Source organism: [Pantoea] beijingensis, from assembly GCF_022647505.1.
GTDB lineage: Bacteria > Pseudomonadota > Gammaproteobacteria > Enterobacterales > Enterobacteriaceae > Erwinia > Erwinia beijingensis.
Window position 1 is genome coordinate 687,956 of sequence record NZ_CP071409.1, and the last position, 922,746, is coordinate 1,610,701.

Consider the following 922,746-nt stretch of genomic DNA (forward strand, 5'->3'; position numbering starts at 1 on the left):
AGCCCGCGTTGATTTCGGTGCATCGGCAATCGCATCGTGACGCAAATCCCCCGGTGTTTTCCCGGAAAAGATGTATTCATCTTGCGGCGAGGGCAGTTTGCTAAAGGTATCCGCAGGTACGCCGAAGTTTTTTGCCAGAATGTCCGGTGGAACGTGTTTAAACCAATCACTTAACAGAAAGGTACTGTCCTCATCGAAATTTCCGCTATCGAAGGCCAGCAAAAATTCGCAGCCGTCCGGTCCTAACCCCTGTATTGAGTGCGGCACACCGGGGGGGAAATACCACAGATCGCCTTTGCTGACATCGTCGATAAACCCACTGCCGTCAACATCAAGCGCGGTGATACGAGCCTTACCGTAGAGCATATACGCCCATTCACCTTCTTTATGCCAATGTAACTCGCGAATACCGCCGGTATTCAGACGCATATCCACTCCGGCGATGGTTGTGGAAATCCCCAGCTCACGCTGGGTGACCTGACGCGTCCAGCCACCGCTTCCTTTACGCACGTGCGAATCGCTAAACGAAAAACGTAGGTTTGGTAACGTTCCGCTATCGGTCGCTGGGGGATTGACGATATCCGGGTTTTCCTTTTCGCGAAGAGAATTGTGTGGGCCAGGGTCAGTGCCACCTCGTTGGCCATTCCATGGTTGCGCTATCGGCTTTTCATGCGCATGAACTTTACCTGCGGCCAGAGCAACGGTTCCTCCGGCGGCAAAGGCCATAAAATTGCGACGGGTTATCGGATTCATAGCAACGTTCCTTATGTTTACTTTGATTTTTAGTATGGGGAAGCATGCTTCAAAGCAGCAAAATGCTACGCCACATCCATATTTATTCAGAAAAAACAGCGGAAGTAAGCGCAATCAGACACGGGAGTGTAAAAAAAGATCCATCAAATTATTTTATTAAATTTATTTATGTATTGAGCCGGAGGCGTGTTTTCCATGCTGGTTAATGTTGCGTTGATGTTATTAACCTGGTTTTCGCACTAAACGGTAAAAAACGTGGAAGGACACAGTGAAAATTTTAATGGATTTGATCGCCCGGGGCGGTCGGAAGGAAATGAAGCGTTACTGCTGGTAGTAAACAGACACTAACGTAACAGGATCTGATTTTTAATACGTGCGTTTTTGCGCGCCATCATATTGCGCCGAACGCTTTACGATATGCTAACCCTGCGTCTTTCACGAAGGTGGCAAACGTACGGAGTGTCGTTATTTGTCTTTTCAATTAGACCAAAGGATATCGTATGAAAATTGATGTCGATATCAGCTTCCGAAAACTTGAAATATTTATGGCATTCATGATCAACGGAAATATCGCCCGAACTGCAGAAAGCCTGGGGTTAAGCGGTGTTAGCGTGCATCGCGCACTGCACTCGCTGGAAGAGAGTGTTCGCTGTCCGTTGTTCATCCATAAAGGCCGCAATCTGCAGCCGCTACCTGCGGCGATGACGTTGCTGGAATACACGCGGGATGCGTTGTCCCTTATGGAGCGAGGCATAGAGGAAACACGGAAAAAAGCGGGCGTCGGGCAGGGGCGTATTCGCCTTGGCACCCTCTATTCTCTGACGCTGGAAACCATCCCCAAGCTGATTATGGGCATGAAATTACGCCGCCCGGAGCTGGAGATGGATTTGACCATGGGGTCGAACGAGGTGTTATTAAGCAAGCTGGAAGATGGCCTACTGGATGCGATTATTCTCTCTGTGAGCGACAGCCAGATCGACCGCAATTATCATGAGGTTTTGCCGCTGTTCGAGGATGATATATACCTCGCGGCACCGGTAGGCTCTGGCCTGGATAGTAGTAAGCCCGCCGACTTACGGGATTTTCGCCAGCAAAAATTTGTCTCGCTGGCAGAGGGGTTTGCCACCTATAACGGTTTCAGGGAGGCTTTTAATATTGCCGGTTTTCAACCGGATATTGTGATGCGGGTAAACGATATTTTCTCCATGCTGAGTCTGGTTCAGGCCGGGGTGGGGTTTACCCTGTTACCCGGCCGCATGAAGAAAGTTTATGAGAACGCTGTGCAGTTGGTTCCGCTTGGGCTGCCTTACCAGATGCGACAAACGCTGGCTATCGTATTCGATCGTAACCGCGAACATGATCCAAACCTGCTGGCTCTCGCGGCTGAAGGGCGCATGTATGCACGGAAAAACGCCTTTAACGCGCCAGACGTGCCCGTTGTGCCAGCGTAATGGCGAGTGGTATACCGCTTTGTTCCAGGGCGATTGCCTCTCCGTACTGAAAGGCCTGGCCTGTCAGACCGCTAAGCGTCGAACCCGGCGGCATCTCGATCGCCAGACCAACCTCACGCTCATTGGCCGCAATCATCGCCTCATGCCAGTGTACGGTACGCGCCATATTCATCGCTAAATCCTCCTGGATCCTATCGGGTTTCCATAATACGCGCCCGCTGCTGCCGCTGAGATAAGCATGAGTCGGTGGCTTAAGCTGTACGCGCTGAAAAGCGGCGAGCAGACGTGTTGCTGGTTCCTGTAATAGTGCGCAGTGGGACGGCACGCTGACCGCCAAACGGCATGTTCTGCGCGCGCCTTTTTCTCGTGCTAGCCGAGCGACGTCCGTCATCGCTTCATCGCGACCGGCGATCACCATTTGCTTTTCAGCATTGATATTGGCGAGATAACATTCACCGAGTAAGGGCTCAAGCTGTCGTTGAGTTAAGCCGATGATTACCGTCAGGCCATATCCTTGTGGCCATGCTTGCTCCATAAGATCCCCGCGTAGTGCAACCAGCCTCAGCGCGTCGTCAAATCTCAGCGCACCAGACACGACCGCGGCTGGAAAAGCGCCGATGGATAAACCACTAACAAAATCGGGCTGAATACCTTGTGCGATTAGCGTTCGGGCATATGCCACGCCGCTAATTAACAGGCAGAGCTGAACCGATCGGGTGTGGCGTAGGGCGCCTGAGGTATCCAACTGACGCACATCTTCCTGTAATACGTCACTGGCTTGATTTAACCACGTTTCCCCATCGGGTAACGCCTGCAGCATGCCAGGCCTCTGTGCGCCCTGGCCGGGAAAAGTAAACAGTATCTTCATAACTCACATCCTGAGATTATCCTCGTGATGCCATCGGTTAGCATGGCGACCACGGGGATGACGTTAATCGCGGTCCGTGCGGCGTTTTGAGTAAGGCGCGTCCATCCCGTAGCCATTCGACCAGCGCAAAAGCGCCAAACGGGGTGTCAACCTGGGTATCGACCCGACAGGGCAAATGACTGACAGTGTGCTGCCAGCGCGTCATCTCTTCATCCGATAAAGGGGTCGGAGCACGAATAAGCAGATCGAGATCGCTATGGCTCTGCATCACCGGCATTTCGGTTGCCAGCGCATAGCCGCAGCTACCGGTAATGCCCCAACACCACGACCAACAGTGTTGTGACAAAGTAATGGCGCTCTGTACCGGCGGTTGTGAAACGAACGGTGAGCGGAGCAGCGCCTGGAGGTCGACCAGCGTTTCGGGCGTCACCCGGCGTTGAATTGCCCCGGCGGTTGCCCATGCCGCTGCCCGCTGATCGCGTCGCAGGCCGCGAATGCCGACGGGAATCAGCCCAGCCGGGTGTGTATCGCGCCGCACCACCAGCGGCAACGAGAGATGCCACTGGTTACTGACCCATTCGGGTAACTCACCCTGTAATGCGTGACTATCCGTTAGCCAAATGAGATCGTGTGGGCGCGGCAGCATGGTTTACATTCCTGATGTCAGTGAAATAAAGAGCGGTAGTGTGACGATACAGAGCACCGAACTCACCAGCAAGGTGGCTTCCGCATCCGGCGACTGAACGCCAAAGCGATTACCAAACACCACACCAAAGAACCCGGCGGAAAGTGCAATCATCAGAATCGAGGTAATCGCCAGCGAACCGTGCAGCCCCAGGGCCAGGACTAATCCCCAGGCAATCAGCGGCTGAATCAGCAGCTTGGTAAGACTGGAGAGCGTAACCGCCGCATTTATTTTTAATTTGCGTGCGGATAAAATCACGCCGGTCAGGAACAGGGCGGCGGCGGTTGCAGCAAGCCCCAGCGGTTTGATGGCAGAGAGCACCAGTTCAGGCATACTCACGCCAATCGCCGACAGCACTACACCCAGTAATGGCCCCCAGACAATCGGTTTGATGACCGAACGCCACATCAATACCGGCAGCATCGCCAACGATGCTTTCTGATTTCCTCCGGCCTCACGTGCTTTTTCTCGTTCCAGAATAAGCAAACAAAACGGCGTCATTAGCACGGAACCACAGGCGATAGAGGCGGCAACTGACAGTGAGGTCGCCGAACTTTCACCGAGTACGCTACCAAGAATAGGCAGGCCCAACGCGGCATAGTTTGGTAATGCTACGGTCAGCGTCAGCACCGCTGCGTCCTGCGGGGTTTTCTTAAATACGCGGGTACAGAGGAAATAAATAGCCAGCCAGGCGATCCACATGGCCAGCACCAGCACCACAATCAGCGGAGATTGCTGAACGATACCGACCCACGGTGTTTGCACCGTTGCACTGAACAACGCGGCGGGTAAAGCAAAATCCATCACAAAAATGTTCAGCAGTGCGACATTTTGATTGTCCACCATCTTGGTTTTTCCGGCATAGAAGCCTAACAGCATGATAACGAAGATTGGGGCAAGGGCATGAATAATTACGTAAGTCATAAAACCACCTGTTAACAACGAGTTATAGTTAAGCACAGGCGCGATGTTGTTATTATCTGGTCACGCTGGTGGCGTCGATGGGCAGCTCAGTGCCCATCTGAATGGCCTGCAGGTTTGTCTTATTATTGTGTGTCGGCACTTACCAGACGGCGCGCATGCGCTCCCGTACCAGCACGGAGCTGCGTCGGTTTTCCGCCCCCAGTCGATGGCGTAGCGAGGTGTCGCCCTGACGCGCATTAACCACTGCCTGGCGCAGTGCCGCCATCACCTGCTGACGATCGGCATCGGTTGGAGCATCGGGTTGCTGTAGGGATAGCAGCGCGTCAAGTAATCCCAGCGAGTGGTAACTGGCGACGTCATAGGCCATGGGCGGAATGGTGGCCGCCAGTTTTTCCAGCGATTCGACGCTGCGTAAGGTAATGCGTGCCGCAGATTCTTTGCCCATCGCATGGATCATGACACCGGCATCGTTGAAGGCGATCAGTTGATTGGCCTGATAACCATGGGCTAAAAAAGCGCCTGACATCGCGTTACCTACAATCAGGCCGATGACAGGATGCCCAGCCAGGCGCGCGTTAGCGTAGGCGGCAGCAGCAGCGGCGAGCGCCTGATGAATGCCAAATGCCTCCTCACGACGGCCGTAGGCCTGGCTGGGCACATCAATCACCGCCACGATGATGCGTTTTTGTTTCTTTTGTGCATCGGCTGCCAGCGTATCCTTGACGACTTTCGCCAGACCCCATCCCTCCAGCAACCCGACCTCGCCGTGTACTGCGCGGGGATAGTGGTTATCGGCATCTGGCACTACGGCAATAAATCGTGCCGGTTGGCCATCCAACTCACCATCGGCCACCTGCAGTGACGGGCATAATCCCGGCATCCGTGGCGCATTGTTGCTCAGTAGCGATAACCAGCGCTCACCCCGGCTTAGCTGTTGGCTCATAGCGGTTTCCCCTCAAAAAAGTGTTTGATCTGTTCTGCGTCGGCTTGCTGACGAGTATCGAACTTAAGCAGTGCCGGCAGCAGGTCGGCGTCGGTGCGGTATTTTGCTGGAATGCCTTTTTCCAGCGCGCGCTGTACTGCCTGTTTAATCGCCTGGAGACCGTCGCCCACCAGCACATCCGCCAGACCGCTGCGGTGGCGTACTTCGCCACCCGTCATCTGCCAGATAAAGGGGCGATCGCGTGAGTCGTACTCTTCAATCCCAGCCTCCTGTTCAATCACCTGCGGACCGTTAAGGCCCAGACGCGCTTCACGCGTGACGATAAGATAACTGCACAGTCCAGCGGCAATCGACATGCCGCCGAAGCAGCCGACGGTACCGGCAATAATGCCGATCACCGGGGTATAGCGGCGAAGATCGACGATGGCGGCGTGAATATCGGCGATAGCCGCCAGACCAAGGTTGGCTTCCTGTAAACGTACGCCGCCGGTTTCAAGGCATAAAATCGCCTGGGTTGGGATACCGTTGCGGTTATCTTCCGCCGCCAGTTCTAAAGCCGCGGCCATTTTCGCGCCGGAGACTTCGCCCATACTGCCGCCCTGGAATGCGCCTTCGATCGCCACCACCACGGTTGGCTTACCGTTCAGCGTGCCTTTGGCAACCACCATGCCGTCATCCGCCTGTGGAACGATGCCCTGTGCCGGAAGCCAGGGAGAAGCAATCCCCTCGAAAGGATCGAGTAGCTCACGGAAGCTGTCGACATCCAGTAGCTGGCGTGCGCGTTCACGCGCCCGAAGTTCAATAAAGCTGCTGTCGTTACGCATCGCTCGCCTCCTCAAATACCTGTTCAATACGAATACGCGCGACGCCGGGTGTGGCGCCAAAGTCATGCAGCGTCAGCGTGCCGGCTGGCAAGCTGCTAAAGGCGCTGATGCGCTCAAACAGGGCGCGCCAGCGGGTAATGCTGTTATCCACCGAGGTAACAATCGCGACATTCAGCGTCTGTCCGTTATCTGCAACGAATAGCGCCTCCATATCGCCAGAGCCCACGACGCCTGCCAGCGCTCTGCCTTTTAGCGTGCGCATGGCGGGAAAAGAGAAAGTAATTTGTTCCATAGCATCCTCAATAGGTTGGTTGACCGGGCTACCGTCAGCGACGGCGCTCAGCCGGGATGACAAGACGATCGAGAAATAGCGTGGCGGCCAGCAGATCCGCAGCACCGCCAGGCGAGGCATTTAGCGTCAGCATGTGCGCGTCGAGCGCCATTAGCGCGGCATAACCATTGGGTTGCGCGCAGCCGCCCGCCCGCAGTACACGCTGCGCGCCATGCTGCATGGCTTGCAAACCAGTTAGTCCGGCGCGTGAAAGCACGCAGGTATCGCTTAGCGAGGTCATAATCGCCATTAATGCATCAAGTCGGGCCTGAACTTCGCTGGCACCTTGCTGGCGGCTGAGCCGTAACTGCGGCAGCGCCAGCCTGATGATGTGCGGGAAGCCTTGTTGCGCTTCTTCGCGCGCACCGGGTACCCGGTAGCGCTGGGTGGCCCGTAGCCCTTTACTGAACACGCGCGGGGCGGCAACGTCAGGCAACTTCGCCAGGCGCGCGGCCATTGCGGCAATCTGATCGGCGGTGCCGGAGCCTGCCAGCATGGCGCAGGCTGAAACCAGCAATCCCATCGCCCAAATCGCGCCGCGATGCGTATTGACGCCACCGGTTGCCGTCATCATGCGCTGTTCGCCTTCGCGCCCCAGTTTCCCTACTTGCTGACGCAGAGCGATATCTGCCTGGCGCTGCCAGGCGTGTAACGCCAGCGCATAAAAGGTGGGTTCCAGGCTGTGTGCTGAACGCGTCATCAATGACAGGGTCAAATCCTGGTGCGCACCGTTCCCCCGACTATCCACCAGTCCGGGTTTGGGGCTTAAGCAGGCTTCATCAATCAATGACTGCATGGCAAGCGAAGCCAGATGCTCAGCAACGGCTTCTGCCCTATTCGTGGTGATATCGAGTAAATTACGCATCACCAGCTCCGAAATTTCGCCGGTGGGTTATACAAACCGCCAGACCATTCAACCAGATCTGCCACGCTGCCAGCTGCCAGCAACGAGCGGCTGGCCTCGGTACGACGGATAGAGAGATCTTCCGGTAGTGCGACTTTCCCCTCGCGGCGCAGCTTCGCGACGCGTTTGGCGTCAACGCCAAGACCCACGTCGGTGATTCCGGCGACGGCGGCAACCATGGCCCGGCGCTCTTCCATCGACTGCGCGCGATAGAGATAAGCAATCCCTTCTTCCGTCAGCACGTGGGTGACATCATCGCCATAGATCATCACGGGTGCGAGAGGCATATGGGCGGCGCGAGCGACATCGACGGCATCAAGTTTCTCAACGAAGGTAGGGTTTACGCCTGGCTGGAAAGTTTCCACCATCTGCACGACGAGTTTACGGCCGCGCACCAGTGGGTCGGGCTTATCGATCATGGCTAGCCAGGCTGGGGTAGCGTGGCGGCGGCCGTGTGGATCGTGGCCCATATTGGGTGCGCCGCCGAAACCAGAAAGACGACCACGTGTCACGGTGGATGAATTAGCTTCGCCATCGACCTGCAGCGTCGAGCCAATAAACATATCGACCGCATACTGTCCGGCCATCTGACAGAACGCGCGGTTAGAACGCATAGAGCCATCAGCGCCGGTAAAAAAGACATCCGGCCGTGCGGCAATATAGTTTTCCATCCCCAGTTCGCTACCAAAGCTGTGCACGCTCTCCACCCAGCCGCTTTCAATTGCCGGGATGAGCGTGGGGTGGGGGTTTAACGTCCAGTGTTTACAAATTTTGCCTTTTAGCCCCAGGCGTTCGCCGTAGGTTGGCAGCAATAATTCGATGGCGGCTGTATTGAAACCAATGCCGTGATTAAGAGACTGCACCTGATGCTCGGCGTATATTCCTTTAATCGCCATCATTGCCATCAGCACGTGTTCCTGCTTAATCAGGCGCGGATCGCGCGTGAATAACGGTTCAATGAAGAAGGGCTTATCGGCGACCACCACAAAATCTATCCAGGAGCCGGGAATATCCACGCGTGGCAGATCGGTTTCGTCGTCCACCAGTTCATTAACTTGTGCGATCACAATGCCGTCATGGAAAGCGGTTGCTTCAACTAGCGCTGGCGTATCTTCAGTGCTGGGACCGGTATAAAGGTTACCTTTCCTGTCGGCTTTGAAACCGGCAACCAGCGCCACATTTGGTATTAGATCAACGTACAACCGCGCATATAATTCGATGTAGGTGTGGATAGCGCCAATTTCCAGCGAACCATCCTCCAACAGCTGTGAAATACGCAGACTTTGCGTACCGGAGAAAGAGAAATCCAGTTTGCGGGCGATGCCTTTTTCAAAAATATCGAGATGTTCGCTGCGGCCAACGCTAGGCATAATCATATGCAGGTTATTAACTTTTGCCGGGTCAACCTCCGACAGCATTCGCGATAAAAAATCAGCCTGTTTTTGATTGTTTCCTTCCAGAACTACCCGATCTCCCGGTGCGATTAATGTTTCCAGTACTCGCGGTAGCTCATCTGTGGGTAAGACTTTACCTGCCAGATTAAGCGATGTAATACGACGCCTTTTTTCACTGCGGCGTGTATCCCAAACGCGGTCAGATTTTTGTCCAGATGACATGGTTAACCTCATGATTTAATTTGCTATTTAATATGGGTTTCTGACTGAATAGTGTCTTTCTTTTTGGCTTAAGCATCAATTAAGCGCGGCGACGGATCGTTAGCCTGAAAGTAATAATTAAATTTAATTTGATTAAATCAGTGGGTTAAGAAATTACGGAATGGAGAAGGGTCGCAAAAAAGTTAAAAAGTTAAAAAGTTAAAAAGTTAAAAAGTTAAAAAGTGGATAACGGATAAAGGGCCAATAAACGTTGGTATAGTGCTTATTGAGGGAAGGGATGGGTGACATCGCCAGCACCAGATGTTCTGGAAGGCGTATTAATTAACAAAAAGTAAGCATCAATGAATCTGCTTTTTAATCTAAGCCATTTTCACACACTCTCTTCTTTGTAGTTCTCGTGAATGAAGTAATTTCCTAATTTATAGTAAGATACTTCTTACTAATCATATTGATTGAGAAATTCATTGATTTAAATCAATGCGTGCTTTGTTTTTGCATAAAATATTGTATTTTTTGTTTTTTAGAATGGAATGATTGATATCAGGCGGCGTCCATGGCCATAACATTGTTTTATTTGTATTTTTTTTTTTTTGGAATTTTTGTCTGTTTTTTATGTGAAAATTTCTTAATATTTTTCCAGTTGCAGGTTTTAGATCTTTAAATTTGATTGGCAATATGATTTTGCTCTATTATCGCGCTCAGGGACGTGTAGTAAGAAACTATTATTGCAGCGATAAACAGAGGGAATTATGAGCGACAGCTTCCAGAAAGAGATACCAAAAGCACGTATTAATTTAAAACTGGACCTGCATACCGGCGGGGCGAGTAAGAAAACAGAACTGCCGCTGAAGCTACTGGTCACCGGCGATTTCAGCAACGGACAGGAAAGCGCGCCGTTAGCTGAGCGCAGTAAAATTAATATTAATAAAAATAACTTTAACAGTGTTCTTTCCGAATATTCCCCAAAAGTGAATCTCACCGTTAAAAATACGCTGGCCGCTGACGGCAGCGAAGAAAATATCAGCCTGGCCTTCCGCGATATCAACGATTTCACCCCGGAACAGGTGGCCCGCCAGATACCCCAGCTTAAAGCCATGCTGGCCATGCGCAATCTCCTCCGCGACCTCAAAGCGAACCTGCTGGATAACCAGGCCTTCCGCAAAGAGCTGGAAAAAATCCTGCTTGAACCCGCGCTCAGCGCGGAACTGCGCAGCGAGCTGTCTGCCCTGGCGCCTAAACAGCCGTAATCACGGTGTTTATTTAACGGATTAATTGAGGAATGCTGATGTCTTTAAAAAATGAAAACGCCACCGCCGCCGAAAGCGTGGTGCTGGAACGCCCGGCAGCGGGCGGCGTGTACGCCTCCCTGTTTGAAAAAATCAACCTGAGCCCGGTCTCCGAGCTGAGCGCGCTGGACGTCTGGCAGGATGCGCAGGCGATGTCCGATGCCACCGCCGATGAGCGTCTGACCGCCGGCATGCAGGTGTTCCTGGAGTGCCTGAGTAAAGCGGGCTCAAAGGTGGAAAAACTCGACAAAACCCTGATTGACCACCATATCGCGGCGCTGGACTACCAGATCAGCCGTCAGCTCGATGAGGTGATGCATCACGAAGGCTTTCAGCAGGTTGAGTCGCTGTGGCGCGGCGTGAAGTCGCTGGTGGATAAAACCGATTTCCGCCAGAACGTCAAAATCGAACTGCTTGACCTGTCGAAAGACGACCTGCGTCAGGATTTTGAAGACGCGCCGGAAATCATCCAGAGCGGGCTGTACCTGCAGACCTACGTGGCAGAGTACGACACCCCGGGCGGCGAGCCGATTGGCGCGCTGGTCTCGGCTTATGAGTTTGATGCGTCCGCGCAGGACGTGGCGCTGCTGCGCAATATCTCGAAAGTCTCCGCGGCGGCGCATATGCCGTTTATCGGCTCGGCGGGCCCGCAGTTCTTCCTGAAAGACAATATGGAAGACGTGGCGGCGATAAAAGATATCGGTAACTACTTTGACCGTGCCGAGTACATCAAGTGGAAATCTTTCCGCGAGACGGATGACAGCCGCTATATCGGCCTGGTGATGCCGCGGGTGCTGGGTCGCCTGCCGTACGGCCCGGACACGGTGCCGGTGCGCAGCTTTAACTATGTGGAAGAGGTGAAAGGCCCGGACCACGATAAATACCTGTGGACCAACGCCTCGTTTGCGTTTGCCTCCAACATGGTGCGCAGCTTTATTAACAACGGCTGGTGCGTGCAAATTCGCGGCCCGCAGGCGGGCGGCGCGGTGCAGGACCTGCCGATCCACCTGTACGATCTGGGCACCGGCAACCAGGTGAAAATCCCGAGCGAGGTGATGATCCCGGAAACCCGCGAATTTGAATTTGCCAATCTGGGCTTCATTCCGCTGAGCTACTACAAGAACCGTGATTATGCGTGTTTCTTCAGCGCGAACTCGACGCAGAAACCGGCGCTGTATGACACGGCGGATGCGACGGCGAACAGCCGGATTAACGCGCGTCTGCCGTACATTTTCCTGCTGTCGCGGATTGCGCACTACCTGAAGCTTATCCAGCGCGAAAATATCGGGACCACCAAAGACCGTCGCCTGCTGGAGCTGGAGCTTAACGCATGGGTGCGCAGCCTGGTCACCGAAATGACCGATCCGGGCGACGAGCTGCAGGCGTCTCACCCACTGCGCGATGCGAAGGTGACGGTAGAAGACATTGAGGACAACCCGGGCTTCTTCCGCGTGAAGCTGTATGCGGTACCGCATTTCCAGGTGGAAGGCATGGACGTCAATCTGTCACTGGTTTCCCAGATGCCGAAGGCGAAATCTTAACGTAAGGCAGGAAGCCGATGAAAACGGAACAACCGTTATGGGGCAGGGGCATCATGGTTTCTCCCCAGCACTTCCAGCAACAGGCCGCGTATGCGGCCTGGTCCGCTGAATGCATTGCTCAAATGGGGCTTAGCCACCCGTGGGGAATGATCGACGCGACGTTTGAGCCGGATGCGCTGAAACTGGGTCGCCTGCAGGCTCGCCATCTGCATGTCCGCTTCCAGGACGGTACGCTCATCGATACCGGGAATGCGGATGCCTTACCACCGGTGCTTTCACTGGAGGGTGAATCACAGCAAGTCATGGTTGTTCTGGCACTGCCGCTGTTGCGGGCGAACGGCGGCAACTGCCTTAAGCCCGATGACGTTGCAGAGCGCCCGGTGCGTTACCGACAGCGCTGGCGCGATATTCGTAACCAGTTTGGTGAAGATAGCCGCCAGATAGCGATCATGCAGCCAGAACTCACCCTACGCTTTGCCCATCAGAATAACGGTGATTACCTGACCTGCCCGGTCGCCCGCCTGCAGCAGGACTCGCAGGGCGCATGGATACTGGATGAGACGTTTCTGCCGCCGTTACTGACGGTGCGCAGCAGCAAATGGTTGTTGATGCAGTTGGAACAGTTGCTGACACAACTGCGTGCCCGTCTGGCCCGGTTGATGGCGATGCGCCGCGAAAGCAATGAGCGGATGGCCGATTTTGCGGTGGCGGATGTTTCCCTGTTCTGGCTGCTGAATGCCCTGAACAGCGCCGAGCCGGTGTTGGGGCAGTTTCTGCGTGATCCGCAAAGCCCGCCGGAACGTCTGTATCCGGAACTGGCACGCCTGGCGGGGAGCCTGCTTACCTTTTCGCTGGAGCACCAGGTGAGTGCGATTCCAGTCTGGCAACATGAGCAGTTGAACGCCGTGTTTCCACCGTTATTTGACTTATTAAGCGAGCTGCTGGAAGCCAGCCTGCCGTCACGGGTGGTGGCCATCGAGCTCACGCATGACAAACGGCTGCGTCAGTGGCTGGCGCGTTTGCATGATCCACGGCTGCGTGAAGGGGCCGATTATTACCTGTCCGTGCGTTCGCCGATTCCGGTGGCGCAGTTGCAGGAACAGTTTCCACAACAGTGTCGCGTGGGCAGTCCGGATTTTGTCAGCAGCCTGGTGAATGCATCACGACAGGGCATCCCACTGAAACCGCTGCGGAATGTGCCGGCCGCCATTCCACTACGCCTGGAAAACCAGTACTTCTCTCTCGACCTCTCCCATCCCGCTGCGCAGGAGATGCTGGAAAGCGGCAGTTGTATGTTTTACACCCCCGGTATGCTGGGGGAGCCTGAACTTGAACTCTTTGCGGTACTGCGAACATGAGTGAGCATAAACGCGGCGTGGCCGCGTCCATTGATATCGATGCGCTGCTGCAGAACACCTGGTTGCAGGTGATCAGCCTGCGGCATGGCCCTCAGTTTCAGGAAGGTGAAGGCCGCGTACTCTGGGATCGCTGTGTCGCGGACGTAGAGCGTGTTCAACAGGCTCTGAAAGAGAGTGCGCTGGATGAAGTGAGTTGCCGGCACATATTGACGGCCCAGTGCGCGTTGCTGGATGAAACGGTAAAGGGACGTGGTGTGCAGGATGATGCCTGCGTGCAGTGGTATGACATTCCTCTACAGGGGCATTTTCTCGGCACGATGGATGCTGGCGATACGCTTTGCGATCGGATGCGCGATGTTCTGAGAGAACCCGCGCCGGATAGCCTTGTGCTGACCTGTTTTCATCGCGTCATGCTGCTGGGTTTTCTCGGCAGCTTTCGTTCGTTACAGGATCCTGAGCGGAAAAAGCTAGTCAGCGCCCTGAGTGAACAGGTGGTTCCGTTCAGCTATCCACAATCCCATCCGGTGCTGGCGGATAGCCGCGGCGGGCGGGGTATCGGAAATCGACTTTCCTCCTGGCCGGTACGCATTGTCCTGAGCGTCATTATCCTCGTCGCCGTCGGGTGGGGGCTTAATTACTGGCTTGATCAGATGCTGGCAACATTGTTGCCCGGAGCGGTGAAATGAGTCCTGCACGGCAACGCTGGCTGGCGTTGTGGGCCGTGCTATTAAGTGGCGTGGTCTGTCTGGGATTTTTACCGGTCCCACGGATGGCCTCCATCGCGATACTGCTCGCATGCTGGGGAGCGATCGCTGCGATAGGGTATATGGCTTGCCGACGGGAAGAACATGACGCGACGGCCTGTCTTGATAACTTACCGGAAGCGACCTATCGCCAGCCTGTGGTATTGGTTTGCGGTGATCTGCCGCAAGCCTGGCCAGAACAGTCGCAGGTGCTGACCGTAACGCAGGGATGCTGGATCCGAGTGGAAGATCATCAGGATGTGGCACAGGTAGCCCGCCAGATCCTGTGGCAGCGACCGGACTGGGGACGTCAGTTGTCGGTGATGGTTAGCATTTGCCCGCAGAAACATGCCGATACTGAAGTACTCACCAGTCGTTTACTGGCCCTGCGCTGGCAAATAAGCCAGCTGCGCCGTGACACGGGTCATTCGGTACCGCTGGTGCTGAACGGGCAGGCCGGGAGTGCCATGATGAATGACATGCTCTGGCAGGCCGCGATCCCCGGGGAGGGCATCAGCGTCTGGCGTGCCTCTTCCGCCCCCCGTTCAATCGCGGCCTGGGTGACTACCGGTGGCGCGATGGCGATGCAGCAGCAGGTACTGATGAACAGCCTGATGGCCTGGCTCCATTGCCACGTTAAAGCGGTATTTATGGATGAAAATCCTGATATTCCTGCGATTGCGCCAACGGCCGTGCTGTGGGGTATCGGCCCGATTCTGGCCGGGAGTCTCTCTTCATCCGTCTGGACGGCATGGTTACAGCGTCATACCGCGATGCAGCATGCTGCGGGCTGGCATCCGGTCGGTACGGACAGCAACGTGATGTCATTATTCCCGGACTTTGTGTTGCCGCTATTGCCCGAAGGGCAAGGAATGACGCCCGCACAGCGTAGCTGGCGTTGTGGGCTGATGATTTTTACGCTGGCTGCCCTCGTGGCGCTATTAAGCAGCGGCTGGAATAACCGTAAATTACTGCATAGCGTGAGTTTCGACATTCAGCATTATGACCGGATCCCGATGGATAATTATGGTCCGAAAGCAGATGCGGTAAATGTACTGCGCAAGGATGCGGCACAGCTGGATAACTGGTCGCGTAACGGTGAACCGGTACGGATGAGTCTTGGGCTCTACCAGGGCGAACATCTGCGTATGCCGATACTGGACGCGATTCGTACTTATGTACCGCAGCCACCACCACCGCCACCGGCAAAACCTCAGCCAGAACCGGTGCCAAAAATTATCCGTCTCGACAGCATGTCGCTGTTCGACTCCGGCAAATCCGCGCTGAAAGCCGGTTCAACCAGGCTGCTGGTCAACTCGCTGGTGGGCATCAAAGCCAAACCGGGCTGGCTGATTGTGGTCAGCGGGCACACCGACAACACCGGCAGCCCACAGCTGAACCAGACGCTCTCCCTGAAACGCGCCGAAGCGGTGCGTGACTGGATGCGTGACACCGGCGACGTGCCGGAAAGCTGTTTTGCGGTGCAGGGCTACGGCGCAGGCCGCCCTGTTGCCACCAACGACACGCCGGAAGGGCGCGCGCTTAACCGACGTGTCGAAATCAGTCTGGTGCCGCAGGCGGATGCCTGTCAGCGGCCGGACAACACCCCGGCGTCATCTGAGGATGATGACGCTTTATAAAGCAAAATACACAAAATCATTCGGGCCGGCTCATGGCGGCAACCGGGTGAGTCTCCGGGCAGCGGCATAACGCGGTGTCCGGGGCGAACAGAGGCGGCCCGCAAGGGGCGGCCTGAAGGATGAAGTGTATAACAAGGAGAGAATCAAATGGCAATTCCAGTCTATCTGTGGCTCAAAGACGACGGCGGCGCGGACATCAAAGGCTCTGTTGACGTGCAGGAGCGCGAAGGCAGCATCGAAGTGGTGGCGCAGGAGCACAACCTGTACATCCCGACCGATAACAACACCGGCAAGCTGACCGGCACCCGCATTCACACCCCGTTCCTGTTCACCAAAGAAATCGACGCCTCCAGCCCGTACCTCTACAAAGCGGTCACGACGGGTCAGACCCTCAAGTCTGCGGAGTTCAAATGGTACCGCATCAACGACGCGGGCCAGGAGGTGGAGTACTTCAACACCAAACTGGAAAACGTGAAAGTGGTGAAAGTGAATCCTGAGATGTACGACGTGAAAGACCCGTCGAAGGAGAAGCACAACCACCTTGAGCGCGTAGAGCTGCGCTACGAGAAAATCACCTGGACCTATAAAGACGGCAACATTATTCATTCCGACAGCTGGAACGAACGCGCTACCGCGTAATTGCTCGTCATAGTTCGCGCTGTAGCGGCGTTGGCTGCGTTCATGCACCCCGGTCACTTACGTCAGTCAGCTCCCGGGGCTGCACTCGCTTGCCGCCTTGCTTCAACGCGAACTATTCAGAGCAATGGCCGACGGGCAGTAATTTTTGCCCGTTTTTTGCTGAACGTCTGCCTGTGCGGGTGCTGAGCAAAGAACACCACAATTTGCCGCCAGACCTGATGCGCTTGGGTTCCTTCCTGAAGGAAAAGCGAGGGGCGGTAGCGTCTCCGGGCACTGATAAATAAAGAGAGAATCTCATGGAAAACCCCGCCATCCTGTTACGTCGTCTGAATCCTTACTGCGCCCGCGCAATGGAAGGCGCAGCCTCCCTGTGTCAGACCCGCGCGCACGCTTCAATCCTGCCGGAGCACTGGTTGCTGAAGCTGCTGGAGCAGGGGGAGGGTGATATCACCGTGCTGGCCCGACGCTACGAATGGGATATGGACGGCCTCTGGCAGGATCTGCTGGGCTGGCTGGATAAGCAGCCGCGTTCGGTACGGGGGCGTCCGCAACTGGCAGACAGCCTTCAGACGCTGATGCAGGAAGCCTGGCTGATTGCTTCTCTCGGTGGCGAAGAACATATCCGCAGCGTTCACCTGCTGATGGCGCTGGTGGAGAAACCCCATCTGGCGCGCTGTGACGGCCTGTGGCCGCTGTTAACCCTGGGGCAGAGCCAACTGGAACGCTTGCGTCCGCTGCTGGACGCCCAGTCCGACGAGCGTCCGGAGGTGCAGCAGCAGGAAGAACTGGCACAAAGCCACGGCGGCGACGTGGAATCAGTCGGCAATTTGGCCGGGGGAGAGCTGAAAGACGGTGAGCTCACCCCGGCGCTGCAGAATGCGCTGGATAAATTCACGCTGGACGTCACCGCCAAAGCCCGAGAGGGCAACATCGACCCGGTCTTTGGCCGTGACATCGAAATCCGCCAGATGGTGGATATCCTCTCCCGCCGTCGTAAAAACAATCCGATCCTGGTCGGTGAGCCGGGCGTGGGGAAAACCGCGCTAGTGGAAGGGCTGGCGCTGCGCATTGCCGAAGGCAACGTCCCGGAATCACTGAAAACCGTTATTCTGCGCACTCTTGACCTCGGCCTGCTGCAGGCCGGTGCGGGCGTGAAGGGGGAATTTGAGCAGCGCCTGAAAAACGTCATCGATGCGGTGCAGCAGTCGCCGGTGCCGATTTTGCTGTTTATCGACGAGGCCCACACCATCATCGGTGCCGGCAACCAGGCGGGCGGCGCCGATGCGGCCAACCTGCTGAAGCCAGCGCTGGCGCGCGGCGAGCTGCGCACCATTGCCGCCACCACCTGGAGCGAATACAAGCAGTACTTCGAGCGCGACGCCGCGCTGGAGCGCCGCTTCCAGATGGTGAAGGTCGACGAGCCGGACGACGACACTGCCTGCCTGATGCTCCGCGGCCTGAAATCCCGCTATGCGGAACACCACGGGGTGCACATTACCGACGATGCGGTCAAAGCTGCCGTCACCCTGTCGCGTCGCTACCTCACCGGCCGCCAGCTGCCGGACAAGGCGGTAGATCTGCTGGATACTGCGAGCGCAAGAGTACGCATGAGCCTGGACACCGTACCGGAGGCTATCACCCATCTGAAAGCACAACTGACGGCGCTGGAGCTGGAAGAGCAGGCGCTGCTGGAAGATATTGCCGCGGGCTGTAACCGCCATGGCGACCGGCTGAACGCGATTGAGCCGCAGCGGACGGAACTGGAAGACCGTATTCAGCAGCAGGAATGCCGTTTTGATAACGAAAAACAGCTGGCGCAGCAGCTGATGGCCAGCCGTCAGGACATCAGCCAGCAGGCCGAAATGTTTTCGCTTCAGCAGCAGTTGGATAAGGTGCAACAGGGTGAAGCGCTGATTCAGGTGGATGTGGACACCCGCACCGTTGCCAACGTGATTGCCGACTGGACCGGCGTACCGCTCTCCTCCTTAATGAAGGATGAGCAGAGCGAACTGCTGAGCCTGGAAGATGAAATCGGCAAACGGGTGGTGGGCCAGGGTATTTCCCTTACGGCCATCGCGCAGCGCCTGCGCGCCGCCAAAACCGGGCTGACGTCTGAAAATGGCCCGCAGGGCGTGTTCCTGCTGGTTGGCCCGAGCGGCACCGGGAAAACCGAAACCGCGCTGACCCTGGCGGACGTGCTGTACGGCGGTGAAAAATCACTGATTACCATCAACCTGTCGGAGTACCAGGAGCCGCACACCGTTTCCCAACTGAAGGGCTCGCCTCCGGGTTACGTCGGTTACGGCCAGGGAGGCATCCTCACCGAAGCCGTACGCAAGCGTCCGTACAGCGTGGTGCTGCTGGATGAAGTGGAAAAGGCGCACCGCGACGTGATGAACCTGTTCTATCAGGTGTTTGACCGCGGCTTTATGCGCGACGGCGAAGGGCGTGAAATCGACTTCCGCAACACGGTCATTCTGATGACCTCCAACCTCGGCAGCGACGCCATTATGCAACGGCTGGACGAACAGCCGGAGGCGACGGAAGGTGATTTACAGGAGTTGCTGCGCCCGACGCTGCGCGACCACTTTCAGCCGGCGCTGCTGGCGCGCTTCCAGACCGTGATCTATCGTCCGCTGAGTGAGCCTGCGATGCGCACCATTGTGCAGATGAAGCTCGGCCAGGTCAGCCAGCGCCTGCATCGCCACTACGGCCTGACCACGCATATTGATGAGAGCCTGTATGACGCGCTGACCGCCGCCTGTCTGCTGCCGGATACCGGCGCGCGCAACGTCGACAGCCTGCTTAACCAGCAAATTTTGCCGGTGCTGAGTCAGCAACTGCTCGCGCATATGGCCGCGAAACAGAAACCGCAGTCGCTGACCCTGAGCTGGGATGAGGAAGAAGGGATTGGGCTGGCGTTTGACCAGACAGAGGGCGCGAAACTATGAGTACTCATCCGTTAATCCGCTTCAGCCACAGCCACCACCTGCTGGCGGTCAAAGCGTGTAATGCCACCCTGGACGTGCTGGCCTTTGAAGGCACTGAGGCCCTGAGCAGGCCGTTCAGCTACCGCATTGAATTCACCAGCGGAGACCATGCCATCAGCAAAGAGATGATGCTGATGCAACCGGCCTCCCTGACGCTGCAGGCCCCGGTTGACCAGGGTTTCGGCATTAAAATCCAGCAGCCGGTGCGGGTAATGCAGGGGGTGGTAAGTGGTTTTGAACGCCTCGGCACCTCGAAGGATGAAACCCATTACGCCCTGACGCTGCAGCCACGGCTGGCGCTGCTCGACCGTTCGCACCAGAACGCGATTTACCAGGACATGTCGGTGCCGCAGATTGTGGAGAAAATCCTGCGTGAGCGGCATAACATGCGCGGGCAGGACTTTCTGTTTTCCCTCTCAAAAGAGTACCCGCGCCGCGAACAGGTGATGCAGTACGGTGAGGACGACCTGCGCTTTATCAGCCGCCTGCTGGGTGAAGTCGGCATCTGGTTCCGCTTCACCACCGACGCGCGCCTGAACATTGACGTGGTGGAGTTTTATGACGGTCAGCAGGGTTATGAGAAGGGGCTGACGCTGCCATCAGTCCCGCCGTCGGGCCAGCATGACCGCGGCGTGGAATCCGTCTGGGAGATGGCAAGCCACCACAACGTGGTACAGAAGCAGGTCAGCACCCGCGATTACAACTACCGCCAGGCGACGGACGAGATGAACACCCGGGTGGATGCCACCCGCGGGGATGCCACCACCTACGGCGATGCGTATCACTACGCGGATAACTACCTGACGGCGGGCAGCGCGTATGACCGCAACCCGGCGCCGGAGTCCGGCGCGTTTTACGCCCGCATACGTCACGAGCGCTACCTGAACGGCCAGACGCGGCTTTCCGCCCTCACCAGCTGCGCAACGCTCTCTCCCGGCCGGGTGCTGCAAGTGACCGGCGGTAATGAGGTGACGGACAACTTCAGCCAGGGCACGCTGGTCACCGCCCTGACCAGCCACGCGCGGCGTGACAAAAGCTTTGAAATCCACTTCAGCGGCATCCCGGACAGCGCGGACTTTGGCTTCCGCCCGGAGCCCGGGAGCCGCCCGGTAATGGCGGGCACGTTGCCCGCCCGCGTCACCAGTACGACCGAAAACGATACTTACGGCCATATTGATAAAGACGGCCGCTACCGGGTCAACATGCTGTTTGACCGCGATAACTGGGAAACCGGATTCGAGAGCCTGTGGGTGCGCCAGTCCCGGCCCTATGCGGGTGACACTTACGGCCTGCACCTGCCGCTGCTGGCGGGCACCGAAGTGGCGATTGGCTTTGAGGACGGCAACCCGGACCGGCCGTATATCTCCGGCGTGCTGCACGACTCGGCGCACGGGGACCACGTCACCATCCGCAACTATAAGCGCAACGTGCTGCGCACGCCGGCGAACAACAAAATCCGCCTCGACGATGAGCGCGGCAAAGAGCACATCAAGGTCAGCACGGAGTACGGCGGCAAGAGCCAGCTGAACCTCGGCCACCTGGTCGACGGCGACAGGCAGCAGCGCGGCGAGGGTTTTGAACTGAGGACGGACAGCTGGGGGAGTGTGCGTGCCGGTAAAGGGCTGTTTATCAGTGCTGATGTACAGACTACCGCAACCGGTCAGGTGCTCGATATGTCATCGGCAATCAGTCTGGTTAAGGGCGCGGTAGGCCAGATGAATGACTGGCAGGGGATCTCGCAGTCCCATCATAATTTCCAGCCTGATACCACATCTCTTAAACAGTATCTGGATAGTGTCGATCGGCTAAAAAATCCGGCAATGCTGTTCAGTGCTCCCGGAGGGGTAGCGGCCGTCAGCCCTGAAGCCATTCTGCTTAAAAGCGGCATGAATCTGCATCTGCAAAGCTCAGGGGAAACGAATCTTGCCAGTGGGAAGCGTATTTCTGTAAACGCCAGCCAGGGGATTTCGCTACTTTCTCAGCAGGAGGGGGTTCGCGTGGTTTCCGGTAAGGGGCCGCTGGTGATGGAATCACACGGTGATACCCTGGGAATGACAGCACTAAAAGATGTCACCGTTCAGTCCGTGCAGGGAGTGCTTCAATTAACGGCAAAAAACGGTATTACGCTGGCCTGCGGTGGAGCGTATATCCGCCTGTCGCCAAACGGTGAGATTGAGATCCACGGCCCCAGAGCGTTAAGCCTGAAGGGCCAGCATAATTTACAAGGACCCGTTAGTGAGGATTTCCCGTTACCTGAACTGCCTCAGTCGGTGTGTAAGGACTGTCTGAAAAAGGCGCAAGAAGAGGCGATGGGTTTTGTGATTCGTGGCTAAGGAAATTTAACGAATGTTATTACTCCATGAAAAATGGCTGACCCACGCAGAAAACCTCTGTGTTCGTGCGGGCCAAAAGCATATAGACGTATTGGTCGATCGGGCCGGTAGCTCTTCATCCCTACAGGAGGCCATACGTGATATGGATCCTCCGGTCAGTTGGCACTCACTGTTTGAAAATACCCCGGAGGAGGCTCTGACGGAAGAGGCGCCTTTACTGATGCGTCTTGACTTGTCGGCCTGGCAACACAAAACCTGGTTATCGGAGCTTATGCAGCATTTTCAGGGTACGCCGCGTCTGCTATTGGCGATTACACCGTTGCCGTTTGAACAATTTGCTCAGCATCTTCATACGCTGGCCGAGGTCAAATGGGGGGAACAAACTGGCCTTTTGCGTTTTTACGATACCCGTATTTTCCCGTTGCTGTTCTCACATGTCCTAACGCAGGAGCAGCAAATGGCATTTTCACACCTGGCATTGCTGTGGGGCTGGCTGGACCGCGATCGACATATTGTCTGGAAAGCGGGTATCTATGAACCGGGGAATAAGCTGCCTGAGAAACCCGACCCCATCTCTGTTGAGGATGTGCAGATTGAAATGCTGGGTTGTATTAGTGATGCTCAGAATCTAATGCCACAGTTTGATCGGGAGAGTATGACTAAAGAGCAGCATTTTTCCCGTTGCTTTGACATTGCGCTGGATGCCAGCCGGAATGGTTATTTAGGTGAGCTATTCTCTTACGCGATGGAAAGGATGAAAAAAACATAAAGGTTGCTATGCCACTTTCGCATATCAAGGAGGAGCGATGAATAAGGTTATTAAATATATTCTTTCAGGGGCTATGCTGCTGCTGGATATTGCCACCTCGGGCTGTTCGCTGGCGGCTAAAAATGATGATTACAGCGGAGGTGACCTCAGAGGGATTAACCATACCCGGCAAGGTATCACCCGTTTTAAAGTCAATGGATATGGTGGTCGTGTCGGGGGAAATACCTGCTGTATTCTGTTACCTGATCAGTGGCGCCCTGGAATGTGGGCTCACGTAGAATGGATATCTGATCCAAATCCTCGTGAAAAAATAAAAAGAAAAACTACGGGCTATGGTTTCGATCCCCAGGCTCTGGCGCTACATGAATCAAAATACCAACGCCATAGTGCATATGTAGAAATACCTAAATATGGAAGTGAACGATGCGGGTTAACGGTTCATTTTTTGCCATGTGATTGTGTGAAAGTAACCACCGCTTGTTCTGGCTATGGTACTGAAAACTACCCGATTAAAGAACCTCTGCATATGAAGGAGCCTGTCTTATGTCAGAAATAAATATCTGCGTAATCTTTATTTTACCCGTGTCAGGTTATTACTGCTGATTACTCAGAGTCAGCAGTAATAACCCGGTTAGCTATGCCACTTTCGCATATCAAGGAGAAGCGATGAATAAGGTTATTAAATATACTCTTTCAGGGGCTATGCTGCTGCTGGCTATTGCCACCTCGGGCTGTTCGCTGGCGGCTAAAAATGATGATTACAGCGGAGGTAACCTTAGAGGGATCAACCATACCCGGCAAGGTATCACCCGTTTTAAAGTCAATGGATATGGTGGTCTCATTGGGGGAAATACCTGCTGTATTCTGTTACCTGATCAGTGGCGGCCTGGAATGCAGGCCCGTATAGAGTGGAAAACTGACCCGGGTACTGCATCTAAATTTCCCGGCTATCAGGATCCGGAGAAATATAAAGCCTGGGAGAAGGAGGTAAACAGCAGCTATGTACAGCATATGACGAGTGTAGAAATACCTAAATATGGAAGTGAACGATGCGGGTTAACGGTACATTTTTTGACATGTAATCGTGTGAAAGTAACCACCGCTTGTTCTGGCTATGGTACTGAAAACTACCCGATTAAAGAACCCTTACATATGAAGGAGCCAGCCTCATGTTCGCAGTAACTACAGCGTTAGCCGCAGCCTGGGCACCGCCGTTATTTCCTGCCCAGGGGCGGTTACCAATTAAGCCTGAAGATGTGATGGCAAACTATAAAAAACAGGTTCGTGAGCAGGAAGCTTACCTTTGTGAGTTAAGTGAAGCTGCGGGCCGCCGGGTGGGGTTTACCTGCAGCCAGAGCCTGCATATCAGCTTGTTTTTTGATGGCACGGGCAATAATAATGAGCATGATACGAGTGTAGATCCTGCCCACCCAACTAATATCGCAAAGCTGTATCATGCCTCGTTACGGGGTGATGATGTTGAGAGTAAGGGGTATTTTTCTTACTATATGCCGGGTGTTGGCACTCCATTCCCGAAAATTGGGGAGCTAGATTACAGTGATGATGGTTTAAAATATGCGTCCGGTGGTGAGAACCGGATTAACTGGGCATTACTAATGCTGGTTGATGCATTAACTTATACCGTTACCTCCCTACAAACGCGACTAAGTGATGAAGTGGCTAAATCGAAGTTATCCGATATGCGTGCTCACTGGCCGCTAACCGGTGAGGTTAACCGGCGTAATGTCATCAATAATTTACTCGCTCCTTTAAAGGCGAAAGTTCCTCTCGCAAAGCCTCATCTGCTTAATATTAAGCTGTATATCTACGGTTTTTCACGCGGTGCAGCTGAAGCCCGCACCTTTGTTAGCTGGCTAACTGAGCTGTTTCCCGCCAGGGATGGAAAAGCGGAGATGGCGCTGCTGGGCCTGCCTGTCAGCATTGAGTTTTTGGGTGTGCTGGATACCGTGCCCTCCGTAGGCATAGCACATATCCTGCCATTTGCAGAAGGGCATATGGGCTGGGCAAACGGCACCCAGCAGCTGCCTGATGGAGACAAGTTTCCCAATCTAATTAAGTGTTGCCGACATTTTGTTGCTGCTCATGAACAGCGGCTATGTTTCCCGCTTGATACCATTCGCAGGCCAGAAGGAGTGTATCCTGCCCAAACCAAAGAGGTGATATACCCCGGTATGCACTCTGATGTTGGCGGTGGTTATCCGCCCGGAGAGCAAGGGAAAGCGAGAGGTGGGGTAGGGGAAGTCTTGTCTCAGATTGTTTTGCACGATATGTATGCGGCAGCTTTTGCCGCTGGAGCGCCTCTAACTGCACCAGAAGAGGCAATTCCTGATGAGCTCAAACAGAAACAGCCATTCAGGGCAATGCCTTCAGATTTCCTTCAAGAATTCGCTGTTTTTCCTGTGTTGGTAAAAAGATTCAATCTTTGGCGTACCACATTACTCGATGCTGAAACGGCAGCGCAACCCAGTGAAACTGATGAACTCTATGGTTATCATCCCCATGATCTCAGCATGCCGCTGGAAGAAGCGATCGTGAACCAGATGGGATGGCTCACTGCCTGGCGTATTGGTCGCTATGCGCATGGTAGTTATCAAACCCAACCCTTCTTTACTCAGGCCAAAGAAAATTCAGCGGATCAGCAGGCTATCGATGAAAAGGAAAGAAAAAAAGATCAGGCGCAAATAGAAGCGGGCCGTAAAGCAGCGCGCCTGAACCCTGACTCGCCGGACGCGCAGGAAAATCTGAATAAACAAGGTCTCCCGGCCTATGAGGCAACGATCGATCAGACCCAGCTAAAAGAAGCGGCCCAGGAGTTCAGAAGTGACTACTTCGACTGGGGGCGGGATCAAAATAGCTGGCAGCAGATAGTACTGGATACCATTCCTCAAAATGCCATTTATCTTCTCAATAGCGATGAGGAAGAGCCTGAATATCGGCGTATGAAAGGCGATGGCGATCGTATCTATCCTAAATTATTTAAAGATCGGCTGGGGTCAATCACTCAGGATCCAAAGATGGCTGAAGTCTGCGCACTCTACGACGATCAGGTCCATGACTCACGCGCATGGTTTATGTACTCAACGTTAAAAGGCCGTGAGTTGTGGGGGGGGTTCTTCCGTTATCGCATGATCTACTGCGGGACTGAATCTAATAAATCACTGTCATTAGTTTCTATCGCGGGCAGGGTCGTAGGCGTTGCAACGTTGGCGGGCGGTGTTATTTACGGCGTGCGTAACAAGAAAGGGATAAATATCGCAACCGGAGCCCTTGCGGGTTTCGGCGTGGGTATGGCTGCTATGACCGTCGAACGTAAAATAATCGATCTGACAACGGGTGAAGCGGCAACGCTTCTGCCTGATGCGCTGGCTTTATTTCAGCCTACCGATGACATTGGTAGCCTGACCGCCAGTCAGACAAATCAGGCTATTGCCAGCCAGTATGAACAGTCTAAGAAAAGTATGCTGGACTACCTGGTATCGGTGGGTACGGAACTGGTATGAGGTTTACCCATGATCGGGCGATATACCCACTACCACTCACAATAACCCGCTGACAGGCAAGGCGAGGAGATGTTAATGAAACAGGTTGTACGCGAGGGCGATACCCTGCGGGAGTACGGCGGGAAAGTGCTGGGCGGGCATTATCTTTGCTTTGGTAAGGGGATAGCCACGAAAGGAGATGCGGTTAAATGTAATAAGCACGGGATGACGGTCATCAGCGAAGGCAGTTCGCTATCGGAAGTGGACGGGCAGCCGGTAGCGCTGCACGGCCACCGCTGTGCCTGTGGTTGCACGCTGGTGAGCTCCTTTCCTGATTGCGGTATTGAGCTGTGAGGCCGCTGCCGGAGTATCCATCCTACCGGATCGCGCACCCTCCTGATGGCAAACGCTGGCTGTTAGTGGGAGCGCTGCTGGCGGTGTTGTGCAGCGGCGGCGGTACGCTGCTTCATCGTGCAGGAAGTGACGCTGGCCTGATTGTCAAAGGGATGGCTGGCGCGGTGGTTCTGCTGGGCGTGCTCTGGTTAATACGTCTGCTGTATTACCGGGCCTCGGCACATAACGCCCGATATTATGCGCAACTGGTTGAACGGCAGCAGCAGGTCTGGTGGGCACAGCATCAACACCGTTTCGCGCTCAGTGAAATGGTGTTGATGGGCCCGGCCGGGACAGATACGCCACACTGGCTGCATCTGTTAAAACGGGAACATCGGGCTCCTGAGAAAAAAAATGAGCCAGGTGGCAAGGCGCTGCGTATTGGCCGAACGTTGGTTGACCCGGGGGCTGAACGGGAGGCTTTGCTGGCAAAAATGCTGGTGTTGCAATGGCAGGCACAGATGGCAGATTCCCCCCTCCCGCACATACGGCGCTATTACTGGCAGGGTTCCCTGGCTGCCTGGCGTGCATTCTGTGCCCAAATGCAGGATTCGTTTGCTGACGTTGCGCTCCCTGAACATCCGGAAAAATGGCAAGGCGAAGAGACGCTGTCTGCACTTGCCGCAACGGCTCAAACGCTCCCGGAAAACGAGGCCATTCTTGTTGCCGGGTGCCATTCGATGACGGCCTCGTTTAACTCAACGCAGCCTGCCGGTGAGTCTGCAGCTCTCTGTCTGGTCGCGCAGAAAGGCCAGGTCAGCCTTACCCGAGGAGAGTTCTACGATATTGCCGGGGAAGAGGTTTTAACCGCAGTCTGCGAGCGGGCGGAGCAGCAAAGCGAACTCGAAGAGGCTCCTGACGCCTGCATGCTCTTTTCACAGCCAGCGTTACCCGCGCTGGCGCAAAGTGGCTGGAATGTGACCCATCACGTTCAGAACCTCAACTGGGGAAACCCTGGTGAGATGGAAATGCTCATCGTGCTGACCCTGGCGGCCCTTTACGCTAAATATAATCAGGAACCCTGCGGCTGGATAGCCAAAGATCCTTTACACACACTCGCACTTGGAATTGTTAAACCTTATGGAGAAGGAAAATAAACCCGCTGAATTTTCTGTAGTGTCCACCGCGGTGTTGTTTGTTGCTACCGTGACGCTGCTTGTTCTAATGGGCGGGCTGGTATGGTGGTACTGGAGAGCGGATCTCTCCACGGAATGGAGCGAACTCCGTCCGCTGCTGGTGGTCTGTTTTATTATCTGGGGACTCTCACTTAGCGCGCTGGCGCTGGGGTTTATCGCATTCCGCTTATTGATTCGGGATAAAGTGATTCGGGAGCCTTCCCCTGCGCCCACCACAAAGAAAAAAACAACGTACCTGCCGCTCAAGGCTGATATTTCTCAGCACCTCCGCTCCCGCTACACCCTCTTCTGGCGCCGTAAAACCCGCCTGCTGCTGGTCGTGGGCGATGACGCCGCAATCGAACGGCTGGTGCCCGGCCTGCAACAGCAGCAGTGGCTGGAAGGTAACCGCACGGTGCTGATTTATGGCGGCAGCCTGACAGCTGAGCCGGACAAAGAAAAATATACCGCGCTGCGTAAGCTGCGCCGCGGCCGTCCGCTGGACGGGATTATTCGTGTGCTGGGCAACGCACAGAACCTGACGCCGCAGATCAGTGATAACGACCTGCGCGGCCTGGAGAAAATCAGCGCGCTGCTGCGCTATTCCGCCCCGGTCTGGCTGTGGCAGCTGTGCGACAGTAAGTGGTCACAGGCGACGCGCACGGAGCAGGCGGTGGGGGCCAGTTTCCCGCTGCGTTCGCAGGCGGAGGATATTACCCGCCAGCTTGAGCGGCTGCTGCCGGAACTGCGCGCCCGGGGTGTGAGTCAGATAGTCGGGGAGCGCAGTCACGACTTCCTGCTGCGTTTGGGCCAGCAGCTGCAAGAGGGCGGCATTGCCCGCTGGGCTCAGCAGCTCGCGCCGTGGCTGTATAGCTCGCAGCCGCGTGTTCCGCTGCGTGGGCTGGTTTTTAGCCTGCCGGCTGATTTATCAGAGGACGCAGCCGCTGTCGCTGCAGAGAATGACGTCCCTGAATCACAGCGCCATGCGCTGACGCTACCGGCCAGTTGGCAGGGGGTGGTGAACGACTGCGGCCGCCTGCGCGGACGTCGTGTTGGACTCGCCTGGGAGCAGACGCTGGGCTGGACGCTGATGACGATCCTTGGCGTATGGGGCGCCGGGCTGTTGCTCTCCTTTGCGCTTAACCGTCATCAGATTGTTTCGGTGGCGGAGAAAGCGCACGCCCTGGTGGCGCATCCGTCCGTTTCTGATGCGCAGCTCACCAGCCTGCACGATCTGCGTAACGATGCCGGTCGTCTGCAGCATCATCTCCAGCGGGGGACGCCGTGGTATCAGCGCTTTGGGCTGGATCACAGCCAGCCACTGCTGGAGGCGATGCTGCCGTGGTATGGCGTGGCGAATAATCGCCTGATACGCGACCCGGCCAATGCGGCGCTGACGGAAAAGCTCACCGCGCTGGCTAACTCCGCGCCCAACAGCGACCGGCGCGCGCAGCTGGCGAAACCGGGTTATGACCAGCTGAAAGCCTGGATGATGATGGCGCGACCGGATAAGGTCGATGCGGCATTTTATGCCGGTACGCTGAAAAAGGTACAGCCACAACGGGCGGGGATCTCTACCGGACTGTGGCAGAGCCTGGCCCCGGATCTGTGGGCCTTTTATATCGCAGAGCTGCCACAGCAGCCGCAGTGGAAAATCACGCCGGACAGCGGGCTGGTCAGCCAGAGCCGCCAGGTGCTGCTGCAGCAAATTGGCCGTCGTAACGCGGAAAGTACGCTGTATGAAAACATGCTCCGATCGGTTCGTCGCAATTTTGCCGACGTCTCGCTTGAGGATATGACTAACGGCGTTGATGCCCGCCGCCTGTTTACCACGGATGAGGTGGTGCCGGGGATGTTTACCCGGCAGGCGTGGGAAGGGAGTATTCAGCAGGCGATTGATAAAGCGGCGAATACCCGCCGTGATGAAATCGACTGGGTGCTGAGCGACTCCCGCAAGGCGGTTGCGGCCGATCTCTCGCCGGAGGCGCTGAAAGCGCGTCTGACACAGCGTTACTTCACGGATTTTGCCGGGAGCTGGCTGAACTTCCTCAACAGCCTGCGGCTTAATCCGGCACATAATATTGCCGATGTCACCGACCAGCTGACGCTGATGAGCGATGTGCGCCAGTCACCGATGATTGCCCTGATGAACACGCTGGCGTGGCAGGGACAGGCGGGCCAGCAGCGTGAAGGGCTGTCTGACTCCCTCATCAAATCGGCAAAAGATCTGATCGGTAATAAAGAGAAACCGGTGATCGACCAGCGCGCTGCCGGGCCGCAGGGACCGCTGGATGAAACCTTCGGACCGTTACTCCAGCTTCTGGGGAAAAACGTGGCCAGCAACGTGATGTCGGCCGACAGTTCGCTGAGCCTGCAAACGTATCTGACGCGTATCACCCGCGTGCGCCTGCGTCTGCAGCAGGTGGCGAGCGCCTCCGATCCGCAGGAGATGATGCAGACGCTGGCGCAGACGGTGTTCCAGGGAAAAAGCGTGGATCTGACCGATACCCAGCAGTACGGCAGCCTGGTGGCGGCCAGTCTGGGGGAAGAGTGGAGCGGTTTTGGCAACACGATGTTTGTGCAGCCGCTGACCCAGGCCTGGGAAACGGTACTGCAGCCGTCGGCGGCCAGCCTCAACGACCGCTGGAGCCGCTCGGTGGTGGCCAACTGGCATACTGCGTTTGACGGTCGCTTCCCGTTCGCTGCCGGCAAAAGCGACGCCTCCCTGCCGATGCTGGCGGAATTTATCCGCAAAGACAGCGGGCGCATCGATCGCTTTTTAAGTACGGAGCTGAGTGGCGTACTGCATAAAGAGGGTAGCCAGTGGGTGCCGGACAGCGCTCACAGCCAGGGGCTGACGTTTAACCCGGCGTTCCTGAAAGCGGTCAATCAGCTGAGTCAGCTGTCGGATATCCTGTTTACCGACGGCAGCCAGGGCATCAGCTTCGAGCTGCAGGCACGTCCGGCGGCTCAGGTGGTAGAAACCCAGCTGACCATCGACGGCCAGAAACTTCACTACTTCAATCAGATGGCGGACTGGCAGAGTTTCCGCTGGCCGGGCGACACCTTCAAACCCGGTACGATGCTGACCTGGACCTCGACCAGCGCTGGCGCACGTCTGTTCGGCGATTACAGCGGCACCTGGGGCTTTATTCGCTGGCTGGAGCAGGGCAAGCGTCAGCAGCTTGACCGCAGCCAGTGGATGATGAGCTTTACCGCGCCGGACGGGCGCACCCTGCAGTGGGTGCTGCGCTCCCAGCTGGGGCGTGGCCCGCTGGCGCTGTTGGCGCTGCGTGGGTTCAGCCTGCCGGAGCAAATTTTTAGTGTGGATGCCGATGCCGCGGCGCAGGCGCTGGCGGGTAACGGCGCTATCTCAGACATGGACGGAATAGAAGAGTGACCACTTTACACAACGTAGTTGCAGCCTGTGCAGCGGATGAAAACACCTTACTGGCAGAGGCTCACAGGCATACCGCTGACTGGGAGCGCTGGTTGATACCGCTGGATGGCGGTGAAATGACCGGAGACGACCCAGGTTATGACGACGATTTTCAGCGCATTCGTGAAGAGATGAACAAACTCTCCGGTATTGATACCGGGCTGATTTGCCAGCTTGCCGAAAAGCTGCTGACCGGAGTAAGTAAGGACCTGCGCGTTATCACTTTTTACGTTTGGGCCCGCCTTCATCAGGATGGTGAGATCGGGTTTGCGGAAGGGCTGGAACTGCTGGCCGGTATGCTGGATCGTTTTGGTGCCCAACTGCATCCGCTGCGTGAGCGCAGCCGTCAGTCTGCACTGGAGTGGCTCGGCAGCAGTCGGATCACTGACAGCCTGTCGCGCTATCCGGAAGTGGATGTGGCCATCATGCGGCGTATTGTCGGGGCGCTTTTGCTGATCGACAGTGCCATGCGTGCGTACGATGAAAAAATGCATCCGCAGCTTGCCTCGCTGTATCAGGCGCTGGAAAACCGGCTGATTCAACACGGTGGAGCAAACAGCCTGGTGCCGCAGACCAGCAGGGAAGAGAGCGCGACGCCCGTACCGACCCCCTCGACACCGGTGATGAATACCGTCACGTCAGGCCGTGATCTGCTCGACCAAGCCAAAGTGCTGGCTAAATATCTGCGTGACCAGCCCGGCGGTTGGCTGGCAGGTCATCATCTGATGAAGAGCATTCGCTGGGATACGCTGACCGAATTGCCGCCGCTGGATGCGTCCGGGCGTACCCGGCTGGTGCCGCCTAAGCCGGATAATAAGGCGCATCTCAAACGGCTGTATCTGCAAAAGAGCTGGTCGGAATTGCTGGAGCATACCGATATCCTGCTGGCGCAGGGCGTTAATCACTTGTGGCTGGATGTGCAGTGGTATGCCTGGCAAGCGCTGGGCCAGCTCGACAGCGACAGCGTACGCGCCGATATCCTCTGTCGGGACCTGAAAGGCTTACTGGCACGTCTGCCGGGGCTGGACGCGCTGGCGTTTAACGACGGAACGCCGTTCGCGGATGAAGTGACGCTGAACTGGATCAACGAAAAAGTACTGGATGATATCAATAGCTGGAAAGACGGGGCCGTTACGGCTGCGCCATCCTCTGATGATGATGTGCTGACGCTGGAACCGGAAGTATTGGCAAAGGCCGACAGCGAGGGTATTGAAGCGGCGCTGAACTGGCTACAGGCCCGGCCGGGTTATACCTCAATCCGCGACCGCTGGCTGATGCGACTGTTGATGGCACGGATCACGGAACAGTACGGGAAAAATGAGATGGCGCTGCATTTGCTGGGCGAACTCGACGACAGCGCCGGGAAACTCACGCTGGCGCAGTGGACGCCGGAACGGATATTTGAGGTTAAAGCCCGTCGGCTGAAGCTGTTACGAACCAAAGCCGCCCGCAGCGAAGCAGAGAAAACCCGCCTGCAGCCGGAAATGGACACGCTACTGTCCGGACTGATTTCGTTGGATCCCGCACGAGCCACGGTGCTGTGCGGGTGAGACCACAATTCATCGATACGACAACATCTTCACCTATTGAGAAAGGAATTCATGGCTGTAAATACTAACGATCGCCGTCCGATCGCGACGCGTGATAAACCCTGGGCAAAAAAGAGTGCGCTGTGGTTAAAAAATAAAGGTGTCACCCCGAATCAAATTTCACTGGCGAGTACGGGGTGCGCTCTGCTTGCCTGCTTCTGTTTTTTATTCGCTTTCTATTTTTCATCCTTAATTGTCCGGGACGGCTTATTACTGCTGGCGGCAGGCTTCATTCAGGGGAGGCTGGTCTGTAATTTGCTTGATGGCATGGTGGCCGTAGAAGGCGGACTGGCTACGCCTGCTGGCCCTGTCTATAACGAATTACCTGACAGACTGTCGGATACGCTGATTTTTGTTGGTGTTGGCTATGGCCTGAGTGCGTATCCGGGCGCCGGAACGCTGGGCTGGATAGCAGCACTGTTGGCGTTGATGACCGCTTATTTGCGTCTTTTAGGCGGAACCTGTGGTTTACGTCAGCGTTTTTCAGGGCCAATGGCTAAACAGCACCGTATGGCGCTACTGTGCGGGTGCGCTCTGTTGGCAATTTTCTTGCCGGCACACTACGGACAAACTCTGTTTTTTCTGTGTCTGGTTGTCATCAGCCTCGGAGCGCTTATTACCTGCTGGCGTCGCGGGAAGTGCATTCTTGATGAGCTGCATCAGAATGCGATAACGCAGGAGAAAACGAATGAGTAACACGGTGAAGCCTACATTAGGCAGCCGATTAGTGGCCCGGATCTTGATTCGTTTATGCCGTTTACTTACAGGCGTGCGTGCTCGCTGGTTATCACCCGTGCCGGATAGCGCGTCGGTCAGAATTTATTATGCTAATCACTCCAGCCATCTTGACGGTATTGTGATTTGGGCCAGTATGCCTTCTCAACTGCGATCTTCTGTCCGTCCGGTTGCTGCGGCAGATTACTGGCTCTCCTCATCGTTACGTCGCTATATTGCCCGACGCATTTTTAATGCTGTACTGATTAAGCGGCGCCCCTCTGCGGAGGAAGGCAAACGGCCAAATAACGCGCTGGAATTGATGAGTGAAACGCTGAATAACCAGCAGTCGCTGATTATTTTTCCCGAAGGAACCCGGGGCAATGGCGATGAAATCTCAGCCTTCAAAAGTGGTCTCTGGCATCTGGCCCGTATGAACCCCAGTGTTCAACTGGTGCCCGTTTACCTTGAAAACCTCAACCGTGTTCTGCCAAAAGGCTCTCATCTGGTGGTGCCGATATTGTGCTCTGCGACCTTTGGTGAGCCCATTAGCCCGCTGGAGGAAGGGGAAGAAAAAAATGCATTTTTGCAACGTGCCAGGGAAGCGCTGGAGGGGCTCAAGTTATGAATTTTCAGGATCACGCCTTGGTTTATTTGCTGGCTGGCTTATTTGGGCTACTGATATTTGCCAGCATCACCGGGTTTATTATTGAAAAAGTCAAAGGTAGCTCACCCGTTATTGTGAACCTTAATGCCCGTATTCGCGCCTGGTGGATGATGTGTTTGCTTTCGGTTGCAGCGATGTGGTTTGGGCCTGTTGGGTCAACATTATTGTTTGCAATTATGTCGCTATTGGCCTTAAGAGAGTGTATCACGCTGACGCCGACTCGCCGTGGGGATCATGAAGCGCTGTTCTGGTGCTTTTTTATTCTCCTGCCGCTGCAATATGTGCTGGTTGGCATACAGTGGTACGGAACCTTTGCCATTTTTATTCCGGTTTACGCTTTCTTATTTATCCCCACCCGAATGGCTCTGGCCGGTGACTCAAATAACTTTCTGGAAAGAAGTGCCAAAATACAGTGGAGCATGATGATTGCCGTATATTGCATCAGCTATGCACCGGCCTTACTGATACTGCCTATTCCGGGGTATGAACATCAGAATATTAAGCTGCTGCTGTTCCTGATGATTGTCGTGCAGATTTCAGATGTTCTACAGTATATCTTCGGGAAGTTAATGGGGAAACGCCCCATCGCGCCGCGTCTGAGCCCCAATAAAACGATAGAAGGATTTGTCGGTGGAATATCCTCGGCAACGCTTGTTGGGACACTACTTTGGTGGATAACCCCCTTCACGCCGTGGCAGGCTGCCCTGATTTCACTGGTGATAACGCTTTTAGGATTCGCGGGAGGGCTGTGTATGTCTGCCATTAAACGAGACCGTGGCATCAAGGATTTTGGTGCCATGATTGAAGGTCATGGGGGCATGATGGACAGAATTGATTCCCTCTGTTTTGCCGCCCCTGTTTTTTTTCATCTCGTTCGGTTTTGGTTCACCTGATCCCTCATAGACTTGAGTCTCACACAGAGAATATATGGACGATTTAACCCTACGTTATTACGACGCTGAAATGCGCTACCTGTTGGAAGCGGGTGAAGAGTTTGCCCGTGCTCATCCGGATCGGGCGGCGATGCTCAATCTTGATAAAGCGGGCGCGCGCGATCCGTACGTGGAACGCCTGTTCGAAGGCTTTGCCTTTCTGATGGGGAGGCTGCGCGAAAAGCTCGATGATGACCTTCCTGAGCTGACAGAAGGGCTGGTTAGCCTGCTGTGGCCGCACTATTTGCGGACTATCCCGTCGATGTCGATTGTGGAATTCACGCCGGACTGGCGTGAAATGAAGGAGCCGATGCGCATCGCTAAAGGCTTTGAAGTGCTCTCCCGGCCAATTGGTGAAAAGGCGACGCGCTGCCGTTATAGCACCACGCAGGAGATCGGCCTGCAGCCGCTGGCGCTGGATAACGTCCGGCTGACCACCGATCCGGATGGACGCTCGGTCATTAACCTGCGCTTTAACTGTAGTGAACTGGCGGACTGGAGCCGGATTGACCTCAGCCATATCCCGCTCTATTTCAACGCGGATGCCCCGCTGGCCTGCGCCATGCACGAAGCCTTTACCATGAACGTGGCGAGTATTGAACTGCGCCTGCCGGGAGAGATCGATCGCCGTCCGCTGGACGCTCGCTTCATCGCGCTGGGCTTTGGCGATGATGATGGCCTGTGGCCGCAGGGCAACAGCAGCTTCAGCGGCTATCAACTGCTGCTGGAGTACTTTACCTTCCGCGAGAAGTTTATGTTTACCGGGCTACGCGGTCTGGAGACGGTCGCGTTTCCGGCAGATCTGCCCTGGTTTGAAATCGATGTGGTGCTGAGCACGCGCTGGGAGCATGACTTCAGTTTTTCCGGGAAGCATCTGCGTCTTAATTGTGTGCCGGTAATTAACCTGTTTCCGCTGGAGTCCGATCCGCTGACGCTCAATTCTCTGCAGACCGAATATATCTTACGTCCGATGCGCATCCAGGATGGGCATACCGAGATTTACGCGGTGGATTCGGTGATGTCGTCAAGCCAACATACTTACGTGCCCTTTTCCAGCTTCCGCCACAAGGGCGGGATGATGCGCCACCAGGCACCGGAATATTACTACCATACCCGCGTGCGCCGTGGGCCATCCGGATTGCATAGCACCTGGCTGATTCTTGGCGGCGAGGCCTTTGATAATCATAGCGTGCCGAAAGACGAAAGCCTGTCTCTGACGCTCACCGGTACCAATGGCCAACTGCCGCGTCGGGCGTTGCAGAGTACGGTACTGGATACGGTGATGAAAACCACCTCGGCCAGTATTGCGGTACGCAATCTCTGTGCGCCAACGCTGCCGTGTTATCCACCAGATCGTGACCGCTTTCACTGGCGGGTGCTGAGTCACCTCGGCAGCGGATTTCTGTCGATGATGGATAACGCCGACGTGCTGCGCGGTACGCTGGCGCTGTATGAGTGGACCGACAGCGAGATGAATCGCCGTCGACTGGAAGCCATTATTGATGTGAAACACGGCGAAACCGAACGCTTTGAGCAGGGGTATCTGGTGCGCGGTGTGCAGATTGAGGTCACTCTCGACAGCCACGGCTTTGCCGGAAGGGGCGATATCTGCCTGTTTGGCGAGATGCTGAGCCGCTTCTTCGCGCTTTATACCGATATTTACCTGTTTAACCGCCTGATTATTATCTTGCAACCGACCGGAGAACGCCTGGAATGGGAAGAGAAGCACAACCGCCGCATTCCCGGCTGAGTCCGCGGCTGGAAGCCGATCTGAACCGGATTAACTTTTACCGCTTTTGTCAGCTACTGGAGAAACGTCAGCCGGATAAACCGCTACTGGGATCGACCAGCCATCCAGGTGACGATCCGGTACGTTTTGCTCCGCACCCGGGTATGGGCTTTCCGGCCAGTGAGCTTAAAAGCATCGAATACGATGAGGACGATGACAGCACGCCACCGGTCGTGCGGGCCACCTTTATGGGAATGTACGGCGTGGACTCGCCGCTGCCGACGGCCTATCTCGATGATATTACCCAACGCCGGGAAGGGCATGAGTCGCTGCAGGGATTCCTTGATATTTTCAATCACCGCATCCTGACGCAGTTTTACCGCATCTGGCGTAAGTACTCCTATCCGGCCACTTTTGAGCCCGGTGGTACCGACACGATATCTCAGTCTCTGCTGGGGCTGGTGGGGCTGGGTATTCCCGGCACGGCAAACCACATTGCCACGCCGGTATCGCGTTTTCTGGCGCTACTCGGCGTACTACGGCAACCCGGAAAAACCCAGCAGGGGATGCAGGCGCTGGTCAGCCTGCTGGCACCGAATACGTCGGTGCAGGTCAGTCCGTATTGCCTGCGGCCGATAGAAATCAGCCAGCCGCTGGGTTTTTACGGCGATGAAGATTTTTTGCTGGACGGCAATACCCCGCTGGGTGACGAAGCGATGGATGCCAACAGCCAGCTACTGATTGCGCTCTCGACGGAAAACGAGCAGGAGGCACAGGGCTGGAAGCCGGATGGCCTGCTGTATCAGGATTTTATGGTGATGCTGCGGGTCTATCTGGGGTGGCGTTTCAAGGCGAAAATAACGCTGACGGTCAGTACCCGTATGCTGGGCGTTCCTGCGTTGGGCGATGCGCCTTTCTGGCTGGGGATGAACGGCGTACTGGGCGCCGAAGAGGGAGAACTCCCGGCCGATATCCCGCAGACCTTTACCACTGAACTGGGCAACTACACCGGACTGGAACCGGCAAAACCACAACAAGGAAACCGACGTGTTACGTACAAGTTTGACTAAATCCGCGCGCTGGATGTTGCCACTGCTGGCGTTTAGCCTGACGGGCTGTGGCCTGACGCAGAGCGTCAGTGATGGCACCAAATCGGTATTTACCACCGTGTTCTACAAGCAGATTAAGGTCCTGCATTTGGACTTCACTGCCCGTGAGGCACTGAACACCGATGCGCGGGAGAGTAATTCGCTCTCTGAACCGCTTGTGATACGCGTTTATCAGCTGAAAGACCGCAAAACGTTCGACAAAACGGTGTATCAGCAGCTCCTGAAAGAGGGCGAGACTATCCTGAAGGCCGATTTGCTGGCCAGCCGCGATGTGGTGGTCAAGCCGGGTGGCGATGCCAGCCTCGATATGCCGATGGAAGCCGATGCGCAGTTTATTGCGGTGGTGGGACTATTCCGTCACCCGGATATGGCGAGCGACAGCTGGAAGCAGGTGCTAGAGCGTGAAGAGCTGGATCCGGATAAAGCGCGTGTGTTTGAGGCAGGAAACAATCACCTGGCTCTGCAACCGGTTAAGGATAAATGATGGCACAGGGACACAATACGCCTTCGCTGTATGAAATGCTGACCGGTAACTTCGCAGGTGGCCTTGATTTGCAGCAGGTCAGCGAAGAAAACCAGGTCATTCTGTCGGTGCTGGACAATATGCAGCGCATTCTCAACTGTCGTGCAGGAACCCTGGCGCACCTGCCTGATTATGGCCTGCCGGATATGACCAAAATCCTGCAGGGTATGCCGGGCACCGCTCATCAGTTGATGACCACTTTTTCTGAGGTGTTGCTGAAATATGAACCGCGCCTGAAAAAAATTGCGGTCGTGATGCTGGAACAGCATATCCCCGGCGAGCTGCGTTACGCGATTGACGCTGAGCTAAAGGGGGTAGGTCTGGTGCGTTACGGCACCGACTTTATGCCAGAAGGAAAAGTCCTGCTGCGTCACCTCAGACAGCAGCAGTTTATGGATGGTCGTCCCGTTTATTGACGCTTCCCTGCCGTAAAAACTGATGGAATAGCCCCGCATGAATAATCGTAATCAACTTAAAACCGGCGGCGATCCACGCTCGCTGCCGGATTATGTCACCCTGCGTGATGAACTCATGAAGCTGTCGCATCCGGCCCGACCGGACGTGGACTGGAAGCTGGTGGAAACGCTGTGCCTGCGGTTGTTTGAACATAACGGCGTGGAGCTCCAGACAGCGGCCTGGTACACGTTAACCCGCTTACATAGCGCGGGCCTGACCGGGCTAAATGAAGGCCTGGCGCTGATTAATGCGCTGACAAAGTATCAATGGTCCATGCTGTGGCCAGCGAATACCCATGCGCGCATGGAAATCCTCAGCGGGCTGATCCAACGGCTGCAGAATCAGTTGCGCACGCTGGCGTTGAATCATCCCGACGATCTTTCGCTGTTATACCCGGCAGAGAAGAGTCTGGTGGAGCTCAGTGACACGCTGGCGCGGCAAGGGCTGAAACAACTTAGCCGGATGGATGTGTTACTGCAACAGGTCAGGCAGGCGATTGCCCGTCTGGAGAATACCGTCAGTCGCGAGCCGCAGGAAAGCGCGCTGGTGTTGCCTCCGCAGACGGCGTCTAACATTGTCCCTGAAAGTCTCTATGTTCCGGAACCGCTGGTTTTTGTGGTTCATTCTGAACCGGCGGCATCGACGACACCTCCTGACGAAAAAAGAGGTTATATCTGGCCGTTTGTCGGTGGGGTATGCCTGACATTCGTGGTCTGTGCGATGCTGTTCTGGGGCTGGACCCGGTTGCATTCTGTGTCAACGGCGGAGCAGCAGTGGACGGCATCGTTGACGCCATTACCGGAATCATTCTCTGTTGAGCAACTGGCTGAACTGCGGCACGTTTCATCGGTAACGGGTAAGCAGGGTGAAGCGCAGTGGGAGCCGGTTAAACGGCAGCTTAAATGGCTGACGACATTACCGCCGGACTGGCCTCAGCAATATGGTTTTCATTTGTTGTCGCAGGCAACGATACTCTGGCCGGATAATCCGGTGGTGCGACAAATGCAGCAAGGCTGGCAGCGGCAGACGGAAGCGAATGCGTTACCGCTGACGGTGCTGAATAGCTGGCATGAGGGGATGGCAAAGCTGCAGCAACTGACCGATCGCCTGAACGCACTGGATGAAAAGCGCGGTAAATATATGACCGTCAGCGAGCTGAAATCTGAGGTGTTTGCTATTACTCAGGCGTTTAATCAAGCCCCACCGGCAGAGGAGCTGCTGCGCCAGTATGCCGCCGATCCCCATGATATACAGCAGAAACAGGCTGTAATGGCACTGGAACAGCTGCATAAAAGGTATTTTCTACTGCAGCAGGAGATGAGTGACACGCCGCGGAATGAAAACGGACGGAAACAATCTAACTGATTGTTTAAACTGGATTATAACAAAGTTTTTCTTTTTCCCTGGAACCGGGCTAAAAGTGGATCTACTAACATAATCTACAATATGTGGGGAAGATCTCCGATGGCCAGTTTCAACAAAAGCCTTATTCCTTTATTCCAGTACATTAAGATATCACCGGAACAGCGTGACAGCGATGAGGCCTTTGAACTGGCGCTGCGTTCTGGATACTTTCTCCACATAATGGATTATCCCAAAGGGTCGGTCACTTTTAGCTGCATTTTGCCGCTGCAGGTGGAGGATGAAAAACTCAGCGCCACTCTGTGGGAAATACTGCAGTTAAATTTAATGAATGAGCAACATCCTGCGATTACGTTGGCGGCGAGTGCGACGAGCCGTGAGATTGTTATCTGGTCTCGTCTCTATCGGGAAGAGGTACAGCCTCAGTCCCTCATCTCGCTTTATGAGCGGGTGGTACATTACATTGAAATAGTGGGTAAACACCTTTCTTCACGTTGAGTGAATGTGACTGTTTATTTGTTAACAGGGGAATAGTCTATGTTTTCCAGTATAGTCTCCACGTTTTACTCACCATCAACCTCCACCGCTCATAAAATACCTGATATCGATCCCGCCGATATCAGTTTCAATGTACATCAACGCGTCAGAGCGGAGCAGCTGAATATTGGCGGTGAGTATCAAAATAGCGTGATGTATGTTACGCCCAAGACCATGGATAAAGCGCAGCTGGCAGCCCGGGTAATGGAAACTATTCAATCGGCGTATCTGCCGCATGGAGCAGGGAATCAGCTCGCTTCCGTTGTCGGAAGTAAAGGTGAGAGCTTTGCGAATACAGTTGTCATGCGTGATGAGGCAAGGCAGCTCAGAGGAAGACTTACCGGATTTGGTAGCAAGCCCCAATACGTTAACGCACATATTGCCGCAACCTATAAAGGCGGGCAGTGTGAAGAGATTGCCAGCCTGGTTTATGCCGAACTTGCTAAACGCGGATCGAAATTTCCTGTTTCCATAGCCACCTTTAACCCGACAGGTAAGTCTGAGGATAAGCATATTGTTGCCCTGCTGGGCGATCCCCTGGGGCGTGAGAAAGACAGTACCGTGGTGGTTGATGCCTGGCAGCATTTTCCTGTGGTGACGCTGCTGGATAAAACGCGTTTTCCGGTCACTCCCGACCCGGATATGGACAGCGTACATTTTCAGGTCGCGCCCGATCCGGATGCGGCAAAGGCGCTCGATACCGTCGTGCCATACGACCGAAGTTATATTAATAACTCGCTCAGGGAAGCTGATGCCTTCAGTGGATCTGACGATGACGAGAAATATGGTTCTCTTGACGACAAAAATTTTGTTGCTCGTAATGTGTCACAATATAAAAACACCATGTGGAACGAACTCACGATTGCCGCGGATCCCAGCACCCGTTTTACTACCGATTCGTCCACACCTGCACATTCATGGGATTCGGTACGCGGGGATATTATGATGCAAAGGCTAAATAGCGTTGCCGAGTATGATAAAGCCTATAAAAAAGATAATGCTCTCTATACGCCAGCCAGGAAAATCATCTGAACGGGCTGAAAACTCCCCCCGCCTGCCGGTGAAGATACCCATTCAGAGAGGCGCTTAAAGGCGCCTCGTTTACACCAGATGAAGCTGCAGCGGTAATGTCCGTAATTGCGGCGGCACGTCGCGTGGAATCGCCTGGTCGGTGATGATGTCCGTTAGCGTGCTCAGCGCATCGACGCAAAACAGCGACCAGGGGCCATACTTCGAGCTGTCCGCCAGCAAAACACGGCGTTTAGCGTTCGCGAGCAGGTCCTGTTTTAGCGCCGCTTTCTCTTCCGTTGGCGTAGTAATGCCTTTTTCCATGCTCCAGGAATTACAACTGACAAAGGCGATATCGGGATAAATGGCACGCAACAAACGCCGCCCGTGGTCGCCAATACAGGATTGGCTGCTTTCATCAATGCGCCCGCCAATAATAGTGACTTCAATCTGTTTGAATTCGGAAAGAAAGAGCGCGATATGCAAATCAACGGTAATAACCCGCAAAGGCAGATGTGTCAGCTGCCGGGCCACTTCCAACATCGTGGTGCCTGCATCCAGTACGACTGCATCACCGGGTTTGATTAAGGATACGGCGCAGCGCGCAATCTCGCGCTTTTCCTGCAGGTTACGATGCTGTTTCTCATTAGTGGTTGGCTGAACAGGAATAAAACGATTCAACGCCACGCCACCATGACTGCGATTAATCACGCCTTGTTCATCAAGTTTGATTAAATCGCGGCGGATGGTGGCAGGGGAAGCATTCAGCGCATTAACCAGCTGTTCCACGGTTACCAGATTATGACTTTTCAGAAAATCCATAATCTGGTCGAGGCGATCTTGTCCCTTCATAGCGTCCGTTATATCAAGCCAATTGCAAGGCTAATTTAATTGAGATCTCCATGCTCTCAGACTTGGCTTTGCCTGTCCAGGCGATATCGAATGCTGTGCCGTGATCGGCAGAGGTGCGGATAAACGGTAAGCCAGCGGTGATGTTAACCCCGTCATAGAAACCTAACAGTTTGAGTGGAATGTGCCCCTGATCGTGGTACATGGCGACAACCATATCGTACTTGCCTTCGTAAGCCTGTAAAAAGACAGTATCCGGTGGGCAGGGGCCGTAAACATCAATACCTTTGCCTTTCATGGCGTCGATGGCGGGTCCCACCGTGGTCATTTCTTCATCACCAAATAATCCATGTTCCCCGGCATGCGGGTTAACTCCGGCCACCGCAATGCGTGGATGCGCAAAGCCGACACGCTTAAGAAAAGTATCCGCCATACCGATCACGGTTTCGATACGATCGCGATTTAAGGTATCCAGGAACTTGCGCAGGGCAATGTGCGTGGTGACATGGATGACTTTCAGCTTGTCGGTATACAGCACCATCGCATAGTCGCGGCTGTGGGTCAGCTTCGCCAGCAGCTCGGTATGGCCAGGATAAATATGGCCTGCGGCGTGTAGCGCCTCTTTATTCAGCGGCGCGGTCGCAATGGCCTGCACCTCCCCGGCCATCGCCAGCTCGCTGGCCCGTGCGATACAGCGGTAGGCCAGATCGCCAGCCTGCGGTTGTACGATACCGGGCTGCAGTGCGGCAGGGTCGGCCAGTGGCACATCAATCACCTGAATCACGCCCGGCATAAAATTCGCTTCGGCGACGCTGTCAATTTTATTGAGCGTAACTGCCGGTGTTACCCCCAACGCCTGGATCCGTTTAAGCGTTTGTAAACATCCCACCACCACAGCGTGAGCCCCGGCAAGTTCACCTGTTCCCAACGCCTTCAGAATAATTTCCGGACCAATACCGGCAGGATCGCCCATTGTGACTGCTATGGTTTTACTCATCACTGTACATTTCCTCAATAAAATAAAGTGCATCACGCAATGTGCTTTCATCACCGAAGCCACCGGCTTTGGTGATCACAGGTAAATCGTCGATATCGCTATTCACAAAGGTCCCACAGGGCACGCAGGGCGTCACTTCCTGCTCGATGCGATATCCTTGAGCGCCTAACGCGCGAGCGACGGCAATGGCGATATCTCCACCGGTCAGGAATAATCCGCCGATGCGCGACTGGTTAATAATTTGTCGGGTTATTTCCCCCAGCCAGCGCCCAATGTTTTCGCCCAGGACCTGACGGGTGAAGTGGTAGCGCAGGCAGAGGTTATCTATTTTTAATCGATCCTGATCGTTACGGCAGGTGCGTAAAACGCAGTGCTGTTCCTGCTGTAACAGCGCAACGGCACGTTGTACCAGCTCACTAATTATGGCGGGGTCGTCGTTTTGCAGCAGTTGTTCGACATCGATATCGACAATGCCCAAAGATTTATCGCCAGCGGCAAACTCAATCTGTCGACGCGTCGCTTCACTCATTGAGCCTGCAACGACCAGCACCGGCAGGCGTTTTTGGCGTTCACGATAGAAACTGACGGACAGTGCATTGGCTAATCCTGCCGCCCCCACCAACATAAACGGTTGATTTACAGCTTCCAGTGATTGCGCAATGAGCGCTAAATCACCGTCGCTTTCTGCATCCAGAACGGCAATGCAGACGGCCTCTTGCGCCAGGGCATTCAGGCGGCTAGCCAGCATCGGACCGCGTATTTCATCCAGGCCCACTTCATAAACCGGCAATGTGCTTTGCAGATTGATTAATGTCTTGATACGGGAAGAGCAAATTGGCGTTTTCGGGTCGGTCGCAAATTCGGTTTCAGCCAGCGGTACCTGATTGACCCGACATTCTCCTTGTACCGTTGTGCGACCGGCTGCCGGGATAGCGGCGGCGACAATGGCGATACGTGCCTGGCTGGCGATGAGCAGTGCTTCCACTTCTGCGCTGACGTTACCGCGAAAGGTGGAATCGATTTTCTTATAGATAACCGGCGTCCCATGTTGTGCGGCAGAATAATGCCGCAGCGCTGTTGTCACCTTTTCTTTGGCGGCAGTCGCAGACAGCGCCCGGCTTTCGGTATTAATCACCAGCACGTCAGCACGGCCTGACAGTTTTGTGTTATCGCCCAGCACCACTTCGGTTCTGGCGCCTTTCTTGGCCAGCTGTACGCCAGTATCATTTGCGCCCGTGAAGTCATCGGCGATGACCAGCATTTTCATTACGAGTTCCCCGCTTTTGCTGCTGCTGCGGCGTTACGTTTTGCAACCCAGGCCGTTAAGAGTGGTGTTAGCAAGGCGGTGGTGATAACCGAGGTGGCAATCAATGGCGTTGCAGCGGCCGCAACCGTCGCAAATGAAGGATCGGCCTGCGCTATCGCCAGCGGCGTGGCAACGGAGTTGCCCGCGGTACTGGATGCGGCTGCCCCCGCCACCCCTGAACCGCCAACCAGTCTGTCGGCGCGAATATTAAAAAAACCACCGACAAAGGTAGTGAATACCCCTAAGCAAATGCCGGCAAACCCGCCTTTCAGCAATAAATCCAGATTGATGCCGGTACCGAGAGAGAAAGCAAACAGCGGGATAAATACCGGTGCCGCGCGGGTCAAAAAATCGCGCATCTGTGGATCCAGATTCCCCAGGATCATTCCCACCAGAATAGGCACAATCACCGCGACCAGCGCCATCAATGGAATATTGGCTAACCCGGCAGCCCCCAGCGCAATCATGGTAAAAAGGGGGCCATCTCCCAGCGAGAGGATCGAAATCGCGCCGACATCCTGCTCCGTACCATACTCACCCACCAATGCGGCATAGAGTCCGCCGTTCGCATTAGCAAATGCAGCAATCACCGCCAGGCTACTCAGGCCAAAAATCCCCGAGCTACCAAAAAAATGACTGATGGAAAAACCGAGAATTACCCCGATGAGGACTTTGGTCAGAGTAATGGTTGTGCCTTGAAGCAATGCACGGGGAGCGGCCCTGAAGCTAATCCCGGCGCCGGTGCACAGTAAAAAGGCGCCGATCAAAGGCAGTGCGCCGTGCTTAAATAATGCGCTGGTGAAGCCGCCAATCTCGAACGCCTGGGGCGCAAAGGTGTTAATGACCGCAGCCACAATCAAGGGAACCAACATCATTCCCCCGGGGACCCTTTCAATCGTTGCCTTAATTTTCATTTTATACCTTCATTTTGATTTAATTTAATCATAATGATTTTATTTAATCAAAATAAACTAAAACGAGACCAAGATCTTGATTTTGAGCAAAGAGAGTAAATTTAGCGCTGAGAAAGAGGGGAGAGGAGGCGGAGGGTTTCCCATATCGTTAAATCCAGGTCATTCTGTAAGCAGGTTCCCCAATGCAATGGAGTATGAATATGGCCCGCTTAACGGCGAAAGATTTTCCTGCTGAACTGCTTGAATACTTCGACTACTACGTCCACGGCAAAATAACCAAACGTGAATTCCTCGATCTGGCGGGGAAATTTGTGGTTGGTGGGCTGTCGGCGGCGGCATTGGGGACGCTCATGACCCCAAACTACAGTTTTGCTCAACAGGTGGAGTTTACCGATCCGGATATTTTACCTGAATACATCCATTATCCTTCGCCGCAGGGGAACGGCAGCGTAAAAGGTTATCTGGTGAAACCGGCCAAAATGACAGGCAGCGTGCCGGGAGTCGTGGTGGTACACGAAAACCGGGGGCTGAATCCCTATATTGAAGATGTTGCACGGCGGCTGGCAAAAGCGGGATTTATCGCACTCGCCCCGGATGGATTAAGCGCAGTCGGTGGATATCCCGGAAATGATGAGAAAGGGCGAGAGCTGCAGCTGCAGGTTGATCCGACGAAGTTGATGAATGACTTTTTTGCCGCTGTTGAATTCCTGATGCGGCATGATGAGGTCAACGGAAAAGTCGGATTAACGGGTTTCTGCTACGGAGGGGGCGTGGCGAATGCGGCGGCTGTGGCGTACCCGGAACTGGCTGCAGTGGTGCCATTTTACGGCAAACAACCGAAAACCACAGATGTTCCGCGCATAAAAGCACCGCTATTAATTCATTATGCCGGGCTGGATACGCGTATTAATGAAGGCTGGCCCGCTTATGAGGCCGCACTGAAAGCGAACGGCAAGGTCTACGAAGGCTATATCTATCCCGGCGTGCAGCATGGTTTCCATAACGATTCGACCCCGCGTTATGATAAAGCCGCTGCAGATTTAGCCTGGGAGCGGACCCTCGCCTGGTTCGGTAAGTATCTGGTATAGCGTCTGAACTCATTCCGAACGGCAACGACCGCGACTGGCTATTTGTGCGTGTGGCTGTGTTACATCTTCTCTTAGTCCGGCGTTGCTGTGTGCAATGACTGGCAATCTTAACGAGAATCCTGGATATCGGTGGTCATTATGCCGTTGAGTTTTCATGAGGCATGCGCGAATTTTTATCGATTGCGACCCTATGCTACAGCTCCTAGTATCGCCTGATAATGAGGCGCGGACCTGTGTCGTGCCATAAAACCACAAAGAGGATTGAACATGAGTAACTCCGGGCAAAAAATTGCGGCTGTCACGGGTGGGGCTATGGGCATTGGTGCAGAGGTAGCACGAAGCCTGGCAACGCAAAATTACCATGTCGTTATTTGTGATATCAATAAAAACGAAGGGGAAAATTTCTCCAACCAACTGAAAAATGAGGGATTTGAGGCCAGCTTTTGCTATCTGGATGTCAGTGATGCTTCATCTATCCGCGACGGATTCCAATGGATAGACCAACAATTTGGTCGCTGCGACGTGCTGGTTAACTCTGCCGGGATCGCCAAAACGATGCCTTTTCTTGAGTACGATCTGGATGTTTTTAACAGGACGATGAATATCAATGTGACGGGCACGCTGCTTTGTTGTCAGCATGCCGCGCGTATCATGCAAAAGCATCAATTTGGCCGAATCATCAACATTGCTTCCGTTGCAGGGCTCAGGGCGGTAGGAAAGGGGCGTACGGCTTATGGGACGTCGAAAGGTGCCGTTATTGCACTGACCCGGCAAATGGCGGTCGAACTCTGTGAATATGGTATCACGGCGAATGCGGTTGCCCCCGGCCCTGTTGATACCCCGATGACGCAAGAATTGCACAGTGATGCATTCCGGACAGCATACAGTAATGCAATTCCATTGAAACGTTACGGTACAACGTCAGAGATTGCCGGGGCGGTTGCCTACCTGGCCTCTGACGTTGCAGCCTATGTCAATGGTATCGTGCTCCCCGTTGACGGTGGATTTATGGCGTGGGGCGCTGGCGACATTTAACGAGAGTCGTGGCTCAGGTGTGAGTGTGTGGATCAGCGTATCAGCAATGGGAGCCATATTCGGCGGCCATTTCTTCTTTGATCCACGTTACTAAGTTAGCGGTATCCGCGCGATTTTTTGCACTCGGGGATACCCAAAGCACCAGTTTTTCCGGGCCTTTCACAAAGCCAAAAGGGGCGACTAAGGCCCCGCTATCCAGCTCTGCCTGTACCAGCATACGCGGGACGCAGGCCATGCCAAGCCCAACTTTAGCCGCCTGAATCAATAAGTAGAAATGCTCAAAGAACTCCGTATTACTGAGTTCGGGGCACTGCGTATGTGTTACCGAATACCAGTCATTCCACGCATGGCGCCGAGTTTTGCTCGCAAGCAGCCGTAAGCTATCCAAATCCCCCACCCCCGAAACACCATAAGACGTCACATAGTCCGGTGAACAAACGGCACCAATCCATTCATCCGCTAGCGGGATCGGGGTAATTCCTGGTGGTGCCGGGATCTTCCCGAGACGAATCGCGACGCTGACACCGTCCTGTGCGAAATCTATCGGACCATGTCCTGTCCGCAATCCAACCTCCATCGTCGGAAAGGTGCTATGCAGCTTTGCAAGTCTGGGGAGAAACCAGTGCATCATGATCGAAGAAGAACAGGATAACTCCAGGGCTCTGGGCCGTACCTCATCAACACTTTCCTGAATAAGACTAAAAGCACGGCTCAGGCCTGCTGCGAGTTTTGCTCCTTCAGGGGTTGGCTTCGTCCCCTGCGGACCCCGCGTAAGTAAAACGACGCCGAGCAGGTCTTCCAACGTTCGTATATGCCTGCTTATCGCGCCGTGGGTGACGAAGAGGGCCTCTGCGGCTTCGCCGAACGTACCTTTGCGTACGGTCATTTCGAACGCCCTGAGAGCATTTAAAGAAGGCCTGATTGATCCTGACATAGCGCTAAACCTTTTCTAAAGAGAAGTGAGTTTTATCACGTGAAAAGCGAGCAATTAGTCTTTTTCTATTGTGAGTTTTTCTCACAGGGTATGGAAATCATATCAATTCCCTGTCCTGGGGGCCAATGTATATTGAAGACATAACGCGACGTTCATCAGGCCGCAAAATCTTGCAAAATAATTTCGAAAAGAGACTCGTGAATGAATAACCTAACCACTCTACGCGACGAATTTACCGCAACATTTTTCGTCGAAAGCAGTTATCCAATTGAGAAAGTCGCAGAAATTATTGCGGGTGAACAATCCAGCGGTACCTTTCTGACTTTGCCAGGCGAATCAGAAGAACTGAAGGAGCGGTCACGAGCGAGGGTCGTCTCCGTGACCCCGTTGCCCTCAGTCGATGCTCCTTCATTACACAGTGCGTTTCTTGAAAGGAAGGATCCTTCAAAGATTTATTTTCGCGGTGAGGTGGTGATCGCGTTTCCGACGGCAAATATCGGTATAAATATTCCAGCACTTCTGACGACCGTTGCCGGCAATCTTTTTGAGATTGGTGAAGTAAGCGGTCTGCGACTGCTGGATCTGGATTTACCTGAACATTTTGCGGCTGACTTTCAGGGCCCTCAGTTTGGCATAGAGGGAACCCGGCAGCTGTGCGGTGTTGAAGGGCGTCCAATGATTGGAACCATTATTAAGCCCAGTATTGGACTGTCGGCAGCGCAAACCGCATCGATTGTTGACGAACTCTGCGCAGGGGGCATCGACTTTATTAAAGATGATGAACTCCTGATTAATCCGACCTATGCCTCATTTGATGCCCGACTCAATGCCGTTATGCCTGTCCTTAAGAAGCATGCTGACCGGCTTGGACGGATGCCAATGTATGCCATCAATATCTCAGGCAGCATTGATGAAATGCTTCGCCGGCATGATGCGGTACTGGAAGCCGGCGGCACTTGCATCATGCTGTGTTTGAACTGGGTTGGCCATTCGGGTGTCGAGTACATTCGAAAAAACTCTCAGCTTCCTATTCATGGTCACCGTAATGGGTGGGGCGCCTTTACACGACATCCACACCTGGGATTTTCATTTGAGGCTTATCAGAAGATCTGGCGCCTGACGGGTATCGACCATCTGCATGTTAACGGGATCAAAAGCAAATTCTGGGAACCTGATGATTCGGTTATCCAGTCGGCCAAAAGCTGCCTCAAACCGTTTGCAGGAGTCCGGCCCATCATGCCTGTTTTCTCATCCGGACAGTGGGCCGCTCAGGCACCTGATTTATTCAGCAAACTGCAGTCCGTCGATCTGATGCATCTCGCCGGAGGTGGAATCATTGGCCACCCGGGCGGTATTGGCGCTGGCGTGGAGAGTATGCGCCAGGGATGGGAAGCGGCGACCCGAGGTATACCGCTTGAGACATATGCTCAATCCAAACCAGAGCTGGCTGCAGCGCTGGTCAAATTTGGGGGGATGTAAGTCATGTCCTGCAACCATGTCCCCACGCTGCGGCTGGTTTTCTACGGTGACGATTTTACGGGATCGAGTGATTCGCTGGAGGTATTAGCGGCCGCCGGCATGAAGTGTGCTTTGTTCCTCACTCCGCCATCACCGGCTTTACTGCGCTCGTTAGGTGAATTTGATGCGATAGGAATAGCCGGTGACAGTCGTTCTATGTCTCCAGCAGATATGGATGCTGAACTGACCGGTGTTTTTGAAGCTATCAAAAGTCTGTCTCCAGCCATTGTCCATTATAAAGTTTGTTCGACTTTTGACAGTGCGCCGGACGTTGGGAGTATAGGGCACGCAATCGGTATCGCTTCCGCCGTTTTTGGGAAACGTTCGGTGCCTGTCATTGCCGGAAATCCCGCGCTGAAAAGGTACTGTGCATTCGGAAATCTCTATGCGCATTCCAGGACAGACAACGCGGTACACCGGATCGACCGCCACCCCGTAATGAGTCTTCATCCTATTACACCGATGCATGAGTCGGACCTGGCCCGGCACATTCAGATGCAGAAGGATATGACGTTCGCGACGATAGATATTTGTCAGCTGGATGCTGAGCGGGATCTTGTCGCCCTCACGAATACGTTATCAAACGATCATGAAGCCATCTTAATTGATGGCGTAACCACGAAACACTTGACCCAGGCGGGCGAGATCCTCGATCGAATCTCTCGTGACCATGCTCCGCTTTTTGTCGTCGGTTCATCCGGAGTGGAATACGGGCTGACGCAGTACTGGCGCGCTAATGGTGAGCCTGGCACTGATGCTGACGCTTGCCCGCGCCTTAAACCGGCAAAACAAGTTTTGGTTGTCTCAGGTAGCGCATCGCCATTAAGCTGGATTCAAATCGATAGCGCGCTACAGGCTGGATATGTCGAATTCGCAGTGGATGCGGCCGCGCTACTCGCTGAAGTCACCCGTGAGGCGACGGAGGCGCTTGTTATCGACTCTGTGGTTCGGGCCCTGAAGGATGGATCCAGTGTACTGATTCATACAGCCAAAGGTTCAGACGATCCCCGCATCAAAGACATGATTAATTTGATGATTGCTAAAGGAAAAACCTTGGAAGAAGCGAAAGTCCAGGGGGGCAAGCTTTTAGCGATGAAGATGGGCGGCATCGTCAAAAATATTCTCAAGCAATATCGTCCCGACCGACTGGTTATTTCCGGTGGCGATACATCAAGCCAGGTGACAAAAGTCCTGGCACCGGATGCCCTTAAAATCGAATCGCTGTTCTCCCCTGGCGCTCCGCTTTGTAAGGCACTTTCAAGTCAACCGTTTCTGTCGGAACTTGAAATCGCGCTTAAAGGCGGCCAGATGGGCGATCACGATTATTTCGTTAAGGCGATGAAGGGCAACGTACCCCCAAAAAACTAAGGATTACCCTCTAGTACCTATACAACAATAAAAAAGGTGACATCATGCACACTTCTGTCCCAAATAACATCGCAACACAGGTTGAATCGGTTGATCCCGAAAAACAGAAATCAATGAAGAACGTTGTTGTGGGTAGCCTCTTCGGAACGGCCCTGGAGACATACGATCTTTATCTCTACGGTACCGCCGCCGCATTGATTTTTGCTCCTCTGTTTTTTCCTGGAACAGATGAAGCCGTTTCACGATTATTATCTCTGGCTTCATTCGCGATCTCCTTCGTATCACGTCCGCTCGGCTCGTTGGTTCTTGGGCATTTCGGTGACAGGATTGGCAGGAAAAAACTGCTGTACCTTACGCTGATTGTCATGGGATTGAGTACCGTGGGGATCGGCCTTCTTCCGACTTACGGGAGTATTGGTCTTTCGGCCTCTTTAATCCTTTGTGTACTCCGGTTTATTCAGGGCTTTGCGTTTGCGGGCGAGTACAGTGGCTCTGTTCTGATGCTGCTTGAGCATGCGCCTAAGCGAAAACGGGGCTTTTACGCGGCGATTAACAATATTGGTCCAGTCTTTGGTTTTATTGCGTCAGCCGGTATGTTGTTATTGGTTAGCGCTCTTTTATCCAAAGAAGATTTCTACAGTTGGGGATGGCGTATTCCGTTCATCGCCAGTATAGCGCTTTTGATCGTCGGGATATTTGTTCGTTCCAGAGTGGCGGAATCACCGGTATTTGAACAAACGGCAGCGAAGCGTGCCGTACAACGCTCTCCTGACCAGTCTCCGGCGATGCGATTGTTTACTCAATATCCAAAGCAACTGCTGCTGGTTTCCGGGGCTAACATTTGCCACTTTTCAACCTTCTATCTGTTCACTGTTTTCTCGCTGAGCTATGGACAAAAAGAGCTTGGCCTTTCAAATAGTTTTGTTCTGTCCGTCGTCATGGCTTCGATCTGTACCCACCTTGTGGCGGTACCACTTTCGGGAGCGCTTGCCGATACTATTGGTAGACGTCGTACGATGTTTATTGGATTTGCAGTGACTGCGCTGTCCGCCTTCCCATTCTGGTATCTCTATTCCAGCGCAAGTTTTTTACCCATGCTGGCCGGTGCCTGTGCGTTGATGATTGGTTACGGTCTGGTTTACGGGGCTGCACCGTCATTCACCGGTGAAGCATTTGGGCCAAGCGCCAGGTTTACCGGTTTTGCGATGGCCACCAATATTGGGGGAATCATTGGGGGCGGGAGTGCGCCGATTATTGGTGCATTCCTCCTGGATCATTATGGCACCCCTTACGCAATTGCCTGGTATATGGTGGCGCTGGCCGTTATCTCAGCTACCTGTACCTATCTTTCGGCAGAGACCAAAGATCTCGACATCGCCAGCGAATAAGCCTCAGAACAAGGGATACACACATGACATACTCAATTAAGCACGAGGGCTTCTTTGCCGAAGTGAATGGCGTGAAACTTCATTACATTCGGGCAGGAGAAGCAACCAAAGAGCCGATCTTGTTAGTACACGGCTGGCCCGAAACACATGAAGCCTGGTCAACACTGGCACCTTATCTTGCCGATCATGATCTCATCATTCCTGACTTGCGCGGTTTGGGGCAGTCCTCAATTCCGCGTGAGGGGTATGACAAGAAAACGATTGCTGAAGATCTGGTGCAACTGGTTCGTGATCATTTAAAACTTCCTGCTGTGTATGTGGTCGGCCATGATTGGGGCGGGGTGGTTGCATTCTATGTAGCTGTTAAGCTTGCCGAGAAATGTCTGGGGATGGCAATGTTGGATGTGACCGTGCCCGGTTCGCCTTCCGTCAACTTTAGTCAAAGTGGCAAACGCTGGCATCATAATTTCAACCAGAGCAAAGGCCTGGCAGAAACGCTGATAGCGGGAAATGAAAGGGCCTATTTTCAATGGTTCTTTGATAATTTTACCCATAATCATACGGCGATGAAAAAGATTGATACGGAGCGCTATATCGAAAGCTATAGCAAACCGGAACGTTGGAAAGCGTCGTTAGAGTATTACCGCTCTATACCCATTGATCTGGAAAATGCACAGGCTCAGCTTAGAGAACCGAAGCTAACGTGTCCGGTATTGGGATTAGGGGGAAATGAAGCATTTGGGCGTAAAAATGAGCCGGTTATCTCGCTAACTGATTTTGCCTATGATGTGCAAGGCGGTGTGATCGATAACTGTGGGCACTGGCTTCCTGAAGAACAGCCGGAGAAAATTGCGGAATGGCTCGACACATTCTTTGCCTATTGCCGACTGAAGAGATCGTCTTAAGGAAGGCAGAAGGGCTGTATTATATTCGCTCATTGATATTTTCGCGCAAGTTATCATAAAAGTGACTTACGCCTCCAGAGCCTGAAAACACCCGGGAAAATTAGCAATGAAATACAGGGCACTCTCAGATATGCTGAGCGTGCCCTGATCATGGTAATTGCCCAGAAAAAAGATAACGATAAGAATAAATTAACTTCGGTGAGCAAAGATTATGAGAACTATCGTAAAAATAAGAAATAAAATTAATAAACAGTAGTGAATATAAATAACCATTCGATGAATTTCTGCCAGTGATCGTTCCGCGTGTTGTTACTCCTCTCTGAAGATATTGCAAAAGCACTTTTTGTGTTAATGATCTTATGTCTGCAAGATTTGTCTTGAAACAAATGTGCTAATTCATTACTGCAAGTGGAATACACTGTTTTTTTACATGTTATGTAATCCTGAATGCGTATTTTTTGTTCCTGAGTGGCCGTCTGTCAACCATATTCGGTTTCTGCTAACTCCGTGGAAAATAACAGGAAGCATGATTTGTTAATACGGAGTTATGATTCTTATATCTTCTTAAAGGGTCTTCTTAACGTATATGGAAATTCATATTATGAAACAGTTATCTTTAAAAGGAAAGAATGTCACGCTTATTGGTGGCGGCGTTATTGGCGCTTCATGGGCTACAGTATTCCTGTCCGGTGGGATGTCCGTCACAATAAGTGACCCGGATGAAAATATCGAAAGTAAAATTGACGACTATTTCAGGCATGCGATTGCCGATCTTGATAAAATGGGGAAAAATTATTCTGGCGTTACTCCGGATAATTATTTGAAAAATATCTTTTTTGAAAAGGATTTAGCGAAAGCGGTAAAAGCTGCGGATTATATCCAGGAAAATGCACCTGAGCGTATCGATGTTAAAAAAAACATATGGAAAACGGTTGAAGAAAATGCACCCGCACACACACTTTTTCTCTCATCCAGTTCAGGTATTATCGCAACGCACCAATCTGTAGATCTTACTTCTCCCGAGCGTTTGATCATCGGACATCCGTTTAATCCGCCACATCTGCTTCCACTGGTTGAAGTGGTTCCGGGAGAGAAAAAAGATAAAAAGTATATTGATCAGGCTTTAGCTTTTTATTCAGCACTGGGGAAATTACCGCGTTTAATCAATAAAGAAGTGGATGGTTTTGTTGTCAATAGATTGCAGTCAGCAATTTTCAAAGAGTGTGTTTATCTGGTATCCCAGGGGGTTGTTCGGGTTGAAGAACTTGACGACATTGTTACATCATCAATTGGTATCAGATGGGCGACAGGCGGTCCTTTCCTTTCGTTTCATTTGGGCGGCGGAGCAGGGGGGATGGGCCATTTTCTGGAACATTTGGCTCCGGGAATGGAAAAACGCTGGGGTAAACAGGCTTTAGAAGTTGTTTCTTTTGACGATAAAACGAAAAAAACCATCACCGATCAGGTCAATGCGAGTTATGGCCGTTTTGCCATTCCGCAACTTGAAAAGTCGCGAGATGTTAAAGAGATCTCCATCATGAAAATATTAAATACGTTTTCATCAGAAAAGGAATAAGCATGCAACTTATATCAGAAGAGGAAGGGGCAGTGTTTTTTCTTCAGATAAAAAACTGCGCGATTGTTTCAATAAATACCCGTAGTAAAGTTACAAAAGTTATCCTGGGTAATTTGAGTGGAACGCCGGATGGTATACAGATAGACCATGAAAAAGGCCTTATATACTGGACTAATATGGGCATGGATTATAATCAGAGAGACGGTACCATCGAAGTGTGTCGGCTTGATGGTACAGATCATCAAATCCTGATCGGTAATGGCCTTCTCACCACGCCCAAACAGCTACAATTAGATAAAAAAAATAACCTGCTTTACTGGTGTGATCGGGAAGGAGGGAAGGTTATGCGTAGTCAATGCGATGGTTCCGGCATTGAAATACTTGTCGATAACGCCAAAGGACATTGTGGCGTGGTGGATATTCTGGAGCAATGTGTTGGCGTAACAGTAGATACGGAAAATAATAAACTATACTGGACGCAAAAGGGCCCCGCAAAGGGGAATAAAGGCCGAATTTTCTGTACGCATATGGATGTAGCTCCACGCAAAACGCCTGTCACAGAAAAAGAGATCGACGTTTTACTTGATAATTTACCTGAGCCTATCGATTTGGAAATCGATAAAGAGAACCATCTTCTGTATTGGACAGATCGTGGATCGCCACCTCAAGGAAATACACTTAACACTGCAAAAATAACAGGGGGTTCCCTGATCGGCCATCACATTATATGTGGCGGGTTTGATGAGGCAATAGGTCTTACCCTTGATAGAAAGAATAACTGTGTTTATGTCTCCGATTTGGGCGGGGGTATTTACCGCGTTGATATTAAAACGGGTGAAAAAGAACGCCTCTGGCATCAGGACAGCCTTACTGGAATAACAGGCTAATCAGATAGCTATCGATTAAGATAAGGACATATTTTCATGAATCACGATGACTCAACCGAACATAGAATTAAACATCATCTTTCGCAACCGCTGAAATCCAATAATATTGATTTGAATAAAGAGACCGCGTTGATACTTGAAGGCTTGGGAACGTCTATTGAGGACTTTGGCGGAAAGCTCACTTTCTACGGCAAAGATCCTATTATTCCAAGTGTGCTCCCCTATGGGGCATGCTCGGCTATCGGGCTGGCGGTGAAGGCCGTGCAGTTGGCCAGTATCTGGAAGTTAAAAACGGGCGAAGTGCAGAATATCCATATTGATGTGCGTAAGGCATTACGCCGTTTTGCATGCTTTTGGGAAGGCACCCTTGAGACGGTAAATGGTTTCCCGGGAACCTCTGCGTCGGAGTCAGGTGTAGACCTCAGAACATTTTATTGTTGCAAAGATAAAACCTGGGTGCTTTTTACGTGTAATTATCCCGGGTTGAGAAACAGGGCATTACAGCTTTTACAGTGTGCGCCTGGAAAGGAGGCTATTCGCAAAGCTGTTGCCCAATGGAATGGCGCTGAGCTGGAAACGGCTGCGGCAAAAGCAGGGATACCGATTCATCTGGTGAGATCGCCACAAGAATTCATGGCACTGGATTTATTTAAGAAAACACTCAATCGTGAGCCTTTGATTAAGGTGGAAAAAGTTGCCGATTCAGATCCTGTCCCTTTCAAAGACGGGAAAGAGGTTCTCAGTGGAATTAAAGCACTTGGACTCGGGCACGTTATTGCTGGCGCGGGGATTGGTCGCTCACTCGCCCTTCATGGTGCCGATGTGCTCAATATATGGTTAAAAGATGACTATGAACACAGCACCTTTCACTTTACCTCCAACGTTGGCGTTCGCTCATCGCGACTCGATATAAAAAACAACAGTGAGCATCGTAAATCCTTCGATAAGCTTTTGTCAGAAGCAGATGTATTCTATTCAAATCGTCGCAACGGTTTTCTGGAACGGCACAATTTATCACCGGAAATGCTGTGTAAAAAACATCCGGGACTGATTACCTCTACGGTATATTTTAATACGAAAGAGGGGGTTTGGTCTGACAGGGTGGGTTTTGATGTCTCTCAGGGGGCATTAGCAGGTCCATACTGGCTTGAAAGTTTGGGCGGCACCTATAAAAAATGTTCAGAACCTCACCAAACGCCACAAATTGGTGTGATCTGTGACTGGATTGTTTCCTGGCTGGCGACAGCCGGAATTCTGGAAGCGCTAAAACGCCGTGCGGTGGAGGGAGGAAGCTACAGTGTCAGCGTGTCATTAAGCCGTACGGTATGCTGGTTGATGTCGGTAGGTATTTTTGACCAAAAATACGCGTACGATACGGCCAACTCAGATGCAGAGCATGCTTATGTCGACCCTGACTTTATTATCGCTCAAACCCCAATGGGGCTTTATAAAGGCGTTGGTGAACAAGTCGAAATGACAACGATGGGAACGTATAAATATCTACTCAATCCCCTGGGTTCATCGTTCCCTGAATGGGATCCCGATTAACCTGATACCGATACTGTCATCGAAGAGCATGCGGGCAGGGAAGGTACGACGGTAGATTGCGGCTGCTGATATTTCTGCTGCATAAGCAGTGTTATCCGTACTGCACTATTGGCAGTACGGATAATATTTTTCTTAATCGTTATCCGGCTCTTGCAGATCATTATTCTGTTTCCAGACGATCACGATCGTATAAGCGATAAGCTTTACCGGTCCCGGATAAAAAGCATTAATTACCTTTATTTTTTAATGTTTCCAGTGATGCTATCAGGCTGCGAGCACGCTCCTGGATATACAGGTTTTCAGCCGGGGACTGCGTGAGTGGCTCTGCTGACCAGTTTGCACTGTCGTGGGTCAGGAAGGACTCTGTGCTCATCTGCCCCTCATGTTGTAAAAGTGCTTCCAGTTTATCAAGGCAGGCCTGTGCAATATGCAGTGCGCCCGCCTTGAGTAGGTCATCAATTAAAAGCATTTTGGTTTGGGTATCCAGGGGAATAAACAGCTTCTCAAGCAGTTGCTGCTGAATAGCCGGAGTCTGCTGCTGGAACACCGCGTCAGGTAGCATGCCCAACGTGGTAAAATGTAATCGCATGCCGCTGGTCATTTTATCCGCTATTGTGAGGATGCGATCGATACCCTCACGAATCCCTTGTGCGCCGCCCCGTTTGATATCATCCAGCGCCAGATATTGATTAAGGCGCAGCAGCTCTTCACGCGATTTTGGTGAAACGCCGGGCAGGTCGTTTTTTGTGAGGGCATCCACCAATTCGGCCAGAACGATTTTATCTTTTTTCCCTGGCGGTATCTCAGCGGAGTAGCTTGCTTCATCGATGACCAGAAAAGACAGTTGATTTATCACCGAGAGCAGTTTGTTTATCACAAACTCTCCCGTTTGCTGTTGGATTTGCGTGGACAGGTGCTGCTGTAACAGGCTTCCCTTGTCCTGAAGTGAAAGCGCTTTTCGCTGATGGTTGGCCACGATGGTGATTTTTTGCTGCAGCGTTAAGGGGGCATTAACGTTGGAGAACAGACCACTTTCCTGCAGGATATGATCAATTTCCTGCGCCGCGTCACGGCAGCTCCAGGATTTCTGAGGGCTGGCCATCAGGCGCGATGCCATGTAAAAACGCTCAACCAGCTCGGCTTTACTCTCCATGCCGAAGCATAAACGCATAATACTGCGGTTTTCCCCTTCCCCCACCTCTTGCTTCTCATCTTCATAGGAGGACTGGGTACTCTCCAGAAAGGCGAAGCTGCCGCGGATACGCACATTGGCGTTACTTAACAAGCGGTCGTGAGAGAGGGTGTAGGCCTTATCGACGGCGTCTTCGTCCATACTGAAGCTGTGTGATTCTTCTGTAGACGAGGTGAGCACAATAAAAGGCAGTCCGGGTTGCCAGCCACTAGCTTCGCGTAGCCCATTTTTACCGTTGAACAACGTATCCTTGACAAATTTTGCGTTCTCCGCGGCTTTATCAAGCAGCATAAATTCGCTGTCGGCGTGTTTTAGCAAGTGGATTAAAAGTTGTGAATCATCGTTATCGGCCCAGCCCAGTGCGCTCTCCTGATCGCTCAGCGCGGTACGGATTTTATCGTTTTCCTCCGTCGCTGCGGCGAGTAAGGTCACCGATCCTGACATGACTTTAGTCAGGCCAAGATTGCTGTATTTCTGGTAGCTTTTACATAAAAGGATGCGGAGATTGTTTTTGGCGATATCCTCAGTAAATGCGGTAGCAATTTGCGCTAAATCATCGCGCTTCTCAATGGTTGCATCCAGTATCAGCGTAAGCGGCTTCGTTGAATCCGCATGCTGTTTTATCTGTTGCTGTAAACCCGGTATAAGATTATCCACACTCCAGTTAGGCATATTCGGCAGAGGCATGCTGTGATTGAGTGTGGCATAGACTGCTGACCCGGCGATAAATTTCCCGCTAGCCAGCTTAACAAGCTCTCCTGTCTCGAAGTAGATGGGTGTTTTCGCCTTGCCTGAGCGATCTGTCATAAAGGTTAATGCCTGCTCTGCGTCGTTTTGACTCGCATTTTCCAGAGCAATGGTTAATGCGTGCATGCCTGAGGAAAATAAAAAGGTTTCAGGCTGTAGGTCTACGCCATCGCGCCAGGATGGACCGAGGCGAGCGATCGTAAGTTCCCGGGTAACTTGCTTAAAGTCCTGGGCGGAGTAGGGTTTACATAATGTCGTGATCACGCCCAGCTCTTCGGCAATGGTGCGATAGCAATCAGCAAAGCTTATGCTGTCATGGGTTAAACCAGGCATGGCTTGAGTCACCGCCGCCAGCGTATTCAAGGAGTCGGCTAAAATATCAGGATTAAAGGGCAGGGTTTGTCGTCCCACCGCCAGAGGCGAACCAGAGTCGGTCTGTGCCGCAAGCAACTGTGGATGGGTAAGCAAATGGTTAACCAGTCCGTCCACGAGGTTGGTGGCGGTAATGGCCAGTTCATAACACGGATGCGTCGGTGGAATTTGACGTAAGGATGCACCTGCCGAATGGGGATCGCTGCTGGAAAGACCCTTTAGCTGAGTAAGGCAGCTACGCGGAGAAAAGGAGTATGCTTTATCGTTTTTGTGAATGGCGCGTATCACCTGACACACTGACGGTCTGGCGCCCAAATGATAGAAAAGGGCGGGACTGTTAAATGTCTCTGGCTGACTTTCTGATCCATCAGATTCATCAGATTCATCAGATTCATCTGCCGCAGAAGGCGAGGGCTGATGGGTAAATTTAACGGCGTAAATACCGGGAAACAGTTCCTTTCCGTGTGTGGCAAGATGCTGTTGCACGTGGCCCTCTACCATGTCCTGAGGGCAGCAAGACAGAAAACGCTGTGCAGAGGCTTCGCCATTAAAGAACATCACATTGTCATCTGCATGGCCTCCCTGAGCCTGGTACAAATTATTGCACTGGGCATAATATTCATCAGAGGGTAACTGACGATGGTATAAAGAATTAAACTCACCACCCAGATGTAATTTATAGGCAAAGTGCTCATCAAGTGCTTCATTCTCGGCGATGTTTATTCCGTACTGATGGGCGACTACTTCGCCACCGGCGTACGCGGAAAGTTGTGTACGCCTTGACTCACCAAAGGACATCTTTTCACCGATATCAGTGGGAAGAGTGCGCTCATATAACCATTTCCGGCGCAGATATTGCTGTATCCCGATGATGAGTGGTGATTGCGCCTGAATTTTGGTCGTCAGTGCCTGAAATTTTTCTTGCATGACATCCGGAGTGGGTAAGCTGTCTCTCCTTGTTGGGACGGGGCGAAGACTGGATGACGGTTGAGTATGAGTCGGGGTAAAGCTTCCGCTGCGGTTTCGGGTTATATCCATTGAAATACTGCCTTGTGAGTCAACAGTTGAGAAATGTGTACTGAGTGAATGGAATGTGCGATGAGTTCCGGGGGATAATTGATCCTGGCCAACAACATAAAAAAACGCAGCCGCTCACTTCATCTTAGTGGGAAATAAACGTGCGACCGGAAATACCCGGCTGAAACGACAGCGGGCTGAGCGTAATGAGAAACTGCCCATCCTCCAAAAGGTTGAGATAGACTGCGCGAAGTGTATGAAATGAATACTGCCTATATCTAAAAACCGTCAGGCCTGTAAAGAGGTGAGGCTTTGGCTGAAAAACCAGGGAGATAACAGATGAAAATTGTCGAGCGTCCGGTTTTGTCCTTAGTTGGCGTTTCTACACGTACGAACAATACAAATGAAATGGATGTTACCACTGCGAAAATACTGCCGCTCTGGCGTCATTTCTACCAGGATATCTATCCTGAGCAGTTGTCAGGTGATGTAGTTTACGGGGTCTATTCTAATTATGAGTCTGATGCGAGTGGCGAATTTGACGTCACCGTTGCGGTAAAAGCACAAGAGGATGAAAACGTACAAGCAGGATCAATGTTTGACAAAATTGAGCTGGCACCGGGGCGGTATATGGTTTTTTCAGGGCAAACGGGGGCAGGTAATCCTGTCTTTCACCTGTGGCAACAAGTGTGGCAACATTTTGAACAGACTGGCTGCCCACATCAGCGTTGCTGGATAACGGACTATGAAATTTATTACCGGGATGGAAAAATTGAATTATTGATAGGAATAGTGAACTGATTCTACTCACTACAGTGGATATGTGTCTGAGTGAGTTGGACTGCTTTCGATACCCTGCAATGAGCCTGTAATTTAAATGTTTAATCCGTAGATTCAACCGACCAACGCAACACCTTTTTCAATTATCTCTTTCGTTGTGTTGAACTTTAATGCCTTGCCCGGCCTGGTATTTAGTTGGGGTGCAGCCTTATCCCGCTTCTGCTGAGTATATTGAGCAAGGCATGTCTTATTGGGAAAATATTGTCAGATCAGTCCATTATTTTTTTCTCATTCCGTCTGTCGCTTTTATTCATTATGTCAGCTGCCTGGATGATAAGGCGATGATATCACTTCTGTTCAGGTGAACAAATTGTGTATTCAAGCGCGCTTTTTACTCATTTTTGTGCAGAAGATGGAGATGAGATGTTATTTCCTTCTTAATACTTTTCTAAGATTCTTTTGTTATCGTCCTTTCATTGATTACCCGTTTAGCTAAACAGCCCGTACTTTCTGAGTGTTGAATTTTTATTTAATTAGGCTGTTTCATTATCCCGTAAGCTTTTGGCGTTCAGTGATTTAATAAGGAATCCACGTAATGAGTGATTTTCTGCCTTTTTCACGTCCGGCGTTAGGCGCGGACGAAATTGCAGCGGTATCTGAAGTTCTGCAATCTGGCTGGATCACCACCGGCCCAAAAAATCAGGCGCTCGAACAGGCATTTTGTGTGTTAACCGGCAATAAACATGCGATCGCGGTTAGCTCCGCAACAGGCGGAATGCACGTTACGCTGATGGCGTTGGGATTGCAGCCGGGCGACGAGGTTATCACGCCTTCACTGACCTGGGTGTCAACGCTGAACATGATTGTGCTGCTGGGGGCCGAGCCGGTGATGATTGACGTCGACCGCGATACGCTGATGGTGACGCCGCAGGAGATTGAAGCAGCCATTACCCCGCGTACTAAAGCCATTATTCCTGTGCATTACGCAGGTGCGCCCGCTGACATTGATGCTATCCGGGAGATAGGCGAGCGTTACGGTATTCCGGTCATTGAAGATGCAGCTCACGCTGCAGGTACCGAATATAAGGGTAAGCATGTTGGTTCACGCGGCACGGCGATCTTCTCTTTCCACGCGATTAAAAATATGACCTGTGCCGAAGGCGGGCTGGTTGTGACCGATGACGAACAACTGGCTAACCGTATCCGTAGCCTGAAGTTCCACGGCTTAGGCGTGGACGCGTTTGACCGTCAAAACCACGGACGGGCGCCTCAGGCTGAGGTGATCTCCCCCGGATTTAAATACAACCTGGCGGACATCAACGCATCTGTCGCGCTGGTGCAGTTAGGTAAGTTGCAGCAGCTTAACGCTCGCCGACATGAGGTTGCCCAACGCTACCTTAACGCGCTGGCCGATACGCCGTTCTTACCGCTTTCGATACCAAAGTGGCAGCATCGCCATGCGTGGCACCTGTTTATTCTCCGTGTGGACGAAGCAAGCTGCGGTATTTCGCGCAGCGGCCTGATGGACGCTCTGAAAGAACGCGGCATCGGGACTGGTCTGCATTTCCGTGCCGCCCACACCCAGAAATATTATCGCGAACGTTACCCACAGCTTCGGCTGCCGAACAGCGAGTGGAACAGCGAAAGGATTTGTTCTATTCCCCTGTTCCCAACCATGACCGACGATGACACCTCACGAGTCATTACCGCATTACGTGAAATAGCAGGACTCTAAGATGATGACCCCGCCTCCAGTAAAGAAAGTTTCCGTTGTAATCCCGGTCTATAACGAGCAGGAGAGTTTGCCCGAGCTGATCCGCCGCACCTCAGCGGCATGCGAAAAGCTTAACCGTGATTATGAAATTTTGTTGGTGGACGACGGCAGCAGCGACGAATCTGCTGCCATACTGACCCGCGCTGCAGAAGCACCCGACAGCCGTATCGTAGCGGTGCTGCTGAACCGTAACTATGGTCAGCACTCGGCAATCATGGCGGGCTTTAGCCACGTCACCGGTGACCTCATTGTCACGCTGGATGCCGATCTGCAAAACCCGCCGGAAGAGATCCCTCGGCTGGTGGAAAAGGCGGATGAGGGCTATGACGTGGTCGGTACCGTGCGCCAGAGCCGCCAGGATAGCTGGTTCCGCAAGCGCGCGTCTAAAATGATCAATCACCTAATCCAGCGTACCACTGGCAAGGCGATGGGCGACTACGGCTGTATGCTGCGCGCCTATCGCCGTCACATTATCGACGCGATGCTGCACTGCCACGAACGCAGCACCTTTATTCCGATTCTGGCAAATACGTTTGCCCGGCGCGCCATTGAAATCCCGGTGCACCACGATGAGCGCCAGTTCGGCGATTCCAAATACAGTTTCATGCGCCTGATCAACCTGATGTATGACCTGATCACTTGCCTGACTACCACGCCGCTGCGTCTGTTGAGCGTCGTGGGCAGCATCATCGCGTTGTCCGGTTTTAGCCTGGCGGTGCTGCTGGTGGTGTTGCGTCTTGCCTTTGGCCCACAGTGGGCGGCGGACGGCGTGTTCATGCTCTTCGCTGTGCTATTTACGTTTATTGGCGCTCAGTTCATCGGCATGGGGTTGCTGGGTGAGTACATAGGCCGTATTTACAACGATGTGCGCGCACGCCCTCGTTACTTTATTCAACGCGTAGTTAGCAGAGAAACCGCTTTATCTTCAGAGGAAAATCAATAATGAAAGCCGTTGTTTTTGCCTATCACGATATGGGCTGTATTGGAGTGCGTGCCCTTGTTGAAGCAGGCTATGACATTACAGCAATTTATACTCATCCGGATAATGCGGCTGAGAATAACTTCTTTGGGTCCGTGGCACGCACCGCGGTAGAATTCGGCATTCCGATATTTGCCCCTGAAGATGTGAACCACCCGTTGTGGGTTGAGCGTATTAAAGAGGCTCAGCCTGCGGTGATTTTCTCCTTCTACTACCGCCACCTGCTGGGCGAAGAGATTCTGAACTGTGCCTCCGTGGGGGCGTTCAACCTGCATGGCTCTCTGCTGCCGAAATTCCGTGGCCGTGCGCCGCTAAACTGGGTGCTGCTGAAAGGGGAAACCGAGACGGGTGTAACCCTGCATCGCATGGTTAAACGCGCGGATGCGGGCGATATCGTTGCTCAGGAGCGCGTGGCGATTGCGGCGGAAGATACCGCGCTGACGCTGCACCACAAGCTGTGTGAAACCGCAATGTCGCTGCTGGCTAAAACGCTGCCGACGATCAAAACCGGCCATTTTCCGCAGATGGCACAGGACGACGCTAAAGCCACCTATTTCGGCGGGCGTTCGCCAAAAGATGGTGCTATCTGCTGGGAAAGCAGCGCGGCGGAAGCCAACAACCTGGTGCGCGCGGTCACCGAACCGTGGCCGGGTGCTTTCAGCTTCGTGGGCGGAAGCAAATTTATCATCTGGAAAAGCCGCGTACTGGCAAGCAATAACGGTGCTAAAGCCGGTACCGTAATGTCCGTTAACCCATTGATTATCGCCTGCGGTAGCGGCGCGCTGGAGGTGGTGACCGGTCAGACCGAAAACGGCGTCTACAAGCAAGGCTCGCAGCTTGCCCAGTCTCTGGGCCTGGTGAGTGGCGCTATCCTGAGCAGCAAACCGGTTTCAGCTGTTAAGCGCCCAACCCGCGTGCTGATTCTTGGCGTGAACGGTTTCATCGGTAATCACCTGACCGAACGCCTGCTGCGCGATGACAGCTTCGAAATTTTTGGTCTGGATATCGGTTCCGATGCGATTTCCCGCTTTATCGGCAATGAACGCTTCCACTTCGTTGAAGGGGATATCAGTATTCACTCCGAGTGGATCGAATACCACATTAAGAAATGCGACGTGGTGTTGCCGCTGGTCGCCATTGCAACGCCGATCGAATACACCCGCAACCCGCTGCGCGTATTTGAACTTGATTTCGAAGAAAATCTAAAGATTATCCGCGACTGTGTGAAGTACAAAAAACGTATTATCTTCCCGTCCACCTCCGAAGTGTACGGTATGTGTACCGACAAGTCGTTTGATGAAGATAACTCTCCGCTGATCGTTGGGCCAATTAATAAACAGCGCTGGATTTACTCCGTCTCTAAACAGCTGCTGGACCGTGTTATTTGGGCATATGGCGAGAAAGAAGGCCTGCGCTTTACCCTGTTCCGTCCGTTTAACTGGATGGGCCCGCGGCTGGATAACCTGAACGCCGCGCGTATCGGCAGCTCCCGTGCTATCACCCAGTTGATCCTCAACCTGGTGGAAGGCTCGCCAATCAAACTCATTGACGGCGGCAAGCAGAAGCGCTGCTTCACCGACATCAGCGACGGTATCGAAGCGCTGTTCCGCATTATTGAAAATACACACAATAACTGCGACGGCCAGATCATCAATATCGGCAATCCGGACAACGAAGCAAGCATTAAAGAGTTGGCAGAGATGCTGCTGGCGAGTTTCGAGCGTCACCCGCTGCGTGACCGGTTCCCACCGTTTGCCGGCTTCCGTGAAGTGGAAAGCAGCGCTTACTATGGCAAGGGCTACCAGGACGTTGAGCATCGTAAGCCGAGCATTAGAAACGCTCGTCGTCTGCTGAACTGGACGCCGGAAGTACACATGGAGAAAACCATTGATGAAACGCTGGATTTCTTCCTGAAAACCGTTGACCTTGCGGGTCCAGCCTCATGAAAAAAGTCGGCCTGCGTATTGATGTCGACACCTGGCGAGGCACCCGTGAAGGGGTGCCTAACCTTCTGCAGACGCTAAGCTTGCATGAGACGCAGGCAACCTTTTTCTTCAGTCTTGGGCCTGACAATATGGGGCGCCATCTGTGGCGCCTGATCAAGCCAAAATTCCTGTGGAAGATGCTGCGTTCTAACGCAGCATCTCTGTATGGTTGGGACATTTTGCTCGCGGGTACCGCCTGGCCAGGGCGGATTATCGGTTGCGGCAATGCGGAGGTCATTGCCGCAGCAGTGGATCACCATGAAGTTGGTCTTCACGCCTGGGATCACCATGCCTGGCAGGCACGGGCCGGCGTCTGGGCACATAGCGAACTCGAACGCCAGACCCGTCTCGGGCTGGAAGCACTGCAAAAGATTATCGGCCAGCCAGTGACCTGCTCGGCGGCGGCGGGCTGGCGTGCCGACCAGCGCGTGGTGCAGGCAAAATCGTCGTTCCCGTTCAGCTACAATAGCGACTGCCGAGGCACCATGCCGTTTATCCCGCTGCTGGATGACGGTACGCCAGCGGCGGTACAAATCCCCGTCACGTTGCCGACATGGGATGAGGTCGTTGGAGGCAACGTCAGTAAAGAAGCGTTTAATCGCTTTATTCTGGATAAGATCCATCAGGACAAAGGAACACCGGTTTACACCATTCATGCGGAAGTTGAAGGCATGGTGATGCGAAAGTCTTTTAGTGAATTGCTGGTGATGGCCGCGGCTGAAGGGGTCCAGTTTTGCCCGCTCAGCGAGCTTCTGCCCGACGATTTAACCACGCTGCCGACAGGCAAAATTGTGCGCGGGACAATCCCTGGCCGTGAAGGCTGGCTGGGTTGCCAACAACTTATAGAGTCGTGAACCGATGAAATCAGCAAAATATGGAATGGCCCTGGTGGTCTGTTTTGCCTTACTTTACCTGATACCTCTGGAGTTTCGTGGTCTGTGGCAGCCGGATGAGACGCGTTACGCGGAAATTAGCCGTGAAATGCTACTGTCCGGTAATTGGATCGTTCCCCATTTTCTTGATTTGCGCTACTTCGAAAAGCCGATAGCCGGTTATTGGATCAATAACCTTAGCCAGCTGATTTTCGGCCACAATAACTTTGCCGTACGCTTTGGCTCTGTCTTTTCAGTTACCCTCAGCGCTTTGCTGACCGCCTGGCTGGCGTTTCGACTGTGGCGCGATAAAACGGTCGCGACGCTGGCGGGCGTTATCTTCCTGACCTGCTTACTGGTGTACGGCATCGGAACCTATTCGGTACTGGACCCGATGATCACTCTCTGGCTGACGGTGGCGATGTGCAGCTTCTGGCTGGCCAGCAGCGCCAAAACGATCGGCGGCAAGATTGGCGGCTATCTGTTGCTTGGCCTGGCCTGCGGCATGGGCGTGATGACCAAAGGATTCCTGGCGCTGGCGGTACCGGTGATCGGCGTATTGCCGTGGGTGATTGCGCAAAAGCGCTGGAAAGAGGTACTGCTGCTCGGGCCGCTGGCGGTGCTGAGCGCTATCATTATCACGCTGCCGTGGGCATTGGCCATCGCCAAGGCCGAGCCGGATTTTTGGCACTATTTCTTCTGGGTCGAGCATATTCAACGTTTTGCCGAGAAAGAGGCGCAGCATAAGGCCCCGTTCTGGTACTACATCCCGTTCCTGATCGCCGGGAGCCTGCCGTGGCTCGCGCTGTTGCCAGGGGCGCTGAAGCGTGGCTGGCAACAGCGCGGCGAAGAGGGGGGGGCGTTTTATTTGCTTGGCTGGGTAGTCATGCCGTTCCTGTTCTTCAGCATCGCGAAAGGTAAACTGCCGACCTATATCCTGCCGTGCTTTGCGCCGCTGGCGATCCTGATGGCACGCCATGCGGTAGAGCTGGCGAAAGCGGGCTCTAAGGTGCTACGCGTTAACGGTTGGATAAACCTGCTGTTCGGATCGGCCTGTGTGATTACCCTGGCCTTCTTCCTCGCGCCGTGGGGGCTGACAAGACACCCGGTTTATACCGGTAATGCAATCCTCAAGGTCGTGCTTGCGTGCCTGGCGTTTGCTGTCTGGGGGCTGTTCGGTCTGCTGACCTTAAGCCAGACAGAAAAACGTTGGTACTGGGCGGCGCTCTGTCCGTTGGGCCTGGCGCTGATGGTTGGTGCGGTCATTCCGTCGAAAGTGGAGAACGCCAAGCAGCCGCAGGCGTTTATTCATGCAATGCGCCCGCAACTGGAAGACAGCCGCTATATCTTTACCAACAACGTGGGGATTGCCGCCGGCATTGCCTGGGAAATGAAGCGTAGCGACATTAACCTCTACGATCAGCAGGGCGAAATGCGCTACGGCCTGAGCTATCCGGACGTGAAAAAACGCTTTGTCAGCGCCAGCGCCTTCAGCGACTGGCTTGCTGAACATCGTAAGCAGGGCAAAGTCTCGTTGCTGTTGCTGGTTTCTAATAACAGCGATCAGATCGACCTTAAACTGCCTGTGCCAGATCACCGGGCTAACAGTGGGCGCTTTGTCCTGCTTGAATACGATCCGCTGCCATGAGCATTGCGCTAATCGTATTAGTCAGCCTGCTTAGCTGCGGCGGGCAGCTGTGCCAGAAGCAGGCGGCCCACGGTGCGGGGGGGCGCCATCTGATACTGTGGCTTGGGCTTAGCGTGGCGCTGCTTGGGCTGGGATTACTGGTCTGGCTGCTGGTGCTACAGCACGTTGACGTCAGCATCGCTTACCCAATGCTCAGCCTGAACTTTATCTTTATCACCCTGGCCGCCCGCTGGATCTGGAAAGAGCAAATTTCTCCGCATCACTGGTTGGGTGTGATGCTGATCATCCTCGGTATTATCACGCTGGGAGGCTATACCTGATGGGGTACATGTGGGCATTAATCAGCGTGCTGTTGGTGAGCGGGGCGCAGCTCAGCATGAAATGGGCGATGATGCAGTTCCCCCCAGCCACTCTGAGCATCGATTTTGCCCGGTCTGTGCTGTTTGGCAGCGGTGGTCTGGTGGCGTTACTGTGCGGGCTTGCCGCCTATGCATTATCAATGGGCTGTTGGTATCTGGCGCTGCGGCGTATCCCCCTGAGTAAAGCCTACCCCCTGCTTAGCCTGAGCTATGTTCTGGTCTGGTTCGCGGCCATTGTTCTGCCGTGGCTAAATGAGTTGTTCAGTCCGGTAAAACTTATCGGGGTGGCGGCTATTTTCGTCGGCCTGATAATGATTTGTCTGCCGCGCAGCGTTCGACACAAAGAGCAAAAGTGATGGGTTAATTATTCAGGCAAACTGCTGATAACCTGATGGGGAATGGGGGCAGAACATGGATCAATATATCATTCAAGGGCCTTTAGAAAAGCCTTACTGCCGATCAACCATCGCCAACGGAGCGGGTCTCAGTCCATCAGGACGTCATGGACGATGTCGTGACCGTCGCTTGGGCCTGTGCGCTGGATTTCACTCCCACCAAACTGATGGTAGTGTTGGATAAGATCATGCGAAACTTATTGCGTACCCTACGCAGAGAGTCATGTTGTGCTGAAAGCATAATAATGATCTGCGATGAGCAACTAATGGTTACCGGTGAGTAAATATCCGTACTGTGGAGAGCCCGGTACGGATATTACCCGTTATTCCTTATAGCGTTCAGCAGCCACAGACTACCGGCGTACCTTCCCTGCCTTCAGCCCCTTCGGTGGTATAACCGTCACGCTTCCACCAGTCCAGGCCGCCAGTTAACTCTTTTACCTGAAACCCCAGCGTCAATAATTTCATTGCAGTTTTAGTGGAAGCATTACAGCCAATACCATCGCAATAACAAATATAGATTTTTGTTTTATCTAATTCTGCGGTGTGATTAAAACAAATCTCTTTATGAGGAACATTTATTGCGCCAGGAATATGTTCACGCTGGTACGCCTCTTTACTGCGGCCATCTACAACAATAATATTTTCGCCATTTTTGATTGCCAGATACAGATCCCATGAATCGGTTTCAAACGCGAGTTTCTTTTGGTAATAAGATAATTGTTCAAGAGCAGACATAATAACCTCATTGTGTATAAGTAAGTTCGTCATGAATATTCAACGACCTGAAGTCTGTCCAACAGCCTGTTGTGCCTGTATACAAGCAAAAATCATGTGGCAACCCCGGATGATGATAGTACAGTAAAGGTGCGTCGGTCTTCCGGGCAAGACGGGCAAAAGCGATCCTACCCACGTAATGTGGACACGGTCCTGAGCGAGGTTCTGGTTTTCAAATTGTTCCGGGCTGAGACCACCGCAGGCGCTGTGGCGTCGCCAGCGATTGTAATCACACTCTATATAATTAAATACCGCCGTTCGCATTATTTCCCGGCTGGCAAAACGTTCTCCGTGGATGCATTCCACTTTCAGCGTGTGGAAGACGCTCTCCGCACAGACATTATCGTCGCAGTTGCCCCGGGCGCTCATGCTGCCCCGCCACGGTTTTCACGGTGAAACGATAACCCTGCGCATGCAGTTCATCCGCCAGACACGGTGCGCCGTAGTGCTTTTTTTACCCGGTTGGAAGCGCCACTCACCACGCTGTCGCAGACCTGCTGAAGGGTATTAATGGCGATACGCCGCCTCTTCCACGCATACCAGCCGCTGCGGGCCACGCACAGTACCCAGCCTGATGTTTTTCGATAAAGACAGTCTTCATTTCAGGCGCTTCGCGGAGTATGTCGCGGCCTTTTGGAGAATGGCAAGCTCTTCATCCCGTTCAGCCAGCTGATGTTTCAGGCGGCCAGTTTCAGAGCTTCTTCACGAAATTCAGGCGTATGTTGCTTACATGGCTTTTTGGTGGTTGATGCTGGTTTTGTCATATTGGTCTGAATCGCCACGGATAATCTAGACACTTCCTGTTCCCGCTCTCCTGGCTGGAGAGCCAGATAGCTTTCAGTGTCGCGTGGTGAAGTCAGCGAGTCGGTGCGGTACAGCCGTTGAGTGAGGATTTCGCGGGCCTGATTAATGATTTCAACGTGCATGATTCAATCTCCTGTGTTGATCTGCACCTTTCTTGTACCGGATAGGGCGGGGGATGTTGGAAACGGCCCCGAAAGGAGCCGTTGTGGTTGTTACCAGCGGAGTTCTGATGTTGGCAGAAAGGTTATCTTTCTAGCGTAATCGTTCAGTTCATAGTCAACCTGTAAAGTGAGCGGAATATGAAAGTCGAGTAACGTAAATCTTTCTGTCCAGCCAATCTCACGCCTTCCCCTTTTTCTAGGGGGAAGAGCTTTATCTGGCTCACCTAGCCGATTATGAACCCAAGGACGAGCCATCACTGGCTCCAGTGGCGTCGGTAAAGTATTCGGGAACACCCAATTCTTCTTTTCTTGGTCTAGCAATGTTAATGTTATTTCTTTCAATGTGTTGGAGTCGCGATGGAAGGCTAAAAAGATTCCCTCTTTTGCCATATCAAGAGTAACAACATCAGAACCAGAGAAGCCTGTAGGTTTAGATTTGTATGGAATCAACCCAGCATTAAAGAGTTGCTCGTAAGTTTTCCCGAGGTTACGGATCAGACTTTCTACATTGACTGTCATTTTTTATATAGCTCCACGCTCTCATTCAATTCGTGTATTTTGGCCCTTGCTGCTTCCAGTTTTTCCTCGGTGATACCAGATTCTTTCAAGGCGGGCTTTATCACGTCAAAGTTTCGATCAGCTGCAGCTCGAAGGTCTCGGGAATCACGATCCACTCTTCCCGGCTCCCTGTTACGGCCCCCATAGGTTTCACTTATTTTCCTATGCACACCCTTTGGAATCACTATTGCAGCAACTTCTTTCGCTAACATTTCTAATTCCTTTTCGTCAGCATCGGGGTAAAGCCGCTGATAATACAATCTAACGGCTGCTGCGGATGGCATGTGGTCAGCTTCGTATTCACCCTGCCGCGAGCGGCCATTGAAGTCGATATAAAGCTCAACTTCCAGCAGTTCTACTGGAGGCTTGCTGAGATAGATGTAAATTGGCGGATGGACGTTGCCCGGAAACACCAGAATGTAATCCCGGAAGTCCTTTTCCTCTGGCAGTGGCGTGGTGGTGATGGTCACATTCTGAATATCCGGGTGTTCAAGCCCCGGTATCGTGACGGTTCCTGCCTGTGGGTTGTTATTCCCTGTGTTCCAGCCGTTCTGTGACCCCGGCGTGTTTGCTGGTGTCCATGTGATTAATGGTTTATCGCTTCGTTCGTCGCCCCAGAATTCATAGCTGCCATCGGTCTGTTTCTCCAGCATTCTGACTCGCACCTGATCACGGCCACTGGCGGCAGTAGTGTGATAGCCAACTGCTTTCAGCTTCCCGCTGTTGTCATCGGTGATCCAGTTATAACGGACGCGGGTAGGGACGGTACCCTTGCTGTGAGCCACTTCCAGCAGGTTCTGAGGCGTCAGCAGGTCGCTCTGTTCGCCTTTGAGATTCGACTGAATGATTGCACCCATGACAACGAACGGCAGATTCATCGCCAACTGCCCGTTCCAGACTTCGGGGCCGGAGAGGCGTTTCATGGAGTGAGTTAATGCTGTAGCGGCGTCCTGACTGGCTTTAGCAGTTGCTCCTCCGGCAGAGGCAGCCATCCCGGCTTCGGTGGTCCCAGCCATGACTGGCGGCGGGGGAAGAGACATCGCTTCAGCTTCACCAAAGAAAAAGCCTGTGACTTTATCGAAGAGTGATTTCTTCGGTGGCTCTGGTGGCGGTGCAGTTTTCTTTTTCTTTGCGGCCTGTGCGTGTTGTTCTGGCCCAGGGGCTGGCCGAGTGGGTTGTGACTGATAGAAACTCATTTCGCCGATGTTGCTTTGTGGTTCTTCTGACTCCCCGGCATCGGTATTACCAGTACCACGCAGGACAGACTTTGCGAACACCGGAATAGCGGCTATAACGGCGGCGGCAGCTATTTTGTTAATTGGCCATTCCGCTGCCCGCTTGCGATGCTCCTCAAAAGGATCGCTCGGACTATCTTCCACCCAAATTGTCGTACTGCCCAGCACTTGGTTGTTTTTGCAGTTACAAAGTACCCGATCGCCTGTGGCTACACAGGGTTTGTTTTCAGAGAAGTAATACGCAGTGCCATTGATCTGAAATGGCCCGTTGCAGGTTTCTTTCGGGCACCATGCCATATCGCCATTCAGGGCAATATTCCGTTCTTCAATAATCGTCGAGGAAGCTGAAATCACTTCACCGCCGCTCGTGGTTTTGTCTCCAAACCTTACCAGTGCTCTGGTCATAATCCCTCATGAATCATACTGATATCGTAGGCATAATACCCAACACATGACTAAAGCTAAATCAATCAGGGTGAAAAATGTTCGGTTTGATACAGGGATTGTTGTTGAGGGCTGGGAGGTAGAGTTAGTGCTGGTGGTTCGCGTTTGACTTCCGACCGGACAAAGACCGGATGTGGCCTTGCAGTAATGAATCCGTCAGCCGGGTACTCATGTGAAATATAGTGTCTATTGGGGATTTGAAGTCTGACAGACAAGGCTACCGCGACCAGAGGGGGGTTGCCACTTAGAAGAAATGCTCAGGCTGGATGGAAGAGGTAAAGCAGCGACATCAGCGGTCATCGCGACCAGAAATCTACCGGAACCCCAGAAAGCAAAAAACCAGCCGTTAAGCTGGTTTCTTTAAAGAGTGGTGCCCGGACTCGGAATCGAACCAAGGACACGGGGATTTTCAATCCCCTGCTCTACCGACTGAGCTATCCGGGCAACGGGGCGCATTAAACCGTAAAGCCTGAAAAGCGTCAAATGCTTTTGTCATGAAAACTGACTGACTGCGTTCTTTTCCACCATTTGATGTGAAAAACAGCAAAAAGAGCAGGGCAGGCGTGGCGCGAATGGAGAAAAAATAGCCTGCTTTGTGGGTAGCATTAAAAATATGCAAAATGCATAAAATTGCATAACTTACGGATAATAAAACAGTTTGATTTTTTCATATTTTTTAATTTTATTAAAAATCAAGTGGTTGTAATTTATTAGGAACTAAGGGGTGATTTGTTTTTATGGGTTGTATGCAAAAATAAAAAATGCCATTATTGCGCGAATTTTGTTACCCCCCTTCATCCTGTTTTATTGAGGTCGCCGCTATGAACGGTTCAATGCTGCAAAAGAGCACTTGTTCCCGCCATCTTCGGATGTCGTTGCGCGCGCGATCGCTATCCTGTCGTCATTTATTGATTCCCGCACTCACCACCATGCGGTGAGGTTTTCTATGCCTGACTTCTGGCCATGAGTAAAAGCAGACGCGTTCTGATTTTACTGATGTCTATCGGTCGAGGCGGACCCCAGTCTGCTGCGTACTAATCTGACACCTTTTCGCCGGGACGGGCATTTCTTTGCCTGCTTCCCATTGCCGTGCCTGTGGCACTGATTCATCCTTGACGTTCAGGGATTGTGTTATGACAACATTGAAAATTGCGGCCAGCGCTTCAGTCGCGCCAAACCTTCGTACCGGGCGTGATATCGTGACGCTGGACAGAACCGATTTCACCGATGTAGCGGCCGTGGTCGTCTCCGTCGCGGATTCCCGCAGTGGCATACTGGCGCTGTTGCGCCATACCGGCTTTAATCTGCCGGTATTTATTGCGCTAACGCCCGAAGATGACAAACAGGGTTTACCTGAGGTCAGTGGTTTTCTGACGGACAGCGAAGACGCCTGCACGGCACTGGAAGCCGCGGCGGATGGCTATGAAGCCGCGCTGCTGCCGCCGTTCTTCGATACGCTAACAAAGTATGTGGCGATGGGAAACAGTACCTTCGCCTGTCCGGGACATCAGGGCGGCGCCTTCTTTAAAAAGCATCCCGCCGGGCGGCAGTTCTTTGAGTTCTTTGGCGAGAATCTCTTCCGTGCGGATATGTGCAATGCTGATGTCAAACTCGGCGATTTATTGATTCACGAAGGCTCAGCCAAGCATGCACAGAAATTTGCGGCAAAAGTCTTTAACGCCGATAAAACCTACTTTGTCCTGAATGGTACCTCCAGCGCCAATAAAGTGGTCACTAACGCATTATTAACGCGTGGCGATCTGGTGCTGTTTGATCGCAATAACCATAAATCCAACCACCACGGTGCGTTAATCCAGGCTGGCGCCACGCCAGTTTACCTGGAAACGGCGCGTAACCCCTTTGGCTTTATTGGCGGTATTGATGAGCACTGTTTTGATGAGCGCTATTTGCGTAAGCAGATTGCAGCAGTCGCGCCCGATCGTGCTAAAGAAGCACGGCCATTTCGTCTGGCGGTGATACAACTCGGAACTTATGACGGCACCGTTTACAATGCGCGCCAGGTCGTGGATCGCATAGGCCACCTGTGTGATTACATCCTGTTTGATTCCGCCTGGGTGGGCTATGAGCAGTTTATTCCGGTCATGGAAGCCTGTTCTCCACTGTTGCTGGATCTGCAGCCGAACGACCCGGGTATTTTCGTGACACAATCGGTGCATAAGCAGCAGGCGGGCTTCTCTCAGACGTCACAAATCCATAAGAAAGATAACCATCTGCGTGGACAGACGCGTTTCTGTAGTCATAAACGGTTAAATAACGCCTTTATGCTGCATGCCTCAACCAGTCCGTTCTACCCGCTGTTTGCTGCCCTGGACATCAACGCCAAAATGCATCAGGGGGAAGCCGGCCGTCGGCTGTGGCATGAATGCGTCACATTGGGAATCGACGCGCGTAAAGCGATCTTAGCCAACTGTGAGCTGATTAAGCCCTTCCTGCCTGACAACGTCAATGGCGAGCCCTGGCAAAATGCGGCTACGGAAACTATCGCCAGCGATGCCCGTTATTTCAGTTTTGCCCCCGGCGCACAGTGGCATGGGTTCGCGGGCTATGCGCAGGATCAGTATCTGATTGACCCCTGTAAGCTATTGCTGACGACGCCGGGGATTGATGCGGCGAGCGGCGAGTATGCTGCGTTTGGTATCCCGGCGACCATTCTGGCTAATTATCTGCGTGAGAATGGCGTGGTGCCGGAGAAGTGCGATCTCAACTCGATTCTGTTCCTGCTAACCCCGGCGGAAAGTGCAGAAAAGATGGCGCATCTGGTTGCGATGCTGGTGCGGTTTGAACAGCACGTAAAAGACGATGCGTTGTTATGCGATGTCCTGCCAACGATCTACCGTAAGAATGCTGAACGCTACAAGGGTTACACGCTGCGTCGGTTATGCCAGGAGATGCACGATCTCTACGTCAGTTACGGCGTGAAAGATTTGCAGAAAGCGATGTTCCGCCAGCAGAGCCTGCCGAAGGTAGCGATGAATCCCCAGGATGCCAATATTGAATTTATTCGTGGCAACGTGGAATTAGTTCCACTTGCCAAAGCAGAAGGGCGCATTGCTGCGGAGGGTGCGCTGCCTTATCCGCCGGGCGTGTTGTGTGTTGTTCCTGGCGAGGTGTGGGGCGGCGCGGTTCAGCGTTATTTCCTGGCACTGGAAGAGGGGATTAATGTTTTACCCGGTTTCTCGCCGGAGCTACAGGGCGTTTATGCTGAAACGGACGACCAGGGAATTAAGCGCCTGCATGGCTATGTGATTGCCTGATTGCGTACCGGCGGGCGGCTTGTGGGGCCGCTTGCCTGTGTTGCAGCATGTTTTTTCGGCCCGTCCATGGGCCGGTAATCAGATTCTCAGTAAAGATGATAACTTTTCTGAGCGGTACTGACTTTGTACAGATAACGCCGTGATTCTGCTGATGGGTGATTACGGCTTAACTTCTGGTAAACCTCTGCAGCTGACATGGCGTTAATAAGACTAAACGCCTTGTTTTTATCGCTGGAGAAGACGCGCAGTACGCTACCTGCGCCGCCGTTATAGGCGGTAATCACCGCGTAGCGGCGTGATATCGGATCGTTAATTCCCGCCAGATAGCTGCCCTGAAGAATCGACAGATAAGCGGTGCCCGCGTCAATATTGTTCTCCGGATCGAAAAGATAACTCCGGCTGGGTTTGCCCCATTTGCCCTTCATGCGGAAAACATCCACTCCGGCAGTATGCTGTACCACCTGCATCAGCCCCAGAGCGTCAGCATTACTGACCGCATACGGGTTAAAACTGGACTCAATCTGCATAATCGCCAGGATTAATGACTGATCGACGCCATACTTCTCGGCTGCTTTGCGCACCATCGGTAAGTAGCGGTGAGCACGCTTATCAAGGTGGTTAGGTACCATTGGAATGGTCACCGACCAGATAACATGCAGGCCTGAGCTGCGGCGCTGTAGCTTATTTTGAAGCAGATAGTCAGCAAAATTTGCCGCGCGGCCCTGCCAGCGGATAGGTTGGCCGGTATTATCCAGCACCTGGCCGTAGAGTAACGGCTCTTTACCGAGCTGAATATCATTTGCATCAGAGTAAAGATCGACGTTACCGGGATCCTCGCCAACTAATAAGGTCGTAATAATCGCCTGACGCAGACTTTGCGTTGGGTTTGTTCCCGCAATTGTTTCGATAGTAATGCTACCGGCATCGAAGTTGATGTGGCTACGGGTGTAATACTGATCGCTATATTTTACGTAGTCTTTTGGGCCTGCAATCAGTACTTCATTGATGCCCCAGATGTTTTCAATATTATGGGCAAACTGGCCCATTAAAATGTCAAAACCGTTGGTATCCTTCACCCATTCTTCGTGGTAAGTCTCTTTTTTATTACTTGAGCAGGAGATCAACAGCGGTGCTATCACTAGCAAGGCAATAAATTTTTTCATCGTTATCTATACGTAGCCCGAAAATGGGGCCTCAGCGCGCGAGGCCCAACGTATTACTCTTCTGGTGGGGTGTAGCCTTCAATATGGACGTCATGCCCTTCAAACAGGAACTTCACCATCTCTTGTTCCAGCTGTTTGCGATCATCAGGGTTCATCATGCTAAGCTTTTTCTCGTTAATCAGCATGGTTTGCTTTGACATCCACTGGGACCAGGCCTCTTTGGAAATCTCGTTATATATGCGTTTACCCAGCTCGCCAGGGTAAAGCTGGAAGTCCTGACCTTCAGCATCTTGTTGCAGAAATGTACAAAAAATTGTGCGGCTCATTACTCTTCCTCTTGTATCACGCGTGTTGTCAGCGTCATTTGCTGTGGTTGCCGTAATTCTTGTAGCAGACGCTCAACCGGAGCGGCTAGTCCCACAGACGGCGGCTGGGCTAAGTTATACCAGAGACCTGCGCCATCATCCATTGCTGCGCCCGCAGAAGAGAGTTCCAGCCACATTGGCACGATATCCAAATGGAAGTGGCTGAACGTGTGGCGGAATGCGGTCATCTGGCTCAACTGACTGCTATCAAGGCCGTAAGTCCGGAGCCAGTGTTGCAGTTCCAGCTCCGTGGCAAATTGTGGAAAACAAAATAAGCCGCCCCAAAGGCCCACGGGCGGGCGTTGTTGCAGCCAGACCTTTTCTCCGCGCTGCAACAGCAGAAACCAGCCGGTGCGCTCGGGTAGGATTTGTTTGGGCTTTTTACCGGGGTATTGTGCCCAGCTGCTGTTGGCGTAAGCGATGCAGCCGCTATTCAGGGGACATATTTCGCATTTTGGACGCGAGCGGGTACAAACCAGTGCGCCTAGATCCATCATCGCCTGGTTAAACTGGCTGACGCCGACAGCGGGCGTCACCTCTTCGCTAATCTGCCACAGCCGCTTTTCAACCTCTTTTTTGCCCGGCCAGCCTTCAATTGCGTAGCAGCGTGCCAGTACGCGTTTTACGTTGCCGTCGAGGATCGGATAATGCTGTCCTAAAGAGAGAGACAGAATGGCCCCCGCCGTCGAGCGTCCAACGCCCGGCAGGTCGGCAACCTCATCAAAGGTCTCCGGGAACCGGCCGCCGTGAACGTCGACAACGCGCTGCGCGGCTTTATGTAAATTGCGCGCACGTGCGTAATAACCAAGCCCGGTCCATAAGTGCAACACTTCATCCAGCGGCGCAGCCGCCAGATCGGCAATGTCAGGAAAGCGCGCCATAAATCGTTCAAAATAGGGAATGACGGTGGCAACCTGCGTTTGCTGCAGCATGACTTCAGAAAGCCAGACGTTGTAGGGCGTTTTTTGTTGCTGCCATGGCAGGGTTTTGCGACCAAAGCGCTGATACCAGTCCAGCACCTGTCGCGCGAACGGTTGCGCTTGCATCATTTGAAGGAAATTTTCCGTTAATACTCTAAACTCAGGCAGGAATTCCAGCACAGAGCCTGTAAGGTGTAAACCAGAACTTTGTGAAGCTTGCTTCTCAGCAGTAACTTTGCATAATGCCCGCATTTCCTGAACAGGTTGATTAACAGGCAGACACATGATTAATGACGTCATTTCACCCGAATTTGATGAAAACGGTCGCGCAATGCGACGTATACGCAGCTTCGTACGTCGCCAGGGACGGTTAACCAAGGGACAGCAACTGGCGCTCGATAATTACTGGCCCGTAATGGGCGTGGAATATCAGCCGCAGCCGCTCGATCTGGTTGAGCTATTTGGCCGCGACGCACCGGTGGTGTTGGAAATTGGATTTGGTATGGGTGCCTCGCTGGTGACCATGGCGCAGAATAATCCTCATCAAAATTTCCTCGGTATTGAGGTTCACTCACCTGGCGTGGGTGCCTGTCTTGGCATGGCACATGAAGCGGGTGTCACCAATTTGCGCGTGATGTGCCATGATGCGATTGAAGTGCTTGATAAAATGATCCCGGATAATGCATTGCGGATGGTGCAGCTGTTTTTCCCGGACCCATGGCATAAAGCCCGCCATAATAAACGGCGTATCGTGCAGGTGCCTTTTGCCGAGCAGGTAATGCGCAAGCTGAAGTTGGGCGGTACTTTCCATATGGCCACCGATTGGGAAGCCTATGCGCAGCATATGCTGGAAGTGATGAGCAGCATTCAAGGCTATAAAAACCTGTCAGAAGACCAGACGTATGTGCCACGTCCTGCGTCACGTCCATTAACAAAATTTGAGCAGCGTGGCCAGCGTCTTGGACACGGTGTGTGGGATCTTATGTTCGAGAGGGTTAAATAATGGCAACACAACGCAGTCGTCGTCTCCGTAAAAAAATGCATATCAATGAGTTCCAGGAACTCGGTTTTTCCGTGGGCTGGAGCTTTCCTGAAGGCACCAGCGAAGAAGAGATCGATACCACGGTTGATGCGCTGATCAATGAAGTGATTGAGCCGAATGGCTTAGCGTTTGATGGTAGCGGTTATCTTTCATGGGAAGGATTAATCTGCCTTGAGAAGATCGGCAAATGTACCGAAGAACATCAGGCACTGGTGCGCAACTGGCTGGAAGCCCGCAAATTACAGGATGTGAAAATATCTGAACTCTTCGATGTTTGGTGGGACTAACTACGCACTAAGCGGGCCCGTTGGCCTGCTTCTTTGCCCCGGCTGAGAGTGCTTTCCAATAGGCGATTTATGCAGCGGGAAGGTTCAGTCGGATGGGAAGGCAGATAACCTTTATGGTTGTCAGAAAATGATTTCAGGAGATTCCATGATTCGTAAAGCGCTGGTCGCAGCACTGTTACTCACCGCCAGTCAGGCGCAGGCGGCCTATGAATGCAGTGTCAAACCTCAGGACGATGTTGTTATCACGCCAAAAAATGTGCAGGTGGTTGGCGCCAGCGGCAATATGGTGATCTCCCCTGAGGGCAATGTCCAGTTCAATGGCAAATCGGTAGAGGTTGACACCGCCACCCGCCAGAAAGCGATCGACTATCAGGCGGCACTGCGTCGCGATCTCCCCTGGATCGATCAAGGGGCGACACAGCGTCTGGAGAAAGGTCGTGCCGCGTTAGATAAAGTGATCGTTGATAAGCTTGGCAGCGGCAGTAAGGCACGCTCTCGTCTGACTACACTGGATACCCAGTTAAAACAGCAGATGAATCGCATCATCGAGCATCGTAGTGACGGGCTCACTTTTCATCATCAGGCCATCGATCAGGTGCGGCAGGACGGCGAGCGTCTGGTGCAGGGCGCGCTCGGTGGACTCGTGCAGGATAGCCTGAATGAACTGGGCAGCCAGCAAGGTAGCAAGAGTGATAACCCACTGCAGGCGATTATGGGCAATCTTGGCGGGTTACAGCAGGCTGTTCAGGCCGAGTGGCGCACTCAGGAGCAGGATTTCCAGAATTTTGGGCATGAGGTATGTAATCGCGTTACCTCGCTGGAAACGCAGCGTAAAGAGATTCAGACCCGCTTAAATTAGGGAACTGGCTTAATATGAAAAAAGACGCCTTTATCAGCGTCTTTTTTTATTGTCGGAGTTTATCAGCAGCCAGTTATTCCGCTAAAAACAGTTCCAGCAGAGAGTTCAAAAATAACTTCCCTTTTTCAGTAACCTGCCAGCTTTCAGCGGTTTCCGCCAGATAGCCTTTACTCAGCGCTTCATCAATTTGCGCGCGGATCGCCGATTCATCCAGCCCGGTATAACGTCCGAACTCCTCACGCGGAGCAGGTTCCAGCAGACGAAAACGGTTCATGAAAAATTCGAACGGCTTTTCACTGTCTGGCACCTCATGCTGGCGCTCAAGATAGCGCCCTTCCATAAAGCCGCGCGGATGACGCGTTTTCGCCGTGCGAATGATACGTCCGTCGCGCTGCGTTAACTTGCCGTGCGCACCGCAGCCAATACCGAGGTAGTCACCAAAACGCCAGTAGTTAAGGTTATGCTCGCAGCGGTAACCGGGTTTGGCGTAGGCGGAGGTTTCATATTGCTGATAACCCGCCGCGCTTAGCAGGCGGTCGCCCTGTTCGAAAATATCCCACAGCGCATCATCGTCCGGCAGCACAGGAGGACGTGAGCTAAAGAGTGTGTTTGGCTCAATCGTCAACTGATACCAGGAGAGATGAGGAGGATTGAGCGCAATGGCTTGACGTAAATCATCCAGCGCCTCTTCCAGAGTCTGATCGGGTAGGCCATGCATCAGGTCCAGATTGAAGCTGCGCAAGCCTAAACCTTCGGCCAACTGTGCGGCACGTACGGCCTCTTCCGGTCCGTGTATCCGCCCAAGCCGCTGCAGCTTCTCCGGACTAAAACTCTGGACGCCAATCGAAATCCGGTTAATCCCGGCGCGCTGATAGCCTCTGAAGCGATCGGCTTCAACCGTGCCAGGATTCGCCTCCATGGTGATCTCGGCATGAGGAGAAAGCGGCAGGCGGGCACGTACGCCATCCATCAGCAGCAGCATGGCTTCGCTGCTGAGTAAGCTCGGGGTTCCACCGCCAATAAAAAGGGTGCTGACCTCGCGCCCGGCGGTTAGCGGCAAATCCTTCTCAAGATCGGCCAGCAGATGACGAACGTACTCTTCATGGGGAACGTCACCCTTCAGCGCGTGTGAGTTAAAGTCGCAGTAGGGGCACTTCTGCACGCACCAGGGAATATGAATATAGAGGCTCAGCGGTGGAAGATTAGCCATTACGCATCGCTTCCAGCAGTAGCGTCAGGGCTTTACCACGGTGGGATACCGCCTGTTTCTCTGCTTTGGTTATCTCAGCGGCGGTCTTGCCCAGCGAGGGAACGTAGAAGATGGGATCGTAGCCGAAGCCGCCTTCACCAGCCGCGGCATGCGTAATAACGCCTTCCCAACTGCCGTGAAAGACCAGCGGTGTAGGATCTTCCGCATGGCGCAGATAGACCAGTACACAGTGAAATTGTGCCTGACGTCGGTCATCAGGCACATCCTGCAAGGCATCCAGCAGCTTCTCAAGGTTTTGCCGATCGCTGGCATCGATTCCGGCATAGCGCGCGGAGTAAATACCCGGCGCGCCGGCGAGGGCATCCACGGCAAGCCCGGAGTCGTCGGCGATAGCAGGCAAACCGGTAATCTGCGCTGCGTGGCGCGCTTTCAGAATCGCGTTCTCAATAAAGGTTAAACCGGTTTCGTCGGCTGATTCAACGCCGAGGTCGGTTTGCGCCACAATATCCAGCCCAAACTCCGCCAGCAGATGAGCCAGTTCGCGGACTTTGCCCGGATTGCCGGTGGCAAGCACAACTTTTTGCATAACAGTTCCAGTATTCATCTATTCGTTACAGCAAATACCACAGTCCCGGGAACAGGTCCATGCCAAGGTAATTCAGCATATACAGGATCAAAATCACCACCATTGCGGAGAAATCGATACCGCCCATTGCCGGAAGAATGCGGCGGATTGGTGACATTAACGGCTCAGTTAACTGAATCAGCACCTGATCGACGGGGCCACGGCCCTGGCTGATCCAGCTCATTAGCGAGCGAATAATAATCACCCAGAACACCAGATTACCGGCGGATTTCAGTAGCGATAGCAGCCCAACCAGCAGATTCATTGGATCCACTGAGAAAGCGCCCACCTGAATCAATAGCAGTAGCGGGTATTTCAACGTAGTTAGCACAAAGGCCAGTAGCAGTGATGCGGTATCAATCGGCCCAACTGCCGGGATAATGCGGCGTAGGGGCTTCACCACTGGCTGGGTAATTTTGACGACAAACTGCGCCAGCGGATTGTAAAAATCACAGCGTGACCACTGCATCCAGATGCGTAACAGCAGCACCATTACGTAGAGATCGATTAAGGTTTTGACCAGAAAAGTCAACGTCAGCATGAGGTTCCTCAGTTCTTGTTGTGGGTAACGTTTGTGTAATCACGTGCGCCAAATATTGCGGTTCCAATCCGCACCATGGTGCTGCCCGCCGCGATGGCGGCTTCCATATCGTCGCTCATTCCCAGAGAAAGCGTATCAACGTATGGATAATCCTGTTTCAACTGCGCCAGTGCCTCGGCCATTTTCTGACAGACGCTAAGCTGGCGTTCATAGCTGGCTTCCGGAGCGGGTATTGCCATGAGTCCGCGCAGCCGTAAACCTGGAAGCAGGGCAACGTCTTTGGCTAACTCAGGTAGTGCAGCCAGCATGATGCCAGATTTACTGTTTTCGTCACTGATGTTTATTTGGATCAGCACATTAAGCGGAGGTAAATGTGCGGGTCGCTGCTCACTCAAACGTGAAGCGATGCGCAGCCGATCCACGGTATGACACCAGGCAAAATTTTCTGCAACCAATCGACTCTTGTTGGATTGTAATGGGCCAATAAAGTGCCAGGTAAGTGGGGAAAGCGTCGTCAGTGCCGCTATTTTATCAACGCCTTCCTGTACATAGTTCTCGCCAAAGGCGTTTTGCCCGGCGAGCGCGGCTTCTTCAACTGCGCTCGCAGGTTTTGTTTTACTGACTGCAAGCAGCGTAATTTCCTGTGGATCGCGCCCGCAGCGTTCTGCTGCCGCTGAGATCCGCTGGCGCACTTGCTGTAGGTTGTGCTGAATTGAGGTCATAGTCAGGAGAACTTATATGAATATGGAAGATATTTTGGCCCTTAGTGTAAAGCATAATGCTGCCGATCTGCACCTTTGCAGTGGCCATACACCGCAGTGGCGCTGTCACGGTAGGCTAGGGCCGATTCCGGGGCAACGGCCCGTCTGCTCTGAGGAGCTGGAAGCACTGGCGCTGAGCTGGCTGAATACGTCACAGCGCGCCTGTTTTGAATCGACGGGGCACGTTGATTTTGCGATTACTCTATTCGGTGGTACACGCGTGCGGGCTAATCTTTTTCAACAGCGTAACGGATTATCGCTGGCGTTGAGGCTAATTGCCACGGATTGCCCAACGCTTGAAGCGCTGTCCCTGCCCGATGCTGTGCCTGCATTGTTACGTCAGGATGACGGATTGATATTAATCACCGGGGCCACCGGCAGCGGGAAGTCCACTACGTTAGCGGCGATGATCGCAGCATTAAACCAGCAGCGGGATCTGCACATTTTAACTCTGGAAGATCCGATTGAGTTTATTCATGACAGCAATAAGTCGCTCATTCAACAACGCGAGGTGGGGGAGCACTGCGTTTCGTTTCATGAAGGGTTACGCGCCGCGCTACGTGAAGATCCGGATGTAATTTTGCTGGGTGAGTTACGGGATGGGGAAACCATTCGCCTGGCGCTGACCGCTGCGGAAACCGGCCATCTGGTACTGGCAACGCTGCATACGCGCGGCGCTACGCAGGCGATTGACAGGCTGGTAGATGTTTTTCCTGCCGCGGAAAAAAATCTGGTACGCAGCCAGTTGGCGGGTAGCCTTAACGCCGTGATTGCACAAAAGTTATTAGCGGCAAAAAGCGGCGGACGTATTGCGCTGTTTGAAGTGCTGATCAATACGCCCGCGGTTGGCAACCTGATCCGTGAAGGAAAAACGCATCAGTTGCCCAGCCTGTTGGAAACCGGGATGCAGGCCGGAATGCAAACCTTTAAGCAGAGCTTACAGCAGCGTGCGTCTGCCGGTTTGGTTTAGCTCCCGGCTGAGTGTGCCGCAGTATTAATGTGTTTCAAACCAGCTTTCTAAAATAATGACCGCCGACTGTGAATCCACGCTGCCTTTATTAAGTGCGCGAAAACCGCCGCGTGAGAAGAGATCGGCACGCGCTTCAACGGTGCTCAGGCGCTCATCGTGCAGCTCAACCTGCACACCGAAGCGGCCATGAAGCCGGTTAGCAAATTTGCGGGCGCGGGCAGTTAAGGGTTGCTCAGTGCCATCCATATTCAGCGGCAGCCCGACAACAACATGATCTGGCTGCCACTCTTTTAACAGCAACTCGATTTTATTCCAGTCGGGAATGCCATCATTGGCTTTGATGGCTGTCAGTGGTCGCGCGGTACCGGTTAATTGCTGCCCTATCGCTACACCAATGCTTTTAGTACCGAAGTCAAAAGAGAGTAAGGTCATCATCGACATCAGGCGTGACCTGCTTCGCTGGTGATATTGTGAATATCAACACCGATACTTCGGGCCGCTTCGCGCCAGCGTTCTGCAATCGGTGTATGGAACAGGATATTGCTATTGGCTGGCGTAGTTAGCCAGGCATTTTCCAACAACTCGCCCTCTAGCTGATCTTTTTCCCATGCGCAGTATCCCAGCGCCACTAACACATGATCCGGCTGTTCAGGAGTACCAATAGATTCGAGTACATCACGTGATGTGGTGATGACTGTGTTATCGGAGACGCGAATACTGGAGGTAAATGTCCGTTGCGCAGAGTGCAGAATAAAGCCACGATCTTCCGCCTGCGGTCCGCCGGTAAATACCGGCTTGTCATGCGTGACGATGACATCGCTTGCAACGGGGGCAATTTTCAGTTTTTTAAGAATACCGTCAACCGTGAGGTTATCCATCGGTTTATTGACGATCAGTCCCATGGCGCCTTCTTCGTTATGCTCGCAGATGTAGACAACCGAGCGTTTGAAAAAAGGATCCTGTAATGTGGGCATGGCAATCAAGAAATGATGCTGTAAATTCATTGTCACTCGTTCAGTATTCAGGTTAAGTGCTCGAGGGTTTTGCCGGTTTAAACATCTTATACTCTCTGGCACTTAACGGGTTACAACGGGGCGTAAACCCCGTTTGAATAATCAGGACAGACGTTTCTCGATGGCATCCATCAACATACCAGTGATGGAGATGGGGAATGCAGCTTCGATTTCACGAATGCATGTCGGGCTGGTCACGTTAATCTCGGTAAGTTTGTCACCGATAATATCCAGCCCAACAAAGATCAGTCCTTTTGCTTTTAACGTAGGTCCTACGCGGCGGGCAATTTCCCAGTCGCTCTCTGTCAATGGACGCGCTTCGCCACGGCCACCGGCCGCCAGGTTGCCACGCGTTTCACCGGATTTGGGAATACGGGCAAGGCAGTAAGGCACAGGTTCACCATCAACCACAAGGACGCGTTTATCACCATCTTTGATAGCGGGAAGGTAGTTCTGCGCCATGCAATAGAAGTGACCATGTTCGGTCAGGGTTTCAATAATCACTGACAGATTAGGATCCTCCTGCTTAACACGGAAAATTGAAGCGCCACCCATACCGTCCAGAGGTTTCAGGATGATATCGCCATGCTGTTGCCAGAACGCGCGAATTTGCTCTGCGCTACGCGTCACCAGCGTATCCGGCGTGAGTTCGGCAAACCAGGCGGTGAACAGTTTCTCGTTACAATCACGCAGGCTTTGCGGTTTATTAACGATCAGCGTGCCTTGCTCTTCCGCACGCTCAAGGATGTAGGTCGCGTAGATAAACTCGGTGTCGAATGGTGGATCCTTACGCATCAAAATCACATTCAGATCGGCCAGCGCAATATCCTGTTCGCTGCCGAATTCAAACCATTTATCGTAGTTTTGCTCAACGCTCAGCAGGCGAGTACGGGCGCGTGCTTCGCCGGTACGCAGGTAGAGATCGTTCATCTCCATATAATGGATTTCGTAGCCGCGGCGCTGTGCTTCCAGCAGCATGGCGAAACTGGAGTCTTTTTTAATATTGATGGAGGTAATCGGGTCCATCACAATGCCTAATTTCATTTTATCTCCTTGCCTGCCATGAAGAATTGGTTATGTGTAGTTTTGCACAAAATTAGCGCTAATCTTTTACCCATTGAGCCAAAATAGTGTTTAGCCTATATCACCAAACCGTACCTGTAATGCGGTGATAGCCGTCAGTGCTGTGGTTTCGGTACGCAGGACACGTGGCCCGAGCAGGATGTCGGTAAAGCCATATTGCGCCGTCATCGCAATCTCATCGGTGGACAGGCCGCCTTCGGGACCAATTAACAACCTTACGCGCTCAACCGGCTGCGGCAGCGTATTAATGCTGTGATGCGCACGCGGATGTAAGTTCAGCTTCAGGCTATTATCCTGTTCGGCACACCACGCTTCCAGCGTCATAGCCTCACGGATTTGTGGAATGCTGTTACGACCGCACTGCTCGCATGCTGACAGGGCAATTTTCTGCCACTGCTGAATTTTTTTTGCCAGTCTTTCTGTATCCAGCTTTACGCCGCAGCGTTCAGAAAACAAGGGGGTAATGACATTTACACCCAGCTCTATCGATTTTTGAATGGTGAATTCCATTTTTTCACCCCGGGACATCACCTGTCCTAAATGGAGATGAAGCGGTGATTCACGGTCGTCCGCGTGGCTTTTGATGATTTTCACCGTGACGTTTTTCTTCCCGGCCTGAATAATTTCAGCGGCAAAAGTCAGATTACTGCCATCAAACAGTTCCAGAGTCTGGCCTGCGTTCATACGCAATACGCGTCCAACGTGGTTTGCGGCATCTTCAGCCAGTGAGATTTCACTGCCAACCAGTAATGCTTCGGGATGATAAATGCGAGGTATGCGCATGTAATTCCTGATATCAGCAACCGCAGGATGCATCCGGCGGTATAAAAAATAACAATATGAGATTGCTGACTTCGTCAGCGACAGAACGGTTATTCTACCTCTGACAGGCGCGCTGTACATAAGGATTATGATTGCCCTGCACGCGCGCGATGCGTGAATCACGTTCACATTCCCACTGGCTTACCGGATACTGGTTGTTCCAGGCGGTCATCAACTGCGTTTGTTGTTTTGACATGCGTAAATGGTATTGGTCACGCATATAAAACCAGGTTCGAGCGATGGTGCCGCGTGCGCGTGCTGGCGGCTCGGCCAGCTTGTTCTTAAAATCGATCTTCATTTCGCACCGGCCATATTGCTTCTCACCACCGTTCCACTGGCCGTACATAAAGTTGCCCCGATCGCCATTCACCTCGCCAATAGCCGGTTGCAAATTATGCAAATCGGTTTCAATACGGCGATACTCCGCGTCTTCGCTACAATTTTTACGCCCGCCATTCTGCCAACACTGGCGCTGGTGGCCAAACTGCCAGGCCGGTACCACATGTTCCCACTCAATTCGCTGCGCACGGTTGGCGTTCTTACGAACCTGGTAACCGCAGGAGGCCAGGTCGGGAATACCTTTCTTACCCTTCCAGCTGATCTTACAGCCACAATAGAACGTCCCCGGGGCATCAGCATTAATTTTAGCCGCGTAGGTTTTGGCTTGTTGAAAATTATTTTGATGGTAATTATTCAGGCTAAGGCTTTGTGCCATAAAGGCTGGGAGAAGCAGTGATAACGCGATCAGCGGGATAATTTTGTGAGACATATTCCAGAAATTCAATTGCCAAAAACAGCGCGCAGGGTAGCAGGTTGACAATAAAAGGGAAAAGGATTCCGGAAATGCGTTTACATCATGTGCTGAGTGGTCTTAACGTGGTTTTCGCGTGGATTAAGCGGCAAAATCCCCGGGCTTCAAAATATCCCCGCAGTGTACACAGCGGTACTCACTCTCTCCGCGCATGACGCGATTGTGACGTCGCACCGTTAATTGGTGTTGTTGGCAGCGGCAGCGATAAGGGAAAGCACGACTACGCACGGAGGCAATTTCGAATTGGTGCGTTCGCCGTGCGGGCACATTGAGCACCGTCTCCATCATCCATTTCCATTCTTTGCCGTGTGGCGCGACGCGTCCAAAGTATCTCCATACCAGCAAATGCGCCAGCTCATGGGGAATAACTTCGTCAATAAACGCCTGCTGGTTTTCCAGCAGCAGTACAGGATTAATACGGATTTCCCAATGCTGTAACCAGGCGGTGCCTGCGGCCGTACCGCGCTGCTGATAGATCAGTTTGGGTTCATCATAGTTTCGCTCAAGGCGCTGATTAGCCAACTGCAGTTTATCACGCAGACAACGCATAACGGCCTGCTGCAGAGCAATGGGGAGTCGAAGAGATTTCATAGCCGGAGAATAAAACCGCGTTGACGGATAATCAAGTATGTTGGGCGACATTGCTGCCGCCCATAACCCGAAATTATCCGGCCATTTTTAGTCAGTCTTGCGTGCCAATATCACGTAGTTTCTTGCCGGATAGCAGGTTTCGCTCGATATGTTCAAGTGAAATGCCTTTGGTTTCCGGGATTAACCACAGTGTTAGCACAATAAAGAAAATATTCAGACCAGCGTATACCCAGAAGGTATTCGCATTTCCCAGCGTATTGAGCATGGTCAGGAAGGTTGCGCCAACGATCATATTGGCGATCCAGTTTGTTGCGGTAGAAACGGTGATGCCGAAATCACGCCCTTTAAGTGGCTGAATTTCTGAGCACAATACCCAAATCAATGGACCGGCACTCATCGCAAAGCCAATAATAAACATTAACAACATGGCGACAGCAAAGTACTGCGCGGCAGGAGAATGGATGCCCAGATGTAACATTGTGCCCAGGATACCCATTCCGGCCGCCATCACCAGGAAGCCTAATGTCAGGGTTGGTTTACGTCCCCAGCGATCCACCAGCCCAATGGCGATAAAGGTAGCCAGAACGTTGACCAGCCCAACAATGACCGTCCCCCACATCTGTTCGGTGGTGTTAGCGAAGCCTGCAATCTCAAAGATTTTTGGCGCGTAATACATAATCACGTTCATTCCGGTGAACTGCTGCATCACCTGCAGTAATACACCGAGGAATACTGCGCGCCGGAAGTGACTGTTGCTCTGAAACAGGCTCCAGCCTGACTGTTTGATTTTCAGACTTTCACGAATTTCATCCAGCTCACGCTTTGCCTGCTCGCTGGTATCGCGCAGGCGATCGAGAACGCGTTGTGCGTCGCGGAAATGACCTTTTGCAGCCAGCCAGCGCGGGCTATTTGGCAGGAAAAATACGCCGATCAGCAATAACAACGCGGGAAGGGTAATGACTCCGAGCATCCAGCGCCAGTTCCCGGTAAAGCTGAATGCCGTGTCGGAGAGGTAGGCACCGAGAATACCGATGGTGATCATCAGTTGATAGAGCGAAATCATGCTGCCACGGATTTTCTCTGGTGCAATTTCAGAGAGATAAAGTGGCGCAGTATACGAGGCGATACCGACGGCCAGCCCCAGCAGTACGCGAGCGACGATCAGCATTTCCGGGTTAGGGGAAAATGCGGACCACAGTGAACCGATAACGAACAGGATCGCTCCTGCCATCAGGCTTTTTTTACGACCAAGACGGGAAGACATCCAGCCACTACCGATGGCACCGATAGCAGCACCAAACATCATTGAACTCACGATCCACTCTTGTTGGTGGCTGGTCACGTCAAAGTCTTTCGCGATGAAAGGCAGTGCGCCAGCAATAACGCCGATATCAAGGCCAAATAGTAGGCCTGCCAGTGCTGCAAGGAAACAGACGAAATAAGTCATCGCTTTGTTCGACGTCCTGTTTTTGTGGGTATTGCCAGGCATATTGCCTCCGTAATAGTAGCCATCGTTGTTTTGCCCCCTTCAACAGCGTTGGCAGTAATGCTGAATTCACCGGCCCGAATCGCTGATTTAGCACAGCGAATTGGGCCGATCGATCTCAGCATGGCTGCAACGTCCGTGGCGTGGGACAGGTATCCCGTCATCTCTCACATTGCCAGTGCGTTGACCTGGTTATCCGACTCCAGGGCGAATTTTCTGGCGGTCGTGGTCTTCACACAGCCTGAATGAGTTTGGGTATAGGTTGTTTTTATAAAAGGTAGGAAACCTGTGTAGTCGAGAAAGTGAGTTAGATCACAATGATGTAATCGCTTACACACGTTAATGTCATTCAATACAGCATTTATCGCTTTTCTGATATCAATTAACCAGTCAGGAATAGCGCCAGATAAGTTTCTGACATTATACCAATTATAAGCAATAAGATGACGCTGAAAATAGCGCATTGCATTAGTTAATTATAAGTTATTTTATAATTAACTAATTGATTAGTAATAAATATTTATAGTGTAATCGTTATCAAATTGAATATTTGATAAGCACAATAAGCGTAGTCAGTAACGGGAAGAATGGCGGTGTAGGGCGTTAAAAAAGAATCAGGGCGGCTTTTTTGGCCGCCCTGATGAGCAAAATACGATGTTATAAAATCAAAGATTTACAGACCAGCGGCTTCACGCAGCTGTGCTGCTTTGTCGGTTTTTTCCCATGGGAAATGTTCGCGACCGAAGTGGCCGTATGCAGCAGTCTCACGATAGATTGGGTGCAGCAGATCCAACATGTTGATCAGACCATAAGGACGCAGATCAAAGAACTCACGGACCAATAGAGTCAGCTGTTCCGTTGAGATTTTCTCGGTGCCAAAGGTTTCAACCATAATTGAAGTCGGTTCTGCGACGCCGATAGCATAGGAAACCTGAATCTCACAGCGATCGGCCAGGCCTGCGGCAACAATGTTTTTTGCAACATAGCGGGCAGCATAAGCGGCAGAACGGTCAACTTTCGAGGGATCTTTACCCGAAAAAGCACCGCCGCCGTGGCGCGCCATGCCGCCGTAGGTGTCAACGATGATTTTACGGCCCGTCAGGCCACAATCGCCCATTGGGCCACCGATAACGAAACGTCCGGTGGGGTTGATGTGATATTTAGTACTGGCGGTCATCCACTCGGCAGGCAGAACCGGCTTGATGATCTCTTCCATTACGGCTTCTTGCAGGTCTTTTTGCGAAATATCCTCAGCGTGCTGGGTAGACAGTACAATGGCGTCGATACCCACTATGCTGCCGTTATCGTACTGGAAGGTCACCTGACTTTTCGCATCAGGGCGCAGCCACGGTAGGGAACCATTTTTACGCACTTCAGACTGACGCTGAACCAGGCGGTGTGCATAGGTAATTGGGGCCGGCATCAGAACGTCGGTTTCATTAGTTGCATAGCCAAACATTAATCCCTGGTCGCCCGCGCCTTGCTCCAGCGGATCGGCACGGTCAACGCCCTGATTAATATCCGGAGACTGCTTACCAATGGCGTTCAGTACGGCGCAAGAGTTTGCATCAAAGCCCATATCAGAGTGAACATAACCGATTTCACGTACTGTATTACGGGTGATCTCTTCAATATCAACCCAGGCCGTTGTCGTGATTTCACCACCAACCAGCACCATACCGGTTTTTACGTAGGTTTCGCAGGCTACACGCGCTTTAGGATCCTGTTCAAGGATGGCATCAAGAACGGCATCTGAGATTTGGTCAGCGATTTTATCGGGATGTCCTTCTGATACGGACTCGGACGTAAAAAGGTGTTTAGCCATTTTATTCTTTACCTTACTAAAACGGGTTGAAAACGACTGCATAGCAAAGGAGTCAATTCTGGGCCCCTCAGGCAAAGCCGTGAGCAGTTCATTTGGGAAGTTTACTTCATATTTGAAGCCGTATCGGTATCGGCTGTGCTCGCTAGCTGAGCTGGCCGCCGGTCAAATACCCCGAATACCTCTTCAATATATTCTGGTATAGAAGTTAACCAGTATAGACGGATTAACATCTGGATGGCTATTTTAGGTTACTCATTAAACGAAATGCCAGTCATTTTTGCCGTTGCGCATTTTCCGCAAACTGGCAGGTGGAAAATTATCCTGACAGCCCTGGCAATAAACGTATTTATGCTTTGCATTTTTATTGCTGCGGCTGTATAAAACGCCGCTGCTGTTAGCCAGCATCTGCCTGTCATATTTGATGTTGTTCTGGTGTCTTGAACGCGTTTAACCGGTTGGGAAGCCTGCTTCCGAAGCGGCTTAAATTGTAGCATCGACAACGCTCAACAATGTGAAAGACGAAGGCAGAAGAGCGGGATATGACCCGCAACCAAGAGCCTGTCAGATAACTCCTGTGTATCTGATTTCACCCTCTGACCCGTTTTCCGCGTGCCGTATAAGGTATGTGTGGAGGTGATGCGAGTAATGAACCAGAACGTCGGTCTTTCTCACTGTTCACCACGCCGCTCTGGCGTGTTTCTGCCCCGGTCTTTTGCTCCTTCCGTTTTATTTTCTCGCCGAAGTTTTATCCGCTTCGGTCATAATCACGACACCTGCGCTGGTTAACCTTTTGCTACAGTATGGGATGAGCTTCTCCCGGATACTGAGGTTGGGTTGCGCTTTTTCTGATCCGTTGTACGGAGTTCGGCGACGTGTTTAACACTGATTATTTACAGACGCCTGTTTTCATCCCGCTTCAGCGCGTTATGCTAGCTTTAACGGCAGACAATGGGTTGTCCTCGCAGGATCGACCTGCGATAGTAGTTAACTATTTCACAGCATTATCAAAAATCGAGGTTCGTGATGTCTGACGACATGAAGACAATTAAGGGTTCGTCAGCAGGCGAACAGGGTGGACTCCGTTCAATGCAGGAGGTGGCTATGAGCGATCAGGATGCCAGCAAAATGCTCCGCACCTACAATATTGCCTGGTGGGGTAATAACTACTATGACGTGAATGAGCTGGGCCATATCAGTGTTTGCCCCGATCCCGATGTGCCGGAAGCGCGCGTCGATCTGGCTCAACTGGTCAAAGAGCGTGAGGCTGATGGCCAGCGTCTTCCGGCCCTGTTCTGTTTCCCACAAATTCTTCAGCATCGCCTGCGTTCAATTAACGCGGCGTTCAAACGCGCACGTGAATCCTATGGATACAAAGGGGATTACTTCCTCGTTTATCCCATTAAGGTTAATCAGCACAAGCGCGTGATTGAATCCCTGATCAACTCTGGCGAACCGTTAGGGCTTGAGGCAGGTTCCAAAGCTGAGCTGATGGCGGTGCTGGCTCACGCGGGTATGACCCGCTCAGTGATTGTCTGTAATGGTTATAAAGATCGCGAATATATCCGTCTGGCGCTGATCGGTGAAAAGCTGGGCCACAAAGTTTATCTTGTGCTCGAAAAAATGACTGAAGTGAAGCTGGTGCTGGAAGAAGCGGAGCGCCTGAATGTGATACCGCGTCTGGGTATCCGTGCGCGCCTGGCTTCGCAGGGTTCCGGTAAATGGCAGTCGAGCGGTGGTGAAAAATCTAAATTTGGCCTTTCAGCGACTCAGGTTCTTAAGCTGGTTGAGATTATGCGCGATGCGGGCCGCATCGATAGCCTGCAGCTGCTGCATTTCCATCTTGGTTCACAGATGGCGAATATTCGCGATATCGCGACCGGCGTGCGTGAATCTGCCCGTTTCTACGTCGAGTTGGCGAAACTGGGTGTAAATATTCAGTGCTTCGATGTGGGCGGTGGTTTGGGTGTGGACTATGAAGGAACGCGTTCGCAGTCTGACTGTTCCGTGAACTATGGCCTTAATGAGTACGCTAACAATGTCATCTGGGCGATTGGCGATGCTTGTGAAGAGCATAACCTGCCGCATCCAACCGTTATCACGGAGTCTGGCCGTGCCGTAACCGCGCATCACACCGTATTAGTCTCTAATATTATTGGTGTCGAGCGTAACGAATTCAGTACGCCTCAGGCTCCGGAGGAAGAGGCTCCTCGCCCATTGATGAGTATGTGGGACACCTGGCAAGAGATGCATGAACCGGATACGCGTCGTTCATTACGTGAATGGTTACATGATAGCCAGATGGATTTGTTCGATATCCATACCGGATATTCACAAGGTCATTATGATCTGAAGCAGCGAGCCTGGGCAGAGCAACTCTATCTCAGTATTTGCAACTATATTCAGCAGCATCTGGACCCGAGCAATCGCGCACACCGGCCGATTATTGATGAATTACAGGAGCGGATGGCGGATAAAATTTACGTCAACTTCTCCCTGTTCCAGTCAATGCCGGATGCATGGGGGATCGATCAATTATTCCCGGTATTGCCGCTTGAGGGGCTGAACAAATCGCCGGAACGTCGTGCGGTGCTATTGGATATCACCTGTGATTCAGACGGCACAATTGACCACTATGTTGACGGCGATGGCATTGCGGCAACGATGCCAATGCCGCAGTACGATGTGGATAATCCACCGATGTTGGGCTTCTTTATGGTCGGTGCTTATCAGGAAATCCTCGGCAACATGCATAACCTGTTTGGTGATACCGAAGCCGTTGACGTGTTTGCTTTTGCAGACGGTAGCGTTGAAGTACAACTTTCTGATGAAGGCGATACCGTTGCCGATATGCTTGAGTACGTACAGCTTGATCCGAAAGAGCTGCTAACCCATTTCCGCAATCAGGTGAAACAGACCGACCTCGACGAAGAGCTACGTGCACAGTTCCTGCAGGAGTTTGAATCTGGGTTGTATGGTTATACTTATCTCGAAGATGAGTAATTACCCGTCATACTTCACACAGCAGGTTTGTTGGCTGCACCCGCTCACCCCGGTCACATAGTTGCCTATGCTCCCGGGGATTTGCTGATTTGCCGCCGCCCTGCAGTGCGAATTATTTAGGGTAATCCGACGACTTCACACTGCAGGTTTGTTGGCTGCACCCGCTCACCCCGGTCACATAGTTGCCTATGCTCCCGGGGATTTGCTGATTTGCCGCCGCCCTGCAGTGCGAATTATTTAGGGTAATCCGACGATTTCACGCTTATTCCGCGTTAAATTCCGTATCCCAGCGTGCACAGAAGCGTTCAATATCCCCTGACTGAAACTCGGCAAGGTGTGCCATCAGCTGTTCCAGTGGCCAGTTCCACCAGGCAATACGCTGTAGGCTTGTCGAAATATTTGCAGCAAAGCGTGGGCGGATGGATTTGGCCGGGACGCCGCCGACAATGGTGTAAGGTGCAACGTCTTTGCTTACCACTGCACCGGCAGCCAGCACTGCGCCATCACCCACGGTAACCCCCGGTAAGACGATCACGCCATGACCGATCCATACATCATTGCCGATGATCACCTGTGCGGTACGACGATCCGCAAAAAAATGGTGATCGCGTTCAGCTCCGGAATGATAATACTCGGGACAATAGGTAAAACGGTGTTGAGATGGGCGATCCATTGGATGATTGGGGGCGCCAATACGCACTTGATTTGCAATAGCGGTAAACTTTCCAATCACGCTATCGGCAATACAACAGTGTTCTCCAGCGTAAGAAAAATCGCCTAACGTGCTGTATTCGAGATAACTGTGGGCGAGGATCTCACATTGTTGGCCGATCTGCGTTTCACGCATACGCACGCTGGGATCGATAACGGTTTGTTGCAGTTTGGGCCGGCTTAAGGCGGCGAGAGACATGCTGTTACATCCTTCTTAATCGGGGCTGGGAGGTGATATACGCCCAGTGGCGGGCACTCTCAGGATCCTGACGGCAAAAGATGACAGCATGATGTCGATTTTGGCCTCCAGGTGGAGGGCGGGAAACATTATGCTGAGCCTCCAGCAACAATATCGCAAAATGACATTGTCGTTAGTGTCGGTTGCAGCGATAATTACGCCATCATACCCGCGGTTGCATCAGCAATCCGACTTATTCAGGGTATAAAATATTATGCGAATCTGATCCCTTCCTCGTCGGGTTTAACGACGCGGAAGGGATTTTTTTCATCTATACCTGCCATGCTTCCGGCTGCCTGACAGCCAGAGAAAAAGAGGAAAGACTATGGTGAATAATACCTTAGGCAATGCATACGATAATTCCCTGGTTTCCAACGCGTTTGGCTTTATGCGTTTTCCGGTGAACTTTCAGCCCTACGACAGTGATGCTGAGTGGGTGATTACCGGTATTCCTTTTGATGCGGCCACCTCTGGTCGTCCGGGAAGTCGTCTGGGGCCAGGCGCCATTCGGCAAATCTCGACCAATCTGGCGTGGGAAGGCTGCCGTTGGCCGTGGAACTTCGATCTACGTCAACGTCTAAAAGTTATCGACTGTGGCGACCTGGTATATGCATTTGGCGATTCCCAGGATCTGACTGATAAACTGCAAGCGCATGCGGAGAAATTGCTGGCAAACGGTAAGCGTATGCTGACTTTCGGCGGCGATCACTACATTTCACTGCCGCTGCTGCGCGCGCATGCGAAGTATTTTGGTAAAATGGCGCTGGTGCATTTTGATGCCCACACAGACACCTACTCTAACGGCCCAACGTTTGATCACGGCACGATGTTCCATCATGCGCCAGCAGAAGGCTTGATCGATCCACAGCACTCGGTGCAAATCGGTATTCGTACCGAGTTTGATAAAGATCTAGGCTTTAATGTGCTGGACGCCGCGCAGGTTAACGATCGCGGCGTCGATGATATCCTGGCGCAGGTTAAGCAGATCGTTGGCGATCTCCCTGTTTATTTGACCTTTGACATTGATTGTCTCGATCCCGCTCATGCGCCTGGTACCGGTACGCCGGTGATCGGTGGACTGACTACGGATAAGGCACTGAAGCTGGTTCGTGGTCTGCAAGGGCTGAATATTGTGGGTATGGATCTGGTTGAGGTTGCGCCGGGTTACGATCAATCCGATCTCACTTCACTGGCCGCAGCAACTATCGCCCTTGATATGCTGCACGTTCAGGCGGTCAATAAAGGCGAATAACGGCAACGAGTTTGCGCTGTTTTTCTCTGAAAACGCCGTGGGTAACGATGTCTCGCGGCGTATTAAGGGGGCAGATGCCATGATAATGCTATGCCGATCGCCCGTATATTACCCCAACCACTCTCCCGCATTGCATTGTTCGCTTTTGTCACTACCCGCTACACTTATGGTGCGAATCCTCCAGTAGTTCATGTTGCGGCGTGGCGTACTCAACCCGCTGGCAGCCTGAAGTATGGTGGGTCTATTCAACCATTTTGACAGGAGCAAAGCCTCATGGGATTACTTGATGAAATTGTCGGTTCGCTGGGAGATAAGCCGGATGGGCAATCTGCCGGAGCCGGGCTCGTACAGCTTCAGGCCATCTGGCAATGGGTACAGGAGCAGGGGGGGATTCAGGTGTTACTGGAGAAATTTCAGCAGGGGGGATTAGGCTCTGTCCTCGGCTCCTGGTTGGGTAACGGGCAAAATCAGGCCATTGGTGGGCACGATGTGCAGTCAGCATTGGGGGAGTCAGATTTACAGTCGTTGGCGGGTAAGTTGGGAACCGATAAGCAAAGCGCTTCTGACATACTGGCACAACTGTTACCCCATCTGGTGGATAAAGCCTCACCGCAGGGCGAGATTGATCCGCAGGCGACACAAAATTCACAACTTGATCTTGGTAGCCTGGTTGACGGTATTTTTGGTAAGCGTTAACACGGCTCAGGCGGGGATATTCCCGCCTGAAATTGCGACAGTTGACGCTTATTTTTCAGCTGCGATGCGTGCTTTAATGTGCTCGGCACGTGATGCAGAGGATGGATGTGAATCGAACATGCTGCTTTGATGGCTCCCTTCCAGCTTCGCTAATTTCTCAAAGCTAGTAACCAACCCGTTTGGATTGATTTTACGTTTTTTCATCAGGTCGAAGGAATAGTCATCCGCCTGTGATTCTTGCGTTTGTGAGAATTGGGCATTGACCAGTTTCTCTCCCAGATCTCCCAACTGTGACTGTGACAGTGAGGCCGCAATGCCTCCGGCTGCGCTGGCAGCTGTCCGTGCGGCAGTAGTGGCATAAGCAAGCTGCATCGCCTTACGCGTATGCCCCAACGCAACGTGACCCATTTCATGGCCGAGGACGCCTTCAACCTCGTTATCCGTCATCATATCCATCAGGCCGCTATAGACACGAATACAGCCGTTGGCCATTGCCCAGGCATTCACATCTTTCGTCAGATATACCTTGTAATTAGCCGGAGTGCCGTTGATGTTGTCGCCAAGCGCGGCGGCGATTTTTGTCAACCTTTTGGCGTATTCACTGTTAGCGGGTGCAATTTGCGCCTCGCTGTCCATTTGCTGGCAGGATTTATTGCTCAGCTCTTTTACCTGTTCGTCATTTAACGTTACCGCCTGAAAAGCCTGCGCGCCCGACTGCATTAACGAGTTCGCATCAAAGTTTTGGCAGCCAGAGAGTAAAGAGGTCAGCGTAAGCGCTAAAAAAGAGGTACGTATTTTCATTCTATTTTATCCCACCATGGTAACAAGGCCATAAAAACCAACCTTTAGCAAAGCCCGTTCGCTAAAGGTTTGCAGAGAACCTGGATTTTATAGCGGTTTAAATGTGCGATGCATAGCGGCCATGGTCTTAAAGCACTAAATGCGCGTGAATTTAGCACCTCGCGCCATGTACATTTCACCTGTTTTTCATGTACATTGATGGTCGACTTTACTTTGACTTTGCCTGATAACTAATTAATTTCAATAGGTTAAATAGGGTAAAGCGCATAAATCCTATCTGGAGTGAATCATGTCTTCTCGTAAAGAGCTTGCCAACGCCATTCGCGCATTAAGTATGGATGCCGTACAAAAAGCGAAATCCGGTCATCCGGGTGCACCAATGGGCATGGCGGATATCGCTGAAGTGCTGTGGCGTGACTACCTAAACCATAACCCAACTAACCCTCTGTGGGCTGACCGCGACCGTTTTGTTCTTTCCAACGGCCATGGTTCGATGCTGATCTACAGCTTGTTGCACCTCACGGGTTATGATCTGCCGATTACAGAGCTGGAAAATTTCCGTCAGTTGCATTCTAAAACGCCGGGTCATCCGGAATATGGTTATACCGCGGGTGTTGAAACCACTACCGGGCCATTGGGTCAGGGTATTGCGAATGCGGTCGGTTTTGCTATCGCGGAGCGCACGTTGGCGGCGCAGTTCAACCGCCCGGGCCATGATATCGTTGACCATAATACCTACGTATTCATGGGCGATGGCTGCATGATGGAAGGTATTTCTCATGAAGTGTGCTCGCTGGCCGGTACCCTGAAGCTGGGCAAACTGGTTGCGTTCTACGACGATAATGGCATCTCTATTGATGGTGAAATTGAAGGGTGGTTCACCGACGACACCGCGAAGCGTTTTGAATCCTACGGCTGGCATGTTGTTCGTGGTATTGATGGACACGACGCGGATGCGATTAAAAAAGCAATTGAAGAAGCGAAAAGCGTTAGCGACAAGCCTTCTCTGCTGATGTGTAAAACTATTATCGGCTTTGGCTCGCCAAATAAAGCGGGCTCGCATGATGCGCACGGCGCCCCTCTTGGCGACGACGAGATCGCGCTGACGCGTAAGCAACTGGGCTGGAACTACCCGCCGTTCGTGATCCCGAAAGAAATCTATGCAGAATGGGATGCGAAAGCACAGGGCCAGGCGAAAGAGTCAGCCTGGGACGAGAAGTTTGCTGCCTATGCCAAAGCACACCCTGAACTGGCTGCCGAGTTTAAACGCCGTAGCGTGAATGCGCTGCCGGAAAACTGGCAGGCGGAGTCGCAGAAGTTTATTGAGCATCTGCAGGCAAACCCAGCGAAAATCGCTAGCCGTAAAGCTTCGCAAAATACGATTGAAGCTTTCGGTAAACTGTTGCCAGAATATTTGGGGGGCTCAGCTGACCTGGCTCCAAGTAACCTGACGATGTGGTCTGGCTCTAAACCAATCAATGAAGACAGTGCCGGTAACTATATCCACTATGGCGTGCGTGAGTTTGGTATGACCGCTATTGCTAACGGTCTTGCTCTGCACGGTGGTTTCCTGCCTTACACCGCCACGTTCCTGATGTTTGTAGAATACGCACGTAACGCTGTGCGTATGGCTGCGCTGATGAAAATTCGTCAGGTGATGGTATACACCCATGACTCTATTGGGCTGGGTGAAGATGGTCCAACCCATCAGCCGGTTGAACAGCTTGCCAGCCTGCGCGTTACGCCAAATATGAGTACCTGGCGTCCGTGTGATCAGGTCGAATCTGCCGTGGCGTGGAAATATGCCATTGAACGCCAGGATGGCCCAACGGCGTTAATCTTCTCCCGTCAGAATCTGGCTCAGCAGGATCGTACCGCTGAGCAGTTAGCAAACGTGGCGCGTGGCGCATACGTGCTGAAAGATTGTGAAGGTGGTAAGCCTGAGCTGATCCTGATTGCGACCGGTTCAGAGGTTGAACTGGCTGTTGGTGCGTACGATAAACTGACTGCTGAAGGGCGTAATGTTCGGGTGGTGTCGATGCCGTCTACGGATGCGTTTGACAAACAGGACGCGGCTTATCGTGAATCCGTGCTACCAAAAGCGGTTAGTGCTCGTGTGGCCATCGAAGCCGGTATTGCTGATTACTGGTTTAAGTACACCGGCCTGAATGGTGCGATCGTCGGTATGACCAGCTTTGGTGAATCGGCACCAGCAGAACTGCTGTTTAAAGAGTTTGGCTTCACGGTGGAAAACGTGGTAGCAAAAGCGAAAGAGCTGCTGTAATTCCCGGGAGTTCGCCTGCATGCAGGCGAACTCCGTTATATCTCTGTATGAATAACCGGGCTAAGTGCCGGAGAGATCGCCGCTAAGACGGTTTGATCTGTTCTTCAATTCTGGAGAGCGTCTCCACGATATAGGGTTCGGCAGGGCGCTTTGTGCCGGAAGCCTTATCCGTTACCGTCTGGGTGCTAAAGGGTTTAGACACACCATAAAAGCGGCCTTTTTTATTGATCGACAACGCTTCGCACTCAATTGTCCCGTCGACAAATCCATTTACGTTTATCGCGACTTCGCGACTGCGGCACAGACCGGTCAGTGAACCCGTCACTTCAATTTTATCGGCAGTGATTTCACCATCGACTTTTCCTTCAGACAGGACATAAACTGTTTTTTCAGAACGAATAATTCCTTTAATTGAACCGCTTATGTGAACATCTCCCGTTGCATTAATTTCGCCCGTTAAATGGCAACTTTCCGGGATTGTTGTTGCATCCATAGGGCTCGCCGCCTGTATTGCTGCCTCTGCGTTATCGGTGAGGTGATTGGGATCGCTGCTGCGATTATCATCGGACGGTGGGGAGGTAAAAAAGTCATTTTCAATGGACTTTATCGTATTTTCTTTACGTTTAAACATCTTCATTCCCTTGTTAAAAACAACTATTCCGAGTGTGGTAATAACGACAGTCATGGCAGAAAAAGAGGGTGCGCTCAGGCCACGCCACAATGGCAACGCATGGTTTCCTTTCAGACAGTAAGCAACCAGGCCCGCAGCCCAAATTAGCCAGACAAACCAAAGAAGGTTGTAATTCATATCCCTGTTCTGTTAACAACGCAGAGTGCGCAGTTCCGCTATCCGTTCGGCAGAAACAATCTCCAGCTGACGTGATCTATTTCCTTAATTTACCCCTCATACTTCAGAATTGCTGATGACCTCTGACCGTATGAATCGGGGCGAGTATAGCCTACTATGAACGATTATCTTATTGAGCGTTTTTTGTTCGTTCTTGTGCATTTATTGTGATCTTCGTCAGAACTTTATCGTGCTATTGATCTGTCTCATTCCAATTATTCCTGATTACTATTATTCTGGCTGAACCGTTTCAGTTGTTGTTTGCGCGGCAGCTGTGACGAATGTTGTTGCGAGAGAATTCCCTGTACAAATAGAAACGCGTGGCCCAGGCTATTGCCTCGTTTATTTCATGGATTCTGATGCAGGAGTGATATGACCGTTCGTATTGCTATTAACGGCTTTGGTCGCATCGGGCGTAATGTGCTACGTGCACTGTACGAAACCGGGCGCCGGGCAGAAATAACAGTGGTTGCCATCAATGAGTTAGCGGAAGCCTCAGGCATGGCACATCTGCTGAAATATGATACCAGCCATGGCCGTTTTGCATGGGATGTCCGGCAAGAGCGTGATTTATTGTGGATAGGGGAAGATACCCTGCGTATCCTGCACCATGCCGAAATCGCCGATTTGCCCTGGCGCGAATTGAACGTGGATGTGGTGCTGGATTGCACCGGTGTCTATGGCAGCCGGGAAGATGGCGAAGCGCATCTCCAGGCGGGTGCGAAGAAGGTGCTGTTTTCTCATCCCGGAGGCAATGACCTTGATGCAACGGTGGTTTTTGGCGTCAATGAAGCTACCCTCAAACGCAATGATCGCATCGTATCCAATGCCTCTTGCACCACCAACTGCATTATTCCGATCATCAAGTTGCTGGATGATGCTTTCAGCATTGAATCGGGCACGGTCACCACGATTCACTCCGCCATGCACGATCAGCAAGTGATCGATGCTTATCATTCGGATTTACGTCGTACGCGCGCGGCCAGCCAGTCTATTATTCCCGTTGATACGCGGCTTGCTGCCGGCATTACCCGGTTTTTTCCGAAATTTAACGATCGGTTTGAAGCCATTGCCGTGCGAGTGCCAACGATCAACGTGACGGCGATTGACCTGAGCGTTAGCGTACGTGAATCGGTGAGCGCAAATGACGTTAACGGCTTACTGCAAAACGCGGCAGAAGGGGCATTTAGTGGTATAGTTGACTATACGGAATTGCCGTTAGTCTCAATTGATTTTAACCATGATCCGCACAGTGCCATAGTGGATGGTACGCAAACGCGGGTCAGCGGTCAGCACCTGATTAAAACCTTAGTCTGGTGCGATAACGAATGGGGCTTTGCTAACAGAATGCTCGACACCACGTTAGCAATGGCCGCAAGCGGTTTCAGGTAAGGCGCGGTTTGCGCCTGGCAAAACTTAAGAGAATCAACGAGAGGGTTCACCATGTCTGTAATTAAGATGACCGATCTGGATCTTGCTGGTAAACGTGTTCTGATCCGTGCGGATTTAAACGTGCCAGTCAAAGAAGGGAAAGTGACGTCGGATGCACGTATCCGTGCTTCTTTGCCCACAATCGAAAAGGCTTTGCAGCAGGGCGCTAAAGTGATGGTGACATCTCACCTGGGACGCCCAGTTGAAGGTGAATATAGCGAAGAGTTTTCTCTGTTGCCTGTGGTTAATTACCTGAAAGATAAATTAGGTGCAGATAACGTTTCTTTGGCGAAAGATTACCTGGACGGTGTTGAACTGACCGCTGGTAAGCTGGTTGTGCTGGAAAACGTGCGTTTTAACAAGGGTGAGAAAAAAGACGACGAAGCCCTCTCCAGGAAATACGCTGCGCTGTGCGATGTATTCGTGATGGATGCCTTTGGTACCGCGCACCGCGCACAGGCTTCAACTCACGGTGTTGGCAAGTTTGCTCCGGTTGCCTGTGCTGGCCCGCTGCTGTCAGCAGAGCTGGAAGCCCTGGGTAAAGCATTGAAAACCCCTGCACGTCCAATGGTTGCCGTGGTGGGGGGCTCTAAAGTGTCCACTAAATTTGATGTGTTGCAATCGCTGGTCAATATCGCTGATACCGTTATCGTTGGCGGCGGCATTGCGAATACATTTGTTGCTATCGACAACAACGTCGGTAAATCTCTGTATGAACCGGATTTTGTGGCGGCGGCGAAAAAGCTGCGTGATGAGCATGGTATTCCCGTACCAACTGATTCTCGCGTAGGTACGGAATTCTCTGAAACAGCCCCGGCAACGGTGAAAAAGGTTTCTGAAGTTGCAGACGATGAAGAGATCATGGACTTCGGTGACGACACCGCGCTGGCTATGGCGAAATTGCTGAAAGAAGCAAAAACCATTCTATGGAATGGCCCGGTTGGCGTATTTGAGTTCCCTAATTTCCGTAAAGGTACTGAAATCATTGCCAATGCTATCGCCGACAGCGAAGCATTTTCCATTGCCGGTGGCGGTGATACGCTGGCGGCGATCGATCTGTTTGGTATCGAAGATAAAATCTCCTACATCTCAACCGGCGGCGGTGCCTTCCTTGAGTTTGTAGAAGGTAAAGTCTTACCAGCGGTTGCCATGCTGGAAGAGCGTGCAAAGCAGTAAGTCACTTTTGAGGCGGGGCAGTTTTCCCGCTATCACGCTTGTCCTCGCCTGTCGAGGTAAGCTGAACCGACTTCTTTTTCCCGTTGCCGAAAGGTGAGGGCCAATGAAACAGGACAAAAAGCATGTCTAAAATTTTTGATTTCGTAAAACCTGGCGTTGTCACCGGTGATGATGTTCAGAAAATTTTTAAAATCGCGAAAGAAAACAAATTCGCTCTGCCAGCGGTAAACTGCGTGGGTACCGATTCCATTAACGCAGTGTTGGAAACGGCTGCGAAAGTGAAAGCGCCGGTTATTATTCAGTTCTCTAACGGCGGTGCCGCATTTATCGCTGGTAAAGGCCTGAAATCTGATAAGCCGCAGGCAGCGGCTATCCTGGGAGCTATCTCAGGTGCGCATCACGTACATCAGATGGCTGAACACTATGGCGTTCCCGTCATTCTGCACACTGACCACTGCGCGAAAAAATTGCTGCCGTGGATCGACGGTCTGCTGGATGCCGGTGAAGCGCATTTTGCCAAAACCGGTAAGCCGCTGTTCTCTTCTCATATGATCGACCTGTCAGAAGAGTCACTGGAAGAAAATATCGAAATCTGTAGTAACTATCTGGCACGCATGGCGAAAATCAACATGACGCTGGAAATCGAACTGGGTTGCACCGGTGGTGAAGAAGATGGCGTAGATAACAGCCATATGGACAGCTCTGCGTTGTACACCCAACCGGAAGACGTTGACTATGCGTATGAAAAACTGAACGCTATTAGTCCACGTTTCACCATTGCCGCATCATTCGGCAACGTACACGGTGTTTACAAGCCTGGTAACGTGCAACTGACGCCAAAAATTCTGCATAACTCCCAGGAATTTGTCAGCAAGAAGCATGGCTTGCCGCATAACTCGCTGGATTTCGTTTTCCACGGTGGTTCCGGTTCTTCTGCTGCTGAGATTGAAGAATCTATCAGCTACGGTGTGATCAAAATGAATATCGATACCGATACTCAATGGGCAACCTGGGACGGTATCCTGCAGTATTACAAAAAGAACGAAGGTTATCTGCAAGCACAACTGGGCAACCCGGAAGGCGAAGATAAACCGAATAAGAAATACTACGATCCACGCGTTTGGTTGCGTTCAGCTCAGGCTTCAATGATTGTGCGCCTGGAGCAAGCATTCAAAGAATTGAATGCGGTAGACGTGCTTTAATCTCGTGATGTGCAAAAAAGGCCCTTCGGGGCCTTTTTTTATCAAGTAGTGTCGCTGGCACGAGCTTTTATCACTTCAGATTACGATTACGAATCATCTCTGTGAGTTGCTTAAGCCCGGGATGAACCTGCCTGCGACTGGGGTAATACATCACAATGGGTTCACCCAGCGTTGCCCATTCAGGCATTACGACCTCCAGTTCCCCGCGTGCGATAAACGGTTGTGCGTATAGCTCTAAACAATACGCAAGGCCGACTCCCCCCAGCGCAGCATCAATCACCATATCAGTTTCATTAACCGTCAGTGAACCAGGAACGTCTAACTGGCACGCATTACTGCCATTGCCTAACTCCCACTTATAAATAACCTCATCGCCTATGCGCATGCGAACACAGTCATGGTTAAGCAGGTCGGCTGGCGTATTCGGCCGGCCGCGTCGGCGTAAATAGTCCGGGGAGGCGACGATGACCCACTTAAGTTTCTTTGTCAGCGGCATCGCGATCATATCGCGCGGTACGCTTTCACCGTAACGGACGCCAGCGTCATACCCGCTACTGACGATGTCGACCAACTTATCTTCGACGGTGATTTCCAGCTGTACTTTTGGGTATGCCGCCGTATACTGCGCCAGAATCGGGCCAAAAAGCAGGCGTGATGCATCCCGCGGGATATTAATACGCAATCGCCCTACCGGGGATTCGCGGTACTGTTCCAGCCGGGCTAGTGCGCTATTAATAAAGTTGAAACCCGTCTCCAAATGTTCTACCAGTGCCAAACCGGCTTCGGTAGGAGCAACCGACCGGCTCGAACGGTTAAGTAACTTCACGCCGAGTCGCTCTTCCAGCCCGCGAATGGCATGGCTCACTGCCGAGGTGGAAACCCCCAGCTCCGCCGCCGCTAGCCTGAAGCTTTTCCGTCGACACACGGCGGTAAATACGTTCAAATCCGCTAACTCACTGCGCGTCAGTGAAGGCATGTCCTACTTACTCCCCATAGCGTCGATGCCCCTTTCGCCGTCATAGCGTGGGGGGTAAATGCGTAATATCTCAAGGGACCGTTGAAAATAGTTCAACGATAGATGAGGTATACTCTACCTTAAACCCTCCCGGAGCATAATATATGACTATTGAAACCCTTCAGATTCCAGGTATTCCTCAGCCAGTATCCCGAATTGCATTAGGAACATGGGCCATTGGTGGTTCGATGTGGGGCGGAGCGGATGATGGACAGTCGATCGCAACCCTGCGTCAGGCAGTTGATCAGGGAATTAACCTGATTGATACCGCACCGGTATATGGATTAGGGCACTCTGAATCTGTGGTCGGTAAAGCGCTGGAAGGTATTCGCGAGCGCGTAGTGATTGCCACTAAAGTGACACTGGACTGGGATAAGGACGGTAAGATCGTGCGTAATTCTTCTCCGGCACGTATTCGTGCAGAGGTAGAAGATTCACTGCGCAGGTTGCGCACTGATTATATCGATCTCTATCAGGTGCACTGGCCTGATCCGCTGGTGGCGATTGAGGAAACTGCCGCCGAGATGGAAAAATTAAAGCAGGAAGGCAAAATTCTTGCGATCGGTGTGAGTAACTACTCGCTTGAGCAAATGGAGAAGTTCCGTTCTGCTGCATCGCTAGCCACGTTACAACCGCCATATAACCTGTTTGAACGTGATGCAGAGAACGACCTGTTTGCTTATGCCCAACAGCATCAGTTGGTCGTGCTGGCATATGGTGCCCTGTGTCGTGGCCTGCTTTCTGGCCGTATGCAGCAGGATACCACCTTCGATAACGATGACTTGCGTAGCTTCGATCCTAAATTCCAGGCACCCCATTTTGGACATTACCTTGCCGCGGTTGAAGAGCTGAAGCAGCTAGCTCATGAACGTTACGGGAAAAGTATTCTGGCCCTTGCAATTCGCTGGGTATTGGATAATGGCCCGACCATCGCGTTGTGGGGCGCCCGTCGTCCGGAACAGCTCCAGGGCGTTAATGATGCTTTTGGCTGGCGTTTGACGGCGCAGGATATGGCGGATATTGACGCGATTCTGACTCGTCATATTCCTCAGCCGATTGGACCAGAATTTATGGCACCACCGGTACGTAAGAACTGATTATTTAACGATTATCTACCCTTATTACCTGCATAAACCGGGGCGTTCGCAGCAGAACACCCCGGTTTTTCGTTCGTATACTTTTAACTGAAACATACTTATGACATTGACTGAACAACAACTCTCGCCGGATGAACCGGTTCTTGATCAATCTACGGACAGCTATCAGCCGGGTTATCGTAAAGCGCTGTTTGCCTTGGGGATGGGGGGATTTGCGATTGGTACCGGCGAATTTGTCATTATGGGGCTACTCCCCGATGCGGCAAAAGGACTTAATATCAGCATACCCGATGCCGGACACTTAATTAGCATCTATGCGTTGGGTGTTGTTATTGGTGCTCCCCTGCTGGCGGTACTGGGCGCACGCTGGCCTCGCCGCAACTTTTTGATGATCCTGATGGGATTGTTCTCCATTGGTAATTTACTCAGCAGCTATGCGCCAACGTTTATGACGATGGCGGCCGCCCGTTTTATGGCGGGCTTTCCGCACGGCGCTTTTTTCGGCGTAGCTGCATTGGTGGCAGCCAGTCTGGTCGATCGGCGGCGGCGTACTCAAGCCGTTGCGATGGTGTTGATGGGATTGACGGTTGCCACACTGCTGGGTGTACCGATGGTGGCGGCGATTGGCCAATTGTTTGGCTGGCGTTCGGCTTTTGCCATTGTTGGCGCACTCGGCGTGCTGACGATGTTGCTGGTGTATCTGTGGGTGCCCTATCAACCGGGAGATAAGTCGGCCAGTCCGCTGCGTGAATTGTCTGCGTTTAAACGCAAACAGGTATTGCTGACGTTGGGGATTGGTGCCATCGGAACCGGCGGCCTGTTTTCTGTTTTCAGCTATGTGAAGCCCGCCATGCTGGAACTGGCTCATTTACCGGAAAGTCTTATTCCCGTGGTTCTGGCACTTTTTGGCGTGGGCATGATTAGTGGCAACATTATCGGCGCGAAGTTGGGCGATCGGGCAATGGAGCCGACTATCCGCCGGGTGCTTATTTGGGCTGCGTTAATTCTGGGGGCTTACACCTTTACCGCACATAGCGCGTGGATAGGGCCGATAAATATTCTGCTGATTGGCACTATCGTTGCGCTCTCTGCGGTATTACAGACGCGTTTAATGGATGTTGCCGGAGATGCACAAACGCTGGCGGCAGCAATGAACCACTCCGCATTTAATGTTGCCAACGCATTGGGAGCATGGTTGGGGGGGATCACCATCTCTGCCGGTATGGGCTGGTCCTCGACCGGTTGGGTTGGCGCATTGCTGGCGATAGGTGGGTTGCTTATTCATGGATGGGCGTTAGCCGACAGCCGTAAGCAACGTTAAGAATCCGGGCATCAGCGACTCACGCTGATGCCCTGTGCTAATGATAACAACAGGAATATCAACAGGTGAAACTCACGTTAGCGATGGCTGAATCCATTATTGCCGAAGCCAGAGCATTTATTGCGAAGCACAACTATCCGCCGGTTTGTATCAGCATTCTTGATGATGCCGCGCACCCGTTAGCTTTTATACGGATGGATGGAACATTTCTGGCGACCATCGATATTGCGCAGCGTAAAGCTAAGACGGCAGCGTTGTTTCAGGACGATAGCCATTGTGTTGGCGCCAATTTTATTCCGGGTGCGCCAGCTTACTCGCTTGAGAACAGCAATGGCGGGTTAATAGGAATAGGTGGCGGCGTGGTGATTTATGATAAGCAGCAGCGCTTTCTCGGCGCGATTGGTGTTTCTGGCGCAACGATGGAACAGGATCTGGATATTGCCCGGGCTGCTGTGAAAGTGGCGCTGTTGTAACTTTTTGTCATAAAAAAATATCCGCATCAATAGACAAGCCAGCATTGCCGCTGGCTTGTTTCGTTACAGGCCCCCGCCTCATACCGATTTGGCAGTACACCGATTTTTGAGTACGCTTCACCGAGGGTTGTCAGAATTTACTGACAATATGAGGTCATTTCCCGTTGGGGTTCACTATAGGGTTACTATATGGAAGATTTAAACGTGGTCGATGGTATTAACAACGCGGGCGGTTGGCTGGTGCGTAACCAGGCGTTGCTGCTCAGTTATGTGGTCAATATCGTGGCCGCGATTGTCATTATCGTTATTGGCTTTATTGTGGCGCGCGTAGTTTCGAATGGCATTAACAAGCTGTTAGTCGCGAGAAAGCTTGATGCAACGGTCGCTGATTTCCTCTCCGCACTGGTTCGTTATGGCATCATTGCTTTTACCCTGATCGCTGCGTTAGGTCGTGTTGGAGTGCAAACAGCGTCAGTCATCGCCGCGTTGGCAGCCGCCGGTTTTGCGGTTGCTCTTGCACTGCAAGGCTCTATGTCGAACCTGGCCGCAGGGGTTTTATTGGTGACCTTCCGTCCGTTCCGTACCGGTGAGTATGTCGATCTGGGTGGGGTGAGCGGTACCGTAATCAACGTGCAGATTTTCTCGACTACGCTGCGCAGCGCTGATGGCTGTATTGTTGTTGTGCCAAACGGCAAAATCATCGCAGGCAATATTATTAACTACTCGCGTGAGCCAGTACGCCGCAATGAGTTCACGATTGGAGTGGCCTATGATGCGGATGTGGATGAAGTGAAGCAACTGCTGCTTGATGTGGTGAAAGCCGATGATCGGGTTATTCAGGATCGAGGTATTCTGATTGGGCTGAAAGAAATGGCACCCTCATCACTAAACTTTGTGGTGTACTGCTGGAGCAAAAGCAGTGACTTGCAAAGCGTTTACTGGGACCTGATGGCCAATTTCAAACGGACCCTGGACAGTAAAAATATTGGCATCCCTTATCCACAAATGGATGTGCACTTGCATCACAATAAATCCGCTGAACAGACGCCAGCTACACCTGAGATTCCGCGTACTGAAGCCTAATCATGGCGGGCCAGAATTACATGGTCGGTACATTAGTTTGGTTAATGGTGCATTAAATTTTAAAGTTTCCGCTAATAATTAATTCCCGGTAAACTCCCCGGCATCGGATTAAATGTCGGGGGCATACTGTGTTAATAGTTTATTTTCAAGGCATTATGTTGGGTGCTGCGCTTATCATGCCGCTTGGACCACAAAATGCGTTTGTCATGAATCAGGGGATAAAGCGGCAGTATCACTTGATGACAGCGAGTCTGTGCACGTTGAGTGATGTCATGCTAATTTGCGCAGGTATCTTCGGTGGAAGTGCCCTCCTGCATCAGTCACTCCTGTTGCTGAACATTATTACATGGGGTGGGGTGGCGTTTCTATTATGGTACGGCTGGAGCGCATTACGTGCTGCTGTAAGTGGCGATATTGCGATCGCGGACGAAACGATCCTGATACCAGGACGCTGGCGTATTATTTTCACCATGCTGGCAGTGACCTGGCTGAACCCGCATGTTTATCTGGACACATTTGTGGTGCTGGGCAGCCTGGGAGGACAACTCCCGGCTGAAGCAAGGCGATGGTTCGCTCTGGGTACGATCAGCGCCTCTGCTCTGTGGTTCTTTGGTTTAGCGCTTCTGGCGTCCTGGCTCTCACCACGGCTACGCAGGCATAATGCTCAGCGCATTATAAATATGCTTGTGGGATTGGTGATGTGGGGGATTGCCGTCCGACTGGCCCTTCAGAGTATTGCTGGGCTTCATTGATGTAATGGATTATTTGAGTCGGATTACTGGCCTGCCAACGATATCAGGTAGAGTAAAATCGATGAGTAAAAAGAACTTTTGTCGGAAAGAAAACTCAGAGAAGCACGCATATTGACGTTTAACGTAATTCGCTATGCTTGACGTTGCCTGGGTCGGCTGACCGTTTGGAGTATGCCGATGCGGTTAGGCTATCGAAGGGCGAGTAATACACTGAGCTGTATTTGCCGTAGCTGTTTTCAGAGTAAACAGAATCTTAATATGTCTTCAAGGAGGACCTCAGGTGAAATTTAAAGCACTGGCTTTAGCCGCATTAGTGGGGAGCGCAGCATTACCGTTCGCTGCGCAGGCAGATGAGTTGCCAAATGGGCCGCATGTTGTCACGTCCGGGCAGGCGAGCGTTGATGCTACGCCGGATATTGCGACGCTGTCTATTGAGGTTAATGTTTCGTCAAAAGATGCAGCAGAAGCCAAAAAACAGGCAGATACGCGGGTGGCTCAGTATTTTGACTTCCTGCAAAAAAATGGCATTGAGAAAAAAGATATCGATGCAGCCAATTTGCGCACTCAGCCTGAGTATGATTACACCAAAGAAGGGAAATCAATACTTAAAGGTTACCGTGCAGTACGCCAGGTTGAGGTTACCCTGCGTCAGTTAGATAAATTAAACGATCTGCTGGATGGCGCACTCAAGTCAGGTTTGAATGAAATTGGTTCTGTTGAGTTGGGTGTGGCCAACCCGGATGCCTATAAAGATAAGGCGCGTAAAGCGGCTATTGATAATGCAACACAGCAGGCTGCGGTGCTGGCGGAAGGTTTTAATGCGAAGCTGGGCCCGGTTTACAGTATTCGCTACCACGTAGCGAACTACCAACCGATGCCGATTGCCCGTATGTATAAATCCGCTGATGCAGCGCCCATGGCATCTGCTGCTGAAACCTATGAAAAACAGAGCATCCATTTTGACGATAAAGTGGATGTAGTGTTCGAAATCCAGCGTAATCAATAACGCTGCCAGAGCGGGCGGCTGACAAAATATTTTTTCGTCACAAGCCCGCCAGCCCGAGTTGTTTGGGCATTGGCGCCTGCGTTATCTTTTTGCTTAAGCCGGGAATTTCCGGCTTTTTTTATGCTGTATCCTGGCGGAGTACGCGGTGACCATGTGCTAAGAGGGCATCGGTTACTCTGCGCATCAGACGGCTCTCCGGGGCAAAACGATGCCAGTAAAGCATGCGGCGCTGCAGCAGACCTGGTGTCAGGTCGATCAGTTCGCCGCTGGCTAACTCTTTTTCTATCTGCAAATGCGGGATCATACAGCAGGTTGACCCCTGGCGTGCCAGCTGCACGAATGCCTCTGAAGAGTTAACGATATGGCAAGGGACGCTACCGGGAGAAAGGTCAAAATTTTGCTGCAGAAAAGCCTGGTGCATATCATCAAGGTGGTCGAAAGCAACGGCTGGCGCTTTAAGTAACGCGGAGCGGGTGACCCCGTTTGGGAAATAACGGTCAGCAAAGTCTTTCGAACCAACAAACAAATAGTCCAGTGCACCTAAACGATCAACCAGGCAGCTTGGCAGCGGCTGTGGTTGAATACTAACCGCACCAACGACTTCACCACGGCGCAGGCGTTCCTGGGTGCGGGTTTCATCCTCAACCTGGAGATTAAGCCGTACCGGCGAGTCAGTGAGGACCGTTTTTAGCGCAGGCAGCAGCCATGTAGCAAGGCTGTCGGCGTTGACCGCTAGCGACAGCAGTAGCGGCGTAGTCCCACCGTTCTCATCGCCCAGCCACTCTTCTTCCAGTAACTCGACCTGATGTAGTAACGCCAGCAGTTTCTGTCCCTGTTCGGTTGGCCGTGGCGGTACGGTTCGAACCAGTAGGGGCTGGCCAAACATATTTTCCAGCTGTTTGATCCGCTGTGAAACGGCAGATTGGGTAATACACAGCTTTTGCGCGGCACGCTCAAAACCGCGTTCGCGAATCACAGAATCCAGCGCCTGAAGCGTTCGATAATCCGGGCGTTTCATTAGTTTTTATATCCTCCTTCAGCGATGGTGTCTGCACTATACCTTAAAAAGTTGAAGTTGCATCGGCGCGGGCCGATGGCTGACGCGAAGCGTATTTTCACACAAACCGACTTTTCAGAAGAGTGTTTAGCTAAATATGGCGCGCTAATCGCGCATCTGGCCACGTCAGTCGTTTATTCCGGCCCAGATCCTGAAGGATGATGAACCTGCAACTTGAATTATTTAGGGTATATACTAACCACACTTACGTGCAGAACAGGTTTAAAAATACCATGACGCAGGATGAACTTAAAAAAGCGGTTGGATGGGCGGCTCTGGATTATGTGAAGCCCGGTACGGTTGTGGGCGTTGGGACGGGGTCTACCGCCGCTCATTTTATCGATGCGTTGGGATCGATAAAGCATCAGATTGAAGGTGCGGTTTCCAGCTCGGAAGATTCCACGGCGAAGCTGAAGCATCTGGGCATTCAGGTGTTTGATCTGAATGAGATTGATGCATTATCGATTTATGTTGATGGCGCCGATGAAATTAACCATCAGATGGAAATGATCAAGGGGGGCGGTGCGGCGCTTACACGGGAAAAAATTATCGCGGCGGTGGCGGATACGTTCATCTGTATCGCTGACGAGTCTAAGCGTGTTGATATTTTGGGACGTTTTCCTCTACCTGTTGAGGTGATCCCGATGGCTCGCAGCTATGTTGCAAGGGAATTAGTTAAGCTGGGTGGACGACCTGAATACCGACAAAATGTAGTAACCGATAACGGTAACATCATTCTGGATGTGTATAACTTACAGATTATGGAACCGATCGCGTTAGAAAAAGCGATCAATGCTCTCGCAGGTGTTGTTACTGTTGGGTTGTTTGCTAATCGTGCTGCAGATGTTGCACTCATTGGTACTGCGTCCGGCGTTAAGGTTTATCGCGGCTAACTGTTATCAGGGAATTTTATCGCTCTGACGCAGTTGGCGTTTGACGGAGAGAATCTCCCATTTGATTGCCTGGCCGGTACAATAATTTCGATAAAAAATATCTTTTCTGCATCAGGTTAAATTTAGTGACTTATATCACATAGCTTTGACCTGATGCGCTATCGTACTGAGCAGTGAGATTGCCCCGGTATATTCTCCCGTGATGCCTGGCGTCATAACGCCGATATGCAGGCAGTAAAACAATCCTTTGTGTTGCCGCGGGCGTAATTTTTGATATTTTGGCAGAAGGCTGGCTTATACCCGCTCGTATCCGGGATGCAGCCAGGCGGTTATCTCATATGTTCCAGGCAAACGATTGTCTGTGTTGAATACGGGGAAATGCCGGCAGTATCGTGAAAGATACCGGGCAAGCGAGTCACATCTGAAGTCTGCAAAATAAGGTCGGGAAATGGCAAAGGTATCACTGGAGAAAGACAAAATTAAATTCCTGCTGGTGGAAGGTGTTCACCAGAGCGCGTTGGATAATTTGCGTGCGTCAGGCTATACCAACATCGAATTCCATAAGGGCGCGCTGGACAGCGAGTCACTGAAAGAATCCATCCGTGATGCGCATTTCATTGGCATCCGTTCGCGTACGCAACTGACAGAAGATATTTTTGCTGCCGCAGATAAACTGATTGCGGTGGGCTGTTTTTGTATCGGAACGAATCAGGTTGACCTGACTGCGGCGGCCATGCGCGGGATCCCGGTTTTCAATGCGCCTTTTTCCAATACCCGATCTGTTGCTGAACTGGTCATCGGCGAGCTGTTACTGCTGCTGCGTGGCATTCCGGAAGCCAACGCCAAGGCCCATCGCGGTATCTGGAATAAGCTGGCAGTCGGTTCTTATGAAGCGCGTGGTAAAAAGCTCGGTATCATTGGCTATGGGCATATCGGTATGCAGCTTGGCGTACTGGCGGAAAGCCTTGGCATGCACGTTTTCTTCTACGATATTGAAAATAAACTCCCGCTGGGGAATGCCACCCAGGTTCGCCACCTTTCTGATCTGCTTAATATGAGCGATATTGTCAGTTTGCATGTGCCGGAAACGGCCTCTACGCAAAATATGATGGGTGCTCAGGAACTGGCGCTGATGAAGCCGGGTGCACTGCTTATCAATGCGGCACGCGGTACCGTTGTGGATATTCCTGCGTTGTGCGAAGCGTTAGCTAATAAGCATTTGGCCGGAGCGGCAATTGACGTGTTCCCGGTAGAGCCTGAAACCAATACCGATCCCTTCAGTTCACCGCTATGTGAATTCGATAACGTGATTCTGACGCCGCATATCGGTGGGTCGACTCAGGAAGCGCAGGAAAACATCGGTATTGAGGTGGCAGGCAAACTGGCGAAGTATTCGGATAACGGTTCTACGCTCTCTGCGGTGAACTTCCCGGAGGCGTCACTGCCAATGCATGGCAATAATGTAAGCCGTCTGCTACATATCCATGAAAATCGCCCCGGGGTTCTGACGGCAATTAACCAAATTTTTGCCGAGCAAGGGATCAATATCGCGGCCCAGTATCTGCAAACTACACCGCAAATTGGCTATGTGGTTATCGATATCGATGCTTCTCACGAGGTCGCGGACAAGGCGTTGCAGCTGATGAAAGCGATTCCTGGTACAACGCGTGCGCGTTTGCTGTACTGATCGTATGGGTGAATAGGCAAGAGAGGAGCAAATACGGCTCCTCTTTTTTATTCATTCAGCATCCTGCTTTCACCATTGCCAGATCGTCGAAGGCGTGATCACCGCCGGAAGCGGTACATCCCATTCCGCCACCGGTAATTGTGTCACGTGCTGACAATCATGCGCGATGCCGACCGGTAACAGGTTATGTTGCTGCCAGTTTTGTAGGGTTCGGTCATAAAATCCTCCCCCCATCCCTAAGCGTTGCCCCCGAAAATCAAAAGCCACCAGAGGCACGACAACAACGTCCAGTTGGCTCAGTGGGATGAGGTGCAAAATATTCAGCTGAGGCTCCGGAATGCGCAGGCGATTAGGTGTGAGCGGTGTATCTGGATCATAGCGGATAAAAAGCAATTGCCCATGCGCAAACGGATGTAGTACCGGCAGATACACTTTTTTCTTTTGTTGCCACAGCGCAGCGATAAGCGGATGGGTATTCAGTTCACCATCAACGGAAAGAAACAGGGCAATGTGTTCTGCCTGCTGAATGGGGGAAAAGTGAAGTGCACGTTCAGCCACTTGCTGTGCGGCTAGCTGTTGCTGTTCTTGAGTAAGTGCACGTCGCAGATGACGTACATGCTGACGAATGTCCTGTCGATTTAACAGAGTAAGCGCTGTCATAAGGAACTCGTTGCGATAACAATACGCCCGAAGGCTGAAACGGGGTAGCCGTTTTTAAAGAAGGGAATCTCCGAGATGCCGCAGCAGGCTGTAACCCTTGAACCCTTGGTTCAAGGTGAATGTGTCGTCGTAACCATCAGGCTTCTCGGACGGACCGAGCATGCACACAGGTTGCGGAGCGCCACATTCTGTTGGTATGAAATATCGGCTCAGGGGACTGGCCCGCTTGCAAACATCTCAGAGAAAATTTACTTCACCGTTACTGTATCACAGCTAACCATGAAGTGTTATTCGAACTTTGCACCCTGACGTTCAGATATGCGACCTTGCTCAAGCAATGCTTGTTCAATGGTCTGTTGCAACATCCGTATGCGTTGTTCCATGTTAGCCGCATAGTCATGTGTTTTGACTTTTTCCTGCGCCAGTTCATGGCAAATATTTAATGCCGCAATGAACACCAGTTGCTCTGTATTTGTGACTCTAGTGCGAACTTTTAAATCTTGCAACCGTTGATTAAGATCTTCTGCAGCCATGTTCAGCGCATCTTGCTGTTCAGGCGGACAATTCACTCTCAATGAACGGCCAAAAATTTGAATATCTACCGGTTGTGCAGACATGCCACCTTCCTGACTGATTACTGCGCCCGCATTCGCCCTTGCCACTCAGAGGGCAGGGAGGGGCGCCACTATATATACCCCAAAGAGAAGAAACAAGCCCTTTCTGGAATCGTCGAGGCACCTGGTGGTAGCATAACACGAACTTATCCTGCCAACGATGATGAATACGTATGTCTATACAGAACACAATGCCAGATTATAACACTCTGGCTTCAGCCCTCACGCAGCAGGGCACCGGTATGACGCCGGCTGAAATGCATGGTTTGATTAGCGGTATCTTGTGCGGCGGTAACCAGGATCGCAGCTGGCAAACACTGGTTCACGATCTGACCAACGAAGGCCTGGCGTTCTCACAGGCGCTATCACAGCCATTGCAGCAGTTACATCAAAGCCTTAGCGACACGCTGGAAGATGAGGGTTTTCTCTTCCAGCTTTATCTACCCGAAGATGACGATATCACGGTATTTGACCGCGCTGATGCGCTGGCTGGCTGGGTGAATCATTTCCTGCTAGGGCTCGGTGTGACTCAGCCAAAACTGGATAAAATAACGGGTGAAACCGGTGAGGCGATTGACGATCTTCGTACCATTGCGCAACTGGGTTACGACGAAGACGAAGATCAGGAAGAGTTGGAGCAGTCGCTGGAAGAGATTATCGAGTATGTGCGTGTCGCCGCGCTCCTGTGCCATGATACGTTTACGCGTCCCGTGGTCACCGCGCCGGAGATACAGAAGCCGACGCTACACTAATTACAGGTCATGCTTCACGTTGCGTTCTGTCAGCAGTGCCCTGCGTCTCCCCGAACACAGTATTTATCTTTTGTTCCCGGGGCGGGCAGATTGACCGCCGTGATATAGCTTGAGTGATTTTGTATGCAGGGCTCACCGGCATGCTGCCTGATTTTCAGGCATATACAGACAGCAACTGGCGACTGATCGCCCGCAGCGATGCTATGTTCTACGCTTGAATAGACGTCAATTTAACAGGGAGTCTTACGTGATCAATCTACCTGCGTTCTTACAGCGCCGTCAGGCACTGCTTTCCAGAATGGCCCCCGCCAGCGCTGCGGTGATCTTTGCTGCGCCAGAAGTTACGCGTAGCGCCGATAGTGAATATCCCTACCGTCAAAACAGTGATTTCTGGTACTTCACCGGCTTCAACGAGCCTGAAGCCGTGCTGGTATTGATCAAAAGTGATGACACCCATAACCACAGCGTCCTGTTTAATCGTACGCGTGATAAAAATGCAGAGATCTGGTCCGGTCGCCGTTTGGGTCAGGATGCCGCGCCGGAAAAACTGGGCGTCGATCGGGCACTCCCTTTTGATGGTATCGCTGAACAGCTACCGCTATTACTGAATGGCCTGGACGCGGTGTACCATGCACAGGGGGAATACGCAGGCGCGGATGCTATCGTTTTTGGCGCTCTGGAAAAACTGCGTCGTGGTTTCCGGCAAAATATGCAGGCACCGGATACGCTGACTGACTGGCGTCCGTGGGTGCACGAAATGCGCCTGTTTAAATCGCCGGAAGAACTTGCCATTATGCGTCGAGCCGGAGAGATTAGCGCACTGGCGCATACGCGGGCGATGGAGGCATGCCGACCGGGCATGTATGAATATCAGTTGGAAGGTGAAATCCAGCATGAATTTAATCGCCACGGCGCGCGTTTCCCAGCTTATAACACCATCGTTGGCGGGGGAGAAAACGGCTGCATTTTGCACTACACCGAGAATGAATCCACTCTGCGTGATGGCGATCTGGTACTGATTGATGCCGGTTGTGAACTTCATGGCTACGCGGGGGATATCACCCGAACGTTTCCGGTTAATGGTAAATTTACTGCTGCGCAGCGCGCTATTTACGATATCGTTCTCGCATCGCTTAATAAGTCTCTGACGCTTTTTGCTCCGGGGATTAGCATCCGCGAAGTCAACGATGAAGTCGTACGTATAATGGTCACTGGTCTCGTTGAACTCGGCGTTATGAAGGGCGATATCGATCAACTGATCGCCGAGATGGCACACCGCCAGTTTTATATGCATGGACTGAGTCATTGGCTGGGGCTGGATGTGCATGATGTGGGGCATTATGGCACTCCGGATCGGGGACGTATCCTTGAACCGGGCATGGTGCTAACCGTAGAACCCGGCCTGTATATTGCCCCGGATGCCGATGTTCCAGCGCAATACCGCGGTATTGGCGTCCGTATTGAAGATGACATTGTTATTACTGAGACGGGCAATGAAAATCTGACCGCCAGCGTAGTGAAAGATGCGGATGCAATTGAATCGTTAATGGCGGCGGCACACGCATAATGAGCATAATTATTGCAGGTGGCGGAATGACGGGCGCGACGCTGGCGCTGGCGATATCGCATCTGACGCAGGGCAGTTTGCCAGTCACATTAATTGAAGCCAGCGAACCGAATAAACGCAATCATCCAGGATATGATGGTCGCGCGATAGCGCTGGCGGAAGGGACCTGCCGTCAACTGTCGGCCATCAATGTTTGGCCTTCGCTGGTGGAGTGTGCCACGCCGATTAACCAGGTTCATGTTAGCGATCGTGGCCATGTCGGCGCTGTTTCGCTGGACGCCAGGGATTATGGCGTGTCGGCTCTGGGTTATGTGGTTGAGTTACATGATGTCGGGCAGCGGCTATTCGCGCTATTAAAACGGGCTCCGGGCGTGACGCTGCGTTGTCCGGCATCAGCGCACCAAATTACGCGCTCGTTACAGTCGGTGGCGGTCACGCTGGATAGTGGTGAACAGCTTAATGCCAGCCTACTGGTAGCGGCGGATGGAACGCGTTCGAAGCTGGCCGCCTCGTGCGGTATTCAGTGGCAGAGCGATGCGTATCAGCAGGTTGCCGTTATTGCTAACGTATCAACTCAACTGCCGCATCAGGGCCGCGCTTTTGAACGTTTCACCCCGCATGGCCCACTTGCGCTATTGCCAATGTCGGATGAGCGCTGCTCGCTGGTCTGGTGTCATCCGCTGGCGCATAAAGGTCGGGTGGATGGCTGGAGTGATGCGGTTTTTTTGCGTGAATTACAACAGGCATTTGGCTGGCGATTGGGCAAAATCACCCATGTCGGACAGCGTTTCAGCTATCCACTGGCGCTGCAAACGGCCCTGCGCAACGTTACGCATCGGCTGGCCGTGGTTGGAAATGCGGCGCAAACGCTTCATCCTATTGCTGGTCAGGGGTTTAACCTTGGGCTGCGCGATGTCATGTCACTGGCTGAAACCTTAGCATCGGCACATCGCCAGCAGCAGGATGTGGGGAGCTTTGGCGTATTACAGCATTATCAACAGCGCCGTGAGCCGGATCGCCAGGCCACGATTGGTATTACCGATGGTCTGGTACGGTTGTTTGCCAATCGTTACGGGCCGCTGGTTGTCGGACGTAACCTTGGCTTAATGGCGATGGATAATTTACCGCTGATGCGCAATATTCTGGCTGAGCGTACGCTCGGCTGGGTGGCGCGCTGAGAAGAGGGATTGAATGCAAACTTTTGACGTAGCAATTGCCGGTGGCGGAATGGTCGGCCTCGCGGTTGCTTGCGGATTGCACGGTAGCGGCCTGCGCGTGGCGGTTTTAGAGCAATCTTTGCCGCAAGAGATCGATCGTACTGCAGCACCCGGCCTGCGCGTTTCAGCAATTAACGCGGCCAGTGAGCGGCTATTACGACATCTTGATGTCTGGTCGGCGATACTTGCGCTTCGGGCAAGCGCTTATCATGGTATGGAGGTATGGGATCGCGATAGCTTTGGCCATATTAACTTTGACGATGAGCAGCAGGGGTTACCGCATCTCGGCCATATCATCGAAAATCAGGTGATCCATCAGGCGCTGTGGCAAAAAGCGGGTCAACTGAGTGATATCACCTTAATTTCACCCGCCCAATTGCAGCAGGTAGCATTTGGTGATAACGAAGCGTTTGTTACGCTGCAGGATGGCAGTATGCTCAGCGCCCGTTTGCTGATTGCTGCCGATGGTGCCAATTCCTGGTTGCGCAATAAAGCCGATATTCCACTCACATTTTGGGATTACGATCACCATGCATTGGTGGCCAATATTCGGACTGAACAGCCGCATGATGCCGTAGCGCGTCAGGTGTTTCACGGTGAGGGTATTCTCGCTTTTTTACCGTTGAGCGACCCTCATCTCTGTTCAATTGTCTGGTCGGTTGCCCCGCAGGAAGCCAGCCGACTGCAATCAATGCCTGATGATATATTTAATCAACAGCTTTCCGTCGCCTTTGATATGCGTTTGGGGTTGTGTCAGTTGGAAAGTGAACGTCAGACCTTTCCGTTAATGGGGCGCTATGCCCGCAGCTTTGCCGCTCACCGCCTGGCGCTGGTCGGTGATGCTGCCCACACTGTGCATCCATTAGCGGGGCAGGGCGTCAATCTCGGCTTTATGGATGCTGCTGAACTGATTGGCGAAATTAAACGCCTGCACCAACAAGGAAAGGATATTGGGCAGCATCTTTATCTACGCCGCTACGAGCGTAGCCGTAAACACAGCGCTGCATTAATGTTGGCGGGTATGCAGGGGTTTCGCGAGTTGTTTGCCGGTAATCATCCTGCAAAGAAACTGCTACGTGATGTCGGACTTAAGATGGTCGACACGTTGCCGGGTATTAAACCCCGGCTGTTGAAACAGGCAATGGGATTGCATGATTTACCTGAATGGTTGAGGTAGGCGCAACGCTGCTCTGGTCTTAACTATGTAATCTGTGCTGCGTCCGTACGTTCTACGTGCGGACGCTTTTTTTATGTACGTATCATCACCTGCATACGCTTTTGGCAAGCCCGATTTCAGAGGCGCATCTACCTTGATGGTGCATGATGTTGCACCATTCCTGCCATCATTTGAAATATTCTAATTTAACCTACATTTTCGCATTAAAATTTTTTATGCATAAACACTTTCGCTCACCAGATTATTTATCTCTTTAGCTTTATTTCTTTATCATTAACCTGAATTGTTAGCGTTTTGTTGTCATTTGTGTGCCATGTGGCACATTTTTTTAGTTAAAAATTCTGCAATATCATTGGCGCGTTGTAATGGTGCAACCTCGTTTCACCCTCGTACAGCTTATGGTTAATTACTGCATTCGGTGATAACTTCAGATGAAAGAGAACGTTTGCGTCGGATGCTTTGATGAATAAAAGCGCGACCAGAACCCGAGTAGTTTGCGCTGTGGCGGAGGGGCTAAGCTCGCAGGCAAAGCAATTCATTTGCAGCGTGAAATAGGAAGGAACATCTGAACAACTCGCTTATACACCCTAAAGAATTCGGGTTGCAGGGCGATGGCGAAATAGGGGGAAACCCATTTAGCGGCTTGGGCAGCATTAGCCGCTAATTGGCCAGCTAAAGGTCTGGCAGCCACTAAACCTGTAGCTTGAGATACGACGGGTATACACAGGATTGATATGACTCAGCAGACTCCTTTGTTTGAACAGCATCAGGCTTGCGGTGCGCGTATGGTGGATTTTCATGGTTGGATGATGCCATTACACTATGGCTCGCAAATGGATGAGCATCATGCGGTTCGTCATGATGCTGGAATGTTTGATGTCTCCCACATGACCATTGTTGATTTGCACGGTGCACGCACCCGCGAATTTCTACGTTATCTGTTGGCGAATGATGTCGCCAAACTGACCCAGCCAGGTAAAGCACTCTACTCCGGCATGCTTAATGCTTCTGCGTGTGTCATTGACGATCTCATTGTCTATTTCATGTCAGAAGACCATTTCCGCTTAGTGGTGAATTCCGCAACCCGTGAAAAAGATCTCGCCTGGATCGGCCATCATGCAGAACGCTTTGGTGTCGCGCTTACGGAGCGCGACGATCTGGCTCTCATTGCCATTCAGGGGCCCCATGCACAGCATAAAGCGCAGTCTCTGTTTGATGAGGGGCAGCGTAAGGCCGTAAGCGGCATGAAGCCCTTCTTCGGCGTGCAGGCGGGGGAACTGTTCATCGCGACAACCGGCTATACCGGCGAAGCCGGTTATGAAATAGCGCTGCCGAAAGAGCGGGCGGTCGAATTTTGGCAGAGGCTGCTGGCCGCCGATGTCAAGCCTGCTGGCTTGGGTGCACGTGATACGCTGCGTTTAGAAGCGGGGATGAATCTGTATGGCCAGGAGATGGATGAAAGTATCTCTCCTCTGGCGGCCAATATGGGCTGGACGATAAGTTGGGAACCTGCCGATCGTGATTTTATCGGTCGCGAAGCACTGGAAAGCCTGCGTCAGAAAGGCACGGACAAGCTGGTTGGTTTGATTATGACGGAAAAAGGCGTACTGCGTAACGCTCTGCCGGTCAGTTTCACTGATGAGCAGGGTAATCTGCAGCAGGGCGTCATCACCAGCGGGTCATTCTCTCCGACACTGGGCTGTAGCATTGCACTGGCGCGCGTACCTGCAAGCATTGGTGATAATGCAGTCGTACAGATTCGTAACCGCGAAATGCCGGTACGTGTCACTAAACCTATTTTTGTGCGCGCCGGTAAGCCGGTCGCTCAGTAACTTTTTCTAATTCTGGAGAGTGTGACGATGAGCAATGTACCAAATGAGCTGAAATACCGTGATAGCCATGAGTGGGTGCGTAAAGAAACCGACGGTACTTACACCGTCGGTATCACCGAGCATGCACAAGAGTTGCTCGGTGATATGGTTTTCGTCGATCTGCCTGATGTGGGCAATAGCTACGCTCAGGGTGATGATTGCGCGGTAGCTGAGTCCGTTAAAGCAGCGTCTGACATCTATGCACCCGTCAGCGGCGAAATTGTCGCCGTCAACACGGCGCTGGAAGGTTCGCCTGAATTGGTTAACAGTGCACCTTACGCTGACGGGTGGTTATTTAAAATTAAGCCCAGCGATGAATCTGAACTCGATTCTCTGCTGGATGCCGATGCGTATAAAGCCAGTATTGATGAGTAACTGACGATCTTATTTGCCATTTCGGGAATACAGCGCTGCGTGTACCCGAACGGGCAGAGCCGCTAGCGTTAGCGCATTTGGCGGCGCTGCCCCTGCTATTCAACATCAGGATTTTCCGCTAATGACCCAGACTCTCAGCCAGCTTGAACACAACGGTGCCTTTATTGACCGCCATATCGGCCCATCACAGGAACAACAGAATGCAATGCTGGCAGCAACCGGCGCCAGTTCGTTACGCGATCTGATCGCTTCGATTGTACCCGCCGACATTCAGTTACCCGGGCCGCCGGCGATTGGCGATGCCCTGACCGAACATCAGGCGCTGGCCGAGCTGAAAGCCATTGCCAGCCAGAATCAGGTCTATAAGTCTTATATCGGGATGGGCTATACCTCGGTGCTGACGCCGCCAGTGATTTTGCGCAATATGCTGGAGAATCCAGGCTGGTATACGGCTTATACTCCTTATCAGCCGGAAGTCTCTCAGGGCCGTCTTGAGGCATTGCTTAACTTTCAGCAGGTGACGCTTGACCTGACGGGGCTGGATATCGCCTCGGCTTCGCTGCTCGATGAAGCAACTGCTGCCGCTGAAGCGATGGCGATGGCAAAGCGCGTCAGTAAACTGAAAAATGCCAATAAGTTTTTTGTGGCCGATGATATCCATCCTCAAACGCTGGATGTGGTGCGCACGCGTGCTGCCACCTTTGGTTTTGAGGTACTGGTAGATTCGCCAGAGAAAGCGCTGGATCATCAGGATCTCTTCGGAGTGTTGTTACAGTATGTCGGCACCACCGGGGAAGTTCACAACTACAACGCGCTAATTGCTGAGCTGAAAAGTCGCAAGGTTGTGGTCAGCGTTGCCGCAGATTTTATGTCGCTGGTGCTGCTGGAAGCGCCGGGCAAACAGGGTGCTGATATCGTATTTGGTTCTGCACAGCGCTTTGGCGTACCCATGGGTTATGGCGGACCCCATGCGGCCTTCTTCGCGGCACGCGATGAGCACAAACGGTCAATGCCGGGACGTATTATTGGCGTATCACGTGATGCTGCGGGCAATACGGCACTGCGTATGGCAATGCAAACCCGCGAGCAGCATATCCGCCGTGAAAAGGCCAACTCGAATATCTGTACCTCACAGGTATTGTTAGCCAATATCGCCAGTTTGTATGCGGTCTATCATGGTCCGACCGGCCTGAAACGTATTGCCAGTCGTATTCATCGGCTGACTGATATCCTGGCGGCCGGTCTGAAAAAAAGTGGTCTGAAACTGCGTCATACCCGCTGGTTCGATACCTTAACGGTTGAGGTAGACGACAAGGCCGCAGTGATCAATCGTGCGCTGAGCTTTGGTGTTAACCTGCGTACGGATATCCACCATGCGGTCGGAATTACGCTGGATGAGTCCACGACGCGGGAAGATATTGTGGCCCTGTTTGCCATTTTATCAGGTGACAATCACGGTCAGGATATTGACGCGCTTGACGCGGTATTATCAGCCAGCAGCGATTCTCTGGCGGTTGAATTGCTGCGTAAAGATGAGATTCTTACCCACCCTGTATTCAACCGTTATCACAGTGAAACTGAGATGATGCGTTATATGCATAGCCTGGAGCGTAAAGATTTAGCGCTGAACCAGGCGATGATCCCGCTGGGCTCCTGCACCATGAAGTTGAACGCGGCGGCAGAGATGATCCCGATTACCTGGCCTGAGTTTGCGGGCTTACATCCGTTCTGTCCGGCGGATCAGGCGACCGGCTATCTGCAGATGATTGGCCAACTGTCACAGTGGTTGGTGCAACTCACAGGTTATGATGCGCTCTGCATGCAGCCGAACTCCGGCGCGCAGGGCGAATACGCGGGCCTGCTGGCTATCCGTCGCTATCATGAAAGCCGCAATGAGGCCGAGCGCCATATCTGCCTGATCCCCAGCTCGGCACACGGGACTAACCCAGCCTCGGCACAAATGGCAGGGATGGACGTAGTGGTGGTGGCTTGCGACAAACAGGGCAATATCGACCTGCAAGATTTGCGTCAGAAAGCGGAGCAGGCGGGCGATAAACTGTCGTGCATTATGGTGACTTATCCCTCAACGCACGGCGTTTATGAAGAAACCATCCGTGAAGTTTGCCAAATTGTTCATCAGTTTGGCGGCCAGGTTTACCTCGATGGCGCCAATATGAATGCTCAGGTGGGTATCACCACACCGGGTTATATTGGTGCGGATGTTTCCCATCTTAATTTGCATAAAACTTTCTGTATCCCTCACGGCGGCGGTGGGCCTGGTATGGGACCGATTGGCGTCAAAGCCCATCTGGCCCCGTTTGTTCCGGGTCACAGCGTGGTGCAAATTGATGGCGTACTGACGCAGCAAGGTGCGGTTTCTGCAGCACCGTTTGGCAGTGCATCCATTCTGCCTATTAGCTGGATGTATATTCGTATGATGGGCGCCGAAGGCCTGAAGCAGGCAAGCTCGGTCGCTATCCTTAATGCCAACTATATTGCGACACGTTTGCAGTCAGCTTACCCGATCCTCTACACCGGCCGTGATGGGCGTGTGGCACATGAATGTATCCTGGATATTCGTCCACTCAAAGACGCGACCGGCATAAGTGAGCTGGACATTGCCAAGCGATTGATCGATTACGGTTTCCATGCGCCGACCATGTCCTTCCCGGTGGCGGGAACGCTGATGGTGGAACCGACGGAATCGGAAAGCAAGATCGAGCTGGACCGCTTTATTGATGCGTTGTTGTCGATCCGTATGGAGATCGATCGCGTTTCGAAAGGGGAATGGCCGCTGGAAGATAACCCGCTGGTCAATGCACCGCACACGCAGAAGGAGATTGTTGGTGAGTGGTCGCACCCTTACAGCCGCGAACTGGCGGTTTTCCCGGCGGGTAGCGACAATAAATACTGGCCAACCGTGAAGCGTCTGGATGATGTATTTGGCGACCGTAATCTGTTCTGTTCTTGTGTGCCAATCAGTGAGTATCAGTAACCCACCGATATTCAGGGTTCAACGGCGCAGCAAAAAAGCGTGCTGCACGGTATCAGGTGTTCAGTAACGTATGACTGGCCGGGCTCGCCCGGCTTTTTTTATGGGAGCTAAAAATGAATATTGCATTGATCACTGGCGCAGGGCGCGGTTAAACAGAACCAGGCCTCCTGGGTTACCGGGAGTATTGTCGATGCCGCGGGTGGTCGCTGACACCCTTGTATTGATTGTCACACGGTGATTAAGGGGGCCACTTGGAAAACGGAAAATCACACTCGATATAATTAAATACCGTCGTCCGCATTATTTCCCGGCTGGCAAAACGTTCTCCGTGGATGCATTCCACTTTCAGCGTGTGGAAAAAGCTTTCCACGCAGGCATTATCGTAGCAACAACCTTTCGCGCTCATGCTGCCCCGCAGATGATGCCGCTTCAGCAGCCCCTGATAGTCCGCTGAGCAGTACTGACCGCCACGGTCCGTATGAACAATGACATTTTCCGGGCGTTTACGCCGCCACAGCGCCATCTGCAGCGCATCACAGGCAAGCTGTGCGGTCATCCGCGATGACATCGACCAGCCGATAACGGCACGAGACCACAGGTCGATGACTACTGCCAGATACAGCCAGCCTTCATCCGTGCGAAGGTACGTGATGTCACCCGCCCACTTCTGATCCGGGCCGCTGGCACTGAAGTCCTGCTTCAGCAGGTTCTGCTGACACAGGCAGACCATGTTCACGGTAGCTGACCGGGCTGAAGCTGCGGGAGGCTTTTGCCCTCAGGCCCTGACGGCGCAGGCTGGAGGCTATCGTCTTGATGTTGTATTCCGGCAGCTCGTCTGCGAGACGGGGCGCACCGTAACGTTGTTTTGCTTCAGTAAATGCCTGACGGACAGCCTCATCGCAGACGAGCCGGAACTGCTATCGCGGTCCCGTTCGATGACGACGCAGACGCCACGCATACCAGCCGCTGCGGGCAACCTGTAGTACCCGGCACATGGCTTTGATGCGGAACTCAGCCTGATGTTTATCGATGAAGACAGTCTTCATTTCAGGCGCTTGGCGAAGTATGTCGCGGCCTTTTAGAGAATGGCCAGCTCCTCTGCCTGCTCAGCCAGCAGGCGTTTAAGGCGAGCATTTTCTGCGGCCAGTTAGTTTTCACGTTCGCTGGATGTGAGCTGCTGCTGTTGTTTGCTGCGCCAGTTGTAGAGCTGGGATTCATACAGGCTGAGTTTGCGGGCTGCAGCAGCGACACCGATGCGTTCGGCCAGTTTAAGGGCCTCATCGCGGAATTCGGGTGTGTACTGTTTACAGGCTGTTTTGCTGGTTGATGCTGGTTTTGTCATGAGTCATATATGGACGCCCAGTGTTATGCAAATACTGATTTGATACGGTTCGCTGTCATATATCCGGCGTCATGTATGGAAAGAGGTTTCCTGCGCCATGATGTCATCCGCACCCTGTTTCCTTATCACCTCACCGGTATGTTGCTGCCAGAACTCACGCCAGAATTTTACAGGGTCGGTCTGCCGTTTTCTCATCAGTGTATGCAAACTCGGTTAAACTATGGCGATTTCAGAAAAACCGGCAATTAGTTTGTTGCAAAGGCTTTGTTAATATTGAAATTTTCTGTTCCTGTTAATAATCGCCAGATAATGCGTGTGAGCTTATTAGCCAATGCCACCGTCGCTTTCATTTTGCCTCTTCGCTCAATAAGATGTTTCATCCAGCTTCCCGGTGCATCATCGCGCTTCTGTGACCAGAACATTACTGACCGTGCCCCATGGATAATCAGCGTTCGGAGGTCACGGTTTCCATTTTTTGTCATTGAGGACAGGTTGTTTTTTCCTCCCGAACTACGCTGCCCGGGTACAAGACCGCACCAGGAAGAGAGTTGCCTGCCATTCTGACCTCACTAAGAAATGCAGCGGCAATGAGAGGTCCTACTCCCGGAATCGTCATCAGTACTTTGTATTTTGGTAGCTGTTGACATAAAGCCAAAATGTTGTGTTCCGTCGAACGGATGCGCTCATCAAGTAAATGAAGGTTTTCCAGTAACGAAAAAAGTAAACCGCGTAATACAGGGGAAATATCCAGCGCGGGATCTTCAATAACTTCAGGTAATCGTTGTGACAGGATATTAATGCCGACAGGGAGTTCAATCCCCTGTTCAGCAGCCAGTGCCCGAGCTTGATTTGCCACCGCCGTGTGTTGTTCGACCATTAGCTGACGGGCGCTGCGAAGAGCTTTAATATCCTGTTGCCCGACGGTTTTTATCGTCACAAAATGGATACCCGGGCGTAGCGCAGCCTCACAGATCGCCAGTGCGTCATTAGCATCATTTTTCTGATGACGGGTAAAAGCCTTAACATGTTGGGTTGGGATAAGGCGAACGAGAAGCCCGATTGACTGGAAGGTTCGTCCCCAGTAATGCGAAGTAGCGCAAGCTTCCATTGCAATCAACGTATTAGCTGGAAACTGGCGAAGGGTATCCAAAAGTTTATTTCTGGGAATTTTTCGATTGGATGCAACAGTTCCATCACTCATCCAGACACATACCTGAAAAACAGACTTAGCCAAATCGATCCCGACAACTTTTATCGAGTTCATGATGTTGTTCCTCTGCGAATAGACATTCAGCATAAGTGTGGCAGAACTTAGGCTGGGAAGGGGCGTCCATCACATCACCTCTGATTGAGAGTTTACTCACTTAGTCGCGTGTCCACTATTCGCGGATAGGATCATAAAAAAGGATCTCAAGAAGATCCTTTTAAATTTTATTTCCATACCTTATATGTTGTCAGAAAGCTCAGCCAACTCCTTCCCTCTGGTTTCTGACATTTTTGCAACACACTCATTGACGGTCGTTTGATATGCCGAGCTTTTGTTATCTATTTGGAATGAGTATAACTTACAATTAGAATCCCTAAATTTAATCCAATCCCTCTGGGAAATTTTAATGTTGTTTACGAACTCCTGCTTTAAAGATTCATCATTCATATATGCAGAATTAACTTTAGATAGCAACATCGAATATTGCTCGTTCAAAAATTTATCAGCTAAATCCTTTTTACTTTCCGAGCACAAAGCAACCTGATCAGATGTTGTTATATTGTGACAAACATCTGCACTATGTGAAAATGACGAATACAGTAAAATAATAGCTAAGGCTCGTTTCATTATCTACCCTCCAAATAATCAACTCTATGTCTACCTGGTTCGTATTGTGAAATTGCAGGTGTGTTTTGTATGTAATCAATTAACTCTTGTTTACTATCATTTGAACCTGCAAGCATAGGCTTAGGTCCTTTGGTAAACCCTTGGTAAACGAAGTCGACCAACACTTCTTGGATAGATGTATCCAAGCTTTCCCATTGCTTCGCACTGGAAATACCATTAATCCACTTTTTATAATTAACAATAGCCCGCTCAACATATTTAGGGTAAATAATAGAAAAGAGCGACTCTTGCTGCTGCAAAGTTATCTCTCCTATATCTTTCTTATGAATACTTACATAATCACGAGCAGCAATTCCTTTAAGCCCTGCGCATTTTGATATTTTAATAGCCTGAAAATTAGGTATTCCTGATGCAATCATATCATTATAAACATCACTCTCAGAACGATCCCCCATATCATAACCACGGCCAAGAGTTACGCCTGAAAGATCATTTCCTGGCCAGTGAATAACCCGGCTATAATATATAGATGATGAAATATCATTTCCTTCAGCGTTGTAAGTCAACTTACCTTCTAAAGTTTTAACTTGAGGTTTAATAGCATCGAGAAAAACCAGCGGGTGCATATGCCACTGATTTTCTACCATGCTCGGCACCCGGTGCATCCAGCGCGTGTCCGTCAGAACCTTCACCGTGTAGGCGTACCATTCCGGTGCATCTCTCTTCATCGTGGGTGATAAGAAAGATTTCCAGATTGGATCTTCCGACGAGTAGTACCACTCACAGGGATGCTTCACGCACAGACGGTACAGATGATCGCGCATTGACGGGTTCTGCACCGCCCGCCGGTACTGTTCCGGGTAATACCAGGTGGATTTTGTGTCATCAATCTTGTTCAGCAACTGCCGGTAATTGAACGCAACCTCCTTGCTGTAGGGCTTTCCGTCGTTGTCCGCCACATTGAAAAACCGCTCAAAAATCGTCTTCACCAGCCCTTTCGGCTGCGTCTTCCCGTCGAGATGGTCAAAGCTCGCCGGGCTGTCTTCTGTGGTCTCAAAACCCCGACCGGCCAGATCGTACCGGGACAGCAGCTGCACATCCGACTCTGCCAGCAGTCCGCGCGACGAACCACCCGGCCAGTAGCGTTTACCCTCTTTGTCCGTCACCGCCTGACCGGGCAGCGGCATCACCGTTTCGCTCTGTGTTGTTATCAGGCCCTTCTGTATTTCCCCGCCGGTGACCTTCAGATACACCGGTATTCCCTTCGGACAACAGGCAAAGACGGGCGCGTCGCGCCCCACGCCTTCCGGGTTGCTCAGGAAGTGCGGCAGATCGTCCGTAGTCAGACATTCGATATGCGCCTGATAGCGTTTTTCATGCCCGTCCTCGCTGGGCACCTGAAACCAGCCCAGATGGCCCACCGGGTCCCCGGCCTTAATCGGGTAAGGGGTCGGGCACACCACCGTATCAAACTGCACGGTTTCGCGTGACGGCGGCAGGAATGGCAACCACCACGCCGGACGGGTGGCGCTGTCGCGGGCCGTAACCAGATTTTCTTTGTCGCATACCGTCCATACACGATCCCCGGTTTTCAGGCTCATGCTACCCGAAACCGGCTCCACCAGCGTGACGTGTGCATACTGTCGCCCGTTGCTCCCGATCATCGTGTCGACGCTGACCGCTTTATCCCACGTTACCCGTGTGCCGGATGGCAGTTCCGCCGCTACCCACTGCCGGGACACGTCCACATACGCATTCAGATGCTGGCCGTCTGCCACCTTAAACGCCGTGCTGTGCTGATCCGGGTAGGCCAGCCAAGGCGCGAGGTGCATATACAGGGTGTAAAAGGTCAGCCCGCTTTCTGCCGCTTTTCCTGGTTGTATACGGTGGCGGACCAACACAAAAGACCCGGAGTAGTGCAAATCCCCCCAGTACCACGGCACGCTGAGGTAATCCCGGTTAATCCGGTAGGCCACCACCTCGCCGTCAGCCATGCAGCGTACGGCCTGCTCCCCCTGAAACGGCACAGGAAAATCAACTGCCTCATTCATCGCCTGACCGCTGAGGGCACACCAAGGTGTGGTGGTATCACTGATGTGGATACCACCGTGCCACATACCATTACGGCCAATAAGCCAGTGCCCGGCAGCCTCACCCTCCAGATGTGCCAGCATCTCCTCGATATTACTGAACTCCCCGCCCCGGCTATTTTTCGGCACCGGCCAGCGGATGGTCGGGAGCTGCGGGCCGCTTTCCGGCTTCGACATAGCAAATCCTTTTTGTTTATCGGGTTAAATGCAGGGCTATCATACACCGGCGGACATTTTATCGCCGTTTTCGGAAGGGAACACAAAAGTAAAATTTTGTAAGATGCGGCGATCTAACTCTCTGAACCTGCTGCTTTTACCCTGAGAATAGTCTGTCGGGTTGTTCCAAATTCAGTAAACCACTTCAAAACCCACTGGAATGAGGTGCTGCGTCTGGCGAGTTCTATAAAGCAGGGAACGGTAACAGCATCACTTATGATGAAAAAGCTGGCCAGCTATCCTAAACAGAATGGTCTGGCAAAGGCGCTGAGGGAAATTGGCCGCATAGAAAGAGCATTGTTTATGCTGGACTGGTTCCGGGATCCTTCCCTGCGACGACGCGTACAGGCAGGGCTGAATAAAGGTGAGGCCCGCAATGCTCTTGCGCGAGTAGTCTTTATGCACCGACTGGGTGAAATCAGAGATCGGGGTTTGGAAAATCAGAGCTACCGAGCCAGTGGGCTGACATTGTTGACTGTGGCAATCTCACTCTGGAATACGATGCCATAGATTCTCTGAAGCGAAAAGGGATCCCACTAAATGAACAGCTGATTTCTCATCTGTCCCCGCTGGGATGGGAACACATCAACCTGAGTGGGGATTACGTCTGGCGAACAAACCTTAAGCTGGGCAGGGAAAATACCGTTCGTTACGCTCAGTAGATAGCAGCCTGTACAAAAAAAAAGCTTAACGTAGGATATTTTCCGTTTTCCAAGCGGACCTCATTACGGGCGTAATACTGAATCGATAAATCAGCAGATACCTCGCTATTCTCTCCTGCAGTCATATATCTGATGGGAATATCGCGTTATAGAAAACACTAATTATTTCTTTCGCAGATAGACGCAGAAAAACAAATAAGTGCTGCTTAAGGCGGCTTTCTGGAAGCTAACTCGATCAATAAGTGTTTTTATATTTTTATTAAATGCGATTGGGTTTAGTAATTGATATTTCTATTTTAACATTTATGATTGCTATCAACAGGTTTGATTTCCAAAAGATTCCAGTAAAAGTGAGAGATATGATGTGCGTCAAGTTTATCTTTCTCACCGTATGGAATAGTACCGACGCGCTACATTCCGTAGGTGCAGAAATAAGGATATTTTATGAAAATGCTGAGTATTGACGAAATGGAGAAGGTATCTGGTGCAGGTAATTATGCGGATAAGCATGGTCCGGGGAGTGGGAACAGTAGTGGTGGCGGCCGGTCAGGGAGCCGCTCCAACGGAAACCCCCATTATAGTCAACCGGGAACATCAAATTGTAATAATGGAATTATCGGTGGGATGATTACGGGGGCTCTTGGTGGTGCTCCAGGCCTGGCGTTGGGGGTTGTTGGCGGGGCGATCGCAGGCGGATGCTTCGAAAGAGGAAACGGCAGTAGAAGTAAGCAATCTTCTTCTTCATGTAATGGCGGTAATAATCGCGGGGGAGGAAGTATCGGCGGGCAGTGTTCCTGGTAATTAATTTCTGCCCTGGTGAAGAGCCTGTTCTCTGTTACCTGTTTTAGCCCGGGAGGTTATCCGGATAATATTTTGGACGCTTTTTAAGGAGAGCGTAGGGCGTAAAACAGTGAGTAATCCAGATATGCCTGAGCTGGGCTATCTTTTTTTACGTTTATCCTGTGGGGTTTTTATTGGATAAGCGGTTGTCTGCAATCCTTGAGATAAGGGAACAGGCTCTTAACACGGAAGGAACTGGAGTGTGATGTGAGTAATTATATTAAGGGCGTTATCATTTTTATTTCTGTTTTTATTTCAGCGTCATTGCTGAAAGGTGCAGGTGTTGGATTTGAATCCTGGTATGCGGCGCCAGAAAACCTTTCTAAAGCATTGGTGACCATCCTTTCAATGTGCGCAGTGGCAAAGATTGGCATCTTTTTATCCCGGCTATTTTTAAAGAAAAATAATTAGGGAATTATGAGTGATGTAACCAAATACGGTTATGGCAATACCGCCGATAAATTTATTGTTCAATGGGTAAGTCGCCAGCAAACCGGGAAAAGATTGGAAATTAAGCTAAAAGAGCAAGTAACGCGAATGCATTGAGGCGCTGAAGTGTCCCGTCAGAAGGCAATTCAGCGCCCGGGCGATTCAGCCGTTCAGAGTTTCTCACCATTGCTGGCAATAACCTGCTGATACCAGCTGAAGCTCTTTTTCTTCGATCTCGCCAGCGTACCGCTGCCATCATCGTTTTTATCGACGTGGATAAACCCATAGCGCTTGCTGTACTGGCCAGTGGTAAAAGAAACGCAATCAATACAGCCCCAGGGCGTATATCCCATCAGGTCAACGCCATCGTAAAATACCGCTTTTTTCATCTGCTCAATGTGTTCCCGCAGATAAGCGATGCGGTAATCATCCTCAATGAATCCATCGGCATTGGGCTTGTCGATCGCGCCGAAGCCGTTCTCAACGATAAACAGCGGTTTCTGATAGCGCTCATAGAGTGCCGAGAGTGAATAACGCAGGCCAACCGGGTCAATCTGCCAGCCCCAGTCGGAGGCTTTCACGTGTGGATTAGGCACGCTTCCGGCAAATCCGGCAACCGCACTGCCGCTGCCCTGAGCATTCGCCTGCACCGCGTTGCTCATGTAGTAGCTCAGGCCGATATAATCCGCACAACCTTCACGCAAAGTCTGCGCATCATCTGGCTGCATCTCAATGTGATAGCCCTTGCGCGCCCACTCATGGAGTATGTATGACGGATAATAACCGCGGACATGCACATCGCCGAACAGAAAACGCTCGCGCATCGCTTCCTGTGCGTACATCACGTCATCAGGATGGCAGGACCACGGATAGAGCGGCACCATTGCGATCATGCAACCGATTTGCAGTTCAGGATTGATCTCATGCCCAATCTTAACGGCCTGTGCGCTGGCGACAAACTGATGATGTAATACCTGATACATTGCCTGTTCAGGATTAGGATGCTCGGTAAAAACCACACCGGAGCAGCAATAGCCAAAGAGTGGGTATTGCCAGTTACGCTGGTTATTGATCTCGTTAAAGGTCATCCAGTATTTGACTTTATGCTGGTAGCGCTGCATGACGACGCGACTGAAATGCGCAAAAAAATCCACGACCTTACGGTTGAGCCAGCCGCCATACTCTTTCACCAGGTGATAGGGCATTTCGAAATGCGACAGGGTAATCACCGGCTCAATGTTGTGCTTAAGCAGCTCATCAAACATATCATCATAAAACTGCAGGCCTGCTTCGTTTGGTTCCTGCTCATCGCCATTGGGGAAAATACGCGTCCAGGCGATGGAGGTACGAAAACACTTGAAACCCATCTCGGCAAACAGCGCAATATCCTGCTTATAATGCGAGTAAAACTCGACTGCCTGATGGTTCGGATAACTATAACCGGGTTTGACGCCATCAGTCATGACGCGGTCAACACCGTGCGCGCCACCGGATAAAACATCGGCGATACTGACGCCTTTTCCGCCTTGATCCCAACCGCCTTCCACCTGGTGAGCGGCCACTGCGCCGCCCCACAGAAAATCTTTTGGTAACTGCTGATGTGAGGTCATCAATACCTTCCTTACGTCTATTCAATAAGTGGGCGAGTCATCCCGCCCGATGCTCTTTTCAGGCCTTCGACGGTTCCAGTGAGGGTGCTGCAGCTGTTGTACCTGACTGTTCTTTAAATCCGGCGATATAGGTAAACAGCGCCCCCAGCACAAACGCCACGCTAATCGAGAGCAGGAAGCCCAGGAATTGCGGCATATGCCCTTCTTTAAAGAAGACGGGTAAAACGGCAATTCCTGGCAGGCAATAGCTCCATGAGACGGCCTGGAAAGCGCCAGCAATCGATCCGCCAATGGCTCCGGCCAGACAGCCGCAAATCATGGGACGTTTCAGGCGCAATGCGACGCCGTATATCGCGGGCTCGGTAATACCAAACAGCGCGGTCATACCGGCAGAGAGTGAAATACGCTTTAATTCCATATCTTTAGCTTTCAGATAGACGCCCAGCGTTGCACCCGCCATGGCAAACACCGGTGAGGCTTGCAACCCCGTGAAGGTGTCGTAACCTAACGTTGCATAGTTGCCGACCGTGACCGGCGTGATTCCCCAGTGCACGCCGAGGGTCACCAGCGGCATCCACAAGGCGCCGACGACGAAGCCAGCAATGGCCGGACTGAGGTGATACAGCGTGTTATAAACACCACCAATGGCGCCGCCGATGGCATTACCGATAGGGCCGAATGCCAGTAGCGTCAGGGGAACCATAATGGCCAGACAGAACATCGGGGTGAACAGATTACGGATAACCAGCGGCAGAATGCGTTCAAAGAAACGCTGCACGTATGACATCGCCCACACCATCAATATGATCGGGATAACCGAAGCGGTGTAGCTGAGGTATTTCACGGGTAAACCAAAGAAGTCCAGTGAAGGGGAATTAATGGGGATTCCGGCAACTTCCGCCAATACTTTAGCTATCTCCGGATTGGAAACTGCTTCCTTCATCAGTTGTTGCATCGCCGGATCGGCGGAGTTAGCCAGTATAATTTTATTGGCAGTCAGCATATTCATATAGTCCGGGCTGACCAGCGCACAGGCCGCGATAACCGCGGTAAAAGGGTTGACGCCAAATTTTTTCGCAGCGGTAAATGCCACCATCACCGGCAGGAAGGTGAAGCCGGTCCATGACACAAAATTCAGAATACGGTAAGCACCACTGGCGGGATCCATCCAGCCAATTGCAGCAAAGAGAGAAATAATTCCCTGTAGCACGCCACAGGCGGCAAGTGGGTAGAGGAAGGGCGCAAAAATACTGGAGATGATATCCATCAGTCGGCTAACAATGCCCACGTTTGGTGCCGCCATGGCCGCATTTTCATCAACGTTAACCAGTTTTAACACCTCGCGATAGGCATCGCCAACGTGGTTACCGATCACCACCTGTACCTGACCGCCGGCCTCAATAACGGTAATAACCCCTTTGACGCGATTTAATTGTTCTCTGTTAACTTTGGCTGTGTCTTTTAAAATAAAACGCAGTCGGGTTGCACAATGTGTGACATTAATCACATTTTCGTTGCCGCCAATTAACTCAACGATCTCTACAGCAGACTGGGCGTAATTTATCGCCATCTGTTCTCTCCTCAGTAGGTACAGGCAATCCGTAGGGTTTATATATCCACAATGCTTCAGTTTGTCTCTGCGTTAGCGACTTATTCGAATCATTTATCATTGTAACTTCATCGGAATAGGTGGTTTTTCCGCTTTGAAGCAATCTGATTTATTCAGGATATAAAAACGTCCCCGGAAAGGTTTTGCTTTATTATCTGCAGTGAGTGTAACAAAGGATCAATGAATGTCACGATATAACAAATTCATCCTGATGTGATTTGTTACATAAGAAAAACATCCTGTTTTATGCACGTTATACATCAGGTTAGGACTTTGTTACCCGCTTCTTCATGATTTCAGGTTTGCTGGGGAGAAATCACTATTCTGGTAATTTGCTGGCCAGTTTTCTGCCGATGGTTTCCAGCATATACATAACAGGTACCTGCGTTGTGATATCATATTCACCCGATATACGAATTTGTGGCATATGGTAAGAAAGATTGAAATCTGCCATTTTAGCCAGAGATGAATTTTCACTATTTGTCAGGCTGATGATTTTACAACGATGTAAACTAAATTGGCTGGCCAGACGTAGTATTTCATCAGTTTCGCCGGATACTGATAAAATAATAGCAATGGCATCTTTATACATATCACTGCTTACCGGATAATAAGGATCGTCAATGTAGCTACTGAATTTACCCACATTTGAGAAAAAACGTGCACCATATTTCCCTAGCGTACCTGATGTGCCAGCACCAACGAAAATAATACGCTCTGCGGCGATGATATGCTCAACCGCCTGTTCAATTAAATTTTCGAACTCATCATTATTAATGCTTTTAAAAAAACTCACAATTTCGTTTACGCCATAATTCACTGGGCGCTGTTGTTCCTGCTCCAGATATAATTTAAAACGAATGCGAAATTCTGAATAACCATCACAATGCATCTTTCGGCAAAAACGCAGTACGGTGGTGGTGGAAACGTCCGCCGCATCTGCCAGTTCGCGGATCGTCATATACATGACTTTGTCACGGTTCTTGATAACAAAGTTGTACACCATCAATTCCAAACCGTTCAGGGCAGCAATGGTATTGTGAGTGAACATAATGCGCTCGAAATCTGTTAAAAATGGAGAATTACGATAGCAGATTTTAACCCGTCCGGGGCGGTATTAATGCTGCTTAGGTTACAGATTTATTTACCGGTTTTTCCTGCGCGATAAGAGAACGTTCTCTCTCATGCAAGGCGTGCTTGTGCGATATGGTCTCCCTACACGTTCACGCGATGTGTCAGTCTGGGTGTTACATCGACTCACACATTAAATTGGCGTACAGTTGTACACTGAAACTATTCTCAGTTACGCTATTTGTGCTCTCGACTACATAACAAACCGCCTTTTCCGGAGTTAACCGATGAGGACGCAAATTTATGGCTAAGCATGCCTTATTAGCGCAAGGGTATACGTTGGCAGAGGAGATCGCTAACAGCATTAGCCATGGCATCGGCTGCGTCTTGGGTATTATCGGTCTGGTAATGTTAGTGACACAGGCGATTGACGCCCGTGCTGATGCAATGGCTATTGCCAGCTATAGCCTATATGGCAGCAGCATTATTATCCTGTTTCTTGCATCGACGCTTTATCATTCAATCCCTCATCAGCGCACTAAATTCTGGCTGAAAAAATTTGATCACTGTGCCATTTATTTGCTGATTGCTGGTACTTATACGCCGTTTCTGCTGGTGGGATTGAAATCACCACTCGCGCATGGATTGATGGTGGTGATTTGGGGGTTGGCACTGGTAGGGATCATCTTTAAATTGGCCTTTGCACATCGATTTGAGGCGATGTCACTGATCACCTATCTGTTAATGGGATGGCTCTCATTAATTGTGGTTTATCAGCTTGCGCTGACCTTATCGGCAGGCGGGATCTGGTTGCTGGCTGGCGGTGGGATTATCTATACACTCGGCGTGATTTTCTATATTGCTGACAGGATCCCCTACAATCATGCCATCTGGCATGGGTTTGTGCTGGGGGGCAGCCTGTGTCACTTTCTGTCGATCTACTTATACATTCTCTGATACTGCGGGGCGGAGGATTATCCACCCCAACCGATCACACTATTCTACCGTGTAAGGTAAAGGCTGGATGAGCAGTTCACCACCTTCATCACCTTGCAGGCGTAAGATGCTGTCGGGTTCGAGGTCGTTATTCAACACGGCCTGCACCCAAACTGTCCCGTCCTCTAACTGGACCGCAGTCAGAATAGTACCGGTACGGCGCCAGTTTTCACCCATTTTTAGTTCAAGTGAACGCTCTGCTTCTGGTACGTGGCTGGCTTTACCCGCCAGCCAGTACAACGCTCGCTTATTAGCGCCACGAAATTTGGCCCGCGCCACCATTTCTTGTCCGGTATAGCACCCTTTTTTAAAGCTTATCGCGTCAAGGGCCTGGAGGTTCGTGGCCTGCGGAATAAACTGCGCGCTGGTTTTATCATCGATAACCGGGAAACCGGCCTCAATGTCCAGTGCCAGCCACTGCTTGCTGTCATTGAGCTGAGCTTCTCCAGTCAGTTTCTGCTGTAGCGTCAGCGCATGCTCAGCGTTAGTGACTATCAGGAAACGTTCGGCGGGGAGCCCAAACCACAGGATCGTGGAATCATCTTGTTGGATTACCGGCGTTTCGGCATCCGGCAGGGCGGTAAACATCCCCGACAGTGCGGCTTTGGCCTGAAATCCAGCTACGCCTAACAATACCGATTCGTCCTCCGGGGCAATCGTCACCTTAGAAAAAACAGCGTATTTTTTTAGCTCAGCAATTTGATTTTCACGTAGGCTACGACGTTCAATGTAAGCCAGACCTGCGCCGCGGTGGAACAGGCGCAAGTTGCTCCACATTTTTCCTTTGGCATCGCAGTGCGCGCAGGGAAAATGTTTTTCTGGCGTCAACGCTGCCATATCCAGTGTGACCTGACCATTCAGATAGCTGATGCTGTCCGCACCCTGCACGGTTGTCAGCGCCCAGTCTTCCAGGGAGATCAGTGTCAGCGGTAAATGTGTTGAGGCGGCTGGCTGACGAGGCGGTAATGTAAAGATAGGCATAGTGAAATCCCAAATCATATGTGGCGAGGTTTCTTTATTGCTCTCATGTTAAAAGAGCGTGCTCGCAATGCAACCTGTTTCCTGAAAATGACGCACAAAACGCGTGATAACCTTGTGCCTTGTGTCAGTGAATTGCGCGTCGGCACGAAATGCGGGAATTTGCGTATCGCATCGGCTGAACAAAAAGCGCTACACTAGCGCCTGTGTTTTGCTAACCGATGATTGAGAACATGGATATAAATAACCGATCACGTATTCACTGGGCATGTCGACGCGGAATGCGCGAACTGGACATCTCAATTATGCCTTTCTTCGAATATGAATATGATTCGCTTAGCGATGATGATAAGCAGGTATTTATTCGACTACTGGAAAGCGACGATCCCGATCTCTTCAACTGGATGATGAATCACGGCGAACCAGCCGACCCTGAGCTGAAGCGAATGGTTCAGCTTATTCAAATAAGAAATAAACAGCGTGGCCCGGTGGCAATCTAATCTGCGCGTGTCTCGCTGCGCAAAGCGCGTCTCACTGGCGCTGCATGGCGGGGCGATTCTGTTCCTTGTACTGGCGCCCTGGCCGCCTGCTTACATTCCCGTCTGGGTGCTGTTATTTTTGATGGTGCTTGAATGTTGCTTCAGTCTGCGGCGGATAGAACGTCGGCAGGGGGAAATTTCACTGCTGGCTCCGCGCTTATTATACTGGCGCCAGCAAGAGTGGCTGATAGTGCGATCTCCCTGGATCTCACCGCAGGGCATTTTACTATCGCTGCGAAGCAGAAAAGGCCAACGTGAATGCCTCTGGCTAATGCGGGATAGCATGAGTCAAGCTGCCTGGCATTTATTGCGGCAGGGGCTGCTGACCCGATGGTATCGTGAACGCTGAGATCACCGTCATATTTGCGGATTAATTTATCTTTCTTACAACAGACCATTACAGCAGGTCGGCCATCTCCGTGAGGATCTGCTCGCACCACTGTTCAATGCGCTCGTCACTCATATCAAACTGGTTAACATCATCCAGCGCCAGTCCAACAAACTGTTTGCCATCCGCGGTTAGCGGTTTCGGGCTGGTAAACTCATAGCCCTCCAGAGGCCAGTAGCCAACAAACTTTACACCCATTGGGGTGAGCAGATCGTGCAACATGCCTAACGCATCAAGAAACCATTCACCGTAGCCTAACTGGTCACCCATTCCATAAAGCGCAACCACTTTATTACGCAGGTTCAAGGAGGGAATATCCATCCAGATAGCTTCCCAGTCTTCCTGAAGTTCGCCGAAATCCCACGTTGGGATACCGAGAATTAACAGGTCATAGTGTTCCATCAGTGCTGGAGAGTCATCTTTGAGATTGTGCAGGGTTACCAGCTCTTCACCGACAAAATCACGGATTTTTTCTGCTGCCATCTCGGTATAGCAAGTGCTTGAGCCATAAAAAAGGCCGATTTTCATGCGAGGAAACTCATTCTTAATGCATTTAGTGAGATTGTATCAGAATGACTTCCTGATGAGGCATAATGAGCACAAATGCTTAAATTGGCGATCGTTCACGTTGATATAAGGCGTGCCGCTAAATGCGCGATGGCCTGTTGCACTGCAACGTGAATTCGGATTAATTAAAGTATCACTTTAGCGATATGAGGTACCCGTGCAGGACAGCGATCTTATCGAACAGTTCCTTGATGCTCTGTGGCTAGAACGCAATCTTGCGCTCAATACGCTGGCTTCTTATCGCCTTGACCTACAGGCGCTGAACGACTGGCTACAGCACCGCGATCGATCGCTGCTTAATGCGGAGGCTGGCGATCTGCAGGCGTTCCTCGCCGAACGGCTGGAAGGCGGGTATAAAGCCAGCAGCTCGGCGCGTATGCTTAGTGCGATGCGGCGGTTGTTTCAGTATCTATACCGTGAAAAGCAACGCGATGATGACCCCAGTGCGTTACTCTCCTCGCCTAAATTGCCCCAGCGCCTGCCAAAGGATCTGTCGGAGGCGCAAATTGAGCGTCTGTTACAGGCGCCCGGGGTGGAAGAACCTATTGAACTGCGTGATAAAGCAATGCTTGAATTGCTCTACGCAACAGGATTGCGCGTGTCAGAACTGGTTGGTTTGACTATCAGCGATGTCAGCCTGCGGCAGGGCGTTGTGCGAGTTATTGGTAAAGGCAATAAAGAGCGTTTGGTCCCGCTAGGGGAAGAAGCCGTACACTGGATTGAGCAATTTATTGAGTACGGGCGTCCGTGGCTACTGAACGGTCAGGCTATTGATGTGCTGTTTCCGAGTAATCGGGCACAGCAAATGACCCGACAAACATTCTGGCATCGCATTAAGTATTATGCCACGCTGGCAGGTATTGATAGTGAAAAGCTCTCACCACACGTTTTGCGACATGCCTTTGCTACGCATCTTCTTAACCACGGTGCCGATCTGCGTGTCGTACAGATGCTGCTCGGTCATAGTGATCTGTCAACGACCCAAATTTATACGCATGTTGCCACCGAGCGTCTGCGAAAATTACATCAGCAGCACCATCCACGAGCCTGATGAGCGAAGCCATGGCATAATAGGCAAACAGGCGCCACGATGGCATGCAGTTTGAACGCCTCAGAGCGGAATGGAAAATTAAATAGTCTGATTACCAGGCGTTAAGGATCGATATGAAAAAGAGTTACATGCTGCTTTCACTATTAGTAGCAACCGTTACTGGTTCAGCTTATGCCGATGATGCGGCGATTCAACAATCGCTTAAAAAGCTGGGTATCCAGCAGGCAGAAATTCAACCCTCACCACTGGCCGGTACGAAAACAGTCCTTACGGAAAGCGGTGTGCTTTACGTGAGCGAAGACGGCAAGCATTTTATTCAGGGGCCACTTTATGACGTCAGCGGTGCGCAGCCAGTCAATGTAACCAACACGCTGCTTGGGAAAAAAGTTGATGCGCTAACTAATGAGATGATCATTTACAAGGCACCGAAAGAACAGCACGTTATCACCGTATTTACCGATATCACCTGCGGTTATTGCCGCAAGCTGCATGAACAGCTCGCTGACTATAACGCATTGGGCATTACCGTACGTTATTTGGCTTTTCCTCGCCAGGGCCTGAATAGCCCGACGGCAAAAGAGATGAAATCCATTTGGTGTGCGGCCGATCGTAACAAGGCCTTCGATGCGGCGATGAAGGGCGATTCCGTTTCTCCAATCGATAACTGCAAAGTTAATATCGAGGATCACTATAAGCTCGGAGTGCTCTATGGCATTCAGGGAACACCGGCTATTTTATTGCAAAATGGCATGATGATCCCTGGCTACCAGGGGCCAAAAGAGATGAAGCAGATGCTCGATAGCCAGAAAAGCGGTGGCTAAGCTGCAGTGAATAAACCAACGCAACTTCGCCGCCGACAGGCGGCGAAAGAAGCGGTATGGCCTGCGGACTTACCCCCGCTGCTACGCCGTCTTTATTCGCACCGTGGCGTGCAACAGGCAAGTGAGCTTGAACGCGGTGCCAGCAATCTTCTCCCTTATCACTCGCTCAGTGGTATTCAGCAAGCCGTAGACATCCTGTATCAGGCTCTGGTCGATGAACGCTGCATTATGATCGTCGGTGATTTCGATGCTGATGGTGCCACCAGTACCGCGTTAAGCGTGTTGGCGCTGCGTCGTATGGGGGGGAAAAACGTGCAGTATCTGGTGCCCAACCGTTTTGAGGATGGGTACGGCCTTAGCCCGGAGGTTGTTGAGCAGGCTGTGGCGCGTGGAGCTGAGCTGATTGTCACGGTTGATAATGGTATTTCCTCCTTGTCTGGTGTTGACCGTGCGCACGAAAAAGGCATTCCGGTGGTGATCACCGACCATCACTTACCTGGAGAGCGACTTCCGGCCGCCGAGGCCATTGTTAATCCCAACCTCAATGACTGTGCATTTCCTTCTCGTTCGCTCGCGGGTGTTGGGGTCGCTTTCTATTTGATGTTGGCTCTGCGTGCACATTTACGTGAAAAGGGCTGGTTTAACGATCGAATGGCTGCCCCCAATCTTGCCGAGCTTCTCGATTTAGTGGCGTTGGGTACCGTTGCTGATGTGGTACCGCTGGATGCTAATAACCGCATCCTGGTGTGGCAGGGGCTAAGCCGTATTCGTGCCGGAAAATGCCGACCGGGCATCCGGGCGTTGCTGGAAATTGCTAATCGTGATGCGCGGCAGTTGGCCGCCAGCGATCTTGGTTTTGCGCTAGGGCCACGCTTGAACGCGGCGGGGCGACTTGATGATATGTCGGTGGGGGTCGCGCTGCTGCTCAGTGAGGACATTAGCCAGTCGCGTATGCTGGCTAATGAACTGGATGCTCTGAATCAAACACGTAAAGAGATCGAGCAAGGAATGCAATCCGAAGCGCTGGCACTGTGCGATAAGCTTGAGCGGAGTAACGAAGCGCTGCCGCTAGGGATTGCTATGTATCATCCTGAATGGCATCAAGGCGTGGTCGGGATTCTGGCTTCCCGCCTGAAAGAGCGTTTCCACCGACCGGTTATTGCCTTCGCTCCTGCAGGCGACGGCTCGCTGAAAGGTTCAGGACGTTCTGTTGCGGGCTTGCACCTGCGCGATGCGCTGGAGCGCATGGATACACTGCATCCGGGGCTGATCATAAAATTTGGCGGTCATGCAATGGCAGCGGGGCTGTCGTTAGAAGAGAAACACTTCGATACTTTCCGTCAGCATTTTGCAAACCTGGTGGGTGAATGGCTGGATGCTGAAGCATTACAGGGCGTAATTTGGTCTGATGGCGAGTTACAGAGCCAGGAATTGACACTGCCGACTGCAGAGCTGCTACGTGATGCGGGCCCTTGGGGGCAGGCGTTTCCAGAGCCAACTTTCGACGGCAAATTTGTTCTATTGCAACAGCGCATCGTTGGTGAGCGCCACCTGAAAGTGATGATTGAGCCGGTTGGTGGCGGACCCTTATTGGATGGTATTGCGTTCAATGTTGATACCTCCCTATGGCCCGATCCCAGCGTTAAGCATGTTGAATTAGCTTATAAGTTAGATGTAAACGAGTTCCGGGGTAATCGTAGCGTACAGCTGATTATTGAGCACCTTTGGCCGTTATAGATCCTCAGTCGTCTCAAACGGGGGCCTCCATAATTACGCCCCCGTTGTATTAAAGAGGCATACCGAGAATTGGTCTGTTCAATGCTACAATCCTCGCCCTAATTCAGTTAAACTGCCTCGTTATATTACAGTCACCCGTGAAAAGATTCTAAAATCATGTTTGAAATTAATCCGGTAAAAAACCGTATTCAGGATCTCTCTGAGCGCAGTGGCGTTCTTAGGGGGTATCTTTGACTATGATGCAAAGAAAGAACGCCTCGAAGAAGTCAACGCAGAATTAGAGCAACCTGACGTCTGGAATGAACCTGAACGCGCGCAGGCGCTGGGTAAAGAGCGCTCCTCATTAGAGGCCATCGTGCAGACCCTCGATCAGATGATGCAAGGTCTGGAGGATGTTACGGGCCTGCTGGACCTGGCCGTCGAGGCTGACGATGAAGAAACCTTCAATGAAGCCGTTGCTGAACTCGACGGGTTAGATAAAAAGCTTGCCGAACTCGAATTCCGACGTATGTTCTCTGGCCAATATGATAGCGCTGATTGCTATATCGATATTCAGGCGGGTTCGGGCGGAACGGAAGCTCAGGACTGGGCCAGCATGCTGGTGCGTATGTATCTACGCTGGGCTGAGGCTAAAGGGTTTAAAACCGAAATTATTGAAGAGTCCGAAGGTGATGTTGCAGGTATTAAATCTGCGACGCTGCGTATTATGGGTGACTATGCTTTCGGCTGGCTGCGTACGGAAACCGGCGTTCATCGTTTGGTACGTAAAAGCCCGTTTGATTCCGGCGGTCGCCGTCATACCTCATTTAGCTCCGCTTTTATTTACCCTGAAGTGGATGACGATATTGATATCGAAATTAATCCAGCCGATCTGCGTATTGATGTTTATCGTGCGTCAGGTGCCGGCGGCCAGCACGTTAACCGTACTGAATCTGCCGTACGTATTACACATATCCCAACTAACACGGTGACGCAGTGCCAGAATGACCGTTCTCAGCATAAGAACAAAGATCAGGCGATGAAGCAGATGAAAGCGAAGCTGTACGAGCTTGAGATGCAGAAGAAGAACGCTGAGAAACAGGCGCTGGAAGATAATAAGTCTGATATCGGCTGGGGTAGCCAGATTCGTTCATATGTTCTTGATGACTCACGTATCAAAGATCTGCGGACCAGCGTTGAAACACGCAATACGCAGGCGGTACTGGATGGCGATCTGGATCGATTCATTGAAGCAAGTTTGAAAGCAGGGTTATAAGGAACCGACATGTCTGAACAACAACCGCAGGGCGCTGATGCCGCACTTGAGCTTAATAATGAACTGAAAGCGCGTCGCGAAAAGCTCAGCGCGCTGCGTGAGCACGGCGTGGCGTTCCCGAACGATTTCCGTCGCGATCGGACTTCTGACCAGCTACACGCTGAGTTTGACGATAAAGATAACGAAGAGCTGGAAGCGCTTAATATTGAGGTTAGTGTTGCGGGTCGTATGATGACGCGCCGTATCATGGGTAAAGCGTCGTTTGTGACATTGCAGGATGTTGGCGGCCGGATCCAGCTTTATGTGGCGCGTGACGATTTACCCGAAGGTCTCTACAACGAGCAGTTCAAAAAATGGGATCTGGGCGATATTCTTGGCGCGCGCGGCAAGCTGTTCAAAACTAAAACCGGTGAATTATCTCTTCATCTGACCGAGTTGCGTTTACTGACCAAAGCATTACGTCCATTACCGGATAAATTCCATGGGTTGGCCGATCAGGAAACTCGTTATCGCCAGCGTTATCTTGATCTCATCGCCAATGATGAGTCTCGTAATACGTTCAAAGTGCGTTCACAAATCATGGCGGGCATTCGTCAGTTCATGGTCGGTCGTGACTTTATGGAAGTAGAAACGCCGATGATGCAGGTGATCCCCGGTGGTGCTTCTGCCCGTCCTTTCATCACCCACCACAATGCGCTGGACATCGATATGTACCTGCGTATCGCGCCGGAACTTTACCTGAAACGTCTTGTTGTTGGCGGCTTCGATCGCGTTTTCGAGATCAACCGTAACTTCCGTAACGAAGGCATTTCTCCACGTCATAACCCAGAGTTCACCATGATGGAACTCTATATGGCGTATGCGGATTATCGCGATTTGATTGAACTGACCGAGAGTCTGTTCCGTACGCTGGCACAAGATGTGTTGGGCACTACGGTGGTGCCTTATGGTGACCAGTCGTTTGATTTTGGTAAGCCATTCGAAAAACTGACGATGAAAGAGGCGATTCTGAAGTATCGCCCTGAAACGCCACTTGCCGATCTGGACGATATGGAAAAAGCTTCGGCAATTGCCACATCGCTCGGTATTAAAATTGAGAAAAGCTGGGGATTGGGGCGTGTTGTTACGGAAATCTTTGAAGAGACAGCCGAAAGCCATCTGATTCAGCCAACGTTCATTACCGAGTACCCGGCTGAAGTTTCGCCGCTGGCCCGACGTAACGATGATAATCCAGAAATTACCGATCGTTTCGAGTTCTTTATCGGTGGGCGTGAGATCGGTAATGGATTCTCCGAATTAAATGATGCGGAGGATCAAGCCGAGCGTTTCCTGCAACAGGTGAATGCAAAAGATGCTGGCGACGATGAAGCGATGTTTTACGACGAAGATTACGTCACGGCGCTTGAGCATGGCTTGCCGCCAACCGCGGGTCTTGGTATCGGAATTGACCGTATGGTGATGCTGTTTACCAACAGCCATACCATTCGCGATGTGATCCTGTTCCCGGCGCTGCGTCCAACTAACAAATAACTATCGCTATGCTTCACGATTACGCTGAAGCTGAAGATCACGCCAACGCCCCTGCCAGTTGATCTGCCCGGGGCGTTTTTACGGGCAATACCATCGTATCCGTGCGGGATATAAGACGTGTTTTCATGCGTGATTCAGGGCAGGGGAATTGACCCGTGATACAACGGGCTCTCATCGCTCTGGGGCAGATGCATCTGAATATCCGTGCCGGATTATGATTTTGTGGCGTCATCCAGCCAGTCTTTAAAGTTGGCATACGGAACATAAAGTGCGACATCTTTGTAACGCATTTTGCCCGTTTTCTTATCGCTTATTTTGCTGGTATAGCCTACGATGACACCCGCAACGCTATCATCGGAGGCGTTGTATACTGCACCTCCAGACATCCCTTGTACCACTCCTGCATTGGTTGCTACGACCACACAGCTTAACTTATTCCATTTATTCTTGAGGCCGGTGTTAATGAGGTTAGTGCCAGAGGAAGAGACCGGCATTGCTGACAGAAAACTGTAGCCATACAGATTAACCCGATCGCCCATTTTTCCATTACGGAAGTGCACAGGTTGAGACATCCCACTATTCTTATGGTACACCACGGCTAAATCACATTCCGGGTGATACGATTTCACTTTATAAAGTGAGAACTTCGCGACGTGAGCTGCGGTCAGGCTATATTCCGGCGTTAATGGAATTGTTGTACCTAAGGTTCCGAGTCCCAGTACCGTGGGGATCCCGGTAACTGTCATATCGACTCTATCAAGTGCTTCCTTGCTGTACTCATACTTCCCCACCGAGCATCCACTCAGGCACAATGCCAAAAAGACAATAAAAGATCGCATCTGTATTCCTCGATTTGATTATCAAGCACTACATATTCGCTTGGTGAATTCGTTACCGAGGTATCGGCCTCAAACCTCTGTTCTTTACAATTAAATGCCTGGCAAATCGTAACGGTATCAATTTCTATGGCAACGAATTCCCTGTGAAAACGCCAGAATCAGGAGCAATCTGAGAGAATGCATCGATGTATCATCAGCTAGTCTTCATATAGCTTAGAATAAATATTTCATCCATGGTCCGGCAAGATAATATTCGGATTATTCCTGTTTTTGGCGCTATACCTCGTTAGATTATTGCTGTTTTGGCAATACATCTTTGCGTGATGTGAGGTGTATACCTATTTTAAGCTATGGTTTAATGTTCAGTGTGATCTGGATCAAATTTTTATTCATGTTAATTTTCATCAAAAAAAAACTTTACCGTTGTAATTAACGGAAAGCTCGTCGCCTTACCTACCTTTTTTGGAGAGCATGTGACATGCCTGTTTCATTACTGGCTCTCGCGCTGAGCGCATTTGCCATCGGGACAACTGAATTTGTCATCATGGGATTATTGCCCGAAGTGGCTAACGATCTTCAGGTATCAATTCCCTCTGCGGGATGGCTTATCAGTGGCTATGCCCTTGGCGTGGCAATTGGCGCCCCAGTTATGGCGCTATTAACCGCAAAGCTGCCACGTAAGCGCACGCTCATTCTGCTAATGTCGATATTTATTATAGGGAATATTCTTTGCGCATTAGCCTATAGCTATAACCTACTTATGTTGGCACGCGTGGTCACAGCGTTATCACATGGCGCATTTTTTGGTATTGGTGCCGTCGTGGCTGCAAGCCTGGTGGCTAAAGATAAGCAGGCTTCAGCCGTTGCGTTAATGTTTACCGGCTTGACGTTGGCAAATGTGCTGGGGGTGCCTCTTGGTACCTGGTTTGGGCAGATCTTCGGCTGGAGAGCGACCTTCTGGGGGGTTTCCATTATTGGCGTGCTGGCATTCATGGCCTTAATCGTGAGTCTGCCCGTAAACAAAGGTGAGAAACCGGTTCATCTGGCAAGTGAAATCAGTGCGCTAGCCAATGGAAAACTATGGCTGTCGCTATTAATGACGGTTTTTTTTGCCGCCGCGATGTTTGCACTTTTCAGCTATATTGCACCGGTGCTGACCCAAGTGACGGGTATTAGCGATCGCGGTGTGAGCTGGACGTTATTTCTGATCGGCGGCGGATTGACGGTAGGTAACCTTATTGGTGGCAAGCTGGCAGACCGGCGGGTTTCTTCTAGCCTGTTTCTTAGTTTTTCACTGATTGTCGTGTTCTCATTGCTTTTTAGCTGGACGAGTCAGGCTCTATGGCTGGCAGAAATTACGCTTTGCCTGTGGGCGATGGCGACTTTTGCGACTGTACCCGCACTGCAAATCAACGTGGTCCGTTATGGACGAGATGCACCAAACCTTGTTTCTACACTGAATATTTCAGCGTTTAATGTGGGTAATGCGTTAGGAGCATGGATCGGTGGCCTGGTCATCGAACGTGGCTTCGGCCTGACTGCTGTTCCGGCGGCGGCGGCGGCACTGGCAGCGATTGGACTGCTAATTTGCCTCATCACCTTCCGTTCTGTGCGTGGTGAACCGCAGCCGATAGTGGCTTAATCTAACAGGGCATCCAGCCGCTGGTTGAAGGCCTTTATGTTCTGGCATAAATGCTGACTGAAGGCATCAACCAGCGCGGATGCGGGTCGATGACGTGGACGAATTAAACTGACGGTAAATGGCACCTCGACGCTGAACCGTCGAATAACGACGCCATTACCGGCATAATCCAGCGCCGTCAATGGATTAACAATTGAAACGCCTACACCCGCTTTCACCATTGAACATACCGACGCCGCACTGTGCGTTTCTACCACCATGCGCCGCTGAATACCGTGTTCTTGAAACAGAGCATCCAACAATTGCCGATAGCTATCGCTTCGCGAAAGACTGATATAATTCTCACCTGAAAAATCTGCAGGCTCCAGTTCTGTGCGCACTGCAAGATGATGCCCTTCTGGCAGTACGCAAACTTCATTATGAGTTAATAACTCGATACGATCGGTTCCGGCGGGTGTCGCACGGGTTTCCGTTAGCCCTAGATCATGCCGCTGTGCCGATAGCCACTCTTCCAGCAGGGGGGAATCTTGCGGAATAATATTCAGGCTGAGGTCGGGATAACGCTGCAAAAAAGGTTGGCAGATTAGGGGCAGCAGCGATTGCGAAAACACCGGCAGGCAGGCGATTGATAATTCACCTTGACGAAACTGGCGTAGTCCTTCGGCGGCATCAATGATGCGATCAAGCCCGTACCACGAACGTTGTACCTCTTCGAATAGCCGTAATCCCTGCACGGTTGGGTGCAGGCGTCCTCTTATTCGCTCAAACAGCTTCAGACCAATCAGTTTTTCAAAGCGCGCTAATTCGCGACTGACGGTAGGTTGCGAGGTTACCAGCATGGCTGCCGCTTCGGTAAGGTTACCGCTGGTCATGACGGCATGAAAAATTTCGATATGACGCAGACTTACAGAGGCCATTTTCCTGTCCCGATCGTAAACCTATATCATATTTGCATAGACTTGAATAAAACAGATATTTTTCAGCGGGTGCTACGTATGGCGTAATCAACGTATGATTCCAGGAGATCCTATATGCCACGCACACTTGATAACGCTGAAACCACACTGAACGTCACAAACTTGCTGCCGCTAGCACATCGTTATGATTGCCCGGTATGGGTTTATGACGCCGATATCATCAAATCGCGTATCGCGCAGTTACAGCAATTTGACGTTATCCGCTTCGCACAGAAAGCCTGTTCAAATATCCACATATTGCGACTAATGCGGCAGTCAGGCGTTAAGGTGGATTCGGTCTCTTTGGGAGAGATTGAACGCGCGCTGGTAGCGGGTTTTCAGCCTGGTGGTGATGAAATCGTGTTTACTGCAGATGTTTTTGATACTGCGACATTGGCGCGCGTGGCTGAATTAGCTATTCCTGTCAACGCTGGCTCGATCGATATGCTGCATCAACTTGGACATGTTTCACCTGGCCACCGCGTTTGGTTGCGGGTGAATCCTGGGTTTGGTCACGGACACAGTCAGAAAACCAATACCGGTGGCGAAAACAGTAAGCATGGTATCTGGTATAGCGAATTGCCTCAGGCGTTGGAAACATTACAACGCTATGGACTGCAACTGGCTGGGATCCATATGCATATTGGCTCCGGCGTAGATTACGCTCACCTTGAGCAAGTTTGCGATGCGATGGTCAACCAGGTAATAAATGCAGGGCATGATCTGCAGGCGATCTCTGCAGGAGGCGGTCTGTCGATCCCATATCATTTCGGTGAGGAAGCGATTGATACTGCCCACTATTATGGATTATGGAATGCGGCACGCGAGCGTATTGCCGCGCATTTGGGCCATCCAGTCAAGCTGGAGATTGAACCGGGCCGCTTTCTGGTCGCGGAGTCCGGCGTGCTGATTTCTCAAGTACGAGCGGTAAAAACGATGGGCACACGTCATTTCGTTCTGGTTGATGCGGGTTTTAACGATCTGATGCGTCCGGCAATGTATGGCAGTTATCACCATATTTCTGTTATCAGCGGTGACGGGCGTCAGATCGATAGCCAACAGACCATTGATAGCGTGGTAGCCGGTCCGCTTTGCGAGTCGGGTGACGTATTTACACAGCAGGAAGGCGGTAAGGTGGAAACACGGACGCTGCCGATTACTCAGGTCGGTGATTATCTGGTGTTTCACGATACGGGAGCTTATGGTGCCTCAATGTCCTCAAATTACAATAGTCGGCCGTTGTTGCCGGAAGTGTTATTTGAAGAGGGAAAACCACGTGAAATTCGTCGCCGCCAGACGATTGCGGAGCTACTGGCGCTTGAAGAGTAACATCGATCTGGCCGGGGCGACTTGTCAGCCCCTTGTCGTTCGCCTTCACGGATGCCGAGTTAGGCGATAATCCTGTCAGCGGTCGAGCCCATCCGCTAAACCTGGGGAGCCTGGCCGCAGCAATAACCACATTATCCCTCTTGCCGGGGAACGCTAACCGAATGTCGCCGCACCAGCGTGGGACTGAACATGTTCGTCACTTCCGGAAGCGGTTGGTTGCTCGCCAGCGCCAGCGCCAGTTCGGCAGCCTGGTGCGCCATCGTCACAATTGGATAACGTACCGTGGTCAGGCGCGGACGAACATAGCGTGATACCAGTACGTCATCAAAGCCGATGAGTGACATCTCTTCTGGCACGTGCAAACTGTTATCACTCAACACGGCCAGCGCACCTGCGGCCATCGAATCGTTATAACAGGCGATGGCGGTAAAGCTTTTGCCGCGTTCAAGTAGTTCGGTCATTGCCTGCTCCCCGCCGACCTCATCAGGCTCGCCAAATGCCACCAGACGATCATTACAGACCAGATTGTGCTCTTTTAACGCATCGTAATAGCCTTGCAGCCGATCTTCGGCGTCGGAAATCGCATGAGTAGAACAGATAAAACCGATCTTCTGGTGACCTTGTTGTATCAGGTGGCGGGTTGCCAGCCATGCGCCGTAGCGATCATCGAGCGCAATACACCGCTTTTCAAAACCGGGTAATAAACGATTAAGTAGCACCATACCAGGTACCTGTCGCATCAATGGGATCAATACCTCATCCGGGAGCTTTTTCGCATGGACCACTAAAGCGGCACAGCGATGACGCATTAGTTGCTCAATAGCCTGACGCTCTTTTTGTTCGTCGTGATAACCGTTTCCAATCAATAAAAAGTTACCAGTTTGCCATGCCACATCATCAACTGCTTTCACCATGGCGCCAAAGAAAGGATCGGACACATCGCCAACGACAAGGCCTATGGTTTCGGTCGATTGCTGTGCCAGCGCCCGGGCGTTCGCATTAGGATGGTATTGCAGCTGTTCCATGGCACGATTGACGGCTTCCCGGGAGCTCTCGCTGGCCTTCGGTGAATGATTGATCACACGTGATACCGTTGCGACGGAAACGCCCGCGAGCCTGGCAACGTCCTTTATAGTAGCCATCTGTTTACTTACATCCTGGGAAAACGTTTACACATGCGTCCAGTGTTGCGGAAATTGTCCGCCACTTCAAGCTGCTATAGCGCCGATAACATTGCAAGACTTAGGAAATATGACTTATTAGAACGGAGATATCCGATGAGGGGGACGAAAAATGATATGCTGCTCTCTCCCTCTTTTTACCGCCCTTAGAATCTTAAACGATGATAAAAAAAGTCCCGCATCTTGCCCATTGGGGAGCCTTTACTGCAGTCACTGAAAATGATCGGTTAATTGGCTGCGAGCCTTTTTTTGCTGACGCCGATCCTTCGCCGATGCTGAACACTATTCCTGAACTGGTTTATTCCGACAAACGTATCCGCCAGCCAATGGTGCGTCGTTCCTGGCTCAAATCTCGTGAGAGAAGTGACCGAACCCTGCGTGGCCGTGAAGATTTTGTTGAAGTTGATTGGGAAACTGCACTCGATCTGGTGGCGGAAGAGAACCGCCGGATTCGTGATCGTTACGGTGCGTCTGGCATTTTTAACGGTTCTTACGGCTGGTCATCGGCAGGACGTGTGAATCACGCACGCACCTTAGTGCGACGCTTCTATTTTGCTGGCGGAGGTGGTGTCGACCAGCAGGGGAATTATAGCTGGGGTGCGGCGCAGTTCTTTCTGCCCTATGTCATCGGCACATATATGCCGTTAACGGGGCGCGTAACCGACTGGCCGGATGTTATTGAACACTGCCAGTTATTCATCGCTTTCGGCGGTTTAGCACTGAAAAATTCGCAGGTTGCATCTGGCGGGGCGGGGCAACACAGCCTGCAACCTGCGTTAAAGCAGTTGGCGGCAAAGGGCACGCCAGTTATTAATATCAGCCCGATGCGTGATGATTGCCCTGCATTTCTTAACGCGGAATGGATCCCTATACGTCCTAATACCGATGTGGCTTTGATGCTGGCGCTGGGGTATGAAATTGTACGGCTTGGTGCGGTTGATGAGGCTTTTTTGCAGTCCCACTGTGTGGGTTACGCAGAGCTGCGTACCTACCTTGATGGTCAGAGCGATGGTTTCGCTAAAACGCCTGCATGGGCCAGCGCTATCACCGGCATATCTGCCGCGCGAATTACTCGACTGGCGCAGCAGCTCATCGGCATACGTAGCTTCATGACCTGTTCCTATTCAGTACAGCGTGCTCATCGTGGTGAGCAACCTTACTGGATGATGATTGCCCTGTCGTCAATGCTCGGACAACCGGGGCTCCCGGGCGGCGGTTTTTCTTTCGGCCATGGTTCAATGAATAGCGTCGGGAATCCCCGCATTGAGGGGCCCGCTCCGCTAATGTCAACCGGCGTGAATCCGTCAGGTTTATCCATCCCGGTGGCCCGTATCAGTGATATGTTGCTCAATCCACATCAGCCCTATTCATTCCAGGGTAAAACGCACCATTATCCCGATATTCATTTAGTACATTGGGCGGGTGGCAATCCTTTTCACCACCATCAACAGCTTCATCGTTTAGTCGAGGGGTGGCAGCGGCCAGATACGGTGATTGTCCAGGATATTGTCTGGACACCTGCGGCGCAGATGGCCGATATCGTACTGCCCGTTACAACCTCACTTGAACGTAATGATATTGGGGGATCCTCACGCGATCGCTATATTCTGGCGATGCATCAGGCGATCAGGCCGCAGCACCAGGCACGAAATGATTTCGATATTTTTGCTGATATTGCAGATCGTTTGGGGTATCGCGAACAATTTACGGAAAATCGGAGCGAAATGCAGTGGATTGAGCACTTATACCAGCAGTGCGCCGCTGCGTATGCCAGTAATGGCGCCAGTTGGCCTGAATTTGCCGCGTTCTGGCAACGTGGTTATGTAGAGGTCCCGCAGGGCGATAAGCCGTTTATCTTTATGGAGGCCTTTCGGAATAACCCACAGGCAAATCCCATCAAAACCGCCAGCGGTAAAATTGAGTTGTTCTGTAAAACGATTGCCGATTTTCAACTGGATGATTTTGCCGGTCATCCACAATGGCGTCCACCTAAAGAGTGGCTGGGGGCCGATCTGAGCGAGCGTTATCCTTTACATATGATTTCGATTCAACCTGACGATCGTTTGCACAGTCAGTTGGATGCGACGACAACCGTACAGGCGAATAAAACCGCCGGACATGAAACATTGTGGATGCATGTGCAGGATGCGACGAGACGGGGTATCCTGGAGGGGGATGAAATTGAAGTTAGCAATGCCCGAGGAATAATATTGGCGGGCGTACGATTAACGGATGGCGTCATGCCGGGTGTGGTGATCATTGCGACCGGTGCCTGGTTTGATCCTGGGTTCGGTAAAGCGTGGCGCCCATATGACAGGGCGGGGAATCCCAATGTGCTGACGTTGGATATCGGAACCTCGTCCCTGACCCAGGGACCGAACGCGATGAGTTGTTTGGTTGAGGTTAAAAAACATACCTCAAATAATGCGAATTACAGTGTGGCAGCGAGCTCATAACACCGCAAAATAGAGATAAAACGGATAGACAGGAGTAAGTATAACCTGCTAATTCGCACGTTAAGTATAGTGAAGAGGTATTCGTTGCAAAACTGCCTAAAGATCACATAGCTGGTTACACTTTGCGGGCAACTGTTGCGAATCAATGATAGCGGCCCATCGCTGAGACTTGCTAGATTTTAAGTCCCAGAGGTATTGATGGGTGAACATCAAAAGTTTTCTTTTACTTGATTACACCGACCTGCGCAGATGCGCAGGTTTTTTTTGCCTTCAAAAAAAGAAGGATTGAATATGCCCCGAATGAAAAAATTATTGGGTAAAGATCAAATTAAAGCCCCGTTTAATCCTTTTCGTTTCCGCCTGATCTGCTTGGGTGTGCTGGGCTGCCTGGCGGTATTGCTGATACGTGTTGCTGACCTGCAATTAATTAATCATCCGATGCTGGAAAAGGAAGCGGACCAACGTTCGTTACGTACCGTTACGTTGCCTACTAATCGAGGGACGTTGCTGGATCGTAATGGTGAGGCGCTGGCACTTAGCGTTCCCTCGCGCGATATCATTGCCGATCCGCTGCGGGTGATGGAATCAAACCCGGATTTTACCAGTGCGAAATGGCAGTATCTCGCCAATGCACTGAATCAGCGCCCGGATGATATTGCCAAACAGATTACCGCTAACCCCCGTCGCCGCTTTCTTTATCTGGATCATAAAGTCGAAATGGGGATTGCCAACGATATCAGCAAATTGCACCTTTCCGGTATTAGCACGGTCTATAACGATAGTCGTTTTTATCCGATGAGTGAGGCTACCGCGCCGCTTTTAGGCATCGTTGGGGCGGATAACAAGGGGCTCAATGGGTTAGAACATGGCTACGATAAATGGCTGCAGGGCGAACCAGGGCAAGAGCAATATCGGCAGGATGGCGACGGGAATATTATTGCTATGCTCAGCTATAAGCCGCCTCAGCAACCACCAACGGTGCAACTCAGTATCGATAAATTTGATCAATACACGCTCTATACGCAACTTCGCAATGGCGTATTACGCAATAAGGCGGATTCAGGTGCAGCCGTATTGATTAAAATTGATACGGGCGAAGTACTTGGAATGGCTTCATACCCGTCGTTTAATCCTAACAATTTTGCCGATGTGTCACCGAGTCAAATGCGTAATGCTGCGATCAATGACAGTTATGAGCCCGGTTCGACGGTGAAGCCGCTGGTCGTAATGGAGGGACTGGAGCGTAAGTTGGTACGTCCAGACTCGGTGCTTGATACGACGCCTTACCGGGTTAACGGGCATTTAATTCGCGATGTGGGGCATTGGCCGCGCCTGACCATGACTGGTATTTTGCAGAAATCGAGTGACATCGGCGTTTCACACATTGCGCTGGCGATGCCCGCTGAAGTGCTGGTTAATACGTTCCATAATTTTGGTCTTGGTAAACCAACCGGTTTGGGACTGACAGGGGAGAGCGTGGGTTATTTTCCGCTGCATCGTCAGCGATGGGCCGATATTGAGCGTGCGACTTTCTCCTTCGGTTATGGTTTACGTGTCACACCGCTGCAGATTGCTCGGGAATATGCCACGCTTGGCTCTTATGGTATTTATCGACCGCTTTCGATCACTAAAGTCACGCCGCCAGTGATGGGGACGCGCGTAGCGAATGCTGATACGGTGAAGGCCGTTGTGCATATGATGGAGAGCGATGCCCTGCCGGGAGGAAGCGGCGTGCGAGCCGCGGTGCCGGGGTATCGACTGGCTATTAAAACCGGTACGGCGGAAAAAATGGGTGCCAGCGGCAAGTATGATGGAGGATATATTAACTATACGGCGGGGGTTGCGCCAGCCAGTAATCCTCAGGTGGCGCTGGTAATTATGATCAACCATCCAACAGGTGATGATCACTTTGGTGGCTCCGTTGCGGCACCAGTGTTCGGCAATATCATCGGACCGGTGCTGAAGCATATGAATGTTGCGCCTGATGCGATCAATCAGGTGCAGTAATCCGGCCTCCTGGGCTGACGAATCCGGCACAAAACCGTTCCGCTTTTCCTTCGGATGATCAGGCAGAGCCGGTTAGCGCCGGCCCTGCAACTGCACTATTTTCAATAAACCTCTTGTTCGCTGCACGCGTACCCCAGAAACAGTGCTGTCCTGCACAAACGAAACGCCATTTCTGGGTTAACGCGCGCGCTCACAGTCATTCGGGTTGCCGTGCTGAAAACCTGGCGTTCCTCAGTGTTTCGGCACTCTCCGAAAGAGCAATGTCAAAACCCAAACGCCAAATAAACAAAATTCTGTAATGATGAGGTATGAAAGGTATTGTCCGTATCGCCGAGCGTTTCCTTGTCGAGTCACATAGACGTAGCGAGAGGGCGTGCTGAGCAGGAGCGTGTGAACCTACAATGAAAAATGAAGCACCCGGCGGCTATACTTTCGCCCCGTGATAAATTTATCCATTATGCCCTATCGCACGTTGTGTAAATTCACCATATCCTGCATCGTTACGGGTAAAATTTATATGTGCTAAGGAGTTGGCATGTTGTTCGCTTTTTTACGTTTTATTCTTCGCCTGGTTTATCGCGTGCAGTTGCGTGGCGATCTCAGCGCCTTGTCAAAAGATAAAGTGTTGATCACCCCGAATCATATGTCCTTTCTGGATGGCGTATTGCTGGCGGTATTCCTGCCAGTGAAACCGGTTTTTGCCGTTTATTCTTCCATCAGCGAAAAGTGGTTTATGCGCTGGCTGAAATCGATCATCGATTTCGTCCCACTCGATCCAACTAAACCCATGTCGGTCAAACATCTGGTTCGCATGATTGGGCAGGGGCGCCCTGTCGTGATCTTTCCTGAAGGACGAATCACGATCACCGGTTCTCTGATGAAAATCTACAGCGGTGCAGGTTTCGTGGCGGCCAAATCGCAGGCGACGGTAGTGCCGGTGCGTATTGAAGGTGCTGAATACACTCCGTTTGGACGGCTTGGTGGCGTTTTTAAACGTCGCTTCTTCCCTCGCATTACGTTAACCGTGTTACCCGCGACTTTTATTCCGATGCCAGAGGCACCGCGCGCGCGCGAACGTCGTCTGCTGGCCGGGGAGCACCTGCATCATATTATGATGGAAGCGCGAATGGTGGTTCGTCCACGCGAAACATTGTATGAGGCTTTTCTCAGTGCCCGTACCCGCTACGGTTATTTCAAACCCTGTATTGAAGACGTCAATTTTAAAACGGATAGCTATACTGGCCTGCTAAAAAAATCACTTGGTGTGGGGAGGATTCTGGAGCGCTACACCCAGGTCGGAGAATATATTGGTCTACTATTGCCAAACACGACCGTGACCGCTGCAGCGATTTTAGGTGCCTCAATGCGCGGTCGCGTACCGGCAATGCTCAACTATACGGCAGGTGTGAAAGGAATAACCAGCGCGCTGACGGCGGCACAAGTGAAAACGGTATTCACCTCCCGTCAGTTCCTGGAGAAAGGGCGATTGCTGCATTTACCGGAAGAGATCACACAGGTGAAGTGGATCTTTCTTGAGGATCTCAAAGATACCGTTACCGCGAAGGATAAAATGTGGATCCTGAGCCGCTTGCTGATGCCGAGTATGGCAGCAACCCCGCAGCGTCCTGAAGATGCCGCGATGGTGCTTTTTACCTCTGGTTCTGAAGGTAATCCAAAAGGGGTGGTTCATTCACATAAAAGCCTGTTGGCAAACGTTGAACAGATCCGCACCGTTGCTGATTTTACGCCCCGCGATCGATTCATGTCAGCATTACCGTTGTTCCACGCTTTCGGCCTGACGGTTGGTCTGTTTACGCCGTTAATGACCGGCGCAGAGGTTTTTCTCTATCCCAGTCCGCTACATTATCGTATTGTTCCTGAGCTGGTCTATGACCGCAATTGTACCGTTCTGTTTGGTACGTCGACCTTCCTGGGAAACTATGCTCGTTTTGCTAATCCTTATGATTTTGCTCGTTTGCGCTATGTGGTGGCCGGCGCTGAAAAATTGCAGGAAAGCACGCGGCAGATATGGCAAGAGCGCTTTGGTATCCGCATCCTTGAAGGTTATGGCGTCACTGAATGCGCGCCAGTGGTTGCGATAAATGTGCCAATGGCAGCGAAATTCCATAGCGTGGGACGTATTCTGCCAGGTATGGATTCACGTCTTATCTCTGTACCGGGTATTGAGGAAGGTGGTCAGCTACAGTTGCGCGGGCCTAATATTATGAAAGGCTATCTGCGCGTTGAACGCCCTGGCTACCTTGAGACCCCCGAGGCTGACAACGGTGAGGGACAGCGCGAGGCCGGATGGTACGATACTGGTGATATCGTTAGTTTTGATGAACATGGTTTCTGTCAGATTCAGGGGCGGGTAAAACGCTTTGCAAAAATCGCTGGAGAGATGGTTTCGCTGGAGATTGTCGAGCAGATTGCGTTGAAAGCATCAACTGAAAAACAACATGCCGCTTCGATAAAACCTGATGGTAATCGGGGAGAAATGTTAGTGCTATTTACTACTGATAGCGATCTGAAACGTGATTCGCTACAGCACGCCGCGCGTGAACTGGGCAGTCCTGAGCTGGCAGTACCACGCGATATTCGTTACCTGAAGCAATTACCACTGCTGGGTAGCGGTAAACCAGATTTTGTCGCATTGCGCAAAATGGCAGAAGAAGAGATCGAGCACGAATGAGCACGTCAATAGTAACCGAGCAGTCTTTATTGTCCCGCAATATGATGGCGGTGATCGCCGCCCAGTTTCTCTCGGCTTTCGGGGATAATGCTCTATTATTTGCCACCCTGGCAGTACTGAAAAATCAGCTTTATCCCGATTGGAGTCAGCCTGTTCTACAGATGGTATTTGTGACGACTTACATCATTCTTGCTCCGTTTGTGGGTCAGGTTGCCGACAGCTTCGCCAAAGGGCGGGTCATGATGTTTTCGAATGCGCTAAAGTTGCTGGGCGCACTGGTAATTTGCTTCGGTCTAAACCCATTTTTGGGGTACGGCCTTGTTGGTGTGGGGGCTGCGGCTTACTCTCCAGCAAAATATGGCATTCTCGGCGAGCTCACTACCGGTGAGCAATTAGTCAAAGCCAATGGTGTGATGGAGGCTTCTACCATTGCGGCCATCCTGTTGGGATCGGTGGTAGGTGGCGTACTGGCAGACTGGAATTTGTTAGCGGCACTGGCCGCCTGCGTGCTGGCTTATGCCCTGGCGGTGCTGGCGAACACGCTAATCCCCAAATTGAGCGCGGCGCGACCAGGCCAGAGCTGGCATCCGAGCCGTATGTCACGCAGTTTCTTCCATGCCTGCGCCATATTATGGCGCAGTGGCGAAACGCGTTTTTCGCTGGTTGGAACCAGCTTATTCTGGGGAGCTGGTGTCACATTGCGCTTCCTTTTGGTGCTGTGGGTACCCGTTGCTCTGGGTATTGACGACAATAAAACGCCGACGTTGCTTAATGCAATGGTCGCGATTGGTATTGTCATTGGTGCCGCGGCGGCTGCGCGGCTGGTCACATTAAAAACCGTTGGGCGCTGTATGCCCGCAGGGATATTAATCGGTGTAGCGGTAGTCGTTTTTGCCTTACAGCACAGCTTGATCAATGCCTATATATTACTGGTCATTATCGGTGTTTTGGGTGGATTTTTTGTGGTGCCGCTGAATGCGCTGCTGCAGGCACGCGGTAAGGAAACCGTCGGTGCCGGAAATGCGATAGCCGTACAGAATCTTGGGGAAAATAGCGCGATGCTCATCATGCTGGGGCTATACTCGCTGGCAATTAAGCTTGGAACGCCAGCCGTCGCCGCGGGAATCGGTTTTGGCGTGCTGTTTGCGTTGGCTATTACCATCCTGTGGTTATGGCAACGCGCACAGCGCAGTAAAGCCCAGGTATAAAGAATATTCATACTCCTCATTGGGAGTCTTGCTGGACATATAACGGGGCGATGATTTGCCCCGTTATATCACCATCGGCGACAGGCGATTATGGTGCCGGGTAGGTATAACGGCGATGAATTGCTTCCAGCCCCAGTAACACATCTTCATTGAGCGTCAGGTTGAAGCTGTCGATATTAGCCTGAAGCTGTTCCAGCGTCGTTGCTCCCAACAGTGTGCTGGCAACAAAGGGTTGTTGACGCACAAAGGCTAATGCCATTTGTGCTGGATCCAGATTATGCTGTTTCGCCAGCGCAACGTACTCCGCAATAGCTAACTGTGACTGCTCGCCACTGTAACGCGTAAAGCGAGTAAATAGCGTATTGCGCGCACCTGCGGGTTTCGCGCCATTCAGGTATTTGCCGCTTAACGTGCCGAAAGCGAGGCTTGAATAGGCCAGCAGTTCAACGCCTTCATGGTTACTGATTTCTGCTAAACCGACTTCAAAGCTGCGATTTAACAGGCTGTAAGGATTTTGAATGGTGACAATTCGCGGGAGCTCGTGTTTTTCTGCCAGTTGCAGATAACGCATTACGCCCCAGGAGGTTTCATTGGAGACGCCAATATAGCGAATCTTGCCGGCTCGCACCTGTTCAGTCAATGCTTCAAGCGTTTCCAGCAGCGTAACCGGCACGCTTGCGTCGTTATACTGGTAACCCAGCTTACCAAAAGAATTAGTCTGCCGCTGTGGCCAGTGTAGCTGATACAAATCCAGATAATCGGTATTAAGGCGCTTCAGGCTTGCATCCAGCGCTTCCCGAATATTTTTACGATCGAGAGCCTGGTTTGAACGGATTGAGAAGTCATTCGCGCGTGCTGGCCCTGAAACTTTCGAGGCCAGAATGATTTTATCGCGGTTACCACGCGATTTAATCCAACTGCCAATATAGCTTTCTGTTAATCCTTGAGTTTCCGGGCGGGGGGCACCGGATACATCTCGGCAGTATCAATAAAATTGATACCTGCGCTGATGGCCAAATCCAGTTGAGCGTGGGCGTCGGCTTCGCTATTTTGCTCACCAAACGTCATGGTTCCTAACCCCAGCGTGCTGATTTCCAGAGTGCTGTGGGGTATACGGTGATATCGCATTTGCCGGCTTCCTGTTTTCATTATGGAATGGAAAATTAATGCTAATGGGATCTCTTTTGACTATAACCGTGCAAGGAGAGAGGGGGAAGAGGGGATTTATCAGGACTTGCGTTTACGGAGCCAGCCTACCACCTTTAACCATCGCAGCAGGCAAGACTCAAATCACTATCGCTCAATAATGGTAGAGATTTCATCACCGTTGATTTGTAACTCATGGCCGGATTGATCGACATATTTTACCAAACCTGTATCCTTATCGATAACCGGCTTGCCTTCGGTCATAATCATCTCGCCATTTTTAGTTGCCATCACATAATCGCTGCTACATCCGCTGAGCATCAATACCATTGCTATCGCGGCTGCACTTAACGTCCACTTCATTCACTCTCTCCCTTAAAACCCGTTCGGCTTACTAGTGTAGTAATAAATATTTCCTCGTGCCGTGTTAATCGTACCATTCTGAAAAAAGATGGCGAGCATCGCTCGCCATTGACTTTGTCTAAAGCGGGTTTTTTTTGTTACGGATCAAGTTTAGGCTCTCCACCGCCATAGAAAAGAACATCGCGAAATAGATATAACCTTTTGGCACGTGGATATTGAAGCTTTCCAGTAACAGCGTAAATCCAACAAGAATCAGAAACGCCAGCGCCAGCATTTTTACAGATGGATGACGTTCAACAAACTCACCGACGGCTTTTGCGGCGAACATCATGACACTGACAGCGATAACCACGGCTGCCATCATAATAAACAGATGATCGGAAAGACCGACTGCGGTAATGACGGAATCAAGGCTAAAAATAATATCCAGCAGCATGATCTGCACAATAGCGCCGAAGAAAGAGTGAACGTTAGTTTTATGCTCCTCCTCGCCACCTTCAATGGTCTCATGGATCTCCATGCTGGATTTCCACAGCAGGAACAGACCGCCAAACAAGAGAATAAGGTCGCGGGCGGAAAAAGCATGCTCCATGATGGAAAACAGAGGGGTCGTCAGGCGTATAACCCAGGCAATAGAAGCAAGTAACCCTAAGCGCATTAGCATTGCGCCGGCCAGACCAAGACGACGGGCCCGGTTTTGTTGGTGCTTTGGAAGCTTTGCTACCACCAAAGAGAGGAAAATAATGTTATCAATACCCAGAACAATTTCGAGAATGGTAAGCGTTCCGAGGGCTAGCCAGGCATTGGGATCTACAATCCAATCAAACATTCTAACATCGCATCCTAAACGAAAGGTAAACGATGATTATACTCATCATATTTATCAATGTGAGACATTTATAGTAAAAAGTGGCGCGCCAGCAATGGACCGGTAAAAGTCTTCTTGAGATAAAAGCCGCGTGGCAGCGTCATGATGGGTTGCCCATTCTCGCCAATAGCCTCGGTTAGCGCTTTACTGTTCGCGGCCTTGGGGCGGATCTGCAAAACTTCACCATGGCGCGCGGTAATACGTTCTACCTGTCCCAAAACGATCAGATCCATCAGTTCTTCCCAGTCGCGCTGAAGCTGTGCTTCCTCTTGCTGATTGGGACTCCAGAGTAGCGGAGCGCCAACCCGGCGCACAGCAAGGGGGATAGTACGTTCACCCTCAACCGGAATCCATAATACTCTTGCCAGCTTGTGACGTACGTGGCTGGTTTGCCAGGTTACACCGCTGTTGCCCGTCAGGGGGGCAACGCAAACGAAGGTCGTCTCTAACGGCCGACCTTGAGCATCAATAGGGATGGTTTTAAGTTCTACGCCAATATGGGCGAAATCCTGTTCTGGCTTGCTGCCAGCGCTGGCTCCCAGATGCATTTCCAGCAGCATTCCCACCCATCCCTTTTCGCGTTTTAAATCCGCAGGGATTCGTATTTGTGCTTTTAGCGCCAGCTCGCCGAGAGTGAAGCCTGCTAATTTCTGGGCCCGCGCCAGCAGCTCGCTTTCATTTTTGGGTGGGGGAATAGCGGGAAAATCAATCGACATCACATTTCCTGACGTAGGGTTAAAAAACGCACAACATTATATCAATGGTAAGCAAACGAAATGTACTGGGAGTAAGACATTAATAATAGCATGATAAATCATGCTTTTTTAACCGTTTCCCATGAGTAATATGCGCAAAATGGAAAGAGTTTTCCCATGTTGTCATCGACAATGAACAGGATCTTACCCCCGGTTATCCACAGAAATATGGGATAACTCAATTTTTACAACAATACTGTTTCCATTTACAGCCTTGACGGGCGGCTTTTTTCGGTAATTAGCGGTTTTTTTGCATAACTTATTGGGATATGTTGTGGATAAAAATGCTGGCGCTCGATCTTTCGCCAGTGGACGCGAGGTGGGAAATATATCGGCTAAAGTAAGAGCCGATTTCTAGTGGGTAACTATATTAACATTATGATTTTAAATATTTAATTTATATTTCTTTTCACCGTGTTATCAGCTGAATGGAAAGTTTTACCCTGCTATGTACCGAGTTCTGCACAAACCTATCCACAGAAAACGTGAATAAGATCGCCTTTTCAGGCCCCCTTCTGTTTATAACTTTGCTTATATCTGTGAGTTATCCCATTGTTATTCGCGCGGTACAGCCGTAACCAGTGGTTTACCGCCTGTAAGGAGTATGAAACAATCAGGCCATCCAGATTTTATATTGAGGTAGTCCGGTGATCGATGATGATGGCTACCGCCCGAATGTTGGTATCGTAATCTGTAACAGGCAGGGACAAGTGTTGTGGGCTCGGCGTTTTGGACAACACTCCTGGCAGTTTCCGCAGGGAGGGATTAATCCCGGCGAAACGGCGGAACAGGCGATGTACCGCGAACTTTTCGAAGAGGTTGGACTACACCGGAAAGACGTTCGTATTCTTGCTTCTACCCGTAACTGGTTACGCTATAAGTTACCAAAACGTTTGGTGCGTTGGGACACAAAGCCGGTTTGTATCGGCCAGAAACAAAAGTGGTTTCTTCTGCAGTTGATGTGCAATGACGCAGATATCAATATGCAAACCAGTAGTACGCCAGAATTTGACGGCTGGCGATGGGTGAGTTTTTGGTATCCGGTACGCCAGGTTGTCTCTTTTAAACGCGATGTTTATCGACGCGTGATGAAAGAGTTTTCTGGCGTGGTAATGCCGTTGCAGGAGAGTTCTGTGCAGCGCAATGCGCCTGCTTATCGACGGAAAAGAGGTTAAGCCACGCAGATTATGCTCACTCAGTTGCGCGAAATTGTAGAGAAAGTGGCAGGTGCGCCACGCTTGAACGAAGCGCTTGAGATTCTGGTTAACGAGATATGTTTTGCAATGGATACCGAAGTTTGCTCGGTCTATCTCGCTGATCACGATCGCCGCTGCTACTATCTGATGGCAACGCGCGGGCTGAAAAAGCCGCGCGATCGCACGGTTGCGCTGGCTTTTGATGAAGGGATTGTGGGGCTGGTCGGTCGTCTGGCAGAGCCTATCAACCTTGCCGATGCGCAAAAACACCCTAGCTTTAAATATATCCCTTCGGTAAAAGAGGAGCGATTCCGTTCTTTCCTCGGCGTGCCCATTATTACGCGGCGTCAGTTGCTGGGGGTGCTGGTCGTTCAGCAGCGAGAGCATCGCCAATTCGATGAAAGTGAAGAATCTTTCCTGGTAACCCTTGCGACACAGATGGCGACCATTCTTTCTCAGTCACAACTGCATCAGCTTTTTGGCCAGTTCCGTCAGACGCGTATTCGTGCTTTAGCCGCAGCGCCGGGTGTTGCTGTCGCGCCGGGTTGGGTTGATGTCACGCAACCATCGCTTGATCATGTTTTTGCTGCATCCACGCTGAATACCCAACGCGAGCGTGAGCGGTTGACACTCGCGATGGGAGAAGCGGCCAATGAGTTCCGTCGCTTCAGTAAACGATTCACTGCCAGCGTCCAGAAAGAGAGTGCGGCGATCTTTGACCTCTATTCACACTTGCTTAGCGATGCCCGGCTTAAAAAAGATTTGTTTGCCGAAATTGACGCGGGTTCCGTTGCCGAGTGGGCGGTAAAAAAAATAATTGAGAAGTTCGCCGCACAGTTTGCGAATCTACAGGACACATACCTGCGTGAGCGGGCTGGCGATCTACGCGTACTCGGACAACGCTTACTGTTCCATCTCGACGATAGTCTTCAGGGACCCAATACATGGCCTGAGCGTTTCGTCTTAGTCGCTGATGAGCTGACGGCGACGACCCTTGCTGAACTGCCGCAGGATCGCCTTGCGGGTGTGGTCGTTCGCGACGGAGCTTCCAATTCTCACGCCGCCATTTTGGTTCGTGCGATGGGGATCCCCACGGTTATGGGGGCCGATATTCAGCCTGAGTTACTTAACAAGCGGTTGCTGGTGGTTGATGGCTATCGCGGTGAGTTGCTTATCGATCCTGAACCGGTACTGGTGCAAGAATATCAGCGGTTGATCGTTGAAGAGAACGAACTCAGTAAGCTGGCGGAAGATCTTGTAGAGCAACCGGGCGCATTGAAGAGCGGAGAGCGTGTACAGGTGATGCTGAATGCTGGTCTGAGTGCGGAACATGAAAAAGCGCTAGGCAGTTGGGTGGATGGCGTTGGTCTTTACCGCACGGAAATCCCTTTTATGCTACAAAGTGGTTTTCCCTCAGAGGAAGAGCAAGTGGCACAATATCAGGGCATGCTGCAGCTGTTCCTTGATAAGCCTGTCACGCTGCGTACTCTCGATATCGGGGCCGATAAGCAATTGCCCTATATGCCTATCAGCGAAGAGAACCCTTGTCTGGGCTGGCGCGGTATTCGTTTGACGCTTGACCAACCCGAAATTTTTCTGGTTCAGGTGCGCGCCATGCTGCGAGCCAATGTGGCAACGGGTAATTTGAGCATTTTGTTGCCGATGATCACCAGTATTGATGAGATAGATGATGCGAAACGGTTGATAGAAAGGGCCGGGCGTGAAGTTGAAGAGATGCTGGGTTACGAAACCCCGAAGCCGCGTATCGGTATCATGATTGAAGTGCCATCAATGCTGTTTATGATCCCTCATCTGGCCTCCCGCGTTGATTTTGTCTCAGTGGGAACCAACGACCTGACACAGTATCTGCTGGCGGTTGATCGTAACAATACGCGCGTAGCCAGCCTCTACGATAGCCTGCATCCGGCGATGTTGCAGGCGCTTAAAGGGATTGCCATTGAATCACAACGCGCTGGTATTGAGCTTTGTTTGTGCGGTGAAATGGCTGGCGACCCGATGTGTGCAGCTTTGCTGGTGGGAATGGGGTATTACCATCTCAGTATGAACGGTCGCAATGTCGCCCGCATCAAATACCTGTTGAGTCATATTGAACTTTCAGAAGTTGAACAGCTTGCCGAACTCGGCCTACGTTCACATACCGCAGCTGAAGTACGACACCAGGTTGCGGCTTTTATGGAGCGTCGCGGCCTTGGTGGTTTAATTCGCGGCGGGCGTTAAGCCCGCTTTAGTAAAGTTTACAGTTACATCGGGTCGCTTTAATTCACGCTATGCTATGATGCGCAACCCTGTACCCGTCATACTTCAAGCTGCAGATTTGTTGGTTGCGCTCAGCCACTCCGGTAACCTACCTATGTCAGGTCCCCCGGGAATGCTGTCGCCCTGCAACTCGAATTATTTAGGGTATGTGTCTTTAGTGTAATGACGTGATGCATAGGTGGAAGTCGATGACAAGGAAATGGTTGTGGAAACCGCCAGTATTCCCACTGACACCGCCTGGCACAAGAATTTACTCGCTTAGTCGCCCACCATTCAGGGCAAAAATTTTATGGTGAAAGATGAATAACGGCTACCTGGCTTTCCCTCAGTTCGATCCGATAATCTTCTCTATTGGGCCGATCTCCCTTCACTGGTACGGTTTAATGTATCTTGTGGGCTTCCTGTTTGCTATGTGGTTGGCGGTACGTCGTGCTAACAGGCCCGGAAGTGGCTGGAAGAAAGAGGAAGTTGAAAACTTACTTTATGCGGGTTTCCTCGGGGTGTTCCTGGGCGGGCGTATTGGCTATGTGCTGTTCTATAACATGCCATTATTCCTTGATAATCCGCTCTATCTTTTCAAAGTCTGGGATGGCGGTATGTCTTTCCATGGCGGCCTGATTGGTGTGATTTGTGTCATGATTTGGTTTGCGCGCCGCACTAAGCGCAACTTTTTCCAGGTTTCCGATTTCATTGCTCCGTTAATCCCGTTTGGTCTGGGTGCGGGGCGTCTTGGCAACTTTATCAATGGTGAACTTTGGGGCCGTGTCGCACCCGATCTATCCTGGGCGATGCTGTTTCCCGGTTCGCGCAGTGAGGATGTAGCACTCGCGGCGACGCACCCAGAATGGCAATCTTTGCTGGCGACTTATGGCGTATTGCCTCGGCACCCTTCGCAGGTTTATGAATTGCTGCTGGAAGGCGTTGTGCTGTTTATTATCCTCAATCTGTTTATCCGAAAGCCGCGCCCAATGGGGAGTGTTTCTGGCTTATTCCTGATCGGTTATGGCGCATTCCGTATTATTGTTGAGTTTTTCCGTCAGCCTGATGCTCAACTCGGTTTGTTCGACAACGCCATCAGTATGGGGCAGATTCTGTCGATTCCAATGATTCTGGCCGGTGTTATTATGATGATCTGGGCGTACCGCCGTCGCCCGCAGCAACAACTTTCGTGAGGAAAAATGAAACAGTATCTGGAATTAATGCAGAAAGTGCTTGATGAGGGCACGCCGAAAAACGATCGTACCGGAACCGGCACGCTGTCGATTTTTGGTCATCAGATGCGTTTCAATCTGCAGGACGGTTTTCCGTTGGTTACCACTAAGCGTTGCCACCTCCGCTCTATTATTCATGAACTGCTATGGTTCCTGAAAGGTGATACTAACATTGCCTATCTGAAAGAGAATAATGTCTCTATCTGGGATGAGTGGGCCGATGAAAAGGGTGATCTCGGGCCGGTGTATGGTAAACAGTGGCGTACCTGGGGAGCGGCGGATGGCCGTCAAATCGATCAGATCGCGAATGTGCTCAAGCAACTGAAGCAGGACCCCGATTCGCGTCGTATTATTGTCTCTTCCTGGAACGTTGGTGAGCTGGACCAAATGGCGCTGGCGCCGTGCCACGCATTTTTTCAGTTCTACGTTGCTGACGGAAAGCTGTCCTGCCAGCTCTATCAGCGCTCCTGCGATATTTTTCTCGGGCTGCCGTTTAACATCGCGAGTTATGCGCTATTGGTTCATATGATGGCGCAGCAGTGCGATCTTGAGGTGGGCGATTTTGTCTGGACCGGCGGCGATACGCATTTGTATAGCAATCATATGGACCAGACCCATTTACAGCTCTCTCGCGAACCACGTGCGTTACCAAAACTGGTGATCAAACGTAAGGCAGACTCCCTTTTTGATTATCGCTTCGATGATTTTGAAATCGAGGGCTACGATCCTCATCCTGCAATTAAAGCACCGGTAGCGATATAATTCCGGTGCTTTAAGGCGAGGTGGGTGAACCTCAACCTCGCCTTAGTCGCTCGGAGACTCCGCAGGTTCAACGCAACCGAAACGATCGCTAAGCAGCGGATAATCCGCCGAGTTGGGAAGCTCGAAGTGCCACCATTCAGTTTTAATACCAGTAAATCCACCCGCAAACATAATACCGTTCAGCAACAGCCGGTTGCGTTGTGCGAACAAGGGCACGGTGGGGTGGAAAGGGTGGGAGCGTTCGTGCATTTCATCAAAAGCTGCGCCCATATCCAGGACGTCACCGTTTTCATCGATTAATGTCACATCCACCGCAGTGCCGCGGCTGTGGTTCGAACCGAGTGAAGCTTCAACGACATATTGTGGATCGGGGCAGGCTAACCAAAGATAGTCCTGCGCTTTTTGAGGCCGCCATGCATCGTAAATTAGCAGGGTAAATCCTGCCAGAGCCGCAACCTCAACGCTACGGGACAACGCTTTTGCGGCATCAGGATGCAGTAAACAGCGGTTCTCGCGATAAATAACCTTTCCTGTCAGGTTGTCGGTAGTGGCATATTTCAGGTCAATCACCACTTCTGGTATTAGTCTGGCAATATCAATCAGTTCGACATCATCATTCACAAATAAAATCCTTTTTGCCTTCCGGTTATTCAACGTTGCGTTTTCCCACAACAATACATCACCCGCGTCAGGATAAAACCTCCTGTAAAAATTTATCGGCATCCCTCGCAAATTTTTCATCTGTTACTGAAAAGTATCAGGAAGAGCGGAAAGCGTCCCGAAAATCCGAAGAGTTCTGCTGGTAGCTGCGACTTTTATGGGAAACACTGCGCTGATGAAATGTAAAGCATCGCAAGGGTTTACTCTGCCAGAGATCCTGATAACGCTGGCGATCGTTGGGATCTTGAGTCAAAGCGCTTTTTACAGCTGGCATCAATGGCAACAACAGCGGCGGTTGGCAGAAACATCGCTGCACATCCAACGTTTCCTTTACCGATTACGTGCCTGGGCCAACTGGCATAATAACGAACAGGTTTTGTGGCATCAGCCGGGTGAGTATTGGTGCCTGGGAAGTGGTGATAAACCTGCAACGGGTTGTGAAGCGGGCAGGCGCAGACAGCTGATAGCGTTGTACCCCGACGTGAAGATAACCCATGTCACACGTGATATGGGTTTTTATGGAAAGCGAAACGTAGCTAAGCCGGGGAGCATTGAGTTTGCTAACGCAGCAGGGCGCTGGCGCATTATTGTTTCAGCGCGCGGACGTATCCGGCTCTGTAAGCCTGAACGGGAGCCATGTTTTGAAAGAACAGGGATTTAGTTTGGTGGAGCTGCTGGTTGCGATGGCAATTAGCGGTACGCTGATGCTGGGGGCGGCAAAACTGCTGCCACTGCTTCAGATACAGAACCTGCAGATATTGGCAGGATTTCAGCTACGGGAAGAGCTGCAACAAATCATGTTAACGCTGGAAAAGGCAGTCCGGCGTGCAGGTTACTGTAACGGACAATGTGGAGGAGAAGGGCTATATATTGATGCTGCCACCGGCAGCTGCATGTTGATCAAATGGGATGAAAACAGTAATGGAAAGTGGGAGGGGATCGACCACTATGAAAGTGAATTTTATGGTTATCGGATACGTAATGCCAGCATGGAGATGCAGCGCGGTGTATCGCGCTGTGAGGGCGCGGGATGGGAGCGAATTTCCGATCCCGGTTTTGTCGTTATCACTCAGTTTACCGTTCGGCGTGAGAAACGTCTTATTAAGCTACGCCTGGCCGGTTATGCAGTGGCTTTTCCCTCACAACGCATTACGATTGAGCACTGGGTTAGCGGGATAAATTTACGATGAAACAACAGCAGGGAAGCAGTGCTCTGGTCATGGTTGCGGTGATATTACTGTTGGGAAGTGCTTTGTTGCACAGTACGCGTCAGCAACTTGCCGCTTCTTTTTCATTAGTTGCCGATGAACGCGAGTATATCACCCGTTTTTATCTGGCCCAGGCCGCGTTAGCATGGGGAATGCAGCAACACTGGCAAAAAAATAGTCAGGGCTGGCAATGTAAAAGCGACGAGCGCTACAAGTGGCGCGCCTGTCTGCAAGGGAGCGACAAGAACCGCTGGTTATTACGTGGCGATAGCTTCTCTGCCTCAGATCGGTCACTCGCTCTTTGGCAGTGGGTAATGCCGGGTACAACGAACACTCTGCAACCTTTAGCGCACGGTTGGATCGATTTCTGCCCTCTAACCGAGGAGGCTAAATGTGTGCCCGAAATGGGATAAACAGCAGGGCTTTAGTCTGCCGGAAACGTTGTTTGCGTTGTTACTGTTTGCTCTGAGTTTAACGGCTTTGTTGCAGTACCAGCGCGTACTGGCACATGGGTTTGTTATGCAGTGGCAGCAGCGTGAAGCCTGGCGTAACGTTGCACAATTGTTTGAAGGTCGTGAGATCACAGGATGGCGGACACAGTTAACACGACAACTTCAACTGGATGAATGCCAGCTTTTAACTGCCGATGTTAGCAGCCCGCTTGGCCTTAAGGCCCATTTAGTGACTCTTCAATGTGGAAAGTGACCAAGATTAATTTTGCGGATCAATTCATCTTTTCCACGTTTGCATTGCGGTTTTTACACGCTACAGTGTCGGCGCGACAATAGCGCAGCAGCAGGATGAAACAGGAGCAACGATAACGATGTTTACGGTTTATCACTCAAACCAGTTGGACTTATTAAAATCACTGGCAGCTTATCAAATTGAAAACCAACCGTTACGCGATCCTTTTCAGCCTGAGGTCGTCCTGGTGCAAAGCCCAGGTATGGCGCAGTGGCTACAGATGTCACTTGCCGGGCAGTTTGGCATTGCTGCAAATATCACCTTTCCACTACCTGCCAGCTTTATCTGGGATATGTTTGTCAGCGTGTTGCCGGGTATTCCCAAAGAGAGTGCTTTTAATAAAGCCAGCATGAGCTGGAAGCTGATGACACTGCTGCCGCAGATGTTAGATCGGCCTGAATTCATGACATTGAACCACTATCTTATTGACGACGATGACAGGCGCAAATTATTCCAGCTCGCTTCGCGTGTTGCTGACCTGTTTGACCAGTATCTTGTTTACCGTTCTGACTGGCTCAACCGTTGGGAAAAGGGAGAACTGATTGAGGGGATCGGTGACGCGCAGTGTTGGCAGGCGCCGCTTTGGGCCGCCCTGGTGGAGTTTACCCACCAAATTGGGCAGCCGGAATGGCACCGTGCAAATCTGTATTCACGCTTTATCTCCACGCTGGAGAGGGCAAAAACTCGGCCCCCAGGGCTGCCCGATCGCGTATTTATTTGCGGTATATCGGCTTTGCCGCCGGTTTATCTGCAGGCGTTACAGGCGTTGGGCAAACATATCGATATCCATCTTTTATTCACCAATCCCTGCCGCGATTATTGGGGAGATATTCAGGATTACGCTTTCCTGGCCAAACTGCAAAGTCGGCGTCGACGCCATTTTCAGCAGCAGCATGAAAACGCACTCTTTCGCGATCCTGAGAATGCCTCTTCGTTATTTGATGGAGAAGGAATACAGCAGCTGAGTAATCCGTTGCTGGCCTCATGGGGTAAGTTAGGACGCGATAACCTGTTTTTGTTGGCGCAGATGGAGCCGCGTGAAATTGACGCTTTTGTCGATATTGAGCCGGATAACCTGCTGCATGCTATGCAACATGATTTGCTGGTGCTGGAAGATCATGCCGTTGTTGGCCTTACTGCCGAAACAATACAGGACAGTATGACCAAGCGCCGATTAGAACCTGACGATCGCTCCATTACTCTGCATGTTTGTCACAGTCCCCAACGTGAGGTGGAAGTATTACAGGATCGGTTGTTAGCGATGATGGCGAACGATCCCGAGTTAACGGCGAGAGATATTATCGTGATGGTGGCGGATATTGATGCCTATACACCATTCATTCAGGCAGTATTCGGAAATGCGCCCTCTGATCGTTATCTGCCTTTCGCTATTTCCGATCGTCGTGCCAGCCATGCACATCCCGCATTACAGGCATTTATCGCATTGCTTGGCTTACCCGATAGCCGCTTTGCCTCCGAAGAAGTATTGGCGCTGTTGGAGGTTCCGGCATTGGCATCTCGCTTTGATATCGATGAAGGAGGATTGCGCCGTCTGCGACAATGGGTTGAAGAATCAGGCATTCGCTGGGGATTGGATGATGAGAGTGTGCGGGAACTTGGGCTGCCGGCCACAGGACAGCATACCTGGCGTTTTGGTATTACGCGCATGTTATTGGGCTACGCAATGGAAAGCCGGATGGGCGACTGGCAAGGTATCCTTCCATACGATGGGTCGAGCGGGCTTATTGCTGAACTAGCCGGTAACCTGGCCGAGCTGTTGATGCGGATGAATCACTGGCGTCGAATATTGTCACAGTCTCAGCCGTTGAGCGAGTGGTTGCCGCTTTGTCGCGAGTTACTTAATGATTTCTTCATCGTGGATGCGGAAACTGAACCGGCACTGGCGTTAATTGAGGAACAATGGCAACAAACCATCGACTATGGGATTCAGGCACAATATCAGCAGCACGTACCCATTACTTTACTACGTGATGAACTCACTTCGCGACTTGATCAGCAGCGTATTAGCCAGCGTTTTCTTGCCGGGCCGGTAAATTTTTGTACGCTAATGCCGATGCGTTCGATCCCGTTCAAAGTCGTGTGCCTGCTGGGTATGAATGACGGAGTGTATCCGAGAACGTTACCGCCTCTGGGTTTTGATTTAATGAGTCAGAATCCGCAAAAAGGCGATCGCAGTCGCCGTGACGATGACCGCTATCTGTTTCTTGAAGCGTTACTCTCTGCACAAAAACAGCTTTATGTTAGCTATATCGGACGTTCTATTCAGGATAATACGGAACGTTATCCCTCTGTGCTGGTCAGTGAATTAGTTGATTATATTGCGCAGAGCTTTTGTCTTCCGGGGGATGAGCATCTGGACGTTGATGGTAGTGCCCAAAAGGTCGTGGCACATTTGCACCATCTACACAGTCGTATGCCTTTTGCACCGGAAAATTTTTCGGAACAGGCGGAGTTTCGTAGCTTTGCTCGTGAATGGCTGCCTGCGGCTAACGCAGCAGGTGAAGCGCATCCTCCTTTTGTACAACCACTGCCACCTGTTGAACCAGATATCCTGAGCGTTGAGCAGTTACAACGTTTTTGGCGCCATCCGGTGCGGGCGTTTTTTAACATGAGACTTGGCGTAAATTTCAGTCTGGAAGAGAGTGAACTCCCGGACAGCGAGCCTTTTACGGTGGACAATCTTGATCGTTACCACATAAATGCACAGCTCCTGAATGCATTAATTGAAGGTGAGGACCCCGATCGGCTGTACGATCGGCATCGTGCAGCCGGTAATTTGCCTTATGGTGCTTTTGGCGAACTATTCTGGCAGCAGCAACGAGAAGAGATGGATGCTCTGGCCGCACAAATCCGCGATCGACGTAATCCGAGCGAAAGTTGGGAAATTGATCTGCAGATAGGTTCGGTGCGTCTGGTTGGTTGGCTATCACAGGTGCAACAGGATGGTCTGTTACGCTGGCGGCCAGGCAAGCTGAATTTTACAGATGGCTTACTACTCTGGCTGGAGCATGTGATTTATTGCGCCATGGGCGGAACCGGCAGCAGCAGTATGTTTGGCCGTAAAGAAAGTCAGTGGCGGTTTGATGCCATCACGTCTGATGAAGCCCGAACGTGGCTTCATCGTTTTATTGATGGCTATCAGCAGGGATTGAGTGTGCCATTGCTGCTTTTAGCGAAAACCGGCGGGGCTTGGGTTGAGACCAGTTATGATGAAAAACGCGAAGAGTTGTTGTTGGATGAGGTTACCCAAGCAAAAGCGCGAACCAAATTATTACAGGCTTGGCTTGGCGATTATCAGTCTGAAGGAGAGGGGAACGATCCCTATCTGGCAAGGCTATTTCGTACGCTGGATGAAACCCACATACAGGACATTTGTACGGTGGCGCGCCATTGGTTACTGCCACTGATGCATTTTAATAACGCCAGCGTAGGCAACAAAACTGAAACCTGAGGGGATGGCCTCATATGGCAGACACGAACAAATAAGGTAAAGATTGCGGACATCCTATAGGTCATCCTGTAATGTTACTTTATAACGATTTGGGTTATTTACATCGCGTTATTGTCTGTCTGCACAGCTGCAAAGTGCCAGTGTAATCGGTGTTTTGCTAATGTTTTGCACGTTATTTATCTGCGTGGGTTCCGGAAACGGATGCAGGTGCTTACTTGAGTAAGCGATTTGCTTCGTCATGAATGTTATTTGAACTTAGGGTATATACCGACCGGGGAATAGCCAGAAAAGTAAAGAGGTATTAATGGGTAAGTATGCTGTCTGGATTATGAGTTTATTTTTTTGCTTCATCTTTTGGAGCACGCCTTCTCAAGCAGGAACCGGTTGGCAACCCATTGTGGATACGGTGCGCAAAAGTGAGAAAGATCCACGTCAGTATCAGGCTATTACGCTGGATAATGGGATGACGGTACTATTGGTTTCAGATCCTCAGGCACCTAAATCGTTGGCGGCGCTTGCTTTGCCAGTGGGGTCGTTAGAGGATCCTGGCAAGCAATTGGGTCTGGCGCACTACCTTGAGCACATGTTGTTGATGGGATCAAAACGCTATCCTCAGCCTGACAATCTTGCTGAGTTTCTCAAGAAACATGGCGGTAGCCACAACGCCAGCACCGCCTCTTATCGTACCGCTTTCTATCTTGAAGTAGAAAATGATGCGCTTGAGCCTGCGGTCGACCGTTTAGCCGATGCCATCGCTGAGCCGCTGCTCGATCCGGTTAATGCCGATCGGGAACGTCATGCCGTGAATGCTGAACTGACCATGGCACGCTCGCGTGATGGGTTACGTATGGCTCAGGTAGGTGCAGAAACTCTGAATCCTCAGCATCCAGGTGCGCGTTTTTCCGGGGGAAATCTTGAGACATTACGCGATAAACCAGACAGCAAATTGCATGATGCCCTAACCGATTTCTACCAGCGCTATTATTCTGCGAACCTGATGAAAGCGGTGGTATATAGCAATAAGTCGTTGCCTGAGATGGCAAATATTGCGGCTAAAACCTTTGGTCGGGTGAGCAATCGTCATGCATCAGTGCCCCGTATCACTGTGCCTGTTGTGACGGAAAAGCAGAAAGGCATCGCCATTCACTACGTACCGGCACAACCTCGTAAACAGTTAAAAATCGAATTCCGGATTGATAATAATAGCGACAAATTCCGCAGTAAAACCGATACGCTGATTGCCTATCTCATTGGAAATCGTAGCAAGAATACGCTTTCCGACTGGTTACAAAATCATGGTCTGGCTGATTCGATTAACGCTGGTGCAGATTCCGTTGTCGACCGTAATGGCGGGGTATTTTCGATCTCGATATCACTCACAGACAAAGGTTTAGCGAAACGCGATGACGTAGTGGCTTCAGTATTCAGTTATCTGAATATGTTGCGCGCCGGCGGGATCGATCGCGCCTATTTTGATGAAGTTGCTCACGTATTAGATCTGGATTTTCGCTACCCCTCCATTACTCGCGATATGGATTACATAGAATGGTTGGTCGATACCATGCTGCGGGTGCCGATTACGCATACGCTGGATGCGCCTTACATTGCCGATCAATATGATCCTGCGGCAATAAAAGCACGACTTGATAGCATGACGCCGGAAAATGCGCGAATTTGGTATATCAGCCCTAAAGAACCCCACAATAAAACGGCATATTTTGTTAATGCGCCTTATCAGGTCGAAAAAATCAGCGAGGAGCGTTTTGCTGAATGGCGGAAAGCTGCCGCGGCGATCAATCTATCGCTGCCGGTGCTCAATCCCTATATTCCTGATGATTTCAGCCTCATACCTGCAACGGATAAGCCTTTTGCGCATCCACAGGCACTGATAAATGAGCCAGGGTTACGCGTGTTTTACATGCCCAGTCAGTATTATGCTGATGAACCCAAAGCAAATATTACGTTGGCGCTGCGTAATAAAGCGTCCATGAGTACGGCACGGCATCAGGTGCTATTTGCATTAAATGATTATCTGGCGGGTGTTGCACTTGATGAACTGAGTTCACAGGCATCGGTTGGTGGGATTAGTTTTTCAAGCTCCGAAGATGACGGTGTCATGATTAGTGCCACAGGCTTCACGCAGCGTCTTCCTAAGTTATTGAAAAAATTACTTGAAGGTTACGCTGGTTTTAGCCCGACTGAAGAACAACTGGCACAAGCGAAATCCTGGTATGAAGAGCGATTGGATTCGGCAGATAAAGGCAAAGCGTTTGAACAGGCGATCCAACCGGTGCAGATGGTTTCACAACTGCCTTATACCGAACGTAGTGAGCGCCGTGCTTTACTGAAATCGATCACCGTGAATGAACTGAACGCCTACCGTAAAAATCTGCTTCAGAACGCGACGCCTGAAATGTTGGTGGTCGGTAATATGACGGCAGAAAGCGTTACTTCGCTGGCGCATGAGGTAAAAGAGCAACTGAACTGTAGCGGACAAGGCTGGTGGCATAATAGCTACGTTGTGATTGATAAGAAGACGTTAGCTAATATTGAAAAAACAGGAAGCAGTACTGATTCTGCACTGGCAGTTATCTATATTCCTGATGGTTATGCCGAATATGAAGGTATTGCCAGCAGCGCTATGCTGAGTCAGATTGTCCAGCCCTGGTTTTATAACCAATTGCGCACTAAAGAGCAGCTTGGCTATGCGGTTTTTGCATTTCAGATGCCGATAGGCCGGCAGTGGGGGATTGGTTTCCTGCTGCAAAGTAATGATAAACAACCAGCCTGGTTATTGCAGCGCTATCAGGCATTTTATCCTGAAGCGGAAAAACGCCTGAGAGCCATGAGCAAAGAGGATTTTGCCCAGTATCAAATGGCAATGATTAACGAGTTGATGCAACGCCCACAAACGCTGGATGAAGAAGCTGGCCGCTTTAATAAAGATTTTGACCGTGAGAATTATCAATTTGATACGCGTGCCAAAGTGATTGAGGAAGTGAAACGGCTCTCCCCGGAAAAACTGGCCACGTTCTTCCATAAAGCCGTGCTGAAACAGCAAGGGATGGTAATGATGTCGCAGATATCCGGTAGCCATCATGGTAAAGCTGATTACGCGAAATCAGAAGGGTTCAGAACCTGGCGTAACGTTTCAAGTTTGCAGCAATCTTTATCGGTAAAGGGTGTTGAAAAATGATCGTCCCCGTTTCGCAGCGACTGGATCCATTAACGCTGCCATTAATCGGTGAGCGATTAATTGAAGCCTCTGCCGGAACCGGTAAAACCTTTACCATCGGCCTGCTTTATTTACGTTTGCTACTGGGGTTGGGGAGAGATGCAGCTTATCCTCGGCCGCTTTCAGTCGAAGAAATTTTAGTGGTGACGTTCACTGAAGCGGCGACGGCTGAGTTGCGGGGGCGCATACGCGAAAATATCCATCAGTTACGTATTGCCTGTGTACGTGGTGGCAGTGATAACCCAATGCTGATGGCATTGTTATCAGAAATCAGTGATATCAGGCAGGCTTCCGTAATGCTGCTGGCGGCCGAGCGTCAGATGGATGAAGCGGCCATCTTTACCATCCACGGTTTTTGTCAGCGTATGCTTAATCTCAACGCTTTCGAATCTGGCATGTTGTTCGAGCAGCAACTGATCGAAGACGAACACGCGTTACGCAAACAGGCAACAGCAGATTTCTGGCGCCGTCACTGCTATCCACTTCCGTGCTCCATTGCGCAGGTGATTGCCGCAGAGTGGAGCGGCCCGGAACAGTTACTTAATACGCTTTCCCCCTGGCTTCAGGGGGAAACGCCCACCCTGAAATATCCTCCCGCCAGTGATGAAACGCTGAGTGAACGACATGAAAAGCTGATTGCCCGTATTAATGTATTGAAATCACATTGGCGGGTGGCCGCTGATGATTTGCATGCGCTGATTAGCGATTCAGGTGTTGATAAGCGTAGCTACAGCAGTAAAAATTTGCCTAACTGGCTGGAAAAAATTCGCCAGTGGGTAGAAGAAGAGACGCTGGACTATAGCGTACCAAAAGATCTGGAACGCTTTGCACAAAGCACGTTGCGAGATAAAACTAAAAAAGGGGAAGTGCCGCAGCATCCTCTGTTTTTACTGATTGACAACTTCCTCGCTGAACCGCTTTCGCTGCGTGACCTGGTGATTGCCAGGGCTCTGCAGGAAATTCGGTTTACCACGCGTAAAGAAAAGCGTCTACGTGCACAGTTGGGGTTTGATGATTTACTGAGCCGCTTTGATGAGGCGTTACAACGGCCCAGTGGTCCGGTACTGGCCCAGACAATTAGATCGCGTTATCCGGTTGCACTGATTGATGAATTCCAGGATACCGACCCGCAACAATACCGAATCTTCCGCACACTTTACATGCAAAAGCCCGAAAGCGCATTGTTGCTCATTGGCGATCCGAAGCAGGCGATTTATGCATTTCGCGGTGCGGATATTTTTACCTATATGCAAGCCCGATCTGAAGTTAGCGCACACTATACTCTGGATACTAACTGGCGCTCATCCCCTGCAATGGTTGACAGCGTTAATCGGCTTTTTTCGCAACTCGATAATCCTTTCCTGTTTCATGAGATTCCATTCATGCCCGTTAAGGCGGCAGCATCCAATGAGACTTTACGTTTTACCCTAAATGGCGCAGAGCAACCCGCACTTAGGTTTTGGCTGCAGCCGGGTGAGGGGGTCGGCGTGAATGACTATCAGCAATTTATGGCACGCCAGTGTGCGGCGGATATTTGCCGCTGGTTGGTCGCTGGACAGCAGGGAAAAGCGCTTATTGGTAAGGGGAGTAACATGCGCGCGGTGAAGGCATCGGATATCACTATCCTGGTGCGTAGCCGCAATGAAGCATCGGTAATGCGTGAGGCTCTTAACGGACTGCATATCCCGTCGGTTTACCTTTCAAATCGTGACAGCGTATTTACCACGCTCGAGGCACGTGAATTGCTATGGTTAATTCAGGCCGTACTCGCCCCGGAACAGGAGCGAACGCTCCGCAGTGCGCTCGCTACCAGCATCATGGGATTAGATGCGCTGGCACTTGATGTATTGAGCCAGGATGAGCGTGCGTGGGATGTGTTGGTTGATGAATTCGACGGCTACCGGCAAGTGTGGTTGAAGCGTGGCGTATTGCCGATGCTGAAGGATTTTATGGTGTCGCGACAAATTGCTGAGAACTTGCTGGCATCAGAGAATGGTGAGCGGCGTCTCACCGATCTGCTGCATCTTGGCGAGCTATTGCAGGAAGCCTCCTCTCAACTTGATAGTGAACATGCGCTGGTTCGCTGGCTGGCTCAGCAGCTTGCGCAACCGAATAGCCAGGCTACAAACCAGCAGCTACGTCTGGAAAGCGATCGTCATTTGGTACAGATCGTCACGATTCACAAATCGAAAGGCCTGGAGTACCCGCTGGTGTGGTTACCGTTCGTGGCGAATTTTCGAGAGGCAACGCAGGGTATTTATCATGACAGGCAAACTTTTCAGGCATTGCTTGATTTGCAGGGCGATGAAGAGAGCCAGCAATTGGCTGAACAAGAGCGTCTGGCGGAGGATCTCCGTCTGCTTTATGTCGCATTGACCCGCTCTGTCTGGCATTGCAGTGTAGGGATCGCGCCGCTGGTCAAAGGTAACCGTAAAAAAGATCAGGAAAGTGATTTGCACAAAAGTGCACTTGGTTTTCTGGTATTACGCGGAGAAGCAGCAAATAGCAGCACGCTCTTCAACAGGTTGCATGAATTGGCCGATGATACGTTGGCACTGACTACGGATGTACTTATTGACGAAACGCCCTGGCAACCTGCTGCTGAACATTATCCTCTGTTAAGCAGCCAGTCGATGACGCGTCCGCTGCGAGATGACTGGCGAGTGACCAGTTATTCAGGTTTACAGCAGCATGGCACGAGCATGGTGCTGGATTTATTACCCCGCTTTGATGTGGATTCCGCCGGAGAAAACGCGCAAGAAAGTGAGTCCGTACTTACGCCACATAGCTTTCCCCGGGGAGCCTCGCCGGGAACATTTCTGCATAGCCTGTTTGAGAATATCGATTTTACTCAGCCTCTCGATTCGCTCTGGTTGCAGGAGCAGCTTTTGCAGCAGGGTTATGATGATACCTGGCTTCCAATACTGGAGACATGGGTCACACGAGTGTTGAATACGCCGCTTGATGAGACGGGGGTCAAGTTAAGCCAGCTAGCGCCGGAACACAGGCAAGTAGAATTGCAGTTTTATCTACCTGTCGACACTATGTTGACGGCATCGGCGCTGGATAAGCTGATCCGCCACTTCGATCCGTTATCAAAACAGGCCCCTGTACTGGCGTTTCATCAGGTCCAGGGGATGTTGAAAGGCTTTATCGACCTTGTTTTCCGCTGGCAGGGAAAATACTACCTGCTGGACTACAAATCCAACTGGCTTGGCGATGAAAGTCAGGCTTATAGCCAGGATGCGATGGCGCAGGCCATGATTTCGCATCGATACGATCTGCAATACCAACTCTATACACTGGCATTGCACCGCTATCTCCGTCATCGGCTTGCTGATTACGATTATGAACAGCATTTCGGTGGCGTTATTTATCTGTTCTTGCGTGGTATTGATGGGGATATCAGTGGGAATGGCGTATTTCGGACACGTCCAACGGGGGATTTTGTGTCGGCATTGGATGCACTGTTCAGCGGCGAGGTGTCGGAGGAATTATGGCAACCTTGACGGCGCTGCTACGTGAAGCGTGTGATAAGCGCCTAATCCGCGCGCTCGATTTGCAATTTGCTCTGATGCTGGCGGATGAGTCACAGCCAGCATTAATGCTGGCGGCGGTATGTGTGAGTGCTGAAGCGGGTGAGGGGCATGTTTGTCTGCCTCTGAATCAGCTGAATGCAGGACGCTTTTTTTCCGGGCGTCACCCTGAGCTTGCAGCGGCAATCTGGCAGGCAGCGGGAATGCCTGATGACTGGCAAACCTTATTACTTAGTACCAAGGCGGTAAGTGATGGCTCACTGTCAACCCCGTTGGTGCTATATCATCAGCGCCTTTACCTCAATCGTATGTGGCAGGGGGAAGGTCGCGTCGCCGATTTTATTACTGCAATGCCCGGTTCGGAGACATTCACTGACCAGGCATTAGCGGAAGTTCTGAGCCAGCTGTTTGGTCAACGTCCGGATGACTGGCAAAAAATAGCCGCTGCCGTTGCGCTTACCCGCCGAATTTCAGTGATTTCCGGCGGCCCCGGTACCGGAAAAACAACTACCGTGGCGAAGTTGCTCGCGGCATTGATCCGTTTGACTCCCGGTACGCTTCGTATCCAGATGGCCGCGCCTACCGGTAAAGCCGCTGCCCGCCTGACGGAATCGCTAGGGAAGGCGCTGCAGGGACTTGCGTTGAGCAATGAAGAGCAGCAGCGTTTCCCCGCAGAGGCGACAACGCTGCATCGTTTGCTGGGCGCCCAGCAAAATAGCCAGTACATGCGCTATCATGCCAACAACCCCCTGCATCTGGATGTATTGGTGGTGGATGAGGCTTCGATGGTGGATTTACCGATGATGGCAAATCTGATCGCTGCTCTGCCGCCGCAGGCGAGGGTGATTTTTCTCGGCGATCGCGATCAATTGGCCTCAGTTGAGGCCGGGGCTGTGTTGGGGGATATTTGTCGGCTGGCAGAGGCCGGCTATAGTAAAACGCGTGCTGCACAGCTCTCACAGATAACGGGATGCCAGCTAGATGGGCAAGATGATGATACCGCTTCCCCAGTACGAGATAGCCTCTGCCTACTGCGTAAAAGTTATCGCTTTGACGAAAATTCAGGTATAGGGCAGTTGGCTCAGGCGGTCAATATCGGGGATAGTAGCGCCGTTGAATCGGTTTTTAACGGCAATTTTAATGATATCAGACGATTTCCTTTGGTCACGCCTCTGGAGTACCAGGCATTACTGGATGACTGTGTTGCAGGCTACCATGACTATCTGACTCGAGTAGCTCAGGCCGCAGCGCCTGGGGATGTTATTGAGGCGTTTGGTCGCTATCAGATACTGTGTGCGCTGCGTGAAGGCCCCTTTGGTGTGGCTGGGCTAAACGATCGTATTGAGCTGGCGCTACAGCAAAAGAAATTGATTCACCGCCCTTCGGCAACCAGTGGAAAATGGTATCCGGGACGCCCGGTGATGGTTTCCCGTAATGATAGTGCGTTAGGGCTTTTTAACGGTGATATTGGCATCGCCATGAACGATGATACCGGGGCACTCAAGGTTTTTTTCCCGTTACCTGACGGTACGATAAAGTCGGTACAACCCAGCAGGTTGCCTTCGCATGAGACAGCATATGCCATGACCGTACATAAATCGCAAGGTTCTGAATTTGACCATACTGTGCTGGTGCTGCCGAATCATTTTTTGCCGGTCTTAACGCGTGAGCTGGTGTATACCGCCATCACTCGTGCTCGCCGTCAGCTAACGCTGTATGTCGATAATCGGGTGTTTACTAAAGCTATCAAGGTACGCACGATACGCCGCAGTGGCCTTATTGAACGTTTGATGTTTCCTGCATAGTTCAGGCTGCAGCAAACCATGCTGCAGCCTGGGGATGAATAAGCAGATATTCCCGAGAGGGGCGTTTATGCGTAGATAAAAAGTGGCATGCGGGAAGCCAGCGATTAGCTTAAATCGGCCATTAACACTTTTGATCGGCGTTGATAATTGTACATCTGTTTTTTACTCTCTGGCAGGACCTCAATATCCACTGGCGTAAAGCCACGCTCCTGGAACCAGTGAATACTGCGGGTTGTCAGGACAAAGAGCTTCTTCAGACCCATTTGTCTGGCTTGAATTGCCACACGCTGGAGCAGAGCTTCTCCGCGTGAGGAGCTGCGATAATCAGGGTGGACAGCCACACAGGCCATTTCACCTATCTGTTCGTCCGGGAAGGGATACAGCGCCGCACAGGCGATGGTGAGATTATCACGCTCGATGATGGTGAATTTATCGATTTCCATCTCAAGTTGTTCGCGCGAACGCCGTACCAGTATGCCCTGTTGTTCCAGCGGACGTATCAGTTCGAGAATGCCGCCAATATCATTAATCGTGGCTCGACGGATCTGCTCAGCGGATTCCATCACGATCTGCGTTCCTATACCATCACGTGAGAAAAGCTCCTGTAGCAGTGCACCGTCTTCCTGGTAGCTAATCAAATGGCTACGCCGCACGCCGCTGCGACATGCTTTCACCGCGCCACGTAAAAAACGTACTGTAGCTGAGAGATAGTCGCCCTGGTTTTCACGCACTTCAATATGCTGCTGCGCATCGTTTGGGAGCAGTTCAGAAATGATATTTCCTGCATCATCCGTTACACCCTGTTCAGAGCAGAATCCAATCATTTTCTCAGCTTTTAGCTTAATCGCTAACTGTGTGGCAACCTCTTCGGAAGTAAGGTTGAAGCTTTCACCGGTAACGGAAACAGCGACCGGGCCCATCAGCACGATAGCGCCGCTGTCGAGCTGGCGATGGATGGCCTCTTCATCAATACGACGAATACGCCCGCTATGGCAATAATCAACGCCATCATCAATGCCAAGCGGCTGAGCGATAATGAAATTACCGCTAACCACATTAATATGCGCACCTTGTAACGGCGTATTATTCAGGCTCATCGACAAACGAGCGGTGATATCGAGCTGTAATAAACCAGCGGCCTGTTTAACCAGCTCTAGCGACCGGGCATCGGTAACGCGGGTAAACTTGTGGTAAATGGGTTCAAGCTGATGCTCTGCAAGGTTTGCGTCAATCTGCGGGCGAGCACCGTATACCACGACCAAACGGATACCCAGACTGTGCAACAGACCAATGTCATTAACAATGCTGGAGAAGTTCTGATGCTCAATGGCTTCGCCGCCCAGCATGATGACAAATGTTTTACCCCGGTGAGCATTGATGTAGGGAACGGTATGGCGAAATCCCTGAACCAGTTCGGTGCTACGTTCCTTCACAGTAAACCCTCTTTGCATTTTTATTCGAAATTTTTGTATTTTTATTCTTTTATCGTCCGTGATGCAAGAGGCAATTATCCCCAAGTATCATAGAGAACCGAGGTTTTTTATGGTTAATGTGCTGCATTTATTCGCTTTTTCGGGGTGACACTGATTAGCGGATTAGTTAAAGTTTTTTCCCTATTGATTTTTTTGGCTGTTTATTAGACATATCACAGTAAGCTGGAGCGGCATGTCCGAATCAAACTCATATCTTAATCGTCGCCGATTCCTTAAGGGGGCCGGTGCGGTTTGGCTACTTAGCCTTAGTCCGGTTGGCCTTGCCGCCGCTAGTCATGTGGTTGCGGTGCGTATTTGGCCGTCATCGACTTACTCACGCTTAACGCTGGAATCGAATATTCCACTTAAATATAAGCAATTTGCCTTGAGTAACCCCGATAGGGTGGTGATCGATGTTGAAGGCGTTCAGCTTAATCAGGTGCTGAAAGGGGTTGGCAACCTGGTCCGTGCGGACGATCCTTACATAAAAAATGCGCGTGTTGGGCAGTTCGATGCGAATACCGTGCGTTTAGTGCTGGAGTTAAAACAAAACGTCACGCCGCGCATTTTTACTCTGAACCCGGTAGCCGGTATCAAAGATCGCCTGGTACTTGATCTTTATCCCGCGAAGGGAAAAAGTGAAGACGATCCGCTGCTGGCTCTGCTCGAAGATTACAACAAAGGCGACCTGGAGAGCGATCAACCTGCAGAAGCCCCGCTCCCGGGAAAAGCTGGGCGCGATCGGCCTATTGTCATCATGCTGGATCCGGGGCATGGGGGAGAAGATTCTGGTGCCGTCGGTAAGAATAAAACCCGCGAGAAGGATATCGTCCTCAAGATTGCCCGTCGGCTGAAATCAATGATCGACAAGCAGCCCAATATGCGTGCCTATATGACACGCAATGAAGACGTATTTATTCCCCTGAAAGTGCGGGTCGCAAAAGCGCGTAAACAGCGGGCCGATCTTTTTGTTTCGATCCATGCTGATGCTTTTACCAGTCGGGCTGCGCGTGGTTCCTCAGTATTTGCCCTTTCGATTAAGGGGGCAACCTCAACTGCTGCACGCTTTTTAGCCCAGACGCAGAATGAATCTGATCTGATTGGGGGTGTCAGTCGCAGCGGCGACCGTTATCTGGACCATACCATGTTCGATATGGTGCAAAGCCTGACAATTAATGACAGCCTGAAGTTTGGTAAAGAAGTGCTGTCTCGTTTAGGAAGAATTAATCATTTGCACAAGCGTAGCGTTGATCAGGCGGGCTTCGCGGTATTAAAGGCACCGGATATTCCCTCAATTCTGGTAGAAACGGCTTTTATCAGTAATCTGGAAGAAGAGCGTAAATTAAAGACCCCCCGGTTTCAGCAGCAGGTTGCTGAATCTATTTTAGCGGGTATCAAAGCTTACTTCGCTAACGGCGCGCCTGTTGTTGGTCGCTAGTGGTGAGTTTTGGCGCAGACGACGGGCTTACAGTTATGCGAGTTGTGGGTTCGTTGGCCATTAGGTGTGTCTAAATGATGGCATAAAAATATCTGGCGATATGGGCGAAGTAGATTGGATCGGGAGATTGCTGAAATTTAGATACAAAAAAACACCCTTTCAGGTGCTTAGATGATTGGTTGCGGGGGCCGGATTTGAACCGACGACCTTCGGGTTATGAGCCCGACGAGCTACCAGGCTGCTCCACCCCGCGTCCGTCTTACTGTCGCTTCCGTCACGACATTTACTTCTTTTCGCTACTACTTAAAGCGAATTGGTTGCGGGAGCCGGATTTGAACCGACGACCTTCGGGTTATGAGCCCGACGAGCTACCAGGCTGCTCCATCCCGCGTCCGTGGAAGCGCACTATACTCTCCGCGCATTTTGATGCAACCCTTTTTTCAAAGAAACTTATTAAAAAACGGTCTGTTGTTGAATTTATCCCCCGTTTGCTGATTTGTTATGCAATGTGGGCGGTTCTTTTTTGAGAGGCGCATTTAAATATCGTTTCGCCTTTGCTATCTTCGGCCTGAATCGCGGCCAGATAAGAGAAAGCAATGAAAGGATGTTGGGCAAAATATGCAGTTACGGGCGTAATACTTGCGCTGTTGGCGGGATGCTCGTCAAAACCAACCGATCGGGGGCAGCAATATATAGACGGTAAGCTTGAACAGCCGCTCGCATTGGTCAATCAGCCTAACGCCAAAGGATTCCCGGTAAATGGCAAGGATTTTGCCGATCAGGTTGGGGAAATCCAGTTTGCCTCTCCTGCTATGTTTACTCGCCAAAATGGAACTTACAGTGCCATCAAAGGCTGGTTAATGGCCGGTGGTGATACGCGACAGTTGCGGCAGTTTGGGCTTGATGCTTACCAAATGGAAGGTGTTGATAACTATGGTAACGTACAGTTTACGGGGTATTACACGCCGGTCATTCAGGCGCGCTACACCCGCCAGGGCGAATTTCAGTACCCTCTGTATCGTATGCCACCGCGCAGTAAGGGCCGCCGTCTGCCAAGCCGCGCTGAAATATATCGTGGTGCGCTTGATGAACGCTATGTCGTTGCCTGGAGTAACTCGCTGATTGATAATTTCATGATGGATGTGCAGGGCAGTGGCTACGTTGATTACGGTGATGGTCGTCCACTGATGTTCTTTGGTTATGGTGGTAAAAATGGCCATGGCTATCATAGCATCGGTAAAACGCTGATCGATCGCGGCGAAGTGAAGCGCGAAGATATGTCGATGCAGGCGATCCGTAAATGGGCGGATGAACACAGTCCTGCGGAGGTGCGTGAGTTGCTGGAAACCAATGCTTCATTTGTTTTTTTCAAACCGGAAAACTTTGCGCCAGTACGCGGATCCAGTGCCGTTCCTCTGGTGGCTAAAGCCTCGGTTGCGGCCGACCGCTCGCTCATTCCCCCTGGTTCAGTTTTGTTGGCTGAAGTGCCACTACTTGATAATAATGGTAAATTTACCGGCAAATATGAGATGCGGGTCATGGTCGCACTGGACGTTGGTGGTGCGATAAAAGGGCAACATTTCGATATTTATCAAGGGATCGGAGCTGACGCGGGACATATGGCCGGTTTCTTTAATCACTATGGTCGCGTCTGGATATTGCGTTCCGCTCCGGGAGCCGGTTCAACGTTGTTTAGCAACAGCTAAACCATTCGGCTTAATGCCATTCGTCTTAGCCTTATCGCGGGCATGATATGAGACGAATGGCTTGGATACGATCCACACGGATGCAACTGCAGCGATGGGGCGTATAATAGCGCAAATCGAACGCGGGCAAGTTGAACAATCCGCCCGCGCGCCTTTTCATGTTTGAAGATGACGATCGCTTCGCTTTTCTATGGTTAATCAAGGTAATTTCATGACATCACTCTCCGATGCCTGGCTGCAGCGTTTTGGCGGTACAGCGCGTTTATATGGGCAGTCTGCTCTGCAACTGTTTGCCGAAGCCCACGTCTGCGTAATTGGCATCGGCGGTGTGGGGTCGTGGGCAGCTGAAGCGCTGGTGCGTACTGGTATTGGCACCATCACGCTAATTGATATGGATGATGTCTGCGTGACTAATACCAACCGGCAGGTCCATGCGTTGCGTGAGAATGTTGGCAAAGCAAAAACAGAGGTGATGGCCGAGCGGCTCTTGGCGATCAATCCGGAATGTCGGGTGATCTGCATTGATGATTTTATTACCGCAGAGAATACCGCCACGCTGATGAACGCGGGTTACAGCTATGTGATTGACGCGATTGATAGCGTTCGGCCAAAAGCCGCCCTGTTGGCCTGGTGCCGCCGTAATAAGGTTCCGCTGGTTACGACCGGTGGTGCGGGGGGACAAATCGACCCGACACAAATTCAGGTCGCCGACCTTGCAAAAACCATTCAGGATCCTCTGGCTGCAAAATTACGCGAGCGTTTAAAAAGCGATTTTGGCATCGTTAAAAGCAGTAAAGGAAAACTGGGTATCGATTGCGTTTTTTCAACTGAAGCGCTGGTTTATCCTCAGGCAGATGGTACGGTCTGCGCCTCCCGCAGCACAGCAGAAGGCCCTAAACGCATGGATTGTGCTTCAGGTTTCGGCGCGGCCACAATGGTAACGGCAACGTTTGGTTTTGTTGCAGTATCGCATGTGCTTAAAAAGATGATGGCAAAAGCGGCTCGGGGGGCGTAGGTAGCCAACCGGCTGGCTACCCCTGTCGAGCTGCGCGCAGAACCGCGTCGGACAAGGCCTGCAAACCGCTGCTACGAGAACTACTGAGCTGATTGCGTAAGCCCAGCTCATCAAATAGCACCAGCGGGTCACTGTCACGTAGCGTCTGGATAGTTTGTCCTTCTATGGCCGTAAGCAGTACCGCCAGAAGTCCCCGAACAATGCGGCCTTCGCTATCACCATAAAAATGCAGGGTTCCGTCAGCCATGCGTTGATGGCCCAGCCAGACACGATTTTCACAGCCGCTAAGTTCAATCTCACTGGATTTCAGCACCTCGGTAAGCGCCGGGAGCTGTTTGCCCAACAGGATCAACTGGCGGTAACGATCTTCCCACTGATGCAAAGCGGTAAATTTTTCTTTTAACCCGCCTCGGGTAATACTGGTCCCGAATGGGTGTGGTGCAAGTTGAATAATGGTCATCGTTAATCTGCCAGTAAAGCCATTGCGTTTCGTATGGCACTCGTCAGTGCTTCAACATCCTGTAAAGTATTATAAGGAGCAAATGAGGCGCGCAGTGTACCTTCTACCCCCAGCGCCGCCATTAGCGGCTGGGCACAGTGCTGGCCAGCCCGCAGAGAAATCCCCTGTTCTGCCAATAACGTCACCAAATCGCTGTGGTGAACGCCTGCAATGTCAAAAGAGAGTAGGCTGGCATGACTGCAACGATAACTTCGGAAGCCGTCTATTTGTGCCAGTTTTTCTTCTGCCAGTGTCGCGAGGTGGCAGCTCCACGATTCAGCTGCCGCCATATCAACTGTAGCTAGCCATTCCAGTGCGGCACTCAAACCAATGACCCCCGCCACATTTGGTGTTCCGGCTTCAAAACACCAGGGAACCGGTTGTGGGATAAAACCGTTAAAATCGACTTTGCTTAGCATTTTTCCACCACCTTGCCATGGCTGCATTTCCGCCAGTAATGCACTTTTTGCATACAAAGCGCCGATTCCCATAGGCCCGTATAGCTTATGAGCAGAAAAGGCATAAAAATCAATATCCAGAGCCTGTACATTTGGCGGATTATGCACCACACCTTGTGCGCCATCTATCATCACTTTGGCACCTACAGCATGTGCTAACTGAATGGCATCGGCAATGTCCGGGCAGCCGCCCGTGACGTTGGACATTTGCCCCAGCGCCAATAGACGTGTTCTGGCGCCGAGCAACGAGGGGAGTAGGGACATATCCGGGAGTCGGTTGCTGCCCAGTGGCCATTTTACCACGCGGGCGCCTGTTTGCTGTGCCACCATTAGCCAGGGCACAAGATTGGCGTGATGTTCCGCTTCACTGACAAGAATTTCATCACTGGGCTGTAACCGTGGACGCAAAAAACTTTGTGCTACCAGATTGATCGCTTCGGTAGTGCCGCGTGTCCAGACGATATTATGTGCATCGTGAGCGTGTAGCAGCGTTGCGACTTGGGTGCGTGCGTGTTCATAACGCTCCGTGAGTTTACGTGCTTCGGCGAATTGGCTGCGATGCACGGTCCCCGCGCTCAGGCTGTAAAATTGCTGCGTCGCTTCAATGACCGCGTGTGGTTTCAGCGTCGTTGCCGCGCTATCAAGGTATACCCCAGCGTCGTTCAGCGCCGGAAAATGTTGACGAAACTGGGCCGGATTAAATGTTGTCATGCTGCTCTCTGATGATAAAAATTTTAGGACCACGCTGAATTTACTGGGTTAACCTGGCAAAGCTGCAAAAGCGCGTTATGCTAATTAATGCAAGGTTTAAACTATTACTCCCTGAATTAGATTCAGTCCCATTTGGCTATTTATTTGCCAGTTTGTTTTGGGCAGTCGGTATTCAGCGGGTGGTTTATCGCAATTATTATCTGCAAGGAGATAGAAGATGAAAAAACTAACCGCAGTACTGGCCGTTTGCGCCATAACCTTTACCTTAGCTGCCTGTTCCAGCAATTACGTGATGCATACCAATGATGGTCGCACCATTGTCGCCGATGGCAAACCTATGGTAGACGATGAAACCGGTATGATCAGCTATAAAGATGCGAACGGCAATAAGCAGCAGATTAATCGTTCAGACGTGAAAGAGATGGTTGAGATGGGACAATAATCTCAGCGTAAAAAAAAGCACCGCAATTTGCGGTGCTATGAAAATGACTATGGACAGACAGGAAAATCTACAGGAATTAAAAGGTAGTGAGACTACCGGATCTGAAAAGTGTCAGATCAATTGCAAACACAACATCACTACCACAAGCCAAAAGATTTCTAAAAATCCACGATCTCACGCACAAATCTAAAAAAACTTTTCGTTCCGGCTCGGGAAGTGCCGCAACTATAGGTATTTGCTGGAGCTTCCTCAACGGACAATTTATAATGTATCGGATTAAAAAATCTAATACGTAACCTGGCGTTGCTGAGTTGCATCCGGTTGTAACAGAAAAGACTGTGGAAACCATGTCAAAACGTCTCCCTCCTTTGAATGCGCTGCGTGTTTTTGATGCAGCGGCGCGTCATCTTAGCTTTACCAAAGCGGCTGAAGAGCTGTTTGTTACCCAAGCTGCCGTGAGCCATCAAATCAAATCGCTGGAAGATTTTCTGGGACTCAAGCTGTTTCGTCGCCGGAATCGCTCACTGCTGCTTACTGAGGAAGGGCAGAGTTACTACCTGGATATTAAGGAAATTTTCTCGGCAATAAATGATGCAACACGTAAGCTGCAGGCTCGAAGTGCTAAAGGTGCGCTGACGGTCAGTCTGTTGCCAAGTTTTGCCATTCAGTGGTTGGTGCCTCGTCTTTCAAGCTTCAACTCGGCTTATCCCGGCATTGATGTGCGTATCCAGGCGGTTGACCAGGAACTGGAAAAACTAGCAGATGATGTGGATGTGGCTATTTTTTATGGGCGCGGTAACTGGCCGGGGCTGCGTGTTGAAAAGCTATATGCAGAGTATCTGTTGCCCGTTTGTTCGCCGCTGCTGCTCACGGGCGAGAATGGTTTGAAAGTTCCCGGCGATTTAACACGCTTTACTTTGTTGCATGATGCGTCACGTCGCGACTGGCAATCTTATACGCGCCAATTGGGTTTACAGCATATTAACGTACAGCATGGCCCCATTTTCAGCCATAGCGCGATGGTGCTGCAGGCGGCCATTCACGGTCAGGGGATCGCGTTAGCCAATAACGTTATGGCGCAAACCGAGTTGGAAGCGGGGCGGTTAGTCTGCCCGTTCAATGATGTTTTAGTGAGTAAAAATGCTTTTTATCTGGTTTGTCATGACAGCCAGGCAGAACTGGGTAAAATAGCCGCCTTCCGTCAGTGGATCCTGGCGAAAGCCGCAAGCGAACAGGAAAAATTTCGTTTTCGCTATGATCACTAATCTTTTTCATGCGTGGTGAGAACACGGCGCATTTTGTTTTGAGGATCGTTCGATGTCCAGTCGTGCAATGTTGATTTTCTCAGCTATCAGCGGGTTTATCTACGTGATGTTTGGGGCGTTCGGTGCCCATGTGTTAAGTAAATCACTTGGCGAACAGGAAATGTCCTGGATCCATACCGGGTTGGAGTATCAGGCATTCCATACGCTGGCGATCACAGGGCTTGCTACAGCGATGCTGCGCCGCGCTAATATTTGGTTTTACTGGAGCAGCGCTGCCCTGGCTCTGGGAACGGTGCTGTTCAGCGGCAGTTTATATTGCCTGGCGCTCTCGCACTTAACTCTGTGGGTATTTGTGACGCCAGTGGGCGGTGTATGTTTCCTGATTGGCTGGGTTTTGATGTTAATTGGCGCACTGCGTCTGAAAAAAAGGGCGGATCGCCATGAATAAAGTATTGTTGTATTGCCGCCAGGGTTTTGAAAAAGAGTGTGCTGCCGAAATCACGGATAAAGCCACGCAGCGCGAAATTTTTGGTTTTGCCCGGGTTAAAGATGATTCAGGTTATGTACTGTTTGAATGTTATCAGCAGGGCGATGCTGAGAAATTGATCCGAGAACAACCTTTTGGCGAGTTGATTTTTGCCCGGCAGATGGTTGTTGTGGGTGAACTTCTGCGCGATCTACCGCCGGAAGATCGTATTTCCCCTATTACCGGTATGCTGACGGGCGTGGTGGAAAAAGGCGGCGATCTGCGGGTTGAAGTACCTGATACTAACCAGAGTAAAGAGCTACTAAAATTTTGCCGTAAGTTTACCGTGCCGCTGCGCGCGAGCCTGCGTGCTAACACTATTCTGCTGAAATATGAGAGTGCAAAACGTCCGGTGGTGCATGTGTTTTTTATCGCGCCCGGTCACTGCTATGTGGGTTATTCCCTGCCGGAAAATAATTCTCCATTCTTCATGGGGATCCCGCGGCTGAAATTTCCATCTGATGCGCCAAGCCGTTCAACGCTGAAGCTGGAAGAGGCGTTCCACGTATTTATCCCTGCAGATGAATGGGATGAGCGCCTTGCCAGCGGGATGTATGCGGTTGATCTCGGCGCGTGTCCGGGAGGATGGACCTATCAATTAGTTCAACGCAGCATGATGGTTGATGCTATTGATAATGGCCCGATGGCACCGAGTCTGATGGATACCGGGCAGGTAACGCATCATCGTGAGGATGGTTTTAAGTATCGTCCAACACGCACCAATATCTCGTGGGTTGTGTGCGATATGGTAGAAAAGCCTGTGCGGGTAGCGAATCTGATGGCTGACTGGCTGGTCAATGGCTGGTGTCGGGAGGCAATTTTCAATCTCAAATTACCGATGAAAAAGCGGTATGAAGAGGTATCGCAAAATCTGGCAATGCTCGCTGAGCGACTAAAAGAAAGTGGTATCAATGCGCAAATACAGGCACGTCAGCTTTATCACGACCGTGAGGAAGTGACGGTACATATTCGTCGGATCTGGAGTGCAACACCCGGACGCCGCGACGAGCGTTACTGATTGCTATCTGGCCGGATAAATGGCGATCCGGCCCGTTTTGATTATCTGCCTTGTAAGGCGATTCGCAGATCTTTCAGGTTACCATCCAGCGTTAAATCCGTTTTTAATGTAGCAACTTGCTGGCAAACTAATGCCATATCATGGTGCTGTTCCAGTTTGCTGCGCCATTTTTCCGGAATATCAGCCAGATGCTGATAAATTCCCTGAAGAGAACCAAACTCGGTTAAAAGCTGGCTGGCGCTTTTGGGACCAATTCCGGCTACGCCGGGAATTTTGCTGCTACTTATTCCTGCCAGCCCCCAGAAATCCGTCAGTTGCTGTGGTTTGACACCAAACTCTTTTTCGATAAAAGGCATATCCAGCCAGCGTTTCTGAAAATAGTCACGGATAAGAATCGTCGGAGCCAATAGTTGGCAATAGCCTTTATCGGTCGAAACAATCGTTGCCTGGTGGCCGCTAGCGGCCACTTTCATCGCCAGCGTTGCGGCAAGATCGTCAGCTTCATCCTCTATGGCCGTCCAGCAGGCAACACCAGCATGAGTGAAGGCTTCACGTAACTGCGGCATTTCAGCATGCAAATTTTCCGGCATAGGGGGGCGGCCAGCTTTGTAGTCTGGCAGCAATTGATGTCGCCAGCCTTCGCGTCGTTCGTCGTTATCGAACACCGCTACCGCATGCGAAGGATTACTGTGCCGGAGTAACTGCTGGAGTGCGGCCAGGCAGGTTTCCTGACAGGGCGAGCCCTGGACGGCATGGATGCGCCGAATTAAATTCAGCGCATCGATGATTAAAAGATGAATATTCATCGACAATTATCCAGGGTCACGCTGTGACTCTGTGTCAGGTTATTTGATGATTTCATAACAGGGAATATACGCGGTGCCGGGTAATTTCATGCGATGTTGTGCAACGAATCCCTGAAGCAGCAAGTCCATGCGATGCATCATTTCTGCATCGCCGCGCAGTTTATAGGGACCTCGTTCTTTAATCTCGCGGATACCTATCTCTTTTACGTTGCCGGCAACAATTCCTGAGAAAGCACGCCGTAAGGCCGCTGCGAGCTGCTCTGGTGGCTGATTGGGATACAGATTGAGATTAGCCATATTTTCATGCGTTGGCATAAATGGAACCTGCAGCTCTGGTGCAATGCGAATTGACCAGTTAAAGCTATAAGCGTCACCGGTTTCACGACGATGTTGTTTTACTTTCGGCATCGCTTCCTTCATCTGGCGCGCCACTTCAGCGGCGTCGTCAATAATGATGGTGTAGTAACGGCGCGCCTCTTCACCCAGGGTATTAACAATGAACTCGTCCAGTACGCGGAAATAATCGGCACTCTCTTTCGGTCCGGTAAGAATCAGCGGCAATACCTGTTCGCGATTATGTGGATTCATCAGAATTCCAAGCAGGTAAAGGAGTTCTTCCGCCGTACCAACGCCGCCTGGAAAGATAATGATGCCATGTGCGATACGCACGAAGGCTTCCAGACGCTTCTCGATATCTGGCATGATTATCAGCTCATTGACCAACGGGTTAGGTGGCTCGGCAGCAATGATTGATGGCTCGGTCAAGCCGATAAAACGACCATCGCGATAGCGTTGCTGAGCATGCCCGACCGCCGCACCTTTCATTGGTGCCTCCATTACGCCAGGTCCACAGCCAGTGCAAATATTAAGCTCCCGTAAGCCCAGCTGTGAACCGACGTTGCGACAATATTGATACTCTATCGGATTAATTGAATGCCCACCCCAGCACACCACGGTATTGGGTTCTTCTCCGATGTGCAGTGCGCGTGCATTACGCAGAATAGAAAAAACCAGATTGGTGATATGGGTAGAGTTTTCCAGATTCAGATGCTGAAAGCGTCCGGCGTTAGTCATTTGCCCATTAACAAATAAAATGTCCCGTAGCACGGCAAACAGGTTCGCCTGAAGTGAACGGATAATCCGTCCGTCGACAAACGCTTCTTCCGGTGGGTTGATTAATTCCAGTTTTACACCGCGCTCTCTACGTAACACATTGATATCAAAATCTTTAAAGCGAGAGAGTAATTCATGGCTACTGTCAGTTTGGCTGCCGGAGTTAAGCACGGCAAGTGAACAATTACGGAACAGCTGGTAGAGATCGCTGCTGGCCGTACGCTTCAACATGTCGACTTCCAGTTGGGAAAGCAAATCCATAGAGCCCAGCGGGCTAATATGTGTAATCAAGCGAACTCCTTTACACCCATTAGGGCGATTGATGGCCTTGCGCGCATTGTATCGGCCTGCGGCGCAGAGGCGGAAACTCCTTTATAGCCAATACCCGGCTTGTTGGTGACCGGGCCCTGTAACGTGATATTTGTGCTCAGGGTCAGGTTATAGCGATGGGCACCACTGCGGTAATGCAGAGTAGCGTTGTCAGTTAGCGTTTAACAACCGATTCCTTCGTCTGCGATGCGCTCTGCGTGCTGTCTCGCAATTACTGGCGAACCAAACGTGAATACCCGGGTAAAAAATCGGTGTTGGTGCGCCAGGGATTGATATCTAACCCACCGCGGCGTGTATAGCGTGCGTAAACCGAGAGTGTTTCTGGCCGACAGAAGCGCTGGATATCACTGAAGATACGTTCCACGCACTGCTCATGGAATTCATTATGGTGGCGGAATGAAACCAGATAGCGCAGCAGTGCTTCGCGATCGATACGTGGACCACGATAGCGGATTTGTACTGACCCCCAGTCGGGCTGATTGGTGATCAGGCAATTGGATTTTAGCAAGTGGCTGACCAGTGTCTCTTCCACCACCTTGCCGCTGGCGGCGTTGGCAAGGTAATCCGCATTAAACTGATAAGTTTCAATGGAAATATCCTGCTCATCGATGCAATCACCATCAAAATGCCCTATTGGCTGGCCTTCAATTTCCTGAAGGCGGAACAATGCAGCCGTTACCTTTCCCTGTGCACAGGCGCTTAAATCATGCTCCAGTGTCTGACGTACCTCACCCCAGTGAGCAAATTTGGTTTGATTAAAGCTATTAAGGTAGAGCTTAAAACTTTTAGATTCGATCAGATTGATACTGCTGGCATCTAACTGGATTTCGCCGATGGCAACTTGGGGAACGCCTTTGGTATTTAGCCAGGATAGCTCATACAATGTCCAAATATCTGCACCACGAAAGGGTAACGCGGTCGGCTGCAGACCTAACGGTTCCCGATTCAGACTGCGTGGCACTGGCTGTAATAAGCCAGCATCATAATGATCGTGATATTCTGTAGGTTTACCTAACGTCAGGCCTTGCAATGCCTGATATTGATCGTTTGAAGACATACTCTTACCTTAATCGCCCGCTCGGCAGGTTTAACCGTTAAATCGGTACGTTGGTTTATACAATGGGGCTTAAGTGTAACGTAGCCAGACAACAGAGAGAAAATTAATGCAGGACAATACCTCCCAGGCACTTCTGGACTATACCGCACGTTATTGTGCTCTTTGGCAGCGGGAATGCGGACATGCACCCGCCAGCGAGGCGCTGTATGGCGTTGCATCACCCTGCGTTGTGGACTCGCTCGACGATTCTGTTTACTGGCAGCCGCGACCATTTACTTTGGCAAAGAATCTTGATGCCGTTGAACGCGCCATTGAGTTACGTATTCAGCCGTCTGTAGTGGATTTTTATACGAGTCAGTTTGCCGGGGATATGCAGGCACGTCATGCGGAGCGCGTGTTGACGCTGGTTCAGGTGTGGAGTGAAGACGACTTTATTCGGGTACAGGAAAACCTTATTGGTCACCTGGTGATGAAACGACGTCTTAAGCATTCCCCAACGTTGTTTATCGCGACCACCGATTCCGAACTTGAGGTGATATCTGTTTGTAATTTAAGTGGTGAGGTCATACTTGAGCAGTTAGGTACCTCTAAACGTGAGGTACTATGCGCAACGCTTGAGAAATTTCTTGCGTCATTACAAGCCGTTATTTGATGGCTGAGAGATCACCCTGTTTTCATGTGAGAGATCTCTTACATGGTTTGTGAGAGATCGCTAAATAAACCTTGCGGTCATTGCCATGCTGACAGGGTAATTCTTTTAAAATCATTAAGTTAGTTTTATTGTATTTTAACGCGGATTAATAGGCTTGTTTTTTATATGGGTAAGTGTCTTGTTTGCTCCCCTTATTCAGGCAGAATACAACACATCGGAAGGGATGCTGTGGATATCAGGAAGATATCTCTTCAGGACGAATAACGGACTACATCGGGATGATGTATCTACAAGGAAAGGCTTCAGGATGAAGCAGGACAACTCAGGACAGAGTTAAAGGACACCTCCAGGACGGAGAATGAGAGCTGTAGAGGATCTACAGCGGGCCAGGACGCTTAAGGACTATTTGCCATGATGGCTTCGGTGTCAGGAAGACACAAAGGAAAAGTTTTCATGGAAGAGCAGGGAGCACGATAGTAGCTGGATTGCTGCAAACGAACCGGGAGCACTGTTTTTACAGTGCTCCCTTTTTTTCGTCCATACTTTTTACCGCACGCCCGCCGAATGTTATTCTTGCCGCTATTTTGTCATTTGTTCATTTATTATGAGGTCGCTGATGAGCCGAGAACAGCAGGTTCGCCAGAGCTTACTGGCCATAGAGCAGTTATTACACGAGCAGGGATTATGGAAAACCCAGGTGCCCGAAGCGGAAGCTTTCAATAGCAGCGAGCCTTTTTGCGTTGACACTATGCATCCGTTGGAGTGGTTGCAGTGGATCCTTATTCCACGAATGCAGGCACTGCTTGATAGTGAGGGCCCATTGCCAAAAAATTTCGCCATCGCACCCTATTATGACGTTGCACTTGAATCAGACACGCCAGGTCGCCTGGCATTATTGGTTCGTCTTAAAGCACTTGACGATCTCTTTACGGATAGCGCGAACTGATGCTGGAGATCATTTATCAGGATCGCTGGCTGGTTGCCGTAAATAAGCCGGCAGGCTGGTTAGTGCACCGTAGCTGGCTCGATCGTAAAGAAAAAGTGGTTGTTATGCAGACGGTACGGGATCAAATCGGACAGCATGTATTTACCGTGCATCGTCTCGACCGTCCTACATCAGGTGTGCTCTTGATGGGGTTGTCGAGTGAGGTTGGTCGATTGTTGTCGCAGCAGTTTGAGCAGCACCAGATTCAGAAAACCTACCATGCCGTCGTCCGGGGTTGGTTAAGCGGCGCAGAAACCCTCGATTATCCTCTAACTGAAGAGCTGGATAAAATTGCCGATAAATATTCTAATCCGGATAAAGCCCCGCAGCCTGCGGTGACGGCATATCGATCGTTAGCACAGGTAGAAATGCCAGTGGCGATTGGGCGCTATGAATGTGCACGTTATAGCTTAGTTGAACTGGATCCCAAAACAGGGCGTAAACATCAGTTACGTCGCCATATGGTACATCTACGACATCCGATTATCGGTGATAGCAAACATGGTGATCTACGACAAAATCGTGGTGCAGCCGAGCATTTTGGCTGTAACAGGCTGATGTTACACGCCAGTCAACTAGCGCTAACGCACCCGGTTACCGGTGAATCGTTGGTGATCCGGGCGGGGCTGGATCGCGTTTGGCAAAATACGCTGGCGCATTTCGGCTGGCAGGACTGTCTCCCTGATATTCCAAGGGTTGAGTTTGTGTCGCTGTCAGGTCAGGATAGGGACTTATTTTAAGGGGAGCAGCTATGGCGCAGGTGGGTATTTTTGTTGGTACCGTTTACGGTAATGCTTTGTTGGTGGCGGAGGAGGCAGAGCCTATTCTGCAGGATGCGGGCCATGATGTGAAGATTTTCGAGGACCCGACGCTGAGTGATTGGCAGAATTATGCTGATAAAGTGGCCTTGATTGTGACTTCAACCACCGGACAGGGGGATTTTCCCGACAGTATCGCACCGCTTTTTCATAGCATTAAAGACAAGCTTGGGCACCAGCCTGGTGTACGTTATGGCGTCATTGCGCTGGGCGACAGCAGCTATGATAACTACTGTGGTGCAGGCAAGACCTTTGATGCGCTGCTACAGGAACATGGCGCAACACGTATCGGAGAGGTGCTGACGGTGGATGCGACAGAGTATCCGGAACCGGAAGAGGTGACGTCTCCCTGGGTTGAGAACTGGGCGACGCTCTTTTAAATTACTCACAGGTGGGCGGATGCCTGTCACCCACCTGTTTGCCCTGCTATGTCACTGGTGCGGGGTTAAATACAGCCAGTGCATTACGGATGCCCCAGCGATCGGACCAGGTTTGCTTGCGCCCGCTGGCTATCTCCAGAACCAGTTCGAACAGTCGCCAGCCCACTTGTTCTATCGTTTCCTCGCCTGTTGCGATTGTCCCTGCGTTAATATCAATCAGATCATGCCAGCGCTCAGCCAAGGCGGTGCGCGTTGCCATCTTAATGACAGGAATGGCTGCAAGTCCGTAAGGTGTGCCTCGACCGGTGGTAAAAACCTGTAGCGTAATACCGGAAGCCATTTGCTGGGTGCCACAGACAAAGTCGCTGGCAGGCGTCGCGGCGAAAATCAAACCACGTTGTGTTGGGCGCTGCCCGGGAGAGAGCACTTCGACGATTGGGCTACGGCCCGATTTTGCAATAGAACCGAGCGCTTTCTCGACAACGTTGGCCAGTCCCCCTTTTTTGTTTCCAGGTGAAGGGTTAGCACTACGATCGGTTTGCCCCTGATTAAGGTAATCGTCATACCATGCCATCTCTTCCAGCAGACGTTTACCTACGGATTCATTGATTACACGTGGTGTCAGCAAATGAACGGCATCGCGTACTTCCGTGACTTCGGAAAACAGTACCGTCGCCCCACAGCGCACCAGCAGATCGGAAGCATAGCCCACTGCGGGGTTTGCGGTAACGCCTGAAAAGGCATCACTGCCGCCACACTGCATGCCCACAAGCAATTCAGATGCCGGGCAGGTTTCGCGCTGTCGCTGGTTAAGGCGTTGCAGATGGCGATCTGCAACCTGTAAAATGGCTTTCACCATCGCCTCAAACCCCACATGCTGCTCATCCTGAAGGCGTATGATATCGCCCTCATCCAGCGGGATAGCCTGTACGTCATCAGTACCTGCTAATAATTTTTCTGGCTGAAGTTTTTCACAGCCGAGGCTAATTATCATCACTTCGCCACCAAAATTAGCGTTAAGTGCCAGGTTATGCAGGGTACGGATAGGAACGACGGCTGCGGGGGCATTGATGGCTACCCCGCAGCCATAAAGGTGGTTGAGTGCTACAACGCCGTCTACATTTGGATACTGCGGCAGTAGATCACGTTCGATAATATTGACGATATGGTCGACTACACCCGCAACGCAGTGCACGCTGGTAGTAATACCAAGCAAATTGCGTGTGCCCACGCTTCCATCGGGATTGCGGAAACCCTCAAAGGTATACCCTGAAAGTTTCGGAAGAGAGGCGGGGATGTTAGTCGCTAAAGGCAAGTGTTCGAGGGGCGGTGCTTCAGGCAGTGCTACCAGCGACGCCTCAATCCAACTACCCTGTGGGATATCCCGTAGCGCATGGCCAATGATTTCTCCATAGCGAATAATATTGCCGCCTTCTGCGATATTATTTAGCGCCACTTTGTGCCCTTGGGGGATATGTTCAATTAGGCGCAGACCGTCAGGAAAGGTGGTGCCTGACGGCAGACCATTATTATTAACGATAATGGCGACGTTATCCTTCTCATTGACTCTGATATAAAGTGGAATTTCCAGTGCTATTTTATTCATTGCTCCGATGTCCTTTAATGATCATCATCGCTCGATACGTATTTGCGTAATAAAAGTATAAATCGATATTTTTTGTCAGACATTATGCAAGTGTCCGATCATGGCTGCCGATTATTCAATCCTTTCTGGCAAAATGACAACAGCAAGTGAGATTGCTCACAAATAGAATCCTCCACAGGAACATTTCCTTTCATCTGGCCTAAAAAATACAGTTCCGTGAGCTGCGCCGCAGAAGGTTGTGCATTTGCATAAAAATATAAGGGTAATTAACTAAAATATAGTGCATAAATCTAGTGTGTCCCACTGACATGATTTCTATACTCAATCTCGTGTTGAATACTTAGTTATTTTTATCGCCGCGAAATTAACGTATTTGCCAATAAATAAAATCGCCGTATTTACATCAACATCATTCTGATACCCACCAAGATGTGTATGCAGTTCAGAGTGAAAGTAGCTTGTTGCTATATTTCAGGAGTGCATCATGAATACAGTAAGCCAAACAGTGGGTGCGATAGAAAAAAGAACTCACGCCCGCTATTGGATTGTGGTGATGTTATTTATCGTCACCTCTTTTAACTACGGGGATCGTGCCACTTTATCGATCGCTGGTTCTTCAATGGCCAAAGAGATTGGATTAGATCCTGTGGGTATGGGTTATATCTTCTCCGCCTTTTCCTGGGCGTATGTCATTGGGCAAATTCCCGGAGGCTGGTTATTAGATCGCTTCGGTTCGAAGCGCGTCTACTTCTGGAGCATCTTTATCTGGTCGCTTTTCACGCTGTTACAGGGATTTGTCGATATCTTTAACGGGGCCGGCATCATTGCCGCATTATTTGCACTGCGCTTTCTCGTTGGCCTGGCTGAGTCTCCCTCATTTCCGGGTAACAGCCGTATCGTTGCAGCCTGGTTTCCAGCCCAGGAGCGCGGAACCGCTGTCGCTATCTTTAACTCTGCACAATATTTTGCCACTGTAATTTTCGCTCCGATCATGGGCTGGTTGACGTCACAGGTAGGATGGGCGCATGTGTTCTGGTTTATGGGCGGGCTTGGCATCATTTTAAGTTTCATTTGGCTGAAAGTCATCCACGATCCCGTCGACCATCCGGGGGTGAATAAAGCCGAGCTGGAATACATGGAACAGGGCGGTGCACTGATTAACATGGATCAGAAGAAAGAGGATCGTAAAGTTAGCTGGCGGGAAAAGTTAAACCAAATCAAACAGCTGCTTACATCACGTATGATGATCGGTGTTTATCTTGGTCAATACTGTATCAATGCGCTGACCTACTTCTTTATTACCTGGTTCCCGGTCTACCTGGTACAGGCGCGCGGCATGTCAATTCTGAAAGCAGGGTTTGTTGCTTCTGTTCCTGCGGTCTGTGGATTTCTCGGTGGCGTGCTGGGCGGCGTGATTTCCGACTGGCTGATGCGTAGAACGGGGTCTCTCAATATTGCGCGTAAAACACCTATCGTACTAGGCATGCTGCTCTCCATCACCATGGTGGTATGTAACTACGTTGAGACGGAATGGGTCGTTGTGTTCTTTATGGCTGTCGCTTTCTTCGGTAAGGGGATTGGTGCGCTTGGCTGGGCCGTCATGGCTGATACCGCGCCCAAAGAGATCGGCGGCCTGAGCGGCGGGTTGTTCAATATGTTCGGTAATGCGTCAGGGATCATCACGCCGATCGCCATTGGCTACATCATCGCGACAACCGGATCTTATAACGGCGCACTGATCTACGTGGGGATTCATGCACTCGTTGCGGTACTGAGCTATGTCGTGCTGGTGGGCGATATTAAACGTATCGAACTGAAAGCCTCAGCCTGAAAAAGGTTATTCATGCGTAGCCTGGCACCCTAACCCGAATTTATCAGAATCCATAAGGACAATGATCATGAGCCAACAGAACACAACACCGATTATTAAATCGCTACAGGTGATTCCCGTTGCCGGACTCGACAGCATGTTACTCAATCTGAGCGGTGCACATTCTCCCTTTTTCACCCGCAATATCGTCATTATTAAAGACAATGCTGGCCATACTGGCGTGGGGGAAGTTCCCGGTGGAGAGCGTATTCGTCAGACGCTTGAGGATGCTGCAGCGCTGATCGTAAAGAAAAGCGTTGGAGAATATAAAAATCTGCTGAGCCTGGTGCGGAGCACCTTCGCCGATCGCGATACAGCAGGGCGGGGAAATCAAACGTTTGATTTACGCACCACCATCCACGTTGTGACCGGAATTGAAGCGGCACTTCTCGATCTGTTAGGGCAGCACCTTGGCGTAAACGTTGCCAGTTTACTGGGAGATGGTCAGCAGCGCGATCGCGTAGAAATGCTGGGTTATCTGTTTTACGTCGGTGACTGCAACAGAACGTCCTTGCCATATCAAAGCCAACCGAATGCCTCCTGTGATTGGTATCGACTCCGTCATGAAGAGGCGCTGACGCCAGAAGCTGTGGTGCGTCTGGCGGAAGCAGCATGGGAGAAATATGGCTTTAACGATTTCAAACTGAAAGGTGGCGTGCTGGCGGGGATCGAAGAAGCTGAAGCGGTAACGGCACTGGCAAAACGCTTCCCCGAGGCGCGTATTACGCTGGACCCGAACGGTGCCTGGTCTTTGAATGAAGCAATCGATCTTGGCAAACAGCTCACCGGCGTACTGGCTTACGCCGAGGATCCCTGCGGTGCTGAGCAGGGGTATTCCGGACGGGAAGTGATGGCGGAGTTTCGCCGCGCAACCGGCATGATGACCGCTACGAATATGATCGCGACGGATTGGCGCCAGATGGGGCATACCCTTTCGCTACAGTCGGTGGATATCCCTCTGGCGGATCCTCACTTCTGGACCATGCAGGGTTCGGTCCGCGTCGCGCAGATGTGCAATGATTTCGGGCTGACATGGGGATCGCACTCAAATAATCATTTTGATATCTCACTGGCGATGTTTACTCACGTTGCAGCAGCAGCACCAGGGACGATTACCGCGATTGATACCCACTGGATCTGGCAGGAGGGCAACCAGCGCTTAACGAAACAGCCGTTGGAAATTAAGAATGGGATGGTGCAAGTGCCGGAAAAACCGGGATTAGGCGTGGAATTGGATATGGACCAACTGATGCAGGCGCATGCGCTTTATCAGCGGCATGGGTTGGGCGCACGCGACGATGCACAAGCAATGCAATTTCTGTTACCTAACTGGACCTTTGATAATAAACGCCCTTGTCTGGTGCGCTAACGCGTGCCGTCATGTGACAACTATTTACAGGAGTGACAATGAGCAATTCACACTATCCCAACCGCTTTCGGCAACGTTTGCTGAGTGGTGAAACTCTGATCGGTAGCTGGTGTGCGCTGGCTAACCCGATAACGACTGAAATACTTGGCCTGGCTGGTTTTGACTGGCTGGTGTTGGATGGCGAGCACGCACCCAATGATATCACCACTTTTATTCCGCAATTGATGGCGCTAAAGGGCAGTTCCAGCGCGGCAGTGGTGCGGCCGCCCAGTAATGAACCTGTGATTATCAAGCGTTTACTGGACATCGGTTTCTATAACTTTTTAATCCCTTTCGTTGAAACTGAAGAAGAGGCGATACGCGCCGTCGCCTCAACGCGCTATCCACCAGCCGGTATTCGCGGCGTGTCGGTTTCACATCGCAGCAATATGTACGGTACGGTGCCTGATTACAACGCCAGCGTGAATGACAATATTACGGTGATGGTGCAGATCGAAACCCAACAGGGCGTTGATAATATTGATGCTATTACAGCGGTTGAGGGAGTCGATGGCATTTTTGTCGGACCCGGCGATCTCTCTGCTGCGCTGGGATATCTTGGGCAGCCAGCACATCCTGAAGTGTTAAAGGTCATCAAATTCATTTTTGAACGCGCAACGGCAGCGGGTAAACCTTGCGGCATTCTGGCGCCAGTTGAGGTTGATGCCCGGCGCTATCTGGAGTGGGGGTTCAGCTTTGTTGCCGTGGGCAGCGACCTTGGTGCATTCCGTAATGCCACGCAGGTGCTTTGCGATCGTTTTAAAAAATAGATGAGTAGACAGGGAGAATCGTAATGAAAATAGGCTTTATCGGTCTGGGTATCATGGGTAAACCCATGAGTAAGAATCTGCTGAAGGCTGGCTATCAGCTGGTGGTACGCGATCATAATGTCGGGAATGAAGCTGAACTGCTTGAGGCCGGAGCAACCGTTGCAAAAACGGCCAGGGAAGTTGCCGAGCAGTGCGATGTAGTGATCACCATGTTACCGAATTCGCCACAGGTGAAAGAGGCTACTCTGGGAGAAAATGGCATTATCGAAGGCGCAAAAGCGGGCACGGTCGTGATTGATATGAGTTCGATTGCACCGCTTGCGAGTCGAGAAATTCATGATGCTTTGGCGCAGAAAAATATTGCGCTGCTGGATGCACCGGTTAGCGGTGGTGAACCTAAGGCCATTGAGGGTACGCTGTCAGTGATGGTTGGCGGCGATAAGGCGATATTCGATCGCTGTTACGACATCATGAAAGCCATGGCAGGTTCTGTGGTTCATACCGGCGATATTGGGGCTGGTAATGTCACCAAACTGGCAAACCAGGTGATTGTGGCGCTTAATATTGCTGCGATGTCAGAAGCGTTAACGTTGGCCACCAAAGCTGGTGTGAATCCCGAACTGGTCTGGCAGGCTATTCGCGGTGGCCTGGCGGGGAGTACGGTTCTGGATGCGAAAGCGCCGATGGTGATGGATCGCAATTTTAAGCCAGGCTTTCGTATTGATTTACATATCAAAGATTTAGCGAATGCGCTGGATACCTCCCACGGAGTGGGGGCGCAGTTACCGTTAACCGCAGCGGTTATGGAGATGATGCAGGCGTTGAAAGCGGACGGGTTGGGGAGTTCCGATCACAGTGCGCTAGCCTGCTACTATGAGAAATTAGCGAAGGTTGAAGTGTCAAGGTAAGACAGCGGATTCGGCGCAGAGTTGTGCCGAATCCGCTGTGTTTATTATCCGGCTGGTTCAGGCCAGCTCAATCGCGCTCGGAAATCCTATGAAAATAGTTATCGCCCCGGATTCATATAAAGAAAGTCTCTCTGCACTGCAGGTCGCTTCAGCGATCGAAGCGGGTTTTCGCGATATCTTTCCCGATGCAGAATACATAAAGCTTCCCGTCGCCGATGGCGGCGAAGGAACGGTAGAGGCGATGGTAGCGGCTACACAAGGAAAGATCGTTAAGGTCACAGTGACCGGCCCATTGGGCGAGCCGGTTGACGCATTTTATGGGCTCTCCGGCGATGACAGCTGTGCCTATATTGAAATGGCCGCGGCCAGCGGCCTGGAGCTGGTTCCCAGCGCGCGACGCAACCCCTTAGTGACTACCTCATTTGGAACCGGCGAACTTATTCGTAACGCACTGGATAAAGGTGTACAGCACTTTATTATTGGCATCGGCGGGAGCGCGACCAATGATGGAGGGGCCGGGATGGTTCAGGCGCTGGGCGCACATTTGCTGGATAAGAACGGTAAACAAATTGGTTTCGGTGGCGGGAAACTCTCTGAACTCGACAGGATCGATATCGCTGAGTTCGACCGACGTATTCTTCAGTGTCGGTTTGAGGTGGCTTGCGATGTCACCAATCCGTTAACCGGGGATGACGGCGCATCGGCGATTTTTGGCCCGCAGAAGGGAGCCACCCCCCAGTTGGTGGTGCAATTGGATGAGGCGCTTACGCATTACGCAAGTATTATTCGGCGTGACCTGGATATTGATGTGCTAAAGGTTCCCGGTGGCGGCGCAGCAGGTGGAATGGGGGCTGCACTTCATGCTTTTTGCCATGCCGAGTTACGTCGAGGCATTGAGATTGTTACGGATGCCTTAGGTCTGGACGCGCTGGTGCAAGACGCTACGCTGGTCATTACCGGTGAAGGGCGGATTGATAGTCAAACGATCCACGGCAAAGTACCGATTGGTGTCGCGCAGGTGGCGAAGCGCTATAACAAACCGGTTATCGGTATTGCCGGCAGTTTAACTGACGATGTTGGCGTGGTGCATCAGCACGGGCTGGATGCCGTTTTTAGCGTGCTTTATAGCATCTGCTCTCTGGAGCAGGCGCTGGATAATGCGGCGGAGAATGTGCGGATGGCCGCAAGAAATATTGCAGCCATCCTGGCTATCGGGCAGGGATTCGATCGTTAGCCCGGTGACGAGAGGTTTTAACAGGCTATTGTGCCAGATAACATTCTGGTCACGGTGATTCGAACCTTCGCACAGGCAGGCCAAGGCCCGTAATTTCGTGACTTAGCCTTTTCCTTTTCAGATACAGGCTTAGCAAGCTTTCACCGTCGGGAATGCCTGTCCAGTCTTATTGCTGCAAAATAGATTTTGCTTCCTCAGTAACCTTATCCATCTCGTCCATCAATTCCAGCAGTTCCGGTTCCACATCGGTGATGGCCGCGTCAAGCCGTAAGCTATGTTCAATTTGTTGGCAAAGTTGCTTCATGCGAGGGACACCGCTGTAACTCGCGCTGCCGTGAAGTTTGTGAATAATATCGCGTAGACCCAGCGTATTATCGTCCTCAAGGTTCTGCTCAATGTGCTCGCGTACTTCCGGCAGGAAATCAATTAACATTTGCAGCAAATCGCGGGCAAGGTCCTCTTTATTCGCTGCCTGCTGTAGGGCCAGTTGCCAGTCGAGCGACGCGGGAATATGCGGTAATTTTTGCAATTCCGGCTGGATTCCGGGTGAATAGCGTGCCAAAAGATGGCTCAATTTGACTTCATCAATCGGTTTTGCAAGGTAGTCGTTCATGCCGGCTTTAATCAGATGTTCACGTTCGCCATCAATAGCATGTGCCGTTACCGCAACGATAGGCGTATTAGCATGCTGTGGTAATTCACGAATGATTTCACTGGCGCGAATGCCGTCAATCTCAGGCATTTGGATATCCATCAGGATGATATCGAGCTTCTGCCGTCTGGCCTGTTGGATCGCTTTTTCACCGCTATCGCACATGATTATATTATCAACCTGTTCTTCCAGCAGAGCACCAATAAGCTTCAAGTTTGCCGGATTATCATCCACCGCCATTACCGTCAACGGCAAGCGTTCGCGCTCGGGCAAGTCATAGATTTGGCGCGTCTGTAGGTCCAGTATGATGGGCATTAATCGGGTCATGGTCACGGGCTTAATAATGCAGCCATCAACGCCACGCAGTTTTAACTCCTCAGCGTAAAGCTGCATCTGGCACGGTAGCGCCATAATCGTGCAGTTGGCACGTTCGAACAGGGCATTAAGGAGATCGTCAGAAATTTCATCATCCTGACGTTGAATCACGGGCAATCCCATTAGCAGTACGTCAAATTGCGCCTCGGGAAGATTGTCAATTGAGGTGCTATAGCTGACGCTCATTGGCGTGGCACTCAGCATGTCCAAAGTAGCTTGTGCCGCCGCCGGGTTAGCTTCAACGTAGGCTAATCGCTTACCTTGCAGGCATTCGAGCGCTCGCGGATCGCTGGCCGCGTTGGGATTCAGCTCAAGATTAATGTGGAACCAAAAGGTGGACCCCTGATTCAGGCGGCTGTGGAAGGAGATATCACCGCCCATTTCATTCACCAGCTTCTGAGTGATCACCAAACCTAAACCCGTACCGCCATGGCGACGGGAGATACTGGCATCGGCCTGGCGAAACGCCTGAAATAGCTGAGACTGCTGCTTTTCTGAGATACCGATGCCGGTATCATGCACCTGTACTTCAAGCTCAATACGGTTATTCCCCTGTGAGCGTCTCTCAATGCGTATATCGATATTACCGCGCTCGGTAAACTTGATGGCATTGCCCAGCAGGTTGGTGATGATTTGCTGCAGGCGTAGCGGATCGCCGATGACGTTGTCCGCCACGTCACTCTGAATATTTATCGTTAATTCCAATCCCTTTTCGTGAGCGGATTGGGCTAGCAGCACCACGGTTTCATCCAGCGTAGCACGCAGAGGAAACGGGATAGTTTCCAGCACCAATTTGCCTGCTTCCAGTTTGGAGAAGTCGAGCACATCGTTGATGATACTGAGAAGGTTATTCGCTGAACGCTCGATGGTGTGCAGGTAGTCGCTCTGTGTCACGCTGAGTGGCGTTTTTAGCGTTTGACGCGTAAAGCCAATGACACCATTCAGCGGTGTACGCAGTTCATGCGACATATTCGCGAGGAATTCTGATTTTATTCGCGCCGCCTCCTGCGCCCGTTTCTTCGCCAGATCCAGCTCAACGTTCTGGATTTCCATTTGCTCAAGGGTTTCACGCAGGTCGGAGGTTGCCTGATCGATATTTTGCTGGATCTCTTCGTGATAGGCAGTAAGCGACATCGCCATCGAATTAATACCGTTTTTCAGAACGTCAAGCTCGCCCAGCATATAGCCTTCGACACGGCTGTCCAGTTGACCGCGCCGGATGCGGTCAACGGTACTGACCATGTTGCGAATCGGGCCGGTCACATCCCGCATCAGGCGATAAGCAAACAGCATCGCGATACACAGACAGAACAGCAGCAACAGCGTTGAGATAAAAACCTCTTTGTATTGCTGCATGCGTACCGACTGCAGATCCAGCTCAATGGCCACATAACCGAGAGGATTACCGATCGGTTTGGCGTCTTGTCCCGGTGATTCGTCAGGATAATAGCTTTCAGATACGATCGGTGTGCGCAGTATCATTGAGTTACCGCGTCGCTCAAGGGAGAGGGTTGTCGGTAAGGTTGCCGTATCGGCAACGCGCAGCAAGTCCGGGCTGGGCTGGTAATTTGAGGTGACAAACAGATTGTTTTTATCGTCAAAAACAGAGATGACACGCACGATCTCAGAGTGGCGGCGATGGAGCAAACTCACCAATTGGCGCACCGATTCACGGCTGTGAAAGGTCATACCGTATTCGCTGGAAACGGCGAGTGGCTCAATAATATTCGCACCCGCATCAACCAACTGACGCTGAAGTTCGTTATAACGATGCACAACAAAAAAGGTACTGAGCAGCAGGCCGATCATCAACGTGGGCGCCAGTATTAAAATCATCATTCGCGCCCGCAGGCTGTATTTGGTCATAATATTCCATTTAAGGCAGCAATATCCGCCAGGCGATACCTGCGTGGCATATTTACACCGATGCAGGTCGAAATCATTCAGCCCCTACGGTAGGCTACGCACGTTTTTTAACGAATTCAGAGACTCTATTTCATCATGGCGCAATTCTACTCTGCAAAACGGCGCGTGACGACCCGCCAAATCATTACTGTGATGGTTGACGAGCTTGATGCTTTTGGTCAGGGCGTAGCGCGGCACAACGGTAAAGCTTTATTCATCAATGGTGCTCTGCCGGGGGAGCAGGTTAACGTTGAGATCGTTGAGGATAAGCGCCATTACTCTCGCGGAAACGCGAAGAAAATTCTACATGCCAGCACTGAACGTGTGGTTCCGCGTTGCCCGCATTTTAGTGTGTGCGGAGGATGCCAGCAGCAGCACGCTGCGTTGCCTTTGCAGCAGGAAAGTAAAGCCCGTGCGTTAGCACATTTACTGACGCGGGAAAGCGGCCTCCCGGTCCAGGTCGATGATATTCTTGGCGGGGATGCTTATGGCTATCGCCGGCGGGCGCGGCTCGGACTATATTATCAGCCCAAAACACAGACGTTGCAGATGGGGTTTCGCCGTGCGGCCTCGAACGATCTGGTTACGCTGACGCAATGCCCCATTTTGATGCCTGAACTGGATGCGCTTATTCAGCCGCTGCACCACTGCCTCAGCAGTTTACACGCGGTACGACGGTTGGGACACGTTGAGCTTGTGCAGGCAGATAATGGCCCGTTACTGGTTTTACGCCATCTGGATACATTAAGTACCGCCGATCGACAAAAGCTGGAACGTTTTTCGCATGAGCATCAGGTCGCGCTTTTCCTGGCTCCGGACAGCGAGACGGTTCAGCAGGTTACGGGTGAAATGCCTTTTTATCAGGTTAACGGGATGAACCTGATGTTCAGCCCGCGTGATTTTATTCAGGTTAATGGTGCGGTGAACCAACAAATGGTTGCCAGGGCGCTGACGTGGCTGGATTTACAATCGGACGATCGGGTGCTGGATCTCTTTTGTGGAATGGGCAACTTCACACTTCCGATCGGAAATCTCGTACAAAATGTGGTGGGTGTGGAAGGTGTTGCAGCTTTAGTCAATCAGGGTGCGTATAATGCGCGGCTGAATAATCTTAAAAACGTGACGTTTTTTCATGAGAATCTGGAAGAGGACGTCACGCGTCAGCCGTGGGCTGAACAAGGATTTACCAAAGTGTTACTGGATCCAGCTCGCGCGGGCGCGGCGGGTGTGATGCACCATATTACTAAACTCGCACCGCAACGCGTTGTCTATGTTTCCTGTAATCCGACTACACTTGCCCGTGATAGTCAGACATTGCTGACATCCGGCTACCAATTGGAAAGGGTCGCGATGCTCGATATGTTCCCGCATACCGGCCATCTCGAGTCCATGGTGCTATTTAGTAGAACTTAGCTGCCCACGGTGGGCGCTTTGCAGGAGAGGATATGGTTGCGGTAAGAAGTGCACATTTGAATACGGCTGGCGAGTTTGCCCTCGACCAATGGATCACCAGTTTGGGGATCTCTAACCCGCAGTCATGTGAACGGCTGACCGAAACCTGGCGCTATTGCGAAACGGCCACTACGGGCCATGCCGACCAGGCGATACTTCTTTGGCGCGGCATCGAAATGGTCGAAATTCTGTCAATGCTGAGTATGGATATTGACAGCCTGCGCAGCGCCTTGCTGTTCCCGCTCGCCGATGCTGGCGTGGTGACGGAAGAGACACTGGAAGAAACCTTCGGCAAAGGCATCGTTTCCCTGGTGCATGGTGTGCGAGATATGGATGCCATTCGCCAACTAAAAGCAACGCATAACGATTCGATGGCGTCAGAGCAGGTGGATAACGTTCGCCGTATGCTGCTGGCGATGGTGGAAGATTTTCGCTGCGTGGTCATCAAACTGGCCGAACGTATTGCGCATCTGCGTGAGGTCAAGGATGCGCCGGAAGATGAGCGCGTACTGGCAGCGAAAGAGTGTACTAATATCTACGCACCTTTGGCGAACCGTCTCGGTATCGGCCAACTGAAGTGGGAGCTGGAAGATTTCTGCTTCCGCTATCTGCATCCTGACGAATATAAACGTATCGCAAAATTACTGCATGAGCGGCGTATCGACCGTGAACAGTACATTGATACGTTTGTCGATAACCTGCGTACGGAGATGGCTAAAGAAGGGGTCAAGGCCGAGGTTTATGGTCGCCCCAAGCATATCTACAGCATCTGGCGCAAAATGCAGAAGAAGTCACTGGCGTTTGATGAACTGTTCGATGTACGTGCGGTGCGCATTGTGGCCGAACGGTTACAGGACTGCTATGGCGCGCTGGGGACGGTACATACGCTATATCGCCATCTGCCCAACGAATTCGATGATTATGTTGCCAATCCTAAGCCGAACGGCTATCAGTCCATTCATACCGTGGTGCTGGGGCCTCAGGGCAAAACTGTCGAAATACAGATTCGCACCCGGCAAATGCATGAGGACGCTGAACTGGGCGTAGCGGCGCACTGGAAATACAAAGAGGGCACCAGTGCAACGCAGACGCGCGGTGCATCCGGCCATGAAGAGCGGATTGCCTGGCTGCGCAAGCTGATTGCCTGGCAGGAAGAGATGGCTGATTCCGGCGAGATGCTGGATGAAGTTCGCAGCCAGGTCTTCGACGATCGGGTTTATGTGTTTACGCCGAAAGGTGATGTAGTGGATCTGCCGGCGGGCTCAACACCGCTTGATTTTGCTTATCATATTCACAGTGATATCGGTCATCGTTGTATCGGCGCCAAAATTGGTGGCCGCATTGTGCCTTTTACCTACCAACTGCAGATGGGCGATCAGATTGATATCATTACGCAAAAACAGCCTAATCCTAGCCGCGACTGGTTAAATCCAAATCTGGGTTATGTCACTACCAGCCGTGGGCGTTCGAAAATTCATGCCTGGTTCCGTAAACAGGATCGCGATAAGAATATTGTCGCAGGGCGGCAAATTCTCGATAACGAGCTGGATCATCTTGATATCAATATTAAAGATGCTGAAAAGCTGCTATTGCCGCGCTATAACGTGAACAGCCTTGATGAGCTCCTTGCTGCGATTGGCGGCGGTGATATTCGCCTGGTGCAGATGAGCAATTTCCTGCAGTCGAAACTGAATAAGCCGAGTGCCGAAGAAGAAGATCGCGAAGCGCTGCGACAACTGACGCAAAAAACGCACGCGGCTAGCAGCAAAAGCAAAGAGAGCGGCCGCGTTGTAGTCGAAGGCGTGGGCAACCTGATGCACCATATTGCGCGCTGCTGCCAGCCGATCCCCGGCGATGATATCGTTGGTTTTATTACACAAGGTCGCGGTATTTCCATTCATCGCGCTGATTGCGATCAACTGGCTGAGCTGATTTCCCACGCGCCGGAACGGATTGTTGATGCAGTGTGGGGAGAGAGCTATTCCAGCGGATATTCGCTGGTGGTGCGGGTAACCGCAAACGATCGTAGCGGTTTGCTGCGCGATATCACCACCATTCTGGCTAATGAGAAAGTCAATGTGCTCGGCGTATCCAGCAGGAGCGATACTAAAAAGCAGTTGGCTACCATCGATATGGATATCGAAATTTATAATCAGCAGGTACTGGGTCGGGTACTCGCCAGATTGAACCAACTGCCTGATATCATTGACGCCAAACGTCTTCATTGAGGTGTCAGTCGAGCTGGCGCGGTATTGTCATGATGGCTACAGACAGACCGCGTCAATATTCCCTCTGTGTATTTCCGACAACCCTGACCGAAAAACACATTTTGTTCAAATGCTTATGTCATGTCTTTAAAAGGTTAATCTATGAATGCTCTCGATCGCTTGCTTAACATCATGCAAACCCTGCGCGACCCTCAAGATGGCTGCCCGTGGGATCGGGAACAAACTTACGCCACTATTGCTCCCTATACCCTGGAAGAAACGTATGAAGTGCTTGATGCAATTAATCGTGAGGACTTCGGCGATCTGCGCGATGAATTAGGCGATCTACTATTCCAGGTGGTGTTTTACGCCCAGATGGCGAAGGAGGATGGCCGTTTTAATTTTGATGATATCTGCCATGCCATCAGCGACAAGCTTGAGAGACGTCATCCGCATATTTTTGGGGAGGCTGAGTTGCGCGACAGCACGGCGGTGTTAGCTAACTGGGAACGTACCAAGACCGCAGAGCGGGCGGCAAAAGCGCAGCATTCTGCACTGGATGATATTCCCGCATCACTGCCAGCGCTGATGAAAGCGCACAAGATCCAGAAGCGGTGTAGCGCGGTTGGTTTCGACTGGACGGCACTGGGACCAGTACTGGATAAGGTGTATGAAGAGATTGATGAGGTGATGCACGAAGCGCAGCAGGCGGTGATCGATGAGGATAAACTGGAAGAGGAGATTGGCGATCTGCTGTTTGCAACCGTTAACCTTTCCCGCCATTTGGGTAAAAAAGCAGAAACCGCTTTACAGAAAGCAAACCGAAAATTTGAGCGACGTTTCCGGCAGGTAGAAGAGATTATTGCGGCCCAGGGAATGGCAATGGGCGAGGCTTCGCTCGAGCAGATGGAAGCGGCCTGGCAACAGGTGAAGGCCGGAGAATAACCCGTGAACGGGGCTGGCAGTAGATTTCTCTCCCGGAAAATCCGTATTCCTGTACCAATAATAAATTGCCTGATTCGATTCAGCTTTTGGTAAAAAATCCCCGGTTGTTATGACTAATATCAATCTGATCTGCTAGCCGCTGGGGTATTTTACCGTCTGAAATGCGTTGGCAAGCACACAACCAGAAAGGATCAATTGTGGCGATTAGGGGATTCAAGTATACTGTTTTCCCGTCTTGGTTATTCCATCGTCTTTAAACCTAAACTCTCAGGTTCAGCATGACAACGAACTATATTTTTGTGACCGGCGGGGTCGTATCCTCTCTGGGTAAAGGCATTGCCGCAGCCTCCCTGGCAGCGATTCTTGAAGCGCGTGGTCTGAATGTGACCATCATGAAGCTGGACCCCTACATCAACGTGGATCCTGGCACCATGAGCCCAACCCAGCATGGTGAAGTCTTTGTGACCGATGACGGCGCGGAAACCGATCTGGATTTAGGCCACTACGAGCGTTTTATTCGTACGAAGATGTCGCGCCGTAATAATTTTACGACGGGGCGCATTTACTCCGAAGTTCTGCGCAAAGAGCGTCGCGGCGATTATTTGGGCGCGACCATTCAGGTTATTCCTCATATTACCAATGCCATTAAAGAGCGCATTATCGAAGGTGGCGAAGGCCACGATGTGGTGCTGGTAGAAATTGGGGGTACCGTGGGCGATATTGAGTCGCTGCCGTTCCTCGAAGCCATTCGTCAGATGGCCGTTGAAGTCGGTCGTGAGCATACGCTGTATATGCATTTGACGCTGGTGCCTTATATGGCAGCCGCAGGTGAAGTGAAAACCAAGCCAACCCAACACTCCGTAAAAGAACTACTCTCTATTGGTATTCAGCCTGACGTGCTGATCTGCCGTTCAGATCGCGCTGTCCCTGCTAATGAGCGGGCCAAGATCGCACTCTTCTGTAATGTGCCAGAGAAAGCGGTTATTTCTCTGAAAGACGTCGACTCGATTTATAAAATTCCTGGTATGTTGAAATCCCAGGGGCTTGACGATTATATTTGTAAACGATTCAGCTTGAATGCGCCGGAAGCTAACCTCTCCGAATGGGAGCAGGTGATTTATGAAGAGGCGAATCCGGGTGGCGAAATCACCATTGGTATGGTCGGTAAATATGTTGAGCTGCCGGATGCGTATAAATCTGTGATTGAAGCACTGAAACACGGTGGCTTGAAAAACCGCGTGACGGTGAATATTAAGCTGATTGACTCGCAGGATGTTGAAACCCGCGGAGTTGAACTGCTGAAAGATTTGGATGCGATTCTTATCCCTGGTGGTTTTGGCTATCGCGGGGTAGAGGGCAAGTTGATGACCGCGAAATATGCGCGCGAGAACAATGTGCCATACCTCGGTATCTGCCTCGGAATGCAGGTGGCATTGATGGAGTTTGCGCGTAATGTTGCCGGTATGGAAGGCGCTAACTCAACTGAATTTGTGCCAGACTGTAAATACCCGGTGGTGGCATTAATCACCGAGTGGCGTGACGAAGAAGGCAACGTAGAAATGCGTTCTGAGCAGAGCGATCTTGGCGGTACTATGCGTTTAGGTAGCCAACAGTGCCAGTTGACCAGTGACAGCCTGGTTCGCCAGCTGTACGGCTCAGAGACGATTGTTGAACGCCATCGTCATCGTTACGAAGTTAACAACATGCTGTTAAAGCAAATTGAAGCGGCTGGATTACGTGTGGCAGGCCGTTCAGGGGATGACCAACTGGTTGAGATCATTGAGATCCCTGACCACCCATGGTTTGTTGCGTGTCAGTTCCACCCGGAATTTACCTCAACACCTCGTGATGGACACCCGCTGTTTGCCGGTTTCGTAAAAGCGGCAAATGAGTATCAAAAGCGTCAGGCGAAGTAACGTTTTCATAACGGAGCCCGAACTTTTCGGGTTCCGCTTGTCTTAAGTTTCGTAACTTGTACTGAGGAAAATCTAATGTCCAAAATCGTTAAAGTCATCGGTCGCGAAATTATCGACTCTCGCGGTAACCCGACTGTTGAAGCAGAAGTTCATCTGGAAGGCGGCTTTGTCGGTATGGCGGCTGCACCATCAGGTGCTTCTACGGGTTCCCGTGAAGCGCTGGAACTGCGTGACGGTGACAAATCTCGTTTCCTGGGCAAAGGCGTGACTAAAGCCGTTGCAGCAGTGAATGGTCCTATCGCAGATGCGGTGACGGGCAAAGATGCGAAAGACCAGGCAAATATTGATAAAATCATGATCGACCTGGATGGTACTGAAAACAAATCCAAATTCGGTGCGAATGCTATTCTGGCCGTGTCTCTGGCAGCGGCGAAAGCAGCGGCAGCGGCAAAAGGCATGCCTCTTTATGAGCATATCGCTGAGCTGAACGGTACCCCGGGCAAATTCTCTATGCCACTGCCCATGATGAACATCATCAACGGCGGCGAGCATGCGGATAACAACGTTGATATTCAGGAATTCATGATCCAGCCTGTTGGCGCGAAAACCCTGAAAGAAGCGGTACGCATTGGTTCTGAAGTTTTCCACAACCTGGCGAAAGTGCTGAAATCTAAAGGCATGAGCACCGCAGTTGGCGACGAAGGCGGCTATGCGCCAAACCTGGGTTCCAACGCTGAAGCGCTGGCGGTTATCGCTGAAGCGGTTAAAGCGGCGGGTTATGAGCTGGGTAAAGATATTACGCTGGCGATGGACTGTGCAGCATCTGAATTCTACAAAGACGGCAAATACGTGCTGGCTGGCGAAGGCAACAAAGCGTTCACGTCAGAAGAGTTCACTCACTTCCTGGAAGACCTGACCAAACAGTACCCAATCGTCTCTATCGAAGATGGCCTTGACGAATCTGACTGGGACGGCTTTGCTTACCAGACTAAAGTACTGGGCGACAAAATCCAGCTGGTGGGCGACGACCTGTTCGTGACCAATACCAAAATCCTGAAAGAAGGTATTGAGAAAGGCATCGCGAACTCCATTCTGATCAAATTCAACCAGATCGGTTCTCTGACCGAAACCCTGGCTGCAATCAAAATGGCTAAAGATGCGGGCTACACGGCGGTGATCTCTCACCGTTCTGGCGAAACCGAAGATGCCACTATCGCTGACCTGGCGGTAGGTACTGCAGCGGGCCAGATTAAAACCGGTTCAATGAGCCGTTCTGATCGTGTTGCTAAGTACAACCAGCTGATTCGTATTGAAGAAGCGCTGGGTGCAAAAGCGCCGTTTAACGGCCTGAAAGAAGTAAAAGGTCAGTAAGCAAGCGCAATAGCCGTCCACTGTGGCTGGCGATTTGACAAGGCCCGGATTGATTCCGGGCTTTTTTATGTGCTGACCGCCAGACGGCAGAAGAGGATGGGCGTAGATAACGTAAATCTTTATGGCCAGGACATTTCACCTTTTAATACTTTTGCGCTTAACTCCAGACTTGCGGCACCCTGCAGGTTGGGGTATTTAGTTTTTATGGTATTAATCAGTGCCGCAGAGTTTGGGCTGGCAGATAAGGCTTCTTCTACACTACGGATATAATCCCGGGTGAAGTTTACGGATTTTATATCTTCATCCGCACCCGGCAGCAGGTGCCCGGGAATCACACGAACAGGCCTCAGCGCGCGGATCTGTTGTAGCGTTTCTAACCATGCACTGCGCTCTGCTTTAGTTTGTGAATCAGCCAGCCAGACATGCATATTATTACCATTGACGACAACGCCTCCCATTACGGTTTTCAGTGATGGAACCCATAGCCAGCTACGCTCGGCGTCAGGGCCTTTCAGGCCTTTTACTTCAATCCTTTTATTATCTACGGTAAAGCTACTGCCTTTAAGGGGCTCGGGGACAATAATACGCGCTGGCGCATTTTCTTTAAGCTTCGGTCCCCAATATTGCAATTTACCCTCTTTGCTTTTTTCTATTGCGGCAATAGTTTCAGGTGTGGCGAGAATCTTCGCCTGCGGAAACGCCATATGAAGCGTGTCGAGGCCAAAGTAATAGTCAGGGTCAGAATGACTGATATAGATGGTCGTCAGCGTTTTACCGGTTGCTTTAATACGCTTTACCAACTCAAGCGCATCATTACGCTGAAATTGTGCGTCAATCAGAGCAACTTCTTTTGGGCCGGAGACAATTTCCGAGCTCACCGGAAACAAGCTCGAATTGCCCGGGTTATAAACATCAATATTCAGTTTTTCAGCAGAAAATACAGGTGATGAGCTGCCAGCCAACATCATCAAGGCAAGTAACGAACCAAATTTCATTTTTATTTATCCCGATAATAAACGATATATGTATACTAATCTGGCCATATAAAAAGAAAAATATGATTATCTGCAACAGATTGTTGCTCAAAATGGACGGATAGAATGGATAGAGTCATGGCCAGCCAGGTTTTTATCACCATCGTTGAACGTAACAGCCTGTCTGCGGCAGCTGAGACGCTGGGCCTTTCCCGCGGTATGGTCACGCGCTATCTGACACAGATGGAGCAGTGGGCTGGTGCACGTTTATTGCATCGCACTACACGGCGCCTGAGCCTTACGGCAACTGGCGAGCGAACGTTGGCACGCTGTCGGGATTTGCTGGCGTTGGCGAAAGAGATTGAACAGGATCACCTATATCACAGCGAAGAGTTATCTGGCGCGCTACGCATATCATGTTCATTGTCCCTGGCATGCGGCGCGATGGCACCCGCACTTCATCTTTTTCAGCAGCAACACCCGCAAGTTTATATTGATATGCACATCAGCAACGAGCGTTCGCATCTCATCAAAGAACGGATCGATCTGGCGTTACGTATCACCAGTGAGCTGGAACCGAACCTGATTGCACGTCCACTGGGTGTGTGTGACTCTGTGCTCTGTGCATCGCCCGAGTGGCTGGCAAGTCATACATCGCCGGTGACCCCTGAAGAACTTCAGCGCTATAATTGCCTCACGTATTCCAACTTTGGTAAAAGCATCTGGTATTTCGAACATGATCAACGGACAACCGCAGTTGCCGTTAGCGGTAATCTTGGTGCTAATGACTCGGTTTTTTTATTGTCTTCAACGCTGGCAGGAGCGGGCATCTCAATGCAGCCTCTGCATTCAGTGGCACCATTATTAGCGGCAGGCGAATTGATTGAATTGTTGCCCACCTATCGCCCACAAGCGTTGGGTATCTATGGCATTTATTCTACGCGACAACAGCAATTACCTGCCCTGCGTGCCTTGATCGATTTTCTGGCCGATTGGTTTGCACACTCGTCAGATTGGCGACAGCTAACGTTAAGCGTGTAATATTGAGATTCTTATTCTTACTGCGGATATAACGCTAAGGATTTTCTGAAAAATTAAAATATCGCAAAGTGGTAATTGTCTTTTTGTATTTATATCAACAAGTTGTTTTTAATATTTCCGGTATTGGCGATAAATCATTTTTGGTTAAAATACCATCATTTTCGGTTCAAAAAGTGTAAGCTTTCTGTAATTGATTGTAATGAACTGAAGGTTTAGATGAATTATCGTGCCGATATTGATGGTCTCCGAGCCTTAGCTGTTCTTCCCGTTATTGCATATCATATGGGAGTACCAGGGATTTCTGGTGGTTTCATTGGTGTGGATATTTTTTTCGTGATATCCGGCTATCTGATTTGTGGGATTATTTATCAGGGGGCGATGAAAGGTGCGTTTTCGTACCTCGATTTTTATAAGCGCCGTTGCTTACGTATATTACCTCCATTATTTGTTGTATTAATGGCAACATTGATTTTTGGCTATAATCACTTGCTGCCGGCACAGTTTACTGAACTCGGTAATAGCGCAATTTCCACCACGTTATTCTCTTCTAATATTTTTTTCTGGCAGCAGACGGGATATTTTGCAGGTCCTGCTGAACTTAAGCCGCTTTTGCATACATGGTCTTTGGCGGTAGAAGAACAATTCTATATCCTGTTTCCCGTGGTTTTATTATTTGCTGTGCGATGGTTCCGGCATCGGGTAACACAGGTAATGCTGCTAATTATCGTCGGATCTTTTCTGTTAAGCATTGCTGGCGTATTGAAGAAGCCTGACTTCACCTTTTATATGCTGCCTACGCGCGCATGGGAGTTAGCAATCGGTGGCATTATTGCCGTATCAGCCCTGGAGTCGCGTATAGCGCATCTGAATCAGCGGATTAAACATCTGCTAAGCATTGTCGGTTTAGGATTGATTCTGTTTGGTTTCTTTTGGCTTAATACCAGCAAACCTTTTCCTTCCTGGAATGCGATTTGGCCTTGTGTCGGAAGCTTTCTTTTGATTTTATCTGGCAAAGGTGCAGTGATTAATCGCCTGTTGGCGCTGAAGCCTGTTGTCTATATCGGTATGATTTCTTATTGCCTTTACCTCTGGCATTGGCCGGTTATTGTTTACACCAGGATGTTCTACAATTTTGGCGTAATCGAGCGCAATGTTATTATCCTTGTTTTGACATTTGGTCTTGCAGTGGCTTCGCGTTACCTTATTGAAATCCCGTTCCGCTATAAACTATCGGTCCTGCGTCCTGCAACGATTGCTGGTTTTTCAGTATTAGGGCTGATATTGCTCGCATCAGGTACGCTTTATAAAAGCCATATCAAAAATGAGTCGGGGAAATTCTCTGATCAAGCACTGGCGTTGGCAAAATTTACCCAGTATCGCGGTACTGATGACTACTTTTATCAATTCCGTTTGGGAAAATGCTTTATTGATGGTAATGACGAGGCGAAAGGGGACTATGATCGGACGGCTTGTTTAAAAACATCACTAACGGGGAAAAATTACCTGTTGATCGGTGATAGCCATGGCGCACATCTATGGCGGGCATTGAGTACGGCTGCCGGTGAAAAAATGAATTTAATGGAGGCAACGTCTTCAGGTTGTAAGCCGGTGTTGCATCAGACCTTTAGTAATAAATGTACGGAGCTGATGGATTATGTATATACGCAATGGATCCCACAACATCATATTGATGGGGTAATTATTTCAGCACGCTGGCTGCCAGAAGATGTTGATCAGCTAAAAGAGACGCTGTCGGCCCTCAAAGGTATTAACCGCAATATTACCGTGATGGGGCCAACGATTGAATATTCTGAGGCACTACCCGATTTGCTGGCTTACCAACAGGATGGCCGTAAAGATTTAGTGACCCACTCGATTAATAGAAATATTAAAGAATTTGATGAAAAAATCGGACGCGCTGTTAAAGCAGAAAAAGTAGAATATGTCTCCGTCTACAATATCATGTGCCCACATGATATTTGCCACCCTCTTGCATCTAACGGACAACCAAGTGCATTTGACTATGGGCACTTTACGCTCAGCGGTGCTAATGATGTTGCCCGGCAAGCGATGCTTCAGCTACATAAAAATAAGATTATATAATGTATCTGCGCCCCGCTTATTGTCAGGGGGGAAGCGGGTAGTGCAGCTTGTGCTTTTTATTGTCGGGAAATTTGGCGCGACTGTAGGGATCTGACATAATCGGCGCCCTTAATTTTCCGAAGTGAGCGTAACATGCAGTACCCGATTAATGAAATATTCCAGACATTGCAGGGCGAAGGGTTTTATACCGGCGTTCCGGCAATTTTTATCCGCTTGCAAGGATGCCCGGTTGGTTGCAGCTGGTGCGATACTAAGCATACATGGGATAAGCTGGCCGATCGGGAAACTTCTTTGGGCGATATTCTGGTGAAAACGGTTGAAAGCGATGCCTGGGGCCAGGCGGATGCCGCGGCCTTGCTGGCGATGATCGCACAGCAGGGCTGGACTGCTCGCCATGTCGTTATCACCGGTGGCGAACCTTGTATATACGATCTCACGCCGCTAACCACATTGTTGCAGCAGCGAGGTTTTAGCTGTCAGATTGAAACCAGTGGTACGCATGAAGTGCAGTGCAGCGCTCAAACTTGGGTTACGGTTTCTCCTAAGGTCAATATGCGTGGCGGTTATGACATTCTGCCGCAGGCTCTTGAGCGTGCTGATGAGATCAAACATCCTGTAGCGCGACAGCGTGATATTGATGCCCTGGATGTGTTGTTACTGACGTTGCAGGATAATAAATCCCGTATTGTGGCGCTTCAACCGATCAGTCAGAAAGCTGATGCAACTGCGTTGTGTATTGAAACCTGTATTGCGCGGAATTGGCGATTATCAATGCAGACGCATAAGTATTTAAATATTGCCTGATGGCTGGCCAGCAGGCTGGCAATATATTCTGCTTGCGTGCAGACAAACGATAAGGGCCGGCAGTCGCCCCGGCCCCCTTGACCCTGCACTAACCGGGCAGGCTGTTGACGTTAAGCCGTTAGCCAGGCTGAGGCGGCCAGCGGCACTAAGCTTTATTCTGCGTTACGTTTTGATTTCCAGCTTTCGTATGCCTGCTTGATTTCATTTTTTGCCACCGTCGCGTCTTCAAAGCCATTGAGCTCGACGCTTTTCCGCCCGGTAGGCAGTTGTTTATACACGCGGAAAAAAGATTCCAGGCGCTCTTGCTCGATCTTCGGTAAGTCACTGATTGATTTAATATCATCATAAGTTGGATCGATTTGGCTGGTAGGAACCGCGACGATTTTATCGTCAACTTCTCCCCCATCAATCATCTTCAATACCCCTATCGGCCGCAGTTTTATCAGTGTACCTGGCTGCATTGGCGCACGGGTATAGAAAATGACATCCAGCGGATCGTTATCCCCCCCTAATGACTGCGTCAGGGATCCATAGTTTGCCGGATAGGCGACCGGCATAGACTGAAAGCGATCGGCAAAGATAAAACCGGTTTTCGCATCTGTTTCATATTTGATGATACCGCCAGCCGGGATTTCAGTGAGCGCATAGAACTCATCCGGATTATTCTCTGGTTGTGGGAAGTCGAGGATATTGGCGGCATTCGCTAAAGTACTTGCAGAGGTAAGTAAAACGAGAACAGATAATTTTTTAAAAACGTTCATTGTTGATTCTCTTGATCTTTAATGAAGGAATCAACAACGTAGGGAGGAAAGGTGACAGGAAAATGACATGGTCGGGCAAATGAACGGATCGCCGTAACGATCCTTTCGTCCTCAGCCTCGGTAAATGCAACCTGCTGTACAAGTTTCTTTGATCATTACTTCGCTTAACAGTGGCAGCGTAGGTTTAAGCTGATTCCAAATCCATTGGGCCAACACTTCGCTAGTCGGATTTTCGAGGCCGGGAATGTCGTTAAGATAATAGTGATCGAGGCGATCATAAATGGGTTTGAATGCCGCTTTCAACTCGGCAAAATCCATTATCCAGCCAGTATGCGCATCAACGTCGCCGGTGATTTCAAGGCGCACTAAAAAAGAGTGCCCATGCAGACGACCACATTTGTGGCCTGCAGGCACATGCGGGAGGTGATGTGCGGCCTCGAACTGGAAATCTTTGAATAGCGTAGTTGCCATTATTGCAGTCTCAATCTCTTAAAAAACCGGCGAAGTTTACCGGAAATCACCTGTTTTCACACCTGTTTCTCGTAAGAGAAGGTTAACCACTGAAAAATGATCGGGATTGATACGTTTATTCGCCAGGGGATAAAAACCGGCTCCGGATAAAGAGGGGAGAGACTTAATGCATTGATTACATAATAAATAATCAACCTGTTTTGGCGTTAAGTCTTATCCAAAAAAGTGTTTAGTCGTTTTGGTTATTTATTATTTCTAACCTTTATTTAATGGTTATTATGTGACTCGGTAACCTAGCTAAACACACGTTAACGGTCCGGACGACTGACACTGGAATTTTCAACGCAATGACGACTCAGGCACCTCCAAGTTCTCTGCTTCCGCTGAATCCGGAACAACTCGCACGCTTACAGGCGGCGACAGATGATTTTTCTACCACGCAACTTGCGTGGCTTTCGGGCTATTTCTGGGGAATGATTAACCAAACTCCGGCAACAGCGGCTATTACGGCGGCGCCTGCAGAAGCGCCCGTCATCACTGTACTTTCAGCCTCACAGACCGGAAATGCACGTCGCCTGGCGGAGCAGCTACGCGATGATTTGCTGGCAGCAAAACTGAACGTCAACCTGGTCAACGCCGGTGATTATAAATTTAAGCAGATTGCGCAAGAGAAATTGCTGGTTGTCGTAACATCCACTCAAGGCGAAGGTGAGCCGCCGGAAGAAGCCGTTGCGTTACATAAGTTCCTGATGTCGAAAAAAGCACCTAAGCTAAATGATACCGCTTTTGCTGTTTTTGGCTTGGGCGATACCTCGTATGAATTCTTTAGTCAGGTTGGTAAGGATTTTGACAATAAGTTGGCTGAGCTGGGTGCTGTGCGTTTACTGGACCGTGTCGATGCGGACGTAGAGTATGCGGCAGATGCAGAGAAGTGGCGTAAAAAAATGGTTGAGCTTCTCACATCGCGAGTGCCGACTGAATCAGCGAGCCAGGCGATAATCACTACCGCGGGTGCGGTGAATGACGTTTTCAGCAGCCCTTATACCAAAGAGGCACCGTTGACTGCGACCCTGGCAGTCAACCAGAAAATAACCGGCCGCTATTCCGATAAAGATGTTCGCCATATTGAAGTGGATCTCGGTGATTCCGGTCTGCGCTACCAGCCTGGAGACGCGCTTGGCGTATGGTTCGAAAACGATCCTGCGCTGGTGAAGGAACTGGTTGCGTTATTGTGGCTAAAAGGGGATGAAGAGATTGAAGTTAACGGTGCAACCTTATTGCTGGCCGACGCATTACGGCAGCATTTTGAGTTGACGGTTAACACACCACAAATTGTTGAGCGTTATGCTCAATTGTCGCGTGATGAAAAACTATTAACGCTGATTGCCGATAAGCCAGCTTTACAACATTACGCGCAAAACACGCCCATTACCGATATGGTGCGTCAGGCGCCAACAGAGTTAAGAGCAGAGCAACTGGTTGAATTGTTACGTCCACTGACGCCGCGCCTCTATTCTATTGCCTCGTCACAGTCAGAGAGCGAGAGCGAAGTGCATATCACCGTGAGCGCCGTGCGTTACGAAATTGACGGACGACCACGTGCGGGCGGCGCATCAAGTTATCTGGCCGATCGGTTGGCAGAGGATGCGGAACTCCGCGTTTTTATTGAACACAATGATAACTTCCGTCTACCCACCAATCCGGAAGCGCCAGTGATAATGATTGGACCGGGTACCGGTATTGCGCCGTTCCGGGCGTTTATGCAGCAGCGCGATAATGACGGAGCAAGTGGCGAGAACTGGCTTTTCTTTGGTAATCCGCACTTTACCGAAGATTTTCTGTATCAGGTTGAATGGCAACGTTATGTGAAACAGGGGCTTTTAACCCATATCGATTTGGCTTGGTCGCGTGATCAGCAGCATAAAATTTACGTACAAGACAAAATACGGGCGAAAGGGGCGGAGGTTTGGCGCTGGATCCAGAAGGGGGCGCACATTTATGTCTGCGGCGACGCAAATCGCATGGCAAAAGACGTTGAGCAAGCTTTGCTGGAAGTGGTCGCTGAGCATGGCGGTATGGATATCGAAGCCGCCGATGAGTTCTTAAGCGAACTGCGTATTGAACGCCGCTATCAGCGCGATGTGTATTAGATCGCGTTGATCATCCGCTGCGAGGATAAATCTTCAGCGGCCTTTATGCATAATTGAGAGAGACAGCCTGTGAGTGATAAACATCCCGGACCGCTGGTCGTTGAAGGTAAGCTTGTCGATGCCGAACGTCTGAAAAAAGAGAGTAACTATCTTCGTGGCACCATTGTCGATGATCTGAAAGACGGTCTGACCGGCGGCTTCAATGGCGATAACTTTCTGCTGATCCGTTTTCACGGTATGTATCAGCAAGACGACCGTGATATTCGCGCCGAACGTGCCGAGCAGAAACTGGAGGCCCGCCACGCGATGATGCTGCGTTGCCGTCTGCCCGGAGGCATTATTACGCCGACCCAGTGGCTGGCGATCGATAAATTTGCTGCCGATAACACAATCTATGGCAGCGTGCGTCTGACCAATCGTCAAACTTTCCAGTTTCATGGCATCTTAAAAGGTAATGTAAAACCCGCCCACCAAATGCTGAGCACCGTAGGACTCGATGCACTGGCGACCGCCAATGATGTCAACCGAAATGTACTCTGCACGTCGAATCCGATCGAGTCTGAGCTGCATCAGGAAGCGTATGAGTGGGCGAAAAAAATCTCTGAGCATCTGCTGCCGCAAACGCGCGCCTATGCGGAAATCTGGCTGGATAAAGAGAAAGTCGCGACGACCGATAAAGAACCTATCCTGGGCGAAACTTATCTGCCGCGTAAATTTAAAACGACGGTTGTGGTGCCGCCGCATAATGATGTCGATCTGCATGCGAATGATATGAATTTTATTGCGATTGCCGAAAAAGGAAAATTGATTGGCTTCAATCTTTTGGTCGGCGGCGGCTTGTCAATTGAACATGGTAATAAGGCCACTTATGCGCGCACCGCCAGCGAGTTTGGTTTTTTACCGCTGGACAAAACCTTGGCAGTTGCTGAAGCCGTTGTTACCACACAGCGAGACTGGGGAAATCGCACCGACCGCAAGAATGCGAAAACGAAATATACTCTTGAACGTGTCGGCGTTGATACCTTCAAGGCGGAAGTTGAACGTCGCGCCGGGCTGACCTTTGCACCCATTCGTCCATATGAATTTACCACCCGCGGCGATCGCTTTGGTTGGGTTAAAGGGATTGATCAGAAATGGCATCTGACGCTGTTTATTGAAAATGGTCGCCTGCTTGACTACCCGGGACGTCCGTTAAAATCCGGCGTAGCTGAGATTGCTAAAATCCATCAGGGGGATTTCCGCCTGACAGCCAACCAGAATCTAATTGTTGCGGGTGTGCCTGAAGCTGAAAAAGACAAGATTGAAGCGCTGGCACGTTCACACGGTTTGATGGAAAGCGTCACTACTCAGCGTGAAAACTCCATGGCGTGCGTCTCTTTCCCAACCTGTCCGCTGGCGATGGCTGAAGCCGAACGCTTTCTTCCGGCATTTGTTACGCAGGTTGAAGCGATTATGAATAAGCATGGCGTGGGTGAAGAGCACATAGTGTTACGCGTCACGGGTTGTCCGAATGGGTGTGGCCGCGCGATGTTAGCTGAAGTGGGGCTGGTGGGCAAAGCCCCGGGACGCTATAACTTGCATCTCGGCGGGAACCGCATCGGTACACGTATCCCACGGATGTATCGTGAAAATATTACCGAAGAGGAGATCCTCACTAATCTTGATGAGCTGGTGGGGCGCTGGGCGAAAGAACGTGAAGCCGATGAAGGCTTTGGTGATTTCACTATTCGCAAGGGGATTGTGAAACCTGTCCTCGATCCCGCGCGTGATTTCTGGGAATAACGGAGGCAATTATGCCTGTATTTGATCTTGCTGAACTTAACGCATTGCCAAAAGTTGAACGGGTAATGGTGCTGGCAGAAGTGAATACGCACCTGGAAAAATGCTCCGCCGAGGAGCGCGTAATCTGGGCGCTGGAAAACCTGCCGGGGGATTTTGTTTTGTCATCCAGCTTTGGTATCCAGGCTGCGGTTTCACTGCATTTGGTGACGCGTCAGAAGCCGGATATTCCAGTGATACTGACCGATACCGGGTATTTGTTCCCGGAAACCTATCGTTTTATTGATGCCCTGACCGAGCAGTTGGATCTTAATTTACAGGTTTTCCGTGCCGGGCAATCGCCCGCCTGGCAGGAAGCCCGCTACGGGAAGTTGTGGGAGCAGGGTGTAGAAGGGATCGAGAAGTACAATCAGATTAATAAAGTTGAGCCGATGAACCGTGCGCTGGAAACGCTAGGCGGACAAACCTGGTTTGCCGGCCTGCGTCGCGATCAGTCCGGGAGCCGCGCACATTTGCCGGTACTGGCCATTCAGCGTGGAGTATTCAAAATACTGCCGATTATCGACTGGGATAACCGCCAGGTTTATCAATATCTGCAGCAGCATGGTCTGCGTTACCATCCCCTGTGGGATGAAGGTTACCTCTCCGTTGGCGACACGCACACCACGCGTAAATGGGAACCGGGTATGGCAGAGGAAGAGACTCGTTTCTTCGGCCTTAAGCGTGAGTGTGGCCTGCATGAAGGTTAAAGCACAGTAGCGCGCTAATTTCCCCGCCCGATACAGGCGTGCGCCTCAGATCCCGACCAGTGTTTTAAAGGGATCTGAGGCGCGTGTCACATTCACCTTTGTTACCTCATAGTGGGCAACCGCGACAAAGGGATCTTCTGCGAGGATCGCATCCAGCCGATCGCGATCGATATCTTTTGCCATTAGCATGCCGCCAGTGCGCGGATCCTTACGCCCTGCTGCAAGAAAAACGCCTGCCTCAAAATAGCGTTCAAGCCACTGAATGTGTGGCTCCAGTAGCGCTTCAACCTCATCAACGGGACGATGGTAATTTAGATAAACAATATACATGTTGTCTCCTGATTCTCGTTTGGCCCCGCCCGGTCATTAAGCCGCTGCTGCAGGAGCTTTACGTCCGTGGGGAGTGGTTACGGCCATTAGCCACATCGAGGTTATCACGCACGTTTGGAGGCTGACATGAAAATTTTTTCGCGGGCCATAAGAAAACTGTGCTGTCGCTTACGTAATCTAATTCATGGTGAAAGCGCCTAAATATCATCCGTTAAGCATATTTTGTTATCAGCTTAGTCAGCGTGTTATTCCATTAGGTAACTACTCATTCCAATTAGTAATTTCATCTGCATAAAGCCGCAGTCGTATAGTCGCGTTAACTTTTTGTTATTTCGTATAAGGCCGACGTGGACTATCTTCCGATATTTGCCGATCTCAAATCGAAGCCAGTGCTGGTTGTTGGCGGCGGGGAGATTGCTGCGCGCAAAATTGAATTGCTGCTTCGTACCGGCGCTCAGGTGCAGATTGTGGCACGCGAATTATGCGAGGTGCTGCAATCATCAGTGGATAGCCACGAGGTTACATGGTTGGCAACAGCATTCAGCGAGACGCAATTGGACACTGTGTTTTTGGTCATTGCCGCTACGGACGATAGTGCGCTGAATGCCCATGTTTTTGCGGCGGCAAATCGTCGATATAGGCTGGTAAACGTAGTAGACGATCAGCCTAAGTGCTCTTTCATTTTCCCCTCCATTGTCGATCGTTCTCCATTGGTGGTGGCGATTTCTTCCAGCGGAACGGCCCCGGTTCTGGCGCGCATCCTGCGGGAAAAGCTGGAAGCGTTACTGCCCGCTAACCTTGGTCAAATGGCGCACATTGCTGGTGAGTGGCGCAATAAAGTGAAGCAACGCTTTAGCAAAATGTCCGATCGCCGTCGCTTTTGGGAAACGGCGTTTAACGGGCTGTTTGCCAGCCAGGTTGCTGCGGGGGATGTACAGGGCGCAAAACAAACGCTTGATCGACAACTCGAAGCACCACAGCAGGCGCGGGGAGAGATTGTTCTGGTTGGGGCGGGCCCTGGTGATTCCGGCTTGCTGACGTTGCGGGGTCTGCAGGTGATGCAACAGGCAGATGTAGTGCTGTATGACCATTTAGTGAGCAATGACATTCTCGATTTAGTGCGGCGTGATGCCGATCGTATCTGCGTTGGAAAACGTGCGGGCGCACATTCGGTCGCCCAGGAAGAGACTAATCGGCTGTTGGTATCACTGGCGCAGAAAGGCAAGCGCGTTGTGCGTCTTAAAGGCGGCGACCCCTTTATCTTTGGTCGCGGTGGTGAAGAGTTGCAGGCAGCACAGAAAGCGGGGATCCCGTTCCAGGTTGTACCGGGTGTGACGGCCGCCTCCGGTGCCACTGCGTACGCCGGTATCCCGCTAACACATCGTGATTATGCGCACAGCGTACAATTTATTACTGGTCACTGTCGCCCCGATGGATCCCCTATTGAGTGGGCGGCGATGGCGCGTGGACATCAGACGCTGGCCATTTATATGGGGACGGTTAAAGCGGCTGAAATCAGCCAGCAACTGATGATTCATGGTCGTAGCGCAACGACCCCGGTGGCCGTTATTGGCCGAGGGACGCGCCAGGATCAGCTGGTGCTGATCGGCACGCTCGACCAGCTCGAAGAATTGGCGCAGCAGGCGCCTTCGCCCGCGCTGTTGGTGATTGGCGACGTCGTCAATTTGCATAAGCAGCTCGCCTGGTTTCAACATTCAGCACAGCAGGCCGGACGTGGCTCCGCCGTTGTGAATCTGGCTTGAGGAAAGATTATGGATCAAAAACGACTCACTCATCTGCGTCAACTGGAAGCGGAGAGTATCCATATTATCCGCGAAGTGGCGGCTGAATTCTCAAACCCGGTGATGATGTACTCTATCGGCAAGGACTCCTCTGTGATGCTGCATCTGGCACGCAAAGCCTTTTATCCCGGAACGCTGCCGTTTCCTTTATTGCATGTGGATACCGGCTGGAAATTTCGCGAAATGTATGAATTTCGCGATCGCACGGTAAAAAGTATTGGAGCGGAGTTGCTTGTGCATCGTAACCCGGAAGGCGTGGCGATGGGCATTAATCCCTTTGTACATGGCAGCGCGAAGCATACCGATATTATGAAAACCGAAGGGTTGAAGCAGGCGCTGAACAAATGGGGCTTTGATGCCGCGTTCGGTGGTGCGCGTCGCGATGAAGAAAAATCACGCGCGAAAGAGCGTATCTACTCTTTCCGTGACCGGTTCCACCGCTGGGATCCAAAGAACCAGCGCCCGGAGCTGTGGCACAACTACAACGGCCAGATTAATAAAGGCGAAAGCATCCGTGTCTTTCCGCTTTCAAACTGGACAGAACTGGATATCTGGCAATATATCTTCCTGGAAAATATTGAGATCGTGCCGCTGTATCTGGCCGCATCGCGTCCAGTACTGGAACGTGATGGCATGCTGATGATGATCGACGATGACCGCATCGATCTACAGCCAGGCGAGGTTATCGAACAGCGCATGGTCCGTTTTCGTACTCTTGGCTGTTGGCCGCTGACTGGCGCGGTGGAGTCGCAAGCACAGACGCTACCGGAGATCATTGAAGAGATGTTGGTGTCTACCACCAGTGAACGTCAGGGGCGCGTAATTGACCGCGACCAGGCCGGCTCGATGGAGCTGAAGAAACGCCAGGGTTATTTCTAAGGAACCGCCATATGAATAACGTTATTGCACAGCAAATTGCCGAAAAGGGTGGTGTTGAAGCCTGGCTACATGCGCAGCAGCATAAGAGTTTGCTGCGCTTTCTAACCTGCGGCAGCGTTGATGATGGTAAAAGCACGCTAATCGGCCGTCTGTTGCATGATACGCGTCAGATCTATGAGGATCAGCTCTCATCCCTGCACAACGACAGTAAACGTCATGGCACGCAAGGCGAAAAATTGGACCTTGCATTGCTGGTTGATGGCCTACAGGCTGAGCGCGAACAGGGCATTACCATTGATGTTGCCTACCGCTATTTTTCTACCGAGAAACGTAAATTTATTATTGCCGATACGCCAGGGCATGAGCAGTACACGCGTAATATGGCAACAGGCGCCTCTACCTGCGATTTGGCTATTTTACTGATCGATGCGCGTAAAGGCGTACTGGACCAAACGCGCCGGCACAGCTTTATTTCAACCTTACTGGGGATAAAGCATTTGCTGGTTGCCATCAATAAAATGGATTTGGTGAATTATCAGCAGGAAACCTTTGAGCGAATTAAGCAGGATTATCTGGATTTTGCTGAACAGTTGCCGGGCAACCTGGATATCCGTTTTGTACCGTTGTCGGCGTTAGAAGGTGAAAACGTTGCAGCGCCCAGTAAAGCGATGAGTTGGTACAGCGGGCCGACCTTGCTGGACGTATTGGAAACCGTAGAGGTGCAGCGTGTTGTTGAGCAGCAGCCGATGCGCTTTCCCGTTCAGTATGTAAACCGTCCTCATCTCGATTTTCGTGGCTATGCGGGCACACTTGCATCCGGCACCGTGCAGGTAGGCCAGCGGGTTAAAGTCTTACCTTCTGGCGTTGAGTCGAGCATTGCACGTATCGTTACTTTTGATGGTGATTTACCTGAAGCAGTGGCAGGGGAAGCGCTGACGCTGGTGTTAACTGATGAAATTGATATCAGCCGAGGGGATTTACTGGTTGATGCCGAAGCCACGCTTACCAGTGTTCAGGGTGCAGCTATTGACGTGGTGTGGATGGCTGAGAAGGCATTGGCTCCGGGCCAAAGCTATGATGTGAAAATTGCTGGCAAGAAAACACGTGCTCGTATTGAGCGCATCCGCCATCAGGTGGAAATCAATAGCCTGGCAACCCGTGAAACGGACACGTTGCCTCTGAACGGTATCGGGCTGGTGGACGTTATTTTTGATGAACCGTTGGTATTGGATCAATACCAACAAAACCCGGTCACTGGCGGTATGATTTTTATCGATCGCCTAAGTAACGTGACCGTGGGGGCGGGAATGGTCCGTGAGCCGTTGGCGGAGGCGCACCCTGTTTCAGGCGAATTCAGCGCATTCGAGCTTGAGTTGAACGCGCTGGTTCGCCGTCATTTCCCACACTGGGGCGCGCGTGATTTGTCAGGGGGACAATAATGTCGACCGGGCACGATGAAAATGTCATCTGGCATCCGCACGCGGTAACGCGTACGGATCGTGAAAAACAGCATGGTCACCGCGGGGTTGTTCTGTGGTTCACCGGTCTTTCAGGCTCGGGGAAATCAACGGTAGCAGGTGCGCTGGAAAGCGCGCTGTACCCGCTCGGCATCAGCACCTATTTGCTCGATGGTGATAACGTCCGTCATGGGTTATGTCGCGATCTCAGCTTTAGTGATGGCGATCGTAAAGAGAACATCCGCCGCGTCGGTGAAGTTGCTAAATTAATGGTTGATGCGGGATTAGTGGTGCTTAGCGCTTTTATTTCACCACACCGTGCCGAGCGCCAGATGGTGCGAGAATTAGTGGGCGAGGGGCGTTTCATCGAGGTATTTGTCGATACGCCCCTGGCTATCTGTGAGGCTCGTGACCCCAAGGGATTGTATAAGAAAGCCAGAGCGGGAGAATTGCGAAATTTTACCGGTATTGATGCCGCGTATGAAGTTCCGGAGCAGGCAGAGGTCCACCTGGATGGCGAACAATTAGTAACAAAATTGATAGCACAATTGTTAGACGTGCTGCGTGGTAACGATATTATCAATTCCTGAGATAGCCACGGCAAAACGCCTCAGAGCGGGCCGACAAACGCGTCAACAGGATAACTATGCAGAATGTAACACCCATGCTTGCACGCAAAGAAGAACGTGAACAGGAAGAACATGCCTGGTCATTTCCTGGTGGAGTGGTCGGCTTTGTTTCTTATTGGGTTGCCTTGGCGATTCCTTTTATACTCTATGGTTCTAACACACTGTTTTTCTTTCTTTATACTTGGCCATTTTTTCTTGCGATACTGCCGGTCGCGGTATTAATTGGTGTTGCGATGAACCTGCTGTTGCGCGGCCACCTGGTCTGGACCACGATAGTCACTATCGCGCTTGTCGTGTTGCTCTTCTGGTTGCTGTTCTCTTTTTTGAGTGGCTGGTAGAAGGGGGGAGCCCCTTCATCTTGATGAGCAAACGCATCGCTGCGTTACAAAACTTTACTAAGAAAGGATGCGGTTCGCGGGTTAGTCGGGTGAGTGAACAGCTGTTCAGGTTGTCCCATTTCCTGAATCACGCCCTGATCGATAAACATTACGCGATCGGCAACTTCACGGGCAAAGGCCATCTCATGCGTCACTATCACCATCGTCATTCCTTCCTTAGCCAGGGTTTTCATCACCGACAGTACCTCACCGACCAGCTCCGGATCCAGCGCTGAAGTTGGCTCATCGAATAGCATGATTTTAGGTTCCATTGCTAATGCTCTGGCTATCGCCACACGCTGTTGCTGGCCTCCTGACAAGCTGTTTGGCCAGGCATCGATTTTGTCACTGAGCCCGACTTTCTCCAGCAATATTTTCGCTTGTGCGACTGCCTGCGCGCGGGTCAGCTTGCGTACATCCATCGGCGCCATAATCAGGTTTTCCAGCACCGTCATATGAGGGAAAAGGTTAAACTTCTGGAACACCATACCGATAGTTTCGCGCATTTTATTCAGGTTGGTTTTGATGTCATGGACGGCAAACCCATTCACGTCGACATTCCCACCTTCGATACTCTCCAATCCATTCAGGCAACGTAGGAAAGTACTTTTCCCCGAACCTGACGGGCCAATGACGCAGATCACCTCTTGCAGAGCGATATCGCAGCTGATGCCACGCAGTACATGAGTTTCACCAAACCGTTTCTGCAAATTATTAACGTGAATCACTTTTGCCGAACCTCTTTTCCATATGTTGAACCAGTAATGACAGCAGGAAGGTAAATACCCAGTACACCAGTGAAATGACCAGATAGGGTTCCCAGTAGGTGGCATAAGCACCCGAAACGGTACGGGCGGCATAGGCGAGGTCGGCAAGACCGATGGCAGAAGCCAGTGACGAATCTTTGACTATTGCAATCGCGTTGTTACCCAACGGTGGCAACATACGACGAAAAGCCTGCGGTAAAATGACTTTACGCATCGTACGGCCAAAAGGCATGCCCAGTGAACGGGATGCTTCCATCTGTCCACGATCAATAGACTGGATACCCGCGCGGAAAATTTCCGACACATAGGCGCCCGCGTTCAGCGTGATCGCGACGATGCAGGAGAGAAAAGCGCCATAATCAGCGCGCAGCGCGCGCGCGAAATCTACAGTCATTAGGCCGTTACTGACTAACAGGCCGTCTCTTGGGTTAATAAATAGCGGGATCAGGGCGAAGTGCACCACCATAATCTGCACGAATAATGGTGTACCGCGAAAGGCACTAATATAGATACGCACCGGCCACTGTACAAAATAGTGAAGGATTATTTTCCATGGGCCGTGTGGTGCCTGTGCCAACCGCCCTAAACCGAGCGTCAATCCCCATAGCGTACCGGTTATCACGCAGATAACCGTACACTTAAGTGTCATGAGTGCGCCGTCGATAAACAGCGGCATATATTCCTGAATGATTTCCCAGCGAAATCCTGTCATACAGCAATCCTGTGAAAAGTTATCGCCGCATTGGCGGCGATAAAAAAGACATTATTGAGCGGGTAAAGTGGGTACGTTGCTATCAAACCATGCGCTGTAGATTTTTGCATAGCTACCGTCAGCGACGATTTTTTTCAGCCCCGAGTTGATCTTGTTCAACAGTGGCTGGTTATCTTTTGCAACGGCGATGCCAAAATACTGGCGTTCAAATTTATCATCAGGAACTAGCTTAAACTGCTTATCCGGATGTTGCTTGATATAGTATTTCACCACGCCAATATCACCCACGGCGGCGCCAATGCCATCTTCAGACAGTTCTTGCAACATGAGAGGGGTGTTGTCAAAACGCTTGATAGCGGTACTGTTTTTACCTAAAACATCGGAAACGACAATATCCCCGGTACTGGAATTCACGACGCCTACTTTTTCTGTTTTCAGCGCAGCCAGTGAATCAACTTTGGAAGACTGCGGTACCACGATAGACTGTTCTGCCGGGAAATAGGGAGATGAAAAAGCAACCATCTGTTTACGTTTATCGGTGATAGTAATACCGGAAATAATGATATCGCGGTCGCCAGAGTTCAGTGTGGCAAAGATCCCTTCCCAGGGCGTATTGACCAGTTTGATATCAAAGTTTTCTGCTTTGGCGATAGCTTTAATAATATCAATATCAAAACCTTCCAGTTGTTTTTGTGTGTTCTCAAACTCAAAAGGGCGGTAGGTGCCGCCGGAACCCACCACATAGGTTTCAGCTTGGGCTGTCATAGAGAACAGGGCTAACAGCGTGCCGATTAGGGCCATTTTTTTAAACATGTTTTCTCCTGGGAAAGACGAAGTTATAAGGCTTTATGCATTTTAATTGCATAAAAATACATTCGCAGTGAAGAACAAGCAAGCGATGATTTGTGGCACTTTTATGCAAGTGGATGGGAAAACTGCTCAATTTCACCAGCAGAGTGGAGTCGGATTAAAAGTTGTGGGATGATTGAGCCGTTTTTCAGGGGGCGGGGATGGGAAAACTTACGCTGTTGTTACTTGTACTATTAGGCTGGCTGCAATATTCGCTCTGGCTGGGCAAGAACGGCATTCATGATTATACGCGCGTCAGTGATGACGTTGCGGTGCAGCAGGCGAATAACGCCAAACTAAAAGCGCGTAACGATCAGCTTTTTGCCGAAATCGATGATTTGAATGGCGGTTCGGAAGCGATCGAAGAACGCGCACGTAGCGAGCTGGGAATGATAAAACCCGGTGAGACTTTCTATCGCCTTGTGCCGGATCAAAACAGACGAAACGCGCAACGGGCTGTTCAAAACCAACAACGATAAATAATGACCAACATTGCAGGTTCCTTTCCGGATGTAATCGCCGTTGTGCCTGCGGCTGGCATCGGCAGCCGCATGCTATCTGATTGCCCTAAACAATATTTGACCATCGGCCATCAAACTCTTCTTGAGCACAGTATAGCCAGCCTGCTTGCGCATCCGGCAGTGACCCGTGTAATCGTCGTTCTGAGCCCGGAAGACACTCAATTTTGTCGTCTATCCGTTGCCAGTGATAAGCGAGTTACCTGTGTCGCAGGTGGAAGGCAACGCGCCGACTCCGTACTGGCTGGTCTTCAACTAGCCGAGGGAACGGGGTGGGTGCTGGTCCATGATGCCGCACGCCCTTGCCTGCATCCGGATGATTTAGCACGGTTGCTTGCTATTACCCATACCAGCCGCGTTGGTGGCATTCTGGCAGCACCTGTGCGCGATACGATGAAACGGGGCGAGCCTGGAACGGCTGCGATCGCTCATACCGTTGAACGTAATGATTTGTGGCATGCACTTACGCCGCAGCTGTTTCCGCTTGAGCTCTTGCGTCGTTGCCTGCTTCGAGCCCTCAACGAAGGTGCCGTTATTACTGATGAGGCTTCTGCGCTGGAGTATTGTGGCTATCATCCTGAACTGGTTATGGGACGTAGCGATAACATTAAGGTGACGCGGCCGGAAGATTTAGCGCTGGCGGCGTTCTATCTGACTCAACTTAATAATGGGGAGAACGCGTAATGCGTATCGGTCACGGTTTTGATGTTCACGCGTTTGGTGGAGAAGGACCGCTGGTGATTGGCGGCGTGCGAATTCCTTACGAAAAGGGACTGTTAGCTCACTCTGATGGGGATGTTGCCCTGCATGCGTTGACGGATGCACTGCTAGGTGCTGCTGCATTAGGTGATATTGGCAAATTGTTTCCGGACACCGATCCCGCCCATAAGGGCGCTGATAGTCGGGGACTGTTGCGTGAAGCATGGAAAAAAGTTTATGCGAAAGGGTACAGGCTGGGGAATGTTGACGTAACCATCATTGCTCAGGCACCTAAAATGCTGCCGCATGTCCCGCAGATGCGCATTAATATTGCAGAAGATCTGGGCTGCCATATGGATGACGTCAATGTGAAAGCCACTACGACGGAAAAGTTGGGCTTCACCGGGCGCGGAGAAGGCATTGCTTGTGAGGCCGTTGCGCTTATTTTTAAGGCAGGTTCCTGATGGATATGCTGAATCTCACCCGGCTGTACGGCAAACCGGCAGCGAGCGGTAAGCTGAAGGCCAATCCTGAAGATTTTGTTGTCATCGAGGATCTTGGGTATCGTCCGGATGGGGATGGCGAGCAATTGCTAGTACGCATTCGCAAAAAGGGCTGCAACACACGTTTTGTGGCGGAGGCGCTGGCAAAATTTGTCGGAATTCACGCAAGGGACGTAAGCTTTGCGGGGATGAAAGATCGCCATGCTGTGACTGAGCAGTGGTTTTGCCTGCGTTTACCGGGAAAAGTGACGCCAGATTTATCGGCTTTCGATCTGGAAGGATGCGAAGTGCTTGAAAGTGGACGCCATCGACGCAAACTCCGCATCGGCGCGTTACAGGGCAATGCTTTTAAACTGGTGTTACGCAATGTTAGCGATCGTGCGGCGGTAGAACAGCGCCTGGAGCAAATCCGGGTTAATGGAGTACCTAACTATTTTGGTCTGCAGCGCTTTGGCCATTCGGGTAATAATTTGCTGCAGGCAACCCGCTGGGCTGAAGGTTCGATCCAGGTGCGCGAGCGTAGCAAGCGCAGTTTCTTATTGTCTGCTACGCGTAGCGCATTATTTAATTGGGTGGTCAGCGAACGTTTGGCACAGCAACATTCGCTTTGTCAGGTAATGAAAGGTGATGCATTACAGCTAACCGGGCGTGGCAGCTGGTTTGTGGCCAATGCCGAAGAGTCAGACATGCTGCAGCAACGCGTTCATCATAATGAACTACGCATCACTGCGCCACTTCCCGGCAGTGGTGAATGGGGAAGTCGTGATGATGCGCTGGCATTCGAGCAGCAGTGTTTGGTGGCAGAAACGCGGTTAATGGCATTACTTGAACGTGAACGCATAGAAGCAGCAAGGCGCGCGATGTTGGTTATTCCCGATCAGTTACGCTGGAACTGGTGGGATGATGCCACTCTTGAAATGAATTTTTGGCTCCCCGCAGGAAGTTTTGCCACCAGTGTGGTACGTGAGATCCTTGAACAACAAAGCGATGATGTAGAGATCTCGGAGTAAAGAAAACTTTTTTACATTTTCCCTTCAGATTAAATGATTCGGTTACTCGTTATCAGATTCCCTTTATGAACATGACCTGGAGCTTGTTGTGTAAATGAGCTCCACATTTTTTATCCTTTTATGTGAAGTTTCTCTCATTTTATAAAAACGCCACTTCTGAACGTAACTCCACGTTTTCTCCCTGATTCTCCATCAAAATGCTGTGTTTTTAATCAGTAAAAATCCGTTTTTATTTGATAAATTTATCTTATGTTTTTTTTGAGAGGTTCATCTTTTTGGCGTTGCTTTGGCTGAATTTTGAACTCATTAGCATTGCTGTACAATAATCATAAAACATACTTAATGAATTAATATTGTAAATATCAATAAGTTGAATCAATTTGTAATTTTTAGTCGTAAAAAATGTTAACTTAAGTGGGATTAATCTTGTTGAGAATTGGTTGTGGCGATCGATTGGATCTATATGATAGCCTGTGGCTATCATGATTTGAGTTTATGACCGATTATACCAATTTTTATTCTCTGAATTTAAAGAGTAATATTAAGTTACATTAACGATTGTGCCCCACGTATATGATTTACGTAGTAAATTAATTTCTTAAAGTTGATTTGTAAGTATTTTTTAATCATAGGGGGTAGATACATGAAAGATGGTAATGCTTATCTGTTTAGCTTTGAACCAATCTACACTGTTTCTGGCTCACTCTTTGCATTTGAGCTAATGACTCGATGCGCGGCTGTAGAAAATCCGAACGGATGTCAACAGGCATTGAGTGCAGGAGATTGCCAACGTTCTGTCACTCAGAAAATCACACTCTTTGAAGAGCAGATCGGTGTTATCAGCGATAGATTTTTTTCTGATAAGGACGCGCCCATTATTTCTGTCAATATTGACACTGACATTTCGAAATACATCCTGGGTAATTTATCAATGCGCAATATGCTGAAGAAAATGCCGAGATTACGATTTGAAGTTAATGAGGAAATCTTTCATCTCAACAGTACTGATGCAGAGAACTGGAAAAAAATTACACAATATTGTCCGGTTTGGCTTGATCGGTTTGGATTCGGAAATTCAAGTCTTATTACAGTAATTGATGGGCATTTCGAATATGTCAAAATTAGCAAGGATTTTTTCTGTAAGTATAAAGAAAGTACAGCTTTAAGAAAATTGCTGGATTATATCAAGCCTTACTGCAAGGGTATTATTGTAGAAGGCGCGGGAACTTCCTCTTTCAGAGATCTTTTAACCTCCCTGCAAATATTTGCATTGCAGGGAGGTTTTTTACTTATTGATATATAAATAAAAAACCGACTCCTGCCAGGGTTTGCTAAGTGGTTAACAAAGTAAAAGAAGATGCAAATATACATGTTTCTTATTTACCTGTTTCAGAACCATGGGATCACTATGCGCAAATTTTATTCCAATTTATTTTAGAGGGATAAGACAGATGAAAGCATTTCCAAAAATAAAGGATACGCCCTTGGGTATTCTTAATTATCTGCGTCTGGACTATCCCTAAGAAATTCTCAGTAAGACACAATATAAAGTTAATAACGTTGTGACAAAAAGAGAATGAAAAGTAGTCATTGTGCAGTGCAGTAAGTGTTTTCAATACAGAGTAAATGGACGTTTAGGTGATGGTGATTATTCCGGAACCGCTTAACTCAATCCTTGTTGGGAGTACAGGTTTATGAACAATATATCGATAACTGAGAAAGGTAGTGGCAACACTTCCAGTCTCAATGCTGAAGAGGTCAATTTAGATTCTCCCAGCATAGTTAAATTACAACTGGAAAGGCGCGATATTGCGTCTTTTAACCGATCTGGTAACGATCTCGTCGTTACTCTCCATTCTGGTGAAAAACTCGAGCTGAAAAATTTTTTCCTGGCGGATGCGCAAGGGAATACCAGCGATTTAGTATTGGAAGATGAACAGGGAGCGTTGTGGTGGGTACAGGATCCCGGGGCTGGATTCCATTTTGAGTCGATATCTGGCCTTGAAGATCTCATGATTGCGGGAGAAGGTTCTGGCTACACCGGGCCTTTGGCCATGGCTGCCGCTGGTGCGGTAGGCATCGCCGCAATGTTCCTTGGCGCGAATAATAGCGATGGTCATTCTAATACTGAAACCATCGACGATTCCGACAGCGATGCAGATTCTGACAGTGACGCAGATTCTGACGCTGACGCTGACGCTGACGCGGATGCGGATGCCGACAGCGACTCGGATTCAGATGCGGATGCGGACGCCGACAGCGATTCTGATTCTGACGCGGATGCGGACGCCGACAGCGATTCTGATTCTGACGCGGATGCGGATGCCGACAGCGACTCGGATTCAGATGCGGATGCGGATGCCGACAGCGATTCGGATTCAGATGCCGACGCGGATGCCGACAGTGACTCGGATGCCGATGCCGATGCGGATGCCGACAGTGACTCGGATGCAGATGCCGACGCGGATGCTGACAGTGACTCGGATGCAGATGCCGATGCGGACGCTGACGCGGACGCCGACAGCGACTCAGATTCAGATGCGGATGCGGACGCCGACAGTGATTCGGATTCTGACTCTGACGCCGATGCCGATGCCGATGCGGACGCTGACAGTGACTCGGATTCCGACGCGGATGCGGACGCCGACAGTGACTCGGATTCAGATGCGGATGCGGATGCCGACAGTGACTCGGACTCTGACGCCGATGCGGATGCTGACAGCGATTCTGATTCTGACGCCGATGCCGACGCCGACAGCGACTCGGATTCCGACGCGGACGCCGACGCCGACAGTGACTCGGATTCAGATGCGGATGCGGATGCCGACAGCGATTCCGATTCTGACGCGGATGCGGATGCCGACAGTGACTCGGACTCTGACGCCGATGCGGATGCTGACAGCGACTCGGATTCAGATGCGGATGCGGATGCCGACAGTGACTCGGACTCCGATGCCGATGCGGATGCGGACAGCGATTCTGATTCTGACGCCGATGCCGACGCCGACAGCGATTCGGATTCAGATGCTGATGCGGATGCCGACAGCGATTCGGATTCAGATGCTGACGCGGATGCAGACGCCGACAGCGATTCGGATTCAGATGCTGATGCAGACGCCGACAGTGACTCGGATTCTGACTCTGACGCCGATGCTGATGCGGATGCTGACAGTGACTCGGACTCTGACGCCGATGCGGATGCGGACGCCGACAGCGATTCGGACTCTGACGCGGATGCGGACGCCGACAGTGACTCGGATTCAGATGCGGATGCCGACGCCGACAGCGACTCGGATTCAGATGCGGATGCGGATGCCGACAGCGATTCGGACTCTGACGCGGACGCGGACGCCGACAGTGACTCGGATTCAGATGCGGATGCGGACGCCGACAGCGATTCGGACTCTGACGCGGATGCTGACGCCGACAGTGACTCGGATTCAGATGCGGATGCAGACGCCGACAGTGACTCGGATTCAGATGCGGATGCGGACGCCGACAGCGATTCGGACTCTGACGCGGATGCTGACGCCGACAGTGACTCGGATTCAGATGCGGATGCGGACGCCGACAGCGATTCTGATTCTGACGCGGATGCGGATGCCGACAGTGACTCGGATTCTGACTCTGACGCCGATGCGGACGCCGACAGCGATTCGGACTCTGACGCGGATGCGGATGCCGACAGCGATTCGGATTCTGACTCTGACGCCGATGCGGATGCGGATGCTGACAGCGATTCCGATTCTGACGCGGATGCGGATGCCGACAGCGACTCGGATGCAGATGCGGATGCGGATGCCGACAGTGACTCGGACTCCGATGCCGATGCGGATGCGGACAGCGATTCTGATTCTGACGCCGATGCCGACGCCGACAGCGATTCGGATTCAGATGCTGATGCAGACGCCGACAGTGACTCGGATTCTGACTCTGACGCCGATGCGGATGCGGATGCTGACAGTGATTCGGATTCTGACTCTGACGCCGATGCTGATGCGGACGCCGACAGCGACTCTGATTCTGACTCTGACGCCGATGCGGATGCGGATGCTGACAGTGACTCTGACGCCGACGCGGATGCAGACAGTGACTCGGACTCGGACTCTGACGCCGATGCGGATGCAGACAGCGATTCTGATTCTGACGCCGATGCGGATGCCGACGCCGACAGTGACTCGGACTCTGACGCCGATGCGGATGCAGACAGCGATTCTGATTCTGACGCCGATGCGGATGCGGACGCCGACAGTGACTCTGATTCTGACTCTGACGCCGATGCTGATGCGGACGCCGACAGTGACTCGGATTCTGACTCTGACGCCGATGCGGATGCGGACGCCGACAGTGACTCGGATTCTGACTCTGACGCCGATGCTGATGCGGATGCCGACAGTGACTCGGATTCTGACTCTGACGCCGATGCGGATGCGGACGCCGACAGTGACTCGGATTCTGACTCTGACGCCGATGCGGATGCGGACGCCGACAGTGACTCTGATTCTGACTCTGACGCCGATGCGGATGCGGATGCTGACAGTGACTCTGACGCTGACGCCGATGCGGATGCGGACGCCGACAGTGACTCGGATTCTGACTCTGACTCTGACGCCGATGCGGATGCGGATGCCGACAGTGACTCGGATTCTGACTCTGACGCCGATGCGGATGCGGATGCCGACAGTGACTCGGATTCTGACTCTGACGCCGATGCTGATGCGGACGCCGACAGCGACTCTGATTCTGACTCTGACGCCGATGCGGATGCGGATGCTGACAGTGACTCTGACGCCGACGCGGATGCCGACAGTGACTCGGATGCAGATGCCGACGCGGATGCTGACAGTGACTCGGATGCAGATGCCGACGCGGATGCTGACAGTGACTCGGATGCAGATGCCGATGCGGATGCTGACAGTGACTCGGATGCAGATGCCGACGCGGATGCTGACAGCGACTCGGATGCAGATGCCGATGCGGATGCTGACAGCGACTCGGATGCAGATGCCGATGCGGATGCTGACAGCGACTCGGATGCAGACGCCGATGCGGATGCTGACAGTGACTCTGATGCCGATTCAGACAGCGACTCAGATATACCCGGAGCGGTAGACGATAAAGCGACCCTTGAAATTGGCACCAGTGTTGAAACTACAGACCACGGTGCTTCATCGAAAAGTGGTTTCCTGCTGGCTAACCTCGGGCTGGGTGAAGTATTGGATGTGACGCTGATTGATTTGCAGAATCAGGCCACATTCTCGGTAGACGATAATGAATCGCGTAGCATCACGGTACAGGCGAGTGCGGGAGGGCTTTCAGTTCTGTCCACTTTTGACCTGTTTATCTACCGGTTCAATGAAGATACGCAGAAATATGAGCAGTATCAGCATCTCGATGACTGGTTAAGGGTTGTAGCAATTGGTGGCCGTTCGGAAGAACTGACGCTGACGCTACCTAAAGGAGATTATGTCTTCCTGCTGCAAGCCGATCAGGGACTATCGGTAGCAACGGGCTATACGTTGAACGTATTGGAAGATATCTCTCATACCGTAGAAACCTCTTCTGGAAGCGTGGACGGTAATGTTATTACCGGAGACAGCGAGGGAACAGGTGGTGATACCGCTCCTGCAGGCAGTGTCATTAGCAGTGTCAACGGCATAGCCATCAATGCTGACGGAACCACGGAGATTGAGGGTAAATACGGTACGTTAACGATCGATGCGCAAGGTAACTATACCTATACGCTTACGGAGGGTCTGCCGCCGTCCTCAATTACCGGGCCGGAAAACTTCAACTATGTCCTGACCGGCCCTGGCGGTCAAAACAGCTCGGCTACGTTGACTGTTGATCTGACACTTCCGGAAGTTCAGGCTGTTGACGATCAGGCGACGCTGGATGTCAGAACTGTTGTGGAAGAAACCGACCATGGCGCTTCAGCAAAAGCCGGTGTGCTGCTAGCCAACCTCGGTCTGGGGGACGTGCTGGATGTGACGTTAGTCGATCTACAGAATCAGGCACAATTCAATGTTGCCGATGATTCAGTGCGTACCGTGACGGTGCAGGCGAGTGCGGGTGGTCTTTCAGTACTCTCCACCTTTGACCTGTTTATCTATCAATTTAATGAGGATACGCAGAAGTACGAGCAATATCAGCACATTGATAACTGGTTAAGGATCCTGGCGGTCGGCGGTCGTTCGGAAGAGCTAACGTTAACGCTGCCTAAAGGGGATTATGTCTTCCTGCTACAGGCTGATCAGGGACTTTCGGTAGCAACTGGCTACGTGCTGAATGTTCTGCATGATGTAACCCACGCAGTTGAGACGAGCACTGGTTCTGTCGACGGCAATGTCATTACCGGTGGTGATGAGGGCATCGGAGGTGACTCAGGACCGGCAGGTACGTTAATTTCCACGGTAAACGATGTGGTGATATCACCGAAGGGTACCACGGAGATTGAGGGCAAATATGGCACGCTGACGATTGATGCACAGGGTAATTATACCTATGCCTTAACGCAGGGCTTACCCCCCTCCAGCATTACCGGGCCGGAGATCTTTAACTATGTACTGGCCGGTATTGATGGTTCAAAAAGCGCGGCAACACTGACGATCAATCTGGAACTGCCGGATATTCAGGCGGTAGATGATGTCGTCTCTCTGGAAGCCTCAGCACTACAGGTGGAGAGTGAGCATAGTGAGCCGGGGACCTCGGTAAGCTGGCAAAGTGCGCTGTTTAACTCAACAACCGGCACGGCGAGCAGTACGTTCCATATAGATGATGGTGTGGCGCTGAAGGATATGGCGTTGGGTATCAATATCAGTGGCGCTGCGCTCACTGGTGTGAACATCACTTATACCATCGCTGATGCGAACGGCACGGTACTTGTCACAAATACGGTCTCTGGCGGGACCTTACTTGGCAGCAATCCATCAATTTCTCTGGGAGGACTTGAGCTGACAGAAGGGGATTATACCCTGACGCTTAGCGGCAGAGTGGGGCCGCTGGCTATCGGTACGGTGACAATTTCCTCTACTGTGACCGGAACCGAAGTGGCGTTAAGTGAATTCCATACCGGTGATTCGATAACGGTCGAAGGGCATATCTTCGATGGTTCCGGTTCAGAGGGCATACCGGATGAAATTTCATCGCTGTACACCACTCTGACGATCACTGACGCCAATGGTACGGATACTACGCTGGTTCAAGAGGAGGGCAGTTCTACCGTCGATATTGCTGGTCACTACGGTACGCTGACGCTCAGTACTGATGGCAGCTATAGCTACAGTCTGAATGAAGGTATCAACATAGCGGATATTACGGAGAAAGAGGCGTTTAACTATACCCTGACGGCACAGGATGGCAGTACATCAAGTGCGACCCTGACGGTCAATCTTGACCTGACTATTGAGGGAAGTCGTCATGACGATACGGCAAGCAGCTCGGCTTATGATGATACTTTCACCTTAGGTGCGGGCAGTGACACGGTGATCTTTAATCTGCTGGATGCAGATGACGCAGCGGGAGGTAACGGTACAGATAATACCTGGACTGATTTCTCCGTAGCGGACAACGATCATATTGATGTCAGCAAGCTGTTAAGTGGCTGGGATGGTTCTTCTGCAGATATCGGTAACTTTGTTTCCGTTGAGCATACCGATTCAGGTGACACGGTTGTCTCCATCGACCGTGATGGTGCAGGAGATCAGTTCAATTCAACGCAGCTCATCACCCTGGAAGGTGTGGAAGTCACGCTGGATGAACTGTTACAACAAAACTCCTCCTCATCAGATGCATGATGAAGTGGCGATCTGAGTAGCATTTATCAGCACAGGGATGTGCTTTAAATGGAAATAAAGAGGGAGAGATTAATTTTCCTCTTATTTTTCCAGATAAAGCTGACGCGGCATGACTTCGCGTTAATAAGGATCATCTTTTTCTATTGATTAGCAGGGGCATGTTTTTTGAACGTTAAAAATCACCTCTGGCTTGTTGAGCGTTAATCAATGAATCTGATTTTTAGGAAGAATTATGTTTATTTATCGCCATCGCAGAATAGGTACTACCTGCTTTTTTATCGCCGCCACTACGTTTTTTTATAGTTGTGCGGTAACGGCACAATTGCAAAACCAGTCTGATTCTGCCGGAGTGATCAGTACACAGCATATTATTCCGCAACAAGAACTTCCCAGCCTGTCCGGACCAACGCCAGATAATATGCCGGACCGTGCGCCAGATGTACTTGATATTAAAAATGCCGTACAGCGGGCCGTGCAATGGCATCCCGATATTAGTGAGGCAATCGGGGTACTGTTTTCTCAGTCTGAAAAGGTTGATGTTGCCCGTGCTAAATATTACCCGCAAATTAGCGGAGGATTTAATAACGGTATTACGAATACATATCGTGATAATGGTTATAGTCCATCGCTGGTTTTATCGCTTTCTCAGATGCTCTATGACTTTGGTAAAGTCGACAACGCCGTTCGTGAAGCTAACGCGGCGGTTGCTCAGCAGCAGGCTAACGTTTTGGTTAGCATCGATACCATTGCCCATGATGCGGCAGCAGCCTTGGTACAGGTTCAGGGGTATCAGCAGTTAGTCTCCATCGCTCAGGATCAGCTACAGGCACTCAATAGTATTGGTGACCTGGCTCGTCAGCGTAATGATGAAGGCGCCAGCTCGCTCTCTGATGTAGTGCAAACCCGCACGCGTATTGAAGGTGCCCGCGCGACCTTAACGCAATATCAAGCCAGTCTGGATCGTTGGCGCGCAACATTAGCCACCTATATGGGGTGGAAAATGATCAATCGGGTCAACAACGATTTTCCGGGCGAGTTGGCAAACGCCTGCCAGACAACGCAGGTTGACGATCGGCTTGTGCCTTCGGTGTTAGCCGCGTGGGCCAGAGCCAATCAGGCGCAGGCGCAGGTGGCTTCTGCTGATGCTCAGATGTTGCCCACGATTTCACTGGAGCCGGAGGTCACGCACTACCTCAACGATCGTTACGCCAATAGCGCTGCGCTGGATCGTACTCAATACTCTGCCTGGGTGCGGGTACAGATGCCGCTTTACCAGGGCGGCGCGCTTTCCGCCAGTCGTAATGCCGCACAGCACAGTCTGGAGGCGGCTAATGCTGCGGTTCGTACCGCTCAACTCGACGCGCGTCAGCAGTTAAGTGAAGCGCAAAACGAATCTGGAAGCTTACAGCAAACACTGCAGATCCAGGCACGTCAACAGGCGTTGGGCGAAAAGACCCGTTCGCTTTATCAGGATCAGTATTTACAACTGGGTACTCGCCCTCTACTGGACGTACTGAATGCTGAACAGGAGATTTATCAATCTCGTTTCACTGAGCAGCAAACGCAAAGCCAATTAAGGAGCCTTCAACTGGACTGCCTGTACAGCACCGGCAGAATAAGAAGCGTATTTACTCTGGATAGTCAGGCCATCCAGGGTGTGGAGATTAGACCATGAGCCAGTTGGAAAATACATTCAACGACGTTCCTGATAACGGCGATACTAGCGCAGATTTAACCGATTGGGTGACGGCAATTACCTATATTGCCAGTCATTATCGACTTGATTATTCATCAGGTGAGTTACTGGCGATTGCCCGTTGGCAATGGAATAATCCACTGCCTGTTGTGTTAAAAAATCTGGCACGGCAGGCTGGATTATCGGGAAAAATACTGGCTGCTAAAGATCACGATATTTCTGTGTGGCGTCTTCCGCTGGTTATTCAGCTTAAGGACGGTCAGATTGGTATTATTAAAACGTTTGATGGTGTTGATCAAATCGGCGTTAGTTTTATTCACGATGAGGGATTGGTAAACACGCTCTCATTCTCACAATTATTACCAGATATTAGCAGGATCATTGCTTTTCGTCCGGCAGCGGCGGCAAAAGATATTCGGGCTGACAGTTATCTGGAAAAGTATAAGCCTGACTGGTTACGTAAACTGGTTATTCGGGATTTAAAACCATACTGGCATGTCATGTTGGCCTCGCTGCTAATTAATGTACTGGCGCTTGCGGGTATTCTTTTTTCTATGCAGGTTTATGATCGGGTCATCCCCGCGCAGTCTTTTCCAACGCTTTACGTATTATTTATTGGCGTACTTATTGCCGTTATATTCTCATTTATTTTACGTGTGGGACGGGGGCATGTTACCGATATTTTAGGTAAACAGGCTGATATGCGTGTCTCCGATCGCGTGTTTGGCCACGCATTGCGATTACGAAATAGTGCCATACCACGCTCTACCGGGAGCTTTATTTCACAAGTGCGTGAATTAGAGCAAATACGCGAGATGGTAACGTCAACGACCGTATCAGCCATCGTTGATATGCCTTTCTTTTTACTTTTCTTACTGATGTTGATGATTATCTCTCCTCAGCTGGCATGGATAGCGCCGGCGGCGGCGTTATTGATGATCGCCCCGGGTCTGCTGTTACAGAAAAAATTATCCCACCTGGCACGTCAGTCGGTACATGAGTCAACGTTACGTAACGCGGTATTAGTTGAGAGCCTACAGGGGCTTGAAGATATCAAATTGATGCAGGCGGAAGACCGCTTTCAGCAGCAATGGAACAGTTATATTGCGGTAACGGCGCAGTCGGGCGTACGTACGCGACGGATCACTCAGGGGCTGATTAGCTGGGGTATGACTATCCAGAATCTGGTATATGCCTCGGTGGTTTTAGTGGGGGCGCCGTTGGTCATTAACGGTGATATGACGACCGGCGCGATCGTTGCAGCATCGTTACTGTCGTCACGGATGATTGCTCCGATGTCTACGCTTTGTGGTGTGCTGGCGCGTTGGCAGCAAGTTAAGGCAGCAAAGTCCGGTTTGGACAGCATTATGAAACTACCGGTTGAGAATAGCCGGGAAGAGACAAAGGTTCATTGCGCAGCATTGTATGGACATTATCGGCTAACTGCTGCTGCCTTCAGTTATCACACCGAATCATCTCGCGTACCGTTAAGAGTCGGCAAACTGGAAATTAAGCCCGGAGAAAGGGTTGCGGTGTTGGGGCGCAATGGTGCAGGCAAATCGACCTTTTTGCAGGCGCTGGCGGGGGGGATGGAGCTTACCGAAGGTGAGCTGCTACTGGACGATCTGAGTTTGCCGCATATTGATGTCGCCGATCTGCGACGGAATATCGGTTTACTGACGCAAAATGCCAGGTTATTCCACGGTACGTTGCGGGATAACCTGACGCTGGGCGCGCCACAGGCCAGTGACGACGATATTTTCAGCGTGCTGGAGGTATGCGCTGCGGCTGATTTCGTCAGGCGGCTACCGCTGGGGCTTGACCATCCTATTATGGAGGGAGGGCTAGGCCTGTCGGGCGGGCAGCGTCAATCGATTCTGCTGGCCAGGATGTTATTACGCGATCCGAATATTGTACTACTGGATGAGCCGACCGCTTCACTGGATGAACATACCGAGCAGGATTTCCTGCAACGCCTTTCTTTATGGCTGGCAGGCCGAACGCTCATCGTCGCTACCCATCGGGCTGCAGTACTGGAATTAGTCGACCGGGTCTTAGTTTTCAAAGAGGGTAACCTGGTGATGGATACACCAAAAGAGAAAGCGTTTAACCATGCGGAAAAGCGGGCCCGTCGTCAGGAGTTCAGCAATGAAAATCAATCAGCCTGATCCATTGGCGGATACCGCCGGAACCCGATTACTACTGGATGATAGCGAAGGGCAGGTCAATGACGATAGCGCACTGTCTGGATCCTCGCGGGTTATCGTTATTATTAGCCTGTTACTGGCCGTGGCGGCGGTCTGGGCATGGTTTGGTGTTTTAGATGAAGTCTCGACCGGAACGGGGAAAGTGATCCCGAGTTCCAGAGAGCAAGTATTACAGTCGCTGGATGGTGGGATTTTAGTCGAGCTGAATGTTAAAGAGGGCGATATGGTGCAGGCCGGGCAGGTGGTTGCCCGGATGGACCCAACGCGTTCTGAATCTAATGTTGGTGAAAGTGCTGCGCGCTATCGAGCCTCACTGGCAGCCGGTGCTCGTTTACATGCAGAGGTCAATGATTCGCCCTTAACTTTTCCGGATGAGCTGAAGGGGTGGCCTAATCTGACGGCAACAGAAACCAGGTTGTATAACACGCGTCGTGCTCAGCTTACGGAATCTGAGTCGCGAATTAGAGAGTCGCTGGATTTGGTCGTCCGGGAACTGCAAATCACCGAAAAACTCGCGAAAAGCGGTGCTGCCAGTAACGTAGAAGTCTTGCGCTTACGGCGCCAGAAATCAGATCTGGATCTGAAGCTCACTGATTTACGTTCACAGTATTATGTGCAGGCCCGGGAGGAGTTGGCGAAGGCGAATGCTGAGGTTGATACACTTTCGGAGGTGATTAAGGGCCGCTCGGATTCTGTGACGCGCCTGACGGCTCGCTCACCCGTACGCGGTATCGTTAAAAATATTAAGGTCACCACCCTCGGCGGCGTTATTACGCCGAATGGTGAATTGATGGAAATTGTCCCTCTTGATGATCGGTTGCTGATTGAAGCCAGGCTTTCACCGCGTGATATTGCCTTCATTCGTCCGGGACAGCAGGCTCTGGTGAAGATCACCGCCTATGACTACGCTATTTATGGCGGTTTAGATGGTGTGGTCGAAACCATTTCGCCCGATACCATTCAGGACGAAGTGAAACCCGAGAATTATTACTATCGGGTATTCATTCGTACCGATCTTGATTATTTACAAAATAAAACCGGCAAGCATTTTTCTATTGTGCCGGGGATGATTTCGACGGTGGATATTAAGACCGGCGAGAAAACAATAATGGACTATTTAATTAAACCGTTTAACCGGGCTAAAGAAGCGCTCAGAGAGCGTTAATATTTCGACTGGAGGAAAGAGGATGTCGCTAAGTGAATTATTACAGCTCGCCCGTGGCCAGGCTGAAAAACTAAAGGATACGGCCTTACCATCGGAATACCCGGCCTGGGTGCTTTTTTTCAGTATCGCGAATGGTTCTGAACGGGCCAGTGTGCACATTGCTACTGGTTCGAGTTTTGAAAAAGCCTGGCTGAGCGGTGCTCAAACATTACAGCAATGGAAAAAGAAGCAGAAAAAGCAGCCTGAGTGGCTGCGTGTGGATATTGTTGATCGGGTCGAAGCACTCAGTTGGCAGGTATTACAGGATAAATTACAGCAAACTAAACGTAACTATTTTCGCTTTGGACTGGCGTTTGATCCACAATTTTCCCACGCGATCCTTGAGCAGGAGATCGGTGCCGGAGCGCTTCTTTATGATGGCAAGATTGGTGTTGCGACGCCCAATGCTATAAACCTGAATAACTATGCTAAACGTCGGTTTGGCGAGCCACTTGACTGGCCTGAAAGGGCAGAGCAATCGATATGGCGTTTTACCACCCGGGCTGTTTTTACTGACGGTTCCCGGGCCTGGCGAATTGAACACCAGGGGCGAAATGCTGGTTATCGGCAGATTACCCACTGGCCTGCAGAACATGTTGCGACAGTCATTGATAGCGCTACTGACTATTTATCGCGTCAGATAAAGCTATCCGGTGAATATTATTATGGCTGGTTTCCCTGTTTTGATCGTCCTATCCCCTCTTATAATGCTTTGCGCCATGCCAGCTCAACCTATGCATTACTTGAAGGTTGGGAACTGACCCAGGATAACAGCCATAAAGCGGCGATCGATCGTACGCTACGCTATTTAACGCAGCAGTTAATACACAGTCAGCAGTTGGCTGATGGTACTGAAGCCGATTTTTTAGTAGATGTTGGCGATGAAATAAAGCTGGGGGGGAATGCGGTCAGCATTCTGGCGCTGGCGAAATATACAGAACTCACCGGTGATCAGCAGTATGTTGCCCAGATGGAGCGGCTGGCAAACGGCATTGCGTATATGCAGGACCGCCTCAGCGGTGCATTTGTACATGTACTGAATTATCCTGATCTGTCGGTCAAAGAAGCTCAGCGCATTATTTATTATGATGGTGAAGCGGCTTTTGCCTTGATTCGCCTTTATGCCATCACCAAAAATGAACGCTGGTTACAGATTGTCGAAAGAGCGTTTGATTATTTTATTGCACAGAAACACTGGCGTGCACACGACCATTGGCTGAGTTATTGCGTTAATGAATTAACGATGTACCGGCCGGAGGCGCGTTATTATCAGTTTGGTCTGGATAATGTGCGAGAACATCTTGATTTCGTACTCGAGAGGATAACGACTTATCCGACGCTACTGGAATTAATGATGGCGGCACAGCGGATGATCGCCAGGTTGCTCGTCGATCCTCAGCATCGCTATCTACTGGACGATTTTGATCTTAATAAATTTGGACGTGCGCTGGAATATCGAGCGCGCTATCTGCTCAACGGCTTTTTCTGGCCGGAACTGGCGATGTTTTTTAAAAACCCACAGCGTATTGTTGGAAGCTTCTTTATTCGTCATCACAGTTATCGCGTCAGGATTGATGACGTTGAGCACTATTTATCTGGTTATGTGGCCTATCTTAAATATCTTAATAACCAGCAGATAATGAAATTATCATCTCCGGTACGGGAGGAGTCTCGACAGCAGGTTGTCTTTCTGTGCGCAGATATACGTAATGTGGGAAACGGTATCGAAGCGGCAACGCTGAGCCGAGCCAGATTGTTCGCCAGGCAGATGGATATAGCGCCATGGATTGTTACATCCGAGTGGAATCCGGCGCTTGCTGATAACGTCGAGATGCTAAAAAAAGCGGGAAAATTACCGTCCCGGGTGCAGGTGTTTAATATATATCACTGGCTGATTTCTATGCGCGATCGGGGGGAGATTGGTTTTTTACCGGATAACCCGCAGCGCGTCATTAGCGGCATGCCTCAGTCCGGATTGGGCGGCATAAAAATGATAACGTACACGTTACAGGATCCGGATGGCGAACAACGTTGCCATGAATTTCTTGATGATCAGCACCGGGTATTGTTGCGTAAGTGTTACCGGGAGTACCCGGGGAAAAGCACGCTAATTGGCATTGAAATTAATGATCATCGATATGGAATCATGACGTTTAGCCATCAGGCAGGTTTTAACGCCGCAATGCTGGAGGCGAATCTGGACTGCGCCACCGAATGGCACTTCATTGTTGATAAAAATCAACCCTGGAGCGAGTTTGTGAATTCCAGGCCGCAACAGCGGTTTCATGCAACCGTGACTGCGCTGATTCATTCCTCGCATCGTTTACCGAATGGTGAACGTAAAGGTACCTACAGGCATATCCTCGAACAGCATCAGCGGGTTGATCAATTGGTGGTACTCACGGAGGAACAGCGTCAAGACTTAATTGGTGAGGGATTTCCTGAGCACAAACTACGCGTTATCCCCCATCCTGCAGAGGCACGATATTCAACTGATACGCTGGACAAGATCCCCTCAAAGCAGGTGCTCTATATGGCGCGCTACTCGCCGGAAAAGCAGCATGGTTTATTGATTCGGGCATTTGAGCGGGTAGTAGACGCGATACCGGATGCACAGCTGCAGACCTATGGTACCGGCCCGTTACGCGCAGCATTACGCAAGCAGGTAATGCAAAAAGGGCTGGATTCTCATATTCATATTAATGGTTTTTCCGATGATATCGCCGAAATTCAGCGTCGTTCCTGCTGTGCGGTGCTGTGTTCTAACCAGGAGGGGTTTTCCCTGTTTGGTTTGGAATCACTGGCCCACGGGACGCCGTTGGTGAGTTTTGCGATTAAATACGGACCTCGCGATCTGCTGCACGAATATGACGCGGGTGTGCTGGTCACTGAAGGGGATGAGCGAGCGCTTGCTGATGCGCTGATCGCGATAATCAATGACCCAGGTAAACAGAAGCATATGCAGCAGCAGGCTTTATGCAGCGCCGGACGCTTTTATAGCGAACTCATCGCGGAGAAGTGGCAGCGATGGTGGCTGGATATGCGTCAGTTTGATCATGTTAACCGGCAGTATGACGAGCCCGTTATCGCCGTGTCCGGAATAACCTATCGACAGGAGTAGCCATGATCATGTAGCGGCTCGGGGAAGCGGGCCGCTACAAATATATGGCGATCGCTCTGCGCTAAATAGTGGTCGTGCTTTTCTACACTCGCTATGTTCCCATAGTGAACAACGCCTGCAATTCTCAAAATTTAACAACAGGAAATTTGCGGCTACCACTCCCCACCCCTACGCGATAGAATGCGTCATTTACTGCGGTAAGCGCGGTATCAACCAGGTTTGTGACAAGTTGCCCATTATATTTGGTGTTGCACTTACGTTAGCTGTTGTTATTGAGGGCAGCCAAACTTACCAGAACGTGAGCGTTCTCTGGCCGCTTATCGCTGTCAGTTCCATGGGCGTTCTCGTGCTTCCGGAATGGTTTAGGGCACAGGTATGATTCATTTAAATTATAAGGTTACGCTGTAATGCGGATATTGCTGAGTAATGACGATGGCATCCACGCCCCGGGAATTCAAACGCTGGCTAAAGCTTTGCGTGAATTTGCTGAGGTACAGATTGTGGCGCCCGATCGTAATCGTAGTGGGGCATCGAACTCTCTGACGCTGGAAACACCGTTACGTACTTTTCCTTATCCCAACGGTGATATCGCCGTACAGATGGGGACGCCAACGGATTGCGTTTATCTTGGGGTCAATGCACTGATGCATCCAAAGCCCGATATCGTGGTTTCCGGTATTAATGCCGGCCCCAATCTCGGCGATGATGTTATCTACTCTGGCACCGTGGCAGCTGCAATGGAAGGACGCCATCTCGGCTTGCCGGCGCTGGCGGTGTCACTGGACGGCCATCAGCATTATGATACGGCGGCGGCGGTAACCTGTTCTATTTTACGAGCATTGCAGCGTGAACCGTTGCGTACCGGGCGAATTCTGAATATTAACGTACCGGACCTGCCGCTCGATCAGATTAAAGGTATCCGTGTGACGCGATGTGGCAGCCGCCATCCTTCGGATCAGGTTATTCCCCAGCAGGATCCACGTGGTACTACGCTGTACTGGATCGGGCCACCGGGCGACAAGTTTGATGCGGGACCAGATACTGATTTTGCCGCTATTGATGAAGGCTATGTCTCCGTGACGGCATTGCATGTCGATTTAACGGCCCATGCTGCGCAGGATGTCGTTTCAGGGTGGCTAATCAAAGCCGAGGTTAATAAGGAATGGTAAACAAGCGTATAGATACGCTGTTGGCGCAACTGCGTCTGCAGGGCATTGACGACGAGCGTTTGCTAAAGGCCATTGAAGATGTGCCGCGTGAGCGCTTTGTTGACGAGGCTTTTGAACATAAAGCCTGGGAAAACGTGGCGTTGCCGATAGGTTCAGGCCAGACCATATCTCAGCCCTATATGGTGGCGAGAATGACTGCGTTACTGGAATTAACGCCAACGTCACGCGTGTTGGAAATTGGTACGGGATCGGGTTATCAGACCGCAATTTTGGCGCATCTGGTGGAACATGTTTGTTCTGTTGAGCGCATTAAAGGGCTGCAGTGGCAGGCTAAACGCCGGCTTAAACAGCTCGACCTGCATAATATTTCAACGCGACACGGCGATGGCTGGCAGGGTTGGCCATCACGTGGGCCGTTTGATGCCATCATTGTGACCGCGGCCCCGCCGGAAATTCCTGTTGAATTGATGTCACAACTGGATGAAGGCGGGATTATGGTGCTGCCGGTGGGAGAAGAGCAACAGATGCTGAAACGTATTCGCCGGCAGAGCGGCGAATTTGTGGTGGATACCGTTGAGGCGGTGCGCTTTGTCCCGCTGGTGAAAGGGGATTTGGCCTGACCCAGCATTTCTATACAACTGATTAATGGCACGGTTGTTTCTATATTGTTAGTATCAGCGATTCTCATCGATCAGCGTGAGATACCGTGCGCTTAAAGCGTTTACGGTGGCTACGTCAGGATGTAAACCAATAGTTATTTTTAGTTTTTGCCGTCACGGGGGATAAATGAGCACGGGAAGCCCAGTATTTAAATTAAGCCGTATTGCGGCCGTTTCGCTTGTTGGTTTTTGGTTAGCGGGTTGTTCTAACGATTCAACGCAGGCTCCGATCAGTTCCGTCGGTGGAAACTCCGGTATGAGTAGTAGCCAGAACAGCGCTGGCGCTGCTTCGGGTGGTGGCATGATCGGTGGTGCGGTTCCGGCGATGCCGAGATCTGCTTCCGGTGCAAATTCAAACGTTGTGACCGAAAACGGGCACATTGTTTACAATCGAAGTTATGGGAATATTCCTAAAGGTAGTTACAGCGGTGATACTTATACCGTGAAACGCGGTGATACGCTGTTCTATATTGCCTGGATTACCGGAAACGACTTCCGTGACCTGGCACAGCGCAATAATATCCCGGCTCCCTACGGTCTGAATGTCGGTCAGTCGTTGCAGGTGGCGAATGGCGCAGGAACTCCGATTACCGGTGGTAATGCGATTACCGTCGCGGATGCCACCCAAGGTGGCGTACCGACGCCACCAAACTCTTCCCAAATAAAACCGGGAACGGTTGCACAGCAACCTGTTATTACGTATTCTGAAGATTCTGGAAAATCAAGTGGGGGCAAAATGCTGCCTTCATCGGGAACAACTGTTGCAACGACAACAGCCCCGGTTACTACCCCGACAGTCAGTAGTACAACGAACAGCACCACTCCGGTGGGAACCTGGCGCTGGCCTACTGAAGGTAAGATTATTGATAACTTCTCGGCTTCCGAAGGGGGCAATAAAGGAATCGATATCTCCGGGTCGCGTGGACAACCTGTAGTATCTACCGCCTCTGGGCGCGTTGTATATGCAGGGAATGCTCTTCGCGGTTATGGTAATTTGATAATCATCAAACATAATGATGACTACCTGAGCGCATATGCGCACAACGACACGATGCTGGTCCGTGAACAACAAGAAGTGAAAGCGGGTCAGAAGATCGCGACGATGGGCAGTACAGGTACCAGTTCAGTTAGATTGCATTTTGAAATTCGTTACAAGGGGAAATCCGTAAACCCGTTGCGTTATTTACCGCAGCGATAAACCGGCAGAACCCTGGTGTTCTGCCTTAGGGATCACGGGTAGGAGCCGCTTATGAGCCAGAATACGCTGAAAGTAAACGAGTTACACGAAGACGCGGAATTCGACGAGAACGGAGCTGAGATTTTTGATGAGAAGGCTCTTGTCGGAAATGATCCTGGTGATAACGATCTAGCAGAAGAAGAGTTGTTGTCACAAGGTGCGACGCAACGCGTTTTGGATGCGACGCAGCTCTACCTTGGAGAGATCGGTTATTCTCCATTGTTAACGGCAGAGGAAGAAGTGTTTTTTGCTCGCCGTGCATTACGAGGTGACGTGCCTTCTCGTCGCCGCATGATCGAAAGTAACTTACGTCTGGTGGTAAAGATTGCCCGCCGTTACAGCAATCGTGGTCTGGCACTACTTGACCTGATTGAAGAGGGAAATCTTGGCTTGATCAGAGCCGTTGAGAAGTTTGACCCGGAAAGAGGGTTCCGTTTTTCAACGTATGCCACCTGGTGGATTCGTCAGACAATCGAACGGGCGATAATGAACCAAACCCGTACTATTCGTCTGCCAATTCACATTGTTAAAGAGCTTAATGTTTATCTGCGTACGGCGCGTGAACTCTCTCACAAGCTCGATCATGAGCCTAGTGCGGAAGAGATTGCCGAACAGCTTGATAAACCTGTTGATGATGTTAGTCGCATGCTACGTCTCAACGAACGCATTACTTCAGTCGACACTCCATTAGGTGGAGATTCTGAAAAAGCGCTGCTGGATATTCTGGCCGATGAAAAAGACAACGGACCAGAAGATACCACGCAAGACGATGATATGAAGCAGAGCATCGTCAAATGGTTGTTCGAATTGAATGCCAAGCAGCGTGAAGTGCTGGCACGTCGTTTCGGCCTGTTAGGCTATGAAGCGGCAACGCTTGAAGATGTTGGACGTGAAATAGGTTTGACTCGCGAGCGTGTTCGTCAGATTCAGGTTGAAGGCTTGCGACGTCTGCGTGAAATTTTGCAGGCGCAAGGGCTGAATATTGAAGCGCTGTTCCGTGAGTAAGAGCGGCAGGCTTTAATCATTACGATGAGTAGATGCGAAAAGCGGTGGTTAACCCCACCGCTTTTTTATTGGTCACAATACGCGTTTAATTATTTTCGCCCCAGAATGCGCGATTTCCGGGCGTGAACTTTGCTTCTGAGTTGCTAACGTTTACCTATCTCAAATACGACAGGAATCATTATATTTCTTCCCACCGCACATTGGCTGAGCCAACGAGCTTGCCCAACCGCCGTGCTGCGAAAAAAATTTACACCAGTGACTTCAGTCGATAGATCCATTCCAGGGCCTGACGAGGGGAGAGCGAGTCAGGATCCAGCGCGTCCAGCGCGTCCAGAGCTGGCGAGGTTTCTTCGACCAATAAAGGGAGTTGTGCGCCGTCGATATGTGATGCTGCCGTACTGCCTGAGAGTGCTTCCAGCTCTTTCAGTTTCTGCCGGGCGCGTTTAATTACCTCTTTAGGGACACCGGCTAACGCGGCCACTGCCAGGCCGTAACTTTTACTGGCAGCACCATCCTGGACGCTGTGCATAAAGGCAATCGTATCACCATGCTCAACCGCATCCAGGTGAATGTTGGCAACGCCCTCCATTTTCTCTGGCAGAGTGGTCAATTCAAAGTAATGCGTCGCGAATAAGGTCATGGCTTTAATGCGATTTGCCAGCCCTTCTGCACAGGCCCAAGCCAGCGAAAGTCCATCATAGGTGGACGTCCCACGTCCAATTTCATCCATCAATACCAGGCTGTGCTCCGTTGCATTATGCAGGATGTTAGCCGTTTCGGTCATTTCCACCATAAAGGTCGAGCGGCCGGAGGCCAGATCGTCTGCAGCACCGACACGCGTAAAAATACGATCGACAGGACCGATGGCGGCTTGCTCTGCAGGTACAAAGCTACCGATATAGGCCATAAGCACAATCAATGCATTTTGCCGCATATAGGTACTTTTACCCCCCATGTTGGGGCCGGTAATAATTAACATACGACGCTGGGGTGACAGCGAAAGTGGGTTAGCAATAAACGGTTCTTTCAGAACCTGTTCAACCACCGGATGGCGACCACCACGCAGTGATATTCCGGCTTTTTCGCTCAACACTGGTCGCTTATAATCCAGCGTCCATGCGCGCTCGGCAAGGTTTACCAGCACGTCAAGTTCCGCCAGCGCGGCGGCACTGAGCAATAAATTTTCCAGATGTGGTAGCAACAGATCAAATAACGCCTCATACATCGCTTTTTCTAATGCTAACGCCTTTCCTTTTGAGGTGAGCACTTTATCTTCGTACTCTTTTAACTCCGGGATAATGTAACGTTCTGCATTTTTCAGCGTCTGGCGGCGCACATAGTGAATAGGGACTAAATGGCTCTGCCCGCGGCTCACCTGAATGTAGTAGCCATGTATCGCGTTAAAGCCAACTTTTAACGTATCCAACCCCAGCTTTTCACGTTCGCGAATTTCCAGCCGATCTAAATAATCTGTTGCTCCATCAGCTAGCGCGCGCCACTCGTCCAGCTCGGCATTGTAGCCCGGGGCAATGACGCCGCCGTCACGGACCAGCACCGGGGGGGATTCAATGATAGCTCGTTCCAGCAGCTCGCGTAGCTCATCAAACTGCCCCATTTGCGAACGTAGTGTTTGCAGATGTTCGACATCGATTTGCGCAAGCTGCGCGTTAAGTTCAGGAAGTTGCTGAAACGCGTGACGCATACGCGCAAGATCGCGTGGGCGAGCGGTGCGTAATGCCAGCCGTGCCAGAATACGCTCCAGATCGCCGACCTGGCGCAGAACCGGTTGCAACGCTGAAAAGGGCTCTTGCAGAGCGGCAATACTTTCCTGGCGCTGGTTAATGATGTTGAGATCGCGGATGGGCATATGTAGCCAGCGTTTCAGCATGCGACTTCCCATCGGCGTAACGGTGCGATCCAGCACCGACGAGAGTGTATTATCGATTCCGCCAGCCAAATTTTGCGTGATTTCGAGGTTACGCCGTGTGGCGGCATCCATGATAATGCCATCCTGCTGGCGTTCCATGGTTAATGCACGAATATGGGGAAGGGAAGTACGCTGAGTATCTTTAACGTACTGCAGCAGACAGCCCGCCGCCCGGAGCGCCATATGGGCTTGCTCAACGCCAAAACCACTGAGATCGCGTGTGCCAAATTGCATGTTTAACTGCTGGCGAGCGGTATCCGGTTCAAACTCCCACAGCGGACGCCGCCGTATTCCCCGACGATTCTCAACCAGCTCCATGGCGGCAAAGTCTTCCGGATAAAGCAGTTCCGCAGGATTGGTGCGCTGCAGCTCTGCTGCCATGGTTTCTTTATCGGTTGGTTCGGCAAGGCGGAAGCGACCTGAGCTGATATCCAGCGTAGCGAAGCCAAACCCCCGCGATCCTTGCCAGATGGCTGCCAGCAAGTTGTCCTGGCGTTCCTGAAGCAGCGCTTCATCACTGATGGTTCCAGGCGTGACAATGCGGACGACCTTGCGCTCTACCGGACCTTTGCTGGTTGCCGGATCACCTATCTGTTCACAAATCGCGACGGATTCCCCCAGTTGCACCAGCTTTGCCAGGTAGTTTTCCACCGCATGATAAGGCACGCCCGCCATAGGAATCGGTTCACCGGCAGAGGCACCTCGCTTCGTCAGTGAGATCTCCAGCAGTTGTGAGGCGCGTTTGGCATCTTCATAAAAGAGCTCGTAAAAATCGCCCATGCGGTAGAACAGCAAGATGTCCGGATGCTCTGCCTTCAGGCGAAGGTATTGCTGCATCATGGGCGTATGGCTAGAGAAGTCCTTATCAAATGACTCATTCATATTGATTTTACTCATTTTTATATTCTTTCGTGTGCTCATGTGGTCCAAGGTAAAGCCCCCGTTAAACCCACATACACCCATAAATTTGTCGCTCATTTTTAGCCCGGAACGTGGCAGGTTACCTTCTCACCATTCTTGGGCTACAAATAGTGGTGATACGTTGAAAACAACTCTCAGCCAATCTTCTATTATCAATAAGTTAAGTATCAATATTAAGCCTGTACTCAGTAGTTCTGGAAAAGTTGTTTTCAAACCTAACCCACAACAGAAAGCATACATCGTTTTGACGATCATCGTGGTTCGCCAGTAAGTTTCGGGGTTAAGGTAAGTTTGACGAAAAAAACCTATGTAATCCAGCGAAGAGTAGCCTCGTCATCGTAATGTCAGTGAAGTTAAGAAGCCAAGCTCTGTCTTGAAGGTAAAGGTTGGAAATGTGTCAGATTTTCCAAGTATCGATGACGCAAGGCAAGTTGTCCGACAGTTAGTTCAGACAATGCTCGCAACAAAGAGAAATCCTAACAAAATCAAATGAAAAATGGATGTTGTTGAGCTGAAGTGGTTTACTGAATTTGGTCACTTGTATCCGCTGATCGGCGTAATGAAAGGCAGTTGCGTCAGTTGGCACTAGTCTGTGTCGTGCTACTGACCCCCGCAGACTCCCGCCGATGGGACAGACGAGATTAACGATAGGTCAGTCCCGACACGCGTTGCCGGATGATGCAATGCTGAATGGCGATTGAAGGCAGTCTCAACTGCATTTAGGCGGGCAGCAAGGAGAACGATGGAATGCAGGCAATGGAGCTAGTGAATCGGGGGGGCGCCAGTATTGTTACTTGTTGCCGGAAACGATGAGTTATTCAGCGCCCGGGCGATGAGAGAGTTCACGGAAAAAACGGTAACAGGCAACTGCGCTTCAGCGTCATTGAAAACAGCACGCATCTCGATTGCCTGTTTTTTGCTGAACAAGCGATCCGTCAGTATCTGCTGATGCTACGGCAGGAGGCGGTATGATCCGTTGCAAACTCACCTTACGTAATTCGCTGCGTAACGTAAAAGGTTTTAAGTTCAGCGACAAAAGTGGTGTACAGGATTTACGGTGAGCTGCCGCTAAACATGCGGATTAAGTCAAAATATCAGGTATCTCTTTCTCGTAAGGATAGAACGGGCAAGTGCGTTTTACAGTTTATTGATAAGAAAAGGATAATTTTATGAAAAAAACACTTATTGCACTATTTCTCTCATTTTCAGGTTTAGCCACATCCGCGTATGCGCAAGATGAACTAACCATCAGTAAACTGGCAGTGGATCAGGATACGAAGGCGGAGTTCCTGAAAATGGCGGCTAACCAGCATTTACCCAAATGGATAACTCAGGGTGGAACAGACTCTCAGGGCCAGAAAGTCAACATCGCAGGCAATCAGTATCTGGTGCTGACTTCATGCAAACCGCATGATTGTGGTTCACAACGAATCGCCGTGCTTTACGCCCCGGTAACGAAAAAAATAGCGGGTGTATTTTCCTCAGTAGATGAGAATACAGGTAATGAAAAACTACAGTGGTTAAATATACCTGATGATTTGTCGATTGATGGGAAGACAGTCCTGCTCGCAGCACTGACAGGCAGCCTTGATAATCACCCGGATAGTTTCAATTTTAAATAGATGCTGGCTTGGTGGGGGAACTTTCCCCACCATAATTTTAGTCCAACAGTTCATAGCAAGGCGAAATTTGATTTGCTGTCATCGCTGATAGCAGCAGATTAGGTAGCGAGCCCCCATCATCTCTATGCTCATTTATCAGGCGCTGGACTCCAGGCTTATTGCCAACGCTATACTAGCCTGGCGGGTAAGCGCACTGGCATAAAAATGAGGCAGCAAGCGATCAAACGCATCATAAGTGAGGGCGTTGTTCAATTTGAAACGCCCCGGCAAGCTCTGCCTGTTGAAGGTGAGGTCCGAACAGCAGACAGAACTTGCCGGGAGGCGGGCACTGTCCAGCCGTTTTCCGATAGTCAGCATGCGGGACAGTATGCTTGTTAAAGGAATTAGCCAAAAAGGCTAATAATTAAGACAATAATCAGTCCGACGACAGAGTTAACCAGTTCCAGCAGGCCCCAGGTTTTTAGTGTGTCTTTCACCGAGAGATCGAAGTAGCCTTTGAACAACCAGAATGAGGCATCATTTATGTGGGTCAGGGTATTAGAACCCGCTGCGGTTGCCAGTACCAGTAGCGCCGGATTGACCCCAACCATGTGTCCGGTCACCGGATCCAGGATCGCTGCGCTAATAATGCCGGCGGCGGTCATGGCTGACACAACGCCCTGACCCGTTGCCAGACGGATTAGCACGGTAATAAGCCACGCCATGATGTAAGGCGAAATATTACTGTGGGACATCAGCATACCAATGGTGTTACCAATACCGGTATCAATGATGGTCTGCTTTAGTACGCCACCGGCGCCAATAATCAGAATCACCATTGCGATACTTTTTACTGCATTTTCAAATGCATTCATCACCCATTGCATATCGTGACCACGTGCGGTGCCAAACAGGATGAATGCCACAATCATCGCGATAAACATCGCGATAGGCGAAGAGCCGATAAAGTTAACGACTCCCCACGCAGAAGTGCCCTTTACCAGCCATATGTTCGCGATAGTGGTGGCGATCATAATAATGGCCGGGATCAAGGGGACTAAAATCGATACCCCAAAGGAGGGAAGGTTATTTTTGTCAATCGGGACATCAGCTTTCAGAAATGCAGGGGTTGGACGTTCGAGATTACCGAGAAACTTGGGCAAAATAAGCCCTGCGCAGATAACGCTCGGGATGGTTACCAAAATACCATAGATATAGACCATGCCCATATCTGCGCCGTAAGCGTTCACTAGTGCAACCGGTCCCGGTTGTGGCGGAAATAATGAATGCGCTGTGGTTGCGGCAGCAATAGCCGGGATAGCCAGTTTCAGGAATGGGACTTTGGCTTCAACAGCAATGACAATAATCAGCGGCGCCAGCATAATAAAGGCGACTTCGTAGAACATTGCCAGGCCGAAAATCAGACCGATGATAATCACTGACAGTTGTACGTAGCGCAGGCCAAAACGGGCCAGTAGTGTGTGCGCAATTTGATATGCGGCACCTGAATCTACCATCAGTTTGCCAATAACGGCACCAAATACCACGATAATGGCAAGTTCACCTAGCGTATTGCCAAAACCGGTTTTCATCGTGTGCAGCAGGTCCATCAAATTCATGCCCGCCAGCATCCCGACAGCCAACGCCGCCAATAGTAGCGCGACCATTGAATTTATTCGAAATCGTAGATTCAGAACCAGCATAAGTGCGATGCCGAATACGACCCACAGGATATTGAGAATGTGCATTAACATTCGCCTTTTATTGGTTGAGCTGTTACTGGTTTGGTATGTACGTTACCGGTATTGGTCAACCATTTATGAGATTGTTATCACAGTGTCTTATTTATTTTTATTGATGATGTATGACGTGTTTGTACATGGATAGATGTGGTTTGGTTGTTTTAACGTTTGTTGTTTTTTATAAAAAATGTTTATATTCAATTGCTTGATTGTTTTTATGGCGTTAAGTCTTCGGCTTAGCGTAGTCTGGTTATTCTTCTCTGGTAATTGATAAAAAATCTCATTTTTATTTTAAGGTCAACCAATTTTGATTGGTTGCGTGCTTTAACCACACTTTCATGCTGGTTGGCTGACGGGTTCCCTTTCTCTCTGCGGCAAGCAGAAAGATGATTGATTTTCACGCGATAATGTAAAGTGCTTTTTGTAATGGTATGAATTATTAAATTATATTTTAGTGTTGTCAGGTCATGATATTCGCTCGTTTCAGTATGGGGTACGTCGTCGTATTGCCTTATGAAGCCGACAGGGCAGGTAATCAAATGAATATTGAACGTACAAAAAAGTTATAATTGGTTGACCAGTTGTTTGGTTTTGGCGCGGTGCCGATGCAAACATTTTTGCAGAATGCTATAGTCAGGTACTGAATAATCGCCTTTTACGACATGATTTTATGAAATTTAATTCTTCACAGCACAGGCCTTATCAGGAAGTTGGCACGATGATTCGTGCTCTGATAGTACAAACACCGTACAACCCAGGGGAACGCTTACCGCCGGAGCGCGAAATCGCTGAAATGCTGGAGGTAAGTCGTACGGTGGTGCGCGAAGCGTTGATCATGCTTGAAATTAAAGGTTTGGTAGAAGTGCGACGCGGCGCCGGGATCTATGTCCTCAATAACAAGGTTCAGGAAGAGGGGATTGAGGGCACCGACGCAAACAATTGCAATGTCGCCGGTCCATTTGAACTGTTGCAGGCACGCCAGTTGCTGGAAAGTAATATCGCCGAATTTGCCGCTTTGCAAGCGACCCGTGAAGATATCATAAAAATGCGGCAGGCCTTACAGCTCGAAGAGCGAGAGCTTGCCAGCAGTGTGCCAGGAGGGTCCGAAAGCGGTGATATGCAGTTTCATCTGGCGATTGCTGAAGCGACTCACAACAGTATGCTGGTGGAGTTGTTCCGTCAGTCATGGCAGTGGCGGGAAAACAATCCTATGTGGCTCCAGCTACACTCCCACCTCCGTGACACCCATTATCGTAAAGAGTGGCTGGTCGATCATAAGCAGATCCTTGCCGCATTAATCAAAAAAGATGCCCGCGCGGCGAAACTTGCGATGTGGCAGCACCTGGAAAACGTCAAACGTCGTCTGCTGGAGTTCTCTAATGTGGATGATATTGACTTTGACGGTTATCTGTTCGATTCCTGGCCGCTGGATAACGTTAACGCCTGAACCTGTTATTATATTACGCTGATGCCTTCGTAATATACCGTATCCCTCCTGTGACAGTATGCTGTGAAAACAGCATACTAAGTCTGGTGGCAACGTTAATTGCTTTCTTTATTACCGGCACTGGCTGGCGCGCTCAGTGGTATATTTATCTTAGTCTCACCGTCAACGTTTTAGCCTGACAGGGCTGGCCATCATACACTCGCGAGATAACACAAGAGGCTGATAAATCACCCCGAAATACGCTTGAGGAAATTTCTGATCTTGTAATGTCGGAGGCGTTGCTGGTTATTAGGCGTATATACAAAAAATAGAGCCATCAGTTGCTAATAGTTATCGCTCTTCGCAAAAGTGTCGCGGTTATTCAGAATCTTTGTATATGATTTCTGAATGCATTCACATATAATAACAACTTGTATTATTTCTTTACTCAATCATGAAGGGAGGCTACATGAAAACAATCGTTAAATGTCTGGCTGTTTTTGCAGTGATCGGGACATTAGCAGGCTGCGCACGTACCGCACCCGTCGCGCAAATTCATACCTCTGTGGGCGCAGGCCACACTGAAGCGCAGATGAGAACCGCAATTCTTAAAGCGGGTATCCAGCGTCAGTGGATTATGTCTGAGGCCGCACCTGGCGTAATTAAAGGTCGTCAGCAGTCTCGCGATCACGTTGCGGAAATCAGTATTCCTTATTCTGCAACCAGTTACTCTATTAACTATGACAGCAGCCTCAATCTGAACGCCGCTAACGGTAAAATCCACAAAAATTATAACCGCTGGGTACGTAATCTGGATAAAGATATTCAGGTTAATCTTTCTGCTGGTGCTGATTTATAATCTTAATTACGCGCCAAAGTGCCGGTTAGCATGCCAAGCGAACGAAGTGTGCAGGTATAACCAACTGCCAGTATGGTGAATCCATTATTTCGTGTTAAAACGGGTCAGGGTATGGCCCGTTGAATCTATTATTTTAGGAACGGTCTCTGCGTATATGTACGAAAAGGATACCCTCGGCGCACTGGATGCTATTACCGAAGCACAACGCATCGCTTTCGCGCCAATGCTTTTTCAAACAGCCTTATGCCTGCGTAACGCGGGAGTATTAGCCTATTTGGATCAGCAAGGTAAGCAGGGCGCAACACTTGAATATATCACTGAAAATAGCAGCCTTGACGAATATGCCGTTAGCGTTCTGCTGGATATGGGGTTGAGCGGCCGTATAGTGACGTGTCAAAACGAAATCTATTATTTGGCCAAAGTTGGACATTTCCTGCTGCACGATACCATGACCCGGATAAATATGGATTTCACTCAGGATGTCTGTTACCAGGGACTGTTTTTTCTGCAAGCTGCACTGAAAGAGGCGAAACCAGAGGGACTCAAAGTTTTTGGTAACTGGCCCTCTATTTATCCTGCATTATCGCAATTACCGCCTGCCGCACGGGATAGCTGGTTCGCTTTCGACCATTACTACTCGGATGCCGCATTTGACGCAGCCCTGCCATATATATTCGTCAACCAACCTCTGAGTCTGTACGATGTTGGCGGCAATACCGGTAAATGGGCGATGCGCTGCTGCCGCTATGATGAAAATATCGCGGTAACGCTGCTGGATTTGCCGCAGCAGATTGCGTTGGCACGCGAGAATATCAACAATGCGGGATTATCGCATCGGATTGGTTTTCACGCGGTCGATATGCTCAGTGATGCGCCATTGCCTGGCGATGCAGATGTCTGGTGGATGAGTCAGTTCCTGGACTGCTTTTCTCCGGAACAAATTGTTGCCATGTTGGGGCGTGTAGCCCAGGCGATGAAGCCAGGGGCACGACTTTGCATCATGGAATTATTCTGGGATGCGCAAAAATTTGAAGCGGCGTCATTTAGCCTGAATGCTTCCTCGCTATATTTTACCTGTATGGCGAATGGCAATAGCCGTTTTTACAGCGTAGTGAAGTTTTGCCGCTACCTGGAAATGGCCGGATTCCGAGTCGAACAGCGTATCGATAATCTTGGCATTGGGCATACTTTACTGATATGCGAGAAGTGTTAACCCCAACGCAATCCGCTGGCGGCTATGACGTAAAGTACGTGTTAATCGTACCAGTGGATAGGCGCTAAGCCAATGAACACCACAGATGCGCAAATGAAATTTTCATTAAATCTTATCGACTGGCAGGCCAGGGCGCCTGGAATGAGTGAAGCTTCCCAGTGGCAGCAATGGTCACGGCAGCCTCACGCCATCGATCCTGCCGCTGCGCAGACAAAACTAACCGAACTTCCGATGATGACCGCCCGGCGTTTATACTCCGGCAGTAAGCTTGCCGTGGAATGTGGCCTGACGATGTTGCGCCGCCATTCAGTTGATGCCGTACTGTATACCAGCCGTCATGGTGAGCTTGAGCGTAATTACCGGATTTTGCAGGCGCTGGCGACTGAACAGGCAGTATCGCCGACTGATTTTGCCATGTCGGTGCATAATTCTGCCGTGGGTAATCTGACGATTGTGGCGAAACAGCCGGTGGTTTCTTCTTCACTGTCAGCCGGTATGGATACGTTCCAGCAGGGATTATATGAGGTGATCTGTCTGCTACAGGCGGGATATAAGCGTATCTTGATGGTTGATTTTGATGGCCACTTACCCGCTTTTTATCTCCCGGACCTGCCGCCGCAGATGCCGACGTGGGCCTATGCGGTGGCGATGGTGTTTGAAGGGGGAGAGGCATTGCGGTGTTCAACGCAAAATGGCAGTGAGGGTTCCGAAGCGGCGTTACCGCAAAGCCTGCAATTTTTGCAGCACTATTTGAACGATGACGCCACATTTTCCATTCCCGGTGAGAAAGTACAATGGTGCTGGAGTCGTGCGTGAAAGGCGTGAATGCTTGCCTTAACAGAGCCTGGCGCCTGTTAATGACAGGTGTCTGTTTCGCGCTGTTTGGCCTTGGTGGACTGCTGCTGTCGCTGGTTTGGTTTAACTTATTGTTAGTGATAGTACGTGATAAACATCGACGTCGTCGGATTGCACGACGCAGTATTTCAGCCAGTTTCCGTCTCTTTTTAAAAGTCACCACGTTTTCGGGCGTGTTGGATTACCGCATTCGCGGTGCTGAAATATTAGATAAAGAGCAGGGGTGCCTGGTGGTGGCGAATCATCCCACCCTGATCGATTACGTACTGTTGGCATCGGTGATGCCGGAAACTGACTGTTTGGTTAAAAGTGCCTTACTGAAAAACCCATTTATGAGTGGTGTTATCAGGGCAGCCGATTATTTGGTCAATAGCCAGGCCGATGCATTATTGCCACAGAGCCTGGAGCGCTTACAGCGCGGTGATACGATTTTAATTTTCCCCGAAGGCACACGTTCGCGGCCCGGTGAAAATATGGTGTTACAACGCGGTGCGGCGAATATTGCCGTACGCTGTCACAGCGACGTGCGCATTGTCATTATTCGCTGTAGTGAACACCTGCTGGATAAGCAGAGCAAATGGTATGACGTTCCCTCCACTAAACCACTATTTGAAGTAGTGGTGCGTGAGCGGGTACGAATCGATCGCTTTTATGATGCCAGTAAAGAACCGGCGCTGGCGGCAAGACAGTTGAACCGGCATCTTTTACACCAATTACAACCCGTTGAAACACCTTTTGCAGGAATGAATGATGCAAGCGCTTTATCTTGAAATTAAAAATCTCATTATAAATACATTAAATCTTGACGAGCTTTCCGCTGATGACATTGATACCGAGGCCGCATTGTTCGGCGATGGTTTAGGCCTGGATTCTATTGATGCCCTCGAATTAGGATTGGCGGTAAAAAACCAGTATGGCGTGATATTGTCCGCGGAAAGTGAAGAGATGCGACAGCATTTTTATTCTGTTGCCTCTTTGGCTTCTTTTATAAACGCGCAACAAGCCTGAGAGTAGGTGACTCGTATGACTGAACAACACGCTATTTATCAGGAAGTTTCCTCACTTCTGACCAAACTGTTTGAAATCGAACCCCAGGATATTCATCCTGACGCGCGTTTGTACGAAGACCTGGAGCTGGACAGTATCGATGCTGTCGACATGATCGTACATCTGCAAAAGAAAACCGGTAAAAAGATCAAGCCGGAAGAATTTAAGGCCGTGCGTACCGTGCAGGATGTGGTTGACGCGGTAGAACATCTGTTGCGAAACGCGTAATCCAACGTGCGTGGCGCTTGTTCCCGGCGGGTTTTGCCATTGATAACTGGCGTAATGCTGCTGGTGTGGCCTTTTTTAATCTGGTTTGGACTGGCGCATAACAGCCTGCACTGGCTGCTGCCGTTGATGGCGTTATTACTGATGTTACGCTTATACCAGTCGAGGCATTTTTCCGGGCCGATGCGTTTTGTTATTCAAGGATCGGCGCTGGCGGGAATAATCCTGTGTATTGCCAGTTCGCTGCTCAAAACGCATCAGTTGTTACTCTACTGGCCGGTGGTCGTCAATGGGGTCATGCTCGGTGTTTTTGGCGGGTCCTTATGGACAAGTATGCCGTTGGTTGAGCGGCTGGCACGACTGCGTGAGCCCGAGCTGCCGCCTGCAGGTGTCCGTTATACTCGCCGCGTGACCCAAGTCTGGTGCGTTTTTTTTATCTTCAATGGCGCGATCGCGCTCCTGACCATACTGTATGGCAACCTAAAAGTATGGACGCTTTGGAATGGCATGTTGGCTTATATGCTGATAGGGATATTGATGGCAGGCGAATGGTTGGTACGCCGCCGGGTAATTAAACGAGAAACACGATGAATCCGATCTTTCCGCTGTCCCAGTGGCTCAGTCCGTCTCGCCCTGAAGACACGCTTATTGCCTGGCTTGGCGATCGCCAGTGGACGCTGGGGCAGTTACGCCATGATGTCGCGCAGCTGGTTGATCAGCTGCAGCAGCAGGATGGCGAGCGTTGGGCCCTGTGCTTTGAAAACGGCTATCTGTTCCTCGTCGCGCTACTGGCTACGCTCAGTGCAGGCAAAACGCCGGTGATCCCCGGTCATTGTCGGGCTGCATTGCTGCAGGAGCAACAGGCGCTATTCTGTGGAGTCATCAGTGACAGTGCCTTGATGTGGCCTGGCGTACTGTTGGTCGTCGAAAGTTCAGGTAAAAGCACGGTGGCAGAGACGAAGCTTCCGTTGATTGCAGAGACAGGTTGTATTGAACTCTTTACCTCTGGCTCCACCGGAACGCCCAAGCGGGTGATAAAGTCTGTTGCCAGCCTCGACAGGGAAGCCTTACTGCTGGCGTCCTGTTTCAGCGAGCAGCTTAAGGGATGCCGGGTGGTTGCGTCCGTGGTTCCCCAGCATTTATACGGGCTGACATTTCGTATTTTTTTATCAATGTCGCTGGGGCTGCCGATGCAAGCGGGGATGCTCTACTATGCTGAGCAGTTCGCTACGCTTGATCCTCGTTATCGTTACGCATTTATTAGCAGTCCGGCATTCCTTAAGCGACTCGACCCGCAGCTTACACCTCCACCGGTTGAGATACTGTTTTCCGCAGGCGGAATGCTGCCCTGGCATGACGTATTGCAGACGCAATCGTGGCTCGGGCTCTGGCCCAATGAAATCTATGGAAGCACCGAAACCGGTGTGCTCGGCTGGCGCTTGCGTCAGCAGGATGATATTGGCTGGCAGGCTTTTACCGGCGTGAAGTTTATCGCTGAAGGTGAGGCTTTTCGCGCAATTTCACCGCTGATTGACGATGAACGAGGGGTATTGCTTGATGATGTTTTACACCTTGACGGCGTGGAGCAGTTTCGCCTTGGTGAGCGGCGTGGTCGGGTGGTAAAAATTGAGGAGAAGCGCATCTCGCTCAGCGAAATAGAACGAAGATTAATTGCGTTGGAAGGGATACGCGAAGCCGTGGCGCTACCGGTTTCTCGCGGTGGACGGCAGGGCATCGGGGCGGTACTGGTGCTGGAAGGAGAGACGCGCCATACCTGGCAACAACAGGGGGGCAAAGTGCTGGAGCTCGCCTGGCGTCGGGCGTTGTTGCCCTGGCTGGAGCCGGTCGCGCTACCGCGTTACTGGCGTATTATCGATGAAATACCGGTAAACAGCATGAATAAGCGTATCTATGCGCAATTGCAGGAGTTGTTTAATGAAACCCCGTGAAATTGAACGTCATCAGAGGCAACAGCATCAGTTGGAAATCGTGTTATACCTCGATCGCGCGCTGTTTTGGTTTAGCGGCCATTTTGCGGTACAGCCACTGTTGCCGGGCGTGGCTCAGCTCGATTGGGTGATGCATTATGCGACGACACTGCTGGCGCCGGGATTTCGCTTCCACAGCATTCAGAATATTAAATTTCAGGCGCCGCTGCTGCCAGAGAATACCCTTACGCTAGTGCTGGAGTGGCAGGAAGCACGGCAAGTACTGCTATTCAGCTACTGCCGCCATGATGGCGAGAAACGGCATTTGTCCAGCAGTGGGAAGATTCGGTTATGCCGCTAACCTTTACGCCCTGCGTAGTGATTCCCTGTTACAACCACGGTGCGATGATCACACAGGTACTGGCCCGGATCGCATCATTCGACTTGCCCTGCATCCTTGTCGACGACGGCAGCGATGAGCCGACCCGGCGAGTCCTGGAAGCGCTTGCCGCTCAGCACCAGTCGATCACGCTGATTCGGCTGGCACCAAACGCCGGCAAAGGCGCCGCGGTGATCCGGGGGCTGGAAGAGGCCGCGCGTGCAGGATACAGCCACGCGGTACAGGTTGATGCCGATGGTCAGCACGCGATTGAGGATATTCCCGCGTTGCTGGCGCTGGCGCAGCAACATCCCCAGGCGCTGATCTCCGGCCAGCCGGTATACGACGACTCAATGCCGCGCTCGCGCCGTTATGGCCGTTGGGTCACACACATTTGGGTGTGGATCGAGACGCTCTCCCTGCAGTTGAAAGACAGTATGTGCGGTTTCCGCGTCTATCCCATTGCACCGACGCTGGCTCTGGCGCAGCACGTTGCACTGGGACAACGAATGGATTTTGACACGGAGGTGATGGTGCGGCTCTACTGGCAGGGACACACCAGCTATTTTGTGCCGACTCGCGTTACCTACCCGCGGGATGGCCTGTCACATTTTGATGCCCTGAAAGATAACGTACGTATCTCGCTGATGCATACGCGCCTGTTCTTCGGCATGTTGCCACGTATTCCCTCCCTGTTAATGCGCCGCTCCCGTCATCATTGGGCACGGCAGCAGGAAGTCAAAGGGCTGTGGGGGATGCGCATTATGCTGAGGATATGGCGTTGCCTGGGGCGCGGGGCTTTTTCACTGCTGTTGTGGCCGGTAATCGCAGGCTACTGGCTGACGGCGTCAAGCGCGCGTCGCGCGTCGCAACAGTGGATCGCGCAGGTTCGCCGTGAGCTTTCCGCCCGTGCGCTGCCTGAACCTGCGAATTTTAGCAGCTACCGTCATTTTTTGCGCTTCGGAAACGCCATGCTGGATAAGGTCGCCAGCTGGCGCGGCGAACTGCGGCTCGGACGTGACGTGCTCTTTGCTCCTGGCGCGGAGGCCGCGCTGGATATGTCTGCGCCACAGGGCAAACTGCTGCTGGCATCTCACCTCGGCGATGTGGAAGTCTGTCGCGCACTGGCGCAATCGAAAGGCGGTAAAGTCATCAATGCGCTGGTTTTCAGCGAACACGCGCAGCGGTTTAAGCAAATCATGGAGGAGATGGCGCCGCAGGCGGGACTGAATTTAATCCCTGTAACGGATATCGGCCCGGAAACCGCCATGCTGCTGAAAGAGAAGCTGGATGCGGGGGAGTGGGTAGCGATTGTTGGCGATCGCATCGCGGTGAATCCGCAGCGCGGTGGAGAGTGGCGGGTGATCTGGAGCGAATTTATGGGACGCATGGCGCCTTTTCCTCAGGGCCCCTTTATTCTGGCTGCGCTGATGCGCTGCCCGGTGATGCTGCTTTTTGCTCTGCAGCAGCAGGGAAAACTGCATATCCACTGTGAACCTTTTGCTGACCCGCTGTTATTGCCGCGTAACGCACGGCAGGCCGCTTTGCAGCAGGCAGTCGATCGCTATGCACAACGGCTGGAGCATTATGCGCTGTTGTCGCCGCTCGACTGGTTTAATTTTTTCGATTTCTGGCAGCTTCCCGATGCTGCTGATAAGGAGTAAGGATGCTTGACGATCCTCGTTTTACGGCTGACGTTGAATTAGCGGTGCCATTCCACGACGTCGATATGATGGGCGTAGTCTGGCATGGCAACTACTTCCGCTACTTTGAAATAGCGCGTGAAGCGCTGCTGAACCAGTTTAATTATGGCTACCGCCAGATGAAATCGTCTGGCTATCTCTGGCCGGTAGTCGACACGCGGATAAAATACCGCGATACGCTGACGTTTGAGCAGCGTATTCGCGTGCGTGCTCAGCTGAAAGAGTACGAAAATCGCCTGTATATCGCTTATCAAATTTTCGATGTGCTGACGGGCAAGCGTACGACGGCGGGCTATACCATTCAGGTTGCCGTGGAAGAGAAAAGCAAGGCGCTCTGTTTTATCAGCCCTCCGATCCTGTTTGAGTTACTGGGAGTAAAACCATGAGGTACTGGCCGTTAATGGCGTTATTAGTCAGCCCTTGGGTAAGTGCAGTAACGCTGGATGAAATCCAACAGCGTTTTACCGAGCAGCCGGTTATTCGGGCACATTTCGCCCAGACGCGCGCGATTAAAGATCTGCCGCAACCGTTACGCTCGCAGGGGGAGGTTTTGATTGCCCGCGATACCGGCCTGCTGTGGGATCAAACGATCCCTTTTCCGATGCGTCTGATGCTGGATGATTCGCGCATGGTACAGGTAGTGAACGGCCAGCCGCCGCAGGTTGTCACCGCGGCAAATAATCCGCAGATGTTTCAGTTTAACCATTTGCTGCGCGCGCTGTTCCAGGCCGACCGCCGCGTGCTGGAGCAAAATTTCCGCATTGATTTTCAGGATCGGGGCGAAGGCCACTGGTTTTTACGCCTGACGCCAACGACGACGCCGCTGGATAAAATTTTCACCTCAATCGATCTCGCCGGAAAAACCTATCTGGAAACGATTCAATTGCATGATAAGCAGGGCGATCGTACCGATATTACGCTTTCACAACACCGGTTAACGCCGGCCGGGCTGACCGACGATGAGCGCCAACGTTTTGCCGAACGCTAACGCCCGGCGCTTTGCGCTGTTATGGGGAGCGCTGTGCCTGGTTCTGCTGGGCACGCTGTTGGTGATGTTACCTCATGCCCGAATGAACAGCAGCGTGCTGGCGATGTTGCCTAAGCAGGCGCTGGGCGATATTCCGCCTGCGCTTAACGATGGCTTTATGCAGCGTCTGGATAAGCAGATGGTGTGGTTGGTGAGTCCGGGTAAAACCGCCGATCCCCGTGTTGCTGCATACTGGCAAACCTTGCTGCAGCACTCATCCGTGCTTAACGAGGTGAAAGGGGCAATGGACGCCAGCAGCCAGCAGGCCTGGGGAACGTTTTACTGGCAGCACCGCAATGGTCTGATCGATAGCGCGACGCGCGCACGGCTACAGCATGGCGGCGAGGCGCAGGCGCAGTGGATCTTATCGCAACTGTATTCCGCTTTTTCCGGCGTGAGTGGTAAAGAGCTGCAAAACGATCCGCTGATGCTGATGCGCGGCTCACAGCTGGCTCTGGCGCAAAACAGTCAGAAATTGCGCTTAATGGATGGCTGGCTGGTGACGCAGGATGAACAGGAGAACTACTGGTATCTGCTGCACGGTGAGCTGACGGGTGACTCTTTCGACATGCAGCAAACGCATCAGCGGGTGATGACGCTCACGGCGCTGGAAAAACAGCTACAGGCGCGCTATCCGCAGGCGCAACTGTTGTCACGCGGAACGCTGTTTTACAGTGATTATGCCAGCCAGCAGGCGAAGCGTGACGTCTCGACGCTGGGCGTTGCGACGATTCTGGGCGTGATTTTACTGATCGTGGCGGTGTTCCGTTCGCTACGCCCGCTGCTGCTCTGCCTGATCTCGATTGCCATTGGTGCGCTGGCGGGCTGCGTTGTGACGCTGTTGCTGTTTGGTGAACTGCACCTGATGACGTTAGTGATGAGCATGAGCATTATCGGCATTTCTGCGGATTACACGCTCTATTATCTGACGGAACGGATGGTGCATGGCGCGCAAGCCTCTCCCTGGCAAAGTCTGGTAAAGGTGCGCAGGGCTTTATTGCTGGCGCTGCTCACTACCGTTGTGGCGTATGCGATCATGATGCTGGCGCCTTTCCCTGGCATTCGCCAGATGGCGGTATTTGCCGCCGTAGGGTTAAGCGCTTCCTGCCTGACGGTGATTTTCTGGCATCCGTGGCTTTGTCGTGGTTTGCCGGTACGGCCGGTTCCGGCGATGGTGCTGATGTTGCGCTGGCTGGCGGCATGGCGGCGTAATAAAAAACTGATGATGGGGTTACCCGCGATACTGGCGCTGTTTTCGCTGGCCGGACTGAGCATGTTGCGTGTTGATGACGATATCTCTCAGTTGCAGGCGCTGCCGCAGACGCTGCTGGCGCAGGAAAAATCCATTACCCAGCTGACCGGACAAAGCGTCGATCAGAAGTGGTTTGTGGTTTACGGTCACTCGCCGCAGCAGACGCTGGAGCGGCTGGAGGCCTTTATCCCCGCGCTGGAGCAGGCGAAAAAAGCGGGGCTAATCGCGGGTTATCGTACCGTGCCGCTCAATTCACTGATGCGTCAGCAACAGGATATGGCCTTATTAGATGCCGCGGAACCTGTCGTTGCACAAACGCTGAAAAGCGCCGGATTGCGTGCCGTTAAGCCCGATCTGACGCCGATGTCGGTGAGCGTAGAATCCTGGCTGGCGAGCCCGGTCAGCGAAGGCTGGCGCCTGATGTGGTTGACGCTGGGCGGTGGTGAGAGTGGCGTTTTGGTACCGGTTGACGGTGTCAGTCAAAGCGCCGCGCTTAATGCACTGGCAGAAAAGCAACAAGGCGTTGCCTGGGTGGATCGTAAGCAAGCGTTTGATGCCCTGTTTGCGCTCTATCGCTCGGTGCTGACCGGTCTGTTGTTGGTGGCGTTGGCGGTTATCGCCTGTGGTGCCGTGCTTCGCCTTGGCTGGCGCAAGGGATTGGTCAGTCTGGTACCGTCGGTGCTGTCGCTGGGATGCGGACTGGCAGTCCTCAGCCTCACCGGGCACGCGGTAAATCTGTTCTCGCTGTTGGCACTGGTGCTGGTGTTGGGGATTGGCGTCAACTATACGCTGTTTTTCAGTAACGCACGTGGGACGCCGCTGACATCGCTGCTAGCGATTACGCTGGCGATGATGACTACGCTGCTGACGCTTGGCATGTTGGTATTTAGCGCCACACAGGCAATCAGCAGTTTCGGTATTGTGCTGGTCAGCGGTATTTTCACCGCTTTCCTGCTTTCACCGCTGGCGATGACGAATAAAAAAAGAAGAAACGATGATAAAGCATAATCTCTGGCGCCTTGTCGCCTTATTTATGGCTGCCCTGGTATTGACCGGATGCACCCACCCCGGAAAACCTGATGAGGTTGCCCGCCCACAGGCATGGCTGGAACCTGGCACGCGTGTGACGCTGCCTGCGCCAGGTATCACGCCTACCGTTGCCTCTCAACAGTTGTTAACCGGGACATTTAACGGCAATACGCAGTCCTTGCTGGTAATGCTGAATGCAGATGACAAGAAACTGACCCTTGCCGGACTGTCATCGGTCGGGATCCGCCTTTTTCTTATCACTTACGATGAGAAAGGGCTGCATACCGAGCAATCCATTGTTGCCCCGCAGCTTCCACCTGCCAGCCAGGTTCTGGCCGATGTGATGCTCAGTAACTGGCCTCTCGAACGCTGGCGGCCACAGCTACCGCACGGCTGGACGCTTACCGATAAGGCGGATAAGCGTGAACTGCGTAACGCCAGTGGGAAGCTGGTAACGGAAATCACCTATTTGCAGCGTAAAGGTCAGCGAGAGCCCATTAGTATTATGCAGCATGTATTTAAGTACCATATCACCATGCAATATCTGGATAACTGACATGATCTTTATTTCTGCCGTGGGCATGGTGAATGCATTGGGCAATAACGCTACAGAAATTGCGGCGAATCTGACGCGTGGACTGGCACCTGGCATGCGACTGCGCGAAGGCTGGCTGCAAGGGCACGATGCCATTATGTTGGGAAGTGTGGACGGTGAACTACCGTCCATTCCGGATGCATTCTCTGCGCACCGTACCCGCAATAATCAATTGTTGCTGGCCGCGTTAGCGCAAATTCAGCCCCAGATTGATGAGGCGATTGCCCGTTATGGTCGCGATCGTGTCGCGGTGGTGCTGGGTACCAGCACATCGGGGCTGGATGAAGGAGACCGACACGTCCAACTGACTACTCAGGGACAAAGCAGTCCCCACTGGCGTTATCCGCAGCAGGAACTGGGGGATCCGTCGCGCTTTCTTAGCCGCTGGCTGGCGCTGGAAGGACCGGCGTTTACCTTTTCGACTGCATGCTCATCCAGTGCGCGTGCCATTATCAGTGGCCGGCGTCTGATTGAGGCTGGGCTGGTGGATGTGGCGATTGTCGGCGGTGCGGACACGCTCAGTCGTATGCCGATTAACGGTTTTAATAGCCTGGAGTCACTCTCTGTGACGCGCTGTCAGCCGTTTGCGCGTGACCGCTGCGGTATCACGATTGGTGAAGCTGCGGCCCTGATGCTCCTGACCAAAGAGCCTCAAGCGATTGCTTTGCTTGGCGTAGGGGAATCGAGCGATGCCTGGCATATTTCTGCCCCGCATCCTGCAGGCGAGGGTGCCATTCGTGCGATTCAGCAGGCGCTGGCGGATGCAGGACTGCAGCCCGATGATGTTGGCTATATTAATTTGCACGGCACCGCGACCACGTTGAACGATCAAATTGAATCGAAGGTGATCCACGATCTGTTTGGCGATCGTGTGCCCTGTAGCTCCACCAAACACCTGACCGGTCATACGCTGGGGGCCGCGGGCATTACCGAAGCCGCACTGAGTGCCCTAATATTACAGCAGGATCTGCCTCTTCCCCCGCAGGACTTTAGTTTGTCGCCGTACGACGCTGCGCTGCCTGCCTGCGGCATTCTTGACACGGCACAGCCGCTGGTCAAACCGGTCATCCTCTCTAATTCATTTGCCTTTGGGGGCAATAATGCCAGCATTGTGCTGGGGAGGCAGCGATGAGCCATTATCTGGCCCCGGCGGTCTATTTGCCACATGATGCGCCTATGTTGTTACTGGAACAGGTGGTCAGCGTCGCTGAGAATACGGCCCATTGCCGGGTGACGGTCAACCGGGAGGGTGTGCTCGCCCCTTTCCTCGATGCTGAGAATAATTTACCCGGCTGGTATGCGCTGGAGCTAATGGCGCAAACCGTCGGCGTCTGGTCCGGTTGGCATCGTCATCAGCGTGGTCAGCAGAGTATTGCGCTGGGCATGGTATTGGGCGCAAGGGAGCTGATTTGTGCGTCGGGTGCGCTGCCTGCCGGTGCGACGCTGGAGATCAAGGTCACTTTGCTGATGCAGGATACGCGGTTTGGCAGTTTTGACTGTGCCATTTATACGGCAGAAGAATTATTGGCATCAGGGCGGGTAAACACCTTCCAGCCGACAGAAGAAGAGTTAACTTCGCTTTTTAATCAGGGAATTACTGTATGAGTCGTTCAGTTCTGGTCACCGGAGCCAGTAAAGGCATCGGAAGCGCCATCGCCCGCCAGCTTGCCGCTGACGGGTTTGTGGTCGGCGTACACTACCATCGCGATGAGCAGGGCGCCCAGAAAACGCTGGATGCCATCGTCAATGCGGGAGGCGCGGGGCGCCTGCTCACGTTTGATGTGGGCGATCGCCAGCAGTGCCGTGAGGTACTGGAGCAGGATATCGCCACCCACGGTGCATGGTATGGCGTGGTCAGTAACGCGGGAATTACCCGTGACGCCGCGTTTCCTGCACTGAGTGACGATGACTGGGATAGTGTGATTCATACCAATCTCGACAGTTTCTACAACGTGATTCAGCCTTGTATGATGCCGATGATCGGCGCACGTCAGGGCGGACGCATTATCACGCTGTCTTCCGTTTCCGGCATCATGGGCAACCGGGGACAGGTGAACTATAGCGCCGCCAAAGCCGGCATTATCGGGGCGACAAAAGCGCTGGCCATCGAGCTGGCGAAAAGAAAAATCACCGTTAACTGTATCGCACCAGGTCTGATTGATACCGCCATGATTGAGATGGAAGAGGCGGCATTAAAAGAAGCCATGGCGATGATTCCGATGAAGCGCATGGGGCAGGCTGAAGAAGTTGCCGGCCTTGCGAGTTATTTAATGTCTGACATTGCGGGCTATGTGACGCGTCAGGTGATTTCCATCAATGGGGGGATGTTATGACTCGTCGTGTCGTTATTACCGGTATGGGCGGCGTCACCGCGTTTGGTGAAAACTGGCTGGATGTTTCTCGTCGCCTGAAGGCTTATGAAAATGCCGTGCGCAGGATGCCTGAATGGCAGCAATATGATGGTTTGCATACGCTGCTGGGTGCGCCCATCGATCACTTTACGTTGCCGGACCATTACACGCGAAAGCGAATCCGTGCGATGGGGCGGGTGTCGCTGATGTCCACCCGGGCTACCGAGCTGGCACTGGAGCAGGCAGGATTGATCGATGATCCGATATTAACCAACGGGGAAACCGGTATTGCTTACGGTTCGTCAACCGGCAGCACGGGGCCCGTCAGCGATTTCGCCACGATGCTAACCGAAAAGCACACGAATAATATTACCGCGACGACCTATGTGCAGATGATGCCGCACACTACGGCGGTCAATACCGGACTGTTTTTTGGCCTGCGTGGTCGCGTGATCCCAACCTCCAGCGCCTGTACCTCGGGGAGCCAGGCGATTGGTTATGCCTGGGAAGCGATTCGTCATGGTTATCAGACGGTGATGGTGGCTGGCGGCGCTGAAGAGCTCTGCCCTTCAGAAGCGGCGGTGTTCGATACATTGTTTGCGACCAGCCAGCGTAACGATGCACCCCGCACCGCACCTGCACCGTTTGACAGCCAGCGCGATGGTTTGGTCATCGGCGAAGGCGCCGGGACACTGATTCTTGAAGAGCTGGAGCATGCCAGAGCGCGTGGCGCGACCATTTATGGTGAGATCGTGGGGTTTGCCACTAACTGCGATGCGGCACATATCACCCAACCGCAGCGCGAAACCATGCAGGTGTGCATGGAGCAATCCCTGAAGATTGCCGGGTTACGCCCTCAAGATATCGGCTATATTTCCGCACATGGCACCGCTACACAGCGGGGAGATGTGGCTGAAAGCCAGGCAACGGCGGCTATTTATGGCGATCGTGTGCCTATCTCTTCACTGAAAAGCTATCTGGGACATACGCTTGGTGCCTGTGGTGCGCTGGAGGCCTGGATGAGCTTGCAAATGATGCGCGAAGGGTGGTTTGCACCGACGCTGAATTTGACGAACCCTGATGAGGAGTGCGGCGCGCTGGATTATATTATGGGCGAGGCGCGGCACATTGACTGTGAGTATTTACAGAGCAACAATTTTGCTTTTGGCGGCATCAATACCTCTATTATTATCAAGCGCCAGCTGTAATAGAGCGGATAGAGGTATTTGTGCGAGTGAATATTTACCATGTCAGGTGGTTTGAGCGTCTCACTCGCTGATTACGGCCTCATCCCCGTTATAAGCGTGTTACAGGCGATATTTTGTCAGACCGCTGTAAAGCTTTCGCGTTATTCGTGAAGCTAATCTCAAATGGGTTAAAATAGCGGCGGATGTCTGTATGCGAATGATGTATCTCCAGGACTGGCGGTACATCATTCGCGTATTCTCATCACTGGAAAGTTAGATAGATTGCCCGCCTGAAACTTCAATACGTTGTGCTGTTACCCAGCGATTCTCATCACGTAATAAACAGGCGATCATTGGACCAATATCGTCAGGAAGCCCCGCACGACCTAAAGCAGTTAATGCGGCAAAATGTGCGTTAACATCCGCGTTGTCTCGCACCAGCCCACCACCAAAATCAGTTTCGATCGCGCCTGGCGCGACGGTATTCACAGTAATGCCGCGCGGTCCCAGTTCTCGTGCCATGTACACACTGAGCGTTTCTACAGCGGCTTTAGCCGCAGAGTACGCGGAAAAACCGGGGAAAGAAATACGCGTCAGGCCGGTGGAGAAATTGATGATTTTTCCACCGTTTACCAGTAATGGTAGAAGTGCCTGTACGAGGAAAAATACCCCTTTGACATGAACATCGAATAAACCGTCAAACTGTGCTTCAGTCGTTTCTGCAAACGGGGAAAATTCGCCATGGCCTGCATTGTTGATCAAGTGATCGAACGTATCTCGCTGCCATATTTCAGACAGTTTAGCGTGCAAGTTTTCTGTGAAGGCGGGGAAGGTGGCAATTTTTGCGGTATCAAGCTGAAGAGCGACAGCCTTACGTCCCAGAGCCTGAATTTCAGTGACGACTTCTTCTGCTTGCCGGGCATTTCCCCGGTAGGTGACGATAACGTCTCCCCCCTGGTGCGCGATAGCAAGAGCCGTATTGCGGCCGAGACCACGATTGGCTCCGGTTACCAGTGCTATTTTATTCATAATATTTCCTCTCAGGTTGTTGGACAGTATTACGATAAGATGGGTTGCTTGACATGCATTGCGTAAGCTCTTGTTATTTATTGCCAGCTTCCAGTGCTCTGGCTCTATTCAGCGTGTTACGGTCTAATTTAAGTCTAAATATTGCCCGAATTGATACCCTGCATATCACTTTATTGGATATTTGCTGACGTTACGCCGACGCATGCGATCTTGCTACAGTGCGGATCCTCTCGTGTGTTCTCCATCCGGAGAGCGAACGAGCGGCACCACGGCCGTTTTTTGCTGCGGTTTTTACTGTTGCCAGAGAAATGTTGCGGTGTAGTGTGAGGATGAGCCGTGAAGATGGCAGGGAAAGGAAAAATGAATACGCCCTCTCGTATTATCCGAAAGGGCGTCAGAACGATGGCACTGTAGCATGTCACAGTGTGAATGCCAGGCTGCTATACCATTATTTCACACAGCGCGCGCATTGATTAAGATGGATGGCTTCGAAGAAATCGTTGCCTTTATCGTCCACCAAAATAAAGGCCGGGAAGTTTTCGACTTCGATTTTCCAGATCGCTTCCATCCCCAGTTCCGGGTATTCAACACACTCAAGACTCTTGATGCTTTGCTGTGCCAGTACCGCCGCCGGGCCACCAATACTGCCCAGATAGAAGCCACCGTGCTTATGGCATGCATCGGTTACTTGCTTACTGCGGTTGCCTTTGGCCAGCATAATCATACTGCCGCCGTTTTCCTGCAACTGGTCAACGTAGGAATCCATTCGTCCTGCGGTCGTTGGCCCCAGCGAGCCGGAGGCATAACCCTCTGGTGTTTTTGCCGGCCCCGCATAATACACCGGATGATCCTTAATATATTGCGGCAGGCCTTCACCGTTATCGATACGCTCTTTTAACTTCGCATGGGCAATATCGCGCGCCACAATAATGGTACCGGTCAGTGATAAACGCGTTGAAACGGGGTGCTGTGACAGCTGGGCGAGAATCTCTTTCATTGGGCGGTTCAGGTCGACCTGCACCACCTCACCTTCGCCCTGCTGGCGCAGTGCGGCAGGAATGTACTGGCCAGGATTCTCTTCCAGTTTTTCAATCCAGATGCCATCGCGGTTAATTTTCGCCTTTATATTGCGGTCCGCCGAGCAGGAAACACCCATGCCGATTGGGCAGGATGCGCCGTGACGTGGTAAACGAATCACTCGGATGTCATGCGCAAAGTATTTGCCGCCAAATTGCGCGCCCAGTCCGAGGTTCTGCGCTTCCACCAGCAGTTCCTGTTCCAGTTGAACATCGCGGAATGCCTGGCCGTGCTCGTTACCTTCTGTTGGCAGCTCGTCGTAATAGTGCGTTGAGGCCAGTTTAACCGTCTTCAGGGTGCTTTCTGCCGAGGTACCGCCGATGACAAAGGCGATATGATAGGGTGGGCAGGCTGCGGTGCCCAGGGTGCGCATTTTTTCCGTTAAATACGTTTTTAATTTGCCGGGACTCAGCAGCGCTTTGGTTTCCTGATAGAGATAGGTTTTGTTGGCCGAACCACCGCCTTTGGCGATGCAGAGGAATTTGTATTCATCGCCGTCTACGCTGTAGAGATCGATTTGTGCTGGTAAATTGGTGCCAGTGTTCACTTCTTTATACATATCCAGCGCGGCGTTCTGGGAGTAGCGCAGGTTGTCTTCAATATAGGTGTTATAAACACCCTGTGACAACGCGGCTTCATCTCCACCGCCTGTCCAGACTCGCTGGCCTTTTTTGCCCATAATGATGGCGGTGCCGGTATCCTGACAGGTTGGCAAAATGCCTTTAGCCGCAATTTCCGAGTTTCTCAGAAATTGTAAGGCAACGTACCGGTCATTTTCACTGGCCTCAGGATCATCCAGTATTGCGGCAACCTGGCGCTGATGCGCAGGGCGTAGCATAAATGACGCATCGTGGAAGGCTTGCTGCGCCAGCAATGTCAGCGCTTTAGGATCGACTTTTAATACTTCCTGCCCATCGAAGTTGGAGACGGAAACATAATCCCGACTCAACAGGTAATATTCGGTATCCTCATGGGCGAGAGGAAAGGGATTCTGATAATAAAAAGGTTTATTCGACATTTTCTCTCACTTAATCACATGTTACCTGGCACCTTTGCTCGCCGATACTGGCAACATCACTGGCGATATTATGCGTTTTCTAACCTTGCCCGTTTTCAGGAAAAACGGGCAAGGAAATGAATGGTATAATATAAGCGCTTTATCTGCAGGTTTCTTCGTGCCAAATCTGCGTATTAATTAGAAAATCATCACCATCCATGGATAGCCGACAACCAGTAACGCGATAAGGAAGATTGCGCCGAAAATAGTTCCTAATCGCCAGTAATCCGCAGTGGGCAGGTAACCGCTGCCATAATAAATAGGGCTGGGGCCCGTTCCGTAAGGGGTGATAATTCCCATGATCCCCAGCGAGGTGACCATCATTAGACAGAATACTTGCATGTTTATGCCGGGAATGGTCGACGCAATGGTAAGCATTGCGGGTAACAGTGCAGTGGTATGTGCGGTAGTACTGGCAAATAAATAGTGCAGCAGGAAGAACGCGACCAGCAGCAGGATGGTGGCCATTTCTGGTGAGATGCCGCTGAGCAGAGCTCCGCCTTCTTTGCCCAACCAGGCGATAAATCCAACGCGTGATAAGCCGTCTGCCAGCGCAACAAGGGTGGCAAACCAGGCAAAGGTGTTCCAGGCCGCTTTGTTGCCGGTAATATCTTTCCATTCGAGCACACCTGTCCATAGCATCAGAACGATTACCAACAGGGCTGCCAAAGCCGGCTCGATCCAGGCGGTAGCAAAAATCCACATTAATAGCGCAGCGCAGACAAACACTAAAAGCAGAATCTCATTGCGTGATAACTTGCCTAATTTCTCCAGCTCCTGGCGAGCCCAGCGAGGCACTTCGTCGTTAATTTTGACCTCGGGTGGATAGAGCCAGTAGACCATCAATGGCATGGTCAAAATGAGTAATACGCCGAGTGGCAGGAAGGCGATAAACCAATTACCCCATGAAATATCAATGCCGACGATGCTTTTTACCAGCGCCAGCGCGAGCAAATTTGGCGCAAGTGCGGAGAGAAACATGGAGCTGGTGATACAGGCCGCGGTGATCGCTATCCACATCAGATAAGAGCCAATTTTACGTGCACTCGGGTCGTTTGGTTTAGAACCATATAATGGAGGCAGGTTAGCTATAATCGGATAGATAGTTCCCCCACTGCGTGCGGTATTTGAAGGGGTGAACGGTGCCAGCAGGAGATCGGCAAAGGTGATGGCATAGCCAAGCGTCAGGCTGCGACGGCCCAGGTATTTCACCAAAATCAGTGCCAGACGGCGACCAAACTGGGTTTTATCGTAGCCCGCAGCAAACATAAAGGCGCCAAAAATCAGCCATACCGTAGAATTACCGAATCCACTCACTGCCCATTGGAAAGACTGGGACGCAAGCTTGAATTTGGGCGCGGCCATCTCCGCCGGACTAAACAAAAGCCACTGGCTACAGAGTGCGATGACCACGACACCCGTTAGGCCAATCACTGCACCGGGCAGCGGTTCAAAGATCAAACCGACAATGACTCCCACAAAGATGGCAAAGAAATGCCAGGCATAAGGTTCTAATCCTGCGGGTACCGGCACTAATAGCAGCAAAACGGCAACCAGTACGGGTAAGATCATAAATAATAGATGATTTTTTTTTCCTGCGGAGGCCGTTGCGGTCTGAGCGGGAGAGGTTATAGCTGATATCGCTTTCATAGTGTTTGTCTGCAAGTTATTAAGAGTTTTTATACCCGTCATCCCGACCATAGTTTCAGGTACTCTGCGATTACCGTTGCCGTGCTGGTGAAAATTTAATTACTGAAAGAGATAGGGGGCCAGATAAGGCAATTTTTTAAACCGTCTTATTTTGGCGGTGCTAAACATGCTTCCAGCATCTTTTTTAGGCTGTCATCATTTTCGGATACTTGGCCCAGTTTTAGGGATGTATATTTCTATAATGCGATTTTTAGGGTTATTACCTTTGATCTTTATCAATAAATAAAAAGGCTTTTTTCATTTAAAAATAAGACAGGTTCCATGAGGCGGGATGGCTTATTAAATAGGGCGATAGTGGCCTTTTTAAGGTGTAACATCCTGTTGTAGGGGGCTTTGTGACGGTTTATTGACAGTTTAAATATCGTGTAAATAAAGCGTTAATTATTTTTTTAAATTTAACATTGTCAGGGTTAATTATTTTTAAGTTGAATGGAATGGTTCATTTATTGGGTCGGTTACCGCGAAATTAAGTATTTTGTTATATTGAAAATATGATGTTAATCACAAATGGAAAATGATAAGTAATATCGGCATCTAATGGATGTCAACCTGATGCTTTTATTATTTTTGCGGTTATGTCGCCGAACAGATAGTCGACATGGTAATCAAATCAAGTCATTTTCCGCAAAGCACGGTGAATATGTTGGGTAGAATATCTGTAGGCAGGTGAGGCCGTTCCTGTAGAGTCTCCACTGTGCGGCGAATGTCATTGCGGATGAGGTTATACTCATCAGGCTTCAAGTTGTAGGTTTGCTGACTCATGGTACATTTCTGTGCCTGACCTTGCGAAGGGGGATGGTCAATAGCATTCAGATCTGTTCCTGAGCGATTTGTCAGTTGTCACCCACGCCGGGCAACTCGGTCAGGAGCGAATGGTTTTTGCACAAATTTGCATATATTTCTGATACAGGTGCAGTTTTATGCCAGATGAAGAAGGTATTTATACGTATTCTGCAGTATTGATGGGATCCCCCATTCTGCTCAGGTTATTTGAACATAATCAGGATCTGGCCTCTCGTGTTTTCAGGCTGATTAAACAACAGGAAAATATTTTTACGGTTAATCGCCCACACTCTGAAGTGATGGCGATTAATCATGCTGCAGGTCGCCATGCTGTGGAGGTCAGTCCGCAGGTGTTTTACCTGATCAAACGCGCCAAAGCCGTGAGTATGCTGAAGGATAGCTGCTTTAATCTTGCTATCGGCCCGCTAGTTAAGCGCTGGAAGATTGGATTTCAGGGTAATCGTGTTCCACCTGACGAAGAATTGCAGGCTCTGCTGGCGCTAACCGATCCTGGCCTCGTCATTCTTAATGAGCAGGACCGTTCGGTGATGCTTGAGAAAGCCGGTATGGAAATTGACCTGGGTGCCATTGCGAAAGGTTATATTGCTGATGTCGTGCGCGACTATCTGCAGCAACAGCATATTGAACATGCACTGATCAACTTGGGCGGCAACGTGCAAACTCTCGGCGTTCCTGATAGCAGTGGACAGCAGCACTGGGCTATTGGTCTGAAAGCCCCTTTTTCCTCTCCCGATGCCCTGATTGGTGTGATCAACGTAAATAATAAGTCCGTTGTGACATCCGGCATATACGAGCGCTACTTTGAACTGGATGGACGGCGTTATCACCATATTCTTGATAGCAAAAGCGGTTATCCCCTGGATAATGAACTACTGAGCGTTACCGTTATTTCTACGCATTCTATCGATGGGGATATCTTTACAACACTGCTGTATGGCATGGGTGTTGAAAAAGGGCTTCGCTATCTCGCTGGACTACCGGAGATTGAAGCCATTTTTGTCACCAAAGATCGCCAGGTTATCTTTTCCTCGCAGCACCAGTTTTCGTTTACTTTGATAGATAACCGCTACCACATGGCCTGATGTTGTTTTCTGACCGGTTCACTGGCAATACTGTTTGAGCAGCGCAGTGTGTTCTGCCTGCAGACGGTAGCGATATACCGGCCTGCCCGTCACTCCATAATGAATTGAGGTAAAAAGGATCTGACACTGCGCCAACCAGATAAGATATTTACGGCAGGATACCCGCGAAATATTTACGGCGGCGGCAAGTTCATCCGTTGAAAATTCAGCGCCGGGATGTGCATCAATCCACTGGCAAAGCGTACGTAATGTTTGCGGCGTTAATCCCTTAGGGAGCCGCTGAGTATCCGCGGTGGCCGGAGAGCTGTGCAACAGCATATCCAAATCGGCTTGCTGGTAATATTGCTGTTTATCCATCAGTGACTTTTTTTGTAGCCATCCGGTAAGCGCTTCTTCAAAGCGGGAGAACTGGAACGGCTTTATCAGATAATCCACAACGCCGTAATGCAGGGACTCTTTGATAGTTGTGACATCCGCCGCTGATGAAATGACGATCACGTCGATTGGGCGTTTTGCATGACGTAACTCGGGAAGCAGATCCAATCCGTTATCCTGTTGCATATAAACATCCAGCAAGATCAGATCAATCGGTTGCTGATTATGCAGAACGCAGTCTTTAGCCTGCTGCAGTGTAGCGGCGATGCCACAGCAGGTAAATCCAGGGATTTGGCCGACATAGCAGCGGTTGAGTTCCGCAACCATAGCGTCATCATCGACGACTAACACATTGATCATACGCTTATGTTTCCTCCGTCCCAGGGATGTTGTACAAAAAATTGGGTATATACACCAGGTTCGGACTCTACTACGATTTTGCCGCCAAGACTCTGGATTTGCTGTTTGGTAAGAAATAAACCCATGCCTCGCTGCTCTCCCTTCGATGAAAACCCCTTTTTAAATATTGCATCAAGATGCTCCGCGGGTATTCCGGGGCCATCATCACTGACTTCACAGGCCAGCCAGCCATTATGGTAATGCAGCAAGATGTTGACCTCACCCCCTGACTGTTTCTCCATGGCATCCAGTGCGTTCTCGATCAAATTACCTAAAATGGTGATGAGCGCGGCGACCTGCTTTTCGTTGCCGTTATCGGGTAAGAAACTGTCGTCGCTGAGCGTCAGCTGGTAGCCTTTATCCGCAGCAAGGTTAATTTTGCTCAATAGAAAACCGGCGATTATCGGCGATTTAATTTTCCCCAGTAGTGAGCCAATTTCTGTCTGATAATTATTGGCTGTTTTAATAATATAATCTTCAAGTTGCACATAGCTTTTCATATGTAGCAAGCCCAAAATGACATGCAGCTTGTTCATAAATTCATGAGAGCGCTCACGTAATGCATCGGCATAATTGACCATGCCGGTTAAGCGCTGCATCAGTTGGCTGACCTCTGTTTTATCCCTGAAGGTGCAAATCGCGCCAATAAGAGTGGTATTGCTGCGGACCGGTACGGTATTGATGAGGAGTGAGCGGCCATTAAAATGAATCTCCTCATCCCGTCGGGGAACACCGGTTTGCAGTACTTCACGCAGGTTGAAGATCAGCTGCCCGGCCCCATTAATATCTTCAATGTTCTCGCAGTTTACTCTATCGATTTCTGAAAAAAGATGCCGGGCTTCTTGATTAATCAACGTGATCTGCGCCTGATGATCGATTGCTATCACCCCTTCTTTAATCGATTGCAACATCGCTTGTCGCTGTTCGAATAATGTCGATATTTCATAAGGTTCAAGCCCAAAAAGTATTCGTTTTAACATTTTTACCAGGCCGATCGTTCCCAGGGCTCCAACCAGTGCGCCAAATAAAACCGTCCAGAAAATACTCCAGCGGCTTTGATTTATTTGCTGTGCCACTGCGCTCAGCGAAATGCCGATGGCGACCACACCGATTTGCCGATGCTGTTGGTTATATACCGGAGTAAAAACGCGAAGTGCCTCTGCCAGTACCCCATGGTTTATGGCGACATTCTCTTGGCCGTGTAACGCCGGGTTGATATCTTCCCCGATAAATCGCTGATTAATGATGCTCTGCTGCGGGTGAGAGTAACGAATACCTTGCATATTAGTGACAACCACAAATAGCAAGTCATTGCTCTGCTGAACCGCAGAGGCAATCGGCTGAATAATATTACTGGTGGGCGGTAGGGTTAGGCCGCGTTGGATTTCGGGTGAGGCGGCCAGTGTCCGGGCGACGGCGAGGCCTTTATTTTTAACACCCTCTTGCGTGGTATGACTGATTTGAAAGAAATAGAGAATATGGACAACGAGCAGCACGGAGATAATCACCGTGCTGACCATCAGGGTGACGGAGGTGCTGAGTTTCATGGGGCGCTTGCGCGCCGGATAATGTTGCTGTGAATTGTTCACGAGCACTCCACAAAAAGAGCAAAGACACATTATCACGACGATCGGGGGAGATATGCAAAAAAACACATCGCATGCTGAAGCTGTACCTGTTTTACTCGTGGAACGATCGCGGCTTTTTATGCTTCACCGTTGTGTTGTAAAACCCAAATGGCGGCTTCTACCCGTGATTTTAACTTCAGCTTTTTCAACATATGTTTTACATGTACTTTTACTGTACTTTCCGTAATGGTCAAACGGCGAGCGATTACCTTGTTGGTCATTCCCTGAGCGATAAGCTTTAAAATATCCCTTTCCCGACGAGTTAGTTGCTGAATATCACGTTCTTCAGCCGGACGGTTTTCTCGCAGATTTGAGACAAGGATCGGCGTTAGCGCCTCACTTAACACCAACTGTCCCAGCGCAGCCTGGTGCAGTGATTTCAACAACTCTTCGGGTTCCATATCTTTCAGTAGATAACCATCCGCACCAAGTTTTAGCGCATTAACTACATCATCTTCATGGTTTGATACGCTAAAGATCACAATACGCCCGGAAAGTGCCGTCGCACGCAGTCGCTCCAGAGTTTCCAACCCATTGATTCCTGGCATATTCAGATCGAGCAAAATCAGATCGGGATCGTACTGCTCGGCCAGGGCGACGCCTTGTTCACCATTACTGGCTTCTGCGATCAGCTGTAAACAGTTATCCATACCGATAAGTTGTTTAACACCGTTTCGCAGCATAGGGTGATCGTCAATCAGTAATATAGTGGCGACTTCATCTGTCATCATTTTTCTCTTAATCGATATCTTGGTTGGCCGGGCGGAAAGTTACCCGGACTTCGGTGCCGCCATTTTCACGCGGTAAAATATCGCACCGTCCATGTAAACTTCTGGCGCGATCGCGCATGATGATTAAACCGTAGTGATCGGGTCGTTCCGCGTTATCGGGCAGGCCACGCCCGTTATCCGTCACGCTTAATGTGACTTCCCCTTGGTATGCAGTAACCTGAATGTGCACCTGGCTGGCATTGGCGTGTTTGTGAATATTACTCAGTGCCTCACGGGCGATCTGCAACAGGTGAATCGCCTGCCAGGGAGCAACAGTTCGCGGATTCAATTGATACTCCAGTTCGACATTAACGCCGAGGCGTAGGCTGAATTCTTGCGTGGTGGATTGCAATGCCGGCAGTAATCCGGGTTCGGTTAAACGTAGTCGAAAAGTGGTCAATAATTCTCGTAGCTGACGGTAGGCTACGTTGAGCTCCTCCCGCATCTGGTTTATCAGTTCAAGACTCTGTGGCGGTAGGTTAATTTTCTGCATTTGCAGGCAACTCACCTGGATTTTCAGACAAGAGAGCGACTGAGCAATTGAATCATGCAGCTCGCGAGCGATGGCTGCCCGCTCTTCCATCAACATTAGCTGTTGCTGATGATCAACCTGCTGCTCAAGAGCAAGCATACTGGTTAATTGTTCTACCAGCATGCGGAGTAGCTGATAGTGCTCTTCTTTCAGTTGTCGTACAGGTTGGGCCAGCAATACGCCATAATTGCCTAGTTTATCACTCAGAGGAAGGCTAATTGAGGCTGGCATATCCTCGGCTATGCGATCCTGTGTTACAGGATACGGTGTGATATCCGTCTCCTCAGACTCGGTTATTTCAGCCTGACCGCTAAGCTGTAAAAATTGCTGTTCCAGATTATTTTCATAGAGTCTGACATCGATGGCGCGCAGGGGGAGTAAATTCTGTAATTCATTAAGCAGCGGGGTCAAACGTTGTTCAATTGGATCGCCGGTATGGAGCTGCTGGCTGGAATGATAAAGAAAATGAAGTACCTGGTTTTTCCGTTCTAAATCCGCTGTTTTTTCCTTGACGCGTTTTTCCAGCCCGGCGTACATCACTGATAGCTCGCCCGACATGCTATTCAGGGCTTCGCCTAATACGCTCATTTCATCCAGACGACGGTTGGTGACAAAACGTTGACTAAAATCGCCATGACCGACAGCGTGTGCCAGCCTTATTAACTGCCGCCAGGGCTGTAATAACCGTCGCCGAAACCAGATAAACGTACTGATAAGTAAACAAATGATGAGAAAAATAAAGCTGCCCTGCACAAGTGACATACGGAATAAACGGTTTTCAGTTTGTCGATCGACTTGTGCAACCAGGGTATCCAGCATAGTGACAAAACTGGCAACTTCATCTGCCGCCTGGACTGGTGATTGCGCGCGGCGTAACATCGGCTGCAGGTTTTGCTGCCATTCGTCCTGAAGCACCTTTAACTGAAGCGTAAGGCTGCCCTGGCTGACCGTTTTTTGTAAACGGGCATTATGCACATCGCTATCCAGTTTCCTGATGAGATCCTCATGGCTGGAATTTAGCGGCACCTGCGCTAAAAGCCGATAACTTTGCATACGTAATGAACCCGCGACGTTGATTGCATGTGCGTTTCCCTGAATGCTTTGTGCCATCCATGCAGAAATGCTCATACCGCCAATACCTAGCGAACCCAGCATTAATAGCGCGCATGCAAGTTGGTTAACGAGGGATAGCGGAGCCAATAGGCGTGTCATGGGCGGGTGCTCCTGAGTGAGTAATAAAGCTGATGTCAGTGTGAATATCGCCATTATTGTGAGGTATTTTTCATTATCCATCGTGATAGAAATATACCCATAAAGGATTAATCACTAATTTCCTCCTCACATGATCTAGCGCAGTTATGTGTATTTTCAATAATTAACTTAATGATTTTAATGAGTTTTACTGTGTAGTTGTGGCTACTTCTTAATGGGTGGAAGGTCATGTAAGTTGATACCCTCATCTGCATTATGGTTGATTTATGTCAACTCTACTGCTGAGAGGGATACATAGGGTGGGGGGAGTGTTATTTATATCAGGGAAAAATATGTCACAGCTCACCTCTCCAATCGCCAAAAAAACAGGTGCAGTAATTCGGGACTGGCAACCTGAAAATCCGGAATTTTGGCAGCAGCGCGGCAAGCGTATTGCCAGCCGTAATCTGTGGATTTCTGTATTCTGTTTACTACTCGCCTTTTGTGTCTGGATGTTATTTAGTGCCGTTGCGGTAAATTTGAATAAAGTGGGTTTCAATTTTACTACCGATCAACTGTTCTTGTTGACCGCGCTACCTTCCGTTTCCGGGGCGATTCTCCGCGTACCTTACTCTTTTGTTATTCCTATATTTGGAGGACGACGCTGGACCGCTTTCAGTACCTGTTTCTTACTCATTCCCTGCATTTGGCTGGGTTTTGCGGTACAGGATACTCGCACAACGTTTAATACTTTCGTCATAATTTCACTCTTATGCGGTTTTGCTGGCGCTAACTTCGCCTCGAGTATGGGGAATATCAGCTTCTTCTACCCCAAAGCTCATCAGGGAGGGGCGTTGGGTATTAACGGTGGTCTTGGCAATATGGGCGTGAGTGTGATGCAGTTATTTGCACCGCTGGCGATCTCTTTTGCCATTTTTGGCTTTTTCGGCGGCTCCGGACAAACGCTTGCCGATGGTAGTCATATGTGGCTGGAAAATGCAGCGTGGATTTGGGTTCCGTTTCTATTCGTTGCTACGCTGGCTGCCTGGTTCGGTATGAACGATCTTTCTGCATCTAAGGCCTCGCTTCGACAGCAATTGCCGGTACTCAAACGCCTCCATTTGTGGATTATGAGTCTGCTTTACCTGGCCACTTTTGGTTCATTCATCGGTTTTTCCGCCGGCTTTGCCATGTTATCCAGGACGCAGTTCCCCGATGTAGTGATTTTGCACTATGCATTCTTTGGTCCTTTGCTTGGCGCTCTGGCCCGCTCGGCGGGGGGCATATTATCTGATAAGTTTGGTGGCGTGAAAGTGACGCTCATTAACTTCATTGTTATGGCCATCTTTACTGCACTAATCTTTTTTACGCTACCGGGGAACGGCCAGGAAGGGTCTTTTATCGCTTTCTTTGGTGTCTTTATGGTGCTGTTTTTGACTGCGGGAATGGGAAGTGGATCGACCTACCAAATGATCGCGGTTATCTTCAGAAAAATTACGCTTGAACGTGCAAAAGGTCGCGGCGCCAGTGATGAGGCTGCGCAGAGCGAAGCGGTGACCGATACCGCTGCGGCTTTGGGCTTTATCTCAGCCATTGGTGCGGCGGGAGGATTTTTCATTCCCCAGACCTTTGGTACTTCACTGGCACTGACCGGTTCACCTGCCGGTGCAATGAAGGTGTTCCTGGTATTTTATATCTTGTGTATCGCCATCACTTGGCTGGTTTACGGCCGTAAAAAATAACACCCGTCGCTATTAAAAATGCCCCTATTAAAAGGGGCATTTTTGTTTCATACCACCCTCGCTACATTCCTTCAGTAACCCCGTGGCTATTTATCGTGCGATTGCGTTTATCAGTAGCTTGAAAAGCGTCGACTCGCGCAATTTAACCGGCCTCCGTTGAGTTACTACCCCTAAATATCTGCTATGCCATTACTCGTCATATCGCTTAGGTTGTTTTTTGAATTTTACTTTGTTTTTCAGTTAGTTGTTGGCATTTACTTTATTTATACTTTAGTGGTAGTTATTGGTTGTATCCACAACCTGTCGACGCGTTCTCTTGATCGCAATCAATCTGCAGCACCGGACGCCTCAGTAGGCTTAGTTCACAGTTTGAGCAATGTTCAGTCATTCATATAACAACGCAGAGCCTTCAGGAGCATTCCGGATGAGCAAGTTTTTAGACAGGTTTCGTTATTTCAAGCAAATAGCTGAACCATTTTCTGGCAAACATGGCCAGACAATGAATTCCAATCGTGACTGGGAAGACGGCTACCGTAGTCGCTGGCAGCACGACAAAATCGTGCGATCTACTCACGGAGTCAATTGCACGGGATCATGTAGCTGGAAAATTTACGTCAAAAATGGTTTGGTCACCTGGGAAACGCAGCAAACCGATTACCCACGCACCCGTCCCGACTTACCTAACCATGAACCTCGCGGCTGTCCGCGTGGAGCCAGCTATTCCTGGTACCTCTACAGCGCGAACCGGCTGAAATATCCCTTAATGCGTAAACGCCTGATCACGTTGTGGCGTGAGGCGAAAGCCCAGCACAGCGATCCTGTTGATGCCTGGGGCTCCATCGTCAGCGATCCAGAGAAAGCCAAAAGTTACAAAATTGCGCGTGGTCGCGGTGGCTTTGTTCGTTCCAGCTGGCAGGAAGTCAATGAGCTGATTGCGGCTTCGAATGTTTATACGGCAAAAACCTTTGGTCCTGACCGTATTATGGGGTTCTCGCCCATTCCGGCGATGTCCATGGTTTCTTACGCTTCCGGCGCGCGTTATCTCTCACTGATTGGTGGGACCTGCCTGAGTTTCTACGACTGGTATTGCGATCTGCCTCCCGCTTCGCCAATGACATGGGGCGAGCAGACCGACGTGCCGGAATCGGCAGACTGGTATAACTCTTCCTACATTATTGCCTGGGGGTCTAACGTCCCGCAGACGCGTACCCCGGATGCCCACTTCTTTACGGAAGTTCGTTACAAAGGGACCAAAACGGTTGCGGTAACGCCAGACTATGCCGAAGTCGCCAAGCTGTGCGATCAGTGGCTGAATCCAAAGCAGGGCACTGACAGCGCGATGGCGCTGGCAATGGGCCATGTCATGCTGAGGGAGTTCCACCTCGATCGTGAAGTCAGCTATTTCCGTGATTACGTTCGCCACTACACCGATATGCCAATGCTGGTACTGCTGGAGCCACGTGAAGGTGGATACTATGCGGCCGGTCGTATGCTGCGTGCCAGCGACTTGGTGGATGGATTAGGTCAGGAAAATAATCCTGAATGGAAAACCATTGCCTATAACGAAGCCAACGGTGAACTGGTTGCCCCGCAAGGTTCTATCGGTTTCCGCTGGGGTGAAAAAGGTAAATGGAACCTGGAGCAACGCGAAGGTAAGTCACAGCAAGAAGTTGAGTTGCAGCTTAGTTTGCTCGGTAGCCATGATGACGTGGCCGACGTTGGTTTTCCGTATTTCGGTGGATCTGAGAGCGAGCATTTCAACAGCGTAGCACTGGACGAGATCCTGCTACATAAACTGCCAGTGAAACGTCTGCAGCTGGCGGACGGCAGTGAGGCGCTAGTGACCAGTGTTTATGATTTGACGCTGGCCAACTATGGTCTTGATCGTGGCCTTGATGATGCGAACTGTGCCAACAGCTACGATGATATAAAGGCCTACAGCCCAGCCTGGGCAGAGAAAATTACAGGCGTGTCTCGTCAGAATATCATCCGTATCGCCCGCGAATTTGCTGAAAACGCTGAGAAAACGCGCGGTCGTTCAATGATCATCGTCGGCGCCGGGATGAACCACTGGTATCACATGGACATGAACTACCGCGGTTTGATCAATATGTTGATCTTCTGTGGCTGCGTTGGACAAAGTGGGGGTGGCTGGGCGCATTACGTGGGCCAGGAAAAGCTGCGTCCGCAAACCGGTTGGACACCGCTGGCATTCGCCCTTGACTGGCAGCGTCCACCACGTCATATGAACGGCACTTCATTCTTTTATAACCATTCCAGCCAGTGGCGTTACGAAACGGTCGCGACCAGCGAGTTGCTTTCCCCACTTGCGGATAAATCCCGCTACACGGGTAGCCTGATTGACTTTAACGTTCGTTCCGAACGTATGGGATGGCTGCCATCTGCTCCACAACTTGGGACAAACCCATTGCATCTGGCGGCACAAGCTAAAGCGGCAGGTCAGTCACCAATTGATTTTACGGTCGACAGCCTGAAAAATGGCACACTGCGTTTTGCCGCAGAACAGCCAGATAACCCACAAAACTTTCCACGTAACCTGTTTGTATGGCGATCTAACCTGCTGGGTTCCTCCGGCAAAGGGCATGAGTACATGCTCAAGTATCTGCTGGGAACCGAAAACGGTATCCAGGGTAAAGATTTAGGCCTGCAAGGAGCAGTGAAGCCGGAAGAAGTTGAATGGCAGGATCAGGGTGGGGAAGGAAAACTGGACCTGGTTGTAACCCTCGATTTCCGTATGTCCAGTACCTGTCTCTATTCTGATATTGTGCTGCCTACTGCGACCTGGTATGAAAAAGACGACATGAATACGTCGGATATGCATCCATTTATTCACCCGCTGTCAGCGGCTGTCGATCCAGCCTGGGAATCGAAAAGTGACTGGGAAATTTATAAAGGTATCGCCAAAGCGTTTTCTGACGTGTGCGTAGGTCATTTAGGCGTGGAGACGGATATCGTTACGCTGCCAGTTCAGCATGACTCACCAGCCGAGCTGGCACAACCGTTTGACGTGAAGGACTGGAAAAAAGGCGAATGCGATTTAATTCCAGGTAAAACTGCGCCACATATTATCGCTGTTGAGCGTGATTATCCGGCAACCTGGGAACGTTTTACCTCGCTTGGACCGTTGATGGACAAGTTAGGCAATGGTGGTAAAGGAATTAACTGGAATACCCAGACGGAAGTCGACTTCCTGAAACAGCTGAACTACGTCAAGGCCGACGGTCCGGCGGCAGGTCGTCCCAATATCAATAGCGCAATTGACGCTGCCGAAGTGATTCTGTCGCTGGCACCAGAAACGAACGGCCAGGTGGCGGTAAAAGCTTGGCAGGCGTTGAGCGATATTACCGGGCTTGACCATACGCATCTGGCACTCAATAAAGAAGATGAAAAGATTCGCTTCCGTGATATCCAGGCCCAGCCGCGCAAAATTATTTCCAGCCCAACCTGGTCTGGCCTGGAAGATGAACATGTTTCATACAATGCCTGTTATACCAATGTTCATGAGTTGATTCCATGGCGTACCCTGAGCGGCCGTCAGCAGATCTATCAGGATCATGAATGGATGCGTGCCTTTGGTGAAAGTCTGCTGGTCTATCGTCCGCCAATTGATACGCGGGCGGCGAAGCCCCTGCTGAACAAGAAACCGAATGGTAACCCGGAAAAAGCGCTGAACTTCCTGACGCCACACCAGAAATGGGGTATTCACTCGACCTACAGTGACAACCTGCTGATGCTGACATTGTCTCGTGGCGGTCCGATTGTCTGGATGAGTGAGGACGATGCGAAAGAACTGGGAATTGTCGATAACGACTGGATAGAGGTATTTAACTCCAACGGTGCGTTAACGGCACGTGCCGTAGTCAGCCAGCGTATCCCGGCCGGAATGACCATGATGTATCACGCGCAGGAACGCATTGTGAATATCCCTGGCTCAGAAATTACCAGCCAACGCGGTGGGATCCACAACTCGGTCACAAGAACCTGTCCGAAACCCACGCATATGATCGGGGGTTATGCGCAGCTTTCCTATGGCTTTAACTACTACGGCACCGTGGGCTCTAACCGCGATGAATTTGTCGTAGTCAGAAAGATGAACAATATTAACTGGTTAGATGGCGAAGGTAACGATGATTGTCAGGGTAGCCAGCAGGAGAAAAGCCAATGAAAATTCGTTCGCAAGTCGGCATGGTATTGAACCTGGACAAATGCATCGGTTGCCACACCTGTTCAGTGACCTGTAAGAACGTCTGGACCAGCCGTGAAGGCATGGAGTATGCCTGGTTCAATAATGTGGAAAGTAAACCAGGCGTGGGATATCCCCATGCCTGGGAAGACCAGAAAAAATGGAAGGGCGGCTGGATACGTAAAATTAACGGTAAGCTGGAACCCCGCATGGGTAATCGCGTAGGGCTGCTATCGAAAATTTTTGCTAACCCGGATGTTCCCGCTTTAGATGATTATTACGAACCCTTTGATTACGATTATCAGAATCTGCATACCGCTCCGGCAGGGAAGCATCAGCCTATTGCTCGCCCTCGCTCGCTGATTACCGGTCAGCGGATGAAGAAAATTGAAAATGGCCCTAACTGGGAAGAGATCCTGGGCGGCGAGTTTGAAAAACGCTCTAAGGATAAAAACTTCGATAATATCCAGAAAGAGATGTACGGCCAGTTTGAAAACACCTTCATGATGTATCTGCCGCGTTTGTGCGAGCACTGTCTGAACCCAGCCTGTGTGGCAACGTGTCCAAGCGGTGCGATTTATAAACGTGGTGAAGATGGCATCGTGTTGATCGATCAAGACAAATGCCGTGGTTGGCGTATGTGCCTAACCGGTTGCCCGTATAAAAAAATCTACTTCAACTGGAAAAGCGGTAAATCAGAAAAATGTATTTTCTGCTATCCACGTATTGAAGCGGGTCAGCCAACGGTATGTTCTGAAACCTGTGTGGGTCGTATCCGTTATCTTGGTGTATTGCTGTATGACGCCGACCGTATCGAAGAAGCGGCATCAACCGAAAATGAGAAAGACCTGTACCAACGTCAGATGGATATTTTCCTCGATCCACATGATCCGGCGGTCATTGCACAGGCTCTGAAAGACGGTGTGCCACAGAGCGTCATTGATGCGGCTCAGCACTCGCCGGTTTACAAAATGGCGATGGACTGGAAGCTGGCCCTGCCGCTGCATCCTGAGTACCGTACTTTACCCATGGTATGGTATGTCCCGCCGTTGTCTCCGATTCAGTCTGCTGCCGATGCGGGTATGCTGGCGCACAGCGGTGTGTTGCCGGATATCGAAAGCCTGCGTATCCCGGTTCAGTATCTGGCGAATCTTTTGACTGCGGGTGATACCGCACCTGTCCTGCTCGCGCTGAAACGTATGATGGCAATGCGTCATTACAAACGCGCGGAGACGGTGGAAGGGGAAGTGGATACGCGAGCACTGGAGCAGGTTGGCCTAACCGAGGCCCAGGCGCAGGAAATGTATCGTTACTTGGCTATTGCCAACTATGAAGATCGTTTTGTCGTGCCTTCAAGCCACCGAGAACTGGCGCGTGAAGCTTTCCCTGAGAGTAAAGGCTGTGGCTTTAGCTTCGGTGATGGTTGTCATGGCAGTGACAGTAAATTCAATCTGTTTAATAGCCGCCGTATTGATGCGATTGACGTCACGAAAAAAACTGTTCGCCAGGAGGATGCGTCATGATTGCTCTCTGCGTTATTGCGCGTCTGCTGGATTACCCCGATCGGGCATTGTTCGATCATCGTCAGGACCTGCTGGACGCCGTGGAAGCGGCCAGTGAATTGGCCCCCCAGTACCGCATTGCACTGGCAGAATTTATCGATCAATTCTGCGCGCGTCCGCTACTGGATGTGCAGGCCGACTACTGTGAGTTGTTTGATCGTGGTCGTGCCACCTCGCTACTGTTATTCGAACATGTGCACGGTGAATCGCGAGATCGCGGACAGGCGATGGTCGATTTAATGGAGCAGTATCGGGCCGATGGTCTCGAGCTGAATTCCAGGGAGTTACCAGATTTTCTACCACTTTATTTGGAGTATCTGGCTAACGGTGATATTGAACGGGCGCGAGGAGGTTTGCAGGATATCGTACCGATCCTTGCACTGCTGGCGGCACGTTTGCAGCAGCGTCAAAGCCCGTATGCTGTGTTGTTTGAAATATTACATTCGCTGTCCGGGGCTGATGTAGAGTTTGAAAACTTACAACCTCAGGTAGCGAGGGAGGCCCGTGACGACACGCCAGAGGCACTGGATGCCGTTTGGGAAGAGGAGCAGGTTAAGTTCCTCGGCGAACAGGGCTGTGCTTCGGCACAGCAGGCCGCGCATCAGCGTCGTTTTGCCGGAGCGGTTGCGCCACAGTATCTGGATGTGGCCCAAGCCACAACGCGATCCACAGGAAGCTAATCATGCAATTTCTAACCAAGTTTTTTTTCGACATTTACCCTTATATCGCAGGATCTGTCTTCCTGATTGGCAGCTGGTTACGCTATGACTACGGGCAGTACACATGGCGAGCCGGTTCTAGTCAGATGCTTGATAAAAAAGGGATGAGATTGGCTTCAAACCTGTTTCATATCGGCATTATCGGCATTTTCTTTGGCCATATTGTCGGTATGTTGACGCCGCACTGGATGTACGAGTCGTTTTTGCCTATCGACGTCAAGCAGAAGCTGGCAATGATTGCGGGTGGGATTTGTGGCCTGATGACGCTGGTCGGCGGAGGATTATTACTTAAACGGCGTCTGACCAACCCACGTGTGCGGGCTACCAGTAGCGTAGGGGATATTCTGATTATTACGCTGCTGGTCGTGCAGGTTTGTCTGGGGTTACTGACCATTCCTTTCTCTGCGCAGCATATGGATGGCAGCGAGATGATGAAGCTGGTGGGGTGGGCGCAAGCTGTGGTGACTTTCCATGGTGGCGCTTCACAGCACCTGGAAGGCGTTGCACTGATCTTCCGTCTGCACATGGTACTGGGTATGACGTTATTCCTGCTCTTTCCCTTCTGTAGACTGGTGCATATCTGGAGCGCGCCTGTGGAGTACCTGACGCGCAGTTACCAGCTGGTACGCAATCGTCGCTAGTAGCCGCTATCGGGTCTGCCAGGCCCTGCATGGTTTTTAGCAAGATGTGTCCTGATATCTTCTCTCCTGATCACTCAGTTCAATCCCAGGAGGGAAGATGTCATCCTTCGGGCTCCTGCATGGATAGAACTGACAGCATCAACGCTCATCACTTTGTTCTACGTTGCCTGAAGGGGCGGTATATCCAATTCTCATCGATCACGGGATGGGTGGTTTACTCTTTTATTCATAGTCTGCAATAGCTTAAGATAACGCTCTATTTATCCCTCATTAGGACGGATCTCTGAATGCGTGCTGTGGCCAAATTTCTTCCCCTTTTCCTTTTCCTTTTCCTTGCTGCCTGCAGTAGTAAATCCCCGGTACCAGAGCCATCGCAGGGAGAAAATCCTTTTAAAGGCGGCGGATTTTTACTTGAGCCGTCCCATACTTTGCATCCACTTGGTGGTGATTTTTCCCGGAACCCTGCCGCTGAGCGTTTTGTTGATAAGATGGTGCGCGAACATAGCTTTGATCGGCAACAGTTGCATGATGTCCTGGCGCAGGCAAAGCAACTGGATTGGGTGATTAAGCTGATGGACCGCCAGGCGCCGGTTGGCCCCGCTCCGGTAGGGCCCAATGGTGCCTGGTTACGGTACCGGGCTAAGTTTATAACACCGGATAATATACCTAATGGGGTTGCGTTCTGGCAGCGTTATCAGAATGAATTGCAGCGTGCCTACGAGGTTTACGGCGTGCCACCGGAAATTATTGTCGGCATTATTGGGGTTGAAACCCGCTGGGGGCGGGTGATGGGTAAAACGCGCATCATTGATGCGTTGGCGACGCTTGCTTTTAATTATCCTCGTCGAGCTGATTTCTTTAGTGCGGAACTGGAGACTTTTTTGCTGATGGCGCGTACGGAGGGTGATGATCCACTGGATTTACGAGGATCGTATGCAGGTGCGATGGGATATGGTCAGTTTATGCCGTCTTCCTTTAAACAATATGCAGTTGATTTCAACCACGACGGGCATATCAACTTATGGGACCCGGTTGATGCTATTGGCAGTGTCGCTAATTATTTCAAATCTCATGGTTGGCAAAGAGATGGTGAGGTTGCAATCATGGCGAACGGTCAGGCACCGAACCTTGCAAATGGTTTTAACACACAATATTCGCCGGGAACGTTGGCTGCTGCAGGCGTCTCTCCCCAATCATCGATCTCTGGTTATCAACAAGTTAGCTTACTGCGTCTGGACATGGGAAACCGTTATCAATATTGGTACGGATTACCCAACTTTTACGTGATCACTCGTTATAATCATAGTACGCATTACGCTATGGCTGTCTGGCAACTGGGGCAGGCGGTAAAAATGGCAAGATAAAGAGAAGCCGGACGGCGGGCTATTTATACTACCCTTACTTGATGTAAGGAGATAACATAGCCGCCCAAAATTTATTCTCGCGGCATATTGGATTGCAGGTAGCGGGTCTTTCTGGCTTGTAAGCCCGACTCGCTGCGACAGTGCCACCATCGTTCGGCAATCTGAATTATCCCGGGTAAATCAGGCTTTTTATCTATCAAACGGAGTTTTCGATGCAATCGTTACCAAGCTGTCCTAAATGCAATTCTGAATATACCTGGGAGGATGGCGATCAGTTGAACTGTCCGGAATGTGGCCATGTATGGTCTGCAACCAACGTTGTTTCTGATGACGATATGCTGGTGGTCAAAGATGCCAACGGTAATCTACTGGCAGATGGGGATTCTGTCACCGTTGTGAAGGATCTGAAAGTAAAGGGCAGCTCTTCGACATTGAAAATAGGCACCCGGGTAAAAAGCATTCGGCTGGTAGAAGGGGATCATAATATCGATTGTAAAATCGATGGTTTTGGTCAGATGAAACTCAAATCTGAGTTCGTGAAGAAAAACTAGCCTGTCTTTGGTACTCAGCTGTTGTTAATTGGCTGTTGAAGACACCGCCACGCACCCATGTGGCGGTTTGCACCACTATCTGCCATGAATCTTTTTCCCTTCCTACACCTGATTTCAGCGATTATCACACTCATAAAATATTGTGCTCGATTCTACTGATGCAGATATGAAATTCTGTTGGGACGTAAGTGAGGTTCAGTCGGAGGCAATCCAGGCCGTATCTCTGGCCGAACCATTTGCAGCATACCCGTTGATGCTTTCATTTTACTGGTTATGCTTCCTTGAGGTGTCCCAACATACCGCAATAGTGCATTTTTAATGGGCCGGAGTGGCTACTTTTGTGGGTAAATAGTAAAGGCGTAATGGAAGAGGGCGCGCAAAATGTTTTTTTGCGGCAGGCTTTCTCTGAAAAACGCAGTGGAAACGGGTAGATTTGTTGTTAACGTTGTACTTGAGTCACGAATTGGGAAGAAGGATATGGCAGACGACGAATTGAAACAACTCAGTATCTCGGTAGGAAAGTGCCTTCAGCAGCGCAATGCGACGATTACTGTAGCAGAATCCTGTACTGGTGGCTGGGTTGCTAAAGCGCTGACGGACATTGCTGGCAGTTCTGCCTGGTTTGAGTACGGTTTTGTTACCTATAGCAACAGCGCGAAGCAAAAACTGCTTGGCGTGGGTGAGCCGTCTTTAGCGCGGTGGGGAGCGGTGAGCGAGGTCGTAGTCCATGAAATGGCCGTGGGTGCGCTGCGGGTGGCTAATGCGCAGTTCGCCATATCGGTAAGCGGAATCGCAGGGCCGGAAGGCGGAACGGCAGAAAAGCCTGTTGGCAGCGTCTGGTTCGGCTTTGCCTGTGCTGATGGTCGATTCCTCACTTGTTTACAGCATTTTACCGGTGATCGTGACGCTATACGTCATCAGGCTGCGGTTTACGCTTTGCATACCCTCCTTAATGATTTTCTCGAAAATAAACTTGATACTGTATGACTATACAGTATAATCACTGGCATCGAATTATCGTAAAGCAACCTTGTAAGCGCTTTACCCTGCATGATTAGGAGTAAAAATGGCTATCGACGAAAACAAGCAAAAAGCACTGGCAGCAGCGCTCGGTCAGATTGAGAAGCAATTTGGTAAAGGCTCTATCATGCGCTTGGGTGAAGACCGCTCAATGGACGTTGAAACCATCTCAACTGGTTCACTTTCCCTGGATATCGCGTTAGGTGCGGGCGGTTTGCCGATGGGCCGCATTGTCGAAATCTATGGCCCTGAATCTTCAGGTAAAACTACACTTACTCTGCAGGTTATTGCCGCGGCGCAGCGTAAAGGAAAGACCTGTGCTTTTATCGATGCTGAGCATGCACTGGATCCTGTTTACGCAAAAAAACTGGGTGTTGATATTGATAACCTGCTTTGTTCTCAACCGGATACTGGTGAGCAGGCACTTGAGATTTGTGATGCTCTGGCACGTTCCGGCGCTGTTGATGTCATCATTGTCGACTCAGTAGCAGCGTTAACGCCTAAAGCAGAGATTGAAGGTGAAATTGGTGACTCACACATGGGGCTGGCTGCCCGTATGATGAGTCAGGCAATGCGTAAGCTGGCGGGTAACCTTAAACAATCAAATACGCTACTGATCTTTATTAACCAGATCCGTATGAAAATTGGTGTGATGTTTGGTAACCCGGAAACCACCACTGGTGGCAATGCTCTTAAATTCTATGCATCCGTTCGTCTGGATATCCGCCGTATCGGCGCGATCAAGGAAGGCGACAATGTGGTGGGCAGCGAAACTCGCGTTAAAGTGGTAAAAAACAAAATTGCAGCGCCATTCAAACAGGCTGAATTCCAGATCATGTATGGTGAAGGGATCAACGTTTACGGCGAATTAGTTGATCTGGGTGTGAAGCACAAGCTGATTGAAAAAGCGGGTGCCTGGTACAGCTATAATGGTGACAAAATTGGGCAGGGTAAAGCTAACTCTGGCAATTACCTTAAAGAAAATGCAGCCATAGCCAATGAGATTGAGCAGAAACTGCGCGATATGTTGTTGAACAGCGCCAACGATAAACCCGATTTTGTTGAAGAAGAATTTCCTAAAGAAATCAGCGAAACAAACGAAGATTTCTAATCCAGACGAGAGCAGCATAAACGCTGCTCTCGTGTTTTACCGTAAAATCTCGCTATTTTGTCCTGTCCTCACTGCTTTTTTCTGTTGTATCCTCCTTCTTTGCACCAATTATCTATTCTGATAGCAACTTCTTTTGTTTCCTGGAGCATTTATCGTTACGCTTTGCGTGTGCGATAAGTATTTAGACCGTCGTCAAAATTGATCAGCAGAAACGAGATCTGCTGAGTATTCCAGATTATTGGACGACTTGTGTTAAGGGTTCATTCGTTGCTTATCACCATGCTTTAAACTGTTCGGAGTGTTATGTCTGACGATACGGCTTCCCGTAAGCAATTTTCCCAACTGCTCGATCGTGCGGTGCGAATACTGGCAATGCGTGATCACAGTGAGGCTGAATTTCGTCGAAAGCTTGTGCTTTCAATTCAGCGAGCAGCGATGTATCGGCAGGAAGAGAGGCCGGAAATTCCGGAAGATGAAATTGAAAAGGTAGTAGCCTGGTGCTATCAACACGGATGGTTGGATGATGCCCATTTTGCTGAGCGTTATACGGCAAGTCGTAGCCGCAAAGGATATGGTCCGCAGCGCATTCGTATGGAGCTGGGGCAGAAGGGGATAGCTCGGGAAGATATCGATACGGTGTTAAGTATGGCTGATATTGACTGGGGCGAAGCGGCATTTAACGTGGCAGAGCGAAAGTTTGGTCTGCCTTTACCAACGGAATGGAAAGAAAAAAACAGAGTACAACGCTATTTACTGTCGAAAGGCTTCTTTATGGAAGATATCCAGGGCATTTTCAGAAATTTTGATGATTGACTGCCAATGGGATTTTACTTCGTACTGAAGAAATTTTATCTTATTCCCACTTTTTGTTCGTGTATCGCCGGGTTGGACTATGAAGTCGCCGTGTCGCATGATGCACGAAACATTCGTTACGTGATTCCGGGACAAATATGAGCAAGAGCACTGCTGAGATTCGTCAAACGTTTCTCGACTTTTTTCACAGCAAGGGACATCAGGTTGTAGCCAGTAGCTCCCTCGTGCCAAATAACGATCCGACGTTACTCTTTACTAACGCCGGTATGAACCAATTTAAAGACGTTTTTTTAGGTCAGGATAAACGAAGCTATTCCCGAGCAACGACATCACAGCGTTGCGTCCGCGCGGGTGGTAAGCATAACGATCTTGAAAATGTTGGCTACACCGCACGGCACCATACTTTCTTTGAAATGCTGGGGAATTTTAGCTTCGGTGACTATTTCAAACAGGAAGCAATTGCATTTGCATGGGAATTATTAACAGGTGCACAGTGGTTTAACCTGCCAAAAGAACGTTTGTGGGTGACCGTCTATGAAACCGATGACGAAGCCTTTGAAATCTGGGCCAATGACATCGGTGTTCCGCGCGAACGCATTATCCGCATCGGTGATAATAAAGGTAGTGCCTATGCATCTGATAATTTCTGGCAGATGGGGGATACCGGACCTTGCGGTCCTTGTACTGAAATTTTCTTCGATCATGGCGATCATATCTGGGGCGGTCCGCCAGGATCAGCTGAGGAAGATGGTGATCGGTACATTGAAATCTGGAACATCGTTTTCATGCAGTTCAACCGCCAGACTGACGGCACAATGTTACCGTTACCGAAACCGTCTGTTGATACAGGGATGGGGCTAGAGCGTATTGCTGCCGTATTGCAGCACGTTAACTCGAACTATGAAATTGATTTATTCGAAAAGCTAATTGCGTCTGTTGCTCGGGTAACCGGTGCTGGCGACCTTACGAATAAATCGCTGCGTGTCATCGCCGACCATATCCGTTCATGTGCTTTTCTGATAGCGGATGGGGTTATCCCTTCGAACGAGAACCGCGGCTATGTACTACGGCGAATCATTCGCCGAGCTGTTCGCCATGGCAATATGCTGGGCGCAAAAGGCGTATTTTTCTACAAGCTGGTCGCGCCACTGATTGAGGTGATGGGCTCGGCAGGAGAAGAGCTGGAACGTCAGCAATCGCAGGTTGAACAGATCCTCAAAACAGAGGAAGAGCAATTTGCCAGAACGCTGGAGCGTGGTTTAGCGTTGTTAGATGAAGAGTTGACGAACTTGCAGGGCGATATGCTTGATGGCGAAACAGTTTTCCGCCTGTATGATACGTTTGGCTTCCCGGCAGATTTAACCGCAGATGTATGCCGCGAGCGTAATCTCAAAATTGATGAGGCGGGATTTGAGCGCGCGATGGAACAGCAACGCCGTCGTGCACGCGAAGCTAGCGGCTTTGGCACGGATTACAATAATGTCATCCGCATTGACTCTGCTTCTGCTTTCAAAGGCTATGACCAGATGGCATTGAAAGCGACCGTCACGGCCATTTTCGTTGACGGAAAGGAAGCGAAGGAGATTGCTGCCGGCCAGGAAGGCGTCATTGTACTTGATGAAACGCCGTTCTACGGTGAATCGGGTGGGCAGGTTGGTGATACGGGAGAGTTGAAGGGGGCTAACGCCGCTTTCAGTGTCAGCGATACCCAAAAATATGGTCAGGCGATCGGCCATATTGGTCAGCTTATTGCCGGGCACGTACGTATCGGCGATCGTATGGATGCTCAGGTGGATGAATCGCGTCGTGCACGTATCAGACTTAATCACTCTGCGACCCACTTACTACATGCGGCTTTGCGCCAGGTGCTGGGGGAGCATGTTGCTCAGAAAGGTTCACTGGTTAATGATAAGTATTTGCGCTTTGATTTCTCACATTTTGAGGCGATGAGGCCTGAAGAGATTCGTGAGGTTGAAGATATAGTGAATGCGCAGATTCGTCATAATCTCTCGATTGATACCAACATTATGGAGCTGGAGGCCGCTCGGTCTAAAGGCGCCATGGCATTGTTTGGTGAAAAGTATGATGACCATGTACGTGTCCTGAGTATGGGCGATTTTTCTACCGAACTGTGTGGTGGGACACATGCACGTCGTACTGGCGATATCGGCCTGTTTCGTATCATCGCTGAGTCGGGAACTGCCGCAGGCGTACGTCGTATTGAGGCGGTGACTGGTGAGCGCGCTTTGCAGCAGGTCTATGCGCAAAGTGAGCAGTTGCAGGATATTGCGCATCTGGTAAAAGCGAATAGCAGTAACCTTAACGAAAAGGTACGTTCTGTCATTGAGCACGTACGTTTACTGGAAAGAGAGTTACAGCAACTGAAAGATCAGCAGGCGGCGCAGGAAAGTGCTTCGCTGAGTAGTAAAGCAATTGAGGTCAAAGGTACTAAGTTACTGGTAAGTGAACTCAATAATGTTGAGCCTAAAATGCTGCGAACGATGGTGGACGATCTGAAGAATCAGCTGCATTCGGCCATTATTGTATTAGCGACGGTCACGGAAGGAAAAGTCTCCCTGATTGCCGGAGTGACAAAAGACCTTACCGACCGTGTGAAAGCCGGTGAACTTGTGGGAACATTAGCACAGCAGGTAGGCGGGAAAGGCGGTGGACGGCCCGATATGGCCCAGGCGGGCGGTTCCGATGCGCAGGCGTTGCCTGCTGCATTGGCCAGCGTTGAATCGTGGGTTACTGCGAAATTGTAACAATAAGAAAATGCAATGCTGATAGCGCCAGCAAAAGATAACTTGGCGCTTTTTCATGCGAAGCGCACCCTGTAACTATAAAGTCAGGTTGATGAAGAGCATTTCGGCTAAACTAACTATCAGCAGAATGTATTGGCGTGATTTTTTACATGCGATGTATTTGTCATTGTCTACGTTTAGCGTTATATGATGGATATTGCCGGGAGCCCAAGAACCCGACTCTTTTAATCTTTCAAGGAGCAAAGAATGCTTATTCTAACTCGTCGAGTTGGTGAAACCCTCATGATCGGTGATGAGGTAACTGTAACGGTGTTGGGCGTTAAAGGTAACCAGGTTCGTATTGGCGTTAATGCCCCAAAAGAAGTTTCAGTACACCGCGAAGAGATTTATCAGCGTATCCAGGCTGAAAAAACTAACCCGCCAGGCAATTACTAACGGATACAGCGCCTCGCTTTTTTACGGCGAGGCGCTACCGCGTACCTCTCTACCTTGCTCTCACGTTCAGTTATTTCTCATATTTCTCACTTATTTTTCATGAAAACGCACCGCGGTTTTCTGTTGATAAATCATCCTTTTTGCCTTCAAAGTAGTCGGATTGCGTGGGATTTGTGCAAACAAACACACGGGGGGAAAAATTGTTTGACTTATAAGTCCGGGAAAGTAATATGTGCGCCACGCAGTGCCGATGAGCAGAAAGAAAGTTCAAAAGCACAGTTCGTAAGAACGCGTAAGGTGAGGTGGCCGAGAGGCTGAAGGCGCTCCCCTGCTAAGGGAGTATGCGGTCAAAAGCTGCATCGAGGGTTCGAATCCCTCCCTCACCGCCATTTTGATGCATCCGTAGCTCAGCTGGATAGAGTACTCGGCTACGAACCGAGCGGTCGGAGGTTCGAATCCTCCCGGATGCACCATATCAAGATAGCAAGTTGTTTGAATACGGAATTAGCAGCCCGTATCCGGTGAGTTTTTTCACCCCTGCGTTATACACGAAGTTGCAATGCATCCGTAGCTCAGCTGGATAGAGTACTCGGCTACGAACCGAGCGGTCGGAGGTTCGAATCCTCCCGGATGCACCATTTATTGCAAGAGAATCGCAGCTACGTCTGGTAAGTAATAAAATGCTTAATACCAGTCATAAAGGATAATGTCGCTTAAGAGCGATGCGGTCAGGCCGATTAATTATCCAGGATGTGTATTCTTATCAAGTATTTCCTCAGGTTGGTCATATTATCTCCCAAGTATTTCCTAATGCATCCGTAGCTCAGCTGGATAGAGTACTCGGCTACGAACCGAGCGGTCGGAGGTTCGAATCCTCCCGGATGCACCATCTCTGAAATAAAAATATTTTCCCTATTTAGTTATCCCCTAATCATGATGCTGCCTGTAGCGACGCCCGGTAGGGAATGCGCTGTTTTAATGTCTGAAAGACACCAGCAATATCCTAAATTTCAGCTAGTTACTTGTTACTGTCTGCGCCTGCTTTTTATTTTGCCTGTTTATCTGAATCCTGAAACGGCTACATCTTTCAAAGCACATGCGGTTTATCGCTGACAGCGACAATCCTTGCACTTTGCGATAAAGTAAAGACTCGTTTGCTCAATGTCCGGAGAGACAATGTACGCTTGCTATGATGGCCTGATTTTCGATATGGATGGGACCCTTTTGGATACGGAGCCAACGCATCGTAAGGCCTGGCATCAGGTACTGGCACGTTATGGAATGACTTTTGACGAAGCCGCAATGATTCGGTTGAATGGCTCGCCTACCTGGCGGATCGCGCAGGCGATCATTGAAAGCCACCAGACAGATCACGATCCCAGACTATTAGCCGCAGAAAAAACAGAATTGCTGAAAGATATACTGCTGGAAAGCGTTCAGCCGCTGCCGTTGGTTGAGGTGGTGAAAGTGTGGCATGGTCGCCGTCCAATGGCAGTAGGGACCGGAAGTGAACATGCTATGGCTGAAATGCTATTGCAGCACCTTGGGATCCGTCATTGCTTTGATTGCATAGTCGGTGCCGATGATGTTCAACGGCATAAGCCTGAACCCGAGACATTTTTACGCTGTGCGGCGTTAATGGGGGTAGCCCCAGAAAAATGCGTGGTTTTTGAGGACGCGGATTTTGGTATACAGGCAGCGAGAGCCGCTGGTATGGATGTTGTTGACGTACGTCTGTTGTGAGCGAATTACTTATTTATGCTTCGTTGTTTACCAGTAGTTTCCTGAGTGCCACTCTGCTTCCTGGCAGTTCTGAAGTGTTGCTGGCGGCTCTGCTGGTTGCAGGAAAGTCATCAGTTATTGGTTTAATTTTTATCGCTGCGTTGGGTAACACGCTCGGTGGATTGACAAACATTATTCTTGGCCGTCTGCTGTCACGAAAACGACAGGGACGGTGGCATGACACAGCCGTAACGTGGTTTCGTCGAGTTGGCCCTGCAGCGTTGCTATTCAGCTGGCTACCGGTTGTCGGCGACGTACTGTGCGTCGTGGCCGGATGGCTACGTCTTCCCTGGCTGCCAGTGACGCTGTATTTAGCTATCGGCAAAACCTTACGTTACATTGTGGTTGCAGCTGCAACCTTACAGAGCATGGAGTGGTGGCATTGAGTTGCGCATCGCGCATAGTCAAGGCTACGGTTAACATTATGCTAAACAATAATAAATTTTTCCTGAGCGGGAGGTCAATTTGATCCCGGATGTATCACAGGCGCTTTCCTGGTTGGAAGCCCATCCTAATGCGTTAAATGGCATCAGCCGCGGCATTGAGCGCGAAACATTACGTGTTAAGCCGGATGGCCTTCTGGCAACCACCGGACATCCCGATTCACTCGGTTCAGCGTTAACTCATAAATGGATTACTACCGATTTCGCAGAAACGCTGCTGGAGTTCATCACCCCTGTTGAGCAAGACATTGATCGTCTACTGGCTTTACTGCGTGATGTACACCGCCACGTTTCCCGCGATCTTGGTGAAGAGCGTATGTGGCCCTTCAGCATGCCATGCTTTATTGGCGCCGGAGATGAGATTGAACTGGCGCAATATGGCAGTTCAAACATTGGCCGAATGAAAACGCTGTACCGGCAGGGACTGAAGCATCGCTATGGTGCCTTGATGCAGACTATTTCCGGTGTGCATTATAATTTTTCACTGCCGCTATCTTTCTGGCAAGAGTGGGCAGGCGTAAAAGACATGGAGAGTGGCAAAGCCGAGATTTCAGAGGGATATTTGCGACTGATTCGCAACTATTACCGTTTTGGCTGGATTATCCCATACCTGTTTGGAGCGTCTCCTGCAATTTGTTCATCCTTCCTGCAGGGTAAAGAAAGTTCACTACCGTTTGAACGTAGTGAAAAGGGAATGCTCTACCTGCCTTACGCCACCTCTTTGCGGCTGAGTGATTTGGGGTACACCAACAAATCGCAGAACAATCTCGGTATTACGTTTAACGATTTGCCTACTTACGTTGATGCTTTGAAGAGGGCGATCAAAACGCCTTCCAAAGAATATGCTGAAATTGGCGTGAAAGATCGGGATGGTCAGTACCTGCAGCTCAATGCGAATGTGCTACAAATTGAAAATGAACTGTACGCACCGATTCGGCCAAAACGTGTAACGGCATCCGGTGAAGCTCCTTCAGACGCGCTGTTGCGTGGTGGCATTGAATATATTGAAGTTCGGTCGCTGGATATTAACCCGTTCTCGCCGATTGGGATTGATGCGCAGCAGGTGCGTTTTCTCGATCTTTTCCTGATTTGGTGTACGCTGGCTGAAGCGCCTGAAATGAGTAGTGCTGAGTTGCTTTGTACGCGTAAGAACTGGAATCGCGTTATCCTTGAGGGACGTAAACCAGGTCAAACTATCGGTATAGGGTGTGAAGATACACAGAAGCCACTGGTAGATGTTGGCAATGCTCTGTTCAGGGACCTTAAGCGCGTTGCGGAAACTCTGGATAGTAATCATGGCGATCGTCAATATCAGGATGTATGTGAACAACTCGTTGCCTCGTTTGACGATCCTGAGCTGACTTATTCTGCGCGTATTCTTCATGCTATGAAGGAAAATGGCATGGGGGGGACGGGACTGGCACTGGCAGAGCAGTACCGCCATTCGATGGCTGAAGAAGCGTTGGAAGTATTAAGCGAAGAGCAGTTTGAGAAAGAAGCGATACGCTCAAGGATGGCTCAGCAAGAGATTGAAGCGTCAGATACCTTAAGTTTTGAGGATTTCCTTGCCAGCAAGGCAGGGTAGAAAAGAAAAAGGCCACATCACTGTGGCCAAATTAACATCTCTGTTGTCAGGGATGATGATAACAAAATGCGCGTCTTTCACTTAGTAAGACGCATGCCGACGAGAAAAGTTTCATCTTTCTAAAAAAAATTTTTATACAGGAGGTGACTTATGCCACTGCTGGATAGTTTTACTGTCGATCATACCATTATGGCTGCCCCCGCGGTACGCGTGGCGAAAACCATGAACACGCCTCATGGTGATGCGATCACCGTTTTTGATCTGCGTTTTTGTAAGCCAAACAAAGAGGTGATGCCTGAGCGCGGTATCCACACGCTGGAGCACCTTTTCGCTGGCTTTATGCGTAATCACCTGAATGGTGATGGAGTGGAAATCATTGATATCTCTCCAATGGGCTGCCGTACCGGTTTTTACATGAGTCTGATTGGTACGCCAGATGAGCAGCGCGTTGCTAAAGCATGGAAAGGCGCGATGGAAGATGTGTTAAAAGTGCAGGACCAAAGAAAAATCCCTGAATTGAATGAGTATCAGTGTGGCACCTTTGAGATGCATTCGCTGGATGAGGCTCAGGATATCGCACGACATATCATTGAGAACGATATTCGCATTAATCACAATGATGAGCTCGCGCTTCCAAAAGAGAAGCTGCAAGAGTTGCATATCTAGTCCATTGACGATCTATTGTTCGGGCAATGAAAACGTTAAAAGGCGGCGATGACCGCCTTTTTTATTTCTGGAGGATCAGGAGCCTACGGATTCTTTTAGTGGTTTCTTCGGCGTGACTTTCACCTGTTTCACCATATTATCCTGTACATCCAGTATATCGATATCATAGTGAGTGATCTGCACTCGCGTACCGCTTTCTGGTATCTCTTCCAGCACTTCGAGCAGCATGCCATTAATGGTTCGTGCTTCTTCTTCAGGGAGTGACCAGTTAAAGGCTTTGTTGATCTCCCGCACGTTAGCTCCACCTTCAATCAGCACAGAACCATCATTTTGCGGCATCACTTCTTCTGCCAGTGTGGGCGACATGGAAGTGGTAAAATCACCGACGATTTCTTCCAGTATATCGTCAATAGTGATCATACCTTTGATATCACCATATTCATCCACAACTAACCCTGCTTTCTTTTTATTACGTTGAAACTTAACCAACTGAACGCTTAGCGGTGTCCCCTCAGGAACGTAATAAACTTCATCGGCTGCACGTAGCAGATTTTCTTTAGTGAACTTTTTTTTCTCCGTCATCATGCGATATGCTTCACGAACGCGCAGCATACCAATCGCGTCATCAAGCGAATCTCGGTACAGCACAATGCGTCCGTGAGGGGAGTGTGTCAGTTGGCGTACAATCGCTTTCCAGTCGTCGTTGACATTAATACCGACAATCTCATTGCGCGGCACCATAATGTCATCTACACCAACTTTTTCCAGGTCGAGTACCGATAGCAGCATATCCTGATTACGTCTCGACATTGTTGAACGAGACTCATAGACGATGGTTCGCAACTCGTCTTTGCTAAGTGCTGCGGTAATGGCACCATCGGTCTTCATGCCCACCATGCGCATCAGAAGGCGGGTGATAGTATTTAGCAACCAAACCAGCGGCATCATGATTATCTGTAGCGGACCGAGCAAAAAACTACTGGGGAAGGCCACTTTCTCGGGATACAACGCTGCAATCGTTTTAGGCAAGACCTCAGAAAATACCAAAACCACAAATGTCAGTATGCCTGTCGCAATGGCCACACCGGCATCTCCATAGAGTCGCATACCCACGATGGTCGCCAGTGAAGAGGCAAGAATATTGACCAGGTTATTGCCAATCAACACCAGGCTGATCAAGCGGTCGGGACGGCGCAGTAGCTTTTCAACCCGGCGCGCGGCGCGATGTCCATTTTTCGCCTGATGTCTCAGCCGATAGCGGTTGAGCATCATCATTCCGGTTTCAGAGCCTGAAAAATAAGCAGAAACCAGAACCATAATGATCAACGTGATAATAAGCGTGGTGGTTGAAACATGTTCCAACGCGATCATTCCTTGTTGTGAGTGCTCAGGATAGAAAGTGCTGCAGCATACGGCTGCCGAAATAAGCCATAGTCAGTAGTAGCGCGCCACTACAGTTAAACCAGACAACGCGACGTCCGCGCCAGCCTTCATGATAATGTCCCCAGAGAAGGACGATATAAACAAACCATGCCAGAATTGATAGTACGGCTTTATCTGCATTTTCGCGGCTGAAAAGATCGTTCATAAAGAAAAGCCCGGTGCAGAGCACCAAAGTGAGTAGCACAACGCCAACCTGGGTAATATGAAACATTTTACGCTCAATGCTCATCAACGGCGGCATATCATTACTGAAGGCGAGTTTTTTATTTTTCAGCTGATAATCGATCCACGCCAGTTGCAGCGCATACAGCGCGGCAATGATAAGCGTTGCATAAGCAAACAGCGCGAACCCAATGTGGATCATCATGCCGGGCGTAGTTTCCAGATGTGTAATAAAAGCATTTGGCACAAACGTCGCGAAGGCAAGGTTGATCAGCGCAAAGCTGTAAACAATAGGCAGCAATAGCCAACCGCGATTGCGCGAAGCGACAATCGTCATAATTGCGCAGATCAGTAAGCTGACCAACGAGCCGATATTAAGCAGGCTAAGATTCTGGCCGTTGCCCATGGTGAATATACGCTGTTCTAACGCTACGCCGTGTGAAAGTAAGGCCACCGAGGCAGAAACGATCGCCAGGCGGCGCCACGCGCTATTTTTACGCAGCAGACTGGGGATGATCAGGGCAAGGCTGAGTGAATAAGCGAACAGCGCTACAATCGCAAAAACGGACATAAATGTTGTCAGTACCGGCAAAGGCTAAGGAAAAAAGCAGTATAGCGCCAGCGGCAGCTTGCTCCAAACGATCTCAACGTCGATTGCAGAGATCGTCTTCGCTTCGTGTTATAATCCGCCGATTGTGTCGCCTGGGCGGCCTCTCTTATACGTTGAGCGAGAGACAATGTTTGATAATTTAACCGATCGTTTGTCGCAGACCCTGCGCAATATCAGCGGCCGTGGAAGGCTGACCGAAGAGAACATCAAAGAGACCCTGCGTGAAGTGCGCATGGCGCTACTGGAGGCTGACGTTGCGCTTCCGGTGGTTCGTGATTTTATCAATCGTGTTAAAGAGCGCGCGGTTGGTCATGAAGTTAATAAAAGCCTGACGCCAGGTCAGGAGTTCGTCAAGATTGTCAGGAACGAACTCGTGGCCGCGATGGGGGAAGAGAACAACACTCTGAATCTGGCGGCACAGCCTCCTGCCGTAGTACTGATGGCTGGTCTGCAGGGCGCGGGTAAAACGACCAGCGTTGCCAAATTGGGCAAATTCCTGCGTGAAAAGCATAAAAAGAAAGTGCTGGTGGTGTCTGCAGACGTCTATCGTCCGGCAGCAATACGGCAGTTGGAAACCCTGGCTGAGCAGGTTGACGTTGATTTCTGCCCATCCGATCTGAGCCAGAAACCGATCGATATCGTTAATAACGCGCTGCAGCAGGCAAAACTCAAGTTCTATGACGTTTTGCTGGTGGATACCGCAGGCCGACTGCACGTCGACGAAGCGATGATGGACGAAATCAAGCAGATACACGCGGCGATTAAGCCAGTGGAAACGCTGTTTGTCGTTGATGCCATGACCGGCCAGGATGCCGCGAATACCGCGAAAGCCTTCAATGAAGCACTGCCGTTAACGGGTGTGGTATTGACTAAGGTTGACGGTGATGCGCGTGGTGGTGCAGCGCTCTCTATCCGCCATATTACCGGCAAGCCGATCAAGTTCATGGGGGTTGGGGAAAAAACTGACGCGCTTGAACCGTTCTACCCCGACCGTATTGCTTCACGTATTCTCGGCATGGGCGATGTACTCTCGCTGATTGAAGATATCGAAAGTAAGGTTGACCGCGCACAGGCTGAGAAGCTGGCGAATAAGCTGAAAAAAGGCGATGGTTTCGATCTCAACGACTTCCTTGAGCAGTTGAAACAGATGCGTAATATGGGCGGAATGGCCAGTCTGATGGGCAAACTGCCAGGCATGGGACAGATTCCCGACAATGTAAAATCGCAGATGGATGACAAAGTTCTGGTGCGCATGGAGGCAATGATTAACTCCATGACGCGTAAAGAGCGTGAGAAACCAGAAATAATTAAGGGTTCGCGTAAGCGCCGTATTGCTACTGGTTCGGGTATGCAGGTGCAAGACGTTAACCGTATGCTAAAGCAGTTTGATGACATGCAGCGGATGATGAAAAAAATGAAGAAGGGCGGCATGGCCAAGATGATGCGCGGCATGAAAGGTATGATGCCTCCAGGTTTCCCTGGTCGCTGAGTTGGTCCGAAGATGGGACGGCGCAAAAGCTTAATCAGCTTTAGATTGCTTTTTGCGCCAAAATGAGTAAAATTTTCGGGCTTTTTATATTGCACCCGGGCCCCGTTCCCTCAATGGGGCCCGGTTGTTTTATTAACTAAAGAGGATGTTATGGTAACAATTCGTTTGGCACGTCACGGCGCGAAAAAGCGTCCGTTCTATCAGGTCGTCGTCACTGACAGCCGCAATGCACGCAACGGTCGTTTTATCGAGCGCGTTGGTTTCTTCAACCCGATCGCTTCAGGTCAGGCTGAACCACTGCGTTTGGATCTGGACCGTATCGAGCACTGGGTTGGCCAGGGCGCAACGCTTTCCGATCGCGTTAGCGCGCTGATCAAGCAAGCAAAAAAAGCAGCTTAATCTGTTACGGTGGTCAACATGAGCAAGCAACTCACCGCCAGAGCACCTGTTAAGCCGTTAATACTCGGCAAAATGGGTGCTGCCTATGGTATTCGTGGTTGGCTCAAAGTGTTTTCCTCCACCGAAGACGCCGAAAATATTTTTGACTATCAGCCGTGGTTTATCCAGCGTGCGGGTCAATGGCAGCTTGTCGAGCTGGAAGGCTGGAAGCGCCATAATCAGGACATGATCATCAAAGTCAAAGGCATTGACGATCGTGATAGTGCCGGGCTGTTCACCAATTGCGAGATTGTTGTGGATTCCGAGCAGTTGCCAGAGCTGGATAGTGGTGATTATTACTGGAAAGACCTTATTGGTTGCCAGGTTGTCACCACCAAAGGCTATGAGCTGGGTAAAGTCACTGAGCTGATGGAAACCGGTTCAAACGACGTTCTCGTCGTAAAGGCAAACCTGAAAGATGCATTCGGTGTGAAGGAGCGGTTAATTCCGTTTCTTGATGAACAGGTTATCAAGAATGTCGATCTCACTACCGGCACCATTGAAGTAGATTGGGATCCTGGTTTTTGACCTCCGAACTAAACGGTAATCAGGCGGCAGAATCAATGTGGATTGGGGTGATAAGCCTGTTTCCAGAGATGTTTCGCGCAATTACCGATTACGGGGTAACTGGCCGGGCAGTAAAAAATGGCCTGCTCAGCATTCAGAGTTGGAGTCCTCGTGATTTCGCTCATGATCGGCACCGTACCGTAGACGATCGTCCTTACGGTGGCGGACCGGGAATGCTAATGATGGTACAACCTTTACGGGATGCCATCCACGCAGCAAAAGCGGCGGCAGGAGATGGTGCAAAGGTGATTTATCTTTCACCTCAGGGGCGCAAACTCGACCAGGTCGGCGTTTGTGAACTGGCAACCCAGCAGAAGTTAATTCTGGTTTGTGGTCGCTACGAAGGGATAGACGAGCGCGTAATTAAAACCGAAATCGATGAAGAATGGTCGATTGGTGATTATGTTCTTAGTGGTGGTGAGCTGCCAGCAATGACGCTAATTGACTCGGTGTCCCGGTTTATCCCCGGCGTACTGGGTAAGCAGGCGTCAGCAGAGGAAGATTCGTTTTCCGAAGGATTGTTGGACTGCCCGCACTACACCCGACCTGAAGTGTTAGAAGGGATGGATGTCCCCGCAGTATTGCTGTCGGGAAACCATGCCGATATTCGCCGGTGGCGCCTGAAACAGTCGCTGGGCCGTACCTGGCTTAGAAGACCTGAACTTCTGGAAAACCTGGCTCTGACTGAAGAGCAAGCAAGGTTGCTGTCTGAGTTCCAAAAAGAATTCAGCAGGCAACAAAACGATGATACGGAAGATAAGCCTTAGGCTGGTCTCCTTAACTATCAGTTTACCCAGGATAAGAGATTTAATTATGAGCAACATTATCAAGCAAATTGAACAAGAGCAGATGAAACAGGACGTACCTTCATTCCGTCCGGGTGATTCCGTGGAAGTGAAAGTATGGGTCGTTGAAGGTTCTAAAAAACGTCTGCAGGCATTCGAGGGCGTGGTTATCGCTATTCGTAACCGCGGTCTGCACTCTGCATTCACTGTTCGTAAGATTTCTAACGGCGAAGGTGTTGAGCGTGTTTTCCAAACACACTCACCGGTAATCGACAGCATTACTGTGAAACGTCGTGGTGCCGTGCGTAAGGCCAAACTGTACTACCTGCGTGAGCGTACTGGTAAGTCAGCTCGTATCAAAGAGCGTCTTAACTAATAAACGGCTCACGCCGTCCAAAATAGTTAATATTTATCAAGGGGTTGGCGTAATGCTGGCCCCTTTTTTATTTGATTCGCCAATATATCCAGCAGCAAAGGGCACTTATACCGTTGTTGGTACATTTTGAGCCGCCTCACATTCCCGCAATAAAGTAGATGTTCTCTGCAACCAAATCGACTCAGCCACTACCCAATCATATCCTGTGCTAGCAGGCCGGGCGCCAGCATTTCAGAGTAAGCATGTCTTTCACTACTGTAAGTATGGTTGGCGTTACCATGATCAGGCTGCACGTGTCATTACTTTATGGGGTGAGCGTTATGAACGGAATTGGGGCGCAGTATAGTCAACCTGCCAGGGATCTATCCCATGAGCAATCTGTCATCGGCGATGAGGCTGGCCGTACTAATAATCAGCACAGTACTCGTAGTGTCAGCACTACCCAGAGTGTTACCGGGAAAGGCCAGGAAAATATCGATGCTATCAGCAAGTTATTACGTAACTATTTCACTGGCGGCGAGGATATGCACGAATTAGTTAACTCGCGAGCAACCGAGCTGGATAGCATGGGGTATAAACCGGATAGCATAAGGGCCGTATTAGATAAAGGGGAGAAGCTCGACACCTGGACCGCTGCGCTGTCTAACACTATTGCTACCGTCTCTTTTGCCGTATCAGGCTTCCCGGGTGCGGCGCTAGGAAAAGCGATCGGAGATGCACGGCATGCGGTTCCAGGATCGATGGCAGCGGATGTCATTAATGGTTTGTCCGGTGGTGGGATGGCGATGGTGCTGAAGGCCTTTTCTGACAAAGTGCTGTCGAAAGCGCTAAAAGATGCTACATGGATGGATGCAGATAAAGAACACCTTGTACCAGAAATGCAGACGTTGGTTTCACGTCGCGAAGGATACGCTTACAACCTGAAGCATGCGGTGATAGGTGGCTTGGGATTTGATGCTCGTAATGTGGTGAATGGTCTGGCTGCAGTAGGTGCAGCAGCAACATTGTCAGATGCGGGGCTTCAGAAAGTGAATACCGCAATGGGCACCTTACTCACGCCCGCTGCCGGCGCACTAAGTGCGGTATTAAGCCATAAAAAAAATAGTCTGAATGGCCCGGAGTTTTTATTGGGCCGCAATGACTGGCGAGAGCGTTTTGTAGAGTTGGATAACACCAGCGTTAGCGATCAGATGTTGTCAGGCGGGAAAAAAAGATTACTGTCTGCGCTGCAGAGTTTAGTGTCGCCGCGTGAGTTGGCTAAAGGGATTGTGAACCCACTCTCCGGGAATATGGTGGCGGAAATAATGACGCTGGGAGCCGGACTTGGTGGTGTTAATGCTTTAAGAAATTTGACACGTCAGGGCATGGAAGGCAGCACCATGAGTGCTGCGGCAAAGCAAACGGTAGAGCAAGCGGTTAATATTCTTTCAGCTGCAGCCGCTTATGCTGCTCAGGGGATAGCAGGCACGATTGCAGGTCCAGCACCTGGACATAACGATCAGGCTATTGATTCGTTCTTCAACAATCATCCTCTGCTGGAACCAAAAAACTGGTTAGGTAGCGGCACGGAAGCATCAGGTGATACTGCGAGTGAAGCATCATTATCGCCTGATATTAATCAGCCCGAAAGCAGCTCTGAGACTTCTGTCCAGCAAGGTTCCGGCAATATTTCACTGAGGAACAATGAGAACGTGGGTACTTTGCCCGACGGGACTACCCCGAGTCCCTCCGGTTCTATACGGTCGGAGGCGCGGGTAAGTTCTGAGGCCTCTGCCCAGCAAGATTCCGACAAAACTTCATTGGGCAGCACCAGTAGTTACGTGAGTGCGCGGGAAAGCCTGACGTCTGAGAGTGATGCAGCACGCAATCCATCGGGTAACGGAGCATCATCCTCACATGCCAGTAGTGAGTCTGTGGGCTCATCAGGTACGGCGGGGCCAGTCGATCGTGCGACATTGACTCAAGTGACATCGCGTGAACAACTCAACGCGCTGCAAATGGAGCGGAGAGTGATTGGAATGACTGAACCTAAGACACAGCCCATGCCCGGAGCGTGGGTTTCGGATGTTGGAGAATAGCGCCGATGAGTCGGATTGATAACGTTCAGGTAACGATTCGCGTAACCGTATCTTTTATAGAGTGGCAGGCTTTTTAACGCCGATAGTAAAAAGAGTGAGGTAAGGGAGGCGTTCAGGTTCAGGCTTATATCGCTTCTCTGTATTATTATTTGAATAAATTCAATAAAACAGCTGGCAAAGTCATTTCTGCCAGCTGTTTATATTGGCCACAACCCACAACCCACAACCCACAACCCACAACCCACAACCCACAACCCACAACCCACAACCCACAACCCACAACCCACAACCCTATGTTGCAAATTCAGCGTGGTTTTCTCTTCCGTGCCGTCACCAATAATGATGGTTGATAAACAGCAACGTAAGGACTGCTTCCGATATCAGTTGATACTCACCTGCTTATTAAGCATAGAAGCGTTATGTTTATAAATGACTGTAAAGTTTAATTTACAATTAATTTGTTTTTTATTTTTATAAGTATTTGATATTTATGTTTAAGTTTTGTTTTTGCAAATAAATAACTGCATGTGGTAAATAAACTGTACGCATATGGATTACATATTTTACATTTTATGGTAGAGTGTCTTCGACCTCATTGAGCGTGAGGATCATGACGAATGCAAACGAGAGAAAAAGGATCAGGATTATGCAAAAAGACGCGCTGAATAATGTTCATATTGCAGATGAGCAAATATTAATCACCCCGGAAGAGCTGAAAAAGCAGTTTCCTTTGAATGCCCAGCTTGAAGCGCAGATTGCCGCTTCCCGGCAGACTATTTCAGATATCATCCGCGGTGAAGATCATCGTCTGCTGGTGGTGTGCGGTCCATGTTCAATCCACGATCCTGAAGCTGCGTTAGAATATGCTCGTCATCTGAAAAACCTCTCTGAACAGTTGAAGGACCAACTGTATATCGTCATGCGCGTCTATTTTGAAAAGCCTCGTACCACTGTCGGTTGGAAAGGGCTGATCAACGATCCTTATATGGATAACTCCTTTGATATGGAAGCGGGTCTGCATATTGCTCGTCAACTGCTGGTCAATTTGGTGGAGATGGGGCTGCCGCTAGCCACTGAAGCGCTGGATCCTAATAGCCCGCAATACCTTGGCGATCTTTTTAGCTGGTCGGCGATTGGCGCGCGCACCACGGAATCACAAACCCATCGTGAAATGGCATCAGGTTTATCAATGCCAGTTGGTTTTAAAAACGGTACGGACGGCAGTCTTGATACTGCTATTAACGCAATGCGCGCTGCTGCTATGCCGCATCGCTTTGTAGGCATTAATCAGGCCGGTCAGGTTTGCTTGTTAAAAACGCAGGGTAATCCGGATGGACATGTAATTCTACGTGGCGGTAAAGCCCCAAATTATAGTCCGGACGATGTTGCGCAGTGTGAAAAAGAGATGCTGAAGGCGGGACTCCGCCCGGCCTTGATGATAGATTGCAGCCATGGTAATTCAAATAAAGACTATCGCCGCCAGCCAGGTGTAGCGGAATCAGCCGTCGCGCAGATCAAAGATGGTAACCGCTCGATTATTGGTTTGATGTTGGAAAGTAACCTTAATGAAGGTAACCAGACGTCCGAACAACCTCGTAGCCAGATGCGTTACGGCGTGTCCGTGACGGATGCCTGCATTAACTGGGAATCGACTGAGACGCTACTGCGTGAGATTCATCAGGATCTGAGCGGGGTGCTGACGGCGCGGTTATCAAAAGAGGATTAATTATGGTGGCTGAACTGACCGCGCTACGCGATCAAATTGATGAAGTTGATAAAGCGCTGCTCGATCTGCTGGCCAGAAGGCTTGATTTGGTCGCTGAAGTTGGCGAAGTAAAAAGCCGTTACGGATTACCTATTTATGTACCTGAGCGTGAAGCTTCGATGCTGGCTTCACGCCGTAAAGAGGCGGAATCACTGGGTGTTCCGCCCGATTTAATTGAGGATGTTTTGCGCCGCGTGATGCGCGAGTCCTACTCCAGTGAAAATGATAAAGGCTTTAAAACTCTGTGCCCTGAACTGCGTTCCGTTGTTATTGTTGGAGGGAAAGGGCAGATGGGGTGCTTGTTTGAGAAGATGCTGACACTTTCAGGCTATCAGGTGAAAATTCTTGATAAGGATGACTGGCATCAGGCAGACACGTTACTCAGCGATGCGGGCATGGTAATTATCAGTGTGCCGATTCATCTTACAGAACGCGTTATTGCGAGCCTTCCTCCACTTCCTGATGACTGTATTTTAGTCGATTTGGCCTCTGTTAAGAACCCGCCACTCCAGGCGATGCTTGCAGCGCATAGTGGTCCGGTATTGGGGTTACATCCGATGTTTGGCCCTGATAGCGGTAGTCTGGCAAAGCAGGTGGTGGTGTGGTGCGATGGACGTCAGCCAGAAGCTTATCAGTGGTTCCTGGAGCAGATTCAGGTATGGGGTGCACGTTTACATCGTATCAGTGCGGTTGAGCATGACCAGAATATGGCGTTTATTCAGGCATTGCGCCATTTTGCTACGTTTGCCTATGGTTTACACCTTGCTGAAGAAAATGTGCAACTTGAGCAGTTGTTGGCGCTTTCTTCGCCTATTTATCGTCTTGAACTGGCGATGGTAGGGAGACTGTTCGCGCAGGATCCACAGCTTTATGCTGATATCATCATGTCTTCGGAGAGCAACCTGGCGCTGATAAAACGTTATTATCAGCGTTTTGGCGAGGCGATTACGTTACTGGAAAAAGGTGATAAACAGGCGTTTATTGATAGTTTCCGTAAAGTTGAGCACTGGTTTGGCGATTACGCCAAGCGTTTTCTGGTTGAAAGCCGTACGCTTCTGCGCCAGGCAAATGATAACCGCCAATAACGTTAGATGATAAGGCCGACAGCGGCCTTATTCTTCGCGATCTAATGTGCGGCAGGTTTGATTTTACTGTCTTACCTGTTAAGCGGTATAAAGCCTTCCCTCTCTAAAATTGACTGCGCTCGTTCGGAAACTAAAAATGATGCTAATAACTGCGCTCTGGGATGACAAACCGCAAAAGCGTAGTTAGCGCGGATTTGATACGAAGCAGGAATTTCCATTACGGCGATATTGTCGCAATTGCATAATCGGAGTGCATAACTCTGGTAGCCGATAAAAATATCGGCCAACTGCTGTCTAATTATCCATTCTGCTGCCAGCTCGCCCTCCGGTACAACGAGTGAATCCGCCCCGCCAACTAGTGCTCGCGCACGCTGCTTCAGCGCTTTTCCTGCCTCTGGATGATTTTTTTCAATATGGTTAAAGAGTGCCCAGGTATAATCTCCAGAGGGATCGCTAATCGGAGTAGATGTGGCCACTTGCAACGCAGGATCGCTGAGAAGATCAATCCAGGTGCGTTGCTGTTGTGCAAGCCGTTGCGACATCGTCAGGCAAAGTTGATTGTGGCTGAAAATCATTACGCTTAAGGCCTTCCCTGTGTCCAGAAGTGTTTGTGGGTGCGTAACATTTGCTGAAACAAACAGATCGCAGGATTCGGCCAATTCAATACGTTGTCGCAGAAGGCCCGCGGGACCAAAAGCGGTGGTGACGGGCTGGGCACTGAGCTGAGCGAAAGCCGTGAGTATATCAGGCCACACGAGGCGTAGGCTGCCAGCTGCGAGTACCCGGATAGTCTCCATCAATCGTTCCCGCTGTAGTGAGTGCGGTAAAAACGCTGATACCAGCTATCTGCCCGCTTATGCATATCAATGTCACTGAATTGTGCCGGGTAAAGTTTTTGCGCCATCCACAATTCACCCAAGGCCATCGCTTCTGGCATTGGGTAACCCCAAGCCTTGGCATATTCCGGCATGAGATAAACACGGTGATTCTTTACGGCATCGACGGCTTGCCAGGCGGGTTGTTGGTTGATCTCATTGATAACTTGCGGATAGCGATCCTGCACAAAAATCACCTGAGGGTTCCAGGCAAGGATTTGCTCCATCGAAACTTGCTTAAATCCCTTAACCGTTGCAGCTGCTACGTTTAGCGCACCAGCGTGGGCCATCATCAGTCCGGTATATTTTCCTGATCCATAAGTTGTGAGGTCGGGATTAGCCATATAAACACGGATGCGCTGTTCAGGGGGAATAGTTTTAAGACGTTCGCTGACTTGTTGGCGCTGTGTGAAGGTTGCTTTAATCAGATCTTCTGCCTGGGCCTGATGATTTATCACTGTGCCAATAAGGCGTATGCCATCCCTTATCCCCTGGTTGTAGGCTTGTTCTTCATCCTGTAACTCCGGGTTGAGCTTATTCTGCTGTTGGTTGTCATCGCTGCGTAGAGAAATAGCGATAACGGCGATACCGAGATGCTGTATCTGGTCAATCATCTCTTGCGGAGCATAATTAGTGACAAAGACAACTTGCGGCCGTAATGCGACCAACTTTTCAAGATCGACATGTGTGAGATCGCCAAGTGCAGGAATGTTGTTCAGATCGGGAACAAGCCGCTGATAGTTATCACCCAACTGCTGTTTCCAGTTGCCCAAAATGCCGACCATGGTTTTAGTGGCGTCAAGCTGAACGAGTAGGTTAAGAGTTTGGTGCTGAAGAACAACCACCCGGTCCACACGATCCGGGATTGTCACTTTTCGGCCAAGCTGGTCGGTCACCTGGCGTGAAGCCTGCGCGTAAAAGGGTTGCAGGCCAAGAAGAAACATAAAACAAAATACCCACTGAAGTTTACGCATACCCTTTAATCCTCTTATCGTTATATATTCCATGATATAACGATAAGAGGTGGCAGGTAAACGATGGTTTGCCACCAGAAGAATCATGCGGCAGCTGCGTGCCCCGTCTCAATGTGTAAATGAATCTGAATCAGACACTCTGCCCGTGAGTGAGTCCATCATAAAAGGGCTTATTCTTCCCGATTGACTGTATAGTTTAAAAGTTAATGCTGGCTATTGAACTGCCCCGTATTTCTAGCAAGCGGTTATTGAGGTTCAGCAGGAATCACATTCTCGCTTGGGTAGCATCCCAGCACTTTTAGTGAACGGGTAATCGCAGTGAGCTCATTCAGTGCTTGTTGCATCTCTACTGAACGCAAATTTCCCTGCACATCCAAATAAAACATCTCTTCCCAGGGATTGCCATTAATGGGACGTGACTCTAGCTTGCTCATAATTAAATTATGCTGGCGCAACACCAGAAGGGCTTCAACCAATGCGCCTGCTTGTTGTCCCGTTGCCATAATTAATGTGGTTTTAGCGGGTACTTGATCTGAAACCTCAATAGGTTTGCGGGCCAGAATAATGAAACGTGTGATGTTCTGCTTTTGGTTGGCCAGATTGCGCTCCAGAACTTGTAAATGATATAACTCTCCTCCAGCTTCGCTACCCAATGCCGCCACGTGCGGTGAACCCATCTCTGCTACTTTTTCCATCGCGGCAGCGGTGCTTTCAGTGTATTCAATTTTCCAGTGCGGAAAACGATTAATAAACTGGCTACATTGCTGGAAGGGTTGAGGATGGCTATAAACAGTTTCGATTTGTTGTAAGTCGGTCGCTCCCGAAACCAGAACACAATGATTGATGGGAATTGTCATTTCACCAACAATAGACAAGCTCGTTTGCTGTAATAGGTCGTAAACGTCATTAATGGAGCCGGAACTGGTGTTTTCTATTGGTAAAACAGCATAGTCAGCTTGGCCTGCTTCAACCTGATGAATAATTTCATGAAATTTAAGGCAACCGCTTTCAACAAATGTCTCAAAGTGGCGTGCGGCATAGTTACGTGCGGCGAGATGCGAATAAGAGCCTTTAGGTCCGAGAAAAGCAATACGGGCAGAGCTGGCATGGGTTTTATTGAGATGCTTTTGCAGCAATGCCTGCTGGGTCAGCACTGAATCTTCAATAATTTGCTGGAACAAGCGGGTGATATAATGTGCATCAAGCTGGTGGTTTTTCCCCAACGTAATGAGATGCTCAAGTAGCGCGCGCTCGCGTTCAATATCACGAATAGGGCGATGGGTGGTCATTTTGGCCTTTGCTACTTCAATCGCCAACATTCGACGTTGCGAGAGCAGGGCGAGTAATTTTTCATCAACGGCGCTGATCTTATCGCGCAGTGCCAGTAAAGGGGTTTCGGGGTTCATATCGCTACCTGTCGTATGTCCAAAAAAAAAGCCTCCGCTTGGGAGGCTTTGTTGTTCGTCTTCGCATTCATTCTTACACGACGAATTGCCCCCCGGTCATGGGAAGGTAAAAAAGAATGCGAAGAAAAACGGTTGTAGTTTCATGATATTTTCCGTCAAGAACGAGTGTTTACAGTAACCGCTGCAATTTATGGCTGTCAATAAAAAACGCGCCGCGGGGCGCGTTCATTACGCTGCTTGCATTACTCCTGGTCCACCACACTCAAATCTTTTACGCTGGAACCTGCACGACGCGCTTCGCCTTTATGCTGAACCTTGTTCAACTGGCGCTCCAGTTTATTAATCAGCTCATTCACTGCCGCGTACATATCTTCATTTTTTGCGCTGGCGATTAGCGGGCCATTTGGCGTGTTGATGGTGGCATCAGCGACAAATTCTTTCGGCTCTTTTGATAGAACAATGTGCGGATTTATCAGATGAGTTTGCCATTTTTCGAGCTTCGCGAGACGGTCTTCGACATGCTGGCGGATAGCCGCGGTGATTTCCATTTGCTTGCTGGTAATGTTCAGAACCATAGTCGTTACCTCTCTGTCATTTCCGTCTTGGTGAATTCAGCATAGCGCGAAAAAGTCTCCAATGCGTGATTAAGATCACGAAAAATTGTCACTTTTTGTCAGTTGAAAGAAATTTGTGAGATGGGCTGATAAATCCCGCTAAAGGGGTTGCTGGTAACACTATTACAGCGCATTATTGACTGGATAACTCGGCTGAAAAATGCCAGAAGTGACATGTTTTGGAAAAAAATGGCAGCCCTTAGGCTGCCATTTTACGTATAAACCGCGTCAGGATTTATTAGCACTAATAATTTGTGCAACCTTATCCGCTTCGGCATTTAGCTGAAGCTGGCGATAAGCACTTTCCATTAGAGGTAAAGCCGTGCGTGTTGCTTGCGTATCGGGGTAATCTCTCATCATTTGCTCTACACGATTAACAACCGCGACATAAGCACCACGCTTAGTATAGAATTGTGCGACGGAAAGTTCGTATTTAGCCAGACGATCTTTCAGATATATCAGTCGTTTTCTGGCATCAGCCGCATATTGACTGTTCGGATAACCGCGCAGCAACTGCGAGAAATCTCGAAAAGCATCACGCGCATGCTCAGGGTCACGGTCTGAACGATCAACACCGAAGAACCCTTGTAACGCCGAATCATCCAGCGCCATATCCGTCAGACCCTTCATATAAATGACGTAGTCGATGTTTGGGTGCGTCGGGTTCAGGCGCATAAAGCGCTCAATTGCCGCTTGTGCCATCGGCAAATCGGCATTTTTATAGTAAGCGTAGATCAGATCTAGCTGAACTTGCTGGGAGTAAGGACCAAACGGATAGCGGTTATCGAGCGCTTCCAGTTGCGTTATTGCTCCTTTAAAGTTACCGTCCTGCAGTTTTTGCTGGGCCGTGGCATAGAGCTCAGATGGCGGGCTGTCAGGCACCACATCCTTGGAGCTGGAACAACCGACCAGCGCCAGGCTCAACGTGGCTGCAGCCACCAGATATTTCATACGCGTCATGACGATTTGATTATCCTCAGAGTGTTATTGCGGAAGCTGTCCGTTAAGCTCCCTTTAGTGACCATGTACGATAGCACATTATATTAAACGGCATCGCCGTGAAAACCCAACGTTAACGAAGAAGCTGTTTATGGCACAACAAGTACAACTCACCGCAACGGTGTCCGAATCACAACTCGGACAACGCTTAGATCAGGCTTTAGCGGAATTGTTCCCTGATTATTCACGTTCTCGCATAAAAGAATGGATCCTTGACCGCCGTGTGATGGTAAATGGCAACGTGGTTGATAGGCCGAAAGAAAAAGTGTTGGGCGGCGAACAAGTCGCAATCAATGCTGAAATTGAAGAAGATGTGCGCTGGGAAGCGCAGGATATTGCACTCAATATTGTCTATGAGGATGACGATATCCTCGTGATTAACAAGCCTCGGGATTTAGTCGTACATCCCGGTGCCGGAAATCCCGATGGTACGGTACTGAATGCGTTATTACATTATTATCCTGAGATTGCCGACGTTCCTCGTGCGGGAATTGTCCATCGACTGGATAAAGATACTACCGGATTAATGGTGGTAGCAAAAACGGTTCCGGCACAGACCCATTTGGTTGAGTCACTGCAACTACGGGAAATTACGCGTGAGTATGAAGCTGTGGCGATCGGCAATATGACAGCGGGCGGTTCGGTAAATGAACCAATTAGCCGTCATTCGACCAAACGCACACATATGGCGGTTCACCCTATGGGGAAACCAGCGACGACCCATTATCGTATTATGGAACATTTCCGTGCCCATACGCGTTTGCGGCTGCGTCTTGAGACCGGACGTACACACCAGATTCGCGTGCACATGGCACATATCAACCATCCATTGGTTGGCGATCAGCTCTATGGTGGACGTCCCCGCCCACCGAAAGGGGCATCGGAAGCTTTTATCGCAACGTTACGCAGCTTCGATCGCCAGGCGCTACACGCAACCATGCTTCGCCTCTATCATCCGATCTCCGGGATTGAAATGGAATGGCATGCACCGTTACCGCAGGATATGGTCGATTTGGTGAATGCATTGAAAGCGGATACCGAAGAGTTTAAAGATCAACTGGATTGGCTATGAATACGTTGATTATTCCTGACTGGCCGGCCCCCGCGAATGTGCAAGCATGTTCAACAACTCGATGGGGCGGCGCCAGTAAGGCCCCCTGGGATTCACTAAACCTGGGTAGCCACGTCGGGGATAATCTGGCGGATGTAGAAAATAACCGAGAAACGTTGATAGCGCTTGCAGGGTTGCCCTCAATGCCTGTCTGGATGGAACAGGTACATGGTACAGATGTACTACGTTTAAACGACAGTCTGCCCGAGTCAGTGCGCGCCGATGCCGCCTGGACCAGACAATCGGGTGTGGTTTGTGCGGCGATGACGGCTGATTGTTTACCTGTGCTATTTTGCTCTGATGACGGTACGCAGGTCGCTGCGGCTCATGCCGGCTGGCGGGGGCTTTGCGCTGGTGTATTGGAAGCGACTATTCGCAACTTTGATTGTCCAGTGAGCAGTATCCATGCTTGGCTTGGGCCGGCAATTGGACCGAATGCGTTTGAGGTAGGTGTCGATGTCTATGATGCATTTGTTGCTAAAGATGCGCAGGCCGCTCTCGCTTTTCGGGCGGCAGGGGATAAATATTATGCTGATATCTGGCAATTAGCGCGCCAGCGGCTTGAAGCTATAGGGGTTCATTCCGTTAGCGGGGGCGGGCTTTGTACCGTTTCGCAACCCGACAACTTTTTCTCCTGGCGGCGAGACGGCGTAACTGGCCGTCTGGCAAGTTTAGTCTGGCTGATATAACCTTGTGATTCAAGACGATCCAGTTTGTGCTTTTTTTCGCCAATATTCAGGTCAATAACCTTGAAAATTTGAGGTTTAACCTCATTTAATCTCCAGTAGCATTTTGACCTGTATGGGAGGAATTATGCGTCTGGATCGTCTTACTAACAAATTTCAACTTGCACTTGCCGATGCCCAATCTCTTGCTCTTGGGCGTGATAACCAATTCATTGAACCTCTGCACTTGATGAGCGCCTTGCTTAATCAGGAAGGGGGATCTGTGCGTCCGCTACTGACGACTGCGGGGGCGGACGTTACAGTATTACGTAGCAGCATAGAACAAGCTCTTAGCCGTTTGCCACAGGTGGAAGGTACGGATGGTGATATTCAGCCCTCTGCCGACCTGGTGCGTGTGCTCAATCTTTGCGACAAGCTGGCACAAAAGCGTGGCGACAATTTTATCTCTTCTGAACTCTTCGTTTTGGCTGCACTCGACTCCCGTGGTTCGCTGGCCGATCTCCTTAAATCTGCAGGAGCTACCAGCGACAGGTTAACGAAAGCAATTGAACAAATACGAGGAGGAGACAGCGTGAATGACCAGGGAGCGGAAGATCAGCGACAGGCTTTGAAAAAATATACTATCGATCTCACGGAGCGGGCTGAAATGGGCAAGCTTGATCCCGTCATTGGCCGTGACGAAGAGATCCGTCGTACGATTCAGGTATTACAGCGCCGTACTAAAAACAATCCAGTCCTGATCGGTGAACCGGGCGTAGGTAAAACTGCCATCGTTGAAGGGCTCGCTCAGCGAATTATCAACGGTGAAGTTCCCGAGGGGCTTAAAGGTCGTCGTGTACTGGCATTGGACATGGGTGCATTGGTCGCGGGTGCCAAATATCGCGGAGAGTTTGAAGAGCGCTTAAAAGGCGTACTTAATGATCTCTCAAAGCAGGAAGGCAACGTTATCCTGTTTATCGATGAATTGCACACTATGGTTGGCGCGGGAAAAGCGGATGGGGCAATGGATGCGGGTAACATGCTGAAGCCTGCACTGGCCCGTGGTGAACTTCACTGTGTTGGCGCCACCACGCTTGACGAGTATCGCCAGTATATTGAAAAAGATGCTGCGCTGGAGCGTCGTTTCCAGAAAGTATTTGTCGCGGAGCCTAGTGTTGAGGACACCATCGCGATTTTACGCGGCTTGAAAGAACGGTATGAGCTACATCACCATGTACAAATTACCGATCCGGCTATTGTCGCGGCGGCAACGTTATCACATCGTTATATTGCCGATCGCCAGCTACCCGATAAAGCCATTGACCTTATTGATGAGGCGGCTTCCAGTATACGTATGCAGATTGACTCCAAACCAGAGTCACTTGACCGTCTTGAGCGGCGCATAATCCAGCTTAAACTGGAACAGCAAGCGCTGAAAAAAGAGTCGGATGATGCCAGCATCAAACGTCTGGAAATGTTGGAAGATGAGCTAGGCCAGAAAGAGCGGGAATATTCAGAGCTTGAAGAGGAGTGGAAGGCAGAAAAAGCCTCACTCTCTGGTACGCAAACTATCAAGGCGGAGTTGGAGCAGGCTAAATTATCGCTGGAGCAGGCCCGCCGCATGGGTGATTTGGCTCAAATGTCTGAGTTGCAATATGGCAAAATCCCGGAACTGGAAAAGCAACTGGCAATGGCTACCCAGTCAGAAGGGAAAACCATGCGCCTGCTGCGCAATCGCGTTACCGACGTCGAGATTGCAGATGTACTCGCACGCTGGACTGGTATCCCTGTCGACCGAATGATGGAAGGTGAGCGAGATAAGCTATTGCGCATGGAGCAGCAGTTGCATCAGCGTGTGATTGGCCAGGATGAGGCTGTTGAAGCCGTGTCGAACGCAATCCGGCGCAGTCGAGCTGGACTGGCTGACCCGAATCGCCCTATTGGTTCCTTCCTGTTCCTTGGGCCAACGGGCGTCGGGAAAACGGAGCTTTGTAAAGCACTGGCGAACTTCTTGTTCGATAGCGATGATGCCATGGTTCGTATCGACATGTCAGAGTTTATGGAGAAACACTCTGTATCGCGTTTAGTGGGGGCACCTCCAGGATATGTTGGTTACGAAGAAGGCGGCTATCTCACCGAGGCTGTGCGGCGGCGCCCTTATTCAGTCATTTTGCTTGACGAAGTAGAGAAAGCTCATGCGGATGTATTCAACATTTTGTTGCAGGTGCTGGACGATGGACGCCTCACCGATGGACAGGGCAGAACGGTCGATTTCCGTAATACCGTTGTGATTATGACATCTAATCTGGGCTCCGATTTGATCCAGGAGCGTTTTGGCAATCTGAACTACAGCGAAATGAAAGAAGTGGTGATGACGGTTGTCGGCCATCATTTTCGTCCGGAGTTTATCAACCGCATTGACGAGCTCGTGGTGTTTCATCCGCTGGGTGAGAAACACATCGCTTCTATTGCGAAGATTCAGCTGCAACGCCTTTACGATCGTCTGGAAGAGCGAGGTTTCACTATTCATATCTCTGATGAGGCGCTAACACAGCTCGCTGAGCATGGGTACGATCCGGTTTATGGCGCACGTCCTTTAAAACGGGCGATCCAGCAACAAATCGAAAACCCATTGGCGCAGCAGATTCTTTCTGGGGCATTAGTTCCCGGGAAAACAATCGAGATGGATGTGAAGGATGGCACTATTGTTGCCCATCAATAAATGATTATTACGTATAGAACGGGCCTTGATGGCCCGTTTTTGTCTGTAAAATAGGCAGTTGAAGGTGAATTGAGAGTATTTTGCCTGAAAAGTAAGCGGTTGAGATATTTCTTTGATTTAACACTTGTCAGCCGTCAGGAACTGCCTATAATGCGCCTCCACTGACACGGAACAACGGCTTACAGGCCGCCGGGTCAGAGGTTCAGAACACACTGAACCGCCAGAGAAAAAACCTCCTTAAAAAGGGTTGACTCTGAAAGGGGAAAGCGTAATATACGCCACCTCGCAGCAGCAGGCGAAGCCGCTGACTGCACCGCTCTTTAACAATTTATCAGACAATCTGTGTGGGCACTCGCAGGATTGATATCAACGTCTCCGGACGTAAAAAATATCAAGTCTTAAGAGTGAACACGTAATAAATTCATTACGACGTTTTCCTTGAGCATCGCTTCACGAGTTGAAGCAAATCAAACTTTAAATTGAAGAGTTTGATCATGGCTCAGATTGAACGCTGGCGGCAGGCCTAACACATGCAAGTCGAACGGTAGCACAGAAGAGCTTGCTCTTCGGGTGACGAGTGGCGGACGGGTGAGTAATGTCTGGGGATCTGCCCGATGGAGGGGGATAACTACTGGAAACGGTAGCTAATACCGCATAACGTCGCAAGACCAAAGTGGGGGACCTTCGGGCCTCACACCATCGGATGAACCCAGATGAGATTAGCTAGTAGGTGGGGTAACGGCTCACCTAGGCGACGATCTCTAGCTGGTCTGAGAGGATGACCAGCCACACTGGAACTGAGACACGGTCCAGACTCCTACGGGAGGCAGCAGTGGGGAATATTGCACAATGGGCGCAAGCCTGATGCAGCCATGCCGCGTGTATGAAGAAGGCCTTCGGGTTGTAAAGTACTTTCAGCGGGGAGGAAGGGAGAGAGGTTAATAACCTTTTTCATTGACGTTACCCGCAGAAGAAGCACCGGCTAACTCCGTGCCAGCAGCCGCGGTAATACGGAGGGTGCAAGCGTTAATCGGAATTACTGGGCGTAAAGCGCACGCAGGCGGTCTGTTAAGTCAGATGTGAAATCCCCGGGCTCAACCCGGGAACTGCATTTGAAACTGGCAGGCTTGAGTCTCGTAGAGGGGGGTAGAATTCCAGGTGTAGCGGTGAAATGCGTAGAGATCTGGAGGAATACCGGTGGCGAAGGCGGCCCCCTGGACGAAGACTGACGCTCAGGTGCGAAAGCGTGGGGAGCAAACAGGATTAGATACCCTGGTAGTCCACGCCGTAAACGATGTCGACTTGGAGGTTGTGCCCTTGAGGCGTGGCTTCCGGAGCTAACGCGTTAAGTCGACCGCCTGGGGAGTACGGCCGCAAGGTTAAAACTCAAATGAATTGACGGGGGCCCGCACAAGCGGTGGAGCATGTGGTTTAATTCGATGCAACGCGAAGAACCTTACCTGGTCTTGACATCCACAGAACTTTCCAGAGATGGATTGGTGCCTTCGGGAACTGTGAGACAGGTGCTGCATGGCTGTCGTCAGCTCGTGTTGTGAAATGTTGGGTTAAGTCCCGCAACGAGCGCAACCCTTATCCTTTGTTGCCAGCGGTTCGGCCGGGAACTCAAAGGAGACTGCCGGTGATAAACCGGAGGAAGGTGGGGATGACGTCAAGTCATCATGGCCCTTACGACCAGGGCTACACACGTGCTACAATGGCGCATACAAAGAGAAGCGACCTCGCGAGAGCAAGCGGACCTCATAAAGTGCGTCGTAGTCCGGATCGGAGTCTGCAACTCGACTCCGTGAAGTCGGAATCGCTAGTAATCGTGGATCAGAATGCCACGGTGAATACGTTCCCGGGCCTTGTACACACCGCCCGTCACACCATGGGAGTGGGTTGCAAAAGAAGTAGGTAGCTTAACCTTCGGGAGGGCGCTTACCACTTTGTGATTCATGACTGGGGTGAAGTCGTAACAAGGTAACCGTAGGGGAACCTGCGGTTGGATCACCTCCTTACCTGAAGATACCTTCCGGCGCAGTGTCCACAACAGATTGTCTGATAGATGTAATGAGCAAGACGGCTGCGAAGTCGTGACACTATTCGTGTCCCCTTCGTCTAGCGGTTAGGACTCCGCCCTTTCACGGCGGCAACAGGGGTTCGAATCCCCTAGGGGACGCCACTTGCCGGCTGTGGGTGAAAGACACAACTGATACAATATCTCAAAACTGGCTTACGAGTCACGTTTGAGATATTTGCTCTTTAACAATCCGGAACAAGCTGAAAATTGAAACGACACGTCGCGTCATTCTTCCGTAATAAAGAATGAAGGCGGTGTGTTCGAGTCTCTCAAATTATCACGACACATGTGCGTTGCAAAACGCCTGTGGGTTGTGAGGTTAAGCGACTAAGCGTACACGGTGGATGCCCTGGCAGTCAGAGGCGATGAAGGGCGTGCTAATCTGCGATAAGCGCCGGTAAGGTGATATGAACCGTTACAACCGGCGATACCCGAATGGGGAAACCCAGTGCAATCCGTTGCACTATCATGTCATGAATACATAGTGGCATGAGGCGAACCGGGGGAACTGAAACATCTAAGTACCCCGAGGAAAAGAAATCAACCGAGATTCCCCCAGTAGCGGCGAGCGAACGGGGAGGAGCCCGGAACCATCATCAGCTTGTGCATCAGTGGAAGCGTCTGGAAAGTCGCGCGACACAGGGTGAAAGCCCCGTACACGAAGATGCACCTGCTGTGAGTTCGAAGAGTAGGGCGGGACACGTGGTATCCTGTCTGAATATGGGGGGACCATCCTCCAAGGCTAAATACTCCTGACTGACCGATAGTGAACCAGTACCGTGAGGGAAAGGCGAAAAGAACCCCGGCGAGGGGAGTGAAAAAGAACCTGAAACCGTGTACGTACAAGCAGTGGGAGCCTCTTTAATGGGGTGACTGCGTACCTTTTGTATAATGGGTCAGCGACTTATATTCTGTAGCAAGGTTAACCGTATAGGGGAGCCGCAGGGAAACCGAGTCTTAACTGGGCGTTAAGTTGCAGGGTATAGACCCGAAACCCGGTGATCTAGCCATGGGCAGGTTGAAGGTTGGGTAACACTAACTGGAGGACCGAACCGACTAATGTTGAAAAATTAGCGGATGACTTGTGGCTGGGGGTGAAAGGCCAATCAAACCGGGAGATAGCTGGTTCTCCCCGAAAGCTATTTAGGTAGCGCCTCGTGAACTCATCTCCGGGGGTAGAGCACTGTTTCGGCTAGGGGGCCATCCCGGCTTACCAACCCGATGCAAACTGCGAATACCGGAGAATGTTATCACGGGAGACACACGGCGGGTGCTAACGTCCGTCGTGAAGAGGGAAACAACCCAGACCGCCAGCTAAGGTCCCAAAGTCATGGTTAAGTGGGAAACGATGTGGGAAGGCCCAGACAGCCAGGATGTTGGCTTAGAAGCAGCCATCATTTAAAGAAAGCGTAATAGCTCACTGGTCGAGTCGGCCTGCGCGGAAGATGTAACGGGGCTAAACCATGCACCGAAGCTGCGGCAGCGACGCTTATGCGTTGTTGGGTAGGGGAGCGTTCTGTAAGCCGTTGAAGGTGGCCTGTGAGGGTTGCTGGAGGTATCAGAAGTGCGAATGCTGACATAAGTAACGATAAAGCGGGTGAAAAGCCCGCTCGCCGGAAGACCAAGGGTTCCTGTCCAACGTTAATCGGGGCAGGGTGAGTCGACCCCTAAGGCGAGGCCGAAAGGCGTAGTCGATGGGAAACGGGTTAATATTCCCGTACTTGGTGTTACTGCGAAGGGGGGACGGAGAAGGCTATGTTAGCCGGGCGACGGTTGTCCCGGTTTAAGCGTGTAGGCTTGCATCCCAGGCAAATCCGGGGTGCTTTAAGGCTGAGGCGTGATGACGAGGCACTACGGTGCTGAAGTAACAAATGCCCTGCTTCCGGGAAAAGCCTCTAAGCTCCAGGTAACACTGAATCGTACCCCAAACCGACACAGGTGGTCAGGTAGAGAATACCAAGGCGCTTGAGAGAACTCGGGTGAAGGAACTAGGCAAAATGGTGCCGTAACTTCGGGAGAAGGCACGCTGGCGCGTAGGTGAAGGGACTTGCTCCCGGAGCTGAAGCCAGTCGAAGATACCAGCTGGCTGCAACTGTTTATTAAAAACACAGCACTGTGCAAACACGAAAGTGGACGTATACGGTGTGACGCCTGCCCGGTGCCGGAAGGTTAATTGATGGGGTTATCCGCAAGGAGAAGCTCTTGATCGAAGCCCCGGTAAACGGCGGCCGTAACTATAACGGTCCTAAGGTAGCGAAATTCCTTGTCGGGTAAGTTCCGACCTGCACGAATGGCGTAATGATGGCCAGGCTGTCTCCACCCGAGACTCAGTGAAATTGAACTCGCTGTGAAGATGCAGTGTACCCGCGGCAAGACGGAAAGACCCCGTGAACCTTTACTACAGCTTGACACTGAACATTGAGCCTTGATGTGTAGGATAGGTGGGAGGCTTTGAAGCGTGGACGCCAGTCTGCGTGGAGCCGACCTTGAAATACCACCCTTTAACGTTTGATGTTCTAACGTAGGCCCGTTATCCGGGCTGCGGACAGTGTCTGGTGGGTAGTTTGACTGGGGCGGTCTCCTCCTAAAGCGTAACGGAGGAGCACGAAGGTCAGCTAATCACGGTCGGACATCGTGAGGTTAGTGCAATGGCATAAGCTGGCTTGACTGCGAGAGTGACGGCTCGAGCAGGTGCGAAAGCAGGTCATAGTGATCCGGTGGTTCTGAATGGAAGGGCCATCGCTCAACGGATAAAAGGTACTCCGGGGATAACAGGCTGATACCGCCCAAGAGTTCATATCGACGGCGGTGTTTGGCACCTCGATGTCGGCTCATCACATCCTGGGGCTGAAGTAGGTCCCAAGGGTACGGCTGTTCGCCGTTTAAAGTGGTACGCGAGCTGGGTTTAGAACGTCGTGAGACAGTTCGGTCCCTATCTGCCGTGGGCGCTGGAAGACTGAGAGGGGTTGCTCCTAGTACGAGAGGACCGGAGTGAACGCACCACTGGTGTTCGGGTTGTCATGCCAATGGCATTGCCCGGTAGCTAAGTGCGGAAAAGATAAGCGCTGAAAGCATCTAAGCGCGAAACTTGCCTCGAGATGAGTCTTCCCTGACTCCTTGAGAGTCCTGAAGGGACGTTGAAGACGACGACGTTGATAGGCCGGGTGTGTAAGCGCAGCGATGCGTTGAGCTAACCGGTACTAATGACCCGTGAGGCTTAACCTTACAACGCCAGAGGCGTTTTGGTAGAGAGACGATAAGATTTTCGGCTTGTAAACGGATAAAGAATCAGTGGCGCAGAATGAGCGTCACGAAAAGAATTTGCCTGGCGGCACTAGCGCGGTGGTCCCACCTGACCCCATGCCGAACTCAGAAGTGAAACGCCGTAGCGCCGATGGTAGTGTGGGGTCTCCCCATGCGAGAGTAGGGAACTGCCAGGCATCAAATAAAGAAAGAAGCCTCCTGCGAAAGCGGGGGGCTTTTTTTTGTTTTTGGCCCCTGAGTTAACCGCGGGGAATGCCACCTCCCCCCTCCGAGCACGCCATAATTGTTACGGCTCACATGCTGATTATTCTCTCCGTTTTCATCGCCTTACTTCCCTAAATGCAACTTACCTCACAAAATACAACGGCTAATCATAAAAGATTTTCTTAACATTCAGAGGAAGTGTTTTACTACCACGTTGGCGATTTTCATCACAAGGAAATGGAGAAGTCATTAAGATGGCTAATATGATCACTGAACAAGAGAGTAAAATGTTAGAGCAAGACACGGATACCAAAAAACGTATTTGGGCTATTGTTGGCGCATCGTCAGGGAACCTGGTCGAGTGGTTTGATTTTTATGTGTATTCATTCTGCTCACTCTATTTTGCACATATTTTTTTCCCATCCGGAAATACCACAACACAATTGGTTCAAACTGCAGGTGTCTTTGCCGCCGGCTTTTTAATGCGACCGATCGGGGGCTGGCTCTTTGGTTACATTGCCGATAAGCATGGACGGAAAAAATCCATGCTTATTTCGGTATGCATGATGTGCTTCGGGTCGCTGATTATTGCCTGTTTACCGGGTTATACCACATTAGGAATCTGGGCTCCTGTTATGTTGCTCCTGGCTCGGCTTTTTCAGGGGCTCTCAGTAGGGGGCGAATATGGTACTAGCGCCACCTATATGAGTGAAGTGGCGATAGAAGGGCGTAAAGGTTTCTATGCCTCTTTCCAATATGTGACATTAATCGGTGGGCAACTGCTGGCACTGTTAACGGTAGTCATTCTGCAGCACGTACTATCGGATGACGATCTACGTACGTGGGGATGGCGCATACCTTTTGCTCTGGGAGCCGTATTGGCCGTTGTTGCGTTATTTCTACGTCGCTCTTTGAATGAAACTTCCGACCGCAGTGTACGCCAGCATGAAGACGCAGGAAGCCTGCGAGGATTATGGAAGCATAAACGTGCCTTTATTATGGTCGTGGGCTTCACCGCCGGTGGCTCGCTGAGTTTTTATACTTTCACAACCTACATGCAGAAGTACCTGGTAAATACTTCCGGGATGGATGCGAAAACTGCGAGTGGCTTAATGACGGCTGCACTATTCGTTTTTATGCTGATCCAGCCGATCATCGGAGCCTTATCCGATAAAATTGGTCGCCGCAGCTCAATGCTAATTTTTGGGGGATGCGCTACTCTGTTAACGGTACCGATACTGACAATCCTGCAAAGTGTACACAGTACTTGGCTTGCTTTCTCTTTGGTGATGCTTGCCCTGCTGATGATCAGTTTTTATACCTCAATCGGTGGGATCCTGAAGGCTGAGATGTTTCCCCCTGAAGTGCGTGCGTTAGGTGTCGGACTTTCCTATGCGCTGGCAAATGCTATTTTTGGTGGTTCTTCGGAGTACGTTGCGCTATCCCTTAAAGCGGCAGGCAATGAAACGATATTTTTCTGGTATGTATCCGGCATGGGTGCCATTGCCTTTCTGGTCTCGTTGATGCTACACCGCAGGGGGAAAGGGATTAAACTCTGATTAGTGCCCCAAATTCCATAATGCGTAGCCGGTGGCTGCACCGGCTACATCCCAGGTCAAATCTTTCCAGCTCCAGCCGCTTCCTGCGGCGCGACTGTCGTACAGCTCTTTTGTTGCCCCCAGACTAATGGAAAAGAGCAAACCAAAACTGTTGCTGTGGGTTTCGCTCCAATGCTGTTTTTGACCGTATTCATTACCGGCTGCAGAAAGCATGGCTGATGCGATAAAATGTTGAGCTTTATCCTGCCCGGTCCAGTTATCTTGTGCCTGGTGGCTACAACCGGAGCAAAGCAGTAAAGAAACAAGCAGCAATTTAACCATTTTACACCCGATAGAAAACCGAACATCGACCATGTACGTCAAGCTGCATCTGTCCACCTCAGTTACGCAGTGGGTATCTGCCTGCAACTGTCACAGGATGCGACTAATTAACCTGTCAATCCGGATACGACGCAAACGCCGGATTAATTTACGTACTTTAACGGGATAGTCCGCGATACTTTCAAGGTCGCGAAAATGTTTAACTACTTTGGTATGGGTACGAATCAACTGTAGCTCACGTTCACGCTGTTCAGCCAACTGTTGTAAAGGATCGTGAATTAATACCGCATTCTCCAGATCAAGGCGCCATGCACGAGGATTCAGGTTATTACCGGTAATCAGCATCCACTCATCATCAACCCACATCCCTTTGAGGTGATAGCTGTTTTCACCATCTTTCCATAGACGTACCGTCAACTGGCCTGCGGTCACGTAGTATTGCAGACGGCTAAGAAAGCGTCGCAGGTTAATTTCATAGAGGTAAGGTAGCGCTCCAATAATTTTGAAAGGCTGATCCTCTGGGATATAAAAATCGTTAGCGGTTTTATCACCAATGATGATCTCAACCTCTTTACCCCGACGAAGTAGCCAAATGATGTTGCGTACCAGAATGGCTGGAAGGTTAAAGTAGGGCGTACACAGTGTTAACTTTCGCTCTGCGCAAGGCATAAGATGATAGATAGTTTTATTCAACAGGCTGTGTTTGCCTAATCCAACCAAAGGGGTCACCGCCAGTTCTTCGTTACTGGCACTGCCTTGAAATTCATAATCAAAACCACGCAAATCCTGGCGAAACTGGCGTGTTTCGTTTTTTATTTCCGGACTTTTGGGGCGCTCATATTGATCAAGACGGTGTACGGCCTCAGCGGATTTCAGGTTTTTATCAATCCACTTAACCATCGTGTCTGAAAGTTGGCGGTTTGTCAGAAGCTGATACCGGTCGTAGCGGTACTTGTCATGCTGATGCAAATAGACATCGTTGATACTCGCCCCGCTATAAAGCAACGTGTCATCAATAATAAACCCTTTAAGGTGAAGGACGCCCAGCGCTTCCCGAGTATTGACCGGAATACCATAAACAGGAATCGGGTACTCAGGGTTGGCACAGGCTATCTCACAATACCAGTCTGCATTCGTAGCCGATACCGCAGCGCCAATACGTCCGCGTTGAGCACGATGCCAGTCAACCAACACGCTGATATCCAGTTCGGGCCGGGCACGTTTAGCATCATAAAGTGCGGACATCACGCTACGGCCAGCATCATCGTTTTCCAGATAAAGTGCGACGATACAAATACGGCGCTTAGCGCCGCTAATTTTTTCAAGTAGCGTTTTACGGAAATCAGCCGGCGTAAACAGCGTTGTCACATCAGCAACTGGTTGAGGCAGTTTTGGCAGTTGTGCAAGGTGTTGTTGGTGTTTATTGCGCTTAAATTTAGACAACATCACAGTGCGCTTCTTCTCTATTCATTAATTAGGCTTTTGCCGATAAATCATAATTCTAACCGCGGATCTTATCATCAACGAGACCGGAAGGCGTTACTTTTACCTTTCTGTACAAGGTTGATTGATGGTTTTATCCAGCGGTAAAGTCAGGCTCACGATACCTTCTTCGAATTGGACATCAACATTGAAGCCGAGTTTTCGGGCCAGCATAATCATTCCCCGATTGCCTGGCATGGTGATGCCATTAAGCTGCAACAAGCCATGCTCACGGGTATAAACAATCATTTTTTCCAGAAGTCGGCGACCTAAACCTAAACCTTTCAAATCGGAGCGCACCAGTACGGAGAATTCGGCATCGGTATTATCTGCATCAGAGATTGCGCGGGTTACGCCGATGATCTCCATTTCTCCGTTATGTTCACGAACCGCAACGATAGCCATTTCACGATCGTAATCGATCTGTGTCATGTTGGCTAAGTCATCATGCGTAAACTCATTGATTTCGCTAAAATAACGGTAGTAGAGATCCTCTTTGGTCACCCTGGCAATAAACCGTTTAAGTAACGGTTCATCCTCAGGCAGAATCGGGCGAAACAGACAGTGCGCTCCATCTTTCATTTCAACCTGTTCTTCAAGGGCATGAGGATAGGGACGGATAGCCAGCCGAGTTTCGGCATTACCAGAGAACGGAGCTAGCTGCATTGTCACGTCCAGCAAGGTAAATTCACTGCCGACCGCCAGTAATGGATGAATATCGAGCCGATGAATTTCAGGGCAGTCGATGATCAGGTTTGAGACCTGAACCAAGACCTGACTGATGCCGGTAACATCTAACGGGGCTAAAACGCTTCGGTTACGAATTTTGCCGCTTTTTATTGCCTGTATCACCAGATAGCGAGCCAGTGTCATATTCAACGGGGGGAGAGCCACTGCAGCCTGGCTGTCAGCATGCCACTCGACGCCGCCTTCACCCAGCATAATCACGGGCCCAAAGAGTGGGTCCTGTTCAACCACGATACGTAATTCCTGCGCGCCCGCGCGATTGGCCATACTTTGCACCAGCAGACCATGAATACGCGCCTGTGGCCATGCAAACTTAACGCGATCGATAATGGCATCTGCCGCCTGCTGAACTTCGCTGGCCGTTCGCAGATATAGCATAACGCCCTGAACTTCTGATTTATGAGGAATATCCGGGGAACGTAGTTTTAACGCGACAGGGTAGCCAATTTGTCCGGCAATATGTACCGCTTCGACGCTGTCATTGGCAATCCACGTAGGCAGAGTACAAAGCCCGTAAGCCTGAAGGATCGCCTGAAGTTCATGGGTATCCAGCGACGTTACGCCATCATTTAATGCTTGCCGAATGAGTTGATGCGCATGCGCAGTATCCTGCTGAAGCGTCACCGGAAGCGCTGGCGTTTCACGAAGCTGCTTCTGATTACGTCGATACTCAACCATATGCATAAATGCCGTTATCGATCCTTCGGGTGTACGGTAAGTAGGAATGCCTGCATCACTAAAAGCCCGACGCGCCTCCAGAGAAGAAAACTCACCGCACCAGTTGGTGAGGATGGTAACAATATTGCCACGTGGGTGTTGCTTAATGGTTTCAATAATCTGTTGTGCTGTCACGGTTGCCGGTGCTACGGCACTTGGCGCGTGGACGATCATTAGAGCATCAATATCGTGGCTATTAAGAAGCAGCTCAATTGTTTTCTGGTAGCGTCCTGCGGAAGCATCATCTTTTAAATCAAGCGGGTTAGAGGGAAGAATATTTTCAGGCAGCAGTGCTCGCAGTGTTGTCTGAATGTCCGGACTTAATGTAGCCAACTTGCCATTACGCGCATCCAGCGCATCCAGCGCTAGCGCTGCAGGCGCCGCACCATTGCTGATGATCATCAGGCGCTCGCCGCGCAGCGGGCGCATATGGCTAAGGGTTTCCACTGCGGAGAAGAGTTCATGGGTATCCTGTACGCGTAGCAGTCCGGCGCGCTGGATTGCCGCATCCCAGGTGGCATCAAGGCCAGCATGCGTTCTGAGTAACGTCTGTGCACGGCTACTGCGTCCACTTTTAATCACCAGTATTGGTTTATTACGTGAGGCGCTTCGTGAGGCAGAAACAAAACGTCGTGCATCACTGAGATGTTCAAGATAAAGCAAAATAGCACTGGTTTTTCCATCCCGAGCCAGGAAATCCAGCAGATCATCAACGTCGATATCAAGGCTATCACCTAGGGCAATAAACCAAGAGAACCCCAGTTGGCGCTGCTGTGCCCAGTCAAGAATCGTATTGGAGACGGCAGATGACTGCGAGATAAACGCCAGCTTACCTTTCTGAATCGGGACAGGGGAGAAACTGGCATTCAGACCTTGCCATGGGGCCAGTAACCCAAGACTATTTGGCCCCAGCAGACGAATTTGCCATTTACTTGCGCACGTTTTTAGCGCGTTGAGTTGTTCCTCCGGGGCTGAAAGTATAATACAGGCTTTGCAGCCTCGTTCGCCAAGCTGTTGCAACAGCTCCAGATTACGACTCGCGTTAGTGCAAATCACGGCTAAATCAGGAGATAGCGGTAGGCTGGCGATATCTGGCCATGCCAGTACGCCGCAGACGGCTTTATATTTAGGATTAACTGGAAGAATCGGACCGTTGAAATTTCCCGCCAACAGGTTGCGCATCATCAGATAGCCTGCGCGTTCCGTCTTTATTGATGCCCCAATCACTGCAATGGATTTAGGACGTAACAGCGCTTCCAATCCGCGTTGGCTCATTTCTCACTCCCGATGAAGTTATCATCGTTTGATTCTAATGATTTTCCACTTTTTTTGTTGTGTGCCGGGAATAATTAATTGGGTTTAACGTGAAAATTGACAAATTGGGGTAGCAACAAGATTCTTTGCGGGATACAGGCAGCGCAAAGGAACAGTATGTGGAACAGTAATTTATTACAGTTATAGGCCATGTTCAGCGTGAAGGAATACAGGACGACGCTACCGGCCTCGCCCAGTTCTTTCTGTTGTCGTCAGGTTGTCATCAATTTGAAGAATGCCGATTTTCTTTGCTCGCTTTACTTTATCTGGCTAGTGCTGAGCCTGTCTTCAACAGTATTAATCAAATCTTTTACTCGCCGGAGACATTCGGGATTGCAGGTTCCGTCAACATTGTCAGGTTTGATATAAAGGGGGAATTGTGTATTTGACACCGCTCGATTATCAGTACCCGCTTTTAAAGAGGGGTGTTCCATATTGGTGACCTTCCAGTGAACTGTTGGATCAGTAAGGGGGGCAAGGGCATCAAATGCTTGTCCAACGTGTTTAGGATCGACACTGATGTGCATTTATCCCCTGTAAAACGGCTTGTGCCATCATCCTTGCCACGCTTGACGTGTATGAAAACGTCGTTGGGCGTGTGTGATACTCTCCAGCCAGCCAGCCAGGCTGGGCGCCCTCCACTTATGGTGCCAGCCTGAACGAAAAAAGAAGGACTAATCTATTCCGGGAGACGGTTGATGGCTGGGATGATGCGGTTTTCCGGCAAGATAGCGTTCGCGAAATAGCGAAAAATGTTTGGTCAGCGCCATTGCGGCAGCGGTATCACCCGCCTGGTCCAGCAGGGCGGAAGCTACTTCAGCCGTGCAGTGTTGTCCTACACCATGGGCTTCACGCAGCGTATAGTTTGAGGGAACGGTAACCTTCAGGGACATGATTGGCAGCTTATCCAGCCACGGGCTTTTACGAAACATCTTCCGTGCTTCGGTCCAGGTTCCATCCAGCAAAATAAATAGCGGCGGCTTACCGGTTGTCGGGGGGGAATTAAGCACCTGACGTTCGGGATCCGCATAGGATTCCGGAAAAACGACCACTGGCTGATAACGCTTATCCTGTACGGCGGCAAGCAGGGCGGGATCGGGGTTTGTACGTGACCAGCCAAAGGCTAAGGTTTCCGGCAAAATATCGGCGATTAGTCGCCCGGTATTGCTCGGTTTCATAGGTTCAGTATCAAACATCACCAGACAGAAACGACTGCGTGCGTGCTGGGGTACAAGCGTCGCGCAAAGACAATTTTTCTGGGGCAAAAGACAGCGCTGGCAACGTACAGTACGGTTTCCCCGGGCCAGAAAAGGGCGAGTGGCACGAGCAAGGCGCTCGGCACGCAGGCGCAGGACGGCATTTTCAGTCATAGATGAGATCACAAAGGCGGTTATATCAACGATCAGGGCAAGGTAACGTACTTGTTATTACCCCCACAATGGCGGCCAGTGTAGCCGAATCGTCAGTGAGACACCCGATATACTTAGCCTTGTCAGAGGGTAAGTGGCCACTATTAAGACATTCTCACTGATACTGGTTGCCCGGGTATGCTGAATGGAACAGGGGGAGAATTCCCCCTACCGTAATTAAAGTGTTTCATCCAGCCATTCATTAAATGGTGCTTTGGGCATTGCGCCACTGAGCATATCGACCATCTGCCCCTGTTTAAAGACCATAATGGTAGGGATACTGCGAATGCGAAAGCGCGAACTCAGCGTCGGTTCGGCTTCGGTATCCACTTTAATAAAACGGACTTTTCCTCGTCGCTCCTTTGCCACATCTTTATAAATAGGGGCGAAGTTGACGCAAGGGCCGCACCAAGGTGCCCAGAAATCGACGACGACAGGCAGATCGTCTTGCAGATATTTATCCAGCGTAGCCGAGGTCGCATTAATGACCTCGCCCTCGAACAGCTCATGCCCGCAGCGCCCGCATTTTGCGCCATCATTGATACGCTCTTCCGGAACGCGATTCGTTGCCTGACATGATGAACAAACCGTATTCATGAATCACCTCAGAGATAAGTTGCTGGTAAGCGTTTACTCATTTTGCTCACCATTTCGTAACGGTAATTATCGAATGGCCCATCGTTATCAACAACGCGGAATACTCAATGGGTATAATAGTTAATAGCTTTTGGTGGAAGTTAATAGCTTAGCGTGGGCACATCAGGTAATCTGCGCGCTTCGCGCTCAGCCAGGTGGAGGAAAAGATGAACGACGAATTTAAAGGTAAAAGCGGCAAAGTCAAAGTGATGTATGTCCGCGGTGATGACGAGAATGACAAGCGTGGACAAAATCCACGTACCGGTAAAGGTGGCCGACCGGCCGCGTCTTCTCGTCAGGATGGCAATCGTCGTCCTTCCAGAAATGCTGATGATAAGCCTCGCGGCGGGCGTGATAACGGTCGTAACGATAAAGGCTATACAGATTCACCATGGCGGACGGTGTCCCGGGCTCCTGCATCGCAAGAAGAAACCCGGCCGGATCACGGTGGAATTAGCGGTAAGAGCTATATCGATCCAGAACAGCTGCGTCGTCAGCGTATGGAAGAAACGCGAGTATATGGTGAGAATGCCTGTCAGGCACTGTTTCAGAGCCGGCCGGACTGTATTGTGCGGGCATGGTTCGTACAGAGCGTCACGCCACGTTTTCGTGAAGCATTAAAATGGATGGCGGCAAATCGCAAAGCCTATCACGTGGTTGATGAAGCGGAGCTGGCAAAAGCATCCGGGACAGAACACCATGGCGGCGTATGTTTCCTGATTAAAAAGCGTATGGGAATGCCGGTTGCTGAATGGCTGACGAACGCGGATGCAAAAGATTGTGTACTGGCGCTGGAAGATATCGGTAACCCGCATAATCTTGGTGGTATCATGCGCAGCTGCGCCCACTTTGGTGTGAAAGGCTTGCTGGTGGACGATGCTTCGCTGCTGGAGTCTGGGGCAGCTGTACGTACGGCGGAAGGCGGTGCTGAACATGTGCAGGCCATTAGCGGCGAAAGCTTTGTGGCAGGGCTTGATGCTTTCCGTAAAGCGGGCTACACCATTGTTACCACCTCCAGCCATAAAGGTACGCCGTTAGCGAAAGCGGAACTGCCGGCAAAAATGGTGCTGGTGCTGGGCCAGGAGCGCGACGGGCTTTCCGATAGTGCGTGGCAGAAAGGCGATCTCAGCGTTTCAATTGGTGGAACCGGTAATGTTGAAAGCCTGAATGTGTCGGTGGCGACCGGCGTGCTTTTGGCTGAATGGTGGCGTCAAAACCAGTAATCATTTGGTTACTTGATGCTATTGTGAAAACGGGCTTGCGCCCGTTTTTTTATATCTGCAGATCAGTGGGCGCCGCCCCCGCCGCCAGGACCCGCGCCAAAAGGTGGGCGGGCGAACCAAATCACAATCAGCAGCACCAGGAACACCGCCGCTGACGCCCAGAAGATCTCATTGGCTGATATAATCAGCCCCTGATTGGTAATCTGCTGTGCGATCCAGGCAGAAGCCTGCTGCTGCGTCATGCCGAGTTGCTCCAACTGGCGATACATCTCCTGCGAATTAACGTTATAAGGCGTAATTGATTCGCTTAAATAACTGTGGTGCATTGATTCGCGATTAGTCCACATTGTTGTGGTAATCGAAGTACCGATCGAACCAGCCAATGTACGAGTGAAGTTCGATAAACTGGAAGCCGCCGCCAGCCGTTCAGGCGGCAGACCTGAGAGCGTAATTGTCGTCAATGGCATAAAGAAGCAAGCTACCGCAAAACCCTGAATAAACTGCGGCCATGCCGAAGTGCCAAAGTCCATGCCTGGCTCGAAGGTATAAGCTCGCCAGTAGAAGCAGACGGCGTACATAATGAAACTGAACGTGACCAACCGCCTCATATCCAGTTTGTGGGCGAAACGGCCGATGATCGGTGACAAAATAACCGGGATAATGCCAACCGGAGCCGATGCCAAACCCGCCCAAGTAGCAGTATAACCGTAGACCTCCTGCAATAACTGCGGCAGCAGAACAATGGAGCCGAAGTAAAGCATATAGGCCAGGCTGATAGAAACGCAGCCGATGGTGAAATTTCGCGATTTAAAGAGCGAAAGATCGACGATAGGATGGTCGTCCGTTAGCTCCCAGATCAGCAGCGCCAACAAAGCAATCACGGCAATAACCGTGAGCACGATGATTTCCGTCGAATTAAACCAGTCGAGTTCTTTACCCTGATCGAGCATAACCTGTAAGCAGCCGACCCCAAGAACCAAAAGGACCAGACCAACGGTATCAATCGGCTGGATTGCGGTTTTGGTTTCTCTGTTTCGCAACGTTTGCAATGTTAGCATCACGACGACGACACCAATCGGCACATTGATGAAGAAAATCCATCCCCAGTGATAATTGTCACTGATCCAGCCTCCAAGAATGGGGCCGCATATGGGCGCCACGATCACCGTCATCGCCCAGAGTGAAAGGGCGATGCTGCGCTTGGCCGGAGGGTAATTACTCAGTAACAGACTTTGCGACAGTGGAATTAGTGGACCGGCCACTACCCCCTGAATCACGCGAAAAAAGATAAGCATACTCAGACTGTCTGATATACCGCACAGCCATGATGCTACTGCAAAGGCGGCCGTTGACCACAGAAACAGTTTCACTTCACCCACACGCTTGGCCAACCAGCCGGTAATCGGGATCGAAATGGCGTTTGCCACGCCAAACGACGTGATTACCCACGTACCCTGTGAGTTTGAAGCGCCAAGATTGCCCGCAATCGTTGGGATCGCCACGTTAGCGATGGTAGAATCCAGCACCTGCATGAATGTCGCCAGTGAAAGCGCGATAGTCATCAGAACGAGTTGAGCGCCCTCAAGCGGTTTTTGTGCCATAACAGCCTCCCGCTTCTTTATTCCGCATTGGCGCGGATGATATCGGCGATCATCTGATTAACCGGTGCTAAGTCCAGTGCCAACGCGTCGCTCTCATAAGCAGGCGACTGCCGCACGCTGTTGGCAAGCACCATGCCATCTTTATTGGCAGTGTCGACGTTAACCAGTGTAGAAAGGCCAATACGCAGTGGATGTTTCTCAACTTCTTTAGGATCCAGTTCAATACGAACCGGTAAACGCTGCACAACTTTGATCCAGTTCCCCGTGGCGTTTTGCGCAGGAAGTAATGAAAAGGCGCTACCGGTTCCCATATCAAGTCCGACGACTTTCCCGTGAAACACGACATCATCGCCGTAGATATCGCTGACGACCGTGGCGGATTGACCAATGCGAACCTGAGCAAGCTGAGTCTCTTTGAAGTTCGCATCTACCCACAGATTATTGGCGGGTACGATGGCTAACAGCGGCGTAGAAGAGGTGATTTGCGAACCAACTTGCACGCTACGGCGTGATACAAAACCGTCTACCGGACTGACGATTTCAGTACGCTGCAGTGCCAGCCACGCATCACGCAGTTCGGCTGCACTCTGTTTTACGGCCGGCTGGTTTTCCAGTGAGGTGCTCAGAATCATGGCCTGGTTAGCATTGTACTGCTGTACGGCAACATCAAGTTGTGCTTTAGCCGTTGCGACAGCATCGCGCGCGTGTTGCAGCTCTTCACGACCAATCAGATTGGATGCACCCAATGGAATCCGACGGTTCAGGTCAGCCTGTGCCTGAGCCAGCGCTGTTTTTTGCAATTCGATGGTGGCTTGATACTGCTTACCGTTAATCATTAACTGATGAGTTTGGCGCACGCTAGTGGCGAGTGCAGTCTGCGCTTTTTCAAAGGCTTGCTCAGCATCGGTTTTATCCAGCGTCACCAGTACATCGCCTTTTTTTACGAAATCAGTGTTGTCGAACCACACTTTATTCACGCTGCCAGATACCTGGGCCATAACTTGCGCCTGATTACCTGCAACATAGGCATCGTCCGTTTCCTGGTAATGACGCAGAACTAAAAACCAGTAAACAAGATAGACAATGCCAATCAGAACACACACCACAGCGAGAAGAGTTAACGCGATTTTGCGTTTTTTCTTTTTATTTACTGGCTGCTGCGGGTTTTGTATCTCCGCATTTGCACTCATGGTTTTCTCCACGTTTTTCATATGTCAGGGGATACACACATCCTTGTATGAAGGGCCCTGGGCCTAAAATGCCAGCGTTTTTAGCGCTGGCATGGATAAATGGGGGGCTAAAATAGCGGTTTTCTTCGGTGATTTTGTCGCAGATGTTGCTATTAACGGGAAAGAGAGGCAATCACCTGCTCTTCATCCATCTGATCAAGACGATTCAATAACTTACGTGTAATGCCTTCCAACTGCGTTTTTTCCGTAGCACTCAGTGAAGACCACAGGTGCTGCAGGCTTTGGTGCTGTGGCGGCAGCAGCTGACGCAGAAACTCGTTACCTTTTTCTGTCAGTTGCAGATACAGGCAGCGACGATCGTTGTTACTTTCGCGACGCTCGATCCAGCCGCGTTTTTCCAGCTCATCAGCAATACGGGTTGCATTGGTGCGCGATGAACCCAGTGCAGAACTTAATTCAGAAGGCTGGATACTGTGGTCTTCCTGGGCATCCAGCGTAATCAATGCCATAAACAGCGTCTCGTTAATCCCTTGAGCTTTCAGCATTTTATTGCGATTTTCCAACAGCTTTCCCTGCATATGCATACACAGACGCGTCAGCATGATCTCCTGGAGCGGAAAATCCTTCTGGCGATTAGCGCGGAAATTCAGCATCTGTTCAATGGGAGTAAACGAACTTTCCATCTTAGGGGAACCTCATTAGTGTTAACTGGTATAGTAGCGATGATGATTTGTTCAGTGTGAATTTTTCCCATCCGCGTTGTTGCTACGGTCACGAAGCCATCATCAATAATTTCCAGGTTACTCCATAACCCAGGGCACTCAGCAGCGTTGAGAAAATGATGCTGCGGGTTTTGTAGAACGTGAGATATAACAGACCAAAGCCCACCAGAGTGGGAAGTAAACGTCCGTGATTGAGCAGAATATCGGGAACGCTGGAAACTACCAGCAGTGCGCAAATGGACGCAATCCCAATACTGTCGAGCAGTAAAGCCGTCATGCCCCTCCTGACGGAGGCTGAAGTTTTTGCTGTGCTGAGTCGTAGCGGTAGATAGCGAAACAGAAAGTTTACCGTACCGACTAGTAGCCCCAGCGCTAAAACCTGAGTATTCATGATTTATGGCCTTGCTTACGCGGCGGAATCAGCGAGGCAAGGCAGCCAGCAACAATACCGGACAGAATCGCCGCGGGAATAGAGAATAATGTCAGGCCCAGCAAGGCTCCTGCCAGCGCAGCCGCGACGGTATAGCCCTGTCGGCGCTGAAATGACGCCAGCAGGAAGCTGAGAAACAACGCGGGCAGCATAAAGGAAAGCGCGGCTTCAATGGCTGGATACTTATCAAGTAAACCGTTACCTGACCAGGCCCCCAGCGCTGTGCCGGCAACCCATGAAATCCATGCACTGCAGGCAATACCGAGCATCCAGTTCTCACTCCAGCGATGGCCGGAGCGATAGAGTTTGGCTGTTGCGGCGGCGAACACTTCATCCGTCAGCCCAAAAGCCCAAAAGGGAGTCTTGCGTGGGCTAAGGCGATGGGTAATACGCTGGCGAAGCGAAGGTCCATAAAGCACGTGGCGGATATCCATCGCCATGACCGTCAGCGCAGCAACCCACAACGAGGCGCCCGCGCTCAACAGTGCTGTAATGACAAACTGGCTGGCGCCAGCATAAATAATGCATGAGAAAAAGAGCGCTTCCAGTGGGCGAAAACCGAGCTTAGTCGCGTTGAGGCCGAAGGCAAAAGCAACAGGCACATAGCTCATGACGATAGGAAGACTGTCAAAAATCCCCTCGCGCAGCGTTGCCTGCCGATCGTCAGTGACCACCAGCACAGAATTATGCTCAGCCATGACGTTTGGTCTCTTTCCGATCTCTAATTAATTGCATCCGTAAAAATAACCAGCCTGAATAAGTCACACTCAACCATACCAGAGTGTGTAAATGCTTAATACCCTAACGGACCTGAAAATACCTCAATTTACTATTTGCAGGCTAATTACTGCGATCTTCATAATGAAAGCAACGCCACCAACTGGCGAGATTAAGTAAACTGACGATTGCCCCCGTGCCACACACACCGTACCAACCTGCATATTGAAATGCCGCAGCGGAAGCCAGTGAGCCGAGTGCGCCACCTATAAAGTAGCTAGTCATATAGCCTGAAGTCAGGCGGTTTCGCGCTTCCGGCTGATGCCGATAAATTACGCTCTGATTAGTAATGTGCACTGCCTGTACGGCTAAATCGAGCAGAATAATCCCAACAATTAATGCGCTCAGTGAGTCGGTGCCAGCGGCTGTAATCCCCCACGAGATGAACATAAGCAACAACCCACCAGTGGTGGTCAGGCGCGCTTTGCCTTTATCCGCTAATGCACCGGCCTGGCGCGCGGCAAGTGCACCTGCCGCACCGACCAAGCCCAACAGACCAATTTTACCTTCAGAATAACTATAAGGCGGTGCAGCCAGCAAAAAAGCCATAGAGGTCCAGAGCACGCTAAAATTAGCGAAAGAAAGACTTCCGAGAACGGCGCGACTGCGTAAGATGCGGTTAGCAGCAAACAGTTTAAAAATTGAACTCAGTAACTGAGGGTAACTCAGCACCACTGACTGCTTATAACGCGGGAGATAGTGCCATAGCGCCAATGACATCAATATCATAAGGCCACTGGCAACCCAATATACGGTGCGCCAACCGCCAATCTGAGCCAGGCCACCGGCCACCGTTCTTGCCAGCAAAATCCCGAGCAGCAGCCCACTCATGATCGTACCAATCACCTTGCCGCGTTTCTCTGGCGCGGCAAGCGTTGCTGCCAGCGGCACCAGCATCTGCGCTACTACGGAAAATAAGCCGGTCAGGGCGGTGCCAATCAGTAGCATGCTCAGCGATGAGGAAAGGGCGATCATAATCATGCCTGCCGTCGCACATAAACTCATTCCAACGATGAGACCACGGCGTTCCAGCCTGTCACCAAGCGGCACAAGTAGCAATAAACCCACGGCATAACTGAGCTGGGCAGTGGTGACGATGAAACCAGCAAGGTTTACTGAAAGGTCAAACGTGCGGGCTATAGTATTCAGCAAAGGTTGGACATAATAATTGCTTGCCACAGACAGGCCGGTGGCAATCGACATTAAGGCCACCAATGCGGGACTGATGCCTTTGGGGGCAGAATTCATAAGCAGTAAGCAACGTTGATAAATAGGTTAGGCTAATAGTAACTTAAAAAATTATTAACATGTTATGGCAAATAGCTGAATTACGCGGTAACCAGTGATGAAAGAAACAAAAAAGGGCTGCGAGCAGCCCTTCGGTAATTCAGGCACAACGCGCCGGAGAGGCGGGCTTATTGCATGGCGTCCGAAATCCATTTATCAAATGTTGCCTGATGTGCTTTAATCCAGCCATCCACGTGGCGGTTAATATCGGCTTCCGAGGATTCTCCCTGGTGCATCCGGGAATTTTGCGCATTGATATCCGCGATAGGCAACTTCATCCCGGCAAATAGCTTAGCGGCAGCGGGGTTTTTTTCTGCCCATGCTTTATTCGCGACGATATGCATGCTGTTAACTGGGAAGCCGTAGTTTGCGCCGTTTGGCAATTTGGTATCGAGGCCTTTCTGTTCGCCAGGCATCGAAGAGAAAGGCACCTGCAGCCAAACCGTATCTTTGCCCGGAATGAGTACATCACTGACCCAATAAGGTGTCCAGGTGTAATACAGAATTGGTTTGCCTTCTTTGTAACGGGTAATGGTATCGGCGATCATCGCGGAATAATTCCCTTGATTATGCTCGACGGTATTACTCAGACCATAAGCCTGAAGATGGTGATTAATGACCGCTTCACAACCCCAACCAGGTGTACAGCCGGTTAGGTCAGCTTTGCCATCGCCGTTGGTATCAAACAGTTTCGCTAGTTTTGGATCCTTCAGCTGATCGATGCTGGTAATGTGATATTTTTCAGCGGTTTTTTTATCGATAAGATAGCCCTGTGCAGCACCTTCAACATAACGCCCCGCGCGATAAAACTTTTGCTCACCGCCAGCAGCTTTATACATATCGTCATGCAGGGGATCCCAGTTAACGGCGGTAAAAGTGGCGTCGCCTGAGGCGATAGAGGTGTAGCCGACGTTATAATCAACCTCGCCAGGAGCGTCGACGGTATAGCCCATTTTTTCCAGCGCGCGACTGACAAGCAGCGTCTGGAATGTCTCTTCAGAAATGGTACTTTGCACGGGTTTTACCGTGATGCCTTTGCCGGGCAGGTCCGCTGCGGAGACCTGTGCCGCGGCCAGGACGGTTAAGGTTGCTGCTAAAATGACTGTTTTATGCATAGTGATTCCTTATAAGCGTTTATACACATCTTACCCGTCATACTTCACGCTGCCGGTTTGCTGGCTGCGTTTGCTTTCGTGATAACACGTCTATCGCGTCGGGTCGTTTGTGGCGACAACTAGCGCCACGATGCACGTGGCGGCAGAGAAATCATTTCTTGATGAAAGGGCGAACCAGTAATCCAATCGGGCCGGTGACGTACCAGCGGCGCGGCCCACGGCTGCGGCGATCTCGTCCCAGGGATTGCGTCAGGCGGTCAAGGATAATGGCGAGAATAACGATACCGACGCCGCCGACGGTCGCTAAGCCCATATCAAGACGGCCGATGCCACGCAGTACCATCTGTCCCAGGCCGCCGACGGCGATCATCGAAGCGATAACCACCATCGAGAGTGCCAGCATCAGCGTTTGGTTAACTCCAGCCATAATGGTGGGCATTGCCAGCGGCAACTGAACTTTAAACAGCATTTGACGAGGATTGGCACCGAATGACTCGGCTGCTTCGATCAAATCAGCAGGCACCTGCTTAATTCCCAAAATGGTCAGGCGAACAATGGGAGGTAACGCAAAAATAATAGTGACCACCACGCCGGGCACGTTACCGATACCAAACAACATCACGATCGGCACCAGATAGACGAACGCGGGCGTCGTTTGCATTGCATCCAGTAAGGGTCTGATCACTTTTGCAGCACGTTCGCTCCTCGCCAGCCAAATGCCGAGCGGCAGGCCGATAACGATGCAGAACAGTAGGGCCGTCAGTACCAACGCCAGTGTGACCATTGCCTGTGACCATGCACCAATGGCGCCGATGGCAACCAGCGAAATCAGGGTAGCGATACCCATACCTAAGCTGGAAAGCTGCCAGGCGATTAGTGCGAATATGACAATCGCCACGGGTGCAGGCATGCCCAGCAGCAATTGTTGAAAGGCGCCAAGGATATAATCCACCGGTACGCGAATGCCCTGGAACACCGGACGAAAATGCGAAACTACCCAGTCGATACCGTGGGTCACCCAGCTATCAAGCGGAATAAGTGTCTTATGAAAGGGATCCAGGATGTTGAAATGTTCGGCCTGCGGTGCAGGAGCGCTGCTCAGCCAGTCACTTCCGTTCGCTGCTGCATCATGGCCGCCTCCGTCTGGTGTGGGAGAACTCCATGCATTGCCCGCATCGCTGCCGCCTGACCCACTCTCCGCGGGTGCCGCGGACCAGGGATCGCTGCTGCTTGCCGCTTGGGCGTTATCGTTGGAGGGGGGCGTGCTTGTTGCTTGCGATGAAGCGGAATCCCATGGATTGGCCGTTTGCTTACTCACTGGTTGCCCCCTCGCGATCTAATGCCCGTAACAATGTACTTTTTGAAATGATGCCGATGTATTGATTCTCTTCGCCAACAATTGGCACCGCACACGCGGCCTGTGCAACATGGGTGAGCAGTTCATTCAGTGAGGTGTCGCCAGGCACGGCGGCAGGGGATTCCAGTAACGCCGCATCCAGTCCTTCTCCCGCCGCCAGTGCGGTTTTCAGGGAGTCAGTTGAGACAATGCCAATAAATTTTTGGCGTTCCAGCACGTAGCCGTATTCACGATCGGCATCTTGCAACAGTTTAATTGCGGAACGCGGGCCAAAGCCGGGCGCTTTGCGGATCAGCGCGTCTGCGCTGCGCCGGGCGATATCTTTTGCACTAAAGACATGGCTAATATCAACGCCGCGGAAGAAAGTACGAACATAATCGTTAGCCGGGTTATTCAGGATCTCATCTGGAGTGCCCACCTGCACCACCTCACCGCCCTGCATAATGGCAATGCGATCGCCGATGCGCATGGCTTCATCTAAATCATGGGAGATAAATACGATGGTACGCTGATGGCGCGATTGCAGTTTGACTAATTCATCCTGCATTTCGGTTCGGATTAAAGGATCAAGTGCAGAGAAGGCTTCATCCATCAATAATATATCTGGATTAATCGCCAGTGCGCGTGCTAATCCAACGCGCTGACGCATGCCACCAGAAAGTTCGTCAGGATAGGCATGGGCATAATTATCCAGACCGACCTGACGTAATGCGTCCAGTGCTTTTTCCTGACGTTCCTGTAGTGGAATTCCGGCTAACTCCATACCAAATGCTGCATTATTGAGTACGGTCATGTGTGGCATAAGTGCAAAAGATTGAAACACCATGCTAACTTTATTTCGACGCACTTCGCGCAATTCACTATCAGATATTTTTGCGATGTCGATGCCATCAATAATAACCTGCCCGCGAGTAGGTTCAATCAGACGATTGAGAAGGCGGACCATGGTTGATTTACCGGAACCCGATAAGCCCATGATGACGAATATCTCGCCTTCTTCAATGGCCAGACTGGCATCTTTAACCCCGAGAGAGAGTCCTGTTTTCTCGAGAAGCGCCTCCTTACTGATTCCTTTTTCAATGTGCCTGAAAGCACGTTCGGGGTTTTCTCCAAAAATTTTATATAAATTTTTAACTTCTAATTTGATTGCCATGAAATAATTAACTTCCTGGTTGAGTGGTTAATTTTCTTATATTTCTTCTTTTGCCTTGGTTAAATAAAATCGGTTTATACCCTATCACACTGAGATTATCTGACAACCCTTGCGCTGTGTATGGAGAATCATGTCCGAGCTAAGAGGGTTGTAAAATGCCAGTAAAGATAAGGGATGGGCGCGGATAGTGGATGAAAAAATGAGACGTCATTTAAATCAGAATTATCCTGTTTGTAGGGGAATTGTCATTGATAGTGAAGAGAATATTTTCGCTGAATTTTGCGAAATAAATACGATGTTATTGAATAAATAAAATGTGTTATTGTTTGATATAAAGACGATTACTGAAAATTAAATTGAAATAGGAGGCATCGCCAGGATGCCATCCATTGAATGGCTAAAAGTTCCAGTCATCGTCTTCGGTATCGACCGCTTTTCCCATCACATAAGAGGACCCTGAACCGGAGAAAAAGTCGTGATTTTCATCCGCATTTGGCGAAAGGGCGGAGAGAATCGCCGGGTTTACCGCGGTCATTTCTGCGGGAAACAGCGCCTCATACCCCAGATTCATCAGCGCTTTATTGGCGTTATAGTGCAGGAAGGTTTTTACCTCCTCGCTCCAGCCAACGTCGTTGTACAGTGCCTCGGTATACATGACTTCGTTTTCATAGAGTGTGAGCAGCAGGTCAACCGCGAATTGTTGCAGCTCTTCTCGACGGCTATCGCTCTCTTTTTTCAATGCTTGCTGAAATTTATAGCCAATATAATAACCATGAACGGCCTCGTCGCGGATAATCAGCCGAATGAGATCGGCGGTATTGGTTAGCTTGCCGCGGCTGGACCAGTACATCGGTAGCCAGAAACCGGAATAGAACAAAAAAGACTCCAGAAAGACGCTGGCGATTTTCTTCTTCAATGGGTCGTCAGCAGCATAATGGGCAAGAATGATATCGGCTTTTTGTTGTAAAGCGGGATTATCTTCACTCCATGCATACGCGGCATCTACATCGCTGGTGTGGCATAGCGTAGAAAAAATTGAACTATAGGAACGCGCATGCACCGCTTCCATAAAGCAGATATTGGACATCACTGCTTCTTCATGAGGTGTCTGTGCGTCAGCCATTAGCGCAGGCGCACCCAAGGCATTCTGGATGGTATCCAGCAGAGTCAGGCCAGTAAAGACGCGAATGGTCAATTGCTTTTCCCGATCGCTCAGGCTGTTCCAGGCCGGCAGATCATTAGATAGCGGAATTTTTTCAGGGAGCCAGAAATTGGCCGTTAACCGATTCCACACTTCAAGATCTTTATCATCCTGAATGTGGTTCCAGTTAATAGCAACTACGCGCTTAAGTTGAGTCATGGTTTTATCACTCGGGAAACAGTCTCCTTCTTCAGGCGTAAGCAGAAGTGGAGAGAATAAAAGGGAGATTTACAATGCGCATGAAACGCAGCCCTGCACCTCAGTACCTTCCAGCGCCATTTGTCGCAGGCGGATGTAATACAGCGTCTTAATGCCTTTCTTCCAGGCATAAATCTGAGCTTTATTGATGTCGCGTGTGGTGGCGGTATCACGAAAGAAAAGCGTTAACGACAGTCCCTGATCGACGTGCCGCGTGGCCTCTGCATAGGTATCAATTATCGCTTCGGGGCCAATATCGTACGCATCCTGATAGAGCGACTGATTATCATTGTTCATAAAGGGAGCAGGATAGTAGACGCGGCCCGTTTTCCCCTCTTTACGAATTTCAATGCGTGACACAATCGGATGGATGCTCGACGTCGCATGGTTGATATAAGAGATAGAGCCAGTTGGCGGTATCGCCTGCAAATTTTGATTGTATAAACCGTGTTGTATTACGGCATCGCGCAACTCCCGCCATGCCTGCTGGTCTGGAATAACGATACCTGCGTTGGCAAACAGTGCAGCAACCTGGGGCGTACGCGGAAACCAGTGGTGGTCGATATAGTGGTCAAAATATTCCCCGCTGGCGTAACGTGAATCCTTAAAGCCAGCAAAGGTTTGCTGGCGTTCCTGTGCCAGTCGATTCGATGTTCTTAACGCGTAATAGGTAATGCAATAGAAATAGATATTGGTGAAATCCAGCCCGGCTTCTGAACCATAGGCAATCCCCTCCCGCGCCAGGTAACCGTGCAGGTTCATCTGCCCTAAACCGATAGCATGCGACTGTGCATTTCCTGCCTCAATGGAGGGAACTGAATGGATGTGGCTCATATCAGAAACCGCTGTCAGACCACGCACCGCAATGTCCACCGTGCGGGCGAAATCGTCTGAGTCCATGGCATGGGCGATATTGAGTGAGCCGAGGTTGCAGGAAATATCTTTACCGATGTGGCGATAACTGAGGTCATCATGATATTCGGTTGGTGAATTGACCTGCAGGATTTCTGAACAAAGGTTGCTCATATTGATCCGGCCTTTAATCGGGTTAGCGCGATTAACCGTATCTTCGAACATAATGTAGGGATAACCCGACTCGAACTGAATCTCTGCCAGCGTCTGAAAAAACTCGCGTGGGTTAATAAATGTTTTGCGAATGCGATCGTCTGCCAGCATGACATCATACTTTTCACTCACGCTAATATCGGCAAACGGCACGCCGTACAGGCGCTCGACATCGTAAGGTGAAAACAGCGCCATCGGCTGATTGGCCTTGGCCAGCTGGAATGTAATATCCGGGATCACCACTCCCAGCGAGAGTGTCTTAATACGAATTTTTTCGTCGGCATTTTCGCGTTTGGTGTCAAGGAAACGAAAAATATCTGGATGATGGGCATGCAGATAGACTGCTCCCGCCCCCTGACGCGCGCCGAGCTGGTTAGCATAGGAAAACGCATCTTCCAGCATTTTCATCACGGGGATCACGCCTGATGATTGATTCTCGATACGCTTGATGGGGGCGCCCGCTTCACGCAGGTTGGAGAGTAAAAAGGATACGCCACCACCGCGTTTTGACAACTGCAACGCCGAATTCACCGAACGGCCTATCGATTCCATATTATCTTCTATGCGTAACAGGAAGCAGGAAACCAACTCGCCACGTTGTTGTTTACCTCCGTTCAGAAAGGTCGGTGTCGCGGGTTGGAAGCGGCCAGTCAGCATCTCTTCCATCAGCGACGTTGCCAGGTGCGTATCGCCTTGTGCCAGCGTTAGTGCGACCATGCAGACGCGATCGGCAAAATCCTCAAGGTAGCGCTTGCCGTCGAACGTTTTCAGGGTGTAGCTGGTGTAAAATTTATAAGCGCCAAGGAAGGTTTGAAAGCGAAAACGATACTCCTTGGCCTGCTGAAACAGGGCGCTAATAAAATCGAATGTGTAGCGGTTGAGGATCTCTGCTTCATAATATCCTTCAGAAACCAGATAGCGCAGGCGCTCAGCGATCGAGTCAAACACCACGCTGTTGGGGATCACATGCTGCAAATAAAATTGGCGCGTTGCTTCGCGATCTTTATCAAACTGGATATTGCCGCCAGCATCATAGAGGTTAAGCATTGCATTGAGCGCGTGATAATCAAGTGCGGTAGATGCAGGCTTTAAGCGTGTACTTTCTGTCGTTGCCAAAATTGGGTTACTCCCGATTTTATCTTTGCAATCTCTTCCGGGGTTCCGAGCAGCTCAAAACGATAGAGGCAGGGAACCTGACATTTTTGCGCAATGATGTCGCCCGCTTTGCAGAAGGCATCACCAAAATTACGATTACCGGCTGCGATTACGCCCCGTATTAACCCGCGATTGACTTCATCGTTCAGAAAGCCGATGACTTGTTTAGGCACCGCTCCCCGAGCTGAGCCGCCACCGTAACTCGGCACGATCAAAATATAAGGGAGCCCGGCTCGAATGGTCTGAGCAGGATCCAGGGGAATACGCTGTGCGGGTAAGCCCAACCGCATGACAAAGCGGTGCGTATTTTCTGACTGGCTGGAAAAGTAGACCAGGGGAAACATAACGTTAGCCTTGTATCCCCGGGCGTGTCGCCAGTGCTGAAATTTTATCCGGGCGAAAACCGCTCCAGTGCTGCTCTTCCGTCATCACAACCGGCAACTGGCGATAGCCTAATGATTTCAGCGTCTCGATTTCATCGGGGTGGGTATCAATATTGACGAGTTGGTAAGTGAATCCCCGTTTATCCATCGCATTTTTTGTTGCATTGCACTGGACACAATTATCCTTAGTGTAAATAATAATAGTCATGATTCGCATTTACCTTTTTGGTTGTTTAACGTCACTGAACGAACCGTATACAACAGATTGTTGCTTGAGCTTCTGAACCATCGCTGGATGATGGAATGACATGTAAAATACTATATGTAGCGTTTTTTAATTGCAACCAATCAATATGTAGCGTTTTTTGCTTTTTGATTGCAAGCGTGCGTAACGGCTTATGATGGCGGGCTTTAGGGGATGAAATTTTTTTAAAGCCGTTGGTTAAGGAAATAACAATAAAAAATCCCTGCCATCAGGCAGGGATCCGGATAGTAACAATGATCGAAAAGATGCTAACGTCGTGAAGCCAGCAGGGCACCCACAACGATACCTACCGCAGCACCAATACCTACGCCGTGCCAGGGCTTATCATGGACGTAGTTGTCCACATGATCGCCAGCATCTTTCGCTGCCTGCGTCACGCGGTTGCGGCCATTGAGTTTAGCGCGGGTCTCTTTCAACAAGGCTTCTGCTTTATCGCGTGCCGAATCTACTTCATCCTTGGTTTTGCTACCATAAGATTTCAGCAAGTCGTCCAGGGTGTCTGCCAGTAGTGAAACATCCTGGTTAATATCAGTGTCATCATTTTTTGTGGTTCTGTTGAACATTTGTCGCTCCCTTTGGAATAAAACCTAATATTAAGTGTAGACCATTGGCAAACATTACAGTGATTCGGCCATGCGTTTATTGCCTTTATGGATAAATCCGAAAGCACATCGGACAGCGCTTGATGTAAGGTTGCGAGGCTTTTGAAGACTGAGAGGAAAGAGCATGTATTTACGACCAGATGAAGTGGCACGCGTACTGGAAAAAGCCGGATTTGAAATGGATGCGGTCACGACGAAAACTTACGGTTATCGCCGGGGCGAAAACTATGTTTACGTGAATCGTGAAGCGAGAATGGGTCGTACGGCGCTGGTGATTCATCCAACGTTAAAAGAGAAAAGTTTGACGATCACTGAACCGGCGACGGAGATTAAAACCTGCGATCACTATGTGCAATTTCCGATGTATCTGGTCGGTGATAATAACGATCATTATGGTATCCCCCATGGATTCAGCTCTCGCGCAGCACTTGAACGGTATCTTGAGCGCCTCTTTGGCTAGTGCTGGTACTGCGTCCATTCTGCTTTCCCTCCTCGTACAGACTATTTCCGGGGGGAAGATCTGCTGCCCTCCTGCCTATGGCCGTTGTATGTTCATCTGGGCGTTGTCCTTTGTTTAATGGCGGTTTTATGTACCAATCGGGATGATTTCAGACGAGGTTGGTGAAAAATTCTTACAGGCATACCAGACATTTCTTGATTCTCCAGGGTGGCTCATTCACACATAATCGCCGTGCGCTGCACGATCGAGATCGTGCGCAGTGGTGCCCCCTCATTTATATGCCTGGAGATCAAAATGCAAAATGCACTGGTTGTCGATGATCATCCCTTTGTTCGCGCCAGCGTAAAAATGATCCTGTCGCAGGATGGGATCGCGAATATCTACGAAACCGATAACGGTGTGGATGCTGTCGCCATGGCAAGAGAACACCAGTGTGACTTGATGATTCTGGATATCGCGCTCCCGAAGCTCGACGGATTAGAGGTTCTGCTTCGTTTGCGGGAGCTACAGCATGATTGCCGCGTGTTAGTGCTTACTTCACAATCGACAGAGTATTTTGCGTTACGCTGCATGCAATCTGGCGCTGCGGGCTTTATATCAAAATCCAGCGAGCCAACTGAGCTGAGTAACGCAATTGCGGCGATCCGTTCAGGCTATACCTACTTCCCACATCTCTCTCTGCATAAAGGGCGGCTTCATGATAATAATTACAGCGAGAGTGAATGTATCGCACGCCTGTCTGATCGCGAATTAATGGTTTTACAACAGCTTGCGCGTGGTTTCAGCAATAAGGAAATTGGGGAATCGATGCTATTGAGTAATAAAACGATCAGCACCTATAAAACACGCTTGATTGAAAAACTACAGGTAAAAACGCTTGTCGATCTTGCCGATTTGGCACGCCGTAACCGGTTGATATAAATAATGAAGCGGCTTGCTAAAAGGATTTTATTTCTGTTCATATGCCTCCAGCTCTTCGCTGGACCGGTGGGCGCGTCTACTGAGAGCCGTTCGGCGGCGGTGGCAAACCCTATGCCGAAGATTGCATTAAGCGTGAAAGAAAGGCAGGCATTAGCGCATAAGCTCGCGCTGCGGGTAGGTGTCGCGCCTCCTTTTTTTCCTCCGCTTCATTTCCTTAATGAAAACAACCAGTATCAGGGTATTAGCGCAGATTATACGCAGTTGATTGCCCAGCAATTGGCTTTGCCGCTCACGATAAAACAGTATGCTTCCCGTGAAGCTGCGTTGAAAGGGCTCGAAGCGGGAGAGATCGACATGGTTAGCTCCTCCAGCCTGCAAGAAATCGCGAATAAACCGTTGTTACTGTCCCGCAGTTACACCCCTGGCCTGTGCGTCACCGTAGCCCGGGCAGATTACAGTGACACGCAATTCCACAATTTTTCCGGCAAGAAAATCGCGCTGAGCTGTGATTCTCCTTACTTTACGCAATGGAACAGTTACAAAAATGACGCGGAAGTCACGGTGTATCAATCGCCTGCCGCGGCCATGAATGCTGTTGCGACGGGAGAGGCTGATTTTTTTATTGGCGATGCCCTTGAGACTAATTATTTACTGAATACCGGTGCTTTCACGCAGCTACGGCAGTTGAATTTGACACCCTTTGAATCCGGGGGCGCCAGAATGGCATTCGCTAACGATCCCATACTGCTTGGGGCGGTTAACCGTGTGTTGAATGGGGTACCTTCCGAGAGAAAACAAACCATCCTGCAATACTGGATGGGAGAGGAGATCGCGTGGACACCGAGTACGCGTATCCAACTGACCAAATCTGAACAACAGTGGAAGAAAAAACATCCAGTCATTCGGGCGGTTATTAATGAAAACGATGTGCCTTTCACTTTTTACGATGGGAAAGGTAACTATGTGGGTTTAAGCGCAGAGATGATGAATAAAATCACTCAGCTTACGGGATTAACGTTTTCCGTCTCTTCGATGAATTCGATTGATGCCATGATACAAGCCGTTCGGAATAATGACGCGGATATTATCGCGGCCGTGCCTGAGAGTGAGGAGCGTCGAACCGCGCTAACTTTTTCCAATAGCTACCTGAATACGCCCTATGCCCTCATTACACGTACTGATGCGGATCACCCCCGCACGCTGGACGACCTTAATAATCATAAACTGGCACTGATGCATGGACACCAGCTCACCGGTTGGCTGAGAAAATACTATCCCAAAATTATTTTGGTTGAGGTAAATAGCAGCGGTGCTGCTATGGAGATGGTAGCAAAAGGAACGGTCAGCGCGGCGGTTAATGCGTTACTGAGTGCACGCTATATGATCCCACGAGAATATGAAAAAAAACTGCAAACCACCTCAATCGTTGGTGATAGCGAAGGGGAATTAGCCTTTGGCATGGCAAAAACATCCCCGGAGCTGCAGGCAATCATTAATAAGGCATTGCTGAGTATCACCCCGCAAGAAATGAAAGATATTTCAATGCGCTGGCAGGGTAAAGTGATTATTCAGGCGAATTACTGGCGCCAGTATCGGTCAATGGTAATACAGGGTTTTATACTAACCGGAGTGCTGCTTTTGTTCGCGCTGTTATGGATTGCCGGGCTTTCGCTCTCGATTCGTAAACGTAAGCAAGTAGAACGCGCATTAAACGATCAGATGGTATTGATGAAAGTGCTGATTGATGGTTCGCCGAATCCTATTTACGTGCGCGATCGGCGAGGCTTGCTGATTCACTGCAATGCCTGTTATCTGCAACACCTGGGCGTTACCCGAGAAGAGGCGATGGGGAAATCGGTGCTGGCGCTTGCTGGCGTCGATAGAAAAACCCTCCTGTATTGCCACGATGATTATATGCGGGTGATGGAAAGCGGTGAACCGCTAGTCCAGGACCGGGTTATTCATTCCAGGCTGGGCACTGTCAAAACGATCTATCACTGGATATTACCTTTTAGCGGCAGCGATGGTGTTGTGAATGGCATGATAGGCGGCTGGATCGATGTGACAGAGCGGCAACAGCTTTTAGAGCATCTCCGGGAGGCTAAGGCTGAAGCGGAGGAGGCGAACAGGGCGAAAACCACATTCCTCGCCACCATGAGCCATGAAATTCGTACCCCGATGAATGCGATTATCGGCATGCTGGATATGGCGACGCGCAAGGCGCAAAAAGGCGAGTTTGATGTTGAAGCATTGAACATTGCATCAAACGCTGCTCATGGGTTACTCGACCTCATAGGCGATATTCTCGATATTGCCCATATTGAATCGGGAAAATTTACGCTTTTACCGCAGCGAAATAACCTTAGATCGCTGGTGGATTCAGTACTGCGAGTATTTGATGGGCTGGCCAACCAAAAACGGATTGGTTTAACGCTTGAGGTTGTGGGAGAAACCGATATTGATGTTGAGGTAGACCCGCTGCGTTTCAAACAGATCCTTTCGAATATTGTCAGTAACGCTATAAAATTTACCGCTCAGGGTGCGGTACATGTCTGCGTGCAAGCCGAGCGGAAAGGATTGAATCTGGAACTTGCTATTGACGTTGAAGACAGCGGCATCGGTATTCCAGCCGAAGAACTCCCGAAACTTTTCATGCCCTTTTCGCAGGCCAGCAATAACCTGCAATCAATTCGTAGCGGAAGCGGCCTGGGATTGGTTATTTGTAAAACGCTGTGTGAAATGATGGGGGGCACGCTTTCGCTTATCAGCGAAGCTAACGCCGGTACTCACGCAATGATACGCCTATCCCTGCCTGTTACCATCGAATCGCAGACGCTGCAGGAAGATGTTACGAAGGAGATGAAGACGAATGAAAGATCATTGAATATTCTTGTGATTGATGATTATTTGCCAAACCGGCTACTGCTTTCTCAGCAACTCTCGTGGCTGGGCCACCAGGTGACCGAGGCTGATGACGGACTTGCAGGGCTGGATATGTGGCAGCAAGGTTCTTTCGACGTTGTCATTACCGACTGCAATATGCCCGGGATGAATGGATATCAACTCAGTGATGCGATTCGTCAGCAGGAGGAAGAGAAAGGCCTTAAGCCAGTGCTCATTTTAGGTTTTACGGCGAATGCACTTTCCGGAGAACGTGAGCATTGCATCGACGCCGGAATGAATGACTGTATGTTTAAACCGCTATCGCTGGAGCGTTTACATCAGCATTTATCGCAGATCGAGCTACCCGTAACGGTAAGCCCGCGCGACGCGTTTCCGGAATATGTTACCAGAGAAATGGATCTCAGCAGCTTACAACGCATGGCGGCCGGTGGTGAGGATGATCTGCGATCGTTACTGACTGCATTAAGCGACGCTGTTATCAACGATCTTAACGATCTGGCCAATGTAAATGAAACCGTTTCGCCAGATCAACTCGCTCAGTTGGCACATCGCATTAAAGGCGCAGCGAGGATGGTTGAAGCCGGGCAGTTGGTTATTTGCTGTGATAACCTCGAGTCCGCCTGTCAGACCGCAGCAAAAACGATCGAATTGATGCAAAAGAAATCAATGCTGGAAGGTGCTTTGCGGCGATTTAGTGAAGCGCTGACACGCTATCTGGCATCGTTATCTTAGCAGCGCCTGCGACGGGAGAATCTGACGGTAGCGGCTTGGGCAGCAAGCACTACCGTGCTATCGGGCTTAATCTTATGGGGTACAACGCACGATAATTATTCCATCATCAGCTGCACTTTTACTGGGCAGAAGGTTTTACCATTACGCTGGCAGGTTTGTGTTTTTCCAAATACTGCGGTTGGAAAATGCACATGCGGATGGTATTGCGGTACTCGCCATTGATAAAAAACTCATGAATAAGTTCACCTTCAATATCAAACCCCAGTTTGCTGTAGATATGTATTGCTTTCTCATTCTCTTTATCCACGATCAAATAGAGTTTGTAGAGGTTCAGAACGGAGAAACCGTACTCCATCGCCAGTCTGGCGGCCTGGCTGGCAAATCCTTTCCCCTGGTGTGCCGGATCGATAATGATTTGAAACTCTGCTCGTCGATGAATATGGTTGATCTCAACCAGTTCAACCAATCCCACTTTATTGCCGTTATGCTCCACAACAAAACGGCGTTCGCTTTGGTCGTGAATATGTTTGTCGTAGAGGTCGGAAAGTTCAACGAAAGCCTCGTAAGGCTCTTCGAACCAGTAGCGCATGACGCTGGCATTGTTATCGAGCTGGTGGACGAAATGGAGATCTTCGCGCTCCAGTGGGCGTAGTTTAACCGTAATTTTGTTGTGCATTTTGCATCCTTGTCATCAACGATCGTCGGAATGATAGCGTAAAGGAAGCATACAGCATGCGCTGCGATAGCTTAAACAATTCTGCGGGCGGGGTGGCTATCGCTATGCGTCAACGTGGAGAAGTGCTCAAGCCGCAATGATGCATTAAAGCTGTAACCACGCCATCCGGAGAAGATAAGCTTTAATCTTCAAGAATACGTTCCAGCATCCCGGTATCCAGATATTCAGTCCACTCGGTCACAAGCCCTCCTTCTAAACGGAAAATCTGCGCATAGTGTTGATTATATGGCTGACCATTTTTACCGACAGCGAATCCGCGCGAAAGCATCACAACCCAATCTCCTTCGCCAATGAATTGGTCGAGGACGACTTTATGTCCATCTTCGATTGCGGCGGTTAGCGGCGTGATAATCTTGTCTGCCATCTCCTGTTTACCGTGTACTACCAGCGATAAACGTGTCGTCCCCATCACCGTGAACTTGATGTCATCAGCCATGGCAGCATAGAACGCCTCCTTATCATTGTTGGTGTAAGCTTCCCACATCCCCCTGACGATGGCTTTGTTGTCCGGAAAATCCCGCATAGCTCAATACTCCTTAATGCGTTAAATTTGCGTTAGTGACTTTATCAACGTAAAACCACTAACGCAATTTTTTTGCGTTAGTGGTTATCAGGCAGCTGGAAGCAAAACAATTGAGCATGACAGAGGAAAAGATATCCCGGCCGGGTGGACGTAGTGCACGCGTACAGCAAGCCGTACACCGTGCGGTGCGCGAAATCCAGGATGAGGCTGGACGTGATGGATTAACCATCGTTGCCATCGCAGCGCGAGCTGGCGTGACGCCCTCTACTATCTATCGACGTTGGGGGGAATTGCCGCAACTGTTGTCTGATGTTGCGATTGAGAATCTTCGTCCTGAACTCCTGCCGCCCGACACCGGATCATTTCGCGGTGATATGGAAACATGGCTGGAGCAGTACCTCGAAGAGATATCGTCCCCATTTGGACGCTCAATGCTATGTGACGTTCTGAGCAGTCCTGAACCAGTCAATGCAGGGCAATGCACGCGATACCTTATCGAGCAATTTGAGATCATGCGGCTCCGTGCGCAAGATCGGGGAGAGAGCCCGCCAACAAGTGAGAGCATACTGGACTGCATCATTGCACCGCTTGTTTTTCGTATCCTGTTCGCGGCGGAGGTACCGGAGTTGTCTTATGCACGCAAGCTTATTGCACGGACGCGGCTATAGCCAGACAACACGATCGCATCGGCATCGCGCCGCCGACGTCATGGGGTTCAGTGATCTTCCCCGGCAATAGTGGACACAGGGTGGGGTCAGTCCAACTAAAGGACAGGATCGTCTACCGGGCGGGGAGGTTTAGTTGACCATATATGGACGCCCCGGGTGTTACAAGTACTGGTTCGATACGGTTTGCGACCATATATCCGGCGTCGTTAGTGGGTTAATTTACCCGCGCCATGATGTTATCCGAGCCCTGTTTCCTTATCACTACACCGGTATATGATTACCCAGGTCAACTTCAGGCTGTTACAGGGACGGTAGCCGTTTTCTCATCAGTGCCTGCAAACTCAGTTAAATAAGTTTCTGTAAATTGCTGTTTTTAGCTAATTCATCGCAACGGCCTTCTGCATATTAAAATCAACCCCATCTGTCAGCACACGCCAGATAATTCTCGTCAGTTTATTCGCCAGTGCAACCGTGGTTTTCAGGAACCCCCGACGAGCTTCAAGCCTTTGCAGCCAAATGCCCAGACTGTCATCGCGCTTTTTCATACAGCGCATTACAGACCGTGCTCCATGGATGATTAATGTTCTGAGACTACGATTGCCATTTTTTGTCACGGAGGATAATCGTTGCTTGCCTCCCGAACTGTGCTGCCCGGGAACCAGGCCACACCAGGCGGATAACTCTCTGCCGCTGGAAAATTGCCCTGCATCCACTTCACTGATAAACGCTGCCGCGATGAGCGGGCCGACTCCCGGAATAGTTAACAAATGGCGATAGGTAGCTTGTTGTGAAGACAATGCAGCAATTACCTTATCCAGTCCGGTGACGCGTTCATTCAGCGCCTGCATGTCTTCCCGCAATGTAGAAAGTAAACGGCGGACAGTGAACGTTAACTCATTCGATGCGTCTTCCATCAGTTCAGGCAGGTGCTGCTGGAGGCACTGGATCCCGACAGGGATAATGAGAGCATATTCAGCAAGCAAAGAACGAAGCTGGTTAGCCAGCGCCGTTCTTTGCTCAACCATGAGCTGACGGGTATTTCGCAGCGCTTTGATATCCTGCTGCTCAGCAGTTTTAACCGGAACAAAGTGGATGCCAGGGCGGAGTGCTGTTTCACAAATCGCCAGCGCATCATTAGCATCGTTTTTCTGGCTTCTGACAAAGGCTTTAACGTGCTGGGCAGGTATCAGTCTGACGTTGTATCCCAACGTTCTGAAGGTTCTGCCCCAGAAGTGCGAAGTAGAGCATGCCTCCATCGCGATAAGCGTTCCGGGCTCGAAGTGTCGAACGCAATCCAGCAATTTTGAACGGGAGATCTTCTTGTTATATGCAATTGAACCATCAACCATCCAGACGCATACCTGAAAAACAGATTTGGCAATGTCGATACCAACAACTCTGATTGTGTTCATGTGATATCACTCCTGAATTAATTGCAGTCAATAGAGTATGGCACTGGCTACTTCAGGGAGGGGCGTCCATAACATCACTACATAATTTTTAGTGAGCGCCTACCGAAGCGTATACGTAGCCAGCTCCCGGTACTGTTTCAGCAAGACGAGCTCTTCTGCTGAGGGAATTGATATTTCTGAAATAGCCATCAGCACTGCCCGTGAAAAAGCAACTGCGATGGGCGCCCAGGATAAATTACGCTATCAGGTGTCTGATGCTTGCCTTCTCCCTTTTAGCGACGACACTTTTACGCATATTCTCGGTGGATGTAACTTCGCGTTTATTCAGGAAAGAAGTAAAGCGCTGGCTGAAGTGGTACGGGTGCTGAGACCCCAAGGCGTAATCTGTACGTCAAATTTTTACTACAGGAAGAAAACCGGTCAAGAAATCATTAACAGTGTTTACAATGCGATAGGTTTCAGACCCGATCCTGATTGGACACTTAAATACTGGCATGATTTTTTTGCCCGAGAGGACCTTGAATTATATGACGAAAAAAATCACGAGTTGTCATCTCAGCCCCAAGAGGAGCTTAAAGAAAACCTGCTGCGCTATGTCTCCACTGAGAATGAATTTACCCGTGAGTTGGACGAAACCATTCAGAATGCTTTTTATGAGCGCTATCTTGCTATCCGCGAACCTCTCAACGATCAACGCGACTATCAGGGGGTAACCATACAGTTATGGCGCAAAAAATAGTTAACCATCGCATCATTGCGGCAGCTCACGCGGTTGCTGCACGACCATCCCATGCGGAACGTCCTTTTTTTATTTTTGATGCTGATACGGCCCTGAAACAAGCCCGGCATCTGACTGCGGCTTGTAAAGAGTACTTCCCGGATGCCGTTATTGCAGTTTCGGTTAAGTCATGTTCTCTGGGGATATTTCTGCGCCTGATTGCTGAAGAGGGACTGAGCGCAGAAGTCTGCTCTTCAGACGAGTTTAAGCTGGCCCTGAAGGCCGGCTTTACCGGCGATCGAATCATTCTTGACGGTCCATATAAAAACTCCGAGGATCTTAATCTGGCCCTGGATAAGGAAGCCCTGATCCATGTCGACAGCGCCCATGAGTTACGTGAAATTAATCGACTACTGTCCAGTCAAAACCGGAAGGTCGACATTGGCATAAGGCTGTCACACTTCTACTGTGACTCACAGCGCTCCCGCTTCGGTGTAACCGCTGAAGAGTTCAGGAGTGAAATCATTCCTCTCCTGCGCACCTGTCCGAATATCAGCCTCAGGGGATTTCATCTGCATGCCGGGTCCAACCTTGAGAACCCTTCAAAAGTCGCTGACAGCCTCCGGGACTGGCTGCCGTTTCTGGTAGAAAACATGCCAGAGGGGGGCCATCTTGATATGGGCAGCGGATTCCCGGCGGACTCGTTTTCACCGGACGTGGATGCACCAACAGCGCAACCTGAAGCGTTTTTCAAGGCTATTTTTAGCGTTCTGGCTGAGTATGATCTTGCTTTACCTGCAAAGTGGAAACTTATTTTCGAACCCGGAAGAACCCTCAGCGAAGACCATGGATATGCGGTTGGCAAAACTGTCAGTATGAAAAACCGCTATGACTCAGAGGTTATCCAGACAAATCTTGGGATCAACTGGATACCTTCCGTGCATAACTGGCACCACTCCCTGTTACCATTAGGCAGCAGGGAGTGCCCCGCGGATGATACTGCGCAGATACTCGCCGGTTTTAACTGCTTTGAGAACGACTGCCTTTTCCCCAGAGGAGCGCTTCATCTTGGTGAAAAGCAGTTATTTATTATCCGCGGTTGCGGTGCATATGATTTACAGACGGCTAACGAATGGACCCGGACTAAGCCCCCGGTTTATGCCTTGCTGAACGAAGAAATCATCACTGCAAGGCTTCCGTCGCCAGCCTTACCTTCTGCCAGACTGGATCTTATGTATGCCGAACAGTCCATCTGCGTTGATGAGAATATACAACTGGCGCCCGCCTCTTCCCGCTTTGCCGCAGAGCTTTTCAGCGTGGTTGATAACAACCGGGAGGAATTCAGCAGATTTATGGCATGGCCCCGGTTTGTTAAAACGGTAGATGATGAGTCCTGCTTTCTTGACGCCTGTCTTTTGGCTCATCAGAAAAATGAGGGAAAAACGTATGTTATTTTATACAACGATGCGGCAGTGGGCTTACTGTCATTCAACAGTATCGACAGCGCTAATAAAACCGCATATATCGGATACTGGCTCGATATGAGGATGCGGGGGCAGGGTGTAATAACCAGAGCCCTGAACGAGCTGATAAAATATTATTCGGACCGGAAATTAATAAACCGGTACGTAATAAAATGCTCAGTCAATAACACAAAAAGTAATGAAGTCGCCAGACGCTGCGGTTTTGCCCTGGAAGGCAAAATGCGGAAGGCCGAGTTACTTAACGGTATTTTTCACGATCAGAATATATACGGTCATATAGCGCCGTGACGGGGCCACCACAAAGGTCTCTTTTATCCTCCGGTCGGGAATAAATGAGATTTTTAGAGCGGATTTGCCGGTGCCCGAGCATTAACCGTCTTATCCTGATTGGAGTGGTTCCTTCCGGGCGAACCTCGCCCGGAAAGGGTATCGCGCGTGGTAATCGGAAATTTTTTCGGCCATTCTACCCGTTGGATTTTACTGTCCGGGTGGTTGAGTTGCTCGTAACCAGCTGATAATGCAGCTCAGAGCTCCATATCTACTCAGGAATTAGCAGCCCCTGATACGGATTGGTGCGCCTCAGGCCCATGCAAGGCCTGAATACGGACATACTCTGAAAATCTACAAGAATTGACCGTTGCGAGAGCTTGTTCTGGAAAAGCTGGAGATGAAGTGGTCTCCAGAGCAAATATCAGGATGGTTAAGGCGAACGAAGCCGCGTCAAAAAACACTGCGAATATCACCTGAGACAATTTATAAAACGCTGTACTGAACCGCCCCGGTTTTTTTGGAGAGTTTTAAGTCCGGAAGCTCAGGCTGCCAGATCATTATTTGCACTGGAAGCATACCAGGTTTTTTCAACTTCTATCGGCGGTATGTGTCCTAACCGTTCAAGTAACCTTCGATTATTGAACCAGTCCACCCACGCCAGTGTCGCAAGCCCTACTTCTGCGTGGTTTTTCCAGCTTTTACGGTGTATGACTTCCGCTTTGTAAAGGCCATTGATACTCTCGGCCAGGGCATTATCGTAAGAGTCGCCTGTGCTGCCTGTCGACGCTAACAGTTCCGCCTCCTGCAGCCGCTGAGTGTACGCCAGTGACACGTACCGGGAGCCTTTGTCCGAGTGATGGATTGTCCCTGAGGGACGACGTGCCCACAGAGCCTGTTCCAGAGCATCCAGCACGAACGTCGTTTCCATTGATGTTGACACTTTCCAGCCCACAATAACGCCTGCGAACACATCTGTGATAAACGCCACACAGGCGAAGCCCTGCCAGGTGCTGACGTACGTAAAATCTGCACACCAAAGCTGGTCAGGACGTTCTGCCACGAACTGGCGGTTGACCAGATCCGCTGCTGCCGCTGTTTTGCGACCGACCGTGGTTCTGATGGCTTTGCCGCGGAGGACACCACGAAGACCGATTATTTTCATCAGGCGTTCAACTGTATAACGGGCAACACTAAAGCCCTCGCGGAGTAACTGACGCCAGACTTTTCGTGCTCCATAGACACTGTAATTTTCTTCGTAAACGCGTTTTATCTCCTGGCTGATTTGAGCATCACATTTTTCCCGTCGGCTACATTTTTCAGGATACAACTGGCGTTGCTGATGCCAGTAATATGTCGACGGGGCAATATCCAGTTCGCGGCATACCGGCCCGACCCCGTGTGTACCACTCAGACGCTGCATAACTGGCATTATTTTTTCCAGTGGCGGTCGAGCTCCGCCTGAGCAAAATAAGCTGAGGCCTGCCGCAATATATCATTGCTGCGGCGTAGCCGGTAACTGGCGCACTAATTTTCGAAAATTGCGGGGTAATCTCACGGAGGAACTTCGCGCCGAACACACTCAGCGTATAGCCAATCGTGAACTGGCCGATGAGTTTGCGGGATTATTGAAAGAACTGGAACTGGATAAACAGTACGCCGTGCTGTGCTGTTGTACCAGCGGTAAAAAATACGTTGAAGCGCATCAAACTGCTTTTACTGAGTTTGCTGACTCGCATTGGGAATCGGCACTGCGTAACGTTAGCCCTTCGTTGCTATGGGCGATCAAGTTGCGCATCCAGCGCGAAAAAATTGCCGCAACCTTTGTTGGAGACGATCGCGACCCGATCCGCGATATCGCTGGGCTTGTAGGGGAAGCCTTAACGCGAGCTGCGACCGCGCTGCCTGAAAGTGTTCTAAATGAAGCTCCATTACTGGAATCTATCGGTGTCCGTCGTCCGGCTCTAACGGGGGTTGATATGGATCTCTATTCGCGTCCTTTACGCCGTCAGAAGCTGGCGGAATCAATCGGGGAGCAGCGTTTAAAACTTCAGGAGGGCGACCAGCAATGATGCGCCCTTACTGCAAAAGCCCGGCGCACGCTAAATCCAGCCGCTATATGTCCGAGCAGGTAAAAGAGCGTTATCACCAGTGCACGAATCTGGATTGCTCCTGCACGTTTAAGACGAATGAAAGCATCACGAAAGTCATAACCTCGCCGCCACCGCCGGAAACAGTTGAGAACGTTGCGCCGATACCGGTTAAAGGACGGCAGACGTTAGGACGATACGGCTCAGCATTTCGAATCACTCATTAATCCTCACAGCCGCTGATCACCCAGCGGCTTTTTTGTGTCTGCTATTCGTCGTTTGAAGCCTTTTTCTGGCAAGCCGGTTTGTAAAGAGCCGTGCATGCATAGAGTGCATGGATTCGCATGCACTCTATGCGTCAGTGGGATGCGTTGAGGCCAGGCAGGGCGCGGATTCAATAGCTTTATGCACTTGCATGAAAAGCGGTGCATAAAGCGGGCAGGCGAGGGGGGGGGGGATAGCATTGCGCGCAGAGCTGCTACATCAAACTTTTTGTGTTGCGTAACTGTTTCTAACATTATGGCTAAAATAAGAACCTACAGACCCAGCATTTAGCATTTCGTCAAAAACACCTTCTGGAACATCGTAATATTGATAGATACTCCCATTTAAAAACTCTACTTCGAGAGTGAGCGAATCAACGTCATATCCTACTGATGCTAAATTTGAAGAGCTAACAGCTGTTCTTTTCATGTTAATTATCCTCTTTAATTGGTTTGCTTAAACGCCATGCTTCAATGAGTTTAGAATAATCTCTTTTTGGATCTCGTGGTTCAGCCCAAGCCTTACTAACTTCAGGGTCTTGACTATCAGGGTAGAATCCTTGAGGTGGTAATTTAAACTTGCACCTAGATGGTAATTTGACTGACTCACCAATAATTATGGCTTCTCCTGTCCTTAGGATTGGTAATGAATCAATGAGTGCACTTAGCCCATCAGACATTGCTGCTTTAACTTTGGAACGATCGCTGTTGTTAGTCAATCGTAACGCAAATAGTGTTCCACACTGAGATAAAATTGTATCATCTATTTCTGATGGCCTTTGACTGATAATCATAAGGCCAACGCCGAACTTGCGTCCTTCTTTAGCTATTCTTTGAACTAAATTGCTTGTTAAACCATCTTCTTTGTTTGATAAGTATCTATGTGCTTCTTCAAGAACGAATAACACAGGATTCTTCTTTATCCCTGATTTAAGATTACGTCCCCATAAAGATGCTTCAAATATTATGCTCATTATTGAGCTTAATAGCATGTCTAGTTGTGTTGACGGCATTCCAGATAAGTCCAATATAGAAATCGGCTTATCATGATTCAGCCATTCACCAAGAAGGGTATCAAGATCTTTACTTATTACTCCTTTATCATCAGGTGTATACCCATCAGGAGAAAGGAAAAATGAGTATTGACTATCAAGAAGCCTTGCTTTCATAAGGTTCAACTGTTTAGTTAATACGTTATTTCCTTTCTTAAATGGTGGCGAACTTGATGTTCCCGGTGGTATAAACTTAGGCGGTGTTAGCGTGGAGTAATCACCGGAAATTCCATCCTTGTATGCAGGGGTCGTAAATTCTTTATTAGAATATGTTGCTGTGTCATCAAATATAGTTTTAAACCACAGTTTTTTTAGATTAAATGGCAATGGAGTGAATGAAGTTACTTTGCTTTCATTTATGTAATTTATACCATTTTCATTAAGTGACTTTTTCTTTTCTTCAACAATGAATTCAATCATGGAGCTTTTGCTAACATCGTTTATATTCCCGCAGAGAAAATCAATTAATTTGTCCGTTGGGAGTGCCCAATAGGGGATGTTTAATTTGCTTTCACCTTTCATAGGATCAATGGAGAATATTTTTGCTATATCTCTAAGTGCAGAAGAATATTCCCCATGCATATCTATCAAAATTATTCGTGACGAGCCATTCCAATTATTATTAAGCGTACATATCGAGCGGAGTAAACCAGACACACTTGTTGATTTACCTGAGCCAGTAGAACCAACAACTGCAGAGTGTCTTGTTACTAACTTATCAATATCTAAGTTAACATCAATGCTTTCTGAACTAGACAATTTCCCTACATTTATTAGATTATCACTATCTGAACCGTAAACCACTTTTAAGTCCGAATCTAACACCATGTGAACATCATCACCAACAGATGGGTATTGGCTTATTCCCCTATCAAAAAAACCGCATGAACTCTCACCAATTAGTTCAACGGTCATAGCTCTATTGTCAGAGGATATATTATCGTCTTTATCTATGGTTGAACTTTCATTGCTTGATGCAACGATGCCATAAAGATCATTATAACCTTGTGGTATTTTCACAAAGCTTCCGACTTGACCAACCTTATGTGTTCTACCCTCTATAACAAGTAAGCCTGAAATTACACTTTGAGAAAGCTTGATGGTTACAGATGAGCTTGAGATTGAAGATATTATGCCAATTGAGGTTGATTTAATTTTATTGTTCATTTTGTTGGGCCTCAATAATTACTTCCGGTGGCTCTGAAGATGTTGCTATTTCGCCACCTGCTATAGCTAGGAATCTTGCTAATAACCTAAAGTCACCTAAAGTGAAATTCCTATCCTTGTCTAAATATTCTTTTCGGACATTTCCCCAATTTCTACTTGGAAGTTCGCCTGTCTTCCATATTGCATTGATAGTGTTTATAACTGCGCCGTCTTTGCAGTAAATGCTCAAGTTAGGGTTACGTTTTGCTAAGTCGACAGCATAAACTTCTTCTTCGAGCTTTTTATATTGGAATGCTAATACTGCACTTGTAGGATTAGCCGATAAACATTCGCTAATTTTGGAAGAGATATGAGCATCAGCAAAAGAGAATCCAGTCGTAATCAATAAAGAGTCCGGTTCCATAAGAAAGCTTTTTAAGCGTTCAAATAATGCTGAAAAAGGAGCTGCTTGAGTTTGAGAATACTTAATATGTGAGGGGTAGACCATATTTGATATATCACATTCAGGAATTCTCGTTACTTGTCCATTTTCCCTCATCATCCAACCTATTGAGCCGTGTAACTTCCACAACCTCACCCATCTTGGAGGTAAATCATTTGTGGAGATACTAGCTGGGTCAAAAAAAGAAAATCTTGAGCCAGTAAAGCCGTCAAAAAAAGGTGTCTGAGATCGCTCTAAAGCGTCTTCACATAAAAGATCATAATTTGTAGTGAAAATCTCAACACCATGGCTTCGATTTATTCCATTTATCCATGAAATCAATTCGCTATATGGGTTTTCTTTTTCTGGTAATGATTTGCTTACAACTTCTTTTATTTTTGAGCAAATTGCTAGTTCAAGCTCTTTGTACTTTTCAGCATTTGCGCCATGGACTTCATGATCACCGATTATGTCAGCTAATGTTCTCACATCTGAAAGTATTTTCTCTAGGTTATTTTCTTTTTGATTTCCTTCGAGTTTTTCAAATATTAAAAGAAGTTCATTGCTCAAAGATAATTTAACATGTTTTGTAAGCCCTTCGATGTTTGGGATTAATGGTTCATAACCACCACTCTCAGCTACATTAATACTCACCGGAGCACCAGCTCCTATCAATATGCCTATTTTCTTTCTTCCATTTGTTACGATCTGCCTAAAATCGAACATATATGTATCAGGGTTGTGAACAGACGCGGTCATAATTATTCCATTAGTTATTAGTTAAGGGAGATGAGGAAGCAAACTTTCCCCACCAATCCATAAGTTCGATGCGTTGTGTAAGATAAGTCGAGCGGTTGTATGCTCTGCGCACTTCGTTTTTATCTGACTGAGCCAAAGCTGATTCAATGACGTCAGGATTTAATCCAGCCTCATTCATGGCTGTACTTGCAATAGAACGAAGTCCATGTGCAACTAACTTACCACCATATCCGATTCTTTTTAAAGCAGTATTTGCAGTCTGGCTATTCATTGATTGTTTGGGATCATTTCTACTTGGAAAAACATTCTCACGATGAGCGCTTAAAGGCCTAAGAATTTCTAGAATGTCCAGTGCTTGAATTGATAGTGGAACGACATGTTCACGTTTTGCCTTCATTCTTTCTGCGGGAATAACCCAAAGCTTTGAATCAATATCTATTTCTGCCCATTTTGTACCCGATGCTTCTGAGGGTCTTACTAGTGTAAGAAGTTGCCACTCGATTAAACAGCGTGTCGTGATTGAGAGATTAGACATGACTAATGAACGCATCAGCTTGGGCAGCTCTTCCGGCCGTAATGTTGGCATGTTCTGTTTCTTTGGCCTTTCGAATGCCATACCCACGCCCGAAGCAGGATTCGCGTCAATCAACCCTGTGTTGACTGCAAAAATCATGATCTCGTTGATGCGCTGCACCAACCGGCGAACTGTCTCAAGCGCGCCACGAGCTTTAATTGGCTCTAGTGCTTCAACAATCGTCCTGGCTTTAAGCGTCTGAACAGGGATCTCACCGATAGTAGGGAAGATGTCCTTTTCCAGCGATCGCCAAATATCCTTTGCATAATCCTCGGTAACGCTTTTGCTCTTAAGCTGGAACCACCTTCCGGCAACAACTGAAAAAATACTCTCCAGCTCAATTTGTCGTTGCTCAGAAACTTCCTCTTGCTGCTTCTGCGGGTCAATCCCTTGCACAAGCATCGAAAGATATTGGTCACGTATTTGGCGTGCGACAGCTAGCGTTAGGGCAGGGTAAGAGCCAAGGCTGAGATTTGTGCGACTGCTGCTATTTGGTCGCTGGTAGCGAAAGCGCCACAGCTTTTTACCTGATGTTTTGACGAGCAGGAAAAGGCCGTCACCATCATGCAGTGTGAAGTCTTTATCTTGAGGCTTAGCTTTGAGGATTTCGTTATTGGTGAGTGGGCGTGTCATCCGCGCCATGACTGGTTTCCGTCCATAATTGGTACACGTTTATTGGACCACTGTATAACGTGTACCAATTCGTGTACCAATTATCTCTGGATTCAGGCGGATCGTCTCGGAAGGTTACAGACACAAAAAAGCCCGCAGGGCTTGTGCCGTGCGGGCTTTCAGGACTTCTGCGGACGGCTCTGGAACCGCCGCGAAAGGATTTTGGTGGAGCTGGCGGGAGTTGAACCCGCGTCCGAAATTACTACACCGTCGGCACTACATGCTTAGTCTAATCTTTACATTCGCCGGTTAGCTGCGGACAGACACGCCACTAACAAACTATCCTGATTAGGTTTAACGCTTTCACCCCAGGCAAGGTGTCCACGCGATCTCTTTTGGGTTTGACCTCTCTTGATCCCCGTCCTAAGAGCGGAGGCTAGGGAGAGAGGGCTCTAAGCAGGTTATTAAGCTGCTAGTGCGTAGTTTTCGTCGTTTGCGACTATTTTTTTGCGGCTTTTAACGAGGCAAACCGCCCCTCGGCATGCTCCTTGGGCTTCGCGAATCCCGTCGAATCCAGAATCAGCCCCAAGTACTGAAAGTAGTATATCAGAAAAACAGTCCGTTACGCCAGAGGCTTAGCGATTGGCATGCTTCATAATACGTGCTTTGTCTAACTTCCATTCACGATCTTTGATGTCATCGCGCTTATCATGCTCTTTTTTACCTTTTGCCACGCCAATCTTCAGTTTGGCCCAGGCATTTTTCCAGTAAACAGAGAGCGCAATAACCGTGTAACCGTCGCGATTCACACGGCCGTACAGTGAATCCAGTTCACGCTGTTTGAGCAGCAGTTTACGGTTTCGGGTCGGATCGCAAACGACATGCGATGAGGCGACCGATAACGGCTGAAAAGTTGAGCCAAACAGGTAAGCTTCGCCGTCGCGCAGCAGAATGTAGCTGTCACTGATATTAGCTTTTCCTGCACGTAGTGATTTGACTTCCCATCCTTGTAGCGACAGGCCAGCCTCAAACTCTTCTTCAATGAAGTATTCATGGCGGGCACGCTTGTTAAGGGCAATGGTAGCGGAACCGGGTTTATTTGCTTTTTTCTTTGTCATAGTGCGGCTTAGTCTACATCAAGCGGTGAATAATGGCATCCCCTCACCAGAAGCAGGCGGGGAAATGCGATATTTTAGCACGTCATTCGCGGCAGAGAATTTTTGTTTAATTCCCGGCGATGGTAAACTTGCCCGGATTGATGATTAACAGGAATTGATATGGCCCAGATTAGCCGTTCAGCACTTGTACCTTACAGCGCGGAACAAATGTATCAGTTAGTAAATGATGTCGATGCGTACCCGCAATTTCTTCCGGGGTGCACAGGAAGTCGTGTTCTGGAAGCCGATGAGCGGCAGATGACAGCGTCGGTTGATGTCTCTAAGGCTGGCATCAGCAAGACCTTTGTGACGCGCAATACACTAACGGATAATCAAAGTATAAATATGCAGCTTGTGGATGGGCCTTTTCGCAAATTGACCGGGGGTTGGCGCTTTACATCGTTAAGTGAAGAGGCTTGCAAGGTTGAATTAAATCTTGAATTTGAATTTACCAATATGCTGGTTGAACTGGCATTCGGGCGCATATTTAAAGAACTTGCCGGCAGCATGGTTCAGGCGTTCACTCAGCGCGCCAAAGAGGTTTATCGTGCCTGATATCACTGTTGAAGTGGTGTACGCATTACCGGAAAAACAGTATATGCAGACAACCAGCGTTTCGTCCGGGAGCTCGGTAGAAGATGCCATCAGAGCTTCAGGTTTACTGGCATTGCGTCGTGATATTGATTTAACGACAAATAAAGTGGGCATTTTTAGTCGACCGGTAAAACTGACTGATGAAGTGCATGGTGGCGACCGTATCGAAATTTATCGGCCATTGCTTGCCGATCCTAAAGAGTTACGCAGGCAGCGAGCCGAGCGAGCATCCAAAAAATAAGGCGCTATCCGCGCCTTATTTAACGTAATGTCCGTAAACCAGAGTTAACCCTGATTACCACCAGTGAGCTGTGGTTTGTTATCGATGTTGGTCAGCGCACCATTGCTATCAAAGGTCAGTGTCAGCGTTTGCTGTTTCACCGGTTCATGCCCTGGCTCTTCGCGGAACACATAATACCAGACGTTGCTGCCGAACGGATCTTTCATCATCGGCGTTCCCAGTGTGTAAGCAACTTGCTGCTGTGTCATACCGGTGTGAATTTTAGCAACGTCATTGGCAACCAAATAGTTACCCTGATTGATATCGGGACGGTAAACCACACGCTCCAGAGTGGAACAGCCCGCGGTCATCATAAGAAGTACCACTGCAGCAGCAGTCAGCGTTTTACAGCGCATTAATTGATTCCTTATTGGGGCTAAACGTCGTTACAGGCGACCGTCTTGCCCGGGTCACTTAGCTTTTATTTAAAGCTCTGTTTTGTCAGCACATCGGGGATAAGAGCCGTGCTCTCTGCGATGTCGCGCTAACCAGGCCAAACTGCCTTGGTGATTATGCCTTATTATCCAGGCGATAAGTAACCGATGATAATAAACCTTGCTGCAGTTTGAAACCTTTACAGGGCATGCTTATGACTATTGGATCGAAAAAAAGTGCGGTTTCTCCTTCATCCTTGATGTTGTAGCCGTTTTGGCTACGTGTGCTCAGCCTAATCGCTGACCTACGTCACCCGGGACAGGCTGGCTGAATTATATCCGATGCTTTCAACGTTTCGATAGCCGTGATAAACGGCGATATCAGGCAGCTAATAACTCTTTGGCATTGGCCAGGGTATTGCGTGTCACCTCGCTTCCACCCAGCAAACGTGCCAGTTCCTGTAGTCGGGCGCGCTTATCCAGCGGTTGCATATGCGTTTCAGTGACGGTGCCATCGGTTTCTTTGCTTACATAGAAATGGTGATGCCCACATCCCGCAACTTGTGGCAGGTGGGTGACGCACATTACCTGGGTAGATTCACCAAGCTGGCGTAACATTTTACCGACCACGGCAGCGGTGGGACCACTAATGCCTACATCCACCTCATCGAAAATCAATGCTGGCGTATCCATCTTCTGTGCAGTAATAACCTGAATGGCCAAGGCGATACGCGATAGTTCCCCGCCGGAGGCAACCTTCGATAAAGATTGCAGCGGCTGGCCCGGGTTAGTGGTGACGCTGAAGTCAATGCGGTCCGCTCCTTCGGCAGTCAAACTTTCCGGGTTGAACTGAACGGTGATGGCCAGTTTGCCGTGGGGCATAGATAGTGAGCGCATGCTTTCGCCAATAAGATGGCCCAATTCGCTGGCATAGTGCTGGCGACGTGCATGCAATTTCTTCGCGATATCCAGCGCGGCCTGATGATGTTTACTTACGGCATCGGCCAGCTCGTGCTGATCGCTTTCCTGCTGAGCGAGCGAGACTTGCTCAGCCAACAACTGTTGATGTAACCCCGGCAACTCCTGTGGCGCGACATGGTGTTTGCGGGAAAGACTAATTTGGCGTGACAGCCGTTGCTCCAGCTCATGCAGGCGGTTGGGATCGAGATCGAGGCGGTCGCAATAATGACGCAGCTCGTCACTGGCCTCACTGACCTGGATAGCCGCTTCCTCCAGCATTGTCAGTATACCGCTGAGTTTATCATCCATTCCGGCAAGTTCATTCATCATCTGACGAGCGCTATATAGCTGACTTTGAAGATTAGTCTCCTCGGCATCGGCAAGCAGATGTAATGCCTGCTGGCTGACCGAGAGCAACTGGCCGCTATTGGCAAGGCGCTTATACTCTTCATCGATATTTTCATATTCATTTGGCAATGGAGCAAACTCGTTCAGTTCTTTCAACTGATATTGCAACAGCTCACGACGCGCTTCACGCTCCTGCGCCAGTTGTTGATGTTGTGCCAACTCGCGGCAGCTTTGATGCCAGCGGCGATAGTGCACTGCCATCTCCTGGGCCAGTTCGGTTTCACCAGCATAAGCATCAAGCAGTCCTTTTTGGTGTTCGGGCTTGAGCAATAGCTGGTGGGCATGCTGCCCGTGGATCTGAATCAATAATTGGCCGAGGTCGCGCAGCTGTGAAAGAGGCACAGCAGTGCCGTTGATAAAGCCACGCGAGCGACCATCGCTACCGATGACGCGGCGCAGCAGGCATTCATTACCCTCATCGAGCTGGTTTTCCAGCAGCCAATGCTGTGCAGAGGGTGTATCTTTTAGCACAAAGCGGGCACAGATATCCGCCCGAGTTGCCCCCTGACGAACCATATCTGCTTCAGCACGGCCGCCGAGGCAGAGGCCCAGCGCATCAATAGCAATAGATTTACCTGCACCGGTCTCGCCGGTAATCGCTGTCATCCCTTGTTGAAAATCAATCTCCAGCTCATGGACGATAGCGAAATTACTGATGGTAAGTTGTGCCAGCATAATTAGTTTCCTGTATACAAACACAGATATGGTTTTTCATACAGTATAAACTGGTTTTATATACAGTAAAGTAGCTGGCGCTGATTTTTAGAACAATTTTTTTGACCAACCAAGTTTTATGCTTAATGTATTGAAATAATTGTAATTTTTTGGGTGTATGAGATTGAGGTGGTAATCGCTACGTCGAATAAATACCTCTTCACCTTCCTGGATAGGCAGGGCGATTTGGCTATCACAGCTAATTTCTAAATCTCCGCGCATATGTGAAAACTTGAGGCGGATAGTGCTGCTGCTGTTAATCACTAAAGGCCGGGCTGAAAGCGTATGCGGAAACATTGGGACCAGGGCAATCGCGTCCAGAGAGGGCGTCAGTATCGGGCCGCCAGCAGAGAGTGAATATGCGGTGGAGCCCGTTGGCGTTGAGATAATTAAGCCATCGGAACGCTGTGAGAATGCGAAGTTTTCGTCGATATATACTTCAAACTCAATCATATGCGCAACCTTGCCAGGGTGTAGCACAACCTCATTTATTGCGGTGCCAATACGCGGCGAACGACCTTTTTTACACACGCAGGCCTCGAGCAGAAACCGGCTCTCAACCAAATATTGACCTTCCAGAACGTCCGCTAACTGCTGCTGTGCATTGTCAGGATCCAAATCGGTCAGAAAGCCCAAATTGCCGCGGTTGATGCCAATCACTTTAATATCATAACGTGCAAGCACTCGCGCTGCGCCAAGCATATTGCCGTCGCCTCCGACAACAATGGCCAGATCGGCTTTTTGGCCAATATCAGACAAGCTTCCGGTTTCAACATGCGCTAAATTCAGTTCGCGCGCGATCTGTTGTTCAATAATGACGTTATAGCCTTTTGCCGTCAGCCAGCGATAAAGCATTTCATGTGTAGTCAGCGCGGTTGGATGGCGTGGATGACCGACAATCCCAATGCAGTTGAAATGTTTGTTCATTATGCTGGTGTTCCTCTTAGGGTAAACTGCCCTGACAATGTGACTGGTTCCCTTGAAACCACGATTCTGATCCCCATAATAAGCGAAGCAGCGAAATGAATGTGTAAAACGCGGAGAAATTCATGAGTAGTAAAGAACAGAAAGCACCAAACGAGCAAGTCTCAGATGATATCGAGATGGACGTGCAACCCCAGGAAGCGGAGACAGCAAACGAGGTGGATCCGCGTGATGCGCGTATTGCTCAGTTAGAAGCGGAACTGGCTCAGTCCCAGGGCGGCGTGCGTGAAGCGCAGCTGCGCGCGCAGGCTGAAATCGAAAACATCCGTCGCCGCACAGAATTGGATGTAGAAAAAGCGCATAAATTTGCGCTGGAAAAGTTTGCTAACGAGTTACTGCCGGTAATTGATAGTCTGGAGCGTGCGCTGGAGCTGGCGGATAAATCGAATCCAGAATTGGCATCAATGATCGAAGGGATTGAGTTAACATTGAAATCACTACTGGATGCCGTGCGGAAATATGGCGTTGAGGTTGTGGGTGATATCCATGTGCCATTTAATCCTGAAGTGCACCAGGCCATGTCAATGATGGAATCTGAAGAGGTCGCCCCTAATCATGTGCTGATGGTGATGCAACGTGGTTATACGCTGAATGGCCGCCTGCTGCGTCCTGCAATGGTCGCGGTATCGAAAGCGAAGTCTTAATGTGGTGGCTATCAATCGGGATGAGGTTCTGTAAACCGAATGATTTCTGACACAATCTGATAAAAAAGCACCTAAGCGGTGCTTTTTTTATGGCTATTGCGGCAGTACGGGAGTCCAGTCGATGGGAACTTCGCCACGCTCGCTTAAATAAACGTTTGTTTTTGAAAAATGACCACAGCCCAGAAATCCTCTATGTGCTGAAAGTGGGGAAGGGTGCGGCGCTTGCAAAATATGATGACGCTGGCGGTCGATGATGCTGCCTTTTTTCTGGGCATGCGATCCCCACAGTAAAAAAACGACCCCTTCGCGATGTTCATTAATTGCCGCAATCACATTATCGGTAAAGGTTTCCCAGCCAAATCGCGAATGTGAATGGGCCTTGCCGCCTTCAACGGTGAGCACCGTATTCAGTAGCAGCACTCCTTGTTTTGCCCAGCTTTCAAGAAAACCATGCTCAGGACGTTCGAAGCCTGGCACGTCATTGATGAGTTCTTTATAGATGTTGACCAGCGAAGGCGGAACGGCAACGCCGGGTAAAACTGAAAATGCCAATCCATGAGCCTGATTTGGGCCATGATAAGGATCCTGTCCAAGAATGACCACTTTGATGGCACCCAGTTCGGTGAGCCGGAAAGCATTGAACACGTCCTTTTGCGGGGGATAAACGGTTTTACCGGCGGCTCTTTCGTTTGCTACTGCGGCTAATGTGTCGATGAAATAAGGTTTCTCTTTTTCCTGAGCCAGCACATCGTGCCAGGTGAGTGTATTGGTCACGGTCGTTTCCCTTACGCAAATGAGAGGAATAGCTTAACGTTTATCGTCGTCAGGCAAAACTTAAAAAAAAGTTGAATTGTTATAAAATAAATTAAAATCATGACGCGAGTAAAGTTGATATAAAACAAAAAGTTGCTTCAATAAGGCAATTGGTGAGGTAAAAATGATTGATTTGCATCAAAGTGGTGGGCTTGCGCTCTTGGTATATAGACTAAAACCATTGCTGTGGTCGAATAACCCGCTGCTGACCAAGCGTTGCGTCAGCGCTGACAAGCCTGGAGGCACAACATGATTACCGGAATTCAAATTACCAAAGCAAATGACAATGCCCTGCTGAACTCTTTCTGGCTGCTGGATGATGAGAAGGCAGAAGCACGCTGTGTATGTGCTAAAGCCCGCTACAGCGAGGACCAGGTGGTTGCGGTCAGTGAATTGGGTCAGATTGAATATCGTGAAGTTCCACTGGAAGTGAAACCTGAGGTGCGGATTGAAGGTGGCCAGCATCTGAACGTTAACGTTATGCGCCGTGAAACGCTCGAGGATGCGGTAAAACACCCGGAAAAATATCCGCAACTTACTATTCGCGTTTCCGGATACGCGGTTCGTTTTAACTCTTTGACACCAGAGCAGCAGCGGGATGTGATTACGCGTACTTTCACAGAAAGCTTGTAAACTGTAATACGATCAAAAAAGGGCCTTCAGGCCCTTTTTTGATCGAGTGCCGAAAAGTACACCACATCAATTTTAATACTTTATTAAAAATAATCAGAGAGATAACTCAGTCAATATTTCTCGCTGATAAAGAATATTGTAATAATTGCTGCTTCCGATAATTATTATCGATATAAGCGGAAAATTGTTGCTTATTAAGCAATAAAAAACCGCCATTATGTGGCGGTTTTTTGTCATTGCGTGCAATTATTCAGCACCGTCGTTTTTAGTCTCACTGCTGGGTTTACGGCGCTTACCAATATTTTTAGTATCACGATGGCGATTTTTAACCCGTGGTTTTGTCTCTTCGCTCTCTTTCTTCTCTTTACGCTTTGCCTGCACCTTTTTAGACGGTTTGCCTTTTAGTTTTTCACTTGGTGCGCGCGTGGTTGGACGTAACTCGTCAATGACACGTGCTTTTAATGGCTCATCGATGTAGCGGCTGACTCGGCCCAGCAGCAAATGGTCGTGCGCTTCAACCAGAGAAATCGCGGTTCCTTTCTTCCCTGCACGTCCGGTACGACCAATACGGTGCAGGTAGGTATCTGCGGTACGTGGCATATCGAAGTTAAATACATGGCTGACATCATCAATATCAATACCACGGGCGGCAATGTCAGTCGCGACCAGCACATGGATACGGCCGTCAACCATGCGTTTTATCGCTTCAGTACGCTTTGCCTGAACCATTTCCCCTTCAAGATAGCTGGTATTGATGCCAGCTTCGCGTAACCAACCGCATAATTCATGCACGCGCTCACGTTTACGGACGAAAACGATAGAGCGCGTGACCTCAGGTTGTTTCAGTAAATGGGTAAGCAATGCGGTTTTATGCTTAATATCGTCGGCGCGATAATACCATTGCAGGATCTTTTTACGTTCACGCCGTGCCGGATCGGCTTCAACCTCTGCAGGTTCATTCAGGATGCGCTCAGCGAAATCCTTGATTGCTTCACCTTCCAGCGTGGCGGAAAAGAGCATCGTTTGCTTACGCCAGCGAGTTTCGGCGGCAATCGTTTCAATGTCCTGGGCGAATCCCATGTCCAGCATGCGATCGGCCTCATCGAGGATCAGCGTTTCCACCGCGCGGCAGTCAAAATTTTCTTCTTTAATGTATTGCAGCAATCGGCCCGTAGTGGCAACGACCACGTCTTGATTCTCACTGAATACTTCAGCATGGTTCATATAGGCCACGCCGCCGGTGATAGTTGCGATATCAAGATGCGTGTGTTTAGCCAGTTCGCGAGCCTGATCGGCAACCTGCATGGCCAGCTCACGGGTTGGTGTGAGAACCAAAATACGCGGCGGCCCCGATTTTTTACGCGGAAAATCGATCAAATGCTGCAGCGCAGGCAGCAGGTAGGCAGCCGTTTTTCCTGTTCCGGTTGGCGCCGAACCCAATACGTCACGGCCCTCCAGCGCGGGCGGAATAGCAGCTGCCTGGATCGCGGTTGGGCGAGTGAAGCCTTTTTCCTGCAGAGCATCCAGCAGGCTTTCATCAAGTTCGAGTTCGGAAAAAGTGGTTACAGTCATGGTCTACCTCAGTTTGGGGCGCTGATTATAGACAGATTGAGCGCGATCTTCATCTGTTTGTATTCAGTTAGCGACTTTTCTCGCGTCACGGATTGTCTTATGCTAGCGCCGTTTCTCTTTCAGGTCAGGGTTATGTCTCAGCAGAAAGCCATTTTGCGCCCCAACGGTTTTACCTTTAAACAATTTTTTGTTGCCCACGATCGTTGTGCAATGAAAGTCGGTACTGATGGTGTATTACTCGGTGCCTGGGCCCCGGTTGCTAACGTCAAGCGAGTACTGGATATTGGCTGCGGCAGTGGTCTGATTGCGCTGATGCTGGCACAGCGTACGGATGAGCACGTACCGATTGATGGGGTAGAAATTGACGCCGATGCGCAGCAGCAGGCACAGGAAAACTGCGCGGCTTCTCCCTGGTCTGCGCGGCTTACGATTCACCTGCAGGATATCCGGCAGTGGGCCGAACAGTGCGAGGTACGTTATTCGTTAATCGTCAGCAACCCGCCCTATTTTTCTTCAGGTGTCGATTGCGCGTCTCCACAAAGGGCAACCGCGCGCTACACGGATTCTCTTAATCATCAGACGCTTTTACAGTGCGCAGAAGCGCTTATTGATGAAGAGGGATTTTTCTGCGTCATATTACCACAGCAGGCGGGTAACGCTCTGGCTGAAATAGCGGCGACGCGCGGCTGGTTTTTACGTTACCGCACGGATATCGCGGATAATGATAAGCGTCCGCCTAATCGGGTTATGCTGGCATTTTCCCCTGCGCCGGGCGAGTGTTTTCAGGACAGCCTGACTATTCGCGGTCCGGATCAGCGTTATTCTGAGGCGCACTGTAGCCTGACCCGAGATTTTTATCTGTTCAGATAACGTCGGGGGTAAGAATCGTAGGACGTGCGACAGGCAACTGATGAGGGTAGTCAAGGGTAAAATGCAGCCCGCGACTCTCTTTACGCGCCAGCGCACAGCGCACCATCAACTCAGCCACCTGCACCAGGTTACGCAATTCAAGTAAGTTGTTTGAGATGCGGAAATTGGCGTAATACTCGTCGATTTCTTGTTGTAACATCGTAATACGGCGTAGCGCACGTTCCAGGCGTTTGGTGGTTCGTACAATGCCAACATAGTCCCACATAAACAGTCTCAGCTCATGCCAGTTATGCTGAATGATCACGCGTTCGTCCGAATCATCTACTCGGCTTTCATCCCACGCCGGCAGATGATGAGCATGTTCGCGTGTGGGCAACTGTTGAAAAATATCCTCTGCTGCAGACCAGCCATATACCAGACATTCCAGCAGTGAGTTCGAGGCCATGCGATTTGCGCCATGCAATCCGGTATAGCTGACTTCTCCAATCGCGTAGAGCCCATCAAGATCGCTGCGGCCATATTTATCAACCATGACGCCACCGCAGGTGTAATGAGCCGCTGGAACAATAGGAATCGGTTGTTGGGTCAGATCGAATCCCAGTGTCATCAGTTTTTCATAAATTGTGGGAAAGTGCGCGCGTATGAAGTCAGCTGGCTGATGGCTGATATCCAGGTACATACAGTCCGCGCCCAGCCGTTTCATTTCGTGATCGATGGCCCGGGCGACAATATCGCGAGGTGCCAGTTCATCACGATGATCGAAGTCTGGCATAAAACGAGTGCCGTCGGGTCGTTTTAAATGAGCGCCTTCGCCACGTAAGGCTTCGGTAAGCAGAAAATTGCGTGCTTCAGGATGGAACAGGCAGGTAGGGTGGAACTGATTAAACTCGAGATTTGCGATGCGACAGCCCGCGCGCCATGCCATAGCAATTCCATCGCCAGAAGCAATATCCGGATTTGTGGTGTATTGATAAACTTTTGCTGCTCCCCCTGTTGCTAACACGACCGAACGAGCACTGCAGGTTTCTACTTTCTCGCGGTTACGATTCCAGATCCACGCACCCACAATGCGGCGTGGTCCGGGTAGGCCAATTTTATCAGAAACAATCAAATCAACGGCATTGCCACGTTCAATAATCTGAATATTGCGATGGCGGAGCGCCAGATCAATCAGCGTGGTTTCGACGGCTTTACCTGTGGCATCGGCACTGTGCAGGATACGTCGCTGGCTGTGACCGCCTTCTCGGGTAAGATGATAATGCTCTTCACCATTTGCCCGCCTCTCTTTATCGAATAATACGCCGTTGTCGATCAGCCACTGGACACACTGGCGCGCATTACTCGCGATAAACGAAACCGCCTCGCGGTCACACAGCCCGTCCCCGGCGATTAAGGTATCTTCGATATGGGATTCGACGCTGTCTGCTTCATCAAATACGGCGGCAATACCGCCCTGGGCATAAAGCGTCGAGCCTTCACTAGCCAGTCCCTTGCTCAGAACGGTGACGCGATATCGTTCAGCAAGGCGTAGCGCTAGCGAAAGACCTGCAGCGCCGCTGCCAATGATTAACACATCACAGCTATATTCAGTCGATGAAATCATGGTGTTTAATTTACTAAACAGGTTGTTTGCTGAGCATAGCACCCAATTTCGGCAGGAAAAAAGCCTTTTGTACGTAAAATGCGTGCCTGGAGTGCAGTATTGTTCTTGCAGTGTTTAGAAATCATCAATTTAGGCCGGTTTTACACTTGACTCTGTTTAATATTGCGAACTTTACTGAATAATCTATTTTTACAGATGAAAAAGCTGGCTTCATGCGGTACTCTGCGGGCGTCCGTCAGGTTTCGTGGAATGAATACGCGAAGAAAACAGTGGCAAGCACTTCATGATAAAGCAAAACAACCCGGTAAGAAGTGTAAAAGCAGCCTGACGGTACGACAAAAATGATGGCATAAATGAACTTCTCGTAAAATGGTCACTCAAATCGATGCTTGCTGATAAAAGCGGAATCGTGGCTGGATGTTCTATTACGCGTGGAGAGAGATTTGGGGAGACATTACCTCGGATGAGCGAGCAGTTAACGGATCAGGTTCTCGTTGAGCGAGTGCAGAAAGGAGATCAGAAGTCATTCAATTTACTGGTCATTCGTTACCAGCATAAAGTGGCGAGCCTGGTTTCGCGCTATGTTCCGTCAGGTGATGTGCCTGATGTTGTACAAGAATCGTTTATTAAAGCTTATCGTGCGCTGGAATCTTTCCGCGGCGACAGCGCCTTTTATACCTGGCTATACCGCATTGCGGTGAATACAGCTAAGAATTATCTTGTTGCTCAGGGGCGTCGTCCTCCTTCCAGTGATGTGGACGCGAACGATGCCGAAAATTTCGAAAGTGCGGGTGCGCTGAAAGAAATTTCGAACCCTGAGAACTTAATGTTGTCAGAAGAATTGAAGCAGATAGTTTTCCGCACCATTGAGTCGCTCCCTGAAGATTTACGTATGGCGATTACGTTGCGGGAGTTGGATGGCCTGAGCTATGAAGAGATAGCTGCCATTATGGATTGTCCAGTGGGTACCGTGCGTTCACGCATTTTTCGTGCGCGTGAGGCTATCGATAATAAAGTTCAACCGCTTATCCAACGTTAGGGATAGCGGACACAGGAAGGGTACTGAGGCATGCAGAAAGAAAAACTTTCCGCTTTAATGGATGGTGAAGCTTTGGACAACGAAGTTTTATCCGCATTGTCTAAAGACGCTGAACTGCAAAAGAGCTGGGAAAGCTACCATCTGATCCGTGACACCATTCGTGGTGACGTTGGCGAGGTTCTACATTTTGATATCTCAGCGCGCGTCGCTGCGGCGATTGAAAATGAGCCTGGCTACAAAGTTAGCACGCTGATCCCGGAAGCACAGCCTGAACCAAGCCGTTGGGAAAAGATGCCTTTCTGGCATAAGGTGCGCCCGTGGGCAGCACAAATTACTCAAGTTGGCGTTGCTGCCTGTGTTTCTCTGGCTGTCATTGTGGGGGTTCAACATTACAACCAACCACAGGATGGCGTTCAGCAATCTGATTCGCCGGTCTTCAACACGCTACCGATGATGGGTAAGGCCTCTCCGGTGAGTCTGGGAGTGCCGGATAGTTCGGATACGACCAATGTATCTCAGCAGCAGCAGGAACAGCGTCGACACGTCAACGCACTGCTACAGGATTATGAATTACAGCGTCGTTTACATGCGGAACAGCTTCAATTTGAACAGAGCGGACCACAGCAGGCTGCCGTTCAGGTTCCAGGAAATCAGTCTTTAGGAATTCAACAGCAGTAATGAAGCAACTCTGGTGCGCCGTTAGCCTTTTGGCTGGCACCCTGCTTTATTCATCTGTCGCCCCGGCACAAACCGCGTCCGGGGCGTTATTGCAGCAGATGGAGCAGGCAAGTCAGTCCCTCAATTATGAACTCGCTTATATTAATGTCTCCAGACTGGGGATTGAATCGCTGCGTTATCGTCATGCTGTCGTGGAAAACAAAATATTTGCACAACTGCTGCAAATGGATGGCCCACGGCGTGAGATTATTCAGCGCGGTGATGAAATTAGCTATTTTGAATCGGGGCTTGAGCCTTTTACCCTGACGGGATCGTACATTGTCGATTCCTTACCATCTGTGGTTTATGCCGATTTCACTAAACTCTCCGAACATTATGATTTTATCGCCGTTGGGCGTACGCGTGTTGCCGATCAACTTTGTGATGTGATCCGCATCGTTGCCCGCGATGGTACGCGATACAGCTATATCGTGTGGATGGACAGCGATACGAAATTGCCGCTACGTGTTGACCTGCTGGATCGCGATGGTGAAACGCTGGAACAGTATCGCGTTGTGAGCTTTGCAGTTGATGAGGGCGTTCGCAATATTATGAAAGGGTTGGAAAATGCCAATTTACCGCCGCCCCTTTCTACGCCTGCGGACGAAAAAGCCAGCTTTAACTGGCAACCTGCCTGGCTGCCCGGTGGTATGAAAGAAGTTTCTCAAAGTCGCCGCAATATTCCCTCTCTCAATAAGCCAGTTGAGTCGCGACTTTATACAGATGGGTTGTTTAGCATCTCGATTAACGTCAGCCAGGCTGACAGAAGCAGCGCTCCACAGTTATTGCGCACGGGACGTCGTACGGTACAAACTGAAGTACGCAATAATGCCGAGATTACGGTGGTCGGTGAGTTACCTCCTTCAACGACCAAACGCATTGCTGATAGCATTAATTTCGGGACAAAATAATGATGAGAGAATGGGCCACGGTCGTCTCGTGGCAAGACGGAGTGGCGACGCTGCACTCTGAGATTAAAACATCCTGCAGCAGTTGCTCGGCGCGTAAAGGCTGTGGCAGCCATATGCTTAATAAGTTGGGACCCAAAAACGCACATGTGATGCAAATTGCCAGTGAAAAACCTCTTCAGCCAGGTCAGCGTATTGAACTCGGTATTAAAGAGAGCAGTTTGCTTGGGTCGGCATTGCTGGTTTATATGACGCCACTTTTGGGGCTTTTTCTCTGCGCGGGTGTGTTCCAGATGCTGTTTCTTAGCGATTTAGCTGCAGCTGTGGGGGCTTTACTCGGCGGAACAGGCGGCTTTATTATTGCCAAAGGAATTTCCAGTCGTTTTGGTGAGCGCGAAGCTTTTCAACCTGTGATCCTCAGTATTTCGTTACCGCCTGATGTGCTGCGTGTTGAAAGCGAAACATAATTGTTTATAACGCCAGGGTAATCCAGTTTGTATGTGGAGTGATAACAAACTATGGTTGCTCTATCTCCGTTACAGAATCACAATATATTTATCCCGGCGGTCCATCTATGGACGGCTGGGATAACGCTACACATATAATGTGTTTCTATGGTTTAGCGATACTCTGCGTTTAACTCACATAACCTTTCTTGTCTAATTTTTTAATTATGATAGCGCATAATAAAGATGCCATTATGACTATTGCTAACTTTATGAAGAAATCAATTATTTCAAATTTCGTGATGCTTATATAACGTAATGCTTCGACAAAAATAGCATGGACACCATATACAGGAAGGGATAGCTTCGAAATATAAAGCAGGTACTTTTTCAGTTTAATGGAAATGTCCTGGTTGTTTTTCACTAAAATAAATAAAGATACTGCTGATAAAGAAACAAGAAAAGTATTGTAAAGCAGAAATGAACTGATGAGGTAACCTTTCTTTATTGACACAAAAACAGTGAATGCTGAAATTAAGATGGATGAAAATAAAAAGATAAAAACAAGTGTTTTCTTCTTTATGGCAGATGTATCTGCGGCCCCAATTGCCGCCCCCAACAAAGAATAAAGTATATAATATGCACCCTCTGAATTTATTATATAGTTAAGGTTTAAAGCATTTTTAATTGTGTTGCTTTGGTTATAAAGCGTGTAGGAAAATAAAAAGAAGCATAAAAATAGACCGCATGATAACCTGGTGATATTTACTTTCCTCTTTTTGAAACTGAAGAATATAAAAAAAGAATAGCAGCAGAATAAAGAGTAAAAAAACCAGAGGTGATATATCGCAGGTGCACGGTAAGCATTAAGCATTGTATTCACGATGCTTTTGTCTTTCGCTATGCTAATGTATATAGAGCACAGGAATGTATAGAATATTATACAGAAAATAAGTCTTATAAAGTGTTTTGGTTGTATGTCTTTTATTTTAATGAAAACGAAACCTGAAACCATGAAGAATAAAGGGACACAGCTGCGGGTTAATGAATTTATCCCGGAAAAAAATGTCCATTGTAAACTTTTGGGATTGTGCTCATAAAGATAGCCCGCGCTTACGTGAAGTATGATAACCATAATGCAGGCTATGCTTCGAATGAAATCCAGCCATTCCATTCTGTCTTTTTTTAAAGGTGCTGCTAATTCTTCGCCGTTTATAGTGTTAATATGCATCAAGGTCTGTTCTTTTTAAGAATCAATTTTGAAAATTGATTATAGGGTTAATGAAAGTCGATAATCCGAATGATTTTGTTTCTATAGTAAATGTAATTGGAAGTCAATTATATTGTTGCGGTGAGTATTCTACTATCTGAATAATGTGCCTATCATCTTATTTTCTTTTTTATAACAAAATTTTGTACTGATTATTTCATTTTTAGCGGGTGAATATTTTAAGTATGCGAGGTTTTTTTATCGAAGGTAACCCCATAATAATGACGGCGATTTATTCTTTTCTCGTATTCTTTGAATTCGTTGAATGTTTTTATGACTGCGTTTTCATATTTTCATTATGCCCTCGTGCAGTCACTTAATGTGCCATACCGGAAAATGTCGTGGTAATCGGATTTTGCCGGCAAAAAGCGACCGTGGCATTTTGTCTGAGCAATCTGAAGCAGTAACCTGAAGCTCAATGCTGTACATATGAGAGGATTCTTTCGTGTAGTCGGGTAACAGTGTAAGATGCGTGCACATAAACGATGGGTGCATGGTGCAAGGTGTAAACGTGCATGCCCGTCAGAAAGCCAATATTGATTTTAAATGCGAAAAAATTCATATAAATGAAGCACATAAGAAACTTTTCTATCATCGCACATATCGACCACGGTAAATCGACGCTCTCTGACCGTCTGATTCAGATCTGCGGTGGTTTAAGCGAACGCGAAATGGCTGCCCAGGTTCTGGATTCTATGGATTTGGAACGTGAACGCGGCATAACAATCAAAGCGCAAAGCGTAACGCTGGATTACAAGGCGCAGGACGGTGAAACTTACCAGCTCAATTTTATCGATACGCCAGGGCACGTAGACTTCTCTTATGAAGTCTCGCGTTCGTTGGCCGCTTGTGAAGGCGCATTGTTGGTGGTTGATGCAGGGCAGGGCGTGGAAGCACAAACGCTTGCTAACTGCTACACCGCAATGGAAATGGATCTGGAAGTGGTGCCGGTTCTGAATAAAATCGATCTGCCTGCTGCCGATCCTGAGCGCGCAGCTCAGGAGATTGAAGATATCGTTGGCATTGATGCTACCGACGCGGTGCGTTGTTCGGCGAAAACCGGTGTCGGTGTGCCTGAAGTGCTGGAGCGCCTGGTGCGGGATATTCCGGCGCCAGGCGGAGACCCAGAAGCGCCATTGCAGGCGTTGATCATCGACTCCTGGTTTGATAACTACCTTGGCGTAGTTTCGCTGGTGCGGATTAAAAACGGCACTATGCGTAAAGGCGACAAAATTAAAGTTATGAGTACCGGTCAGGTGTATAACGCCGATCGCTTAGGTATTTTCACGCCGAAGCGTGTGGATCGTGATGTCCTGAGCTGTGGCGAAGTTGGCTGGTTGGTTTGCGCGATTAAAGACATCCTTGGTGCGCCCGTAGGCGATACCCTGACGCTGTCGCGTAACCCCGCTGATAAAGCATTACCTGGCTTTAAAAAAGTGAAGCCGCAGGTATATGCGGGTCTTTTCCCAATCAGTTCTGATGATTATGAGGCTTTCCGTGACGCGCTGGGTAAACTCAGCCTCAATGATGCTTCCTTGTTCTATGAGCCAGAAAGTTCAACTGCGCTAGGCTTTGGCTTCCGCTGTGGTTTCCTCGGGTTACTGCATATGGAAATCATTCAGGAACGTCTGGAGCGTGAATACGATCTGGACCTGATTACCACGGCGCCAACGGTAGTTTACGAAGTGGAAACGACCAGTGGAGAAACGGTTTACGTTGATAGCCCCTCGAAGCTGCCGCCGCTCAATAATATCGCTGAACTGCGTGAGCCGATCGCCGAATGCCATATGTTACTGCCGCAAGAATATCTGGGGAACGTCATCACACTCTGTATCGAAAAGCGTGGCGTGCAGACCAATATGGTCTATCACGGCAACCAGGTTGCGCTGACGTATGAAATTCCAATGGCTGAGGTAGTGCTCGATTTCTTTGATCGCCTGAAATCTACCTCACGTGGTTATGCCTCACTGGACTACAATTTCAAACGTTTTCAGACTTCAGACATGGTACGTGTTGACGTATTGATCAACGCCGAGCGGGTTGATGCTCTGGCGCTGATTACTCACCGTGATAACTCGCAATATCGTGGGCGTGACTTGGTTGAAAAGATGAAAGAGCTGATCCCGCGTCAGCAGTTTGATATTGCCATCCAGGCGGCAATTGGCAACCATATTATTGCGCGTTCTACGGTGAAACAGCTGCGTAAAAACGTACTGGCGAAGTGTTACGGCGGCGACGTAAGTCGTAAGAAGAAACTGTTACAGAAACAGAAAGATGGTAAGAAACGTATGAAGCAGGTCGGTAACGTTGAACTGCCTCAGGAGGCGTTCCTCGCCATTCTGCATGTCGGTAAAGACAGCAAATAAGGAAACTTCGAAATGGCTAATATGTTCGCCCTAATTTTGGCGATAGCAACCCTGGTTACCGGCATTATCTGGTGTATCGATAAGTTTAAATGGGCGCCGGCACGGCGTGTGAAGCAAGCCGAAGTTCGCGCCCAGACTGGAAGCGCCGTTGACGATAAGACAATGGCAAAAATAGCGAAGCAGCCAGGTTGGGTGGAAACTGCAGCCTCCGTTTTCCCGGTATTACTGGTTGTGTTTGTGGTGCGTTCATTTATTTATGAGCCATTTCAGATTCCATCAGGCTCAATGATGCCAACGTTGTTAATTGGTGACTTTATCCTGGTCGAGAAATTCGCCTACGGGATTAAAGATCCGATTACTCAGAAAACGCTTATTTCCACCGGTCATCCCAAACGTGGTGATATCGCAGTTTTCAAATATCCACAGGATCCTCGTCTGGATTACATTAAACGTGTAGTGGGTTTGCCGGGGGACCGTGTGAGCTATGATCCGGAAAGCAAAACCGTTACGATTAGTCCAGGCTGTAATACGGCAGCGAGCTGTGATAAAGCACTGCCGGTAACCTATTCTGATGTAAAGGCCAGCGATTTTATCCAGACCTTTAGCGGCTTTGATGGTAACGAAACGGGTAATGGTTTTTATCAGGTCCCGACTGGCGAAAGCATGCGGGGCGGTCTGCGCCTGGCAACGCGTGATGAAACGCTGGGTAATACTCACAGTATCTTGCTGGTGACGCAGGCTCAAAGCCAGTCGAATATGTACTACAAGCAGCCGGGACAGCCGCAATCAACGTGGGTCGTACCGCAGGGCGAATATTTCATGATGGGCGACAATCGTGATAATAGTGCAGATAGCCGCTACTGGGGTTTTGTGCCGGAGAAGAATTTGGTCGGTAAGGCTACGGCAATCTGGATGAGCTTTGAAAAGCAAGAGGGCGAGTGGCCAACGGGCGTTCGTCTGAGTCGTATTGGCGGCATCCACTAAAACCCTCATACAGTGTGGGTTAGTTTGAATAAAATGGTTGGCTTCCTTCGGGAAGCCACTGCAAACGAAACTGTTTAGCGTTGGTTTTGAGTCAGCCCTGTTCCGTGTGCAGAATAATTGACGCATCCTTGATATTGGTAACGCATGAACCCCATCGTAATTAACAGGCTGCAGCAGAAGCTGGGCTATACTTTTACTCATCAGGAACTTTTGCAGCAGGCGCTAACCCACCGTAGTGCCAGCAGTAAGCATAACGAGCGGCTTGAGTTTCTGGGCGATTCCATTCTGAGTTATGTGATTGCTAATGCTCTTTATCACCGTTTTCCGCGTGTGGATGAAGGTGATATGAGTCGTATGCGTGCCACGCTGGTTCGCGGTAATACTCTGGCTGAAATGGCCCGTGAGTTTGATCTCGGTGAGTGTTTACGTCTGGGACCGGGTGAACTGAAAAGTGGCGGCTATCGGCGCGAATCTATCCTTGCTGATACCGTTGAAGCTCTGATTGGTGGTGTATTCCTCGACAGCGATATTCAGACCGTCGAGCAATTGATTCTCAACTGGTATCAGAAACGCCTGGATGAGATAAGCCCGGGTGATAAGCAGAAAGATCCAAAAACGCGTCTGCAGGAGTACCTGCAAGGTCGCCACCTTCCACTACCTTCTTATCTGGTAGTGCAAGTCCGTGGTGAGGCGCATGACCAGGAATTTACTATTCACTGTCAGGTGAGCGGTATGGCTGAACCGGTGGTGGGCACCGGTTCCAGCCGTCGTAAAGCTGAACAGGCAGCGGCCGAACAGGCGCTGATTAAGCTAGGACTCGAATGAGCGAACAACAGACCCATTGCGGCTTTATTGCTATTGTAGGCCGCCCAAACGTTGGAAAATCGACGCTGCTGAACCAGCTTCTGGGGCAGAAAATTTCCATTACCTCGCGTAAACCGCAAACTACGCGTCACCGTATTATGGGGATCCATACGGAAGGTTCACACCAGGCTATCTATGTGGATACGCCAGGGCTGCATATGGAAGAAAAGCGTGCGATTAACCGTTTAATGAATCGTGCCGCCAGCAGCTCCATTGGTGATGTGGAGTTGGTCATTTTTGTCGTCGAGGGTACGCGCTGGACTGCTGACGATGAGATGGTGCTCAATAAGCTAAAAGACGGCAAAGTTCCGGTATTGTTGGCGATTAATAAAGTCGATAATGTCACAGACAAAAGCATCCTGCTGCCGCACATCCAATTTCTTAGTCAGCAAATGGATTTTATGGATGTAGTGCCAATCTCTGCAGAAAATGGCAAAAATGTTGATACTATCGCCAGCATTGTGCATAAACGTTTGCCGGTAGCCGATCACCATTTCCCCGAAGATTATATTACCGATCGCTCGCAGCGTTTTATGGCCTCGGAAATGATTCGTGAAAAGCTGATGCGTTTTCTTGGCGCTGAACTGCCTTACTCGGTTACGGTGGAAATTGAACGTTTCGTCACTAATGAGCGTGGCGGCTACGATATCAATGGTCTGATCCTGGTTGAGCGTGAAGGGCAGAAAAAGATGGTGATTGGCAACAAAGGAGCCAAAATTAAAACCATCGGTATTGAAGCGCGTAAGGATATGGAAGAGATGTTTGAGGCTAAGGTGCATCTTGAACTCTGGGTTAAAGTAAAATCTGGCTGGGCAGATGACGAGCGTGCGCTACGTAGCCTTGGCTACGTTGACGATCTCTAAGGTCTGAATGGAAGGCTGGCAGCGCGCATTTGTCCTGCATGGGCGACCGTATAGCGAAACCAGCCTGCTACTGGATATTTTTAGTGAAAGTCACGGGCGCGTGCGGGTTCTGGCAAAAGGCGCTCGCTCAAAACGCTCGGCCCTGAAAGGTGCGCTTCAGCCGTTCACTCCGCTACTCCTGCGCTGGGGCGGACGGGGAGAAGTCAAAACGCTGCGCGGTGCCGAGCCTGTCTCACTGGCTTTACCGCTTAGCGGTATCGCATTGTATTGCGGTCTCTACGTTAACGAACTTCTATCGCGCGTTTTACAAAATGAAACTGCGTTCTCCGAGCTCTTCTTCGATTACCTTGAATGTCTGCAAACCCTTGCTGCGACGGAAGGTTCGCCTGAGCCTGCGCTGCGCCGTTTTGAGCTGGCGATGCTGGGGCATCTGGGATACGGCGTCGACTTTCTACACTGCGCTGGCAGCGGTGAGGATGTCAGCGATGAGATGACGTATAGCTATCGCGAGGAAAAAGGGTTTATTGCCAGCATAGTGATAAACAATCGCAGTTTTACCGGACGCCATCTCAAGGCGCTTTACGCGCGAGAATTCCCCGATATCGATACTTTGCGTGCAGCGAAGCGCTTTACCCGCATTGCTCTGAAACCATATCTGGGAGGAAGGCCGCTAAAAAGCCAGGAACTGTTTCGTCAGTTTGTGCCGAAAAAAGCGCCCTCCGTACCGCCGATCAAAGAAGAATAGCAACACATAATAACGGGAAAATAACCGAACGTTGTATACTCACCGGACACTGTGCGGGCGACATGACTTTGGCCAAAGATGCCGGGGTTACAGCGGCGCGCTAGTGCAGGGGTTTGAAAAATTTCGGATAGAAACTGCAATTAATTTTGGTAAAAGTCTGAGGATGGTTATGGCTGAGTTGCTGTTGGGCGTCAATATCGATCACATTGCTACCGTACGAAATGCACGGGGTACACATTATCCCGATCCGGTTCAGGCGGCATTTGTTTCCGAGCAGGCCGGCGCAGATGGAATCACCGTACATTTACGGGAAGATCGTCGCCATATCACCGATCGCGATGTGCGTATACTGCGGCAAACCATCCAGACCCGTATGAATCTTGAAATGGCCGTGACCGATGAGATGGTCGATATTGCCTGCGAAATTAAACCGCATTTCTGTTGCCTGGTCCCGGAAAAACGCCAGGAAGTCACGACCGAAGGCGGGCTGGATGTGGCCGGTCAGCAGGCAAAAGTGCGCGCAGCCGTTAAACGTCTGCATGAGGCTGGGATTCTGGTATCGCTGTTTATTGATGCTGACCACGCGCAAATCGATGCCGCCGCCGCCGCGGGTGCGCCCTATATTGAGATTCATACCGGTGCTTATGCCGAAGCCGAAGAGGGAGGCGCTCGCGATGCTGAGCTGGAGCGAATTCGCCGTGCGGCAACTTACGCCGCGAGTAAAGGTTTAAAGGTCAATGCCGGTCATGGGTTAACTTACCATAACGTTCAGCCGATTGCGGCATTGCCGGAAATGCATGAACTTAACATCGGCCATGCCATTATCGGCCGGGCGGTAATGAGCGGGCTGGCGGATGCGGTAAAAGAGATGAAATATCTGATGCGAGAAGCGCGCCGCTAATGGCCATTCTCGGGCTGGGAATGGATATTGTCGAAATTGAACGGATTGAAGGGGTGATCGCGCGTTCTGGCGATCGCCTGGCGCAGCGCGTGCTCAGTGATAATGAATGGGTACAGTACCAGGCACATCAGCAGCCGATTCGTTTTCTTGCCAAACGCTTTGCCGTAAAAGAGGCGGCGGCTAAAGCATTTGGTACCGGGATTCGAGGTGGTTTGGCTTTCAATCAGTTTGAAGTGTACAACGATGAGCTGGGAAAACCTGGCTTACGCTTTTTTCAGCATGCCGCAGAAGTGGCAGAAAAAATGGGTGTCAAATCGGTGCATGTGACGCTGGCAGATGAGCGGCATTATGCCTGCGCGACCGTTATTATTGAAAATTAATCTGCGTACCTGAAATTGTCCCGGCGTTGGCTGCGCTGACTTACCCGAATCACTTACGTGAGTAAGCTCATCGGGATGCGCTCACTTGCCGCCTTGCTACAATCCCGGTTACTCCAGCGTACCTGAAGTTCAGATGCCATTTATGTCACCGCGTCAACTGGCAAGATGGTGCAGCTCGACAAATTTCTCCCATAGCACATCTTCCGATTCACTGTGTTGCGGATCGATAATGATGGTATTCACGATTGGGCAGACTTGCTGGCAGGTGGGCGTATCATAATGACCCACGCATTCAGTACAACGGTTGGCATCAATTTGGTAAATTTCCGCTCCCATTGAAATCGCCTGATTGGGGCACTCCGGTTCGCACATATCACAGTTAATGCATTTTCGGGTGATCAGTAGCGCCATCGTTCTCTCAGTCAATAACAGGATAAATTGCGCGGATATTATACGCCAATATACTCATCAGACCAGCTTTTTCACCAGTGCCTCACTATGGCGAATATGGCTGGAAGCACGCTCGGGATCGTTCTGTATCAGCGCCATAAAGAGTAGATCGGTTAATGCGAGCTGAGCCGTTGTCGATGAAATAGCGGCGCTACGTGTGGTCCGCTCTTCGGCAACGGTATACAGGCAATGGGTAGCGCACTGCTGCAGCGTATTAGGTGTAAAACCGGTAAACGCCAATACGTTGGCCCCTACACGCTGTGCTTCTTGTGCCGCCAGATTGATCTCACGGCGCTCGCCACTGTATGAGATGGCAAGCAGTAAATCACCCGTTTTTAATGCCTGCACGCTGGCCAACAACGCATGCATATCCTGTTCGGCGACCGCACTAATACCAATCTTCATCAGTTTCCATGAAAAGTCTTTCGCGACCAGTCCCGACGCACCAATACCGACCAGCACAATACGGTGTGCCGATTTTAACAGCCTCAGCGTTTCACTTAGCTTGTCTTCGCTATTGATATCCAGCGTTGCACGAATTGCCGACTGCTTCTCAGCGAATAATTTTTCACCCACGATTTTGAGCGGGTCGCCGCTTAAAATATGATTGTGGACGGTAATCGATTCTTTATCCGATAGCGATTCGCTGAGTGCAAGCTTCAGGGAAGGGAAGCCTTTATATCCTAACTTTTGCGCGAACTTCACCACGCTTGACTGGCTAACGCCGGTTTCTTCGGCCAGCTTCTGTGAGCTGAGCCGACATGCGCGATCCGGTTGTGACAGCAGAAAGTCCGCCAGCCGGCGCTCATTCAAGGCCAGACGTGGATAGAGCTGGCGAATGCGCAACAATGAACTCATTCAGTTTCCCCTTACTTACATAGCTAATACTATCGTAACTGATACAGGCGATTAGAGCCTATGCTATCAGGCTATTTTATTTGCCCACTCAGCCCGGAGTTGTACTCAGGAGCCTCAGCTATTCCGCATATCCTGCGTTTTCCGCGCCCGGTATGCTTGCAATAATGACGTCTGATGAGGCAGGCTAATTGAATTATTCTCTACACTCTTACTGCATGTTAATGGCTGGATAAACCATCCTGAGGAGTTATGTTTGAGTAGTCTTTCACCAAGACGTGTGGTGTTCTTTGACCTGGACGGTACGTTACACCAACAGGATATGTTTGGGACTTTCATGCGTTACTTACTGTGGCGTCAGCCGCTAAATGTGCTGTTGGTGATCCCCGTGCTGCCCATCATTGGCTTGGGATTATTGATTAAAGGGCGTGCGGCACGCTGGCCGATGAGTTTGCTACTCTGGACTATCACCTTTGGACACAGTGAGGTGAGTTTGCTGCAGCGCGAAAAAGACTTCGCCGTCTGGTTCCGCCAGCGCGTCACGGCTTTTCCCGTTGTCGTGCAGCGCCTCAACGAATATTTGAGCAGTGCTGATGCAGATGTTTGGTTGATTACCGGATCGCCACAGCGACTGGTTGAGCAAGTCTATTATGACTCGGCATTTTTACCTCGGGTGAAATTAATCGCCAGCCAGATGACGCGTGCCTGGGGGGGACACATATTGTCGATGCGCTGTCTTGGACATGAAAAAGTAGCCCAACTTGAGGGCCAACTGGGCAGGCCGTTACGGCTCTACAGTGGTTACAGCGACAGCAAACAGGATAATCCGCTACTCTTTTTCTGTCAGCATCGCTGGCGCGTCACCTCTGGCGGAGAGCTCCAGCAGCTTGAATAAACGCATCGGGATGCAGACACGCGACGTGGTGCAACTGGGCTTATTTAACGTGTATACTTCTGCGCTTTTCCACACGGGACAGGCCGATGACCGATTACAATGATGAACTCTGGATGCGTCATGCGCTCACGCTGGCTCGGCGTGCCTGGGATGAAGGTGAAGTACCCGTCGGTGCGGTGCTTGTTCAGGATAATCGTGTTATCGGAGAAGGATGGAACCGTCCTATTGGCCATCACGACCCGACTGCGCATGCCGAGATGATGGCGTTACGCCAGGGCGGGAAAGTGCTGGAGAATTATCGTCTACTTGACACCACGCTTTATGTCACGCTCGAGCCTTGTGTCATGTGCGCAGGTGCTATTGTGCACAGTCGCATCGGGCGGCTGGTTTTTGGTGCTCGTGACGGAAAAACCGGCGCCGCGGGATCGTTAATTGATATCCTGGGCCATCCCGGTATGAATCATCAGGTGATAGTTTCTGAGGGAATACTGGCTGAAACCTGTGCCGGAATGCTGAGTGATTTTTTCCGCCAGCGCCGGGAAGAGAAAAAGGCGCTGCGGAAAACGAGAGAGACTCCAGACCGGTAATCGTGTCGATCAGTTCAAGGCTATCGGCGGCGTGACTGCCGGATAACCTTTCCCCAACTCCGCTTCTAATGCTGCCTGCTGGGCAAGCTTCCTTTCCTGATCTTGCAAGTAGCCCACAAGGCTAAGTTGATATTTACGGATATTTTCCACGTAAGCATACGCCTCATGCCCGCGTGCGAAGCCGTAGGATGTTTGGTCGTAGTAGCGTTTCTGACTCAGCATTGGCAGACGCGTTTTGACTTCCGCCCAGCTATCCGGATTACCCTTCTGCTTTTCGGTAAGTTTGCGCGCATCAAGCATATGCGCATACCCCATATTATAAGCGGCAAGTGCAAACCAGATACGTTCATCTTCCGGGATACTTTGCGGTACTTGTTCCATCATCCGCGAGAGATATTCGCTGCCACCCCGGATACTTTGCTCCGGATCAAGGCGATCTTTCACATTCAGGCTTTCCGCAGTATTACGTGTCAGCATCATTAATCCGCGAACACCCGTAGGGGAGGTCGCCTGCGGGTTCCAGTGTGACTCCTGGTAAGAGATGGCCGCCAGCAAACGCCAGTCAATATCGTTGGCATACTTCTGAAACAGCGGCTGAATGGTTGGCAAAGTCTCGTCTACGGAACGCAGAAAGGTGCTGGTATCAACATAATCAAAAGCGCCCACATGGCCGAGATATTTCTCTTCCAGCCTCGCCATACTGCCTTCTTCACTCATCTGACTAATAAAATCAAGCAGTGCTGCGTGCAGGCTGTCATCGTCGTTGCGCTGCATATACCAGGTTACCGGCTCTTCGTCGGTAATATCGAACGCTACCGCCAACTGCGGATGGATGCGTTGCATTAGCCCGATCGTTACTGAGTCGCCAATGGTATAGGCGATATTACCGTCAGCAACGGCTTCCAGTAAGGCTTTCGGTCCCTGATCGGTAGAAATAGCCCAATCAAGGTCGGGATACTGGTTCTGCTTCACGTTACGTAATGAAGAGAGAAAGGCGGAGCCCGATGCGACGGTTAATCGCCCCTTCAGATCGCCCAGCGTTTGCGGACGCGACTTGCCGAGGCGGTAAACCAGCTGTTGAGAGACGGAGTAATAAACCGGCCCGGTACGAAAACGTGCCAGCCGTTCGCTGTTATAGATGAGGCCAGCCGCCAGAATATCAGCATTGTCATCGTCTAAATCACTAAACAGATCGCTCAGATTTTGGCGTACGGTAACCTCGAGCTTAACGCCCAGGTAATCAGCAAAGCGTTTTGCCAGCTCGTAATCCATACCGGCCGGTGCTTCATTAACGGTGTAGTAAGTTAGCGGAGAATTTATTGTGCTGATGCGCAGCACTCCCCGCGATTTTATTTGCGCGATGCGATCGTCAGATCCACCATACCAGGGGATCGCTGGCCACAGTGCCAGTGCCAGTAACGCTGTGATCATTCCAATCAGCAAATAATTAATTTTCAGGCGTTTCAAATAGTTATTTCTCTGTGGCTCGCAGGCCTCTGTCTCTTACGGCAGTATTAGATATCTTCGAATTTCCAGAGCGTGCAGCATTTTGCGCAACAACATGGGTTCTGGCAACTGATTCAGCAGGATTTGCGCAATTCTAAGGCAAACATCTTACCGATAAATTACACGCAAACGGTTTCGTTAGTAGCCTGGATTCTCTATAATAACGCCCGTTTTCCCCCTGTTGCGCCCAAAGAAGCGTCGCCCGGCGCTTTGAAGACGAGAGATCTTTGATGATGGAAATTCTGCGTGGTTCGCCCGCTTTGTCGGCATTTCGTATTAACAAATTGCTGGCCCGCTTTCAGAACGCTTGCCTACCGGTAAGTGATATTTACGCCGAGTACGTCCATTTCGCCGATGTCAGCAAGCCGCTGAATGCCGATGAAAAATCCCGTCTTCAGCGTCTGCTGAGGTACGGTCCTTCTCTCACCGAACATGCACCCGAAGGGCGTTTACTGCTTGTTACGCCTCGTCCGGGCACTCTCTCCCCCTGGTCTTCTAAAGCAACAGATATCGCACATAACTGCGATTTGCCGCAGGTGCGGCGTCTGGAACGCGGGCTGGCATTTTATGTGCAGGCCCCGCAGCTGACTGAGGCTCAGTGGTCACAGCTCGCGACATTATTGCATGACCGCATGATGGAAACCGTCTTTAGCACCCTGGAACAGGCAGAACAGCTCTTCGCTCATCATCAGCCACAGCCACTGCAAAGTGTTGATGTACTGGGAGAAGGGCGTTTAGCGCTTGAACAGGCAAACCATAAATTGGGGCTGGCGCTGGCGGATGATGAAATTGATTATCTGGTGGCGGCGTTTAATCAACTGGGGCGCAACCCGAACGACATTGAACTTTACATGTTTGCACAGGCAAACTCGGAGCACTGTCGTCATAAAATTTTTAACGCAGACTGGGTTATTGATGGTCAACCGCAGCCGAAATCGCTGTTCAAAATGATCAAAAATACCTTTGAGCAGACGCCCGATCACGTGCTTTCTGCCTATAAAGATAATGCAGCGGTGATGGAAGGCTCTCAAATTGGTCGTTTTTATGCCGATGCGGACAACGGCGTATACGATTTCCATCAGGAAGACGCACATATCCTGATGAAAGTAGAAACGCATAACCACCCAACGGCAATCTCTCCCTGGCCTGGGGCCGCCACTGGTTCAGGTGGTGAAATTCGTGATGAAGGCGCAACCGGCCGCGGAGCAAAACCAAAGGCTGGATTGGTGGGTTTCTCGGTATCAAACTTACGTATCCCTGGCTTTGAACAGCCGTGGGAAGAAGACTTTGGTAAACCCGATCGCATTGTCAGCGCGCTGGATATTATGACCGAAGGTCCGCTTGGCGGCGCAGCATTCAATAATGAGTTTGGTCGTCCGGCGCTTAACGGCTATTTCCGCACCTATGAAGAGCAGGTAAACAGCCATAATGGGGTCGAGCTGCGCGGTTACCATAAGCCCATCATGCTGGCAGGCGGTATTGGTAATATTCGCGCTGACCATGTGCAGAAGGGTGAAATTACCGTAGGCGCACAGCTGATTGTGCTGGGTGGCCCGGCAATGAATATCGGTCTGGGCGGCGGTGCCGCGTCTTCAATGGCGTCAGGTCAGTCGGATGCCGATCTTGATTTCGCCTCTGTGCAGCGTGATAACCCGGAAATGGAACGTCGTTGCCAGGAAGTGATCGATCGCTGTTGGCAGTTGGGTGAAGCCAACCCTATTTTGTTTATTCATGATGTGGGTGCCGGTGGTTTGTCTAATGCGATGCCGGAACTGGTAAGCGATGGCAATCGTGGGGGACGCTTTAACCTGCGGGATATTCTGAGTGATGAGCCAGGCATGAGTCCGTTGGAAATCTGGTGTAACGAATCACAGGAACGTTATGTGCTGGCAGTCGCACCGGAAAAACTGGCGCTGTTTGATACGCTGTGCAAACGTGAACGTGCGCCTTATGCGGTGATTGGTCAGGCAACGGAAGAACTGCATCTGACGCTTAACGATAGTCACTTTGACAATAGCCCTATTGATATGCCGCTTGATGTGTTGTTAGGCAAAACGCCAAAAATGACACGCGATGTTGCCACATTACAGGCAAAAGGCGAGCCGCTGGTCCGTGAGACTATCTCGATTGAAGAGGCCGTGAAACGTGTACTGCACCTGCCAACCGTTGCTGAGAAAACGTTCCTGATAACGATTGGCGACCGCAGCGTCACGGGTATGGTCGCACGCGACCAAATGGTTGGACCCTGGCAGATCCCGGTGGCAAACTGCGCGGTAACCACTGCCAGTCTTGATAGCTACTACGGCGAAGCGATGTCTTTGGGTGAGCGTGCACCTGCCGCATTGCTGGACTTTGCTGCATCGGGTCGCCTGGCCGTGGGGGAAGCACTGACCAACATTGCTGCGACGCAAATAGGCTCGCTAAAACGCGTCAAACTCTCCGCTAACTGGATGGCTGCCGCCGGGCACCCGGGTGAAGATGCCGGGCTTTATGAAGCGGTAAAAGCGGTAGGCGAGGAGCTCTGTCCTGCGCTGGGGATCACCATCCCGGTAGGTAAGGACTCCATGTCAATGAAGACGCGCTGGCAGCAGGGTACCGAGCAACGCGAAATGACGTCGCCGCTGTCGCTGGTAATTACCGCTTTTGCTCGTGTAGAAGATGTACGCCATACCGTGACACCACAGCTTCAGCCACAGAAAGATAATGCATTACTGCTGATTGACTTAGGTAAAGGCCATAATGCACTGGGTGCAACGGCGTTGGCACAGGTCTATCGTCAGTTAGGCGATAAACCTGCTGATGTGCGCGATGCCCAACAGTTGGCGGGTTTCTTCAACGCTATTCAGGCGTTAGTGGCTGATCAAAAATTACTGGCTTATCACGACCGTTCCGATGGGGGGGTATTCGTGACCCTCGCTGAAATGGCGTTCACGGGCCACTGCGGTGTTGAGGTGGACATTGCGGCTCTCGGCAGCGATGCGCTGGCTGCGCTCTTCAACGAGGAGCTGGGGGCGGTGATTCAGGTTGCGGCAGAAGATCGTCAGCAGGTTGAAAATGTGCTGGCCGAACATGGCCTGGCCGACTGCGTGCATTATATTGGGCAGGCAAAAACCGGCGATCGTTTTGTTATCACTTCCGCCAGTAATGCAGTGTACAGCGAAAGCCGGACTACCTTGCGTACCTGGTGGGCGGAAACCACATGGCAAATGCAGCGTCTGCGTGATAATCCAGAGTGCGCCGACAGCGAGCATGAAGCAAAGCGAGATAATAACGATCCGGGGCTGAATGTTAATCTGACCTTCAAACCACAGGAAGATATCGCTGCGCCTTACATTGCAAAAGGCATCCGTCCGAAAGTTGCGGTGCTGCGTGAGCAAGGTGTGAACTCGCATGTTGAGATGGCGGCTGCCTGGCACCGTGCTGGTTTTGATGCGGTAGATGTGCATATGAGTGACCTGCTGGCAGGCCATCGTGGCCTGGAGGATTTCCAGGCGCTGGCGGCCTGCGGTGGCTTCTCTTATGGAGACGTACTGGGGGCGGGCGAAGGCTGGGCGAAATCAATCCTGTTTAACGGACGTGTACGAGACGAATTTGAAACCTTTTTCCACCGTCCGCAAACGCTGGCGCTGGGGGTATGTAACGGTTGTCAGATGATGTCGAACCTGCGTGAGCTGATCCCCGGCAGTGAGAGCTGGCCACGCTTTGTGCGCAATCAGTCTGAGCGCTTTGAAGCACGCTTTAGTCTGGTCGAAATTGCTGCCAGTCCATCATTACTGCTGGATGGTATGGTAGGTTCACGGATACCGGTTGCGGTTTCACACGGCGAAGGTTTTGTTGAGGTACGTGATCACGCACATTTGTCAGAGCTGGAGCGCAAAGGATTGGTGGCATTACGCTTTGTCGATAACGTCGGCAAGGTTACGCAAAACTATCCGGCCAATCCTAACGGTTCACCGAACGGTATCACCGCAGTCACCAATGAGAGCGGACGCGTCACTATTATGATGCCGCACCCTGAACGTGTTTTCCGTACCGTAAGCAACTCCTGGCACCCGGCAGAATGGGGCGAGGATGGCCCGTGGATGCGGTTGTTCCGCAATGCGCGTAAACAGTTGGGTTAAGCCCGGTAGTTAAGGCCGGACAGGGTGTGCCGGCCTTGCGCTTGTGTTGCAAATTTACGACAGTGATACACTTACGATGTCTCCAAAAGGAGACACTCAACCATTTGATTTTTATAGCATGCTGTATTTCTTTTTAAAGGTGTTTCCAATCGGCGACACTTTTATTTCGTTGAGCTGGAGCCACAGCGTGCCATGGTGTTGGCTGATTTTATAAAGTCATATATAACAGATAGTTAGATATTTATTTTCAAGTTGGCATGCTGTTTGCTTAATTAACGTTAGTGGCTCATTCACCCTGTTATGATAGCCCTGCGTAAGCGGACAAGCGCTTCATAAAACTTCGAATGACGCACGATACGGTGCCTGCCGTCCATCAAACCGATAACAGATCACTTTGTGACTTTATCAAGCTTCGGACGCAACGTTGAGTTAGGCACCACCTCTTCTTTTGCGATGACCTCTTATCATCGTGATATAAACGGCAGGCTCGTTGAGTCTGCCGTTTTCTTTTCTGTTATAGCTGCTTTCTTCCTGGACGGCTCTCAGCTAGCATCAATCCTGGAATGATTAAGGAAGCAACTTCGTGAAAAAATGGCGTCTTTTTCCGCGTTCGTTACGGCAATTGGTTTTAATGGCATTTCTGCTGGTGCTCTTACCCCTGCTGGTTTTGGCGTGGCAAGCGTGGGAAAGTCTGGCTGCGCTCAGTGAGCGGGCAGCAGACACCAACCGTACAACCCTCACCGATGTGCGACGCAGTGAAGCGATGGCCCGCACCGCATTAGAACTGGAACGTAGCTATCGCCAGTACTGTGTGTTGGACGATCCGTTATTAGCGCGTCTTTACCAAACTCAACATGCCAGATATGCACAAATGCTGGATGCGCATGCCCCGGCGCTGCCTGATGTCCGATATTATCGCAGCCTGCGCCAGTTTCTCACCGAACTTTCCCAATTGAAATGCCAGAACAGTAGCCCGGTAAAAGACGCCATCGCTAACCTTGAGGGCTTTTCCGACGCGAATGCACAAATGGTCCAGGCGACGCGTGAGGTACTCTTTTCCCGGGGGTTGCAACTCCAGCGAGAAATAGCCGACCGTGGTCAGTATTTTGGCTGGCAGGCATTGATTCTGTTTCTCATTACGCTTGCCCTGGTGCTGCTGTTTACCCGCATGATTATCGGCCCGGTAAAAGGCGTTGAATGGATGATCAACCGGCTGGGGGAAGGACAAGAGTTAGCAAAAAACGTTACCTTCAAAGGGCCACGGGAATTGCGCTCGCTGGGACAACGAATTATTTGGCTCAGCGAACGTTTGGCCTGGCTGGAATCGCAGCGTCATGAATTTCTGCGGCATATCTCTCACGAACTAAAGACACCGCTGGCCAGCATGCGTGAAGGAACCGCGCTGCTAGCCGACCGGGTCGCCGGGCCCTTGACCGCCGACCAGCAAGAGATTGTCAGCATACTCGACCACAGTAGTCGCCATCTCCAGACATTGATTGAGCAATTACTGGATTACAATCGTAAGCTCACCGATGCGCCAACCGAGCTGGAGAATGTACCGCTGGAAGAGATCATCCCGGTGATAGTTTCCTCTCACAGCCTCACGGCACGCGCTAAATTTATGCATACAGTCGTCGATCTGCAGGCGAAATACTGCCGGGCCGAGCCAACATTGTTGATGCGCGTTCTCGATAATCTTTATTCCAATGCGCTACACTACGGCAGCGAATCCGGCACTATCTGGCTACGAAGTTATCAACGGGGTTCCCGTATTTATATTGATGTTGCGAATACCGGCGCACCTATCCCTGCTGAAGAGCAGGCTATGATTTTCGAACCCTTCTTTCAGGGCAGCTTACAGCGCAAAGGCGCGGTCAAAGGAAGTGGCCTCGGGCTGAGTATTGCCAAAGACTGTATACGGCGAATGCAAGGTGACCTTCACCTGGTGGCAGTGGACGATGCCGATGTCTGCTTCCGTATCGAATTACATTTAACCGCCGAGAAAAAATAACAAATGAAATGGCCTTTTTTATGCCCCTTTGGCAGAGTCGCTGTGATCGCGCTTCCTTTTCTGCTGGTGGCCTGTGCTCAGCAGAGCCATCGCCCTTTGGCCAGCCACCTGAAAAGTCATACCGCTGAGCCGGAGATGAAAATCACCGACTACTTATCGGTGAGGTGTGAACGCGTATGGCAATTCAGCGATGACGATAGCATGAAAAATCCGCTCTACTGGTTAAGGGCAATGGATTGTGCTGGACGGATGTCCCCGGCTGAAGCGCGCGCAGAAGCACGTAATTGGAGTACGAGTAAGTGGGAAATGACACTCAAACAAAGTGTTCTGCTGAGTCATGGTAATGTAACGCCGCTTGAGCGCCGTCAGTATATTCAGCATCTTGATCGCTATCGTTACGATTTCCCGTCATCGATTCGGACACTGTTACAGCTCTGGCGTGATAATCAGATGGCCCAATTGCAGCTCTCAGCCGAGCGTTCACGCTATGCCAGTTTACAACGTACCAGCGACGAGCAACTGGACGCCCTCCGCCGTCAGCAACAGCAGCTCAGCAATGAATTAGCGATCACGCGCCGCAAATTAGCTACGCTAACTGATATTGAGCGTCAGCTTTCTACACGTAAATCATCGGATGTTTCAGACAACAATCATGGGCCTGAAAAAGAAAGCAGGCCTGTAGCGGTGGAGGCCGGTGATACGTATCTTCCTGGGCAAGATGATAAAAATAGTGAAACGACGGGGGCTGAAAACCCATGATACAAGGTAAATCAGCGCGGCTATTATTAGTCGATGACGATCCCAGCTTGCTAAAACTGTTGGGGATGCGCCTGACCAGCGAAGGCTTTCAGGTCACCACGGCAGCCAGCGGGCCGGAAGCGTTACGGCAACTGACGAAAGAGAAAGCTGAATTAGTCATTAGCGACCTGCGGATGGATGAGATGGATGGGTTGGCGCTGTTCAGCGAGATCCAGAAGCTGCATCCGGGGATGCCGGTAATCATTCTTACGGCGCATGGTTCGATCCCGGACGCAGTATCAGCAACGCAGCAGGGGGTTTTTAGCTTCCTGACCAAACCGGTCGATCGTGATGCACTCTATAAAGCTATTGGAGAAGCGCTGGCGCATAGCGCATCAGGCACGGACGATCGCTGGAGCGAAAATATTGTCACGCGTAGCCCAGTGATGTTGCGGCTGCTGGAACAGGCGCGCATGGTGGCGCAATCTGATGTCAGCGTACTGATTAACGGCCAAAGTGGTACGGGTAAAGAGGTCCTTGCGCAGGCGATTCACGCGGCCAGTCCACGCGCGGGTAAAGCTTTTATCGCAATAAACTGTGGGGCATTACCCGAGCAGCTACTTGAGTCAGAACTGTTTGGCCACGCGAAAGGCGCCTTTACCGGTGCTGTAAGTGCACGTGAAGGTCTCTTTCAAGCCGCCGAGGGTGGAACGCTGTTTCTGGATGAGATCGGTGATATGCCGCAAGCGTTGCAGGTAAAATTATTGCGTGTGTTGCAGGAGCGGAAGGTTCGACCGTTGGGCAGTAACCGCGACCTGGAGATTAACGTTCGCATTATCTCCGCAACACACCGTGACCTACCGAAAGCGATGGAGAAAAAAGAGTTCCGCGAGGACCTCTTCTACCGACTTAATGTGGTTAACTTACGTATTCCTGCGCTGCATGAGCGGGCAGAAGATATTCCTCTGTTAGCGAATCATCTGCTGCGCCAGTCTGCCGACCGGCATAAACCGCAGGTTCGTAGTTTTTCGGTTGATGCCATGCGCCGTCTCATCGCCGCAAGCTGGCCGGGTAACGTTCGTCAACTGGTAAACGTGATTGAGCAATGCGTCGCGCTCACGTCTTCCCCGGTGATCAGCGAAGCGCTGGTTGAGCAAGCGCTGGAGGGGGAAAATACTGCGTTACCTACCTTTGTGGAGGCGCGTAACCAATTCGAACTTAATTACTTACGTAAGCTATTACAGATGACCAAAGGCAACGTCACCAATGCAGCAAGGCTGGCGGGACGTAACCGCACGGAGTTCTATAAACTTCTGTCACGGCATGAACTGGATGCTGCCGATTTTAAAGAGTAGTTTTAATGCGGGTTCAGCGCTGAGATATGTTAGGTTAATCTGCGAAAAGAGACAGACCGCTCTTCGGTATCTGTCCATACTGAATGTTACCGTCCTGCTACGGAAGGAAAAGAAAAGGGTCTGCCATGAAAAAGATTGATGCAATTATCAAACCATTCAAACTGGATGATGTGCGTGAAGCACTTGCCGAAGTCGGCATCACCGGAATGACTGTGACCGAAGTGAAAGGTTTTGGCCGTCAGAAAGGTCATACCGAACTCTATCGTGGCGCAGAATATATGGTTGATTTTTTACCTAAGGTAAAAATTGAAATCGTTATTGCTGACGAAATTGTCGACACCTGCGTAGAAACCATCATGCAAACGGCACAAACCGGCAAAATTGGCGACGGTAAGATTTTCGTTTTTGACGTTGCTCGCGTGGTGCGTATCCGTACCGGTGAAGAAGACGAAGAAGCAATTTAAAACCGCATCCATTAATAACGGGGCCGGGAAGACCGGCCCGTGTGTTTTTATAGCGTTTTATGCGGTCCAAACACTTCATAATGAATACGTTCTGCTGTAACACCGGCCCCGGTTAGCTGCTTTACAATAAACCGCATAAAATCGATAGGTCCGCACAGATAAAATTGCATATCAGACGTCATCAACTGCGTGCTGACGCCTGCCAGATCCATTACGCCAGAGTCGTCATAATGTTGAATATCACTGGCTTCCGGCTGACGATACCAGATATGGCGAGTGAAGTGCGGGATATGGCTTCCCAACTGTTTGACCTCATCGTCAAAGGCATGAACCCGGCCATTTTCGGCCGCGTGCAGCCAGTTAACCCGTGCAGGATGCTGCCTTTCTGACAAGGTCGCCAGCATTGCTAACATTGGTGTTTGCCCTACACCTGCGGAAATTAACGTAACTGGCGTTTCTGGCGTTACCACCATAAAGAAATCGCCTGCAGGCGCTGAAAGCTGAATGTTATCACCGGCTTTTGCCATATTATGCAGCCAGCCTGAGACGATTCCCTGTGGCTCGCGCTTTACGGCGATACGATAGTCACGGCGATTGGGGGAGCGTGTAAGTGAATATTGGCGGTTTTGCTGATTCTCTATGCTGGCGTTGTTAAGCGTAATGCCAAGGTACTGCCCGGGCTGGTAGTCGGCAACGGGCTGATTATCAACGGGTGTAAGAATGAAGCTACTAATTAATGTGCTTTGCGGTGTAATTTCACTGATACGGAATGTGCGAGTTCCTCGCCAGCCGCCCGGTTTGCATTCAGACGCTTGATAAATGGCTTCTTCGCGTTGAATAAAAACGTTAGCTAACACGTCATAGGCTTTTCCCCAGGCGCTCAGAACGTCCTTACCCGGGTTCAGTAACTCTTCAATCGTGGCCAGCAAATGTCGACCAACAATTTGATATTGCTCAGGTTGTATATTCAGACTGGAATGTTTTTGTGCGATACGTTCGACTGCCGGCAAAATGGTGGGCAGATCGTCAATATGGGTCGCATATGCACACAGCGCGTCGAATAGCGCTTCACGCTGATTGCCATTACGCTGGTTACTCATATTGAACACGTTTTTCAGCTCAGGGTTGTGGCGAAACATACGTTGATAAAAATGCGCGGTAAGTTTAGGTCCGGTGGCAACGATAGCAGGAATAGTTGATTTAACCATCGCGATAGTTGAGTCATCTGGCATGGCAATGTTCCTCATAGATGCATATAAGATGTATTTTATATGCATGTTATAGCGCGAAGGTAAACGCTGTAAATGACCTTGTCAGAAAAAAGGGTATTGTTACAGCGTAAGCCACATCACAAAACGTGAAGAAATCGCATCTGCTGAATGAATAACTATCGTGATGCAAGGGGTTGTAAAAAATGTATTGAACCCTTGCCAGTTCTGAAGCCAATCGTTTGCGTAAAAAGCGGGTATTGCGGCTATCCAACACCAACTAAAACAGTTTAAACTGTGGGCCTTCGCCCGAAAGGGCCATTCACTGCCGTTTTGTTAAGTTAGCTGAGTCAGGAGATGCGGATGTTAAAGCGTGATATGAACATAGCCGATTATGATGCCGAGTTGTGGCAGGCGATGGAGCAAGAAAAAGTGCGTCAGGAAGAGCACATTGAACTGATTGCTTCTGAAAACTACACCAGCCCGCGCGTCATGCAGGCGCAAGGCTCTCAGCTGACGAATAAATATGCCGAAGGCTATCCAGGAAAACGCTATTATGGCGGCTGCGAATACGTCGATATCGTTGAGCAACTGGCTATCGACCGTGCAAAGGCGCTGTTTGGTGCAGATTATGCCAATGTACAGCCGCACTCTGGTTCTCAGGCGAACTTTGCCGTTTATACAGCCCTGCTGCAGCCAGGAGATACCATCCTGGGGATGAACCTGGCCCATGGTGGTCACCTGACGCATGGCTCCCCGGTTAACCTGTCCGGTAAATTGTATAACGTCGTGCCTTACGGCATTGATGAAACCGGTAAAATTGATTACGAAGAGCTGGCAGCTCAGGCTCAGAAGCACAAACCGAAGATGATCATTGGTGGTTTTTCCGCATATTCTGGCGTGTGTGATTGGGCTAAAATGCGCGAAATTGCTGACAGCATCGATGCCTGGCTGTTCGTTGATATGGCGCATGTCGCAGGTCTTATCGCTGCTGGCGTTTACCCTAACCCAGTGCCGCATGCGCATATCGTTACCACCACTACGCATAAAACACTGGCTGGTCCACGTGGCGGTCTGATCCTGGCGAAAGGCGGTGATGAAGAGCTTTATAAAAAACTGAACTCTGCTGTGTTCCCCGGAGGGCAGGGTGGCCCACTGATGCACGTTATCGCCGGTAAAGCGGTGGCGCTAAAAGAGGCGATGGAGCCTGAATTTACCGCGTATCAGCAGCAGGTGGCTAAGAACGCCAAAGCGATGGTTGAGGTGTTCCTGGCACGCGGATACAACGTCGTTTCTGGCGGGACGCATAATCACCTGTTCTTGTTGGACCTGGTGGATAAAAATCTGACGGGTAAAGAAGCTGACGCTGCGCTGGGGCGTGCCAATATCACCGTTAATAAAAACAGCGTGCCTAACGATCCGAAAAGCCCGTTTGTCACTTCCGGTATCCGTATCGGTTCTCCGGCGGTAACCCGTCGCGGCTTTAAAGAAGCGGAAGTCCGTGAGCTGGCAGGCTGGATGGCTGATGTGCTCGACAATATCAACGATGAAGGGACTATCGAACAAGTGAAGCAGAAAGTGTTGGCGATCTGCGCACGTTTCCCTGTCTATGCGTAAATAGAGCACCCGATGCCTGCCGCATTGCGCGGGAGGCATCTATTTTCTCTCCCGGTAATTCTCTCCCCGGCAATATTTGTTCTCAATTATGCTTCCAGCAACGTGCGAATACGCTGCTGCTGATAATGACTCAGCGGGAGTTCCGCATGGATCAGCGGAGGAGAGTAGAGCGGCAACGGAGTTGCATAAGGCGTAATCACCAGAGCAATCCCCTTAGATGCCCCACGCTGTTGAAAATCAAACATATCCAGATATTTGATATTGAGTGGCAATAACGTAAGTTCTCGTAACTGTTGCTCAATTTCCAGCTCCAGTTCTTTATCACTTCCGGTTAATAGCAACACCTGTTTCTCTTGAAGATCGCTTTCCTGCATCAACCAGGCACCAAAAATCACGGTAATGAGTCCCAGCTCCTGTTCTGAAAATCGGATGCTATACCCGGTTTCAAAATCCGCCAAAGCCTGACGCGTGGTTCGTAATAGCTTTGGGTACAGACGCGTCACCTCTTCACCCAAACTGCTATCGATACCGACAGCAAAATGACTGCGATCAAGTGCCTGAGCAAGGTGGGTATACAACTGATAGCTAAGCCCTTGTTCATCGCTAAAACGCATGCCGGATAGCGCCTGAAAACGCTGGATAAGTTGTTGTACCAGGCGCATCAGAAGCTGCTCATTCTCATGATGAATCTGTTCGGCATGTGGGGTGTGCATCATGCTGAATAACAGGGCGTAAAAATCAATTTCATTGGCATGAGGCGGTGGGTTCCGCCGCTTTTGCCAGTGTTTTACGATATCTGCTGCCGCTTCGCGTTCTGCTTTTATCGCCAGCCACTGCTGTTGCAGTGGCGTGAAGTCAGCCTGAGTCTGCTGGCAGAGTGAGAATTGCATAAACAATTGCAGGAACTGACGATCCCGCTCGTCGAAATTACGCTGTAAACGCTGGCTACAGTGCTGGATCAGTGCCTGGAGATTTTTATCGTCATAGAGAGCTTTCTCAACCTGATGCGCTTTTAATCTCTGGCGTAACGCGGGAGCAAAATGGCTTTTTATAAAATCCGGAGAAAGACGCAGCGCACGCCGCAGCCAGTGATGCAAGCACAGGCGCCGGTCCAGTTCCGCGCCGCTGAGCTGATAACTACCATCCTGCATTGGTCGGATATCAAGCTGATGATAGCGCTGGATTTCTTCACCTGCCTCGGCTATATCTTGCCGGGCGAGGTGACTGTCTACGCCATTGAGCTGGCAAAGTTTATCCAGTGTCAGCGAGGTATCGGGCAGGTACAGCGCTAATAGCAGATGGCAACGCCGCTGGGAACGGGAGAGGAGAGGTGCTGTCGTTGAAGCAGAACTCATCATTCGCGATTCCAGTAGGTCATAACAGAGCTAAGGATAGCTAAAAAAAAGAGCGGCGGCAGATAAAGCGGCGACTTTTGTTCAGGCATTTAAAGTCGGTCACAGAATTTTATTCAGGAAAGCGGATGATTCTTTTATCGTTACGTTATAACATTATAATTGGCCGGGCGGTTTGCGCACTTTTGCTGGCGATAGCCCCAGCTGTCTGCTCCCACCCCCATAGCTTTATTTCGCTAAAAACCACACTGGTAGCGGATGGCGACAAACTCAGCGGGTTGAAAATGGTGTGGACGATGGATGAAATTACCTCAGCCGATCTCTTTTACGATGCGGGCGATGCAAAACCTGATTCGGTGGTATGGAAAAAGCTGGCTGCAGAAGTCATGGCCAATGTGCTGGGACAGCACTATTTCACTGAGTTCTGGCACGATGGTAAGCCGGTAAAGTTTGATAATTTACCGCCGGAATATCATCTGGTGCGAAACGGACATAAAGCGGTACTGGAATTTATTTTACCCCTGGCGGAGGAACAACGGTTGAAAGGCCAAACATACCGTTTCTCAACGTTTGACCCAACCTATTTCGTCGATATGTTTTACGACGATGAGCATGCGCTGACAATGCCTGAAGCATTACATAACCAATGTAAAATGAACTTAAAAACGCCGAAACCTAACCCTTCAATGCAGGCATATGCGCTTTCACTGGATAAGGCCGATGCGCCAGCCGAGGATATCGATCTTGGACGCCAGTTCGCACAAACGGTAACGTTGATATGCCAGTAAATGCACTGATAACAAAACGCTCCCCCCTTCGCCGACATGCCTTGATGCTGTTGTTGTTACTCCTGCTGGCAGGGGGCGGCGTTATACTGCTTTGGCTGCTCTGGCCCCAGCTTCTGCTGCAAAGTGTGATCTGGCAGAAAACACTTAACCAGCAGATGACCGCGCTGCTGGTGCAGGTCGAGGTTAATCCACACCGTGCCGGGCTTGTCCTGTTGGGATTTAGTCTGGTTTACGGTGTACTGCATGCGGTAGGGCCTGGGCATGGCAAAGTGGTGATTGCTACCTTCCTGGCAACGCATCCGACGAGACTTAAAACCAGTCTAAAACTTACGTTGGCCGCTGCAGTGGTGCAGGGCGCTACGGCGATCATGTTGGTGTCGGTGATGTTAGTCATATTTAGACTCTCGTCGCGCCAGCTGCATCTCAGCAGCTACTGGCTGGAGAAGGGAAGTTATCTTCTGGTCGTGGGGCTGGGATTGTGGCTGAGTTGGCGAGCGCTGAAAGGATTACGCAATACCTTGCGGTTGCCTGTGGCACCAACGGTTTTACGTATTTATCACATCGGGCACCACCATCATGCCAGATGTGGATGTGGCCACCGGCATGTGCCTGATGCCCATGTGCTGAGTACGGCGATAAGCTGGAAAACAAAAGCGCTGGTCGTGCTGTCGATGGGAATGCGTCCCTGTTCCGGTGCTATTATGTTGTTGTTGTTTTCAAAGGTCATTGGTGTCTATGTTTGGGGAGTCCTTTCGGCGGTGGTGATGGCGTTCGGTACTGCATTTACCGTTTCGGTCATGGCCATGCTGGTACAGAGCTTCCGAGCATTAGCGATCCGGCTAAGTCAACGGGGTCAGGCCCCGTGGCTTTGGCAGCGCGTGGCGCTACAGAGCCTGGCGCTGCTCGGCGGTGTGCTATTGGTTTTGGCGGGTAGCCTGCTATGGTTTGGTACGCGACTCGCGCTGTCGAATGGCATTCGGCCCTTTTAAAAAGGGGCGCCCGGACATGGTATTACGGATGGGGAAAACAGGAGGCCACGTTGGGCAGCCTCCGGGTAAACGTTAACGTTTCAGTGCTTCGCTCAGTTCATCGCGCATGTTCGCCAACATGGATTTAACCACGCGTGGATTCCCAGCAACGAGATTACCCGACGTCAGGTAATTATGACCGCCAACAAAATCGGTCACCAAACCGCCAGCTTCGCGTACCAGCAGTTCGCCTGCGGCGAAGTCCCAGGGTTTCAGCCCGATTTCGAAATAACCATCAACACGTCCTGCCGCGGCGTAAGCCAGATCCAATGCTGCGGATCCGCTGCGACGAAAATCGGCGCATTGAGTAAACAGTTTACCCAGGATGTTAATATAGCTCGCAGCGTGTTGTTTTACTTTGAACGGGAAGCCGGTAGCCAGAATGGTTCCATCCAGATCGCGAGCAGTGCTGCCGCGAAGGCGATAACCGTTGAGCTGTGCGCCCTGGCCGCGAACCGCTGTGAAGAGTTCATTACGCATGGGATCATAAACGACCGCGACTTCAGTGCGACCTTTAATGCGTACGGCGATAGAAACGGAAAAATGCGGAAGGCGTTTAATAAAGTTGGTAGTGCCATCCAGTGGATCGATAACCCATTGCACATCCTGATCTTCTCCAGGCAGTTCACCACTCTCTTCAGTAATAATGGTGTGCTGTGGATAAGATTTGCGAATCACCTCAATAATCTGGCGTTCTGCGTCACGATCAACATTCGTTACGAAGTCGTTGCTGCCTTTCTGGCTCGCTTCGACAGCGTCCGGAGTTTCATAATTTTTGGCGATTAAATTGCCGGCCTTGCGCGCAGCGCGCACGGCGATGTTGAGCATCGGATGCATCAGTCTCTCTCACTGGATGTTAAAGAACGGGAAAACGGCGCGGAGTATAGCAGGGAGTTCGGAAAATGTCCTGCATTTATGTTAGCATGGCCAAATTATCTCTTAACCCGTCGATTTCTATGCTGCAAAATATCCGCATTGTGCTGGTTGAAACCTCTCACACCGGCAACATGGGTTCCGTCGCGCGCGCGATGAAAACCATGGGACTGACTAACCTTACGTTGGTAAATCCACTCGTAAAACCTGATTCACAAGCCATTGCGCTTGCTGCGGGCGCCAGTGACGTTATTGGTGCTGCCCATATTGTTGATACGTTTGATGAGGCGATTGCCGGCTGCCAGCTTGTTGTTGGGACCAGCGCTCGTTCTCGTTCGCTTCCCTGGCCCATGCTGGACCCGCGCGAATGCGGTATCAAAAGCGTGCAGGAGGGACAGCAGGGACCGGTTGCGCTCGTTTTTGGCCGCGAACGCGTAGGGTTGACCAACGAAGAATTGCAGAAATGTCACTATCACGTTGCAATTGCGGCAAACCCGGAATACAGCTCGCTAAATCTGGCCATGGCGGTACAGATTATTGCTTATGAAGTGCGCATGGCTTTCCTGCAGTCACAGCAGCAAACGCCAGCCCCTGAATACGCCGAATCACCTTATCCGCTGGTAGACGATCTTGAGCGTTTTTATCAGCATATGGAGCAGATGATGGTCAACAGCGGGTTTATCCGCGAAGCCAATCCCGGTCAGGTGATGAGCAAAATGCGTCGTCTGTACACACGTGCTCGTCCTGAGCGTGACGAATTGAATATCCTGCGCGGTATGCTCTCTTCACTGGAAAAAAGCGTACGGGACAAGTAACAAAACGGAGTTTTTGTGGTGTAACGGCATGTTATTTCATCACTGGAGCTGGCGGGTTTAACAAAAAGGGTGAATAACGCTAATACTTGACCATTTTACTTGGTTAAATAGTTGACCAAAACAGTCGGGAATGTCAGACTTGCGACCATCTTTTTTTGTTAATACCCCGCCGTGTGGGGTTCCAGTGAGGTTGCCTAAGTCATGAGACTGACATCCAAAGGACGTTATGCCGTTACCGCTATGCTTGATGTTGCACTGCACTCTAACCAGGGGCCGGTGCCATTAGCTGATATTTCAGAACGTCAGGGAATTTCGCTTTCCTATCTGGAACAGCTATTTTCCCGGCTGCGTAAAAATGGTCTGGTCGCCAGCGTGCGTGGCCCGGGTGGGGGTTACCTGTTGGGCAAAGACGCCAATGAGATCGCCGTCGGCGCGGTAATTACCGCGGTTGATGAATCTGTTGATGCGACGAAATGCCAGGGTAAAGAAGGTTGTCAGGGCGGAGAACGTTGTCTGACTCATGTATTGTGGCGCGATCTGAGTGAGCGGATCAGTGATTTCCTGAACAATATTACGCTGGCAGAGCTGGTGAATAATCAGGAAATTCTCGATGTGGCCGATCGCCAGAATAATACTGAAGGCCGCCGTTTGGCCAATGGGCGCGTGCAGGAAACGATCGACGTTAATTTGCGGGCATAGTCCGTACTGATTTAGGCATATGCCTCAAAGCATATGAGTGGCAGCAGGCCCTCCATTGGAAAGGGTTATCTGGCACGCTCGCTTTTTTCACTCCCATGTGGGAAAGGCTTAAAATAAAAATGTAGATACCCTGATTAATTGAGGTCGCAGTAAAGCTGCAATGAGGAATCACGCACCCGTAACGGAGAAGGTGATTCATCCATGTGAGAGCCCACATGTAGCTGCGACCTGAAGCAGGAAGGGATACGTATTGAAGTAATGTACGGAGCTTAAGCGCAATGAAATTACCGATTTATCTGGATTACTCCGCAACCACGCCAGCCGACCCGCGCGTTGCCGAAAAAATGATGCAGTACCTGACTCTTGACGGAACCTTTGGTAATCCGGCTTCACGTTCGCACCGTTTTGGATGGCAGTCAGAAGAGGCGGTAGATATCGCTCGTAATCAGGTTGCAGAGCTGGTGGGTGCAGACCCTCGTGAAATCGTCTTTACCTCGGGTGCGACCGAGTCTAATAATCTGGCCATTAAAGGTGCAGCGACGTTTTACCAGAAAAAAGGTAAGCATATCATTACCTGTAAAACGGAGCATAAAGCCGTGCTGGATACCTGCCGGCAGCTGGAACGTGAAGGTTTCGAGGTTACTTACCTCGCACCGCAGAGTAACGGCATCGTTGACCTGAACGCACTTGAAGCAGCGCTGCGCGACGATACGATTCTGGTTTCTATTATGCACGTTAACAATGAAATTGGTGTGGTGCAGGATATTGCCGCAATTGGCGAGCTTTGCCGTGCCCGCGGCGTGTTATATCACGTTGATGCGACGCAGAGCGTGGGTAAATTGCCGATCGATCTGAACACGCTTAAAGTCGACCTGATGTCGTTTTCCGCACATAAAATCTATGGCCCTAAGGGTATCGGTGCGCTTTACGTGCGTCGTAAACCCCGTATTCGTTTGGAAGCGCAGATTCACGGTGGTGGTCATGAGCGTGGTATGCGCTCGGGAACGCTGCCGGTACATCAGATTGTGGGCATGGGCGAAGCCTATCGTATTGCTAAAGAAGAGATGAGCAGTGAAATGGACCGCTTACGTACGCTGCGTAACCGTCTGTGGAACGGTATCAACGATATCGAAGAAGTCTATCTGAATGGCGACCTTGAAAACGGCGCACCGAACATTCTTAACGTTAGCTTTAACTACGTTGAAGGTGAGTCGCTGATCATGGCGCTGAAAGACCTGGCTGTATCTTCTGGTTCGGCATGTACCTCTGCCAGCCTGGAACCTTCTTACGTGTTGCGTGCACTGGGCATGACCGATGAGCTGGCACACAGTTCTATCCGTTTCTCGCTTGGCCGTTTCACTACCGAAGAAGAGATTGATTACACCATTCAACTGGTCCGCAAATCTATTGGTCGTCTGCGAGACCTTTCTCCGCTGTGGGAAATGTTCAAAGCGGGTGTGGATATCAATAGCATCGAATGGGCTCATCATTAATTAGTTCCGGAATCAGGAGATATAACCATGGCTTATAGCGAAAAAGTAATCGATCATTACGAAAATCCACGTAACGTGGGCTCATTCGACAACAGCGATCCTTCTATTGGTAGCGGTATGGTGGGCGCGCCAGCCTGTGGTGATGTCATGAAGCTACAGATCAAAGTGAGCACTGACGGCATCATCGAAGACGCGCGTTTTAAAACCTATGGTTGTGGCTCGGCTATCGCTTCCAGCTCGCTGATCACCGAATGGGTGAAAGGTAAATCACTGGATGAAGCCCAGAGCATCACTAATATGGCTATCGCGGAAGAACTTGAACTGCCGCCGGTCAAAATCCATTGCTCTATTCTGGCGGAAGATGCGATTAAAGCTGCCATCGCCGATTATAAGAGCAAAAAAAGCGCGGAATAATTGAGGGCTGACTATGTCGATTACCCTAAGCGACAGCGCCGCGGCACGCGTAAACGCCTTTTTAGCGAACCGAGGTAAAGGCTTCGGTTTACGCTTGGGTGTTCGCACCTCCGGCTGTTCCGGCATGGCTTACGTGTTGGAATTTGTTGACGAACCACAGCAGGATGACACTGTATTCGAAGACAAAGGCGTAAAGGTCGTTATTGACGGCAAAAGCCTGGTCTACCTTGACGGAACACAGCTGGACTTTGTGAAAGAAGGTTTAAACGAAGGTTTCCAGTTTATTAATCCGAACGTTAAGGATGAATGCGGCTGTGGTGAGAGCTTCCACGTTTAGTCTGTGATGCCTCAATCGAGGTGGCCTGCACGCATATGTTGGCGCAGGCCACTTTTTCAGCTTCTGTAAGAGCCCCGAATACCTTATGGACTACTTTACTCTCTTCGGGTTGCCCGCCGCCTTTGAGGTGGATAGCAATCTGCTGACGACTCGCTTCCAGGAACTGCAACGCCAGTTTCATCCTGACCGTTTCGCTATGCGCCCCGAGCGTGAGCGCCTGCATGCTTTACAGCAAGCGGCCACGATTAATCAGGGATATCAGGCGTTACGTAAGCCGCTGCCGCGTGCGGAATATCTACTTTCACTTCATGGCTTCGATATTAATAATGAACAGCATACTCTGCGTGACACCGCGTTCCTCATGGAGCAGTTGACGCTACGGGAAGAGCTGGAAAATATTGAAACCGCCGCTGATGCTGAACGCGCTTTAGCCAACTTTTCGCAGCGCCTTAGCGCGATGACGGAAAGCCGTAGCGCACAGATGAAAACCGAACTGGATGATCGGCAGTGGGACCAGGCGGCGGATACCGTGCGTAAACTGCGTTTTCTCGATAAACTCCGCAGCCAAACAGAACAGCTCGAAGAAAGGCTGCTCGATTTATAAATCTGGAAGCTCAACATGGCGTTATTACAAATTAGTGAGCCGGGCCTGAGTGCGGCGCCGCATCAGCGTCGACTGGCTGCCGGCATTGACTTAGGAACCACCAATTCGCTGGTGGCGACCGTACGTAGCGGCCAGGCCGAGACGCTGGCGGACGTTCATGGCCGACATTTGTTGCCCTCCGTGGTGTGTTATCAGGCTGACCAACGCATTGTCGGCTGGGACGCGCGCCAAAATGCGTCCCGCGATCCTGCCAATACCATCAGTTCGGTGAAGCGCCTGATGGGGCGCTCACTGGTGGATATTCAACAGCGTTATCCACATTTACCTTATCACTTCCAGGCCAGCGAAAATGGCTTGCCGCTGATAGTAACAGCCGCAGGTGTGGTGAATCCTCTGCAGGTATCGGGCGATATTCTGACGACACTTGCCGAACGTGCCCGAGCCTCGCTGGAAGGCGAACTGGATGGCGTGGTCATCACCGTTCCGGCCTATTTTGATGATGCGCAGCGACAGGGTACAAAAGATGCCGCGCGTCTTGCGGGTCTGCATGTCCTGCGCTTACTCAATGAACCGACCGCTGCAGCGATAGCTTACGGACTGGATTCCGGGCAAGAAGGGGTAATCGCCGTTTACGATCTCGGCGGGGGGACCTTCGATATTTCTATTTTACGCCTCAGCAGAGGTGTATTCGAAGTGCTGGCCACGGGGGGGGATTCAGCGTTAGGAGGTGATGATTTTGATCATCTGCTGGCTGACTGGTTGCGTGAGCAGGCGGGTTTCCACGATCGTGACGATCGTATTTTGCAACGTCAATTACTGGATGCCGCCATTATTGCCAAAGTGGCCCTGAGCGACGCTCAGCGGACCACAGTGAGTGTTGCGGACTGGCAGGGCGACGTAACGCGTGACGATTTCAATGCGCTGATCGCGCCGCTGGTAAAGCGGACGCTGTTGGCCTGCCGTCGGGCGTTGAAAGACGCGGACATCGAGTCTCAAGATGTACTTGAAGTGGTCATGGTTGGGGGCTCGACGCGCGTACCGCTGGTTCGCGAGCGCGTTGGCGAGTTTTTTGGCCGCACGCCGCTAACCTCTATTGATCCTGACAAAGTGGTGGCGATTGGCGCCGCGATTCAGGCTGATATCCTGGTGGGAAATAAGCCGGACAGCGAAATGTTGCTGTTGGATGTAATCCCATTGTCGTTGGGGCTGGAAACCATGGGCGGCCTGGTGGAGAAAGTGATTCCTCGTAATACCACCATTCCGGTGGCGCGCGCGCAGGAATTCACCACCTTCAAAGATGGACAAACCGCCATGAGCATTCATGTGCTTCAGGGGGAGCGGGAACTGGTCGCTGATTGCCGTTCTCTGGCGCGTTTTTCATTGCGGGGAATTCCGTCGATGCCGGCAGGTGGCGCGCATATCCGCGTAACCTTCCAGGTGGATGCTGATGGTCTGCTGAGTGTGACCGCAATGGAGAAGTCGACCGGCATTGAGTCTTCCATCCAGGTCAAGCCGTCCTACGGACTGACGGAGGGTGAGATTGCCAGCATGATTACCGATTCGATGTCCAATGCACAGTCTGATATTCAGGCACGTATGCTGGCGGAACAAAAGGTCGATGGCCTGCGTGTGCTGGAAAGTGTGGACGGTGCGCTGGCTGAAGATGCCCAACTACTTAGTCACGAAGAGTTAGCCCGTATTATTGAAGCTCAGCATAAACTGCGTGATAGCATCAATGGCGATGATGTTAATACAATTGCCAGTGCCATAAAAAAATTAGATAACGTTACCCAGGATTTTGCTGCACGCCGCATGGATGAGTCCATTCGCCGTGCGCTGGCCGGGCATTCAGTGGATGAGGTTTGAGTCATGCCGAAAATTGTTTTTTTACCCAATGCCGAACTGTTGCCGGAAGGGGGCGTGTTTGATGCCCAGCCTGGCGATACGATACTCGACGTCGCATTAAGAAACGGTATCGATATTGAGCATGCTTGCGAAATGTCCTGTGCCTGTACGACTTGCCACTGTGTGGTGCGTGAAGGTTTCGATTCGCTGGCAGAAAGTACCGAGCTTGAAGACGATATGTTGGATAAAGCCTGGGGACTTGAGCCTGAAAGCCGATTGGGCTGCCAGGCGCGCGTAACCGATGAAGATTTAGTGGTTGAGATCCCGCGCTATACTGTTAATCACGCGCGTGAACATTAATTCATGATGATGCAACGGGCCGGAGAATATTCGGCCCGTTTTTTTATGTTTGGGGTAGCATAATGGGCCTGAAATGGACCGACAGTCGTGAAATTGGTGAAGCATTGTATGACGCACGCCCGGATACCGATCCTAAAACCGTGCGCTTTACCGATATGCATCAATGGATTTGTGAACTTGAGGCATTTGATGATCAACCCGACGCATCGAATGAGAAAATTTTAGAAGCTATTTTGTTAGTCTGGCTGGATGAGTTCGAATAAAGTCTTGATAGTCAGAGACCAACGAAATCGATAGATTTGCATCCACGTAACGCAAGAACCGTGAACCTGGCGTATTGCGTATAGGCCCAGCGGTATTCTCAACGCACATGGCATAAGCCGTAGCGATGCTGCAGCCGTAAATACGCCAACAAAAAGGCGCGGGGCAAGCCTCCGCCGCATAACAAACAGATAAATAGGGAGCCATGCGATGACAACACATTCAATGAACATCACTCTGTCAACGGCAGCGGCTGATGCACGCTGGGGTGAAAAAGCGATCCTCAGCAGCAATGATACGGGTATGACAATCCACGTAACCGGCGACGAAATACTTGCCACCATTCAACGCGCGGCACGTAAGCTCGACGCTCAAGGTATCCGCAGCGTCACGCTAAGTGGCGGTGATTGGGACCTGGAAAAGAGCTGGGCATTCTGGCAAGGCTATCGGGGGCCGAAGGGTGAGCGCACTGTTGAATGGGCGCAACTGAGTGACAACGAACGTAGTGAATTTGATAACCGATTAAAGATTGTCGATTGGGTACGTAACATTATTAACCTGCCAGCAGAGGATCTGAGCCCTTCAAAACTGGCGCGAAGCGCAGTCGATTTATTGGCTGATGTTGGCGGTGAGAGCGTCAGTTATCGCATTACTAAAGGTGATGATCTGCGCGAGCAGAAATACATGGGGCTCCATACCGTCGGGCGCGGTTCAAGCCGCAATCCTGCGCTGCTGGCACTGGATTTCAACCCAACCGGTGACGAAAACGCCCCGGTCTATGCCTGCCTGGTGGGTAAAGGTATTACCTTTGATACCGGTGGCTATAGCCTGAAGCAGAGTGCTTTTATGGATTCCATGAAGTCCGATATGGGAGGTGCAGCGACCGTAACGGGGGCGCTGGCGCTGGCAATCAGCCGCGGACTTAAAAAACGCGTGAAACTTTATCTTTGCTGCGCCGATAACATGGTAAGCGGTAATGCATTCAAGTTGGGTGATATCATTCACTATCGCAACGGTAAAACCGTTGAGGTGATGAACACCGATGCTGAAGGACGATTGGTCCTTGCCGATGGTCTGATTGATGCCAGTGAGCAGAATCCGGAGTTGCTGATTGATGCGGCAACGCTAACGGGGGCTGCAAAAACTGCGCTGGGTAATGACTATCATGCACTTTTCACGTTTGACGATGCGTTAGCGCAATCGGTCATGGCAAGCGCTTCCAGCGAAAATGAGGCATTCTGGCGTCTGCCGCTGGCTGAATTTCATCGTAGTCATCTACCGTCGAACTTTGCGGATTTGAATAATATTGCAAGCCCGGCACACTCCGCGGGTGCCAGTACTGCGGCGGCCTTTCTTTCACACTTTGTCAAAAATTATCGTCGGGGTTGGTTGCACATCGATTGTTCAGCAACCTACCGCAAAGGTGCGGTAGACCAGTGGTCAGCCGGTGCTACAGGGTTGGGTGTGCGAACCATCGCCAACCTGTTATTGAAATAAGCGGGTGCGCCATCCTGGCGCAGGAGTCAGTCAGGGCGATAGGCTATCGCCCTGACTAAGTACCGGTATGAGATTGTGGGTTAACCGATGACAGAAACTAACAGTCGCCTTGAAGAAGTCTTAAAGCTGGCGGCAACCGAACCGGCACATCGTCCGGAGTTTTTCGCTTTGTTAATGCAGTCCAGCGTCTGGGTGCCGGGCGAAAGTACGACGCAGCAGCTGGATGCGGATACGCCGGTGGATTTGCAACACTGGAAGAAGTCTGACGGCAGCAGCATCATTCCTTTTTTCACTTCTGAGTCGGCTATGGCACAGGCTATCAGCGATGAGCAGGCTTATGTGATGATGCCGGTGCGTACGCTATTTGAAATGACGCTGGGTGAGACGCTATATCTTAACCCCGAGCTGCCTGCAGGAAAAGAGTTCACTCCGCGCGAAATCGCCCATTTATTGGGGGAAGAGGGGAGTGCATTGAGCCAGCAAACGGTGCTTGAAGGAGGAACCTCACTGTTGCTGTCAGAGATTGCCGAGCCTCCGTCGCAGATGATCGATTCGCTTACGCAACTCTTCACTAAGCACCGCGAAGTGCGTCGAGCCTTCGTTGCCCATATCAGAGAGTCGGCTGATGATGCGCCTAATTTATTAATTGGCATCGAAGCCGACAGCGATATAGAAAATATTATTCAGGCTGCCGGTAGTGTTGCTACCGATACTTTGCTTGATGATGAACCTGTGGATATTTGCCAGGTTGTAGAGGGTGAAAAGGGGATCGGTCATTTCTTTACCGCGCACATCACCCCGTTCTATGAGCGTCGCTGGGGCAGTTTTTTACGCACCTTTAAATCGGGTGAACGCATTATTTAGGGAATGCCCGTCCTACGTCGAGCGGCCCGGAAGGTCCCGATGAACTTACTGATATCAGTGCATCGGGGCTCTACTTTCAGGAAGGTTTGATGCCCGGAAGATCATTCCTGCTTCCCCATTCTCCCCAGGACCCGTCGTACAGTGTGACGTGATTCGCCCCAAGCGTCAGCAGGGCTAGAATAATCACGACGGCCGTCACGCCGGAGCCACAGCTGGCAACAATGGGCTGTTGGATATCCACCCCATGTTGTTTAAAAATGGCCTCAAGTTCTTTATTCGGTTTCAGCTCGCCGTTAATCACCAGTGCATTCCAGGGCACGTTCAGGCTGTTGGGTATATGGCCGCGATGCAGGCCCGGACGTGGTTCATCGACCTCACCGTTAAAACGGTTTTCCGCCCGTGCATCAATAATTTGTTCGGTGCCTTCGTGACTAATTAACAACACATCGGTCAGGCGACGTACCTGCGCATCATCGTAACGAGCGTCGAAATCCGCTTCCGGCAGTTGTACCTGACCGGTTTCAAGCGGCAACTCTGCGTGTTGCCAGCCTTGTAACCCCCCCGCAAGAATGGACACTTGCTCAACGCCAAATGCACGCAGCATCCACCAAGCACGTGGGGCCGAGAATAGATTTCCTTCATCGTAAACAACCAGATGCTTTTCATTACTGATACCGGATTCTCGCATAGCCACGGCAAAAGCTTCAGGACGAGGCATCATATGTGGATAGGGGCTGGTATGATCGGAAAGTGATTCAATATCGAAAAACGGCGCTCCCGGTAAATGACCGGCAAGATATTCAGCCTGAATGTCGCGGGTTTTTTCCAGTCCCGGTGGCAGCATACGGGCATCAATCACCTGAACATCTTCATTGTGAAGGTGTTCAGCAAGCCATTCAGCAGAAACAAAGTAAGAGGTTGTCATAGTGGCCTCATCAGCGTTTGGTATAACATGAGTGTCGGCGATCTTTCGGTTCGTCACAAGGCAAAAACAGCTCAGATAAATGATTTTAAATGAAATTGAAGCGGTGCCCGTTCGACCTTTGTTGTCTGCTCTGGCTCCGTTGCCGGGGAGATATCGATCGTCGCCGTCTTGTAATCTGAGCTATTTAGTGTACTGGCGCGGCATAAAGCATATTTGTCGCGATAGTGATCATAAATTTTCAATAAATTGTTGCAGCTCTGATAGGCAAGGGCGCTTCATCCCCCTATAATCTGCGCCGTTTCTCAGGCCGGTATAACAATATCGAACCGGCTTAATTTGGATGTTAAGACAGAGGTCAACATGACAGTAGAACGTACCTTTTCCATCGTTAAACCAAATGCGGTGGCAAAAAACGTAATTGGTGCTATTTACAACCGTTTCGAAAGCGCAGGTTTTAAAATTGTTGGGGCAAAAATGTTGCACCTGACCAAAGAGCAAGCTGAAGGCTTCTACGCTGAGCATGCGGGCAAACCCTTTTTTGACGGCCTGGTTGAGTTTATGACCTCAGGCCCGGTTGTGGTGTCAGTGCTGGAAGGCGAAAATGCCGTTCAGCGTCATCGCGATCTGATGGGAGCGACGAATCCAGCGAACGCCCTCGCAGGTACTCTGCGTGCTGATTACGCTGACAGCTTCACGGAAAATGCAACTCACGGTTCAGATTCAGCAGAGTCTGCCGCGCGTGAGATTGCTTACTTCTTTGGCGAAGGCGAAATTTGCCCGCGCACGCGTTAATGAGTGACCGGATTGCCGTTTAGTCAGCGACGTTGACAAATTTATCAGGTCAACACGCTGCCTGTAATAGCATCCAGGCAAAGATGTTTGTACAATATGCGCCCTTGATGAGCATGCTCAACCTGGGCGCTTATTTTTTATCATTCATCCCCCGTGCCATAACGTGTAATAACGAGGCCAGAGAAATTTATGTCAGAACAGATTGTGACGTCAGCGTCCGAAACTCCCGCTGTTGCCCCCGCAACAAAAGCAAAAATTAACCTGCTGGATCTGAACCGTCAGCAGATGCGTGAATTCTTCCTTTCTCTTGGTGAAAAGCCTTTCCGAGCCGATCAGGTTATGAAATGGATTTACCATTATTGCAGTGATGATTTCGATCAAATGACCGATATCAATAAGGTGCTACGCGGTAAGCTGAAAGAGCTGACCGAAATTCGTGCACCGGAAGTTGCCGAAGAGTTACGCTCTGCGGATGGCACCATCAAATGGGCCATCCGCGTTGGCGATCAACTGGTTGAAACGGTTTATATCCCGGAAAAAGATCGGGCGACGCTCTGTGTTTCCTCCCAGGTTGGTTGTGCGCTGGAGTGCAAGTTTTGCTCAACGGCACAGCAGGGTTTCAACCGGAACCTGCGCGTTTCAGAAATTATTGGTCAGGTCTGGCGTGCGGCGAAGATTATCGGTGCATCGCGTGTTACCGGCCAGCGTCCTATCACTAACGTTGTGATGATGGGGATGGGGGAGCCGTTACTTAACCTGAGTAACGTGGTGCCTGCCATGGAGATCATGCTGGATGATTTTGGTTTTGGCCTTTCCAAACGGCGTGTCACGTTGTCAACTTCGGGCGTAGTACCGGCGTTGGACAAGCTGGGCGATATGATTGACGTAGCCCTTGCCATTTCCCTGCATGCGCCGAATGATGCGGTGCGTGATGAAATCGTACCGATCAACAAAAAATACAATATTGAAACTTTCCTGGCGGCAGTGCATCGCTATTTGAGCAAATCGAACGCCAATCAGGGGCGCGTTACCGTTGAATACGTCATGCTGGACCATGTAAACGACAGCACTGACGATGCGCACCAGTTGGCTGAAGTATTGAAAAATACGCCATGTAAAATCAATCTGATCCCCTGGAACCCCTTCCCCGGGGCGCCGTATGGACGTAGTTCAAATAGTCGTGTCGATCGCTTCTCTAAAGTATTGATGGAATATGGTTTCACTACCATCGTTCGCAAAACGCGTGGCGATGACATTGATGCGGCTTGTGGGCAGTTGGCCGGCGATGTTATCGATCGTACCAAGCGTACTCTGCGTAAAAAAATGGCCGGTGAATCAATATCTGTGAAAGCGATCTGAAACCTGAAATTTATTGGTTTTTCAGGAATTATTCGGTATTGGCCTTGATGTGTTTGGAGTAAGATACCAGGCTTCATAACATCAGGGAGTGAGTTATGCGGAAGGGATTATTCTGCGGCCTGCTCTGCATGTTTCTTGTAAGTGGTTGTGTCACAAAAAGTGAGAGAACCACTTCAGTGCAGGGGCGGTTACAGCTAGGGTTAGCTTATCTTGCTCGTGGGGATTACGTTGCTGCACAGCGTAATCTTCAACGTGCCGTGGCGGCCGCGCCGGAAGATTATCGTACCCAACTGGGTATGGCCCGTTTACATCAGGCGATGGGCGACCAGCAGGCGGCGCAGCGAGGTTATCGTAAAGCCTTGCAACTCGCGCCGTTAAATGGTTTTGTGGTTAACAATTACGGTGCGTTTCTTTGCAGTTTAGGGCAGTATGATGCGGCACAGCAGCAGTTCAGACTGGCGGGAAATTTGCCGCAGCCCGGCGCCAGAGCGGATAGCTTTGACAATGCGGGTTATTGTTATCTGAATGCAAGGAAAGTGACACTTGCGCGTCAATCACTCGCGCTTGCTATCACTGCCGATCCACAAAAAGGAATGCCTATGCTGGCCGAAGCCGGAAGGCGATTTGGAAAGGGAGAACGTGCTCAGGCGCAACTCTTATTAGATGTATATCAACACAGCCAGCCTGCTTCTGCAGAAAGCCTGTGGTTAGAGATTCGTTTCGCCGCGTTAGATGAGCGCACTGATGACGTTAATCGTCTCGGCATGCAGCTGGCGCGAAATTTTCCACAATCGATACAGTACCAGCATTTTTTAGCTAATGAATACTGAAGCCACTCAAGATAAATCTACAGCAAACTCCACGGGTGAACGCCTGCGCGTTGCTCGTGAACAAATGGGCCTTACGCAGCAGAACGTTGCTGAACGTCTTTGCCTTAAACTTACGACCGTCCGCGATATTGAGGAAGACAAATCACCTGCTGATTTGGCGTCCACCTTCTTGCGTGGTTATATCCGCTCTTATGCGCGTTTGGTGCATGTGCCTGAAGAAGAGCTGCTGCCGATGATGGCAAAGCAGGCGCCAGTGCGTGCTGCTAAAGTGGAGCCGATGCAAAGCTTTTCACTGGGTAAGCGTCGCAAAAAGCGTGACGGCTGGTTAATGATCTTTACCTGGTTGGTATTATTCGTCGTGGTTGGCCTGACGGGCGCCTGGTGGTGGCAAAATCATAAAGCCGCGCAGGACGATTTGGTCTCAATGGCGAATGATAATGCTGAATCAAATGGCGATAACAGCCAATCTATCGCACTGTCAGATAACAGCGGCAATGTGGATGCGGGTGAAACCCCGAATGCCGTGCAGATGCCTGGGCAAAGTGACGCAAATGTGGCCGCTAGCAGCGCGAATAATGCAGCGACTAACGGTGCAGCACCGGGAACCACGACTCCGGTAGCAAATAGCGCCGCACCAGCCAGCCCTACATCTGCGGATAATACTGCTAACGCGGTCGTGTCTCCCTCTCAGGCCCCGACGGATGAGCGTGTGACGTCAGCCGCGAGTGCACAACTGTCCAATGGTCAGTTACCAACAGGCAATGCCGAAGTCAGTGCGTCAGCCGTTGATCCTAATGCTATCGTCATGAACTTCACCGCCGATTGCTGGCTTGAAGTGACCGATTCCGCAGGGAAAAAACTGTTCAGCGGAATGCAACGTAGCGGTGGTAAACTCAGCCTTGCCGGTACCGCGCCTTACCGCGTTAAGATAGGCGCACCGAGCGCAGTACAAATTCAGTACCAGGGTCAACCTGTTGATCTGAGTCGTTTTATTCGTAGCAACCAGGTTGCTCGCCTGACTTTAGGTGCGCAATAACGCATCTTCTCTGGTCTCGAGTAATTATGGAGAAAGAATATGCATAACGAAGCGCCGCCCATCACCCGTCGGAAATCAACACGGATTTACGTCGGCAAGGTGCCTGTGGGCGACGGCGCACCTATCGCCGTCCAGTCCATGACCAACACGCGTACCACAGATGTGGCCGCGACAGTCAGTCAAATTAAAGCGTTGGAACGTGTGGGCGTGGACATTGTTCGTGTTTCGGTCCCGACCATGGACGCTGCTGAAGCGTTCAAACTTATCAAGCAACAGGTTGATGTTCCGCTGGTTGCCGATATTCACTTCGACTATCGCATTGCGCTAAAAGTCGCGGAATATGGCGTTGATTGTCTGCGAATTAATCCCGGCAACATCGGCAATAACGAGCGTATTCGTCAGGTTGTTGACTGTGCCAGGTACAACAATATCCCTATTCGTATCGGTGTAAACGCGGGATCGCTGGAAAAAGACCTGCAGGAGAAATATGGTGAACCAACGCCGCAGGCTCTATTAGAGTCGGCGATGCGGCATGTGGATCATCTTGATCGCCTTAACTTTGACCAGTTTAAAGTTAGCGTGAAAGCGTCTGACGTATTTCTTGCAGTGGAATCCTATCGCTTACTGGCAAAGCAGATCGATCAACCTTTGCATCTCGGTATTACCGAAGCGGGCGGTGCGCGTGCCGGCTCGGTGAAATCTGCGATTGGTTTAGGTCTCCTGCTCTCTGAGGGCATTGGTGACACACTGCGTATTTCACTGGCGGCCGATCCAGTTGAAGAGGTTAAAGTTGGTTTCGATATCCTGAAATCATTGCGTATTCGTTCGCGTGGCATCAACTTTATCGCGTGCCCGACCTGTTCCCGGCAGGAGTTTGATGTTATCGGAACGGTGAATGCGCTGGAACAGCGCCTTGAGGATATCATCACGCCAATGGACGTTTCTATCATTGGCTGTGTGGTAAACGGACCGGGTGAGGCGCTGGTTTCGACCCTTGGCGTTACGGGCAGCAACAAGAAAAGTGGCTTCTATGAAGATGGCGTTCGTATGCGCGAGCGTCTCGACAATGATGATATGATCGACCAGCTTGAGGCGCGTATTCGAGCCAAAGCCTCGATGATGGATGAAAGTCGCCGTATTGAGGTTCAGCAGCTCGAAAAGTAATCGTATCAGTAGGCGTTCTCGTTTACTGATGACCGCGAACCTATCCGGTGCCTCCTTCATAAGGTAAGATGCCGGACAGGTTTTTTTATACCCATTGTATTTCAAATTGCAGGTTTGTTGTCTGCACTCAGTCCTCATGGATACTTACCTGAGTAAGTTCCTGAAGGCTTACGGGTTTGCCGCTTCCCTGTAGTCCGAATTATTTGGGATATCAAGATGCAGATATGGTGTTTCGGTGCAGGTAATTTATCTGGTGCAAAACAGTGGCAACCAGATTGCGCCGGTTAAAATATTGCGCGCACTGTCCAGTGTAGCCAATGTAGGGAGATAATGAGTGGCAAAAAATATTCAAGCTATCCGAGGTATGAACGACTATTTACCTGCTGATACGGCTATCTGGCAGCGTATTGAAGGCACGCTAAAACAGACGCTTGCAGGATATGGTTACAGTGAAATTCGTTTGCCGATTGTAGAGCAGACCCCGTTGTTCAAACGCGCAATCGGTGAAGTGACCGATGTGGTTGAAAAAGAGATGTACACCTTTGAGGACCGCAATGGTGAAAGCCTGACTCTGCGTCCTGAAGGCACGGCGGGCTGTGTGCGTGCCGGCATCGAACATGGTCTGCTGTACAATCAGGAACAGCGCTTGTGGTATATCGGTCCCATGTTCCGCTATGAGCGTCCTCAGAAGGGGCGTTATCGACAGTTTCATCAGTTGGGTGTGGAAGTGTTTGGTCTCCAGGGCCCGGACATCGACGCCGAACTGATTTTGCTGACCGCTCGCTGGTGGAAGGCGCTGGGCCTTGCCGATCACGTTGCGCTGGAGCTTAACTCTATTGGTTCGCTGGAAGCTCGGGCGAATTATCGTGATGCGCTGGTGGCTTTCCTGGAGCAACATAAAGAGGCTCTGGATGAGGATTGCAAACGGCGGATGTATAGCAACCCACTTCGCGTACTTGATAGCAAAAATCCAGAAATACAGCAGCTTCTGAATGAGGCGCCGGTCCTGAGTGACTACCTGGATGATGAATCACGTGAGCATTTCAGCGGGCTTTGTGCGCTACTGGATGCCGCAGGCATTTGCTATACCATCAACACGCGGCTGGTACGTGGCCTGGATTATTACAACCGGACGGTATTCGAGTGGGTCACTAACAGTTTGGGTGCTCAGGGTACGGTATGTGCAGGTGGACGTTATGATGGCCTGGTGGAGCAATTGGGTGGACGTGCCACCCCTGCGGTAGGTTTTGCCATGGGGCTGGAGCGTTTAGTCTTGCTGGTTCAGGCGGTTAACCCTGAATTTGAACCGACACGCATTGTCGATGTCTATCTTATCGCTTCCGGCCAGGATGTGCAGTCCGCTGCCATGATTCTGGCTGAAAAGCTGCGTGATGCTTTGCCTGAGTTGCGATTGATGACTAACTACGGCGGCGGTAACTTTAAGAAGCAATTTGCTCGTGCGGATAAGTGGGGCGCTCGCGTTGCACTGGTGCTGGGCGAAGATGAAATGAAAGCCGGCCAGGTAGTAATAAAAGATCTGCGCACGGGCGAACAGCAAATGTTGGCGCAAAGTGAGGCTGCTACGGCTATCTCATCGCTTTTAAAATAAGTTCAGCGCAGCAGGATCACAAATTAAGGAGAAGGATTGCGTGGAAATCTATAGCAACGACAACGATCAGGTTGATGCACTCCGTCGTTTTTTTGCCAGCAATGGTAAAGCGCTGGTAGTGGGTGTCATTTTAGGTGTAGGCGCGCTGGTTGGCTGGCGCTACTGGAGCACCCATCAGGATGGGAATGCGAAAGAGACTTCGGCCGCCTATCAACAGGTGACAACCGCGCTGGATGCCAGTAAGCCCCAGACGTTAGAGGCGGTAAGTCAATTTGCCAACGATAACAATAATACATATGGCGCGCTGGCCTCGCTGGATTTGGCGAAACAGTATGTGGATCAAAACGAACTGGATAAAGCGGCGACTCAATTACAGAGTGGATTGAAGGATACCCAGGATGCCAATCTGCAGGCGGTTATGAACCTGCGCCTGGCACGTATTCAGCTGCAACAGAAAAAAGCCGATGAGGCGATTAAAACCCTCGATGCTGTTAAAGGTGACGGATGGACGGCGATCATTGCCGATATCCGTGGCGAAGCGCTGTTAAGTAAAGGCGATATTCAGGGTGCGCGTGATGCGTGGAGTAAAGGTATCGCTTCAGATACTTCTCCTGCATTGAAAGAAATGATGCAGATGAAAATGAATAACTTAGGTTAAGCCATTCAAGAGAGAGCGCATGGAATTACGTAAATACCTGCTGCCCGGGCTGATTTCAGTCACGTTACTCAGCGGTTGTTCGCTGTTCAGCGGCGAAGAAGATGTAGTGCAAATGGCCCCGTTGCCTAAAGTTGAAAATCAATTTACGCCGGAAAAAGTGTGGAGCACTTCTGTCGGTGATGGTATCGGTGATTACTACTCCAACTTGCACCCTGCATGGCAGGACAGCACGGTGTTTGCTGCCGATCGCTTTGGCCTCGTTAAGGCGCTGGATGCTGCCGACGGCAAAGAGAAGTGGAAAGTCGATTTGTCTGAAAAAACCGGCTTCCTCTCCAGCAACCGTCCTGCACTGCTCTCCGGCGGCGTGACCGCGGCGGGTGAACATATCTACATCGGCAGCGAGCGTGCGCAGGTTTATGCACTAAATAGCGCTGATGGTACGATTGCCTGGCAAACCAAAGTCGCAGGCGAAGCGTTGTCGCGTCCGGTGGTCAGTGACGGATTAGTCCTGATTCATACCAGCAACGGTATGTTGCAGGGGTTAGATCAGAGCAGTGGTACGATAAAATGGTCGGTTAACCTTGATATGCCAGCACTTTCGCTGCGTGGTGAATCCGCACCTACTGCTGCATTTGGTGCCGCAATTGTTGGGGGAGACAATGGCCGCGTTAGTGCGGTGATGCTTAATCAGGGGCAGTTGATTTGGCAACAGCGTATTTCCCAGCCAAGTGGCGCGACGGAAATCGATCGCCTGAGCGATGTTGATACCACGCCGGTTGTGGTCAACGGCGTAGTATACGCGCTGGCATATAACGGTGATTTAACCGCGTTGGATCTTCGTTCCGGTCAGGTGCAGTGGAAACGTGAAATTGGCTCGGTCCGTGATTTAATCGTGGATGCAGGGCGTATCTATTTGGTCGATCAGAACGATCGCGTGATCGCGCTTAACGTTGATGGCGGGGTTTCTGTCTGGCGTCAAAGCGATCTGCTGCATCGTAACCTGACTTCGCCTGTGCTGTATAACGGCTACCTGGTGGTTGGTGATAGCGAAGGTTATTTACACTGGATCAATACCAGCGATGGTCGTTTTGTGGCACAGCAAAAAGTAGACAGCTCGGGTTTTCAAACGGAACCGGTGGTTGCCAGCGATAAGCTACTTATTCAGGCAAAAAACGGTAAGGTGTACGCCTTTACGCGCTAATATTTTAGTTTGGGTATACGCAAGATCATTCAGGCTATGTTGTGATGTAAATTGAAAACGATGTAGCTCGAAGTGTGATGTAGTGGTATGCCTGTTATAGCGGCTCCTGACGATCGGGGGCCGTTTCGTTTTTTAGTGGGCGTGTTATCCTTAACGCCTTCAGCCTGAACAAAACGTATAAATCGTATACCTCCACGACTATCGGGCAGCAGCCAGCGCAGGCATCCCCCGCTTACGCAAGTAAGTGACCAGGGTGACAAAGCGCAGCCAATAATCCTGCAGCTTGAAGTATGACGGGTATAATGACGTCAGGCGTTTAATTTCTTAGTCATGAGGCTTCAATATGGTACCTGTGGTCGCGCTGGTAGGGCGTCCCAATGTGGGAAAATCCACCTTATTTAACCGTTTAACGCGTACACGAGATGCGCTGGTGGCGGACTTTCCTGGGCTGACACGCGATCGCAAGTACGGTCGTGCCGAAGTAGAAGGGCGCGAATTTATTGCTATTGATACCGGCGGTATTGATGGTAACGAAGAGGGCGTTGAAACGCGTATGGCCGAACAGTCTCTGCTAGCGATTGAAGAAGCCGACGTGGTGTTGTTTATGGTGGATGCTCGCGCGGGCCTGATGCCGGCCGATCAGGCGATTGCCAGGCATTTGCGCTCGCGTCAAAAACCCACCTTTCTTGTCGCTAATAAGACCGATGGCCTGGATGCTGACTCTGCAGTAGGTGATTTTTACTCGTTAGGGCTGGGTGACATCTATCCGATTGCCGCTTCACACGGGCGCGGAGTAACCAGCCTGCTGGAAACTGCGCTTCTGCCGTGGATGCAGGTTGTTGATCCTCAGGAAGTGAGCGAAGAAGACGAAAACGAAGCCTACTGGGCGGCGTTAGCCGCCAAAGAGCGTGGCGAAGATCCGGAAGCAAAAGTTGAGGAAGAGGATGATTTTAACCCTCTTGATCTGCCCATCAAGCTGGCGATCGTTGGCAGGCCCAACGTTGGTAAATCCACGCTGACCAACCGTATCCTGGGTGAGGATCGGGTGGTGGTGTTTGATATGCCCGGTACCACGCGTGACAGTATCTATATTCCGATGGAACGTGACGAGCGCGAATATATTCTCATTGATACTGCGGGTGTGCGTAAGCGCGGTAAAATCACCGATACGGTTGAGAAATTTTCGGTGATCAAAACGCTGCAGGCGATCGAAGATGCTAACGTCGTGATGCTGGTAATTGATGCCCGTGAAGGGATCTCTGATCAGGATCTATCGCTGCTCGGCTTTATTCTCAATAGCGGGCGCTCACTCGTGATTGTTGTCAACAAGTGGGACGGCATGACGCAGGAGGCCCGTGATGAAGTCAAAGAGATGCTTGATTTCCGTCTCGGTTTTATCGACTTCGCACGTATCCACTTTATCTCCGCCCTGCACGGTAGCGGCGTAGGTAATTTGTTTGAGTCCGTAACCGAGGCCTACGACTGCTCTACACGTCGCGTGAACACCTCAATGCTGACCCGGATTATGACCATGGCGGAAGAGGATCATCAGCCACCATTGGTTCGAGGCCGCCGCGTGAAGCTGAAATACGCGCATGCTGGCGGGTATAATCCGCCGATTGTGGTGATCCACGGTAACCAGGTGAAAGATCTACCGGACTCCTACAAGCGCTATTTGATGAACTATTTCCGCCGTTCACTGAACGTGATGGGCACACCCATTCGTATTCAGTTCAAAGAGGGTGAGAACCCGTTTGCCGGAAAGCGTAACTTGTTGACGCCAAATCAGCAGCGTAAACGTAAGCGTTTGATGTCACATTTGAAAAAAAATAAGCGTTAACTCGCACAGGGCCGCTATGCGGCCCTGCCAGGATATAGCGCATGGATAAGCTGGATATCCGAATAGTGTCACTATTCACCTCTTTGCCACAGCGCTTTCAGTTCCGGCGAAGCCCGGTTCTCCGGAATCAGTAGCACGATATCGCCCGTTTGATGAGTGGTTGCGTAGCTAATCTGAATACGGTAATAGAAACAATCGCCGTGTCCTGCCTGGCTCTGTGCTCCAGGGGCTTCCCCGAAGGGGAAAGCCTGTCTGAGAATGTCGCAAACGCGCTCCTTTTGTGGGGCTGGTAGCTGAGAGAGCGTAATGCGCCGCGCGCCAGACAGCTTAGGGATATACGCAAAACCGCCTTCTCGCGCCAGATCGATGACGGCATCATCGGTTAGTCTGGGAAGTGATTTCATGATAAAACGCCAACTTGAATCCAGGCATCTTCAATGGCCTGTGCGACGGATTTATTAAAGCGTTTTTGTCCGTGCTGTAACGTCAATTGGGCGAAAGTCGTAAAATCGGCATCCTGTGGTAGCCTGTCGTCGCAGACGGTATCGTACCAGGCATGTCCCGCCAGTTCCCATGCGTAGCCACCCAACGCTTTTGCAGCAAGGTAAAACGCGCGATTAGGGATGCCTGAATTCAGATGAACACCGCCGTTATCATCGCGAGTATGGATATAGTCGTGCATATGTGCGGGCTGGGGATCTTTACCCAGCATTGGATCGTCATAAGCTGTACCCGGCTCTGACATTGACCGCAGTCCTCGCCCTCGAATTTTATCAGTCAGTAAACCTTCACCGATCAGCCAGTCAGCACGATCGGCAGTTTGTTTGAGATTGAATTGCTTTACCAGCGATCCAAAAACGTCTGACAGAGATTCGTTTAGCGCACCTGCTTGTTCAAAATAGATCAGTCCGGCTTCTGTCTCGGAAATTCCATGTGCCAGCTCATGGGCCACGACGTCAATTGCGATAGTAAAACGATTAAAAATTTCACCGTCGCCATCACCAAACACCATTTGCTGACCATTCCAGAAGGCGTTCTGATACTCTTTGCCATAATGTACGGTGCCCATCAGTGTCTGGCCTTGGTTATTCAGTGAGTTACGCTGATATACCTGCCAGAAAAAATCGTAAGTGGCACCGAGGTACTCCCAGGCTTCGTCTGCGGCAATGTCATTATTACTCGATTGGCCCTCGCTGCGGATAAGATTACCCGGCAGGGTTTGCGTTTGCTGCGTATCGTAAATTTCTCGCTGAACGTGGCCACCTGCGGTAGCCTGGGAGGGGACATTTTTCTGCCAGTTTTCTGCCATCAGGGTCTGGACATGCGTTAGCGTTTGACGCGCACAGGCCTTTTGCTGTTCGCTGCCGTTATCAATAATTTTACGCAGAATGTAAGGTGGGATAACACCGTAATACATCTCATGCTCCCTGATCTTTTTAGGGGATATCGAGAAAGTATAGTTTGTCTGGCGTACTTGCGTGACGGGAGCATAAAATTGGAGGGCCGCACATTGTGTACGGCGCTGAAGGGGCGGTTATTTTACGCCTTTTTTGGCGGGGGTAATCGCTGTGACCTGGCTTTCAACCCAGCCATCATCCAGCCGCGTTCTTAGTGCATCGCCGGTATGCAACTGACGGGTTTTTTTCACCACCTTGCCATCTGCCGATGTCGTCACGCTAAAACCTCGTGCCAGCGTTGCCAGCGGGCTCACGCCTTCCAACTGTGCCGCGAGCGTTGAGAAACGTTGCTTATTGCCGTTGAGCCCTGTCTGCATCGCCTGCTGCAGACGATAATGCCACTGCTGTAATTGCTGTTGTGCGCGATAAATACGGCCTTGGGGGTGTTGTGCTCTCAGGCGCTGCTCAATGCGTTCCTGCTGGCGTGACGCCCGGCGAAGGTGAATCTGCACCGTATCGTTTAAACGCTGCTGTAGCTTGAACAGGGACGTCTGCTGACGTGCCAGACGTAACTGTGGGTGTTGTTGCTGTAAACGATGGTGCAGACGTGTGTAGTAGCGCTGTTGCCGGGCCAGATAGTAATCCATCGCCATTTCCAATCGCTGTTGCTGCGATTGCAACTGCCGTAGCAGTTCGGTTTGATTACGGCTCACCAGCTCTGCGGCTGCAGAAGGTGTTGGTGCACGCAGGTCAGCGACAAAATCCGCGATGGTGACGTCAGTTTCATGTCCGACCGCGCTAACGATAGGAATATGACTGGCGAAAATTGCTCGGGCGACCCGCTCATCATTAAAACTCCACAGGTCTTCCAGCGAACCCCCACCCCGGCCAAGAATCAGCACGTCGCACTCCTGGCGCAGGTTTGCTCGCTCAATTGCCCGTACGATACTGTCTGGTGCATCCACGCCCTGAACTGGCGTGGGATAAATTACAACCGGCAGCGAGGGGTCCCGACGGTGCAATACGCGCAGTACATCGTGCAGGGCAGCACCGGTAGCGGAAGTGATCACGCCGAGCTGTTTTGCTGGATCGGGTAACGCTTTTTTATAACACGGGTCGAATAAGCCTTCTGCGCTAAGCCGCTGTTTCAATTGCTCAAATTGCTGCTGCAACAGGCCATCGCCTGCAGGCTGCATACTTTCAGCAATCAGCTGATAATCACCGCGAGGTTCATACAGTGTAATCGTGGCACGAACCAGAATTTGCTGGCCATTCTGCGGCCGGAAGCTGACATGGCGATTGCTGTTACGGAACATTGCACAGCGCACCTGCGCGCCATCATCCTTCAGCGTAAAGTACCAATGTCCGGAAGAGGGCTGCGAAAAATTTGATATTTCAGCGCTGAGCCAGATCTGCCCCATCTCCCTTTCCAGCAGCTTACGTACCGTGGTATTGAGACGGCTGACGGTAAAAATATTTGCGGACGGCGGTAGTGGCATATGTGATGAAGATCAAATTTCAAATCAGGAGGTTAATTCGTCGATACTACATGGCTGATACGGTGGATCAAGACTTTTTATTAAATAATGCTGGAGGCAATCGATTACGGCCTGTATAATGCCGCGGCAATATTTTATCTGTTCTCATTCACCCCAGGTTGAGATATTGCCATGCTACGAATTACTAAAGAAGCACTCACGTTTGATGATGTTTTACTCCTTCCCGCACACTCTACCGTTCTGCCTAATACGGCCGATCTCAGTACTCAGCTGACACAATCTATCCGGCTGAATATCCCTATGCTGTCTGCTGCCATGGATACCGTGACCGAAGCGGGACTGGCGATTGCACTAGCTCAGGAAGGTGGACTTGGCTTTATCCACAAAAATATGTCAATCGAGCGCCAGGCAGAAGAAGTTCGCCGGGTGAAGAAACATGAAAGTGGCGTCGTTACCGATCCACAAACCGTGCTACCGACAACGCCGCTGAGCGATGTGCAGGTGCTGACGAAACGTAATGGCTTTGCCGGTTATCCGGTGGTCAATGGCGATAACGAACTTGTTGGGATTATTACCGGTCGAGACGTGCGTTTCGTCACCGATATGAGCCTACCTGTTTCCGCCGTCATGACGCCAAAAGAGCGTTTAGTCACGGTGAAAGAGGGCGAATCCCGCGAAATCGTACTGCAGAAAATGCATGAAAAACGCGTTGAAAAAGCACTGGTGGTGGATGACAGTTTTCATCTGTTAGGCATGATCACCGTGAAAGATTTCCAGAAAGCAGAACGTAAACCTAACGCCTGTAAAGATGCTGAAGGGCGTCTTCGTGTGGGGGCTGCGGTTGGTGCGGGTGCGGGTAATGAAGAGCGGGTTGATGCGCTGGTGGCCGCAGGTGTTGATGTGCTGCTGATCGACTCTTCTCATGGGCACTCCGAAGGCGTATTACAGCGTATCCGTGAAACCCGTGCAAAATACCCTGACCTGCAAATTGTGGGCGGCAACGTTGCCACCGGTGCTGGCGCACTGGCGCTGGTTGAAGCTGGCGTGAGCGCCGTTAAAGTGGGAATTGGGCCGGGTTCAATTTGTACCACGCGTATTGTTACCGGTGTGGGTGTTCCGCAAATTACTGCGGTTTCTGATGCGGTAGCCGCACTGGAAGGCACTGGCATCCCGGTTATTGCAGACGGAGGTATTCGCTTCTCTGGCGATATTGCTAAAGCGATCGCTGCAGGTGCGTCCTGCGTGATGGTCGGTTCCATGCTGGCAGGAACGGAAGAATCACCGGGTGAAATCGAACTCTACCAAGGGCGTTCTTTCAAATCTTATCGCGGCATGGGCTCACTGGGAGCGATGTCTAAAGGTTCATCCGATCGTTACTTCCAGACGGATAATGCAGCAGACAAATTAGTGCCGGAAGGCATTGAAGGCCGCGTAGCCTATAAAGGCCATTTGAAAGAGATCGTCCATCAGCAGATGGGGGGACTGCGTTCCTGCATGGGGCTGACTGGCTGCGGTACTATCGATGACCTGCGTACTAAGGCAGAATTTGTTCGCATCAGTGGTGCTGGCATTCAGGAAAGTCACGTACATGATGTAACCATTACGAAAGAGTCTCCAAACTACCGTATGGGTTCCTGATTTCACTCGCCCGGCCTGCCTGAAGGATAACGTGCATGCCGGGTGATTTATATTTATCTGTTTTACTTGCCTCGGAATTAGCGTCCATGACGGAAAATATACATAAACATCGCATCCTGATCCTCGACTTTGGGTCTCAGTATACGCAACTGGTGGCGCGCCGCGTCCGTGAGCTGGGCGTTTACTGTGAGCTGTGGGCATGGGATGTGACCGAAGCCCAGATCCGCGCATTTAATCCCAGCGGCATCATCCTCTCCGGCGGTCCGGAAAGCACCACCGAACATAACAGTCCGCGTGCGCCTGAGTACGTCTTTGAAGCCGGTGTGCCGGTATTTGGCGTGTGCTATGGCATGCAGACGATGGCAATGCAACTGGGCGGCCATGTTGAAAGTTCTACCGAGCGTGAATTTGGTTATGCACAGGTCGAAGTTAAAATCGACAGCGCGCTGGTTCGCGGCATTGAAGACTCCCTGAGCGCAGCCGGTCAGCCGCTGCTGGACGTGTGGATGAGCCACGGCGACAAAGTCACTGCAATCCCGTCTGACTTCGTGACTGTTGCCAGCACCGAGACTTGTCCGTTCGCCATTATGGCCAACGAAGATAAACGTTTTTATGGCGTGCAGTTCCACCCGGAAGTGACCCACACGCGCCAGGGCCAACGCCTGCTGGAGCGTTTTGTTCTGGACATCTGCGGCTGCGAAGCGCTGTGGACGCCGGCAAAAATCATCGAAGACGCGATCCTGCGCATTCGCGAGCAGGTAGGCAACGACAAAGTTATCCTCGGTCTGTCCGGCGGTGTGGACTCCTCCGTCACCGCGATGCTGCTGCACCGCGCCATCGGCGATCGCCTGACCTGTGTCTTCGTGGACAACGGCTTGCTGCGTCTGAACGAAGCCGAACAGGTTATGGAAATGTTCGGAGACCACTTTGGCCTGAACATTGTCCACGTCGAAGGCGAAAATCGTTTCCTGAACGCGCTGGCCGGTGAGAACGATCCTGAAGCCAAGCGTAAAATTATCGGCCGCGTCTTCGTTGAAGTGTTCGACGAAGAAGCACTGAAGCTGGAAGACGTTAAGTGGCTGGCACAAGGCACCATCTATCCTGACGTTATCGAGTCTGCGGCTTCTGCCACCGGTAAAGCACATGTCATCAAATCTCACCACAACGTGGGCGGTTTACCGAAAGAGATGAAGATGGGCCTGGTTGAGCCGCTGCGTGAACTGTTTAAAGACGAAGTTCGTAAAATCGGCCTCGAGCTGGGCCTGCCATACAACATGCTGTACCGCCATCCGTTCCCGGGCCCGGGCCTTGGCGTTCGCGTGCTGGGCGAAGTGAAGAAAGAGTACTGCGACCTGCTGCGCCGCGCCGATGCTATCTTTATTGAAGAACTGCATAAAGCCGATCTTTACAACAAAGTGAGCCAGGCATTTACCGTGTTCCTGCCAGTGCGCTCCGTTGGCGTCATGGGCGATGGCCGTAAATACGACTGGGTTGTTTCCCTGCGTGCGGTAGAAACCATCGACTTTATGACCGCGCACTGGGCGCATCTGCCCTATGATTTCCTCGGTCGCGTGTCTAACCGCATTATCAACGAAATCAACGGTATTTCCCGCGTGGTTTACGATATCTCCGGTAAGCCACCAGCAACGATTGAGTGGGAATGATTTCGCGTCTGGCAACAGCCTGCACGTAAAAGCAGTAAAGTACCTCTAAGCCCGCGTAACTGCGGGCTTTTTTGTTTTTGTGTCTGGCATTTTCTGGCAGCTGTTAGCAACGGGAAGCACGGTTTTTTCAATGGAATTTTTGATGGTACTCTCTGGTTTCGAATTCAGGTTTGAAAAAGTACCATGTGATAAATTTCGGTTGAGTTATGGTATTTATTTTTTATAACTCAATTAAAAACAGATAGTTAAATAACTTTTCTGAATTTTTTACAACATGGTATTTTTTGATAAAGGAAAACAATAAACCATGTTAACTGACACCAGGTTGCGCCACCTTAAGCCGAAGGAAAAACTCTATAAAGTTAATGACCGCGATGGTCTGTATGTTGCGGTGACTCCGGCTGGAACGATCTCATTTCGCTACAACTATTCAATAAACGGAAGACAAGAGACCGTTACGTTTGGCCGCTATGGTGTTGGAGGGATTACGCTTGCAGAAGCGCGTGAACGGCTCAATGAAGCTAAAAAAATGGTTGCCGGTGGAAGATCGCCTGCGCGGGAAAAAGCCAGAGATAAAGCGCGTATCAAAGATGCGGAGACTTTTGGTGCATGGGCTGAGAAATGGTTACGCGGTTATCAAATGGCTGAATCGACGCGTGATATGCGGCGTTCGGTATATCAAAGGGAGTTGAAGTCAAAATTTGCGCAGCAGAAATTGACCGAGATTACACATGAAGACTTACGAGCATTAACCGATAACATTGTCGAGAGAGGGGCACCGGCGACAGCTGTGCACGCCAGAGAGATTGTATTGCAAGTCTATCGTTGGGCTATTGAGCGCGGTCAGAAGGTGGATAATCCAGCTGATCTGGTACGGCCTGCAAGCATAGCGAAATTTGAGCCTCGTGACAGGGCATTGACGCCAGTTGAAATTGGTCTGATGTATCGGTACATGGAACGGGTAGGAACGACTCCATCAATCAGAGCAGCGGTTAAACTTTTGCTGTTAACGATGGTACGTAAAAGTGAGCTTACTAACGCAACCTGGAACGAGATCAATTTTAGTGAGGCATTATGGACGATACCAAAGGAGAGGATGAAACGACGTAATCCACATTTGGTTTTTCTTTCCAAACAGGCAATGGATATTATGATTGCTCTCAAAACCTTTGCCGGTAGCTCTGATTTTATCCTTCCTTCGCGGTACGATTCCGATGCGCCAATGAGTAGCGCTACTTTAAACCGGGTTTTGACACTGACGTATCGCCTGGTACAGAAAGAAGGGCAGTCATTGCCAAAGTTTGGTCCCCATGACTTACGGCGTACAGCTAGTACCTTGTTACATGAGGCTGGGTACAATACTGACTGGATTGAGAAGTGCCTTGCGCATGAACAGAAAGGGGTTCGAGCTGTTTATAACAAGGCCGAATATCGGGAGCAGAGGGAAGAGATGCTACAAGATTGGGCTAATATGATTGATGAATGGGTTAATAAGTGAATAAAATCAATCGATTAAGTTTAATTCTTGCCTGTTGTGACATCAGAAGAAGATTTTAGCCGCTAAAATTTGGAGGGATATGTGGATCAAATCCAGCTACCGACATGATTCCGGCAAGTAATCTAGTACCTAACGAGCTGAATTGTTATAATTTTTAGATGCAACAGTGGATTAGATAGTAATCAATAAGGAGTTTATTTAATGCAAAGCTACTTCTATGATTTTGAGGATGAAGATGATGAAGTCAGGCAAGGTGATATTATACGGAAAAACATTAATTCCATTCAAGAAAAAGAAGATAGTCATCAATTCGGATTAATCATAACTGCGGACTGCGATATAGCCCAGAATAAATCTAGTTATAGGTACAACTGGTTAGAAATAGTGACAGCCCAAGATTTTTTAGCAAACCATTGGCTAAAATCTACATTTCAGAAAATAAATAAAAAACAAACTGAACAATGTCTATTGTTTTTGAATAAGAAAATTCAATCGAGAAATGAAAACCTATCAACACTAAGTTCCTCTAGTCTCTATGACTGGTTAAGAACCGATACGCCAGAACAAATACTTCATTCTTTAGATGTTAATGAAAATAGAGAAATTATAAATAAATTAAAGGTGTTGTATATAATTCATCACGGGGTCAATGAAGTTAATCCATTATCTTCATACAAGGAAATACACTCATTGTTGGGGGGTAACGAAAAGGGATTTAAAAAAGAGTTAATCCAAGCTCTTGAAGGCACTGGCGGATTTCCTGATTTCTTTTTTCTACCAGAAATACCAAAATGCAATAATAACATTGGTTATGTTGTTTTACTTCGTAATATATACTCTATGGATTATGAAGGTTTACACTTTAGTGAAGTAAATGCAAGGGTTAACGGCGACCCCAATGGATTTTATAGAATTGGTCGACTGAATGAATCAATAAAATATTCTATCTCACAAAAATTAGCTTTTCTTTTCTCTCGTATTGGCATGGAAACTGATTTCGAAGATAATTGTTCTGCAGCAATAGAGTTATCAATTGAAGATATAACGACATTAAAGGAATTGACTAAATGAAATATAAAACCTTAGTAATTGATGATAATGCCTTGATGACTCTTGATGCTGCTTTGATAGATGATGATTGGTTCAATGATTTTTTTATTCCTGAGAATGTAGAAGGTTTAAGGCGTGTTGAGATAAACGAAACTATTTATTTACTTTCGAAGCAGGCCGAACTCGAAAGCACGTTACTAGTAATTCGCATTGGTAATGATGGTGTTTTTAGAACTAAAGCAAAAACGAGAAGTGTATTTGAAAGGATTTTACGCGTAGGATTGCGCAATGTTGATCGTAGCGTTTCTATTCCTGTTCAATGGAACCCCTATAACCACAATTCACTTTTGAGTATACATGCTGAGTCGATAGGTTTCAAAAACAGAAGATGTAGGATTTGTTTTGAACGTTCTCCTCGGGGGGGGGCAAATATATATGCTTTTGCAGTTACGGAAGAAATAAAACCCATAGAATCTTTAGATATAGATCTGGATTATTACGATGATGCTATTGATAGTTTCTTAGAAGCACTTGTTACTGACACTCAAAAATTAGCACCGGTTGGGAATTATGGAATTTTATTGAGTGAGCCTTTAAATTATCAAATTACTACTTCCGGGACATTACAAGATTGGCTCGATAGAATATTAAGTAGTGAGCAGCTTAAGTTTGTTAATCAACCCTTGGATCGCCCAGTAAGACTAAGAGGTGTAGCTGGGACAGGAAAAACCCAAGCAATGGCTGTGAAATTTTTGCGTGATATGTACGCAGATGCTGATAATTATGGAGAAAAAATATTTGCATTTATAACACATAGCTCGGCACTGGCGCATGAAGTCATACGTGGTATGTTTTACTCATTGGATCCCTCAAGTCGCTGGGCTGAACTATGCGTACCATCTGGGAAAAAGAAACTTTGGATTGGCACTTTATATGAACTGGCCCGAGAGTTACTCGATTATCAAAAGAAAGGATTAGAAACTTTATCAATAGATGGTAGTTCAGGCAGAGAAATGCAAAAGGATTTCATAAATGACTCAATCAATAAAATCATTCTAGACCCTAGGATTAACTTATCATTATTAAATAATTGCCAATCCTTTAAAAGTAGATTGATGGATGAAAAAAATAGACACATCTTATTAGATGAAATTATGAATGAATTTGCATGTATTTTAGATGCGGAAGTTATACGTAAAGGTACTGCCGATGCTGAAAATTATATAAAATCTCAGCGCGAACCTTGGCAAATGAATTTACCGGATCCAATGCACAGGAAAATTATTCTGGAAATACATGATGAATATAGGAAAATAATTAGAGAACATAAGATGTTCGGCCTAGATCAAATGATTGCCGACTTTGCGAGATACTTATCAACTCACGAGTGGGATCAATTATGCGAAAGTAATGGATTTGATGTCATTTTTGTAGATGAGTATCATTATTTTACAAGAAATGAGGCAATGATGCTACAAAGCTTGTTCAAACCTAATGCCGAAAATGATGGAAAATGGCCGCTTATAATGGCTTATGATCTTAAACAGAGTACTAGTGATGCATCTTATGGTGGTGGTGTTTCAAAATTTAAGAACCCAGGTGTTGGCGAGTCTGTCCCGGTAGATTTAAATGAAGTATATAGGTCAACACCGCAAATAACACGATTCCTGCAAGATATTGATGGTTCATTTCCTGCCATTGATTTAGAAGGAGAGTATAGATCATATGTTGGACAGTCTAATAAGGTTGATGGTGAATTAACAAGGCTCATTGAATATGACACAAATATTTCTCTAGTGGATGATGTTTTTAGAAAAGCAAAAGTCTCTGCATCCGAACTTGGTGGTGCAAAAGTAGCGGTACTATGTCTTAACGAGGAACTTTTTAGTGCATATTTAAACGCGGGGCGTTTGAATGGTAAGTATGTATCGGTAACTACTCGAGAGGATATGAAAGAGTTACGGTACGCCAAAAGTCGTTTCGTTTTTAGCATGCCAGAATATGTTGCAGGGTTACAATTTGACACGGTTTATCTTATCCATGCCGATGAGGCTGATTTAGCGTATAACTATATAAGCCAAGGAGCAAGGCGTCGCTATGTATCAAGAATTTATTTGGGAGCGAGCCGGGCGGCAAACAAGTTAGTTATCGCAACTTCAAAAGAAAGAGGTGGAGTAAGTGCTGTTATTGATGGACCATTGAAGTCAGGCAGTATCCATACTAATTAATATTTATTTTAAGGAGCATCATTGTATGCTCCTACTAATTTAAATGGATGCGAATGTTATTATTTTAGTTAAGTATATGATTTAGTTAATTATAATCATTAAAATTACAAAATTAGCAATATATTACTTAATCTATATTGTGATGTTATATTGTGTTTTTAATTAAAATTTATCAAGCGCCATATTTGTGAACGATTTATGGGGGTGTTAGAAAGTATTTTCTTGTTCAAGGATGCCCCGAGAAATAGTCAATACTCTCTTTAAATATAGAATTCATTTCGTAAAGTTGCTAAGGCCTTCGACACGGCCTGACGTGTCATAGGTAAGTGATAATTTTTCGTTAAAATCTGTGCAACCTCAGATTGATTAAATCCCTGATGCATTAATATAAGTATTATTTTCTTAGTGTCGGAGAATTTAGATTCAGCCATGCGTTGTGCTATATTTCTCAGTTCACCTATATCTGCTGGCATCAAGGTTTTTGACTGAATCCAATGGAAAAAATAGTCGTCAATTAATCGATCCCCTGAGCTTGCATTGGCTTTATTTGGTTTAGCACATTGCCGTCTCAGTCTTATTAGTTCTTTATTAAACTGTTCGGAAGAACGTTTTCCTTGTCTGTACTTGGGATTCCATTGGCCATCGGTCAGTCTGGGCCTATGGTTCGAACAATATTGATGGCTAAGGACCAATTTTTCATGGTAGGAAAACTCAATATCGTTAGCAGTATATTCTGATATTTCACTAATAAATTGAGAGTATTCAGTCTGGTTACCGCAGAACTCGCAAAAACCGAGTTTACGCTGTGAATTTATAGTTACCCCCTTTGCAGGTGAGGATTTGTTCGGCCGCTTGGATGCACACTCACTAACTAACTCAATAAGAGATTCAATCGTAGCAATAAGGCATTTATCAAGAGAAGTTTGACGATCTAAAGTTAGGATGAAATTACGCAAAAGAAGTCTTTGTGCCTGTACTACGACGTTTAAATCCACTTTTTTAAGTACTTCACTAAATCCTAAATTTGCTCCCGAAATGTAGTCTTTATGACTTAGTGGTAGGGAATTTACATAAGCAGCTACTGCTGGATCAATAACTTCCTGTATGAGACGCAGTATTGGATACCTCCGTGAAAATATGGAGTACGGAGAACTACGCTCTACAAATAATTTAATTGCAGCTTCAACTGTGAGGTCACAGCCTTCCCAAATAGTAATTTTCATGTCAACCATTTTAGCCAATGAATAGGTTTTAGCAAGTGGTAATGCTTGGCATTGTATAGGCCTGATTGGAAACTGGAGGAAGGCAAATGCAAACAAAGGCAAATAGCACGCTTATTAATAGAAAAACACTTCTGAAAATGATCCCATTGTCAGCCCGGACTATTTATAACCTTGAGCAACGAGGCGAATTTCCTCGCCGTATAGCGCTAACCAGCCGAAATGTTGCATGGCAACTGTCTGAAGTAGAACAGTGGATTGCGGATCGTAAATCAGCAATGTTTAAAGCGGCTAGACCCGGTATTGTTTTAGGTAGGTAACTGTAATGTCATTGAACATAATGGAAGCGTTTGAAGCTAAGCCACAACCAATTGATTACGTTTTGCCTAATCTTGCTGCTGGTACCGTCGGAGCGATTGTTTCCCCGGGAGGTGTTGGAAAGTCAATGCTGGCATTACAACTGGCTGTGCAGATTACTTGTAGTGTAGACCTTTTAAACTTTGGTGAATATCCAACCGGGTTAGTGGCCTATCTGCCTGTGGAGGACTCGGCAACTATCATTCACCATCGTTTATATGCTTTGGGAAAATATCTAACAGCACGAGAGCAGCAGATTGTAGCTGATAAGTTACTAGTTGAACCTTTGGTAGGAAAGTGCCCAAATATTTTCTTGCCACGTTGGAGCAACTTGATCAATGAAATTTCAAAAGGTAGACGGTTAATAATTCTGGATACTCTTCGCCGTTTCCACCAGGAAGATGAGAATAATAGCGGAGCAATGTCCAAAGTCATTGGAAAGCTAGAAGGTATTGCTGCCGATACTGGGTGTTCGATTATATTTCTACACCATTCAAACAAAGGTGCTGCCATGATGGGAGTTGGTGATATACAACAGGCAAGTAGAGGTAGTAGTGTCCTGGTTGATAATATACGGTGGCAATCTTATCTGGCTGGAATGACCGCCTTAGAAGCAAAGACGTACGGTATTGCTGATGGTGTTCGAGGTCAATTTGTTAGATTTGGAATCAATAAAGCAAATTATGGTGAACGTGCCCCAGATCGTTGGTTACAGAGACATGAGGGGGGAGTATTAAGAATAACGGCGCTCAGCTCGAAGAATAATAAAAAGCTTACTAAAGAAAGAATATCGGCCTGGAGTAGCGCTGACAATGACTACTGGTAATAAAGTGGCACCCACAAGTACAGCATGGCAAGCAAGGGTCGTTCTATATCAGCCAAGCCAGCGTCCTCAAGAGTTAAAGGGACAGTGGATGGAAACCAGTTTCGGACGTTGTCGTGTTACCGGTCGGCTCGGACAACGTCATGCCGATATCGTGGAGACAATATTATATGTTGCCGAGCAACGTCGTGAAATTTCTGATGGTGGAATCGAATTATTAGTAGATCCAGCGAAAGTACGCCGAACGCTATCCGATGCACAATATAGCTATGGCCGCATACAAAAATTGCTTATAGATCTTCGCGTTGCAACAGTTGAAATTATAACGCCAGAGCTGGAGAGAAGCGGCGACTGTATAATAGGGGGGCTTATCGATCACGTAGTGCCATCACCTATGACTCGGCCTGATCCTTTGACTGGGGGAAAACGTCGTTTATGGCGTGTCCGTCTGGGGGTTGCACTCGCAATGTTGTTGAAAAGGGATTTGCATTTTTATTATCCCCCTGGCCCCATCGCTCGATTACAACATGGTATTAGCCAGGCTGTTGCTCGTCACGTCTTAACTCATAAACATAATCCTTCAGGAGGCTGGTATATGGATAAGTTGATAATGGCAGTTTGTGGTGAAGGGACGAGTAATATGACTTTGCGTAATTATCGTCGACGATTGAAAGAAGATGCCGGGCAATTGCTTGAAATTGGCATTGAGATAAAAAGTGCCAAGATAAAACGTGTCACAACGGCCCGATAGTGTGCTGCAGCGGCCCGATAACGTGTTATAGCGGCCCGATAGCGTGTCACAGCGGCCCGATTTTTTAACTATTCAGCAGTATTTATAGGATCATTCAGTATCTTCAGGCTTTGAAATCGCCAGCCTGAGCAGGCGCTTTCAAATCTAGAATCGGCCAAAGGCCGATGGTTGGACGCCAGAAGAGGAGATTACCTACGCACTTGTTATATAGACACTTGAGGTAGGTTTTCATGACATATGAGGTACACCCTTAGCCTTATGCATAGGGGGGTAGATTTTAGCCGCTAAAATCTGCAATGCACATGCTCTGACAAGGTAAGTAAAAAAATGCATGAGAAAATAAAAGACTTCTTACAATATATCGAAACATAAATACAGTTGGTGGACGCCCATTTATAACTACTAAAGGTCATTTTCAAAAGGGAGAAATATAGTTTCCTTGCAAAAAACACATTTGCTGCAGATCTTTACTCGAGTAATCCTATATTAATACGCTAAGAAAACACATCCTGTACACTGAAATACACATTGTCGTGCACAGATATACAACGGCAACTGCAGGGCAGGACATGTAAAGTAGGCCCACCGCTACGGTGTTCCAACTTTACCACTCCCTATTCGCCGCATCGCGGCTCAAGGGCGTCCTGCTCTGCGAGGCTGATCGGCTACCGCCTGTATGGAGAGCTATATGAAAGTTACTCAGACTAGAAAAAATAGTACGCCAATAAAAGTTTATTGTTTACCCGAAGAAAAAATTCTCATCCAAGAAAATGCAGAAGCATCTGGATTAAGTGTTGCCTGTTTTGTTCGTAGAGTTGCAATGGGTTATCAGGTTGATTCTATCGTAGATATAAAACAGGTTAATGAACTTAGCCGAGTAAACGCTGATCTTGGAAGACTTGGCGGATTACTTAAATTATGGCTCGCAAATGATCCTCGAACAGTTGATTTTTCATCCACGTTGATAAGAACCTTGCTTGCGAAAATAGAATCAACCCGGCAAGAACTAAGGAACATTATGGATAAAATCTTGGATAAATAAATGTGTGGTTTCCTATATACCTGCGTCCGTTAACAGACAGTGTGTTAAATATTACTTAACTGATGAAAAAGAGGTGAGCAAATGAATTTAATGTTCCGAGTGGTTTTATTACAAAGAGGGATTTTAGCCGCTAAAAAAGGTTTAATAGTTCCTTTCGTGGCGTCCGTCATGGCATTACCGGTGAAGGCCGGAATTCCCGTTATTGATGGCACTAATGTGGTTCAGACCACAATCAGCGCAGTTAACAACGTTCAGGCTGTGGCTAAACAAATCCAGCAGTACCAGACGCAGCTGCAGCAGTATGAAAACATGCTGCAGAACACCGTAGCTCCTGCGGCCTATATCTGGGACCAGGCAAATTCAACAATTAATAAATTGTTGCAGGTGCAGGATACCCTTAATTACTACAAGAATCAGGCTGGGAGTCTCGATGCGTACCTGAAACGATATCAGGATGTTAACTACTACAGGACATCACCTTGCTTTAACAGCAATGTTGAATGTACCGCGTCTGAAATTAGTGCACTGCGTGAAGCTGAACAGAACAGCTCAGGGGCGCGTAAAAAGGCCAATGACGCAGTATTTAAGGTAATTGACGAACAGCAGAACACCCTGCAGAGCGATGCTGATAATCTTGCCGAATTACAAACTCAGGCAAGTGGCGCACAAGGGCAAATGGAAGCTATTCAGGCGGCAAACCAGCTTGCCAGTGCACAGACAAACCAGTTACTGCAAATCCGCTCGCTTCTGGTAGCCCAACAAAACGCTGCAGCAACACTGGCACAGGCTCAGGCAGATAAAGAATCACAACAGATAGCCGCTGATGAAAAAGCGTTAGCTGGAGAGAATACACCAAGCCCGAAGCGAATTTGGTGAGGAAACGCAGAATGAAAGGCAATCTTTTGATTGTATTTATTCTGATCAGTTTATTGGCTATATGTTTTTGCGATAAAAATGATAAAGATTATTTATCGACGCCAGATAATAAATTTGATGAAAATAAATGCGATAAATGTGCTCTGCGGAGTAATAATAAACCAAGCCCTAAACGAGAATGGTAATCATGAAAATAGTAAGTAAGCTCACCTTTTTAGGTATCATGCTTTTCTTTTCTATAAATGCTTATGCTGGTCAATTAGATAGTAGCGGGCTACTTGATTCTTTATTAGATAAGTTTCAACAAGTAGCCGGTACATGGACAACAGTAATTGCTGACTATGCAAATTGGCTCTTCTGGGGGCTGGTATTAATAAGTATGGTTTGGACATTTGGTATGATGGCGATGCAAGGGGAAGGGTTGACAGGCATACTTGCTGAAATAGTTCGCTTTTTTGCCGTCATTGGTTTTTTTTATTATCTTTTAATCAACGGCCCATCCATATCGCAATCCATAATTAATTCAATGAGACAACTTGCAGCAAACGCTTTAGGAATAAGTACTGGTATTTCGCCCTCAAGCATAGTTGATATGGCGTTTGCGATATTAACAAAGGTCAGTTCCGCCGCATCAATTTGGTCGCCAATGATATCCACCATTATGATAACAGTCGCGATAATCGTTTTGGTAGTGATGTCCCTTATAGCGATAAATATGCTAATCATGTTGGTTTCTGCATGGGTATTATGTTATGCAGGAGTTATATTGCTTGGATTTGGTGGTTCGAAATGGACCTCTGATATAGCAATTAATTACTTACGAACTGTTTTATCGATTGGCATTCAATTATTCACGATGACATTAATTATTGGGATAGGACAATCATTTATAGATCAATATTTTTCTCTTATTAAAGATGATGTTCCTGATCTTAATAGTCTTATCGTTTTGCTTCTGGCGTCAATTATCCTGTTAGTATTAACGAATAAGCTACCACTGTTGTTATCAGGTGTTGTAGGAGGGGCTTCTTTACAAGGGATTGGTGGATTTGGGGCGGGTATGATTACCGGCGCTGCCGCTACTGCCATCAGCGGCGCTGGAGCAATGGCAATGGGGGCATCAGCTCAAGTCAGCGGCGGAACCTCTGCATTAAAGGCAGCGTTCGAGTCTGCGCAAGCTGCCATGGCCGAGGAATCTGGTTCAGGTGGTGGAGGCGGTTCCGCTGGAGGATTTGGCGGCGGGGAAGATACCGGTTCTGTAGATACTTCTGGAGGCCAACCCTCAGGCAGTTCCGGTGGTTCGTCAGCAGGGAGCAGTTCAGTTAGCGCCAGCGGAGGAAGTCAGGGGTTTGCTTCATTCTCACGAGCTGGCCGCATGGCAAGCCATATGGGAAGCAGTATGGCTAACGGAGCTGCTGAATACCAGACAATGAAGCGAAATAGCGATTCTTCTCGTGTCCAACGGACTATTGGAGGGGAGTTGGCGACTCATATACGTAAACAAACAGCTACTCGTCGGGATAACCGCGAACACGATGATTTTGCCGGAGATAGCTTATCCGGCAATAATAAATCTTGAATCAAGCGCGTCAGTTTATGGGGGAGCGCGAGCTGACGCTTTCACTGAGAGAACTTTACTTCTGCAACTCAAAGGAAAAACTATGTCCAAGACTCCCGATTCACGGTTACGCAATGAGGGCTTTCGCAAAGCAGAGGCTTCACTGAGACTTGAAGGAATGGACCCCAGTGGTACTCCATTGTACGAGTCCATTAAGGCACGTATTATTTCAGGTGAGCTGACGTATGAGCAGGGGCGTTCTGAGATTCTTGCATACTACACAAAAGCAGATACTGCCGGGCCTGTGACAGTGGGAGAAATGCTGACAGAGGAATTTTTAAAACCGCTGAACATGTCTCATGATGAACTGGCGGAATCTATGGGGGTTTCCCTCCAGGATGTTGGGGATATCATATGCGGGCGGCGTCGTCTCAACGCTAATGAGGGGCGCCTTCTTGCAGGCATGTTTGGAACGGATGAGGACTTCTGGAGCAACCTTCAGAAGTCACGAGATCTTCATGAAAATAATGGGGGTGATTGACCTATGTTTCCATCACATGTCATGCATTGAACCGCCCCTCAAATGTCATGATATTATAGGTTTTACAAGGAAAATTATCTGTAATCAGAAGTTTTTGCCATGAAGTGCCTGGATTTGATACTGAACATTATATTGGGAGTAGTCTTGACAACGTAGCATTTTCGCGCTTTGGGGAACCAGTAATCGACACGGGAGCCGTGCGAAAGGGGAAAATAATGCTGTCTAATATTGAAATAGCAAACGAAGCAAGTTACGGCGTAAATACACAACGTCTGTCAGGACTTCGTTCTATCAATTTTATTTTTGGCACCAACGGGTCGGGTAAAACAACTATTTCGCGCGTCATTGCGAACCCCGCCGGAAAACCTACCTGCGCAGTTACATGGACTGGCCAGCCATTAGAGTGTCTGGTCTACAACAGTGACTTTTGCTTTCGGAATTTCGCTCAACAGATGCCGGGCATTTTCACACTAGGGCAGGCAGAGGCTGAAACGCTTGCCAAGATCGAAGCGGCGAACGCCCAGGTGCAATCCCTGACCCGCGACATTGCTCAACTCCAAAATACCTTGGGCGACGTAAGCTCCGGCAAACTCGGGGAGCTCCAGGCTTTAAGGGCTGGTATCGAACAGAAATGCTGGGAGATCAAGACAGTCCACGATCCTCATTTTCAAGAGGCATTCACTGGCTTCCGAAATTCTAAGGTCAACTTTTGCGACAAGATCCTAATGGAGTGGGCGCAGAACTCTGCTGAGATTGTTCCGCTTGACGAGCTCAAACAACGTGCACTGACAATTTTTGAGAAAGGGCTTGAACGGCTCACACCCATCGTAGTGTTTGACGCCAACGACCTTGTGCTCCTCGAAGGCTCGGCAGTTCTCTCGAAAAAAATTGTAGGAAAAGAAGACGTCGACATCGCTGCACTTATACGTCGCCTCGGCAACAGCGACTGGGTACGGCAAGGCCTTGGCTATGTAGATGAAGCGGGGTCGCAGTGCCCATTCTGCCAGCAGGAGATGAACGACTCTTTAAAAACAAAATTGAATGCCTACTTTGACGAGACCTATCTTGCTGATATCGCTGCAATCGACCGCATAAGGGAGGCATATGACACTTACTCCAAAACCCTTTTGGCTCGGCTCGAATTGATTCACAGCGCGCGAAGTAAGTATCTTGATGTGGTAGCGTTTCGCGCCGACATCGATCGACTCTCGGCACGGTTAGAGCTGAATCTTCGGCAAATCGACCGCAAACGGAAAGAGGCAAGTTCACAAGTCACGCTTGAGCCTGTTGGTGAAATCGTCACCTCCCTTCAAGAGGCTATCTCCAATGCGAATACTGAGATCGATAAACACAATGCGACGGTTGACAATCTGGCGACCGAACGGGCCGCTCTTGTATCGCAAATCTGGAGATGTTTACTTGAGGAATCGAGACTCGCATTCACTGACCACGATACCGCGAAAAGGGGGCTCGATCTTGCCGTAACTGGCCTGACGGCTGGTCTTGCTTCAAAGCGAGCGGCACTTGCAGCGGCCAGTAACGAACTTGCCGCGTTGGAACGCGAAGTAACGAGTGTTCAGCCAACCGTTACCGAGATTAACGCCATTCTAAGATCGTTCGGCTTCACGGGATTCCGACTCGCGACCACTGGCCAGCATCAAAACCTCTATGAAATTGTGAGAGGAGATGGGAGAGAAGCTGCTACCACCCTTAGCGAGGGAGAGCGCACCTTCATCACTTTCCTCTACTTTTACCATCTCATTAGAGGCAGTATGAACGCAAGCGGTATAAACGCGGAGCGAGTCGTCGTGTTCGACGATCCTGTTTCTAGCCTCGACAGTGATGTGCTCTTTATCGTCAGTGCTCTGATCAAACGCGTGCTCGATGAGGCTTGCGGAGGGGCTGGGCTTATAAAGCAGGTCTTTCTATTGACGCACAATATCTACTTCCATAAGGTGAAGTGGCACACTGAATTTGGCCACCTGAACAGAGGTGATATGCTCACCTCAGAACAACACAGGTGCTCCAATGAAAAAAAGAAATTTCAGCGCAGAGTTTAAACGCGAATCCGCTCAACTGGTTGTTGACCAGAACTACACGGTGGCAGATGCCGCCAAAGCTATGGATGTTGGCCTTTCCACAATGACAAGATGGGTCAAACAACTGCGTGATGAGCGTCAGGGCAAAACACCAAAAGCCTCTCCGATAACACCAGAACAAATCGAAATACGTGAGCTGAGGAAAAAGCTACAACGCATTGAAATGGAGAATGAAATATTAAAAAAGGCTACCGCGCTCTTGATGTCAGACTCCCTGAACAGTTCTCGATAATCGGGAAACTCAGAGCGCATTATCCTGTGGTCACACTCTGCCATGTGTTCGGGGTTCATCGCAGCAGCTACAGATACTGGAAAAACCGTCCTGAAAAACCAGACGGCAGACGGGCTGTATTACGCAGTCAGGTACTTGAGCTACATGGCATCAGCCACGGTTCGGCCGGAGCAAGAAGCATCGCCACAATGACAACCCGGAGAGGCTACCAGATGGGACGCTGGCTTGCTGGCAGGCTCATGAAAGAGCTGGGGCTGGTCAGCTGTCAGCAGCCGACTCACCGGTATAAACGTGGTGGTCATGAACATGTTGCTATCCCTAACTACCTTGAACGGCAGTTCGCCGTGACCGAGCCAAATCAGGTGTGGTGCGGTGATGTGACCTATATCTGGACGGGTAAGCGCTGGGCGTACCTCGCCGTTGTTCTCGACCTGTTCGCAAGAAAACCAGTGGGCTGGGCCATGTCGTTCTCGCCGGACAGCAGGCTCACCATGAAAGCGCTGGAAATGGCATGGGAAACCCGTGGTAAGCCCGGCGGGGTGATGTTCCACAGCGATCAGGGCAGTCATTATACGAGCAGGCAGTTCCGGCAGTTATTGTGGCGATACCAGAGCAGGCAGAGTATGAGCCGGCGCGGAAACTGCTGGGATAACAGCCCAATGGAACGCTTCTTCAGGAGTCTGAAGAACGAATGGATGCCGGTGGTGGGTTACGTAAGCTTCAGCGAGGCAGCTCACGCCATAACGGATTATATCGTTGGATATTACAGCGCACTAAGACCGCACGAATATAACGGAGGGTTACCCCCAAACGAATCGGAAAATCGATACTGGAAAAACTCTAACTCGGTGGCCAGTTTTTGTTGACCACTTCAAGGAAGTATCTTTCGATCCCAAGCGCGGCACAGAATGCCGAGCACACGAGACGTTTTGGATTGTGCGGAAGGTGAACGATGTATCCGTAATCACCAGCTACAATCACAACCCGATCAGTACTTCTTATGAGCTCCTTTGGGCTGAAGTCAGGTCGCCGAACCGATCAAATATTGCGATCCAAAACACGCTAAGACGCATCCTCGAGAACTACTTCAAGATTCTCGGAAACCTCGATAAGGATGACATCTGCGCGAGATTCGAGGGCCGCGACCAGCAAATATGTGGTTCGCTCTTTACTTGGGTGAATGACGGGTCGCACAGTTTCAACGATGACCTGTACATTTCTGCCGATGATGCGATGGTCACCCGTTATCTCGATGTTTTTCGCAGGATTTTCGAAGTTACAAATCACCTCGCACATTACGAGATGATGATGGGGCCACAAGCGCTAGCGACTATAGCACTTGCGAATGAGAACACAGTCACCGACGCTGTGGACGATATGACAGCATGAGTTACGACTTCAAAAATCTATCATCGGCCGACTTTGAGGATCTTGTTCGAGATCTCATTGGAAGAGAAGAAGGGCTTCGCTTCGAAGCATTCTGCGCAGGGCCCGACGGCGGCATTGATGGTCGGCACGCGCAGGCCAATGGTAGAGTCATTCTACAGGCGAAGCATTATGAAGGTTCGTCATTCGGCAAACTGACAGCAACTATGAAACGTGAGCGTTCGTCAATAGATAAGCTGGCTCCCACTCGCTACATTCTTGCGACCTCCTGTAAATTTACTCCGCTTGGCAAGAGTAAGCTCGCTCCGCTCATAGGGCCCAGTCTGGGGTCTGAAGCGGATATTTTTGGTCCGGAGGACATCAACGGCCTTCTCCGGAAGTATCCAGATATTCTCAAGTCGCACATCAAACTATGGCTTTCCGGCGCAGGTGTTCTGGATCGAGTCATCCGCGCGGCGGCCCATACCTTTGCTGCGTTCACGCGAGAAGACATCGAACAGAAGGTACGTGTCTACGCATCAAACCTCAGCTTCGACGAATCACTTGCTACGTTAGAGAAGCATCGCCTTCTTATCATTTCCGGGCCTCCGGGTGTCGGCAAAACGACATTGGCCGAGATGCTTTGCTACACCTTCCTGAGTGAGCAGTGGGAGCTCGTTCCCATCCGTAGTCTGGAGGACGGCTTCGCTGCTATTGCCGACAGCAAAAAGCAGGTATTCCTATTCGACGACTTCTTGGGAAAGGTTGCTCTTGACCGGCAAGCTTTGGCACACAAAGATTCTGATTTGGCGCGGTTCATGAGCCGAGTACGTCGCTCACCGAATGCCCGTTTTATTCTGACGACGCGGGCGTACATTTTTGAGGAAGCCCGGAGGGTTTCAGAATATCTTGGCGATCAGCGCCTCGATGTGACGAAGTATGTACTCGATGTTGGTGTCTATACACGCCGGATCAAGGCACGGATTCTTTACAATCATCTTCTCGTCTCAGAGACACCTCAGTCGTATATCCGGGCACTATTGGAAAGCAAGAAGCTTGGGGAAATTGTTGATCATAAAAACTATAACCCGCGTGTCATCGAGGCCATGACAGACGCATTTCGTGTCCGCGATATTGAACCTGCCAACTACCCTGCAGATTTTATCGACGCGCTGAATAATCCTAGCCAGATTTGGGACACTGCTTTCCGCACACACATCGATCATCGGTGCAGGCACCTTTTGATAGCGATGTTTTTTCTGGCGGAGTATGGGGTATCATTGGTGACCCTTCGCTCATCTTTTGAGCCCTTACATACAGCGATGAGCAGAACCTACGGCCTAGCGCATGGGCCTAAGGATTTCGAAGAAGCCCTTCGTATCCTAGAAGGTAGCTTCGTCAATATCGTCAATATCAGCGGACCAAGGGTCTCCTTTCTCAACCCCTCATTAAAAGACTATCTCTCAACCTATCTGCTGGACACTGAGCTCCTTATTCTCCTTGTCCCTACGGCAGCCTCTATAGACTGGTTGTCGAGCTTGTGGGACTTCGTGTATCCAAGCGGCCTCAGCGAAGCCGATCAAGCAAAGATTGCCCGAGCCTGCGTTGCCATGCTGGAGATGCTCGAAACTCGTCCGCACTGGCGTCCGCGATCTGGCGATGCTCGCTCGCTTGAATACAACGACGCTGCAAACTCTAAGCGGCTACGGATGCTGATGGATTGGTGGCAACTTACAAGCGAACGGAGGTTTGCTGATAGCATCATGACAATTGCCCGCAATCCACAACAAGGGTTTGGTGCATGGCTAGATGGAGAAGCCTTGATCGACTTGTTTTGTCGGTTAAGAGAAAAAGGATGTGGGCAGCCATTCATTTACGAAGATGGATTACTGGAGCTTCTTGAAAAGGCGATCGCGGACACGATACGCTGGAGTTCAAGTGACATCCTATCTACGCTTATTGATGTGGTTGATGCAGCGCAAGGGCTTCCCGTCAACATCACCTATGCCTTGCAGACGGCTGTGCTCGAAGAGTTCGAGGAGAATACCAGTCGCATCAGCGAAGATGATAGCGAGTCCTCCTTATCGGATCGTATAGATGCCCTTAAAAAATTCGCGCCGCGTTTCGGTGTGCCGGATGCTGTTTTAAAGAGTGCCGTTTCAGCCATCGAGGATCGTATCGGTGAGATTGAAGACCAGAGTAGTCCTGCTCCCTCTCCAAGTTTTACGTCTTCGAACAAGAGTGAATTTGATAATTTTGACGATACGGCTCTCCGAGATCTTTTCACACCTCTTCTCGATCGATAGATTAAGCGCTTATCCAGCACCCGTAGCGTTGCCATTAAGCTGGCTAGCTCTCTAGGTACTCCCGGCAAAATTATCCACTACAGTCAGGGCTCGAAACCTCGACGTAACCAGATTAAGGACGATATATAAGAAAGCCGATTATCGTGAACAGCGTAAAGCCAAGATGCAGGACTGAGCTGATATGATTGACGAGTGGGCATTATGGTGCTCGAAAGATCAGTAGTTCAAAACGGGGTGATAAGAATGAATATGGAAGAAGATCGAAAGAGGGGTGCTGCTTCTTTATTGAAGGATATGGAGTCCATCGCTGCCCGAATGCGTGAGTTGGTTGCAAAAATGCCTCCGCATGATTTGCTCGGATACATCTACGCTCAGCACATGATGAAAATAATGGGCAATCAAATTGGGGGTGAAAAGCAAGTTCAAGAGGATGGTCCCGATGACGTGTTTAATGAAACCCAGTTCTTACTGGAGTATGTTCACGCTGTTCTGGCATCTGATGCCGCACCCGCGGATATGGAATTCGACGAAGTACGGTGCACTGAGCTGTTTGAACTTGGCCGAAAACTAAGAGAACAGGCCATGTTCTTTGCTATGTTTACCTCCGCTGGTACCAAAGATGGCATCTTTGGTCCTAACACGGCCGACATTGAATTCCGTGCGAAATCCACCTGGGTCATGATCCGTGGGAATCGTTATCAAGTTTTGGAAGGCGAGTTTTATCGATACGTTCTGGCACCTCACAATGATGTTTTGGAGGAGGTGTATGGTGTTGGTGCAACCGATATTGCAGAAGGCTTTCAGGCTATGGCCGACGCCACTCGTACCGGGCACGCCAACGCAATTACGGAGATGAAGAAGCAGTTTGAGGCGGCAAAGGTCTTTTCGATAGAGCAAGGTAAGTCTATGGAAGACGCTATGGAGTCATGGGTTGCTGAACATGAGGAGCAGTCCAAAGCGGCACGAGGGGCGATGGAGGATATGCTTCGCGGTGGTATTGCCAATGTAAGCCGTCACACGAAGTTGCCACCGACATTGCTAGCAGACTTGTCATACCAGCGAGGAGAAGATACTGAGTTCTTCGCCGCGGGTGATTTTAAGGGGACACCCTTTCGGACACTGCCAGCACGTAAGAAACCTCTAATTCAGCTTGGGCCGGACTACTACGCAGTAGATCCCTGTTTTGCTCGCGATGCGGGGTATCGTGCGCTCCTATTTAACCTCCTTCAGCGAAAGCCGGATTACAATAAGGTCTTTAAAGATCGGCAGAAAATAATGAGCGAAGCAGCCTTTGCCGACATTCTCTATGCCCAGCTTCCGGGAGCCACAGTTCTCCAGGAGGTTTACTACAAGGATCCTGACAGCAAGCAGTGGTCCGAAAACGATACTCTGATCCTGGTCGATGATGTGCTGTTACTAGTTGAGGCCAAGGCTGGTGCAGCTGCCACCATTGCATCACCGGCGCTTGATTTTGGCCGCCATGCTCAATCAGTACAGGACTTAGTACTCAAGGCATATAAACAATGTGCGCGCTTCTTCAATTATATGAATTCGGCGGATGAAGTGTCCCTCTATCACCTCGTGGATGGCAAATACGAAGAGTGTTGCCGTGTGCGTCGCTCTGACTACAGGGTGATGATTCCTATCGGTTTAACCGTCGAGTCATTCGCGCCTTTTTCCACGTATTGTAAGGAGCTACCGCAGGTTGAGCCTCTACTTGGAAAGTATGCTTTTATTTCACTGTCCATCGACGACTTGTTTGTGCTCAAGCGACTCCTACCCACGCCCGGCGAGTTCATGCACTACATGGAAGTGCGGCAAGCTGTGGCTGGGATACGTGGAGCTCATCTCTTCGACGAGTTCGATCACTTGGGTGCTTATCTTAAGAAGAATCGTTTCGATCAGGATATTGTTGAGCAGCTGAAGGAAGAGAAAGCGAACATGCTTGTCTGGGATGGCATGAGTGACATCGTTGACAGGACCTTCGAAGGTGAAGAGTGGGAAAATAAGCCGTTCCCAAGTCAGAAGTTCCCGGAAGAGGTTCTGAAGCTGCTTGGAGCACTCGATAGCACCCGAGCTAGCGGTTGGCTTTCAGCAGAGAGTCATATCCGTGACCTAGGAGAGGAAGGGCGGAATAATCTGGCCAAGATGCTGACCGATCTTCGCAAAACACTGATTCAGCATCCCGTTCGTTACTTTGTTCTGGGCGGGGACGGTATGCCGCTCTTCGTATGGCTTCAACGGCATGGCCATCCAATTGACTGGACTAAGGTGAACAATAAGGCCAGCGCAGGTGCGTTGAGCGTCAAGGCTACTAACATCATTGGCGTTGTGGCTGAAGTTAGTGCCGATGGTACTTATGTCCAGGCGCGGTCTTTCAAAGTTTACATACCGACAGAGCAAACGGCAGAAAACGTCCACATTTATGAAGACGCAGCGAGAATGACCAATCCTGTACGTACGGTCAATCTCGAACAGGAAAAACAAGCCTCCCTTGGTCGCAAGAGCAGAAAGATTGGCCGTAATGTCCCTTGTCCATGCGGCAGTGGCATGAAATACAAGAGATGTCATGGTCGGTAAAATGTGCCAGCACGGGTGGCTAGAATCTGCTAAGAAGTTCAAATGGATGTTGTGCGTAATTTATATAACTAGCTGTTTTTTATGTTTAATTAAATATTGAACTCATGTTATGCGAGAGTCTTCTCAGCATGATCCTGAGCTGAATAAACGTCGATGAGCAGAAAAAATAAAAAAATCTCTGCATGGTATAGATTGTGGTATCGAGAAAGATAGGTGTTATAACTAACTGTTAGTTAAGCTTATTTTTATTTCATTGATAATTGAGTGGGAATGATTTCGCGTCTGGCATAGACCGGTAGCAAATAGCATAAAAAACAGAAGCCCGCGTCATTGGACTGCACCCCAAAAGTTGGACACCCAACTAACTAAGGTGCAGTTTTTATGAGTAGTCCCAAGTTCTCACTTGAGCTACGGCTTGCCGCCGTGCAGCATTATCTTTCTGGTAAAAACGGTTGGACTGACCCCGCTCAGGTAGACGATCCTGCCCTATAGTTTGAGCATAGCCGCTGTCTTTCGAGCGCAACTACGAAGCATGCTGATGATACATCGGATCCCATGCTTCATTCTTTTTCAGCATTGCGTTCAGGATGGTCAGCAATTTTCTGATGCAGGCCGTCAGTGCAACTTTTTTGGGTTTTCCTGCGGCGACCAGGCGTGTATAGAACTCTTTAATTACCGGGTTGTGCCTCGTCCCAACCAAGGCTGATATATAGAGAGCTGTACGGACGGAAGCTCGCCCCCCGAATACTGTTCGGCGACCGCGCATCCTACCGGAATCCCTGTTTACTGGAGCAACCCAATAAGGGCGCTAATTTCATGTCGAGAGAGCGAACCAAGATCAGGAACTTCAGCCAGCAATACAGCAACTGTCGCAGCCCCAACACCTTTAACTGCACTCAGTAGATCAGATAACTCTCTGAAATGGCTCTTGATGTGAATCGCCATTTTACCTTCAATACGAGCCAGCTCACTCGTGCTGAAATAATTGATCTGATGCTTTCATAACTCTGAGGATGCGAGGGGTGTAATCGGTTTCGTTCGGCTGTAAGCATGTTTGTTAGCTATCTGCGTCTGACCACCATCGCTGCCAGAATCTGCCTGTGTGCATCAGGCAAGGGACGGATGTATTTTTCCCGTTCTGGGTGCTGGTTCATCACTTCCGACATCTGAAGCAATACTCTGGCATCAATGCGATCCGTCTTTGCAAGATAGCCCATTGCACGGGCAAAATCTCGGGCCTGACGGGGGTTAATGACGACAACGTCAAAGCCTTCCGATTGAAGATTACAAGCCGCACCTGACTCCAGCCCTCCTGTTGCTTCCATGAGGATCAATCTTGTCTCATTTCGCTTTAATTCTCCGATAATTTGAGTAAAACCGTCAGTCCCGCTTGGTACAGTGAACTGGCTGGCAATATTGCTGATTGCAATATCCAGAGTACCTTTTGAAACATCTATGCCTGCACAACGTTGATTTGACACGCTCATCTATATCCCTCCTTGCAAATACGATTTGAAGTTCGGACAACTGTTCGGGCTTCAGATGAACGGCTCAGCCTGTGCGTCAATCGCTATGCTGCGGACTTTAATACCCCCGGGAGGAATCGAACTACACAGACCTTGCCAAATCTAAGCCAGTTCATAGTAATCCACTTTCGAGATACAAGGAGGAGCATATGGGCACACCACGATTTACACCTGAATTTAAGGAAGAAGCCGTCCGTCAAATAACGGAACGCGGTTATTCTGTTGCCGAAGTATCTGACCGTCTGGGTGTTTCTGCACACAGCCTCTACAAGTGGCTACGGGCTATCAAACCTGATAACAGCGAACAGTATGCCCGGGCCGGGTTCTATGCGTGGCTGCACAACCCGGTCTCGGCGCGTGATAAAGATAACCAGCGTCTACTAACGCTTATCCGTGACTCATATTCATTGAGCGGAGGCGTATACGGTTACCGGCGGATTCATGGCGATCTGAACGAAATCGGGGAAACCTGCGGCAAAAACCGGGTGGGTCGTGTTATGCAACTGAACCGGATTAAAGTCGTACGCGGCTATAAAGCTGCGCGTCGTATTGCCGGCAGAGCTTCAGTGGTAGCGCCTGATCGCGTGCAGCGGCAGTTTACTGTTGTCCGGGCCAATCAGGTCTGGGTCACAGACATCACTGACATCCGCACCTGGCAGTGCTGGCTCGCTCGTCTACGATGGGGCTGTCCGTCAGGCATTTACTGAGGCAAAACAGCGTTATGGTGCGCCCCGTCTCGCAGACGAGCTGCCGAGAATTCACTATCTCTTCAGCGAGGCACCGCACGTAGCAATCACCTGTTGATACCAGTAGAAGCTTTTTTTACGGCTGCGGTTAAGCGTACCAGTGCCATCTTGCTGTAAATCAACATAGATAAACCCGTATCTTTTAGTGACTTCCGCTTTAGAGGCGCTAATAATATCGATTGGCCCCCAGGAGGTATAACCCATGACCTCGACGCCATCTTCAATGGCTTCCTCTACCTGGACGAGATGCTCGTTCAGATAGTTAATGCGGTAATCATCGTTGATTTCACCAGTAGTATCAGGTTGATCCTGGGCACCCAGACCGTTCTCTACAATGAACAGCGGTTTCTGATATCGATCCCACAACACGTTAAGCAGCGTACGCAAGCCGAGAGGGTCTATCTGCCATCCCCACTCTGAACTTTCGAGATGCGGGTTTGGCACCATATCCAGGACATTACCTTTTAGTTTTTCTACCAATCCTGAATCTGCCGTGACACAACCGGTCATGTAATAACTGAAGGAGATAAAATCAACCGTATTGCTGAGCGCCTCGTCATCTTCTGGTGCAATCTCCAGAACAATGTCATTTTCACGAAAATAACGCATCATATAGCCCGGATAGCGCCCGCGGCATTGCACATCACCAAAGAATTGCCACTGCCGATTATCCTGCAGGGTCGTAAACACATCTGCTGGTTTACATGTGAGTGGGTAGGTTAAGCCGCCCAGCAGCATATTACCGATTTTCGCGTCAGGGATAATTTCATGGCAAAGTTTAACTGCCATACCGCTTGCCACTAACTGATGATGAATAGCCTGATAAATATCTGCTTTGCTGCACCCTTTTTGCAACCCCACTCCGGTTAATGGAGCATGCAACGACATATTGATCTCGTTGAAGGTCAACCACATTTTTACTTTATGCTGATAGCGCGTGAACATCGTGCGGGCGTAACGCTCAAAGAAGGTGATAACTTTACGGTTACCCCATCCGCCGTAGTTTTCGACCAACCCCCACGGCATTTCATAGTGAGAAAGTGTGACTAACGGTTGAATGTTATGCTGTAGTAATTCATCAAACAGCTTGTCATACCAGGCCATTCCTGCTTCATTCGGCTCATTTTCATCACCGTTTGGAAATATGCGCGACCAGGCAATCGACACCCTTAAGCAGGTAAAACCCATTTCAGCAAACAGAGAAATATCTTGCGGATAGCGATGATAAAAATCGATGGCGACGTCCTTAATACTGCTTACGCCGTCACGGCTTTTGACCGGGTCACTGAATATGCCTTTTGGCAGCATATCGGATGTTGAAATACCTTTTCCGTCTTCCTGCCATGCGCCTTCAACCTGATTTGCAGCTAAAGCGCCGCCCCATAAAAAATGCTTAGGAAATATTTTATTCATTTTATCTACCTACCTTAATTTCAGCGTATTACATAGAGAAAAGGATCGCCTGCATTGACATAAGCGGTTTCATTCTTTTGCTCTAGCCCCTGGAAATCATCGCTATTACTCATAATGACGGGGGTGCACAGATCAAAACCTTTTGCCAGGATAGCGTCGCGATCGAACGTAATCAGCAGGTCGCCAGGTGCTATCTTGTCGCCTTCTTTAATATGCGCGGTGAAGTACTCACCGTTAAGTTTGACGGTATCAATACCGACGTGGATCAGAATTTCGATCCCTGTATCACTGAGTAAACCAATGGCGTGGCGGGTAGCAAAAAGGCTGGCAACCTCTCCATGGAATGGCGCAACCACTCTTCCTTCCGAGGGAATAATTGCCGCCCCCGCGCCCATTAATCCGCTGGCGAATGTGGCGTCCGGCACGTTATCAAGTGCGAGACTTGCGCCACTAAGCGGTGCCAATACTGTGTTTCCATCAACGTCAGCAGTGACGCTGGCGGCGCTAGCTGCAGTCAGAGTTTTTGCGGCGGGCAATCCCGCTAAAAATGTCATTACGCAGCTGAAGATAAACGCAATGACCACGCCTATTATTGCTCCCCACACGGTGAAATCGATTCCTGCCGGTGGAATAATTTGCGCCACGGTAAAGATACTCGCCAGTCCGAATGAGTAGACCTGGCTCAGGCTAAAACCTACAATCGCTCCACCAATAGCTCCGCCGATACAGCCAAAAATAAATGGTCGACGATAAGGTAATGTCACGCCGTAAACGACAGGTTCGGTAATGCCAAACACGCCAGCGATGCTGGCCGACCCGGATAACGCTTTCAGACGCTGATCTCGCGTTTTCAGGAATACGCCCAGTGCTGCACCAACCTGACCAAACACGGCAGGTAAAAGAATTGCCAGCATTGGGTCATGACCGAACACCGCCATATTGTTCATCATCAGGGGAATGAGCCCCCAGTGCAGGCCAAAAATAACGCACACCTGCCAGATACCACCCAAAATCCCACCTGCCAGCCACGGCGCAAATTTGTATACTGCCTGGAATCCTGACGCCAATAGTTCCCCTAGTCCTGAGGCTAAAGGTCCAATAGCCAGGAAGGTCAGTGGGACCGTAATGACCAGACAGGCTAACGGCGTCAGAAAGTTTTTTACCGCCGAGGGGAAGAGGTTATTACACAGGCGTTCAAGCCAGCATGAGAACCATGCCGCGCAGATAACGGGGATAACCGACGAGGTATAGTTAATCAGTACAACCGGAATGCCGAAGAAGCTCAATTTGGCCACCTCCCCAGCCTCGTTGAACGCCTCTACCATCATCGGGTGTACCAGGGCGCCACCGATAACCATGGTAATGAATGGATTGCCGCCAAATTTTTTCCCGGCTGTGTAGCCCAGCACAATAGGCAAGAAGTAGAAAAGTGTATCGCTGGCTGTAAACAAAATTCGCCATGTACCCCCCATACCACTTGACCACCCCAAAGCGACGCTCAGCGCCAGAAAACCTTTTAGGATACCGCACGCGGCCAGTACACCGAGGAACGGGGTAAAAATCCCGGACACGATGTCGATAAAAGCCGCCAGCAGGCCTGTCTTTTTTTCCTGCTTTCCTTTGGTCGCTGGCGTATCTTCTGTAATGCCAGCAACCTGGCATACCGCCTGCCAGACATCATGAACATGGTTGCCTACGACGACCTGAAACTGGCCGCCGCTTTCTACAACCATAATGATATCCGCATTTTTTTTCAGCGTTTCCGCATCTGCTTTATTATCATCTTTAAGTTTGAAGCGAAGTCGGGTGGCACAATGTACCAGGCTACTGATGTTCTCCCGGCCGCCAACGCAGTGGAGAATATCGCGTGCCAGATCCTCATATTTTATTTTCATTTTTGTCATCTGTACTGAAATAAAAAAATTGACCGCCTGAGAAAATTATCACCGATGTATCGGGGGTCGCCTGCATAAGCAGAAATAATCCTGCTTATGTTGTAAAATGTGCTGTTAAATTATTTTTTCAGCAGTTCTTCATATTGTGACTGAAATTGTGGTGCATTCCATGCGCCATTAAAAATGGTGTAAGTGATATAGCCTTTGTTAAGCCAGCCAGAATCGGTATCATCCTTTAGGCTATTTAATGATAGTGGATTAAGGGTTTGTTTAGCGCGTCCATCAGGTAAAATATCATAGCCAACCTGCGGTGTTGGAAACATATCGTTTTCCACATAGTGAACGCCTTTAATTTTTGATTTTTCCCGCGGTGGATAGTTGATGCTTAATCCCGTGCCTTTAGGCAGTAAAGGTGAGCCAGAAATATGTTTATGATTAAGCGTTTCAACAACGTCTACGATATAATCAATCGCATCAGGCCAGTATTTATGAGTGGTGGGCCATTTATTCTTCATCTCATCTTCGGTATAGATATATCCTATGCTGGCTGCTATTGCCGGGAAACCGTAGCGTATAGCCCTTGCTGCGGCGCTTACTGTACCGGAATTAACCTGAGCCATCCCCGTATTTGGGCCATCGTTGACGCCTGAAATAACCAGATCAGGGGCATTGTTTTTCAGAAGGCCCTGCAAACCAAAATCGACAGCATCAGCGGGTGTTCCGGGGAAGCAGTAGCGTTTACTGGCAGCTAACTTAACATCGAAGACTTTATCTGTTTTGAAGGTGATTGCAGAACCGATCCCACTCTGATTGGTTGTCGGAGCAACCAGCCATACATCAAAACCTTTTTGCGTGAGCTTTTCCTGTAGCGAAACACTGCCCGGAGATTCGCAGCCATCGTCGTTTACAATCAAAATTTTTAGCGGGGCTGCGGACACCGTAGAACAGAAAATAGAGATCAGCGCAGCGGCAATAAATGTCATTTTCATCGTGGCTCCTGTTATCCCTGAGGGGATAAATACAATGCAAAAAAAAACCTAAGGCCCCTTTTGCATCCGTTTGCAAAAGGGGCCTTAGGTTTTGCCTGAATCAGTAACAATCCCAAGTTCATATAGAAAATACGTTCTGTAGACATTTACGTCCAGACAGATAAACCTTTTTTTGTGATGAGTATCACACTTTATTGGTTATTGATCATGCAGCTTATACCCCATGCTCTTCAAAATTGGAAACGCGAGTGATATGAGGAGGATCACATTTACATAATTATCAGATGTACTTGAAAAATATTAGTGATAATGTCTGCAGCAACTGGATTGTTACTGTTTAAACAGGCAAAACCTACGTTTTCTTCTCAAGCCACATATTGGGCTTCTGAAGGGGACGTAGGTTTTTTTTTGGCTATAGAAAAGGGATTACCTACAGATGAAGAGATGGCTACTTAGTGTTTTGATGGTTTTTATTGCTATTAACAGCCCTCAATTAATGGCACAAACTAAAGATAAAAGCGCCCGTGATGACGTTATAACCATCTATTTCGCTCGGCATGGGAAAACGTTACTTAATACATTTGATCGTGTGCAGGGGTGGGCTGATTCCCCACTTACTGATGAAGGAAAACAGGTCGCGCGCTATTTGGGAGAAGGACTAAAAGAGATCAACTTCGACCGTTTTTATTCCAGTGATGCTGGCCGGCAACGTGAAACGATGGCAGTTATTCTTCAGCAAGCTGGAGTCTCTGATTATCATTTAACAGAATTGACGGGGCTGCGTGAAGCTTTTTTTGGCAGTTTTGAAGGTGGGTATAATAAAGATATGGCCAATTCTAGCGCCCATGAATTAGGACTGGCGGACAGTAAGGCCTTATTTAAGGCGATGAAAGCAGGCTCGCTTCCAGTGAGCAAAAGCCAGGATTCTTTGGCCAAATCTGACCCTCAACATCTTGCAGAAAACTATAAGCAGGTAAAAACACGCACTCAGGCTGCGTTAGCGACGATTATTGAAAATGCTAAAAATGACGGCGATAAAAATATACTGGTTATTTCATCCGGAACCGCCATACAGATAATGATTTCCGACCTGACGAACAATCCAGCTAAAAACCTTCCACTCTCTAATGCTGCGGTTGTTAAAATCATTTACCGAGACGGTAAGTACAGCATACCTGAAATTGGTACTATGAAGTATGTTGAGGCCGGTAAACAGGCATTAGAAAATAACTAAATTTTATAGTTTTTATTCTTTTAGTTGCCATAAAAAATTTCATGAAATTAATGAGTTATGGCGACTCTTTTTCTTGGGGGATATGATGTTTAAGTATATTGCTTTCGCGTTAATGACGTGCGGGATTAGCTCATCCTCATGGGCGTCCACAGACGATTTTTTAAATGATGATTTTTTCAAAAATTCACAGTTTACTCTTTCTACAAAGAATTACTGGAAATATCTTAAAGAAGAAAATGCTAATCCTAAATATGTGCATAATGCTTGGGGGCAGGGTTTTTCGGCAGATTATCAGTCTGGTTATTTTTTAGATGTTATTGGATTTGATTTTGCGTATTATAGTGCTGTAAAATTGGGAGCCAGCGATTATTTTAACTCCCGAGGAGTGCTTTATAGCCATGGTGCAGGGAATAGCAAAAGCAATGCTGAAGGGTATTCAAAATTTGGTCAGCGTAATATCAAGCTTAATTATAACTTCCTGGATACTCAGCTAAATGCGCGCTGGGGCTGGCAAATGCTTAAAAATTACGGCGTTATCTCTACGTCTAATCGTCTCTCTCCTACGACCTATTCAGGAATAAGTGGTTCAGTAAGCTACGGGCAGGTTACTGTACGGGGGGCATGGATTGAAAATTCGATGGATAGAAACTCACCGGATAAAAAACAATTCCGGACCAATACTGGTAAAGATATCAGTTATCTGACAAGCGGTGAAATTCTCTGGAAAAGTGATGATATTGATGTGCAATACGCCTATGGTGAAAGTAAAAACTATCTGCAGCGGCATCAACTTTTTACTCAGTTTCGTCCCGATTCCCGGTTAAAGATTGGGGCCCAGATATATGGCACACACGCCCAGGATGCTTATCGCACAATGCCTGCGAGTAAACGTGATTTTGATAATAATGCCTGGCATTTTGCGATGGATACCACATGGAAAGCTGAACGCTGGAGCAGCAAATTGGGTATCGGCTATACGGATGCTAAAAAAACAAATGAAGTCGGATTTTATCCACGGCACATGAGTAAAAATTCCCGAGGTACATTTATCTCCATGGCCTATGCTGGCGACGATTACCTGCGTGACGGGGAACTGATGTTAGCGAACATCACCGAATATCGATTGACACCCGATTTCGCTGTTGGCCTGGCGGGAAATATAGGACAATTTAATTACAAGGGTAATCACGTACGCAGTGGGGAAATCAGCGCCTTCAGTCGTTGGGCACCTTCTCAATCGTATTTTAAAAATTTCACATTTTGGGCAATGTTTGGACCTGGATGGTCATATAAGACCAAAGGAAAAACGCCAGTCCTTACAGACGGCCATTATACGCGTACGAATACGCTGGCTTCGGAAGTCATAATGGAGTATCGGTTTAACGTTTTATAAACCGACGAGCATGCGACAGAACGATGCCACGCTTTTAGCCAAATAGTTTCAAAGGGAATTGTTTGGTGGCAGATGGCGTGGCGGACTGAGACAGATTTTTGCAAATAAACCTGATTTCCAGTACGTATCATGGAGCAGGTTTTTAATTTTTTGGGGGGCAGATGATCATCGCCAAAATACTCAATAATAATGTCGTTGTAATACTGGATGCGCGACAGCGGGAACGTGTGGTAATGGGCCGAGGGCTGGCCTTTCAGAAAAGAGTGGGCGACGTCCTTGATGAATCACGTATAGAAAAAGTGTTTGCATTACAGAGTGACGAACTGACCCACCGTCTTGGTGAACTTATCAGCCAGATCCCGTTGGAGGTACTTACCACATGCGATCGCTTTATTGAACTGGCGCGTAACCAGCTAGGAAAACTGCAGGATAGCCTTTATATCACGCTTACCGATCATTGCCACTACGCTATCGAGAGGCAAAAAAAGGGGCTTTCCATTAAAAATGCGTTGCTGTGGGAAACTCAGCGTCTTTATCCGCGAGAGTTTGCACTGGGTAATGAGGCACGTACGATGATTGCAAAGCGTCTCGGCGTCGAGTTACCTGAAGATGAAGCGGGATTTATTGCGCTACACCTGGTCACCGCACAGTTAAATAGTGAAATGCCGGAAGTCATGCATATTACTCAGGTTATGCAGGAGATTCTGAACCTGGTGAAATATCAGTTACGTCTTGAATATGATGTTACGGCACTCAGTTACCAGCGTTTTGTCACCCATTTAAAATTTTTTGCTCAACGGATGTTATCACGCAATGTCGTACCTGATGATGATGAAACCCTTCACCAGGCAGTAAAAGAAAACTATACGTTAGCCTGGAAATGCTCAGAAAAAATAGGATTGCTTTTACATAAAAAGTATCAGCGCGAGCTTACTGAGGAAGAAATCATGTTTTTAACCATCCATATTGAACGTGTAAGAAAAGACACCTTTCTGAATAGAATGGACTGACGCCGCCCAGATGACTATGGCGCTGGGCCCGGTTGTAGAAGACTTCAATGTAATCGAAGATATCGGCCCGGGCCTGAACCGCCCCGGTTTTTTTGGAGAGTTTTAAGTCCGGAAGCTCAGGTTGTCAGATCATTATTTGCACTGGAAGCATACCAGGCTTTTTCGGCTTCTACCGACGGTATGTGTCCTAACCGTTCAAGTAACCTTCGATTATTGAACCAGTCCACCCACGCCAGTGTCGCAAGCTCTACTTCTGCAAGGTTTTTCCAGCGCTTACGGTGTATCACCTGGTAATCCCCCCGAAAAACCGGTGTGTTCATAAGTAGAATTTTCTCGTAACCTGAACCGGGGAGATTTCTATGACCCGAAGGCAGCGAAGCTCAAAAGTCACGTTTTACCGACAGCCAGATCATGGCCATTCTCAAGCTTGCCGAGGCCGGAACAACCGGTCGCTAAACTGTGCCGCGAGCATGGCATGAGCAGTGCCAGTTTCTATAAGTGGTGCTCACGTTTGGGCGGAATGGATGCGTCCATGATGACCCGCCTTAAAGAGCTGGAAGAGGAAAATCGTCGTCTCAAAAAAATGTATGCTGAGGAGCGACTCAAAGCCGATGTAATGGTCAACAAAAACGGGCCATTGTTTGTCTGAGTAATGTATCTGAAATACATGCAGGGTACGTCCGGTACCTTTCAGGGCGTTCGTTTGGCTTATCCTGTATTTTGCCGTATTTCGCGAAACTATTGATGCTTTTCTCCTGCTGCTCATTTCATGACGTTAAGCGAACGATAGATAGAGCTAATCAGAAAGCGGGGGAGAGATTATCATGCGGGGCAGAATGTAGAGCAAAGCGGAAGGAGTATAGAAACACCACCAGTGACACTAATGATGATGCTTCTTTGTGCTATCTGCCGATGCAGGCTCTTGCCGATCGACAGGTACTGGTGCGGGGGGCGTTATCCGCCTTTATTTGCAGTTTTTTACTGGCTCTTCAACTTTATAAACGATACCTTTCTGTGCACTTTGTGGATGTGCATCAACAACCAAAGCAACCCGAATCGTGCAGTTCTCCGTGTCAATCTTCCACATCCGCGCCATGTCTTCGCGGAAGCCTTTATAGTCCATTGTTTCAATCATTTGGTTGCCAAGTGCCTGGGCGATGACGTCACTGTCCAGGAGGGTGCGTATTTGGTTGGAACCATCGTAATAAGGGGTGACTTTATTCGCATAAGCAAAGCCTGCACTGCTTACCATTGTAGCAACAGTGATTGCGGATAACGTTATAGCGCGAAGTGTTTTCATGGTCATAGCAACTTTTATAGTTTAGCGGAACGGTGTTTTTAATTTTTGGTGCGGATTAGTGTATGGCAAAATTTATCCCACACGAAGCGAAAGAGCAGAATATTTCTGGGTACCCACTTTCAGTTGTAAGCTGAGGTATCGCGATAAATAATGGGCGTAAGTGGTTAGCGTTCGGAACTATATATTTTGTACCCTGTAAAGCAAGGCTAAACGGGTTTTCAGACAAGCTTTCTTCAATACAATACTTCGACGAAGCCCGCTTATGCGGGCCACTCCAACAGAATCGGTATTGGTAGCCATATTGTCTTAGGCCTGATATCTAGCGACCTTTTTTCTTCCGGCCTGGCTGGGCAAAGCGCTTACGGGAGGCGGTATTTGTCTCAGGTTTCCCGACGCTTTTAGCACTGCTATTGGTCGGTTTCCTGGCCGTGGCACTCTTAGCCTGCGTTTTTTTCACGGTTTTATCTTCGGATGATGAGTTTTCGATCAGCTTGAATAACATAATTAGCTCATCATCGGTCAGGTCCCGCCATTCTCCCAGAGGGAGTCCTTTAAGATTGACGTTCATGATGCGCGTACGCTCAAGCTTTGTGACTTCATAGCCAAAGTGTTTACACATACGGCGAATCTGGCGGTTAAGCCCCTGTACCAGCGTGATGCGAAATACAAAGGGGGCTTCTTTCTGCACTTTGCATTTTTTGGTCACGGTTCCCAGCATCGGCACGCCTGCGCTCATGCCCTGGATAAACTCATCGGTCACCGGTTTATTAACCGTCACCACGTACTCTTTCTCGTGGTTGTTGCCTGCGCGCAGAATTTTATTAACCAAATCGCCGTGATTAGTCAAAAAAATCAGCCCCTGAGAATCTTTATCCAGTCGGCCGATTGGGAAAACACGTTTGCTGTGGTTAACGAAATCGCTAATGTTGTCCCGCTCACCTTCTTCCATGGTTGTGATGATACCCACGGGTTTATTTAGCGCGATAAGCACCAGGTCCTCTTCATCACGCGGTTCAATGAGCTGACCGTTAACTTTTACACTATCTCCGGCAAAGACTTGAGCGCCAACAGCGGCACGCTTTCCGTTAATAAAAACATTACCCTGCTCGATATAGCGATCGGCATCGCGACGAGAACAGATCCCGCTCTCGCTAATGTATTTGTTGAGGCGAATGGAAGAGGACAACATAATTTATCCGCAAAAAGCAGATTATACCTTACCGGAATGGTGAGGCGAACTCCGAAATCCCCTCATTCTTCACGGAAGATCGGTTTCATCGCGCGTCGCGGGTATTTTCCCCAGCGATGCCTGGAAAATTGCTACTGTGCAGGTCTTCGTTTCAGATAACACTGACAATGTGCAACGCATTTAGCGAATGTTGCCATAATGGCTGGTCGTGGGGGCCTATAGCTCAAGTTGAGTATTAGTTTGGTTTAAAAGTCGGTATATTTTCTGCTGTAATTTCGTTCGTGGTGGCCATTATTCGGTTTCTTTCCAGCCCGACTGGCCGGTCATCGTGCCCGTATCTGTACATCTTCTCCAGTCGATAAAAGGGTATACCCACCATACTTCAAGCCGCAGGTTTGTTGGTTAAGTTCGTGTATCCGGTTCACATAGTGCTTCGGTGTTTATCGATTTGTCGCTACGTGGTAACTCGAATTATTTAGGCAATAATATGAATGCTTTCAAAAAGTTAGGCGTTGGGTTTCTTTGCGTACTGCTCCTCTCCTTTGGGCAAAGTCTGGCTAAAGCCGCTTTCGGAGGCGAAATCTTTAACGGCCAAAGTTGGATGACAGCCCGGCGTGATTCTGCAGGCGTTGCCCCCGATCCGGCAAAATTCAGAAACGAGGCTATCGTTCAGGTCTATGTTGCCTCAACTTACGGTTGGCGTGGGATTGTCGCGGTACACCCCTGGATCATTATGAAGAAGGCCGGTGAAACGCAATACAGCCGCTATGAAGTGATCAGTTGGGGGAGCACTGACGTTGTCCGCCGTGATTATGCGCTTCCCGATGGGTACTGGTTTGGTGCTCGTCCCAGACTGCTGGTGGATCATCGAGGCCCTCATGCTGAAACGATGATCCCCCAGATTGAGGCGGCAATTAAAAACTACCCATATCCTCACACTTACCACGTCTGGCCCGGGCCAAACAGCAATACTTTTATGGCACATATCGGTAGAGACGTGCCGGCTTTAAAGCTGGACATGCCTGCTAACGCCATCGGTAAAGACTTCCGGCCATTAACGCATCCTGTCGGATTATCGCCTTCAGGGCGTGGCGTTCAGGTGTCGCTCCTTGGTCTTATGGGCATCACTCTGGGGATTGAAGAGGGAATTGAGGTCAACGTATTAGGACTTAACGTGGGCGTCGATATTAAATCTCCCGCGCTACGTATCCCTTTTATCGGACGACTTGGCGTTAATAAAGTGCAGACGGAACAGGATTAATACCCTTTGTTCAGGCACGACGCTACCAGGGGTAGCGTCGTGAAAATAACGTTAATCAATGGAGCAAAAATAGCGTCGCCAGCCCGAGAAAAATAAAAAAACCGCCCGTGTCGGTTATCGCAGTGATTAAAACGCTGGATCCGACGGCAGGATCGCGATTTAGCCGGATCATGATAAGCGGGATCAACACGCCCATCAGCGCGGCCAGCAGTAAATTCAAGACCATTGCCAGCATCATGACGCCACCGAGCGCCAGATTATCGTACATCAACCAGGTGACAATGCCCATGATACCGCCCCAGAACAGACCGTTTATCAACGCGACACCAAGCTCGCGTAAAATCAAAAAGGAAAAGTTACCCGGTTCAACCTTGTGTAGCGCAAGGGCGCGTACAATCATCGTTATGGTCTGATTACCGGTATTGCCTCCGATCCCCGCGACAATAGGCATCAAAGCGGCTAATGCCACCAATTCTGAAATGGTCGTTTCAAACAAACCAATGACCCGCGAAGCGACAAAAGCAGTGCACAGGTTAATGGCTAACCATGTCCAACGAGTACGCACCGCTTTTTTAACCGGGGCAAAAACATCTTCATCCGGACTTAATCCCCCCATTTTACGAATATTGCTATCGCTCTCTTCGTTGACTAAATCAATCACATCCTCGACCGTCACGCGCCCAATTAGCTTGCCCTGTTCATCAATGACCGCTGCGGAAATCAGGTTATAGCGTTCGAAGGCTCCGGCCGCATCTTCGGCTTTATCATTTAGACGGAAGGTGGTGGGTTTATGATTCATTACTTCAAAGACTTTTTTCTCCGGCGTGTTCAGCAAAATATCAGTGAGGGCCAGCTCGCCAAGTAGGTCGTTATTCTTATCGATAATAAACAGTTTATCCGTACCTTCCGGCATCGCTTTCTTGCGGCGCAGAAAGCGCTGTACCGCAGCAAGGGAAACATTGGCTCGCACTGTAAGCAGATTGAAGTCCATGATTCGACCCACGCGATCGCGATCGAAGTGCATGACATTAAGCACGCGTGAGCGCAGTGCCGGCTCAAGCGAGGTGAGCAAACGACCGGAAAGATCGCGTGAAAGGTACTTGGCCAGGTAAGCCTGTTCATCAATATCCAGCGGTTTAATGGCGCGCAGGATATCTTTATCGCTCATCTCTTCGATCAAGCTTTCCCAAACGCTTTCGGAAGCTTCGACAAGTACCTGGCCGCGTCGATTGTTTTCAATCAGATCCCAGAGGGCGAGACGCTCGTCTTCTGGTAACGCTTCAAGAATATCGGCAAGGTCGGCAGCGTGGAGTAGGGTAATCTGCTGCTTAAGCTCCGCAATATGTTGCTCAACTTTGTGCGTTTCTTCCTGCGTTTCGTGATGTGGCCGTTGGAGAAGCGTATCAACCAGATCGTTATCGTTGAGTAGCAGTGTAAAAATGCGGCTGCGTATTTCAGCCAGTTGCTGAGTGTGCGAAGCACGGATTGGCATAAATAGAACGTCCCTTTGTCTATAAGTGAATGATACCTGCCATACTTTAAGCTTCAGGCGCGTAAGCTACGCTGAGCCACGACATTCATTTCTGATGGCGATGTCTATCGCTGTCAGGCAACGAGAACGCTTTTAAGTTATGTGGATTACGGGCAATACAAACCGTCCAGATGCGCGGGAAGGATCCGGTTACCATGCTACTTTCTGTACACCAATTCTTCCTGATGGACCGCGTTATTGAGTACTGCTGGTCGGAACAGAAAGCGTTGGCGTTTCAGGCACGTTCTTTTTTTGCTGATGATGCTCAATGGCGCCGGGAATGGTGTAGAGCAGGCGGCCAATCAGAATAATAAAACTGATCAGTAAAACGATACGTGTCATTTTGCTGGTTTTATGAAGTTTTCGTATTTGCATAGCGTTATTCACGCAGTGGGTTCCTTGTGGATTCTCTTAAGGCGAACAATATAACAAATTACGCACAGAGGGGGCCAGGGTCAATAATGAGCGATGGTAAAGTGAATGAATAGCCTGGAACCAATAAGTCTTCAACCTCACTCACATACTGATATCAAACTTTTGATTCATGTGACGTCACCGCTATGCCGCTACCTGGCGTAAGATATATATATAACCCGATTAATTTGATATGTGTCAAAATTCATCCCCCGATTGTGCCTACTATGTGCGCATCTAAGGTGGGGAGAGATCATTCTCTCCCGTCTCGTAAGGATCACCGCTCGTGGACGATGCAATTCGCTCGTCCTGTTTAGAGAAAAATGACAACGGATATGCAAATACTACGCTGGCTTAAACAATTCAGAACTCATTGGTGGGGGCTTCCTTTCTTTCTGCCTCTATTACTGCTACCCCTTTCCAGCCAGTTTTCTGCCCGCCTGCTCTTGCCGGAAGGTTATGTTTACCTGATTTATTTGCCGCTGGCTATGATGGCGGCGATGCTGATGGTGTTTGACTGGGCAGCGTTACCCGGCATTATTTTGGCATTGCTGTGCCGCTATTTTTGGATTTATACGCCGGGACAGGCATTTATCACCTGCCTGGTGTTTATTGCTTCACTGCTGGTTTGCTGGTTGGGTTACCGCACGCACTCGGGAAAACGCTGGAGAGCAGGATTTGGCGAATTGAGTATGACGCCAGTTCGCCTGTTCTGGCTGGCTTTTTTTCTGCCTACCCTGGTGGTTGTTCTGTACCAAATGATGGTTACGATGGGGTTTGTGCCGGTAAACACATCCATTTTTGCGCGTGATCCATTCACGATACGCGCGTTAATTAACTATCAGGCTGTACTGATTTCGTGCATCACCATGCTACAGTTCTATTATTTCCTGATCCGTATTATCAAAAATCCGCGCTTTGCACGTACGCTCTGGCGGCATTTAAATGCGCAGATTGCTGAGGACGTGCCACGCCTGGAACTGGTGTGTTGGGGAATACTCCTGGCGATTATGCTGGGAGCATTGACCTATGTGCGGCCGAGTCGGGAGAATTTACTTGCCAGCGATTATACCCTGACGCTGCTATTGCCGTTAATGCTGTGGGCGGCAATGCGCTTTGGTTATCTGCTCACGTCAATCAGTTGGCCAATGATTCTGATCTTGCTGTATCAGTTCCGCCAGTCTCATCTTGAGATGCCGTCGCAGGCCCAGCATCTTGCCGTTATCTCCTCAAATTTGCTGGTATTTACCTTAACCATTTTTATGATGGCAGCGATTGGGACACGCCAGCGACGGGTTGTAAATAAAGCCCGGTTTGCCGCGTTAATCGATCCGGTAATTGGTTTGCCGAATCTGCGTTCGTTAAATATGACGCTGGCGGCGAATAATAATTCAACTCTGTGCTTTTTACGTATACCGGAGTTGGACCTGCTCAGCAGAACTTACGGTTTGCAGCTGCGTATTCAATACAAACGTAATCTTGCAGCCCACCTTAAGCCGCTGTTAAATCCCGGAGAAGGGGTGTATCAACTGCCAGGATTCGACCTGGTGTTACGGCTGGATAATGCATCACATCTGACCCGTATTGAAGATATTGCGCTGCGTTTAAATCACTATCAACTGACCTGGGATGGGTTACCGCTGCAGCCTGCCGTTGGGATCAGTTTTTGCAGTGTACGGCCACCGATTGGGCATTTACATGAGCTGTTAGGTGAAATGAGCGCGATGGCAGAGGTGTCACTGAGTAGTGGTCTGCCAGAAAATGTGCAGCAGGGCAGTTTACCCGTGCAGCGCAAGATTAAAGACAGAATTGCGATGTTGCATGAGGTGCGGGATGCGCTGGATAGCAATCGCTTTATTCTGATGGCGCAGCGCATTGAGGGGCTACGCGGCGATGATTACCATGAGATCTTACTGCGTATGATCGATTCCCATGGCGAACATTTGAAGCCTGATAGCTTTCTGCCGGTGGTACATGAGTTCGGCCTGAGCTGGCACCTTGACCGATGGGTTCTGGAACAAACGTTACAATTCCTCGATGTTAATCGTCTTGCATTGCCTGGCGGACGTTTCTCGATCAATCTTTTTGCCTCAACGCTTTGTCGCCCGCGGCTGGCTAAAGAAGTTGAAGAGCTTTTAAACCACTACAATGTTGAACCCTGGCAGTTAATTATTGAAGTCGAAGAGTCGCATATGCTGAGCGATTTCGCCTGGGGTAATCGTTCAATCAACCAGTTGCGCCATTTAGGCTGTCAGGTCGCGATCGATGATTTCGGCACAGGTTACGCCAGCTACGTCCGCCTGAAAGAAGTCAAAGCCGATATGCTGAAAATTGATGGCAGCTTTATTCGCAATATGCTGGCAAGCAGTCTGGATTATCAGATTATTGAGTCAATCTGTAGCGTTGCGCGTTTAAAACGTATGAAAGTCGTAGCCGAATTTGTTGAAACCGAAGAGGTTGCGGCGGCACTGAAAAAAATGCACGTAGATTATTTGCAGGGTTACGCGATCAGCGTTCCACAGCCGCTAATCAGTTTAGCTGGCCCGGCAGAGAGTGAACCGGGCTGATACTCAGGCTTTTATCGAGGATTTTTGCGCCAGCAGCGTAGCGAAACGCAAACTAATACGGTTGCCGTTTTCATCGACTTTATGCAGTTGGCCAACGTTTTCGTTGTACTTCACAATATGCCATTTGCGGTAATAGTGGCTCAGCTCACCGGATTTGAAGGTGAACAGGAACGGAAGGCGGCAGGGATGATCGGGCGTATCCATGGCCGCAACGATGAGGTTAAATCCATCTTTAACCGTACTGGCTTGCATATCAGCGATCATCTGTGGAATGGTGTCCGGCTGCAGGAACATCATGACCACTGTAGAAAAAACAAAATCGTAAGCACCATTGAAGCGATACGCATCCAGGTCTTTCACATCGGTGACGATATTATTTAGCGCTTCCTGCGCAATAATATAATTTAACCTTGCAATACTCTGCGGGTTTTTATCCCATGCGGTAACGTTAAAACCCAGCTGGTTAAGATAGAGCGCATTGCGTCCATTACCACAACCCAGATCCAGAGCATGGCCGGGTGTGATACGTTTTGCCGCTTCGACGATCTCCGAATGGGTGGCACTGAGTTGATACTTCTCTGTGAAATTGATCATGATAAAACCATTCCTGATACAGGCCGGAATATCCCGGCCTGGCGAAAAGGGGACTCTGGCGGTTACGCCTCTTCCTGAATCATCAATTTCCAGCCGATCACGTCCTCCCAGTATGCCTGTTCACGCTCAAGATCGAGCTGTACCAGCGTATTCTGGGTAAAGTAACCGGCAGGGAAGGTGAGGATCCAGTGCCCGTCGTCCGTGTCCAGTTTGAGCGAGTCGGGTGTGCTGGTTGCCTGACGCTGATTATTAAGCAGTGCACCAAGACGCAACAAAAATACCAGCGGCAAAAACTGCTTCCTTTTGAAAAGCGTAAAACGCGGCATTTCATCCACTTTTACGGCTTTGCGGTGGTAGCGTACCAGCGTTGCCAGCAGCGACTGTTGATCCTGGTTAAATCCCGGCATATTAGTATTTTGCAGGATATAGGATGAGTGGCGCTGTAAACCGCTGTGATTAATGGTTAATCCGACCTCATGCAGCATTGCTGCCCATTGTAGCAGGGCTGCTAGCTGAGGATTAGCCTGCCGCGGATTTTGCTCTTTCCACTGCAGATAGAGCCGATCGGTAGTTTCCAGTACGCGGCGTGCCTGATCTGCATCGATATTATAATGATTGGCCAGGCTTTGGGCCGTGCGGCTGCGGATATCCTGGTGACGAAAACGTCCTTCCATTTCATAAAGCACGCCTTCTCGCAGCGCGCCGTCAGAAAGGCGTAGCTCGCGGATGGCCAACGCATCAAATACGCCGCAAAGAATCGCCAGACCCGGAACAAACACCGTTTTACGCTCTTCAGAAAGGCCCGGTAAGCTCAGTGCATCAAAGGATTTATGCTTGATGACTTCATCGTACAGGCGCTCCAGGCGCTCGGGGGTAATGAGCTTATCTTTCTCACCCATTGCCAGCAGCACTTCGCAGGCGGCTTTGATCGTGCCTGAAGCGCCCAATGCAAACTGCCAGCCGAGCAATCGATATTGCCACGCCAGGGTTTCCAATTTCTGTGCTGCGGCGAGACGCGCACGGCGGAAATTTTCTTTACTGATAACATCATCAGCAAAATAGAGGTGAGCAAAGCTCACGCACCCCATGCGACGGCTTTCAACCAGCCTGGGCTCAAAATCCTCGCCAATCACCAGTTCGGTTGAGCCCCCACCAATATCAATAACCAGTTTGCGGCCCTTTTCCGGCTGAGTATGCTCAACGCCCATAAAAATCAGGCGAGCTTCTTCCTGCCCCGAGATTACCTCTATTGGATAGGGAATCACATCCGCAGCACGCTGCAGGAAGTCCTCGGCATTGACCGCCTGACGCAATGTGTGGGTACCAACAATGGTTACATTGGCTGCGCTGAAGCCCTGCAAGCGCTCAGCGAACAGAGTCAGGCAGCTTAATCCTCGCTGAATGGCCTCTTCACTAAGTACATTATTGGCGTCCAGTCCATCAGCCAGATGCACCCGTTGCTTTAACCGCCCCAGTATCTGCATGGCGCCATCCACAACGCGTGCAATCACCATATGGAAACTGTTTGAACCGAGGTCAATAGCCGCAAACTCCTGCGGCTTTGGCGTACTCTTGTGAGATATTGGCATAGTGAATTATTCAGGTTGTTCCAGGGATTTGATGTAATCGTAAATGGCTAACTGCGCACGAACTTTACGACGGTTGCCACGTGGCACGTAACGGTTACTCAATTCTTTATCAACAAAGCGGGCTTTAAGGGTATCACTGAACAAGATACCAATAATATCCAAAATACGTTGTTTCAGTGTTGGATCGAGGATGGCGACGGCAACCTCAATACGATAATCGATATTACGCGTCATCCAGTCGGCGGAGGAGAGATACACTTTTTTATCCCCGCCGTTTTCGAAAATATACACGCGATCGTGCTCGAGATAGCGATCGACGATGCTAATGACGCGAATGTTTTCGCTGATCCCTTCAAGATCTGGAATTAGCGAACACATGCCGCGAACCAGCAGGTTCACCTTCACACCGACGCTGGATGCAGTATAGAGGCGATCGACCAGACCTTTATCCACCAGATTATTGACCTTTAGCGTGATACCCGCGGCAATACCATTTTGCGCATTGGCGATTTCACTATCAATCAATTGGTAGAGCATGCGCCGGGAGTTTTGCGGTGACACCATCAGGTGTTCAAATGAGACCGGGCGATAAGGGTTTTCGATAAAGCTGAATACGCGACGTACTTCATTGGTGATGCGGGCATCGGCGGTGAGTAATGAATAGTCGGTGTAGATACGCGCCGTTTTTTCATTAAAGTTTCCGGTGCCGATATGAGCATAGCGAACAATCTCAGTGCCTTCGCGGCGTGAAATCAAAAACAGCTTGGCGTGTATTTTTAATCCGGGGGCAGAGAAAATAACGTGTACGCCAGCCTCGGTTAGCCGCTTCGCCCAGTGAATATTCGCTTCTTCGTCAAAACGCGCCTGCAGTTCCACGACCACCGTCACTTTCTTACCGTTATAGGCGGCATGGATCATCGCGTCGATAATGCGTGAGTTTTTCGCCACGCGGTAAATATTGATTTTTATGGCCAGCACGCTGGGATCAAATGAGGCCTGGCGTAGCAGCTCCAGCACATGTTCAAACGTGTGATACGGGTAGTAGAGCAGCACATCGTGATTGCGAATAGCATCAAAGCCGTTGCGAAACGCATCGAACCAAATATGGCGCAGCTGCGGCAGCGGTTTATTCACCAGATTGGCTTTGCCAACGTTAGGAAAGCTGATGAAATCTTTAAAATTATGGTAACGACCACCGGGAATGATTGAGTCGTAATTTGAGATACTGAGTTTGCCGCGCAGCAGTTCTACCATTGCATCCGGCATATCGCGCTGATAAACGAAACGCACAGGTTCGGCCGTCAGACGCTGCTTCAGACTGGAAGACATCAGTTCCAGCAGGCTTGACTCCATTTCAGTGACCAGATCGTATTCGGCATCACGCGTCATTTTCATGGAATACGCGTTCAGCGTATCGTAGTCATAGAAGCCTTTAAAAATATCATCAAGGCAATAGCGTAAAATGTTATCCAGCAGGATCATTGGCTTGCGGCGACGTGGGGTTTCCGGCGGCAAGTTAACGAAGCGTGGCACTTTATCGGATGGGATCTCCAGCAAGGCATAGCTGATCTCTTCACCGCGTATAATTTCGACTGCCAGGTAGGTGTAATCGTCTTTAAGAAACTCGGTCAGATCGGTATCGCGATTAATCAGTATTGGCGTAATGTGCTGGCGCAGATGATGTTTAAAGTAGTGGCGCAGCCAGTTCTGCTGGTTCGGTGACAGCTGGCGTTCGTTAATCAGAAAGATTTGATTACGCGCCATCTCCAACAGGAGGTCATTATAGAGTCCATCAAATTCCTGATCCGCCTTCAGCACGCGCTGTTGAATTTTTTTCAACAAATGACGCGGCGTGCTGGGGGAACCCTGCTCTTCACCAATTAAAATACGGCGTTTGAGGTCGGCAAAGCGAACCTTATAAAATTCATCAAGATTATTAGAATAAATACCAAGGAAACGCATGCGCTCAATCAGCGGGTTAGTTTTATCTGCCGCTTCCTGTAACACGCGTTCATTAAAGGATAACCAGCTTAACTCTTTTTCGATGTATAGCTTTTCCTGACCCATCTTTGCTCCGTTTACTGATTCAGGACGAGGGTACCCAGTGTCCACGACTATTATGGCGAGAGTATGGCAATAATGTCCAACCTCCCGTCAATCTTCATATTACTGGTTTATTGTCTTCGCTCACGGTGCGAGTACTGCGGTCCTGCAACATGAATTATTTAGGGCAGAGTTGTCTTATCAAACGGCTACGGGCAACATAGCGTGTTCACAGCACAATGGAAACCCTGCCTGGCATGATCGATAACCATATTCCTGTTCACTTCAGCGACAAACGTCGGCGCTATATCGATCGCGTTACACGGCGTGTAGTCACCGTTTGCGGAGTGGGCGTGCTGATGATCATGATGTTACTGTTTTTATGGCTCATCTGGGTAGTGGTTCCGCTATTTTCATCACCGTCTTTATATTCGACCAGCCCATTTTTACTGTGGGAACCGCAGCCGTCGGTGGCGATGGGGACTAATGGTCAATGGGGCTGGCGTATCGAAGCGCAGGGCAATGCGCGGTTTATACCTCTGAATGGGGCGCCGGCGGAACCCGCGTTACATATTGCGTCGGGGCCTGTACAGGCGGCTGTGACAGCGGATAATCAGGGGATGGCTATTTTTCAGAGTGATGGCCAGGTAAAAGTGCTGGAACCCGATTTCAACAGTACCGAACCGCGCTGGAAATTCCCTCTGGGCGATGCCCCACTTGCGCTATTCTCTCAGCCGTTACTCCTCACTGCCGTGGCCAGAACGTACGCAGGAACGTGGATTATTGCGGGCTCAACGGGAAAAACGATTGAGTTGGTGACGTTGCAGACAGATCAGTTACCGCTGCGGCAAACCATTCCTGTTGCACATAGCGAGCGACTGTTGCTGACGCCGGATGGCACGCTGCTGATTACCGTCACTGCCAATATTTTGCAGGTATGGCGCATTACGCCGCAGGGCGTCACGCTACGTGATACCCTCACCCTGAAAGCATTACCCCAGCATGTTACGCTGATGAGCGGTGGCAGTTCGTTACTGATAGCCAGTACATCAGGTATCTCACAATGGTTTGATATCGCCAGCCCGACAGGTCCTCATCTTAACTTTATTCGTCACTTTACCGGCGCGCAGCCGCAGCCGCTGCTCATTAGTGAGCCGAACCGCCGAGTATTTGCCACGATTGATCCCAGCGGGATGCTCAGGCTATATGCCAGTAAGCAGGATGGCGAGATTTTCTCTCGTCAGCTTGAAGGGGGAGTTATCCGTGCCAGTTTTACGCCGCAGGGTGACGGATTGCTGGTGGAGCGTGCGGGACAATGGCAATACTATCGTCTTTCTAACCCATTTCCCGACTTTAGCTGGCAAAGTCTGTGGCAAAAAATCTGGTATGAGAACTACCCCCGACCGGACTGGGTATGGCAATCGACCGCTGCGAACGATCATTATCAGGCTAAATTCAGCCTGGTGCCGATGGTGGCTGGAACTCTTAAGGCATCGGTATTGGCGCTTCTGTTCGCCACGCCGTTAGCGCTGGCGGCAGCAATTTATACGGCATGGTTTATGTCGCCCGGGCTGCGGCGCTGGGTAAAACCGACTGTTGAAATGATGGGCGCATTACCGAGCGTGGTCGTGGGCCTCATTGCCAGCCTGTGGCTGGCCCCCCGTATTGCCGACCATCTGGCGGGTGTTCTGCTACTGCCCTTCATCCTGGCACTCACGTTGTTGCTGTGTCCATGGGGGATCCGGTGTCTGCCAGAAACTTGGCGACGATATTGCACAACGCAGGGCAGGGAGGTCTGGATTCTGCTGCCCGTACTGTTGCTGGTGTCGTTTAGCTGCCTGTGGTTTTTTCCATGGGTCGATAAGGCTCTGTTTGGTACAGGGCTGGCCGATCGTTTATCCCGGGGTTATGAGCAGCGAAATTTACTGGTAGCGGGTGTTGCGATGGGATTTGCGCTGATCCCGCTAATTTTCACGCTGGCGGAAGACGCCATTTTTAGCGTTCCCGTTTCGCTGGGACAGGGATCGATGGCATTAGGCGCAACGCAGTGGCAAACCTTATCCCGAGTGGTTCTCCCGGGCGCTTCAGCCGGTGTGTTTGCCGCGCTGATGATTGGTTTTGGACGTGCGGTAGGGGAAACCATGATTGTATTAATGGCAACGGGAAACACGCCGATTGCCGATGGCGGTTTATTTCAGGGACTACGCACGATTTCTGCCAATATCGCCGTCGAAATGCCGGAAGCCGCCGCTGGAAGCGTTCACTATCGTATCCTGTTTCTCAGCGCACTGATATTGCTGCTGTTTACTCTGGTCGTAAACACGCTGGCAGAGGTTGTACGGCAACGCTTGCGCCAGCGCTTCAACAATCATGAGGAACAAGGATGAGCCGCGCGGTACGACAAAACGAGCGCTGGCGCTGGCTAACCGGTGGCGCCGTTGTTGTCAGCTTGCTGGCTTTCTTGCTGCTGATTGTTTTGCTGGCGTGGCAGGGCCTGCGCGGATTTTGGCCGCAATCGATTACGTTATTTACGCTAAATCAGCCCAGTGCCGGAAGCATACAGCTTCTCGGGGAGACGGTAAGCAGCAGCACGCTATCGCGCAGACAACTTGAAAAAGAGGGACGGGTTCTCCCTTCTTATTTGCCGGATACGTTCACGCGCTATGTGATTAAAACGGGCAATCGCGATTTTGCAGCCCCGGATTTCCGGACATTGCTGTCTTCGGATATCACTGCACAACAGCAGCCGGAGCAGGTGATAGTATTACAACGTCGTTCCGGCGGTATGGCATATGGCTGGTTTGTTGGCCTGGAGGAAGGCCGTCAGGCGCTGATCGCGCAGGATATGCGCCAGGCTTTACAGCGTCGTCTGCATCAGATCTCGCTTCAGTTAAAGCAAGCAGAGCATATTCGCCGCGTGAATATGGCACGTATCAATGCACAGCTTGATACGCTGCAGCAGCGGGCTGAAATGCTGAGTGAGAAGAAAGCCTATAGCATCCGGCAGCAGTCGATCTATCAGGCCGATCGTAGCGATCTGCAGCGGCAGTTCGATCGACTGGCGTTGCGGTTGGCGTCGCTGAATCGCGAGATCGATCGCAATACGCTGATATTGCGTGATGCCAGCGGTAACGACCATCGTATTCCTCTGGCGCAAATCATCATGGCCTGGTATCCGAATAAGATGAATTACTGGCAGAAATGGTGCCACTTTGGCAACCAGGTCTGGCATTTTATCAGCGATTCCCCGCAGGATGGACAAAGCGAAGGCGGCGTGTTTCCAGCCATTTTTGGTACGGTGCTTATGGTCATGTTGATGTCGATCGTAGTGATGCCGCTTGGCGTTATCGCGGCCGTCTGGCTGCATGAATATGCGCACCGCCACTGGCTTACGCAATTGGTCCGTATTGCAGTGGTCAATCTCGCTGGCGTGCCGTCGATTGTTTATGGCGTGTTTGGTCTTGGATTTTTTGTCTGGTTGATTGGCGGCACCTTGGATCAACTGCTGTTCCCGGCTTCGTTACCTAATCCCACCTTTGGTACACCGGGGTTACTCTGGGCATCCCTGACGTTGGCACTGCTGACCTTACCGGTGGTGATTGTCGCTACCGAGGAGGGATTATCACGCATTCCACCCGCGCTGCGCCTGGGCTCGCTGGCGCTGGGTGCGACGCGGGCAGAAACGCTGTGGCACATCACATTGCCACTTGCTGTCCCAGCCATGTTAACGGGGTTTATCCTGGCGGTTGCACGTGCGGCGGGGGAGACGGCTCCACTGATGCTGGTTGGGGTGGTAAAGATGGTGCCGGAACTGCCGGTTGATGCCATTTTTCCTTATTTGCATCTTGACCGTAAATTTATGCATTTGGGTTTTCAGATCTACGATCTGGCATTTCAGAGCCCGGATGCTGAAGCCGATCGGCCGCTGGTATATGCCACGGCACTATTGTTGGTACTGCTGGTGTTGGGACTTAATCTGCTGGCAATGGGGCTTCGTCACCGGCTGCGCGAGCGCTATCGTGCGCTGATTCAATAAACTGTGGAAAGTAAGATGCATTCAACCGTCACCTTTAACGATACGGAAACGGCGCTGGAATTAAAGAAGCTTTCGCTGTGGTATGACGACAAGCAGGCACTGAAAGATATTTCACTGAAGGTACCTAAGAACTGTATTACCGCCCTTATTGGCCCTTCTGGCTGCGGTAAATCGACGCTATTACGATGCTTTAACCGAATGAATGATTTGATTGCCGGATGCCGTATTGAAGGCGATATTCTGTTAGGTAATCGCTCCATTTATCAGGAAAAAAACGATCTTTCTGCATTGCGGCGGCGGGTTGGGATGGTGTTTCAGCGCCCTAATCCCTTTCCTAAATCCATTTATGAAAACGTGGTGTATGGTCTGCGTTTGCAAGGGGTACGTGATAAGCGTGTGCTGGATGAGGCGGTGGAACGGGCACTGCGTGCGGCGGCGTTGTGGGGCGAAGTGAAAGATAGCCTGCGGAAAAATGCTTTAACCCTCTCAACCGGGCAGCAGCAGCGGTTAGTCATTGCCCGGGCAATCGCTATCGAACCCGAAGTACTCTTACTGGATGAGCCAACATCAGCACTGGACCCCATCTCTACGTTAGTTATTGAAGAGCTAATGACAACGTTAAAGCAGCATTTTTCCCTGCTACTGGTCACACATAATATGCAGCAGGCTGCGCGCGTCTCTGATTACGCGGCATTTGTGCATAATGGCAGTCTGGTGGAGTTTGCTGAGACGGATACGCTTTTCACCGCGCCGCAGCAGCGACGCACTGAAGATTATATTACCGGACGCTATGGCTAACACTGCCTGTCTCGACTAACGGCGTAGATGAGAGTCGAGACGGGCAGATACGCCATTTAAATGACAGTCCTTTGGGACCTATGCGAAAATCTGGGCTGGAGACGCGGGCTATTCGAAAGCGTGGCCTTGCGGCGGTAGTTTTTTGTCATCAAGCCAGGCGGCCCGATCGCGCATCGCTAAGCGGCCAGTCATAAACCAGTCGATTACCAGTGGATAGATCGCATGTTCCTGATGCTGGACGCGTGCGATGACTTCAGCTTCACTATCATCGGCGAAGATCGGTACTCGAGCCTGCAGGATAACCGGTCCCCCATCCAGCTCGTCAGTGACAAAATGCACCGATGTACCATGTTCTTCATCGCCGTTTTCTATTGCCTGACGATGGGTATGCAACCCGGGATATTTAGGTAATAGCGAGGGATGAATATTGAGCATCCGTCCCTGGTAATGGGCGACAAAGTCCGGACTAAGGATGCGCATATAGCCCGCCAGCACGATCAGGTCAGGCGCGTAAGCATCGATTTCCCGCATCAGTTGACGATCAAAAGCGATGCGGTCTGAGAACTGAGAGGGAGAGAGCGCGTGGGCGGGGATACCCGCCTGGCTGGCGCGTTGCAGTCCGAAGACCCCCGCCTTGTTGCTAAACACGGCAGCAAGGCTGCCGTTGATTCGTCCCTGCTGGCAGGCATCGATAATCGCCTGAAGATTGCTACCGTTACCGGAAACCAGCACGACTATTTTTTTCATGCGTTAATAACCACTCGTTCTTCCGAGTCGGATGCGTTAATCACTCCGATTTTCCAGGCTTTTTCACCCGCATCTGTCATCAACTGTACCGCTTTATCCGCATCTGCTGCACTCAGCGCGATCACCATGCCCACGCCGCAGTTAAAGGTGCGGTACATTTCAAAACGGCTGACGTTACCGGCCTGCTGCATCCAACTGAAAATGGCCGGCCACTGCCAGCTTGACTCGTCAATAATGGCCTGGGTGTTTTCTGGCAACACGCGTGGAATATTCTCCCAAAAACCGCCGCCGGTAAGATGTGCGATCGCATGTACGTCAACCTGCTCAATCAGGCTTAGAATGTTTTTCACGTAGATACGGGTAGGCTCCAGCAGATGATCGGCAATCGATTTGCCCTCAAGCTGTTTGGTTTCCGCATTGGTCTGGCTTACTTCAAGGATTTTACGTACCAGCGAATAACCGTTGGAGTGCGGGCCACTTGAACCCAGAGCAATCAGGACATCGCCGTCCTGTACTTTGGAGCCATCAATGATTTCTGATTTTTCCACCACGCCGACGCAGAAACCAGCCACATCGTAATCTTCACCGTGGTACATGCCCGGCATTTCAGCCGTTTCGCCGCCAACCAGGGCGCAGCCGGATTGTTGGCAACCTTCGGCAATACCGGTAATTACGCTGGCCGCGGTATCCACATCCAGTTTGCCGGTAGCGTAGTAATCGAGAAAGAACAGCGGTTCAGCCCCCTGGACAACCAGGTCATTGACGCACATTGCGACCAAATCAATACCGATGCTTTCATGGCGTTTCAGATCCATTGCCAGACGCAGCTTGGTGCCGACGCCGTCAGTGCCGGAGACCAAAATCGGTTCGCGGTATTTTTGCGGCAGCGCACAAAGGGCACCGAAACCGCCAAGTCCACCCATGACTTCGGGACGACGAGTCTTTTTCACTACGCCTTTAATACGATCGACTAAAGCATTACCAGCATCAATATCAACACCGGCGTCTTTATAGCTGAGAGAGGTCTTATCGGTCACTGCGAAATCCCCACGCGATTGCGGTTGGTGGTTTGAAATTAGGCTGTGTCCCGCGAGTAAAAAAGGGCGCTGTGACGGCACCACCACGACCCCTTCAGCAGGGACACGACCTATAGCGCGGCAATTCTATCAGTGCAGGCAAACGTTTGCGAGTGTCATCTTAGCCTGACATTGCACATAGCAATATTTTAGCCAATCATTATCAGCATCACGTATATCCATCAGACTACACGCGTCACGTTGAGGGCGCGGTACGTATTTCTACGCAGAGGGTTAATCGGTCCCTTGAGCGGAGTCATTCGATTGGCTTTTAGTTGCGACACACCGTGAAGCAAGCCTCTCTGATTGGGCAAATAACCGAATATTCGGCTTAAATAATTGGCCTAAGTCATATGGCATGCTGAATAAAAGGCGGTATAATCCCGCGATTTTTTTGCAGCTCAACATACTTCGGGAGAACAATAATGAAGATCGTGGAAGTTAAACATCCGCTCGTCAAACATAAACTGGGTCTGATGCGTGAGCATGATGTAAGTACGAAGCGTTTTCGTGAACTTGCTTCAGAAGTGGGAAGTTTACTGACTTATGAAGCCACTTCCGATCTCGAAACCGAGACCGTGACCATTGAAGGTTGGAATGGCCCGGTGGCTATTGAGCAAATTAAAGGCAAGAAAATTACCGTGGTTCCTATTCTGCGTGCCGGACTGGGAATGATGGACGGTGTTCTGGAACACGTTCCCAGTGCACGTATTAGCGTCGTGGGCGTTTACCGTGATGAAGAGACGCTGGAGCCCGTTCCCTATTTCCAGAAGCTGGTATCAAACATTGAAGAGCGTATGGCGTTGGTGGTTGATCCAATGCTGGCGACGGGCGGTTCAATGATTGCTACCATCGATCTGCTGAAAAAAGCCGGTTGCAGCAGCATTAAAGTACTGGTACTTGTGGCCGCACCCGAAGGTCTTGCGGCGCTGGAAAAAGCCCACCCGGATGTGGAGGTGTACACTGCCTCTGTCGATCAGGGATTGAACGAAAAGGGCTACATCATTCCGGGTCTGGGTGACGCGGGCGATAAAATTTTTGGTACCAAGTAAATGTACGCGTCAGGCGATTACGGGTGTTACCCGGAAACCAGCCACAAGGGACTGTTACTTTCCACGGCAGAGATGTCGTGGTTAACGTCTTCCGGCTGTGGCCTGACTCTGTATATCGGCGCTCCTCGCCGACGTTTATTTTTCTAAGCCGACTTGATAGTCGGCTTTTTTATGGCACACAGACCCTAAATAAGTGAAGCAGTATTGCATCGGCCAGGTGTAGACCTTTATCGCCTGACGAAGGTAAACGCCTGCAATTCGAAGATTGCTGCTTCAGCTATGGCGGGTAGGCAAACATTTCAAGGGGATTATAATGACTCGTCGCGCTATCGGTGTGAGTGAAAGACCACCGCTGCTGCAAACCATACCGCTTAGCTTCCAGCATCTTTTTGCGATGTTCGGCGCGACGGTGCTGGTGCCCATTCTGTTTCATATCAATCCGGCGACGGTTCTGCTATTTAACGGGATCGGTACGTTGCTTTATCTGTTTATCTGTAAAGGGAAAATCCCGGCTTACTTAGGTTCCAGCTTTGCCTTTATTTCTCCGGTACTGTTGCTGTTGCCGCTGGGCTATGAGGTCGCGCTGGGTGGTTTCATTATATGTGGCGTACTGTTTTGTCTGGTGGCGTTGATCGTTAAAAAAGCCGGCACCGGCTGGCTGGATGTGATGTTTCCGCCTGCTGCAATGGGGGCGATCGTTGCGGTCATTGGTCTGGAGCTGGCGGGCGTTGCCGCCAATATGGCAGGGTTATTACCGGCGGATGGCGCGGCGGTGGACAGTAAAACCATCATCATTTCGCTGGTGACGCTGGCGGTTACGGTGTTTGGTTCAGTACTGTTTCGTGGATTCCTGGCGATTATTCCGATTCTTATCGGCGTATTAGTCGGTTACGCGCTCTCCTGGGGAATGGGTATTGTTGACTGGACTCCGGTCCGTGATGCGCCCTGGTTTGCGTTGCCAACCTTTTATACGCCGCGCTTTGAGTGGTATGCCATCTTCACGATTTTGCCTGCCGCACTCGTGGTGATTGCTGAGCACGTGGGCCACCTGGTGGTCACGGCAAATATTGTTAAGAAAGACTTGCTGAAAGATCCCGGTTTGCATCGTTCCATGTTTGCCAACGGCATCTCGACCATTTTCTCGGGTTTCTTTGGATCAACGCCTAATACTACCTACGGCGAAAATATCGGTGTAATGGCCATTACCCGCGTCTACAGTACTTGGGTTATTGGTGGCGCGGCGATTCTGGCGATTCTGCTCTCGTGTATCGGTAAATTGGCTGCCGCGATTCAGGCCGTTCCGGTGCCGGTAATGGGCGGTGTTTCTCTGCTGCTGTACGGGGTGATCGGCGCATCCGGTATCCGCGTGTTGATTGAATCTAAAGTGGATTACAACAAAGCGCAGAATCTGATCCTGACTTCGGTGATTCTGATCATCGGTGTGAGCGGCGCTAAAGTGCATATTGGTGCTGCCGAACTTAAGGGCATGGCGTTGGCGACTATTGTTGGGGTAGGGCTGAGTTTAATCTTTAAAGCCATCAGTCTGTTACGCCCTGAAGAAGTGGTGTTGGACGCGGATGAGTAACCGGGAATGGGCGGCAGTGGCTGCCCGTTTCATCTAATACTAAAAGTTGTGATAAACTTTCGCGGTTTTCTGCCCGCTCACATTTGAGGTACTTCTGAACACGCCGGCACAGCTTTCATTGCCACTCTATTTGCCCGATGACGAAACCTTCGCCAGCTTTTGGCCGGGGGAGAATCCGTCGCTGCTTGCTGCGCTGCAAGGGGCATTACATCAGGAACACGGGAGCTATCTCTACTTTTGGTCTCGTGAGGGGGGCGGTCGCAGCCATTTACTGCATGCTGCCTGCGCAGAACTTTCCGCTTGTGGTGAAGCCGTAGGTTATGTACCGCTGGATAAACGTACCTGGTTTGTGCCGGAGGTGCTCGATGGTATGGAGCACCTTGCGCTGATTTGTATTGATAACATCGAATGTATCGCGGGGGATGACCCCTGGGAAATGGCGATCTTCGATCTTTACAATCGTATTCTCGAAACCGGTAAAACGCGCCTGTTAATTACCGGCGATCGTCCACCGCGTCAACTCAATCTGAAGCTGGCCGATCTGGCTTCGCGTCTGGACTGGGGACAGATCTATAAATTACAGCCTTTGTCAGATGAAGATAAGCTACAGGCACTGCAGCTGCGCGCCGATCTGCGTGGCTTCGAACTTCCGGAAGATGTCGGCCGCTTTTTGCTGAAGCGGCTGGATCGCGAAATGCGGACCTTATTTGTCACGTTGGACAAGCTGGACCGCGCTTCGATTAGTGCGCAGCGCAAGCTGACGATTCCTTTTGTCAAAGAAGCCCTGGGCCTGTAGTTATACAATCTTTCAATCTGCGAGGGCGTTTCCCGCTCAAGCTTTGCCATCTCTCATCACTTAAAGAATGTCCAGTACGTTTTCCGGCGGGCGTCCGATGCGAGCTTTGCCGTGGGCCACGACGATAGGGCGTTCAATCAATTTTGGATATTGCACCATCGCCTGTAATAGCTGTGCCTCACTGAGTGAGGCATCGGCCAAATTCAATGTACGATACGCATCTTCTTTTGTGCGCATCAGTTCACGCGCGCTGTGAAAGCCTAACTGCTGCAGAAGCCTTTGTAACAGCGTTACTGTGAGAGGCGTTTCAAGATAGAGTACTACGTCCGGTGTAATACTTTTTTCCTGTAGCAGCGCCAGCGTTTCACGGCTTTTACTGCAGCGTGGATTATGATAAATCGTGATGTTAGCCATAATGATCCTGTAAAAGTCATCCTTGTTCGTGATGGTAGTCTGCGTGGCTACGATTTTGAATATTGGCGAAAACGCATTTGTAGCTGACGCAGTTGGTCGATACGGGCATCATAGCGCGCCTGTTTCAGGCTGCCGAGCGCCACCGATGAGCTGGCGCTGCTGAGAGTCGTGATAGCCTGCGCCAGTTGCCCGTTCAGCGCCAGACTCTCCGCACGCGCGGAAAGCTCTTCGTCGCGTAACCCCTGTGCCGCCGAGGCCTGCGCCAGCAAATCCCAGCCGTTCGGATCGTCAGGATGTGCCCAGGTGTAACGATTGAGAATACGGCTGGCCGCCGCGGGCTGATTCCCTTCAACATACGCATTCGCAAGGTTCAGTTGCAGCACCGGGTTGGTCGTTGAAGCGCGTAGCGCGCTTAAGCGCTTAATGGCTTGTTGTGATTGGTTCAGGCCTAAATCAATATCGGTCATGATATCCAGATACCAGACGTTGTCCGGCTGTTTAGCCAGCAACGGCTCGATTATTTTGCGTGCGTTGGCAAAACTCTTCGCTTCAAGAAACTGGATCGCTTTGCCATATTGTGCAGCCTGCTGTTCGCGCAGGTTGCCTTTTGACCACACATCAAGTAAATCGTCGCTTAGCTGATTTCTGCCGGTGGAGTACATGCCGAGGGAGCGTACTTTCGCCATGTAATAGTCCTGAGAGGACTGCACGACGATCGGCGGCATTTGGTTAGCACGATTGCGCGCATCGGCCAGTCGACTATCCGGCAGCGGGTGCGTCAGCAAAATTTCTGGTGGTTTGGAAGCGAAGCGGGACTGGTCGGCTAATTTTTGCAAAAAGTTAGGCATCGCTTGTGGATCGAACCCTGAACGCTGTAGCACCTGAATACCAATGCGGTCCGCTTCCTGTTCATTACCCTGGGTAAAACTAATTATTCCCTGCTGTGTTCCAGCCAGCGTGCCGGTCAGCGCGGCCATTCCCGCCTGCGGGTTCGCCATCGCCAGTAAAATAGAGCCCAGTGCGCCTACCCAGGTGAGGGGCGCATTGCGTTGCTGGTCTTCCATTGCACGCGCCAGATGTCGCTGGGTAACGTGTGAGATTTCGTGCGCCATAACCGAAGCAAGCTGACTTTCATTATCAGCACTGCGAAATAGCGCAGAGTGCAACACCACGTTACCGCCGAAAAAGGCAAAGGCATTGATCTCGTCATTGCGGATCAGATAGAAATGGAAAGGGGTACGTACCGAATTGGCATGCGATACCAGGCGCTGGCCCAACTGATTAATATAGTCGTTTAGCAACGGATCGTTGATCAGTGGCGCACTGGCTCGGAGTTGGCGGACGTAAAAATCGCCCATCTGCAACTCCTGATTAATCGACAGCGTACCGCCCGCCGTGGTGCCAATATCGGGTAAAGCATCTGCAACATCGGCTCGTGATGGCAATGTACCGCCTGCCAGCAATGTCGCAATGAGCGAAGTGATAAGACTTTTTTTCAATCGCTTGAACATACACCAATCCCGGAATGTTATTCTCCGCAACATAGTAGCGAGAGCCGTTTAAGAAAGGAATGATACGCTTCAGCTTCTGACAACCTGACGGGCAATAAGTGCCGTTTATCGGTGGTGCGTAAATCATTCTTGCTTCACTCAATCGATACTAGTTAGTGCTTCGCTGGAAGGTGCGTTATTGCTGGCTGATTCGTGCATAGGCTTGGTTTTGTCGGGATGATCTTCGGCGATACGCACAGCGCTTATCGCGAACAAACACCTAACTCTTTTCTATCATCTCCTTTCCTTTCAAGTACAATCTTGCCTTCTCCAAAATGGAAACCAGAAAGGAAATGTCATGCTGGCATTGTTAATACAGTGGTATCGCCGTCGTTTTAGCGATCCTGAAGCCATCGCGTTACTGATCATTTTGGTTGCGGCTTTCTGTATTTTATTTTTTTTCAATGGGTTACTGGCACCTCTGTTGGTGGCGCTAGTGCTGGCCTATCTGCTTGAGTGGCCAACCATTCGTCTTGAGCGGTTGGGCTGCTCACGGACCTGGGCAACCAGCGTTGTGCTGTTTATTTTTGCCGGTATTCTGCTGGTTATGGTGCTGGTCGTGGCACCCGTCGCGTGGCAGCAGGGCATGAATTTGACACGTGACATGCCTAATATGTTGAATAAGCTTTATAATTTTGCAGCAGCTTTACCAAAACGTTTCCCGGCGCTGGTCGATGCCGGCATTATTGATGTTATTGCTGAAAATATCCGGAGCCGTCTCACCGGGTTTGGTGAATCGTTGGTGAAGTATTCGCTCGCTTCGCTGGTTGGTCTGATGACGCTGGCAATTTATCTGGTGCTGGTGCCTTTGATGGTGTTCTTCCTGCTGAAAGATAAAGAGCAAATGCTTAACGCAGTGCGGCGCGTATTGCCACGTAACCGGGGACTGGCTGGTCAGGTGTGGAGTGAAATGAATCAGCAGATCACCAACTACATCCGTGGCAAGGTGTTGGAGATGATTGTGGTGGCGATTGCGACCTGGATCGGTTTTCTGGTTATTGATCTAAATTACTCACTGTTGCTGGCGGTGTTAGTGGGATTGTCCGTAATGATTCCCTACGTTGGCGCGCTGGTAGTCACTATCCCGGTGATCTGCGTTGGTTTGTTCCAATGGGGGCTGGGTAGCGACTTTTGGACCATGATTATCATTTATCTGGTCATTCAGGCGCTGGATGGCAATTTACTGGTGCCGGTACTGTTTTCTGAGGCGGTAAACCTGCATCCACTGGTGATTATTCTTTCCGTGGTGATTTTTGGCGGTCTGTGGGGCTTCTGGGGTGTTTTCTTTGCTATTCCGCTGGCAACGTTGGTGAAGTCCGTGGTGCACGCATGGCCTGATACGATGGCTATAGAGGAAAGCACGGATCGCTAAGTGCGAAGGAGGCCTTCAGCGCCTCCTTCGCCATAAAATACAGTCAGGCGGCAGAGGTAATATAATCCAGAACGATGTCGTGATGATTACTGGTTTTGAAATCATCAAACACTTTCTCAATCTTGCCGTCTTTACCAACCAGGAAACTGATACGATGGATGCCATCGTAGGTTTTACCCATGAAGGTTTTCTCGCCCCAGATGCCAAACTGCTCGCAAACGTGGTGATCTTCATCAGAAAGCAGCGTGAAGTTCAGCATCTCTTTCTCAACGAAGCGTGAAAGTTTTTCCGGCTTATCGGTACTGATGCCAAGTACTTCAACGCCTGACATTTTTAACCTGTCCATGTTATCGCGCAGTCCGCAAGCCTGAACGGTACAGCCCGGTGTCATCGCTTTCGGGTAGAAATAGACCAAAACGCGCTGTCCCTGGAAGTCGGCCAAATTTACTTGTTCGCCATCTTGATCGGGCAAGCTAAATTTCGGTGCGGTATCACCGGCTTTCAGTGGATTCATCACAACTCTCCATTTTTTTCATGCTGCATTATGAGATACAGCCTTAATAGTGCCTTGCGCCTGCAGTTCTGTACATAGCTGGTTAAACGCCTGCTCAATAAATGAGGCGTCCTGGCTGGCAGGGCTGTGGGCGGTTATTTGAATATAGAGCAACGTCGGCTGGTTTTCTTCCGCAGGTTGCGTGCGGGAGATTAATTCCGCGATGTTCATCTGGTATGAGTCAAAAAGATCGGTAAAGCGTTCAATAATATGTGGCGAATCAGTGACCTCCACCTGAGCCCAGACGGTAACCGGCATGGGCGGACGTATTTTGGCGCTGGTGCGCTTCATCACGATCAGCAGTTCCAGCTCTGCGCCTTTCAGCGGCAAGGTTGATTCTATCAGCGTAATCGCATTCCAGCTGCCGGAAAGTAGCATAATAAAAGTAAATTCATCGCCCAGCATGGCGAGACGGCTATCTTCAATATTACAACCGCAACTGCTGACGTGGCGCGTAATTGCATTGACGATTCCCGGGCGATCAACGCCGAGTGCGGTGATAACCAAATGATGTTGCTGTGGCAAAATGATGCTTCCTGTCCGTCATGATGATTAGCAATAGTGATAACCCTAAGGTAAACATAAAAAATACCCTCTGCCAAGCGCCTGTGGGCCCTTGTCTGCTTGCTTTTCAATGCCCGTCAAACGTACCATGAAGGACTTGTTTGTGGAGGGGATGATCAATGTTCACGGGAAGTATTGTTGCGCTCATTACGCCGATGGATGACAAAGGGTGTGTCTGTCGTGCGAGTCTGAAAAAATTGATTGATTATCACGTCGCGAGCGGCACGGCGGCGATTGTATCTGTTGGAACTACCGGTGAGTCTGCGACGCTAAGCCAGGATGAACATGCTGATGTGGTATTACAGACGCTTGAACTGGCAGATGGCCGTATTCCGGTTATCGCCGGCACGGGCGCTAACGCGACATCGGAAGGCATTGCGCTGACTAAACGCTTTGATAATTCAGGCGTCGTTGGCTGTCTGACCGTCACCCCTTACTACAACCGCCCGACGCAGGAAGGTCTGTTTCAGCATTTTAAAGCGATCGCAGAAAGTACCGATTTGCCACAAATGCTGTATAACGTTCCTTCACGCACGGGTTGTGACATGCTGCCAGAAACCGTTGGTCGCCTGTCTGAAATCCAAAATATTATTGGTATTAAAGAAGCAACCGGGAACTTATCTCGTGTCAGCCAGATCCAAGAGCTGGTTCATGAAGATTTTGTTCTGGTCAGCGGCGATGACGCCTCTTCACTCGACTTCATGCAACTGGGCGGCCGGGGTGTGATTTCCGTGACGGCAAACGTTGCTGCGCGTGAAATGGCGGAACTCTGTGCGCTTGCTCAGCAGGGTAACTTTGCTGAAGCGCGCCGCCTTAACCAGCGCCTGATGCATTTGCATCAGAAGTTATTTTTTGAACCCAATCCTATCCCGGTTAAATGGGCCGCGAAGAAATTAGGATTAATAGCAACCGATACGCTGCGTCTTCCAATGACGCCAATAACCGACGCAGGTCGTCCGGTTGTGGAGCAGGCGCTCAAGTATGCGGGTCTGCTGTAAATTAGGGAGATTTGATGGCTTACTCAGTAAAGAAGTCCACGTTAGTTACCGTTGTTGGACTGTCCTCGGTGATGCTGCTTGCAGCGTGTTCCAATGACCAGCGTTATAAGCGCCAGGTCAGCGGTGACGAGTCTTATTTGCAGGCGACCGAACTGAAAGATTTAACCCCGCCTGCCGGGATGATTTTACCGCTGCAAAACGGTGATTACGATGTTGCCGTGGTAAACAGCCAGGGGGCGACAGGTAAACAGCTCGATATCCGTCCACCTGCTCAGCCTCTGGCGTTAATGAACGGTACCCGCACGCAGTTTACCGGTAATACCGGCATTCTGATGGTGGAGAGCGGTCGTAATGGCTCAATCTGGCCGCAGGTCGTGAACGTCGTTGAATCGTATAAGTACCCCATCACCGATCGTCAGGACGCGAACCAGCAGTTGACCACCGACTGGGTGCAGTGGAACCGCGCAGATGAAGATATCCAGTATCGTGGACGTTATCAGATAAGCGTACAGCAGCAGGGGTATCAGCAAGCCTTGACGGTGCGGTTGTTGCAGCTGCAGCAACAGGGTCAGGATATTACCGCGCCAGCGCAGATCCAGCGCTACACCGCGCAGATGCTAAATGATATCAGTACAGGTTTAGATAAGAACGAAACGGCACAGGAAGAGCGCGCGGCTAACCGCAGCGCAGCGCAAATCGATGTGCAAAGCGGTGCGGATGATACCGGTTTACCGAACCTTATCCTGCGTGCGCCTTTCAACACCGTATGGCAGCGCTTACCTGATGCGCTGAAACGCATCGGTATGAAAGTGACCGACAGTGACCGTTCGCAGGGGAGCCTGGCCGTAACATACAGCGCTCCGGGCAGCAGCAGCTGGGATGAAATTGGTGCGAAAGATCCGCAATTGCCTGATGGCGATTACAAATTGCAGATCGGTGATCTTGATAACCGCAGCAGTCTGCAGTTTATCGATCCGAAAGGGCATCCGTTAACGCAGTCGCAAAATGATGCGTTAGTCGCCGTATTCCAGGCGGCACTGAGTAAATAAAAATCTGGGCCGGTAAATTCCGGCCCTTTTTTATGCGGTGAGTGAAAAGAGACCTGGAAAGTGAGGTTGTTACACTCACCGCAATGTTCGATGTAAGATGGACCGCGTAACACGGGTCCACCAACAGTAATGGTTTTATACCTCACACGGTCGTATATCACGTTTGGAGTTAATTAAGATGCAAAAGCAAGCTGAGTTGTATCGCGGTAAGGCGAAAACCGTTTACAGCACCGAAAACCCGGATCTGCTGATACTCGAATTCCGCAACGATACGTCAGCAGGTGACGGTGCGCGTATTGAGCAATTCGATCGTAAAGGGATGGTGAATAATAAGTTTAACCATTTCATTATGACTAAACTGCAGGAAGCGGGCATTCCAACTCAAATGGAAGCGCTGCTTTCCGATAACGAAGCACTGGTGAAAAAGCTGGAAATGGTGCCGGTTGAATGCGTGATCCGTAACCGTGCTGCCGGTTCGCTGGTGAAGCGACTGGGCGTGGAAGAGGGGATTGAATTAAACCCACCGCTGTTTGACCTGTTCCTGAAAGATGATGCTAAACACGATCCAATGGTCAATGAGTCTTATTGTGAAACTTTTGGTTGGGTCAGCAAAGCTAATCTGGCACGTATGCAGGAACTGACTTACAAGGCGAACGAGGTGCTAAGCGCGTTGTTCTCTGATGCGGGATTGATTTTGGTTGATTTCAAGCTGGAATTTGGTCTGTTCAAAGGTGAAGTGGTGTTGGGCGATGAGTTCTCTCCGGATGGTGCCCGTCTGTGGGATAAGCAAACCATGGATAAAATGGATAAAGATCGTTTTCGCCAAAGCCTTGGTGGACTGGTTGAAGCCTATGAAGAAGTTGCTAACCGTCTTGGCGTAAAATTAGATTAACCACGCAATCGTTTCCCTTTGCAGAACCTGTTGCAGGCCGCGTTAGCGGCCTTATTTATTTGGGCCGCCAGTAAGGAAAATGCCAGCTGAGAGTGAATAAGCATAATGTCTTATCTTTATATACAGAATTACGCATATTGTTTAGAGCTTCCTGTTAAACATATTTAATGTCGTATTCGATAGCATATGTACGTTGGATATATTGTTTTCTCTGCTCTCTTCTCGCTGATAAAAACTCCTGCGATAATAACAAGCTTTGAAAGAGTGATTTAATTGGTTGTTATATTAACTCTTTTAAATAACGTGTTTTATTTAATGGTTTTTTATTTATTGAGGTGAGTTGGCCGTATTTTTCTTCAGAGGTAAATATCTCTTTGAGAAAAACTATTTTTAGTGTAAATCTCAATGTGCTGAATTTTTTATTTTATGTAATCTACATTCAGCCAAAAAATGACGAATAGCATGAAGGCAAACAATACAGACCAGGATGGTCTTTCGGGAAACCTATGTACAGAAGGGAAGCGCTGGACAGTCGGAAATTAAAATGGCGTGGTAGCGCGATGTTGTTACGTGGTATTCCGTCATGGCTGGTTATGACATTAAGCCTGGTATTTATTATAGCGTTTATGCTGTTTATTACCGTCGGCAGTTACACGCGACGAGTCAACGTTACGGGGGAAATTACTACCTGGCCCCGCCCGGTTAATGTCTATTCCCAAGTTCAGGGATTTATTGTTTCCCGATTTGTCACAGAAGGGCAGAGTATTCATAAAGGGGACGCACTTTACCAAATTGATACCAGCAAAAGTACGCGTAGCGGTATTGTCAGCGATAACCAGCGTCAGCGCACCGAAGATCAACTTAAACGGATAGCCAGTATTATTTCCCGCCTTGAAGACAATAAACGCGCGACCTTACAAACGCTTTCCGCACAGAAACAACAATATACCAGTGCACTTACCCGAGGTAATGCCATCATTAGCCAGGCGGAAGAGGGCATCAGAATCATGCGCAAAAATATGGAGAACTACAGCCGCTATCAAGCGAAAGGGCTGATTAATAAAGATCAATTAACTAATCAGGTGGCGCTCTACTATCAGCAGCAGAGTAACTTGCTGAGTTTGAGTGGGCAAAATGAGCAGAATGCGCTGCAGGTGATTGCACTGACGAGTCAGCTTGAAACCCAGGCCGCTGATTTTGATAACCAGATTTACCAGATGGAACTCCAGCGGGAAGAGTTACAGAAGCAATTAGTGAGCAATGAAGCTGAACAGGAAATGCTGGTGCGCGCTCAGTCCGAAGGCAAAGTCGATTCTCTTAGTGTCACTATTGGGCAGATGGTTGCTCCCGGTGACAGTCTGCTACAAATCCTGCCTGGTAAGCAGGCGGTTTATTATCTTGTACTCTGGGTCCCCAATGATGCCATTCCTTATCTTTCCGTTGGCGATCGCGTCAATATTCGTTATGAAGCTTTCCCCGCAGAAAAATTTGGACAGTTCACCGGTTCGATTCATCTGATTGCGCGATCGCCTGCCACACCGCAGGAAATGGCGATGTATCAGGGGGCACCTAAGCCTGTCCTGGCGACCGCGATCCCCTGGTATAAAGTGATCGTGAAACCGGTAAAACAGCACATTGCCTGGAGTGGCAAAATAATGAACCTTGAAAATGGAATGAAGGCTCAGAGTACGCTGTTTCTTGAAAAGCGGAGAGTCTATCAGTGGATGCTCTCGCCTTTTTATGACATGAAAAACAGTGCGGTGGGGCCAGTCGATGAATAAGTCAGATTTCATCAGAATATTGAGCAAACTGGAGCTTAATATGCGCCGCACGGTGCCGATGGTACACCAGACTGAATCCTCAGAGTGTGGACTTGCCTGCCTCGCAATGATCAGCAGTCACTATGGCAGAAATATTGACCTTATTACGCTGCGTCAGCGTTTTAATCTGAATGCGCGCGGTGCCACCCTGGGTGGACTGAAAAATATTGCCACCGATCTTGGCATGATGACTCGGGGGCTGTCACTTGAGCTTAACCAACTGGTTGATCTCCGACTTCCCTGCATACTCCATTGGGGTTTTAACCACTTTGTGGTGCTGACGCGGGTGAAGAGGAACCGCTTTATTCTGCATGATCCGGCTCACGGGCGAAGAACGGTTGGTTTAGCGGAAATGTCCCGGCACTTTACCGGCGTCGCAATGGAAGTTTGGCCCGATGCAGAGTTTACTCAGGAGACGGTGAAAAATCGCATCCGTTTTGTCACGCTGGTTCGCGGTATACAGGGGCTGAAAGGGGCTTTGATAAAGATTTTCTGCCTTTCACTGGTAATAGAAACTATTAATCTGGTGATGCCTGTCGGTACGCAGTTAGTGATGGACCATGCCATTCCAGCGACCGATCGCGGACTGTTGACCCTCCTGTGTTGTGGACTGCTACTTTTTATCTTGCTGCGTGCGGCTGTCAGCATGGTGCGTGCTTTATCTTCACTGGTGCTGGAAACGCTTATCAGCATTCAGTGGCAGGCGGGCTTGCTGTCGCATCTGCTTCAACTGCCGCTAAACTGGTTTGAGAGACGAAAAATGGGGGATATTCAGTCCCGATTTGGCTCTCTTGAGTTGTTGCAAAGCCTTTTTACCACCAGCCTGATTGGTTCCATGATGGACATCATTATGGTCAGCGGCGTGTTGGTCATGATGGTGTTATACGGCGGATATTTGACCTGGATTGTCCTTGGTTTCACTGCACTCTATATTGCAATCCGGTTGCTGACCTACGGCTATTACCGCCAGATGTCTGAGGAGTCATTGGTACGTAGCGCGCGCACGCATTCCTATTTTATGGAGACGCTGTATGGCATTGCGACGGTAAAAATGCAGGGGCTCAGTGAACGGCGCAGCGAGCACTGGCTCAATCTCGAAGCGGAAACTATCAACACAGGTATCCGAGTGACCAGAATGGATCTGCTGTTTGGCGGACTTAATACCCTGATCGCAACCTGTGAACAGACGCTGATCCTGTGGCTGGGAGCCAGCATGGTGATGGATAATCTGATGACCATCGGAATGTTTATCGCCTTTTCCTCATTTCGTGAGCAATTTTCTGACCGGATGGCTTCTTTGGTCAACTTTCTGTTGCAGTTACGCATGATGAGCCTGCATAACGAACGTATAGCTGATATTGCATTAAATAGACGGGAGAACAGAAAACCCGATATTTATTATGAAAGCGGTGTGAAGCCTGTATCGCTGGAGATTAAAAATCTCAGTTACCGCTATGACAAACAATCCGCACCGGTATTCTCTCCTCTCAATATCCATATTTCACCAGGTGAGAGTGTTGCGATCACCGGCCCGTCGGGAGCGGGTAAGACAACATTGATGAAAGTACTTTGCGGCTTACTTGAACCCGACGCTGGTCAGGTCATCGTAGAGGGAATAGATATACAGCAGTTGGGGATGAATAATTATCGCAGAATGACGGGCTGTGTCATGCAGGATGACCGCTTATTTTCCGGTTCCGTACGCGAAAATATTTGCGGATTTTCCAACGATGTTGACGAAAACTGGATGATAGCCTGTGCTCAGGCCAGCTATATACATGATGTGATTGTCGCAATGCCGATGGGCTACGATACCTTGATCGGTGAATTAGGCGAAGGGCTTTCAGGCGGACAAAAACAGCGTGTTTTTATTGCGCGGGCACTCTACCGTAAGCCCGGTATTCTGTTTATGGATGAGGCAACAAGCGCACTGGATAAAGACAGCGAAATATTTGTGAATCAGGCAATCAAACAGATGAATATTACTCGAATAATTATTGCACACCGGGCATCGACCCTTGCCTCTGCTGACAGAGTCATTGTGTTGAATGGCTGATACGTTGTCTCCTGGTCTGCGTAACGCAGATACGGTGTAAATTCTCCACCGGGACTTCGCGGGGCAGGGAAGCATGGACATTGAGTACGAATATCGGGATGACGTTTGCAATACAGCAATAAACCTCCGCCTTGGTTATGTAAGGCACACACGCCTTTTCTGGTTATTCATCTCCGGCCCGACTAAAATCATCACCATCAAATGAATATGATAGGGACAGGAGCAAGTTATGCGCTGGCAAGGGCGTCGCGAAAGTGACAATGTCGAGGATCGTCGTAATCAGTCGCCATCAATGGGCGGTGGCCGTATACGTATTCCGCGTGGTAAAGGCGGTATTGTTTTATTAATTGTTGTCGCCGTTGCGGGTTTTTACGGCTACGATTTAACGCCGTTGCTGACGGGTGAACAGCCCGGATCCCCGCAGACCTCACAGCAACGCATCTCTCCTCAGGATGATGAAGCGGCAAAATTTACCTCGGTTATTCTGGCGACAACCGAGGATACCTGGCAGAAAATTTTTAAACAGATGAATAAGCCCTGGCAAGCGCCAAAGCTGGTGATGTACCGCGGTGCAACCCTAACCGGCTGCGGCACGGGCCAGTCAGTGATGGGGCCATTTTATTGCCCTGCTGACCAGACTGTTTATATCGATCTCTCCTTTTACGATGAGATGAAAAATAAACTTGGTGCCGGGGGCGATTTCGCCCAGGGATATGTTATCGCTCATGAAGTGGGACACCACGTCCAAAAGCTGTTAGGCATTGAGCCCAAAGTCCGTCAGATGCAGCAGGGTGCTTCACAGACGCAGGTGAATCAGCTATCGGTGAAAATGGAATTGCAGGCCGATTGCTTTGCCGGCGTGTGGGGCCACTATATGGAACAGCAGCAGGTGCTGGAAGCGGGGGATTTGCAAGAGGCGTTGAATGCGGCTGAAGCCATCGGCGACGATCGCTTACAGCAGCAGAGCCAGGGGCGCGTAGTGCCGGATAGTTTCACTCATGGTACTTCACAGCAGCGTTACAGTTGGTTTAAACGCGGCTTTGACGGTGGCGATCCGGGTCAGTGTAATACCTTTGCCAGTCGCTAAAGCATGATGGATCTGGAGCAACTGACCGCTGAGATGCAGCAAAAAGGCGTGCGACGGTTGGTGGTCATCAGCGGTGAACGCGATTGGTGTCAGCAGCAGGCCCTGCGCTGGATAACGCCACTTGCCGGTGACTGGCTATGGGTCGGTGAGGCATCGCAACGTTCACTTCAGTGTAAGCCATCGGCGGTGCGCACTCTACTTGGCCGCGAGTTCCGCCATGCAGTATTCGATGCACGCGATGGTTTTCACGCCGAAGCCTTTGCTGTGCTGGCGGGTACCCTTGTCGCGGGGAGCTGGCTGGTGCTACTGGTTCCTGCATGGCACCGCTGGTCAGAGCAACCTGATAGTGATTCTTTGCGCTGGAATAGTCTTTCCCGGCCTGTCGCCTCGCCAAATTTTATCCGTCATCTGCAACAGCACATTGCCGACGATCCTGCGGTGCTGGTGTTACAGCAATCGGCTCCCTTTTCGCTGACGACACTGAATGCGCTACCTGACTGGCAACCCAATGCAGGAGAGCAGCAGCAGCGTGTGCTGGCGGCATTACTCGCTTTGCCTGTGGGGGTATCGGTGCTGACGGCACCCCGGGGGCGCGGGAAGTCTGCGCTAGCCGGGATGCTTGTACAGCGTTGGCCAGGCCCGTGTTGGGTAACGGCACCAGCAAAGGTTTCGACCGAGGTGTTAGCCCATTTTGCCGGCGAGGCCTTTACGTTTTTTGCACCGGATACGTTGCTGGCTCACTGTGAAAAGCATCCTCCCACGGAGATTGATTGGCTGCTGATAGACGAAGCTGCTGCAATCCCTACTCCGATACTGCAGCGATTGTTGCGCTACTTCCCGCGTATACTCTTAACCACGACCGTACAGGGCTACGAGGGGACCGGGCGAGGATTTTTATTAAAGTTCTGCGCTGCGCTGCCTGCACCACGTTTTTTTACGCTGGATGCACCGCAGCGTTGGGCGACAGACGATCCCCTTGAAGCTTTTATCAATCGTAGCCTGCTGTTGACCGAACCCGAGATTGTGCCGCGTCAAGGGGCATTGCGCTATCAGCGTCTTGAGCAGCAGCAGTGGAAGGATCACTCGGTGACGTTAAGTGCACTCTATCAACTGCTTACCAGCGCGCATTACCGAACGTCACCGCTCGATTTGCGCCGGATGATGGATGCTCAGGGCATGCATTTTATTGCTGGTCAGGAGGGTGAACAGGTGTGTGCTGCGCTTTGGCTGGTCGATGAAGGCGGGCTTTCAGCCGATCTTTCCGACGCTATTTGGGCGGGGTTACGTCGTCCACGGGGGAATCTGGTCGCTCAGTCGTTAGCGGCTCACGCCGGTTTTCCTGAAGCGGCGCAGATGCATTCCCGACGCGTTAGCCGTATTGCCATCGCACCTCACCGTCGACGTCAGGGAGTTGGACTGCATTTGCTACAGCAAGCGCAGGAAAATACGTCCCATCTCGATTTCCTTTCCGTGAGTTTTGGCTATACCGAACCGCTTTGGCGTTTTTGGCAGCGTTGCGGTTTTGAACTGGTGCGAATAGGTAGCCAGCGTGAGGCAAGCAGCGGCTGTTATACGGCAATGGCGCTATTGCCGCTAAGCCAGGCAGGAGATAAGTTGGTTCAGCGCGCCACGCAGCAGTTAAGCCGTGATTTTTACTGGCTGCGTCATCATATTGATGAACCTTTGCCGATAGCGATTGATGATAAACAGGATTTCAGGCAACAGGACTGGCACTCGCTGGCCGGTTTTGCTTTTGCTCAGCGTCCCTTTGAGGCTAGTTTGCCTGCGCTTGCACGTCTGCTTAATGTAACCGAGCTGGCACTGCCCGCATTGCGTGGTGCAGTTGGCGGAAGTAAAGGGGATGATACGTTAATCGATCAGCTTAACCTTACAGGACGTAAAGCTTTACTGGCATGCTGGCGACGGGAAGCGCGGCAGGCGCTGTATGCGTATGATGAACCTCAGGCCAAAACGTGGCAGGAGCGCATCGCGCTGTTGCTATAACGCCGGATTAATGCCGTCTCCCCCGGATTTAGCCGTGCTGGCGAAGGGGATGGCGGTATAAAGCCGGGCAAGGTGAGGCTCTCAGTGGTACAATATTACGGTTAAAACACGTAATGGTCGGAAATGAATTTCCGGCCATTACGCCAGATAAGGATCGCTATTTCTTTTTAGGCCAGTCGTCCTCATCATCCCACTTATCGTTAAAATCACGGTGGGGCGGCAGATCGGGTTTATTCGCCATGAATTTTTTATGATCGATGCGTTTGAGATCTTTGTAGACATTCATCAACACACCCACCATCAATACAATCACTAAAATCCACCAGTACTCTTTAAACCATTCCATGCTACGTTCTCCCGAGTCATGCTTATGCGAGCAGTTGTTCCATTATGCGCTGATACATGCGGCTAAGCAGCTGCAGATCCGCAGCCTTAACGCATTCATTGATTTTATGAATGGTGGCGTTCACCGGACCCAGTTCAACAACCTGTGCGCCCATGCGGGCAATAAAACGTCCGTCGGAGGTGCCGCCGGTCGTCAGTAGCTGCGGCTTAATTTCATTATAGTGCTCAATGGCATTCACTACCGCATCAACCAGTTTACCGCGCGATGTCAGGAAAGGCTGACCCGACAGTTTCCACTCAAGGGTATAGCGCAACTGATGCTTTTCCAGCAGCGCGTCGACACGCTGTTTAATCATCTCATCGGTGAGTTCGGTGCTGAACCGGAAGTTGAACTGAACAAAAAGCTCGCCGGGAATAACATTATTGCTGCCGGTACCGGCCTGTACGTTGGCAATTTGCATGCTGGTTGGTGGAAAAAATTCGTTCCCCCGATCCCACTCAATTGCGACAAGTTCATTCAAGGCCGGTAGGGCGCGATGTACTGGATTATCCGCCAGGTGCGGATAGGCAACATGGCCTTGTACGCCATGTATCGTCAGGTTGGCCGTTATTGAACCACGACGACCATTTTTCACCACATCACCCACGATTTCCGTACTGGAAGGCTCTCCAACCAGACAATAATCCAGGCGCTCGTTGCGCGCCATCAGCTGTTCCACAACTTTCACCGTACCGTTTGTGGCGCTGGCTTCTTCATCGGAGGTAATCAAAAACGCCAGGCGGCCGGTGTGGTTAGGGTTGGCTGCAACAAAACGTTCAGCGGCAACCACCATTGCTGCCAGTGAGCCTTTCATATCTGCAGTACCGCGACCAAACAGCATTCCGTCACGGATAACGGGTTCAAAAGGGGGATTATTCCAGCGGCTGGCATCGCCAGTGGGGACCACGTCAGTATGTCCGGCAAAGGCCAGGGTTTCCCCCTGACCGCGCCATGCCCAAAAATTCAGCGTGTCATCGATGTTCATCGTTTCTACCGTGAAGCCAACCGCCTGTAATCGGGCGATCATAATGGCCTGGCATCCTGCATCATCCGGGCTGAGGGAAGGGCGACGAATAAGCTGCTGCGTCAGCTCAATGACCGGACAGAACATATTATGACTTCTCCTGAATAAACTGCTGATAAGTGGATTCGCTAAAACCCAGCAGCATAGAGCCCTCCGCGGCGCAGAGCAATGGGCGTTTAATGATTGCAGGGTGTTCCAGCATAAGATCGCGTGCTGCCCCGGCGCTATTAACGGCGTTGCGCTGCTCATCGCTTAACTTACGCCAGGTCGTACCCCGGGTGTTTAACAGCGGCTCATAACCCAGTTGATCAATAAAAGTTTGTAACAGCGCGGCATTCAGCCCGTCGACGCGGTAATCGTGAAACCGGTAGGCGATGTTTTGACCTTCCAGAAATTTCCGCGCTTTTTTAATGGTGTCGCAGTTTTTGATGCCATACAGGATCAATGTGTCGGTCTCTTTTACATCCGTCATTAAACGCTCCTCTTTATAGATTACACCTGATTTCAGCGTGTTGCCCCACGCCTCATCATCCGAATCGTTCCGATAAGTTGATGGCCAACATAAGTGTGCGCAATAACACAAAACGTAAAACCGACATGATTTTACAGCAGTTTGCCGCCCTGTATGACCCCTGACCCCTATTCATTTGAGAAAAAGGGGCGCGTATACTTGGTCAGATAACATGAGGGCATATGATGATTGATACAGAGTTAGGGCACTGGAAAGATTTTATTGAAGCCATGCTGCGCAAATAATTGTCTGACCACGATGATGGGGCAGTCTGGTTGTTGACTGGGTTTATCGCAAAGGAAAGCAAGATAAGGAGCATCGTTGTGCTCCTTATCTTATTTGTTCCGGTTCATTCGGAGCCAGCTTACTTATTATCGTGTTGCTGCGATGCGAGTGATTCGGTGGGCGTATTGTGCTTCTCTTTTACCGGAAAGCGTCGGCGCACCAGCACAAAAAACAGCGGAACAAAAAAGATGGCAAGGACCGTGGCTGAGATCATACCGCCCATGACGCCCGTTCCTACCGCATGCTGGCTGCCTGAACCGGCACCATTACTGATAGCCATCGGCAGCACGCCGAAGATAAAGGCCAGTGATGTCATCAGGATCGGACGTAGACGCTGGCGTGAGGCTTCCAGTGTTGATTCGATCAGATCTCGCCCCCGTTGGTTAATTTCGTTGGCGAATTCAACAATTAAAATCGCATTTTTGGCCGACAGTCCAATCACCGTTAAAAGTCCAACCTGAAAATAGACGTCGTTCTCTAACCCGCGCATCCAGGTGGCCACTAACGCTCCCACGACGCCGAGAGGCACCACCAGCATGACTGAAAATGGAATTGACCAGCTTTCATAGAGCGCGGCAAGGCTTAAGAAAACGACCAGCAATGAAATGGCATACAATGCCGGTGCCTGTGCTCCTGACATTCTTTCCTGATACGATGCCCCCGTCCACTGTAACCCCACACCAAATGGTAGCTGATTGACCAGTTTCTCCATTATGTCCATCGCAGCACCGGTGCTGACGCCAGGCGCGGCCTCTCCGACGATCTCAAGTGATGAGTAGCCATTATAGCGCTCAAGGCGTGGCGAACCCGTCTCCCATGATGTCGTCGCGAAAGCGGTGAAAGGCACCATGCCGCCCGCTTTATTACGGACATACCACTGGCTGATATCGTCCGGCAACATGCGGTATTTCGCGGCGGCTTGCACATAGACTTTTTTCACGCGACCGCGATCGAGGAAATCATTGACATAGGTCGAGCCCCAGCCGGTTGTCAGCGTGTCATTAATATCATCCAGCGACACCCCCAGGGCTTGCGCTTTGCGCTGATCGATATTGATACGTAACTGTGGGCTATCGTCCAGGCCGTTATGGCGTACGCGAGACAGTTGTGGATTGTTGTCTGCCATTTCCAGCAGCTTATCGCGCATTGCCATCAGCTGCGAATGGCCAATACCACCATGATCCTGCAGTTCCATGTCAAAGCCGGCGGAATTACCCATTCCGGTAATCGCTGGTGGACTGCTGGGGATGACGCGCGCCTCCTTAATTTTGCCAAAGGCCGTGGTTGCGCGTTCAATCATCGCGAAAGATGAACTATCGGCTCCTGTCCTTTCATCCCAGTCTTTCAGGCGCACAAACAGGCGCGCGACGTTTTGACCGTTGCCGCCCGGGCCTGAACCGACGGTGGCGAAGACGGAGACCACATTGTCCTTTTCTGCGGTCAGGTAATAATGCTCCACCTGCTGCACGACTTTAAGTGTCTGCTGCTGCGTTGCGCCCGGCGGTAGTCTGACTTCCGTGGTAAATATGCCGCGATCTTCAAGCGGAAGGAATGAGGTGGGCAGACGCAGAAACAAGAATGCCATGATGCCAATAATGCCCAGATAGATCAGTAGCCAGCGGCCGCTTTTCAGCAGGATTTTGGCGACACCCCGCTCGTATTTTTCAGCGCTACTATTAAATGTACGGTTAAACCAACCAAAAAATCCGCGGCGTCCATGGTGATGGCCCTGTGGGATAGGCTTCAAAATGGTGGCACACAAGGCAGGCGTTAGGATCATTGCAACCAGTACGGAAAGTACCATGGCGGCAACAATCGTAATGGAAAATTGCCGGTAAATGGCCCCAGTAGTACCGCCAAAAAATGCCATCGGAATAAATACCGCCGACAGCACCAGCGCGATACCCACTAATGCCCCCTGAATCTGCTTCATTGATTTACGCGTTGCATCGCGAGGGGAAAGCCCCTCTTCGCTCATTATTCGCTCGACATTTTCCACCACGACAATGGCATCATCGACCAGTAGGCCGATAGCCAGCACCATGGCAAACATGGTGAGTGTATTAATACTGAAGTTACAGGCATAGAGGATTGAGAAGGTGCCCAGCAGTACCACCGGTACGGCAATGGTCGGAATAAGAGTAGCGCGAAAGTTCTGTAAAAACAGGTACATGACTAAAAAGACTAACAGTACTGCTTCCAGTAGTGTTTTTACGACATCCCGGATTGATGCTGTGACAAAAGGGGTGGTTTCATAAGCGACTTTCGCTTCCAGCCCGTGCGGGAAATATTGTGAAAGTTCGGCAATACGCGCGCGTACCAGTTTATCGGTTTCCAGTTCATTTGCGCCGGAGGCCAATTTTACCCCCAGTCCCGAGGCAGCCTGTCCGTTATAGCGACTGAGAAAGTCGTACTTCTCCGCTCCCAGCCCCACTTCAGCCACATCACCCAGCGTGACCACTGAACCGTCCTGATTGGTACGTAAAGTAATAGCTTTAAATTGAGCGGGTGTTTGTAGCAGCGACTGTGAATTGATAGTTGCGTTTAACGCCTGATTATCAACGGAGGGCGATCCGCCAACCTGGCCCACTGCGATCTGGTTGTTCTGCGACGTAATGGCTTTCACCACATCCTGTGTTGTCAGCGAGTAGTTAATTAACTTATTGGGGTCAAGCCAGATACGCATGGCATATTGCGAACCATAGGCATCCACCTGACCAACCCCACTGATGCGGCTTAGTGGATCCTGAATATTACTGGCGACATAATCAGCAATATCTTGTTTGTCCATGCTGCCATCGGTAGACACAAACGCCATCATCAGAATATTTGTGTCACCGGTTTTATTTACCGTGACGCCCTGCGTTTGTACATCCTGTGGCAGTTTGCGTACAGCAGATTGAAGCTGGTTCTGTACCTGCTGGCGGGCTTCGTCAGGATTGGTGCCTGCTGTAAAGGTAAGGGTGATCGTTGCCTGACCGGTATTGCTGCTCTGTGAAGTCATGTACATCAAATTATCGATGCCGGTCATGCTCTGCTCGATAACCTGCGTGACAGTATTTTCCAGCGTTTGGGCTGATGCTCCCGGGTAGTTAGCCGTGATACGGACATTGGGCGGCGCGAGGTCAGGGTACTGTTCAATAGGGAGTGACATGATAGCCAGTGTGCCGGTCAGACACATAATTATGGCTAAGACCCACGCGAAGATCGGGCGATCGATAAAAAAATCCGCCATCGAGTCAGTGCTCCTCAGCAATGTTTCGGTAAAACAAAATAAAATTGCGCCAGGCATGCACGCCAGACAACGCTCGCTGAGCGTTTAACCGGGTAAAATTTTTTTAATCGATTCAAGCGCTCCGGGAAATAGCTACTTTACCCGCAGCTATGGCAAGAATCGTGGAGAAATTGAGGAGAAAATGTAAAAAAACGTCGTTAAACGTCGGGCTGATGTCTCAGCCCTGACGCTTAGTTATGGCGGTCTTGCAGATAGAGTACCGTCGCGGCAACGCGGGATTTAACATTCAGTTTTCGGAGCAAATTGCGAATATGCACTTTTACCGTCTCTTCGGAGATGTGCAGCATACCGGCAACTTCTTTATTCGATAGACCTTTGGCAACCTCTTGCAAAACGTCTAACTCCCGTTCCGTCAGCGTAATAAATGGATCGGTGTTTACTGCACGGTTCGCCAGATAGTCATGAACTACATCGCTAAAGACCTGCTGGCCCCGTGCGCCTGACATAATTTGTTCCAGCAGTTGTTCCGGTTCGCTATCTTTTAGCAGATAACCATCCGCACCCGCATCGACTAAAGCATAGATGTCGCTGCGCGCATCGGAAACCGTCAAAATCAAAATTCGTGATGCAGACTCCCTATTACGCAGCGCTTTTAACGTATCAAGGCCTGATAGCCCCTTCATATTCAGGTCGAGTAGAATGAGATCGGGTGACAGGCGGTGTGCTTCCTCTACGGCTTCCGCGCCGCTGCTGGTCTCGGCGATGACCTGAAACTGCGGCTCTAACTTTAACAGTTGATGAATGCCCCGACGCATCAGTGGATGATCGTCAACGATCATCACGGTAATTTTATGTTGTTCCATCATACAGGCTCCTTGAGGATAGATTTCCATCGGGCAACATCGCCGTTGTGCTTAATTATGTGCCCGGCAGGCATTTTTGCGTGCTTAACGCACGGAATATGCCCGGCCCGGTATTGTTACAGTTTGCAAGGTGCTTCACTTGGTGCACGATCAAAGTCCCTGACGATTTTTTTACGTCCCGATAACATCGGTCGTCATTTCATCCTCTCTCCGTGCCATATTTAGAACATTCGTTGACGAAAGTGTTTCCCGGCGCTCACGTTTGCTCATATCACGTAACCCTTTGCACAAATAGTAACCCTTACTGACGTTTCCCTGGATGCTTCTGCAAATGGGCCCACAAAGCTTTAGCTGTTTTACAGTATGGTCACGTTGGTTTTCATTATGAAGGCAATAATCAATCTCGTAACTAACCTAACCTTAAAAATAAATCAGTTCGGGAGTCACCTATGAACCTTAAATACCCTACCATCCTGGCGGTGGCGCTATTTGCCACGACGTCCTTCACGGCGATGGCGGCAACTGAGATTGACAGCCAGCAAGCTCGCGGGCTGGAAAGCATCGGTAATGTTTCCGTCTCGGCTCAACGCGGTTCGATAGATGATGCTGCCCAAAAACTGTCGCAAAAAGCGGAAGAAATGGGTGCGACACATTATCGTATTGTTGGGCTGGATAATCCTGGAGATTCAAGTATGTGGAGTGGGACCGCAGAGCTGTATAAATAAGACCCGACGAGTTTTCCATGTAGCTTTAAGCGCTGACCACTAAGCAAATGCGGTATGTATCACGTCATTTACTGACAAAATATACGCCGTGCTAAGTGGCCTGAATGGAGAGCAGGATAGCGCTGCCTGTGCCTTGCTGGCATTGAATAAACCGACTGCATTTCTGCGTCGGTTTTTTTTTATTTATGATCAGTACCACCTTCCGATCTTGCCCCAAAACATTTATCCGGCAGGCCTAATCCCTTCGTAAGAGGAGCGTTCATTCTTTCGGCAATGCGGGCCCTGTGCCACAAAATTACAAATCATAACGTATTGCGAAAGCAGAAATTTTGCTTCGTTCAGGGAGAACGGGTAGGATTCTCGCCGTTATTTTGCCTCATCCGCAAATATTATAAATATATTCGCCATACTCCAGGTTACTGTGAGTTTGCCCCGAGTTCGGCCCACCCGGAACGTCCTTCAGGGCCGTTACCGATAATGATTCAGAATATAACAGGATGATGGTGAATTCCCCCCATCCTCAGCCGGTTTAATGCATGTTGATTATCCCGCCCGATGATGGTCAGAGTGGCCAGCTACTCTTTCAAGTGGACAGGAAATAAAGGACAGGTAATGAAAGCGAAGAAAAAAACAGCAGCTGACTTACGTGCTGCGAAACGGCGTTGGTTAAATTCTCATGATACCGGCTATCACAAAGCGATGGGTAATCGCCAGGTGCAGATGATTGCCATTGGCGGCGCTATTGGAACCGGGCTATTTCTTGGGGCCGGAGCGCGCTTACAGGCTGCGGGGCCAGCACTGGCGCTGGTTTATCTGGTATGTGGTATCTTCTCATTTTTTATTCTGCGCGCATTGGGGGAGTTGGTCCTTCACCGCCCAAGCAGCGGTAGTTTCGTCTCTTATGCACGTGAGTTCCTGGGTGAAAAAGCCTCTTACGTGGCAGGCTGGATGTATTTTGTCAACTGGGCAATGACCGGCATTGTAGATATCACCGCAGTCGCGTTGTATATGCATTATTGGGGGGCGTTCGGTGATGTGCCCCAATGGATCTTTGCGCTCGGAGCATTGGCCATTGTCGGTACCATGAATATGATTGGTGTGAAATGGTTTGCCGAAATGGAGTTTTGGTTTGCACTGATCAAAGTCCTGGCGATTGCCATTTTCCTGATCGTGGGCGTGGTATTTCTCGGCAGTGGAAAAATGCTGGACGGTAACGCAACCGGGTTCCACCTGATTACCGATAACGGCGGTTTTTTCCCGCATGGACTTCTGCCCGCGCTGGTATTAGTGCAGGGGGTGGTATTTGCCTTTGCTTCGATAGAATTGGTTGGTACGGCGGCAGGGGAGTGTAAAGACCCGAAAACGATGCTGCCAAAGGCGATAAATAGCGTTATCTGGCGTATCGGTCTGTTCTATGTTGGTTCGGTGGTACTGCTGGTACTGTTACTGCCCTGGAATGCGTATCAGGCCGGTCAGAGCCCGTTCGTAACGTTCTTCACTCGCCTCGGTGTCCCGTATATTGGGAGCATTATGAACATCGTGGTATTGAGCGCAGCGCTTTCCAGCCTGAATTCTGGCCTCTATTCAACCGGGCGTATTTTGCGTTCGATGTCGATGGGCGGCTCTGCACCCAAATTTATGGCGAAAATGAATGGTCAGCAGGTGCCCTATGCAGGCATCCTGGTAACCATTGCGGTATACGTTATTGGCGTGGTGCTTAACTACTATGTTCCTTCGCAGGTTTTTGAAATCGTTTTGAATGTCGCTTCGTTGGGTATCATCTCTTCCTGGGCCTTTATCGTGGTATGCCAGATGCGTTTACGTAAGGCGATTAAAGAAGGTAAGGCAGATGAGGTGAGCTTCAGACTGCCGTGGGCACCGTTTACGTCGTGGTTAACACTGCTATTTTTGGCCAGCGTGTTGGTACTGATGGCATTTGACTACCCGAACGGCACCTATACGATTGCATCTATCCCGTTAATTGCCGTGGTGCTGGTGCTGGGCTGGTTTGGCGTACGTAAACGCGTCAATGCCATTGCTGAAACGCAGCACGATCATCATGAAACCCCAGTTGTAGAGTCAGGCTCGTAAGCCTGATTCACATTCCCTCTGGTGGTTCCGGGAATGTGAATGCGGCGGTGCCGTCCGGCGTCGGGCGACAACGCCGCTATCAACGTAATTAACGCGTCGTTTTAAGATAGTTTTCCTGTTTTGTTCAGCCTATGATTATTAGCTTCTTGTATGGTCTGGAACCTACCCGATGTCTACGAAAGTGGCGATTGTCAAAAATAAAGTCCTCTCTGAAAACTATTTTCTACTGCGTAATTTCACCTACGATCTCACTGCCCGCGATGGCGCACTGATCCGCCATAAGCGTGAGGTGTACGATCGTGGTAACGGTGCCGCCATACTGCTATACAATCGCGAAAAAAACAGCGTTGTGCTGATTAACCAATTCCGTATTGCTACCTATGTCAATGGTAACAGTAACGGTATGCTGATCGAAGTTTGTGCGGGTTTGCTTGATGATGATTCACCCGAGGATTGTATTCGCAAAGAGGCAATAGAAGAGACGGGATATGCGGTGGGGCATGTCGAGAAACTCTTTTCTGCCTACATGTCTCCGGGGGGCGTGACGGAGCTGTTGCACTTTTTCGCCGCGGAATATGATGATTTAACGCGTGATAATGCCGGTGGTGGCGTTGAGGATGAGGATATTGACGTATTAGAAATGCCCTTTCCAACAGCGTTGGCAATGATTAAGGACGGACGCATTTGTGATGCGAAAACTATCATGCTGTTACAGCATGCACAACTTGCCGGATGGCTAACCGCCTGATGTCACACAGCAGTGCAAATCCTTGACGGACGAAGGTCCGGGGACATGCAGGGACTGCCATGCGTTGCTTATCCTTTCTTTGTCGGCGCGTTTTGATTGTCCGATAAATCTTATTGAGAGGAGGCAGGAGAGACAGGATGATGAACGTGCAATCACACTCATTGTCGGGATTTAGCCGTAGTTGTGCTTTATGGGTGAGGTCACAGATTAAGGCATGTTGATCGTTTGCCGTTGCGCTATCATCATTGCTTAACTATTTGGGGAACCTGATTGCCTGATGCCTTACTGGATGAAACCACTGTTTTTTTTGCCTTTTCTCTTTGTCGCCAGCGTAAAAGCTGCGCCACTGCAAAAAACATTTAATGGCTGGCAGGTAACCTGCGATAACCTTAATTTCTGTGTGGCTCGCAGTGTTCCCGGTAATAAAGGGTTGGTGATGACCATATCGCGCCATGCTGGCGTGATCGATCGCCCTCTGCTGAGGATTGATTATGGCAATGGCTATACGGGGGAACTGCATGGCGGCAAGCTTAAAGATAATCTTCTTATCGACCAGCTGCGGCTAAAGCCCGATCTGAAACATTGGGAAGTTGAACCCCATCACTTGGTGACCTCGCATGCGATTTCTATTGATGAGTTTCTGGGGCAAATTCTTGATGCTGATACAATCCAATTAACCGGGCAACCACAGGCGACGATTTCACTGCACGGGCTGAAAGCCGCATTGTTGCTGATAGATGATTTACAAGGGCGAGTCAATGGTATGAGCGCGTGGATAAAACGTGGCGATCGCGTGGCTTATGATGTGCCGCCGGAGCCAGCCTTACCGCATATGCAGGCTTTCGACTTTGTACCTGAGCCCTTAACGCGTGAAGAGAGCAGAGGTTTAATTGATTTTGGCACCTGGCGAGTAAACACCAATGAGTGCTCACTTTCACCGATGCGTCGTGAAGTCAGTGTTGCCCCCCTGACTGACGATAAAGCGTTGCTGTTAGTGAGCTGTGAGATGGGAGCCTATAACGTTATCGATCTGGCTTTTGCGGTGACTCGAACCCAACCTTATACCGCACGCGGTATCACGCTTAATTTGCCTTTTACGCCCCCCAACGGCAACGGTAAACACCTTGAATTAATTAACGCTGAGTATGATGCGACTACCAGCCAGCTTTTGACGTTTTCAAAAGGGCGCGGGATAGGGGATTGTGGTAACGCATCACGCTGGCAGTTTGATGGCGAAGAGTTTGTGTTGGCTGAGTATGCGGAAGAGGGTACCTGCGATGCCTGGCACGGCAGCAGCGACTGGCCAACGCTATGGGTGAGCCAACAAGCGTCTACCGGGGAATCACACCCTGAGGAATAAGCCGTAGCGGGCAGGAAGGATGCAGAAATAAAATGTGCGGGAGCACCCGATCATCCTTACGGATGACCAGGCAACTACCCCATTAATGAGGTTTCAACAACTTCTCTGCGTGACTCACAATATTTTCAACCGTAAAGCCAAACTCGGTAAACAACTTATCGGCTGGTGCGGATTCACCAAAGGTTGTCATTCCCACAATTGAACCGTTAAGGCCGACATACTTATACCAGTAGTCAGCAATACCCGCTTCCACCGCAACGCGAGCCGTGACGGTTGAAGGTAAAACTGACTCGCGCCAGGCGACATCCTGCTTATCAAACATATCGGTTGAAGGCATGGATACCACACGCACTTTATGGCCGCTGGCAGTAAGTTTTTCTGCTGCGCCCAGCGTGATCTCAACTTCAGATCCGGTTGCAATAAGAATTACCTCGGGCGTCCCGTCGCAATCTTTAAGCACGTAAGCACCGCGGGAGATATCTTCCAACTGTTGCTTGCTGCGCGCGGGTTGGGCCAGATTCTGGCGCGATAAAATCAGCGCGGTAGGACCGTGATGGCGCTCAATGGCATGTTTCCACGCCACGGCAGTTTCAACCTGGTCGCAGGGACGCCAGACGCTCATATTTGGCGTCAGCCGCAGACTGGCAAGCTGTTCGACGGGCTGGTGCGTTGGACCATCTTCACCAAGACCGATTGAGTCATGGGTATAGACCAGTATGTGGCGCGCCTTCATGAGTGCCGCCATGCGTACGGCGTTACGTGCATACTCAACAAACATCAGAAAGGTGGCCGTATAGGGTACAAAACCGCCGTGATGAGCAATACCGTTGGCAATAGCGGTCATACCAAACTCGCGTACGCCATAGTGAATATAATTTCCGGCGAGATCTTCTTTGATCGACGTTGAGCCGGACCAAATCGTCAGGTTACTTGGTGCTAAATCGGCGGAGCCACCAAGGAACTCTGGTAGCAGCTTACCGTATGCCTCCAGTGAGTTCTGAGACGCTTTACGGCTGGCGATTTTTGCCGGATTTGCCTGCAGCTGTTCAATGAATTTTTGTGTTTCAGCCTGCCAGGTCGCGGGCAGCCCGCCGTCCATACGTCGGGAAAATTCATTGGCCAGTTCGGGAAAGGCCGCTTTGTACGCAGAAAATTTATCGTTCCAGGTGTTTTCATGTTTCTGACCGGCCTGCTTCGCATCCCATTGCGCATAGTATGACTGTGGGATCTCAAACGGCGGATAATCCCAATTCAGCTGTTTACGCGTCAGGGCAATTTCATCGTCACCTAATGCGGAACCGTGGGCTTCCTCTTTACCTGCTTTGTTAGGGGAACCAAAACCAATCACGGTGCGGCAAATAATCAATGAGGGTTTATCGGTTACGCTTTGCGCTTCTTTAATGGCTTGCTTAATGGCTTGTGGATCGTGACCATCAATTTCATGCACGACGTGCCAGTTATAGGCTTCGAAGCGTTTCGCCGTGTCATCGGTGAACCACCCTTTGGTTTCGCCATCAATGGAAATGCCATTGTGATCGTAAAAGCCAATCAGTTTACCCAGGCCAAGCGTACCTGCCAGCGACGAGGCTTCATGGGATATACCTTCCATCAGGCAGCCATCGCCCATAAATACATAGGTAAAGTGATCAACGATGTCGTGGCCCGGGCGGTTAAATTGTGCACCCAACGTGCGTTCGGCAATCGCAAGGCCAACGGCGTTTGCCAGCCCCTGCCCAAGGGGGCCAGTGGTGGTTTCCACGCCTGGCGTATAGCCAATTTCAGGATGGCCTGGTGTTTTAGAATGCAGTTGACGGAAATTTTTCAGTTCTTCCATCGGCAGGTCGTAACCGCTGAGATGCAGCAGGCTGTACAGCAGCATTGAACCGTGACCATTAGATAATACAAAGCGGTCGCGATCTGCCCAGGCCGGGTTAGTCGGATTATGCTTCAGGAAGTCACGCCATAGCACTTCAGCAATATCAGCCATCCCCATGGGGGCTCCCGGGTGGCCTGAGTTTGCTTTTTGTACGGCATCCATACTGAGCGCGCGGATTGCATTGGCTAACTCTCTACGTGAGGACATATGCTCTCCTAAGGGTTAAACGGGGTAAAACGGCGTGGATTATTCTGGCATGCCAGCCTCCGTGAAGGCTGGCATGATGGGATTACAACTTCGCGGCCAGCACATCTTCAAGTTTCTGTTGGTCAACAGCAAACTGGCGGATACCTTCAGCCAGTTTTTCAACGGCCATGGCATCCTGATTATGCTCCCAGCGGAACTCAGCTTCAGAGAGTGATGCTGGCTGGTGGAAAGCTTTGGTTGATGGCGTTAATTTACGTTCAACGGGGGCGTCGCTGGCCTGTAAATCTTCCAGCAGATTGGGGGAAATCGTCAGGCGATCGCAGCCTGCCAGCGCCAGAATCTGCTCAACTTTACGGAAGCTGGCGCCCATGATCACCGTGTTGTAGCGATGCTGTTTGTAGTAATCATAGATATTACGTACGGATTTCACACCGGGATCTTCATCCGCAACATAGGGATCAAGCGGCTTACGGGCGTTGTACCAGTCATAAATGCGGCCAACAAAGGGAGAGATCAGGAATACGCCGGCTTCTGCGCAGGCACGAGCCTGGGCAAAAGAGAACAGCAGAGTCAGGTTACAGTTAATCCCGTTTTTCTCCAGCTCTTCCGCTGCGCGGATACCTTCCCATGTCGACGCCAGTTTGATCAGAATACGCGAGCGATCGATACCATGCTCTTCATACATTCTCACCAACTTCTCCGCTTTGGTGACGCACATGCCACGATCGAAAGAGAGGCGGGCATCGACTTCTGTAGAAACACGGCCCGGCACGCTTTTCAGAATTTCCATACCGAGGTTAATGGCAACTTTATCGCTGGCATTAATGATTTGAGTGTCTTTACTGCCGCCCTGTTTTTTTGCGTAGTCAATAGCATCGTCAATCAGGTGCTTATACGAGTCGAGGCCAGCAGCTTTCAGGATCAGAGACGGGTTGGTGGTGGCATCTTCAGGGTGATAGTTACGAATAGATTCAATGTCGCCGCTGTCGGCCACCACGGTAGTAAACTGTTTTAATGCGTCTAGCTGATTCATCTCTTAGCTCCTTGATAAGCAATCGATAATTATTCTACCCATCGTATCTGTAGCAATCGCAAGGATATACGTTCAGGGATGACTGCCATCCCCTTCTTGCTGCACTGGCAGATACTCTGGCTAAAGAACAGGGCTCATCAGACGGTATCAAGTGACAGATGCCTGAGCAGCCATGTCCTGTTATTTCAGGCCAACCACATTGCATCAGGTGCTGTCACAGAGGGACGCGTTTTCGCTGATGGTTGCAATGGGCTTACCCGATAGGGCGTCACGCCGTGAGTCATTAAGAGCGCGGTCAAAAGGTACTGACGCGTTTTTTGATGCATATCGCCATCACTCAACGGCAGATCAGGATGCCATGTTTATAGCGCAGGAACTTGATGCCTTGTGCCTCATCGTGAACGATCGACGAGATACCTTTCCAGGACATGAAGTGGTAAACCACAGTCTGGATCCCCGAGCGCCATCGGTAATGAGTCCGGGCACGTTTATTCAGTGACGAAGACACCCGCGCGACTCGCCATAGAAAGCATAGCAGATCCCCGGAATAACGTGCTGGCAGTTGATGTGCCTTGCTATCTCCGTTTGCGCGGCAGATTGCCGCAGTTGTAAACGAGGGCTTTAAAGAGGGGGGGCTGAAAACGCACTTTCTCTCCTGTTTTTCAAAGCCGCTTCAAGTTTTTCCTGTATTTCCCGCTTCTATACTGTTCTTTCGAAACTCTCTAATACAAAGCCAAGGATAAGACGATGGACGAACAATTGAAGCAAAGTGCCCTCGATTTTCACGAATTCCCCGTCCCCGGTAAAATACAGGTTTCACCCACTAAGCCATTAGCGACGCAGCGAGACCTGGCATTAGCCTATTCGCCAGGCGTGGCGGCGCCCTGTCTGGAGATTGCGAAAGATCCACTCGCGGCGCATAAATATACCGCGCGCGGCAACCTTGTTGCGGTGATCTCTAATGGTACCGCAGTGCTTGGGTTGGGAAATATTGGCGCATTGGCCGGTAAACCCGTGATGGAAGGCAAAGGTGTTCTATTCAAGAAGTTTGCTGGCATTGACGTGTTCGATATTGAAATTGATGAGTTGGATCCGGACAAACTGATTAATGTGATTGCGGCGCTGGAGCCAACATTTGGCGGCATTAATCTCGAAGATATCAAAGCGCCGGAATGTTTTTACATTGAAAAGGCGCTGCGTGCGCGTATGAAAATTCCGGTATTCCATGACGATCAGCATGGCACCGCTATCATTTGCACGGCAGCGGTACTTAACGGGCTGCGCGTGGTTAATAAATCACTTTCTGATGTGCGACTGGTGGTCTCAGGCGCGGGGGCTTCCGCTATTGCCTGCATGAATCTGCTGGTGGCGCTAGGCATGCAAAAACACAATATTGTGGTGTGCGACTCGAAAGGGGTGATTTATCAGGGTCGAGAAGAACCAATGGCTGAAACTAAAGCGGCCTATGCCATCAAAGACAACGGTAAACGAACGTTGGATGAGGTGATCACCGGCGCGGACATTTTTCTCGGCTGTTCAGGACCGAAGTTGATGACACCGGAGATGGTGAAGCGCATGGCGAAGGATCCATTGATCCTGGCACTGGCTAACCCCGAACCTGAAATTTTACCACCGCTGGCGAGGGAAGTACGTCCTGATGCCATCATCTGTACGGGACGCTCAGATTTTCCCAATCAGGTGAATAATGTGCTGTGCTTCCCGTTTATTTTTCGTGGGGCATTGGATGTCGGCGCGACAGCGATCAATGAAGAGATGAAGCTGGCCGCGGTACATGCGATTGCTGAACTGGCGCTGGCGGAACAAAGTGATGTGGTTGCTTCCGCCTATGGCGACCAGGAGCTGTCGTTTGGCCCTGATTATCTGATCCCGAAACCTTTCGACCCGCGGCTGATAGTGAAAATTGCCCCAGCGGTCGCTAAAGCTGCTATGGATTCAGGTGTGGCGACGCGGCCCATCGCGGATTTTGATGCCTATCGGGAAAAACTGACAGAGTTCGTTTACAAAACCAATCTTTTCATGAAGCCTATCTTCTCGCAGGCAAGGAAGGATCCTAAACGGGTTGTGTTGGCCGAAGGTGAAGAGGCACGAGTACTGCATGCGACTCAGGAGTTGATCACGTTGGGATTGGCGAAGCCAATATTGATCGGACGCCCGGGAGTCATTGATATGCGCCTGAAAAAACTGGGACTGAAGATTGAGGCGGGTAAAGATTTTGAGGTGGTTAATAACGAATCCGATCCGCGATTTAAGCAGTACTGGAGTGAATATCACCAAATTATGAAGCGACGCGGTGTTTCAGTGGAAGAGGCGCAGCGGGCGGTTATCGGCAATCCAACTTTAATCGGTGCCATTATGGTACAGCGAGGTGAGGCGGATGCGTTAATCTGCGGAACGATTGGCGATTATAAATCCCATTATGATGTTGTTGAGAAGCTGTTTGGTTTCCGCGCTGACGTTAAGGTGGCGGGAGCAATGAATGCGTTACTGCTACCAAGCGGTAATACTTTTATCGTTGATACTTACGTTAACGAAGATCCGACGCCGGAAGCGTTAACTGAGCTAACGCTGATGGCGGCCGAAACCGTTCGACGTTTTGGTATTGAGCCTAAAGTGGCATTGTTATCGCATTCCAGTTATGGGACGTCTGATGCGCCAGCCGCACGTAAAATGCGTGAAACTCTGGCGCTGGTGAATGCCCGGGCACCGGAACTGGAGATTGATGGCGAGATGCACGGTGACGCAGCGCTGGTGGAAAGTATTCGTCACGACAGGATGCCGGATAGCCCGCTAAAAGGGTCCGCCAATATTCTGATTATGCCGAATGTTGAAGCGGCGCGTATTAGCTATAACCTGCTGCGTGTCTCTTGCTCAGAAGGCGTGACCGTGGGGCCGGTATTGATGGGGATTGCGAAACCGGTTCACGTGCTAACGCCGATTGCTTCAGTGCGTCGCATTGTTAATATGGTTGCGTTGGCCGTAGTGGAAGCCCAAACGCAGCCATTATAAATACGCTGTATTTTCTGGTTGCTCCAGGAATCGCGATAGATTTGTACAGATGAAATGATACAGGGGCCGGCAGTTGCTCTGGCCCCACGTTTTTGTCCCCCGCCAGAAACCGTTTATCCGGTTGAGGGAGCGGAACACCGTGGCGTCAAGTTCTTTAGCCGACGTATGGGCGCATCATGAATCCCTGATGCCGGATTGCGGCGTTAACCATGCTCTTACGGGTAAAAAGTCACGGTATAATCTCGCTTCCGGCGAACCTTCCTCTGGCTGATAATCATATTCCCAGCGCACCAGCGGCGGCATCGACATTAAAATTGATTCGGTTCGTCCACCGGTTTGCAGGCCAAACAGCGTACCGCGATCCCATACCAGATTGAACTCCACGTAACGGCCACGACGATAAAGCTGAAACTGACGCTCGCGCTCGCCCCAGGATAACGTCCTGCGACGCGCCACAATGGGTAGATAACCGGTAAGAAAACCGTTTCCTACTGCCTGCATGAAATCGAAGCAGCTATCGAAATCTGGCGTATTCAAATCGTCAAAAAACAGCCCGCCAATCCCACGCTGTTCATCACGGTGTTTGATATAAAAATAATCATCACACCATTTTTTATAACGCGGATACACCTCTTCGCCAAAAGGCTGGCAAAGGTCAAAGGCTGTCTGATGCCAGTGGATGGCATCGTCTTCAAAACCATAGTAAGGCGTTAAATCAAAACCACCACCAAACCACCAGACGGGGGCGGCACCCGGTTTCTCGGCAATAAAAAAACGGACATTGGCATGGCTGGTCGGTACCCACGGATTTTCGGGATGGACCACTAATGAAACGCCCATTGCCTGAAAGCTACGGCCCGCTAACTCGGGGCGGTGCGCCGTTGCTGAAGCGGGCATTGCTTCGCCATAAACGTGAGAAAAGTTTACGCCGGCTTGCTCGAAAAGATTGCCGTTACGCAATACGCGACTGCGGCCACCTCCACCGGCAGGGCGTACCCAGTTGTCTTCTTCAAACTGCGCTGCACCATCGGTGAGTGCTAGCTGCTGGCAAATATTATCCTGCAATGTGAGCAGGAATTGTTTTACGCGGTCAGTATCGGGAGCGGTCATCATGGTGTTGTCTCAAAATATTTGCGACGATTATACCTTAAATTATTCGCGTTGCAGGGGGGGACATTACGTCACTCGGATAACTGCACCCGCTTTCCGACTGTGATACCCATGAAAACTGCCTTTTCTGCACTGTGAGACTTGCACCGTAGAAATAATGCGTGATAATCAACAAATTCTGCAGAACCTCTGAGTAAAAATGATGGAAATTCGCGCATTCTGCCATGATGACTTTGAAGAAGTGATTACCCTTTGGGATCGATGTGATCTGTTACGCCCCTGGAACGATCCTGAAATGGATATTGAGCGTAAATTGACGCACGATCCTGATCTGTTTCTGGTGGCTGTGGTCGGCGGCGAAATTGTCGGTACATTGATGGGCGGCTATGATGGACATCGTGGTTCTGCTTACTATTTGGGCGTGCATCCTGATTACCGTGGACGTGGTTTTGCCAATGCACTGATCAATCGCCTTGAGAAGAAATTGATCGCACGTGGTTGTCCAAAGATCAACTTACTGGTACGTGAAGAAAATGATGCAGTACTCGGTTTTTATGAGAAGCTGGATTATGAAATTCAGGATACCCTGGCACTCGGCAAGCGCCTGATTGAAGATCGTGAATATTAATACGCTACGGGTGACCATACTGTTGCCCGACCGTCTTCCCCGTTTTCTGATGTGATGATGACCCTCAACTATTCCCCCGACGATTATGACCAAAAAGGACAGCTCAGGTTACCGCTGAGTTTCTGGATCGTTTTGCTGTTGCAGGCACGGACCTGGGTGTTGTTTGTGGTTGCAGGTGCTTCCCGGCAGCAGGGCACCGATTTGTTGACGCTGTTTTATCCCGACGCCCATGCTTTCTGGCTCGGCCTTGCGTTGGGTATACCCGCTGCCTTCGGACTGCTGCTGACTGGCTATCGCCAGCGATTACCCGGTGTATGGCAGGCGTGGCGTTGGGTGCTGTGTGCCGCGCTGGTGGCAATGATGCTTTCACAAGCTGTAACCCTCTGGCAGGGCGATGAAACCTTTTCCCCTTTGGTGGGGGTATTTGGTCTGTTTGACTTGCTCGCGTTAGGATATTTAACGTTGAATCGGCGCTTGCGGCACTGCTTCGATCGCCACCTTAATGCGGCAGAGTAAAACTTTTCTCATATTTGGCACTCAAATCTGATTCACACGAGTCATGTGTTGACTACAGGAGTTGCAATGAAATTTGTTCGCCCGGCGATGATTATCGCCGCATTACTGTTGGCAGGCTGCGCCAGTTCCGGCTCGCAGACGCAATCTGATTCGAGCTGGTGGAATCCGTTCTCAAAAATATCCTGGTCGAGCCTGTCGCCGCTTAACTGGTTTGGTTCCTCATTGGAGGTTACCGAACAGGGCGTTGGCGATGTGAACGGTAGTACCACGATGAGTGAGTCGGTTCTGAATGACGCATTGTCGGGAAAGTATAAACTGCGACAGGGCATGCGCAGTAGTAACGGCGGTGTGGTGTCATTTTGGCAGGCGCTGGAGGATGGTAAGGTAAAGTTGCTGATTAATGGCAATGCGACCGTGAGCCGCGTTGAGGTGATGGACGTCGCGATTGCGACGCAGGACGGCACCAAAATCGGTAGTAAATTTAGTGAACACTTTGATAAAGCCTTTGGCGCCTGTGAAAAAGCACCGGGGCTGGACAGTAGTGAAATTGAATGTAAGGCACCGAATAGCCAGCATATTCATTACGTTTATAGCGGCGAATGGCACGGCCCTGAAGGTTTGATGCCGCCTGATGATACCCTGAAAAACTGGACGCTAAGCAAAATTATCTGGCGTCGGTGATGTCCCGTATTTGTGACGGCATTTCATTTTCCCTCGCGGTAGCGCAGGATGCCGCCTGAAACATCGGGTATGATATGGCTTAAAATCGTCGTACGGACAGAATTACACTCAGGAGAGCCACATAATGTCTCAGGTTCAGAGCGGCATTTTACTGGAACATCGCCGTTTTGCGATTTATATCGAAGCGAAGGCGCAAGGGGAATTGGAGGCCATTCGACAGGGCACCAACGTTTTTAATCAGCAACTGCTGCAGTTGCAACAGCAGTATCCGGATGCGGGATTGGGCGCGGTTGTGGCGTTTGGTCCAACGCTGTGGCGCGATCTCACTGCCGAACCAGGGGCTGTTGAGCTGAAGGATTTTCTGCCGTTGGGGAAAGGTGGGATTGCGCCGGCAACTCAGCGTGACCTGCTGATCCATATCCAGTCATTGCGTCATGATGTTAACTTCAGCGTGGCACAGGCGGCACTGGCGGCTTTCGGTTCTTCACTGCTTATTGAGGAAGAGATCCATGGTTTTCGCTGGGTAGACGATCGCGATCTGTCGGGTTTCGTTGACGGTACGGAAAATCCGCAGGGTGAAGCACGTCAGCAGGTTGCCATCATCTCGCAGGGGAATGATGCGGGAGGCAGCTATGTCTTTACCCAACGCTGGGAGCATGATCTTAAGATGTGGCAGCGGCTCAATGTCAGCAAGCAAGAGCAGGTGATAGGGCGAACCAAAGCGACAAGTGAAGAACTGGATAGCAATGTGCGTCCGGATACCTCTCACGTAAGCCGTGTGGACCTGAAAGAGAACGGGCAAGGATTGAAGATCCTGCGCCAGAGCCTGCCTTATGGCACAGCCAGTGGCACACATGGATTATTTTTTATCGCTTACTGCGCCACGCTGTACAACATTGAACAACAGTTGCTGAGTATGTTTGGTGAGCGCGATGGCAAGCTGGACGCAATGCTGCGTTTCACCAAACCGAAAACCGGTAGCTATTATTACGCGCCTTCGGTTGAACAACTCGCCAGGCTATAAAAGACCCGTGCAGGGTGTATGCGTTTCGGCCCTGCTATTTTTAGTGGTTACATATCCTTTCCCACCAGCTTATAGCATTTTAGACTTTCAAATCATCAAACGGTATATAAAACCGTTACAGCTTTCACCTGCGTTATAAATAAACTGATTGCACTCGTGGCGTGAGCCGAATCATCAACTCAGGGTGCTAAATGACTTTTCCAATGGTGAAAAAATGCGTAACAGGCGTGGCTTTCTCGCTGCTGCTGGCAAGCGGTGCCCAGGCAACAGAGCTGATGAACAGTTCTTACGACGTCTCTCGCGAGCTATTTGAAGCGCTAAATGTGCCCTTTGAACAGCAGTGGGTGAAACAGCATCCCGGCGACGCGTTAACGATTAAACAATCTCATGCAGGTTCATCCAAACAGGCCCTGGCAATTCTACAGGGGCTAAAGGCGGATGTGGTGACTTATAATCAGGTGACCGATGTCCAGATCCTTCACGATCGCGGTAATTTGATCCCAGCCGACTGGCAAAAACGGTTGCCAAATAATAGCTCCCCTTTTTATTCCACCATGGCTTTCCTGGTGCGCAAAGGTAATCCCAAAAATATCCATGGCTGGAACGATCTTGCGCGTGATGGTGTGAAGCTGGTTTTCCCGAATCCTAAGACCTCAGGTAATGGCCGTTATACCTATCTGGCGGCGTGGGGCGCTGCCGATCTTGCTGATGGTAAAGATAAAGCTAAAACTGAGCAGTTCATGACGCAGTTCCTGAAAAACGTCGAGGTGTTTGATACCGGTGGGCGCGGCGCGACCACGACTTTTGTTGAACGCGGGCTTGGGGATGTGTTGATTAGCTTCGAATCGGAAGTGAACAACATTCGCAATCAGTATGGTCAGGATGACTACGAGGTCGTCGTGCCGGAAAACAATATCCTGGCCGAGTTTCCGGTTGCCTGGGTTGATAAAAATGTGGAGAAAAATCATACCAGGCAGGCAGCGCAAGACTACCTTAATTACCTCTATTCACCGCAGGCACAGCAGATCATTACGCAGTTCTATTATCGCGTAAACAATCCTGAACTGATGGCAAAACAGCAGGGACGCTTCCCACACACCGCGCTGTTTCGCGTTGAAGACGCGTTTGGGGGATGGGATGCGGTGATGAAAACCCATTTCGCCAGCGGTGGTGAATTGGATAAATTGTTAGCGGCGGGGCGCGGGTAATGTTCGCTGCCGGTAATAAACGCGTGCTGCCCGGCTTTGGTATCAGTCTTGGCAGCAGTTTATTCTTTACCTGCCTGGTTCTGTTGCTGCCGCTGAGTGCGCTATTGATGCAGCTTTCGCAGATGACGCTGGCACAGTATTGGGAAGTGGTTACCAACCCACAGGTAGTGGCGGCTTACAGGGTTACTTTGCTGGCCGCGGGTGTTGCCTCACTGTTTAACGCGATTTTTGGCATGCTGATGGCATGGATTCTAACGCGCTATCGTTTCCCTGGCCGTACCATCCTTGATGGCTTAATGGATTTGCCCTTTGCGTTACCCACGGCAGTGGCGGGGTTGACGCTGGCTGGTTTGTTTTCAGTAAATGGATTCTACGGACAATGGTTAGCGCAGTTTGATATTAAAGTCTCGTATACGTGGCTGGGGATCGCGGTAGCGATGGCCTTCACCAGTATTCCGTTTGTGGTGCGTACGGTTCAGCCCGTGCTGGAAGAGTTAGGACCGGAATATGAAGAAGCGGCTGAAACGCTGGGTGCCAGTCCGTGGCAAAGTTTTCGCCGCGTAGTTTTACCTGAAGTGGCTCCAGCGCTGTTGGCGGGTACGGCATTGTCATTCACCCGAAGCCTGGGCGAGTTCGGTGCGGTGATATTTATTGCGGGCAATATTGCCTGGAAAACGGAAGTGACCTCTCTGATGATTTTTGTGCGCCTGCAGGAGTTTGATTATCCGGCGGCCAGCGCGATTGCATCGGTCATTCTGGCTGCTTCGCTATTGCTGCTGTTTGGTATTAACACCTTGCAGAGTCGCTTTGGTCGTCGTCTGGGGGGGCATTAATGGCTGATATTTCTGAATTCAAAGGCGTAGCTCGCCCCCGAATTAACTGGGGGAAATGGCTACTGATCGCCCTTGGCATCGTGATCTCAGCCTTTCTGCTGGTGGGGCCGTTACTGGCTATTTTTATCGAGGCTTTTGCTCAGGGGATAGGTGGCGTACTCAGCAATTTGCGTGACCCGGATATGCTGCACTCAATTTGGCTGACGGTGCTTATCGCGTTAATTACCGTGCCGGTAAATCTGGTGTTTGGTACGTTGTTGGCCTGGCTGGTCACGCGCTTTACTTTCCCGGGGCGTCAGCTGCTGTTGACGCTGTTTGATGTGCCTTTTGCCGTATCACCAGTGGTTGCCGGCCTGATTTACCTGTTGTTCTATGGCACTAATGGCCCGGTTGGCGGCTGGCTGGATGCGCACAATATCCAACTGATGTTCTCCTGGCCAGGTATGGCAATGGTAACGATATTTGTTACCTGTCCGTTTGTGGTGCGTGAGCTGGTGCCGGTCATGCTAAGTCAGGGCAGCCATGAAGATGAAGCGGCAATATTGCTGGGAGCTTCCGGGTGGCAAATGTTCCGCCGCGTTACCCTGCCGAATATTCGCTGGGCGCTGCTTTACGGTATTGTGCTGACGAACGCGCGGGCTATTGGTGAATTTGGTGCGGTCTCGGTGGTCTCGGGATCGATACGCGGCGAAACCTATACGCTGCCTTTACAAGTTGAATTGCTGCATCAGGATTACAACACCGTGGGTGCCTTTACGGCTGCCGGGCTGCTGACCCTGATGGCGATAGTGACACTGTTTTTGAAAAGCGCCCTGCAATGGCGGCTAGAGCACCAGAACAGGCGTTTGCAACAGGAGGGAAATCATGAGCATTGAGATTAGCCATATCAATAAATCCTTTAGTCGTACAAAGGTGCTGAACGACATCTCGCTGGATATCCCTTCTGGCCAAATGGTGGCGTTACTGGGCCCCTCAGGCTCGGGTAAAACCACGCTGCTGCGGATTATTGCTGGACTGGAAAACCAAAGTAGCGGGTTGCTGAGCTTTCATGGCAAAGACGTAAGCCGTTTGCATGCGCGCGATCGCCAGGTGGGTTTCGTGTTCCAGCACTATGCGTTGTTCCGGCATATGACGGTTTTTGACAATATTGCCTTTGGTTTAACGGTACTGCCGCGTCGCGATCGCCCATCTGCTGATGCGATTAAAAAGAAGGTGACCCAATTACTGGAAATGGTGCAATTAGGGCACCTGGCAAACCGCTATCCTGCACAGCTTTCTGGTGGACAAAAGCAGCGTGTTGCCCTTGCGCGTGCGCTGGCCGTCGAGCCACAAATTCTGCTACTTGATGAACCCTTCGGCGCACTGGATGCACAGGTGCGTAAAGAGCTGCGCCGCTGGTTACGGCAGCTACATGAAGAGCTGAAGTTCACCAGTGTTTTTGTGACGCACGATCAGGAAGAAGCGATGGAAGTCGCCGATCGGGTGGTTGTGATGAGTCAGGGGAATATCGAGCAGGTGGGAACCCCGGACGACGTGTGGCGTGAGCCCGCAACACGTTTTGTACTGGAGTTTCTGGGCGAGGTTAATCGCTTTGATGGCGAAGTGCATGGTTCACAATTCCACGTTGGCGCACACCATTGGCCATTGGGATATACCCCTGCGCATCAGGGTAACGTCGAGCTGTTCCTGCGCCCGTGGGAAATTGATGTGGGCCGGCAAAGCAGCCTGGAAACACCGCTCCCGGTGCAGATCCTTGAAGTCAGCCCACGTGGTCACTACTGGCAATTGGTGGCACAACCGATTGGCTGGCACCATGAGCCGGTCACGCTGATTTTGGACGGCGATCTTGCGGTGCCTTATCGTGGAGAGCGCCTGTTTGTTGGCCTGCAACGGGCACGTTTGTACCATGGTGATACGCCGCTGCGCGCTGTTGCCTTTGCGAAAAGTGCCTGATATTTTCTTTTCTTAGCGTATTTCTGTGGGCGGGGTTAATCCCGCCTCTTTTATTGTCAGGCCTGTGACAGGAATAACACCGTGACCACTCTGGAAAACACCATCGGCAATACGCCGCTGATCAAATTACAGCGCCTTACGCCAGCTAATGGCAGTGAAATTTGGCTGAAGATGGAAGGAAATAATCCTGCGGGTTCGGTAAAAGATCGTGCGGCACTGTCGATGATCCAGCAGGCGGAGTTGCGTGGTGAGATCCGTCCCGGTGATGTCTTGATTGAAGCGACCAGCGGGAATACCGGTATTGCACTGGCAATGATTGCTGCAATGAAAGGCTATACGCTGAAATTATTGATGCCGGATAACATGAGTCTGGAACGGCGTGCGGCGATGGAAGCCTACGGAGCAGAGCTGATTTTGGTTAGCCGTGAATCAGGTATGGAAGGTGCGCGTGATTTAGCTCAGCAGATGGCGGCACGTGGCGAAGGTAAAGTGCTCGATCAGTTTAATAATCCGGACAACCCATTAGGGCATTATCTCACTACCGGCCCTGAGATCTGGCAGCAGAGCGCGGGGCGCCTGACGCATTTTGTTTCCAGTATGGGAACAACCGGTACCATTACCGGCGTGGGGCACTATTTAAAGGAACAGAGCAGTCGGGTACAAATTATTGGCCTGCAGCCGTCAGAAGGCAGTGCAATACCCGGTATTCGACGCTGGCCTGCGGCTTATTTGCCGGGTATTTATCGTCCCGAGCTGGTGGATTCCATACTGGATATCGATCAGAGTGATGCGGAAGAGGTCATGCGTCAACTGGCCCGCCGCGAGGGGATTTTTTGTGGGGTGAGCTCCGGGGGCGCTGTTGTTGGCGCACTGCGGGTGGCGGAGGCTAATCCTGGCAGCATTGTGGTGGCTATCGTTTGCGATCGTGGCGATCGCTATCTTTCCACCGGGGTTTATAGCCCGCGCTAAGCGCTTAACGGCCAGGCCCGTTCCACTTCAGTTATCACTGAGTTATTACGCCAGGGGCGGTTCCGTTCATCCTTCGGATGACCCGGCAGGGCCGGCCCTTTGTTGTTCGCCTGCACGAAAGCAGAATCAGCCACCACTCTGCTGGCGAGCGAATAAATGTACTTAACCTGTTGAAGTCAGGAGGCTGAGGCACCCACCCCGGCCCCTTGTCGTTCGCCTGCACGAAAGCAGAGTCAGGCGGTAATCCCGCCAGTGAGCGAAGTATTCGCTAAACCTGAAGCAGCAAGGCCGCAGCCTCACTCTCCTTACTCCCGTTCCAGTGCGTGAATGGGATCCATGCGTGCCGCCCGGCGCGCGGGAAAGAAGCCAAAGATTACACCAATCAGGCTGGAGCAGGCGAAGGCGGCAATAATCGAGAAGGGCGAATAGCTCATGCCAAGGCTGGTGCTACCGATATGCGCCACGATGGCTCCAGGTATCAGGGCCAGTAAGACACCCGCTATGCCGCCTGTTAAGCAAACCAGAACGGCCTCAATCAGAAACTGCTGCATAATATCACTGGCACGTGCCCCAACGGCCATACGAACACCGATCTCGCGAGTACGTTCCGTCACGGAAACCAGCATGATATTCATCACGCCAATGCCACCAACCAGTAGTGAAATTAACGCAATCGCCGCAACCAGTAACGTCATTGTATTGGTTGTTTTTTCAATCGTTTCACGGATGCTATCGGTGTTCAGAATAAAGAAATCTTTTACCCCGTGACGCTGTTGTAAAAGCTTAGTGACACCCTGTTCAGCAATCTTCAAATCAACGTCATCTTTAATACGTACCGTAATCCCGCTGAAGTAGGTTTTGCCAATCATCCGTTTCATCGCGGCGGTATACGGCACCCAAATGTTCAGACTGCTGTCGCTACCAAAGCTAGTTTGTCGGGTCGCAACGCCGATAATTTGTACCGGCATATTATTTAAAATAATGACCTGACCAATTGGATTCTGACCCTGCGGAAAGAGTTTTGCCTGCGTATTTTCATCGATTACCGCTTCTTGTGACAACGCGTCTATGCTGGCGCGATTAAAGGCCATCCCCTTTGCCATTTGATAACCACGAACGGCGAAGAATTGCTCACCGACACCGCTTACCGTTACGGTTAAAGCATGATCGCGATATTTGAGCGTGGCACTATTAGAAATTGAAGGCGTGACGCTGTGGACATAAGGTTGGCTGGCCAGGGCATCTGCATCTCCTGCCCGCAGAGTTTGTATCTTCGCGGACTGCATATCGCCAAAATCAGTGCCTGGAAAAACGTCTAGCGTACTCGTGCCCATCGCGCTGATTTCAGAGAGAATCTTCTGTTGGGATCCCTTGCCCAGAGCAACCACAGACACCACAGAAGCAATACCGATAATGATACCCAGCATGGTAAGAAAAGTGCGTAATCGTTGCGATATCATCGAAACCATTGCCATCTTGAAGGCTTCAGCCAGCCTGTCGCGTAGGGCTCGCCAGGGGTGTGAAAGGGCAGTATCAGACGTTGGCAGACGCGCATGCTGTGAGGCATGTTTACCACCTGAATCGGCAATGATTTCGCCATCATGGATCTCAATGATGCGTTCAGCATGCTGTGCGATACGCATATCATGGGTCACAATTACTACAGTATGACCTTGCTGATGAAGATTGCGCAAAATTTTAAGCACCTCTTCACCGCTATGACTATCGAGTGCGCCAGTCGGCTCATCGGCGAGAATCACTTCGCCACCATTCATTAGTGCGCGAGCAATACTTACGCGCTGCTGCTGTCCACCTGAAAGCTGGCCAGGACGATAATGGAGACGTTCGCCTAAACCTAAATCTGTCAGCAGGGAAGATGCGCGTTGACGGCGATCGTGCTGGCTTTTCCCGGCGTAGATCGCCGGTATCTCAACGTTACCTAACGCGCTGAGATCGCTTAGCAAATGATAACGTTGAAAAATAAAACCGAAATGCTCGCGCCGTAATTCAGCTAACGCATCGCCGGTAAGTTGGGTAGTCGATTTGCCCGATACCTGGTAATCGCCACTACTGGCCCTGTCCAGGCAACCAAGCAGGTTCATTAACGTCGATTTGCCCGAGCCGGATGCGCCGACGATGGCGACAAATTCGCCGGCTTCGATTGCGAGGTTGATATTTTTTAGCACGCGGACGCGCTGTTCACCGCTGATAAAATCACGGTTGATACCGTCAAGCTGGAGAAGCGCCATAAGTTACCTCTGCTCTGATGAGCCAGATTGTGGCGTTTCGGTTCCCGCCTGCTGACTGATTATCACTTGTTCGCCTGCTTTTAATCCGCGGGTGATTTGTGCCTCGATGTTATTATTAATCCCAACCTGAACCTCGCGGCGCGTCACATTCTTTTGTTTGTCGACCACCTGAACGCTGGTTTTGCCATTCAGCTTATCCAGAGCGGTGGAGGGGATAATAATCGCATTGGGTTGATCGCCTAACACGATGTGTACTTCGGCCGTCATTGATATACGCAGAGTCCGATCGGGATTTGCAACGTCAAATAAACCAAAGTAATAGATGGCTTCGGTTGTCGCATTGCTGCTACCGGCTGTTGGCAGGCCCGGAGTACTGTCGTTATTGATGGAGTCTGGCGCGGGTTCAATTGCCCGTAGCGTGGCGTGATAGGGCTTATCTGGCTGTCCCGGGATGGTAAACCAGACTTTCATGCCGGGCTTAACATTAATTACATCTGCTTCAGAAATCTGTGCTTTCACCGTCATAGTATCAAGGTTGGCCACTTTGATAATGGTGGGCGCGCTTTGCACTGCGTTCACCGTTTGGCCTTCTTCAACCGGTACGGAAACGACGATACCATCAATAGGGGAGGAAATTTTGGTATAGCCCAGATTGACTTGTGCGGTATCGACCTGAATTTGTGATTGTACAATTTGTGCATCAAGCGCCTGGATATCCGCGTCGGTACTGTTGAGATCGGCCAGTGCTGTATCATAGTCCGATCTGGCCGTCAGATTCTTTGACAGCATGGTCTGCTGGCGTTTGAATGCAGCCCGATATTTGGCGAGTAAAGCCTGTTTTGCCGCGCGTTGGGCCTGAACGTTTTTCAGCGCTGCCTGGGCATTACGCAGCTCATTTTGCTGCGTCATGCTGTCAATTTCTGCAATCAACTGCCCCTGTTTCACGCTGTCACCCAGTTCGACCAGCAGAGACTTGATCTGACCGGATGCCTGAGCACCGACGCTAACCTGCTTACTGGCGGTAACCGTGCCGTCAGCCAGCACTGTTTGCTGAAAATCACGCTGTTCTGCGGCGGCAGTAATGTAATTTGGTTTCTGCTGGCTTGAACGTAAGCTCAGCCATACAGCGATTGCAATGGTGACGCTGATAACCACCAGCAGTATGATCCAGCGTCGGCGCGAGGAACGGTGTAATTCCATATCAATAAAATCCTTAAGTAACGAGAAAGGCATAGTACCTTGATTACATAAAGACGGCATTAATTGGACGGCGTTATTTATCGTCATGCCACAGGCTGCACGTGTTTTTGCGCGATGACTACCTACCTCAGCAGAATGAGATAAGTTCTTTTGCTGCTGTGATATAACATCAATAATGATGTAGGGAATGTGTTGGTAGTGGAAAACAGGAATAGAATACGCGTTGTTGGATTCAGGCGCATCATCAAGGAGCTCTATTATGTATATGTTTTTACCTTTTTTGCTGGCGTTGGGCACGGCTTTAAGTGCGATATCAGGCAAAAAAAGATTGAGTTATATGCTGTGGGTCATATTGTTCATCGTTACATGCCTTTCTTTTAAATTCCATGCAACAAGCCCACTCAATCTATCTTTTTAAGGACTGAATTATGGATAATTCTGCGCATAAACCCCATGGGAATGAAGTGGTTTTATTATTAAATACGGTAGGGCTTTTAGGCATAAGTGTGGCCCTCACTATTGCTTTTTATTATCAGTTTGCAAAGTTTGAGCTGCCATGTCCGCTATGTTTACTGCAGCGCGTCGGCCTTATCATAGCCGGTTGTGGATTTTTATTTAATATTTGTCTGAATATTAAAATCAGGCATTATGGCATGGTGATCGCAGGGGGTGTCGTTACCGGCTTAATTGCGGCCAGGCAGGTTTTTTTGCATATTTTGCCAGGCGACACAGGATATGGTTCTACCTTTATTGGACTGCATTTTTATACATGGGCTCTCATTGCATCGATACTTATCATTATTGCTGTTGCCATCATATTGATAATCAGTGACTGGCATTTTAGCGCAATAACCTTACCGGTATTCACTATGTGGAATAAAGCGGTTAGCTTATTTTTTATCGTATTACTCGGCGCAAACCTTGCGGCTACCGTACTGGAATGTGGGAGTGGGCAATGTGCGGATAATCCGGTGAGATATCTGCTGCTGGAAATGCTGTGACGGCGTTATAACATCCTGATGTACATCGGCAACGTCGCTATATTTTCCTGGCAGAAATAAAAACGGCACCCAAGGGGTGCCGTTTCAAAATCGTCGGTATTGCTTATTTTTTGATGCGAATAACCGGCGTCTCACCAACGGTTACACTACCCGTTAGTTTAATCAGCTCCTTGATCTCATCCATATTGGAAATGACCACAGGTGTCAGCGTGGATTTTGCTTTTTCTTCCAGCAGCGCTAAATCGAATTCGATTACGACGTCGCCTTTCTTCACTTTCTGGCCTTCTTCAGCGATGCGTTTGAAGCCTTCGCCTTTCAGTTCAACCGTGTCGATACCGAAGTGAACAAACAGCTCAATGCCGTTGTCTGATTCGATAGAAAAAGCATGGTTAGTTTCGAAAATTTTACCGATAGTTCCATCGACCGGCGCAACCATCTTGTTGCCTGCTGGTTTGATGGCGATACCGTCACCAACAATCTTTTCAGCAAACACGACGTCTGGCACGTCTTCGATATTGACGATTTCACCTGACAGTGGCGCAACGATCTCAATCGTTCCCGAAGCGCTTGCTGATTTATCGCCAAAAAGTTTAGAAAACAAACCCATGATCTTCTCCTAAGCAGTAATATTGGGCCAGTGTCTCGCGGAATCAGCAGAGAGTTTTTTCTTCAATGAACTTGTTCACCAGGTTCATTAACTCTTCCGCTGTTGGTTGAGTCAGAGCCTGTTCTGCTAATGCCTTCGCATCTTCAAAAGTCGTATTACGTATAATTTTCTTGATGCGCGGAATAGAAATGGCACTCATGCTGAATTCATCCAGCCCCATTCCCAATAACAGTAGTGTAGCACGTTCGTCACCTGCCAGCTCACCACACATACCTGTCCATTTTCCTTCGGCATGTGAAGCATCAATAACCTGCTTAATCAGCGTGAGAACGGAAGGTGCCATTGGGTTATAGAGATGGGAAATCAGATCGTTACCGCGATCGACTGCCAGAGTATACTGTGTCAGATCGTTTGTCCCAATACTAAAGAAATCGACCTCTTTTGCCAAATGGTGTGCAATGACAGCTGAAGCTGGTGTTTCTACCATGATGCCAACTTCAATGCTTTCATCAAAGGCTTTGCCTTCGTCACGCAGCTGTGTTTTCAGCAGTTCCAGCTCAGCTTTCAGCAGGCGAACTTCTTCCACTGAGATGATCATCGGGAACATGATGCGTAGCTTACCGAAAGAGGAAGCCCGCAGAATAGCACGCAGCTGTGCATGCAAAATTTCTTTGCGATCCATTGCAATACGGATCGCCCGCCAGCCAAGGAAAGGGTTATCTTCTTTTGGCAGATTCATGTAGGGCAGGTCTTTATCACCGCCGATATCCATGGTACGCACGATAACGGCCTGGGAACCCATACCTTCCGCCACGGCTTTATACGCCTGAAACTGTTCTTCTTCCGTTGGCAGAGAATCGCGATCCATAAACAGAAATTCGGTACGGTACAGACCAACGCCTTCCGCGCCGTTGCGCTCTGCACCGGCAATATCACGTACGGTGCCGATATTGGCGCAAACCTCGACCTGATGCCCATCCAGCGTGATCGCAGGCAGATCTTTCAGCTTGGCTAAATCATTTTTCTCAGTGACATACTGCGTATGCACCGCTTTCAATTCGTCGATAACATCAGCCGTTGGATTAACATAAATTTTATTGTTAACGCCATCCAGAATCAGGTAGTCGCCGTTTTTTACCTGACGGGTAATATCTCCGGTGCCAACAATTGCAGGCAACTCAAGAGAGCGGGCCATGATTGAGGTGTGTGACGTACGGCCACCCAAGTCGGTGATAAAACCCAGCACTTTATTCAGATTAAGCTGTGCAGTTTCTGAAGGTGTCAGGTCTTTGGCAACCAGTAGCACTTCTTCCGTAATTGCGCTCAAATCAACAATATGCAGGCCCAGGATATTTTGCAGCAGGCGTTTTCCGATATCACGAACGTCTGCTGCTCGCTCTTTCAGATACTCGTCATCCAGTTCTTCAAGGGCCTTGGCCTGGCCTTCAATCACTGAGTGGGCAGCAGCGTCAGCTGAAGCGAGATCGTCTTTAATCAGGGCGATGATTTCCTGCTCGAGCTCTTCATCTTCCAGCAGCATAATATGGCCTTCGAAGATCGCTTCTTTCTCTTCGCCGAAGGTTTCACCTGCTTTAATTTTAATCGCTTCAAGCTGTTCGGCCGCTTTACTCCGACCATCCAGGAAACGCTGGATTTCGCTTTCAACCTGATCGGCAGAAATCTTTTTCCGGTTGATGACGATTTCATCTTCCTTCAGCAGAAGTGCTTTGCCGAAAGCGATACCCGGTGATGCTAAAATGCCTGAAATCATAACCCTACCTTTATAGTAAAGATGGCTCATTAATCTAAGAGTCTATCCCATTAGGCTTATACCCGTCATACATGACGTTGCTTCTGCGGTCGCTGTGTTTGCTTACCCGGAGCCTTCCGCAGCTTCATTCTGCCAGGATATATCGAATAATACCTACTGGGATAGCCTCTGTGCCCAACAAAGTGTACTTTACTGATGCAACAACGCGGACGTAATGTCCGCGATCAAAATGCCTGCACTCAGTTATCCTGATAAAACAGTTTTTTCGTAAGCGTATGGCTTACTCGAGCTCTGCCATCAGTTTAACCAGGTGCTCAACGGCCTGCTGCTCATCTTCACCTTCAGCGGACAGCGTGACAACAGTACCCTGAGTTAGACCCAGCGTCTGCAGTTTAAACAGGCTTTTCGCGCTGGCAGATTTACCGTTAGAGGTTACGGTGATTTCAGAGGCAAAACCTTTAGCTTCTTTAACGAATTGCGCTGCAGGGCGGGTATGAAGACCGTTAGGTGCGGTAATAGTCACTTCTTGCTGGAACATTATATTTCCCCAACTTAATTGGTTTGGTGTTGTGGATACAAAGTTTAGCCTGGAGGCTGAACTTTGGCCTGTATCGGTCGCGCTGGTATAAGTACGAGACTCGCCAAAAAATGCGCTATCTAAGGATATGAGATTCAGCGTCGCAAAAATCAAGTGAACGCTTTGCTTCTCTACCTCTCATTATGCCGCGCTTTGTGCCGTTGCGCCAAACCAGTAAATCGATTCAGCCTGATACAATTATACGGCTATTAATTTCGCGGATCGAAATAATTGGCAGCTTAAATACCAGACACTCGTGGGTAAAATCAATCTGCAGGGTGGTAAAAGTTTGACGTGTGCCACAAAAAAGCACCACTAAAGGTGCTTTTTTAATCAAATCAGGATAGTTGGCACTACTGTTGCAGTTCTTTTTCAGTAAAAAGATCGGCAAATAGTGCAGTACTCAGATAGCGTTCGCCGGAAGAGGGGAGGATTACCACGATATTTTTGTTGGCAAAAGCCTCTTCTTCCTGCAGCTTCAGGGCAGCCGCAACGGCCGCACCGGAGGAGATACCGGCCAGAATGCCTTCTTCTTCCATTAGTCGACGGGCTGTGGAGATAGATTCTTCATTGCTGATTGCCACCACGCGGTCAATCAGTTTTAAATCAAGGTTGCCCGGGATAAAGCCTGCTCCAATACCCTGGATTTTATGCGGACCCGGTTTGATTTCCTCACCCGCAAGAGCCTGAGCGATAACTGGCGAATCGATGGGTTCTACGGCTACGCTCACCAAATCCTTCTTCCCTTTGGTGTTTTTAATATAACGGCTTACACCGGTTAGCGTGCCGCCCGTACCCACTCCGGCGATAAACACATCCACTTCGCCATCGGTATCTTCCCAGATTTCCGGACCGGTAGTTTTTTCATGGATTTCCGGGTTGGCTGGATTACTAAACTGCTGCAGTAATACGAATTTATCCGGATTGGAGGCTACAATTTCTTCTGCTTTATTGATGGCGCCCTTCATACCTTTTGCGCCTTCAGTCAAAATCAGATTAGCACCGAGCGCTTTAAGCAATTTACGCCGCTCAACGCTCATGGTTTCCGGCATGGTGAGCGTAAGCTTATAGCCGCGGGCAGCGGCGACATAAGCCAGTGCGATGCCTGTGTTACCGCTGGTGGGTTCAACCAGTTCAATACCGGGTTTCAGGATACCGCGTTTTTCTGCGTCCCAAATCATATTGGCACCAATACGACATTTAACGCTGAAACTTGGATTGCGTGATTCAACTTTTACCAGAATTCGGCCATTACCGATGCGGTTCAGGCGAACAAGTGGTGTATGGCCGATTGTCAAAGAATTATCTTCGTAGATCTTACTCATAGCCCGTCCTTTAACTGTATGAAATATTGGCAACGTAAAGAGCATACCCTTTCAAAATCCTCAGGGAAGGAAAGAAATCGTATATGTATATGTTTGATTGAAATAAGCTCTGACGATAAAGATATAAGCAGAATTTACCTTTGTTTGCGGGCATGAATGACGTCGGATCGAGAGGGTACAGTGGCGGAGCGATGACGGTTCCACCACTGTGCAAGCGTCACTTCAATTATGCATTATTATTGCTTACCGGACTCACGGTTTTCTGTGGTGTGCGATAGCGGTCGACCCACATCGCTGTTGCGCCGCAAACCGCCACCGGCATGATGGCCAGGTTAAAAATAGGAATCATGGTAAACAGGCTCACCAGTGCACCGAACTGCAAATTGTCGGCTTTGTGCTGTCGTAGTGCATGGCGCATTTGCTGAAAACTTACTTTGTGGTTATCAAACGGATAATCGCAATACTGAATGGATAACATCCATGCGCTGAACAGAAACCACAGCACGGGGGCGACCGTTTGCCCAAAACCGGGAATAAAATAGAGTAGCAACAGGCCAATCGCGCGTGGAAGGTACCAGGCCAGTTTTTGCCATTCACGCTTCATGATGCGTGGAATATCTTTCAGTATGCCAACCCAGCCACTATCCGGTAAGGGGACACCGGTCAGCCTGGCTTCCAATTGTTCTGCCAGCAGACCGCAGAAGGGAGCGGCTATCCAGTTGGCAAGGGTGGAGAATAAATAGCTGAACACCAGGATAATGGAGATTATCGTCAGTGGCCATAGCAGATAGCTGAGCCACTGTAACCAGCCAGGAATGTGGGACATTAATGCGGGGATCCAGTTACCCAGTCGATTAAATAGCCAGATGAACGCGCCTCCCATCAACAGAATGTTTACCAGCAGCGGCAAAATAACAAAACGTCTGATGCCCGGCAGGCGGATCAGTTTCCATCCCTGGCTGAAATAGTGGATACCATTATATGAAGGAACTTTTTTATCAATCGCCATGTACAGCTTTTCTCCTTTAGGGGGCTTTCAACGCTATCATAACGCAGCTTTTTCCTCTGACTAACGTCCGGTTGGTTGAAAAAACAGCAAAAAACCGTGCTGGTGCTATCTAATTTGTCAGAAAATACTGCACAGACTTGCACTTGTGTACTTGGGCAAATACAGTTAGAGGATAAAGTTTGCCGCGGTGGCAAGGTATTGGAACAACAGAGAATACAATGATGCAGGATTTGCGTCTGATATTAATCGTTGTTGGCGCGATCGCCATAATAGCGCTTCTTCTTCACGGCCTGTGGACTAGCCGTAAAGAGCGTTCATCCGTTTTTCGCGATCGCCCGCACAAGCGTTTAAAGCAGGATAGAGAAGATAACCCAGCCGATGCAGATGAAGGCGTCGGCGAAGTGCGTGTGCGTCGTTCACCGGCGCAGCATAATGAGCCTTCATTAGGCGGTTTCGATGCTGCGGATGAGGATGACGAACCGTTAAGGCAGCCTGTGCCACGGAAGCCGTCTGAGCCGGCACGTCGCGTTGAGCCTGTCGAAGCTCCGTCAGATCCGGATCCTTTGCTGGATGGTGAGCCCGTGTATGTGGATGAGGTTAAACAGCCTGAACCCGCCGTGCCCGCGCGCCAGCCGCATACGCAGCAGGTTAAAACGGAACCACAATTCGATCCGCTGCTGGATGAAGATGATGAGCCAGAGGATGAACCTCAACCAGAGCCTGTTGTTACAGAGAAGCCGAAAGAGCGCAGTAAAGAGACTGTTTTAGTGCTGCATGTCTCGGCCCATGCTGGTGGCAGCATCAAAGGTGACGCGCTGCTTCAGGGAGTATTGCAGGCGGGCTTTCAGTTTGGTGAGATGAATATTTTCCATCGCCATTTGAATCCTGCGGGCAGCGGTCCGGTGCTCTTCAGTTTGGCAAATATGGTCAAGCCAGGATCGTTTAACCCTGATGACATGGCTGATTTCTCAACGCCTGGGGTCTCTATTTTCATGATGGTGCCTTCCTATGGCGATGCACATCAAAACTTTAAGCTGATGCTACAATCAGCACAGCGTATTGCTGATGATGTTGGTGGCGTGGTGCTGGATGATGAGCGTCGTATGATGACGCCGCAAAAGCTGGAAATGTATAAAGCGCGTATTCGCGATGTGATTGACGCCAATGCGTAAGGGATTTACCCGATAACGAATCTGGCTAACCGACTCTACTTTCCTGAAACCCCCGCTTGTCGGGGGTTTTTTATCTTTGATGGTGCCTTATGGATCCCGTACAAGACAAAATTACCCATTTGCGAACTGCGCTTCGCCGCCATGAATATCTGTATCATGTTATGGATGCGCCGGAAGTTCCGGATGCTGAGTATGATCGCTTGATGGGCGAGCTACGTGAGCTTGAAGAGAAACATCCCGATCTGATTACACAAGACTCACCGACGCAACGTGTTGGAGCGGCACCGCTTGCGGCATTTGAGCAAGTACGCCACGAAGTACCGATGCTCTCTCTGGATAATGTTTTTGATGAAGCCAGCTATCTGGCCTTTAATAAGCGTGTTCAGGATCGGCTAAAAAGCAGCGCGGAAATTACCTTCTGCTGTGAGCTGAAATTGGATGGTCTGGCGGTCAGCTTGCTCTATGAGGAGGGGCAGCTGGTTCGCGCCGCCACCCGTGGTGATGGTACCACGGGCGAGAATATTACCGCCAATGTGCGTACTATCCGGGCTATTCCGCTGCGTTTGCAGGGAGAAAATATCCCTGCGCGCGTTGAGGTGCGTGGTGAAGTCTTCATGCCCCAGGCCGGCTTTGAAAAGCTCAATGATGAGGCAAGGCGCACAGGGAATAAAGTGTTTGCTAATCCGAGGAATGCTGCTGCGGGTTCACTGCGACAGCTTGATCCCCGCATAACGGCAAAGCGTCCGTTAACCTTTTTCTGCTATGGCTTTGGCTTGCTGGAAGGGGGAGAAATGCCGCGTAGTCACATGGGACGTTTGCAACAATTCAAAGCGTGGGGATTACCCGTCAGCGATCGCATTCGCCTTTGCCATAATGCAGAAGAAGTACTGGCTTTCTATCATCAGGTTGAAGCCGACCGACCCCGGCTGGGCTTTGATATCGATGGAGTGGTCATTAAAGTTGATTCACAGGATTTGCAGGAACAGCTTGGATTTGTTGCGCGAGCTCCTCGTTGGGCGATTGCCTTTAAGTTCCCGGCACAGGAGCAGATGACAGTGGTGCGGGACGTGGAGTTTCAGGTCGGACGTACCGGCGCTATTACTCCGGTTGCGCGGCTGGAACCGGTGCAAGTCGCGGGGGTGCTGGTCAGTAATGCGACGCTGCATAACGCAGATGAAATCGCGCGATTAGGATTACATATTGGCGATCGCGTGGTTATCCGCCGGGCGGGGGATGTTATCCCGCAGGTGGTTGGCGTGGTGGAGTCTGACCGGCCGGATGATGCGCGCGAAATCGTTTTCCCTCATCACTGCCCGGTTTGCGGCTCCGATGTCGAACGTGTGGAAGGGGAAGCGGTCGCACGCTGTACCGGCGGTCTGATTTGCGGCGCGCAGCGTAAAGAGGCGTTAAAGCATTTTGTCTCACGTCGGGCCATGGATGTTGATGGTATGGGCGACAAAATTATCGATCAGCTAGTGGAAAAAGAGTACGTCAAAACGCCTGCTGACCTGTTTCGCCTCAGTGCGGGTGTGCTAACCGGTCTCGATCGCATGGGACCGAAATCCGCGCAGAATGTGGTTGATGCGCTAAATAAAGCGAAGCAAACCACGCTGGCGCGCTTTCTTTATGCGCTGGGGATACGTGAAGTTGGCGAGGCGACAGCGGCAAACCTGGCAGCCTACTTCGGTACGCTGGAAACGATCATGGCTGCCGATTTGGACGCGTTAATTGCTGTACCTGACGTCGGTAACGTGGTGGCGACGCATATACGTAACTTTATGGAAGAAGAGAGCAACCGTGAGGTGATCCGCCAGTTGATTAGCGAAAATGGTATCCACTGGCCAGTGGTCGAGGTTGTCAAGCCCGAAGAGATTGACAGCCCCTTTGCGGGTAAGATCGTTGTGCTGACCGGTTCGTTGACGGTAATGTCCCGCGATGATGCCAAAGCGCGATTGGTTGCCCTGGGCGCTAAAGTCAGTGGCAGTGTTTCGAAAAAAACCGATCTGGTGATTGCCGGCGAAGCTGCAGGTTCCAAACTGGCGAAGGCCCAGGAGTTAGGTATTGAGGTCATTGATGAAGCTGAAATGATCCGAATGCTGGGTAACTGAAATGGAAAAAGAGAACTTGATTGAGATCGCCAATACCGTCATGCCCTTTGGCAAATACCAGGGGCGTCGCCTGATTGACCTGCCCGAACCCTATTTATTGTGGTTCGCCCGGAAAGATGAATTTCCTGCCGGTCATTTGGGAGAGCTGATGGCGATCACGCTGGCGATCAAGATCGAAGGACTTGAAGGATTAGTTAAACCGTTAAAACGCAATCCGTGACGGCTCGCTTGCGCGAGCCGCATTAATTATTTCTGTGGCTGAACTGCGGTTTTATCTTTGTGTACAGTGCTGTTGAGTGCTGTCGCCGCCGCTTCGCCTTTTTTCTTGTAACGTTGGGCGATAACAGAACAAATCATCAACTGTACCTGGTGGAAGATCATTAATGGCAGGACAATAATCCCTACTGCGGAGGCAGGAAACAGAATATTTGCCATCGGTACGCCATTTGCCAGGCTCTTTTTCGAGCCACAAAACAGGATGGTAATTTCATCAGCCCGGTTAAAGCCAAATAAGCGCGCGGCTAGCACATTAATCAGTAACACCAGCAGTACCAGCGCGATGCTCACTACCACGATAAACAGCAGCGTACCCCCACCAACCCGGTGCCAGATACCGTTGACCACCGCTTCGCTAAATGCGGAGTAGACTACGAGCAGAATCGATGCCTGATCGGTTTTGCCAATTAATCCACGATGTTTCTCGACCCAGGTACCGATCCAGCGGCGAGAAAGATGCCCTAACACGAAAGGCAGCAGTAGCTGCAACATGATACTGCCGATTTGCTCAAGGTTGCTGCTGGCACCATTACTGTCCACATGCATTAGCAGGCTAACTAACAGCGGGGAGATAAAAACGCCTAGCAGACTGGATGCCGAGGCGCTGCATATGGCAGCAGCAACGTTACCGCCAGCCAGTGAAGTCAGCGCGATAGCGGATTGAACAGTTGCAGGCAGGATGCAGAGATACATAAAGCCGGTATAAATATCGGCACCGATATCAATCGGGTGCCACCAGACTAATAGCATGCCTATCGCGGGAAAAATCACGAAGGTGCTGCACATTACCCATAGATGCAAACGCCAGTGGCTGCTGCCTGCGATGATTTTTTCCCGTGAGAGTTTGGCACCGTGCATAAAAAACAATAATGCGATAGCGGCGGTCGTTAGCCAGTGAAAGAAAACCACAAAATCCCCGCGAGCCGGAATAAAACTGGCCAGCAGCACGGTGATAATCAGTTTCAACATCAGTGGATCAATGCGGAAAATACCCATTAGGTTAATGCCTGGTTAAATAAATCATTGAGATATTGTGCGCTGCTTGGGTTTAGAAATAAAATTGATTTATTGAATTTATATATGAGTAAAATCGATGAATTATACTATCCGTCAACTTCGCGTGTTTGTAGCAGTGGCCCAACAGGGAAGTTTTAGCCATGCTGGTCAGGTGATTGGGCTGAGCCAGTCAGCAGTCAGCCACAGCATTAAAGAACTGGAAGCGGAAATGGGGATCCGCTTGTTGGACCGCACCACCCGGGAAGTATTACTCACGGAAGCCGGACAGCAGTTGGCTACGAGGCTGGAACGGTTGCTGGAGGAATTAAATACCACGTTGTTAGATGTGCGAAGTTACGGCCAGCAGCGCAGCGGAACCGTACGGATAGCGGCCAGCCAGACCATTTCTGCGCATTTGATGCCACAATGCCTCGCGGCCAGCCAACAGCGTTATCCTGATATTAAGGTTGTGCTGCGTGACCGTCCTCAGCAGTGGGTGTTACAGAGCGTTCGAAATGCAGAAGTGGATTTTGGCATCGTTATCGGACCGCTGCAGTCTTCTGATTTTGAGTATCAGCCGATTTTGGATGAGCCATTTTTGCTATTGTGTCGTCAGGATGATGTGTTGGCTAAGGTCTCTGATATGCATTGGCAGATGCTGGAGGGACGTACGATGGTCCTGCAGGATTATGCGTCGGGCAGTCGGGTGCTGATTGACGACGCGCTGCGTACTCAAAAGGTTGGGGTGGATATTGTGCAGGAAATTGGTCATCCAGCCACGCTCTTTCCGATGGTGGAAGCGGGTATTGGCATCAGCATTTTACCTGCGTTGGCATTGCCTTTACCTGAAGGGCGACCTTTGATGGTGAGGCGTATCCTGCCGGAAATTAATCGTACTTTGATGCTAATCAGACGGAAAAATCGTTCTCTTTCGCCAGCCGCTGAGGCTATCTGGCAGGAAGTGCAACAGCAAGGGATGTTGCTGACTCAGCAAAGGGAGAGTCAGCCGGAGTTTTAGGGCCGGGGCGACTGCGTGCCCCTTGTTGTTCACCTGCGAAAGTAGAATAAGCCGCCATTCTGCTGGCGAGCGAATATACCCGTCATACTTCAGGCTGCCTCTGCGTTGGCTTGCCTCGCTTATCCCGGTCACTTACTTCAGTAAGCTCCCGAGAATCTGCTGCGTCGCCGTCTTGATGCAACCCGAATTATTTAGGGTATAAATGCACTTAACCTGAGGCAGCCAGGCCGCTGCATCCACCACAGCTACGACACCTGACGCAAGAAACGAAAAAAGCACCCAGTGGGTGCTTTTTCTGAATTTAGTGGGTCGTGCAGGATGACCTTCGCCTCATTCTGAGGCTCGCCCTTCGGGTGATGCTAAAGCATCAGGCAAAATCGCTGCGCAATTTTGTCGACCTGCTGCAGGTTCGAACCCTGCACGGTTTACTTTTGTGTCTGAAACGAAAAAAGCACCCAGTGGGTGCTTTTTCTGAATTTGGTGGGTCGTGCAGGATTCGAACCTGCGACCAATTGATTAAAAGTCAACTGCTCTACCAACTGAGCTAACGACCCGGAATGGTGGGTGATGACGGGCTCGAACCGCCGACCCCCTCCGTGTAAAGGAGATGCTCTACCAACTGAGCTAATCACCCATCCCGGTACAACAAAACACGCTAAGAAATGGTGGGCGATGACGGGCTCGAACCGCCGACCCCCTCCGTGTAAAGGAGATGCTCTACCAACTGAGCTAATCGCCCATTTCTCAAACTGCATGTTTACACTGCGAAGCCATCATAAATATGGTGGGTGATGACGGGCTCGAACCGCCGACCCCCTCCGTGTAAAGGAGATGCTCTACCAACTGAGCTAATCACCCCCGCTGTGTGGAGTCGCATTATAGGGATCCTTCGAAGTGAGTCAACGCTTTTTAAAACGAAAATGATCGTTCGTCTTAAATTTAGTCAGGATGTTGTCGTTTTAGGCAAAACCTCTGTTTTATTACGCGATATTCAGGTAAATCCTGCTGACGTCCAGGGTAATGGCGTTGAGGAATCGGCATCAGATGATAGAATAAGCGCACTTTTCGTGTCTGCTGGCATTTGCCAGAGCATCTGCGTAATAAGGCCTTGTTTAATGAAAATCAAAACCCGCTTCGCTCCAAGTCCAACCGGCTACCTGCATGTTGGCGGTGCTCGCACCGCGCTCTATTCATGGCTATTTGCCCGCAATCATGGTGGTGAATTTGTCCTGCGTATTGAAGATACCGATTTGGAGCGTTCCACTCAGCAAGCGATTGACGCCATTATGGATGGTATGAACTGGCTGAGCCTGGACTGGGATGAAGGCCCCTATTATCAGACCAAACGTTTTGATCGCTATAACGCCGTTATCGACGAGATGTTAGAGGCAGGAAGCGCATATAAGTGCTACTGCTCTAAGGAGCGTCTGGAAAAACTCCGTGAAACCCAGATGGAAAACGGTGAAAAGCCGCGCTATGACGGCCACTGCCGCGATAGTCATGCACACCATGCTGCTGATGAACCATTTGTGGTGCGTTTTCGGAACCCGCAGGAAGGCTCTGTCATTTTTGACGACCAGATCCGTGGGCCGATCGAATTCAGCAATCAGGAGCTGGATGATTTGATCATTCGCCGTACCGATGGTTCACCAACCTATAACTTCTGTGTGGTAATTGACGACTGGGATATGCAAATTACCCATGTCATCCGCGGTGAGGATCACATTAACAATACGCCGCGCCAAATTAATATCCTTAAAGCGATTGGCGCTGACGTGCCGGTATATGCGCACGTTTCCATGATTTTAGGGGACGATGGGAAGAAACTGTCTAAACGGCATGGCGCGGTTGGCGTTATGCAGTATCGTGATGATGGTTATTTGCCGGAGGCGTTACTCAACTATTTGGTGCGTCTGGGCTGGTCGCATGGCGATCAGGAAGTCTTCAGTATTGACGAGATGAAAAAGCTGTTCGATCTGGATGCGGTCAGCAAATCAGCTAGCGCATTCAATACTGAGAAGCTGCAATGGCTTAATCACCATTACATTAATTCACTGGCGCCTGAATATGTTGCAACGCATCTGCAGTGGCATATTGAGCAGGAAAAAATTGATACGCGTACCGGGCCAGAGCTGGCGCAGCTGGTAAAATTGCTGGGTGAACGTTGTAAAACTCTGAAAGAAATGGCTGCGTCATGTCGCTATTTTTACGAAGATTTTGACGAATTTGATGCCGATGCAGCGAAGAAACACCTGCGTCCGGTTGCGCGTCAGCCACTGGAAGTGGTGCGTGATAAATTAGCTGCAATTGGTGACTGGACCGCAGAAAACGTCCACACGGCAATTCAGTCTGCGGCTGATGAATTGGAGGTGGGGATGGGGAAAGTAGGAATGCCCCTGCGTGTTGCGGTAACGGGAGCGGGTCAGTCCCCGGGGCTGGATGTCACCGTTCAGGCGATTGGACAAGCACGTTCCGTTGCTCGAATTGAGAAGGCGCTGAGCTTTATTGCTGAGCGCGAAGCGCAAGTTTAAGCTGATACCTAAACAAACCGGAAACGATACGCTTCCGGTTTATTCTCTTTACTCGTTGCCGATATCCAGCCGGGTAAGTAATCCCTGAATCCCTTCGCGCACTAATAACGTGACAAGTTTATCCTGTTCTTGCGGCGTCATCTGCTGAATAGCGTTGAGCAATAAGTTGGGGAGGGGATTACTGTTAACCAAATAAGAGGCAGAGGGTTCCGCAGCCTGACAAGTCGATTTCAGAAAATCTTTAACGCGCTCATCAATATGCACCATGCGTGCTTTCCCGCCTTGTACACCTGGCTTTGGCACCGTGGTCCAGTTCTCACGTTTAATCCATTTATTGATTGTCTGGCGAGTATAGCCAGTAGCCTGTGCCATCTCTTCCGGGGTTAGCCATTCCTTTTTCACGTTTCAATCCCTGTAACGAATGTATTAGTAGAACATCTTACAATAATTCGCTACAGGAATAACTAATCTGAGGCCGATCGATAATCGTAACGTAACTATTTTTTTGTATCCGCAATGTAACGACGTCGTTTTTTTATCAATCCCATCATCATTGCCGTCTTTTTCAGCGATTGACCACAGAAAACTAATTTGCCGTTGACACCCTTATGTTGGTTTCATATTATGCCGTCCGTCGAGTAGACAAGGTTTTTCAGTTTGGGGCTATAGCTCAGCTGGGAGAGCGCTTGCATGGCATGCAAGAGGTCAGCGGTTCGATCCCGCTTAGCTCCACCAAATCTTCACCAGGAGATTTGGTACTGAAAAATGCAGTTCTGTAGTGGGGGTATAGCTCAGCTGGGAGAGCGCTTGCATGGCATGCAAGAGGTCAGCGGTTCGATCCCGCTTATCTCCACCAATCATCTTTAGCATCAATTGATGTCCTTCATTAATCCGATTTCCCCGAATACCCTGTTAGCTTATCGCCTTACATTATAGATTCAATTGCAGTGAAATATTTTTCCCGTCAACTGTATACCGCAGTACGCCTTTCTGGCATAAGGTCTTCACGTATCGCAGAGTAATGTATCGGCGCTAGCGTGCATCTTGCCGTTCTGTTTTATTACCATCGTTATTACACAGGATTAATCCAGGCATGAAATTTCTGTCGTTAAAGCCACAGTATCTGTTGTTAATATTGTTGTTCTCCAGCACGGGCGGTTATGCACAATCCGGTGTTATCGTGGATAACACCGGGATTGACAAAATCACTGCGGAATATCAGCAAGTGTTCGCTCAGGGGCATCACAATAAAGCAGGGAAGATCGCTTTTGAAAAAATGATGTCAAAGTGGGAACTGCCGGAAGGTGTCGTTGTACGGGATGCTGATGCGGGTGGTGTTGCAGGAAAATGGATTTCACCAGCAGAGCCCTCTTTCGTTAAGCGGGAAGTTATTCTTTATTTACATGGCGGTGGTTTTTATCGTGGCTCCAGTAAAACGCATCAGGCTCTGGCTGCCACGTTAGCAAGGCAGGCTAACGCAGATGTGTTGCTGATAGATTATCGACTATTACCTCAATATGGCTATCCATCACAAATTGATGATGCACGAGCCAGTTATGAATGGCTGTTAAAGCAAGGTTATAAAGCGTCCAATATTGCATTAGCGGGGGATTCTGTTGGTGGAACCCTGGTGCTAGAGCTGGCGTTACATCTGCGCGATGCAGGGCGTCCTATGCCTTCGGCGCTGGTGGTGATGAGCCCTGTGACCGATCTGACAGCCTCCAGTGAATCAATGAAGACGAATGCCACACGTGACCCGATACTCAATCGTAGCGAGTTACTTCGGGTCGCTCATGCTTATCTGAAAGGGAGCGACCCTCGCGATCCGGCTGCCTCACCGTTGTTTGCCGATTTGCACGGTCTTCCCCCGATGTTACTCCAGGTTGGTGATGGAGAAATTTTGTTGGATGATACGCTGCGTATTGCTCAGGCAGCCACACGAGATGATGTCCAGGTTTCTGTGGAAGTGTGGCCAGGTATGATTCACCAATGGCAACTTTTTCCTGCGGCAATTCCAAACGCCTCCCGCGCATTGACTAACAGCGGGCAATTTATTCGTGACCATGTCGGGAAAGGTCGCTAAAACTGGCTGTTACTGGTGATTAGAGTGTCCCCCGGCTACAGACCTGAATGGCGTCAGGCCGAATGTCGGGGCGACGTTATAAATCAGAAGTTAATATCGCTTTGTTTTTATAAAAAATATCCAGCATTGAAAGTACGGCAGGATCATCATTTCCCTTATGCCACGCGATGCTCAAAGGTAACCCTTTGATACGCTTATCCACCATCAGATTAATGTAAGCCACACCTTCGCTATTCATATTGCGGAAAGAGGCCGGCACGATTGCCAGCCCTAATCCTGCTGCAACAAAACTCAAAATCGTCTGTTTCTCTTCTGCGAATTGTGCTATTCGCGGTGATGATTCCACAGATTTGAAAATGTTAATGATGAGGTCATGGCTATGTGGTCGTGTTCTTCTTTCAGGAAGGATCATATTCTCTTGCTTGAAGTCATTCACGTTAACGCTTTTTCTCCCTGCCAGTGAATGGCTAGTGGGTAGAGCAAGCACGCAACTTTCACGGGTGATAAATCGCATGCAAAGATCGGAGTCTATTATCTTGGGCGGTCTGATAAATATCATATCAAGCCAGCCTGACTTCAGTCTTGGAATAAGATTTACGGTTTTATCCTCGGTTATATGAATATCCTCATGAGGGTGGGTTTGAACAAAAATATTTAAAAGCTGAGGTAATAATCCGCGTGCCGCACTATCGATTGCGCCAATACGCAGCGTCCTGCGTTCTCCTCTTCTCACCGACTTAAAACGGGCAGCTAATTCATCAAACTGTGCTAACAGTTTTACCACATCATCAAATAGCTCCGCACCCTCAATGGTTAATGAAACATTGCGAGTTGAACGGTTAAGTAGACGTATGCCTAAGTCTTCTTCCAGTAGCCGAATAAAGCGACTTAGTGATGCAGGCATCATTTCCATCTTTTGGGCTGCGCGCCCAAAATGGAGTTCATTTCCGACTGCAACAAAGCAACGTAGTTGATTAATATCCACATTTTCTCCGTCACTGCATTATTCAAATAGTTTATATAATTCACCTGTGATGATAAGTCCAGGTAAAGCTGCATACTGACATTGATTACAAAAAAATAACATACCCTACACAAACAGGAGCGCTTTACTATGAACTCTCACCTCGAAAAAAGAGTGATGCGCAAAGTTACTCTGCGTATTGTGCCTTTTATTATTTTGCTCTATTTCATCTCTTTTCTTGACCGGGTAAATATTGGATTTGCCGGGCTCACAATGAATCAGGATTTGGGCTTTTCTCCGAGCGTATTTGGGCTAGGGGCGGGAATATTTTTTCTGGGATATTTTTTATTTGAAGTCCCTTCAAATCTTATTCTGCATAAAGTTGGCGCACGCATCTGGATTGCGCGCGTTATGATTACATGGGGTCTGGTGTCGGGGTGTATGGCACTGGTCCAGGGAACAACTAGCTTTTATACGCTACGTTTTTTACTGGGTGTGGCGGAGGCCGGATTTTTCCCCGGAATTATCCTTTATCTAAGTTACTGGTTTCCGGCAGCTAAACGCGCACAGGTGACCGCGATATTTATGGCGGCGGCGCCGCTTTCAACCGCGTTATGTTCGCCCGTTTCCGCAGCATTGCTGGAAATGCACGGCGTAATGGGCATGGCCGGATGGCAATGGATGTTTGTATTGGAGGCGATACCTGCGGTGCTGCTCGGTATTATCGTTTTGTTTTATTTAACCGATCGTCCAGGGAAAGCGACCTGGCTCACAGCGGAAGAGCGCGATTGGCTGGAAAGCAAAATGGATGCAGAGGAGCGGAGTCGCTCAGCAAAACAGGCCCATACCACTGCATGGCGGGGATTGGCCGATCGACGTGTGTTGGCTCTGGCCTTGGTCTATTTTGGCACTTCGGCAGGACTCTACACGCTTGGCATCTGGTCTCCACAGATTATCCATACATTTGGTGTTTCGTCACTTCGGCTAGGTTTTCTGAATGCATTTCCTGCCGTGGTTGGCATTTTGGGGATGATCCTGTGGGCGCGCCATTCCGATCGTAGCGGAGAACGTAGCTGGCATGTGATTGGTGCTTGTCTGCTTGCGGCAGTCGGTCTTATCTATGCCGGGAACGCCGGTTCATTGCTGGCCGTTATCCTCGCCCTGACGTTGGTCACCATTGGTATCAGTGCATCCAAAGCCCCACTCTGGAGTATGCCAACGCTTTTTCTGTCCGGCCCGGCTGCCGCTGCGGGTATCGCGACCATTAATTCGATCGGTAATCTTGGTGGTTTTATTGGACCGATGATGATTGGTGTGATCCGTCAGCAAACCGGTTCTTACACATGGGGTCTCTACTTTGTTGCCGGGCTACTGGCGATATCTGCGCTCGTCGTCTTATTACTCATGCACGGTAATAAAGAAACCTATTCTGCCGATCTCTCTCACTCTAAAACACATTAATCAAATCTGGAGAATATTATGCGTCATTACTCAATTGCAGCAATTCCTGCAGATGGCATTGGCCCTGAAGTCATTTCGGCAGGTATTACGGTTCTGCATGCGCTGGAGCGGCAGGATGTTGAGTTGAAATTTGAGATCGAAACATTCGACTGGGGATCGGAATACTACAAAAAAAACGGCGTTATGATGCCGGAAAAGGGGCTGCAAACATTGAAAAATTTTGATGCGATCTATTTTGGTGCAGTGGGAGCCCCGGATGTCCCTGACCACATTACTTTGTGGGGATTACGTCTGCCTATTTGTCAGGGGTTCGATCAATATGCCAACGTGCGGCCAACCAAAATTTTGCCCGGTATTACCCCTCCGCTCCGTCATTGTGGACCGGGCGATCTGGATTGGGTCATTGTCCGTGAGAACTCTGAAGGTGAATACTCCGGTAACGGGGGGCGCGCACATCGAGGATTACCAGAGGAAGTGGGCACTGAGGTGGCTATTTTCACTCGCGTGGGTGTGACACGTATCATGCGATATGCATTTCGCATGGCGCAGACTCGCCCGCGTAAGCAACTGACCGTGGTGACCAAATCGAATGCGCAGCGCCACGGTATGGTTATGTGGGATGAAATTGCTGCCGAAGTCGCGCAGGAGTTTCCTGATGTGAAGTGGGACAAAATGCTGGTTGATGCAATGACGCATCGTATGACGCTGCATCCACAAAGCCTTGATACGATTGTTGCGACGAATTTGCATGCCGATATTCTTTCCGATCTGGCCGGTGCGCTGGCGGGCAGCCTTGGCATTGCTCCAACGGCTAATATCGATCCTGAGCGACGTTTTCCCTCAATGTTTGAACCCATTCATGGGTCAGCGTTTGATATTGCAGGTAAAGGTATTGCTAACCCCGTCGCGTCTTTCTGGACGGCGGTACAAATGCTGGAACACCTTGGTGAACGCAATGCCGCGGCATTAGTGATGGCAAGTATTGAACATGTCTGTTCAAAAGGTATTTTGACACCGGATATTGGTGGCACGGCAACAACGGCAGATGTGACCAACGCAGTTGTTGCATTTATCGAGTCGACCATTAAGCGCGCTGAGTTAGCGTAACCTCAGTTAAAACTGTGCGGAAGAGCCGTGCTTTGTGTGTAAGGCGTCGTGGCAGAGGGAGGCAGAAAAAAGCGGCGTGACGGGATATTAGCCACAGAGCGGTAGGGCCAGGCAGGATATCACCTGGCCCGCAAGCTTTTATGCCAGCACTAAACCAGCAACTGAGGCTGACAGCACGCTCACCAGTGTTGAACCGTAGAGCAACTTCATGCCGAAACGAGAAACCACATTTCCTTGTTCTTCATTCAGGCCTTTAATGGCACCCGCAACGATGCCAATCGACGAGAAGTTAGCAAATGATACCAGGAAGATGGAGAGGATGCCTTCACCGCGAGGCGACAGTTGCCCGGCGATTTTTTGCAGATCAATCATGGCAACAAACTCGTTAGAAACCAGTTTGGTCGCCATAATGCTGCCTACCTGCAGCGCTTCGCTGGCCGGTACGCCCATAACCCAGGCAAAAGGGAAGAATACATAGCCGAGAATGCCCTGGAAACTGATCCCAAAAATGGTATCAAACAGTGCATTAATGGCGGAAATGAGAGCGATAAAACCAATCAGCATCGCGGAAACGATAATCGCGACTCTGAAGCCGGCCAGAATATACTCACCCAGCATTTCAAAGAAGCTTTGACCTTTATGCCCACCACCTACCTGCAAATCATCTTCAGTATCGATACGGTAAGGATTGATCAACAGCAGCACAATAAAGGTACTAAACATATTGAGCACTAGCGCCGCAACGACGTATTTGGGCTGGATCATGGTCATGTACGCGCCGACGATAGACATTGATACTGTCGACATTGCGGTAGCCGCCATGGTGTACATGCGGCGTTGCGACATTTTGCCCAAGATATCCTTATAGGCGATAAAGTTTTCTGATTGTCCCAAAATCAGTGAGCTAACCGCATTGAAGGATTCCAGTTTGCCCATGCCGTTGATTTTCGACAGCACGGTACCAATGACGCGGATGATAATCGGTAGAATTCGAAAATGTTGTAAAATACCGATCAGTGCAGAGATGAAGACGATAGGGCACAGGACATTCAGGAAGAAGAATGCCAGTCCTTTATCGCTCATTCCGCCGAATACAAAGTTAGTCCCTTCTGCAGCATATTTCAGCAGTTTTTCAAACAGATCCGAAAAGCCTTTTACGAATCCGAGGCCAGCTTCTGAGTTCAGGAAGAACCAGGCAAGCAGTACCTCAATAACCAGCAACTGAATGACAAAACGGACGCGGATGTTTTTGCGATCGCTACTGACTAATAAAGCCAGTAGCGCCACAACAGCCATCGCCAAAGCAAAATGCAGAATGCGGGACATGATTGCTCCAAATTTGAGGCAGGTTAAATTTCGCCGTGTATTCTATGTAACGGGAGACACAAAAACGAGATCAAACACGCAATATAATAATTACTTATACTCAGTTAGTGAGAAAAGCCAGTCAGATCACATCTGTGGCCCACATTGCCTAAGCCCCTGCGCGGAGCAGAAAAGGGGGATATAACGTAAAATTTCGATTATTGCTCATTTATCTCTCAGTCGTATTGCACTCAGAGGTATAGCAAGTGCTATACTTTATAGCGTTGGCTATCATAGCGATAACCACAACCAAATATCTTCTCGCCCCGGGATCCTTATCCTGATGGGATGGCAAAAGTACTTCAGATAAGGTCACATTATGCTAGATAGTCGCACTGCGGAGCGAGTGGCGCGTGGAGCCCGTAAAGTAAAATTGGCTCTGTTGGGTCCCGCATTTATTGCTGCGATTGGTTATATCGATCCGGGTAACTTCGCAACCAATATTCAGGCCGGGGCTTCCTATGGCTATAAATTGCTCTGGGTTGTGGTTTGGGCAAATATCATGGCGATGCTTATCCAACTGATGTCGGCCAAACTGGGGATTGCGACCGGCAAAAATCTGGCAGAACATATCCGCGATCGTTTTCCTCGTCCGGCCGTTTGGTTTTATTGGGTACAGGCAGAAATCATTGCGATGGCCACTGACCTGGCGGAATTTATCGGTGCGGCGATCGGTTTTAAACTGTTGTTCGGCATTTCTCTGCTACAGGGTGCGGTGTTAACTGGCGTTGCAACCTTCCTGATCCTGATGCTGCAAAATCGTGGTCAGAAGCCACTAGAGCTGGTTATTGCAGGGCTGCTGCTTTTTGTGGCGGCGGCTTATATTGTCGAACTGTTCTTCTCGCAGCCCAATGTTTCCCAACTGGTTCAGGGTATGGCATTGCCGACGCTGCCAACAGCTGATTCTGTGTTCCTCGCGGCGGGTGTTTTAGGTGCGACGATCATGCCGCATGTTATCTATTTACATTCATCGCTGACGCAAAGGAGCGAGGGGGGCACGCGTAGTGAGCGTTATTCCTCTACCAAGTTGGATGTGGCGATCGCCATGACCATTGCAGGTTTCGTGAACCTTGCGATGATGGCAACGGCTGCCGCGGCGTTTCACTTCAGCGGACATACCGGGATCGCCGATTTGGAAGAGGCCTATCTGACGCTGCAGCCTTTGCTGGGCCACGCTGCTGCAACGGTATTTGGCCTGAGTCTGGTCGCGGCAGGGCTGTCGTCAACGGTGGTGGGCACGTTAGCAGGTCAAGTGGTGATGCAGGGGTTTATTCACTTCTATATTCCGTTGTGGGTGCGCCGTGCGGTAACCATGCTACCTTCCTTTATTGTTATCATGGCTGGCTGGGACCCTACCTATATTCTGCTGATGAGCCAGGTGTTGTTGAGTTTTGGTATTGCGCTGGCGCTGGCGCCGCTACTGGCTTTTACCGGCAATCGTGAATTGATGGGGGATATGGTCAACTCACGCCTGATGCAGAACACCGGGCGGCTAATTGTTGTGCTGGTCGTGGGGCTGAATCTTTATTTACTGATCGGAATGGCGTTAGGTGGATAAATGACCGGCCCATAGTAATGGGCCGGCAGATTTATCAATAATAGTGACCAATGCGGTGAAAATGGGTTTACCCGTTATGGTGGTGTCTCTGTTTATATTCCCAGTGACGGCGGTGTCTCTGCTCATATTCCCATTCACGCTCCCGTTCACGGGCTTGCCGTGCACGCTGCCGTTCCCATAGTTGGTGACGACGCCACTCTTCATGGCGCCACCAACGGCCCTGATTCCATTGATAGTTATTATACCACCAGCGATTATCCCGCCAGTACCTGCCGTCCCAGTATTGACCACGGTTATCACGATCGCCCAGATGCAGGCTTACGCCTGGGATAAGAGTAATATTTGCGCTGTTGGCTTGTGCTGTGTGCATCGCCAGGGGGAACAACATTGCCAGCAAAGCGGCAAAAATAATGGCACGTTTCATACTTTCTCCTTATCAACGACTAACTGCATCGCGTAGAAGCAGCATAAAGCGAAGCGCGGGCGCTGGCTTTGGGTGGGGCTCTGAAAGCATCGGAAAAGAAGTATTTAAGAGTTTTCTGCAAGGGGGATAGGCCACATTGGATGTACCCGCTGCACGATGAGCTTTACCTCATTAAGACTGAAGGCCGCAAAATGCCGCTTCAGGGGCGGTTTCTTAGTGCGATGATACGTCAGAAAGCGGCGTGCACCTGCACCATCGCTCCCGACGATCGGAAGCGATGGTGCAGGTTATACCGGCAAATGACGTAAGCCGTTACATCAGTATTGCGTCAATGCGATCCAGTTCTTGCTGCGTGAAGCGACGGTGAGAAAGCATCGCTACGGCGTCATCAATCTGGCTGGTTTTGCTGGCACCGATTAACACTGAAGTGACGCTATTATTGCGCAGTACCCATGCCAGTGCCATTTGTGCCAGTTTTTGTCCACGCTCAGTAGCGATGACGTTCAACTGGCGTACCTTCTCCATTTTTTCAACGGTCAGTTGATCTGAACGAAGAAAACGACTGCCGCTTGCGATGCGAGAGTCTTCAGGAATACCCTGTAAATAGCGGTCTGTCAGTATTCCACCGGCCAGCGGCGAGAAAGCAATACTGCCCACGCCGTTCGCCTGCAGCACATCCAGTAATCCCGTTTCGGGCTGACGTTCAAACAGTGAATATTTGGGCTGGTGAATTAAGCACGGTGTTCCTAATTCTTGCAGTAGCGTAATCGCCTTTTCTGCAAGTTCAGCCGGGTAATTGGAAAGCGCGACGTATAGTGCTTTCCCCTGTCGGACAAGATGATTGAGGGCGGTCATGGTTTCTTCCAGCGGCGTATCTGGATCGGGGCGGTGATGATAAAAAATATCAACATATTCCAGACCCATACGTTTCAGGCTTTGATCGAGGCTGGAAATCAAATATTTGCGTGACCCCCAATCCCCATAGGGACCTTCCCACATGGGATATCCCGCCTTAGTGGAGATGATCAGTTCATCGCGCCACGGCCGTAAGTCCTCCCGCAGGATGCGCCCAAAATTTTCTTCTGCCGAACCCGGTGGTGGGCCATAGTTGTTGGCTAAATCAAAGTGAGTTATGCCGCGATCGAAAGCGTGCCGCAGCAGATCGCGGCTATTATTTATTAGCGTGGTATCGCCAAAGTTGTGCCACAGGCCTAAGGAAACCGCAGGAAGTTTCAGGCCGCTTCGCCCACAGCGTGAATACTCCATCTCTTTGTAACGCTCGGGATGAGGAAGATAGTGCATTTTTTTTCCTGTTCTTAGAGTAAGAAATGTCGTACAGCCTATTAGTGTATGCGTTTACATCGGGCCAATTCGCGCCAGCGATCGCACTTGTGGAAAATTCTGTAAGCGTAGGCATGCGTGCCAGCATTCATTTAGTGTGACGCAGCGTTATAATATACGGCGCTCCTGAGCGGGTGCCGGATTGCCTGTTACTACGCTGGCGTGTTATACCGGCTTGCGGTAGGCGGCACGGCACACGCGCAGAATGATTTCAGAAAGATGCCTGTGTGCAGTGCGCACGGACAACGTTATGGTATGCACTTTCATTTTTGTATTGGCGCTCACTTTATCTATGGTGGGCGTTGTTATTTTTATCATGGGGAAGTTACATAATCCGACGGCATAGGGCCTTTGTTCTGGCAAACTGCACCGGTTGTCCTCACTATAATGAATTATTGGTAGGAAGCGGCAGCGGTTGCTGCAAATACAGTGGCCTCGGGTATAGTGTTTCTCATTGACGTAAGCGGAGCAGCAGCAGAATGACTAAATATGCTTTAGTGGGTGATGTTGGCGGAACCAACGCGCGCCTCGCGCTATGTGATGTGGAGAGTGGGCATCTTTCGCAGGCCAAAACCTTCTCAACTTCGGAATATAAAAGTCTGGAGGCGGTCATCCGTGTCTATCTTGATGAGCAGAAACAGGACATCAAAGATGGCTGTATCGCGATTGCCTGCCCAATCACCGATGACTGGGTGGAAATGACCAATCATGATTGGGCGTTTTCCGCGAAAGAGATGAAGATGAATTTGGGTTTTGAGCACCTGGAAATCATCAACGATTTTACTGCGGTTTCAATGGCGATCCCAATGTTGTCTGAGGAGCACGTTATCCAGTTTGGTGGTAATGCCGCGATTGCAGATCGACCTATCGCTGTTTATGGGGCAGGCACCGGGTTGGGCGTTGCTCATTTGGTTCATGTCGATAAGCGCTGGGTGAGTTTGCCTGGAGAGGGGGGACACGTCGATTTTGCACCCAATAGCGAAGAAGAGGCGCTCATCCTTGAAGTGCTGCGTGCGGAGATGGGACACGTTTCGGCTGAGCGGGTGCTCTCTGGCACGGGGCTGGTAAACCTTTATCGGGCTATTGTTAAATCTGATGACCGTGAGCCAGAAAATCTGAAGCCGAAAGATGTCACCGCTCGTGCACTGGAAGATAGTTGCATCGACTGTCGTCGCGCTCTTTCGCTATTTTGCGTGATTATGGGGCGTTTTGGCGGCAACCTGGCGCTGAATCTCGGCACTTTTGGTGGTGTCTATATTGCGGGCGGCATTGTACCGCGTTTCCTTGAGTTTTTTAAAGCCTCTGGCTTTCGCGCCGCGTTTGAAGATAAAGGGCGTTTCCGGGATTATTTGGTGAATATCCCGGTTTATATGATCACCCACGATCAGCCGGGTCTGCTTGGTGCCGGTGCGCATCTGCGTCAAACATTGGGACGCATTCTTTAATCTTTTCCCGCCCCTGTAGCCGCGTTGCAATGCGCGCAGGGGCGGAAAGTCGCATTATAACCGCATTAACTGCCGAAACGCCTTCACTTTGCTTCGGCTTACCGGTACCTGAAAATCTAAATCCTTCAACTTCAGAATATAGGTGTTATTGAACCAGGGTTCGATCTCGCGGATTTTACTCAGGTTAACGCACCAGGAACGGTGGCAGCGGAAAAAATAGGCTTCCGGCAGTCGACTGCAAAACTCGGTGATATTCATTGACATCACGTATTCTTCCCGCCGCGTATAAACAAAAGTCATTTTCTCATGTGCTTCAGCGTAATAAATATCATTGATATCCGTCACGATAATACGTTCATCCTTTACCAGATTAATGGTGAGCGGGGCGGCGAGTTGAGTATTATCCGGCGTGCTGGCCTGCTGATTTTGCTGATAGGTCGCCTCCAGTTTGCGTAACATGGTAACCATACGCGATTCATGATAAGGCTTAAGAATATAATCAAATGCTTCAAGTTCGAAGGCTTCAACCGCATGTTCTTTGTAGGCGGTAATAAATACAATCAATGGCTTATTTGCGAATTTACTGATGTTCTGTGCCAGCAGCACGCCATCCAGCGAAGGAATGTTGATATCGAGGAAAATGACGTCAACCTGGTTGTTTTGCAGATACTTTAAGACATCAAGGCCATCATCAAAACTGGCCTCAATGGTGATTTTACTGTGTTGCTGAATCAGCCAGCTAAGTTCTTGCTGAGCTAAAAACTCATCTTCAACAATAATGGCTTTCACGGTGATATCCTGGCTAAATGGTGTATTACGTTGACAATAAGAATCGATTTTCTGAAAGCGAATGCCCATCTTTACTCACGTAGAAAGCAATTTCAGTGCCGGGATTCAACCGATAAATTTGCAACCCTTCTCCGTATAACAATTTCACCCGATGGTGGACGTTTAACAGGCCAATTTTATTACCCGGCATTTCATTGCTGGCTACGCGCGCCATGACATCCTCACTGATACCATTGCCGGTATCACGCACGGAGATGCGTACGCGATTGCCCTGGTCTTGCACCGTTAGCGTTACAACGCCTTTGCCCCGGCAGGGCTGAATACCATGGACGATGGCGTTCTCGACTAATGGCTGGATCAGCAGGCTGGGAATGGTGCAGGTCACATCCTCATCGATATCATAAATCACCGTCAGTTTGTCGCCAAAACGGGCCTGTTCAATCGCGATATAATCTTTAATCTGGTACAACTCTTTTTTGATGTCGATGGGTTCGTCATCATTAAGCTCAAGGTTGTAACGCAGATAGCGCGATAGATTAATCACCAGTTGACGCGCGGTATCGGGATTGAGCCGTATTGAGGACGAGATGGCGTTAAGTGCATTAAACAGGAAATGCGGATTGATCTTACTTTGCAGGGCGCGCAGTTCTGCTTTGTTCGCCATTTGGCGCAATTGCTCTGCACGCGAGACTTCAAGCTGTGTTGAAATAATCTGTGATAATCCTATCGCCATCTCTTTCAGTGACCAGGTAATGCGGTGCGCATGGCAATAGTAAATTTTTAGTGTGCCGGTTACTTCGCCTTTTTCCCACAGAGGAATGACAATCATTGAGTGAATATCTGGGGTACGATGCGCTTCATCGTTGTTTTTGATGATGATCTTTCCGTTAGCGATAGCCTGAGATGTCGTGGGGCTAATACCATCGTCACCGTTGTGATAATTTTCTTCGCCGAAACCCACGTAGGCCAGAATCTGATTCTTATTGGTAATGGCAACGGCGTCGGCGCGAATATCGGTACGAATAATATCGCACACCTGGCGCAACGAATGGCTATTGATCTGACGAAACAGTGGCAGCGTTTTGTTGGCAATGTCCAGCGCCAGCTTTGCCTGCTGTGCAGCGATGGCTTCCTTTTCCCCTTCCACGCTTTGCACCAGCAATACAATAAGCCCGATACACACTGAGCCAAGAATCATTGGGATAGCGATTTCAGATACGATCGCCAGCCCGAGTGACGTCGGGTTAGCCCATATTACAATCAGCAGCATTGTCAGCGATTCGCACAGCATGCCGCCAAGGATCCCGATGCTCCACTGCTTTTCCTTCACCACCTTCAAATTGATCCCGCTGGCAATAAAACCGGCGACAATACTGGTAATTAAGCAGGGAACTGAAGTGACGCCGTGGATATCAATTAAAAAACGGTGTACTCCGGCAATGATACCTGTGGCAATACCGACCCAGGGACCAAACAAAATCCCACCGGCCATCACGGCGATCACCCGCACATTGACCAGAGAGCCATCAACGTTAATACCACTCCAGGTACCGAATAAGGCAAAAAGGGAAAAAATAGCCGTTACGGCGACTAATTCCTGCGGAGAATGTTTATCTTTTTGTAGTAGCTGGCGAAAATGGTGGGTTCGCGTCAAAAAAAACAGGCAGATAAGCATCAATGCTGCGCGATCAAACACGGCGAGCAGCATATTGAAAATGGTTTGCACAAGCGCCCCGAAAACGGTGAGTCGAATACGCATAATAAGGAAACCCCGCGCATTGTGCCAGTTGCGCAAATGCGGTGATTTGCGCTTGTCCTCACGCTTGTCTCTTCGCCATACTGGATGAGGAATGATAAATGGCGCATCGTCGGCGCTTATTCAATGAGGATGATATGCAACTGTTAACGGAACGGCTGATATTAACCAAATTAGTTGTTGAGGACTGGGCGATATTTCGGGATGTGCATTGTGATGACATTTCGATGCGCTATATCAGTGCTGTTCTCCAGATAGATGAAATTAAACAGCGGTTTAGCGATCGTCTTGCGCCCTGGCAGGTAACCAGCTATCACATGCTGTGCTTAGTCATTCGGCTAAAAGAGAGTGGTACACCGATTGGGTTGATGGGGGCGAACGCTGAGTGGGAACCTTATCGTCAGGCGGAAGTGGGTTACTCGCTGCTAAGCCACTATTGCGGAAATGGTTATGGCAGTGAAGCACTGGCGGCAATATGCCATTTTTTATTCCAGTGCGATTTTCACAAGCTGAAAGCCTCGGTGGTGGAGGGGAATTGGGCTTCCCGAAAGACACTGGAGAAAAATGGTTTCATACTGGAAGGTACGCTGCGGGATAATTATCGCTTACGGGATCAGTGGGTGAATGATTGGGTATTCGGCAAGCTGGCGCATCAGAATAACTGAAAATATCGGCTTCCCCTCTCGACAATAAGAGCAGAATCAAGATATGTTCATTTCTCGACCACTGCAGTGGTCAGCGTCGCTCGGACGGTCCGGGCGCTAACGTTAATCGAGGATCCTATGGCTGATAACAGCTCTGCTCGCCGTTTTTCGCGTATTGAACGCCTTCCACCCTATGTCTTCAATATCACCGCTGAACTAAAAATGGCTGCCCGCCGACGCGGCGAAGACATTATCGATTTCAGTATGGGAAATCCGGATGGGCCTACACCGCCGCATATCGTGGAAAAGCTCTGTACGGTTGCCCGGCGTGAAGATACTCATGGTTACTCGACTTCACGAGGTATTCCGCGCTTGCGCCGCGCGATCTCCCGTTGGTATGCCGACCGCTATCAGATAGATATCGATCCGGAAACCGAGGCGATTGTCACCATTGGTTCAAAAGAGGGACTGGCGCATCTGATGCTGGCCACCCTCGATCACGGTGACACTGTGCTGGTACCGAATCCCAGCTATCCTATCCATATATATGGCGCGGTGATCGCAGGTGCGCAGGTGCGCTCGGTACCGCTAGTGGCCGGCGTCGATTTCTTCAACGAACTGGAACGTGCGATTCGCGAAAGCTATCCCAAGCCGAAAATGATGATCCTCGGTTTTCCGTCAAACCCAACTGCGCAGTGTGTTGAACTGGACTTTTTTGAGCGTGTTATTGCGCTGGCCAGGCAATACAACGTGCTGGTGATCCACGATTTGGCCTATGCGGATATCGTCTACGATGGCTGGAAAGCGCCTTCGATTATGCAAGTACCCGGCGCGCGCGATGTAGCGGTAGAGTTCTTCACGCTGTCAAAAAGCTATAATATGGCGGGCTGGCGTATAGGTTTCATGGTGGGGAACAAAGAACTGGTCAGTGCGCTGGCGCGTATTAAAAGCTATCACGATTACGGTACTTTCACGCCGCTGCAGGTGGCGGCGATTGCGGCGTTAGAAGGGGACCAGCAGTGTGTGAGGGATATTGCGGAACAATATAAGCGTCGGCGTGACGTTTTGGTGAAAGGCTTGCATGAGGCGGGTTGGATGGTTGAGATTCCCAAAGCCTCAATGTACGTCTGGGCCAAAATTCCTGACCATTATGCGCATATGGGATCGCTGAATTTTGCCAAACATATGCTACAGGAAGCAAAAGTGTGTGTATCGCCCGGCATTGGTTTTGGTGATTATGGTGATACGCACGTACGCTTCGCGCTGATTGAAAATAGCGATCGTATCCGTCAGGCGGTAAGAGGGATTAAAGCGATGTTTCGTGCCGATGGGATTTTATCGGGACCGATAAAAACGGCGGAATCGGAAGAGTAGCGTCAATTGGGCGACAGTGCTGTGTCGCCCTCATTAAGCAGGATTAAAGCATCAGTACAAAAGTGCCAACCCAAATCAACAGGAAAAAAGAGATCCCCATTAAAGCGTATTTCACTCAACAACTCCTCTGAGTGGTTATGGTTGCAGCGCCCCCTGGCCAGCAGCGCCAACACAATAGAGCAGAAGAGATTGCAGCATCGCATCTCTTTTGCTCCAGCCGCCCTGAAAATGAAGGGCCGCAGCGGGGGCTAATGTACGCGTATTTGCTGGCAAAATAAATATACCCCTCATATTCGCACTGCGGGGACGATGGTTTTCCTTCCCCATCCCAGCCAATTACTGAAATAAGCTCCCGGGGACGAAAAGTGTCACCGCCCTCGGGAATTCACATCAATTTGCGGCACCACCGACATACCTACGCGTAAACGGGACAGATCGGGTTGGTTAGCATCCAGCACAATTTTCACCGGCAAACGTTGTACGACTTTAGTGAAATTACCCGTGGCATTATCCGGTGCAATTGCCGAAAACGTTGTCCCGGTAGCGGGCGCTACGCTATCTACATATCCGGAAAAGTGTACATCTGGTAAGGCATCCACGCTGATGCTCACCCGCTGGCCGGTATGAACATCAGCCAACTGCGTTTCCAGAAAATTCGCCATAATATACGCCTGAGTGAGCGGGACAACGGCCAGTAGACGCGTTCCGGCAGAAACAAAGGCGCCCTGACGTATCGCACGTTGCCCAACCACGCCATCAATCGGGGCCACGATTCGCGTATAAGAAAGATTGAGCTGTGCCTGGTCAACACCAGCCTGCGCCGCGGCAATATCCGCGTGGGCTTGTTTCAGACTGGCTTGCAGAATGCCCGTCTGCTTACGCGCGGCGAGTTCAGCTGCTTGGTTTTGCTGCACCTGAGCGGCGGCCTCACGCATGGTGGCGCTAACGCGTTGTTGTTCATCCGGCGTGGCGGTACCACTTTTTAATAACCGACGATAGCGGTCGGCATTTTGTGTCGCGTAACTCAGCGTAGCCTGGCTGGATGTCACCGCAGCTTGATTCTGGGCGATAACGGCCTGTTGTTGCTCAATCTGGGCTTGAATGCTGCTGAGGCGCGCCTGGCTAATTTGTAAATTGGCCGCAGCAGTTTCTAACGCCACGCGGTAATCGCGATCGTCGAGTGTGGCCAGCAATTCATTTGCTTTCACCCGCTGGTTATCGGTAACCAGTACCTTCGCGACGTAACCCGAAATTTTGGGTGCCACCAGCGTGTAATCAGCAGCAACATAAGCATCATTAGTGCGATAGCGATGGCTGTTTATTGTAGACCAGATAATGAAGGCGATGCCTGCCAGAATAACCAGCAGGACTGATAGCATCAGAGTTCTTTTTGCAGGTGTAAAACGCATAATCATGTTCTCGATGGAGGCGTTACGGGTTGTATCAGAGTTTGTGGTGGCCAGACGCGGACGGGAAGCCATGCGGTTAACAGAATCAGGGCTCCCGCCATGCCAATGAGGAGCAGATAGCTATCACTAATACTTAGGACCAGTGCCTGATGTCTGACCTGTGTGGCAAAATGGATAATGTTCTCCGTTGAGCTAATACTGCCATCAGCGAGTAACGGTGCGTTGCTATTGGCATCTGCGGTGCTGTTGGCACTCATCAATCCGATTCGATTTCCTGTCTGATCGAGCAGCATCGCTGAGTGAAATTTTTCGCGATGGTCAATGAACCATCCGACCATAGCGCTCGCCACAATGCTGGAAAAACCGCGGACAGAATTAAACATCGCCGAAGCGAATGGCCCTTCGGGGGGCTGAACGGTACTGGTGGCGCTCATTAACACCGGCATTATCATCATCGGCTGGGCAAAGGCCTGCAGTGCCTGAATCATCCAGAAATTTCCCCGTGCCCATTCCGTGGTTAACTGTGAACCCGCCAGGCAAGAGATGGCCAGCAGTAGTGCGCCGCAGCATAGCATCCAGCGAGCGTCAATCCAGCGAAGATTGAGTAGCGTAGCCATAAATGGCGCGATTAATAATTGTGGTAAGCCAATGGCCAACGCCAACGGAGCAAACTGCAGTGGACGGAAGCCATCGACCTGCGCGAAATAAGCAGAAGGAAGCGCCGAACCTGAAAGTGCCAGCAGTAAAATTATCGATAGCGCCGCTAAGCCATGGGTAAAGTTTTTGCGTGACAGCATCTGAAGCTTAAACAGCGGCAGTGGATGGAACCATTCGTTAATAAAAAAGACGATGAATAGCGCGCCTCCAGCCAGCAACATGGCGGTAATGAGCGGTGAGTTTAGCCAGTCAAGACGCTCGCCCTGAGTCAGACTCAGGACCAGTAACACCATGCCGCTACAGCCCGTCAGCATGCCAAAGAGGTCTATTTGCTTAAAACGTTCAAAGCGCGTTGGGTCCTGTGGCAGCCCCCAGCCAATTAATACGCAGGCAATCAACATTGGCGGTACCACTTGCCAGAAGACGAATGGCCAGCCCACTGCGTCAGTCCAGAGCGAAGCCAGTGAGGCTGCGATATTTGGGCCAAAAGTGGCCGTTAGTGCATAAGCGCTTAGCCCATAGAGCTTGATGCCTGGAGGTAAAAAGCGTAATGCAACCGTCATTAGCATTGGTGGCAATGCTCCCCCAAAAATCCCCTGTACTACACGCAGGGCGATAAATAATTCCGGAGTGGTAACCAGCGGCAGGAGGAGGCCGAGTAAAGCAAAGGCTAACGCGACGCTAATTGCAAAGCGGCGCAAAGAAAAGGTTACGGCAAACCAAGGCGCGATCATCATCGCTGCCACCTGTGTTGCCTGGTAGCCTGAAGTAATCCAACTACCTTCGTCATAACCGATCCCGAGGGCTGCTCGCACATCGGCAAGCGCAATATCACTGACGCGATCGTTGAGTCCGGAGGTCAGAGCAGCAATTAGTACGCCAATTAATCCCATCGCCAGGCGGAAGGTAAAGGGATGTGCAGCCGGAGGTACCGGTGACTGACCGTTCATGGCAGCATTCTCGTCGATAATCGTTTCATTTGGTGCAGTGTATTGCAATACGGTACAGTGAGATTAATACTACATGGTGATTGACTGTATTGCAATGTGGTACAAGCTGTGAAACGGTGACAAAAAGGACTATTATCTTCAGGATTTACATGGAAAGAGAATAGCATGTCTAAAAATCTTCCAAGCCGCGCCGATGAAAAGGCGGGGGGCATCCAGGTGATTGCCCGTGCGGCAAAAATATTGAACGCGCTGGGGGAGAAGCCTTATGGCATGAGCCTGGGGGAAATTGCTCAGGCGGTAGACCTACCACGCTCAACCGTGCAGCGGATTGTGGCGGCTCTGGACTCAGTGCAAATGATCCGTACTCACGGCGCAGGTGGCGTGCGTCTTGGTCCGGCGCTGTTACGCCTTACTTCCAGCGTCCATGCCGATGTTGTGGAGATCGCCAGGCCCTGGCTGCATGCGTTAAGCGCAGCAACGAATGAAACGGTCTCGTTGTCACGCGCCAGCGGGAAACAGTTGGCTATCGTTTATTATGTCGTGGCGGATCGTGAATTACGTGTTGTGCCGCGCATTGGCCTGAATTTACCCCTCTACAGTACATCCGGTGGACGTGCGTTACTGGCGCTCGAAAATGATGATGACATCCGCATCTTGTTAGGCGACGCCTACGCTACAATCACCGAATACACCATCAAGACACTCCCGGAATTGATGGCGCGCCTGAATGAGGTCCGCAAAAGCGGCGTTTCCTATGACCACAGTGAAACGCTGGATGGCGTATCAACGATGGCGGTGGCAATGGATACGGTGCTGGGGCGTTTTTCCATTTCATTGTTGATGCCTAACTCTCGCTTTCAAAAGCATGAGGCACGCTACCGTGATGAAATTTTAAAATGTAAAGAGATCATGCTGCACGAACTGGGCAGACGTGCTGTGCGTGATTAAGGAAACTACAGAATGAAAACATTATTAGTCGCGGTAGATAATTCACTGATTGCACGCAAAGTGGTGTCGCTGGCCATTGAACAGGCGCTGGCACATCAGGCTAAAGTTATTGTTATTTGCTGTGTCGATCCCAGCTATTTTTCTACCCCGGAGGTAATCAACATCAATGCTGGTGAGGATCCTGCTGACTTCGGTATGGCGCAAGATGAGCAAAATACGGCAGAAGCCGCCGTCCGCCATGCGCTGGCTGAATTCCTTCGTGCCGGTATCGATGCACATGGACGCGTACTGGCCGGTGAGGCAGCCGAAACCATTGTCACCCAGGCTAACGAATTACAGGCTGGGATGATTATAATGGGGAGACGCCATCTTTCGTCGTTTAATCGTTTGTTAAAGGGATCGGTTAGTGCCGCCGTTATAGAGAGAGCAAGCTGCCCGGTATTGGTTGATGTGCGTGTAGATTAATCGGCGGAAAGCGATGTTGCCTTTATTTCAGGCGCATAGTTATTGGTTACCGAGGTTTTTTTTGAATCACGTTCTGGTTTTAAGCCTGTCAGCAGTGCTGTTGGCTCTGTTTCTCATTGTTGTGCTGTGGACAAAACGCGGAAAAGTTAAACGTGCCGTCGCGTTATTGCTGCTTGTTATTTCCGTTATGAGCGCAGTGGCGGTTTATTTTCAAGTGATTGAACCCGCGCAGCGACGTGATGCGCGTCTGCGAAATGCACAGCAGCAGCTTGCAACAACCCCCGTTTACCGCGTGATTAAACAGCAGCAGCCAGCGTTGTATAAGCAGCTAAGCGAAGCGCTGAATCAGGCGATACTTCAAGGGATGCCTGCGACTAAAGCGATAAACCAACTGCGGCCGATGCTGTCGACTTTACTGAATCAACATATTGGTCGTGCCAGCGATGAGACTATTACTCGTTACATGCGATTATCCGTTAGCCAGATGCAATATCTGCGTACGAAAGATCCGCAGCTCTGTTTTAAATTCCTTTTCCCGCAAGTCAGTGGTGGCGTTAGCATAGGCGATATCTTGCCTGAGAAGCTTATACAGGATGATTTACTGCGGACGGAAGAGCTGCTGACATCCAGTATGGGGGCAAATAAAACAATAGATATGCCGGCGGCACGCAAAAGTCTGCAGGGGATTGTCGGTACACTTTATGGCCGCTGGGGAAATGATTTGCAGCAGCTTAATATGCCGCCGAACGTGCGCACCGATCGTCCTAAAATATGCGATATGACAATCGACCTCTATCGTGCAGTGCTGGAACTCCCCACCGAACAATCGGCAAATGTGCTGCGTATGATGCTGAGCGCGGATGCCCGGTAACAGGTAAAAAAAAGCCCGCTCGCCGCGGGCAGATTAATCTAATCTATTGTAATTGTTGATGTAAAGTTGGTGTGGCACAGGCAACCAGAGGTTGTCGGAAACTATATTGCCACTTGTTGACTGAAAGCGATAAACGGTTAAGTTTATCGATTCAATCGTTAAAAAGTTGCATAAGCTTCTGTGTTTTACCCCTATTCTGATTGTTATGAAAGACTGGCTTGTTATGATGCCGCACCAAAACGGAGGAAAAGAAATGAAAATCCAGATGGCGGGTGCCGTGGCTTTGCTTTTATTGGTTGGATGTACATCCAGTAAGCCCGGTGCTTTTGAAAAAATTGATGAAGATCCAATTTCCAATACCGTGCAGTATCGATTTAATCCGCAAAAAGTAAATCGTGATGCAATGCTGAGCGACCTTGCCGAATATTGTTCCCAAAAAGGGTTTGATATTGCCGAGCCGCTACCGATTCAGGACAGCAACCTGCCGGGATTAAAAAAAGTATGGTATCAGTGTAATTACAGCCTTAAAGGTTAAAGTTATTCGGCTGTATATATTTCAGACAGAGTAATGCCTCGCGAGAAATAGCCTTTTGGTTCATTTGGGGAATCCCACGCTGAAATGTCGTCCGTGTACAACGTCCTGTAATGTCAACGCGTTAATTATTATGTCATCTTCCTGCAGCCCCTCAAGCTGCGTCAGTTTGTCCGATGAGTAACACACTACCGCTGAGTGGACCGACGAGCCAATCCATTGCCATTGAAAAAATGGGTATTTGGTCTTTTACTCACGAAGAATGGGCGAGAAATTTCTCGCCCAATTGCTTTACTTCTTTTCTTATATTGCTGTATGCAGGCTTTGCCCACGCTATGAGAGTAATACCCGTCTATTTCAGGCTACAGGTTTTTTGACTGCGCTGTGCGCCCTGGAACTCAAATTATAGGGGTATAACAAGCTCTCATATTCTTTTGGCGACAACAACTACCGTCCCCGGTGATGCCATCCACCGTGATGGTAGTCTCTGTGGCCATGATATCTATCGTGAACAAGACAACCACTTAACATCATTATTACTGCCGCCACGACGGACGTTTTAATGATTATTTTCATGGTAAGCCTCCTCACTTTCAATGAAGAGAACTTTACCTTTTAAAAGTGGAGGAATAATGCCTTAAGTGTAGATTTATTTTAGTAGTTGTGTACGAATGTTACGTATTAATGAGTATTTATGTGAGAAATTGAGAATGGAATAAGAATTATATGAATGTTCATCGCCGGAAGCTTTTGTTCACCAGGATATATCTTAAAATCATTCGTTGTGCTCTTTCTCACCGACTTTGTGCTGAATAAAACGGGCGACCGGGGCAAACGATGCCGCTTACCCCGTTGGTCCATCCGCTATTAGCCGTGGTTATAGGCTTCCTTAAATGCTGCTACTTTGTTAGGCAAACGAACGATCAGGGACATTATCAGCGAAATAACCAGCAGTGCCATAATCAGGCTGAAGGTAATTGTAAATCCGCCAAAGAGTGAAGCAATCAGTGATCCCAGCACACTACCGACACCAAAACCAAGGTAGAGCAGGCCGTAATTTTTGGTCAGATTATTCAGCCCGAAAAAATCACTGACCAGCGAAGGGTAGACGGTGATAGTGCCGCCAAAACTAAAGGCTACGCAGGCAACGGAGATAAAGAAAGTGGTTTCACTCATCTGCGTAAACAGCAGAATACTCATGCCCAGTAATGAAATGACCTGAGCCAGGCTGATCACCCGAATACGTGCCATTTTATCAGAAAGCACACCTAATACTAAACGTCCACTCAGGTTAGCGATGGCAATAACCGTGACAGCGCTGGCTGCGGTTTGCGTGCTGAGATGGACCAGGCCCTCACCGATATCTTTTGCCACACCGATCACATACAGGCCACTCATGCAAGCTGTCAGAAACATCAGTGCCAACATCCAGTACTGTGGCATCCGTACCGCTTCTGCCAGCGAGTATTCGCGTGTGCTTTTTACGCCATTAACACTGGTGGTTTGTTGCTGAGGAGCATCTTTCATAAACATCGCGCCGATGATGATCATCACCATCGCTATGCCGCCCCAAATCAAAAACGTGGTTTCAAGACTATTTACGCTTAGCAGATAGCTGCAAATAAATTTAAAACCGAGACTGCCCAAACCATAAGCACCAATAGCACAGGCTGATATCACGCCTTTACGCTCCGGGAACCATTTTACACAGTTGGAGAGGGTAAGCAGGTAGCCTGCGCCGTCAGCCAGACCAACCAGGACGCCAGCGCTGAGATAGAGCATAAACAGATTGCTGGCATGTGCGGTGAGGAAGAAGCCAACTGCCATCAGTATACCTGCACCGACGGTGACTTTGCGTACGCCAAATCGTTCTTGCAGCTTCCCCGCAACCGAGGAGGCAACCGCCAGACCTAAGCTTAGCAGGCCGAAAGAAAACGCGACCTGACTAATCGGTGCATCAAGTTTTTGTGAGAGTTGACTATTGAACAAGCTCCAAGTGTAAACCGACCCTAAAGCAAATTGAGTAATAATAGTACCGAAGAGGGTTAGCCAGCGTGTGCGATTTATTGTCTTGACTGCTGTTTGCGTGCTCATGAATTCTCTCCCATAGGGGAATGCTGAAATTGAGCAAATGATAGGGCGAACCAGTTAGCGCAGGGAGGAAACAGCATGAGCTGCTATAAATACGGAATGAAATGCATTGAGAACGGAATGAACGGCCTTGAATACCAGCGTAATTGATAGGGCAGAAGAGAGTAAGGGGTTAAATACGTTAATCAAAATGCATTGATATGTAAATAAAAATCATCGATTGATCGGCTGATAGCCCGTGTTATGAATCTGTTCAGCATCCCATTTTTCGTAGATACGCTTACGGAGAGTGTAAATTGCACAATATCATCCGGAATGCTCTGATAAATCCCTGTAGGAGCGCTTAAATTCGTATAATTCCCCCAAAAATGGTTTTTTTTGCCAGGCTTAAAATGTGTACAACAGGAGGATATATGAAAGATCGAGCATATGAATCCGTATCTAATGAGGAAGAAGTCTGCTGTCTAATCGGTCAGGCTGTTATTGAACTCAGTGATGCAAACCAGCCGGTGAATAAATCGACGTTGTCATTAAAACTCTTATCGATGGCTGACAGAGATAATGATGATGAAAAAGTCATCCTTTACTGGATCGCCAGAAAAGCCATCATGCAGCCCCATAAATTTAATATTGGGGTAACGCGCTGGGCAAACACGCAGTAGCGTAGGCGGCGGGCAGGGAAGCCAGCCGAATGATCCTGGCCGCGTATAGTATGTAATCCATGCAGACTGAACTCGTATTCCGCAGTGGTGAGGTCAATATATCTGACAAATTTCACCGCTTCCTACGAAAGTCATTCATTTACTGCTTGCTGGTTTGCATTGGATAAAATTGATGTGCGACTGCCAACAAACTAATGCAGACCGATGTGTTAAGGCGGTCTTGCTGTATATGGGAATTTTCGAACTAAAACGGATGGTAACGAACTAATGACTGGCGTCCCCTGCAGGAATCGAACCTACAACTAGCCCTTAGGAGGGGCTCGTTATATCCATTTAACTAAGGGGACGAGGGCGGGGAGTATAACCTGTTTTTAACTGCTGATTAAACACTTAGCCACCCGATTGCTCATTACATCGACAATAAAGTTCGACTATTTTTACGTCTTCGCTTCGGCACGGTCGGTTTTGTCCTTTTTGGCACGGGCCTCAGCTTTCGCCTTCAAGCTGATTTCATTGCGAATCTGTGCATGACTGATCAGCGCGAAGATAAAGGTTCCACCGATGATATTTCCCGCCAGCGTGGGCAGGGCAAATGGCCAGATAAACGCGTGCCAGCTTATGCTCCCACTGAAAACCAGGTAAAGCACCTCTACTGAACCGACCACAATATGCGCTAAATCGCCTAACGCAACCAGCCAGGTCATCATCATAATGACCACAATCTTCGCGGCGCCAGCTGAGGGGACCATCCACACCATGGTGGCGATGATCCAGCCTGAGACGATCGCATTAGCAAACATCTCAGATGGCGGATTTGCCATCACCTTCTCGCTGATATGGCTGAAAGCGCTGCGCGTGGCATCGTCAAAAACGGGAAGATGATTAAATGCCAGTGCCGCGAGAGCCGTGCCGATCAGATTACCGACCAGCACGATCCCCCAAAGTCGAAACAGCAAAAAAAAGTTGCTGCCGCTAGGTTTATGCATAACCGGGAGCACGGCAGTCACCGTGTTTTCGGTAAACAGTTGTTGGCGCGCCATGATGACAATCACAAAGCCAAAGGTGTAGCCTAAATTTTCCAGCAAAAAGGCGCCGGGCACATTGGTCAGATGTACCTGAAAAATCCCTTTTGCCATAAGTGATGCGCCCATTGAAAGTCCGGCGGCGATTGCTGACCAGAGTAGCGCCATACCATCACGTTCTAATTCTTTTTCTCCTTCATAGCGGATCTGCTCGTGGATGGCAGCGGCGGCAGAGGGCAATTCCTCCGCATCAACCTCAATGTCTTCCCCTTTAGCTTTCTCTTCGCTTTCCACCTCAACGTCATTCTGTTTATTTTTTTCTGGTCGCATCATCATTTCCCCGGAAAATTTTTATTGTTGGTATTAAGCGTAGCGGGAAATCCGTCAGGCTTACAGGTCACTGCCAGACTGTTAGTGTGAGAACAACGTGCCGTTAGTGCTTATTTTTGTGGCATATGCCGACAGAAAAGCCTGGATAAAGAGCATTATCCGGGCGGGCGCTCAAAAAGCTGGGATCCTGTAAGCCGCCAGCGGGGCGGAGAGTGTCTCGGGGATGAATATATTGGACGTTGAATGCTGAACCGGTAGTACGCTCGCCAGGTATGATTACACATAGAATCAGATAAGCAGCATGCAGAAAAAATGTTCCCTGGCGGCGGAGTATTGTATATTTCTGTATCTGACGGTGTTTTACCCGTTCCAGTGGCAGTGGAAAACGGCCGCTGAGTCGCTTTATTCAGATCACCTCAGGATGCAGATAGACGGTGACACGAGTGCTTACTCTAATAAACAATTCTGGAGGTAAACCCTTTAGCAACAGACTTGAATGCTGTTGAAGGGAAGGCGCTTTAAGTGTAACCGATTAACCTTTAGCACGAAGTATGACGGACATATTCATTATCGCTGATGGTAGCAAAATCATGATGCCCGAAGGCCCCTTTTTATGATGCTTCAGGCGCTATGTTTTTGAGCGGTTTCAAGCCAGCGGGCGGTAGTGCTGGCGTAAACTCAGCCATATGGCGGTTACCCGCATTTTGCGGTTGAAATGCACTGGCAGCTGTCCTGACGTGGTAATTAATTAATCAGTACAGGGAGAACAACATGAATTACCGCCTGACGGGTTTGGCACTGGCAAGCGTATTGCTGGTTGGATGTGCCAGCTCGACGAACAGCGACGAAACGCAAGGGCGCTCCGATCCGCTGGAGGGCTTTAACCGTACCATGTTCGACTTCAACTATAACGTGTTAGATCCTTATGTTCTGCGCCCGGTTGCGGTGGCATGGCGCGACTACGTGCCAACGCCCGCGCGTACGGGGCTAGGGAATTTTATGAGTAACCTTGATGAACCGGCTGCGATGGTTAACTCCTTTCTGCGGGGAGATCCCTATCGCGGGATGGTTCACTTCAACCGTTTCTTCCTGAACACCCTGTTAGGGATGGGAGGGTTTATTGACGTTGCAGGGATGGCGAATCCTAAATTGGCCAGAGAGGAGCCTCAGCGTTTTGGCGGTACGTTGGGCTCTTATGGTGTCGGTTATGGTCCCTATGTCGAACTTCCCGCTTACGGTAGTTTCACACTGCGTGAAGATGGCGGCGATTATGTGGATACGCTCTATCCGGCCCTGAGCTGGTTGACGTTCTGGATGTCGGCAGGCAAATGGGTACTTGAAGGCGTGGAAACGCGTGCGCAGCTGTTAGATTCCGATGCTATACTGCGTAACTCAGCCGATCCTTATGCCTTTGTTCGTAATGCTTATTTCCAACGCCATGACTTCCTGGCTAGGGGTGGAAAACTGAAGCCGCAGGAAAATCCGAACGCTGCCGCGATTGAAGGCGATCTTAATGATATAGATTCCAATTAATCGCTAGCAACAATAAAAAAGGCATGTCATTCGACATGCCTTTTGCGTTAATACAGGTAATTTCATTAAAACTTATAGTTAAAGTTTGCGCCGTATAGCCAGGCTTTACCTTCTGATTTGAACTGATAGTTCTCTTCCTGAATGGTAACGCGTTGGCCGTGCATATAAGAAATACCCATATCGATAGACGCGTCCTGATTAAATGCATAGGACGCTCCCGCACTTAGCCACAGGCGATCCTGATCGGGGATTGAAATCGAACGTTTGTTGGCTGGAACCGGGCTATCATCAAAGGCAATACCGGTACGGAATGTCCAGTTATCGTCATAGAAGTAAGAGGTACCCAAAGCAATACGCCAGGCATCTTTAAAACTTTCATCTTTCTGGAACAGCGTCTGGCCGCTGGAGCCGGTAGCTTTCAATTCCTGGAATTGGCTCCAACTGGTGTAGGCCATACTGTAGTGAACCGCCCATTGTGGCGCCACTTTATGGTAGCCCGAGACTTCCCACATTTCGGGTAGGTTGAGCGTTAAAGAGCCCGGAATTGTACTGCCATTGGTGCCCCAGGGAAGGCCCATAGACGGCCCTATGGGATTAAGCGCCGAAGGTAGGCTGCTCTTATAATCGCCGTCGAAATCGATCTTCACTTCGGAACGGTAGGTTAAGCCAAAGCGATTATTTTCATCAACTTCATACAGGATGCCTGCGTTCCAGCCATAGCCCCATTCATCCCCTTTCAGATGGGCAATTTGCGTGTCGCTCGGGACTCCCAGCAGCGCCCCTGATTCACCGGCGTAGCGTTCAATTTTGGCGCGTGCATAGACGGCATCAAAGCCTACGCCAAAGCTAAAGTGCTGATTTAAACGGTAGGCGGTACTGAGATTAAAATTCGCCGTCATCAAATCGGTTTTGCCGGCAAACGGTCCGGCGGTGTAATCATTATTAAATTCGGTTGCCAGACCATAGTTAGACGTTGCCGAGGCACCCACCCACCACTGGTCATTGATCGGCTGGACATAATGGATGTTAGGTACCCACTGTGAGGGGGCAATGTTGTTAGCCTGCAGGCTATTACCGGTTGCGCTGGTACCATCGATATCAACGCCGGGATCGATATAGATCGCGCCAATAGAAAAAGAGGGGCGATCCATCAACGCCATGGTTGCCGGGTTACGGCTGGCTGAGGCTGCGGTATCACCCATGGCCCCTTCGCCAGAGTAAGCGCGTCCCAGACCGATTGATGAAAATTCGTTGAGCTGGAAGCCCGCCGCATAAACGTTGGAAGAGACAATCGCCATTGCAGCTGCCACAGCTGACTTTGCAAACAGGTTCTTATGGTTCATGACCACAACCTCATCATCTGATTTTTATTAAATTCTGTTACATGGCGTAACAAGGATCGCGGATTGTAGGGACTGAAGTACGGCTAACAAATCAGACCAGTGCGGCAAGTATAGGTCCGACCTGTGTCAATGTTGCAATAATGCTCTTTAAATATGACTTAAATGATGCAGGAAATAAGATCTGGTTAACAAAAATTGCAGAACTGAAAATGTCGCAAAGTGTCTCCTTTGTTTTGGATCAATTTTAACTGTGATATTCGTCACTTAACGTGATGAACGCCCCACAAAGGTAGAGTGGCGGAGCGGGGAAGCGTAAACTGTGGGCAGTAAATTTCCTTATCAAATTCGCGGGTGGGACCCTTTAAACGGATGGGTTAAAACACCGGCAGAGACATTCTGGAGAGAATCATGACTGATGCGATTAATAAATGCAGTGCGAATGAAACAGCTGCCTGCTGTTGTGTTGATGTCGGAACAGTTATGGACAACACAGATTGTACAGCGTCTTACAGCCAGCTTTTTGACAGCCGCCGACAGGCCGAATCACAGCTGGCGGTGCTGAGCAGCAAAGCCCGCTCGGTAGAGTCCGATCCCTGTGATATTCAGGCTCGCTTTGATGAGACAGCTCAAGGGGTTCGCCTCGATGTTGATTTCACCTTCGCCTGCCAGGCTGAGACCCTGATATTCCAGCTTGGCTTACGTTAATCAGGCGTTTTCTCTACCTCTTTGCGCATGGAAAATTAACTGACTATGCCCGGCCTGAACCTGGCGCTTAGCGCAATGAGCGGCAGGGAGGTAGCCTTACAGACGCTAACCCTATTTGCATATCGCTTTTGTTGCCGTATGAATGAGTACCCGCTTCTCATTCTCGCCAATACGTGTTTCTCCTCGCATTTTTCCTGCTAGCTGTCTGGCGCAATATCCTATTTTGGTTAACACTGATGATCAGGTCAGACCTCTTTCGGCAATGATGCCACTCGATCTCAGTTAACAGGTGATAATAATGAGCAAGGCGCAACCATTATTGACGCGTCAGGGCGAACGTATCGCGATAACCCATGGATTACGAACGCCCTTTGCACGCCAGGCGAGTGCGCTACAGGGGATTACAGCGATTGAATTGGGGACAATGGTAGTCAGTGAATTGCTGGCTCGCAGTGATATTCCTGTAGAGGCAATTGAACAACTGGTGTTTGGCCAGGTGGTACAGATGCCCGCAGCGCCGAACATTGCGCGTGAAATTGTACTCAGCAGCGGTATGAGTGTGCATACCGATGCTTACAGCGTGAGTCGGGCCTGTGCTACTAGCTTTCAGGCTGTCGCTAATGTGACGGAAAGCCTACTGTCCGGGACCATCCAGGCCGGTATTGCGGGGGGCGCTGACTCCTCTTCTGTACTACCTATCGGCGTCAGTAAAACCTTGGCGCGAGTGCTGGTCGATCTCAATAAAGCGCGTCGTTTATCGCAAAAAATAAAGCTGCTTGGCCAGCTCCGTCCTCGCGATCTTCTTCCTGTTCCGCCTGCGGTCGCGGAGTACTCAACCGGGTTACGGATGGGAGACACGGCTGAGCAAATGGCGAAATCCCATGGTATTACCCGGGAGCAACAGGATGCCCTGGCGCATCGGTCACATCAGCATGCAGCCAGGGCTTGGGAAGAGGGTAAGCTGGCTGATGAAGTGATGCCAGCGTTCGTGCCACCGTGGCAGAGTGCGTTTAAGAAGGATAACAACATACGTACGGCATCAGCGCTGGCGGATTATGCAAAGTTACAGCCTGCTTTCGATCGCAAATACGGTACGGTCACAGCCGCTAACAGTACACCGCTTACCGATGGCGCAGCCGCGATCATATTAATGACAGAGTCGCGTGCGCGCGAATTAGGGCTCGTCCCACTGGGTTACCTGCGTAGCTATGCCTTTACGGCCATAGATGTTTGGCATGATATGTTGCTGGGACCCGCCTATGCTTCTCCGCTGGCGTTGGAGCGTGCCGGCGTTGCTTTACATGAGCTGACGTTAATCGATATGCATGAAGCATTCGCTGCGCAAACGTTAGCCAACCTAAAAATGTTTAATGATGAGCGTTTTGCCCGCGAGGTATTAAATCGACCGCATGCGCTGGGGGAGGTCAATGAAGAGAAATTCAACGTGCTGGGGGGATCGATCGCCTATGGACACCCCTTTGCGGCGACTGGCGCGCGGATGATCACCCAGACGCTATATGAACTCAGGCGTCGCGGTGGGGGACTGGGGTTGGTAACCGCCTGCGCGGCAGGGGGTTTAGGCGCAGCGATGGTACTGGAGGTCGAATAATGGAACAGTCATCAGCATTTCATTTAACGATGCGCCTGGATAACGTCGGCGTGATCACCATTGATGTTCCCGGCGAGAAAATGAATACGCTCAAAGAGGCTTTCGCTGGTCAGATTCGTGAAGTGATTATTCGTGCGCGCGAAAACCCGCAGTTGGCTGGTTTGGTGTTTATTTCCGGTAAAGCAGACTCTTTTATCGCCGGTGCGGATATTATGATGATTGCTGGCTGTAAAAGCGCGGAAGAGGCGCAAACACTGGCGAAACAGGGGCAGAAAGTGATGGCCGAAATTGCCGCGTTACCCTTTCCGGTGGTGGCAGCCATCCATGGTGCCTGTCTGGGCGGCGGTCTGGAACTGGCCCTTGCCTGTAGCCAGCGGATCTGTACGGTTGACGACAAAACACGGCTGGGGTTACCTGAAGTTCAGCTCGGGCTGATACCGGGATCGGGGGGGACACAGCGTTTGCCGCGCCTAATCGGAACGTCTCATGCGTTGGATCTGATCTTAACCGGTAGGCCGCTACGCGCGCGGCAGGCGTTAAAAATGGGCCTGGTCGATGAGATGGTTCCACAATCTATCTTGCTGGATGCGGCGGTGGCTCTGGTACTGCGTGGTCGAATGAATCGTCCACCTCTGGCGGTACGCGAGCGTTTGTTAAACGGCCCACCTGGGCGTGCGTTACTGTTTCGGTTGGCGACGAAGAAGACTCGCGCCAGAACGAAAGGCCATTATCCGGCTACGGAAAGGATCCTATCCGTCATCCGTATTGGATTAGAGCAGGGTAAAAACAGTGGCTATGAGGCAGAAGCTAAAGCTTTTGGTGAATTAGCCATGACGTCGGAGTCTGAAGCCTTACGCAGCATTTTCTTTGCCACTACCGCACTGAAGAAAGAGCGAGGGGCAGAGGCGGACCCGTATGATCTGCGATCCATTGGCGTACTGGGCGGCGGCCTCATGGGCGGCGGCATTGCCTGCGTTACCGCGATACGCGCCGGGTTGCCGGTACGCATCAAGGATGTGAATGCGGAAGGCATTAATCATGCAATGAAATACAGCTGGGATCTCCTCAGTAAGAGGGTCCAGCGCAAACAGATGAAGCCTGCTGAGCGACTGCGTGAAATGGCGCGGATTTCAGGTGCCACAGATTATAAAGGTTTTCGACAACGGGACCTGGTGATTGAAGCGGTGTTCGAAGATTTGGCGCTCAAGCAACGGATGGTGGCGGAAATTGAACAGCACTGTATGCCTGAGACTATTTTTGCTTCTAACACGTCTTCGCTTCCAATTGGCGAAATTGCCGCGCAGGCGCAGCGGCCAGAAAATATTATTGGTCTGCACTATTTTAGCCCCGTGGATAAAATGCCGCTGGTGGAGATCATTCCCCATACGGGAACATGTGCCCAAACGATAGCAACCACCGTATCGCTGGCGAAAAAGCAGGGGAAAACGCCAATCGTTGTTGCTGACAAGGCGGGTTTTTACGTTAACCGTATTCTGGCACCTTATATAAATGAAGCGATGCGCTGTGTGCTGGAGGGAGAGCCCATTGAGTCTATGGATAACGCACTGGTACAGTTCGGTTTTCCTGTTGGGCCTGTTCAACTGCTGGATGAAGTGGGGATCGACGTTGGCACCAAAATTATTCCAGTCCTGGAAAAAGCCTGGGGTTCGCGATTTTCCGCCCCGGATGCCTTTGATGCTGTACTGAATGATGGGCGGAAAGGACGTAAAAATGGTCGTGGTTTTTATCTCTATTCGGCAGCGGGAAAAGGAAAAAATAGCAAAAAGCGCGTGGATAACTCGATTTATACCCTGCTTAACATTAAGCCAAAGCCGCAGCTTGATGACAAACGACGCGCCGAACGCTGTGTAATGATGATGCTGAACGAAGCGGTACGCTGTCTGGACGAAGACGTTATTCGTAGCGCGCGTGATGGTGATATCGGTGCAATATTTGGCATCGGTTTTCCACCATTTTTGGGCGGTCCATTCCGTTACATTGACCACCTTGGCGCAGGGTGCGTGGTAAACGTATTAGAATCATTGATGCACATCTATGGTGAGCGTTTCGCACCATGTGAAGCATTAAGGCGGATGGCTGAGACAGGTGCAAAATTTTACAAATTGGTTGATAAAAGCGATAACCATATTGATTCAGAGGCTTAGATTACCGTAGTTGCAGCGCGGCATCCGTTGCGGTTCCGATAAGCGCTTAATTAATACGCAATCGGTTGACTATACTGAAGGCATTGGGGTACAACACAGCGTTCATTCGCAGAATGAAGAGTCGGTGGATCGGTATCCCCGGCGGTTTTGTTTAACAAAAGCGGTGCATTATGCAAGTTTTTATCATGCGTCACGGCGATGCTGCATTAGATGCAGCCAGTGATTCAGTAAGGCCTCTTACTCATTGCGGTTGTAATGAATCTCGCCAAATGGCGAGCTGGCTAACTAGCCAGACGCTGGATATTGAGCGCGTTCTTGTCAGTCCCTATCTCCGTGCCGAACAGACGTTAGCCACGGTGCGTGAAGTGCTCCCACTGCCGGCAGGGCAGGATATTTTACCCGAGCTGACGCCGGGGGGCGACCCTGCTTTAGTTGCTTGTTATTTACAGGCGCTGGCGGATGAAGGGATTAAGTCTGTGCTGGTGATCTCGCACCTGCCGCTGGTTGGGTATTTGGTTTCAGAACTGTGCCCGCAAGAAGCCCCGCCGATGTTTGCCACATCAGCGATTGCCTGCATTGATTTTGATGCGGAAAAAAGCGAAGGTAAACTTCAGTGGCAGGTGAGCCCGTCTAAGCTGGCCAAAGCAATGTGATCCCCTCTCCCCGTCATCATTGATGCTGTCTCTGTGTTGGCTATGCTCAGTTATTCGGCCCATCTCTGGGCCTCGCCTTTTCAGGGCCGCGGTAGTCGCGCGTTCAAATCTGTTCCTGACAGACTTGTCACCCAAATCATTTACTGGAGTAAGCTCATCGGAACTTGCTCCCTTGCTCCCTTGATACAGCATCAATGATTTAGGGGAGATGCATAATGGCTGCTGCCTCTACTCTGTGTGCGAGTTTTAGACATCTGACACGGTCGAGGCTTACGGCAATTCCGGTGGTTGCCACTCTTCCACTTCAATCAAAACCAATAGCGCAGCATCGCCGCCGAACATTTTCGGTGCCTGATGGAAAGCCATTACGTGTGGATGTTGTGCCAGCCACAATGGTGTTTGCTGTTTCAAAATATGCTTACCATGGCCGTGCATCACGCTGGCGCAGAATAGATGTTCCCGACGGCAGGCAGCAATCAATGCGCCCAGTTCTTGTTTTGCCTGATTTTGCGTTAGGCCATGGAGGTCGAGAAATATTTCTGGTGTGTAATCGCCACGCCGTAGTTTTTTCATTTCATAATGACTGACGTCACCGCGGACATAACGTACCGGACCTTCGCTTGACAGCAGAGGCTGAAATTCATCAGAAAAGTAGTGGCTATTATCCGCCTGCTCTGAAAGCAGGCGTTTCTCTGGCACTACACCGATTTTTTTGCGTACCGGCGGCGGCGTTACTGTGTCTTGTTTTAGCTGACGGGTACCACTCATCAACTGACGAAACAGTGCTTTATCATCGGCGCTGAGCTTATCTTTCTTAGTCATTATTCTTCACTGTCACCAACATCATTCGTATTGCAGGGAGGCAAAACCTGGCATTTGCCGTGCTAACCCAAGTTTGCCGCCAGTAACGGCTAACCCCTTCGTCATTCGGGGCCTGGCAACTGTATAAGATTTAAATCAGGGGAAACGCGGGACAGCGCCAGGCAGCATCTGCATGCTACCTTAACCCGTGCCTGCAACAAAAGTCAGCTTTTTAACACGCCTGCGCTGAATTATCTGCCGCTTCGTGGCAAACTATCGGCCGGTTTTACAGAACGGCCTGCGGAGGGCTACTTTGGACAAAATTTTCGTCGATGAAGCAGTGAATGAGCTGCACACCATTCAGGATATGCTGCGCTGGGCGGTGAGCCGTTTTTCAGCCGCGAACATCTGGTATGGTCATGGCACGGATAACCCATGGGACGAAGCCGTCCAACTGGTGTTGCCCACGCTCTATCTTCCGCTGGATATTCCGGAAGATATGCGCAACGCACGTCTTACCTCCAGCGAGCGCCATCGCATTGTTGAGCGGGTGATTCGCCGTATTAACGAGCGTATTCCTGCCGCTTACCTTACTAACAAGGCCTGGTTTTGCGGTCATGAGTTTTATGTTGATGAGCGCGTTCTGGTGCCACGCTCACCAATTGGTGAATTGATCGGTAACCGCTTTACATCGCTTATCGACCATGAACCACAGCATATTCTGGATATGTGCACCGGCAGCGGCTGCATTGCCATCGCCTGTGCCTATGCGTTCCCTGATGCAGAAGTCGATGCGGTAGATATCTCCCTTGATGCACTGGTCGTGACTGAACGCAATATCGAAGAGCACGGCCTGATGCAGCAGGTCACACCGATTCGTTCCGATCTCTTCCGCGATTTACCCAAAACTCAGTATGACCTGATTGTCACCAACCCGCCGTATGTCGATGCGGATGATATGGACGATCTGCCGAATGAATATCGTCATGAACCGGAGCTGGGATTAGCTGCGGGTAAAGATGGGCTTAAACTGGCGCGCCGTATTCTGGCTTGTGCGCCGGATTACCTCGCTGAAGATGGTATCCTGGTCTGTGAAGTGGGCAACAGCATGGTACATATGATGGAACAGTATTCTGACGTTCCTTTTACCTGGCTGGAATTTGATAACGGCGGTGATGGTGTATTTATGTTGACAAAGCAGCAGATTATCGATGCGGCACATCACTTTAAAATCTATAAAGATTAACCCAGAAGAAAGGAGCCGTATTCAATGGCGGGCAACACTGTTGGTCAATTATTCCGCGTCACGACGTTCGGCGAATCGCACGGTATCGCGCTTGGCTGCATCGTTGATGGCGTACCACCCGGTATTCCGCTAACCGAAGCGGACCTGCAACATGACCTGGATCGGCGCCGTCCCGGTACCTCGCGGTATACCACCCAGCGCCGCGAGCCGGACCAGGTGAAAATTCTCTCCGGCGTATTTGACGGGGTAACAACCGGGACCAGCATTGGTTTGCTGATCGAAAATACCGATCAGCGTTCGCAGGATTACAGTGCGATTAAAGATGTGTTCCGGCCGGGACATGCCGATTATACCTATGAACAAAAATATGGCCTGCGCGATTATCGTGGCGGTGGACGCTCTTCTGCGCGTGAAACGGCGATGCGCGTTGCGGCAGGGGCCATTGCCAAAAAGTACCTTGAGCTGAAACATGGCATCAAAGTCCGCGGATATCTCGCCCAGATGGGTGACGTTGTTTGTGAACTGAAAGACTGGGATCAGGTTGAGCAAAATCCTTTTTTCTGCCCGGACCCCGACAAACTGGAAGCGCTGGATGAGCTGATGCGCGGCCTGAAAAAAGAGGGCGACTCTATTGGCGCGAAAGTCACGGTGATGGCGGAAAATGTGCCGGCGGGCTGGGGGGAACCTGTGTTTGACCGACTGGATGCCGATCTGGCCCATGCATTGATGAGTATTAATGCGGTGAAAGGCGTGGAAATTGGTGACGGTTTTGCCGTGGTTAACCAACGCGGTAGCCAGCATCGTGATGAGATCCGGGCAAACGGTTTCCAGAGCAATCACGCGGGCGGAATTTTAGGTGGCATCAGTAGTGGCCAGCCGATTGTCGCGAATCTGGCAATGAAACCGACTTCCAGCATTACCGTACCGGGGAAAACCATCAATCGTGAAGGACAAGAAGTCGAGATGATCACCAAAGGACGTCACGATCCCTGTGTGGGCATTCGTGCGGTGCCGATTGCCGAAGCGATGATGGCGATTGTGCTGATAGATCATCTGCTGCGCCAGCGTGCGCAGTGCGCGGATGTTAATTCAACGGTCCCTCGCTGGTAACAATATGAAAAAAAGCTTGTTAGCCTTGTGCGCGCTGCTGCTATCGGCATCATCTCTGGCGGCAACACCCTGGCAGCGTGTTGAACATCCGGTCAGCGGTAGCCCGCGAGCAATTGGCCAGTTTGCCAATGGGTGCATTATCGGTGCGCAAGCGCTCCCGATTGAGGCAGAAAATTATCAGGTGATGCGTCAGGATCAACGCCGCTATTTCGGTCACCCCGATCTTATCCTCTTCATCCAGCGCTTGAGTACCCGGGTGAGTAACCTGGGGTTGGGTGAGGTATTGATTGGTGATATGGGCATGGCGGCCGGAGGGCGCTTTAGCAGTGGTCATGCCAGCCACCAGTCGGGACTGGATGTTGATATCTGGTTACAGTTGCCGAAACGGCGCTGGACGGCACAACAGCTGTTAAAACCGCAGCCGCTGGATTTAGTTGCTGCGGATGGTAAACAGGTCGTTACTCGTCACTGGCAGCCAGAGATCAATAATCTGATCAAACTGGCGGCAAAGGATAATGATGTCACGCGTATCTTCGTCAATCCGGCGATTAAACGACAACTGTGTGCAGATGCTGGCAGCGATCGCGACTGGCTACGCAAAGTACGTCCTTGGTTTGGCCATCGTGCGCATATGCATGTACGCTTGCGCTGCCCGCCAGAAAGCCTTGAATGCCGGGATCAGGCGCCGCCGCCTGCCGGTGATGGTTGTGGCGCGGAATTACAAAGTTGGTTTGAACCCGCAAAACCGGGAGCGGGTACGCCAGTGAAACACCTACCGCCGCCGTTACCGCCATCGTGTCAGGCACTATTGGATTCGCATCGTCTTCAGGAACGCTAAATGGATTGGTTTGTCGTCAGCCCGCTTCTGGTGGGAATGTTATTTTTCATTGCGATGCTGGCTGCGTTTATTGATTCCATTGCCGGCGGTGGAGGATTGCTCACCGTTCCGGCATTGCTGGCTGTTGGCCTTTCACCGGCTCAGGCATTAGCCACCAATAAGCTCCAGGCCGTGGGCGGTTCCTTTTCAGCTAGCCTGTATTTTGTGCGGCGTAAGGCGGTCAATCTCGCGGACCAGAAGCTGAACATCGCGATGGCTTTTAGCGGTTCAGTCATCGGTGCCACGCTGATACAGCATATTCAGCCAGGGCTGTTGCGTCAGGTCCTGCCGTTGTTGATTATCGCGATTGGCCTTTACTTTCTGCTGATGCCACGTCTTGGGGAAGAGGATCGCGTCCGCCGCTTGTACGGTCTGCCATTTGCGCTTATTGCGGGCGGATGCGTAGGTTTCTATGACGGTTTTTTCGGCCCCGGTGCCGGATCCTTCTATGCACTGGCGTTTGTTACTCTTTGCGGTTATAACCTCGCAAAATCCACCGCCCATGCCAAGTTGCTGAATTTTTCCTCAAATCTTGGCGGCCTGCTTTTTTTTATGTTTGGCGGAAAAGTGGTGTGGGGGACCGGTATCATCATGTTGCTTGGCGCGATTTGTGGGGCGAGATTAGGTGCCCGAATGGTACTGAGTCGCGGCCAGAAACTGATCCGGCCAATGGTGGTGATCGTCTCAGTTGTGATGAGTACGAAACTGTTGTATGACAGCCATGGTGCGCAAATTAGTGCCTGGCTATTACAGCTGATTCATTGACCTGGCACGCTATGATTAAACTGGCCAACATGCGAAAATTGCGCGTTTTTTTACGCGATGAATAATAAGATGACGACAGAACACCATTATCAGCAGCTGATTACGCTGTTCGATCGCTGTTTTAGCGATGACTTTCAGACCCGCCTGATTAAAGGCGATGACGAACCCATTTATCTTCCTGCAGATGAGCAGTCACCATGGAATCGCGTGGTGTTTGCGCATGGCTATTATGCCAGTGCGCTACACGAGATTTCACACTGGTGTATTGCTGGTGCTGAACGTCGCAAACAGGTTGATTTCGGCTACTGGTATTGCCCGGACGGGCGCGATGCCTCTACGCAGCAGCAGTTTGAGTCGGTAGAAATTAAGCCGCAGGCGTTGGAATGGTTATTTTGTGCCGCTGCAGGCTTTCCCTTCAACGTAAGTTGTGACAATCTCAGTGGGGATTGTGAGCCCGATCGCATCGCGTTTCAGCGTCAGGTCCATGCTCAGGTGATTGATTATTTTGAAAAGGGCATTCCTGCCCGACCAGCCAGGTTTATTGAAGAACTTTGCTTGTTTTACTCAACGCCCCCGCTGACGGCGGCACAGTTTCCCTGGCCGGAAGATCTGTGCTGAACGGGGAGTGAATTTTTAGAGAAGAGGAATTGACATGATCGACGAATTTGAAGCGCGTATTCTGGCCCTAATTGATGAAATGGTCGAGCATGCCAGTGATGATGAGCTCTTTGCCAGCGGCTATTTGCGTGGCCATTTAACGCTTGCTGTGGCAGAAGTTGAGCAGTCTGGGGAGCATACGCCAGAAGCGTTGCAGATTCACGTGCGGAACAGCTTACAGAACGCCATCGCTGCCGGCGAACTTTCACCTCGCGATCAGTCGTTAGTAACAGGCATGTGGGATAATCTTTTCCTTCAGGCGCGTAGGCCTGCCTGATCGTACCGGGCGGCCATTCTCGCCGCCCGCATTGCTTTACTTCACCGTTTTTCCTTTCAGCAATTTTCTTATCCAATAGCGGTTAGGATTCAGTGCTGCCAGCGTTGCACGGTCCAATGGGATAGGTTCCTTACACAGTTGTGCTGCTAAAATTTCTGCGGCTAACGGCGCGCTACATAGCCCGCGTGAGCCCAACGCACCAAACACAAATAATTGTGGCCATACCGGCGCTGGCAGTATGGTGTCGCCGCCGATAATATCCTGATGAAGATGCTGATACTGTTCCAGGGTTTGCTGATAGTCAGGTAGCGCGCCGACCATCGGTAGATGATCGCGTGTGGCACAACGGACGCCACAGCGCGCTTCACCCGCGCTAATATCAATATCGTCAATCCACTGACTCTGAGGTAGGCAACGCTGCAAACGGTCCCGATTTTCCAGCTGATCCAACGCGCGATAATCAGTGGCGGTGTCGCCTCGCCGGTAACTGGCACCGATGCAGTGGGTGCCGAACTGTGGGCTATGTGGCGTAAGGTAGCCATCGTAACAAAGTACCTGCCTTAACGCACTGAGCCGTCCCTGAGAAGGGACATGACTCACTTGTCCACCTACGGCATAAACCGGCAACCGTTCGCTTTGCGGTAGCGCAGGCAGATTATATCCGGTGGCCAGTACGACGTTCTGATGAGTAACACGTTTGTTATCTGCAAATTGTAGCTGCCAGCCATTGTGATTTTTCTCCAACGCCGCCAGCGGATGGAGCCAGTGGATACGTAATCCTCGCTGTTGCGCCAAATCCAATGCGCTGGCCGTCAACTCTACAGGAGAGAGCCACCCGCCGAGCGGATAATGTATTCCTCCGCAGCCTGTGGTGACTTGCGCCAGCGATTCAGTCTGGTTAACGTCGATGCTTTGCGCCAGTTCATCGGGCAGCGACATCATTAACATTTGCGCAATTTTTTCACGACTTTTTTCATCCCAGGCCAACTGGGTGACGCCGCACCAGTCGTGCTCGAACGAGACCGGTAAGGCATCATACAGGCGTCGGGCAAAAGTAAAGGCCGCAGGGAAAAACTGTTTCAGGGCTTCATCCTGGTGATGCAGCAGCGGGTAAAGGGCTCCCTGGCGATTGCCGGAAGCACCAAGCGCAGGTGCTGCATCAGCACAGTAAAGCGTAACCTTTTTACCGCGTCGCAGGAGCGAGAGCGCCAACATCGCACTGGCGACGCCACCCCCAATAATGGCGATATCATTCCCTTCGGCAGCAGGGCGGGCATACCAGGGCGTGTTTGCTGCGAGGTTAGGGGCATGCTGCAACGTGCCGACCAACATTGAGCGCTTCGGACCAAAGCCTTTGCGCTTGACCGTATCGAAACCGGCGGCAATCAGGCCCCGTCGCACAAAACCCGCGGCGGTAAAGGTGGCCAACGTTGCGCCTTCGCGAGCCAAACGCGCCATCGCGTCAAACAGCGGGGGTGTCCACATGTCCGGATTTTTTGCGGGGGCAAAACCATCAAGAAACCATGCATCGATCTGGCGATCAAAACTGTCATCAAAAGTGTGAATAAGTTGATTAACATCCCCAAACCATAAATCAAGGGTGATTCGACCGCCGTCAAGCAGCAAACGGTGGCAGCCGGGCAGGGCCACCGGCCACTGTTGGCGTAATTGTTCCGCCCAGGGGGACAGTTCAGGCCAGTGTGCATGTGCCGCAGCCAGATCGGTACGGGTCAGGGGAAATTTTTCAAAGCTAATGAAGTGCAAACGCTGCAGTGTTGCCTGCGGTTCGGTTGTCCGGAAATGATCGAAAGCTTGCCACAGAGTGAGAAAATTCAATCCGGTACCAAAGCCAGTCTCTGCCGTAATAAACAGTGGGCGAGGATGGGTGCTGAAGCGTGCGGGCAGATGATTACCCTCAAGAAAAACGTAACGTGTCTCTTCCAGGCCATTCTCATTGGAAAAATAGACGTCACCAAATGCTCGGGATACAGGTGTACCCTGATCATTCCAGGATAATTCAGCATGTTCAACGGGGGACAATTTCACGAGAATGGCTCATTAATCAGGCAATGCCGTGATTTTAGCGATGTGGCTCACATGACGCAAATTTACAAAAGTTAAAAGCTGATCGGACTTGTTCGGCGTACAAGTGTAAGCTAGAGTGCTCGTCGACTCCTAATTTGAAGTGGAAGAGGTATTTGAATGAAACGTGCAGTGATTACTGGCCTGGGTATCGTTTCCAGTATTGGTAACAACCAAGAGGAAGTCCTGGCAGCTCTGCGTGAGGGCCGTTCTGGCATTACCTTCTCACCAGAACTGAAAGATTCCGGCATGCGTAGTCACGTCTGGGGAAACGTTAAACTGTCTAAGGACGAGATCTCCAGCTTCATCGATCGCAAGATACTGCGTTTTATGAGCGATGCATCTATTTATGCTTATATCTCTATGCTGGAAGCGGTAAAAGATTCTGGCCTGACGGCAGAACAGTATCAGAACAATCCACGCGTGGGGCTGGTTGCCGGTTCAGGCGGAGGCTCTCCGTACTATCAGGCGGCAAGCGTTGACGGGATGCGTGCAAAAGGCCTGCGTGGCGTCGGCCCTTATATGGTGACGAAGGCGATGGCATCCGGTGTTTCTGCGTGTCTGGCCACGCCATTTAAGATCCATGGCGTAAATTACTCTATCAGTTCCGCGTGTGCGACATCCGCGCACTGTATCGGTAACGCACTCGAGCAGATCCAACTGGGCAAACAAGATATTGTATTTGCTGGCGGCGGTGAAGAGCTGTGCTGGGAAATGGCTTGCGAATTTGACGCAATGGGCGCACTTTCGACCAAAAATAATGAATCTCCGGAAAAAGCGTCACGGACTTATGATGTGGGCCGTGACGGTTTTGTTATTGCTGGCGGCGGTGGCATGGTTGTTGTTGAGGAACTGGAACATGCGCTGGCTCGTGGTGCGCGTATCTATGCTGAAGTCGTGGGATACGGTGCCACGTCAGACGGTGCTGATATGGTGGCGCCATCAGGTGAAGGCGCGGTACGCTGTATGCGTATGGCGATGGAAGGTCTTGATGCGCCAATCGACTACGTCAATACCCACGGTACTTCAACGCCCGTGGGCGACGTAAAAGAGCTGGGTGCAATCCGTGCCGTGTTTGGCGATAACGTTCCGGCGATGTCCGCGACGAAGGCGATGACTGGCCACTCGCTTGGTGCGGCAGGCGTGCAGGAAGCAATTTACTCCCTGCTGATGCTGGAGCACGGTTTTATTGCACCAAGTATCAATATTGATGAGTTGGATCCGGCGGCTGAAGGGCTGAATATCGTCACCGAGCCGACAGAGCAGAAGCTGACGACGGTAATGTCCAATAGTTTTGGTTTCGGCGGCACCAATGCCACGTTGGTTATGCGTAAATACCAGTAAGCCGTATGAGTTAAGCGTTGTTAAAGGCACGTTGGAAAACGTGCCTTTTTCTTATATACCCGCAATGCGCTTTAAATCCGCCACGGCTCCAGGAAAACAGGCCAGAACCTGTGCACCCTTCATTAACCGCTCTCCTTCGGTATCAAATGGGTGAATCCATCCTCCAGCCTCTTTCACCAGACAGTATCCCGCCAGACAATCCCATGCATGCATATAAGGTTCGTAATATCCCACTAGCCGCCCGGCGGCGACCCAAGCCAGCATAAGGGCACCTGAACCGATACGTATAAAATTGCCTCCAGTTTCAAGCAGTTTCTCGACGATATCGGCAACCTGAGCAGGGGAAACATAACTGTTTGCGCCAATGCCGGTCACAGCATTACGTAGATTGCGTGTAACATCAATGCGGATAGGCTGCTGGTTTAAGGTTGCGCCTATCCCTTCAGCAGCCACATACAACTCCTGCAGGCACGGTGCCATAATGACACCGATCGCAGGCTTCCCTGCGAACAGCACGGCGATCGATACACACCAGTTAGGCATCCCGTTTACAAATGGGCTAGTACCATCTATTGGGTCTACTACCCAAATATAACCGGAGGTGCCGGTATGATAGCCCGACTCCTCGCCGAGAAAACCATCATCCGGGTAAGCGGTGGCGATGCGGCAGCGAATCAGTGATTCTACATCGCGATCGGCAATAGATACGACATCCTGCAAGTCACGTTTGGTTTCAATTACCAGCGTTTCGCGGCGATGAAAATAATCGAGTGCTTTTTCACCCGCTTCGCGTGCAGTATCCTGCGCCAATACTAGCCGTGCATTGAGGTCTAACGACAATAATGATGTCATAACGCAGTTCCCATATAGTTCTGTCATCAGTCAGGCGTCAGCTTATTCGCCATCCTGCCAATGGCCAGAATTATCCGGTGGTTATGTTTCAGTATGCAGTGTCCTGCCCGTATTTCTCAAACGGAATGTCTCCAGCAAGCGGCTGACAATACGGCATCGTTTGCCGTTCAACATTACTGTACTATTCCGCTATAATCGCTTTTTTCACAGCATTGTCATGATGTTGCGTAAGTGTTTACGGTAGCGACGTACCCGTTTCGGCAGCGTTTTCAATCATTCGGGACGTGGGTTTATGGCGTTTTCACTTGTAATACAAGGAGATGCGTGACAAATGTCCCATTCTGTTACGGATAATAAACAATCTGAAAATACCGCGCCCTTCGCCAGTACGGTGATAGCGGTATTCCTGACATATCTTACAGTGGGCCTGCCATTGCCAGTGATCCCACTATTTGTGCACCACCAGCTTGGATTAAATAATGTGATGGTGGGTGTGGCGGTTGGTATTCAGTTTCTGGCCACTGTCCTGACGCGTAGTTATGCCGGTCGCCTCGCCGACCAGCGCGGTGCGAAACGTTCAACGTTACAGGGAATGATAGCCTGCGCGTTGGCTGGTGGTGCTTATACACTGGCGGTGTTACTTCCGGTCGATGTGATAACACGATTCGTGTTGTTATTGCTGGGAAGGTTGATCCTTGGCTTTGGTGAGAGTCAGTTGCTGACCGGAAACCTGACTTGGGGGTTGGGATTGATGGGGCCGCATCGTTCTGGGTTGGTCATGTCCTGGAATGGTATGGCGATCTTCGGTGCGCTGGCTGCAGGCGCGCCCATTGGGTTACTGCTCTATTCGCATTGGGGATTTCTTGCGCTGGGTATCAGCACCATGATACTACCGTTAGTGGCGATGTTAGCGAACGTCTGGGTCAGATCTGTGGCACCGCATGGCGGTGAGCGACCTACCTTATGGCGTATTGTGGGGCTGATTTGGCAACCCGGGCTGGGACTGGCATTGCAAGGCGTAGGTTTTGCAGTGATTGGTACTTTTGTGTCCCTCTATTTCCACGTGCAGCAGTGGGGGAACGCAGGTTTTGCACTTACTGCATTTGGTGGGGCCTTTGTTTTAGTGCGGGTGCTATTTAGCGGGATGCCGGATCGTTTTGGCGGTGTACGGGTCGCACTTGTTTCGCTGCTCATTGAAGGCTGTGGTCTATTGCTGTTGGGGTATGCGCCTGATGCCTCATCGGCGCTGGCGGGGGCTGCGCTCACCGGTTGTGGTTGTTCACTGGTTTTTCCTGCTTTAGGTGTTGAAGTCGTTAAACGTGTGCCACCCCAAGTGCGCGGTACGGCATTAGGAGGCTATGCGGCATTTCAGGATATAGCTTACGGCATCAGTGGTCCAATCGCCGGCCTGTTGGCCACTTCTGCGGGGTACGGTGCGGTATTTATTGCCGGTGCCTGTGCTGCAGCCGCTGGGATAATCGTGATCCTGCTATTTTTCCGTAATCAACCGCGCAGGCGAGAGTGAGGGTGACCACGGTCCGGATGGAACCTGGCCACTGAAATCTATCCCGCTCAAGCCTGTGGTCGGCCGTGGGATAAGGTCGACAAAGCGTAGGGTTGGGCGAGTGCTTGTGTCGTTTAGCTTCCCGGATGTGGAACCGTCCTGCCGTTGTGCTGGCGGTAGACATCCCCATTCGGCAGAACGCCGCAAGGATGCTGAGTACTCCGCTGTTATACGACGTCTTTTAAGGCTTCATCCAGTTCAAACCATCTGAAGCCAAATCCTGATTCCTCTAAACGTTTTGGTAAGACGTGTTGCCCACCGAGCACCAGTACCGAGGATTCTCCCATCATTAGCTTGATGGCGCTGGCTGGCGTGCGCATAAATGCCGGACGATGCATCACATGGCCAAGCGTGGCGGCGAACTGCTCATTCCGTACCGCATAAGGTGCGACAATATTGAATGGACCCTGTAGCTGAGAATTATCCAGCAGCCACAGGATTGCGTTCAGCATATCATCAAGGTGGATCCACGGCATATATTGCTTGCCACTGCCGAGCGGACCACCGATCCCGAGTTTAAAGGGCAGTTTCATTTTAGTTAACGCACCGCCTTCTTTTGCCAGTACGACACCAGTACGTAGCAAACAAACCCGTGTACTTTCGCTTTGAGCCGCAAGGGCCAATTTTTCCCAACGTGCGCACAACTGATGGGTAAACTCATCATGTCCGGGATCATCTTCAGTCAACACCAGCTCACCGGTATCGCCATAAAAACCGGTCGCCGAACCTGAAATAAGCACCGATGGCGGATGGCTGCTGGCATTAATTAATGAAGCAAGCCGTTCGGTGATTTCCCAGCGGCTTTCACACAGTCGCTGCTTCTGCTGCTCGCTCCAGCGCTTATCAGCAATGGGTTCCCCTGCAAGGTTGATGACTGCATCAATACCATTAAGGTCTTGCTGTTGCGCCAGACCAGACCACAAATTCACCTGTTCGCCGAGTTTTTGACGAGCGCTGGCAACATCCCGGGTGACAACGCTTACCTGATGACCCGTCTGCAGTAACCTTGGGAGTAATTGACTACCAATTAACCCAGTCCCACCGGTTAATAAAATATGCATGATAAAAATCCTTATGCATTGTTTGATCGCATATTTTTAGCATAGAAGAGAACCGTCACTCTGTGGCGATATTCATCGCAATTGTACGATTGCCAGCAATGTCATCCATACTGAATATCAGTCAATCCCCGGTCTAAATGTCGACGAAGTTGCTCCGGGTAACAGGTTTGTTGGTGCTAAGCGGCAATCTGCGTTATTCAGGTATATTGGTCATTTTGGGCTAAAGCCTGTATGACCAAAGCTAAAAAGCTCATGAGCGGTAAGCATTATTTCGCATACTGCGCGGTTGCGCTACAGCGTGCTTGTTTTAGGGGATAAATCAGTCAAGGTAGCGATTGCCTTCGTGCTCAAAAATGGGTAAACAAGATGTTCCGTATGCATCGTTTATGAGAAGGAAACAGCATGAGTCATTCTACGATTACGTTATGGTCCGATGCGTCTTTTTTTAGCCCTTATGTGATGTCAGTATACGTTGCGTTAACTGAGAAAGGCCTCCCTTTCAGCATCCAACGCGTAAGCTTAAGCGATCGGGAGCAACATAAACCCGCATACGGTTCGATTTCTCTGACGCAGCGGGTTCCTGCGTTGCAGGTTGATGACTTTTCGCTGTCTGAATCTTCTGCGATTGCTGAGTACCTTGAGGAGCGTTATCCGGCTCCGGAATATGAACGGCTCTATCCGAATAATCGAGAGAAGCGAGCAAAAGCCCGCGAGATACAGGCATGGCTTCGCAGCGATTTTGCGCCTCTGCGTACTGAGCGTCCGACGGAAGTACTGTTTGCCGGAAAAAAATTCGCGCCGCTTTCTACCGCAGCTCAGCAATCCGCTGATAAGTTGATCGCCGGCGTTGAGTCGCTGCTGGTTAATGGACAACAAAATTTATTTGGTGAATGGTCAATTGCCGATACTGACCTGGCCGTGATGATTAATCGATTGGCGCTGCATGGCGACGTTTTACCTGAAAAAATGGCGGATTATGCGCATTTTCAGTGGCAACGCGCCTCGGTTCAGTTATGGCTGGGTGAAGCAGGTAAAACACGCAGTTAAGCGCTGCGCTTATTGCGTCGAAAAACGTTAACTATTACTTTAGGCGACCTGCGTTTACGAAACGCAAAGGCTTAACTGCGCATAACGCGCCAGAACAGAGAAAGGGTTACTTGATGGTGGAGCAAAGTCAGGCTGCCGGTATGGAGTGGGTTGATGTCGTTAATGAAGATAACGAGGTTATCGCTCAGGCGAGCCGGCCGCAGATGCGTGCACAATGTTTGCGCCATCGCGCAACCTATATTGTTGTTCACGACGGCATGGGGAAAATACTGGTGCAACGTCGTACCGAAACCAAAGATTTTATGCCGGGGATGTTAGATGCCACGGCTGGCGGTGTCGTACAAAGCGGCGAAGCCTTTCTTGAATCGGCCCGGCGTGAAGCGGAAGAGGAACTGGGTATTGCCGCTGTCCCTTTTGCTGAACATGGGTTGTTCTATTTTGAAGACGAGCACTGTCGCGTTTGGGGTGGGCTGTTTAGCTGTGTTTCCCATGGCCCTTTTGCCATGCAGGAAGAGGAAGTCGCCGAAATTTTCTGGTTAACGCCGCAGGAAGTGACCGCACGCTGCGATGAGTTTACGGCAGATTCGCTTAAGGCGCTGTCTCTATGGCTTAGCCGTAATAACGAATCTCACGGTACTGCGACATCAACGCAGGCACAATAAGGCGACATCTCCTGCAGACATTATCCGTCATACTCTGAATGGCACCCTGCATTTGAATTCGTCCCGCAGAACGATACAAACGGATTTGCTGGATGATGTGTGCCTGGGTTAGCACAACTGCGGAAAGTGAACTTATCGGCTAACAGCTATCCCGTAAGCAGAGCCGGGGAATAATAGCCGAGCCTTGCCACTCTTGATCGTTCAGGCGCGCCAGTAAGGCGCGTCCTGCTTCGATGCCTATTTGTCGATGAGGGACCGCCATGGTGGAAAGGCCCGGTTGACACACTTGACTGACATCGCTATTGCCGAAGCCCACAACGGCAAGGTCGCCCGGGACTTTAATACGTCTGCGCTGGCATTCATAAAGCGCGCCGCAAGCGAGTTCATCTGATATGCAGACGAGTGCATCCAGTTCTGGCCAGTTAAGTAAGAATTCGGGGAGCTGAAGGGCGCCGGTAGAAAAGCTGGGGGCCGTTGCTGCATTAATCACGCGGTGGGGTGACATATGGTTCCGCAACATCGCCTTGTGCCATCCCTGCAGGTATTGCTGAAAAATCCACTGCTCCTGGTTGGCACATAGCAGACCGATATTTTTATAACCTCGTTGAATCAGCATTTGGGTAAGTTGGTGCATGGCTTCAACGTTATCAATGCCGATATTCATATCAATGGGGTTGGTATGCATCGCGCCAATTTCCAGCACCGGCATCGTACTATTTCCTAACCACTGGCGCACGTTAGCAGAGTGTTCAACGCTCAGTAGAATGGCCGCGGCCAGATTACATGATAATAGCGTTTCCAGTAGTTTTTCTTCACGCTCCAGTCGATGTTGCGACTCGGCCAGCATAATTTGGTATCCCGCAGGCTGCAGGATCTGCTGCAAACCGGCAAACATTTCGGTACAACCTGATTCGGCAAGGCTGGGGACTACCATCGCAATATTGTACGACGATGCTGATGCCAGTGCGCTAGCTGTAAGGTTCGGCATATAGCCCAGTTCACTGACTGCCGCTTCGATTTTTTCTCGTAATTTATCTGAGACTTGCTCTGGCGTACGCAGTGCGCGTGATACTGTCATGGTGCCCACGCCTGCCAGATTGGCAACATCTGCCAGCGTTACGCGGCCCGTGCCGCGCCTTTTGCGGTTAATCGACATCTGAGTTCCTGTTGGGGAGCGAGTATCCCTTTTATATCATCCTGCTTTTTCATGGTAGCTTAACGACTGCAGCGCTGAATGTCGCAGGTTGAGCATGTGACCGCAATCCCTCTCTGATTCAGAACCTTCCAGACCGCCATTACATCTACCACCGGATTAATGTGGGTAAAGTATACGCCTATTCATAGCTAAATTGGCGGTAAGAGCTATTTGTGATAGCGCTATCACAATTTGGCTTCTCCTTAAATGATAGCGCTATCTTTGTGATGCCGATCACTGTCGGTGATGCCACGGTTGATTAAAGTCTGTGTGTCGATTTATCACCTGATGCAATGATTTGGAGGGCTTATGCTGAACACATGGCTAAACGACGACACTATTCAGTTGGCGCACTCGTTTAGCGACTGGAAGCAGGCACTGGCGTGCTGTGCTGCCCCGCTGTTGCAGAAGGGAATTATTACCCCGCGCTATGTAGAGGCGATTCTGGAGAGTCATCAAAAATTAGGCCCTTATTATGTGTTGGCTCCAGGATTGGCGATGCCACACGCAAGACCTGAGGACGGAGCTACCGCGCTTGGACTGTCATTGTTGAAGTTGGAGCAGGGCGTAAGTTTTGGGGCAGAAGAACACGATCCTGTTGATGTGATTATTATGCTTGCTGCACCGGATAAAAATAGCCATATCGATTTGATCACCGGGTTGGCAGAGATGTTCTCCAGTGATGAAACGATGGAAAAATTGCATCGTGCGACGCGTATTGAGGAGATAAAGCAGCTTATATCTGCGTTTTAAGCCCTGCTCTTGCCCGCATGCCGGGTCAAGGCAAAAAACCGTTTGGTGTATTAATCAGAAAGAGAAGGCCACTAGCACATAGTGGTTGAGGCTCTCTACATCCTGGAAAAATGAAAAGGTAAATAAAATGAAAATTATGGCGATTTGTGGTTCGGGCTTAGGCACCAGCTTTATGGTTGAGATGAATATTAAAAAGGTGCTGAAAAAGCTGGGGATTGATGCTGAAGTTGAGCATTCCGATCTCTCTTCTGCAACGCCAGGTATGGCTGACCTCTTCGTTATGGCAAAGGATATTGCGGCAAGCGCCAGCGTACCGAAAGATCAGTTGCTGGTGATCAATAACATTATCGATATTAATGAACTGGAAACTAAGCTTGCTGCTTATTTTGCCAACCGTTAATGACGCTTAGCGAGGCGGATATGTTTATCCAGGAAACGTTAAAGTTTATTGTTGATATTCTTAAAGTACCTTCGGTACTGGTGGGACTTATTGCGCTCATCGGCTTAGTCGCACAAAAAAAATCTTTTTCTGATGTAGTTAAAGGCACCGTTAAAACGATTCTCGGTTTTATTGTATTGGGCGGTGGCGCGACGGTATTAGTTAGCTCACTCAATCCACTTGGAGGAATGTTTGAGCATGCTTTTAATATTCAGGGCATCATTCCTAACAATGAAGCTATCGTTTCGATTGCTATTGAGAAGTACGGTGCATCAACCGCGCTCATTATGGCATTTGGTATGGTAGCGAATATTATCGTCGCCCGTTTTACCCGGCTTAAATATATCTTTTTAACCGGTCATCACACTTTTTATATGGCGAGTATGATTGCCGTTATCCTGAGCGTCGCAGGATTTGAGGGCACGTCATTAGTCTTTACCGGTGCATTGACGCTGGGTATGATTATGGCGATTTTCCCGGCCATCGCGCATCGTTATATGCGTAAAGTCACCGGCAGCGATGATATCGCGTTAGGTCATTTTGGTACAATTGGCTACGTGTTAGCTGGCTGGATCGGTAGTATTGGCGGAAAACCCTCGCGTTCTACCGAAGAGATGAATCTGCCAAAGAATCTTAGCTTCCTGCGCGATAGTTCGATCTCAATCTCCATGACGATGATCATCATTTATATCATCCTCGCAGTATGCGCCGGAAAAGAGTACGTCGAAGGTCAGTTAAGCGGCGGACAAAACTTCCTGGTGTACTCGATTATTCAGGCAATTACTTTTGCTGCTGGTGTATTTATTATCCTGCAAGGGGTCAGGCTGATTCTGGCTGAAATCGTTCCGGCATTTACCGGGTTTTCTGAAAAACTGGTACCCAATGCACGTCCAGCGCTCGATTGCCCGGTGGTTTATCCATATGCGCCAAATGCAGTATTGGTAGGATTTCTATTCAGTTTCCTTGGCGGGCTGGTGGGACTGTTCTTGTTGGGACAAATGAAGCTGGTACTTATCTTACCCGGTGTGGTTCCGCACTTTTTCACGGGTGCCGCTTCCGGCGTGTTTGGCAACGCAACTGGCGGGCGCCGTGGTGCCATGTTAGGGGCATTCGCCAATGGATTGCTGATTACCTTCCTTCCCGTTTTACTGTTGCCAGTATTGGGGGCAATTGGTTTTGCCAATACAACATTCTCTGATGCTGATTTTGGCGTTATTGGGATTATTTTGGGCAATCTTGCTCGCTTCGTTAATAAAGAATCGATCATGGTGGTAGTGGTCGCGCTCTTTGCCGTGTTGGTAGCGTATAACTATCTTGCTAAACGCCGTCCGGCGGATACGGAGTAACGTTAACGGATATAAAAAAGGCCGCTTAAATAAGCGGCCTTTTGACGTGCTCAGAAACGAATTAATTTGCTGCCTGAGAAGACTGGATCGCGGTCAATGCAATGGTGTAGACAATGTCGTCAACCAAAGCACCACGTGATAAGTCATTCACTGGCTTACGCATACCTTGCAGCATTGGACCAATTGAGATCAAATCGGCAGAACGCTGCACCGCTTTGTAGGTGGTGTTACCCGTGTTCAGGTCCGGGAAGATAAATACGGTCGCGCGGCCTGCAACTGGCGAATTGGGTGCTTTCGATTTTGCAACGTCAGCCATGATCGCGGCATCGTACTGCAGTGGGCCATCGATCACCAGGTCCGGACGTTTTTCCTGGGCGATGCGCGTTGCTTCACGTACTTTCTCAACATCGCTGCCAGCACCAGAGTTGCCGGTTGAATAAGAGATCATTGCCACACGCGGTTCGATGCCAAATGCCGTAGCCGAATCGGCTGACTGGATGGCGATTTCCGCTAATTGCTCCGCGGTGGGATCCGGGTTAATCGCACAGTCACCGTAGACCAGGACTTGCTCCGGCAGCAGCATGAAGAATACAGATGAAACCAGTGAGCTGTTTGGTGCAGTTTTAATCAGCTGTAGTGGCGGGCGGATGGTGTTTGCTGTGGTGTGAACGGCACCCGATACCAGGCCATCCACTTCATTTTTCTCCAGCATCATTGTACCGAGCACTACGTTGTCTTCCAACTGCTCGCGTGCCACTACTTCGGTCATGCCTTTACTTTTACGCAGCTCCACTAAGCGCGCGACGTAATTTTCGCGAACGACTTCCGGATCGACGATATCGATCCCGCTACCCAGCTGTACGCCCTGGACTGCGGCAACGCGCTGGATCTCTTCCGGGTTACCCAGCAGCACGCAGGTCGCAATACCACGTTCAGCACAGATTGCGGCGGCCTTGACGGTACGCGGTTCGTCACCTTCCGGCAGGACGATACGCTTACCGGCGCTGCGTGCCAGTTCAGTCAACTGATAGCGGAATGCTGGAGGTGAGAGACGACGGCTGCGCTCAGAGGTAGCGGTCAGCGATTCGATCCATTCAGCGTCAATATGGCTGGCAACATACTCCTGGACGCGCTCAATGCGCTGGGTGTCGTCAGTCGGAACTTCAAGATTAAAGCTTTGTAAGCTTAGCGAGGTCTGCCAGGTGTTGGTATTTACCATAAATACCGGTAGACCTGTCTGGAATGCTCGTTCACATAATTTGTTAATACGATCGTCAATCTCATAGCCGCCGGTCAGCAAAATGGCACCAATCTCGACGCCGTTCATGGCAGCCAGGCAGGCGGCAACGATAACGTCAGGACGATCGGCGGAGGTGACCAACAGTGAACCCGGGCGGAAATGCTCAAGCATATGTGGAATGCTGCGCGCGCAGAAGGTGACTGACTTCACGCGACGGGTTTTGATATCACCTTCGTTAATGATGCGTGCGTTCAGGTGGTGGCACATATCAATGGCACGAGTGGCGATAAGATCAAAACTCCAGGGCACGCAGCCCAGTACCGGCAGCGGGCTGTTGGCAAACAGTTGTTTCGGATCGATATTGGCTACACTGGCTTTCGTCGAATCATCAAAAATTTCTGACAGGTCCGGACGCGTACGGCCTTGCTCATCCACCGGTGCATTTAGTTTATTAATGATAACGCCGATGATGTTTTTATTTTTGCTACCGCCAAAGCCGCTTTGCGTCAGTTCGATGCGCTCTTTTAACTGGGCTGGAGAGTCATTGCCCAACGCCGTGACAAAGACGATTTCAGCATTCAGTGTTTTGGCGATCTCGTAGTTCAGAGCGTTAGCAAATTGATGCTTGCGTGTGGGAACCAATCCTTCAACCAGCACCACTTCAGCATCTTTGGTGTTTTCGTGGTAGCGGGCAATAATCTCTTCCATCAGTACGTCCTGCTGATTTGAACCCAGCAGTGATTCAACACGCGCCATTTGCAGCGGTTCTGCTGCTGGGATGGAGGAGTTTTTACGGATAATAGAAGTGGTTTGATCCGGATGGTTAGCGCCAGCACGGGGCTGTGCAATCGGTTTAAATACGCTCAGGCGAACGCCTTTACGCTCCATAGCACGAATCACGCCGAGGCTGACGCTGGTCAGGCCGACGCTGGTGCCGGTAGGAATCAACATAATTGTACGAGACACGATTAACCTCTCAGGTGTTGCGTGGTGTCTGAAACAACTCCGCCAGCCGGGGCTGACGGAGGAGAAGCATTAAGCGGTAAGACGTGCGGCGTCTTGTGCGATGACCAGCTCTTCGTTGGTTGGGATCACCACCGCCGGACGTGTTCCTTCTTTATTAATGAATCCGGACTTACCAAAACGAGCAGCAAGGTTACGCTCATGATCGATTTCAAAGCCCAACAGACCCAATTTGCCCAGTGATATCTCACGCACCATAGCGGCATTTTCACCAATGCCACCGGTGAAGACGATGGCATCAAGGCGCCCTTCCATCAGGGCGGTATAGGAACCGATGTATTTCGCCAGTCGGTGGCAGAACACATCCATGGCGCGTTTTGCATCTTCTTTTGTTTCGTAGTTATCTTCGACATAACGGCAGTCACTGGTCACTTCGGTCAGCCCTTGTAGGCCAGACTCTTTGGTCAGCATTTTGTTGATCGCATCAACGCTCATCCCCAGCGTGTCGTGCAGGAAGAAGATGATCGCCGGATCCAAGTCACCGCTGCGGGTTCCCATGACCAGACCTTCCAGTGGAGTCAGTCCCATTGAGGTGTCCACACATTCACCACTACGGATCGCCGTGACGGAACCGCCGTTGCCAAGATGGCAAGTAATGATATTCAGCTCTTCAACGGGTTTGTTGAGCATTTTTGCTGCTTCGCGCGAAACATAATAGTGGCTAGTGCCGTGGAAGCCGTAACGGCGAATACCATGCTCTTTGTACAGTTTGTACGGCAGTGCATACAGATAAGACTCTTCCGGCATTGTCTGATGGAAAGCTGTATCAAAAACGGCGACGTTCTTGTCAGACAGGTGAGGGAAGTTTTTCATTGCTTCATCAATGCCAATCAGGTGCGCCGGGTTATGCAGTGGCGCAAAAGGGGACGCGTTTTTGATGTCCTGAACGATTTCTTCAGTAATAATGACGGACTTGGTTAGTTTTTCACCACCATGAACAATTCGATGGCCTATTGCAGCGATTTGTGCGGAAAGCTCTGGTTTTTGTGCCAGAATAGTATTAACCATAAAGTTTAGCGCTTCGCTGTGAGCCGCACCGGCACCTAACGCTGCTTCTTGTTTGGTCCCGTCCATTTTCCATTTGATGCGCGCTTCTGGCAGGTGGAAACATTCCGCTAAACCAGACAGGTATTCTTCACCGTCAGTTGGGTTAAGGATGGCAAATTTAAGGGATGAACTACCGCAGTTCAGAACCAGTACTAACTTACTCGACATGGAAGTACCCATTTGTTGAAGGTGGCTAAAATAAAGTCAATCAGACTATCAGCGTAGCGCATGAAAGCTGGTACATTAATGATTAAAATCATGCTGACGGAAATTTTGTCGTCCATCTGCAAAAAAACACGGTGATTTTACATAATTTTTTGAAAGTTAGCGTAGCTAAAGATGGCTGGACCCTGGGCTCTCAAGGGATTGTTCAGCATCCAGGCCAAAAATCGGGCTCAGGATACCGACAGTCACCTTTAAAGACAAAATATTTTGAAGGTTGTTCTGTATAGTTGTTTAGTTATATTTTTATTTTAATTTTTATATTCGAAGTTGAGGTCCGCCATGGCGAATGAATCCGGCACCGTTGGTTGGTTCAAACTGTTCCAGCTTGGGCAGCACTATATGAAAACGTGGCCTGCTGATAAGCGCCTCGCTCCAATGTTTCCTGAAAATCGTGTAGCGCGGGCCACCCGTTTTGCCATTCGATTTATGCCACCGCTGGCGGTTTTTATCCTGAGCTGGCAAATTGCCCTCGGTGGTCAGCTGGGTCCCGCCGTTGCCACCGCGCTTTTTGCCTGTACCTTGCCGATGCAAGGGCTGTGGTGGCTAGGTAAGCGCTCCATCACGCCTTTGCCGCCAACGTTACTGCACTGGTTTCACGAAGTGCGGACCCGATTGCAGGAAGCGGGTCAGGCAATTGCGCCTGTAGAAGGTAAACCGACGTACCAATCGTTGGCCGATGTACTGAAGCGTGCGTTTAAGCAGCTTGATAAAACATTTCTTGACGATCTTTAATATCACGCTTCGGCTTATATTCGCTGACGGTAGATCCTGATTTGTCCTCTGTCCGGCGTTAGGGCGGCAACCTGAAGAAAAAATTGGGCATGGTGCAGATAATCGCAGTTCAAAAGCCGTTGCTAAAAAACACTGAAACCCGAACTAAATCAAAGAAGCGTTGGCTTGCGATACCGCGCTGGGCGTTGTTGTGCGATCCTGATGGTATCTCTTAAAGCCGGAAATATTTGAGTTGCAGGAGCGGCAAGCTGGTTAAACCTGTGATCTGGTATATGACGGCTCTATTTTAATACTATCGTGATAACGCCGGAGTTGAAGATGGAAATGACCAACGCGCAACGTTTAATCCTCTCTAATCAATACAAAATGATGACAATGCTCGATCCGGATAATGCAGAGCGTTACTGTCGGCAGCAAACGATTGTTGAACGCGGATATGGCTTACAAATGCGCGAATTAGATCGTGAGTTTGGTGATCTGAGTGAAGAGACATGTCGTACTATCATCAATATTATGGAGATGCACCACGCGCTGCATGTTTCCTGGAGCAATCTGAAAGATAACGATACGCTTGAAGAGCGTCGGTTAGCTTTTCTGGGGTTTGACGCGGCTACGGAAGCACGTTATCTCGGCTATGTACGCTTCATGGTGAGCGTTGAAGGGCGTTATACCCACTTTGACTCGGGGACGCATGATTTTAATGCGCAAACGCCAATGTTGGAAAAATACCAACGTATGCTTGCAGTGTGGCAAACCTGTCCCCGCCAATATCATCTAAGTGCGAATGAGATCGCGCAAATTATTAATGCCTGATAAGGATACGCAAGTGAAGTGTAGAGGGTTTCTGTTTGATTTAGACGGCACGTTGGTTGATTCTCTGCCGGCGGTGGAACGTTCATGGACGCACTGGGGGGAGAAACACGGCATTGTTGCCGATGAGGTTTTGAACTTTATCCATGGTAAACAGGCGATGACTTCACTGCGTCATTTTATGGCCGGCGCCTCCGAGGAGGAAATCCAGCAAGAATTTTACGCTCTGGAAAGAATGGAAGCGGAGGATACTGATGGAATCACCGCATTGCCTGGCGCGCAGCAGTTACTGGCGGTGCTGAATGAGCTGGATATTCCGTGGGCCATTGTGACTTCGGGTACAGAGCCCGTTGCTCGGGCGCGTCACCAGGCGGCGAAATTACCACAACCTAACGTATTTATTACTGCAGAGCAGGTAAAGAACGGCAAGCCAGCACCCGATGCTTATCTGTTAGGTGCGCAATTGCTCGAGTTGGAATCAGAAGAGTGCGTGGTGATTGAAGATGCCCCTGCCGGTATTTTGTCAGGACTGGCTTCTGGATGCCATGTCATCGCGGTGAATGCGCCCGCTGATGCGCCGCGTATTAAGGATGTCGATATGGTCCTGACGACGTTGGAAGAGCTTATTATTGGTAAAGATAGCGATGGGCGCATTGCTATTCATAGAAAGCATTAATTGAGGACGTCCCCCTCAACTACGGGGGATAAATGAATGTCAGTGTGCTGTTGGCAGCAAGATTTTGCCTTTTTACAAAGATACGTCAGTCCGATACCGCACTATCCTGCTCAGGAGCGGCTGACGCTTACAACGGTGTGTCCTGGCTAATCTCATCTAGTGAGAGGGTAAAGCTGGGAACGAATACCTCAATAAAGTAATCCATTTCCGAGCTTCGACGTTGAGTGAGGGTTTTCTCAAGGCGGACCTTCGCCAGGCGAAATTCGTTATTCCCGGCAGAAAGCTCTTCGAGACATTTTAAGTAAGCACAAAGCGCATCGGCTTGTTTAACAATATCGTTCTCTTCCGGGGTATGCTGATGCTCATCAAGCAATGGTCGCCAGGCATCCTGCAACTCGGCTGGCAGCATTTCGATTAGCTTTTGCTGGGCGATTTTCTCTATTTTTTTATATTCATGGGCGATCTGCTCATTATAGTATTTTACTGGGGTGGGTAAATCGCCAGTCAGAACTTCACTGGCATCATGATACAGCGCCAGCATGGCAATACGTTCAGCGTTAAGGTTGCCAGAGAATTTTTTGTTCTTAATCAGCGCCAGAGCATGTGCCACCATCGCAACTTGCAGGCTGTGTTCAGATACATTTTCGGTGCGCACATTGCGCATTAGGGGCCAGCGATTGATGAGTTTCAGACGTGAGAGGTGGGCAAAAAAATGGCTTTGAGTCATGGGCTTTTCCTGTGTCTGAGCCTTCCGGAGCTTATTACTCCTCGAGCCCACAGTATATACCCATCGTTCTACAGGATGCAGCGGGTGTTTTACCTCGCTGCTCCCGGGAAAACGGCTAATCCTTCCGCTCTATTGGGAATAGCCCTCAAGGAAACGGCCAAATTTATTGATGGCCATATCGAGCTCATCAACGCGTGGCAGGGTGACTATGCGGACATGATCCGGCCATGGCCAGTTAAATGCTGTTCCCTGAACCAACAGCACTTTTTGCTGCAGCAGAAAGTCGAGCACCATTTTTTGATCATCATGAATATTAAAACGTTTAGCATCAATGCGCGGAAACATATACAGGGCGCCCTGTGGTTTCACGCAGCTCACGCCAGGGATATCATTAATTAATTCCCATGCACGCTGGCGCTGTTCGTACAAACGGCCACCCGGCGCGATAAACTCACTGATGCTCTGATAGCCGCCCAGCGCCGTTTGAATGGCATGCTGCGCCGGGACATTGGCGCACAGGCGCATCGAGGCCAGCATCTCTAACCCTTCGATATAGCCTTTCGCATGTTTTTTCGGACCGTTAAGTACCATCCAGCCCTGACGAAATCCTGCAACGCGGTAGGTTTTTGACAGGCCATTGAACGTAATGGTCAGAAGGTCGGGAGCGAGTGCCGCAATTGAATGATGTTGTGCCGCATCGTATAAAATTTTGTCATAGATCTCATCGGCAAAGATGATCAGATTATGCTGACGCGCGATCTCAACAATTTCCAGCAGCAACTCTTTGCTGTAAACGGCACCAGTTGGATTATTGGGGTTAATGATAACGATACCCCGCGTACGTGGCGTAATTTTGCTGCGGATATCATCGAGATCGGGAAACCAGCCTGCGGACTCATCACACAGGTAGTGCACGGCTTTGCCACCAGAAAGGGACACTGCGGCGGTCCACAGAGGATAATCCGGAGCAGGGACCAGCATCTCGTCACCACTGTTTAGCAGGGCCTGCATGGATTGCACAATCAGTTCAGATACGCCGTTACCAATATAAATATCTTCCACGGTGACATCACGCATACCTCGTGCCTGGTAATGCTGCATAATAGCTTTACGCGCAGAGTACAGTCCCTTTGAATCACAATAGCCTTGTGCACTGGGGAGGTTGCGAATCACATCAACCAGGATTTCGTCGGGAGCGTCAAAGCCAAATGGGGCGGGGTTGCCAATATTGAGCTTAAGTACTTTATTGCCTTCTTCTTCAAGGCGTTTTGCTTCTTTTAATACCGGGCCACGAATGTCATAACAGACGTTATCCAGTTTGTTGGATTTATCAATCAGTGAGTTCATCTGTATCGCCTTAACTGGCAGAACCGCATTCCTGCCGTGGAAAAATATCACGCATAATTTACTCCTCTGCCTCGCGCTTTAGAAGAACAGTCTTTAGTTTTGGCGCGATAGGGAATGAATTAACTTCTTTCTGGTGAAATTTTCTGTTTTATTTTTACTTGATAATTTTTAATGCTTTTTTTGTTGTTTTTTTTGGCTTTTAATTTTGCATAATTGATCGGGAGAGGATAAAGACAGGTATGTCTGTGAGATGCGCACATGTGCATGCGCTGCGTTTGGTGAAAATAGGTAAATTGATGATTCGGTAAATAATTAAATATTATTTATGATATGTGTGTTTTTTTACTCTGGCGCAACCAGATTGCTAACAATCTCCTGGCAAGGGGGGAAGCTTAATTACCTGGTCTACACTTTGCATAACGTAGCGTATGCATTTTTTTTTTGCCTCGCAGGCCAGTGAAAACGGCTTTTCGCTGGAAATATGCAGCTTTAGTGACAAGAATAAGAATATGGGGGCTTAAAAAATAAGCGACAGTATGGCAGGATAGATAGCTAGGGACTTTGCATAAAAAAAGTAGAGATCCCCGGTGATTAAAGTTCTCTTTTTATCGCTAAAATGATTAAACATAATTAATAGTTTAACGTTGTATTTGCTGCGTTTTGGAAATTGATTTTTATGTCTGCTTCAGACAAACGCGCTGTAACTTCATGTCGACTTGCGTCACTACAGCGTTGCTCAAAGACTACGACGCAGCTTCCTGCAACTTATGGATCGGTGCTTCGCGCAAGACTGATGTATCAGACGAAAAAGACTATTGATTGTTGATCTGCTCCTCGCGAAGGTGAGGGTAGTCATATCAGAAAGTGAATTTTATTCGTCGTCAGATAACGTAATACCTTAAGAGGGCTGGCTATTTTAGCTTTTTAGGTATTACGCATTTATTACCGTCTGATAGTTTATCGGTACGTGTAATAACACCAGGGTAGCTGTTTGTAAAAATCTAATAAGTGAAGAAAAAACATGACTAATGCAAATCGTCCGATACTGAACCTCGACCTCGATCTGCTGAGAACGTTTGTTGCCGTTGCGGATCTTAATACCTTTGCAGCAGCAGCAGCAGCGGTATGCCGAACGCAATCAGCAGTGAGCCAACAGATGCAACGACTTGAGCAACTGGTTGGCAAAGAGCTGTTTGCCCGCCATGGTCGTAATAAGTTACTCACTGAGCATGGTATCCAGTTATTGGGCTACGCCAGGAAGATATTGCGCTTCAATGACGAAGCTTGCACCTCCCTTATGTACAGCAATATTCAGGGCGTACTTACTATTGGTGCTTCCGACGACACCTCAGATACCATTTTACCTTTCCTGTTAAATCGAGTGACATCAATCTATCCGAAGTTGGCTATTGATGTCCGGGTGAAGCGTAATCCATTTATGATGGAGATGCTTAACCAGGGAGAAGTTGATCTGGTTGTGACGACATCCAGCCCGGGGAATTTCACCTCGCAAGTACTGCGTACATCCCCAACGCTCTGGTATTGCGCGGCTGATTATGTTTTCCAACGCGGAGAAGCGATTCCTCTGGTGTTGCTGGATGAGCCGAGCCCGTATCGCGATATGGCCATCGACCACCTTAATGAAGCGGGGATACCATGGCGCATCTCGTATGTTGCTTCAACACTGGCTGCAGTACGCGCTGCCGTGAAAGCGGGTCTGGGTGTCACCGCGAGACCGGTTGAAATGATGAGTCCTGAGTTGCGTGTAATGGGCGCTGCTGAGGGGCTACCGGTTTTACCTGATACGCAGTATCTGCTTTGTCGCAACCCGGATAGTGATAATGAGCTGGCGATCGCTATTTTTAATGCGATGGAGTCCAGTAACGACCCCTATAATTTACTGGCGAATGGCCAGGATGGGGCTATTTTACTGGATGATGAGGAATAATGGCCTCAACCCGCTATATTGTTAATGCTGCACTGATGCCGCTGTGTCCTGACGGATCTTCGGCTGGGCATTGAGTCAGGTTATCAGTTCCGGGACTGACGCGAAGATGCACAAAGTAGCTACCATTCGTCCAGTGAATTGAGCACATTAATTGCTTAAAAAAAGCCTTTCATCCAATCTTGGATCTGAAAGGCTTTTTTATTGCCCTTATTACTAATAGCAAGGTGGTTTTTTTACTGTGAGACAGGGCGTTATGCTTTTCCGTTTCTTTTTTCGCGCGGATAGCGACATTCATTTGCGAAGATGCGTAAATAATCACTCTGTGTTACTAACTTTTGTCTCAAAATTGTCGATTTTTTTCGCAAAAAGGGCAAAAATGTGCTCTGGATCATAAAAATAACCCCAGTAAGGGGCAGGAAAAGCCATAGAATCCTGTCAAAATATGTTTGTTAAATACCCGTTCCATCCATGTGATTACCCGCTACACTCTTATTACATGAACTAACTGACACGATTTAGCCTATTAACTGCGCATCAAATGTTAATAAAATAACGCGGGTGTAAAATAGTGTGTGGATACTTTTGTCAAAGTTGACAAAAGGTTATAGAAAGGAGTAAAAAACCCCATAAAATTGCTGTTTACCATGAAAGGCAGCAAGATTTATAAGGTTTTTCATCCTTCCCTTGACTTGATGTGGTGTGTTAACTGCCGTTAAACGGGGCAGGATGCCTTGCACCACTTTTGATAAGTAAGCAGAGAGTATGTCAACAACCACTGAAGTTATCGCTCATCACTGGGCATTCGCTGTTTTCCTTATAGTTTCCGTCGGTCTTTGCTGTGCAATGTTGGCCGGAGCATGGTTTTTGGGCGGAAAAGCGCGTGGGAGATATAAAGACACGCCTTTCGAATCAGGTGCTGCAGCGGTCGGTAGCACGAAACTGCGAATGTCAGCAAAATTCTACCTGGTCGCAATGTTCTTCGTTATTTTTGACGTTGAAGCCCTCTATTTATACGCATGGTCGACAGCTATCCGGGAAAGCGGATGGATCGGCTTTGTGGAAGCCGCAATTTTCATTTTGGTACTGCTAGCTGGTCTGGTTTATCTGGTGCGTATTCGCGCTCTGGATTGGGCTCCTGCACCTCGTCGTGTTGTAGTCAAAAAAACCACTATCTCGCACGCCAACCGTCATACGCAGTAATAGCGAGGCAATAAGATGGACTATACGCTCACCCGCATAGACCCAAACGGTGAGAATGACCGTTATCCCCTACAAAAACAGGAGATTGTCAGCGATCCCCTGGAAAAACACGTTCATCAGAATGTCTACATGGGCAAGCTTGAGCATGCTTTGCATGATATGGTGAACTGGGGACGCAAAAACTCCCTTTGGCCGTTTAACTTCGGTCTTTCATGTTGTTATGTTGAGATGACTACCTCTTTTACTGCGGTGCACGATGTTGCGCGCTTTGGTTCGGAAGTTATTCGTGCTTCGCCGCGTCAGGCTGACTTTATGGTGGTTGCGGGTACCTGCTTCACTAAGATGGCACCGGTAGTCCAGCGCCTTTATGATCAGATGCTGGAGCCAAAGTGGGTGATTTCAATGGGAGCCTGTGCGAACTCCGGCGGGATGTACGACATTTACTCCGTGGTACAGGGCGTTGATAAGTTTTTGCCTGTTGACGTTTATATTCCAGGCTGCCCACCGCGACCTGAAGCCTATATGCAAGCACTGTTGCTGCTGCAGGAATCGATTGGTAAAGAACGGCGCCCACTTTCATGGGTGGTTGGCGATCAGGGAGTTTACCGCGCCAACATGCAATCGGAGCGTGAAAGAAAACACGCTGAGCGTATTGCCGTGACTAACCTGCGTACCCCTGACGAAATATAAGCGATACCTGACATAATTTGAGGCGCAGGATAAGGAACACGCTGGTGAATCACAGGCGCTTACAGTAGTAAGTCACCTTATAAACGAGCGTAGCAAATACCTGCATCTTGAAGTATGACGGGAATAACAGTTTATGGATGTGGGCTGATAGTTGGCGCATAACAAGAATAACGCATACAGCCCATCCTTACGCCAACACTGAGTGCCTGTAAACAGGCCCGTATGGTAAACGACTTATGACAGATTTGACCACGCAAGATCTCGCTCAGCCTGAATGGCAAACCCGTGATCACCTTGATGACCCGGTGATCGGCGAGCTGCGTAACCGCTTTGGGCCCGATGTGTTCACTGTTCAGCCAACCCGCACCGGTGTACCGGTTGTCTGGGTTAAACGTGAACAATTGCTGGAGATTATGGAGTTTCTCCGCAAACTTCCTAAACCTTATGTGATGCTCTACGACCTGCACGGCATGGATGAACGTCTGCGCACCCATCGCGACGGTTTACCGGCTGCGGATTTTTCGGTTTTCTACCACCTTATTTCTATTGAACGCAATCGCGACATCATGCTCAAGGTGGCATTATCCGAAAACGATCTTCACCTTTCGACGATCACCAAAATATTCCCTAACGCGAACTGGTATGAGCGTGAAACCTGGGAAATGTTTGGTATTACCTTTGATGGTCATCCCCATTTGACGCGAATCATGATGCCTCAAACTTGGGAAGGGCATCCGCTGCGTAAAGACTATCCCGCGCGTGCGACCGAATTCGATCCTTTCGAGCTGACAAAGCAGAAAGAAGATTTGGAAATGGAGTCAATGACTTTCAAGCCCGAAGACTGGGGCATGAAGCGCGGTACTGCCAACGAAGATTATATGTTCCTCAACCTCGGCCCTAACCACCCGTCGGCGCATGGTGCATTCCGCATCATTCTGCAACTGGATGGTGAGGAGATCGTCGATTGTGTGCCTGATATCGGTTACCACCATCGCGGCGCGGAGAAAATGGGTGAGCGTCAGTCATGGCACAGCTATATTCCTTACACTGACCGTATTGAATACTTGGGGGGCTGCGTTAACGAAATGCCCTATGTGCTAGCCGTTGAAAAGCTAGCCGGTATCAAGGTTCCCGAGCGCGTTGATGTGATCCGCGTCATGTTGTCTGAACTGTTTCGTATCAACAGTCATCTGCTCTACATTTCTACTTTTATTCAGGACGTTGGTGCTATGTCACCGGTGTTCTTTGCCTTTACTGACCGCCAGAAAATTTATGATATCGTCGAAGCTATCACCGGTTTCCGTATGCATCCGGCGTGGTTCCGCATCGGTGGTGTTGCACACGATCTGCCAAAGGGCTGGGATCGTCTGCTGCGCGAATTCCTCGACTGGTTGCCAAAACGTCTGAAATCTTATGAGCAGACGGCGCTGAAAAACTCTGTACTGATTGCCCGTTCTAAAGGGGTTTCCGCCTACGGAATGGACGAAGCGCTAGCGTGGGGGACTACCGGCGCTGGACTGCGTGCGACAGGCCTGGATTTTGACGTGCGCAAATGGCGTCCATACTCTGGCTATGAAAACTTTGATTTTGAAGTGCCGATTGGCGATGGTGTGAGCTGTGCTTACACGCGCGTCATGCTGAAGATGGAAGAGATGCGCCAGAGCTTGCGTATTCTTGAACAATGCCTGAACAATATGCCAGCGGGTCCGTTCAAAGCAGATCACCCTCTGACCACGCCACCACCAAAAGAACGCACGTTGCAGCATATCGAAACTTTGATCACCCACTTCTTACAGGTTTCATGGGGGCCGGTAATGCCCGCTAATGAATCCTTCCAGATGATTGAGGCGACAAAGGGAATTAACAGTTACTACCTCACGAGTGATGGCAGCACCATGAGCTATCGTACCCGCGTACGTACGCCAAGCTTCCCGCATCTGCAGCAGATCCCTTCTGTGATCAATGGCAGCCTGGTATCCGATCTGATCGTTTACTTGGGTAGTATCGATTTTGTTATGTCAGACGTGGACCGTTAATTATGCACGATCAAAGAATTGCGATCGAAACGATCGATGAAAATGAATTATTTGTGCTGACTGCAGCAGAGCATGACGCGATCGAGCACGAAAAACACCATTATGAAGACGCTCGGGCAGCTTCTATTGAAGCACTGAAGATTGTGCAAAAGCAGCGTGGATGGGTACCTGATGGCGCGATTCATGCCATTGCAAAAGTATTAGGTATTCCAGCCAGCGATGTAGAAGGTGTTGCTACTTTCTACAGCCAGATCTTTCGCCAGCCGGTAGGCCGTCATGTGATCCGCTATTGCGACAGCGTGGTATGCCATATCACCGGTTTTCAAGGGATCCAGGCTGCTCTGGAAGAAAACTTAAATATCAAGCCGGGACAAACGACAACCGATGGTCGTTTTACTTTATTGCCAACCTGTTGCCTCGGTAACTGCGACAAGGGCCCTACGATGATGGTCGATGAAGATACGCATGTGCATCTGACGCCGGAGACCATCGCCACCTTACTGGAGCAGTATCAATGAAACAGATTGTGCGTACTGCCGAAATGCATCCGCTGACATGGCGTATGCGTGATGACAAACAGCCTGTGTGGCTGGATGAGTATCGCAGCAAAAACGGCTATGCCGGCGCGGAAAAAGCCCTGAAAGGGATGTCGCCGGATGAAATCGTGGCGTTGGTTAAAGATTCCGGCCTGAAAGGGCGCGGCGGCGCGGGCTTTTCCACCGGTCTGAAGTGGAGCCTTATGCCAAAAGATGAGTCCATGAATATCCGTTATTTGTTGTGTAATGCGGATGAAATGGAACCCGGTACCTATAAAGACCGCCTGCTTATGGAGCAAATGCCTCATCAACTGGTTGAAGGCATGCTGATCAGCGCGTTCGCTCTGAAAACCTATCGTGGTTATATCTTCCTGCGTGGGGAGTATATTGAAGCTGCGGTGAATTTGCGCCGTGCCATTGCGGAAGCGACAGAAGCGGGACTGCTGGGTAAAAATATCCTCGGCACTGGTTTTGATTTTGAGCTGATCGTGCATACCGGCGCAGGGCGTTACATCTGCGGTGAAGAAACTGCGCTGATTAACTCGTTGGAAGGACGTCGTGCTAACCCGCGCTCCAAGCCGCCATTCCCGGCTTCTGCCGGTGCGTGGGGCAAACCAACCTGCGTCAACAACGTTGAAACGCTGTCAAACGTACCCGCTATTCTCGCCAACGGTGTTGAGTGGTACAAGGGCATCTCAAAGAGTGATGACACCGGGACGAAAATGATGGGCTTCTCCGGACGGGTGAAAAATCCGGGCGTCTGGGAATTACCCTTCGGTACAACCGCGCGCGAAATCCTTGAGGATTATGCTGGCGGCATGCGTGATGGGCTGAAATTTAAAGCCTGGCAACCTGGTGGTGCCGGTACCGATTTTCTGACGGAAGCTCATCTCGATCTGCCAATGGAATTTGCCAGTATTGGTAAAGCCGGCAGCCGTCTTGGAACAGCGCTGGCAATGGCGGTGGATCATGAAATCAACATGGTTTCTCTGGTTCGCAACCTTGAAGAGTTCTTTGCTCGTGAATCATGCGGTTGGTGTACGCCTTGCCGTGATGGCCTGCCGTGGAGCGTTAAAATTCTGCGCGCGCTGGAGCAAGGGAAAGGGCAGCCAGGTGATATCGAAACGCTGGAACAGCTTTGCCGTCAACTTGGTCCGGGAAAAACCTTCTGTGCGCATGCCCCAGGTGCAGTAGAGCCACTGCAGAGCGCCATTAAGTATTTCCGCGACGAATTTGAAGCAGGTATTGCGCCGCAGGTGTTTGGCAATGTCAATGCTATCGCGGGTATCCAGCCAAACCTGTTAAAAGCACGCTGGTAACGTCCAGATAAGAAGCGAAAATTATCGCTAATTTTACCCGACAGATTGCAGGTCGTAGCAAGATGGCAACAGAGCGTCCCCCGGTAGCTGAATAACACCAGGCTTCCGGGTAAGAGAACGCAGCCAGTACTGTGACGCATCCTGCATGATGAAGGATAAAAAGAATTGTGTTTAACGCTTGTCTGACGACGAGCCTTACGGAAGCATGTTCACTATGGCTACAATTCATGTAGACGGTAAAGAATATGAAGTGGACGGGGCGGATAACCTGCTACAGGCATGTCTCTCCCTTGGTCTTGATATTCCTTATTTTTGCTGGCATCCCGCGCTGGGTAGCGTGGGTGCATGCCGCCAGTGTGCGGTAAAGCAATATCAAAATGCGGAAGATACCCGTGGTCGCCTGGTCATGTCTTGCATGACGCCAGCGTCTGATGGCACTTTCATTTCTATCGATGACGGCGAAGCTAAAGAGTTTCGCGAAAGCGTGGTGGAATGGTTAATGACTAACCACCCGCACGATTGTCCAGTCTGCGAAGAGGGCGGGAATTGCCATCTTCAGGATATGACCGTCATGACGGGCCATAGCTTCCGACGCTATCGCTTTACTAAGCGCACGCACCGTAACCAGGACCTGGGGCCTTTTATCTCCCACGAGATGAACCGCTGTATCGCCTGCTACCGCTGCGTGCGTTATTACAAAGACTATGCTGATGGCACCGATCTGGGCGTGTATGGTGCGCACGATAACGTCTATTTTGGTCGTCCTGAAGACGGCACGTTGGAAAGTGAGTTTTCCGGTAATCTGGTCGAAATCTGCCCAACCGGCGTCTTCACCGACAAAACCCACTCAGAACGCTATAACCGCAAATGGGATATGCAGTTTGCGCCAAGCATCTGCCAGCAATGTAGCGTGGGTTGTAACACCAGCCCAGGTGAGCGCTACGGTGAACTGCGTCGTATTGAAAACCGTTACAACGGTACCGTTAACCACTATTTCCTCTGTGACCGCGGACGTTTTGGCTACGGCTATGTGAACCTGAAAGATCGTCCTCGTCATCCGATGCAGCGCCGTGGCGATGACTGGATCACGCTCAACGGCGAACAGGCTATGCAAGGGGCGGCTGACGTACTACGGCAGGCGAAACGTGTAGTGGGTATAGGATCGCCGCGAGCCAGCGTCGAAAGTAACTTCGCGCTGCGTGAGCTGGTTGGTGCGGAAAACTTTTCAACCGGCATCCCGGCGGGAGAGCAGGCGCGTCTGGAACTGATGCTGAAGATCCTGCAGGAAGGTGGTATTCATACGCCAGCATTGCGTGAAATCGAAAGTTACGATGCGGTATTGGTGCTGGGTGAAGATCTCACGCAAACCGGTGCACGCGTGGCGCTTTCAGTACGTCAGGCGGTGAAGGGGAAAGCTCGTGAAATGGCAGCAGCGCAAAAAGTCGCTGACTGGCAGATCGCAGCCATCCTGAATATCGGTCAGCATGCAAAACATCCGTTATTTGTCACTAACGTCGATCAGACTCGTCTGGATGATATCGCAGCATGGAGCTATCGTGCACCGGTCGAAGACCAGGCACGGCTGGGCTTCGCAATTGCACACGCATTGGATGCACAAGCGCCTGCTGTCAGCGATATCGACGCGAGTCTGAAAGGAAAAATTGATGTGGTGGTTCAGGCGCTGGCTGGTGCCAAAAAACCGCTGATTATTTCCGGCACCCATGCCGGAAGCCCTGCTGTTATCGAAGCGGCTGCCAACGTGGCAAAAGCGTTAAAAGGCCGCGGTGCGGATGTGGGCATTACCCTGCTGGCCTCGGCTGCGAACAGTATTGGTCTGGGTCTGATTGGCGGTAAATCGCTGGATGAGACGCTGGAAGAACTGGCCAATGGCGCAGCTGATGCGGTGGTGATTATGGAGAACGATCTCTATCGTCATGCGCCAAAAGCACAAGTGGACGCTGCGCTTGGCAATACGCCGAATGTGATCGTGGTTGATCACCAGCGCACGGCCACGATGGAAAAAGCCGGATTGATCCTCTCAACCGCGAGTTTTGCAGAAAGTGATGGTACGGTGATCAATCAGGAAGGGCGCGCTCAGCGTTTCTTCCAGGTTTACGATCCTGCTTTCTATGATAATAGCGTAGAGGTGCTGGAGAGCTGGCGCTGGCTGCATTCACTGCACAGCACTGTCGAGAGCCGTAATCCTGACTGGACGCAGTTTGACCATGTAGTTGATGCTTGCGTAACCGCATTGCCACAGCTGGCCGCGATAAAAGAAGCCGCGCCGGACGCCAGCTTCCGTATCCGTGGTCAAAAGCTGGCACGTTCTCCTATCCGTTTAAGTGGACGTACCGCAACACGTGCAAATATCAGCGTGCACGAACCGCGTCAGCCGCAGGATAAAGACACGATGTTCGCTTTCTCAATGGAAGGGAACAACCAGCCGGGTGCTGCGCGTTCGCAGATCCCATTTGCCTGGGCGCCGGGTTGGAACTCACCACAGGCGTGGAACAAATTCCAGGCTGAAGTCGGTGGTAAATTGCGCAATGGTGATCCTGGCGTGCGCCTGTTTGAAGCGAGCGAGGGGCAGCTTGGTTGGTTTGATACGGTGCCATCTGCCTTCGTTAGCGAGCAGAGCTGGCGTGTCGCACCTTATTATCAGCTGTTTGGCAGCGATGAAATGTCTCAGCGTTCGCCGGTTATGCAACAGCGGATGGCAGAGCCTTATGTTGTGGTTAACCCGGCTGATGCCGCTAAACTGGGCGTCAATGCAGGTAGTGCGCTGTCATTCTCCTGTCATGGCGAGCAATTACGTCTTCCGGTACGCATCTCTGAATCATTGCAGGCAGGGCAGGTCGGTTTGCCGTTAGGTATGCCGGGCATCCCGCCGTTCCTTGCTGGCGCTAACATCGACACGTTGCAGGAGGCTGTGTAATGAACTGGTTGACACCGGAAGTTATCGACACCCTGATTGCCATAGGTAAAGCACTGGTTATCTTGTTTGTCGTCGTGGGCTGTGGCGCGTTTATGAGTTTTGGTGAACGCCGGCTGCTCGGCTTATTCCAGAATCGTTACGGACCCAACCGCGTCGGCTGGGGCGGCTCGCTGCAGCTGGTTGCCGACATGATCAAAATGTTCTTCAAAGAGGACTGGACACCACCATTTACCGATCGGGTGATCTTTACCCTGGCACCGATGATTGCCTTTACATCACTGCTACTGGCGATGGCTATCGTACCGGTCACTTCAACCTGGATGGGGGCGGATCTGAACATTGGTCTGCTGTTCTTTCTGATGATGGCGGGTCTGGCGGTTTATGCGGTGCTATTCGCGGGTTGGTCGAGCAACAATAAATACTCATTACTGGGGGCGATGCGTGCGTCTGCACAAACCCTGAGTTATGAAGTGTTTCTTGGGCTGTCATTGATGGGCGTTGTCGCACAGGCTGGCTCATTCAATATGATCGATATCGTCAATAGCCAGCAGCATATGTGGAATATCATTCCTCAGTTCCTTGGCTTCATCACCTTTGCAATTGCGGGGGTTGCGGTTTGTCACCGTCATCCATTTGACCAGCCGGAAGCCGAGCAGGAACTGGCAGATGGTTACCACATTGAATATGCCGGTATGAAATTTGGCTTGTTCTTTGTGGGTGAATACATCGGTATCGTGACCGTCTCCTCGTTGATCGTAACGCTGTTCTTTGGCGGTTGGAATGGTCCATGGCTGCCGCCGATTTTCTGGTTTGCCATCAAGACTGCATTCTTCATGATGATGTTCATTCTGATTCGTGCTGCGTTACCGCGTCCGCGCTATGACCAGGTGATGTCTTTCGGCTGGAAAGTTTGTCTGCCGTTGACGCTGTTGAACCTGCTGGCGACTGCCGCAGTGATTCTGTACAACGCGCAGTAAGAGGTTAAGATCATGACATTAAAAGACCTTGTGGTGGGATTTGGCACCACAGTACGCAGTATCTGGCTCATCGGGATGAACGCATTTGCTAAGCGTGAAACCATGATGTACCCGGAAGAGCCGGTTTACCTGCCGCCGCGCTACCGTGGACGTATTGTGCTGACGCGCGATCCGGACGGTCAGGAGCGCTGTGTTGCCTGTAACCTGTGTGCGGTTGCCTGTCCTGTTGGCTGTATTTCGCTGCAAAAAGCAGAGATGCAGGATGGCCGCTGGTATCCGGAGTTCTTCCGCATCAACTTCTCGCGCTGCATTTTCTGTGGTCTGTGTGAAGAAGCCTGCCCGACCACCGCGATCCAGCTTACTCCGGATTTCGAGCTGGGTGAGTTTAAGCGTCAGGACCTGGTTTACGAGAAAGAAGACCTGTTGATTTCAGGGCCGGGTAAATATCCGGAGTACAACTTCTACCGTATGGCGGGGATGGCGATCGAAGGTAAAGACAAAGGCGACGCTGCAAACGAAGCCAAGCCTATCGACGTCAAAGGCTTGTTACCTTAAGGAACCGGACATGGAATTTGCATTTTATATTTGCGGACTGGTGGCGATATTGACGACATTGCGCGTCATTACCCACACTAATCCGGTGCATGCGTTGTTGTATCTGATTATTTCGTTACTGGCTATCGCAGGCGTGTTTTTCTCATTGGGTGCCTATTTTGCGGGTGCGCTGGAAATCATCGTCTATGCCGGTGCCATTATGGTGCTGTTCGTTTTCGTGGTAATGATGCTCAACCTTGGCAGTTCGGTGGAAGAGCAGGAGCGGAAATGGTTGCAACCCTCGTTATGGATTGGCCCTGGGGTGGTTTCGTTAGTTCTACTGGCGGTGCTGATCTATGCCATTTCTACGGCAAACGATCAGGGTATCGACGGTTCCATGATTGATGCTAAAGCCGTTGGTATTAGCCTTTTTGGCCCCTATGTCCTTGCCGTCGAGCTGGCTTCTATGCTGCTGCTGGCAGGCCTGGTCGTTGCGTTCCATGTCGGGCGTGAAGATCGGCAGGGTGAACTGCTAAGCAATCGTCCTGGCGATGCAGCGAAAAGTAACAAGGAGGAACAAGCATGATCCCTCTGCAACATGGCCTCATCCTGGCGGCGATTTTATTCGTCCTTGGGCTGACCGCGCTGGTTATGCGTCGTAATTTTCTGTTTATGTTAATTGGCCTCGAAATCATGATTAACGCTGCCGCACTGGCGTTCGTGGTGGCGGGAAGTTATTGGGGGCAGGCCGACGGACAGGTGATGTATATCCTGGCGATTAGCCTTGCGGCGGCGGAAGCCAGTATTGGTCTGGCATTGCTGCTCCAGCTTCATCGTCGTCGTCAAACTCTGAACATTGATACAGTGAGCGAGATGCGCGGATGAACCTTCTCTATTTAACAATTCTGCTTCCGCTGATCGGCTTTTTGCTGCTGGCATTTTCACGCGGCCGTTGGTCAGAGAACCTGGCTGCAACGGTGGGAATGGGCTCGGTTGGCTTGGCTGCGCTGGTCACCATCTTTGTTGGTGTGGATTTTTTCAATAACGGCCAACAGGTATTTCATCAGGCTCTCTGGACCTGGATGAATGTGGGCAACTTTACTATTGATGTTGCCCTCACGCTGGATGGTTTGTCACTGACGATGCTATCGGTGGTCACCGGCGTGGGTTTCTTCATTCATATGTTCGCCTCCTGGTATATGCGTGGTGAAGAGGGTTACTCGCGCTTCTTCGCTTATACCAACCTGTTTATCGCCAGTATGGTGGTATTGGTGCTGGCGGATAACCTGATGCTGATGTATCTGGGTTGGGAAGGGGTAGGGCTCTGTTCTTATCTGCTGATTGGTTTCTATTACACCAACCCGAATAACGGCGCAGCGGCGATGAAAGCGTTCATCATCACGCGTGTCGGTGACGTGTTCCTCGCGTTCGCGTTGTTCATTCTCTACAACGAATTAGGTACGCTCAACTTCCGTGAGATGGTTGAGCTCGCGCCGGCGCACTTTGCAGCAGATAATCACATGCTGCAATGGGCGACGCTGATGTTGTTGGGGGGTGCGGTAGGTAAATCAGCACAGTTACCGTTGCAAACGTGGCTGGCCGATGCAATGGCCGGACCCACGCCGGTTTCTGCACTGATCCATGCCGCGACCATGGTGACGGCGGGTGTTTATCTGATTGCACGTTCGCACGGCCTGTTCCTGCTGACGCCGGAAGTTCTTCATCTGGTGGGTATCGTTGGGGCAGTTACGCTTGTGCTGGCAGGTTTTGCCGCATTGGTGCAAACCGATATCAAACGTGTGCTGGCATACTCAACTATGAGCCAGATTGGCTATATGTTCCTGGCATTGGGTGTCCAGGCGTGGGATGCCGCTATCTTCCATTTGATGACGCATGCATTCTTCAAAGCGTTGCTGTTCCTCTCTTCTGGCTCGGTGATTCTGGCCTGCCATCACGAGCAGAACATTTTCAAAATGGGTGGCCTGCGTAAGAGTATCCCGCTGGTGTATACCTGCTTCCTGGTCGGTGGTGCCGCGCTTTCCGCGCTTCCACTGATTACGGCTGGCTTCTTCAGTAAGGATGAAATTCTGGCTGGTGCATTGGCAAACGGACATATCAACCTGATGGTCGCAGGTCTGGTCGGGGCGTTTATGACCTCGCTCTACACCTTCCGTATGATCTTTATCACCTTCCACGGCGAAGAGAAAATCCATGCGCATGCAGGTAAAGGTATCACCCATCATCTGCCGCTGATTGTTCTGCTGATTCTCTCAACCTTTATTGGTGCGATGATTGTTCCACCGCTGCGGGGTGTGTTACCGGAGACCACTGAACTGGCTCACGGCAGCGTACTGACGCTGGAAATCACCTCCGGTGTAGTGGCGATCGTCGGCATCTTGCTGGCTGCCAGCCTCTGGCTGGGTAAACGTGTGCTGGTAACTCGTATCGCTAACAGCGCCATTGGTCGCTTCTTCAGTACCTGGTGGTTTGCTGCATGGGGCTTTGACTGGCTGTATGACAAAGTCTTCGTTAAGCCGTATCTCGGCATCGCCTGGCTGCTACAGCGTGACCCATTAAACGGTTTGATGGACATTCCAGCGGTCGTTTCCCGACTGGCAAATAAAGGGTTGGTGGTCAGCGAAAATGGCTACCTGCGCTGGTACGTTGCCTCGATGAGCGTAGGTGCCGTAGTGGTTCTGGCACTGATGTTGGTGATGTAAAAGTTAGTGAGCGGGGCAGTGCGGTTAGCTTTGCCCCAATAAAAGCATGTGAAATATTCCCCAATTAAATGGGCATCATCGGTATCGGAAATAGGGGTTTTCGCCAGCGCATAGCAACTGCAGCGTACTGTAAGTATGTAAAGATTGCGGCACTGGCGTGAGCGGATTTCCGGGCAAGATAGCCCAGACGGGGACAAAAGAAGGGAAAGACCCGCCATGTTATTACCTTGGCTTATATTTATCCCATTTGTCGGCGGCCTGCTGTGCTGGCAGTCTGAGCGTTTCGGGGTAAAAGCACCACGCTGGATAGCTTTGATCGCGATGGGCCTGACGCTGGTGCTTTCACTGCAACTTTGGATGCAGGGAGGTTATTCACTGACGCAGGCTGCGGGTTTACCGCAGTGGCAATCAGAATTCTCCGTGCCGTGGATCCCACGTTTTGGTATTAGCTTCCACCTTGCGCTTGATGGTCTGTCACTGCTGATGGTGGTGTTAACCGGGCTGCTGGGGCTGATGGCAATCCTCTGTTCCTGGAACGAGATTGATAAGTATCAGGGCTTCTTCCACCTGAATTTGCTGTGGATTCTGGGTGGCGTTATCGGTGTGTTTCTTTCCATCGATTTATTCCTGTTCTTCTTCTTCTGGGAAATGATGCTGGTGCCGATGTATTTCCTCATCGCACTGTGGGGTCATAAAGCTTCTGATGGTAAAACGCGTATCAGCGCCGCGACCAAGTTCTTCATTTACACTCAGTCCAGCGGCCTGGTGATGTTGATCGCGATCCTTGGCTTAGTCTTCGTTCACTATAACGCAACGGGCGTGTGGACCTTTAACTACGAAGAACTGCTGAAAACGCCGATGTCGCACGGTGTAGAATACTTGCTGATGTTGGGATTCTTTATCGCGTTTGCGGTAAAAATGCCGGTTGTGCCGTTGCATGGCTGGTTACCCGATGCACACAGCCAGGCTCCAACTGCGGGCTCTGTGGACCTTGCGGGGATTCTGTTGAAAACCGCGGCTTATGGTCTGTTGCGTTTCAGCTTGCCTCTGTTTCCGAATGCTTCCGCCGAGTTTGCGCCTGTAGCAATGTGGCTGGGTATCATAGGGATCTTCTACGGCGCCTGGATGGCATTCTCGCAGACTGATATCAAGCGTCTGATCGCCTACACCTCTGTTTCCCATATGGGTTTCGTACTTATAGCGATCTATACAGGAAGCCAGTTAGCCTATCAGGGCGCGGTGATTCAGATGATTGCGCATGGCCTTTCAGCTTCCGCATTGTTTATTTTGTGCGGTCAGTTATACGAACGCCTGCACACGCGTGATATGCGTGAAATGGGTGGGTTATGGTCACGCATCAAGTGGCTGCCGGGCCTGTCGTTATTCTTTGCCGTCGCTAATCTGGGGATGCCGGGTACGGGGAACTTCGTTGGCGAATTTATGATTCTGGTCGGCAGCTTCAAGGTTGCACCGCTAATTATTATTATCGGTACGTTCGGCCTGGTGTTCGCTTCCGTTTACTCGTTAATCATGATGCAGCGTGCCTACTATGGTGCACCGAAATCAGATAAGCCGCTGAAGGGAATGACGCCTCGCGAGTTTCTGATGATTATGGTGCTGGTGGTTCTGCTGGTGCTGGTGGGTGTGTATCCTCAGCCGATTCTGGACACCTCACATGCTGCAATGAGTAACATTCAGCAGTGGTTTACCGCTTCAATTTCAACTACAAGGCCGTAATTCGCCATGACAATAACTCCTCAACAATTGATCGCGCTCCTACCGCTGTTGATCGTCGGATTGACGGTGGTGGTTGTGATGCTGTCCATTGCGTGGCGACGCAACCACTTCGTCAACGCTACGCTGGCAGTGGTCGGTCTGAACCTTGCGCTGTTTTCACTCTATTTTGTTGGCCAGGCTGGCCCGATGGACGTCACACCGTTACTGCGTGTCGACGGGTACTCAATGTTGTATACCGGGCTGGTGATACTCGCCAGTCTTGCAACCTGTACGTTTGCTTATCCATGGCTGGAGGGTTACACCGATAATCGTGAAGAGTTCTATCTGCTGGTGCTGATTGCGGCACTTGGCGGAGTGGTGCTGGCAAGTGCCAACCATCTTGCTTCACTGTTCATTGGTATTGAGCTCATTTCACTGCCGTTATTTGGCTTGATCGGCTATGCGTTCCGCCAGAAACGATCCCTTGAAGCGGCAATTAAATATACCATTCTCTCTGCTGCGGCTTCGTCATTCCTGCTCTTTGGCATGGCGCTGGTGTATGCTGACTCTGGCAACTTGAGCTTTGTGGCGTTAGGGAAAAGTCTGAGCGACAGTATATTGCATCAGCCTTTGCTGTTGGCTGGACTGGGAATGATGATTGTCGGTTTGGGCTTTAAATTGTCGCTGGTGCCATTCCATCTCTGGACGCCAGACGTCTACCAAGGCGCGCCAGCGCCGGTATCGACTTTCCTTGCTACCGCCAGCAAGATTGCGATTTTCGGTGTGGTAATGCGTCTGTTTATGTATGCGCCTGTGACCGATAGCGAAGCGGTACGTACCGTGCTTGGTATTATTGCTTTCGTCTCCATCCTGTTTGGTAACCTGATGGCGATTTCGCAAAGCAACATTAAGCGTCTGCTGGGGTATTCCTCTATTGCCCATTTAGGTTATCTGCTGGTTGCATTGATTGCGGTGCATACGCATCAGTTGTCGTTGGAAACTGTGGGTGTTTATCTGGCTGGTTATCTCTTCAGTAGCCTGGGTGCGTTCGGCGTGGTTAGCCTGATGTCCAGCCCTTACCGCGGTCCTGATGCAGATTCACTTTACTCTTACCGTGGTCTGTTTTGGCATCGTCCGATTTTGTCCGCGGCGATGACTGTAATGATGCTGTCACTGGCCGGTATTCCAATGACGCTGGGCTTTATTGGTAAGTTCTACGTTATCGCTGTGGGTGTGAATGCACACTTGTGGTGGCTGACGGCGGCGGTGGTATTGGGTAGTGCGATCGGTTTGTATTACTATCTGCGTGTGACCGTTAGCTTGTATCTCAGCCCACCAGAATTACTGAAACGTGATACCCCAGCGAATTGGGCATTCACTGCAGGCGGCATTGTAGTATTGATCTCCGCGATTCTGGTATTGCTGTTAGGTATTTACCCGCAGCCGTTGATCAATCTGGTACAAATGGCGCAGCCGTTGATGTAATCCTCGAATGCGCTGGTTATGACGATCGGCCGCAATCAAATAGAAATCAGGCTCAGCTGAGCCTGATTTTTTTTGTCCGTTATTTATGCTGATGACAATAATTTGATAAAAAAGTCGCTGATTGATTACGGTTTGCCAGTGTTGATAACGCTATAGTGGGCTGATATTGATGGTATTCGGGGGGAGAAATGGATGTGATATGGCAGGATTTACACCACAGAGAGTTAGATGTCCCTCAGCTCTACGCGATGCTGGCGTTACGTAATGCGGTGTTTATCGTTGAGCAAAACTGTGTTTATCAGGATATTGATGGCGCAGATCTGGCTGAGGATAATCGTCATATTCTGGGCTTTCTGGAGAATAATATTGTTGCTTGTGCACGTATTCTCACGCCTGAAGATAACGGACAACCAGTAAAGATTGGGCGCGTGCTGGTGTCACCAGAAGCGCGTGGTTTAAGTTTGGGTTACCGCGTTATGGAACAGGCGATGAGCAGCTGTGAGCTGCACTGGCCGGGAAGTGCTATTTACCTATCGGCACAGGCACATCTGCAAGGTTTTTATGGGCGTCTGGGATTTTCTGCTGTGACGGAGGTTTACCTGGAAGATGATATTCCGCATATTGGTATGTGCTTCGGCCGTTCAGGTGGATAGCACTTCGGGACCTAACGGCTAAAAGCCATTCCGTTCATCCTGCGGATGACCAGGCAGGGCCGGGGCGACTGCCGGCCCTTGTCGTTCGCCAGCACGAAAGCAGAGTCAGGCGGTAATCCCGCCAGCGAGCGAAGTATGCGCTAAACCTGAAGTAGCCAGGCCGCTGCAACCCTTCTTGCAGCAGGCTGCCATAACGGCAGCCTGCTTAATGATCAATCCGGATGCATTTGACGATCGTCGACGTACCTGCGCTTGTCAGGTGGTGGCGGGAAGTATTGATACAGCCAGGTTTCTGTTAACGTTTCGCTGCCAGAGCGCAGGAACAGGCGCATATCAACGGGTGTGGTTGCGTCACTGTCTGGATACCAGTCAAACAAAATACGATAACCGTCCAGTGGCTCAACGTAGAGGATTTCTACCTGCTTAAAAGTACCGGACGATACGGTAATCACCGGCTCAATCCCTTTCGGCGCAGCCGCTTTTAAATCACCACCAACGAAATCGACAGCAAAGCGACGGGCCCACACCTCGGGATAGTTTTCACCTGGTGCCCAGCCCTCGGGGAACCCCCCCATACCGGTGCGAGTCGCATCGACCCGCGCCAATCCACTACGTACCGGTGGTAAACTGCTCCAGTACAGTTTGTAATGGAAATTGTATTCACTTCCTGCTTTTATTGGCTCTTCCGGTTGCCAGAAACAAACCACATTATCCAGCGTTTCGCCAGTCGTGGGGATCTCCATCAGGTTAATCGCGCCTTTACCCCATTTGCCAACTGGCTCCACCCACAAGCTGGGCCGTTTGTTATACCAGCCGATAACGTCCTGGTAATCTTTGAAATCGTGATTCAATTGCAACAGGCCAAACCCGCGTGGGTTATTGTCCTGGTAGGCGTTGAATTGTAGCTTTTGGGGATTATTCAACGGGCGGCAGATCCACTCCCCCTCGCCGGTCCACATCGCGAGACGATCGGAATCATGGATCTGTGGATGGATCGTATCGCACATGCGACGCTCATTGGTCCCACAACTGAACATACTGGTCATCGGTGCAATGCCAAGCTGCTTGATATCTTTACGTGCATATAAATGGTTCTCTATCTCCATTACCACGCGCTTTTCTTCGCAATCAATAATGAATTTATAGGCACCAGTGGCGCTGGGGCCATCAAGCAGGGCATAAACGGTAAATGTTGTATCGTCTGCAGCCGGTGTTTCAAACCAGAACGCAGTAAAATCAGGGAACTCTTCCTGCCCATTGCTAAATGTATTCACCGCAATGCCGCGAGCGGAAAGGCCATATTGGTAAGTATCATCTACAGCACGGAAGTAGCTGGCGCCCAGGAACGAGACGATATCCCTGCTTGCCAGCTCCGGTTTCTTAAAGGCGCGAAAACCGGCGAAGCCAAGATCGCTTTTGCCTTCCAGTTGGCGGGTGTCAACTTTCGCATTATTGTAATTAAACAGTTCCGGACGAAAATGTATTTCACGTGCTTCGCGGCTACCCGCATCGACGGAAAACATACGAATGCGACGCTTAAACCCCATTCCGACGTGGAAGAATTGCACATCCAGTTCACGGTCGGGAATGGCATTCCATAGGGAATGATTGGCATCGTATTGAATGGCGTTATACGCCTGCGGCGTCATTGTTGCGAGCGTTTCAGGCAGCGAGCCCGGAGCACCTCCCCAAGGTTGTTTTGCCATTCCTGAGGCCATTTTTTTCAGGACGTCAAAGTCAAATCGCACCGCAGTGCCGTCCGCAATATCGGTATCAGCCCAGGCGGACTGCGCAAATAGCGTGGATAAGCCGGACATACCGCTAACGGTAGCGAATGCCATTGACGCTTTCATAAACATTCTTCGATTCATGCCAGAAATCTTTTCCTTTGCTGAACGGAGTTTGTAGTGACTGTCGTGCGCTTCTGCACCCGTTTGCATTGCCCGCTTAAACTCGGGTTACAGGGGGATACGACAGCCTGTTGTTATAAAAATTCACTCTTTAGGAAATTTATCAGATAAAAGCAATAAACGAAGATTTTTCATCAGTCTTTACCGCAAATTTAACGTGCTTTACCTTCATACATGCCACGATTCGTCCAGCCATTTTCAGTCCGTTCCTGGGGAGGTTACCAGGCAAGGAGGTGAAAACTGTCTATAATTAACAGACTCATCGTACTTGAAGCAGTTTGAGTACTGTTTCAATTATTGGGGATAGACATTCATATTGTTCGCACACGGAGGAAGGAAATGGCTACATCAACTGAACCAAATGAGTCCCGTCTGGATGACGATCTGACGCTGTTAACCGAAACGCTTGAAGAAGTTCTGAAATCCTCAGGTGATCCTGCCGATCAAAAATATATTGAGCTTAAGACAAAGGCAGAACAGGCGCTGCATGATGTTAAATCGCGCCTTAGCGAAGCGTCGGATACCTATTATTATCGTGCTAAACAGGCCGTTTACACTGCCGATGATTATGTGCATGAAAAGCCATGGCACGGTATTGGTGTCGGTGCCACTGTTGGTTTGGTTATTGGATTATTACTGGCTCGGCGTTAACCGTCGGCAGTTTTTCGGGCCGACCCCTTCGGCCCGTATTCTCTTTGTGATCTTCTCGTCGCTTTCTCTGCCCCATATCAAGATTCGTTAGCCTGCTCGCGATTACCATTGCTGACTCTTCATGAACAATGGAGGCAAAAGTGATGACTTTTTCAGCAGCGATAGCACAGTTACAACAAGAACTGCAAAATATCCGTTATAACGAAGCAGGTTGCCGCCAAATTTGTATCGCACTTTCCGATGAGGAAGATGCGCTCGCCTGGCTGGGTGCGCAACATTGTTGGCCCCAGCTGTATATGATGCATCGTAATGAGCGAGCAGCAGTAGCGGCCTGTGGCGAAGTGATGCATTTTGATGATATCCATCAGGCGCAGGCGTTTTCCAGATGGCTTCCCGCCAACGTGCAGATCTGGGGGGCTAATGATTTCGCTGGTGAACATGGTTTTCTGTTTTTGCCACGTCTGATGTGGCAGCGTCGTGGTAAAGAATGTTCTCTCATTCTGACGCTGTGCAGCGAAACATCGCTGTCTGACGATATTTTGCGCGCACAAATATTTCTTACTGCTTTACGGCCATGGCAGCCGCTGCCTCCTTTATCACTTTCGTTATGCCATCGTCAGCACCATCCTGATAAGCCAGAGTGGATCCAGCTTGTTGAGCAGGCGACGGATGCAATTTTAAAAGGTTCGATGGAAAAGGTGGTACTGGCGCGGGCAACCGACCTGCAATTCACCTCAGCGGTCTCTCCCGTCTCACTGCTTGCGGCTAGCCGTGCGGTTAATCAGGGCTGTTATCATTTCTTGCTGGCATTTGATCAACATCAGGCATTTATCGGCTCGACTCCCGAGCGACTTTTCTTGCGCCAGCAAACGGAGCTATTTACTGAGGCATTGGCTGGTACTGTCGCTAATCCACCTGATAATGAGCTTGCAGAGCAGTATGCGTTTTGGCTACGCCATGATGATAAAAATCAGCATGAAAATATGCTGGTGGTGGAGGATATTTGCCAGCGTTTACAGAGCATCGTTTCCGGACTGGCGCTAATGGCCCCTGAAATTATTCGTCTGCGTAATGTTCAGCATTTACGCCGGCGTATTCATGGTCAACTGCGTCAGATAAACGATGCGCTTTGCCTGTCTCGATTACAGCCCACTGCCGCTGTTGCGGGAGTACCGCGCAACCGAGCGCGCGATTTCATCTCCCGATATGAGTCTTTTCCTCGCGAATGGTATGCCGGAACGTTGGGTTATCTGTCACGTCAACGCAGTGAATTTAGCGTTTCGTTACGTTCGGCATTTGTGCACGATCGTTGCGTACGGCTTTATGCCGGGGCGGGTATAGTCGCGGGCTCGGATGCCGAAAGGGAGTGGCAGGAGATTGAGAATAAAGCTGCTGCGCTAGCTTCCTTACTGTATGACGCAGCAGTTGTGGATATCCTGAAAAAAGAGGTTCAAGCCTGATGGTAAGGTAATCGAATCCGTGCAACATACAACTACCTCTTCATAGGTAATACTGGCCTATATCAACATTTGCGTGCGTTCATCTACTTATAATACGTATCGGTTTCGCTTTTTGATTGGGATGGGGTATGTCGATAAGCACCTTCAATCACCGTTGGGCGGAAGTTATTGTTGAAGCCTTAACGCGTCATGGTATCCATCACATCTGTATCGCACCCGGTTCACGTTCTGCTCCACTGACGCTAGCGGCAGCTGTCAATCCCAAATTGTCCTGCCATACGCATTTTGATGAACGTGGGCTGGGTCACCTGGCATTGGGGCTGGCCAAATCAAGCCAGCAACCAGTGGCGGTAATTGTCACCTCAGGTACCGCTGTCGCTAACCTTTACCCAGCCATCATTGAGGCGGGATTAAGCGGTGAAAGGTTGGTGTTGCTGACGGCGGATCGTCCTGCTGAACTCATTGACTGTGGTGCAAATCAGGCCATAGAACAAACCGCTATTTTTGCTGGCCACGCTGCCACGCTCAACTTACCTCGCCCCACGGCAGATATCGCCGCACCTTGGTTGGTTGCGGCGATCGATAACCTGCTGTATCAGCATGAGTTTGGCTCAATGCACATCAATTGCCCTTTTGCTGAGCCTTTATATGGTGATGACAATGGTGAGTTTATATCCTGGCGAGAATCGCTGGGGGACTGGTGGCAATGTTCGCAGCCTTGGGTAAGGCACAGCCAAAGAGTATCGCGATCAATACAGCCGGACTGGAATGTCTGGCAGCAAAAACGTGGCGTGGTAATTGCCGGAAAACTCGGAACTGGGCAAGGGCGGCGGGTTGCTGAATGGGCGCATAAGCTCGGCTGGCCAGTGTTGGGCGATGCTTTTTCACAAAGCGGTCAGCCGTTACCTTGTGCCGATCTTTGGCTGGCGAATCATGATGCGCAGCAGACGCTGGCACAGGCGCAAATCGTCATTCAATTTGGCACCAGCCTGACGGGCAAACGGCTTTTGCGTTGGCAGGAACAGATTAAACCAGCAATGTTCTGGCTGATTGATCGTGTCCCGGGTCGGCGCGATCCTGCCCATCACTCCGGCTGCCGCATCGTTGCCAATATCAATGAGTGGCTGGATGATCACCCCGCGCAGCCGCATGCCCCGTGGGCCGATCGTTTGCATGCATTGTCTATGCACGTAAAAAATGCAGTACATACCGCAACCGAGGCTTTTGGTGAGGCGGGACTCGCGCGAAGGCTCCCTGAGCTCCTGCCAAAGGAGGGGCTGCTATTCCTGGGAAATAGTCTGATAGTCCGGCTTATTGATGCATTTGCTCAGCTTCCTGCCAACTGTCCTGTATATGGAAATCGGGGGGCCAGCGGTATTGATGGTTTGCTGTCAACGGCGGCAGGTGTTCAGCGTGGTATACCGCGTCCGATGCTGATAGTGCTGGGGGACATTTCTATGCTTTACGATCTTAATGCCCTTGCTTTGCTACGGCAGCCGCCGGCTCCGCTGATCTTGCTGGTCATTAATAACAATGGTGGGCAAATTTTTTCTTTATTACCTACGCCAGTAGAAACGCGGGAGCGCTTCTTTTCGATGCCGCAGCATATTAGCTTCGAGCACGCTGCTGCTCTATTTGGGCTCCAATATTCGTGCCCGGCTAGTTGGGATGCGTTAAATCAATGTGTCGATCGTGGCTGGTCGCAGGGCGGTGTAACGTTAATTGAGCTAAACGTTGTGCCTGAAGAGGGGGCGCAAACTTTAGCGTCATTAGTGCAATGGGCTGAAAAATTATGATGTTACATGCGCGTTGGCAGGGTAAGCGCCACAGCGGTAAGCCGACATTGATTTGGCTTCATGGTTTCCTTGGCAACGCCAGCGATTGGGATAAGGTTCAGCGTGCGTTTGGCGACTGGCCGCGATTAAGTATTGATTTACCCGGTCACGGTGGTTCAAGCGGGCAGCGTGTTAGCGGTTTTGACGAACTATGCCAGCGAATTAACCAGACGCTGATGGCACATCAGATATCGCATTACTGGCTTATTGGTTATTCGCTTGGCGGCCGTGTTGCGATGCACTATGCGTGTCGTAATCGAGCGGATGGGCTCTGCGGGCTGATTGTTGAAGCGGGCCATACCGGGTTGAGTGATGAAATGGCTCGACACCAGCGTCAAAGAAAGGACAAAGAATGGGCGCAACGTTTCAGGACCCAGCCACTGCGACAAACGCTGGAAGCGTGGTATTGCCAGCCGATATTTGCGGAAATGCTGCCACGGGAGCGTCAGCAGGTGATCGGCGATCGCGCCGGGGGATATGCCCCGGCTCTGGCCGACATGCTGGAAGCAACCTCGCTTTCTCGCCAGCCCGATCTGCTACCAGAACTGCATCAGCTGCGGCTCCCTTTCAGTTATTTGTGCGGAGAAAGGGATAGCCAGTACCAGCAGTTTGCCCGGGAAATGGCGTTACCGTTACATACTGTTACGGCCGCCGGACACAATGCACATCGCGCTAATCCTGCGGCATATGCTCAACTCCTGACACAGATTATCGGCAGGTAAAGCGTTGCGGGCAGTCGGTTGCCGTGACCTTGTTGTCCGTTCAAATGACTGATGCATTTTTGATTCATTATTTTGAGGAACTGAAATGATTTATCCCGATGAGTCGCTGTATGCACGGGTAGAGTGGCATGACTGCAGCGGTGATTTTAGTGATATTCAATACCATAAGTCCGCTGACGGCATTGCCAAAATTACCCTTAATCGCCCGGAAGTTCGTAATGCTTTTCGCCCATTAACGGTACAGGAAATGATGCTGGCGCTTAATGATGCTCGATATGATGAAGGGATCGGCGTCATTATCCTGACGGGCGCTGGTGAGCAGGCGTTTTGTGCGGGAGGGGATCAGAAGATCCGGGGTGATTACGGTGGCTATCAGGATGAGCATGGCGTTCATCACCTTAATGTGCTGGATTTTCAGCGGCAGATTCGGACATGTCCAAAGCCCATTGTGGCGATGGTTGCGGGGTACGCGGTTGGTGGTGGACACGTATTGCATATGCTGTGTGATCTGACTATCGCGGCTGACAATGCACAGTTTGGTCAAACCGGACCCAAAGTGGGCTCTTTTGATGGGGGATGGGGAGCCGCCTATATGGCACGAATTGTGGGGCAGAAAAAGGCACGTGAAATTTGGTTTCTGTGCCGTAAGTATAATGCGCAGCAGGCACTGAATATGGGATTAGTCAATGCGGTGGTTGCGCTGCCTGAACTCGAGAAAGAGACGGTACGCTGGTGTCGTGAAATACTGGAGAATAGCCCTATGGCGCTGCGCTGCCTGAAGGCTGCGCTGAATGCTGACTGTGATGGTCAGGCGGGTTTACAGGAGCTGGCCGGAAACGCGACGATGTTGTTCTATATGACGGAAGAGGGCCAAGAGGGACGCAACGCATTTAATCAAAAGCGTCAGCCCGACTTTCGTAAATTTAAGCGAAACCCATGAAGCGCGACGCGGCTATCTGGCGCTATGCGTTGCCAATGGAGGCCGGTGTCGTTCTGCGTGAGCAACGGCTGAGGTATCGTGACGGGGTGATTGTGCGGATGCGTGACGGCGAGCGTGAAGGCTGGGGGGAGATAGCCCCGCTGCCGGGCTTTAGCCGGGAATCTCTTGATGAAGCGATAAACGCGGCCATACGATGGCTGACTACATGGTGTCAGGGGGGGCTTCCAGCTAACTGCATGCTACCGTCAGCTGCGTTTGGGCTAAGCTGCGCTCTTGCTGAGGTTGCGGAGACGTTACCGCTTAAGGGGAATTATCATAGCGCGATACTGTGTACTGGCGATCCAGATGAATTGTTAATTCGTTTGGCGCAGCAGCCGTACTGTATCGGTAAGGTTAAAGTCGGCCTGTACGAGCCAGTGCGCGATGGCATGATGGTGAACTACCTGTTGGAAGCACTGCCGACGTTACAATTACGCCTTGATGCAAATCGTAGCTGGACGCTGGATAAAGCGCGACAATTTGCGCGACATGTGGACCCGACCTTACGCAACCGTATTGCGTTTCTTGAAGAACCTTGCCATACCCCCGAAGCGTCTTGTCAATTTGCTAAAGAAAGCGCTATTGCCATCGCATGGGATGAAAGCGTGCGAGAAGCAGGTTTCCAACCCCAGGCGGCACCTGGGGTTAACGCCCTTATAATCAAACCGACTTTAATCGGCAGTATTGCAGAGGTTGAACATATCATTGCCGTTGCACGGCAACAGGGGTTGGCTGCCGTGATGAGTTCCTCGCTGGAGTCGAGCCTTGGTCTGACACAATTGGCGCGATTGGCGCAGTGGTTAACGCCGGAGGTTGTACCTGGTTTAGATACGTTGGAACTGATGACGCATCAGCTTCAGCGTCCCTGGCCCGGTAGTTCGCAGCCTCTTAAGACAGTGGATGATCTGGAGTGCCTGTGGCACGGTTAAACAACTGGCCGTGGCGTCATTGGGCACAATGTAAGCCTGAATCACCGGCACTGATCGTGGACGGCATGTGCCTGAATTGGCAACAATTAGCGCAGCGTATCGATCGGCTGGCGGTTGGATTTCGTCAGCAGGGCGTGCGTGTCGGCAGTGGTGTGGTGCTTAAAGGACGCAACAGTGAAGCGACCTTACTGGCTTATCTGGCATTGTTACAGTGCGGTGCGCGCTTACTGCCGTTGAATCCACAGTTGCCCGATCTGCTTTTGCGTACATTATTGCCCTCCCTCAATATTGATTTCTCACTGTGCCTTGACGCGCCAATATTGCCATTACCTATCCTCCCTTTGCGCATGACCGAAAAAGAGGGGTATTTGCAGATCGATTGGGAACCGGAAAGTATTGCCACGCTGACGTTAACTTCGGGCTCCAGTGGGCCTCCTAAAGCGGCGGCTCACACGTTTACTGCACACCTTGCCAACGCTGCCGGCGTGACAAAACTACTTGGTTTTACTGCCAGCGATCGCTGGTTACTTTCGCTGCCGTTATTCCATGTTTCAGGGCAGGGTATTGTCTGGCGCTGGTTATTAGTGGGGGCATCGCTGGTGCTGCAGGACAACAGAACGCTGACGCAAGCGCTGAAAATATGCAGTTTTGCTTCGCTGGTGCCAACGCAACTATGGCGCATCCTACAGCAGAATCGTGGTGTGACATCGCTGACGACGGTGTTACTTGGCGGTGCACCCTGTGCAACGACGCTGATCGAACGGGCTGAAAAAGCAGGTGTCCGCTGCTGGTACGGTTACGGCATGACGGAAGCCGCATCGACCATTACCGCTAAACGTGCTAATGGCAGAGAGGGGGTAGGGATTCCGCTTGAAGGGCGTGAGGTGAGTTTGGTTGATGGAGAAATATGGCTACGTTCAGCAATACTCTCCTGTGGCTACTGGCAGAACGGTACATTACAACCGGTTGTGGATAATCATGGCTGGCTACATACTCGGGATCGCGGTTGTTGGTATGAAGGAGAGCTGCAGGTCATTGGCCGGCTGGACAACCAGTTTTTCAGCGGCGGTGAGGGGATTCAGCCCGAACAGATCGAACAGGTATTGTTACAGCATCCCGCGGTTAGTCAGGTATTTATTATTCCTCAGGACGATCGTGAGTTCGGACAACGTCCGGTGGCGCTGGTGGAAATCAGGGACGGATTGTCCGTAGCAGTATTGGCAGAATGGGCAAAAAGCAGGCTGGCAGGCTTTCAGCAGCCGGTAGCATGGTATTTGCTACCGGCATCGCTCAATAATGGCGGCATTAAAATTTCGCGCCAGTCACTCCGACAATGGCTACATCATCGGTCAGAACAGGGCGGGACGCTACTCCGCCCTGGTGTGTGTGACTAACGCGCTTTTAATGCGTTTTCCACACCCGCGCCATAGGTTTCATCAACCTGACGGAATAGAGCGATCTGCCGTTGCTGGATAAATTCAGGTACCTGGCTCAATTCTCCTGCGATGCGTTGAAACATACGCTGGTGCTCTTCTTCACTCAGAAGATTGAACAGTGCGCGCGGCTGACTGAAATAATCCTCGTCTTCACGATGATTCCAGTGATCGGCAGCCCCTTCCAGCGACAGAGGCGGCTCGCTGTAGTCTGGTTGTTCCTGAAACACGTTAAAGCTATTTGGTTCATAGGTTGCGCCATTGCCGCTGTTACCATCAATGCGCATCGCGCCGTCACGGTGGTAGTTATGGAACGGACATTTTGGCGCGTTTACCGGGATTTGATGATGATTTACGCCTAAACGGTAGCGGTGGGCATCGCCATACGAGAACAAGCGGCCCTGTAGCATGCGGTCCGGGGAAAAACCAATGCCGGGTACGACGTTGGCGGGGCTCATCGCCACTTGTTCAACTTCAGCAAAATAGTTTTCAGGGTTACGGTTCAGGGCAAACTCACCCACTTCAATTAGCGGGTAATCACCGTGTGGCCACACTTTGGTGAGATCAAACGGATTATAAGGCGTTTGTGAGGCTTCAGCTTCTGGCATGACCTGCACATAAAATTTCCAGCGCGGGAAATCGCCACGCTCAATAGCGTCATAGAGGTCGCGCTGTGAGCTCTCGCGATCCTTACCGATTAACGTTTCCGCTTCGTCATCCATCAGGTTTTGGATACCCTGCTGGCATTTCATATGGAATTTTACCCAGAAGCGTTGCTGCTGATCGTTGATAAAACTGTAAGTATGGCTACCGAAACCATGCACGTGGCGATAGGAATTTGGCAGGCCGCGATCGCTAAAATCAATAGTCAACTGGTGCAGCGCTTCCGGTAATTGGGAGAAAAAGTCCCATTTATAGGTCGGGTTACGCAGGTTAGTACGTGGATCGCGTTTGACTACATGGTTGAGATCGGGGAATTTTAACGGATCGCGCAGATAGAAAACGGGGGTATTGTTCCCCACCAGATCCCAATTGCCTTCTTCAGTATAGAATTTCAGTGAAAAGCCACGGATATCACGCTCAGCATCAGCGCCTCCACGTTCACCGGCGACGGTGGAGAAACGAATGAACAACTCAGTTTGCTTACCCACTTCAGAGAAAATTTTGGCGCGAGTAAAGCGTGTAATGTCTTGGGTAACAGTGAAAGTACCGTAGGCACCTGAACCTTTCGCATGCATCCGGCGTTCCGGGATAACTTCACGATCGAAATGTGCCAACTTTTCTAATAACCACACATCCTGCAGTAGCAGTGGACCACGGCGTCCTGCCGTCATCGAGTTATTATTATGGGCGACGGGCGCGCCGGAGGCGGTGGTGAGGCCTTTTTTGCTCATTATGATTGCTCCCTTTTGAATAGGTCAGGATTAGACATTATTCGATGTAAACCCCAGGATTAGCTAGAAACATCTATTGTGCAGTTCATTGTGTGGCGGAACTATGATCCCTGGCAATCTGGCTGAAGCTATTACTGCCATCTCTAAAACAACTCAATCACATTGGGGACGTTGATAATGTAGACCAGTTATGGCGCGGCTGCTGGAACAACTATTTGTTGCTATTGAATGCGCAGCGCGCGTTTTGCTATTTACGTTACCGCGGGTTCTCGCTACGGTAAAAACATAAAAATCGAATAACAAAAATTCATGTATCCGTATGTACCCAACAGGAGATAGCTGTGATTAGAGTTGAAATGCTTTCGACGGGCGATGAAGTGTTACACGGACAAATTGTTGATACTAATGCTGCCTGGCTTGCCGATGTTCTTTTTCAGCAGGGTTTACCGATGAGCAGCCGCTCAACGGTCGGAGACAGCCTTGAGGCGCTGGTTGTTGCCTTGACGGAGCGCAGCAAAATTGCCGATGTACTCATTGTGAATGGTGGATTAGGGCCAACCAGTGATGATCTTAGCGCGCAGGCTGCGGCGACTGCAATGGGCGTTACGCTGGAGCTCAATCAAGGCTGGCTGGCAAAAATGGAGGCTTATTTTGCCGGACGAGGTCGTCCTATGGCGCCAAGTAATCGCAAACAGGCGGAGATCCCGGCAGGCGCGGAGTTGGTGGATAATCCGGTAGGTACCGCCTGTGGCTTTGCGATCCATCTCAACCGCTGTTGGATATTTTTTACGCCGGGTGTGCCATCGGAATTCAAAGTGATGGTGGAGCAGCAAATAGTACCACGACTCCGACAGCACTATATCTTGCCTGAGCCACCTGTTTGCCTGCGTCTGACTACGTTTGGGCGTGGAGAGAGTGATTTGGCAATGCAGTTGGAACCGCTGGATTTGCCGGTTGGTGTAGTGATGGGATATCGCTCCTCTATGCCGATTATCGAGATAAAACTTACCGGGCCAGCAGTACAACGCGAGGCGATGGAGCAAGTGTGGCAGCAGGTTCGCTCCATTACGGCGGAATCGATCATTTTTGAGGGTACAGAAGGATTACCGGCTTTGCTGGCGCGATATCTGCGTGAAAGAGGCCTGGCGCTAAGCGTGAGTGAGCAATTTACGGCAGGCTTATTACAATGGCAGCTTGCATCGGCGGCACTTGTACTGGCAGCCGGGCAGGTTTTGCCTTCGCATGAGGAAACGTTACACCAGTTGGCTGAACGCATTGCCCATCTGGCTCGGGATCGGGGAACTGCACTGGCGATTGGCGTTGGGAGTTATCATGAAGATCGGGTAGATTTTGCATTGCATACGCCGGATGGAACTTTCGCGCAACGTGTTGCTTTTAGTACGGGCCGCCATAATTTGAAAACGCGGCAGGAGGTGGCTGCCATAATGGCGATGAATATGCTGCGCCGCTGGTTAAAAGGGATGGAAGTGACCAGTGGTCATGGCTGGATTGATGTAGTAGAGACGATATTGCCCAGCCAGGGTTGAGAGCTTACTGTCAACGGTGTTCCGTTCATCCTTCGGATGACCAGGCAGAGCCGGTTAGCGCCGGCTCTGCACTCGCGCTTTTCGACAGCCTTCTCGCCCGCTTCGCATGCTCTTTCGAAAACGCCGCTTCCTGACGCCCCATTCGCGATGTTAAGACCCATCCCTGGCCCTGGCTGAACGCGCTTCCAGGACGAGCCGCATGGACGTGGCGAGAGGAGTGTTGGCTTTCTTCATTCACCCCGGTCACCGACTTCAGTCAGCTCCCGGGGATGGCCTGTGTCGCCGCCTTAATGCAAAAACCGAATTATTCAGGGTATAGATGATTTACCTGAAGCAGCCAGGAGGCTGCAACCACTCCCGCCAACCTACAGCTCGATCTCTATATCACCTTTTGCTTTGCAGCAGCAGGGTAGAATCTCACCATCCTGCACAAATGCCAGCGGCTGTGCCACATAGCACACCTCACCTTTCAGTAAGCGTGTGCGACAGGAACCGCAGTAGCCTTCACGGCACTGATACTCCACGCAAAGGTTATGCGACTCCAGCGTATCAAGCAGCGAGGTATGGGCATCATCACATCGCAACTGTGCACCCGTAGTGCGTAACGTGATAATCGGTCCGGCCATCTCAGTTACAGCTGGAAATCGTTAAAGTCATCTTCGCCAACTTCAGAGTCGATCTGGCCAACCAGATAAGAACTCACCTCGACTTCCTGCGGGGCTACCTGCACATTGTCAGACACCAGCCATGAGTTAATCCACGGGATCGGGTTAGAACGCGTTTCAAAGGGAAGATCAAGGCCAACCGCATTCATGCGGATATTAGTGATGTACTCAATATATTGGCAAAGAATATCTTTATTCAGACCAATCATTGAACCATCCTGGAACAGATATTCCGCCCACTCCTTCTCCTGCTGTGCTGCCAGTACAAACAGGTCATAGCATTGTTGGCGACATTCTTTAGCGATCTCCGCCATTTCCGGGTCGTCTTCGCCACTGCGCATCAGGTTCAGCATATGCTGCGTACCGGTCAAATGAAGCGCCTCATCACGGGCGATAAGGCGGATAATTTTGGCATTACCTTCCATGAGCTCGCGCTCGGCAAAGGCGAAAGAACAGGCAAAGCTGACATAAAAGCGAATGGCTTCCAGTGCATTCACGCTCATCAGGCAGAGATAGAGCTGCTTTTTCAGTTCTCGCAGGCTTACCGTAACGTTTTTACCATTGACCTGGTGGGTACCTTCGCCTAACAGATGCCAATAGCTGGTCATCTCGATCAGATCGTCGTAATAGCTGGAGATATCTTTTGCACGGGAAAGGATCTGCTCATTAGTCACGATATCGTCAAACACCAGCGCGGGATCGTTAACGATATTACGAATGATATGGGTGTAAGAGCGCGAATGGATAGTTTCAGAAAACGCCCAGGTTTCCACCCAGGTTTCCAGCTCGGGAATCGAAATCAACGGCAGTAACGCGACATTTGGGCTGCGGCCCTGGATGGAGTCAAGTAGCGTCTGATATTTCAGGTTGCTGATAAAAATATGTTTTTCGTGATCGGGTAGGCCTTGATAGTCGATGCGATCGCGTGAGACATCTACCTCTTCAGGACGCCAGAAGAAAGAGAGCTGTTTTTCGATAAGCTTTTCGAAGATGTCATATTTCTGCTGGTCATAACGTGCAACGTTAACTGGTTGACCGAAAAACATCGGTTCATCCAACTGGTTGTTTTTATTTTGTGAGAACGTAGTGTAAGCCATTATGTGAACCTAATAATAACGGGCTGAAGCGTACCATTTTGCTGTGATGTCATCACGATGCAGAAGACGGAGTTTGCCCGAATCGTTGAATTGTGCATCGACTCGGGCTGATTTTCGTACTGCAATGCTGACGCCGCCGGGTACCTGTCTGGCCCGTGGGAGTAATTAAATTTTACAGGCGCCGCTTTCGCAGCCGTCATCCTGAATTGAAGGTGCCAGATCGTCTTGTGCATCTTCCGCACCGTCGCGGGTATTCTGGTAATACAGTGTTTTCACGCCGAACTTGTAGGCAGTTAACAGATCTTTCAGCAACTGCTTCATCGGCACGCGGCCGTTGGCGAAGCGGGTTGGATCATAGTTGGTGTTAGACGAAATCGCCTGATCGATAAATTTCTGCATCAGGCCTACCAACTGCAGATAGCCATCATTGTTTGGCATTTCCCACAGCAGCTCGTAGCTGTCTTTCAGGCGTTCATACTCTGGCACAACCTGGCGCAAAATACCGTCTTTAGATGCTTTAATGCTGATATGACCACGCGGGGGTTCAATACCGTTCGTGGCGTTTGAAATCTGTGATGATGTTTCTGATGGCATCAGTGCAGAGAGCGTTGAGTTACGCAGACCATGGGTCTTAATTTCTTCACGCAGCGTTTGCCAGTCCAGATGCAGTGGCTCGTTACTGATGACATCCAAATCTTTTTTATAGGTGTCAATCGGCAGAATACCCTGTGCATAGGTGGTTTCATTGAACCACGGGCAGGCACCTTGTTCTTTCGCCAGATCGTTAGAAGCTTTCAGCAGCCAATACTGAATCGCTTCGAAGGTTCTATGCGTCAGGTTATTGGCGCTGCCGTCTGAATAACGAACACCATGTTTCGCCAGATAATAAGCGAAATTGATCACGCCGATACCCAAGGTACGACGGCCCATCGCACCGCGTTTTGCTGCCGGAATCGGGTAGTCCTGATAATCGAGCAGAGCATCAAGCGCACGTACTGCCAGCGTTGCCAGCTCTTCCAGATCGTCGAGACTGTTAATAGCGCCCAGGTTGAAGGCGGATAACGTACACAGGGCGATTTCACCGTTTTCGTCATTCACATCCAGCAGGGGTTTAGTCGGCAGTGCGATTTCCAGACACAGGTTAGACTGGCGAACGGGTGCGATAGTCGGATCAAATGGGCTGTGAGTATTACAATGGTCCACGTTCTGAATATAGATACGGCCGGTAGAGGCACGTTCCTGCATCATCAGTGAGAACAGGTCGACCGCTTTAACACGCTGTTTGCGGATACTGTCGTCTTTCTCATATTGAGTGTAAAGACGCTCAAATTCATCCTGATCGGCGAAGAAGGCATCATATAAACCCGGTACGTCAGACGGGCTAAACAGGGTGATTTCTTCGCCCTTCAACAAGCGTTGGTACATCACCTTATTGAGCTGTACACCGTAATCCATATGACGTACGCGGTTACCTTCTACACCACGGTTATTTTTTAATACCAGCAGGCTTTCCACTTCAAGATGCCACATTGGATAGAACAGCGTGGCTGCGCCACCACGTACGCCACCCTGTGAGCAAGATTTCACCGCAGTCTGAAAGTGCTTATAGAACGGAATACAACCGGTGTGAAATGCTTCTCCGCCACGAATCGGGCTACCCAGTGCGCGAATTCGGCCTGCGTTGATGCCGATACCAGCACGCTGAGAAACGTATTTCACAATAGCGCTGGACGTCGCGTTGATCGAATCGAGGCTGTCGCCACACTCAATCAGCACGCAAGAGCTAAACTGGCGGGTTGGGGTACGCACACCGGACATAATCGGCGTTGGCAGAGAAATTTTAAAGGTCGAGATCGCATCATAAAAACGTTTTACGTAATCAAGGCGAGTGGCACGGGGGTAGCCTGAGAACAGGCAAGCAGCCACCAGAATGTAAAGAAACTGAGCGCTCTCGTAGATTTCACCACTAACACGGTTCTGTACCAGATATTTGCCTTCTAACTGCTTAACTGCAGCATAAGAGAAGTTCATATCTCGCCAGTGATCGATAAAACCGTCCATCTGCTCGAACTCTTCTTCCGTGTAGTCTTCCAGCAGATGCGCGTCATATTTCCCCATATCGACCATGCGTTTAACCTGGTCAAGTAATTTAGGGGGTTCAAATTGACCATAGGCTTTTTTGCGCAGATGGAAAATAGCCAGGCGTGCGGCCATGTATTGATAATCTGGCGCGTCACGAGAGATCAGATCGGCAGCCGCTTTGATCACTGTTTCATGAATATCAGAGGTTCTGATGCCATCGTAAAATTGAATATGGGAGCGTAGTTCCACCTGAGAAACCGAGACATTTTTCAATCCCTCGGCGGCCCAATCGAGAACCCGGTGGATTTTATCGAGATTGATACGCTCTTTGCGGCCATCGCGTTTAGTGACGAGCAGACTCTGATTCATGTCGCGTTTTACCTGTCCGTGAAAATATCCCCTGTTTATTCACAGATAAACTTATTGTGAGTAAGTCTGTGGATAAACACTATATGTAGGGGCTTGGGGATGAATGGATAACTAGATGGTGAGTATTCTAGTAAGGAATCCGTTCAGTACAAGTATTGATTTCAGTCAGAAAATGAGGTTCAGGCGGGGGTTTTTTCGTAAGTCCACGTCACATAAGGCCTAAGGGAATTGTCAATGGGATAGAAAAAAAATCAAAATATTGATCGAGTGCTGATTTCTTAAACTTCATCGATAATTGCGCTGGACAGGTTGCGCAATTATCGACAATCAATACCCATACGATATGCTTATTTATGCTTTAGTATGCAGCATATAATTCACATCCACGCCGTGGCCAAGACGAAATTTATTGGTGAGCGGGTTATAATGTAACCCGATGATATGACGTTCGCGTAGCGGTGTCTCATCTATCCAGTTCAGTAGCTCGGAAGGGCGTATGAATTTTTTAATATCATGTGTGCCGCGCGGTACCATACGCAGTACATATTCAGCGCCAAAAATGGCCATCAGCCAGGATTTGCTGTTACGGTTCAGGGTGGAAAAAAAGACTTCGCCGCCGGGCTTGACCAGACGCGCGCAAGCATGCACCACCGAACGCGGATCGGGAACATGTTCCAGCATCTCCATGCAGGTCACAATATCATACTGTCCGGGATTTTTATCCGCGTGTTCTTCAACGGTTTGCTGAATATAATTCACGCTAAGTCCGCTTTCCAGTGCGTGTAAACGTGCAATTTGCAGGGGCTCAGCGCCCATATCCAAACCAGTGACATTAGCGCCTTCACGCGCCATACTCTCAGCCAAAATGCCGCCGCCGCATCCGACATCCAGCACGGTCTTACCGAACAACCCGCCGGCATGCTGAGCGATATAACCCAGACGTAATGGGTTAATACGATGCAGCGGTTTAAACTCGCCTTCCATATCCCACCAGCGAGAGGCCACCGCTTCAAATTTGGCAATCTCGTTATGGTCAACGTTATATGAGCCGGGATCGGTTTTTGCGTTCATCAAATCTGTACTCCTGCATAAATTTGTCCCAAGTATATACTTGTCATACTTCAAGTTGTATCGCTATACCTGTCGTCTCGGATGCTGTATTCGCCTCGTTGCATGTACCTTTCGCCTTTAGCCGCGCGTCAAATTGCCCACGATTCATTAATTCTGCGAAATAATCTGCGTGAGAGTGCGGGAAATAGAATAAAACGCGCGTCGAAACGCTTTCCGTTCACCGTATGACAGCAATGTGATATACTTTCGCACCTTTGAATCCGGGACTAATGTAGAGGGATAGCGGCTCCATGAGCGACCTTGCCAGAGAAATCACACCGGTCAATATCGAGGAAGAGTTAAAGAACTCGTATCTTGATTACGCCATGTCGGTCATCGTTGGCCGTGCATTACCAGATGTTCGGGATGGACTCAAACCTGTCCACCGTCGTGTGCTTTATGCCATGAACGTTCTCGGTAACGACTGGAACAAACCATATAAAAAGTCTGCCCGTGTTGTCGGCGACGTAATCGGTAAATATCACCCACACGGCGACACTGCCGTTTATGACACTATCGTGCGTATGGCGCAGCCTTTTTCACTGCGTTACATGCTGGTTGATGGACAGGGTAACTTCGGTTCTATCGATGGCGACTCCGCTGCGGCGATGCGTTATACCGAAGTGCGCATGTCAAAAATTGCGCATGAGCTTCTGGCCGATCTGGAAAAAGATACCGTCGATTTTGTGCCGAACTATGACGGCACGGAACAGATTCCGGAAGTTATGCCAACCAAGATCCCGAACCTGCTGATTAACGGCGCGTCGGGTATCGCTGTCGGTATGGCAACCAATATTCCGCCGCATAATTTGACAGAAGTGATCAACGGCTGCCTCGCTTATATTGAGGATGAAAATATCAGCGTTGAAGGGCTGATGGAGCATATCCCAGGACCTGATTTCCCTACTGCGGCGATTATCAACGGGCGCCGTGGCATTGAAGAAGCTTATCGTACCGGCCGCGGTAAAATTTATATTCGTGCTCGAGGCGAAGTCGAGACCGATGCGAAAACCGGCCGTGAAACCATCATCATTCATGAAATTCCTTACCAGGTGAACAAAGCGCGCCTGATTGAGAAAATTGCTGAATTGGTGAAAGAGAAGCGTCTGGAAGGTATCAGTGCGCTGCGTGATGAGTCTGATAAAGACGGCATGCGCATCGTGATTGAAATTAAACGCGATGCGGTTGGTGAAGTGGTGCTGAATAACCTCTATTCACTGACTCAATTACAAACGTCTTTCGGCATAAATATGGTGGCGCTGCATCAGGGCCAGCCGAAGATTATGCCGCTGAAGGATATACTTGAAGCCTTCGTGCGCCACCGCCGTGAAGTGGTGACGCGTCGGACTATTTTTGAACTGCGTAAGGCTCGCGATCGCGCGCACATTCTTGAAGGTCTGGCTATTGCGCTGGCGAATATCGATCCAATCATCGAATTAATTCGCCGTGCGCCGACGCCTGCCGAAGCGAAAGCTGGCCTGATCGCGCGCCCATGGGACTTGGGCAATGTTTCCGCCATGTTGGAGCGTGCCGGTGATGATGCTGCGCGTCCGGAGTGGCTGGAAGAACAGTACGGTATCCGTGACGGCCAGTATCATCTGACCGAACAGCAGGCGCAGGCGATTTTGGATCTGCGTTTGCAGAAACTAACGGGCCTTGAGCATGAAAAACTCCTGGATGAGTACAAAGGCCTGCTCGAGCAGATTGCCGAACTGCTCTATATCCTGGAAAGCGCCGAGCGTCTGATGGAAGTGATTCGCGAAGAGCTTGAACTGATCCGCGATCAGTTTGGTGACGAGCGACGTACCGAAATTACGGCGAACACCGCGGACATCAACATTGAAGACCTGATTAATCAGGAAGATGTTGTGGTGACGCTATCGCATCAGGGCTATGTGAAATATCAGCCATTGTCGGATTACGAAGCACAACGTCGTGGTGGCAAAGGTAAATCTGCAGCGCGTATTAAAGAAGAAGACTTTATCGACCGCCTGCTGGTCGCCAACACCCATGATACCATCCTCTGCTTCTCAAGCCGCGGGCGGCTCTACTGGATGAAGGTGTACCAACTGCCAGAGGCGAGTCGTGGCGCGCGTGGACGTCCAATCGTCAACCTGCTGCCGCTGGAAGCAAATGAGCGAATCACCGCGATCCTGCCGGTGCGCGAATATGCGGAAGGGTTGAATATCTTTATGGCGACCGCCAGTGGTACCGTGAAGAAAACCGCACTGACCGAATTCAGTCGTCCACGTAGCGCCGGAATTATTGCTGTCAATCTGCGTGATGATGATGAGTTGATTGGTGTTGCGCTCACCGCCGGTGAGGATGAAGCGATGCTGTTCTCCGCAGCCGGTAAAGTGGTGCGTTTCTCTGAGCAGGCCGTTCGCGCAATGGGCCGCACGGCTTCTGGCGTTCGTGGTATCAAACTGGCAGCCGGCGATCGTGTTGTATCGTTGATCATTCCACGTGAAGAGGGCGCGATCCTGACCGTCACACAGAATGGTTATGGTAAGCGTACCGCTAACAGTGAATACCCGACCAAATCCCGTGCGACCCAGGGGGTTATCTCGATCAAAGTGACCGAGCGAAATGGTCCGGTGATTGGGGCGGTACAGGTTGTTGATAGCGATCAGATCATGATGATCACCGATGCCGGTACATTGGTGCGTACTCGTGTTTCAGAAGTCAGCGTTGTCGGGCGTAATACCCAGGGCGTGATTCTGATTCGTACCGCAGAAGATGAGAATGTGGTTGGCCTGCAGCGCGTTGCTGAACCGGTAGCAGAAGAAGAGTTAGATGCTATTGACGGTAGCGTCGCGGAAGGGGATGACGAAATCGCGCCTGAGATTGAAAGCGATGACGATTCCGCTGAAGGCGACGACGAAGAGTAATGTTTGTTAGCCAGTTTGAAAGCCAGGCATATGCCTGGCTTTTTTACATCTGAATCTACGGGAAGCAGCGAAGATTGCCGCGTGTTCTGGCTTTTTTAACAGACTAAAGTTACTGTATCGGGATCGCAAAACATGCATCTGACATTTGCCGCAATAGGTTCCACTTGAAATATCTTGTCTCGTTTCGCACCACGTTAAGGATCTCACGCTATCTGTTCCGGGCGCTGGCATTAATGCTCTGGACGCTGGGCGCGTTGCTCACTACGTTCTTTATTATTAATGTGCTCCATGAAAAAGAAACGCAGGTGCGGCAAGAGTTCAGCCTCAACTACGAACAGGCACAGTGGTATATTCGCCATTCGGCAGATGTTACGCGTGAATTGAAATATATTGCGGAAAACCGGTTAAATGCTTCATCCGCCGACCAGGATCTGATGAACCGTGTTTTGCCGGGTAAAGTTGAATCACCGCAGTTTTATCCCTTGCTGGCGGATTCTGACTGTAACGCCATGAGCAATCTCTGGCGCAGTTCGCTCACTTCCCTGAGCTATTTTCTCCATTACTGGAAAGCTAATTTCTCCTCCGGTTACGAGTTGAATCGCGTATTTTTTGTCGGTGGCGAAAACCTCTGCCTCGCCGATTTTGCGGTGGGCAATACTTCACTCGATCGTGAGCGCACGCTGAAATCACTAAACGACCGTATTTTACATTATCGCAACGGTAACGAAGAGGAACGTAAAAACAGCCTCTACTGGATAGCATCTACCGCGCAGCCCGGCGTCGGGCATTTTTATGCGATTACGCCAGTGTTGATGGCCAATAAGATGGAAGCGTTACTGGGTATTGAGCAGAGTATTCGGCTGGAAGATTTTATCTCACCGGGCAGTTTACCGGTGGTGGCTACGATTATCGATCAAAATGACCGCTCGATCCTAACCTCTTCCCGCACCGGCGTTGACTTTTCACTGGATGATTTGCCGAATGATAAATCGTGGTTTGGTTACGTCAATGGCTATAAACAGCTGGTCATGAAAAAGCCGTTACCGCCGTCATCGCTCAGTGCAGTCTATTCGATTCCAACTAACGTGCTGATTGAGCAGTTGAAAATACTGATCGTTAATGCATTGCTGCTAAACGTATTGAGCGGGATTATTCTCTTTTCTTTGGCCTGGCTATTTGAACGGCGCATGTTTCTGCCTGCGGAAGAAAACGCACATCGCCTTGAAGAACATGAGCAGTTTAACCGTAAAATTGTGGCCTCTGCGCCAGTCGGTATTTGTATTTTACGTACCAGCGATGGTACTAACATCCTCAGTAATGAATTGGCACATAACTATCTTCATTTACTGACGCAGGAAGACCGACAGCGCCTGACGGAAATCATCCGTGGCCAGCAGGTCAATTTTGTCGATGTCCTGACCGGCAGTAATACCAATCTGCAAATCAGCTTTGTGCACTCCCGCTATCGGAATGAAAATGTGGCGATATGCGTGCTAGTTGACGTGAGCGCCCGAGTCAAGATGGAGGAGTCGTTACAGGAGATGGCGCAGGCAGCCGAGCAGGCTAGCCAGTCAAAATCAATGTTCCTGGCAACGGTAAGCCATGAATTGCGCACGCCGCTATACGGTATCATTGGTAACCTTGACCTGCTGCAAACTAAAGCGTTGCCGAAAAGTGTGGAATCGTTGGTGACGGCGATGAATAACTCTTCCAGCCTGCTGCTTAAAATCATCAGTGATATTCTCGACTTTTCGAAAATTGAGTCGGAGCAGTTGCGTATTGAGCCGCGTGAATTTTCTCCGCGTGAAGTTATCACGCATATTGCCTCTAACTACCTTTCGCTGGTGGTAAAAAAACGTCTTACGCTTTACTGCTTTATTGATAGCAATGTTCCTGTTTCACTGGATGGCGATCCGTTACGTTTACAGCAGGTGATTTCAAATCTGTTGAATAACGCTATTAAATTTACTCATACCGGCTGCATCATCCTGCACGCTTATATCAAGGACGGTTACCTGGCGTTCTGTGTACGCGATACCGGCGTAGGTATCCCGGCCAAAGAGATCACTCGCCTGTTTGACCCATTCTTTCAGGTTGGTACTGGCGTTCAGCGCAACTTCCAGGGGACAGGTTTAGGGCTGGCAATCTGTGAAAAACTGATCGGTATGATGGACGGTGATATTGAAGTTGACTCCGAGCCCGGGATGGGGAGCCAGTTTATTATTCGTATCCCACTGTATAATAGCCAGATGGTTGCTCCACCGCTGCATGAAGGTTTACAGGACAAGAGGATCTGGCTGGAATTGCGTAATGAAACGCTGGAAAATTTCCTTCAGAGCCTGCTCCACGATCACGGTATTCAGGTACAGCGTTACGAAGAACGTCTCCATGGCAACGATGATGTGATTATTACCGATTATGATTTCCAGCCGGAACGGCCGCTACGTGCAGTTATTGAGTTTGACGGCAAGCATATTGATATGCCGCAGGAAATAGTCGCCGGGCGCTGGGTTTACAGCACAGCAATGCCACACGAGCTGCCCGCTTTACTGGGACGTATCTATCGTATCACGGTGGATGTTCCGGACGGGTTGCCGGTATTGCCGCCACCGGTCGAAACGCGCGTTGACAATGAGGATATTGTGATTCTTGTGGTTGACGATCATCCCATTAACCGGGTGCTGCTCTCCGATCAGCTGGCATCGCTTGGATTCCGGGTGAAGACGGCACAGGACGGCGTAGATGCGCTGAATGTGATTAGTCGTAGTGATATCGATATTGTACTGAGCGATGTCAATATGCCGAACATGGATGGCTACCGTCTGACACAGCGTTTGCGCCAGCTGGGACAAACATTCCCGGTGATTGGTGTGACGGCGAATGCGCTTGCAGAAGAAAAACAGCGCTGTATCGAGGCAGGGATGGATAATTGCTTGTCGAAGCCTGTCACGATGGAAACGTTACAAAAAACGCTGGCATTTTATGCTGAACGAGTGCGACGTAGCAGGGACGGGTAATGGAATAGAGCTAATAAGGCAGGGCAGACTTATGGCTGAGCCGCCAGCACGGAGGGTCCCTCCGTGCAAGACAGCGCAAGATCTACATTCAGTCTTTATCAATCGGCGTGGTGCTGACCGATGAGAGATAATTCAGTAGGGCAATATCATTATCTACCCCAAGCTTCATCATCGCGGATTTCTTTTGGCTACTGATGGTTTTAATGCTGCGGTTCAGTTTTTTGGCAATTTCGGTAACCAAAAAACCTTCAGCAAACAGGCGTAGTACTTCACTTTCTTTAGGAGAAAGACGCTTATCACCGTAACCACCGGCGCTGATTCTTTCCAGGAGTTTAGCCACGCTATCCGGTGTATATTTCTTGCCTTTTTGCAGTGCAGCCAAAGCCTTAGGAAGATCGGTTGGTGCACCTTGTTTCAGCACGATCCCCTCAATGTCGAGATCCAGAACGGCGCTGAGAATGGCAGGATTGTTATTCATCGTCAGCACGATGATCGACAGATCCGGATAATGGCGTTTGATATATTTTATCAGTGTGATGCCGTCACCGTATTTTTCCCCTGGCATGGATAAATCAGTGATCAGTACGTTGGCATCTAATTTAGACAGGCTATTAATCAACGCCGTAGAGTCTTCGAACTCACCAACGACGTTCACCCATTCAATCTGTTCAAGTGATTTACGAATGCCAAACAGGACAATCGGATGGTCATCGGCAATGATTACATTCAAATTATTCATCTTATTGGTTACCTTGCTGCAGCAGTTGATTGACGTAAGCGTCAATATCACTGGTGGTATTTTTAATGTTTGAATCGTCACACTCTTTAATGTGCTGTTCTAACGTTTCACATAGCTGCTTGCCTGGTACCAGATTAAGCATGGCAAACACGCCTTTGAGGCGATGCGCTGTCTGAGCAAGCGAATGGTAGTCCCTGTTCGCCTCCTCATTATACAATCTCTTCACATCATCCGGTACCGTCTCAACAAATAGCTGGTAGTAACCGCTGCTGAGCAGCGGCGTGCCATCGTCTTCTGCAGGAGCTTCAACAAGCGAATCCTGCGCCATTTGCTGTTCAATCAGTTGTAACAGCGCATCAAGCAGTGCGCCACTGATGTTAAAATTGACTCGATATTGATTTTCGCCAATGGCGCGGAAACCCATCTCATCATCCGTGAGTAGTAATGACCATGGCGTTAATAACGCTGGGTCATCAGTGACCAGAACATCATGGTCCTGGCCTGAGAAGCGCTCATCGGGTGTAATACAGTTCGCTCCCCAGTTCTCCAGCTGATGACAAACGATTTTACGTACATCATCAACGGTAATTTCAATCAGCGCTGTTAGCCCTTCGAGTAATTTTTCTTCCTGCGGTTGCTGATTTTCCGGCGGTACATGCAGGTTGATGCTGTACCGCGTGCCGATATCGGGTTTGGCGACAATATCCAAATTGCCACCCAATTGCTTACAGAGCTGCTTACACAAGAAAAAAGCCAGGCCAGACGCCTGTCCAAAGCGGTCGTTGGACGTTTCACCAAGGAAAGGGAAATCAGTATTGCCTAATTCATCAACGGTGAGGCCGGCGCCGGTATCAACAATTTGAATGGTTAGACGATCCGGGCGATCGGATGGAGAGTCAACGGTCAGTGAAATTTTTCCCCAACTGGTGGTCGTTAGCGAGTAATGCAGCAGGGTAGACAGTATTTTACGAATGGCCCAGCGATCGCCAAAACGAATTTCATCGCTGTTCAGACGATTGCGCACCAGCAACTTTAAGCCTTTACGCAGGGTTAATGGCAGCATTTCCAACGTTAATTCATCCAGCAACATCTGTAAGCTGAAAGAGTCTGCATCCGGGGCCCAGTCATGTGTTTCAAGGCGATTGAGCAATACAATATCGTCTACAAGACGACTTAAGGCTTGTGCTTCCAGCCGCGCTGCTCCCAGGTCGGCTCCATTATCGCTGGTGGCGTTCAGGGCACCTAACTGGTGAACAACCTGGCTTAGTGGGCGATTTAGTGCATGACCAAGATTTTGCATCAGCTGCTGACGCATTTGATGATTCTTATCCAGTATTTGCTGGGCTTTTTGCAGTTTTTTATTAACCAGCAGTTCGCGATCCTGATCCCGCATCATAAAGAGCTGAGTATGAGGAGAGATAACACTGCGCGCATGGCGAATCTCGTAAACCTCATTATTAACGGTGGCCTGTAATACGCCCTGATGTTGATCGGACATATTGATAATATTTTGCAAATTTAGGTGTGGTAGCAGGTGTTCAGCAATTTTGTTACTGACAATCGTACGGTTGCTGGCAAAATCGTAAACCAACATGCCCACCGGCAAGCTGGCGACAATTTCTTCATTAAGTACTCTCAGTGAATCCAGCTCTGCACTCTGATTCTCACTAGGACGCAATGACTGCTGGCGTAGCAAAAAAAGTCCTGCCAGTGACATGAGTAGCAGCGCCAGATTAGCCAGTAATGGCCACATCAGGTTGCGTAGCGTATCAACTATAAGGCTGGTGAGTGGTACGCGATATATCAGCTGCAGGGGCGTACTGGCGAGCGAAGATGCAATTTCTACATTCGGATTAGCCAGTGAGATCTGGGTGCTTTGGCTGGCTTCATTGTTTGGCTCTCCCTCGTTTGAAACAATGTTATCCTGCTTCAATTGGAAGTTTTCCAGCGGCATGTTGAGCGGAATAAGGTCGTTAACCGGAAGGTCGAAAGCGACTACGGTCGCCAGGTGACCCGGCTGATTAAAGGTCGTACGTACGGTAAAGTAATGATCATTTTGCCAGGTAAAGCGACGCAGGGGCGAAAAACTTTCCCGCTCATCCAGCGCATTGGCCTGCTGCAACATCTCCGCGCGGCGTGCATCAACGATGTTGCTGATCGCGCTCTCTTTATAGCGCGTTGCCATGTCTTTTAATGGCAGCGTTGAGACCAGAATCAGGCTGTTATCCTGTCCATTCAGGAAATACATGGACCAGGTGCTGTTTTCCGCTCCCCATAAAGTATCAAGATAATTAGACATGCGCAGTGACATATCAAGCGTGCTGCTATCGTGTGAGCCGAATATTAAAGCTTCAGTCTTACGGCGTGTTTTTTCAAGATAGTAGACGTCAGGGCGCAGACGCGTCTCTTGCTGACTATTTGGCGTTGCCCCTGCTGCACTGGCGGCAAGGTTTTCGTAAATCTGCCAGGTAGCGAAACGGTAGGTATCGATCCGTTTTTGCATTGCATGAGTAATATCAGCCATTGCATAACGCTTTTCTGTCAGCCATGCATTCACCGCGTTATGGATCATAAATCCTAACGCCATCAGTAACACCAAGATGAATATCACAAAGAAGCGTGTGACATTGCTTGAGGTGAGGGGAAATTTATATGGCACCATAGCGTTACGTGACACCCAAATTAACGTGTAACCAGCCGGGCGCTGGCGGCAACAACCAAAAGCAGCGTGGCGATCGCGACGAAGGCGGTCGACAGGCTAAACCACTGAGAAACAAAACCGACCAATGCGGGTCCTGCCAGGATACCTGCATATCCTATTGTCGTCATAGCGGAGATCGCCAGATTCACTGGCATGACTTCCTGTTTCCCTGCTGCACTAAACAGAACGGGAACGCTGTTTGATGCGCCGAAGCCGATCAGTAAGAAGGCGGCTAGTGAAACCATGCCGTGCTGGACGCTGACTGCGAGCAGTAAACCTGCCGCGGCGCAAAGCGAACCACATAGTAATACCGACACGCTGCCAAAACGATGGACGATGCGATCGCCGCTTAACCGCCCGATAGTCATGGCGATTGAAAATATTGCGTAGCCTAAACCGGCCTGTGACGCTGGCAAACCTTGAATATGCGTCAGGAAAATGGCGCTCCAGTCGAGCACCGCGCCTTCTGTGAGAAACAATATAAAGCACAAGGCACCCAGAAACAGAACCCATCCTCGCGGTACAACAAACAGCGGCGTGCCGGACTGATGGAGGCGCTGGTTTAACAGATGCTTATGACAAGCCAAAAATAACAGAGCAATAAGCGCAGAAACCATTAGCACAGACTGGAGAGGAGGAAGGCCTAGCCACAGTAGGGCGCTAATCAGCCCTGCGCCAACGATCCCGCCTATACTAAAAAAACCGTGAAAGCCAGACATCATTGCACGCCGTGATGCTTTCTCAACTTCGACCGCCTGGATATTCATTGCCACATCGATAATGCCCATAGACGCACCGAAAATCATCAGGCCTGGCGCGAGTAACAATGGGGTGGGTGAAATAACCAACAGCGGTAATACCAGCATGATACCGAGGCCGCTACTAATAATGACGCGCTTGCAGCCATATTTTCCGACTAACATCCCCGTCAGCGGCATCGCAAGCAGAGAACCGAGCCCCAAAAACAGTAACAAACCACCTAAAGAGGCATCGCTGACATCTATACGTTCTTTCGCGTAGGGAACCAGCGGGGCCCAGGCTGACATCCCCAGTCCGGCAATGAAAAAAACCACACGGGTTGCAAGCTGCGTGGCAAATGTCTGTTCCTTAGATTGTTCTGCTTCAATACTGGTCATTTATCTGCTTAAACCCTGGGCAATTGGCCGTTCTTTTTACCACATTAGCGCCTTCCGGAGAATGGAAAACAGCGTTATGGCATGACAAACGCTTTGTTTATAGCGCGTCATTAGAAAGCGATAGAGCTTAATAACTGATAAAAACGCTATTGTTAATGTAAATCTCCTCAGAAATCCTTATTTCCGGATATATCCTGGGCTATTTGCCTCGTTCACTCTTTTACCGTGCTAAGTTTGACTGCCGTTGCGTATATCAATGCCATTGCCGCCGTCATCTGAGAGGTATTGTCCTGAGCTTACACTGTAATGTACGCACGGCGACTTAGGCCCTGTCTTTGTCCTGGATGTACTTAATGAGTGACTGTTTGAATCGGCCACGCCCTGTGATGTAAATTATTTTTGCTACAGTGCCATATTATTCAACTGAGAAAATTTGAGAGTCTCTGGAGTGAATGCAGATGTATCTAAATAAGGTAATTAACATACTGAGTTATAGAGATTATTTTTCTTCTTAAAATGAGAGTTCAAAAATATCCCTTTCCTGTTTTATTGATTTTTTTAATTAATTAAGTCCGTTGGAAACGGCTTTTTCTTGAACATTCAGGGAAGCATTCTTGAGAAGAAATGTGGTGAGGTGATGACTTATTTATTGCGAAGAGAGCAAGTTTACGATTAATGACATTTCCTGAAGAGAACTTAAAAAAAAGCCGAACCAGAGGTTCGGCGAGAATAAGGGTGAAAACATCTCATTCGGGGTGAATGAAGGTAATAATCAAATAAAATGATGATAGCGGAATCTATTTTATAGTCTGATCGCTGAATATTTTTATCATTCAGTGCTCAGGAAGGGTTTTTTGTCAACTTATTGATTTTAATATTAAATATTAATTATTTGATATTAAGTGCGCTTTTTTTAGTTCCAAATGGTGTTTAAAAGTTCCGCAAAAATTACATTTTGTAGTATCTGTCCGGTGCTTTGAAACAGTTTCGGAAATTTAGTAGCATTTTCTTTATAGATTATTACTCCCCACGTTATGACAATGGCCTTGCAGCTGAATTTTTATACATTCAGACGCAGTGGTGAATAAGGCACATAACTATAAGGCACATAACTAGAGGGTACAAAAATGAAACTTCGAGTTCTATCCCTGATGGTCCCGGCATTGATGGTAGCCGGCTCAGCCGGTGCTGCTGAGATCTATAATAAAGATGGTAATAAATTTGACCTGTTCGGTAAGGTCAATGGCCTGCACTATTTTTCTGACGACAACGGTTCTGACGGCGATCAGTCCTATGTACGTTTTGGTTTTAAAGGTGAAACACAAATCTCCGACCAGCTTACGGGTTATGGTCAGTGGGAATATGAAGCATCGCTTCATAACGCAGAGTCTGAAGGTACGGCTGATAGCCATACGCGTGTTGGCTTTGCTGGCGTGAAGTTTGGTGAGGCTGGCTCTTTTGACTATGGTCGTAATTACGGTGTGGCCTATGACATCGGTGCATGGACTGACGTTATGCCGGAGTTTGGTGGGGATACTTATGGCGCTGATAACTTTATGTTCCAGCGTGCGAATGGTGTAGCTACTTACCGTAACAGTGACTTCTTTGGCTTGGTTAATGGTTTGAATTTTGCCGTTCAGTACCAGGGTAAAAATGGTAACGGTACTGAGTCACCAAATGGTCGTGATGTTTTGGGACAAAATGGTGACGGATGGGGAATGTCGACCACTTATGATCTGGGCGAAGGCTTTGGTATTGGTGCAGCAATGTTCTCTTCAGATCGTACTAACGATCAGAACAACGCTGACGTATTGGGCAGCGGTGATAAGGCAACTGCGTATACGGGCGGTCTGAAATATGATGCCAACAACATCTATCTGGCAGCGATGTATACCCGTTCTTATAATGCTACGCGTTTTGGTAGCAGTGATTCCGATGCTTTTGGTTACGCGGATAAAGCGGATAACTGGGAACTGGTTGCTCAGTATCAATTTGATTTTGGTCTGCGTCCATCTTTGGGCTATGTCACCTCTCGGGGTACCAGCGTCCAGGGATTTGGCAAAGAGAACCTGAAACAATATATTGATATTGGCGCGACCTACTATTTCAATAAAAACATGTCTACTTATGTTGATTATGAGATCAACCTACTGGATGACAACGACTTCACCAGAGCAGCCGGTATCAGTACCGATGATATTGTAGCACTGGGCTTGGTTTATCAGTTCTAAGTGCGTGGGAGCGTAGGCCTCCTACGCTCCCAATATTACCCCCAGTGCCAGCTCTAACTGCCTGACAATTTTTTCTGCATCTTTCCCTATTTGCACCTGCACAACTGCACCATCTACCAGCATGGCGATAGTCTCCGCTGTTAACTGTTGATGGGCAGGTAAGTGTCTAGTGATTTCGCTTTGCATAGCTTGTTTATGTTGTTGCACGATTTCTAATGCTGCGGGTAATGTATCGGCCAGTTCCGTTGCAACATTGATAAATGCGCAGCCGCGAAAGCTCTCCTCCCTAAACCAGCTTAACAATGCGGCAGGCAGTGCCCGGTAGAAAGGGGCATCACACAGTGCCTGTTCCAACGTGCTTTGGAATCCATCCATCCAACGTAAATGGCGGCGACGTAAGAACGTCAGTACCAGATCGTCCTTAGCTGCAAAATGACGATAAAAGGTGACTTTTGTTACACCTGCGTTAGCGATGATTTTATCGACGCCTGTAGCACGGATGCCATTTTGATAGAACAGCTGTTGAGCGCTATTAATGATGCGTTCAGCAGCGCTGGCTTTAGGGTCAAAGGGATCAGGTAGCAGCATTTACTCTCTCACTTAAAAAAAAGTAGACAACCCTGTCTACATGAGACAGGATAATGCAAGTAGACAAACCTGTCTACTTGCTTATGGAGGTCAATATGTCTTTAGTTCCCCCGTACAATTTCGATACCGCTACACAAAAAGTCAGAATGGCGGAAGATGCGTGGAATTCACGTGATGCGAAACGTGTCGCCCAGGTTTATTCAACAGACACGCGTTGGCGAAATCGTGCAGAATTTGTCAATGGACGCGATGGGGTTGAAGGGTTTTTAACCCGTAAATGGGAAAATGAGATTGAATATCGATTAATTAAGGAGCTCTGGGCATGGCAAAATGATGTGATTGCTGTGCGTTTTGCTTATGAGTGGAAAGATGACAGCGGGAACTGGTTTCGCAGTTATGGCAATGAAAACTGGCGTTTTGGTGCCGATGGTCTAATGGTTGAGCGCTTTGCCTGCATTAACGATTTGCCGATTAAAGAGAGCGAACGCTTATTCCATTGGCCATTGGGCCGTCGTCCTGACGATCATCCAGGATTGAGTGAGCTGGGTTGCTAAGCGTCATCTTATTCAGATCCCGCTTATATTATTATTCCTCACCACTTCTGCTATCCGACTCAGGCAGTATCAGCACGTATACCGGCTTCTACGGATACTGTCTGATAGGAGATACAGCATGTCTACATCAATAGAAAATTCTCTTTGCTGCTACATTGTACGTGCTTCTGGCCCATATTCCCTGCCTCATCATGTAGTCTGAATGCCGAATATCTTCTCTGATAGTTTTGCAAGTATTCATTCAACCCAGCCTCAAACCGTCTCCGGAAGTAGCATGGCGATCGCCATATCAACATGGCGTGTAAAGCAGGAGGGAATAGGGTGGGAATCCAATCCAAACATGAGAACTAATGAAGTTACTTGCGTAAGAAGGTTACGGATGCTCTAGAGAGGTAAAAGGCCCCGTAAGCAGGGCCGTGAAAGTGAGTTATCTATGGCGTTGGCGATGAAGAGATTTAGTGCGCGATTCTTTATAATACTTATAGCCGGAAAAAATCACTAACCCGACAAGAATGATGAGGAGCGCGATATTATTCATAAGGGTCTCCTTTTCGTGAATAAAGAATACCCGCCACGCTTGACCTTATAGCGATGTTTATCATCGGCTTATCGTGAAGAGAAAGGTGCTATTCAGCCTCTGGCCGATTTCACGTTACACTCGTAGCGCGATGTAAAACCCGCGTTTTGGGTACCCTGGTCGGCTGAGATCGTTGCCTCAGAAAGATCATAGTGGCGTGCCATAGCGGCATGGTCAAGGCAGTTTTGTACACTTTACAATCGGTTAATGATTTGAATAAAGGCTTTACAAAGATTCATAAAAGGTAGGTTTATGCGGTTTATTCTATTGTGTGGTGGATTATTTCTGGCATGTTTGATGCTGGCGAGTTGTGATGAAAAAAATAATAATGTCGGCGAGCCTTTGGTGCTGGAAGGAAAAACCATGGGGACTTACTGGCGTGTGAGCCTGGCCAGCGTGGACCACGCGCGAGCGTTGGCATTGCGTACGCTAATTCAGCAACAGCTGGATGCGGATGATGGTGAATTGTCTACGTGGAAAAATAATTCTGCATTATCCCGCTTCAATCAGTATCGTGGCGATCGTCCGCAGCCCATTAGCGAAAATATGGCGGATATCATTACGCAGGCACTGCGAATTGGTAAGGAAACACAGGGAGCAATGGATATTACCGTTGGACCATTGGTCAACCTGTGGGGTTTTGGTCCGGATAAGCAACCCAATAAAATACCGCGACAAGCCGATATCGACGCAGCTCGGTCCTTAACCGGCTTACAGCACCTGAAAGTGATTCAACGCGCCGAAGGACAGTGGCTGCAAAAAGATCTGCCTGCACTGTATCTCGATCTCTCAACGGTAGGTGAAGGGTTTGCTACCGATCATCTTGCGCGCCTGATGGAGCAAGAGGGCATCAATAACTATCTGGTTTCGGTTGGTGGCGCGGTACTGACGCGAGGTAAAAACGCACAGAATAAACCCTGGCGTGTGGCGATCCAGAAACCGACTGATAAAGAAAATGCCGTAGAGGAAATTGTCGATCTCCAGGGGCATGGTATCAGTACTTCCGGGAGCTACCGGAATTATTACGAACTGGAGGGTAAGCGCCTTTCGCATGTCATCGATCCTCGCACCGGACGACCCATTGAACATAAGCTGGTTTCTGCCACCGTGATTGCTACCACCGCACTGGAAGCTGATGGCTGGGATACCGGATTAATGGTGCTGGGAACCGAGAAAGCAATGCAATTGGCGCGGCAACAAAAACTGGCGGTTTATCTGATCACGCGACAAGGTGATAGCTTTAGCCACTGGATGTCACCGCAGTTTGAGGCATTTATCCTTAAACGCAGTGAACGATGATAGTTACAGCGATATCAGGCAGGAGTTTTTTATGCTCGACCTCTTTAGCGATGAAATTCCGTGGTCGGAACCACTGGCTGAAGGCGCGGTTATACTGCGTCGTCAGGTTCGCGATGATGCAGAGACGTTGTTAAAAGTAATAAATGAGATTGCGTTACGTAATCCATTTTATCATCGCATCACACCGGGTGGGCATCGGATGTCGGTCGCAATGACTCACTGTGGGGACTTTGGCTGGTCCTCCGATGCGCAAGGATATCATTATACCGATCGTGATGTGGAGACAGGGCAGAAATGGCCGCCGATGCCCGAGTGCTTTCGGCAGCTGGCGGCAGATGCTGCGAGTCAGGCAGGGTTTCCACATTTTAATCCGGATGCCTGCCTTATTAACCGCTACGAACCCGGCACCAAACTGACATTACATCAGGATAAGGATGAACGTGACTTGCGTCAGCCGATCGTCTCAGTATCGCTTGGGCTACCTGCGGTGTTTCAATTTGGTGGTTTTGAACGTAGCGATGCGGCGCAGCGGGTATTGCTGGAACATGGTGATGTCGTTGTGTGGGGGGGACCATCGCGCTTACGTTTTCACGGTATCCTGCCGCTTAAATTCGGGGTACATCCACTGGCAGGTGCTTTTCGTTATAACATTACCTTCCGCAGAGCCCGCTAGTTCGTAAAGGGAAGGAGGTCTTCCTTGGCGCCCATTACTCGATTCTGTCTGGCGCGCTGCGCATTGCTCAAATGATGTGAGCAAAGACCTTTCGCAGCTAACGTATTTTGTTCGAAGAAATAAGCATTTTACAGTGTTTTTTCCGCAGGTTCTAATGATGCTAAGGATGAGCACAGGAGAAATGCGATGAAAAAATGTTGGCGCTATTTTATCCATGTTTTTCGACAGTCATCCTGCGGAAGGGCTGTTGATAGCTGCCGAGTTATTGAAGCTATGATACCAATGGTTGAGCTTTATGGTGTCACTGTTCATGATCTTCCCACTGCGCGCCTGGATCGTGAGCCACGCTAATTATCGATGATTAGTGTTGTGATTTCATCATTATCATGCAGAAAATAGCCATGGAAACAACGGCCTGCGGGAAAATCTTGATGTAGAGAATGGGTAAGCCGCAATATGGCTTCGTTATTATACTGGTCGATCGCAATGACCTCAGCGCTGTGGAAATCGATAAATTGTCGTAAGCCGGGGAATAGCGCTTTATACAAGCTTTCTTTAAAGGAGAAGATCAATGTGAGGGCCGCAGCAAACGATAGTCCTGACTCGATAAGCCGCTTATGTTCGTTGGGGGAAAGGATACTCTGATAAATATTTTCAGCTGTTGCTGGTGTCATCACGTGTTCTACATCGACTCCAATCAGCGTTTTGGTACGCTGAGTCGTGACGATCACCGCACGTTGATAGCAATGCGACAGAGAACCGATCACTCCCTTTGGCCATATTGGCACACGATCGCTATCATTTTTCAGTAAAAAATCTGTAATGCCACAGGTTTCTAACAGCCTGCGAGTGGCATACCGGCTGGCGAGATACTCAGCGCGACGCTTCTTTACTGCTTTTTGAAGGTGAGTCGGCACCGTAATAGCATAATCAGAGAATAGCTTTTCGTGGAAATTTGACAACGAGAAACGGATTTCAGCTATTTTGCTTTGTTGTAATTGTGGCAAATCACCGCAGCATAATGCAGTAATGAAATCAGTTTCGACAGGTGTCATTGGGCAGAGGCGAGCAAACATCGTTATCGCACGGGTGACGGGGCAGGTGCAGATTTAAGCAGGATTTGTTGCTCACTTCAACAAGAAGTGAGCAACAGTGATATACGGACAAATTTGTCGTCCTGAGACTAACGTTATGCCGCCCGACCTGTCAATCGTTGGGCGGAATACTAAAACCTTTTAACGATACAATGAAATGATGATGCCCTTTGGTAATTCTGGCACCTTTTTCACACCAGCGACTGGCAAGGCGGAAAAAGTCGTCGCTATCGATATTGTAGGCCAGTTCCACTTTATTAATCCCTGAATGCAGCAGTTCTTCGGCATCTTTATCATTTTTAGCTTTGATGGCTACCATGATACGGAGTCCTGAAATGAACAATGTTGAAATCACATCATAAGAGGTTTATGTGACATTTTTGTTGCATTTTAATGACTGAGGGGAAAGGTATGAACTACGCCACATTTCCGGCCTGCTCCGTACTATCTATAAACACACGTCAGCATCCCGGCCGTTATTGAGTCTGGAATGCGGCGTATGACAACCGGAAGCGGGATGTTCCAGCTGTCGTCACGTATTACAGTTTAATGAGTAAGCTTTACCCGCGCATACCACGTTACGTGTTATTACATAAATACGCTGGGAATAATAATTGCAGCAAAGATTGCAGCAATCAGCGAATGTTTCACCCAATAATAAAGTGTACGGTTGCGCTTCTTCATATTCTGTCCTGCATCACGGATGCTATTAACATACTTGAAGATACGATTAATAACGCCAGTATGATCGTTTTCATCATTAGGTGAACTGGCCGCAGCCATTAACGTCGTGCCTACCCAGTGGTTCACCGCCTGAGCCCAACGCCACCTCATCGGGCGTTCTATATCGCAGAAGAATATAATTCGTGTCTGCTCACTTTTATTTTGTGCCCAATGCACGTAAGTTTCGTCAAACAAAACTGCTTCGCCATCGCGCCAGCTATGTCGCTGTTGATCTACCTCGATAAAACAACGGTCATCATTCGGCGTTTGTAAGCCCAGATGATAACGAATTGAGCCAGCGTAGGGATCGCGATGCTTACCGAGATAGCTACCCGCCGGTAGTTCTGCAAACATTGCCGCTTTGATTGAGGGTATTTTACTGACTAAGTCCGTTGTGAACGGGCAAAGTTCACGTGCAGAAGGGTGAGTATCGCTGTACCACTTCAGATAGAAACGTTTCCATCCCCGTTTAAAGAACGTATTAAATCCGGCATCGTTATGCCCCTGGGCGGCTTTAATATGTCCCTGCAAACGTACCGCCTCGTCACGGATAGTTTGCCAGTTATCGGTAATAATCTGTAATTCAGGAAAATCTTTGGTATCAAAATAGGGTTGTTTTGACGGCAGCGTTGAAAATGCCGTCATAAACATATTGATCGGAGCGATGAATGTAGAGTGATCAAACAATTGGCGCGATAGCTTTTGTTTCTCTTTACCGCGCGAATGTGCATACAAAACGCTAATAATAAAAATACCAAGGATGATTGCTGCAACCATTTTCCTTCCCTTTTTCTTCCTTTCACACACAAATACACATTCCGCACGAGGCAGAATGTGGTATCAGAATTTTATCGCGGATAATGTAAAGTAAATTTTGTGTAAGCGTTTAGCTGCAAATGCGCAGCTTTCGCCTTGTCGAAGGGGCCAGGAGATTTATATGTTGGTTACGTTATTCATGATTGTGGCACCACAGATAATGAGCACCATGGCAAGGATTGCGGGTAGGTCCGGTTTCTGCTTATAGAGGAGCATAGAAAAGAGGGTGACGCCGACAATACCAAAGCCACACCACAGCGAATAAGCCACGCTAACGGGAATGGTTCTCATGGCGTGTGACAGCGCGAAATAACATACTCCGTAAGCGCAAATCACCAGCAATGAAGGTGCCAGCCTTTGAAAACCGTTGGTTTTTTTGATCATTGACGTACCAGTGATTTCTGAACCGACAGCCAGGGCCAGCCATAAAAACCCAGGGTTGAGCATCGATGCGTCCTTTAAGGTTAATTAGCGGCGTTGTCGTCAAAGGACACGGTGGTAGCATCAGATGGCAGGATCTCCGGCTCATTGCTGCCCATTTTGGAAAATAAATTTATGATAATAATACCGCAGCCGATGAAGGCCATACCAATTATTGCCGCGGGATCCGGATGCTGACCGTAGAAAACCACACCGAATGTTGAAACAAGTAAAATACCGGTTCCTGACCAAGTCGCATAAGCAAGGCCGACGGGAATATCTTTGACGGCATGCGACAGTGAATAGTAGCAGATACAGTAGAGAGCGACGATCAGCGCCAGTAACAGCGTTTTGTTCATACCGGCACTGTTATCAAACATCCGTAACGTAGAGGTAGCCGAAGTTTCTGACAGGATAACCAGTAGCATCCATAACCAACATTTTGTTTTTGAAGACATAATCTCAATTCCGGTTTTACGCTTTAACATTACTGTTGCAACATCATTGTTGGCAACATCACTGGGCTGCACGTTGTAAATTCAGGAAAACGCGAGATTATTCACTATGAATATGACAGAAAGATAACAGTAATGTCATTGGGCTATGGGATTAGCCCTGTCCGGAAAATGATGCTACCAATGCCTGGTTAATTCCTGAGCGTTCTTCGCATGTTTACAGCATGAGACGGTAGGGGAATAACCCTCATTGTCAGCAAAGTTGTCACCCCCTCTGAAAAATCAATCTGAGGGCGATGGAGTGACAGATGAAACTTATTTCCCCCGAACGAAAAGCCAGCGTGATGGCAAAACTGCTGTCGCGGTCCCGTTCGATGACGACGCAGACGCCATCCATACCAACCGCTACGGGCAATCTGAAGTAACCCGGCACATCGCGTTGATGCGAAACTCAGCCTGATGTTTATCGATGAAGACAGTCTTCACTTCAGGCGCTTCGCGAAGTATGTCGCGGCCTTTTGGAGAATGGCCAGCTCCTCTGCCTGCTCAGCCAACTGGCGTTTCAGGCGGGCATTTTCTGCGGCCAGTTCGTTTTCACGTTCGCTGGATGTCAGCTGCTGCTGCTGTTTGCTGCGCCAGTTGTAGAGCTGGGATTCATACAGGCTGAGTTCGCGGGCTGCTGCAGCAACACCGATGCATTCTGCAAGCTTCAGGGCTTCATCACGGAATTCAGGCGTGTACTGTTTACGTGACGCTTTGCTGATTTATACTGGTTTTTTCATGAGTTACCTCTGATTGAGAGTTTACTCACTTAGTCCCGTGTCCACTACTGGCGGGTAGGATCACCCTTCTAAAACAGATGGGCGTCTAACGTACAGGCAAGAGGTAAGTTTGGGGGGTAATCCCCCCGAAAAACCGGTGTGTTCATAAGTAGAATTTTCTCGTAACCTGAACCGGGGATAATTCTATGAAAAAATCACGTTTTACCGACAGCCAGATCATGGCCATTCTTAAGCTTGCCGAGGCCGGAACGCCGGTGGCTGAACTGTGCCGCGAGCATGGCATGAGCAGTGCCAGTTTCTATAAGTGGCGTTCACGCTTTGGCGGCATGGATGCCTCCATGATGACCCGCCTGAAAGAGCTGGAAGAGGAAAACCGCCGTCTCAAAAAGATGTATGCCGAAGAGCGGCTTAAAGCCGAAATCATTCAGGAAGCCATGGCAAAAAAGTGGTGAAGCCATCGTGTCGAAAGCGGATGGCACAGGATGCGGTCAGAAACCAAAGCGTCAGCATACGTTTTGCCTGCCAGCTGTTTGTCATCAGCGAAAGTTGTTATCGCTGGCAGCCTCAGCTGGATGAAGAAAACACCGTTATCGCCGACTGGCTGCTCCGTATCACTGACAGTCAACGCAACTGGGGGTTTGGTCTGTGCTTTTTGTATCTGCGTAACGTAAAAGGCTTTAAATTCAACCACAAAAGAGTTTATCGCATTTACTGCGAATTGTCGCTGAACATGCGGATCAAGCCGAAAAAACGACTGAAACGGGATAAATCCGAACCTCTGGCGGTGCCTGGAAGCAGCAATGAATGCTGGTCGATGGACTTCATGCATGAGCAATTGTCGGACGGCTGTTCAGTCCGTTTACTGAATATTATTGACGACTTTAATCGTGAGGCACTGGCCATTGAGGTGGATTTTTCTCTGCCTGCAAATCGGGTGGTAAGGACTCTCGAGCAACTCATTGAATGGAAAGGTAAACTGGCAGCAATACGCTGTGATAACGGGCCAGAATATACAGGAAAAATACTGACGTCATGGGCAACTCAGCAGAATATCACGCTGCGTTTTATTCAACCCGGCAAACCTCAACAGAATGCCTATATTGAACGATATAACCGGACAGTGCGTTATGACTGGCTGGGTCAGCATATATTTTCATCGCTGGGCGAATTGCAGGACTATGCCACACGATGGCAATGGTTTTATAATCACGAACGACCGAATATGGCACTGAATGGCTTCACACCGATGCAACATATTCAACGTATGAACTGATTCTACTTATCACCTCCGTTAAAAATGGGGGGACTACCATCCGACTTAAAGCGCCTACCTGCGCTTTGCGCTGGCTACTACCGAAACTGGAGCAAATGCATCCTGATTTACATGTTTCCCTTACCACGACCACTGACCACAGCAGTCAGTTAGAGAATTATGATGTCGTCATTGTGTATGGCAATCCGCAGGAAAAAGGATATACGCTATTTGAAGAAGCACTGACACCGGTTATTTCAGCTGACCTGCTGGAGTAGGAACATCTGACGCTGGCTGAACTATCACGATTTACGTTTTTGCACCCGACAGGTGACAGTACTGACTGGAATTTATGGCTTAATACGAAGGAAATTCAAGTGGACATGAAGCGGAACCAGCACTTTGACACCATGGATCTGGCCATTAGTGCCGCTATTCAGGGATTTTGCATCACAGTCGCGGATGTTAATCTCATCCAGGCGGATGTCGCAATGAAACGGTTAGTCGCACCTTTCGATTATCAGGTGAAAACAGGGGCAGTGTACAGCCTGTTACGGCGTGAACAGCAAGAGACGCCCCCTCTTCTGCCTGAGCTGGTGACCTGGCTGTGCCAGAGATAAGCGTTGGTGCACACACCGTATGGCCACATGTCCCTTGCTGAAACTTAGCACAACCCGCAGCGCTGTTTACTCGCGTATTCATGCGCAGCGTAAAGCGCCATTTCATCATGCACAGTAGCCCCCAGCGCAGCTTCAAACTGCTGACGGCTGGCGTGTCCCTGCGAAGATTGCGGATTATCTCCTAAATTTGACTGGAAAATACCCGCTGCGCTCACCGGCAGAAAATCCTCATACATCAGCGGCGTGGCGACCAGACATCCCTCGGCTATAAAGGCTTTTATGTTATCTCCTGCAGTAATTGCTCGATTTTTCCCTTTCTCCGTTAGGGCATATTCATACCAGGCGAATTTTTGTTGGCGTAATGTCGCCTCATCGTCTGGAAACACTGAGAAAACGTCGGCTAAATATTGTTGATGCTGCTGATTGTCATTCCCGCTCCCCGCTTGTGCCAGCAGACGGTCGTACTGCTCACGGCCTTTCGGCGTCAGCGCAATACCACGCTGCTCAATTTCACCAAAGCGTGCGGTATGCGTGCCAGGGCGATGATCACTGAAGATCACCGGCTCCTCCAGCGCTTTGAAGCTGGTTTGCCGCAGTAATAGTGGAATCTCACGTCGCGGGGGCCCTTCGATAATGGCTTTCGGCGTAATACCGTATTGCGGCATTAGCGCCTGCACGCGATCAATATCCAGCGTACGTGGTGTCAGGTGATTAATATGACAGCCCGGAAAACAAACAATATCTGCAATAAGTCGGTGCTGCTGGTGTAATGCCTGATACGTTTCACTGTCCACCGTGGTTTTCTGGTGCCAACGGAACGTTTCCAGCGCCTGAGTGACAAACTCTTCCGCTTGCCTGGCATTGAGTCCACCCTGTTGCTGATGCAGCATAACCAATTCACGGCATTCAGGTGTGAAAATATCGCGGGCCGCGAGGATCTCCGCAGCGCGCTGACGTAGACCCTTATCGTTAATTAATTCCAGCCGCAACAATGAGGTAAATAAACGGAATGGATTACGCTTTAACGCTGCCGGAAGCAAAGGACGGAAAGCGGTTGAATGCACCGGTACACCAGCCTGTGAGAGATCGTAATACCCGACCGGGTGCATCCCCATAATAGCAAACAGTTGCCGCAGCATACTGAGTTCATCCGCGGTTCCTACGCGGATCGCACCGTGACGCTCCACCCCCAGACGGGTCAGCTCATCATGATCGCGCATACGTGCTTCCAACGCGGGATCGAGCTGAAAAACCTGTTCATTCACCTGCGCAACCAATGACAATAATACGCCATATTGTGGGACTTCCTGCTGATACATGGCTGACATCGCTTGTGAGAAACTCGTTCGTATCTCATCTTCGCTAATCCATTGGTCGTTTGGCTGATTCATAAGTGATCACCTTTTATGACGGGATGTTTTGCTGAAAAGGTAAGGTATTCGCCGGCGAGTGGGGGAAATTTTCTTAAATTTGTGATCGTGACCGGTTAAGCCGGCATAACGCTATGACGGTATCATTTCGTACACGGGATATTTTAGGTTCACGGGCATGGAAACATTATTCAGCCTTCCAGAATGTCGAATTCGGATGTTCAATATTCTTTTCCAGCACAGCGAGCCATTGCATAATGTCATTTTCATCATGCCCACTCATCGTTCTCTCCATTTCCATCGCGACATCATCAAGGTATGCGTCAAGAAAGTATTGCTTTATATGTGGCGGGATATGAGGGAGTACAGATTTTACTGTTTGATGATAAATATTCTCTTCTGTCGGCGGGGATAAAATAATAGCATGATCTTGCTGCTCGGAGGTTGTGTCTACACCGTGGTTCGCGGCTCTCAGATCTGGCAAAGCATGCAAAAATAGCTCATGGAATGTGGTAAACGCCAGCATTCCCTGCATTTCATGATCATCCTGCCACTCCTCAGATGTTGCGTTAATCAGACCAAGCGATATTTTTACTCGATCATTATCGGATGTTGTCACACCGCGTGGTGTTGAGCTGTTTTCCAGAGAATGAAAGTCAAACTCCACCCGATTGAAGCCGGATGGAAACGAGCGGCCAACCAGGCTCATCGCTAACATACACATCTGTTCAACCGCATTCGGAGGAAATTGACGGAAACTGACTAACCCGTCAACCCCCTGATTATGCAGAGCATAAATAGGCTGTCCGTTTAGCTCTGGCGATAATTTTCTGGGGGAAACCTGTACACTCGGCGTATTAAAATCCTCCCTTTCCAGAGGCTGATTGTTGCTATCCAGTCTCCCGGAGCGCCCACCGTTTAAAATACGACTAAGGTCCATCATCATGCCTTTTGCTAAATAAAATTGTTAGTAGCCACCAAATTTAAATTAGTTCCCGTTAAAAGCTGCAAAATCATTTCCCACTGTGTTTTAGGGAAAGCGACGCTGTAATTTTCGACATTTGTCTGTGCCCCGAATCGACTGATTTCGGTGACAAAATCACCTTGCCACGAGCATAACTAATCACCGGGAGTGAGTGAAACAGCCCAACAGCCTCATGCCCGTGTCATTTCGCTGTCGCACTCAGCGGCTGCGTTTGGCGTGGCGTTCGCGATTATCTTACCCTGCTTTCTCTGCTTTGCGCATCCCAACGTAGAGCGCGCCACTACCGCCATGCCAGGGTTGAGCGATGCAAAATGTCTGAACATCGTCAAATTGCCTCAGCCACCGGCTCAGATAGCTACGGATAATATTGGCGTGTGATTTATCCTGACGTCCTTTACCGTGAATAATCAGCAAATTGCGCAAACTGTCCTGTCGGGCTTGTAGCATAAACGCAAACAGTGAGCGGCGGCAGTGTTGAATTGGCTGTCTCATCAGATTGAGGCTGGCTTCCAGTTCATATTTCCCCAGGCGCAACTTGTCCAGAACACCTTGCTGTATCCCGTCCGCCTTATATTCAAGCGGCTGGTTTAAGGGCATCGGCTCTATAAAGCCCTCAATAAGGAAATTTTCAGTCTGTTCCTGTGACAATGTCACTGCGGGGACATGCATTGGGGTCGGCTGGAGCCAGTGCACGCTGGCATAATCTTCCAGTGGTTTCACCTCGTTCATGGCTTCACGGAACAGATCTTTATCATCAGGATCGTCAGGGTTCATAAGTACCTCATCTGAACATGTGAACGAATGAAATCGAAAAACCAACGTAGTCTACCTCATCAGAATACAGATGCAAAAACCAACGAGGCCGGTAAAAAGCGCACTAATTATTAAGCAATATGTTCAGCTATCAACGTCACAACTTACTTAAATGCCTGTGGGTTTCACTTACGTCTTGGCGCATTTTGTTTAATTGAATTTGACCAACTGAAGTCCTGAATTTCACTGGCGGGGATTTGTTTTGCCTTAGGTTTACGAAGCACTTTGGGCGGGTTGACTTTCTCTTTTGCCAGCCTCTCCTTCATCACCAGACGTTTTGCTTCTTTAGTAAACTCCTTAAGTCGTTTTGCATCCGGTTGCATTCCGAATTTTTTCACCAACAGTTGGACCTGCTGATCAATAAGTCCTTTTTCGTTATCTGTGAATTCATTGATTGAGATTTCTTTTTCATTTTATGGTCCACTTACAGGGAGGTTTTGACAGCGTAGTGCATGTCAGTTATTTCTACCGTCCGTTATGATAATAACAGCGTGAACTGGCAAATCCTGTGGCGTCGCTACCATAACCCTGAAACGCGTTAATGACCACTCTTCAAACGAAAAGGAAGGAATGCACCCTGCTATGACAATGACATTACTCCAGGACAGCATTAACACTCCATGAGGAAAACCGCCGTCTCAAAAAGATGTATGCCGAAGAGCGACTCAAGGCCGAAATTATTCAGGAGGCCATGGCAAAAAAGTGGTGAAGCCATCGCACAGAAAGCAGATGGCACAGGATGCGGTCAGAAGCCGAAGCGTCAGCATACGTTTTGCCTGCCAGTTGTTTGCTGTCAGCGAAAGTTGTTATCGCTGGCAGCCCCGGCTGAGTGAAGAAAATGCCATTATTGCCGACTGGCTGATTCGCATCACTGACAGTCAGCGCAACTGGGGGTTTGGTCTGTGCTTTTTGTATCTGCTTAACGTAAAAGGCTTTAAATTCAACCACAAAAGAGTTTATCGCATTTACTGCGAATTGTCGCTGAACATGCGGATCAAGCCGAAAAAACGACTGAAACGGGATAAATCCGAACCGCTGGCGGTGCCTGAAAACAGCAATGAGTGCTGGTCGATGGGTTTCATGCACGATCAACTGTCAGATGGTCGTTCCGTCCGTTTACTGAATGTTATTGATGACTTCAACCGTGAAGCGCTGGCGATTGAGGTGGATTTTTCTCTGCCTGCAAATCGGGTGGTAAGGACTCTCGAACAACTCATTGAATGGAAAGGTAAACCGACAGCAATACGATGCGATAACGGACCAGAATATACCGGCAAAATACTGATGACATGGGCAGCTCAGCAGAATATCACGCTGCGTTTTATACAACCGGGCAAACCTCAGCAAAATGCTTATATTGAGCGATATAACCGGACAGTGCGTTATGACTGGCTGGGGCAGCACCTGTTTACATCACTGGGTGAATTGCAGGACTATGCCACGCGGTGGCAATGGTTTTATAATCACGAACGCCCGAATATGGCACTGAATGGCTTTACGCCGATGCAGCATATTCAACGTATGAACTGATTCTACTTATCACCTCCGTTAAAAATGGGGGGACTACCGAATGACCACGGGGGAGTTCTTACAGATAAATGGAACGGCAACGGTCGGAGCTGGTTGTTCACCAAATGGACTTCAGGGCAGAACACCGGAAGGTGCCATTTTATCCTGTGTTAATGGCGTATGGACGGGGGCGGTTGTTAATGGACGTTATGTTCCTGCGGGAGCACATAGTGGTTCTTATTCAGGAAGTAATACGACAGGTAAACCATTTAAACTTTATGCTTTCGGTCGAAATCCACCGGGAGCAAAGGTTCCATCAGGTGATGCTGACAACTGTGCCAATACTTTTGCCCTAACCGGAATAGTCAATGGTATTACGGTTGCTAATGCGACAAGTGCTAATTCTAAATGGAGTAAAAGTGGCAGTATCGCGTTTGATGTTCCTGTCGGAGCATCATGGTCCATTGTTTCTAACGGTATGAGGGAATATGGCTGTGGTCCCGGAAATTTTAGTGTGATTAACTACCAGTAATTATCCTGAATAAAGATACTGTCCGTGATAATAGCATTTATGAAAATAGATATACTCGACGGCCTTGTGCGTTCCAGAGACGTCGCAGATGGTGCGCTTACATTTCAAAAATATTCCGTTGCATTTGTCTGTTTTCAATGGAAATAAAAAAAATCCTAAGCAGGAGGTTATAAAGATGTTTATTTTGCAGAGGGGTTAATGACTTGTGTGTCCTAAAGCATTGATGAAATCCATAACTATCTACCTCTCATTACTCTCATTCGCATGTTATATCAATCATAAAGCCACTTTCCTGCTTTCGCTGATTCGGAAAACATTTTCACTGTTAAGGGTTTACGAGTTCGTTCTACATCTTCCCGTTTTAATTTAAACCATCGTGTAAGCAGTGGTGTATTCTCCCAAGGAAAGTAATACGACCATTTAACTTCTGATAAATCTACATTAAATTTTTTTTCAAATTTATCCAAAGCTTCATGCAGGTCATCGCCGGGAGCTTCAAATAAATCAGAATCAAGTTCTAAAGGGATTTCTTGCCAGTTGCGGTCTAAATATCCTGAGATCTCTTCTCTGAAGAGATCTAACACTTCTTGCTGAATTGTGTCCATCAAAAAGATGTCCATTGTATGCGATCTTTAGGACGTGCAATTAGGTTGTATTTTGCCTGAGTTTTCCTTGATACCTGGTAAATTTAATTCACAAGACCAACCCAGCCTAACCACGGAACATATCGTGCTATGACAGCGGCAAGATTATTTGTTTTTCTCATTCTTACACCAACTGGTGTAGGAACTCTAATACCAAAAGGAGCTCGTGCATTTCGTAAAAGTATTCTCCCATATTTGGAAATGACACTTGTCCCTTTGATTGCCTCTCCCGGTTTCGTTCTGGTTTTTAACCATGGTTGCCCAGCGAGAATAGCAGCACCTGACTCAATGCCAATCCCAAGTTCATCACAAAATTGCTCAAGGAAAATTACATCAAATAGTTCACCTGCTGACAGGTTATATTGTCCGTGGTAGAAATAGGTTCCGTTTAGTTCTTCTGTGGTATCCATTCAATCACCTATTAGGCTGTCTGCCGTTCATTCCAGGCATCGGTGAAAATTATGTTCCCATCACAATGCTTCCAGGTGATTTTTTCATACCGTAGCTCGACAGATTCAAGATGATTGTTGTTCTTGTCTTCGGGGGAAGCCATTGTAGGGGAGATTGATACGATCCGAACACCTTCGAGTAGCATGTTGAAGTATTCCACTTCTTGACCCGCATCGTTAATTTTATACCATTTTATTTCGGCAGATTTCAGGTTCTGACCAGTGGCTACTGCTTTGTATAGGTATGGGCTGGAATAGTCGAATTCTTTGACGATAATCATTGGTGAATGTTGACGAGTGCCAGTAGGTTTGCCTGTGGCATTATCAGTAGGAATAGATAGGTTATGGTGGAAACCTTTAAACTCAATGCTGAATTCCCTGTCTGCGACATCACAACCGCCTTTGATTAGTGCCCCACCATCATCATAGAGCTACATATTACCCGGAATAGCCATGTCCTTTTTTCCTTATGTCGTTATATATCCCTGTAAATAGTGTATCTATTGAGTGGAGGTGAGTAAATAACACAATGTGTTTTTTGCTCCCAAGAGAATTCGAGATCTGCTTCTATCAAACCGCACCAATATTCACTGAAATGTATCCCATTAGTAAACCAGAACCAGTATAGTGATCACTTTGTACTTTTATTTCAAATACTTAATAAATGAAAAAAGTACTGCTGCATCATTATCTTGTGGTTTCTGATTTAAGCTTTGTCTTGGTAGGAATTGCACCCATACTCGTCCATCCATAAGAAGCAGCTTCGACATGCTCTCCCCACCAGTTCATCATCTCTCTACGCTGTTCAAGGTATTGAGAGCGATTATACGCTCTTCTGACCTCGTTCGTGTCGATATGAGCCAACGCCGCTTCGATAACGTCAGGTGGAAACCCTTTTTCGTTGAGGATTGTAGAAGCAATCGATCTCATTCCATGAGCCACAAGCAGATCTTTGAAGTCCATACGTTTTAGTGCCATGTTTGCTGTTTGACTGTTCATTGGTTCAAGCGGATTACGATAGCCGGGGAAAACATGATCTCTGTGCCTACTGATGGGCTTCATCACTTCCAGAATAGCCAAAGCATGTTCAGACAATGGAACGATGTGCTCACGCTTCATCTTCATGCGGCCAGCAGGGATACGCCATTCTTTTGATTCAAAATCGATCTCATCCCAGCGAGTCATTGATGCTTCTGCTGGACGAGTCATTGTGAGTAATTGCCATTCGATGAGACAGCGAGTTTGCCGTCCAATACTGGCAAAAGCCAGAGTCTTCATCAGAAGTGGTAGTTGTTCAGGTAAGAGGGCAGGGCGATGCTTCACCTTTGGTTTATGGAATGTTCGCCCGATTCGTGCAGCGGGGTTTACAGATACCAGACCAGAATTAAGGGCGTAATCCATAATTTCATTGATACGTTGGTTTAGACGCTTGACAGTTTCGAGTCTTCCGGCAGCGTGTGTTGGCTCTAACGCTCCGATGAACTGCTGAGCCGTGATGTTAGCAATGGGCATAGAGCCAATATGTGGGAATACATATTTACTCATAGAACGCCAGATATCGTTTAACGTATGGGTTGCCAGCCCCGCTGATTCTTTGGTTTTAAACCAGTCTCCTGCAACCTTTTCAAAGGTGCTTTCTGTGGCACTTTTTTGCCGCAACTGCTCGGTTTTTTTATGCTCCTGCGGATCAATATCTTTGCTCAATAGAAGACGGGCATCTTCACGAAGTTGACGAGCCTCAGAGAGAGATACAGCAGGGTAAGCACCAAAGCTAATCATTGCGCGTTTGCGAGTGAAAGGTTTGTAATAGCGGAATCGCCAGAGTTTTGAGCCACCGGGCTTAACCAGTAGTTCTAAGCCGTCCCCGTCATACAGGATAGTGGCACGTTCAGTCGCTTTGGAATTTTTGACTTCGGTGTTGTTAAGGGGCTTTGTCTGACGCGCCATATCATTCTCCAATCACTGGTTAGGCATATGGCTCAGACGACACGATGGATTGTATGCCTAAAGATATGCCTAAAAATGTTGGATTTCACTGTATCAGTGTGGACTTTGCTAGAACAGAAAAACAGCAGGTCTTTGCAACCTACTGTTTATTCTGTTTTTTATAGTCTTGTCTGTACTTCGCTAGACAAAACGTTGGGGGAAATTTGGTCGGCACGAGAGGATTTGAACCTCCGACCCCTGACACCCCATGACCTACTTGGAACATCAGTAGGTCATGGTAATCCTTTTCATAGCAGCATTCACACAAGAGGAAAATGTGAATGGCTGCAATACGACAACTACCTTCTGGCAAGTGGAACGTTCAAATAAGAATCGCTGGACGTAGACCAGTTTCATCTACTCACCTGACACGAGAAAAAGCTCAAGCATGGGCTAAATCTCATGAGCAAAATCACCCCAATCAAAATTTAGATTCGCCCCAACGAGGCAGACCCAAAATCAACACGATCGCTAAGTTAGCACCAGACTATCTTAAGGAAGTTATGACCATAAGCGGGAAACAGCGTGGGGGTTATGAAGCCATTATGTATAAGCTCAATACGCTATCGAGATACTTCGACAATGTGCCGATTGATGGTATCACAAGTGAAGCAGTGGCTGGGTATCGCAGTGAGCGTATGGGATCTGTTGCTGGAAGCACTGTGCGACTTGAGATGCAGTTACTTTCAAGATTGTTACGTTGGGCGAAAGCCGAGAAAGGAATCAAATGTGAAGACGTGGTACAACCAGTGAAGTTACCACCGCCGGGAAAGCCTCGTGAAAAGATCATTGAACCTCTGGAATATAAGATGTTGCTTGATGTGATTAGTCCCCGTATTAAGCCAATCGTGATGCTTGCATACGAAACTGCGATGCGGCGTGGTGAGATTTTGAGTGTTAGGCCCAATATGGTGAATTTCAGATTGAGGGTTATCCATCTGACGGAAACAAAAAATGGTGAAAGCCGAGATGTTCCACTTTCATCTATGGCTTTGTCCCTACTAAAAGAGCTATGCGATGGAAAAGACGGCAACCAGTTGCTCTTTCCATACGTGGATTACACGGTTTCGCAGGCCTTCAGGAGAGCTGCAAAGCGTATAAAATTGTCAGACGTTTGTTTTCATAGTCTTAGACACACTGCGATAACTCGCTACGCTGAGAAAGGGTTAAACACAATCCAGTTACAGTGCATTTCTGGGCATAAGAGTATTGGCATGTTGGCACGCTATAGCCATTTGAAAGCAAGTTCTGTTGCTGACTTAATGGGATAAGAAACAATAAACAGGGCAGAAATTTCTGCCCTAAGCTAAAGTCTACAGATAACTCGACTAACATCTTGTGCTGTATTTCTCTTCATAACATTTGCTACAAGCAGCAGTCGTTGATTAATTAGTGATTTAATAATTGGGGTTGATACGTGCTGATACGCCAGCATGCTCTTTCAAGAGGTAAAGAAGGCCGCCTCCATCAATGAGTTCAATCGGTTTGTCTTCGCAGAACCGGTATGCGTCTTTACCGTATTGGCTTGTACACACCAGAATTCCTTTGTTAGCTCCCTCATTCATCATTGTTCCGTATAAATCTCTAACAGAACTGACACCGACAGTGTCTTTGTATCTTTTAGCCTGAATAACAACTTTGCCACCGAGTATCGGACGAGTGTCGAATGCAACTGCATCAACACCGCCGTCTTTAGTACCTCTTGTGAGTTTTGTGTCCAGCCCCATTTGACTGAAAAGATTTGATACCAATACTTCGAACTCCGACGGAGAAAGCTCCATGAGATTTGGTCTTGTTTCAAGCCCAGAGAGAGCATCGCCTTGCTCAATGAAGCGCTTGTCAACCATGTTGAATTCGAGAATAGGCTTCACGGCTTGTAGTTCATCTGGTCGCCCTGAAACTTGCGCACCTAAACTTCGAAGACATGCACTTTTTTCGACCCTTTCGAGTTTTATTTGCATGAAATCGTCTTTGTGAGCACGAGCAGATACCAATGTGACTTTTGTGTCATGCCCGCTCGTAGGATCGATAGTTTCAATTACACCGTTAAACAGAACTGACGTTAAAGCAGATGCCTTATCAGCTTCGAAAAGCTCATGCATTGTGCGTAGTGTGATTGCGGCGATGATGTTTTGATAGAGTTCTTTGATCTCACCAATCTTCCGCGCTTTTGCATCTATGGCATCTCTTGTTTTGACATATCTGTATTCCAACTCACGGGGTACTACTGAAATTTCAGGTAAATTGTATTCAACCACCAACTCCTTGTTGTCGGGTAAGTATGCCAACCTAAAGGTTTGGGGAAAGCCGTCCTCAGGGTATTCAGAACGCGTCAACACCATTTCGCAATAAGCCAACACGCTGTCAGGATCGCGGTTAAGATAGTCTTGTTCAAACTGGTCAACTTCATCATGCTGGCTTTTTATTTCTTGGAGGTAAGCAGTTCTGCGAGTCTGATAATCAGCAACTAAAGCATCAAGCTCAACTTTCTGACTTGAAAGTTTAACTGAATGATCTTCCTTACTTTTACTGAAAGATTCTTCTGCACTCTGCAACTCTCGATAATATTTGTTCTTTACCCATGGGAAAATAGTCTTCCACAAAGCCGGGACGTTAACGACTTTCATCTCAGGCTCAGGATCTGGTAAGAGATGTTTGGGTGTTTTGAAATCTTCGAATTTTGGGATTTTTTTCAATGCAGAAAAATCAATCGAATCGTCAAATTCGAGAGTATGTTCCAGAAGTGTTGAAAGCGCGGTGATATTCTCGTTCAGCTCAGCGTTTAGATCGGAAACTTCATCTTGACGCTCTTCCAGATACATGATTTTTGCTAACTTATCAGCCTCTTTTTGCTCGCGAAGTCGTTGTGCATTATCACGTTTTATTTCACGTTCTATACGGCGAACTTCGGCAAAATGATGACGTTCTGATCTTTTACGCTCACGCTCTGCCGCTGCAACTGCTCTGCCCGTAGCACGTATAAAACCTTCAAATCCTGATCTCCGTCCCATCCCAGTCCCCACAGCCTCCAACCAAAAGTTTGATTTCTAACAAGTGAAGTTGCTTCAAGCAACCATCCATTTAATTAAGCTGCACGTAATTTACTCTATTAGTATCAGGCCAATCTATAACATTTAAAAAAAGCAATCGGTTTACATCTTAAAATGTGCGGGTTTGTTGCTTCCAAACTAATCTGATCATAAGATAGATTTAAGATTAACCTCATGAAGATGAGTTAAAGCGCGTAAGTAAAAGCATGGAATACATAGCATTTGGTGATGAAAGTGGTACTACAGGAAGTGACCGCTGTTATGGTATTGGTTTGCTATGCATTCGCAAAGATACCCTCGACATCTTCAACGACCGTGTTATGCGATTGAAGCAGAAGTACGGCATTGTAGGTGAACTGAAATGGTCAAAGATTAAGAATAGCGCAGGCCAAGCGAACATATGCATCGAATTGCTGGCAATGGTATTGAAAAACTCTTGCTGCTTCCATTCAATCATTGTCGTAAAAAATATGTATCGCAACTGGCAATCTGACAAAGAAGCGGCTTTCTATCAAACGTATACTTTACTGGTTAAAAACACAGCACGTCAGCTAAAGACACCTCTTGAAGTCATCATCGATCAGAAAATTGACAAGTATAAGAAAAATGATGAAGTTACAGGCATCATTGCGAATAACATGCTTGCAATGGATGGTGTAAAAAAATTGGTTCAATCAGTGACGATGCAGAATTCAAAACATCATCTTGGTTTGCAAGTCGTGGACATTCTCACTGGCGCTGTGAACTCTGGCTACTTGAAATTCCTAAACCCACAATTAGAGTTATCTGTAGCAAAAGAAATCGCATTTAAGCGTATGGCTGCTTTATTGGGTTGGGATGTCTTTCATTACGATACCTATCCAAATAAAGACTTTAACATCTGGCACTTTCCGCTCGAAATGAGAAGAGTGCCTGATACCATGACCATTAGGGCTAACTACAGTGTACCTCTTGTGTCTCGAGACGAGCTTTCATGATTGATTTGAAGACCGCTCACCTTTCGGTATGGGATAGATTAAATTGCAGTATCTTTCCATAGGAAAAGAACGAGGCGGTAATGATAACTGGCAATCGCCGTGGTCACTTTTCCGTGGCTTGAACATAGAATTCAGCTTCACTTTAGATGCAGCGGCAAGCGCTGATAACGCGTTATGCCCCAGATTCTGGACTGAGGAAGACGATGCGCTAAAGCAAGATTGGTGCGCTGAGTCGTCCATATGGTGCAACCCGCCATACAGCCAGATCCCATCATTCATTGAACATGCTCACAAAGCGGTGGTGACTTGCTTCCTGATCCCGGTGAGAACACAGGCTAAGTGGTGGCTTAGACTTATCCTGATGAATCCGAATGCTCATGAAATCCGTTTTCTTTCTCGTAATGTGAGGTTCAAAGCTGCACCAGGTACTAAACAGAAGAGGTTAAATAACCGTGCTCCAATGGCCTGTTGTGTGGTCATCTTCCGAAACGTTCCACGCAAGGGTGAGATCAGGCAGACCGTCCATTGTGCTGATACTGGATTGCTGCTGCACGTCATTAACCGGGGCAGCGTCTCCGGCAGGCCAACAATTTATGATGCGGAAGTGTTGGATCAGGTTATCGACCTTTATGAACGTAAACGCGCAACGCCGAAAGAGATCGCCGAACGGCTGAAAGTACCATTGCGAACAGTCCAAAGGATCGCACAAAGATTGGCTTGATTGCGCCACAATCCCCCATGATTATGGCGCGATCTGCACATAAAATGCACCGCATTTCTGCCACTATTGCCGCGTTAATCTGCACCGTTACCCTTCGCCCCTGGGGCGGAAATAACATTATGGGCTGCCTCTAAAATAGAAGGGCTGGCAAATATGTGTGTTTCCAGAGCGCACGGTTAGACGGACTGCCCCAGCCCTTGAGGAAAATCAAGGATCTTTCAAAAATATCAGTGATTTATCTTTTGAGTTCCTTCCGGGTTCTGTGCCGCCATGAAGTTGGACACGCCAGCGGTGAATAATGCTCACACTAAGCGCACAGCGGCGTGTAATGTGCGCAGAGTGCATCAGCAGAGCACCGACACAGCGCTTTGGCAGTGCGGCACACTCAGCCAGATAACTTGCTCGAACTGCTCGGTAAATGAACGAAATTGGCGGGTATTTAACATAATAGATGTTACCGGAACCACACGGTTTGTGTGGTTTTGTCTGTGCGAGCCTTTCAGGGCGCGGCGACACGATGACGCTTGTTTCCACACATGATCACCACTGATAGAGCCACTTTGCTGGCAAGAAAACCTGTTCAGTAATTTTGCACGACTTACGGCGCATTGCACCGAATATCCGGTTTCAGCCCGTTGGCTGGCTCCAGGCGTCAGGCGGCACATTTCCATCACTCCACCTTTCGGCAACGGCTGCATGAAGTCATCAACACAGTGATCGACGGTTCGCGGTTCGGCTGCTGGTCATTTCGGTGATCGGTTGTGCGGTATGTCGTCGCTATCTTCGCGGTTCGCCGTTTCCGGGCGCTTCCATCAACGCAGAGTGCAGCCAACAACGCGGAATACACCAGACCGTATCATTATAGGTCGCCAGACTTCACCAAAGCGCCGTAGCGAGGCGATTACCAACAATCAAAGGCGATGCAACCAGCGAAATCAGCGAGCCTCTGTGTAGCTGGCAGGCCGTCAGGTGAGGGGGCAGCCAGAAAAATTTTTTTCCGTGCGTGGCGTAATCCATCCGGGACGCGGAAATCGTTCCCGGTCAAGCAACGCATCATAATATCATTGATTTAATGTTTTCATTGTATGGCGATAATATTAACGCCGCCTTTTCTGACGCGGGTTGCAGGCTTGTTCATGTTGATTTGGGGCAGATACGGTCACTCGCATTCACTGTAAGCAGCGAACCAAACGCATGATCCCACACATAGCCGCATAGCTAAAAAGGGCGCTTTTCTCTGCCTGTTAAGCCCATTTAACCGCTAATTGACTGGAATTAAAGTTTATTTAATACCGCTGAAAATCCAGTTAATAGCAGCGCTCACAGCAGAGCTGATAGCCGCTCCCTTGGCTTCACCTGCCACAGCGTTTAGGAGGTTGATGACTGTTTCCCCTGAGCCTGGCGCCTGACGATTGAGGATGCTTAATCATGACGGTGACAGCTTTGCTGTGTAGTCCATATCGGTGCGGGATATGATTTTGACGTATCCCAGTTCTTCAAGGCTGTTCAGAGTATTAATCAGCAAATCAACCTGGCGGTTTGGCTTGCGCGGACTCCATCCCAAATCAGAGAACTCGAAGGTTGTGAATGACGGATAGTCCGTGAACAGCTTCACCAGAACGCCCGTTGCCATCTCGTTGAATGCTTCCTTACCTTGGATTATGTCCATGCTGTTCTCTCACGTTCACTGTGCAGTTGGTTGGCTTGAACAGTAAAACAGTTGATAGATGCGCGTCCAGACCAGGAGATATACCCCCCTCCAAAATAGAGGTACACCCCCGCTAAAATAGAGGGTCACCCCCTCTGAAATGGAGGACTATAAGAATTAAATAAATATTAAAAATAAAAATAAAGAAAAGACTTAAAGATCTTCTTAGGGGATCTGACTGGCGAGTCAGTTTTGATAAATCTGTTCAGTCGCTCCGCTCAACGCTTCGCGATCTGCATCGCCCACGCGTTGCCTTGCTTATCTCTCCCTGACCGGGAGAGGCAAGCCACCTTTTGGGCAGACAAGCGACAGCGCGTCAGATTTGGAACTGTGCGATGCACAGGCCGAGATCGATGATCGAGGCTAACGATGGGCGGCGCTGATAAGAAATCAGGACATCAACCCATCAGCTTTAATCCCTCAAATCCTCTACAGGAAGCCCTCAGATCGATTTAAACGCTCTTGGTAATGCCAATGCACTACATCAACGCTATAACGCAGCAAAACGCGATACAAAGCGTTTCATGGCGCTTGCGTCTGATGACTGGTTTCCGAGTCATCACGCAATTTACAAAATAAATATTGACATAACTAAAAATACAAAAATACGTAATTGCAATTTATAACTTATGCTGATAAAATCTATAACAATGAGGGGCGTGAACAGAATCAACCGCCCTGAAAATTAACCCTACGGAGAAAAAATTGAAGACAGCAAAAATCAACTTCGGCGTGGAATCAGCCGAAACTATTTTCAACGCGATCATTCACGGTGAGACAACGCAAACCGCGCTATACGGATTCATCAACCGTGTCGGAACCAACAAACGGAATACATCCAAAGCGCTCGAACTGCTCAAGGAGCATAAGCTCCGCCTGAAACGTAATGCCCGTGCGTCACGCACTGTCCGCACGACTCTGAAACCTTACAGCGCTGAATTAGCAAAAGGCCGCGACGTGATCGATATCATCCAGCCAGTATTGACCGCCTGGCGATTGCACTACACGAAGCAGGGAATCGGGCTGGTAAACGATCAGGTGTTAATCCTGAAAATGGTTGAAGCCGCTACGGAACTGAAAAAGCTGACGGGTGAGAAAGTGCCGGACATGGCAACGGCGGGTTAAACAGAGGAGATAAACCAACATGGCGTTGAGCATCAAATTACCTGACCACGTATACAGCGGTCTATTAGCAGAGGCCAAGCGACAGGGAACCACGGTTCCACGATTGATCCGTGACGTGCTGAGCGCCGTTGCAACACGATTCGATAACGGATTGCCATTACCCGGCATGGGGAAACATCACGAAGGAGAAAATAACAGTGAGCAAGCAGAACAGAGATAAAGGCGACTTCATCAAGATTGAGTATAACCTACTTGATCTGGTTGAAGTGGTCAACAAAAACTGGCCACCGAGTTAGAGTTTTTCCAGTATCGATTTTCCGATTCGTTTGGGGGTAACCCTCCGTTATATTCGTGCGGTCTTAGTGCGCTGTAATATCCAACGATATAATCCGTTATGGCGTGAGCTGCCTCGCTGAAGCTTACGTAACCCACCACCGGCATCCATTCGTTCTTCAGACTCCTGAAGAAGCGTTCCATTGGGCTGTTATCCCAGCAGTTTCCGCGCCGGCTCATACTCTGCCTGCTCTGGTATCGCCACAATAACTGCCGGAACTGCCTGCTCGTATAATGACTGCCCTGATCGCTGTGGAACATCACCCCGCCGGGCTTACCACGGGTTTCCCATGCCATTTCCAGCGCTTTCATGGTGAGCCTGCTGTCCGGCGAGAACGACATGGCCCAGCCCACTGGTTTTCTTGCGAACAGGTCGAGAACAACGGCGAGGTACGCCCAGCGCTTACCCGTCCAGATATAGGTCACATCACCGCACCACACCTGATTTGGCTCGGTCACGGCGAACTGCCGTTCAAGGTAGTTAGGGATAGCAACATGTTCATGACCACCACGTTTATACCGGTGAGTCGGCTGCTGACAGCTGACCAGCCCCAGCTCTTTCATGAGCCTGCCAGCAAGCCAGCGTCCCATCTGGTAGCCTCTCCGGGTTGTCATTGTGGCGATGCTTCTTGCTCCGGCCGAACCGTGGCTGATGCCATGTAGCTCAAGTACCTGACTGCGTAATACAGCCCGTCTGCCGTCTGGTTTTTCAGGACGGTTTTTCCAGTATCTGTAGCTGCTGCGATGAACCCCGAACACATGGCAGAGTGTGACCACAGGATAATGCGCTCTGAGTTTCCCGATTATCGAGAACTGTTCAGGGAGTCTGACATCAAGAGCGCGGTAGCCTTTTTTAATATTTCATTCTCCATTTCAATGCGTTGTAGCTTTTTCCTCAGCTCACGTATTTCGATTTGTTCTGGTGTTATCGGAGAGGCTTTTGGTGTTTTGCCCTGACGCTCATCACGCAGTTGTTTGACCCATCTTGTCATTGTGGAAAGGCCAACATCCATAGCTTTGGCGGCATCTGCCACCGTGTAGTTCTGGTCAACAACCAGTTGAGCGGATTCGCGTTTAAACTCTGCGCTGAAATTTCTTTTTTTCATTGGAGCACCTGTGTTGTTCTGAGGTGAGCATATCACCTCTGTTCAGGTGGCCAAATTCAGTGTGCCACTTCACACCGACCACACAGCAACCTTTGCCAACCTGCCAGCTAAGAACACCTTGCTGACCACCATGAATGTGTTCGCAGACCGTCAAACGTCAATGAGCCCAAAGGTCTCCTTAGACGTGCTGGACGAAGTAGCGCAGAAGGTGAGCAAATCCGTTAACCGCTATGGCTCCGAATGGACTGCCACCGCGAAGCGTCAAAGCTCTAACCATCTGATCGAAGCTCCGCTTCACGCTTACACTGACCGCATCACAGCAGCGGACGTGCAGCCATATCGTAAGCTGGGTAGTGACCTGCAAATGTCGATCATGGACGCGCTGACCGCCTCAAGCCTGGCAATGCATGACAAGTACATGCGTACTCGTGAAAAGATGTTCGCTGATGCCTTGTTCCGTAACACTGTCGAAGCAGAGTTTACTCAGCAGCCGCTGATCGACTGGCAAGACGAATTCGGCTACGAGCAGGCTACGGGAACCATCGAGACAGGGATCGCTTTAGACCCACTACGCAGCATTGATGACGCCGTGAGCGCTACTAAGCTCCGCATGGGTGGCCTGGCTGGTCAACTGGATGGATTCATCCTTTTCGCTGGTAGTAATGTCTTCCGCAATGTGAAATACCATCCTGACATTCGCCAGAGCATTCAATACGGCTTGTTGGATCGTGACGTTCTGTTCAATAAGGAAATTTTGCCGGGCTTCTCTACCTTCCTGCTGGACAACGTCCGTGTGGTTGAAGTGACCGATCCACTCTACGGCATCAGCGCTGACCAGGCGTTCTTAGTGCCAAAATTTGGCAAGCCGCTATCCTCAGACATCGCTCTGCCGTTTGGTTACGTAGCCACCGCAACCAGCCGCAATCTGGATCTGGCGTTCGCTGAGCCTGTAGATTTCCGCATCTACAGCCATCAGGACAAGCTCCGCAACGTGGAACTGTTCGCGGAATCGAGCATCCTGCCAGTGATTTACCGTCCTGACTTCGTTACTAAGCTGACGAACCAGGCCGCGTAAGACCGGCGCGATATGGACACCGCTTGCAGTAATTGGGGGCATGACTTGCCCCCGCTGCTGATGCAGTGCGTAAGCTCCGCCATTGAGGTGGCGAGGCAAAGGAAAGGAGATTAATAAATGAGATTACAACTGCTTGGAGTTGGCTCTGTGCCAGTTCTGACCCTGCCGCTCAAAGGTGACGATGACTCAATCATCAACCTTTCGGCACTTGCACGTTGGCTTGATATGAAACGAACAACGCTGTTTGACCACATCCAGGCTAAAGGGCTGGAGACAGCGATCAGAGAAGCCGTGACAGCAAAGCGAATAAAGAAGCTGAACACTTAAAGCCGGACGGGAAACCGCCCGGTTTTTTTGTTCTCTAAACTGCAATTCCATAATATTGACATATTGCATTAGTGAGCAGGGCAGGGGCGGAGGTCGCTGCAATCTTGAGTGAACCAGAATATGCCTTCCCAACCATGTTGCCTATCCACGTTCCAATCTTACCGCCAAAATTATCAGGGCCGGTAGGAACATCAGAGTCTTGGATAGCCTGTGAAAGTGATTCTACTTCGTCTTGGGAAACTCCCCATGCGCGAAGTTGCTTCTCTAAAGAATTAAAATCACCTGCTGTTACGGAATTGGTCTGTTCAATATCACCATTGCCAGAACCAATCACGCCAGCATTATTCACATTTCCATTAATTGTGGTGATGTAATTTGCAGTCAACGGCGCGGCCTCCTTTTCTTGTGGTGTAAACAGTAAGCCTAAACCAAGAACACCTTTCTTCTCTAAGTCTAATGCCCACTCCAGAACTCTATATCGCACTGTTGCAAGTATCTGCTCTACCTTGGTTTTACTAAAAAACCATGCGAATTGATATTGCGAATCATGACCCTGACTCAATGCTTCTACAAGTGGCGTTGGTAAGTGCAAATATGGTGTGGAAGTCGAAGCGCTGATTTTGCTTAAAGATGAGATGTCGTCTGTAAAACGAATAGTTGTGAAAATGTCTATAACAGTTTGGTCATAAGTTCCAAGATCGACAGGAATCCAACCTCTGTAGGGATTGAAGGCTTTCACCAAACCATACCCAACCCGATAATCTGGAACAGAAGCCATCGTGGCATAACCGCTAATTTCTCTCTCCAGCCATTGGCTTATGTCATCAAGCCCGAGTTTAACTGAGATCACTTTGGCTTTGAGAAGAACATCAATGAGCGGAGTAGAGCCAGAACTGGCTAAACCTTGTAGTTCTAAGACTGGCGAATTGATCATCAAAAGCCCTCATTAGCTAATTATGATTATTCTACAACTTGTTGGAAGCAAAAATGAATTTTAAAAAGAGGAAGCATAGCGCTTGATGGCACGTAGCGCAGTTTGGTAGCGCACGGGAATGGTGTGTCTATATCTCATTCACACCAACTGTGAACGAACAGTTGTGAACGAATGAGAATCCCCATAGACTTAGCAGCGCTTGACTCTCATCAAACGCTGCTATGACGGGGAAATTAGTTGGTCGGCACGAGAGGATTTGAACCTCCGACCCCTGACACCCCATGACAGTGCGCTACCAGGCTGCGCTACGTGCCGAACTGTGCGAGATAGTGTACCTTTTCCGCGATCGATTGCAAGCTACTGATGTGTTAACTGCTTTATAAATAATCAGTTAGCGATAAAACGTTTCTCTTCCGTTAAAACCTGCAGCAATAAGGCCAGCTGCAACCGATGATCTTTTAGTTCATGACCTTCGTTATCATAAGCCTTATAGCTGCCGCTATTATCCAGTATCAGCGTGGTTTGTGGCGTAGTAATCACCAATTTATTGTCTTTGGTACTGGCAATCCAGTCATGTCGACGCTGGGCCGCAAACAGATCTTCCCCCTGAGAATACTCTCCCGGTGCGGTGCTTACATGCAGTAAGCGTTGCATCAGTGTGGTCATTACATCCTGGTGGTCAGTGAGTTTGCTAACCTGCTGCGCGGGGGTATTTGGCCAATGCACAACCAAGGGAACCTGTAATGCAGCACGGTTACCCGGTTGATTATTGCCATCCAGCACTACGCCATGCTGAGCGGTGATGACCACGACAGTATTTTTCAACAGGTCTTTCTGTTGCAACGTATCCAGCACGGTTTGAATCTGTTTATCCACGCTTGCGGCATGACGTTGATAACGACGTGATATATCGTTAACACTACTGTCGGTATCGTTTAGACCTTCATAGGATACCCAGGAAAACCAAGGGGTGCTCTCCTGTTTCCGGCTCGATAACCAGCGCTGCCAGTGTGCGGTTGTCTGAGAGTCTGGCTGGCTGCTGGCAGCGGGCAAAGAAAAATCAGCCAGGAGCGCCTGACGATAAAGAGGGGAGCTGAAGCCATCGGAGGCAAATAATCCGAACTGATAGCCTTGTTGGCTGAGTGCACTGATTAATGTCGAGGGAATACGTGAAGAGAGCACGCCATCCATATAGCTCGGAGAAATGCCATAAAACAGGCCAAAGAGTCCGGCATCATCTGAAGTACCGGCGCTATAATGCTGATTAAAACGCACATTATTCTCAGCGAATCGGTTGAGATTCGGGAGCGCTTTCGTCATGGTTTGCTGGTTCAGGCCGTCTACCGTTATCACCAGCAAATTGCTGTGTGTGCCTTTATCGCGGAAGGCAATTTCGCTCAGCGGATAAGCAACCGACAAAGCTTCCGGGTTGCCCTGTTGTACCAGACGGCGCTGGTACTCCTGAGCATCCAACAGGCCGTGTTTTTCAAGAAAGCGGCGTGCTGTCATTGGATAAGAAAGCGGTAAATTAGAGCGCTGCATTGTAATCGGGCGATAAAAGTTTGCATCAGCCCAAATATACATTAAATGACTGGTGAAAAAGGCGGTGATAAATAGCGCGGCTAATGGCTTGCCAAAGCTTCGGCGGTTCAGGCTACGCAGCTTCTGCCAGCTCCATGTAGCGAACAGCATCTCTACCAGAAAGATCGCGGGAACGCTAATGAACATTAACTGCCAGTCGCGCGCCATCTCGCTTTGGTCGGGGTTGATGACTAATTCCCAGACGATGGGATTCAGGTGCAAGTGGAAGCGGTTAAAAACGGCGCTATCAACCAGCATCAATGTGAGACCCGCAGTGGCGACTATTGCTGAGACAAAACGCATTAGCCGCTGTGACAAAACAATAAATGTCAGCGGAAAGACAATCAGCAAGTAAGCGGCAAAAACGATAAAGCTGAAGTGTCCAAGCCAACTGATATAGGCGTAGATACGCCCTGCTAACGAGGAGGGCCAGTCGGCAACGAACAGATAACGGCTGCCCAGAATGAAGGCAAAAAAGATATTAAACAGCGCGAACCAATGCCCCCAGCTGATCATCTGGGAGACTTTTTCACGATAGCGCTGTCGATTGTTTACCATAACAGAGTCAGGATCATCACTTTAGTGGGCTTTATCTTCGCGAACTGAAGCCTGAAGTGCATCAGCGAAGGAACGAGCCAGCACGCGACGCTGAGCTGGCGCAACGCTGGTATTAATTAAATTGGTTACCATATTTCCCAATACCATCAGGGAAAGGTCGGTTGGCGTCTGGTCTTTTTCCAGTACGGATACCATTTCTGCGAGGAGCTGTTCCACGCGTTCGTCACTGTAACGGGATGATTGTGGCATAACGTCGAATTATTCAAGTATTAAAGGGCGGTATCTTAACGTAATAGCGCGATTTTTGCCGCACTTTTATCATCATCTTAACTTAATGCATTGTGCGGTTGATTGCAGCGACCCGCAGTGATTGAATACGCGCCTGAGTCACAAAGGAGAGTCTACCATGAGTCTGGATATCGACCAGATTGCCCTTCACCAGCTAATTAAGCGTGATGAACAGACGCTGGAGCTGGTTTTACGCGATTCGCTATTGCCCACCAATGCTACTGTTGAAGCGATGGTCGAGGAGCTGCACCGCGTATACAGCGCAAAAAGTAAAGCTTACGGTCTGTTCAATGAAGAGAGTGAACTGGCCAATGCGCTGCGCAACTGCCGTAAAGGAGAAGATGATTTTCTTGCCTTTAGTCGCGCGGCAACCGGTCGTTTGCGTGATGAACTGGCAAAGTATCCTTTTGCGGAAGGCGGTATTGTGCTCTTTTGCCATTATCGCTATCTGGCCGTTGAATACTTATTGGTCTCGGTCTTGAGTAGCCAAAGCAGTATGCGCGTTAATGAACAACTGGACATCAGCAGCACGCATTACCTTGATATCAACCATGCTGATATTGTTGCTCGTATCGACTTAACCGAATGGGAAACGAATCCGGAATCCACCCGCTATCTTACTTTTTTACGGGGACGGGTAGGGCGTAAAGTCTCTGACTTCTTTATGGATTTCCTTGGTGCCAGCGTTGGACTGGATACTAAAGCGCAAAACCGTGGCCTGCTACAGGCGGTGGATGATTACTGTGCCGAATCTCAGTTGGATAAAGGCGAGCGGCAAAATTATCGGCAACAGGTTTACAGCTATTGCAACGAGCAGTTGCAGGCGGGTGAAGAGATTGCGCTGGAGGCGCTATCGAGCGAGCTACCGCCACTGGGAGAAAAAACGTTTCAGGCTTTCACTCAGGAGCAGGGATACGAACTGGAAGAGAGTTTCCCGGCAGACCGCAGTACGTTACGTCAGCTTACGAAGTTTGCTGGCAGCGGCGGTGGGCTTACCCTTAATTTCGATGCAATGCTGTTGGGCGAGCGGATTTTTTGGGATCCGGCAACGGACACCTTGACCATAAAAGGTACTCCGCCGAACTTGCGCGATCAGTTGCAACGCCGTACCGGCGGCCATTGATCACCATTGACCCCAAAAAAAACGCCGCATTAAGCGGCGTTTTTCGACAGCATCAGCGATTAAGCGCGAACGAAGTCGATGTGCTGCAGTTTTGGCTTGAACGGGTGACGCTGAACAGCCTGAACTTTAACTTTAACTTCTTTACCGTCGACAACCAGGGTCAGAACATCGGTATAAAACTCAGGCTTAACCTGGGTGTTCATCAGTGAGTCATGATCCAGTTCGATAGCAACAGCTTCTTCCTTGCCACCGTAAATGATAGCGGGGAATTTGTTAGCTGCACGCAGGCGGCGGCTCGCACCCTTACCCTGCTCTTTACGTACTTCTGCATTAATAGTGAACATTTGTGTATCTCTTCAAGAATATGATCCTGCTACAGGCGACCCAGCAACAGGTTGGAGTGTTCAGCTTTTGCGAGAGCAAAAGCGGGCGGCATTATAGCCGAGTTACCTTTGGCAGGCAAATATACCCGTCATACTTGACGCTGCTTCTGCGTTGACTGCGTGTGTGCGCGCCGGTCACATAGTTTGCTATGCTCCCGGTGACTTGCAACCTTGCCGCAACGCCAATTATTTAGGGTATCCCGTCATCCCGGAAGGTGCTTCTGCGGTTGGTCGCGTTGGTGATTATCGGTTTTAGCGTAGTTCATTAGCCCGGCGATAGCGTCCCTGATAATCGAATAACTTTTCTCTAACCTGCCAATAATATTTGTGCTGACGTGCAACGACAAAATCGGGATGCCGTAAGAGAGGCTGTAATGCGACGATATCAGCAGCATTTTGCCAGCCAAGTGGCACACCAGGTGCACGCTGGTGGGGACGCATAAAGATCTGTTCAAAGGCTTTACGCTGGGACGGGGTTTTCAGACGGAAGCGTTCGCTGACGCTGTTTCCGTCTTCATCAAAATATTCAGCCTTAAGCCATTCACCGTTCTCATCATTACCGTGGGTCAGTTGCATTCCACCACAACGTAAAACCAGAGCATCCTTTAATTTAAGGGCCGCTTTCAGCATATCGTCCGGATCGACAAGAATGGCGTCACAGTGGTGACAGCGTCGTGCCGCAATGTCGTTTTCCGTGTTGCAGTGCGGGCAGTTTTTAAAGCGAAAGCGGAAGTCACACTGTTCGCGATGACCTTCATCATCGTCCAGTACTCCCTGGCAGCGGCGTCCGAAATGTTCAATAACGGTACCGTCTTGCGTGGTTTTTCCCCAGAAGGTATTCGCGAAACCGCAGGCGGGACAAAATACTTGCACCGGGTGATTATCGCTTTTACCTTTTGGCGCGCCAACCTCGGGCGTATAAAGGTCGTGCGGGTTTCCGGCATAATCAAGGATCAGACAGTCGCTTTTTCCCGGTGATAAACGCAAGCCGCGGCCCACGATTTGCTGATACAGGCTAACGGATTCGGTTGGGCGTAGAATAGCGATTAAATCAACGTGTGGTGCATCAAAACCCGTTGTGAGTACTGCCACATTGACCAGATAACGTAGTCGTTGATTTTTGAAGGCAGTGATAGTGGCATCTCGTTCGGCAACTGGCGTCTCTGCGCTGATTAATGCCTTTGCTGACGGCAGGAGCGAGAGTACTTCTTTCGCGTGCTCAACAGTCGCAGCGAAGATCATCACGCCTTTGCGATCTTCAGCAAACTCAACGATCTGACGGATGATTTGTGGGGTGATACGCTGTTGCTGTTTTAATTCGCGGTTAAGATCAGCCTCGCTGAAGAGCCCGCTTGCTTGTGCCGTTAGACGACTGAAATCATATTGTACTACCGGCATATCCAGCCGCTCAGGCGTGACAAGGAAGCCATGTTTAATCATGTAACGTAGCGGCAATTCATAGATGCAGTCACGGAATAGTGCCTGCTCATCCCCACGTACCATCCCGTGATAGTGAAACTGATATATCCACCCTTTGCCCAGACGATAGGGTGTTGCGGTTAATCCCAACAGTCGCAACTGAGGATTATGTTGGCGAAGATGAGTAAGAATATGCTGGTACTGGCTGTGTGCGTTGTCACCAATACGATGGCATTCATCCACAATCAGCAGTGAGAACGCACTGTCAAAACGCTCAAGATTACGTGCAACGGACTGCACGCTGCCAAATACAACTTTACTTTCACTCTGCTTGCGCTGCAGACCGGCAGCGAAGATATCAGCTTCAAGCCCGTAAGCTTGATATTTGCTGTGATTTTGCGCAACCAGTTCTTTTACGTGCGCAAGCACCAGTACCCGACCGCGTGCGCGCCTTGCCAGCTCGGCAATCACCAGGCTTTTACCTGCACCGGTAGGTAACACTATGACGGCAGGTTGTTGGGAACGGCGGAAGTAGCTGATCGCAGCATCAACCGCTTCCTGTTGATAAGGACGCAGAGTAAACGACATGAATTGGCAACGATTTTGGAAACAGGGTCGTATTATGCCATGAAAGCAGGTGAACAGCGCGATCGCCTCTGTTAGCGAGGTGTAACCCTGGGTTATACTAGCCTTCACCTTTCAGGGCGCGCTGGCGTCTTTTCAGGCGTTTAACCCGATACGCTACAGGTAAAATCAGATCCGATGCAGCGTAATGTATGGCGGGTATGACACGCCGGACTTCATTTCAAGAAAACAGGCAAAGCAGATTTAATGCGACTCGATAAATTTTTATCTCAGCAACTGGAAATTAGCCGGGCAATTGCAGCCCGTGAAATCCGTGGTCGACGCGTTACGGTTGATGGTGAAATCGTCCGTGACTCCGCGTTTAAACTTGACCCGGAACATCAGGTTGAATATGACGGGAATCCGCTACAGCAGCAGTTTGGTCCACGCTACTTTATGCTGAATAAACCGCAGGGTTATGTCTGCTCTACCGACGATCCCGATCATCCTACCGTGCTGTTCTTCCTGGAAGAACCCACAGCCTGGAAACTGCATGCGGCAGGGCGCCTTGACATTGATACTACCGGTCTGGTTTTGATGACTGATGATGGACAGTGGTCTCACCGTATTACCTCACCGCGCCATCACTGTGAGAAAACCTATCTGGTCACGCTGGAACAGCCATTAAGCGATGACACCGCACAACAATTTGCTGAAGGTGTTCAATTGCATGGTGAAAAAACGCTAACGCAGCCGGCGACATTGGACGTTATCGCAGAAAATCAGGTCCGTCTGACCATCAGTGAGGGGCGTTACCATCAGGTTAAGCGCATGTTTGCTGCTGTTGGCAACCACGTTGTTGCACTTCATCGCGAACGCATCGGTGCTATAACGCTGGATAGCGATCTTGAACCGGGCGAGTATCGTCCATTAACGCTCGAAGAGATTAGCAGTATAGTCGTGCCGAAGTAGCCGCGGGGAAGGCCTTATCTATAAAAACATCACCTGACGGCAGGAGTATGAATCCCGCTCAGCTTGTGAAGAGCGGCGATTCCGGTGAATGGGCAACCCGCACCGATGCCGCTTCAATTATGAAGAGAGGGGAAGTAGAGTGCGAAAGGAAAGTAACTCCTCAATCGGCTTGGTCGTTATTCTCGGCCTTCTGGCTATGTTGATGCCCTTGTCGATTGATATGTATTTGCCGGCACTGCCGCAGATTGCCAAACAATTTAACGTCTCTGCCGGCAGCGTACAGATGACGCTGAATCTCTATATCCTTGGTTTTGCGCTCGGGCAGTTATTTTATGGCCCACTGGCGGACAGCTTTGGTCGGAAGCCGGTGATAACCTTTGGAACGCTGGTGTTTGCGCTGGCAGCTGCGGCCTGCGCGATGTCTCAGACGGTTGAACAACTGATCAATATGCGTTTTTTGCATGGACTGTCTGCTGCTGCGGGGAGTGTAGTGATCAGCGCGTTAATGCGTGACAGCTATTCGAAAGAGGAGTTTTCACGCATGATGTCATTTGTGATGCTGGTCACCACGATTGCACCGCTGCTGGCACCCATCCTGGGCGGTTGGATGTTGCTGATTTGGAGCTGGCACGCCATTTTTTGGGCAATTTCCGCTGCAGCAATTGTTACCACGCTGCTGGTAGTCACCCAAATTAAAGAGACGCTACCCCGTGAAAAACGTCAGCGTTTTCATCTTCGTACCATGCTTGGTAATTTTCTGCAGCTTTTCCGGCATACGCGCGCTTTTAGCTATATGCTTGCCAGCGGTTTCTCTTTCGCAGGATTGTTCTCATTTCTGAATGCCGGGCCGTTCGTCTATATCGAAATCAACCATATTTCGCCTCAACATTTTGGTTACTACTTTGCGCTTAATGTGGTGTTTTTATTCATTATGACGTTAATTAACAGCCGTTCAGTACGCCGCTTTGGCCCGCTGGCCATGTTTCGCTTTGGTCTGTTAATTCAGTTTGCGATGGGGATCTGGTTGCTGATTGTTAGCCTGCTCAATTTGGGCTTTTTACCGCTGGTGTTTGGCGTTGCGATGTTTATCGGCTGCGTCGCGATGGTTTCGTCGAACGCGATGGCGGTGATCCTTGATGAATTTCCGCATATAGCAGGGACTGCGTCATCACTGGCCGGGACGCTACGTTTTGGTATCGGTGCACTGGTCGGAATGCTGCTCTCAACTATCACCTTCAACAGTGCCTGGCCAATGGTTGGTGCCATTGCACTGTGCTCAACGGTATCAATTTTGCTGTATTTATACGCCAGTCGCCCGCATAAACGGGTTTAATTTCATCTCTGATACAAAGCGCATAATCCCCTCTGCGGTTCCTGCTGTCCATTTCGGGATAGCGCTGCCTGTAGCGTAAGACAGTGATGGATGGCGGGGGACCTATTTTCCGGACAGAAACATTTAAATGGGGCGTTTGGTTTATTGCTGGACCTTATCTGGTGTTTGTACGAAATGCATGATTCCTTACCTGCGTTGTAAAAAGTAATGCGCAAAAAAGTTATTAATTTGTAGCGAAACTGGTTGTTATCCCGGTATTAACGCGGTAAATATATTCGATAAAATGAGAACTAACTCTCAAAAAATGAAGTCGTATCACGCGAATTATAAGAAAAGCGACAGTTGAGATTGACACGTATTCTGAAACATTCAGGTGCTGATTTCGCCGCGCTGTTGCGAATAAAATACCACTGCTCCGGGGATTTGATTTGACTACGCTACATCTTTCAGTCGTTCATCGTTTACCACAGCGCTACCGCTGGTCTTCCGGGGGAGCGGGTGAGGTAATTGAACCTTTAAATATTAGCTCGTGGGCGGATGAGGACGCGCTGATTGGCTTGAAATTACTCAGTCATGATGGTGAGACCGCCTGGGAAACCATGCATAAGCTTAAAGCTGCACTGGCTGATATTCAGGTAGACTGCACCGTGCTGGAGTGGGAGGGGGAGCCTTGCCTGTTTGTCTACCTCAATGATGAAGCCGCCACCACCTGCCGCCTGAAAAACCAGGGCGTGGCCATTGCTGAAACCTTTTCGCCAGTAAATCCGTTCTGACCTTATTCGCAGGCTTGCGTCAGATGATGTCAGGAAAATGACAAAAGCTGACGCGTATACGCCTGCTGTGGTGCGGCAAAAATTGTCTCACAATCGCCTTGTTCCACCACTTCCCCCTGCCGCAACACTACCAACTGATGGCACAGCGAGCGCACTACTTTAAGATCGTGGCTAATAAAAACGTAGGCCAGGCGGTGCTGCTGCTGCAATTTCTTGAGCAGCTCCAGGATCTGTTTTTGTACTGAGCGATCGAGAGAAGAGGTGGGCTCATCCAGAATTAGTAGCTCGGGTTGCAGGATTAGCGCCCGGGCGATAGCGATGCGTTGGCGTTGTCCGCCGGAAAATTCTGCAGGATAACGGTAGCGGGTTTGTGGATCGAGTCCAACCTCAAGCATGACTTCAACTACTTCACGGTCGCGCTGTTCTTCCGTCAGGCTTGGGCGATGCACCTGTAACCCCTCGGCGATAATTTGCGTGACGTTGAGTCGCGGATTTAACGAAGAGTTTGGATCCTGAAAAACCACCTGAATACGCGGGCGCACCTTAAGCATTTTTTTACGGTCCCACTGATGTAATGGTTGGTTATCAAACCAAATATCTCCCCGGGACTGGATTAACCGTAATAGTGCCAGCCCAGTGGTGCTTTTGCCCGATCCTGATTCTCCTACAAGCCCCAGGCTTTCTCCCGGGCGCAGCGTGAAGCTGAGTGATTTCAACGCAATGTGGTGATCGACCGTACGTCGCATTAAGCCACGCCTGATGGGAAACGAAACCTGTAAATCCTCAACGCGCAGCAGCGGCAATTTTTCAGCGTCGGATGGTAATGGACGGCCTTCGGGCTCAGCGTCCAGTAGCTTACGCGTATATTCATGCTGAGGTGCTGCAAACAGTAATGAAGTATCGTTATTTTCGACGACAGAACCGTTGTGCATTACCGCTACATTATCGGCTAACTGGCGGACAATATTTAGGTTGTGGGTGATAAACAACAACCCCATATTCAGTTCCTGCTTCAGTTCTTTCAGCAGGGTCAGGATTTGAGCCTGAACCGTAACGTCCAATGCTGTCGTTGGCTCATCAGCAATGAGCAGTTCGGGCTGTGTCAGCAGCGCCATAGCGATCATGATACGCTGCCGTTCTCCTCCAGATAACTGGTGCGGATAATCACTGAGGCGATTTTTAGCGTTGCGGATACCAACGCGATCAAGGCAAGTGAGCATTTCGGCTCTTGCAGCTTCGCGGCGCATACCTCGGTGCAGCGATAGCACTTCATACAGCTGTTTTTCAATGGTATGCAGCGGATTCAGTGACATCATCGGTTCCTGGAAGATCATCGCCATACGGTTGCCGCGTAGGCTGCGCAACGTGCGGTCATTAGCCTGCAGCACATTGTGTCCGGAAAAATAAATTGCACCACCTTGATAAAGGGTCGGCGGCGTAGGCAACAGCCGCATCACCGAAAGGGCCGTTACGCTTTTCCCCGAACCGGACTCCCCCACCAGGGCTAAAGTTTCACCAGCATCAACCGACAGCGACAAATTTTTTACTACAGAGCGAGTAATGCCGCCCTGACGAAAAGCGATACTTAAATCTTCAATCTTGAGAAGTGGCGTACTCATATCAATGCACCTTGCTGGGGTCAAACGCGTCACGAACGGCTTCGCCAATAAAAATCAGCAGTGACAGAAGAAGCGCCAGCGAGAAGAAACCGGCCAGCCCAAGCCATGGAGCCTGCAAATTATTTTTTCCCTGCAGCAACAGTTCGCCCAGAGAGGGCGAACCCAGCGGCAGTCCAAATCCAAGGAAATCCAGTGAGGTGAGGGTAGTTATAGAGCCGCATAGAATAAAGGGTAAAAACGTTAGCGTAGCAACCATCGCATTCGGTAGCATATGGCGCAGCATAATGCGGCCGTCGCTTACGCCCAGCGCTTGAGCCGCGCGAATATAGTCAAAGTTACGGGTACGCAAAAATTCAGCACGCACTACGCCGACCAGACTCATCCAGCCAAAAAGTACGGTAATCGCCAGTAGCCACCAGAAGCCGGGTTGTACTACGCTTGAAAGCAGGATAATCAGGAACAGCGTGGGCATCCCCGACCATACCTCGATAAAACGCTGCCCCAGTAAATCTACCTTGCCGCCAAAATAACCTTGGGTTGCACCAACCACTACGCCAATCACGCTGGAAATTACCGTTAGCATCAGACCAAACAACAGCGAGATTCGCGTGCCGTAAAGAATACGTGCTAATACATCGCCACCGTTTGAATCGGTCCCCAGCCAGTTCTGGCTTGATGGAGGCGAAGGGAATGGTACTTGGGTGGCGAAGTTAATGGTATTATCCCCAAACCGGACGGGAGCCCACAGAGCCCAACCCTGATTATCAATGCGATCTTTTAGCCAAGGGTCCTGATAATCTGCAGATGTTGCCAGCAGCCCGCCAAAGTCGGCCTCCGTATACTCAACCACCAGCGGTATATACCAGCGATCCTGATAATGCACCACCAGAGGCTTATCATTTGCCAGCAGCTCCGCCCCCAGACAAAGCACAAAAATAGCCGTAAAGATCCATAGTGACCAGTATCCGCGACGATTTTGCTTAAAGCGCCCCCAGCGGGCCTGATTAATTGGGCTTAGGTGTCTCATTGGCGTCCCTCAAAATCAATGCGCGGATCGACCAGCGTATAGGTAATATCGCTCAAAATATTCAGTAGTAGCCCAATCAGCGTAAAGATGTAGAGCGTACCGAACATTACCGGATAATCGCGTTGGATGGTCGCATCGTATCCGAGCAAGCCCAATCCATTTAACGAGAACATCACTTCAATTAAGAGCGAACCGGTAAAGAACATACTGATAAAAGTGGCAGGGAAGCCGGCGATAACTAACAGCATCGCGTTACGAAACACGTGACGATAAAGTATCTTATTTTCGTCCAGACCTTTTGCCCGAGCGGTGACGACATACTGTTTACGAATTTCATCCATAAACGCGTTTTTTGTCAGCATTGTGAGCGTGGCAAAACCGCCAATAACCGTAGCCAAAACCGGTAACGCGATGTGCCATAAGTAATCAGTGATTTTTCCATACCAGGGCAAGGTATCGAACTGTGGCGAAGTGAGTCCCCGCAATGGAAACCAGTCAAGATAGCTACCACCAGCAAATAGTACAATCAACATGATCCCGAACAGGAAAGAGGGGATAGCGTAGCCAATGATGATCAGCGAACTACTCCAGATATCGAATGCGCTGCCGTTGCGTACCGCTTTCTTGATACCGAGGGGGATAGACACCAGATAAATGATCAGCGTGCTCCACAGTCCCAGGGTAATTGAGACTGGCAGGCTCTCTTTAATTAACTGAATAACGGATGCACTGCGAAACAGACTATCGCCAAAATCAAAGCGTACGTAATCCCAAAGTAGCTTGAAATAGCGTTCGTGCAGTGGCTTATCGAAGCCGTAGCGTTGAGTGATCTCTGCAATCACTTCGGGATCAAGGCCGCGAGATCCACGATACTGGCTGTCACCGGGGTTGTGTACAGCATTTGTGCCACGTCCGCTGCCTGCACCGCCATCGGCGGTGGGTAGACCCGACGTTTGTCCAAACTGAATATTGGCGATGGCCTGATCGACTGGACCACCGGGCGCAACCTGAACGATAAAAAAATTAATCGTAATAATCGCCCACAGCGTAGGGATCACCAGTAACACACGACGAAGAATATAAGCGCCCAAACTTTACTCCTTAACGTCGTTGGGCCGGCAGCTGTGCGGCTTTGTTAACATCGTACCACCAGCCATCTGTTCCTGAGGAATAGGTTGGCTCAATAGCGGGCTGAGAAAATTTGTTCCAGTAAGCATAGCGATCCTCGCGATTAAACCACATTGGGATCATATAGTTATTCCATAACAATACGCGGTCTAATGCTCTTCCTAAGGCGAGTAACGCGGATTCATCACCCTGATTTTTCACGATCTGCGCGATAAGTCCATCAACCACCGGGCTCTCTACGCGTGCGGTATTCCAGCTTGACTCAATGTATTGCGACGCCCAGCTGATCTGCAGGGAGGGGCTGGGATAAGGCATGGCGTAGTGGTTAGATGGAATCATGTCGTAATCTCCCTGGCGCAGGCGGCGCAAGTATTGCGAGCTATCGACCTGCCGCAGGGTTAGGTTAATGCCCAACCGGGAGAGATTATGCTGAAACGGCAGCACCCACTCGGTGTTGGCGCCGCTGCGTAACAGCAGTTCGAAGGTCAGCGGCTTGCCGGTAATGTTGTTCACAAAGCGTTTGTTTTTTAGCGCCCAACCAGCCTTTTTCAGTAACGTCAGTGCCTTTAGCAGATTATCGCGATCGTAACCATTGCCGTCGGAGGTCGGGGGCAGGTAACGGGAAGTCAATACCTCATCCGGGATTTTGCCTTTCAGGGGAGCCAGCAATTCCAGCTCTTTAGCATCCGGATAGCCACTGGCTGCATACTGCGTATTCTGAAAATAGCTGCTGGTACGTTTGTAAGCGTTATAAAATAGCGCCTTATTCATCCATTCGAAATCGAAAGCCAGCGCTATTGCTTCGCGAACACGGTGATCGTTGAAAACGGGTTTTTGGATATTAAATGCCAACCAGGCGGTATCTGTGGCGACATTATTAGGGCGTGCACCCTTAACGATGTGGTTATTTGCAAAATTATTGCCGCGATACTGCGTTGCCCATTTTTTCGCTGAATTCTCCGCGCGGTAATCGAAGGCTCCGGCTTTAAATGCTTCAAATGCGACATTATCATCAAGGTAGTAGTCGTAGCGCAGCGTATCGAAATTAAAACGGCCTTTATTCACCGGGAGATTAGCGGCCCAGTAATCTTTCACGCGCGAATAGGTAATGTACTGGCCCAGTTTATAGGCGGTGATCCGGTAGGGGCCACTGGAGAGCGGGGGAGAATCCAGAGGTTCATTTAGTTTATGATTTTTCCAGAATTTTTCCGGCATTATCGGCAGGCCACTAAGCAGGCCCAGCATCATATCTTTATCGCCATTAGGCAGATCGATACGTACCGTCAGCCGGGAAATGGCTTTAACACTGACGCCTTTATACGCCACACGAAACTGCGTCACGCCTTCGGTCATAAACTTGTCGAAGGTAAAGGCCACATCTCCAGCGGTGATGGGGGAACCATCCTGAAAGCGTGCTTGCGGATTAAGGGAAACCTCCATCCAGCGAAAATCAGCGGAATAGCGTGCCACTTCGGCAATCAGCGGGTAGTAACTGCCGACTTCATCATCAGAGGCGGTAAACAGCGAATCATACAGGTTATTGGTCGCCACGCCTGGGTTGCCGCGCGAGGCGTAGCGGTTGAAGTTATCATAAGTACCAATCGATGACAGCGTCATCTTCCCCCCTTTGGGCGCGGCGGGATTGACGTAATCATAATGCGTGAAATTGCTGGCGTACTTAGGTTCACCCAGCGAAGCAAACGCATAACTCTCTTTAATCTCTTCTGCCTGGGTTGTCAGGCAGAACGAGCTGAGAAAAATAAGTGTAATCAGACGTATGAACATGGTGCTGACGGATTCTCCATCGCAAAATTAAACTGATTTTATACTTAAACTCGCTGTCATTACAGCCGATAAATCGGCTAGCTTAATGATAATTAATAGATATTACCCACCGGAGGATGTTCACCGGTTAGACAGGCTCTTAGTGGCACGCTGTATTTTCATTTGTACTTAACGAGTCTGAAATGAGTCGATAAGTTGTGAAACTGTCATGGGAGCACTGTAGAAATATCCCTGCAGCTGCGTAACATCATGGTTAATCAGCCAGCCTGCTTGTTCCCGGGTTTCCACTCCTTCGGCAATGGTTTTGAGGTTTAGTTTCTTTGCCAGGTTTAATACCGTATCCAGCACCGGCGAGGTGACGGTTTCCATACCAATACTTTGAACAAATCCTCGATCAATTTTAAGGTAATCAAAGGTGAATTTTTCAAGATAAATCAGTGCACTGTGCCCAGTACCAAAATCATCAATAGCGATCTCAATTCCCTGATTATGGATCCAGTCAAAAATTTCGCCGGCATTACGTTCCGACACCATGGTTCGCTCGGTAATCTCAAAAACATAGTTAAAGTAGCCTGACGGCATTGTCGTCAACCATGTTTTGACATCGTGATGAAACGTGGCCGAGGAGAGATGATTAGGGGAAATATTGATTCCCATTTTTAATCCTGGTGGGAGAATATTACGTAGTCGGTGAGCATCGCGGGCAACCAATTTAAACAGATGCTGCGTCAGAGGAACAATTAATTTCTGACCTTCGGCATAGCGGATAAAGGCATCCGGTGGGATATGCCCTTCCGTTGGGTGCGTCCAGCGCAATAGCGCTTCAAACCCGGAGGTCAAACCGGAGGCAGCATCGATCACCGGCTGATATTCAACGTGAAACTGTCCCCGCTTCATACCAAGCAGCATTGCTTTACCTGGCCTCAGGTGAAGTGTTAACAACATAAAGCTGAGGGAGGCAATCAGTACCGCACACAATGCGCCAACAAGCAGCAGAATATAAACTTCATGCGGATGAAATGTCGAACCGTAAATAATAAAGGTGAAGTCATAGTCCTGAAGAGTGAACGTACGTAGTGGCTGTTTTGGCAATTTGCTGGTGCTAATCACATGGCTATCCCACGTGGTCAACGCATTATTACCTATACGAATAGCCATGCCGCTTATTTCCTGCTGACGTGAGGCCAGCAACAGATAGGGTGTTAAGTCGATATTCAAAGTTGTCAGTACGCCGGTTTTCTCCGGGAGGACCGCGCGTCTCCATAATACCATCGCGGGCGTTGACGGCTGCATGGGAGTACCGGCAATAAGTGTGAGGTCAAGGGCTTTATCCAGATTGGTTTGTGGGGAGATTTGCATGGCGGATAAAGAAAAGGCACCCGTGGCAGAAGAACAGTAGGCATTGCCGTCCCGGACCAGCAAAATAGCCCGGATACTGCGGGTGAAAGCGGCTCGTGAGGTGAGTTCAGCATTAATTGCAGAGCAGGGAAGTCGGGCAGAGTCACGTAGTGGTTCCAGCACTTTCCGCAACGAATCAAACCCATTGATAAGGTTATCCCGGCTGGCAAGTACCAAACGGTCATGCTGCTGTGTACGTTGATGGAAAGTGAGCGTCAGCGAAATGCTGATAAAAAGAAGAAAGAAAATAAAACCCACTCCTGCACTCAGCAAGGCAATCTTTCGTGGATTGGCCGCGTGATGCGTAATCTTCGTTGCTGCCATTGTGTATTATCTCCCGAGCCTGGTCCTTTTATTCTTAACGTCATACGTAATATTCGGGTGGCAGGTTGAACAGAAATAGTGGTAAAGAAGTTTCCTGTTATTTTTATGATTAGTAAGGGATTTTTAATAGAAAATAATCCGAGTGCGGCAATGCCAGACGAGAAAATAAACTCTGGTTACGCATTTGCGGGCATAAAAAAACGCTGACGGGCAGCGTTTTTATTCATCTCATGTTCGCGGACTTCAGGAAAATCAGCTTTGTGTGCGACTCAGTACTCGACGAGCTTCACGATAACGATTTTTCCAGTATGAATCATTCAGATTGGAAATCATTACGCCGCTGCTCGTTGAGGCGTGAACAAAGTTGTCATTACCCAAATAGATGCCAACATGACGTCCGGTTGAACCCGCACGGAAAAGCACTAAATCGCCGGGACGCAGCTTACTGCGTTGGATGCTTTTACCGCTGTCTTGCTGCTGCGACGTTGAACGCGGCAAATCAAGACCAAACTGGTCACGGAAAGTTACCTGCACGAAAGCAGAACAATCAATGCCACGTTTACTGTCACCGCCAAGACGATAGCGAACGCCTTTCCAATCAGCATATTGGTCCATAATGCGTGATTTAACATCAACGCTCTGAACCATCTGTTCGAATTCATCCTGAGACGCTTGAAGTAAAAAACCATTCTGGTTCTTAACTGCATGGGTCTCAGTTTGTGCATTATGTCCGTTATTGCCTGAACTACACGCTGTAAGCAATGCCGCGATTGCGACGGCGGGGATGGCCCGCAAAATATATCTCAGAATAGGTTGAGATTTGACCATTGTGTTTGTTATCCCTTGAAGTCCTTAACGACTAATGTCGTTAGATAAAATGCGAACGGAATGAGATTAATTAGCTAACCGTAGTAAGACAATTCCTGAATTACTAAAATGTGTTAACGAGCACATTTTAATTGTAAACAAACTGAAAAAAGACGGTTTTACGCTAATCGCAACTGAGGTTACCCGATCCGAAGCCGCGTTGCGAGTGGTTTTATCGACTTTTTTATAGGTTTTTTTGATGTGAAATCAGTATGTAATGATTCGGTTAATTTAACATCAATAAAGAGCGACTAATTGATAAAATAAGTAAAATTTTGGTAGTTAGTCTGCGTATTATGTCTGAAATTAAGAATATTCTATCTGGACGGGAGCGGGGAAGCGGATTTTTTGCGAAAACTTAGCATAATAAATTCTTTTATCCCGAGGCTGATTCGCCGTTTAGTGAGGCGCAAAATGTGAGCGCCACTTCACGTTAACGCTATGACAACTCGATTTAAACAGTCTTGTCGCAGACGATTGTAGTGGCGAGGGCGATACGTGGTCCGAACAGATGACAAGATTGTTTAACGATGGCTGTGAGTAAAACCGGAGGGTAAATGCCAGCCCGGCACGTTGTAAAGTCGGCGCGCGGGCTGAAAAACGGATCAGCGGCTTGGTTTATATTTACCGGGTAAAGAACGATAAAGCCAGTTGATTAAAAGATCGCTGGCTGGCGTTATTAACCACCAACTGGTGCCGAGTAGAATTATCGACAGCGAGCCTACCGCGACATCCGTAAACCAATGTGCACCCGCCATGATGCGCGGCAGGCTAAATACCACGAAAATAAGCAGTGCAATCACAAAGGCCTTTTTACCAAAATAGCGCAGCATAAAGCAGGTAAAGACGAGTAGCATGATGCCATGGTCGCCAGGGAAGCTGTCGTTAGAAGCATCCTTAGCGGGAATGCCGGTTAATACGCTAACCCGGTGGCTATCCTTAAAATAGACCGTTGGGCTCGCGCGAACGGCATCAATCAGCAGGTGCCCCAACTGGTTCACCGTTACGGCAGCAATTAGCATAGTAATACCGATGGCGAGTAAACGACGACGACTTTGCGGGGCGGGTTCAGCCCGCCAGAATGTCAGGTAAAGCAGCCCCATCGCCAGTAACGATACCAAATCGAATCCGCGGAAGTTGGTGATTGCGACCAGCCACAACAGGGATTTATAGATCACGACGCGATCGTTAAACCAATAAAAGATTGATTTATCAATGGGGAACCAAAAACCGTGATTATCGGGCAGGGACCATGATAAAAAGAGACCGATACCTAATGCATTAAGTAAAAGGATCGTCACTAAACGTTTAGCATTCATCGTGATTCGTTCTTTGGAAAATAACGGGGTAGGTTATGCTCCTGCGTCTAAACGAAGCTTCAACAAAGCGCTTTGTAACGTGTTCCATGCCGCTTCCTCCTCATGAATCAATTCAATGCGGCTATCCGGGGGGGCTGACTGTCGTGTTTCGATCTGCAAATCCTGCCCCTGGCGATTTATGCTCAGTAGTCCTTCCGTAATACGCACAACGCCCTTTACACGCGTGACCGGTGCCAGCCGTGCCCATTCGAGTATACCTATTGTATCGAATACCGTTTCGTGATCGAATATCCACCCACAAGCGTAGTAGCCTTGTCCCTGATTCAGGGCCCGCCGCCAGCGCGTATTATTATCCAGCCGCAGTGCTGCAAGCGTTGATTTTGCGTGACTGTGATCGTGATGTAATGCACCAGGCAGTGCACGTAAATTGAGGCGAGGCCGATCCAGTAAATAGGGTTCAATACGACCAAATTCGGTTTTAATCAGTTGCCGATCGCCTAAGTGTAATTGTTGCCATTCATCTAATGCGTTAACATCTTCTGTTTCCCAACGGTCTTGCTTATTGGCAATAATAAAATCAGCCGCGGCGAGTTGATCGCGGAAGTTTTCGTTTTCCATAACGCGCGGATCATGCAACTGACGCGGGTCAAGCAAAGACAATGTGGCATGGAGCGACAGCCAGGGCTGATAAATCTCGGCGGTGAGCATCTCAATAATTTGTCGCGGATGGCCCAGCCCTGTAGGTTCAATCAATAAACGGTCAGGCTTTGCCTGCTTCAGCAGCATATTCAGGCCGACCTGCATAGGTAAACCGTTCACGCAGCACATACAGCCGCCGGGGATCTCTTTCAACACCGCCCCACTTTCTGCCAGCAAGGCCCCATCGACACCAATTTCGCCGAATTCATTAACCAGCACAGCCCATTTTTCATTCTCGGGTTTCTGTTGCAATAGATGCAGCAAGGTTGTGGTTTTACCACTGCCAAGGAAGCCGGTTATCAGATTAACTTTTGTCACGTTATTTCTCCTTTTGCATGCATTGCATGTGAGCGTGAAACTGATGCAATGTTATATCTGGCCCAGCCGGAGGGTAAATCCCACGCTTTGGGGGAAATTAGCGGATAGTGAGCGTGACATGAATTTCCGGGCTGATAACATTACGGGTTAGCGCGAATTGTTATACCGTAACAAAGTAAAGGAAGGCCATATACGCATTTGACAATAAAGGGCTGGTTTCGCTAAGTATCACCAGAATGCAACGTGCCCCTTAACGTTCACGTCACAATGGCTCCTGCTATCTCTACCTTGTTGTGTTGCAGGAAGGGGCATACGCAACCTGCAACACTGCGTCCTGAGCTAGTCCGCGCGGCCCATAAAGCGGCGCTCTGCAATGTGGATTTGGATCTTCTCACCGCTACTGATGTATTCGGGGACCTGAATGACCAGGCCGGTGCTCATAGTGGCGGGTTTGGTCCTGGCGCTGGCTGAAGCGCCTTTAATGCTTGGCGTAGTTTCTACAATTTCCATTTCAACGGTTTGTGGCAATTCCAGTGCAAGGATCTGCCCATCCATCGTCAGCACCTGAATGCCGGGGATACCCCCTTCAGGAAGGAACAATACCTCTTCTTCAATCTGCTCTTTCTTGAAGTTGTACGGCGTGTAATCTTCATCATCCATAAATACATATTCGTCACCGTCCATATAAGAGAAAGTAACCTTACGACGGCTAAGAGAAATGGTGTCGATGATATCGTCGCCCTTGAAACGTTCTTCAACTTTTAATCCACTGCGGATATCGGTAAAACGCATTTTATACAGGGTAGAAGCACCGCGTGCGCTGGGACTTTGAACATCAATATCTTTAACTAACAGTAATTTGCCATTAATGCTAACGGCCATTCCACGTTTGATTTCGTTTGCTCTTGCCATGGTTACAGTCTCATAAAAGGGGAAATCAGCATTTACCGCGTCAAGGTACTCGCGCTATAGCCTTCAGGCAAGTTCTGCGCGTGGGATAACGCGAAATTACGGGTTATTGACCATCAATCATTAGGGGCATAGCGTTAATGTCCGGAGACTGCTATTGTCGCGTTTTAACTCATACTGAGTATGCCTGATGCAGTGTCGTTCTGACTGTGGTGCCTGCTGTACTGCGCCGTCAATCTCTTCTCCGATCCCCGGAATGCCGCAGGGCAAGCCCGCCAATATGCCCTGTGTACAGTTGGATGATCGCTTACGCTGCAAGCTTTTTGGTTTAGCCGAACGCCCTGAGGTGTGCGGCGGTCTCCAACCCTCAGATGAAATGTGTGGAACGCAGCGGGAAGAAGCGATGACCTACTTGATCAAGCTTGAAACTGACACCACCCCATGACATTGCCCCGCGTTCAGTCAGATTCTCAGACATCTTTAATACGCCACAAACACCCCAGGGTGCCGACAATCATTAAGATGGCAAACCAGAAAACGGCATGATAGCTCCATAGCTCAGCCACGGTGCCCGCCAGTGACCCGGCAATAATCCAGCCGACGCGGGTGGAATTAGTAAAAAGCGTTGTGGCCGCGCCTGCCTGTCCTGGCATCAAATCCTGAAAATAGATCATGCCAATCCCCGCGAGGATGCCGATAAAAATGGCATTGAGTCCCTGTAGTAAGAGCATTGGAATCTCACCTTGAACAAACAGCAGTCCTGAATAAAACAGGAGTCCGGCCAGCGCTGAACCGCGCATCATTGTTCGCTTGCCCATCCGTCGGGCGTAGTAGCCAGCCAGCAGCATCACCGGAATCTCTAACGCCGCAGCCATTCCCATTAACTCACCGGCTAACCGCTCCGGAAAATGCAATTCACGCACGACGTAAAGCGGCATATTGATGAGATAAATATTGTTGCAGGTCCACATCAACGTGCAGCCAATAAACAGCAGTAGCGTATCGCGGCGATTACGGCTGGGTGCCTGAAAGGTGTCGGTGGTTTTTTGCTGCACTTTACGCATCGAAGGCAGTAAATACTTAACAATGATCGCACAGCAAACGAAGGCTAATGCGGCAAACAAATACATCGTCTGAAAGCCATAACCCAGCGCCAACGCAAACGCGATAGGTGGCCCGATCACCCATGCCAGTGAAATTTGCGTACGCATAATGGAGCTGAACATAACGGCTTCACGCCCGGTGCGATCGGCATGCTCACGCGCCAGCGCAAACATTTGTGGGGTGGCACTCGAACCAAAACTTGAGAGCAACACGCCAAGCAGTAGCAAAACGAAGTAGCTGCGGTTCCAGGCGAAAAGCACGCAGGACGACGCGCCAAGCAGGCAGCAGTAAAAAATAAGCGTTTTGCGATCTCCCTTCCGATCCGAATATGCAGCCAGCAATTGGCTAACCACGATACCGATCACGGCGCTACCGGTGAAAAAAAGTCCAACAGCAAAGGGGCGGGCGTGTACTTCGGTTGAGAGAAAAAGGCTCAGTGTGGGGAGCTGAAGCGCACCGGCGATACCGGATAAAAAAGCCACTACGAGAAAAGCGATTGAGCGAAGATCAGGCTGTTGACGAGCTGTCACACCGGGCGTTTGCATGAGAAGTGATAACCAGAGAAATTCGAAGCACGAATTCTACCTTGATGCCTGTTTTTTAAAAGCACGTTTCAATCATTATTAATAAGGAGCCAGGCCTTTCGCATTTATTGTGCAAATCGATGTTGCTGAAGTTGTGCTGAAGCTGGAAAGAAGAGAGAAAAAGCGAGGCGTTACTTTTTATGAGGTTCCTATGAAAAAGCGGAAATGTGCGTCTCGTCATAATTTTTCACCGTAGACTAGCGTAAAACTTGCTTCCTGAGAGTCGGTTACTACACACTCATTGAAACGTTTCAGCGCTATCTTTACAGAATGCCTGTCAGGAGAGGCTGTTTTTTTTCTCAATAAAGCTGAAACGATTCAATTCAGCAGGAGAGGAGAGCTATGTTCCAACTAAATTTGCAGGACATCCACATCGGTGCCAGCGCAAGCGACAAAGACGATGCAATACGTCAGGTAGCCGCTGCGCTGGCGGCGGCTGGTTATGTCAATGAGACTTATGTCGAAGGCATGCTGGCTCGCGAGCAACAAACGTCCACCTGGCTTGGTAATGGCATTGCTATTCCGCACGGCACAACTGATACCCGCGACGCGGTGGTGAAAACCGGCGTACAGGTCTTTCAGTTCCCGCAAGGCGTCAACTGGGGTGAAGATAACCTTGCTTATGTGGTGATGGGCATTGCTGCGCGTTCAGATGAGCACCTGGCGCTGCTGCGTCAGCTGACACATGTTCTCAGTGATGACAGCGTAAGTGAATCGTTGAAAGCCACCACTTCCGCTGAATCGCTGCGTAGCATCCTGATGGGGGAGACGCTGGCGGCAGAGTTCAAATTTGATACCTCGCTGATTGCACTTGATGTCGCGGCCAAAGATGTGATGACGTTGCAGGCGCTTAATGCAGGACGCTTGCAAACTGCTGGAGCGGTAGACAGTCAGTTTGTCAGCAACGTAATCTCCAGCCCTCCACTCAACCTTGGACAGGGGATTTGGTTAAGCGATAGCGCCACAGGCAATCTTGCCAGTGCGGTAGCGATCAGTCGTGCGGCGGAGGCCTTCGAGGTAGCAGACGGAAAAGTCGCTATGTTGATCACTGTAGCGGTGAATGATGACCGTCCGTTGGAAGTCCTTAATTGTCTAAGCGAACTATTAATCTCGCAAAAAGCTGAGCGGTTGCTGAATGCTGATGCTGCAGGCGTTATTGCGCTATTAACCCACAAAATTAGCGAGCAAGCAGACGTCCTGACGGCAGAATTTACGATCCGTAACGAACACGGATTGCATGCACGTCCCGGTACCGCACTGGTGAGCGTTATCAAGCAGTTTAACAGTGAGATAACCGTTACCAATCTTGATGGTAGCGGTAAACCAGCCAATGGTCGCAGCCTGATGAAGGTGGTGGCATTGGGGGTTAAAAAAGGGCATCGGTTGCGCTTTACCGCCAGCGGTGAAGATGCCAGTCAGGCATTAAGCGCCATTGAAGCGGCTATCGCTTCTGGCTTGGGTGAGGGAGCAGAATGAGCAGGCGCGTTGCAACAATCACGTTAAATCCGGCTTACGATCTGGTGGGTTATTGCCCTGAAATTGAGCGTGGTGAAGTCAATTTAGTAAAAACGACCGGCCTGCATGCGGCGGGAAAAGGGATTAACGTCGCCAGGGTATTAAAAGATCTTGGCATTGATGTCACCGTCGGAGGGTTCCTGGGGAAAGATAATCAGGATGGTTTCCAGCAATTATTTAGCGAACTGGGTATCGCCAATCGTTTCCAGGTGGTTCCGGGTCGTACCCGCATTAATGTCAAGCTGACCGAGAAAGGGGGAGACGTCACGGACCTCAATTTCTCCGGATTTGATGTCAGCCCGCAGGACTGGGAACGCTTTAGTGCGGATTCACTGAGCTGGCTGGGTCAATTCGATATGGTTTGTGTCAGCGGCAGTCTGCCTTCAGGCGTGGCACCAGAGGCCTTTACGGAATGGATGACGGCGTTACGGACTCACTGTCCGTGCATCATTTTTGACAGCAGTCGTGAAGCACTGGTCGCGGGGCTGAAAGCAGCACCGTGGCTGGTGAAACCGAATCGTCGTGAACTGGAAATCTGGGCAGGGCGAAAGCTCCCTACATTACAGAACGTTATTGAAGCTGCTCACGCGTTACGCGAGCAAGGAATTGCCCATGTGGTGATTTCTCTGGGGGCAGAGGGGGCTTTATGGGTAAACGCCTCGGGAGAGTGGATTGCGAAACCCCCTGCCTGCGAAGTTGTTAGCACCGTCGGTGCCGGTGATTCAATGGTTGGCGGATTGATCTATGGCCTGCTAATGCGCGAATCCAGTGAACATACATTGCGCCTTGCTACAGCTGTCGCTGCCCTGGCGGTGAGTCAGAGTAACGTTGGCGTTACCGATCGAACTCAGTTGGCCGCGATGATGGCACGCGTCGATCTACAACCTTTTAACTGACAGCAGGAGAGACAGAATGAAAATGCTGCTGATAATCGATCCTTCTCTGGGCATTGCGACCCGTTACCTTGCCCGCACTCTCACCAATGCTGCCGCGATCAAAGCGGGAGTGGTGCTGACGGAAACTCCGGCTGAGGCCGAACGGGTTGTGGTGATCGGTGATACCGTTCCCGCAGATACGGCACTGGACGGTAAAGTGGTATATCGCGCGGAGATCGCGGATGCATTGCATCAGGCTGACGCCATGTTGGCAAAAGCACAGACCGAGGCAAAGCCCTGGCAGGCTGTCGCCGTTGCCCCTACCAGTCTGACGAATACCGCACAAAAACGGATCGTGGCGATAACGGCATGTCCAACCGGCGTCGCTCATACTTTCATGGCTGCCGAAGCAATTGAGATTGAAGCGAAACGTCGTGGCTGGTGGGTGAAGGTGGAAACGCGTGGTTCGGTAGGCGCGGGCAATGCGATAACGGCCGAAGAAGTCGCCGCCGCTGATCTTGTGCTGGTGGCGGCCGATATTGATGTCGATCTGGCGAAGTTCGCTGGCAAGCCAATGTACCGAACATCGACCGGACTGGCACTGAAGAAAACGGCTCAGGAGTTGGACAAGGCTGTCGCTGAGGCCCGACCTTACCAGCCAAAAGGCGGGCAGCAAGACGTGCAGGGCGAACAGAAAAAAGAGAGCCCTGGCGCATATCGCCACCTGTTAACTGGCGTGTCTTACATGTTACCGATGGTCGTTGCTGGTGGGTTATGTATTGCTCTGTCCTTTGCGTTTGGTATTACCGCATTTAAACAGCCTGGTACGTTAGCTGCGGCGCTTATGCAGATCGGCGGTGGCAGTGCATTTGCGCTGATGGTGCCGGTTTTGGCGGGGTATATCGCTTTTTCGATCGCCGATCGCCCCGGCCTGACGCCGGGCTTAATTGGCGGGATGCTGGCGACCAGTATTAACGCGGGATTTCTGGGTGGCATCATCGCCGGTTTTATTGCCGGTTACGCGGCTAAATTGATCAGCGCGAAAGTGAAGCTGCCGCAAAGTATGGACGCCCTTAAGCCCATCCTTATTATTCCACTGTTTGCCAGCCTGATTACGGGCCTGCTGATGATTTATGTTGTGGGCACCCCCGTCGCGAAAATTATGTCAGGGTTAACCGAGTGGTTGGCTAATATGGGCACGGCAAACGCGGTACTGCTGGGAGCCATTCTTGGTGGCATGATGTGTACGGATATGGGCGGGCCGGTGAATAAAGTGGCCTATGCGTTTGGTGTTGGGTTATTAAGCTCACAAACCTATGCACCGATGGCGGCGATTATGGCGGCAGGAATGGTGCCGCCGCTGGCCATGGGGCTTGCCACACAGCTGGCACGCAGGAAGTTTAACAAAGGCCAGCAGGAAGGAGGCAAGGCGGCACTGGTGTTGGGGCTCTGTTTTATCACTGAGGGTGCAATCCCCTTCGCCGCACGTGATCCGATGCGTGTTCTCCCCTGTTGTATCATTGGTGGGGCAGTAACTGGCGCGATTTCGATGGCGGTTGGTGCGAAGTTAATGGCACCTCATGGTGGTCTGTTTGTACTGTTGATCCCTGGGGCTATCAGTCCGGTTGTGGGTTATCTGATTGCTATTCTCGCCGGAACACTGCTGGCAGGTATCGGATATGCATTGCTGAAGCGCCCTGAAACTGAGCTTGCAAAAGCCTGATATTAAGGTTGCTCACGGCAGTAATGCCTATGGATGGGCATAAACGGAAGGGGCCGGCAGTCGCTCCGGCCCTGCATGGTCATCCGTAGGATGAAAAGAAAGAACGCCGTTGACGTTAAGCCCTTAGCCTGGCAGAGGCGATCACCTCTGTTCTGACTTCAGCCAGGCAATCTCATCTTTCCAGATATCCGGATTGATGGTTTCCAGAATCATCGGAATACCGTCAAAACGAGGGTCTTTCATCAACCAACTAAAAGCGGTTTTGCCAATATTGCCTTCGCCCAAACTATGATGGCGATCGACGCGGCTGTTAAACTCACTTTTTGCGTCGTTCAGATGCATCCCGCGTAGGTACTGAAAGCCTACCACGCGTTCGAATTCGGCAAATGTTTGTTCACAGGCTTCTACGCTACGCAAGTCATACCCGCCCGCGAAGGCGTGGCAGGTATCGATACAGACGCCGACGCGCGATTTATCCTCTACGCCATCAATAATGGCGGCCAGATGCTCAAAACGAAATCCCAGGTTACTGCCCTGGCCAGCGGTATTCTCGATCACGGCCGTCACGCCCTGAGTCTTATCCAGCACAATATTCAATGATTCTGCAATACGCTTCAGGCAGACGTCTTCATCAATTTGGTGAAGGTGGCTACCGGGATGAAAGTTTAGTAACGATAGACCAAGCTGCTCACAACGCGCCATCTCATCAAGAAATGCCTCACGCGATTTTTCCAGCGCTTCTTCAACGGGGTGGCCAAGGTTAATCAGATAGCTATCATGCGGCAGGATTTGTCCGGTGCTAAAATGGTACTTATCACAGGCTGCACGGAAGGCAGATATAGTGGTATCCGTGAGTGCGGCAGCGCGCCACTGGCGCTGATTTTTAGTAAACAGGGCGAATGCTGTCGCCTCCAGTTCATGTGCGCGGATGACAGCCTGATCCACACCACCTGCTGCACTGACGTGAGCGCCAATATATTTCATGCCTTTCTCCTGTTAATCACTCTGCGATGCCGCAGAGTCATCCATCATAACTGAAGCGCCTGGCCCATAACATGCTGAACCGTCAGATTGATAGCAGCACCGCCGACAATCAGCCAGATAAATAGCGTCAGTGCCATCAGTAGCGGCTTGATTCCCGCCCGTCTCAGCGCGCTGATGTGGGTGGTTAATCCCAATGCCGCCATCGCCATCGCCAGCAACAGGGAATCAAGCTGATTTATCGAAGTGACGACAGACGTCGGGATGAAATGGAAAGAGTTAAATAGCGCCACCAGAATAAACAACAGCGCAAACCAGGGGAAACGGATACCGCCAGTCTGGCTTTTACCGGCCGGTTCGCTGCGCTTGATGCGCACGGTGAGAAACAGTAAAAAAGGTGCCAGCATCATTACCCGCAGCATTTTGGCAATCACGGCCGCGTTTTCGGTTTCGGGGCCAATGGCGTGTCCCGCTGCCACGACCTGGGCAACCTCATGCATAGTCGAACCGGTAAAAATACCGTATTGCACCGCGGTGAGATGCGGGAATAGCGCGATTGCGACAGGATAAAGCAGCGGATAAATAAAAATCGCGGTAGTACCAAAAATAACCACGGTCGCAATTGCCACACTCACTTTTGCAGCGTCAGCTTTAATGACGGGTTCAGTGGCAAGAATAGCGGCCGCACCACAGATACTGCTGCCCGCACCAATCAGCCATGCCGTATCCCGGTCAAGTCCAAACACCTTATGTCCTAACCAGCAGGCAAGATAAAAGGTAGAGCTCAGCGTTAGCACATCAATCGCAATACCGCTGATACCAACATCAGCGATTTGCTGAAAAGTCAGACGAAAACCATAAAGAATGATACCCAGCCGTAAAATCTTCTGTTTGGCCAATATCACACCAGCATCGCAGGTGCTGTGAAGGCGAGGATAAACCGTGTTACCAATAACGATGCCGACCACGATTGCCAGCGTTAGTGCACCCAGACCGAAAGCGGCGATGCTGGGCAATGTCCCCAGCCAAGTTGCAAAAATCGCAATCGCCGCGGTTAAAAACAAGCCAGGAACCCAATGTCCCGGGCCGTTGTGATCTTTACTTAACGTTATTTCAGCCATGGTATGCCTCCGTGTTTACAGGAGGGATTTTGCGGTACGGTGGTTTAAAAGAGAAATTGATTATATATTTATTATAAATCGGAATAAGTGTTAAGTGGAGGCAACATGTTCAGACGGCTTGCCCGGTTTAAAACCCAGTTGATGACAATGTGGTATGCGTGCCGGCATCCAGCAACACCTTTATATATCAAGGTGTTAATGGCCGTCATCGTGATGTACGTTATCAGTCCTGTCGATATAATTCCGGATGTTATTCCTGTTATCGGCTGGCTGGACGATGCGATTATTGTTCCGATAGGGGTTGGATTATTACTCAAATTACTGCCGGAAGAGGTACGTCTGCAGGGAGAGGCTCGTCGCGAGAACAACATCACAGGACAAGCCTGGCGAAAAGGATTCTCCCGTACGCTATGGGGGATCCTGCTACTGTGGTTAATGCTGTTAGGGTATGTTTTTTTTCACCGGATGTCGTAAGGAAAGCGGATGCATATCACATTGCGTCAGATTGAAGTGTTTACCGAAGTCTTAAAAAGTGGCTCAACGACCCAGGCCTCACAGGTACTGTCGCTGTCACAATCCGCCGTCAGTGCGGCGCTTGCCGATCTGGAAAATCAGCTTAACGTTCAGCTCTTCGATCGCGTAGGGAAGCGGTTGGTGGTGAACGAGCATGGTCGTTTGCTTTATCCACGTGCGGTCGGCTTGCTGGAGCAGGCGGGGGATATTGAACAGTTATTTCGCGAAGATAATGGTTCGCTACGTATCTACGCCAGTAGCACTATCGGTAATTATTTGCTGCCAGAAATGATTGCCCACTATCGCCATGATTTTCCTCAGTTGCCGCTGGAACTTAGCGTAGGGAACAGCCAGGATGTCGTCAACGCGGTGGCCGATTTTCGTGTGGATATCGGGCTAATCGAGGGGCCCTGTCATATGACAGAACTGATCAGTGAGCCCTGGCTGGAAGATGAGCTGGTGGTGTTTGCCGCACCTGACGCCGCCATTTTGCAACAGCCGGTGACGCTGGAGAGCTTGTCCCAGGCGCAATGGATTCTGCGTGAACCGGGTTCCGGTACGCGTGAGATCGTCGATTATTTACTGCTGTCTCATCTGTCCCAATTGCAACTGGCAATGGAGCTGGGAAACTCAGAAGCGATTAAACACGCGGTTCGTCACGGACTGGGCATCAGTTGTTTGTCACGCCGGGTTATAGCCGAACAGTTGGAATCAGGAAGGCTGGTTGAGGTAACTGTCCCGCTACCGAAACTTACTCGCACGCTCTATCAGATCCGCCATCGTCAGAAACACATATCAAAGGCGCTGTCACGTTTTCTTCTCTACTGCCGCATCGATTAGCTTACGGCAAAAACCATGGCGCTTCTCTGGTATAAGGCGACTTTTTTATCAGTAGGCAGGCTGGCTAATAATTGTCTGCCGATTATGAACCTAACTTATAACCTTGTGTTATCGCTATACCTGACGAGGTGGTTTGCTACAATCTCGCCTCGTTTTTACCCAGGATAGTGTTTATTCATGGTTCAGAATACAAAAACAGCACAACAACCTGCTCTTCGCCGCGCGTTAAAAGCGCGACATTTGACGATGATCGCCATTGGCGGTTCTATTGGCACCGGCTTATTTGTTGCGTCTGGTGCCACCATTTCGCAGGCCGGCCCCGGCGGCGCACTGCTCTCTTATATGCTAATCGGCCTGATGGTCTATTTCCTGATGACCAGCCTGGGTGAGCTTGCCGCTTTTATGCCGGTCTCCGGCTCGTTCTCTACTTACGGTTCTAAATATGTTGAGGAAGGCTTTGGCTTCGCACTTGGCTGGAACTATTGGTACAACTGGGCCGTGACTATCGCCGTCGACTTGGTTGCCTCACAGTTGGTGATGAGCTATTGGTTCCCGGATACGCCAGGCTGGATTTGGAGCGCCTTGTTCCTCTCCCTGATGTTCTTGCTAAATTACATCTCGGTAAAAGGGTTTGGCGAAGCTGAGTACTGGTTTTCACTGATTAAGGTTGTCACCGTGGTGATATTCATTATCGTTGGTGTGATGATGATCGTGGGTATTCTGCAGGGGGCGGAAACCGCGGGGTGGCATAACTGGCAAGTGGGGGATGCCCCGTTCTCCGGCGGTTTTGCCGCGATGATTGGCGTGGCAATGATTGTTGGTTTCTCTTTTCAGGGGACAGAGCTGATCGGTATTGCCGCAGGCGAATCCGAAGAGCCGGCAAAAAATATTCCGCGTGCGGTGCGTCAGGTATTCTGGCGTATTCTGCTGTTCTATATTTTCGCGATTCTGATTATTAGCCTGATTATTCCTTATACTGACCCCAGTCTGTTACGCAATGATGTTCAAGACATCAGCGTGAGTCCCTTCACTCTGGTGTTCCAGCATGCGGGTCTGCTGTCGGCAGCAGCAGTGATGAATGCGGTTATCCTGACGGCGGTACTGTCAGCCGGTAACTCGGGGATGTATGCCTCAACACGTATGCTGTATACGCTGGCAAAAGAAGGTAAAGCGCCACGTATTTTTGGCAAACTGTCGAAGGGTGGGGTACCGCGTAATGCGCTGTATGCTTCAACGGTGGTTGCGATGTTGTGCTTCTTCACTTCTATGTTTGGCAATCAGGAAGTTTATTTATGGCTGCTAAATACCTCAGGGATGACCGGCTTTATCGCGTGGCTAGGCATCGCCATCAGCCACTATCGTTTCCGTCGTGGCTATGTCAAACAGGGCAACGATATTGCTGATTTACCTTATCGCTCGGGTTTCTTTCCTGTCGGTCCGATTTTCGCCTTTGTGCTTTGCCTCATTATCACGCTGGGGCAAAATTATCAGGCCTTCCTTGCCGATCGCATTGACTGGTACGGTGTGGCGGCGACTTACATCGGCATCCCACTTTTCCTGTTGATCTGGTTTGGCTATAAGTTCACACGTGGTAGCCGTTTTGTGAAGTACAGCGAAATGGAATTCCCAACGTTTAAACAGTAATCCGTGGTGACCTTGCTTCAGGGGGCCGCCTCCGGCGCCCTGAGCCTATTATGCTGTCCTCGATACCGAGCGCTCGGTGATAACCTCCTGTGTTGCATTTCCCCCGATAGTTGGCGTTTGAGTCACCTATGCACTGTTCTTTTCTGTAAATAGGTATTACAAATTATATTGATAACTATTATCATTTGATTTATTGTTCCCGCTGTTACTTTTACGATATTCCAGGGAGTCAGGAGTGAAATATAACGGTAGCAACACTCGAGCAATGCTGGCGGCTTTACTGCTGTCAGCAGGCGCAACAAGCAGCAGTCTGGCCGCAATGATCACCGATATTGCCGGGCGAGAAGTTACCGTGCCGGATCGCGTTGATCGCATTTTACTGGGGGAAGGGCGATTGTTTTATGCCGTTTCGCTGCTGGAAGGTAAAAAACCGATTGAGCGTATTGTTGGCTGGCAGGGGGATTTTCGGAAACTGGATACGCAAACTTATGCGGTATATAAAGAGAAATTCCCCAAAATTGATGATATCCCTCTGATTGGTAATACAAGTGCGGACAGCATCAGCCCGGAGAAAGCCCTGACGCTTAATCCCGACGTGGCGATTTTCGGCCTGTCTGGTGGACATGGTCCGGGTAAGAATAGCGAACTGGTGCGACAGTTTGAACGTGCCGGTGTTCCGGTGGTTTTTGTTGATTTTCGCGCGAACCCACTGAAGAATACCTTGCCGAGCATGCGCGTGCTGGGCAAGGTCCTGCACCGTGAGCCGCAGGCTGAAAGCTACATTGCTTTCTATCAGAATAACCTGAGGCAGATCGCAGCATTCAGTGCCCGTGTGCCGCAGGATAAAAAACCAACGGTATTTATTGAGCTACGCGCCGCATCAACCGATGAGTGTTGCGGTACCGCAGGTAAAGGAAATATGGGCGATTTTATCGAACAGGCTGGTGGGAACAATATTGCCCGTGACCTGCTGCCAGGGCCGCTGGGTACCGTGAATCTTGAATATGTTATTGCCCGCGATCCACAGATCTATATCGCCAGCGGTGGTCAGCCAGCGGACAGCCGTAGTCCAGGGATAAAACTGGGAGCGAACGTCAGCCCGACTGAGGCGAAACGAAGTCTGTTAAAGGTGACTGCCCGGCAGGGTATCCAGCAGTTGAATGCGATAAAAGAAGGACGCCGTTACGCAATCTGGCATAATTTTTACAATTCTCCGTATAATATCCTTGCCATCCAGGCCTTTGCCAAATGGTTTTACCCCGAGCAGTTTGCTTCGCTCGATGTCACCGCCACTGAGAAAGAACTCTATGAGCAATTTTTGGCGGTAGAGCCGAGCGGAACTTACTGGACTGAAGCGCAGTAATAACAGGTAGCGATAAGATGAGTCTCACCCACGAATCCATGCAATACGCCGACAAAAAGAACGCCAGTGGCGTCATGGGGCGATACCAGCAGCTTTTGCGCCACCGCCTGATGTTTATGGGTATTCTGGTGCTGGCGATATTGGCATCACTGGTGCTGGATTTTACGCTGGGCCCGTCAGGATTAACGCTCAACACCCTGTGGCACGCGCTGCTGCAACCGGATAGCGTTGATGCCGGAACACGCGTAATCGTCTGGGACATTCGCTTACCTTATGCGTTGATGGCAATTGTTGTCGGGCTGGCGTTGGGTATTGCTGGCGCGGAAATGCAAACTATTCTGAATAATCCACTGGCGAGCCCGTTCACCCTTGGGGTTTCTTCTGCGGCAGCTTTTGGTGCCGCGCTGGCGATTGTTCTGGGTATTGGCATTCCAGGGATCCCTGACCAGTGGTTTATCTCCGGGAACGCCTTTATCTTTGCATTGCTCGCCGCGCTGATGCTTGATGGCGTCACCCGCTGGACGCGCGTGGCGACGTCCGGCGTGGTGTTATTTGGTATCGCACTGGTGTTTACCTTTAACGCGCTGGTTTCAATGATGCAGTTTATTGCCAGTGAAGATACGTTGCAGGGGCTGGTGTTCTGGACCATGGGTAGCCTGGCCCGCGCTTCCTGGGAGAAGCTCGGCGTGCTCACGCTGGCTTTTCTTATCCTGGTGCCATTCTCAATGTCGAGCGCCTGGAAGCTGACGGCGCTGCGGCTGGGTGAAGATCGGGCGATCAGTTTTGGTATTGATGTGCGTCGCTTGCGGCTCGGGACGCTACTCCGTATCAGTATCCTTTCTGCGCTGGCCGTGGCTTTTGTCGGCCCAATCGGCTTTATTGGACTGGTTGCACCGCACATTGCCCGCATGATTTTCGGTGAAGATCACCGTTTTTATCTTCCGGCCAGCGCCTTAACGGGGGCACTGGTGCTCTCAATGGCTTCAGTCGCGTCGAAGAACCTGATCCCAGGCGTCATTATCCCGGTTGGCATTGTGACCTCGCTGGTGGGCGTGCCGTTCTTCCTGAGTATTATTTTGCGTCATCGGGGGAGTGTCTGATGCAGGGCTTACAGATTCGCGATTTTAGCGCCGGTTATCCAAAGCGCCAGATTATTGAAAATCTCAATGTTCCATTGTTACCGCGTGGAAAAATTACCGTTTTATTGGGGCCGAATGGCTGTGGTAAATCGACACTCCTGCGCTCTCTGGCTGGTTTGAACCGGGCAAAAGGGGAACTGTGGCTGAATGATGAAGAGTTGATGGCGCAGCCGTTTACCCGGCGTGCGGATAAAGTGGTTTATCTACCCCAATCCCTGCCAGCGGGCGTGCATTTGCATGTGCTGGAATCGATCATCGTGGCACAGCGTGCTTCTGGCGGTCGGAGTTCGGTATCCAGTGAAAGCGAAGTGATGGCGCTGCTGGAGCAACTGGGTATTTCACATCTGGCACTGAGCTATCTTGACCAGCTTTCTGGTGGACAGAAACAATTAGTGGGGTTGGCTCAATCCCTAATTCGTCGGCCGGAACTGTTATTGCTGGATGAGCCTTTAAGCGCACTGGATTTAAATTATCAGTTCCACGTTATGGACCTTGTTCAGCGGGAAACGCGTAAAAGAAATATTGTTACCGTGGTAGTGGTACACGATATTAATATCGCACTGCGTCATGGTGAACATGTATTGATGTTGCAAAATGGTGAGTTAATTGCGGACGGTTTACCGGAAGCGGTGATTACACCGGAAAGTCTGGCACGGGTATATGGTGTTAAAGGCCGGATTGAGCGCTGCAGCCAGGGAACGCCGCAGGTGTTGATCGACGGATTGGTGTCACAGCCCGCCTTTTAAGGGATCGCGTTAGGCGATCCAGCCCTTATCCACTGTGGTATCCGGTTCATGGTTTTTGCTCTGTGCCGGTTTCCATCTGTGTATTATCCTCAATGCCTTATATATGAGAATATTATCGATACTATTATTTATTTTTCTGTAGTCGATGGATAGTGTATACCGGAAATATAATCTATTTTCGCGCTGATATTTTAAATTATAAAAAAACCGGAATATATCGGGAATCCAGCAGAGCCTGTTCCATCAGGTTATTAGTGTGAGCAATTGTCAGGATGGCTTTTAATATTTCCACGGTTTTTTCCGTCCGGATTATTAAGGGGAAAACCAATTAACGTGTTCACCTAATGGAGAAAAGGATGATTCGTTTAAACCTGATGGCTCGCGGTGGCCTCTGCGCGTCAGTACTCGCTTGTAGTTTCCCATGCTTTGCTGAAGAGAGCGAAAAAGAGAAAGAAAACGAAGAGACAATAGTGGTGACTGCAGCGGCAACAAAAGTGAATTTGAAAGATGCACCAGCCAGTATCAGCGTGATTACCGCCGATGAGATAAAACGTAAACCGGTACAAAACCTGCGTGATGTGCTGCGCGATGTGCCGGGTGTTCAACTCACCAATGAGGGGGATAACCGTAAAGGCATTAGTCTGCGCGGTCTCGACAGCAGCTATACGCTAATTCTCATCGATGGTAAGCGAGTGAATTCGCGTACCGCAGTATTCCGGCATAACGACTTTGACCTTAACTGGATCCCGGTAGATGCCATTGAGCGCATCGAAGTGGTGCGTGGACCAATGTCTTCCCTGTATGGTTCGGATGCGTTGGGCGGTGTGGTGAATATTATTACGCGCAAGGTAGGCAAGGCCTGGCACGGTACGCTGAGCGCGGATACAACGTTACAGCAGCATCGCAATCGCGGTGATAGCTATAACGGTAACGTCTTTACCAGCGGCCCGCTGATTGACGATCTGCTGGGCGTCAAATTGTACGGTAGCCTGGGCAAACGTGAAAAAGATCAGCAACAGGCATCGGCAACGTCATCTACAGGACTTTCACCGCGTATTGAAGGTTACACTGCGCGCGACGGCAATGTGGAATTTGCGCTAACACCCACTGAAAATCAGGACATGACGTTCGGCTACGGTTTTGACCGTCAGGACCGGGATTCTGATTCCCTGGATAAAAATCGGCTGGAACGGCAAAACTACGCAGTGGGTCACAATGGTCGCTGGGGGGTAGCCAATACCGAGCTGCGCTTTTATGGCGACAAGATCGATAACTACAATAAAGATATCATTACTGCCGAAAATAACTCGTTGGACGGCAAAGTGATTCTGCCATTAGACGCGGTTAATCAACTGCTGACTTTTGGTGGTGAATGGCGCCACGATAAACTGAATGATACGGTAAATCTTAAGGGAAGCGGCCGTATATCGGCATCACAGCATGCGCTCTTTGTTGAGGATGAGTGGCGCTTGCTGGATTCGCTGGCATTAACCGGCGGCGTGCGTATGGACAATCATGACACCTACGGCGATCACTGGAGTCCGCGCCTGTATCTGGTATATAACGCCACTGATACCCTGACATTGAAAGGGGGATGGGCCAATGCATTTAAAGCGCCTTCGTTATTGCAATTAAGCCCTGACTGGCAGACAAACTCCTGCCGTGGGGGCTGTTCGATTGTCGGGAGCCCGGATCTGAAACCGGAAACCAGCGAGAGTGTTGAACTGGGGCTCTATTATGCGGGCGATGAGGGCTGGCTGGAAGGGATCACCGGCAGCATTACCGCATTTCGTAATCATGTGAAGGACCGGATCAGTATTGCGCGCACGTCTGATATTTCACAGGCACCCAATTATGAAAACTACGTTGGGATTAACGACAGAGGCCAGCCGGTATTTCGTTACTACAATGTTGATAAAGCCCGTATTACCGGCGTTGAAACTGAGGTGACGCTGCCGTTTAATCCCCAATGGAAGTTGACGCTTAACTACACTTATACCGACAGCCGGGATGTCAGCGGTGGCAGGAATCGTCCACTGGCGGAGACGCCGCTGCACACAGCGAACGGCACGCTGGACTGGTTGCCTGTTGAGGACTGGTCGTTCTGGTTACAGGCAAATTACGCCGGAGAGCGACGGGCGCTGAAAGCGACGAATGCTACGCCGGGCGGTTATGTTATCTGGAACACTGGTGCGTCATGGCAGGCGACAAAAGCGGTGAAATGGCGTGCAGGCGTGCAGAATCTCGCAGATAAAGATCTTAACCGCGATCTGTACAGCTTTAACGAAGACGGGCGCCGTTACTTCCTTGCGATGGATTATAGCTTCTGAGTATCAAATGCGAGCGGGCAGGGCCCGCTCGCAAGGTATCAAGGGAAAAGATGCTGCGCATGGAAGCGCAGATGATCCTCAATAAAACTGGCGATAAAGAAGTAGCTATGGTCGTAGCCGGGCTGGATACGTAGCGTGAGCGGCCAGCCAATCTCTTGTGCGATTTCCTGCAATCGCTCGGGGTGCAACTGGTCGGCGAGAAACTGATCGTTATCTCCCTGATCGATCAGCAGGGGAACGGTGCTTTTCGCCTGACGCAGCAGCCAGCAACTGTCGTACTGGCACCACTGATCCGGATCGCTCCCCAGATAGGCCGTAAACGCTTTTTGTCCCCAGGGAACAATGCACGGGTTCACGATGGGGGCAAACGCTGAAACGGATCTGAAGGTTTGCGGGTTACGCAACGCCAGCATAATGGCACCGTGTCCGCCCATCGAATGTCCCATGATTGCCTGGCGATCGCTCACGCTGAAATTATCGGCTATCAGCGCAGGGAACTCTTCATTGATGTAATCATACATCGAAAAATGTTGATTCCAGGGCGCTTGTGTCGCATTCAGGTAAAAGCTCGCGCCTTGCCCCAAATCGTAACTGTCATCGTTCGGCACGCTTTCACCACGCGGGCTGGTGTCAGGCATGACCAGAACAATCCCCAGCTCGGCTGCAATACGCTGTGCGCCCGATTTTGTTGTGAAATTTTCATCGGTGCAGGTCAGTCCGGCAAGGAAATAGAGCACCGGTGGTGGTGTTGTACCGCGTGGAGCGGGTAAAAAAATGCTGAATGTCATTGCACAGTTGAGCGATAACGACTCGTGGCGATAGCGCTGCTGCCAGCCGCCAAACATGCGATGTTCTTCCAATAGTTCCAGCGTGGATGCCATTACCCCTCCTGATTACTTACTAAAGTGAATCACTGAACGGATCGATTTACCCTCGTGCATCAGTTCAAAAGCGTCGTTAATCTGTTCCAGCGGCAGGGTATGGGTAATAAAGTCATTAAGTTGGAACTCACCGTCGAGATAGCGCTGAACGATACCGGGCAATTGAGAACGCCCTTTGACGCCTCCGAACGCGGATCCGCGCCATACGCGGCCAGTCACCAGTTGGAAGGGACGAGTAGCAATCTCTTCACCGGCACCGGCAACGCCGATAATAATCGACTCGCCCCAGCCTTTGTGGCAGCACTCAAGCGCCGATCGCATCACGTTGACGTTACCAATACACTCGAAGGAGAAATCCACGCCGCCATCGGTCAATTCAACGATCACATCCTGAATCGGCTTATCGTAATCGTTCGGATTAATCAGATCGGTCGCACCCAGTTTGCTGGCGAGATCAAATTTGCTGGTATTGATATCAATAGCAATAATGCGACCGGCATTCGCCATCTTCGCACCGATAATGGCCGACAGCCCAATGCCGCCCAGACCAAATATCGCAACGGTATCGCCGGCTTTCACTTTTGCCGTGTTCATTACCGCGCCCATGCCGGTGGTGACGCCACACCCCAGCAGGCAAACTTCTTCCAGCGGTGCCTCTTTGCTGATTTTTGCCAGCGAAATTTCAGGCACAACGGTATATTCGGAGAAGGTGGATGTTCCCATATAGTGAAAAATCGGCTTGCCGTCTTTAAAAAAGCGGGTCGTGCCATCGGGCATCAAACCTTTACCCTGCGTGGCGCGAATCGCCTGGCAGAGATTGGTTTTGCCAGACAGACAAAACTTACATTTGCCACATTCGGGGGTATAGAGCGGGATGACGTGATCGCCGACGGCAACGCTGGTAACGCCTTCGCCGATGGCCTCGACGATACCGCCACCTTCATGACCGAGAATGGCAGGAAAAACGCCTTCCGGGTCTTTACCTGAGAGCGTATAAGCATCGGTATGGCAGACACCGGTTGCGACAATACGTACCAGCACCTCACCTTGCTGAGGTGGCATTAAATCCACTTCTTCAATTTTTAATGGTTCACCAGCGGCCCAGGCTACGGCGGCCTTCGTTTTAATCATCTCCATGACATCCTCACTTATATTGGGTTAGGTACCGGCACTGGATGCATCGGATATGCGAGAGTAATAGCCGGTCGGTTTTTATTAAGATGGTGTTCATTATGGACGAAAATCATCGACATCGGGTGTATCGTCGAATTGCTCAATAATTTGATATTTCAGCGCTTCCACGTTGGGGGTGAATGCATCACGACGCCATATCAGCCATGTCGCCGTATCCTGATAAAGTCGCGGTAAACGATGAACCTGCACGCGTGCCTGCCCGGGGATCTGAGACAGAACAGACCATGGGATCATTGCCAGCCCCGCACCGCTGGCGACACAGGCCATCATGGCATGATAAGACTGAATTTCCATAATGCTACCGGGCTGCACACCGCTTTCGCGAAACCAGGATTCAAAGCGCAGCCGATAGGAGCAACTGGGACGAAAGGCAAACAACGTGTCGCCACTGGCATCAGCCGCACTGCCTATCGGTGGATGATCGAGGCTGGAGATTAGCACCATTTTCTCACGGAAAGCGATGCAGCCGTTGAGCTCATCGTAAGGCACGGGTCCATCGACCAGTGCTGCTGCCAGCGTGCCTTCACGCACGCGTTCAATAATTTCACCTGAGGTGCCGGTAATCAGTGAAAGCGCGACGGCAGTATAACGTTGGTGATAGGCGGCTAATAACGTTGGCAGACGCGTGGCGGCAGTACTTTCCATTGATCCCAGCGCGAAATGCCCGCCAGGTTCACCGGTTTGTACCATATTTAAGGCTTCTTCACTCAGGGCCAAAATTCGCTGTGCATAGCCGAGAAAGTTATGACCAACCGGTGAGAGCCGTAGTCGCTGTTTTTCTCGAATAAAAAGATCGGAGCCCAGTTCTTGCTCAAGCTGACGCAGGCGCGTCGTAAGGTTTGAAGGGACTCGATGTAGCTGTTCAGCGGCACGCGCGACCGAACCGGTCTCTGCGACACGGCAAAACATACGCAGCTGTATTAAATCCATACATTCATTTCTTGTAAGTAACTTTGTGATTATTATTCACTTTTCGTGAGTTTATCCTTGATGCATGATGGGGGCAACCCTTGACATGAAAGAATGTGTCTATACCCGCGCTGTACCGCGTGAATTATTGTCGGCATAAAGAATTAAGGAGACAGATATGGCAATGCGCATCGCATTAAGCGCATTTTTATCGCTGGTGGTTGCGATGGGCATTGGGCGTTTCGCCTTTACGCCTCAGGTTCCGCTAATGATGGGTGAGCATCAGCTGACGCTTACCAGTGCAGGTCTGGTTGCCGCGCTGAATTATCTGGGCTATCTCTGTGGCTCGTTTGATGCAATGCGCGCCAGCCACCGCGTTGAATGGCGGTTAAAAAGCGGCGTTTGGGGGGCGGTTATTCTGACTCTGGCCTCTGCCTGCGTTGAAGGTGCCTGGTTGCACGGGATCGTGCGTTTTTTGATTGGCTGGGCAAGTGGTTGGGCAATGGTGCTGCTGGCGGCCTGGAGCAATGAGCAACTGATACATCATGGACGACCAGGGCTTTCTGCTGCGGTATTTGCTGGCCCGGGTACGGGGATTTTCCTCAGTGGTATGCTGGCGGTATTGCTGCATGCACTGGGCGTCAGTGCGGCTTTTGCCTGGGCGGTTTATGGGCTGGTGGCTCTGGTACTGGTGGCACTTATTGCCCGCAATTTGCCGGGCAAAGGCGAGCTACATCGGCCGGAGAGTGCGCCTGAACCGCTGGTACTGACGCCCAACCTAAAGCGATTGGTTCTGAGCTATAGTCTGGCGGGCTTTGGCTATATTCTACCCGCGACATTTTTATCACAAATGGCGGCGGCACGTTTTCCCGGCAGCGCCTTTGCTCAATTTGTCTGGCCGGTATTTGGCGGCGCTTCGGTAGTGGGTATCGGTCTTGGCATTCTAACGCGTCATTACGCTTCAACCCCCATTCGGCTCGGGCTGACGCTCTGGGCTCAGGCAATTGGCGTGTTCGCATCCGATGTGATTCCAGGCATCACGGGACTGGTTCTGGGCGCGATATTAGTCGGTGGTGGCTTTCTGAGTGTGGTGCAGCTGACATTGCAATATGGCCGCGAACTGGCACCAACGCATTCGCGCTATCTGGCCGGGCTGCTGACCACCGGCTATGCCGTGGGACAACTGGTTGGGCCGATGCTTTCAGCCAGCTCCACGCTGCTGACGCACCGTTTAGAACCCGCGCTTTACGTTGCGGGTATTGGGCTGCTGCTGGCTGGCGGGTTAGTATTTAAACGTGCTAAATGAATCTGTTTCAACGCCGATTAAATTGATTCACTGGATTAACGATACAGAGTGTTTAAAATGGCTATCCCGGCTGGTGTATCGCTGCACCAGACGAGTGAACAGACCCGTCATTTTTCAAGGTGCAGCGGGTTTATTTTGTTATTTGGCCGTTAATGTGCCGCTAAAGTGTTTCACTGCTGTAAGAGGGGATATGGGCCTCTTGTCCTGAAGGTGAACGTTTTCCGCTGGAGAAAAAAATATGACGACATTAAGTCAGGAAGCCGCCCTGGTACACGAAGCGTTACTCGCCCGTGGGCTGGAAACCCCTTTACGTTCGCCTGCGCGTGAAATAGACGATGAAACACGTAAACGGCTGATTGCCGGTCATATGACAGAAATTATGCAGTTGTTAAATCTCGATTTAGAAGATGACAGCCTTGCTGAAACGCCGCATCGCATCGCCAAAATGTATGTGAACGAAGTTTTCTCCGGTCTGGATTATGCTAATTTCCCTAAAATCACCGTGATAGAAAATAAAATGAAGGTGGACGAGATGGTGACGGTGCGCGATATCACCTTAACCAGCACTTGCGAGCATCATTTCGTGATTATCGACGGTAAAGCGACCGTAGCCTATATCCCAAAAGATAAAGTGATTGGCCTGTCAAAAATCAATCGCATCGTGCAGTTCTTTGCTTCACGCCCCCAGGTTCAGGAACGTCTGACGCAGCAGATTTTGCTTGCTTTACAAACGCTGTTGGGGACTAACAATGTGGCCGTGTCGATTGATGCGGTACATTACTGTGTTAAGGCGCGCGGCATTCGTGATGCGACCAGTGCCACCACCACCACGTCTCTGGGCGGTCTGTTTAAATCCAGCCAGAATACCCGGCAGGAATTTCTTCGTGCGGTGCGCCATAGTTAGTTTTCTTTCTGCGGCTTTCCCTCTCTGATTGTAACGAGAGGGAGCCAGCCTGATTCAGGAAATATGCATGCAGCGCAATCTGACACTGGATTTTATCCGTGGTCTTGCGGTACTGGGCATTTTACTGCTGAATGTGAGCGGATTTGCCCTGCCTGCCGCGGCCTATCTCAATCCTGCCTGGAACGGAATCCCGTCTGATACCGATATCTGGACGTGGGCCACGCTTGAACTGTTCGCACAAATTAAATTCCTCACTCTGTTTGCCATTCTGTTTGGGGCCGGCCTACAGATGTTATTGCCGCGCGGTAAGCGCTGGTTACAGTCGCGTTTAACCTGGCTGGTCATTTTGGGCTTTATCCACGCGGTCTTTTTCTGGGAAGGCGATATTCTACTGGATTATGGCATTGTAGGATTGATCGCCTGGCGTATGATCCGCGATGTTTCTTCAACCCGTTCGCTGTTTAATACCGGGGTGATGTTGTATGGGGTTGGTGTACTGGTGTTGATTGTCTTTGGTCTGATCTCGGGCGATAAGCCCGGCAGCTCATGGCAGCCCGGCATAGCGGTGGTACAGTATGAAACCTACTGGAAGCTGGGAGGGGGGATTGAGGCTGTGAGAAACCGGCTCGAACACCTCTCATCCGGTATGCTGGCACTTGGTGCGCAGTATGGCTGGCAACTTGCGGGCTTAATGATGATTGGCGGAGCGCTAATGCGCACTGGCTGGCTGAAAGGGCGCTTCAGCCTGCGTCACTATCGACGGCTGGCGCTCTTTACCATCCCGCTCTCTTTTGTTATCCAGATTCCCGGGATCTTTTTGCAATGGCATTTGCAATGGGAATTCCGCTGGACGGCTTTTTTTCTGCAGGTACCCAGAGATATCGCTGCTCCGCTACAGGCTCTGGGTTATGCTGCCCTCTGCTTTGGTTTTTGGCCTCAATTGGCCGGGCTAAAAATAACGCAGGCGATATGCTGTGTCGGGCGCATGGCGTTAACTAACTATCTACTGCAAACACTGCTCTGTACCACGCTGTTCTACCGCTTAGGCCTTTTTATGCACTTTGACCGCCTGCAATTGTTGGCTATCGTAGCTGCCATCTGGAGCGTCAATGTGCTGTTTTCACTCTATTGGCTCCGTTTTTTCGACCAGGGACCAATGGAATGGCTGTGGCGCCAACTAACCCGGTTAGGGGCAGGCAAACTGCCTGAACCCCCTCACCGCGGATAATGATACACATCACAAAGGTTGCATAATTGTATGTAACCGTTTTCACGAGTGTGATGAGATTCACGCTGTAACGTTAAACCGCCTGACAAAATAGCCGCCATAAAATGTTCTGGTAACAGAAAAGTTATGCGTTCCATTACTTCAAGGCGAAGCGTTTATGATTACCATCCGTGACGTCGCGCGGCTTGCTGGCGTTTCCGTCGCCACCGTTTCTCGCGTGCTCAATAATAGCACTGCGGTGATGCAGGACACGCGCAATACCGTGTTAGCGGCAGTAGAATCATTAGGTTATCGACCTAACGCGAATGCGCAAGCGCTGGCAACTCAAATGACTGACACCATTGGCGTGGTGGTAATGGATGTCTCCGACCCCTTTTTTGGCGCGTTGGTCAAGGCTGTCGACAACGTTGCGCAGCGCCTGAAGAAACATGTATTAATCAATAACTCCTATCACCAGGAAGAGAAAGAGCGTCACGCGATTGAAGTGCTAATCCGCCAGCGTTGTCATGCATTGATCGTGCATGCGAAAACCCTTTCTGATGCAGAATTGGCGAGTTTTATGGATCAGGTACCGGGGATGGTGCTGATCAACCGTATCATCCCCGGATATGCTCATCGTTGCGTTTGTCTGGACAACGTCAGCGGCGCCCTGATGGCAACGCGTATGCTGCAACAACAGGGCCATACGCGAATTGGTTATTTGGGTTCGTGTCATCCAATTGAAGATGTTATTCAGCGCCGTGACGGCTGGCTACAGGCGCTGGCGGAGCAGGGAATGACACCGCCTGAAGGCTGGACAGCCAGTGGCGAACCTGACCTCAGCGGCGGGGAAGCGGCGATGGTTGAGCTGCTAGGGCGTAATTTACATCTCACCGCCGTTTTTGCCTATAACGACAGCATGGCTGCAGGTGCACTGACTGCATTGAAGGATAACGATATTCAAGTTCCGCAGCATCTCTCAATCATCGGTTTTGATGATATTCCCATTTCACGGTATACCGACCCGCAACTCACCACTGTGCGTTATCCGATTGTTTCTATGGCAAAACTTGCCACTGAGCTGGCGTTAAAAGGCGCATCCGGTCAGATCGATCCAACGGCTCAACACTGCTTTATGCCTACCCTGGTACGTCGCCATTCCGTTGCCACACGGCAAAATGTGGAGCCTGTCACTAATCCCGGAGATTTACCCATGTAACCGTTTCCAATCTGTGAGTAAATTCACAGTTAATTAACATTGGCATCTCTATGATGACAGCGCAACCAGGGGGCTGAAACATAATGTAACGGGTCGTTTTCCCGGATACTAAGGCTCTGTGGGTGGCATGAAATAGTTGAACATATCTTTCAGGAAGTGTTGCCGGACACGGAAGTTAGGTTTTGCATTAACAATTTATCAGTGTTTCGTAACATTCTTTAAACATAAAGACGTTTCACTGAACGTTAATAAACCCTCGATAATTCGCTTGCAGCGTAATCGCTCACTTGAGATGTTCTGGTCGTTCTTCATTGCCGGAATGCGCGAGTACAGCTAAACCCGCAAGGTGAAATATGACAGGGTATAACCGATTGTCTTGTTATTTCACGGCGACGTGAGCAAGACGTAGAACGATACCCACACGATGTGAAGTTGCGTCAATACGGCCAGCGAATGAACCCCGGTAATCATTATCGGTAAGTTATTTGGGTGAGTAAGTACCGCCGACGCGCAGGCAACTTTATATGTGACGGGTATACCCTGCAAAAACCGGAGATTCCATGAATAAGAAGGCTTTCACCCTCACAGCCCTGGTTGCCAGTATGATGTTTGGAGCAACGGCTCACGCAGCAGATACCCGCATTGGTGTCACCATTTATAAATATGACGATAACTTTATGTCCGTTGTGCGTAAAGCGATTGAGAAAGAAGCAAAAGGTGCTTCTGGCATTCAGCTGTTAATGAATGACTCGCAGAATAGCCAGTCTACCCAGAACGATCAGGTCGATGTGATGATGGCGAAAGGTGTGAAAGCATTAGCCATTAACCTGGTCGATCCGGCAGCTGCCGCCGTCATCATTGATAAAGCGAAGCAGAACGATGTGCCCGTGGTGTTCTTCAACAAAGAACCGAGCGCACAGGCTCTGGCCAGCTACGACAAAGCTTACTATGTTGGCACGGACTCGAAAGAATCAGGCGTGAAACAAGGCGAGCTGATTGAAAAGCACTGGAAAGCCAATCCAGCCTGGGACCTGAATAAAGATGGTCAGATTCAGTATGTGCTGTTAAAAGGCGAGCCGGGCCATCCGGATGCGGAAGCACGTACGAAATATGTAATTGATACGTTGACCAAAGACGGCATCAAAACTCAGTCGTTACATATGGATACTGCCATGTGGGATACCGCTCAGGCGAAAGATAAAGTCGATGCCTGGCTGTCCGGCCCGAACGGTAACAAAATTGAAGTGGTTATCGCAAACAACGATGCGATGGCAATGGGGGCGGTTGAAGCGCTGAAGGCGCATAACAAAGCGTCTATCCCGGTATTCGGTGTGGATGCACTGCCAGAAGCGCTGGCGTTAGTGAAATCCGGTGCGATGGCAGGTACCGTGCTGAACGATGCAGATAATCAGGCAAAAGCCACTTTTGAAATGGCGAAAAACCTGGCAGAAGGCAAACCTGCAACTGAAGGCACCACTTACACACTGGATGGCAAAGTGGTTCGCGTTGCTTACGTACCGGTAGATAAAGATAACCTGTCTCAGTTTGTAAAATAACCAAAGTGGGCGCGGGCTAGTGCCGCGCCCATGCTTCACTTGTCCGAATGACTCTTTCAGCCAGGTAAATTATGGCCAGTGATAAAACGACACCGCAGCGTGAATTCCTGCTGGAAATGAGCGATATCAGTAAATCATTTCCTGGAGTGAAAGCCTTAGATAAAGTCAATTTAAAGGTTCGCCCGCACTCTATTCATGCCCTTATGGGAGAAAATGGCGCCGGTAAATCTACGTTATTAAAATGCCTGTTTGGTATTTACAGTAAAGATTCGGGGAGCATCCTGTTTCAGGGTGAGGAAGTTGATTTTAAAAGCGCAAAAGAAGCACTGGAAAATGGTGTTTCTATGGTGCATCAGGAATTAAACCTGGTTTTGCAACGTACCGTTATGGATAACATGTGGCTGGGACGTTATCCCAGAAAAGGGTTATTTGTCGATCAGGACAAAATGTATCGCGATACCAAAGCGATCTTTGATGAATTAGATATCGATATCGATCCGCGTGATAAAGTCGCCACGTTATCTGTTTCGCAGATGCAGATGATTGAAATTGCTAAGGCATTCTCGTATAACGCAAAAATCGTCATTATGGATGAGCCGACATCTTCGCTGACGGAAAAAGAGGTAAACCATCTGTTTACCATTATTCGTAAGTTGAAAGATCGTGGCTGCGGTATCGTGTATATCTCTCATAAAATGGAAGAAATTTTCCAGCTTTGTGATGAAATCACCATCCTGCGGGATGGCCAATGGATTGTCACTCAGCCGCTGGAAGGGCTGGATATGGACAAAATCATCGCGATGATGGTTGGACGTTCACTGAACCAGCGTTTTCCTGATAAAAGTAACGTTCCCGGTGAAGTAATCCTTGAAGTGCGTAACCTTACCTCGTTGCGCCAGCCTTCGATTCGTGATGTCTCTTTCGACCTACATAAAGGTGAGATTCTGGGAATTGCGGGTTTGGTTGGCGCGAAACGTACGGATATTGTTGAGACGCTCTTCGGTATTCGTGACAAATCGAGCGGCACTATTAAACTGCATGGCAAAGCGATTAATAATCACAGTGCCAATGAAGCGATTAATCATGGTTTCGCACTGGTAACGGAAGAACGCCGCTCGACCGGGATTTATGCTTATCTGGATATCGGTTTTAATTCGTTGATCTCCAATATCCGTAAATATAAAAACAGCCTGGGACTGCTGGATAACAGCCGGATGAAAAGTGATACCCAATGGGTGATTGACTCTATGCGGGTAAAAACGCCGGGACATCACACGTCTATTGGCTCCCTTTCCGGTGGGAACCAGCAGAAAGTAATTATTGGCCGCTGGCTATTAACTCAGCCGGAAATATTAATGCTGGATGAGCCCACGCGTGGCATTGATGTTGGTGCTAAGTTTGAAATTTATCAGCTTATTGCCGAACTGGCTAAAAGGGAGAAGGGTATCATTATTATTTCTTCTGAAATGCCGGAATTATTAGGGATTACCGACAGGATATTGGTAATGAGTAATGGCCTGGTTGCAGGCATTGTCGAAACGAAAACCGCTACGCAAAACGAAATATTGCGTTTGGCGTCGTTACACCTTTGATGTAAGGGCTGTCACCATGAAAGCAGTTAATAAGAAAAATGCGCTAACCTGGCTAAAAGAAGGTGGTATTTACGTCGTTTTACTGGTGTTGCTGGCAATCATTATCTTCCAGGACCCGACGTTTCTCAGCCTGGTTAATCTGAGTAATATTCTGACGCAGTCATCGGTGCGCGTTATCATTGCTCTCGGCGTTGCCGGGCTAATTGTGACGCAGGGGACTGACCTCTCTGCCGGACGCCAGGTTGGGCTGGCCGCAGTTGTCGCAGCGACTATGTTGCAGGCAATGGACAACGTGAACAAGGTGTTCCCAAATATCGATACGGTGCCTATCCCACTGGTTATCCTGACCGTCTGTGCGATCGGTGCTCTGATTGGCCTCGTAAACGGGCTGGTGATCGCCTACCTGAAAGTGACGCCGTTTATCACTACATTAGGTACGATGATTATCGTATACGGTATAAACTCGCTTTATTATGACTATGTTGGTGCATCACCGATTGCGGGTTTTGACGCGGGCTTCTCCACCTTTGCTCAGGGTTTTTTACGTTTTGGCGATTTCAAACTCTCCTACATCACCTTCTATGCGATTATCGCTATCCTGTTTGTCTGGGTGCTGTGGAATAAAACTCGCTTCGGCAAAAATATTTTTGCGATTGGTGGCAATCCGGAAGCCGCAAAGGTCTCCGGGGTTAACGTTCCGCTAAATCTTATTATGATCTATGCGCTTTCTGGGGTGTTCTACGCTTTTGGCGGGATGCTGGAGGCGGGGCGTATCGGTAGTGCGACGAATAATCTCGGTTTTATGTATGAGCTGGATGCCATTGCTGCCTGTGTGGTTGGGGGTGTGTCTTTTGCTGGTGGAGTCGGGACCGTTGCTGGAGTGGTAACCGGTGTGCTGATTTTTACCGTCATCAACTATGGCCTGACTTATATCGGCGTGAACCCTTACTGGCAGTACATTATCAAAGGTAGCATTATCATCTTCGCCGTCGCGCTGGACTCGTTGAAATATTCACGTAAGAAGTAATTCATCGAAAGAGGGGTTGCCTCTTTTCAGATAGCAAATGGATTGTGTTGTCACCAGACGCAACGGTATGCACGACGTTCTGCCTGGGCAGACATTCTGGCGATGTTGTGATCGTATTAAAAAGGATGCGAAAACCTAATGCCGGTCACTCAAGGTGGCCGGCGTTGTTTTTTAAGGGATATTTCGACCTTTTCTCTCACGTCCCTCGCATATTCCCGCTCCCGCCTTGAGGGCAGTTTCAGCATCTCTGCGCTACGGTAAAAGTGTTTCTGATGGCCCGGAATGGCTCACGACGATGCCCGGGGTAACCCGATTAACAACCGTAATATCTCCGATACCGCACCGCTAAAACTTCGTTGATAAGGCAGATAATCCTCCTCCAGGCTGAACGCCATCTTGATGATCGGGTATCGCACCAGGTTATATGTCTGCAGGATACCTCACAGCGCCTGTCTCACCCTCTCCGGGAGCGTGCTTCCCAACGCCCACCGATTACCCGCGGGACCATGGGCTCAGGAGGAAACTCACGTTTGCGAAGGGTGACAGTATCAGTGAGAGAAAAAGCCTGCTGGATAAGGTCGGGTGAAAGCGGGTCAGCGAAGCTCAGAATCCCGTCAGGCGCGGTGAAATGCTTGTGAAAGTTCCATTGAAAAAGGGGCCATGAAGAACATGAACCCTTTTACACCAGCCACCGCATCGGTCAACCGATCTTTAAACGATCGGCACCAGGCGAAAGCCTCTTTTTTTATGTCGCAAAAGCGTTATTTCTTCTCTGGTTTTTGCTGCAGTTCCAGCAGTTGTTCTGGCGTGACGGCGGGATAGCTCTGGGCATTTTCCGGGATGTCATGTACCGCAGGAATAGGCACCAGCGGGCCAAGAAAACGAGGTTCGCGCTTCATTAAATAGAGATCGATAAGGGCGCCAAGGCGGGCACCGACTTCGCGGAAACGGATATTGAGCATATTTTTGGGTGAGGGAACGGCGTAACACTGTGCCTGAATTCCCATATGCAAGGCAATAAACAGCGCGCGTTCGCAATGGAAGCGTTGAGTGATAATAATGAAGTCATTGGTATCAAAGACTTTGCGCGTACGTACAATCGAATCCAGCGTACGGAACCCGGCGTAATCAAGTACGATATCTGCGGGTTCCACTCCAGCCGCAATCAGGTCACGGCGCATGGTCATCGGCTCGTTATAGCTCTGCTGGGCGTTATCGCCGCTTAGTAACAGATAATTTATCTTACCGCTGTTGTAAGCATTAATTGCCCCTTGCATACGGTAAAGATAATACTGATTGATCACGCCGGTCCGATAATACTTTGCGGTGCCTAGCACAACGCCTACCTGCCGATGCGGTAACGAAGTTAAATCGTCGTAAACGTAGGGGGCTGTTTTCCAGCTAATCCAGCGATCGAGGCCGAGCGCAGTCAGTACCATCAACGATATGATGATAATCAGACTATAAATCAAGCGTTTTAGCATGCTTTAAGGCGCTCAGGGTAGCAAAAAATCGAATGGTTCAAGGCTACTTGAGCCGATGCGATGAAGCAAGTGACATGGATCATTGCCGACGCATTATTAATAATAACGGGCGCTGCGTGCGCCCGTTATGGACGGTTAGATGGATGTACGACGATAGTTACGATACTGCGGTAACCAGAAGTTGGCCGCGATCGACTTCGATAGCACATCTTCAGAAGTGACGACGGCAACGCCCGCTAACTGTGCGGCTTTACCCACAGCCATTGCGATCAGCTTTGATACGCCCTGGATATCTTTAATTTCCGGCAGAACGGCACCGATGCCATCATTTGCCAACGGTGAGCAATCGGCCAGTGCCCGGCTTGCAGCCATCAGCATACTATCGGTTACGCGAACGGCGCCTGATGCGATAACGCCGAGTCCAATTCCCGGAAAGATATAGGAGTTGTTGCACTGCGCGATAGGGAAGGTTTTCTCTTTCCAGGTTACCGGCGCGAATGGGCTACCTGTCGCCACCAGTGCAGCACCGTCGGTCCATGCCATAATATCTGCCGGTGTGGCTTCGACACGAGACGTCGGGTTGGAAAGCGGCATCACGATAGGACGTGGGCAGTGCTTATGCATTTCGCGGATGATCTCTTCGCTGAACAAACCCGGCTGACCAGATACGCCGATCAGAATATCAGGCTGCGCATTGCGTACCACATCCAGTAGCGACAGCGAGTCATCCTGAGTATCCCAGCTCGCCAGGTTTTCGTTCTTCTGTACCAGCTTGCTCTGGAAATTCAACAGGTTTGGCAGTTTATCGGTCAATAGCCCAAAACGATCGACCATAAAGACGCGAGCTCGCGCTTCGTCATCGCTCAGGCCTTCAGATTTCATCTGGGCAATGATCTGCTCAGCGATACCGCAACCTGCGGAACCCGCACCGAGGAAGACGACTTTTTGATCGCTCAGATTGCTGCCTGCCGCACGGCTGGCGGCAATCAAGGTGCCGAGTGTTACGGCGGCAGTTCCCTGAATATCGTCATTAAAGCAGCAAACTTCGTCGCGATAACGCTCCAGCAGCGGCATGGCGTTCTTTTGTGCGAAATCTTCAAATTGCAGCAGAACATTTGGCCAGCGGCTTTTTACCGCCTGGATAAATTCATTCACGAATTTATCGTACTCTTCGCCGGTAATACGTGGATGACGCCAGCCCATATATAGCGGGTCATTCAGTAACTGCTGGTTATTGGTGCCGACATCCAGAACCACCGGCAGCGTATAGGCCGGGCTGATGCCGCCACATGAGGTATAAAGTGACAGTTTACCAATCGGGATCCCCATACCGCCAATGCCCTGATCGCCCAAGCCGAGGATACGCTCTCCATCCGTCACCACGATAACTTTTACATTTTGCTTAGTGGCGTTTTGCAGCATGTCTTCAATGCTGGCACGGTTCGGATAGGAGATAAACAAGCCGCGGGCACGACGATAGATTTCTGAGAAGTGCTCACAGGCTGCACCAACCGTTGGGGTATAGATGATCGGCATCATCTCTTCAAGATGGTTGTCCAACAGGCGGTAAAAAAGCGTTTCGTTAGTGTCCTGGATATTGCGAAGGTAGACGTGCTTATCGTTATCGTTTTTAAAGTCCTGAAATTGACGCCAGGCGCGTTCAGCCTGCTCTTCGATGCTTTCAACGGTCTCGGGTAGCAGACCATTTAGATTGAAATCATTGCGTTCTTCGATGGAGAAAGCGCTTCCTTTGTTCAGCAGCGGAAACTCCAGCAGTATCGGTCCGGCATAGGGGATATAAAGCGGCCTTTTACTCTCGTGTTCAAATTCCATGCGGTATGCTCCTGCGGGCTTACAGAGTTCATATTAAATTTGGACAGTGCTCGTTTTTTTTTACACGCATCAAACACGCGTCATTTCTGTGCGCTGGCCACATGTGATATGACTGCGACGCTAACACCTGAATATTGCGAATGAATTGTGTGCCACCGATCCTAAGAAAAAACGCGCAGAAGTACAGCTTTAGTTAACGAGAATTCATAATACCCGTTATTTAGAGGGGGATGGGTGTCGTTGAGCTCATTTTTCTGGCTTCTAAAGGTTAATTATTTTTCTGTCCTCAGCCGGTGTCGTGAGTGTCTCCCTCGCCGGCGGGACTGGCAAATATCTTCTGCTGTCGCACAGGCGAACGACAAAGGGCCGGCGCTAACCGGTCCTGACTGGTCATCCGAAGGATGAATGGAATGCCGTTGACGTTACGCCCTCCGTTCGAGATAGAGCGCTTAGCGATCGCCTAATGCCACAACGCGCAGATTTTGACAACCAAGCGCATTCAGCGTCGCCTGCGTTGCCTGATGCTGTTCCAGCGTGGCACGCGGATGTTCTGCCAGCACCGCGCGTTTGATCTGCATAATGTCTTCGCTGTGCATATTCATTAAAATCAGTGCAGCCTGCAGCGGAGGCAGGCTAGGGTTAAATGCCGCATTCTCTGCATAACGTCCGGCATAGATGGCACCGCTCTCGGTTTCCAGTGCCACGCCACTATGTGCCTGGCTATAAGGGGCATGACTGTGATTAGCTGCGGCAATGGCGGCCTGTTCGAGCCGATCGCCCTGCATGTGATAACCGTGATCGATTGGATCAAGCAGCAGCGTCTTGATATCAAGATCTCGGGGACCAAAAGCATAAGGAAGATAATCTTTCAGTGTTGCGGGATCGCGTCCGGGTAAGAAAATTTGCAAATCTGTGCCACTGTTAAGCTCGTTCATAAACTGGCGGCAGTGTCCGCAAGGCGAGTAATTAACGGTGATGGCTTCCAGCGCTGTTTCACCGCATAACCAGGCATGGGTAATCGCGCTTTGTTCGGCGTGAACGGTTTGCTGCATGGTAGCGCCTGTAAATTCCATATTAGCGCCAAAATACCAGCGGCCACTTTTACCACGCGCAACCGCGCCAACATCGAAGTGAGAAAGCGGCGTGATCGCACAAGCCGCTGCCAGTGGCAGTAATGCAAATGCTAAAGCATCAGCATCCAGCTGTGTCTGCTGCTTGAGCCTTTCAATGTGCGCTGCGCTTAATGAGGCAGAGAAGTCATCGGCGTCCATAATGGGCGCCAACGCTGTTTGCAGCTCTGAAGACAGCGTGGCAAAAGCGCGGTGAAAACGTAAATGCATTAAATGCCTCTCATTGGCCAGTTGGGCGACCGATTCTACGGTGCAATCAGCTGGTTATATGTGATCTGTATCGCTCTATCAATGCAATAAATGAAAGTTAATTACAATTTGCGAGATCTCTCGCAACTTCTACCCAAAAATCAGCAGTAATAACGGAAGGAGGAAGGGGGCCAACAGCGAAGTGATAATGCCGCAGATCACCAGTGCCAGTGAGCTGTATGCGGCTTCCTGCAAGTCGACCTCAGCACAGCGCGCGGTGCCCAGCGCATGGGAGGCGCTGCCAATTGCCAGCCCTCGCGAGGCCTTACTGTGCACGCCCAGCAAATTCAGCAGCATATGGCCGAATACTGCACCTAATACGCCCGCAACTAACACGCAAATTGCGCTGATCGCCGGAATACCGCCAAGCGAGGATGATACCGCCATCGCGATGGGGGTTGTCACTGATTTTGGTAATATAGTGGCGGCAATCTCGGGCGTAGCCCCCAGCCAAAGAGCAATGGCGGTACCGGATATCATCGCAGCCAGACTGCCGATAAAACAAACGCTGAGTAGTGATTTCCAGCGTGTACGAATCTGGTGGATTTGTTCATACAGCGGTAATGCTAAAGCAACCACGGCTGGTTGCAGTAAATGATTCAGCAGCGAGCTCCCGGCGAAATAGCGTGCATAAGGCATATTGATCATCAGTAGCAGAGGAATAATCGCAGCCATAGAGATCAGCAGCGGGTTAAACAGGGAGATCTTCACCTTCGCAGCAAGTTTTTGCGCAGCGAAAAAGACCAGCAGTGTGAGCGGCAGCGACCACCAGAAATCATTCATTATTCGTTTTCCTGTCGGAAGCGCGATCCTGCAGGCGTTGAGAGCTCACTCCCACAATAACCAACACTATCAGGGTACTGACAATGCAGGAAACGACAATCGGTCCGAATTGAGCGCTAAGAACATCGGTATAGCCCATCACCCCTACGCTAATGGGTACGAAGAGCAGCGCCATATACCGGATGAGTAGATGACAACCGGGTTTCACCCAGCGCACGGGGAGAATTTGTGATGCCAGCAAAAAGAAAAGAACCAGCATACCGAGGATACTACCCGGAATGGTAATCGGAAGCAGGGCGGACAGCGCCTCACCGGCATACAGACAGAGATAGATGATGGCAAAGGCACGGATATAGCACCAGGTGATGGCGAGCACGTTGCGCATGAAAAACTCCTGTTTTTAACGCGATCATCGTACGATGAAAAAACGAAGCGTGCCAGCGCTTGCCGCAGAGGCAGCACAGCAATAACGCGAGGCATAAGCGAGAAGAAGGGGCAGGACTCTGCCCCTGTTAACATTACTTGACCGGCATCCCGGGTTGTGCGCCGCTATCCGCTGACAGCAGGAACAAGTCTTTACCCCCAGGGCCCGCCGAAAGCACCATACCTTCTGAAAGACCAAAACGCATCTTACGCGGCGCAAGGTTAGCCACCACGATGGTCAGGCGCCCTTCGAGTACGGCCGGATCGGGGTAAGCGGCGCGAATTCCGGAGAAAATTTGGCGCGTTTCGCCGCCCATATCCAGCACCAGACGCAGCAGTTTATCGGAGCCTTCTACCCGTTCTGCTTTTTGGATTAGCGCGACTCGCATATCGACTTTGGCAAAATCATCAAACTGAATGGTATCGGCGATCGGCGCGTCGGCCAGAGGGCCAGAAACGACGGATGCGGCGGCTGCGTCTTCTTTCGAGGCCGCAATAAGGCCATCCACTTTGCTCATTTCAATACGGCCATAAAGCGCTTTGAAGGGGGCGATATTATGGCCCAACAGCGGCTGGTTGATGCCATCCCAGCACAGTTGATGTTGAAGAAAAGCCTCGGTGCGTTCGCTAAGCGAAGGCAGAACCGGTTTCAGCCATGTCATCAGTACGCGGAACAGGTTGATGCCCATGGAGCATATCGCTTGCAGATCGGCATCGCGTCCTTCCTGTTTGGCCACAACCCACGGCGCCTGCTCATCAACATAGCGGTTGGCAACGTCGGCCAATGCCATGATTTCGCGAATTGCGCGGCTGAATTCACGGTTAGCCCAGGCTTCGCCAATGCTGGCTGAGGCATCGGTAAAGGTTTGGTAAAGCGCCGGATCGGCCAGTGTATCAGCCAGTTTTCCGTCGAAACGTTTGTTGATGAAGCCCGCATTGCGGGAGGCCAGGTTCACCACTTTATTCACGATATCGGCGTTAACTCGCTGGACGAAGTCTTCCAGATTCAGGTCGATATCATCAATGCGTGAAGAGAGTTTTGCGGCATAGTAATAGCGCAGGCTGTCTGCATCCAGATGCTCAAGCCAGGTACTGGCCTTAATAAAGGTGCCACGGGATTTTGACATTTTGGCACCGTTAACCGTGACATACCCGTGAACGAACAGATTAGTCGGTTTGCGGAAGTTGCTGCCTTCCAGCATAGCTGGCCAGAACAGGCTGTGGAAATAGACAATATCTTTACCGATGAAATGATAAAGCTCAGCCTCCGAATCCTTCTTCCAGAAGGCGTCAAAGTCGATGTCGCCACGCTTGTCGCACAGGTTTTTGAATGAGCCCATATAGCCGATAGGCGCATCCAGCCAGACATAGAAATATTTGCCTGGCGCATCCGGGATCTCAAAGCCAAAGTAGGGCGCATCGCGGGAAATATCCCACTGCTGAAGTCCGGACTCGAACCACTCTTGCATCTTGTTCGCGACCTGCTCCTGTAACGCGCCTGAACGCGTCCACGCCTGCAACATGGCGCTGAATTCTGGCAAATCAAAGAAGAAGTGCTCAGAGTCACGCATCACCGGTGTCGCACCCGAGACGACAGATTTAGGATCAATCAGCTCGGTCGGGCTGTAGGTTGCGCTACAGACTTCGCAGTTATCGCCATATTGATCGGGAGACTTACATTTCGGGCAGGTGCCTTTCACAAAGCGATCGGGCAGAAACATTCCTTTCTCAGGATCGTACAGCTGAGAAATGGTCCGATTTTTAATAAACCCGTTCTCTTTCAGGCGACCATAAATAAGTGATGACAGCTCACGGTTCTCGTCGCTATGCGTGGAATGATAGTTGTCATAGCTAATATTAAAGCCTGCAAAATCAGTCTGATGTTCCTGACTCATTTCGGCAATCATCTGTTCGGGGGCGATCCCCAACTGCTGAGCCTTCAGCATGATCGGCGTGCCGTGCGCATCGTCAGCACAGATGAAGTAAACCTGATTGCCGCGCATTCGCTGGTAACGGACCCATATATCTGCCTGGATATGCTCGAGCATGTGGCCGAGATGGATAGAACCGTTGGCGTACGGCAGTGCGCACGTTACCAAAATCTTTTTCGCGACTTGAGTCATAGTAGAACTTGCTATACCTGATTTAAAAAGGGGTTTAGATGTTAACCGAAAGGCTGGCCCGGCGTAAACAAGGCTTATTCCAGCGGCGGACAAATCTTATGCCACCGGGGTGGTCGGTGAGCCTTAGTACAAAATCTGTGTCGCGTTATTACCCGCAGGTGCGAAATTTCTGCCGGCTAACACGCCAGTACCAACACTTCTGGTATGCTTAAGCGAGAGGGCAATTTCGCACGATTTTACCTGTCATTTACAATGAAAATACCAAGGAGCCGGGATGAATTCACAATCCCATGGTCATTACTCACCGGAAACATTGCGCGCAATGGTGATGGGAGTGTTGACCACATTTGAACATCCGACGCTGAAGCATAACCTGACTACGCTTAAAGCGTTGCACCATGTTGCGCTGATGGACAATAAGCTGCATATCGAATTGGTGATGCCCTTTGCCTGGAACAGCGCTTTTGAGGATTTAAAAGCAACCGCCAGCGCTGACTTACTGCGTATCACTGGCGCACAGGCGATTGACTGGCGTCTGAGTCACGATATTGCCACGCTGAAACGGGTGAAAAATCAACCAGGCGTTAACGGCGTTAAAAATATTATTGCGGTGAGTTCCGGTAAAGGCGGCGTGGGTAAATCCACCACCGCGGTGAATCTTGCGCTTGCACTAATGGCTGAAGGGGCGAAAGTCGGCATTCTTGATGCGGATATTTATGGCCCTTCGGTGCCCAATATGTTGGGTACCGAAGGTCAGCGTCCGACATCGCCGGACGGCACCCATATGGCACCTATCGTGGCACATGGTCTGTCAACTAACTCGATTGGGTATCTGGTGACGGATGACAACGCCATGGTATGGCGCGGCCCGATGGCGAGTAAGGCGCTGATGCAGATGCTGAATGAAACCCTGTGGCCGGAGCTGGATTATCTGGTGCTGGATATGCCGCCGGGAACCGGTGATATTCAGTTAACGTTGGCGCAAAACGTGCCGGCCACCGGCGCGATTGTGGTGACGACCCCGCAGGATATCGCCCTGATCGATGCGCGCAAGGGTATTGTGATGTTTGATAAGGTGAGCGTACCGGTGCTTGGCGTCGTCGAAAATATGAGTATGCACATTTGCAGCCAGTGCGGACATCACGAGGCCATTTTTGGAACCGGTGGCGCGCAAACGCTGGTGGATACCTATAACACGCGTCTGTTAGGGCAACTACCGTTACATATTACGCTGCGGGAAGACCTGGATGAAGGCCTGCCAACGGTGATCCGCCGTCCGGAGAGCGATTTTACCGCGATCTATCGTCAGCTTGCGGGCGCCGTGGCGGCACAGCTTTACTGGCAGGGTGAAGTGATCCCCGGCGAAATCGCCTTCCGCGCGGTGTAAGTTGAGGTAAGCCGTTTGCGTGTCCGCGATACTAAGGGCGCGCAGACGGCAGTGACTGATAAGTGAGGACGCAGTTTCCGGGTTCGCCGCGGCAGTGTGGCAATCGGCCACGGCTCTGTTCGTCACCGCCCTGCAAAAGCGCACGCCAGGACGGTTTCGGCCTCATTCACAGGACGAATATGCACGGTGTCCGCGTCCGCTACGGGCGAGCAAAAATACTGTATTTATGTTGGGGTTCTGAATCGAGCCAGGCTGGCTACATCCTCAACGCGGGCAATATTCAGGCAATATTGCAGCAAATCTTCCCCATATCCTGAAGGTAATCCGCCGTAAGCGATGTTACGTCGGAATTTTTCAATCAGCGCGTCCCGCGTGAGCGGTTCTTTGACGCCCCCGCGGAAATGGGGTTGCCGCCACTCATGTACGCGACCATCCGTAAATGTCACGCGGGCGTGGCCGCTGTAATTACGCGGATATTCATTATGAGGATCGATGCGATAACGAATTTTTGCCGCAAGCGCCAGTACCTGCGGTAAATCGATTTTGTCGTCAGTAAACTGTTCCAGCCCGGCATCACCTTCAAAAAAAGAGATGGCCATGGCGAATGGCATACTGAATTTCGCCGCGTAGCCGGAGGTCGGACGCTGTTTACTGGCTAATGGTTCCCAGAGCCGGTCAACCAAACCTTCGCCCGTGTCGCATTCAACCGAGATGATATCTTCGGCGTGAATACCTTGCTGACGCATTTGTAACATACAGTCGATGAAGGGATGGATCATGGTGCCGCAAGCGTAAGGTTTGAAAGCAATACGCTCCATCATCCATTGTTCTCCCAGCCCATCGATTAGGGGGGGATAATTTGCCGGGGCGTCGCGGCTAAAGACACGAAACAGGTTACGTGGGCCTTCAAAAATTGTACGGGGGCCGTTATAACCGGCTTGCCCAAGTAATGCAGCTTTATACCCTGACTGGGCTGCCCAACCCGGATGTAAACGTTTAGTCCATGCGCCTTCGCTGAGAAACTCCCCCAGACCAGAAGCAAAACTGCCGGCAATGCCAAACGCATCGGTAAGTTGCTGCTGATTTAGCCCGAGCGTGACGCCAACCCCGGCCGTTGCGCCGAGTACACCAATCACACCAACCGGATGAAAGCCGGCTTTATGAATAGCACCTGGAACCACGTGATTAAACCGGCACACCATCTCCAGGCCAGCAACGATCCCACGCAAGGCATCCTCACCGGAACGATGATGCCGTTCCGCCGCGGCGAGAACCGCAGGTAATACCATCGCGCCAACCCGAATCGGCGCGCCCTCCAGCGTATCATCGAAGTCTTCACCATGAGTGGCCGTCCCATTAATCAGCGCTGCGCCACTGGCAGAAAACCCGGCGGCGTGGCCCAATGCGGTACAGTTCCCTTGCTGATCGTCAGTATTAATCAGTGCTGTTATATAGTCGCTGCGCCGGGCAGCGATACACAATCCCGCCATATCCAGCAGATCATTGATGGCTACCGTGATGGCTTTTTCGGGGATGTTATCGAGCTGAAGAGGTGTCAGGACAGCGGCTATTTTTTCGGCTAATGCGTGTCCCGCCACGGGAAGTGACATATCAACTTTGCGTACCGACATATTCTGTCTCCGGAGATCGGTCAGATCATCAAATCCGTCAATTATCGGCGCGTAACGTCCTGCTGTCTTGTGCGTAAAACAGCAAAGCTTAACCTGTTTTGTTCTTTGTCTTTTCCTGCTCAAAACCAGATAGTCACGACTTATCCCCGACCATGACTTGATAGCAGGCAACGTTGACGCATGTTTATTTTCTCTAATGATGATATTAACGCCGTACTCTCAATGCGGGATTGTATTGATGCATTTGAGCATACGTATCGCGATGTCGCCGCAGGACAAGCGGTAAACGGACACCGCTCAGACATGATTACAGAAACGGCCCGGGCTGATTCTGTCTATTTACTAAAAATGGTGGGGGCAGTAGTACCGCGATACGCTATTGGTGCGGTCAGGATTAACTCCGATATTTTGTCCTTTCCCACCCACAACGGTAAAACCCGCAAAGTGAAAATACCGGCGGCTGCCGGTAACCGCTGGGTCGGGTTGGTGATGTTATTTAATACACAAACCGGCGCGCCTCTGGCCCTGTTTCCTGACGGTGTGATCCAGCGTATGCGCGTTGGGGCAACCAGTGGTTTAGGTGTGCATTATCTGGCACGCCATGATGCCCGTACGGCGGCCATTCTTGGCAGTGGTTGGCAGGCAGGGGCGCAGGCGCAGGCTATCGCCGCGGTACGTTCACTGGATAAATTGTATATTTACAGTCCTGATGAAACGCGTCGGCGGATATTTGCGCAGCAGCTTGAACAACAACTCAGTATACCCGTTGAAGCCGCCGTCAGCGCAGAGCAAGCCGTACGGCAGGCGGATATTGTATTGTGTGCCACAAATAGCCTTCAGCCGGTGCTTTCACACGACTGGCTGCGCCCAGGTATGCACGTGGGATCGATACGGGAAGGGGAACTGGCTGCGGATGAGCTGAAGATATTTGACCGTATTATCGTGCACGATCCTGGCAACATGGCTGACGATCATTTAGTGGTTGCCCGCGGCATTGAACATCGGGAAAAATCCTCTCCCCTGATGCGGACGCTGGATCAGGCTCCTGCACTGTCTGCACTCATTTCCGGACAGGTTGAGGCACGTCAGTCGGCAGCAGAGATTACCGCGTTCTTAAATTATCACGGTCTGGGATATCAATTTGCCGCAGCAGGCGCCGTGCTGCTGGAGAAAGCGCTGGCCGCTGGCCGGGGAGTGGAGCTGCCGGATGAGTGGTTTACGCAGGATGTGCATTCCTGAATATTCGTCATTCATCGTACTTCAGGATCGTTGACTCTGTGGGTTTATCCCCGTCATTTACCTGACGGTACGCCAGGGGATTCGCTGCGGTGTTGCGCCGTTTGAACACCCGGCCTGTTTTCACCGATTATTCCATCTCGCTGCTGTCCAAATGAGTATGCGTATAGTTCATTTCTGCATTAGCTTTGCCGATCTTAACAGTTAAACGAGAGCGAAACGTTACCTATAGTAGCCGGAGAACCTGAACAATTATTATTCTAATTCCGGAGTGTTATTTTGGCTGTTGCATTCTCTTTACCCCAGGAAATAAAAGACACCCCTTCTTTGCCCAGACTTGCGCTGCGTGGACTCAGCAAGGTGATGGGTGAACACCGTGCCGTCGATGGGATCGATTTAGCCATCGCGCCGGGTGAACGCGTGGTATTACTTGGCCCCAGCGGCTGCGGGAAAACCACCACCCTACGAATGGTTGCTGGTTTTATTCAGCCTGATGCGGGCGAAATTCATTTAAATGGTCAGTTGGCCGCCAGCTCCCGCGTAATGCTCCCGCCGGAGAAGCGTCAGTTGGGCATGATGTTTCAGAACTACGCCATTTGGCCCCATAAAACCGTCTTCAATAACGTCGCCTATGGTTTGCAAATTGCGGGGGTTAAAGCGGAACTGCTTAAGCAACGTGTGAATCGGATGCTGGATATCGTCAACCTCACCGGCTATGCAGGACGAAAACCTGCCGATCTGAGCGGTGGCCAACAACAGCGTGTTGCACTGGCGCGGGCACTGGTCACCGAGCCTTCATTATTGCTACTGGACGAACCGTTATCGAACCTGGATGCAGCCATGCGTCAGGTGATGCGTACTGAATTAAAAGCGTTACAGGAACGCGTTGGCGTAACGATGCTGCATGTGACCCACGATCAGGAAGAGGCGCTGGTGTTAGCCGATCGTATCGTGGTCATGAATGCCGGACGTATTGAGCAGGTCGGGACGCCTCAACAAATATGGCAGTGCCCACAAAATCGTTTCGTTGCCAGCTTTATTGGCAGGGCCAATATTTTGAGTGCCAGCGTGGTCGCGGTTGATGCTTTTCAGCCGAGGGTTCAGCTTGAGCTGGGGGGCAGACTACGTTTTTGGGCGCGTGCCGATGAGCAAAGCCCCCGAGCCAGCTGGTTGGGACAGCAGCGCAGCGTGGTGATCCGCCCGCAAGATTTTCAGCAGCGTAGCGATGGTATTCCGTTGCCGATCATAAACAGTATTTTTCTCGGCAACCATTACGATGTGACCCTGGCGTTGGGGGATGAGCAATTGTCAGTTGAGTTCCGGGATGCGCCAGGCGGCACACTTAACATCATCGTCGAAGATGATCGTGCATGGGTATTGCCATGAGTCGGGTTGATGAGCTGTGCTCGCTTAACCTTTCTCCGGCTCACGGGAGAGTGGCGTGGCAACCGATAAAATGGCTGATCATCGGTACCGCGATTCTGGTGTTGCTGGGTATTGTTGCCTGGCCTTTGCTCTGGCTGTTTAAATTTAGCCTGACGGCAGAGGATGGTCATTTTACACTGGATACTTTTCGGACCGTTATTAACGAGCCGGGTATGCTGGATGCGGCCTGGAATTCGCTGCGGCTGGTTATTAACGTGGTTCTGTGCTCAACCTTTATCGGGACGCTGTTGGCATGGACGGTGGCACGGACCGATACACCGTGCAAAAGTTTGATTGTTGGTGCGGTCGGTATCACCTTCGTTATCCCGACGTTTATTACCGTTATCGCCTGGATTTTTCTGGCGGCACCTAATTCCGGCTATCTTAATACACTATTAATGCAGGCCCTGTCGCTGGATACGCCACCTTTTGACATCATCAGTTTCAATGGACTGGTGATGATTGAAACCATTCATCTCTATCCGCTGGTCTTTTTCTCGGTTCTTTCGGCGTTGAATAACGTCGATGCCAGCTATGAGCAGGCTGCCCGTATTCTGGGGGCCGGCCGGTTGCGCAGCACACTGACCATTACGCTACCGTTGGTTTTGCCAGCGATACTCGCCAGTACTATCCTGGTGATGCTGGATACGCTGTCCTCCTTTGGCGCGCCGGCCGTTATCGGCACGATGGCGAACTTCTCGGTGCTGACCACCAAACTGTATGATCTGGTTTCGTTTCCACCGCGTCTGAATCTGGCGGCGGCAATCGCGGTGCCGATTGTGCTCTACACCTTACTTTGTCTGGCCGTCCAGCGATTGTTTATCGGACGTGATGATTTCCGCACGCTGAGTGGCAAAGTGACGAAAGGGCAGGTGTTGCCGCTGGGCCGCTGGCGCTGGCTGATGGGCGGCGCGGTGGTTGTGGTGGTCTTTGTGAGTGTGATTCTGCCGTTATCGGCGCTGCTGCTATTGTCGCTGATTAAGGTATTAGGTATTGATATCTCACTCGATAATCTGGCACTGGAAAACTATCGCCATCTGTTTGATGAAAGCGATACCGCTTTTGGTTCTTTGAAAAATAGTCTGACGCTGGCTTTTTCGACCGCCACGCTATGCGCCAGCCTGGCGGTGATTTGTGCCTGGGTGGTGGAGCGAACACAGTTGGCGGGGCGAGGCGCAATCACCCTGTTAATCATGATTGCCTATGGCTTTCCGTCTATCGCTTTTGGCGTCGGTATCATGCTGGGCTATATCAATGTGCTCTATGGCACCCTTTCCCTGTTGCTGATCGCTTACACCGCAAAATTGTTACCGGTGGCTTTTGTACTGGTGCGGACTGCACTACGGCAAATAGCAGTAGAGCTGGAGGAAGCGGCTCGCATTGCGGGTGCTGGCTGGCTGCGCATCATGTTGGATATCACCTTGCCGTTACTCAACGTTTCCGTCGGAATTGGTTGGGTGCTGGTGTTTTCACTGAGTATCCGTGAGTTGTCGATGTCGGTGATGCTGGCGCAAACCGATTCACAGGTCATGTCAACGGTCATCATGCAATACATTGCTGATGGGTCTATTGAGCTGGCGGCTGCGCTATCGGTCATTATCGTCGCCATTAGCGTTTTAATTCTTGGCATTGTCTGGAAAGTATCCGGCAGAACCATTTCCAGCCGTGAATAACCGATGAGCGATAATAACATGCAGATAAAAAGTACGGCGTTGCCCACATTTACTGAATGGTTTGACGTTGTGGTCGTGGGGTTTGGCTTTGCTGGCGCCGCCGCCGCACTGGCCGCGCACGACAGCGGTGCGCGCGTTCTGTTGATCGAGAAGATGCCGGATCCCGGTGGCATCTCTATTTGTGCCGGAGGTGGCGTACGCACGGTAACCGATCGACAGAAAGGGCTGGAATATCTGCGGAAGACGGTAGGACCGGATGTTCCGGACCCGGTACTGGAAATGATGACGGAGGGCATGCTTGGCCTGGAACGCTATTTCCGGGAGTTAGCGAAGGTTAATGGCGCCACAATCCGGGTGCGCGACCGTGGCGGCAACTATCCTTTTCCCGGTCACGATGCGTTCGGTATTGTGGAAGTCACGGATATCCCTGGGTTTGATGCGCGTCGCGACTATCCGCACGCGCGGGGGCGCTTGTTGGGGCCAAACGTATTTAAATTGCTGCACGATAATATTCGCGTCCGCGATATTGAAGTCCGGCTTGAAACACCGGCAGAGCGTCTGGTCATCGGCGAAAATGGAGAAATCCTCGGATTAACCGTCCGCCAGCAGGGGCAAGTACGTCATATTGGCGCACGTAAGGGCGTAATCCTCGCTACCGGCGGCTTTGAAGCGGACCCGGTTATGCAACGTAAATACTGGCAGATCCGCCCGGTGCTGGCGGCGGCAACGCGTGCGAATACGGGTGATGGCATTCGTATGGCGCAAGCGGCAGGGGCCGACCTCTGGCATATGTGGCATTTCCATGGTTCATATGGCTTTCGCCACGTTGATGAGCATTATCCCTTTGCCCTGCGGGTTAAACGTTTGCCTGACTGGACACCGGAAATTAATACACCGGAAGTGGCAATGTCATGGATCACGCTTAATAAGCGGGGCCAACGTTTTATGAATGAGTATCATCCCTATTTTCAGGATACCGGCCACCGCCCGCTGGATCAGTTCGATCCCACAACCCAGAGTTTTCCGCATATTCCGGCGTTTCTGGTGGTGGATGAAGAGGGGCGTAAGCGTTATCCACTCGGACAGGCGGTCCTTAATGATCGCACGATTGCCCCCTATGTCTGGAGTGACGATAACCTGAAAGAGGTGGAGAACGGTATTCTGCAGAAAGCGGCCTCAGTCGCGGCATTGGCCGCCTTGATAGGGGCCGATGTTGCGACGGTGCAGGCAAGTCTCGACCGCTGGAATCAACAGTGTGAGCGTGGGCGGGATGAAGATTTTTCCCGCCCGGGCACGAGTATGTTGCCAATCAAAACGGCGCCATTTTATGTCGGGCGACTGTGGCCGCTGGTAAATAATACCCAGGGAGGCCCCGCCCATGACGCGCAGCAACGTGTGCTTAATCCATTCAAAGAACCTATTCCCCGTCTTTATACCGTCGGTGAACTCGGCAGCATCTGGGGGTTTTTATACCTTGGCGCCGGTAATTTGGCCGAGTGTTTTATTACCGGTCAGGTGGCGGGAAAGCACGCCGCAGGTCTGTTATCTCGGGAGTTGCTATGAACGGTTTCCAGCGATTGGACGAACTGATTTTTCCACGGCCGCCGCACGTGATTCCAGAAAATGATATTGACCGACTGACGATTCGCCCCACGGGTGCCGCGCTGGGCGCAGTAGTGACCGGAATTGATTTGTCACAGCAAATCGATGATGTCCTGGCGACGCGATTGCGACAAGCCTGGCAGGATCATCTGGTGCTGCTGTTTCCCGGTCAGTATTTGCAGCCAAAGGCATTTCTTTTAGCCGCCCAAATTTTTGGTCAGCCACAGGAAGGCGCGAATCGTCAATATATTCGCGCTGCGGGCATTGAACTGGATGATGAATTTCCGGAGATCATGCTCAATACCAACCTGGGTGCCGACGGTAAGCCAGCACGTGAAAACGACGGGTTGGGGAGTCTGGAAGTGGTCTGGCATTCTGATAACTCGTATATCGCTGAGCCGCCGATAGGCAGCATGCTGTATGCGTTGGAAGCGCCGGCTGACAGCGGTCATACTTCATTCTCTAACCAATATCTGGCGTATGAAAGGCTACCGGAACCGCTTAAGCGTGAAATTGAAGGATTGTGGGCAAAACATGACGCCAGCCGCAATAGCGCGGGGATATTACGACCCGGTATTGCGTTACCCACCCGACCTGAAGAGGTGCCCGGGCCCTTTCATCCGTTAGTTATCCGTAATCCGAATAATGGGCGATCTGCATTATATCCCGGACGCCGTCGGGCGTTTCCTTCTCAGTTTATTGATGGCCTTCCATTTGAAAAAAGTGAGGCATTACTGGATCAAATTTGGGCAGCGGCCACTGACAATAGCCTGACGTGGACACACCACTGGACGCCGGGCGATGTGCTGATTTGGGATAACCGTTATTCCATGCATCACCGAACGCCGATTGATGAAACTCAACGCCGCATCATGCTGCGTACCCAATTTCAGGGGCAGGCACTGCTGGCGAATACACCGCGTCGGGTACTGTAAATCGCATTTTTTATTTTTTTCCAGGAAACCATACTATGTTAAAAAATTGCCTACTCGTCGCCAGCCTGTTACTGGGCATGCTGATCTTCTCCTCTGCTCATGCAGAACCGCTGAATCAGCGTTTCGCTACGCTTTATGCTGCGGCGAAGCCAGAGAAAGACGTCGTGTTTTATAATACCTTTCGCCAGGATACCAACCGTAAGTTGGTAAGTTTCTGGAAGGCGAATTTCCCGGATATTACGCTGAAGATCGTACAAAAACAGTCTCTCGATTTGATCCCTACGATTGAATCTGAAAGGGCTGCTGGTAAAACGCTGGCCGATGTGGTCATGATTAATGAAATTTTTGTCGCCAACGCCTGGAAAGAAAAGGGATGGTTTGTTCCTTATAAAGTTGGTGATTTTGATCGGTTGCCGGCGCAATACAAAGATCCTGATGGCTCCTGGTATATTACCAGCGTAAGCCTGCTGACTGCTGCGTACAATACGCGGGCCTTCCCGGATAAATCACAATTGCCGAAAAGTTTGCAGGGATTCACCGAAGCGAAATGGAAAGGCAAATTATTGTTGGGCGATCCGAAAGTGGCGGCGTCCAATCAGGCATTTTTCCTGGCATTACTGAAGAGCGGTAAACTCAATTGGGATATGCTTAATGCGCTGTCACATCAGGATATTCTGTTCACCCGTGGGAACGCCGATTCCGCACGCCTGATTGCGACAGGCGAACGTCTATTATCGCCAATGGTCTCATCACAAAATGTTATTACTGCGCGTGAAAAGGGGCAGCCGATTGATTTCTATGTACTGGATGAAGGCGCGATTCTGGTGACCCAACCCGTGGGGATTTTTGCTCATTCACCGCACCCTAACGGCGGAAAACTACTTATGGAAACGCTGGCGAGTAAAGAGGGGCAAGAACTGGTTGCGGCGGCAGGGGCGTATTGGCCGACGCATCCTGATGCGGAAGCACCGGGACATTTGCCGAAGCTGGATACGTTAAAACCGGAAAGTGGCGATGTGGCGGTTGGCGGTGCGGAGTCACAAGCTTTTCTGGCCCGTTTCGGTGAGATTTTTAATCGTCATTAATAGATGTTAATTTCGTCTTTTGATCGGGTGCGGGGCACGCCCGGTCAAGGCCGGGTAGGAAAACGTCATCCCCCGGGACAGCGCCCATCCCAGCAAAACCAGCATGGCAACAACGCACGTGAACCTCAATTACCGCGACCGGAAAAATGGCCATGATGGCTATCCCGCTTACCCATTCCCCCACCTTCGGAAATTTTTGACAACAATTCTGAATTATTAGGCGTGGCTGTTCCTGATGTTAGACGATAACATTGGGCCCGATTTCTGATAACAGCGCGCAAACATACAGGAAACAACATGTCCGAAAAAATCATCCGTGGCGAGGGCCAGATTGATCCTTCGCAGCAACGCCATGATAACGGGCGCAGCATCGCAGCCTGGGGCGCCGTGTTCTCGCTTTCACTGGGTATCTTTGCGCTGGTGACGGCCGAGTTCTTACCGGCCAGTTTGTTGACGCCTATTGCCGCCGATCTTGGCGTTTCAGACGGTACGGCCGGGCAGGCCGTTACGGCAACCGCTTTAGTAGCCGCGGTCGCCGGGCCAGCGGTGGTGCTGGGTAGCGGAAAAATTGACCGTCGTCATGTGGTATGGGGATTGATACTGCTGCTGATATTATCCAATTTTCTCGCAGCGGAAGCGTCCAGCATAAGCATATTAATTGCTGCACGCGCGATGCTGGGCGTGGCGTTAGGCGGCGTCTGGTCACTGGCTGCCGCTCTGGCGATGCGATTAGTGCCGACCCGGTTATTATCCCGGGCGATGATGATTATCTTCACTGGCGTTTCGGCGGCCACGGTTTGTGCGCCCGGTTTGGGGGCCTGGCTTGGCGATCTCTGGGGCTGGCGTGCAACCTTTATGGCATCAGCGGGCATTGGTATTGTCGCGCTTGCTGTACAGTTGGCGTGCTTGCCCAAATTGCCTGCGCAGGATGCGCCCGACCTCCGTACTTTTAGCCTGCTGTTAAAACGGCCACGTATCCGCCTTGGCCTGATTAGCGGGATCTTTATCATTTCAGGCCATTTTGCTGGTTTTACCTATATCCGTCCTTTCCTTGAGCAAGTAACACATTTAGATGTGCAAATGATTTCGCTGGCGCTGCTGATTTTTGGCATCGGTGGCTTTTTCGGTAACATTGCCGGTGGTTTTATCGCGGAACGCAGCGCCAGTCTGGCGGTGGTACTCTCTGCACTGATGCTGGCAAGCATGGCATTTGCACTGCTTAGCTACGGCGTGTTCCCGTATGTCGCCTTCGCGGCTACGGCAGGATGGGGATTTGCGTTTGGTGCTTTCCCGGTCAGCATTCAGACATGGAATGCGCTGGCCGCCAAAGACCATGCGGAGACGGCCGGCGCATTACTGGGCACCACTTTTCAGGTGGCGATTTCACTTGGCGCGGTGGTAGGCGGGCTGCTGGTGGATGGACTGGGCGCGCCAGGCGCAATGGGTTACAGTGCGATCGCGTTGCTTATCGGGGGGCTGGCGATGCTGATTCGGGGACGACGCGAGGAGGCTTTCGTATAACGCGCAACCTGTCAGATAAAATCCCGTAGCGCAGGTCAGGATACTTTGGTGCTGCGGGTGCCGGGACCGAGCTGGGACAGCTATACCGGACACCTTAAGATAGACGACTGAAGCAGAATAGTCGTGGGTAAAACGCTGCCGTGTACCGTTTCAACCGGGCCGGCTAAGCCAGTTCCGAAGGAAAAAAATTCATGCCGCTGCTATGGAGCGATGTCAAAATGGAACTTCTATATGGTCTGGAAACACATATAGCTTAACTGATATAAATTTTTCAGAGTTTCCATGTATAACGTTACCCAGTTTAATCATTTTCGCAATCATCACACGCCTAATTTCAATTTGCTCTCGCAGTTACCAGCGATCAATCAGCGTTCGGTACAAAGCCTGGCAGCCGCCCCCGATCAGCGCGTGGCATACGCGTTGAAGTTGGCCATTGAGCAGGGTCACCTTGACCTGGAAAGTGCTCACAAAAATGGTGCGCAACTTATCGCCAGCTTTATTGATCCAAATACGGGACGCAACAGTAGCGCTATTCTCTCTTTTACTCTTTCACGGGAAGCGGATCTCAAACTGACTGGTGTAAATTTCAGCCCTCATCGTCAATGGGCGATCGGTTCACAGGGCGTATACGTGCCGCCCCCGGGAGCAAACTTGAGTCGCGACGACTTGCTGTGGAATATCTCGCAGCAAAGTGCTCTTGACCCTCAGAACAACCGCATTAATGCGCGCCTGCTCCAGGCGACAGACGCCTATAACGCGCTTATCGACCTCGAGCGTAGTCGCCGTCAAATTGTCGGCGCGCTCACCCCCCTCAACAGCTCGTTAGCGGATGCACTGGGTAGTCAGAGCAGTCGCAGAAGTGAATATAGTCAGCGCCTCATACAGATAGATTCGCAAATTCATGAGATGGATCTTATCCTGGATATGTCTGTTCGCGGTTTACACTATCATCCCATTAACGATGTAAATCGGGCACCTTATCGTGCTCTTGAGCATCAGCATCACGATTTTTTTCACAGCAACAATATGCTGCAATCTCCCGAAGAGGCGCTGATATCAGGCGCTAATGTTGGGAATACTGCGCTGAGTATGGCGGATAACACGTTACGTAGCCGGGGAATGGCTCAATAGAATGGCAGTACAGCGGGTTTAGCTGCACATGAGAAAGCTGGCGGCCATTTGATAGATAGACATGTAGGGAAAACTGAAGCGGAGTTAGTCGATAGAGTCTCTGCGGGTAATACAAAAATAGCATCTACATTTACTGATAGGGCTACAGCACAAGCTGTGACAAGCAAAGCTATTGATAGCAACCGGTCGAAGATAAGGGATTATTTATCTGGTAGCCAAAAGGGTTACTTAGAACTTGATTATAAATCTCCTGATGCCATTGGTATCAGTGTTATCCGCGGTTCAGCAAGTGCTGTACCCGCCACTAACGTTAGAATTATCATTGCAAGAGATTTTTCAATGCCTGAAGGTTATAAAATTATTACTGGATATCCAATGCCATGAATATTAAAGAAAAATACCCCTCATTATCCTATTTTCTAGCATGTTATTTTAACCAGGATTTTGAGATTTTGTTTGGCAATGCGAACGAGACATTGGCAGCTTATAAAGCGACTGAGGCTGCAGAAGAGCGCTTGCAGATGAAAGCTGAAATAGAGTCTCTGCTATCCCTTTCGCTATCAGATGATGAATTGCAGGACATACTGCTTAACAAAATTGATTGTAGCTATTATTACCCTAACGAATGGTCTTCATCTGAAGAGTGGTTGAAACATATATGTAACCAAATGAATTAACGAAAATTTCGGTCGCCTGATTTGGATTTCATTTTATACCATAGTCAGTTAACGACTTACCGATCTGGCACGTTGATCTCTGATGGTCTGATCGCCGCGATGCTGATTCGGGCGCGACGCGAGAACGCCGTCGTGTAACGCGCAACCTGTCAGATAAAACCCCACAGCGACAGCGAAGAGATGCTCTGGTGCTGCGGGTTTCAAAACCTATGGTTAATGGGTATCTAACGCCTGCTGAATTTTCGTTTTGACCTCAATTAAGTCCGGTTGGGTTAAGACACGTGGGCGCCGCGAATGTACCTCAAATTGGCTATCTACCCGTCCGGGACGAGGTTTTAACACCACAATACGGTCAGAAAGATAGAGCGCTTCGTCGATATCGTGCGTCACCAATACCGTCGTGAGCTGATGTTGTTGCCAGATCTGCAATAACGCTTTTTGCAGATGGCGTCGCGTCAGCGAATCAAGTGCGCCAAAGGGCTCATCCAGTAGCAGGATGGACGGCTGCGGGGCCAGACAGCGGGCGATGGCGGCACGTTGCGACATACCCCCGGAGAGCTGGTGCGGCCAGGCTTTTTCAAACCCTTTCAGACCGACCAGTTCAATCAACTGCGCAACCCGCCGGCGCTGTTCCGCTGGTGAGCTATCCTGCTGTTTCAGGCTCAGCAAAATATTCTCTTCCACATTCAGCCAGGGCAGCAAGCGATGGTCCTGGAACACAATACCGCGTGATAATGACGGCGTGCGTATCGTGTTACCACCGGCCTGGACTTCACCACTGTCAGGACAATCGAGCCCGGCCAGCATCCGTAGCAGGGTCGATTTACCACAGCCGCTAGGGCCGATCAGGCTAACAAACTCGCCTTTTTTCACCGTCAGAGAAACATTATCCAGCGCCTGAATCTGCTGGTCATTAACCAGAAAACGGCGGGAAACGTGATGTATCGCAATTTCATCAGCTACCTGAAGTGAAGCGGGAGGAATTACCGTGTCAACCATGGTGTGGCTCTCCGTGTAAGCAAAACAATCAAACGATTCAGGGATACGCCCGCCACCGCCAGCGCAATAATGCCGACAATCACTTTATCCATATCGCCATACATGCGGGCAGCGGCAAGATAAATGCCCAGCCCATCGCCAGGACCATTTACGTAGCCAGTGCCGACTAAATATTCGGTCCCTATGGTGCCAAGCCAGGCAATGGTAAACGCGGTCTCAAATCCGGACATCATCGTTGGCAGCGCCGCAGGCAGGATGATATGCCGCAGCGTCGCCCAGCGGCTCAGTTCCAGCAACTGGCCAACTTCCCGGTATGCGTTAGCTACTTTGGCGCAGCCTTCCCGGCTACTGAGCAACATGGGGAAGAAGGCGCCGAGGGATATTTCCGTAATCTTCAGGGCTTCACCGGTGCCAACCCAGGCGCTTAACAGGGGGATCCATGCAAACAGGGCAATCTGCTGCGCACCGTTAAAAGTGGGAGACAATATGCGATGAGCCGGACGGTACATACCCAGCCCTATGCCCAGTACGCTCCCCAGCATCGTACCCAGCAGTAAGCCGGTAAAGGCGCGGAATATCGTTGCGGCCAGCGCGGCGGGAAGTGAGCCATCGGTCACGGCCTGCTGTAGCGTGTGCCAGACTTTATCGGGGGGAACCAGCAGGGCACTGTTGACTGTGGAGTGATGGCTGACCAGGCTCCAGATTGCCACTAACGCCACCGGCAGCACCAGGGCACGTCCGACTCGCCATAGCGGGCTTTTTGACAGAGAGACCTGCGTCATGCTTTCCCCTCCACGGCCCAGTGCATCAGGCGTTTTTCCAGCCGTAGCGCCAGATAATCGAGTAGCCAGCCGATGAGACCGATGCAGATCATGGTGACAAAGACCACATCCAACTGAAATGCTTTTCGGCCCCAGGTCATCAGGTAACCGATCCCCGCCGCCGAGGCGATCATTTCCACCAGGATCAGTGCTTTCCAGCCTTTGCTCAATGCCAGCCGTGCAGCGGTAAACAGAGCGGGCGCTATGGCCGGAAAATAGATAATACGCAGGCGCTGCCACAGGGTGAGCTCCAGCACGCGGGCCACATCCCGGTACTTTTGCGGTAGATCGCGTGCGGCGTTATAGCTGCCGATCAGCAACGGCAAAAAACAGGTTTTGGCGATCAGTACAAACTTCAGTGTCTCACCAATGCCGAAAATCAGCATAAAGAAGGGTAGCCATCCCAGTGACGGAACCAGGCAGGCAGCCCGCACGGTCGGACCAATCCAGTTATCGGCGGTACGGGAGAGGGCGAACAGCAAACCGGTAGTGACGCCCATCACGCCACCGAAGACAAAACCGCACAGTAAACGGAACAGGCTGATGCGTAACGCATCGCCCAGTTCGCCATCATGGATTAATTCAATCGCGGTTTGTAACGTATACAACGGAGCCGGGAGGATCTGCTCCGGCATCCAGTTGAGGCTGGCGGCGATCTGCCACAATACCAGCAGGCCGGTGGGAAACAGCAGGGCGGTGAGTATTGTGCGGGTATACTGTGAGATACCGCTGCGATAGCGCTGCAGGCGTAGCAGGGATTGAGGACGTTCCGGCAGAGAAAATACAGACATGGGATTTACTCCTGTTTTGCTATGTCAGCATGGCGATACCGATCGCGGATTATCCAGGTGGGATCAGCATCGGCACCGCCTGCTTGTCCGCGCTTCCAGCCCAAATGGAGAGCGTAACTGCCCATTAACCCTGCATCGGTGAGCTGTGCTTCATTTACGGATACAGTACGTTCCGCGTCAGGAGCCACATAGAGCGCATCGGTTGGGCAATATATTTCACATAAAAAACAGGTCTGGCAGTCTTGCTGGCGGCTGATAACGGGCTGACGGCCTATCACGGCATCAAAGACATTGGCCGGACACACCGTCACGCAGCGATTGCAGGCGATGCACTGCGTTTCAGAGATAAGTTCAATCATGCTGTCTCCTGTAATGGCTGCTGGCGATCCCACTGTGGCCGTCCGGTGCTGTTGAGCAGAATGCGGTGGCCCAGTCGGGGATCCTGCATCGGCATATCCAGACGGCGGTGAATACCCCGGCTTTCCTGACGTAGCAGTGCCGCTTTATAGGTCCAGCGCGCGACGCTAAGGAGTGCGCGGGCTTCCCGACGACGTAACAGTTCAATCAAGTTGGTGTCAGGGTGACGATATCCATGCAGTGCCAGTGTTTTATACAGGCTATACAGGCGAGACATAGAACCTGTCATCCCCTCGGCACTGCGAAAGAAATTCTTCTCCAGTGGCAGCATCTCATCACGTACCGCGCGGAGAATGGATTCGGCGTTAACGCCCTGTGCGTGGCGACTGCCTTGCAGGTCGGCACCGATACCGCCCAGATTCAGCAGCGGCGTCCGGCGGTGTTTCTGCTGTCGCTGGGCCAGATGGGACTGCTGCCGATCAGCGCGCCGTGCCGCCGCTTCACCAGCCGCACGGCCACTGGCGATGGCCCAGGAGGCATTGGGGCCGCCGCCTCCGCTGATAACGCCGTTCATCGGCTCACGGCTGGCGGCATCACCCGCGGCGTACAGGCCCGGCACGTCAGTTTCCCCGTGCGGGGTCAACAGCCGTAATCCGCCCAGGCCCCGAACGGTTCCCTCATTACGCAAGATCACTTCAAAGCGATCGTGAAAGGGGTTGATGCCCTGGCGATCGAATGGCACAAAGCAGTTAGGCTGTGACTGCCGCAGGCTGGATTGCAGCTCTGTATCAGCGCGATCCAGCCGGGCATATACCGGCCCCCGCAGCATCGCTTTCGCCAGTGCGCTCTGGCGATCGCCCGGCAGCAACAGCACATTTTCATCGGCGTCGTAAAAGGTTGCCCACTGATAAATAATGCCTTTATTCATCGAGGTACTGACGGGCGTAATACCGTATTGCGCGCTGTACTCCATGCCGGAAAGGCGTGCTCCGGCCTGTGCACCCAGCAGATAACCATCACCGGTTAGTCCGGTTGCGCCGAGGAAACGTTCGCCGAACGCACAACCGCCGGTCGCCAGGATGACGGCAGAGGCGGTAATGCGCCAAAAACGGTTCTTTTGTCGGTGGATACCGACGGCGCCAGCCACACCTTCGGCGTCCTGCATTAATGCCAGCGCCGGTGAATGATCGTAAATGATGACGCCCGCTGCCCGTGCTTTCCGTCGCATAAAGCGCATGTAGTCCGGGCCGCGAAGGTTCGCGATGTAGGGACGTCCCTGGCCATCTTTGGGGAAGGGGTATCCCCAGCGTACCAACTCATGTAGCCCGTGCCATGCGCTGTCAAGCGTGCGCTCGATGGTTTCCGGGTTGGCCAGCGCGCCTGTCAGTTTCATGCGTCGGGTAATTTCCGCATCACGTTGTTCAGGCGCAACACACCAGGTCCCGGTATTGGAAGGGGCCGTCGCGCCGCTGGTGCCAAAATAGCCCTTATCCACCAGGATGACGCGTCGACCAGCCGTTGCGGCACGCAGCGCGGCCCAGGCACCTGCCGGTCCTCCGCCAATCACCAGCACATCTGTCATCTCTTCGTTAATATCAGCGAGTGCCGGGAGAGTCATTACCGTTGGCCTCTTTTTTAGTCCAGAGAGACTGATAACCTAATTTCTCAATGGATTGGTTGATATAACGGTCATCAACCCACTGTTGCACATCAATATCACGGCGAATCAATTTACTGTCGCGAGCGAAGCTGATGCCGCGTTGTAAGTTGGCGCGGAAATAATTATCCAACAGCGGGTTAAGGCGATCTTTCAGTAAGTCTCCCTGATAATCACTCTCGAGGCTGTTGCGCGGCATTTTTGTTTGGGCCCAGATAGCAAAAACCTGTTGACGGTTTTTCTCATCAGAAGCAAAAGCCGCCGCCTGGACAAAGGCATCCACCACGCGCTGAGTGACTTCTGGATAGCGTTGTGCAAAACGTTCGGTAACCACCAGCGAACCGAAGATATTGGCCGGATCGTTTTTACCCTTAGTGGTATAAATCACGTCGGCGATACCTTTATCGCGCAGCGGTAAAATATCTGCGTTACCGACCACCACATCAATATCACCGGACGTCAGGGCGGAAATTTGATCGGCGGCTTTTAAGTCATAAAGCTGAATATCCTTTTCGCTGAGATTGATGCTATTGAGCAGCGTTGCCAGCGAGAGCTCAAGAATAGTTCCGCGTGAAACGGAAACTTTTTTCCCTTTTAAATCAGCCAGCGTTTTAATCGCTGCGCCTTTGCGTGTGACGACATAAATTGGGCTGCTGCCGTATGAGGCCAGTATTTTTGTCCTTAATCCGGAACCTCGGCCAACAATATTCGGTAATCCGCCATAGTTAGCAAAATCGAGTTGCCCGTTGGCGAGCGCCTCATTAATCGCCGGACCGGTTCCCTGAGGGAATTGCCAGTCGATTTTAACGTGCTCATCAGCAAAAGCTTTTTCAAGATAACCGTTGGCGCGTAATACACCAATAACCGCGGTACCGTAGGGCGTGCCATAAGGATTTCCCTGTCCGGCGATATGAATGACGTTGGGTAAGTTTTCTGCGGCCTGTGCCGGTACCCATATTAACTGGGCTGCCAGCAATGAAATAATGGCCAGCGCATATTGGTATTTTGTTTTTATCGCCACACAAGCTCCAGAATAAAAAATTAAATAAGCCATTCACATTTATACCCTAAAGAATTCGAGTTGCATGAAGGCGACGACGCAGTGAATTCCCGGGAGCTTACTGGAGTAAGTGACCGGGGTGAACGAGGAAAGCCAACGCACAAGCAACTTGAAGTATGACGGGTATAAAGCGTGATCTTTTCCGGCTGCATAGCAGGCCACCGTCATAAACGAATGTTAGACATTCTTGTTCCAGGGTGACGGAAATGAGGCGTGATATGAAGTAACAAATTCAGCATTACTTATTTGTTACCGTCATAATTCAGAAGATAAAGGCGGTGGGATATCGCCTGTCCTGGCAGCCGTGGCGGCAAAATCGCTGGATGAGGGGAAGGGTTCAGATGCCGGAGTATCTTTACGAGGAAGGTTTAAGGTTGCAGGAAACGATGAGGTAAAGGTGAGCACTGGCACCGACGTTGTCGTCATGATACCAGCGCTGTTGACGCGTGAAAGTCAGAGCTTGCAACTATGCAGATTCACAGACTCAGCGCTCTGACAAAAACCGAAAACGATTAAGCTGTTCTTTCATGAGGTTCACGTCATGGGGGGTAGCGACATTGAGGGTAGGAAATGGAATCCCCTGGTTCAGCGTATCTGAACGCAGTATATCACTACCACTTTGCAGCTTTTCTTCCTGGGCATCCAGACACACGTTAGCCATGTTCGTTGAGTCTTGCTCTACCCGGTTTTGAATGAACTGCAGGCGTGAGGCATTATCAAGCGGCATAAATAGCTTATCGACAATCTGCCGCTGTAACTGCGCTGGCAGCTCACCGAATGTGTCATCATCGATTTTTTTTAGGCAGTTAACACGTACCCCCTGCATTCCGCCCATTTTTTCACTGAGTGCCAGCAGACGGTTTAACGCCTCTTTTTGTTTTTCCTGTGGGCCAAATGTGACATCTTCGATGGCGATCATCGCACCAAATTCCACAATATAAGCCCGCGTATGCGGCGATACGCCATGCATACCGCTATCAACAAACGCAGTCACCAGTTCTTCGGCAATCTCCTTCTCCGCGGGTGCCAGATCGTTTCCTAGCTTCTGCATACTTTGCGATGCCATCCAGGAAAGCTGAAAGATTACCGATGTCAGCTTACTCATCAGTAAATCACCGTGCTGTTGGCGTACCTGTGTTGTCTGACGCATTTGACTGACGCTGTCTCCAGTGTCAGCCTCAATGCGACTGCGCTGCTGTGAGGATATTTGGGCTATTTTTTGTGCCAATGTCAGCGACCCGGCACCGGGCGTGGTGGTAAATAACCCCGATCCCTCTAATAAGTGTTCTACCTCGCTTTTCGCCTTTTCACAGCTAAATGTACTGTCCTTATTCACCAGTAAACGGGCGGGCATATACAGACGCTCACAAAGCTCCGTTTTACTCTCCATACCAAAAGCGATCCGGACCTGATCAACATGTTCATCGATCCCGATCGGTATGAACGATATTGATGTTGTGTTAAAACCAAAGCTGTTGCGATCGCGGATCTCGTCACTATTAATTAACTCACGCCTGGTAAAGTAATAATTATTTTCGAGATCGTCGGAGGGTGCCTGGTTAAACGTAAATCTGTTTACGCTGGTATTGGACGCCCCTATCATGACAAACGGCAGGCCCGGCTCCCAGGCGGTAACGTTCACATTTCCCTCTTTTCCGTTGAACAGTGCCTCTTTTACAAACCGGGCATTATCCCCTGCACGTTCCAGCATCGCAAATTCTTGCTCACCCGCGCGTAGCATATGTACCAGCAACTGAGATTCCGGATTATTCATCCAGCCGAGATTATCCTCCGCCTTTTTTAACCAGTCATTGGCGGCCTGTGTCTCCGGTGCAGGCTTAGCCAGTAGCGTAATACCACCGGCCATCGCTTTTGCGGTGCCTAAGTTGGCATACTTCTGATAGCTTTTGCACAGTAAAATACGCAACTTTCCACTGCCAATATCATCGGACAGCGCCTGGGTTAGTTGCTGAAGGTCATGACGTTTCTCAATGGTGCTGTCGAGGACTAACGTCAGGGGAGGTGACTCCGGCGCCTTTTCCGCCAGTGTTTTTTTTGTACTGGCAATGACCTGGGTGACACCCCAACTTTTGTCCTCATTTTGTTGTGGTGTTGAATGGTTCAGCGTAGCGTAAAGCGTGGTTTTATCGTCGGATTGCCATCCCGGTTTTATGTCCAGCAGTTCACTGATTTCAAAATAGACGGGCGTTACCAACTTACTCTCGGTACTGGCCATACTTAACGTTGGGTTACGACTTAACGTCTGTGCCAGCTCAATACCAAGGCTAACAGCATGCATACCCGAGGAGAGTAAAAATGACTCTGGAATAGCGCCAAGTTGCGCCTGACAGTTTTTATCAAGGCGGCTGGCTAACTGGAGGTTCATTGCGGCTTTGAAATGCTTGCCGTTATAAGTTTTACAGGTACTTAACAGAATATGCATTTCTTCTATAATCACGCGATAACAGTCAGCAACCGCTGAACTGTTGTGTGCGACCGCTGGCATGGTTTCGGATGCCGTTAACAGCACTTTCAGTGAATTGTGCATCAACTCCGGATTAAATGGCAGCAGCGGCGCATTAGCCGGTGTTACAGCAGGGGGCTGCGTGGCTTTTTGCCCCAGATGTTGGCGACAAAATAACAGGCGCTGATCGAGCTGAGGCAGCAATGTTGCCAGCAAACTGGCGGTTGTATTCGTCAGCACCTGAGCACCATGCTCAGCCGGTAACGCGCGCAGTTGTGCAATGGCCTGGTTAAAACGTGGGTCCCGCAGGGCTAACAACGTCTCAGTGAGAAGGCGTGGAGGATAGTGCATGGGTGTCAGATGTCGGACACTGGCTTGTGCTGCCTGAAATTGCGATGGCTTGGCGCCCAGATAATGAAGTAATGACTCTGATTCCCTCATAATGAGTTCGGCATGCTCAGGCGTTTTGGATTTATAGCGCAGGGCATAAATACCCGAAAATAATTGCGCAAAGTGCCTTTGGAAATGTAGATCGACACTACCGCCCTCAATATCGGCTGGCGGCATCAATGATAAAAGCCGCTTAGCGTTATCGCTGCTGTTAACAAAAGTAACCGCCTCATGCTCTTGTCCGCCTCTGGCGAGATAAAGCTGCATGCATTGTTCATTAAAGGCGGGGGTATTCGACGTGCGGTGATACTCTGAATCTAAACGGTTCTGCATATGCAACTGGTTTGGGTTGTTTTCATCAATTTCATCGGAGGCAAAACTCAAACCGTATTGTGCTGCCGCCAACGCCCCACCCGATATAGTTTTCAACTGCTGGCGCCGTAAATCGCCAAATATTTCCTGACCGACATGTTCTCCACTCGCAGTGCGCTGATAAAGCCATATTTTTCTTAAGTTCTGATGAATATCTTGCGTAAACGAAGAGGGAGAAGGAGCCGCTGAGGTATCGTCCAGAGAAACTTGCGCTTGTTTTAAACGTTGCTGTAGGGTTTCACTCTTGGATGCTGAGTCCAGATGTTGGCGTTTAGCAGGGGGAGGTGCATCTCCAGACAATGGCATATCGGGGATAGGTACAGATAGAGAACGGCTTACTGCTATTTTCATTGTATTCTCACAGCAATCATAAGGAGAATGAATGAGTGGTGACGGCTATGAGTTGAGTTCCCTCAATATAGGGTTATCTTTATCGATAATTCGTGTGATTCTTCTTCGGGTTTCGCGATAACTATATGATTTTTATTATTGTTATCTGTGTAAGCCCGGTTGACAGCAACCGGTGACGAAAGGTTTGGTATGTAACTGATGTTTGGGAAGTTATTTATCTTTGAACGCACAATCCGGTTACGTTTCCTTTAAGAGATCGACTGATCTTACTCTGCATATATGGACGCGCAGTCTGTGCAAGATTTTTACAGTAATGTTCGATGTGAATAACTGCAGGCATATTGATCTTACCCATCAATAGTCGACACGGGACTCAGTGAGTAAACCCTCAATCAGAGGTGATTCCTGACAAAACCAGTATCAACCCAGAAACAGTGCGTAAGCAACACACGCCTGAATTTCGCAGTGAAGCCCTGAAGCTTGCAGAACGCATCGGTGTTGCAGCCGCAGCCCGTGAACTCAGCCTTTACGAATCCCAGCTCTACAACTGGCGTCGCAAACAACAGCAATAGCTGACTTCCAGCGAACGTGAAAACGAACTGGTCGCAGAAAATGCCCGCCTGAAACGCCAGCTGGCGAGCAGGCAAAGGAGCTGGCCATTCTCCAAAAGGTCGCGACATACTTCGCGAAGCGCCTGAAATGAAGTGTCTTCATCGATAAACATCAGGAAGAGTTCAGCATCAAAGCGATGTGCCGGGTACTTCAGGTTGCCCGCAACGGATGGTATGCGTGGCGTCTGCGCCGCTCTCATTCCGGTTTGCGTCAGCAGTTCCGGCTCACCTGTGATACGGCTGTCCGTGAGGCATTCATGGCGGCAAAACAGCGCTATTGGGCACCTTGTCTGGCAGAAGAGCTGCCGGAGTATAACACCAAAACCATTGCCGCCAGCTTGTGTCGTCAGGGGCTACGGGCGAAAGCCTCCCGGAAGTTTAGCCCGATAAGCTACCGTGAGCATGGACTGTCTGCGTCAGATAATCTGCTAAAGCAGGACTTCAATGCCAGCGGTCCGAACCAGAAGTAGGCGGGTGACATCACGTATCGTGTGCACGGATGAGGCTGGCTGTACCTGCGGTGGTCAGTACTGTTCAGTAGATTATCAGGCGTTGCTGAAGCGGCACAATCTACGTGGCAGCATGAGCGCAAAAGGCTGCTGTTATGACAATGCCTGCGTGGAAAGCTTCTTTCATTCGCTGAAGGTGGAATGTATCCACGGCGAACGTTTTGCCAGCCGTGAAATAATGCGAACGACAGTGTTTAATTATATCGAGTGTGATTACAATCGGTGGCACCGGTCACAGTGCCTGTGGCGGTCTCAGCCCGGAACAATTTGAAAACCAGAACCTCGCTGGGGTGTGTGTCCACATTACGCGGGTAGGATCAATCAAGTATGCTTCAAAAAAATGGATTATGCCGATCCAAAACTGGCGGCTGGCGATAAGTCGTTTTATTGTCACCCCTAAACCACCTCCTGGGGAGGTGGTGATTGATCCTGTAAGGCTATAGCCTGAAGAATGCCCATGTTGGAATATCTCTGCTTACTCACCACAAGTAAAAGGAGACAAACCGACATGGGGCTTTACAGGAGTTCATCACATGTATATTGGCGTTGCAAATACCACATAGTCTGGACGCCTAAGTACCGTTTCAGGATTCTGAGAGATAAGCTGGGCAAGGAACTCTACAGGACAATCTACATTCTCTGCGGAATAAAGGATTGTGAGGTTCTGGAGTTAAATGTTCAGCCAGATCATGTACATCTAGTCGTAATCGTCCCACCAAAAATCTCGATATCAACCCCGATGGGACATCTGAAAGGCCGTAGCGCGATCAGGCTCTACAATCGTTTTCCACACATAAGAAAGAAGCTATGGGGAAACCATTTTTGGTCCCGAGGCTACTTCGTCGATACGGTGGGAGTGAATGAAGAAATAATCAGAAGATATGTGAGGCATCAGGAGAAAACGGAACAAACGCATGAACAGCAGATGGAATTGCTAGAGTAGTAAACGGAAAGTGACAATAGCCCCCCTTACAGGGGGCATTCTCAAAAGCCACCTTCTAAGAAGGTGGTCTTTTACTATCGAGTTCGGTGACCGCCTGAGCGATCACCTTTAATACTGTGGCAGTTACACAGAATTAAGGGCAGACTCGCTGACCGAACCCTAAATTTAGCGTTATTTATCAGTCAATCTATTCGCTATGGGGGAATCATCTTGAGTGGTTATCGCGGTTATTACACGATACGATCACCCACAATCATCAATGCTGTTTAATGTGGTAATTGCTGAGAAAGGTACGATATTTTATGGAAACAGCCAGTTCGCTCCCCCGGAAGTAAACATGGGCTGGCAAAAGTGTAGCGGTATTAGGCGCAGCTATTTAGCTCTATTATCACATGGACGATATTACCAGTAAGGGATTTGATGCACACAATCTTGACTGAATTTGAACCATTTACAAATGCTTCATCAAAAGATGAAGTCATGCTTCAAGTTGAACAAGCAGTAAAATCGCTCGGATTTGAGCGCTTCTTGTATGCCGTTGTTCCCAAACAAGGTACGAATGATTCAGGATTCTTTCTATACAGTACTTATCCAGAAAAGTGGCGTAAGCATTATGATAGTCAAAATTTTCGTTCGAATGATCCAACAGTTTCCCACTGTTTCAAATCAATGAGTCCCTTGGTTTGGCAGCCTGAATCATTTCAAACCATAGAACAAAAGACGCTCTATGAAGAAGCATCTTCTTTCGGTTTACGTGCTGGAATTACTCTACCAATCCATGGCCTCCTGGGGGAGGTGGGAATGCTGACCTGTGTACGCGATGAATTACCTGGGCTGAATTTCTTACGAGATATCAAACATAATCTGAGTAGTCTTTCCTTGCTACGTGATGTTGTCTGTGATGCTATGAGCGCTTATACCACAATGGAGGCCGCTCTTAATGAAACAACACCACAATTAACAGTGAGGGAATTAGATTGCTTACGTTGGATGGCTGCCGGGAAAACGACGTGGGAGATTAGTCGGATATTAAATATTAGTGAAGCTGGCGTTAATTTTCATATTTCTAATTTGCGAAATAAATTTGGTGTAAATCGCCGAAATGATGTCGTAATAAAAGCGATCCGAATAGGAATTATCACTCTGTCTTAGATGGTAGCTCACAGCAATCTATTAAATAGTTGTTTGAGAATAGATGAAAAATATAAATTTCATCCTGTGTTTTGATTAGCAATAAAATTTACTCTAGAGGCTAAGCTAACAGTCAATTCTGGATAAACTCTAGCCCTAGATGTAAAAGGTAAACCTATTAAAAAGTAATGATTTTTATTATGGTGAATATATTAAATAGAATCATCTAAATGATGTGCGCTTCATGCCATCTTATGGTTACTCTACTGAAATAGTGCCAATCGAGTTTTTTCTCCGAGATGAATTTCCAATGCGACAGCACGCTCCTTTCCTATATTAAGTGGTATGCCAAATCGTGTTATATCAACACCTGCATGGCGGAGTAAACGTTCAATCGGGACTGTCGTTACAGTTACGTATTTATCTATACCGTTTTCATCCGCGAACGTAACGATTTTTCTCATCGCATCCATCGCGCGTTGAGCAAAGCCAAAATGGTTGTTGTTATCTGTTTCAATTGCAAACCTGCTCAACTCCCATACTCGCTCACTTACAGGGGCTAAAACGCCATGTAACAGTTCGGGGAAGGTATCTTTCAACATATATGGACCTTTAGTTGGCAATAAACGCCAGCAACCGCAGACGCGGTCAGTATTATTACGGATCACCATATAGTAGGGGTCAAGAGCATCGTAGCCATCGATCTCCATACCACTTAATATCGGAACTTCCCAGCCCATACGATCCTTAAATATTTTTGCCCTTAATTGATGAATATCTCTCAGTTCAGTTTTATTGAAATTATTACGTGGCTCAATTCTGATATTTGTTTCCATATGAAATATTTCCTGAAATTATTTGCATTAACATTTATGAGATGCAAGTAATCTATGCTAATTAATTAATCATGGTTACTAGCAAAACTACTAGGGAAAGAGAATATCATGTTAAATTACACTTCAATATTCTTATAAAATGTCCATCACTAAAGCTAAATAATGAAATAAATGCGAATAAAAACAGGAGGGTAGTACCAAGTTTATCGAAATAAACTTTAAATAACTTATTGAAATTAATACATAAATTAAAAATTTAATTCTGGTTAACAACCCTGCAAAGACATTCATAACCGAGTGAAAATTGACATGTAGGGGACGGATATCCTTATTGTTAGAGACTCTCTGTTGACTACCTATCAACTTTGCTAGTATCCCCTTAGAACACGTTTTGTTTTAATAGCATTATTGACTTTTAATCTGGCAGTAAGCAATACGTAGTACAGTCCAGATGCTATGAATGATGAGAAATAGGATTAGGGGTTTAAATATGAATGTAACAAATAATCCATATTATAAGCGAGCTTTGATTACCGGTGGAACCGGTGGTATTGGTAAACCAATTGTAAAAAGACTATGTGACGATGGTTTTTCACCCATTATTATTTCTCGTTCGACAGAACGGTTGACGAAACTGGTCTTGGAGCTTAAAGAACAATATCCTCATCTTGATATTATTAGTGAGGTTTGTGATATCTCAGTTCCTCATGACGTGAAGACTCTTTTTAAAATTTTAAATGAGCGTAGTATCGAAATTAGCATATTAGTTAATGGTGCCGGTATTTCAGGTGGAGGAATTACATCTAAAATTAGTGATGAATTATGGTTGAACGTTATGAATACTAACTTAAATGGCATGTTCTATGTGACACGGGAATTACTACATTTAAACATGATAAAACCTGGCGGACGTATAATTAACATTGCTTCAACGGGGGGGAAGCAGGGAGTTATTTATGGTTCACCCTACTGCGCATCCAAGCATGGCATGGTGGGATTCACTAAGGCGCTGGGCCTTGAACTGGCACGTAATAATTCAGGTGTCACAGTTAATGCGGTGTGTCCAGGTTTCGTCGAAACAGAAATGGCTGAACGAGTCAGAGAACACTATGCCGCTATTTGGGATGTAGAGGTGGAGGAGGCGCGATGCCGTATTGAAGAACGTATCCCTATTGGTCGATATATCACGGTAGAAGAAGTAGCCGCCATGGTGTCATATCTTTCTTCACCTCTTGCCAGCGGTGTTACTGCCCAAGCGATAAATGTTTGCGGTGGGCTAGGAAATTATTGACTTTACTTGGAGGTCAATATGGGCGGCTGGACTGATATATGGATCTCGAGAATAAAAGATACAGATGAAGTCTCGATACTTGCGCTGTTGCGAGAAGAAGATCGTGAACGTTACGAAAAAATTATTCCGCCTAAACGGAAACGAAATTTTGCATTTCGACGAGCAGTATTAAATTTTGTTTTACAGCATTATGTAAAAAAATACTCTATTAAACGCGATGCTAATGGTAAGCCTTATGTTGTATCTAGTGACAGTGAAAATATTTATTTTAATAGTAGCTCGTCAGCAGGATTATGTGTAGTTGCTGTTTCAGTGGAAGTGATCGGTGTCGATCTTGAGGTCAGGCATCAATCAGTGGACCTGGTCAGTATTTGTGAAAAATATTTACCAATATTTAGTGAGTTGAGCGACGTGTGGAAAGAAAGTCGAATCGTTAAGCAATTAGCGATGTGTACTTGGTGTCGTATGGAGTCATTCGTCAAACTCAATGGGTTGACTTTACATAATGTATTATTTGGCCAGAAAAATAAATCAGAGAGATCCAGCTCGGATATTATTATTTCAGGAAATGACTTTGTCTGTGCTGTATCACAATTTGGATATGTTGAGTTAAATAAAATTTATCACGTTGGTTTCGAGAAAATTCATCATGAGTGAGTTAAAGCGAATTATTGACTTGAGTGTAAGTATCGATCCGGATTTTTGGGAGCCGGAACCTGTAACGAGAAAAATTGTTAATCACCAGGATGGCGCAGATAAGCTAGGTAAGAGTTTTTTGCATTTCCAGGTAATGAGTTTTTGGCGACGTTGCTGGATGAAACTCGTAAAACCAGCTCGGCATTATATCGACCACCGGGATTTCCCCGATGGTATGGGATTGTCATTAATGACTTATAGCCTGACGACTCATACCGGAACACATATCGATGCTCCCTATCATTATGGTTGGCATGCAGGTAAAGAGGACGAACAAAAAACTATCAGTGATATTCCGTTATCTTGGTGTTATGGGCGAGGTGTTTTACTTGATTTTTCAGATCGGCATGATGTGATTGACGCGGAAAATATACAACAGCAATTGGCTCGCATAGGGCATAAACTGGCTGCCGGGGATATTGTTCTAATAAATACCGGTGCTTATAAAAATATGGGGAAACGCGAGTATTTTACGGCTTATCAGGCGATTGATACCAGTGCGTTGGCTTGGCTTATTGAACGTGGTATTCGCGTCATCGGCACCGATGCTTTCAGCTTTGACCGCCCATTCTGTGAAATGATTGCTGATTATAAGCACTCGGGAAATAAAGATGTTTTATGGCCTGCCCACTTTTTTGGCAGGGATCATGAGTATTTGCAGATCGAGCGCTTAGGTAATCTTGAAGAGTTACCAAGTACTACCGGATTCCAGATTTGTTGTTTCCCAATCAAGTTGGAAAATGCCGATGCTGCATGGAGTCGGGTAGTAGCTATTATTGATTGAGGAAAGTATTAGCTAACGTGTAAATGAATTTTAAAAATCGAGAATTGCAATGACTGCGATAAATAATGAAGATGTAATGCAGATGAAGCCTTATCCAAAAAAATGCTATTTACCTTTTGTTTTATATCCACCAGGTATGCATAAAAATATGGAGGGTGGTGATTTTGTCACCAATCACATTAATATGGATCAAGAGGGTGTTGATTTTACGCTATATATAGGAGTGCCATTTTGTCGTACCCGATGTAAATCGTGCCCTTATTTTATTAAGATATTGCCAGAGAATGATAAACATAATCGTGAAGATAGCTATGTTGATGCTTTACTCAAAGATATGAAGAAATGGTCGGCTTTTAGAAAATTTGGTGAGGGTACGCTAAAAAGTATTTTCATAGGTGGAGGGACAGGGAGTATTTTAAAAACAATCAATCTAAAACGCATTGTTGATGCTGTATTTGAGAATTTTAAAGTTGATACAGATTACGAATTTACCCTGGAAGGTAATGCCCGTGACTTTGATGATGAAAAAATAGCTTATGTCGCAGGTTCACGTATTAATCGCTTGAGCTTGGGGGTACAGTCTTTCCACCCAGAGATCTTGGCGGTAGTAGGTTCACCCCATGCGGCACAGGACAGCGCGAGAGTTATCCGGGCGTTCCAGGAGCGAGGATTGACTAATATTCAAATGGATTTGATGTATAACATGCCGGGCCATACATTGGATATTTGGAAAAGCGATCTAAAAACGCTCAATGAACTGGGGGTACCACACTTTACCATTTATTTGTACCGGATCCATAATGATACACCGCAAAGCCAACTGATCAATCGTGGAAAAATTCAACCACCGGTAAATCCGGAAAATACGATGGTTAAGGCCATGTATCGTGAAGCGAAAAAAATGGCTGAGGATATGGGGTATCAGATGTATATGATGGACCATTTTTGTAAGCCGGGTTATGAAAATAAATATAATCACTCAAATTGGAAGGTTGATAATGAAACCTTGGCCATTGGCCCAGGCTCATACAGTTACTTTGACGGTTATCGCCTTGGCACTGAGTCTGATGTAGAAAAGTATATTGAATACGTAAATCGGGGGGAATTTCTCATAAGTTCTGTAACGGATCTTATGTCCGGGCGTGTACAACGTGAGCGGCATGTTGTCTTTGCCCTGGTCTATTTCAAAATAGAATATAAATTTTACCGAAATAAATTCGGCACGGATTTTCTTGACGATTTTTCTGAAGAGATTAGACGATTAGAACGTAAAGGATTGGTCGAGTTAACAGATGATTGCATGCAGCTTACTGAGCTTGGTTTAATCTGGCATGCAAACGTGATTCTGGAATTCTTTAACCCTGCATTTTGGGGAGACACAGATTCTCTAAATGAGAAAAACTGGTCACTGAATGGAGTTATGGTGGAAGTTGGATCGCGTGAGCGCTCATATTGGTTGGGAGATAAAAATGATATCTCCCCCTTATTTTAAGTTAATAATGCAAAGGAAATAGACTATGTCTCAGAATGTTAAATTTATCGCCTCGTATCAAGCAACAACTCATGCTTCAGTAGACAATGTTTGGGCTCTTTGGGCCGATGTTAATAATTGGAAAGAATGGGATTCAGGTATTAAGCATTCAGAACTTCTCACCCAGTTCTCAGCAGGAAACTCGTTTTCCCTGACCCCGCAAGGTGGTGAACCTATTCCTGTTACATTAAAAACAGTAACTCCGGGTAAAGAGTTCTCCGATGAGGCCGTACTACCTTTTGGAGTGCTGCGTAATATTCATCGCATTGAACAGCTTGGGCAGAAAATTACTGTCACACATGAGGTTCATGCGGAGATTAAGCCGGACGCGTCTGGCTTCTTTGGTAAAGAGATTTGGCCGCATATGCAGTGTGGTTTGCCTGAGTCAGTAAACAATATTATTTCTCTGGCAACTCAGAAGTAAATAAGTAATCGGCTTGATTAAATGATTGGGCCGATTAATCTCAAAGAGGAAAGTTACGATGACCAAGTATTGGTGTGGCGTTGTATCCCGAGAACATATTAAATTCGGTGAACAGGGCGGTTTCTGTCAGGTATGCCATGGAAAGCGCGCACCATTGGCCAGAATGGCCGTGGGGGATGGCATTGTTTTTTATTCTCCCGTTCTGCGATTCAAGGAAAAAGAGAAGTGCCAGAGCTTTACCGCTATTGGTACTGTTGTTGGAGAGGAAACCTACCAATTTCAGATGGCCCCCTCATTTGTGCCCTATCGACGTGATGTTGCTTATCAGCCTTGTTTTGATGCTCCTATCCACCCTTTGCTTGATAAACTTAGCTTCACTGCAGGGAACAGTAACTGGGGGTATAAATTCCGCTTTGGTCACTTTGAAATTACGCCCGGCGATTTTTTATTGCTAGCGAAAATTATGTTGCCACATAATTCACAAGCTGTTCTTACACCGGTTAATTCTATATCCGTGGGCCAAAATCTGGATTTATTTACCAAGTAAAGCAAGCGACAGCAATATTCTGTCATGAACGCTATTTAGTTATTCTCCCATAAATCATTAATGTTGGACGCATTATGCAGACAAAAAAAGTCGTCATTACGGGTCTTGGGGTGATAGCACCCAATGGGACTGGTATTGAAAAATTTTGGAGCAACACTCTTCAAGGGATTTCTGGAATCAAATCCTATGAATGGGGAAAACGTTTTGGTTTTAAGAGTGCTTCTATTGGCCAGGTAGATGATTTCTCACCGTTTCTGTATGACATTGCCGAGCGACAAATTCAGAGTAGTGGCCGTTACCTACAATTTGCTCTGGCTGCGGCCAACATGGCTGTAGCAGATGCGGGTTTGCAGATTAGTGAGATAGAACGCACCCGTTTTGGCGTGATGGTTGCCAGTGCTATTGCTGATGCTGCCACCATGGAAGAGAACCTGTTGTTGATGACCGACAACGGTACTGAAGATGTTAATCCTTACTGGGTGGACAGAAAATTCTACGACAATCTGGACTTTGGTATCGCAGCTTCCTCTATAGCCAGAAAGTATGGTGCGCTGGGGCCGGTTTCCAATTTGTCGACGGGCTGTACAGCGGGGCTTGATGCCTTGGGATTTGCCTTTGAACAAATCCGCAGTGGTAAAGCTGATGTCATGATCGCCGGTGCGAGCGAAGCGCCACTGTGTCCGCTGTCCATAGGGGCGTTCGAAGCACTTGGCGCATTATCAACGCGTGATTGTAGCGACAAAACAAAGGCGTCTTGCCCGTTCTCTGCTGAGAGGGATGGATTTGTGATCGCCGAAGGATGCGGCATTTTTATCCTCGAAGAATATACACATGCACTGCGGCGTGGGGCAAAAATCTATGCGGAAGTGGCAGGATATGCATCGGTCAATAATGCCTATCACATGACCGATCTGCCACCAGATGGTGAGGCACTAGCGAAGTGCATGTATGCCGCGCTTGAAGATGCAAACTGTGATCTTAATGCTATCGACCATATTGGCGCACATGGCAGCTCGACAGCCCAAAATGATGCCAATGAAACTGGAGCCATTAAACGTGTCTTTGGTGACCGAGCTTTTCAGATCCCTGTGAATTCGCTTAAGGCGATGACGGGTCATGCCTTGGCCGCAGCCAATGCTATTGAACTGGTTGCCATGTGTCTGGAAATACAACACCAGATGGTCTATCCGACGATTAATTACCATCAGATTGATCAAGAGTGTGACCTCGACTATGTGCCTAACGAAGCGAGGGTGGTCTCTATTCGTTCGGCTATCAAATTAAGCAGTGGATTCTCGGGGATCCACAGTGCTGTTGTCCTGCGGACGGTATAAATTATGAATAAACGCGTTGTTATCACAGGAGTCGGTGCGCTGAGTGCTCTTGGGCATACGATTGATAGCATTTGTGCCAACTCACCTGAACAGAATGGTATTCACCGGCGCGACCCATCGGCATATTTACGCGTCGCTGACTTTGATGGTGCCGGGGTGATAAATGGTCGTTTGAAACGCAAATTGGATAACTTTACGTTTTATGGTTTGTGTGCGGCGGATATGGCGTTGAAAACAAGTAGGGTGCTTGATAACGATATTGATTTATCCAGGATAGGGATATTTGTTGGTAACTGCCTGGGGGGTTGGGGATTTGCCGAGCCGAAAATCAAAAGTCTGCATACTGAAAGTGTGGAAGCGATGGGGCCATATGTCGCTACCGCTTGGTTCCCTGCTGCCCTGCAAGGACAAATCTCACTGCAATATGGATTAAAAGGATATTCCAAAACGTTTTCGGCCAGCAATGTCGCAGGCTTACAGGCAATTGGTTATGGCGTTGAAGCTATTCAGCACGGGCGCGCTGATGTCATTCTTTGCGGGGCATCAGAAGATCTTTCAAGCTCGTATATACGCGCAATACTGGACCGTAGCATTGAACCGTGTGAAGGGAAAACCTCGGTGTTTGGAGATGAAACACCGACAGCGTTTAGCGAAGGTGCCGCTTTCTTGGTCTTAGAAGAATATGAAAGTGCCAAAGAAAGAGGTGCAACCATATACTGCGAAGTCAGCGGGTTCGCCGATCATTTTTGCGCCGATGGTAAAGATGTCAACTTTGTGCTCAAGAATAATGCATTAAATGCCATCAGCCATCCTGATTCCCCTTATCTATTCTTGACGGATGCTGCTTTTGAAGCAGAAACCGAAAGTATGAATTGTCTCCACAACGACATCCGGGCACCGCTTTATATCGCTTCTGGCCGTGAGCATTTCGGCAATATGTTTGCCGTCTCTGGCGTGATGGAAACGGCATGTGCGGCCCAGGATCTCAGTCATGGTGCTACCCATCCCCAGCGCTTTGATGCCTGTGGCGATCTTTCCCTATCCTTTAATAAAGTGCTGGTTCGTCGAATTAGCAAGCAAGGTAGTGTTTCAACGTTGAGTCTGGCTTCGGTATAAGCCAGTTCAGGTAGTTGTGATCTTTTTAGCCTTTAAAGCCACATTACGGTTGGCTGCTTAAGATATATCAATGATTAGTAACAGGAGAGTAAATAATGCAAGACCCAATCTTTGTACAACTTAAAGCACTCATTTCGGCTTATATCGACGTCGCGGAAGATGAATTGGATATGAATGCTGATCTCGATTTGGTGTATGACATGGACTCGACTGAAATGACCGAGTTTGCAAAAGAAGTTGAAAATAAATTTGGCATCCCAGCCTTGAAGTCTGAGCGTAGCTCTTGGGAGAGTGGTCAGGCGATTTATGCGTTTATCCTTGCCAGGCAGGCGGATAACCGCGTTTGCGCCTAGGGCTGATATCATTCTGCATGGAGGCTTTTTATGAAGCTCATTTGGTTGTTTCAGAATGCTGATGATGTCATGAGTAATAAAACGGCATTTGTGACGCCCAATCGAACCTATACCTATGGTGATATTTGCAAGGCCGTGGCACACACCATTCATAACTTGAGGCATTTGGGCGTGCGGCGCGGACAGCAAGTGGTGTTGATCCCTGAACATGACGAAAGCGCCGTCGTATTTATGGCTGCTGCCAGTGCGATTGGTATTCAGATTGTCATGCCGTATAACCTGCAAAATGCGGCGATATTGGAGTGGGCGAATATTATCCAGGCAGTAAACCCTGACCATGTGGTTTATCTGCGCCGGGATAAGGCTGTAGAAGAATTACAACAGGTAGTGGTTGAAGGCACCCACATTATAGAATTGAGTGCATTTGTTGGGCATGGCGGAGAAAACGACGAAGATATTATCGATATTGTTGTTGAAAGTCCTGATCCGGTCGAAAATTTCTTAGTGTTATTTACCAGTGGTACCACTGGTAAAGCCAAAGCCGTCAGTATTTCAGAATCGCTGGTCTGCAAGCGCGTAGCTTCTGTATCGAGACAGTTAAAATTTAGCGCAGATGCCCGTATTTTCATGTCTGGCTTAATGAATAACACGACGGGGGTTATTTTCTCTTTCGGCGCTTTGTTGCATGACGCCACACTCGTTTTTCCTCATGGTAGGGTGATGGAGCAATGGCCGCAGCAAGTTGAGCACCATCAAATTACTCACATGATGCTACGGCCGGTTGCACTGCGTCGATTTGTGGAAGGGGCACGAGAGTGTGGTGCTGATTTGAGTAGTCTGCGCGTTATGGCCTATGGCGCGGCGGCACTGCCGAAAAAACTTCTCGAAGAAGCCAGAGTGCTTATTCCTTGCGAGTGGGCACAGGGGTATGGCCTAAGTGAAACATTTGGCCCGTTTTGTTGGTTGACCGAAGACGACCATCAACGAAAGCTCTATGAACAATATATCTATTGTGTTGGACGGCCCGACGATTCCCTGGACGTATCATTGCATTTTTCTGATGCTGCGCAAAACAGCGTTGGGGAGGTGGTATTACGTGGGACTGGCTTGATGGCAGGATATTTTGATATTGCGTCGGATCAGGTTCAACCGGTCGGTGAGTATTTCCATACGGGTGACTATGGCCATTTTTCAAATAATGGGGAACTGATCCTTAAGGGGCGAATCAGCAATACTATTTTGAGCAAGAATGGCCACCGTATCTACCCAGAAGAGGTTGAAAGTGTCGTCGCAGAGATAGTGGGGGTGAAGGAAGTCTTGCTGCTGAGCATTCCGACGGCTAATAACCTGGGTAATACACCGGTTGTCTGTATCTATGGCCCACTGACTCAGGAGAGCGATGAGGTCATTGGCCGGGCTGTTTCGACGCAGCTTGCTATACAACTCAGCGAGGAGAAATGGCCCGATTATGTGTTCCCGAGCCGTTTCCCTTTCCCCAAGAGTAGCAATGATAAAATAATTAAAGGCGAAGTGCTAAAAGGCATTGATACAACAGCATTAATTCCGGTTTCTGTCATGGAGGACACAGCATGAAATATACACAAGCGAATTCAGTAATTTGTAATGCACCGCAAGCTACGGTTTATTCCCTGATCTGCAACTCTCAGCAGTGGCCGCAGCTTTTTGAACCTTGTATTGCAGTGGAAACGTTGGCCCGTAATGAGAGAGAGGAACAGATACGGGTAACCGCCCTGGTCGGTGGTGAGCAAATGACTTGGGAATCACGGCGGGTATTTCGTAAAGAAATTTATGGTATCGACTCTACGATCGTGAAGCCCATGTTGTTCGTTAAAAATATGTCTACTACCTGGCGGGTGATCGCACTCAACCAAACTCAGAGTCTGATTGTATTGGAACATGATTATACTCTTGTTGATGAGGTTCCTGAGCACCTTGACGAGGTAACCACGCGTGAGCAAGCGGCGACATTTGTTGCTAATGCGATAGAAGCTAACTCCACTAAAGAGCTGGGCAACATCAGGGACGCAGTGCAGAGACCAGATTCTGTTGCACAGCGATCGACTTCGCATTCTATCATTTGTGAGGCCTCGGCCGCGGAGGTGTACGGTACTATTGCCGATGTAAGTAATTGGCCAAAGATTTTTGATGCCTGTATCTCGGCCGTGGTACAGGAACGTGCGGGGAATGCTGAATGCGTGCGAATTGAAGCTTGGCAAAATGGTCTGGCGGTGGGTTGGGATACGCAGCGTAGCTATTTTGATGACATTTTCAGAATTGACTTTTTCCTTCCTGTCCCAATGCCATTCCTAAAGGAAATGAGCGGCCAATGGCGAGTTATCCCACTCGATGAGCGGCGCTGTATTCTAAATGTTACTCGGGATTTTGCACTGCTTGATGATATTTCAGATATACGTGTAGATATCACTACGCATGAACAGGCAAGCGAGTTAATTAATCGCTTTATTGATGATAATGCGGGGAGTGAAATGTTGGCGGTTAAAGAGTTTGTGGAAAAAAAGGATACGACACTATCGTCTTTTACTACCCATTACTCATTACCCTTTGCTCCTGAAGAGTTTTACTCTCTCTTATCTGATATCCGTCAATGGCCAGATATCTTGCCTCATTGTAATGATGTAAAGGTTATTTATGAGGATACTAAATATCAGGAGTTTGTGATGGAGATTATCGGGGCTGGTGGTAATGAGCATTTCCGAAGCATTCGGCAATGCGATCGTGATACGCTGACAATTTCGTATTTCCAGCCTGAACCTCCTGCGATGCTGAAAACCCATAGTGGCCGCTGGCTGGCCCGTGCCACCGCCAATGGCACTGAACTTATTGCTGAACACTCGGTGCATATAGATCCTGAACGTTGCGGTGTCTTGTTTTCTGATGATGATATTCAGCGTAATAAGCAACGCATCAAGGCCTTGATCATGAAAAATAGCCAGGCAACGGTCGATGCGTGTTGTCACTGGTTGCTCAACAGGAGGGCAGCATGAAGCCAGCCCTTAAACCGGCTCGCCTGCCTGAGCCTTTGTATCGCCTGTGCGCCTATTTCTTGCCACGACTCATGTTCTTGCGTTCGGAACATGGGGCGCAGATCCATTGGGGTGACATTGCGATCGCTCTGCAAGACTTCCCGGCCGAGTTACAGGATCTTGGTTCAGCTGAGTTTTGGCAAGAGTGGATGCAACGCTGGAGTCGGTTGGGCCATGACTATGTCACTCTGGCAAATGAAAGCTGCTCGGTCGCTGGTGCCAGTTCGGCATGGCGCAGCGCAGCGGCGTGTTTTCACTGGGCAGAGTTTATGTATTTCTCCGATCCCGTGTGGAAAACGCAGATGCGCCAGAGGGTGAAAGAGTGTTTTATGCGGAGTCTGGAACATACGGAACTGTCGTTGTGTTCAGGGGAGTTTATGCATGGCGAGGTGCGGATTCCCTATTATCTGGTTCTGCCCGCCCAAAAAGTCGTTAGTGAAACCGCCTGGCCATGTGTGATTCTGTCTAATGGATTGGATTCGGTGACAGAAGTGGAGGTATTCGCCTTTGCTGAACAATTTCTTGCTCGTGGTATCGCGGTCTTTATGTTTGATGGGCCAGGGCAAGGGATCAATGTCGGTTGCAATCCTATTGATATGCAGTTTGAAACCGTAGTGCAGCAGATTATTACGCGCTTGAAGACTGAACCTGCCGTAGACACTGACAGACTGGGTTTTTTTGGTATCAGCTTCGGTGGTTATCTTGCGCTACGTGTTGCTCGCTACCTGGGGCAACAGTTTCAGGCTGTGGTCAATTTATCGGGTGGGCCACGCCTCTCACCTTACGTCACGCTGCCCCGCCGGCTGAAAGAGGATTTCCGTTATGCTTTTATGGGGGGCGATGCCATTGAAATGCAGAATATTTTCGACCAGCTAGCTCTGACCGTACAGGAGCAAAGTACGACGGACATTTTGTCAATTCATGGTGCGCTGGATGATATATTTCCGGTGGCGGCGTTAGAGGATATGCACCAGGCTTTGGGAGATCAACACCCGCTTAAAGTCTACCCATCGGAGGCGCATGTTTGTCTGAATTATATTAATCAATATAGTATTGAGGTTGCTGATTGGCTAGCACAGAAGTTGGCTAAGTCCGTTGGTTAATCGAGAAATTTTCATTCTAACCTATCATGCGGTTCGGCTTTTTATTTTTTGCATCTAAAGATTATTTTTATTTAATTATGGTCTTCTCTGTATATTAATTTTTTGGTGAGAGAAATGAATCATTTTACAAAAACTCGATTTGCTCTGATTTATTTCAGCATGTTTTCCTTTATTGGAATACACATGCCATTTTGGCCAGTATGGCTGGAGTATAAAGGTATTTCCCCATCAGGTATTGCCGTCCTAACGGCATTATCATTTGCCTTGAAAATTGTTTTTACCCCGGCGGTATCAAAAATTGTCGATCGCTCTGGGCAGCGACGGGAGGCAGTCATTATTCTGGCCTGTGGGCTTTTCGCCAGCATAATAATATTTTCTCAAACGGACAGTTTTATTCCTATCCTGTTGTTGACGATATTGAGTTTTGCCTGTTGGTCACCAGTTATGTCACTGACTGAGAGTTTGGCTACGGTAGCGTCCAGAGAGCAAAAGTTTGATTACGGAAAAGTGCGACTTTGGGGCTCGGTCGGGTTTATGGCTGTGGCTATATTTTCAGGTAAATTGTTGGAGCGCTTTGGTGAGCCTGCTCTGCTATGGTCTATTTGCGGCGTGGCTGGCCTGTTGTTCATTTCCTCATGTCTGCTGCCAAAAGTTCCTGTGTCGATGGTAAAGAATCAGGATGTTAATACCTCTGTCTTTTTCAGAAGTAAGTGGTTTGTCTGTTTCTTGATCGCGGCCACTCTAATTCAGGGCAGCCATGCTGCATATTATACTTTCGGTTCCATTCACTGGCGTACTGAAGGATTGTCGGATCAAATCATCGGGATACTTTGGGGTAGCAGCGTGGCGGGGGAGGTGATGGTATTCGCCTTTGGGCGGTTGCTGCTCTCCCGATTAGGCTCTATTAATGTATTAGCTATCGGCGGAGCTGCAGCGGCATTACGCTGGCTGGTGATCGGCAGTACCGATGATCTGTTTTGGCTGTTGATTGCACAATGCTTACATGCATTGTCCTTTGGCGCCAGTCATTTTGCCGCGATGCAAATTATTACTGATAGAGTAGATGCCTCGTTGTCATCAACGGCACAAGGTATTTATTCCGCCTTTTCTATGGGGCTTGGTATGGGGGTGTTTGTACTGCTCTCTGGGCCGCTCTATGCATCTCTGTTGGGCGGTACGTTTTACGTCATGTCTGCTGTGTCGCTCTTGGGTACAGCCTTTTTGCTGCTGCTGAGATCGGCGCAGATGAATAAAATTTCACTCAGTAATCCCCCTCAGACCACGGAACAGGTGACACCTGGTACTGCTTGAAGCTTTTAACATTGACTAATAAGGAATAAAGGTATGACATTACAAAAAACGGATAAAAAAGTAGCGCTTGTTACCGGCGGTTCTGGCGGTATTGGCAGTGAGCTGGTGCGCCGCCTGGCAGCAACCGGGATATCTGTCGTATTTACCTATGCGACAGCAGAAAAGGAAGCCAGTAATGTTGTTGCCTCAATTAAAGCCAATGGAGGAGAGGCGAACGCCATTCATGCCGATATCAGCCAACTGGATGATATCGCCGCTCTGTTCCATTTTGTCCAGGATCAATATGGGCAGCTTGATTATGTTATTAATAACGCGGGCGTGATTGTGCCCGGCCCTATAGCGGGGGTTACCAATGAACTGTATGAAAAAGTGTTTGATGTCAATGTGCGTGGAGCCTTGTTCATACTGCAAGAGGCGGCAACCCTACTGCGTAATGGGGGGCGTATTATCAATATCTCATCAACAATGGTAGCCGCACCGATTGCTGGTTCCGCACTCTACGCTGCGAGCAAGGCAGCATTGGAGTTGTTTAGTCGAGTTTTGGCAAAGGAAGTAGGTGCCAGAGATATTACCGTTAATAGCTTAAGACTTGGTGCCACTATACCGGGAATGTTTGCTAAAGCCCCACCAGAGCGGCAAGCGGCTTTTGCCGCAGCATCGCCATTTAATCGTCTTGGAGCGCCACAGGATGTCGCAGATGTCGTGGCTTTCTTGTTGAGTGAGGGAGGGCGCTGGATCACCGGGCAGACTATTACCGTTGATGGTGGTGCGACCTGATATAAACCAGGCCCACATTATTAATCAGCGCAGCGGCTCTTTGCTGCTGTGCTGAGTTAGCTTAATCGCCTAAGACTGTTCCATCGATATTCTGTATTTTTTTAAAAGCAACACTTAAGATTTCGGTGCGGGTATAGTTTGAGTAAAAAGTGCTGCTGTAAATGAAGGCGATTATACTTTTTATTATCAGGGTAAAATTAATAATAAGTTAAGAATGCAAGTCAAAAAATGTAATTCTAGTGTTTAATCTGTTGTTGGATTATTAAATGATTTCTATTTAACTTTGTCTGTAAAAGAAATTGACAATCAAAGTTACGTTCTTGACGGCAATATGTAAGGGAATTCCAGTTTAGTTACAGGTGTTAGCAATTAAGCTTTCAAGCTTGATTGGTTAAATTATTTTAGGATGGGCAGCCCTCTTTTCATGGTTTTTATTTTTTCTCTTTCATCTGCGAATATTTGATGAATCTCATCACGAATCTTCCTTTTGTATTATCTATCGCCTGAATTATAGTTGTCGATTTTAATCTTTTTTGAACCTTGAGTGATCGGTCTCCAGCCTTCTCTCATTTTTTATCTGTTCGGCTATCTGAGTCATCGGATTACGTGCGCCTAAGTAATCTATCCCATAAAATGATGACATATCATACTCGTATTCATTGGCGTCTCTTTTAGTTGAGTTTGCTTTCCTCGGACTACTAATAATTATTTTTTATTTGGTTATATTTATAAAGATTACTTGATAATATTTTCCCGTTTTTCAATGCGCTTATTCTTCTAAAGGGAGTTGAATGTTTTTTTCTTCCCTATAGTCTGCATTGGTTAGCGATGGATCAAATTCAATTTCAATATTATAATCGGATGCATTAACTCTGTTCGCTACGTTAATGTCAAAATAAAATGCAGCCCAATCATTAGGCTCAAGGGTAACAACAACGTGCTGCTGTGATGCTCATTCAACCATTCGTGTTGTTTCTTTGGCGAGTAGTTTCGTTACACGCCATAAGAAAAAGTAGCTACTGTGGTCAAGGCTGCTGCAACTTCTGTCATTTGTTTCTCTCATTTATCAAAATTGGCTAATTAAGATAATCAACAGATTTTATCTCTGCATGATGGGGCGAGAATTGTTCGTTTTTCTGTCCTGCCATGGAGGTGCAAACTGAGGTACAAGGTGGGTGACAGCGTGAAGAAGCGTTAACCGGAAGGGCAGGCTTGCATCAACTAGCGACTTCCCCTAATCTGGCAAAAAGTAAAGAAATTCATTCTACATGACTCGGGGTGCCCTTCCTTGTGAAGGCTGAGAAAGACCCGTACCACCTGATCTGGATAATGCCAGCGTAGGGAAGTCAAATGCCTGGCCGCATTCGTCTTCCGATCGCCGGCCAGGAGTGTTTAGTATGCATCAGCCCCTTCCCGTTTCTGGCGCAATCGTCGCCGAATACCTCTCCCTATTTCGCCAACAAGCACCGTTGGTGCACTGTATGACCAATGATGTGGTGCAAAGCTTTACTGCGAATGTGCTGCTGGCACTTGGCGGTTCTCCTGCCATGGTGATCGAGGCTGAGGAGGCTGCACAGTTTAGTGCGATCGCCGATGGTTTGCTGATCAATGTAGGAACCTTAACCCGAAGCCGGGCCGATGCGATGTTAAGCGCAGTCGGTGCCGCTGTTAATGCCAATACGCCCTGGACGCTTGATCCGGTTGCGGTAGGCGGTTTGACATTCCGCAGTGAGTTTTGCCGGCGTTTGCTGGTGTCGAAGCCGGCAGCGATACGCGGCAACGCGTCGGAAATATTGGCTTTGTCGGGGAATGTACAGCATGGGCGCGGTGTAGACAGCCAGCATCAGGCTGAGGCAGCCATCGCCGCCGCCACACAGCTTGCCCGGCAGACCGGTGCGGTGGTGGTGGTCACCGGGGCTATCGACTATGTCACCGATGGTGAACAGTTGCTGCAGGTAATGGGCGGCTCACCGCTGATGACGCGTGTGGTCGGCACCGGTTGTGCGTTATCCGCTGTTGTTACGGGTTTTACGGCATTAGCGGGCGATCGCTTGTACGCAATTGCCAGTGCCTGCCGGGTAATGTCCTGTGCAGGCGAGCGAGCGACCGCGCGGAGCAGTGGGCCGGGGAGTTTTGCCCCGGCGTTTCTGGATGAATTATGGCAGTTGGATGCGGAGGTGTTGGCATGAAACGCATTAATGCACTCACCATCGCTGGTACCGATCCCAGCGGCGGCGCCGGTATCCAGGCGGATTTAAAGGCTTTTTCGGCACTCGGCGCTTATGGCACCAGTGTGATTACCGCGCTGGTGGCGCAGAACACGCACGGCGTACAGTCGGTTTACCGTATTGACCCTGAATTTGTTGCCGCACAGCTCGATTCCGTGCTCTCGGATGTTCGTATCGATAGCGCCAAAATAGGTATGCTGGCGGAGAGCGATATCGTTGAGGTCGTCGCGGAACGTTTACAACAGGCGGCACTGCCGTATGTGGTGTTGGATACCGTCATGCTGGCGAAAAGCGGTGATCCGCTTTTGTCTGAACGCGCCATCATCACCCTGCGCCAGCGCTTGTTACCGCAGGTATCGTTGATTACGCCAAATCTGCCTGAAGCCGCGGCTTTGTTGGAATGCGGTATTGCAAAAAATGAGCATGAGATGCGGGTACAGGGAAGGGCGCTGCTGGCAATGGGTTGCCAGGCGGTGCTGATGAAGGGAGGCCATCTTAGTGAGCAAGAGAGCCCGGACTGGTTGTTTACCGCCAGCGAGGAACGACGTTTTACCGCCCCCCGCGTATTGACGCGCCACACGCATGGTACCGGATGCACACTATCGTCGGCGCTGGCGGCATTGCGCCCGCGTCATCGTGACTGGGTACAGACAGTGCAAGAGGCGAAAAGTTGGTTGCAGGGTGCGTTACAACATGCTGATACATTGGAAGTCGGGAGCGGAATCGGACCGGTACATCATTTTTATCGTTGGTGGTAGCGTAACGTTAACGTTGCACTTTTTACTGCGGACGGGTCTGAAAAATGGAGTCAGCAATTTGCCTTTGCAGGGCGATCGGGTGCAGGCTAAGGGAGTCGGAACGTTTCGGCAATCGGGCTGAAGGGTTGTGACGCTTATTCACTTCTCAGGAGCTAGCATGACGGACATCGTACAGTTATTGGGCAAAGAAGCTGACCAACTTCTGCAACATCGCTGCATGACCATTCCCGCGGAAAGCCTCTATCTACCTGGCGCGGATTATGTCGACCGGGTGATGATTGATAACAATCGCTCCCCTGCGGTGCTACGCAATATGCAAACTCTCTACAACACCGGACGCCTGGCTGGAACGGGATACCTCTCTATCCTGCCCGTCGATCAGGGCGTCGAACATTCAGCGGGTGCCTCTTTTGCCGCAAATCCGCTTTACTTTGACCCAAAAAACATCGTTGAACTGGCGATTGAGGCCGGATGTAACTGCGTGGCATCGACCTATGGTGTACTGGCGTCGGTGTCGCGTCGTTACGCCCATCACATTCCTTTTATGGTTAAGTTGAACCACAATGAAACGCTAAGTTATCCGACGCAATATGATCAAACCCTATACGCCAGCGTGGAGCAGGCATTTAATCTGGGGGCGGTCGCCGTGGGGGCAACGATCTACTTTGGTTCCGAACAGTCGCGGCGCCAGATTGAGGAGATTTCCGTGGCGTTTGAACGTGCGCATGAATTAGGTCTGGTCACCGTACTCTGGGCGTATCTGCGCAACAACAGCTTTAAAAAAGACGGCACGGATTATCACTCCAGTGCCGACCTTACCGGACAAGCTAACCATCTTGCCGCGACCATCGGTGCCGATATTGTTAAGCAGAAAATGGCGGAAAATAACGGCGGTTACAACGCGGTGCAATTCGGCTATACCGATGAGCGCGTTTACAGCAAGCTGACCAGTGAAAACCCGATTGATTTGGTACGTTACCAGTTAGCTAATTGCTATATGGGACGTGCAGGGCTGATAAACTCCGGTGGTGCCGCCTCGGGTGAGACCGATATCGCCGAGTCTGTTCGTACCGCGGTGATTAATAAGCGCGCGGGCGGTATGGGGCTGATTTTGGGGCGTAAAGCGTTTAAAAAATCGATGAAAGAGGGCGTAGCGCTGATTAATTCTGTGCAGGATGTGTATCTTGCCAAAGAGGTGACTATTGCTTAGGGCCAACCCGGCAAACAGGGTATTTTGTGCATTGGCCGATGCGGGTTCTCTCCTGGATCCGCGCTAAGTGAACGACCACCCGTCTTTGTTATTCCTGAATGGGGTTTCGTTCATTTCCGGATGACCGTGCAGGGCCGGTTAGCGCTGGCCCTGCACCTGCGTCGTCGCCTTGATGCCGCCCGAATGATTTAGGGTATAAATGCTTTTCCTGAAACGGCAGGAGGTTGAGGTAACCAACCATCCGGCCCCTTAAACGCTGCAATGATTAAGGTTGTTCAAACCAGTCGCTATTCTGCTCGGCAATCGGCGTAATGGAGAAAATCATCTCCTGCAAATGCCGCCGCAGCGCCGTTTCGGCAGCATCGGCATCGTTATTGACCAGCGCACGATAAATTTTCTCATGCTGTTCAATCAAACTTTCCGGTGGAGAAACTTCGCTTAGCGTTAAAAAGCGCACACGGTCCATGGCGGCTTTGATGTTTTCAACCGTTTCCCATGCCAGCTCACACTGAATGCTTCTGGCTATCAGACGATGGAACTCATCATCCAGCAGTAGAAATGCATGACTGTCATGGCGGCCTGCTGCCATTTTTTGTAGCTGAAGATTGTGCTCAAGCTCCATTAGCGAGGCAGGGGTGGCTTCCCGTGCTGCGCGGCGCACAACGGCAACCTCTACCGCCTCGCGGATAAAGCGCCCATCAGCCACGCGTTGGGCGGAGATTTTGCGCACAAAGGTACCGCGTTGGGGCAGCACCTGCACCAGCCCGGACTCAGCCAGTTTGATAAAGGCTTCCCGAACCGGCTGGCGTGACACATTAAAACGCGTGGAAACCTCTTTTTCCGATAGTAACGCGCCGGGGTGAATGGCACAGGTGACAATATCCTGACGCAAAAAACGGTAAATCTGCTGATTTACAGGCTCGCTGGCGGTAATAATGTAGGGTATCGACATTCGGCAACATCCATTTTTACGGCTGACGAGACAGTCAACCTGGCCTAAAAACCTTCAGTCTAAACAGCCCGCTGCATCAGCGCCAGCGCTTTTCCAGCCTGTACAATCAGTACGTTGCGATAAGCTGTTTCACCGTCTCTTTTGCACCCAGTGTGCATAGCTGTTGATAAAAATGGATTACACGGGCAGTGAAAAGGGCATTGGCATTCAGGTCATGACCAAAAATAGCTTCAATTGACAGCAGTGCGCGAACGCGCGCGCTGCCTTCTTTGCTTTTCGCGACGCGTTGTGCCAGTTCATCCTTTAACGGATCGTTGATGACAATGGCCCCACCTTGCTCATCTCTACCGCTGACATAGCGTATCCAGCCTGCCACTCCCAGCGCTAACAGATCAAAGCGGCTGCCGCGCTGCACATGCCAGCGAATGCTGTCCAGCCAGCGCTGGGGCAATTTTTGGCTGCCGTCTGTGGCTATCTGATACGTGCGATGCTTAATTGCGCGGTTTTGATAGCGGGCAATCAACGAATCGGCGTAAGCGGTTAAATCCACCGTTGGGGTATGCAGTGTCGGGGCTTGTTCCGCCAGCATTAGCTGACGTGCAGCACGGCGGTAATGCGCATCATCCATGCAATCACTAATGTGCTGATAGCCGGCAAGGTAACCCAGATAAGCTAAAAAGGAGTGGCTGCCATTGAGCATTCGTAGCTTCATCTCTTCAAATGGCAGCACATCGGCCACCATTTCAGCACCGGCTTTTTCCCATTCAGGACGCCCGCTGACGAAGTTATCTTCAATTACCCACTGAAAAAAAGGCTCGCATACCACCGCAGCAGGATCGCGGGTGCCCAGTTTTTGCTCCAGCATCGCAAAAGTTTCTGGTGTCATAGCAGGCACGATGCGATCGACCATAGTCGAGGGAAAACTGAGATGTTGCTGAATATAGGTTGCCAGTCCTGCATCCTGCTGTTGCGCCAGTTGTACAATAACTTTGCGCGTGACGTGGCCGTTTTCCGGCATGTTATCGCACGACATGACGCTGAAAGGGGCAAGGCTACGTTTGCGGCGGCGGACGATTGCCGCCAGAATAACGCCCGGTAGTGAGATGGGTGTGTCAGGATGCGCTAAATCATGCTGAATGGCCGGATGCTCAAGATTAAGCTCGCCGGTTGCCGGAAGGTGACAATAGCCTTTTTCGGTGACGGTCATTGAGATAATAGCAATGTCTGGCTGGCTCATTGCCTCAATAACGGCATCGATCCCTGCGCTTTGCGCATGAATCGCGTCAGTTACGACGCCAATAACCCGTGTTGTTAAACGCTGATCAGCCATTTCAGTGACCGTATACAGCAAGGACTGTGCCTGTAGAACGTTAATCAGCTCCCCACTGTTGAGATTGACCTCACAGTAGCCCCAGTCACTGCCGTGTTCATTAGCCAGCTTGTCGCTGCAAACCGCCTGGTGCGCACGATGAAAAGCACCGAAGCCGATATGTAACATCCGGGTACGTAACGTGCTGCGGTCATAGCGTGGACGCAGCGCATCAAGCGGAAGGTTTTCGACGGATAACATAGGAAATCCTTGTAGCAAAGGGCGCGTAATGCCGACCATATTACAACTGTCTGATGTATGGGCCCGGCCTGATGAGGGTCGGATATTATGCCCGCTACTGTGCAGTTTGGCGTATGGCGGCGAACAGGTGTGCTGGCTTCAGACCGAAACCCGCGTATAACTGGATTTGGGGCTTTAATCAGGTACGGCACCAGCAGCGCACCTAACCCGGCAATCATACCGCCAGCACAGACGCGCTGTTACATTGCCCCGTATATTGCGCGATAAAATGGATACAGACAGTAACCCGGCGGCAGATGTGACCTTTTTTACCGTACCGGCCTGGGCCACACAAATCGCGGCTGCCAGCAATGAGACAGCCAGCACAATATTTTAGTTTTCCTGAACCTTAATCGCTTATCTGTAATCTGGCATTCTAACGGCAGGCTGATGAATCCTCAGGAATGCGATATGCATCGATGCCTGTCACAGATAAGACGGGAACTGAGATGATTTAACGTATCTCCGGGATAACCTTGCCGCCGTTGCCAGAATTACGGGCAAATGGGTGTGTCTCTGCCAACGCGACAGGAGAGCAATGACGACATTTTTCATCATTGTCTCCTTACCAGTTCCACAGCGTGCCATCTTCAAGACGGGCAACGGGCAGATAAGCAGGCTCATAGGGATATTTTGCCGCCAGCTTTTCATCAAATTCGATACCCAATCCGGGCTTGTCGCCCGGATGCATATAGCCATCGCCGAACGTCCAGTTGTGCTGAAATACTTCCAACATCTGCTCTGAATAGCCCATATATTCCTGTACACCGAAGTTTGGAACCCACAGATCAAAGTGCAGTGCGGCAGCCATGCAAACAGGCGAGAGATCGGAGGGGCCGTGCGAGCCGGTACGTACCTGGTACAGTGATGCAAAATCAGCGATGCGGCGCATACCGGTAATCCCACCCGCGTGCGTAATGGTCGTGCGAATATAGTCGATAAGCTGCTCTTCTATGAGCTGCTTACAATCCCAAATACTGTTAAACACTTCGCCAACGGCGATCGGGGTGACAGTATGCTGACGAATCAGGCGGAAGCTCTCCTGGTTTTCAGCGGGTGTCGGATCTTCCATCCAGAACAAACGATAATCTTCGATGCTCTTACCAAAGCGTGCCGCTTCAATCGGCGTCAGGCGGTGATGCATGTCGTGCAACAGGTGTTCATTAAAGCCGAATTTATTACGAATGGCATCAAACAGCGTTGGTGTGAAATCAAGGTACTTTTCCGTTGACCACAGTTGCTCTTCCGGCCAGTGACCTTTCGTTGCTGGCTCGTAAGCCTGACCTTTACCCTTTGCCATACCATAGGTGGTTTTCATGCCCGGAACGCCGCATTGTGCCCGAATGGCTTTAAAACCCAATTCTTTATGTTTGGCGTAATCATCAATAACTTCATCAACGGTATGGCCCGTGGTATGGCAATAAACCATAACGCCCGTACGTGAAGCGCCGCCCAGGAGCTGGTAAAGCGGCATATTGGCGGCTTTACCTTTAATATCCCAAAGCGCCATATCGACAGCGGAAATGGCCGACATGGTGACCGGCCCCCGACGCCAATAAGCACCTTTATAAAAGAATTGCCAGATATCTTCGATCTGATGGGCGTTCCGACCAATCAGCTGCGGGCAGACATGATCTTTCAGGTAAGACGCAACGGGTAACTCGCGGCCATTAAGCGTGGCGTCTCCGATGCCGGTCAAGCCATCTTCGGTGGTGATTTTAACGGTCACAAAGTTCCTGCCAGGGCAGGTAACAAAGACTTCAGCGTTAATAATTTTCATTGTTTGGCCTTTTAGCTACGAGCGATGCAGAGAAAACTACGTGTATTAATACTACCATACAAGTTGTATTTGCTATTTGTCCGATCGCGGTCACAAATGCATTCGGGGAATTTTCACACTGCGTAACTCAATGTTTTTGCCACTGTTGGTATTCGCTGCGCCGCTTTAACGGCGCCGTTTCCGGCAGCAGGGCAAGGCCAATAATTGATAGTACACCCAGCACCACAACATAGATGGCCAGGCCATAGTAGTGACCACCGGTCATCTGTAATATTTTGACGGCAATCAGGCCCAGTACGCCGCTACCGATCAGCGAACCGATTTGCCAGATTAAAGCAATGCCGCTACAGCGAATATGCGTGGGAAACAGTTCGGGGAACCAGGAAGCCTGTGGCGCATAGCACATGCTATGACCCAAAGTCAGTACAACGATCATTGCGAGTTGCGTCAGCCAAAAACTGTTTTGTTCCAGTGCCATAAAAAAGGGAACAATGGTCAGTGTAAGCAGTACGGCACCCATGATATAGACGGGTTTGCGGCCGATACGGTCGGAAAGATGTCCCATTATTGGAATGGCAATAATTTCCAGGATCACGGCGACGATCATGGCTTCCATCAGCAAGGTTGCATCAAGATTATTCGCTTTGCCCCAGGCAAGAATGATGACGGTAAACATGGCAAAGGCACAGGCTTCAATCAGTTTAGCAGCCACCCCCTTCAACACGATCCCCGGGTAGTCACGTATCACTTCCATTACCGGGCGTGACTCTGCCGCTTTGGTTTCACGTATTTGTGCAAAAACCGGCGATTCATCAATGCGCAAGCGAATAAACAGTCCCACGATGACCAGCAGCGCACTCAGGAGGAAGGGGATCCGCCAGCCCCAATCCATCATTTGCTCTGGAGAAAGCGTAGCATTTAAGATCGCAAACAGAGCCAGAGGCAATAAAAAACCGGTAGGGGCACCGATCTGCACCCAACTGGAGAAATAACCTCGACGCTGAGGTTGTGAATATTCTGCTGTCATCAATACAGCTCCAGCCTGCTCACCGCCGACGCCAAAACCCTGCAATACGCGAATAGCTATCAGCAGAATAGGAGCCAGGACGCCGATTTTCTCATAGCTGGGTAGCAGCCCGATGCAAAAGGTACCGAGTCCGACAATCAGTATCGTGATGACTAGTGCTTTTTTGCGTCCGACTTTATCGCCGATGTGGCCGAACACAATGCCGCCTAATGGTCGCGCCAAAAAACCTACGGCATAGGTGGCGAAGGCAGCCAGTGTGCTGATCAGCGGATCGCTGCTGGGGAAAAAAAGATGACCAAAAAAGAGCACGGCAGCGGTGCCATAGGCAAAAAAATCATAGTACTCCGCTGCAGTGCCGATGGCGGATGCAGTGGCTACGCGGCGCATAATCTGGCGATGTGATGTCAAGTTTACAGCCGTAGCAGATGCTGTCTGGGTCATATAAGTGCCTTTCTCGTGGACGATTATCAGATGCAGGTGATGTAGTTCTACTACCATACAAGTAATAAGGCAAAATGCCGCGAGCGAGATCACGTTGTTTACTTATTAATCGCAGAAGGAGAGGCACTCTCGACACGAGAGTGCTGAACATGTGCGGTGGGCGCGGTAAATTTTATCGTCAGCAGGACACAACGCTTACTAACGGTCTGCAAGCGGTATCTTCAGGCTAACAGCTCACAGGATGGTGGTAAGCGGCAGGAGAGAGCATTGGGCACCACTTCGATCCGAAATTCGGTACCGCTCAGCGGCTCGCCGTCGAGATTGAAGGTGATTTCATGCGGAGAAGCAATCGTTAACCATGGCAATGAAGCAGAAATAATATTGGGATTATCGTCATTGCGGGTAAGCGAATGCAGTAACGTCGGCAAAAGTTCTTGCGATGTTACAATACTTAATTCCAGCAGGCCGTCATTGATTAATGCGGTTGGGCATAATCGCTGGCCACCACCTGCCTGACGGCCGTTGCCAATGCCAATCGCCAGAGCATCGCCTTGCCAACTGAAATCGGGGCCATTAAGGGTGCAGCGGTCCGGCTTTAACGTGTCCATACGCATGAGGCCGTGGATAAAGTAAGAGACACCACCCAGTGCCGATTTGAGTTTTTCCGGTGTTTCGGTGGTAATGCGAGTACCGAATCCGCCCGTTGCCATATTGATAAAATAGCGATCCTGGTTCACACGGGCCAGATCGATATCGACCGCTTTACCGACTATTGCCAGCCGAAGCGCCTGCTCCATTTCCTCAGGAATGCCCGCGCTGGTGGCAAAATCATTTGCGGTCCCCAGTGGCAGAATACCTAAAACCGGGCGTGAGGCCGCAGGCAATTTTACCAGCGCGGTTGCGATTTCATTGATGGTGCCATCACCCCCGCCAGCCACTACCGTCGAGGCATCCAGTTTCACCGCTTCCTCAAGATAACGTGCTCCGTCACCGTGTTCCCAGGTCACGCGCACCATAATGGGGTATCCTTCACCACGTAACCGGGCAATAGCAGCACGTAGCGCTTCGTTGCCTGCGCCTTTTCCATTCAAAATGACCAGCGTTGTTGGCTGCTTTTTCATGTTAGTTCCCTGTTGATTACCCGACTCTTCATACATCGAACCTGTCGCTTTATTGGCTGCGTCTTATGCCTGTAACCCGATAATTTAAGGCAGAACTCAGGTTATAACATATCAGTTTGACCTTTTTTATCAGAGAAGTGAGTGAATGCGACGACGAAAAAAGAAAAGCCCGCGCGGGGGAGCCGGGCGGGCAAATGAGGTGGTTCCTGATATACACTCCTCATATCTGTAGCTGCATTGATGTCGACTGCGCTTATCTGGCCGAATCACTTACCTGAGTAAATTATCGGGCCACGTTCGCTGGCCGGCTGCATACTGCATCAATTATTGAGGGTATAGCGCTGCTATTTCTTGTTGCTCGTTTTTAAGCAAGCCCGATACTAACCAGGAAATATACAGGCGAATGTGATCACATTCTAATATTTGTAACAACTCGTTAATTAACGGGGAGGGCAGCGTCGCACCGGCACGGATGGAATTTACTGGTGAAATGCTTTCGAGCATGGCCCGTGACGTGAGCCCCCCGACGTCACGGGATGCCGCCCTTAACCGTGCGGCTGGCGCGTAGTGTTCCCTGAAAGGTTTCGCATCAATAAGGCATACTGCAAATCGATGGTTTCCGGTACCGGGATCCAGACAAAGTGTCCATTGCCGGGGGCGACATCAACCGACTGAGCGTGGTTATTTTCCATTTCCTCCAGCGAAAAGTTGATGTTGCCTGCCGGCGTCATCAGCTCAAGGCTATCACCGACGGTAAATTTATTTTTTACATCAACCTGCGCCAGCGATCCGCGTCGCTCGCCGGTAAATTCGCCGACAAATTGTTGGCGGTCGGAGATCGAATAGTTAGTGTCGTAATTTTGATAACTTTCATGGGTATGGCGGCGTAAAAAACCTTCGGTATAGCCGCGGTGGGCTAATCCTTCCAGCGTTTCCAGCAGGGTGGTATCAAAGGGCTTACCGGCAGCTGCATCATCAATGGCGCGGCGATAAACCTGTGCGGTGCGAGCGCAGTAGTAAAATGATTTTGTACGACCTTCGATTTTTAACGAATGTACGCCCATCTGTGTCAGACGTTCGACGTGGGCAACGGCACGCAGGTCCTTTGAATTCATGATGTAGGTGCCATGCTGGTCTTCAAACGCAGTCATATATTCACCGGGACGCTGCGTCTCTTCAATCATAAATACTTTACTGCTGGGTTCTCCGGCACCCAGCACCGGTTCCACATTTCTGACCGGAATAGGTTGATGCAGATGAACGATATTCCCGGTATCGTCTTCTTTTCCCTCTTCCAGCTTATATTCCCAGCGACAGGCATTGGTGCAGGTTCCCTGATTCGGATCGCGCTTGTTTATATAGCCGGACAGCAGGCAGCGGCCTGAATAGGCCATGCAGAGCGCGCCATGCACGAAAATTTCCAGCTCCATCTCAGGCACTTGCTGACGAATTTCTTCAATCTCTTCCAGCGAAAGCTCGCGTGAGAGGATCGCGCGGGTGAGCCCCATCTGCTGCCAAAATTTAACCGTGGCCCAGTTGACTGCGTTGGCCTGTACCGACAGGTGGATTTGCATATGAGGAAAAGCTTCGCGGACCAGCATAATCAGGCCCGGATCGGACATGATGAGGGCATCCGGGCCCATATCAATCACCGGTTTTAAATCACGAATAAAGGTTTTTAACTTGGCATTGTGGGGGGCAATGTTCACCACCACATAAAATTTTTTACCCAGCGCGTGGGCTTCATTAATGCCGGTAGCCAGATTCTGATGATTGAATTCATTATTACGGACACGCAGGCTATAGCGTGGCTGGCCGGCATATACCGCGTCTGCGCCATAGGCGAACGCGTAACGCATATTTTTCAGCGTACCGGCCGGAGAGAGAAGTTCCGGTTTAAGCATAGTGATCTCAGTCTGATGTCAGGTCAGCGCGCTGTGGCATCACAGCGCGTTCCTTCAGGAATATCCCCTGTGGAGGTGGGGAATTGTAGGCAGGGGAAGGCTCAATGTAAATTGCGCTAGATCAAACGACACACATCGGCTTCCCAACGGTAGCCCATGCCGTAGACCGCGCGAATAAATGGTTGGTCACTGTCCAGAGCCTCAAGTTTACGCCGGAGATTTTTGATATGGCTGTCGATAGTACGATCGGTGACCACGCGATAGTCGTCATACAGCAGATTAAGCAGTTGTTCGCGTGAAAAGACTTTTCCCGGTTCCTGGGCCAGCGTTTTTAACAGACGGAACTCCGCCGGGGTCAGATCGAGCAGGCGATCGCGCCAGCTGGCCTGAAAACGGCCTTCATCGATGACCAATAGTGAAGCCTTTTGCACCTCTTCTTGCGAAGGTTTAATACGCCGCAGCACCGTTTTTACCCGAGCAACAACTTCCCGTGGGCTAAAGGGTTTACAAATATAATCGTCGGCACCCAGCTCCAGACCGAGCAAACGATCGATCTCTTCCGTTTTTGCCGTCACCATGATCACGGGTAGTTCGGAAAAACGGCGGATTTCACGGCATAACGTCATCCCGTCGGTGCCCGGGAGCATGAGATCAAGCAATACTAAATCCGGTGAGTTTTGCTGAATATAGGCGATGACGTCGTTGCCGTGAGAAATGTGATGAGTGCGATAATTCGATGCCTGTAAATAGTCGATTAACAGTCGGGCAAGTTTCGGCTCGTCTTCAACGATCAGGATCAGCGGCTCGTAATAATGTGGGTTGGTCATTTTATGGGTACCTTGTCAGCTAAGCAAAATAGCTGTGCGGAATAGTACTACAGATGGTGGCACGCAGATAAGCCACCTGGCTGGCGAGCCTGTCACGTCATCGGAAACGCGCCTTAGCGACGCCAGTGGCCTTGATTGTGGATCTCATCCAGCGGTAACGTCAGCGTAATGCGCAGGCCACCTAAAGAAGAGTGATCCGCACTTAAGTGTCCGCCATGGGCTTCAGCAATATTCTTACAGATAGCCAGTCCCAGTCCGGAACCGCCGCTGGCACGGTTGCGAGACCCTTCCGCACGATAAAAGCGTTCAAAAATCTGCTGACGCTGGGCATCGGAAACGCCGGGCGCGGAATCATCAAAATGCAGTAGCATTTTTCCAGGCTGAGTCTCCAGCGATATGGTGAGCCCTCCGCCTGCATCGGTATAGCGCAGGCTGTTTTCCATCAGATTGCTGAACAGCTGCATCAGGCGATCGGCATCGGCAAAAAATACCGCATGCTCCGGCAAAGATAACGTTAAGGATAGCTGACGGCTGTTAAACCGGGCGCGAAAGCTGCCTGCAACCACTTCCAGTAAGGACACAATATCGGTTTGCGCTTTTCGATACGCCAGCGCCCCCTCGTCCGAGAGCGACAGTTGATGTAGATCGTCAACCAGTTTCGTCAGTGTGGACACTTCAGTTTGTAGCGAAGAGAGCGCCTCCGGCGTTAATTTGCGTACGCCATCCTGCATCGCCTCCAGTTCACCACGCAGGATAGCCAGTGGGGTCCGCAATTCATGAGAAATATCGGCCATGAAGGCGCGGCGCATGCTTTCATTTTTCTCCAGGGAGCTGGCCAGTTTGTTGAAATCCTGGGCCAGGCGACCAAGCTCATCATCACTACCGACCTGAACGCGTTTAGAAAAATCACCGGCTGAGAGGTGCCAGGTGCCTTCAACCAGTCGCTTGACGGGGGCCAGTAGCCCGCGTGACATCAGCCAGGTGACAGCCGCCGCCAGCAGTGTCGACAGCCCGACAATCAGCCAACTGGTCCGTTTCTGCTGCTGGTCGAAATTGATATCGGCACTGCGGGTCAAACGTTCGGGCGGTGACCCAATGACCCAACCCACGATATGATTATTGCTGGTAATGATTTCACGCCGCGTTCCCTCCTGCGGAACGGGGGTTTGCGGCCCAACCAACACGCGAGACTGCTGGTCAATAATCCAGAATTGTGTCCGCCAGCCGCGCGGAGGAAGCTGATTATTTGCATCCGGGTTCTGTTCCAGCGAACGCAGAATAGTAAATACCAGCTTGTTGTTATTACGCAGGAAATCCCAGTTACCATGCTGTTCGTATTGATCGGAAAGCGCATCGCTGAGTAAAACCAGCCGCTGTTCATTACCGCGCTTGATATAATCGATAAAGCCGCGTTCAAAGCTGATGCGTACTCCCCAGTGCATGGTAATCAACACCAGCATGCAGGTTGAAAAGATGGTAAAAAACAGCTTCGCGGAGATGCCGATACGTATTTTTCTCATTATTTCTTTTTGCCCCTGCGCGAGAGAATGACATTTTTGCTGATATCCGTCGGTACTCGCCAGAACACCAGCACAGGAAGCATAATGACCACCGACATGCAGAGATAGGTATAGATAAAGGTTTCGTGCGCCAGCGTACTGTCGGCGATAGCCTGATGACCAAAGGTACCCAGCAGTAAGCCGGCAAGGGTAACGCCAATACTCATTGCCAGCTGCATTACCATCGACAACAGACTGTTACCGCTTGAAGCCAGATCGTCCGGGAGTTCTTTGAGCGTAAGTGTATTCATGGCGGAGAAGCGTATGGCGTTGACCATCCCCTGAAGGAACAGCACCAGTGGCAGCAGCCAGAACCAGCCCATCACCGCCACAACCGGAAAGAGCATCACCACAAATGTCAGTGCGAGCGTGCCTCCAACGAGGACGTTACGGTAGCCAAAACGGTTAACTATCTGCACCACGATGCGTTTCATTCCCATATTACCGAGGACCATGGGGATCATCATCAAACCAGCATGAAACGGGGTATACCCCATACCGATCTGTAAAAAAAGTGGTGTCATAAACGGTAGCATACCGCTACCGATGCGCCCGGTTAAGCTGCCGAGCAGGCCAATGGAATAGATGCGGTTTTCGAATAATTTCAGGCTAAATAGCGCTGCATCGTTACCCCGTGCGTGTAGCAGATAAAACAGCAGTGAGAAGACCCCTGCCAGGATAAAGAGTCCCAGCAGCAGCGGAGAGATGCCCAGCCCGCGCTGTCCGTCCAGTGCCATCGTCAGCGTTGCCATGCCGGCGGCCAGCAGGATAAAGCCTAAGAAATCGAAACGTCGGGTCTGTAGCTGGTAATTGGGCATTAACGACATTGTCGCGATGGCGCCGATTAACCCGACCGGCAGGTTAATCAGGAAGATCCAGTGCCAACTGGCATATTCAACCAGTACGCCACCCAGCGCCGGGCCAAGCAATGGGCCAATCTGGCCGGGTAGCGTTACGAAAGTCATCGCCGCCATATACTGCTCGCGCGGGACGATTTTCATTACCGTCAAGCGGCCAACAGGCACCATCATGGCGCCGCCAATGCCCTGTACTACGCGCGCCATGACCAACTGGTCCAGCGTGCCGGACATGGCACACAGCAACGAGCCGAGGCTGAACAGGATAATGGCGGTGAATAGAATATTGCGTACGCCGAAGCGATCGGCCAGCCAGCCGCTAACCGGTAAGGTAACGGCGACCGTCAGGACATAAGAGACGATAACCGAGTGCATGTGCAATGGGCTGACGTTGAGGTCGCGCGCCATTGACGGCAACGCGGTATTCACGATGGTAGTATCCAGCGTTTGCATAAAGAAGCCAAAGGCGACGATCCACAGCTGCCAGCGAACCGTCGCAGGTTGGGTACTCATTGGTCGCTATGCCCCTTATTCAGGTAGTTGGTCAACATCTTGTCCTCCTATTGGGTCCGTCACAATGCACTGATATCCGCTGTTGCAGGACGTATCTTTTTCCGGCTGAGCTTATCCATAAAGAGATAAACCACCGGCGTGGTATAGAGCGTGAGTAACTGACTCATGATCAGTCCTCCCACGATGGTGATCCCCAACGGCTGGCGAAGTTCTGCTCCATCGCCACGGGTCAGCACCAGCGGCAGTGCGCCGAGCAGGGCCGCTAGTGTGGTCATCATAATGGGGCGAAAACGCAGCAGGCAGGCCTGAAAAATGGCATCGCGCGCTGTCATATTGCCGTGGCGTTGGGCTTCAAGTGCGAAGTCGACCATCATAATGGCGTTTTTTTTCACAATTCCGATGAGTAACATGATGCCAATCAGCGCTATCAGGCTAAAGGGGGCGCCGAAAATTTCAAGCGCCAGTAGTGCGCCTACGCCAGCCGAGGGCAGGGTAGAGAGGATTGTCAGTGGATGCACGTAGCTTTCATACAGGATCCCCAGCACGATATAGACGGTCGCAATTGCTGCAATAATGAGCATTACCTGGCTATTTTGCGTCTGTTGAAAAACTTGCGCGGTGCCCGCGAAGCTACCGCGTACGCTGGAAGGCACACCCAACGCTGTCATGGTGCGATCGATCGCCTCAGAGGCTTCAGAGAGTGATGCGCCTTCGGGCAGGTTAAAAGAGATAGTCGTGGCGGCAGATAACCCCTGATGGCTGACGGAAAGTGGGGCATTTGCGGGTTGCCATTTTGCAAAGTCAGAGAGCGGAATCGGTTTACCTTCGCTATTGATCACAAACATCTGGTTCAGGGCGCTGACATCCTGGGTATAGCGTGGGTCGACGGTCATCACCACTTTATACTGATTAAGAGGTTGATAAATTGTCGAAATTTGACGCTGACCAAAGGCGTTATTCAACAAGGAATTCACGTCAGAGATAGTAATACCCAGCCGATACATACTGTCCCGATCGTAGATGATCGCCATCTCCGAACCTTTGTCCTGTTGATCGGAGTTCACGTCTGCTAACTGCGGTAACCGAGAAAAGGCGAGGCGGATTTTCGGTTCCCATTCGCGCAGGTCCGCAAGGTTATCCGAGAGCAGCGAATATTGATAACTGGCATTCGATTCTCTGCCACCTACGCGAATATCCTGCACCGCCATCAGAAACAAGCTGGCACCGGGTTCTTTTGCCAATTTCACGCGCAGGCGGGCAATCACCTCTTGCGCACTCTCTTTGCGCTCGGAAAGTGGCTTCAGCGAGATAAACATTGAACCGCTATTGGTACGCGAACCACCGGTAAAGCCTGTCACATTAATAACGGCCGGATCTTCACGCACTATTTTCATGAAATCTTCGAGTTTGCCGCGCATCGCCTGAAAAGAGATGCTTTGATCGGCGGAGATAAAACCGGTCAGCCGTCCGGTATCCTGTTCCGGGAAAAAGGTTTTCGGGATGCTGATGTAGAGGTAAACCGTGAGTCCAATGGTCGCCAACAGCACCATCAGCGTCCAGCGAGCATGCTGTAGCACCCAGTGCAGTGAACGTCCATAGCCCTGCTGTAGCCCAAGCATAAGTTTGTTAAATCCACGCGTACGCGGCTGGCTCTGTTTCGTATGCGGCTTCAGCAACCAGGCGCACATCATTGGCGTCAGGGTGATCGAAATCGCCAGCGAAATGGCAATGGCTACCGACAGCGTGACGGCAAACTCACGGAACAGGCGCCCGGGCAGCCCCCCCATCATTAGCAGCGGAATAAATACGGCGATCAGCGATACGCTCATGGAGAGTACGGTGAAACCGACTTCGCGTACGCCCTGCAGGGCGGCCTGTAATGGCTTTATGCCAGCCTCAATATGACGTGAGATATTTTCCAATACCACGATGGCATCATCCACGACAAAACCGGTGGCGATAGTCAGTGCCATCAATGACAGGTTGTTCAGACTAAAGCCGCACAGGTACATTGCCGCAAAGGTGCCGATTAACGAGACCGGTACCGCTACGGCAGGGATCAGCGTCGCCCGCCCGGAGCGCAGGAAGGCAAATACCACCAAAATGACCAGCCCAACGGCAATGACCAGTGACTGCTCGACTTCCGCCAGCGAGGCGCGAATAGTCGGAGAGCGGTCCTGGGCGATATCAAGGTTAATCGCCGCGGGAATAATTTCTTTCAGTTCAGGGAGTTCGGCGCGGATGCGATCGACGGTATCGATGATATTGGCTTCGGGCGATTTTCTTACCATCAGCAGAATAGCCGGGCGAGCATTGGTCATCCCGGCGTTGCGCACATCTTGCACTGAGTCCCTGACTGTAGCCACATCCTGGAGTCGCACCGCCGCGCCGCCGTTGTAATGAACCACCAGTGGGCGGTATTCCTCGGCGGTCTTCAGTTCATCATTAGTTTTTAGCTGCCAGCGCTGCTGATGATCCTCTATGGCGCCTTGTGGCCGACGTACGTTGGCGGAGGCAATTGCATCACGCACCGCATCAAGCGATACCCCCTGATTAAATAGCGCCTGTGGATTCAACTCTACGCGCACGGCGGGTAAGGAGCTCCCACCCACGGATACATCGCCTACGCCGTCAATTTGTGACAGTTTTTGCGCCAGTTGCGTAGACGCATAATCGTAAAGTTGCCCTTGAGAATAGGTGTCTGAAGTCAGCGTTAAAATCATGATTGGCGCGTCTGACGGGTTCACCTTGCGGTAAGTTGGGCGGGAGGGCATGCCGCTGGGGAGCAGCGCCTGGGCAGCATTGATGGCAGACTGCACATCACGCGCGGCACCGTTGATATCTCGATCGTAATCAAACACCATAATAATTCGCGTGCTGCCCAGCGAGCTGCTTGAGGTCATTTCACTGACCCCAGCAACACGACCGAGCGCGCGTTCCAGCGGTGTAGCGACTGAGGATGCCATGGTTTCCGGGGAGGCACCCGGCAGCGAAGCGCTGACTAAAATGACGGGAAAATCGACCTGTGGCAGCGGAGCCACCGGGAGTAAACGAAAACCAAGAATGCCTGCGAGCGCAATTGCCAGCGTAAGCAAGCAGGTGGCTACCGGCCGGTGAATGAATAGCGCGAAAAACTTCACGATACCGTCTCCCTACGCTTAAAACGACGGCGTGTCGCATGCGAAAGGCGATCGAACAACAGGTAAATAACCGGCGTGGTAAATAGCGTCAGGATTTGGCTGACAATCAGACCGCCGACCATGGCAATACCAAGTGGGTGGCGCAGTTCCGCGCCAACGCCCGTACTCAGCATCAGCGGTAGCGCGCCCAGCAGTGCCGCCAGCGTGGTCATCAGAATCGGACGAAAACGCAGCAGACAAGCCTGATAAATGGCTTCATACGGAGCCATTCCCTGCTCACGCTCAGCCGCAAGGGCAAAGTCGATCATCATGATGGCATTTTTCTTCACAATCCCAATCAGCAAAATGATGCCAATGATGGCGATCACATCCAGCTCGTTACCGCTTAGCATTAGCGCCAACAGGGCACCAACACCGGCGGTGGGCAGCGTAGAAAGAATGGTGATGGGATGAATGAAGCTTTCATAGAGCACGCCCAGCACGATATACATTGCCACCACTGCGGCGACAATCAGCCAGACGGTATTCCCAAGTGCGGCCTGGAAGGCCAGCGTGCTGCCCTGAAATTCGGTCATGATTTCTGACGGCATTTGTAACTGCTGTTCGGCATCGGTAATCGCGGCAACGGCCTCACCCAGTGAGGATCCTTCGCGGAGGTTGAATGAGAAGGTCGTCGACGGGAACTGATCGAGGTGATTAACGCTGAGTGCGCCATGACGCTGCTCAATCGTTGCGATTGCATTGAGCGGTACGCTGCCGCCATCGCTACCCTTCAGGCGAATACTATCCAGCGCGGCGAGACCGGGCGTGGCACTGTAATCCTGTTCCAGCACCACGCGATACTGATTTGCCTGGGTATAGATTGTGGAGATCAGACGCTGACCAAATGCGTTGTAAAGCGCATTATCAATCGCAGACATCGAAATTCCGAGGCGGCTGGCGCTATCACGGTCGACTTTTACCCAAGCCTCCAGTCCCTGATCTTGCCAGTCGCTGCTGACATCCTTCAGCTGTGGCAGCGTATTCAGGCGGGCCAATAGTTCGGGCACCCATTTGCTGAGTGAATCGAGCGAGCCCGTCTGCAAAGTAAATTGATACTGGGTGCGGCTTAGTTGAGTATCAATCGTTAAGTCCTGTACCGGCTGCAGATAGAGCTGAATACCTGGCAGCGTTGCGATCTGTTCCTGAAGACGGGTAATGACCACCGGGATGCGATCGGCTCGCTCGGAAAGCGGTTTAAGATTGATCTGCAGGCGACCGCTGTTCAGTGCCGGGTTAGTGCCATCCACGCCGACGTAAGAGGTCAGGCTTTGTACCGCCGGATCCTTCATTATAATTGATGCCACTTCTTGCTGGCGTTGTGCCATGTTGGCATAAGAGACAGATTGCGGTGCCTGTACCGTGCCCTGAATAATCCCGTTATCCTGAAGCGGGAAGAATCCTTTGGGGATCAAGACCCACAGCAGCAGCGTTAACAGTAAGGTGCCGATGGCGACACTTAATGTTAACCATGGATGGCTGAGTACCCGCTTCAGAAAACGTCCATAAAGCGCGATGACACGATCGAACGCTTTTTCACTGGCGCGTGAAAAGCGATTCTGCTTGCGTAACGATTCTGCACTTAGCATACGCGCGCACATCATTGGCGTGAGCGTCAGTGACACAATGGCGGAGATTAAAATAGCAACCGCTAGCGTAACGGCGAACTCGCGAAATAATCGTCCGACAATATCGCCCATAAACAGCAGCGGGATTAATACCGCGATCAGCGAAAAGGTGAGGGAGATGATAGTAAAACCAATTTCACCTGCACCTTTAAGCGCAGCCGCCATCGGCCTTTCACCTTTTTCTATGTAGCGTGAAATGTTCTCAATTACCACGATGGCATCATCTACGACGAAGCCGGTCGCAATGGTGAGCGCCATCAACGTTAAATTGTTGACCGAGAAGTTGAGGAAATACATGGCGGCGAACGTTCCTACCAGCGAGAGCGGGACGGCAACCGCGGGGATGATGGTGGCAGGAACATTGCGTAAAAACAGATAGATGATCATAACCACCAGCGCGATAGCCAGCATTAGCTCGAGCTGCACATCATGGACAGAGGCACGAATATTGGTGGTGCGGTCGGATAACAGTTTAACGTCAACCGACTTGGGTAACGATGCCGTCAGCGCCGGTAGTAGCTGGCGAATATTGTCCGAGGTGGTAATGATATTGGCACCAGGCTGGCGCTGAATATTAAGCACGATGGCCTGCTGGCGGTTTGCCCACGCGCCCAACCAGCTATTTTCTGCACCTTGTTCGACGCTGGCGACATCACGCAGTCGTACCGCAGCGCCGTTGGTCCAGGCGACGATCAATTGCCGGTAATCTTCGGCAGACTGCATCTGATCGTTAGCGGATAATGTGACGGAACGTTCAGGGCCGTCAAGGCTTCCTTTTGCTGAATTCACGTTGGCGTTACCGATCGCGGTACGCACATCTTCGCTATCCAGCCCCAATGCGGCCAGCGCCTGCGCGTTCATCTTAACGCGAACCGCCGGGCGCTGACCTCCGGCAAGGGTGACCAAACCGACACCAGAAACCTGTGAAATTTTCTGCGCTATGCGCGTTTCCACCATATCTTCAACCTGCGTCATGGGCATGCTGGTGGTTGTTACCGCCAGCGTCATGATGGGGGGATCGGCTGGGTTAACCTTGCTATAGACCGGCGGGTTCGGTAAATCTGTCGGCAACAGGTTGGTGGCTGAGTTAATCGCGGCCTGGACTTCCTGTTCTGCAACATCAAGCGGTAACGTCAACTGAAACTGTAAAGTGACAACCGATGCACCGCCGGAGCTTTGCGATGACATCTGCTTAAGCCCCGACATCTGGCCAAACTGACGCTCAAGCGGGGCGGTAATCGCAGAAGTGACAACGTCCGGACTGGCACCCGGATACAGCGTGACGACCTGGATGGTTGGGTAGTCAACTTCCGGCAGCGCGGAAACGGGAAGCGCCCGGTAACCGATAATTCCGGCCAGCAGGATAGCCAGCATTAGCAGTGTCGTTGCCACCGGACGCAGAATAAACTGTCGTGATGGCCCGCCGGTGGAACCTGGAGGCATAACCTGCATCAGGGGCGTTCCCCTCTTGCAGGTTGGGCGATCTTACCGGAAGCGATTGCGGTGCTTTGTGGTGCGACGACTTCAATGGTTGCGCCGTCGGTCAGGCGGTCCAGACCGTCCGTTACCACGCGCTCACCGGCATTCAGCCCTGCCTTAATCACCACTTTCTCACTGTCCTGGATGCCCACGGTAATCCGTTTTTTACTGACTTTGTTATCGTTGTTAACGACCCAGACAAAATGCCCTTCATTACCCATCTGTAAGGCTGCGGGGGGAATCACGATCGCATCACGTAAGGTGTTTACCTTAAGACGGCTATTAACAAATTGATTGGGAAAGAGGTCATCGTTTTGGTTTTCAAAGCGTGCTTTCAGCTTGACCGTTCCGGTTGTGCTATCGATTTGGTTATCAAGGCTGAGCAGTGTTCCTTCTGTCAGTTTGTTGGTGTTGCTGCGATCCCAGGCCTCGACCGGTAATGGCTCTCCACTTTTTTGTGCCTGTAAAATGAGGGAAATATCATTTTCCGGTAGGCTAAACACCACATCAACAGGATGTGTTTGAGTAATGACGACGAGGCCGTTGGTATCGCCACTGGTAATGTAATTACCGATATCAACCTGTTTGAGTCCGACACGTCCGGAAATAGGGGCGATGATGCGGCTGTAGGTGAGATTTAATTCGGCACTGGCAACGCTACCTTCATCGGCTTTAATGGTGCCCAGGGTTTCACTGACCAGCGAACGCTGAGTATCCAGTTGCTGTTGCGAGGCGAGGCCTGTTTTCGCCAGCTTTTCATAACGGGCAAGGTCTCGACGGGCATTCGCCAGCGTAGCCTGATCTTTGGCCAACTGCCCCTGCGCCTGAGTGAGTGCAACCTGATAAGGGCGCGGGTCGATCTCGGCCAGTAACTGGCCGGCGGTAACCTGTTGTCCCTCAGTAAAGTGCAGCGCCATCAGTTCACCATCAACGCGACTACGCAGGGTAACCGTATTGGCCGCCATCACCGTACCTAAACCGGAAAGGTATTGAGGCACGCTCTGGCTGCTGACTGTGGCCGCCTGAACCGGAGCCAACGGCATTGAGCGTCTGCCGCCTTTGCCACGATTAGGCTGGGGTTGTGCACTGTTCTCCGGTGTGTGGACGTTATGTTGCTGCCAGCCGTAGATGCCAGCAATCGCCAGCGCCGCTACGACGGCAACGATCACTATTTTTTTCGACACGCGTTTCTTACTCTTCATTATTGGTTCGTGCTCTCCAGCGCGTACTCGTATTGCCTGACGTTGTCGGCCCATAAAGGGGACTGGGTTGACGTTATCATGCGACGCCCGTCAGCCCGACGAGCTTTGTTATCCGGTGGTTTCATCGCCGGGCCGGGAATGTAGGCCATTCCGCAAAGTGTTAAATACGGTAGGAACGGGTCAGGATCATTAGTTTAGCCAGTTAACGCGGTAAAAAAATGAAGGAATTAAGGATAACGTTGCTGGCAGCGCAAGATTACCCGAATAGCGTCGTGATTTACATCCTGCAAATCTTTAGCTGGAATTTGTCAAGGAGAGTGACGTGAGATTTGCTACGCTGAGATTCCTGTCACATTCTTGGTAGCGCAGGTTATCCTGCTGGCGGGTTTCGTTCCCGATAGCTGGAGATGCCGCTCGGTAACCCGGCGTGTTACGAGACAGGTGCGCTAATTTTATTCAGTCACTGGAGTATCTCGATGAGTCAATTAGAACAACGTCAGCTTGGACGTACTGCTATTCAGGTTCCGGTACTGACCTTTGGTGGTAATGTTTTTGGCTGGACGATCGATCAGGCTACCTCATTTTCACTGCTGGATTCGCTGGTGGAAAAGGGGCTTTATTTTATCGACACCGCCGATTTTTATGCGCGTTGGGTGCCCGGAAATCAAGGCGGAGAATCAGAAACCATTATTGGTAACTGGCTGAAAAAAAGCGGCCAACGTGATCGGGTTATCCTGGCTACCAAAGTCGGTATTGAAATGGGACCGAATAAATCAGGTCTGTCACCTCGCTATATTCGTCAGGCGGTAGAAGACTCGCTGCGGCGTTTACAAACTGATTATATCGATCTTTATCAGGCCCACCGCGATGATGAGGATACGCCGCTTGCCGAAACGCTGACAGCATTTGATGCGTTGGTGAAAGAGGGCAAAGTGCGTGCGATTGGTGCATCTAATTACAGCGCAGAACGCCTGTCTGAGGCACTGGAGACCAGCAAGCAACTTGGCTTGACGCGTTATGAAACGTTGCAGCCGGAATATAATCTCTACGATCGTCAGCAGTATGAGAGCGGTCTGGAGAACGTTGCAGAAGAGCATGGGATTGGGGTGATTAACTATTTTTCCCTCGCCAGCGGGTTCCTGAGCGGTAAATATCGCAGCCCGGAAGATGCGCGTAAAAGTCAGCGCGGCGATGACGTCGTTAAAAAGTATCTTAATACGCGGGGCTTTAAGATCCTCAAGGCGCTGGACGAGGTTGCCGCGGCCCAGCGTGCTACACCAACGCAGGTAGCACTGGCCTGGCAGATTGCGCGGCCGAGCATTACGTCACCGATAGTCAGCGCCACATCGTTGCAGCAGCTTGATGAACTCAGTCATGCGGCACGGCTGAAATTGCGTGATGAAGAGATCGCGTTGCTGGCGGATGCCAGCAACTACTAACGAAAATTGACCTGCGCCCAGCGTGCAAGCCCGGCGGTGACTGAACCAAAATCATCGCCGCTTGCCAGTGGGATATCAGGTAGCTGTTGTTGCAGCGCATTACGCAGCAGAGGTGAACGTGCGCTGCCACCGGTAAGGTAGATAACATCTGGTCGGGTGCCGCTGGTGGCTAAGGCTAGCCTGACCTGTTCCTGAATCCGCTCCAGTGGCTGTTCAATTGCTGCCCGTAGCGCCTGCTGGTCAATGTTGGTGCTCAGTGATGGCGAAATGAAATCAAGAGCGGTTTTAATCTGCTGCTTGTCCGACAGGGCAATCTTGCTCTCTTCGGCTGCGCGTACCAGCCGATAACTTAAGCGCTGCTGCCATACGCTCAGCAGGCGCTTTACCTTATCCGACTCCTCGGCATCGCGGATCAGATCCAAAATCTGTTTACGGCTGGCGGCGGAGTAGAAATCACTTTGTGCCGGAACGTCATTGATAGCAACCGCATTCCACCACGGTAGCGCCGGTAGCGCGATGCCTTTATGCGTTTGTCCACCGAGTCCCAGATGTGGCATCAGCTCTTTAAATGCCAGCATAATATCAAGATCGTTTCCACCAACGCGGCAGCCACTGTGCCCCAACAGGCTTTCACTACGCTCTGATTTCGCCCCCCATTCTGGGCCCATCAATAGCATACTGCAGTCGGTGGTTCCGCCGCCGATATCGACGACCAGCACGCGGGTCTCTTTTTGCAAGGTTGCTTCGAAATCGAGTCCGGCGGCGACAGGTTCGAATTGAAATATTACCTCGTCAAAGCCTGCACGTTTCGCCGCGCGTGCCAAAATGCCCTGAGCTTGTCGGTTAGCATCATCGCCGCCCAGCCCCTGAAAGTTTACCGGCCGGCCAATCACTGCCCGATCGATGGTTTCAGCGAGCTGAGTTTCCGCAGTTTTGCGGATATGCAGCATCATGGCGCAAACCAGATCTTCGAATAGCGCGATTTGTTGCGGTTTGAGGCCGCTGGCACCAAGGAAAGATTTCGGGGATTTGACAAACCAGACGTCTTCCGGATCGTCCATATACAGTGCCAGTGACGCCAGGCCAAACTGCACGCTATTAACGTTAACCTCGATATCTTCCTCGCGATTAAATGAGATAGCGCGACGCAGTAACGCCTGATTTTCGACATCAGGCGTGGCGACCTGGTGATGGCGGAACAGCCATTCGCTGATGGCTTCCCGCGAGGGTGCACACAGCATTGAAGGCAAGTAGGGTGAGCCATTTTCCAGCGGTAGCAGGCGCGGCAAGCCATTTTCCATCACCGCGACCGAGCAGTTAGCCGTACCATAATCGAAACCGATAAACATGTTTCCCCTCCTGATGTCGAAAAAGGGGGCGACTTTAGCGCAGCCGGAAGCACATGGCAACGCATAAGGTGAGGTTGATCGTGATCAATGAATCCGCAGATTAGCGCATAACGGATTAGTTGGTATCGGATCGGTTCATCAGCAGTGCCTTGAGTGGCTCTCTTACGGCTACCGCTTCACCCCATGCCATATCAATTCCCAGCGTTGTAAATGTCGCCAGCGAGGCGGGGAGCGTTAACGGGCCCGCGATCGTTGCAATATTGAGCCGATGGGCATGACCATGAATGATCGAAACCATCATCTCATCCATCAAATTGAAATGCACATTGGCGATGAGATTGGCATTAAACATCAGGAAGTCGATGTGATCGGCGCGTAGCAAATTTAGCGCGTTAAGATTGTTGCAAAAATTGCGCAGGACAAATCGACAGCCGAGTGCTCGCAGGCGAGCAATGTTTTTCTGCTGAACGAGATGCTCTGTCGGCAGCATTTCAGCATCAAGCAGAAAATAGAGCTGGGTTGCGGGCGTTTGGTTTTGCTCAAGATGGCTGATAATTTCCGTGACTATCGCATCATTTTGCAATCCGTAGTGGGAAAGCGGTAACGCCAGCGTGATGGCTTTTTGCGTCGCCTCTGACGCATAACGGGCAAAAAAGGCGGCTATTATTTTACGATCCAGCGCCAGGAATAGCGCTGCATCCTGCAGGCTATGGCGCAGATCGGTTTCTTCTATGATATCGCCCTCTGCCGATATCAACTGAATCTCCGTCAGCCAAAAGCGTGCTGATTGTGTACTGTTTGGCGGCGCGACAGCCCACGCCATCAGACGTAGGGTATGCGTTTCGATTAGGATCGCATTTTCTTCCCGGTTATTAACCTGCCGGAGAGGTCGCTGTAAACGAGGTTCAAAGATAGAGACCTGACCTCGTCCGTTATGTTTGGCGTTATAACATGCGAGGTCGGCCTGTGACAGCACATCACTGCTCACACAATTAGTTTGATTGATTTGCGTAATTCCTGCGCTGGCACCGATGCGATAGAGACTGTCACCCCATTGAAAGCGATAATCGTTAATCGCATCGACCATGCGCTGGACAATTTCCCTGGTTTGTTGAGTGGTGCTGTCTGCGATCAGCAAGCCAAACTCATCGCCGCCCAAACGTGCCAGCATATCGCTGCTGCGTAAATGTGACGTCATTAAATGTGCCAGCTCACGCAGTAATGCATCGCCCGCTGCATGGCCTGCGCTGTCATTTATTGCTTTAAAACGATCAAGGTCGATAAACGTCAGCGTGTGTTGCTGGTTATCGCTGGCGGAAGCCAGCAAACGTTTTAGCTGATGTTCAAAACTGGTTCGGTTTGGCAGTAGCGTTAGCATGTCATGTGAGGCGCTGTAGCTGAGCTGTTTTAAAATCTCCCGTGATTCACTCACATCCTGCATGACGATTACGCTGCCAATTGTTTCTCCTTCCAGCGTTTTCAATGGCGTAATGCTGTAATGAATTTCAAATTTTTCACCCGCGCTATTATGCAGAACCAGATCGTGATCGGTATCTGAAGGTGAAGTGCTGGCCGGCAGCGCGAAATGCTGCTCAGCCTTTATTTCCGGGCCGTGGCGGCCTCGCGTCATGCGTAGCAGTGCTGCCAGTGGTTTTCCGGCCGCATTCTCCTGTGTCCAGCCGGTCATTCTTTCCGCAACGGGATTCATGAAGGTGACCAGCATCTTTTTATCGGTACTGATGACCGCTTCTCCGATGGCATCAAGCGTAATGAGCATGCGCTCTTTTTCACGGAAGAGCGCCTCGTTGAGTGCCCGTAATTCGGTGATGTCCTGGTTGATGCCCAGCATACGCTCAAGACGCCCCTCTTTATTTAGAATAGGGTTAGCCCGTAAACGTATATAGCGTATGTCACTGCCATTTTGTATCCGAAATTCCATATCCAGTGGCTCACAGGTGTTGAGGGCACGTTTCACTGCCAGCTCGGCTAGCGTCCGGTCCTCTTTTACCACCCGCTGCAGCCAGAAAAGGTACGTGGGTTTTTCCTCTGGAGATAGCTGGTAAATTTCAAACATCTGCCGGTTCCAGCTCATCTCATTGCTTGCCATCGTCCATTCCCATACGCCGATGCCGCCGGCTTCATTTGCCAGCGTGATGCGCTCCATTAGTCGACGGTTCTCTTCGTTGGTGTGCTTGAGTTCGGTGACATCTTCAATTTGTGCAATGAAGTACAAGGGTTGAGCTTCGGCATCCCGCACCAACGAAACGGCTAATAGTGCCCAGACAACCTGGCCATCTTTGCGAAAGTAACGTTTTTCCATGGTGTAGCTTTGAATTTCACCGCTAAGTAGTGAAGCCAGCTGTTGAAGATCCGCATTTAAATCATCCGGGTGCGTTATTTGCTGAAAAGTGAGCCGCTTCAACTCATCTTGATGGTAACCCAGTAGATGACACAGGGATTGATTCACCTGCATCCAGACGCCATTAGGAGAAACCAGTGCCATACCGATGGCTGAATACTCCATGGCATTACGGAAGCGATCCCCGCTTTCACTGATGTGTTTTTTCTCTTCACGCAAAGAGTGCATAACCAGCGTCATAACATGGCTGGGGATCAGTGTGAGCAGCAGAGGAAGCCAGGGGGTGCTGGCAAAAAACGCGATATGGGTGATCAGATGATCAAGCTGGTGTGATGCCATCATCAAAGACATCATTGCGATATTGAGCAGGAATACCAGAAAGGCGTCAAGCCGCGGTAGACGGACGGCGCTCCAGAGCAGGATGAGAATAACAAAGGTAAAAGGCCACGGCAGAAAACGCAGTACGAGATAACAGAGTAGCAGTGTGCTGAGCAGTGTGATAATGCTTTCATACACGGATTGTCTGTTGAGAGAGCGGCGTAAAAAATGGTTATGCCATAGCAGGCAGACCGGACCGAGTGCCAGCATCCCAATGACTTCAGAAATCACCCAGGTAGTAAAAAAATGCACTGGGTGGGGCCGCGCATCCTCCAATAGCCATGTGGCCAGCAAACCACCTAATATTGGCGTCACTACGCCGACCGCAAGCACCATTTTGCTCCAGCTAAACAGTGACTCAAGCGGGGCATGACGATTGAGCAGCAAACGTAGCAGATAGCCACCCAGCAGCGACTGCGCCAGGTTAATCAGTGCAAAGTGGAGATGAGCGATGGAGGGGCCAAGCAAAATAGTATGGGCGAGGATAATACCCACAAAGCAGCCTGGTAATAAAAGGAAAAGGTCGCGGACAGGGTGCCTAAAAACCACAATGGTCATCAGTGCCGTTGATAACCACAAAGGGGAAATTTGCCCACTGACAAGAATAAGCTCAAGACAGAAAAGCGCTAATAATAAGCTTAATATGCCAAGCGTAACGGCATTCCTCCAGTGCGGTAAGCCGTTACGTGAAGAAGAGGGTATATCTATGGTCATTAACGAATCCAGCTCTGCGCCTGAAGGCCGAATCGGCGCACTCAATATTACCTTTGCATGCTAGCACATCCGCCGAATGCTGCCCGGTGCAAATAAAAAAACTGCGATGTTCGTGACATTATAGACTAAATAATTCAGGGCACGGCATCGGCGATTGCAGCAGAGAGAAGATGGGCAGGTTTGCTCTTTTCCGCTTGCTATGGGGAGGCGAGAGCGGGCGTTGAAACCATTGTTTTTGGGCCGGGGGAGTGTAGCTTTAATAGATCGGCACGCGTCCAGGGTTTATCCAGCCCGGCGATGCGCATTGAGAGATGTTCCAGAAAACTTTGCGTAGTGGCAATACGTCCGTGCCCCATGATGAGCAGCGGCAGCAGTAATATGGCACTCAACTGCGGCAAGGTGAAATGCCGTATCTTAGCGTAACGCTGTGAAAGGAGAAAAAGCGTACTCAGAGTGAAGCCGATGAGTAACCCTGTCAGCACTTCGCTGGTGGAATGAGCGTTAAGCTCCAGTCGTGAAACGCCGACCAGTAAAGGGAGCAGATAGCCAATGCCGATAGCCGCGACACGCCAGAATGGCGTAAAGCGCGAGGTAAAAAGCCAAAATATCACCGGCCAAAAGGTGGCAGACATGGCACTGTGACCGCTAAAGCCGGTAAAATTAAAACGTACGTTACCGATACCAAAACCCATAAAAGCGATCTTTGATATGCTGACGATACTCCCTGCCATGCAAAAAGCGAGTATCCAGTACCACACGGTACGGCGGTCTTCACTTTTCCACGCCATAAAAAGCGCAATAATGCATGCGGTAGGGATCAGCAACATGCTGTCGCCGAAATAAGTTAACGTTCTCCAGGACATACAGTTCCTTGGTGATTATTTGAGGCACCGATCACAAAAATAGTAGTTTACCGACGAAATGGATTTGTACCAAAGGGGAAAATCCTAAAAGCAACGCGCTGCTTTTTCTGGCATCAAATCAGCGAACTCCCTATAATTGCGAGCGAAACAACCCTCTCATTCCCTGACCGATCACATTGGCGACGCAGAGCGGTTTTGCCAGTTGGATTCGTCACATAGTTATCAGGTCTTTAATTATATGACTGACAAGTCTCATCAATGCGTCATCGTAGGCATCGCAGGCGCTTCAGCGTCGGGAAAAAGTTTAATCTCCAGTACCCTTTATCGTGAGGTGCGCGATCAGGTTGGCGATGAACATATCGGTGTTATCCCGGAAGATTGCTACTACAAAGACCAAAGCCACCTGACCATGGAAGAGCGGGTAAAAACTAACTATGACCATCCCAGCGCGATGGACCATAATTTGTTGTTACAGCATCTGCAGATGCTGAAGTCAGGCCAGGATATTGAATTACCCGTTTATAGCTATGTAGAGCATACACGGACTAAAGAGACTGTCCACCTGAAGCCAAAAAAGGTGATTATCCTTGAAGGGATCTTGTTACTGACCGATGCGCGCTTGCGTCAGGAGATGAACTTTTCAATTTTTGTTGATACGCCGCTGGATATTTGCCTGATGCGCCGTATGAAGCGTGATGTTAACGAACGCGGACGCTCGATGGATTCGGTTATGGCGCAATATCAGAAAACCGTTCGTCCAATGTTCCTGCAATTTATTGAACCTTCCAAACAGTACGCAGACATTATTGTTCCTCGCGGCGGAAAAAACCGTATAGCGATCGACATTCTGAAAGCGAAAATCAATCAGTTTTTCGAGTAGGCCCTTACGGGGGATTTATTGTGTGATATGCCACAGCGTGGGATGCAACCCGCGGAAGTTTACGGGTTAACATGGAGTTTACCCCGCCGCTGTGGCAGTGTAACCCTTCTCAGGTTAATGGAGTAAACGTCAATGAGATTATGTGACCGCGATATCGAGGCCTGGCTTGACAGTGGTAAGCTCGGGATTACGCCGCGCCCGCCAGTTGAGCGGATTAACGGCGCCACTGTCGATGTGCGCCTGGGGAATAAGTTTCGTACCTTCCGTGGTCATACTGCCGCTTTTATTGATTTAAGCGGGCCGAAAAATGAAGTCAGTGAAGCGCTCGAACGGGTGATGAGTGATGAGATTGTGTTGCCAGAAGGCGAAGCTTTCTTTTTGCACCCGGGAGAGTTGGCGCTGGCGGTGACTTTTGAATCGGTGACGATCCCGGATGATTTAGTCGGCTGGTTGGATGGCCGCTCTTCACTGGCGCGGCTTGGCCTGATGGTTCATGTGACGGCACATCGTATCGATCCTGGCTGGCAAGGCCGGATTGTTCTGGAGTTCTATAATTCAGGTAAGTTGCCGCTTGCGCTTCGTCCAGGAATGTTGATCGGCGCGCTGAGTTTTGAGCCGCTTTCGGGGCCAGCTGCCCGCCCTTATAATCGCCGTCAGGATGCGAAATATAAAGATCAGCAGGGCGCTGTTGCCAGCCGTATTGATAAAGATTAAAAGCCGAGGCTAAGGGTTAGAAACGGATGAGAAGAGTGATTACCACGCTGGTCATTTTGCTGGTTGTCATCGTCGCGGGAATGACTGCGCTGGTTCTGCTGGTGAACCCTAACGACTTCCGATCTTATATGGTTCAGAAGGTTGAGCAGCGCAGTGGTTATAAACTGGCGCTGGAAGGCAATTTACGCTGGCATGTATGGCCTCAGCTCAGCATTCTTGCTGGGCGAATGTCCATCACGGCGCCAGGTGCGCAGCAGCCGATGGTGAAGGCCGATAATATGCGGCTGGATGTTAAACTTCTTCCCCTTTTCTCCCATCAGCTCAGCGTTAAGCAAGTCATGTTGAAAAACGCGGTAATCCGCGTCACGCCGGATAGTGAGGCTCAACGTCCGCAAGATGCGCCCGTGGGGCCTGCTGATTCTACCGTTCCTGAAGCCGTATCCGGCTGGAAGTTTGATATTGCTAATTTGAGAGTGGCCGATAGCCTGTTGATTTGGCAGCAGGCTGGCGGTGAGCAGATCAACTTCCGTGATATCAACCTCGAAATGGCCCAAAATGAGCATAAACAGGCGAATATCGAACTGAGCACCCGGGTCAATCGCGACCAGCGCGAGCTGCAACTGGCGCTGAAAGGTGACATGGATGTTGCTGAATATCCGCATCGCTTATCCGGAAAAATTGATGCGCTGAGTTATGAGTTAAACGGCGCGGATTTGCCCGCGCAGGGATTGAAGGGAAACGCCACACTAATGGCGGAATGGCAAAATGATGCCCGGCGTTTTTCGCTTAAAGAGATTGTGCTTAGTACGAATGAAAGCCAACTTCAGGGCACAGTTTCCGGTACGTTAGGTGATATGCCGGACATTAGTGTTGATTTGCACTCACCCAAACTGGACCTCGATGCGCTTCTGGGTATGGCTTCAGGTGCTGAACAGCAGGATGGTCAGGCTGTTCAGGCGCAGCGGTCAGGACGCGGCCCTGTGATTGCCCAATTGACGGAAAATAGCAACGCAAACTCCCCCCTTAATACACTTCGCGCGACGCTGATGCTCCGGGTGGATGACTTGCTATGGCGTGGGATGAATCTCAACAATGTGCAGCTTACCGCCGATAACGATCGTGGTTTGATGAATGTCACTACGTTTAAAGGACAGTCGGGGAGCGGCGATTTTTCCATTCCGGGTTCAATCAATATTCGTTCTGCACAAACAAAAGTGGCGATTAAACCGGTCCTGAATAACATTGAACTATCGCCTCTGCTTAAAGCGTTTGAGATTCCGGAAACCGTCAGTGGTACGCTTTCCCTCACGGGAGATATGCACGGAAATGGCCTGAACGTGCATGATTTTAAGCGCCACTGGCTGGGAAGCGCTGAGTTGAATATGGAAAATGCGCGGTTGGCTGGACTGAATTTCCAGCAGATGATTCAGCAGGCGGTTGAACGCAGTAACAGCCAGGTGCGGGGAACGCAAAGCGAAGCAAGTTACACCGAAGTTCAGCATCTGAAGGGACAGATACAGCTCAATAATGGATCTATGGCATTGGTTAATTTACAGGGGCGCTCCTCCCTGCTCGATCTTGCAGGGCAGGGCAGTGTCGATCTGGATAATAAACAATGTGATATCACCTTTAATATTAAAGTGATTGATGGATGGCAGGGGAATAGCGCGTTAATACAAACGCTAACGGAAACCGCCATCCCCTTACGTCTTTATGGTCCCTGGGATGGCTTGAGATACTCACTGCAAGTGGATCAAATTTTACGTAAGCGTATTCAGGATGAGGCAAAAGCACGGCTTAACCAGTGGGTGGAGCATAAACAGGACAAACGAAAAGCAGATGATGTGAAAAAGTGATCGCCAGGGCGTATCTGTCAGCGCCGATCTCGCCTATGGACATGACGCTGCTGGCTGCTTCATCTACTTTTCGGCTAGCAGGTGTGGTGCCTGGGCCATTCATACTTCGTAATCTGGTTCAGGTGCTGAAAGAGGAATGATCTGCACTTTCTGCACCCGGTGGTTATCAACGTCAAGGGTACGAAATAAATAGCTTCCGACGGTGACCTCTTCACCTTGCCGGGGAATATGCTGTAGGTACTCCATTAGCAGACCCGCGATGGTGTGATACTCCCTCTTTTCATCCAGAGGGAGTTCAAGATACATCACTAAATCGTCAAGTGGCATATGCCCATTGGCTATCCAGCTGCCATCAGCGCTTTGCATGATGTCATGGCGAGCATCCAACTCTTCTCCTTCGTTGGGCAAATTACCGGCAATCGTTTCCATTACGTCACTCAAAGTCACAACGCCTTCCAGAGAGCCGAACTCATCCACGACGAACGCGAAATGGGTACGAGCAGAGCGAAATTGCTCCAGTGCCTGAAGTAACGTGAGTTGTTCCGGGAAAACAAGTGGTTGTCTGAGCAATTTGCGTAAATCCAGTGAATTTTCATGCAATGACTGATGCAGCAGATCAATGACGTGAACGACACCAATAGGGTCGTCGCTACCTTCAGTAAGGATGATGCGTGTATGCTGATTTCGATCCAACTGCGCCATAATGTCTGCTGGCGTATCGCTCAAATCGATATTTTCAATATCATGGCGGGAGGTCATTATGCTGCTCACGCTGCGCTGACCCATGCCAAGCACCCGCGCAATCATCAGGCGCTCCTGCTTATTAAAAATCGCCTGATTCTCGTTATCCGCCACCAATGAGGACGTCTCGGCATCCAACTCGGCATGCTCATGGTGGCCGCGTAGCAGCCGCAAAACGGCCTCAGCGGTACGCTTGCGTAGTGGAAGTCTGGCGGAGAGAAAGCGGCGGCGATTAAATTGCGCAAGTTGATTCAGGCCCTCAATAACCACTGAAAAACCAATAGCGGCGTACAGATAACCTTTAGGGATATGGAAACCAAAACCGTCAGCGACCAAGCTAAAACCAATCATCAGCAGGAAGCTAAGACAAAGAATAACGATAGTAGGATGGCCATTAACGAAGCGAGTCAACGGCTTACTGGCTAACAGCATCAGGAAAATCGCAATAATAACCGCTGCCATCATCACTGGCAGGTGCTCTACCATTCCTACCGCGGTAATAACTGAATCCAGCGAGAACACCGCATCCAGTACGACGATCTGCGCGACGACCGGCCAGAACTTAGCGGTACGTTTTTGCGTCGTATCATCATCATCTCCCCCTTCCAGCCTGTCGTTAAGCTCCATTGTTGCTTTAAATAACAGGAACGTTCCTCCCGTCAGCATAATCAGGTCGCGTGCACTAAAGGCATGTCCTGCCAGAGTGAAAAGGGGGTGTGTTAGTGATGCCAACCACGAGATTGACGCGAGCAGCAGCAGACGCATAACAAGTGCCAACAGTAAACCTGTTACGCGCGCCTTATCACGCTGTGCTGGAGGGAGCTTCTCAGCCAGTATGGCAATAAAGACGAGGTTATCGATGCCCAGAACCAGTTCCAGTACCACTAACGTGACTAAACCAGCCCAAATTGAAGGATCGGCGATCCATTCCATATGATGTTATTTACCTTAGTGAGAATTACGGCATTACATTTGATGGTGAAAAGCTGAAAGAATAATTCAACAATACGTGAGATAAATCCGAAAATAAGTAAAGCCGTGAGGTGGAAAAACAGAAATAATTCAGCGTCAAAACAAATAACAATCGAAATTAAATCAAAAAATAGTGGAAATATCAAACAGTATCAATTATGGCATTGAGATATTAACCTCGTGAAGCTTGTAGAATCACTTCGAATAATATAATCAATAAGGAATTTTCCGGAAAACCTATATCCGTGTGACTTATGTAACTCATTGTTTTTAAACGTTAAAAATTTCATTAACTTAGTCTTATTCTGAAAATGAACTTGATTTAGTCCCCCACCCTTGTAACAAGCACATAATAGTATAAAAATCTGATGATAGGTTTTGAGACCGATAACAGATAACGTACCTAAGACAACCAACATTGATTGCCGAGAGTGATGTTTCCTCAGCTTTCATTTGCGGAAATAAAGACTTTTTAAGTTCACAATTTCCAGCTGCAGATGCAGGAAAGACAGAGGTATAAACAGCATTGGTAGCTGGAAGCCAGGGGCGGTAGCGTGTCTGTTCATCAGTCGGAAAAGTTAAGGTCTACATTAGAAATAATCTCATAGATTTGAAAAAATGTTCTCAAATCAGAAGGTTGATGTTAAAAATATTTGTTGATAGATTATAAATAACACACTAATTAAGTATGGCAAAATATTAGTGGCTCACTAAAATTGCTATCAAGACATTAAATAATATATTTCCTCTGCAAAAAAATTCTTGAGATTTATAGCAAAAATATTGACATCAATATCAATTGCGAAGCCAATTTAATTAATTTAACAGCTAATCTAATACACTGTTATTTTTAAAATAACCAGAGATGTATTTAAAGTAATACGCCTGATGTATGCTTAGTACATAGCTAACCAGAAAAAGATAAAGTTTCGCAATGAACTAATTCGCTAAGGTGAAAATAAAGATGTCGAATAGTAACTTTGTTGTATGTTTGCCAACATTTTTTTCCCCGCAAGACAAACGTTCAACTGGAGGCACCATCTCTAATTTTTCTTTAATCAAAGAACTAGCGGGGATTGGTAATGTTGAAGTGATCTCTCCTATCGTTTCCCCTGAGTTAATTCATAACGAAAATAACAGGGTAAAAGTTATTACTTCCCCAGGGCTCGAAGGGGATTCATTAAGTAAAAAGGTAAAAAAGAAAATTTGGCTAAGGAAGCAAATTCACAGCAGAGCGGCATATGATACTCACAGTATTTTTATCAGCACGAATGGCACAGCCAGCTTTGTTAACAGTGCCGCACCTCGCAGAAGTATCATACTCACACGTGCTTTTGAAGATTTCCTGGATTATGAAGTGAATGGGGAAAACTTCAAAGAGAAAGTCCGCAAGAAAATTCTGAGCTTTATTGTTGGTGAGCGAGTAAAAAAATGTTACACCAATGCAGATAGAGTTATCACTAATAGCAAATTTATGCGAGGGGAGATTTCAAGATATTTCGAAGTTGATGAAAATAAAATAATGGTATTGTATCCCCCTGTTGATTTTCCAGATGCCGAGTACCGTCCTTTACCCAAAAATAGAAAATTACGAATTGGAATGATAAATCCAAAGAAAATAAAGGGTGAGGATATTTTTATAGGATTAGCTAAAGAATTTAAAGAAATTGATTTCGTATATTTTTCTAAAGAGGACCGGAAGTATGGCATAAGTAATATTATGTATCAGGGCTGGGGAAGCGAACCAAAAAAATTATTTCAATCATTCGATGTTTTGATTGCTCCATCTCTGTGGGATGAACCATTCGGGCGTGTTGCTGTTGAAGGAATTCGCAGTGGTATACCTGTGCTTGTTTCAAATCATGGTGGTATTCCCGAGACGGTAACCGATGATTTTGTAGTTGATAGCGATACGGTTGTTGCATGGAAAGAAAAAGTAAAGTGGCTGCAGGATAATCCGGAAGCAGTAGCTGCTTCATGGGATTTATCTAACCGTCATACTGAAAAATTTATATCCCACAGGCATAATGAAAAATTAAAAGAATATTTTAGATCGTATCTTTTAGAGGGCGGTAACATCTAGTTATCCAATTTTCCAGGGGGATAGTTTTGAAATTACCACGACTTAAATGGGCAAATATTGCTAAAGTAGATGGCGCTGCACGACGCAGCGCGTTGAAGAAGTCGCTGTGGGCGCTCCCTGCTTTGCCTTTCGTATTTAACAAGGCTGCAGCTGCAGAGCGAGAGCCAGCGAAAATAAGCAATACAGAACCGCTGCATGCAAAGGACAAAATCAGCGAAGGATTTTCTTCCACCTCGGTAAATGGACTTCGGCAGCAGGACGGGCTTAAGTTTATCGGGCAGGCACTTAGTGTTGATGAGCTGAAAAAAATCGTGCCTGACTTACCAGGGCAACGCATTTCACTTGCGTCATGGCACCGGCAAGGATGGGGAGGTTTGGCCTATCCTGCAGGAGGGGGGACTCTGTATTCTGTTTGCAACAATGAATTAAAGGAAGACGGCGGTACCATTTTTCGTGTTAATGATAAATGGTGCTGGGTTCGTGATATTTCAGGAGAAATAGATGCTCAATGGTTTGGTGTAACAGGTGATGGAATTGCCAGAGCTGAGAATATCTCAACTGCAATTGATTATATTACTCACAATGGTGGTATCCTAACTTTCCCCAAAGGCGAAATAAATTTCGGATTATTACGAAAAAGAATTGAATACTTTCCTGGAATAAAGAAATTCACCATTCGTGGTCAGGGGTATGAGACAGTATTCACTTTTGATAATATTGATCCACCCGAGAGAAAAATTGATAAAAACTGGGTGAGTGAACCAACTTTAATATTAATAAAAGGAAGGGGGACAGATGAATTTATTGATTCTCCCATTATAGAAAATCTGACTATTGATTACACCCGGCAGAGAAATGGTGGAGGAACAGACCTGGCAACTTTAGATGAATGCCATCCTACGCCTCACTCTATTGGGGCAATAGCTATTTACGCTATTTATTGTCGGAATCCTGTTTTTAGAAATTTGAGGTTTGCAAATATTTATGGAAGTGGGATTTACTGCAAAAAGTCGTTTAATCCATTATCAGAGAATCTTTCTTTCTTAAATGTATCTGCAAATCAAATTATTGATCGTACAGGTAGGATGGATAGAGATAATAGTGGAGGAGCGATTTTTTATTGGGCCTGTTACGGTGGAAAAATTACCAACTGCTCGGCTTGGAATACACGTAAATATACGGTTAATTATCGATCTCCAGATAATAAGCAGGAATTAAAAGATACACTATGTGGTTACATTGGTTTCTGGTGTGAATTTAGTGTAAGTCGAACTGATAGGGTTGATTTAGCACCGCCAATGATTGACTGGTTAAATGTTAAAGGGAAAGAATTAGACAGGGTTTCGCGCGGTGTGGAAATTACTAACTGTATTATATACGGTTATGTTATTGGCATAAAAGGTGAGGCAGCTGTTGATATTTCAATAGTAAATAATAAAGTATTAAATTGCTATTTGCCTATAACGTGTAGTGGTGTGCGAGGTGTCGTACAGCGTAACTTTACCGATATGTTAGGTTGCGATAATATCAAGTGTCCACAAGGTGGTCTTGAGCAAAAAAGGTCACATTTAGGAGGTATGACATTTACATCTAAATCCACTTTCAATCAGAGTTTGGATATTAGTCATAACTATGTACGAACCCGTAATTATCCTGCCTTTACAACTAGTAGACTCAATTTGAAGTTTTTATACAACTATGTAAATGTCTACGGGAAAGCCAGTTTATTTAATTCTGTAAGTGAAAGTGACTTTTACGGTCTTGAAGTGTCGGGGAATACTTTTGTTATAGAAGACGGCGCAGAGCCGCAAGATTCCATCCTATCATCTAATGAAACATCTATTTTTAGTAGTAATACATTTGATAATAAAAGCAAGTTTTCTCTCAACTTTATATTCTTACCAGGCAATAAAATTTGGCATGGCATAACATTTAATGATAATTATTTTAATGGTCCAATAAAATTACAGTTTAAATCTAAAGCACTGATATGTGGAAATCGATTTATAATACCAAGAACATATACCAGTGGGGTTATTTCATTACACGGTAACGGAAGTCAATTGAATAATAACTATTTTACTTTAAACAGTAATCAAGAACCAAAGTCTATTTTTATTAGTGCGATTGATGTGATGATAGGAAATAATCAATTTTATTTGATCGATAACGGAAAGCCAAAAACTCATGGTGTACTTTCGTTCGATGATTCCTGCATATCACCAAAGTTACAGGGCAATCGTATAAACGATGATAAATATGGTATTTCCCTTGCAGTTGCAGGCACACTAATTATGCCCCACATGGAAAATAATAATAGTGATGGTGATGGCACATTACTTTGGATTTCAAAAACGCTGAAAGGGCCGGTAATCTCTCAAATGAATGTATTTAAAGGTGGGTTATTGGGAGGAGAAAGTGAAATACCAGAACCAAATAGTAAGCAAAACTTATGGGAGAATTACTCTCCTTCTACAGGGCAACGCATCACATATCTAAACCCTCATCCTGGAGGGAGGGAAGGGTTAGTTATGACAAATAATGGCTGGAAAGAATTTGGTGCGATTGGAGAGTAATATCCTATTCATGCTCTGGGTATTATATTGAGTTGTTGTCTCACTTTTCTCTCAATAGTATCTACTTAAAGAAGCTTAATTCGTTGTTACGTGATATGAGGTATTAACTCAAATCGTAGGATGAGTGTTTTTTAACAGTGCGCATGCAAGTAGGCAAGTAAATGCTATCTAAGTTATTTTTGAGATTCTCCTTAGATGCATTATTCGCCGAAATAAAACATACTTGCGGTAGTGTACTGGAGTGGATTAAAAAAAATTTTACATAGCGATGATAATTAAATGATGATGAAATCAAAATTGAAGCTGATGCCATTGTTGGTGTCGATCACGATGGTCAGTGGATGTACCATAGTGCCAGGAGCAAACTTATCGACAAGTGGTAAAAACGTCATTAAACAGCAGGATGCCGATTATGATTTGAATCGCATGGTCAATGTTTTCCCAATGACACCATCCTTGATAGAGCAACTCCGCCCGAAACCAAATTATGCTCGGCCAAATGCGGCTTTGGATGAAGAACTTAAGTCATATGAATATCGTATAGGTGTTGGCGATGTGCTAAGTGTAACTGTATGGGATCATCCTGAACTTACTACACCAGCAGGCCAATATCGTAGCGCAAGTGACACCGGAAACTGGGTGCAATCAGATGGATCAATTTTCTATCCTTACATTGGAAAGGTTGCCGTTGCTGGTCGTACTGTCAGTGAGATTAGAAATGATATCTCGCGTCGCTTAGCTGCCTACATCGAAAGTCCACAGGTTGATGTAAACATTGCCGCTTTTCGTTCCCAGAAAGCCTACATCTCTGGTGAGGTTGGGAGATCTGGTCAACAAGCCATTACGAATGTTCCATTAACGATATTGGATGCCATAAATGCTGCTGGAGGATTAGGCACAAATGCAGATTGGCGTAATGTTATTCTCACACATAATGGTTCAGAACGTCGTATTTCATTACAAGCATTGATGCAAAATGGTGACCTGAGCCAGAACCATTTACTCTATCCGGGTGATATTCTCTTTGTACCACGAAATGATGATCTTAAAGTTTTTGTCATGGGAGAAGTCACACGCCAAACAACCTTAAAAATGGATCGTAGCGGTATGACGCTTACCGAAGCGTTAAGTAACGCGGAGGGAATGGATCAGACGGTTTCAAATGCTACTGGAATATTTGTTATTCGTCCGACAAGAGGAGAGCAGAGTAAAGGGAAAATTGCCAACATTTACCAGCTTAATGCGCAAGATGCTACGGCGATGGTACTGGGAACAGAATTCCAACTTCAACCTTACGACATTGTCTATGTTACTGCGATGCCGATTGTTCGTTGGAACCGAGTCATCAACCAGTTATTGCCGACTATAAACAGCGTGCGCTATGCCACTGACACAGTCCGTGACATTCATAACTGGTGATAAAAGTATGTTTAATTCAATCCTGGTGGTTTGCGTAGGTAATATTTGCCGTTCACCTACTGGTGAGCGCTTGCTTCGAAAGTATCTTCCGGCAAAAAAAGTTGATTCGGCAGGTATTGGTGCATTAGTCGGTAGAGAAGCTGATGCAAGCGCTAAACATATCGCTGATAAAAATCTTCTTTCGCTTAACGGGCATTGTGCAAGGCAGTTAACGAAAGCGATTTGTCACGAATATGACTTGATACTAGTGATGGAGAAAAAACATATTACGGCGGTCTGCGATTACTCACCTGAAATTAGAGGGAAGGTCATGTTATTCGGCCATTGGACTGGACGAGAGATCCCAGACCCGTATAAAAAAAGCCTGGATTCTTTCCAGGCTGTCTATGGTTTGCTGGATGCAGCAGCTCAGCAATGGGCAAATAAACTAAGTTAGCGAGCAAGGGCCTTAATTTTGAATAAAAAAAGAGTTAACACATCATCTGATGCTCACAATGAGGTGGATCTTGGTCGTCTGTTGGGATCCATCATTGACTATAAATGGTTGATCATCGCGATAACGTCATTTTTCACCATTGCTGGTGTGCTATATTCCATATTCGCCACACCAATATATCAAGCGAATGCATTAGTCCAGGTTGAATCAAGTATTGGAAGTCAGCTAGTTAACAACCTTGATAGCCTACTACCTGATAAGCCACAATCGGCAGCCGAGATTGAGCTTTTACAGTCACGGATGGTATTAGGAAAAACAGTAGAAGATCTACATTTAGATATCAGCATCGGGCAGAACTATTTTCCATTATTTGGCAAAGGATGGGCACGTTTAACAGGAGAAAAACCAGGTGAGTTAGCAATTTCTCGATTTAACCTACCTAATTCTCTGCTCAATATACCACTTACACTTGAAATGGATACGAAAAATCATTTTAAACTACTAAACGATGGCAATGAAATATTAGTAGGTGAAGTGGGAAAGTTAGCTAAAAATGGCGATGTGTCTTTATTAATAAGTGGAGTGAAAGCAGAACCAGGAACGGATTTTACTCTAGTAAAATATCCGTCTTTGCAGGTCATAAATCGGATCAAAAAGAATTTGTTAATTGAAGATTCTGGTAAGGATACTGGGGTTTTAAATGTTACATATACTGGTCCTGATCCAGATGATATTCGTAAGACGCTGGATGGTGTAACGCAGAATTATTTATTGCAAAATGTCGAGCGTAAATCTGCTGAAGCCGAAAAAAGCCTCGAATTTCTCAAAGTACAAGTTCCTAAGGTGAGAGGGGAACTCGACGCAGCAGAAAGTAAACTAAATATATTCCGGCAGGAAAATGATTCTGTTGATCTGTCCTTAGAAGCAAAATCGATGCTTGATACAATGGTAAGTATCGAGACTCAGCTAAATCAGTTAACATTCCGAGAAGCCGAGATTTCTAAATTATATACGAAAGAGCACCCAGCATATCGTACATTAATAGAAAAAAGGCAAACACTGGAAGATGAAAAGGAAAAGCTAAATAAAAGGATTAGTAACTTACCCAGGACCCAACAAGAAATTGTACGTTTGACTCGCGATGTGGAGTCTGGGCAGCAGGTTTACATGCAATTATTAAACAAGCAGCAAGAACTGAACATATCTAAAGCTAGTACGGTAGGTAATGTTCGTATTGTTGATTCAGCAGTAACCCTGCCTGGTATTGTTCAGCCTCAAAAAATAATTATTATCCTTGCGTCCGTGCTCTTAGGCTTAATTGTATCAATCTTAGTAGTTATAATCAGAACTATTATGCATCGCGGTATAGAGAATCCAGCTGAGTTGGAAGAGGCTGGAGTTAATGTATATGCCAGTGTCCCCCTCTCCGAATGGCAACAGAAGAAAGACCGTGCCGATCTGGCGGTTAGCAAGCATCGTAAACGTCGAGCAAATGAATTACTCACGCAAAGTAATCCAACAGATTTGGCTGTTGAGGCTCTGAGAAGTCTACGTACAAGTTTGCATTTTGCTATGTTAGAGGCGAAAAACAATATACTGATGATATCAGGTGCGAGCCCCTCTATTGGTAAGACATTCGTGAGTACTAACCTTTCAGTATTAGTTGCTCAAACGGATAAGAAAGTATTATTTATTGATGCTGACTTAAGAAAAGGTTACGTTCATCAACTGCTTGGATTAGATAATAAAATTGGTCTTGCTGAAGTTCTTTCAAACCAAGCCGAAATTGAACAAAGTGTTCAAAAGACAGAAATAGAGAATTTCGACGTAGTGACACGTGGGCAGGTCCCTCCTAACCCATCAGAATTATTGATGACATCGAGATATACGGAATTGTTAGAATGGGCATCACGACACTATGATTTAGTGATTATTGATACACCACCGATATTGGCGGTTACTGATGCTGCAATTATTGGTCGCCATGTCGGGACATCGCTGATGGTTGCGCGCTATGGAGTGAACACGTTGAAAGAAGTTGAATTAAGTATTACACGTTTTGAGCAAAATGGTATTGATATCAAAGGAGTAATACTAAACTCAGTATTTAAAAAAGCTGCAAATTACTACAGTAGCTATGGCTACTATGAGTATGAGTATAAATCTGAGAAATAACATGATAAATGCCCGGAAGATAAGTATATATCCCGGGCATTTAGAATATTTTGCATAGACTGCTAGCTTACGCAAAATATTTTAATGTAAGGCAAGAATACAACCACTTGTAAAAATGAGGCGGTTTAAAGCATGAGTAATGCCGGAAGGAAAATAATTTATATCATTAACGGATTATCCCCCGGCGGTGCCGAAATGGGATTAGAAATGCTAATAGACTATGGGCTATTCAAAAATGTAGACTTGGAAATTATATGTTTAAGTCGGTGCGAAAGCGATTTAGAAAAACGGATTGAGAGAAAAGTGCCTGGATGTATAACTTATCTCTCAGACAAGCCCGTTAGTAACAACTATCTTTTACAATACACCATCAATTTCATTAAGATAGTTCGTGAAAAAAAACCCGAGATAATAATATCTTCACTGTCTCAATCAGTACTGGTCGCAAGACTTGCAAAGTTTTTTTCTAAATTTAAGTTAATTACATTTGAACATAACACGGAGTTTCAAAATAAAAAAGTATGGTATTTAATGAAGTATACTGATTTTATCACTGATATATTTTGGTGTGATTCGAATGCTACAGAAAAAGCATTAATTGCAAGGAATAAAGGTGTTAATGAGAAACTACTTCCTCTCTTTTATATGCCAGAAAAAAACTATAAAAAAAGTGATTATAGAATCGGTAGTTCTATTAAGTTAATGGCGGTTGGTAGATTAGCACCACAAAAAAATTATGCAGAGTTAATCGAAGTAATTAAATTATTACACTCTAGGGGAATGAATATAACGCTCAGTATTTTTGGAGATGGTGAACAACGTACATTTCTAGAGCAGAAAGTAAATGAGTTAGAACTATGCGAAATTATTAAATTAGAAGGATTTGTCCAGGATTGGATAAAGTACGCTATACACTATGATGCGTATATTTTAATGAGTGATTTTGAAGGGTTGAGTATAGCTACTTTGGAGGCAATGAGTGTGGGTCTCCCTTGTATAGTAAAACCTGTTGGAGAACTTAAAAATTATATTATAAATAATAGCACTGGTTTAATAGTCAATAGTATAAATCAGGCTTCAGATGCAATTGAAAGATTAAAAAATGAAAAAGCATTGGCTACCCACCTCGGAGCTCGTGCAGTGGAATATGTGAAGGAAAATCATTCAGAATCTATTTTCAGACATCATTTTCTAGAAGCCCAAAAAGATCTTGAGTTGATTCCATTATGAAACCAACAAAAATAAAGGTAACTTTAACAAAAAACAAAATATTCATTTTCGATGCGTATTTGTCATTTCTTTTATGGACCTGTGTGGTTTTATTATTCCCTTTGATAGCACTTATAAAAGAGAAAGTAATGCCTCGTTATTTTTTTCTAGATGCTAATACTATTGAAAATTTTATGTTACGTAAAACTCCACTTACGCCCGGAGATTCTTACGCAAGTACTGCAGCATTTTATAATTTCTTTGGTGTAGAGCGAGATTCATTCTTTTTTCCACTTATTGCATCAGTAATTATTATTTATTTTTTCTTTATCGTAATGAAGCGGGCAATGCCAGGTAAGCTATCATTAATTGAGTTTGGGACTTATCTTTATTATATCCTTTTGGCAATTGTGTATATGTCTTTACTCAGTAAAGATTTTATAGTGATGCTAATATTACTACCATTTATGTTTTTTGCTAAAAAAGGGATACCTGGCCTACTAGTTTGGTCATTATTTGCGTGTTTCTATGCGGTTTATTTTAGAAGTTATTGGTTCCTTATTTTGGCTATATTTTGGGGTTTTTATTTTATATTTAGATTTGTAAGCAAGCCACAAACAATTTTTTTATTGGTCTTTTTAGGGTTGTTTGTTTTAGCTATTGTATTCAATATAGTAATGGGAGTAGATGTCGATAACTTCCGAACCATTGTTAATGATGTCCGCCTTGATGCAAACCAGCAGGGCGCTGACTCAATGATCACTAGCATTATACCTGGCGGAGGATTCATTATAGGCTGGATAAATGTTTCATTAACATGGCTTTTTCTAATGTTGCCAGTCCCGTTAATTTTAGCTTTATCCCCATATTATATGGTCATTTCGTTTTTTTTGATTTTTTTATATTATAAGTTTTGGCAGGCGACAAAAACAGAACTTACATATAGAAGAGATCCTGTTCTAAAAGCAGTAATTTGCTTAATAGTTGCTTTTACAGCGATTCAAAGTGTTTTTGAGCCGGATTATGGAAGCTATGTTCGCCACCTTGCACCATTTTATCCATTATTTTTTTATGCTGTTTTTTCCACAACATGGTTGAGGGAGAGAGCTGATATTCAGGATGATGAAAATGAAGATATTACACTGCGCTGAGACAATTAAAGGAGGGGTCGCAACTGTAATGAAACAAATTATTGCGGCACAAATTAACTCTCCTGAATGTGAGAAAGTGATATGTCTTATTCCAGATAGTCAACGTGAAGAGTTGAATGAAATTAGTGAAAAAAATATAAGTACATTTCATCGTACAGGCCGTAATATTTTTTCATTGCTTAATCTAACTGTGAAGTTCTTCTTTCTCCTGCTACGGGAAAAACCGGATGTGGTACATTTGCATAGCACATTTTCAGGTTTCTTTGCGAGATTAGTACTTATTTTATTAATGCCTATAAGACGCCCTAAGGTAATTTATTGTCCACATGCCTTTTCTTTTTTAATGGAAAATTCGGCAATTAAACAAAGAATTTATATTTATATCGAACGCTTTTTCTCTCTGGTAACCGACAGTATTATTTGTGTTAGTGATTATGAGCGTATGAAAGCGATTAATTGCGGTCTTAAAGAAACTAAATTGATCGTGATCCATAATGGTGTTCCTCCTCATGCCAGCGAACATGCTAAACATCAACGAGTTAACCTTAACTTACTTTTTGTTGGCAGACTAGATTTTCAGAAGGGTTATGATGTGCTTATTGAGGCAATGCGTCAGATTCATGACCCTACAATTCATTTAACTATCGTTGGCGATAGCGTTACGAAAGAAACGCAAAAAATACTATTGGACAATGTGACTTATACTGGATGGTTGAAATCAGCAGAGTTGGAGTCTCACTTTATAAATTCAGATGCCCTGATTATTCCCAGCCGATGGGAAGGTTTTGCGATGGTACCCTTAGAAGCGATGAGCTATTCATTACCGATTGTCTCTAGTGATTCGACTTCTTTACCCGAAGTCGTTAAAGATGGGGAAACAGGATTTTTATTTGAAAATGGTAATGCAGATGAATTACGAGAGAAAATATTATCACTTAAGAATATTGACTTAAAAGTTATGGGAGCGAATGGTAACCGATTATTTAGGGACAAATTCACGTCAGAGTCTATGATCGAGAAGACGAATAAATTGTATCAGGAAATATTTCTTCGGTAGCACTGAATTAGTGATAACACGGATGTTATTCTGGATTTTCTCCATAAATTATTTTGGCGGGTGTTGATTATGAGTGGTATTAGTAGAAGCTATAATTCGGCTAATGCATCATTGATTTCAATGATTCAACGTTTTTCAGATATTTTTATTATGTTTTTTGGTTTATATATTGTTTGCTGGTTTAGGAATGATATATTTAATGTTAATTATTTTTTTATAGCTTTAGCCGCTCTTGTTGTTTTTCAAATGATTGGAGGAATTACTGATTTCTACCGCTCTTGGAGGGGGGTACAACTAAGTTCGGAAATTGTTCTAATTCTTAAAAATTGGACTTTAAGTGTTATTATTTCCTCTGGAATAATTTCTTTCATAAATATTATGGAAACAAATGTTACCATATGGATGGAATGGTATTTATTAGTTAGTCTAGGATTGACGTGTTGTCGTATTCTCATACGCTATTTTATAGGGTTAATACGTATTCGTGGTCATAATACCCGTAATGTTGCTATTGTTGGTAACATGCCCGTGGGACGAGAACTTGCCGAAAGTTTGCATAAGGCTCCATGGTTAGGCTTTAAGATTATAGGTATTTATAGCGATTCATCGGAAAATAAAAGCGAGATTCTGCCCTATATTGATAATATTTGGAAAGTCGTAGATGATGCTAAAGATGGGCAAATTGACCGTATCTATATTGCTATGTCCATGGCGGAAGAGGAGCAGATCAGAAGGCTTATTGATGACCTTTGTGATACTACTTGCTCAATTATGCTCATACCTGACATTTTTACATTTAGTGTCTTGCAGTCTCGTCCGGAAGATATAAATGGTGTCCCAGTACTTTCCATTGCGGATACTCCCTTAAACGGTGTTAATATGCTAATGAAGAGAATAGAAGATATTATTATCTCATCTCTTATTCTACTATTTATTTCTCCTGTACTAATAATTATATCACTGATGGTTAAAATAACCTCTCCTGGCCCAGTAATCTTTCGACAGTTACGATATGGAATTGATGGCAAACCGATAAAAGTCTGGAAGTTCCGTTCAATGTCCGTAATGGAGAATGGAGATAAAGTTATACAGGCAACTAAAGGAGACAGACGGCTGACATCGATAGGTGGTTTTCTACGAAGAACATCACTTGATGAATTACCACAGTTCTTTAATGTACTTTTTGGTGATATGTCTATTGTAGGACCACGTCCGCATGCTGTTGCTCACAACGAACAATATCGCAGTTTAATCAAAGGATATATGTTAAGACATAAGGTAAAGCCGGGTATCACTGGCTGGGCACAAATTAATGGATGGCGCGGTGAAACTGATACGATAGAAAAAATGGAAAAACGTATTGAATTCGACCTGGCCTATATTCGAGATTGGAGTATTGGATTAGACCTGAAGATTATTTTCATGACTATATTTAAGGGCTTTATAAGCAATACGGCCTATTAAATTTATGTGCATGTATTGACTGGCAGAGTTGCAACTGAATTGCATCGCTGATGTTAGGGTTACTGAAATATAATTGATAAAGAAGAGTTTATGAGCCTCAGAGATAAAACCGTGAAAGGTGCTAAGTGGTCAGCAATCTCGACAGTAGCAAGTATCGGTATTAGTTTTTTACAGATGACACTTCTGGCACATATTATAGAGCCACATCAGTTCGGTCTGCTGACCATTGCAATGGTTGTTATTTTAATAGCGGATACACTAGCTGATTTCGGAATTTCAAATTCAATCATACAACGTAAGGAATTAACTGATTCTCAGTTATCAACGTTATACTGGTTTAATATCATCATTGGAATATTGGTTTTTCTCTTTACTTTTTCTTTTAGTCATAAAATAGCAATTATACTGCACCAACCCGACCTACAATCTTTGATTCAGACGCTTGCTTTTGCTTTTCTTATAATTCCTCATGGGCAACAATTTCGTGCTTTATTGCAAAAAGAACTTGAATTTTCAAAGATAGGTTTTATTGAGACAACTGCAATTATAATTGGCTTCACTGTTACAATGGTCTCTGCTGTGTTTTATCCATTAGCCATTACGGCGATGTGGGGATACCTCTGTATGGTGTTAATTAGAACGATACTTTTCTCTTGGGTAGGACGTAAGGAATATTCTCCACGTCTACTTTTTAACTACAAATCTATTTCATCGAATTTAAAATTTGGGGCATATTTAACTGCTGACGGACTAGTTAACCAACTGAACTCAAATATTGCGACAGTTGTACTTTCAAGATCACTCGGTGCGGTTGTGGCAGGAGGGTATAACCTTGCTTTTAATGTCGCAGTAGTCCCCCCAACAAGGCTCAATCCTATTATTACAAGAGTGCTTTTCCCTGCATTTTCCAAAATACAAGACGATCGGGTGAAACTTAGAGAAAATTTTTATAAATTACTTTCGCTTGTTGGGTTATTGAACTTTCCGGCTTTACTTGGATTAATGGTAGTAGCTGAAAATTTTGTGCTTTTTATTTTTGGCGAAAAATGGCTATTTATTACACCTATCTTACAAGTGTTATGTATTGTTGGATTATTACGCTCGATAGGTAACCCTATTGGCTCATTGTTAATGGCAAAAGCGCGCGTTGATATTAGTTTTAAATTTAATGTTTTTAAATTATTTCTCTTCGCGCCAAGTATTTGGCTTGGTGCTCATTTAGGCGGGGGGTTGGGCGCATCATTTGGCTTTTTGATTGTCCAAATAATTAATACTTATCTCAGCTATTTTGTTCTGATCAAACCAGTTTTAGGTGAGAGTTATAGAGAATATGTTAATAGTATTTGGCTCCCGTTCAAATTAACAATTCCTACAGTGATTGTTGCTTGGGGGATTGGTTTTGCTACTTACTTTAGTCCGCCTGTAGCCATAATTTTAATTTTACAAATTTTAGGGGGGGTAATGACATTTGTAATAACATTGTTGTTTAGTAAGAATCCCTTTATTTTTGAAGTTAAAAATCAAATTTCTAAAAGTCCAAAAATTCGTCGACTTATAAGGGCGTAAAATAATTATGCATTACATGAGTATTTTAAAAGATAAGCTATCTGTCATTGACAATATCGTTCCTCGCGGTAGTAAAGTTGTCTATCTTGATATTCCTTTACATTTAAATGTCGGTGACTTATTGATTTATAAAGGTACGGAACAATTTTTCAAAGAAAGAGAGTATCAGGTCTTAGCGCGGAGGACTGACAAAAGTAGTCTTAAATATGTTCAAGAGGTAAATAATCTGCCGGATGATGTAATTATTTTATTACATGGTGGGGGTAACTTCGGTGATCTTTATAGACATCATCAAATACTAAGAGAAGCTGTTGTTAAAAAATTCCCAAAGCACAAAGTTGTTTTTTTACCTCAAACAGTACATTTTAAAGATAGTAATGCATTGGAGAGATCCGCAAGTGTTATACGTCAGCATGAAAATTTAACAATTTTTTGCCGTGATACGCGTAGCCAGAAAATATTGAGAGAAAACTTTTGTGATGAAGTTATACTTTGTCCTGATATGGCCCATTCTTTATGGGATGTTTTCCCAAAACAAAAAGAAAATAATATTATGAGAGATACACTTTGGATGATTAGGAAAGATATAGAAGAAACGAATATATCCGGACTCCAAGGTGTTCCTGGTATTTCTGGATACGAAGATTGGGAAGATATCTGTTCAGATAAAGATCGAAATGTAATGAAAATATTAGATAATATGGAGCGATTTAATAAACTTCTGCGGAGTGGCTTAGTCCCTACTGTTGTTCTCTGGGATAGCTACACAGACAAGCTCGTTGAGCGAGTCAACAAATATTTCATGTCTCATGAGACTGTTGTTACTTCACGGATGCATGGTCATATCTTATGTTGTCTACTTGGTGTTAAAACTAGATTGTTAGATAATTCGTATGGGAAAAATTCTACTTATTTTGATGCATGGACAAGTAAAGTGCCAGACTGTGAGTTAATTATGCTATGAATGAGAAGATCGCATCCCCAAAACTCTCTGTTATTATTCCTGTATATAATGTCAATAAGTATGTATTGTTGGCAATAGATTCAGTTATTAACCAAACGGTAAAACCATTTGAAATAATTATTGTAAATGATGGTTCAACAGATAACTCAGGTGATTTAGTTGAAAAACATTACGGGCATCTTTCTAATGTTAATATTATTCATACAATAAATCAGGGGTTAGGTGAGGCCCGTAACGTTGGTACACGTGCGGCAAACGGTGATTTTATTTACTATTTTGATTCTGATGATTTGCTTGAATTGAATTTAATTGCAGAATTTAATAAACAATTCTATAAAGACCCTGATATTGAAATTTATGCCTTTTCTGCTGAATCTTTTGTCGACGATATTGTTCAGTCAGATCTTGAGCTACAAGTTAAATTGCCGCGTTATCGGCGAGAGATAGAGGATACTTTTGAGTGTGGAGAGGATGCATTTAACGCATTATCACTTAAAGAGCTCTTCTTTCCAAATGCATGGTTATATATTTATAAACGGAGAATCCAGACTCAGAATGACCTGTTTTTTAAACCTATTATTCATGAGGATGAGGAGTTTACTCCAAGACTTTTTTTCTCTGCTGGTAAAACCGTAGTTACTGATAGTGTTTTTTTTCGCCGAAGAGTTCGCGCAGGATCTATTATGCAGACCCGTCGTTCTGAAAAAAATATCATTGGATATATACGTAGTATCGAGGCAGTTGAAGTCATTTCAGCTACGAGCCATAATATGATAAGTCGTAAGAATTTAGAACAGAGGATTATTAATAATCTTATTAACATTATTCAGGTTGAAAAAGAACTTGGTGAAACACTGTGTGCAGAAACACGAAAAGAGTCTAGCAAAGTAAAAAATAAATATCATAACGTGTTGACTCGTATGGCGGAAATTAATTTCTTTTCTTATAGGGTTTTACGTTTTTTGTTGCGTAAAACTAGAGTGCTAACTATAAAATGAATAGTATGTAATTTAATCAAACCGACCAATATATATTCATTTCTAAATTATAATTTAGAGTGAATTAGTATCTTATTGGTCGGTTTTTCTTTAACCCACTTTTATACTAATTCTACGCTCTAGATGTTTTTTGACAATTTTCGTTAATGGTGTCTCTATATATAAATAACAGATCCATCCAGCTATAATTGCACCAAGCAATAATATAGACGTAAAGATCCATGGATAGTCTGTTATTCCCATTTTTTTGGAAACTATTGCGGCCGGACTTAAAATAAATGGATGTATAAGATAAAGTGAATATGATGAGTTGCCTAGCTTTTCAGTGAAATTTAAAATAATATTTTTATTTTTCATCAATTTCTTTTCGAAACTTACCATGCCGAGAAATATCATTAGCATTGGTACTCCTCCTGAAATCGCTCTATGAAAAGGAGTAGTAATAGTTCCTAAAGAGTTTTCTGCAATGAGTATAGTTAGACCTGTAATAATAAGTATTATTGCTATGGTGTTATTTATATTGTTTCTTCTTAAAATATTAAAAGCACATATCCCCATCAAAAATTCAAGCAGTAATACATTAGTACTGAACTTTCCCCAAGAAGTTTCTGGGTGTATGTATAGCCCTACAGCAACTAACATCCAGATAATGCATCCGATTATAAATCCGCGATTTTCTGTTTTAAGCATTAATGTACAACCAAAAATAAAATAAAAGAAGAACTCATAACTAAGCGTCCATCCGTTATCAACGAGGAATCGATCTCCAGTAGGAGCAAGAATATAAGAAGCCCATACGCTTGTTGTTCCGCCGCCGCTATTCACAATATCGGGCTTTACGATAAAAATAATAAAGGCTAAAGAGGTTACTACCCAATATAGAGGCATTATTCTGCTAATTCGTGCGCCCATGAACTTGCTGAATGTTATTTTCTTATTTGCAGTAGTATGACACATGATATACCCTGAAATAATAAAAAAAAGATCCACGCCAAAGTAACCAACATGAAAATAATTTAACGCGCTTATATCATATTGACTTCCTTTAATTGCTATGTGATGCAGAACGACCATTAATGCCGCGATGCCTCTCAGGTACTGAACTGAATAAATCATATGTATTCTCAAGTAATGTACATATTTAAATGATATCATGTGTTTAGTTATTTATCACATTAACAGTTTTTTTTTTGTGATTTTAGGAAAAATACCTAATTAGAGAAAGTGATGTGTTTTTTTACTTATAGATATAGCTAATAGTATGGGTTACTTATTAATTTGTTATTCATAGGTTGGCAATAATGGTGAAATAGGGTTGTTTTTTGCAATTGATGATATTTAACACTTTCTGCTTATTCCCTTATCTTAGTGATATTTTTAATTTGTTTTTAAATTAGCCTTGGTTCCTGAGGTGGCTGTTTTAGCATGTTTTTGATAGGATTTTTTCTTTAACAATGCTTTTTTTCAGAATAAGATTATACTTGGTGATCATGCTTTTAATGCAGAATAACGCAGTATCATTACACCACCACATGGAAAAACTATGACCAAGCTTAAAGCAGTTATCCCCGTTGCGGGCCTGGGCATGCATATGCTCCCTGCGACTAAAGCCATTCCTAAAGAGATGCTGCCCATCGTTGATAAGCCGATGATTCAATATATCATCGATGAATGTGTTGCAGCGGGCATAAAGGAAATTGTGCTGGTCACACACGCGTCGAAGAATGCAGTAGAAAACCACTTCGATACGACATATGAGCTTGAGGCGTTACTTGAGGCACGTGTTAAGCGTCAGTTGCTGAGTGAAGTTCAGTCAATCTGCCCGCCTGGTGTCACTATTATGAACGTAAGGCAGGCACAGCCTTTAGGGTTAGGACATTCCGTTCTTTGCGCGCGTCCTATGATTGGTGATAACCCTTTTGTCGTTGTCCTTCCTGATGTTTTACTGGATGACTCCACTGCCGATCATCTGCGCTATAATCTTGCCGCTATGGTGGCCCGCTTCGAAGAGACGGGGACTAGTCAGGTTTTAGCCCGGCATATGACTGACGCTGATCTCTCTGAATATTCCGTCATTGTGACCGAAAAACGTCTCGCTAACCCGGGTGATATCAGTACTATTACTGAATATATAGAAAAGCCAGAGCATCCTGAATCCCTTGATTCAGATGTGGCCGCCGTGGGCCGTTATGTACTTTCCAGCGATATCTGGCATGAGCTTGAAAACCTTGAGCCTGGCGCATGGGGGCGTTTCCAGCTCACCGACGCCATTGCAAACCTGAGTAAGAAAAAACCGGTGGATGCATGCTTAATGACAGGGCGTAGTTTCGACTGCGGACGTAAATTAGGCTATATGCAGGCGTTTGTTTCCTATGGCCTGCGTAATAATGAGCAGGGACGTGAATTCCGTTCACGGATCCAGAAACTGTTGGGAAAATAACTCTTAACAACCTTATCCGCCCGTCCTGTTGCGTGGCAGAAGGAGCATAAATGGCTATTTTAGTAACGGGAGGGGCTGGCTACATCGGTTCCCATACGGTACTGGCTCTGTTAGAGCGCGGTGACGATGTCGTGGTGCTTGATAATCTGAGCAATGCCTCACGTGAGTCGCTAAACAGGGTTGAAAAACTCGCTGGAAAAAAAGTGACTTTCTGTGAGGGGGATATCCTCGACCGAGCCTGTTTGCGTGACATTTTTGCAAGCAACGATATCTCTTCGGTAATCCATTTTGCAGGACTTAAGGCCGTTGGTGAATCGACACGTAAGCCATTAGAATATTATGAGAATAATGTTTCCGGAACGGTCGTGTTGTTGGAAGAGATGAGAACGGCGGGCATCTTCCGGTTTATTTTCAGCTCTTCTGCAACAGTATACGGAGCGAATGCTCCAGTGCCCTATGTTGAGACAACGCCAATCGGTGGCACGACGAGTCCGTATGGCACATCCAAGCTGATGGTTGAACAAGTTATGCAAGATTGTGCTCAGGCTGACTCGCGTTTCAAAGCTATCGCATTGCGCTATTTCAATCCTGTTGGCGCGCATGAGTCAGGCGATATTGGTGAAGATCCAAATGGAATTCCAAATAATCTCTTGCCCTATATTGCACAAGTAGCAATTGGTCGACTGGAAAAATTGGGTATCTTCGGTGATGATTATGATACTGAGGATGGTACAGGTGTTCGCGATTATATCCACGTAGTCGACCTGGCTGAGGGGCATTTGAAAGCACTTGATCACCTGTCATTGATTGACGGCTATAAGGCTTATAATCTTGGTGCGGGAAAAGGTTATTCTGTCCTTGAAATGGTGAGAGCTTTCGAGAGAGCATCAGGTAAGGTCATTGCTTACCAAATCTCCCCCCGCCGACAGGGAGACTTGGCCGCATTTTGGGCGGATGCTACGCTGGCAAAGAAAGAGTTGGGCTGGTGTGTGACTCGGGGTATTGATGAGATGATGCGCGATACCTGGAACTGGCAGTCTAAAAACCCGAATGGTTATAAATAAATCGTTATCATTAGAAGCCCTTCCCGGCTAACCGGGAAGGGCTTTTTGTTTTTAGTGTCAGCATATGGTAAGCCGATAAAATCTATGGTCGAATGCTGTGTTTATGGTATTAACTTGGTTTAACTGGTTGTTAAATAAGCTTATTTTTTTATGCCTGACAAAACAATTACGACTATACTTGTTTCCATCTCTTGTTAGTAAGACAATTGCGCGCTGTTTTAAAGGTGTGAACATCAAACGGCGTTTGTGCAGCTAAGCCTTAGTATGTGTATCACTTTGCTAATTTTCCTACAGCAATTGGTTGCTGAAAGCCAAGGGCGGTAGCATGGTTTTTTATTGATTTTCCGGAAAAATATCCTCATCAATCTTGAAGTTATAATGGTTTTGCCACCTATTCTGCTAAAAAGTAACGAAGTGTGGTTTTGATGGCAAGGCTCAAATCACAAGGATCTCCTAATAAGTACATATCTATGCTTCAGTTTATATAAGTCAATAAAAATAAAATTAGAAAGGGTTATGCGATGTTCCTCCGGTTGTGACGGAGTGTAGTGATAACGAACATTGTGTGATTGAAAGGAAATTTTAAAAGTGAAAATAACAATAGTTACTGCTACATATAATTCTGAACGGTTTATCGCGAAACTGTATGAGAATCTAGCTAGTCAAACCTATGGGAACTGGGAGTGGATAATTGTAGATGATTGCTCTCTCGATAATAGCTTAGGTTTATTACGCGAGCTTAAAAGAAATGACCCAAGGTTGACTGTACTCAATAACGAAAAGAATATGGGCGCAGCAGTTAGCAGAAATAGAGCCATCGAGAATGCAAGTGGTGATTTTATTGCATTCATTGATAGCGATGATCTATGGGAGTCTACCAAACTTGATAAACAATTGAAGTTTATGCTTTCAGGTAACTATGAGTTTTCATTTACAGCCTATTCAGTCATAAAAGAAGATGGCGTACATGCTGCCGTACACGTTGATCTTGATAACCCGAAAGACTCCTTCACGTATGAGGATATGCTGTGTAAGAAGGCGACTTTGGGGTGTTCGACGGTAATGATAAAAAACCACATCATTTCAGATATGAAAATGCCCTTACTCAGAACAGGTCAAGACTATGCTTTTTGGCTGAAGATACTGCGGGAAAATAAGACAGCTTACTTGCTAAAAGAACCTTTGACTAAATATAGAATAGTCACTGGGTCAATATCAAGGAATAAGCTTAAAAAAGCGATGAGACAGTGGCAAATATATCGCGATGTCGAAAGTATCGGTTTTTTTAAAAGTTGCTATTGCTTCATGAATTATGCTCTAAGAGCTATTCTAAGGGGATGATATGCGAATTGTAATCGGTATTTCTACTATGAATGATGGGATTTTACTGTTACTACCGAAAATTAAAAACCTGTCTGATAAATTTGATGTGATTATATGCCATCAAGTAACAAACAAAGAAGAGTATAAATATAATTTTCTTGAAGCTGAATCATCAATACGTATTGTGGTTAAGTATGAAAAAGGATTAAGTAGAAGCAGAAACATCCTGCTTATGACGGCAATTGAGTCTGGGTATGATTATCTGATCGTGAGCGATGATGATGTTGAATATTGTCTTGAAGGACTCGAATTTCTCCAGTCTTTGTTGATTAAAAATAAAACTAATGAACATTTTCAGATAATGAGTGTGACCAAGGAAGGGATGCCGAGAAAAAAATACAGGAATCGAGATTTTTATTTAGATGGACTGGATGTATTTAAAGTTTCATCAATTGAAATGTGTTTGAATCTGACACTTATCAAAGAAGCGAATATTTCATTCGATAATAATTTTGGATTAGGTGCATTATATCCAGTTGGTGAAGAGGCTGTATTACTCTGTGATATTAAAAAAGCCGGACAGGATATTAAATTCGTACCCGTTGCGGTTACTATTCACCCGATCGAGAGTACCGGTCTTTTGCTGTATTCTAATCCGGACATGGTTATGTCAAGAGGTGCACTCTTCAGACGATGTTTCAATACGTTTCAAGGTTTTTTTATGTTGCTACTTTTTTGGGCAAAAAAATTCTGCTTGCCTACAAGCTATAAGAAAAATATTTCTGCAGGTAATGCCTTGACATTAATGATTAAAGGATATGTTGGCTGTGGAAAACCTTAATAATAGAGTATTAGTATCTGATGACAAAAATAAATTCTATAATTTTTCAAATCTTCTTTACCTTACAGCTGGTTTAGTTTTAATTTTTTTGTCTCCGCTTTTTTTTCTTATTTTTGTTGGTATATTATCACCTGTTTTTGATGCCCGTTTTCGTTATTTATTTTCTATTCCCGTGCTAATTGTAGCTATTTCATTCTATGCCAGTTTACAGCCTTTTTCAGACCTTGCTGAGTATATTAACGTATATCATCAAGTTAATAATGGGTTAATTGATATATTCGCTTATCCACGGTTTGGCTATGGTGTTGAAATATTAATTTTAGTGATAATGAAATGCGTAGGGTATTTAAGTAATGGTAACGATCAAGCTTTACTCGTCGCAATTTATGGCATAATTTTCAGTTATATTTTTTTGATATGCAGGAAAATAAACTCCAGATTCGGTTTGATGCTATTCTGTACCGTTTTTCTGTCACTTGGATTCATGGAATCACTTTCATACTTCCTGAGACAAAATTTATCAGTTGTCTTATTTCTTTATGGTGTTTTTTGCGTAAAAAATAGAAAGTTAAGGTGGGTTTATTTTTGTCTTAGTTTTATGTCTCATATCTCTGCAATCGTTAATATAGGTGTTTATCTTTTTGCTAAGACATACGGAAAAAAAATTGACAATGTTCAGCGCATAATAAAGGCTTTAGTCCTTTTCTTGCTTATAGCTGGAATGTTGGTGGTGTTTTTATATTTTTCCCCTGTAGGGAAACTCCTTTTTGACAAGACATTAAATGTTATTAGTAATAGTCAGTATTCATTATTGCCATTACCCTATGTCATGGTAACTACAGTAAATCTTTTTATTATTTTGTTTTTTATCAGGAAAATTGAGCAGAGAAATATTGTTGTTTATTTTTTGCTGATAAAAGAAATATTCATGTTTTATTTTACACTACCTTTCCCTGCTGTACCCAACCGATTAGGTATGATTCTATTTTCATACCCTGCAGTGTTTCTGTTTGTTATCTATGCATCTGAACAATCCCGTAAAGTTTTATATTGTAAAAATGTTGTCTTCCTCCTTGTTAATTTAGTGCCTTTCTTGTACGCGATGAGTGTTATTGAAAGAAAAGGGAATGATTATACTTTTTTTAATAACAAACCAATAACTTCTAACATTTATCAGATAGGGGATTATTTTAGTCACTCTTTGTTAGATGGCATCCATTATCTAAATAACGGGAACAACTCGAGCCAGTAGATGAAAAAATATATACTTAACTTACTCTGGATGTTAGGTGACAGAGTATCGATGTTGGTATTTCAGCTTTATGTCTTCTCTTCGATAAAACGTCTTTATGATCTGAACACTCTTGGGTCATGGTCAACGATAAATAATCTTTCGCAAATTCTAATGTCTGTTTTTATGTTAGGTATCGATATTGTTGTAATCAAACGTATTGTTGAAAACAATGATGGTGCTGGCAAAGAGATTGGTTCAGCGTTTTTTATTCAAATTATAGGTATGGCTGTTTATTCACTCATTTTCTTTTTTATAGTTATAACGTTTTATAACAATATCGAGAGAGGAGTGCTTTTTTATTTGGTTTTTGTTTTATCTAATTTTTTTAGTATTTTTGCTAAGACGATATTTTGGCATTACTCAGCACTTGTAGAGTCAAAATATCGCGCTGTGACCATTATATCGTCGATACTTATATCTTTCAGTATAACTTATACCCTGGTTCAGTTTAAAACCGAAAGTATTTTTTATGCGCTCGCAATTTACTATTTTATTCAATGTATTATTGCTATTGCCATCTATTTTATTTTCTTTAAGAAAAAGGTAGCATGGGCCTTTGAGCGTTCAACTTCTCTGATGTATTTCAAGATTGGTAGTAAACTTATAATTTCGACTCTCAGTGTCGCTATTTTCGTTCAGGCAGATACTCTCTTACTGGAAAAACTTGTCGGTGTAGATGAGGTTGGGATTTTCAATGCAGCGTTGAGGATTTCAACCATCTGGTTTTTTGTTGCTGGCATTATTGCAAATGCTTTTTTCCCGAAAATTGTTGGTATCAAAAATGATCCGGCATCCAGTATGCTAATGTTGAGATGGATGACTGGTGTTGTACTATTTTTAACGGTATTTGCTTCTATTGTTGTCATGATATTCGGCCAGTACATGATCACATTTCTCTACGGTTCTGATATGCGCGCTGCTTACCATGTTCTCTCCATCCATATTTGGTCAAGTGTATTCGTATTTATGGGGGCTTTCTCTTCAAAATGGCTTTATGCAAATAATGAAATTAATCTGGATATAGCAAAAACATTTATAGCCGCATTATTTAATGTCATCGTTAACTGGTTTGTGATACCCAAGTATGGAGCAACAGGCGCTTCTTATGTTTCACTTTTATCATATTTTATAGCCAACTTGCTTTTTTTTGTATTTGTTACCCGAACGCATAAAATTCTAATCAGCCAGCTTTATTCATTTAAATACTTTATTTTCCCATCTTTGTTCATAAAAGACTTTAAAAGGGTAAAATGCTTATTTCAATCATGACGCCTGTTTATAATAGAGCAGACTTACTTAAAAATGTTTTCGCTTCATTACAGAACCAAACCCTTTTTAATTTTGAGTGGATCATTATTAATGATGGCTCAACTGATCACTTTTTAGATATTAAATCTCAGTTTCATAGTGATAAATTTCCAGTAAAAGTGTTGACTAAAAAAAATGGTGGTAAGCATACTGCTATCAATCTAGGTGTTGCAGAATCTGCTGGGGAGTGGGTTTTTATTCTCGACAGTGATGACTGGCTAGTGCCTGAAGCGTGTGAACTGATTCAGGATGCAATCTTTTCTTCTGAATCTGATATTGATGGGTATATTTTTCTAAAAGCTAATCAAGAGCTGAAATTAATAGGGCAGCAAGTTAAAACAAAAAATAAGAATTTGCACACCGAAGATCTGGTATCAATGAAAGGGGATAAAGCCTATATCGTAAGAACCTCAGTTATGAAAAATTACCCTTTCCCTGAATATCCTGATGAAAAATTTGTCACTGAGTCCTTTATCTGGAATCAGATTTTCGATGAAGGAAAAAGCCAGGCCGTTGTAATAAATAAGGTAATTTATGCAGGTGAGTATTTGCCTGGCGGTTTAACTGCTGGTTATTTCCCATTGCTGAAGAAAAATGTTTCTGGGACTTTCTGTTTTGTTATGTCTAATTTAACTTTGAAAAAAGTGACGTTAGATGTTTATAAACAAGCTGCCTATCACTTCATTCCTGTCAGTAATTTGAAAAACATAATTAGAGTCGGTTCTGGAATTAGAAAGATGCGCTTTGTCTTCTTTCTTGCTATCTTGTTTTTGATGTTTTTAAAACTGAAGTTGGTGAAAAAATGATCCCCAAAACTATACATTGCATCTGGTTTGGTGGTAATGAGTTTCCTGCTCTTGAAAAAAAATGCATAGAGTCGTGGAAAAAAAACTTACCAGAATATGAAATAATCTACTGGAACGAAAGCAACTATAATAATACTGATCCTTCATATATAAAAGCGTTGAAAAATAAAAAATGGGCTTATTGCTCTGATGTTGCAAGACTTGATCTTCTATATAAATATGGTGGGATTTATCTTGACACGGATATGGAAGTGACCAAGTCATTATCACGTTTTCTTGATAATGAGTGTTTTTTAGGTAAAGAATCTGAGCGTTATATTAATGCTGCCATTATTGGCGCTGAAAAAAACAATGATTTCATCGCGGCTTGTTTGGATGCTGTATTGGAGTCTATGCGTTCTGATTTTATTCCTATTCCTAAAATAATGAATGAAGTTTATAAAAAAAATAGCTTTAAAATTAATGTTTATGAAAGAGATTTCTTTTATCCATATAATCCCTTTGCGTATCCTGTTAAAAATTTGATGTTTAGTGATATTACTCCGAATACCCATGCGATTCATCACTGGAATTATTCCTGGAAACCATCTATCCCTGAGCGAATTTTTAATAAAGTGAAACGTACTTTATTTAAAAAAACAAGCAAAGCATAAAAGAGGGCCACATGACTATTCTTGTAACCGGGGGAGCTGGATATATTGGTTCTCACACGTTGATTGCACTTGCGGAAGCAAATAGCAAAGAAAAGATTATCGTGATCGATAACTATGCTAACTCCTCTATAAAAGTTAATGAGAGAGTACAGACCCTCGCGAAAAGAAGCTTCTTTTTTCATACACTGGATGTATGTAACTTAGAGGGGCTGAGAGAGATTTTTCAGCGTAATAATATTCATACAATTATTCATTTCGCCGGATTAAAGTCTGTGTCGCAATCTATACACAGTCCATTGGAATATTACGATAATAACTTCACTGCCACGATCAATATTCTAAAATGCATGAAAGAGTATAATGTTAATAAGATTATATTCAGCTCATCAGCCACCGTATATGGTCCCCCAGAATTTATACCTTTAAATGAAAATGCGAAAGTTGGCGGAACGACTAATCCTTATGGTAGTTCCAAATTATTTTGCGAGCAGTTGTTAAAGGATTTCACTTCTGCATATTCAGATAAAACAGTAATTAATCTTCGTTATTTTAATCCTGTTGGTGCGCATGAATCAGGCGTTATCGGAGAGGATCCGTGTGGGATCCCTAATAATCTGATACCTTTTATTTATCAGGTGGCAATTGGTAAGCTCCCGGCGTTAAAAGTATATGGCACCGATTATCCAACACATGATGGTACGGGAGTAAGAGACTACATTCATGTTATGGATTTAGCTGAGGGCCATGTTGCTGCTCTCAGAAAAGATCCTGGCCCCGGTTTCTATACTTACAATCTTGGTACCGGAAAGGGATATTCGGTACTTGATGTAGTCAATACATTCAAAAAAATCAGTGGTACTACATTGAACGTTGAAATGAGCGAAAGACGGAAAGGGGATGTAGCTGAATGTTGGTCGGATCCTAACAAGGCGAACACAGAACTTAACTGGAAAGCGCAGCGGGATCTTGCGACAATGCTGGCTGATGGTTGGAAGTGGCAGCAGCAAAATCCGGATGGTTATATTTGAATCTGCGATTTTTATCTGATTAATTTTTCCCTGATTCTGACGCGATTTGGAGTAATATTCGTTATTCAATAGCAAAATTAAAGATAAGCTTTTTTTTTGCTCATGTTGATGATTTTTTCGGCTGCTGATTTCTGCTCTCGTTGGATGCTGAACACGCATCTTACCGTATTCTTTTTCTTTGCTTATTTTTTGTTCCCTGGGATTAATTTTTTGTAATCAGCTGTTATTCCGCGTCAACGTTCGAATGCTGTATCCCATCGCTTTATCGCACATTACGTTAAGTGTTAAATTATCTATCACACCTATTGCTATATCAATTTAACGTTTTTTAGATACGATAGGTATCATGCGTTTTATCTATAGCAATATTGTAAAAACCAATACGACAGGAGTAGGTAATGTCCAAGCAACAGATCGGCGTTGTAGGTATGGCTGTAATGGGCCGCAATCTGGCTCTTAACATCGAGAGCCGCGGCTATTCTGTCTCTATCTTCAACCGCTCACGTGAAAAAACTGACGAGGTCGTGGCTGAAAATCCAGGTAAGAACCTCGTTCCGCATTACTCTATTGAAGAGTTCGTTGATTCACTGGAAAAGCCACGTCGTATCCTGCTGATGGTGCAGGCTGGTGAGCCTACCGACAAAACTATCGCGTCGCTGACTCCACATCTTGATAAAGGTGACATCCTGATTGATGGCGGTAACACCTTCTATAAAGATACCATTCGTCGTAATAAAGAACTTTCTGAACAAGGTTTTAACTTTATCGGTACGGGTGTGTCCGGCGGCGAGGAAGGGGCTCTTAAAGGTCCTTCTATCATGCCTGGTGGACAAAAAGAGGCCTATGAACTGGTCGCACCAATCCTTGATAAAATTGCCGCTCGCGCAGAAGGTGAAGCCTGCGTGGCCTATATCGGCCCAGACGGTGCAGGCCATTATGTGAAGATGGTGCATAACGGTATTGAATATGGAGATATGCAGCTGATTGCTGAGGCGTATTCGCTGCTGAAAGGTGCACTCAATCTGAGCAATGATGATTTAGCGAAAACCTTCAGTGAGTGGAATGAAGGTGAGCTAAGCAGCTACCTGATTGACATCACTAAAGATATTTTCACTAAGAAAGATGAAGACGGTAAATATCTGGTTGACGTGATCCTTGATGAAGCGGCTAACAAAGGCACCGGTAAATGGACGAGCCAGAGCTCCCTCGATTTGGGTGAACCGCTGTCTCTGATTACTGAATCCGTTTTTGCTCGTTACCTTTCTTCACTGAAGGCGCAGCGTGTTGCCGCATCTAAAGTGCTTACCGGTCCTGCCGTGAAGCCATTCGCAGGTGATAAGGCCGAATTTATTGAGAAAGTACGCCGCGCGCTTTATCTGGGTAAAATCGTTTCTTATGCTCAGGGTTTTTCACAGTTGAAAGCGGCTTCTGATGAGAACAACTGGGATCTGCATTACGGTGAAATTGCGAAGATCTTCCGTGCAGGTTGTATTATCCGTGCTCAATTCCTGCAAAAAATCACTGATGCCTATGCGGATAATGCAAATATTGCCAATCTGCTGTTAGCGCCATACTTTAAAAATATCGCTGACGAGTATCAGCAGGCACTGCGTGATGTAGTGGCCTATGCGGTTCAAAATGGTATCCCAACCCCTACGTTCTCTGCTGCTATCGCCTACTACGATAGCTATCGCTCTGCGGTATTGCCTGCCAACTTGATCCAGGCACAGCGTGATTACTTCGGCGCCCATACCTATAAACGCACTGATAAAGACGGTGTATTCCATACGGAATGGCTGGACTAGTACGCATGCTGCTAACCTCCCGCTAAGCGGGAGGTTTTTTACTTTACAGATTATTCCCCTAATCTGTAACCTTATATCAGGTTATCTTCTCTGGTTGTTTCCACTTCCCTGTAATTTTGATACTCCATATCTCATTGATTCACATCATCCTTCGGGTGACTTCCTCGGATAAGTCTATTCGCAGGTATTTCAATGATGATGGGAGCAGATTGGATTATATTTTTTATTTTAAGTTGAGCTTACCTATCTTATGAGCCAAGAAAAAAACGTGACACCTGAGGACCAATCGTTGCTCCGTCAGACTTTTTATAACCATGATGATGAGCTTGACCTGCTGGATATCATTGCTCAGCTATGGAGTGGTAAGAAAATTATTATCTCTGCCGTGGTTATCATGATCATCCTTGCTGTGATTTATTTGTTTACGGCTAAAGAAAAATGGACATCCGAGGCTATCCTTACGCAGCCAAGTGCTGGCCAGGTTGCTAATTATAATGCTGCGCTTAATGTGCTCTACTCGCAGTATCCGCAGGACAAATTGGCTATTGCCGACCTTCAAAGACAGCTATTTAGCCGTTTTAGCGCCTCGATTTCTGCGCTGTCGGGCGAGCTACAAAATCAGGAAGAACCGCTTAACCTTGTTGCTGAACCGGTGACTGTGGGACGTGACGATCCGTTAAGCATTAGATTTAGTGCTGTCAGCGCGAAAGAAGCACAAACCATGCTGACTCACTATATCAAGCGAGTTAATGATGATGTAGTTGATGATTATGGCGCGGATATCAAACGTAACTTATCCGTTAAAGCCCGCGAACTTGCCGAGTCTCTCGCGGCGCAAGAGCGTGTGGCAGCGGATAAGAAACAAAAGCGCATTGATGTGATTAAGCAGGCAGTAAAAGTGGCGCAGGATTCAAATATTACGGAATCCCCGCTGCGACAGGCAGAGTTTTTATCCGATGATACGCTTTATCTGTTGGGAGCCAAGGCCCTGCAGGCGATGATTACGAATGAAGCAACCAAACCTCTGGTGCTTGATGATAACTATTATAATACGCAACGTGCGCTATTTTTGATTAACAACCTTAAGATCCAGGTGGATAATCTGCAGTCATTCCGCTACATCATGCAGCCGGATTTACCGTTTCGTCGCGATAGTCCGAAGCGGGCGTTAACCTTAATTCTTTCTGTTATGCTGGGTGGCATTATCGGTTCTGGCATCGTACTGGGTCGCAATATGACGCAGACTTATCGTCAACGTAAGCAGATGTCGTAATATTTAAGCTATATAAACGGGCACCTTAGCGGTGCCCGTTCTGCGTTTAAAGAATATATCCCCGTCATACTTCAAGTCGCAGGTTTGTTGGCTGCGTTTAGTTACCCCGATCACTTACTTGAGTCAGTTCCCGGGGATGCCTGCGCTTGCCGCCGCCCTGCAACGCGAATTATTTAGGGGATAGATGTCAATTATTTACTGTGCCGTTGACGAAGATTCTCAATCACCGTACTGAAATCAAGATCTTGATCCTGCAGTAGTACCAATAAATGATAAATTAGATCGGCTGCCTCATTGGTCAATTCGTGGCGATCGTTAACCGTTGCAGCCAGCGCCGTTTCCACACCTTCCTCTCCCACCTTTTGCGCAATCCGCTTAGTACCGCTGGCATACAGTTTTGCCGTATAGGAACTGGCGGGATCGGCATGCTTACGTTCTGCCAGCAGTTGCTCCAGCTGATAAAGAAAGGTCCAGTCAGACGCGGCCGGTGAAAAGCAGCTTGAAGTACCGCGATGGCAGGTTGGCCCAATAGGGTTCGCCAGTATCAGCAATGTATCGTTGTCACAATCAGGGGTCATGCTGACCACATTGAGAAAATGGCCGGAGGTTTCACCTTTGGTCCACAGGCGTTGCTTAGTGCGGGAGAATAACGTCACTTTTCCTTCACGCAGCGTTTTCTCCAGCGCTTCCGGGTTCATATAGCCATGCATCAGCACTTCACCGGATACATGGTGCTGTACGATCGCCGGCATCATGCCATCAGTTTTCACCCAGTCCAGCTCGGTTAATTGTTGTTGTGTTAACACGCGCGAATCTCCACACCTTTTTCGATCAGGAACTGTTTCAGCTCGCCGATGTTGATAATTTGTTTGTGAAAAACAGAAGCCGCAAGGGCACCATCGACGTTAGCGTCATGAAACGCTTCGTAAAAATGTGTCATTGTGCCCGCACCGCCTGATGCAATCAGCGGCACTTTACACACTTCTCGCACTTTTCTTAGCTGCGTAAGATCGTAACCGTTACGCACGCCGTCCTGGTTCATCATATTTAATACGATTTCACCTGCACCGCGTATCTGCGCTTCCTTTACCCAATCAAACGTTTCCCACTGGGTGACACGCGTACGTGTTTCATCGCCGGTATATTGATTAACATGATATTTTCCCGTTTGCTCGTCAAACCAGGTATCGATACCGACCACAATACACTGCACGCCAAAACGATCGGCGAGTCGGGTAATTAACTCCGGATCGGCAAGTGCCGGGGAGTTAATGGAAATTTTGTCTGCGCCAAAAGAGAGAATTTGCGCCGCATCGTCAGCCGTCTTGATGCCGCCGGCAACGCAAAAGGGGATATCGATAACCTCAGCGACACGCGACACCCAGCTTTTATCTACTACACGACCATCGGAAGAGGCGGTGATGTCGTAGAAGACCAGCTCATCGGCGCCTTCTTCAGCATAACGCTGCGCAAGCGGTACAATATCACCGATAATTTCATGATTGCGGAACTGTACCCCTTTAACAACCTGACCATCGCGCACATCCAGGCAGGGAATTATCCGTTTTGCCAGCATGAAATTGCCTCCGTTACCGTAAATTTATCTTCCAGCAGCGCGCGTCCGACAATCACGCCTTGCGCACCGCTGTGGCGCAGCGCCGCGATATCAGCCAGTGAGCCAATACCGCCGGACGATTGGAACGCGATGCCAGGATAGCGGGCGGCGATCTCCTGGTAAAGGGCAACGTTGGAGCCTGCCAGCGTACCATCGCGGGAAATATCGGTGCAGAGCACATGCTTCAGGCCAACCGGAAGGTATTGCTCAATAACCTCTTCCAGGGTAATTCCTGCCGCTTCCTGCCAGCCGCTGATGGCCACTTCCTTACGATTTGCGCCATCAATGCGGACATCCAGTGCCAGCACAATGGCATCCGCACCATATAAACGAAACCAGCGTTGCACTTCTTCCGGCTGTTTCACTGCCGTTGAACCGACCACCACCCGGGTCGCACCAGCGGAAAGTAACGCTTCTACATCCGCCTGAGTACGAATTCCGCCGCCAACCTGAACCGGCACCGTCACACCTGACAGCAGGGTTTTCAGCAGCGGGATTTGCCGCGCGGCAGGATCTTTTGCACCGGTCAAATCAACCAGGTGCAGTAACTGCGCACCCTGACGCTGGTAATCCTGCAGGCGTGGCAACGGATCGCTGCCGTAATCGCGTTGTTGACCATAATCCCCCTGATGCAAACGGACCACGTTGCCATCAATTAAATCTAAAGCGGGAATAATCATGGGGACTACATCTCCAGAAAGTTTTTCATCAGCTGAGCGCCAGCCCGACCTGAGCGTTCAGGATGGAATTGCACACCATAGAAGTTGTCTTTTTGTACGGCGGCGCTAAAGGGGCCAGCATAATCGCATTGCGCGATGGTATTGGCGTTGACCGGCATGGCGTAACTGTGGACAAAGTAAAAATACGTGCCATCCGCTATGCCACTGAAAAGACGATGACCGGCCAGGGCCGTAATTTGATTCCAGCCCATATGGGGCAGCGGCAGCGCGGAGTCTTTCATCACGTTTACCGGTTGATCGATAATCCCCAGCGTTTTGATTCCGCCACTTTCCTGGCTTTCTGTCCCCAGCAGTTGCATTCCAAGACAAATTCCCAGTGTTGGTTGGGTACAGGCTTTAATCAGATCGATCAGATCGCGCTGCTGCAACTGCGCCATTGCCGCCTGCGCCGTGCCAACGCCGGGCAGGAACAGTTTATCGGCCTGAAGCACGACCTCGGCGTCACGGCTCACCTCAGGGTGATAGCCCAGCCGCTGGATAGCCCATTTCACTGAGGAAAGATTCGCGCAGCCGGTATCAAGAATAACGACCTTCATTACAATACCCCTTTCGAACTCGGTAAGGTGTTCCCCTCAACCCAAATTGCCTGGCGCAGCGTCCGTCCGAACACCTTGAACAGGCTTTCAACGCGGTGATGGTCGTTTTTGCCTTTGGTACGCAGATGCAAGGTGCTGGCCATGGAATAAGAGAGCGAGCGGAAGAAATGCTCAACCATTTCGGTACTGAGATCGCCCACGCGCTGATAGTTAAATTCGGCTTTGTACTCAAGGTGCGGACGCCCGGAAATATCCAGCGCGCAGCGTGCCAGGCATTCATCCATAGGCAGGACAAAACCAAAACGACCGATGCCGCGCTTATCGCCCAGCGCCTTTAATAACGCTTCTCCCAGCGCCAGCCCTGTGTCTTCAACCGTGTGGTGATCGTCGATATAGAGATCGCCTTTCACATCGATATTCATACGAAAACCACCGTGGGTGGCAATTTGATCCAGCATATGGTCGAAGAAACCCACACCGGTGCTGATTTTGCTGTTACCTTCCCGATCCAGCCAGACTTCAACGTGAACCTGCGTCTCTTTAGTATTGCGGTTAACCTCCGCATAGCGATCGCGCTTGGTCAACTGTTGGCGGATGGCTTCCCAGTTCAGGCCCTCACTGCCATAGCGTATTCCACCGATCCCCATATTTTCCGCCAGCACAATATCGGTCACGCGATCGCCAATCACATAACTGTTGTTTTTATCGAGCACGTCATCGCTCAGCCAGGATTCGACCATCTGTACCTTAGGCTTGCGGCAGTCGCAATTGTCTTCCGGCAGATGCGGGCAGATCAGCACATCTTCGAAGCGGATGCCTTGCGATGTCAGTACCTGCATCATCAGATTATGCGGCGCATCGAAATCGGCCTGCGGGAAGCTGGCGGTGCCCAGGCCATCCTGATTGGTTACCATTACCAGTTGAAAACCGGCTTTTTGCAGCGCAAGCAATGCAGGAATGACATCGGGTTCGAAGGCCAGTTTATCCAGGCGATCCACCTGAAAATCCTGTGGAGGTTCGGAAATAATGGTGCCATCACGGTCAATAAAAAGGATTTTCTGGCTCATGCTTACTCCATGGAAACAGCGGCGGTGCCGGGTAACGTTTTCAGTGCCGCGATCGTACGCTGGCACTCCTCACGGGTGCCAATGGAGATGCGCAGGCATCCGGCAAGCCCGGGTTGTTTATTCTGGTCACGCAGAATAATGCCTTCATCCCAGAGTGTTTTAAATACCTGACTTGAGGCGGTGAAACGCGCGAGCACGTAGTTTGTCTCGCTGTCAAAGACCTGCTCAACGCAGTCACAGGTTTTTAATGCATCAATTAACAGGCGACGGGTGGCGAGGATTTCCGCGACGTGTTCACGCATTAACGCGATACCGTGATCGCTCAGTGCCTGAGCGGCAATATCGGCCACGGGCGTTGAGAGCGGATAGGGCGCAATCACCTTCATCAGCAGGTCAATCACTGGTTTATTGGCCAGGGTAAAGCCGCAGCGCAGGCCTGCCAGCGCAAAGGCTTTAGATAAGGTACGCAGTATCACAAGGTGCGGATAATCTTTTAGCCAGGTCGTCAGCGAGGCCTGAGGACAGAACTCAATATAGGCTTCGTCGGCAACGACCAGCGCGTTGCCGCGCGTCATTTCCAACAGTTGACGAATCTCATCGGGATTAACAAGATTGCCGGTGGGATTGTTTGGGCTGCACAGATAGACCAGTTTCACTCCGTTCAGTTGTGCAGCAATAGCAGAAAGATCGAGCTGCCAGCCTTCACGTGTCGGAACGGTTCGGTACTCAATACCGATGGTTTCAGCGCTGACGCTATACATACCATAGGTGGGCGGGCAAAACAGCACGGCATCTTTACCGGGTTCACAAAACGCACGCATCAGTAGCTCAATGCCTTCATCGGCGCCCCGGCTGACCAACACTTGCTCCGCCAATAAACCAGCGTAAGCAGCGTAACGTTCAATAACCTGCGTCGGCTGGCACTCCGGATAGCGGTTCAGCGTCTGCTGGCTAAGTTCAAAGGGGACGGCAACGGGGTATTCGTTGGCGTTAAGCCAGACGTCGCCCTTGCCGCCGAGCCGACGTGCTGACTGATAAGGGGTCAGCGCCCGCACGTTGGCACGGGCTAATGCTTCGATACTCTGACTCATGCTTTCTCTCTCAGTGCGGTAACACGCAACGTCACGGCATTTTTGTGGGCAAGCAATTGCTCTGCGGCGGCCAGGGTTTCAATGGTGGCGGCCAGGTTAATAAACCCTTCCGGGGTCAGTTCTTGCACGGTCATTCGTTTCTGAAAATCCGCCAGCCCAAGGCTGGAACAGGTTGCGGTGTAGCCATAGGTTGGCAATACGTGGTTGGTGCCGGAAGCGTAATCCCCGGCGGATTCCGGTGACCAGTCACCCAGAAAGACCGAGCCGGCATTGGTAATGGCGTCGACCAGATCCCGTGCCTGGCGCGTCTGAATAATCAGGTGCTCCGGCCCGTACCTGTTGGAGATTGCAACGCACTGCTCCAGATCTCGGGTAACGATCAGACGGCTACTCTCCAGCGCCTGACGTGCGGTTTCAGCACGCGGAAGCTGCTCCAGCTGTTGTTCGACGGCGAGCGCCACCGCTTCCGCCATTGGGCGAGAAGGCGTTAACAGAATAACCTGTGAATCCGGACCATGTTCCGCCTGGGAAAGCAGATCGGAGGCAACAAAATCGGGGGTTGCGCCAGCATCGGCGATCACCAGCACTTCCGAAGGGCCTGCAGGCATGTCAATGGCAGCACCGTCAAGGCGCTGGCTGACCTGACGTTTGGCCTCGGTCACCCAGGCATTGCCCGGACCAAAAATCTTGTCGACGTTAGGCACGCTGTCAGTGCCAAAGGCGAGGGCGGCAATGGCCTGCGCGCCACCAACCTGAAAAATCTCCTGCACGCCACACAGCTGTGCGGCATAAAGGATCTCATCGGCGATCGGCGGAGGTGAACAGAGCACCACGCGAGGGCAGCCGGCAATACGTGCTGGCGTCGCCAGCATCAGTACTGTTGAAAAAAGCGGAGCGGATCCGCCAGGAATATAGAGCCCCACGGAGGCGACCGGGCGCGTAATTTGCTGGCAGCGCACGCCAGGTTGGGTTTCAATATCGACAGCCGGTAACGTTTGCGCACGATGAAATTTTTCGATATTGCCAACGGCGACGGCCATCGCTTCTTTCAGGGCATCATCCACCCGGGCGACGGCGGCGGCAATGTGTTCGTCGCTAACCCGCAGCGCATCAACTTGCGTGTTATCGAACGTGGCGCTGAAATAACGCAGGGCATCATCGCCTTCACTTTTCACTTTTTCAAGAATGTCACGAACGGTTTGCGTGATATTTCCGGATGCTGAAATAGCCGGCCGCGTTAATAGTGTCTGCTGCTGCCCGGCAGTACAGGCTTCCCAATCGATAATGGTGTTAAAGGTGCTCATGGCTTACTCCAGCATCTTCTCAATAGGTAGCACCAGAATTGAGCTGGCACCAAGGGCTTTTAGTTTTTCCATCGTTTCCCAGAAAAGTGTTTCGCTGCTGACCATGTGCAGTGCTATGCGGCTTTTATCACCGGCCAAGGGTAGTAGCGTAGGGCGCTCGGCGCCGGGTAGCAGCGCGATCACTTCATCCAGACGATCGCTGGGGGCGTGCAGCATAATGTATTTGGATTCACGTGCTTTAATCACGCCCTGAATACGCGTCATCAGTTTATCGATCAACTCTTGTTTAGCGGCGGGCATTTCGCCGTCGCGCTGGATCAGGCAGGCTTTAGAGCGGTAGATCACTTCAACTTCGCGCAGGCCATTGGCTTCCAGCGTGGCGCCGGTTGAGACCAGATCGCAAATCGCATCGGCAAGGCCAGCACGCGGTGCAACCTCAACGGAACCGTTCAACAGACAGGATTTAAAGCTGACGCCTTGTTTATCAAGATACTGTTTCAGCAGATGCGGATAGGAGGTGGCAATGCGGGTGTTTTGCAGCGACTGTACGCCGCGATATTCCTCATCCACGGACATCGCCAGTGACAGGCGGCAACCGCCAAAATCAAGGCGACGCAAAGTATAGTAGCGGGGGTCATCTCCCTGAGCACGGCGTGTCAGTAATTCCTCTTCCAATACGTTTTCACCGATGATCCCCAGATCGACTACGCCATCCATTACCAGACCGGGAATATCGTCATCACGTACCCGCAGAATATCAATCGGCATGTTTTCAGCAAAGGCGATCAGGCGTTGCTGCTGTAAATTGATTTTAATACCGCAACGCGCCAGCAGTTCACGGGATTCATCGCTTAAACGACCGGATTTCTGCATAGCTATGCGTAAACGGGAATTATCTAACATCGGTGCTTTCCTTTATTTGTCTGCGGGTTTGCAATGTTGAATCTGAAACCTGTCTGCTACGCGTTAACATCAATTACAAGCTAAAAAAAAGCCCCCGGAAGCTGATCTTCCGGGGGCTCTCTTGCGTTCTGCACCACTGGAAGATCCTAATCGTCTTCCAGCACTCATCGCCTGAAAGACTAGTCAGGGTGATGGTGATGATGATGGTTGAACTGAACGCGTGTCATAAAATTTCGTTATTCCGTATGAATGTGTATTCACTTATATGCTGTTAACCTAACCAGAATAACGGATGATGGCAACCCTTTTTTGTTAGCAATGAAAGATTCTCTTATCAACGAGTGATTGTCAGCGTGATACGCGTGGCGTAGCCTGAAACTGCCGTGAACACGGAAGCGCCCGAAGAATGACGGGTATGTACAGAGCGAACGCAGGAGTCGGGTATGAAGAGAGTGGCGATTATCGGCCTTGGCTGGTTGGGGATGCCGTTAGCGATGGCGCTTACGGCTCGGGGATGGGAAGTCTGCGGCAGTAAAACCACACCGGATGGCGTTGATGCGGCAAGAAAGTGTGGAATTAATGCTTTTCAACTGGAGCTGAAACCTGAACTTGTCTGTGACGCAGACGATCTGGACAAATTGCTGAAAGGTATTGAGGCGTTGGTGATAACGCTGCCTGCCAGCCGGACGGCAGAAGGCGGCGAGACTTACATGCAGGCGGTACAGCAGGTAGTTGACAGTGCCCTGGCGTTTAATGTCCCCCGCATTTTGTTTACCAGTTCAACATCGGTCTATGGTACGGCATCGGGGGTGATGAAAGAGAGCAGCCCACGCGAGCCGGAAACCGTTGCGGGGAAAACACTGGTCGCGCTTGAGAATTGGTTGCACGATCTGCCGGGGACCTCGGTTGATGTGCTGCGTCTCTCCGGTCTGGTGGGGCCGGGCCGCCATCCGGGGCGATTTTTAGCGGGAAAAACAGATATTGCACAGGGTAACCACGGCGTTAATCTGGTGCATCTGGATGATGTCGTGGAGGCCATCGTCCTGTTACTACAAACACCAAAAGGCGGCCATATCTACAATTTAAGTGCGCCTGAACATCCCGCGCGAAACCAGTTTTATCCGGCGGTGGCGAAGCTGTTGGGATTGACGCCGCCAACGTTTTTGCCGGATGAGAATGACGCTCGGGGCAAGATTATTGACGGCAATACTATTTGCAATGAGCTGGGATTTGATTACCGCTATCCCGACCCGGCGACCATGCCACTGGAATAGGTGTCTGCGTCAGGTCCAATATGTTCGGTTGGTGCGTTTGGCTATCCTGCAGCAGGAGTGCGTTAGATGCCCAGCCGATCGCGTAACGTATACCAGGCGGCCCCTATCGCCATTAAAGGTACTTTAAAACGCCGTCCTCCTGGAAAAGGCAGATGGGGGAGGTTAGCGAAAGCATTAAAACGCTCCGCACGACCACGCAGCATTTCTGCAATTAATTTGCCCGCCAGATGTGTGCCGGTCACGCCATGTCCGCTATCTCCCTGCATGTAATACACATTTTTTTCCAACTGGCCAAACTGCGGCATCCGTGACAGAGTCAGTAAAAAATTGCCGCTCCAGCGATAGTTAAAGGCGATATCGCGTAGTTGCGGAAAGGTTTTAAGCAATTTAGGTTGTAGTCGCGCATCAATATCATTCGGATCCTGTGCTCCGTAAGTGACGCCACCGCCATACAGCAAACGGTTATCCGCCGTAAGACGAAAATAGTCGAGCAGGTAGTTACAGTCTTCCACACAGTAATTATTGGGGAGCAGCGACAGCGCAGTATCTGTGCTCAATGGCTCACTCACCACGATGTGCGAGCCACATGGCATGCTTTTATTGCCAAGACGAGGCTCAAGTTGTGGAGGTAAATACGCATTGCCGGCAAAAATAACGTAGTGGGCTTTAACGTCACCTCTGGCGGTTTTTATCAGGTTTGGCGAGCCATAAACTAAGTGAAGCGCTGCCGAATGTTCATAAATGCGCCCGCCGTGGCGTCGGATGGCTTCAGCTTCACCCAGTGCCAGGTTAAGCGGATGTAAATGGCCACCGCGTTTGTCCAGTAATCCACCAACATAATGTTTGGAAGCGACTTCACGCTGCATCGCTGACGCATCAAGCAGCGTGAGATCAGGATTACCAAAACGCGTCCAGCGTGTCTGCTGTGCATATAACTGTCTCATTTGTCGGCTATTTAGCGCGGCAAAGATCCCTCCCGGGCGATAATCACAGGCGATGGCATAGCGATCGATACGATCCCGAATGATGTCGCCCCCTTCGAACATCATGCTACCAAACATATTCGCCACATCGCTTCCGTAACGCTGTTGGATAATATCCACGTCGCGGCTCCAGGAGTTAACCAACTGACCGCCATTGCGCCCGCTGGCGCCAAAGCCGATACCCTCGGCTTCAAGCAGCACGACATCATAACCCGCTTCCGTTAAAAAGAGCGCCGATGAAAGTCCGGTGAATCCACCACCAATAATACAAACATCACATGCAATACTCTCCTCCAACTGCGGCCACGGAGCATGATAGTTGGCGGTTGCGGTATAGTAATTGTTCATGCATTTCCCCATCAGATTTTAAGCTGCGGTTTTATTGGCTCAAGAGGTGACGAGCGAATGGACGCTGACGATACTGCAGCGTGTACGGTAAGCGATCATCGTATGGGACCATAGTCTTACCGGGTATTAGTGGTTTCCCCGGCGATAGTCATCGCTGGCCCGGATAAAGCCTTCAAACAACAGGCGGGAGATTTCTGATTTATCGGATTGCCATTCGGGATGCCACTGTACCCCTAAAGCGAACGGGTGATGACGTAGACTGACGGCTTCAATGAGCCCATCAGCTGCCCGGGCCTCAATGCGCGCGCCGGGACCCAGCGAACGAACGCCCTGTTGATGTAAGGAGTTCACCTGAAAGTTATCGCGTCCGTTCACCAGGCCAGACAGTAAACCGCCAGCCTCAATGCTCACCGAATGGGCCGGAGCATACTGTTCCTCAAGTGATCGCGCTGTATCCTCCCGGTGATCGCTAAGTCCGGGCTGCAGATGCACCTGGCGGTAAAGCGATCCTCCCGTAACGACAACCAACTCTTGCAGGCCACGGCAGATAGCCATCAAGGGCATCTGATATGCCATTGCCTGGGTGATTATGGCAAAGGCCAGTTTATCGCGACCAGGATCGGTGTGCAGCTCGGTGCCTCGTTCGCCATAGTGGTGTGGCTCAATATTGCTGGTGCTGCCGGTGAGCAATACGCCGTCCAGTGACGCCAGCGGGTTGCCAGTAAGCGCTGCATCGCTAATTAACATATGCGGGAGGGCAAGTGGGATACCGCCCGCATTGACCACGGCGTCAAGATATTTATTGTGCACCATTTGCGTTGGATGGCCGTCTTTATCAATTTGGCACATCACAATGCCAATCAACGGTTTGTTAAGAGCAATGCCCATTTTTCCTCGCTGCACTGGCAAAAAATTAACCCGCAAGATGCTTTGATGGGTGAAAAAGCGTGCAATGAAATTTTCAATCCAACAATCTATCGCTTAATATTTAATCTGGAATGTAACATTTGCACACCTTTTGTGTTAAGGCTATGTTAGGAATATAGCTGGTATTTTGAGCAGTTGATGATCTGAGACGGTAATACTTTTGCAGTCTGAAATGCACGGCGTTAAAGGGTGGGTAACATCATGACTAATATTGTGGAAGTAGAAGACTTCACGCGACATGGTGAAGGAAAACGAATCACCGCGTTCCAGCACGAGGTTGAATCTTACCTGGAACGCTATCCTGAAACACAGTATGTAGATATTCTTCTTAATGATTTAAATGGTGTTTTTCGAGGTAAGCGCATTCCCTTCGCGAGTCTGGCGAAAATTGAAAAAGGTTGTTACTTTCCAGCGTCGGTTTTTGCGATGGATATTTTAGGCAATACCGTAGAAGAAGCGGGATTAGGGCAAGCGCTCGGCGAACCAGACAACATTTGTATCCCCGTCGGCGGCACGCTGATCCCCTCAGCATCGGATCCCCAGCATTTGGCTCAGATTTTACTGACCATGTGTAATCAAGATGGCACTCCCTTTGACGTTGAACCCCGAAATGTTCTCAATCACCTCTGGCAGCAATTGCGTAACAGAGGTCTTTTCCCGGTGGTAGCGGTAGAGCTGGAGTTCTATCTGGTTGATAAAAAACGCGATGCGGACGGCTATATTCAGCCGCCCTGTGCCCCCGGAAGCGAAGAGCGTAACCTGCAAAATCAAGTCTATTCCGTTGACCATTTAGACTATTTTTCCGAAGTTCTCAGTGATATCGACACCATTGCCACATTGCAGGGCATACCTGCCGATGGTGCATTGGCTGAAGCTTCACCCGGACAGTTTGAGATCAACCTCCACCACACGCGCGATGTACTCAGCGCCTGCGACCATGCTATCCAGTTAAAAAGGCTGGTGCGGCAGGTCGCTGAAAATCACCATATGAACGCCACCTTTATGGCTAAACCTTATGAGGAATATGCCGGTAGCGGTATGCATGTGCATCTCAGCATGCGCGATACCGCTGACCATAATGCGTTTGTTTGTGATGACGGTAGTGACTCTCCGCTGCTAAAGCGTGCGCTGGCTGGCATGATCGATTTAATGCCAGCGTCAATGGCGCTGCTGGCACCGAATGTTAATGCCTATCGTCGCTTTATTCCGGATGCTTTTGTGCCGCTGCAGGCGTCCTGGGGGCATAACAATCGTACCGTTGCGTTGCGTATTCCCTGCGGGGATGCCGATAATCATCGCGTGGAATACCGTGTTGCAGGTGCGGACGCGAATCCTTATCTGGTGGTTGCTACTGTGCTGGCGGGTATTCTGCATGGCATGGATAACGCCTTGCCGTTGTCGCAGGCTGTAACAGGAAATGGGCATGAAGCGCAGGGCAAGCCATTACCTGTTCGGCAAAGTGATGCACTGGCTGAGTTTGCGCAGAATGAGCATTTGCACAAGCAGCTGGGCGATCGCTTTGGCTTTGTCTGGCATCGCTGTAAACATCATGAACTGATGCATTTTGAAAGGCTGATCACCGCCACCGAAATCGACTGGATGCTCAAAAATGCCTGATGGCGTGGGAGCTGGCCCCCACGATCTTTTATCCGGGAGCTCGGTAATGAAGAGGTTGCATCATGAGTCAGCGTAATCAGGAGTGGCAGGTTCGGCGCGAAGCGGCCGTCACGGCGGGCGTAGGTAACTCACTTCCGGTGTATGTTGCCCTGGCGCGCAATGCGGAATTGTGGGATGTGGAAGGTACACGCTATATCGATTTCGCTTCAGGTATTGGGGCGCTAAACACCGGGCATAATCATCCCAGGGTGATTCAGGCCGTTCGCGCGCAATTGGAGACGTTTACCCATCCCTGTTTTCAGGTAACGCCGTATGGCAGCTATATTGAACTGGCTGAAAAATTGAACCAACTGGTGCCGATTGCAGAGCCGACCCAAACGCTACTGATGACGACCGGCGCTGAAGCGGTAGAAAATGCAATAAAAGTCGCCCGCATTGCCACAGGCCGCACTGCAGTCATCGCCTTCCGGGGTGCTTTCCATGGCCGGACGCTGCTTGGGATGGCGCTCACCGGCAAAGTTCAACCTTATAAGAGGGGGTATGGGCCTTTTCCCGGAGGGATTTTCCATGCACCTTATCCCGCCGCTTACTTAGGGGTTAGTGATATGCAGGCGTTCGGCGCACTGCAGGGGATCTTTGCCGCGGATGTATCACCTGAAGAGGTGGCGGCCATTATTATTGAGCCGGTGCAGGGTGAGGGCGGCTTCTATGCCGCGTCGCCCGCTTTTCTGCAACAGCTACGAACACTGTGTAATGAACATGGCATTGTGTTAATTGTTGATGAGATTCAAAGTGGTTTTTGTCGTACCGGTAAAACCTTTGCCGTTGAGCATAGCGGTATTGAGCCCGATTTGATCACTTTGGCGAAAAGCCTGGCGGGAGGTTTTCCGTTATCAGCGCTGGTGGGCAAAAAAGTGCTAATGGAAAAAGCACAGGCTGGCGGATTGGGCGGTACGTATGCCGGTTCCCCCATCGGCATTGCGGCGGCGCTGGCGGTAACTACGCTGATCGAAGAAGAGCAGCTTAATCAAAAAGCGCAGGCGCAAGGGGAGTACGTCACTAACAGGTTGCAGCAGTTTGCCGGGCAGTTTGACTGCATTGGCGAAGTCCGTGGTATCGGCGCAATGATTGCGATGGAGTTGATTGAACAAGGCGATCGTCAGAAGCCAGATAAAGTACTAACACAGGCGCTGGTGCAGGAAGCGGGTAAGCAGGGGCTGATATTACTTTCGTGCGGCGTGCGGGGAAATGTTATTCGCTTTCTCATTCCCCTGACCGCAAGCAAAGAAATTGTTATTGAAGGCCTCAACATCTTGTATTCTGCCCTCCATTTGGTGCAGAATACGCGCCCTGCAAAATAGAATCTCTATTCGTCGTCACTGAGGCTGTATCGGTACTGGTTGCGTTAACTTGCCCGACTCTTTATCAGAGTGAGTAGGGTAGCATTCGCAATTTTACTGTAACCTCAAGATGTTAGACTAGAAAGGCAGCACGCGGTGCGCCATTTTTTTGCATTTTCCGTGGTGATGTGGGTTGTTGTAGTGGCGAGTGATGGTTCCGAAAAGGCGTTCCTCATGTAGCATTCAGATAACGCCAGTCGCTTCGGATATAAACCAATCGCATTTTAAAGAGGCCGGACCGGTTCCGGATAGATACACGCTTTAAGCACGCATAAACGTGACTTGTTGAGGATTAGAACGATGGGGCAACATTTTAACTTTGCACCGGCTGTTGCCGGACTTCGCCAGCGTGACGACTACGGCGCCGTTGCGGGAATACTCTCGCCTGCCTGTTTCGCTGTTTCCCTTCTCAAAAGTATCTATCGCACCTCGCGAAGTTTCCCTGTGATGCAACCCAGAAAGGTTGTCGCTACGGGGAGGCTGAACCATGTCGCACGTTGATTCTGCAGCCGTGCCTCAGCCGCGCGCGCAACTCAAGAAAACGCTGACCTTAATGCCCGTTGTAATGATGGGGCTTGCGTATATGCAGCCGATGACACTCTTCGATACTTTTGGCATCGTTTCAGGGTTGACCGACGGGCATGTGGCGACAGCCTACGCTTTTGCACTGATTGCTATTCTGTTTACCGCCTTAAGCTACGGTAAGTTGGTACGCCGCTTCCCATCTGCGGGATCCGCTTATACCTATGCGCAAAAGGCTATCAGTCCGGGCGTTGGATTTATGGTGGGCTGGTCTTCACTGCTTGATTATCTGTTTATGCCGATGATCAACATTCTGCTGGCAAAAATCTATTTTGAAGCGCTGGTGCCTGGCGTGCCGTCGTGGATATTTGTGCTGCTGTTGGTGGGCTTTATGACGCTTTCCAACCTGCGCGGTATCAAAACCGTTGCCAACTTTAACAGCTTCATTGTGGTGCTGCAGGTTGCCGTGATGGTCGTGATTATGGGCATGGTTGTTTACGGTGTTGCACATGGAGAAGGGGCGGGTACGTTGGTCAGCTCGCGTCCGTTCTGGTCTGAGAACGCGCATGTTGTGCCAATGATTACCGGTGCGACTATTTTATGCTTCTCATTCCTCGGTTTTGATGGCATTAGTTCACTGTCGGAAGAGACAAAAGACGCGGGGCGGGTTATTCCTAAAGCGATTTTCCTGACGGCTCTTATCGGCGGCGTGATTTTCGTGGTGGTTTCATATTTCCTGCAACTCTATTTTCCGGACATTTCGCGCTTTAAAGATCCGGATGCATCGCAGCCAGAAATTATGCTGTACGTGGCGGGCAAAGCCTTCCAGTTTGGCATCCTGATTTTCTCCTGCGTGACCGTGCTGGCCTCTGGTATGGCGGCGCATGCGGGTGTTTCGCGCCTGATGTATGTGATGGGACGTGACGGCGTCTTCCCTGAGCGTTTCTTCGGCTATATTCATCCAAAATGGCGTACACCTGCGTTGAACGTAGTGCTGGTGGGTGTTATTGCGCTGTCGTCAGTTGCCTTCGATCTGGTGACCGCAACCGCGCTGATTAACTTTGGTGCGCTGGTGGCGTTTACCTTCGTGAACCTGTCGGTAATCTCACAATTTTGGATCCGTGAAGGCCGCAATAAATCGTTGAAAGACAATATTAACTTCCTGATCCTGCCTTTAATGGGCGCGTTGACGGTAGGTGCGTTGTGGATCAACCTGGAAGAGAGTTCAATGATCCTCGGTCTGGTATGGGGAGCCATTGGTTTGATTTATCTGGCTTTTGTGACGCGTAGCTTCCGTAATCCGGTGCCGCAATGTAGCGAAGACTTCCAGTAATCATAATCTCTACAGCTAAAAAAGGGCGCGAATGCGCCCTTTTTTATGCGTGCGATTCAGGAGACTAATTCACGCGCATACTCAAACAGAGCCTTCAATTGTGTCAGTTTATCGGCATCCGTCTCATGTAAGTTAGCCAGTGATTCCAGTTCCAGTACATAACGCTCAACGCGCTCAGCATCTAACGTCTCACGCCGATGCTGCAGCCAGCGCTGCTGCTCGCTATCGTCCAGCGTGCCGGGAAAGTTACGCGCCCGATAGCGGAATAGAAGCTTTTCAATTCGCTTATCGTTAAAGGTTAAATCCAGCGCCGGTAAATTTACCGCCGGCGTATCCAGAATAATTTTCATAGCCGATTTATCCGCATCGCTAAAGAAGCCAGCATAGAGCTGCGCATCAACGTCATCCGCGGCGGTAAAAGGCACTGCTTCGGCAAAGAGCGTGACCACTTTTTCACGGATTTCAGGATGCTGTCGCAGTAACGTCAGGTTATCAAGACAGCGCTGGCGATCGATGCCAATGCGCTCTGCGTCTTCTGGTCGCAGAGTATTCGCGGGGGCCAGTATTGGACATTTGTTGATATGCACCAGCTTGAGCGGCACGGCTGCTTCATTGCCGAGGCGCTCGCGGGGGGTATAAAGCCGTTCGCGCAACTGCTCCGCGTCCAGCGCCAGTAATGGCCTCATATCACCGGCTAAATCGCAGGTAATCAGGGCATTTCGATTATCCGGGTGCCAGGCGAGTGGTGCTATCCAACTGGTATTGCCACGCAGTGCACCGAACATACCGGAGATGTGTACCAGCGGCTTCATCTGCGGGATATCAATCAGTGTGCTGATTTTCTGTTTACCGCGATGACTGAAAAGATAGTCATACAGCTTTGGCTGCTGGGTTTTGACCAGCTTTGCCATCGCGATAGTGGCGTAAACATCGGACATGGCGTCATGCGCGTTAGCGTGTTCAATACCATTAGCACGGGTCAGATGTTCAAGGCGAAAACTCGGTAAACCATCATCATTTTCTGGCCACACAATTCCGTCCGGACGCAGCGCATAACAGGCGCGCATGACATCCAGTAAATCCCAGCGGCTATTGCCATGTTGCCAGCTCCAGGCGTAAGGATCGTAAAAATTGCGGTAGAAAATATTGCGTGTTACTTCGTCGTCGAATCGGATGTTGTTATAGCCGACAACACAGGTATCAGGTTCGGTGAATAGCGTATGGATCCTTTTCGCAAACTCAGCCTCGCTTATTCCGCGTGCTTTTGCCTGTTGAGGTGTTATACCGGTGATCATTACCGCTTCAGGCTGCGGCAGATAATCATCCGCTGGCTGGCAGTAAAATACTTCGGGTTCCCCAATTATATTGAAATCCATATCCGTTCGGACACCCGCGAATTGCGCAGGGCGGTCCAGAGACGGACTTTTGCCGAAGGTTTCATAATCATGAAAGAGGAAGGTAGGTTGTGGATTCTCTTTATTCACTTGTTTCTTCTCTATCGCCGGATTTGATGATGCGGCATCATCACGCATTCGAACGGCCTGCTTGGGTACCCGGTCATTGCAGGGAACGATTGAACACAAGGGCCGAATATTCAGGAAAAGTTATGCCTGAGCAGGATTCAGTGGCGAGTATAAGGAATCCTCAACCGAGGGTACAGGGTTAACCCAATGGTTGGCGGTGACGCGCGGCGACAGGGTATGCGTAATATCGCCCGTGCGCCCGTGGATAAGTGCGCTTACGCGCCATTATCAAGCCACCACCAGCGCTGGCGCTCCTGATTTAGTCGCTGGTAATAGTGATATAACATATCTGGAGTCAGTGCACGCAATGATGTTTCGTCAACCGGCGGCGCATAGCCGCGTAGTTGCAGCCAATGTTGCCGGGCTTGTTCTGCTCCCACTCCACCGCGAGGAGTGATTTCACTACGCAGCATGAGACTTTTTTCAGCGAGGGTGTTGGTTTTAATACCCGCGACAGTGCTGCCCACCTCATCAATAAAGGTACCCAGGTGGTTTCTGATCGCGGCAACGGAAGTCTCCGGGGATTGGATGGCAAACAGTATGCCAGCGATCCCCGCAGCCTGATGAAAACGGCTGGTGACGACGTAGCCAAGATTTTTCTCCACGCGCAGTTGCTGGAAAAAGCGGGGCCCAAACAACGCAGCCAGAATCCGCCAGGCTGTCAGACAGTCGGCTGTGGCTTCAACAAGCGGACAGAACAGTACCACGGCCGCATCATTACCGGCGGTTTGCCGGAGATAGCGTAGCTGCTGCGGTTGCGGCATAGCGTCAAGCTGAGCTGGCGGATTAACCGCAGCAGGGAATGAAGATAACAAACGGGATAGTGCATCACATAGCAGCCTATCTCCACCGTAAAGTGTCGCCTGCCACGGGGGCAAACCGTTCTCGTCTTCGCCAAACAGTACTGCCGGCAATTGGTTCAGTAAATAACGTACGGCAATATCGCTCTTCAGGCGCTGCTGCTCTGCCTGAAATAACCGTTCGCCTTGCGCGCGTTGTGATGCTGAGGGATGGGCGATCCGAACAAGCATCTCTGCCAGAGTTGATAACATAACGTCGTGGCTGGCAGTGAGCTCCAGAAGCCACTCGCCCTGATGTTCGGTAAAGCGTAACTGCCCTCCGGCATGTTTACACTGACCGACGATGGTTCGCAGGCTGGCCTGTATTGCATAGGCCAGCCGAGGGGATAACAGACGCCCCTGCACCGGGCTCAGTAATAAAGTCGCGGTACCGCTATCTGGCTGAATATGGGGAAGCGTAACGCGCTGTGGTGGCAAGAACGGCTGCGCGATCGGCTGCTGCGCTGAATAAAAAACGCCTGCCGGAGAAGTCACGGCGGACGGCGGCTGCGCCCAACTCCTCGTATTCATAGATAACGTAAAGCCCTGCACCGTAATCTCAGTGCCTTGCTCTTCGGGCGATACCCATAAACGTGTCATATTTTCGGGGGTCAACTGACTGATCCAGTGTGGCCAACTGGCGGCTAGCCTGCTGGCAGATTGAGACACCGGCGCAAAACCGAAGGCCCTGGCACGTAATTGATCGATAGGCGTCAGGCGGGTGAAATCCTGTCCGGCCAGTTGACGATAATGTTGTAATTGCGCAGCATCCAGCCTGGCGAGAGAGGATAACCAGACGGTAAAAATCGCTTCAATGGCGGCGCTTAGCGCGCTGTCTGAGTCAGTTACCTCAAACTCAATACGTAGAATAGCCGCATCCGGCGTGTAATAAGGGAGTGAAACCTGCAAGTTATCGCAGTAGCCTTTTTCTCGTAGTACCGCTAACAGACTGCCTTGTGCCTCATCAGTTAACAACTGGCGCAATAATGTGAGTGGCTGGCAGTCCTGCTGTTCAACGGGGTGCAGTGGAAAGGCGAAGGATAATCGGGGCGCGTCCTGAATACGAAGGCGAAAGTAGCGATCCGTGCGGAGTCGCACTTCTTCTGTCAATTTCTCCGGGGCTTTTCCGTTATTTGCAAAGCGGCTGCCATAGGTTTCAGCCAGTTCGGTTAATCTTTCAACCGAGCAGGGACCCTGCAACCAAAGCGTCATGTTCTGTGCAGAAAAAAAATGCCGGTGATAGCGCTGCAATGCCTGCTGCAAAGCCACGCTGTTATCGCCAAAGTGGTTTCGGTTACCGACGTGGAAACGCTGCAACGCAGGCGGAGATACAAAAGTTTGTGCGAGTGCGGCTTCACGCTGCGTATCGGCATGTGACGCCAGCATCCGATATTCAGCATCAATCACCGCGACTTCCTGCTGGATTGCCTGCGGTGAGAGCAGGGGGTAAGCCAGCATATCGACCAGCCTCGCCAGTCCTTCACTGAGTTTTTCCATCGGACTATCAAAAAACCAGCTTGTAGAGGTTGCGTGGGTGGTGGCATTAAGTTTTGCCCCCTCCGCCTGCGCCCAGCTCATTAAGCGATGTTCTTCCTGATATCCCTTACTGCCCGAAAAAACCACATGCTCCAGCAGGTGCGCCAGGCCAGGCCACTCGTCAGGCTCGTCATGGCTGCCTGCTGTCAACTGAACCAGTGCGGCGGCGCGTGAAGCAAGCGGATCGGAGATCAGCCTGACACGCAATCCGTTTGCCAGCGTCAGGCAAAGGGGAATGAGCGGCCCTGACATCCTAACGTTAGCTCTTGAAAATCAGCTGTGAGTTTGCGCGATTGCGGAACTGGAGCTGATTAATCTGGATATTGGTGCAGTTCGCCTGTTCGCGTGCGGCGAGAATTTTGCCATGATGTGGCGATTTGCCGCACACCGGATCGGCATTATCGGCATTGCCTGTCAGCATAAAGGCCTGGCAACGGCAACCGCCGTAATCCTTCTCTTTTTCTGAACAGGAGCGGCAAGGTTCTGGCATCCAGTCGAAACCGCGGTATTTATTAAATCCAAAGGATTCATACCAGATATGCTGCAGGTCATGCTCCAACACCGAGGGAAACTGTACCGGAAGCTGACGCGCGCTATGGCAGGGAAGCGCCATACCATCTGGCGTTACGCTCAGGAAAATCGCACCCCAGCCGCCCATGCAGCCTTTGGGTCGCTCTTCATAATAGTCTGGCGTAACAAACAGCAGATTAGCCAGATTGCCGGTATCCGCCATTTTTTCGCGGTAGTGATGTACCACTTCCTCCGCGCGGGCGATCTGCTCACGCGTGGGCAGCAGGCCTTCACGGTTAAGCTGCGCCCAGCCATAGAACTGGCAGGTTGCCAGTTCGACGTCATCGGCTTCCAGCTCAATGCTGAGTTCAATAATACGATCGATCTGATCGATATTATGGCGATGCAGCACAAAGTTAAGCACCATTGGATAGCCGTGCGCTTTCACTGCTTTCGCCATCTCCAGCTTTTGCTGGAAAGCTTTGGCGGAACCGGCAATAGCCGCATTCAGCGTCTCATCGCTGGCCTGGAAACTGATCTGGATATGATCGAGTCCGGCCTGCGCAAAGGCATCGATCTTTTTCTCCGTCAGGCCAATACCCGAGGTAATTAAGTTGGTATAAAAGCCGAGGTCGCGTGCTGCCCGGATAAGTTCGGGCAGATCTTTCCGCACCAGCGGCTCTCCGCCGGAGAAACCAAGTTGTACCGCACCCATCTCGCGTGCCTGCTTGAACACCGTGATCCACTGTTCTGTCGTTAGCTCTTTTTCTTGCTGCGCAAAATCAAGCGGATTGGAACAATAAGGGCACTGCAACGGGCAGCGATAAGTCAGTTCCGCCAGTAGCCACAGCGGCGGGTTGACATCAGGTTTATGCTGGTTCATGGAAAATAATCCACTTTTGTTCATGTGCCTGAGCAAAAAACGCGATCACATCGTCATCCACGCCGCCTGCCTCAGGAAAACGGGCGTTAAGCTCGGCGATAATGGTTGCGATCGGGCGGTTGCCGTCCACCATTTGCAAAATAGCGGTCGCACTGTCATTGAGTTTTGCCATGCCTTCAGGATATAGAATCACGTGGCAACCCTGTGCTTGCTCCCATTGCAGACGGAAGCCGCGGCGAAACAACGGTATATGCTGTTGAGTTATGTCGATCACAAAAGTCGTCCTTTATGCCAGACAGCCTCATTAGTTACGCTGTGGTAAGGCGGGCGGTGCAATTCATACGCCATGGTCATTGAGTCCAGCATGCTCCACAGAATATCCAGTTTAAACTGCAGGATCTCCAGCATGCGCTGTTGTTTCTCAACGGTATCGCAATATTCCAGCGCCAACTGCAGGCCGTGCTCCACATCACGATTTGCCTGGCTTAAACGACTACGGAAATAGTCATAGCCCTGCGCTTCGATCCACTGGTAGTGCTGCGGCCAGCTATCCAGACGTGACTGGTGGATTTGCGGGGCAAACAGTTCCGTCAGGGAACTACAGGCGGCTTCCTGCCAGACGGCACGACGCGCAAAATTAACGTAAGCATCAACCGCAAAGCGCACGCCCGGAAGCACAAGCTCTTCAGAAAGTATCACGTCACGATCGAGGCCAACCGCTTCTCCCAGACGCAGCCAGGCTTCAATGCCGCCTTCGCTTTGACCGTGGCCATCGTGATCGAGAATACGCTGTACCCATTTACGGCGTGTTTGCGGATCGGGACAGTTGGCCATGATGGCCGCATCTTTCAAGGGGATGCTGGTCTGATAATAAAAGCGATTAGCGACCCATCCCTGGATTTGCTCACGGGTTGCCTGGCCATTATGCATCGCAATATGGTAAGGGTGGTGGATATGATACCAGGATCCTTTGGCTCGCAAAGCCTGTTCAAAGGCTTCCGCTGTCATGGGTGTTGTGGCAAGCGCTGTTTTATTCATTTGGATCACCTACAGTTCAATATGCATACCATCCCAACTGACCTCAATACCTTGTCGGGTCAGTGCCTGTCGTTCAACAGAGGATTCATCAAGAATAGGGTTGGTATTATTTATATGGATAAGGATCTTACGTTCGGCTGGCAGTGATGAAAGAAGGGCGATCAACCCTTGTTCTTCCGCCAGTGCCAGGTGGCCCATATCTTTGCCGGTATTACGGCCTACGCCAGTGGTTGCCAGCTCGTTATCCTGCCATAAGGTGCCATCAATCAGTAGGCAGTCTGCTTTTTGCAGCCACGGCATCAGTTGCTCGTCGGGCTCGCCTAAACCCGGTGCGTATAGCAACGTTTTACCCGTGCGGGTATCTTCAATAAATAGCGCGATATTATGACCCGGCAACGGTCTTCCCCGATATTTTGAATAGGGAGGCGCATTGCTCAAAATAGGCAGAGCCGTAATATGTAATGCCGGGCAAATTGCGGTTGTAAACGCTTGCTCCGGCTGAATACTGTGCCACTGCAAGCCGCCGTTCCAGTGCGTAAGCATTGGGAAGATGGGGAAGCCGGTGGTTAAGTCATCATGAACTTCAGGTGTGCACCATACCTGATGCGGACAGCCTTCACGCAGGCTCAATAAGCCTGTGCAGTGGTCTATCTGGCTATCTGTCAAAATAATTGAGCCAATTGCGGTACCGCGCAGCACGTCATGTTTTATTAATTCTGGTGTCGCCGCGATTTGATGTGCGATATCCGGTGAAGCATTACAGAGTATCCAGTCGATGCCGTTATCACTGATCGCAATGGAAGACTGGGTACGAGCAGAAGCAGGGAGGGTGCCGTTACGTACACCGTGACAGTTACGACAATTGCAATTCCACTGGGGGAAACCGCCACCTGCCGCTGAACCAAGAACGTTAATCTGCATGTGAAAACCAGGGAAAAGTGAAAAAAGATGCCCACCTGTTACAGTGGGCATTAGGTATTAACGGTTGGAAATGTACAGAGTCACTTCCAGACCCAGGCGCAGGTCAGTAAATTCAGGTTTAGTCCACATAATAAACTCCTCGTGTTGATACAGTTGAATGAATACTGCCATTACATTGCGTCATGTTAATGGCTTGTTGTCAAATATTGATGGTATGACAATGTAAGCAGGTATGCCATAACCTGCGAGATCCGGAGACGCGAAAGAAGAGTATGTCATTATTCCCCCCACGTCTGCTTTAATACTTTCAACCAGTTACGCCAGGCGATTTTCTCAATCAGCGTATGGTCATACCCGGCATCTGCCATCGCCTGCAACAATACGGGCAGGCCGGCGACGTCACCCAGCGAATCGGGGACATTGATGCCATCAAAATCGGAACCGAATCCCACATGATCCTCACCGAGTTTAGCAATCAGGGCATCCAGGTGTTTAACAATCTCTGTTATTGGCGTATCTCCGTTACGCTTTCCATCGGCACGTAAAAAAGCCGTACCAAAATTCACCCCGACGAACCCGCCTCGCTCAGCAATGGCCGATAGTTGCTTATCAGTTAAATTACGCGGCTGTGGGCAGAGTGCATGCACATTTGAATGGGTGGCGACTAAAGGTGCTTCGCTGTATCGGGCGGTTTGCCAGAAGGCTTTTTCATTCATATGGGACAGATCGATCAGGATTTTTTTCTGGTTACAGGCGCGAATCAGATTGATTCCTGCCGCTGTTAGGCCTTCTCCGGTATCGGGTGAGCCGGGAAAATCGCCGCGAACACCAAATCCGAAAATATTGGGTACATTCCAGAGAGGACCGATACTGCGCAGGCCTGCATCGTACCAATTATCCAACTGGCTGAGTGATGCATCAAGGGCCTCGGCCCCTTCGATGTGCATTACCATGGCCAGGATACCCTGCTGCATGCAGTACTCAATTTCACCGCTTGTACGGCAAATAGCGGCCCGACCACCTGAGCGTGCGGCAATGAGATGCAGAAGATCGATTTGCGCCTGGGTAATGGCCAGTGGGTTATGCGCTTGTTCCGCGGCTTGAGGCCTGACCTGATGTACATAAGAAGCAGGGGGAACAAAAACTGCGAAAAGTCCACCGGCAAAGCTTCCACGGCGGATGCGTTGCATATCCATATGGCCTTCCAGTCTCCCGTCAAGAAAAAGGGCGACGGGATCCTCCGCTTCATGAAGCCACAGACGCAGTAAAAGATCGTTGTGCCCATCAAAAACACGTGAGGTCGAAGTGTGCAGAATGCTATTCATATCGTGATAAAGCTCTGGTTGGTATCCGCCCGTATGGAAAGGATCAGGGTATAAAGCAGCGATCATCATACGTCAATCAACCAGATGAATGTCAGTACAAAAGAACGTCACTGGGGGGGCGGAGTGTGGCGTAAATGTAGGGCGTTGGTTAAAAAGTAAAGCATCAGTTGCCCGATGAATGTTTGTTGGGTGGCAGAGTGGATATTATTAACTCATTGAAAAACAATAAATTACCATAAGGGAAAACAGGTTGAATGGTTTTTATAAACCTGAATTTGCGCATGATAAGGCGTTCGCAAGCGGAATTCATAGTGTTACAATGATCACGTTTTTTTGCAACAAAGCCATTTAGTTGCATAGTGAAATGCGCATTGCGACAGTTTGGCGCATCTTTTATCGCGTTTATTAAAGGCGGAACAGCGCAACTTTTCGAAGTGGTTATACACTTTCGACTATATCAATTTGATTTTGCTTCCCACTGTCATCAAGGAAGAAGGGTAATTCTCCGTTGCGTCTGACTGAGGGTTATTGTGAAGTTTCATTTACCACGAAACCATCCAGTGAAAAATAAAACCTCAGTGCCTGTATTGATATCGCTCCTTTTATCGCCTGTTGTTATCGACGCTGTGAAGGCAGGAGCAGAGCCTCAAACCGATGAATTGTCCACTATGTCGCTTAACGTGATGAAGCCGTGTGCGGGTTTATCTGGCTTAGCACGCATTTTAATCATGCAAAAACAAGAATCCACTGAACTTGTGGCGGCTATGCCGCAGCGGGGATAAACACCGGCTTGATAGTCAGGAAAAACCGCGTGTTTTATAAGATTTAGCGTGTGTGCTAAATCGATGATGTTAAATTTTGGTAAGGTTTAAACTATGAAAAACGGAACTTCGGGACCGCGTATTCTTATGATACTCACAGCGCTGTTCGCCGCATTGAGCGGAGTGTATTTATTCGCAGGCGGTGTCTGGCTGGCCAGATTGGGCGGCTCTTTTTACTACATTATCGCCGGTCTGGTACTGCTTATCACTGGCTGGTTATTGTTCCGGCGGCGTGCCTCCGCGCTCATGCTATATGCAGTGTACCTGCTGGGAACGACTATTTGGTCGTTATGGGAAGTCGGAACTGATTTCTGGGCATTAACCCCACGTTTAGATGTTACCTTCTTCTTTGGACTATGGATAACGCTACCGTTTATCTCCCGCCATCTGTTGGCAACGGGTAAGCTGGCACGTGGTTCGCTAGTGGCATCGTTACTGATTACGGTGATCGTGCTGGCGTATTCGGTATTTAATGACCCACAAGAGATCACGGGGACCCTGACACCAGCGCAGGCTTTGGCCGTTGAGCACTCTGCGAGCGGTATCGCGGATGGTGACTGGCCCGCTTATGGTCGTACGCAGGAAGGGACGCGTTACTCGCCGTTGAGTCAGATTAACGATAAAAACGTTGGGCAGTTAAAGCAGGCCTGGGTATTCCGTACCGGTGATATGAAAACGGCTAACGATCCGGGTGAATTTACGGATGAAGTGACGCCGCTCAAAATGGGTGACTCGCTTTATCTGTGTACGCCACATCAAAAGTTAATTGCACTGGATGCGGCGAGCGGGAAAGAGAAATGGCGTTTCGATCCACAACTGAAAACCAATCCTACTTTTCAACATGTGACATGCCGCGGCGTTTCTTATCATGAAACGCCTGCAGTGGCGCAGAGCGAGGCCAGCAACACCGCACCCGCAATCTGTGCACGTCGGATTCTGTTGCCGGTAAACGATGGTCATCTGTATGCGCTGGATGCTGCAACGGGCCAACGCTGTGCAGATTTTGCAGATAACGGTGATCTAAATTTGCAGGCCAATATGCCGCATGCGCGTGCTGGTGCCTATGAGCCAACGTCGCCACCCGTGGTCACGGATAAAGTCATTGTGATTGCGGGGGCGGTGACGGATAACTACTCCACCCGCGAGCCATCTGGCGTTATCCGTGGTTTTGATGTTAACAGCGGCAAGCTGCTGTGGGCGTTTGATACCGGAGCGAAAGAACCAAATAAGCTGCCGGGTGAAGATGAGCATTATACCGCCAACTCGCCGAACTCCTGGGCACCGGCAGCCTATGATGCAAAACTGGATATTGTCTACCTGCCGATTGGTGTGGCGACACCGGATATTTGGGGCGGTAACCGTACGCCGGAAATGGAGCGTTATGCCAGCGGCCTGCTGGCATTGAATGCGACCAGCGGTAAATTGGCCTGGTTTTATCAGACGGTACACCACGATCTGTGGGATATGGATGTACCTGCGCAGCCGACGCTGGCCGATATTACCGATAAGAGCGGTAACAAGGTGCCGGTTGTTTATGTTCCGGCAAAAACCGGTAATATTTTTGTGCTGGATCGCCGCACCGGTAAAACAGTGGTTCCCGCGCCAGAGACTCCGGTACCGCAAGGTCCGGCAAAAGGCGATCGCCTTTCGCCAACCCAACCATACTCCGAGCTGACTTTCCGTCCGAAGAAAAACCTGACCGGCGCGGACATGTGGGGTGCCACCATCTACGATCAACTGGTGTGCCGCGTGATGTTCCACAGCCTGCGTTACGAAGGGCCTTTCACTCCGCCTTCCGAGCAGGGCACGCTGGTGTTCCCGGGTAACCTTGGCATGTTTGAATGGGGTGGCATTGCGGTAGATACCGACCGTCAGATCGCCGTCGCTAACCCAATGGCTCTGCCGTTCGTTTCGCGTTTAATTCCGCGTGGTCCGGGTAATCCGATGTGGCCAGATGCTAACGATAAAGGCGGAAGTGGGACGGAAACAGGTGTTCAGCCTCAGTATGGCGTGCCGTATGGCGTCACCCTGAACCCCTTCCTTTCTCCGTTTGGTTTACCGTGTAAGCAACCGGCATGGGGCTACATTTCAGCGGTCGATTTAAAAACCAATGACATCGTATGGAAAAAACGTATCGGTACCGTGCGTGACAGTTCGCCGCTACCGTTGCCGTTTAAAATGGGTATGCCGATGCTAGGCGCGCCAGTCACCACGGCAGGTAACGTCTTTTTCATCGCCGCCACGGCGGATAACTATCTGCGTGCCTTCAACGTGACCAATGGTGAAAAACTCTGGGAAGCGCGTTTACCGGCAGGGGGGCAGGCTACGCCGATGACTTATGAAGTGAACGGCAAACAATATGTACTGATCGCGGCAGGTGGGCATGGTTCCTTCGGGACGAAGCTGGGCGATTATGTCATTGCCTATGCGTTACCGGATGGCCAATAACCTACTGAAATAATGAAAAAAGCCCGCAATTGCGGGCTTTTTTATCGAAAGGTCACGTTGGAACCGAATGCATCGTATGCGTATGGTCGGATTACCCTATGACATTTTGCCGTTCAGCGCGTATTGCCATTACGCGTTTTCCTAATGCAATCCCGGGTTTTTCGACGAAACGATAAAGCAACGTCGCGAGCGCATAAGTGATTGGCAGGCAGAGACCACAAACAAGCGCAAAGCGAGCCGGTGGCATAAGCGAATTCATGTGATAACGCTGGAGCAAAATAGCAATGACCGGGACCACAATCAGCAAATGTAAGAGATAGACTGAGTAGGAAACATCTCCCAGCCACGTACTTATGCGGTGGGTAAGAATATAGCGCGGAACCTTCACGATGCCAGCCATCATGGCGCTTGCTCTATATTGCCATAGGATCGCGGACATACCCACAATCATGGCTGCTTCAAGGACTATCTGCAGTTTATTGACATGGGGCATCATAATAATGCTGATGAGGGGAGAAATCAGCGCCAGCAGTATATAGCTAAGTGAATGTTTACGTACTGCTTCGGCCAGTAACATCCCAGCCATAAACATATGTAGCTTGAGAAGGATCATTGAGGGCATTGAAAAGGCTTCGTAATACGTGGTCAGCGTCAAGCGTCCCATTACGCATAGCGCCATCAATACTAACAATGTGGGAACGAATCTGAAGCGCATTGCCAGTAACATAATGAAGGGAAAGAGGACATAAAATTGCATTTCCAGGCCTATACTCCAGTCTGGCAGAACGGTATTGAAGCTATAGGCAGGTAAGAAGCCAAAAATAAAAGTGAAGTGAGTAATAAGATTGATAAAAGACCGATCCGAATAACGGGAGGTTGCCGTGGCTGTGTCCGGGTAAAATTGTGCAATGGTATCGCGCATTTCACCAAACCAGGGACCATAAATCACTGCAATCACTAACAGTAAGTAATAGAGCGGTGCAATACGAAAAAAACGTCGCGTCCAAAACGTCCTAATAGTACCCACACTGTCCCAGGGTTCTTTATCACGCCGTTCAATATAGTTTTTCGCCATCAAATATCCCGACAGCAGGATAAACAGGTCGACGCCAATGCTCGGCATAGAGACGATAGGAATAGAACAGTGCACCAACAAGCTTGCGTGCCCCAACAGAACCCACAGCGAAGCAAATCCCCGCAGACCCTCTAACTCCGTTGACCAACCTCTTGATATGGACATTTTATCCTCAAATTAACAACGCTGAATACGGTGAGAATAAAAGGCTATGCTTGCTGAAAGTAGTTAAAAGTTCCCAAAAAGGCTTTTTTCAGAAAAAAGCAATGTGCATTGTGACACGTAGCGTGCTGCAAATAGATGAGGTGCAAAATGCAAGGGGGTAAGCTCGCGGCGAACGGTCTGTCCTGAATAGAGACCGGCATAATCGCGCTGAAAAAACAAAAATGAGCGATATCCGGGGTAATCATTTAACCTCTTATCCACTCATTTTTTGGAGGTATTTAGCGCCACCATCCTTCAATAATTCATATTTTCTTGCAATTAATTAATACAATCTTCTCCTTAATCCCGTACAACATCCGCCTGTTTTTTTCCTGCACCACCGCGAATGGGCTGCAGGGGTATTTTATTGAGGATGAGTCGTTGAGAAGCCGTCAGCTTATAGTGGGTAGTTTGTTCCTGAGTTATCTTTCCTTCGGATATGCGGATGAGCAGGCCATGCCGTTCCCGTTGACGCCGCCAGCGGTAGATGCAGCATCGTGGGTGCTAATGGATGCCACCACCGGACAAATTCTGACGGAAGGGAATGCTGACCAGCGTCGTAACCCAGCCAGCCTGACAAAGCTCATGACCGGTTATGTGGTCGATCGGGCGATTGACCAACACCGTATTACGCGCGATGACGTTGTCACCGTTGGTAACGATGCCTGGGGGGCCGGTAATCCGGTATTTAAGGGCTCTTCGCTGATGTTCCTGAAGCCCGGGGAGAAGGTGACCGTGCGCGATCTCAGCCGTGGCGTCATTATTGATTCCGGTAACGATGCCTGCGTCGCCCTGGCTGATTATGTTGCCGGTAGTCAGGCCAGTTTCGTCACCATGATGAATGAATATGTGGAAAAACTGGGGCTGAAAAACACCCATTTTGAAACGGTTCACGGACTTGATGCCCCTGGTCAGTTCACCACCGCCCGCGATTTAGCAACGTTATCGCAGGCAATTATTAAAGGTGAACCTGATTTTTATCAGATGTACAGCGAGAAATCACTGACCTGGAACGGAATCACTCAACAGAACCGTAACGGCCTGTTATGGGATAAAACGTTACATGTTGATGGCCTGAAGACCGGGCATACGGAAAGCGCCGGTTTTAATATTATCGCCTCCAGTACCGAGGGGCAGCGCCGTCTTATTGCTGTCATCATGGGAGGGAAAAGCCCGAAAGGGCGTGAAGAGCAGGCGCGTAAGTTGTTGACCTGGGGGCAGAACACCTTTGATACCGTTCAACTGTTCCATGCAGGAAAAGCCATCGGTCATGAAACGGTATGGTATGGCAATACGCACCAGATTGATGTGGGAACCAATCAGGATATTTATTTAGCGCTGCCGCGTGAAAGCGTGAAAAATATCAAAGCCAAATATGTGATTGACCATAAAGATCTGGAAGCACCGTTAAAGGCAAATGAGCAGATCGGTACTATCCAGGTGATGGACAACGATAAGCAACTGGCGAGTTATCCTCTGCTGGCATTGCAACCGGTTGAACGGGGTGGAATGGTGTCCCGTCTGATGGATTATCTGAAACTCAAACTCTAATTACACGTCATCCTTTCAGTCGTTTCTTTGGCGGTGACGCCGGTTTCCCGTCACCATTTTGTCCTGGTTTCCCGGCGCAGCATGACGCCGGGAATCAACGCCTCGATCGTGTTCAGGCCTGAATAGCACCGCCACCGTCGACCAGAAGAGTTGCTCCAGAGGTAAATTGACTGCCGGCGAGGAATAATACTGCGCGGGCAATGTCTTCCGGCTGACCGAGCGTTTTCGCCGGTAAGGCCTTACGCGTAGCGGTAAAAATTTGCTCACGCGTGTCGCTGGGCATACCATCCCAGAGCGGAGTTTCAATAATGCCTGGTGAAACGCTATTAACCCGCACAGGGGATAATTCCAGTGCGAGTCCCCGACCTAATGATTCCAGTGCAGCGTTTATCGCGCCCTGTAACACAGCCGTTCCCGGACGAACGCTGAGAAAACCGGAAACAAACGTCAAGGATCCGCGTTCACTGATTTTTGCGGCGCGCGCCAGTCGATAAGCCCCCCAAAATTTACTCTCCATAGCGCTGTACGCATCGCTAAGCGATAGCTCTTTCACCAGCCCGAATGGGGTTTGTGCCGCCGAAATAGCGATATGATCCCAGGGATGATGTTGAGCGAAAAACGCTTCAATTGCCGCATTATCAGCCGTATCGAGTACCACAGAGTTCACTTGCCCAATACGCTGGGCGGCGGCCTTGAGTTTATCTTCGCTGCGTGAAGCGATAGTGACTTTTGCGCCTTGCCGTACAAAAGCCTGGGCAATGGCTTCGCCAATTCCGGAGCTTCCACCTACTACCAATACGCGATTATCTGTAAATTCACTCATTTATTGTCTCCCTCATTACACTTTTTTCAGCATAATTCAGCGGGGCCATCAACAGAATATGCGATAATGGAAAGGGATTATGTCTTAAAGGTTGAGAATTGCGATGCTGAAAGATGTGCGTGATATTTCACTTTTCAGTGCGATAGCCGGTGCCGATTCTTTATCCGCCGCGGCGCGCCAGCTTGGATTATCGCTTGCGGTGGTCAGCAAACGATTAAATCAGATGGAGCAGCAACTGGGCGTGCGGCTTTTCCACCGTACAACGCGACATATTTCTCTGACGGATGAGGGGCAGATATTTGCTATACATGCCGCGCGATTGCTGGATGAGTTCGATGCGGTTGAAAATGCATTGTCATCGCGCAAGGGTAATGTCAGCGGGACGCTGCGTATCACCGCCACCCACAGTTTGGGCCGACGCTGGCTGATGCCGATAGTCAGCGACTTTATGCAGCAGCATGAGAGCCTGAAGTTGCAATTCAATTTTAGCGATGAGGTTATCGACCTCGCGGAGAGTGGATTTGATCTGGCGATTCGTTTTGGTGCCCTGAACGATTCACGATTGGTTGCGCGTGAACTGGCACCAAACCGACGCGTGCTCTGCGCTTCACCGGCCTACGCCGAACGTTGTGGCTTACCGCAATCCTTTCATGAGCTGGCCGTACATACCTGTATTGGTATTGGTGAGTCAGCCGTCGTGGAGTGGTTTTTTGGCGCGGGGGAAGAACAGCAAAGCATAATGGTTAATCCACGCTATCGGGTCAATAACGGCGAAGCCGCGCATGAATTGGCGTTGCGTGGTGCGGGGATCACTCTCAAATCGCTGTGGGATGTCGCCGACGATCTCCGCAGCCATAAACTTATCGAAGTCCTGCCGCACCAGCCCCTCTCTGCTGCGCCGCTCCATGCTATATGGCTGAATGGCCGCCATCAACCGCTGAGGGTGCGACTGTTTGTCGCGCAGCTAAAAACGGCCTTACAGTCGGCGTGGCATAACCGTGTTCTGAGCCAATAAGCGTTTTCCATTCTGTTTGCATTTGTTGTTCCGGATCACAAGGAATAATGCTGATATGCATGACAAACCTTAAGGCTTAGCTTTTGTATGGGTTATGATAATGTGCAGAATCTTCATAAACTCAGGGGAAGATGATTGCGTCCTGATAAGCCACTCTCAGCCATTGAATTTGCATGTTATCGCCATTACCGCGTTTTTCACGGTATACGTATTGCGCTGGCGTTTGTACTGACTTTTTTGCTGGTGCGTTTACTGGAAATTCCGGAGGGTACCTGGCCATTGATTACGCTGGTGGTCGTCATGGGGCCAATCTCTTCATGGGGGAATGTATTGCCACGTGCGATACAGCGTATCGGCGGAACGTTATGCGGCTCGGTATCCGGTTTAATTGCATTAAAGCTGGAGCTGATGTCGTTACCCGTGATGCTGGTATGGTGCGCGCTTGTGATGTTTATCTGCGGTTATCTTACGCTAGGAAAGCATCCCTATATGGCTTTACTGATCGGCATTACGCTGGCGGTAGTCTGCGGGGCGCCAGCAGGGGATATGAACACGGCGCTCTGGCGTGGTGGGGACGTGATTCTGGGATCGCTATTAGCCCTGTTATTTAGCAGTATTTATCCGCAAAAAGCCTATACGCAATGGCGCATCCAGCTGTCAGATTCGCTCTCATCAATGGCAAAAATTTATCATGCGGGTTTGTCGCCTAACCTGGTTGAACAACCGCGATTGGCCAGGCCGCTACAGCGATTACTGACCGATGTGGTAAAGATGCGTACGTTGCTGGAACCCGCCAGCAAAGAGACGCGTATCCCCAAATCGGTGCTGGAAGCCATTCAAACTATCAACCGCAATATGCTGTGCACGCTGGAACTGCAAATTAATGCCTGGTGGTCTTCACGGGAAAGCCACCTCATTATGCTTAACGCAGTGACCATTCGACGTGCGCAGCAGATGACGGAAAATACCTTTACCGCGCTGTCTGTACTGTTACTGACCGGCGATAGCGCAAAAATAGCGGCGAACAGCGCGGAGCTGGAAGATATCGTACGCGAGCTGTGGCTACTGCTGGGCGAGTCAAAACGCGAGGCGGCAATAGAGACCCCGATTCATGGTTATGTTTGGCTCAGCCTCGAGTTGGCGCGACAGCTTGAAAGGCTCTCAGAATTAATTAGATTGGCGATGCGTAAATAATCGCTGAAGCAACAACTTACTGCGCCGCCAACGCGTTTCGCGTTAAGATAAGCGCCTGTCTGAATTTGAATGTGAAAATTGCCATCGGCAGGGGCGAACCGCTAAGCTGAAGGCTACGACAATTACGCCTGTATTTGCAGGCCCAATGAAAGGTGTCATCATGGAAAACGCAAAGCAATCATTTCAGGACGTGCTGGAGTTCGTACGTATGTTCCGTCGTAAAAACAAACTGCAGCGCGAAATTCACGACAACGAGAAAAAAATTCGTGATAACCAGAAGCGTGTGTTGTTGCTTGATAACCTCGGCGAGTACATCAAGCCTGGCATGAGCATTGAAGCTATTCAGGAAATCATTGCCGCCATGCGTAGCGACTATGAAGATCGCGTTGATGACTACATTATCAAAAACGCCGATCTGTCAAAAGAACGTCGCGATTTGTCGAAGAAAATTAAAGCGATGGGCGAACCAAAAGCTGAATAACGTGGTGTGGTTGGAGTGAGTACATCACCGCCATCACCGCCATCTTAAGGAACCGTGCTGTCGCGCATCCTTGCGCTTCGGGCGCGGTTCTTCAACGATGTCAATTCTACGTGCAACTGTATTGCCCGAAGCCCCCGTCTCTAATACTTTCGTACCGCGCCAGCCCAATACGTTAAGCTTTTCATCTGTTGTATGCGCTGTTCAGGCCCGTTTGCAGACTATCTGCCAGAAAGGCGGTGATTTTATCTTCAATCCGACTGTCGATGGTTCTTAACCGCAGTATCCGGATCCCACACGTTGCCAGAATGGCGTCTTTAAGTGCATCACGCTCGCGCTGTACCTCCGTGTCATGTGAAGCCCCATCGACCTCAATCACCGCGACAGGCTGTTTGCCCACGCGGTAGTAAAATACAAAATCACAGCTTGAGCCCTGAAGCATAAATTCGCGCTGACGCTCGCTGAAGCGGTGGTTACGTTGGATCATTAACTGACGAAGAAGAACCTGTTTGTGAACAGTGAGGGCGTGAAACGGCGTTTGTTTAAGGGCAGCATCCAGACGAGCACCTAACTTTTCTAAAGAGCGATCGTACTCCTCGTACAGTAAATCAAATGCGCTTACTACCGGGCTATAGTGCTGGCGATCTTCATCGGCATAATAGGTCATATAGCGTATTAGCGCGGCAATGTATTGATTATTTGCGGTAAAGACGTTGTCGCCTGTGACCAGCGTAAAGTGTTTTTGCGCGCGCGAAACGGCCACATTAATGAGTTGGGGATCGTCAACAAAGGTGATCGCCGGGTGCCGGGCTTTTTTATCCAGCACGGTGGAAAAGACGATCTCTTCACATTCACGGCCCTGAAATTTATGCACCGTCGCACTGACAAAATCGGCGGAAAGGTGATGCTGGGCTACGTTCACCTGAGCATTGTAAGGCGCAATAAAACCGCGACTATTTACCGCATCCCACGTTAGCACCTCCAGCGACTCAAGTTCACGCAGGTTGCTGTTATTTCGCGCATGATTACCTTTGGCCGTTACCACCAAAGAGAGTGCAGGCTCACCATTATCTCGCGTCATGGCAATCAATTGATTGCCATAAAACTGCTTATTACAGAACTGAATAATTTTGGGATGGCAGCGATAATGCTCTTTTAGTAGCGTCAGCGGCAGCGCATCACCATACAGTGCGAGTAATGAATCCAGCAGGCTGTGGCTGACGCAATCATAATGCGGTGCCGGGGCCGTAATGGCGATATTTTCGGGTACGTGGGGAAGCTGTTTACGATCGCCCACCACAATGATGTTTCGGGCACAGGCCAGCGCTAAAATGCCTGGAATAATATCTTGCTGTGAGGCTTCATCAATAATGACATAATCCAGCAGCGTGCCGGGAGCCAGGGAATTAATAATGGAATGTGTGCTGCTGCCGATCACCGGATAGCGCCGTAAAAAGCCGGCAAAATCTTTCTGATAATTGCTGTCGCTTAGAGACCCCTCGGCTTTGATGTGTTGATAAAGGTGCTCACGAAGCAATGCCATTGAATTCTGTGCCAGTTCTTGTTGCAAGGCCGTGACGTCATTATCGTGTAGTATCCTTTCTCTTTCCGCCAGCGCTTCCCGCGTGTGTTGCATGCGGGTGGTATAATAATGGCGTTGCAAGGCGAAGAACATGGCCTGACGTTTTTCTGGCGTGGAGACGGGCTCCGTTTTGACAATACCAAACCTGAACAACAACCCGAGCCGATCGCGCCAGCTTATCCGGCCCGTCTTCATTGTCTGGAGAAAAGCCATCAGGTCAGTAATCTTATGCAGTGTCAGTCCGTAACGTTCGATCTGAGGCGATGGCAAGATATCGTGGGACTGCAGCCACTGATTAAGATACTTCTGCTCAATACGCAGTTCATCGATTTCTGCGCGCAGACGAGCCACGTCATTTTGTGCACCGAGATACTTTTTTAGTCCCGTAACCTGATTCGTGATGGTCTGTATATCGGGAGCGTGAGCAGGGGCATCCTGCGGCAGCCCAGGTTGGGTGGAAAAGAATGCAGCCCGGTTATCGGCGTTTCCCAGGCGAGCGACCACAAAATCCAGCTTTACCTTCGCCAACTTATCGTAAACATTATCTACCGCAGTATTGTTGTTAGAGACCACGGCGACGCTGCAATTCTGCAACAGAATATTGGCCAGAATGTTAAGGATAGTTTGGGTTTTCCCTGTTCCCGGAGGCCCTTCTATAACGGATATTTGGGCGCTAAAGGCTTGTTCGACCGCCTTCATTTGGCTTTCATTCAGACCAAATGGGTAAATAAAATGCGCAGGCATTGTCCGGGAAGCGTTGCCTGCAGCGCAGTAGGCGTCTAAGGCTGAACCAGGATGTGCGACTATTTTGTCTATCTGCGTCACGATATTCTTCGCGACAGGATGCTTATCCTGGCTGGCGTGCAGTAAACGTTGTTGAGCAACATCACGGAAATAAGCGAAGAGATTGCTATTTTTGAGCGATGTTGCTGGCATAATCCGAATATCCTGGGCTTTCATCACATAACAACGCTCAGTGTTCGGGTAGAAAATCAGGGCGTATTTATCACCGACAATCTCAGCACGCTCGATAATCTGAGCATTGGGCTGCCCTCTCTTAAACAGCAACGTGCCCGTGGCGTGAGTCGTCGGTTCAACGCGGCAGGCCGTGAATGGCCGGGTGAAGGATTTGCCCGATGGAAAGTGACACGTCAGTTGCAGGCATTGCTTGCCGGTATGGTAATGCAGGGTCCAGTCATCAAGTTGTGTGGTTTTGTTTTCCCCATCAACGTAAACGGTGACCATTCTCTCTTCTCCATGAGCATTGCTAATGTATTTGCTCACTATACCCGGCGACGTGGGCAGTATGAAGTGACCATTGAATGATAAAGAGAAAGCACCTCGTGCCATGCTGAGGTTTTCGCCATTTCTGCGAAGACAGTGTGGTCCGTTTAGTTTTGTATATCCGGTTATATCTCCCGTCTGGTGGCGACGTATGTTTCCAGCCAGGCTCACAGTTCGGTCTGAAGATAAAAAGGGCGTGGATATGAGTAAGCAACCTGTAGTGGCAGTATTAGGTCTGGGGGCAATGGGACATGCGTTTGCCGCTAATCTGTTAAAAAAAGGTTTTCCGGTCCAGGGTTGGAACCGTACCCGTGCGCGTGGCGAGGATTTGCAGGATGCGGGTCTGACGCTGACCGATAGCGTGGCGCAAGCGGTAAAAGACGCCGATGTGGTTATTGCGATGCTGACGGACGGTGAGACGACGTCTCAGGTATTGCGTGAGGCGGAGCCCGCACTGAAGCAGGGTGCGACGCTATGCCAAATGGGGACCATCGGCGTAGAAGCGACCGATGCCCTGATCGCGCAGTTAGCCGAAACGCGTCCGGATGTGGTGTTCATTGATGCACCGGTTTCCGGAACGAAAACGCCAGCTGAAAATGCACAGATCCTGGTATTGGCCAGTGGCGACCGATCACGGGCAGCCGCCGCAGAGCAGGTTTTTGCTGCCATCAGTAAAGGTCAGCAATGGCTCGGTGAGGCGGGTGCCAGCACGCGCATGAAACTGGTGGTAAACAGTTTCCTGATTGGCATAACGCAGAGTCTGGCTGAGAGCGAAAAACTGGCGGGAGCCTTGGGCTTTAGCGCGGATGAACTGTGGCAAGCTTTAGATGGCGGCCCGCTTGGGATCCCGTATGCCAGAATGAAGCTCAATATGATTGCCAGCGGGGATTTCACGGCACAAATGCAATTGTCTCTGGCGCTGAAGGATGCCCATCTGGCGTTGGATGCGGCTGAGGGTGCCCGGCTACCTGCGCTGGAGAATATCACCACGATATGGCAGCAGGCGGTAGATGCAGGCTATGGTGAGCAGGATCTGGCGTCGGTTTCCCGGTATTTGAAAGACTAAAATATTTAGCCTCCCTATATGGAAATTGCGTCGGAACAACATACCGTTACCGACGCAATTTTCGGATCTATTCCACCGTCTTCGATCGCTGAGCCCTATGCATAATAGTGTGGGATGTCCCCGGCCAGGGGGCGATATTACGGTATCCATGTTCTACATCCGCAGCAAAGCGCCGCGCTGCCAGCCGCCGTCCACGAATATCGACAGTCTCCTATCCAGCAAAAACACATTCTCGCTCGCGCCATTTCCATGCGCACAAGAGCGGTATCCGCATCCATCTTGCACCTTTTCAGCGTCTTGCCAGACCAATGCCTCATTGATCCTTTGGACGAATAATCGGGTTTGCGTCGCTAAAAGACTGCGGTGTCTGCACTCGGCCAAGGCCGAAAGTGAGGGCTCGCTGTGGAGAAGGCCGATGCTGAAAGCGATGGTTAGCAGGAAGGGCGGCGGACGGCCTTATAAAATTGCCACGGGCAATGGCATCAATGGGACGACCAGAGACGAAAGTCAGTCCTGTTTAAACAGGGGATAATTTTGCTGGACGGAAAAATCTGCGGTTACGGCGCAGACGCTTTTTATTGTCCGTTATCGCGTACCAAAGCAGTGTATCATTGGGCTGCAGTCATTGCCCACCCTTGAACGAGTTTCTGCTATGTATGCAATAAGTCTGGGAATTATCGCCTCATTTTTCTTTGCGCTGACTTTTATTCTCAACCGAAGCATGGCGCTTGAAGGGGGAAGTTGGCTGTGGAGCAGCAGTTTGCGGTTTTGGTTTATGGCACCGCTGCTGCTGCTTTTGGTGGGGCTACGCGGCTCGCTTGGCCAGAGTTTGCGACATTTGCGTCATCATGCCCTGGCGTATCTTTTCTGGAGTACGTTAGGGTTCGGGCTATTTTACGCTCCACTGACTTTTGCTGCCGCCTACGCGCCAGGCTGGCTGGTTGCGGGAAGCTGGCAAATTACCATCATTGCGGGTTCACTGCTGATGCCGTGGGTTGCTCGCCATCCGGTGCCATGGCGTGGTCTGCGTTGGTCAGCGCTGATTCTGTCAGGGATTGCATTAATGCTTTGGCAACAGGCGAGGGTGCTCAGCGTTAACCAGATGCTGACGGGATTTCTGCCGGTATTGCTGGCTGCCTTTATGTATCCACTCGGAAATCGCAAGATGCTGGCGCTATGTGGAGATGAGGTAGATACCCTGCAAAGAGTATTGAATATGACCCTGGCCAGTTTGCCATTCTGGCTGCTCATTGCGTTGGGCGGCCTGATAACGAGTGGGGTACCGTCTAAAGAGCAAATGGGTCAGGCTTTTTTGGTCGCGCTATTTTCCGGGGTCATTGCGACGGTACTGTTTTTTGCCGCAACTCGTCGGGTGCGTGACAATCCTCAACAACTGGCCGCGGTAGAGGCAACGCAATCGGGTGAACTGCTGTTTACCCTGGCAGGCGAGATACTGCTGCTCAACAGCGTACTGCCGTCGTCACTGGCGGTCGCTGGTATCGTACTGGTCATGCTGGGGATGTGTGCGCATAGTGTGCGGGCAAGATGAGAGAAATAAACCTTCCAGGGTAATTACGGCGCGGTCATCTCCAAAAAAGAGTGGACTGAATTTTATCCAGCCCGCCAGGCGCCAACAAAATGCTTCCCTGTCAACTTCTTTTAAGCAATGTGCCGAGATGGATGGTACCGGCGAGTTGCCGTTTAATGATGTGAATCTCAACAAGACAAGCTTCACTCAGGTGCATGAAAAGCAAGAAGCCCACTTAAGTTTCCTTAAGCGGGCTTCTCAAATCTGGCTCCTCTGACTGGGATCGCCTTTGCCAGTAACTGGCTAATAAGTAAGCTAAACCTGAATTGCCGCTCTGTCAAGACCACCAGAATGACCACCCATCGTTGCCGTTTACTTAAAGCAGGCTTATACGCTTCGCTTCATGTGTTGATCGTTCTATGGTGAACTCTATATATGAAGGATGGGTAGCTAAAGTGAGCATCAAAAAGTCTGCTCTGTGCCAGAAGCAGAAGCAGAAGCAGAAGCAAAAGCAAAAGCAAAAGCAGAAGCAGAAGCAGAAGCAGAAGTTGAGTGTTGACTCACTTCAAATTCGACTTGCCTACTCCTAATGTTGCTAAATGTGAATTGATCCTACCCGCCAGTAGTGGACACGGGACTAAGTGAGTAAACTCTCAATCAGATGTAATAACTCATGACAAAACCAGCATCAGCCAGTAAAACGTCCCGTAAACAGTACACACCCGAATTCCGCGATGAGGCCCTTAAACTGGCCGAACGCATCGGTGTTGTTGCTGCAGCCCGCGAACTCAGCCTGTATGAATCTCAACTCTACAACTGGCGCAGCAAACAACAGCAACAGCTGACATCCAGCGAACGTGAGAACGAACTGGCCGCAGAAAATGTCCGCCTGAAACGCCAGCTGGCTGAGCGGGACGAGGAGCTGGCCATTCTCCAAAAGGCCGCGACATACTTCGCGAAGCGCCTGAAATGAAGTATGTCTTCATCGATAAACATCAGGCTGAGTTCCGCATCAACGCGATGTGCCGGGTACTTCAGATTGCCCGTAGCGGCTGGTATGCATGGCGTCTGCGTCGTCATCGAACGGGACCGCGACAGCAGTTCCGGCTTACCTGTGATGGGGCTGTCCGTCAGGCATTTACTGAAGCAAAACAACGTTACGGTGCGCCCCGTCTGGCTGACGAACTGCCTGAATACAATATCAAAACCATAGCTGCCAGCCTGCGTCGTCAGGGGCTGAGAGCGAAAGCCGGCCGGAAGTTCAGTCCGGTCAGCTACCGTGAGCACGGCCTGCCGGTGTCTGAGAATTTGCTGAAGCAGAACTTCAGCGCCAGCAGCCCGAATCAGAAGTGGGCGGGTGACATCACGTACCTTCGCACGGATGAAGGCTGGCTGTATCTTGCCGTAGTTATCGACCTGTGGTCCAGGGCGGTTATCGGCTGGTCAATGTCATCACGAATGACGGCGCAACTTGCCTGTGATGCGCTGCAAATGGCGCTGTGGCGGCGTAAGCGACCCGAAAATGTCATTGTGCATACCGACCGTGGTGGGCAGTACTGTTCATCGGATTATCAGGCGTTACTGAAGCGGCATAATCTACGCGGGAGTATGAGCGCAAAAGGCTGCTGTTATGACAATGCCTGTGTGGAAAGCTTCTTTCACTCGCTGAAAGTGGAATGTATCCACGGAGAACGCTTTGCCAGCCGGGAAATAATGCGGGCGACGGTGTTTAATTATATCGAGTGCGACTACAATCGCTGGCGCCGCCATAGTGCATGCGGCGGACTCAGCCCGGAACAATTTGAAAACCAGAACCTCGCTTAGGACCGTGTCCACATTACGTGGGTAGGATCAAATAAGATTAATACTATAAGGAATCATAATTTAACAGACGGCGGTTTAGGCAATGGGCGAGTTTTCAAAATATGTGGGAGAGGTGGGAGAGGAGATAGTCAATGACTTTCTAAAACTCTTTGGATGGAAAAACCTATGTAGTAACAAACAATTAGATTGCTGTGTTGGAGAGCATGCTAAAAAGACACATGGGATAGATGCTTTGTATGTCTACAACTCTATGCTTCAAAAGCAATCATTAGTAAGTGTTGTTGTTTCCGCAAAGTATTCATCAGTTCCTTACGATAAAGTCAAAACCACTTTTCGTTCACATTTTAAAGACTTGGCCCATACCATTGAATGTTATTCAAAATCCCAGTTTAAAAGAGCTATAACAAGACAATTTCCAGGTAGTTCAAGAAAAGAAGATATTGGGGTTTTGTTTTATTTAAATAATGATGAGAGCGATTCAAATGATAATATTAAAAGTCAAATCATCAATCATAGAATCGATACAACCCTCAAGTTCAGTGCCATACACCTTATTGATAATGCAAGAGCTAAATTTTTATACAACTCGATAAATTTTATCAAGAAAAAGCATGGTGAAATAACATTTTTCTGCCTTAATACAACGTTAAATGTTTCATCTTCAACAAGACATTCTAAAATAATGCCTGTTGAATATATTACCTCTCCAATAATTCCTATTTCTGTGCCTGATGATAACGGTAAGTGTCAACGAAGTTGTCATCCCTGACGTTCACTATGCGGCCTGCTTTTCTCGCTCCGGGTTCAGGGTAACCTCCGCTTTCCGCTGCCAGTTTCGCGTTCCCCGCGACCAGCGTTCCGGATGGCGCTCTCTCGCCGCACGGTACAGCATATCTCGCTGACTCAGTAGCGTACGGTCTTCACCATTATGCCGCTGCTCCGGCGTTACGTACCCGATACCGCTGTGACGGTGCTCTGCGTTATACCAGCGGGTAAATTTATCCACCCACTCCCGCGCCTCATCCAGCGTTTTAAAGCCCGACGACGGCCACTGCGGCACATATTTCAGCGTCCGGAACAGTGATTCAACGTACGCATTGTCATTGCTCACCCGCGGCCTGCTGTGCGACGGCGTGATTTTCAGCTCTGCCAGCTTTACCTGCAGCGTCTGCGACCTCATTGCTGCACCGTTATCTGCGTGCAGCACCAGAGGGTGTCGCCAGCAGCGTTCCCGTAGCACCGTCCTTTGCATCAGCACCGCTGCCTGCTCGCCGCTTTCCGTTTCACAGACTTCCGCGCCGGTGATTTTACGGCTGAACACGTCCTCAATCAGGTACAGATAGTACCAGCGCCCCCGTACCACCGACGGCAGCCAGGTGATGTCCCATGTCCACACCTGCCGCGGCCCCGTTGCGGTATATGTCCGGGGCGGCGTTACCCGTTCCGCCCGCCGCTTTCGTCCCCGGTAATGCACTTCGCCGTGACGGCGCAGTATCCGGTAAAAGGTCGACTCGCTCGCCAGGTAAATCCCCTTATCGGCCAGGCGGGGGACTATCTGTGACGGTGGCAGACTTGCATATTCCGCCTGATGACAGGTGTCCCGTATCTGCATCTCCTCCTCTGCGCTGAGGCGGTTCGCCGGAGCCGGTCTGATAGCTGCCGGACGCCCGTCCTCCGGGTGCTTTTGCCAGCGTCGCCAGGTGCGCAGGCTCAGATTGACCTCCCGGCAGGCAACGGCACACCGGGCTCCGGTGGCTACCGCTTCATTAATCCACACAATGAACTGCTGACGTTCATTCTTTGGGGTCAGTCGTCCCCGTCGGTTTCCCCGTAGTAATCCCTGAGCTTTTTTCGCAGCACCAGTATCGCGGCCGCCTCCGCCAGCGCTTTCTCCTTGCGGGTCAGCTCTTTTTCCAGCTGTCTGATGCGTTTCTGGCTCTGCTTCAGGGCTGCCTTATCATCCGGCACGGAGGTCTGCAAAAATGCCTGCTTCCACTGCGTCAGCTGCTCCGGATACAGTCCTTTTTTACGGCAGTACTCCGCCACCTCAGCTTCTGAAAGCGTGGCCGTTTCCACGATGGCGGCGAAGCGGGCCTCCGCAGGCCACTGTTCACTGCTCCTGTCTGCACCGGGCACCGGTTTTCCCTCCTGTTTAGCCTGATTACGCCAGTTATAGAGGGTAGCTTCAGATATTCCTTCCATCTGCGCAACGGCGGAAACGGTCATGTTGTAAGGAGGCAGCAGTTTTGCCATCACGCTGGCCTTTCGTTCGGGGGAAATACGTTTCATCTGTCACTCCATCACCCTCAGATTGATTTTTCAGAGGAGGTGACAACTATGCTGACACTGAGGGATAATGGGCGAAAATTTATATTAATTTGCGATTTTAATTATAGTAAAGAATCACTGGGATTGGTATATAAACTAGCTAGAAAGCTTTGTTCCGATTTCGCAAATCATTATGAGATTTATTTCAATAAATATAATAAACTCACAGACTCCCCTTCAGTTGATGAGGTAAAAATGGCGCAGAGCTGTGAAGATGGCTCTGAGGATGTCGTAGGAGATATTACATTAATCGTTGATTCTTATAACAGCACTTTCAGGAGCATTTCTGATGAAAAATGATATTGATTTCATTCCCTCCGGAGATGAACTGAAAAATCTTGTGAGTCAGCAAAACTGTAATTCTACAATGATCAATAATCTTCTTAAAGAAAGAGGGCTTTTTTGCGGAGTGTCTGAAAAATCGGGCACAGTTCCAAACTTGATTACCTCTCTACTAAGCCCTGATGAATCATATGATTTATTAACTAGCATTAAAACAAAGGAAAAATTAGATAAAGTAAATTTCAGAAACTTTAATCTCAAGCAAGATGTTGATTTGCTTGAGGAAGTTAGTGGGTTTGTAGATGTCGGTAAAATTACAAAAAATGGTTATATCAATTATGAGATTTCTGATTTTAGCGATTTCACATCCCTAGATGGTAGAAGTAATAACTCTGTAATAATGGAGTTCGAAATTTGTAAAACAGATATTTTAGATGATTGGTATATAACTGAGAAATTCTTTAAAGGATCGGTGGAAATCAAGAAAGACTTGAATAGCATCACTGGTGATTCCCAGCTTTTAATGAATGTCAAACTAAATCACACATCTCCTGAAACTAAAGAAATAGCTGAAAATGTCATAACCTTAATAGAGGGGCATTTGGAAAACAATAATATAATTGAGCACTCGCCTCATCGAGGTAGAGTTTTAATGGATGATTTTGAAAATGAAAAAAGAGTGAAATTCCTTAATGAATTAGCTTCCCTTCATATTGGATACTTATTCTACCATCAAAAAATAGACGATGTTCATTTTAACCCTGACCATTCTACTGGTTATGAAAAACAATCAGATGCAGTGACTAATTTCCTCGAAAAAGATATTGACCAGTATAGAGTTAAAGGGAATTTAGAGAATATAATATCGATTAAATGGAAACATATACACCCGTATGTACGTGTTACTAAGGTTGTGGCAAGTTATACGATTAGCTATGAATCCTATTCTGGTGAATGCAAGGTTGCATACGAATTCAGTGAATATGGAAGAAAAATTCCAGTGAATCCTGAATTGTGCATTACCTTTATAAATATAAAGGTTAAAGGTGCGTCGCCTTCTAAAATACATGATATTCAATCAAGCATTATGCGTGAGATTGAATTACGTAAAGTAGAATTGCTTACTAAATATAGAAGAGTTGCTGATACTGCATTAAACTGCTAACTCTATGGTTTCGCTCCCCTAGTTAATACCAATTATTAACTAGGGGAGCAGATTCCTGACCCTGACCCCGAATATGATCCATTCATAATCAGGAATAACCGGCTTCATGTTGGCTGCGTATTCAGGCAACCGGCAGATTTGAATGTTAAAATGTCAATCATTACTTATAATGATGACTATCTGCAGTTGTGCAATCCAATAGCTTATAAAATGGAAATTTTAAATGACCATAAATAATCTTAATGAATTATTGATACCTGACGCTGACGGAAAGAGTCAAACTTTAGACAATTTTAATACTCAATCAGCTACAACAAGTGTTTATTTCAGAGATTTGGAGAAGCATTTAATTAGCCATATCAAGTCAGCAGATATTGTGCTTGGTGCTGTTGCATGGTTAACAAGTTACTCAGTGCTTGATGCTTTAGCCCAAGATGATAAAGAAGTGGTTTTTGTGATTCAAAAAGAGGACTTCTTAAGACCGGATATTGGGGCAAAAAATGATTTTAAAGAAACTCTTAGAAAAAAATATAGCAACCTAAAAAACTCGCTAACACGCTATGATTTTGAAGGGACAATTCTTCCAAATATGTCTTATGCTGGTGATCCTTCAATTGACTCTGTGACATGTATGGGTAATGTGAATAATGCTAAGGCTGCGGCGTTCCCGCGAATGCATAATAAATTTATTATTTTTTCAAAAAAGGATGTTGATTATAATGTTCCAGAAGACCCTGAAAGTGGTTCAAGGATAAAAATTAGTCCATATGCTGTTTGGACTGGGTCATTCAACATAACTAAAAATGCCGGAATGTCGTTCGAAAATGCACTTTACATAACTGATATGGCCATAGTTAATGCTTATTATCAAGAATTTGCTCAAATAACAGCATTATCAGAATCACTCAATTGGTTTAAGGATTGGGTAGAACCGCAATGGCGTATAGGCACATAGATCATGAAAATTAAACTGATTATAGGTAACCCTATGAAAAGGTCTGCTTGAGCGGGTCTCATCAGTTAGCATATTGCAATACTCATGTCCGCTCTTCGCTCCGTGCCAGGAGCGGACATTGAGTACGTCACAATTTCTTAATCAATAAAGGGCAGGTCAAAGGATGTCACTGATACATAGGGAAATCCCAGGCTATTACCTTCCATAGTTGCACTTAGCAAATTTGGGCAATTTAATTCCAGTACATTCATGCCCGTATATTTCAGGTTATTTACTCCTCAGCTTCCAGCAGCCCAATTTCAGCTATACGTTCTTGGATCAGTTGTTTGCGCTTTTCGATAAAGCGTCTGTAATTTTCAATTTTCCAGAGTGTTTTCGGGGAAGAGGGGATGCAATGTAACTCTAAAAAATCGGCTGATTGATTTCTCAGCCATTGGTCCAGCGGTTGTGCACCTTTATCTCCTGAGCCATTCTGATGCGCAGGCAAAAGCATACAATTTGCTAACTGGTCAATTTCCCAGTTTTCGTAGGTTCGGATCTGGCGACCAGTTTTTTCGTTAAGTTCCTTCTCAGCTTTCAGTATGCTACGTGCGAAGATATGGTCAATTTGTGGTTCGTGCTGGAATCCAGAGGATTTGTACTCTCCCCCATACCACATGTTGAACAGAAGGTGAATATGTCCACTACCATAGCCGCACCAGTCGAAGAGACGTTCCTCAGTTAAATGCAAGCTCCGGTTGGACGACACAATCGCAGCACGAATTTTTTTAACGTCAAAACTTTGTTGCTCATCAATCAACTTTACCAGTTTATCAATGATGCCATCAGGCTGACCGGAAAATACTCCATTGAGAAGCGCAGGTATCAGATACTGTTTTAAGGCTTGCGATTTTTCGAGTTTCTTGGGGAAATGATACTGCAGATATACCAACGGGATAAGTGCATTATAGGATGTAAGGGCTTTTCCGGTACGGATATAGGTTTTACTGACGATCTCGCCTTTTACAAAGAGCAGCGCTTTGGCTATTGCTGGCCAGTTCTCACTGATTTTTCTGCGGACTTCATCGTCACGTAATTTATCTACATCGTACTTAGCGCCGTAACCCAGAATAGTAGTACTCAGCTTGATGAGAAAATCACGAGAGAAGTTGAAGCGATCGTTATCGTTAATTTGCTCGAGAAAATCCTCAAAGATCACATCTGCTTCAGACCATTCTGTGGAAAGCAGGGTAAACATCAGGTCTGACTTACTTAAACGCGTACCGCCTGAGTTTGCGCGAATAAAAACTTCAACCACATCGTCAAAAGTAAGATCGCTTTCATCGTCACTGCTGTCAATCACATGATATAGCAAAGCGCCTTCATTGCTGAACTCCATACGCGCTCTGC

General features: G+C 49.8%; 770 protein-coding genes, 16 tRNA genes, 3 rRNA genes, 2 other RNA genes, 20 pseudogenes, 1 riboswitch and 3 other annotated features (2 of these 815 only partly in view). Of the genes and pseudogenes, 500 read left to right on the forward strand and 311 right to left on the reverse strand.

All coding sequences use genetic code 11. From position 1 onward, the window contains the following. Positions 1 to 753, reverse strand: the 5' portion of a protein-coding gene (locus tag J1C60_RS03140) for an oxalate decarboxylase family bicupin (protein WP_128178460.1). 471 nt of this gene lie to the left of the window's left edge; 753 of the gene's 1,224 nt are visible here — the first part of the coding sequence; its start codon is at positions 751 to 753; its stop codon lies off the left edge, out of view. Positions 754 to 1,253: 500 nt separating this feature from the next. Between J1C60_RS03140 and J1C60_RS03145 the strand changes: the two genes are divergently transcribed. Further along, positions 1,254 to 2,204, forward strand: coding sequence for a LysR family transcriptional regulator (locus J1C60_RS03145; RefSeq protein ID WP_128178459.1), 951 nt, complete (start codon positions 1,254 to 1,256; stop codon positions 2,202 to 2,204). Here the strand turns inward: J1C60_RS03145 and mdcH are convergent. The 8 genes from mdcH to mdcA all read right to left on the reverse strand — a co-directional run bounded on the left by mdcH (position 2,170) and on the right by mdcA (position 9,299). Next, positions 2,170 to 3,072 carry a malonate decarboxylase subunit epsilon gene (gene mdcH, locus J1C60_RS03150; protein WP_128178458.1) on the reverse strand — a complete coding sequence of 301 codons (903 nt, stop codon included), beginning with the start codon at positions 3,070 to 3,072 and terminating at the stop codon, positions 2,170 to 2,172. The genes J1C60_RS03145 and mdcH overlap by 35 nt on opposite strands. A gap of 37 nt (positions 3,073 to 3,109) precedes the next feature. Beyond that, positions 3,110 to 3,718, reverse strand: coding sequence for a malonate decarboxylase holo-ACP synthase (locus J1C60_RS03155; protein WP_128178457.1), 609 nt, complete (start codon positions 3,716 to 3,718; stop codon positions 3,110 to 3,112). Positions 3,719 to 3,721: 3 nt separating this feature from the next. Next, on the reverse strand, positions 3,722 to 4,681 hold the full coding sequence (locus J1C60_RS03160) for an AEC family transporter (protein ID WP_128178456.1): 960 nt from the start codon (positions 4,679 to 4,681) through the stop codon (positions 3,722 to 3,724). 139 nt (positions 4,682 to 4,820) lie between these two features. After that, complete coding sequence (gene mdcE / locus J1C60_RS03165) at positions 4,821 to 5,624, reverse strand: biotin-independent malonate decarboxylase subunit gamma (RefSeq protein WP_128178455.1); 804 nt, start codon at positions 5,622 to 5,624, stop codon at positions 4,821 to 4,823. Then, entirely contained in the window at positions 5,621 to 6,448 is an 828-nt protein-coding gene (locus J1C60_RS03170) for a biotin-independent malonate decarboxylase subunit beta (protein ID WP_128178454.1), read from the reverse strand. The genes mdcE and J1C60_RS03170 overlap by 4 nt, the downstream gene beginning before the upstream one ends. Continuing rightward, positions 6,441 to 6,740, reverse strand: a complete 300-nt coding sequence (gene mdcC, locus J1C60_RS03175; protein WP_128178453.1) for a malonate decarboxylase acyl carrier protein — start codon at positions 6,738 to 6,740, stop codon at positions 6,441 to 6,443. Before mdcC ends, J1C60_RS03170 begins: the two co-directional genes overlap by 8 nt. Positions 6,741 to 6,774: 34 nt before the next feature. Continuing rightward, positions 6,775 to 7,644, reverse strand: a complete 870-nt coding sequence (locus J1C60_RS03180) for a triphosphoribosyl-dephospho-CoA synthase (protein WP_128178452.1) — start codon at positions 7,642 to 7,644, stop codon at positions 6,775 to 6,777. After that, entirely contained in the window at positions 7,644 to 9,299 is a 1,656-nt protein-coding gene (mdcA, locus tag J1C60_RS03185; RefSeq protein ID WP_128178451.1) for a malonate decarboxylase subunit alpha, read from the reverse strand. Before mdcA ends, J1C60_RS03180 begins: the two co-directional genes overlap by 1 nt. 749 nt (positions 9,300 to 10,048) lie before the next feature. On the opposite strand from mdcA, the gene tssB reads away from it, so the two are divergent. The 26 genes from tssB to J1C60_RS03315 all read left to right on the forward strand — a co-directional run bounded on the left by tssB (position 10,049) and on the right by J1C60_RS03315 (position 41,695). Continuing rightward, a complete protein-coding gene (gene tssB, locus J1C60_RS03190) occupies positions 10,049 to 10,546 on the forward strand; it encodes a type VI secretion system contractile sheath small subunit (protein ID WP_128178450.1) in 498 nt (165 codons plus the stop codon). 32 nt (positions 10,547 to 10,578) lie between these two features. Next, complete coding sequence (gene tssC / locus J1C60_RS03195; RefSeq protein ID WP_128178449.1) at positions 10,579 to 12,126, forward strand: type VI secretion system contractile sheath large subunit; 1,548 nt, start codon at positions 10,579 to 10,581, stop codon at positions 12,124 to 12,126. A gap of 17 nt (positions 12,127 to 12,143) precedes the next feature. Then, positions 12,144 to 13,484, forward strand: a complete 1,341-nt coding sequence (gene tssK, locus J1C60_RS03200) for a type VI secretion system baseplate subunit TssK (RefSeq protein ID WP_128176766.1) — start codon at positions 12,144 to 12,146, stop codon at positions 13,482 to 13,484. Then, a complete protein-coding gene (gene tssL / locus J1C60_RS03205) occupies positions 13,481 to 14,170 on the forward strand; it encodes a type VI secretion system protein TssL, short form (protein ID WP_128176768.1) in 690 nt (229 codons plus the stop codon). Before tssK ends, tssL begins: the two co-directional genes overlap by 4 nt. Next, positions 14,167 to 15,867, forward strand: a complete 1,701-nt coding sequence (locus J1C60_RS03210) for an OmpA family protein (protein WP_242080468.1) — start codon at positions 14,167 to 14,169, stop codon at positions 15,865 to 15,867. Before tssL ends, J1C60_RS03210 begins: the two co-directional genes overlap by 4 nt. A gap of 147 nt (positions 15,868 to 16,014) precedes the next feature. Beyond that, complete coding sequence (locus J1C60_RS03215) at positions 16,015 to 16,506, forward strand: Hcp family type VI secretion system effector (RefSeq protein ID WP_128177243.1); 492 nt, start codon at positions 16,015 to 16,017, stop codon at positions 16,504 to 16,506. Between the two features lie 296 nt (positions 16,507 to 16,802). Beyond that, entirely contained in the window at positions 16,803 to 19,457 is a 2,655-nt protein-coding gene (gene tssH / locus J1C60_RS03220; RefSeq protein ID WP_128176526.1) for a type VI secretion system ATPase TssH, read from the forward strand. After that, positions 19,454 to 21,829 carry a type VI secretion system Vgr family protein gene (locus J1C60_RS03225; protein ID WP_128176528.1) on the forward strand — a complete coding sequence of 792 codons (2,376 nt, stop codon included), beginning with the start codon at positions 19,454 to 19,456 and terminating at the stop codon, positions 21,827 to 21,829. The genes tssH and J1C60_RS03225 overlap by 4 nt, the downstream gene beginning before the upstream one ends. Positions 21,830 to 21,842: 13 nt before the next feature. Continuing rightward, positions 21,843 to 22,598 carry a toxin Tle1 chaperone Tla1 gene (locus J1C60_RS03230; protein WP_128176529.1) on the forward strand — a complete coding sequence of 252 codons (756 nt, stop codon included), beginning with the start codon at positions 21,843 to 21,845 and terminating at the stop codon, positions 22,596 to 22,598. Between the two features lie 37 nt (positions 22,599 to 22,635). Further along, the gene (locus J1C60_RS03235) at positions 22,636 to 23,154 is read left to right on the forward strand and encodes a Tli1a family immunity protein (RefSeq protein ID WP_128176531.1); all 519 of its coding nucleotides are present in this window, start codon (positions 22,636 to 22,638) and stop codon (positions 23,152 to 23,154) included. A gap of 110 nt (positions 23,155 to 23,264) precedes the next feature. After that, positions 23,265 to 23,780: a Tli1a family immunity protein gene (locus tag J1C60_RS03240; protein ID WP_128176533.1), complete on the forward strand. Its 516-nt coding sequence runs from the start codon at positions 23,265 to 23,267 to the stop codon at positions 23,778 to 23,780. Next, on the forward strand, positions 23,768 to 26,119 hold the full coding sequence (locus tag J1C60_RS03245) for a T6SS phospholipase effector Tle1-like catalytic domain-containing protein (RefSeq protein ID WP_128176535.1): 2,352 nt from the start codon (positions 23,768 to 23,770) through the stop codon (positions 26,117 to 26,119). Before J1C60_RS03240 ends, J1C60_RS03245 begins: the two co-directional genes overlap by 13 nt. A gap of 75 nt (positions 26,120 to 26,194) precedes the next feature. Beyond that, entirely contained in the window at positions 26,195 to 26,452 is a 258-nt protein-coding gene (locus J1C60_RS03250; protein ID WP_128176537.1) for a PAAR domain-containing protein, read from the forward strand. After that, on the forward strand, positions 26,449 to 27,588 hold the full coding sequence (locus tag J1C60_RS03255; RefSeq protein ID WP_235859160.1) for a hypothetical protein: 1,140 nt from the start codon (positions 26,449 to 26,451) through the stop codon (positions 27,586 to 27,588). Before J1C60_RS03250 ends, J1C60_RS03255 begins: the two co-directional genes overlap by 4 nt. Beyond that, on the forward strand, positions 27,572 to 31,006 hold the full coding sequence (locus J1C60_RS03260; RefSeq protein ID WP_128176539.1) for an ImcF-related family protein: 3,435 nt from the start codon (positions 27,572 to 27,574) through the stop codon (positions 31,004 to 31,006). Before J1C60_RS03255 ends, J1C60_RS03260 begins: the two co-directional genes overlap by 17 nt. Then, positions 31,003 to 32,595 carry a type VI secretion system protein TssA gene (gene tssA / locus J1C60_RS03265; RefSeq protein ID WP_128176541.1) on the forward strand — a complete coding sequence of 531 codons (1,593 nt, stop codon included), beginning with the start codon at positions 31,003 to 31,005 and terminating at the stop codon, positions 32,593 to 32,595. The genes J1C60_RS03260 and tssA overlap by 4 nt, the downstream gene beginning before the upstream one ends. 51 nt (positions 32,596 to 32,646) lie before the next feature. Next, entirely contained in the window at positions 32,647 to 33,330 is a 684-nt protein-coding gene (locus J1C60_RS03270) for a CDP-alcohol phosphatidyltransferase family protein (protein ID WP_128176543.1), read from the forward strand. Beyond that, positions 33,323 to 33,976 carry a lysophospholipid acyltransferase family protein gene (locus J1C60_RS03275; protein WP_128176545.1) on the forward strand — a complete coding sequence of 218 codons (654 nt, stop codon included), beginning with the start codon at positions 33,323 to 33,325 and terminating at the stop codon, positions 33,974 to 33,976. The genes J1C60_RS03270 and J1C60_RS03275 overlap by 8 nt, the downstream gene beginning before the upstream one ends. After that, positions 33,973 to 34,908 (forward strand): phosphatidate cytidylyltransferase, encoded by a 936-nt coding sequence (locus J1C60_RS03280; protein ID WP_128176547.1) that lies wholly within the window; start codon positions 33,973 to 33,975, stop codon positions 34,906 to 34,908. The genes J1C60_RS03275 and J1C60_RS03280 overlap by 4 nt, the downstream gene beginning before the upstream one ends. Positions 34,909 to 34,942: 34 nt before the next feature. After that, entirely contained in the window at positions 34,943 to 36,697 is a 1,755-nt protein-coding gene (gene tssF / locus J1C60_RS03285; RefSeq protein WP_128176548.1) for a type VI secretion system baseplate subunit TssF, read from the forward strand. Beyond that, on the forward strand, positions 36,661 to 37,746 hold the full coding sequence (gene tssG / locus J1C60_RS03290; RefSeq protein ID WP_128176550.1) for a type VI secretion system baseplate subunit TssG: 1,086 nt from the start codon (positions 36,661 to 36,663) through the stop codon (positions 37,744 to 37,746). Before tssF ends, tssG begins: the two co-directional genes overlap by 37 nt. After that, positions 37,724 to 38,269 carry a type VI secretion system lipoprotein TssJ gene (gene tssJ, locus J1C60_RS03295; RefSeq protein ID WP_128176552.1) on the forward strand — a complete coding sequence of 182 codons (546 nt, stop codon included), beginning with the start codon at positions 37,724 to 37,726 and terminating at the stop codon, positions 38,267 to 38,269. Before tssG ends, tssJ begins: the two co-directional genes overlap by 23 nt. Then, positions 38,269 to 38,724, forward strand: a complete 456-nt coding sequence (tssE, locus tag J1C60_RS03300) for a type VI secretion system baseplate subunit TssE (RefSeq protein ID WP_128176607.1) — start codon at positions 38,269 to 38,271, stop codon at positions 38,722 to 38,724. The genes tssJ and tssE overlap by 1 nt, the downstream gene beginning before the upstream one ends. A 37-nt stretch (positions 38,725 to 38,761) precedes the next feature. Then, positions 38,762 to 40,129 carry a VasL domain-containing protein gene (locus J1C60_RS03305; RefSeq protein ID WP_128176554.1) on the forward strand — a complete coding sequence of 456 codons (1,368 nt, stop codon included), beginning with the start codon at positions 38,762 to 38,764 and terminating at the stop codon, positions 40,127 to 40,129. A gap of 99 nt (positions 40,130 to 40,228) precedes the next feature. Then, positions 40,229 to 40,624 (forward strand): type III secretion system chaperone family protein, encoded by a 396-nt coding sequence (locus tag J1C60_RS03310; protein ID WP_128176555.1) that lies wholly within the window; start codon positions 40,229 to 40,231, stop codon positions 40,622 to 40,624. Between the two features lie 39 nt (positions 40,625 to 40,663). After that, entirely contained in the window at positions 40,664 to 41,695 is a 1,032-nt protein-coding gene (locus J1C60_RS03315) for a hypothetical protein (RefSeq protein WP_128176557.1), read from the forward strand. 69 nt (positions 41,696 to 41,764) lie between these two features. On the opposite strand, the gene J1C60_RS03320 is transcribed toward J1C60_RS03315, so the two are convergent. Genes J1C60_RS03320 through J1C60_RS03335 form a run of 4 tightly spaced genes read right to left on the reverse strand, consistent with a single transcriptional unit; the run spans position 41,765 to position 45,737 of the window. Beyond that, a complete protein-coding gene (locus tag J1C60_RS03320) occupies positions 41,765 to 42,523 on the reverse strand; it encodes a DeoR/GlpR family DNA-binding transcription regulator (RefSeq protein WP_128176559.1) in 759 nt (252 codons plus the stop codon). Between the two features lie 13 nt (positions 42,524 to 42,536). Then, positions 42,537 to 43,517, reverse strand: coding sequence for a D-threonate 4-phosphate dehydrogenase (locus tag J1C60_RS03325; RefSeq protein ID WP_128176561.1), 981 nt, complete (start codon positions 43,515 to 43,517; stop codon positions 42,537 to 42,539). Then, on the reverse strand, positions 43,510 to 44,784 hold the full coding sequence (dtnK, locus tag J1C60_RS03330) for a D-threonate kinase (protein WP_128176563.1): 1,275 nt from the start codon (positions 44,782 to 44,784) through the stop codon (positions 43,510 to 43,512). Before dtnK ends, J1C60_RS03325 begins: the two co-directional genes overlap by 8 nt. Continuing rightward, complete coding sequence (locus J1C60_RS03335) at positions 44,784 to 45,737, reverse strand: 2-keto-3-deoxygluconate permease (RefSeq protein WP_128176565.1); 954 nt, start codon at positions 45,735 to 45,737, stop codon at positions 44,784 to 44,786. The genes dtnK and J1C60_RS03335 overlap by 1 nt, the downstream gene beginning before the upstream one ends. 200 nt (positions 45,738 to 45,937) lie before the next feature. Here J1C60_RS03335 and yghX point away from each other — a divergent pair, with 200 nt between their 5' ends. Together yghX and J1C60_RS03345 are read left to right on the forward strand one after the other, a co-directional pair. Next, positions 45,938 to 46,825, forward strand: coding sequence for a YghX family hydrolase (gene yghX, locus J1C60_RS03340; RefSeq protein ID WP_128176609.1), 888 nt, complete (start codon positions 45,938 to 45,940; stop codon positions 46,823 to 46,825). 267 nt (positions 46,826 to 47,092) lie between these two features. Next, entirely contained in the window at positions 47,093 to 47,860 is a 768-nt protein-coding gene (locus J1C60_RS03345) for an SDR family NAD(P)-dependent oxidoreductase (protein ID WP_128176567.1), read from the forward strand. A 40-nt stretch (positions 47,861 to 47,900) separates the two neighbouring features. Here J1C60_RS03345 and J1C60_RS03350 read toward each other — a convergent pair whose 3' ends face one another. Continuing rightward, positions 47,901 to 48,794: a LysR substrate-binding domain-containing protein gene (locus J1C60_RS03350; protein ID WP_128176569.1), complete on the reverse strand. Its 894-nt coding sequence runs from the start codon at positions 48,792 to 48,794 to the stop codon at positions 47,901 to 47,903. Positions 48,795 to 48,995: 201 nt separating this feature from the next. On the opposite strand from J1C60_RS03350, the gene J1C60_RS03355 reads away from it, so the two are divergent. From J1C60_RS03355 to J1C60_RS03385, 7 genes are all read left to right on the forward strand, one after another. Then, the gene (locus J1C60_RS03355) at positions 48,996 to 50,273 is read left to right on the forward strand and encodes a ribulose-bisphosphate carboxylase large subunit family protein (RefSeq protein WP_128176571.1); all 1,278 of its coding nucleotides are present in this window, start codon (positions 48,996 to 48,998) and stop codon (positions 50,271 to 50,273) included. 3 nt (positions 50,274 to 50,276) lie between these two features. Further along, positions 50,277 to 51,680 carry a four-carbon acid sugar kinase family protein gene (locus tag J1C60_RS03360; RefSeq protein WP_128176573.1) on the forward strand — a complete coding sequence of 468 codons (1,404 nt, stop codon included), beginning with the start codon at positions 50,277 to 50,279 and terminating at the stop codon, positions 51,678 to 51,680. Between the two features lie 44 nt (positions 51,681 to 51,724). Beyond that, positions 51,725 to 53,068 (forward strand): MFS transporter, encoded by a 1,344-nt coding sequence (locus J1C60_RS03365; protein WP_128176575.1) that lies wholly within the window; start codon positions 51,725 to 51,727, stop codon positions 53,066 to 53,068. Positions 53,069 to 53,091: 23 nt separating this feature from the next. After that, on the forward strand, positions 53,092 to 53,973 hold the full coding sequence (locus J1C60_RS03370; protein WP_128176577.1) for an alpha/beta fold hydrolase: 882 nt from the start codon (positions 53,092 to 53,094) through the stop codon (positions 53,971 to 53,973). Between the two features lie 601 nt (positions 53,974 to 54,574). Next, on the forward strand, positions 54,575 to 55,549 hold the full coding sequence (locus J1C60_RS03375; RefSeq protein WP_128176579.1) for a 3-hydroxyacyl-CoA dehydrogenase NAD-binding domain-containing protein: 975 nt from the start codon (positions 54,575 to 54,577) through the stop codon (positions 55,547 to 55,549). Between the two features lie 2 nt (positions 55,550 to 55,551). Then, a complete protein-coding gene (locus J1C60_RS03380) occupies positions 55,552 to 56,436 on the forward strand; it encodes a hypothetical protein (protein ID WP_128176581.1) in 885 nt (294 codons plus the stop codon). A gap of 36 nt (positions 56,437 to 56,472) precedes the next feature. Continuing rightward, positions 56,473 to 57,984: a CoA transferase gene (locus J1C60_RS03385; protein WP_128176583.1), complete on the forward strand. Its 1,512-nt coding sequence runs from the start codon at positions 56,473 to 56,475 to the stop codon at positions 57,982 to 57,984. A gap of 226 nt (positions 57,985 to 58,210) precedes the next feature. On the opposite strand, the gene J1C60_RS03390 is transcribed toward J1C60_RS03385, so the two are convergent. Continuing rightward, positions 58,211 to 61,222, reverse strand: coding sequence for a hypothetical protein (locus J1C60_RS03390; protein ID WP_128176584.1), 3,012 nt, complete (start codon positions 61,220 to 61,222; stop codon positions 58,211 to 58,213). A 429-nt stretch (positions 61,223 to 61,651) separates the two neighbouring features. Between J1C60_RS03390 and J1C60_RS03395 the strand changes: the two genes are divergently transcribed. Then, a complete protein-coding gene (locus tag J1C60_RS03395; RefSeq protein ID WP_128176586.1) occupies positions 61,652 to 62,113 on the forward strand; it encodes a GyrI-like domain-containing protein in 462 nt (153 codons plus the stop codon). 93 nt (positions 62,114 to 62,206) lie between these two features. On the opposite strand, the pseudogene J1C60_RS03400 reads toward J1C60_RS03395, so the two are convergent. Further along, positions 62,207 to 62,380: pseudogene (locus J1C60_RS03400) on the reverse strand (IS30 family transposase); the annotation flags it as partial. A gap of 307 nt (positions 62,381 to 62,687) precedes the next feature. Between J1C60_RS03400 and arnB the strand changes: the two are divergent. From arnB to arnF, 7 genes are read left to right on the forward strand one after another with little or no spacing between them, the layout of a single operon-like run. After that, on the forward strand, positions 62,688 to 63,827 hold the full coding sequence (gene arnB / locus J1C60_RS03405) for a UDP-4-amino-4-deoxy-L-arabinose aminotransferase (protein ID WP_128176588.1): 1,140 nt from the start codon (positions 62,688 to 62,690) through the stop codon (positions 63,825 to 63,827). Between the two features lies 1 nt (position 63,828). Continuing rightward, complete coding sequence (gene arnC, locus J1C60_RS03410; protein WP_128176590.1) at positions 63,829 to 64,809, forward strand: undecaprenyl-phosphate 4-deoxy-4-formamido-L-arabinose transferase; 981 nt, start codon at positions 63,829 to 63,831, stop codon at positions 64,807 to 64,809. Next, the gene (arnA, locus tag J1C60_RS03415) at positions 64,809 to 66,791 is read left to right on the forward strand and encodes a bifunctional UDP-4-amino-4-deoxy-L-arabinose formyltransferase/UDP-glucuronic acid oxidase ArnA (protein ID WP_128176592.1); all 1,983 of its coding nucleotides are present in this window, start codon (positions 64,809 to 64,811) and stop codon (positions 66,789 to 66,791) included. The genes arnC and arnA overlap by 1 nt, the downstream gene beginning before the upstream one ends. Beyond that, positions 66,788 to 67,684 carry a 4-deoxy-4-formamido-L-arabinose-phosphoundecaprenol deformylase gene (arnD, locus tag J1C60_RS03420; RefSeq protein WP_128176594.1) on the forward strand — a complete coding sequence of 299 codons (897 nt, stop codon included), beginning with the start codon at positions 66,788 to 66,790 and terminating at the stop codon, positions 67,682 to 67,684. Before arnA ends, arnD begins: the two co-directional genes overlap by 4 nt. A gap of 4 nt (positions 67,685 to 67,688) precedes the next feature. Then, positions 67,689 to 69,350 (forward strand): lipid IV(A) 4-amino-4-deoxy-L-arabinosyltransferase, encoded by a 1,662-nt coding sequence (gene arnT, locus J1C60_RS03425; protein ID WP_128176596.1) that lies wholly within the window; start codon positions 67,689 to 67,691, stop codon positions 69,348 to 69,350. Continuing rightward, positions 69,347 to 69,670 (forward strand): 4-amino-4-deoxy-L-arabinose-phosphoundecaprenol flippase subunit ArnE, encoded by a 324-nt coding sequence (gene arnE / locus J1C60_RS03430; RefSeq protein WP_128176597.1) that lies wholly within the window; start codon positions 69,347 to 69,349, stop codon positions 69,668 to 69,670. The genes arnT and arnE overlap by 4 nt, the downstream gene beginning before the upstream one ends. Next, positions 69,670 to 70,065 carry a 4-amino-4-deoxy-L-arabinose-phosphoundecaprenol flippase subunit ArnF gene (arnF, locus tag J1C60_RS03435; protein ID WP_128176599.1) on the forward strand — a complete coding sequence of 132 codons (396 nt, stop codon included), beginning with the start codon at positions 69,670 to 69,672 and terminating at the stop codon, positions 70,063 to 70,065. Before arnE ends, arnF begins: the two co-directional genes overlap by 1 nt. Positions 70,066 to 70,443: 378 nt before the next feature. On the opposite strand, the gene J1C60_RS03440 is transcribed toward arnF, so the two are convergent. The 5 genes and pseudogenes from J1C60_RS03440 to J1C60_RS03460 all read right to left on the reverse strand — a co-directional run bounded on the left by J1C60_RS03440 (position 70,444) and on the right by J1C60_RS03460 (position 74,527). Further along, positions 70,444 to 70,842: a rhodanese-like domain-containing protein gene (locus J1C60_RS03440; RefSeq protein WP_128176601.1), complete on the reverse strand. Its 399-nt coding sequence runs from the start codon at positions 70,840 to 70,842 to the stop codon at positions 70,444 to 70,446. A 195-nt stretch (positions 70,843 to 71,037) separates the two neighbouring features. Next, positions 71,038 to 71,645 (reverse strand): annotated as a pseudogene (locus J1C60_RS03445) (IS3 family transposase); the annotation flags it as partial. A 252-nt stretch (positions 71,646 to 71,897) separates the two neighbouring features. Then, entirely contained in the window at positions 71,898 to 72,365 is a 468-nt protein-coding gene (locus J1C60_RS03450) for a DUF6392 family protein (protein WP_128176603.1), read from the reverse strand. Continuing rightward, positions 72,362 to 74,044 (reverse strand): S-type pyocin domain-containing protein, encoded by a 1,683-nt coding sequence (locus J1C60_RS03455; RefSeq protein WP_242080469.1) that lies wholly within the window; start codon positions 74,042 to 74,044, stop codon positions 72,362 to 72,364. Before J1C60_RS03455 ends, J1C60_RS03450 begins: the two co-directional genes overlap by 4 nt. A gap of 407 nt (positions 74,045 to 74,451) precedes the next feature. After that, a tRNA-Phe gene (locus J1C60_RS03460) sits at positions 74,452 to 74,527 on the reverse strand. 689 nt (positions 74,528 to 75,216) lie between these two features. Here J1C60_RS03460 and J1C60_RS03465 point away from each other — a divergent pair. Continuing rightward, complete coding sequence (locus J1C60_RS03465; protein ID WP_128178084.1) at positions 75,217 to 77,358, forward strand: ornithine decarboxylase; 2,142 nt, start codon at positions 75,217 to 75,219, stop codon at positions 77,356 to 77,358. An 86-nt stretch (positions 77,359 to 77,444) separates the two neighbouring features. On the opposite strand, the gene mltC is transcribed toward J1C60_RS03465, so the two are convergent. Genes mltC through mutY form a run of 3 tightly spaced genes read right to left on the reverse strand, consistent with a single transcriptional unit; the run spans position 77,445 to position 79,935 of the window. Beyond that, positions 77,445 to 78,521: a membrane-bound lytic murein transglycosylase MltC gene (gene mltC, locus J1C60_RS03470; RefSeq protein ID WP_128178086.1), complete on the reverse strand. Its 1,077-nt coding sequence runs from the start codon at positions 78,519 to 78,521 to the stop codon at positions 77,445 to 77,447. A gap of 53 nt (positions 78,522 to 78,574) precedes the next feature. Then, entirely contained in the window at positions 78,575 to 78,847 is a 273-nt protein-coding gene (locus tag J1C60_RS03475; protein ID WP_128178088.1) for an oxidative damage protection protein, read from the reverse strand. Continuing rightward, entirely contained in the window at positions 78,847 to 79,935 is a 1,089-nt protein-coding gene (mutY, locus tag J1C60_RS03480) for an A/G-specific adenine glycosylase (protein ID WP_128178090.1), read from the reverse strand. Before mutY ends, J1C60_RS03475 begins: the two co-directional genes overlap by 1 nt. A gap of 154 nt (positions 79,936 to 80,089) precedes the next feature. Here mutY and trmB point away from each other — a divergent pair, with 154 nt between their 5' ends. The 3 genes from trmB (at position 80,090) to J1C60_RS03495 (ending at position 81,994) form a co-directional block, all read left to right on the forward strand. Beyond that, positions 80,090 to 80,809: a tRNA (guanosine(46)-N7)-methyltransferase TrmB gene (trmB, locus tag J1C60_RS03485; protein WP_128178092.1), complete on the forward strand. Its 720-nt coding sequence runs from the start codon at positions 80,090 to 80,092 to the stop codon at positions 80,807 to 80,809. After that, positions 80,809 to 81,135 carry a YggL family protein gene (locus J1C60_RS03490; RefSeq protein WP_128178094.1) on the forward strand — a complete coding sequence of 109 codons (327 nt, stop codon included), beginning with the start codon at positions 80,809 to 80,811 and terminating at the stop codon, positions 81,133 to 81,135. Before trmB ends, J1C60_RS03490 begins: the two co-directional genes overlap by 1 nt. Before the next feature lie 145 nt (positions 81,136 to 81,280). Beyond that, positions 81,281 to 81,994, forward strand: a complete 714-nt coding sequence (locus J1C60_RS03495; RefSeq protein WP_128178096.1) for a YggN family protein — start codon at positions 81,281 to 81,283, stop codon at positions 81,992 to 81,994. Positions 81,995 to 82,067: 73 nt separating this feature from the next. On the opposite strand, the gene hemW is transcribed toward J1C60_RS03495, so the two are convergent. The 4 genes from hemW to J1C60_RS03515 are packed head-to-tail and all read right to left on the reverse strand — an operon-like array spanning position 82,068 to position 85,092. Continuing rightward, positions 82,068 to 83,204, reverse strand: a complete 1,137-nt coding sequence (gene hemW / locus J1C60_RS03500) for a radical SAM family heme chaperone HemW (RefSeq protein ID WP_128178098.1) — start codon at positions 83,202 to 83,204, stop codon at positions 82,068 to 82,070. Continuing rightward, positions 83,197 to 83,790 carry an XTP/dITP diphosphatase gene (locus J1C60_RS03505; protein ID WP_128178100.1) on the reverse strand — a complete coding sequence of 198 codons (594 nt, stop codon included), beginning with the start codon at positions 83,788 to 83,790 and terminating at the stop codon, positions 83,197 to 83,199. Before J1C60_RS03505 ends, hemW begins: the two co-directional genes overlap by 8 nt. 25 nt (positions 83,791 to 83,815) lie before the next feature. Then, a complete protein-coding gene (locus J1C60_RS03510; protein WP_128178102.1) occupies positions 83,816 to 84,370 on the reverse strand; it encodes a YggT family protein in 555 nt (184 codons plus the stop codon). A gap of 8 nt (positions 84,371 to 84,378) precedes the next feature. Beyond that, on the reverse strand, positions 84,379 to 85,092 hold the full coding sequence (locus J1C60_RS03515) for a YggS family pyridoxal phosphate-dependent enzyme (protein ID WP_128178104.1): 714 nt from the start codon (positions 85,090 to 85,092) through the stop codon (positions 84,379 to 84,381). Positions 85,093 to 85,108: 16 nt separating this feature from the next. Between J1C60_RS03515 and J1C60_RS03520 the strand changes: the two genes are divergently transcribed. Then, positions 85,109 to 86,101: a type IV pilus twitching motility protein PilT gene (locus J1C60_RS03520; protein ID WP_128178106.1), complete on the forward strand. Its 993-nt coding sequence runs from the start codon at positions 85,109 to 85,111 to the stop codon at positions 86,099 to 86,101. Positions 86,102 to 86,125: 24 nt separating this feature from the next. Here the strand turns inward: J1C60_RS03520 and ruvX are convergent, their stop codons facing one another. From ruvX to J1C60_RS03555, 7 genes are all read right to left on the reverse strand, one after another. After that, a complete protein-coding gene (gene ruvX, locus J1C60_RS03525; RefSeq protein WP_128178108.1) occupies positions 86,126 to 86,542 on the reverse strand; it encodes a Holliday junction resolvase RuvX in 417 nt (138 codons plus the stop codon). Further along, on the reverse strand, positions 86,542 to 87,105 hold the full coding sequence (locus tag J1C60_RS03530) for a YqgE/AlgH family protein (RefSeq protein ID WP_128178110.1): 564 nt from the start codon (positions 87,103 to 87,105) through the stop codon (positions 86,542 to 86,544). Before J1C60_RS03530 ends, ruvX begins: the two co-directional genes overlap by 1 nt. 111 nt (positions 87,106 to 87,216) lie before the next feature. Continuing rightward, the gene (gshB, locus tag J1C60_RS03535; RefSeq protein ID WP_128178112.1) at positions 87,217 to 88,158 is read right to left on the reverse strand and encodes a glutathione synthase; all 942 of its coding nucleotides are present in this window, start codon (positions 88,156 to 88,158) and stop codon (positions 87,217 to 87,219) included. A 90-nt stretch (positions 88,159 to 88,248) separates the two neighbouring features. Beyond that, on the reverse strand, positions 88,249 to 88,980 hold the full coding sequence (rsmE, locus tag J1C60_RS03540) for a 16S rRNA (uracil(1498)-N(3))-methyltransferase (protein ID WP_128178114.1): 732 nt from the start codon (positions 88,978 to 88,980) through the stop codon (positions 88,249 to 88,251). A gap of 94 nt (positions 88,981 to 89,074) precedes the next feature. Next, positions 89,075 to 89,788 carry a deoxyribonuclease I gene (endA, locus tag J1C60_RS03545; RefSeq protein ID WP_128178116.1) on the reverse strand — a complete coding sequence of 238 codons (714 nt, stop codon included), beginning with the start codon at positions 89,786 to 89,788 and terminating at the stop codon, positions 89,075 to 89,077. Between the two features lie 123 nt (positions 89,789 to 89,911). After that, on the reverse strand, positions 89,912 to 90,421 hold the full coding sequence (locus J1C60_RS03550) for a SprT family zinc-dependent metalloprotease (RefSeq protein WP_128178350.1): 510 nt from the start codon (positions 90,419 to 90,421) through the stop codon (positions 89,912 to 89,914). Positions 90,422 to 90,512: 91 nt separating this feature from the next. Continuing rightward, a complete protein-coding gene (locus tag J1C60_RS03555) occupies positions 90,513 to 91,910 on the reverse strand; it encodes a sugar porter family MFS transporter (protein WP_128178118.1) in 1,398 nt (465 codons plus the stop codon). A 57-nt stretch (positions 91,911 to 91,967) separates the two neighbouring features. Between J1C60_RS03555 and J1C60_RS03560 the strand changes: the two genes are divergently transcribed. Further along, complete coding sequence (locus J1C60_RS03560) at positions 91,968 to 92,156, forward strand: hypothetical protein (RefSeq protein WP_128178120.1); 189 nt, start codon at positions 91,968 to 91,970, stop codon at positions 92,154 to 92,156. Between the two features lie 424 nt (positions 92,157 to 92,580). Here the strand turns inward: J1C60_RS03560 and metK are convergent, their stop codons facing one another. Beyond that, entirely contained in the window at positions 92,581 to 93,732 is a 1,152-nt protein-coding gene (gene metK, locus J1C60_RS03565) for a methionine adenosyltransferase (RefSeq protein WP_128178122.1), read from the reverse strand. 234 nt (positions 93,733 to 93,966) lie between these two features. On the opposite strand from metK, the gene J1C60_RS03570 reads away from it, so the two are divergent. Both J1C60_RS03570 and speA read left to right on the forward strand, forming a co-directional pair. Next, positions 93,967 to 94,113, forward strand: a complete 147-nt coding sequence (locus tag J1C60_RS03570) for a hypothetical protein (protein WP_154324554.1) — start codon at positions 93,967 to 93,969, stop codon at positions 94,111 to 94,113. A gap of 642 nt (positions 94,114 to 94,755) precedes the next feature. Further along, the gene (gene speA / locus J1C60_RS03575) at positions 94,756 to 96,732 is read left to right on the forward strand and encodes a biosynthetic arginine decarboxylase (RefSeq protein ID WP_128178124.1); all 1,977 of its coding nucleotides are present in this window, start codon (positions 94,756 to 94,758) and stop codon (positions 96,730 to 96,732) included. A 262-nt stretch (positions 96,733 to 96,994) separates the two neighbouring features. Here speA and J1C60_RS03580 read toward each other — a convergent pair whose 3' ends face one another. After that, a complete protein-coding gene (locus J1C60_RS03580; RefSeq protein ID WP_128178126.1) occupies positions 96,995 to 97,642 on the reverse strand; it encodes a DapH/DapD/GlmU-related protein in 648 nt (215 codons plus the stop codon). A 367-nt stretch (positions 97,643 to 98,009) separates the two neighbouring features. Here J1C60_RS03580 and speB point away from each other — a divergent pair, with 367 nt between their 5' ends. From speB to J1C60_RS03595, 3 genes are all read left to right on the forward strand, one after another. Further along, on the forward strand, positions 98,010 to 98,933 hold the full coding sequence (gene speB, locus J1C60_RS03585; protein WP_128178352.1) for an agmatinase: 924 nt from the start codon (positions 98,010 to 98,012) through the stop codon (positions 98,931 to 98,933). Between the two features lie 90 nt (positions 98,934 to 99,023). Further along, complete coding sequence (locus tag J1C60_RS03590; RefSeq protein WP_154324556.1) at positions 99,024 to 99,191, forward strand: hypothetical protein; 168 nt, start codon at positions 99,024 to 99,026, stop codon at positions 99,189 to 99,191. 15 nt (positions 99,192 to 99,206) lie between these two features. Continuing rightward, positions 99,207 to 99,629, forward strand: coding sequence for a YidB family protein (locus J1C60_RS03595; protein ID WP_128178128.1), 423 nt, complete (start codon positions 99,207 to 99,209; stop codon positions 99,627 to 99,629). Positions 99,630 to 99,677: 48 nt separating this feature from the next. On the opposite strand, the gene loiP is transcribed toward J1C60_RS03595, so the two are convergent. Next, positions 99,678 to 100,430 (reverse strand): metalloprotease LoiP, encoded by a 753-nt coding sequence (loiP, locus tag J1C60_RS03600; RefSeq protein ID WP_128178130.1) that lies wholly within the window; start codon positions 100,428 to 100,430, stop codon positions 99,678 to 99,680. A gap of 289 nt (positions 100,431 to 100,719) precedes the next feature. Here loiP and tkt (J1C60_RS03605) point away from each other — a divergent pair, with 289 nt between their 5' ends. Then, a complete protein-coding gene (gene tkt, locus J1C60_RS03605; protein ID WP_128178131.1) occupies positions 100,720 to 102,714 on the forward strand; it encodes a transketolase in 1,995 nt (664 codons plus the stop codon). Between the two features lie 82 nt (positions 102,715 to 102,796). On the opposite strand, the gene J1C60_RS03610 is transcribed toward tkt (J1C60_RS03605), so the two are convergent. Continuing rightward, positions 102,797 to 103,522: a bactofilin family protein gene (locus J1C60_RS03610; protein WP_128178133.1), complete on the reverse strand. Its 726-nt coding sequence runs from the start codon at positions 103,520 to 103,522 to the stop codon at positions 102,797 to 102,799. A 411-nt stretch (positions 103,523 to 103,933) separates the two neighbouring features. Here J1C60_RS03610 and epd point away from each other — a divergent pair, with 411 nt between their 5' ends. The 3 genes from epd (at position 103,934) to fbaA (ending at position 107,370) form a co-directional block, all read left to right on the forward strand. Further along, positions 103,934 to 104,953 (forward strand): erythrose-4-phosphate dehydrogenase, encoded by a 1,020-nt coding sequence (gene epd, locus J1C60_RS03615; protein WP_128178135.1) that lies wholly within the window; start codon positions 103,934 to 103,936, stop codon positions 104,951 to 104,953. A 51-nt stretch (positions 104,954 to 105,004) separates the two neighbouring features. Further along, complete coding sequence (gene pgk / locus J1C60_RS03620) at positions 105,005 to 106,168, forward strand: phosphoglycerate kinase (protein ID WP_128178136.1); 1,164 nt, start codon at positions 105,005 to 105,007, stop codon at positions 106,166 to 106,168. A gap of 122 nt (positions 106,169 to 106,290) precedes the next feature. Continuing rightward, positions 106,291 to 107,370: a class II fructose-bisphosphate aldolase gene (fbaA, locus tag J1C60_RS03625; protein ID WP_128178138.1), complete on the forward strand. Its 1,080-nt coding sequence runs from the start codon at positions 106,291 to 106,293 to the stop codon at positions 107,368 to 107,370. 70 nt (positions 107,371 to 107,440) lie between these two features. Here the strand turns inward: fbaA and J1C60_RS03630 are convergent, their stop codons facing one another. Next, a complete protein-coding gene (locus J1C60_RS03630) occupies positions 107,441 to 108,346 on the reverse strand; it encodes a LysR family transcriptional regulator (protein ID WP_128178140.1) in 906 nt (301 codons plus the stop codon). Between the two features lie 143 nt (positions 108,347 to 108,489). Between J1C60_RS03630 and J1C60_RS03635 the strand changes: the two genes are divergently transcribed. The 6 genes from J1C60_RS03635 to J1C60_RS03660 all read left to right on the forward strand — a co-directional run bounded on the left by J1C60_RS03635 (position 108,490) and on the right by J1C60_RS03660 (position 114,117). Beyond that, positions 108,490 to 109,482, forward strand: a complete 993-nt coding sequence (locus J1C60_RS03635) for an aldo/keto reductase (protein WP_128178142.1) — start codon at positions 108,490 to 108,492, stop codon at positions 109,480 to 109,482. A 100-nt stretch (positions 109,483 to 109,582) separates the two neighbouring features. After that, positions 109,583 to 110,803 carry an MFS transporter gene (locus tag J1C60_RS03640; RefSeq protein ID WP_128178144.1) on the forward strand — a complete coding sequence of 407 codons (1,221 nt, stop codon included), beginning with the start codon at positions 109,583 to 109,585 and terminating at the stop codon, positions 110,801 to 110,803. Between the two features lie 65 nt (positions 110,804 to 110,868). Beyond that, complete coding sequence (locus J1C60_RS03645; RefSeq protein WP_206612515.1) at positions 110,869 to 111,276, forward strand: GlcG/HbpS family heme-binding protein; 408 nt, start codon at positions 110,869 to 110,871, stop codon at positions 111,274 to 111,276. A gap of 189 nt (positions 111,277 to 111,465) precedes the next feature. Continuing rightward, on the forward strand, positions 111,466 to 112,359 hold the full coding sequence (mscS, locus tag J1C60_RS03650; RefSeq protein WP_128178146.1) for a small-conductance mechanosensitive channel MscS: 894 nt from the start codon (positions 111,466 to 111,468) through the stop codon (positions 112,357 to 112,359). 128 nt (positions 112,360 to 112,487) lie between these two features. Continuing rightward, positions 112,488 to 113,111: an arginine exporter ArgO gene (gene argO / locus J1C60_RS03655; RefSeq protein ID WP_128178148.1), complete on the forward strand. Its 624-nt coding sequence runs from the start codon at positions 112,488 to 112,490 to the stop codon at positions 113,109 to 113,111. A gap of 280 nt (positions 113,112 to 113,391) precedes the next feature. Next, positions 113,392 to 114,117: an oxidative stress defense protein gene (locus J1C60_RS03660; RefSeq protein ID WP_128178150.1), complete on the forward strand. Its 726-nt coding sequence runs from the start codon at positions 113,392 to 113,394 to the stop codon at positions 114,115 to 114,117. A gap of 118 nt (positions 114,118 to 114,235) precedes the next feature. Here the strand turns inward: J1C60_RS03660 and J1C60_RS03665 are convergent, their stop codons facing one another. After that, complete coding sequence (locus J1C60_RS03665) at positions 114,236 to 115,135, reverse strand: LysR family transcriptional regulator ArgP (RefSeq protein WP_128178151.1); 900 nt, start codon at positions 115,133 to 115,135, stop codon at positions 114,236 to 114,238. 272 nt (positions 115,136 to 115,407) lie between these two features. Here J1C60_RS03665 and rpiA point away from each other — a divergent pair, with 272 nt between their 5' ends. Together rpiA and serA are read left to right on the forward strand one after the other, a co-directional pair. Next, positions 115,408 to 116,067: a ribose-5-phosphate isomerase RpiA gene (gene rpiA, locus J1C60_RS03670; RefSeq protein ID WP_128178153.1), complete on the forward strand. Its 660-nt coding sequence runs from the start codon at positions 115,408 to 115,410 to the stop codon at positions 116,065 to 116,067. A 448-nt stretch (positions 116,068 to 116,515) separates the two neighbouring features. Then, a complete protein-coding gene (gene serA / locus J1C60_RS03675) occupies positions 116,516 to 117,754 on the forward strand; it encodes a phosphoglycerate dehydrogenase (protein WP_128178155.1) in 1,239 nt (412 codons plus the stop codon). A gap of 69 nt (positions 117,755 to 117,823) precedes the next feature. Here the strand turns inward: serA and J1C60_RS03680 are convergent, their stop codons facing one another. From J1C60_RS03680 to zapA, 3 genes are all read right to left on the reverse strand, one after another. After that, positions 117,824 to 118,414, reverse strand: a complete 591-nt coding sequence (locus tag J1C60_RS03680; protein ID WP_128178157.1) for a 5-formyltetrahydrofolate cyclo-ligase — start codon at positions 118,412 to 118,414, stop codon at positions 117,824 to 117,826. A 63-nt stretch (positions 118,415 to 118,477) separates the two neighbouring features. Next, positions 118,478 to 118,661: non-coding RNA, 6S RNA (ssrS, locus tag J1C60_RS03685), on the reverse strand. A gap of 40 nt (positions 118,662 to 118,701) precedes the next feature. Further along, on the reverse strand, positions 118,702 to 119,031 hold the full coding sequence (gene zapA, locus J1C60_RS03690) for a cell division protein ZapA (RefSeq protein ID WP_128178159.1): 330 nt from the start codon (positions 119,029 to 119,031) through the stop codon (positions 118,702 to 118,704). Positions 119,032 to 119,201: 170 nt separating this feature from the next. Between zapA and J1C60_RS03695 the strand changes: the two genes are divergently transcribed. The 7 genes from J1C60_RS03695 (at position 119,202) to gcvP (ending at position 128,982) form a co-directional block, all read left to right on the forward strand. Continuing rightward, positions 119,202 to 119,780 carry a YecA/YgfB family protein gene (locus J1C60_RS03695; protein ID WP_128178161.1) on the forward strand — a complete coding sequence of 193 codons (579 nt, stop codon included), beginning with the start codon at positions 119,202 to 119,204 and terminating at the stop codon, positions 119,778 to 119,780. 247 nt (positions 119,781 to 120,027) lie between these two features. Beyond that, positions 120,028 to 121,347, forward strand: a complete 1,320-nt coding sequence (pepP, locus tag J1C60_RS03700; RefSeq protein WP_128178163.1) for a Xaa-Pro aminopeptidase — start codon at positions 120,028 to 120,030, stop codon at positions 121,345 to 121,347. After that, complete coding sequence (gene ubiH, locus J1C60_RS03705) at positions 121,347 to 122,525, forward strand: 2-octaprenyl-6-methoxyphenyl hydroxylase (RefSeq protein ID WP_128178165.1); 1,179 nt, start codon at positions 121,347 to 121,349, stop codon at positions 122,523 to 122,525. The genes pepP and ubiH overlap by 1 nt, the downstream gene beginning before the upstream one ends. A 13-nt stretch (positions 122,526 to 122,538) precedes the next feature. Then, on the forward strand, positions 122,539 to 123,741 hold the full coding sequence (gene ubiI / locus J1C60_RS03710; RefSeq protein ID WP_128178167.1) for an FAD-dependent 2-octaprenylphenol hydroxylase: 1,203 nt from the start codon (positions 122,539 to 122,541) through the stop codon (positions 123,739 to 123,741). Between the two features lie 734 nt (positions 123,742 to 124,475). Continuing rightward, positions 124,476 to 125,573: a glycine cleavage system aminomethyltransferase GcvT gene (gene gcvT / locus J1C60_RS03715; RefSeq protein WP_128178168.1), complete on the forward strand. Its 1,098-nt coding sequence runs from the start codon at positions 124,476 to 124,478 to the stop codon at positions 125,571 to 125,573. Between the two features lie 27 nt (positions 125,574 to 125,600). Continuing rightward, the gene (gcvH, locus tag J1C60_RS03720) at positions 125,601 to 125,987 is read left to right on the forward strand and encodes a glycine cleavage system protein GcvH (RefSeq protein WP_128178170.1); all 387 of its coding nucleotides are present in this window, start codon (positions 125,601 to 125,603) and stop codon (positions 125,985 to 125,987) included. Positions 125,988 to 126,108: 121 nt separating this feature from the next. Next, entirely contained in the window at positions 126,109 to 128,982 is a 2,874-nt protein-coding gene (gene gcvP / locus J1C60_RS03725) for an aminomethyl-transferring glycine dehydrogenase (protein WP_128178172.1), read from the forward strand. 238 nt (positions 128,983 to 129,220) lie between these two features. Here gcvP and J1C60_RS03730 read toward each other — a convergent pair. The 4 genes and pseudogenes from J1C60_RS03730 to J1C60_RS03745 form a co-directional block, all read right to left on the reverse strand. Then, positions 129,221 to 130,324, reverse strand: a pseudogene (locus J1C60_RS03730) (IS3 family transposase). A gap of 245 nt (positions 130,325 to 130,569) precedes the next feature. Continuing rightward, positions 130,570 to 131,588 (reverse strand): annotated as a pseudogene (locus J1C60_RS03735) (IS110 family RNA-guided transposase). A gap of 180 nt (positions 131,589 to 131,768) precedes the next feature. After that, the gene (locus J1C60_RS03740) at positions 131,769 to 132,158 is read right to left on the reverse strand and encodes a lysozyme inhibitor LprI family protein (protein WP_128178174.1); all 390 of its coding nucleotides are present in this window, start codon (positions 132,156 to 132,158) and stop codon (positions 131,769 to 131,771) included. Beyond that, complete coding sequence (locus J1C60_RS03745) at positions 132,158 to 134,425, reverse strand: lysozyme family protein (protein ID WP_206612517.1); 2,268 nt, start codon at positions 134,423 to 134,425, stop codon at positions 132,158 to 132,160. Before J1C60_RS03745 ends, J1C60_RS03740 begins: the two co-directional genes overlap by 1 nt. Before the next feature lie 204 nt (positions 134,426 to 134,629). Here J1C60_RS03745 and J1C60_RS03750 point away from each other — a divergent pair. The 4 genes and pseudogenes from J1C60_RS03750 (at position 134,630) to J1C60_RS18610 (ending at position 136,512) form a co-directional block, all read left to right on the forward strand. Beyond that, positions 134,630 to 135,126, forward strand: a pseudogene (locus tag J1C60_RS03750) (Tn3 family transposase). A 444-nt stretch (positions 135,127 to 135,570) separates the two neighbouring features. Continuing rightward, the gene (locus J1C60_RS03755; RefSeq protein ID WP_128178176.1) at positions 135,571 to 135,927 is read left to right on the forward strand and encodes a hypothetical protein; all 357 of its coding nucleotides are present in this window, start codon (positions 135,571 to 135,573) and stop codon (positions 135,925 to 135,927) included. A 246-nt stretch (positions 135,928 to 136,173) separates the two neighbouring features. Next, positions 136,174 to 136,377, forward strand: a complete 204-nt coding sequence (locus tag J1C60_RS03760; protein ID WP_128178178.1) for a hypothetical protein — start codon at positions 136,174 to 136,176, stop codon at positions 136,375 to 136,377. A gap of 6 nt (positions 136,378 to 136,383) precedes the next feature. Then, complete coding sequence (locus J1C60_RS18610) at positions 136,384 to 136,512, forward strand: hypothetical protein (RefSeq protein ID WP_259393852.1); 129 nt, start codon at positions 136,384 to 136,386, stop codon at positions 136,510 to 136,512. Positions 136,513 to 136,565: 53 nt separating this feature from the next. On the opposite strand, the gene J1C60_RS03765 is transcribed toward J1C60_RS18610, so the two are convergent. The 3 genes from J1C60_RS03765 to J1C60_RS03775 form a co-directional block, all read right to left on the reverse strand. Next, positions 136,566 to 138,005, reverse strand: coding sequence for a 6-phospho-beta-glucosidase (locus tag J1C60_RS03765; RefSeq protein ID WP_128178180.1), 1,440 nt, complete (start codon positions 138,003 to 138,005; stop codon positions 136,566 to 136,568). A gap of 58 nt (positions 138,006 to 138,063) precedes the next feature. Next, a complete protein-coding gene (locus tag J1C60_RS03770; RefSeq protein ID WP_128178182.1) occupies positions 138,064 to 139,575 on the reverse strand; it encodes a PTS transporter subunit EIIC in 1,512 nt (503 codons plus the stop codon). A gap of 358 nt (positions 139,576 to 139,933) precedes the next feature. Next, positions 139,934 to 140,665: a MurR/RpiR family transcriptional regulator gene (locus J1C60_RS03775; protein ID WP_128178184.1), complete on the reverse strand. Its 732-nt coding sequence runs from the start codon at positions 140,663 to 140,665 to the stop codon at positions 139,934 to 139,936. A 323-nt stretch (positions 140,666 to 140,988) separates the two neighbouring features. On the opposite strand from J1C60_RS03775, the gene trhA reads away from it, so the two are divergent. Continuing rightward, positions 140,989 to 141,642, forward strand: coding sequence for a PAQR family membrane homeostasis protein TrhA (gene trhA / locus J1C60_RS03780; protein WP_128178186.1), 654 nt, complete (start codon positions 140,989 to 140,991; stop codon positions 141,640 to 141,642). Between the two features lie 39 nt (positions 141,643 to 141,681). On the opposite strand, the gene ygfZ is transcribed toward trhA, so the two are convergent. Continuing rightward, entirely contained in the window at positions 141,682 to 142,662 is a 981-nt protein-coding gene (gene ygfZ, locus J1C60_RS03785) for a tRNA-modifying protein YgfZ (protein ID WP_128178187.1), read from the reverse strand. 230 nt (positions 142,663 to 142,892) lie between these two features. Between ygfZ and sdhE the strand changes: the two genes are divergently transcribed. Continuing rightward, on the forward strand, positions 142,893 to 143,159 hold the full coding sequence (sdhE, locus tag J1C60_RS03790; protein WP_128178189.1) for an FAD assembly factor SdhE: 267 nt from the start codon (positions 142,893 to 142,895) through the stop codon (positions 143,157 to 143,159). Then, the gene (locus tag J1C60_RS03795; RefSeq protein ID WP_128178191.1) at positions 143,140 to 143,547 is read left to right on the forward strand and encodes a protein YgfX; all 408 of its coding nucleotides are present in this window, start codon (positions 143,140 to 143,142) and stop codon (positions 143,545 to 143,547) included. The genes sdhE and J1C60_RS03795 overlap by 20 nt, the downstream gene beginning before the upstream one ends. Positions 143,548 to 143,595: 48 nt before the next feature. On the opposite strand, the gene fldB is transcribed toward J1C60_RS03795, so the two are convergent. Next, positions 143,596 to 144,114 carry a flavodoxin FldB gene (gene fldB / locus J1C60_RS03800; RefSeq protein WP_128178193.1) on the reverse strand — a complete coding sequence of 173 codons (519 nt, stop codon included), beginning with the start codon at positions 144,112 to 144,114 and terminating at the stop codon, positions 143,596 to 143,598. Between the two features lie 196 nt (positions 144,115 to 144,310). Between fldB and xerD the strand changes: the two genes are divergently transcribed. The 5 genes from xerD to lysS all read left to right on the forward strand — a co-directional run bounded on the left by xerD (position 144,311) and on the right by lysS (position 150,547). Further along, positions 144,311 to 145,204: a site-specific tyrosine recombinase XerD gene (xerD, locus tag J1C60_RS03805; RefSeq protein ID WP_128178195.1), complete on the forward strand. Its 894-nt coding sequence runs from the start codon at positions 144,311 to 144,313 to the stop codon at positions 145,202 to 145,204. Between the two features lie 113 nt (positions 145,205 to 145,317). After that, positions 145,318 to 146,025: a bifunctional protein-disulfide isomerase/oxidoreductase DsbC gene (dsbC, locus tag J1C60_RS03810; RefSeq protein ID WP_128178197.1), complete on the forward strand. Its 708-nt coding sequence runs from the start codon at positions 145,318 to 145,320 to the stop codon at positions 146,023 to 146,025. A 6-nt stretch (positions 146,026 to 146,031) separates the two neighbouring features. Next, positions 146,032 to 147,762, forward strand: a complete 1,731-nt coding sequence (gene recJ, locus J1C60_RS03815) for a single-stranded-DNA-specific exonuclease RecJ (RefSeq protein ID WP_128178199.1) — start codon at positions 146,032 to 146,034, stop codon at positions 147,760 to 147,762. Positions 147,763 to 147,918: 156 nt separating this feature from the next. After that, positions 147,919 to 149,017 (forward strand): peptide chain release factor 2 gene (gene prfB, locus J1C60_RS03820; RefSeq protein ID WP_128178201.1). Its coding sequence is split into 2 segments (ribosomal slippage): positions 147,919 to 147,993 and positions 147,995 to 149,017, totalling 1,098 coding nucleotides; the frame shifts between segments, so codons are not numbered across the junction. 9 nt (positions 149,018 to 149,026) lie between these two features. After that, positions 149,027 to 150,547: a lysine--tRNA ligase gene (gene lysS, locus J1C60_RS03825; RefSeq protein ID WP_128178203.1), complete on the forward strand. Its 1,521-nt coding sequence runs from the start codon at positions 149,027 to 149,029 to the stop codon at positions 150,545 to 150,547. 212 nt (positions 150,548 to 150,759) lie between these two features. Here the strand turns inward: lysS and J1C60_RS03830 are convergent, their stop codons facing one another. Beyond that, positions 150,760 to 151,386: a S1 family serine peptidase gene (locus J1C60_RS03830; RefSeq protein ID WP_128178204.1), complete on the reverse strand. Its 627-nt coding sequence runs from the start codon at positions 151,384 to 151,386 to the stop codon at positions 150,760 to 150,762. A 478-nt stretch (positions 151,387 to 151,864) separates the two neighbouring features. Here J1C60_RS03830 and J1C60_RS03835 point away from each other — a divergent pair, with 478 nt between their 5' ends. Then, positions 151,865 to 153,028 (forward strand): MFS transporter, encoded by a 1,164-nt coding sequence (locus tag J1C60_RS03835; protein WP_128178205.1) that lies wholly within the window; start codon positions 151,865 to 151,867, stop codon positions 153,026 to 153,028. Here J1C60_RS03835 and J1C60_RS03840 read toward each other — a convergent pair. Further along, positions 153,025 to 153,945: a LysR family transcriptional regulator gene (locus J1C60_RS03840; RefSeq protein ID WP_128178207.1), complete on the reverse strand. Its 921-nt coding sequence runs from the start codon at positions 153,943 to 153,945 to the stop codon at positions 153,025 to 153,027. The genes J1C60_RS03835 and J1C60_RS03840 overlap by 4 nt on opposite strands. 114 nt (positions 153,946 to 154,059) lie before the next feature. Between J1C60_RS03840 and lysA the strand changes: the two genes are divergently transcribed. Continuing rightward, positions 154,060 to 155,313, forward strand: coding sequence for a diaminopimelate decarboxylase (gene lysA / locus J1C60_RS03845; protein ID WP_128178209.1), 1,254 nt, complete (start codon positions 154,060 to 154,062; stop codon positions 155,311 to 155,313). Positions 155,314 to 155,444: 131 nt separating this feature from the next. Here the strand turns inward: lysA and galR are convergent, their stop codons facing one another. Next, positions 155,445 to 156,455: an HTH-type transcriptional regulator GalR gene (galR, locus tag J1C60_RS03850; protein WP_128178211.1), complete on the reverse strand. Its 1,011-nt coding sequence runs from the start codon at positions 156,453 to 156,455 to the stop codon at positions 155,445 to 155,447. A gap of 200 nt (positions 156,456 to 156,655) precedes the next feature. Between galR and J1C60_RS03855 the strand changes: the two genes are divergently transcribed. The 4 genes from J1C60_RS03855 (at position 156,656) to lplT (ending at position 164,857) form a co-directional block, all read left to right on the forward strand. Further along, positions 156,656 to 158,950 carry a molybdopterin-dependent oxidoreductase gene (locus J1C60_RS03855; RefSeq protein WP_128178212.1) on the forward strand — a complete coding sequence of 765 codons (2,295 nt, stop codon included), beginning with the start codon at positions 156,656 to 156,658 and terminating at the stop codon, positions 158,948 to 158,950. Between the two features lie 291 nt (positions 158,951 to 159,241). After that, positions 159,242 to 160,957: a penicillin-binding transpeptidase domain-containing protein gene (locus tag J1C60_RS03860; RefSeq protein ID WP_128178214.1), complete on the forward strand. Its 1,716-nt coding sequence runs from the start codon at positions 159,242 to 159,244 to the stop codon at positions 160,955 to 160,957. Positions 160,958 to 161,492: 535 nt separating this feature from the next. Beyond that, the gene (gene aas, locus J1C60_RS03865) at positions 161,493 to 163,649 is read left to right on the forward strand and encodes a bifunctional acyl-ACP--phospholipid O-acyltransferase/long-chain-fatty-acid--ACP ligase (RefSeq protein ID WP_128178216.1); all 2,157 of its coding nucleotides are present in this window, start codon (positions 161,493 to 161,495) and stop codon (positions 163,647 to 163,649) included. Next, positions 163,646 to 164,857, forward strand: coding sequence for a lysophospholipid transporter LplT (gene lplT / locus J1C60_RS03870; protein ID WP_128178218.1), 1,212 nt, complete (start codon positions 163,646 to 163,648; stop codon positions 164,855 to 164,857). Before aas ends, lplT begins: the two co-directional genes overlap by 4 nt. Before the next feature lie 88 nt (positions 164,858 to 164,945). On the opposite strand, the pseudogene J1C60_RS03875 reads toward lplT, so the two are convergent. The 4 genes and pseudogenes from J1C60_RS03875 to mutH form a co-directional block, all read right to left on the reverse strand. Further along, positions 164,946 to 165,985, reverse strand: a pseudogene (locus J1C60_RS03875) (NADP(H)-dependent aldo-keto reductase). 165 nt (positions 165,986 to 166,150) lie between these two features. After that, on the reverse strand, positions 166,151 to 166,366 hold the full coding sequence (locus J1C60_RS03880) for a YgdI/YgdR family lipoprotein (protein ID WP_128178220.1): 216 nt from the start codon (positions 166,364 to 166,366) through the stop codon (positions 166,151 to 166,153). Between the two features lie 118 nt (positions 166,367 to 166,484). After that, complete coding sequence (locus J1C60_RS03885; protein WP_128178222.1) at positions 166,485 to 167,195, reverse strand: TerC family protein; 711 nt, start codon at positions 167,193 to 167,195, stop codon at positions 166,485 to 166,487. A 68-nt stretch (positions 167,196 to 167,263) separates the two neighbouring features. Further along, positions 167,264 to 167,950 (reverse strand): DNA mismatch repair endonuclease MutH, encoded by a 687-nt coding sequence (gene mutH / locus J1C60_RS03890; protein WP_128178224.1) that lies wholly within the window; start codon positions 167,948 to 167,950, stop codon positions 167,264 to 167,266. Between the two features lie 686 nt (positions 167,951 to 168,636). On the opposite strand from mutH, the gene rppH reads away from it, so the two are divergent. The 4 genes from rppH to thyA all read left to right on the forward strand — a co-directional run bounded on the left by rppH (position 168,637) and on the right by thyA (position 173,435). Beyond that, complete coding sequence (gene rppH / locus J1C60_RS03895; RefSeq protein WP_128178226.1) at positions 168,637 to 169,164, forward strand: RNA pyrophosphohydrolase; 528 nt, start codon at positions 168,637 to 168,639, stop codon at positions 169,162 to 169,164. Between the two features lie 12 nt (positions 169,165 to 169,176). Then, a complete protein-coding gene (gene ptsP, locus J1C60_RS03900; protein ID WP_128178228.1) occupies positions 169,177 to 171,423 on the forward strand; it encodes a phosphoenolpyruvate--protein phosphotransferase in 2,247 nt (748 codons plus the stop codon). 338 nt (positions 171,424 to 171,761) lie between these two features. Beyond that, the gene (gene lgt / locus J1C60_RS03905) at positions 171,762 to 172,634 is read left to right on the forward strand and encodes a prolipoprotein diacylglyceryl transferase (protein ID WP_128178230.1); all 873 of its coding nucleotides are present in this window, start codon (positions 171,762 to 171,764) and stop codon (positions 172,632 to 172,634) included. A 6-nt stretch (positions 172,635 to 172,640) separates the two neighbouring features. Then, entirely contained in the window at positions 172,641 to 173,435 is a 795-nt protein-coding gene (gene thyA, locus J1C60_RS03910; RefSeq protein WP_128178232.1) for a thymidylate synthase, read from the forward strand. Positions 173,436 to 173,477: 42 nt separating this feature from the next. On the opposite strand, the gene ddpX is transcribed toward thyA, so the two are convergent. After that, positions 173,478 to 174,056, reverse strand: a complete 579-nt coding sequence (gene ddpX / locus J1C60_RS03915; protein ID WP_182611421.1) for a D-alanyl-D-alanine dipeptidase — start codon at positions 174,054 to 174,056, stop codon at positions 173,478 to 173,480. A 214-nt stretch (positions 174,057 to 174,270) separates the two neighbouring features. On the opposite strand from ddpX, the gene J1C60_RS03920 reads away from it, so the two are divergent. From J1C60_RS03920 to recD, 8 genes are all read left to right on the forward strand, one after another. Further along, positions 174,271 to 174,756, forward strand: a complete 486-nt coding sequence (locus tag J1C60_RS03920; protein ID WP_128178236.1) for a prepilin peptidase-dependent protein — start codon at positions 174,271 to 174,273, stop codon at positions 174,754 to 174,756. Continuing rightward, positions 174,737 to 175,285, forward strand: a complete 549-nt coding sequence (locus J1C60_RS03925) for a prepilin peptidase-dependent protein (protein WP_128178238.1) — start codon at positions 174,737 to 174,739, stop codon at positions 175,283 to 175,285. Before J1C60_RS03920 ends, J1C60_RS03925 begins: the two co-directional genes overlap by 20 nt. Continuing rightward, complete coding sequence (locus J1C60_RS03930) at positions 175,282 to 175,716, forward strand: DUF2509 family protein (RefSeq protein ID WP_128178239.1); 435 nt, start codon at positions 175,282 to 175,284, stop codon at positions 175,714 to 175,716. Before J1C60_RS03925 ends, J1C60_RS03930 begins: the two co-directional genes overlap by 4 nt. Beyond that, positions 175,697 to 176,008 (forward strand): prepilin-type N-terminal cleavage/methylation domain-containing protein, encoded by a 312-nt coding sequence (locus J1C60_RS03935; protein ID WP_128178241.1) that lies wholly within the window; start codon positions 175,697 to 175,699, stop codon positions 176,006 to 176,008. The genes J1C60_RS03930 and J1C60_RS03935 overlap by 20 nt, the downstream gene beginning before the upstream one ends. Positions 176,009 to 176,126: 118 nt before the next feature. Next, entirely contained in the window at positions 176,127 to 179,519 is a 3,393-nt protein-coding gene (recC, locus tag J1C60_RS03940; protein WP_128178243.1) for an exodeoxyribonuclease V subunit gamma, read from the forward strand. Positions 179,520 to 179,823: 304 nt separating this feature from the next. Continuing rightward, on the forward strand, positions 179,824 to 182,715 hold the full coding sequence (gene ptrA, locus J1C60_RS03945; protein ID WP_128178245.1) for a pitrilysin: 2,892 nt from the start codon (positions 179,824 to 179,826) through the stop codon (positions 182,713 to 182,715). Continuing rightward, the gene (gene recB, locus J1C60_RS03950) at positions 182,712 to 186,263 is read left to right on the forward strand and encodes an exodeoxyribonuclease V subunit beta (protein WP_128178247.1); all 3,552 of its coding nucleotides are present in this window, start codon (positions 182,712 to 182,714) and stop codon (positions 186,261 to 186,263) included. Before ptrA ends, recB begins: the two co-directional genes overlap by 4 nt. Then, positions 186,251 to 188,095 (forward strand): exodeoxyribonuclease V subunit alpha, encoded by a 1,845-nt coding sequence (gene recD, locus J1C60_RS03955; protein ID WP_128178249.1) that lies wholly within the window; start codon positions 186,251 to 186,253, stop codon positions 188,093 to 188,095. Before recB ends, recD begins: the two co-directional genes overlap by 13 nt. A 104-nt stretch (positions 188,096 to 188,199) precedes the next feature. Here the strand turns inward: recD and argA are convergent, their stop codons facing one another. Beyond that, positions 188,200 to 189,546 carry an amino-acid N-acetyltransferase gene (gene argA, locus J1C60_RS03960; protein WP_182611420.1) on the reverse strand — a complete coding sequence of 449 codons (1,347 nt, stop codon included), beginning with the start codon at positions 189,544 to 189,546 and terminating at the stop codon, positions 188,200 to 188,202. Between the two features lie 214 nt (positions 189,547 to 189,760). Between argA and amiC the strand changes: the two genes are divergently transcribed. Continuing rightward, positions 189,761 to 191,005 carry an N-acetylmuramoyl-L-alanine amidase AmiC gene (gene amiC / locus J1C60_RS03965; protein WP_128178253.1) on the forward strand — a complete coding sequence of 415 codons (1,245 nt, stop codon included), beginning with the start codon at positions 189,761 to 189,763 and terminating at the stop codon, positions 191,003 to 191,005. 176 nt (positions 191,006 to 191,181) lie between these two features. On the opposite strand, the gene J1C60_RS03970 is transcribed toward amiC, so the two are convergent. Both J1C60_RS03970 and J1C60_RS03975 read right to left on the reverse strand, forming a co-directional pair. Continuing rightward, positions 191,182 to 191,258: transfer RNA gene (locus J1C60_RS03970), tRNA-Met, on the reverse strand. A gap of 61 nt (positions 191,259 to 191,319) precedes the next feature. After that, positions 191,320 to 191,396, reverse strand: a tRNA-Met gene (locus J1C60_RS03975). A gap of 205 nt (positions 191,397 to 191,601) precedes the next feature. On the opposite strand from J1C60_RS03975, the gene mltA reads away from it, so the two are divergent. Both mltA and tcdA read left to right on the forward strand, forming a co-directional pair. Further along, positions 191,602 to 192,711 carry a murein transglycosylase A gene (gene mltA / locus J1C60_RS03980; protein WP_128178255.1) on the forward strand — a complete coding sequence of 370 codons (1,110 nt, stop codon included), beginning with the start codon at positions 191,602 to 191,604 and terminating at the stop codon, positions 192,709 to 192,711. 211 nt (positions 192,712 to 192,922) lie between these two features. After that, a complete protein-coding gene (gene tcdA, locus J1C60_RS03985) occupies positions 192,923 to 193,726 on the forward strand; it encodes a tRNA cyclic N6-threonylcarbamoyladenosine(37) synthase TcdA (RefSeq protein ID WP_128178257.1) in 804 nt (267 codons plus the stop codon). 16 nt (positions 193,727 to 193,742) lie between these two features. Here tcdA and csdE read toward each other — a convergent pair whose 3' ends face one another. Together csdE and csdA are read right to left on the reverse strand one after the other, a co-directional pair. Continuing rightward, a complete protein-coding gene (gene csdE, locus J1C60_RS03990; RefSeq protein WP_128178259.1) occupies positions 193,743 to 194,186 on the reverse strand; it encodes a cysteine desulfurase sulfur acceptor subunit CsdE in 444 nt (147 codons plus the stop codon). A gap of 2 nt (positions 194,187 to 194,188) precedes the next feature. Next, complete coding sequence (csdA, locus tag J1C60_RS03995) at positions 194,189 to 195,394, reverse strand: cysteine desulfurase CsdA (RefSeq protein ID WP_128178261.1); 1,206 nt, start codon at positions 195,392 to 195,394, stop codon at positions 194,189 to 194,191. 217 nt (positions 195,395 to 195,611) lie between these two features. On the opposite strand from csdA, the gene J1C60_RS04000 reads away from it, so the two are divergent. From J1C60_RS04000 to rlmM, 4 genes are all read left to right on the forward strand, one after another. Continuing rightward, the gene (locus tag J1C60_RS04000; RefSeq protein WP_128178263.1) at positions 195,612 to 195,836 is read left to right on the forward strand and encodes a YgdI/YgdR family lipoprotein; all 225 of its coding nucleotides are present in this window, start codon (positions 195,612 to 195,614) and stop codon (positions 195,834 to 195,836) included. A gap of 347 nt (positions 195,837 to 196,183) precedes the next feature. Next, positions 196,184 to 197,101, forward strand: coding sequence for a transcriptional regulator GcvA (locus J1C60_RS04005; RefSeq protein WP_128178265.1), 918 nt, complete (start codon positions 196,184 to 196,186; stop codon positions 197,099 to 197,101). 52 nt (positions 197,102 to 197,153) lie between these two features. Further along, entirely contained in the window at positions 197,154 to 197,549 is a 396-nt protein-coding gene (locus J1C60_RS04010; protein ID WP_128178267.1) for a DUF423 domain-containing protein, read from the forward strand. Beyond that, positions 197,542 to 198,645, forward strand: coding sequence for a 23S rRNA (cytidine(2498)-2'-O)-methyltransferase RlmM (gene rlmM / locus J1C60_RS04015; protein WP_128178269.1), 1,104 nt, complete (start codon positions 197,542 to 197,544; stop codon positions 198,643 to 198,645). The genes J1C60_RS04010 and rlmM overlap by 8 nt, the downstream gene beginning before the upstream one ends. A 41-nt stretch (positions 198,646 to 198,686) precedes the next feature. On the opposite strand, the gene xni is transcribed toward rlmM, so the two are convergent. The 3 genes from xni to queF form a co-directional block, all read right to left on the reverse strand. After that, positions 198,687 to 199,451: a flap endonuclease Xni gene (gene xni, locus J1C60_RS04020; RefSeq protein WP_128178271.1), complete on the reverse strand. Its 765-nt coding sequence runs from the start codon at positions 199,449 to 199,451 to the stop codon at positions 198,687 to 198,689. A 39-nt stretch (positions 199,452 to 199,490) separates the two neighbouring features. Further along, the gene (gene ppnN, locus J1C60_RS04025) at positions 199,491 to 200,855 is read right to left on the reverse strand and encodes a nucleotide 5'-monophosphate nucleosidase PpnN (RefSeq protein ID WP_128178273.1); all 1,365 of its coding nucleotides are present in this window, start codon (positions 200,853 to 200,855) and stop codon (positions 199,491 to 199,493) included. Between the two features lie 250 nt (positions 200,856 to 201,105). Continuing rightward, positions 201,106 to 201,951, reverse strand: a complete 846-nt coding sequence (queF, locus tag J1C60_RS04030) for an NADPH-dependent 7-cyano-7-deazaguanine reductase QueF (RefSeq protein ID WP_128178275.1) — start codon at positions 201,949 to 201,951, stop codon at positions 201,106 to 201,108. A gap of 106 nt (positions 201,952 to 202,057) precedes the next feature. On the opposite strand from queF, the gene syd reads away from it, so the two are divergent. The 4 genes from syd (at position 202,058) to J1C60_RS04050 (ending at position 204,786) form a co-directional block, all read left to right on the forward strand. After that, positions 202,058 to 202,603 (forward strand): SecY-interacting protein, encoded by a 546-nt coding sequence (gene syd / locus J1C60_RS04035; RefSeq protein WP_128178277.1) that lies wholly within the window; start codon positions 202,058 to 202,060, stop codon positions 202,601 to 202,603. 616 nt (positions 202,604 to 203,219) lie between these two features. After that, complete coding sequence (locus J1C60_RS04040) at positions 203,220 to 203,549, forward strand: YqcC family protein (RefSeq protein ID WP_128178279.1); 330 nt, start codon at positions 203,220 to 203,222, stop codon at positions 203,547 to 203,549. Beyond that, entirely contained in the window at positions 203,549 to 204,328 is a 780-nt protein-coding gene (gene truC / locus J1C60_RS04045) for a tRNA pseudouridine(65) synthase TruC (RefSeq protein WP_128178281.1), read from the forward strand. Before J1C60_RS04040 ends, truC begins: the two co-directional genes overlap by 1 nt. 11 nt (positions 204,329 to 204,339) lie before the next feature. After that, on the forward strand, positions 204,340 to 204,786 hold the full coding sequence (locus J1C60_RS04050; protein WP_128178283.1) for a flavodoxin: 447 nt from the start codon (positions 204,340 to 204,342) through the stop codon (positions 204,784 to 204,786). 46 nt (positions 204,787 to 204,832) lie between these two features. On the opposite strand, the gene garD is transcribed toward J1C60_RS04050, so the two are convergent. After that, positions 204,833 to 206,392, reverse strand: a complete 1,560-nt coding sequence (gene garD / locus J1C60_RS04055; RefSeq protein WP_128178285.1) for a galactarate dehydratase — start codon at positions 206,390 to 206,392, stop codon at positions 204,833 to 204,835. 484 nt (positions 206,393 to 206,876) lie between these two features. On the opposite strand from garD, the gene J1C60_RS04060 reads away from it, so the two are divergent. The 5 genes from J1C60_RS04060 to J1C60_RS04080 all read left to right on the forward strand — a co-directional run bounded on the left by J1C60_RS04060 (position 206,877) and on the right by J1C60_RS04080 (position 212,582). Further along, positions 206,877 to 208,223 carry an MFS transporter gene (locus J1C60_RS04060; RefSeq protein WP_128178287.1) on the forward strand — a complete coding sequence of 449 codons (1,347 nt, stop codon included), beginning with the start codon at positions 206,877 to 206,879 and terminating at the stop codon, positions 208,221 to 208,223. A gap of 67 nt (positions 208,224 to 208,290) precedes the next feature. After that, on the forward strand, positions 208,291 to 209,631 hold the full coding sequence (gene gudD / locus J1C60_RS04065; protein WP_128178289.1) for a glucarate dehydratase: 1,341 nt from the start codon (positions 208,291 to 208,293) through the stop codon (positions 209,629 to 209,631). 38 nt (positions 209,632 to 209,669) lie between these two features. Continuing rightward, complete coding sequence (garL, locus tag J1C60_RS04070) at positions 209,670 to 210,440, forward strand: 2-dehydro-3-deoxyglucarate aldolase (RefSeq protein WP_128178290.1); 771 nt, start codon at positions 209,670 to 209,672, stop codon at positions 210,438 to 210,440. A 17-nt stretch (positions 210,441 to 210,457) separates the two neighbouring features. Continuing rightward, entirely contained in the window at positions 210,458 to 211,348 is an 891-nt protein-coding gene (gene garR, locus J1C60_RS04075) for a 2-hydroxy-3-oxopropionate reductase (RefSeq protein ID WP_128178292.1), read from the forward strand. A gap of 88 nt (positions 211,349 to 211,436) precedes the next feature. Continuing rightward, the gene (locus J1C60_RS04080) at positions 211,437 to 212,582 is read left to right on the forward strand and encodes a glycerate kinase (protein ID WP_128178294.1); all 1,146 of its coding nucleotides are present in this window, start codon (positions 211,437 to 211,439) and stop codon (positions 212,580 to 212,582) included. A 166-nt stretch (positions 212,583 to 212,748) separates the two neighbouring features. On the opposite strand, the gene barA is transcribed toward J1C60_RS04080, so the two are convergent. Then, on the reverse strand, positions 212,749 to 215,475 hold the full coding sequence (gene barA, locus J1C60_RS04085) for a two-component sensor histidine kinase BarA (protein WP_128178295.1): 2,727 nt from the start codon (positions 215,473 to 215,475) through the stop codon (positions 212,749 to 212,751). Between the two features lie 135 nt (positions 215,476 to 215,610). Between barA and rlmD the strand changes: the two genes are divergently transcribed. The 5 genes from rlmD (at position 215,611) to eno (ending at position 223,405) form a co-directional block, all read left to right on the forward strand. After that, positions 215,611 to 216,927, forward strand: coding sequence for a 23S rRNA (uracil(1939)-C(5))-methyltransferase RlmD (rlmD, locus tag J1C60_RS04090; RefSeq protein ID WP_128178296.1), 1,317 nt, complete (start codon positions 215,611 to 215,613; stop codon positions 216,925 to 216,927). 32 nt (positions 216,928 to 216,959) lie between these two features. Continuing rightward, positions 216,960 to 219,194, forward strand: coding sequence for a GTP diphosphokinase (relA, locus tag J1C60_RS04095; RefSeq protein ID WP_128178298.1), 2,235 nt, complete (start codon positions 216,960 to 216,962; stop codon positions 219,192 to 219,194). A gap of 141 nt (positions 219,195 to 219,335) precedes the next feature. Continuing rightward, complete coding sequence (gene mazG / locus J1C60_RS04100; RefSeq protein WP_128178300.1) at positions 219,336 to 220,118, forward strand: nucleoside triphosphate pyrophosphohydrolase; 783 nt, start codon at positions 219,336 to 219,338, stop codon at positions 220,116 to 220,118. 278 nt (positions 220,119 to 220,396) lie between these two features. Next, positions 220,397 to 222,034 (forward strand): glutamine hydrolyzing CTP synthase, encoded by a 1,638-nt coding sequence (pyrG, locus tag J1C60_RS04105; protein WP_128178302.1) that lies wholly within the window; start codon positions 220,397 to 220,399, stop codon positions 222,032 to 222,034. Positions 222,035 to 222,109: 75 nt separating this feature from the next. Next, positions 222,110 to 223,405, forward strand: a complete 1,296-nt coding sequence (gene eno, locus J1C60_RS04110; RefSeq protein WP_128178304.1) for a phosphopyruvate hydratase — start codon at positions 222,110 to 222,112, stop codon at positions 223,403 to 223,405. Between the two features lie 119 nt (positions 223,406 to 223,524). Here the strand turns inward: eno and J1C60_RS04115 are convergent, their stop codons facing one another. Continuing rightward, positions 223,525 to 224,400 carry an MBL fold metallo-hydrolase gene (locus J1C60_RS04115; RefSeq protein WP_128178306.1) on the reverse strand — a complete coding sequence of 292 codons (876 nt, stop codon included), beginning with the start codon at positions 224,398 to 224,400 and terminating at the stop codon, positions 223,525 to 223,527. Positions 224,401 to 224,505: 105 nt separating this feature from the next. On the opposite strand from J1C60_RS04115, the gene J1C60_RS04120 reads away from it, so the two are divergent. The 3 genes from J1C60_RS04120 to queE all read left to right on the forward strand — a co-directional run bounded on the left by J1C60_RS04120 (position 224,506) and on the right by queE (position 228,327). Beyond that, a complete protein-coding gene (locus J1C60_RS04120) occupies positions 224,506 to 225,420 on the forward strand; it encodes a LysR family transcriptional regulator (protein WP_128178308.1) in 915 nt (304 codons plus the stop codon). A gap of 216 nt (positions 225,421 to 225,636) precedes the next feature. Then, positions 225,637 to 227,523, forward strand: a complete 1,887-nt coding sequence (locus J1C60_RS04125; RefSeq protein ID WP_128178310.1) for an acyltransferase family protein — start codon at positions 225,637 to 225,639, stop codon at positions 227,521 to 227,523. A gap of 132 nt (positions 227,524 to 227,655) precedes the next feature. Then, positions 227,656 to 228,327, forward strand: coding sequence for a 7-carboxy-7-deazaguanine synthase QueE (gene queE / locus J1C60_RS04130; protein ID WP_128178312.1), 672 nt, complete (start codon positions 227,656 to 227,658; stop codon positions 228,325 to 228,327). A gap of 152 nt (positions 228,328 to 228,479) precedes the next feature. Here queE and J1C60_RS04135 read toward each other — a convergent pair whose 3' ends face one another. Both J1C60_RS04135 and queD read right to left on the reverse strand, forming a co-directional pair. After that, a complete protein-coding gene (locus tag J1C60_RS04135; RefSeq protein ID WP_128178313.1) occupies positions 228,480 to 229,088 on the reverse strand; it encodes an inorganic diphosphatase in 609 nt (202 codons plus the stop codon). Positions 229,089 to 229,199: 111 nt separating this feature from the next. After that, the gene (gene queD, locus J1C60_RS04140) at positions 229,200 to 229,559 is read right to left on the reverse strand and encodes a 6-carboxytetrahydropterin synthase QueD (RefSeq protein WP_128178315.1); all 360 of its coding nucleotides are present in this window, start codon (positions 229,557 to 229,559) and stop codon (positions 229,200 to 229,202) included. A gap of 347 nt (positions 229,560 to 229,906) precedes the next feature. Between queD and cysJ the strand changes: the two genes are divergently transcribed. The 3 genes from cysJ to J1C60_RS04155 all read left to right on the forward strand — a co-directional run bounded on the left by cysJ (position 229,907) and on the right by J1C60_RS04155 (position 234,237). Beyond that, entirely contained in the window at positions 229,907 to 231,709 is a 1,803-nt protein-coding gene (cysJ, locus tag J1C60_RS04145) for an NADPH-dependent assimilatory sulfite reductase flavoprotein subunit (protein WP_128178316.1), read from the forward strand. Positions 231,710 to 231,778: 69 nt separating this feature from the next. Next, a complete protein-coding gene (gene cysI / locus J1C60_RS04150; RefSeq protein WP_128178318.1) occupies positions 231,779 to 233,491 on the forward strand; it encodes an assimilatory sulfite reductase (NADPH) hemoprotein subunit in 1,713 nt (570 codons plus the stop codon). 11 nt (positions 233,492 to 233,502) lie between these two features. Then, on the forward strand, positions 233,503 to 234,237 hold the full coding sequence (locus J1C60_RS04155; RefSeq protein ID WP_128178320.1) for a phosphoadenylyl-sulfate reductase: 735 nt from the start codon (positions 233,503 to 233,505) through the stop codon (positions 234,235 to 234,237). A gap of 45 nt (positions 234,238 to 234,282) precedes the next feature. Here J1C60_RS04155 and J1C60_RS04160 read toward each other — a convergent pair whose 3' ends face one another. Beyond that, positions 234,283 to 234,567, reverse strand: coding sequence for a YciI family protein (locus J1C60_RS04160; protein WP_128178322.1), 285 nt, complete (start codon positions 234,565 to 234,567; stop codon positions 234,283 to 234,285). Between the two features lie 347 nt (positions 234,568 to 234,914). Between J1C60_RS04160 and cysG the strand changes: the two genes are divergently transcribed. The 5 genes from cysG to J1C60_RS04185 are packed head-to-tail and all read left to right on the forward strand — an operon-like array spanning position 234,915 to position 239,672. Continuing rightward, positions 234,915 to 236,330, forward strand: a complete 1,416-nt coding sequence (gene cysG, locus J1C60_RS04165) for a siroheme synthase CysG (RefSeq protein WP_128178324.1) — start codon at positions 234,915 to 234,917, stop codon at positions 236,328 to 236,330. Positions 236,331 to 236,339: 9 nt separating this feature from the next. Then, positions 236,340 to 237,248 (forward strand): sulfate adenylyltransferase subunit CysD, encoded by a 909-nt coding sequence (gene cysD / locus J1C60_RS04170; protein WP_128178326.1) that lies wholly within the window; start codon positions 236,340 to 236,342, stop codon positions 237,246 to 237,248. 11 nt (positions 237,249 to 237,259) lie between these two features. Then, complete coding sequence (gene cysN, locus J1C60_RS04175) at positions 237,260 to 238,687, forward strand: sulfate adenylyltransferase subunit CysN (RefSeq protein ID WP_128178328.1); 1,428 nt, start codon at positions 237,260 to 237,262, stop codon at positions 238,685 to 238,687. Further along, positions 238,687 to 239,295, forward strand: coding sequence for an adenylyl-sulfate kinase (gene cysC / locus J1C60_RS04180; RefSeq protein WP_128178330.1), 609 nt, complete (start codon positions 238,687 to 238,689; stop codon positions 239,293 to 239,295). Before cysN ends, cysC begins: the two co-directional genes overlap by 1 nt. A 56-nt stretch (positions 239,296 to 239,351) precedes the next feature. Further along, complete coding sequence (locus J1C60_RS04185; RefSeq protein ID WP_128178332.1) at positions 239,352 to 239,672, forward strand: DUF3561 family protein; 321 nt, start codon at positions 239,352 to 239,354, stop codon at positions 239,670 to 239,672. A gap of 44 nt (positions 239,673 to 239,716) precedes the next feature. On the opposite strand, the gene J1C60_RS04190 is transcribed toward J1C60_RS04185, so the two are convergent. Genes J1C60_RS04190 through J1C60_RS04200 form a run of 3 tightly spaced genes read right to left on the reverse strand, consistent with a single transcriptional unit; the run spans position 239,717 to position 242,003 of the window. Then, a complete protein-coding gene (locus J1C60_RS04190) occupies positions 239,717 to 240,439 on the reverse strand; it encodes an amino acid ABC transporter ATP-binding protein (protein WP_128178334.1) in 723 nt (240 codons plus the stop codon). Next, a complete protein-coding gene (locus tag J1C60_RS04195) occupies positions 240,426 to 241,190 on the reverse strand; it encodes an amino acid ABC transporter permease (RefSeq protein WP_128178336.1) in 765 nt (254 codons plus the stop codon). Before J1C60_RS04195 ends, J1C60_RS04190 begins: the two co-directional genes overlap by 14 nt. Positions 241,191 to 241,241: 51 nt before the next feature. After that, positions 241,242 to 242,003, reverse strand: a complete 762-nt coding sequence (locus J1C60_RS04200; RefSeq protein ID WP_128178337.1) for a basic amino acid ABC transporter substrate-binding protein — start codon at positions 242,001 to 242,003, stop codon at positions 241,242 to 241,244. A gap of 197 nt (positions 242,004 to 242,200) precedes the next feature. Between J1C60_RS04200 and ftsB the strand changes: the two genes are divergently transcribed. The 14 genes from ftsB to rpoS all read left to right on the forward strand — a co-directional run bounded on the left by ftsB (position 242,201) and on the right by rpoS (position 264,863). After that, positions 242,201 to 242,518: a cell division protein FtsB gene (gene ftsB / locus J1C60_RS04205; RefSeq protein WP_128178339.1), complete on the forward strand. Its 318-nt coding sequence runs from the start codon at positions 242,201 to 242,203 to the stop codon at positions 242,516 to 242,518. 3 nt (positions 242,519 to 242,521) lie between these two features. Then, a complete protein-coding gene (gene ispD, locus J1C60_RS04210) occupies positions 242,522 to 243,241 on the forward strand; it encodes a 2-C-methyl-D-erythritol 4-phosphate cytidylyltransferase (RefSeq protein WP_128178340.1) in 720 nt (239 codons plus the stop codon). Next, complete coding sequence (gene ispF, locus J1C60_RS04215; RefSeq protein ID WP_128178342.1) at positions 243,241 to 243,720, forward strand: 2-C-methyl-D-erythritol 2,4-cyclodiphosphate synthase; 480 nt, start codon at positions 243,241 to 243,243, stop codon at positions 243,718 to 243,720. The genes ispD and ispF overlap by 1 nt, the downstream gene beginning before the upstream one ends. Beyond that, on the forward strand, positions 243,720 to 244,769 hold the full coding sequence (truD, locus tag J1C60_RS04220) for a tRNA pseudouridine(13) synthase TruD (protein ID WP_128178344.1): 1,050 nt from the start codon (positions 243,720 to 243,722) through the stop codon (positions 244,767 to 244,769). The genes ispF and truD overlap by 1 nt, the downstream gene beginning before the upstream one ends. A 643-nt stretch (positions 244,770 to 245,412) precedes the next feature. Next, positions 245,413 to 246,072: an EAL domain-containing protein gene (locus J1C60_RS04225; RefSeq protein ID WP_128178346.1), complete on the forward strand. Its 660-nt coding sequence runs from the start codon at positions 245,413 to 245,415 to the stop codon at positions 246,070 to 246,072. Positions 246,073 to 246,463: 391 nt separating this feature from the next. After that, entirely contained in the window at positions 246,464 to 252,565 is a 6,102-nt protein-coding gene (locus J1C60_RS04230; protein WP_242080470.1) for a BapA/Bap/LapF family large adhesin, read from the forward strand. Between the two features lie 232 nt (positions 252,566 to 252,797). Beyond that, the gene (locus tag J1C60_RS04235; protein WP_128178360.1) at positions 252,798 to 254,240 is read left to right on the forward strand and encodes a TolC family outer membrane protein; all 1,443 of its coding nucleotides are present in this window, start codon (positions 252,798 to 252,800) and stop codon (positions 254,238 to 254,240) included. Then, positions 254,237 to 256,429, forward strand: coding sequence for a type I secretion system permease/ATPase (locus J1C60_RS04240; protein WP_128178363.1), 2,193 nt, complete (start codon positions 254,237 to 254,239; stop codon positions 256,427 to 256,429). The genes J1C60_RS04235 and J1C60_RS04240 overlap by 4 nt, the downstream gene beginning before the upstream one ends. Next, positions 256,410 to 257,633 carry an HlyD family type I secretion periplasmic adaptor subunit gene (locus J1C60_RS04245; RefSeq protein WP_375139786.1) on the forward strand — a complete coding sequence of 408 codons (1,224 nt, stop codon included), beginning with the start codon at positions 256,410 to 256,412 and terminating at the stop codon, positions 257,631 to 257,633. The genes J1C60_RS04240 and J1C60_RS04245 overlap by 20 nt, the downstream gene beginning before the upstream one ends. Positions 257,634 to 257,655: 22 nt before the next feature. Further along, complete coding sequence (locus J1C60_RS04250; RefSeq protein WP_128178365.1) at positions 257,656 to 260,793, forward strand: glycosyltransferase; 3,138 nt, start codon at positions 257,656 to 257,658, stop codon at positions 260,791 to 260,793. Between the two features lie 407 nt (positions 260,794 to 261,200). Then, on the forward strand, positions 261,201 to 261,962 hold the full coding sequence (gene surE, locus J1C60_RS04255) for a 5'/3'-nucleotidase SurE (protein WP_128178367.1): 762 nt from the start codon (positions 261,201 to 261,203) through the stop codon (positions 261,960 to 261,962). Then, positions 261,956 to 262,582 carry a protein-L-isoaspartate(D-aspartate) O-methyltransferase gene (locus J1C60_RS04260; RefSeq protein WP_128178369.1) on the forward strand — a complete coding sequence of 209 codons (627 nt, stop codon included), beginning with the start codon at positions 261,956 to 261,958 and terminating at the stop codon, positions 262,580 to 262,582. Before surE (J1C60_RS04255) ends, J1C60_RS04260 begins: the two co-directional genes overlap by 7 nt. Positions 262,583 to 262,748: 166 nt before the next feature. Next, on the forward strand, positions 262,749 to 263,819 hold the full coding sequence (nlpD, locus tag J1C60_RS04265; protein WP_128178371.1) for a murein hydrolase activator NlpD: 1,071 nt from the start codon (positions 262,749 to 262,751) through the stop codon (positions 263,817 to 263,819). 51 nt (positions 263,820 to 263,870) lie between these two features. Next, a complete protein-coding gene (gene rpoS / locus J1C60_RS04270; protein WP_128178372.1) occupies positions 263,871 to 264,863 on the forward strand; it encodes an RNA polymerase sigma factor RpoS in 993 nt (330 codons plus the stop codon). A 247-nt stretch (positions 264,864 to 265,110) separates the two neighbouring features. Here rpoS and mutS read toward each other — a convergent pair whose 3' ends face one another. Next, positions 265,111 to 267,672 (reverse strand): DNA mismatch repair protein MutS, encoded by a 2,562-nt coding sequence (mutS, locus tag J1C60_RS04275; protein WP_128178443.1) that lies wholly within the window; start codon positions 267,670 to 267,672, stop codon positions 265,111 to 265,113. A 160-nt stretch (positions 267,673 to 267,832) separates the two neighbouring features. Between mutS and J1C60_RS04280 the strand changes: the two are divergent. Next, positions 267,833 to 268,201 (forward strand): annotated as a pseudogene (locus J1C60_RS04280) (integrase); the annotation flags it as partial. A 679-nt stretch (positions 268,202 to 268,880) separates the two neighbouring features. Next, the gene (gene ivy / locus J1C60_RS04285) at positions 268,881 to 269,333 is read left to right on the forward strand and encodes an Ivy family C-type lysozyme inhibitor (protein ID WP_128178374.1); all 453 of its coding nucleotides are present in this window, start codon (positions 268,881 to 268,883) and stop codon (positions 269,331 to 269,333) included. A 383-nt stretch (positions 269,334 to 269,716) separates the two neighbouring features. Here ivy and gntP read toward each other — a convergent pair whose 3' ends face one another. Further along, positions 269,717 to 271,060, reverse strand: a complete 1,344-nt coding sequence (gntP, locus tag J1C60_RS04290; RefSeq protein WP_128178376.1) for a gluconate permease GntP — start codon at positions 271,058 to 271,060, stop codon at positions 269,717 to 269,719. A 664-nt stretch (positions 271,061 to 271,724) separates the two neighbouring features. On the opposite strand from gntP, the gene uxuR reads away from it, so the two are divergent. The 19 genes from uxuR (at position 271,725) to J1C60_RS04385 (ending at position 288,151) form a co-directional block, all read left to right on the forward strand. Beyond that, positions 271,725 to 272,501, forward strand: a complete 777-nt coding sequence (gene uxuR, locus J1C60_RS04295) for a Uxu operon transcriptional regulator (protein ID WP_128178378.1) — start codon at positions 271,725 to 271,727, stop codon at positions 272,499 to 272,501. A gap of 448 nt (positions 272,502 to 272,949) precedes the next feature. After that, complete coding sequence (locus tag J1C60_RS04300) at positions 272,950 to 273,339, forward strand: hypothetical protein (protein ID WP_128178380.1); 390 nt, start codon at positions 272,950 to 272,952, stop codon at positions 273,337 to 273,339. A 154-nt stretch (positions 273,340 to 273,493) separates the two neighbouring features. Continuing rightward, positions 273,494 to 274,552, forward strand: a complete 1,059-nt coding sequence (locus tag J1C60_RS04305; RefSeq protein WP_128178381.1) for a methyltransferase — start codon at positions 273,494 to 273,496, stop codon at positions 274,550 to 274,552. A 93-nt stretch (positions 274,553 to 274,645) separates the two neighbouring features. Continuing rightward, entirely contained in the window at positions 274,646 to 275,368 is a 723-nt protein-coding gene (locus J1C60_RS04310) for a beta-ketoacyl synthase chain length factor (protein ID WP_128178384.1), read from the forward strand. Between the two features lie 41 nt (positions 275,369 to 275,409). Next, a complete protein-coding gene (locus tag J1C60_RS04315; protein WP_229655813.1) occupies positions 275,410 to 276,177 on the forward strand; it encodes a lysophospholipid acyltransferase family protein in 768 nt (255 codons plus the stop codon). After that, positions 276,158 to 276,415 carry a phosphopantetheine-binding protein gene (locus J1C60_RS04320; RefSeq protein WP_128178444.1) on the forward strand — a complete coding sequence of 86 codons (258 nt, stop codon included), beginning with the start codon at positions 276,158 to 276,160 and terminating at the stop codon, positions 276,413 to 276,415. Before J1C60_RS04315 ends, J1C60_RS04320 begins: the two co-directional genes overlap by 20 nt. 15 nt (positions 276,416 to 276,430) lie before the next feature. Then, a complete protein-coding gene (locus J1C60_RS04325; protein WP_128178387.1) occupies positions 276,431 to 276,682 on the forward strand; it encodes an acyl carrier protein in 252 nt (83 codons plus the stop codon). 54 nt (positions 276,683 to 276,736) lie between these two features. Further along, on the forward strand, positions 276,737 to 277,270 hold the full coding sequence (locus J1C60_RS04330; RefSeq protein WP_128178445.1) for a COG4648 family protein: 534 nt from the start codon (positions 276,737 to 276,739) through the stop codon (positions 277,268 to 277,270). After that, complete coding sequence (locus J1C60_RS04335; protein WP_128178389.1) at positions 277,267 to 278,628, forward strand: class I adenylate-forming enzyme family protein; 1,362 nt, start codon at positions 277,267 to 277,269, stop codon at positions 278,626 to 278,628. The genes J1C60_RS04330 and J1C60_RS04335 overlap by 4 nt, the downstream gene beginning before the upstream one ends. Continuing rightward, positions 278,615 to 278,968, forward strand: coding sequence for an ApeI family dehydratase (locus J1C60_RS04340; RefSeq protein WP_128178390.1), 354 nt, complete (start codon positions 278,615 to 278,617; stop codon positions 278,966 to 278,968). Before J1C60_RS04335 ends, J1C60_RS04340 begins: the two co-directional genes overlap by 14 nt. Next, complete coding sequence (locus J1C60_RS04345) at positions 278,959 to 280,650, forward strand: glycosyltransferase family 2 protein (protein WP_128178392.1); 1,692 nt, start codon at positions 278,959 to 278,961, stop codon at positions 280,648 to 280,650. The genes J1C60_RS04340 and J1C60_RS04345 overlap by 10 nt, the downstream gene beginning before the upstream one ends. 2 nt (positions 280,651 to 280,652) lie before the next feature. Next, the gene (locus J1C60_RS04350; RefSeq protein ID WP_128178393.1) at positions 280,653 to 281,075 is read left to right on the forward strand and encodes an acyl-CoA thioesterase; all 423 of its coding nucleotides are present in this window, start codon (positions 280,653 to 280,655) and stop codon (positions 281,073 to 281,075) included. Beyond that, the gene (locus J1C60_RS04355; protein WP_128178394.1) at positions 281,072 to 281,677 is read left to right on the forward strand and encodes an outer membrane lipoprotein carrier protein LolA; all 606 of its coding nucleotides are present in this window, start codon (positions 281,072 to 281,074) and stop codon (positions 281,675 to 281,677) included. Before J1C60_RS04350 ends, J1C60_RS04355 begins: the two co-directional genes overlap by 4 nt. Continuing rightward, positions 281,649 to 283,976, forward strand: coding sequence for an MMPL family transporter (locus J1C60_RS04360; RefSeq protein WP_128178395.1), 2,328 nt, complete (start codon positions 281,649 to 281,651; stop codon positions 283,974 to 283,976). The genes J1C60_RS04355 and J1C60_RS04360 overlap by 29 nt, the downstream gene beginning before the upstream one ends. After that, a complete protein-coding gene (locus J1C60_RS04365; RefSeq protein WP_128178396.1) occupies positions 283,963 to 284,553 on the forward strand; it encodes a DUF3261 domain-containing protein in 591 nt (196 codons plus the stop codon). The genes J1C60_RS04360 and J1C60_RS04365 overlap by 14 nt, the downstream gene beginning before the upstream one ends. A gap of 1 nt (position 284,554) precedes the next feature. Beyond that, positions 284,555 to 285,724, forward strand: a complete 1,170-nt coding sequence (locus J1C60_RS04370; protein ID WP_128178397.1) for a beta-ketoacyl-[acyl-carrier-protein] synthase family protein — start codon at positions 284,555 to 284,557, stop codon at positions 285,722 to 285,724. Further along, entirely contained in the window at positions 285,721 to 286,197 is a 477-nt protein-coding gene (locus tag J1C60_RS04375; protein WP_128178398.1) for a hotdog family protein, read from the forward strand. Before J1C60_RS04370 ends, J1C60_RS04375 begins: the two co-directional genes overlap by 4 nt. Continuing rightward, positions 286,194 to 286,925 (forward strand): 3-ketoacyl-ACP reductase FabG2, encoded by a 732-nt coding sequence (locus J1C60_RS04380; RefSeq protein WP_128178399.1) that lies wholly within the window; start codon positions 286,194 to 286,196, stop codon positions 286,923 to 286,925. Before J1C60_RS04375 ends, J1C60_RS04380 begins: the two co-directional genes overlap by 4 nt. Further along, positions 286,922 to 288,151, forward strand: coding sequence for a beta-ketoacyl-ACP synthase (locus J1C60_RS04385; RefSeq protein WP_128178400.1), 1,230 nt, complete (start codon positions 286,922 to 286,924; stop codon positions 288,149 to 288,151). Before J1C60_RS04380 ends, J1C60_RS04385 begins: the two co-directional genes overlap by 4 nt. A 252-nt stretch (positions 288,152 to 288,403) precedes the next feature. Here the strand turns inward: J1C60_RS04385 and J1C60_RS04390 are convergent, their stop codons facing one another. From J1C60_RS04390 to J1C60_RS04400, 3 genes are all read right to left on the reverse strand, one after another. Then, entirely contained in the window at positions 288,404 to 289,159 is a 756-nt protein-coding gene (locus tag J1C60_RS04390) for an SDR family NAD(P)-dependent oxidoreductase (protein WP_128178401.1), read from the reverse strand. A gap of 448 nt (positions 289,160 to 289,607) precedes the next feature. Then, complete coding sequence (gene fumA, locus J1C60_RS04395; RefSeq protein WP_128178402.1) at positions 289,608 to 291,254, reverse strand: class I fumarate hydratase FumA; 1,647 nt, start codon at positions 291,252 to 291,254, stop codon at positions 289,608 to 289,610. A gap of 177 nt (positions 291,255 to 291,431) precedes the next feature. Further along, positions 291,432 to 292,943, reverse strand: a complete 1,512-nt coding sequence (locus tag J1C60_RS04400; protein ID WP_128178403.1) for an anion permease — start codon at positions 292,941 to 292,943, stop codon at positions 291,432 to 291,434. A gap of 980 nt (positions 292,944 to 293,923) precedes the next feature. Between J1C60_RS04400 and J1C60_RS04405 the strand changes: the two genes are divergently transcribed. After that, a complete protein-coding gene (locus tag J1C60_RS04405; protein ID WP_128178404.1) occupies positions 293,924 to 294,889 on the forward strand; it encodes an FAD:protein FMN transferase in 966 nt (321 codons plus the stop codon). Positions 294,890 to 294,907: 18 nt separating this feature from the next. On the opposite strand, the gene dcuR is transcribed toward J1C60_RS04405, so the two are convergent. The 4 genes from dcuR to narX all read right to left on the reverse strand — a co-directional run bounded on the left by dcuR (position 294,908) and on the right by narX (position 299,805). Continuing rightward, on the reverse strand, positions 294,908 to 295,624 hold the full coding sequence (dcuR, locus tag J1C60_RS04410; protein WP_128178405.1) for a two-component system response regulator DcuR: 717 nt from the start codon (positions 295,622 to 295,624) through the stop codon (positions 294,908 to 294,910). Continuing rightward, on the reverse strand, positions 295,621 to 297,252 hold the full coding sequence (locus J1C60_RS04415) for a sensor histidine kinase (protein ID WP_128178406.1): 1,632 nt from the start codon (positions 297,250 to 297,252) through the stop codon (positions 295,621 to 295,623). Before J1C60_RS04415 ends, dcuR begins: the two co-directional genes overlap by 4 nt. A gap of 116 nt (positions 297,253 to 297,368) precedes the next feature. Next, the gene (narL, locus tag J1C60_RS04420) at positions 297,369 to 298,022 is read right to left on the reverse strand and encodes a two-component system response regulator NarL (protein WP_128178407.1); all 654 of its coding nucleotides are present in this window, start codon (positions 298,020 to 298,022) and stop codon (positions 297,369 to 297,371) included. 7 nt (positions 298,023 to 298,029) lie between these two features. Next, positions 298,030 to 299,805, reverse strand: coding sequence for a nitrate/nitrite two-component system sensor histidine kinase NarX (gene narX / locus J1C60_RS04425; protein WP_128178408.1), 1,776 nt, complete (start codon positions 299,803 to 299,805; stop codon positions 298,030 to 298,032). Between the two features lie 332 nt (positions 299,806 to 300,137). On the opposite strand from narX, the gene J1C60_RS04430 reads away from it, so the two are divergent. The 20 genes from J1C60_RS04430 (at position 300,138) to luxS (ending at position 321,187) form a co-directional block, all read left to right on the forward strand. Next, positions 300,138 to 301,526: a NarK family nitrate/nitrite MFS transporter gene (locus tag J1C60_RS04430; protein WP_128178409.1), complete on the forward strand. Its 1,389-nt coding sequence runs from the start codon at positions 300,138 to 300,140 to the stop codon at positions 301,524 to 301,526. 424 nt (positions 301,527 to 301,950) lie between these two features. After that, complete coding sequence (locus J1C60_RS04435; protein ID WP_128178410.1) at positions 301,951 to 305,712, forward strand: nitrate reductase subunit alpha; 3,762 nt, start codon at positions 301,951 to 301,953, stop codon at positions 305,710 to 305,712. After that, positions 305,709 to 307,253 (forward strand): nitrate reductase subunit beta, encoded by a 1,545-nt coding sequence (gene narH, locus J1C60_RS04440; RefSeq protein ID WP_128178411.1) that lies wholly within the window; start codon positions 305,709 to 305,711, stop codon positions 307,251 to 307,253. The genes J1C60_RS04435 and narH overlap by 4 nt, the downstream gene beginning before the upstream one ends. Continuing rightward, positions 307,250 to 307,972 (forward strand): nitrate reductase molybdenum cofactor assembly chaperone, encoded by a 723-nt coding sequence (narJ, locus tag J1C60_RS04445; RefSeq protein ID WP_128178412.1) that lies wholly within the window; start codon positions 307,250 to 307,252, stop codon positions 307,970 to 307,972. Before narH ends, narJ begins: the two co-directional genes overlap by 4 nt. A 2-nt stretch (positions 307,973 to 307,974) precedes the next feature. Beyond that, a complete protein-coding gene (narI, locus tag J1C60_RS04450) occupies positions 307,975 to 308,652 on the forward strand; it encodes a respiratory nitrate reductase subunit gamma (protein ID WP_128178413.1) in 678 nt (225 codons plus the stop codon). A gap of 287 nt (positions 308,653 to 308,939) precedes the next feature. Then, a complete protein-coding gene (gene mltB / locus J1C60_RS04455; RefSeq protein ID WP_128178414.1) occupies positions 308,940 to 310,016 on the forward strand; it encodes a lytic murein transglycosylase B in 1,077 nt (358 codons plus the stop codon). A gap of 212 nt (positions 310,017 to 310,228) precedes the next feature. Further along, on the forward strand, positions 310,229 to 310,567 hold the full coding sequence (locus J1C60_RS04460; RefSeq protein WP_128178415.1) for a zinc ribbon domain-containing protein YjdM: 339 nt from the start codon (positions 310,229 to 310,231) through the stop codon (positions 310,565 to 310,567). A 477-nt stretch (positions 310,568 to 311,044) separates the two neighbouring features. Next, positions 311,045 to 311,554: a nicotinamide-nucleotide amidase gene (pncC, locus tag J1C60_RS04465; RefSeq protein WP_128178416.1), complete on the forward strand. Its 510-nt coding sequence runs from the start codon at positions 311,045 to 311,047 to the stop codon at positions 311,552 to 311,554. Between the two features lie 79 nt (positions 311,555 to 311,633). Then, positions 311,634 to 312,698 (forward strand): recombinase RecA, encoded by a 1,065-nt coding sequence (gene recA / locus J1C60_RS04470; RefSeq protein ID WP_128178417.1) that lies wholly within the window; start codon positions 311,634 to 311,636, stop codon positions 312,696 to 312,698. 303 nt (positions 312,699 to 313,001) lie between these two features. Then, on the forward strand, positions 313,002 to 313,511 hold the full coding sequence (locus J1C60_RS04475) for a regulatory protein RecX (RefSeq protein WP_128178418.1): 510 nt from the start codon (positions 313,002 to 313,004) through the stop codon (positions 313,509 to 313,511). Between the two features lie 137 nt (positions 313,512 to 313,648). Further along, positions 313,649 to 316,276 carry an alanine--tRNA ligase gene (gene alaS / locus J1C60_RS04480; RefSeq protein ID WP_128178419.1) on the forward strand — a complete coding sequence of 876 codons (2,628 nt, stop codon included), beginning with the start codon at positions 313,649 to 313,651 and terminating at the stop codon, positions 316,274 to 316,276. A gap of 246 nt (positions 316,277 to 316,522) precedes the next feature. Further along, complete coding sequence (gene csrA / locus J1C60_RS04485; RefSeq protein ID WP_128178420.1) at positions 316,523 to 316,711, forward strand: carbon storage regulator CsrA; 189 nt, start codon at positions 316,523 to 316,525, stop codon at positions 316,709 to 316,711. Positions 316,712 to 317,007: 296 nt separating this feature from the next. Next, a tRNA-Ser gene (locus J1C60_RS04490) sits at positions 317,008 to 317,100 on the forward strand. Positions 317,101 to 317,107: 7 nt separating this feature from the next. Continuing rightward, positions 317,108 to 317,184, forward strand: a tRNA-Arg gene (locus J1C60_RS04495). 88 nt (positions 317,185 to 317,272) lie between these two features. Next, positions 317,273 to 317,349 (forward strand) — tRNA-Arg (locus J1C60_RS04500). A 174-nt stretch (positions 317,350 to 317,523) separates the two neighbouring features. Continuing rightward, positions 317,524 to 317,600: transfer RNA gene (locus J1C60_RS04505), tRNA-Arg, on the forward strand. Positions 317,601 to 317,887: 287 nt separating this feature from the next. Then, positions 317,888 to 318,454, forward strand: coding sequence for a fructose-1-phosphate/6-phosphogluconate phosphatase (gene yqaB / locus J1C60_RS04510; RefSeq protein WP_128178421.1), 567 nt, complete (start codon positions 317,888 to 317,890; stop codon positions 318,452 to 318,454). Further along, positions 318,451 to 318,879 carry a YqaA family protein gene (locus J1C60_RS04515; RefSeq protein ID WP_128178422.1) on the forward strand — a complete coding sequence of 143 codons (429 nt, stop codon included), beginning with the start codon at positions 318,451 to 318,453 and terminating at the stop codon, positions 318,877 to 318,879. Before yqaB ends, J1C60_RS04515 begins: the two co-directional genes overlap by 4 nt. Positions 318,880 to 318,958: 79 nt before the next feature. Next, entirely contained in the window at positions 318,959 to 320,521 is a 1,563-nt protein-coding gene (gene gshA / locus J1C60_RS04520; RefSeq protein WP_128178423.1) for a glutamate--cysteine ligase, read from the forward strand. Between the two features lie 150 nt (positions 320,522 to 320,671). Beyond that, positions 320,672 to 321,187: an S-ribosylhomocysteine lyase gene (luxS, locus tag J1C60_RS04525; protein ID WP_128178424.1), complete on the forward strand. Its 516-nt coding sequence runs from the start codon at positions 320,672 to 320,674 to the stop codon at positions 321,185 to 321,187. Between the two features lie 75 nt (positions 321,188 to 321,262). Here luxS and J1C60_RS04530 read toward each other — a convergent pair whose 3' ends face one another. Together J1C60_RS04530 and J1C60_RS04535 are read right to left on the reverse strand one after the other, a co-directional pair. Further along, the gene (locus tag J1C60_RS04530; RefSeq protein ID WP_128178425.1) at positions 321,263 to 322,549 is read right to left on the reverse strand and encodes an HlyC/CorC family transporter; all 1,287 of its coding nucleotides are present in this window, start codon (positions 322,547 to 322,549) and stop codon (positions 321,263 to 321,265) included. A gap of 25 nt (positions 322,550 to 322,574) precedes the next feature. Further along, the gene (locus tag J1C60_RS04535) at positions 322,575 to 323,363 is read right to left on the reverse strand and encodes a cytochrome C assembly family protein (RefSeq protein WP_128178426.1); all 789 of its coding nucleotides are present in this window, start codon (positions 323,361 to 323,363) and stop codon (positions 322,575 to 322,577) included. Between the two features lie 166 nt (positions 323,364 to 323,529). Here J1C60_RS04535 and ffh point away from each other — a divergent pair, with 166 nt between their 5' ends. The 8 genes from ffh (at position 323,530) to tyrA (ending at position 331,985) form a co-directional block, all read left to right on the forward strand. Continuing rightward, complete coding sequence (ffh, locus tag J1C60_RS04540; protein ID WP_128178427.1) at positions 323,530 to 324,891, forward strand: signal recognition particle protein; 1,362 nt, start codon at positions 323,530 to 323,532, stop codon at positions 324,889 to 324,891. Between the two features lie 150 nt (positions 324,892 to 325,041). Next, entirely contained in the window at positions 325,042 to 325,290 is a 249-nt protein-coding gene (gene rpsP, locus J1C60_RS04545; RefSeq protein ID WP_128178428.1) for a 30S ribosomal protein S16, read from the forward strand. A gap of 18 nt (positions 325,291 to 325,308) precedes the next feature. After that, on the forward strand, positions 325,309 to 325,857 hold the full coding sequence (rimM, locus tag J1C60_RS04550; RefSeq protein ID WP_128178429.1) for a ribosome maturation factor RimM: 549 nt from the start codon (positions 325,309 to 325,311) through the stop codon (positions 325,855 to 325,857). 35 nt (positions 325,858 to 325,892) lie between these two features. After that, the gene (trmD, locus tag J1C60_RS04555) at positions 325,893 to 326,663 is read left to right on the forward strand and encodes a tRNA (guanosine(37)-N1)-methyltransferase TrmD (protein ID WP_375139788.1); all 771 of its coding nucleotides are present in this window, start codon (positions 325,893 to 325,895) and stop codon (positions 326,661 to 326,663) included. A 46-nt stretch (positions 326,664 to 326,709) separates the two neighbouring features. Then, a complete protein-coding gene (gene rplS / locus J1C60_RS04560) occupies positions 326,710 to 327,057 on the forward strand; it encodes a 50S ribosomal protein L19 (RefSeq protein ID WP_031374778.1) in 348 nt (115 codons plus the stop codon). A 320-nt stretch (positions 327,058 to 327,377) separates the two neighbouring features. Further along, complete coding sequence (locus J1C60_RS04565) at positions 327,378 to 329,135, forward strand: hypothetical protein (protein ID WP_128178431.1); 1,758 nt, start codon at positions 327,378 to 327,380, stop codon at positions 329,133 to 329,135. A 646-nt stretch (positions 329,136 to 329,781) separates the two neighbouring features. Next, complete coding sequence (locus tag J1C60_RS04570; RefSeq protein ID WP_128178432.1) at positions 329,782 to 330,861, forward strand: 3-deoxy-7-phosphoheptulonate synthase; 1,080 nt, start codon at positions 329,782 to 329,784, stop codon at positions 330,859 to 330,861. Between the two features lie 2 nt (positions 330,862 to 330,863). Next, positions 330,864 to 331,985: a bifunctional chorismate mutase/prephenate dehydrogenase gene (gene tyrA, locus J1C60_RS04575; protein WP_128178433.1), complete on the forward strand. Its 1,122-nt coding sequence runs from the start codon at positions 330,864 to 330,866 to the stop codon at positions 331,983 to 331,985. Positions 331,986 to 332,056: 71 nt separating this feature from the next. Here the strand turns inward: tyrA and J1C60_RS04580 are convergent, their stop codons facing one another. From J1C60_RS04580 to bamD, 6 genes are all read right to left on the reverse strand, one after another. Then, complete coding sequence (locus J1C60_RS04580) at positions 332,057 to 332,782, reverse strand: substrate-binding domain-containing protein (RefSeq protein WP_128178434.1); 726 nt, start codon at positions 332,780 to 332,782, stop codon at positions 332,057 to 332,059. Next, the gene (locus J1C60_RS04585; RefSeq protein ID WP_128178435.1) at positions 332,782 to 333,834 is read right to left on the reverse strand and encodes an ABC transporter substrate-binding protein; all 1,053 of its coding nucleotides are present in this window, start codon (positions 333,832 to 333,834) and stop codon (positions 332,782 to 332,784) included. Before J1C60_RS04585 ends, J1C60_RS04580 begins: the two co-directional genes overlap by 1 nt. Positions 333,835 to 334,079: 245 nt before the next feature. Beyond that, positions 334,080 to 335,240: a bifunctional chorismate mutase/prephenate dehydratase gene (gene pheA, locus J1C60_RS04590; RefSeq protein WP_128178436.1), complete on the reverse strand. Its 1,161-nt coding sequence runs from the start codon at positions 335,238 to 335,240 to the stop codon at positions 334,080 to 334,082. Between the two features lie 21 nt (positions 335,241 to 335,261). Continuing rightward, positions 335,262 to 335,385 (reverse strand) — a sequence feature (Phe leader region). Then, positions 335,337 to 335,384, reverse strand: coding sequence for a pheA operon leader peptide PheL (pheL, locus tag J1C60_RS04595; RefSeq protein WP_195761729.1), 48 nt, complete (start codon positions 335,382 to 335,384; stop codon positions 335,337 to 335,339). It overlaps the preceding feature by 48 nt. 97 nt (positions 335,386 to 335,482) lie before the next feature. Next, the gene (gene raiA, locus J1C60_RS04600; RefSeq protein WP_128178437.1) at positions 335,483 to 335,815 is read right to left on the reverse strand and encodes a ribosome-associated translation inhibitor RaiA; all 333 of its coding nucleotides are present in this window, start codon (positions 335,813 to 335,815) and stop codon (positions 335,483 to 335,485) included. Positions 335,816 to 336,082: 267 nt separating this feature from the next. Next, positions 336,083 to 336,814, reverse strand: coding sequence for an outer membrane protein assembly factor BamD (gene bamD, locus J1C60_RS04605; RefSeq protein ID WP_128178438.1), 732 nt, complete (start codon positions 336,812 to 336,814; stop codon positions 336,083 to 336,085). A 130-nt stretch (positions 336,815 to 336,944) separates the two neighbouring features. Between bamD and rluD the strand changes: the two genes are divergently transcribed. The 8 genes from rluD to J1C60_RS04645 all read left to right on the forward strand — a co-directional run bounded on the left by rluD (position 336,945) and on the right by J1C60_RS04645 (position 348,458). Next, positions 336,945 to 337,925, forward strand: coding sequence for a 23S rRNA pseudouridine(1911/1915/1917) synthase RluD (rluD, locus tag J1C60_RS04610; RefSeq protein WP_128178439.1), 981 nt, complete (start codon positions 336,945 to 336,947; stop codon positions 337,923 to 337,925). Continuing rightward, on the forward strand, positions 337,922 to 338,653 hold the full coding sequence (gene yfiH / locus J1C60_RS04615) for a purine nucleoside phosphorylase YfiH (protein WP_128178440.1): 732 nt from the start codon (positions 337,922 to 337,924) through the stop codon (positions 338,651 to 338,653). Before rluD ends, yfiH begins: the two co-directional genes overlap by 4 nt. A gap of 112 nt (positions 338,654 to 338,765) precedes the next feature. Then, positions 338,766 to 341,351, forward strand: coding sequence for an ATP-dependent chaperone ClpB (gene clpB / locus J1C60_RS04620; RefSeq protein WP_182611448.1), 2,586 nt, complete (start codon positions 338,766 to 338,768; stop codon positions 341,349 to 341,351). A gap of 476 nt (positions 341,352 to 341,827) precedes the next feature. Further along, positions 341,828 to 343,369, forward strand: a 16S ribosomal RNA gene (locus tag J1C60_RS04625). A gap of 89 nt (positions 343,370 to 343,458) precedes the next feature. Continuing rightward, a tRNA-Glu gene (locus J1C60_RS04630) sits at positions 343,459 to 343,533 on the forward strand. A 215-nt stretch (positions 343,534 to 343,748) separates the two neighbouring features. Further along, positions 343,749 to 346,656: ribosomal RNA gene (locus tag J1C60_RS04635) — 23S ribosomal RNA — on the forward strand. A gap of 99 nt (positions 346,657 to 346,755) precedes the next feature. Next, a 5S ribosomal RNA gene (gene rrf / locus J1C60_RS04640) occupies positions 346,756 to 346,871 on the forward strand. Together the 16S, 23S and 5S rRNA genes with 1 tRNA gene alongside form the textbook arrangement of a ribosomal RNA operon. A gap of 291 nt (positions 346,872 to 347,162) precedes the next feature. After that, positions 347,163 to 348,458, forward strand: a complete 1,296-nt coding sequence (locus J1C60_RS04645) for an MFS transporter (protein WP_229655815.1) — start codon at positions 347,163 to 347,165, stop codon at positions 348,456 to 348,458. Here J1C60_RS04645 and J1C60_RS04650 read toward each other — a convergent pair whose 3' ends face one another. The 6 genes from J1C60_RS04650 to trxC form a co-directional block, all read right to left on the reverse strand. Continuing rightward, the gene (locus J1C60_RS04650; protein WP_128175823.1) at positions 348,459 to 348,779 is read right to left on the reverse strand and encodes a YfiM family lipoprotein; all 321 of its coding nucleotides are present in this window, start codon (positions 348,777 to 348,779) and stop codon (positions 348,459 to 348,461) included. Positions 348,780 to 348,869: 90 nt separating this feature from the next. After that, positions 348,870 to 350,225 carry a CDP-diacylglycerol--serine O-phosphatidyltransferase gene (gene pssA, locus J1C60_RS04655; protein ID WP_128176028.1) on the reverse strand — a complete coding sequence of 452 codons (1,356 nt, stop codon included), beginning with the start codon at positions 350,223 to 350,225 and terminating at the stop codon, positions 348,870 to 348,872. Between the two features lie 99 nt (positions 350,226 to 350,324). Then, positions 350,325 to 353,000 (reverse strand): bifunctional acetate--CoA ligase family protein/GNAT family N-acetyltransferase, encoded by a 2,676-nt coding sequence (locus J1C60_RS04665; protein ID WP_128175825.1) that lies wholly within the window; start codon positions 352,998 to 353,000, stop codon positions 350,325 to 350,327. Positions 353,001 to 353,296: 296 nt separating this feature from the next. Then, entirely contained in the window at positions 353,297 to 353,566 is a 270-nt protein-coding gene (locus J1C60_RS04670) for a hypothetical protein (protein WP_128175826.1), read from the reverse strand. Between the two features lie 147 nt (positions 353,567 to 353,713). Beyond that, on the reverse strand, positions 353,714 to 354,409 hold the full coding sequence (locus J1C60_RS04675) for a tRNA-uridine aminocarboxypropyltransferase (RefSeq protein WP_128175828.1): 696 nt from the start codon (positions 354,407 to 354,409) through the stop codon (positions 353,714 to 353,716). 216 nt (positions 354,410 to 354,625) lie between these two features. Further along, the gene (trxC, locus tag J1C60_RS04680) at positions 354,626 to 355,045 is read right to left on the reverse strand and encodes a thioredoxin TrxC (RefSeq protein ID WP_128175830.1); all 420 of its coding nucleotides are present in this window, start codon (positions 355,043 to 355,045) and stop codon (positions 354,626 to 354,628) included. A 206-nt stretch (positions 355,046 to 355,251) separates the two neighbouring features. On the opposite strand from trxC, the gene J1C60_RS04685 reads away from it, so the two are divergent. Further along, positions 355,252 to 356,307 carry a tRNA/rRNA methyltransferase gene (locus J1C60_RS04685; protein WP_128175832.1) on the forward strand — a complete coding sequence of 352 codons (1,056 nt, stop codon included), beginning with the start codon at positions 355,252 to 355,254 and terminating at the stop codon, positions 356,305 to 356,307. Between the two features lie 62 nt (positions 356,308 to 356,369). On the opposite strand, the gene emrB is transcribed toward J1C60_RS04685, so the two are convergent. The 14 genes from emrB to J1C60_RS04755 form a co-directional block, all read right to left on the reverse strand. After that, positions 356,370 to 357,908, reverse strand: a complete 1,539-nt coding sequence (emrB, locus tag J1C60_RS04690) for a multidrug efflux MFS transporter permease subunit EmrB (protein WP_128175833.1) — start codon at positions 357,906 to 357,908, stop codon at positions 356,370 to 356,372. Between the two features lie 17 nt (positions 357,909 to 357,925). Then, complete coding sequence (gene emrA / locus J1C60_RS04695; protein WP_128175835.1) at positions 357,926 to 359,098, reverse strand: multidrug efflux MFS transporter periplasmic adaptor subunit EmrA; 1,173 nt, start codon at positions 359,096 to 359,098, stop codon at positions 357,926 to 357,928. A gap of 152 nt (positions 359,099 to 359,250) precedes the next feature. Further along, positions 359,251 to 359,781, reverse strand: coding sequence for a transcriptional repressor MprA (gene mprA, locus J1C60_RS04700; protein ID WP_128175836.1), 531 nt, complete (start codon positions 359,779 to 359,781; stop codon positions 359,251 to 359,253). 88 nt (positions 359,782 to 359,869) lie between these two features. Next, the gene (ygaH, locus tag J1C60_RS04705; protein WP_128175838.1) at positions 359,870 to 360,211 is read right to left on the reverse strand and encodes an L-valine transporter subunit YgaH; all 342 of its coding nucleotides are present in this window, start codon (positions 360,209 to 360,211) and stop codon (positions 359,870 to 359,872) included. Beyond that, positions 360,208 to 360,948, reverse strand: coding sequence for an AzlC family ABC transporter permease (locus J1C60_RS04710; protein ID WP_128175840.1), 741 nt, complete (start codon positions 360,946 to 360,948; stop codon positions 360,208 to 360,210). The genes ygaH and J1C60_RS04710 overlap by 4 nt, the downstream gene beginning before the upstream one ends. Positions 360,949 to 361,090: 142 nt before the next feature. Next, the gene (locus tag J1C60_RS04715) at positions 361,091 to 362,275 is read right to left on the reverse strand and encodes an MFS transporter (RefSeq protein ID WP_128175842.1); all 1,185 of its coding nucleotides are present in this window, start codon (positions 362,273 to 362,275) and stop codon (positions 361,091 to 361,093) included. Positions 362,276 to 362,442: 167 nt separating this feature from the next. Then, complete coding sequence (gene proX / locus J1C60_RS04720; protein WP_128175844.1) at positions 362,443 to 363,429, reverse strand: glycine betaine/L-proline ABC transporter substrate-binding protein ProX; 987 nt, start codon at positions 363,427 to 363,429, stop codon at positions 362,443 to 362,445. Between the two features lie 151 nt (positions 363,430 to 363,580). Beyond that, positions 363,581 to 364,747 carry a glycine betaine/L-proline ABC transporter permease ProW gene (gene proW, locus J1C60_RS04725; RefSeq protein WP_128175845.1) on the reverse strand — a complete coding sequence of 389 codons (1,167 nt, stop codon included), beginning with the start codon at positions 364,745 to 364,747 and terminating at the stop codon, positions 363,581 to 363,583. Beyond that, positions 364,740 to 365,939 carry a glycine betaine/L-proline ABC transporter ATP-binding protein ProV gene (gene proV, locus J1C60_RS04730; protein WP_128175847.1) on the reverse strand — a complete coding sequence of 400 codons (1,200 nt, stop codon included), beginning with the start codon at positions 365,937 to 365,939 and terminating at the stop codon, positions 364,740 to 364,742. Before proV ends, proW begins: the two co-directional genes overlap by 8 nt. A gap of 397 nt (positions 365,940 to 366,336) precedes the next feature. Continuing rightward, the gene (nrdF, locus tag J1C60_RS04735) at positions 366,337 to 367,299 is read right to left on the reverse strand and encodes a class 1b ribonucleoside-diphosphate reductase subunit beta (RefSeq protein ID WP_128175848.1); all 963 of its coding nucleotides are present in this window, start codon (positions 367,297 to 367,299) and stop codon (positions 366,337 to 366,339) included. Between the two features lie 69 nt (positions 367,300 to 367,368). Then, positions 367,369 to 369,519, reverse strand: a complete 2,151-nt coding sequence (gene nrdE, locus J1C60_RS04740) for a class 1b ribonucleoside-diphosphate reductase subunit alpha (RefSeq protein ID WP_128175850.1) — start codon at positions 369,517 to 369,519, stop codon at positions 367,369 to 367,371. After that, positions 369,492 to 369,902, reverse strand: coding sequence for a class Ib ribonucleoside-diphosphate reductase assembly flavoprotein NrdI (gene nrdI, locus J1C60_RS04745; RefSeq protein ID WP_128175852.1), 411 nt, complete (start codon positions 369,900 to 369,902; stop codon positions 369,492 to 369,494). Before nrdI ends, nrdE begins: the two co-directional genes overlap by 28 nt. 4 nt (positions 369,903 to 369,906) lie before the next feature. Continuing rightward, entirely contained in the window at positions 369,907 to 370,149 is a 243-nt protein-coding gene (gene nrdH / locus J1C60_RS04750) for a glutaredoxin-like protein NrdH (protein ID WP_128175854.1), read from the reverse strand. A 305-nt stretch (positions 370,150 to 370,454) separates the two neighbouring features. Further along, complete coding sequence (locus tag J1C60_RS04755; protein ID WP_128175856.1) at positions 370,455 to 370,769, reverse strand: DUF883 family protein; 315 nt, start codon at positions 370,767 to 370,769, stop codon at positions 370,455 to 370,457. Between the two features lie 163 nt (positions 370,770 to 370,932). Here J1C60_RS04755 and J1C60_RS04760 point away from each other — a divergent pair, with 163 nt between their 5' ends. From J1C60_RS04760 to J1C60_RS04770, 3 genes are all read left to right on the forward strand, one after another. Continuing rightward, a complete protein-coding gene (locus J1C60_RS04760; protein ID WP_128175858.1) occupies positions 370,933 to 371,268 on the forward strand; it encodes a DUF2002 family protein in 336 nt (111 codons plus the stop codon). Between the two features lie 294 nt (positions 371,269 to 371,562). Next, a complete protein-coding gene (locus J1C60_RS04765) occupies positions 371,563 to 372,189 on the forward strand; it encodes a response regulator transcription factor (protein ID WP_128175860.1) in 627 nt (208 codons plus the stop codon). A 111-nt stretch (positions 372,190 to 372,300) separates the two neighbouring features. Further along, positions 372,301 to 375,825, forward strand: coding sequence for a transporter substrate-binding domain-containing protein (locus tag J1C60_RS04770; RefSeq protein WP_164877268.1), 3,525 nt, complete (start codon positions 372,301 to 372,303; stop codon positions 375,823 to 375,825). Positions 375,826 to 375,943: 118 nt separating this feature from the next. Here the strand turns inward: J1C60_RS04770 and speG are convergent, their stop codons facing one another. Further along, positions 375,944 to 376,501 (reverse strand): spermidine N1-acetyltransferase, encoded by a 558-nt coding sequence (speG, locus tag J1C60_RS04775; protein ID WP_182611443.1) that lies wholly within the window; start codon positions 376,499 to 376,501, stop codon positions 375,944 to 375,946. Positions 376,502 to 376,682: 181 nt separating this feature from the next. After that, positions 376,683 to 377,084 (reverse strand): nuclear transport factor 2 family protein, encoded by a 402-nt coding sequence (locus J1C60_RS04780; RefSeq protein ID WP_128175864.1) that lies wholly within the window; start codon positions 377,082 to 377,084, stop codon positions 376,683 to 376,685. Between the two features lie 116 nt (positions 377,085 to 377,200). On the opposite strand from J1C60_RS04780, the gene J1C60_RS04785 reads away from it, so the two are divergent. Beyond that, a complete protein-coding gene (locus J1C60_RS04785; RefSeq protein ID WP_128175866.1) occupies positions 377,201 to 377,752 on the forward strand; it encodes a TetR/AcrR family transcriptional regulator in 552 nt (183 codons plus the stop codon). 377 nt (positions 377,753 to 378,129) lie between these two features. On the opposite strand, the gene J1C60_RS04790 is transcribed toward J1C60_RS04785, so the two are convergent. Then, positions 378,130 to 379,164: an IS110 family RNA-guided transposase gene (locus J1C60_RS04790; RefSeq protein WP_128175868.1), complete on the reverse strand. Its 1,035-nt coding sequence runs from the start codon at positions 379,162 to 379,164 to the stop codon at positions 378,130 to 378,132. A 91-nt stretch (positions 379,165 to 379,255) separates the two neighbouring features. On the opposite strand from J1C60_RS04790, the gene J1C60_RS04795 reads away from it, so the two are divergent. The 3 genes and pseudogenes from J1C60_RS04795 to J1C60_RS04805 form a co-directional block, all read left to right on the forward strand. Then, positions 379,256 to 379,903 carry a class I SAM-dependent methyltransferase gene (locus tag J1C60_RS04795; protein ID WP_128175870.1) on the forward strand — a complete coding sequence of 216 codons (648 nt, stop codon included), beginning with the start codon at positions 379,256 to 379,258 and terminating at the stop codon, positions 379,901 to 379,903. Then, positions 379,888 to 381,654 (forward strand): GNAT family N-acetyltransferase, encoded by a 1,767-nt coding sequence (locus J1C60_RS04800; protein WP_128175872.1) that lies wholly within the window; start codon positions 379,888 to 379,890, stop codon positions 381,652 to 381,654. The genes J1C60_RS04795 and J1C60_RS04800 overlap by 16 nt, the downstream gene beginning before the upstream one ends. 346 nt (positions 381,655 to 382,000) lie before the next feature. Then, positions 382,001 to 382,135, forward strand: a pseudogene (locus tag J1C60_RS04805) (IS30-like element IS30H family transposase); the annotation flags it as partial. 42 nt (positions 382,136 to 382,177) lie between these two features. On the opposite strand, the pseudogene J1C60_RS04810 reads toward J1C60_RS04805, so the two are convergent. Further along, positions 382,178 to 383,145, reverse strand: a pseudogene (locus J1C60_RS04810) (IS3 family transposase); the annotation flags it as partial. Beyond that, positions 382,994 to 383,110: a sequence feature (AL1L pseudoknot), on the reverse strand. Its footprint overlaps the pseudogene before it by 117 nt. 29 nt (positions 383,146 to 383,174) lie before the next feature. Here J1C60_RS04810 and J1C60_RS04815 point away from each other — a divergent pair. Then, complete coding sequence (locus J1C60_RS04815; protein ID WP_235859150.1) at positions 383,175 to 383,705, forward strand: hypothetical protein; 531 nt, start codon at positions 383,175 to 383,177, stop codon at positions 383,703 to 383,705. After that, a complete protein-coding gene (locus J1C60_RS04820) occupies positions 383,702 to 383,950 on the forward strand; it encodes an ogr/Delta-like zinc finger family protein (RefSeq protein ID WP_128175874.1) in 249 nt (82 codons plus the stop codon). The genes J1C60_RS04815 and J1C60_RS04820 overlap by 4 nt, the downstream gene beginning before the upstream one ends. 256 nt (positions 383,951 to 384,206) lie before the next feature. On the opposite strand, the gene J1C60_RS04825 is transcribed toward J1C60_RS04820, so the two are convergent. The 6 genes from J1C60_RS04825 to smpB all read right to left on the reverse strand — a co-directional run bounded on the left by J1C60_RS04825 (position 384,207) and on the right by smpB (position 389,689). Then, entirely contained in the window at positions 384,207 to 384,416 is a 210-nt protein-coding gene (locus tag J1C60_RS04825) for a KTSC domain-containing protein (protein ID WP_128175875.1), read from the reverse strand. Between the two features lies 1 nt (position 384,417). Beyond that, positions 384,418 to 386,205 carry an ATP-binding protein gene (locus J1C60_RS04830; RefSeq protein ID WP_128175877.1) on the reverse strand — a complete coding sequence of 596 codons (1,788 nt, stop codon included), beginning with the start codon at positions 386,203 to 386,205 and terminating at the stop codon, positions 384,418 to 384,420. Next, positions 386,195 to 387,385, reverse strand: a complete 1,191-nt coding sequence (locus tag J1C60_RS04835; RefSeq protein ID WP_128175879.1) for an SIR2 family protein — start codon at positions 387,383 to 387,385, stop codon at positions 386,195 to 386,197. The genes J1C60_RS04830 and J1C60_RS04835 overlap by 11 nt, the downstream gene beginning before the upstream one ends. Positions 387,386 to 387,395: 10 nt before the next feature. Then, the gene (locus J1C60_RS04840) at positions 387,396 to 388,601 is read right to left on the reverse strand and encodes an integrase domain-containing protein (RefSeq protein WP_128175881.1); all 1,206 of its coding nucleotides are present in this window, start codon (positions 388,599 to 388,601) and stop codon (positions 387,396 to 387,398) included. 193 nt (positions 388,602 to 388,794) lie between these two features. Continuing rightward, positions 388,795 to 389,158: a transfer-messenger RNA gene (ssrA, locus tag J1C60_RS04845) on the reverse strand. Positions 389,159 to 389,206: 48 nt separating this feature from the next. Then, positions 389,207 to 389,689 (reverse strand): SsrA-binding protein SmpB, encoded by a 483-nt coding sequence (smpB, locus tag J1C60_RS04850; protein ID WP_128175883.1) that lies wholly within the window; start codon positions 389,687 to 389,689, stop codon positions 389,207 to 389,209. Positions 389,690 to 389,848: 159 nt separating this feature from the next. Here smpB and J1C60_RS04855 point away from each other — a divergent pair, with 159 nt between their 5' ends. Together J1C60_RS04855 and J1C60_RS04860 are read left to right on the forward strand one after the other, a co-directional pair. After that, positions 389,849 to 390,283, forward strand: coding sequence for a type II toxin-antitoxin system RatA family toxin (locus J1C60_RS04855; RefSeq protein ID WP_128175885.1), 435 nt, complete (start codon positions 389,849 to 389,851; stop codon positions 390,281 to 390,283). After that, positions 390,276 to 390,563, forward strand: a complete 288-nt coding sequence (locus J1C60_RS04860; RefSeq protein ID WP_128175887.1) for an RnfH family protein — start codon at positions 390,276 to 390,278, stop codon at positions 390,561 to 390,563. The genes J1C60_RS04855 and J1C60_RS04860 overlap by 8 nt, the downstream gene beginning before the upstream one ends. Positions 390,564 to 390,607: 44 nt before the next feature. On the opposite strand, the gene bamE is transcribed toward J1C60_RS04860, so the two are convergent. The 3 genes from bamE to nadK form a co-directional block, all read right to left on the reverse strand. After that, entirely contained in the window at positions 390,608 to 390,958 is a 351-nt protein-coding gene (gene bamE, locus J1C60_RS04865; protein WP_128175889.1) for an outer membrane protein assembly factor BamE, read from the reverse strand. A gap of 399 nt (positions 390,959 to 391,357) precedes the next feature. Then, positions 391,358 to 393,019: a DNA repair protein RecN gene (recN, locus tag J1C60_RS04870; protein WP_128175891.1), complete on the reverse strand. Its 1,662-nt coding sequence runs from the start codon at positions 393,017 to 393,019 to the stop codon at positions 391,358 to 391,360. 87 nt (positions 393,020 to 393,106) lie between these two features. Next, positions 393,107 to 393,985, reverse strand: a complete 879-nt coding sequence (gene nadK / locus J1C60_RS04875) for an NAD(+) kinase (protein WP_128175893.1) — start codon at positions 393,983 to 393,985, stop codon at positions 393,107 to 393,109. Between the two features lie 122 nt (positions 393,986 to 394,107). Between nadK and grpE the strand changes: the two genes are divergently transcribed. Beyond that, positions 394,108 to 394,686, forward strand: a complete 579-nt coding sequence (grpE, locus tag J1C60_RS04880; RefSeq protein WP_128175897.1) for a nucleotide exchange factor GrpE — start codon at positions 394,108 to 394,110, stop codon at positions 394,684 to 394,686. A gap of 93 nt (positions 394,687 to 394,779) precedes the next feature. On the opposite strand, the gene ung is transcribed toward grpE, so the two are convergent. After that, positions 394,780 to 395,460: a uracil-DNA glycosylase gene (gene ung, locus J1C60_RS04885; RefSeq protein WP_128175899.1), complete on the reverse strand. Its 681-nt coding sequence runs from the start codon at positions 395,458 to 395,460 to the stop codon at positions 394,780 to 394,782. Between the two features lie 288 nt (positions 395,461 to 395,748). On the opposite strand from ung, the gene grcA reads away from it, so the two are divergent. Beyond that, complete coding sequence (gene grcA, locus J1C60_RS04890; protein ID WP_128175901.1) at positions 395,749 to 396,132, forward strand: autonomous glycyl radical cofactor GrcA; 384 nt, start codon at positions 395,749 to 395,751, stop codon at positions 396,130 to 396,132. A 246-nt stretch (positions 396,133 to 396,378) separates the two neighbouring features. Here the strand turns inward: grcA and srmB are convergent, their stop codons facing one another. Then, positions 396,379 to 397,704, reverse strand: a complete 1,326-nt coding sequence (gene srmB / locus J1C60_RS04895; protein WP_128175903.1) for an ATP-dependent RNA helicase SrmB — start codon at positions 397,702 to 397,704, stop codon at positions 396,379 to 396,381. Positions 397,705 to 397,836: 132 nt separating this feature from the next. Here srmB and trmN point away from each other — a divergent pair, with 132 nt between their 5' ends. Then, a complete protein-coding gene (gene trmN, locus J1C60_RS04900) occupies positions 397,837 to 398,574 on the forward strand; it encodes a tRNA(1)(Val) (adenine(37)-N(6))-methyltransferase TrmN (protein WP_128175905.1) in 738 nt (245 codons plus the stop codon). On the opposite strand, the gene nadB is transcribed toward trmN, so the two are convergent. Next, positions 398,567 to 400,177, reverse strand: a complete 1,611-nt coding sequence (gene nadB / locus J1C60_RS04905) for an L-aspartate oxidase (protein WP_128175907.1) — start codon at positions 400,175 to 400,177, stop codon at positions 398,567 to 398,569. The genes trmN and nadB overlap by 8 nt on opposite strands. Before the next feature lie 463 nt (positions 400,178 to 400,640). On the opposite strand from nadB, the gene rpoE reads away from it, so the two are divergent. From rpoE to rseC, 4 genes are read left to right on the forward strand one after another with little or no spacing between them, the layout of a single operon-like run. Beyond that, positions 400,641 to 401,216, forward strand: a complete 576-nt coding sequence (gene rpoE, locus J1C60_RS04910; protein ID WP_128175909.1) for an RNA polymerase sigma factor RpoE — start codon at positions 400,641 to 400,643, stop codon at positions 401,214 to 401,216. Between the two features lie 30 nt (positions 401,217 to 401,246). Next, the gene (rseA, locus tag J1C60_RS04915) at positions 401,247 to 401,894 is read left to right on the forward strand and encodes an anti-sigma-E factor RseA (protein ID WP_128175911.1); all 648 of its coding nucleotides are present in this window, start codon (positions 401,247 to 401,249) and stop codon (positions 401,892 to 401,894) included. Next, complete coding sequence (gene rseB, locus J1C60_RS04920) at positions 401,894 to 402,844, forward strand: sigma-E factor regulatory protein RseB (protein ID WP_128175913.1); 951 nt, start codon at positions 401,894 to 401,896, stop codon at positions 402,842 to 402,844. Before rseA ends, rseB begins: the two co-directional genes overlap by 1 nt. Further along, the gene (gene rseC / locus J1C60_RS04925) at positions 402,844 to 403,308 is read left to right on the forward strand and encodes a SoxR-reducing system protein RseC (protein WP_128175914.1); all 465 of its coding nucleotides are present in this window, start codon (positions 402,844 to 402,846) and stop codon (positions 403,306 to 403,308) included. Before rseB ends, rseC begins: the two co-directional genes overlap by 1 nt. A gap of 169 nt (positions 403,309 to 403,477) precedes the next feature. Here rseC and J1C60_RS18670 read toward each other — a convergent pair whose 3' ends face one another. Beyond that, entirely contained in the window at positions 403,478 to 404,518 is a 1,041-nt protein-coding gene (locus J1C60_RS18670; RefSeq protein WP_128175916.1) for an acyltransferase, read from the reverse strand. Positions 404,519 to 405,123: 605 nt separating this feature from the next. Here J1C60_RS18670 and lepA point away from each other — a divergent pair. The 7 genes from lepA to acpS all read left to right on the forward strand — a co-directional run bounded on the left by lepA (position 405,124) and on the right by acpS (position 411,660). Beyond that, on the forward strand, positions 405,124 to 406,923 hold the full coding sequence (lepA, locus tag J1C60_RS04930; RefSeq protein WP_128175918.1) for a translation elongation factor 4: 1,800 nt from the start codon (positions 405,124 to 405,126) through the stop codon (positions 406,921 to 406,923). A 12-nt stretch (positions 406,924 to 406,935) separates the two neighbouring features. Then, positions 406,936 to 407,907 (forward strand): signal peptidase I, encoded by a 972-nt coding sequence (gene lepB / locus J1C60_RS04935; protein ID WP_128175920.1) that lies wholly within the window; start codon positions 406,936 to 406,938, stop codon positions 407,905 to 407,907. Positions 407,908 to 408,051: 144 nt separating this feature from the next. Next, the gene (gene rnc, locus J1C60_RS04940; RefSeq protein ID WP_128175922.1) at positions 408,052 to 408,732 is read left to right on the forward strand and encodes a ribonuclease III; all 681 of its coding nucleotides are present in this window, start codon (positions 408,052 to 408,054) and stop codon (positions 408,730 to 408,732) included. Beyond that, positions 408,729 to 409,634, forward strand: coding sequence for a GTPase Era (gene era, locus J1C60_RS04945; protein WP_128175923.1), 906 nt, complete (start codon positions 408,729 to 408,731; stop codon positions 409,632 to 409,634). Before rnc ends, era begins: the two co-directional genes overlap by 4 nt. 7 nt (positions 409,635 to 409,641) lie before the next feature. After that, complete coding sequence (recO, locus tag J1C60_RS04950) at positions 409,642 to 410,379, forward strand: DNA repair protein RecO (protein ID WP_128175925.1); 738 nt, start codon at positions 409,642 to 409,644, stop codon at positions 410,377 to 410,379. Positions 410,380 to 410,548: 169 nt separating this feature from the next. Next, on the forward strand, positions 410,549 to 411,280 hold the full coding sequence (pdxJ, locus tag J1C60_RS04955; protein ID WP_128175927.1) for a pyridoxine 5'-phosphate synthase: 732 nt from the start codon (positions 410,549 to 410,551) through the stop codon (positions 411,278 to 411,280). Further along, entirely contained in the window at positions 411,280 to 411,660 is a 381-nt protein-coding gene (acpS, locus tag J1C60_RS04960) for a holo-ACP synthase (protein WP_128175929.1), read from the forward strand. Before pdxJ ends, acpS begins: the two co-directional genes overlap by 1 nt. Positions 411,661 to 411,813: 153 nt before the next feature. Here the strand turns inward: acpS and J1C60_RS04965 are convergent, their stop codons facing one another. Both J1C60_RS04965 and J1C60_RS04970 read right to left on the reverse strand, forming a co-directional pair. Further along, positions 411,814 to 412,071, reverse strand: coding sequence for a YfhL family 4Fe-4S dicluster ferredoxin (locus J1C60_RS04965; RefSeq protein ID WP_128175930.1), 258 nt, complete (start codon positions 412,069 to 412,071; stop codon positions 411,814 to 411,816). 57 nt (positions 412,072 to 412,128) lie between these two features. Continuing rightward, positions 412,129 to 412,968 carry a MurR/RpiR family transcriptional regulator gene (locus tag J1C60_RS04970; RefSeq protein WP_128175932.1) on the reverse strand — a complete coding sequence of 280 codons (840 nt, stop codon included), beginning with the start codon at positions 412,966 to 412,968 and terminating at the stop codon, positions 412,129 to 412,131. 253 nt (positions 412,969 to 413,221) lie between these two features. Here J1C60_RS04970 and yfhb point away from each other — a divergent pair, with 253 nt between their 5' ends. Then, on the forward strand, positions 413,222 to 413,860 hold the full coding sequence (yfhb, locus tag J1C60_RS04975) for a phosphatidylglycerophosphatase C (protein ID WP_128175934.1): 639 nt from the start codon (positions 413,222 to 413,224) through the stop codon (positions 413,858 to 413,860). Positions 413,861 to 413,946: 86 nt separating this feature from the next. Beyond that, positions 413,947 to 414,447, forward strand: a complete 501-nt coding sequence (gene tadA / locus J1C60_RS04980; RefSeq protein WP_128175936.1) for a tRNA adenosine(34) deaminase TadA — start codon at positions 413,947 to 413,949, stop codon at positions 414,445 to 414,447. Between the two features lie 9 nt (positions 414,448 to 414,456). Here the strand turns inward: tadA and mltF are convergent, their stop codons facing one another. Further along, positions 414,457 to 415,914, reverse strand: coding sequence for a membrane-bound lytic murein transglycosylase MltF (mltF, locus tag J1C60_RS04985; protein ID WP_128175938.1), 1,458 nt, complete (start codon positions 415,912 to 415,914; stop codon positions 414,457 to 414,459). Positions 415,915 to 416,183: 269 nt separating this feature from the next. Here mltF and purL point away from each other — a divergent pair, with 269 nt between their 5' ends. From purL to glnB, 5 genes are all read left to right on the forward strand, one after another. Then, on the forward strand, positions 416,184 to 420,074 hold the full coding sequence (purL, locus tag J1C60_RS04990; protein ID WP_128175940.1) for a phosphoribosylformylglycinamidine synthase: 3,891 nt from the start codon (positions 416,184 to 416,186) through the stop codon (positions 420,072 to 420,074). A gap of 583 nt (positions 420,075 to 420,657) precedes the next feature. After that, positions 420,658 to 422,085 (forward strand): sensor histidine kinase, encoded by a 1,428-nt coding sequence (locus tag J1C60_RS04995; protein ID WP_128175942.1) that lies wholly within the window; start codon positions 420,658 to 420,660, stop codon positions 422,083 to 422,085. Between the two features lie 3 nt (positions 422,086 to 422,088). Continuing rightward, positions 422,089 to 422,844: a two-component system QseEF-associated lipoprotein QseG gene (gene qseG, locus J1C60_RS05000; protein WP_128175943.1), complete on the forward strand. Its 756-nt coding sequence runs from the start codon at positions 422,089 to 422,091 to the stop codon at positions 422,842 to 422,844. Further along, positions 422,841 to 424,178 carry a two-component system response regulator GlrR gene (gene glrR, locus J1C60_RS05005; RefSeq protein ID WP_128175945.1) on the forward strand — a complete coding sequence of 446 codons (1,338 nt, stop codon included), beginning with the start codon at positions 422,841 to 422,843 and terminating at the stop codon, positions 424,176 to 424,178. Before qseG ends, glrR begins: the two co-directional genes overlap by 4 nt. 125 nt (positions 424,179 to 424,303) lie before the next feature. Further along, a complete protein-coding gene (gene glnB / locus J1C60_RS05010) occupies positions 424,304 to 424,642 on the forward strand; it encodes a nitrogen regulatory protein P-II (protein ID WP_128175947.1) in 339 nt (112 codons plus the stop codon). 47 nt (positions 424,643 to 424,689) lie between these two features. On the opposite strand, the gene hmpA is transcribed toward glnB, so the two are convergent. Beyond that, on the reverse strand, positions 424,690 to 425,874 hold the full coding sequence (gene hmpA / locus J1C60_RS05015) for an NO-inducible flavohemoprotein (protein ID WP_128175949.1): 1,185 nt from the start codon (positions 425,872 to 425,874) through the stop codon (positions 424,690 to 424,692). A gap of 339 nt (positions 425,875 to 426,213) precedes the next feature. On the opposite strand from hmpA, the gene glyA reads away from it, so the two are divergent. Further along, positions 426,214 to 427,467, forward strand: a complete 1,254-nt coding sequence (gene glyA / locus J1C60_RS05020; protein ID WP_128175951.1) for a serine hydroxymethyltransferase — start codon at positions 426,214 to 426,216, stop codon at positions 427,465 to 427,467. A gap of 86 nt (positions 427,468 to 427,553) precedes the next feature. Here glyA and csiE read toward each other — a convergent pair whose 3' ends face one another. Further along, the gene (gene csiE, locus J1C60_RS05025; protein ID WP_128176034.1) at positions 427,554 to 428,822 is read right to left on the reverse strand and encodes a stationary phase inducible protein CsiE; all 1,269 of its coding nucleotides are present in this window, start codon (positions 428,820 to 428,822) and stop codon (positions 427,554 to 427,556) included. Positions 428,823 to 428,947: 125 nt separating this feature from the next. On the opposite strand from csiE, the gene J1C60_RS05030 reads away from it, so the two are divergent. Together J1C60_RS05030 and J1C60_RS05035 are read left to right on the forward strand one after the other, a co-directional pair. Next, positions 428,948 to 429,607: a DUF1007 family protein gene (locus J1C60_RS05030; RefSeq protein WP_182611444.1), complete on the forward strand. Its 660-nt coding sequence runs from the start codon at positions 428,948 to 428,950 to the stop codon at positions 429,605 to 429,607. Further along, positions 429,598 to 430,596 (forward strand): nickel/cobalt transporter, encoded by a 999-nt coding sequence (locus tag J1C60_RS05035; RefSeq protein ID WP_128175953.1) that lies wholly within the window; start codon positions 429,598 to 429,600, stop codon positions 430,594 to 430,596. Before J1C60_RS05030 ends, J1C60_RS05035 begins: the two co-directional genes overlap by 10 nt. A gap of 72 nt (positions 430,597 to 430,668) precedes the next feature. On the opposite strand, the gene suhB is transcribed toward J1C60_RS05035, so the two are convergent. Beyond that, on the reverse strand, positions 430,669 to 431,472 hold the full coding sequence (suhB, locus tag J1C60_RS05040; protein WP_128175955.1) for an inositol-1-monophosphatase: 804 nt from the start codon (positions 431,470 to 431,472) through the stop codon (positions 430,669 to 430,671). A 119-nt stretch (positions 431,473 to 431,591) separates the two neighbouring features. On the opposite strand from suhB, the gene trmJ reads away from it, so the two are divergent. The 11 genes from trmJ to sseB all read left to right on the forward strand — a co-directional run bounded on the left by trmJ (position 431,592) and on the right by sseB (position 440,697). Next, positions 431,592 to 432,323: a tRNA (cytosine(32)/uridine(32)-2'-O)-methyltransferase TrmJ gene (gene trmJ / locus J1C60_RS05045; RefSeq protein ID WP_128175959.1), complete on the forward strand. Its 732-nt coding sequence runs from the start codon at positions 431,592 to 431,594 to the stop codon at positions 432,321 to 432,323. Positions 432,324 to 432,524: 201 nt separating this feature from the next. Beyond that, positions 432,525 to 433,022 (forward strand): Fe-S cluster assembly transcriptional regulator IscR, encoded by a 498-nt coding sequence (iscR, locus tag J1C60_RS05050; RefSeq protein WP_128175960.1) that lies wholly within the window; start codon positions 432,525 to 432,527, stop codon positions 433,020 to 433,022. Between the two features lie 278 nt (positions 433,023 to 433,300). Continuing rightward, a complete protein-coding gene (locus J1C60_RS05055) occupies positions 433,301 to 434,515 on the forward strand; it encodes an IscS subfamily cysteine desulfurase (RefSeq protein WP_128175962.1) in 1,215 nt (404 codons plus the stop codon). Positions 434,516 to 434,542: 27 nt separating this feature from the next. Continuing rightward, a complete protein-coding gene (gene iscU / locus J1C60_RS05060; RefSeq protein ID WP_128175964.1) occupies positions 434,543 to 434,929 on the forward strand; it encodes a Fe-S cluster assembly scaffold IscU in 387 nt (128 codons plus the stop codon). Between the two features lie 13 nt (positions 434,930 to 434,942). Next, positions 434,943 to 435,266, forward strand: a complete 324-nt coding sequence (iscA, locus tag J1C60_RS05065; protein ID WP_128175966.1) for an iron-sulfur cluster assembly protein IscA — start codon at positions 434,943 to 434,945, stop codon at positions 435,264 to 435,266. A gap of 85 nt (positions 435,267 to 435,351) precedes the next feature. After that, a complete protein-coding gene (gene hscB, locus J1C60_RS05070; protein WP_128175968.1) occupies positions 435,352 to 435,870 on the forward strand; it encodes a co-chaperone HscB in 519 nt (172 codons plus the stop codon). A 15-nt stretch (positions 435,871 to 435,885) separates the two neighbouring features. Beyond that, entirely contained in the window at positions 435,886 to 437,736 is a 1,851-nt protein-coding gene (hscA, locus tag J1C60_RS05075; protein ID WP_128175969.1) for a Fe-S protein assembly chaperone HscA, read from the forward strand. 3 nt (positions 437,737 to 437,739) lie between these two features. Then, positions 437,740 to 438,075, forward strand: coding sequence for an ISC system 2Fe-2S type ferredoxin (fdx, locus tag J1C60_RS05080; protein ID WP_128175971.1), 336 nt, complete (start codon positions 437,740 to 437,742; stop codon positions 438,073 to 438,075). A 62-nt stretch (positions 438,076 to 438,137) separates the two neighbouring features. Then, positions 438,138 to 438,338 (forward strand): Fe-S cluster assembly protein IscX, encoded by a 201-nt coding sequence (gene iscX / locus J1C60_RS05085; RefSeq protein ID WP_128175973.1) that lies wholly within the window; start codon positions 438,138 to 438,140, stop codon positions 438,336 to 438,338. A 208-nt stretch (positions 438,339 to 438,546) separates the two neighbouring features. Beyond that, the gene (pepB, locus tag J1C60_RS05090) at positions 438,547 to 439,833 is read left to right on the forward strand and encodes an aminopeptidase PepB (RefSeq protein ID WP_128175975.1); all 1,287 of its coding nucleotides are present in this window, start codon (positions 438,547 to 438,549) and stop codon (positions 439,831 to 439,833) included. A gap of 87 nt (positions 439,834 to 439,920) precedes the next feature. Beyond that, a complete protein-coding gene (gene sseB / locus J1C60_RS05095; RefSeq protein ID WP_128175977.1) occupies positions 439,921 to 440,697 on the forward strand; it encodes an enhanced serine sensitivity protein SseB in 777 nt (258 codons plus the stop codon). A 76-nt stretch (positions 440,698 to 440,773) separates the two neighbouring features. Here sseB and sseA read toward each other — a convergent pair whose 3' ends face one another. Continuing rightward, positions 440,774 to 441,622, reverse strand: coding sequence for a 3-mercaptopyruvate sulfurtransferase (gene sseA, locus J1C60_RS05100; RefSeq protein ID WP_128175979.1), 849 nt, complete (start codon positions 441,620 to 441,622; stop codon positions 440,774 to 440,776). Positions 441,623 to 441,982: 360 nt separating this feature from the next. Here sseA and ndk point away from each other — a divergent pair, with 360 nt between their 5' ends. The 9 genes from ndk (at position 441,983) to der (ending at position 452,111) form a co-directional block, all read left to right on the forward strand. Continuing rightward, positions 441,983 to 442,414, forward strand: coding sequence for a nucleoside-diphosphate kinase (gene ndk / locus J1C60_RS05105; RefSeq protein ID WP_128175981.1), 432 nt, complete (start codon positions 441,983 to 441,985; stop codon positions 442,412 to 442,414). Positions 442,415 to 442,603: 189 nt separating this feature from the next. Further along, entirely contained in the window at positions 442,604 to 443,773 is a 1,170-nt protein-coding gene (gene rlmN, locus J1C60_RS05110; RefSeq protein WP_128175982.1) for a dual-specificity RNA methyltransferase RlmN, read from the forward strand. 95 nt (positions 443,774 to 443,868) lie between these two features. Continuing rightward, positions 443,869 to 444,603, forward strand: coding sequence for a type IV pilus biogenesis/stability protein PilW (gene pilW / locus J1C60_RS05115; protein ID WP_128175984.1), 735 nt, complete (start codon positions 443,869 to 443,871; stop codon positions 444,601 to 444,603). Then, positions 444,593 to 445,639 (forward strand): cytoskeleton protein RodZ, encoded by a 1,047-nt coding sequence (rodZ, locus tag J1C60_RS05120; RefSeq protein ID WP_128175986.1) that lies wholly within the window; start codon positions 444,593 to 444,595, stop codon positions 445,637 to 445,639. The genes pilW and rodZ overlap by 11 nt, the downstream gene beginning before the upstream one ends. Positions 445,640 to 445,678: 39 nt before the next feature. Beyond that, positions 445,679 to 446,803: a flavodoxin-dependent (E)-4-hydroxy-3-methylbut-2-enyl-diphosphate synthase gene (gene ispG / locus J1C60_RS05125; protein ID WP_128175988.1), complete on the forward strand. Its 1,125-nt coding sequence runs from the start codon at positions 445,679 to 445,681 to the stop codon at positions 446,801 to 446,803. A gap of 334 nt (positions 446,804 to 447,137) precedes the next feature. Next, entirely contained in the window at positions 447,138 to 448,412 is a 1,275-nt protein-coding gene (gene hisS / locus J1C60_RS05130) for a histidine--tRNA ligase (RefSeq protein ID WP_128175990.1), read from the forward strand. A 40-nt stretch (positions 448,413 to 448,452) separates the two neighbouring features. Beyond that, positions 448,453 to 449,070 carry a YfgM family protein gene (locus J1C60_RS05135; RefSeq protein WP_128175992.1) on the forward strand — a complete coding sequence of 206 codons (618 nt, stop codon included), beginning with the start codon at positions 448,453 to 448,455 and terminating at the stop codon, positions 449,068 to 449,070. Between the two features lie 19 nt (positions 449,071 to 449,089). After that, positions 449,090 to 450,271, forward strand: coding sequence for an outer membrane protein assembly factor BamB (bamB, locus tag J1C60_RS05140; RefSeq protein WP_128175994.1), 1,182 nt, complete (start codon positions 449,090 to 449,092; stop codon positions 450,269 to 450,271). 343 nt (positions 450,272 to 450,614) lie between these two features. Beyond that, positions 450,615 to 452,111 (forward strand): ribosome biogenesis GTPase Der, encoded by a 1,497-nt coding sequence (gene der, locus J1C60_RS05145; protein ID WP_128175996.1) that lies wholly within the window; start codon positions 450,615 to 450,617, stop codon positions 452,109 to 452,111. A 71-nt stretch (positions 452,112 to 452,182) separates the two neighbouring features. On the opposite strand, the gene J1C60_RS05150 is transcribed toward der, so the two are convergent. The 3 genes from J1C60_RS05150 to xseA all read right to left on the reverse strand — a co-directional run bounded on the left by J1C60_RS05150 (position 452,183) and on the right by xseA (position 455,007). Further along, the gene (locus tag J1C60_RS05150; RefSeq protein WP_128175998.1) at positions 452,183 to 452,515 is read right to left on the reverse strand and encodes a protealysin inhibitor emfourin; all 333 of its coding nucleotides are present in this window, start codon (positions 452,513 to 452,515) and stop codon (positions 452,183 to 452,185) included. Next, positions 452,512 to 453,528, reverse strand: coding sequence for a M4 family metallopeptidase (locus tag J1C60_RS05155; RefSeq protein WP_128176000.1), 1,017 nt, complete (start codon positions 453,526 to 453,528; stop codon positions 452,512 to 452,514). The genes J1C60_RS05150 and J1C60_RS05155 overlap by 4 nt, the downstream gene beginning before the upstream one ends. Before the next feature lie 117 nt (positions 453,529 to 453,645). Further along, the gene (xseA, locus tag J1C60_RS05160) at positions 453,646 to 455,007 is read right to left on the reverse strand and encodes an exodeoxyribonuclease VII large subunit (RefSeq protein WP_128176001.1); all 1,362 of its coding nucleotides are present in this window, start codon (positions 455,005 to 455,007) and stop codon (positions 453,646 to 453,648) included. A 171-nt stretch (positions 455,008 to 455,178) separates the two neighbouring features. Here xseA and guaB point away from each other — a divergent pair, with 171 nt between their 5' ends. The 5 genes from guaB (at position 455,179) to J1C60_RS05185 (ending at position 463,085) form a co-directional block, all read left to right on the forward strand. Further along, a complete protein-coding gene (gene guaB / locus J1C60_RS05165; RefSeq protein WP_128176003.1) occupies positions 455,179 to 456,645 on the forward strand; it encodes an IMP dehydrogenase in 1,467 nt (488 codons plus the stop codon). 86 nt (positions 456,646 to 456,731) lie between these two features. Beyond that, positions 456,732 to 458,309 carry a glutamine-hydrolyzing GMP synthase gene (guaA, locus tag J1C60_RS05170; protein WP_128176005.1) on the forward strand — a complete coding sequence of 526 codons (1,578 nt, stop codon included), beginning with the start codon at positions 456,732 to 456,734 and terminating at the stop codon, positions 458,307 to 458,309. Positions 458,310 to 458,616: 307 nt separating this feature from the next. Further along, the gene (locus J1C60_RS05175) at positions 458,617 to 459,807 is read left to right on the forward strand and encodes a tyrosine-type recombinase/integrase (protein WP_128176007.1); all 1,191 of its coding nucleotides are present in this window, start codon (positions 458,617 to 458,619) and stop codon (positions 459,805 to 459,807) included. 201 nt (positions 459,808 to 460,008) lie between these two features. Beyond that, a complete protein-coding gene (locus tag J1C60_RS05180; protein WP_128176009.1) occupies positions 460,009 to 460,878 on the forward strand; it encodes a hypothetical protein in 870 nt (289 codons plus the stop codon). Beyond that, on the forward strand, positions 460,875 to 463,085 hold the full coding sequence (locus tag J1C60_RS05185) for a UvrD-helicase domain-containing protein (protein ID WP_128176011.1): 2,211 nt from the start codon (positions 460,875 to 460,877) through the stop codon (positions 463,083 to 463,085). The genes J1C60_RS05180 and J1C60_RS05185 overlap by 4 nt, the downstream gene beginning before the upstream one ends. A 260-nt stretch (positions 463,086 to 463,345) precedes the next feature. Here J1C60_RS05185 and J1C60_RS05190 read toward each other — a convergent pair whose 3' ends face one another. Beyond that, on the reverse strand, positions 463,346 to 464,308 hold the full coding sequence (locus tag J1C60_RS05190; protein WP_235859152.1) for a LuxR family transcriptional regulator: 963 nt from the start codon (positions 464,306 to 464,308) through the stop codon (positions 463,346 to 463,348). 86 nt (positions 464,309 to 464,394) lie between these two features. Between J1C60_RS05190 and J1C60_RS05195 the strand changes: the two genes are divergently transcribed. The 13 genes from J1C60_RS05195 to J1C60_RS05255 all read left to right on the forward strand — a co-directional run bounded on the left by J1C60_RS05195 (position 464,395) and on the right by J1C60_RS05255 (position 478,835). Continuing rightward, positions 464,395 to 464,625, forward strand: coding sequence for a helix-turn-helix transcriptional regulator (locus J1C60_RS05195; RefSeq protein ID WP_050927029.1), 231 nt, complete (start codon positions 464,395 to 464,397; stop codon positions 464,623 to 464,625). A gap of 5 nt (positions 464,626 to 464,630) precedes the next feature. Further along, positions 464,631 to 465,488, forward strand: a complete 858-nt coding sequence (locus J1C60_RS05200) for a helicase RepA family protein (RefSeq protein WP_128176015.1) — start codon at positions 464,631 to 464,633, stop codon at positions 465,486 to 465,488. Further along, positions 465,475 to 466,236 carry an ABC transporter ATPase gene (locus J1C60_RS05205; RefSeq protein WP_070244556.1) on the forward strand — a complete coding sequence of 254 codons (762 nt, stop codon included), beginning with the start codon at positions 465,475 to 465,477 and terminating at the stop codon, positions 466,234 to 466,236. The genes J1C60_RS05200 and J1C60_RS05205 overlap by 14 nt, the downstream gene beginning before the upstream one ends. A gap of 688 nt (positions 466,237 to 466,924) precedes the next feature. Beyond that, positions 466,925 to 467,278 (forward strand): conjugal transfer transcriptional regulator TraJ, encoded by a 354-nt coding sequence (gene traJ, locus J1C60_RS05210; protein WP_128176019.1) that lies wholly within the window; start codon positions 466,925 to 466,927, stop codon positions 467,276 to 467,278. An 81-nt stretch (positions 467,279 to 467,359) separates the two neighbouring features. Further along, positions 467,360 to 468,154 (forward strand): P-type conjugative transfer protein TrbJ, encoded by a 795-nt coding sequence (trbJ, locus tag J1C60_RS05215; protein ID WP_128176020.1) that lies wholly within the window; start codon positions 467,360 to 467,362, stop codon positions 468,152 to 468,154. Positions 468,155 to 468,165: 11 nt separating this feature from the next. Beyond that, positions 468,166 to 468,339 (forward strand): hypothetical protein, encoded by a 174-nt coding sequence (locus J1C60_RS05220; protein ID WP_164877269.1) that lies wholly within the window; start codon positions 468,166 to 468,168, stop codon positions 468,337 to 468,339. A 2-nt stretch (positions 468,340 to 468,341) separates the two neighbouring features. Continuing rightward, on the forward strand, positions 468,342 to 469,733 hold the full coding sequence (trbL, locus tag J1C60_RS05225) for a P-type conjugative transfer protein TrbL (protein WP_128176022.1): 1,392 nt from the start codon (positions 468,342 to 468,344) through the stop codon (positions 469,731 to 469,733). Between the two features lie 82 nt (positions 469,734 to 469,815). After that, positions 469,816 to 470,253 (forward strand): HigA family addiction module antitoxin, encoded by a 438-nt coding sequence (locus tag J1C60_RS05230; protein WP_128176024.1) that lies wholly within the window; start codon positions 469,816 to 469,818, stop codon positions 470,251 to 470,253. 215 nt (positions 470,254 to 470,468) lie between these two features. Continuing rightward, positions 470,469 to 472,313 (forward strand): AAA family ATPase, encoded by a 1,845-nt coding sequence (locus J1C60_RS05235; RefSeq protein ID WP_242080471.1) that lies wholly within the window; start codon positions 470,469 to 470,471, stop codon positions 472,311 to 472,313. Next, positions 472,282 to 473,450, forward strand: a protein-coding gene (locus J1C60_RS05240; RefSeq protein WP_128177241.1) for an IS3-like element IS911 family transposase whose coding sequence is annotated in 2 segments (ribosomal slippage) — positions 472,282 to 472,531 and positions 472,531 to 473,450 — 1,170 coding nt in all. Because the reading frame shifts where the segments join, the coding sequence is not laid out codon by codon here. The genes J1C60_RS05235 and J1C60_RS05240 overlap by 32 nt, the downstream gene beginning before the upstream one ends. After that, positions 473,407 to 473,973, forward strand: a complete 567-nt coding sequence (locus J1C60_RS05245) for an AAA family ATPase (protein WP_242080473.1) — start codon at positions 473,407 to 473,409, stop codon at positions 473,971 to 473,973. The genes J1C60_RS05240 and J1C60_RS05245 overlap by 44 nt, the downstream gene beginning before the upstream one ends. Further along, the gene (locus tag J1C60_RS05250) at positions 473,970 to 476,255 is read left to right on the forward strand and encodes an nSTAND3 domain-containing NTPase (RefSeq protein ID WP_128179160.1); all 2,286 of its coding nucleotides are present in this window, start codon (positions 473,970 to 473,972) and stop codon (positions 476,253 to 476,255) included. The genes J1C60_RS05245 and J1C60_RS05250 overlap by 4 nt, the downstream gene beginning before the upstream one ends. 201 nt (positions 476,256 to 476,456) lie before the next feature. Then, positions 476,457 to 478,835 carry a YecA family protein gene (locus tag J1C60_RS05255; RefSeq protein ID WP_128179161.1) on the forward strand — a complete coding sequence of 793 codons (2,379 nt, stop codon included), beginning with the start codon at positions 476,457 to 476,459 and terminating at the stop codon, positions 478,833 to 478,835. Between the two features lie 523 nt (positions 478,836 to 479,358). On the opposite strand, the pseudogene J1C60_RS05260 reads toward J1C60_RS05255, so the two are convergent. Beyond that, a pseudogene (locus J1C60_RS05260) lies at positions 479,359 to 480,322 on the reverse strand (IS110 family RNA-guided transposase). A 188-nt stretch (positions 480,323 to 480,510) separates the two neighbouring features. Between J1C60_RS05260 and J1C60_RS05265 the strand changes: the two are divergent. Next, positions 480,511 to 481,029: pseudogene (locus J1C60_RS05265) on the forward strand (transposase); the annotation flags it as partial. A 93-nt stretch (positions 481,030 to 481,122) separates the two neighbouring features. Here J1C60_RS05265 and J1C60_RS05270 read toward each other — a convergent pair. From J1C60_RS05270 to surE (J1C60_RS05280), 3 genes are all read right to left on the reverse strand, one after another. Next, positions 481,123 to 482,520: a glycoside hydrolase family 1 protein gene (locus J1C60_RS05270; protein ID WP_128179163.1), complete on the reverse strand. Its 1,398-nt coding sequence runs from the start codon at positions 482,518 to 482,520 to the stop codon at positions 481,123 to 481,125. A gap of 20 nt (positions 482,521 to 482,540) precedes the next feature. Next, on the reverse strand, positions 482,541 to 484,409 hold the full coding sequence (bglF, locus tag J1C60_RS05275; protein WP_128179228.1) for a PTS beta-glucoside transporter subunit IIABC: 1,869 nt from the start codon (positions 484,407 to 484,409) through the stop codon (positions 482,541 to 482,543). Between the two features lie 125 nt (positions 484,410 to 484,534). After that, complete coding sequence (surE, locus tag J1C60_RS05280) at positions 484,535 to 485,404, reverse strand: 5'/3'-nucleotidase SurE (RefSeq protein ID WP_128179164.1); 870 nt, start codon at positions 485,402 to 485,404, stop codon at positions 484,535 to 484,537. A gap of 436 nt (positions 485,405 to 485,840) precedes the next feature. Between surE (J1C60_RS05280) and J1C60_RS05285 the strand changes: the two genes are divergently transcribed. The 3 genes from J1C60_RS05285 (at position 485,841) to licT (ending at position 489,041) form a co-directional block, all read left to right on the forward strand. Beyond that, positions 485,841 to 486,638: a histidine phosphatase family protein gene (locus J1C60_RS05285; protein ID WP_128179165.1), complete on the forward strand. Its 798-nt coding sequence runs from the start codon at positions 485,841 to 485,843 to the stop codon at positions 486,636 to 486,638. Between the two features lie 82 nt (positions 486,639 to 486,720). After that, positions 486,721 to 488,031 (forward strand): OprD family outer membrane porin, encoded by a 1,311-nt coding sequence (locus J1C60_RS05290; protein ID WP_375139792.1) that lies wholly within the window; start codon positions 486,721 to 486,723, stop codon positions 488,029 to 488,031. A 161-nt stretch (positions 488,032 to 488,192) separates the two neighbouring features. Next, positions 488,193 to 489,041, forward strand: coding sequence for a BglG family transcription antiterminator LicT (gene licT / locus J1C60_RS05295; protein ID WP_128179167.1), 849 nt, complete (start codon positions 488,193 to 488,195; stop codon positions 489,039 to 489,041). 116 nt (positions 489,042 to 489,157) lie between these two features. Here licT and J1C60_RS05300 read toward each other — a convergent pair. After that, positions 489,158 to 489,331: pseudogene (locus tag J1C60_RS05300) on the reverse strand (IS3 family transposase); the annotation flags it as partial. Positions 489,332 to 489,452: 121 nt separating this feature from the next. Between J1C60_RS05300 and J1C60_RS05305 the strand changes: the two are divergent. Further along, a pseudogene (locus tag J1C60_RS05305) lies at positions 489,453 to 489,660 on the forward strand (transposase); the annotation flags it as partial. Positions 489,661 to 490,005: 345 nt separating this feature from the next. On the opposite strand, the gene J1C60_RS05310 reads toward J1C60_RS05305, so the two are convergent. Together J1C60_RS05310 and rluF are read right to left on the reverse strand one after the other, a co-directional pair. Further along, positions 490,006 to 490,347 carry a hypothetical protein gene (locus J1C60_RS05310; protein WP_128179168.1) on the reverse strand — a complete coding sequence of 114 codons (342 nt, stop codon included), beginning with the start codon at positions 490,345 to 490,347 and terminating at the stop codon, positions 490,006 to 490,008. Positions 490,348 to 490,660: 313 nt separating this feature from the next. Next, a complete protein-coding gene (gene rluF, locus J1C60_RS05315) occupies positions 490,661 to 491,530 on the reverse strand; it encodes a 23S rRNA pseudouridine(2604) synthase RluF (protein ID WP_220485715.1) in 870 nt (289 codons plus the stop codon). A 487-nt stretch (positions 491,531 to 492,017) separates the two neighbouring features. Here rluF and J1C60_RS05320 point away from each other — a divergent pair, with 487 nt between their 5' ends. Then, complete coding sequence (locus J1C60_RS05320) at positions 492,018 to 492,791, forward strand: DUF3750 domain-containing protein (protein WP_128179170.1); 774 nt, start codon at positions 492,018 to 492,020, stop codon at positions 492,789 to 492,791. 55 nt (positions 492,792 to 492,846) lie between these two features. On the opposite strand, the gene mgtE is transcribed toward J1C60_RS05320, so the two are convergent. Together mgtE and J1C60_RS05330 are read right to left on the reverse strand one after the other, a co-directional pair. Further along, the gene (mgtE, locus tag J1C60_RS05325; protein ID WP_128179171.1) at positions 492,847 to 494,283 is read right to left on the reverse strand and encodes a magnesium transporter; all 1,437 of its coding nucleotides are present in this window, start codon (positions 494,281 to 494,283) and stop codon (positions 492,847 to 492,849) included. 234 nt (positions 494,284 to 494,517) lie between these two features. Next, positions 494,518 to 494,709 carry a YfgG family protein gene (locus J1C60_RS05330; protein WP_164877314.1) on the reverse strand — a complete coding sequence of 64 codons (192 nt, stop codon included), beginning with the start codon at positions 494,707 to 494,709 and terminating at the stop codon, positions 494,518 to 494,520. A gap of 362 nt (positions 494,710 to 495,071) precedes the next feature. Here J1C60_RS05330 and J1C60_RS05335 point away from each other — a divergent pair, with 362 nt between their 5' ends. After that, on the forward strand, positions 495,072 to 497,303 hold the full coding sequence (locus J1C60_RS05335) for an EAL domain-containing protein (protein WP_128179172.1): 2,232 nt from the start codon (positions 495,072 to 495,074) through the stop codon (positions 497,301 to 497,303). 3 nt (positions 497,304 to 497,306) lie between these two features. Here J1C60_RS05335 and tehB read toward each other — a convergent pair whose 3' ends face one another. The 3 genes from tehB to ppk1 all read right to left on the reverse strand — a co-directional run bounded on the left by tehB (position 497,307) and on the right by ppk1 (position 501,553). Then, positions 497,307 to 497,897 (reverse strand): tellurite resistance methyltransferase TehB, encoded by a 591-nt coding sequence (gene tehB / locus J1C60_RS05340; RefSeq protein ID WP_128179173.1) that lies wholly within the window; start codon positions 497,895 to 497,897, stop codon positions 497,307 to 497,309. 62 nt (positions 497,898 to 497,959) lie between these two features. Next, on the reverse strand, positions 497,960 to 499,486 hold the full coding sequence (ppx, locus tag J1C60_RS05345; RefSeq protein ID WP_128179174.1) for an exopolyphosphatase: 1,527 nt from the start codon (positions 499,484 to 499,486) through the stop codon (positions 497,960 to 497,962). Positions 499,487 to 499,492: 6 nt separating this feature from the next. Then, positions 499,493 to 501,553: a polyphosphate kinase 1 gene (gene ppk1 / locus J1C60_RS05350; RefSeq protein ID WP_128179175.1), complete on the reverse strand. Its 2,061-nt coding sequence runs from the start codon at positions 501,551 to 501,553 to the stop codon at positions 499,493 to 499,495. A 233-nt stretch (positions 501,554 to 501,786) separates the two neighbouring features. On the opposite strand from ppk1, the gene J1C60_RS05355 reads away from it, so the two are divergent. From J1C60_RS05355 to pstB, 3 genes are read left to right on the forward strand one after another with little or no spacing between them, the layout of a single operon-like run. Then, positions 501,787 to 503,916, forward strand: a complete 2,130-nt coding sequence (locus J1C60_RS05355; protein ID WP_128179176.1) for an ABC transporter permease subunit — start codon at positions 501,787 to 501,789, stop codon at positions 503,914 to 503,916. Next, positions 503,913 to 505,565: a phosphate ABC transporter permease PstA gene (pstA, locus tag J1C60_RS05360; RefSeq protein WP_128179177.1), complete on the forward strand. Its 1,653-nt coding sequence runs from the start codon at positions 503,913 to 503,915 to the stop codon at positions 505,563 to 505,565. Before J1C60_RS05355 ends, pstA begins: the two co-directional genes overlap by 4 nt. A 15-nt stretch (positions 505,566 to 505,580) precedes the next feature. Continuing rightward, a complete protein-coding gene (pstB, locus tag J1C60_RS05365) occupies positions 505,581 to 506,363 on the forward strand; it encodes a phosphate ABC transporter ATP-binding protein PstB (RefSeq protein WP_128179178.1) in 783 nt (260 codons plus the stop codon). 108 nt (positions 506,364 to 506,471) lie between these two features. Here pstB and purN read toward each other — a convergent pair whose 3' ends face one another. Then, positions 506,472 to 507,110 (reverse strand): phosphoribosylglycinamide formyltransferase, encoded by a 639-nt coding sequence (purN, locus tag J1C60_RS05370; protein ID WP_128179179.1) that lies wholly within the window; start codon positions 507,108 to 507,110, stop codon positions 506,472 to 506,474. After that, positions 507,107 to 508,147 carry a phosphoribosylformylglycinamidine cyclo-ligase gene (purM, locus tag J1C60_RS05375; RefSeq protein WP_128179180.1) on the reverse strand — a complete coding sequence of 347 codons (1,041 nt, stop codon included), beginning with the start codon at positions 508,145 to 508,147 and terminating at the stop codon, positions 507,107 to 507,109. Before purM ends, purN begins: the two co-directional genes overlap by 4 nt. A gap of 464 nt (positions 508,148 to 508,611) precedes the next feature. On the opposite strand from purM, the gene upp reads away from it, so the two are divergent. From upp to hda, 3 genes are all read left to right on the forward strand, one after another. Next, complete coding sequence (upp, locus tag J1C60_RS05380; RefSeq protein WP_128179181.1) at positions 508,612 to 509,238, forward strand: uracil phosphoribosyltransferase; 627 nt, start codon at positions 508,612 to 508,614, stop codon at positions 509,236 to 509,238. A 313-nt stretch (positions 509,239 to 509,551) separates the two neighbouring features. Continuing rightward, the gene (uraA, locus tag J1C60_RS05385; RefSeq protein ID WP_128179182.1) at positions 509,552 to 510,823 is read left to right on the forward strand and encodes a uracil permease; all 1,272 of its coding nucleotides are present in this window, start codon (positions 509,552 to 509,554) and stop codon (positions 510,821 to 510,823) included. A 94-nt stretch (positions 510,824 to 510,917) separates the two neighbouring features. After that, complete coding sequence (hda, locus tag J1C60_RS05390; protein WP_128179183.1) at positions 510,918 to 511,619, forward strand: DnaA inactivator Hda; 702 nt, start codon at positions 510,918 to 510,920, stop codon at positions 511,617 to 511,619. 60 nt (positions 511,620 to 511,679) lie between these two features. On the opposite strand, the gene arsC is transcribed toward hda, so the two are convergent. Both arsC and bepA read right to left on the reverse strand, forming a co-directional pair. Continuing rightward, entirely contained in the window at positions 511,680 to 512,033 is a 354-nt protein-coding gene (gene arsC, locus J1C60_RS05395) for an arsenate reductase (glutaredoxin) (RefSeq protein WP_128179184.1), read from the reverse strand. Positions 512,034 to 512,080: 47 nt separating this feature from the next. Continuing rightward, positions 512,081 to 513,544 (reverse strand): beta-barrel assembly-enhancing protease, encoded by a 1,464-nt coding sequence (gene bepA / locus J1C60_RS05400; RefSeq protein ID WP_128179185.1) that lies wholly within the window; start codon positions 513,542 to 513,544, stop codon positions 512,081 to 512,083. Between the two features lie 337 nt (positions 513,545 to 513,881). On the opposite strand from bepA, the gene J1C60_RS05405 reads away from it, so the two are divergent. Further along, on the forward strand, positions 513,882 to 514,955 hold the full coding sequence (locus J1C60_RS05405) for an AI-2E family transporter (RefSeq protein WP_128179186.1): 1,074 nt from the start codon (positions 513,882 to 513,884) through the stop codon (positions 514,953 to 514,955). Between the two features lie 43 nt (positions 514,956 to 514,998). Here the strand turns inward: J1C60_RS05405 and bcp are convergent, their stop codons facing one another. Together bcp and J1C60_RS05415 are read right to left on the reverse strand one after the other, a co-directional pair. Then, positions 514,999 to 515,469 (reverse strand): thioredoxin-dependent thiol peroxidase, encoded by a 471-nt coding sequence (bcp, locus tag J1C60_RS05410; RefSeq protein ID WP_128179187.1) that lies wholly within the window; start codon positions 515,467 to 515,469, stop codon positions 514,999 to 515,001. 18 nt (positions 515,470 to 515,487) lie between these two features. Beyond that, positions 515,488 to 516,033 (reverse strand): glycine cleavage system transcriptional repressor, encoded by a 546-nt coding sequence (locus tag J1C60_RS05415; RefSeq protein WP_128179188.1) that lies wholly within the window; start codon positions 516,031 to 516,033, stop codon positions 515,488 to 515,490. A 158-nt stretch (positions 516,034 to 516,191) separates the two neighbouring features. On the opposite strand from J1C60_RS05415, the gene dapA reads away from it, so the two are divergent. The 7 genes from dapA (at position 516,192) to J1C60_RS05450 (ending at position 525,978) form a co-directional block, all read left to right on the forward strand. Next, positions 516,192 to 517,070 (forward strand): 4-hydroxy-tetrahydrodipicolinate synthase, encoded by an 879-nt coding sequence (dapA, locus tag J1C60_RS05420; RefSeq protein ID WP_128179189.1) that lies wholly within the window; start codon positions 516,192 to 516,194, stop codon positions 517,068 to 517,070. A 14-nt stretch (positions 517,071 to 517,084) separates the two neighbouring features. Next, the gene (gene bamC, locus J1C60_RS05425) at positions 517,085 to 518,119 is read left to right on the forward strand and encodes an outer membrane protein assembly factor BamC (protein ID WP_128179190.1); all 1,035 of its coding nucleotides are present in this window, start codon (positions 517,085 to 517,087) and stop codon (positions 518,117 to 518,119) included. Between the two features lie 178 nt (positions 518,120 to 518,297). After that, complete coding sequence (purC, locus tag J1C60_RS05430) at positions 518,298 to 519,011, forward strand: phosphoribosylaminoimidazolesuccinocarboxamide synthase (protein ID WP_128179191.1); 714 nt, start codon at positions 518,298 to 518,300, stop codon at positions 519,009 to 519,011. 506 nt (positions 519,012 to 519,517) lie between these two features. Continuing rightward, positions 519,518 to 520,792: an HlyD family secretion protein gene (locus J1C60_RS05435; RefSeq protein WP_128179192.1), complete on the forward strand. Its 1,275-nt coding sequence runs from the start codon at positions 519,518 to 519,520 to the stop codon at positions 520,790 to 520,792. Then, entirely contained in the window at positions 520,785 to 522,887 is a 2,103-nt protein-coding gene (locus tag J1C60_RS05440) for a peptidase domain-containing ABC transporter (protein ID WP_220485714.1), read from the forward strand. Before J1C60_RS05435 ends, J1C60_RS05440 begins: the two co-directional genes overlap by 8 nt. A gap of 229 nt (positions 522,888 to 523,116) precedes the next feature. Beyond that, complete coding sequence (gene ypfJ, locus J1C60_RS05445; RefSeq protein ID WP_128179194.1) at positions 523,117 to 523,974, forward strand: KPN_02809 family neutral zinc metallopeptidase; 858 nt, start codon at positions 523,117 to 523,119, stop codon at positions 523,972 to 523,974. A gap of 3 nt (positions 523,975 to 523,977) precedes the next feature. After that, a complete protein-coding gene (locus J1C60_RS05450) occupies positions 523,978 to 525,978 on the forward strand; it encodes a tRNA(Met) cytidine acetyltransferase TmcA (protein ID WP_128179195.1) in 2,001 nt (666 codons plus the stop codon). A gap of 157 nt (positions 525,979 to 526,135) precedes the next feature. On the opposite strand, the gene J1C60_RS05455 is transcribed toward J1C60_RS05450, so the two are convergent. From J1C60_RS05455 to J1C60_RS05465, 3 genes are read right to left on the reverse strand one after another with little or no spacing between them, the layout of a single operon-like run. After that, positions 526,136 to 526,324, reverse strand: coding sequence for a YpfN family protein (locus J1C60_RS05455; protein ID WP_128179196.1), 189 nt, complete (start codon positions 526,322 to 526,324; stop codon positions 526,136 to 526,138). A 22-nt stretch (positions 526,325 to 526,346) separates the two neighbouring features. Then, positions 526,347 to 527,474 carry a succinyl-diaminopimelate desuccinylase gene (gene dapE / locus J1C60_RS05460; RefSeq protein ID WP_128179197.1) on the reverse strand — a complete coding sequence of 376 codons (1,128 nt, stop codon included), beginning with the start codon at positions 527,472 to 527,474 and terminating at the stop codon, positions 526,347 to 526,349. Position 527,475: 1 nt separating this feature from the next. Next, positions 527,476 to 527,859 carry an ArsC family reductase gene (locus J1C60_RS05465; protein WP_128179198.1) on the reverse strand — a complete coding sequence of 128 codons (384 nt, stop codon included), beginning with the start codon at positions 527,857 to 527,859 and terminating at the stop codon, positions 527,476 to 527,478. Between the two features lie 224 nt (positions 527,860 to 528,083). Between J1C60_RS05465 and ypfM the strand changes: the two genes are divergently transcribed. Beyond that, a complete protein-coding gene (gene ypfM, locus J1C60_RS05470; RefSeq protein ID WP_128179230.1) occupies positions 528,084 to 528,143 on the forward strand; it encodes a protein YpfM in 60 nt (19 codons plus the stop codon). Between the two features lie 119 nt (positions 528,144 to 528,262). Here the strand turns inward: ypfM and acrD are convergent, their stop codons facing one another. Next, on the reverse strand, positions 528,263 to 531,418 hold the full coding sequence (gene acrD, locus J1C60_RS05475) for a multidrug efflux RND transporter permease AcrD (RefSeq protein WP_128179199.1): 3,156 nt from the start codon (positions 531,416 to 531,418) through the stop codon (positions 528,263 to 528,265). A gap of 230 nt (positions 531,419 to 531,648) precedes the next feature. After that, positions 531,649 to 532,281 (reverse strand): response regulator, encoded by a 633-nt coding sequence (locus J1C60_RS05480; RefSeq protein WP_128179231.1) that lies wholly within the window; start codon positions 532,279 to 532,281, stop codon positions 531,649 to 531,651. 449 nt (positions 532,282 to 532,730) lie between these two features. Here J1C60_RS05480 and J1C60_RS05485 point away from each other — a divergent pair, with 449 nt between their 5' ends. From J1C60_RS05485 to J1C60_RS05500, 4 genes are all read left to right on the forward strand, one after another. Further along, complete coding sequence (locus J1C60_RS05485) at positions 532,731 to 533,006, forward strand: YdgH/BhsA/McbA-like domain containing protein (RefSeq protein ID WP_128179200.1); 276 nt, start codon at positions 532,731 to 532,733, stop codon at positions 533,004 to 533,006. A gap of 612 nt (positions 533,007 to 533,618) precedes the next feature. Further along, positions 533,619 to 535,097, forward strand: coding sequence for an L-asparagine permease (ansP, locus tag J1C60_RS05490; RefSeq protein ID WP_128179201.1), 1,479 nt, complete (start codon positions 533,619 to 533,621; stop codon positions 535,095 to 535,097). A 169-nt stretch (positions 535,098 to 535,266) separates the two neighbouring features. Beyond that, positions 535,267 to 535,845, forward strand: a complete 579-nt coding sequence (nudK, locus tag J1C60_RS05495) for a GDP-mannose pyrophosphatase NudK (protein WP_128179202.1) — start codon at positions 535,267 to 535,269, stop codon at positions 535,843 to 535,845. 277 nt (positions 535,846 to 536,122) lie between these two features. Further along, a complete protein-coding gene (locus J1C60_RS05500) occupies positions 536,123 to 537,205 on the forward strand; it encodes a DUF1176 domain-containing protein (RefSeq protein WP_128179203.1) in 1,083 nt (360 codons plus the stop codon). An 82-nt stretch (positions 537,206 to 537,287) separates the two neighbouring features. On the opposite strand, the gene tkt (J1C60_RS05505) is transcribed toward J1C60_RS05500, so the two are convergent. Continuing rightward, complete coding sequence (tkt, locus tag J1C60_RS05505; protein WP_128179204.1) at positions 537,288 to 539,288, reverse strand: transketolase; 2,001 nt, start codon at positions 539,286 to 539,288, stop codon at positions 537,288 to 537,290. A gap of 82 nt (positions 539,289 to 539,370) precedes the next feature. Beyond that, a complete protein-coding gene (tal, locus tag J1C60_RS05510) occupies positions 539,371 to 540,321 on the reverse strand; it encodes a transaldolase (RefSeq protein ID WP_128179205.1) in 951 nt (316 codons plus the stop codon). 172 nt (positions 540,322 to 540,493) lie between these two features. On the opposite strand from tal, the gene J1C60_RS05515 reads away from it, so the two are divergent. After that, positions 540,494 to 540,820 (forward strand): hypothetical protein, encoded by a 327-nt coding sequence (locus tag J1C60_RS05515; protein ID WP_128179206.1) that lies wholly within the window; start codon positions 540,494 to 540,496, stop codon positions 540,818 to 540,820. Between the two features lie 248 nt (positions 540,821 to 541,068). Continuing rightward, a complete protein-coding gene (gene maeB, locus J1C60_RS05520) occupies positions 541,069 to 543,348 on the forward strand; it encodes an NADP-dependent oxaloacetate-decarboxylating malate dehydrogenase (RefSeq protein WP_128179207.1) in 2,280 nt (759 codons plus the stop codon). A 174-nt stretch (positions 543,349 to 543,522) separates the two neighbouring features. Here maeB and hemF read toward each other — a convergent pair whose 3' ends face one another. Next, on the reverse strand, positions 543,523 to 544,458 hold the full coding sequence (hemF, locus tag J1C60_RS05525) for an oxygen-dependent coproporphyrinogen oxidase (RefSeq protein WP_128179232.1): 936 nt from the start codon (positions 544,456 to 544,458) through the stop codon (positions 543,523 to 543,525). Between the two features lie 202 nt (positions 544,459 to 544,660). Between hemF and J1C60_RS05530 the strand changes: the two genes are divergently transcribed. From J1C60_RS05530 to cysM, 9 genes are all read left to right on the forward strand, one after another. Further along, complete coding sequence (locus tag J1C60_RS05530) at positions 544,661 to 545,086, forward strand: GNAT family acetyltransferase (protein WP_128179233.1); 426 nt, start codon at positions 544,661 to 544,663, stop codon at positions 545,084 to 545,086. A gap of 54 nt (positions 545,087 to 545,140) precedes the next feature. Beyond that, positions 545,141 to 545,602: a DUF2919 domain-containing protein gene (locus J1C60_RS05535; protein ID WP_128179234.1), complete on the forward strand. Its 462-nt coding sequence runs from the start codon at positions 545,141 to 545,143 to the stop codon at positions 545,600 to 545,602. 66 nt (positions 545,603 to 545,668) lie between these two features. Next, entirely contained in the window at positions 545,669 to 546,283 is a 615-nt protein-coding gene (locus tag J1C60_RS05540) for an RpoE-regulated lipoprotein (RefSeq protein WP_128179208.1), read from the forward strand. 124 nt (positions 546,284 to 546,407) lie between these two features. Beyond that, positions 546,408 to 547,307, forward strand: a complete 900-nt coding sequence (locus J1C60_RS05545) for a Dyp-type peroxidase (protein WP_128179209.1) — start codon at positions 546,408 to 546,410, stop codon at positions 547,305 to 547,307. A 191-nt stretch (positions 547,308 to 547,498) separates the two neighbouring features. Continuing rightward, complete coding sequence (locus J1C60_RS05550; RefSeq protein ID WP_128179210.1) at positions 547,499 to 548,515, forward strand: sulfate ABC transporter substrate-binding protein; 1,017 nt, start codon at positions 547,499 to 547,501, stop codon at positions 548,513 to 548,515. Beyond that, positions 548,515 to 549,348 carry a sulfate/thiosulfate ABC transporter permease CysT gene (gene cysT / locus J1C60_RS05555; RefSeq protein ID WP_128179211.1) on the forward strand — a complete coding sequence of 278 codons (834 nt, stop codon included), beginning with the start codon at positions 548,515 to 548,517 and terminating at the stop codon, positions 549,346 to 549,348. Before J1C60_RS05550 ends, cysT begins: the two co-directional genes overlap by 1 nt. Beyond that, positions 549,348 to 550,223 carry a sulfate/thiosulfate ABC transporter permease CysW gene (cysW, locus tag J1C60_RS05560; protein ID WP_128179212.1) on the forward strand — a complete coding sequence of 292 codons (876 nt, stop codon included), beginning with the start codon at positions 549,348 to 549,350 and terminating at the stop codon, positions 550,221 to 550,223. Before cysT ends, cysW begins: the two co-directional genes overlap by 1 nt. Continuing rightward, positions 550,213 to 551,301 carry a sulfate/thiosulfate ABC transporter ATP-binding protein CysA gene (gene cysA, locus J1C60_RS05565; RefSeq protein WP_128179213.1) on the forward strand — a complete coding sequence of 363 codons (1,089 nt, stop codon included), beginning with the start codon at positions 550,213 to 550,215 and terminating at the stop codon, positions 551,299 to 551,301. The genes cysW and cysA overlap by 11 nt, the downstream gene beginning before the upstream one ends. A gap of 81 nt (positions 551,302 to 551,382) precedes the next feature. Further along, positions 551,383 to 552,270 (forward strand): cysteine synthase CysM, encoded by an 888-nt coding sequence (gene cysM, locus J1C60_RS05570; protein WP_128179214.1) that lies wholly within the window; start codon positions 551,383 to 551,385, stop codon positions 552,268 to 552,270. Positions 552,271 to 552,575: 305 nt separating this feature from the next. On the opposite strand, the gene J1C60_RS05575 is transcribed toward cysM, so the two are convergent. Both J1C60_RS05575 and J1C60_RS05580 read right to left on the reverse strand, forming a co-directional pair. Further along, a complete protein-coding gene (locus J1C60_RS05575; protein WP_128179215.1) occupies positions 552,576 to 554,519 on the reverse strand; it encodes a MacB family efflux pump subunit in 1,944 nt (647 codons plus the stop codon). Positions 554,520 to 554,522: 3 nt separating this feature from the next. Next, a complete protein-coding gene (locus J1C60_RS05580; protein WP_128179216.1) occupies positions 554,523 to 555,719 on the reverse strand; it encodes an efflux RND transporter periplasmic adaptor subunit in 1,197 nt (398 codons plus the stop codon). Between the two features lie 265 nt (positions 555,720 to 555,984). On the opposite strand from J1C60_RS05580, the gene J1C60_RS05585 reads away from it, so the two are divergent. Both J1C60_RS05585 and J1C60_RS05590 read left to right on the forward strand, forming a co-directional pair. Further along, a complete protein-coding gene (locus J1C60_RS05585) occupies positions 555,985 to 556,137 on the forward strand; it encodes a DUF5993 family protein (protein ID WP_229655819.1) in 153 nt (50 codons plus the stop codon). 10 nt (positions 556,138 to 556,147) lie between these two features. Beyond that, positions 556,148 to 556,720, forward strand: coding sequence for a disulfide bond formation protein B (locus J1C60_RS05590; protein WP_128179217.1), 573 nt, complete (start codon positions 556,148 to 556,150; stop codon positions 556,718 to 556,720). A gap of 103 nt (positions 556,721 to 556,823) precedes the next feature. On the opposite strand, the gene crr is transcribed toward J1C60_RS05590, so the two are convergent. The 5 genes from crr to cysZ all read right to left on the reverse strand — a co-directional run bounded on the left by crr (position 556,824) and on the right by cysZ (position 562,009). After that, positions 556,824 to 557,327, reverse strand: a complete 504-nt coding sequence (gene crr / locus J1C60_RS05595) for a PTS glucose transporter subunit IIA (RefSeq protein ID WP_128179218.1) — start codon at positions 557,325 to 557,327, stop codon at positions 556,824 to 556,826. 43 nt (positions 557,328 to 557,370) lie between these two features. Then, entirely contained in the window at positions 557,371 to 559,098 is a 1,728-nt protein-coding gene (ptsI, locus tag J1C60_RS05600) for a phosphoenolpyruvate-protein phosphotransferase PtsI (RefSeq protein ID WP_128179219.1), read from the reverse strand. A 280-nt stretch (positions 559,099 to 559,378) separates the two neighbouring features. After that, a complete protein-coding gene (ptsH, locus tag J1C60_RS05605) occupies positions 559,379 to 559,636 on the reverse strand; it encodes a phosphocarrier protein Hpr (RefSeq protein WP_128179220.1) in 258 nt (85 codons plus the stop codon). 392 nt (positions 559,637 to 560,028) lie between these two features. Beyond that, on the reverse strand, positions 560,029 to 561,000 hold the full coding sequence (gene cysK / locus J1C60_RS05610; RefSeq protein ID WP_128179221.1) for a cysteine synthase A: 972 nt from the start codon (positions 560,998 to 561,000) through the stop codon (positions 560,029 to 560,031). 226 nt (positions 561,001 to 561,226) lie between these two features. Further along, the gene (cysZ, locus tag J1C60_RS05615; protein ID WP_128179222.1) at positions 561,227 to 562,009 is read right to left on the reverse strand and encodes a sulfate transporter CysZ; all 783 of its coding nucleotides are present in this window, start codon (positions 562,007 to 562,009) and stop codon (positions 561,227 to 561,229) included. Positions 562,010 to 562,227: 218 nt separating this feature from the next. Here cysZ and zipA point away from each other — a divergent pair, with 218 nt between their 5' ends. From zipA to J1C60_RS05630, 3 genes are all read left to right on the forward strand, one after another. Next, positions 562,228 to 563,181, forward strand: coding sequence for a cell division protein ZipA (gene zipA / locus J1C60_RS05620; RefSeq protein WP_128179223.1), 954 nt, complete (start codon positions 562,228 to 562,230; stop codon positions 563,179 to 563,181). A gap of 89 nt (positions 563,182 to 563,270) precedes the next feature. Next, entirely contained in the window at positions 563,271 to 565,289 is a 2,019-nt protein-coding gene (gene ligA, locus J1C60_RS05625) for an NAD-dependent DNA ligase LigA (protein ID WP_128179224.1), read from the forward strand. 1 nt (position 565,290) lies between these two features. Continuing rightward, entirely contained in the window at positions 565,291 to 565,509 is a 219-nt protein-coding gene (locus J1C60_RS05630; RefSeq protein WP_128179225.1) for a DUF3820 family protein, read from the forward strand. A gap of 26 nt (positions 565,510 to 565,535) precedes the next feature. On the opposite strand, the gene J1C60_RS05635 is transcribed toward J1C60_RS05630, so the two are convergent. Next, complete coding sequence (locus J1C60_RS05635) at positions 565,536 to 566,561, reverse strand: bile acid:sodium symporter family protein (RefSeq protein WP_128179226.1); 1,026 nt, start codon at positions 566,559 to 566,561, stop codon at positions 565,536 to 565,538. Between the two features lie 97 nt (positions 566,562 to 566,658). Here J1C60_RS05635 and J1C60_RS05640 point away from each other — a divergent pair, with 97 nt between their 5' ends. Next, positions 566,659 to 567,579, forward strand: a complete 921-nt coding sequence (locus J1C60_RS05640; RefSeq protein WP_128179227.1) for a LysR family transcriptional regulator — start codon at positions 566,659 to 566,661, stop codon at positions 567,577 to 567,579. 478 nt (positions 567,580 to 568,057) lie between these two features. Here J1C60_RS05640 and J1C60_RS05645 read toward each other — a convergent pair. From J1C60_RS05645 to J1C60_RS05660, 4 genes are all read right to left on the reverse strand, one after another. After that, positions 568,058 to 568,133, reverse strand: a tRNA-Lys gene (locus J1C60_RS05645). Between the two features lie 4 nt (positions 568,134 to 568,137). Further along, a tRNA-Val gene (locus tag J1C60_RS05650) sits at positions 568,138 to 568,213 on the reverse strand. A 29-nt stretch (positions 568,214 to 568,242) separates the two neighbouring features. Beyond that, positions 568,243 to 568,318, reverse strand: a tRNA-Val gene (locus J1C60_RS05655). 43 nt (positions 568,319 to 568,361) lie between these two features. Then, a tRNA-Val gene (locus J1C60_RS05660) sits at positions 568,362 to 568,437 on the reverse strand. A gap of 257 nt (positions 568,438 to 568,694) precedes the next feature. On the opposite strand from J1C60_RS05660, the gene gltX reads away from it, so the two are divergent. Beyond that, positions 568,695 to 570,110 (forward strand): glutamate--tRNA ligase, encoded by a 1,416-nt coding sequence (gltX, locus tag J1C60_RS05665; RefSeq protein WP_164877294.1) that lies wholly within the window; start codon positions 568,695 to 568,697, stop codon positions 570,108 to 570,110. Between the two features lie 48 nt (positions 570,111 to 570,158). Here the strand turns inward: gltX and J1C60_RS05670 are convergent, their stop codons facing one another. Continuing rightward, the gene (locus J1C60_RS05670; protein ID WP_128178674.1) at positions 570,159 to 570,512 is read right to left on the reverse strand and encodes a YfeC-like transcriptional regulator; all 354 of its coding nucleotides are present in this window, start codon (positions 570,510 to 570,512) and stop codon (positions 570,159 to 570,161) included. Between the two features lie 257 nt (positions 570,513 to 570,769). Here J1C60_RS05670 and J1C60_RS05675 point away from each other — a divergent pair. The 3 genes from J1C60_RS05675 to J1C60_RS05685 all read left to right on the forward strand — a co-directional run bounded on the left by J1C60_RS05675 (position 570,770) and on the right by J1C60_RS05685 (position 572,193). After that, positions 570,770 to 570,845 (forward strand) — tRNA-Ala (locus J1C60_RS05675). Positions 570,846 to 570,890: 45 nt separating this feature from the next. Further along, positions 570,891 to 570,966, forward strand: a tRNA-Ala gene (locus J1C60_RS05680). Between the two features lie 237 nt (positions 570,967 to 571,203). Beyond that, positions 571,204 to 572,193: an alpha/beta hydrolase gene (locus tag J1C60_RS05685; RefSeq protein ID WP_128178675.1), complete on the forward strand. Its 990-nt coding sequence runs from the start codon at positions 571,204 to 571,206 to the stop codon at positions 572,191 to 572,193. A 76-nt stretch (positions 572,194 to 572,269) separates the two neighbouring features. Here J1C60_RS05685 and J1C60_RS05690 read toward each other — a convergent pair whose 3' ends face one another. After that, positions 572,270 to 573,178 (reverse strand): LysR family transcriptional regulator, encoded by a 909-nt coding sequence (locus J1C60_RS05690; RefSeq protein ID WP_128178676.1) that lies wholly within the window; start codon positions 573,176 to 573,178, stop codon positions 572,270 to 572,272. A gap of 129 nt (positions 573,179 to 573,307) precedes the next feature. Here J1C60_RS05690 and J1C60_RS05695 point away from each other — a divergent pair, with 129 nt between their 5' ends. Together J1C60_RS05695 and J1C60_RS05700 are read left to right on the forward strand one after the other, a co-directional pair. Beyond that, positions 573,308 to 574,618, forward strand: a complete 1,311-nt coding sequence (locus J1C60_RS05695) for an MFS transporter (protein ID WP_128178677.1) — start codon at positions 573,308 to 573,310, stop codon at positions 574,616 to 574,618. An 18-nt stretch (positions 574,619 to 574,636) separates the two neighbouring features. Next, the gene (locus J1C60_RS05700) at positions 574,637 to 575,725 is read left to right on the forward strand and encodes a tartrate dehydrogenase (RefSeq protein WP_128178678.1); all 1,089 of its coding nucleotides are present in this window, start codon (positions 574,637 to 574,639) and stop codon (positions 575,723 to 575,725) included. A 138-nt stretch (positions 575,726 to 575,863) separates the two neighbouring features. Here the strand turns inward: J1C60_RS05700 and J1C60_RS05705 are convergent, their stop codons facing one another. Then, positions 575,864 to 577,051, reverse strand: coding sequence for a NupC/NupG family nucleoside CNT transporter (locus J1C60_RS05705; protein WP_128178679.1), 1,188 nt, complete (start codon positions 577,049 to 577,051; stop codon positions 575,864 to 575,866). A 358-nt stretch (positions 577,052 to 577,409) separates the two neighbouring features. Between J1C60_RS05705 and J1C60_RS05710 the strand changes: the two genes are divergently transcribed. Next, positions 577,410 to 578,648 (forward strand): Nramp family divalent metal transporter, encoded by a 1,239-nt coding sequence (locus J1C60_RS05710; protein ID WP_128178680.1) that lies wholly within the window; start codon positions 577,410 to 577,412, stop codon positions 578,646 to 578,648. 67 nt (positions 578,649 to 578,715) lie between these two features. Here the strand turns inward: J1C60_RS05710 and J1C60_RS05715 are convergent, their stop codons facing one another. Together J1C60_RS05715 and mgrA are read right to left on the reverse strand one after the other, a co-directional pair. Further along, positions 578,716 to 579,072 (reverse strand): DUF2502 domain-containing protein, encoded by a 357-nt coding sequence (locus tag J1C60_RS05715; RefSeq protein WP_128178681.1) that lies wholly within the window; start codon positions 579,070 to 579,072, stop codon positions 578,716 to 578,718. 312 nt (positions 579,073 to 579,384) lie between these two features. Further along, positions 579,385 to 580,374 (reverse strand): L-glyceraldehyde 3-phosphate reductase, encoded by a 990-nt coding sequence (mgrA, locus tag J1C60_RS05720; RefSeq protein WP_128178682.1) that lies wholly within the window; start codon positions 580,372 to 580,374, stop codon positions 579,385 to 579,387. Positions 580,375 to 580,892: 518 nt separating this feature from the next. Here mgrA and glk point away from each other — a divergent pair. Further along, positions 580,893 to 581,858: a glucokinase gene (gene glk, locus J1C60_RS05725; protein ID WP_128178683.1), complete on the forward strand. Its 966-nt coding sequence runs from the start codon at positions 580,893 to 580,895 to the stop codon at positions 581,856 to 581,858. Between the two features lie 54 nt (positions 581,859 to 581,912). Here glk and J1C60_RS05730 read toward each other — a convergent pair whose 3' ends face one another. Together J1C60_RS05730 and J1C60_RS05735 are read right to left on the reverse strand one after the other, a co-directional pair. After that, positions 581,913 to 582,647 carry a LytR/AlgR family response regulator transcription factor gene (locus tag J1C60_RS05730; protein ID WP_128178780.1) on the reverse strand — a complete coding sequence of 245 codons (735 nt, stop codon included), beginning with the start codon at positions 582,645 to 582,647 and terminating at the stop codon, positions 581,913 to 581,915. A gap of 25 nt (positions 582,648 to 582,672) precedes the next feature. Continuing rightward, positions 582,673 to 584,355, reverse strand: a complete 1,683-nt coding sequence (locus tag J1C60_RS05735; protein ID WP_128178781.1) for a sensor histidine kinase — start codon at positions 584,353 to 584,355, stop codon at positions 582,673 to 582,675. Between the two features lie 185 nt (positions 584,356 to 584,540). On the opposite strand from J1C60_RS05735, the gene J1C60_RS05740 reads away from it, so the two are divergent. Beyond that, a complete protein-coding gene (locus J1C60_RS05740; RefSeq protein WP_128178782.1) occupies positions 584,541 to 585,068 on the forward strand; it encodes a GNAT family N-acetyltransferase in 528 nt (175 codons plus the stop codon). Positions 585,069 to 585,185: 117 nt separating this feature from the next. Further along, positions 585,186 to 586,421 (forward strand): alanine transaminase, encoded by a 1,236-nt coding sequence (alaC, locus tag J1C60_RS05745; protein ID WP_128178684.1) that lies wholly within the window; start codon positions 585,186 to 585,188, stop codon positions 586,419 to 586,421. Positions 586,422 to 586,464: 43 nt separating this feature from the next. On the opposite strand, the gene ypdK is transcribed toward alaC, so the two are convergent. The 3 genes from ypdK to J1C60_RS05760 form a co-directional block, all read right to left on the reverse strand. After that, on the reverse strand, positions 586,465 to 586,536 hold the full coding sequence (gene ypdK / locus J1C60_RS05750; protein WP_128178783.1) for a membrane protein YpdK: 72 nt from the start codon (positions 586,534 to 586,536) through the stop codon (positions 586,465 to 586,467). Between the two features lie 253 nt (positions 586,537 to 586,789). After that, positions 586,790 to 587,830: an HlyD family secretion protein gene (locus J1C60_RS05755; protein WP_128178685.1), complete on the reverse strand. Its 1,041-nt coding sequence runs from the start codon at positions 587,828 to 587,830 to the stop codon at positions 586,790 to 586,792. Positions 587,831 to 587,832: 2 nt separating this feature from the next. Next, complete coding sequence (locus tag J1C60_RS05760; RefSeq protein ID WP_128178686.1) at positions 587,833 to 589,437, reverse strand: MFS transporter; 1,605 nt, start codon at positions 589,435 to 589,437, stop codon at positions 587,833 to 587,835. 165 nt (positions 589,438 to 589,602) lie between these two features. On the opposite strand from J1C60_RS05760, the gene J1C60_RS05765 reads away from it, so the two are divergent. The 4 genes from J1C60_RS05765 (at position 589,603) to J1C60_RS05780 (ending at position 592,256) form a co-directional block, all read left to right on the forward strand. Then, positions 589,603 to 590,385: an IclR family transcriptional regulator gene (locus J1C60_RS05765; protein WP_128178687.1), complete on the forward strand. Its 783-nt coding sequence runs from the start codon at positions 589,603 to 589,605 to the stop codon at positions 590,383 to 590,385. Positions 590,386 to 590,397: 12 nt separating this feature from the next. Further along, a complete protein-coding gene (locus J1C60_RS05770; protein WP_128178688.1) occupies positions 590,398 to 590,850 on the forward strand; it encodes a universal stress protein in 453 nt (150 codons plus the stop codon). A gap of 61 nt (positions 590,851 to 590,911) precedes the next feature. Next, complete coding sequence (locus J1C60_RS05775) at positions 590,912 to 591,721, forward strand: hypothetical protein (RefSeq protein ID WP_128178689.1); 810 nt, start codon at positions 590,912 to 590,914, stop codon at positions 591,719 to 591,721. Positions 591,722 to 591,974: 253 nt separating this feature from the next. Further along, entirely contained in the window at positions 591,975 to 592,256 is a 282-nt protein-coding gene (locus J1C60_RS05780) for a hypothetical protein (protein ID WP_128178690.1), read from the forward strand. Between the two features lie 864 nt (positions 592,257 to 593,120). On the opposite strand, the gene J1C60_RS05785 is transcribed toward J1C60_RS05780, so the two are convergent. Continuing rightward, the gene (locus J1C60_RS05785) at positions 593,121 to 594,347 is read right to left on the reverse strand and encodes an L-lactate MFS transporter (RefSeq protein ID WP_128178691.1); all 1,227 of its coding nucleotides are present in this window, start codon (positions 594,345 to 594,347) and stop codon (positions 593,121 to 593,123) included. Positions 594,348 to 594,757: 410 nt separating this feature from the next. Between J1C60_RS05785 and J1C60_RS05790 the strand changes: the two genes are divergently transcribed. After that, positions 594,758 to 595,006 carry a hypothetical protein gene (locus J1C60_RS05790; protein ID WP_128178692.1) on the forward strand — a complete coding sequence of 83 codons (249 nt, stop codon included), beginning with the start codon at positions 594,758 to 594,760 and terminating at the stop codon, positions 595,004 to 595,006. Between the two features lie 272 nt (positions 595,007 to 595,278). On the opposite strand, the gene J1C60_RS05795 is transcribed toward J1C60_RS05790, so the two are convergent. Together J1C60_RS05795 and J1C60_RS05800 are read right to left on the reverse strand one after the other, a co-directional pair. After that, positions 595,279 to 595,353 (reverse strand) — tRNA-Arg (locus tag J1C60_RS05795). A gap of 90 nt (positions 595,354 to 595,443) precedes the next feature. Then, entirely contained in the window at positions 595,444 to 596,361 is a 918-nt protein-coding gene (locus tag J1C60_RS05800; protein WP_375139779.1) for a formate/nitrite transporter family protein, read from the reverse strand. A 768-nt stretch (positions 596,362 to 597,129) separates the two neighbouring features. Between J1C60_RS05800 and mlaA the strand changes: the two genes are divergently transcribed. Continuing rightward, entirely contained in the window at positions 597,130 to 597,891 is a 762-nt protein-coding gene (gene mlaA / locus J1C60_RS05805; RefSeq protein WP_128178694.1) for a phospholipid-binding lipoprotein MlaA, read from the forward strand. Between the two features lie 65 nt (positions 597,892 to 597,956). On the opposite strand, the gene fadL is transcribed toward mlaA, so the two are convergent. Continuing rightward, positions 597,957 to 599,234: a long-chain fatty acid transporter FadL gene (gene fadL, locus J1C60_RS05810; RefSeq protein ID WP_128178695.1), complete on the reverse strand. Its 1,278-nt coding sequence runs from the start codon at positions 599,232 to 599,234 to the stop codon at positions 597,957 to 597,959. Positions 599,235 to 599,642: 408 nt separating this feature from the next. On the opposite strand from fadL, the gene J1C60_RS05815 reads away from it, so the two are divergent. The 4 genes from J1C60_RS05815 (at position 599,643) to sixA (ending at position 604,366) form a co-directional block, all read left to right on the forward strand. Beyond that, positions 599,643 to 599,939 carry a YfcZ/YiiS family protein gene (locus J1C60_RS05815; RefSeq protein WP_128178696.1) on the forward strand — a complete coding sequence of 99 codons (297 nt, stop codon included), beginning with the start codon at positions 599,643 to 599,645 and terminating at the stop codon, positions 599,937 to 599,939. 298 nt (positions 599,940 to 600,237) lie between these two features. Further along, complete coding sequence (gene fadI / locus J1C60_RS05820; RefSeq protein WP_128178697.1) at positions 600,238 to 601,548, forward strand: acetyl-CoA C-acyltransferase FadI; 1,311 nt, start codon at positions 600,238 to 600,240, stop codon at positions 601,546 to 601,548. Then, positions 601,548 to 603,713 (forward strand): fatty acid oxidation complex subunit alpha FadJ, encoded by a 2,166-nt coding sequence (fadJ, locus tag J1C60_RS05825; RefSeq protein ID WP_128178698.1) that lies wholly within the window; start codon positions 601,548 to 601,550, stop codon positions 603,711 to 603,713. Before fadI ends, fadJ begins: the two co-directional genes overlap by 1 nt. Positions 603,714 to 603,883: 170 nt before the next feature. Beyond that, positions 603,884 to 604,366 carry a phosphohistidine phosphatase SixA gene (sixA, locus tag J1C60_RS05830; protein WP_128178699.1) on the forward strand — a complete coding sequence of 161 codons (483 nt, stop codon included), beginning with the start codon at positions 603,884 to 603,886 and terminating at the stop codon, positions 604,364 to 604,366. Positions 604,367 to 604,636: 270 nt separating this feature from the next. Here the strand turns inward: sixA and smrB are convergent, their stop codons facing one another. Beyond that, on the reverse strand, positions 604,637 to 605,188 hold the full coding sequence (gene smrB, locus J1C60_RS05835) for an endonuclease SmrB (protein WP_128178700.1): 552 nt from the start codon (positions 605,186 to 605,188) through the stop codon (positions 604,637 to 604,639). Positions 605,189 to 605,480: 292 nt separating this feature from the next. On the opposite strand from smrB, the gene prmB reads away from it, so the two are divergent. From prmB to J1C60_RS05865, 6 genes are all read left to right on the forward strand, one after another. Next, positions 605,481 to 606,413, forward strand: a complete 933-nt coding sequence (gene prmB / locus J1C60_RS05840) for a 50S ribosomal protein L3 N(5)-glutamine methyltransferase (protein WP_128178701.1) — start codon at positions 605,481 to 605,483, stop codon at positions 606,411 to 606,413. A gap of 24 nt (positions 606,414 to 606,437) precedes the next feature. After that, positions 606,438 to 607,523, forward strand: a complete 1,086-nt coding sequence (aroC, locus tag J1C60_RS05845) for a chorismate synthase (RefSeq protein ID WP_128178702.1) — start codon at positions 606,438 to 606,440, stop codon at positions 607,521 to 607,523. Between the two features lie 4 nt (positions 607,524 to 607,527). Next, positions 607,528 to 608,361 (forward strand): penicillin-insensitive murein endopeptidase, encoded by an 834-nt coding sequence (gene mepA / locus J1C60_RS05850; protein ID WP_128178703.1) that lies wholly within the window; start codon positions 607,528 to 607,530, stop codon positions 608,359 to 608,361. Beyond that, entirely contained in the window at positions 608,362 to 609,165 is an 804-nt protein-coding gene (locus J1C60_RS05855; protein WP_128178704.1) for a sulfite exporter TauE/SafE family protein, read from the forward strand. A 69-nt stretch (positions 609,166 to 609,234) separates the two neighbouring features. Beyond that, positions 609,235 to 609,783, forward strand: coding sequence for an elongation factor P hydroxylase (locus J1C60_RS05860; protein WP_128178705.1), 549 nt, complete (start codon positions 609,235 to 609,237; stop codon positions 609,781 to 609,783). A gap of 34 nt (positions 609,784 to 609,817) precedes the next feature. Continuing rightward, positions 609,818 to 610,099, forward strand: coding sequence for a YfcL family protein (locus J1C60_RS05865; RefSeq protein ID WP_128178706.1), 282 nt, complete (start codon positions 609,818 to 609,820; stop codon positions 610,097 to 610,099). Between the two features lie 36 nt (positions 610,100 to 610,135). On the opposite strand, the gene mnmC is transcribed toward J1C60_RS05865, so the two are convergent. Further along, positions 610,136 to 612,145 carry a bifunctional tRNA (5-methylaminomethyl-2-thiouridine)(34)-methyltransferase MnmC2/FAD-dependent 5-carboxymethylaminomethyl-2-thiouridine(34) oxidoreductase MnmC1 gene (gene mnmC, locus J1C60_RS05870; protein ID WP_128178707.1) on the reverse strand — a complete coding sequence of 670 codons (2,010 nt, stop codon included), beginning with the start codon at positions 612,143 to 612,145 and terminating at the stop codon, positions 610,136 to 610,138. Between the two features lie 156 nt (positions 612,146 to 612,301). On the opposite strand from mnmC, the gene fabB reads away from it, so the two are divergent. Continuing rightward, a complete protein-coding gene (gene fabB, locus J1C60_RS05875) occupies positions 612,302 to 613,525 on the forward strand; it encodes a beta-ketoacyl-ACP synthase I (RefSeq protein WP_128178708.1) in 1,224 nt (407 codons plus the stop codon). 51 nt (positions 613,526 to 613,576) lie between these two features. Here the strand turns inward: fabB and J1C60_RS05880 are convergent, their stop codons facing one another. Beyond that, entirely contained in the window at positions 613,577 to 614,377 is an 801-nt protein-coding gene (locus J1C60_RS05880; RefSeq protein ID WP_128178709.1) for an inositol monophosphatase family protein, read from the reverse strand. Positions 614,378 to 614,708: 331 nt separating this feature from the next. On the opposite strand from J1C60_RS05880, the gene J1C60_RS05885 reads away from it, so the two are divergent. After that, positions 614,709 to 615,902, forward strand: coding sequence for an MFS transporter (locus J1C60_RS05885; RefSeq protein ID WP_128178710.1), 1,194 nt, complete (start codon positions 614,709 to 614,711; stop codon positions 615,900 to 615,902). A 206-nt stretch (positions 615,903 to 616,108) separates the two neighbouring features. Here J1C60_RS05885 and J1C60_RS05890 read toward each other — a convergent pair whose 3' ends face one another. Next, on the reverse strand, positions 616,109 to 617,002 hold the full coding sequence (locus J1C60_RS05890) for a TIGR01777 family oxidoreductase (protein WP_128178711.1): 894 nt from the start codon (positions 617,000 to 617,002) through the stop codon (positions 616,109 to 616,111). Positions 617,003 to 617,404: 402 nt separating this feature from the next. Between J1C60_RS05890 and yfcF the strand changes: the two genes are divergently transcribed. Both yfcF and yfcD read left to right on the forward strand, forming a co-directional pair. Next, positions 617,405 to 618,049, forward strand: a complete 645-nt coding sequence (gene yfcF, locus J1C60_RS05895) for a glutathione transferase (RefSeq protein WP_128178712.1) — start codon at positions 617,405 to 617,407, stop codon at positions 618,047 to 618,049. Between the two features lie 113 nt (positions 618,050 to 618,162). Then, the gene (yfcD, locus tag J1C60_RS05900; protein ID WP_128178713.1) at positions 618,163 to 618,711 is read left to right on the forward strand and encodes an NUDIX hydrolase YfcD; all 549 of its coding nucleotides are present in this window, start codon (positions 618,163 to 618,165) and stop codon (positions 618,709 to 618,711) included. A 139-nt stretch (positions 618,712 to 618,850) separates the two neighbouring features. Here the strand turns inward: yfcD and J1C60_RS05905 are convergent, their stop codons facing one another. Beyond that, positions 618,851 to 619,867, reverse strand: a complete 1,017-nt coding sequence (locus J1C60_RS05905) for a LacI family DNA-binding transcriptional regulator (protein ID WP_128178714.1) — start codon at positions 619,865 to 619,867, stop codon at positions 618,851 to 618,853. 348 nt (positions 619,868 to 620,215) lie between these two features. Here J1C60_RS05905 and J1C60_RS05910 point away from each other — a divergent pair, with 348 nt between their 5' ends. The 3 genes from J1C60_RS05910 to J1C60_RS05920 all read left to right on the forward strand — a co-directional run bounded on the left by J1C60_RS05910 (position 620,216) and on the right by J1C60_RS05920 (position 622,444). Next, a complete protein-coding gene (locus tag J1C60_RS05910) occupies positions 620,216 to 620,659 on the forward strand; it encodes a PTS sugar transporter subunit IIA (RefSeq protein WP_128178715.1) in 444 nt (147 codons plus the stop codon). Between the two features lie 127 nt (positions 620,660 to 620,786). Continuing rightward, entirely contained in the window at positions 620,787 to 621,059 is a 273-nt protein-coding gene (locus J1C60_RS05915; protein WP_128178716.1) for a PTS sugar transporter subunit IIB, read from the forward strand. A gap of 20 nt (positions 621,060 to 621,079) precedes the next feature. Further along, on the forward strand, positions 621,080 to 622,444 hold the full coding sequence (locus J1C60_RS05920; RefSeq protein WP_128178717.1) for a PTS ascorbate transporter subunit IIC: 1,365 nt from the start codon (positions 621,080 to 621,082) through the stop codon (positions 622,442 to 622,444). Positions 622,445 to 622,505: 61 nt separating this feature from the next. Here J1C60_RS05920 and pta read toward each other — a convergent pair whose 3' ends face one another. After that, positions 622,506 to 624,650, reverse strand: a complete 2,145-nt coding sequence (pta, locus tag J1C60_RS05925; protein WP_128178718.1) for a phosphate acetyltransferase — start codon at positions 624,648 to 624,650, stop codon at positions 622,506 to 622,508. 69 nt (positions 624,651 to 624,719) lie between these two features. Further along, positions 624,720 to 625,922 carry an acetate kinase gene (gene ackA, locus J1C60_RS05930; RefSeq protein ID WP_128178719.1) on the reverse strand — a complete coding sequence of 401 codons (1,203 nt, stop codon included), beginning with the start codon at positions 625,920 to 625,922 and terminating at the stop codon, positions 624,720 to 624,722. A 336-nt stretch (positions 625,923 to 626,258) separates the two neighbouring features. On the opposite strand from ackA, the gene yfbV reads away from it, so the two are divergent. The 3 genes from yfbV to J1C60_RS05945 all read left to right on the forward strand — a co-directional run bounded on the left by yfbV (position 626,259) and on the right by J1C60_RS05945 (position 628,197). Beyond that, on the forward strand, positions 626,259 to 626,711 hold the full coding sequence (gene yfbV, locus J1C60_RS05935; protein WP_128178720.1) for a terminus macrodomain insulation protein YfbV: 453 nt from the start codon (positions 626,259 to 626,261) through the stop codon (positions 626,709 to 626,711). Between the two features lie 318 nt (positions 626,712 to 627,029). Next, positions 627,030 to 627,524: a YfbU family protein gene (locus J1C60_RS05940; protein ID WP_128178721.1), complete on the forward strand. Its 495-nt coding sequence runs from the start codon at positions 627,030 to 627,032 to the stop codon at positions 627,522 to 627,524. Positions 627,525 to 627,537: 13 nt separating this feature from the next. Beyond that, on the forward strand, positions 627,538 to 628,197 hold the full coding sequence (locus J1C60_RS05945) for a sugar phosphatase (RefSeq protein WP_128178722.1): 660 nt from the start codon (positions 627,538 to 627,540) through the stop codon (positions 628,195 to 628,197). A gap of 127 nt (positions 628,198 to 628,324) precedes the next feature. Here J1C60_RS05945 and yfbR read toward each other — a convergent pair whose 3' ends face one another. Further along, entirely contained in the window at positions 628,325 to 628,924 is a 600-nt protein-coding gene (yfbR, locus tag J1C60_RS05950) for a 5'-deoxynucleotidase (protein WP_128178723.1), read from the reverse strand. Between the two features lie 129 nt (positions 628,925 to 629,053). Further along, on the reverse strand, positions 629,054 to 630,271 hold the full coding sequence (locus J1C60_RS05955; protein WP_128178724.1) for a pyridoxal phosphate-dependent aminotransferase: 1,218 nt from the start codon (positions 630,269 to 630,271) through the stop codon (positions 629,054 to 629,056). Positions 630,272 to 631,292: 1,021 nt separating this feature from the next. Here J1C60_RS05955 and lrhA point away from each other — a divergent pair. The 15 genes from lrhA to J1C60_RS06030 all read left to right on the forward strand — a co-directional run bounded on the left by lrhA (position 631,293) and on the right by J1C60_RS06030 (position 649,020). After that, positions 631,293 to 632,219 (forward strand): transcriptional regulator LrhA, encoded by a 927-nt coding sequence (gene lrhA, locus J1C60_RS05960; RefSeq protein WP_128178725.1) that lies wholly within the window; start codon positions 631,293 to 631,295, stop codon positions 632,217 to 632,219. A 762-nt stretch (positions 632,220 to 632,981) separates the two neighbouring features. Next, positions 632,982 to 633,419 carry an NADH-quinone oxidoreductase subunit A gene (locus tag J1C60_RS05965; protein ID WP_128178726.1) on the forward strand — a complete coding sequence of 146 codons (438 nt, stop codon included), beginning with the start codon at positions 632,982 to 632,984 and terminating at the stop codon, positions 633,417 to 633,419. Positions 633,420 to 633,434: 15 nt separating this feature from the next. Then, entirely contained in the window at positions 633,435 to 634,109 is a 675-nt protein-coding gene (locus J1C60_RS05970; protein ID WP_128178727.1) for a NuoB/complex I 20 kDa subunit family protein, read from the forward strand. A gap of 236 nt (positions 634,110 to 634,345) precedes the next feature. Further along, positions 634,346 to 636,145: an NADH-quinone oxidoreductase subunit C/D gene (gene nuoC / locus J1C60_RS05975; protein ID WP_128178728.1), complete on the forward strand. Its 1,800-nt coding sequence runs from the start codon at positions 634,346 to 634,348 to the stop codon at positions 636,143 to 636,145. A gap of 2 nt (positions 636,146 to 636,147) precedes the next feature. Further along, positions 636,148 to 636,663, forward strand: a complete 516-nt coding sequence (nuoE, locus tag J1C60_RS05980; RefSeq protein ID WP_128178729.1) for an NADH-quinone oxidoreductase subunit NuoE — start codon at positions 636,148 to 636,150, stop codon at positions 636,661 to 636,663. After that, the gene (nuoF, locus tag J1C60_RS05985; RefSeq protein ID WP_128178730.1) at positions 636,660 to 638,000 is read left to right on the forward strand and encodes an NADH-quinone oxidoreductase subunit NuoF; all 1,341 of its coding nucleotides are present in this window, start codon (positions 636,660 to 636,662) and stop codon (positions 637,998 to 638,000) included. The genes nuoE and nuoF overlap by 4 nt, the downstream gene beginning before the upstream one ends. 214 nt (positions 638,001 to 638,214) lie before the next feature. Continuing rightward, a complete protein-coding gene (gene nuoG, locus J1C60_RS05990; protein WP_128178731.1) occupies positions 638,215 to 640,935 on the forward strand; it encodes an NADH-quinone oxidoreductase subunit NuoG in 2,721 nt (906 codons plus the stop codon). Then, positions 640,935 to 641,912 (forward strand): NADH-quinone oxidoreductase subunit NuoH, encoded by a 978-nt coding sequence (gene nuoH / locus J1C60_RS05995; protein ID WP_128178732.1) that lies wholly within the window; start codon positions 640,935 to 640,937, stop codon positions 641,910 to 641,912. The genes nuoG and nuoH overlap by 1 nt, the downstream gene beginning before the upstream one ends. Before the next feature lie 12 nt (positions 641,913 to 641,924). Then, positions 641,925 to 642,467 carry an NADH-quinone oxidoreductase subunit NuoI gene (nuoI, locus tag J1C60_RS06000; protein WP_128178733.1) on the forward strand — a complete coding sequence of 181 codons (543 nt, stop codon included), beginning with the start codon at positions 641,925 to 641,927 and terminating at the stop codon, positions 642,465 to 642,467. Between the two features lie 10 nt (positions 642,468 to 642,477). Beyond that, entirely contained in the window at positions 642,478 to 643,032 is a 555-nt protein-coding gene (gene nuoJ / locus J1C60_RS06005; RefSeq protein WP_128178734.1) for an NADH-quinone oxidoreductase subunit J, read from the forward strand. Beyond that, a complete protein-coding gene (gene nuoK / locus J1C60_RS06010) occupies positions 643,029 to 643,331 on the forward strand; it encodes an NADH-quinone oxidoreductase subunit NuoK (protein ID WP_128178735.1) in 303 nt (100 codons plus the stop codon). The genes nuoJ and nuoK overlap by 4 nt, the downstream gene beginning before the upstream one ends. Beyond that, a complete protein-coding gene (nuoL, locus tag J1C60_RS06015) occupies positions 643,328 to 645,166 on the forward strand; it encodes an NADH-quinone oxidoreductase subunit L (RefSeq protein ID WP_128178736.1) in 1,839 nt (612 codons plus the stop codon). The genes nuoK and nuoL overlap by 4 nt, the downstream gene beginning before the upstream one ends. Before the next feature lie 216 nt (positions 645,167 to 645,382). After that, positions 645,383 to 646,903: an NADH-quinone oxidoreductase subunit M gene (gene nuoM, locus J1C60_RS06020; RefSeq protein ID WP_128178737.1), complete on the forward strand. Its 1,521-nt coding sequence runs from the start codon at positions 645,383 to 645,385 to the stop codon at positions 646,901 to 646,903. Positions 646,904 to 646,909: 6 nt separating this feature from the next. Continuing rightward, complete coding sequence (nuoN, locus tag J1C60_RS06025; RefSeq protein ID WP_128178738.1) at positions 646,910 to 648,367, forward strand: NADH-quinone oxidoreductase subunit NuoN; 1,458 nt, start codon at positions 646,910 to 646,912, stop codon at positions 648,365 to 648,367. Positions 648,368 to 648,555: 188 nt separating this feature from the next. Beyond that, on the forward strand, positions 648,556 to 649,020 hold the full coding sequence (locus J1C60_RS06030) for a GNAT family N-acetyltransferase (RefSeq protein WP_128178739.1): 465 nt from the start codon (positions 648,556 to 648,558) through the stop codon (positions 649,018 to 649,020). A gap of 212 nt (positions 649,021 to 649,232) precedes the next feature. Here the strand turns inward: J1C60_RS06030 and J1C60_RS06035 are convergent, their stop codons facing one another. Then, a complete protein-coding gene (locus J1C60_RS06035) occupies positions 649,233 to 650,891 on the reverse strand; it encodes a glucan biosynthesis protein D (RefSeq protein ID WP_128178740.1) in 1,659 nt (552 codons plus the stop codon). A 378-nt stretch (positions 650,892 to 651,269) separates the two neighbouring features. On the opposite strand from J1C60_RS06035, the gene elaB reads away from it, so the two are divergent. The 7 genes from elaB to menE all read left to right on the forward strand — a co-directional run bounded on the left by elaB (position 651,270) and on the right by menE (position 658,900). Continuing rightward, a complete protein-coding gene (gene elaB / locus J1C60_RS06040) occupies positions 651,270 to 651,581 on the forward strand; it encodes a stress response protein ElaB (RefSeq protein ID WP_128178741.1) in 312 nt (103 codons plus the stop codon). 140 nt (positions 651,582 to 651,721) lie between these two features. Further along, positions 651,722 to 653,041 carry an isochorismate synthase MenF gene (menF, locus tag J1C60_RS06045; RefSeq protein WP_375139778.1) on the forward strand — a complete coding sequence of 440 codons (1,320 nt, stop codon included), beginning with the start codon at positions 651,722 to 651,724 and terminating at the stop codon, positions 653,039 to 653,041. Between the two features lie 128 nt (positions 653,042 to 653,169). Further along, the gene (gene menD, locus J1C60_RS06050; RefSeq protein WP_128178742.1) at positions 653,170 to 654,837 is read left to right on the forward strand and encodes a 2-succinyl-5-enolpyruvyl-6-hydroxy-3-cyclohexene-1-carboxylic-acid synthase; all 1,668 of its coding nucleotides are present in this window, start codon (positions 653,170 to 653,172) and stop codon (positions 654,835 to 654,837) included. Beyond that, entirely contained in the window at positions 654,834 to 655,598 is a 765-nt protein-coding gene (gene menH / locus J1C60_RS06055) for a 2-succinyl-6-hydroxy-2,4-cyclohexadiene-1-carboxylate synthase (protein WP_164877295.1), read from the forward strand. Before menD ends, menH begins: the two co-directional genes overlap by 4 nt. Positions 655,599 to 655,683: 85 nt before the next feature. Then, positions 655,684 to 656,538, forward strand: coding sequence for a 1,4-dihydroxy-2-naphthoyl-CoA synthase (menB, locus tag J1C60_RS06060; protein WP_128178743.1), 855 nt, complete (start codon positions 655,684 to 655,686; stop codon positions 656,536 to 656,538). Next, positions 656,535 to 657,506 (forward strand): o-succinylbenzoate synthase, encoded by a 972-nt coding sequence (menC, locus tag J1C60_RS06065; RefSeq protein WP_128178744.1) that lies wholly within the window; start codon positions 656,535 to 656,537, stop codon positions 657,504 to 657,506. Before menB ends, menC begins: the two co-directional genes overlap by 4 nt. After that, positions 657,494 to 658,900 (forward strand): o-succinylbenzoate--CoA ligase, encoded by a 1,407-nt coding sequence (gene menE / locus J1C60_RS06070; RefSeq protein ID WP_128178745.1) that lies wholly within the window; start codon positions 657,494 to 657,496, stop codon positions 658,898 to 658,900. Before menC ends, menE begins: the two co-directional genes overlap by 13 nt. On the opposite strand, the gene J1C60_RS06075 is transcribed toward menE, so the two are convergent. After that, the gene (locus tag J1C60_RS06075) at positions 658,897 to 660,333 is read right to left on the reverse strand and encodes a catalase (protein ID WP_164877296.1); all 1,437 of its coding nucleotides are present in this window, start codon (positions 660,331 to 660,333) and stop codon (positions 658,897 to 658,899) included. The two genes, menE and J1C60_RS06075, sit on opposite strands and share 4 nt — an antisense overlap. A 341-nt stretch (positions 660,334 to 660,674) precedes the next feature. On the opposite strand from J1C60_RS06075, the gene J1C60_RS06080 reads away from it, so the two are divergent. After that, complete coding sequence (locus J1C60_RS06080) at positions 660,675 to 661,880, forward strand: nicotinamide mononucleotide deamidase-related protein YfaY (RefSeq protein WP_128178747.1); 1,206 nt, start codon at positions 660,675 to 660,677, stop codon at positions 661,878 to 661,880. 365 nt (positions 661,881 to 662,245) lie between these two features. Here J1C60_RS06080 and yfaE read toward each other — a convergent pair whose 3' ends face one another. The 4 genes from yfaE to ubiG all read right to left on the reverse strand — a co-directional run bounded on the left by yfaE (position 662,246) and on the right by ubiG (position 667,164). After that, a complete protein-coding gene (gene yfaE / locus J1C60_RS06085) occupies positions 662,246 to 662,506 on the reverse strand; it encodes a class I ribonucleotide reductase maintenance protein YfaE (protein ID WP_128178748.1) in 261 nt (86 codons plus the stop codon). A 5-nt stretch (positions 662,507 to 662,511) separates the two neighbouring features. Next, a complete protein-coding gene (gene nrdB / locus J1C60_RS06090; RefSeq protein WP_128178749.1) occupies positions 662,512 to 663,642 on the reverse strand; it encodes a class Ia ribonucleoside-diphosphate reductase subunit beta in 1,131 nt (376 codons plus the stop codon). A gap of 165 nt (positions 663,643 to 663,807) precedes the next feature. Beyond that, positions 663,808 to 666,093, reverse strand: a complete 2,286-nt coding sequence (gene nrdA, locus J1C60_RS06095) for a class 1a ribonucleoside-diphosphate reductase subunit alpha (protein WP_128178750.1) — start codon at positions 666,091 to 666,093, stop codon at positions 663,808 to 663,810. A 351-nt stretch (positions 666,094 to 666,444) separates the two neighbouring features. After that, complete coding sequence (gene ubiG / locus J1C60_RS06100) at positions 666,445 to 667,164, reverse strand: bifunctional 2-polyprenyl-6-hydroxyphenol methylase/3-demethylubiquinol 3-O-methyltransferase UbiG (RefSeq protein WP_128178751.1); 720 nt, start codon at positions 667,162 to 667,164, stop codon at positions 666,445 to 666,447. A gap of 290 nt (positions 667,165 to 667,454) precedes the next feature. Between ubiG and gyrA the strand changes: the two genes are divergently transcribed. Together gyrA and rcsC are read left to right on the forward strand one after the other, a co-directional pair. Next, entirely contained in the window at positions 667,455 to 670,094 is a 2,640-nt protein-coding gene (gene gyrA / locus J1C60_RS06105) for a DNA topoisomerase (ATP-hydrolyzing) subunit A (RefSeq protein ID WP_128178752.1), read from the forward strand. Positions 670,095 to 670,258: 164 nt separating this feature from the next. Beyond that, positions 670,259 to 673,111, forward strand: a complete 2,853-nt coding sequence (gene rcsC, locus J1C60_RS06110) for a two-component system sensor histidine kinase RcsC (RefSeq protein ID WP_128178753.1) — start codon at positions 670,259 to 670,261, stop codon at positions 673,109 to 673,111. 88 nt (positions 673,112 to 673,199) lie between these two features. On the opposite strand, the gene rcsB is transcribed toward rcsC, so the two are convergent. From rcsB to J1C60_RS06125, 3 genes are read right to left on the reverse strand one after another with little or no spacing between them, the layout of a single operon-like run. Further along, positions 673,200 to 673,850: a response regulator transcription factor RcsB gene (rcsB, locus tag J1C60_RS06115; RefSeq protein ID WP_128178754.1), complete on the reverse strand. Its 651-nt coding sequence runs from the start codon at positions 673,848 to 673,850 to the stop codon at positions 673,200 to 673,202. Position 673,851: 1 nt separating this feature from the next. After that, entirely contained in the window at positions 673,852 to 676,509 is a 2,658-nt protein-coding gene (gene rcsD, locus J1C60_RS06120) for a phosphotransferase RcsD (protein WP_128178786.1), read from the reverse strand. Positions 676,510 to 676,532: 23 nt separating this feature from the next. Next, a complete protein-coding gene (locus J1C60_RS06125) occupies positions 676,533 to 677,687 on the reverse strand; it encodes an MFS transporter (protein WP_128178755.1) in 1,155 nt (384 codons plus the stop codon). Positions 677,688 to 678,814: 1,127 nt separating this feature from the next. Between J1C60_RS06125 and ompC the strand changes: the two genes are divergently transcribed. Then, positions 678,815 to 679,918, forward strand: coding sequence for a porin OmpC (gene ompC / locus J1C60_RS06130; RefSeq protein ID WP_128178756.1), 1,104 nt, complete (start codon positions 678,815 to 678,817; stop codon positions 679,916 to 679,918). Between the two features lie 21 nt (positions 679,919 to 679,939). Here ompC and J1C60_RS06135 read toward each other — a convergent pair whose 3' ends face one another. Continuing rightward, positions 679,940 to 680,506: a TetR/AcrR family transcriptional regulator gene (locus J1C60_RS06135; protein WP_128178757.1), complete on the reverse strand. Its 567-nt coding sequence runs from the start codon at positions 680,504 to 680,506 to the stop codon at positions 679,940 to 679,942. A gap of 95 nt (positions 680,507 to 680,601) precedes the next feature. Here J1C60_RS06135 and J1C60_RS06140 point away from each other — a divergent pair, with 95 nt between their 5' ends. From J1C60_RS06140 to alkB, 3 genes are all read left to right on the forward strand, one after another. Next, positions 680,602 to 681,060 carry a nuclear transport factor 2 family protein gene (locus J1C60_RS06140; protein ID WP_128178758.1) on the forward strand — a complete coding sequence of 153 codons (459 nt, stop codon included), beginning with the start codon at positions 680,602 to 680,604 and terminating at the stop codon, positions 681,058 to 681,060. A gap of 829 nt (positions 681,061 to 681,889) precedes the next feature. Continuing rightward, positions 681,890 to 682,936 carry an FAD:protein FMN transferase ApbE gene (gene apbE, locus J1C60_RS06145; protein ID WP_128178759.1) on the forward strand — a complete coding sequence of 349 codons (1,047 nt, stop codon included), beginning with the start codon at positions 681,890 to 681,892 and terminating at the stop codon, positions 682,934 to 682,936. Positions 682,937 to 682,967: 31 nt separating this feature from the next. Continuing rightward, on the forward strand, positions 682,968 to 683,609 hold the full coding sequence (gene alkB, locus J1C60_RS06150; RefSeq protein ID WP_128178760.1) for a DNA oxidative demethylase AlkB: 642 nt from the start codon (positions 682,968 to 682,970) through the stop codon (positions 683,607 to 683,609). A gap of 347 nt (positions 683,610 to 683,956) precedes the next feature. Here alkB and J1C60_RS06155 read toward each other — a convergent pair whose 3' ends face one another. From J1C60_RS06155 to J1C60_RS06180, 6 genes and pseudogenes are all read right to left on the reverse strand, one after another. After that, positions 683,957 to 684,685, reverse strand: coding sequence for a 4'-phosphopantetheinyl transferase family protein (locus J1C60_RS06155; RefSeq protein ID WP_128178761.1), 729 nt, complete (start codon positions 684,683 to 684,685; stop codon positions 683,957 to 683,959). A gap of 130 nt (positions 684,686 to 684,815) precedes the next feature. Beyond that, on the reverse strand, positions 684,816 to 685,022 hold the full coding sequence (locus tag J1C60_RS06160) for a hypothetical protein (RefSeq protein ID WP_128178762.1): 207 nt from the start codon (positions 685,020 to 685,022) through the stop codon (positions 684,816 to 684,818). A 269-nt stretch (positions 685,023 to 685,291) separates the two neighbouring features. Further along, entirely contained in the window at positions 685,292 to 686,203 is a 912-nt protein-coding gene (gene lpxO / locus J1C60_RS06165) for a lipid A hydroxylase LpxO (protein ID WP_128178763.1), read from the reverse strand. A 156-nt stretch (positions 686,204 to 686,359) separates the two neighbouring features. Then, positions 686,360 to 686,689: a DMT family transporter gene (locus J1C60_RS06170; protein ID WP_128178764.1), complete on the reverse strand. Its 330-nt coding sequence runs from the start codon at positions 686,687 to 686,689 to the stop codon at positions 686,360 to 686,362. Between the two features lie 17 nt (positions 686,690 to 686,706). Beyond that, positions 686,707 to 687,120, reverse strand: coding sequence for a DMT family transporter (locus tag J1C60_RS06175; RefSeq protein WP_128178765.1), 414 nt, complete (start codon positions 687,118 to 687,120; stop codon positions 686,707 to 686,709). A gap of 347 nt (positions 687,121 to 687,467) precedes the next feature. Continuing rightward, positions 687,468 to 687,881 (reverse strand): annotated as a pseudogene (locus J1C60_RS06180) (transposase); the annotation flags it as partial. A gap of 203 nt (positions 687,882 to 688,084) precedes the next feature. Between J1C60_RS06180 and J1C60_RS06185 the strand changes: the two are divergent. The 3 genes from J1C60_RS06185 to J1C60_RS06195 all read left to right on the forward strand — a co-directional run bounded on the left by J1C60_RS06185 (position 688,085) and on the right by J1C60_RS06195 (position 689,771). Further along, a protein-coding gene (locus J1C60_RS06185) for an IS3 family transposase (protein WP_128178766.1) occupies positions 688,085 to 689,172 on the forward strand; the annotation gives its coding sequence in 2 pieces (ribosomal slippage) (positions 688,085 to 688,337 and positions 688,337 to 689,172; 1,089 coding nt in all). 95 nt (positions 689,173 to 689,267) lie between these two features. Beyond that, positions 689,268 to 689,429 (forward strand): type 2 periplasmic-binding domain-containing protein, encoded by a 162-nt coding sequence (locus J1C60_RS06190; RefSeq protein WP_235859176.1) that lies wholly within the window; start codon positions 689,268 to 689,270, stop codon positions 689,427 to 689,429. Between the two features lie 12 nt (positions 689,430 to 689,441). Beyond that, on the forward strand, positions 689,442 to 689,771 hold the full coding sequence (locus J1C60_RS06195; RefSeq protein WP_259393862.1) for a LysR substrate-binding domain-containing protein: 330 nt from the start codon (positions 689,442 to 689,444) through the stop codon (positions 689,769 to 689,771). Between the two features lie 44 nt (positions 689,772 to 689,815). Here the strand turns inward: J1C60_RS06195 and hglS are convergent, their stop codons facing one another. From hglS to J1C60_RS06215, 4 genes are all read right to left on the reverse strand, one after another. Next, a complete protein-coding gene (gene hglS / locus J1C60_RS06200) occupies positions 689,816 to 691,162 on the reverse strand; it encodes a 2-oxoadipate dioxygenase/decarboxylase HglS (RefSeq protein WP_128178767.1) in 1,347 nt (448 codons plus the stop codon). Between the two features lie 166 nt (positions 691,163 to 691,328). Then, the gene (locus J1C60_RS06205) at positions 691,329 to 692,087 is read right to left on the reverse strand and encodes a hypothetical protein (protein ID WP_128178768.1); all 759 of its coding nucleotides are present in this window, start codon (positions 692,085 to 692,087) and stop codon (positions 691,329 to 691,331) included. 273 nt (positions 692,088 to 692,360) lie between these two features. Then, the gene (smrA, locus tag J1C60_RS06210; protein WP_128178769.1) at positions 692,361 to 692,900 is read right to left on the reverse strand and encodes a DNA endonuclease SmrA; all 540 of its coding nucleotides are present in this window, start codon (positions 692,898 to 692,900) and stop codon (positions 692,361 to 692,363) included. Positions 692,901 to 693,064: 164 nt separating this feature from the next. Then, positions 693,065 to 693,277, reverse strand: a complete 213-nt coding sequence (locus J1C60_RS06215; RefSeq protein WP_128178770.1) for a hypothetical protein — start codon at positions 693,275 to 693,277, stop codon at positions 693,065 to 693,067. A gap of 278 nt (positions 693,278 to 693,555) precedes the next feature. Here J1C60_RS06215 and J1C60_RS06220 point away from each other — a divergent pair. Beyond that, positions 693,556 to 694,469: pseudogene (locus J1C60_RS06220) on the forward strand (IS3 family transposase); the annotation flags it as partial. Between the two features lie 40 nt (positions 694,470 to 694,509). Next, positions 694,510 to 694,980, forward strand: coding sequence for a shufflon system plasmid conjugative transfer pilus tip adhesin PilV (gene pilV, locus J1C60_RS06225; RefSeq protein WP_128178771.1), 471 nt, complete (start codon positions 694,510 to 694,512; stop codon positions 694,978 to 694,980). Between the two features lie 272 nt (positions 694,981 to 695,252). On the opposite strand, the gene J1C60_RS06230 is transcribed toward pilV, so the two are convergent. From J1C60_RS06230 to J1C60_RS06245, 4 genes and pseudogenes are all read right to left on the reverse strand, one after another. After that, a complete protein-coding gene (locus J1C60_RS06230) occupies positions 695,253 to 695,600 on the reverse strand; it encodes a DUF1493 family protein (protein ID WP_128178772.1) in 348 nt (115 codons plus the stop codon). Beyond that, positions 695,585 to 696,034, reverse strand: a pseudogene (locus tag J1C60_RS06235) (STM2901 family protein). Before J1C60_RS06235 ends, J1C60_RS06230 begins: the two are co-directional and overlap by 16 nt. Before the next feature lie 11 nt (positions 696,035 to 696,045). Further along, a complete protein-coding gene (locus J1C60_RS06240) occupies positions 696,046 to 696,480 on the reverse strand; it encodes an Hcp family type VI secretion system effector (protein ID WP_229655821.1) in 435 nt (144 codons plus the stop codon). 280 nt (positions 696,481 to 696,760) lie between these two features. Beyond that, on the reverse strand, positions 696,761 to 698,020 hold the full coding sequence (locus tag J1C60_RS06245; RefSeq protein ID WP_128178773.1) for an integrase domain-containing protein: 1,260 nt from the start codon (positions 698,018 to 698,020) through the stop codon (positions 696,761 to 696,763). Between the two features lie 320 nt (positions 698,021 to 698,340). Between J1C60_RS06245 and J1C60_RS06250 the strand changes: the two genes are divergently transcribed. Beyond that, a complete protein-coding gene (locus tag J1C60_RS06250; protein ID WP_128178774.1) occupies positions 698,341 to 699,330 on the forward strand; it encodes a tyrosine-type recombinase/integrase in 990 nt (329 codons plus the stop codon). Between the two features lie 126 nt (positions 699,331 to 699,456). On the opposite strand, the gene J1C60_RS06255 is transcribed toward J1C60_RS06250, so the two are convergent. Then, a complete protein-coding gene (locus J1C60_RS06255) occupies positions 699,457 to 701,070 on the reverse strand; it encodes a restriction endonuclease (RefSeq protein WP_128178775.1) in 1,614 nt (537 codons plus the stop codon). 245 nt (positions 701,071 to 701,315) lie between these two features. On the opposite strand from J1C60_RS06255, the gene J1C60_RS06260 reads away from it, so the two are divergent. Both J1C60_RS06260 and J1C60_RS06265 read left to right on the forward strand, forming a co-directional pair. Then, entirely contained in the window at positions 701,316 to 702,086 is a 771-nt protein-coding gene (locus tag J1C60_RS06260; protein ID WP_128178776.1) for a DUF3800 domain-containing protein, read from the forward strand. A 43-nt stretch (positions 702,087 to 702,129) separates the two neighbouring features. Continuing rightward, positions 702,130 to 702,807 carry a DNA N-6-adenine-methyltransferase gene (locus J1C60_RS06265; protein ID WP_164877297.1) on the forward strand — a complete coding sequence of 226 codons (678 nt, stop codon included), beginning with the start codon at positions 702,130 to 702,132 and terminating at the stop codon, positions 702,805 to 702,807. A 1,426-nt stretch (positions 702,808 to 704,233) separates the two neighbouring features. Here J1C60_RS06265 and J1C60_RS06270 read toward each other — a convergent pair. Next, a complete protein-coding gene (locus J1C60_RS06270) occupies positions 704,234 to 704,476 on the reverse strand; it encodes a hypothetical protein (protein WP_235859178.1) in 243 nt (80 codons plus the stop codon). A 744-nt stretch (positions 704,477 to 705,220) separates the two neighbouring features. Here J1C60_RS06270 and J1C60_RS06275 point away from each other — a divergent pair. Together J1C60_RS06275 and J1C60_RS06280 are read left to right on the forward strand one after the other, a co-directional pair. Beyond that, a complete protein-coding gene (locus tag J1C60_RS06275; RefSeq protein WP_128178778.1) occupies positions 705,221 to 705,640 on the forward strand; it encodes a hypothetical protein in 420 nt (139 codons plus the stop codon). Positions 705,641 to 705,659: 19 nt separating this feature from the next. Continuing rightward, positions 705,660 to 705,860 (forward strand): hypothetical protein, encoded by a 201-nt coding sequence (locus J1C60_RS06280; RefSeq protein WP_128178779.1) that lies wholly within the window; start codon positions 705,660 to 705,662, stop codon positions 705,858 to 705,860. A 50-nt stretch (positions 705,861 to 705,910) separates the two neighbouring features. On the opposite strand, the gene J1C60_RS06285 is transcribed toward J1C60_RS06280, so the two are convergent. Further along, a protein-coding gene (locus tag J1C60_RS06285; RefSeq protein WP_128177241.1) for an IS3-like element IS911 family transposase occupies positions 705,911 to 707,079 on the reverse strand; the annotation gives its coding sequence in 2 pieces (ribosomal slippage) (positions 705,911 to 706,830 and positions 706,830 to 707,079; 1,170 coding nt in all). A gap of 61 nt (positions 707,080 to 707,140) precedes the next feature. Here J1C60_RS06285 and J1C60_RS06290 point away from each other — a divergent pair. Both J1C60_RS06290 and J1C60_RS06295 read left to right on the forward strand, forming a co-directional pair. Next, on the forward strand, positions 707,141 to 708,154 hold the full coding sequence (locus J1C60_RS06290) for a major capsid protein (protein WP_235859157.1): 1,014 nt from the start codon (positions 707,141 to 707,143) through the stop codon (positions 708,152 to 708,154). A gap of 117 nt (positions 708,155 to 708,271) precedes the next feature. Next, a complete protein-coding gene (locus tag J1C60_RS06295; protein WP_128176395.1) occupies positions 708,272 to 708,481 on the forward strand; it encodes a hypothetical protein in 210 nt (69 codons plus the stop codon). A 34-nt stretch (positions 708,482 to 708,515) separates the two neighbouring features. Here the strand turns inward: J1C60_RS06295 and J1C60_RS06300 are convergent, their stop codons facing one another. The 4 genes from J1C60_RS06300 to J1C60_RS06315 form a co-directional block, all read right to left on the reverse strand. Then, positions 708,516 to 709,415, reverse strand: coding sequence for an AbiTii domain-containing protein (locus J1C60_RS06300; protein ID WP_128176397.1), 900 nt, complete (start codon positions 709,413 to 709,415; stop codon positions 708,516 to 708,518). A gap of 238 nt (positions 709,416 to 709,653) precedes the next feature. Next, positions 709,654 to 709,730, reverse strand: a tRNA-Pro gene (locus tag J1C60_RS06305). A gap of 72 nt (positions 709,731 to 709,802) precedes the next feature. After that, on the reverse strand, positions 709,803 to 711,554 hold the full coding sequence (yejM, locus tag J1C60_RS06310; RefSeq protein WP_128176398.1) for an LPS biosynthesis-modulating metalloenzyme YejM: 1,752 nt from the start codon (positions 711,552 to 711,554) through the stop codon (positions 709,803 to 709,805). A gap of 21 nt (positions 711,555 to 711,575) precedes the next feature. After that, positions 711,576 to 711,803 (reverse strand): YejL family protein, encoded by a 228-nt coding sequence (locus tag J1C60_RS06315; RefSeq protein ID WP_128176400.1) that lies wholly within the window; start codon positions 711,801 to 711,803, stop codon positions 711,576 to 711,578. A gap of 157 nt (positions 711,804 to 711,960) precedes the next feature. Here J1C60_RS06315 and yejK point away from each other — a divergent pair, with 157 nt between their 5' ends. Beyond that, a complete protein-coding gene (gene yejK / locus J1C60_RS06320; protein ID WP_128176402.1) occupies positions 711,961 to 712,965 on the forward strand; it encodes a nucleoid-associated protein YejK in 1,005 nt (334 codons plus the stop codon). Between the two features lie 59 nt (positions 712,966 to 713,024). Here yejK and rplY read toward each other — a convergent pair whose 3' ends face one another. Together rplY and radD are read right to left on the reverse strand one after the other, a co-directional pair. Then, entirely contained in the window at positions 713,025 to 713,309 is a 285-nt protein-coding gene (gene rplY, locus J1C60_RS06325) for a 50S ribosomal protein L25 (RefSeq protein ID WP_128176404.1), read from the reverse strand. 291 nt (positions 713,310 to 713,600) lie between these two features. Next, positions 713,601 to 715,355 (reverse strand): DNA repair helicase RadD, encoded by a 1,755-nt coding sequence (gene radD, locus J1C60_RS06330; protein WP_128176406.1) that lies wholly within the window; start codon positions 715,353 to 715,355, stop codon positions 713,601 to 713,603. Between the two features lie 243 nt (positions 715,356 to 715,598). On the opposite strand from radD, the gene rsuA reads away from it, so the two are divergent. From rsuA to J1C60_RS06345, 3 genes are all read left to right on the forward strand, one after another. Continuing rightward, positions 715,599 to 716,303, forward strand: a complete 705-nt coding sequence (rsuA, locus tag J1C60_RS06335) for a 16S rRNA pseudouridine(516) synthase RsuA (protein WP_128176408.1) — start codon at positions 715,599 to 715,601, stop codon at positions 716,301 to 716,303. Positions 716,304 to 716,442: 139 nt separating this feature from the next. Next, on the forward strand, positions 716,443 to 717,636 hold the full coding sequence (locus J1C60_RS06340; RefSeq protein ID WP_128176410.1) for a Bcr/CflA family multidrug efflux MFS transporter: 1,194 nt from the start codon (positions 716,443 to 716,445) through the stop codon (positions 717,634 to 717,636). Positions 717,637 to 718,064: 428 nt separating this feature from the next. Then, on the forward strand, positions 718,065 to 718,409 hold the full coding sequence (locus tag J1C60_RS06345; RefSeq protein ID WP_128176412.1) for a YejG family protein: 345 nt from the start codon (positions 718,065 to 718,067) through the stop codon (positions 718,407 to 718,409). A 29-nt stretch (positions 718,410 to 718,438) separates the two neighbouring features. On the opposite strand, the gene yejF is transcribed toward J1C60_RS06345, so the two are convergent. The 9 genes from yejF to yeiP form a co-directional block, all read right to left on the reverse strand. Further along, on the reverse strand, positions 718,439 to 720,028 hold the full coding sequence (yejF, locus tag J1C60_RS06350) for a microcin C ABC transporter ATP-binding protein YejF (RefSeq protein ID WP_128176414.1): 1,590 nt from the start codon (positions 720,026 to 720,028) through the stop codon (positions 718,439 to 718,441). A 1-nt stretch (position 720,029) separates the two neighbouring features. Beyond that, complete coding sequence (locus J1C60_RS06355; RefSeq protein WP_128176416.1) at positions 720,030 to 721,055, reverse strand: microcin C ABC transporter permease; 1,026 nt, start codon at positions 721,053 to 721,055, stop codon at positions 720,030 to 720,032. Continuing rightward, on the reverse strand, positions 721,052 to 722,146 hold the full coding sequence (locus tag J1C60_RS06360; RefSeq protein ID WP_128176418.1) for a microcin C ABC transporter permease YejB: 1,095 nt from the start codon (positions 722,144 to 722,146) through the stop codon (positions 721,052 to 721,054). Before J1C60_RS06360 ends, J1C60_RS06355 begins: the two co-directional genes overlap by 4 nt. Before the next feature lie 10 nt (positions 722,147 to 722,156). Continuing rightward, positions 722,157 to 723,968 (reverse strand): extracellular solute-binding protein, encoded by a 1,812-nt coding sequence (locus J1C60_RS06365; protein ID WP_128176420.1) that lies wholly within the window; start codon positions 723,966 to 723,968, stop codon positions 722,157 to 722,159. Between the two features lie 168 nt (positions 723,969 to 724,136). Continuing rightward, positions 724,137 to 725,690 carry a cyclic di-GMP phosphodiesterase gene (locus J1C60_RS06370; RefSeq protein WP_128176422.1) on the reverse strand — a complete coding sequence of 518 codons (1,554 nt, stop codon included), beginning with the start codon at positions 725,688 to 725,690 and terminating at the stop codon, positions 724,137 to 724,139. Positions 725,691 to 725,942: 252 nt separating this feature from the next. Continuing rightward, a complete protein-coding gene (gene mepS / locus J1C60_RS06375; RefSeq protein ID WP_128176424.1) occupies positions 725,943 to 726,518 on the reverse strand; it encodes a bifunctional murein DD-endopeptidase/murein LD-carboxypeptidase in 576 nt (191 codons plus the stop codon). Between the two features lie 644 nt (positions 726,519 to 727,162). Then, on the reverse strand, positions 727,163 to 727,876 hold the full coding sequence (locus J1C60_RS06380; protein WP_128176426.1) for a phosphatase PAP2 family protein: 714 nt from the start codon (positions 727,874 to 727,876) through the stop codon (positions 727,163 to 727,165). 33 nt (positions 727,877 to 727,909) lie between these two features. After that, complete coding sequence (locus J1C60_RS06385) at positions 727,910 to 728,893, reverse strand: CobW family GTP-binding protein (RefSeq protein WP_128176428.1); 984 nt, start codon at positions 728,891 to 728,893, stop codon at positions 727,910 to 727,912. 339 nt (positions 728,894 to 729,232) lie between these two features. Continuing rightward, positions 729,233 to 729,805, reverse strand: coding sequence for an elongation factor P-like protein YeiP (gene yeiP / locus J1C60_RS06390; protein ID WP_128176430.1), 573 nt, complete (start codon positions 729,803 to 729,805; stop codon positions 729,233 to 729,235). Between the two features lie 187 nt (positions 729,806 to 729,992). Here yeiP and J1C60_RS06395 point away from each other — a divergent pair, with 187 nt between their 5' ends. After that, positions 729,993 to 730,247: a YkgJ family cysteine cluster protein gene (locus J1C60_RS06395; RefSeq protein WP_128176432.1), complete on the forward strand. Its 255-nt coding sequence runs from the start codon at positions 729,993 to 729,995 to the stop codon at positions 730,245 to 730,247. Positions 730,248 to 730,272: 25 nt separating this feature from the next. On the opposite strand, the gene J1C60_RS06400 is transcribed toward J1C60_RS06395, so the two are convergent. Next, positions 730,273 to 731,451 (reverse strand): sugar efflux transporter, encoded by a 1,179-nt coding sequence (locus J1C60_RS06400; protein ID WP_128176434.1) that lies wholly within the window; start codon positions 731,449 to 731,451, stop codon positions 730,273 to 730,275. A 381-nt stretch (positions 731,452 to 731,832) separates the two neighbouring features. Here J1C60_RS06400 and fruB point away from each other — a divergent pair, with 381 nt between their 5' ends. The 3 genes from fruB to fruA are packed head-to-tail and all read left to right on the forward strand — an operon-like array spanning position 731,833 to position 735,603. Next, positions 731,833 to 732,966 carry a fused PTS fructose transporter subunit IIA/HPr protein gene (fruB, locus tag J1C60_RS06405; RefSeq protein WP_128176436.1) on the forward strand — a complete coding sequence of 378 codons (1,134 nt, stop codon included), beginning with the start codon at positions 731,833 to 731,835 and terminating at the stop codon, positions 732,964 to 732,966. Beyond that, complete coding sequence (gene fruK, locus J1C60_RS06410; protein ID WP_128176438.1) at positions 732,963 to 733,901, forward strand: 1-phosphofructokinase; 939 nt, start codon at positions 732,963 to 732,965, stop codon at positions 733,899 to 733,901. The genes fruB and fruK overlap by 4 nt, the downstream gene beginning before the upstream one ends. A 16-nt stretch (positions 733,902 to 733,917) precedes the next feature. Next, positions 733,918 to 735,603 (forward strand): PTS fructose transporter subunit IIBC, encoded by a 1,686-nt coding sequence (gene fruA, locus J1C60_RS06415; RefSeq protein ID WP_128176440.1) that lies wholly within the window; start codon positions 733,918 to 733,920, stop codon positions 735,601 to 735,603. A 141-nt stretch (positions 735,604 to 735,744) separates the two neighbouring features. Here the strand turns inward: fruA and nfo are convergent, their stop codons facing one another. Both nfo and J1C60_RS06425 read right to left on the reverse strand, forming a co-directional pair. After that, positions 735,745 to 736,587 carry a deoxyribonuclease IV gene (nfo, locus tag J1C60_RS06420; RefSeq protein ID WP_128176442.1) on the reverse strand — a complete coding sequence of 281 codons (843 nt, stop codon included), beginning with the start codon at positions 736,585 to 736,587 and terminating at the stop codon, positions 735,745 to 735,747. Positions 736,588 to 736,631: 44 nt separating this feature from the next. Beyond that, the gene (locus J1C60_RS06425; protein WP_128176444.1) at positions 736,632 to 737,705 is read right to left on the reverse strand and encodes a YeiH family putative sulfate export transporter; all 1,074 of its coding nucleotides are present in this window, start codon (positions 737,703 to 737,705) and stop codon (positions 736,632 to 736,634) included. 105 nt (positions 737,706 to 737,810) lie between these two features. Between J1C60_RS06425 and J1C60_RS06430 the strand changes: the two genes are divergently transcribed. The 7 genes from J1C60_RS06430 to cirA all read left to right on the forward strand — a co-directional run bounded on the left by J1C60_RS06430 (position 737,811) and on the right by cirA (position 746,280). Then, the gene (locus J1C60_RS06430; RefSeq protein WP_128176446.1) at positions 737,811 to 738,179 is read left to right on the forward strand and encodes a YkvA family protein; all 369 of its coding nucleotides are present in this window, start codon (positions 737,811 to 737,813) and stop codon (positions 738,177 to 738,179) included. Positions 738,180 to 738,188: 9 nt separating this feature from the next. Further along, the gene (yieE, locus tag J1C60_RS06435; RefSeq protein ID WP_128176448.1) at positions 738,189 to 739,058 is read left to right on the forward strand and encodes a DNA-binding transcriptional regulator YeiE; all 870 of its coding nucleotides are present in this window, start codon (positions 738,189 to 738,191) and stop codon (positions 739,056 to 739,058) included. A gap of 177 nt (positions 739,059 to 739,235) precedes the next feature. Then, positions 739,236 to 740,702 carry an amino acid permease gene (locus J1C60_RS06440; protein ID WP_128176449.1) on the forward strand — a complete coding sequence of 489 codons (1,467 nt, stop codon included), beginning with the start codon at positions 739,236 to 739,238 and terminating at the stop codon, positions 740,700 to 740,702. A gap of 265 nt (positions 740,703 to 740,967) precedes the next feature. Beyond that, the gene (locus J1C60_RS06445; protein ID WP_128176515.1) at positions 740,968 to 742,065 is read left to right on the forward strand and encodes an ABC transporter substrate-binding protein; all 1,098 of its coding nucleotides are present in this window, start codon (positions 740,968 to 740,970) and stop codon (positions 742,063 to 742,065) included. A 17-nt stretch (positions 742,066 to 742,082) separates the two neighbouring features. Then, positions 742,083 to 743,165, forward strand: coding sequence for a FecCD family ABC transporter permease (locus J1C60_RS06450; RefSeq protein ID WP_128176451.1), 1,083 nt, complete (start codon positions 742,083 to 742,085; stop codon positions 743,163 to 743,165). Next, on the forward strand, positions 743,165 to 743,950 hold the full coding sequence (locus J1C60_RS06455) for an ABC transporter ATP-binding protein (RefSeq protein ID WP_164877275.1): 786 nt from the start codon (positions 743,165 to 743,167) through the stop codon (positions 743,948 to 743,950). Before J1C60_RS06450 ends, J1C60_RS06455 begins: the two co-directional genes overlap by 1 nt. A 356-nt stretch (positions 743,951 to 744,306) precedes the next feature. Further along, entirely contained in the window at positions 744,307 to 746,280 is a 1,974-nt protein-coding gene (gene cirA / locus J1C60_RS06460) for a catecholate siderophore receptor CirA (protein WP_128176455.1), read from the forward strand. A 38-nt stretch (positions 746,281 to 746,318) separates the two neighbouring features. On the opposite strand, the gene fghA is transcribed toward cirA, so the two are convergent. The 3 genes from fghA to ptrR all read right to left on the reverse strand — a co-directional run bounded on the left by fghA (position 746,319) and on the right by ptrR (position 749,285). Next, positions 746,319 to 747,161, reverse strand: a complete 843-nt coding sequence (gene fghA / locus J1C60_RS06465; RefSeq protein WP_128176457.1) for an S-formylglutathione hydrolase — start codon at positions 747,159 to 747,161, stop codon at positions 746,319 to 746,321. Between the two features lie 12 nt (positions 747,162 to 747,173). Beyond that, on the reverse strand, positions 747,174 to 748,298 hold the full coding sequence (locus J1C60_RS06470) for an S-(hydroxymethyl)glutathione dehydrogenase/class III alcohol dehydrogenase (protein WP_128176459.1): 1,125 nt from the start codon (positions 748,296 to 748,298) through the stop codon (positions 747,174 to 747,176). A 93-nt stretch (positions 748,299 to 748,391) separates the two neighbouring features. Beyond that, on the reverse strand, positions 748,392 to 749,285 hold the full coding sequence (gene ptrR, locus J1C60_RS06475; RefSeq protein ID WP_128176460.1) for a putrescine utilization regulator PtrR: 894 nt from the start codon (positions 749,283 to 749,285) through the stop codon (positions 748,392 to 748,394). Positions 749,286 to 749,442: 157 nt separating this feature from the next. Between ptrR and J1C60_RS06480 the strand changes: the two genes are divergently transcribed. The 7 genes from J1C60_RS06480 to mglC all read left to right on the forward strand — a co-directional run bounded on the left by J1C60_RS06480 (position 749,443) and on the right by mglC (position 758,075). Further along, complete coding sequence (locus J1C60_RS06480) at positions 749,443 to 750,570, forward strand: YbfB/YjiJ family MFS transporter (protein ID WP_128176462.1); 1,128 nt, start codon at positions 749,443 to 749,445, stop codon at positions 750,568 to 750,570. Between the two features lie 238 nt (positions 750,571 to 750,808). Beyond that, positions 750,809 to 751,474 (forward strand): GTP cyclohydrolase I FolE, encoded by a 666-nt coding sequence (folE, locus tag J1C60_RS06485; protein WP_128176463.1) that lies wholly within the window; start codon positions 750,809 to 750,811, stop codon positions 751,472 to 751,474. Between the two features lie 67 nt (positions 751,475 to 751,541). Next, positions 751,542 to 752,702 carry a DUF418 domain-containing protein YeiB gene (yeiB, locus tag J1C60_RS06490; protein WP_128176465.1) on the forward strand — a complete coding sequence of 387 codons (1,161 nt, stop codon included), beginning with the start codon at positions 751,542 to 751,544 and terminating at the stop codon, positions 752,700 to 752,702. Between the two features lie 157 nt (positions 752,703 to 752,859). Beyond that, positions 752,860 to 753,900, forward strand: a complete 1,041-nt coding sequence (gene galS, locus J1C60_RS06495; protein WP_128176467.1) for an HTH-type transcriptional regulator GalS — start codon at positions 752,860 to 752,862, stop codon at positions 753,898 to 753,900. Positions 753,901 to 754,460: 560 nt separating this feature from the next. After that, the gene (mglB, locus tag J1C60_RS06500; protein ID WP_128176469.1) at positions 754,461 to 755,456 is read left to right on the forward strand and encodes a galactose/glucose ABC transporter substrate-binding protein MglB; all 996 of its coding nucleotides are present in this window, start codon (positions 754,461 to 754,463) and stop codon (positions 755,454 to 755,456) included. A 71-nt stretch (positions 755,457 to 755,527) separates the two neighbouring features. Further along, the gene (mglA, locus tag J1C60_RS06505) at positions 755,528 to 757,048 is read left to right on the forward strand and encodes a galactose/methyl galactoside ABC transporter ATP-binding protein MglA (protein ID WP_128176471.1); all 1,521 of its coding nucleotides are present in this window, start codon (positions 755,528 to 755,530) and stop codon (positions 757,046 to 757,048) included. Positions 757,049 to 757,064: 16 nt separating this feature from the next. After that, positions 757,065 to 758,075 (forward strand): galactose/methyl galactoside ABC transporter permease MglC, encoded by a 1,011-nt coding sequence (mglC, locus tag J1C60_RS06510; protein ID WP_128176473.1) that lies wholly within the window; start codon positions 757,065 to 757,067, stop codon positions 758,073 to 758,075. 145 nt (positions 758,076 to 758,220) lie between these two features. Here mglC and J1C60_RS06515 read toward each other — a convergent pair. From J1C60_RS06515 to metG, 8 genes and pseudogenes are all read right to left on the reverse strand, one after another. Further along, positions 758,221 to 758,572, reverse strand: a pseudogene (locus J1C60_RS06515) (IS4 family transposase); the annotation flags it as partial. Beyond that, positions 758,530 to 758,685: a transposase domain-containing protein gene (locus J1C60_RS18675; RefSeq protein ID WP_128176516.1), complete on the reverse strand. Its 156-nt coding sequence runs from the start codon at positions 758,683 to 758,685 to the stop codon at positions 758,530 to 758,532. The gene J1C60_RS18675 and the pseudogene J1C60_RS06515, both read right to left, overlap by 43 nt. Positions 758,686 to 758,836: 151 nt before the next feature. Beyond that, positions 758,837 to 759,559 (reverse strand): outer membrane permeability protein SanA, encoded by a 723-nt coding sequence (gene sanA / locus J1C60_RS06520; RefSeq protein ID WP_128176475.1) that lies wholly within the window; start codon positions 759,557 to 759,559, stop codon positions 758,837 to 758,839. Positions 759,560 to 759,694: 135 nt separating this feature from the next. Then, on the reverse strand, positions 759,695 to 761,392 hold the full coding sequence (locus J1C60_RS06525) for an NAD-dependent malic enzyme (protein WP_128176477.1): 1,698 nt from the start codon (positions 761,390 to 761,392) through the stop codon (positions 759,695 to 759,697). A gap of 449 nt (positions 761,393 to 761,841) precedes the next feature. Then, on the reverse strand, positions 761,842 to 762,732 hold the full coding sequence (cdd, locus tag J1C60_RS06530; RefSeq protein ID WP_128176479.1) for a cytidine deaminase: 891 nt from the start codon (positions 762,730 to 762,732) through the stop codon (positions 761,842 to 761,844). Between the two features lie 129 nt (positions 762,733 to 762,861). Further along, complete coding sequence (locus tag J1C60_RS06535) at positions 762,862 to 763,554, reverse strand: CidB/LrgB family autolysis modulator (RefSeq protein WP_128176481.1); 693 nt, start codon at positions 763,552 to 763,554, stop codon at positions 762,862 to 762,864. Next, complete coding sequence (locus tag J1C60_RS06540) at positions 763,547 to 763,939, reverse strand: CidA/LrgA family protein (protein WP_128176483.1); 393 nt, start codon at positions 763,937 to 763,939, stop codon at positions 763,547 to 763,549. Before J1C60_RS06540 ends, J1C60_RS06535 begins: the two co-directional genes overlap by 8 nt. A 133-nt stretch (positions 763,940 to 764,072) precedes the next feature. Continuing rightward, positions 764,073 to 766,100: a methionine--tRNA ligase gene (gene metG, locus J1C60_RS06545; protein WP_128176485.1), complete on the reverse strand. Its 2,028-nt coding sequence runs from the start codon at positions 766,098 to 766,100 to the stop codon at positions 764,073 to 764,075. Positions 766,101 to 766,374: 274 nt separating this feature from the next. Between metG and apbC the strand changes: the two genes are divergently transcribed. Further along, positions 766,375 to 767,487: an iron-sulfur cluster carrier protein ApbC gene (gene apbC, locus J1C60_RS06550; protein WP_128176487.1), complete on the forward strand. Its 1,113-nt coding sequence runs from the start codon at positions 766,375 to 766,377 to the stop codon at positions 767,485 to 767,487. A 224-nt stretch (positions 767,488 to 767,711) separates the two neighbouring features. On the opposite strand, the gene J1C60_RS06555 is transcribed toward apbC, so the two are convergent. Continuing rightward, a complete protein-coding gene (locus J1C60_RS06555; protein ID WP_128176488.1) occupies positions 767,712 to 769,118 on the reverse strand; it encodes an MmgE/PrpD family protein in 1,407 nt (468 codons plus the stop codon). Between the two features lie 180 nt (positions 769,119 to 769,298). Between J1C60_RS06555 and J1C60_RS06560 the strand changes: the two genes are divergently transcribed. The 10 genes from J1C60_RS06560 (at position 769,299) to J1C60_RS06605 (ending at position 780,403) form a co-directional block, all read left to right on the forward strand. Further along, positions 769,299 to 770,357 (forward strand): ornithine cyclodeaminase family protein, encoded by a 1,059-nt coding sequence (locus J1C60_RS06560; RefSeq protein ID WP_128176490.1) that lies wholly within the window; start codon positions 769,299 to 769,301, stop codon positions 770,355 to 770,357. A 276-nt stretch (positions 770,358 to 770,633) separates the two neighbouring features. Beyond that, positions 770,634 to 771,740 carry an ABC transporter ATP-binding protein gene (locus J1C60_RS06565; protein WP_206612500.1) on the forward strand — a complete coding sequence of 369 codons (1,107 nt, stop codon included), beginning with the start codon at positions 770,634 to 770,636 and terminating at the stop codon, positions 771,738 to 771,740. Further along, positions 771,725 to 773,452, forward strand: a complete 1,728-nt coding sequence (locus J1C60_RS06570) for an ABC transporter permease (RefSeq protein WP_206612501.1) — start codon at positions 771,725 to 771,727, stop codon at positions 773,450 to 773,452. The genes J1C60_RS06565 and J1C60_RS06570 overlap by 16 nt, the downstream gene beginning before the upstream one ends. 3 nt (positions 773,453 to 773,455) lie before the next feature. Then, positions 773,456 to 775,015 carry an FAD-dependent oxidoreductase gene (locus tag J1C60_RS06575; protein WP_206612502.1) on the forward strand — a complete coding sequence of 520 codons (1,560 nt, stop codon included), beginning with the start codon at positions 773,456 to 773,458 and terminating at the stop codon, positions 775,013 to 775,015. Beyond that, a complete protein-coding gene (locus J1C60_RS06580) occupies positions 775,012 to 775,989 on the forward strand; it encodes a TauD/TfdA dioxygenase family protein (RefSeq protein WP_128176493.1) in 978 nt (325 codons plus the stop codon). Before J1C60_RS06575 ends, J1C60_RS06580 begins: the two co-directional genes overlap by 4 nt. 35 nt (positions 775,990 to 776,024) lie before the next feature. After that, positions 776,025 to 777,074, forward strand: coding sequence for an ABC transporter substrate-binding protein (locus J1C60_RS06585; RefSeq protein ID WP_128176495.1), 1,050 nt, complete (start codon positions 776,025 to 776,027; stop codon positions 777,072 to 777,074). Positions 777,075 to 777,371: 297 nt separating this feature from the next. Further along, complete coding sequence (locus J1C60_RS06590) at positions 777,372 to 778,595, forward strand: MFS transporter (RefSeq protein ID WP_128176496.1); 1,224 nt, start codon at positions 777,372 to 777,374, stop codon at positions 778,593 to 778,595. A 282-nt stretch (positions 778,596 to 778,877) separates the two neighbouring features. Beyond that, a complete protein-coding gene (locus J1C60_RS06595; protein WP_128176498.1) occupies positions 778,878 to 779,726 on the forward strand; it encodes a hypothetical protein in 849 nt (282 codons plus the stop codon). Positions 779,727 to 779,774: 48 nt separating this feature from the next. Continuing rightward, on the forward strand, positions 779,775 to 780,110 hold the full coding sequence (locus tag J1C60_RS06600) for an RNase A-like domain-containing protein (RefSeq protein WP_128176499.1): 336 nt from the start codon (positions 779,775 to 779,777) through the stop codon (positions 780,108 to 780,110). After that, on the forward strand, positions 780,107 to 780,403 hold the full coding sequence (locus J1C60_RS06605; protein ID WP_220485710.1) for a contact-dependent growth inhibition system immunity protein: 297 nt from the start codon (positions 780,107 to 780,109) through the stop codon (positions 780,401 to 780,403). Before J1C60_RS06600 ends, J1C60_RS06605 begins: the two co-directional genes overlap by 4 nt. A gap of 213 nt (positions 780,404 to 780,616) precedes the next feature. Here the strand turns inward: J1C60_RS06605 and J1C60_RS06610 are convergent, their stop codons facing one another. From J1C60_RS06610 to J1C60_RS06640, 7 genes are all read right to left on the reverse strand, one after another. Next, positions 780,617 to 781,402: an ABC transporter ATP-binding protein gene (locus tag J1C60_RS06610; protein WP_128176501.1), complete on the reverse strand. Its 786-nt coding sequence runs from the start codon at positions 781,400 to 781,402 to the stop codon at positions 780,617 to 780,619. Then, complete coding sequence (locus J1C60_RS06615) at positions 781,387 to 782,184, reverse strand: ABC transporter permease (RefSeq protein WP_128176503.1); 798 nt, start codon at positions 782,182 to 782,184, stop codon at positions 781,387 to 781,389. The genes J1C60_RS06610 and J1C60_RS06615 overlap by 16 nt, the downstream gene beginning before the upstream one ends. Continuing rightward, complete coding sequence (locus tag J1C60_RS06620) at positions 782,181 to 783,014, reverse strand: ABC transporter permease (RefSeq protein ID WP_128176505.1); 834 nt, start codon at positions 783,012 to 783,014, stop codon at positions 782,181 to 782,183. Before J1C60_RS06620 ends, J1C60_RS06615 begins: the two co-directional genes overlap by 4 nt. Positions 783,015 to 783,019: 5 nt before the next feature. After that, on the reverse strand, positions 783,020 to 783,373 hold the full coding sequence (locus tag J1C60_RS06625; protein ID WP_128176507.1) for a 4Fe-4S dicluster domain-containing protein: 354 nt from the start codon (positions 783,371 to 783,373) through the stop codon (positions 783,020 to 783,022). Beyond that, on the reverse strand, positions 783,370 to 784,989 hold the full coding sequence (locus tag J1C60_RS06630) for an FAD-dependent oxidoreductase (protein WP_128176509.1): 1,620 nt from the start codon (positions 784,987 to 784,989) through the stop codon (positions 783,370 to 783,372). The genes J1C60_RS06625 and J1C60_RS06630 overlap by 4 nt, the downstream gene beginning before the upstream one ends. Then, positions 784,967 to 786,049, reverse strand: a complete 1,083-nt coding sequence (locus J1C60_RS06635) for an ABC transporter substrate-binding protein (RefSeq protein ID WP_164877276.1) — start codon at positions 786,047 to 786,049, stop codon at positions 784,967 to 784,969. Before J1C60_RS06635 ends, J1C60_RS06630 begins: the two co-directional genes overlap by 23 nt. A 523-nt stretch (positions 786,050 to 786,572) precedes the next feature. Beyond that, complete coding sequence (locus J1C60_RS06640) at positions 786,573 to 789,665, reverse strand: hypothetical protein (RefSeq protein WP_128176513.1); 3,093 nt, start codon at positions 789,663 to 789,665, stop codon at positions 786,573 to 786,575. Positions 789,666 to 790,070: 405 nt separating this feature from the next. Between J1C60_RS06640 and J1C60_RS06645 the strand changes: the two are divergent. The 4 genes and pseudogenes from J1C60_RS06645 to J1C60_RS06660 all read left to right on the forward strand — a co-directional run. Next, positions 790,071 to 791,072, forward strand: a pseudogene (locus J1C60_RS06645) (IS3 family transposase); the annotation flags it as partial. A gap of 221 nt (positions 791,073 to 791,293) precedes the next feature. After that, positions 791,294 to 791,728: an IS200/IS605 family transposase gene (gene tnpA / locus J1C60_RS06650; protein ID WP_242080474.1), complete on the forward strand. Its 435-nt coding sequence runs from the start codon at positions 791,294 to 791,296 to the stop codon at positions 791,726 to 791,728. A gap of 155 nt (positions 791,729 to 791,883) precedes the next feature. Then, positions 791,884 to 792,085: pseudogene (locus J1C60_RS06655) on the forward strand (IS630 family transposase); the annotation flags it as partial. Between the two features lie 63 nt (positions 792,086 to 792,148). Beyond that, positions 792,149 to 792,880 (forward strand): helix-turn-helix transcriptional regulator, encoded by a 732-nt coding sequence (locus tag J1C60_RS06660; RefSeq protein ID WP_128175792.1) that lies wholly within the window; start codon positions 792,149 to 792,151, stop codon positions 792,878 to 792,880. Positions 792,881 to 793,122: 242 nt separating this feature from the next. Here the strand turns inward: J1C60_RS06660 and J1C60_RS06665 are convergent, their stop codons facing one another. Beyond that, complete coding sequence (locus J1C60_RS06665) at positions 793,123 to 793,695, reverse strand: acyl-homoserine-lactone synthase (RefSeq protein WP_128175794.1); 573 nt, start codon at positions 793,693 to 793,695, stop codon at positions 793,123 to 793,125. Between the two features lie 490 nt (positions 793,696 to 794,185). On the opposite strand from J1C60_RS06665, the gene J1C60_RS06670 reads away from it, so the two are divergent. The 17 genes from J1C60_RS06670 to fbaB all read left to right on the forward strand — a co-directional run bounded on the left by J1C60_RS06670 (position 794,186) and on the right by fbaB (position 812,223). Continuing rightward, on the forward strand, positions 794,186 to 794,986 hold the full coding sequence (locus J1C60_RS06670) for an SDR family NAD(P)-dependent oxidoreductase (RefSeq protein ID WP_128175796.1): 801 nt from the start codon (positions 794,186 to 794,188) through the stop codon (positions 794,984 to 794,986). Between the two features lie 18 nt (positions 794,987 to 795,004). After that, positions 795,005 to 795,643 (forward strand): 4'-phosphopantetheinyl transferase family protein, encoded by a 639-nt coding sequence (locus J1C60_RS06675; protein ID WP_128175798.1) that lies wholly within the window; start codon positions 795,005 to 795,007, stop codon positions 795,641 to 795,643. Continuing rightward, the gene (locus tag J1C60_RS06680) at positions 795,636 to 796,466 is read left to right on the forward strand and encodes a cyclase family protein (RefSeq protein ID WP_128175800.1); all 831 of its coding nucleotides are present in this window, start codon (positions 795,636 to 795,638) and stop codon (positions 796,464 to 796,466) included. The genes J1C60_RS06675 and J1C60_RS06680 overlap by 8 nt, the downstream gene beginning before the upstream one ends. A gap of 49 nt (positions 796,467 to 796,515) precedes the next feature. Next, positions 796,516 to 797,958 carry a coproporphyrinogen-III oxidase family protein gene (locus tag J1C60_RS06685; RefSeq protein ID WP_128175802.1) on the forward strand — a complete coding sequence of 481 codons (1,443 nt, stop codon included), beginning with the start codon at positions 796,516 to 796,518 and terminating at the stop codon, positions 797,956 to 797,958. 25 nt (positions 797,959 to 797,983) lie between these two features. Beyond that, positions 797,984 to 798,421, forward strand: coding sequence for an SRPBCC family protein (locus J1C60_RS06690; RefSeq protein ID WP_128175804.1), 438 nt, complete (start codon positions 797,984 to 797,986; stop codon positions 798,419 to 798,421). A 58-nt stretch (positions 798,422 to 798,479) separates the two neighbouring features. Continuing rightward, positions 798,480 to 798,968, forward strand: a complete 489-nt coding sequence (locus J1C60_RS06695; RefSeq protein ID WP_128175806.1) for an EVE domain-containing protein — start codon at positions 798,480 to 798,482, stop codon at positions 798,966 to 798,968. Between the two features lie 74 nt (positions 798,969 to 799,042). Then, the gene (locus J1C60_RS06700; RefSeq protein ID WP_128175808.1) at positions 799,043 to 800,302 is read left to right on the forward strand and encodes a beta-ketoacyl-[acyl-carrier-protein] synthase family protein; all 1,260 of its coding nucleotides are present in this window, start codon (positions 799,043 to 799,045) and stop codon (positions 800,300 to 800,302) included. 3 nt (positions 800,303 to 800,305) lie between these two features. Beyond that, entirely contained in the window at positions 800,306 to 801,418 is a 1,113-nt protein-coding gene (locus tag J1C60_RS06705) for a beta-ketoacyl synthase N-terminal-like domain-containing protein (RefSeq protein ID WP_128175810.1), read from the forward strand. A gap of 95 nt (positions 801,419 to 801,513) precedes the next feature. Next, positions 801,514 to 801,771 (forward strand): acyl carrier protein, encoded by a 258-nt coding sequence (locus J1C60_RS06710; RefSeq protein ID WP_128175812.1) that lies wholly within the window; start codon positions 801,514 to 801,516, stop codon positions 801,769 to 801,771. A 30-nt stretch (positions 801,772 to 801,801) separates the two neighbouring features. Then, complete coding sequence (locus J1C60_RS06715) at positions 801,802 to 803,364, forward strand: class I adenylate-forming enzyme family protein (RefSeq protein WP_128175814.1); 1,563 nt, start codon at positions 801,802 to 801,804, stop codon at positions 803,362 to 803,364. Next, positions 803,361 to 804,797: an SRPBCC family protein gene (locus J1C60_RS06720; RefSeq protein ID WP_128175815.1), complete on the forward strand. Its 1,437-nt coding sequence runs from the start codon at positions 803,361 to 803,363 to the stop codon at positions 804,795 to 804,797. The genes J1C60_RS06715 and J1C60_RS06720 overlap by 4 nt, the downstream gene beginning before the upstream one ends. Next, the gene (locus tag J1C60_RS06725) at positions 804,794 to 805,939 is read left to right on the forward strand and encodes an alpha/beta hydrolase family protein (RefSeq protein WP_128175817.1); all 1,146 of its coding nucleotides are present in this window, start codon (positions 804,794 to 804,796) and stop codon (positions 805,937 to 805,939) included. Before J1C60_RS06720 ends, J1C60_RS06725 begins: the two co-directional genes overlap by 4 nt. 114 nt (positions 805,940 to 806,053) lie before the next feature. Then, on the forward strand, positions 806,054 to 807,250 hold the full coding sequence (locus J1C60_RS06730) for a 3-phenylpropionate MFS transporter (protein ID WP_154324751.1): 1,197 nt from the start codon (positions 806,054 to 806,056) through the stop codon (positions 807,248 to 807,250). 33 nt (positions 807,251 to 807,283) lie between these two features. Further along, entirely contained in the window at positions 807,284 to 808,027 is a 744-nt protein-coding gene (locus J1C60_RS06735; RefSeq protein WP_128178788.1) for an SDR family oxidoreductase, read from the forward strand. Positions 808,028 to 809,291: 1,264 nt separating this feature from the next. Beyond that, positions 809,292 to 809,388, forward strand: a riboswitch (TPP riboswitch). 36 nt (positions 809,389 to 809,424) lie between these two features. After that, entirely contained in the window at positions 809,425 to 810,216 is a 792-nt protein-coding gene (gene thiM, locus J1C60_RS06740; protein ID WP_128178789.1) for a hydroxyethylthiazole kinase, read from the forward strand. After that, positions 810,213 to 811,013: a bifunctional hydroxymethylpyrimidine kinase/phosphomethylpyrimidine kinase gene (gene thiD, locus J1C60_RS06745; protein WP_128178790.1), complete on the forward strand. Its 801-nt coding sequence runs from the start codon at positions 810,213 to 810,215 to the stop codon at positions 811,011 to 811,013. The genes thiM and thiD overlap by 4 nt, the downstream gene beginning before the upstream one ends. 157 nt (positions 811,014 to 811,170) lie before the next feature. Continuing rightward, positions 811,171 to 812,223, forward strand: coding sequence for a class I fructose-bisphosphate aldolase (fbaB, locus tag J1C60_RS06750; protein ID WP_128178791.1), 1,053 nt, complete (start codon positions 811,171 to 811,173; stop codon positions 812,221 to 812,223). Positions 812,224 to 812,488: 265 nt separating this feature from the next. Here fbaB and J1C60_RS06755 read toward each other — a convergent pair whose 3' ends face one another. The 13 genes and pseudogenes from J1C60_RS06755 to J1C60_RS06810 form a co-directional block, all read right to left on the reverse strand. Beyond that, a complete protein-coding gene (locus J1C60_RS06755; RefSeq protein WP_128178792.1) occupies positions 812,489 to 813,175 on the reverse strand; it encodes a GntR family transcriptional regulator in 687 nt (228 codons plus the stop codon). A 106-nt stretch (positions 813,176 to 813,281) separates the two neighbouring features. Further along, the gene (locus J1C60_RS06760; protein WP_128178793.1) at positions 813,282 to 814,745 is read right to left on the reverse strand and encodes a mannitol dehydrogenase family protein; all 1,464 of its coding nucleotides are present in this window, start codon (positions 814,743 to 814,745) and stop codon (positions 813,282 to 813,284) included. A 240-nt stretch (positions 814,746 to 814,985) separates the two neighbouring features. Further along, positions 814,986 to 815,114: pseudogene (locus J1C60_RS18680) on the reverse strand (MFS transporter); the annotation flags it as partial. A gap of 235 nt (positions 815,115 to 815,349) precedes the next feature. Further along, the gene (gene manD, locus J1C60_RS06765) at positions 815,350 to 816,564 is read right to left on the reverse strand and encodes a D-mannonate dehydratase ManD (protein ID WP_128178794.1); all 1,215 of its coding nucleotides are present in this window, start codon (positions 816,562 to 816,564) and stop codon (positions 815,350 to 815,352) included. A gap of 127 nt (positions 816,565 to 816,691) precedes the next feature. Continuing rightward, positions 816,692 to 818,032 (reverse strand): MFS transporter, encoded by a 1,341-nt coding sequence (locus J1C60_RS06770; RefSeq protein WP_128178795.1) that lies wholly within the window; start codon positions 818,030 to 818,032, stop codon positions 816,692 to 816,694. 221 nt (positions 818,033 to 818,253) lie between these two features. Further along, positions 818,254 to 819,153: a lipid kinase YegS gene (yegS, locus tag J1C60_RS06775; protein ID WP_128178796.1), complete on the reverse strand. Its 900-nt coding sequence runs from the start codon at positions 819,151 to 819,153 to the stop codon at positions 818,254 to 818,256. Between the two features lie 545 nt (positions 819,154 to 819,698). Further along, complete coding sequence (trhP, locus tag J1C60_RS06780) at positions 819,699 to 821,057, reverse strand: prephenate-dependent tRNA uridine(34) hydroxylase TrhP (RefSeq protein WP_128178797.1); 1,359 nt, start codon at positions 821,055 to 821,057, stop codon at positions 819,699 to 819,701. A 116-nt stretch (positions 821,058 to 821,173) separates the two neighbouring features. Beyond that, positions 821,174 to 821,884: an envelope stress response regulator BaeR gene (gene baeR, locus J1C60_RS06785; RefSeq protein ID WP_128178798.1), complete on the reverse strand. Its 711-nt coding sequence runs from the start codon at positions 821,882 to 821,884 to the stop codon at positions 821,174 to 821,176. 113 nt (positions 821,885 to 821,997) lie between these two features. Then, positions 821,998 to 823,407 carry an envelope stress sensor histidine kinase BaeS gene (gene baeS, locus J1C60_RS06790; protein WP_128178799.1) on the reverse strand — a complete coding sequence of 470 codons (1,410 nt, stop codon included), beginning with the start codon at positions 823,405 to 823,407 and terminating at the stop codon, positions 821,998 to 822,000. Continuing rightward, positions 823,404 to 824,813, reverse strand: coding sequence for an MFS transporter (gene mdtD / locus J1C60_RS06795; protein ID WP_128178800.1), 1,410 nt, complete (start codon positions 824,811 to 824,813; stop codon positions 823,404 to 823,406). Before mdtD ends, baeS begins: the two co-directional genes overlap by 4 nt. A gap of 59 nt (positions 824,814 to 824,872) precedes the next feature. Further along, entirely contained in the window at positions 824,873 to 827,953 is a 3,081-nt protein-coding gene (gene mdtC, locus J1C60_RS06800; protein ID WP_128178801.1) for a multidrug efflux RND transporter permease subunit MdtC, read from the reverse strand. After that, positions 827,950 to 831,072, reverse strand: coding sequence for an MdtB/MuxB family multidrug efflux RND transporter permease subunit (locus tag J1C60_RS06805; protein ID WP_128178802.1), 3,123 nt, complete (start codon positions 831,070 to 831,072; stop codon positions 827,950 to 827,952). The genes mdtC and J1C60_RS06805 overlap by 4 nt, the downstream gene beginning before the upstream one ends. Further along, positions 831,072 to 832,301, reverse strand: a complete 1,230-nt coding sequence (locus tag J1C60_RS06810; protein ID WP_128178803.1) for an MdtA/MuxA family multidrug efflux RND transporter periplasmic adaptor subunit — start codon at positions 832,299 to 832,301, stop codon at positions 831,072 to 831,074. The genes J1C60_RS06805 and J1C60_RS06810 overlap by 1 nt, the downstream gene beginning before the upstream one ends. Positions 832,302 to 832,777: 476 nt before the next feature. On the opposite strand from J1C60_RS06810, the gene J1C60_RS06815 reads away from it, so the two are divergent. Further along, positions 832,778 to 833,740, forward strand: coding sequence for an aldo/keto reductase (locus tag J1C60_RS06815; RefSeq protein ID WP_128178804.1), 963 nt, complete (start codon positions 832,778 to 832,780; stop codon positions 833,738 to 833,740). Here J1C60_RS06815 and yegD read toward each other — a convergent pair. The 3 genes from yegD to J1C60_RS06830 all read right to left on the reverse strand — a co-directional run bounded on the left by yegD (position 833,737) and on the right by J1C60_RS06830 (position 839,403). Continuing rightward, the gene (yegD, locus tag J1C60_RS06820) at positions 833,737 to 835,089 is read right to left on the reverse strand and encodes a molecular chaperone (RefSeq protein ID WP_128178805.1); all 1,353 of its coding nucleotides are present in this window, start codon (positions 835,087 to 835,089) and stop codon (positions 833,737 to 833,739) included. The genes J1C60_RS06815 and yegD overlap by 4 nt on opposite strands. Before the next feature lie 115 nt (positions 835,090 to 835,204). Then, the gene (locus J1C60_RS06825) at positions 835,205 to 838,540 is read right to left on the reverse strand and encodes a diguanylate cyclase (protein WP_128178806.1); all 3,336 of its coding nucleotides are present in this window, start codon (positions 838,538 to 838,540) and stop codon (positions 835,205 to 835,207) included. 197 nt (positions 838,541 to 838,737) lie between these two features. Beyond that, complete coding sequence (locus tag J1C60_RS06830; RefSeq protein ID WP_128178807.1) at positions 838,738 to 839,403, reverse strand: phosphatase PAP2 family protein; 666 nt, start codon at positions 839,401 to 839,403, stop codon at positions 838,738 to 838,740. Between the two features lie 238 nt (positions 839,404 to 839,641). Between J1C60_RS06830 and udk the strand changes: the two genes are divergently transcribed. The 3 genes from udk to asmA all read left to right on the forward strand — a co-directional run bounded on the left by udk (position 839,642) and on the right by asmA (position 842,853). Next, positions 839,642 to 840,283, forward strand: coding sequence for a uridine kinase (gene udk / locus J1C60_RS06835; protein ID WP_128178808.1), 642 nt, complete (start codon positions 839,642 to 839,644; stop codon positions 840,281 to 840,283). Between the two features lie 132 nt (positions 840,284 to 840,415). Beyond that, a complete protein-coding gene (gene dcd, locus J1C60_RS06840; RefSeq protein ID WP_128178809.1) occupies positions 840,416 to 840,997 on the forward strand; it encodes a dCTP deaminase in 582 nt (193 codons plus the stop codon). A gap of 26 nt (positions 840,998 to 841,023) precedes the next feature. Next, positions 841,024 to 842,853: an outer membrane assembly protein AsmA gene (gene asmA, locus J1C60_RS06845; protein ID WP_128178810.1), complete on the forward strand. Its 1,830-nt coding sequence runs from the start codon at positions 841,024 to 841,026 to the stop codon at positions 842,851 to 842,853. Positions 842,854 to 842,952: 99 nt separating this feature from the next. Here asmA and J1C60_RS06850 read toward each other — a convergent pair whose 3' ends face one another. Then, a complete protein-coding gene (locus tag J1C60_RS06850) occupies positions 842,953 to 844,527 on the reverse strand; it encodes a TerC family protein (protein WP_128178811.1) in 1,575 nt (524 codons plus the stop codon). Positions 844,528 to 845,530: 1,003 nt separating this feature from the next. Here J1C60_RS06850 and J1C60_RS06855 point away from each other — a divergent pair. The 12 genes from J1C60_RS06855 to J1C60_RS06910 all read left to right on the forward strand — a co-directional run bounded on the left by J1C60_RS06855 (position 845,531) and on the right by J1C60_RS06910 (position 861,664). After that, positions 845,531 to 846,649, forward strand: a complete 1,119-nt coding sequence (locus J1C60_RS06855; RefSeq protein ID WP_128178812.1) for a glycosyltransferase family 4 protein — start codon at positions 845,531 to 845,533, stop codon at positions 846,647 to 846,649. A 26-nt stretch (positions 846,650 to 846,675) separates the two neighbouring features. Beyond that, entirely contained in the window at positions 846,676 to 849,225 is a 2,550-nt protein-coding gene (locus J1C60_RS06860; protein ID WP_128178813.1) for a hypothetical protein, read from the forward strand. A 282-nt stretch (positions 849,226 to 849,507) separates the two neighbouring features. Then, entirely contained in the window at positions 849,508 to 850,644 is a 1,137-nt protein-coding gene (locus J1C60_RS06865) for a polysaccharide export protein (protein ID WP_128178869.1), read from the forward strand. A 7-nt stretch (positions 850,645 to 850,651) separates the two neighbouring features. Continuing rightward, positions 850,652 to 851,080, forward strand: a complete 429-nt coding sequence (locus tag J1C60_RS06870; protein ID WP_128178814.1) for an arsenate reductase/protein-tyrosine-phosphatase family protein — start codon at positions 850,652 to 850,654, stop codon at positions 851,078 to 851,080. 15 nt (positions 851,081 to 851,095) lie between these two features. Next, positions 851,096 to 853,255, forward strand: coding sequence for a tyrosine-protein kinase Wzc (gene wzc, locus J1C60_RS06875; RefSeq protein WP_375139783.1), 2,160 nt, complete (start codon positions 851,096 to 851,098; stop codon positions 853,253 to 853,255). A 132-nt stretch (positions 853,256 to 853,387) separates the two neighbouring features. Next, a complete protein-coding gene (locus J1C60_RS06880) occupies positions 853,388 to 854,485 on the forward strand; it encodes a glycosyltransferase (RefSeq protein WP_128178816.1) in 1,098 nt (365 codons plus the stop codon). Next, positions 854,482 to 855,615: a hypothetical protein gene (locus tag J1C60_RS06885; protein WP_128178817.1), complete on the forward strand. Its 1,134-nt coding sequence runs from the start codon at positions 854,482 to 854,484 to the stop codon at positions 855,613 to 855,615. Before J1C60_RS06880 ends, J1C60_RS06885 begins: the two co-directional genes overlap by 4 nt. After that, complete coding sequence (locus tag J1C60_RS06890; RefSeq protein WP_128178818.1) at positions 855,593 to 856,672, forward strand: glycosyltransferase; 1,080 nt, start codon at positions 855,593 to 855,595, stop codon at positions 856,670 to 856,672. The genes J1C60_RS06885 and J1C60_RS06890 overlap by 23 nt, the downstream gene beginning before the upstream one ends. Before the next feature lie 69 nt (positions 856,673 to 856,741). Then, positions 856,742 to 858,136 carry an undecaprenyl-phosphate glucose phosphotransferase gene (gene wcaJ / locus J1C60_RS06895; protein ID WP_128178819.1) on the forward strand — a complete coding sequence of 465 codons (1,395 nt, stop codon included), beginning with the start codon at positions 856,742 to 856,744 and terminating at the stop codon, positions 858,134 to 858,136. A 90-nt stretch (positions 858,137 to 858,226) separates the two neighbouring features. After that, a complete protein-coding gene (locus J1C60_RS06900; RefSeq protein WP_128178820.1) occupies positions 858,227 to 859,702 on the forward strand; it encodes an MOP flippase family protein in 1,476 nt (491 codons plus the stop codon). A gap of 16 nt (positions 859,703 to 859,718) precedes the next feature. Beyond that, the gene (locus tag J1C60_RS06905; RefSeq protein ID WP_128178821.1) at positions 859,719 to 860,666 is read left to right on the forward strand and encodes a polysaccharide pyruvyl transferase family protein; all 948 of its coding nucleotides are present in this window, start codon (positions 859,719 to 859,721) and stop codon (positions 860,664 to 860,666) included. Then, a complete protein-coding gene (locus tag J1C60_RS06910) occupies positions 860,663 to 861,664 on the forward strand; it encodes a glycosyltransferase (RefSeq protein ID WP_128178822.1) in 1,002 nt (333 codons plus the stop codon). The genes J1C60_RS06905 and J1C60_RS06910 overlap by 4 nt, the downstream gene beginning before the upstream one ends. Before the next feature lie 90 nt (positions 861,665 to 861,754). Here the strand turns inward: J1C60_RS06910 and J1C60_RS06915 are convergent, their stop codons facing one another. After that, positions 861,755 to 862,819, reverse strand: a complete 1,065-nt coding sequence (locus J1C60_RS06915; RefSeq protein ID WP_128178823.1) for an acyltransferase family protein — start codon at positions 862,817 to 862,819, stop codon at positions 861,755 to 861,757. 388 nt (positions 862,820 to 863,207) lie between these two features. Here J1C60_RS06915 and galF point away from each other — a divergent pair, with 388 nt between their 5' ends. The 11 genes from galF (at position 863,208) to wzzB (ending at position 875,499) form a co-directional block, all read left to right on the forward strand. After that, a complete protein-coding gene (galF, locus tag J1C60_RS06920) occupies positions 863,208 to 864,104 on the forward strand; it encodes a UTP--glucose-1-phosphate uridylyltransferase GalF (RefSeq protein WP_128178824.1) in 897 nt (298 codons plus the stop codon). Positions 864,105 to 864,154: 50 nt separating this feature from the next. Further along, a complete protein-coding gene (galE, locus tag J1C60_RS06925; protein WP_128178825.1) occupies positions 864,155 to 865,168 on the forward strand; it encodes a UDP-glucose 4-epimerase GalE in 1,014 nt (337 codons plus the stop codon). 588 nt (positions 865,169 to 865,756) lie between these two features. Then, positions 865,757 to 866,509 (forward strand): glycosyltransferase family 2 protein, encoded by a 753-nt coding sequence (locus J1C60_RS06930; RefSeq protein WP_128178826.1) that lies wholly within the window; start codon positions 865,757 to 865,759, stop codon positions 866,507 to 866,509. A 1-nt stretch (position 866,510) separates the two neighbouring features. Continuing rightward, the gene (locus J1C60_RS06935; protein WP_128178827.1) at positions 866,511 to 867,332 is read left to right on the forward strand and encodes a hypothetical protein; all 822 of its coding nucleotides are present in this window, start codon (positions 866,511 to 866,513) and stop codon (positions 867,330 to 867,332) included. Next, positions 867,319 to 868,584, forward strand: a complete 1,266-nt coding sequence (locus J1C60_RS06940) for an EpsG family protein (protein WP_164877300.1) — start codon at positions 867,319 to 867,321, stop codon at positions 868,582 to 868,584. Before J1C60_RS06935 ends, J1C60_RS06940 begins: the two co-directional genes overlap by 14 nt. Positions 868,585 to 868,635: 51 nt before the next feature. Then, entirely contained in the window at positions 868,636 to 869,895 is a 1,260-nt protein-coding gene (locus J1C60_RS06945; protein WP_268967047.1) for an oligosaccharide flippase family protein, read from the forward strand. Then, the gene (locus tag J1C60_RS06950) at positions 869,877 to 870,740 is read left to right on the forward strand and encodes a glycosyltransferase family 2 protein (RefSeq protein ID WP_128178830.1); all 864 of its coding nucleotides are present in this window, start codon (positions 869,877 to 869,879) and stop codon (positions 870,738 to 870,740) included. The genes J1C60_RS06945 and J1C60_RS06950 overlap by 19 nt, the downstream gene beginning before the upstream one ends. Beyond that, positions 870,737 to 871,393: a glycosyltransferase family 32 protein gene (locus tag J1C60_RS06955; protein WP_128178831.1), complete on the forward strand. Its 657-nt coding sequence runs from the start codon at positions 870,737 to 870,739 to the stop codon at positions 871,391 to 871,393. Before J1C60_RS06950 ends, J1C60_RS06955 begins: the two co-directional genes overlap by 4 nt. 11 nt (positions 871,394 to 871,404) lie before the next feature. Beyond that, on the forward strand, positions 871,405 to 872,421 hold the full coding sequence (galE, locus tag J1C60_RS06960) for a UDP-glucose 4-epimerase GalE (RefSeq protein WP_128178832.1): 1,017 nt from the start codon (positions 871,405 to 871,407) through the stop codon (positions 872,419 to 872,421). Between the two features lie 398 nt (positions 872,422 to 872,819). Continuing rightward, positions 872,820 to 874,226 carry an NADP-dependent phosphogluconate dehydrogenase gene (gene gndA, locus J1C60_RS06965; RefSeq protein ID WP_128178833.1) on the forward strand — a complete coding sequence of 469 codons (1,407 nt, stop codon included), beginning with the start codon at positions 872,820 to 872,822 and terminating at the stop codon, positions 874,224 to 874,226. Between the two features lie 250 nt (positions 874,227 to 874,476). Then, on the forward strand, positions 874,477 to 875,499 hold the full coding sequence (gene wzzB / locus J1C60_RS06970) for an LPS O-antigen chain length determinant protein WzzB (protein WP_128178834.1): 1,023 nt from the start codon (positions 874,477 to 874,479) through the stop codon (positions 875,497 to 875,499). 191 nt (positions 875,500 to 875,690) lie between these two features. Here the strand turns inward: wzzB and hisIE are convergent, their stop codons facing one another. From hisIE to hisL, 9 genes are all read right to left on the reverse strand, one after another. Then, the gene (gene hisIE, locus J1C60_RS06975) at positions 875,691 to 876,305 is read right to left on the reverse strand and encodes a bifunctional phosphoribosyl-AMP cyclohydrolase/phosphoribosyl-ATP diphosphatase HisIE (RefSeq protein ID WP_128178835.1); all 615 of its coding nucleotides are present in this window, start codon (positions 876,303 to 876,305) and stop codon (positions 875,691 to 875,693) included. After that, positions 876,299 to 877,075, reverse strand: coding sequence for an imidazole glycerol phosphate synthase subunit HisF (gene hisF / locus J1C60_RS06980; protein WP_128178836.1), 777 nt, complete (start codon positions 877,073 to 877,075; stop codon positions 876,299 to 876,301). The genes hisIE and hisF overlap by 7 nt, the downstream gene beginning before the upstream one ends. Further along, positions 877,057 to 877,794: a 1-(5-phosphoribosyl)-5-[(5-phosphoribosylamino)methylideneamino]imidazole-4-carboxamide isomerase gene (hisA, locus tag J1C60_RS06985; RefSeq protein ID WP_128178837.1), complete on the reverse strand. Its 738-nt coding sequence runs from the start codon at positions 877,792 to 877,794 to the stop codon at positions 877,057 to 877,059. Before hisA ends, hisF begins: the two co-directional genes overlap by 19 nt. 5 nt (positions 877,795 to 877,799) lie before the next feature. Then, positions 877,800 to 878,390, reverse strand: coding sequence for an imidazole glycerol phosphate synthase subunit HisH (hisH, locus tag J1C60_RS06990; RefSeq protein ID WP_128178838.1), 591 nt, complete (start codon positions 878,388 to 878,390; stop codon positions 877,800 to 877,802). Then, positions 878,390 to 879,457 (reverse strand): bifunctional histidinol-phosphatase/imidazoleglycerol-phosphate dehydratase HisB, encoded by a 1,068-nt coding sequence (hisB, locus tag J1C60_RS06995; protein WP_128178839.1) that lies wholly within the window; start codon positions 879,455 to 879,457, stop codon positions 878,390 to 878,392. The genes hisH and hisB overlap by 1 nt, the downstream gene beginning before the upstream one ends. A gap of 2 nt (positions 879,458 to 879,459) precedes the next feature. Then, positions 879,460 to 880,548, reverse strand: coding sequence for a histidinol-phosphate transaminase (gene hisC / locus J1C60_RS07000; RefSeq protein WP_128178840.1), 1,089 nt, complete (start codon positions 880,546 to 880,548; stop codon positions 879,460 to 879,462). Further along, positions 880,545 to 881,852 (reverse strand): histidinol dehydrogenase, encoded by a 1,308-nt coding sequence (gene hisD, locus J1C60_RS07005; RefSeq protein WP_128178841.1) that lies wholly within the window; start codon positions 881,850 to 881,852, stop codon positions 880,545 to 880,547. Before hisD ends, hisC begins: the two co-directional genes overlap by 4 nt. 3 nt (positions 881,853 to 881,855) lie before the next feature. After that, complete coding sequence (gene hisG / locus J1C60_RS07010) at positions 881,856 to 882,755, reverse strand: ATP phosphoribosyltransferase (protein WP_128178842.1); 900 nt, start codon at positions 882,753 to 882,755, stop codon at positions 881,856 to 881,858. 82 nt (positions 882,756 to 882,837) lie between these two features. Continuing rightward, positions 882,838 to 882,959 (reverse strand) — a sequence feature (His leader region). Beyond that, positions 882,935 to 882,982, reverse strand: coding sequence for a his operon leader peptide (gene hisL / locus J1C60_RS07015; RefSeq protein ID WP_100396937.1), 48 nt, complete (start codon positions 882,980 to 882,982; stop codon positions 882,935 to 882,937). (Overlaps the previous feature by 25 nt.) 216 nt (positions 882,983 to 883,198) lie before the next feature. Between hisL and J1C60_RS07020 the strand changes: the two genes are divergently transcribed. Next, positions 883,199 to 884,029: an SDR family oxidoreductase gene (locus J1C60_RS07020; RefSeq protein WP_128178843.1), complete on the forward strand. Its 831-nt coding sequence runs from the start codon at positions 883,199 to 883,201 to the stop codon at positions 884,027 to 884,029. Positions 884,030 to 884,091: 62 nt separating this feature from the next. Here J1C60_RS07020 and J1C60_RS07025 read toward each other — a convergent pair whose 3' ends face one another. Together J1C60_RS07025 and puuD are read right to left on the reverse strand one after the other, a co-directional pair. Further along, the gene (locus J1C60_RS07025) at positions 884,092 to 885,360 is read right to left on the reverse strand and encodes an NAD(P)/FAD-dependent oxidoreductase (protein ID WP_128178844.1); all 1,269 of its coding nucleotides are present in this window, start codon (positions 885,358 to 885,360) and stop codon (positions 884,092 to 884,094) included. Between the two features lie 126 nt (positions 885,361 to 885,486). Beyond that, positions 885,487 to 886,248 (reverse strand): gamma-glutamyl-gamma-aminobutyrate hydrolase, encoded by a 762-nt coding sequence (gene puuD, locus J1C60_RS07030; protein ID WP_128178845.1) that lies wholly within the window; start codon positions 886,246 to 886,248, stop codon positions 885,487 to 885,489. A gap of 237 nt (positions 886,249 to 886,485) precedes the next feature. Between puuD and J1C60_RS07035 the strand changes: the two genes are divergently transcribed. The 3 genes from J1C60_RS07035 (at position 886,486) to J1C60_RS07045 (ending at position 891,159) form a co-directional block, all read left to right on the forward strand. Beyond that, entirely contained in the window at positions 886,486 to 887,904 is a 1,419-nt protein-coding gene (locus tag J1C60_RS07035) for a glutamine synthetase family protein (RefSeq protein ID WP_182611442.1), read from the forward strand. A 62-nt stretch (positions 887,905 to 887,966) separates the two neighbouring features. After that, the gene (gene gabT / locus J1C60_RS07040; RefSeq protein WP_128178847.1) at positions 887,967 to 889,265 is read left to right on the forward strand and encodes a 4-aminobutyrate--2-oxoglutarate transaminase; all 1,299 of its coding nucleotides are present in this window, start codon (positions 887,967 to 887,969) and stop codon (positions 889,263 to 889,265) included. 526 nt (positions 889,266 to 889,791) lie between these two features. Further along, a complete protein-coding gene (locus J1C60_RS07045; RefSeq protein ID WP_128178849.1) occupies positions 889,792 to 891,159 on the forward strand; it encodes an APC family permease in 1,368 nt (455 codons plus the stop codon). Positions 891,160 to 891,215: 56 nt separating this feature from the next. Here the strand turns inward: J1C60_RS07045 and sbcB are convergent, their stop codons facing one another. The 8 genes from sbcB to J1C60_RS07085 form a co-directional block, all read right to left on the reverse strand. Then, positions 891,216 to 892,691 carry an exodeoxyribonuclease I gene (gene sbcB / locus J1C60_RS07050; protein WP_128178850.1) on the reverse strand — a complete coding sequence of 492 codons (1,476 nt, stop codon included), beginning with the start codon at positions 892,689 to 892,691 and terminating at the stop codon, positions 891,216 to 891,218. Positions 892,692 to 892,897: 206 nt separating this feature from the next. Then, the gene (gene pqqF, locus J1C60_RS07055; protein WP_128178851.1) at positions 892,898 to 895,309 is read right to left on the reverse strand and encodes a pyrroloquinoline quinone biosynthesis protein PqqF; all 2,412 of its coding nucleotides are present in this window, start codon (positions 895,307 to 895,309) and stop codon (positions 892,898 to 892,900) included. 7 nt (positions 895,310 to 895,316) lie between these two features. Continuing rightward, the gene (gene pqqE / locus J1C60_RS07060) at positions 895,317 to 896,450 is read right to left on the reverse strand and encodes a pyrroloquinoline quinone biosynthesis protein PqqE (protein WP_128178852.1); all 1,134 of its coding nucleotides are present in this window, start codon (positions 896,448 to 896,450) and stop codon (positions 895,317 to 895,319) included. Further along, positions 896,437 to 896,715, reverse strand: coding sequence for a pyrroloquinoline quinone biosynthesis peptide chaperone PqqD (gene pqqD / locus J1C60_RS07065; protein ID WP_375139782.1), 279 nt, complete (start codon positions 896,713 to 896,715; stop codon positions 896,437 to 896,439). Before pqqD ends, pqqE begins: the two co-directional genes overlap by 14 nt. Positions 896,716 to 896,720: 5 nt before the next feature. Beyond that, positions 896,721 to 897,488: a pyrroloquinoline-quinone synthase PqqC gene (gene pqqC / locus J1C60_RS07070; protein WP_128178854.1), complete on the reverse strand. Its 768-nt coding sequence runs from the start codon at positions 897,486 to 897,488 to the stop codon at positions 896,721 to 896,723. Positions 897,489 to 897,497: 9 nt separating this feature from the next. After that, positions 897,498 to 898,409, reverse strand: coding sequence for a pyrroloquinoline quinone biosynthesis protein PqqB (gene pqqB / locus J1C60_RS07075; protein ID WP_128178855.1), 912 nt, complete (start codon positions 898,407 to 898,409; stop codon positions 897,498 to 897,500). 57 nt (positions 898,410 to 898,466) lie between these two features. Continuing rightward, positions 898,467 to 898,538 carry a pyrroloquinoline quinone precursor peptide PqqA gene (gene pqqA / locus J1C60_RS07080; RefSeq protein WP_128178870.1) on the reverse strand — a complete coding sequence of 24 codons (72 nt, stop codon included), beginning with the start codon at positions 898,536 to 898,538 and terminating at the stop codon, positions 898,467 to 898,469. Positions 898,539 to 898,687: 149 nt separating this feature from the next. Then, the gene (locus J1C60_RS07085; RefSeq protein WP_128178856.1) at positions 898,688 to 899,734 is read right to left on the reverse strand and encodes a dipeptidase; all 1,047 of its coding nucleotides are present in this window, start codon (positions 899,732 to 899,734) and stop codon (positions 898,688 to 898,690) included. 560 nt (positions 899,735 to 900,294) lie between these two features. Between J1C60_RS07085 and J1C60_RS07090 the strand changes: the two genes are divergently transcribed. Together J1C60_RS07090 and J1C60_RS07095 are read left to right on the forward strand one after the other, a co-directional pair. Next, on the forward strand, positions 900,295 to 900,516 hold the full coding sequence (locus J1C60_RS07090) for a hypothetical protein (protein WP_128178857.1): 222 nt from the start codon (positions 900,295 to 900,297) through the stop codon (positions 900,514 to 900,516). Positions 900,517 to 900,609: 93 nt separating this feature from the next. Then, a complete protein-coding gene (locus J1C60_RS07095) occupies positions 900,610 to 903,003 on the forward strand; it encodes a glucose/quinate/shikimate family membrane-bound PQQ-dependent dehydrogenase (RefSeq protein ID WP_128178858.1) in 2,394 nt (797 codons plus the stop codon). A gap of 91 nt (positions 903,004 to 903,094) precedes the next feature. Here the strand turns inward: J1C60_RS07095 and J1C60_RS07100 are convergent, their stop codons facing one another. Continuing rightward, the gene (locus J1C60_RS07100) at positions 903,095 to 904,243 is read right to left on the reverse strand and encodes an acyltransferase family protein (RefSeq protein WP_128178859.1); all 1,149 of its coding nucleotides are present in this window, start codon (positions 904,241 to 904,243) and stop codon (positions 903,095 to 903,097) included. A 420-nt stretch (positions 904,244 to 904,663) separates the two neighbouring features. Between J1C60_RS07100 and dacD the strand changes: the two genes are divergently transcribed. Further along, positions 904,664 to 905,833: a serine-type D-Ala-D-Ala carboxypeptidase DacD gene (gene dacD, locus J1C60_RS07105; RefSeq protein ID WP_128178860.1), complete on the forward strand. Its 1,170-nt coding sequence runs from the start codon at positions 904,664 to 904,666 to the stop codon at positions 905,831 to 905,833. Between the two features lie 112 nt (positions 905,834 to 905,945). On the opposite strand, the gene J1C60_RS07110 is transcribed toward dacD, so the two are convergent. Then, on the reverse strand, positions 905,946 to 906,656 hold the full coding sequence (locus tag J1C60_RS07110; protein ID WP_128178861.1) for an SDR family oxidoreductase: 711 nt from the start codon (positions 906,654 to 906,656) through the stop codon (positions 905,946 to 905,948). Positions 906,657 to 906,759: 103 nt separating this feature from the next. On the opposite strand from J1C60_RS07110, the gene J1C60_RS07115 reads away from it, so the two are divergent. The 3 genes from J1C60_RS07115 to J1C60_RS07125 all read left to right on the forward strand — a co-directional run bounded on the left by J1C60_RS07115 (position 906,760) and on the right by J1C60_RS07125 (position 909,346). Next, positions 906,760 to 907,671, forward strand: a complete 912-nt coding sequence (locus tag J1C60_RS07115; protein WP_128178862.1) for a LysR family transcriptional regulator — start codon at positions 906,760 to 906,762, stop codon at positions 907,669 to 907,671. Between the two features lie 135 nt (positions 907,672 to 907,806). Then, positions 907,807 to 908,865, forward strand: coding sequence for an FUSC family protein (locus J1C60_RS07120; protein ID WP_128178863.1), 1,059 nt, complete (start codon positions 907,807 to 907,809; stop codon positions 908,863 to 908,865). 160 nt (positions 908,866 to 909,025) lie between these two features. Then, a complete protein-coding gene (locus J1C60_RS07125; RefSeq protein WP_128178864.1) occupies positions 909,026 to 909,346 on the forward strand; it encodes a DUF496 family protein in 321 nt (106 codons plus the stop codon). Positions 909,347 to 909,527: 181 nt separating this feature from the next. Here the strand turns inward: J1C60_RS07125 and J1C60_RS07130 are convergent, their stop codons facing one another. Next, on the reverse strand, positions 909,528 to 912,170 hold the full coding sequence (locus tag J1C60_RS07130; RefSeq protein ID WP_128178865.1) for an AAA domain-containing protein: 2,643 nt from the start codon (positions 912,168 to 912,170) through the stop codon (positions 909,528 to 909,530). A gap of 241 nt (positions 912,171 to 912,411) precedes the next feature. Between J1C60_RS07130 and J1C60_RS07135 the strand changes: the two genes are divergently transcribed. The 4 genes from J1C60_RS07135 to J1C60_RS07150 all read left to right on the forward strand — a co-directional run bounded on the left by J1C60_RS07135 (position 912,412) and on the right by J1C60_RS07150 (position 917,396). Next, positions 912,412 to 913,275 (forward strand): NAD(P)-dependent oxidoreductase, encoded by an 864-nt coding sequence (locus tag J1C60_RS07135; protein ID WP_128178866.1) that lies wholly within the window; start codon positions 912,412 to 912,414, stop codon positions 913,273 to 913,275. A gap of 652 nt (positions 913,276 to 913,927) precedes the next feature. Next, positions 913,928 to 914,824, forward strand: coding sequence for a DMT family transporter (locus J1C60_RS07140; RefSeq protein ID WP_128178867.1), 897 nt, complete (start codon positions 913,928 to 913,930; stop codon positions 914,822 to 914,824). A gap of 652 nt (positions 914,825 to 915,476) precedes the next feature. Next, a protein-coding gene (locus tag J1C60_RS07145) for an IS3 family transposase (protein WP_128178868.1) occupies positions 915,477 to 916,627 on the forward strand; the annotation gives its coding sequence in 2 pieces (ribosomal slippage) (positions 915,477 to 915,738 and positions 915,738 to 916,627; 1,152 coding nt in all). Between the two features lie 82 nt (positions 916,628 to 916,709). Then, positions 916,710 to 917,396, forward strand: a complete 687-nt coding sequence (locus J1C60_RS07150; RefSeq protein ID WP_182611438.1) for a PD-(D/E)XK nuclease domain-containing protein — start codon at positions 916,710 to 916,712, stop codon at positions 917,394 to 917,396. 6 nt (positions 917,397 to 917,402) lie between these two features. Here the strand turns inward: J1C60_RS07150 and J1C60_RS07155 are convergent. Then, positions 917,403 to 918,916, reverse strand: a protein-coding gene (locus J1C60_RS07155; RefSeq protein WP_128176776.1) for an IS3 family transposase whose coding sequence is annotated in 2 segments (ribosomal slippage) — positions 917,403 to 918,463 and positions 918,463 to 918,916 — 1,515 coding nt in all. Because the reading frame shifts where the segments join, the coding sequence is not laid out codon by codon here. Positions 918,917 to 918,964: 48 nt separating this feature from the next. Here J1C60_RS07155 and J1C60_RS07160 point away from each other — a divergent pair. From J1C60_RS07160 to J1C60_RS07170, 3 genes are all read left to right on the forward strand, one after another. Beyond that, complete coding sequence (locus J1C60_RS07160; RefSeq protein ID WP_128176720.1) at positions 918,965 to 919,255, forward strand: hypothetical protein; 291 nt, start codon at positions 918,965 to 918,967, stop codon at positions 919,253 to 919,255. Continuing rightward, positions 919,245 to 920,402 carry a GapS4b family protein gene (gene gapS4b, locus J1C60_RS07165; protein WP_128176722.1) on the forward strand — a complete coding sequence of 386 codons (1,158 nt, stop codon included), beginning with the start codon at positions 919,245 to 919,247 and terminating at the stop codon, positions 920,400 to 920,402. Before J1C60_RS07160 ends, gapS4b begins: the two co-directional genes overlap by 11 nt. A 223-nt stretch (positions 920,403 to 920,625) precedes the next feature. Further along, the gene (locus J1C60_RS07170; RefSeq protein WP_128176724.1) at positions 920,626 to 921,357 is read left to right on the forward strand and encodes a phospholipase D-like domain-containing protein; all 732 of its coding nucleotides are present in this window, start codon (positions 920,626 to 920,628) and stop codon (positions 921,355 to 921,357) included. Between the two features lie 271 nt (positions 921,358 to 921,628). Here J1C60_RS07170 and J1C60_RS07175 read toward each other — a convergent pair whose 3' ends face one another. Beyond that, positions 921,629 to 922,746, reverse strand: partial view of a DUF262 domain-containing protein gene (locus J1C60_RS07175; RefSeq protein WP_128176726.1) — the 3' portion only. Its footprint extends 568 nt past the window's final position; only the last 1,118 of its 1,686 coding nucleotides appear in the window; its start codon lies beyond the right edge, outside the window; its stop codon occupies positions 921,629 to 921,631.

Excerpts from the sequence above, each read along its gene's own strand:
- J1C60_RS03145 (WP_128178459.1), top strand. The coding sequence starts at position 1,254 with ATGAAAATTGATGTCGATATCAGCTTCCGAAAACTTGAAATATTTATG.
- mdcH (WP_128178458.1), bottom strand. The coding sequence starts at position 3,072 with ATGAAGATACTGTTTACTTTTCCCGGCCAGGGCGCACAGAGGCCTGGC.
- J1C60_RS03155 (WP_128178457.1), bottom strand. The coding sequence starts at position 3,718 with ATGCTGCCGCGCCCACACGATCTCATTTGGCTAACGGATAGTCACGCA.
- J1C60_RS03160 (WP_128178456.1), bottom strand. The coding sequence starts at position 4,681 with ATGACTTACGTAATTATTCATGCCCTTGCCCCAATCTTCGTTATCATG.
- mdcE (WP_128178455.1), bottom strand. The coding sequence starts at position 5,624 with ATGAGCCAACAGCTAAGCCGGGGTGAGCGCTGGTTATCGCTACTGAGC.
- J1C60_RS03170 (WP_128178454.1), bottom strand. The coding sequence starts at position 6,448 with ATGCGTAACGACAGCAGCTTTATTGAACTTCGGGCGCGTGAACGCGCA.
- mdcC (WP_128178453.1), bottom strand. The coding sequence starts at position 6,740 with ATGGAACAAATTACTTTCTCTTTTCCCGCCATGCGCACGCTAAAAGGC.
- J1C60_RS03180 (WP_128178452.1), bottom strand. The coding sequence starts at position 7,644 with ATGCGTAATTTACTCGATATCACCACGAATAGGGCAGAAGCCGTTGCT.
- mdcA (WP_128178451.1), bottom strand. The coding sequence starts at position 9,299 with ATGTCATCTGGACAAAAATCTGACCGCGTTTGGGATACACGCCGCAGT.
- tssB (WP_128178450.1), top strand. The coding sequence starts at position 10,049 with ATGAGCGACAGCTTCCAGAAAGAGATACCAAAAGCACGTATTAATTTA.
- tssC (WP_128178449.1), top strand. The coding sequence starts at position 10,579 with ATGCTGATGTCTTTAAAAAATGAAAACGCCACCGCCGCCGAAAGCGTG.
- tssK (WP_128176766.1), top strand. The coding sequence starts at position 12,144 with ATGAAAACGGAACAACCGTTATGGGGCAGGGGCATCATGGTTTCTCCC.
- tssL (WP_128176768.1), top strand. The coding sequence starts at position 13,481 with ATGAGTGAGCATAAACGCGGCGTGGCCGCGTCCATTGATATCGATGCG.
- J1C60_RS03210 (WP_242080468.1), top strand. The coding sequence starts at position 14,167 with ATGAGTCCTGCACGGCAACGCTGGCTGGCGTTGTGGGCCGTGCTATTA.
- J1C60_RS03215 (WP_128177243.1), top strand. The coding sequence starts at position 16,015 with ATGGCAATTCCAGTCTATCTGTGGCTCAAAGACGACGGCGGCGCGGAC.
- tssH (WP_128176526.1), top strand. The coding sequence starts at position 16,803 with ATGGAAAACCCCGCCATCCTGTTACGTCGTCTGAATCCTTACTGCGCC.
- J1C60_RS03225 (WP_128176528.1), top strand. The coding sequence starts at position 19,454 with ATGAGTACTCATCCGTTAATCCGCTTCAGCCACAGCCACCACCTGCTG.
- J1C60_RS03230 (WP_128176529.1), top strand. The coding sequence starts at position 21,843 with ATGTTATTACTCCATGAAAAATGGCTGACCCACGCAGAAAACCTCTGT.
- J1C60_RS03235 (WP_128176531.1), top strand. The coding sequence starts at position 22,636 with ATGAATAAGGTTATTAAATATATTCTTTCAGGGGCTATGCTGCTGCTG.
- J1C60_RS03240 (WP_128176533.1), top strand. The coding sequence starts at position 23,265 with ATGAATAAGGTTATTAAATATACTCTTTCAGGGGCTATGCTGCTGCTG.
- J1C60_RS03245 (WP_128176535.1), top strand. The coding sequence starts at position 23,768 with ATGTTCGCAGTAACTACAGCGTTAGCCGCAGCCTGGGCACCGCCGTTA.
- J1C60_RS03250 (WP_128176537.1), top strand. The coding sequence starts at position 26,195 with ATGAAACAGGTTGTACGCGAGGGCGATACCCTGCGGGAGTACGGCGGG.
- J1C60_RS03260 (WP_128176539.1), top strand. The coding sequence starts at position 27,572 with ATGGAGAAGGAAAATAAACCCGCTGAATTTTCTGTAGTGTCCACCGCG.
- J1C60_RS03270 (WP_128176543.1), top strand. The coding sequence starts at position 32,647 with ATGGCTGTAAATACTAACGATCGCCGTCCGATCGCGACGCGTGATAAA.
- J1C60_RS03275 (WP_128176545.1), top strand. The coding sequence starts at position 33,323 with ATGAGTAACACGGTGAAGCCTACATTAGGCAGCCGATTAGTGGCCCGG.
- J1C60_RS03280 (WP_128176547.1), top strand. The coding sequence starts at position 33,973 with ATGAATTTTCAGGATCACGCCTTGGTTTATTTGCTGGCTGGCTTATTT.
- tssF (WP_128176548.1), top strand. The coding sequence starts at position 34,943 with ATGGACGATTTAACCCTACGTTATTACGACGCTGAAATGCGCTACCTG.
- tssG (WP_128176550.1), top strand. The coding sequence starts at position 36,661 with ATGGGAAGAGAAGCACAACCGCCGCATTCCCGGCTGAGTCCGCGGCTG.
- tssE (WP_128176607.1), top strand. The coding sequence starts at position 38,269 with ATGGCACAGGGACACAATACGCCTTCGCTGTATGAAATGCTGACCGGT.
- J1C60_RS03305 (WP_128176554.1), top strand. The coding sequence starts at position 38,762 with ATGAATAATCGTAATCAACTTAAAACCGGCGGCGATCCACGCTCGCTG.
- J1C60_RS03310 (WP_128176555.1), top strand. The coding sequence starts at position 40,229 with ATGGCCAGTTTCAACAAAAGCCTTATTCCTTTATTCCAGTACATTAAG.
- J1C60_RS03315 (WP_128176557.1), top strand. The coding sequence starts at position 40,664 with ATGTTTTCCAGTATAGTCTCCACGTTTTACTCACCATCAACCTCCACC.
- J1C60_RS03320 (WP_128176559.1), bottom strand. The coding sequence starts at position 42,523 with ATGAAGGGACAAGATCGCCTCGACCAGATTATGGATTTTCTGAAAAGT.
- J1C60_RS03325 (WP_128176561.1), bottom strand. The coding sequence starts at position 43,517 with ATGAGTAAAACCATAGCAGTCACAATGGGCGATCCTGCCGGTATTGGT.
- dtnK (WP_128176563.1), bottom strand. The coding sequence starts at position 44,784 with ATGAAAATGCTGGTCATCGCCGATGACTTCACGGGCGCAAATGATACT.
- J1C60_RS03335 (WP_128176565.1), bottom strand. The coding sequence starts at position 45,737 with ATGAAAATTAAGGCAACGATTGAAAGGGTCCCCGGGGGAATGATGTTG.
- yghX (WP_128176609.1), top strand. The coding sequence starts at position 45,938 with ATGGCCCGCTTAACGGCGAAAGATTTTCCTGCTGAACTGCTTGAATAC.
- J1C60_RS03345 (WP_128176567.1), top strand. The coding sequence starts at position 47,093 with ATGAGTAACTCCGGGCAAAAAATTGCGGCTGTCACGGGTGGGGCTATG.
- J1C60_RS03350 (WP_128176569.1), bottom strand. The coding sequence starts at position 48,794 with ATGTCAGGATCAATCAGGCCTTCTTTAAATGCTCTCAGGGCGTTCGAA.
- J1C60_RS03355 (WP_128176571.1), top strand. The coding sequence starts at position 48,996 with ATGAATAACCTAACCACTCTACGCGACGAATTTACCGCAACATTTTTC.
- J1C60_RS03360 (WP_128176573.1), top strand. The coding sequence starts at position 50,277 with ATGTCCTGCAACCATGTCCCCACGCTGCGGCTGGTTTTCTACGGTGAC.
- J1C60_RS03365 (WP_128176575.1), top strand. The coding sequence starts at position 51,725 with ATGCACACTTCTGTCCCAAATAACATCGCAACACAGGTTGAATCGGTT.
- J1C60_RS03370 (WP_128176577.1), top strand. The coding sequence starts at position 53,092 with ATGACATACTCAATTAAGCACGAGGGCTTCTTTGCCGAAGTGAATGGC.
- J1C60_RS03375 (WP_128176579.1), top strand. The coding sequence starts at position 54,575 with ATGAAACAGTTATCTTTAAAAGGAAAGAATGTCACGCTTATTGGTGGC.
- J1C60_RS03380 (WP_128176581.1), top strand. The coding sequence starts at position 55,552 with ATGCAACTTATATCAGAAGAGGAAGGGGCAGTGTTTTTTCTTCAGATA.
- J1C60_RS03385 (WP_128176583.1), top strand. The coding sequence starts at position 56,473 with ATGAATCACGATGACTCAACCGAACATAGAATTAAACATCATCTTTCG.
- J1C60_RS03390 (WP_128176584.1), bottom strand. The coding sequence starts at position 61,222 with ATGCAAGAAAAATTTCAGGCACTGACGACCAAAATTCAGGCGCAATCA.
- J1C60_RS03395 (WP_128176586.1), top strand. The coding sequence starts at position 61,652 with ATGAAAATTGTCGAGCGTCCGGTTTTGTCCTTAGTTGGCGTTTCTACA.
- arnB (WP_128176588.1), top strand. The coding sequence starts at position 62,688 with ATGAGTGATTTTCTGCCTTTTTCACGTCCGGCGTTAGGCGCGGACGAA.
- arnC (WP_128176590.1), top strand. The coding sequence starts at position 63,829 with ATGATGACCCCGCCTCCAGTAAAGAAAGTTTCCGTTGTAATCCCGGTC.
- arnA (WP_128176592.1), top strand. The coding sequence starts at position 64,809 with ATGAAAGCCGTTGTTTTTGCCTATCACGATATGGGCTGTATTGGAGTG.
- arnD (WP_128176594.1), top strand. The coding sequence starts at position 66,788 with ATGAAAAAAGTCGGCCTGCGTATTGATGTCGACACCTGGCGAGGCACC.
- arnT (WP_128176596.1), top strand. The coding sequence starts at position 67,689 with ATGAAATCAGCAAAATATGGAATGGCCCTGGTGGTCTGTTTTGCCTTA.
- arnE (WP_128176597.1), top strand. The coding sequence starts at position 69,347 with ATGAGCATTGCGCTAATCGTATTAGTCAGCCTGCTTAGCTGCGGCGGG.
- arnF (WP_128176599.1), top strand. The coding sequence starts at position 69,670 with ATGGGGTACATGTGGGCATTAATCAGCGTGCTGTTGGTGAGCGGGGCG.
- J1C60_RS03440 (WP_128176601.1), bottom strand. The coding sequence starts at position 70,842 with ATGTCTGCTCTTGAACAATTATCTTATTACCAAAAGAAACTCGCGTTT.
- J1C60_RS03450 (WP_128176603.1), bottom strand. The coding sequence starts at position 72,365 with ATGACAGTCAATGTAGAAAGTCTGATCCGTAACCTCGGGAAAACTTAC.
- J1C60_RS03455 (WP_242080469.1), bottom strand. The coding sequence starts at position 74,044 with ATGACCAGAGCACTGGTAAGGTTTGGAGACAAAACCACGAGCGGCGGT.
- J1C60_RS03465 (WP_128178084.1), top strand. The coding sequence starts at position 75,217 with ATGACAACATTGAAAATTGCGGCCAGCGCTTCAGTCGCGCCAAACCTT.
- mltC (WP_128178086.1), bottom strand. The coding sequence starts at position 78,521 with ATGAAAAAATTTATTGCCTTGCTAGTGATAGCACCGCTGTTGATCTCC.
- J1C60_RS03475 (WP_128178088.1), bottom strand. The coding sequence starts at position 78,847 with ATGAGCCGCACAATTTTTTGTACATTTCTGCAACAAGATGCTGAAGGT.
- mutY (WP_128178090.1), bottom strand. The coding sequence starts at position 79,935 with ATGATGCAAGCGCAACCGTTCGCGCGACAGGTGCTGGACTGGTATCAG.
- trmB (WP_128178092.1), top strand. The coding sequence starts at position 80,090 with ATGATTAATGACGTCATTTCACCCGAATTTGATGAAAACGGTCGCGCA.
- J1C60_RS03490 (WP_128178094.1), top strand. The coding sequence starts at position 80,809 with ATGGCAACACAACGCAGTCGTCGTCTCCGTAAAAAAATGCATATCAAT.
- J1C60_RS03495 (WP_128178096.1), top strand. The coding sequence starts at position 81,281 with ATGATTCGTAAAGCGCTGGTCGCAGCACTGTTACTCACCGCCAGTCAG.
- hemW (WP_128178098.1), bottom strand. The coding sequence starts at position 83,204 with ATGGCTAATCTTCCACCGCTGAGCCTCTATATTCATATTCCCTGGTGC.
- J1C60_RS03505 (WP_128178100.1), bottom strand. The coding sequence starts at position 83,790 with ATGCAAAAAGTTGTGCTTGCCACCGGCAATCCGGGCAAAGTCCGCGAA.
- J1C60_RS03510 (WP_128178102.1), bottom strand. The coding sequence starts at position 84,370 with ATGCTGACGTTGACTTTTCTGGTCAAAACCTTAATCGATCTCTACGTA.
- J1C60_RS03515 (WP_128178104.1), bottom strand. The coding sequence starts at position 85,092 with ATGACCTCAATTCAGCACAACCTACAGCAAGTGCGCCAGCGGATCTCA.
- J1C60_RS03520 (WP_128178106.1), top strand. The coding sequence starts at position 85,109 with ATGAATATGGAAGATATTTTGGCCCTTAGTGTAAAGCATAATGCTGCC.
- ruvX (WP_128178108.1), bottom strand. The coding sequence starts at position 86,542 with ATGTCGATGATGACCTTACTCTCTTTTGACTTCGGTACTAAAAGCATT.
- J1C60_RS03530 (WP_128178110.1), bottom strand. The coding sequence starts at position 87,105 with ATGAATTTACAGCATCATTTCTTGATTGCCATGCCCACATTACAGGAT.
- gshB (WP_128178112.1), bottom strand. The coding sequence starts at position 88,158 with ATGAAATTAGGCATTGTGATGGACCCGATTACCTCCATCAATATTAAA.
- rsmE (WP_128178114.1), bottom strand. The coding sequence starts at position 88,980 with ATGCGCATACCTCGCATTTATCATCCCGAAGCATTACTGGTTGGCAGT.
- endA (WP_128178116.1), bottom strand. The coding sequence starts at position 89,788 with ATGTCTCACAAAATTATCCCGCTGATCGCGTTATCACTGCTTCTCCCA.
- J1C60_RS03550 (WP_128178350.1), bottom strand. The coding sequence starts at position 90,421 with ATGAAATCTCTTCGACTCCCCATTGCTCTGCAGCAGGCCGTTATGCGT.
- J1C60_RS03555 (WP_128178118.1), bottom strand. The coding sequence starts at position 91,910 with ATGCCTGGCAATACCCACAAAAACAGGACGTCGAACAAAGCGATGACT.
- J1C60_RS03560 (WP_128178120.1), top strand. The coding sequence starts at position 91,968 with ATGCTGAATTCACCGGCCCGAATCGCTGATTTAGCACAGCGAATTGGG.
- metK (WP_128178122.1), bottom strand. The coding sequence starts at position 93,732 with ATGGCTAAACACCTTTTTACGTCCGAGTCCGTATCAGAAGGACATCCC.
- J1C60_RS03570 (WP_154324554.1), top strand. The coding sequence starts at position 93,967 with ATGGCTATTTTAGGTTACTCATTAAACGAAATGCCAGTCATTTTTGCC.
- speA (WP_128178124.1), top strand. The coding sequence starts at position 94,756 with ATGTCTGACGACATGAAGACAATTAAGGGTTCGTCAGCAGGCGAACAG.
- J1C60_RS03580 (WP_128178126.1), bottom strand. The coding sequence starts at position 97,642 with ATGTCTCTCGCCGCCTTAAGCCGGCCCAAACTGCAACAAACCGTTATC.
- J1C60_RS03590 (WP_154324556.1), top strand. The coding sequence starts at position 99,024 with ATGCCGATCGCCCGTATATTACCCCAACCACTCTCCCGCATTGCATTG.
- J1C60_RS03595 (WP_128178128.1), top strand. The coding sequence starts at position 99,207 with ATGGGATTACTTGATGAAATTGTCGGTTCGCTGGGAGATAAGCCGGAT.
- loiP (WP_128178130.1), bottom strand. The coding sequence starts at position 100,430 with ATGAAAATACGTACCTCTTTTTTAGCGCTTACGCTGACCTCTTTACTC.
- tkt (WP_128178131.1), top strand. The coding sequence starts at position 100,720 with ATGTCTTCTCGTAAAGAGCTTGCCAACGCCATTCGCGCATTAAGTATG.
- J1C60_RS03610 (WP_128178133.1), bottom strand. The coding sequence starts at position 103,522 with ATGAATTACAACCTTCTTTGGTTTGTCTGGCTAATTTGGGCTGCGGGC.
- epd (WP_128178135.1), top strand. The coding sequence starts at position 103,934 with ATGACCGTTCGTATTGCTATTAACGGCTTTGGTCGCATCGGGCGTAAT.
- pgk (WP_128178136.1), top strand. The coding sequence starts at position 105,005 with ATGTCTGTAATTAAGATGACCGATCTGGATCTTGCTGGTAAACGTGTT.
- fbaA (WP_128178138.1), top strand. The coding sequence starts at position 106,291 with ATGTCTAAAATTTTTGATTTCGTAAAACCTGGCGTTGTCACCGGTGAT.
- J1C60_RS03630 (WP_128178140.1), bottom strand. The coding sequence starts at position 108,346 with ATGCCTTCACTGACGCGCAGTGAGTTAGCGGATTTGAACGTATTTACC.
- J1C60_RS03635 (WP_128178142.1), top strand. The coding sequence starts at position 108,490 with ATGACTATTGAAACCCTTCAGATTCCAGGTATTCCTCAGCCAGTATCC.
- J1C60_RS03640 (WP_128178144.1), top strand. The coding sequence starts at position 109,583 with ATGACATTGACTGAACAACAACTCTCGCCGGATGAACCGGTTCTTGAT.
- mscS (WP_128178146.1), top strand. The coding sequence starts at position 111,466 with ATGGAAGATTTAAACGTGGTCGATGGTATTAACAACGCGGGCGGTTGG.
- J1C60_RS03665 (WP_128178151.1), bottom strand. The coding sequence starts at position 115,135 with ATGAAACGCCCGGATTATCGAACGCTTCAGGCGCTGGATTCTGTGATT.
- rpiA (WP_128178153.1), top strand. The coding sequence starts at position 115,408 with ATGACGCAGGATGAACTTAAAAAAGCGGTTGGATGGGCGGCTCTGGAT.
- serA (WP_128178155.1), top strand. The coding sequence starts at position 116,516 with ATGGCAAAGGTATCACTGGAGAAAGACAAAATTAAATTCCTGCTGGTG.
- J1C60_RS03680 (WP_128178157.1), bottom strand. The coding sequence starts at position 118,414 with ATGACAGCGCTTACTCTGTTAAATCGACAGGACATTCGTCAGCATGTA.
- zapA (WP_128178159.1), bottom strand. The coding sequence starts at position 119,031 with ATGTCTGCACAACCGGTAGATATTCAAATTTTTGGCCGTTCATTGAGA.
- J1C60_RS03695 (WP_128178161.1), top strand. The coding sequence starts at position 119,202 with ATGTCTATACAGAACACAATGCCAGATTATAACACTCTGGCTTCAGCC.
- ubiH (WP_128178165.1), top strand. The coding sequence starts at position 121,347 with ATGAGCATAATTATTGCAGGTGGCGGAATGACGGGCGCGACGCTGGCG.
- ubiI (WP_128178167.1), top strand. The coding sequence starts at position 122,539 with ATGCAAACTTTTGACGTAGCAATTGCCGGTGGCGGAATGGTCGGCCTC.
- gcvT (WP_128178168.1), top strand. The coding sequence starts at position 124,476 with ATGACTCAGCAGACTCCTTTGTTTGAACAGCATCAGGCTTGCGGTGCG.
- gcvH (WP_128178170.1), top strand. The coding sequence starts at position 125,601 with ATGAGCAATGTACCAAATGAGCTGAAATACCGTGATAGCCATGAGTGG.
- gcvP (WP_128178172.1), top strand. The coding sequence starts at position 126,109 with ATGACCCAGACTCTCAGCCAGCTTGAACACAACGGTGCCTTTATTGAC.
- J1C60_RS03740 (WP_128178174.1), bottom strand. The coding sequence starts at position 132,158 with ATGAAACGAGCCTTAGCTATTATTTTACTGTATTCGTCATTTTCACAT.
- J1C60_RS03745 (WP_206612517.1), bottom strand. The coding sequence starts at position 134,425 with ATGTCGAAGCCGGAAAGCGGCCCGCAGCTCCCGACCATCCGCTGGCCG.
- J1C60_RS03755 (WP_128178176.1), top strand. The coding sequence starts at position 135,571 with ATGAAAATGCTGAGTATTGACGAAATGGAGAAGGTATCTGGTGCAGGT.
- J1C60_RS18610 (WP_259393852.1), top strand. The coding sequence starts at position 136,384 with ATGAGTGATGTAACCAAATACGGTTATGGCAATACCGCCGATAAATTT.
- J1C60_RS03765 (WP_128178180.1), bottom strand. The coding sequence starts at position 138,005 with ATGACCTCACATCAGCAGTTACCAAAAGATTTTCTGTGGGGCGGCGCA.
- J1C60_RS03770 (WP_128178182.1), bottom strand. The coding sequence starts at position 139,575 with ATGGCGATAAATTACGCCCAGTCTGCTGTAGAGATCGTTGAGTTAATT.
- J1C60_RS03775 (WP_128178184.1), bottom strand. The coding sequence starts at position 140,665 with ATGTTCACTCACAATACCATTGCTGCCCTGAACGGTTTGGAATTGATG.
- trhA (WP_128178186.1), top strand. The coding sequence starts at position 140,989 with ATGGCTAAGCATGCCTTATTAGCGCAAGGGTATACGTTGGCAGAGGAG.
- ygfZ (WP_128178187.1), bottom strand. The coding sequence starts at position 142,662 with ATGCCTATCTTTACATTACCGCCTCGTCAGCCAGCCGCCTCAACACAT.
- sdhE (WP_128178189.1), top strand. The coding sequence starts at position 142,893 with ATGGATATAAATAACCGATCACGTATTCACTGGGCATGTCGACGCGGA.
- fldB (WP_128178193.1), bottom strand. The coding sequence starts at position 144,114 with ATGAAAATCGGCCTTTTTTATGGCTCAAGCACTTGCTATACCGAGATG.
- dsbC (WP_128178197.1), top strand. The coding sequence starts at position 145,318 with ATGAAAAAGAGTTACATGCTGCTTTCACTATTAGTAGCAACCGTTACT.
- lysS (WP_128178203.1), top strand. The coding sequence starts at position 149,027 with ATGTCTGAACAACAACCGCAGGGCGCTGATGCCGCACTTGAGCTTAAT.
- J1C60_RS03830 (WP_128178204.1), bottom strand. The coding sequence starts at position 151,386 with ATGCGATCTTTTATTGTCTTTTTGGCATTGTGCCTGAGTGGATGCTCG.
- J1C60_RS03835 (WP_128178205.1), top strand. The coding sequence starts at position 151,865 with ATGCCTGTTTCATTACTGGCTCTCGCGCTGAGCGCATTTGCCATCGGG.
- J1C60_RS03840 (WP_128178207.1), bottom strand. The coding sequence starts at position 153,945 with ATGGCCTCTGTAAGTCTGCGTCATATCGAAATTTTTCATGCCGTCATG.
- lysA (WP_128178209.1), top strand. The coding sequence starts at position 154,060 with ATGCCACGCACACTTGATAACGCTGAAACCACACTGAACGTCACAAAC.
- galR (WP_128178211.1), bottom strand. The coding sequence starts at position 156,455 with ATGGCTACTATAAAGGACGTTGCCAGGCTCGCGGGCGTTTCCGTCGCA.
- J1C60_RS03855 (WP_128178212.1), top strand. The coding sequence starts at position 156,656 with ATGATAAAAAAAGTCCCGCATCTTGCCCATTGGGGAGCCTTTACTGCA.
- J1C60_RS03860 (WP_128178214.1), top strand. The coding sequence starts at position 159,242 with ATGCCCCGAATGAAAAAATTATTGGGTAAAGATCAAATTAAAGCCCCG.
- aas (WP_128178216.1), top strand. The coding sequence starts at position 161,493 with ATGTTGTTCGCTTTTTTACGTTTTATTCTTCGCCTGGTTTATCGCGTG.
- lplT (WP_128178218.1), top strand. The coding sequence starts at position 163,646 with ATGAGCACGTCAATAGTAACCGAGCAGTCTTTATTGTCCCGCAATATG.
- J1C60_RS03880 (WP_128178220.1), bottom strand. The coding sequence starts at position 166,366 with ATGAAGTGGACGTTAAGTGCAGCCGCGATAGCAATGGTATTGATGCTC.
- J1C60_RS03885 (WP_128178222.1), bottom strand. The coding sequence starts at position 167,195 with ATGTTTGATTGGATTGTAGATCCCAATGCCTGGCTAGCCCTCGGAACG.
- mutH (WP_128178224.1), bottom strand. The coding sequence starts at position 167,950 with ATGTCGATTGATTTTCCCGCTATTCCCCCACCCAAAAATGAAAGCGAG.
- ptsP (WP_128178228.1), top strand. The coding sequence starts at position 169,177 with ATGCTCACTCAGTTGCGCGAAATTGTAGAGAAAGTGGCAGGTGCGCCA.
- lgt (WP_128178230.1), top strand. The coding sequence starts at position 171,762 with ATGAATAACGGCTACCTGGCTTTCCCTCAGTTCGATCCGATAATCTTC.
- thyA (WP_128178232.1), top strand. The coding sequence starts at position 172,641 with ATGAAACAGTATCTGGAATTAATGCAGAAAGTGCTTGATGAGGGCACG.
- J1C60_RS03920 (WP_128178236.1), top strand. The coding sequence starts at position 174,271 with ATGAAATGTAAAGCATCGCAAGGGTTTACTCTGCCAGAGATCCTGATA.
- J1C60_RS03930 (WP_128178239.1), top strand. The coding sequence starts at position 175,282 with ATGAAACAACAGCAGGGAAGCAGTGCTCTGGTCATGGTTGCGGTGATA.
- recC (WP_128178243.1), top strand. The coding sequence starts at position 176,127 with ATGTTTACGGTTTATCACTCAAACCAGTTGGACTTATTAAAATCACTG.
- ptrA (WP_128178245.1), top strand. The coding sequence starts at position 179,824 with ATGGGTAAGTATGCTGTCTGGATTATGAGTTTATTTTTTTGCTTCATC.
- recB (WP_128178247.1), top strand. The coding sequence starts at position 182,712 with ATGATCGTCCCCGTTTCGCAGCGACTGGATCCATTAACGCTGCCATTA.
- recD (WP_128178249.1), top strand. The coding sequence starts at position 186,251 with ATGGCAACCTTGACGGCGCTGCTACGTGAAGCGTGTGATAAGCGCCTA.
- argA (WP_182611420.1), bottom strand. The coding sequence starts at position 189,546 with ATGCAAAGAGGGTTTACTGTGAAGGAACGTAGCACCGAACTGGTTCAG.
- amiC (WP_128178253.1), top strand. The coding sequence starts at position 189,761 with ATGTCCGAATCAAACTCATATCTTAATCGTCGCCGATTCCTTAAGGGG.
- mltA (WP_128178255.1), top strand. The coding sequence starts at position 191,602 with ATGAAAGGATGTTGGGCAAAATATGCAGTTACGGGCGTAATACTTGCG.
- tcdA (WP_128178257.1), top strand. The coding sequence starts at position 192,923 with ATGACATCACTCTCCGATGCCTGGCTGCAGCGTTTTGGCGGTACAGCG.
- csdE (WP_128178259.1), bottom strand. The coding sequence starts at position 194,186 with ATGACCATTATTCAACTTGCACCACACCCATTCGGGACCAGTATTACC.
- csdA (WP_128178261.1), bottom strand. The coding sequence starts at position 195,394 with ATGACAACATTTAATCCGGCCCAGTTTCGTCAACATTTTCCGGCGCTG.
- J1C60_RS04000 (WP_128178263.1), top strand. The coding sequence starts at position 195,612 with ATGAAAAAACTAACCGCAGTACTGGCCGTTTGCGCCATAACCTTTACC.
- J1C60_RS04005 (WP_128178265.1), top strand. The coding sequence starts at position 196,184 with ATGTCAAAACGTCTCCCTCCTTTGAATGCGCTGCGTGTTTTTGATGCA.
- J1C60_RS04010 (WP_128178267.1), top strand. The coding sequence starts at position 197,154 with ATGTCCAGTCGTGCAATGTTGATTTTCTCAGCTATCAGCGGGTTTATC.
- rlmM (WP_128178269.1), top strand. The coding sequence starts at position 197,542 with ATGAATAAAGTATTGTTGTATTGCCGCCAGGGTTTTGAAAAAGAGTGT.
- xni (WP_128178271.1), bottom strand. The coding sequence starts at position 199,451 with ATGAATATTCATCTTTTAATCATCGATGCGCTGAATTTAATTCGGCGC.
- queF (WP_128178275.1), bottom strand. The coding sequence starts at position 201,951 with ATGTCTTCAAACGATCAATATCAGGCATTGCAAGGCCTGACGTTAGGT.
- syd (WP_128178277.1), top strand. The coding sequence starts at position 202,058 with ATGCAGGACAATACCTCCCAGGCACTTCTGGACTATACCGCACGTTAT.
- J1C60_RS04040 (WP_128178279.1), top strand. The coding sequence starts at position 203,220 with ATGAGCCGAGAACAGCAGGTTCGCCAGAGCTTACTGGCCATAGAGCAG.
- truC (WP_128178281.1), top strand. The coding sequence starts at position 203,549 with ATGCTGGAGATCATTTATCAGGATCGCTGGCTGGTTGCCGTAAATAAG.
- J1C60_RS04050 (WP_128178283.1), top strand. The coding sequence starts at position 204,340 with ATGGCGCAGGTGGGTATTTTTGTTGGTACCGTTTACGGTAATGCTTTG.
- garD (WP_128178285.1), bottom strand. The coding sequence starts at position 206,392 with ATGAATAAAATAGCACTGGAAATTCCACTTTATATCAGAGTCAATGAG.
- J1C60_RS04060 (WP_128178287.1), top strand. The coding sequence starts at position 206,877 with ATGAATACAGTAAGCCAAACAGTGGGTGCGATAGAAAAAAGAACTCAC.
- gudD (WP_128178289.1), top strand. The coding sequence starts at position 208,291 with ATGAGCCAACAGAACACAACACCGATTATTAAATCGCTACAGGTGATT.
- garL (WP_128178290.1), top strand. The coding sequence starts at position 209,670 with ATGAGCAATTCACACTATCCCAACCGCTTTCGGCAACGTTTGCTGAGT.
- J1C60_RS04080 (WP_128178294.1), top strand. The coding sequence starts at position 211,437 with ATGAAAATAGTTATCGCCCCGGATTCATATAAAGAAAGTCTCTCTGCA.
- barA (WP_128178295.1), bottom strand. The coding sequence starts at position 215,475 with ATGACCAAATACAGCCTGCGGGCGCGAATGATGATTTTAATACTGGCG.
- rlmD (WP_128178296.1), top strand. The coding sequence starts at position 215,611 with ATGGCGCAATTCTACTCTGCAAAACGGCGCGTGACGACCCGCCAAATC.
- relA (WP_128178298.1), top strand. The coding sequence starts at position 216,960 with ATGGTTGCGGTAAGAAGTGCACATTTGAATACGGCTGGCGAGTTTGCC.
- mazG (WP_128178300.1), top strand. The coding sequence starts at position 219,336 with ATGAATGCTCTCGATCGCTTGCTTAACATCATGCAAACCCTGCGCGAC.
- pyrG (WP_128178302.1), top strand. The coding sequence starts at position 220,397 with ATGACAACGAACTATATTTTTGTGACCGGCGGGGTCGTATCCTCTCTG.
- eno (WP_128178304.1), top strand. The coding sequence starts at position 222,110 with ATGTCCAAAATCGTTAAAGTCATCGGTCGCGAAATTATCGACTCTCGC.
- J1C60_RS04115 (WP_128178306.1), bottom strand. The coding sequence starts at position 224,400 with ATGAAATTTGGTTCGTTACTTGCCTTGATGATGTTGGCTGGCAGCTCA.
- J1C60_RS04120 (WP_128178308.1), top strand. The coding sequence starts at position 224,506 with ATGGATAGAGTCATGGCCAGCCAGGTTTTTATCACCATCGTTGAACGT.
- J1C60_RS04125 (WP_128178310.1), top strand. The coding sequence starts at position 225,637 with ATGAATTATCGTGCCGATATTGATGGTCTCCGAGCCTTAGCTGTTCTT.
- queE (WP_128178312.1), top strand. The coding sequence starts at position 227,656 with ATGCAGTACCCGATTAATGAAATATTCCAGACATTGCAGGGCGAAGGG.
- J1C60_RS04135 (WP_128178313.1), bottom strand. The coding sequence starts at position 229,088 with ATGAACGTTTTTAAAAAATTATCTGTTCTCGTTTTACTTACCTCTGCA.
- queD (WP_128178315.1), bottom strand. The coding sequence starts at position 229,559 with ATGGCAACTACGCTATTCAAAGATTTCCAGTTCGAGGCCGCACATCAC.
- cysJ (WP_128178316.1), top strand. The coding sequence starts at position 229,907 with ATGACGACTCAGGCACCTCCAAGTTCTCTGCTTCCGCTGAATCCGGAA.
- J1C60_RS04155 (WP_128178320.1), top strand. The coding sequence starts at position 233,503 with ATGCCTGTATTTGATCTTGCTGAACTTAACGCATTGCCAAAAGTTGAA.
- J1C60_RS04160 (WP_128178322.1), bottom strand. The coding sequence starts at position 234,567 with ATGTATATTGTTTATCTAAATTACCATCGTCCCGTTGATGAGGTTGAA.
- cysD (WP_128178326.1), top strand. The coding sequence starts at position 236,340 with ATGGATCAAAAACGACTCACTCATCTGCGTCAACTGGAAGCGGAGAGT.
- cysN (WP_128178328.1), top strand. The coding sequence starts at position 237,260 with ATGAATAACGTTATTGCACAGCAAATTGCCGAAAAGGGTGGTGTTGAA.
- cysC (WP_128178330.1), top strand. The coding sequence starts at position 238,687 with ATGTCGACCGGGCACGATGAAAATGTCATCTGGCATCCGCACGCGGTA.
- J1C60_RS04185 (WP_128178332.1), top strand. The coding sequence starts at position 239,352 with ATGCAGAATGTAACACCCATGCTTGCACGCAAAGAAGAACGTGAACAG.
- J1C60_RS04195 (WP_128178336.1), bottom strand. The coding sequence starts at position 241,190 with ATGACAGGATTTCGCTGGGAAATCATTCAGGAATATATGCCGCTGTTT.
- J1C60_RS04200 (WP_128178337.1), bottom strand. The coding sequence starts at position 242,003 with ATGTTTAAAAAAATGGCCCTAATCGGCACGCTGTTAGCCCTGTTCTCT.
- ftsB (WP_128178339.1), top strand. The coding sequence starts at position 242,201 with ATGGGAAAACTTACGCTGTTGTTACTTGTACTATTAGGCTGGCTGCAA.
- ispD (WP_128178340.1), top strand. The coding sequence starts at position 242,522 with ATGACCAACATTGCAGGTTCCTTTCCGGATGTAATCGCCGTTGTGCCT.
- ispF (WP_128178342.1), top strand. The coding sequence starts at position 243,241 with ATGCGTATCGGTCACGGTTTTGATGTTCACGCGTTTGGTGGAGAAGGA.
- truD (WP_128178344.1), top strand. The coding sequence starts at position 243,720 with ATGGATATGCTGAATCTCACCCGGCTGTACGGCAAACCGGCAGCGAGC.
- J1C60_RS04225 (WP_128178346.1), top strand. The coding sequence starts at position 245,413 with ATGAAAGATGGTAATGCTTATCTGTTTAGCTTTGAACCAATCTACACT.
- J1C60_RS04230 (WP_242080470.1), top strand. The coding sequence starts at position 246,464 with ATGAACAATATATCGATAACTGAGAAAGGTAGTGGCAACACTTCCAGT.
- J1C60_RS04235 (WP_128178360.1), top strand. The coding sequence starts at position 252,798 with ATGTTTATTTATCGCCATCGCAGAATAGGTACTACCTGCTTTTTTATC.
- J1C60_RS04240 (WP_128178363.1), top strand. The coding sequence starts at position 254,237 with ATGAGCCAGTTGGAAAATACATTCAACGACGTTCCTGATAACGGCGAT.
- J1C60_RS04245 (WP_375139786.1), top strand. The coding sequence starts at position 256,410 with ATGAAAATCAATCAGCCTGATCCATTGGCGGATACCGCCGGAACCCGA.
- J1C60_RS04250 (WP_128178365.1), top strand. The coding sequence starts at position 257,656 with ATGTCGCTAAGTGAATTATTACAGCTCGCCCGTGGCCAGGCTGAAAAA.
- surE (WP_128178367.1), top strand. The coding sequence starts at position 261,201 with ATGCGGATATTGCTGAGTAATGACGATGGCATCCACGCCCCGGGAATT.
- J1C60_RS04260 (WP_128178369.1), top strand. The coding sequence starts at position 261,956 with ATGGTAAACAAGCGTATAGATACGCTGTTGGCGCAACTGCGTCTGCAG.
- nlpD (WP_128178371.1), top strand. The coding sequence starts at position 262,749 with ATGAGCACGGGAAGCCCAGTATTTAAATTAAGCCGTATTGCGGCCGTT.
- rpoS (WP_128178372.1), top strand. The coding sequence starts at position 263,871 with ATGAGCCAGAATACGCTGAAAGTAAACGAGTTACACGAAGACGCGGAA.
- mutS (WP_128178443.1), bottom strand. The coding sequence starts at position 267,672 with ATGAATGAGTCATTTGATAAGGACTTCTCTAGCCATACGCCCATGATG.
- ivy (WP_128178374.1), top strand. The coding sequence starts at position 268,881 with ATGAAAAAAACACTTATTGCACTATTTCTCTCATTTTCAGGTTTAGCC.
- gntP (WP_128178376.1), bottom strand. The coding sequence starts at position 271,060 with ATGCACATTCTCAATATCCTGTGGGTCGTATTCGGCATCGCACTTATG.
- uxuR (WP_128178378.1), top strand. The coding sequence starts at position 271,725 with ATGAAATTTAATTCTTCACAGCACAGGCCTTATCAGGAAGTTGGCACG.
- J1C60_RS04300 (WP_128178380.1), top strand. The coding sequence starts at position 272,950 with ATGAAAACAATCGTTAAATGTCTGGCTGTTTTTGCAGTGATCGGGACA.
- J1C60_RS04305 (WP_128178381.1), top strand. The coding sequence starts at position 273,494 with ATGTACGAAAAGGATACCCTCGGCGCACTGGATGCTATTACCGAAGCA.
- J1C60_RS04310 (WP_128178384.1), top strand. The coding sequence starts at position 274,646 with ATGAAATTTTCATTAAATCTTATCGACTGGCAGGCCAGGGCGCCTGGA.
- J1C60_RS04315 (WP_229655813.1), top strand. The coding sequence starts at position 275,410 with ATGACAGGTGTCTGTTTCGCGCTGTTTGGCCTTGGTGGACTGCTGCTG.
- J1C60_RS04320 (WP_128178444.1), top strand. The coding sequence starts at position 276,158 with ATGCAAGCGCTTTATCTTGAAATTAAAAATCTCATTATAAATACATTA.
- J1C60_RS04325 (WP_128178387.1), top strand. The coding sequence starts at position 276,431 with ATGACTGAACAACACGCTATTTATCAGGAAGTTTCCTCACTTCTGACC.
- J1C60_RS04330 (WP_128178445.1), top strand. The coding sequence starts at position 276,737 with ATGCTGCTGGTGTGGCCTTTTTTAATCTGGTTTGGACTGGCGCATAAC.
- J1C60_RS04335 (WP_128178389.1), top strand. The coding sequence starts at position 277,267 with ATGAATCCGATCTTTCCGCTGTCCCAGTGGCTCAGTCCGTCTCGCCCT.
- J1C60_RS04340 (WP_128178390.1), top strand. The coding sequence starts at position 278,615 with ATGAAACCCCGTGAAATTGAACGTCATCAGAGGCAACAGCATCAGTTG.
- J1C60_RS04345 (WP_128178392.1), top strand. The coding sequence starts at position 278,959 with ATGCCGCTAACCTTTACGCCCTGCGTAGTGATTCCCTGTTACAACCAC.
- J1C60_RS04350 (WP_128178393.1), top strand. The coding sequence starts at position 280,653 with ATGCTTGACGATCCTCGTTTTACGGCTGACGTTGAATTAGCGGTGCCA.
- J1C60_RS04355 (WP_128178394.1), top strand. The coding sequence starts at position 281,072 with ATGAGGTACTGGCCGTTAATGGCGTTATTAGTCAGCCCTTGGGTAAGT.
- J1C60_RS04360 (WP_128178395.1), top strand. The coding sequence starts at position 281,649 with ATGAGCGCCAACGTTTTGCCGAACGCTAACGCCCGGCGCTTTGCGCTG.
- J1C60_RS04365 (WP_128178396.1), top strand. The coding sequence starts at position 283,963 with ATGATAAAGCATAATCTCTGGCGCCTTGTCGCCTTATTTATGGCTGCC.
- J1C60_RS04370 (WP_128178397.1), top strand. The coding sequence starts at position 284,555 with ATGATCTTTATTTCTGCCGTGGGCATGGTGAATGCATTGGGCAATAAC.
- J1C60_RS04375 (WP_128178398.1), top strand. The coding sequence starts at position 285,721 with ATGAGCCATTATCTGGCCCCGGCGGTCTATTTGCCACATGATGCGCCT.
- J1C60_RS04380 (WP_128178399.1), top strand. The coding sequence starts at position 286,194 with ATGAGTCGTTCAGTTCTGGTCACCGGAGCCAGTAAAGGCATCGGAAGC.
- J1C60_RS04385 (WP_128178400.1), top strand. The coding sequence starts at position 286,922 with ATGACTCGTCGTGTCGTTATTACCGGTATGGGCGGCGTCACCGCGTTT.
- J1C60_RS04390 (WP_128178401.1), bottom strand. The coding sequence starts at position 289,159 with ATGAATAAAATAGCACTGGTAACCGGAGCCAATCGTGGTCTCGGCCGC.
- fumA (WP_128178402.1), bottom strand. The coding sequence starts at position 291,254 with ATGTCGAATAAACCTTTTTATTATCAGAATCCCTTTCCTCTCGCCCAT.
- J1C60_RS04400 (WP_128178403.1), bottom strand. The coding sequence starts at position 292,943 with ATGAAAGCGATATCAGCTATAACCTCTCCCGCTCAGACCGCAACGGCC.
- J1C60_RS04405 (WP_128178404.1), top strand. The coding sequence starts at position 293,924 with ATGCCAGATGAAGAAGGTATTTATACGTATTCTGCAGTATTGATGGGA.
- dcuR (WP_128178405.1), bottom strand. The coding sequence starts at position 295,624 with ATGATCAATGTGTTAGTCGTCGATGATGACGCTATGGTTGCGGAACTC.
- narL (WP_128178407.1), bottom strand. The coding sequence starts at position 298,022 with ATGATGACAGATGAAGTCGCCACTATATTACTGATTGACGATCACCCT.
- narX (WP_128178408.1), bottom strand. The coding sequence starts at position 299,805 with ATGACACGCCTATTGGCTCCGCTATCCCTCGTTAACCAACTTGCATGC.
- J1C60_RS04430 (WP_128178409.1), top strand. The coding sequence starts at position 300,138 with ATGTCACAGCTCACCTCTCCAATCGCCAAAAAAACAGGTGCAGTAATT.
- J1C60_RS04435 (WP_128178410.1), top strand. The coding sequence starts at position 301,951 with ATGAGCAAGTTTTTAGACAGGTTTCGTTATTTCAAGCAAATAGCTGAA.
- narH (WP_128178411.1), top strand. The coding sequence starts at position 305,709 with ATGAAAATTCGTTCGCAAGTCGGCATGGTATTGAACCTGGACAAATGC.
- narJ (WP_128178412.1), top strand. The coding sequence starts at position 307,250 with ATGATTGCTCTCTGCGTTATTGCGCGTCTGCTGGATTACCCCGATCGG.
- narI (WP_128178413.1), top strand. The coding sequence starts at position 307,975 with ATGCAATTTCTAACCAAGTTTTTTTTCGACATTTACCCTTATATCGCA.
- mltB (WP_128178414.1), top strand. The coding sequence starts at position 308,940 with ATGCGTGCTGTGGCCAAATTTCTTCCCCTTTTCCTTTTCCTTTTCCTT.
- J1C60_RS04460 (WP_128178415.1), top strand. The coding sequence starts at position 310,229 with ATGCAATCGTTACCAAGCTGTCCTAAATGCAATTCTGAATATACCTGG.
- pncC (WP_128178416.1), top strand. The coding sequence starts at position 311,045 with ATGGCAGACGACGAATTGAAACAACTCAGTATCTCGGTAGGAAAGTGC.
- recA (WP_128178417.1), top strand. The coding sequence starts at position 311,634 with ATGGCTATCGACGAAAACAAGCAAAAAGCACTGGCAGCAGCGCTCGGT.
- J1C60_RS04475 (WP_128178418.1), top strand. The coding sequence starts at position 313,002 with ATGTCTGACGATACGGCTTCCCGTAAGCAATTTTCCCAACTGCTCGAT.
- alaS (WP_128178419.1), top strand. The coding sequence starts at position 313,649 with ATGAGCAAGAGCACTGCTGAGATTCGTCAAACGTTTCTCGACTTTTTT.
- csrA (WP_128178420.1), top strand. The coding sequence starts at position 316,523 with ATGCTTATTCTAACTCGTCGAGTTGGTGAAACCCTCATGATCGGTGAT.
- yqaB (WP_128178421.1), top strand. The coding sequence starts at position 317,888 with ATGTACGCTTGCTATGATGGCCTGATTTTCGATATGGATGGGACCCTT.
- luxS (WP_128178424.1), top strand. The coding sequence starts at position 320,672 with ATGCCACTGCTGGATAGTTTTACTGTCGATCATACCATTATGGCTGCC.
- J1C60_RS04535 (WP_128178426.1), bottom strand. The coding sequence starts at position 323,363 with ATGTCCGTTTTTGCGATTGTAGCGCTGTTCGCTTATTCACTCAGCCTT.
- ffh (WP_128178427.1), top strand. The coding sequence starts at position 323,530 with ATGTTTGATAATTTAACCGATCGTTTGTCGCAGACCCTGCGCAATATC.
- rpsP (WP_128178428.1), top strand. The coding sequence starts at position 325,042 with ATGGTAACAATTCGTTTGGCACGTCACGGCGCGAAAAAGCGTCCGTTC.
- rimM (WP_128178429.1), top strand. The coding sequence starts at position 325,309 with ATGAGCAAGCAACTCACCGCCAGAGCACCTGTTAAGCCGTTAATACTC.
- trmD (WP_375139788.1), top strand. The coding sequence starts at position 325,893 with ATGTGGATTGGGGTGATAAGCCTGTTTCCAGAGATGTTTCGCGCAATT.
- rplS (WP_031374778.1), top strand. The coding sequence starts at position 326,710 with ATGAGCAACATTATCAAGCAAATTGAACAAGAGCAGATGAAACAGGAC.
- J1C60_RS04565 (WP_128178431.1), top strand. The coding sequence starts at position 327,378 with ATGAACGGAATTGGGGCGCAGTATAGTCAACCTGCCAGGGATCTATCC.
- J1C60_RS04570 (WP_128178432.1), top strand. The coding sequence starts at position 329,782 with ATGCAAAAAGACGCGCTGAATAATGTTCATATTGCAGATGAGCAAATA.
- tyrA (WP_128178433.1), top strand. The coding sequence starts at position 330,864 with ATGGTGGCTGAACTGACCGCGCTACGCGATCAAATTGATGAAGTTGAT.
- J1C60_RS04580 (WP_128178434.1), bottom strand. The coding sequence starts at position 332,782 with ATGGAGACTATCCGGGTACTCGCAGCTGGCAGCCTACGCCTCGTGTGG.
- J1C60_RS04585 (WP_128178435.1), bottom strand. The coding sequence starts at position 333,834 with ATGCGTAAACTTCAGTGGGTATTTTGTTTTATGTTTCTTCTTGGCCTG.
- pheA (WP_128178436.1), bottom strand. The coding sequence starts at position 335,240 with ATGAACCCCGAAACCCCTTTACTGGCACTGCGCGATAAGATCAGCGCC.
- raiA (WP_128178437.1), bottom strand. The coding sequence starts at position 335,815 with ATGGTTCTGAACATTACCAGCAAGCAAATGGAAATCACCGCGGCTATC.
- bamD (WP_128178438.1), bottom strand. The coding sequence starts at position 336,814 with ATGACGCGTATGAAATATCTGGTGGCTGCAGCCACGTTGAGCCTGGCG.
- rluD (WP_128178439.1), top strand. The coding sequence starts at position 336,945 with ATGGCACAACAAGTACAACTCACCGCAACGGTGTCCGAATCACAACTC.
- yfiH (WP_128178440.1), top strand. The coding sequence starts at position 337,922 with ATGAATACGTTGATTATTCCTGACTGGCCGGCCCCCGCGAATGTGCAA.
- clpB (WP_182611448.1), top strand. The coding sequence starts at position 338,766 with ATGGGAGGAATTATGCGTCTGGATCGTCTTACTAACAAATTTCAACTT.
- J1C60_RS04645 (WP_229655815.1), top strand. The coding sequence starts at position 347,163 with ATGATCACTGAACAAGAGAGTAAAATGTTAGAGCAAGACACGGATACC.
- J1C60_RS04650 (WP_128175823.1), bottom strand. The coding sequence starts at position 348,779 with ATGGTTAAATTGCTGCTTGTTTCTTTACTGCTTTGCTCCGGTTGTAGC.
- pssA (WP_128176028.1), bottom strand. The coding sequence starts at position 350,225 with ATGTTGTCTAAATTTAAGCGCAATAAACACCAACAACACCTTGCACAA.
- J1C60_RS04665 (WP_128175825.1), bottom strand. The coding sequence starts at position 353,000 with ATGAGCCAACGCGGATTGGAAGCGCTGTTACGTCCTAAATCCATTGCA.
- J1C60_RS04670 (WP_128175826.1), bottom strand. The coding sequence starts at position 353,566 with ATGCACATCAGTGTCGATCCTAAACACGTTGGACAAGCATTTGATGCC.
- J1C60_RS04675 (WP_128175828.1), bottom strand. The coding sequence starts at position 354,409 with ATGACTGAAAATGCCGTCCTGCGCCTGCGTGCCGAGCGCCTTGCTCGT.
- trxC (WP_128175830.1), bottom strand. The coding sequence starts at position 355,045 with ATGAATACGGTTTGTTCATCATGTCAGGCAACGAATCGCGTTCCGGAA.
- J1C60_RS04685 (WP_128175832.1), top strand. The coding sequence starts at position 355,252 with ATGAACGACGAATTTAAAGGTAAAAGCGGCAAAGTCAAAGTGATGTAT.
- emrB (WP_128175833.1), bottom strand. The coding sequence starts at position 357,908 with ATGGCACAAAAACCGCTTGAGGGCGCTCAACTCGTTCTGATGACTATC.
- emrA (WP_128175835.1), bottom strand. The coding sequence starts at position 359,098 with ATGAGTGCAAATGCGGAGATACAAAACCCGCAGCAGCCAGTAAATAAA.
- mprA (WP_128175836.1), bottom strand. The coding sequence starts at position 359,781 with ATGGAAAGTTCGTTTACTCCCATTGAACAGATGCTGAATTTCCGCGCT.
- ygaH (WP_128175838.1), bottom strand. The coding sequence starts at position 360,211 with ATGAATACTCAGGTTTTAGCGCTGGGGCTACTAGTCGGTACGGTAAAC.
- J1C60_RS04710 (WP_128175840.1), bottom strand. The coding sequence starts at position 360,948 with ATGGCTGAGCATAATTCTGTGCTGGTGGTCACTGACGATCGGCAGGCA.
- J1C60_RS04715 (WP_128175842.1), bottom strand. The coding sequence starts at position 362,275 with ATGAATTCTGCCCCCAAAGGCATCAGTCCCGCATTGGTGGCCTTAATG.
- proX (WP_128175844.1), bottom strand. The coding sequence starts at position 363,429 with ATGCATAAAACAGTCATTTTAGCAGCAACCTTAACCGTCCTGGCCGCG.
- proV (WP_128175847.1), bottom strand. The coding sequence starts at position 365,939 with ATGGCAATCAAATTAGAAGTTAAAAATTTATATAAAATTTTTGGAGAA.
- nrdF (WP_128175848.1), bottom strand. The coding sequence starts at position 367,299 with ATGACTCAACTTAAGCGCGTAGTTGCTATTAACTGGAACCACATTCAG.
- nrdI (WP_128175852.1), bottom strand. The coding sequence starts at position 369,902 with ATGTTTCCCCTGGTCTACTTTTCCAGCCAGTCAGAAAATACGCACCGC.
- nrdH (WP_128175854.1), bottom strand. The coding sequence starts at position 370,149 with ATGACTATTATTATTTACACTAAGGATAATTGTGTCCAGTGCAATGCA.
- J1C60_RS04755 (WP_128175856.1), bottom strand. The coding sequence starts at position 370,769 with ATGTTCAACAGAACCACAAAAAATGATGACACTGATATTAACCAGGAT.
- J1C60_RS04760 (WP_128175858.1), top strand. The coding sequence starts at position 370,933 with ATGTATTTACGACCAGATGAAGTGGCACGCGTACTGGAAAAAGCCGGA.
- J1C60_RS04765 (WP_128175860.1), top strand. The coding sequence starts at position 371,563 with ATGCAAAATGCACTGGTTGTCGATGATCATCCCTTTGTTCGCGCCAGC.
- J1C60_RS04770 (WP_164877268.1), top strand. The coding sequence starts at position 372,301 with ATGCCGAAGATTGCATTAAGCGTGAAAGAAAGGCAGGCATTAGCGCAT.
- speG (WP_182611443.1), bottom strand. The coding sequence starts at position 376,501 with ATGCACAACAAAATTACGGTTAAACTACGCCCACTGGAGCGCGAAGAT.
- J1C60_RS04780 (WP_128175864.1), bottom strand. The coding sequence starts at position 377,084 with ATGCGGGATTTTCCGGACAACAAAGCCATCGTCAGGGGGATGTGGGAA.
- J1C60_RS04785 (WP_128175866.1), top strand. The coding sequence starts at position 377,201 with ATGACAGAGGAAAAGATATCCCGGCCGGGTGGACGTAGTGCACGCGTA.
- J1C60_RS04790 (WP_128175868.1), bottom strand. The coding sequence starts at position 379,164 with ATGAACACAATCAGAGTTGTTGGTATCGACATTGCCAAATCTGTTTTT.
- J1C60_RS04800 (WP_128175872.1), top strand. The coding sequence starts at position 379,888 with ATGGCGCAAAAAATAGTTAACCATCGCATCATTGCGGCAGCTCACGCG.
- J1C60_RS04820 (WP_128175874.1), top strand. The coding sequence starts at position 383,702 with ATGATGCGCCCTTACTGCAAAAGCCCGGCGCACGCTAAATCCAGCCGC.
- J1C60_RS04825 (WP_128175875.1), bottom strand. The coding sequence starts at position 384,416 with ATGAAAAGAACAGCTGTTAGCTCTTCAAATTTAGCATCAGTAGGATAT.
- J1C60_RS04830 (WP_128175877.1), bottom strand. The coding sequence starts at position 386,205 with ATGAACAATAAAATTAAATCAACCTCAATTGGCATAATATCTTCAATC.
- J1C60_RS04835 (WP_128175879.1), bottom strand. The coding sequence starts at position 387,385 with ATGACCGCGTCTGTTCACAACCCTGATACATATATGTTCGATTTTAGG.
- J1C60_RS04840 (WP_128175881.1), bottom strand. The coding sequence starts at position 388,601 with ATGGCGCGGATGACACGCCCACTCACCAATAACGAAATCCTCAAAGCT.
- smpB (WP_128175883.1), bottom strand. The coding sequence starts at position 389,689 with ATGACAAAGAAAAAAGCAAATAAACCCGGTTCCGCTACCATTGCCCTT.
- J1C60_RS04855 (WP_128175885.1), top strand. The coding sequence starts at position 389,849 with ATGGCCCAGATTAGCCGTTCAGCACTTGTACCTTACAGCGCGGAACAA.
- bamE (WP_128175889.1), bottom strand. The coding sequence starts at position 390,958 with ATGCGCTGTAAAACGCTGACTGCTGCTGCAGTGGTACTTCTTATGATG.
- recN (WP_128175891.1), bottom strand. The coding sequence starts at position 393,019 with ATGCTGGCACAACTTACCATCAGTAATTTCGCTATCGTCCATGAGCTG.
- nadK (WP_128175893.1), bottom strand. The coding sequence starts at position 393,985 with ATGAACAAACATTTCAACTGCATTGGGATTGTCGGTCATCCACGCCAT.
- grpE (WP_128175897.1), top strand. The coding sequence starts at position 394,108 with ATGAGTAGTAAAGAACAGAAAGCACCAAACGAGCAAGTCTCAGATGAT.
- grcA (WP_128175901.1), top strand. The coding sequence starts at position 395,749 with ATGATTACCGGAATTCAAATTACCAAAGCAAATGACAATGCCCTGCTG.
- srmB (WP_128175903.1), bottom strand. The coding sequence starts at position 397,704 with ATGACTGTAACCACTTTTTCCGAACTCGAACTTGATGAAAGCCTGCTG.
- trmN (WP_128175905.1), top strand. The coding sequence starts at position 397,837 with ATGTCTCAGCAGAAAGCCATTTTGCGCCCCAACGGTTTTACCTTTAAA.
- nadB (WP_128175907.1), bottom strand. The coding sequence starts at position 400,177 with ATGATTTCATCGACTGAATATAGCTGTGATGTGTTAATCATTGGCAGC.
- rpoE (WP_128175909.1), top strand. The coding sequence starts at position 400,641 with ATGAGCGAGCAGTTAACGGATCAGGTTCTCGTTGAGCGAGTGCAGAAA.
- rseA (WP_128175911.1), top strand. The coding sequence starts at position 401,247 with ATGCAGAAAGAAAAACTTTCCGCTTTAATGGATGGTGAAGCTTTGGAC.
- rseB (WP_128175913.1), top strand. The coding sequence starts at position 401,894 with ATGAAGCAACTCTGGTGCGCCGTTAGCCTTTTGGCTGGCACCCTGCTT.
- rseC (WP_128175914.1), top strand. The coding sequence starts at position 402,844 with ATGATGAGAGAATGGGCCACGGTCGTCTCGTGGCAAGACGGAGTGGCG.
- J1C60_RS18670 (WP_128175916.1), bottom strand. The coding sequence starts at position 404,518 with ATGCATATTAACACTATAAACGGCGAAGAATTAGCAGCACCTTTAAAA.
- lepA (WP_128175918.1), top strand. The coding sequence starts at position 405,124 with ATGAAGCACATAAGAAACTTTTCTATCATCGCACATATCGACCACGGT.
- lepB (WP_128175920.1), top strand. The coding sequence starts at position 406,936 with ATGGCTAATATGTTCGCCCTAATTTTGGCGATAGCAACCCTGGTTACC.
- rnc (WP_128175922.1), top strand. The coding sequence starts at position 408,052 with ATGAACCCCATCGTAATTAACAGGCTGCAGCAGAAGCTGGGCTATACT.
- era (WP_128175923.1), top strand. The coding sequence starts at position 408,729 with ATGAGCGAACAACAGACCCATTGCGGCTTTATTGCTATTGTAGGCCGC.
- recO (WP_128175925.1), top strand. The coding sequence starts at position 409,642 with ATGGAAGGCTGGCAGCGCGCATTTGTCCTGCATGGGCGACCGTATAGC.
- pdxJ (WP_128175927.1), top strand. The coding sequence starts at position 410,549 with ATGGCTGAGTTGCTGTTGGGCGTCAATATCGATCACATTGCTACCGTA.
- acpS (WP_128175929.1), top strand. The coding sequence starts at position 411,280 with ATGGCCATTCTCGGGCTGGGAATGGATATTGTCGAAATTGAACGGATT.
- J1C60_RS04965 (WP_128175930.1), bottom strand. The coding sequence starts at position 412,071 with ATGGCGCTACTGATCACCCGAAAATGCATTAACTGTGATATGTGCGAA.
- J1C60_RS04970 (WP_128175932.1), bottom strand. The coding sequence starts at position 412,968 with ATGAGTTCATTGTTGCGCATTCGCCAGCTCTATCCACGTCTGGCCTTG.
- tadA (WP_128175936.1), top strand. The coding sequence starts at position 413,947 with ATGACCGATTACAATGATGAACTCTGGATGCGTCATGCGCTCACGCTG.
- purL (WP_128175940.1), top strand. The coding sequence starts at position 416,184 with ATGATGGAAATTCTGCGTGGTTCGCCCGCTTTGTCGGCATTTCGTATT.
- qseG (WP_128175943.1), top strand. The coding sequence starts at position 422,089 with ATGAAATGGCCTTTTTTATGCCCCTTTGGCAGAGTCGCTGTGATCGCG.
- glrR (WP_128175945.1), top strand. The coding sequence starts at position 422,841 with ATGATACAAGGTAAATCAGCGCGGCTATTATTAGTCGATGACGATCCC.
- glnB (WP_128175947.1), top strand. The coding sequence starts at position 424,304 with ATGAAAAAGATTGATGCAATTATCAAACCATTCAAACTGGATGATGTG.
- hmpA (WP_128175949.1), bottom strand. The coding sequence starts at position 425,874 with ATGCCAGATGACTCAACTATCGCGATGGTTAAATCAACTATTCCTGCT.
- glyA (WP_128175951.1), top strand. The coding sequence starts at position 426,214 with ATGTTAAAGCGTGATATGAACATAGCCGATTATGATGCCGAGTTGTGG.
- csiE (WP_128176034.1), bottom strand. The coding sequence starts at position 428,822 with ATGAGTTCTGCTTCAACGACAGCACCTCTCCTCTCCCGTTCCCAGCGG.
- J1C60_RS05030 (WP_182611444.1), top strand. The coding sequence starts at position 428,948 with ATGATTCTTTTATCGTTACGTTATAACATTATAATTGGCCGGGCGGTT.
- J1C60_RS05035 (WP_128175953.1), top strand. The coding sequence starts at position 429,598 with ATGCCAGTAAATGCACTGATAACAAAACGCTCCCCCCTTCGCCGACAT.
- suhB (WP_128175955.1), bottom strand. The coding sequence starts at position 431,472 with ATGCATCCGATGCTCAACATCGCCGTGCGCGCTGCGCGCAAGGCCGGC.
- trmJ (WP_128175959.1), top strand. The coding sequence starts at position 431,592 with ATGCTGCAAAATATCCGCATTGTGCTGGTTGAAACCTCTCACACCGGC.
- iscR (WP_128175960.1), top strand. The coding sequence starts at position 432,525 with ATGAGACTGACATCCAAAGGACGTTATGCCGTTACCGCTATGCTTGAT.
- J1C60_RS05055 (WP_128175962.1), top strand. The coding sequence starts at position 433,301 with ATGAAATTACCGATTTATCTGGATTACTCCGCAACCACGCCAGCCGAC.
- iscU (WP_128175964.1), top strand. The coding sequence starts at position 434,543 with ATGGCTTATAGCGAAAAAGTAATCGATCATTACGAAAATCCACGTAAC.
- iscA (WP_128175966.1), top strand. The coding sequence starts at position 434,943 with ATGTCGATTACCCTAAGCGACAGCGCCGCGGCACGCGTAAACGCCTTT.
- hscB (WP_128175968.1), top strand. The coding sequence starts at position 435,352 with ATGGACTACTTTACTCTCTTCGGGTTGCCCGCCGCCTTTGAGGTGGAT.
- hscA (WP_128175969.1), top strand. The coding sequence starts at position 435,886 with ATGGCGTTATTACAAATTAGTGAGCCGGGCCTGAGTGCGGCGCCGCAT.
- fdx (WP_128175971.1), top strand. The coding sequence starts at position 437,740 with ATGCCGAAAATTGTTTTTTTACCCAATGCCGAACTGTTGCCGGAAGGG.
- iscX (WP_128175973.1), top strand. The coding sequence starts at position 438,138 with ATGGGCCTGAAATGGACCGACAGTCGTGAAATTGGTGAAGCATTGTAT.
- pepB (WP_128175975.1), top strand. The coding sequence starts at position 438,547 with ATGACAACACATTCAATGAACATCACTCTGTCAACGGCAGCGGCTGAT.
- sseB (WP_128175977.1), top strand. The coding sequence starts at position 439,921 with ATGACAGAAACTAACAGTCGCCTTGAAGAAGTCTTAAAGCTGGCGGCA.
- sseA (WP_128175979.1), bottom strand. The coding sequence starts at position 441,622 with ATGACAACCTCTTACTTTGTTTCTGCTGAATGGCTTGCTGAACACCTT.
- ndk (WP_128175981.1), top strand. The coding sequence starts at position 441,983 with ATGACAGTAGAACGTACCTTTTCCATCGTTAAACCAAATGCGGTGGCA.
- rlmN (WP_128175982.1), top strand. The coding sequence starts at position 442,604 with ATGTCAGAACAGATTGTGACGTCAGCGTCCGAAACTCCCGCTGTTGCC.
- pilW (WP_128175984.1), top strand. The coding sequence starts at position 443,869 with ATGCGGAAGGGATTATTCTGCGGCCTGCTCTGCATGTTTCTTGTAAGT.
- rodZ (WP_128175986.1), top strand. The coding sequence starts at position 444,593 with ATGAATACTGAAGCCACTCAAGATAAATCTACAGCAAACTCCACGGGT.
- ispG (WP_128175988.1), top strand. The coding sequence starts at position 445,679 with ATGCATAACGAAGCGCCGCCCATCACCCGTCGGAAATCAACACGGATT.
- bamB (WP_128175994.1), top strand. The coding sequence starts at position 449,090 with ATGGAATTACGTAAATACCTGCTGCCCGGGCTGATTTCAGTCACGTTA.
- der (WP_128175996.1), top strand. The coding sequence starts at position 450,615 with ATGGTACCTGTGGTCGCGCTGGTAGGGCGTCCCAATGTGGGAAAATCC.
- J1C60_RS05150 (WP_128175998.1), bottom strand. The coding sequence starts at position 452,515 with ATGAAATCACTTCCCAGACTAACCGATGATGCCGTCATCGATCTGGCG.
- J1C60_RS05155 (WP_128176000.1), bottom strand. The coding sequence starts at position 453,528 with ATGTATTACGGTGTTATCCCACCTTACATTCTGCGTAAAATTATTGAT.
- xseA (WP_128176001.1), bottom strand. The coding sequence starts at position 455,007 with ATGCCACTACCGCCGTCCGCAAATATTTTTACCGTCAGCCGTCTCAAT.
- guaB (WP_128176003.1), top strand. The coding sequence starts at position 455,179 with ATGCTACGAATTACTAAAGAAGCACTCACGTTTGATGATGTTTTACTC.
- guaA (WP_128176005.1), top strand. The coding sequence starts at position 456,732 with ATGACGGAAAATATACATAAACATCGCATCCTGATCCTCGACTTTGGG.
- J1C60_RS05175 (WP_128176007.1), top strand. The coding sequence starts at position 458,617 with ATGTTAACTGACACCAGGTTGCGCCACCTTAAGCCGAAGGAAAAACTC.
- J1C60_RS05180 (WP_128176009.1), top strand. The coding sequence starts at position 460,009 with ATGCAAAGCTACTTCTATGATTTTGAGGATGAAGATGATGAAGTCAGG.
- J1C60_RS05185 (WP_128176011.1), top strand. The coding sequence starts at position 460,875 with ATGAAATATAAAACCTTAGTAATTGATGATAATGCCTTGATGACTCTT.
- J1C60_RS05190 (WP_235859152.1), bottom strand. The coding sequence starts at position 464,308 with ATGAAAATTACTATTTGGGAAGGCTGTGACCTCACAGTTGAAGCTGCA.
- J1C60_RS05195 (WP_050927029.1), top strand. The coding sequence starts at position 464,395 with ATGCAAACAAAGGCAAATAGCACGCTTATTAATAGAAAAACACTTCTG.
- J1C60_RS05200 (WP_128176015.1), top strand. The coding sequence starts at position 464,631 with ATGTCATTGAACATAATGGAAGCGTTTGAAGCTAAGCCACAACCAATT.
- J1C60_RS05205 (WP_070244556.1), top strand. The coding sequence starts at position 465,475 with ATGACTACTGGTAATAAAGTGGCACCCACAAGTACAGCATGGCAAGCA.
- traJ (WP_128176019.1), top strand. The coding sequence starts at position 466,925 with ATGAAAGTTACTCAGACTAGAAAAAATAGTACGCCAATAAAAGTTTAT.
- trbJ (WP_128176020.1), top strand. The coding sequence starts at position 467,360 with ATGAATTTAATGTTCCGAGTGGTTTTATTACAAAGAGGGATTTTAGCC.
- J1C60_RS05220 (WP_164877269.1), top strand. The coding sequence starts at position 468,166 with ATGAAAGGCAATCTTTTGATTGTATTTATTCTGATCAGTTTATTGGCT.
- trbL (WP_128176022.1), top strand. The coding sequence starts at position 468,342 with ATGAAAATAGTAAGTAAGCTCACCTTTTTAGGTATCATGCTTTTCTTT.
- J1C60_RS05230 (WP_128176024.1), top strand. The coding sequence starts at position 469,816 with ATGTCCAAGACTCCCGATTCACGGTTACGCAATGAGGGCTTTCGCAAA.
- J1C60_RS05235 (WP_242080471.1), top strand. The coding sequence starts at position 470,469 with ATGCTGTCTAATATTGAAATAGCAAACGAAGCAAGTTACGGCGTAAAT.
- J1C60_RS05250 (WP_128179160.1), top strand. The coding sequence starts at position 473,970 with ATGAGTTACGACTTCAAAAATCTATCATCGGCCGACTTTGAGGATCTT.
- J1C60_RS05255 (WP_128179161.1), top strand. The coding sequence starts at position 476,457 with ATGGTGCTCGAAAGATCAGTAGTTCAAAACGGGGTGATAAGAATGAAT.
- J1C60_RS05270 (WP_128179163.1), bottom strand. The coding sequence starts at position 482,520 with ATGAATAAAATATTTCCTAAGCATTTTTTATGGGGCGGCGCTTTAGCT.
- surE (WP_128179164.1), bottom strand. The coding sequence starts at position 485,404 with ATGAAAATGACATTTATTGCCGCTGCGCTGATCTCTATTTTCTGTTCT.
- J1C60_RS05285 (WP_128179165.1), top strand. The coding sequence starts at position 485,841 with ATGAAGAGATGGCTACTTAGTGTTTTGATGGTTTTTATTGCTATTAAC.
- J1C60_RS05290 (WP_375139792.1), top strand. The coding sequence starts at position 486,721 with ATGATGTTTAAGTATATTGCTTTCGCGTTAATGACGTGCGGGATTAGC.
- licT (WP_128179167.1), top strand. The coding sequence starts at position 488,193 with ATGATCATCGCCAAAATACTCAATAATAATGTCGTTGTAATACTGGAT.
- J1C60_RS05310 (WP_128179168.1), bottom strand. The coding sequence starts at position 490,347 with ATGACCATGAAAACACTTCGCGCTATAACGTTATCCGCAATCACTGTT.
- rluF (WP_220485715.1), bottom strand. The coding sequence starts at position 491,530 with ATGTTGTCCTCTTCCATTCGCCTCAACAAATACATTAGCGAGAGCGGG.
- J1C60_RS05320 (WP_128179170.1), top strand. The coding sequence starts at position 492,018 with ATGAATGCTTTCAAAAAGTTAGGCGTTGGGTTTCTTTGCGTACTGCTC.
- mgtE (WP_128179171.1), bottom strand. The coding sequence starts at position 494,283 with ATGCCAATCCGTGCTTCGCACACTCAGCAACTGGCTGAAATACGCAGC.
- J1C60_RS05335 (WP_128179172.1), top strand. The coding sequence starts at position 495,072 with ATGCAAATACTACGCTGGCTTAAACAATTCAGAACTCATTGGTGGGGG.
- tehB (WP_128179173.1), bottom strand. The coding sequence starts at position 497,897 with ATGATCAATTTCACAGAGAAGTATCAACTCAGTGCCACCCATTCGGAG.
- ppx (WP_128179174.1), bottom strand. The coding sequence starts at position 499,486 with ATGCCAATATCTCACAAGAGTACGCCAAAGCCGCAGGAGTTTGCGGCT.
- ppk1 (WP_128179175.1), bottom strand. The coding sequence starts at position 501,553 with ATGGGTCAGGAAAAGCTATACATCGAAAAAGAGTTAAGCTGGTTATCC.
- J1C60_RS05355 (WP_128179176.1), top strand. The coding sequence starts at position 501,787 with ATGATCGATAACCATATTCCTGTTCACTTCAGCGACAAACGTCGGCGC.
- pstA (WP_128179177.1), top strand. The coding sequence starts at position 503,913 with ATGAGCCGCGCGGTACGACAAAACGAGCGCTGGCGCTGGCTAACCGGT.
- pstB (WP_128179178.1), top strand. The coding sequence starts at position 505,581 with ATGCATTCAACCGTCACCTTTAACGATACGGAAACGGCGCTGGAATTA.
- purN (WP_128179179.1), bottom strand. The coding sequence starts at position 507,110 with ATGAAAAAAATAGTCGTGCTGGTTTCCGGTAACGGTAGCAATCTTCAG.
- upp (WP_128179181.1), top strand. The coding sequence starts at position 508,612 with ATGAAGATCGTGGAAGTTAAACATCCGCTCGTCAAACATAAACTGGGT.
- uraA (WP_128179182.1), top strand. The coding sequence starts at position 509,552 with ATGACTCGTCGCGCTATCGGTGTGAGTGAAAGACCACCGCTGCTGCAA.
- arsC (WP_128179184.1), bottom strand. The coding sequence starts at position 512,033 with ATGGCTAACATCACGATTTATCATAATCCACGCTGCAGTAAAAGCCGT.
- bepA (WP_128179185.1), bottom strand. The coding sequence starts at position 513,544 with ATGTTCAAGCGATTGAAAAAAAGTCTTATCACTTCGCTCATTGCGACA.
- J1C60_RS05405 (WP_128179186.1), top strand. The coding sequence starts at position 513,882 with ATGCTGGCATTGTTAATACAGTGGTATCGCCGTCGTTTTAGCGATCCT.
- bcp (WP_128179187.1), bottom strand. The coding sequence starts at position 515,469 with ATGAATCCACTGAAAGCCGGTGATACCGCACCGAAATTTAGCTTGCCC.
- dapA (WP_128179189.1), top strand. The coding sequence starts at position 516,192 with ATGTTCACGGGAAGTATTGTTGCGCTCATTACGCCGATGGATGACAAA.
- bamC (WP_128179190.1), top strand. The coding sequence starts at position 517,085 with ATGGCTTACTCAGTAAAGAAGTCCACGTTAGTTACCGTTGTTGGACTG.
- purC (WP_128179191.1), top strand. The coding sequence starts at position 518,298 with ATGCAAAAGCAAGCTGAGTTGTATCGCGGTAAGGCGAAAACCGTTTAC.
- J1C60_RS05435 (WP_128179192.1), top strand. The coding sequence starts at position 519,518 with ATGTACAGAAGGGAAGCGCTGGACAGTCGGAAATTAAAATGGCGTGGT.
- J1C60_RS05440 (WP_220485714.1), top strand. The coding sequence starts at position 520,785 with ATGAATAAGTCAGATTTCATCAGAATATTGAGCAAACTGGAGCTTAAT.
- ypfJ (WP_128179194.1), top strand. The coding sequence starts at position 523,117 with ATGCGCTGGCAAGGGCGTCGCGAAAGTGACAATGTCGAGGATCGTCGT.
- J1C60_RS05450 (WP_128179195.1), top strand. The coding sequence starts at position 523,978 with ATGATGGATCTGGAGCAACTGACCGCTGAGATGCAGCAAAAAGGCGTG.
- J1C60_RS05455 (WP_128179196.1), bottom strand. The coding sequence starts at position 526,324 with ATGGAATGGTTTAAAGAGTACTGGTGGATTTTAGTGATTGTATTGATG.
- dapE (WP_128179197.1), bottom strand. The coding sequence starts at position 527,474 with ATGTTCTGTCCGGTCATTGAGCTGACGCAGCAGCTTATTCGTCGCCCT.
- J1C60_RS05465 (WP_128179198.1), bottom strand. The coding sequence starts at position 527,859 with ATGACGGATGTAAAAGAGACCGACACATTGATCCTGTATGGCATCAAA.
- acrD (WP_128179199.1), bottom strand. The coding sequence starts at position 531,418 with ATGGCGGATTTTTTTATCGATCGCCCGATCTTCGCGTGGGTCTTAGCC.
- J1C60_RS05480 (WP_128179231.1), bottom strand. The coding sequence starts at position 532,281 with ATGGAACAACATAAAATTACCGTGATGATCGTTGACGATCATCCACTG.
- J1C60_RS05485 (WP_128179200.1), top strand. The coding sequence starts at position 532,731 with ATGAACCTTAAATACCCTACCATCCTGGCGGTGGCGCTATTTGCCACG.
- ansP (WP_128179201.1), top strand. The coding sequence starts at position 533,619 with ATGAAAGCGAAGAAAAAAACAGCAGCTGACTTACGTGCTGCGAAACGG.
- nudK (WP_128179202.1), top strand. The coding sequence starts at position 535,267 with ATGTCTACGAAAGTGGCGATTGTCAAAAATAAAGTCCTCTCTGAAAAC.
- J1C60_RS05500 (WP_128179203.1), top strand. The coding sequence starts at position 536,123 with ATGCCTTACTGGATGAAACCACTGTTTTTTTTGCCTTTTCTCTTTGTC.
- tkt (WP_128179204.1), bottom strand. The coding sequence starts at position 539,288 with ATGTCCTCACGTAGAGAGTTAGCCAATGCAATCCGCGCGCTCAGTATG.
- tal (WP_128179205.1), bottom strand. The coding sequence starts at position 540,321 with ATGAATCAGCTAGACGCATTAAAACAGTTTACTACCGTGGTGGCCGAC.
- J1C60_RS05515 (WP_128179206.1), top strand. The coding sequence starts at position 540,494 with ATGTCCTGTTATTTCAGGCCAACCACATTGCATCAGGTGCTGTCACAG.
- maeB (WP_128179207.1), top strand. The coding sequence starts at position 541,069 with ATGGACGAACAATTGAAGCAAAGTGCCCTCGATTTTCACGAATTCCCC.
- hemF (WP_128179232.1), bottom strand. The coding sequence starts at position 544,458 with ATGACCGCTCCCGATACTGACCGCGTAAAACAATTCCTGCTCACATTG.
- J1C60_RS05530 (WP_128179233.1), top strand. The coding sequence starts at position 544,661 with ATGGAAATTCGCGCATTCTGCCATGATGACTTTGAAGAAGTGATTACC.
- J1C60_RS05535 (WP_128179234.1), top strand. The coding sequence starts at position 545,141 with ATGATGACCCTCAACTATTCCCCCGACGATTATGACCAAAAAGGACAG.
- J1C60_RS05540 (WP_128179208.1), top strand. The coding sequence starts at position 545,669 with ATGAAATTTGTTCGCCCGGCGATGATTATCGCCGCATTACTGTTGGCA.
- J1C60_RS05545 (WP_128179209.1), top strand. The coding sequence starts at position 546,408 with ATGTCTCAGGTTCAGAGCGGCATTTTACTGGAACATCGCCGTTTTGCG.
- J1C60_RS05550 (WP_128179210.1), top strand. The coding sequence starts at position 547,499 with ATGACTTTTCCAATGGTGAAAAAATGCGTAACAGGCGTGGCTTTCTCG.
- cysT (WP_128179211.1), top strand. The coding sequence starts at position 548,515 with ATGTTCGCTGCCGGTAATAAACGCGTGCTGCCCGGCTTTGGTATCAGT.
- cysW (WP_128179212.1), top strand. The coding sequence starts at position 549,348 with ATGGCTGATATTTCTGAATTCAAAGGCGTAGCTCGCCCCCGAATTAAC.
- cysA (WP_128179213.1), top strand. The coding sequence starts at position 550,213 with ATGAGCATTGAGATTAGCCATATCAATAAATCCTTTAGTCGTACAAAG.
- J1C60_RS05575 (WP_128179215.1), bottom strand. The coding sequence starts at position 554,519 with ATGGCGCTTCTCCAGCTTGACGGTATCAACCGTGATTTTATCAGCGGT.
- J1C60_RS05580 (WP_128179216.1), bottom strand. The coding sequence starts at position 555,719 with ATGGAATTACACCGTTCCTCGCGCCGACGCTGGATCATACTGCTGGTG.
- J1C60_RS05585 (WP_229655819.1), top strand. The coding sequence starts at position 555,985 with ATGTTTTTACCTTTTTTGCTGGCGTTGGGCACGGCTTTAAGTGCGATA.
- J1C60_RS05590 (WP_128179217.1), top strand. The coding sequence starts at position 556,148 with ATGGATAATTCTGCGCATAAACCCCATGGGAATGAAGTGGTTTTATTA.
- crr (WP_128179218.1), bottom strand. The coding sequence starts at position 557,327 with ATGGGTTTGTTTTCTAAACTTTTTGGCGATAAATCAGCAAGCGCTTCG.
- ptsI (WP_128179219.1), bottom strand. The coding sequence starts at position 559,098 with ATGATTTCAGGCATTTTAGCATCACCGGGTATCGCTTTCGGCAAAGCA.
- ptsH (WP_128179220.1), bottom strand. The coding sequence starts at position 559,636 with ATGTTCCAGCAAGAAGTGACTATTACCGCACCTAACGGTCTTCATACC.
- cysK (WP_128179221.1), bottom strand. The coding sequence starts at position 561,000 with ATGAGTAAGATCTACGAAGATAATTCTTTGACAATCGGCCATACACCA.
- cysZ (WP_128179222.1), bottom strand. The coding sequence starts at position 562,009 with ATGGCGATTGATAAAAAAGTTCCTTCATATAATGGTATCCACTATTTC.
- zipA (WP_128179223.1), top strand. The coding sequence starts at position 562,228 with ATGATGCAGGATTTGCGTCTGATATTAATCGTTGTTGGCGCGATCGCC.
- ligA (WP_128179224.1), top strand. The coding sequence starts at position 563,271 with ATGGATCCCGTACAAGACAAAATTACCCATTTGCGAACTGCGCTTCGC.
- J1C60_RS05630 (WP_128179225.1), top strand. The coding sequence starts at position 565,291 with ATGGAAAAAGAGAACTTGATTGAGATCGCCAATACCGTCATGCCCTTT.
- J1C60_RS05635 (WP_128179226.1), bottom strand. The coding sequence starts at position 566,561 with ATGGGTATTTTCCGCATTGATCCACTGATGTTGAAACTGATTATCACC.
- J1C60_RS05640 (WP_128179227.1), top strand. The coding sequence starts at position 566,659 with ATGAATTATACTATCCGTCAACTTCGCGTGTTTGTAGCAGTGGCCCAA.
- gltX (WP_164877294.1), top strand. The coding sequence starts at position 568,695 with ATGAAAATCAAAACCCGCTTCGCTCCAAGTCCAACCGGCTACCTGCAT.
- J1C60_RS05685 (WP_128178675.1), top strand. The coding sequence starts at position 571,204 with ATGAAATTTCTGTCGTTAAAGCCACAGTATCTGTTGTTAATATTGTTG.
- J1C60_RS05695 (WP_128178677.1), top strand. The coding sequence starts at position 573,308 with ATGAACTCTCACCTCGAAAAAAGAGTGATGCGCAAAGTTACTCTGCGT.
- J1C60_RS05700 (WP_128178678.1), top strand. The coding sequence starts at position 574,637 with ATGCGTCATTACTCAATTGCAGCAATTCCTGCAGATGGCATTGGCCCT.
- J1C60_RS05705 (WP_128178679.1), bottom strand. The coding sequence starts at position 577,051 with ATGTCCCGCATTCTGCATTTTGCTTTGGCGATGGCTGTTGTGGCGCTA.
- J1C60_RS05710 (WP_128178680.1), top strand. The coding sequence starts at position 577,410 with ATGCTAGATAGTCGCACTGCGGAGCGAGTGGCGCGTGGAGCCCGTAAA.
- J1C60_RS05715 (WP_128178681.1), bottom strand. The coding sequence starts at position 579,072 with ATGAAACGTGCCATTATTTTTGCCGCTTTGCTGGCAATGTTGTTCCCC.
- mgrA (WP_128178682.1), bottom strand. The coding sequence starts at position 580,374 with ATGCACTATCTTCCTCATCCCGAGCGTTACAAAGAGATGGAGTATTCA.
- glk (WP_128178683.1), top strand. The coding sequence starts at position 580,893 with ATGACTAAATATGCTTTAGTGGGTGATGTTGGCGGAACCAACGCGCGC.
- J1C60_RS05735 (WP_128178781.1), bottom strand. The coding sequence starts at position 584,355 with ATGCTGCTCGCCGTGTTTGATCGCGCAGCATTGATGCTTATCTGCCTG.
- J1C60_RS05740 (WP_128178782.1), top strand. The coding sequence starts at position 584,541 with ATGCAACTGTTAACGGAACGGCTGATATTAACCAAATTAGTTGTTGAG.
- alaC (WP_128178684.1), top strand. The coding sequence starts at position 585,186 with ATGGCTGATAACAGCTCTGCTCGCCGTTTTTCGCGTATTGAACGCCTT.
- J1C60_RS05755 (WP_128178685.1), bottom strand. The coding sequence starts at position 587,830 with ATGCGTTTTACACCTGCAAAAAGAACTCTGATGCTATCAGTCCTGCTG.
- J1C60_RS05760 (WP_128178686.1), bottom strand. The coding sequence starts at position 589,437 with ATGAACGGTCAGTCACCGGTACCTCCGGCTGCACATCCCTTTACCTTC.
- J1C60_RS05765 (WP_128178687.1), top strand. The coding sequence starts at position 589,603 with ATGTCTAAAAATCTTCCAAGCCGCGCCGATGAAAAGGCGGGGGGCATC.
- J1C60_RS05770 (WP_128178688.1), top strand. The coding sequence starts at position 590,398 with ATGAAAACATTATTAGTCGCGGTAGATAATTCACTGATTGCACGCAAA.
- J1C60_RS05780 (WP_128178690.1), top strand. The coding sequence starts at position 591,975 with ATGAAAATCCAGATGGCGGGTGCCGTGGCTTTGCTTTTATTGGTTGGA.
- J1C60_RS05785 (WP_128178691.1), bottom strand. The coding sequence starts at position 594,347 with ATGAGCACGCAAACAGCAGTCAAGACAATAAATCGCACACGCTGGCTA.
- J1C60_RS05790 (WP_128178692.1), top strand. The coding sequence starts at position 594,758 with ATGAAAGATCGAGCATATGAATCCGTATCTAATGAGGAAGAAGTCTGC.
- J1C60_RS05800 (WP_375139779.1), bottom strand. The coding sequence starts at position 596,361 with ATGATGCGACCAGAAAAAAATAAACAGAATGACGTTGAGGTGGAAAGC.
- mlaA (WP_128178694.1), top strand. The coding sequence starts at position 597,130 with ATGAATTACCGCCTGACGGGTTTGGCACTGGCAAGCGTATTGCTGGTT.
- fadL (WP_128178695.1), bottom strand. The coding sequence starts at position 599,234 with ATGAACCATAAGAACCTGTTTGCAAAGTCAGCTGTGGCAGCTGCAATG.
- J1C60_RS05815 (WP_128178696.1), top strand. The coding sequence starts at position 599,643 with ATGACTGATGCGATTAATAAATGCAGTGCGAATGAAACAGCTGCCTGC.
- fadI (WP_128178697.1), top strand. The coding sequence starts at position 600,238 with ATGAGCAAGGCGCAACCATTATTGACGCGTCAGGGCGAACGTATCGCG.
- fadJ (WP_128178698.1), top strand. The coding sequence starts at position 601,548 with ATGGAACAGTCATCAGCATTTCATTTAACGATGCGCCTGGATAACGTC.
- sixA (WP_128178699.1), top strand. The coding sequence starts at position 603,884 with ATGCAAGTTTTTATCATGCGTCACGGCGATGCTGCATTAGATGCAGCC.
- smrB (WP_128178700.1), bottom strand. The coding sequence starts at position 605,188 with ATGACTAAGAAAGATAAGCTCAGCGCCGATGATAAAGCACTGTTTCGT.
- aroC (WP_128178702.1), top strand. The coding sequence starts at position 606,438 with ATGGCGGGCAACACTGTTGGTCAATTATTCCGCGTCACGACGTTCGGC.
- mepA (WP_128178703.1), top strand. The coding sequence starts at position 607,528 with ATGAAAAAAAGCTTGTTAGCCTTGTGCGCGCTGCTGCTATCGGCATCA.
- J1C60_RS05855 (WP_128178704.1), top strand. The coding sequence starts at position 608,362 with ATGGATTGGTTTGTCGTCAGCCCGCTTCTGGTGGGAATGTTATTTTTC.
- J1C60_RS05860 (WP_128178705.1), top strand. The coding sequence starts at position 609,235 with ATGACGACAGAACACCATTATCAGCAGCTGATTACGCTGTTCGATCGC.
- J1C60_RS05865 (WP_128178706.1), top strand. The coding sequence starts at position 609,818 with ATGATCGACGAATTTGAAGCGCGTATTCTGGCCCTAATTGATGAAATG.
- fabB (WP_128178708.1), top strand. The coding sequence starts at position 612,302 with ATGAAACGTGCAGTGATTACTGGCCTGGGTATCGTTTCCAGTATTGGT.
- J1C60_RS05880 (WP_128178709.1), bottom strand. The coding sequence starts at position 614,377 with ATGACATCATTATTGTCGTTAGACCTCAATGCACGGCTAGTATTGGCG.
- J1C60_RS05885 (WP_128178710.1), top strand. The coding sequence starts at position 614,709 with ATGTCCCATTCTGTTACGGATAATAAACAATCTGAAAATACCGCGCCC.
- J1C60_RS05890 (WP_128178711.1), bottom strand. The coding sequence starts at position 617,002 with ATGCATATTTTATTAACCGGTGGGACTGGGTTAATTGGTAGTCAATTA.
- yfcF (WP_128178712.1), top strand. The coding sequence starts at position 617,405 with ATGAGTCATTCTACGATTACGTTATGGTCCGATGCGTCTTTTTTTAGC.
- yfcD (WP_128178713.1), top strand. The coding sequence starts at position 618,163 with ATGGTGGAGCAAAGTCAGGCTGCCGGTATGGAGTGGGTTGATGTCGTT.
- J1C60_RS05905 (WP_128178714.1), bottom strand. The coding sequence starts at position 619,867 with ATGTCGATTAACCGCAAAAGGCGCGGCACGGGCCGCGTAACGCTGGCA.
- J1C60_RS05910 (WP_128178715.1), top strand. The coding sequence starts at position 620,216 with ATGCTGAACACATGGCTAAACGACGACACTATTCAGTTGGCGCACTCG.
- J1C60_RS05915 (WP_128178716.1), top strand. The coding sequence starts at position 620,787 with ATGAAAATTATGGCGATTTGTGGTTCGGGCTTAGGCACCAGCTTTATG.
- J1C60_RS05920 (WP_128178717.1), top strand. The coding sequence starts at position 621,080 with ATGTTTATCCAGGAAACGTTAAAGTTTATTGTTGATATTCTTAAAGTA.
- ackA (WP_128178719.1), bottom strand. The coding sequence starts at position 625,922 with ATGTCGAGTAAGTTAGTACTGGTTCTGAACTGCGGTAGTTCATCCCTT.
- yfbV (WP_128178720.1), top strand. The coding sequence starts at position 626,259 with ATGGCGAATGAATCCGGCACCGTTGGTTGGTTCAAACTGTTCCAGCTT.
- J1C60_RS05940 (WP_128178721.1), top strand. The coding sequence starts at position 627,030 with ATGGAAATGACCAACGCGCAACGTTTAATCCTCTCTAATCAATACAAA.
- yfbR (WP_128178723.1), bottom strand. The coding sequence starts at position 628,924 with ATGACTCAAAGCCATTTTTTTGCCCACCTCTCACGTCTGAAACTCATC.
- J1C60_RS05955 (WP_128178724.1), bottom strand. The coding sequence starts at position 630,271 with ATGAACTCACTGATTGATAAATCCAACAAACTGGATAACGTCTGTTAT.
- lrhA (WP_128178725.1), top strand. The coding sequence starts at position 631,293 with ATGACTAATGCAAATCGTCCGATACTGAACCTCGACCTCGATCTGCTG.
- J1C60_RS05965 (WP_128178726.1), top strand. The coding sequence starts at position 632,982 with ATGTCAACAACCACTGAAGTTATCGCTCATCACTGGGCATTCGCTGTT.
- J1C60_RS05970 (WP_128178727.1), top strand. The coding sequence starts at position 633,435 with ATGGACTATACGCTCACCCGCATAGACCCAAACGGTGAGAATGACCGT.
- nuoC (WP_128178728.1), top strand. The coding sequence starts at position 634,346 with ATGACAGATTTGACCACGCAAGATCTCGCTCAGCCTGAATGGCAAACC.
- nuoE (WP_128178729.1), top strand. The coding sequence starts at position 636,148 with ATGCACGATCAAAGAATTGCGATCGAAACGATCGATGAAAATGAATTA.
- nuoF (WP_128178730.1), top strand. The coding sequence starts at position 636,660 with ATGAAACAGATTGTGCGTACTGCCGAAATGCATCCGCTGACATGGCGT.
- nuoG (WP_128178731.1), top strand. The coding sequence starts at position 638,215 with ATGGCTACAATTCATGTAGACGGTAAAGAATATGAAGTGGACGGGGCG.
- nuoH (WP_128178732.1), top strand. The coding sequence starts at position 640,935 with ATGAACTGGTTGACACCGGAAGTTATCGACACCCTGATTGCCATAGGT.
- nuoI (WP_128178733.1), top strand. The coding sequence starts at position 641,925 with ATGACATTAAAAGACCTTGTGGTGGGATTTGGCACCACAGTACGCAGT.
- nuoJ (WP_128178734.1), top strand. The coding sequence starts at position 642,478 with ATGGAATTTGCATTTTATATTTGCGGACTGGTGGCGATATTGACGACA.
- nuoK (WP_128178735.1), top strand. The coding sequence starts at position 643,029 with ATGATCCCTCTGCAACATGGCCTCATCCTGGCGGCGATTTTATTCGTC.
- nuoL (WP_128178736.1), top strand. The coding sequence starts at position 643,328 with ATGAACCTTCTCTATTTAACAATTCTGCTTCCGCTGATCGGCTTTTTG.
- nuoM (WP_128178737.1), top strand. The coding sequence starts at position 645,383 with ATGTTATTACCTTGGCTTATATTTATCCCATTTGTCGGCGGCCTGCTG.
- nuoN (WP_128178738.1), top strand. The coding sequence starts at position 646,910 with ATGACAATAACTCCTCAACAATTGATCGCGCTCCTACCGCTGTTGATC.
- J1C60_RS06030 (WP_128178739.1), top strand. The coding sequence starts at position 648,556 with ATGGATGTGATATGGCAGGATTTACACCACAGAGAGTTAGATGTCCCT.
- J1C60_RS06035 (WP_128178740.1), bottom strand. The coding sequence starts at position 650,891 with ATGAATCGAAGAATGTTTATGAAAGCGTCAATGGCATTCGCTACCGTT.
- elaB (WP_128178741.1), top strand. The coding sequence starts at position 651,270 with ATGGCTACATCAACTGAACCAAATGAGTCCCGTCTGGATGACGATCTG.
- menD (WP_128178742.1), top strand. The coding sequence starts at position 653,170 with ATGTCGATAAGCACCTTCAATCACCGTTGGGCGGAAGTTATTGTTGAA.
- menH (WP_164877295.1), top strand. The coding sequence starts at position 654,834 with ATGATGTTACATGCGCGTTGGCAGGGTAAGCGCCACAGCGGTAAGCCG.
- menB (WP_128178743.1), top strand. The coding sequence starts at position 655,684 with ATGATTTATCCCGATGAGTCGCTGTATGCACGGGTAGAGTGGCATGAC.
- menC (WP_128178744.1), top strand. The coding sequence starts at position 656,535 with ATGAAGCGCGACGCGGCTATCTGGCGCTATGCGTTGCCAATGGAGGCC.
- J1C60_RS06075 (WP_164877296.1), bottom strand. The coding sequence starts at position 660,333 with ATGAGCAAAAAAGGCCTCACCACCGCCTCCGGCGCGCCCGTCGCCCAT.
- yfaE (WP_128178748.1), bottom strand. The coding sequence starts at position 662,506 with ATGGCCGGACCGATTATCACGTTACGCACTACGGGTGCACAGTTGCGA.
- nrdB (WP_128178749.1), bottom strand. The coding sequence starts at position 663,642 with ATGGCTTACACTACGTTCTCACAAAATAAAAACAACCAGTTGGATGAA.
- nrdA (WP_128178750.1), bottom strand. The coding sequence starts at position 666,093 with ATGAATCAGAGTCTGCTCGTCACTAAACGCGATGGCCGCAAAGAGCGT.
- ubiG (WP_128178751.1), bottom strand. The coding sequence starts at position 667,164 with ATGAACGCAAAAACCGATCCCGGCTCATATAACGTTGACCATAACGAG.
- gyrA (WP_128178752.1), top strand. The coding sequence starts at position 667,455 with ATGAGCGACCTTGCCAGAGAAATCACACCGGTCAATATCGAGGAAGAG.
- rcsB (WP_128178754.1), bottom strand. The coding sequence starts at position 673,850 with ATGAATAATTTGAATGTAATCATTGCCGATGACCATCCGATTGTCCTG.
- J1C60_RS06125 (WP_128178755.1), bottom strand. The coding sequence starts at position 677,687 with ATGACCAGTATTGAAGCAGAACAATCTAAGGAACAGACATTTGCCACG.
- ompC (WP_128178756.1), top strand. The coding sequence starts at position 678,815 with ATGAAACTTCGAGTTCTATCCCTGATGGTCCCGGCATTGATGGTAGCC.
- J1C60_RS06135 (WP_128178757.1), bottom strand. The coding sequence starts at position 680,506 with ATGCTGCTACCTGATCCCTTTGACCCTAAAGCCAGCGCTGCTGAACGC.
- J1C60_RS06140 (WP_128178758.1), top strand. The coding sequence starts at position 680,602 with ATGTCTTTAGTTCCCCCGTACAATTTCGATACCGCTACACAAAAAGTC.
- apbE (WP_128178759.1), top strand. The coding sequence starts at position 681,890 with ATGCGGTTTATTCTATTGTGTGGTGGATTATTTCTGGCATGTTTGATG.
- alkB (WP_128178760.1), top strand. The coding sequence starts at position 682,968 with ATGCTCGACCTCTTTAGCGATGAAATTCCGTGGTCGGAACCACTGGCT.
- J1C60_RS06155 (WP_128178761.1), bottom strand. The coding sequence starts at position 684,685 with ATGTTTGCTCGCCTCTGCCCAATGACACCTGTCGAAACTGATTTCATT.
- J1C60_RS06160 (WP_128178762.1), bottom strand. The coding sequence starts at position 685,022 with ATGGTAGCCATCAAAGCTAAAAATGATAAAGATGCCGAAGAACTGCTG.
- lpxO (WP_128178763.1), bottom strand. The coding sequence starts at position 686,203 with ATGGTTGCAGCAATCATCCTTGGTATTTTTATTATTAGCGTTTTGTAT.
- J1C60_RS06170 (WP_128178764.1), bottom strand. The coding sequence starts at position 686,689 with ATGCTCAACCCTGGGTTTTTATGGCTGGCCCTGGCTGTCGGTTCAGAA.
- J1C60_RS06175 (WP_128178765.1), bottom strand. The coding sequence starts at position 687,120 with ATGTCTTCAAAAACAAAATGTTGGTTATGGATGCTACTGGTTATCCTG.
- J1C60_RS06190 (WP_235859176.1), top strand. The coding sequence starts at position 689,268 with ATGCATCCTGATTTACATGTTTCCCTTACCACGACCACTGACCACAGC.
- hglS (WP_128178767.1), bottom strand. The coding sequence starts at position 691,162 with ATGAATCAGCCAAACGACCAATGGATTAGCGAAGATGAGATACGAACG.
- J1C60_RS06205 (WP_128178768.1), bottom strand. The coding sequence starts at position 692,087 with ATGATGATGGACCTTAGTCGTATTTTAAACGGTGGGCGCTCCGGGAGA.
- smrA (WP_128178769.1), bottom strand. The coding sequence starts at position 692,900 with ATGAACCCTGACGATCCTGATGATAAAGATCTGTTCCGTGAAGCCATG.
- pilV (WP_128178771.1), top strand. The coding sequence starts at position 694,510 with ATGACCACGGGGGAGTTCTTACAGATAAATGGAACGGCAACGGTCGGA.
- J1C60_RS06230 (WP_128178772.1), bottom strand. The coding sequence starts at position 695,600 with ATGGACATCTTTTTGATGGACACAATTCAGCAAGAAGTGTTAGATCTC.
- J1C60_RS06245 (WP_128178773.1), bottom strand. The coding sequence starts at position 698,020 with ATGGCGCGTCAGACAAAGCCCCTTAACAACACCGAAGTCAAAAATTCC.
- J1C60_RS06250 (WP_128178774.1), top strand. The coding sequence starts at position 698,341 with ATGGCTGCAATACGACAACTACCTTCTGGCAAGTGGAACGTTCAAATA.
- J1C60_RS06255 (WP_128178775.1), bottom strand. The coding sequence starts at position 701,070 with ATGGGACGGAGATCAGGATTTGAAGGTTTTATACGTGCTACGGGCAGA.
- J1C60_RS06260 (WP_128178776.1), top strand. The coding sequence starts at position 701,316 with ATGGAATACATAGCATTTGGTGATGAAAGTGGTACTACAGGAAGTGAC.
- J1C60_RS06270 (WP_235859178.1), bottom strand. The coding sequence starts at position 704,476 with ATGGACATAATCCAAGGTAAGGAAGCATTCAACGAGATGGCAACGGGC.
- J1C60_RS06280 (WP_128178779.1), top strand. The coding sequence starts at position 705,660 with ATGGCGTTGAGCATCAAATTACCTGACCACGTATACAGCGGTCTATTA.
- J1C60_RS06295 (WP_128176395.1), top strand. The coding sequence starts at position 708,272 with ATGAGATTACAACTGCTTGGAGTTGGCTCTGTGCCAGTTCTGACCCTG.
- J1C60_RS06300 (WP_128176397.1), bottom strand. The coding sequence starts at position 709,415 with ATGATCAATTCGCCAGTCTTAGAACTACAAGGTTTAGCCAGTTCTGGC.
- yejM (WP_128176398.1), bottom strand. The coding sequence starts at position 711,554 with ATGGTAAACAATCGACAGCGCTATCGTGAAAAAGTCTCCCAGATGATC.
- J1C60_RS06315 (WP_128176400.1), bottom strand. The coding sequence starts at position 711,803 with ATGCCACAATCATCCCGTTACAGTGACGAACGCGTGGAACAGCTCCTC.
- yejK (WP_128176402.1), top strand. The coding sequence starts at position 711,961 with ATGAGTCTGGATATCGACCAGATTGCCCTTCACCAGCTAATTAAGCGT.
- rplY (WP_128176404.1), bottom strand. The coding sequence starts at position 713,309 with ATGTTCACTATTAATGCAGAAGTACGTAAAGAGCAGGGTAAGGGTGCG.
- radD (WP_128176406.1), bottom strand. The coding sequence starts at position 715,355 with ATGTCGTTTACTCTGCGTCCTTATCAACAGGAAGCGGTTGATGCTGCG.
- rsuA (WP_128176408.1), top strand. The coding sequence starts at position 715,599 with ATGCGACTCGATAAATTTTTATCTCAGCAACTGGAAATTAGCCGGGCA.
- yejF (WP_128176414.1), bottom strand. The coding sequence starts at position 720,028 with ATGAGTACGCCACTTCTCAAGATTGAAGATTTAAGTATCGCTTTTCGT.
- J1C60_RS06355 (WP_128176416.1), bottom strand. The coding sequence starts at position 721,055 with ATGAGACACCTAAGCCCAATTAATCAGGCCCGCTGGGGGCGCTTTAAG.
- J1C60_RS06365 (WP_128176420.1), bottom strand. The coding sequence starts at position 723,968 with ATGTTCATACGTCTGATTACACTTATTTTTCTCAGCTCGTTCTGCCTG.
- J1C60_RS06370 (WP_128176422.1), bottom strand. The coding sequence starts at position 725,690 with ATGGCAGCAACGAAGATTACGCATCACGCGGCCAATCCACGAAAGATT.
- mepS (WP_128176424.1), bottom strand. The coding sequence starts at position 726,518 with ATGGTCAAATCTCAACCTATTCTGAGATATATTTTGCGGGCCATCCCC.
- J1C60_RS06380 (WP_128176426.1), bottom strand. The coding sequence starts at position 727,876 with ATGAATGCTAAACGTTTAGTGACGATCCTTTTACTTAATGCATTAGGT.
- yeiP (WP_128176430.1), bottom strand. The coding sequence starts at position 729,805 with ATGGCAAGAGCAAACGAAATCAAACGTGGAATGGCCGTTAGCATTAAT.
- J1C60_RS06395 (WP_128176432.1), top strand. The coding sequence starts at position 729,993 with ATGCAGTGTCGTTCTGACTGTGGTGCCTGCTGTACTGCGCCGTCAATC.
- J1C60_RS06400 (WP_128176434.1), bottom strand. The coding sequence starts at position 731,451 with ATGCAAACGCCCGGTGTGACAGCTCGTCAACAGCCTGATCTTCGCTCA.
- fruB (WP_128176436.1), top strand. The coding sequence starts at position 731,833 with ATGTTCCAACTAAATTTGCAGGACATCCACATCGGTGCCAGCGCAAGC.
- fruK (WP_128176438.1), top strand. The coding sequence starts at position 732,963 with ATGAGCAGGCGCGTTGCAACAATCACGTTAAATCCGGCTTACGATCTG.
- fruA (WP_128176440.1), top strand. The coding sequence starts at position 733,918 with ATGAAAATGCTGCTGATAATCGATCCTTCTCTGGGCATTGCGACCCGT.
- nfo (WP_128176442.1), bottom strand. The coding sequence starts at position 736,587 with ATGAAATATATTGGCGCTCACGTCAGTGCAGCAGGTGGTGTGGATCAG.
- J1C60_RS06425 (WP_128176444.1), bottom strand. The coding sequence starts at position 737,705 with ATGGCTGAAATAACGTTAAGTAAAGATCACAACGGCCCGGGACATTGG.
- J1C60_RS06430 (WP_128176446.1), top strand. The coding sequence starts at position 737,811 with ATGTTCAGACGGCTTGCCCGGTTTAAAACCCAGTTGATGACAATGTGG.
- yieE (WP_128176448.1), top strand. The coding sequence starts at position 738,189 with ATGCATATCACATTGCGTCAGATTGAAGTGTTTACCGAAGTCTTAAAA.
- J1C60_RS06440 (WP_128176449.1), top strand. The coding sequence starts at position 739,236 with ATGGTTCAGAATACAAAAACAGCACAACAACCTGCTCTTCGCCGCGCG.
- J1C60_RS06445 (WP_128176515.1), top strand. The coding sequence starts at position 740,968 with ATGCTGGCGGCTTTACTGCTGTCAGCAGGCGCAACAAGCAGCAGTCTG.
- J1C60_RS06450 (WP_128176451.1), top strand. The coding sequence starts at position 742,083 with ATGAGTCTCACCCACGAATCCATGCAATACGCCGACAAAAAGAACGCC.
- J1C60_RS06455 (WP_164877275.1), top strand. The coding sequence starts at position 743,165 with ATGCAGGGCTTACAGATTCGCGATTTTAGCGCCGGTTATCCAAAGCGC.
- cirA (WP_128176455.1), top strand. The coding sequence starts at position 744,307 with ATGATTCGTTTAAACCTGATGGCTCGCGGTGGCCTCTGCGCGTCAGTA.
- fghA (WP_128176457.1), bottom strand. The coding sequence starts at position 747,161 with ATGGCATCCACGCTGGAACTATTGGAAGAACATCGCATGTTTGGCGGC.
- J1C60_RS06470 (WP_128176459.1), bottom strand. The coding sequence starts at position 748,298 with ATGGAGATGATTAAAACGAAGGCCGCCGTAGCCTGGGCCGCTGGTGAA.
- ptrR (WP_128176460.1), bottom strand. The coding sequence starts at position 749,285 with ATGGATTTAATACAGCTGCGTATGTTTTGCCGTGTCGCAGAGACCGGT.
- J1C60_RS06480 (WP_128176462.1), top strand. The coding sequence starts at position 749,443 with ATGGCAATGCGCATCGCATTAAGCGCATTTTTATCGCTGGTGGTTGCG.
- folE (WP_128176463.1), top strand. The coding sequence starts at position 750,809 with ATGACGACATTAAGTCAGGAAGCCGCCCTGGTACACGAAGCGTTACTC.
- yeiB (WP_128176465.1), top strand. The coding sequence starts at position 751,542 with ATGCAGCGCAATCTGACACTGGATTTTATCCGTGGTCTTGCGGTACTG.
- galS (WP_128176467.1), top strand. The coding sequence starts at position 752,860 with ATGATTACCATCCGTGACGTCGCGCGGCTTGCTGGCGTTTCCGTCGCC.
- mglB (WP_128176469.1), top strand. The coding sequence starts at position 754,461 with ATGAATAAGAAGGCTTTCACCCTCACAGCCCTGGTTGCCAGTATGATG.
- mglA (WP_128176471.1), top strand. The coding sequence starts at position 755,528 with ATGGCCAGTGATAAAACGACACCGCAGCGTGAATTCCTGCTGGAAATG.
- mglC (WP_128176473.1), top strand. The coding sequence starts at position 757,065 with ATGAAAGCAGTTAATAAGAAAAATGCGCTAACCTGGCTAAAAGAAGGT.
- sanA (WP_128176475.1), bottom strand. The coding sequence starts at position 759,559 with ATGCTAAAACGCTTGATTTATAGTCTGATTATCATCATATCGTTGATG.
- J1C60_RS06525 (WP_128176477.1), bottom strand. The coding sequence starts at position 761,392 with ATGGAATTTGAACACGAGAGTAAAAGGCCGCTTTATATCCCCTATGCC.
- cdd (WP_128176479.1), bottom strand. The coding sequence starts at position 762,732 with ATGCATTTACGTTTTCACCGCGCTTTTGCCACGCTGTCTTCAGAGCTG.
- J1C60_RS06535 (WP_128176481.1), bottom strand. The coding sequence starts at position 763,554 with ATGAATGATTTCTGGTGGTCGCTGCCGCTCACACTGCTGGTCTTTTTC.
- J1C60_RS06540 (WP_128176483.1), bottom strand. The coding sequence starts at position 763,939 with ATGCGCAACGTGCTCGCCATCACCTGGTGCTATATCCGTGCCTTTGCC.
- metG (WP_128176485.1), bottom strand. The coding sequence starts at position 766,100 with ATGACTCAAGTCGCGAAAAAGATTTTGGTAACGTGCGCACTGCCGTAC.
- apbC (WP_128176487.1), top strand. The coding sequence starts at position 766,375 with ATGAATTCACAATCCCATGGTCATTACTCACCGGAAACATTGCGCGCA.
- J1C60_RS06555 (WP_128176488.1), bottom strand. The coding sequence starts at position 769,118 with ATGTCGGTACGCAAAGTTGATATGTCACTTCCCGTGGCGGGACACGCA.
- J1C60_RS06560 (WP_128176490.1), top strand. The coding sequence starts at position 769,299 with ATGTTTATTTTCTCTAATGATGATATTAACGCCGTACTCTCAATGCGG.
- J1C60_RS06570 (WP_206612501.1), top strand. The coding sequence starts at position 771,725 with ATGGGTATTGCCATGAGTCGGGTTGATGAGCTGTGCTCGCTTAACCTT.
- J1C60_RS06575 (WP_206612502.1), top strand. The coding sequence starts at position 773,456 with ATGAGCGATAATAACATGCAGATAAAAAGTACGGCGTTGCCCACATTT.
- J1C60_RS06580 (WP_128176493.1), top strand. The coding sequence starts at position 775,012 with ATGAACGGTTTCCAGCGATTGGACGAACTGATTTTTCCACGGCCGCCG.
- J1C60_RS06585 (WP_128176495.1), top strand. The coding sequence starts at position 776,025 with ATGTTAAAAAATTGCCTACTCGTCGCCAGCCTGTTACTGGGCATGCTG.
- J1C60_RS06590 (WP_128176496.1), top strand. The coding sequence starts at position 777,372 with ATGTCCGAAAAAATCATCCGTGGCGAGGGCCAGATTGATCCTTCGCAG.
- J1C60_RS06595 (WP_128176498.1), top strand. The coding sequence starts at position 778,878 with ATGTATAACGTTACCCAGTTTAATCATTTTCGCAATCATCACACGCCT.
- J1C60_RS06605 (WP_220485710.1), top strand. The coding sequence starts at position 780,107 with ATGAATATTAAAGAAAAATACCCCTCATTATCCTATTTTCTAGCATGT.
- J1C60_RS06610 (WP_128176501.1), bottom strand. The coding sequence starts at position 781,402 with ATGGTTGACACGGTAATTCCTCCCGCTTCACTTCAGGTAGCTGATGAA.
- J1C60_RS06615 (WP_128176503.1), bottom strand. The coding sequence starts at position 782,184 with ATGACGCAGGTCTCTCTGTCAAAAAGCCCGCTATGGCGAGTCGGACGT.
- J1C60_RS06620 (WP_128176505.1), bottom strand. The coding sequence starts at position 783,014 with ATGTCTGTATTTTCTCTGCCGGAACGTCCTCAATCCCTGCTACGCCTG.
- J1C60_RS06625 (WP_128176507.1), bottom strand. The coding sequence starts at position 783,373 with ATGATTGAACTTATCTCTGAAACGCAGTGCATCGCCTGCAATCGCTGC.
- J1C60_RS06630 (WP_128176509.1), bottom strand. The coding sequence starts at position 784,989 with ATGACTCTCCCGGCACTCGCTGATATTAACGAAGAGATGACAGATGTG.
- J1C60_RS06640 (WP_128176513.1), bottom strand. The coding sequence starts at position 789,665 with ATGAAAATAGCAGTAAGCCGTTCTCTATCTGTACCTATCCCCGATATG.
- tnpA (WP_242080474.1), top strand. The coding sequence starts at position 791,294 with ATGGGGCTTTACAGGAGTTCATCACATGTATATTGGCGTTGCAAATAC.
- J1C60_RS06660 (WP_128175792.1), top strand. The coding sequence starts at position 792,149 with ATGCACACAATCTTGACTGAATTTGAACCATTTACAAATGCTTCATCA.
- J1C60_RS06665 (WP_128175794.1), bottom strand. The coding sequence starts at position 793,695 with ATGGAAACAAATATCAGAATTGAGCCACGTAATAATTTCAATAAAACT.
- J1C60_RS06670 (WP_128175796.1), top strand. The coding sequence starts at position 794,186 with ATGAATGTAACAAATAATCCATATTATAAGCGAGCTTTGATTACCGGT.
- J1C60_RS06675 (WP_128175798.1), top strand. The coding sequence starts at position 795,005 with ATGGGCGGCTGGACTGATATATGGATCTCGAGAATAAAAGATACAGAT.
- J1C60_RS06680 (WP_128175800.1), top strand. The coding sequence starts at position 795,636 with ATGAGTGAGTTAAAGCGAATTATTGACTTGAGTGTAAGTATCGATCCG.
- J1C60_RS06685 (WP_128175802.1), top strand. The coding sequence starts at position 796,516 with ATGACTGCGATAAATAATGAAGATGTAATGCAGATGAAGCCTTATCCA.
- J1C60_RS06690 (WP_128175804.1), top strand. The coding sequence starts at position 797,984 with ATGTCTCAGAATGTTAAATTTATCGCCTCGTATCAAGCAACAACTCAT.
- J1C60_RS06695 (WP_128175806.1), top strand. The coding sequence starts at position 798,480 with ATGACCAAGTATTGGTGTGGCGTTGTATCCCGAGAACATATTAAATTC.
- J1C60_RS06700 (WP_128175808.1), top strand. The coding sequence starts at position 799,043 with ATGCAGACAAAAAAAGTCGTCATTACGGGTCTTGGGGTGATAGCACCC.
- J1C60_RS06705 (WP_128175810.1), top strand. The coding sequence starts at position 800,306 with ATGAATAAACGCGTTGTTATCACAGGAGTCGGTGCGCTGAGTGCTCTT.
- J1C60_RS06710 (WP_128175812.1), top strand. The coding sequence starts at position 801,514 with ATGCAAGACCCAATCTTTGTACAACTTAAAGCACTCATTTCGGCTTAT.
- J1C60_RS06715 (WP_128175814.1), top strand. The coding sequence starts at position 801,802 with ATGAAGCTCATTTGGTTGTTTCAGAATGCTGATGATGTCATGAGTAAT.
- J1C60_RS06720 (WP_128175815.1), top strand. The coding sequence starts at position 803,361 with ATGAAATATACACAAGCGAATTCAGTAATTTGTAATGCACCGCAAGCT.
- J1C60_RS06725 (WP_128175817.1), top strand. The coding sequence starts at position 804,794 with ATGAAGCCAGCCCTTAAACCGGCTCGCCTGCCTGAGCCTTTGTATCGC.
- J1C60_RS06730 (WP_154324751.1), top strand. The coding sequence starts at position 806,054 with ATGAATCATTTTACAAAAACTCGATTTGCTCTGATTTATTTCAGCATG.
- J1C60_RS06735 (WP_128178788.1), top strand. The coding sequence starts at position 807,284 with ATGACATTACAAAAAACGGATAAAAAAGTAGCGCTTGTTACCGGCGGT.
- thiM (WP_128178789.1), top strand. The coding sequence starts at position 809,425 with ATGCATCAGCCCCTTCCCGTTTCTGGCGCAATCGTCGCCGAATACCTC.
- thiD (WP_128178790.1), top strand. The coding sequence starts at position 810,213 with ATGAAACGCATTAATGCACTCACCATCGCTGGTACCGATCCCAGCGGC.
- fbaB (WP_128178791.1), top strand. The coding sequence starts at position 811,171 with ATGACGGACATCGTACAGTTATTGGGCAAAGAAGCTGACCAACTTCTG.
- J1C60_RS06755 (WP_128178792.1), bottom strand. The coding sequence starts at position 813,175 with ATGTCGATACCCTACATTATTACCGCCAGCGAGCCTGTAAATCAGCAG.
- J1C60_RS06760 (WP_128178793.1), bottom strand. The coding sequence starts at position 814,745 with ATGTTATCCGTCGAAAACCTTCCGCTTGATGCGCTGCGTCCACGCTAT.
- manD (WP_128178794.1), bottom strand. The coding sequence starts at position 816,564 with ATGAAAATTATTAACGCTGAAGTCTTTGTTACCTGCCCTGGCAGGAAC.
- J1C60_RS06770 (WP_128178795.1), bottom strand. The coding sequence starts at position 818,032 with ATGACCCAGACAGCATCTGCTACGGCTGTAAACTTGACATCACATCGC.
- yegS (WP_128178796.1), bottom strand. The coding sequence starts at position 819,153 with ATGAAAAAGCAGCCAACAACGCTGGTCATTTTGAATGGAAAAGGCGCA.
- trhP (WP_128178797.1), bottom strand. The coding sequence starts at position 821,057 with ATGCTTAAACCGGAACTTCTCTCTCCGGCCGGTACGCTGAAAAATATG.
- baeR (WP_128178798.1), bottom strand. The coding sequence starts at position 821,884 with ATGACCAACCCACATTATTACGAGCCGCTGATCCTGATCGTTGAAGAC.
- mdtD (WP_128178800.1), bottom strand. The coding sequence starts at position 824,813 with ATGAGTACCCAACCTGCGACGGTTCGCTGGCAGCTGTGGATCGTCGCC.
- J1C60_RS06805 (WP_128178802.1), bottom strand. The coding sequence starts at position 831,072 with ATGCAGGTTATGCCTCCAGGTTCCACCGGCGGGCCATCACGACAGTTT.
- J1C60_RS06810 (WP_128178803.1), bottom strand. The coding sequence starts at position 832,301 with ATGAAGAGTAAGAAACGCGTGTCGAAAAAAATAGTGATCGTTGCCGTC.
- J1C60_RS06815 (WP_128178804.1), top strand. The coding sequence starts at position 832,778 with ATGAGTCAATTAGAACAACGTCAGCTTGGACGTACTGCTATTCAGGTT.
- yegD (WP_128178805.1), bottom strand. The coding sequence starts at position 835,089 with ATGTTTATCGGTTTCGATTATGGTACGGCTAACTGCTCGGTCGCGGTG.
- J1C60_RS06825 (WP_128178806.1), bottom strand. The coding sequence starts at position 838,540 with ATGACCATAGATATACCCTCTTCTTCACGTAACGGCTTACCGCACTGG.
- J1C60_RS06830 (WP_128178807.1), bottom strand. The coding sequence starts at position 839,403 with ATGTCCTGGAGAACGTTAACTTATTTCGGCGACAGCATGTTGCTGATC.
- udk (WP_128178808.1), top strand. The coding sequence starts at position 839,642 with ATGACTGACAAGTCTCATCAATGCGTCATCGTAGGCATCGCAGGCGCT.
- dcd (WP_128178809.1), top strand. The coding sequence starts at position 840,416 with ATGAGATTATGTGACCGCGATATCGAGGCCTGGCTTGACAGTGGTAAG.
- asmA (WP_128178810.1), top strand. The coding sequence starts at position 841,024 with ATGAGAAGAGTGATTACCACGCTGGTCATTTTGCTGGTTGTCATCGTC.
- J1C60_RS06850 (WP_128178811.1), bottom strand. The coding sequence starts at position 844,527 with ATGGAATGGATCGCCGATCCTTCAATTTGGGCTGGTTTAGTCACGTTA.
- J1C60_RS06855 (WP_128178812.1), top strand. The coding sequence starts at position 845,531 with ATGTCGAATAGTAACTTTGTTGTATGTTTGCCAACATTTTTTTCCCCG.
- J1C60_RS06865 (WP_128178869.1), top strand. The coding sequence starts at position 849,508 with ATGATGAAATCAAAATTGAAGCTGATGCCATTGTTGGTGTCGATCACG.
- J1C60_RS06870 (WP_128178814.1), top strand. The coding sequence starts at position 850,652 with ATGTTTAATTCAATCCTGGTGGTTTGCGTAGGTAATATTTGCCGTTCA.
- J1C60_RS06880 (WP_128178816.1), top strand. The coding sequence starts at position 853,388 with ATGAGTAATGCCGGAAGGAAAATAATTTATATCATTAACGGATTATCC.
- J1C60_RS06885 (WP_128178817.1), top strand. The coding sequence starts at position 854,482 with ATGAAACCAACAAAAATAAAGGTAACTTTAACAAAAAACAAAATATTC.
- J1C60_RS06890 (WP_128178818.1), top strand. The coding sequence starts at position 855,593 with ATGAAGATATTACACTGCGCTGAGACAATTAAAGGAGGGGTCGCAACT.
- wcaJ (WP_128178819.1), top strand. The coding sequence starts at position 856,742 with ATGAGTGGTATTAGTAGAAGCTATAATTCGGCTAATGCATCATTGATT.
- J1C60_RS06900 (WP_128178820.1), top strand. The coding sequence starts at position 858,227 with ATGAGCCTCAGAGATAAAACCGTGAAAGGTGCTAAGTGGTCAGCAATC.
- J1C60_RS06905 (WP_128178821.1), top strand. The coding sequence starts at position 859,719 with ATGAGTATTTTAAAAGATAAGCTATCTGTCATTGACAATATCGTTCCT.
- J1C60_RS06910 (WP_128178822.1), top strand. The coding sequence starts at position 860,663 with ATGAATGAGAAGATCGCATCCCCAAAACTCTCTGTTATTATTCCTGTA.
- J1C60_RS06915 (WP_128178823.1), bottom strand. The coding sequence starts at position 862,819 with ATGATATCATTTAAATATGTACATTACTTGAGAATACATATGATTTAT.
- galF (WP_128178824.1), top strand. The coding sequence starts at position 863,208 with ATGACCAAGCTTAAAGCAGTTATCCCCGTTGCGGGCCTGGGCATGCAT.
- galE (WP_128178825.1), top strand. The coding sequence starts at position 864,155 with ATGGCTATTTTAGTAACGGGAGGGGCTGGCTACATCGGTTCCCATACG.
- J1C60_RS06935 (WP_128178827.1), top strand. The coding sequence starts at position 866,511 with ATGCGAATTGTAATCGGTATTTCTACTATGAATGATGGGATTTTACTG.
- J1C60_RS06945 (WP_268967047.1), top strand. The coding sequence starts at position 868,636 with ATGTTGGTATTTCAGCTTTATGTCTTCTCTTCGATAAAACGTCTTTAT.
- J1C60_RS06950 (WP_128178830.1), top strand. The coding sequence starts at position 869,877 with ATGCTTATTTCAATCATGACGCCTGTTTATAATAGAGCAGACTTACTT.
- J1C60_RS06955 (WP_128178831.1), top strand. The coding sequence starts at position 870,737 with ATGATCCCCAAAACTATACATTGCATCTGGTTTGGTGGTAATGAGTTT.
- galE (WP_128178832.1), top strand. The coding sequence starts at position 871,405 with ATGACTATTCTTGTAACCGGGGGAGCTGGATATATTGGTTCTCACACG.
- gndA (WP_128178833.1), top strand. The coding sequence starts at position 872,820 with ATGTCCAAGCAACAGATCGGCGTTGTAGGTATGGCTGTAATGGGCCGC.
- wzzB (WP_128178834.1), top strand. The coding sequence starts at position 874,477 with ATGAGCCAAGAAAAAAACGTGACACCTGAGGACCAATCGTTGCTCCGT.
- hisF (WP_128178836.1), bottom strand. The coding sequence starts at position 877,075 with ATGCTGGCAAAACGGATAATTCCCTGCCTGGATGTGCGCGATGGTCAG.
- hisA (WP_128178837.1), bottom strand. The coding sequence starts at position 877,794 with ATGATTATTCCCGCTTTAGATTTAATTGATGGCAACGTGGTCCGTTTG.
- hisH (WP_128178838.1), bottom strand. The coding sequence starts at position 878,390 with ATGAAGGTCGTTATTCTTGATACCGGCTGCGCGAATCTTTCCTCAGTG.
- hisB (WP_128178839.1), bottom strand. The coding sequence starts at position 879,457 with ATGAGCCAGAAAATCCTTTTTATTGACCGTGATGGCACCATTATTTCC.
- hisC (WP_128178840.1), bottom strand. The coding sequence starts at position 880,548 with ATGAGTCAGAGTATCGAAGCATTAGCCCGTGCCAACGTGCGGGCGCTG.
- hisD (WP_128178841.1), bottom strand. The coding sequence starts at position 881,852 with ATGAGCACCTTTAACACCATTATCGATTGGGAAGCCTGTACTGCCGGG.
- hisG (WP_128178842.1), bottom strand. The coding sequence starts at position 882,755 with ATGTTAGATAATTCCCGTTTACGCATAGCTATGCAGAAATCCGGTCGT.
- J1C60_RS07020 (WP_128178843.1), top strand. The coding sequence starts at position 883,199 with ATGAAGAGAGTGGCGATTATCGGCCTTGGCTGGTTGGGGATGCCGTTA.
- J1C60_RS07025 (WP_128178844.1), bottom strand. The coding sequence starts at position 885,360 with ATGAACAATTACTATACCGCAACCGCCAACTATCATGCTCCGTGGCCG.
- puuD (WP_128178845.1), bottom strand. The coding sequence starts at position 886,248 with ATGGGCATTGCTCTTAACAAACCGTTGATTGGCATTGTGATGTGCCAA.
- gabT (WP_128178847.1), top strand. The coding sequence starts at position 887,967 with ATGAGTCAGCGTAATCAGGAGTGGCAGGTTCGGCGCGAAGCGGCCGTC.
- J1C60_RS07045 (WP_128178849.1), top strand. The coding sequence starts at position 889,792 with ATGTCGCACGTTGATTCTGCAGCCGTGCCTCAGCCGCGCGCGCAACTC.
- sbcB (WP_128178850.1), bottom strand. The coding sequence starts at position 892,691 with ATGCGTGATGATGCCGCATCATCAAATCCGGCGATAGAGAAGAAACAA.
- pqqF (WP_128178851.1), bottom strand. The coding sequence starts at position 895,309 with ATGTCAGGGCCGCTCATTCCCCTTTGCCTGACGCTGGCAAACGGATTG.
- pqqE (WP_128178852.1), bottom strand. The coding sequence starts at position 896,450 with ATGAACCAGCATAAACCTGATGTCAACCCGCCGCTGTGGCTACTGGCG.
- pqqC (WP_128178854.1), bottom strand. The coding sequence starts at position 897,488 with ATGAATAAAACAGCGCTTGCCACAACACCCATGACAGCGGAAGCCTTT.
- pqqB (WP_128178855.1), bottom strand. The coding sequence starts at position 898,409 with ATGCAGATTAACGTTCTTGGTTCAGCGGCAGGTGGCGGTTTCCCCCAG.
- J1C60_RS07085 (WP_128178856.1), bottom strand. The coding sequence starts at position 899,734 with ATGAATAGCATTCTGCACACTTCGACCTCACGTGTTTTTGATGGGCAC.
- J1C60_RS07095 (WP_128178858.1), top strand. The coding sequence starts at position 900,610 with ATGAAAAACGGAACTTCGGGACCGCGTATTCTTATGATACTCACAGCG.
- J1C60_RS07100 (WP_128178859.1), bottom strand. The coding sequence starts at position 904,243 with ATGTCCATATCAAGAGGTTGGTCAACGGAGTTAGAGGGTCTGCGGGGA.
- J1C60_RS07110 (WP_128178861.1), bottom strand. The coding sequence starts at position 906,656 with ATGAGTGAATTTACAGATAATCGCGTATTGGTAGTAGGTGGAAGCTCC.
- J1C60_RS07115 (WP_128178862.1), top strand. The coding sequence starts at position 906,760 with ATGCTGAAAGATGTGCGTGATATTTCACTTTTCAGTGCGATAGCCGGT.
- J1C60_RS07125 (WP_128178864.1), top strand. The coding sequence starts at position 909,026 with ATGGAAAACGCAAAGCAATCATTTCAGGACGTGCTGGAGTTCGTACGT.
- J1C60_RS07130 (WP_128178865.1), bottom strand. The coding sequence starts at position 912,170 with ATGGTCACCGTTTACGTTGATGGGGAAAACAAAACCACACAACTTGAT.
- J1C60_RS07135 (WP_128178866.1), top strand. The coding sequence starts at position 912,412 with ATGAGTAAGCAACCTGTAGTGGCAGTATTAGGTCTGGGGGCAATGGGA.
- J1C60_RS07140 (WP_128178867.1), top strand. The coding sequence starts at position 913,928 with ATGTATGCAATAAGTCTGGGAATTATCGCCTCATTTTTCTTTGCGCTG.
- J1C60_RS07150 (WP_182611438.1), top strand. The coding sequence starts at position 916,710 with ATGGGCGAGTTTTCAAAATATGTGGGAGAGGTGGGAGAGGAGATAGTC.
- J1C60_RS07160 (WP_128176720.1), top strand. The coding sequence starts at position 918,965 with ATGCTGACACTGAGGGATAATGGGCGAAAATTTATATTAATTTGCGAT.
- gapS4b (WP_128176722.1), top strand. The coding sequence starts at position 919,245 with ATGAAAAATGATATTGATTTCATTCCCTCCGGAGATGAACTGAAAAAT.
- J1C60_RS07170 (WP_128176724.1), top strand. The coding sequence starts at position 920,626 with ATGACCATAAATAATCTTAATGAATTATTGATACCTGACGCTGACGGA.